The following is a 657,731-nucleotide window of genomic DNA, read 5'->3' as shown; positions in this document are numbered from 1 at the left end:
TTCGGGCCCGCCCCCTGCGGGGCGCCCGGGGCCGTGTTGTGTGCGAGCGCCTTTCTGTCGCCCCCCCCCCAAAAAGATTACGCGGGGGGGGGCCCCCCCCCCCCCCCCCCCCCCCCCCCCTCCTCCGTCATCGGTGGTCGTCTACCACCAGGCGTGGAAGTGGTGCACGGGCCCCTGCCCGCCGCCCGCGTCGATCTCCTCCGCGTGGAGCAGGGCCCGGGTGAGCCAGGTCTTGGCGTCGGTGACCGCGGCGGCCATGTCCGGCCTCTGGGGCAGCAGCGCGGCGATCGACGAGGAGAGGGTGCAGCCGGTGCCGTGGGTGTTCCGGGTCGGGACCCGGTCGGCCCGCAGCTCCAGGGGGTCGGAGACGCCGTCCACCAACAGGTCCACGCACTCCTCGCCGGGAAGGTGCCCGCCCTTGAGCAGGACCCGGCGCGGGCCCAGCTTCAGCAGCCGCTCCGCCTGGGAGTACATCGTCGCCAGATCGGTGGCCTCGTCCTCGCCGAGGAGGTCGGCGGCCTCGGGCAGGTTCGGGGTGATCAGGTCCGCGCGGGGGAGCAGATCCCGGCGGAGCGCCTCCATCGCGGAGCTCTCCAGTAGACGGTCGCCGCTCTTGGCCACCATCACCGGATCCACCACCACGTTCGGCAACCGGTAGCGGTCGATCGCGGCCGCGACGGCCTCGGTGACCTCGGCGGTGGACAGCATGCCCACCTTGACCGCGTGCACGGTCGCGTCCTGGAACAGCGTGTCCATCTGGTCTGTGACGAACGAGGCCGGCACCCCGTGGACCCCGGTGACCCCGCACGTGGACTGGGCGGTCAGCGCGGTCACCACGCTCATCCCGAAGACCCCGTGGGCGGAGAACGACTTCAGGTCCGCCTGGATACCGGCGCCCCCGCTGGGGTCGCTACCGGCGATGGACACGACGTTGTACGCACTCATGGGCGTTCCTTCGCTAGTACGAACTAGGGCAGGTTCGACGGGTGTGCTCTCAGCCGGTGGAGGAGATTCCGGCACCCCGCGCCTCGCGGGGCCGGACCCCGTGAAGGTGTCCGGCCCCGCCCCGATATGTGTTTTGTGGGCTTGTGTCCGACTCTAGTGGACGGGCATGTCCTCGTACCGTCGGGGGTTCTCGGCCTGGGCCTTCTTACGCTGCTCCCAGACGATCGAGGCCGTGACCACGAGGAAGCCGACCACCATGAAGGTCACCGTGATGGGGATGTCCGTCATCGGCAGGATCTCGCGGTCCTCGCTCTGCCAAGGCCACAGGGCGCGCAGAGAACCGGCCATGAGCCCGGTCAGCACCACCAGGGTGATGTGGTGGTGGTTCTCCAGCAGGAACTGGAGGACCTTCACGAACAACGCCAGGCCGGTGATCATGCCGAGCACGAAGACGCTGATGTAGGGCAGGTCCGCGGCGCGCAGGGCGGCCATGGTGGGCTCGTACAGACCGAGGGCCAGCAGGATGAACGAGCCGGACATGCCGGGCAGGACCAGGGCGCAGATGGCCACCGCGGCGGCGAAGAAGACCACGACCGGGTGCGTGGGCAGGTTGGCGCCCGGCAGGCCCATGATGAGGAACGAGAGGATCGCGCAGACCAGCGCGAGCAGGTAGTGCCAGGCCTTCCAGGTCTTGCCCGCCCCGGTGTAGGGGATCCACAGGCAGGCCAGGACCAGGCCGAAGAAGAGGGCGTAGGCGTACTGGGTGTGGCTCTCGACCAGCGGGGCGATGAGCACCGCGGCCAGGATCAGCGCGACCGCCATACCGATGAGGGCGGGGATCAGCACGGCCCAGTCGACCAGCCGGAACTGCTCCATGGCCCGGTCCTTGCCGCGGCCGCGGGGCACGTCGGTGACGTAACGCTTGATCCCGCTGACCACGTGGCCCGCGCCGCCGATCAGCTTGTCGTAGAGACCGACGATCAGGGCGACGGTGCCGCCGCTGATGCCGGGCAGAGCCTCGGAGGTGCCCACGGCTCCGCCGCGCACCGCGTTGAAGATGTAGGAGCCTACTGAGTTGGCCATGTTGTCGGGCGCTTGCCCCGGGACGACCGGGAAGGGGGCGCCGTCCTCCGTCCTGGTGGTGCCGCCGGTCCCGTGTCCACGGTAGGCCGGCGGAGCAAAAGGGGTACTGGTGGCGCGGCCCACGAGGGAGACCGGGAGGGTCCGATCCCTGGACCCGCGCCGAGGTTCATCGCCCCGGCCGCACGAGGGGAAGGGCGCTGGGGCCCCGGGGCCGGGCGTCGTCATTCTAGCGTCGCCCGAAGGGGACAGAAGCGTCTCGGCCGTCCGGATTCCCGGTTTCGGCTGATGAAATAACTCTGAGATCGACAGCCGAAACCGATGCGGATGGGAAGAGAGTGAACTCGGGTCCTCCCGAGAAGCTTCCCGGCCCGGAGCCGGGAAGGATCCCGAGGATCAGAGTCCGGAGGGCCCGGTCAGGGTTCGGACGGCGGAGGAGGGAGAGCGGTCGACCACGGAGGCCGCCCACCGGTAGTCCTGTTTGCCGACCGCGGTACGCCGCACCCGGTCCACGAAGTGCACGGTCCGGGGCACCTTGAACCCCGCCAGACGCCCACGGCAGTAGGCGCGCAGCGCCCTCTCGTCCAGAGCGCTCTCGGCGGTGGAGGAGACCAGGGCCGTCACCCGCTGGCCCAACGTCTCGTCCGGCGCGGGCACCACGATCACGTCGTCCACGAAGGGGTGCGACTTGATCACCGCCTCCACCTCCTCGGGGTAGACCTTCTCCCCGGCGGTGTTGATGACCACGCTTCCCCGGCCCAGGAGGACGATCGAGCCATCGGAGGCCCGGGTCCCGTAGTCGCCGGACAGCGCCCAGCGCCGGCCTTCGGGGTCCGTGGGGAAGGTGCGGGCGGTGGCGATGGGGTCGTTGTAGTAGCCCATCGGGATCCGACCGGTCCGCGCGATCCTGCCGACCTCGGGAGATCCCGGCGGCAGCGGTCGCAGAGTCTCGTCGAGCACCTCGATGCTGCCGCCCATGGTGAAGCTGCGCCGGTCGGTGGCGTCGGCGACCGTGGCCGCGGTGTCGGGGGCGGTCGCCGAGCCGCACACACCGGTCTCCGAACCGCCATAGGAGTCGGCCAGGACCACGTCCTCCCGCCAGGCCCGCCACAGGGCCTGTACGGAGGGGGTGAGCGGGGTGCCGCCGGAACGCACCGAGGTCAACTCCGGACACAGGCCGGGCTCGGTGAGCAGGTGCCGGGCCAGCGGGCGGGCCATCGCGTCGCCCACGAGCTGAACGGCGTGGACGCCCTCGCGGTGCGCCAACTCCAGGATCCGGTCGGGGCGGAAGCTGCGGTCGGTGGAGAGCACCACGCGTTTGCCGCACAACAGCATGCTCAGGGCGTTCCACTGACCGGCGGCGTGCATGAGCGGGCCCAGTACCAGCATCCGCTGCGGGAAACAGCGTACGGCGCGGGCGGCCACGTCCTCGAGGGTGCGGGACCGGGGGGAACCCGGGGCACGACGTTCCACGGCGGCGCGGAAGATGTCCGCCTGGCGCCACAGCACCCCCTTGGGGTAGCCGGTGGTGCCTCCGGTGTAGAGCAGGTAGTGGTCCTCGCCGCTGGTCACGGGGAGCTCGGGCTTCGAGGAGTCCTCGGAGCCCTGGGCGGTCAACGCCTCCTCGTAGTCCACACCGTTCAGCGCGGCGTCGCGTTCCGTGCCGTCCTCCAACAGAAGGACGTGCCGGAGCCGGGGGAGGTCGGGGAGGACGGAGGTGACCGTCGTGGCCAGGGAGTCCTCGGCGATCAGGGCCACCGCGTGGGAGTCGGCGAGCACGTGCCGGAGCTCGCCCGCCACGTACCGGTAGTTCACGTTGACCGGGACCGCGCCCGCGCGCAGGATCCCGAGGAAGGACTCGACCCACTCGGCCCGGTTGAAGGCCAGGATGGCCACGTTCTCACCGGGGCGCACACCGGCCGTCACCAGGTGGCGGGCCAGGCGGGTGGAGCGATCGTGCAGGGCGCGGTAGGTGAGCCGTCGGGGACCCGCGATGATCGCGATCCGCTCCGGCACGGCCCGACTCACCTCCGCCATCAGACCGGCGAGGGAGAAGGGTGTGTCCGGGGACGCGTGTGGCACGGCTGATCCTCCCTGACGTCGCGTGACGGCCGTCCCCGGCGAAGGCGCTCGCGGCGGCTGTGACTGTACGGCGACCGTACCCCTCGCGGACGGACCTGATCGTGGAAAGCCGTGTGGACCGCGTCACCTGCGTAACCGTGCTCCGTCACCCTTTCGTGGCCGAGCCCGGAAGAGTCCCGCTCAGAGGGCGTACCGGTGACGACGACCCCCGGGTTTCGGGCCCTCCCCGCGGTCGGTGATGTCGGCCACCTCTTGTGTGCTCACCGGATCATCTGCTCAACTCTTGGAGATCCCGCCGACGGGGCGCTACCGGGCCTCACGGTGGGTATCTACTGTCTGACATCGGTCAATGGTGATCGGAGCGGCTTAGATGACCTCCCACAATCCGGGACAGCAGGACTCCGCCGGAAACCCCGTCGGAGAGGGACTCTCCAGCGCTGACCACATCGAACTCGCCCAGGCGAGGTCGGCGCACAACTACGCACCCCTGCCCGTCGTGATCGCCGAAGGCCGTGGTGCCTGGGTGACCGACGTGGAGGGAAAGAGGTACCTCGACTGTCTGGCCGGCTACTCGGCCATGAACTTCGGTCACCACAACCCCGAACTGATGGCGGCGGCGCACGCCCAGCTCGATCGGGTGACGTTGACCAGCCGGGCCTTCTACAACGACCGTTTCGGTCCGTGGGTGAGCTCTCTGGCCGACATGGTCGGCAAGGAGAAGGTCCTGCCGATGAACACCGGCGCCGAGGCGGTGGAGACCGGGATCAAGGTGGCCCGTAAGTGGGGCTACGAGGTCAAGGGCGTCCCCGAGAATCAGGCGACCATCGTCGTGGCCGGCGCCAACTTCCATGGCCGCACCACCACGATCATCTCCTTCTCCTCCGACCCCGAGGCCAAGACGGGCTTCGGCCCCTACACGCCGGGGTTCCGCTCCGTGCCCTACGGGGACGCGGCGGCGATCGAGGAGGCCATCGACGACACCACCGTCGCGGTGCTGATCGAGCCGGTGCAGGGCGAGGCGGGCGTGATCGTGCCGCCGAACGACTATCTGCCCAGGGTCCGCGAGATCTGTGACGACAACCGCGTGCTCTTCATCGCCGACGAGGTCCAGGCGGGGCTGGGTCGCACCGGCACCATCCGGGCCTGTGAGCACACCGGAGTGGTCCCCGACGCCTATCTGTTCGGCAAGGCACTGGGCGGCGGCATCCTCCCGGTGTCGGCGATGGTGGCCGACGAGGACGTGCTCGGGGTCATCCAGCCGGGCCAGCACGGCAGCACCTTCGGCGGCAACCCGCTGGCGGGCGCGGTGGGTTCCACGGTCGTCCGGATGCTGACCGAGGGCCCCTACGTGGAGAACGCCCGCCGCCTGGGCGATGTTCTCGATCGACGACTCAAGGAGTTCGTCGGCGACGGTGTGGTCTCGGCCCGCAGCATCGGCCTGTGGGCCGGCGTGGACGTCGACCCGGCCCTGGCCTCCGGCAAGGAGCTGTGCAAGCGGCTCGCCGAGCACGGGGTCCTGGTCAAGGACACCCACGGCTCGACCGTGCGCATGTCGCCGCCCCTGGTGATCGAGGAGGAGGACCTCCACTGGGGCCTGGACCGCTTCGCCGAGGTCATCCAGGAGCTCAAGGCCGAGAAGGCCTAGACCCCTCGCGCGAACACCGGCGCCCCGGTCCGGAGAACGGACCGGGGCGCCGTCGTGTGCGAAGGAGGGGTCTCAGGAATCCGCCGCCGGTTCCCGAGAGGCCTCGTCGGCGACCTCGTCGCCGTCCCCCTCGTCCCCGTCCTCGGGGTGGACCGGGTCCAAGGGGCCGCCGAGCTCCCTGGTGAGCACGTCCGGGTCGACCTTCTCCAACCGCTCCTTGGACTGGTACAGGACCCGTTCCGGCCCCTCCGCGATCTGGAGACGGACCCGTTCGGCGATCGACCGCTGCCCCTGCGCGGTGGGGTGGAAGCTCGCCCGGTCCACCTTCAACCCCTCGCCGATCTGTCCCAGGACGATGCCGTTCAACCAGGCGTCGTCCTCGCTGACCTCGTGGCCGCTCAACGAGCTGAAGACGTTCACGAACTCGACGCTGCCGACCTGACGGGACCCGTACACCTCGCCGTCGGCCCGGTAGACGGTGTCCCGGATCCGGTCGTTGAACCGTTCGGCGAGCCCGTTCAGCCACAGTTGGTCGTTGGCGGAGAGGGTGTAGTACATGCCGGGAGGATCCTCGGGGAACAGCCTCGGGTAGCCCAGGACCAGCACACGCGCGTCCGGAGCACGGTCACGGATCTCTCCGAGGACCTCGGTGAGGGTCTTCTCGAAGCGGTCCATGCGCTCGTCGACCTCCGACTCCTGGTCGGTGCAGGCCGTCCGCTCCAGGAGCGGCATACGCATGATGCAGGTACGCAGGACCGGGATGAACCCCAGGTCGTTCCCACCGATGCCGAGGGTCACCAACGAGGTGTGCTCGGTGACGCGTTCGAGTTGCGACTCGGGAGTGCCGAGCTGCTCGAGCATCTGCGAGCCCCGGTGGCTGCTGCACGCGTAGAAGGCCAGCGAGCCCTCGAAGGGGAACTCCTCCTCGATCAGCCTGGGGTAGGCGTTCTCCGAACGCCAGCACTCACCGGGCTCGGTGGTGAGGGGATCGTAGTCGCCCGCGCCGTCCCCGGAGGAGTAGGAGTCGCCCAGGGCGACGTAGTTGCCCCACAGGACGGCCTCCTCCGGTTCCACCCGTACCCGCCAGTCGACCTCCTCGTCCTCGGTGATCGGAGGAAGGGGCTCGCCGGGGCAGACCCCGCCGGTGACGTCGCACCACAGATCGAGCAGGCCGTTACGGGTGGTGGGCACGGCCACCACCGCGACCATGATCAGGGCGAGGGCGGCGGCCACGACCAGGGCGATCCGGGCCCGCCGGCGTCGGGGCCGCGCGACCTCCCCCTCGCCTTCGGCGCCCTCGGACGCGGTCTCCTCATCGGCGGACCCGGCGGTGGCCGGGTCCTCGGCGGGGGAGTCGTCGTCGGGGCGGGGGGTCTCTTCGGGCACGTCGGGTTCACCGTCGCGTGCTGACACGGCCGTTACCGCCTCCCGCGTACTCGGGTGTCTGGTCCAGCAGTCAGGTTACCCGGGGTGGATTCGCGGAGTTGACGCCCGATTCCACCCCTACCGGGGCGGACGCGAGGCCGGGGGAGAAGAGGGAGTGAGGGGGCGACCCAGCGGCGGCCAAGCCCGCTGGGTCGCCCCGGCCCTCATGTGCCAGGGAGGCATGTCCATGACTCTGCCGCCTCGAGCCCGCGCAGTCACCAGTGGAAGACCACAAAGAATCGGGGCCGATCCCTGGCTCGGTTGTACGGAGTGTCACCATGGCCGGGGTCCCGGGGCGGGTGGGGCGTGCGAGGACGCGCCAAAGCCCGGGCGCGAATCTTTGTCGGCTTCCACGGCTGACGATCGGTCCTCGCGCCGATACGTTTCCAGCAGCAGCGACCGAACCGCCACCCAGGGGACCCCTTGAACCTGCTCATCACCGGCATCACGACCCAGTCCTCCATCGCCTACGCGATCGCCGAGGAGGCCATGCGTCAGGGACACGACGTCATCCTGACCAACCCTCCGGGCCGCGCCTTCTCCATCTGCGAACGCATCGCCAAGCGACTGCCGAGGGAACCCGTGGCCGTCCTGCCGATGGACGTCACCGACCCCGAGCAGATCGACGCCACGGTCGAGGCGGTCCGTGAGCACTGGGACCACGTGGACGGGCTGCTGCACGCCATCGCCTACGCCCCCGAATCGGCTCTGGGCGGCAACTTCCTCAACACCGGCTGGGAGGACGTGGCCAAGGCGATCCACGTCTCCGGTTACTCGCTGGCCGCCCTCACCGTCGGTATGCGCGACCTGCTGGCCAAGGCGCCCGAGGGGGCCGGCGTCGTCTCGCTGACCTTCGACGCCAGCGTCGCCTGGCCGGTCTACGACTGGATGGGCTCGGCCAAGGCCGTCCTGGAGAACTCCGCCCGCTACCTGGCGCGAGACCTGGGGCCGGAGGGGATCCGGGTCAACACGATCTCCGCCGGTCCGATCAAGTCCCTGGCGGGCGGTTCCATCCCGGGCTTCTCGCAGATCGCCGACTCCTGGGGCGACAACTCCCCGCTGGGCTGGGACACCAAGGACGCCTCCGTGGTCGCCGGCCCCGCCCTGTTCCTGATGTCTCCGGCCGCCCGGGCCGTCACCGGTACGGTCATGCACGTGGACGGCGGCTACCACGCGATGGGCGCGCCCATGGCCCCCGACGTCCAGGGCTGAGCGCACCCGGCCCCGAGGGGCGGAACACGCGAGGGCGGCACCCGTCGGGTGCCGCCCTCGAACGTTCTCCGGGAGACCCCCGACCCGGCTCAAGGTCGACGGCCTCGACGGAACCTAGCCCAGCTTGGTCTTGCGGGCCTCGGCGAAGCGCTCCTGGACGTCGGCCCAGTTGACGACGTTCCAGAACGCCTTCACGTACTCGCCCTTGACGTTCTTGTACTGGAGGTAGAAGGCGTGCTCCCACATGTCCAGCATGAGCAGCGGCTGCGTGCCGATGGCGATGTTGGCCTGCTGGTCGTAGAGCTGCTCGATGATCAGGCGCTGACCGAGGGCGTCCCAGGCCAGGATCGCCCAACCGGAACCCTGGATGCCGGTGGCCGCGGCGTTGAAGTGCGCGCGGAAGGCGTCGAAGGAACCGAACTGGTCGTCGATGGCGGCGCCCAGTTCGCCCTCGGGCTTGTCGCCACCCTCCGGGGACAGGTTCTTCCAGAACACGGAGTGGTTGACGTGGCCGCCCAGGTGGAACGCGAGGTTCTTCTGGAGCTGGTTCACGGTGCCGAAGTCACCGGCTTCGCGGGCCTCCGCCATCTGCTCCAGGGTGCTGTTGGCACCGGCGACGTAGGTGGCGTGGTGCTTGTCGTGGTGCAGCTCCATGATCTGACCGGAGATCCACGGCTCCAGGGCCGCGTAGTCGTAGGGCAGTTCGGGAAGCGAGTACGGCGCAGACATCTCTGACGCACCTTTCCAAAGACGCGATTCGTCGGGCTTACCAGCGATGTGATCGCTACTCAGCAAGCTATCAGCCGAGACGCCGGACCCCCGATGTCAGGCTGTCGACACCGGGGGACGGGAATAAAATCCGGCGGCGGAGCCCGATCCGGAGGTCCTCCGCCCCGGCCCTCGCCCTCGCGCGCCGACCGAGGGGCGCCGCCGCGCAGGGGTCCGTTTTCTCCGCGAACCTCCCCGGGGTTTCCTTTACGGAAAGGCGCCGGACCCCCGTGGTTACCCTGGCCGACACATCCCCCGTGCTCCGAAGGGGTCAAGGGGGAGAGTTGTCCGCGCGTTCCATCGTCATTCACCGAGGTGGCATCGGGAACGGGGAGAATTCAGCGCCGAATTCGAATGGCGGGACCCGCACGCCCGTTCGGTGAATCATCCTTCCCCAGCTCCCGAGGCCGCCTCCGAACATGAGTGACACCACCACCGGGGTCCCCGTCCCCTCGTCCCCGCGCAGCGCCCCCTCCGACGTACGCGCCGTGTCTTCGACCGTGATCGGAGGCGGCCATCGACCCGAGATCGAGGGTCTGCGCGCCCTGGCGGTGCTCCTGGTCGCCGCCTACCACATCTGGTTCGGTCGGGTCTCCGGCGGCGTGGACGTGTTCCTACTGCTCACCGGTTTCCTCATCACCGGTTCCCTGGTGCGCACGGTCGAACGCGACGGACGGATCCACTTCGGCGCCTTCTGGGCCCGACTGATCGGTCGCCTGGCCCCGCCGGCCGCCGTGGTCCTGCTCGCCACCATGGGCGCCATGTACCTGTGGCTGCCCCGTTCCCGATGGGCGGACGTGCTCGCCGAGGTACGCGCCTCGGCCCTCTACCACGAGAACTGGACCCTGGCCCGGGACGCGGTCGACTACCTGGCCCGCGAGGCCGCGGTCAGCCCCCTCCAACACTTCTGGTCGCTGTCCATCCAGGGGCAGTTCTACCTGATCTGGCCGGTGCTGATCACCCTGGCGGCGGTCCTGGCCTCCCGCTCGCGGCTACCGCTGCGTCCCACGGTCCTGGCCCTGATCGTCGCGGTGTTCGCGGTCTCCCTGACCTACTCGGTGTACATCACCGGCCGTGACCAGGCCTGGGCCTACTTCGACACCGGAGCCCGGCTGTGGGAGTTGGCGCTGGGCGGGATCCTCGCCCTGGCCATCACCCGGGTACGGATGCCCACCCGGGTCCGTGTGGTCCTGGGCTGGGTCGGTCTGGTCGCCCTGGTCTCCTGCGGCATGCTCGTGCAGGTCTCCACGCTCTTCCCCGGGTACATCGCCCTGTGGCCGACCCTCGCCGCGCTGCTCATCGTCCTGGCCGGGACGACCGGGAGCCCTCGAGGGGTGGACCGGTTGCTGACCTGGCCGCCCCTGATGGCGCTGGGCCGGCTCTCCTACACGATCTACCTGTGGCACTGGCCCCTCCTCGTCTGTTATCTGGAGGTCACCGGGCGCCGGCTCGCCACCCCCTGGGGCGGCGCCGCGATCCTGGGCGCGTCGATCCTGCTGGCCTGGATGACGCATCGCCTGGTCGAGCGCGGCCTCGAACCGTTCACGAGGTCGGCCGACCGTCGGAGCCCGGTGCGCCCGACCGTGGTCGCCGCCCTCTTCCTCGTCCCGGTCCTGGTGCTCTCGCTGGTGTGGACGGAGCGTCTGGAACAGGAACGGGAGCGCAGGGCTCACGAGATCGCCTCCCCCGAGAGTTACCCGGGTGCCGCCGTGGTCGCGGATCCGTCTCTGCTCGACTCGCTCCCGGACGTCCCGGTGCGTCCGGACCCCGAGGACTCCAAGATGGACCTGTCCTCCCACCATCAGGAGGGCTGCCACGTGAACCTGGCCTCGAAGGAGCTGGTCGTGTGCGACCGCGGTCCCGCCGACGCCGAACACACGCTCGCCCTGGTGGGCGCCTCGCGCACCGCCCACTGGTACCCGGCGGTGGAGGCGGTCGCCGAGAAGTACGGCTGGCGTCTGGTGTCCTTCACCAAGAGCGGTTGTCCGTTCGGTCTGGCGCCCTCGACCAGGGACGGGGCCCTGTTCGAGGAGTGCGAGGTCTGGAAGGAGAAGGCGCTGGCCGAGTTGGAGGAGCTGAACCCCGACGCGGTGCTGCTCTCCTCCACCCGGGCCTTCGTCGACGGCGAGGCGGTGGAGGACGGCTACACCGACCTGTGGTGGCACCTGAACGACCTGGGGATCGACGTGGTCGGCCTGCGGGATCTGCCCCGACTGCCCTATAGGGGAGGGGAGTGCGTGGAGGCCGGAGACCCGGCCGAGTGCACCAGCCCGGCCTCGCGCAGCCTCGCGGCCGTGGACCCGGCCACCCTCGAGGAGCTGCCGCCCAACGTCGAACCGATGGACCTGACCGAGTACGTGTGCCCGGGCGGTTCCTGCGACGCCGTGGTCGGCAACGTGTTGGTGTACTGGGACCACTCGCACATCACCGCCACCTACGCCCGGACGCTCACCCCCATGGTGGAGAAGGCCCTGTTGGAGGCCACGGGTTGGTGACCCGGGCCGTACGCCCCGGACCCCCGGAAAGGGGGTCCGGAGACGTTTCGGCCACTCTGCCGTGAGCCCCGGATGAGGGGGTGGTGAACGCTGGGGGAATTGTCGCTCACGTGGGTTTCGAAACGGCGCATGTCGCCCCCGGTCACCTTTTCGAGAGGTTAATGTCGAAAGCGCACGGTGTCTTTCTCGGTGGCGTTTTTCTCGAAAAGGGCACGAGATCGCCGTGCGCAGGTCGCCGCTCCCCTTCCGCGGAGGTAACCCCCATGAATTCCCTCAGGCGCAGGATCCGCCGCCTTCTGCCCCTGGTCGCTCCGGCCGGCCTGGCCGTGTTCGCGACCCCCATCGTTCTCGGCGGATTCGGTCTGATCACGTGGGGCGAGGTGGTCGTCGGTACCGCCGTCCTGCTCCTGGGAGCCCTGGTGTGCGCGCTCGGCGCGGCCCTGTGGCTGACACGGCGTTCGGTGCGGGAACTGTCCACCTCCGTACGGACCCAGACCCGCACGGTCACCGAGCTCTTGGGCCGGGACCGACTGGAGCTGGCCCGCGCCCTCGACGAGGTCCGAGGCGAGGTGGCCGACCTGCGAGGCAACGCCCTGCCCAAGGCGGTCCAGACCGTCGTCCGCGCCGGAACACGCCAGGGCCGCGACGACTACGAACAGCAGGTCGCCTGGTCCGAACTGCGCGGTCACCTGGACGTGGCCCCCTTCATGCCGCCGCTGCGCGGCTGGGCCGCATCCCCGGACGTCCTGCGACTCCTGGTCCGGATCATCGAGCGGGACCGCCCCGCGCTGGTGGTGGAGTGCGGAAGCGGGGCCTCCAGCGTGTGGATCGGCTACGCCCTGCGCAAGGCGGGGACCGGCAGGCTCGTCGCCATCGAGCACGACGCCCGCTACGCGGAGCTGAGCCGCGACCTCGTCGCCGCCCACTCCCTGGAGGACGTGGTCGAGATCCGGCACGCCCCCCTCGCCCCGGTGCCCGCCGAATACGCGGACGGGGTCTCCGCCGATGTGCCCTGGTACGACACCGAGGCGCTGGTCGACCTCAAGGGCATCGGTCTGGTCTTCGTGGACGGTCCGCCGCAGGCCACCGGGGTCGAGGCCCGTCACCCGGCGGTCCCCGTCCTGCTGCCCGCCTGCGAGGACCACGCCGTCTTCGTCCTCGACGACGCCGCCCGCCCCGACGAGCGCTCTCTCGGCGAGCGCTGGCTCGCGGCCCACCCCGATCTGGTCAGGACCGAGGAGCCCACCGAGAAGGGCGCGCACGTCTTCACCCGAAACGTCCGCTGACCGAACCGACCGAGGCGTCCCCCAGCCGAACCGAGAGGGCCACTCGATGATCACCACCGTCCTCCGGCACGCCCTGCGTGCCCGTGGAGACGAACCGGCCGTGCTCTGCCACAGCGGAGCCGGCACCCTTCGGGAACTGTCCGGCCTCCCCCGGAACGCCGGGGACCGGACCGTGGACCTGGGAGCCCATCCCCTGGGCGAGCCGATCCCGATCGGAGTGGAGGGGGCGACGGACGATGAACGGGAGCCCGTCGCCGGCCTGGTGGCACTGGTCGCCGCCACCCCCACCGACCTCCACCGCGCCCTGACCGCCGCCGTCCACCTGCCCAAGGCCGTCCAGGTCGTCGTCGCCCTCCTGGACACCCCCGGGCACCAGGACCCGCCGGTCCCGGCGGGGCCGGGCATGGGCCAGTGGCGCGACCTCCAGGAGTTGCGGGTACGCCGGGTGGGCCGGCGCGGCTGGGTCTGTGAGTTCTTTTTCCCCAACCCCGTCGAGTCGGCCCCGGTCCTGGACGCGGTCCTGCACGGCACCCGTGGCCGCCGTCGAGGCCCCTCCGTGGCCCCCTTGGCCGCGCTCAACGGAGCCGAGGCCTCGCTCTGGCGCCCCGGGGACACCGGCGCCCAGGGGGTCGAGCAGGGCGGACCGGTCCCGCTGCGTCGGGTCACCCCCGTCGCCGACCTGGCGCTGCGGGTGGGCGATGGAGCCACGGCCGTGGACTGGGCCGATGAGAAGGTCCCGGTCCTGGACCGGGTCACCACCGGGACCGACTCCTGGGAGGGGCTGGCCGGGGAACACGGGCGAGAGCGAGCCGCGGGGCTCACCGTCTCGGCGGCCGCCGCCGACCCCGTATCCCTGATCGCCCCCATCGACGAGACCACGGTCAACCCCACCGGGTTCGGCAAGGCGGAGAAGGGCCCCTTGGGCCACCTCACCCTGAACGGCGACCGGGCGGTCGTCCGCGACGGGAAGAAGGACCTGATCGAGGTGGCCGCCGACGGCACCGTCACCGACGTGGACCTCGCCGGCATCCGCCATCTGCGCGGGGTCCGGATCGACTGGACCGGTCACACCGGCCCGACCGCGGCTGTGCGCGCCGTGGCCTCCCTGGCGGCCGGAGGGGTTCCGTTGGTGGCCGAACCGGTCCCCGGCTGGGCCGCCGGGTTGGGGACGACGCTGATCGACGCCATCGAGGGCGCGACCGAGGCCGACCTCACCGACCGATTGGCCCGAGAGGAGCACAGCGTCCGTCTGCGTCGCGCGGCCCTGCGCACGCACGGCCTGCGTTCGCGTTGGCGGGGTCTGGCCGCGGAGACCGGGATCCCGCTCCCGCCCGAACCCCGGGTGTCGGTCATCCTGTGCACCAGGCGGCCCGACATGGTCGGTTTCGCGCTGGCCCAGATCGCCCGCCAGCGCGGGGTCGCGTTGGAGACCGTCCTCACCCTGCACGGTTTCCCGGCGGATCTGCCCGAGGTGGCGTCCGCTATCGACGCCTACCGGGAGACCGGCCTGCCGATCGTCGTCCACGAGGCCTCCGCGGAGCGGATCTTCGGTTCGGTGCTCAACGATTCCGTCGCCCGCGCCTCCGGCGACCTCATCGCCAAATGGGACGACGACGACTGGTACGGCCCCGAGCACCTGGCCGACCTGGTGCTGGCCCGGACCTACTCGGGGGCCGAGCTGGTCGGCACCGGTCAGGACTTCGTCTACCTCCAAGAGGTGGATCTGATGGTCTGGCGCAGCCGCGAGTCCGAGACCGCCACCCGCTTCATCGCCGGGGGCACGATCCTCACCGACCGCGTGGTGCTGGAGGAGACCGGAGGTTTCCGTCCGCTGCCGCGCGCCATCGACACCCAACTGCTCATCGCCGTGTCCCGGGGCGGGGGGCGCGTCCACCGCACCCACGGGCTGGGGTACGTGTTGCGTCGCACGGGCGGCGGACACACCTGGTCCGAGGACATGGCCTACTTCCTGCACAACTACGCACGACAGTGGTCCGGCTGGCGACCCAGCTCCCTCCTGGAGGGCGAACCCGTCCCGTTGGGGCGCCCCGTCGACGGTGGAGAGCCGGTCGTGACCGCGACGTACCCGGGGGGATCAGCATGACCAGTACCGAAGAGCACACCGCCCCCGCCGTGGCCGGGACGACCTCGCCGGGGTCGCCCCTGCCCCGGGGCGCGGTGGACATGAGCGCGCAGCCGAGGGTGCGCCGCAACGACCACGCGGTGCTCTCTCCGCCCCCGTTGGGTGGGTGGGAGCCGTCGTTGTCGGTGAGTGTGGTGGTTCCGGCTCATGGTGGTTCGGAGAAGTTGGCGTTGGTGTTGGCCTCGTTGGCGGCTCAGAGTTATCCGGCTCATCTCATGGAGGTGGTCGTGGTGGACGATGGGAGTCCCGAGCCGTTGGTGTTGCCTCGTGTGCGGCCGGAGAATACGCGGTTGGTGGTGTCGGCCGAGGGTGGTTGGGGTTCGGCTCATGCGGTGAATACGGGTGTGGGGGTGTCGTCGGGTCAGGTGGTGTTGCGTTTGGACGCCGACATGTTGGTGTATCGGGAGCATGTGGAGTCCCAGATGCGCTGGCACCACCTCATCGACTATGGAGTGGCCCTCGGGCACAAACTGTTCGTCGACTTCGATCCCGCGGCGATGACCCCCGAGTACGTGCGCGACGAGGTCGCGGCGGGGCGGGCGGATCGTCTCTTCGACCGCGATTCGGCCGACCCGCACTGGGTGGAACGTCTGATCGGTCAGCACGATCGGCTGAGGACCGCCGGTCGACTCTCCTACAAGGTGTTCATCGGCGCGACCGGTTCGTTGCACCGTTCGCTGTTCGACGCGGCCGGGGGCATGGCTCCCGAGCTGGTGCTGGGCGGCGACACCGAGTTCGCCTACCGTGTGGCGCAGCAGGGCGCGGTGTTCGTCCCGGACCTGGACACGAGCAGTTGGCACCTGGGCCGCTCCCAGATGCAGACCCGACGCGACGCCGGCACCCGCTACCGGAGCCCCTACGTCTCCAACCGGGTGCCCGACTTCCACCTGCGCCGCAAGCGCCCCGACCGCCAGTGGGAGGTCCCGCTGGTCGACGTCGTCGTCGACACCGCGGAACGGACCCTCGAGGAGGTCGACACCACGGTCTCCGCACTGCTGGACGGTTCCACCCCGGACCTGCGCCTGTGGCTCCTGGGTCCCTGGTCACGGCTGAACGACGAGCGCCGCAGGCCCTTGGACGACGAGCTCCTCGACCCCCGACTGATCCACGAGACCTTCCGGGGCGACCCGAGGGTCCGGTTCGTCGAGGAGCCCCCGGAGACCGACCCGCGCGTGCCCTTCCGTCTGTTCCTCGGGGGCGGGCCCGCTCTCGGACCCACGGCCGTGGCCGACCTGGTCAAGGAGATCGACAAGGAGGGGGCGGGCCTCCTGTGCGCCCCGCTGCCCGGCGCCACCCGTGCGGGGGACGGGCTGTTGCGTCTGGAGCGCGGCTCCGCCTACGCCCGAGCCCGTCATCTGGAGCCCGAGGCCGAGGGCGCCGACCTGGACCGGGTCGTGGAGGAGACGCACGGTACCCACTGGATCCCGGGGGAGCGGTTCCTGGCGGTCGACGAGGGTGAGGAGCCCCCGACGGCGCGGCCCGAGGTACTCCAGCAGAGGCTGGACAAGGCCTTGGTCGAGGCCGACCGTATGCGTGCCCGTGCCCAGAGGGCCGAACGCAAGCTCCGTTGGTTCACCCCGGGCCTGGGGCGCAGGGTCCTGCGCCGGATCGCCCGCTGAACGACGGGGTGACGGGCCGTGGGGCGACCGCTCCGCGGCCCGTCCTCGTGAAAGGGCGAGGACGACACACCCCTTCGTAAAAGTCACCAACCGTGATCATTGTGGCACTCTGTGTTTGACCCGTCTCGACGGGTGACCACAGTCTCGCCTACACGCCCGAGGTTGCCCGATGATCACCTCCGTCGTCCGTCAGGCCCTACGTACACGCGGTGCCGAACCCGCGGTCCTGTGTCATACCGGGGACCCGACGACGGCCAGGCGTGAACTCGCTTCGCTCCGGTTGCGCTCCGGCGACCTGCTCGTCGACCTGGACGCCCACCGCCCGGGCGACCCGATCGAGATACCCGGGGTGGGCGGCGAGGGGGAGCCCGAGGCCGTGGGCCTGGTCGCGGTCGTGGCCGCCAGCCTCACCGACCTGGGCCGTGTCCTGACGGTCGCCACCGCGCTCCCTCCCACCGTGCACCTGCTCGCAGCGGTGGCCGACACCCCGGGCCACCAAGGGCCCCTTCTGCCGACCCCGCCCGGCATCGACGAGTGGAACGACCTCCTCGAAGCGCGGGTACGTCGACTCGGCCGCAGAGGCTGGGTCTGCGAACTCTTCTTCCCCAACTCCGTCGAGACCGCCCTGGCCCTCGACTGCGTCGTCCACGGCACCAGGGGAGGACGTCGCGGCCGTCGTGTCCTCCCTCTCGCCGCCGTCCACGGGCGGGAGGGGTGCCTGTGGCGTCCCGGCGACATCGCCTCCACCGGGGTGACCGCCACCGGCCCCGTCCCGTTGCGTCGGGTCTCGCCCGTGGCCGACCTGGTCCTGCGCACCGACGAGGGGACCCTACCGGCCTGGGAGGACCCGGTCGTCCCCCATCTGGACGTCCCCACCACCTCGCGGCCCCGGATCACGATCACCGAGGCGGGCGAGGATCCGCACCGGACGGGTTCCTTCGACACGCACACGATCCCGCCCATCGACGAACGCTTCGTCAACCCCATCGGCTTCACCAAGAAGGCCGGCGGTCCCATGGGCGACCTCGGAGACCACGGGGATCGTACGGCCCTGTCCGAGGGACGCAAGGTCCTGTTCACCGTCCCCGAACACGGCACCGTGACCGACCTGGACGTCGGCCGGGTCCGCTACCTGCGCGGCGTCCGCGTGAACTGGTCCGGGCAGGTGGGACCGGTCTCCATGGTGCGGGCCGTGGCCTCGTTGGCGGCCGCGGGCGTGCCGTTGGTCTCCGGCCCCGTCCCGCCCTGGGCGTCATCGCTGGGGCGCCCCCTGATCGATCTGCTCACCTCGGTCGAGGAGCGGGGCCTCGCCGACCCTCTCACCCGGGAGGAGCACAGCGTTCGACTGCGTCGTGCCGCCCTGGGGACCCACGGGCGCGCCGCCCGCTGGTCCGCCCTGGCCGCCGGCGCGGGCGTTCCGACGCCTCCCGAGCCCCTGGTCACGGTCATGCTGTGCACCCGCCGGCCGGAACTCGTCGGCTTCGCCCTCGCCCAGGTGGTCCGCCAACGCGATGTCCGCTTCGAACTGGTGCTGGCCCTGCACGGCTTCTCGGCCGACCTGCCCGAAGTGCGATCGGCGGTACGGGAGTTCTCCGCGTCGGGGATCCCGATCACCGTGCACGAGGCCCCCGGGGACCAGGTGTTCGGCGCCGTCCTCAACGACGCGGCCGACCGCGCGAGCGGGACCGTCATCGCCAAGTGGGACGACGACGACTGGTACGGCCCCGACCACCTGGCCGACATGCTCATGGCGCGGACCTACTCCGGGGCCGACGTCGTCGGGATCACCCAGGACCTGGTCTACCTCCAGGAACTGGACCTGACGGTGTGGCGCAGCTACCAGACGGAGAAGCCGTCACCGGACGTGGTGGGCAGCACGATCGTCATCGATCGATCGGTGCTCACCGACGTCGGAGGTTTCCGTCCGCTGCCCCGGGCGATCGACAGCCAACTGCTCTTGGCCGTCCGCCGTCACGGAGGGCGGATCTACCGCACCCACGGCCTGGGATACCTGTTGCGCCGGGCGGGGGAGGGGCACACCTGGGGGGCCGACATGGGGTACTTCCTGCGACGTAACAGCAGGCAGTGGTCCGGTTGGCGTCCCAGCGCCCTGTTGGAGGGCGAACCCCGCCCGCTGGGCTCGGAGACCGTGCCCGAGACGACGCTCTCCGTGCCGTCCGCCCGCGAGGGCAGGCCGTCGACGACCACCACGGGAGGACACCGTTGACCACCGCCGACAACACCTCCACCCGCAAGGGCGCGGAGAACACAGTGCAGACCGCATCGATCCCGGAACAGTCCGGCCCGCTTCGCCAACCGATCGTCCATCGCAACGACTACACCGCGCTGCCCGTACCCCCGTTGGGTGGGTGGGAGCCGTCGTTGTCGGTGAGTGTGGTGGTTCCGGCTCATGGTGGTTCGGAGAAGTTGGCGTTGGTGTTGGCCTCGTTGGCGGCTCAGAGTTATCCGGCTCATCTCATGGAGGTGGTCGTGGTGGACGATGGGAGTCCCGAGCCGTTGGTGTTGCCTCGTGTGCGGCCGGAGAATACGCGGTTGGTGGTGTCGGCCGAGGGTGGTTGGGGTTCGGCTCATGCGGTGAATACGGGTGTGGGGGTGTCGTCGGGTCAGGTGGTGTTGCGTTTGGACGCCGACATGTTGGTGTATCGGGAGCATGTGGAGTCCCAGATGCGCTGGCACCATCAGGCCGATTACACCGTCGTCATGGGACACAAGCTGTTCGTCGACTTCGACCCGTCCGCCCTCGTACCGGAATACGTGTACGAGGAGGTCGCGGCGGGGCGGGCGGATCGTCTCTTCGACCGCGACTCCGCCGACCCGCACTGGGTCGAGAGGTTCATCGCCCGTACCGACCGGCTGCGCTCTGCCGGCCACGAGGGGTTCAAGGTCTACGTCGGCGCGACCGGTTCGTTGCACCGTTCGCTGTTCGACGCGGCCGGGGGCATGGCTCCCGAGCTGGTGCTGGGCGGCGACAGCGAGTTCGGTCACCGTCTCGCCCAACGGGGCGCGGTGTTCGTCCCGGACGAGGACACGAGCAGTTGGCACCTGGGCCGCTCACAGATGCAGGAACAGAGGAACGCGGGCACCCGCTACCGGAGCCCCTATGTCTCCAACCGGGTGCCCGACTTCCACCTGCGCCGTAAACGCCCCGACCGCCAGTGGGAGGTCCCGCTGGTCGACGTCGTGCTGGACGTGGCCGAGCGGACCCTGGAGGAGGTCGACACCACGGCCTCGGCCCTGCTCGGCGGTTCCACCCCGGACCTGCGCCTGTGGATGGTCGGGTCGTGGTCGCGACTGCACGACGGACGGCGCTCTCCTCTTCAGGAGGAGTCCCTGGACCTGAGGCTGATCCACGAGACCTTCCGGGGCGACCCGAGGGTCCGGTTCGTCGAGGAGCCCCCGGAGACCGACCCGCGCGTGCCCTTCCGTCTGTACATGGAGGCGGGTCCGCCCACCTCGTCCGATGCCCTGGCTGAGCTGATCCGGGCGTGCGACTCCTCCGGGGCGGGCCTCCTGTGCGCTCCGCTGCCCGGCGCGCTCAGGGCGAAGGAGGGCGTGCTGCGTCTCGAACGTGTGGCGGCCTTCGAAAGGGCGCGTCACCTGGCCCCGGAGGCCGAGGGCGAGAAGCTGGACCGGCTGGTGGAGGAGGTGTACGGGATCCACTGGACCCCCGCCACCGACATCGTCGTCGCCTCGGGCCCGGAAGAGGCCGAGTTGGAGGGTGTCAAGGGCTCCTCGGAGGAACCGGAGGAGTCGGTGGAACGGCTGCGGGCCAGGCTGGAACAGGCCACGGTGCGGGGCGACCGGATGCGCCGTCGGGCCGAACGCGCCGAACGCAAGCTCCGTTGGTTCACGCCCGGGCTCACCCGTCGGATCCTGCGCCGGATCGCCCGCTGAACCACGAGGTCCACGGTCCCCGGGTCGGAGTCCCCTCCGACCCGGGGACCGATGCGTTCAGGAGGAAGAGCCCTCACGCTCCGCGGAGGGCCTTCGGACCCAGAGCGCCAGACTCTCCGCGACCAGCGCGGGACGGTCGGAGCCCTCGATCTCCACGGTGTGCCCGGTGGTGACCAGATATCCCTTGTCGGTCCGGGTCACCTCCCTCAGGTCCACGGAGTCGCGTACACGCGAGCCCACGGTCACGGGACGAAGGAAACGCACCCGGTTCAGCCCGTAGTTGATGGACATGGCCGGCTTCTCGACGAGCGTGAACAGGTTCCGGGCGAAGTACGGCAGCAGCGACAGCGACAGGAATCCGTGCGCGATGGTGGCGCCGAAGGGGCCCTCGGCCGCGCGTTCGGCGTCGAGGTGGATCCACTGGTGGTCCTCCGTCGCGTCGGCGAATCGGTCGATACGCGTCTGGTCGATGGTGAGCCAGTCGGTATGGCCGAGATGTTCGCCCTGGGCGGCGACGACCTCGTCGATGTCGGCGAACACGCGCATCGCGCCTCCACGCTCCACTCGGGGGCGGGCCCGGTCGCGGGGCCCTGTGGTGCGCGCCACCCTATCCGACGGGGTCCGGGCCGTGAAGGCGCGGGATCCCTCAGCCGCCGCGGGTGGGCCGGTCGGAGGCGTCGGTGCCACGAGAACCCAGGATCACGGATCGCGCCGTCCATCCGGGCAGCAGATCCGGGTCGGGGGCGTGCCCGGACCCGCTCTCGGTCAACGGCACCGGAACCACGCCGTCGTGCGCCCGCACGGGCGGGAGCACCAGGTCGCGCCCCCGGAGGCCGGCACGGGGCATCTCCACGGGCAGGCTCACACCGGTCAGCGAGGCCAGGGCCACCGTCGCGGCGCGGCCCACACCGGTACGGGCCGAGGACCCGCACCAGACCTTCCGGCCCGCGTCCACCGCCAGGTCCACCGCGCGTCGGGCGGCCGTCAACCCGCCCAAGCGGGACGGGTCGACGTGGACCACGTCACCGGCCTCGGCCCGGATCGCCTCGACCAGGTCTCCCAACGAGGAGAGCGGGCGGTACAGGGCCACCGACGTACGCGCCTCGGCCGCGAACCGCCCGTAGGCGGCCAGATCCTCGGGGTCGAAGGGGTCCTCGATGGCCAACAATCCCAGGGAATCGAGGGACCGGAGCGCGTCCATGTCGGACTCGGAATCGGAATATCGTCCGCCCGCGTCCACCTGGAGCACCAAGAAGGGGAAAGTGGCCTGGACCGCGCGGACCACCTCGACGTCCCACCCCGGCTCGATCTCCAGCCTGATCCGGCGGAAACCGGCGCCGACCTGGCGGTTCACCTCGGTGACGGCCGACTCCAGGGAGACCTGGCGCGGCAGGGTGACCCCGGCGGTCAGGGCCGTGCGCGACCCGCCCAGGGCGTGGGCCAGGGGGGTGGAGCGCTGACGACTCCACAGATCCCAGCAGGCGGTGTCCAACGCCCCCACCAGGGCGGGATCCCAGGGCAGATCGGCGAAGGCCTCGGCCGCCTCGGTCGGCCGCCGCCATGGATGATCCACCAACGCGGGTCCGAAGTCGCGGGTGAGCGCCTCCCACTGTCCGGGTGTGGCCCCGGGGACCTCGCCCCAGCCGTCGAAGACGCCGTCGGACACCCTGACCAGGACCGGGACCGAACCGTCCGCGCCTCGCCCCACCGGTGACGGCCGCAGCCGTACCAGTTCGAGTTCGACGATCCGGGTCACGGTCACCGCTCCGGCGTGTGTCACTACGGTCCCCACCTCTGTTCGGCCACGAGCACGGGTCCGACGTGGAGTGGGACCCGCTTTCGACGGTACCCCCGCCCGACCTGCCCGACCACCCCGTGGGCGATACCCGATGATGCCGGGTGCCCAGGTGGGGCGGGCCGAGGAACAGGACGAAGGGTCCGCCCGCCGGCGGCGGACGGACCCTCGGAGACGGAGGACGGGCGGATCGGGCCCGGAGAGGTCAGAGGGCCAGGGCCTCGGACGGCTCCCGGTACTTGAGGTCATGGGCGTCGGCGACCGGGGCGTAGACCACGTCGCCCGCGTAGGTGTTCAGACCGCCGGCGAGGGCGTCGTCCTCGCGCAGGGCCCGACGCCACCCCTTGTCGGCCAGGGCCACCGCGTAGCGCAGTGTGTCCTTGGTCAGGGCGTGCGTGGAGGTGTTGGGCACCGCCCCGGGCATGTTGGCGACGCAGTAGAACACCGTGTCGTGCACCGAGAAGGTGGGGTCGTCGTGCGTGGTGGGGCGCGAGTCCTCGAAACAACCGCCCTGGTCGATCGCGATGTCCACCAGCACGGCCCCCGGGCGCATCCGGGAGACCAGCTCGTTGGAGATCAACGTGGGGGCCTTGGCCCCGGGCACGAGCACGGCGCCGATCACCATGTCCGAATCCAGGACGGAGCTCTCCAGCTCGAAGGCGTTGGACACCACGGTCTTGACCCGGCCCCGGTACAGGTTGTCCACGTGACGGAGCTTGTCGACGTTCAGGTCCAGCACCGTGACGTCGGCGCCCAACCCCACGGCGATCCGGGTGGCGCTCAACCCGGAGACCCCGGCGCCGACCACCGTGACGTTCGCCGGGCGCACCCCGGGGACCCCGCCCATCAGGACCCCGCGTCCACCGTTGGGGCGCTGGAGCGTGGCCGCGCCGACCTGGGGCGCCAGCCGTCCGGCCACCTCGGACATGGGGGCGAGCAGGGGGAGGGAGCCGTCGGGGAGCTGGACGGTCTCGTAGGCGATACCGGTGACCTTGCGGTCCAGCAGGGCCTCGGTGCACTCCAACGAAGCGGCCAGGTGCAGGTAGGTGAAGAGGGTCTGGCCCTCGCGCATCCGGTGGTACTCGGAGGGGATGGGCTCCTTGACCTTGAGGATCAGGTCTCCGGCGGCCCACACGTCGTCGGCCTCGTCCAGGACGGTGGCGCCCGCGCCCCGGTACTCCTCGTCGGTGATGGAGGACCCCAGGCCCGCGTCGCGTTCGACGAAGACCTCGTGCCCTCGGCGGGTCAGCTCGTGGACACCCGCCGGGGTGATGGCCACTCGGTACTCGTGGTTCTTGATCTCACGGGGCACGCCGATGCGCACGGTTCCTCCCACTGGTATCGCCATCGATACCTCCCACTGTGACCTGCGTGGGTGCCCGAACACCACCATCAATGTGCATAGGTCTGAGCCCGCATATTGACAGTGTGTAAACCGAGTGTGTGGGGTGTGACACGGGGCTACGTCTGAGCGCTCCGACCGCCGACCCACACGCGCTCGACACGGCCCACCAGATCCATCCCCGCGTAGGGGCCGGGATCGGTCGAGGGGACCGGTGTCACGGCCCCGTCGTCGAAGGCGACCAGATCGGCCTCGAAACCGGGCGCGATCCTCCCCCGGTTCAGCCGCAGGAGATCGGCGGGACCCCGCGCCGTCCATCGTGCCAGGTCATCCAGGGACAGCCCGCGCCTGCGCGCGGCCGTCCACAGGGCCGAGAGGCTCCACTCCAGGGTACGCAGACCGATCGCGGGCAGGTGACCCGACCCGACCGTACGGATCGACGACCCCTCCTCCAGGAGGGCGCTCCACAGTGCCTTGCGGTTGGCGTCCGAACGCAGCGGCGGTCGGCAGGCGTGGACCGGGGCCCCGGGTCCGGGCAGATCCTCCGGCAGACACAGGTAGTGCGGACAGGTGTGCGCGCCCAATTCCACCCCGGCGGCCCCGGCCGCCGACAACAGGGCCGCGCACTCGGCCGCGGTGAACGGACCGACATGGGTCCGGGTCCCCACCACCCGGGCGGCGGCGATCACCCGTTCCAGCCCCCGACGTTCGGCCCGGGGAGGACGTCGACCGGCCGAGACCGCGGGGGTGCCGAGCTCGGACGCGTCCTCGGCGTGCACCATCAGCAGGGAGTCCAGAGTGGTGATCTCGGCCATGGCCTTGCGCAGTCGGGCGTCGCCCAACGCCGCCATGTCCGGCGCGCCACCGTCGGAGAGCGAGGCCTGGAAGGCGACCGCCCCACCGGCCTGGAGGTCGGCCAGGTCCAGCGGGCTCGTACCCGGCGTCACCCCGCCGAGGAAGGCCACGTGCACAGGCACGCCCGCCGCCGCGCTCTGGTGTACCTGGAGAGAGTCCGCGCAGGTGATGGCCGGTCGAGCCGGGGCGGGCGAGACCACCAGGCAGGTGACACCGCCGCGCAGGGCCTCGGCCGCGGCGCTCCGGTAGCACTCGCCCAGGTCGCGCCCCGGAACGTGCACCCCGGTCCCGAGGTCGACGGCACCGGGCAACAGGGCGCGATCGACGAGGTCGACGACCGGAGGCGGAGGGCCGCCGTCCGTGGCGGGGGCGCCCTCGTCGGACCGGGAGCGGTACGGGAGCACCGCCTCGATCCGGCCCTCGCGGACCACGACGTCGGCCGCTCTGATCCCTTCGGGGACCACCACGCGCGTCGAACGGATGACGGTGTCGAATTCGGGCATCGCTCCCCCTTCACGTGCGCCTGTCCGCGTTCGTACTGATGAGGGGACGCGCAGAGGGACGAGCGTATCGCGTGGAGCACTTCCGGAGGGGCGGAACGACGGGGACGGCGGCGGTTTTCGCGTACGGGGGGATGGTCGGGAGGGACCAAGTCCGACACTGTGTAGTAAACGGTCTAACCTTGGTCGAGGTGTTCCTCCGTGCACGGCCCCTGCCGGATTCCCGTTGAAAGAAGTGCGGTGGCCATCACGGCCAAGGGCGCTGACCTACCAGTTGACCGCACTCGACGACGGAGTGGCACGTGGCTCCTCCCGCACAGAACGACACATCCCCTCTCAAGGAACCTCGAACCGACTCGGACCCGGCCCCGGGCACCGGCATCGTCCCGCTCTTCGCCATGATCGCCGCGTTGGTGTGCGCCCTCGCCCTGGGCGCCACCCTCGTTCTGGGCGGCTCGGTCTTCGCCCAGGTCATCCCAGGACTTCCCGACGCCGGTGAGGCCGTGCGCTGGGGCATGCCCATCGCCAAGACCATCATGGACGTCTCGGCCGTACTGACCATCGGCCTCCTCCTCATGGCGATCCTGCTCCTCCCCTCCTTCAAGGGGAGGCTGTCGGACCAGGCCATCGGATACGTCCGCGCCGCCACCTGGGCCGCCCTGGCCTGGGCCCTGGCGACGGTCGCCACCCTGTACTTCCAGGCCTCGGAGTTCCTGGCCGCGCCGATGGGGACCGTGACCGTCGACGAGGTCACCTCCTACGCGGGCTCGGTCTCCGGCGGCATCGCGCTGATGTTCGTCATCCTCCTCACGACGGGGATCGCCCTGTTCGGCCGCACGACCACCGGCGCCACCGGTGGCATGTGGCTGCTCATCGCCGCCCTGGTCGCGATCACCCCGCCCGCGCTGACCGGTCACTCGGCCTCCTCCGGAGCGCACGAGCTGGCCGTCACCGGCCTCGCCCTCCACGTGATCTCGATCAGCGTGTGGGTGGGCGGCCTGGCCGCGGTCACCTACCACGCCCTGCGCCCCGAGGGAGAGGCCCCCGGGGCCGCGGCGCACCGCTTCAGCCGTATGGCGCTGTGGGCCTACGTCGGCGTCGCGATCAGCGGCGTCGCCAGCGCCCTGGCCCGCCTCTACTCCCTCGACGACCTGTTCGGCACCGAGTACGGGCGCATCATCATCGTCAAGGTCGTCCTCTTCGCGGTCCTCGGTGCCTTCGGCTACGCCCACCGCAAGGCCACGGTGGTCCGCATCGAGCAGGCTCCCGTGGGGAAGACCGGCCACGCCTTCCGCCGCTGGAACTTCCTGCGTCTGGCCGGGGCCGAGATCCTCGTCATGGCGGCGGTGATGGGCGTCTCCGCGGGCCTGGCCCGCACCGCGCCGCCCCCGCCGCTGGAGAGCACCGTCGACCCGGCGGCGGCCATCCTCGGCTTCCCGATCCCGCCCGAGATGACCTTCCAGAACCTGCTCACCCTCTGGCGCCCTGACCTGTTCTTCATCATGTTCGTGGTCATCGCCGGAGGCCTGTACCTGGGCGGGGTCGCGCGTCTGGTCAAGCGGGGCGACAGCTGGCCGGTCGGCCGCACCGTCGCCTTCCTGCTCGGTCTGCTGTGCGTCGTCGCGGTCCAGCTCAGCGGGTTCGCGACCTACGCGATGATCATGTTCTCGATGCACATGATCCAGCACATGGTGCTGGCCATGGTCATCCCGATCCTGCTGGTCCTGGGCGCCCCGGCCACCCTGGCCCTGCGCGCGCTGCGCCCGGCCGAACGCCGCGGCGACCGGGGGCCGAGGGAGTGGCTCAACGCCTTCCTCAACAGCCGCTACTCGAAGGTCGTCACCCACCCCGCGGTGGCCGCGCCGATCTTCGTGCTCAGCCCCTACGCCCTCTACTTCACACCGTTGTTCCCCACCCTGATGAACGACCACCTCGGTCACCTGTTCATGGGGGTGCACTTCCTGCTCTCGGGCTTCCTCTTCTACTGGGTGATCGTCGGCATCGACCCGTCGCCGAGGAAGATCCCGTTCCTGCTGCGCATCCTGCTGCTGCTGGTCGCCATGGGCTTCCACGCCTTCTTCGGCATCGCGATCATGGAACAGTCCGCGCCGATGGCGATGGAGTTCTACGGCCAGTTCACGATCCCGTGGATGGCCGACCAGGGCGCGGACCAGTACGCGGGCGGCGGTGTGGCCTGGGCCCTGGGCGAGATCCCCACGGTCATGGTGCTGTTGGCGCTGGTCTGGCAGTGGTCCCGTGACGACGAACGTCAGGAACGCCGACGGGAACGGCACAGCCGTCGCGGCGGCTCCGACGACGCCGACATGGACGCCTACAACGACTACCTGGCCGAACTGGACCGCCGCTCCCGAGAGGGACAGGCCTGACCCGATCGGATCCGCGCATCCGTGACGACGATGCCGGGGCCCCTCACGGAGGGACCCCGGCATCGTCACGTGGAGAGGGGCCGCTCCACGAACGAACGTGGTCGGCGTCGAAGACGGCTCAGGTGAGGAAGGCCATGACCCCGGTCACCAGGAGCGACATGGCCAGGCAGACGAACAGGCCGCCCGACAGCACCGACGGGGTGGGCTTGATCCCGGCGAGCGAGGAACGCCCGCTCACCAGCGCCTGACGACGGGCCACCATCGGCAGCATCGCGGCGTTCACCGCGTACATCACCATGGCCACGACGCTCGCGGTGCCGAAACCCACCCAGAAGCCGAACCCGGCGGACATCGCGTTCAGCGCGGCCAACGCCGGGAGCACCACCCAGAGCACGATCGACACGACCCCGAAGCCGGTGAGGACCCGGGGTGGCAGCCCCCGGGAACTCCCGGAGAGCACGAGGAGCAGACCGATCAGGGCCGCCACCAGGACGGCGCCCCCGATTCCGAACACGGCGATGTTGACCAGCGAATTCACGCTGGTCATTGTCCCACCGCCGCGCGGGTGCCCCGACCCGGGGTCAGCCGTGGTGCTCGACCCGGGAGCCGGAGGAGCTCTTGCGCACGGTCAACCGGGTGGTCACCCGCTGACGCAGATCCGCGACGTGACTCACCACACCCACGGCGCGGCCGCCATCGCGCAACCGGTCCAGCACGTCCAGGACCTCCTCCAGGGTGTCCTCGTCCAGGGTCCCGAACCCCTCGTCCACGAAGAGGGTGTCGATCTCCGTCCCACCGGCCTCGGCGGTGGCCACGTCCCCGAGCCCCAGGGCCAGGGCCAGAGAACTGAAGAAGGTCTCACCGCCCGAGAGGGTCGCCGGATCGCGTTCGGCCCCGGTCCAGGAGTCGACCACCCGCATACCGAGCCCGCCCGCCGAACGGGCGCGTCCGTCTCCGGCGGCCTTGTCCACCGTGTATCTCAGTTCGTAACGGCCGTCCGACATCGTCGCCAGACGATCGTTGGCGGCCGCCACCACCTGTTCCAGGCGCGCCGCGAGCACGTAGGCGGACAGACGCACGCTGTCGGTGTTGTCCGGGGAGGTCCCGGCGGCCAGAGTGCTCAGACCCTGGGCCACCGCGTAGCGGCGCAGGACGGGTTCGGAGCCGGACAACCGGTCGGCCAAGGCGATTCTCAGCTCCGCCGCCCTGCGGGCCCGGTCGACGAGACCACCCCGCCAGGCCACCGTGCGGTCGGCGGCCCGTTCGGCCGTGACCGCCGCGGTCTCCAGGTAGACCAGGTCCGGCGCCTCCTCCGCCTCGGCTGCCATCAGTTCGGGGTCCGACAGGCGGGCCCGGGCCGCCGCCCACTGGTCGTCGAAGTCACGGACCCGGGCCCGCAGCCCTCGCCGCTCGGACTCCTCCAACACGGCCGAGCGCACCTCGGTCTCATCGGCGAACGAGGCCTCCGCCATCGCCTCGGTCACCTCGACCTCGGCGGAACGCAGTTCCTCGGCGGCCCGAGCCCGTCGGTCCACCGCCTCGGCCGCCTCGCGCAGCAGCTCCGCCTCACCGGTGACCCTGGCGACCCGTTCGTCCAGCCCCGCGTCCCGACCTCGGGCCCGGTCCAGCAGGGCGGTCAACCGTTCGTGTTCGGCGGTGGCGCTCTCCCGCCGGGCGAGCAGTTCGCTCTCCCGCCGATCCAGTTCGCCCTCGCGTGAGCGGACCCGCTCCAGTTCGGTCCGGGCCTGCGACAGCTCCTCCTCGTGCCGCCGCACCTCGGCGACCGCCTCGCGGGCGTCGACGAGGGCGCGTCCGGCGGTGTCCACCTCCTCGGCGGCCGCGGCGGCGTCGCGCCCCTCCGTCCGTTCGAGGGCCGCCGAGCGCCGCTCGCGCAACGACACCAGGTCGTTCTCGGCCTCGGCGCGTCGGGTCGCGGCGGACTCGGCGCCGGCCTGGGCCCGCCGTTCCTCCTCGGCCGAGACCAGCCCCTCCTCGCTGGGGAGGGCGGGGGAAGGGTGCGCGGTCGCACCGCACACCGCGCAGGGCGAGCCTTCGGTCAACCCGGACGCGAGCTCCGCCGCCATGTGCCCGATCCGGCGTTCGCGCAGGTCCTGGGCCCGGTCCCGGGCCTCCTGCGCCGCGTCGACCGCGACCCTGCGGCGTTCCTCGGCCCGCGCCACCTCGTCGTCGAGCCGTTCGACCTCCACGACGGCGTTCCCGCGGCGTTCGGCGGCCTCCAGGGCGAGCCGTGCCGAGTCCAGCAGCACGGCCCGCTCCCGGGCGCGCTCCAGCTCGCCGGTGATCGTCTCCACCCGGGCGGGCAGGGTCAGGCCCCGTTCACGGGTCCGGGCCGCCTCGGCGCGCAGCGTGGTCAGTTCACGATCCAGCCCGGTGAGTTCGCGGTGCAGGGAGCGACGACGCTCGGCGTCCTCGCGCAGGAGGTCCAGCCGGGCCAGCTCGTCGTGTCGGATCCGTTCGGCGGCGCGCAGGGGTTCGGCGTCGACCATCCCGGTCGTGTCGACACCGGACCATCCGCCGACCAGGGACAGCCGGTCGACGGCGGTCATCTCCGCCTTCTCCAGTTCGGTGCGCCGCTGGTCCCGGGCGCGCAGGAACGGCGTGACCGCGTCGGTGCGTTCGGCCGAGATCAACCGTTCCTCGGCCTCGGCCCGCCAGGGTCGGTGCTCCTCCAGCAGGGCGACCCGCTCGCGGGCCGCGGCCAGGCGGTCGCGACGATCCCGCAGGGTCCGACCGGCGGACAACGCCTCCCGCGCCCGTCCTCGCTCCAGAGCGGCCGCCTCCGTGATCGTCTCGGCGTCGCGCGCGGTCGCGGCGGTCACCACCGCCAGCTCGGCGGCCCAGGCGGTGAGCTCCTCGGGGTCGTTCGGCGCGGTGGAGCCGCACACCTCGGCGATGCGCCCGGCGACCTCGCGCACCCGTTCCTCGGCGGAACGCACCTCGCGTTCGAGCTTTCGGGTGTGGCCGCCCAACCACTCCTCCACGTCCCGGAAGACCCTCGTGTTGAAGATCCGTTCCAGGGACTTGCGGCGGTCGTCGGAGCGGGCCCGCAGGAACTGGGCGAAGTCCCCCTGAGGCAGCATGACGATCTGGCAGAACTGGGTGAGGGTGAGCCCCAGCAGGTCTCCGACGAACTGTCCGGCCTCGTCCGGCCGGGTGGTGACCCCCTGCCAGGCCCCCTCCACCAGCTCGGAGACGACGACCTTCTGATTCTGGGAGACGGTGCCCACGCCCCGCTTCTTGGGTCGCTCCCAGCGGGGTTTGCGGATGATCCTGATCCGGCGTCCCCGGACGGTGAACTCCAGGGTCACCTCCGGTTCCAGATCGGGCGGGGAGTGGTCGCTCTTGGGGGAGCGGTCCTTGTTGCGGGCGCCGGGGACCCCGCCGTACAGGGCGAAGCAGACCGCGTCCAGCACGGAGGTCTTGCCGGCGCCGGTGGGGCCGTGGATGAGGAAGAGCCCGCCCCGCCCCAGACGGTCGAAGTCGACCCTCTCGGTCCCGGCGAAGGGACCGAAGGCGGTCACGGTGAGGGTGTGCAGACGCATCAGCGGGTGCCTTCCTGGAGACGGACCTCCTCGACGGCCCGGTCGACGAGCGCGCGCTCCTCGGGGGTCGGCGGGGCGCCGCGGGCCCATTCGACGAAGTCGGCGACCACGTCGCGTTCGGGGCGTTCGGCGACGGCCGCGGTGACGGGGCGGTACTCGGTGGGTCCGCCCTCGGGGGCGAACTCCAACAGCAGGGCGTACGGGAAGCGTTCGCGCAGCCGTTCCATGGGGCGGGCGGGGCGACGGTGGTCGGTGAGGGTGATCTGGAGCCAGTGGTCGACGTAACGCTCCCACTCCTCGCCGGAGAGCAGGTCCTCGATACGGCCGCGGATCCGGGCGAGGGGTCGCGGCACGGGCGCGTCGACGAACCCGGCCCCCGCGAAGCCGTCGGCGTCCAGGTCCACCAGCCAGCAGCCCTTGCGGTGGTGCTCCTCGGAGAAGGAGTAGGCCAGCGGGCTGCCCGGGTACCGGACCGTGGGGGTGATGGTCTGACGTCCGTGCAGGTGGCCCAGGGCCACGTAGTCCACACCGTCGTAGATCGAGGCCGGAACGTGCGAGGCGCCGCCGACGGAGATGTCGCGTTCGCTGTCGGAGCCCTCTCCGCCGGTGACGAAGGCGTGCGAGAGCACCACGGAACGGACGCCCGGGCGTTCGGCGAGGTCGGCCCGGATCAGATCCATGGCGTGGCCGATGGCGGCCGGATGGCCGCGCTCGGTCAGGTTCCAGTGGTGACGGGCGATCTCCGGTTCCAGGTAGGGGATGCCGTAGAAGGCGACCGGGCCGTGCTCGTCCTCGATGAGGACGGGGGTCCCGACCCCGTCCAGGGAGCTGCGCAGGTGGACGCCGGAGGAGTCGATCAGGTCCGTGGCGAAGGCCATGCGCGTCATGGAGTCGTGGTTGCCGCTGATCAGCACCGCCCGGGCCCCGGTGTCGCGGATCCTGCCCAGGGCACGGTCGAACAGGCGCACGGCGTCCACCGGTGGCAGGGCCCGGTCGTAGAGGTCTCCGGAGACCACCACCACGTCGACGCGCTCTTCGTGGATGGTGTCGACGAGGTGGTCCAGGAAGGCGGCCTGGGCGTCGATGAGGTTCTCCCGGTGGAAGGAACGACCCAGATGCCAGTCCGATGAGTGCAGCAGGCGCATGGAACCGGACATTATCGGAGTCGGGGCCGTCCCCGCCGGGAGAACCGGCCTACCTGTGGACGACGGGGGTCAGCGTTTACGGGCCAGGGTCAGTCCGTCGCCGATCGGGAGCAGGACCTGTTCGACCCGGTCGTCGGAGACGAGCCGTTCGTTGAAGTCGCGGATGCCCTGGACGGCGGGGGAGGTCTCCTCGGGGTCGACCACACGCCCGTGGGAGAGGGTGTTGTCGGCCAGGATCAGGCCGCCCGGACGGATCCGGGGTACCAGTTCCTCCCAGTAGTCCACGTACCCGGTCTTGTCCGCGTCCACGAAGGCCAGGTCGAAGCGGGTGTCGTCGGGCAGAGCGCGGAGCGAGTCCAGGGCCGGACCGAGCCGCAGTTCGATCTTCCCGTCGACCCCGGCGCGCTCCCAGTAGCGGCGGGCCACCGAGGTCCACTCCTCGCTGACGTCCAGGGTCAGGAGTGTGCCGTCCTCGGGGAGCCCCCGGGCGAAGCAGATGGACGAGTATCCGGTGAAGGTCCCGATCTCCACCGCGTTCCGGGCTCCGGAGATCCGGGTGAGCAGGGTGCTGAAGACCCCTTGTTCGGGGCCGATCTGCATCCCCTTCCGATCCGGGAAGAGACGGGCGGTCTCCTCGGCCAGGTCGGCCAGGACGGGGTCCACCGGCTCGGTGTGGGCGACGATGTAGGCGTGCAGTTCCGGCGTGAGGGCTTCCGAGGTTCGAGTCACAGGCGACAGCCTAGGATCCGCTCCCCGTCGGAGGACGGAACCCCTGAGGGCTCGGCCCGGCGCCGGGTCAGTGGTCGGGGAGCAGGGTGGGCCAGTCGAAGAGGTAGATCGAGCCCACGATGACGCCGACGGTGAGCAGGGGGGTGACCACCTTCTGCTCCACGGGGCCGTTGGTGACGAAGCCCTGGTTCTGGCCGATGCGCTTCTTCCAGAAGGGCCAGAAGATCGGCACGCCCATCTTGGTGATCATGTCGCCGAAGAAGTGCAGGATCACGCCGAAGGCGACGGCCACGCCCAACCAGGTGTAGTTCAGGCCGGCGGCGTAGAGCCCGAGCGTGATCGCCGCCGTGCCCAGGGCGTTGATGACCCCCGAGGCGGCCCGGTTCTTGTCCAGGCCGAAACCCAGCCCTTGGAGGGCGATGCCGATGAGCAGGAAGACGAAGATCTGCACGGCGAGCTCCGACCACAGGGCCAGGAGCGTCACGATGGTCCCCATGAGGGCGGCGAAGAAGAACGAGTGCGTTCCCATGCGGTGCCCGCCGAAGGCCCAGTTCAGAATGCCGCCGAGGGTCTCGGTGACCTTTCCGTAGGTCTTGGTGACCGTCGCGCTCTTGTGGTCCAGATCGGGGAGGAGGGCGGCACCCGCGCACACCAATGAGCCGGCGACGATCTCGCCGGGCCCGAGTTCGAAGCTGAGCCCGAGGAATTCGCTGCCTTGGACGAACGGTACGACCGCCATCCAACCGACCACGCCGCTGAGTGCGTGAGAGTGCCCCATCATGGCGGGAACCGTAGCGGAGTCGGTCGATCACCGCGAACCGGAGGGCGGTTTCGGTCAGATGAACATTCGACACTCAACCACCACAAAACGACCGTATTACCAGGTCCGGAGTCGAATGTGTTGCGATATCACGCCTCACCTCGAAGATCATTGACGCTCATCACACCCAGTTGGTAAACAACCAACAACCCCCAGGTGGCCAGGCCACCACCCCACGAATCCTGACAGGGGCCGTTATGAACCATCATGATCCTCCCACCGGCACCCTTCTCCGACGGACGGCGGCCTCCACCGCCGCGCTGGTCCTCATCGGCGGACTGTCCGCGGTCCCCGCCGCGGCCCAGGAGGGCGATGGCAGCAGGCTCACCGTCGCCATCGCGCAACAGGTCGACTCGTTCAACCCCTTCACCGCGCAGTTGGCGGTCACCACCAACATCCTCCGGCACGTCTACGACCGGCTCGTCACCATCGACCCGGAGACCAACGGGCCCGCGCCCTCCCTCGCCGAGGGCTGGGAGACCTCCGAAGACGGCCTGACCTGGACCTTCGACCTTCGGGACGACGTCTACTTCAGCGACGGCGAGCAGCTCACCGCCGACGACGTGGCGTGGACGTTCACCACCATCATGGAGAACGACGCCGCCGCCATCGCCTCCGGCAACTACGTCTCCGGGTTCGAGAAGGTCACCGCCGAGGACGACCGCACGGTCGTCATCGAACTGGACGAGCCCCAGGCCACGATGACCGCGCTCAACGTGCCGATCGTCCCCCGCCACGTCTGGGAACCGATCCTGGAGGAGGAGGGCGACGCCTTCTCCGAGTACACCGGCGACGACCTGCCCACGGTCGGCAGCGGCCCCTTCGTCCTCACCGAGCACTCGCGGGGCGAGCACATCATGTTGCGGGCCAACCCCGACCACTGGCGCGGCGCCCCGGGCTTCGACGAGCTGTACTTCCGCTACTACTCGGAGAAGGACGCCGCCGTGGAGGCGCTCCGAAGCGGCGAGGTCTCCTTCGTCTACGAGCTCACCGACGCCCAGATCACCTCCCTGGAATCGGTCGAGGACATCGCCGTCAACATCGCCGACGGCAAGCGCTTCCAGGCCTTCACCATCAACCCCGGGGCCGTCACCCAGGACGGCGAGGAGTTCGGCGACGGACATCCCGCGCTCGAGGACCTGACCCTGCGCCAGGCCATCGTCAAGGCCATCGACAACGAGGAGATCGTCCGCCAGGGCTCCAACGGCCAGGCCGTCGCGGCCGGCGGCTACATTCCGCCGCGCTACTCCGACTTCCACTGGTCCCCCGAAGGAGAGGAGGCGATCCTCGACTTCGACCCCGACGCCGCCAACGAGATGCTCGACGAGGCGGGCTACGAACGGGGCGACGACGGCGTACGCGTCTCGCCCGACGGCGACCGTCTCGAGCTGCGCATGTTCGTCCACTCCGACCGCCCGGACAACGTCCAGGCCGGGCTGGTCATCGCCGAACGGCTCGCCGACGTCGGCATCGAGATCGACAACAGGACCGTCGACCCGGGCATCCTCAGCGACGCCCTCTACGACGCCGAGTACGACCTCATCTTCACCGGGTGGACGGTCAACCCCGACCCCGACTACGTGCTCAGCATCCACACGTGCGGAGCGCTGCCCACCGAACCCGGCACCATGCAGGGCGACGCCTACTTCTGCGACGAGGAGTACGACGAGCTCTACGAGGCGCAGCTGGCCGAGTACGACCCCGAGAAGCGGGCCGAACTGATCCACCGGCTCCAGGAGGTCCTCTACCGGGAGGCCGTGGTCAACGTCCTGACCTACCCGAACATCCTGGAGGCCTACCGGACCGACCAGATCGAGGATCTCCAGCTCGAACCGGCCGAGGGCGGCAACATCTGGGGCCAGGACGGCTACTGGGCCTGGTGGTCGGCGCAGCCCGCCGAGACCTCCGGCTCCCCGACCGGGGGGCCGTCCACCGGGGCGGTCATCGGCATCGGGGTCGGAGCCCTCGTCCTGGTGGTCGCCGGGGCCTTCCTCTTCTTCCGCCGACGCTCCACCATGGAGGACCGCGAGTGACGACCACGCCCACAGCGGCGGACGGACCGACCGGGGCGGGGGCGGACGACGCCCCCGCCCCGGCGGGGCCCCGAGGACCGGGACGGGCCGCGAGCGTGGCCGTCTACGTGCTCGGCCGGCTCCTGACCGCCATCGTGTCCCTGTTCGCGGTGATCGTCGCCGGGTTCTTCCTCTTCAGGATCCTGCCCGGCGACCCCGTCCGCGCCATGACCGAAGGACGCGAGGTCACCGCGGAACAGCGCGAGGAGCTGCGCCGCCAGTTCGGCCTCGACCAACCCCTGTGGCTCCAGTTCCTCGACTACGCCAAGGGTCTGCTCCACTTCGACCTGGGCGTCTCGTTCCAGTACCGCGAACCGGTCGCCGACCTCATCCTGGAGCGTCTGGGACCGACCCTGCTGCTCGCCGGCACGGGCACGATCATCGCCGCGCTCCTCGGCCTGTTCCTGGGCACCCGAGCCGGATGGCGACCGGGGGGACGAGGCGACCGGATCAACACCGCCGTCGCCCTGTTCTTCTGGTCGGTGCCCACCTTCTGGCTCGGCCTGCTGCTCATCGTCCTGCTGGCCTCGGGACGAGGGTTCATGCCCGGCCTGTTCCCGACCGGCGGCATGGTCGACCCCACCCTCACCGGCCCGGTGGAGAGGGCGCTGAGCACCGCGCAGCACATGGTGCTGCCGATCGTCACCATGGTGGCCGTCATCTACGCCCAGTACCTGATGATCATGCGCTCCTCCCTGATGGACGAGAAGGGGGCCGACTACCTGACCACCGCCCGGGCCAAAGGCCTGCGCGACGCCCTGGTCCGCCGCAGGCACGCCGTCCCCAACGCCCTGTTGCCGACGGTCACCCTGATCTTCCTCAACCTCGGACAGGTCGTGTCCGGGGTCATCCTCGTGGAGACGGTCTTCTCCTGGCCCGGTCTCGGACAGCTCTTCTACTCCGGCCTACAGGTCCCCGACATCGGCCTCGTCCAGGGCCTGTTCGTGGTCTTCGCGGCCTCGGTGATCCTCATGAACCTCTTGGCCGACCTGGTGTACCCGCTGCTCGACCCCCGGGTGCGCCCATGAGCGCGCCCACAGGATCCGTCCCCGGACCGCGCCCCGAACCGCCCACCGGACCGGAACCGACCGCGGGTCGATCGCCCCGGTCCCTGGCCCGGCGTCGACGCCGAGAGGCCCTGCTCCGCTTCGCCCGTGAGTACGCGCGCAACCGGGCCGGGATGTTCGGTCTGGTCTCGCTGCTCGTCATCGGAGCCCTGGCGCTGACCGCGCCCCTGTTCATCGACCAGACCCACCTGACGGTCACCGGAGCCCCGGGCGACCCCTTCCAGCCCCCCGGCGGCGACCACCCGCTCGGCACCGACAACTTCGGTCGTTCGGTCCTGGACCTCATCATCTGGGGAGCACGGGTCTCGTTGACCGTCGGCCTGCTGGCCACGTTCGTCTCGGTGTCCCTGGGCACCCTGGCGGGGATCACCGCCGGACACTTCGGTTCCTCCGGAGGCACCGGCGGGCGCGTCGTCGCCTCGATCATCATGCGCGTCACCGACTGGTTCCTGGTCCTGCCGACCCTGGTGCTGGCGGTGGCCCTGGCCGCCGTCCTGCCGCGCGGCACCGGCACCATCATCCTCGCGATCGGCCTCACGGTCTGGCCGGCCACCGCGCGTCTGGTCCGGGCCCAGACCCTGGCCGTGGAGGCCCGCCCTTACGTGGAGAGGGCCCGCGCCCTCGGCGGCGGCCACGCCCACGTCATGGGCTGGCACGTCCTGCCCAACGTGATGCCCGTCGTCCTCGCCCAGACCACCCTGTTGGTGGCCACCTCCATCATCGCCGAGTCCACCCTCGCGTTCCTGGGCATGGGCGATCCCACCACCATCTCCTGGGGCGCCCTTCTCCAGGCGGCCCGGACCTCGGGCGCGATCAGCGCCGGCATCTGGTGGTACATCGTCCCGCCCGGCCTCGCCATCGCCGTGGTCGCGCTCTCCTTCACCCTGTGCGGGCGCGCGGTCGAGGCCGTCATCAACCCACGACTGAGGGGGCGGAGTTGAGCGGACTCCTCGATGTCCGAGACCTGAACGTCACCTATACGAGCGGCGCCGGCGACGTCCCCGCCGTTCGCGGCGTCGACCTGTCCCTGGAGCCGGGCGACACCCTCGGAGTGGCCGGGGAGTCCGGCAGCGGCAAGTCCACCGTGGCCCTGGCCCTGCTGCGACTGCTCCCCGCCGGGACCCGGGTCACCGGGCGGATCCTCTTGGAGGGCGAGGACGTCCTCACCATGAAGTGGGGGCGTCTGCGCGCCGTCCGCTGGGTCGGCGCCTCCGTGGTCTTCCAAGGGGCCATGCACTCCCTGAACCCGGTCAGACGGATCGGCGATCAGATCGCCGAGCCCCTCCTCGTCCACGGGACCGTGCCCGCCAAGCGGGTCGAGGAACGCGTGGCCGAGCTCCTCGAACAGGTCGGACTGCCCGCCTCCCGCGCCCAGGACCACCCCCACCGTCTCTCCGGCGGTCAGCGCCAACGCGTGATGATCGCCATGGCCCTGGCCTGCGAGCCGCGTCTGATCATCGCGGACGAGGCCACCACCGCCCTGGACGTGATGATCCAGGCGCAGATCCTCGCCCTGCTGGAACGCCTGGTGGAGGAGAACGGCATCGGCATGCTGATGATCAGCCACGACCTGTCCGTGCTCTCGGCCACCTGCAAGAGGGTCGCGGTCATGTACGCCGGACGGATCGTGGAGGAGGGGCCCGCCCACCAGGTCGTGCACGACCCCGCCCACCCCTACGCGAGCGCGCTCAGCGCCGCCTTCCCCAAGATCGGCGACCCCGCCTCGCGGCTGGCCCCGCGCGGACTTCCCGGAGACCCGCCCGATCCCGCCGACCCGCCCTCGGGGTGCGCCTTCCGTCCGCGCTGCGCCGTGGCCGAGACCGTGTGCGCCACCGTCGACCCCCCGCTGTGGCCGGTCCGCCCAGACGAGAGCGGGCGCTCGGAGCGGCACGCCGCCTGTGTGCACGTCGGCTCCGGTCGTGACGGGATCGAGGGAGCGTCGACCCCGGGGGAGACGAGTACAGAGGAGACGAGCCGTTGAGCGCCGAGACCGACCCCCTGACCGCCGCCGTCGGCACCGACACGGGCGAGACGCCGATCCTGAGGGCCGAGGCCGTCGAGGTGGCCTTCTCCTCCGGAGTGGGCCCGGGTGGAGGACGGGGGACCGCACGGGCCGTGGACGGGGTCGACCTGGACGTGGCGGCCGGCGAGATCGTCGCCCTGGTCGGCGAGTCCGGCTGCGGCAAGACCACCCTGGCCCGCACCCTGCTCGGGCTGGAGCGGCCTACCGGCGGGCGGGTGCTGTTCGAAGGCGCCCCGCTGAGCCACCGCTCCCGGGACCTGCGCGACTATCGGCGTCGGGTCCAGCTCGTCCAACAGGACCCGATGGGTTCGCTCAACCCGCGTCGCACCGTCTACGAGTCGGTCGTCGAGGGGCTGCGCATCCACGAGGGCACCACCGTCGACGAGTACGAACGCGTGGCCCGGGCCCTGTCCCGGGCGGGTCTGCGGCCTCCGGAGAGGTTCCTGTCCCGCTACCCGCACGAGCTCTCCGGCGGCCAGCGCCAACGCGTGGTGATCGCCGGAGCCCTGATCCTGGACCCCGAGGTGCTGGTGGCGGACGAACCGGTGGCCTCGCTGGACGCCTCGGTCCGGGGAGAGATCCTGCGGCTGATGTTGGAGTTGCGGGAGAACCTCGGCCTGTCCGCCCTGGTCGCCACGCACGACCTCGGCCTGGCGTGGAACATCGCCGACCGCGTCGCGGTGATGTACCTGGGGCGGGTGGTGGAGGTCGGCACGGTGGAGGAGGTGCTGTCCGCCCCCGAACACCCCTATACGCGTGCCCTGCTGTCGGTGCTCCCGGACTCCGGGGTGGAGGAGGGGCCCGTGGTGCTCGGCGGCGAGCCGCCGGACCCCAAGCGGGTGCCCACGGGGTGTCGCTTCCATCCCCGCTGCCCGGTCCTGGCCTCGGGCGAGGCCGCGAGGGCCGGTGTGGCGGACATGTGCACGAGCGTGGACCCCGAGGTGTTGGCGGGCGGGCCGGGCCATCGGACGGCCTGCCACTGGGCGGCCCGCGTCGGCGGGCCCGAGAGCCCGCGGACGGTGGAGGGCCCCATGTCCTCTTGAGTCGGGCGCCGGTGCCTTGACCGTGGACGTCTCCGGAACGCGCGCTTCCACACCCGTTCCCTCCGGTTTATTCCGGCCGGAGGGGACCCCCACGAAGGTGGAACAGCGACATCTCGGGCACCGTTGGTGCGGTCATGACGATCTACGAGAGTGCCGAGAACACGAAGTCGCCGACCACACCGGGCATCGCTCCAAGACCCCTGCCGGTGTTCACCGACCGCGACTTCTGGCGTGGCGGAGAGCTGGATCTGGGCGCTTACCTGGAACGGGTCGGCCTGTCGGGCGAGGGCCCGCCGCCCCCGACCCTGGACACCCTCGTCGCCGTGCACCGTGCCCACCTGGCGACGATCCCCTTCGAGAACGTCCATCTCCTGCTGGACCGTCCCGTCCCGCTGGACGTCCCGTCGCTGACGGACAAGATGGTCCGGCATCACCGTGGCGGGTACTGCTATGAGCACGGTCTCTTGTTGGCCGCGGTGCTGGACCGGCTCGGGTTCACGGTGACCGCGCTCACCGCGCGGGTGCTGGTGGGCGCGGAGGGGCGGCCCCGTCCTTCCACGCACGCCCTGCTACGGGTCGACCTGGACGGTGGGTCGTGGCTGCTGGACGTCGGTTTCGGCGGAGGGCTGTTGGAACCGCTTCCTCTGGTGGACGGGTACCAGGTCTCCCAGGACGGTTGGGACCTGCGGCTGGATCTGATCACCGAGGTGGGCGCGGAGGAGTGGTTGCTGCGTTCGTTCGACGGTGAGGAGTGGCAGAACCTGTACTCCTTCTCCATGGCGGCGAATCTGCCACAGGACTACGTCATCTTCAATCACTACCTCATCACCGACCCCCGCTCTCCCTTCGGTAACCGGCTGATGGTCGCCCGGACGGTCGGTGGGACCCGGTACGCGCTGACGAACACGACCCTGACGATCGATCGGGTCGGCGCGGACCGGGCGGACCCGTCCGGGGCCACCTTGGAACGTGAGGTGCGGGAGTTGCCCGTGAGCGAGGTGGGGAAGGTGCTGCACGAGATCTTCGACATCCGCCTTGACCAGGAAGAACGCGCCACCGTGGAGGATCGGGTGCGCGGTTTTCTGAATATGTGACCGGCATCACATGAGCGGCCGGTCGAGCGGTCCGTTCCGCCGGATTCGGGGAGAACCGAAAGGCCGGCGGGTATCCCGTTCCCACGGAGATACTCCGCCGGTCCGCTTCTTCACGGAGCGTGGGGATTTTGGGGTGATCGCACACGTTCGTCTTCACGAACGGAGGGGCAGGACCTTGGAGGTGTCATCCCGAGGGAGTCAGCCCATGGCGTACATGACCACGGAAGACGTTCACGAGTACATCAACGGGGTCTGCTTCAAGACCGGACCTCCGGGGAAGGTCGGGGCCGAGACCGAATGGCTCGTCACCGACCTCGCGAGCCCCACCGCACCCGTCACCATCGAACGCCTCTCGGCGCTGCTGGAGGCCTGCGGGCCTCCACCCGCCGGAAGCCGGATCACCTTCGAACCCGGCGGCCAGATCGAGCTCAGCTCGGTGGCGCTTCCGGGACCGGCCCGGACCCACGAGGCCCTGGAGACCGACCTGCGCCACGTCGGCAAGGCCCTCGCCGAGGACGGACTGGCCTTGGCGGAGACCGCCCTGGACCCCGTTCGACCTCCGGTACGTCAGCTCCGACTGCCCCGCTACACGGCGATGGAGCGCTTCTTCACCGAGCACCGTCAGCCCAGTGGTCGCACCATGATGTGCAGCACCGCCTCGCTCCAGGTCTGCCTGGACACCGGCGCCGACCTCGACGACGCCCGTGAACGCTGGAGTCTCCTGCACCGCCTGGGCCCCGTCCTGGTGGCCTCCTTCGCCAACTCGACCGTCTGGCGCGGCCGTCCCACCGGCTGGAAGTCCACACGGTGGGCGATCTGGGCCGCCACCGACTCCGGCCGTACCCGACCGGTCCTCGAACCCGGGACCGGGCCCGACCCCGCCACGGCCTGGGCCGAGTACGCCCTGGCCGCCCGGGTGATGGCCGTTCCCGAGTTCCCCGGAGGAGGGGGATCCTGGATCGCCGACCCGGGGATCACCCTGGCCGAGTGGGTCGAGGGTCGAGGGCCGCGCCCCGTCACCACCGCCGACCTCGAATTCCACCTGAGCACGCTGTTCCCGCCCCTGCGCCCTCGCGGCTGGTGGGAGCTGCGGATGATCGACGCGGTCCCCCCGCGCTGGTGGCCGGTGCCGATGGCGCTCGCCGCCGCCCTGGCCGACGATCCGCGGGCCCGCGCCGTCGCGGAGGAGGCCACCGCGCGTCTGTGCGGGGACACGACCCCCTCCCCGGGCCTGTGGCTGCGCTCGGCCCGGCTGGGCCCCGCCGACCCCGAGATCGCCGCGTGCGCGCGGGCCTGTTTCGACGCGGCGGTCGACGCCCTGCCTCGGATGGGGGCGGCCGGGCTCGCCGGTCTCGTGGACGCCTACGCCGAACGGTACGTCCGTCGCGGGCTCTGCCCCGCCGACAGTGTCGTTCCGGCCCCGCGTCCCACCGAGGACACCGTGTTCGTCGCGACCGACCTCGGTGGTCGGGAGCGGGTCGAGGATCGTGGAGGCACGCCATGAGCGTGGAGAGGGAACGTGTCAAGGAACGGATCGCCGCCGAACTCGATCGGAGCAGGCGGCGCAGTAACGGACTGACCCTGGAGAGCCTGGACGAGGAGGACCTGCTCGCCCAGCACTCTCCGCTGATGTCGCCGCTGGTCTGGGACCTGGCGCACATCGGCAACTACGAGGAGCAGTGGCTGTTGCGGGCCGCCGGTGGTCGTGAGGCGCTGCGCCCCGACATCGACGGCCTCTACGACGCCTTCGAGAACCCGCGCGCGGACCGGGTCGCCCTTCCTCTGCTGCGGCCCGACGAGGCGCGCGAGTACAACGAGCGGGTGCGCCGGGAGGTCCTGGACACGTTGGAGGGCGCCGACCTGTCCGCCCGGCCGCCGGACCCGGCCGGCGGGGATCGCTCGTTGCTGGACGCGGGTTTCGTCTTCCACATGGTGATCCAGCACGAGCACATGCACGACGAGACGATGCTCGCCACACACCAGCTGCGTCGAGGCGCACCCGCCCTGTTGGAGGGCTCCACCGAGATCGGGTCGGTGATCCCGCCCGAGGCCGAGGAGGTGCTCGTCCCCGCCGGCCCCTTCACCCTCGGCACCGACGACGACCCCTGGTCCTTCGACAACGAGCGTCCGGCCCGTACGGTCGACCTGCCCGCCTACCTGATCGACGCCGCCCCGGTGAGCAACGCCGCCTACCAGGCGTTCATCGACGACGGCGGCTATCGGGACCCCCGGTGGTGGAGCCCGGCCGGGTGGGAGTGGCGTACCGCGCGCGGCGCCGTCGCTCCGGCCTTCTGGACCCTGGAGGCCGACCGTTGGACCCGGCGTCGGTTCGGACGTCATGAGGACGTGCCACCGAACGAACCCGTCCAGCACGTGAGTTTCCACGAGGCGTCGGCCTACGCGCGCTGGGCCGGCAAGAGACTGCCCACGGAGGCCGAATGGGAGAAGGCCGCGCGCCACGACCCGGTCACCGGACGGTCCCACCGCTTCCCCTGGGGTGACGAGGAACCGGAACCGCGCCACGCCAACCTCGGCCAACGCCGTCTGGGCCCCGCGCCGGTGGGGGCCCATCCGGACGGCGCCTCGCCGCTGGGGGTGCGTCAGATGATCGGCGACGTGTGGGAGTGGACCTCCACCATCTTCCACGGGTATCCGGGTTTCCGGGCCTTCCCCTACCGCGAGTACTCGGAGGTCTTCTTCGACGAGGGCTACAAGGTGCTGCGGGGCGGCTCCTGGGCGACCCACCCCACCGCGGTGCGCTCCACCTTCCGCAACTGGGATCATCCGATCCGACGGCAGATCTTCAGCGGGTTCCGCTGCGCACGTGATGTGGACCGCGACTGATGTGCCGCCATCTCGCCTATCTGGGGCCGCCGCGTTCCCTGCGCGCTCTGCTGTACGCGGCGCCCCACTCGCTGCACGTCCAGTCCTGGGCCCCGCGCCACCAGCGGTACGGGACCGTGAACGCCGACGGGTTCGGCGTGGGCTGGTACCCCGAGGCGGTCGGCCCGCGGGCTCCGGAGCCGCTGCGCTATCGCCGGGCCATGCCGATCTGGGGGGACGCCTCCTTCGCGGACGCGGCCCGGGCCATCGTCTCCGGGTGCGTGGTCGCGGCCGTACGCGACGCCACCGTCGGGTTCGGGTCGGAGGAGTCCGGGGCCCAACCCTTCCGCGCCGACCGTCTGCTGTTCAGTCACAACGGGGCCGCGAAGGACGACGAGGCGCTCCACGCCGGGCTCGGACATCCCGCGCCCCCGGGCGCCCTGGACGCACGCGCGCCCGTGGACTCCGCGCCTCTGTTCGCGCACACCGTCCGTTCGTGGCGTTCCTCCGGAGACCTGGTGGGCGCTCTGGCCGAGACGGTCCGACGCGCCCGGGAGCACTCCGAGGGGCGCTACAACCTGCTGGCCTCGGACGGGGAGGCGATCGTCGGGACGACGGCGGGGGACACCCTGTTCACGTCACGACGACCGGGGGAGGGGGTCCTCCTCGCCTCGGAGCCCTTCGACGACGGGCCGGATTGGCACCGGATCCCCGAGGACTCGGTGGTCGTCGCCGACCACGAGCGCACCGAGATCCGGCCACTCGGCTGACCTCAGAGCACCACACCCTTCCCATGGCCACGCCCCGTACCGGGTACAACTCCCAGGGACACAGGAGGCACCATGTTCCGGATCGACCGTAACCTGACCGCCGACGAACTGGACAAGACGCTGCGCGCCGACGTCGCGGAGGGGCTCACCTCCAGCCCCAAGAGCCTGCCCCCCAAGTGGTTCTACGACGAACGCGGCAGCGTCCTGTTCGAGGAGATCACCGGGCTTCCCGAGTACTATCCGACCCGGGCCGAGCGGGCCATCCTCGAACATCGCTCCGACGAGATCGCCGAGGCCGCCGACGCCGCCGCCCTCATCGAGCTCGGCTCCGGTTCCGGGGTCAAGACCCGCCTCCTCCTCGACGCCATGAGTCGCCATGGAACCCTGGAGAGTTTCGTGCCGGTGGACGTCAGCGGCGATTTTCTCGCCTCCTCGGCCCGACCGGTCGCCGACGACTATCCGGGGCTGGACGTCCACGCCGTCGTCGGGGACTTCGAACACCACCTCGGGCTGCTCCCGGTCGGAGGGGAGGGGGGGCGCCGGCTCCTGGCCGTCCTCGGATCCACGATCGGGAACCAGGAACCGGCCGCCCGGGCCCTCTTCCTCCGCGACATCCACGACACCCTCGCCCCCGGCGACTCACTCCTCCTCGGAGCCGACCTGGTCAAGGACCCCGAACGTCTGGTCGCCGCCTACGACGACTCCCAGGGCGTGACCGCCGCCTTCAACCGGAACGTGCTGTCGGTGATCGACCACCGGCTGGGCGGCGACCTCGATCCGGACGACTTCGACCACGTGGCCCTGTGGGACCCCGAGAACGAGTGGATCGAGATGCGGCTGCGGGCCCGACGGCGCCTGCGCGCCCACATACGCGACCTCGACCTGGAGGTGGACTTCGCGGAGGGCGAGGAGATGCGCACGGAGATCTCCGCGAAGTTCCGCCGCGAGGGCCTGTCCGCCGAACTCGACACGGCCGGGTTCGACCTCGCCCACTGGTGGACCGACCCGAACGGCGACTTCGCGCTCGGCCTGGCCACCGTGCGCTGACCGGTCACATACCGGCGGCGGCCCCCAGGAGGGTCCCCGTCAGGTAGGTCACCGCCATGGCGAAGGAGCCGCCGACCACGCACCGGATCGCCGCCCGCGGGGCCGGAGCTCCACCGGTCCAGGCGCTGACAGCGCCCAGCAGGCCGGTGGCCACGAGCACCGCCACCACCGTCACGGGCAGTCGCCAGGCCTCCGGGCCGAGCAGGATCGCCGCCAACGGGATCAGGGCTCCGAGGAGGAAGGAGAACATGCTGGCGAAGGCGGCCTGCCACGGGTTCGCCCGATAGCCGTCGAGCCCGAGTTCGACCTCCACGTGCGCCCTCAGGGCGTCGTGCTCGGTGAGCTCTCGGGCGACCTCGCGGGAGAGCCGATCGCTCAGCCCCCGGCTCCGGTACATCTCGGCCAGCTCCTCCAGTTCGCCCTCGGGGTCGTCGGAGAGTTCACGACGCTCCCGGGCGATGGCGGCGCGCTCGGTGTCGCGCTGGGTGCTGACCGAGACGTACTCGCCCGCCGCCATGGACAGCGCCCCGGCCAGGGTGCCGGCGACCCCGGCCACCAGGAGCGCCTCCCGGTGCGGGGTGGCGCCCGCCACACCCACCACCAGGCCGGCGGTGGAGATGATGCCGTCGTTGGCCCCCAGCACGGCGGCCCTCAGACCGTTCAAGAGGGAGCCCAGACGTTGCCGGGACCGATCGGAGTGCTCCTGTGACATGGCGTCAGAGTCGCACGGAGCGAGGGCCGGACCAGGTCGCACCACGCCGAACGTCGTCGTCGACTCCGGTACGCTCGTGCCGTGTTCAAGGTAGGAGTTTTCGGCGCCGATGGGCGCATGGGGTCAGAGGTCGTCAAGGCGGTTCGGGCCGCCGACGACATGGAACTGGTCGCGGGCGTGGACAGCGCCGACGACCGTGACGCGGTACTGGGGGCCGACTACGTCGTCGACTTCACGCATCCCGACGTGGTGATGGACAACCTGGAGTGGCTGATCGCCAACGGGATCCACGCCGTGGTCGGGACCAGCGGCTTCGACGAGGAGAAACTGGCCCGGGTGCGCCGCATGCAGGAGGCCCGCCCCGGGGCGAAGGTGCTCGTCGCGCCGAACTTCGGTATCGCGGCGGTGCTGATGATGCACTTCGCGAAGAAGGCCGCGCCCTACTTCGACTCCACCGAGATCATCGAGCTGCACCACCCGAACAAGGCCGACGCTCCCAGCGGTACGGCCTACCGCACCGCCGAGCTGGTCGCCGAGGCGCGCCGCGAGGCCGGCACCGCGCCGATGCCCGACGCCACCACCTCCGAGATCCCCGGCGCCCGTGGCGCCGACGTCGAGGGGGTCCGTGTGCACGCCCTTCGGATCCAGGGGCTGATCGCCCACCAGGAGGTCGTGTTCGGTACCGACGGCGAGACCCTCAAGCTCCGCCACGACTCGATGAACCGCACCTCCTTCATGCCGGGGGTGCTGTTGGGCGTGCGCAAGGTCGCCGATCTGTCCGAGGACCTCACCCTGGGCCTGGAGCCGTTGCTCGGTCTCGACTAGATCGAGATCCGTCCGCTCCCGTGACGGTACGTCGGCCCCCGGTACACGCGTACCGGGGGCCGAGCCGTCTCACCCCTTCCGGCGGCAGGTGAGGAAGACCTGGGTCTCCGGGGGCGCGTCCCCGCCCTCGGGCTCGTAGACGACCGCGCGCTCGTCCTCGACGGCCAGGCCCGCGGCCTCCACCACGCGCCGCAGCTCATCGCGGGGATAGCCCGACACCCGGAGACTCGCCCCCAGGAACGGGATCGGCGCGTCGTCCAGGTCCGTCTCGACCATCGACAGACACAGGGTCCCGCCGGGCACCAGGGCCTCCCGCACACGGGCCAGGGCCTCGGGGATCCGAGCCCTGGGCAGGCACAGCAGGGAGAAGAAGGCCACCACCGCGTCATAGGACGTCCCGTCCGGATCCAGATCGACGATGTCCGTGCGGTGGAACTCCGCTTCGGGCACGTTGCGGCGGGCCAGTTCGAGCATCCGTTCGGAGATCTCGAAGCCGGTCACCCTCATACCGGCGTCGACCAGTCGGCGGGCCGTGGGCAGACCGGTGCCCGAACCCAGGTCGAGCACGCGCGAGCCTGCGGGCAACGTCTCCAACAGGCGTCGGACGTGCTCCTCCTGCCCCTTCTTGTCGGGGAACACCTCGTCGTAGCGCTCCCCGATGAGGTCGAAGGCGTGCGCCTGCGCGGAGGCGCGTTCGTCCCATGAACGGGGGTCGTGGGCGGGGGATCGGGGGTCGCTGTGGTCGCTCGGCACGGTCTTCGCTCCCTTCCGGGGCACGGCGGCGCCCCGGTGGCCTCACCCGCGCGGGGAACCCTCCCCGCCGGCGGGACGGTGGTCGGGCAGGACGGTCCTCCCGTCCTCCAAGTAGACCGGGCCGCCCCCATGGTCGTCCACCGCGACGGCGGCGAGCATGCGACGGGCCGTGCCCTCGGGCAGGTACTCCGGGATCCTCCCGGGGCGGACCCACTCCCATCCGGACAGCTCCTCCGGCTGGAGGGAGAACCGGTCCTCCGAGGGCACCTCGACGCGGAACAGCCACTGGAGAGCGGCGGTGCGCGGATACCGGGCGGGCACCCAGTCCACGACCAACGGACCGCGGACGGTCGCCGTCACGCCCAACTCCTCGGCGATCTCCCGTCTACAGGCGGACAGGGGCGACTCCTCCGCCTCGACGATCCCGCCGGGGATCCCCCAAAGGGCGTCGCTCTCATAGGCACGGCGGACCAACAGCACGTCCCCCTCGGGGGAGCGGATGAGCGCGCCCGCCGCGCCCCGGGTGGCGGGCAGGGAGGCGAAGAACCTCTCGTCGTCGCGCTCTCGGGCGGAACGCTCCATGGCCATCGCTCCTTCGAAGGTCGGCGAACGTGGCGAACGGGGCCAGGGTGTCATGGACGTACCTCCGGCCCCGCCGCGACGTGCCCTTCGTCAGCCCAGGGCCAGGGCGATGGAGAACAGGAGCCCGAACGCCATCTGGAGCCGGCCCGTCTCGCCCAACCCCAGCACCAGGTCGCGCCCCACCTGACCACCGAGGACACGGCGCAGCGGCGGTACGGCCAGGGGCACCGACAGCAGGACCGCGGGCACCCACCAGGAGACGGGGAGCAGCGCGAGCGCGAACACGTACGAGGCGACGATCATCGCCGCGAACATACGGCGGGTCCCCGTCTCGCCCAACCGCACGGCCAGGGTGATCTTCCCGGTCTCCCGGTCGGTGGGGATGTCGCGCAGGTTGTTGATGACCAGCACCGAGCAGGAGAGCAGCCCGACCGGGACCGAGGCCACCCAGGCCTGCCACGGCGCCGACTCCAACTGGACGAACACGGTGCCCACCACGGCCACGACACCGAAGAACACGAAGACCGAGATCTCGCCCAGACCGCGGTAGCCGTAGGGGGTACGACCGCCGGTGTAGTACCACCCGGCCGCGATCGCCGCCACGCCCACCAGGAGCAGCCACCATGAGGTGGTCGCCACCAGGACCAGCCCCACGACACCGGCGAAGGCGAAACTCCCCAGCGCCGCGCCCAACACCTGGCCGGGCCGCGCCGCGCCGGAGGCGGTCAATCGGGTCGGGCCGGTCCGCTCCTCGGTGTCGGTGCCCTTGACGCCGTCGCTGTAGTCGTTGGCGAAGTTGACCCCCACCTGGAGGGCCATCGACACCACGAGCGCGAGCAGGGCCTTCCACCACACGAACCCGTCCAGCGCGAAGGCCAGGGCGGTTCCCACCGCCACCGGGACGATCGAGTTCGGAAGCGTACGGGGGCGCAACCCCGAGACCCATTCACTGACCGTGGCCACGCGCCGGTCCTCCAGTTCGATACGGGGCGCGCGAGGGCGCGCCACAACAACCACCCCACGGTAGTGCCTGACCGCCCTCGCCCGAGACCGGCTACTCCGAGATCGCCGCGTGCAGTCGCACCATGGGCAGGGTCCGGCCCATGTCGATCTCCCGTCGGGCGCCGTCCGCCCGCCAGCCCGCCGCCTCCAGGAACCCCCGCAGGGCGTTCTCCTCCTCGGGGACCCACACGTGCACCGTGCCGAAACCGCCCTCCACCAGGTGATCCACGCAGGCGTTCACCAGCCGGCTACCGTGTCCCTCACGCGCCCGCTCGGGGTCCACGTGCAACGCGAACAGTTCGGCGTCCTTGGCCGGCCACAGGTCGGGGTCGCCCGCCGGCCCGAAGGCCGCGAACCCCACGACGTGCCGCTCGCCGCCCACCTCGTCGGTGGCCACCACCAGTCGATGCCTGGAGGTGGGCGGGGACTCCAGGGCCTCCGTCCACTGCTCACGGAAACTCCGCGCGGCCTGGGGGCCGGACATCTCCTCGGCCACCTCGTCGGGCAACAGACCCGAGTACACCGCCCGCCACGACGCCACCTGGAGCTCCACCACCCGGTCCACGTCGGCGACACGGGCGGGGCGGACGAACTGGGCACTGGACACTGAGGGCCTCCTCTGAAGGTTCCCGTCCGGGCGGGGCGGTGCCGGAGTTTCCGGAGCTTGCCACGGCATGGGAACATCTACGGTGTGAGCCTCATTATCAGAGTTATCGTGAACGCACTCGCCCTTTGGGCGGCTGTCTTTCTGATCGACGGCATCGATGTCGGGACCGACGACACCGTCGGACAGATCGTCGTCTTCCTCGTCGTCGGTGCGATCTTCGGTGTGGTCAACGCGATCATCAAACCGATCGTCAAAACGGTCGGCTGCCTGTTCTACGCTCTGACCCTGGGCCTGATCGGCCTGGTCGTGAACGCGTTGCTGTTCCTGCTCACGGAGTGGATCGCCGGGCTGTTCGACCTCCCCTTCCACATCGACGGCTTCTGGCCCGCCTTCTGGGGGGCCATCGTCGTCGCCGTCGTGAGCTGGCTGCTGAGCATGTTCCTGCCGGACCAGAAGGACGACTGACCCTGTCGACAACCCCGAACACCACCCCTTCCGAACGTGGTGACCCCGGGTCCCGTCCGAGTGGCGAGGGCCCGGGGCGGGTAGGTTCACACTCCCGGTGACGCTCTCCCACCTCGACCGACGAGGACGGGGAACGAACCGGACGCCGCCTCCGACACTCGTAGGAGCGGAGCGACACAGACTTTCCCGCGTCCGGCCCACAGGGCCGATCGCGGTGGCGGACGTACAACGCCGCCCCACCCGTGTACGGAGAAAGCACCCGCCACGGGACATGTAACGACTGTTTCCGATAGGACACGGAGAGGAGGAGGGGCATACGAGGGCCCGCGCCTCGCGGTATCGGGCCCGAGAGCCTTTCACACGTGATGGTTGACACCAAGAACCGCCCGTTCGGCAAGATGCTGACCGCGATGGTCACCCCGATGCTCGAGGACGGCGAACTCGACTACGAAGGCGCCGCCAGACTCGCCACCTACCTGGTGGACGAGCAGCACAATGACGGCCTCGTCATCAGCGGCACCACCGGCGAGTCGCCCACGACCAGCGACGAGGAGAAGGACCGCCTGCTCCGCACGGTCGTCGAGGCCGTCGGCGACCGTGCCCAGATCGTCGCGGGCGTGGGCACCAACGACACCCGCCACAGCGTCAAGCTGGCCAAGGCCGCGGAGAAGGCCGGCGCGCACGGCCTCCTGGCGGTCACGCCCTACTACAACAAGCCTCCCCAGGAAGGCCTGATCAGGCACTTCACGGAGATCGCCGACACCACCGAACTGCCGGTGATGCTCTACGACATCCCGCACCGCACGGGCACCCCGATCGCCTCCGAGACGCTGGTCCGGCTGGCCGAGCACCCGCGGATCGTCGCCAACAAGGACGCGAAGGACAACGTCGGCGCCAGCTCCTGGGTGATGGAGCGCACCGACCTGGCCTACTACTGCGGGACCGACATCCTGAACCTGCCGCTGCTGTCGGTGGGCGCCGCCGGTTTCGTCAGCGTCGTCGGCCACATCGTGGGCAGCGACCTCAAGGACATGATCGACGCGTTCGAGGCGGGCGAGGTCGGCCAGGCCCTGGCCATCCACCGCCGCCTCACCCCGGTCTACACCGGTATGTTCCGCACCCAGGGCGTCATCACCACCAAGGCGATCCTGAACCTCTTCGGCCTGCCCTCCGGCCCCGTCCGGACCCCGCTCGCCGACGCCTCCTCCGAGCTCCAGGCCCTGCTGCGCGAGGACCTGGCCGCCGCGGGGGTCAAGGGCCCGATCGGGCTCGCCCCGCACCAGGCGGTTCCGGCCAGCGCCGTCCGCGTCGAGCGCCTCACGGAGGGTTCCGTATGAGTCACCCGCACCCCGAGCTCGGCCCGCCCCCGCCCCAGGGCGAGGGCGTCCTGAGGGTCGTCCCGCTGGGCGGTCTCGGTGAGATCGGCCGGAACATGACGGTCTTCGAGTACGCCGGCAAGCTGCTCATCGTCGACTGCGGCGTGCTCTTCCCCGAGGAGGAGCAGCCCGGCGTCGACCTGATCCTGCCGGACTTCGACTACATCCGGGACCGCCTGGACGACGTCGAGGCGATCGTGCTCACCCACGGGCACGAGGATCACATCGGCGGTGTGCCGTTCCTGCTGCGTGAGCGCGCCGACATCCCGATCGTCGGTTCCAAGCTCACCCTGGCGCTGATCAGCGCCAAGCTGGGCGAGCACCGCATCAAGCCGGTGACCGTCCAGGTCGAGGAGGGGGAGAAGCAGGACTTCGGCCCCTTCGGCCTGGAGTTCTTCGCGGTCAACCACTCCATCCCGGACGCGCTGGCGGTCGGTATCCGCACCCCCGGCGGTACGGTGCTGCACACCGGCGACTTCAAGATGGACCAGCTTCCGCTGGACGGCCGCCTCACCGACCTGGCCGGCTTCGCCCGGTTCGGCGACGAGGGCGTCGACCTGTTGCTGTCGGACTCCACCAACGCCGAGCAGCCCGGTTTCGTCGTCGGCGAGCGGAACCTGAACGAGGCCATCGACAAGGTGTTCCGTCAGGCCGAGAAGCGCATCGTCGTGGCCTGTTTCGCCTCGCACGTGCACCGTGTCCAGCAGGTCATCGACGCGGCCACCGCGCACGGGCGCAAGATCGCCTTCGTGGGCCGCTCCATGGTCCGCAACATGAACATCGCGCGCGACCTGGGCTACCTCAGCATTCCGGGCGACACGATCGTCGACGTCAAGCAGCTCGACAAGATGCCCGGCGACGAGGTCGTCCTGGTCTGCACCGGTTCGCAGGGCGAGCCCATGGCCGCCCTCAGCCGGATGGCCAACCGAGACCACCAGATCCGGATCGAGGAGGGGGACACCATCCTGCTGGCCTCCTCGCTCATCCCCGGCAACGAGAACTCGGTCAACCGGGTGATCAACGGTCTGACCCGCTGGGGCGCCAAGGTCGTGCACAAGGGCAACGCCCTGGTGCACGTGTCCGGACACGCCTCCGCCGGCGAGCTGCTGTACGTGCTCAACATGGTGCGTCCGCGCAACTTCATGCCGGTGCACGGCGAGTGGCGCCACATGCGGGCCCACGCCGACCTGGCCAAGCTCACCGGTGTCCCGGCCGACAGGGTCGTCATCGCCGAGGACGGCGTGGTCGTCGACCTGTACAAGAACCGGGCCAGGATCGTCGGCGCGGTCCAGGCCGGTTACGTGTACGTCGACGGCTCCTCGGTCGGCGACGTCACCGAGGCCGCGCTCAAGGACCGTCGCATCCTCGGTGACGAGGGCTTCATCTCCGTGGTCGTGGCCGTGGACTCCAACAGCGGCAAGATCCTGGGCGAGCCCGAGATCCACACGCGGGGCGCGGGCATCGGCGCCGACGCCTACGACGACGTCATCGACAAGCTCCAGGACGCCCTGGACCGGGCCGCCGCCGACGGGGTCAACGACCCGCACCAGCTCCGGCAGCTGATCCGTCGCAGCACGGGGCGTTGGGTGAACGAGACGTACCGTCGTCGCCCGATGATCATCCCCGTCCTCGTCGAGGTCTGACCCGACGGGACACGTCACGTCGAACGGCCCGGAACGCCCTTGGCGCTCCCGGGCCGTTCGACGTGTCCGCCCCCTTCGACGTCGTGCCCGGTGGCCGCGCACGACACGCCGGTCCCCCTTCGTGCCTCGGGGTGGACGCCTTAGTAGGCTTCCCGCCGTGCCGGGACGCTGTGTCCGGGCTTCGAGAACGACCCGGTCCCCGTGGAGGTGACCCCCTCAATGGCCACGCGCGCCTCCTCTGGCGGCTCCAAGCGCAAGAAGACCACCGCGCGCAGACCCGCGGCCGCCAAGCGCATGCCGGACGGCCCCATCGCCTACGTGGTCACGCTCTTCGGGCAGTTCCTGCTGGTCCTGTGGAAGCTCATCGCCCATACGGTGGGAGGGGCCGCTCGAGCGGTCGGGCGCAGCGCCCGCGACCTCGACCCCGACCTGCGGCGCGACGGGATCGGGCTGGTGCTGCTGGCCCTGGGCATCCTCGTGGCGGCCGCCGTGTGGTGGCAGAGCGAGGGACCGTTGCTGGAGGCCACCCGCATGGTGGTCGTCGGTGGTTTCGGCACCTTCTCACCGATCCTGCCGCTGCTGTTCCTGCCCATCGCGGTGAAGCTGATGCGCACCCCCGGCAGCGCCAAGGAGGGCGACGCCGGGCGGCTCTTCATCGGGATCACCGCGATCATGCTCGGCCTCCTGGGGCTGATCCACATCGCCCACGGCATCCCCCAGCCCGCCGACGGGATCGAGGGGCTCCAGAACGCGGGCGGACTCATCGGCTTCGTCGCCTCCGGTCCGCTCAGCTCCATCGTCACCCCCTGGCTCACCGGCCTCCTGCTCGCCCTCGTGCTGATCTTCGGTGTCCTGGTGGTGACCGCGACCCCCATCCGACGCATCCCGGACCGGCTCCAGACGCTGTTCACCGCCCTGATGGAGCGCGACCCCGGGCCGGACGCGGGGATCGGCATCCTCGGCGCCGACGCGGAGAAGAAGCCGACCCGCAAGCGCAGGCCCAAGAAGCGGGCCGAGGACACCGAGACGGTCGCCGGCGACCACGAGCGCCCCTACGACAGCCCGGTGCTCTCCGACGCACCCGAAGGCCCGGAGCCGATCGCCCCCGCCCTCACCGACGAGGAGGAGGCGGCCGCCAAGCCCGCCAAGAAGAAGTCCAAGGCCAAGGCGCCGGTCCCCGATCCGACGCCTCCGCCGGTCGCCACCGAGCAGCTCTCCCTGCCCTCACGGGTGGTCGAGGGCGACTACGAGCTTCCGCTTCCGACCATGCTCAAGCCGGGCACGCCGGTCAAGCCGCGCACCAAGGCCAATGACGAGGTCGTCTCCGCGCTGTCGGGGGTGATGGGCCAGTTCAAGATCGACGCCGAGGTCACCGGGTTCACCCGAGGGCCGACGGTCACCCGCTACGAGATCGAGCTCGGCCCGGCGGTGAAGGTCGAGAAGGTCACGGCGTTGTCGAAGAACATCTCCCTGGCCGTCAAGAGCGCCGACGTGCGCATCCAATCGCCGATCCCCGGCAAGTCCGCGATCGGTGTGGAGATCCCCAACACCGACAAGGACATAGTGAGCCTGGGTGACGTGCTCGGGTCCACGGCCGCCACCTCCGACGACCATCCCATGCTGGTCGGGCTGGGCAAGGACGTGGAGGGCACCAACGTCGTGGCCAACCTGGCCAAGATGCCCCACGTGCTGGTCGCGGGCGCCACCGGCGCCGGTAAGTCCACCTGCATCAACGGGCTCATCACCTCGCTGATGATGCGCGCCACCCCCGACGAGGTGCGCATGATCCTGGTCGACCCCAAGCGGGTCGAACTGACCATGTACGAGGGCATCCCTCATCTGATCACCCCCATCATCACCAGCCCCAAGAAGGCCGCGGAGGCCCTCCAATGGGTGGTGGGGGAGATGGATCGCCGTTACGACGACCTGGCCGCCTCCGGGTACCGCCACGTCGACGACTTCAACGCCGCCGTGCGCACCGGTGAGCTGAAGGCCCCGCCCGGCAGTGAACGCGAGTACGAGCCCTACCCCTACCTCCTGGTCATCGTCGACGAGCTCGCCGATCTGATGATGGTCGCCCCGCGCGACGTGGAGGACGCGGTCGTGCGCATCACCCAGCTGGCCCGCGCCGCCGGGATCCACCTGGTCCTGGCCACCCAGCGGCCCAGCGTCGACGTGGTCACCGGTCTGATCAAGGCCAACGTCCCCTCCCGCCTGGCCTTCGCCACCTCCAGCCTCGCCGACAGCCGGGTCATCCTCGACCAGCCCGGGGCGGAGAAACTGGTCGGCAAGGGCGACGCCCTCTTCCTCCCCATGGGAGCCGGAAAGCCCATCCGGCTCCAGAACGCGTGGGTGGGGGAGAAGGAGATCCGCGCGATCGTCGACCACTGCAAGAAGCAGGCCGAACCCAGCTACCGCGAGGACGTCGCGGTCGAAGGGGCGAAGAAGAAGGAGATCGACGAGGACATCGGCGACGACATGGACCTGCTGTTGCAGGCGGTCGAGCTGGTGGTCACCACCCAGTTCGGATCCACGTCGATGCTCCAGCGCAAGCTCCGTGTCGGCTTCGCCAAGGCCGGTCGACTCATGGACCTGATGGAGAGCCGGGACGTCGTCGGCCCGAGCGAGGGCTCCAAGGCGCGGGACGTCCTCGTGCAGCCCGACGATCTGGCCGCGGTCCTGACGGACATCCGAGGGGGTTGATCCTCTGGCGCGCCCGCCCGATCCGCCCCGTCCGTGTCGCCCGATTTGGTGCGATCTTGGCGGTGCCTTAGGGCGTGGTGCGCCCCACCGGGCGGGTAGTGGTAGCAGAGTGGAGTCGCATAGGCACTGAAAGTCGCGGGGGGAGTGCGCATGGCGACGATCGGCCAGACCCTGTCCGCCGCACGGATCGCGGCGGGGTGCTCTTTGGAGCACCTGAGCACACGTACACGCATTCGGATGCAGGTCCTCAGAGCCATAGAGAACGAGGACTTCGTCCCTTGCGGAGGGGACTTCTACGCACGCGGCCACATCCGGAGGATCTGCAAGTTCCTGGGTGTCGACCCCGAGCCGCTCTTGGAGGAGTACGAACGAGAGCACGCCTCCAAGGAGAAGCCCACCTTCGTCCCGCCTCCCAGGCACCCGGCCGCCTCGCCCAAGGCCGCCCGAGCCACGGCGGGCGGCGGAGGAGGGCGGGGCCGTTCCGAGGAGGGCGGCCACGAGATCCCGGCCCGGATCGGGGACGAGGACATCGACCCCGAGCAGCGGGCCGAGAACTGGGGCCACTTCGAACGCAACAAGAGGCTGGCGAAACGGACCGAGCCCGCGGACCGACCCGGTAGACGCCGGCCGGCCGCGGCGGCCGCGGTCCCGGGGCCACGTGAGGGCGAGGGCGCCCGAAAGCGGGACGGTCGAGGACCGGGCCGCGGGGACGATCGACGTCCGCCTCGCGGGCGTCCGGCGGGGGCCCTCGCGGGTCGTGCCGGCCCCGCCGGGGGAGTGCGCCGTCACTGGCCCTGGGCGGTGGTCGGCCTCATCCTGGTCGCCGCCGTCGTGGTCGGTGTCCGGGCCTGGCAGGACGAGGAGAGCGGCCCCGTCCGCACGGCCTTCGACGCGATGCGGGACAAGGAGCGGGACGGCGACGAGGCCGCCGGCTCCGTGGTCCTTCCCGAGGAAGGCGCCGTCGTGGGCAAGGCCCAGGGCGAGGAGGGCGTCAAGGAGGCGGAGGAACCCGAGGAGTTCACCGTCGAACTCAACGGCTCCGGTCGCAGCTGGGTCAAGGTCACCGACGCCGAGGGGGAGAACCTCTTCACGGGCTTCCTGCTCGAAGGCGAGACCCGGGACTACGTCACCGAGGCGCCGTTGGAGCTGTGGGTCGGCAACGCCGGAGAGGTCGCGGTGGCGGTCGACGGAGAGGACCTCGGTCCCAGCGGAGGCGTGGGCGAGGTGAAGGAGTTCACCGTCGGCGCCGAGGGCATCGGTGACTGACCGGGGCCCTCGACCGCGGGCGGAGCGACGATGTTCCGAGGCCGGGGTACGGGCGGGTGAGTCGATCACGGTAGTGTTGGTGGCCGCGGGCGGCGCCGATCGACGCCGTGTCGCGCGCGAACCCGACCGTACTCCGGCCTTCGTTCGCGCCGCGCATCCGCGCCGCTCACAGCTCTCCCACACGCTTGGAAGCCATGTCATCGCGCCGTACTGTCTCACTCGTCACCCTGGGGTGTGCGCGTAACGAGGTCGACTCCGAAGAGCTCGCCGGACGCCTTGCCGCCGGCGGCTGGGACCTCGTCGACGACGACACCGAGGCCGACGTGACCGTCGTCAACACCTGCGGATTCATCGAGGCCGCCAAGCAGGACTCGATCGAGACCCTGCTGGAGGCGGCCTCGTCGGGTGGCAAGGTGGTCGCCGCCGGGTGCATGGCCGAACGTTACGGCTCCGAACTGGCCGACGCCCTCCCCGAGGCCCAGGTGATCGGCTTCGACGACTACGCGGCGATCACCGATCGTCTCGACGACGTCGTCGCCGGACGTTCCCTGGTCCCGCACGACCCTCGCGACCGTCGCACCCTCCTGCCGATCAGTCCGGCCGAGCGCGACGCCTCCCAGGTCCACGTTCCCGGCCACGCCTCCTTCGCCGACTCCGAGGGGGCGGAGGGCACCGAGCTGCCCTACCGCACCTCGATCCCGCGCCGCCGGCTCACCGGCGGCCCGGTCGCCAACCTCAAGATCGCCTCCGGCTGTGACAGAAGGTGCACCTTCTGCGCCATCCCGGCCTTCCGCGGCGCCTACATCTCCCGCCAGATGGACGAGATCGTCCGTGAGGCCGAGTGGCTGGCGAGCGAGGGCGTCCGCGAGGTCTTCCTGGTCAGCGAGAACTCCACCTCCTACGGCAAGGACCTGGGCGACCTGCGCGCTCTGGAGAAGCTGCTGCCGAGGCTGGCCGCTGTCGAGGGGCTGGAGCGCGTGCGCGTCAGCTACCTCCAGCCCGCCGAGGTCCGTCCGGGGCTGGTCGAGGTGCTCACCGGCACCCCCGGCGTGGTCCCCTACTTCGACCTCTCCTTCCAGCACGCCAGCGGTCCGCTGCTGCGCCGTATGCGCCGTTTCGGTGACCGTGAGCGCTTCCTGGAGCTGCTGGCCACCGCCCGTGCCAAGGCCCCGGAGGCCGGGGCCCGCTCCAACTTCATCGTCGGCTTCCCCGGCGAGACGGAGGAGGAGTTCGAGGAGCTGGTGGCCTTCCTGAGCGAGGCCCGCCTGGACGCCATCGGCGTCTTCGGCTACTCCGACGAGGACGGCACCGAGGCCGCCGGCCACGCCGACAAGGTCCCGGAGGAGGTCGTCCAGGAACGCGTGGACCGCCTCAACCGACTGGCCGAGGAGCTCATGGCCCAGCGGGCCGAGGAGCGCATCGGTGACGAGGTGACCGTCCTGGTGGAGTCCGTCATCGAGGACGGCGTCTACGAGGGACGGTCCGAGCACCAGGCCCCCGAGGTCGACGGCAGCACCATCCTGTACGGCGAGGGGCTCTCCGTCGGCGACCTGGTGCGCGCGACCGTGATCCAGGCGGCCGGCGCCGACCTCGTCGCCGAGCAGGACGGGGAAGCCGGGGACAGATGAGCAGCCACGATCCCGCGGCGTCGCCCGCCCCCCAGGCTCCCTTGTGGAACATCGCGAACATCCTCACGATGAGCCGTCTGGTCATGGTGCCGGTCTTCGTGTGGTTCATGTTCCTGGACGGCACGTGGTGGCGTCTGGCGGCCTTCGGCGTCTTCGTGCTCGCGGCCATCACGGACCGCGTCGACGGTGAGCTGGCCCGCCGGCGGAACCTGGTCACCGACTTCGGCAAGATCGCCGACCCGATCGCGGACAAGGCCCTCACCGGCGCGGCCCTGATCGTGCTCTCCGTTCAGGGCGACCTGTGGTGGTGGGTGACCATCGCCATCCTGGTCCGCGAGTGGGGGATCACGCTGCTGCGTCTGGCGGTCCTGCGTTACGGGGTCATCCCGGCGAGCAAGGGCGGCAAGCTCAAGACCGTCCTTCAGATCGTCGCGATCAGCATCTATCTGTTCCCCCTGCATCTGCTGCCGTTCATGGACCTGTTCGTCTGGGTGGCCCACGGCGTGATGGCGGCCGCCCTGGCCGTCACCCTGTGGACCGGACTGACCTACGTCGTGGACGCCGTACGCCTGGCCCGGGCCAAGGGGAACCGGAGCGACTAGAAGGAGCCGGAGATGAACGAGGAGGGGGACCGCGCCGTCCCGATCACGGAGATCGAGCGGGCGGCCGCCGAGGCCGCCCTGGAAGCGCATCGGGCCCTCCTCGCCTCCGGCTCCACGTGCGCCACGGCGGAGTCGCTCACAGGGGGCCTCATCGGTGCCCACATGACCTCCGTGCCCGGCTCCTCGGCCACCTACCGGGGCGGACTCGTCACCTACGCCACCGACGCCAAGTCCACCCTCCTGGGGGTCCCCGAGGAGCTGTTGGCCGAGCACGGTGCGGTCCACCCCGACGTGGCCCGTCACATGGCGGTCGGGGCGCGCCGGGCGGTCGAGTCGGACTATGCGATCTCCGTCACCGGGGTCGCCGGCCCCGATCCTCAGGACGGAAGGCCCGTGGGGACGGTCTTCGCGGCCGTCGCGGGGCCCGGATCCCGTACCCGGGTCGCCCGGTTCAGTTTCACCGGGGATCGTTCGGGTATCCGCTACCACACGGTCGAAGGTGCGCTCAGGCTTCTGACGACCACCGTTCGTGAGGAGCGAGGAGCAGAGCCCGATAACGACCCTTTCGGTTGATACCCCTTCTCCCATGGAATGGGAACAAAACCACCCCCGGGTGGGGTTCCCCCTCCAGCGAACAGGACGACAAGAGGTGCCCGAATCGGGCGTGGGGCAGGTACGGTGTTGTATATGAAGGTCGCTACCGGTGGGAGGGAGCGCGAATGATGGTCCTGCTTCGTCACCTACTTGGTGACGTGCTCAGGCGGCTGCGGCAGCGCCAGGGCCGCACCCTCCGCGAGGTGTCGGCCGACGCCCGTGTGTCCCTCGGCTACCTGTCGGAGGTCGAGCGCGGACAGAAGGAGGCCTCTTCCGAGCTGCTCTCCTCGATCTGCGGGGCCCTCGGGGTTCCGCTCTCACAGGTGCTGAGAGAGGTCTCCGACCAGCTCGCGCTGGCCGAGCTCCAAGAGGCCGCGCTGCTGGGCGATCCGGTCACGAGCGACCCGGTCCCGGCGCAGGACCTCGGCATCGAGTCCGTTCCCGACCGTGTTCCCCAGGTCGCCGACATGGCGGGTGTCTGAGGACACCCCGTCCGCGTTCGGACGTCGGCCCCACGAAGTCCACGAGGAGCAGGCCCACCCCGAGGGGTGGGCCTGCTCCTTCGTCGTATGCGGGGGTGCGGGGTAGGGCTCTCAGCGATGCGTGTGGTTGACCCAGGACTCGGGGTCCTCGGCCAGGGAACGCACCTGTTCGGGGAGTTCGTTGGTGACCAGGTGCTGGAGGTTGACCCCCTCCAGGATGGCCCGTTCGCTGGCGCGCAGGGCGATCCACACCTGTTGCAGGCTGCGGGCGGCCCCGTCGTAGTCGACGTGCTCGGGGCGTTCCCCGCGCACGTTGGCGAGTGGTCCGTCGACCGCTCGGATGATGTCGGCGAGGGAGATCTCCCCCGCGGGCCGGGCGAGCCAGTAACCGCCGACGGGACCCCGTTGGCTGCGTACCAGGCCTGCTCGGCGTAGCTGGGTGAGGATGTTCTCTAGGAATTTTCCGGGGATGGCCTGCGCGCGTGCGAGCTGCTCGGCCGTCACCGGACCGTCGCCGGCGACAGCGAGCTCTGCGGCCGCGCGAAGCGCGTAGTCGACCCGGGCTGAAAGGCGCATGCTGTGATTATGCCGTGGTTAGAAGGGCGAATGGGGCACCGGACGCCGACGGGTGTCGTCGACGGCCGGGGTGCTACAGGTCAAGAGTACTTCTCCGACCGGGTTTCGGGGACATGGGCGATGTCTCCCCTTCGTTCCCGCCACCGCCGATCGTGGGCGTGTTCCCTGGAGAAAGGCCGCCGGCCCGGTCCCGAGGAGTGGTGGGAGGGACCGGGCCGGGGCGGGGGAGGAGTGGTCAGTCGGCGGTCTCGAGGGCGGCGGCGGACCCCAGGACCTCGGCCGCGCTCAGTCCGTTCACGTGGGCGGCGCCGTAGGTGCTCACGTAGGCGCCGCAGTCGGGACGCCAGATGGGCAGGCCCATCTCCACCACGACCGCCTTGGGGCGGGCCGCCAGGAGGCCGTTCACGAACGCCTGGGCGTCCGGGTAACGGTGCGCGTCCCGTACCACCACGATCAGGTCGTGGTCGGCCGCGGCGGTCAGGATCGCGGAGGGGTCGTCGGTCTCGGGGGAGACCCGCACGGTGTCGCGGAACCAGGGCCCCAGACCCCAGGGGACGTCGCCCACCGCGACCCCGGCCGGGGCGTCCACCTCGACCACGTACGGGCGCTCCAGCGGGGGCAGTTCGCCGTCCACGCGCACGGCCCGACGGGCGCCGTTCAGGCCGACCGCCCCGGTGGCCTCGGAACGGGTCCGCTCGGCGGAGGAGCGGCCCACCCAGGAGCGCAGACGGGCGTTGCGCTCGGCGGCCTCCTCCAGACGCTCTCCGGTCAGACGGCCCTCGTGGACCGCGCGGACCAGCGCGGAACGGACCTCGGCGACCTGGTCGGCGTAGACGAAACGGCCCAGGCAGAGCAGATCGCAGCCGGCCGCGACCGCCAGCACGCTCGCCTCGGGGATGCCGATGCGTTCGCTGACGCCGCGCATGTCCATGGCGTCGCTGACCACGACGCCCTCGAAGCCCATCTCGTTGCGCAGCAGGTCGTTGACCAGGGCACGGGTGAGGGTGGCGGGGCCCTCGCCGCCCAGTCCGGGCATCTCGATGTGGGCGGTCAGGATCGACCGGACCCCGGCGTCGATGACGGCCTGGAAGGGCAGCAGTTCACGGCGGCGCAGCAGGTCGGCGTCGGCCTCCACACGGGGCAGGGTGTGGTGGGAGTCCTGGGAGGTGGCGCCGTGGCCGGGGAAGTGCTTGGCGCAGGCGGCGACCCCGGCCTCCTGGAGACCCAGGACCGAGGCGGCCGAATGGCGGGCCACCAGTTCGGCGTCCGAGCCGAAGGAGCGGGTACCGATGACCGGGTTGTCGTCGGCGACGTTGACGTCCACCGACGGCGCCAGGTCCAGGTTGAATCCCAGGTCGGCGAGTTCCAGACCCAGGGCCCGGAAGGTCTCCCGGGTCAGGTCGGTGTCGTCCACCCGGCCCAGGGCGGCGTTGCCCGGATAGCCGCTGCCTCGGGCCTGGCCGATCCGGGTGACGTCGCCGCCCTCCTCGTCCAGGGAGATCAGCGGGTGGTCGGTGACCTCGCCCAGGCCGGCGTTGAGCGCGGTGATCTGTTCCGGGCTCTCCAGGTTGTTGTGGAACAGACAGACCCCGGAGATCCCGTCCGCCAGCCCCTCCAGGATCCACCGAGGGGCGTGGAGCGACTCGAAGGGCACCAGCAGCGTGGCGTTGGCCAGACGTTCCAATGTCGGATCGTGCGGCATGACGGACTCCGTTCGTGAGCGGGAGATGCCCGGTCCAGAGCAGACGCGTGGCGGGGAAAGGGGGTAGGCGTGAAGGCGGTGGCCCGGGGCGGTACGGTCACGCCGCCCCGGGGAGGCGAGGGTCAGCCCTTGACCGCGCCCATGGTCAGACCGGAGACCATGCGGCGCTGGACGAAGAGGAAGAAGATCATCACGGGGATGGTCAACAGGGTCGACGCGGCCATGATCGGACCCCACTCGGTGCCGAAGCGTCCGAAGTAGTAGGACAGGGTCAGCGGCAGCGTGTAGTTGTCGGTGCTCCGCCCCAGGAAGGTCAGGGCGACGATGAACTCGTTCCAGGCCGTGATGAAGGCGAAGATGCTCGCGGCCACCAGGCCCGGCGCGACCAGCGGCATCAGGATCCGCCAGAAGATCGTCCAGCTGCCGGCCCCGTCGATGGCGGCCGCCTCCTCCAACTCCTTGGGAACGGCGGCGACGAACCCCCGCAGCATCAGGATGGTGATCGGCAGGGACACCGCCGTGTACACCACCAGCAGGCCGGTGAGGTTGCCGAGGAGCTGGATTCCGGTGGCCTCCGACAGGGAGCGGAAGTTGATGAAGATCGAGATGATCATCGCCTCCATCGGCACCATCTGGATGACGATGAGCAGCATGATGAAGGCGGAGCGCAGCTTGAAGCGGAACCTGGCGACGGCCACCGCCGCCAGGAGGGAGAAGAACGCTCCCATCGCGACCGCGCCCAGGGTCACCAGCAGGCTGTTGGTGAGGAAGGTTCCGAAGTTCACCCCGGGGATCAACTGGCCGTTGATCACCCGGTCGAAGTGGGCGAGGGTGGGCGCCTGGGGGATCAGGCTCTGGTCGCGGGTGAAGATCTCGCCCGTCGGCTTGAAGGCCGTGGCGACCATCCAGTAGACGGGGAAGACCGAGAAGACGAAGACGGCGATGCCCGCCACGTACAGGGGAAGGTCGCGCAGACGTCGCAGCGGGCTGCGACGGTAGGTCCTCCCGGTGCCCTGGGAACCCTTGGAGGCGGCCGAGGCGGTCCGGGTGGTCTTGTCGACGGCGCTCATCGGGTCTCCCCCTGGCGGATCATGATGCGCAGGTAGTACGCGGTGACGGCGAGGATCATGACGGTCATGACCACGGCGATCGCCGACCCCATGCCGTAGTTGGCGGGGCTGGCCGTGAATCCCTGCTGGTAGATGTAGTACGAGAGCAGGTAGACGTCCTTGTTCTGGAAGCTGTTCGCCAGGATGTAGAGCTGGGTGAACACGCGCAGGTCCCAGATGATCTGGAGGACCAGCAGCAGGGCGAACAGCGGACGCAGCATGGGGAAGGTGACGTTCCAGAACGCCTTCCAGGCGTTCGCGCCGTCCATCCGCGCGGCCTCGTACAGCTCCGACGGGATGCTCTTGAGACCGGCCAGTACCGACACCGCGACGAACGGGAACGACTGCCAGACGATCACCGAGATGAGGATCGTGAACAGGGGCAGGGGCTCGAGGAACCAGTTGTACTGGAGCCATCCGTCGCCGACCAGCCAGTTCGGGAGGCGGTCGAGGGTGACGTTGACCAGACCGCGTTCGGGCAGGAAGAGCCAGCGGAAGACCAGGGAGGCGCTCAGCGCCGGGGTGGACCAGGCCAGCATCATGCCGATGGCCACGATGGCCGAGAACCACTTGGGCAGCTTGTGCAGCAGGATCCCGATGAGGGTGCCCAGGATCATCGTGATGCCGACCATGAGCACACAGACGACGACCGTGTTGCGCAGGATCGTCCAGAAGTCGCCGTCGGTGAGCAACGTCTGGTAGTGGCCGAAGCCGTTCCACTCCGGGCCCGGCTGGTTCGGCATCAGGTTCCGGGTGGTGAAGCTGGTGAACGAGTACCAGACCATCTGCACGATCGGCCAGAGCAGCACGACCGCGAGCAGGATCACCGAGGGGATGATGAGCAGATAGGGGGTGGGTATCAGGCGGGACCTGGAGCGTGGGGCCTGCTCCGCGGCACCTTCCGGTGCGGCTGACGCTTTGTCGACGGTTCGCGGCATGGTCTTCTCAATCGGGGCGGGGTCGCCCGTGACGGGCGGGCTCGGATCCGGGCCCGCCCGTCACGGCTCTGCGAGGACGGAAGCGGCCGTTACTCGACCGGCTCGTTGAGGATGTCGGTGAGCTGCTCGTTGGCGGCCTCCAACACCTCTTCGGGGTCTCCGCCCCGGACGATGTCCAGCACGGCGCCGGGCAGGATCTTGTTGTCCAGGTCGGCGGCGTTCCAGCGAGGGGTGCTGGGGAAGAAACGGGTGTTCTGCATGCTGGTGGCGGCCGCGGCGCGCTCGGGGTCGTTCTGGTACTCGTCGGCCTCGAGGAGCTCGGGGTAGGCCGGGAAGAAGCCCGCGACGTCGGCGTAGGCCTTGCCGCCCTCCTGGTCGCCCAGGACGCCCAGCAGGTCGAAGGCCTGCTCCGGGTGCTCGGTGAGACCGAAGACGGTCAGGGCGGAACCGCCGGCGAAGACCGGGGCGATGCCGTCGGCGCCGGGGATCGGGGCGGAGGCGATGTTCTCCAGGACCTCGGGGTCCTCGGCCTGCTCCTCCATGGAGCCCAGGGCCCAGCCGCCGTCGATGTACATGCCGACCTGGCTGTTGGCCATGTCGGCCAGCGGGACGAGCTCGTTCTCGCCGACGTAGCTCTGCGGGGAGATCTCGTGCTCGGCGGTGAGGTCGGCGTAGAACTCCACGGCCTCGACGGTGGCGGGGTCGGTCAGTCGGCCGGTCCACTCCTCGCCGTCCTGCACCGCGATCTCGCCGCCGTTGCCCCAGATGAAGCTGGCGATGCCGTTGGTGAAGTCGGTCGGGGCGGCGAATCCGGGAACGCCGTGCTCCTCCTCGATGGCCTGGGAGACCTCGAGCAGCTCGTCCCAGGTCTCGGGGGCGTCGTGACCGAGCTCCTCGAGCCAATCGGAGCGGTAGTACAGGGTGCGCACGCCGGAGAACCACGGGACGCCGTACTGGACGCCGTTGTAGGTCCCGTACTCCAGGGCCTCCTGGTCCATGTCCTTGGAGGGGGCCCACTCGTCGACGTACTCGCCGATGTCGAGCAGGGCGCCCTGCGAGGCCCAGCTGGAGACCTGGTCGTTGCCGACCTCCAGGACGTCGGGGGCGTCACCGCCGGCGATGGCGTTGGTGATGGACTCCTGGGCGTCGCCCCAGGGGATGAACTCGACGTTGACCGAGGTGTCGGGGTAGAGATCCTGGAATCGGCTCTCCGCGTCGTCGAAGTAGTTGACCAGCTCGTCCTGGGCGGTGCCCATGACCCACACGGTCAGGCTGTCGGGTGCCCCTCCGGACCCTCCGTCCTCGGAACCTCCGCCGCAGGCGGCCGCCAGCATCACCACGGCCGAGGCCAGGGCGATCTTGGGAAACCTCATGTGAACCTATCTCCCTTCGCACGTCGCGCCGGAGTCCGGCGCCTGTGCTCGAGGCGGCCTGGGATCATGGACGGATCCGAGTGCCTCGACAACTGGTTGGGGGTGTGCTGGGACAGCACTTCCTGATCGCCCCGCCGGCGCGGGAACCGGGGTCCGAAACCATCACGGACCTGCCGGGACGTGACCTCCTGTGAGGTTGTGAGTTAAATTAACAGGAAACTTTCCTAATAAAAACAGGGTGAGGTGTCACGGTTATGTCTCAACGTCCGGGGACTCCCCGGCTGCTGCGCCAGCTCAATGATCGAGCGGCGCTGGAACTACTGCTGTCCGGCGGACCTTTGACCAGGACTCAACTCGGTACGAGGACGGGGCTGTCCAAGGTGACCGCCTCCCAACTCCTCGCCCGTCTGGAGGAACGCGACCTCGTCCGGGTCGTGGGCAGCCGGGCGGGCGGACGCGGACCCAACGCGGCCCTCTACGCGGTCGTCCCCGAAAGCGCCTATGTGGCCGTCCTCGACGTGAGCGCGAGTCGGGTCACCGCCACCATCGCCGACATCACCGGCCGCATCATCAGTGACGTCTCGGTCGACCCCACGACCTCCGACGACCCCGTCTCCCTCGTCCACACCGCGGTGATGCGTCTGGTCGATTCCGCCAAGGTCCCCCTCGACAAGGTCCGCGCCTGCGTCATCGGCACCCCCGGCGTCGTCGACCCCCGCACCGGCGACATCCGCTTCTCCTTCGACCTCATGTCCTGGCACGAGGGGATACTGGAGACCCTCAGGACCGACCTCGCCCGCTCGGTCATGCTGGAGAACGACGTCAACCTGGCCGCCCTGGCCGAGCACTCCGAGGGCGCCGCCGTCGGCTACGACGAGTTCGTGCTCATCTGGCTCAGCGCCGCCGGCGGCGTCGGCATGTCCATGATGATCGACGGCCGTATCCACCGCGGCCGTTCCGGCGGTGCCGGAGAGATCGGCTACCTGCCCGTTCCCGGCGCCCCCATGCCGAGCGACGTGGGCCTGACCGGCGGATACGAGTCGCTTCAGGAGGCGGGCGACCGCGACCTCCCGCACGGCTTCCAGGCCCTGGTCAAGGCCAAGCAGGTGGTCCGGCTCGCCGCGGAGCACGGGTTCACCGGGAACGACGTCACCGAGGTGGTGGCGCGGGCCGCGGCCTCCGACAGCCCCGAGGGCGACGCCTTCCTCGACGCCTTCGCCGAACGGCTCGCCCGAGGTGTGGCCGCCGTCAGCGTGATCATCGACCCGGGCCTGGTCGTCCTCGGCGGGGACGTGGCCATGGCCGGTGGCGCCAAGCTCGCCGAACGGGTCCAGGCCGCCACCGCCCGTATAGCCCCCAACACCCCCGAGGTGGCCCTGGGGTCGGTCCAGGGCAGTCCGGTGGTGCGCGGCGCCCTGCTGCACGGCCTGGAGCACGCCCGTGAAGAGGTCTTCTCCTCCACCGTCTGAGAGGAGCGAACCGAAGGATCCACGACGTTCCCGCGCCCCGGCCCTCCTCACCCGCCGGGGCGCGGTCGTGCGTCTACTCGGTCTCGTCGCCCTCGTCGTCGGTGAGGGGCGTGAAGGAGTCCAGCACGACCTCGAAGTCGTCCCGGTACTCCTCGCGCAGCTCCGCGGGGAAGTTGAGGCTGACCCTGTAGGACATGCTCCCGCCGTGTCGGGTCATCTCCCGGGTGAACATCCAGCGCTCCGGGACCTCACGTTCCTCGTGGCGGAAGAGCACCTCGTAGACGGCGCTGTCGACACCGTCCCGCTCGGGGGTCACGTCCAGCGCCAATCGTTCGACCTCGTCGAAGGAATCGTCCCCCTCGAGCAGTTCCTCCATACGGAGCACGGCGGCCTCCGCGTCGTAGAGGGGAAGGTCGTAGCGGTTGACGAGGACGGTCGCCGTGCCCGTCTCCACCCCGGTGTCGAACTCGTACCCCGCCAGTCGGGTGTTCCCCGAGGCGCCCTCCTGCTCGGCCTCCCGTGCCTCCCAGTCCTCGGGGACGAGCAGTTCCACCCTCCGGTCCCGGAACCGGACGAACCCCTCGGGGACGTCCTCACGCGACACCGTGCCCACCTCCTCCGAAGCCGACGGGGTGGGGGAGGGGCTCTCCACGTCCGAGACGTCGACGGCGGCCTCGCCCTCCGCCTCCCGATCGGGGAGCAGGCTCCAGGCCGTGAGGCCGCCCAGGGAGAGCAGCACGAGGGCCACGGAACCGATCCACAACGGGGCCCGGAGGTCACGGCGCCCGCTCGGAGGCGGCGGCACCGGCGTCGGCGACGTGCTCGGGGCGGGGGAGTCGAGCAGGGCCAGCGCCCGCTCGGGCACCAGACGCGCACGGGGGTCACGGGCCAGGAGACCGGAGACCACCTCCGACAATCGCCCCCGGGCGGGCGGCGGTGGAATCGGCATGGTCAGTACGGCCGTGAGCGTCGAGGTGAGAGTCTCCCGTTTGAAGGGCGACTCTCCGGCCAGCGCGGCGAACAGGGTGGCGCCCAGACTCCACAGGTCCGAGATCGGACCGGCGTCCTCGTCCTCCAACCGTTCGGGCGCCGCGTAGGCGGCGGTCCCCAGCACGGTCCCCGTCCCGGTCAGAGCGGTCCCGCCGTGGTCGGGCAGGTTGGCGATGCCGAAGTCGGTCAGCACGGGGCGGGTCCCGCCGTCGACCAGCATGATGTTGGCGGGCTTGACGTCGCGGTGGACCACCCCCACCCGGTGGGCCGCCCACAGCGCGCCCAACAAGGGGCGGGCCATCCGCTCGACCTCGGTCTCGGACAGAGGACCCGACCGCGCCAGACGGTCGCGCAGAGACTCGCCCGACAGCAGCTCCATGACGATGAAGGGGACCCCGTCCACCTCCAGCACGTCGTGCACGGTCACCACCGAGGGGTGGGGGACGCGGGCGGCGGCCCTGGCCTCGCGGATCATGCGGGCCCGGGCGCGTTCACGCTCACGAGGGGGCATGCCGTCGGGGAGGTGGACCTCCTTGATCGCCACCTCGCGGTCCAGCCGGGTGTCGTGGGCACGCCACACCGTGCCCATGGCGCCGCTGCCGAGCTCGTCACGGATCTCGTAACGGTCGGTGAACCTCTGCCGCCCGGAGCGGGAGAGGTCCTCGGTCGGACGCCGGGGATCGAAGGGATCTGTGGGGGTCATGGGCCCATTCTCTCAAACAGGACCTTCGGGTCGTTCCTCCGGAGCCCGGCCCACCTCGACGATCAACGCCGTATCCGCAGCCCCTTGGGGGTGACGTGGAAACCCGCCGCCACCAGAGCGGCGTCCAACGGGGTGCCGAACACCTCCCCGCCGTCGGCACGCTCCACCGTCAACGACTCCAGCGAGCCCTCGCCGATCAGCCCGGCCACCGCTCGGGTCGCCCGGACCAACGCCTCGGGAGAGGCCCCGAACGTCGTGGCCGTCCGCCCGCCCTTCGCCAGGTACAGGGTGGGCCGACCTCCGTCGATCACCACCACGGCCCCCGCGCTGCGCCCCGGACGGCCGCCCTCCCCGCTCCGGGCGGCCTCGGGCCAGGGCAGTGCGGCGCCGAACGGGTTCGCCGGGTCCGAGGCGGCCAGCACCACGGGATCCAACGCCCCGTCCGACGCCTCGCGGGACGAGGCGCGCAGCCGGTCCACCGCTCCGGGAAGGGCGAACTGGGCCCCGCCCAGACCCTTCACGAAGTACCCCCGACGGACCCGGCCCGCCTCCTCCAGGGAGCGCAGCACCCGATACTCGTCCGAAGTGAACCCCTGGCCCTGCCGCCCCTTGACCAGCACACCGTCGCGTTCCAGCCGGGACTCCACCCGTGCCAGTACGCGCCGGGTCGGGTCCGGGTCGGGGGCGGGCAGCAACGACCAACGCCCGGCCACGGTGGGAGGGCCCGAACGGGTCGGCAACGTCGGACGTCGACGCCCGCGCGAGGACGAACGCCTCGGCACGGGGCCCGAACCCGACGACGCGCGCAGCGGGGCCAGGGTGTCGTTGGTGACCCATCCGGCCCACACCAGCTCCCACAAGGCCGCCACCAGGTCGGCGTCGGAGACCGACGCACCCCCCGACGCACGGGCGGCGCGGTCGGCGACGTCCCGGAAGAACAGGGCCCCCGAGCCCCGCAGGACCTCCAGGACGGTCGCCGTCATCGACCCCTCCTCCGGCGGGACGGGTTCGGGCGTCAGCGACGGGGCGTCCTCGGCGGGAAACAGCATCAGCCGCCCGTCCCCGCCCGGCAACGACCCCGCGCCGGCCCAGAGCACCTCTCCCGCCTGGGTCAGGGCGTCCAACTCCGCCGGGACGTACCCCTCCACACGGGCGGGCAGCACCAGGGACTCCAGGCTCGACGCCACCAGAGGGGTCCCCCTCAGCGACTCCACCGCTTCGAACACCGCGTCCGGACCGCGTGACCGCTCGCCCGGAGCGGCCCGCTGCCACAGTGGGACGAACGTCGCCAACGCCTCGGGCGCGACCGGCTCCACCTCGCGACGCAACCGTTCGATCGACCCGCGCCGCAACCGGCGCAGCACGTCGACCTCGCACCATTCGGTCCCCGAACCGCCGGGCCGGAACCCGCCCCGGGACAGCCGACCCCGATCCTCCAGGGTCCGAAGGGCCTCCTCCACCACGCCGTCCTCCGCCCCGAGCCGGGACGCCGCCTCCTCCACGGTGAACGGTCCGTGCGTGCGCGCGTACCGGGAGACCAGGTCGAGCAGCGGGGCCTCCACCGGCTCCAGGAACGCCTCGGGCACCCCCGGAGGCGGTGGGACTCCCAAGGCGTCGCGCAGACGGGCCACGTCCTCCACCGCGCACCAGCGCTCCACCCCGGCCACCCTCGCGCGCACCGCGCGTCCGGCCCGTTCCAGATCGAGCAGCCACTCCCGGCGGACCCCTCGGGCCTCGGCCTCCTCGTCGCTCAACGGTCCGACCTCGCGCAGCAGGTCGGCCGTCCCCTCCTCGTCCCGCACCGGGGCGGCGGTCCGCTGCAACAGACCGTCGATGCGTTCCACGACCTCGGGGTCCAACAGCTCCCGCAGATCCGCGCCGCCCAACAGGTCCCGCAGCAACGACGGATCCAGGGTGAGCGCCTGGGCCCGCGCCTCCGCCGCGGGGGCGTCCCCCTCGTACAGGAACGCGGCCGTGTACTCCATCAACAACGTCCGGGCGAAAGGAGAGGCCCGCGGGGTGCGCACCTCCACCACACGGATCCGTCGCGCCCGGAGGTCGGTCAACAGCTCCGTCAACGCCGGTACGTCGAACACGTCGCGCAGGCACTCGCGGACCGTCTCCAACACGATCGGGAACGATCCGTACCGTCCCGCCACCGACAGGAGATGCCCGGCCCGCAACCTCTGCTGCCACAAGGGCATCCGACGGTCCGGCCTCTGCCTGGGCAACAACAGGGCCCGCGCCGCGCACTCGCGGAACCGGGAGGCGAACAGCGCCGACCCGGTGAGCTCCTCGGCGACGGTCCCCTCCACCGTCTCCGGGTCCAGGGACACCAGGTCCACCAGCTCGCCGAGACGGCCGATCCCGCCCTCGGCCACGTCCGGAAGGCTCAGCACGATCCCGTCGTCACCGTGGACCACCCGCGCGTCGATTCCGAACCGTTCCCGGAGCCCGGCGGCGATCGCCATCGCCCACGGCCCGTTCACCCGGGCGCCCCAGGGGGAGTGCACCACCGCGCGCCAATCGCCCACCTGATCCTGGAAGCGTTCGATCACCACCGTGCGATCGTCGGGGACCTCGCCCGTGGCCTCGCGCTGTTCGGCCACGTAGGCCACGAGGTTCTCCGCGGCCCAGGGGCCCGCCCCGCTCTCACCGGCCAGCGTCAGCGCATCCTCCTCCGACCGGGAACCCAGCTCACGCGCGAGAGCCCCCACCGCGCGGCCCAGCTCGGCGGGACGCCCCGTGGTGTCGGCCTTCCAGAACGGCAGCCGCCCCGGTCGCCCCGGCGCCGGAGAGACCAGGACCCGGTCGGCGGTGATCGCCTCGATCCGCCAGGAGGACGAACCCAGGACGAACACGTCGCCCACCCGCGACTCGTACACCATCTCCTCGTCCAGCTCGCCCACCCTGGTGGGAGCCCCTCCCGACCCGTCCGATGCCAGGTGCACCCCGTACAGCCCCCGGTCCGGGATCGTCCCGCCGCCGATCACGGCCAGTCGCTGGGCCCCCGGGCGGGCCCGCAGGATCCCCTCCTCCCGGTCCCACACCAGACGGGGGCGCAGCTCGGCGAACTCGTCCGACGGGTAACGCCCCGACACCATGTCCAGCACCGCGTCCAGAACCCGATCGGACAGGTCCGCGTACGGAGAGGCCCGGCGTACCAACGCCGCCAGATCCGTCACCGTCCAGTCGTCCATCGCCACCATGGACACGATCTGCTGCGCCAGCACGTCCAACGGATCGCGCGGCACCTCCAGGCGTTCGATCCCGCCCTCGCGCATCCGACCGGCGATCACGGCGGAGGCCAACAGATCGCCTCGATGGGTGGGCAGGAACACCCCGCGCGACACCTCGCCCACGTGGTGGCCGGCGCGCCCCACCCGTTGCAGACCGCTCGCCACCGACGGGGGAGCGCCCACCTGCACCACCAGGTCGACGGCGCCCATGTCCACCCCCAGTTCCAGACTGGAGGTGGCCACCACGCAGCGCAGCCGGCCCGCCTTGAGGTCGTCCTCGATCCGTGCCCGCTCGGCCTTGGACATCGACCCGTGGTGGGCCCTGGCGATGACGGCCTCTCCTCCCCGGCCCTGCCCCGACTGTCCGGAGACCAGCGCGGCGACCTCCTCGACGGGCAGGGTCGCGCCGACGCGTTCGGCGTACAGGTCGTTGACGCGGGCGCACAGTCTCTCGGCGGAGCGGCGGCCGTTCGTGAACACGATGGTGGAGCGGTGCGCCTCCACCAGGTCCAGCACCCGGCGCTCCACGTGCGGCCATACCGACCCTCGTGCCCCGGCGTCGGACGTCGCCCCCTCGGACGGGGAGGGCGGGCCGCCCGGCTCGTCCAGATCCGGGACCGGGGCCTCCACCCTCAGCTCCATCCTCGGAGTGTCCGGCGGGGCGACGATCCGTGCCCCGCCCAGATACCCGGCCACGGCCTCACGGGGGCGGACCGTGGCCGACAGACCGATCCGCAGGGGACGACGTTCCGTCAAGGCGCCCAGCCGCTCCAGACTCAACGCCAAGTGGGCCCCTCGCTTGGTCCCGGCGAGCGCGTGCACCTCGTCGACGATGACCGTCTCCACCCCCGCCAACCCCTCCCGGGCCTTGGAGGTCAGCACCAGGAACAGGGACTCGGGCGTGGTGATCAGGACGTCCGGCGGGCGCGAGGCCAACGCGCGGCGCTCCCGGGCGGGGGTGTCCCCGGTGCGGACGCCCACGGTCACCGGGGACAACGACTCGCCCGACGCCTCGGCCTCCTCCGCGATCCCGGCCAAGGGGCGGCGCAGGTTGCGCTCCACGTCCACGGCCAAGGCCTTCAGCGGGGACACGTACACCACCCGGCACCGGTGAGAACGCTCCTCCGGCACAGGGGTGTGCGACAGCCGGTCCAGGGCCCACAGGAAGGCCGACAGGGTCTTCCCCGAACCGGTGGGGGCCACCACCAGGGTGTCCAGGCCTCGGGACACCGAGGCCCAGGCCTCGGCCTGGGCCGGGGTGGGGCCGGAGGGGAAGGCCCGTTCGAACCAGGTCCGCGTCGCCGGGCCGAAGGGTGCCAGGGGATCGGTCACATCGGTCATCCGGTCAGTCTGCCCAAGACCGGTGACGGAACGGGGGCGAGGACACGCCCGCCTCCCGAAGCGACGCGATCCGTCCTGTGGACGACCTCCATGAGGGGGCGGCGATCACCCATACTGGGGCCGATGAGACTCACCGTTTTCTGGAACAACATGTACGAGCAGTTCGGCGAGGCCTACGCGCACAGTCTGGCCAAGGACTACGTGATCGAGGGGCTCGGTTCGCGCACCGTCGACGGTGCCCTGGCCGACGGGATCGCGGCCAAGGAGGTCTGGCGTGCCGTGTGCGACGCGTTCGACCTCCCCGCGACGGCCCGCTGAACGGAGAAGGCACGGCGTGCCGGCCCTGAATCGAACAGGAGTTCGGGTAGGGTGGGTGCACCGAGAGCGGACGTTGAGCGTCGCGATTGTCGTACCGAGCGCGTAGCGTCATGCGCATCATGAAGAAGAAAGCATCGACCCAACAGGGGAATCCCGTGGCTTCTGGAGACCGAGACAAGGCTCTCGAAACAGCGCTCGCGCAGATCGAGCGGCAGTTCGGCAAGGGCTCCGTCATGCGCCTGGGCGACGACGACCGCCCGCCGATCGAGGCGATCCCCACCGGCGCCATCGCGCTGGACGTGGCCCTGGGCATCGGAGGACTGCCCAAGGGCAGGGTCGTGGAGATCTACGGCCCGGAGTCGAGCGGTAAGACCACCGTCGCGCTGCACGCGGTGGCCAACGCCCAGAAACAGGGCGGTATCGCCGCCTTCGTCGACGCCGAGCACGCCCTGGACCCCGAGTACGCCAAGAAGATCGGCGTCAACACCGACGACCTCCTCCTCTCCCAGCCCGACACCGGTGAGCAGGCGCTGGAGATCGTCGACATGCTCATCCGCTCCGGCGCCATCTCCATCATCGTCATCGACTCCGTGGCGGCCCTGGTGCCCCGGGCCGAGATCGAGGGTGAGATGGGCGACAGCCACGTGGGCCTCCAGGCCCGGCTGATGTCGCAGGCGCTGCGCAAGATCGCCGGCGCGCTCAACTCCACCGGTACCACCGCGATCTTCATCAACCAGCTTCGCGAGAAGGTCGGAGTCATGTTCGGCTCCCCCGAGACCACCTCGGGCGGACGTGCGCTCAAGTTCTACGCCTCGGTCCGTCTGGACGTGCGTCGGATCGAGACCCTCAAGGACGGTACCGACGCGGTCGGCAACCGGACCCGGGTCAAGGTGGTCAAGAACAAGGTCGCGCCGCCCTTCAAGCAGGCCGAGTTCGACATCCTCTACGGTGTCGGGGTCTCCCGTGAGGGCAGCCTGATCGACCTCGGCGTCGAGCACGGCATCGTGCGCAAGTCGGGCGCCTGGTACACCTACGAGGGCACCCAGCTGGGACAGGGCAAGGAGAACGCCCGCAAGTTCCTGCGCGAGAACGTCGACATGTCCAACGAGGTCGAGAAGAAGATCAAGGAGAAGCTGGGCGTGCCCTCGGGCGACGACAGCGCCTCCGGCCCCGAGAACGAGGTCAAGACCGAACCGGCCAAGGAGAGCGCCGCCAAGGCCGCTCCGGCCAAGAAGACGACGGTCAAGACCGCGAAGGCGCCCGCGACGGATGCCTGAGCGGCGACGGTCGTCCGACCGCACCGGACGGGATCCGGTGAACGCCGACGAGTCCCCGGACGGGCCCGCGGGCCCGTCCGGAGAGGACATGGAGAACAAGGCCCGGAACCTGGTCCTGCGTATGCTCACGCACTCTCCGCGCACCCGCGCCCAACTCGACCGTTCCCTGCACCGTCGGGGCTACGAGGAGGAGGTCGTGACGCGGGTCCTCGACCGGATCGAGGAGGCCGGGCTGATCGACGACGCGGCCTTCGCGCGCGGGTGGGTCTCCTCCCGACACCACAGCCGTGGTCTGTCCCGTCGTGCTCTGTCCAGAGAGCTGCGCACCCGGGGCGTGGAGGAGGAGACCGTACGGGAGGCGGTCGCCGAGATCGACGACGAGGACGAGCGGGAGGCCGCTCGGGCCCTGGCCCGTAAGAAACTGGCCGGCACCCGGGGGCGCGACCAGGAGGTACGGATCCGACGTGCCCTGGGGGCTTTGGCCCGCAAGGGATATCCGGCGGGGATGTCCTATCGCCTCGTCCGCGAGGAACTGGAGGCCGAGGGCGAGGAGAGCGACCTCCTCGCCGACCCGGACCTGTGAGGAGGCCGCTCCACCCCTCGCGGCGGCCCGAGCGCTCCCGGCCCGTGTGGACACGGGCCGAAGCGGCCACCGAGCACATGCCCTCGGTTCGTCGGGCCCGTACGGGCCCGAACGTCCTCACTCCCGAGGCCGCGCGGGCTCTCCGGTCTCGGCGTCGACCCCGGCGGCCGGGGTGACCTCGGGAAGTCGTTCCGCGACGGGGAGATCGTCCTCCTCGTCCTCACCCACAGCCTCGTCCGTCGTCGCCTCGGCCCTCTCGACCCGGGGCTCGGGCGGGACGGTGCTCAATTCCAGGGACGGCACGTCCGTCTCGAACCCGAACACCTCGCCGTAGAAGGCGAGTTCCGCCTCCAGGGAGCGCACGCGCGCCTCCTCGCCGCGGAACCCGTGGGCCTCTCCCTCGAACTCCAGGAGCGCGTGCCGTACGCCGCGCGATCCCAGACCGGTCGCCATGCGGAAGGCCTGGTCCGGGGTGACGACCGGGTCGTCCAGGCCCTGGAGCAGCAGGACCGGTACGTCGATCTCGTCGACCCGGTTGATCGGCGACCGCTCCCGGTAGGTCTCGACGAAGCCGGGGAGGGTGCCCACCAGGCTGTCCAGGAAACGCGACTCGAAATCGTGGGTGGTCCGGGTCAGTCCCAGGAGGTCGGTCACCCCGAAATAGGAGACCCCGCAGGCGAAGGTGTCGCCGGTCACCGCGGAGAGAGCGGTGAATCCGCCCGCGCTGGGGCCTCGGATGGCGAGACGTTCGGGGTCGGCGACGCCGCGCTCGACCAGGGCGCGGGCCGCGGCCTCGCAGTCGGCCACGTCCACGACGCCCCACTCCTTGTTGACGCGGCGACGGTAGGAGCGCCCGTACCCGGTGGAACCGCCGTAGTTCACGTCCACCACGCCGATCCCTCGGCTGGTGAAGTAGGCCTTGACCAGGTCGAGTTCCCGACCCGCGTGGCTCACGGGGCCACCGTGGGCCCACACCACGTAGGGGGCCGGTCCCTCGGTGGTGACGTCCGGGTGGGTGGGAGGGTAGACGTTGGCGTGCACGGTCGCCCCGTAGCGTCCGCGGAGAGTCTCTTGGATCGGGGTCGGCAGGTAGGCGGGGTCGGGGCCCTCGGTCATCGAACGACGCAGGACCTCCACGCTCCGGCGCTCCGGGTCGAGCCGGACGACGCAGGGGGAGGTGTCGGCGGAGGCGGCCACGGCCACCACGCTCGTCCCGTCGGTGTCCACCTGCGACCAGGAGGTGAGTTCGGTGGAGATCCCGGTCAGGTCCAGAGTGTCGGGGTCGTAGACGCTCGGGCTCATCGAGACGTCCCCGTGCAGGGTCACCAGACGTCCCGAGTCCAGTACGCAGAAGGAGCGCGAGCCCAGGCGGCCCGGGGGCGCGTGGAACTCCTCCTCGGCCGGGTACAGGGCGATGGCCTGACCCTTCAGCCCGGCCTGGTAGAGGTTCCAGAACCCGGGCCAGTCCGAGGCCAGGTACAGGGTCTCGTCGTCGGCCCAGACGGGGGAGAGGACGGACTCGTCGACCCCGCCCTTGAGGGTGTACTCCCCGATCAGCCCGGAGTCGGTCACCTCTCCCACGCGCAGTTCCGTACCGTCCCAGGGCATCCGGGGGTGGTTCCAACGCACGTAGGCCAGGTGCCGGCCGTCGGGGGAGGGGGAAGGGGAGGCGTAGAAGCGCGCCCCGGAGACCAGTTCGCGAACGGCGGAGGGGGTCTGGGCGCCTCGACCGGACAGGGGGACCGAGACGATGGAGCGGCGGACCTCCCCGTCGGTGTGCTCCTCCCGCACGCACAACACGTGCCTGCCGTCCGTGGACAGGGCGGGGTCGGCGTAGCGTACGGCGGCCCGGGTCGCGGGTTCGGGGGTGAGCGGGACGGGTTCCTTGGCGCCGCGCTCCAGCAGATACAGACGCTGGTCGTCGCGGGCGGAGAACACCACGCCCATTCGGGGGATGGCCTTGTCGTCACGGCGGGGGACCGGGAGGTAGGAGCGTCCTCCGTACTCGTGGACCCTGGTGCCCGCGCTCCAGGAGGGGGGAAGAAGGTCGTGCACGGTCCCGTCCGCGTCCCGCCGCATCAGGGTCGTACGGCCGTCCTCGTCCGGGCGGTACTCCTCCCACCACACCTCGTCGCCCCGAACGGACGGGTAGGCGGGAAGGCGCACTCCTCGGGCGACGTCACCGGCGCTGATGGGCGAGGGCCAGGAGCCGTGGGGGCTCGACAGTTCAGACATGTCCCGCTCAGGAAGGGTCGAGTGCTTTCAGATGACATATCGACCTTAATGCCAGGGAGGCCGCCTTGTGCAGTCAGGATCACCGGTCTCCGGGGCCGCATCGGGCCACGGGCCCGGTGAGCGACCGGAACGCCCGACCTTCCCGGGGCCACGCCCGATGAGGGGCCGCCCCATAGGGGAAGGCCCCGGCGAACCACGCTCGGAGCGTGGTTCGCCGGGGCCTTCGGGAAGGTCGGTTCCGGCGGACTCAGCTCTTCTGAGAGCCGTCGCCGTCCGTTCCGTCGTCGTCCCGTCCGTCCCGCTCCTCCGTGTCGGGGAGCGGTTCGTTCCGGGGCTCCGAGGGAGCGGCCCCGGCCGCCTCGTCACCGGTGGGGGTCGCGGCCGCGCCGTTCACGGCGACCGGGGCCCCGCCGGCGGCGGTGGCCTTGGCGGAGGGCTTGCCCCGCCGCGCGTTGCGACGCTCCAACCAGATCGCCAGACGGCTCAGCGACAGGTTGATGACGATGTAGATGATCGCGCAGACGATCGCCGCCGGGATGACGTTGTTCTCCCGGGTGGCCACCAGCGTGAAGTTACGCAGCAGCTCCGGGAAGGCGATGATGTAACCCAGGGCCGAGTCCTTGAGCAGGACCACGAGCTGGGCCACGATCGCGGGCATCATCGAGGTGACGGCCTGAGGGATCAGGATCGTCCACATCGTCTGGGTCTTGGTCATACCGATGGACTGCGCGGCCTCGGTCTGTCCCTTGGGCACCGCGTTGATGCCCGCGCGGAACACCTCGGCCAGCACCGAACCGTTGTACAGGGTCAGACCGGTCACCACGGCCGCCAGCGCGGTCACCTGGAACTGGGCCGGCGGCAGACCGAACACCTGGTTCATCACGATGGGGATGGCCATCGTGAAGAAGATCAGCATCAGCAGCGGGATGCCGCGGAAGAACTCCACGACGGCCCCGGCCGGGATACGGATCCACCAGTGGTCGGAGAGCCGGCCGATACCGAAGACCAGACCGAAGATCACCGCGAGCACCGAGGCGATCAGCGCGGCGGTCAGGGTGTTCATCAGACCCGGAAGGACGTAGTTGGTCCAGGTGGAGGGGTCGATGAACGGCGCCCAGCGGTCGGCGGCCCACTGGCCGCTCGGGTTGACCGCCCAGATCGCCGTGTTCGTCAGGTCGCCCGGAGAGGACACCATCACCAGGGTCCGGTTGAAACCCAGGTAGATGGCGGCCAGGCCGCTCGCGATCAGGAGCAGGCTGAGGACCGAGTAGATCCTGTTGCGGGCCCGGGCCTTGGGGCCCGGGACGTCGAAGAGAACCGCCTGCGCGCTCATCGGACCACCGCCACACGCTTGGCGAGCCAGCCGAAGAAGTAACCGGTCGGCAGGGTCAGGATCAGGAATCCGATCGCGAAGCCGACGAAGGTCGGCAGGACCGGGGCGATGCCCTGGTCGAACATCAGCTTCATCTGGCGGGACGCCTCCTGAACGCCCAACCCCGCGACGGAGGCGACGGTCGTGTTCTTGATCAGAGCGATGAGCACACTGCCCAGCGGGCCGACCACGGTGCGCAGCGCCTGCGGGATGACGATCAGCCGCAGGTTCTGGGTGAAGGTCAGACCCAGGGAACGGGCGGCCTCGACCTGGCCCACCGGGATCGTGTTGATACCGGCGCGCAGCGATTCGGAGACGAAGCAGGAGGTGTAGGCGGACAGACCGATGACGGCCCACCAGAACACGTCCCAGGCCACGGAGTCGGCCAGGCTCAACCCCATCGCGCTGTTGAGGCCGAGGCCGCAGAAGAGCAGGACGAGGGTGAGCGGGCTGTTACGGATGCCTTCGACGTAGACGGTGGACAACGTGCGCAACAGCGGTACGGGGGAGACCCGCATCGCGGTGAGCACCACACCGAGGACGAACGAGAAGAAGGCGCTGAAGAGGGTCAGCCGGACGGTCCATGAGAAACCGTCGACAACCCTGTCGATATTGCTGAGAAAGGCTTCCATGGGTCCCAGCCGGTCAAGGGCCGAGCGGCGGGGCCGGGGGCGGCCCCGCCGCTACGGGCGCGTGGTCAGTTAAGGGACTCTCAGGCGCAGGGCGCGAGTTCGGGGGTGGACTCCTCGTAGGCGAAGTCGGTCTCGCCGAAGGCGTCCTCGAGGAATTGAGCGGCCGAGCCGTCGTCCCACATCTGGGTGATGGCCTCGTTGATCTCCTCGCAGCGCTCGGTCGAGCCCTTGGGGAGACCGACGCCGTACTGCTCCTCGCCGAACGGGTTGTTCGTCATGCGGTAGTTGCCGGGGTTCTGCGCGGCGAAACCGGCGAGGATGGTGTTGTCGGTGGTGACCGCGGCGACGGTGCCGTTGCTCAGCAGCTCCAGGCACTCGGAGTAGTTGCCGGCCTCGCGGAGCTCGGCGCCGATGCCCATGTCGTCGACGATGTTGTTGGCCGAACGCGAACCGGAGGCCGAGCAGAGCACCTTGCCGTCGAGGTCCTCGGGGGACTCGATGTCGGTGTCGTCGGCCGCGGTCAGGATGTCCTGCTGCGCGACGTAGTACGGGCCGGCGAAGTCGACGACCTCACGGCGCTCGTCGGTGATCGAGTAGGTCGCCAGGATCATGTCGACCGTGCCCTGCTGGAGGAAGGACTCGCGGTTGGCGGAGGCGGCCTCCGACCACTCGATCTGGTCCTCCGTGTAACCGAGGTGCTCGGCGATGTAGGTGGCGACGTCGACGTCGAAGCCGACGGGGGTGCCGCCCTCGTCGAGACCGAGGCCGGGCTGGTCGTACTTGACACCGATACGGATCGTGTCGCTGTCGCCACTGCACGCCGTGAGGGCGGCGGCCATGGCCAGGGCGGCGACGCTACCGATGATCTTGGTGGAGCGACGTGCTCGCATGTGGGGTACCTCTTCCTGAGAGCGTGCGAAGAACACGAGGGAACCTTGGCGGTCGAGCTAGTGGGTCAGGATCTTGGACAGGAAGTCCTTGGCCCGCTCGGACCGGGGGGAGGTGAAGAACTCGTCGGGGGTGTTCTCCTCGACGATCTGGCCGTCGGCCATGAAGACGACGCGGTTGGCCGCACGGCGGGCGAAGCCCATCTCGTGCGTCACCACGACCATGGTCATGCCCTCGCTCGCGAGGTCGGTCATGACGTCGAGGACCTCTTGGACCATCTCGGGGTCCAGAGCCGAGGTCGGCTCGTCGAAGAGGATCACCTTCGGGTTCATCGCCAGGGCGCGCGCGATGGCCACACGCTGTTGCTGGCCGCCGGAGAGCTGCGCCGGGTACTTGTGGGCCTGGTTGCCGATCCGTACCCGGTCGAGCAGTTCCATGCCGCGTGCCTCGGCCTCGGACTTCGACTGTCGGAGTACCTTCAGCGGTCCCAGCGTCACGTTCTGGAGCACGGTCTTGTGCGCGAACAGGTTGAAGGACTGGAACACCATGCCGACGTCGCTGCGCAGTTTGGCGAGTCCGCGGCCTTCGGCGGGGAGCGGCTGTCCGTCCAGGGTGATGGTGCCGGAGTCGATCGTCTCGAGCCGGTTGATCGTGCGGCACAGCGTCGACTTGCCGGATCCGGACGGACCGATGACGACTACCACCTCGCCGGAGTTAACCGTCAGATCGATGTCGCGGAGCACGTGCAGGTCGCCGAAGTGCTTGTTGACGTTCTCCAGCACGACGAGAGGAGTTGAGGTCATGTTCGGAACTTAATGGGTCCATGTTGCCGTGTCATCACGAAAACGCCACCTGACCCCGGAGTAGCAGACTTGTTACGACGGAATCCGCGAAACCGTTATGCACCGTGACGCATGGATTCGTTCCTGTCGCACCCTGTGTTGATCCCGTCTTCCGGAGAGTTCCGGTCGCGCTTCCAGGAGATCTCCGGTGATTGTTGAACGATCCCGATCGGTCTCGGAGATACCCGTGACCGAAGACGGTCACTCCCGACATCGGGAAAAGGGGATTATGTGCGGGCCGATTCCGGGTCCATCTCCTTTTCGGCACGGTGTTCCGAAGAGCCCGTCCGCCCACGGGCCCGCCTCTCGCGGCGGCACGGACGTCGTCGGGGAACGGATAGCCTGGGAGGGTGAGCCAGAGTCGTACCTACCAAGTGCGGACCTACGGCTGCCAGATGAACGTCCACGACTCCGAGCGCCTCTCCGGTCTGCTGGAGGACGCTGGGTACGCGCGCGCAGCCGAGGACACCACCGCAGACATCGTCGTCTTCAACACCTGTGCGGTCCGGGAGAACGCGGACAACCGCCTCTACGGCAACCTGGGGCATCTGCGTCCGGTCAAGGACGCCAACCCCGGGATGCAGATCGCCGTGGGCGGATGTCTGGCGCAGAAGGACCGCGGGGAGATCGTACGCCGCGCCCCCTGGGTGGACGTGGTGTTCGGAACGCACAACATCGGTTCCCTGCCGGCCCTCCTGGAGCGTTCGCGCGTCCAGAAGGAGGCGCAGGTCGAGATCGCCGAGTCGTTGGAGCACTTCCCGTCCACGCTGCCCAGCCGTCGGGAGTCCGCCTACGCCGCCTGGGTCTCGATCTCGGTCGGGTGCAACAACACCTGCACCTTCTGCATCGTGCCCGCACTCCGCGGCAAGGAGAAGGACCGCCGCCCCGGCGACGTGCTCGCCGAGGTGCGGGCCCTGGTCGAGGAGGGCGTCACCGAGGTGACCCTGCTGGGCCAGAACGTCAACGCCTACGGCAGTGAGTTCGGGGACCGACAGGCCTTCTCCAAGCTGCTGCGCGCCTGTGGCGAGATCGAGGGGCTGGAGCGGGTCCGCTTCACCTCTCCGCATCCGCGCGACTTCACCGACGACGTCATCGAGGCGATGGCCGAGACCCCCAACGTCATGCCGCAGCTGCACATGCCGTTGCAGTCGGGTTCCAGCAAGGTGCTCAAGGCGATGCGCCGTTCCTACCGCCAGGAGCGTTTCCTCGGCATCGTGGAGAAGGTGCGCGCCGCCATGCCGGACGCCGCGCTGACCACCGACATCATCGTGGGCTTCCCCGGCGAGACCGAGGAGGACTTCGAGGAGACGCTGCACGTGGTCCGGGAGTCCCGGTTCGCGATGGCGTTCACCTTCCAGTACTCCAAGCGTCCCGGAACCCCGGCCGCCACCATGGAGGACCAGGTCCCCCCGGAGGTCGTCAAGGAGCGTTACCAGCGCCTGGTCGCCCTCCAGGACCGGATCTCCTGGGAGGAGAACCAGCGGCTGGTCGGCCGCGAGGTCGAGCTGATGGTGGCCGAGGCCGAGGGCAAGAAGGACGGCGAGCACCGTCGTCTGTCCGGTCGGGCCCCCGACAACCGGCTCGTGCACTTCGCCGTGGGCGACTCCGAGGAGCCCCGCCCCGGCGACATGGCCACCGTCGAGGTGACCTACGCGGCCCCGCACCACCTGGTCGCCGACTCCGGGATCCGCTCCCTGCGCCGTACCCGCGCCGGCGACGCCTGGGACGCCCGTCAGGGGCGGCCGGTGAAGATCGAGAAGCCCGACGTGATGTTGGGGATGCCCCGGATCGGGGTGCCCGAGGAGCAGCCGGCCCCGGCCGGCGGTTGCTGCGACCTCTGATCCGTTCGTGCTCCGAGGCCCCCGGCGGGCACCGGGGGCCTCGTCCATGTCCGGAGGAGGATCACAGGCGCACGTACAGGTCCTCGAAACGGTTGAACCCGGGGTTGGGTCGACGTACGGGCGGTCGGGCCGGGTCCAGGGAAAGGTCGGGGAAGGTCGAGGTCAGGGAACCGAAGGCCACCTCGCCCTCCATGCGGGCCAGAGCCGCCCCCAGGCAGTAGTGCAGTCCGTGGCCGAACGCCACGTGGGCCTCGCCGGGGCGGCCGCGGTGCCTGGTGACGTCGAGCCGCTCGGGTTCGGGGTGGGCCTCCGGGTCCCGATTCGCGCCCGAGATCATCGCGATGACTGCCTCCCCACGTCGCGCCGTGCCGCTGCGGAGTTCGACGTCCTCGGTGGGGTAGCGCATCCGGGTCTGGAAGACCGGGCCGCACCAGCGCAGTAGCTCGTGGACGGCCGAGGGCAGCAGCGTCGGATCGTCCTTGAGCAGGGAGAGCTGTTCGGGGTGGGTGAGCAGGGCGTGGGTGCCGTTGCCGATGAGGCCGGCCGTGGTCTCGTGTCCGGCGATGACGAGACTGAAGATCATGGTGATCAGCTCGTCCTCCGACAGACGGTCGCCGTCGTCGTCGCTGATCCGGACCAGATCGGCCAGGAGGTCGTCGTACTCCCGCTCCCGGTGGCCGACGATCAGTCGCCGGGCGGCCTCGACCAGGGCCCCGATGGTCCGGTTGAGCAGGGCCGGATCGTCGAGGGCGAAGGAGGTCAGGGTGTGGCTCCAACGCCGCCACACCTCGCGTTCCTCCTCGGGGACGCCGACGAGGTCGCAGATCACCGCGATGGGCAGGGGGTAGGCGAAGTGCTCCAACAGGTCGACCGAACCGTCCTCGACGTGGTCGGGAAGCTCTTCCAGAAGCCGGTCGGCGATGGCCTGGACCTTGGGACGCATCTCCTGTACCCGGCGCACGGTGAAGGCGCGTGAGACCAGCTTGCGCAGACGGACGTGGTCGATCCCGTCCTTGTCCAGGAGCCCCTGGGTGATGTAGACGACCAGATCGGGTTCCATGCCCAGGTGCCGCAGCAGCTCGTCACGGGAGAGGGCGGCGCCCTCGTCCGATGACGGGGCCAGGGAGGCGGAGTCCACGACGAAACGCCGGTCGCTCAGGATGGTGCGCACGTCGGCGTCGTCGACGAACAGCCGGGCGGGGGCGCCTCGCAGGGAGCCCGGCATGGAGCCTCCGGCGGCACGGACGCGCTCCAGGGCGGTGTGGGGATCGTGGGCGAACTCGTGGTCGAGCTCGAGGAACGCGGGATCGGGTCGCTTCCGTGCCGTGCCGGTCATCGGGGTCTCCTTCGGGGTTTCAGGGGGCGCGTTCGACGCGCTTCTGCTCGCCGATCTCCGTCCTCAGGCGCTCGGCCAGTCGTTCGAAGAGGGCGACGACCTTCGGTTGCAGCGCTCGCATCTCCGTGTTCGGGACCGTTTCCCGTTCGAGGAGGGAGCGGACGCTTCGGGTCAAGAGGAGGGCCCGGGCCTCTTGGCCGGGCGGGATGAGCCCCTGCTCGCGCAGGAGGGGTTCGGCCATGAGATGGCCGATCACCGTGGTGCTGTAGGCGTATACCTGTTCCCCGGCGTCCGCGTCGGCGGCGATGACCCCGTGTTCGCGCAGCAGTTCCCAGTACTCGAACAGGGTCCGCCAGCGGTAGGCGACGGTCTCGCCGACCAGCTCCCTCGCGTCCTCCGTGAGCCGGTGGAGCGGGTTCGTCCCCGAGGTCAGGACGAAGCGCATGATGGGCGAGTCGAACTGCTCCCGGTACATCCGGCCCGCCACCTCGCTGGGACGTACGTGCTCGGGATCCTTTCGCATGGACGCCAGGATCCGTTCCATCATCGCCAGTTGGGCCCGCATGACGACGGTCAGCAGGAGGATCTCCTTGGTGGAGAAGTGCAGGTAGACGGTGCCCTTGCCGACTCCGGCCCGTCGGGCGACGTCCTCGATGGTGACCTTGCGGTCCCCCCAGGCCAGCATCAGTTCCCCCGCCGCGTCGAGGATGCGGTCGGCCCGCAGTTCGCGTCGGTCGGTGGGCTTCTCGGTGGGCCGGGTCACGGACGACTCCTTCGGCTCGGGGACCGCCGACGGGGGTCCCCACCGGCGCTGACGCGATGACCATATCCGCACCTCCGCTCCCGAGCCGATCGTCTTTGACCGTGTGACCAGATTTCAAATCTGGTCACACGGTCAAGAGTAGGTCGGAAGGTGCCCGTCCACAAGGGGTGTGCGGGCACCGGACGGGGCTCGGAGCGATAGCCTCGCCCTTGTGCTGATCGCCGCCGCCGTGTGCCCCCATCCGCCCGTCCTGTTCCCCGAGGTCGCCCAGGGCGCGGCCGCCGAGCTCGACCCTCTGCGCGCCGCCTGCGACCGGGCCGTCGCCCTGCTCGTGAAGAGCGGGGCCGACCGGCTCCACGTGGTGGGGCGGGGGGACTCCGAACGGCGTCACGGATCGGACGCCGGGGGAGACCTGACGGCCTATGGGGTCGACGTGCGGGTGGGACCCGCCCCCGGGGTACTGGGGTTGGCCGCGACGGTGGGTCGTCGACTGGCCGAACGCGCGGGCACGGTCCCCGACGGCTACCTGGAGCTGCCCGCGGACACCACACCGGAACGCGCGGCGGAACTGGGTCGCGAGCTGGCGGGAGAGGCGGAACGGGTCGCCCTGTTGGTCATGGGGGACGGCAGCGCGCGCCGCGACGAACACTCACCCGGGTACGTGGACGAACGGGCCGTGCCCTACGACGACGCGGTCGCCGAGGCCCTGGCCCGCGCCGACGCTCCGTACCTGGCCGGACTCACGGTCGACACGGCGCGCGAGCTCATGGTCGCGGGTCGCCCCGCCTGGCAGGTCCTGGCCGGAGCGACGGAGGGGGCGCCCTTCGAGGGGGAGACGATCGCCTACGAAGCGCCCTACGGAGTCGGATACCTCGTCGCCACCTGGATCGGGAGCGACTTCGACGGGGCCGAGGCCCCGGGGGCTCAGCTCCGGGAGTAGGGGAGCATGGTGGCCACGTCCACCAGGGCCTCGCCCGACTCCTCCTCGACACGATCGGACAGGGCCGACTCGACCTGGGTCATCGCCCGCTCCACCAGGTTCGGGGCGTCGTAGGGCAGCCAGCGCACCCGAGGGTCGCGGCGGAACCAGGACTCCTGTCGGCGGGCGAACCTGCGGGTGGCCCGCGCGGTGCTCTCCTTGGCCTCGGCCTCGGTGAGATCACCGTCCAGCTGGGACAGCGCCTGCGCGTATCCGAGGGCCTTGGAGGCGGTACGACCCTCCCGTAGGCCGAGCGGGTCCAACCGGCGCACCTCCTCCAGAAGACCCCCGTCCCACATCCGCTCCACACGCAGGTCGATGCGTTCGTCCAACTCCGGCCGAGGGGCCGTCAGACCCAACTGGACGCACGGATAGAAGGAGGTGTGGTCGGGCAGGTTGGCGGTGAAGGGCCGCCCGGTGAGCTCGATGACCTCCAGGGCCCGGACGATCCGACGCCCGTTGCCGGGCAGGATGGTGCGGGCCGCGGCCGGGTCGGCCTCGGCCAGACGGGCGTGCAGCAGACCGGGGCCGACGTCGGCCAACTCGGCCTCGAGTCGGGCCCGTACCTCGGGGTCGGTGCCGGGGAAGTCCATGTGATCCAGGACCGCGCGCACGTACAGGCCGGACCCGCCCACCAGGATGGGGACGACGTCACGGTCGGCGCAATCCTCCACCCGCTCGCGGGCCAGCGTCTGGTAGCTGGCCACGTCGGCGGGCTCGTGCACCTCCCAGATGTCCAGGAGATGGTGCGGCACGCCCCGGCGCTCGGACTCGGGGAGCTTGGCGGTACCGATGTCCATACCGCGGTAGAGCTGCATCGAGTCGGCGTTGATCACCTCGCCGCGACGCCCCGTACGTTCCTCCAACCGGGAGGCGAGATCGACGGCCAGGTCCGACTTGCCCACAGCGGTCGGGCCCACGACCGCGATCACCTTGATCATCCCTCCAGCGTAGTCACGCCGAGGACGCCACGCGTCCAGGTGGAGTGTTCGCGCCTGTCGGCGGCCCGGAAATACGGTTTTAGGATGGTCGACATGCGATTCGCCAAGGGCCACGGAACAGAGAACGACTTCGTGATCCTCCCCGACCCGGACGGGGAGCTCGAACTCACGAAGGAGGACGTCCGGTCACTGTGCGACCGCCGAGCGGGTATCGGCGGCGACGGTGTCCTACGAGTGGTGCGCACGCGTGTGCTCGGCGAGACGCTGGCCCCGGCCGCGCGGACCGCCGAACGGGCCGAGTGGTTCATGGACTATCGCAACGCGGACGGCAGCATCGCGGAGATGTGCGGGAACGGGGTCCGGGTCTTCGCCCGCTACCTGTTGCACGTCGGCCTCGTCGACTCGGACCGTTTCGAGATCGGGACCCGTGACGGGGCCAAGGGGGTCACCGTCGAGGCGAACGGCGACATCACCATAGACATGGGGCGCGTGGAGCGTCAGGGCGTCTCCTCGGCCGGGCTCGCCCGCGGGGTCGTCCACGGAGCCCAGATCTCCGTGGGCAACCCGCACCTGGCCTGCGAGATAGACGAGCCGGTCGCCGACCTCGACCTGTCCCGCCCGCCCGAACTCCACGCGGACGACTTTCCCGAGGGAGCCAACGTCGAGCTGTACAACCGGGTCGCCCCCGGTGTGCTGGACATGCGCGTGTACGAGCGCGGCTCCGGCGAGACCCGTTCCTGCGGGACCGGAATCGTGGCCACCGCGGCCGCGGCGACCCCCGAAGGGCAGAGCGCCACCTGGCGTGTCCGTGTCCTGGGAGGCGAGTGCACCGTCGAGCTGGACGCCTCCGGCGCCCGTCTGAGCGGCCCCGCCGTCATCGTCGCCGAGGGCGAGACCTCCCTGATCTGAACCCTCGCCGTCCCGGGAAGGCCCTCGGGACGGCGAGGTCCGGTCAGTGGGGAGAGAACATCCTCAGTGTGGACACGTCGAAGGCGACGTCGCAGGCGTCACGGACGGCGTCGTCGTGTGTGGCGATGACCACGGCACGACCCTCGCGGCTCATCCGGCGCAGGACGTCCACGACCATCGCCCCGTTGGCGTGGTCCAGGGCCCCGGTGGGCTCGTCGGCCAACACCAGCGACGGTCGTTTGACGATCAGACGTGCCAGGGCCACGCGCTGCTGTTCCCCACCGGACAGGTGGTGCACCTTCTCCTTCTCGCGTCCGCCCAGCCCCACCCGCTCCAACGCCTCCGCGGTGTCGGACCGGTCTCCCCGGCGCGCGGCCACGTCGAGGTTGGCCTTCACCGTGGCGTTCTCGATCAGGGCGTAGTCCTGGAACAGGTAGCCCAGGTGGTCACGTCGGAATCGGCGCTGTCCCCCGGGGCCCAGTCGGGTGACGTCGGTGTCCCGGAAACGGACGCTCCCTCCACTGGGCCTCTCCAATAGGCCCATGCAGTTGAGCAGGGTGGTCTTCCCGGAGCCGCTGGCGCCGACCAGGGCGAGCATCCGCCCGGGTTCGACGCTCAGGTCGAGGTCCTCCCACAGCGTGCGCGCGCCGAAGGACTTCGTGAGCTTGTTCAGGGTGATCATGGGTTCCTCGGTCTCTTCGGGCCTCAGGCCTGGGAGGCGCCTTCACGGACGATGCGACGGTGGAAGAGGGTCAGTGCCGCGATGGTGGCCGACAGGCAGACCAACGCGATCCCCAGGGCGTAGAACGGCTCGGCCCCACTGGGAGCGGCCTCCAGAGGACCGCCGTACATGGGGTCGGAGGTGACCGCGAGTCGACGGAGCGTGTCCCACGCGGCCCAGCCCGGGAAACCCAGGGCGAGGGCGCCCTCGACGAGCAGCAGGCGTCGGTGGGTCGCGAGGAAGGTCCATCCGCTGATGTGCCGGACGAAGATCTCCTGGGCCCGCGTGCGCACGTGGACGACGCACGCCGCCATACCGGTGAGAAGGAGGACCACCGCGACCCCCACCAGGTTGAACAGCTCACCGCGCAGCACGATCAGGTGACGGGCGAGCTCGTCCCGCGTACTCGTGGAGAGCGTCTCCACCATGGCCAGGTAGCGCGAGGCCTCGGGCACGCGGTCCCGGTACTCCGTCACGACCTCCGGGTCGGGGAAGATCGTGGACCCCCGGGTCATATGAGAGACATAGGAGCCGTCGGAGAGCACACCGCCGTTGGGCAGGACGACCACGACCGGCTCGTACAGCAGGGGCAGGTAGGGCCGTGGAGCGTCGGAACGCTTGGCCGAGTAGGTGAACAGGGTCTGCTCGGCGGCGGCCGGCAACACCTCGATCTCGAGGGCGACGTCGGAGGCGTCCGAGGTCTCGACCCACTGGCTCCGGACCGCTTCGACCAGCTCCTCGGTGTCGAGGGTGGCGCTCTCGGGGACCAGGACGCGAACGTCCTCATCGGGGCCGTACGGTTCACCGGTGGGCGAGAGCACCTCCTGTTCGGCCAGATAGGTGTCGTTGACGATGAGCAGTGGAGGTTCCGGAGACGCCGCGCCGGACGGCCGCGGATCGTAGGGCGTCGACAGCAGTGGATATCCGTGTACGGCCAACACCATGTCCCCCGAGGCGTCGACCTCGCGCAGCCAAGGGCCGAGTTCCTCGTCGACGGCCTCATCGTCGGCCCAGCCGTAGTTCGCGCTGAGCGATGGGAAGGAGGTCTCGCCCTGCTCCTCGTGCAGTTCCAGCGCCGTCTCCAGGTCGCGGACGTTCTGGGAATAGGAGGCCACGCCCCCGAGGATGATCAGGGCCAGGACGAGAGAGGGCGCTCTGACCAGGTAGATCGCCGTGGTCGTCGCCTTCAGGGGGAGCCGCCCCTTGAGCGATGGCAGGATGCGCGTGGTGTGCACCAGTGCCAGGGTCGCCGCGTGCACCAGTAGGCAGGGAACGGTGAGAGCGCCGAGGAAGAGGAGGGCCGTCCGGGAGTAGAACCCCAGTTGGTTCCATTCGTTGTACCAGCCCAGGAACACGAGTGTGCCGAGGACGATCACCGCGAGAGCCACGGCCGTCGATCGGGCCGTCCTGAGCAGGTCGTGGCCCAGGATCGATGGGTACGAGCGCCCTTGGAGACGCATGACCCCGTAGTCGCGGGAGCCGAGCAGTACGCCGGCGCCCGCCGCCGTCACCGTCCCGAGCAGGGCGACCATCAGAAGATGGAACAGGTGGCCGCCGGTGAAGTAGTGCCACATCCGGACGGCCTGCGTACCCGGAGCCTCATGGAGCCCGAGCGCGGCCAGTTCGGTCCGCAGGGCCTCTTCCGCCTCGGGCGCGTCCAGGACGAGGTAGTGGCCGTTGGGGCCGACATCGCCGAAGTCGGCGATGGGGTGGGTGTCGATGGTGAACCCGCGGCCGAAGGTCGGATATCCCTCCTCGGCCCAGGCGGCGTGGCGGGAGTCGGGGTCGGACACGGCCAGGTACAGGTGGATCCTGGTCGTCGGCTCTCGGACGTCCGCGATGGCGTAACCGATCGCGGCGTCGTGTTCGTCGGCCACACGCTGGACGGTGGCGGCCACCTCGTCGGTGTCGTGGCTCCCGTCGTTCTCGGTGATCCACACGACGGGGGAGTCCTCGAGCACGAAGAGGGTGCGTTCGGCGGTCGTGGCCAGGAGGAAGGCGATGACCACGGCGAACACGGCACAGGCCGTGTAGGCGAAGGTGAGTGTTCGGTCGGGCACGGGGGGTCCTGTCGAAGGCCCGCCGGTGCTCGGCGCCGGCGGGCCGGATCATGGGGGTCAGCAGGTGCGGCGGTAGGCCTGGTTGTTGGCGATCGCCCTGGGCGCGTCGGCGCGGGCCCAGGCACCGGCCCTGACGTCGGGGGTGCGCACGGTCGTGCGGCCCACGGCGGTGGCGCCATGGCACGCGGTGGGGTGGTAGTAGTGCGAGTAGCTGGTTCCCGACAACTCGGCGCCGGTGACGCCGTAATTCCAGACGGGGCTGCTCGCGTTCGCGGCGGAGGCGGAACCGGCGGCGATCCCCGCGGTCAGCAGTGTGGTCACGAAGAGGTACTTGGTGAGTCTCATGGGGGATTCTCCTGTTCGGTCAGCCACAGGTATTACGCCAGTACGTCTGGTTGTTGGTGTTCGCCTTTTGGACGCTCGCCCGTGACCACAGGCCGGCTCCGGTGTTCGCGGACCGGACGGTGCGAATTCCCACGGCGGTGGAACCGTGGCACCTGCTGTCGTGGAGGTAGTTCGAGTAGACACGGTCGGAGACGATGCCGTGATCCCAGACGCCACCTCCCACGTATTCGACGGCCGCCGAGGCGACACCCGCGCTTCCCACGCCGATGCCCGCCGCGACCAGTAAGGTGACGATCGCTCTCTTCGTTCTGCTCATGGTTTCCTTCTGTGGGGGATTCAGGACGGTCCTTCGGTCGCCCTGAAAATAATTATGCCTCCCTTTTCTCTGGAGTCAATCGAGTCGGATCGGGGTGTACGCGGTCGAGTCGAATGAATATCCGCAGGTGGAGAGGGGGATGGTGAGATCATTTATGGATTTGTTCGAGTTTTCCTCGCGTGTGCATGAGGTGACCCGGTGTGTCGTTCGTGCAGCTCAAGATGTCTGCAAATGCATAAGGCCGAATGTGGCCACGAGATACATATGTACCAAGCTATCGGTGCGCCCATGTCGGGATTCTTCTCCCGACATTGATGTTTCTCGTTGAATCTCGTTAAGGGTATTCCGTCACACGGGTATCACCCGGAACCGAGCAGCCCTTCCACGCCCAGACCGCGCAGGGAGGCGTCCAGGACACGGGCGGTATGGGTCACCACCACCGGCCTTCCGGCGCGCTCCATCGCCGCCGCGATCTGCAAGGAGCAGCCGGGGTTCCCCGACACCAGGACCCGCGCCCCGGTCGAGGCCACGTCCTCGCCCTTCCGGTCGCCCAAGGCGTTCGCCGCCTCCGGACGGAGCAGGTTGTACACACCTGCCGAACCACAACAGACCTCCCGGTTCGGCAGGTCGGACACGGTCAGCCCCGGGATCCCGCGAAGCAGCTCACGGGGCTGGGCGGTGACGCCCTGGCCATGGGAGAGATGGCAGGCGTCGTGGTAGGCCACATGGACCGGAAGGGGGTGACGCTCCGCGCGGGGGCCCAGATCCACGAGGAACTCGGCCAGATCCACCACCCTCTCCGACACCGCGCGGGCACGATCCACCCAGGCCCGGCTCTCACCGGCCTCCGCCATGGTCCGGTCGAAGTGCTTCATGCCGGAGCCGCAACCGGCGGAGTTGACCACGATCCGCTCCACCTGGCGCGCCTCGAACACCTCGATGAGCCCCTTGGCGAAGTCCACCGCCTCCTCCAGACGGCCGGAGTGCGAGGAGAGGGAGCCACAGCAGCCTTGAGAGCGCGGGATCACCACCTCGCACCCCTCCAGAGCCAGGACCCGGGCGGTCGCGGTGTTGACCTCGGGGAAGAACGCTCCCTGGACACAACCCACCAGCATGCCCACACGCGCACGGCGCTCGCCCACGGCGGGCACGAGCTCGGGCAGCGGCGGCGGGGGAGAGGACAGCCTCGGAGCGACCCGCTCCATGGCGGCCAGACCGGGCGAGAGACGGTCCAACAGGCCCGAACGGCGCACCAGGGAGGAGACCCCGGTGGCCTGGTAGGCGCGCAACGGTCCGCGCAGCGCCCGTAGGCGCCCCCGATGCGGGAAGAGGGAGAACACCGCCTCGCGCAGGAGGCGCTCCCCGCGAGGCCGCTCGTACTCGGTCTCCACCCGATGACGTGTGTGCTCGATCAGGGCGTCGTACGCCACCCCCGAGGGACAGGCGGACACACACGCCAGACAACCCAGACAGTTGTCGAAGTGCCCGACCGCGGTCTCGGTGAGCACGTCGTCCTCGTGCATCTGTCCCATGAGGTGGATACGACCGCGGGGCGAGTCCATCTCCTGCCCCCACAGGACGTCGGTGGGGCAGGTCGGCAGACAGAAACCGCAGTGGACACAGTCCCCGAGCAGGTCGCCGAAGGACCGTTCGGGGCCGGGGGCGATCGTGCTCTCGTCCGGTCGATCGGTCACGGAGTCCTCCGAGGGGGTACGGGGCGTGTGGTCCATGGCTCAGATCCCGCCCGCGAAACGGCCGGGGGACAGACGGTGGTCGGGGTCCAGGGAGTCCTTGATCGCGCGCATGAGGGCCAGTCCCGGAACCTCGCCCCAGACATCGACGTCGGCGTCGCGTACGTGGGGTTCGGCGCGCAGGAGGGTCGCGGACCTCCCGGAGCCGGAGCGGGCCCTCTCCAAGAGCGAGGAGACCGCCTCGGCGGAGGCCCCCGGAGCGGTGTACAGGTACAGGGTCCCGGCGGGGAGCGAAGCGGTCGCCCCGACCCGGACCCCGAGGCGATCGGCCGCCGCCACCAGATCGTGGACGAGCCCGGGCAGCTCCGCGGGAGGTGCCAGGACACGGATCAGACAGCCCTCGTCCGGTACGAGTCCCCAACCGGGAGGCGTCGCCTCGGCCACCTCCACCCCGGTGCCGCCCAGGGCCCGCGCGGTCACGTCCGCGCGTTCCGTCGTCCCCTCCTCGGTGCCCTCCAGAAGCACGTACAGACGTGGTGGGCCCGCCAGAGGGTGTATCGACTCCACGGCCGAGGGCACCACCGTGCTCGCGCGCAGGGCGGCCGCCGCCCGCTCCACCGCCTCGGGGGAGCGGGCCGGGGCGCTCACCAGACGGACCGCCGGTGGCCTCGGATGCAGCCGGAAGGTCGCCGAGACGATGATCCCCAGGGTCCCGTAGCCACCGGTGTGCAGTTTGGCCAGGTCGTATCCGGCCACGTTCTTGACCACCCGGCCGCCGCTCCGGGCGACCACCCCGTCGGCGCGCACCACGGTCATCCCGATCACCAGGTCGCGCAACGCCCCGGCGAGCAGCCGCCCGGGACCGCTCAGTCCGGTGGCCAGGGCGCCTCCCACGGTGCCTCCCGAACGCACCGGATCGTAGGACAGCCGCTGACCGGCCTCGGCCAGGACACGCTCCAGATCGGCGACCGGCGTTCCCGCGCCGACCTCCACCACCAGGTCGCCGGCGTTGTGGTCGATCCAGGACAGCCCCGAGGTGTCCACCAGAAGGTCCAGGGAACGGGGCGCCGTCCCCCAGTCCATCGCCGTGCCGCCGCCCCGCGCGGCGACGGTGAGCCCCGACTCCCGCGCGGCCGCCAGCAGGTCGGCCAGGGCTCCGACGTTCTCGGGGCGGGCCACCCTCGCGGGAACGATCCCGCACATGGCGTCCTCGTCGGTGCCCTCTCTCAGGGCGACGTCCTTCACGTCCGGATCGTCCACGCTCGTCCTTCCCGCCTCTTCCACCCCGGATCGATCGCTCAGAACTGTTCCGCCTCCCCCGACTCCACCAACGGATGCACGCCGGTGCGCACCCCCGGCCGTTCCCCGCACAGGCGCGGAGTGGGCAGCAGCTTGCCCGGGTTGGCGATCCCCGCCGGGTTCAGTGCCCGCCGGAACAGCTCGAAGGTCTCCAGATCGGCCTCGCCGAACATGCGCGGCATCTTGCAGGCCTTGTCCACGCCGACACCGTGCTCGCCGGTGATGGACCCTCCGTGCTCGACGCACAGGTCGAGGATGGCCCCGGACACCTCCTCGGCCCGTTCCCCGGCTCCCGGTTCGGAGTCGTCGAACAGGACGAGCGGATGCAGGTTCCCGTCCCCGGCGTGGAAGACGTTGGCCACCCGGATGCCGCTCTCGGCGGACAGCGCGGCGATCCGGCCCAGGACCTCGCCCAACGCGGTGCGCGGTACCACCCCGTCCTGCACGATGTAGGCCGGGCTGATCCGCCCCACGGCGGCGAAGGCGGACTTACGTCCCTTCCAGATGAGGGCGCGCTCCTCGGGGCCGTCCGCCGTCCTCGTCTCGAAGGCGCCGCTCCGCGCGCACAGGGCGACGACCCGTTCGACCTGTGCGTCGACCTCCGAGGCCGGGCCGTCCAGCTCCACCACCAGAACCGCGGCGGCGCCGGCCGGGTAGTCGCAGGCCACCGCGGCCTCGGCCGCCTCGATGGCCAGAGCGTCCATCATCTCGATCGCCGAGGGCAGGACCCCGGCCGCGATGATCGCGCCCACCGCCTCCCCGCCGGCGTCCATCGAGGTGAAGGCCGACAGCAGGGTCACGGTGCGCTCGGGTGAACGGGTCAGGGAGACCGTGATCCGGGTGGCCACGCCCAGGGTCCCCTCGGAACCGATGAACGCGCCGATCAGGTCGTAACCGTGCGCCCCGGTCGCCTTGCCGCCCAACTCCACGACCTCGCCCGAAGGGGTGACGATCTCCAGCCCGCGCACGTGGCCGGCGGTGAACCCGTACTTGAGGCAGTGCGCCCCGCCGGAGTTCTCCGCGACGTTGCCCCCCACCGAACAGACCTGCTGACTGGAGGGGTCGGGCGCGTAGTAGTAGCCGTGCGGGGCCACCGCGCGGGTGATGTCGAGGTTGACCACTCCGGGCTCGACCACGGCGCACTCGTTCTCCAGGTCGATCTCCACGATCCGACGCATGCGGGAGGTGACGAGGAGGACGCCCTCGGCATGGGGGAGCGCCCCCGCCGACAGGCCGGTGCCCGCGCCGCGGGGGACGTAGGGGACACCGTGCTCGGCGCACAGGGAGACGACCGCGGCGACCTGGCCGGTCGTGGTCGGCAGGACCACCACCCCCGGTGTGGCGCGGTGGTAGGTGAGTCCGTCGCTCTCGTAGACCCGGCGCCGGGAGAGGTCGGTGAGGACGCCGTCCTCACCGCAGATCTCCCGCAGACGGGGGACGAGGTCGGCCAAGGCCGTCGAACTCGTCGTGGGTGCGGTCGTGGCCATGGGCGCCTCCCGGGTTCGATCGAAGGACGGACAGGGGGTGTCCTTCGACTGCGACCTCGCAAGGGGACCGTACGACCGTGGAGTCGTCGTTTTCAAGGGTCGGAGCGTCCTTCCGTGTCGCGGAAGACGCGAAAGCGCCCCCCGCCGGAGCGAGGGGCGCTGTGGGAGCGGTCAACCGCTCACGGGGAGGGCCGAGGGCCTCGGGCGATGAAGGCCTCCGTCTCCCCGTGAGAGGACCTACGGCATGCGCTCGTAGGCCGGCAGCGTCAGGAAGTCGACGTAGTCGTCGTCCAGGGCGACCTCGGTGAACAGCTCCTTGGCCTGCTTGTACAGGTCCTCGTCGTAGGCGTCGCCCAGCGAGGCCTTGATGGCGGCCAGCTCCTCCTCGATGGTCTGCTTGACCAGCTCGACGGTGACCTTGGGGCCGTCGTCGAGGGTGACGTCGTTGTGCAGCCACTGCCAGATCTGGGAGCGGGAGATCTCGGCGGTGGCGGCGTCCTCCATGAGGTTGTGGATGGCCACCGCGCCGTTGCCGCCCATCCACACGGCCAGGTACTGAAGGGCGACGTTGATGTTGCCGCGCAGGCCGGCGAGGGTGATCCCGCCGGGGGTCTTGTCGACGGCGAGCAGGTCGGCGGCGGTCACCTCGACCTCGGGGCGCTGCTTGTCGATCTGGTTGGGCCTGTCGCCCAGGACGCCGTCGAAGATCTCACGGGCGATCGGGACCAGGTCGGGGTGCGCGACCCAGGAGCCGTCGAAGCCGTCGCCGGACTCGCGGGACTTGTCGTCACGGACCTTGGCGAAGGCGTTCCGGTTGACCTCCTCGTCCCGGCGGGAGGGGATGAAGGCGGCCATACCGCCGATGGCGTGGGCGCCGCGCTTGTGGCAGGTCTTGACCAGCAGCTCGGTGTAGGCGCGCATCATCGGGGCGGTCATGGTGACGGCGTTGCGCTCGGGCAGCAGGAACTTGCGGCCGCGGGTGCGGTGCGTCTTGATGATGCTGAAGAGGTAGTCCCAGCGACCGGCGTTGAGGCCGGCGGAGTGCTCGCGCAGCTCGTAGAGGATCTCCTCCATCTCGAACGCGGCCGGGATGGTCTCGATCAGGCAGGTGGCGCGGATGGTGCCGCGGGGGATCTCCAGACGCTCCTGGGCCAGGACGAAGATGTCGTTCCAGAGACGGGCCTCGAGGTGGCTCTGCATCTTCGGCAGGTAGAAGTACGGGCCCTTGCCCTTGGCGATCTGACGCTTGGCGCTGTGGAAGAAGTACAGCGCGAAGTCGACGATGCCGCCGCTGGTCCGCCGACCGTCGACGAGGATGTGCTTCTCGTCCAGGTGCCAGCCGCGCGGGCGCACGACGATCGTGGCGAGCTCGGAGTCCTCCTTGAGGGCGTAGGTCTTGCCCTGGGGTGAGGTGAAGTCGATGGCGCGGTCCAGGGCGTCGCGCAGGTTGAGCTGCCCCTGGATCATGTTCTCCCACAGCGGGGTGTTGGCGTCCTCGAAGTCGGCCAGCCACACCTTCGCGCCGGAGTTGAGCGCGTTGATGGTCATCTTGCGGTCGGTCGGGCCGGTGATCTCCACACGGCGGTCCGTGATGCCCGGGGCGGGCGGAGCGACCTTCCAGCCGTCGTCCTCGCGAATGTGCTTGGTCTCGGGGAGGAAGTCGAGGTCCTCCCCGGCCGCGATCTGAGCCTCGCGGGTCTTACGCGCGGCCAGCAGCTCCTGGCGGCGGGACTCGAAAGCGCGGTGCAGTTCGGCGATGAACGCGAGGGCGTCGTCGGTGAGGATCTCGTCGAACCGGTCGTTGAGGGGGCCCGTGATCTCGACCCCGTGCGTGGCACCCATGGAAAACCTTCCGCAATACGAAACAAGCTTCTGGTATGTGGAAGTGAAACTACTATCTTGACGTCAAGCGGTCAATGTCACTTGCGGTGCCCATGACGTGCGATGTTTTCGATGTGGGAAGATTCGTCAAACTTCTGCATGAAATATCGGACTTCTTTGGCTTCGCTCGGACTTCGGTGGGCCATCCCGGTTGTAGAGGGTGGTGGCTTGTGTCACACCACCTGCGATAATTCACGTGCCTTCACCCGAACAAGGTGCCACCATCGAGTCATGGGCGCCTCCGCGGACACGCGCCCCACCCGTAGAGGGGACGGCACGGGCCCGCGCGCCCACCACCCCGCCCATGGGCGAACGGGAAGAAACCCGACGATGGCCGCGTTGACCCACCTGGAGGGATATGAATACTGCCGATATCCACGGAAGCGACCGTCAGGCCCACGAAGGGCCCGGTGAGGACGCGTTCCGTGAGGCGGTCACCGTCGAGGACGGAGACCGTACCGACCACGCGTTCCACGAGGCCCCGGGTACCGACGGCGACCGCCGTGAACACCCCGAGAGCACCCCTGGCCGGGGCGAGATGGAGCTGGCCGAGCGCCACGCCCTGCGCCGCGTCCAAGGGCTGTCCACCGAACTCACCGACGTCACCGAGGTGGAGAACCGCTCCCTGCGTCTGGAGCGTGTGGTCCTGATCGGAGTCTGGACCCGCGGCACGCAGGCCGACGCCGACAACTCGCTCACCGAGCTCGCGGCCCTGGCCGAGACCGCCGGCGCGCTCGTCCTCGAAGGCCTCACCCAGCGCCGCGCCAAGCCGGACCCCGCCACCTACATCGGTAAGGGCAAGGCCGCCGAACTCCGCGACGCCGTCGCGGCCACCGGCGCCGACACCGTCATCTGCGACGGTGAGCTCACACCGGGCCAGCTGATCCAGCTGGAGGACGTGGTCAAGGTCAAGGTCATCGACCGCACCGCGCTCATCCTGGACATCTTCGCCCAGCACGCGCGCAGCAGCGAGGGCAAGGCCCAGGTCGAACTCGCCCAGCTCAGCTACCTGCTGCCCCGACTCCGAGGCTGGGGTCACACCCTGTCCCGGCAGGCCGGTGGCGCCGGAGGCGGCGGCAACGGCGGTGTGGGTCTGCGCGGCCCCGGTGAGACCAAGATCGAGACCGACCGCAGGCGCATCAACGACAAGATCGCCAAGCTGCGCCGTCAGCTCTCCCACATGCGCACCGCCCGCGACGTCAAGCGCGACGTCCGACGCGCCCGTCAGGTGCCCTCGGTCGCCCTGGCCGGGTACACCAACGCCGGCAAGTCGAGCCTGCTCAACCGGCTCACCGGAGCCGGGGTCCTGGTGGAGAACGCCCTGTTCGCCACCCTGGACCCGACGGTGCGACAGGCACGCACCCCCGACGGTCGAGGGTTCACCCTGAGCGACACCGTCGGGTTCGTCCGTCACCTGCCGCACCAGCTGGTGGAGGCCTTCCGCTCCACCCTGGAGGAGGTCTCCGACGCAGACCTGATCCTGCACGTGGTCGACGGGTCCCACCCCGACCCCGAGCAGCAGCTCAGCGCGGTCCGCGAGGTGTTCGCCGACATCGACGCCGGCGACGTCCGCGAGCTCATCGTGGTCAACAAGGTCGACGCCGCCGACCCGGACACCCTCAAGACCCTGCGCACCCGCCACCCCGACCTGGTCGAGGTCTCGGCGCGCACCGGAGAGGGGATCCCCGAACTGGTGACGGCCCTGGCCGAGGCCCTGCCCGAGATCGCCCAAGAGGTACGCGCGCTCGTGCCGTACTCGCGCGGCGACCTCATCGCCAGGGCTCACGAGGAGGGCCGGATCATCGGCGAGGAGCACACCGGAGAGGGCACCGAGCTGCACGCCTTCGTCCCCGCTCCGCTGGCCGCCAGGCTGGAGGAGTACGCGCTCACCCGCGTCTGATCCGCTCCGGACGAACGGACCGAGGCCGGGGTCTCCCTGAAAGGGGAGGCCCCGGCCTTCGTTCTGCGGGGGAGACACCGCCCGGGGCGGCGGCGTGGACGACGTACGCGCCGCCCACGGTCCGGGTGGCCTTCATCACTTCACGATCCTGCGAGTTTCGGTCGGTATCGCTCGCATTCCTCCCACCGGGGAGGTGTACACGATGTCGACGGATGGACTACGGTTTTGGATCACCGGCCGGCAGAGGTCGCCGTCCCCCGACGGTCGAACCCCCACCGTCACGGCACCGCGAGTCGGCCCCGAGCCGTCCACGGCCCTGCCGGAACCGCATCCAGATATCGAGGTCGCCATGCCCGCCCGCGTACCCCACGCCCCCGTTCCGTGCGCTCTCGGCCGGAACTGACCGGCGAGGGCGGACCACCCCATGCCGGCAGTACTCCTCACCAACATCGGCCGTCTCTGGACGGGCCATGAGCTGATCACCCACGCGGCCGTCCTCATCGATGACGACAGGATCGCCTGGGTCGGACCGGCGGCCGACCTCCCCCAGCGCATCCCCGGGGTGATGGAGGACCTCACCGAGGTCGACGAGATCGTCAACATCGGCGGCGGGCTCGTCACACCGGGCCTGGTCGACGCCCACTGCCACCCGGTCTACGCGGGCGACCGCTACGCCGAGGTCAACATGTGGGCCAAGGGCGCCACCCGCGCCGACATCTTCGCGGCGGGCGGAGGGGTGTCCACCACCGTCACCATCACCCGCGGGACCGACCCCTGGACCCTGTGCAACGCGGTACGCGAACGCCTGCGCCACTGGGTGCTGTCCGGCAGCACCACCGTGGAGGCCAAGACCGGCTACCACCTCACCCGGGACGGCGAACTCGCCGACGTGCGACTGCTGCGCTCCCTGGAGGAGGAACCCGGGATGCCGCGCCTGCACGTCACCTTCTTCCCCGCGCACGGGGTGCCCCCGGAGTTCTTCGGCCGCCCTCAGGAGTACGTGAGCACCGTGGCCTCCTGGCTCGGCGACGCCGCCATGGTCGGCGCCGACGGGGTGGACATCTACTGTGACAACCAGCAGTTCACCACCGAGGACGCCCACATGCTGCTGAGCGTGGGCCGGTCGGTGGGGCTGCGCACCACCCTGCACGCCTGCTCACGTCCGCGCCACGGAGCCGTCCGCATGGCCGCCGAGCTCGGATGCGACTCCGTCGACCTGCTCCACGAGGCCGACGACGAGGACCTGCTGGCCCTGGCCGCCACCCGTACCCCGGTCGTGGCCTGCCCCACCACGGCCCTGCACGAACGGCGCACCCCGCCGGTGCGCTCCCTGCTCGACCACGGAGTCCCGGTGGGTCTGGGCACCGACCACAACCCGGGGCAGGCCGGCACCACGTCCATGCCCCTGGTGATCTCCCTGGCCGTCGCCATGTTCGAGATGACCGTCCAGGAGGCGCTCAACGCCGCCACGGTGGGCGGCGCGCACGCCCTGGGGCTCGACGATCGAGGACTCATCGCCCCCGGGCGTCTCGCCGATCTCGTCCAGTGGGACGCCGACCACGAAGGGGCCTTCGCCTGGTCCATGGGGTTGAGCACCCTGCGCGTCTGGCAGGGCGGACGGACCATCCGCTGACCGCTCCGGGACCGGCGGGCTCAGCGGATGCCGCGCGCCCGGGCGATCTCGATGACCGCGCGCTCCAACGCGTACTCGGGGTCACGGCCGCCGCCCTTGATGAGCGCGTCGGTCTCGGCCACCACCGCCATCGCCCGGGTGACCCCCCGGACGTTCCAACCCCGCGCCTGCTGACGCAGACCGCGCATCTTCCACGGCGGCACCTTGGCCCGCTTGGCCAGGTCCGCCTCGCTCATCCCCCGGGGCGGTTGCGCCGCCACCGCGATCCCGCGTACCGCGCCGGCCAGGGCGCTGTTGATCAGGACCGGGGCGGTGCCCACCGCCAACGACCAGCGGAGCTGTTCCAGGGCCTCGGGGAGCCGGCCCTCCACGGTCCGGTCGGCCACGGTGAACCCCGAGGCCTCCGCCTTACCCGAGTGGTATCGGGCCACCGCGGTCGCGTCCACACGTCCCTCGGTGTCGGCGATCAACTGGGTGCAGGCCGCCGCGATCTCGCGTAGTTCGGTGCCCACCGCGTCCACCAGGGCCTGGGCGGCGTCGCCGGTGATCTGCCGGCCCGCGGCGGAGAACTCGCCCTTGACGAACGCCACCCGTTCGGGGCCCTTGGTGGGGCCCTTGCAGTCCACCCTGTGCGCCCCCGCCTTCGTCGCGGCCTGGAGCAGGGCCTTGCCCTTGGCGCCGCCCGCGTGGGTCAACACCAGGTTCACGTCGTCGGCGGGGGAGGAGAGGTAGTCGACGACGGTCGCGGCCAGGTCCTTGGTCAGGTCCTGGGAGGAACGCAGGACGACCACCCGGCGGTCGCCGAACAGCGACGGGGAGGTGACCTCCACCAGGGTGGACAGGCCCACCTGGGCGGGCACGAGGTCGTGGACGTCCACCTCGGGGTCGACCTCCTGGGCCGAGGCGACGACGGCGGCCACGGCCCGGTCGACGAGCAGTTCCTCGTCGCCGACGATGAGCGTGATGAGGGCGGGTGCAGGCATACAACGAGCATGCCACGACCCACCGACCGGCCGGTGCGGTTCACCCCTCGGGGGCGGGACCACGCGCGACCACCCGTACGGGGGAGTCCAGCACGGCCACGTCGCCGTCGAGGTCGGTGCGGGCGCTCACTCGAGCGGTTCTCGCCAACAACCCCAGGGCGAACGGGGTCGGGTGGCCGTAGCCGTTGTCCCTCCCGACGGAGGTCAACGCCACCTCGGCGCCGACCGCCGCGATGAAGTCGGGCTCCTGGGTGTTCGACCCGTGGTGCGGAGTGGTCAACACCGTCACCGCCAACAGGTCGCGATCGGGACCGCGCGTCAACGCGCTCTGGGCCGGCTCCTCGATGTCCCCGGTGAACAACGCCGACAGGTGGGTGCCCTCCGCCCGGACCACAACGGACCCGTCGTTCACCGTCCCCAGGTGCCCCCTCGGGGGCCACAGCACCCGCAGCGTCCACCCGTTCACCCGATAGGTCTCCCCGCGTACGGCGGCCCCGATCTCCACCCCCTCGGCCATCAGCAGACGGCCGACGGAGGAGCCCTCGAACCCCTCGGGGGCCAGTGCCGAGAGCACTCGACGATGTCGCAGTACCCCGGGGGTGCCGTCCACGTGGTCGGCGTGGTCGTGGCTGAGTACCAACAGGGGGATCTCGCGCACCCCCAGCCGCTCCAGACACCCGTTCACCAGATCCGGATCGTCACCCGTATCGAACACCATCGCGCTCCCAGGGCCGGTGGAGACCACGAACGCGTCGCCCTGCCCCACGTCGCAGGCGACCAGGACCCACCCCGGAGGGGGCCAGCCGCCCGGTACGCACCGGGTCGCCACGCCCAGGACCAGTACCGCCGCCACCACCGCGGCGAACACACGACGAACCCCGCCCCGAAGCACCACGAACGCCGCGATGAGCAGGGCCGACAGCACGGCTCCGGTCACGTCCGAACGCCAGGACAGGGCACCGTGGGGTACCCGGGCGCCCGTCTCCGCCACCAGAGCGATCCAGGACACCCCCAGGCCCGGCAGGTGCACCAGGACGGCGGCGGCCTCCGGCCACAACGAGGCCACCACCGTCACTGCGGCCCCCGCCACGGTCACACCCGCGACCACCGGGGCCGCCAGGAGATTGGCCGGAACCGCCACCCAGGACACCTCGCCGGACAGCAGGACCAGGACCGGAGTGACCGCCACGTGCGCGGCCACCGCGATCGCCGCCGCCTCGGCCACCGGCCGCGACAGAGGCGGGGACCAGGCCCGGGTCCACGAGGGGACCAGCAGCAGGATGCCCGCGGTGGCCAGGACCGACAGCGCGAACCCGTAGGAGGCGGCCAGCCCGGGGGCCACGAAGAGCACCCCCACCACCGTGGCGCTCAGCGCGCCCAGCCCGGCCCCGGGTCTTCCGGTCGCCAACGCCAACAGCCCCAGGGAGCCCATGAACGCCGCCCGCACCACGCTCGGCTCTGGCCGGCACACCAGGACGAACAGCCAGATCATCAGAGCTCCGCCCGCCACCGAACACCAGGTCGGGGCCCGGGACCAGCGGGCCACGGCCAGGACGAACCCGGTCAGGATCGCCAGATTGGCGCCCGAGACCGTGAGCAGGTGGGTCATGCCGGTGGCCCGGAAGTCCTCGGCGGTCTCCTCCGGCAACCGCGACACGTCACCGACGATCAAAGCGGGCAGCAGCCCGTTCTCGGGAGAGGGCAGGACCTCGGCCGCCTCGCGCAGACCGGCCCGCACCTCGGCCGCGAAGACCTGTGCGCGGCCGGGCTCGCCCACCTCCTCCGGAGGGCCCCGGACCGAGACCAGCGCGGCGGTGAGCGGGTCGTCCTCGACGGAGAGGAAGACGCCCCGGGCGGTGAAGGTCTGCCCCGGCAACAGGTCGCCCCACGCCTCACCGGAGGCCAACACCACCACCGGTACCTCCGAGGTGCGGATCCCGCCCTCCGCGTCCACCCACAGGGTGCGGGCCCGGACCACCCACTCCGCGCGCCCGGGGCGGGGCATCCCCGCACGAGAACGCGGGTCGACCGTCACGACCGCGCCGAACGCCCTTTCCCCGCCCCGGTCGGCCGCCTCCGAGGCCGCGCTCATCGCCGTGCGGTGCGTGTGGAACCCGGCCACCGCCGCCACCGTCGCCGCGCAGACCAGGGTCGCCGCTCCGGCCAGGGCCAGGGACTCCACCGTCCGCCCGAAGACCGAGGGAGGACGTCCCCACAGGAACAGGGCGGCGGCCAGGAGAGCGGCCGTCCCCGCACCGGCCCAGGCCCACCACGCGGGGACGGCCAACGCGGCCAGGGCGGCCGCCCACGCACCCGCTGCCGGGGCGAACAACCGGAGGTCCGGCGGCCGGTCGAGTCCGTGACCGTCGGTCCCCAACCAGGTCGTCACGGCGGCTCACCCCGCCGTCACGTGGGGGCGCAGGTTCTCCAGGGTCCGTTCCGCGATGCCCTCCACCCCGAGCAGGTCGTCGACCGAGCCGAAGGATCCGCCGAGGGCCTCGCGGTGGGCGAGGATCTGCCGGGCCCGTTTCTCACCGATCCCCGGCAGGGTCCGCAGCTCTGTCTCTCCCGCCCGGTTGATGTCGATCGGACCTCCCGCCTCGCCGGAGGCCCCGTCGACGGTTTGCTCCTCCTCGACCCCCACCAGGATCCGCTCCCCGTCCGCCAGGGGACGGGCCAGGTTGAGCAGGTCCAGGTCGGTGTCGGCCCGTGCTCCTCCGGCCTCCTCCACGGCGTCGGCCACCCGGGAGCCCGCCGGCATGGTGTACAGCCCGGGTTCGGCCACCTCGCCGCCGACGTGCACCACCACCTCGCCCTCCGGCTCCGGTGCGGTGGAGGGGGATCCGCCCTCGGGGACCGCTTCGAGCTCCTCCGCCGAGGCCCGGGAGACCGGTTCGAGTTCGGGTACCTCCCGAGGGGTTTCGCGCAGTGTCAGGAAGGCGATCACCACCGCCACCGCGCCCAGCACCAGCAACACCGTCACCGAACGGCGCGGGGGAGCGAGTTCACCGAACCGGCCACGGGTCAGTCGATCCAGGAGGGAGCCGGGCTCGTCGGGGAGGAGTTCGGTGTACCCCGGGAGAGAGCGGTCGGGAGAGACGTCCGGGGGCCGGTCGGCCGAGGGGGAGGGGAGCTCCTCGGAGAGTCGAGTCCCGGTCTCCTCCGCCGGATCACGACGGGAATCCTCAGGCCGGCGCCCCCTTCGTCGGGGTTCCGCGCTCTCGGGGGAGGGAGGACGCCCCTCGGCCGGATCGGCCTCCCCGGTGGAGACCCCCTCTGGAGAGGGTGCGGGCCCGCCCTTCTCGCGGGGCTCGGCGGGCGGTGTCGGATGGGGCCTCTTCTCGGTGAGGGGCTTCGGCGCCCGAGGCGTGGGGAGGGCTCCGACGGTGTGGTGCCCGGTATGCGGTACGCGGTCCCCGGGCGTGGCACGGGTCGGGGCGAGGGCGAGCCTCTCGGTGGCGGCGTCGAGCCCCTCCCGAGAGTGAAGGGCGGTCTCACCGCACTCCCGCGGACGAGGACGGGTCGGGTGACCGTTCGTGGGCCCGCGCCCCGGTGACGGAGACGGCCTCTCCGGAGTGGGGAGGTCGGACGGGGTCTCCCGACGGTGTTCTTTCCTCGGTCGTGCTCGCGGACGGGTGATGGGGCGGTGACCGATGGTCTCCCGGCGCGCGTCGTGGGGGACACGGTCCCCGCACGGTCCGGGCCTCGGAGAGAGGGAGAGCCTCTCCGTGGTGGGTTCTTCGAGGCACTCCGGGGTGTGGGAGGCGGCCCGCCGGTTCTCGTGTCGTCGGTCGAGGGACCGTCCGAGGAGGGGGCGTCCCCGGTGCGGGCGTGTCCCTTCAGGATGGACCGGCAGGTCGTTCGTGGGGCCGGGACGTGGGGCGAGGAGGAGCCTCTCGGTGGTGGGTTCTTCGGGGCCCTCCGTACCGAGGGAGGTGGTCCGTCGGTCGGTGGGGCGTTCGAGGGGTGGAGTCCCCCGGTGCGGATGCGTCGCTCGGGTGCGGGGCGGGTGGTCGTTCGAGGGTCCGGGGGTGAGCCTCTCGGTGATGGGCTCCTCGATGACCTCCGAGCCCCGCGGGGCGGCCTCAGGGGACTCGCGGGGGTCGGTGGAGGAGGGCTCGGGGGAGGGGCCGGGCGTGCCCGAGGGCCCGCCCTCGGGACGCGGGGTGGGGATCTCGCCCGGGAGGCCCTCGAACAGGGCCCCCTCGTCCGGAACCGCGCCCTCGGGCCGGGGAGCGCGACCTTCGCGCGGCTCGGAGATCGGACCGAGCGCGGGCCTCTCGGCGATGAGGCCGTCGAGACGCCCTGGTGGATCGCCCTCGTGACCCGGCGACGGCCGATAGGGGGAGGTGGTCCCCGGAAGGGAGTAGGGGGCGCACGGCACACCGGCCCCGGACCGGGCGGGGGCGGGTGGGCACGGGAGAGCGCGTGGACGTGGGGAGCGCGGAGGCGGGCGCAGACCGAGAGAACGGAGACGTTCCTCGGGGGACGGCACGGAGGGACGGCGCCGTGACCGGCGCGGAACGGTCATGGAACAACGCTAGAGAGCGGAGTCCGCCTCTGTCACCGGCCGATTCCTCCCTGTGGACAACTCACCGGGCCGAGACCGTCGACCGGGTTCTCCCCGAGCGGGGGAACACGAGGGCCCGGCCTCCCCGTGGGGAGGCCGGGCCCTGTGAAGCTCGGATCGCTCGGTCCTCAGGCGGACTGGATCGAGTGCAGGCGCTTGGCGATCGCGCTCTTGCGGTTCGCGGCCTGGTTCTTGTGGATGACGCCCTTGCTGGTCGCCTTGTCCAGGGCGCGGGCGGCCTCGCGCTGCGCCACGGTGGCCTTCTCGACGTCCCCGGCCTCGGCGGCCTCGCGGAACTTACGAACGGCCGTCTTCAGGGAAGAGCGCACGGCCTGGTTACGGACACGGGCCTTCTCGTTCTGCCGAATGCGCTTCTTCTGCGACTTGATGTTCGCCATGCGAAAACGTGCTCCAGTTGCTCTGATCATCGCGTCGGTCGAACAGACGGCTCATCTCACGGGCAGCCGATCCGTGAGGGGCGCGCGTGGGCGCCGACGCAGGGTGTGTGAGTCCACAGGGCTCAAATTCGAACGTGGAAGTCCGAGACACGGACTTCTCAGTATGCCGCATTCGACGGACCACTCGGGCCCCGTACCGCGAGGCGTCGACCACCTCGGATCACGGAGCCAGGGACAACCAACCGTTCCGGTAGGCCTCCAGGTCGTCCTCGTCGGCCTCGTCCGCCAGATAGAGGGCCACGCCCCGGCCCATCTCCTCGGGGGGTTCGGCCTCGGAGAGTCCCAGCCGTACGCCGGCGATCGCGGTCATGGCGTTCTCCTCGGAGCTCGCGGGTCCCCACTCCTCGTTCTCGTAGGTGGGAACGCCGAACCGCAGGGTCAGGTCCTCCCGGCCCTGGAGCGCCGCCACCGACTCGGTCACCTGGCGCACCATGAAACCGCCGTACATACCGCCGGTGGGCATGTTCGCGTCCACACCGGGAAGGACGACCTCGTCGGCGTGCCGCGAGACCCGTTCCAGATAGCCCTTGGACCAGTACTTCTCCTCGCCGCCGGCGATGAAGGACGGCATGCGGCCACCGGGCAGCAGCTCCACGTGCTGGGCCTGGAGCGACAGCACGGGCTCCTCGCCCAGTTCCTCGCGGACCATCTCCATCAGGGTGGGGATCGACGGATCGTTGACCGTCACCGGGCGGATCTCCAGGTGCGCGCCGGCGAAGCCGTCCTCGACCACCTCGGCCACGCGAGGGGCCAGAATCTCCCGCGCCTCGGCGGGGAACCGGTCGCGGATCAGGGACGAGCCGGTCTCCACGTACCGGAGCCAGGCCAGCGGGCGCACGTCGGGATGGCGCGCGTCCAGCCAGGACAGCAGGGCGTCGGTCTCCGGAACGCGTTCGACGGTCCCGTCGTCGGCCACGTCGCCCGCGTACACGTACAGGGTGTCCACGCCACCGGTGTCCAGGAGCGCCGCGAGGCTCTCGGTGTCCTCCCAGGAACCGACCCAGGCCGCGTCCGTCTGCTGGGAGGCCGCCCAGGGCAGCGGCGTCCCCGAGTACTGATGGCTCAGCAGCGCTCCCGCGGCCACCACCAGAACCAGGACCGCCGCCACTCCGGCGATCAACCGTTTCAGAAACCACATCACCCGTACGTCACCCGCTCTCCCAAGGCACCGGCGGGCCCGTTCCCGTCGCCGGTTCGCATAACCTGGACGTCGACATCCGCTTGTCGCGCCCATACTGCCGTACCCCTCCCGGAAACATCCGGTGAGGGCGGTCCGGGCGCCATGGGATGATGAAGGATGCCGTGCGCCCGAGGCCACGGCGGGCGGCGCCCTCACCGGCGCGCACGACCCTGACCCGACCCCTGTCGAACGGAGCACGGTGGCACAGCCGAACTGGACCGATCCCGCGCTGATCCGCAACTTCTGCATCATCGCGCACATCGACCATGGCAAGTCGACGCTGGCCGACCGGATGCTCCAGATCACCGGGGTCGTCGAGGACCGCCAGATGCGCGCCCAGTATCTGGACCGGATGGACATCGAGCGCGAGCGCGGCATCACGATCAAGTCCCAGGCGGTGCGGATCCCCTTCACCGCGGCGGACGACCTCACCTACACGCTCGACCTCATCGACACCCCGGGGCACGTCGACTTCACCTACGAGGTGTCGCGTTCCCTGGCCGCCTGCGAGGGCGCGATCCTGCTGGTCGACGCCGCGCAGGGGATCGAGGCCCAGACCCTCGCCAACCTCTACATGGCGCTGGAGAACGACCTCCACATCATCCCGGTGCTCAACAAGATCGACCTTCCCGCGGCCCAGCCCGAGAAGTACGCCGAGGAGCTGGCCGGGATCATCGGCTGTGAGCCCTCCGACGTGCTCAAGGTCAGCGCCAAGACGGGCGAGGGCGTGGAGGCCCTCCTCAACGAGATCGTCGCCCAGATCCCGCCGCCGGTCGGTGACGCCGACGCCCCGGCCCGCGCGATGATCTTCGACTCGGTCTACGACACCTACCGCGGTGTGGTGACCTACGTGCGTGTCGTGGACGGCAAGCTCAGCCCGCGTGAGCGCATCCAGATGATGTCGACCAGGGCCTCCCACGAGATCCTGGAGATCGGCGTCAGCTCGCCCGAGCCCACCAAGTGCGGTGGTCTGGGCGTCGGCGAGGTCGGTTACATCATCACGGGCGTCAAGGACGTGCGCCAGTCCAAGGTCGGTGACACCATCACCTCCCTGGCCAAGCCGGCGGAGGACATGCTCTCCGGCTACCAGGAGCCCAAGCCGATGGTGTTCTCGGGTCTGTACCCGATCGAGGGCACCGACTACCCGGTGTTGCGCGACGCGCTGGACAAGCTCCAGCTCAACGACGCCGCCCTGAACTTCGAGCCCGAGACCTCCGCGGCCCTGGGCTTCGGCTTCCGCTGCGGTTTCCTGGGGCTGCTGCACCTGGAGATCACCCGCGCCCGCCTGGAGCGCGAGTTCAACCTCGACCTCATCTCGACGGCGCCCAACGTCATCTACCGGGTGGAGATGGAGGACGGCGCCGAGCACGTGGTGACCAACCCGAGCGAGTTCCCCACCGGGAAGATCGACTCGATCCACGAGCCGATGGTCAAGGCCACCGTCCTCAGCCCGTCCGACTACATCGGTCAGATCATGGAGCTGTGCCAGGACCGTCGTGGTGAGCTCCAGGGCATGGACTACCTGTCCGAGGACCGTGTGGAGATGCGTTACACGCTCCCCATGGCCGAGATCGTCTTCGACTTCTTCGACGCCCTCAAGTCCCGGACCAAGGGTTACGCCTCGCTGGACTACGAGCCCATCGGCGAGCAGGTCGCCGACCTGGTCAAGGTCGACATCCTTCTCCAGGGCGAGGCCGTGGACGCCTTCTCCGCCATCGTGCACAAGGAGAAGGCCTACGCCTACGGCGTGGAGATGACCAAGAAGCTGCGCGAGCTCATCCCCCGGCAGCAGTTCGAGGTTCCGGTCCAGGCGGCCATCGGTGCCCGCGTGATCGCCCGTGAGAACATCCGCGCCATCCGCAAGGACGTGCTGGCCAAGTGCTACGGCGGTGACATCAGCCGTAAGCGCAAGCTGCTGGAGCGTCAGAAGGAGGGCAAGAAGCGGATGAAGATGGTCGGCCGGGTCGAGGTGCCCCAGGAGGCCTTCATCTCCGCGCTGTCCACCGACGGCGGTTCGGCCGAGGACAAGAAGAAGAAGTAGTGCCTGCTCGTGTGCCGCCCAGCCATGGGACGGCACACGAGACGACGAGGGGCGCCCCCGACGCGGGGACGCCCCTCGTTCCGTTCTCCGTGGCCTCGCTAACCCTTGACGGCTCCGGTGGTCAGGCCCTCGCTGATGTAGCGCTGGAGGAACCAGAACACCGCCAACGTGGGCAGGGAGAGCATGACGGCGCCCACCGCGAACATGCCGAAGTTGGCGTTGCGCTGGGAGTCCACGAGCTGGTACAGCCCCAGCCCCAGGGTCTGGGCCCCGGTGTCTCGGAGGAAGACGCTGGCCAGAAGGAACTCGTTGATGGTGGAGACGAACACCAGGAGCCCCACGATCGCCAGCACCGGGGTGACCAGGGGCAGCATGATCCGGAAGAACACCTGGGCGTGCGTGGCCCCGTCCATCTGGGCGGACTCGTCCAGTTCCCTGGGCACGGTGTCGAAGAAGCCCTTCATGAGCCAGGTGTTGATACTCAGGGCGCCGCCCAGGTACACCAGCAGCAGCCCCCACCGGGTGTCGAAGCCGATCACCGGATAGAGCTCTCCGAGGTCGGAGAACATCAGGTAGATCGCCACGATCGCCAGGAACTGGGGGAACATCTGGATGACCAGGAGCCCGATCAGTCCCACGCGTCGCCCCTTGAACCGCATCCGGCTGAAGGCGTAGGCGGCCAGCGCGGACAGCAGGACGGTGATCGCCGCGTTCCCGATGGCGAAGAACAGGGAGTTGACGTACCAGGTGGCGAACGGGGTGTTCTGGAACAGGTCCTGGGCGTTGGCCATGCTCGCCCCGGTCGGCCACAGCCGGGAGCCGCTCAGCGTGCCGATCGGGTTCAGCGCGGCCGAGACCACGAACAGCACCGGGAAGACCGCGAAGATCACCACGGGCCACATCACGGCGTGGCGCCACCCCAGTCGGCCGGCCCACAGGAGGAACCGGTCGGTGGTGGAGCGCCGGTGGACGGGGCGGACGGTGGTGTCGGGGACGCTCATCGGTCCACCTCCTGGAGGGCCTTGGTCCTGCTCAGACCGGTCACCGACATCACCGAGACGATCAGGAAGATCATCACCGACAGCGCGGCCGCGTACCCGTACTGGGCGGTGGCCTCACTGAACGCGAGTCGGTAGGTGTAGGTGATGAGAAGGTCGGTGGCGCCGCTCGCGGCGGTGCCCTCCGAACCGTACGGCCCGCCCCTGGTGACCAGCCATACCGCGTTGAAGTTGTTGAAGTTGAAGGCGAACGTGGCGATGAGGATCGGGGTCATGGCGACCATGAGCAGGGGCAGGGTGACGTGGCGGAAGGCCTGCCAGGGGCCCGCGCCGTCCAACCGGGCCGCCTGGCCCAGCTCGCGGGGCACGGCCTGGAGGGCGCCGGTCGCGACGAGGAACATGTACGGGTAGCCCAGCCAGACGTTGGTCAGGATCACCGCGGCCCGAGCGGCCCATACGTTCCCGAGCCAGTCGACCTGCAACCCCAGCATCCGGTTGAAGAGACCGAAGTCGACGTTGAACATGTCCCGCCACAACAGGTACATGGCCAACGAGCTCATGGCGTAGGGGAGGATCACCAGGACCCGGTAGAACGTCTTGCCGCGCATCTTCGGAACGTGCAGGGTCAGGGCCACCGCCAGACCCACCACGAACACCAGGAAGGTGACCGAGGCGGCGAAGACGATGTTCCACACCAGGGTGCCGAAGAAGGAGGAGGCGAAGGACGGGTCGAGCAGGAACCGGGAGAAGTTGTCCAGGCCGACGCCGACCTGCCAACCCTGGGCGAGCCGTCGTCCGTCCTCGTCGTAGAAGGCGCCCCGTTCGTCGTCGGCGTGGTAGACCGTGCCGGTCTCGGTGTCCTCGATACAGTCGCAGGTCTGGTCGTAGACGCGGACGGCGGTGCCCTCGAAGGCGGTGGACAGTCCGCTGGAGCGGATGCCGGAGCCGTCGTCGGTGGGCACCGCGAACTCCTGGAGTTCGCCGCTGCGCTCGTTGACCTGCGCGGGTGTCAGGATCGTGTAGCCGAGGGCGCCGGTGACCCGGCCCGAGGGGTCGACCTGGGCTCCGATGAGCTCGTTCAGCCCCTCCTCGGTACCGGCGTAGGTGTCTCCCTCGGGCGAGGTGAGGAGGAAGACCAGGTCGCCGGTGTCGGGGTCGCCCGTGGTGGCGACGGTGAGGGCGAACTCCCGGGAGTCGTCCTCTCGGACCACCGAGAACGCCTCGATGGAGGCGATCGCCTGTTCCTTCGACCCCCGATGCCCGTCGCTCATGTTGGTGAGCGAGGTGCTCATCGTGTAGAGCACCGGGAAGATCTGGAAGGCCATCAGGAACAGGACGCCGGGCACCAGGTACTTGGCGGGGACGGTGCGTCCGGAGAGGTAGACGTAGTAGACCAGCGCCACCACGGCCACGACGAGGCCGATGCCCCACCACACGCCGGCCAGGTACAGCGGCAGGACCGCCCACACGCCCAGGGCGGTGAACAGGCCGAGCAGGAGGATCTTGACGATCCTGCCGCCGAGGGAGCCTTGGAACCTTCTCTCCGCGGGATGCCGGCGGCCGGTCGCCCCCGATGCGGGAGTTCCCGTGCCGCCGGAACGGTCGGTCGCCACCCTTATCCGCCGATCCGCTCGGCGACGGTCTCGTGGGCGGTCTCCAGAGACTCACGGACGTCCTCGCCGCCGATGATCCGGGCCTGGGCGATGCCCAGCGGGTCCCAGGTCTCGCCCATCTCGGGGATGTTGGGCATGGGCATGCCGTTCTCGCCGGTCTCGGCCATCGTGGCGATGGCGGGGTTCTCGGCGGAGATCGTCTCGAGGGCTTCGAGCTGGACCGGGGTGCGCGGGTCGGCCTCGTACAGGGAGAGGATGAAGTCGGGGTCGGTGACGTGGTTGACCACGAACTCCTCGGCGAGGGCGCTGTTGGGGCTGCCGTCGGTCACGAAGAAGGCCTGGTAGCCGATGTAGGGGGCCGCGGGGTCCTTGCCCTCGAAGCCGGGGATGGCGCTGATCTCGTAGTCGATGTCGGAGGCCTCGGCGTCGCCGATGGTCCAGGGGCCCGCCACGAAGAAGGGGGCCTTCCCGTCGAAGAAGAGGGCCGCCTCGTTCTCCAGGTCGATGGAGCGGCGCAGCACGCCCTCGCCGGCCTCGCCGTATTCGGCGATCAGCTCCATGGCCTCGATGGTCTCGTCGGAGCCGATGCCCAGGTCCTCGGGGTCCCAGTCGCCCTCGGAGTCCTGCCCGAACAGGTAGCCGCCGGCGGAGGTCATGAGCGCGTTCATCCGGTAGGGGTCGCCCTCTTGGCCGACCGCCATGGCCAGGACCTCCTCGGCCTCTCCGGCCTCCTTGAGCCCCGTGCCGATCTCCACGAGCTCCTCGAAGGTCTCGGGGGCGTCGGGCGCCAGCTCGGTGTTGCGCATGAGGAAGATGTTCTCCTGCGTGTACGGAACGCCGAGCAGCCGTCCCTCCAGGGTCATGGCCTCCAACGCGGTCTCGTCCAGCGCGGCCTCGCGGTCGGCGGGCAGGTCGATCGGCTGCACCGTGCCGTTGCGCATGAGGTTGCCGGTCCAGTCGTGGGCGCCGACGAAGATGTCGGGGGCGTTGCCCGCCTGGTGGGCGTTGACGACGTCGCCCTGGATGTCGTCGAAGGAGACGTTCTGGACGTCGATCTCGATGCCGTTGGCCTCGCCGAACGCGGCGGCGGCGCTCTGAACGGCGTCGGCCCGCTCGGGGTCGGACCAGATGACGAGGGTGGGGGCGCTCGTGTCACCGGCGTCACCGTCGCCGCCGCACGCGCTCGCCGTCAACGCGATCGCGGCGATTCCGGCGACCGCCGACACTCTGCTGGATCTCATGGTGTCTTCCTTCCGGGGGCCTGTCGGGGTCGGGCATGCGGTGCGCCGAGGGGTCGGCACCAACGCGGGGGCATGCTCGGTGATGTGACGTTAGCAACTCCTTGCAAACTTTGAAAGGCTTTGCAGACGTCAGGGATAAAGATGTGGAAACACCCCGGAAACGGACGGGGCAAGGGCGGGGTCCTCCACCGAAGGGGAGGACCCCGCGGGGTGCGTCACACGCGCAGCCACACCGCGGTCTCGGCGGGCAGACGCAGGACGTCGTCGGTCGTCTTCACACCGGGGCCGGAGTCCACCAGCACCTCGCCGGAGAAGGGCAGTTCGACCGGCGCCTCGGTGAGGTTCACGGCCACACGGACGCCCGGCTCGCGCTCGAAGCACAAAACGCCCTCGGGCGAGTCCAGCCAGGTCATGGACCCGTCACCCAACGCCTCCAGCTCACGACGCAGCCGCAGGGCGGCGGTGTACAGCTCCAGGGTCGAACCCTCGACACCGCGCTGGGCGGCCCGGGAGAGCTCCCCCCAGTGCTCGGGGACCGGCAGCCACGGCTCGCTCCCCTCGGGACCGAAACCGAACGGCGCGACGTCCCCCTCCCAGGGCAGGGGCACACGGCAGCCGTCACGACCGCGATCGGTGTGGCCCGACCGCTTCCAGGTCGGGTCCTGGAGGGACTCCTCCGGCAGGTCGGTGACCTCGGGAAGCCCGAGCTCCTCGCCCTGGTAGAGGTAGACCGAACCGGGGAGCGCCAACATGAGCAGGGTCGCGGCCCTGGCGCGCCGGAGCCCCTGCTCGCCATCGCCGAACCGGGTCACGTGCCGGGTGACGTCGTGGTTGGACAGCACCCACGTGGTGGTCGCGCCCACCGTGCCGTTGGCGGCCAGCGAACCGTCGATCACCTCGCGCAGACGGTTCGCGTCCCAGGGGGCGGTCAGGTACTCGAAGTTGAACGCCTGGTGCAGCTCGTCCGGGCGCAGGTAGCGCGCCACCCGCTCGGCGTTCTCCACCCAGGCCTCGGCCACCAGCGCGCGGTCCCCCGGGTACTCGGCGGCCAGCGCCGACCAGCGACGGTAGATCTCGTGCACGCCGTCCTGGTCGAAGTAGGGCAGTGTGGTGCTGCCGTCGAGCAGATCGGCCTTGGCGTCCGGGTCGATGTCGGGCAGCGCCGGATCCTTGACCATCCCGTGCGCCACGTCGATCCGGAAACCGTCCACCCCGCGGTCCAGCCAGAAGCGCAGCACGTCGTCGAACTCGTCGTGCACCTCCTGGTGGGTCCAGTCGAAGTCGGGCTGCTCGGAGTCGAACAGGTGCAGGTACCACTGCTCGGGCGTGCCGTCGGGCCTCTGGAGTCGGGTCCAGGCCGGGCCGCCGAAGATCGACTTCCAGTTGTTCGGCGGCTCCTCCCCGTCGGGGCCCTTGCCGTCCCGGAAGATGTAGCGCGCGCGGGCGGGGGAACCGGGTTCGGCCGCCACCGCTTCGCGGAACCACCGGTGGGCCGAGGAGGAGTGGTTGGGGACCACGTCGATGATCATCCGGATGCCCAGGTCGTGGGCGCTCCGAAGGAGAGCGTCGAAGTCGTCGAGGGTGCCGAACCTGGGGTCGACGTCCCGGTAGTCGGCCACGTCGTAGCCCCCGTCCGCGAGGGGGGAGACGTAGAAGGGGGTCAGCCAGATCGCATCGACACCCAGTTCGGCGAGGTCGGGAAGACGCTCGCGGATGCCCGCCAGATCGCCCTCCCCGTCACCGTTGGAGTCGGCGAAGCTGCGCACGTAGATCTGGTAGATGGCTGCCTCGCGCCACCAACGCGCCTTGTGCTCCATCAACGGGATCCTTCCCAATCAGGATTGCAAGTTCTTGCGCAAGATTACCGTCAACTTTCTGTCATGTGATGCCGATCTCCACTAGAGTTGTGCGCATGGGTCCACGACTAGCCGACATCGCACGGCACGCAGGAGTCAGCGAGGCCACCGTCTCGCGTGTGCTCAACGACAAGCCCGGCGTCGGCGGCGACACCCGTAAGGCCGTCCTCACCGCCTTGGACGTGCTCGGCTACGAGCGTCCCGCCAGGTTGCGCCAACGCTCCGCCGGCCTGGTCGGCATGGTCACCCCCGAACTGGACAACCCGGTGTTCCCGATGTTCGCGCAGGCCGCGGAGAGCGCCTTGGCCCAACGCGGCTACACACCGGTGCTGTGCACCCAGACCCCCGGCGGGATATCGGAGGACGAGTACGTCGAACTCCTGTTGGAGCGCAACGTCTCGGGCATCCTCTTCATCTCCGGAAAACACGCCGACACCAGCGCCTCGCACGAGCGCTACCAGGCCCTGGTCTCCAGACGCCTGCCCATCGTCCTGGTCAACGGCTACGCCGACGCCATCCCCGCCGCCTTCATCTCCGCCGACGACCGTGAGGCCGGCCGCCTGGCCGTCGACCACCTGGTCGCCCTGGGGCACACCCGCATCGGCTTCACCAGCGGCCCCGAGCGTTACGTGCCGGTCCGTCGCAAGCTGGAGGGCTTCCACCGCGCCCTGGCCGAACACGGACTGGACGGCGACGGACTGGTCGAACTCTCCCTGTTCGGTGTCGAGGGCGGACACGCCGCCGCCGTCCGTCTGATCGAACGCGGGGTCACCGCCATGGTCTGCGGATCCGACCTCATGGCGCTCGGCGCCATCAGGGCCGCCCGTCAGCGGGGCCTGCGCGTCCCCCGGGACTTCTCCGTGGTCGGCTACGACGACTCCCAGCTCATCGCCTTCACCGACCCGCCCCTGACCACCGTCAGGCAGCCCGTCACCGCCATGGCCATGGCCGCCGCCCGCGCCCTGTGCGACGAGATCGCCGGCCACCCGGTCTCGCACACCGAGTACCTCTTCGACCCCGAACTGGTGGTGCGCGGCTCGACCGCCGTCGCCCCGCCGGCCCCCACGCTCGCGGACCCTCCGCTCCGCGACCCCGAACGCGTCGCCGGAGGCCGCTGAACCGGGGCTCCGAGGCCGCTCGACCGGCGGAACACACCGGTCGGGGCACTACGGAGGGTCGGCGACACTGGGGACATGCCTTCCGTAGCCCTCGATGGTGAACCCGTCCCTCGCACCGGGGACCTTCCCGCGCACTCCCTCGCCGAGCTCGGGGACCGACCCCTCGGGTTCTACGTCCACGTGCCCTTCTGCGTCACCCGCTGCGGCTACTGCGACTTCAACACCTACACCGCCGACGAGCTCGTCTCCCGGGACGGCACCGCCACCGCCTCCCGGGAGACCTACGCCGGACAGGCGGTGGCCGAGATCGAGACGGCCGACCGCGTCCTGGCCGGAGAACGCCCTCGCGTGAGCACCGTGTTCGTCGGCGGAGGCACCCCCACCCTGCTCTCCGCCGAGGACCTGGGACGTATCGTCTCCGCGATCGGCGACCGCTTCGGGTTCGCCCCCGACGCGGAGATCACCACCGAGGCCAACCCCGAGACCGTCACCCCCGACTACCTGCGCCGTCTCAGGCGGGCCGGGTTCACCCGGGTCTCCTTCGGCATGCAGAGCGCACGCCCGCACGTCCTGCGCGTCCTCGAACGCGGGCACACCCCGGGCCGCCCCGAACAGTGCGTCACCTGGGCACGAGAGGCCGGGTTCGACCACGTCAACCTCGACCTCATCTACGGCACCCCCGGCGAGAGCGACGAGGACTGGGCCGCCTCACTGGAGGCCGCCATCGGGGCCGGCCCCGACCACGTCTCCGCCTACTCGCTCATCGTCGAGGAGGGGACCCGTCTGGCCGCCCGTGTCCGCCGAGGCGAACTCACCGAACCCGACGACGACGCCATGGCCGACCGCTACCTCATGGCGGACGAGGCCCTCGCGTCCGCCGGATACACGCCCTACGAGGTGTCCAACTGGGCGCGCACCGAAGAGGGACGCAGCGCCCACAACCTGCTCTACTGGACCGGCGGTCACTGGTGGGGCGTGGGACCCGGGGCGCACAGCCACGTCGGGGGGACCCGTTGGTGGAACGTCAAGCACCCCGCCGCCTACGCGGCCCGCCTGGCCGCCGGAGAGACCCCCGCCCAGGCGAGGGAGATCCTCACCGACGCCGAACGCCGCTTCGAACGGATCCTGCTCGAACTGCGGGTGGAGTCCGGCTGCCCGCTGGAGCTGCTCGACGCCCACGGACTGGCGGCCGCGGAACGGCTGGTCGCGGACGGGCTCCTGGACCCCCGCGCGCACGCCGAGGGCCGCGCCGTCCTGACCCGACGGGGACGGCTGCTCGCCGACGCCGTGGTCCGCGACCTCACCTGACCCGACGGACACGACGAAGGGGCCCGGCGTCGCCGGGCCCCTCTCGTACGTCGAGGACTACTTGATCCAGGAGACGTTGAACGGGTAGCGGTACCACTCGCCCTTGTTCGCGGCCATACCGCCCATGACGCCGAACACGATCGCGCACACCCACGCGGCGAACCAGGTGAGGTAGCCGATGATCAGGAGCATGAGCGGGAACGAGACGATGTAGACGATCAGGATCAGGATCTGGAAGTTCAGCGCCTGCGCCGCCTGGTCGCGGATGAAGGGGGACTCGTCCTTCTTGATCAGGTACATGATCAGCGGAACCAGGAGGCCGAGGAGGCCACCGCCCAGGTGGGAGATCAGACCCATGCTGCGCTCGTCGGCGTTGGGCTGACCGGTGGTCGCGGAGGAGGCCGCCGCGCCGGGGTGGGGCCCGTAACCGCCGTAGCCGCCGTAGCCACCGGGAGGGGGCGGGTAGCCGCCCTGGTCCTGCCCGGGGGGCGGGAAACCGCCCTGCTCGTGGCCCATGGGCGGGTACCCGCCCTGCTGAGGGTGCTCGCCGGGGTGACCGGGGGGAGGCGGATACCCGCCGGGCTGCCCCGGAGTCGGATACCCACCGGAGGGCTGTCCCCCCTGCGGCGGCGGATACCCGCCGTATCCGCCCTGGTTCTGCCCACCGTAGGGATCTTCGGGTGAGGGGTTTCCGGGATAGGACATGACTGGAATCCTTGAGGTGCGGGAACTGGGTCTACCTGCCGGTTCCGAGAGTACTTCGGCCTCGAGGCCGCGCGGAAACCGGAAATGAACACGGACACCACGACTTTCGAGGGTGTTCCGGAAGAAGGGTACGGCCGGTCACCGACACGTCGCCCGCCGGCACGTTCCGCGGGCCCCGCGATGGATCCCATGGCGCAAGGGTCATTTCAGGAGACGGAGGGCGAACGGGTAGCGGTTCCAGGCCCCGTTGTTCGCCCCCGACGCCGCGATCACGCCGAGGACGATCGCCACGAGCCAGATCAGGGCGACGAGTAGAGGGCCGATCCAGGCCAGATCCCCGAGGAAGAGCCCCAGGACGACGTAGAGCACCCCCGAGAGCAGATAGGGGATCAGCAGGGTGAGCTGGAAGTTCGTGGCCTCCGCAGCGTGATGCCGCGCGAACGGGGAACGCTCGCGTTCGGCGAGGTAGACGGCGAGCGGTGGGATCCAACCGAGGAAGGCGAACACGAAACCGGACAGGTGGGCGAGCATCGCCGCCAGGACGTCGCGGCCACCGCCGACCGGCGCGGGGGCGGCGGACACGGGGTGGGGCGCGCCCTGGCCGGGGTGTCCCCCCGGAACCGGAGCGCCCTGGGGAGCTTGAGGGGTCGGCGCGGGGTGCCCGCCCGACGGGTGATGTGGAGCCGGAGCCGGGTGATCCTGAGGGGGCCCCTGGGGCACGGGCGGAGTCGGAGGGGCGAAGTCCGGGCGCCCGCCCATCAAAGGCCGTCGTCCGAGGGTGTGATGGTCACCGGCCGCGGGCGGGGCCGGACGGGGAGAACCCTCAGGTCGCTGCGGAGGGGGCGCGGGATGCCCGCCCGACGGACCTCCCGGAGCGGGAGAGGCCCCCGGACCACCTCTCTGGTCCCGGTGCGGCGGCCACTGCCCCCGAGGCTCGTCCGGGGACGGGGGGTTCGACGGGGTCTCGCTCATGCTCTTCCTCGGTTCGACGGTCGGGACGTCGGGCGGACACACCACGACGGCGCCCGGGACCTCAGTCTTCCAGGGGGTGGGGGCCGGTGACGAAGTCGATGAGCTCCTCGACCCGCCCCAACAGGGAGGGTTCGAGATCACCGTAACCGCGGACCGAGCCGAGGATGCGCCGCCAGGCCTCGCCCGTCTCCATCCGCCAACCCAGCGCGGAGACCACCCCCTCCTTCCAGGGGAGCCCCCGAGGGACCTCGGGCCAGGCCCGGATCCCCACCGCCCCGGGGCGCACCGCCTGCCACACGTCCACGTACGGATGCCCCACCACGAGCACGTCCTCGCCCTGGACACGCTCGGCGATCCGGCTCTCCTTGGAGCCCGGGACCAGATGGTCCACCAGGACGCCCAGACGCCGCCCCGGTCCGGGGGAGAACTCCGCCACCACCGAGGGCAGATCGTCCACGCCCTCCAGGAACTCCACGGCCACACCCTCCACACGAAGGTCGTGACCCCACACCTTCTCCACCAGCTCCGCGTCGTGGGCGCCCTCGACGTAGATCCGACTCTCCCTGGCCGTACGAGCACGGGCGTCGGTCACCGCGATCGACCCCGAGGCGCTGCGCAACGGCCCCTTGGGCGCCTCACGAGGACGCACCAGGGTCACCGTGCGCCCCTCCAGGGAGAAGGCGGCCGGCTCCAGATCGAACACCCGCCGTCGACCGGCCCGATCCTCCAAGGTCACCGTGGCCTTGTCCCAGGCCACCACGGCCCCACAGAACGTCTCCTCGACGTCCTCCACGACCAGGTCGCGAGCGAGCGGTACCTCGGGCACCACGCTCGCGCCGCGTCGTCGTCGATCCTCCGCCAGAACGTCTCGGCCGTACCGACCGGTTCCCTTGGTAGCCACGGTGGTGCAGTGTACTGGTGAGAGGATCGGTGCTCCGGCGACCGTGTGCGGTAGGTCGCCGATCCACCGGGAAGAAGAGAGGGCGTCCCGGACGTTGCCCCCGGCGAGTAGCCGTGCGGGTTTGCGGTCGGGCATAGAATCGGCACTGAGGACCACGGAGTGCCAGGAGGTGGCGAGTTGCTGGATGAGCGCAAGCTCGCGGTCCTGCGTGCCGTCGTCGAGGACTTCGTCAACACCAACGAACCGGTCGGTTCCAGGGCGTTGGCCGACCGACACCCTCTCGGTGTCTCTCCGGCGACCATTCGCAACGACATGGTCGCGCTGGAGGAGGAGGGGTACATCACCCAGCCGCACACCAGTGCCGGACGGGTGCCCACGGACAAGGGGTACCGCCTCTTCGTGGACCGCCTCTCCTCGGTCAAACCCCTCTCCGCGGCGGAACGCCGCGCCATCGAGTCCTTCCTCGGCGGCGCCGTGGACCTCGACGAGATCGTCGCTCGCACGGTACGGCTGCTCGCGCAGCTCACCCGCCAGGTCGCGATCGTCCAGTACCCGTCGCTGACCCGCTCGTCGGTCCAGCACGTGGAACTCGTACCCCTCGGCGGCCACCGCATCATGATGGTCGTCATCACCAACACCGGCCGTGTCGAACAGCGGGTCATCGACGGCCTCGGCGTCGTCGACGAGAGCGTGGTGGAGGACCTGCGCTCCATGCTCAACCGCGCCATCGCCGGCAAACACCTCGGTGACGTGCCCGACGCGGTGGAGGACCTGCCCGCCCAGGTCGCGCCGGAGGACCGATCGTTCGCGATCGCCGTCCTCTCGGTCCTGTTGGAGAGCCTCGTCGAGCGGCACGAGGAGAAGATCGTCCTGGCGGGCACCGCCAACCTCGCGGCGGTCGACTTCGCGGCGAGCCTGCGGGACGTACTCGAAGCACTGGAAGAGAACATGGTCCTCATCCGTTTGTTGGGTGAGGCGAAGGACCCCTCGATGCTCACCGTGCGTATCGGCGCGGAGAACTTCCACGAGGGGCTTCGATCCACCTCCATCGTGTCGGCCGACTACGGTGTGGGAAACCAGTCGCTGGCCAAGATCGGTGTGGTGGGACCCACCCGGATGGACTACCCGGGGACGATGGGCGCCGTCCGTGCGGTGGCTCGGTATGTCGGACAGATTTTGGCAGGACAGTAACTCAGTGGCCAGAGACTATTACCAGGTTCTCGGGGTGCGTCGCGACGCGTCCAAGGACGAGATCAAGAAGGCGTACCGGCGGCTCGCGCGCGAGTTGCACCCGGACATCAACCCGGACCCGGCGACCCAGGAGCGCTTCAAGGAGGTGACCCAGGCCTACGAGGTCCTCTCCGACGAGAACAAGCGTCGGATGTTCGACATGGGCCAGGACCCCTTCGCTCCGGGCGGCGGGGGAGGGGCCGGCGGCTTCGGCGGCTCGGGCGGCTTCGCCTTCGACGACATCATGAACGCCTTCTTCGGCGGCGGCCAGCCCGGTGGGCGTGGGCCGCGCGAACGGGTCCGGCGCGGACGCAGCATCAAGATCCGCATCGAACTGGACCTGGTCGAGACCGCCTTCGGCGTGAGCAAGGAGATCACCTTCCCCACCGCCATCCTGTGCGAGACCTGCCAGGGTGAGGGGACGGCCGCCGGTTCGCACCGCACCACCTGCGAGATGTGCCACGGCCAGGGAGAGGTCTCCCAGGTCACGCGCTCCTTCCTGGGCCAGGTCATGACCTCGCGCCCCTGCCCGCAGTGCTCGGGCCAGGGCTCGGTCATCACCAACCCCTGCGGAGACTGCGCCGGAGAGGGGCGGGTCCGGGAGAAGGTCACCCGTACCGTCAAGATCCCCGCCGGTGTGGACGACGGCACCCGCATCCAGCTCGCCGGCGAGGGCGAGGTCGGCCCCAACGGCGGACCGCGCGGCGACATCATCCTGGAGATCGTGCAGAAGTCCCACCCGACGTTCGAACGTCGCGGCGACGACCTGCACTGCACCATCACCGTGCCGATGACGGCCGCGGCGCTGGGCGCCTCCTTCGCCTTCGACACCCTCGACGGCACCGAGAACATCGACCTGCGCCCGGGGACCAACTCCGGACACGTGATCACCCTGCCGGGCAAGGGCGTCACCCACCTCGACGGCGGAGGCCGGGGCGACCTGCGCATCCGGGTCGACGTGGAGACCCCCGGCAAGCTCGACGAGGAGCAGGAGGCCCTCCTGCGCAAGTTCGCCGAACTGCGCGGCGAGGACCAGAACCCGGGACGATTCAGCCCCGGACACGGCGGGTTCTTCTCCAAGATCCGTGACGCCTTCGGCGCGAACAAGTGACGCCGCCGGTCTTCCTGGTGGAGACCGGGGCCCTGGCCGCCGACCTGATCCGTCTCGACGGACCCGAGGGTCGGCACGCCGCCGCCGTCCGACGCATCCGTGAGGGCGAGACCGTCGATCTCTCCGACGGTCTCGGCCTCCGGGTCCGCTGCGAGGTGGTGGAGGTCGTCGGCAAGGACACCCTCCTCTGCCGAGTCTCCGAACGCCTGGACGAACCCGAGCCGCGACCACGGCTCACCGTGATCCAGGCCCTGCCCAAACGGGACCGCGGAGAACTGGCGGTCGAGACGATGACCGAGGCCGGGGTCGACGTCGTCGTCCCCTGGGCGGCCGAACGCTGCGTCACCCAGTGGAAGGGCGATCGAGGCTCCAAGGCCCTGGCCAAGTGGCGCTCCTGCGCTCGAGAGGCCGCCAAACAGGCCAGGCGTGCCCGGATGCCCGAGGTCACCGAACCGGTCGACCGCAAGGGCGCGGCCGAACTGCTCGCCGCGGCCGATCTGGCCGTGGTCCTGCACGAGGACGGCGCCGAACGGCTCTCCACGCTCACCCTCCCCGAAGCCCCCCACGACGGAGGCATCGTCCTGGTGGTGGGGCCGGAGGGAGGAGTATCCGACGCCGAACTCGCCGCCTTCGACGAGGCCGGCGCCGTACGGGCCCTACTCGGGCCCTCGGTCCTACGGACCTCCACGGCCGGAGTGGCGGCACTGTCGGTCCTCCAGGCGCGCACCGGACGCTGGTGACCGCACCCGGCACCGCCGGACCGCGAACACGAAGAGAACGAAAAGAGGAGGGGCCGCGCGATCGCGCGGCCCCTCCTCTTCGTACGACCGTGTCATGACACGGACCGTCGCGGTCACTCGACGGTGACGTTGTCCTCTTCGGAACCTCCACCGCCGCTTCCGCCGCCGTTCCCGGAACCGTCGCCGTTCGGCGACTCGTTGTCCTCGGGCTCCTTGTCCGGGTCGGAACCGGGATCGGTGCTCGGAGAGCTCGGGCCGGCCGTGGGCTCCTTCTCCGGATCGCAGTCGCGATCCTCGGGAGAGGAGGAACCCTCTCGGTCCCTCTCCCTGTCGGAACCCGAAGGCGAGGGGGAGGCCATGTCCGTGGGACGGCAGGAGGCGGCGGACTCCACCTTCTCCTCGTCCGACCCCTCCTCGGCGTCGGGGCTGGGCGAACCCTCTCGGTCCTTCTCCGGCTCCTCCGAGGCCCCACCACCATCGATGGCGGGGTCGGACTCGTCGGACGTCGCCACGACGTCGCCGTCGCGTTCCTCGCCCGCCACCGGAGGCGTACCCTCACGATCCGCGCCGGCGGGGACCATCTCCAACACCTGGTCGCGCACCTGGGGGCTGGAGATGATCACCGAGGCCACGATCAGGACCGCCGCCGCCACCGCGGCGACCGGACGTAGCCAGGGAAGGCCGAACCAGGACGAACGCCGATGCCGCTCGGTGCGTTCACGGATCAGGTTGAGGCCCTCGGCCGAGGGCGAGACGGTGTCCGCCTCCGCTTGGAGCATCCGGCGGAGCTGTTCCTCGAACTCCAGGTCGTTCTGGTCGTTTGGACTGCTCATGTGGTCTGCTCCAGTGCAGAGCGGAGCGCGGCGATACCACGGGAGGAGTGGCTCTTGACCGCACCTCGGCTGATGCCCATGGCGTCCGCGATCTGCGCTTCGGACAGGTCACCGTAGTACCGGAGCACGATGGCCTCTCGCTGACGAGTGGGTAGCTTGCGTAGGGCCCTGATGACCGCTTCGCGTTCCATCAGGTTCATGGCGCCGTGCTCGGCGCTGGGGGCGTCGGGTAGGGCCTTGGGGGCGTGCTTCTCCACGACCGCGCGGTGGCGCAGGACCGACCTGGCCTTGTTCACCACGGCCTGACGCAGATAGGACAGGGCCTTGCTGGGGTCCCGTAGACGGCGCCAGGCTCCGTGCATGGCCACGAAGGCGTCCTGAACGACTTCCTCCGCGGTCGCATGGTCCCGGACGAGAAGCGCGGCCAGCCTGACGAGGGGGCGGTAGTGCTCCCGGTAGAGCTCCGTCACGGCGTGGTCGGCGTCCCACTCGACCGCGAGTGGCGCCGTGGTGGCTCCGGCCACCATGGTTTCTGTCGTCACGTCAGTTCGACGCACACCCTTGTCGCGGGGTTTACGAAAGGGCATACCTCTTCTTTTCCAGGTAGACGCGCGTTCCGATTCGAAGGGGCCCGATCCGGTCGAAAGACGACGAGATCGGCGCTCATGACGCGCACGGACAGAAAGCCTATCGTGTCGCCGCTCGCGGCCGTCGAGGGAACGGAGATCGGCCCGGTTGCGGAAAGGTTGAGAGTTCATCTCCCCGGCCGGGGCCCTGCGACCGACCGATCCCTGCGGCATCATGGTGCCCGAACGCACCCGGAGGGCCCGACGGAGAACGGTCGGGCCGAGCGACGGAAGGTACGCGATGGTCGACCCCGACTGCCTTTTCTGCAAGATCGTGAAGGGGGAGGTGCCCGCGGACATCGTTCGCGAGACGGAGCGCACCCTCGCCTTCCGCGACATCAACCCCCAGGCCCCCACCCACGTCCTGGTGATTCCGCGCGAACACCACCGTGACGCCGTCGCGGCCGCCATCGCCGACAACGGCCTGCTGGACGAGATCGTCCGTGAGGCCCACCAGGTGGCCGAAGCCGAGGGCATCGCCGAGACCGGCTACCGGATCGTTCTCAACACGGGCCCCGGCGCCGGACAGACCGTCTTCCACCTCCACGCCCACGTGCTCGGCGGCCGCGGTCTCAACTGGCCCCCCGGATAGACGGTGACCGGTCCCGCCCGGTCCGGCCCCTTCGACACCGTCGACGAACGCCCGTCCGGCCCGGCGGCCGCCCGTTTTAACCGATCGTGCCCGCCGGGCCCGCGTTGGTAGAATCGAACCAGGGCTCATCGGTCGCTCCGGGTGTCTCGAACACCCGTGGTGACCACGGCGGCGCCGTCGACCGACCTCGGTGCCGGGCCCGGGACAATCCCCCGCCGTGGGGTACGTGACCGAAGGGTAAGGACAGCGGCCGCAAGGCCACACCATGGCCGAGTCAAATCACGCGCACCAGGACCAGGAGACCCAGGTCAAGGTCGTGGTGCCGGACGAACATACGATGGTCGGTCTGCTCGGCTCGGGAGACGAACTCCTCCGGGCCCTGGAGCGGGCCTTCGACAGTGACATCCACGTCCGCGGCAACGAGTTCACGATCACGGGCACCCCCGAGGAGACCGCCGTGGTGGTCCGCCTCGTGGAGGAGCTGATCGAGCTCGCCAAGAGCGGCACGCACATCACCCCCGACACGATCGGGCGCATGATCCACATGCTGCGCTCGCCCGGGAACGAGCGCCCCGCGGACGTGCTCACCACCAACATCCTGTCGAACCGGGGCAAGACGATCCGCCCCAAGACGCTGAACCAGAAGCGCTACGTCGACACCATCGACCGCAGCACCGTGGTCTTCGGCATCGGCCCGGCGGGGACCGGTAAGACCTACCTGGCGATGGCCAAGGCGGTCAAGGCCCTCCAGGACAAGGAGGTCAACCGGATCATCCTCACGCGTCCGGCGGTCGAGGCCGGTGAGCGTCTGGGATTCCTTCCGGGCACCCTCTACGACAAGATCGACCCCTACCTGCGGCCGCTCTACGACGCCCTGCACGACATGCTGGACCCGGACTCCATCCCCAAGCTGATGGCCGCCGGCACCATCGAGGTCGCCCCCCTGGCATATATGAGGGGTAGAACCCTTAATGACTCGTTCATCATCTTGGACGAGGCGCAGAACACCTCGCCCGAGCAGATGAAGATGTTCCTCACCCGGCTCGGCTTCGGCTCCAAGATCGTGGTCACCGGTGACGTCACCCAGGTGGACCTGCCCGGTGGACAGACCAGCGGGCTCCGGACCATCGAGAACATCCTGCGTGACATCGACGACATCGCCTTCTGCCGATTGAGCAGTGAAGATGTCGTCCGGCACCGGCTCGTGGGCCAGATCGTCGACGCCTACGGTCGCTACGACGCGGCCCAGGGCGTGAACGGCGACGGGGCCGGCCGGTCCCGACCTCGGCGTGGACGGCGCCCCTCCGGCGACATCCCGCGTACGGACCGCACCGAGGACGGCCCGGACCGGGCAGACTGAGAGGACGTACGGATGACACCGGCGGGTGGGCCCGCCACGTGCGGGCCCACCGCTGTCGGTACGGCGTCCGTTCTCCGAAGAACGTCCGGCGGCCCGTCCCGCCGATCACCACCGACCAAGTGAGGCACCCGCAACCGATGAGTATCGACGTCGCCAACGAGTCAGGCGTCTCCAGTGTGGACGAGGAGAGGCTCTCCCGTCTGGCCCGGCACGTGCTCGACGCCATGCGCGTCCACCCGTTGGCCGAGCTGTCCGTCGTGCTGGTGGACGAAGGCCCCATGACCGATCTGCACGTTCGCTGGATGGACGAGCCCGGCCCCACCGACGTGCTCTCCTTCCCCATGGACGAGCTGCGTCCCGGTGGCCCCGGCCGCACCAGCGACCCCGGTGTGCTCGGTGACGTGATCATCTGCCCGCAGGTCGCGGAGCGTCAGGGGGAGAAGGCCGGTCACGGCACCGAGGCCGAGATCGACCTGCTGTGCACCCACGGCATCCTCCACCTGCTCGGCTACGACCACGCCGAGCCCGAGGAGCACAAGGAGATGTTCGGTCTCCAAGGCGAGATCCTCGCCGCCTGGCGTGAGCGCGAGGCGGCCGGGGAGAGCACGTCCGAAGGGGACGAGACCGCCCGATGAGCGCCTCACTGTGGCCGGACCCCGCCTCGATGGGCGGGGCGGAGCCCTGGGTGTGGATCGTGGCCCTCGCGGTGGCCCTGGCCCTCACCGGGATCGCCGGTTTCCTGGTGGCGGCGGAGGTCGCCGTCACGAGGGTGATGGCGGTCGGCATGGAGGCGACCTACGGTGAGCGGGCCGTCAAGGCGAGCCCCGCCTGGGAGCGGGTCGCCGCGGACACCACCGCCCACCTGAACACGCTGTTGTTCCTGCGCGTGGTGTGCGAGGTCTGCGCGGTCCTGGCGGCCGCCGTGGGCATGCTGTTCCTGTGGGGGCCGGGGTGGCCCGCGCTGGTGGTCACCGCGCTCGTGATGATCGTGGTGGAGTGCGTGCTCATCGCCGTCACCCCCAGGATCCTGGGCCGTCAGTTCGCCGGGCCCATCGCCAGGGTCAGCGCCACCGTCGTGCATCCGCTCCGGTTCGTGCTCGGTCCGCCGGCCCGACTGCTGGTGGGGGCGGGACGCGCGCTCACCCCGCGTGGAAAGGGCGATCGTGAGGGGCCGTTCAGCAGTGAGGTCGAGCTGCGCAAGCTGGTGGACCTGGCCGAGCGCGGAGAGGTGATCGACGCCGAGGAACGGCAGATGATCCATTCCGTGTTCAAGCTCGACGACACCTCCGTCCGCGAGGTCATGGTGCCCCGGCCCGACATCGTCTTCACCAACCGCGCGGCCGACGCCGACGCGGTCCTCACCCTGGCGCTGGCCAGCGGATACTCGCGGATCCCGGTCACGGGCGAGGACGAGGACGACGTGGTCGGCATCGTCTATCTCAAGGACCTCGTGGAGCGGTTGCGCGATCGGTGGGCGGCGGCCGCCGGTGGGGCCGAGGAGGTTCCGTTGACGGCGGGCGACGTGATGCGTCGTGCCACCTACATTCCCGACACCAAGCCCATCGACGAGTTGTTGCGCGAGATGCAGAAACAGCGCAACCACGTCGCGGTCGCCATCGACGAGTACGGCGGTACCGCCGGGCTGGTGACCCTGGAGGACATCGTGGAGGAGATCGTCGGTGAGATCACCGACGAGTACGACCACGAGATCCCTCCGGTGGAGCGGTTGGACGAGGATCGTGTCCGGGTGACCGCGCGGTTGCCTCTGGGCGAGCTCGCCGAGCTCTTCCCCGACCGGGACCTGGAGGTGTCCGACGTGGAGACGGTGGGCGGTCTGGTGGCGTTCGTGCTGGGTCGGGTCCCGGCCGGAGGCGCCCAGGCGGAATACGCTGGACTCAGACTCACTCTGGAGGGCAAGAGCAGCCGCCGCAACCGGATGACGACGGTTCTGGTGGAACGGCTCCCGGTCGAGGAGACCGAGTCCGAAGGGGACAAGGACAAGCACACGAGGAGCACGGACCAGTGACGGACACGACGGGGCTCGGCCCCGAGGACGGCAAGCTCATCACGCTCGCGCGGGCCTCTCGGGCCCGTAACGCGGCCTCCGAGGGCGCCGCGGTGCGCGACGAGACGGGGCGCACGTACGTGGCCACCACGGTGGACCTGCCCTCGCTCAGGCTCTCCGCGCTCCAGGCGGCGGTGGCGGCGGCGGTCTCGAGCGAGGCCACCGCGCTGGAGGCCGCGGCGGTCGTCACCACGGCCGAGGCCCTGACCGAGGACGACCGCTCGGTGATGGACGATCTGAAGACCCAGGTGGTGGTGATCGCCGCCCCCGACGGGGTGCCCGCGAGCATCACCCGGCGCTGAGAAGGACACATGAACGACCTCGACCTCGAGAAGCTGCGGGTCCCTCTGGAACTCCCCTCCTATCCGGAGGGCTTCCGGAGCGGCTTCGTGTGCTTCGTGGGCCGCCCGAACGTCGGCAAGTCCACCTTGATGAACGCGCTGGTCGGGCAGAAGGTGGCGATCACCAGCAACCGTCCCCAGACCACTCGACGGACGGTGCGCGGGATCGTGCATCGCCCCGAGGCGCAGCTGATCATCGTGGACACTCCCGGGCTGCACAAGCCCCGGACCCTGTTGGGGGAACGGCTCGACTCCCTGGTGCGGTCCACGCTGGTCGAAGTGGACGTGATCGCGTTCTGTCTGCCGGCCGATGAGCCGATCGGCCGGGGCGACACCTACATCGCCAAGGAGTTGGCCGCGCAGACCCGCACCCCGGTGGTGGCCCTGGTGACCAAGGCCGACCTGGTCGACAAGGCGGCTCTCGGTGAGCATTTGATGGCCGTCGACGAGTTGGGGGACTGGGCCGACATCGTTCCGGTGTCGGCGCGGGGCGGCTATCAGTTGGACACCGTCACCGACGTGCTCTGTTCGCATCTTCCGGAGGGGCCGCCGCTCTACCCGGACGGCGATCTCACCGACGAGCCCGACGAGATGCTCGTCGCGGAGCTGGTCCGGGAGGCCGCCTTGGAGGGGGTCCGGGACGAGCTTCCGCATTCGATCGCGGTGGTCGTCGACGAGATGTACGAGCGTGAGAACACCAAGCCGGGCAAGGAATTGGTGGACATCTACGCGTCTTTGTACGTGGAGCGCCCCAGTCAGAAGGCGATCGTGATCGGTACGAAGGGTTCGCGTCTGCGCGACGTGGGCTCTCGTGCCCGTAAGCAGATCGAGGGTCTTCTGGGGCAGCGGGTCTTCCTCGACCTGCGGGTGCGTGTGGCCAAGGACTGGCAGCGCGATCCCAAGCAGCTGCGGAAGCTGGGTTTCGACCAGCAGACCTGAGGATGGACGAGGGGCCCTGGCCGTTTTCGGTCAGGGCCCCTCGTGCTGTCGCGGGCCGGGTCCCGCTTCGCGTCGTCGGACATGGTCCAGGGACGGGCGGGGCGGGTCAGCTCTGGTTGTTGAGGTCGATGGCCAGGACGGTGGCGCAGTTCTGCACGATGGGCGCGGCCCGGTCGACGAAGTCCCATCCCACGCGGGCCTCGGGGCCGGAGACGGAGACGGCCATGCCGGAGGGGGCGTCCTTGACGGGGACGGCGACGCAGCGGACGCCGACCTCCTGTTCGCCGTCGTCGATGGCGTAGCCGGTCTCGCGGATGCGGTGGAGTTCGGCGAGGAAGGCGTCGGGGTCGGTGATGGTGCGGTCGGTGGCGGCGGGCATGCCGGTGCGTCGGACGGTGGCCAGGGCCTCTTCGTCGCTGAGCTGGGACAGGAGGGCCTTGCCGACGCCGGCGGAGTGGGGCAGGACGCGGCGTCCGACCTCGGTGAACATGCGCATGGCGTGGGGTGAGGGGACCTGGGCGACGTAGATGACCTTGTCGCCGTCGAGCATGGCGAGGTTGGCGGTCTCTCCGAGGTCCTCGACGAGTTGGGCCAGGTGGGGGCGGGCCCAGGTGCCGAGCATCTGGGCGGCCTTGTCACCGAGTCCGATCAGGCGGGGGCCCAGGGCGTAGCGGCGGGAGGGGAGCTGGCGCACGTAGCCGTTGCCGACCAGGGTCCGGATGATCCGGTGGATGGTGGGCAGCGGGAGTCCGGAGGAGTCGGCGAGTTGGCTCAAGGAGGCCTCGCCGCCCTGCTCGGCCATGATCTCCAGGAGGGAGAACGCGCGGTCGAGGGACTGGACGCCACCGGGACGACGGGACGTCTCCACGGTGCTGCGGGGTTGGTCCATAGGGGGGGTCTGTGAGGCTGACAAGGGTCGTGCTCCCATGCTGAGGGCCGCTAGGTCACTGGTTCATTCTGCAATACGAAAGGCGCTTTTCGCTCTTACTCGCCCATGGAAGATCTCCGTCTCGCATCATGATACCGCCCGAACCCCTTGTTCTTCCGAATAGCAGAAGTTAATATCCGCATGTAGAAAACTGATCCCGGCTCCCGTAGGGGGAGCCCGGTTCCGTCGACGGAGGAGGACACCACACGTGGCGAGCGACATCCCGTCCGGTCTGACCGACCTGGCCACCGAACTCGACACCCGCCTGGCCGAGGCCGACGAGCGCCTCGCACGGGAGTACCCGGGCAACAACGGTGGTCGCCAGCCCATCCACAGCGTCTACGTCCCCGCCGACAAGGTCGGCGCCGGCCTGGCCACCGACTGGGGCAAGAAGGCCCTGGAAGCGCTGGAGGAGTTCGCCCCCAAGGCCTCCGACCTGGCCGAGGCCACCGGCCTGAGCGAAGAGGCCGTCGCCGACGCCCTGCCCCGGGTCCGGGAGAAGCTCACCCGGGAGCCCATCGAGGACCTGCGCGCCGACTTCGAGGACGGCTACGGCGACCCCGGTGACGAGGCCGAGGACGCCGACGCGCGCGCCGTCGCCCGCGCGTTCGCCGCCGACCTGAGGAACGGGGAGGCCACCCCCTACTTCGGTATCCGCATGAAGGGCATGGAGGCCCCCGGCCGTCACCGCGGCGTGCGTACGCTCGGCCTCTTCCTCCAGACCCTTCTGGACGAGCACGGCTCCCTCCCGGAGAACCTGGTGCTCACCCTGCCCAAGATCACCTCGGTGGAGCAGGTCGAGGCCATGACCTGGCTGAGCGGCCGCCTGGAGGAGCGCTTCGGTCTTCCGGCCGGGCGTCTGGGCTTCGAGCTCCAGATCGAGACCCCGCAGTCGATCCTGCTGACCGACGGCACCGCCGCGGTCGCGCGGATGATCCAGGCCGGCGAGGGTCGGGTCACCGCCCTGCACTACGGCACCTACGACTACAGCGCCTCCTGCGGTATCACCGCCGCGTACCAGAGCCTGGCCCACCCGGCCGCGGACCACGCCAAGGCCGTCATGCAGGTGGCCGCCGCCGGCACCGGCGTGTGGCTGTCCGACGGCGGTAGCAACATCCTGCCGGTCGGCACCCGTCAGGAGGTCCACTCGGCCTGGAGGCTGCACGCCGACCTGATCCGTCGCTCGCTGGAGCGCGGCTACTACCAGGGCTGGGACCTGCACCCGAACCAGCTCACCATCCGTTTCCTGGCCACCTACGCGTTCTACCGCGAGGCCTTCGCCCCGGCCGCCGCCCGACTCAAGGCCTACCTGGGCCAGGCCTCCGGCAACGTGATGGACGAGCCCGCCACCGCCCAGGCGCTGGCCTCGGTGCTGGCCGGTGGCCTGCGCTGTGGCGCGCTGGAGGAGACTGAGGTGGTCGAGGCCTGCGGGACCGACGCCGCGAGCATCGAGAACCTCGCCACCCGCCGGGCCGGACAGGAGAAGAAGTAGGGATGGCAGAACACGAACTGGTGGTGCGGGCCGCCCGCGCCGTCACCCCTGAGGGGGAGCGTCCCGTCAGCGTGGTGGTGGACGGTGGCCGGATCACCGACGTCCTCGACGGCGTGGACGCCACGGTCGACGCCGACCGCGAGCTGCGTCTGGCCGAGGACGAGGTCCTGCTGCCCGGGCTGGTCGACAGCCACGTGCACGTCAACGAGCCCGGCCGCACCGAGTGGGAGGGTTTCGCCAGCGCCACGCGCGCGGCCGCCCTGGGCGGTGTGACCACGATCGTGGACATGCCCCTCAACAGCGTTCCCCCCACGACCACCACCGAGGGCCTCAAGGCCAAGCGGGCCGCGGCCGAGGGCAAGCTCGCCGTGGACGTGGGCTTCTGGGGCGGTGCCGTGCCGGAGAACACCGGTCCGGACACCACGGGCGTGCTGTCCGACCTGTGGTCGGAGGGCGTGTACGGGTTCAAGGCGTTCCTCTCGCCCTCGGGCGTGGACGAGTTCGGCCACCTGACCGCCGAGCGTCTGGAGGCGGCCGCCACCGCCATCCAGGCCTTCGGTGGCCGGCTGATCGTGCACGCCGAGGACCCGAAGGTGCTGGACTCGGCGCCCGCGGCCTCGGGTCGTGAGTACGCCGACTTCCTGGCCTCCCGTCCGGACGAGGCGGAGAACGCGGCGATCTCCCTGGTGATCGAGACGGCCCGGCGCACCGGGGTGCGGGCGCACATCCTGCACCTGTCGAGCGCGTCGGCGCTGCCGCTGATCGCCCGGGCCAAGGAGGAGGGGGTGGCTCTCACGGTCGAGACCTGCCCGCACTACCTCACCCTGGCGGCCGAGGAGGTCCCGGCGGGGGCCACCAGCTACAAGTGCTGTCCGCCGATCCGAGACTCGGCCAACCGCGACCTGCTGTGGCGGGCGCTGCGCGACGGGCTGATCGACTGCGTGGTCACCGACCACTCGCCGAGCACCCCGGACCTGAAGCACCTGGACACCGGTGACTTCGGTACCGCCTGGGGCGGCGTGGCCGGTCTCCAGGTGGGCTTCGCGGCCGTGTGGACCGAGGCGTCCGGCCGTGGCGTGCCGCTCGCCGAGGTGGTGCGGTGGATGTCCGCCTCTCCCGCGGCCGTGGCCGGGGTCGAGGGCAAGGGTTCCATCGCGGTCGGGAACGACGCCGACCTGGCGGTGTTCGCCCCGGAGGAGGCCTTCCAGGTGGAGGCGCGCTCCCTGGCGCACCGCAACCCGGTGAGCGCCTACGACGGCGCCGACCTCAAGGGCCGGGTGCGTCGCACCCTCCTGCGCGGTGTCGAGATCACCGCCGACAGCGTCTCCGGTCGCATGATCGCGCGCTCCTGAGCGACGCTCCGATGAGGGCGCCCCGCCGCACGGCGGGGCGCCCTCTCGCGTTCCGGGGGAGAGGGCGCGGGCGAGGCCCGGGCAGGCGAAAGGGGGAGGGCACCGTTCGTGGTGCCCTCCCCCTTCGGCGCTCGCGCGTCGACCGGGCGATCAGCCGCGCGCGGCCTCCCAACGGGCCTTGAGGTCGGCGGTGCCGGTCTCGGTCAGCGAACCGTAGACGTGCAGACGCGACATGCCGCCGTCGGGGAAGACGTCGGTGCGCACGTGGGTGACGGTCGCCGGGGCGTCCAGCACGAAGCGGTGCGGGCTGTCGGGCTCGAGGGCGGTGCGGCCCACGATCTCGAACCACTCGTCCGGCTTGTCGGAGTGGGCGTCACGGCCCAGGATGGTGATCCATCCGGCGGAGTTGCCCTTGAGGTAGGCGGTGTCGACCTCGATCGCGCGGACGCTCGCCTGCGCGGTCAGACGGAAGACCACCCAGTCGTTGCCGTTGTCACGGCGACGGCGGTTCTCCCAGCCGTCGTCCATCTTGTGGGAACGGCCCGGGGTGATGATGTTCTCCGGTGGGGAGAAGAAACGGTCCGAGGCGTCCTCGACGACACCGCCGTTGAGCAGGGCCGCGACGTCGAAGGAGCCCTGGGCGGACAGCCAGGTCGGGTCGGCGACCTGCTCGCCGTACACGCGCAGACGGGCGATGCCGCCGTCCGGGTACTGCTTGAGGCGCAGGTGCGTCCAGCGACGGGTCGAGGAGATCTCGAAGGCGTTGGCGGCGTGGCCGTACGCGGGGGTACGGGGGACCAGCTCGGTCCACTCGGCGGCCAGCAGCTCCTCGGTCGTGGGGGTGCCCTCGACGTGGGTCGCCTCGAGGGAGACCTCGGTGGGCTGGTTGCCGCGGAAGTGGGCGGTGTCGATGTTCACGCCGCGGATCACGCCGGGCAGGGCCAGGCGGATGAGCGCCCAGTCGTGGTCCTCGGAGGTCGGGTGCGGCTGCTCGGCGCTGACACCGCGGCGACGGCGGGTCTCCCAGCCGTCCATGACCTTGCCCTTGTGGCCGAAGGCGTGCGGGTCGAACTTGCCGGGCTCGGGCTTGAGGAGGTTCTCGCGGTGGGCGAAGAACTCGTCGTTGGCCGCGACGACGCTGCCGCCCAGACGCCGGTCGGCGAGGTCGACCAGGCCCGAGAAGTCGAGCTTGGTGTCCTTGTAGTCGGCGTAGGGGTCACCGCCCTGGTAGGGCTGGGCGTTGTAGGCACGAGGATCGAAGGGCTGGGCCCCGCTCATGGTTCTCCTGTCGTATCGATGGGTGGGACTTTTCTAGATTGTCAGGAGAAACCGGTTAATTCCAGCGAAAGTTTATGATCATTACGTTCACCTGGACTGAACATTCGCGGCTCGCAGGGTCGACGCGGTCTCGGCCAGGGCCCGAAGCGTCGCCTCGATCTGTGGTCGCTGCCCCGCCCCGGCCCGCACGGCCCAGACCACGTGACGGCGCGGCTGGTCGATCTGGGGGGTGCGCAGGGCCACCTCCGGTGTGTCGGCCGCCGCGGCCAGGCGGGGGATGAGGGCCACGCCCAGCCCGGCGGCGACCATGTCGAGGATGGCCCGCCAGTCCGAGGCCACGTGCCCCTGTTCCGGAACGAAACCGGCCTGCGCGCAGGCGGCGATGGTGATGTCCCGCCACGGCCCCGACGCCCCGTAGATCCACGGTTCGTCGGCCAGGTCGCGCAGACCCAACGCCGGGGCCGAGGCCAGCCGGTGCTGGACGGGCAACGCCACGTCCAGGGGGTCGGCGAGAAGCTCGCCGCGCTCGTAGCGTCCATCCTGGTCACTGGGGGCCTGGGCGGCCAGCGACAGACCGATGTCGATCTCACCCGCGGCCAACAGTTCGTACACCTCGGCGGCGTCGGCCTGGTGCACCCGGGTGCGCAGATCCGGGCGGGTACGCCGCAGGATCTTCAGGGTCGGGACCACCAGGGTCGGGATGGCGGTGGCGAAGGCCCCGATCCGGACCCGTCCGGCCTCGCCCCGCACGAACCCGTCGAGTTCGGCCTCGGCCCGCTCCAACTGTGCCAGGACCACGTCGGTGTGGCGCAGCAGCACGTGGGCGGCGTCGGTCAGCCGGACCCGCCGACCGTGCGCCTCCAGCAGGGCCACGCCCACCTGTTGGGACAGGGAGGAGAGCTGCTGGGAGACGGCGGAGGGGGTCATGGACAGGGCCTCGGCGGTGGCCCGGACGGTGCCGAGCTCCTGGAGGGTGCGGAGCACACGGAGTTTGCGCAGATCCCAGTCGGTCATCTTCACAGACATACCATTCACCTCCGCTTAACGGATTCGGTGGCGTGCTCGAAACGGTTCCGAGAACGAAGGGCGGGCGCACGGTCACCGTGCGCCCGCCATGAGAGGGGGAGGCCCCGAAGGTCCGGGCGGGTTCGCCGCCCGGACGTTCTCGGTCTACCGGCCGGGGGTCCGGTCGGCCTCGGGGCGGTCGGAGTCGCTGCTCCGGTAGGTGGCTCCGGCTTGATCGGTGTACTTGGCCTCACCGGGGCCGGCGGTACCGATGTCGGCCTGGTCGATGTCGGCGGGCGTACCGGAGGCCGGTCGACCGATCACGTTGAAGCAGATGTTCAACAGGATCGACACGATCGCGGCACCGATGATGCCCGAGTGGGCGATGAGCTCGACCGACTCGGGCAGGAAGGCGTAGAAGGTCGGGTAGGCCAGCGGGATGATGGCCACACCGATCGAGGACGCCACCAGGATCAGGTTGAGGTTGTTGGTGAAGTCCACCTTGGCCAGCGTCTTCACACCGCTGGAGGCGACGCTGCCGAACAGCACCAGACCGGCACCGCCCAGCACGGGGGTCGGGATGGCGGCCATCACGCCACCGAGCACGGGGAACATGCCCAGGGCGAGAAGGATGGCGGCGCCGGTGGCGACCACGTAGCGGCTGCGGATACCGGTCAGGGCCAGCAGACCGATGTTCTGGGCGAAGGAGCTGGTCGGGGTGGCGCTGAAGATCGGACCGATGATCGAACCGCTCACGTCGGCGCGCAGACCGGCCGAGATGCGCTTGGCGTCGATCTTGGTGCCGGTGATCTCACCGACCGCGATGATGTGGGAGGCGCCCTCGGTGAGCACCACCAGCATGATGATGCACATGGTGATGATCGCGGTGACCTGGAACTGCGGGGCACCGAAGTAGAACACCGAGGCCGGGTTGAACACGATGTCGGCCTCGCCGACACGGCTGAAGTCGGCCATTCCCAGCGGGATCGAGACGAGGGTGCCGACGAGCAGACCGAGAAGGATCGACAGACGACCCCAGATGCCCGGGAAGAGCCGAGAACCGATGAGGATGACGGCGAGGGTCAGGCCGGCCAGACCCAGGTTGGCCATCGGAGCGGCGTCGACCTGCTCACCGTTGAACGTGGTGGTCGACCCGTCCATGATCCAGCGGGCGGCCACCGGCATCAGGCTGATGCCGATCACGGTGATGATCGTTCCGGTGACGATCGGGGGGAAGAAGCGGATGAGCTGACCGAAGAAGGGGGTCAGGATGAGCCCGAAGACACCGGCGGCCATCGAGGCGCCGAAGGCGATGGGCAGGTTCTCACCGCCCTGACCGGCGGCCAGGGCGGTGATGGCGCTGACGGGGACGAAGGAGGTGCCGACCACGATCGGCAGCTGCGCGCCGAGTCGGCGGTGTCCCACGGTCTGGAGAAGAGTGGCGATACCCGCCACGAGAAGCGCACCGCTGACGAGGATTCCCATGGCGGCGGGGTCGTTCGCGAGCCCAGCGGCGGCGCCTACTACGAGTGCCGGTGCCACCGCACCGGCGTACATGGTGAGAATGTGCTGGAGTCCGTAGACGAGCAGAAGCCGCGCGGGCAGCTTCTCGTCCTCGGGGCGAGCGGGGGTCGTGGCGGTTGTTGTGGCCGAGTCCTTCGCGGACGGACTGTTCGACATGGCCAGTTTCCAGCCTTTGCGATCGGCGGTCAGGGGATGACCTGGGTTCGGATTCGGGGGATCCGTTGATGTCGCGCCGACCTCGGTACACCCGATTCAAGAAGTACGACGGAGGTCGGTGGGGCCCATGAAGACGGGCAGGCGAGGAGAACCTCGGATATTGATCCCGGGCGGGACACGCGTGTCGCACGAGGAGGGACAGGCCTCGGTCGTGGAGGTGTACTCCGGTTCGGGAGCCGGGGCCCGGCCGCACGCGCGGGCCCCGGAGTAGGAAGGTGTGGAACGGGTGTCGGCCCGTTCCACGGGGGACGTTCGGTCCTCGGTCCCGCGCGGCGGGGTCCGGGAGGGAACGTGCCCTGAACGGGTCCTTTAGAGGAAGCCCGGGACGGTCTTCCAGGCGTCGCCGGCCTCGGGGGCGTCGTCACGCTGGACGACGGCCTCGATCTTGCCGTAGGGCCGGTCGGCGGCGAAGAAGACCTCGTTCGGGTTGTCCAGGTCGAACGAGGACAGGTCCACGAGGAAGTGGTGCTTGTTGGGCATGGAGAAGCGGATCTCCGCGATCTCCGGGTGGGCCTCCAGGACGGCCTTGCCCATCGCGTACAGCGTCTGCTGGAGGGCGAGGCTGTGGGTCTCGGCGAAGGCCTCGAGGCACAGCGCGCGCACGGAGGCGTAGGTCTTGTCGAAGTCGTGGTCGGTGCCGACGTAGCGCCAGCGGGCGGCGACGTCGGTGGCCAGGATCCGGTCGGTGGTCTCCTGAAGAGTCGTGTACCGGGTCTTGGGGAAGCCGTGGAACTCCGAGCCGGTGGACTTGAGGACGGTCAGGCCCTCGAATCCGGAGACCACCCACTCCTTGTCACCGTCCTTGTTGACGATGGTGTTGCGGGTCTCGGCGCCGTTGCGGGAGAACGCGTGGTCGTGCGGGCCGCTGGAGGTGTCGATCCGGTCCCAGGAGTACTCCTCGATCTCCTGGCGGGCGCCGTGCACGTAGTCGTGCTCGTCCACGAAGTGGCGGGCCAGACGCAGGGCGAAGTCCTCGATCGCGCCGACGCCGCCCCACTCGCGGGCCTTGGCGTAGACGGTGTTCTTCTGGGTGTCGGTCGGCAGACACGTGCCGTTGTCACCGATGGTGTGGACTTCCTCCAGGTCCCCGCGGAGCTGGGAGGTGACGTTGACGTCCTTGATCCGGTGGACGTCGGTGTCGCGGTTGATGTGGACGAGACGGACCTCGGCCTTGCCGTACTGGTTGTCTCCGAGCTTGATGCCCATCAGGGTGAACTCCATCCATGTGGATTCTTTTCATCGCTTGCGCCGCCATGTGCCTCGGCCTGCGCAGTGTGCGTATGAGGGAGGACCGCTGTGGTCATGCGGAAGGACCTGTCACGCACTCGAAGATGTGGGGGGACTGGGGTCGGGTGTTCTGCCTGGATCTCCTCCTTGGTCCGGATGTCGCTTTCACCGGGGCGGGAGGACGCCGGTCACGGGGTGAGCCAGGTCCCGTGGGGCGTCCGTACCGCTAGGAGCCCCGGTAGGTCGAGTAGGCGAACGGGCTCAGGAGGAGCGGCACGTGGTAGTGCGAGTCCTCGTCGGCGAGGTCGAACACGATGGTGACCTCGGGGTAGAACCCCTTCTGTCCGGTCGCGGTGAAGTAGGCCTCGGTGTCGAACACGACCCGGTAGTACCCGGCCTGAAGCCGCTCGGGTCCGAAGTCGGGGACACGGCCGTCATCGTTGGTGCGGCCCTCGGCGACCGGCTTCCACGAGGTGCGCTCGCGGTCGGCGGCGGCCTCCAGGCGGACGGGGACGTCGCGGGCGGGGCTGCCCAGCGCGGCGTCGAGGACGTGTGTGGTCACGTGGCTCATGCTGCCTCCAGGAGTTTGACCAGGCGCAGCCCGGCGATCTTGCGCAGTTCCTCGCCGACGACGGAGAGTTCGGTCTCGGTGTCGTTGTCCAGACGGGCGACCAGGTCGGCGAGGAGTTCGCGGCCGGTCCGTCCGCTCGCGCAGACGAGGTAGATCTGGCCGAAGCGGCCTTCGTACTCGCCCTGGGCGAAGGTGAAGATCCGCTGGACACGAGCGGAGGCGTCGTCGGTGTCGGCCGCGAACGCGGACTGTTCACCGCGCGACCACGCGGACTCGGTGTCCTCGCCCTCGGCCTTCTCCCCGATGCGGGGGTGGCGGGCCAGGGCGGTGGCGGCCTCTTCGGAGGTGATCGCTCGGGCGTGCCCGTCGGCACTGGCGAGCAGGGTCTCCCTGTCGGCGAAGGGCGCTTCGGAGGCGAGCGCCTCCACCCAGCGGTCCACGTTGAGGCACTGCGCGAGTTCGGTGCGCAGCTCCTCCTTGGACAGCCGGTTCAGGCGGGCCAGTCCCGGGTCGGGGACGGCCGCCCCCGACGCGTCCGGGGTGGTCTCGGGCATGTGTACTCCCGTGGCTCCGTGCATTTCGTAGAGCAGATTGCGGATTCCGTATTACGGATTGGGGGGACTCTAGTTCATGCCAGTGTGACCTTGTCAACACTCGCAAGGGGCATCCTGCGAAAAACTCCGAAATCTGTGACCTCGGCGCAAGAAGTAGTGAAGTTCACGTCGGCTTCCGAGGCTGGTGGTGCGCTTGGGGCACATGAGGTCACACTCCGTTCAAAGTGAGCGGACCGGAGTGGTTGACAAGGGGCGGTGGCTCAGCGCACACTCGGATCATTCCTTAAAGCGAAATCTGATTTCCGCAATGTGGAAGTAGCTGCTGGAGGCAACGCATGAGCCACACACTCGGGTACACGGTGAACTGCTCCCTGCTGTTCACCGAGCTCCCCGTCAACGAGCGCCCCCAGGCCGCACGGGACGCGGGCTTCCACGCCGTCGAGTTCTGGTGGCCCTTCGAGAGCGCCACGCCCGCTCAGGCCGAGGTCGACGCCTTCGTCGGTGCCATCGAGAAGGCGGACGTCCGACTCACCGGCCTGAACTTCTTCGCCGGCCGGCTCCCGGGTCCGGACCGCGGCGTGCTCTCCCACCCCGACCGCGCCGCCGAGTTCCGCGCCAACATCGACGTGGTCGTCGGTATCGCCGAGCGCACCGGGACCACCGGCTTCAACGCCCTCTACGGCCTGCGGCAGGAGGGCGTCGACCCGGCCGAGCAGGACCGGATCGCCCTGGAGAACACCCTCGCCGCGGCCGAAGGCGTCGCCAAGGTCGGCGGCACCGTCCTCATCGAGCCGATCAGCGGCTCCGAGGACTACCCCTTCAAGACCGCCGAGGAAGGGCTCGCCTTCGTCGCCAAGGCCAAGGAGGCCGGCGCCGCGAACGTCGCGCTCCTCGCCGACTTCTTCCACCTGGCCGTCAACGGCGACGACGTCGCCGCCGTGGTCCGTGAGCACGCCGCGTCCTTCGGTCACATCCAGATCGCCGACGCCCCCGGCCGCGGCGAGCCCGGCACCGGCGACCTCGCCATCGACGAGCTGCTGAGCGCCTCCCAGGCCGGCGGCTACCAGGGCCTGGTGGGCCTGGAGTACAAGCCCACCGTCCCCACCACCGAGAGCTTCGGCTGGCTGCGCTGACGCGCGGCCCGGCCGCCCGACCGCCTCGGGTGCACTGCGAAGATCCGGTGTACCCGAGGCTTCCAAGCCACACAGAGTCCGGTGCGAGACACGCCACCGGGCGTACCGACAGACAGACAAGGACTCCGCCATGTCCGCGAAGAAGATCGCCTTCATCGGCCTCGGCATCATGGGTCTGCCCATGGCCGTCAACCTCGTCCGCGCCGGTCACACCGTCACCGGCTTCAACCGCAGCCCCCAGCGTGTCGACTCCCTGGTCGCCGAGGGCGGTCTGCGCGGTGGCAGCATCGCCGAGGCCGTGGCCGACGCCGAGGTCGTCATCACGATGGTCCCGGACTCCCCGGACGTCGAGGCCGTGCTGGCCGGTGAGGGCGGCGTCTTCGAGAACGCCAAGCCCGGCACGCTCGTCATCGACATGAGCACGATCCGCCCGGACGTCGCCCGTTCCGTCGCCGGCATCGGCGCCGAGCGCGGCTTCCGTGTCCTGGACGCCCCGGTCAGCGGCGGCGAGGCCGGTGCCATCGAGGCCAAGCTCTCGATCATGGTCGGCGGTTCCCAGGAGGACTTCGACGCGGCCCGTCCGGTCTTCGACGTCCTGGGCACCACCCCCGTCCTGGTCGGCCCCAGCGGCTCCGGTCAGACGGTCAAGGCCGCCAACCAGCTCATCGTGGCCGGCAACATCCAGCTCCTCGCCGAGGCCCTGGTGTTCCTGGAGGCCCACGGTGTGGACACCGAGTCCGGCCTGGAGGTCCTCGGCGGCGGTCTCGCCGGCAGCACCGTCCTCCAGCGCAAGGGCAAGGGGATGCGCGAGCGCAACTTCACCCCGGGCTTCCGGATCGCCCTGCACGACAAGGACATGCGCATCGTCACCGACTCCGCCCACGCCGCCGGCGTAGCGGTGCCGCTCGGTGCCCAGGTCGCCCAGAACGTCGCCGCGCTCAAGAACCAGGGGCACGGCGGCCTCGACCACTCGGCGCTCCTCAAGATCGTCGAGCAGCTCTCCGGCCGCGGCGAGTAGTCACCGCGACCGCACACCGTATGACCGGGGCGTCGTCTCGCCCCCGGGTGTTGGCCCACCCGGGAGGCCGGCGAACACGCCGCCCCACCCCTGGCACCTGTTTCCCCGGGCCGGGGGCGACCGATCGAACACGGTCGTCCCCGGCGCACCGGACACCCCAGCACTGAAGGGTTCGCACCCATGGCGAAAATGCCCGCGATGAACGCGGTCGTGGAGGTCCTCAAGGACGAAGGCGTCGACACCGCCTTCGGCTGCCCCGGCGCGGCGATCCTGCCGCTCTACAAGGCGATGGAGGACGTCGGCGGCATCGAGCACCTGACCGTCCGCCACGAAGAGGGCGCCACCCACATGGCCGACGGTTGGTCGCGCACCACCGGCAAGGTCGGTGTGGCGATCGGTACCTCCGGTCCCGCCGGCACCAACATGATCACCGGTCTGTACACCGCCATCGCGGACTCGGTCCCGATCGTGTGCATCACCGGTCAGCAGCGCACCGACCTGCTCGACAAGGAGGGCTTCCAGGCGGTCGACATCGTCGAGATCGCCAAGCCCGTCACCAAGTGGGCCGTCCAGATCAAGGAGGCCGCGACCGCTCCGTGGATCTTCCGCGAGGCCTTCCGGATCGCCCAGGAGGGTCGTCCCGGCCCCGTCCTGATCGACATTCCGCTGGACGTCGCCCAGCAGGTCATCGAGTACGACCCCGAGCTGGACGCCGCGCTCAAGATCAACACGGTCGAGCCGCACCTGCCCCGCGTCGAGAAGGCCCTCGACCTGCTGCTGGAGGCCGAGCGTCCGCTCATCCTCGCCGGCGGCGGCGTGATCCTGGCCGAGGCCTCCGACGAGCTGCGCGAGCTCGCCGACTACCTCCAGGTGCCCGTCCAGGTCACCCTCATGGGCAAGGGTTCCTTCGACGAGGACTCCCCGCTGTACTCCGGTATGACCGGTGTCCAGACCTCCCAGCGCTACGGCAACGCCTCCTTCCTGGAGTCGGACCTGGTCCTGGCCGTGGGCGCGCGCTTCGCCGACCGCCACACCGGCCAGATCGACGTCTACCGCGGTGAGCGCAAGTTCATCCACGTCGACATCGAGGCCACCCAGATCGGCCGTGTCTTCGAGCCGGACCTGGGCGTGGTCTCCGACGCCAAGCTGTTCCTCCAGGAACTGCTGAACGCCGCCAAGCGCCGGAACGCCAAGGCTCGGGTCGAGTCGTGGATCTCCCGCGTCGGAGAGCTCAAGACCACCCTGACCCGTCGTGAGGACTTCGACAGCGTCCCGGTCAAGGCGCCGCGCGTCTACAAGGAGATCAACGAGGTCTTCGACGAGGACACCTACTTCGTCACCGCGATCGGCCTCTACCAGATCTGGGGCGGCCAGCACCAGAAGGCCTACAAGCCGCGCCACTACCAGATCTGTGGTCAGGCCGGCCCGCTCGGCTGGGAGATCCCCGCCGCCATCGGTGTCAAGAAGGCGCTCAAGAACACCGACCCCGACGCCGAGGTCGTGGGCATCGTCGGCGACTACGGATTCCAGTACATGGTCGAGGAACTGGCCGTCGCCGCCCAGTACGACGTTCCCTACGTCATCATCATGCTCAACAACGAGTACCTGGGCCTGATCCGTCAGGCGTCGATCCCGTTCGACATGAACTACCAGGTGGACATCCACTACGACGAGTACGGCACCGACAACGTCAAGCTCATGGAGGCCTACGGCTGCTCCGGGCGTCGCGTCTGGGAGCCCTCCGAGATCCGGGACAGCCTGGAGTGGGCCCGCAAGGAGGCCAAGGCCACCTCTCGTCCGGTGTTGGTCGAGATCATGATCGAGCGCGAGGCCAACACGCCGCACGGCCCGGCCATCGACGCGGTCAAGGAGTTCGAGCCGCTGCCGGAGGCCTGATCCCGATCCACTGAACCACCATGGGGCTGGACCTGCACCCCGGCCCCATGGTCCGGCCTCCTCCGAGACCGGCAGGAGGAGGCCCCAGAGGGGCGACGGTGTTCTTCGCTGGCACACCGTCGCCCCTCCGTCATGCCCCGGGCCTCTGAGACAGAGGGGTCAGCCGCAGTAGGCGGCCTCTTCGCCGATGATCCGGTAGGGGCAGTCGGCGTAGTCGAGAAGTCGGAGCACGGCCTCCTCGTTGCGGGCCGTCTCGCGTTCGATCACCGACGAGGGCGGATAGAAGCCGCCGTCGGAGAGGCTCTTCGGGTACATCTCGTAGGTGAAGTTGACGATGTTCTGGTCGGCCCACAGCCAGTCGTTGATGGATCCGTCCGTGACGTACAGATCACTGGACTGTTGGGGCGTGTACCCGTTGGCCTCGGCCATGTACTCGCCCAGGGCCCGGTGGGTGTCGTACTCCTCCCGTGTCATCCCGTCGGTGACCTCGTCGTAGGTGTATCCGAACGGCCACAGGATGAGTTCGCTGAAGGTGTGGAAGTCGATGGCCGTGGTGATCTGCTGTTCGCCGTCGACCACACGGCCGCGCACGAAGTCGGCGACGGCCCGGACCTCGGGGGCCGACTCGGCCTCGGGGCCCCGGTAGGTGATGCTGTCGGGGTTGTCGGAGGCGCCGCCGCAGCAGCCCCAGTTGTAGGCCCAGTTGCGGTTCAGGTCGGTACCGACCGACGAGGAGCCCTCATTGGGCTGGCGGTTCTTGCGCCAGTCCCGCCAGGTGTCCCCGGCCATGTCGTACTCACTGCCGTCCGGGTTGACGTTGGGCAGGATCCAGATCTCTCGTCCGTCGACCAGCTCGGTGATCCGCGGATCCTCGCCGTAGCCCTCGGTGAACAGGCGCATCAGGTGGATCGCCATCTCCACGGTCAGATGCTCCCGCGCGTGCTGGGAGTGGGTGAACAGGACCTCGGGCAGGTCCTGGTCGGTGGAGACGTCGCCGCTGATCTTGATCGCGACCAGGTCCTGGCCCTCGTAGGAGCTGCCGTACACCTCCTGGGCGGCGATGTCGGGGTTGTTCTCGACCACCTCGTCGATGATCTCCAACAGTTCCGGATAGGTGGTGTACCCCGGGTCGGGGGAGGCGTAGGTCTCCGGGAGGGACAGGGGTTCGGCGGTGTAGCCGAGCGCGTCGAGTTCGGCGATCTCGCTCGACGAGCCGGTGATCAGGACGGAGTCGTCTCCGACGTGGTCGATCGCCACGCCGGTATCGGCGATCTCGGTGCGTTCCTGCGCGGTGGCGACCCCGTCGATCTCGTAGAGACCGTAGGCGGGTTCGGCGTTCGCGCTTCCCGTGACCAGGCCGCCCAGGAGCAGGGCGCCGACGGAGACGGGGACGAGGGTTCTTCGAAGGGGTGTGGGGGTCGGGATCTTCACGTCGCCTCCATGAGCGGGGTGTGAGGCTTCGAACACGTGGCGGTATTGGAGATCGTCCCGAGGTGGGATGTCAACACGGGCGGGGGGTGTGGGGGATCGTCCTGTTTAGGGTTCTCCGCACGTGAAGCCCGCTTTCCGGAGGAGCGTGCGGATACGCTCCGTGTCCACATGCGGCCATACGGTATCGGGTCTCTCGGGGGATCCCGTGCGCGGACACGACGAGCGCCCCGGATCGTGTGATCTCGGGGCGCGGGTTCGTATGGCTGAGGATGTCCGTCGGCGGTACCGGCCCTGCGTCGGCACGGCTTACGTGTCTTGATCGGCGTGAGCGAGCGGGCCCGGGTGTTGGCCGCACCCTGGGTCCCGCCGACGGACTCCGTATGACCCCCCTAGCACTGAAGGGTTCCCCCCAAGGGTAACCCTTCGAGGGCTATATCTTGAAGTCGAGTTACCCATGTCGGCAGATCGGTTTAAATCGTCACGAGACGGTGGAAACGTCCCAGGTCATGGCCGCATGATCTCACTATGTGAGCGTCGAGTATCGAATTCTCGTGGACGTCTGCTAGCGTGACGATCGTTATGCTGCGCGTGCTGCTCCTCCTTAGTGGCCGCGGCGGGGATCGTTAGACGGTCGGCCCCCTCGCCGCGGGACTTCGGCTTGCCGTGTCGACCACGTCATCACGTGCCACACTCTCTCCGAGGAGCAACACCGTTATGGTGCCGCAGCAGAAGTCCAGCCCCATGCCGTTCCAGCGCTACCAGGCCTTCACGCCGGTGGACCTGCCGGACCGCACCTGGCCCTCCAAGACGATCACCAAGGCCCCCCGCTGGCTGTCCACCGACCTGCGCGACGGCAACCAGGCGCTGATCGAGCCGATGGACCCGGCCCGCAAGCGCGAGATGTTCGAGCTGCTGGTCGGGATGGGCTACAAGGAGATCGAGGTCGGCTTCCCCGCCGCGAGCCAGACCGACTTCGACTTCGTCCGGTCCCTGATCGAAGAGGACCTGATCCCCGACGACGTCCAGATCTCCGTCCTGACCCAGGCCCGCGAGGACCTGATCGAGCGCACCGTGCAGAGTCTGGTCGGCGCCAAGCGCTCCACCGTCCACCTGTACAACGCCACCGCGCCCACCTTCCGCCGCGTGGTCTTCAAGGTCGACCGTGAGGCCTGCAAGAACATCGCCGTCGAGGGCACCCGGCACGTCGTGCGCTTCGCCGAGCGGTATCTGGGCGAGACCGAGTACTTCGGCTACGAGTACTCGCCGGAGATCTTCATCGACACCGAGCTGGACTTCGCCCTGGAGGTCTGCGAGGCCGTCATGGACGTGTGGCGGCCCGGCCCCGGTCGCGAGATCATCCTGAACCTGCCGGCGACCGTCGAGCGCGCCACCCCCAACGTCTACGCCGACCAGATCGAGTGGATGAGCCGCAACCTGTCCCGGCGCGAGCACGTGGTCCTGTCCGTGCACCCGCACAACGACCGCGGCACCGGGGTGGCCTCCGCCGAACTGGCGGTCATGGCCGGCGCCGACCGGGTCGAGGGCTGCCTGTTCGGGCACGGCGAGCGCACCGGCAACGTCTGCCTGGTCACCCTGGGCCTGAACCTGTTCAGCCAGGGCGTGGACCCCGAGATCGACTTCTCCGACATCGACGAGATCCGTCGCACGGTCGAGCACTGCACCCAGCTGCCGGTCGCCCCGCGCCACCCCTACGGCGGCGACCTGGTCTACACGGCCTTCTCCGGCTCTCACCAGGACGCCATCAAGAAGGGCTTCGACGACCTGAACGCCCGCGCGGCCGAGGCCGGTACCCCGGTCGAGGCCTACCCGTGGGACGTGCCCTACCTGCCGATCGACCCCAAGGACGTAGGCCGCAACTACGAGGCGGTCATCCGGGTCAACAGCCAGTCCGGCAAGGGCGGCGTCTCCTACATCATGCAGCGGGACCACTCCCTGGACCTGCCGCGCCGTCTGCAGATCGAGTTCTCCCAGGTCATCCAGCAGTTCACCGACGCCGAGGGCGGCGAGTTCCCGGCCGACCGCATCTGGGAGATCTTCTCCAAGACCTACCTGTCCGAGACCGGCCCGGTGTCGGTGCTGGCGCACCGCTCCAGCACCGCGGAGGACGGCACCTACCGGATCGAGGCCGACACCCGCGTCAACGGCGAGGTGCGAGAGCTGTCCGGTACCGGCAACGGTCCCATCTCCGCCTTCGCCGACGCCCTGACCGAGGTGGACGTCAAGGTCCGGGTCATCGACTACATCGAGCACTCCATGGGCGAGGACGGCAACGCCCGCGCCGCCGCCTACGTGGAGGCCGAGATCGACGGTCGCGTGGTGTGGGGCGTGGGCATCCACAGCAGCATCACCACGGCCTCCCTGCGCGCCATGTGCAGCGCCATCGGCCGCGCCTGATCCGAGACGAGGGCGGGCCCGGGACCGACACGGTCCCGGGCCCGCCCTCGTGCGTTCGGAAGGCCCGCGGGCTACTCGTAGCCGAACTTCTGGGTCCAGGCGTTGGACGCCTCGCCGACACCGATGGCGGTCAGATCGCAGTTGAGGATGTTGGCGCGGTGGCCGGGGCTGTTCATCCAGGCCTCCATCACCTGCTCCGCGCTGCTCTGGCCCTTGGCGACGTTCTCCGCGCCCCAGGAGGAGTAGCCGTGACGTCGGGCCCGATCGCCGGGCCCCTCTCCGTCGGGGTTGTCGTGCGCCATGTAGTCGCGGGCGGCCATGTCCTCGCTGTGCTCCTGGGCGGCGGCGGTGAGCCGGCCGTCCACGTGCACCGGGTCGCAGCCCTGGGCGGCGCGTTCCTCGTTGACCAGGTTCACCACGGCGCTGGCCCGGGGGCCGGACGAGGTCGGGGTCTCGTCTCCGTTCCCACCTCCACCGTTCGTGCCGCCTCCGTCGTCGCCTCCGCCGTCCTCGTCGGAGTTCGGACGGTCGGAGCTCTCAGCGGTGTCCTCGGGGGAGTAGGAGGCGGTGGCCTGGTCGCTCCGCGGGCCGCTGTCGCCGCCGGGGCCGTCGCGCTCGGGCGAGGCGGTGGGCTCGACGAAGAAGTCGTCGTCCTCTTCGGCGCCGGGGACCATGGAGTCGTCGGCGACCCCCTCACCGGACGCCCCGAGGGTGGGCGAACCGTCGGCGGGGCCGGTCTCGTCCCCGACCCCGTGCAGGATCAACGCCCCGGCCAGGGTCAGACCGATGGGTACCGCCGCCACACCCGCCACCAAGGGCAGGGCGCGGCCTCTCCGGCGTCGTTCCGGGTGGCCCTCACGAGAAGCCGCCTCCTGTTCACGAGGGCTCTTCCTGCGTCTGCCTCGGCGACCTCGCGCCATATCGCTGCACCTTCCGTGCCGGGATGGGGAATCGTGCGGGCACCCCTGCGGGGTGGTCGGGACGGAGGGCCCGACGGGGTTGGCGCCGACCGGGGAGTGTCCCTCCCCGGGAGGACTCCTCCCGTGCCCACGGCCACGTGTGGCTTCGGTGACCGGGAGTCCGAGGGGGTCTTCCGCGGTTCATGGGCCGCGTACGCCGCGGGGGAAGGGCGGCGTGCCCTGGTCGTCGGACTCCTAGCGCGTGAGAGTAGAGCAAATGTAGGGAAAAGGGAATCCAAAACGTAATAAAGCTGATCAGAGTGGCGGGAGTCGTCGGAGAGGTCGGGACATCCGCGACAATGGAAGGGTGAGCCTCTACCGTGACGAGGGTGTCGTCCTGCGCAACCAGAAGCTGGGCGAGGCCGACCGCATCATCACCCTCCTGACCCGACGCACCGGCCTGGTGCGCGCCGTCGGCAAGGGGGTGCGCCGGACCAGATCGCGCTTCGGCGCCCGCCTGGAGCCGTGTACCCACGTCGACGTCCAGTTGCACACCGGGCGCACCCTCGACGTCATCACCCAGGCCGAGACCGTGCGTTCCTACGGGGCCGCCGTGGTCCACGACTACTCCCGTTACACGGCCGCCACCGCGATGCTGGAGACCGCGGAGAAGGTCGTCGCGGTGGAGAAGGACCCGGCGCTGCGCCAGTTCCTCCTGCTCATCGGAGCCCTGCGTACGCTGGGCGAGGGCGTGCACGACTCCAGGCTGATCCTGGACGCCTACCTGCTGCGGACCCTGGCCGTGGCCGGGTACGCTCCGGCCCTGGTCGAGTGCGCCCGGTGTGGAAGCCCTGGGGAGCACCGTGCCTTCGCGGTGCACGCCGGCGGTATGGTCTGCTCGGTGTGCCGTCCCCACGGCTCCGTGTACCCCTCACCCGACACGATCCGCCTGATGGCGGCCCTGCTGGGCGGAGACTGGGACAGCGCGGACGCCAGCGAGGGCGGGCATCGCTCCGAGTGCAGCGGGATGGTCGCCGCCTACCTGCAATGGCACCTGGAGAACGGAATCCGATCACTGCGGCATGTGGAGCGTTCTTGAGTCTGTTCAACTTCGACAACGGCAGGCGGAGTCGACAGGAGTACACGGCTCCCGTCCCGCACCCCGACGGCGCGCGTCCCCCGGCGTTGCCGGCCGAGCTGGTGCCCCGACACGTCGCCGTGGTCATGGACGGCAACGGCCGATGGGCCAAGGAACGCGGTCTACCGCGCACCGAGGGCCACAAGGCGGGGGAGTCCTCCCTCTTCGACGTCATCGAGGGCGCTCTGGAGATGGGGATCCCCCACCTGTCCGCCTACGCCTTCTCCACGGAGAACTGGAAGCGATCCCCCGACGAGGTGCGCTTCCTCCTCGGTTTCAACCGTGACGTCATCCGCCGCAGGCGCGACGAGCTGCACGCCCGCGGTGTGCGCGTCACCTGGTCCGGCCGCCCGGGGATGCTCTGGAAGAGCGTCATCAAGGAGCTGGAGGACGCCGAGGAGCTGACCAAGGACAACACGGCGCTCACCCTCCAGTTCTGCGTGAACTACGGAGGCCAGGCCGAGATCGTCGACGCCGCCCGCGAGTTGGCCCGTCAGGCCGCCGAGGGGCTCATCTCTCCGGAGAAGATCAACGAGGACCTCCTCGCCCGCCACCTCTACTCTCCCGAGGTCCCCCCGGTCGACCTGTTCGTGCGCTCCTCGGGGGAGCAGCGGCTGTCCAACTTCCTCCTGTGGCAGTCCGCCTACGCCGAGTTCGTCTTCCTGGAGACGCTCTGGCCCGACTTCGACCGCCGCGACCTGTGGCGGGCCTGTGAGATCTACGCGAGCCGGGACCGTCGTTACGGCGGTGCCGTGCCCAACCCGGTCGAGGGGGAGAAGAAGTGACGGTAGAGGAAGAGGGGCTCCTCCGGCGGGGGATGTCGTTCGTCGCGGTGGGGGACAGCTTCACCGAGGGTGTGGGCGACCCCTATCCGGACGGCTCCGGGATCTTCCGGGGCTGGGCCGACCGGGTGGCCGGGCATCTGGCCGACCACGTGGGCGGGATCCGCTACGCCAACCTGGCCGTGCGCGGCAAGCTCATCCGGCAGATCGTCACCGACCAGCTCCCGCCGGCGTTGGAGATGACACCCGACCTGGTCACCCTGTGCGCGGGCGGCAACGACCTGCTGCGCCCCGGGGGAGACCCCGAACGTCTGGCGCGCGTGCTGGAGCACACCGTGGCCCGGCTGCGGGCCGGCGGCGCCCGGGTCGTCCTCTTCACCGGGGTGAACGTCTCCACCGGCTATATGCGCGGTGCCATCGGGCTGTTCGCCCGCTACTACATGAACGTGCGCGCGATCGCCGACGCCCACGACTGTCTTCTGGTCGACCAGTGGTCCATGGACGTGCTCACCGACCCGCGCGCCTGGGACGACGATCGGCTGCACATGTCCCCGGAGGGACACCGTCGGTTGGCGCTGAGGGTGGCCGAGGTGCTGGGTGTGCCCACCGAGGAGCGCTGGGACGAGCCCTGGCCGACGGCGGAGACGGTCGGCTGGACCGACGCGCGCCGTGAGGACCTGCGCTGGGTGAAGGACTCCCTGGGGCCGTGGATCGGGCGCAGGCTGACCGGACGTTCCTCCGGTGACACGGTGACCGCCAAGCGGCCCGAGCTCACGCCGTTCGGGGGAGAGGGAGACGGTCCGCTCGGCTGAGGGACGGGGGTCGCTCCACGCGGCCCCCGCCGTACCGTTCGTGGTGTGAGCTCCACCCCAAAACGTGACGAACCAAGAACCTACTGTCGCGTAACCCGGGGGTCGGGTTGCATCATCGAGGACTATGAGCGGTGTGCCGACCGGAAGCTCCGGTGACCTCGAGAACAAGGACATCCTGTCCTACGTCGCCCTCGGAGACAGTTTCACCGAGGGTATGAGCGACCCCTACCCGGACAGTGACAGCGTCCCCAACGGTCGTTATCGCGGTTGGGCCGATCGCGTGGCCGAACACCTCGCCGACCACGTGTCCGAGGTGCGTTACGCCAACCTCGCCGTCCGGGGGCGTCTGATCGCCCAGATCCGTGACGAGCAGGTGCCGCGCGCGGTCGAGATGTCCCCCGACCTGATCACGCTCTGCGCGGGCGGCAACGACATCATCCGCCCCGGCAGCGACCCGGACAAGGTCGTCGAGATCTTCGAGTCGATGATCGCCGAGCTCCGTTCGACCGGCGCCCGCGTGGTCATCTTCACCGGCTTCGACACCAACTGGCAGCCGGTGATGCGTCACCTGCGCGGCAAGATCGCCACGTACAACATGCACATGCGTTCGGTCGCCGACCGGTACGGCTGCGACGTCGTCGACGTGTGGAGCATGCGGATCCTCGACGATCAGCGGGCCTGGAACTGGGACCGGCTGCACCTGTCCTCGGAGGGGCACCGTCGGCTGGCCCTGCGCGTGTGCGAGGTCCTGGACCTGCCGGTCGACGACGACTGGAACCGCCCCTGGCCGCCGCCGGAGCCTCGGGGCTGGCGCAGCGCCCGACAGGAGGACCTGCACTGGGCCCGTGAGTTCCTGGTGCCGTGGATCGGTCGTCGGTTGACCGGTCGTTCCTCCGGTGACGGTGTGAGTCCCAAGCGTCCGGAACTCCAGCGCTGCGAGCGGTACCGCCCGGGCGACTGAGTCCACGTTCGCGAGACGGCCGTCGGGCCCCGCTCCGTGTCCTTTCGAGGGACCGGGGCGGGGCCCGACGTCGTGCGTGCGACCACCCGGTCATGGGCTCGCGCACGCGCGAGGGGCCTCAGGGGCGCGCGGCGGAGCCGAACACCGGGTAGTGGTCCGAGTAGTCGTCGTAGGTGTAGTCGCGACCCCAGGAACGGACCGTCCACGGTTCGCTCTTCACCGCCCGGGTCTCGTTGAGGTAGGTCTCGGGGGAGGCCTGGTTGCGGATCGGCAGGACGTGGTCCAGCTGCTGGGGCTCGTGGCCGGAGTGGTCGTGGCCGGCGATGGAGTTGGTGGAGGGGTCCCAGGAGATGGTGTCGTCGACGGGGGCGGGCTCCACCGCGTCGAGCCGGTCGAGGGCGTCGCTCCACTCCTCGGTTCCGCCCACGATGTTCAGGTCGCCCGCGACGTAGATCGGCTCGTCCTCGGGGATCCCCCGCAGTACGGACACGATCTGGTCCAGCTGCCCGGCCCGGATCCGTCGGTCCTCGCCGCTTCGGCAGGCGCCGTCCTCGGCCTGCATGTGGGTGCCCACCACGTGCAGGGGCCCGTCGGGGGTGTCGAGCTCGACGTAGGCGAAACCCTTGTTGGAGAACCAGTCGGCCCCGCAGGCGCGGGAGAAGATGTGCTGCTCGGCGCGGACGATCGGCCAGACGCTGTGCACGCTCACCCCGCCGTTGGTGACGGTCTCGCCGCGGAATCCGGTGGTGTCGTCCCAGCCCGTCTTGGAACGGCCCACGACGGGGGTCGAGTACGGGTAGTCCTCGGAGAGGCCCTCGCGCAGGCGCTCGGCGCTGGAGTTCTCGAAGAGCTCCTGGAGGACCACCACGTCCTGGCCGTCGAGGACCCCGTCGGCCGGGATCAGGTCGGCGCGGATGTCCTGGCCCCAGTTCGGGTAGAGGGCCTTGGGCATGAGGAACGTGTTGTAGGTGGTGATGCGGGGGGCCTGACGTTCCGTCTCGGAGGAGGCGGCGGCCGGGGTCGTGGGCAGGAGCGGGGTGATGAGCAGCGCTGTCAGAAGCGCGGCCGCGGTTCGTCTGTACACGGGGCTCCAGCCTGGTCCGGCCGTGACACGAGGGGGTTACCGGTAAGTAACCTCTGGGTGGAGACCGTATGCACGCCCGGGGCCCGCGCACATGGTGTGCGCGGGCCCCGGGGAGAAGCGTTCTATCGTTCGTGGACGTCTCAGGCCGAGCAGCGGGCGCAGGTCCCGAAGACCTCCACGGTGTGGGTCACCTCGGTGAAGCCGTGCTGGGCGCCGATCTCGGCGGCCCAGCGCTCCACGGCGGGACCCTCGATCTCCACCGCGGTGGAGCACACCCGGCACACCAGGTGATGGTGGTGGTCCTCGGTGTCGCAGGCCCGGTAGACGGCCTCGCCCTCGTCGGTGCGCAGGACGTCGACCTCGCCCGAGTCGCTCATGGCCTGGAGGGCCCGGTAGACGGTGGTCAGGCCGATCTTGGAGCCGTCGGCCCGAAGATCCGCGTACAGGTCCTGGGCGCTACGGAAACCGGAGGACTCGGTCAGCGCCCGGCGGACCGCCTCACGTCGTGTGGTCATGGTGTCACCCTCCCCCGATCGGTCTGGGGCATCGTATCCGTCGGTCCTCCCGTGCCCTGGGGCAGGGGTGGGACTCCTCGGCGCGCGGTCGCCCTGCGCAGCAGGCCTCCGACCACGACCGCCACGCAGTAGACCGCCAGGGCCAGCAGCACGATCGTGGCACCCGGAGCCAGGTCCGAGTAGAAGGCCGTGGTCAGCCCGCCCAGTGACGACAGCAGGCCGATCAGCACGGCCAGCCCGACGGTCACCCGGAAGCTGCGACTCAGTTGCTGGGCCGCGGCGACGGGGACGATCATCAGAGCGCTCACCATCAGCACGCCCACCACGCGCATGGCGATCACCACGGTCAACGCGGCGGTCACCGCCAGCAGGATGCTGAGGAAACGCACCGGAAGCCCGTGGGCCCGCGCCACCTCCTCATCCTGACACAGGACGAACAGTTCGCGACCGAACACGGCCAGGACCGTCAGGACCCCGACGGCCAGCGCCCCCACGATCCAGATGTCCTGTTCGCCGACGGTGCTCACCGAGCCGAAGAGGAACGACGTGAGGGTGGCGTTGCTGGCTCCGGGGGTCAGACCGATCAGCAGGACACCGCCCGCGATGCCTCCGTAGAACAGCAGGGCCAGCGCCACGTCGCCGCTGGTGCGCGTGCGGACCCGCACCAACTCCATGAGGACGGCTCCGAGGGTCGCCACGACGGCGGCGGTCAGCACGGGGGAGGTACTGGTGAGCAACCCCAGGGCCACCCCGGTCAGCGCCACGTGGCCGATGCCGTCGCCCAACAGGGCCAGCCGTCGTTGGACCAGGAAGGTACCGATCACCGGGGTGACCAGACCCACCAGCACCGCGGCGATCAGCGCACGCCGCATGAACTCGTACTGGAGCAGTTCGATCACGGTCGGGCACCTCGCGTCGGGATGATCTCCGGGTGGGCGTCGGGATCGTTGGGGTCGGGATGGGGGTGCTGGTGTTCGTGGCCCGGCCGGGCGCACGCGCCGGTGGCCTTGGGCGGGGCCCCGTCATGGACCACCCGGCCGTGTTCGAGCACCACGGCGCGGTCGATGACCTCCTCCAGCGGGCCCAGTTCGTGCAGGACCAGGACCACGGTGCTGCCCTGGTCGCGCAGTCGGGAGATGGCCTCGGCCAACGCGCGCTGATTGTCGGCGTCCACCCCCGCCATCGGCTCGTCCATGACGAAGGTGTCGGGGCGCCCCGCCAGCGCTCGGGCGATGAGTACCCGTTGCTGCTGGCCGCCGGAGAGCTCGCGGACGGAGTCGCCGGCCCGGTCGCCCAGGTCGACCGCGGCCAGGGCCTCGTCGACCGCCACCCGGTCGGCCCGGGTGGGCAGGGACAGACGGCGTCGGCGCGCGACCTGGCCGGAGGCGACGATCTCGCGGACGGTGGCCGGGACCGCGCCGCCCGCGGTCAGCCGCTGGGGCACGTAGCCGATGCGCCGCCAGTCCCGGAAGCGTTTCAAGGGGGTCCCGTGGACGCGGATCTCACCGGAGGTGAGGGGGACGATGCCGAGCATGGCCCGCATCAGGGTCGACTTCCCGGATCCGTTGGGGCCCAGGACCGCGAGGGTCCGGCCCACGGGTATCTCGACATCGACGCCGTCGAGGACGGGAACGCCGTCGTAGGCGGCGTGGGCGTCGATGATCTGGAAGGCGGCGGGGGCGTCGGGAGAGGTACTCCTCGCCCCATCGAACTGGGCTGACACTCACACATTATGACGAAAGTGAAAATGATTGTCAAAACTCATCGGATCGCCCGGACGCCCCCTCCCCGGAGACCTCCTCAGTAGCCGAGGGCGCGCGCCACGGCCAAGAGCAGCACCACCGCCACCATCAGCACACGCGGGGTCTTCCGTGCCCGGTCCAGCGTCGGCCACGTCAGGAAGGCCAGCCACAGGAAGAACACGGCCACCAGCGTCAGGCACAGGGCGCCGATCACCCCCGGGGCCGTCAACCCCGCGATGAACAGCGCCCCGAAGATCAGCGGGACCGCCCAACGCGGACGCTGCCGCAGCCACACCAGAGGGACGGCGCTGCGCCGCTCCACCGCCCGACGGAACCCTCCCGAGCCGGAGCCGGGCGTGCCGTCCCCCTCGGTCGGGGAACCGCCCCGATCGGTCCGTCGCCGCTCGTCCTCGTGCTCGGGAGAGACCATCGCCGCCCGTTCCTCGTCGTCCACGATCGATTCCCCGGAAGGGTCCGGATCACCCGCTCTCATGGGACACGCGTTCGTCGCTTCCCTGGTAGATTCGCAGGTGTCCGTGACAGCCGAGCGAGCGATGACGCGCCGGTCTGCCGGGACCTCCGGTCCGCCATGTCAGTGAAGCAGGAACCGGCCGCCACCGCGAGGCGTGCGGCTCCCCCCGGTCGGCTTCGGATCACCGATCCCATGGTGACGGTTCTATGAGGGAGCCGAGACCCCGGGGCGGCCCCCGGTCCAGATCGACCCGCCTCGACGACGGGGTACAGACGAGCCGGGCACCCGCGCGGTCCCCGCCCCCGGTCGGGACCACGGGGCGTACGGGGGGTCGAGTACCTTCTACAGTCGGTTATCGACCGTTTGAGCAGCGCGGACCTTCCGCACTACGGTGCCCGTACTTCGTCCAGCGACGAACCCTCCGGAGAGTGTCAACTTCCGTGCCCGAACCCACAGTCATCGTGACGTTCGACGTCACCGAGCCTCACCTTCAGAACTGCCTCGACTCCCTGGCCCGTCAACGTGACGAGAGCCGGATCGAGGACACGACGCGCCCCATGGACGTGCCGGACATCGAGGTGGTCCTCGTACCGGTCCGCGCCGTCGGCGAGGCCACCTCGACCGCGCCCACCGTCCCGGAGGATCCCGAAGGGGAGAACACCGAACCGGACACCGGCGGAGACGACGAGACGGCCGAGACCGACGAGCAGCGTCCGGAGGAGAACGACCAGGGGGACGAGGCCGTCGACTCCGCGCGCGAGGACGGACTGGCCACGGCGCGCGCCTTCGCCGCGGCGCCCCCGACCGGCCTGCGCGTCACCCTGCTGGACGAGGACCCCGCCCCCCACCACCCCGCGGCCCGCACCCGCGGGGCGGAGGTGGCGAGCGGCGACCACCTGCTCTTCCTCTCCGGCGCCGACGCCCTGACCGGCTACGCCCTCGCGCACCTGGCCCACAGCGCCGCCGACACCCGTTCGGACCTGGTCATCGGCAACGTCCACCGGTTCAACGAGCTGGGCGCCTCCCCCTCCAAGGCGCACCGGCGACTGTGCGGCCGCCGGCGTCTGGCCGAGGACCCCCGGAACGTCCCCGGCCTGATCTCGGACGCGACCCTGGGCAACCGTCTATGGCGGCGGGAGTTCTGGCTCGCCCACGACACCTCGGCCCTCGCCCCCGAAGACGCCGACCTCGCCGTTCGGAGATTGACCCTGAGGGCCGACGCCGTGGACGTGCTCCCGGCCCCGGTACTGCTCATGCGCGAACGGACCGGCGATCGTCTCTCCCTCGACGAGGCCTCCCTCACCCGGCGGCTCACCGCGATGCGCGAGATCGCCCTCGAACTTCCCGGCACCGACCGTGAACTGTGGGACCGCAACCTCCTCCACGGCGAGCTCCACCGTCTCCTCCTGCGTCTGGACGACGCCGAGGAACCGGTCCGCGAGGTCGTCATGGACCTGCTCAACGCCTACATCGACCACGTGCCGGACACCCTGTTGCGGGGCCTGCCCGTCCTGGACCGTCTCCTCTACCACCTGGTGCGCAAGCGGCGACAGGCCGACCTGCTGGAGGTCGCCACCTTCGCCAAGAGCGTCGAGATCAAGAAGGCGCCCGCCGTCCGACAGGGGCTGGGCTACTACATCCGGTACCCCTTCTTCGACGCCGAGGACCCCGCCAAGGCGGTCCCCCGCGAGATCTACCGCCTCGACGACGAGATCAAGGTCCGGCAGAAGACCGAGGCCCTCTACTGGGAGGACGGGCGGCTGCACATCAAGGGCCGCGTCGGCATCCGCCACCTGCGGGCCCACAAACGTTGGCACCAGCACATCGTCGCCTTCGCGATCAACACCTCCACCAAGCGCCGGATCCGTGTTCCGGTGCAGGTCCGGCTGGCCGCCGAGTACCGCCTGCCGGACCTGCCCGACGCCGCCCGGCACGACTACGGCGGCTTCACCGCGATCCTGGACCCGCGTCGACTGCGCTCCGCCAGGGAGTGGGAACCCGGCGAGTGGAAGATCGAACTGGTCGTGTTCAACCGCGGCCTGACCCGACGCCGCATCATCGCCAACCCCGTCTCCGGCCAGCCCGAACGCCCCGGCTACCACGAGGTCGGCGGTGACATGTGGATCCGACCCCACTGGAACCGCGAGCGTCACCTGGTCATCGCGGTCGAGCCCGCGCGCGCCCGTGTCGTCGAGCACCGTTTCGACGCCCGCACCGCCGAACTCCACCTGGAGGGCGAGCTGCTGTCCGCGCCCGCCGCCGACGCCACCTCCCTGCGGTTGGTCCGGCGTCCCGGTACCGCCCGGCTCACCTATCCGGTCCGGATCGAGGGCGGTCGCTTCAGCGCGAGCGTCCGCGCCGAGGAACTGTTCGCCCGAGGCCTCAGCGAGTGCGGCGGGGTGATCCGTCAGGAGGAATGGGACGCCGAACTGGTCACCGACGCCCAGGTCGGGGTACCCCTCGTCCTGCCCGACGAGGTGCCCACCACCCCCTACAACTCCGACGGCGCCCAGCAGGAACTGGTCGTGCTGCGCACGGCCACCGGACACCTCAAGCTCCGCGCGGGCCGGGCCAGGCCCGTGGTGGACCGCGCCGAATGGGACGAACGCGTCCTCATCCTGGGCGGCGAGTTCCCCAGCGGGGTCGACCTGCGCATCGTCGCCAAGGCCCGAGGCCGCGACGAGGAGCACGAACTCTCCCTGGAGCGTTCCGGGAACCGATTCACCACCCGCTTCGACCCCTCCCGCATCCGCACCCTGTCCGGGGAGCTCTCCCTTCCCGCGGGCTCCTACCAGCTGTGGGGTCGCGTCGGCGAGGAGGACGACGCACCGGAGGAGGAGACCGGCGCCGGCAGCGTCGACGTCGGCGTGGAGTTCGCCGACACGCTCCTCGGGGATCTGCCCCTGGAGACCCGGAGCCCCGAGCGCACCTACACGCTCACCTACCAGAACCGCGGCATCCCGGTGATCCAGGTCGGCAGCGACCTGCGCCCCGTGGAACGCGGTGCCTTCGCCCAGCGTCGACTGCGGGAGACCTTCTACCCGGCCCAGCGGAACGAGCCCGTCACCGAGGGCATCCTCTTCGACACCTACACCGGCCGCCAGTACTCCGACAGCCCTCAGAGCATCTACGCCGAACTGCGCCGTCGTGATGGCTGGGCCGACTACCCGATGTCCTGGCTGGTCGCCGACGGGCAGGTCAACCTGCCCGAGGACCTCACCCCGGTCCGGCACAAGGGCGAGGAGTACTACAGGGAGCTCGCGCGCAGCCGCTACCTGGTCTCCAACTCGCGTCAGCCCGCCTGGTTCCACCGTCACCCCGACCAGGTCGTCGTACAGACCTGGCACGGATCGATGCTCAAGCGCATCGGCTTCGACGTGGAGAACATCCGCGGCAAGTCGCGCGACTACTTCGACAAGCTGGCCTGGGAGACCCGCCAGTGGGACTACCTGGTCTCGCCCAGCCCCTGGGCCACGCCGATCCTGCGCAGTGCCTTCCGCTTCGAGGGCGAGGTGCTGGAGACCGGCTACCCGCGTAACGACATCTTCTTCTCCGCCGACCGGGAACGCATCGCCGAACGCACCCGGCGCGTCCTCGGACTGCCCGGGGGCAAGAAGGTCGTCCTGTACGCGCCCACCTGGCGGGACGACAAGTACTACACGCGGGGCAAGCACAAGCTCGACCTGCACCTGGACCTGCGCCGGATGTACGACAAGCTCGGCGACGACCACGTGCTGCTGGTCCGCCGCCACCCCCGCGTGGTGGACAGCGTGCCGATCGTCGGAGAGGACTTCGTCTACGACGTGTCCCTGTACCCGGAGATCATGGAGCTGTTCCTGATCACCGACGTGCTCATCACGGACTACTCGTCGATGATGTTCGACTTCGCCAACACCGGCCGGCCCATGCTCTTCTTCACCTACGACCTGGAGAGCTACCGCGACAACCTGCGCGGGTTCTACTTCGACTTCGAGGAGACGGCGCCCGGCCCGCTCCTGACCCGCTCCGACGACGTCATCGCCTCCCTGCTCGACATCGACGAGGTCGCCCGGAACAGCGAGGACTCCTATCGGGCGTTCGTCGAACAGTTCTGTCCCCTCGACGACGGTCACGCCGCCGCCCGCGTCGTGGACCGGGTCTTCGGCGAGGGCCGAGGAAGGTAGGGGAGCGGGCGGGAGACCCGGTCTCCCGCCCGCCCCGGGGCCGGGGCGTCCATGGGCTGCGCCACAATGGTCCGGTGATCGTCATCACCCGTTACTCCGTGCCCGAGGCCGACAGCGAGGCCTTTCGAACCGACGCCGACGCCGCCGTGGCGGTGCTGGCCGCCCGACCCGGATTCGTGCGGCACCGTATCGGCCGCGCCGCCGACGACCCCGAGCTGTGGACGGTCGTCACCGAATGGGAGGGCGCGGGCTACTACCGGCGCGCACTCTCGAACTTCGACGTCAAGATCACCGCGGTCCCCCTGCTGTCCCGGGCCATCGACGAGCCGACCGCCTTCGAGATCCTCGACGGAGAGCGGTCCCGCTGAGACCCGTCTCGGAGGCGGGTCGCCCGCCTCCGAGCGTGACCGAATACGTGCGCGAGAGCCCTCCGATTGCTCTAGCCTGGGGTGACGCGGTCGCCCGGAGCGCCACATCCGTGGCTCCGCGCGTGATCCGCGTTCCAACACACCCGACGATGTATCGCGAACAGCGATCCACCGACCGCCAGCCGGATGGAGAGTCACCCATGGCCGCCAAGTCAGAGGCAATGGACGCACTGGTCAACCTCGCCAAACGCCGAGGTCTGGTCTACCCCTCCAGCGAGATCTACGGAGGTCTGCGCGCCGCCTGGGACTACGGCCCCTTGGGCGTGGAGCTGAAGAACAACGTCAAGCGCCAGTGGTGGCGTTCGATGGTGCAGGAGCGCGACGACATCGTCGGCCTCGACTCCAGCGTGATCCTGGCCCGTGAGGTCTGGGAGGCCTCCGGCCACGTCAAGGAGTTCGTGGACCCGCTCACCGAGTGCCAGGCCTGCCACAAGCGCTTCCGCGCGGACCACCTCATCGAGGCCTACGAGGAGAAGCACGGCCACGAGCCCGCCGAGGGCCTGGCCGCCATCGCCTGCCCCAACTGCGGCGCCAAGGCCTCCTTCACCGAGCCGCGCATGTTCAACGGCCTTCTGCGCACCTACCTGGGCCCGGTCCAGGACGAGAAGGGCCTCGCCTACCTGCGCCCGGAGACGGCGCAGGGCATCTTCATCAACTACAAGAACGTCGAGCAGAGCGCCCGCCGCAAGGTCCCCTTCGGCATCGGTCAGATCGGCAAGTCGTTCCGTAACGAGATCACCCCGGGCAACTTCATCTTCCGGACCCGCGAGTTCGAGCAGATGGAGATGGAGTTCTTCTGCAAGCCGGGCAGCGACGAGGAGTGGCACCAGTACTGGATCGACGCCCGTCACCAGTGGTACTTGGACCTGGGCATCGCCAAGGACAACCTGCGCCTGTACGAGCACCCGGCGGACAAGCTGTCCCACTACTCCAAGCGGACCGTGGACATCGAGTACCGGTTCAACTTCCAGGGCAGTGAGTGGGGCGAGCTGGAGGGCGTCGCCAACCGCACCGACTACGACCTGCGGACCCACTCCGAGGCCTCCGGTGTCGACCTGTCCTACTTCGACCAGGAGAACAACGAGCGCTACATCCCCTACGTCATCGAGCCCGCGGCCGGTGTCGACCGGGCGGTGCTCACGTTCATGCTCGACGCCTACAACGTGGACGAGGCGCCCAACGCCAAGGGCAAGCTGGAGAAGCGCGCCGTCATGCGTCTGGACCCGCGCCTGTCCCCGGTCAAGGCCGCCGTCCTGCCGCTGTCGCGCAACGCCGATCTGTCGCCCAAGGCCCGTGACCTGGCCGCGAGGCTGCGCAAGCGCTGGAACGTCGAGTTCGACGACGCCGGCGCGATCGGCCGTCGCTACCGCCGTCAGGACGAGATCGGTACCCCGTTCTGCGTCACGGTGGACTTCGACACCCTCGAGGACGACGCGGTGACCGTGCGCGAGCGCGACACCATGTCGCAGGAGCGCGTGTCCCTGGACCGCGTCGAGATGTACCTGCTGGAGCGTCTGCCCGGTTGCTGACCGGAGCACGCCCTTTCCGGGCCCCGCCCGACCGTCGACGGTCGGGCGGGGCCCGTCCTGTACCCGGTACCTCCCTCGGCGGTAACGTGACGCCGGGGAACCGGACGATGCCGGTGGGCGAGGGACACGGTGAGGTCATGGGACGTGCGACGACGCGCGGGAGGATCCTGCGGATCAGGAACGGCTCCGTCGACGAGCGCGCGGACACCCTCGTGGTGGAGGAGCCCCTGGAGATCCGGGTGAACGGGAAGCCTCTCACGGTGACGATGCGCACGCCGGGGCACGACTTCGATCTGGCCGCCGGTTTCCTGCTCGGCGAGGGCGTGGTGCGCCGGGCGGAGGACCTGAGGGTGATCCGCTACTGCGCGGGGGCGACCGAGGACGGTTCCAACACCTACAACGTCCTGGACGTGTCCCTGGCCGAGCACGTTCCGCCTCCGGACACCTCGCTCGAACGGAACTTCTACACCACCTCCTCGTGCGGGCTGTGCGGGAAGGCGAGCCTGGACGCGGTGCGCACCCGGGCCCAGTGGCCGGTGGCCGACGACCGGGTGGGGATCGGGTCGCGGATCCTGATGGAGCTGCCCGACCGGCTCCGTGGGGCCCAGCGGGTCTTCGACCGCACGGGGGGTCTGCACGCGGCCGGGCTGTTCACCGTCGAGGGGGAGACGCTGGCGGTCTGTGAGGACGTGGGACGGCACAACGCGGTCGACAAGGTGGTCGGATGGGCTCTGCGTCAGGGCCGCGTCCCGCTGAGGGGGAGTGTGCTGATGGTCTCCGGGCGTGCCTCGTTCGAGCTGGTGCAGAAGGCCTGGATGGCCGGGATCCCGACCTTGGCGGCGGTGTCGGCGCCCTCGTCGTTGGCGGTGGAGCTCGCGGAGGAGGCGGGCATGACCCTGGTGGGTTTCCTGCGCGGCGCCTCGATGAACGTCTACACCGGTATCGACCGGGTGCTGTTGGAGGAGGGTTCCGGGCACGCGGAGGAGCTCACGACCTAGGTCCGGAACACGACAGAGACGACCGGACCCGGGGGGATGTGGTCTCCGGTCGCCTCCTGGAACCCTCGGCCGCACACGACCGGGGGAACCTTCCCTCAACGTAGCGGTAGGGGGTGGGGGATACGAGGGTGTTTCGTCCTTCTTGTCCTGTCGTGTAAGCCAATCGTGACGATCTGGCCGGAAGCGGTCGTCGGTTCCTCCGGGCGAGGGCGGTCCGGATCCCGCTTCGATCGCGGGGTCAGCCCGCCGTGTAGACCACGAAGGACACGGCGATGTAGTGGCAGATGAACGCCGCGATGGTCAGGGAGTGGAAGATCTCGTGGAACCCGAACCATCGGGGCGCGGGGTCGGGGCGCTTGAGGCCGTAGACCACCGCGCCGACGCTGTAGAGCACGCCCCCCACGAGGATGAGGATCCAGGTGGCCGGGTGGGTGCCGCTCACCAGTTCGGGGATGAACAGGACCGCCACCCAGCCGATGGCCAGGTAGAGGGACGTGGAGAGCCAGCGGGGGGCGTTGAGCCACAGGAGTTTGAAGGCCACCCCGGCGATCGCGCCGCCCCAGACCAGGGAGAGCATGGCCACACGCAGGGTCCCCTCCAGGACCAGCACGATGAACGGCGTGTAGGTCCCGGCGATGATCAGGTAGATGTTCGAGTGGTCCATGCGGCGCAGGGTCCGCTGGGCCCGGGGGGACCACCGCCCCACGTGGTAGATGGCCGAGGTGCTGAACAGCAGCACCGAGCTGAGCGCGTAGACGGCGCCGGCGACCATGGCGGGGATCGTGGGGGAGAGCGCCACCAGGACGATGCCCGCGGCCAGGGCGAGCGGGGCGGTGCCCAGATGCAGCCATCCGCGCAGCCGGGGTTTGACCGCCTCCAGCAGGTCGCCGGCGGTGGCCGCGGCCCGTTCGGGTATCGAGGGGTTCCCGTGCTCGGTCCGACCGGTCGCCTCGGGGGCGACCCGTTCGTCCGTTCCGCTTCCGGAAGCCCCGGTCCTCTGCTCCTCCGACACCGCGCGCACCTCTCAGGTCCTCACGGGCCCGCCCCTCGGCGGGTCCGTCGCCCAGCCTAACTTACGGAAGCGTAGGTTACTTTCTGGTAATGCTGTGTCGCCCGGCACAGTCCACGGTCTCGGGGGTGGTCGGCGCGGGTATTGGTCTCCCGGCTCCGATGTGCGGGCGGTGGTGTGTCTGTTTCTCATGAGGGTGAAGGGCAGTGCCCTGAACAGGGGTTTCGTCCAAGGGTGCGGTGGTGGTCGCTCGAAGTGGGGTGGGGTGGCGGCCTCTCTTCCTGAACCATTGGTATAGACCTCTCTAATAGCCCTGAACAGCAGCTATGCGGTAAAAGGGCGGTTCGTGGAGGGGTGCTCTTGTCGAGTGTGGATAGAGTCGCGGCCAGATTCAGGGGTTGACCCGAACACCGGGTCACCGAGAGAGCGAGGGAGTACCCCCGTGGCCAAGTACGTCTACACGTTCGCCGAGGGCAACAAGGACATGAAGGATCTTCTCGGTGGCAAGGGCGCCAACCTCGCCGAGATGACCAACCTCGGCCTCCCGGTTCCCCCCGGCTTCACCATCACCACCGAGGCGTGCCGGCACTACCTCGACCACGGCAGCATGCCCGACGGCCTGGACGAACAGATCGAGACCCACCTCGTGCGTCTGGAGAAGGAGATGGGGCGCGGACTGGGCCGCCCCGACGACCCACTCCTGGTGAGCGTGCGTTCGGGGGCCAGGTTCTCCATGCCGGGCATGATGGAGACCGTCCTCAACATCGGCCTCAACGACGAGTCCGTCCTCGGCCTGGCCGAACGGAGCGGCGACGAGCGCTTCGCCTGGGACTCCTACCGCCGCCTCATCCAGATGTTCGGCAAGACGGTCCAGGACATCGACGGCGACCTCTTCGAAGAGGCGATCGAGGAGGCCAAGAAGGCCAAGGGCGTCACCGACGACCTCCACCTCGACACCGACGACCTCCGCCGTCTCGTCGACCGCTTCAAGGAGATCGTCGCCGACCGGACCGGTGGCCCCTTCCCGACCGACCCCCGCGAACAGATGATCCGCGCCGTCAGGGCGGTCTTCGAGTCCTGGAACGCCCCCCGCGCCGCGCTCTACCGGCGCCAGGAACGCATCCCCGCCGACCTCGGCACCGCCGTCAACATCTGCTCCATGGTCTTCGGCAACCTCGGCATGGACTCCGGCACCGGGGTCGCCTTCACCCGCGACCCGGCCACCGGGCGCACCGGCGTCTACGGCGACTACCTCCAGAACGCCCAGGGCGAGGACGTCGTGGCGGGTGTGCGCAACACCGTCCCCCTCACCGACCTGGAACGCATCGACGCCCACAGCCACGAAGAGCTCATGGGCATCATGACCACGCTGGAGAACCACTACCGCGACCTCTGCGACATCGAGTTCACCATCGAGCGCGGCAAGCTGTGGATGCTCCAGACCCGCGTGGGCAAGCGCACGGCGGCGGCGGCCTTCCGCATCGCCGACCAGCTCGTCGAACAGGGCATGATCACCCTCGACGAAGCGGTCCAGCGCGTCACCGGCGACCAGCTCGCCCAACTGATGTTCCCCCGCTTCGACGAGGAGGCCACGTCCGGAGACGACGTCCACCCGCTGGGCCGGGGCATGAACGCCTCGCCGGGGGCCGCCGTGGGCAAGGCCGTCTTCGACTCCTACACCGCCGTCAAGTGGTCCCGAAGCGGGGAACGCGTCATCCTCTGCCGCCGGGAGACCAACCCCGACGACCTGGAGGGCATGATCGCAGCGGAGGGGATCCTCACCAGCCGGGGCGGCAAGACCTCGCACGCGGCCGTCGTCGCCCGAGGCATGGGCAAGACCTGTGTGTGCGGCGCGGAGGAACTCGACATCGACACCAAGAACCGGCGTATGACGGCGCCCGGCGGGGAGGTCGTCGAGGAGGGCGACGTCATCTCCATCGACGGGACCAGCGGACTGGTCTACCTGGGGGAGGTACCGGTCGTCGACTCCCCGGTGGTCCGCTACTTCGAGGGCGAGATCGATCCCGCCTCCGACCAGGCCGACGACCTCGTGCGCTCCGTCGACCGGATGATGCACTACGTCGACGCGGCCCGCCGCATGTACGTACGGGCCAACGCCGACACCCCCGAGGACGCCGCGCGCGCCCGCCGGATGGGGGCCCAGGGCATCGGCCTGTGCAGGACCGAGCACATGTTCCTCGGCGACCGTCGCCCCCTGGTCGAGCGGCTGATCCTCGCCGACACACCGGAGGAGCAGCGGGAGTCGCTGAGCGCCCTGCTGCCCCTGCAACGGGAGGACTTCGGCGGCATCCTGGAGGCCATGGACGGCCTCCCCGTCACCGTCCGTCTGCTCGACCCGCCCCTGCACGAGTTCCTGCCCGACATCACCGAGCTGTCGGTGCGCGTGGCCGTGGCCGAGGCCCGAGGGGAGGACCATGAGAACGACCTCCGGGTCCTTCAGGCGGTGCACCGCCTGCACGAACAGAACCCCATGCTGGGGCTGCGCGGTGTCCGACTGGGGCTGGTGGTCCCCGGTCTGTTCACCATGCAGGTCCGCGCCATCGCCGAGGCGGCGGTCGACCGTATCCGCGCCGGCGGACGTCCTCGGCCCGAGATCATGATCCCGCTGGTGGGAACGGTTCAGGAACTGGAGATCATCAAGGACGACGCCCAGTGCGTGCTGCGCGAGGTGGGGGAGGAGGCCGGGCTGGAGCTGGAGCTCCCGGTCGGCACCATGATCGAGCTGCCCCGGGCGGCGCTCACCGCCGGGCAGATCGCCGAGAACGCCGAGTTCTTCTCCTTCGGTACCAACGACCTCACCCAGACGGTGTGGGGCTTCTCCCGCGACGACGTGGAGGCCTCCTTCTTCTCCGCCTACCTGGAGAAGGGTGTGTTCGGCGTCTCCCCCTTCGAGTCCCTGGACGTGGACGGGGTGGGCCGCCTGGTCCGTATCGCGGCGGAGGAGGGGCGGGCCGCGCGCCCCGACATCAAGCTCGGCGTGTGCGGTGAGCACGGCGGGGACCCCGCGTCGGTGCACTTCTTCCACAAGGTCGGTCTGGACTACGTGTCCTGCTCGCCCTTCCGTGTGCCGGTGGCCCGGTTGGAGGCGGGGCGTGCCGCCGGCCTCCCCCGCTGAACCCGAGTGACGTACATCCCCGTCGGTGTCCCGGGAAGGGCGCCGACGGGGGCGTTTCCGGGTGTCGAGGACACTACAATCGGAACCCCCTCGGTGGCGGGGAGGGAATCAAGTCCGTGATCTTTTCGTGATATATTCTCGGTCGCCGCCACAGCCTTCCCCAGAGCGGCCCTTCGCCCACCCCCACGGGCGGATCTCCAGGGCCGGACGGACCACCCTTCACACTTCACCCCGCGACGGTCGGGGAGGGCCACAACCTGTGACGGACGGGGGACATCCCAGGGGGAACAGGGTTCCCGGAATCAACTGTGCGGAGGTGAGCCGGTGCGAACGGCGAGCGACGGTCGTGGTGACGAGGCGTGGGACCACCACAGTGCCGTGTCGGCCGACGACGAGGCCACCCGGGTCTTCTCCCGAGGCGGCCCCGCGGACGCCCCCACCGGGTCCGAGACGACGCGGGACTTCACCCGTGTCCCCGAGACCACGGGCGCCTTCCCACGGGAGACCTCCGACGACACCACCCGCGTGTTCGACACCTCCGAATGGAACGACCCCGACGAACGGGACGTCCGGACCCCGGAACCCGATCCGGACTCCGAGTTCACCCGCAGGTTCGTCCGCGAACGCCCCGGATCGCGCTCCCGAGCGGGCGGACCCGCGCCGCGCGAGACCTACCGGACCGACCCCTTCGAACCCGAACCCTTCGAGCCGGGCCCGCCCGTGCCCGGAGAGGACCCCGAGGACGACCCCCGTCGTGGAGACTTCGACGACTTCGGCGGCTCCGGAGGCGGACCGGGACGCGGTGGCCGCTCCTCGGGCGACGACCGACCGCCCCATCGCCCCAAACGACGCAAACGGCGCCGCTTCCGGCTCCGTCGGATCATCGCCGTGGTCCTGCTCCTCCTCGTGGCGCTGCCCCCGGCGACGTGGGGCTGGGTCTGGTACACCGCGCGCCAGGACGACCGGGACGTCTCCGACGCCATCGTCGTGCTCGGCGCCAGCCAGTACAACGGAGTGCCCTCGCCCGTCTTCGAGGCACGTCTGCGGCAGGCCCAGGTCCTCTACCAGGAGGGCGTGGCGCCGATGATCGTCACCGTCGGCGGAAAACAGCCCGACGACGCCTACACCGAGGCCGCGGCCGGCCGTAACTGGCTGATCGAGGTCGGTATCCCCGCCGACCACGTCATCGCGGTCGAGGAGGGACGCGACACCCTCCAGAGCTTCCAAGCGGTCTCGGAGGTCTTCGAGGCCAACCACTGGGAGACGGCCATCCTCGTCTCCGATCCCTGGCACAGCCTGCGCTCCAAGGTGATGGCGGCCGACCACGGCATCGAGGCGGGCACCTCGCCCGCCCGCTCCGGCCCCGCCGTCATAGAGCGCCGTACCCAGCTCTGGTACATCACCAGGGAGACCGCCTCCCTCTGGTACTACTGGATCTTCAACGACAGCAGCGACATCCGGGTCAACGCGGCCTGACCGTCGCGGATCCACCCCGAACGGGCCCGAAGGTGCGTCACGGGCGTGCTTCGTCATCGTCGAGAAGTAGGGTCGCGATCATGACGAGCACCCCGGGCGAGACCTCGGCCCACGGCTACCGGGCGAACGACACCGAACGCTACGCCCGCGAGTCCCGCAAGAGCCGCAGGCGCGGTCCCTTCGAACGCGACCGCGCCCGGGTCCTGCACAGCTCCGCACTGCGCCGTCTGTCGGCCAAGACCCAGGTCGTCCGACTCGGGATCAGCGACTTCCCCCGCACCAGGCTCACCCACTCCCTGGAGTGCGCCCAGATCGGCCGGGAACTCGGCCGATCGTTCGGCTGCGACCCCGACCTGGTGGAGGCCGCCTGCCTCTCCCACGACCTGGGCCACCCGCCCTTCGGACACAACGGCGAACGCGCCCTCGACGAGGCCGCGGCCTCCTGCGGAGGGTTCGAGGGCAACGCCCAGAGTCTTCGCCTGCTCGTCCGGCTGGAGGGCAAGGTCATCGACCCCGACGGACGCAGCGCCGGCCTCAACCTCACCCGCGCCACCCTCGACGCCACCGTCAAGTACCCCTGGCGCCGCGGAGAGGGCGGCGACACCGCCAAGTTCAACTGCTACCCCGACGACGTCGCCGTGTTCACCTGGTTGAGGGAGGGAGCACCCCTCGGCCGCACCTGCTTCGAGGCACAGGTCATGGACTGGTCCGACGACGTCGCCTACTCCGTGCACGACGTCGAGGACGCCCTGCACGCCGGCCTGGTGAGGATGTCCGCCCTGCGCGACCCCCACGAACGCGCCGAGATCTGTCGGGTGGCGGCCGCCCACTACTGCGACGCCGGCACCGCCGAGCTGGAGGAGGTCTACACCGACCTGCTCGCCGAACCCGTGTGGCCCGAAGCGTTCACCGGCGACCTCGCCTCCCTGGCCGCCCTCAAGAACCTCACCAGCGAGCTCATCGGCCGCTTCTGCCGCGCCGCCGAACAGGCCACCCGCGAGGTCCACGGCCCCGAACGCCTCACCCGCTACGGCGCCGACCTGGTCCTCCCGCGACGGACCCTGCTGGAGTGCGCACTGCTCAAGGCGGTGGCCGCGCACTTCGTGATGTCCCGCGAGGAGGCGAGGATCTACCAGGCGGAGGAACGCCGCGTCCTCACCGAACTGGTCGACGCCCTCCTGCACGGAGCCCCCGAGGCCCTGGAACCTCAGTTCCGGGCCTCCTACGAGGCGGCCACCGACGACGCCGGGGCGCTGCGCGTGATCATCGACCAGGTGGCCTCCCTGACCGACACCTCGGCCGCCCTCCTGCACGCGGACCTCACCGGGACGACCCCGCGACGCTGAGCGGCGCGGGGACTCAGTGATAGCCCCGGATCTCCCGGAACACCTCCTCCAGGTCCAGGTCGCGGGCGTCGAAGACCCGACCACCCGTCCGGGACGACAGACGCTCCATCTCCTCGGCGTCGGCCTCGCCGAACAGCACGGTGAACACCGGCGCGGCCGCGGCGTGAGAGGGCAGCCCCTCCAACGAGGCGAACAACCCGTCCAGGTCCAGCCCCCGGTTCACCTCACCGTCGGTCATCAGCACCACCGACGACAGGTACCCGTCCTCTCCGGCCTCCTCCACGAGGGAGTACGCCGCCTCCACGGCGTCGTAGGCCGCGGTCTCGCCGCCGACCTCCAGAGCGGCGATCTCCTCCGCCAACCCCCGCCGAGCGCGGTCCGCGCCCTCCGGCTCCACCACGAAGGAGACCGGCTCCCCGGGCTCGTCCGAGAAGGGCAGCAGCGTCACCTCCTCACGTTCCTGGAAGACCTGCCCGCGTGAGGACAGCGGCCCCTCGTCCGCCCCGGTCAACACGGTCAACGCCCGACGCAGCCCCGAGATCCGGGAGCCGGACATCGACCCGGACACGTCCAGCACGTACACCGTGCGCGCCGGGCGGCGCAGCTCCGAGAAGTAGGCCGCCACCAACTCGTCCACGACCTCCCGACGGGCGGGGAACGGCAGCTCCACCACCGAGGGGAACCCACGCTCCGAGACATCGGCCGCGGCCGGACGGCGGAAGGTGGTCTCGGCGATACGGGCCTGGACCTCGGCCGAGGTCAGGTCGGCCACCACCCGTTCGTAGGCGGCCGCGGCCTCCTCCGACGCGCCCGCCAGCAGGGTCAGCGGATAGTCGGCGGTGACCACCCCGTCCTCCGGATACACCAGGACCAGCGGATCCTCGCCGGCCTCGGGGACGTACGACATCAGCACCGACTCGTAGTTCACCACCCCGTCGGGGACGACCGCCCCCGACCCGGAGGCGTCGCGCCGACGCCGCTCGAACTCCTCCATCAACCACCCCGACGATCCGGCGGTGAGCTCTTGACCGGAGAAGAACGTCGCCAACCGTTCCTCCACCCCGGCCACGTCCTCGCGCTCCAACGCGGCACCGCTGTCGGCCATCGCCGACGCCGCGCCGATCAGGGCCGAGAAACCCGAGTTGGAGGCGGCCGGGCTGGACATGCCGTAGGTCAACCCCTCCTCCTCGACCGCCAGGGTCACGTCCTCCCAGGTGACCCCGGAGACGCTTCCGTCTCCGGCGACCCAGCCGAGCTCCTCGGCCCGCGAGGCGGACACCCCCAACACCACGGGGGAGAGCATCACCGAGGTCTCGCCGCGCACCGACGAACGGTCGCCGTCGACCAGGTGCAGGTAGCGGTTGGAGGGGAACCACACCGCGTCGTAGTCCTCGACGGAGCCCGCCACGATCCGTTCCGTCCCGTCCAACGTGCCGGAGTAGTCCAGGACCAGCTCGACGCCGGTCCGTTCGGCCGACTCCGCCAACAACGGCTCCATGTCGGCCAGTTCGCTGCCGGCCAGAACCCTCAGAGTCCCGGTGACCCCCGCGCCTTCGACGAAGGAACAGGCGCTCACGGCCAAGAGCGCCGCCAGGGCGCCGGCCCCCGCGCGTGTGCGACCCTTCACGTCCGTCCACCCCCGGAACGTCCGACGAACGCGTCCTCCGGGGCCGCGGGGGCCGTTCCGGTGTCCTCGTACTCCTGCTCGATGGCGTTCAGCAGAGCCTCCAGGGCCTCGTAGGCGGGAGAGTGCACCACGTCGCCGATCCCCGTCCGCACGGCAGGCCCGTACTCCTCGACCAGTTCCCGGAAACGCCCGGTGTCCTCGGTGCGGTAACCGTGCTCGGAGATCAGCCCGCGCAGCTCCGGGTCCTCGGTCAGCAGACGCCCCACCTCGTCACCCGCCTCGGTGAAGGGCACGATGGTGTGGGTCGAGAACACGGTCGGCTCCGGGTACATCACCACCGAGTCCTCGGGTGGGGGAGGGCCGAGGACCGCGGCGTGCACGTACTGGGACTCGTAGGCCCACAGCAGCGGGGTGTGCCCCGGTCCCAGGTCTCGGAACTGCTCGAAGGGCTGACGTGAGGACTCCGGGGGCTGCCCTTGGGCCAGGAACAACCGGGCCAGTGTGGACGTCAGCTCCTCGTCCACGGAACCGGGCGTGACCACCTCCTCGTCGTTGAGCAGGTAGGACAGCACCACCACGTACATCGCCGCCGAGTTCGAGGTGCGCGGGTCGGTGGTGCGGGCCAGCACCTCGTTGCGGTTGCTCGAACTCACCGCGTCGCCGGGCAGATCGCGCCAACGGACGCGGTCCTCGGTCAGCTCCAGATAGGCGGCCAGGTCCAGCGACCAGGTGCCGTCCTCGGCGACGCGCGCGACCCCCTCCTCCCGGAGGGCCTCGGCCATGGGGCCGTGCGCGAGCATCACCATGGGCGTGCTGAAGGGGTCGTATTCGTCTTCGACGCCGTGCAGACCGCGGATGTGCTCCGAGGCGGCCGCGGAACCGGGGGAGACGAAGTCCGACTCGTCGGCCCGCTCGGCCATCGATCGGGAGCCCTGAGGGCGTACCCGAACGTCGTATCCGAGTTCGGCGAACCGTTCCCGGACCCTCTCGTCCTCGAACAGATCGACCTTCTCCGAGCCGACGACCCCCTCGACCACCACCGGGGAACCGCCGAAGCGGTCGATCACCACGAGGCCGAGGGCCAGTACCAGTACCGCCACCACGGCACCGCCCGACAGTACGATCCATCTCCGGTACCGATCGGACCGTTGATCCTGAGCACGCACGGGGCGCACCTCCTGGGGGATGTGAGGATCCCCAGCCTGCTCCGCGTCGCCGACCGGCGTCCGACACCGGGATGGCCGGACGGTGGACCCCCGGCGAACCCCGGGCGATGGCCGGAACGTGCTCGAGGAGAACTACCCTGAACACCGTGGCAGGACGGATCAGAGACGAAGACATCGCCCTCGTACGCGAGCGCACCCCCATCGCCGACGTGATCGGCGAGTACCTCCAATTGCGCAACGCGGGAGGCGGATCGCTGAAGGGCCTGTGCCCCTTCCACGACGAGAAGTCCCCCTCCTTCAACGTCACCCCGGCCAAAAACCTCTACTATTGTTTTGGTTGCGGGGAGGGTGGGGATGTCATCTCCTTCGTTCAGAAGATCGACAGCCTCAGCTTCATCGAGGCCGTCGAGTCCCTGGCCCGCCAGACCGGGATCACGCTCCGCTACGAAGAGGGCGGTCGTAGCACCGCCCGACGCGACGAGGGCAAACGTCGACGTCTGCTCGACGCCCATAAGGCCGCCGCCGAGTACTACGCCGAGCGGCTCCTGACCCCGGAGGCCGTGGCCGCCCGACGGTTCCTGGACGAGCGCGGGTTCAACCGGGTGCACGCCGAACGGTTCGGTCTGGGGTTCGCCCCCGCCGGCTGGGAGAACCTCACCACCCACCTGCGCCACCAGGGCTTCACCGACGCCGAACTGATCGAGGGCGGATTGGCCAGCCAGGGGCGGCGCGGCGCCTACGACCGTTTCCGCAACCGGCTGCTGTGGCCGGTGCGCGAGGTCACCGGCGAGGTCGTCGGCTTCGGCGCGCGCAAGCTCGCCGAGGAGGAGGACGGCCCCAAGTACCTCAACTCCCCGGAGAGCCCCATCTTCCACAAGGGGCGTCTGCTCTACGGGATGGACCTGGCCAAACGGGAGATCTCCCGTAAGGGCGAGGCGGTCATCGTCGAGGGCTACACCGATGTGATGGCCTGCCACGAGGCCGGGGTCACCACGGCGGTCGCCACCTGTGGCACCTCCTTCGGCGAGGACCACCTCAAGATCCTGCGTCGCATGTTGTTGGGCCGCTCCAATCAGGGCGGCAGGGTCGTCTTCACCTTCGACGGCGACAAGGCCGGCCAGAAGGCGGCCGTCCGGGCCTTCGCCGAGGAGCACGGTTTCACCTCGGAGACCTTCGTGGCCGTCCAGCCCGACGGTCTCGACCCCTGCGACCTGCGTCTTCAGCACGGTCCTCAGGCGGTGGCGGACCTGGTCGACGGCGCCAGCCCCTTGTACGAGTTCATGATCCGGACCATCGTCGAGGGCTATGACCTGAACAACGCCGAGGGGCGTATCGCCGCCTTGGACGCCGCCGCCCCCGTGGTCGCCGGTATCCGGGACGAGGGCGTACGTCTGACCTATGGCAAGAACCTGGACCGTTGGCTGGGGCTGATGGACGAGGCCTTCGTGCTGCGCCGGGTCCGCCAGCACATGGGCCGGGGCCGTGCGCGAGGTGGTGCCGACCGCCCGAGGCAGGCCGCTCCGGCTCCGACGCCGGACGCCCAGGAGGCGCCCTACGACCTGCGCGACCCCTCGGTGCAGCGGGAGCGCCAGGCGCTCAAGCTCGCGATCCAGTACCCCCATTTGGCGCGGGGCTTCGACTCCCTCACGGAGGAGGACTTCACCGTCCCCCAGCACCAGGCGGTGCTCCGGATCATCCGGGATCAGGGCGGCGTCTCGTCGGTGGCCGATCCTCAGCATTGGCCGATCGCCCTGCGCGAGGCGGCCCCCAACGAACTCCAGCGCGATTTCGTCACCCGCCTGGGTGTGGAGGAGATCGAGTTCTACGGAGAACTCGATGAACATTTCGCGCGGGAAATGTTGAGCACGATCAAGACTCATTCCATCAACCGTCGCGAGTCAAACCTCAAGTCGGAGTTGCACCGGATCGACCAGGCCGCGCAACCGGAGGAGTTCGATCGGATCTTCGCCGACCTCATGCGCCTCGGCCAGCAGAAACGTGCCCTGCAAGAGGGTGGCGTCGAGAGTATGTAGCAAAAGGGTGACAATAGTACTTCTCCCCGTTTCAGTGGGGATATGGGCACAATGTACTGATGTCTCCCACGGCTGTGACCAATGGAACGCCGCCTCTGAGTCAGGTGGTCCGACTTCTTCCCGATTCCGGTCGGGGAACGGTGACTCGTGGGGAGGTCGCGTCCGTTCTCGAACGCCTCGACGCGCCCCCCGAGGCCCTGGACCGGACGATCTCCGACCTGTCCCGCAGCGGGGTCGACGTGGCCGTCCCCGAGGAGGCCGTGCCCTCCTCCGACCCGGGGCGTCGCTCCGGCTCCGACCTGGTCCGGCTCTACCTGCGCGAGATCGGCAAGGTCCCCCTGCTGACCGCTCGGGAGGAGGTGGAGCTGGCCAAGGCCGTCGAGGTCGGCCTGTACGCCCAACGGCGTGGTCCCGGAGGCCGGCATTGCACCCAGGACGAACTCGACGCCCTCACGGAAGAGGGACGACGGGCCAAACGGCGACTCATCGAGTCCAACCTGCGGCTGGTCGTGTCGATCGCCAAACGCTACATGGGGCGTGGACTGTCGTTCCTGGACCTGATCCAGGAGGGCAACCTGGGTCTGATCCGCGCGGTGGAGAAGTTCGACTACACCAAGGGCTTCAAGTTCTCGACCTACGCCACCTGGTGGATCCGTCAGGCGATCACCCGCGCCATCGCCGACCAGGCCCGCACCATCCGTATCCCGGTGCACATGGTCGAGACCATCAACAAGCTCGTCCGGGTCCAGCACAGCCTCCACCAGAGACTCGGACGCGAACCCAGCGTCGCCGAGATCTCCTCGGCCGCGGGTTTCGGGGGCGAACGCGTCCTGGAGATCCAACGACTGGCCCGCGAACCCGTCTCCCTTCAGGCGCCCATCGGTGAGGAGGAGTCCGACTTCGGCGACTTCATCGAGGACTCCGACGCCGTGGCCCCGGTGGAGGCGGCCGCCTTCACCCTTCTCCAAGAGCGGCTCCGGGTGATCCTGGGGGACCTGTCCGAACGCGAACGGCGGATCATCCGGCTGCGGTTCGGCCTGGCGGACGGGCGCACCCGGACCCTGGAGGAGGTCGGACGGGAGTTCGGGGTGACCCGCGAACGCATCCGACAGATCGAGGCCAAGACCCTCGCCAAGCTCCGCCACCCTTCTCGCGCGGGCACCCTGAAGGACTTCCTGCACGGCGGCTGACCCTTCGGCGCGGGCCGATGCGCTCCGGCCTCGCTACAACGTTCGAGGAGGGGCGCGGGTTCCCTCCGACCCGTGAACGGCCTCATGTGGCCGACATGGGGCGAACGACCTCTCCGGAACACCTCCGTGCCCCTACGGTCGAGGTGTGAACGCCCTGTCGAGTCCCTCCGGTTCCGAACGTCCTTCCGGCCGGCGCCCGCTCCTGGTCCTGGGCGCCGCCGTCGTCGCCGTGGTCCTGGTCGTGGGGATCCTCGTCCTCGTGAACCAGCGCCCGCTCCACCGGATCGGCTATTTCGCCGACTGGAACGTGGCCAACCGCGGTTTCACCATCGAACACCTGCGCGCGAGCGGGGCCGCCGACCGGTTGACCCGGATCATGTGGGCCTTCGGGGACATCGACGAGAACGGTCTGTGCCATATCCCCGAGGACCGGCACGATCAGCCCTGGGAGCTCTACCAACGCCGCTACGACGCGGACGAGAGCGTCGACGGCGAGGCCGACGACTACGAGCAGGAGCTCGCGGGGGGCCTCAACCAGCTCCGGAAGCTCCGCGAACTCGATCCCGACCTGGGCGCGAGCCTGTCCCTGGGCGGCTGGAACCTGTCGGTGGACTTCTCCACCGCGGCCCGGACCGCGGAGTCGAGGGAGGCCTTCGTCGCCTCCTGCCTGGACCTGTGGCTGCGCGGGGACCTGCCGGTCCGGGACGGCGAACCCCAGGGCGGCGAGGGCGTGGCCGCCGGGATCTTCGACGGCATCGACCTGGACTGGGAATGGCCCGGGGGACAGGGCAACCCCGACAACGTGGAGCATCCCGACGATCCGGCCAACTTCACGCTCCTGGTCGCCGAGTTCCGTCGGCAGATGGACGAACTCTCACGGGAGACCGGGGAGGAGTACGTCCTCTCCGTCTCCCTGCCCGGCGGCGCGGAGCACGCCGAGGCCTACGATCCGGAGATCTTCGACGACATCGACTTCGCCACGGTCCAGGGGTACGACTTCTCCGGGCCGTGGAACGAACGCACCACCCACCACTCCAACCTCTATCCCCCCGAGCACGATCCGGAGGCCAACAGCGTCGACCGGGCCGTTCGGCGCTACGAGGAACTCGGGGCGGACGCCGATCGACTGGTGATGGGTGTTCCGGCCTTCGGGCGCGGCTGGCAGGGGGTGCCCGCCGAGCGGGACGGGCGGGGACAGACGGCGACCGGCCCCGCCGACGACGACTACGACGGCCCCACCCGGGCCTTCGCCGACCTTCAGGCGATGGACGGCGAGCGTTTTCTCGACGAGGAGGCCGGGGCCTACTGGATCTACGACGGCGACGAATGGTGGACCTACGACGACCCCCGGGTCATCGAGCTCAAGGGGGAGTACGTCCGTGACCGGGGGTTGGCCGGGATGATGGTCTGGAACCTCGACATGGACGCCGAGGGCGAGCTCGTCCGGGCCATGGACGAGTCCTTGGGCTGACAGGCGCGAAAGGCGGAACGACGGGCGGTCCCGGCCGCGCGCCGCGGTTGCCAGGGCGATGAGGGCCGCGTCACTCTGTGGACATGTCCGAGCCGCACAGCAGTACCGCAAGCCCCGACCTCGCCGCACTGCGCGGGGATCTGGAGTCCGCAGTCCGTGGCACCGTCGCCATGGAGGCGGGCACGATCGCCCTCTATACCTCCGACGCCTCCAACTACCGTCGTGTGCCCACGGCCGTGGTCGTCCCGGAGACCGTCGACGACTGCGTCGCGGCCGTCAGGGTCTGCGCCGCGCACGGGGTGCCCGTCGTCCCTCGCGGTGGGGGCACGTCCATCGCGGGCAACTCCATCGGTACCGGCGTGGTCATCGACACCTCACGCCACCTGCGCTCCATCCTCGACATCGATCCCGTAGCCCGGACCGCCACCGTCCAGCCCGGCGTCATCCTCGACGACCTGCGCGCCGCGGCGGCCGAACACGGGCTCACCTTCGCACCCGACCCCTCCACTCACAGCCGTTGCACCATCGGCGGCATGGTCGGCAACAACGCCTGCGGCTCCCACTCGGTGGCCTGGGGCACCACCGCCGACAACATCGTCTCCCTGGACGTGCTCCTGTCCGACGGAACCCGGCTTACCGTCGGCTCCGGGCACACCGCGGAGGAGTTCTCCGAACTGACCCGGCGCCCGGGACGCGAGGGGGAGATCCACGCGGCGCTGGCCCGTCTCGTAGAGACCCATCGGGCCGAGCTGCGCACCGCCATGCCCGAGTTCCGCCGCCGTGTCTCCGGCTACGCGCTGGACCGGCTGCTTCCGGAGAAGGGGCGCGACGTGGCCGCGGCCCTGGTCGGCACCGAGGGCTCCTGCGTCATGGTCCTGGGCGCCACGGTGCGCCTGGTCGAATCGCCGCCCGCCCGCGCTCTGGCGGTGCTGGGCTACGACGACGCCCCGTCCGCCGCCGACGCCGTCCCCGCCCTACTGGGGCACTCGCCGCTCACGGTCGAGGGCATCAACGACCGTATCGTCGCGGCGCTGGACCGGGACGGGTCCCGTTCGCGGGTGGCGTTGCCTGCGGGCGGCGCGTGGCTGTTGGTGGAGATCGCGGGAGGGGACCCGGAGGAGGCGGCCGAGGCCGCGAAGACGATGATCGCCGGCCTGGAGGGCGACGACCGCCCCCGCGACGCCTCCGTGGTCACCGACCCTGCCCACCAGAAGGCCCTGTGGCGGATCCGGGAGGAAGGGGCGGGGCTCACCTCCCGTACCCCCACGGGCGCGGAGGCCTGGTCCGGGTGGGAGGACGCCGCGGTGCCCCCGGAGAACCTGGGCGCCTACCTGCGCGACTTCGACGCCCTCATGGAACGTCACGGCCGCTACGGGGTGGTTTACGGGCACTTCGGCGACGGATGTCTGCACGTGCGCATCGACTTCGAGCTCACCCACGAGGAGGGGCGGCGGGAGTACCGCGCCTTCATGGAGGAGGCGGCCGGGATCGTCGTCCGGCACGGGGGCTCCCTGTCCGGCGAGCACGGCGATGGACAGGCCCGCTCCGAACTGCTCTCCCGCATGTACCCCGAGAGCCTCATCCGGGCCTTCGGCGAGTTCAAGCGGATCTGGGACCCGGAGGGGCTGATGAACCCCGGGATCATCGTCGATCCGCTGCCCCTCGACTCCGACGTGCGGGTCGCCACCGACCTGCGGCCCGAACTCCCCCTGCTCTCCCAGGCCACGCTGGCCTACGGCGAGGACGACGGAGAGTTCGCGAAGGCGCTGCGCCGCTGCTCCGGTGTGGGCAAGTGTCGCCGTCAGAGCGGGCCGGGGGTGATGTGCCCCAGCTACCAGGTCACCCAGGAGGAGAAGCACTCCACGCGTGGCCGCGCCCACCTGCTGTTCGAGATGGCCAACGGCGAGGTCATCACCGACGGCTGGCGGTCGGAGGAGGTACGCGAGTCCCTGGACCTGTGCCTGTCCTGCAAGGGATGTCTGAGCGACTGCCCGGTCAACGTCGACATGGCCTCCTACAAGGCCGAGTTCCTATACCAGCACTACAAGGGGAGGGTGCGGCCGGCCGCGCACTACTCGATGGGCTGGCTGCCCCTCCTGGCCCGTCTGGCCGCGCTGGCCCCGAACGAGGCCAACCGGATGATGCGTCTGCCCGGGGTGTCCACGCTGGCCAAGCGGATGGCCGGGGTGGCCGCCCAGCGGGATCTGCCCGCCTTCGCGCCCACCACCTTCACCCGGGCCTTCCGCCGTCGCATGAACCGGGGCGAGGGACGCCAGGGAGGGCCCAAGGTGGTGCTGTGGCCCGACACGTTCGGCAACCTCCTCGACCCCCGGATCCCGATCGGTGCGGTCCGGGTCCTGGAGGACGCGGGCTTCTCCGTGGTCCTGCCCAAGGGGCAGGTGTGCTGCGGTCTGACCTGGGTCTCCACCGGACAGTTGGACGTGGCCCGCGCGGTGATGCGCCGAGCGGTGAACGCGCTGTCCCCGCTGGTCTCCCAGGGGCTGCCGGTGGTGGGGCTGGAGCCCAGCTGTACCGCGGCGCTCAAACACGACCTGGTGGAGCTCCTACCGGGTGAGGAGAGCCGACGGGTCGCCGAGTCCGTGCACACCTTCGCGGGGTTCCTCAACAAGTACGCGCCCGACTGGGAGCCGCCCCGCGTCGACGCCACGGCCCTGGCCCAGGTGCACTGCCACCAGCACGCCGTGATGGGCTTCGACGACGATCGGGAGTTGATCGCCCGGGCCGGGATCGACGGCGAGGTCCTCGACGCGGGCTGCTGCGGTCTGGCCGGCGACTTCGGCTTCACCGAGGGCCACTACGAGGTCTCCGCCGCCATCGGCGAACGCGAACTGTTGCCCAGGGTGCGCGCGGCCTCGGAGGACACCCTGGTCCTGGCCGACGGCTACAGCTGTCGGACCCAGATCGAACAGGGCGCGGACCGACGCCCCCTCCACCTGGCGGAGGTGCTCGCGCGGGGCATCGACGCGCGAGAGAAGAAGGAGAGCGCCGGCTGAGGCCGTGCGAGGTCGGTGGTGTCCGGGACCCCGGACACCGCCGACCGGTGGTCAGACGCCCATCTGTTCCCGGAGCAGCGAGAGCGCGCGGGAGACGGCCTCGGAGAGTTCCGGGTCCTCGGGGTCGAGACCTTCGCCCAGATGGACGCGCCAGTCGATCTCGCCGCCCAAGGGCGGACGACGCGCCACCAGACGGAAACCGCAGGTGGAGTCGGGGGAGGGGAAGGGGACGAACCGGTTGACGAGGATGGTCGAGGTCACCCGCTCGGAGACCGCCTCGGCCATCCTGCGGTAGTCCACGGCGTCGCCGGTCTCCTCGGAACGCAACCGGATGATGTGCTCTCCGTGGCCCTCCTCGACGAACGTGAACGTCTCGGTGCCCCACCGGGCCTGGTCGATGTTCTGCCAGAGGACGTCACGGCCGTCCGGCAGGTACAGGGCGCGGGTGGTGGCGACCAGGAGGGGTGGTCCGTCATAGGGGAGGGGGGTGCCGCCCGGGGCCGCGGCGACGGAGGCGTGCGCGAGCACGCGCTCACCGCGCCGCAGCCGGGAGCGGATCTCGGCGGGTACGTCCCGCCCGAACAGGGCCATGGTCAGGTGTTCCGATCTCCGCCGGCGCCGGGGCCGGTCCCGTTGGAGGTGTGGGTCTCCCACTCGATGAGCTCGATCTCCTCGTCCTCGGTGGGACGGGCCAGGAAGTCCCGCACGGAGGTGATGGGCATCTTCTCCACGGCCTTGTCGTAGACGGCCCGGCCCGCGTTGCCCGCCTGGGCGCCGACGAGTCCGGCGACCTCCTGGACGAGCGGGCTGTCGGCCACCTTGCGCGCGGTACGGGCGAGCTGCTCGTAGCGGGCTCGGCCCGCCTTGGCGCCCAAGACGTATCCGATGGCGAGGCCGGCGACGAACGTGATCCGGTAGCGCATGGGTCCCTCTTTAAGGCCTTGGTGACGGTCGGAGTGGTCCGTGCCCCGACGTTACCCTGTCGTGCTTCCGGCCACACAGGTCGACACCGGTCCCGAGCACTCTCAAAGCGCGCTAGTCTATTGGTGTCGCCAGGGCCCACGGGGTCGGGCGACGACGCGATCCCGCGTAGCTCAATCGGCAGAGCAGCCGGCTGTTAACCGGCAGGTTATTGGTTCGAGTCCAATCGCGGGAGCGGGAGAGGGCCCGTCGGAGTCATCCGGCGGGCCCTCACTGCGTTCGACGGAAGGCGGGGCGGAGAACACCGCTCCGAATACGGGAGACCGTCCCGAGCACCCTCGAAAAGGCGCTAGTCTATTGGTGTCGCCAAGGCCTACGGGGTCGGGCGACGACGCGATCCCGCGTAGCTCAATCGGCAGAGCAGCCGGCTGTTAACCGGCAGGTTATTGGTTCGAGTCCAATCGCGGGAGCGGGAGAGGGCCCGTCGGAGTCATCCGGCGGGCCCTCGTCGTTCTCAACCCACCTCGCGACGCAGGTGGTGCACCCAGGCGGGCGGGACGTTGCGCCAGACCCTCTTCGACACCACGAGATGGTCGCGTACGAACCGGTCCACGAGCCGCTGGGAGAGCCTCTGACGCGTGTAGGAGGCGCGGGAGGCCGTGACCGCCTTCAACTCCCGGGTGAACAGATAGCCGTAGAGGGACATGTGTCCTCGCGGGGCGATGTGCTCCATGTAGAAGTCCAGGATGTCGCGGGTCTCCTCGTGGGTGAAGTTCGCGAAGGGGAGACCGGAGACGATGAGGTCGTAGGGGGCCTCGGGGGCGAGGTCCCGGATATCGGCCGTGTGGATCGTGTACCCCGTTCCGGGTGACCCGTCGGCCGCCTCCGCCAGGGTCTCGGTCAGGTCCTCCACGTACTCCTTGTTCACCTCGACCGCGTCGAGATGGTCTCCGGGTCGCAGATGCGCGAAGAGCACCCGGGTGACGGCCCCGTTCCCGGCCCCGACCTCCAGGACACGGACCGGGCGTCCGGTGGTCCGGCCCCTGAGGAACCGGGCCAGTTCGTACGCCAGTGGTCGCCCGCTGGGCAATACGGCTCCGGTGTCCCGCATGCTGGCGAGGGCGGAGCGCAGGAACCTGACTTGGTGTTGAAGAGGCACGGTGGTCTCCAGTCGACTTCTCATGATCCGATCGGTGTCAGTTCGTTCCGAGGGGGCGTGCGAACCCCTTGACGGCCAGGAGGGCGCAGGGCAGCGCGATCACCGCGCTTCCGATCACCGCGTAGAGGGTGGCGCTCATGTCGGGATCGCCCAGGATCCAACCTCGGGCCGCCGTGATGGCGTAGGTCATGGGGTTGACGTGGGAGAGACTCCGCAGCCAGTCCGGCAGGCCGTCCAAAGGGACGAACGCGTTGGTGCCGAACATGAGCGCGAACATGGCCAGGCCGGAGAAGGTCTGCATGACCTCGGCGTTGCGGAACCAGCAGGCCATGGCGATGAACACCCAGCCGAGGCAGTTCCCGGTCATCAGGGCGATGAGCATCGCGACCGCCATGCCGACCGCTCCACCGGGGGCGTGGAAGGAGAAGAACAGGTGCGCGGCGGTCGACAGCGCGGAGAGCTGTATCAGGCTCCTCACCAGGTCCGAGGCGCTTCTTCCCAGAAGCACGGATCCCGGCCACACCGGCAGGGTGCGCATGCGATGGACGAAACCGTTCTTGATCTCCTGGCCCAAGGCCGCCCCGGATCCCATGCCGGACTGTAGGACGCCCATGATCATGATCGCGGGCAGCAGGAACTGGATGTAGTCGACCCCTCCGGGGAAGCTCCGGGTCTCGCTGATGCTCGTGAAGACCTGGCTCAGGACCAGGAGCATGACCAGGGGCGAGGCGACACTGACGAGGACGAGCTTCGGATCCATCCAGAGCGCGCGGAGCGCCCTTGTCGTGAGGATGTGGATCTGTAGGGGGACGGAACAGCCCCGCCAGGACACGGACTTCCAAGGGACGGTGGACCTTCGGGCTCTGGCGTCGATCGTCATCGGGTCCTTCACCGATCGCTTCGTGGCCGCGTTCATCGCGTGGAGACATGGGCGAGGTAGACGTCTTCGAGGCTGGGTTCGAAGAGCCGGAGACGGTCGATCCCCAGATTCCTCTCCTCCAGGGCGTGGATCACGGCCCCCAGGTCGCGAGGCGAGGCGATCGTGATGTCGATGTCGAAGTTCGCCTCACCGATGTCGGCGACCAGTCCCATCCTCCGGACCTCGTCCCGGGCGGCCGAGAAACGCTCTCTCTCGTTGAACCCCAGGGACGCCTTCCTCCGGCCCACGCCCCTCTTCAGCTCCGAGGGCGAGCCGGAGGCGACGACGTGTCCCCGGGAGAGGAGGACCACCTGGTCGGAGAGACGGTCGGCCTCCTCCAGGTACTGCGTGGTCAAGAGGACGGTGACGCCCTCCGCCGTCAGGCGGTGGACGATCGCCCACAGCTCCGCGCGGCTCTCGGGGTCCAGCCCCGCCGTGGGCTCGTCCAGGAACAGGACCTCGGGGCCGCCGACGATGCTCGCGGCGAGATCGATCCTTCTCCGCATGCCGCCGGAGTAGGTGCGCACCGCGCGATCGGCGGATTCGGTCATGCCGAACCGCTCCAGAAGCTCGTGCGTCCGCTCTCGTGCCTCTTTACGGGACGCCCCCAACAGCCGTGCGATCAGGACGAGGTTGTCCCGCCCGGAGATCTGTTCGTCCAGGGCCACGTACTGTCCGGCCACACCGATGCGACGTCGGACCCGGCTCGCCTGCGAGACCACGTCGAACCCCGCGACCGTCGCCGTTCCCGTGGTCGGTTCGAGGACCCCGGAGAGGATGTTGATGAGTGTGCTCTTGCCGGCCCCGTTGTGTCCCAGCAGACCGAGCACCCCTCCGGGGGAGACGGACAGGGAGACGTCGTTCAGGGCCCGGACGCTTCCGAACACCTTCCCGACCTTCGAGACCTCGATGGAGTCACCCGACATCGTCGCCACCCCCCGCCGTCCCGGCCCGGGGTCGCGTCGCCCGACGGGTCGCGATGATCGCCGCCGTGGCGCGGCGGGCGAGCGGATCGTAGAACCCGATGAGGAGGAGGGCGATCGCGAGGGCTCCGAGCGCCACCGCGACCACGCCGGTGGCCGAGAGGGCCGCGAGGTCCGCCCGTACGACGAGCGGTGGCAGGGCGAGGGCGATCAGGAGCAGGTTCCTCACGATCATGGCGTAACCGATGGCCGAATCCGATCCGCCGAAGCAGGCGCACTCGGAGCGGATACCGCTCCACAGGGCCTTGACCGCCACCCCGGTGAAGGCGGTGAGCAGGGTCAGGGCCACGACGGCCCCCGCCACGGCGGTGAGGGGCGAGATCAGGAGAAGGCAGGCGAGGACCTCACCGGCGACCACGGTGACGCCCACGGCCCGCGCCGTAGGAGGGGACCACCCGGTCAACCGGGAGATCACCGTCGCGAAGCCGCTGAAACGCCCAGGGCCCTTGATCTTCCCGACCCAGGCGGCCAGGAAGATCAGGAACAGCGCGTACTGCGCCGCGAGCGCGACGATCTCAGTCATCATCACGGACCACGATCACCGGCCTCACCGTCATGACCTTGTGGAAGTGCCGTACTTCCCCGAGCTCTCCCACGGGGGAGCCGTCGACCTCCACCCATGCGTGCGCTCGGAACGGGGACACACGGACACCCGTGCACCATTCCGGCACGGTTCCCCCGATCCGGCAGAGGAGGAAGGTCGCGATGGAGCGCTGTAGGCAACCGGGGCCCGCGCACCTGCGGCTGACGTGGACCACCGCGTTGCGCGCGGCCAGGGCCTCCGCGAAGCCGGCGGGGCCGGCGGAGCCCGCCAGGAAGGCGAGGACGCTCCGGATACGGCCGGGGCTCATCCGTGTCATCAGACGTGCCGGGAGGACGACACACCTCGCGAGGAGGCGATACCTCAGAGGCGGTCGCGTGCTCCGTTCGAGGGCCACGGGTACCGTCATCGCCGCAGCACCCCCACGGATTCGAGCGACCGGATCAGGTCCTCGACGTCGTTCCTGGCCCGGGATTCGTCTATCCCGTACCTGTCCCGGATCTCGGCGACGGCGACGTCCCGATCCCCGTCCTCTCTCAGGGAGCGCAGGATCTCCGCGGCGGTACCGTTCAGGTGCCAGTACACGCCCTTCCTCTGGTCCAGAAGAACGATCCCGTCCTCGGTCTCGGTGGAGATGATGGACGTGTCGTCGATGAATTCCATCCTCAGCCTTCCAGGATCGATACGAGGTCCTTCTCCCGGTTTCCGTCCTCGATGCTCCGGAGCCAGGACTCGCAGGCCAGTGTGTTGATGACGGGGATGATCCCGAAGGAGGAGGACGGGGGGTTGAAGACCGTCCCGCCGAAGGCCTCGGCGTCGACGAGGCCGTGTTCTTCGAGTCTCATTCCGTCGCAGAGTTCGGCGACGGCCTCGCGACTCCTCCGGAGTCCGGTGTAGGCCTCCGCGCTGTACTCGGACTTCGTGGAGCGTTCGAGGATCTCCGGCGGTGCCGTGCCGCGCAGCGCCTCGACGAGGAGGGGTTTGTAGCGGTCCGGCATGGACCATTGGTCGAAGCGGACGCTCAGAGCGATCCTCATGACCCGATCGTCCAGATAGGGGGCCTCCCAGGAGACCCCGTGCGCGCGGGTGATGTGGTTCACCTTCCGGAGCGTGTCTCCGCACAGACGCGCGTCCTGCCAGGAGGCGTGCTGTGCCCGGTAACGGGACAGAGGGCCTCGGGAGAGGACGTCGTCGCGCCTCAGCGCCTCGGAGGCGGCCTCGACGGCCTCCGGGGCGACCCACCGGGCCATCCGGCCCGAGAGGCCCCACCCGAAGTCGGGCCCGGCCGAGAACTCCCTCAGCGGGGCGCGCAGGGAGTCCGTGACCTTCCCCAACCAGGCGGAGAACGTGCTCGAATCGGCCAGCCCCCTGAGCGTCGGAGCGGTCCTCCAGCGGTACAGGGCCTGGTAGCCGAGAACGTGGGCCGGCACCTTGGCCGGATGTGTTCGGGCCAGGGAGTGGAGGTTGAGCGGTGTGGCGAAGAAGAGCTCGTCCGCGCCATGGCCGGTCAGGTGGGTCCGGGACCCCTCACCCGCCACGGCCTCGGCCGCGTGGACGAGCCGACCGCGGGTGCGGATCCAGGGAAAGGGGCCCTCGTGGTCGTGTACGCCGGGGCGCCGGGGGAGCAGCTCCGTGAACCAGCCGGGGGCGGAGCGTCGGTCGAAGGTCAGATGCCGGGCCTCGGGGAGTCGCCGCTCCGCCTTGCGAGCCCACGCCTCGTCCTCGTCGGCCACGTCCGTCGCCTGCCACCTCGTGGTGACGAGGGGTACGCCCGTGGCGGCTGCGACGAAACAGAGACCGGTGGAGTCCAGACCTCCGGAGAGGTCGGCGCTCACCGTGGTCCGTCCTCGACCGCGGCTGCGCACGGCGTCGTGAACGGCGGACGCCAGGAGCTCGGCCCCCCGCTCCAACGTCAGGTGGGGTTCCTCGGGCGACCACCAGCGGACCTGGCGCGCGGTACCGGTCCGCGAGTCGACCTGGAGGAAGTGGCCCGGGGCGAGGGTGGAGACCCCCTTCCAGACCGGGATCTCGCTCACCGGCCAGGGCGGCCAGGGCGCGATGAGTCGTGAGGCCAGGATCGAGCGGTCCCACTCGCGTCCGACGAACGGGAGCAGCAGGGCGGGGTCGCTGGCGGCCAGGACGGGGGAGCCCCGGTTCGAGTAGAAGATCTGGCGGCCGGAGGAGAGTGTCCCCTGGATCCGGACGCCCTCGTCCAGCTCGGCCACGAGGTGGTAGCTTCCCGGGATCTCCTCCGTGATCCGGGAGAGGTCGGAGAGGCTCTCGGCCGAGTCGAGGACGCGCAGAAGGGCGGGCTCGTCCATGAGGAACCGTCCCAAGAGGACGACCCTCCTGTTCCCGATCCTCGCCTTGTAGACGTCGCCCTCGTCCCAGTCACCGATGATCCACGGCCTCCCGGACGCGCGATGAACGACTTCGAGGCGTGTCCGCGCCAGACGCTCGATCGACACTCCGGCCACGTCGCCCGTGGAGGGAAGAACGATGAACTTCATTTTTCTCCGAGAGGCCTTTCGAGTTCGCCCTGTATTCCTCGTCCTTAGGCCATGAGCGCGCCGACGCCCGAGCGGCGCCGGCGCGACCCCGAGTGCCCGTTCGGTCGTTCCGGGCGGTGGCCGGTTCCGAGATCGGGTCAGCAGACCCGGACGCAGGACCAGTCGTTCTCGAATCCCCAGTTGGGGCGGCCGAGGGTGACCTCGGAGAACGCGCCCATCTCGGTGACGGTCGGAGTCTCGTAGGCGGAGATTTCGTTGCCGATCTTTTCTTCGTCCATTGTCGCTCCCGGTTTCTCGGAGGGTCTCGACGGGGCGGAGATATCCCCGGCGATGAAAGCGACGTTAACCGCGCCCCGGTTCGAGGGTCAAGAGTGCGTCGGTCGGTGCGACAAATGCTTTTTGAGTTGATTTCGCAGATTAAAGTACGATTCTCTGATGTGGTGCGTTCATGGGGTCCCATGGGCATCATCGCAGGTGGATGCGGTTCTGGTCTGATCTTTCAGTGAGATCGATGTCGGTGGAGGTGGTGCTTTGGCCGGATCTGGACAAGGGGGACCGTCGAATAATCATTCTGACTCTATTCGGCCGTTCTCAAGTGCGACATCGCTTCCAGAATGGCTGGACCATGAAGGAGCTTATGGGTGAAGATCCCAGAGTTATTCATCGTCACTCGAAACCGTGTGCGCGATGTCCATCGAACGGGGATCACGCACACGGGAAGGTGAGACCAGGCGGATCCCCGTCTCATAGGCCACGCTCCGACCATCGGGCCAGTATTGGAGGAACCTGGTCCTCAGGCCCTCACCGCTCTCCCGCCAACGGAAGATCCCCAGAGGCAGATGGGTGGACGACACCCGGACGCCGAACCGCCTCCCCAAGTGCCGGATCCGCTCCTCCCATATCCCGTTCGCACCGTCGTGGGGCTCCCCCGAATCGACGACGATGAGGAGGCGTTCGCCCCTCGGCCGGCGGCTTCGATGGGAGGTCCACCACATGCGCAGCGTCGCCAGGGCCGAGGAGACGGAGTGCTCGTCGGAGGAGGGTTCGCACCGGTCGTTCGAGTCCTGAGGCCCGGTCCCCTCGGACGGTTCGAGGACCCGCCGCCTGGCACGGAGGTGGACGACGGGGTCTCCGGAGGTCTCGAACGCGAGCACGAGGTCGTTGACGGCGCGGAACCGCTCGTGGCGACCCTCCCTGCGTTTTCCGCCATAGGCGGACCGGGGGCCCTGGAGGAGGAAGCCCTGTTCCCTCAGCAGTTTCGCGACGGTGTCCGCGGAGAGGACGTGTCCCTGTTCCCCGAGTTCGGCGGTGAGTTCACGGGTGGACTTGACGGACCACCGGAGCGGGGAGGGGGACGGACCCTCCCCTTCCGGCTCCAGGAGCGCCGAGAGCGCCGGAAGGATGCCGGGATCCTCCTCGGTGCGTCGTCTGCGGCCGGCGCCCGCGCGTCGCGCCCGTCCCGGGTCCACCCCGGTCCGGAGCCCCAGTTCCCGGACGCCCTGGGAGACGGTCGCCTCGGACACCCCCGCCGTACGCGCCACGGTCCGGATACCTCCGTGACCCAGGGCCCAGGCCTCGGCGCCCAAGAGCACACGCCGTTCGCGTTCGTTGAGAAGGGGGAGGATCCTGCTGAACTTGGCGGCCAGCACCTCCCGCTCCGATCCGGTCACCGGTGCGCCTCCTTCGCGGGGGCCGATGGAAGAGGGGGACGATCCATGGACGTCGATCCGGAACCGGTCTCGCGGACACTCGTCAGGAGGGTGAGCCCGTAGCCGCACAGGAGCACGCAGAGGAGCGCGACGCCCGCGCCGACCGGCCCGCCGCCGTAGGTCTCTCCCAGGAGGACGATCGCGATCACGGTGGCCGTGACCGGGTTCGCGAACACCGTGGCGCCCAAGGGCGCGCCCGGTTCCAGACCCCGGTAGGCCGCCTGGGACAGGAACAGGCCGAGGAGGGCGACGAGCGCGGTACCCAGGACGGAGGGAAGGGCCTCGACCGCCGAACCGCCGCCGGAGGTGGTGTCCACGGCCGTCTTGGCCAGCGCCGAGGCGATCCCGAAGGCCGCTCCGGCGAGGACGCCCGACAGCGGACCGCGTCGGGCGGGGGAGGTGAGTCCGGCGATCCACGCGCCCGCGCCCAGCAGCGCGAGGGAGCCCAGGGTGAGACCGAGGGCCTCTCCGGGGTCCAAGGTGCGTCCCGCGCCTCCGGTGGTGGCGATCGCCAGCAGGACCGTCAGGGCCAGGACGGTGAGGAGGACGCCCTTCCACTCCCGGGCGGTCACCGATCGGCGGTCCAGACGCGCCGCCCAGGGGACGGAGAAGACCAGGACCAGCACCCCCAGAGGCTGCACCACGCTCAGGGGGGCCAGAGCCAGAGCGCCGACCTGGAACACCGACCGGGCGACGTTGAGCAGGGTGGCGATCCACCACAGGGGATGCCGCAACAGATCGAACACGGCCCGCCTCGTGGTGAGGGGCGTCGACAGGATCGTGTCGAGTCGCCACTGCGTCACCGCCGCCGCCGTGTAGGCGACGCACGACAGAACGCCCAAGCCGATTCCGAACCATGGATGCGCCATGTCCACGACTCTGCCGGGGGAGCCCGGATCCTGTCGTCCTCCGGGCGCGGGCTTCGCACATACTGCGATCGTCGTATGCGCGCGGCCACGGATTGTACGATCCTGGGTCGGACGGACGAAGCGGGTGGAGGTGCGGCGGGAGTGGGGATCCCTTCGAAGGCACTGCCCCGGCCGCTGGACGCGGCGCTCGCCGTCGCCCTGTTCGTCCTCACCATGGTCTTGGCGGCGACGGACCCGGTGGAGGGCGCCGTCGGCGCGGTGAGTGTGATCGGAGGCGCGCTCGCCTGCGCCCCCGTGGCCTTCCGTGACCGTCTCCCCGTGTGGGTCGCGTTCGTATCGCTGGTCGGATGCGTCCTGGTGGCGGTCTTCGGTGTCTTCCAGACCTCGTTGCAGATCGCTCTGGGGGTGGCGCTGTACAGCGTGGCCTCGCGGAGGGAACGAGGCGTCTCCGTGCGGATCGGGCTCTTCTCCGCCCTGTGCCTCACCGTCGCGGACCTGTCGCGAGGGGAGTACCTGTTCGCCCCGAGCGCGCTGTGGTGGGTCCTCTCGGTGGGGGCGGCGGTCTCCATCGGCTATTCGGTGCGGGTCCACAGGGAACGTCTCACCGACCTCCGGGATCGGGCCCGCCGGGCCGAGGAGCGACGTGAGGAGGAGGCGCGGCGCAGGGTGATGGAGGAGAGGCTGCGCATCGCCAGGGAGTTGCACGACGTGGTCGCGCACAACATCACCCTCATCAACGTGCAGGCCGAGGTGGCCGCCCATCTCCTGCGTGAAGACCCGGACGAGGCCGAACGGGCCCTGACGCACGTGCGCGAGGGGGGAAGGTCGGTGCTCGCGGAGATGTCCGCCCTGCTCAGCGTGATGCGGGCGGAGGAGGGAGAGGGGCCGCCCACCGCCCCCGCCCCGAGTTTGGAACGGTTGTCGAAGCTCGTCGAGGCGTTCGAGGAGGCCGGGGTAGCGGTCGATTACCGGGTGGAGGGCGCCCCGGCCGGGCTCCCCTCGGGGACGGACCTGGTGGCCTACCGGATCGTCCAGGAGGCGTTGACCAACGCGCGGCGGCACGGCGGAGGCGGTGTCCGGGTCCGGCTCCGGCACGGGGAGGGCGGCCTGTCCATCGACGTGCGCAACCCCCTGCCCCCTTCCACCGAGCGGCGGAGGAGATCGACCGAGGGGTCCGGGTCCGGGATCATCGGTATGCGGGAGCGGGTCGCCGCGGTCGGGGGGAACCTGTGGACGGGGAACGTGGACGACGGATTCCTGGTACGGGCCTTCCTACCCGCGGGTGAGGCCCACGATCGACGGGAACCGGTGCCGGGGGGCGAGGAGGGCGTATGACGATCCGCGTGGTGCTCGCCGACGATCAGGCCCTGGTGCGCGGAGGGTTCCGTGTCCTGATCGACGCGGCCCCGGACATCGAGGTCGTGGGCGAGGCCTCGGAGGGCGCGGAGGCCGTCGCGCTGGTACGCGAGACCGGATGCGACGTGATCCTGATGGACATCCGCATGCCGGGGACCGATGGTCTGACCGCCACCCGGGAGATCACCGAGGATCCGGCCCTGGCGGGCGTCAGGGTGGTGATCCTGACGACCTTCGAGATCGACGAGTACGTCTACCAGGCGCTGCGCGCGGGAGCGAGCGGCTTCCTCGGCAAGGGGGTGGAACCGTCCGTGTTGGTGGCCGGTATCCGAGCGGTCGTCAGGGGCGACGCCCTCCTGTCGCCGGAGGCCACCAAGGGACTGATCCGCCGTTTCCTGGAGTCGCCGACGCCCGTGGTCTCCGCCGCGCATCCGGGTGTGGCGGAGCTGACCGCGCGCGAGCGGGAGTTGACCGTTCTGGTGGCCGAGGGGCTGTCCAACGCCGAGATCGCCGACCGGTTGTTCCTCTCGCCCCTGACGGTGAAGACCCATGTCAATCGCGCGATGACCAAGCTCGGCTCGCGGGACAGGGCGCAGTTGGTGGTGGCCGCCTACAGGTACGGCCTGGCCGCTCCGCCGGTTCTTCGGGGGACGGGAACACCGAGGGGTGGAACATCGACGTGAGGGTGGCCGATCCCATCGGTGGGGGTGGGGAGCCGTGATGATCCACCCTGTCCGCTGCCGGTCCCTGGAAGGGCTTCGACGCGGAGGGTCAGGGTGGTGTCGCCCTCGTCGGGGAAGGACGGTGGAGCGTGGGGCCGGGACGCGGCTCAGATCCGGCCCACGCCGCCGATGATCAGTCGACGGTTGCGGTGCGGCATCTGGTAGCTGCCGTACACCGGGGGGGCCACGGGCATCGTCCGCCACTTCTGGGCCTGCAACAGGCCGGGCGGCACGGCCTCCCAGCCGTCGAAGAAGGCGGAGATCTCCTCCTCGGTACGCCAGTGGCCGTGGCCGAGGTCGCCGAGGAACAGTTCCTGGAGCTGTTCGGCCCTGAGCGCGTCCTTGCGATACCGCACGGGGTCGGGGCGGCAGTAGTGGCTGAGCACCATGTGGCTGCCCGGGGCGAGCCTGTCGCGCAGGGCGGCGATGGAGCGGGAGGCCGCGACGGCGTCCGGGGTGTGCGAGACGACGCCGGTGAGCAGAAGTCCGACCGGACGGTCCAGGTCGAGGAAGTCGTGGACCTCGCGGTCCTCCAGCAGCCCCTCCGGTCGACCCAGCTCCGCCTTGAGGGCGGTGGTGGTGCGGCCGTCACGGATGAGGGCGAGGTGGTGGGTGAGGACGACCGGGTCGGAGGTGGCGTAGACGACGCGGCCCTCGGAGGTGGTCTCGCGCACGATCTCGTGCGGGTCGCCCGGGGCGGGGAGCCCCGCGCCCACCTGGAGGAACTGGGTGATGCCCAGATCGGCGACCAGGTGGCGGACGGCGCGCTGGAGGAAGGCGCGTTCCCCCAGGACGAGATCGACGAAGCCGGGGACGATCCGGTCGGCTCGGGCGGCGAACTCCCGATCCACCTCGAAGTGGTCCTTGCCCTTCAGGTGGAAGGAGCGGAGCCGGGTGATATCGGCCCTGGTCAGGTTGACGAGGGGCGGGGGTTCGGCCCGGACGTGATTGTCCCCCGCCTGCCTCAGGAAATCGGGGGAGGTGAAACGAGACATCGCCGTCCTCTTGTCTGAGGTGGGGAAGTGGTCGACTCCCAGGATTGTATTCCTCGATCGCCCGCTTGTTAACCGAGTCCAGGATACAGGTCACAAAAAATACCACCCGACCCGGTCCTTGAAGAGGCGTACGCCGCATGTTCGTCAGGTCTTGGGTCTCCTAGTGGTTATACGCCTAATGTCCAATTTGTGGAGAGTGTTGTTCGGGCTCCAACCTGGGCCGTCCGATCCCCGACGGGCGCGAGAACCCCCCTCGGTGAGGGCAGTGGAAGAGGAGGGGTGTACGGGGAAGTCGAGGTCCGGGCCGACACGGAACGTGGACGAGGTCCTCCGAGAGGGGGGGCGGGAAATCACTCCGAGAAACATGGGAAAAAGAAGGCGATCAATTCCGAAACCGACCCCTGCCAGCGTGAATCCGGAGAGGATCGGTGTTCTCCATTCGTTTCCCGGTGCCGATGGACTTCGAGAAATCGCGTATCGACGAAGAGAACACGCGCGGAGTGGGCGCCCGGCCGTCGCCCCCTGTCCTCGAGGCTAGCCTGGGGGCATGGATCGCCCCTACACCATTCTGAGCTGCGCCATGTCGGTCGACGGTCGCATCGACGACACCGGCCCCGAACGCCTGCGCCTGTCCAACCCCGCCGACTTCGCCGAGATCGACGAGCTGCGGGCCGGCTGCGACGCGATCCTGGTCGGCGCGGGCACCCTGCGCGCCGACGACCCGCGCCTCCTGGTCCGTTCGCCGGTCCTGCGCGAACGCCGGCGCGAACAGGGGCGGACCGAGCACCTTCTCAAGGCCGTGATCACCCGGAGCGGAGAGATCGACCCGAACGCCCGACTCTTCTCCACCGGTGACGCGGGCGCGGTCGTCTACAGCGGGGGAGAGGGAGCCGAGACCGCCGCCCGCCTCCTGGCCGACCTTCCCGATACCCATCCGCCGGCCGAGGTCGTCGACGCCGGCGACCCTCCCACGGCCGAGGCCGTCCTGGCCGATCTGGCCGGACGCGGGGTGTCCCGACTCCTGGTGGAGGGGGGAGGCCACATCCACACCCTCTTCCTCACCTCGGGGCTGGTCGACGAGCTCCGGTTGGCGGTGGCCCCCTTCTTCGTGGGAGAGGAGGACGCTCCGCGCTTCGTCGTGCCCGGGGTCTACCCCCACGGACCGTCCCACCCCATGAGGCTGGTCGAGACCCGTGCGCTGGGGGACGTCGTGGTCCTGCGCTACCGCCTGGGGGACGAGCGATGACCGCCGCGAGTGCGGGGGAGCGGGGGCCGGTTCCGGCCGAGGGGGCGGCCGACGCCCACTGGCTGGAGCGGGCGATCGGGCTGTCCCGCTCCTGCCCGCCCTCGACCACGGCCTTCTCGGTGGGCTCGGTCGTCGTCGCGGCCGACGGTCTGATCCTCGGCGAGGGCTACTCCCGCCGTGACGACCCGCTCGACCACGCGGAGGAGGCGGCCCTGCGCGGGATCGACCCCGGGGACCCGCGGCTGGAGACGGCGACGATCTACACGTCCCTGGAGCCGTGCAGCGCCCGGGCCTCACGGCCTCGCTCGTGCACCGCGCTGATCCTGGGCACCCCGATCCCGCGTGTGGTCATGGCCTGGCGCGAGCCGGCCCTGTTCGTCGACTGCGACGGGGCGGAACGCCTCACGGCGGCCGGACGGTCCGTGGTGGAGCGCCCCGAGCTCGCCGAGGGCGTACGCGAGGTCAACGCGCACCTGCTCGCCTGAGGCCCTCCCCGGGGTGCTTCGAGGAGGGCACGGGGCTACAGACGGTCGACGTCGATGACGCGGACCACCGCGCGGCCCTCGGCGTCCGAGGCGGCCAGGTCGACCTCGGCGGCGATCCCCCAGTCGTGATCGCCCGCGGGGTCGGCGAGGACCTGTCGGACCCGCCACACGTCGGACTCCTCCTCGATGAGGAGCATCTTCGGACCTCGGGCGTCAGGGCCGGTCCCGATCTCGTCGTGTTCGGCGTAGTACTCCTCGACGGCCTCGGCCCAGTCCTCGCCGGTCCACTCGTCGTCCTCGGAGAGTTTGCCCAGGTCGCCGTAGCGACGGCGGGAGGCCAGCTCCACGCGGCGGAACATCTCGTTGCGCACCAGGACCCGGAAGGCGCGGGCGTTCGCGGTGACCGGGCGGACCCGCTCCTCGGGCTCGTGGCCCTCCTCGGTCTCGTCCTCGGGGTTGGTCAGCCGCTCCCACTCGTCGAGCAGGCTGGAGTCGACCTGGCGGACCAGTTCGCCCAGCCACTCGATGAGGTCGCGCAGTTCCTCGGTCTTGGAGTCGTCGGGCACCGTCTGGTTGAGCGCCTTGTAGGCGCCGGCCAGGTAACGCAGCACCAGGCCCTCGGACCGGGCGAGCTCGTAGTGGCCCACGTATTCGGTGAAGGTCATCGCCCGCTCGTACATGTCGCGGGCGATCGTCTTGGGCCGGAGCGGATGGTCGCCGACCCAGGGGTGGCCGCGCCGGTAGACCTCGTAGGCGTGGTCGAGGAGCTCCTCCAACGGCTTGGGGTAGTCGACCTCCTCCAACCGCTCCATACGCTCCTCGTACTCGATACCGTCCAGCTTCATCTGCTGGACGGCCTCGCCGCGGGCCTTGTTGAGCTGGGCGCCGAGGATCTGACGCGGGTCGTCCAGAGTGGACTCCACCACGCTGAGCACGTCCAGCGGATAGGTGGGCGACTCCACGTCCAACAGGTCCAGCGCCGCCAGCGCGAAGGTGGACAGCGGCTGGTTGAGAGCGAAGTCGGCCTGGAGGTCCACGGTCAGCCGGGCGGTACGGCCCTGCTCGTCGGGCTCGGCGAGGGTCTCCACGATCCCGCCGTCCAGCAGGGACCGGTAGATGGCGATCGCCTCGTGGATGTGGCGGCGCTGGGTCTTGCGGTCGTCGTGGTTCTCGGTCAACAGGTGCTTCATCGCGGTGAAGCAGTTCCCCGGCCGGGCGATCACACTGAGCAGCATGGCGTTGCTCACCCGGAACCGCGAGTTCAGCGGCTCGGGCTCGGCGTCGATGAGCTTGCGGAAGGTCGCCTCGTCCCACGACACGAAACCGTCCGGCGCCTTCTTGCGGACCACCTTGCGGCGCTTCTTGGTGTCGTCACCGGCCTTGGCCAGCGCCTTCTCGTTCTCGATGACGTGTTCGGGGGCCTGGGCGACCACGTTGCCGACGGTGTCGAAGCCGGCGCGACCGGCCCGCCCCGCGATCTGGTGGAACTCGCGTGCGCGCAGGCGGCGCACCCGGACCCCGTCGTACTTGCTCAGCGCGGTGAACAGCACGGTCCGGATCGGCACGTTCACGCCCACGCCCAGGGTGTCGGTGCCGCAGATGACCTTGAGCAGACCGGCCTGGGCCAGACGTTCGACCAGACGCCGGTACTTGGGGAGCATGCCCGCGTGGTGGACGCCGATGCCGTGCCGCACGTACCGGGACAGGTTGCGCCCGAACCTGGTGGTGAAGCGGAAGTCGCCGATCTCCTCGGCGATCCTCGCCTTCTCCTCCTTGGTGCACATGTTGATGCTGGTCAACGACTGAGCGCGCTCCACGGCCTGGGCCTGGGTGAAGTGCACGATGTACACGGGCGCGTTCCCGGAACCGAGGAGTTCCTCCAGGGTCTCGTGCAGCGGGGTGACCCGGTAGTCGTAGTAGAGGGGGACGGGGCGCTCGGCGGAGGCGACCACCGCGGTCGACCGTCCGGTGCGCTTCTCCAGGTCCTCCTCGAAGCGGCTGACGTCGCCCAGGGTGGCCGACATCAGTAGGAACTGAGCCTGGGGCATCTCCAACAACGGCACCTGCCACGCCCAGCCCCGGTCGGGCTCGGCGTAGAAGTGGAACTCGTCCATGACGACGGTGTTGATGTCGGCGTCCTTGCCCTCGGCCAGGGCGATCTGGGCGAGGACCTCGGCCGTGCAGCACACGATGGGGGCGTCGGCGTTGACCGAGGCGTCGCCGGTCATCATGCCGACGTTCTCGGTCCCGAAGATCTTGCAGAGATCGAAGAACTTCTCCGAGACCAGGGCCTTGATGGGCGCGGTGTAGAAGGCGCACTCGTCACGGGCCAGGGCGGCGAACAGGGCGCCCGTGGCGACCAGGCTCTTACCGGAGCCGGTGGGCGTGTTGAGGATGACGTTCGACCCGGAGACGACCTCGATGAGGGCCTCTTCCTGGTGCGGGTAGAGGGTGAGACCCCGCTCCTCGACCCACAAAGCGAACGCCTCGAAGAGGGAGTCGGGTTCTGGTTCCGTGGGAAGCGCATCGATGAGACTCACGCTCTCTATACTGCCCGCTCTCCGACCCCTTTCGGGACGCACCCGTGCGTTCGAACCCTTCCCGGGGCCTTCGGGGCCGAGACGACGAAGGGCACGCCCCCGGAGGGAGCGTGCCCGCGTCGATCCCGCTCGGACACCCGAACGGAAGGAGACTCAGACCAGGCCGAGCTGCTTGACGGTGTCGCGCTCCTCGACGAGCTCCTGCACCGAAGCGTCGATACGAGCACGGGAGAACTCGTCGATCTCCAGGCCCTGGACGATCTCCCACTCGCCGTTCTTCGACACGACGGGGAAGGAGGAGATGAGGCCCTCGGGCACGCCGTAGGAGCCGTCGGAGGGGATGGCGGCCGAGGTCCAGTCGCCCTCCGGGGTGCCGTTGACCCAGTCGTGGACGTGGTCGATGGCGGCGTTGGCGGCGGAGGCGGCCGAGGAGGCCCCGCGGGCCTCGATGATCGCGGCGCCGCGCTTGGCGACGGTCGGGATGAAGTCGTTCTCCAGCCAGGCCTGGTCGCCCACGGCCTTGGCGGCGTTGGCGCCGTCTACCTCGGCGTTGAACAGGTCCGGGTACTGGGTGGCGGAGTGGTTGCCCCAGATCGTCAGCTTCTTGATGTCGTTGATCGACACGTCGAGCTTCTTGGCGAGCTGGGTCAGCGCGCGGTTGTGGTCCAGACGGGTCATCGCGGTGAAGCGCTCGGCCGGGACGTCCGGGGCGTGGCTCTGCGCGATGAGGGCGTTGGTGTTGGCCGGGTTGCCGACCACCAGGACGCGGATGTCGTCGGCGGCACCGGCGTTGATCGCCTCGCCCTGGGGCTTGAAGATGCCGCCGTTGGCCTGGAGCAGGTCGCCGCGCTCCATGCCCTTGCCGCGCGGACGGGCGCCGACCAGCAGGCCGACGTTGGCGCCCTCGAAGGCCTTGCCCGCGTCGTCGAAGATGTCGATGCCCTGAAGCAGCGGGAAGGCGCAGTCGTCGAGCTCCATCGCGGTGCCCTCGGCGGCCTTGACGGCCTGCGGGATCTCCAGCAGGCGCAGCTTCACCGGGGTGTCGGCGCCGAGGAGCTGGCCGGACGCGATCCGGAACAGCAGGGCGTAGCCGATCTGGCCGGCGGCGCCGGTGACGGTGACGTTGACGGGTGCTTTGGACATGACGTGAACTCTCCTGACGACGGTGTGCGACCCGCGATGTTACCAACGGGTTCGAGGCGGCTTCGGTGCCGGGCCAGGGGGTACGACCGAGCACGCCGCACCTTCACACCCTAGACCGACCGGGGACGACCCTCGCGACCCAGGTGCGGTCAAAGGGCGCGCATGTCGGGTTCGGGCCCGTCGGTTCCCGTCGTACAACGGATTCTCGGCGAGGAAACGTCGGACACACCCTGTTAGGATGGCGTTTGCTGACGGCGGAGGGCCGGTAGCTCAGTTGGTTAGAGCAGGGGACTCATAATCCCTGGGTCGCGGGTTCGAGTCCTGCCCGGCCTACCCCTCACCATCGCCTCGCAATCCCTTGTCGCACTGCGCATCGCCGCCGTCGGGCCGTGCGTTCCCCCGGCTTCGCCATTCTCGCCTCAGGTGTTGTGTGGTCGATTACCGTTTTTCGCGACGTTTGTCCGAATAGTTTTCCCTTTTGTTATTCTCGGGCCCCGGTCGCGCGCGAATCGGCCTCAGGGCGAAAACGGATGGGACCGAGACCACCCTCCACGGGGCGTTCGGAGGGCCGTCCCCGGTCCACCGTCTCCTCTACACTGGCCGCCGGTCCGGGGCCACGGTGCCTCAAGTCTCAACAACCGTCGGCCGGTCGGGACCATCGGAGGGTTCGATGGGCTCGGAGCGTCGGGGGAAGGCACGTGGTGGACGGGGGGAGAACGATACGAGGGGGCGAGGGTGAGCCACGCCCCTCCCGGCGACGGTTCGCGCGGATCGTGGCCATGGTCGTCACGGGTGTCCTGCTGCTGACCGTGCTCAACCCCATGAGCCATCCCGACGTGCTGGTGCGCCCCACACCGGGGGAGGACGCCGTCGCCCTCCCCCTGTACGACCTCTTGAACCGGACCGGGATCTCCCAGGACGGGGCCTCGGACGAAGGCGACCTCGACGGCGCGGGCAACAGTCTGTCCGCTCGCACCCTGGCCGCGGCCGGCTGGTCGCCGGGCGGTGAGGTCGACATCCTGGACACCTCCATGCGCCTTCCCGTCTACGGCGAGGGCCGTCCCGATCACGTGCTCTCCGACGGCCAGTCCCTCACCTTGGGCGAACCCACCCGCCTGCGGTCCCTGACCTTTCTCGCCACCGGTACCCGCACCGACGGGACCGGCGCCGACGTGCGGAGCGTGGGCAGCGTCGTCTACTCCGACGGCGGCGAGCACAAGTTCGAGCTGGTCGTCCCGGATTGGGCGGCCGGACCCGCCGGCGACGCCGCCCTGACCCTGCCCTACGCCAACTCGGCCACCGGCTTCGGTCTGGACGTGATCGGTTCGGTGCGCCTGTACGCGCGCTCGGTGCCCTTGGAACCCGGGCGCGAGGTCGACCACGTGGTCCTGCCCGAGGTCACCGACCCCGACGCGAACCTGCACGTGTTCTCGGTGGGGGGACGCCAGGCGGATCGGGAATGGACCGGGACCTGGGCGCGCGCCACCTCCGGATACACCGAGGTGGGCCCCTGGCAGGACCAGACGTTGCGCCTGACGGTGCGCTCGACCACCGGCGGGCACAAGGTCCGGGTACGTCTGGACAACACCTTCGCCTCCCGCCCGGTGACCATCGGCGCGGTCTCGCTGGCCCTGCGCGACACCGGTGCCCGCACACGGGGCGCGGCGATCCCGCTCACCTTCTCCGGTGCCAGGGGCGCCGTCATCCCCGCGGGAGGACGTCTGGTCAGTGATCCGATCGACTTCCTACTGCCGCCGAGCACCGAACTCCTGGTCAGCATCCACCTCCCGGACCGCGTCACCGCGGCGCCGATCCACTACGCCTCGGTGGACACCAACTTCACCACCGCCCCCGGCAGCGGCGATCGCACCCTGGAGCGCGAGGAGGAGCCCTTCACCGGAACGGTGGAGCAGTGGCCCTTCCTCACCGGGATCGAGGTGATGGACGGCCCGGGCGCCGTGGTGACCTTCGGGGACTCCATCACCGACGGGGTCCGTTCGACCCGGGACGCCTACGCCCGTTGGCCGGACGTGTTGAGCGACCGGTTGCGACAGAGATCCGATCTGCCCGACCCCGGTGTGCTGAACCTGGGAGTGGCCGGAAACCGGGTGACCACGGACGGCTATCCGGGCGAGGGGGTGTCGACCTACGCCAACGGGGTGAGCCTGTTGCACCGGGCCCAACGGGACGTGTTCTCCCAGAACGGCGTGGAGAGCGTCGTCGTCTTCGCCGGTATCAACGATCTGCGCTGGGGCGCCTCCGCCGAGGAGGTGATCGCCGGCCTGAACCGGTTGGCGCGGATGGCGCGCGATCACGACGTGCGGATCTTCGTGGCCACCCTGGGGCCCTGTGAGGGGGGTAGCCGCTGTACCCCGGGACTGGAACGACAACGGCAACGGATCAACGCCCACCTGCGCGAGCAGCGGCTGGATCCGGAGTCCCCGTTCACCGGGGTGTGGGACTTCGACGCGGTCCTGCGCGACCCGGAACGGCCCACCCGGCTACGCCCCGAGTACGACTCGGGCGACCACCTGCACCCCGGGGACGCGGGGCTGCGGGCGATCGCCGAGTCGGTGGACCTGTACGAACTGCTCGGTTCCTGAACCGGAGCGTCGCGGGCGGGTGTTCACCGGGGATGGCCGAGTTGATGGTGGATGACCAGGTCGACGTAGACGTCTCCGAGGTCGGCGATGCTCAGCCCGGCCTCGGGGTCGTACCAGTGGAGCAGCGAGTCGAAGGTCTCCAGGACCTTGTCGGCGGCCCTCCCCGGGTCGGTGATCTCGAATCGGCCCTCGCGGATCCCGGCGAGGACGATCTCGCGGACGTGATCGCGGAAGAGTCGGTGCAGACCGCTGATCTCCCGATGTCGTACGGGGTGGATGGCGCGCAGGGTGGGGAGCAGTTCCCGGCCGAGGGCGACGGCGTCCCGATGCCTCCACCCGCTGGCGACGTGCCTGCGGACCAGGTCGGCCATGCGTCGGGTCGCGGGAGAGTCGGGGACGTCGGTGGTCAGTTGGTCGTTGACGCGCTCTCTGGTGGCGCGCAGGACGATCGCGTAGGTCAGATCGAAGCGGGTGGGGAAGGCACGGCGGAGCGCGGCCCCGTCGGTGGAGGTCTCGGCGGCGATCCGGTGGGTCAGGGCGGACATGGGCAGGCCTCGGGAGCCGTGCTCGGCGAACAGGCGTGCCGCGCAGTCCAGGACGGGGGCCGTCGTGCGAAGCGAGTGAGGGGAGAGGTCGGCCGTCATTGATTGTCGTCTCATCGGTCGTTGTGCGCCGTTGAAGTGAGGGACGTCAAGGATATCGACAAGGCTTCGAAAAAAGCGTGGAACGACGGAGATCGATGAAGAATGCCGAGAGCACGAGGTGGGTGACGTCGGTGTTCCACATGAACCGCTTCATGTGTCCTTTCCAGGGCCGGGTCGAGGGCCCTTGCCTCCCCGTCCCGCCACCGCCACACGGGCCCTGCGGTGCGTCAGTCTGGCCCTGCGACCCCTGGAGCCGCCTGGGGTACCGGGCCCGAGACCGGGTCTCCATGAGAGGAGGGGCCCTGGGCGCGTCCGGAGGTCAACGACACCAGATCGTCGACGCGTTCGGTGGCTATGGCGTCGACGCCCATTCCGATGAGACGGGCCATCTCCGGGAATTCATTCACGGTCCAGGCGACGACACGATATCCGAAACGATGCATTTCCCCGACCGTTTCCCGGTCCAGCAGCGTGTAATGCTTTCCCAGAAAAGTCGGCCGTAGAGAACGGGCCAGATCCTCGGGGGGAGGCCCGGGTTGGTCCCAGGAGAGCATCATCGGGGTGGCCGGACGGCGCGCGCGCAAGGCCTGGAGCGCCTCCACCGGGCCGGTGAACAACGCCTGATCGACGAAGCCGTGTTCGCGCAGGACCGTGTCGGCGGCCAGGGCGGCCTCGGGCGAGGCGGCGTCGACCATCAGGGGGGTGGTCTCCCGACCGAGGAACTCGGCCAGGACCTCCATCAGGGTCGGCACACGACGTTCGACGTTCTCACGTGCGCCGGCCAGTTCGGCCAGGGTCAGATCACCGATCCGTCGGGGTTCGGAACCCGGGAGGGCCACGACACGTTCGTCCACCAGGACGGGATAACCGTCCGAGGTCAGGTGGACGTCGATCTTGATCAGGTCGACCCCGGCACGTAGGGCCGACCGCAGTGCCGGGAGCGTGTTACCCGGGAAGCGCGCGGTGTCTCCGCGTAGTGCGATGGACAACGTCATGCGATCCAGGGTGGCAAAGATCGGCGCCGCACGTGGTGCAAACAGGAAAAACGCCCACCAAGGCCTACCCTGACGGCGGTGGGGACGTCACGACGGCCGTGGGACACGCCTCGATTGCGAGCGGTCTCACGTCGCGTGGGAATCGTCTCGACCGCTGCGAACTGGGAAACTTTGTTATCGGGTGCCGTGATCGCACGGCGCCCCCAGACAGGCCCCCGAGCGTGAGGCGAACCATGATTCCGGATCAGCGACGCGAGCACATCCTCAAGCTTCTCCAAGAGCGCCATGTGCTGAGTATCAACGAGCTCACGTCGATGCTGTCCGTGTCCCACATGACGGTGCGCCGTGACATCCAGGCCCTGGAGAACGACGGCAAGGTCCTGTCGGTGACCGGAGGGGTACGGCTGGCCGCCAGGTTGAAGAGCGAGCCCTCCTACCTGGCCAAGGCCCAGCTGGAGGTGCCGGCCAAGAGGGCCATCGCCCGCGCCGCCGCCGAGCTGGTCCGGGAGAACTTCACCATCTACCTGGACGCGGGGACGACCACGCTACAGATGGTGCCGCTGCTGACCGACAAGGTCGGGCTGACCGTCATCACCAGCGACTTCAACGTCGTCGGACACCTGATGGAGTACCCGGGGATCGAACTGATCCACACCGGTGGCGTGGTCTCGCACTCGGACCACTCCTCGGTGGGTCAGTTCACCGCCGACTTCCTGCGTCAGGTCAACGTCGACCTGGCCTTCATCGCGAGCAGCTCCTGGGACGCCGAACGCGGTTCCACGACCCCGTCGGAGGCCAAGGTGATCGCCAAGCAGGAGCTGCTGCGCATCGCCTCCAAGAGCGTCCTGGTGGTGGACAGCACCAAGTACGGCAAGTTCGGGACCTTCCGGGTGGCACGGCTGGAGGAGTTCGACCTGATCGTCACCGACGACCGTCTTCCCCGTTCCGCCCTGGACGAGCTGGCCGAGCGCGACGTGCGTCTCAAGATCGTCGACGGCGACTGAGGAAGGGGGCGGGTCCCCGGCCCGTCGTCCGGGGACCGAAGGAGAGGATCAGTCCTCTCCCGTGTCGGGGTCGGCCGGGGCGAACAGGGCCAACGCGGTGCCGTCGGGGTCACGGAAGACGAGGGTGGAGCCCTCCTCGCCGTGCGATACCGGCTCGTGCTCCACGTCCAGCCGGGTGAAGCGGTCCTCCCAGGCCTCCAACTGGCCCAGGTTGTCCACGGCCAGGGTGAGCCGGTCCAGCCCGCAACGGCGGTGGTCGAACCGCCCCTTGAAGTTGTCGGGGTACTGGACCAGGTCGATGAGCACGCCACAGGGATGGCTGAAGCCGGTGCGCAGAACGCCGTGCCGGTACTCCCGCCGTTCGGGACGGAACCCGAGCACGAAACGGTAGAAGCGGGCGCTCACCTCGTGATCGCGTACGGAGAGGGTCACGCGTCCCATGCCGGCCAGCGGCGGGACGGCGGAATCGGAGCGGAGGCGGGCACCCGGTGCCAGCGCCTTGAACATCTCAAGCACGGCTCCCGAGGCTAGACCAGCCCGACCGTTCTCGCGCTCTTCCTTAACGGGTCGTTAACGCCTCATCCGGCCGAGACCCCGGTGTCCTTCGTCACGGGGACCTCCGATGCCTTCGGAACGCGCTCGTACCAGCGGCCGCGCATCACCAGGACCGTCACGACCAGGGAGATCGCCCCGCCCACGGTGGCCAGACCGAACGCCCCCTGATGGCCGTGGAGATCGGCGAGGGAACCGGCGATCATGGAGCCCAACGCCTGCCCCAGGATCAGGCAGCTCAGCACGATGGCCATGGACTGCGAGAGTCGGCTGGGCGGAGCGGCCCGTTCGATCAGACCGAACAGGCTCACGATGTGCGGACCGATCGCGATGCCCAACACGAAGATCGTCACCGCGAGACCGACGGGGCCGTGATCAAGGTAGAGGGGGAGGGTGAGCAGCGCCAGCCCGCCGGCCGCCACCCTGACCCGCGCGGTCAGGGTGAAGCCCACGGGCAACGAGGCCATCATGAGACCGGCCACGGCGCTGCTGGACCCCATCACCGCGTACATCAACCCCGACAGGTCGCCGTGTCCGGCGTTGTCGGCGAAGGCGGTCACCCCGGTCGACATCCCGCCGAAGAACAGGCCCTGACAGAACATGGGCACGGTCAGGATCAACAGCGCGGGGCGGGCGATCCGCCCCTCGGAGCCGCGTTCGGGGACGCTTCCGGCGGGGGCGGTGGGGTGCAGGGCGAACACGGAGCCGAAGACCCCGAGCAGCACCGCGGCCCCGAGCACGCTCGCGGTCGGGGAGAGGGTGAGGGTGAGGACGCCGACCAGGGCCGGGCCCAGCACGAAGGAGGCCTCGTCGAGGACCCCCTCGACGGACATGGCGGCCGAGACCGAACGCTCGCGCTCCACACCGCGTTCGGGCCCTCGACGGATCAGTACCACCCAGCGGGTCCGGGCCATCGGGCCGACCTGGGGCATGCACAGGCCACCGACCACGGCCAGGACGATCAGGAGGGGGAGCGGGGCGTCCACGGCCACGGCGGCCACGAGCAGGGCGATCAGCGCGGCGTCGACGAGAGCGGTCACCAGGACGGGGAGGCGTTGACCGTGACGGTCGGCGAAACGGGCGATGATCGGCCCGCCCACCGCCTCACCGAGCGCGAACGCACCCGAGACCAGGCCGGCCGCGGCCACGCTGCCGGTCGTGACGGTGACGAGGGTGAGGAGCCCGATCAGGGTCATCGAGATGGGCAGTCGGGCCAGGAAGGTGGCGAGGAGCAACGGCCAACCGGCGATCCGGTTCATCCGCCGCAGGGTCTGCACTGGTGACATCCGACCTCGTCCTGTGTCTCTCGCCCTCGGCCACAAACCATCCCATGATAGGCCTATCGGTCAGGTCGCCCTCGGGGTGGAACGGTCCCCGTCCTCGGAGTTCACCGAGGACGGGAGGGGGAATACCGGCCTCATGGTGAGCTTCGAAGAGCGACCGAACCGTTTCCACCCTCGGCACGAGGAGGACGCGATCCTCCTCTCGGCGGCCTGGGCCCGTCTGGCGGGCGGGGGCTTCGAGGCCAGGGTGGTGGGCCGGGAGCTCCTCGACCGTTGGAGCGAACCGCATCGTCGCTATCACACGCTCTCCCACCTGTGGGACACCCTGCGCGCCGTGGACATCCTCCAGGAGGAGGCGTCCGACGTCGACGCGGTGCGTTACGCGCTCTGGTTCCACGACGCCGTCTACGAGGGACACCCCGGGGAGGACGAGGAACAGAGCGCGTGGCTGGCCGAACGCCTGCTCGACCCACTGGGGGTGGGGCCCGCCATGATCTCCGAGGTGGTGCGCCTGGTCCTGCTCACCAAGGACCACCGGCCCGAGGAGGGGGACCGCGACGGAGGCGTCGTGTGCGACGCGGACCTGGCGGTGCTGGGGAGCGCACGGGACGAGTACCTGGCCTACGTCACCGCGATCCGGGCCGAGTACCGGGAGATCCCGGAGAGGGAGTTCCGCTGTGGGCGGCTGGCCGTCCTGCGCTCACTGCTGGAGCGGCCGAGCCTCTTCAACACCGAATTCGGACGGGAACGGTGGGAGCCCCGGGCCAGGGCCAACATCTCCGCCGAGGTGGACCGGCTCTCCGGTAGGAGGACGGGAGGCCTCTGGTGACCTGGACCGACCGGGGTGCTTGGGCCTGCGCAGACCGGCGGCCCGTAGCCGGGTGACCAGTTCGCGTCCGCCGACATGCTCGGCCCCCAGCTCCAGGGCCCTGGGGTGCAGCTCTTCGGGGATGTCGTAGTGGTCGCGTTCGAAGGCCCGTTCGGGTACGCCGAGTCGGCGGGCGAAGGCGTGCAGTTCCTCGAAGGAGTCGTCGCTGACCAGGTGGGCGAACAGGCGTCCGCCGGGACCGGGCCAGACCGGGGTGTCGACCAGGACGCCCATCACGCCTCCGTCGCGGTCACCGGGCGCCAGGGCACCGGGGTGGACAGGATCATGGTGCTGGAGGGGCGACCGTGCTCCGCCAACCGGTCGATGACCTCCTCGAAGTGCTCCATGGAGCGGACCGCGATGAGCAGGACGCAGCAGGCGTCTCCGGTGACCCGGTGGACCTGGAGGATCTCGGGCAGTTCCAGGGAGGAGCGCTCGCGCAACAGGCAGTGCGCCCCGAAGCACTCCATGCGGACCAGGGCGGTCACCGGCAGGCCCGCGGCGGCCGGGTCGACGTGCGCGTGATAGCCGGTGATCACCCCGCGGTCGGTGAGGCGGCGTACCCGGTCGGCCACGGCGGGGGCCGAGAGGTTGACCCTGCGGGAGAGCTCGTTGAAGGACAGGCGCCCGTCCCGTTGGAGCTCTCCGAGGATCCGCCGGTCGACGCCGTCCAGGGGGATCGGCGGTCGTGAGGTCATGGTTCACGTTCCCAAGGTCGACGTCTTGTTCTCGTTATGAATGTAAAGCCGCAGGGGGTCCTCGCGGGCCGATGGCCCTTCCTTGTGTCGGGAATATATTCGATTATGTGGATTCACGTTCACGGCGTCCGTGCAGAGGGGATCCTTCGAGGGCGACGTGATACGTGCGATCGACGAAGTCACGCAGTACACGAGGGGTAGTGACCATGTTCTCCACCACCACCGCCGGGCAGTGTCCCTACGCACCCGCGGAGAGCGGTGCCGAGGACGCCGCGGCGGCCAGGGCCCACAAGGCCGAGGAGAACCGGGGCCGACCGACCCTGGCCTTCGAACGCAAGACCCCCTACGCCGACTACATCGGCGTCGACACGCTGCTCGACCTTCAGCGGACCCGTACCGACGAGCCCTTCGAGTCCACCTTCATCATCACCACACAGGTGATGGAGCTGCTCTTCTCCCTGGTCCAGGGGCACTGGGAGGCCGCGCGCGACGCGCTGGAGGCCGACGACGTCCCCGGGGCGATCGCCCGACTGCGCAGCTCCTGCAACGCCCAGGACGTCCTCAACGCCTCCTGGGGGCTGCTCTCCGACATGACGCCCACCGGCTTCAACCGGTTCCGCGACTCCTTCGGCGAGGCCTCCGGGTTCCAGTCCTACGGCTATCGCAGGCTGGAGTTCCTCCTCGGCAACAAGTCCGCCGCGATGATCCGCCCGCACAAGGCGATGGGCGACGTGGCCGCGGAACTGACCGGGCTGCTGGAGCGTCCCGGACTCTACGACGCCGCGCTGCGCCTGCTGGACCGGCGAGGCCTTCCCGTCCCCGCCGAGGCGGTGGAGCGGGACTGGACCCAGGCCTATGAACCCTCCGAAGGGGTCGAGCGCGCCTGGGCGGAGGTCTACGCCGACGACCGTCCGGGCAACGAACTGCTCCTGCTGGCCGAGACCCTGGTGGACGTCGCCGAACGGGTGACCCGATGGCGCCACACGCACCTGATGGCGGTCAAGCGCACCATGGGGGCCAAGCCGGGCAGCGGCGGTTCCAACGGCCTCACCTGGCTGGCCCGCAACGCCGAGCAGGACGTCTTCCCCGAGCTGTGGTCCCTGCGCAGTACGGTCTGAGCGGCATCACCCGAACCCACCCCGGCCCCGAGCCCCGTGTAGGAAGCAGGACCCGATGACACCCACCACCCGTGAGGAGTGCGTCGAGCTGGACGCGGCCGACCCCCTCGCCCCCCTTCGCGAGGAGTTCGTCCTCCCCGAGGGGGTGATCTACCTGGACGGGAACTCCCTGGGGGCGTTGCCGCGCTCCACCCCCGGTCGGGTCGCCGACATGATCGAACGCGAATGGGGCCGGGACCTCATCCGCAGTTGGAACGACGCCGGCTGGTGGGACAAGCCGCGCACCCTGGGCGCCAAGGTCGCGCCCCTGGTGGGGGCCGATCCGGACGAGGTGATCGTCGGCGACGGCACCTCCGCCAACCTGTTCAAGGCCCTGGTGGCCGCCGTCCGTCTGTCCGGACGTTCGGTCGTGCTCGGGGAGGCGGGCAACTTCCCCACCGACCTCTACGTCACCGAGGGCGCGGTCTCCCTGCTGGGCGCCGAGCAGCGCCGGGTCGACCCGGACGGCCCCGGTCTGGCCGAGGAGCTGGCGCGCGGGGACGTGGCCGCCCTGCTCCTCAGCCACGTCGACTACCGCAGCGGCGTGCTCCGCGACATGGCGGGCATCACCCGCCTGGCCCACGAGCACGGCGCCCTGGTGATCTGGGACCTGTGCCACAGCGTCGGGGCGGTCCCCATCGACCTGTCGGGTCTCGAAGTGGACTTCGCCGTGGGGTGCACCTACAAGTACCTCAACGGAGGTCCCGGAGCCCCGTCGTTCCTGTACGCGGCCCGCCGGCACCACGCCGTCGCCGAGCAGCCGCTCAGCGGGTGGCACGGACACGCCCGTCCGTTCGACTTCACCCCCGACTACGAGCCCTCTCCCGGGGTCTCCCGCTTCCTGAGCGGCTCCCAGCCCCTGGTGGCGGACGCGGCCCTGGAGGCGGGGCTGGACGTGTGGGCCAAGGCCGACATGGACCGGGTCCGCGCCAAGAGCCTGGCCATGACCGACCTGTTCCTGGCCCGCGCGGCCTCGGTGGGGCTGTCCTCCATCACCCCCGCCGAGCACGAGCGGCGCGGAAGCCAGGTGGCCCTGCTCCAGCCCGAGGAGGGAGCCGGATATCCGATCGTGCAGGCGTTGATCGAGCGCGGGGTGATCGGCGACTTCCGGGCCCCCGACGTCATGCGCTTCGGTTTCACCCCGCTCTACCTGCGCTACGTGGACGTCTTCGACGCGGCGACCGCGCTGGTGGAGGTCGTGGAATCGGGGGAGTGGCGGGCCGAGCGCTTCAACCGCAGGTCACAGGTGACCTGACCGACATTCGACCCTCCGGTGGGGCAACCTACCGGGGGGTTCTTTGCGTTCGGAGGGGTTCGCGCTCTCGGGGCTGACCCGGAGCAATACCACGTTGGCGTGGCCTTTGCCGCTTGTGCGTCCCCCGGTTCGATGTCCGAACAGCCCCGCTTTCAGGGCGTATCAGTGAACACACCCCTGTTGAGCAGGCATTGTTCGCCTTCGAGGGGCATGTTCAGGTTTATGACGCGCGCCACGCCTGGAGCCTTCTCCGGTCGCCCTTTCACGTCGAGAACCCCTGTGTGCCAGGGGTTCTCGCGTTTTTCGGGGCGTGTCCGATCGCTTCCCGAAAGTGGCGGTCAAGACACGGTGTGTCATTTTACCCGCGATCCTTCGGCACTTTGCCAAGGCGTGGGTTAGTGTCCTTCGTGACCGGTTCGTTATGGATCTTTAATGAGCCGGTGCCGAGCCCTTGACCGGCCGAGGCCGGAAGGGGAAGTGAGACCTCTTCTCTCGCTCGGGGACGAGCCGCGCGAATCCACGCGCCAGCTGTCCGGCGGAGCCGATCCGGCCCCCCGTTCCCGCCCGCGGTCCGCCACAGGCGACGCGGAACACCTCATGACCTGATCGACCCCGAGCGCAGTCCTGTGCGCCGGTGCGCCTCGACACGTCATGTCCCGGTCTCCTCGGCCCTGTCGTCAACCTGGCTGATACCACATGAGCAACGACACTCCGATCCAGCACGGCGAAGTCACCGCTACCTACTTCTGGGACGACGCTTCCGGAATCAACGGTGACACGGGCATGCCCGCAGGTGGCGAGCCCATGCAGAAGGGGCTGTTCTCCAGCCCCAGCTGGCCGCTGGGTACCGAGGGCTTCATCGTCTACGAGGGCGAGGAGTACGAATTCTTCATCGGGGACCGCGGTCCCGGGGTCCCCTCCCACGACTGTGACGTCCTTCTCGACATCGACGGCAAGACCTTCGCCGACATGATGGGCGAGTCCTGGGACAGCACCAACTACGTCGTCACGGGTGGCAACGGCCACGCCGAGGTCGAGTACTACATCACCAAGTGGGGCGACGGCGCCGGCAAGGAGGGCGCTCCGCACCCCTTCGAGCAGCCCGAGAACAAGTGCGAGGACGCGGTCTCCCCGATGCCCGCCGAGTACAAGGGCGAGGACGAGAAGTCCGAGAAGAAGGACGACTCCAAGAAGGAGGAGTCCAAGAAGGACGAGGAGTCCAAGAAGGACGAGTCCAAGGAGGAGACCTCCAAGGACGGCTCCGACGAGCAGCAGGCTCAGGACGAGCAGCAGGACCAGGACGGTGCCCCCGTCGCGGGTGAGGACGAGGGTCAGAGCGGCACCGGCGTCACCGCCGAGACCGCCACGAACGACCTGTCCGGCACCGGCCTGATGGGCGCCGAGGGTGCTCCCTCCGCCTCGGCTCTGCTGGCCCTGGCCATCATCCCGGCCGTCATCATCGCTCTGGTCTTCGCCTGGACCCGGCGTCCCGCCGGTGTCCACGCCGGGGCCGACGACGACAGCGGCAAGGGCCTGATGGCCGAGAGTTCCGGTCGTCACGGCGTCTCCTCGCTGCTCGACCTCGTGCGCGAGGGCGGCAACAACGTCTCCGAGATGATCAACCGTCTGCGCAACGGCGGCAACAAGTAGATCAGGACCACCCCTGGACCACTCGGGGCCTCCGTGAAGGAGAGCCCGAACGGCCAGGTTCCCCTCCCTCGGGAGGGGCCAGGGCTCCCCGTCACGGGTGGGCCGGAGTGGAAAGACGAAGGGCCGCGGTCGGATGACCGCGGCCCTTCGGCGTGCCCGACCTTTGCCTCATATACCCCTTGGGGGTATTTTTCGTTCTCGTTCGTACACCAGGACGGAGAGGACGGGTCGATGAGCGTACGAGGAGAGGCCGAAGCCGGCTACGAGGGCCTGAGGGAGGTGCTCCAGGGGTTCGTCGACGACGGACGGGAGACCGGCGCCGGACTCTCGGTCCGGCGAGGAGGACGCGAGGTCGTCCGGCTCTCCGCCGGGTGGGCCGACACGGGGCGGCGACGTCCCTGGCGTGACGACACCCTCGTCCAGACCTACTCGGTGTCCAAACCGTTCGCCGCCCTGGCGGCCCTGGTCGCGGTACGTGACGGTGCCCTCGACCTCGACACACCGATCTCCCGTCACTGGAAGGGCTACGAGCGGCACGGCAAGGGGGCGACCACCCTGAGACACGTGCTCACGCACCGCTCTGGACTGCCCCGTTTCCCGGAATCGGCGGCGACCCTCGACCCTCTCGACGAGCGCGGACTCCTCACGTCACTGGCCGAGGCCGAACCCGAGTACGCCCCCGGCACCCGGACGGGGGAGCAGGCCCTCACCCACGGGCACCTCATCGACGGGATCCTGCGCGGCGCCACCGGGTCCACCCTCGGTGAGATCTTCGATGAGCGGGTACGGCCCGCCCTCGACCTGGACGCCCGATTCGGCGTCTCCGAGAACGAACTGGACCGGGTCGCCGACCTGGAGTACGCCCACCCCGACTGGGCGAGGGATCTGCCCGCCGCGGCCTGGCTCTCCACTCCGCGGGGGAGCCTGGACCCGGACCGCTCCAACTCCGCGATTCGGCGCCGGTCGGTCTTCGGAGGGATCGGCCTGCACGCCACCGCCTCGGCGCTCTCCGGTCTCCTGTCCCGGATCACCGACCCTGAAGGGCCCGTCCGCGCGTTGCTGGGCACCGAACTCCACGAGGAGTACCTCGCGCCGCAGGCGACCGGGCACGACGACGTCTTCGGTGTCGAACTCACCTGGACCCTCGGTTTCCTCCGTGATCCGGACAAGATCGCCAAGGGCGGGATCGGCGGCTCCGCCGTGTGGTGGTCCACCCGTCACGGACACTCCTGCGCCTACCTGACGCGGCGGCTCGACGACCACTCCCGGGCCGCCGAGGTGGCCCGTGCTCTCGGCGACGACCTGTCCCTCAGGCCCATGGACACCGTGTCCTGAGAGGGGGTTCGTGGGCGGGCCGCCGGTCGCCGTTGACCTCGACGGCCCACCCGCACCACGGGCGGGGCGGTGAGGACCGCCCGCCCGCTCCCGCGTCGAGGGCCGATGAGAAGGCGTCCGGACCCGCGTGACTTCCGGCGGCGCCATTGCCGCCCGCGTGGTCCGGGACCCTCCACGGTCCCGACACGGTGGAGTTCGACGAGCACGACCCGCCCGGGACGGTGGACGAACGACGTCCGCGGCCATGGCCGTTCCGCCCCGACGAGCGCGTCGATCCCGGAGCGGGAACCGACGGAGTTCGCCCATCGATGTGCTTCATGTCTTGAATATGAAGTGAATCACCCCATATTGTCGATGCCTCCACGCCGATGCTGGACGAACTGCTCGGTAGGACCCGCCCCCTCGCAGAACATCCGATCCGTCCACCACCGGGACGGTATGAGGTAAGACACATGGCCGAGAAGCTGGACGACACCGACCGCCGGATCATCGCCCTCCTTCGCGACGACGGCCGTATGTCGATCCGCGCCGTCGCCGAACGCGCGCACATCTCCCGCGCCAACGCCTACTCCCGCCTCGAACGCCTCCGCGGTGACGGGGTCATCCGAGGCTTCACCGCGGTCATCGACCCGGAGAAGTACGGCACCGCGCTGTCCGCGTACGTCTCGGTGAGCATCGAACAGCACTCGTGGGAGAGGTTCCGCGAGTACCTGAGAGACATCCCCGAGGTCGACCACGCCGCCCTGGTCTCCGGCGACGTCGATCTGCTCCTCCTGGTCCGGGTCACCGACGCCGCGGCCCTGCGCACCTTCGTCCTCGAACGTCTCCAACGACTGCCCGAGGTCAAGAGCACCCGCACCATGTTCATCCTGGACGAGCCGCCCCTGAGGTAGTCGCCGGCGGATGGGGTTCCTCACCCGGGCCGGCGCGGCACGCTCCCCGGCAGGCTCGGCAGAATGAACCCATGCCCGAATACCGCGTCGTCGACGCCTTCACCGAACGCCCACTGGCCGGCAATCCGGCCGCCGTCCTGGTCCTGTCGGACGAGTATCCCGACGTCTGGGCCCAGGGCGTCGCGGCGGAGTTCAACCTCTCCGAGACCGCCTTCGCCCGCCGGATCGACTCCGACGAGGCCGACTACGAACTGCGCTGGTTCACCCCGGTCGCCGAGATCGACCTGTGCGGACACGCCACCCTGGCCACCGCGCACGCCCTCACGCAGCTGGAGGTCGAGGGGCCGTACCGCTTCAGCACGCGCAGCGGGATCCTCACGGTCGAACGCCGCGACGGACGGTTGTGGATGGACTTCCCGGCCCGTCCGGCCGCGGAGGTGGAGGCCCCCGAGGGCCTGACCGAGGCCCTGGGCGCGACCCCGGGGTGGACCGGGATCGGCGGCAACAACGACCTCCTGGTCGAGCTCGCCGACGAGGACACCGTCCGCTCCCTCACGCCGAACCTCGGCCTGATCGAGGCGCTGCCCTCGCGCGGCGTCATCGTCACCGCGCGGGGCTCCGGAGAGTACGACTTCGTCTCGCGGTTCTTCGCGCCGAAGATGGGGGTCCCCGAGGACCCGGTCACCGGGGCCGCGCACACCGTCCTGGCCCCCTACTGGGCCGAGCGGCTCGGCCGCACCGCGTTCCGGGCGCACCAGGCGTCCAAGCGTGGGGGCGACCTGGAACTGCGGCTGACCGGTGAACGCGTCCTCATCGGCGGACACGCGGTCACCGTCGCCACCGGCGAGCTGGACCTTTGAGAGCAGGAGGAGGAAGCATGGAGCAGTGGAGGACCAGGGAAGAGGTCGTCGCCGGACTGAACCGGATGGAGGAGGCGCACACCGGTTGGCGACGACCGGTCGCCTTCGCGATCGGCGAGCTCCGTGATGGCGAGACCGTCTTCACCCTGACCAACGTCAACGAACGCCTGCTGTCGAGCATCGCCCTGGCGCGTGCCTGCGGCCACGTCTCGGGCACCGCCACCTACACGCTGGACGCCGAGACGATGGCGGAGGCCGTCGCCCTCCTGTCCCCGGCGGCCGCCTGCACCGATATGGACCACCCCAACCACCGTCACTGGACGGAGTTGGCCGAGCGGCTCGACCGGGACGGCGGACGGGCCGTGGCGGTGTTCGTCCAGGACCTCGACGACGCCCCCGTCGACGACCACGACCGGGCCTTCCGGGCGACCATCGCCTGAGAACCGCCGTGGCCGGCGGGTTTCCGTGATCGCGGAATCCCGGTTTCCCCCTCACGGAGGGCCCGGATCCGATAGGAATGAGGACGTCGGCATCCCCCACCCCCTCCGGGGCGGTGCCGAAACGGTCGTACCGGGGCCCTCCTGACCCGTGTACGACCTTGGCCGGCGATCCTGGTTCCTCCAGAGCCGAGTGGTCGCCCGTGGCCGGAGCGGGGTGTCCCCATGCCGCTCCGGCCACCCGCCGGCCCGCGGCGGGGTGGGTCCTCGGGTCGAAGCCGTGCGGATGGACACGCGAAGTCCGGTGGGGCCGGGATGCCCACCGGACCGCCCCGAGACCCACCCCCGATGCGTGGTCACGAATCGAAGGCCCGGTGGGCCCGGAAACCCGGGCCCACCGAACGCTCATCGTGCCAGCGTGAACAGCCCGCATCCGTAGCCGCGGGCCCGGCCCACCCCGTGGGTCAGCGTCCGCCGGAACAGGTCGACGTCGGTCACGCGCAGACGCCCCTCGAAGGTGACGGTCTGAAGGACCACCTGGCGTTTGGCCCCCTTTTTGCTGAATCGCAGGCGCCGGGAGTCCCGGGTCTCCACAGCCCAGGCCGGACCGCCCTCCGGGGGCTGGACCTTGCCGAGGGGGATCTCGAACCCCCACCGTTCGGCGCGTCCCACGAACCACTCGGTCCGCGCCGCCGCGCCCGCCAACGGCACGACCCGCCCTCGGCCTCGCAGCCCCTCCGCGTCGGGCTCACCGGCCTTGGTCTTGACCGGGTTGACGGTGGCGCGGAAGACGTACTCCTGTCCCGCGACCAACCGGGCGAGAAGATGCTCCATCGAACGGGTCTCGAACGGCGGCTCGGCCCGCGGCCATCCGTACTCGTCGGTGATGTGCTCGAACGAGGGCTTGTTCGGGGAGGACACCCACAACACCGGGCGGCGCCAGTCGTCGATGTCCAACCGCCACAGGACCCGAGGCCCATCGCTCGCCCCGGTCGGCGGATCCTGCGGGAACGACGCCAGAACGGCGGCGTGCAACCGCTGAGGGCTTCCGATGAACAGGGTGGTGCCCTGCCGACGGGGGTTGAGGAAGATACGGCTGAGGTACATCACGAGCCCCCTTCGTCGAGCAGCGCCATCGAGCCGTCCCCCGAGAAGGAGAAGGGGGGATCGTCGACCGGTTCGGCCTCCGCTTCCGCCTCCAGCACGATCCCGGGAGTGGGAACGCTGTCGTGCCGCACCGGACGATCCGCGAACGAACGTCGGAACGCCGGACTCGGTAGGGGAAGGTCGGGAAGGAGTTCCTCCCCGTCCGGGGAGTCCAGCACGACGGGGAGAGTGCTGGGAGCGCTCGGCCACCGGTACTCGACCCCCTGTTCCTCCGCTCGCCTCCTCGCGGCGCGTTCCCACCCTGTCTCCCCCTGCCAGGGGATCTGCTCCAACACCTCGACCATGTCGGTATCCCGGTAGCGGTCCAGTAGAACCCGGCGATCCGGGGGACAGGAACGGCGCCCGAGGAACAACGGATAGCGAGGGCGGAGGAGCGCCTCCTCGATCTGGTCCAGCAGCTCCACCTGTTCCGAACCCCCTGCCTCCAGCACCGCGACGAACACCGCGTCCTGGAGATAAGCACGGCGCGAGACCTTGCCCTCGCCCGCCGGGAGCCGCCCGCCACTCGAGGTCGGCAACCGTTGTTCCTTGGGCTTCAGCGGGCCGTGCGAGGCGGCCGAGATCGTGTGGAAATCGATCAACAGGGTTCCCGGACGGTCCACCCGCACCCCGAAACCCAGTCCGGCCGGCTCGGTGAGCCTCTCCGAGCCTCGGGGGATTCCCAGAGCCGCTGCGCACAGCCCCACCACACCGGATTTGGTGGGGTGGGTGAGAGTGCCGCGGGTGGTGTGCCGGGAGTGCCCGCCCCACGATTGGAGCGGGCCGCTCAGCCGCAGCGCCAACACCTCAGGCATCGCCGCCGCCGATCAACCTGTGGATCTCGGCCCGGACGTCGTCCAGGGCCTTCTTCAACGGGGTGGACTCCGGGAGCCGGAATCGCTCGGCCCCGCGGATCTCCGCGACGCTCTCGGCGACCCAGGCGGGGTAGACGGCCCTGTGGGAACGGGGCGAGGTCTCGTAGCACTCGTCCTGGTCGGCCTGATGCCGGACCAGACGGTGCACCGACTCGCCGAGGTGGCCCTCTTCACCGAAGACCGGCCGCTCGAACGCCGCCGCCAGACTCACCGGCTGGTCCTCGCGCAGACAGATCAGGGAGAAGTCCGGACGGGTGTTGTTGGCGAAGGTGTTGCGCTTGCCGGTGGGCATGCTCACCAGGAAGGACCGCACGAACGCCACCGCCACGTCGCAGGCGGCGTCGATGTCCCCACCGAGGTTCTCCACCAACGAGTGCAGGTCCACGGTGGCGTATCGGTACATGGTGGCGGCGTTGAATTCGACCGTGCCGATCATGCCCGCGCCGGTCTCGTCGGACTCGTTGTCCACGTCGTCCACGGCGGTGTAGTAGTCGAACTCGGAGTCCACTCGGTGTGTGGAGAGCGCGTGCGCCACCTGGGTGGCGGCGTCCACGTTGAGGGCCGGGTCGGTGGCCACCATGCGGCCGAACAGCGCGACCGCCGGCGGGTGCCCGGTCGCGACCGTGCTCCGGAGGTCCATCTCCTTGAACACGGCGGTGAGTTTCTTCGAGGAGTCCTTACCGCTGTCGGCGGCCTCAGCCAGCGCCGTTTCGTTCTCGACCAGAGCGTCGATGAGCCGATCACGCTGGTCGTTGCCGAGGAAGAGCAGGTATTCGGTGGCCAGTCGTTCCCGTTCGGTGTCCTTCTCCTTCTTGGCCTTGGACTTGACCCCGAACACGTTCGCGACGGCCGCCTGCGCGACCTCCGAAGCCCGGTCGGCCAGGGCCGGGGAGCGCTCGGCCAGGGCGGCGGCGATCTGCTCGGGAAGACGCTTGGTGCGCTCGGAAGGGCGGATGGAGTCGGAGTCGGCCTCCAGGGCCTTACGCGCGGCCCGCTTCCACGCCTGGGAGGAGACCCGCAGTCGCCGGACGCCTCCGTACACGGCGGTCTTGGGGCTGCCGTTCTCGTCGCGGTTGATGTTGGCGGGGGGAACCGCCTGGATCGCGTGGATGTCCAGGAAGGCCATCAGTGCTCCTCACCGGTGGTGTCGGGGTTGTCGTTCCGTGTGTTCACAGGGGTGTAGAAGTCCATGGCCCACTGGTTCGCGGCCTTCCCGCGCCAGTGCCTGGACCAGGTGTGGATGTCACGTGCCAGCCGTACGTAGTCGAGGGGGATCGACTCCTTACGGAGCAGGGAGACGACATGGCGCAGGTGGCCGACCAACTCGGGGACCGAGTGGGAGGTCGTGGCGGACTCCATGAGCCGGACGACGCCCTTGTTGTCGTTGTGCTTCCAGGGGTCGGACATCCCCTCGGGTGCCCTGCGCACGCACAGGTCGCGCATCGCGTGGCCGATCGAGGTCCCCCGAGGACGCAGGTCGTTGTCGCCGTTGTGCATGGTGGTGGCGACCGACTGCTGGTGCACCGCATAGAGGGTCAGAGCGTGGAATACGGCCGCTTGTACCTCACCACGGGCGTCGGGGCGGTCCTGAAGGACCTCGGCGACCTCCATGCTCAGGAACGGGCTCTCCTCGTGGTCTCGGCCCACCCCCTTGCGCCAACGCGAGAGTGTCGCCGGGGTCCCGTGGGCCATGTCCCGGCCGTCCCACAGACCGGACAGGAGTCGGGCCAACCTCCGGTTCTCGGGGGCGCTCGGTTCGAAGGGTCGGGGGGGTCCGGTGGACGTGGTCTCGGTGGTCATCACACCTCCTTGACCGGCAGGTGCTTGCGCAGCCTGCCATTGAAGGACTTCTGGGCGGTCACCAGGTTCACGCTGATGATCTCTCCCTTCTTCGTCTTCTCTTTGCGGTTACGAATGCGCAGCGCGCCGGGTCCGGTGCGGGAGATGAGATCGTTCGCCAGCCTTCGGGCTCGTCGCCGGGCCAAGGCGTGCCACTCCCCCTGGTACTCCTCCGCCCGGTCCGGGTCGGTGGTCCCACTGATCCAGGTGCGGAAGGGTTGGTCGAGGTCGGCGAAGAACTGCCGGGTGACACGGTCGCGAGCCTGCTGCTCCGTCCCTGGGTCGCCTCCTTCGGCGAAGGCGAGATCGGCGGCGAGATGCCCCAGTGCCCGCCCGGCCTCCTCGGTGTCGGCGACGCACTTGACCACGCGCTTTCCCAGATCTCGGGCCTTTCTTTCCTCCAGGTCTCGGGTCTCTCCTCCGAGCAGAAGCACCAGGGGTAGAGGGAGGGAATCGAAGTAGGTGTCGTCGATGATCGCGTTCTGGAGCCCATAGCTCATGCCGTACGCACGGAGCTGGATGACCGGGAGTTTTCTGCCCCGTGTGAAGTGTTGCGCCAAGCGGTGGAGCACTTGGGGCTTGAGCGAGTCGTCCCGGTCCAGATAGTCGTCCCAGCCCAGAAGGCCGCCCAACCCTCGCCACAGCTCCTGACCCGGGGTGTGGCGTTTGGGACGGTGAGACGAGACAGGGCCGACGGAGGCCTCCTTGCCCGTCTTCGGCCTGTTCTTCAGCCAGGCGGTGTGCGGCTCCCTGATCTGGGGTCTGATCATGGGTTCGACCCGGTCACCTGCACAGACGATCGCCTGGCGCACGACCACCCCGCCATCGCCGTCGTCTTCGGGTATCAACCTGACTCGACGGCCGACCCAGGTGTAGCGGTCCAGGAGTCCAGCAGGGGCGCGTGTGTCCCACTCGGCGGAGAGCGGGCCCCTTTCCCATACCGGCTGATCCCCTTCCGAGGTCAACTCCCGGTCCAAGACCAGAAGGTTGAACAGAAGGGTCTCCTTCAGCGTTCTCCCGGCCGGAACGAGCACGCCCATGCCCCCGAGAGGGCCGGTGTGGTTGCCGGTGGTCTTGCCCTTGTTCGACCTGGGATCCTCCGCGGCTCCGGTCTTGATCCCCGCCGTATCCCAGGCGTGGACGTGCAACAACCAACGCGCGGCCTGGGCCGGGGTCAACGGGGTGGGGGAGTCGTCCCGGTGCGAGGAGAAGAGCGGGACGTTGTTCCCTGAGGCTGCGTCCGGGATCAGGAGTGCCGCGGTCTTGTCCTGGGAGGTCGTCAGGCGACTCTTCGGCACTTGAAGGAACGGGCGCTCCCGATCGAAGAGGCCGAAGACGTTCCTCCAGCTGTCTGCGTAGAGGTCGATCTTGTCACCGGGAAGGTCTTCACGCTCGTGGAGCGTTTTCCACTGTCCCGCGCTCCAAGGGAAGGTGGACGGAGCGGAGTTCTTATCGGCCAGGGCACGGTGCAGGAGCGCCACCAACATGCGAAGGATCGGCGGGTACTGGGTGGGAACGTCGACGATCAGGTCGCGGATCTCGTGCGCTTGTGTCAGGACGTACCTGAGCGAACCGGTTCCGGCGGTGCCCCGGGTGGTGATGTAGGGCAGCCAGGGATCGTCCATGAGATTGAAGTCGTCCGGATCGTTCACTGCTGCGGTTTCCAACCTGTCTCTGGGGAGTAGGTGTACGTCTTTCCGCCCTGCCGACCGGACGACGTGGCGTCCAACAGAAGGACACGGAGCCTCTTGGCCCAAGGGGCTCGCTCCCAGGCCTTCGGACAGACGGGCAGGGTCTTGTCCAACTGCCAGAGGGGGAGCCGGATCGCCTGGTCACCGAGATGGGAGATCAGTTTCTTCGGGGGAGTGCGGTCGAGGGGGATGGTGACGGGGCTCTCCTCCTCTCCCTCCTTCACCACACGGGAGACCGTGACCGCCTGAGCGTCGCTGGTACGACGTAGCAGGATCACCTCGACGCTGTCCGCACCGTGACGGACGGGCAGCATGTGCGCAGCCTCCTCCTCATCCTCGGAGACCCGGTGGTCGTTACCGAAGGGATGGATGCCCGAGAGCGCCGGTTGCTCCGGGTCGCCCTCCGCGATCAGAACGGAATGAGCGTGGGCCTCCAGTCGGGACCGGTGCCGTTCACAGTCCTTACGGGCGTCGGTCATGACCTCCTGCCAACTCCGTGGGCCGATCTCGGTGTCTCCATAGACCAGCTCGATCAGATGGGGAACGTCCTCGGGGACGTTGACGGAGGGCCGCTGCTCGGGGTGGGTCAACGCCGCGAGCGTGCGGTACAGCAGGTGGTGGTCGTAGGGGCGCCTGGTCCGGCCGAGCAGTCGGGGTGGACCGTCGTCGCCTCGGTGGTAGCCGGTGATGATGAGGGTCGGCGTGGTCAGCGTGCCACGCTCTCCCTCTTCCCGCTCGTGACGGTGACAGCGTCCCGCGCGTTGCAGCAACAGGTCGATCGGGGCCAGGTCGGAGACGACCAGATCGAAGTCCACGTCCAGGGACTGCTCGGCGACCTGGGTGGCGACGACGATGCTGTGGGTGGGCCGCTTCCGCTTCTCCTCGGGCGGACCGTAGCGGTCCATGAGTTCCCGGTCGATGCGTTCCCGATCCCGGGCGGTGAATCGGGCGTGCGCGAGCCGGATCTCGAAGTCGGGGAACTGTGCGCGCAGCTTGTCATAGGTGTCCTGAGCCCTCTGGACGGTGTTGCGCAGGACCAGGACGTTGGCCTTGGGACTGCCCCTGAGCCGCTCTCCGAGAATCCCTTCGAGATCCCCGTCCTCGGCCTCGGGCGAGAACTCCAGACGGATGTTCGAGCCACGCCGCGTCTCGGCCGATCGGGAGAGTAGGGCGGGCTCGGTACCGTCACCCTCCTTCCAGGCCAGGCGCTGATCCATGGTCGGCGCCTCGACCCAGGTGACGCGTGGGTAGCCGCTTCCTTCGAGCGTGAGGTTCGGGGCACCGGAGTAGGCGTTCAGGAGCTCTCGCCTCTGCTTCGGTGGCAGCGTCGCCGAGAGGAGGACGACGGGGACGCCGTGCCAACCCAGCCAGTGCAGTGTGCGGTGCAGGATCTCCGACATATAGGTGTCGTAGGCGTGGACCTCGTCGATGACCACGACCTTGTTGGCCAGGCCTAGGTGGCGAAGCTGGAGGTAGCGCGCCGCCACACCGGCGAACAGCAGTTGGTCGATGGTGCCGACCGCGACCGGGTTGAGCAGGGCCTTCTTCGACCCGCGCATCCATGAGGAGGCGGTCAGCGAGTCACAACCGCCGTCGGCGACCGCTCCCGAGGGCAGCTCTGTGAACTCCTTCTTCAACCGGGCCTTGCCGTGGACCAGGGAGACGGTCGGCTTGAGCGGCTGGGATTCCTCCCACTTCTTCAGAAGCCGGTCGAAGATGCTGTTGCTCGTGGCCTGGGTCGGAAGGGCGAAGAACAGGCCGTTGAACCCGAATCGCCCCGCGAGGATCTCGGCGGCCGCCAACGCGGCCTCCGTCTTTCCCTCCCCGGTGGGCGCCTCGATCACCATCAACCCGGGGTTCGCGGCGGCCCGGGCGATCTCGTCGACCAGGGTCTGGGTGCCGTGCGGTTCCTCGATTCCGAAGCGGCGCCGATAGAGGTCATGAGCGCTGTCCCCGGGCTCGGGGAACCAGACCCGGTTCAGCTCCGTGATCTCCTGAAAACGGTCCCGGGCCGTCTGTTCGGAGATCTTCCGATAGAGGCTCTCCTCGGGTTTCGTCTCGGACGAGTCGTACCCGAAGTACCCGCTGTTGCTGGCCAGCCAGTCGGCCATGACCACGGCCCCGGCGAAGGACAGCTGGGCACCCATGTTCGGTATGTGGTCCCGTAGTCGGTCCAGGTCCACCCCGCAGTATTCGGTGATCGAGTCGAACAGGAATCGTCGCGCCTGTCGGTAGGCCTCGCCGCCCACCGTCCTGCGCTCCGGGTCGTGGGTGCCGGAGCCGCTGGGGAAGGTGCCGTGATGTCCGCCGAGGACGTCGGCGATCCATAGCGCGACCTCGAATGGCCAGCCTTCTTCCTGTTCGAGGATCTCCATGGTCATGTACGCGCTCAGACGAGCATGGGGAAACCCTTCCTCGCACTCTGCGGTGTGCGGTACCACCGCGTGGACCCGTTGGTAGTGGTGGGGGCTCAACTTCTGGTGGACGGGGGAGGCCTTGCCCAGGTCGTGGAGTCCGGCCAACCACATGTACAGGGCCCTGCCGATCCCGGGTGGGCCGAGGGCCGTTCTCATCGCGGTGGAGAGATAGCGGTCCCAGATCTGCCCGGCCACGTTGGCCGAGTCGATCATGTGGAACAGCAAGGGGTGCCAGGCATCGTCGGGCATGTCCCGGTCGACCTCGCCGGTCTTGCCCCACAGGACGGTCACGAGTGGAGGGACGAATGCGCGAGAGGGGGTCTCGATCATGACCCCAGGTCTATCGTGCCCCTATGACAATCCGTGGCCACGCGACCGTTTTCGGTCACTATCTGTGAAAAGTGAACTTTGGGTTCGCCGATGGTGTAACGCTGTCTCCGGAGTCCGGGGAGTTGTGTGTTCAGAGGGCCCCGCCCGTGAGAATCACGGACGAGGCCTCGCTGGGGGCGCGACAGGTGAGGTCAGGGGCGGGTCGCGCCGAGGAAGGCCTGCCACTCGTCGGCGTTGAAGAAGAGGGCTCCGAGTTCGCGGTGCTTGGTGTCGCGGACCCCGGTGATCGGTCCTTCGGAGACCTCGACACACTCGCCGCGGTCGTTGGTGTAGCTCGCCTTGTGCCAGGGGGAAGCGGGGACGAAGGTTTCGATGGTGATCGCGCTCGGAGTCATGACGACCTTTTGTACTCGTTGATCAGCGTCTTGAGGAGGGTTCGCGTCTCCGCGGTGGAGAGCGCGGAGGCCTGTAGTTGGTCAAACGCTATCTCGTGCTCCAGCAAGTCTTCCCGGTCCTCGAAGAACAACCCGTTCGGCGGTACGTCCACGAACAGGGCGCGGTCGCTCTCGTCGAAGGTCAGTAGGGAGAACCCGTAGGTGCGGGACATCCCCGCTGATGAGGGGAGGATCTGGAGGTCGATGAAGGGCCGGTTCGCCAGGCCGATCAGATGGTCGAGTTGAACCGCCATGACCTCGGGGCCACCGATGACGCAGCGCAGGCAGGACTCGTCGAGGATCATCCAGATCCTCGGTGGGTTCTCGCGTTCCAGGACGTTCGAGTGCCGCTGGATTCGCGCTTCCACGCGGCGTGTGCGTTCCTCGGTGTCGGGCACGTATCCCCGGGCCATCATGGCCTCGATGTAGTCCCGATGTTGGAGCAGCCCGGGAACCAAGCCGACTGTGTATTGCTGGATCTTGGCGGCCTCGTGTTCCAACCCGTAGAAGGCGCCGATGCCGACGTCCTTGTACTGGAACCACCAGGGCTTCTGGGTGCGTGAGGCCTTGGCGATCTCGACCAGGTCCTCGCGGAGCTCATCGGTCGACCCGTACAGGCGGCAGAGTTCGGAGACATCGGCGGAGTTCAGGCGGATGAACTTGCCCGTCTCGATCCGGATGATCTTGCCGGACTCCCAGCCCATGCGTTTCGAGACTTCTCCCTGGGACAGCCGGGCCTCCGAGCGCAGGCGCTTGAGTTGGCTGACCAGATGACGACGCCGGACGGGCGAACCCTGGGCCACGGCTGTCTCCTCGCTCATGTTGTGGGCACTGCCTCCAGTATCTCGCGGGCTGCAAACTTCGCATTTCAGATATACCAACCCAGTTATTTTCCAACACTTGGATTTTCGTAGTGTGTGCCTCACTATAGGGATTGCGATGGAGCCCTCGGCACAGCGGAAGGGCTCCACGGCCGCACCATGTGCGGGCTGAGGGACATCCAGAGATTTCGTGAGGAGTGACCACATGACTGGTGAGCGGACTGCACGAACGGCCGGCGGCGGTGGAGGGGCCGCGGATCCCGGCTCGCACTGGGAGAGGTTCGGGGCGCGGGTGCGTCAGGTGCGGACCCAGGCCGACGTCGACCCCGACGACCTCACACTGCGAGAGGTGTGTGAGCCGACCACGCTCGCGGCGATCGAGTCCGGAGAGTACGACCCTCCCGGACACCTGGCCCGCTATCTGGACTCACGGATCGGCGCCCAGGGCGTTCTGGTGGACGCGTGGGCACGAGCTCGCATCCAGTCCCTCTTGGACGAGGACGCGGACATCTCCCGGTTCCAACACCACGCCCACCAGATCCGCTTCTTCGACCCCGGAGCCTTCCCCTCGCCCTTCAGGACACCCGCCTACGCCCGCGCCCTCACCCTCGGCGCCCAGCCCCTGTCGAACGATCGCACCGAACTCCACCGGGCCGAACGCGTTCCGCTCACCCTCATGGGTTCGGGGCCGCCGCACCTGTGTCTGGTCGTCAACGCGTCGGCGGTGCGCCAGACCGTCGGAGACTCCCGAACCATGGCCGACCAGCTCTCGCTGGTGGTCGAAGCCGCGGGACGAGAGCACATCGCCGTGCACGTGATCCCCGAGCAGACCGACCTGCACCCCTGCCGTTCCTCCGCGTTCCGGCTGCTCTCCTTCAGTCCCCACCACCAGATCGTCTACGTGCCCGCCCCCTGTGGCTCCGGGCAGATCATCACCAACCCTGAGCAGGTCGCCGCCCACAGCGACCTGTTCGAGACGCTCAAGGGCGAGTCGCTGCCCCGCTCCACGTCCCTGCGATTGCTCAAGGAGGAGATCGATCGTCGACGTTCCCGACCCAAGGCGCTCACCGGTGGTGACGGACCCTCTCAGACCCTTGACGTGCCCCTCGTGTCCGAGGCCGTGCGCCTCTGAACCCCACGCACGAAAAAGCTCTGGCGGGTGTTGACGCACCCCCAGAGCAGGCCGACTCGATTCCAGCATCGCAAGCAGAAAGTGAGATCGACATGTCCATTGTGCCGCACGACCGTGCCCCGATCCACGCCCTCGGTGAGCCTCTCGACAGGTGCCGCCGGTTCTCCAGGGTCTATCCCGGTGTCCTGTCCCGGATCGCCAGGGTCCGTTCGGACCTGGCCACCGACCTCTCCGACCTGATCGGACCCCTCCGGGAGACCGGTGAGGACGTCGTGCTCTGCGTCAGTGAGATGTTCGCCAACGCCTGCGACCACTCACGCTCCGGACAGGACGACGAAGGACGCGTCATCCGCCTCCTGCACCGGCCCACCGCCACCAGTGTCCGGGTGGCCATCGTCGACGACGGTGTTCGCACCGATCGGTCCGCTCCCTCGGAGCCCCGGATCCCGTCCCCGCGATCCTCTGGGGAAGGGTTCGAGGCCGAGCGCGGTCGTGGTCTGCTGCTCATCGACCATCTCGCCGCCCGCTGGGGCACTCGATCGGTGCTGGACTTCCCCTTCTGCTCGGGGCTGGGGACCGTCACCTGGGCCGAGTTCGTTCTCCCCAAGGCCGCCCGATGATCGCGCCCCACCGGCTCGACCCCGGGGTCCGGGCGGTGTTGTCCGCGCCCCGGGGCGAGCGCTTCACCCGCCACCGGCAGAGCGCGCTCGCGCAGATGGCCGACGATCCGCGTGTCCGATACCGCCAGGAACACGGGGAGCTCCCGCATTGGATGAAGGTCGCTTCTCGGCGACACGATCAACGTGAAGTGCGGCCCGTTCCGTCCCCGCGCCCGGCCCCGGACGACGTTCCGCCGACCGGACCCTCCTCCCCTCCGACCCGTCTGGGGCGCCATCGCCGACCCGGGCGCCCAGGATGGAGGATCCTCGCCTACGGCCTCGCGGTGGGCGCGGGAGCACTCGCCCACCACGTGAGCACTCTTCTCCTCTGACCCCTCCGACACACGAGCCGACGGCCGTGCCGGGATGCCCTCCCGGCACGGCCGTCGTGCCGTGCTGTGTGAACGCGGCTCAGATGGATCAGGGCACGTGCGCGAGTTCGTCCAGAAGCCGGCCGGCGTGGATGGGCGCTCCGGCCACCGGGTTCTCACGTTCGCACACCTGGGGCGGGGAGGGGCGACATCGACGGGTCGCTCGGCCGGTGGGTGTCAGGGAAACGGGTCGGTGATGTGGAGGTCGCGGTCGAGGAGGGCGGCGACCTCGGCTCCACACTCCCTCTCGACCAGGGTGAGCAGGCCCCGCAGGTCCTCGTGGACCCGGGTGAGCAGCCCGGGCAGGTCCCGCAGGGGCAGGTCGATCCGCAACTCCTTCCCCTCCTGGGAGAAGCGAATCCTGTCACCGACGAACTCCTGCACGACGCCGGGGTCGTGCCCCATCCAGACATGGGTGCGATCGAGCAGGTTCGACCACTCCCGCCAGTCCTCCAGACCACAGCAGCACCCGGGGTTCACGCTCGCCCCCGAAGCGCGGACCACGCGCAGGCCGCCGGGGAACAGGGTCATCTCCTGGTCGAGCAGTCCACGCGGATCCTCCGCGTCGTTGTACCCGGCCCACGTCGTCAGGAAGGTCTCCAGTTCGCCAGGGGAGAGGTCCCCCGACAACGGCAGGAACCTCCCATGGTCGACCTCCAGCACCGGCTCGATCCGCGGGGAGCTCATCGGGAGGCCTCGATCAGCGCGTGGACGTGGTCGGCGGCGTTGCGGGCCCCGTCCACCCCGGCCAGGTGGGCGCGCAGATCTCGGGCACGGGTGCGCAGGGCCGGATCGTGCAGGACCGCTTCGAAGGCGCGCCGCAGCGGTTCGCCGTGGGCCCGTCGCGGACCGAGCGCCACCGCGGCGCCGAACCGCGCGCACTCGTCGACGTTCCAGCGCTGCTCGGCCTGGAGCCCGATACCGACGAAGGGCTTGCCCGAGATCGCGGCCGTCTGCACGGTGCCCTCGCCGCCGTGGACGACGGAGGCGTCGATCAGGTCGCCCAACAGATGGGCGGGGAGCAGGTCGAACACGTGCACGTGCGGACCGAGCGCGGCGCGGTCGCCCGGCCTCAGGTAGTGGGCGACCGGGGCCAGGACGGTCACGGGCATGCGGGACAGCTCTCGCAGCACCCTGAGCACGATCTCCCGGTTCGCCGAACTGCCCATGGCGAAGTACATCACCGGTCGGCCGCGCCGCTCGGCCTTCTCCACCACCTCGGTCACCTCGGCGGGTACCTCGCCGCCCAGCCGCGCGTAGATCGGGCCGACCCACCGGTAGTGCGGGGGAAGCAGGTAGGGCCGTAGCCGGATCGACGCGATCAGGTTGAGGTCGCCGTCCAAGGCCTCGACGGTGCGTCGGGGGACGCTCACCCCGTTCTCCCGGGCCACCTGGACGAAGCCCCTCGGTTTGAGGGTGGTGTACCGGGCGACCTCGCGCAGCAGGCGGGCGGCGCCGGCGTCGACGGTCCGGGCGAGGGTGCCGCGTCCGGAGAGCAGCGGCACCGACCGGATCTGGCGCAGGTGCGGCCACGAGTAGGCGAACGGTTTGACGTAGACCAGAGGGATCCGGTCGGCCCGTGCCGAGACGAACTGGCTGATGGTGCTGCCGATGACGGTCGCGGCCGGGCGCAGCAGGGTGTTGAGGGCGCGCTCGCCCTCGACCCGCTCCCGTAGGAGTTCGGCGGTGAACGGGTGGGTCACGGCGCGTCCCTGGTCGAACCGGAGCAGCTGTTCGGCCTGGTCGTCGGTGAGGACCGGGGCCAGGGGGAAGTACTCGAAGCCCGCCTGTTCGATGAGGCCCGCGTATCGCTCCGAGTAACCGGCGAAGACGCATTCGTGCCGGTCCCTCAGGTGCCGGGCGACCTCGATGGTCCGCGTGGTCTCGGCGAGGTCGAAGGTCTCCGGGGCGAACAGGACCGTGCTCACGGCGGAACTCCTTGTCTGGGCGGGCTTGTACGCAACGTAGTCGTCCGGAGCGACGGCGGCAACGGCCCTTCGGTGGAACGGGCGAGCATGGCGTACGCCACATGTCCTTGTGCCCCGGGCGGTTCGCGTATAGAAACTGGGACAAGTGTCCCAGTTTTTTTTGGGGGGGCATCGGCGTCCGCGAACCGCGACGCCCTCCGACCCGATCCCGAGGATCAGCCATGCCCAATCCGTACGCGCGGATCTTCTCCGCACCCGGGGCCAAAGCCTTCACCGCCGCCGGACTCATCGGCCGCATGCCGGTGGCCATGACCAACATCGGCCTCATCACGATGCTCTCCGCCACCTACGGCGGCTATGGTCTGGCCGGGGCCGTCGCCGCCACGTTCACCCTGTCCATGGCCCTGATCTCGCCTCGGATCTCCCGCCTGGCCGACCGCTTCGGCCAGCGCCGGGTCCTGCCTCCGGCCGCGCTCGTCTCGGTCGCCTCCCTGCTGGCGATGTCGGCGTGCGTATGGCTCGAGGCCCCGACCGCCCTGCTCTTCGTGCTCGCGATCCCCGCCGGCGCCATGCCCAACATGTCCGCCATGTCCCGAGCTCGCTGGACCGAGATCTACCGGGGGACACCTCGACTGCGCACCGCCTACGCCTTCGAATCGGTGGCCGACGAACTCACCTTCATCACCGGCCCCGCGCTGTCCGTGGTCCTGAGCACGATGGCCTTCGCCCAGGCGGGCCCGCTGGCGGCCGCCGCCTTCCTCGCGGTCGGGGTCGGTCTGTTCGTCGCCCAGCGCTCCACCGAACCACCGGTCCGTGTCACCGGACCCACGGCCACCGAGCGGGGCCGGCGCCTTCTCGACACTCCCCTCCTGTTGCTGGTGGCGATCCTTCTCGCGGGAGGGGTGATCGTCGGGGCGATCGACGTCGTCGCGGTCGCCTTCGCCGAGGCCCGCGGCGTCCCCGGCGCCACCGGGATCGTCCTGTCCTGCTACGCCCTCGGCTCGGCCGTCTCCGGTCTGGTCTTCGGAGGACTCCGGATCCCCTGGCGACCGCGGACCCAGTTGACGGTCGCGGTCACGGGTACGGCCCTGACCGCGCCGCTCCTCCTGACGGCCGACGGCATCGTGACGCTCTCCCTGGTGGTGCTGGTCTCCGGGGTGTTCTTCGCCCCCATGATGATCCTGGTCATGACCCTCATCGAGGGGATCGTCGCCCCGGAACGGCTCACCGAGGGCATGACCTGGGCGCTGACCGGACTGACCGTCGGCACGGCCCTGGGCACCTTCGCCGCGGGCCAGGCGGTGGAGGCCGGTGGGACCGACGGCGGTCTCCACGTCGCGATCGTGGCGGGAGCGGCGGCCCTGGTCGTGGTCCTGGTCGCGAACCGCCTGCCAGAGCGGGCCGCGAAGGGCGGAGAGGAGGTGAACGACTCCGCTACCCTCGGTTCCCGGACCGAGGAGGAGCGCTGACCCAGACCGACGGACGCCGAGCCAAGGGCGAACTGCGCCGCAAGGCCCTCATCGAGGCGACCCTGCGCGTCATCGAACGCGACGGGGTGGCCGGGGTCAGCCATCGCACGGTCTCGAAGGAGGCCGGACTGCCCACCTCCGCCACCACCTACTACTTCACCGGCCTGGGTGATCTGCTCACCGCGGCGCTGACCAGCGTGATGGACGAGGACGCGGGGCGGATGCGCCGCCTGACCACCGAGGGCGACCGTCGACGCGAACTCGCCGAACTGCTCTGTCGGGTCGCGGCGGAACCGGGACGCCTGCTCGCCGAGTACGAACTCTTCCTCCTGGCCGCACGCCGCCCCCACCTGCGCCGGTCCACGGACGACTGGCTGGCCGCGGTGGGGGCGTTCGCCCGCCGCTACACCGACGATCCCGTCCGCGTGCGCGTGGTCACCGCCGTGATCGACGGGATCCTGCTGCACACGCTCCTCCAAGAGGCCAAACCCACCGCCGACGAGTTCGAGGAGATCCTCGACGACGTCCTTCCGAACCCGGAGCCGTAGGGCCGTTCGGCGGGTTATCCACAGGGCCGGAGCGGGGAAGGCGCGAAAGACCTAACCTGGCGGGGCAGTGAGAACCGACGAAGCCGGGGGGAAACGATGACGGGACGGCAGGGCCACGGGTACCGCGGGGGCGGTCGAGGAGGCGGAGGCGGCGGGGGACGCCGGCCCGAACCCGAGCCCATTCGCGGGGTGCGCGACGACGCGCGCCTGTCCCAAGAGCTGTCGAAGATGGACGGCGCCTCCTACGGGCGCTACAAGTCCCTCAAGGGTGACTGGGACTTCGGCGACTTCACCCTCACCGTGCAGCGGGTCCAGGCCGACCCCTTCGCGCCGCCCTCCCGGCTGCGGATCCTGCGCCCCGACGCCGGGATCCCCGAGAGCGCCTACGCCGACCCGGTCCGCCGCCGGGCCACCGCCGACTTCCTGGGCCGACTCGCCCGTCGCCTGCTCAAGGGGTCCAGGCTCAAGATCGACACCGGGGGCCAGGAGGTCCTGGTCCGTTCGTCCTGTCGGGTGGGCGCGGACGGCTCCCTCGACCTGCGGTTCGGTCTGGATCTGCCCGGACACGGACGGCGGATCGACGGGCGCGCCGCCGAGCGCGAACTCTGCCGGACCGTCCCCGAGTTGGTCGACGACCTCGACTGGGAGGAGATCGACCAGAAGGCCGCCGAGGCCTACGCCGACAGCGTGGTCGACACCGTCGCCCTGCGCGAGGCCCTGTCCGACCGCGGGCTGGTCGCCTTCGTCGCCGACGGGGCCGTCCTGCCCCGCCGCAGCGGGGTGAGCGACGAACCCCTGACCGGGGCGGGCATGGTGCCCTTCGCCTCGCCCGAGTCCCTGCGGGTGAGCGTCGACCTGCCGCACCGGGGCACGGTGACCGGCATGGGGGTGCCCGAGGGCATCACCCTCATCGTCGGCGGCGGTTTCCACGGCAAGTCCACCCTGCTGCACGCCCTGGAACGCGGCGTCTACGACCACGTTTCGGGAGACGGTCGCGAACTCGTGGTCACCCGCGCCGACGCGGTCAAGATCCGTGCCGAGGAGGGCCGCCGGGTGGAACGGGTGGACGTCGGTCCGTTCGTGCGCAACCTGCCCACCGGCTCCGACACCAGGGACTTCCGCACCGAGAACGCCTCCGGTTCCACCTCCCAGGCCGCCAACATCTGCGAGGCGGTGGAGGCCGGATCGCACACCCTCCTGGTGGACGAGGACTCCACGGCCACCAACCTGATGATCCGTGACGAGCGGATGCAGGAACTGGTCCACGGCGACCGGGAACCCCTGGTGCCCTTCATCGACCTGGTGCGCCCCCTGTACCGGGAGCACGGTGTCTCCACGGTGCTGGTGATGGGCGGCAGCGGCGACTACTTCGATGTCGCCGACCACGTCGTGATGCTGGACGCCTACCATCCGCACGACGTCACCGAACGCGCCCGCGCGCTCGCCCGCGAACGCACCGACTCCGTGTTCACCCGGCCCCGGGCCCGTGTGGTGGACCCGAGATCGGTGGACGATCGAGGGGCCAAGGGGCGGAGCAGACTCAAGCGTCGCGACATGGACGTGCTGACCTTCGGGGAGAGCGACGTCGACGTCCGCTCGGTGGAGCAGTTCGTCGACGCCGGGCAGATCACCGGGGCCGGGCTGGCCCTGCGCGCCCTGGTCCAGGGCGGCCACCTGAACGGTTCCCGTACGCTCGCCGAGGCTCTGGACTCGCTGGACCGGGCCCTGGCCGAACGCGGGGTCTCTCTGCTCGGCGACGACTTCGACGGGGACTACGTCCTGCCGCGCCGGCACGAGGTCGCCGCGGTCCTCAACCGACTGCGGACCCTGAGGGTCGCCGAACAGCGCTGACCACAGGGGTGCCTCCGAGGGGACGGCCGGCCGCCCTCTCGGCCATCGCGCCATGCGTGATCGGTCGCCCACACCGAAGCTCGGGTGAGGTGTTCGGACGGGGCATCCCGGTCGAGCACCTCACCCTGGCGTGGAACGGGCGGAGGTCCGATCACACGGCCGACGTGTTCGGGAGTCGGCCGCTCCGATCCGTCGGGTCCGTACCCGGTGTGACGGCCGGACCACGACGGGCGCTGTGGCCGTGGTCACGACCGAGGGGTCGACGCCGGTGGGGACCCGGAACGGGTCGGTATGGTGGAAAAGCAGGGCGTGGCGACCCCGAAGTGCGTCACAAGGGACCGTTCGGGTGGGCCTTCGTAGGCGAGTCGTCCTGTGATCCCGACCCTATGGAGACGAGAATCCGGTGCGTGACCCCGCAGATCTGTACGAACTCCATCCAGGCTTCGACGACATCGTCGGCCCGGTGATGCTGGTCTGTCTGGACGGTTTCGTCGACGCCGGACAAGCGGGCCGCCAGACCTCCGAGTGGCTCTTCGAACGGTTCACCGCCGAGAAGGTCGCGACCTTCGACACCGACCGACTCGTGGACTACCGCGACCACCGGCCGACGATGACCTTCGTCGAGAACACCTGGACCGAGTACAAGGCCCCCGAGATCGGGCTCTACCGGATGCACGACGACGAGGGCACGCCCTTCCTCGTCCTGCACGGGCCCGAGCCGGATCACGAGTGGGAGCTGTTCGTGGCCGCCGTCCATCGGCTGGTCGAACGCTTCGCGGTCTCGCTGTCCCTGAGCGTCAACGGCATCCCGATGGCGGTCCCGCACACGCGCCCGGTCACGGTCACCCCGCACTCGACCCGTCCCGAACTGGTCGCGGGGCACACCCCCTGGATCGGCAGGGTGGAGGTGCCGGCCGGGGCGGTCTCGCTGCTGGAGTACCGTCTGGGCGAGCTGGACCACGACTTCATCGGCTACGCCGTCCACGTGCCCAGCTACCTGGCGCAGTCGCAGTACCCGCGCGCGGCCATCGCCGCGATCGGCTATCTGACGGCCGCCACCGGGCTGGCGATCCCCACCGACGACATGGAGGAGACGGCCCGGGCCGCCGACGTGGAGATCGCCGAGCAGGTGGCCGCCTCGGAGGAGATCCAGCGGGTGGTCGCCAACCTGGAGCGTCAGTACGACGACATCGTCTCCTCCCGTGCCGAGAGCGAGGGGGACTCGAGGTCGTTCGGCACGGACGAGGAGGGCCTGCCCACCGCCGACGAACTCGGCGCGGAACTCGAACGCTTCCTCGCGGAACGCGAGGGTGACGGAAACGGATGACCGTGTTCTACCAGATCCTCTTCAGCTCGGTGCTGCGTCACATGGACGCGGAGAAGGTGCACAAACTGAGCTTCGCCGCGTTGCGCGGCGTGACCGCAGTACCGGGGGTCTCCGAGGCCATGACCCGGGTCCTGGGCCCGCGTGAGCCGGAACTGACCGTGCACGCGCTGGGGCGCGAGTTCCCCGGCCCGCTCGGCCTGGCCGCCGGGTTCGACAAGAACGCGGAGAGCCCTCGGGGCCTGGCCGCGCTCGGCTTCGGCTTCGTGGAGGTGGGAACCGTCACCGCCCACCCCCAGCCCGGCAACCCCAGGCCGCGTCTGGCCCGGCTGGTCGCGGATCGCGCGATCGTCAACCGGATGGGCTTCAACAACGAGGGTTCGGCGCTGGTCGCCGAGCGTCTGCACCACGACCGCGACCGTGAGGGCCCCGTGGTCGGGGTGAACATCGGCAAGACCAAGGTGACCCCGGAGGAGGAGGCGCCCGCCGACTACGCGCTCAGCGCGCTGCGGCTGGCCCCCTACGCCGACTACATGGTCATCAACGTCAGCTCGCCCAACACCCCGGGTCTGCGTAACCTCCAGGGCGTGGAGCGTCTGCGTCCGCTGGTCGGCGCGGTGCGCGAGTCGCTGGCCGAGGCCGGCCGCTCCGACCTTCCCCTCCTGGTGAAGATCGCGCCCGATCTGGCCGACGAGGACGTCGACGCCGTCGCCGACTTCGCGCTGGCCGAGGGGCTGGACGGGATCATCGCCACCAACACCACCATCTCCCGTGAGGGCCTGGAGAGCTCGGCCGAGCAGGTGGAGGCGGCCGGTGGCGGCGGTCTGTCCGGAGCCCCGCTCAAGCGGCGTTCGCTGGAGGTCCTGCGCCGTCTGCGCGCCAAGGTCGGTGACCGGGTCACCCTGATCGCGGTCGGCGGCATCGAGACCCCCGAGGACGCCTGGGCCCGGATCCGTGCGGGCGCCACCCTGGTGCAGGGCTACACGGGGCTGATCTACGGCGGACCGCTGTGGCCGCGCCGGATCCACCGGGGCCTGGCCCGGTTGGTGCGTTCCGCCGGCTACCGGTCGATCGAGGAGGCCATCGGCGTCGACGCCCCCGCGCCGGCCCTGAAGGTGGTCGGCGACACCGCGACCGCGGGCTGACACGTGTACGACGAAGGGCCGGTGGGAGAACTCCCACCGGCCCTTCGCCATGGTCCGCCCCCGCTACCAGTTGCCGTCCCAGTCCTCGGGGAAGACGTGCGGGGGTTCGGGGAAGCCCATCGCCTGGCTCGCGGGGACGAACTCGTAGCCCTCGTCCCGCAGCAGCCGGATGATCTCGGGGACCGCGTCCAACGTGGCCTCCTGGGGATCGTGCATCAGGACGACGCCGCCGGGTTCGACCAGGTCGACGACCCGGTCCACGATCTCGTCGCTCGTCAGCCCCTCCCAGTCCTCGCTGTCCACCGTCCACAGGGTCTCGACCATGCCCTGATCGGAGATCTCCCGGTGCACGTCGTCGTCGGTGGCCCCGAACGGCGGCCGGAACAGCTCCACCGTGTGTCCGGTCTGGCGGCGGACCATCGCGCTCACCGAGGCGACCTGGGAGGGCAGCTCCTCGGCGTCCATACGGTTCATGTGCTCGTGCAGGTCGCCGTGGCTGGCGATCTCGTGACCCTCGGAGTAGGCCCTGCGTAGTGGACCGGGGCGGGTCAGGACGGGGCTCCCGTTGAGGAAGAACGAGGCGGTGACCTTCTCGGCCGCGAGCAGGTCCAGCAGGTCCGAGGTGGCGGCCACCGGCCCGTCGTCGAAGGTGAGCGCGACACAGCGGACCTCGTCGTCCTCACAGTCCACGTCGGGGAGCCGGGCGTCGAAGACCCCGGGGACGGGCGGAGGGGCCTCCTCGTCGTCGTCCTCCTCGAACTCGGCCGGTTCCAGGTCGGCGTTCTCGGTCATGGAGGCCTGCCGGGCCCGCTCTCCCAGGTCGGACAGGAGAGGTGCGGCGGTCTCGTGGTCGACGATCACGACCTTGCGTCCGAACTCGGTGGAGGGCACGTGGCCCTCGATCACGGGGGAGAGGTGTCCATCGTCGAACTCCACGACCAGGTCGCCGTTCTCGTTGAAGCCGATCGAGTCGTAGGTCCGCAGCACCGGGTACAGGGTGTCGCCGTCGACCTCCTCGTCGTCGGCCAACTCGTCTCCGACGATCGCGTCGAGCTCGTCGAGGGCCTCCTGTCCGGCCAAGAGCTCGGTGGAGTGGGCGGAGCGGCCCGCGGTGGCGTCGTACCAGTGGGTGGAGTAGCCCTCGCGCATGCCGTGCATGTCCTCTTCGGAGCGCACCAGCCGCACCCCGAGGACGCCTTCGCCCGCGGCCACCAGCTCCCAGTCGACGCCCAGGCTCACCGGGTCCCGGGTCCCCGCGCGAAAGTCGGCGACCTCTTCGTCGACGCGTTCCTTGAGCGCCTCGGTGAACGCGTCGGCGGTCGGGAAGACGGGGAGGGTCACGTCGACGGCCACGTCCGGATCGGGGATGTGGGGATGGTCGTCGTAGTCCTCGGCGGAGGCGGTCCATTCGGAGATCCCCTCACCGGAACCGTCCTGGAGCACCGCCATCCGCTCGTTCCCGGACAGTCCGACGGCCTGTTCCCCGCAGGCCGTCAGGGCCAGGGACAGAGCCACCAGGGCCGTCCCGGCGCGGACCCGGATCGTCCGACCCTCGTGAGGCCGGGGCGGGGCCTGATCCGGTACGACTGAGTTCGATGACACGACCCGACTCCCTCGTCCCTTCGGCGGATGCTCTCCCGCGCTCGCTGGGAGCAACATAGGGGACAGCGCCCCGGCGCCCGGGGCACTGTCCACATGTGGACACCGATCCTCGTCGGTGGTCCTTCCGCTCTACCGAGGTCAGTCCTCCCCGCCCCGGTCGGCGGGGGAAACCTCCCCACCGACCGAAGCCGGGGTTCTACAGATCCGTCCCGTCCACGTAGACCTGTCCCGGTTCGGTGGTACCCAGGAGCTGGGACACGGTGACCATGGTGTAGCCGCGTTCGTCCAGCTCACGGATGATCTTGCGGGACGCGTCGATCGTGGTGTCGTGGATGTCGTGCATCAGGATGATGGCCCCGTCGGAGGCCCCGTCCAGGGCCCTCTCGGAGACCACGCCGGCCTTCCGGTCCTTCCAGTCGTTGGTGTCCACGCCCCACAGGATCTGCGCCAGACCGAGCTCCTCGGTGACCTGGTCGACCGTGCCGTTGCGGGAGCCGTAGGGCGGCCGCATCAGGTTCATCGTGTGGCCGGTCTCGCGCTGGACCAGGGCCTGGGTGGTCTCCAGGTTGGACCGCACGGCGCCGGCGCCGATCGTGGCCAGATCGGGGTGGTCCAGGGTGTGGTTGGCGATCTCGTGACCCTCGGCGTAGGCACGACGCACCGTCCAGGGGTGCTCCCTGACGGGGAGGCCTGTGACGAAGAACGTCGCCTTGGCGTCGTGGGCGGCGAGCATGTCCAACAGCTCGGGAGTGCGCCCGCCGGGGCCGTCGTCGTAGGTCAGAGCGACACAGCGCACCTCGGGGTCGGAACAGTCGACGGAGTCGTCGCGCGGGGACATCACCCCGGGCGCCGCCTCCACGGAGCCGTCCTTGTCGGCCTCCGGAGCGGTCTCCACGGTGAACTCGTCCACGCCGGTGGTGGCGGCGTCGCGTGCACGCAGACCGAACTCCGACAGCAGCCCCTCGGCCTCGTCACGGTCGATCACGGCGTGCAGACGCCCCTCCGAGACGGGGGCGATCTGTCCGTCGTCGAACTCCACGACCAGGTCGCCTTCGGAGGAGAAACCGACCGAGTCGTAGAGGGCGTCGATCGGGTACAGGGAGGAGGTCACCGCGGCGGTGTCGGAGACGGCCTCGCGTACCAGCTCGTTGAACTCCTCCAGTTCGGCCTGGCCGGCCAGGAGGGAGCTGGAGCCGCGGACCACACCGTCACCGGTCTCGTACCAGTAGATGCTGTGATCCTCGCGGGTCTCCTCGGAGTCGGTCTCGGTCGTGGTGACGCGTACGCCCACGATCCCGTCGCGTGCCGCCGTCAGTCGCCACTCGCCGGTCATCGAACGGGCCCCGGGCTCGGCCGCCTCGAACGCGGAGGCGCGTTCGGTGAGCGTGCGGTCCAGGAAGTCGGACAGCGGGTCGGCGTTGGGGATGACCGGATAGGCGACGGTGACCTCACCGCCGCCCTCATAGGAGATGGAGGTCTCCTCGAGGCCGGGGAGCGCGTCCGCGCGGACGTCGGTCAGCCCGTCCACCTCCTCGGCGGGGGGAAGGTCCTCCTCCGCCGACACCGTCGTGGCGTCGTCGGTGCTCGGGCTCATGCCGTTCGGGCCCGGTGGTCGGGTCGCCATGGACAGCAGTCCCACGAGCACCACCAACGCGATCGCGACCGTGAGGACGGGATGATCGGGGGTCATGGTCGGACGGTCTTGCTGCTTCACCTGGGGGTTCTCCACGTTCATCGTCAGACGAACGTCCGCGGGAGAGCGGGGGCATGCCTCTTCCACGCAACGCTGATAACGGGTGTGATGCCGTGCACAGGGCAGGGGTTCGCCCTCGTGCTCGGAGGAAGGGGGTACGCCGGGTACAGGGGCGGAGGGGGATCTCCCTATACTCCCAGCTGTGGAAGGTACACACTCCACCGAGTAATCGGAGTCCGTTCCGCGGACGTCGGAGTGTGTCGAAAGAGGGAACCCGGTGTGAGTCCGGGACTGCCCCGCAGCGGTGAGTGGGAACGAAAGTCGTCAAAGGCACTGGTGCTTCGACCCGACGGGTCGGACCCGGGAAGCGACGGCCGGTAGGCGGATCGACGTCTCGTCGAAGGTGCCCACGAGTCCGAAGACCTGCCTCCGCCCGGTGACGCGTCCGTGTCGCCGGTGGTCCCGTGCCCCGAGGGAGGGCCGAGGTCGCGAGACGGGTGTGTCCTTCGGCTCATCCGTGCTCCTCGCGTTCTCTCCCCTCTCCGGGATCGGTGCCCGGCTTTCGACGAGGGAGAGAAGCTTTCATGTCCACCACTCCGACGGCCTCCGGACCGTCCGTGCGCTCCACGGTGCACGGCTACCCGCGTATCGGTCCCCGCCGTGAACTCAAACGCGCCATCGAGTCCTACTGGAAGGGCGCCACCACCGCCCGGGAGCTCGACGACGTCGCCGCCGGCCTCCGTCGGGACGCCTACACCCGGCTGCGCGAGGCGGGTGTGGACGACATCCCGTCCAACACGTTCTCCTACTACGACCACGTCCTGGACACGGCGGTCATGTTCGACCTCGTGCCCTCCCGTCTTCCCTCTCCGGCGCGGGCGGAGGAGCGGGACGAGCGGCTCCGCCGCTACTTCGCCCTGGCCCGGGGCGTCCAGGGGGCGCCTCCGTTGGAGATGACCAAGTGGTTCGACACCAACTACCACTATCTGGTCCCCGAGCTCTCGCCGAGCACCCGGCCGCGTCTGGTCGACGACAAACCCGTCGCGGAGTTCCGTGAGGCCCTGGACGCGGGCTTTCGGACCCGGCCCGTGCTGCTCGGTCCGTTGACCTTCCTTCTCTCGGCCAAGGTCGCCGACGACGCCCCCGAGGGGTGGGAGCCCATCGAGCTGCTCGACCAACTCTTGGACGCCTACGTCCGGCTGCTGGCCGATCTCGCGGCGGCGGGCGCCACCGAGGTCCAGCTCGACGAGCCGATCCTGGCCACGGACGAGGGTCGTGCCGCCGTCGGGTACTTGGAGCGCTCCTACAGGCGGCTGGGAGAGGCGGAGGAACGTCCCTCCCTCCTGGTGTCCACCTACTTCGGTTCGATCGGTCCGGCGGCGCTACGGGTGCTCAAGGAGTCCCGGGTGGAGGCGGTCGGCCTCGACCTGGTCACCGACGGGGAGGGGTTCGAGGACCTGGCGGCCGTCTCCGGTCTGGGCTCCACACGGTTGGTCGCGGGTGTCGTGGACGGTCGTAACGTCTGGCGTACCGACCTGTCCTCGGCGATCGGTCGGCTGGGCACCCTTCTGGCCCTGACGGACGAGCTCTCGGTGAGCACCTCCTGCTCGCTGCTGCACGTGCCCATCGACCTGGACGCGGAGACCTCCCTGGCGCCGGAGCTGCGTGAGGCCCTGGCCTTCGCCGTGCAGAAGGCCGGAGAGGTGGCCCTGCTCGGTCGGATCCTCTCCGAGGGCGAGGCCGTCGACACGGGGGCCTCCACACCGCGCAACCCGGCCTTCACCGACGCCCGTGTCCGGGCCCGCCTCGACGCGCTGGGGCCGGACGCCTACGAGCGTCCCGAGGACAGGGGAGGACCCGACCGGGTCACGCTCGCCACGACCACCATCGGTTCCTTTCCGCAGACCTCGGAGCTGCGCCGGTCCCGTGCCGCCCACCGTCGTGGCGAACTGTCGACGGAGGAGTACCACCGCATCCTCCGCGCGGAGATCGACCGTGTGATCGCGCTTCAAGAGGACATCGGCCTGGACGTCCTCGTCCACGGCGAGCCCGAGCGCAACGACATGGTCCAGTACTTCGCGGAGCGACTGGAGGGCTACGCGACCACCGAGAACGGTTGGGTGCAGTCCTACGGGACGCGCTGTGTCCGACCCCCGATCCTGTTCGGAGACGTCTCGCGTCCCGAGCCGATGACGGTCGAGTGGATCACCTACGCCCAGTCGCGCACCGAGAAGCCGGTGAAGGGCATGCTGACCGGTCCGGTCACCATGCTGGCCTGGTCGTTCGTGCGTACCGACCAGCCGCTCGCGGAGACCGCCCGTCAGGTGGGTCTGGCCCTGCGGGACGAGGTCGCCGATCTGGAGAGGGCGGGGATCCGCCACATCCAGGTGGACGAGGCGGCCCTGCGGGAGCTGCTCCCGTTGCGGGAGGAACGGCGTGAGGAGTACCTGGACTGGGCGGTGGCCTCCTTCCGCCTGGCCACCTCGGGGGTCGCTCCGAGCACGACGATCCACACCCACATGTGCTACTCGGAGTTCAACCGGATCGTGGGCGGGATCGAGGCGCTGGACGCCGACGTCACCAGTGTCGAGGCGGCCCGATCGCGCATGGAACTGGTGGAGGCCCTGGGGCGGCGGGGCTACAAGCGCGGGATCGGCCCGGGCGTGTACGACATCCACTCCCCGAGGGTGCCCTCGGTGGAGGAGATCGAGGCGTCGTTGCGGCTGGCCGTGTCGCACGTGGAGGCCGCGAACCTGTGGGTCAACCCGGACTGCGGGCTGAAGACGCGCGGCTACGCCGAGGCGGAACAGGCGCTGCGCAACATGGTCGAGGCGGCCCGTAGGGTGCGCGCGGACCTCGCCGAGGCCTGATCCGGTCCGTGTCGTCGGGGGCTCGCCCGACGGCACGGACCCGGGTACGGCGAAGGGGCCGCGACACGAGGTCGCGGCCCCTTCTCGTGGTCGTTCCGCGAGGGAACGTCCGGTCGGGTCCTCAGGAACCGACGATGGCGAGGGCCTCGGCCGCAGCAGAGGTCATGATGTCCTCGGCGTTGTCGGGCATGGAGAGGTCCTCGGGGTCGACCGACAGACCATTGATCTGGTAGGTCAGCTCGATGTTGACGTTCGCGGTACGCACCATCAGGACGGCCACGGGGATGAGGTCGCCGAGGTAGTCGTACTCGGTGATCACGAGGTGGGCCTCGTCGCCCAGACCGTCGAGGGCCTTGTCCTCGGTGATGCTGTCCGCCGGGTAGTAGTCGTCGTTACCACCGGTGTAGTAGTCGACGCTGCTCTGGAACTCGCTGGTGGCGGCCTCGATGGAGTCCGAACCGCTGTAGGGCACCGAGTACGACAGGTTCAGGGAACCGTAGGCGTCGTCGGGGTTGCCCTCGGGGGAGTCACCGATGGTGGAGCAGGTGGCCGAGTTGTCGGACACGCTCTTGCCCGGGTCGGAGCTGAGCAGGAAGTCGCTCATGACCTGGTCGGTGTAGGCCTCGCAGGGCTCCTGGGGCAGCGCGTAGGGCGGCTCGCCGGAGGGGCCCTCGCCACCGGCGACGGGCTCCTCGGCCGGTTCGTCGGTCTCGACGGGGGCCTCGGTGGTGGGGTCGGGGGTGACGACCTGGTCGTCACCGCCACCGCGGGTGACGAGCATGATGATCACGGCGATCACGAGGACCACGATGATCACGCCGCCGCCGATGACCACCCAGAGGCCGGCCTTGCCGCCGCTCTTGGGGGGCTGGGGAGGCGGCGGGTAGGGGCCAGGGGCGCCCGGACCCATGGGGCCGCCCGGTCCACCGGGTCCACCGGGACCTCCGTAGGGCGGCTGACCGCCCGCGTACATGCCCTGGTCCTGACCCGGAGCGCCCGCGTACATGCCCGGGTCCTGACCCGGGCCGCCCGGGTAGGGGGCCTGACCGTAGCCGGGCTGACCGCCGGTGCCGGGCCCGTAGGGCGGCTGGCCTCCGGTGCCGTCCCCGCCACCATAGGGGTTCTGCGGTGGCTGGTTGTAAGGTCCGTTTTCGCTCATGGCTCCCCTCGCCCGGTGAAGTGCTGACCGTGTTGTCTGGGATGCGCGTGCGCAATGGTGGGTTCTCACGAGTTTCCCGTGGCGACCTTCGGCGGATGGCCGGTCGGGTGACGGCACGGGGAATCGTGGGGAGGACGGCCCGGGACCACCGTCGATCCGCGGGCGAGGGCGGACGACGGGGAGCGGGAGTTCCCTGCGTCGTGAGTGGATGTCCCGATGGGAGAACGGGGTTCGCCGTGCATCGTGGTCGGGGCCGGAGGAGAAACGTTCCGTGCCCGTCGAAGAGTCGGGACGTCAAGCATCCTAGCTGCGTAGAGGGACGAAAGGCAGGTCGGATCGACGATAGTGGGGTGAATCGTCACCATTTCGTGCCGGCCGAGCGGAGAATCACCCGAGGTGAGGCCTTATCGTGATCTCCCCTTCTGGACATTCGTGTCCTTTCGGGGATAAAGACGAGGCCCGGAACGGGGTTCGTCCCGCTCCGGATCAGAACATCGAGATGTGCACGTGGTCGAAGTGGTTCTCGGTGTTGTTGCCACGGTCCGACATCGCGCGCCAGCCCTCGTCACCACGACGGATGTCCCAGATCTGCTGGCGGTAGATGATGTACATGATCCCCAGGTCCTCGGCGTTGTCCTGGGCCCAGTGGGCGATGTCCCAGCCTCGCTGTTCCTGGTCCGCCGGGGGCTTGCGGCCGTTGGCGTCCACCATGAAGTCACAGGCGCGCCCCTTGGGGTGCTCGCCCACGACCCAGCCGCCCACCGCGCGGTAGCAGCCCACGCCGCCGACGTCGTCGCCGCGGCCGAACTCCTGAATGATCACGTCGCGCATCTGCTCGGTGCGCGGGGTGATGTTGTCCGGGGGCCGCATGGGCTGCTCGGGGTGGTCGGCGATGAGCCGGCGCACCTCCATGCGCCGGTCCTCCAGCTCGTCCATGTCGGCCTCGGCCTCGGCCAGTCGCTCCTCGGCGTTCTCCCTGGCGACCTGGTCCCGGGACAGGGCCTGGTCGAGCTGGTCGATCCGGTCCTGATTGCTGCTGGACAGGTAGTCGATGACGACCGCGCGGTCGATGACCTCGTCGGGTTCGGTGTCCACGAACAGCGACATCGACGGGTCGATGCCGCTGCTGGTGTAGGTGGCCACCGCGAGGGCGCGCACCTGGGCGCGGACCTCCTCGACCGCCTCGTTGGTGGCGTCGGCCCGGCTCTGGGCGCGCTCGGCCTCCTCCATGACCTGCTCCATGTCGCGGAGCTCGCCGTTGTACTCCTCGGTGAGGGCCTCGGCCCGCTCCTCCAGGGAGCCCATGCTCTCCGGCTCGCGGGGCGGAAGCGGCGCGGCGGTCGCGGGGGCGGGCAGGGCGGTGGCGGCCAAGAGCGCGGTGACCAGAGCGATCACCCGGGCTCGGCCCGGGAACGGGCCGGAGAGAAGCGCACGGGCGCCATCGGCGAGGGTCTCCCGCCAGGTGGCGTCGGTGGGGTCGGGCGCCCAGAAGTCGACGTAGTCGTCCACTCTGTTCAGATCGTCGGACTGCACGGTGTGGTCGCTCCTCGTGCCCGCGGGCGCCCTCACGGGCACAGGACGCCGTGGGCGCTGCTTCTCGTCATCTCCCGGACCGGTGTCGCGGCCGTCGCCGTGTGGGCGGGCCTCGACCTTCCTCGGTCGCCTCGGCGCGTGAAGGTCACGGGACGGTAATGAGTGTAGGCACTCTCTTGGGTGTTCGTGAGAGGCCGTGCGGCTTACCCCGGTGGTCATGGGGCTGATGTGGTCTAAATAACCATATTCAGGTCAACGATTTTGTCGACCGGCCGACGTGGTCATGGTTGAGTTGGTGCCGTGATGGCTCCTGAGCACGACGAAGCGACCCCCGCCTCCTCGGTGGACACCGCCCGGCGGCCTCTTCCGCTGCCCGGCTGTCGCTGTCGAATGCCCCGCTTCCGCTCCGCCTGAGCCCTTCGCTCCACCGGGGAACGCACGTCGAGCCGTGTCCGGGCTCCGGTCCCGAATCCTCTGGAGCCCCCGACCGCCGGTCCCTCCGGCGCGTCGACGCCGTCCACCGACCGGGCGCTCCGTACGCTCGGGTGTGGGCGTCAAACCCACGCTGATCCAGCCTTTCTCCGCGAAGCGCGGGAGCTGTGACACCACCGCCAGACGTCGATGGGAAAACCGTGATTGACGCAGTGGGTCTGCACAAGACCTACAGGTTGAAGAAACGCCAGGTAGAGGCCCTCAAGGGCGTCGACCTGCATGTCGAGTCCGGCGAGATCTTCGGGGTCGTCGGCCAGAGCGGTGCGGGCAAGAGCACGCTCCTGCGCTCGGTGAACCTCCTGGAACGCCCCGACGAGGGCAGTGTCCGGGTCGGTGACGAGGAGCTCACCGCCCTGCGCGGCTCCCGACTGCGCGAGGCCCGTCGGGGGATCGGCATGGTGCACCAGCACTTCGCCCTGCTCTCCTCGCGCACGGTCGCCGGCAACGTCGGCTTCCCGCTGGAGGTCGCCGGTGTCTCCCGCGCCGAGCGCTCGCGTCGTGTCGGAGAGCTCTTGGAGCTGGTCGGTCTGAGCGACAAGGCCCGCGCCTACCCCTCCCAGCTCTCCGGTGGACAGAAGCAGCGTGTGGGCATCGCCCGCGCCCTGGCCCCCGAGCCCAAGGTGCTGCTCAGCGACGAGGCGACCTCGGCCCTGGACCCGGCCACGACCGAGTCCATCCTGTCCCTGCTGCGCAGCCTGCGCGACGAGCTCGGCCTGACCATCCTGCTGATCACCCACGAGATGGACGTGATCAAGAGGATCTGCGACTCCGCCGCGATCATGGAGAACGGCGAGTTCCGCGAGTCCGGTCGTGTGCTGGACCTGATCGGTACACCCGGTTCCCTGCTGGCGCGCTCGCTCTTCCCGTTGCCGGACAACGGCGGCCCGGAGACCGTGGTCATCACCTACCCGCGCTCCTTCGACGAGCCCTTCATGTCCGAACTGACCCGCCGCTTCGACGTGGACGTCAACATCCTCGGAGGCGGGGTGGAGCAGGTGGCCGGCCAGTCCGTGGGCCGCCTGAGCGTCGACATGCGCGGTTCTCGTCGTGCCGAGGCGTTGACCTACCTGTCCGAGCACGGCCTGCTGGTCGAGGAGGCCGGAAAGTGACCACCGATCGGATCCTGTACCTGGCCGACGAGGGCAACGCCGTCACGGCCGTCCTCGACTTCGTCTACGACTGGCCGAACATGTGGCCCAGCCTGTGGCTCGGCACCCAGGACACCGTCTACATGGTGCTGTGGGCGACGATCTTCAGCGTGCTCGTCGGTCTTCCTTTGGGAGTCCTGCTGGTCACCACCGACCGGGGCGGGCTCACGCCGGCGCCGGCGGTCCGCGCCGTGCTCAGCGCCATCGTCAACATCGGCCGTTCCCTGCCCTTCATCGTGCTGATGGTGGCGGTGCTGAGCCTGACCCGCTTCCTCGTGGGGACCACGTTGGGCCCCACCGCCGCGATCGTGCCGTTGAGCATCGGCGCCATCCCGTTCTTCGCCCGTCTGGTGGAGACCTCTCTGCGGGAGGTGGATCGCGGGGTGATCGAGGCCGCCTACGCCATGGGAACCCGCAAGCTCACCATCGTGGGCAAGGTGCTGCTGCCGGAGGCGCTGCCCGGTCTGATCGCGGGTCTGGTGATGACCGTGGTCACGCTGATCTCCTACTCGGCGATGGCCGGCGCCATCGGTGGCGGTGGTCTGGGCGACCTGGCGATCCGCGAGGGTTACCAGCGCTTCAACGACCACTACCTCTGGGCGACCGTCATCCTCCTCGTCGTCATCGTGCAGATCGCGCAGAGCCTGGGCGATCTGTTGGTGCGCCGCCTCTCCCGGCGCTGAGTCCTTCCCCTTCCCCTCGCCCCTCCGGTCGGATGTCGAATCGACGGCAAGGAGAACGCCATGTCAGGGAGTGTGAAGGCGCCCCGGGGGATCGCCGTGTTCGGTGCGGTGGCCCTGCTGCTCACCGGGTGCGGAAGTCCCAGTGAACGGGCCGGAGGCGGCGAGGGGGACGAGGACCTGGTGACACTGCGGGTGGGGGCCAGTCCGGTCCCGCACGCGGAGATCCTGGAGTTCGTGGACGAGGAGTTGGCGGCCGAGGCCGGGTTGGCCATCGACGTGGTCGAGTACACCGACTACAACCAGCCCAACGCGGCCCTGTCCGAGGGGGAGTTGGACGCCAACTACTACCAGACGCGTCCCTTCCTGGAGGAGTATCTGGCGGGCAACCCCGAGGCGGACCTGACCTACGTCGGGGACGTGCACTTGGAGGCCTTCGGCCTGTACTCGGAGAAGATCTCCGACCTGGCCGACCTGCCGGAGGGTGCGCGGATCGGGGTGCCCAACGACGTGTCCAACATGGGGCGCGCGTTGAACCTGCTCGCCGAGCACGACGTGATCACCCTCGCCGACAGCGGGGGGAACACCCCCTCCCTGGACGACGTCGAGGAGGATCCGAAGGGCGCCGCGATCACCCCGGTGGAGGCGGCGCAACTGCCCCGATCGCTCCCGGACCTGGACGCCGCCGTGGTCAACGGCAACTACGCCCTCGAAGCGGACCTGCCCGACACCGCGGAGGTCCTGGGGTGGGAGCGGACCGAGGGCAGCGTCTACGGCAACGGCCTCGTGGTGCGCGCGGCCGACGCCGACTCCGCGGACATCGCGCGGTTGAACGAGCTGTTGCACAGCCCCCGGGCGCGCTCCTTCATGGAGCAGCGCTGGCAGGGCATCGTCATCCCGATGGGCTGACGAGGGAGCGGTCGGCCGCCCCGCACACGGCCGAGGACGCGCGGTCCCGGCGACGCTCGGGGCCGCGCCCGAAAGATCACGGTTGGGTTGCGTCCGGGTTCGGGTGCGTTGACGCGTGGGTAGGGGTCTGCTTCGGTATTGGGAGCGCTCCCACCTCTGTTTCCTCCCCACGGAAGGTACGTGTGCCACAAGTGAGCAAGCCCGACGATTTCCCCGAGGACTTCCTCTGGGGGGCGGCGACCGCCTCCTTCCAGATCGAAGGGGCCACCACCGCCGACGGCCGCGGTCGCAGCATTTGGGACACCTTCGCCGAGACGCCGGGCAAGGTGCTCAACGGGGACACCGGAGACCCCGCCGACGACCACTACCACCGCTACGCCGAGGACATCGGGCTGATGCGGGCTCTCAACCTCGGCGCCTACCGTTTCTCCATCGCCTGGCCGAGGATCCTTCCGGAGGGAGAGGGGAAGGTGAACCAGGCCGGACTCGACTTCTACGACCGGCTGGTCGACGCCCTCCTCGAAGCCGGCATCCGCCCTTGGGCCACCCTCTACCACTGGGACCTCCCTCAGCCCTTGGAGGACCGCGGCGGTTGGCCGGAACGCGACACCGCTCTGCGCTTCGCCGACTACACCACCGTCGTGGCCGAGGCCCTCGGCGACCGGGTCGGCGACTGGATGACCATCAACGAGCCGTGGTGTTCGGCCTTCCTCGGCTACGACAACGGACACCACGCCCCCGGTCGCCGTGACACCGCGGCGGCCCTGGCCGCCACCCACCACCTCCTGCTCGGACACGGCCTGGCGGTGGAGGCGATCCGTTCCACCGGGCACCCGGCCCGGGTCGGACTGGCCCACAACCAGGCGGTCATCCGGGCGAACGGGGCGCACGCCGCGGACGTGCGGGCGGCGCGCCGGGCCGACGGGGTGCGCAACCGTATCTTCACCGATCCCCTGTTCAAGGGCTCCTACCCGGCCGACGTGCTGAAGGACATCGCCCACATCAGCGACTTCTCCTTCGTCCGGGAGGGCGACCTCGCCACCATCTCGGCCCCGATCGACTTCCTGGGGGTCAACTACTACACGCCCGAGTTCGTGGCCGGCTCGGACCGGGGGCTGGACCCGGCCGGGGTCGACGGCGGGGGCGGTGCCTGGCCCGGCGCCGAACCGGAGGAGGTCCACGTCTCCCAGGGGCTGCCGGTCACGCAGATGGGCTGGGAGATCGACCCGCGAGGGCTCTACGACGTCCTTCAACGCCTGGCGGGGGAGAGCGGCGGGATCGACCTGTACGTGACCGAGAACGGTTGCGCCTTCGAGGACCGGGTCTCCGAGGACGGTGCGGTCCACGATCCGGAGCGGACCGACTACTACGAGGCGCATTTGCGGGCGGCCAGGGAGGCCGTCCACGCCGGAATCCCGCTCCGCGGTTATTTCGCCTGGTCCCTTCTGGATAATTTCGAGTGGGCGTGGGGGTACTCCCGCAGGTTCGGGATCGTGTACGTGGACTACGAGACGCAGGAGCGCGTGGTCAAGGACACGGGACACTGGTACGCGGAGTTGGCCGGGACCGGTAGGTTCCCCGAACGGTGATCCACGAGTGATCGCGGGGCGCCCTCGGGGGCGCCCCGTACGCGTGACCGACGGAACGGATCCCACCGTGGCGGGCCCGTGCCCTCCCACGTCCACCGTCCGGAACGTCCGGGCGGAGGTACAGACGTCCAAGGAGCCTCGAAGTGGCCAAGAGCGGTGGTCGACAGCGGCCGACCCTGGAGATGGTGGCGCGGCGGGCCGGGGTCGGTCGGGGCACCGTCTCCCGGGTGATCAACGGATCCCCCCAGGTCAGCCCGCGCACCCGCGAAGCCGTGCACGACGCCATCGCCGAGCTGGGCTACAGCCCGAACCAGGCCGCGCGGACCTTGGTCACCCGACGTACGGACACGATCGCCCTGGTGGTGTCCGAGTCGCGTGATCGCCTGTTCGAGGACCCCTTCTTCGCCGACATCATCCGCGGGGTCAGTTCGGTGTTGAACGAGCGCGACCTCCAACTCATGCTCACCACCGCCCGGGGCGAGGCCGAGCACAAGCGTGTGGGCGACTACCTCAGCGGTTCGCACGTGGACGGGGCCCTGCTGGTCTCCCTGCACCGCGACGACCCCCTCACCGCGCGTCTGGCCCAGGCGGGCGTACCGGTCGTGCACGGTGGCCGGCCCTACTCGGACGCCCAGCCCGCCCCCTTCCGGGTGGACATCGACAACGTGGACGGGGGGAGGGTGGCGACCCGCCGGTTGCTGGAGACCGGACACGTCCGGGTCGGGACGATCACCGGCCCCCAGGACATGAGCGCCGGTGTCGAGCGGCTGCGGGGCTACCGGGAGGCCATGGCCGAGGCGGGGCGCGACGTCGACGAGCGGCTGGTGGTCCAGGGCGGGTTCAGCGTCGAGAGCGGCGCCGAGGCGATGGCGCGCCTGCTCGACCAGGGCGGACGTCCGGACGCGGTCTTCGTCGCCTCCGACATGATGGCGATCGGCGCGATCCGCACCCTGCGGGAACGCGGTCTGAGCGTGCCCGACGACGTGGCCCTGGTCGGCTTCGACGACGCGCCGATGGCGCGGCACAGCGATCCGCCGCTGACCACGATCCACCAGCCCACGGACCGCATGGGCCGCGAGATGGCCCGGCTGCTCGTGGACGTGGCGATCCCCCGGGCCGCCGAGGCGGAGGCGATCACGCTCGACACCCGTCTGGTGGTCCGCGGGTCCGGATGAGCCCGGGTCCTGATCCGGACTCCGGGTCCGAGACCTCCGCTGACCCGGACGTTCGCCCCGTTCCTCCCTCTGGACTCGCGGGCACGGCCTGTGCAAGGCTGGTCGCGATTTCGGGGGAGGCGATGGGAGCGCATGGATCCGACACGGGAACCGACCCATAGCCGGTGCGCGATATCCACGTGCGGCTGGTGCGACCGGGACGGGATCGACTGCCGATTCTGCTCCGGGACGGGGTGGTGGCGGCCTCAACGGCCGCATCGGGAGTGCAGCGGCGTGATCGTCTGGCATCGTGTGGACGAACCCTGCCGAGGGTGTGCGGGTACGGGCAAGGAGCACAGCCCGGTCCCGGCGCCCTGAGACGCGGGGTGGGGAGGGTTGTTCGCGGTACGTCAGGGGGAGTGGGGACATTGCGTTGGGTCACCTATCTGTCACCGAGCGGTGGCGGGGCGAGAGCGGGGGCGCTGGACGACGGTGACGTCATGAGCGGGCCCGGGACACCGCCCCTCGACCGCCTTCTGGAGGGCGGGTTCGAGGCGTTGCGCGAGGCCCACGCACGCGCGGTCGATGGGGCCATCGAGATCATCGTGGAGCCGGAGACGCGCATGTGCTCTCCGGTCGCCCCCCGCGAGCCGGTGGCGGTGCGGTTGGGGGACCGGGACGTGGAGATCCCCCCGGAGCTGGTGGTCGGCGCGGACGACGCCGTGGCCCCCGAGGCGCGGGTCGCCCACGCGGGGGTCGCCGCGATCACGGTCGGCGAGGAGAGGGCCGGGGCCTATACCCCGGCCTGTCTGTGGCTGGACGCCGAGGGGGTCGCGGTGCAGCTGAGCCTGGGCCCGGTCCTGACCACCGCCGACGAGCTCACCGAGGGCTCGGTGGAACCGAACACCTCGGTGGACGACGTGGAGAACGGCAGGGGGAGGGTGGACCTCTCCGACCCCTGGTTGACGTCGGGTCCGGGCCGGGTCCGGGCCCGGCTCCCGGCGGTCACCCCGCCCTTGGAGGCGGACGACGAACTGTTCGTCGACGTGGGCGAGCTGGGCTCCTTCGAGGTGAGGGTCGGCTCCCAGGTGTGACCTCCAGGGTCAGGGCGTGTACTCCCAGTGCCAGGGCTCGAATCCGTCGCGTGCCCAGTCGGGGTTCTCCCAGCCGTACTCGGGGGCGTGGTCGAGCATCCACCGATGTTCGGCGCTGTCCAGGACGTCGACCCGACCGCACAGGTCCACGGCGACGCCCAGCCCGTGCGCGCTCGTCCCCGGCCTGGCCGCCATGCCGGGCAGCATCTCCTGGAACAGGCGCACCTGCTCGTGGTAGGGCCGGTAGGAGTCGGTGACGCACATGGGCCTGCCGAACTCCTCGCGATAGGCCCCGTCGAGTTCGACGAAGGCCTCCGCCGCGTCGGCCCGTAGGACCTCCCCGGGCTGGGGGAGGGGGCACAGGGCCGAGTCGGGGACACGGCCGTTCCCGAAGTCGCCCGGATCCCGGCCCTCACAGACCCCGCCCGCGCTCGACGTCGCGTCGGAGGCCGGGGCGTCGTTCTCCTCCGAGGGGCCGTCACCGGCCGCGCGCGCGTGCGATCCGTCCGCCGAGGACGGCCTCCCGGCGTCGGTGATGGCCTCCTCCAGCGCGGTCTGTCGCTTCAGGAGCTCTCGTGCCTTCTCCTCCTGCTCGGCGATGGCCTCCTCCGCCTCCTCGCGGGCCCGGGCCGCGGCCTCGGTGGCCTCGCTCCGCTCCTCCTCGGCCTTCTCCGCGCTTCCGGCCAGGGTCGCGGTGGCCACGCGCGAGGCCTCCGCGCGGTCGAGGGCGGCCGAACGGTGCTCGCCCAGTAGAGCGAGGTAGGCGCCGCGTTCCAGGAGGCCGACGGGGCCCTCCGGGCCGGTCCAGGCGCGGGCGGGGGACAGGTCCTCGCCCTTGTAGGCGCCCGCCGCCTGCCTGGCGGCCTCCAACCGACGTTCCCGATGGAGCCTCGTGGCGGTGTCGGCACGGGAGACGGCCGCCTCCCGCGCCTCGGTGGCCTCCTCCAGGAGTTCGGCCTCCCTCTCGTAACGCGTGATCATCTCTCCGGCGTGCTCGCGCAGGTCGGCGACCTCGGCGCGGGCCGACGCCAGTTCGACCCGCAGCGTGTGGAGGCCGCTCTCGTCGGAGGTCCGCGCGGCGGCGGGGGAGGGGACGGCAAGGGTGAGGAGCAGGGCGGCGCTCAGGGGAAGAAGGGACGTGACCGGAGCGAGGCGTGGGGGACGAGGGCGATGGACACTCCGGGCATTCGTTTCATTGCACACTGTGATCGATTTCGGACGCGGTGCGGCGCGCATCTCCGCCTCCCCCTCAGGGCCTGCGTACATGTCCTGTCACGATGTCACGGGTCATCGTCCTTGATGGGGAAGTCGGGGGTGTGTCCAAATAGTTACCTCTATGTCCGGAGGGTTTTCGGTCTCCCCGCCTGACCTGGGGGGTTGGTCATAATGCGGACAGAGGGGGCGTTATGGGCCTCCGGGGTTCGAAGTTTCCGTGCCGATCGGCATCAAACGACCGAAGCGAGTGCTTCGCTCCCATTGGTACGCTATCCACCGCACGCGCACCTCAAAGCAGTCGGTGCGCGGCTCCTCTCCTCCCAGGCGAGTCCGGCGGACAGTCTTCACATCTCCCCACATTCCCACCGCTTCCTGTTTTCCGGTGGACCACGTGGTCTCTACCGATTTTCCGATCCGGAGCGGTCCAACCCCTGGGTTCAACAGCCGTTCGAGGCGGTGACACGAAAGGTTGCGAGGGTCCGTGTCGACACGAGCGACGAAGAACGCGGCCGCTGCCCCAAGCGAGGCAACGCAGGCCGACAACGCCGAAGCCACGCCCCGGCGCAGAGCCGACTGGTGGCGGCCACGTAACTGGCGGGTGCGCTCCCGACTGGTGGCCCTCATCGTCATCCCCACCGCCGTGGCGCTCGCGCTCGGTGGCCTGAGGGTCTACGAGGCCTCGGTCTCGACCGTCACCCACGCGCACATCGAGGACCGGGCCGACGTCGGTGTCCTCATCGTGGAGCTGGCCAACCAGCTGGGGCGGGAACGTACCGCCAGCGCCGTCTACATCTCCGACAACTCCGACCCCACGCGTCGGTCGGACGCGCTCCGTCAGGAACTCGACGAGCAGCGGGACGCCTCCCGGGACCTCCAGAGCACCCTCATCGCCCGTCTCGACGACATGGGCGAGATGGACGGGGACCTGGCCCAGGGACGACTGTCCACCATGCGCAGTCAGCTCTCCACCGTCGACGACCTGCGCTCCGAGGTCGACGAGAGCCGCATCACGGTCCTGCCGGTGGTCACCAAGTACCGGACCATCATCCGCTCCCTCGCCGACTTCAACCAGACGATCGCGGACGAGACCGACGACACCGACCTGCGGGAGAGCGTGCGCGCGCTCACCGCGCTGTCGAACGCCCGGGACCAGCTCTCCTACGAGACCGCGCTGATGGGTCACTCCCTGACCCGTAACTCGATGACCGGCGGTATCTCCGAGGCCATCGACTCCAGCCGCGCCCGCTACGAGAACGAGATCTCCAACTTCGTCCAGGCGGCCCACCCGGACCAGCGCGCCATCTTCGACGAGCACTTCACCGGCCTGGAGGTCAGCCAGGTCTCCACCATGCGCATGCGCGTCATGTACCGCGCGGACCGCGGAGACGACCTGACCGGCGTCACCGCCAACGACGGCCCCGCCGACTACCAGGAGATCGCCGACGTCGCCCTCGAACGTCTGGAGACGGTCGAGACCGGTCTGGCCGAGGGCATCGCCGATGACGCCAACGAGCTGCGCGGCGCCGCCCTGCTCCGCACGATCATCGACCTCGTCATCGTGGCCGGCGTGCTCCTGGCGGTCTTCATCCTCACCTCGCTCGTGGTCCGCTCCCTGGTGCGCCCGCTGCGCACCCTCCAGGACGGCGCCCGCCGCGTCGCCGAACGCGACCTGCCCGACGCGATCAACCGGATGCAGGAGGCCGGAGCCGTCCCCGAGAACGCGCGTGTCACCCCGATCGAGGTGGACACCCGCGACGAGATCGGCGAGGTGGCGCGGGCCTTCGACGACGTCCACAGGGTCGCCCTGACCCTGGCCTCCGACGAGGCCGCGCTGCGCAGCAACGTCAACGCGATGTTCGTCAACCTCTCCCGCCGAAGCCAGACCCTGGTGGAGCGGCAGCTCCGTCTGATCGACGGTCTGGAGCAGTCCGAGCAGGACGCCGACCGTCTGTCCGACCTCTTCCAGCTGGACCACCTCGCCACGCGTATGCGTCGCAACAACGAGAACCTGCTGGTCCTGTCCGGTCAGGACAACACGCGCAAGTGGGCCCAGCCCGTTCCGCTGGTCGACGTGCTGCGAGGCGCGGTCTCCGAGGTCGAGCAGTACGAGCGCGTCAACGTGCGCGCCCCCTCCCACATCTCGGTACTGGGACGTCCGGTCAACGACGTCATCCACCTCGTCGCCGAGCTGGTGGAGAACGCCACCGCCTTCTCCCCGCACGACACCGAGGTGCTGGTCAGCGCCAAGATCCTGGACGGCGGAGCCGTTCAGGTGGACGTGACCGACAGCGGTATCGGCATGGCCCCCGACGACCTGGCCGCGGTCAACGCGCGCCTGGCCGCCCCGCCGGTCATCGACGTCGCGGTCTCGCGCCGCATGGGTCTGTTCGTGGTCTCGCGCCTGGCCCACCGTCACGGCATCAAGATGACCCTCCAGGAGGCGCACGGCGGAGGCACCACCGCCTGCGTCGTCTTCCCGCCGGACCTGCTCATCACGCCGGTCGAGGGCCAGCACGCGCTCGGTGGCCCCGAGGCCCGTCCCGAGCTCTCCGCGGCCGTCCCCGACACCTTCGCCGACGCCGAGGCGGCCTTCGCGGCCACCCCGCCCGCCGTCGAGCCGGACGACCCCTGGAAGAACCAGGACGCGTCCTCCGCGCCGAGCGACCTCGGTGGTCTGCCCAAGCGCACCCCCGGTGGCGGTCTCTCCGAGGAGCACCCGCCCAGCGGCCAGGACCTGTGGGGCAACGACACCGGCACGAACTGGGAGGCCCCCGCCCGCGCGGAGGGGCTCTCGCCCAACAGCGGCCTCCTCGGCAACGACACCGGGTCCGTGGTGGACCCCTACGACACGCCCGAGGAGGACGAGCCGCAGTCGGAGAACACCGGCCGCAGCCTGTTCGACCCGGCGCCCCGGAACACCGGCTCCACCGGAGGCCCGGACACCGGCTCCTTCCGACGTCCCACCGACACCGGAACCTTCGGCCGGCCGGCATCGGACACGAGCGCCTTCCGCAGGCCCACCGAGGCCGAGCGTCGCGAGGTCGACTCCTACGACGCCTTCGGTGGATCGGGCTCTCGCGGCGGGTCGAACGACACCGGCGCCTTCGACACCGGAACGCACCGGACCAGCGCTTTCGGCGCCTCCGAGCCGACCCCGGAGCGGGGGGACGACAACACCGAGACCTTCCCGGCCCTCTCCTCCTGGGACACCGAGAGCCGTTCGGAAGGCACCTCCGGCCCCGGTCGGGTCGACCCGACCGAGCCCTCTCGGACCGCCGCGAACGAGAATCGCGAGGGCTACGGTTCCACGGCCTACCTCTCTCGCCGTTATGGTGGCACCCAGGGACCGAACAACACCGTCGTGCCCCCCACGCCCGCCGGTGAGGGTTCCGACTCGCTGCCGATCTTCGACGCCATCGAGTCGAACTGGTTCAAGCGTCGCAGTGGTGGTCCGACGGTGGACGCCACGGAGACCGGACCGATCCCGCAGGTCCCTGCGGCGGAGGAACGGCCCGCGCCGAAGGAGGAACCGGCCCCGAGCGGACAGAACGCCCGTTCGGAGCAGGAATGGAACTCCGCGGCCGACCGCGGTTGGAAGGCCGCGCGAACCGCCGCCGAACCGCTCGCCGGTGGTCTGACCACTTCGGGCTTGCCAAAACGTGTTCCCAAGGCAAACCTTGTCCCAGGGACCGCGCCCAAGCCGGAGAACTTCAAGCAGATGCCCACTCGGAGCGCGGACCGGGTCCGGAACCGCTTCTCCGGATTCCAGAAGGGTGTCCGGGAAGGCCGTAACCGGCTCGGTGAGAGTTCGACGGAGGAGTGACCCAAGTGGCCACTGGTGGGACGGGGTCCCCCGCAGTCCTGGAAGCCGGATGCAATAGCATCTACCGAGCTTCTCGGACGCATCACACCCATCGCTTGACGAGAGCGGAACACCAGACTCCCGGTCTCCCCCACCGGAGGGGCCGGGCGGTTCGCAGAGGCAGTGCTGTCACATGCCGTGCCGGCGGTAGCAGTGCCCGAAGACCAGCCGGCGAACTTGGACAGGAGATCAGATGAGTCGACAGGTCAATGAACTCAACTGGTTGATCACTGACTTTGCCGACCGGGTACCGGATGTCGCCCACGCGATCGTCGTCTCTTCTGACGGCCTTCCGTTGGCGTCGTCGGCGGGATTCCCGGCGGATAGGGCCGACCAGCTGGCGGCGATCGCCTCCGGCCTGTCCAGCCTCACCCAGGGCGCGGCCCGGGTGTTCGAGGGTGGAGCGGTCGCCCAGACCGTCGTGGAGATGGAGCGGGGGCTGATGCTCATCATGGCCATCAGCGACGGTTCCTGTCTGGCGGTCCTCGCGGCCGCCGAGAGCGATCTGGGTCTGGTCGCGTACGAGATGACCCTGCTCGTCGAGCGGGCGGGGCGGGCGCTGACACCAACGGCGCGCACCTCGGGAATCCACTGATCCACCACCGACAGGAGGAAGTGGTGGCACCTCACAGTAGAGATGCCGGGAGCGCCTCGTGGTTCGGTCAACAGCCGGGTCATCCCCCCACCGGAGGGATGCCGGCCGTGCCGGGCGGCGGAGATGTTCCTCGACCAATCCAACAACCGTATGACCAGAGATCCGCGCCGGGTAGCGCACCCAGTTCGCTGGTGCGTCCGTACGCGGTCACCAAGGGCCGTACCAAACCGAAGTCACAGCTTCCCCTGGAAGCGCTGATCTCGGCCACCGCGGCGGCTCGTAACGAGTCGGGCACGCTGACGCCTGAATGGCAGGCGATCAGCGACCTGTGTCGGGAATGGCGATCCGTGGCGGAGATCTCCGCCCTGTTGCGGATGCCTCTCGGTGTGGCACGGGTGCTTGTGGCGGACATGTCCGAGCAGGGACTGGTCCAGATCAGGTCTTCGCTCAACAACGACGATCGCCCCAACACCAACCTGCTTGAAAGGGTGCTCAGTGGACTTCGCAAGCTCTAGCCCAGCCGAGGAAGGCGGTGCTGGGGGGAACGCGATGACGTCGGTCAAGATCGTCGTCGCCGGGGGCTTCGGTGTCGGGAAGACGACATTCGTTGGCTCCGTCTCCGAGATCGTGCCGCTGACGACAGAGGCGGTCATGACCAGCGCCAGCGTCGGTGTGGACGACCTCGCCAAGACGCCGGACAAGCAGACCACCACCGTCGCCATGGACTTCGGTCGTGTCTCCCTCGACTCGGATCTGATCCTGTACCTGTTCGGCACCCCCGGACAGCACCGGTTCTGGTTCATGTGGGACGACCTGGTCAAGGGCGCCATCGGTGCCGTCGTGCTGGTGGACACCCGTCGTCTGGCCGACTGCTTCCCCGCGATCGACTACTTCGAAGAGGCGCGCCTGCCCTTCATCGTCGCGATCAACGGGTTCGACGGCTACTACCCCCACGCCGCGGACGAGGTCCGGGACGCGCTCACGCTCAGCCCGGAGATCCCCATCGTCCAGGTGGACGCCCGTGACCGGGCCTCCACCAAGTCGACGCTCATCACCCTCGTCGAACACGCCATCACGGTGGGGGACCCCGAGGGCGCCGCAGGGCAGCAGCCCACCTCCACCGGGGGCCAGACCTCCTGGCGCTGACCCTGGTCACCCCGGGCCGGGGTCCCGCACAGAGCACGGCCCGGTTCCCGCTCGTCGGGAACCGGGCGTCCGTGCCGGCATCATGACCGGATGAGTTCTTCCTCCCGTCCCGACGCCGAAGCGATGACCCGACGATTCCGCGAGGTCGCGGAGGGGGTGCTCGACGCCCTGCTGGACCAGGCCCCGGAATGGGCCCTGGACCTCGGCGACACACGTGGCGCCCATCGCCTGACCGACCACTCGGCGACGGCGGACGCGCGCCGTCTGGCGATGCTCACCGACGCCCTGGGCTCCCTTGACGAGATCGACCAGGACCTGTTGCCGCCCGAGGACTCCGTGGATCTGGAGGTCCTGCGCTCCCGGGTCGCGGCCGACCTGTGGTCCACCTCCGAACTGCGTCCGCACACCTGGGATCCGCTCGTCCACTCGCCGGGCGAGGCCCTGAACCCGCTGATCGAACGCGCCCTCCTGCCCCTGCCCGAACGCCTGGAGGCGTTGGCCTCCCGCTGCGTGGCCCTGCCCGAGTACCTGGCCACGGCCCGCGAGCGTCTGTCCGAAGGCCCCGGCATCCCCAGGACGCACGCCGAGACGGCCCTGGCCCGACTCTCCGGTGTCCGCTCCCTGCTCACCGAGGCGTTGCCCGCCCTGGCCCGGAACGAGCCCTCCCTGCGGGGACGGATCGAGCCCGCCCGTGAGGCGGCCCTGGCCGCGGTCGACGAGTACGCCTCCTGGATGCGGGCCGAGGCCGAGTTCGCCACAGCCGACCCCCGGTTGGGCGAGCGGGCCTTCGCCGCCCGCCTCTGGTACACCCTGGACTCCGAGCTCTCGCCCGAGGCCCTGTTGGTCCGGGCCGAGAGCGACCTGCTCGCCACCGAGGAGGAACTGGCCGAGGTGGCGGCGGAGTACGAGGGCGGCCCCCGCCGTCCGGGCGGGGCCGCCGAGGTATTGGACTCCCTCGCCCGAGAGCACGCCACCGACGTCGACACGGTCCGGCCCCTCGCCGAGCGGGCCCTGGCCCACCTGGACCGGAGGGTGCGCGAGCTCGACCTGGTCACCGTGTACGACGATCCGGTCGAGGTGGTGCCCATGCCCGAGGCCCTCAGGGGCGTGGCCGTGGCCTACTGTGAACCGCCCGGACCCCTGGACCCGTCCGCGGCGCGCAGGCCCACCCTGGTCGCCGTGGCGCCTCCGCCCGCCGACTGGCCGACCGCGCGTCGGGAGTCCTTCTTCCGTGAGTACAACGGCGTCATGGTGCGTGACCTCATGGTCCACGAGGCCATGCCCGGCCACGCCCTTCAACTCGCCCACTCGGCCCGGCACGAGGGCTCCACCCGGGTGGGTCGGGCGCTGGCGAGCGGGACCTTCGTCGAGGGCTGGGCGGTGCACGCGGAGACGCTCATGGCCCGCCACGGTTGGGCGGGCGGTACCGACCCGGACTCCCATCGGCTGAACCTGGAACTGCGGCTGGTCCGGCTCAAGATGCGGTTGCGCATGATCCTCAACGCGATCCTGGACGTGCGGGTGCACACCGGGGACATCACCGAGCGCGAGGCGATCGCCCTCATGGTCGAACGCGGGCACCAGGAGGAGGGAGAGGCCTATGGCAAATGGCGCCGGGCCGAACTGACCAGCGCGCAGCTGTCCACCTACTACGTCGGCCAGGCCGAGGTCGCCGACATCGCCCGCGACCTGGAGGCCGCGCGTCCGGAGCTGTCCGAACGCGAACGCCACGACGCGATGCTCGCCCATGGGAGCCCGCCCCCGCGTCACCTGCGCACCCTTCTGGGCCTCTAGAGGGCACGGGCGACCGGAGGATCGTTCTCCGACCGTTCCACGGTCGGTCACCGCACGACGGTGCGCTCCGGTGCGCCCGCTCCCGGGCGCTTCTATGCTGGGACGCGAAGTACGAAACCGGTCATCGAGGGGGACGGACGAGCCATGCGCGGTGCCGACGACGAACCCGAGGACGGTACGGAACCCCACCCCGGAGCGGGGACCGGCGACCCCGACGGTCAGGATCGGCTGTGGACCCCGCATCGCATGGCCTACATCAAAGGCGAGGGCAGGCCCACCGGTCCCCATGCCGAGGACGGCTGTCCGTTCTGCCGCGCGCCCGGCCTTGACGACCCCGAGGGTCTCGTGGTGGCCCGGGGCGAGACCGCCTACGTGGTCCTCAACCTCTACCCCTACAACAGCGGGCATCTGCTGGTCTGCCCGTACCGGCACGTCTCCGAGTACACCTCGCTGGACGAGGAGGAGACCGTCGAGGTCGCCGCGCTGACCCGTGCCGGTCTGACCGCGCTCACCGAGGCCTACCGCCCCCAGGGCTTCAACGTCGGCATGAACCTCGGTACCGTGGCCGGTGCCGGTATCGCCGCCCACCTCCACCAGCACATCGTTCCCCGCTGGGGCGGCGACACCAACTTCATGCCGGTGATCGGCCGGACCAAGGTGCTACCGGAGATGCTGGAGCAGACCCGGGCGACGTTGGCCGAACACTGGCCTCGGGGGTGACCCCGTCCTGACCCGGGCCCCGAACGACCCCGGCCCGGCGACGCGCCACCCCCAGCGGGTGCGGCTCCCACCCCCACGACCGTTCCCGCCCTACGATCACAAGAAGACATGCTGAGAATCCTTCGTCCCATGATCTCCCGGGTCACCGCTCCGCTCGGCCGGAGCCTGGCCCGGATCGGCCTGACACCGAACATCGTCACCATCATCGGTGCCGCGGGTGTCGTCGTCAGCGCCCTGTACTTCTACCCCCGCGGCCAGCTCTACGCGGGATCGGTGGTCATCACCGTCTTCGCCCTCTTCGACATGCTCGACGGCGCCGTGGCCCGCGCCAAGGACAGCGCGAGCGCCTTCGGGGCGTTCCTCGACTCCAGTCTCGACCGGGTCGCCGACGCCGCGATCCTCGCCGGGCTGATGTGGTGGTTCGTCGGCGAGGGAGACGATCCCCTGCTCGCCGGCCTCACCCTGTTCTGCCTGATCAGCGGGTTCATGGTGTCCTACATCAAGGCGCGCGCGGAGGGGCTCGGCGTCAACTGCGACGTCGGCGTCGCCGAACGTACCGAACGTCTGATCATCATCCTGGTCGCCGTGGGCCTGAGCGAACTCGGCGTGCCCTACATCCTCGCGGGCGGTCTGTGGCTGTTGGCCGGGATGAGCCTGATCACCGTCCTCCAGCGACTGGTGGAGACCCGGGCCCGTCTCAACGACTCCGAACGCTCCCGGGACGAGGAGACCGACAAGGCCGACAACGACGCCTGAGCCGTCGGACACGGGAAACGGGAAGAGGACGAGGGAACACGTCGTGGACGAACGCATGGCCGACCTGGCCTACGCGGCCGGGTGGACACTGGTCCGCCGCTCACCGGAGCGGGCGGGCCGGGCGGTGTTCCGTCGGCTCGCCGATCGTGACTGGCGAGCGCACGGAGGCGGTACCCGGGGACTGGAGCGCAACCTGCGCAGGGTCGTCGGACCGCACGCCACGGACGCGCAGCTCAGGGCTCTGTCCAAGGCCGGGATGCGCTCCTACATGCGTTACTACTACGAGCTGTTCCGACTGCCCGCGATGGGACGCGAACGGCTGCTCTCCCAGACCCGACAGAGCGGTATCGAGGTCCTGGAAGGGCACCTGAATGCCGGGCGCGGGGTCGTCGCGGCCCTGCCGCACATGGGGAACTGGGACCACGCCGGGGCCTGGATCGCGGCCCGGGGCACCCCGTTGACCACCGTGGCCCAGAGGCTGAACCCCGAGAGCCTCTATCGACGTTTCACCTCCTACCGGGAGTCCCTGGGCATGGAGGTGCTCCCGCTGACCGGTGGGGACGCCAACACCGTGGGAGTGCTCGCTCGACGGCTGCGCGCGGGCGGCCTGGTCTGTCTGCTCGCCGATCGCGACATCAACGGGACCGGCCTGGAGGTGGACCTCTTCGGCGAGAAGGCGCGTATGCCCTCCGGGCCGGCGGCGTTGGCCCTCAACACCGGGGCCGCCCTGATGCCGGTCTCCCTCTGGTACGACGGGCCGTTCTGGAACATCCGGGTCCACGACGAGATCCCCGTCGCCCCCGGTTCCTCTCGGAGCGAGCGGATCCAGGAGACCACCCGGGCGCTGGCCCGCGTGTTCGAGGGGGCCATCGCCGAGCATCCGGAGGACTGGCACATGCTCCAGCCCGTCTTCTCCGCCGACCATGAGGCGGACCGCGCCCGACGTCGGGACACCGAGGACGGCCGGTGGGACTGAGCACGGCCGGGGGAGCGACGAGGACTTCTCCCACCGGGATCGACACGTTGCGGGTGGGGCTGGTGTGCCCCTACTCCTGGGACGTCCCGGGCGGGGTCCAGCAGCACATCGGCGACCTCGCGGAGACGCTCATCGCCATGGGACACGAGGTGTCGGTGCTGGCGCCGGTCGGCGACACCGATCACGAACCGCCCCCCTACCTGGTCCCGGCCGGTCGGCCCGTCCCGGTCCCCTACAACGGGTCGGTCGCCCGGATCGGGTTCGGTCCCCGTTCGGCGTCCCGGGTCCGTCGCTGGATCGCGGAGGGCCGCTTCGACGTCCTGCACATCCACGAGCCCGCCGCCCCCAGTGTGTCCCTGCTGTCGTGCTGGGCCGCTGACGGCCCCATCGTCGCGACCTTCCACACCTCCAACCCCCGGTCGCGCGCGATGACGGCCGGTTCCACCGCCCTGCGCTCGGCTCTGGAGAAGATCAACGCCCGGGTGGCCGTCTCCGAGGCGGCCCGTCGCACCCTCGTCGAACATCTGGGGGGAGACGCCGTGCTCATCCCCAACGGGGTCTCGGTTCGACGCTTCGCCCACGCCGAGCCCCTGCCCGGCTGGCCGGGGGAGGGCGGCTCCATCGGTTTCCTGGGCCGGCTGGACGAACCGCGCAAGGGACTGGGGGTCCTGCTGGAGGCCTTCAGCCGACTGGCCCGGGGCCGGCCCGGCCTGCGGCTGCTCGTCGCCGGACCCGGCCGGGCCGACCTGTCCGGGGTCCCCGACGACCTGCGCGAACGCGTGGTCCTCCTCGGTCGTCTCGACGAGGCGGACAAGGTCCGCGCCTACCACTCCGCGGACGTCTTCTGCGCCCCCAACCTGGGTGGAGAGAGCTTCGGCATCGTCCTCACCGAGGCGATGTCCGCCGGAGCGGCCATCGTCGCCAGCGACATCCCCGCCTTCGGCGCGGTCCTGGACGGGGGGAGGGCGGGGGAGCTCTTCCGGGCCGGAGACCCCGACCATCTGGCCGATCGGGCCGCGGCGCTCCTCGACGATCCGAGGCGACGGGACCGCCTGTCCCGCGCGGCCCGGGACGCGGTGCGCGCCTATGACTGGGAGACCGTCGCCGCCGACATCGCGCACGTGTACGAGACCGTGCTGGGACAGGAGCGTTCCGGCGGGGTCCGGACCGGAGGAGGCCGCTGGGCCTCCGCCCTGCTGCGCAGGGGTGAGCGGCCCTGACCGACGACGTCTTCTTCGTGGCCGTCGTGGCCGGCGCCCTGCTGGTCCTGGTGCTCCTGGGGTTCTACCTGTCCTGGCGGGCCACCCGCCTCGACCGTCTCCACCACCGGGTGGAGACCGCGTGGGCCGCTCTGGACGCCGCCCTGTTGAGAAGGGCCGCGGCCGTACTCGACCTGGCCGCCTCCGGAGGTCCCGACCCGGCCTCGGCCCGTACCCTCGCCGAGGTCGCCGGTCGGGCGAGCCGGGCGGGGGAGGGGGAACGCGAACTCGTGGAGAGCGCGCTCTCGGTCGCCCTGCGCGACGCCCTCGATGGCCGCCCGGTGGAGGGTGTGGGAGAGGACACCCGGGCCCGTCGGGAGGAGGTCCTGCGCGCCGCGCGCGGGGTCCACCTCGCCAGGGTCTTCCACAACGACGCCGTCTCCGACACCCGACGCGCACGCCGTTCCCGCCTGGTCCGGCTCCTGCGTCTGGCCGGGACCGCCGCGCTCCCGGACTACTTCGAGATGGACGATCGGGCCCCGCGCCCCTCTCCGGGGAGAAGCGGTACGACCTCGCGGTGAACGCCGCGCGCTCCGGTTCGGAGTGGAACGGGCGCGCACAACACCGATCTGGTCAAAGGCGCCGAAACCGGTGGAACTAGGATGGTGGGTCGGTCGTTCCAGGGGACGCGCCGGGTCCTCACCCGCCCATGCGCGGTCGTCGGTCCGTACCCGAACGGACCACGCCCCGGACGCCGGGTCGAGCCAACCAGCAGACGAAAACGGGAGCCCATCACCGTGGCCAACAACGCATCGAACAGCCCCGACAACGCCGTCGGCACCCAGCGGGTCAAGCGCGGCATGGCCGAACAGCTCAAGAACGGCGTCATCATGGACGTCGTCACCCCCGAGCAGGCCAAGATCGCCGAGGACGCCGGTGCCGTGGCCGTCATGGCCCTGGAGCGGGTCCCCGCCGACATCCGCAAGGACGGCGGCGTCGCCCGCATGTCCGACCCGGACATGATCGACGGCATCGTCGAGGCGGTCTCCATCCCGGTCATGGCCAAGGTCCGCATCGGGCACTTCGTCGAGGCCCAGGTCCTGGAGTCCCTCGGCGTGGACTTCATCGACGAGTCCGAGGTCCTCACCCCCGCCGACGAGGCCTACCACATCGACAAGTGGGCGTTCACCGTTCCCTTCGTCTGCGGCGCGACCAACCTGGGCGAGGCCCTGCGCCGGATCGCCGAGGGCGCCGCGATGATCCGCTCCAAGGGCGAGGCCGGCACCGGCAACGTCGTCGAGGCCACCCGCCACATGCGCTCCATCAACGGTGAGATCAAGCGCCTGGGCACCCTCGACGAGCCCGAGCTCTTCGGTGCGGCCAAGGAGCTGCGCGCCCCCTACGAGATCGTCAAGGAGGTGGCCCGTCTCGGCAAGCTGCCGGTGCCGCTGTTCTCCGCCGGCGGTGTGGCCACCCCGGCCGACGCCGCCCTCATGCGTCAGCTCGGAGCGGAGAGCGTCTTCGTCGGCTCCGGCATCTTCAAGTCCGGCGACCCGGCCAAGCGCGCCGACGCCATCGTGCAGGCCACCCTGCACTACGAGGACCCCGCCGTGATCGCCCGCGTCTCCCGCGGCCTGGGCGAGGCCATGGTCGGCATCAACCTGGACGACCTGTCCGACTCCCAGCGTTACGCCGAACGCGGCTGGTGACGCGAGGCCCCTTCGGCCTCGCCCCCGCCCCGTGTCCGAGGGCCGGGAGAGCGGTGCGACCACGCTCTCCCGGCCCTCGGCCGTTCCCGTACACCCTCCCCGCCAGTACCATGGTCCCCTTCCGTCAGCCGAGTGAGGCCGCTTTTGACCGCCGCACCCACCATCGGTGTCCTCGCCCTCCAGGGCGACGTCGCCGAGCACGTCGCCGTCCTGGAGACATTGGGCGTATCCACCGGGAAGGTCCTGTCCCCGGAGCACCTGGACTCCGTGGACGCGCTGATCATCCCCGGTGGCGAGTCCACCACCATGTCCAAACTCGCCCGCAGGTACGGCCTGATCGACCCGTTGCGCAAGCGCGTCGCGGCCGGGATGCCCGCCTACGGCACCTGCGCGGGCATGATCATGCTCGCCGACGAGATCCTCGGCGGCACGGCCGACCAGGAGACCGTCGGCGGGATCGACATGACGGTCCGACGCAACGCCTTCGGACGTCAGACCGAATCCTTCGAGACCGGTGTGCGGATCGACGGGATCGGGGACGAGCCCTTCGACGCGGTCTTCATCCGGGCGCCCTGGGTGGAACGGGTGGGACCCGAGGTCACCGTCCTCGGACGCGTACCCGGTCCAGGCGAGGCCGGTAGGATCGTCGCCGTACTACAGGGCGGCCTGATGGCCACGTCCTTCCATCCCGAACTCACCGGCGACACGCGCATCCATCGCCTCTTCGTCGACATCGTGAAAGGACACGCATGAGCGGCCACTCCAAGTGGGCCACCACCAAACACAAGAAAGCCGTCATCGATGCCAAGCGCGGCAAGCTCTTCGCCAAGCTGATCAAGAACATCGAGGTGGCCGCGCGTACCGGTGGTGGGGACCCCGACGGGAACCCGACGCTCTACGACGCCATCCAGAAGGCGAAGAAGAACTCGGTCCCCGCCGACAACATCGAACGCGCGCGCAAGCGGGGCTCCGGCGAGGAGGCCGGTGGCGCCGAGTGGCAGACCATCATGTACGAGGGCTACGCCCCCGGCGGTGTGGCCCTGCTCGTGGAGTGCCTCACCGACAACCGCAACCGCGCGGCCTCCGAGGTGCGCGTCGCGGTCACCCGTAACGGTGGCAACATGGCCGACGCCGGATCGGTGTCGTACCTGTTCAACCGCAAGGGCGTCGTGATCGTGCCCAAGGAGGCCACCAACGAGGACGACGTCACCATGGCGGTCCTGGAGGCCGGCGCCGAAGAGGTCGAGGACATCGGCGACTCCTTCGAGATCATCTGCGAGGCCACCGACCTGGTCTCGGTGCGCACCTCGCTCCAGGAGGCCGGCATCGACTACGACTCGGCCGACTCCAACTGGCTGCCGAGCATGGAGGTCCCGGTCGACGCCGAGACCGCCAAGAAGGTCCTGCGCGTCGTGGACGCCCTGGAGGACTCCGACGACGTCCAGAACGTCTTCACCAACGCCGACATCCCCGACGAGGTCATGGCCGAGCTCTGAGCCCGGCCGCTCGATCGCGGTGACCGACTGGCCCGGGGGCCGGTGACGCCTGTGGCCGTACCCCTTTCCGGGGACGGCCACAGGCGTTCGTACGTCCGACCCTCAGCCGGTCATGTTCATCGCGGCGATCACCTTGGTGGGACGCAGCCGCACCACCAGTTCGCCGGGCACCCCGTTGCGCCTTCCGAACTCCTCGGCGCGTTCGGGCCCCATGTAGCGGCGGGCGATCGCGGTGGCGGTGCGCAGCAGCTCGCCCGTATCCTCCGACACCTCCGCCTCGCCCTGGACCTGGACGAACCCGTAGGGATCCTCCTCCAGGTCGACCAGCAGGGTGAGACGGGGGTCACGCGCGATCGAACGTCCCTTGGCCGTCTCCTTCCCGGTGTTGAAGACCAGCGCGTCGCCGTCGATGACGAACCACACCGGTGCCACCAACGGACGGCCGTCGGCGGAGGTGTAGGCGACCTTGCCGGTACGCGTCCCCTGGAGCAGGAAGTCACGGACCTCGGGATCCTCGATGGAAGTCATGAGCTCACGCTAGGTCCGGAGAGGTGCCGGACCCCGACCCCGACACGCGCCTTCGTCGCCTTCCCCGCGAGGCCGCGCGTGTGCGCGACGGCGCTGTCGTCACGCGCCGCTAGCATGGTGCGAACGAACGTTCGACGGACCGAGGGAACAGGTGACCACGTGCGCGTGCTGGGGATCGACCCGGGGCTGACCCGCTGCGGGATCGGGGTGGTCGAGGGGTCCATCGGACGCCCCCTGCGCCTGCTGTCCGCGGACGCCATCCGGACCTCGCCCGACACCGAACTCCCGCAGCGCCTCCTCGCCGTCGAGCGCGGGATCGAGGAGTGGCTCGACGAGTACGAGCCCGAGGCGGTCGCCGTCGAACGCGTCTTCGCCCAGCACAACCTCAGCACCGTCATGGGCACCGCCCAGGCCAGCGGCCTCGCCCTGGTCTGCGCCGCCCGCCGGGGGTTGCCCGTGGCCACCCACACGCCGAGCGAGGCCAAGGCCGCCATCACCGGCAGTGGCCGAGCCGACAAGGCGCAGGTCGGCACCATGGTGGCGCGTATCCTCGGACTCGACGGACCTCCCAAGCCCGCCGACGCCGCCGACGCGGTGGCCCTGGCCATCTGTCACATCTGGCGTGGCGGCGCCCAGGCACGGGTCGCCCAGGCCCAACAGGACTTCGCCCGCAAGGTGGAGCTGGCCCGCCGCGCGCGGGGCCGGTGACACCGCCCCCAGGAAGGAGACGGGCGCCCCTCCCGGTGCCCACAACAGATGATCGCGTTCCTCACCGGCCGGGTGGCCGCACGCGGCGCGGGCAGCGCCGTCATCGACGTCGGCGGTGTCGGCATGACCGTCCAGTGCACCCCGTCGGCCCTGTCCCGACTGCACGTGGGCGACGAGGGCACCGTCGCCACCAGCCTGGTCGTGCGGGAGGACTCCCTCACGCTCTTCGGCTTCGTCGACGACGACGAGAAGCACGTGTTCGAGCAGGTGCAGACCGCGTCGGGGGTGGGCCCCCGACTGGCCCTGGCCATGCTCGCCGTGCACAGCCCCGACAGCCTGCGCCAGGCCGTGCACACCGAGGACACCGCCGCCCTGACCCGGGTCCCCGGCATCGGTAAGAAGGGGGCCCAGCGCATCGTGCTGGAGCTGCGCGGCAAACTCGACGCGCCCATCGGCACCGACGGCACCCTGCCCGGGACCGAGGGCACGGCGAACGGCCGGGCGAACGGGGCCTGGCGCGGCCAGGTGGTCTCCGGCCTGGTCAACCTCGGCTGGTCGGCCAAGGACGCCGAGGCCGCCGCCTCGGCCGTGGCCGACGAGGCCGCCGACACCGACGACGTCACGGTCCTGCTGCGCAGCGCCCTGCGCAAGCTCAGCCGGATCTAGGGACCTTCAGGAGAGGAGGCGACGGACATGCACGAACGCGAGGCGGTCTCGCCCGAGGCCGACGTCGACGAACGTCGACTGGAGGGGGCGCTGCGCCCCCGCTCGTTGGAGGACTTCGTCGGCCAGGAACGGGTCCGCGAACAGCTCTCCCTCGTCCTGCACAGCGCCCAGCGACGGAATCGGGCGCCCGACCACATCCTCATGTCCGGTGGCCCGGGGCTGGGCAAGACCACCCTGGCCATGATCATCGCGGCCGAACTCGGCGTGCCGCTGCGCATCACCTCCGGCCCGGCGATCGAACGCTCCGGGGACCTGGCGGCGGTGCTGTCCACCCTTCAAGAAGGAGAGGTCCTCTTCCTCGACGAGATCCACCGCATGGCCCGCCCCGCGGAGGAGATGCTCTACGTCGCCATGGAGGACTTCCGCGTCGACGTGGTGGTCGGCAAGGGGCCCGGCGCGACCGCGATCCCCCTGGACATCGCCCCCTTCACCCTGGTCGGGGCGACCACGCGGGCCGGTATGCTCCCGGCCCCGCTGCGCGACCGCTTCGGGTTCACGGCGCACATGGACTTCTACGACGCCGACGAACTGGAGCGCATCCTGTACCGCTCGGCCGGACTGCTGGGCGCTCCCCTGGACCCCGAGGCCGCTCGGGAGATCGCCGGCCGCTCCCGAGGCACACCCCGTATCGCCAACCGGCTGCTGCGCCGGGTGCGCGACTACGCCGAGGTGCGCGGGGACGGGGTCCTCACCCTCCACAACGCCCGGGCCGCCCTCGACCTGTACGAGGTGGACGCCCTCGGGCTGGACCGACTGGACCGGGCCATCCTGGACGTGTTGATGCGCAGGTTCCGCGGCGGCCCCGTCGGGCTCTCCACCCTCGCCGTGTCGGTGGGGGAGGAGGCGGAGACCGTCGAGGAGGTCGCCGAACCCTTCCTGGTCCGTTCCGGCTTCCTGGCCCGCACCCCGCGCGGTCGGGTCGCCACCCCCCAGGCGTGGGAGCACATGGGGCTGACCCCTCCGCCCGACGCCGCCTTCGGCGCGGGCCGCGTGGAGGACGCCGCCGACACCGGGGCCGCGTGAACGAACCGTTAGCGGGTCGAACCCTGGAGGTTGGTGGTCGGTGACCCCCGCCACGTAAACTGGGCGAACCGGTCGAGAGCGGGGATCGCCCCGTGAGATGTCGTTTCGACATCGGCGGAACGAGTTGACACCCTGGTGCGTTGTACACCCCGGGTAGGAAACCGACCGCCGTGGTCGGGGCGGCCCGAAAGGTGGTCGTCGCGGGTGTCCCAACCGGCAGCCGTCGCCCACGAGAAACGTCAGGAAGGACGCCCCCGTGCAGGGCCTTACTAATCTCGCAGACGCCGCTCAGGGTGAGCAGAGCATCTTCGGCATGCTGCTTCCCTTCGTGCTGATCCTCCTGGTCTTCTGGCTGCTCTTCTGGCGCCCGAACCAGAAGCGTCGCCAGCAGGAGATGCAGATGCAGAGCGCACTGGTCCCGGGCGTCGAGGTCATGACCAAGGCGGGCATCTTCGCCACCGTGGTCGAGATCCACGACCAGGACGTGCTGCTGGAGATCGCTCCGGGCACCCGTATCCGCATGCTCAAGGCCGGTGTCGGCGAGGTCATCACCCCGGCCGCCGACGACACCCCGGTCGAGGACCGTCCCGACTTCGGCGACGACGACAAGCCCAAGGGCTGAACACCCGTCCCACGGGACGCACCACAGACTTCGGTACCGGCCCCGGCACTCCGGGTCCGGTACCGCCGTCGTTCGGTGACCCCATCGAACCGACCCATAGAAGAAGGCACCACCCGCCATGCCCGACGACACCGTGACCCCGGAGATCGCCGTGGACCTCGCCCTGATCGAGTCCCGGATCCGTGACGTCCCCGACTTCCCGCACGAGGGGATCCTGTTCAAGGACATCACCCCGCTGCTCGCCCATAGGGAGGCCTTCGCCGCGGCCGTCGACGGGATGTCGGCCCCCTTCCGCGCGGAGGGCGTCGACCACGTCGTCGGTTTGGAGGCGCGGGGGTTCATCTTCGGCGCCCCGATCGCGATGGCGTTGGGCGCCGGTTTCGTTCCCGCGCGCAAAGCCGGGAAACTGCCCGCGAAGACCATCGACCGGTCCTATGATCTTGAGTACGGCACCGCGACCGTCGAGATCCACGCCGACGCGATCGCTCCGGGCGCCCGTGTGCTCATCGTCGACGACGTCCTCGCGACGGGCGGCACCGGCAGGGCCGCGGTGGAGCTGGTCCGCAAGGCGGGTGGTACGGTCGTGGGATTCTCCGTCCTGATGGAGCTCGCAGCGCTCCGAGGGCGCGAGATGTTGCCCGACGTGGAGCCGCACATCCTCCTCTCGGTCTGACCGGAGATCCTCTCCTCGGCTGTCGCCTCACGGGGAATAGCGCGACGGTCCGTCCTCGTTGATCTACTCCGACACTCGGTGTGACGTACCTGGTGACCCGGGTCACCACGCGTACCACCGAAGTGGTGGGAACGAGGGACGCGAGGGGGTCGGACCGCTCCCCGCCCGCTCGGGGCGGGGCCCACTAGACTGGTGGGAAGAGGTGAACCGCGGCGGCCGCGTCGGCGAACGGCCCTGATGACACACGTGCACCGGAAGCCGAGCCCGCGAACGCCGGCTCCACCGGGCGGATCCGCGGGAGGTAGGCATGCCAAACGAAGTGGTTTCGACCGGAGCGACGTCCGCACGTGAGCAGGAGCGGGCGAACCCGTCCGAGACGGCCGAACGTACCTTCGAGAGGGACCGTGCCCCACAGGCCCCACAAGGCGCTCGCGCCGACGTGCCCGGAGGGCACACCGATGGCGATCGTGCCACGACCGCCGACAGACCACAGGGGGACCGCCCGGAGGGCGCCGCGGAGCATGCGGCGCCCTCCGACGTCTCGGGGCGGGAGATCCCGGGGCGCCAGGCGACCTCCACCACCCCCTCCACGGTGCGAGTACGCAGAAGGCTCGCCCGACTCGGCGCTCAGCGGGGAGTGACGATGAACCCGGTGCTCGAACCACTGATCAAGACGGTGCGGGCCACCCACCCCAAGGTGGACGTCCGACTGATCGAGCGCGCCTACGAGGTGGCCGCCCACCACCACCGTCACCAGAAACGCAAGAGCGGCGACCCCTACATCACCCACCCGCTCGCCGTCGCCACCATCCTCGCCGAACTCGGCATGCAGGAGGCCACCCTGGCCGCCGCCCTGCTGCACGACACCGTCGAGGACACCGACTACTCCCTCGACGAGCTGCGCGCGGACTTCGGCGACGAGATCGCCGAACTGGTCGACGGCGTCACCAAGCTGGACAAGGTCAAGTACGGCGAGGCCACCCAGGCCGAGACGGTCCGCAAGATGGTCGTGGCCATGGCCCGCGACATCCGGGTCCTGGTCATCAAGCTGTGCGACCGCCTGCACAACATGCGCACCCTGCGCTACCTGCCCAAGAGGGCCAAGCGCGAGAAGAAGGCCCGCGAGACCCTGGAGATCTTCGCGCCGCTCGCCCACCGCCTGGGCATGAACACCATCAAGTGGGAGCTGGAGGACCTGGCCTTCGCCACCCTCTACCCCAAGCGCTTCGACGAGATCGCCCGGCTGGTCTCCGAACGCGCTCCCCGCCGCGACGTCTACCTCCAAGAGGTCATCGAGGCGGTCTCCGCCGACCTGCGCGAGTCCAAGCTCAAGGCGACCGTACGCGGCCGGCCCAAGCACTACTACTCGATCTACCAGAAGATGATCGCCCGCAACTGCGGCTTCGACGAGATCTACGACCTCATCGCGGTGCGGGTCCTGGTGGACAGCGTCCGGGACTGCTACGCGGCCCTGGGGACCATCCACGCGCGATGGAACCCGGTGCCGGGCCGGTTCAAGGACTACATCGCCATGCCGAAGTTCAACATGTACCAGTCGTTGCACACGACGGTCATCGGCCCCTCCGGCAACCCGGTCGAACTCCAGATCCGCACCCGCGCGATGCACCGACGCGCCGAATACGGCATCGCCGCGCACTGGAAGTACAAGGAGGACCGCAACACCGGCGGCGACGCCAAGGCCAAGGGCACCACCGACATGCAGTGGCTGCGCCAGCTCATCGACTGGCAGCAGGAGACCAAGGACCCGGGCGAGTTCCTGGAATCGCTGCGCTTCGACCTGTCGGTGCAGGAGGTGTTCGTCTTCACCCCTCAGGGCGACGTCATCTCCCTTCCGCAGGGGGCCACCGCCGTCGACTTCGCCTACGCGGTGCACACCGAGGTGGGCCACCGCACGGTCGGGGCCCGGATCAACGGACGTCTGGTGCCGCTGGAGAACGAGCTGCACAACGGCGAGACCGTGGAGATCCTCACCTCCAAGGACCCCGACGCCGGCCCCAGCCGCGACTGGCTCAACTTCGTCAAGAGCGCCCGCGCCCGTAACAAGATCCGCCACTGGTTCACCAAGGAACGCCGTGAGGCCGCGATCGAGCAGGGCAAGGAGGAGATCGCCAAGGTCATGCGCAAGCAGGAGCTGCCGGTCAAGCGCCTGTTCAGTGGAGAGGCGCTCATCGCCCTGGCCGGGGACCTGCGCTATCCGGACGTGGACTCGCTCTACGCGGCGGTGGGGGAGCGCCAGGTCAGCGCGCAGAGCATCGTCGGCAAGCTCGTCGACGCCATGGGGGGCCTGGACAGCCATACCGAGGACATCGCCGAGTCCTCCCTGCCCTCCAAGGCCGCGGCCGGTCGACAGCGTTCGGGCAACCCGGGCGTGGTCGTGGCCGGCGACGGGGACGTGTGGGCGCGTCTGTCCAAGTGTTGTACCCCCGTCCCGGGCGACGAGATCGTCGGTTTCGTGACCCGGGGCAACGGGGTGTCGGTGCACCGGGCCGACTGCGCCAACGCCGCCAGCCTGGACCGGGAGCGCATGGTCGACGTCGAGTGGCGGCCCACCGAGGACTCCATGTTCCTGGTGGCCCTGCACGTGGAGGCGCTGGACCGGGCCCGGCTGCTGTCGGACATCACCCGGGTCCTGTCCGACCAGCACGTCAACATCCTGTCGGCCACGGTGCAGACCAGCCGGGACCGGGTGGCGCAGAGCCGTTTCACCTTCGAGATGGCCGACCCCACCCACCTGGGCAGTGTCCTGCGCGCGGTGCGCGGGGTCGACGGCGTCTACGACGTCTTCCGCGTGCGCAACTGATCGCGGACGGGCCGCCCGTGCGGCCCTGCCTCGCACAAGAGAAAGGCCCCGGCCGCCCGAGGGGGTGACCGGGGCCCTTCCCGTGTCCGGTTCAGATCCGGATGGTCGTGGACCGCACGATCCGGAAGACCGGGTGCCGATCGGCCTCGGCCACGAACGCCTCCACCGGGGCCTCCGGCGGGGCGTCGAAGTACGGGGCCACGATCGCGGCGCGGCCGTGGTCCAGATACTCGCGCAGCGCCGGACCGGCCTCCTCGGGGGCCGCCTCCCGCACGCTCACCAGTTCGATCCAACCACCCCGACGCAGGGTCGCGAAACCGTCCTTGCGCAGGTTGCGCACCCAGTTCACCTCGCCGTACGGGGAGACCAGGTACCGGCCGTTCTCGCCGTCCAGCACACTGACCGGAGTGGTCCGCAAGAACCCGGACCTGCGCCCCCGGGTGGTGAGCAGGTGCATCTCCGGCGGGCAGACCCCGTACTTGACGAAGCCGCTGACGACCGCGTCGGCGACACGGCGCAGCCTCGTCGCCTCGAACCGCTTGGTCGGTTCGTTCACCATCTGGGCTACTCCCTCACTCGGCTGTTCCCCATTGTGGTGGGTGACGGCCTCCGATGACACCCGGGAATCGGCGAGATCCGGCACAGGAACGGACGCGTCCTCAGCGGAAGGCGGAGATCCCGGTGACGGCCTGGCCGATGCTCAGCGCGTGGATGTCCTCGGTCCCCTCGTAGGTGGCGACGGTCTCCAGGTTCACCATGTGGCGCATCACCGGGTACTCCAGGGTGATGCCGTTGGCCCCGTGCAGCCCGCGCGAGACGGACGCCACCCGCTGGGCCGCCGCCACGTTGGCGAACTTACCGAAGCTGACGTGGTTGTGGTGGCATTCGCCCCGGTCCTTGAGTCGGCCGATGCGCAGCGCCGTCATGCCGGCGTGGTTGACGTCCACGACCATGTCGGCCAGCTTGCGCTGGGTGAGCTGGAAACCGCCGATGGGGCTTCCGAACTGCTCACGGGTGAGCGAGTACTCGCGGGCCGCCTCGTAGCAGGCGCGGGCGGCGCCGGCCACGCCCCACACGATCCCGTACCGGGCCTCGTTCAGGCAGGACAGCGGGGAACCCAGCCCCTTGGAGGTGGGCAGCACCGCGTCCTCGGGCAGACGCACGCCCTCCAGGACCAGTTCGGAGGTGATGGAGGCGCGCAGGGACAGCTTCTTGTGCACGACGTTGGCGGTGAACCCGGGGGTGTCGGTGGGCACGACGAACCCGCGGATGCCCTCGTCGGTGGCGGCCCACACCACGGCGACGTCGGCGACCGAACCGTTGGTGATCCACATCTTGGTGCCGTCGAGGACCCAGTCGGAGCCGTCCTTACGGGCACGGGTGCGCATCGAGCCCGGGTCGGAGCCCGAGTCGGGCTCGGTCAGACCGAAACAGCCGATCGCGTCGCCGGCGGCCATGCGCGGCAGCCACTCGTTCTTCTGCTCCTCGGAGCCGAACTTGTGGATCGCGGCCATGGCCAGGGAACCCTGCACGGACACGAAGCTGCGCAGACCGGAGTCGACCGCCTCCAGCTCCCGGCAGGCCAGACCGTAGGCGACGGCGCTGGAACCGCCGCAGCCGTAGCCCTCCAGGTGCATGCCGAGGACACCGAGGTCGCCGAAGGCCTTGGCCAGACCACGCGGGTCGGGCAGGGTCCCGGCCTCGAACCAGTCGGCGACGTGCGGCAGGAGCTCGCGGGAGGCGAATCCGCGGACGGCGTCGCGCACGTCGCGTTCGGTGTCGGACAGTTCGGAGTCGACCGCCAGGAAGTCGTACGGGTCCGGGGCGGCGGCCTTGTGTCGGGGGTCGCTCATGGGCGGATGTCCTCTCGTGACTCTGTGCTGTGCGGGGTCGGTACGGGGGTCATTCGGTGGTGTCGGGACGGACGTCGGTGCGCTGGACGGCGCCGCGTTCGACGAGCGCGGCGATGCGCTCCGGTGTCAGCCCCAGCTCGGCGAGGATCTCCTCGGAGTGCTGACCGAGCAGCGGGGGAGCGGCCATCGGTACGGGGGTCCCGGCCATGCGGAACCCGGCGCGCACCTGTTCGAGCGGGCCGGCGGTGGGGTGGTCGACGGTGCGCAGCACGTCGTCGCCCGAGGTGTCGGCGGTGCGCAGGGCGTCCAGGACCCCGCGTACGCGGCCGACGGGGACCCCGGCATCGACCAGGGCCGTCATCCAATGGTCGGCCGGGCGCGATCGCAGAACCTTGGACAGTTCGTCGATCAGGGCGTCACGGTGGGCGACCCGGTCCGGGTTGGTGCCGTAACGGGGATCCTCGGCCAGGTCGGGGCGGTCGATCGCCGCGCACAGGCGCCGGTAGAGGGCGTCGTTCCCGGCGGCCACCACGATCTCCGCGTCGGCGGTCGGGAACACCTGGTAGGGCACGATGGTGGTGTGCGCGTTGCCCACCCTCGCGGGCTCCCGATCGGTGACCAGGGACTGCTGGGCGAGGTTGACCAGGGCGGAGAGGGTGGAGTTGATCAGCGAGACGCTGATCTCCTCGCCCCTGCCGGTCTCCCGGGCCCGCATGAGCGCCCCCAGGATGCCCACGGCGGCGTTGAGGCCGGTGAGCACGTCGGTCAGGGCCACCCCCACCTTGCTCGCGGGGCCCTCGGCCGGGCCGGTGGTCGCCATCAGACCGCTCTCGGCCTGCACGACGATGTCGAAACCCGGTCGACCGGTCGGTTCGTGCTCGGGGCCGAAACCGCTCACCGAGCAGTACACGACCGCGGGGTTGCGTTCGCTGATCCGCTCGTAGCCCAGGCCCAGACGGTCGATCACCCCCGGACGGAAGTTCTGGATGACCACGTCGGAGGAGGCGCACAGCTCCTGCACCGCGGCCAGACCCTCGGGGTCCTTCAGGTCCACGGCCAGGCTGCGCTTGTTCCGGTTGACGGACAGGAAGTAGGCGGCCTCGCCGGGGGAGTGCGCGGCCTCGTGCTCCTCGGTGGGCGCGGCGTAGGGCGGCCCCCAGGAACGGGTGTCGTCTCCTCGCCCGGGCTGTTCGATCTTGACGACCTCGGCGCCCATGTCCGCCAACAACATGGTCGCGTAGGGGCCGGCCAGGACCCGGGACAGATCGGCGATCCGGACCCCCGCCAGGGGCAGGGGCGCGTCGGTCGTGGAGGGTTCGGGACTGGTGGTCAAGGGTCACTCCTCGCCGTCGGGGGCAACGGGAAGCTGGTCGCCGTCCCGCAACTGGTAGTAGGTCTCCAGGCAGCGACGCAGGGCCGTCGTGAGCGCGGCGCCCGACTGGCCCGCGTACCGTGTCTGGACCCGATGGACGATCTCCGCGATGTCCTCGGTCACCGAGGCGCCCTCCACCAGGGCACGGAAGAAGTCCTTGGCCAGGTCGGTGAGCAGGGTGGTGTCCGCGGCGACGATGCGGCCGTCCGCGGAGTCCACCGCGAGCACGACACCGAGCCGCTGGTACTGGGAATGGCTCGCCACCGAGTCGGGAAGACGGGCGTAGCCGGAGATGAGCACAACCCTGGGGTTGCGGAAGAGCTGCTGAATACGGTCGTCGCCGTGCAACGGACACACCTCTCGTCTGCGGGCATGCGAAAACTCCGATGGACTGGAGTCTCGCGCCTGAAGGGCGGCCGGGGGAAACCGGACACCCGCGACGTGAGGGCAGTTCGGGAACAGTATGGCCCAGTGGCTCCTCCCGATGTCAAGCAGGGAGGTGTTCCAGACCACAGGAGAGCGCGGGTGCGCCCTCACCGAACGTTGTGTTACATTTCCGCACAGGTCACGAGTGCCAGCGTCAAGCCCCGGCTTGCTGGCCGGCAACCCTCCTTCCGCGGTGGGGTGCCCCGGGTGAGGACCAGGTCCCGACACGACCGTGTCAGACAAGCGCGGACCCCTGAGGCTGAGCCATGCGGAGCCATGCCCTGTGGGTCCCCCGACCCACAGAAGAGGTGCCCTCATGACCACTGTCATCCCGTTCGACCCCGCCCGTGCCGGCCGTACCGACGGAGTGCCCCACCCGGCCTCCCGCCCGGCCTCCGCCGACCGTTCGATCGTCACCGCGGACGGTGGTGTCCCCCTGATCACCGGCGAGCGCGTCGACTACGCCAACTTCGACTACGCGGCCAGCGCCCCCTGTCTGACCGCCGTCGCCGACGCCCTCTCCGCGGCCCTGCCGTTCTACGCCAGTGTGCACCGGGGCGCGGGTCACCACTCCCAGGTCAGCACCGAGGCCTACGAACGCTCCCGGCGCAGCGTCGCCCGCTTCCTGGGGGCACGCCCGGACACCGACGCCGTGGTCTTCGTCCGCGGCACCACCGACGCCCTCAACCTGCTGGCCCGCTCCGTCCCCGAGGGCTGCACCGTGGTGGTCTTCGAGTCCGAGCACCACGCGAGCCTGCTCCCCTGGGAGCACCCCGCGGCCCGCTCCGGCCGGGTGGTGCGGCTGCCGCTGCCCGAGAGCCCCGAGGCCGCCGTCGAGGCCGCGCGCGAGGCCCTGCGCGCGGCGCCGGAGGGACCCCGACTGCTGTGCGTGACGGCGGCCTCCAACGTCACCGGCGAGATCTGGCCGATCGCCGAGCTGGTGGCGGCCGCCCACGCCGAGGACGCCCGAGTGGTGGTCGACGCCGCCCAGTACGTGCCCCACCTGCCGTTCAGCCTCGCCGAGACCGGCGCCGACTACGTGGCGCTGTCCGGGCACAAGCTCTACGCCCCCTTCGGATCCGGGGTGCTGGCCGGACGTTCCGACTGGCTGAGCGAGGCCACCCCCTACCTGTCCGGCGGCGGCGCCACCCGGCGGGTGAGCGAGCACGACGTCCTCTGGAACGACCTGCCGGCCCGGCACGAGGCGGGCAGCCCCAACGTGCTGGGCGCCGTGGCGCTGGCCGCGGCCTGTGACGCCTTCACCCCCGAGGCCCTGGCCGAGCAGCACATCCGTGAGTCGGTCCTGCTGGAGCGGCTGCGTTCGGGGTTCGCCGAGATCGACGGGGTGCACGAGCTGACCCTGTGGGACGCCGAGCACGAACGGGTCGGCATCGTCTCCTTCGTGGTCGACGGGCTGCCCGCGGGCCTGCTGGCCGCCGCCCTGTCGGCGGAGTACGGCATCGGGGTGCGCGACGGCCTGTTCTGCGCCCACCCGCTCACCGACCACCTGCTCCCCGAGGGGCACGACCAGGCGGTCCGCGCCAGCCTCGGCGTGGGGACCACCGAGGAGCACGTCGACCGTCTGGTCGGCGCGGTGGCCGATCTCGTCGCCCGCGGTCCGCGCTGGGAGTACGTCGACCTCGACGGTCGCCTCGTCCCCGCCCCGGACCCGCGCGCCACGCTCTGAACCCCCTCCGAGACCCGCTCCGTCCGGTCCGGGACGCTCCGACGCGGCCCTCGGGACCTCGGTCCCGCACGAACGCGGGACCGAGGTTCGTGTGAAGAGAGCAGAAGGACACATTTCACCCGGGGGTGTGTCGGGTATCACTTTCGCAGACGGTACTATCTGGCCCTGACGGCAAGGCGCGCACCGTCGGGGACCCGACCGGTCCCCTCGGCTCCGGCGCCCTGCCCGCCACAGGCGAACCGGTTGGGGAGCGTGATCGTGACGGACGTCCGAGGACCCGAGGCAGGTCGTCTCACGGCCGTGTTCCGAGAACGTCGACCCCTCCGGGTTCCAGGGCAGCGCCCCCGCGTGGTCGAACTCGACACCCGTGATCGCCCGGCGGCGGACCCGGCACGGGCCGAGGAGATCCGTCTCCACCAGGCCTTCCTCGGTCGGGTCGTCGACTACCTGTGCGCCGACGCGGGCGTACGCCAGTTCGTGGACTGGGGCTGTCCGGTCCCCGGCACGACCGAGCGAATACGCGAGGCCGCCCCCGAGGCCCGGGTCGTCCATGTCGCCCCCGAGGGCACCGCGGGCGTCCTGGCCTCCTCCGGGACCGCGACCGCCCTGTCCGGTGACGGTTCCGGGACCAGGTCGCTCCTTCGCAGGCTCCGTGACAGCGGGCTCGTCGACTTCGGCGAGCCCGTCGCCGTTCTGATGACCCGTCCCTTCCCCTCCGGCGCCGCCCCCGACGGCCTGGGCGACCTGCGCTCCCTCATGCGCGGCGGCGGCTACCTCGCCCTCACCTCCACCGCCCCCCGTGCCGAACTGGAGCGTGCCTTCGACCCCTTCCGCACGCTCGAGCCCGGGGTCGCCGACCTCACCTGGTGGCCCTACCCGGACGAGGACGTGCCCGACCGGGGCTGTGGGATCCTGGCCGGCCTGGGCCGAGTCCGTGAACGAGGAAGGGGTACGAGCCGATGGCGGTGAACTGGAACGGCGAGATCCTCGCTCAGACCCGCTTCTACTGGGACTTCTCGCTGTGGCCCCGTCTCGAGGGGCTCACCGACGAGGAGTTCTACTGGGAGCCGGTGGAGAACTGCTGGACCGTGCGCCGGCGTGAGGACGGACGTCACGCACCCGACGGCGCCTATCCCGAACCCGATCCGCCGCCGGTCACCACCATCGCCTGGCGGCTCGGCCACATCGTGGTCGACGTGCTGGAGACCCGGATCGACCGCCACTTCGGCGACGGCACCGCCAACCGCGACACCATCGACTGGCCCTCGACCGCCGACGAGGCCCGCGAACGCCTGCGCGTCGCCTACCTCACCTGGTCCGAGTACGTGGGGCGGCTCGACGACGAGGACCTGGCCCGGCCGGTCGGCTCGGCCGAACCGTCCCAGTGGTCGACCTTCCCGATGGTCGTCCTGGTCCTGCACCTGAACCGGGAGCTGATCCACCACGGCGCCGAGGTCGCCCTGCTCCGGGACCTCTACCGCGCCGACTTCGGCTAGGAGCGACGCCCGCGTCCGGGGGACTCAGATCACCCGGAGCGGGTCCACCCGCACCTGCGCCAGATGCTCGTCACGGCGGGCGCTGCGCGCCACGGCGGCCGCCTTCAACGCCCGGGCCAGGGCGCCGATCGATCCTCGGGGCACCCGCAACAGGGCGCGTTCGGTCGGCTGCCCACCCTGGTCGGAGCGTTCGGGGTCGATCGGGACCGGTCCGAGCAGTTCGGCCTCCTCGGGCAGGGCGATCTGGTCCAGAAGCTCGCGCACGTGCTCGGCGCCGCCGGTGATCGAGGCCATCGAGACGGCCGGAGGGAAGCCCAACCCCCTGCGGTCGGCCAGCTCGCGTTCGGCGAAACCGCCCGGATCCCAACGCACCAGCGCCTGGACCACCGGGGAGGAGGCGTCCGCCGACACGACCACGGTGCCTCCGGGACGGACCAGGGCGGCGGCGTTCAGCCACCGGCGCAGGGTCTCCTCGGAGGCGCGCAGGTCGGCCCGGTTGAGCAGCGCCCACCCGTCCAACAGGACGGCGGCCGCGTAGCCGTCGCCCTCGACCGTCGGTTCGGCGCCGGGGGTGGCCACCACCAGCGCCGGACGATCCGGCACCCGGGTCAGTACCTCTTCGCGGCCCGAGGTGCGCACCGCCAACGAAGGGAAGGCACGCCCCAGCTCCTCGGCGGTACGGCGGGCCCCCACCACGACGGCGCGCATACGCGTCACCCCGCACTCGGGGCAGGCCCACTGTCCGGCCACACGCCCGCACCAGCCGCAGGAGGGCATGGCGTGCGATCCGCGCAGCGCCAACGGGCCGTGGCAGGCGTCGCAACGGGCGGGCTCCCGGCATCCGGCGCAGGCCAGGCTGTTCAGGTACCCCCTCCGAGGGACCTGGAAGAGCACGGGTCCCGACCTGGTGGCCTCTCGGGCGGAGCGGAGCGCCAGGCTGGGCATACGGGCGGAGCGGGCGGCCTCGTCCCGTGCCAGCTCCCGGTCGTCCCCGGCCGGACGGATGACCGGGGCCCGCCGGCGCAGGGTCGCCCGGTCGGCGAGCAGCGGATGGGCCCACCCCGATTCCACCAGGAGTTGGGCGTCGGTGGTGCGGGTGTGTCCACCGATGAGCGCTCCGGCGCCCGCCTTGTGCGCGCGCATGGCCAGCACCGTGCGCGCGTGCGGGTAGGGGGCGTGCGGCTCCACGTGCACGTCGTCGCCGTCGTCCCACAGCACCACCAGACCCAGGTCGCGCACAGGAGCGAAGACGGCGGCCCTGGTACCGACCACCACCCGGACGCCGCCCCGCAGGACCGACAGCCAACGCCGGTAGCGTTCGGCCGGACCCAGATCGGCGGTGAGCGCCGCGTGCCGACCCTCGCCCAGGTGCCGGACGAGCGCGGCGTCCACCGAGGCCACGTCGCGACCGTCGGGCAGCACGATCACGGTGCCCCGGTCCGCGGCCAGGGCGGCCCGCGCCGCCACCGCGATCGCGTCGGTCCAGTCGGTGCCCGGCAGGGCGTTCCATACGGCGCGGGCGGGCCGGCCCTCGCTCAGCGCGCGGACGAACGCGGGACCTTCCGGATAGGCGTCCCACGGCCCCGGGTCGATGCCCAGGACGGCGGCCTCCACCGTCCCTTGGACGGCGGGCCCTTCGCCCTCGGCCGTCTCCGGGGGCGGGGCGGTGTCCGACGGGGGGTCCTCGCCTCCATCGTCGGTGTCCGAGGTCTTCGCGTCGGGCGCGGCCTCCTTCTCCACCCGCGCGTGGCGGGGAGGGATGGCCAGACGCAGAACGTCGCTCAGCGTGCCCGCGTAGCGGTCGGCCACCGCCCGGGCCAGATCCAGGATCTCGGGGGAGAGCACGGGTTCGGGGGAGACCACCGTCTCCAGGTAGGCCAGGCGCCCCGCGAACTCCGAACTCTCCACCCGCTCGACGAGCAGGCCCGCGAGCTGACGGCCGTTGAAGCGGACCTTCACCCGACAGCCCGGTACGGCCTTCTCGTCCATGTCGGCGGGCACCCGGTAGTCGAAGAGGCGATCCAGATGGGGGAGGGGGGTGTCCACGATGACACGCGCGATGGGAAGCCGGTCGGCGGGCCTGCGCGCGGCCGGACGCCGCCCCTTCGCGGTGGCGGCCTTCTCCTTGGCCGTCTCCTTCCTCGCCCCCGCGGGCAGGTCGAAGAGGCCCTCATCGGGGTCACCGGACTGCGCTGTCATCATCCATGGTCTATCAGATCGCGACGACGGTCCCACGGCGCGAGGGATCCGACACCACCGGCGAACGGCGGGAACCCTGGTAGAACAGTGATCCGTAACCGCTGTGGAGGGGGAACCGACCATGAAGCTCGTCTTTGCCGGTACACCGGAGGTGGCGGTGCCCTCGCTCCGGGCACTGATCGACTCCGATCACGAGGTCGCCGCCGTGGTCACCCGACCCGACGCCCGCTCCGGCCGCGGCCGCAAGGTGTCGGCGAGCCCGGTCGCCGAGCTGGCCGAGAGCGAGGGCATCGAGGTCCTCAAACCGGCGAAGTCCGGAGACCCGGGGTTCCTGGAGCGGCTGAGGGAGATCGCCCCCGACTGCTGTCCGGTGGTCGCCTACGGCGCGCTGCTGCCCCAGAGCGCCCTGGACATCCCCGAGCACGGGTGGGTCAACCTGCACTTCTCCCTGCTGCCCGCGTGGCGAGGGGCGGCCCCGGTCCAGCACGCCCTGCTGCACGGGGACGACGTCACCGGGGCCTCCACCTTCCGGATCGTCAAGGAACTCGACGCCGGACCGGTCTTCGGAACCCTGGCAGAGACGGTCCGTCCCACCGACACCAGCGGTGAACTCCTGGGACGGCTGGCCGAGTCCGGGGCCGGTCTGCTGCTCCGCACGATCGACGGCATCGCCTCGGGCGAGCTGTCGCCGGTGCCCCAGCCGGAGGCCGACGTCTCCTACGCGAGCAAGCTCACCCCGCTGGACGCCGAACTCGACTTCACCGCGCCCGCCCGGCGGGTGGACCGGGTCGCCCGGGCCTGCACGCCGGCCCCCGGCGCCTGGACGACCTTCCGCGGCACCCGGCTGAAGGTGGGCCCGGTCCGTCCGATCACCGACGCCGACCGCCCCGAACTGGAGCCGGGACGCCTGCACGTCGACAAGAAGCGGGTCCTGGTGGGCACCAGCACCCACCCGGTCGAACTCGGCACGGTTCAGCCCCAGGGGAAGAAGGCCATGGCGGCGGTGGACTGGGCCCGGGGGACGCGCCCCACCGAAGACGACCTTCTGGGGCGTTGAGCTGCCGTACTCTCGATGCTGGCGTGCGCGGGAGCGCGCGCCGGAACACGTCCCCGGCTTGTTGAGGCAGAGCACACGTTGAGCGAGCAGTCCCGTTCCCAGCACCACCGCCCTCGACGGGGCGCCGAGTCCGGGCGTGGCGGTCGTCGCTCCGGACCGCCGCCCCGTCCGCGCGACCCGGCCCGCAGGGTCGCCTACGACGTGCTGCGCGCGGTCGAACAGCGCGACGCCTACGCGAACCTGCTGTTGCCGGTCCTGTTGAGCGAGCGCGGCGTCCATGGTCGTGACGCGGCCCTGGCCACCGAGCTGACCTACGGCACCCTGCGCCGTCAGGGGACCTACGACGCCGTCCTGGAGACCTGCGTGGACCGCACGCTGGCCTCGGTGGACGGCGAGGTGCTCCCTCTGCTGCGGATGGGCGCGCACCAACTGCTGTCCACCAACATCCCGCCGCACGCGGCGGTCGGTGAGACGGTCGATCTGGCCAGGCGGGTGGTGGGCCACCACCGCTCCCGGTTCGTCAACGCGATCCTGCGCAAGGTGAGCGCCCGCGACCTGGAGGAGTGGACGGCGATCGTCGCCCCCGAGCGCGACCGGGATCCGAGCGGCTATCTGTCGGTCGTCCACAGCCATCCGCGTTGGGTGGTCAAGGAACTGGCCCGCGCGCTCGGGGAGCGGGCGAAGGACGCCGGTCTGCCGCGTACCGAGGAACTGCTGAAGGCCCACAACGAGCGTCCCAGGGTGACCCTGGTCGCCAAGCCGGGACGTTCGAAGGTCTCGGACCTGGAGGAGGCCGGGGCCGAGCCCGGCCGTTACTCGCCCTTCGCCGCCTACCTGCCGGAGGGGGACCCCGGCGCCATCCGCGAGGTGCGCCAGAACCGGGCCGCGGTCCAGGATGAGGCGAGCCAGCTCGTCGCCCTGGCGCTGACCCGGGTCGACGCCCATGGCGAGGACCGTCGTTGGTTGGACATGTGCGCCGGGCCCGGCGGTAAGGCGGGGCTGTTGGCCTCCCTCGCCGGGCAGCGCGACGCCCGCCTGGTGGCCTCCGAGCTCCAGCCCGCGCGGGCCGGTCTGGTGGCCGGCGCCGTACGCCGCGCCCCTCGGGACGCCGGGCGCGCGATCGTCGCGGACGGCACCAGGCCCGCGTGGCGTCGCGAGGTCTTCGACCGTGTCCTGGTGGACGTGCCCTGTACCGGGCTGGGCGCTCTGCGTCGCCGTCCGGAGTCGCGGTGGCGGCGCTCGCCGGAGAACGTCGTCGAGTTGGCCCCGCTCCAACGGGAGCTGCTCACGAAGGCGGTGGAGTCGGTGCGTCCGGGCGGTGTGGTGGCCTACGTGACCTGTTCGCCACACCTGGACGAGACCGATGTCATCGTCCAGGGGGTGCTCTCGGAGCGCGACGACCTGGAGCTGCTGCGGGCCCCGGACTACCTCGACGAGGTCCCCGACCTCGCGGCGGGGCCGGAGGGAAGGTACGCGCAGTTCTGGCCGCACGTGCACGGTACCGACGCGATGTTCCTGGCCCTGTTGCGTAAGCGGAACGGCTGATCCGACCCGGATCGAGGACCCTCGATCCGGGCTTATTCGGACATATATGGATCTACTTCGTAAAGGTGTCGGCTTGGAGGGGTGGGTCGATCGGTGAGCGGGGTCTGTACACTGCCGACGTGGGCATTCAGATCTCTCCCAGCATCCTCAGCGCCGATTTCGCGCACCTGGCCGACGAGGCCGCCGCGGTGCCGACCGCCGACTGGCTGCACGTCGACGTCATGGACGGACACTTCGTCCCCAACCTGACGTTGGGGCTGCCCATCGTGGAGTCCCTGCTCAAGGCGACCTCCACGCCTCTGGACTGCCACCTGATGATCGAGGACCCCGACCGCTGGGCGCCCGCCTACGCCGAGGCCGGAGCGGGCAGCGTCACCGTCCACGCCAAGGCCGCGAGCGCCCCGGTGCGCACCCTGCGGGAGATCCGTCGACAGGGGGCCCGGGCCGGCCTGGCCCTCAACCCCGCCGAACCGGTCGAGCCCTATGCCGACCTGGTCGGAGAGATGGATATGCTTCTCCTGATGACCGTCGAACCCGGTTTCGGAGGTCAGCGGTTTCTTGACCTGGTTCTGCCCAAGATTCGCCGAGCGCGTGAGATCCTGGACAGCAGGGAGGCCTCCGTCTGGCTTCAGGTCGACGGTGGCGTGAGCGACGAGACCATCGAGCGCGCGGCCGAGGCCGGCGCCGACGTCTTCGTCGCCGGATCGGCCGTCTACGGGGCCCAGGATCCGGCGAGCGCGGTCGAGTCGCTGCGCGAACAGGCCCGTCGGGCCTCGAACCCGACCACATAGACCATCTCCGAAGGGGCGCGGCCGCCCGCACCCACCACCCCGGTGCGGCCGCGCCCCGCCCTTCTTCTCTCCCCCGCCGGTAACGATCACGGCGCGCCCACGCGCGGGTCTGGCCATCGGCGGAGCCCGCCGCCTATGCTTCTGCCCCGGTAGTCGTAACCCTCCGCTTGGTCGCGGCTCCGTCTTCCCCACGCGAGGTCGCGGGCGACCGGGGGAGCGGCGCGGCGTGAGCGCGTTGCCAGGCGCGGACCCCTGGAGTGCGCGTGAACGCTCTGAGCGTCGGACATACGGTCATGGAGCCCTACCTGGAGGCCGAGACGGGCCCCATCCTCTGGTTGCAGGAGTGGGGGCGTCCGCTCGTCGCGCCGATGGAGCTCATCACCCATCTGGGCTCCCAGGGCGTGCTCATCGTCCTGGTGGCCACCGTCTTCTGGTGCGTGAACGCCGGTCTCGGCGCGCGCATGTTCGTCCTGTTGATCTCCTCCGGGGTGGTCAACGGCCTGTTCAAGTCGTTGTCCTACTCTCCGCGTCCCTACTGGTTCGACGCCAGGATCACCGGATACCACCATCACAGCGGGTTCGGCATGCCCTCCGGGCACTCCCAGGCCGCGGTGGTCGCCTGGGGCTACCCGGCGATCCGGTCGGGGCGGCGCGCGGCGATGTGGGCGGCCGCGGTGGTGGTCCTCCTGGTGGCGTTCTCCCGGGTCCTGCTCGGCGCGCACTTCATCGGCGACGTGGTGGTCGGTCTCGCCCTGGGGATCCTGATCCTGTGGCTGTTCCTGCGTTACGAGGGCCGGGTGCTCGCCTGGTGGCTGGGGTCGGAGCCCCGGCGCACGGCCCTCTGGCTCCTGATCGTGGTCCTGACGCCCTGCGTGATCGCGACCGCCTGGCAGTACGGGGTCCGGGGGGACTGGACGGTCCCCACGACCGAGTGGATCGGCCCGACCCCCGCGGACCCGGCCGGGGCCTCCCTGGCGGGTCTGTACACGGCCTGTGGCGGACTCTTGGGCGGGGTGGCCGGTCTGACCCTGCTGTACCGGCGTGGTTGGTACAGCGCCGAGGGGACGATCACCGCGCGGGTGGCGCGTTTCGTCCTGGGCTTCTCGGTGCTGGTGGTCCTCCTGGTGGCGGAGCGGATCCTGTTCCGCGATCTGACCGGCCTGGCCTTGGCGCTCGTCTCCTTCGTGGTGTACGCCGCGGCGGCCTTCTGGGCCTCCTATGGCGCGCCGAGGGCGTTCGTCCGCAGCGGTCTGGCCACGTCGGCGGAGGTGGAAGGGCGAGGAGGGGGCCGGTGACACCTGTCACAGCGGCTAGGCGCTTCCGGAACGAAGGGGCTAGGATCGATCGTTGAGACAGCAGTCAAACGCGTGCTCCGGGGTCGGTGAAAGTCCGAACCGGCGGTGATAGTCCGCGACCCGGCCGAATCCATCGGCCGGTTGAACCGGTGGAATTCCGGTACCGACGGTGAAAGTCCGGATGGGAGGCAGTACGCGTTGGGACGGTACGAGGGCTTCGTCGTTCTTCGGCGTACCCCTTCGTCACCGACCCCCTCGCGGATCCGTTCATCCACTCCCTTTTCCCCGGAGCCTCATCAGGCGAAGGGACGTAGGGCGTGTTCACCGGAATCGTGGAAGAGCTCGGCGAGGTCGTCTCCATCGAACCGATCGGCGACGGCGGTGAGTCCGTGGCGCTCGCCGTCCGCGGTCCTCTGGTCTCCTCGGACGCCTCGCGGGGCGATTCCATCGCGGTCAACGGCGTGTGCCTGACCGTGGTCGATCTGGCCGAGGGGATCTTCACCGCCGACGTGATGAAGGAGTCCCTGGACCGTTCCTCCCTGGGGACGCTCGTCCCGGGGGCCCCGGTCAACCTGGAGCGGGCCGCCCGTGTCGACGGTCGTCTGGGCGGTCACATCGTGCAAGGGCACGTCGACGGCACCGCCGTCCTGATCTCCAGGGACCCGGGGGACCGCTGGGACGTCCTCCGTTTCGGCCTGGCCCCGGAACTGTCCCCGTACGTGGTGGAGAAGGGCTCGATCACCGTCGACGGTACGAGCCTGACGGTCTCCGCCGTCAGCGAGCCCGGCGCCGCCGAGGAGTTCTTCGAGGTCAGCCTCATCCCGGCCACGTTGGAGGCGACCACTCTGGGCGCTCTGGCGCCCGGCGCCACCGTGAACATCGAGGTGGACGTCATCGCCAAGTACGTGGAGCGCATCGCCGCCGTGGCCCGGGTCCGGGCCTAGACACCCCTTCGGTTCGGGCCCCTTTCGTGCCCGCCACAGCATCCACCGCACACACGACGTACTCCAGGGAGCGGGAATGACCGTCACCGACACCAACCGGGCCGCCGACGCCGACACCGACGGGACCGTGGTCCTCGATCGGATCGAGGACGCCATCGCCGACTTCGCCGCGGGGCGGGCCGTCGTGGTCGTGGACGACGAGGACCGTGAGAACGAGGGCGACATCATCTTCGCGGCCGAGCTGGCCACGCCCGAACTGTTGGCGTTCATGATCCGTTACACGTCGGGCGTGGTGTGCGTGCCGATGGAGGGTGAGGATCTGGACCGGCTGGACCTGCCGCTGATGACCGCGCGCAACGAGGAGAGCCTGCGTACCGCCTACACGGTCACCGTCGACGCCCGTGAGGGCGTGACCACCGGGATCTCGGCCGCCGACCGGGCCCGGACGATCCGTCTGCTGGCGGGTGAGCGGAGCCTGCCGACCGACTTCGTGCGTCCCGGCCACATCCTGCCGCTGCGCGCTCGCCCGGGCGGTGTGCTGGCCCGGCGCGGGCACACCGAGGCCTCCGTGGACCTCGCGCGGTTGGCGGGGCTGCGTCCGGCGGGGGTGTTGGCGGAGGTGGTCGAGGACGACGGCACGATGGCCCGGCTGCCCCGGTTGCGGGAGTTCGCCGACGAGCACGGCCTCAAGCTGATCTCGGTCGAACAGTTGGCGGCGCACCGTGCCTCCCTCGGGGAGACCCTGACCGAGGAGCAGGCCGCACCGCCATTGGTCACCCGGATGGTCGAGACCCGCATGCCGAACCGGTACGGGGAATGGCGCGCGGTCGGTTTCAAGGGCACGGCCGACGGCGCGGAGCACGTCGCCCTGGTGTTCGGAGATCTGACCGACGGGGCCGACGTCCTGGCCCGTCTGCACTCGGAATGCCTGACCGGGGACGCGTTCGGTTCGCACCGGTGCGACTGCGGGGCCCAGTTGGACGCGGCCATGGCCGAGATCGCCGAGGCGGGGCGCGGTGTCCTGGTCTACCTCGGTGGGCACGAGGGGCGGGGGATCGGGCTGCTGCACAAGCTGCGCGCCTACAGCCTCCAGGATCGGGGGGTGGACACCGTCGACGCGAATCTGCGGCTGGGGCTGCCCGCGGACGCCCGCGAGTTCGGGGCGGGCGCCCGGATCCTCACGGACCTGGGCGTGGTCTCGGTGCGGCTGTTGTCCAACAACCCGGACAAGGCGGAGGCGCTGGAGCGCCACGGGGTGCGGGTGAGCGAGCGGGTGGCCATGCCGACGTTCGTCACCGACGACAACCTCTCCTACCTGTTGACCAAGCGGGACCGCATGGGGCACGACCTCGCCGCCGGGGTCACGCGTTAGCCGTGCGCTCGGAGCGCGGGGACATGTTCGTCATCGATTCGAAGAAGGGCCGGTCATGAGCGGTACGGGACGTCCGGAGCAGGAGCGCGTCGACGGTCGGGGGCTGTCGGTGGGCATCGTCGTCACTCGATGGAATGAGCCGATCGTGCGGCCGATGCTCGACAACGCGTTGGAGGTGGTGAAGGCGTCGGGGGCCGCCGATCCGGTGGTGGTCGAGGTGGCCGGGGCGGTGGAGATCCCGGTGGTGGCCCAGGAGTTGGCGCGCTCGCACGACGCGGTGATCGCTCTGGGGGCGGTCATTCGAGGTGGGACGCCGCATTTCGACTACGTGTGTCTGTCGGTGACGCAGGGGCTGACCGAGGTGGCCCTTCGGGAGGCGACCCCTGTGGGCAATGGTGTGCTCACGTGTGACACCCTGGAACAGGCGCGTGACCGTGCCGGCCTGCCGGGGAGCGTCGAGAACAAGGGCGCCGAGGCCGCGCTGGCCGCTCTGGACACGGCGGTGACCCTGCGGGGGCTGCGCCGCTGATCCATGCCCCGTCGACGGTGCGCGCCCAGAGCGGACCCTTGGCGTGTGGACACGGATGGAGCTGGCAGGTGCGGACGAAGGAAGACTCCGTGGACGAGGCGTCGAAGCGCCCTGAGAGCCCGAGGACCTGGCGTCCCCGCGCGGTGCGGTTGGTCGCCTACGGGCTGGGGCTGTTGATCCTGTCGACCATGGTGCTGCTCGCCGTGATGCTTCCGGCCGACTGGCGTGTCCAGGATCGGGTGCTGGTCGTGATGTTGGGGCTGGTGGTCGCCGCCGGGCTGCACCTGTTGGCCCGACCTCGGCTGATCGCGATGGAGGACCGGGTCGTCGTCATCAACGGCATCCGTACGCATCACCTGGCGTGGCCGGAGGTGTTGGACATCCGGATGCCGGTGGGGGAGCCCTGGCCGTCGTTGGACCTGTCCGACGGCACCTCGTTGCCGGTGATGGGGATCCAGAGCACCGATGGCGATCTGGCACGGCGCAACCTGGAGGAGTTCCGGGGGATGCTGGGGCGCGGTGAGACCGAGGAGCCCGAGCGTCCCTGACCCTCCGTAGAGCGGTCGGCGCCGCCTCCGTTCGTAGACGAAACCGAATCGAGCCCTCGTTTCCTGGAGAAACGGGGGCTCTTCCATGTGGCCCTGGGCACATAGGTTGGTATCGAGGAGCGCGGGTGTTCGGAGCGACCCGCCGGGGAGAGTCTGGGAGAGGTGCCGAGTGCGTGACGTACGAGCGACCGTGGCCGACCTGTACGCCTCGGGTGAGACGTTCGCGGTGGCGACGGTCATCGACACTTACAAGAGCGCTCCACGCGCGGCAGGGGCGTCGATGCTGGTCAGATCCTCCGGCGAGGTGGTCGGCAGTGTGTCCGGCGGCTGTGTGGAGGGCGCGGTCTACGAGGAGGCCCTGGAGGTCATCCGGACCGGCGTGCCGGTCCGTCGTACCTACGGGGTCAGTGACGAGGACGCCTTCAGTGTGGGGTTGACCTGTGGTGGGACCCTGCATCTGTTCGTGGAGCCGATCGGTCGCGACACCTATCGGGGGTTGGACGCGGTGCTGGACTCCATCGAGGAGCACCGGCCGGTGGCGGTGGCCACGATCGTGTCCGATCCTTCGGACGCCGGGAGGGTGGGTCGTCGGCGTCTGGTGTGGCCGGACTCGGCCGAGGGGGACCTGGGCGAGGGCGGGGAGCGGTTGTCCGCGGCCCTGGACGACGACGTGCGCGGCATGCTCGCGCAGGGGATCACGGGGCTGTTGCACTACGGGGTGGACGGTCAGCGGCGCGGGGACGAGCTGGAGGTGTTCGTCGAGTCGTTCGCTCCGGCGCCTCGCATGCTGGTGTTCGGGGCGATCGACTTCGCGGCGGCCGTGGCCGATCTGGGCACCTATCTGGGCTACCGGGTGACGGTGTGCGACGCCCGTCCGGTCTTCGCCACGGCGCGGCGCTTTCCCACCGCTGAGGAGGTGGTGGTCAAGTGGCCGCACGTGTTCCTGGACGAGATCGCCGACGAGATCGATCGGCGCACCGTGATCTGCGTGCTCACGCACGACCCCAAGTTCGACGTCCCCGTGCTCAAACGGGCGTTGGGCACCGAGGCCGGCTACATCGGGGCGATGGGCTCGCGTCGTACCCACGACGATCGGATGGAGCGGTTGCGCGAGGCCGGGGTCTCGGAGGAGGCGTTGGCGCGGTTGCATTCGCCGATCGGTCTGGATCTGGGGGCACGGACCCCGGAGGAGACCGCCGTGTCGATCGTGGCGGAGATGGTGGGGTCCCGTTGGGGCGGGAGCGGCCGGGAACTGCGGGAGACCACGGGGCGGATCCATCGGGACGCGCCTCTACCCCCACTGATTCCGGCCGGTTTCGGTCACTCGAGGGGGTGAACCGGAACCCGGGGGATTCGGAAAGCCCTGTTCACGGCGGTGAGTCCGGAACAGTGCGGGAAGAGGGCCCTATGGGCTCACCGAGGTGGCCCACCCTCGACGCCCGCCCGTGACATCATCGCGTCATGGGTACTGGGGAAGCGAGGCTCGGGGGAAGCGAGCGGAGGGGCCCGGTCGCGGGCCTGCTGCTGGCGGCGGGGTCGGGGAGCCGGCTCGGTCGCCCCAAGGCGCTGGTGGAGTTGGGCGGTGAACGCCTGGTCGACCGGGGGGTGCGCATGCTCGCCGAGGGCGGGTGCTCGCCGGTGCTGGTGGTGCTGGGGGCGGCGGACACCAGGGTCGAGGGTGCCCTGACGGTGCACAACACCGACTGGTCGAGTGGGATGGGGTCCTCCGTGCGCGCGGGGATCGACGCCCTGCCCGACAGCGTGGACGCGGTCCTGGTGGCTCTGGCCGATCAGCCCCTGGTCACCCCGGCGGCGGTGCGTCGTCTGGTGGAGGCCTACGAGCAGGGGGCGCGGGCCGCGGTCGCCACCTACAACGGGAATCCGCGCAATCCGGTGCTGTTGGGGCGCGAGCACTGGTCCACGGTCTACTCCATGGCCGAACGCGACGTGGGCGCCCGCCCCTTCCTGCGGGCCTACTCCCATCTGGTGACCTCGGTGTCCTGTGACGACATCGCCAGTCCCGAGGACATCGACACCGCCGAGGACCTGGCCCGGATGAGCGAGATGCTCGACCGGGCCTGACCCTTCTTCCGGGTGGGGCCGAAAACCGGGTGCTGCGACGGGGCGGGCCGGGTAGCGTGTCCGGTATGTCCTCCTGAAACGCCACACGAACGACGCCGCCGTGCCCGATGCCGGTGGCTCCCTCAGGCCTTTCCGGAAGGACTCTCGATGACCACGCCGTACACCGCCCTGTCCGAGATGGGGCGGCGTCCCGCCCTCTACGGCCGCACCACCACGGCCGCCCTGTGGACCGATCCCCACATCTCCGGACGGATGCTCGCCCACCACCTGGACCCCGACGTCGAGGCGGCCTCGCACGGACACGGGTTCGTCGACCGGGCCGTGACCTGGATGAGGGGGCGGTTCGATCTCGGACCCGGATCCCGCCTCCTCGACCTGGGGTGCGGGCCGGGACTCTACACCGTCCGCCTGGCCCGGCACGGGGTCCGGGCCACGGGGGTGGACTTCTCGCCGTCCTCGGTGGAGTACGCCGAACGCGTCGCGCGCGGTGAGGGCGTCCCCGCCCGTCACCTGTGTCGGGACTACCTCTCCCTGAGGCTGTCGGAACGCTTCGACCTGGCCGTCATGGTCATGCGCGACTACTGCGCGATGACGCCCCGGGACCGGCTTCGTCTGTTGGACGTGGTCGACCGACACCTGGTGCCCGGCGGGGCCCTGCTCTTCGACGTCGACGCCGAGCCGGCCCTGGAACGGGTACGGGAGGACGTCGAGTACGCCCCCGGGCTCATGGACGGGTTCTGGGCGGCCGAGCCCTATCACGGCTTCCGGCACACGTTCCGTTACGACCGGGAGCGGGTGAGCCTGGACCGCTACGACATCGTCACGGCCTCGGAGGTCCGTGTCTTCCACAACTGGGTCCGGTACTTCGATCCGACCTCGCTCGCCTCGGAACTGGCCCGGGGCGGGTTCGTCGTGGAGGAGCGGTACGGCGACCTGACCGGGGCCGCCTACGATCCCGGGGCGGACTCCTTCGCCGTCCTCGCCCGACGCGGGTGAGGACGGCGAAGGGGCCGATCAACCCAGAAGACCGTCCAAGGGGATGAGGATCCCCGATCCCAGGGCCAGCAGCCCGGTGGACAACAGCACCACGAGCATCAGGATCGAGCCGGCCACGGACAGGCGGAAGGCGGCCAGTCGGCGTCGCGCCTTGAACCGGTCCCGGGCGGCGGTCCGGCCCAGGTACAACAGGGCCAACGCCAACAGGACGGGGAGCCACCAGCTCGCGCCGATCCCGCCGGGCAGCAGGTCGGTCAGGGCGGCGGCGCCCTCGCTCACCGGGTTGGCGCTGAAGTCCAACAGACCGGTGTAGGCGTCGGTGACCAGTGGGCTCTCGGGGAAGAAACCCTCCTCGGGGCGCAAGGCCCGGCCCAGGCCGTCGATGAGTCCGAGCAGGGCCGCGGGGTAGGCGAAACGGCGGCAGCGGCCGGCGCGCATGGCCCGCTGGATCTGCCCCATGGTCCGCTCCACCCGGCGCGCGGCCTTCTCCTGCCGGCGCCGGTCCTTGTCGGTCACGGCCGGTCCGGGGCGGGTCGGGTCGTCGGGCAGGGCGTTCAGGTCCGGGCGGGTGGCGGCCTCGGCGCGGCGCTGCCCCGACGAGGCGGCCTTCTCCCGTGCCTTGTCCCACCGTTCCCGGGCCGACCCGGCCAGCGAGGCCCAACGGTCCTGACGGCGGGCCCGGCCGTCGGCGCGTTCGCGTTCGGCGATGTCGGCGCCGATCCGGTCGGCCTCGGGAAGAAGGAGCAGGGCGGTGAGCGTCGCGGCGCGCGAGGACAGCGGGTCGTCCCCGTCGCGCAGGGCGGCACGGCGTTGCTCCAGCCACCAGGGGGCGTTGGGGGCCGGGCTGCGCTGGCCGGGGTGCCAGGAGCGGCGGCGCAGGTGCGAGCGGTGCCGGGAGGCGGTCTCGGGGACCAGGACCAGCTCGACCGCGCGTGCCCAGGTGGTGTTGATCTCGTGCGCGGCGGGGCGCCTGGGGGCGTCGGGGCCGGCCCCGACCAGGCGCTCCAGGGTCTCCTCGACCCGTTCCATCAGGAGCGGGACCTCGTGCTGGACGCGTTCGAGCAGCACGCATCGGCCGGAGCTCCCGGAGCGGCACGAGGGGTGCGGGCACCAGTGCTGGGAGCCCAGACCGACCACGCCCGTCTCGACCGCCTCGCGGATCACCGCGTGGCGGCTGGACTCGCCGGTGGCCAGGGACAGGAGTCCGTCGGAGCCGATCTCGTGGCCCCGGAAGCGCGGCGGCATGCCCGGGACGTAGCGGGCGGCCAGGGCGCTGATCGCCACGTGGGCGAGGTCGGGGCGTTGGTCCAACCCGGTGAGGTAGGAACGGTCGAAGGTGTAGTCGTTGACCTCGCGATCGAGCCAGGTACGCAGTTCGGGCCAGTGGCTGCGCAGCCACATGGCTCCGGTGTCGGAGCGGTCCAGCAGGTCGAAGGCCAGGCTCGGCGGGTCCTCGTGGAGGGCCCCGGCGAAGTCGATGGGGCGCAGCCGGCGGGCGGTGCGGATGGTGGGGCGTTCCCCGGCCAACCAGGCCTCGACCTCCTCGTGGCCCCAGCGGGCGGCGGGGGAGAGGGTGAGCAGGCCGCGTACCAGCAGGCGCCAGCGTTCGTCGGTGATCGCCGAGATGTCGACCTCGGTGTTGCGCGCGGTCAACCAGTTGCCGCCGCGTTCGGGGCGGCGACCGGTGACCAGCTCGTGCGCCATCACGCCCAGGGACCACCAGGCCGCGGGGGCCTCGCGGCGGCCCTCGATGACCTCGGGGGCGGCGTAGGCCTCGGTGACGGCCTGGCCGCCGTAGACACGGCTCATGGTGGCGCGCACGGCGCCGCCGAAGTCGGTGAGGGCCACGACCGGCGGTTCGGAGGAGCGCAGCAGCAGGTTCTCGGGTTTGACGTCGGTGTGGTTGTGCTGGAGTTCGTGCTGCCAGTGGTGCAGACAGTCGGCGACGGCGCGGACCACGGCGCGGGCGCCCTCGTCGTCCAGGGGCGCCCGGTCGATGATCTCGCGCAGGGTGCCCTCGGAGAAGTACTCCTGGGCCTCCCATGCCAGGTCCTCGCCCCAGGAACTGGCGGCGGTCCCATAGCCCTGGATGGCGGGCGTGTGGGGGGAGGCGGTGCCGCGTGCGCGGAGCCGGTCCAGGAGTTCACGGTTGATGTCGTGTCCGGGCCGGTACACCTTCAGGGCGAGTCTGCGGCCGGGAGAGTCGGTGGGTTCGACCAGGTACACGACGGCCTCGCCGCCCGCGCCGATCCGGTCGAGGATCTGGTAGCGGCGGCGCAGCTCGGCGGGCACCGCGTAGTCGAGGTCGCCGGCGGGGCCGATGACCATGCGGGAGACCAGCCGGGTCATCCAGTCGAGGAGGGGGCCGAAGAGAACCCGCCACCATGGGACGCGTCCGTCGGGGGAGGGGCCCGCCGAGGCGGGGCGTCGGTCGGCGGGCGTCCGGGCGGTGGGGGAGAGGGGCTCTTGGACGCGGGTGGCCCCGGGGTCCAGGACGTCGGTCCGGTCGGAGCCCTCCGGTGGGACGATCCGGGTCGGCGCCGGTTCGGTGTCGTCGGTGGATGGTCGTCGCGCCCCTGGTCGGAGCACGCGTGTCACCCGCCGCGTGATGCCCGCGCCGGGGCCGACGCGGGTGGTGGGAGCGACGGGGTCGATCCGTTGGGTCGGTGCGTTCTCGTCACCGGGGTCGGGAGTGACCATCGAGGCCGGAGCCGTCCTTCGATCGGTGGTGTGCGGATGTCCGAGGGGGAAGGAGAGCGGACCCTTCCACACTAGGTCGTACCGATACCCGAACGTAGGGGTGCGGGCACCCCGGGTGCGCGCCCCCGATCCGTGGGGTCGACGACGCCCCTTCCCCCTCGTCTCCCTGTTGGACGCTCCAGGGGCCCTTCGGGTTCCGGTGATCTCCCGATCGGAGGGGAGGGAAGGGTCAGTGTTCCCGGGGCGGGACGCCGAGTTCGGCGCAGGCCTGTCGGTACATGCGCACGACCTCGACGCGGATGGCGGCCCGTTCGGTGAGGGGGACGGACCACGGGATGCGGACGGAACGCTCCACGCCGTCCACGGTCACCTCGTAGTGGCCGCTCTCACCGTCCAGACCGACCATGCGGGCGGAGGTGGCCTCCGGTACGCCTCCCAGGGCGCGGCAGATGATCAGGGTGTCCTCGGGGTGGTCGCCGTTCATGTGCGCGGTGACGGCGGAGACGACCTCGGGGGAGAAGGGGGTGGAGGTCATGGCGGTGCTCCTGGGAAGGGTGGGTGGACGGCATGAAGGAGGGGAGGGTCGTCACGACCCTCCCCTCTCGACGATATCCGAGGCCTCACGGCCCGTCGGTGACGTGCCTTCGGGCCCGGGGCGGCGGCCGTCCCCCGGCGGCCGCGCCCGGACATCGTCTCTCGGGCCCTCGAAAGGGGCCCGGGGTCCCGGTCGTTCGGCGGGTGGAGCCGGACCGGGACGCCCTCCCGGCCGGTCTCAGGCCTGGCGGGTGAACTCGGCGTCGATCTCGATGGCGATCTTGTCGCCGACGACCACGCCGCCGCCGTCCATCGGCATCTCGATGTCCACGCCGAACTTCTTGCGGCTGATGGTGGTGGAGGCGGAGAAGCCCGCGCGGTCCAGGCCGTAGGGGTCGAGGGTGGAGCCGTTGAACTCCAGGGTGAGCTCGATCGGGTGGGTGTTCTGCTTGATGGTCAGCTCACCCTTGAGGACGAACTCCTCGCCCTTGGCCTCCAGACCGGTGGAGCGGAAGTGGAACTCCGGGTGCTGGTCGGCCTCGAAGAAGTCGGCGGACCGGATGTGGTTGTCGCGGTCGCCGTTGTCGGTGTTGATGGAGCTCGCGTCGATGGTGGCCTCGACGGAGGACTTGGTGGGGTCCTCGGGCACGGTCAGCGTGGCGTCGAACCTCTCGAAGCGGCCGCGGACCTTGCTCACCATCATGTGGCGGACGGAGAAGCCGACGACGCTGTGGGCGGTGTCGATCTTCCAGGTGCCGGGCTTGAGTTCCTGAGCGGCCATGGTGTCTCTCCCTGAATCGTGTCGCGGCCCGCCTCCGGGCCGGCTGTCTTGCTAAGAACAAGCTACCTTAGAAATATCTTCCTGGGAAGTAGTTTAGGTGTTCGGTCCGCGTCCGGCAAGGTCCTCCCGCTAGAATCCACCCATGGACAAGGCCTGGCTCGACGCCGACGAACAGGGCGTCTGGCGCGGATTCCTGCGGATGAACTCCTGGATCTACGACGAGCTCGAACACGATCTCCGCGACCGCGACGGACTCTCCCTCATCGAGTACGGCATCCTCGCCCATCTGTCGGAGGCGCCCGATCGGCGTATGCGCATGCGCTCCCTCGCCGACAGCGTCATCGTCTCCAAGAGTCGGCTCTCCCACCAGATCGCCAGACTGGAGCGCAACGGCCACGTGCGCCGGGAGAGCTGCGCGGACGACCGGCGCGGCCTGTGGGCGGTCCTCACCGACCAGGGCGACCGACTCCTGCGTCGGGCCGCCCCGGGGCACGCCGCGCGGGTCCGCTCGCTGGTCTTCGACCGGCTCAGCCGGGAACAGGTCGGCCAGCTGCGGGAGATCGTCGCCGCGCTCGGTGGCGCACCCGAACGCCCCTAGACGTCTCCGCCGCCCGTCGAAACCGAGGCGTCGGGGTCCTTTCGCGACCGTTTCACGTCTTTCGTGAGGAAACGAGACCCCGCGCCGCGCCCGCCTGTGAAGCTGTGGCGGGGGCACACGGCACACGGCCGATCGCCCCCGAGGAACGGCCGTCCGCGGCCCGGGAGGGGGAGAGGTCACATGGTCCTGTCGAAGAGGCGTACCCGTCGTATAGGCGCATCCCGGGTAGAGTCGGACCCCGTGAGCAGACCATCCATCATCGGCGCCCAGAACTTCCGAGACGACGACGGCAGCGCCGACCCGGTAGTCGAGAGCCGGCTGCGCGACCACGCCGCCGGCGAGGTCGGCGACCGTCAGGTCCTGTCCGCGCTCAGCGACTCCCGCGTGCTCATCCCCGTCGTGGCCGTGGCCACCGAGACCGAGGAGGGGGTGGGCGGCCTCACCAAGGACAAGAACAGCGAGGTCGCGATCCCCATCATGACCGGCAAGGACGGTCGCCGGGGCGTGCTCGCCTTCACCTCCGTGGACGCGGTCCGACGTTGGAGACCCGACGCCCGCCCCGTGCCCTTCACCACCAAGGACGCCTGCCAGGCCACCCTGGAGGAGAACGCCGACGCGCTGGTCCTCGACGTCTCCGGCCCCGTCCCGTACACGGTCCAGGGCCGTTTCCTCACCATGCTCGCCGAGCACGGCACCGTCCCCGAACCCAAGGACGACCCCCAGGTCCTGTCCCTGGTCTACCGGGTGACCCACGCCGAGTTCGGTATCGAACGCGTGCGCATCCACGCCTCCGAACGCTGTGACATCGGTATCCGGCTGGAGCTGGAGGAGCGCGACGACGAGTCGCTGCGCCGTGTCGCCGAGCGTCTGGCCGACGAACTCCGGCACGTCCTTCCCGGCGGGATCGAACTGAGCGCCGTGGTGCGCGCCCAACGCGACGAAGAGTGACCGGAGGCGGCCGCCGGCCCCTCCCCGCTCTGTCCACAGGTCGCGCGAGCCACTGTCGCCGAGCCTTCCGGGCCGGTAGTTTCCGAACATGTCCACCCCCTCGGCCCTCATGGCCTCCCCGGTGCTCTGGTCGGTCGTGGCCGCCGCGGCCCTCGGCGCGCTCGGCCTGATCGTCGGCCGCGGCACCGGACGCCTGGTCCACCTGTTCGGCCCGGCCGACGCGGACGTGGCCGTGTCCTCTCGTCCGGCGGAGCACGCCGGCCCCGAGAACCCCCCGGGTCAGGACGGTGCCACACCCGGGCCCGGGCACCCGGAAGGCGCGCCCGAACGAGGATCGAGACCGCCGGTGGAGGGGCCTCGGGAGGATCCCGGACCGGCGCCGCCGCGCTGCCCGCACTGTCGTACGGCGCTCCGTTTCGTCCGGGGTCTGCCCGTACCGGTGGAGCGCGGGATCCTCGGCGATGGAGGGTGCCCGGGATGCGGGCGGCCGATCACGTCCCACCTTCCGACGGTCGTGGTCACGGGAGCGCTCTTCGCCCTGACCGTTCCACTTCTGGCGCACCAACCGGCGGGCTGGTCCCCGTTCGGGGCGGCGGCCGTCCTCTGGCTGATCGCCCTGGGCGTCGCGCTCTGCGCCATCGACCTGCGGGTGATGCGTCTGCCCGACGCCCTCGTGGGTCCCGCCTACCCCGTCGCGGGGGCGCTGCTGGCCGCCGCCGTCCTCCTGCCGCCCGCGGGTCCGGACCTCGAACGCGGCGCGCACGCGCTCATCGGCCTCGTCCTGGTCGCCGTCCTGTACTGGTTCCTGTGGCGGATCCACCCCCGCGGTCTCGGCTTCGGCGACGTCAAACTCTCCGGCCTGACCGGCCTCTACGCGGGTTGGGCCGCCGGCCCGCTCGGCGCGATGGTCGGCGTCCTCTGGGCCTTCGCCTCCTTCTCCCTGGTCGGTCTGGCGCTCCTGCTGCTGCGCAGGGTCACCCGATCCGAACCCCTTCCGCTCGGCCCGTTCATGATCGCCGCGACCCTCGCCACGGTGTTCACGGGGGCGCCCCTGGTGCCCTGACCCGGGGTCGGGTTCCACTCCGCCCCCCGATCCGTGGGAGGATCGTGCACATGTTGCGTTGGCTGACCGCGGGGGAGTCCCACGGACCGGCACTCGTCGCGATTCTGGAGGGCCTTCCGGCCGGTGTGTCCGTCACCTCTGACGACATCGCCGCCGCTCTGCTCCGCCGCCGCGCCGGGTACGGTCGAGGCGCCCGGATGAAGTTCGAGAAAGATCAGGTCTCCGTCATCGGAGGCATTCGACACGGCCGTACCCAGGGGGGACCGGTCGCGATCGAGGTCGGGAACACCGAGTGGCCCAAGTGGGAGAAGGTGATGTCGCCCGACCCGGTCCCCGCCGAGGAACTGGAGGGCGTGGCGCGCAACGCGCCGCTCACCCGTCCGCGACCCGGCCACGCCGACCTCGTGGGCATGCAGAAGTACGGGCACACCGAGTCCCGCCCCATCCTCGAACGGGCCAGCGCCCGGGAGACCGCGGCGCGCGTGGCCATCGGAGAGGTCGCCCGGAGCTTCTGCCGTCAGGCGCTGGGGATCGAGATCATCAGCCACGTCGTGTCCATGGGCCCGGTCTCGGTGCCCGAGGACGCCCCCGAGCCGCGCCCCGAGGACCTGGCCGCGGTCGACGCCGACCCGCTGCGCTGCTTCGACCCCGCGACCAGCGCCCGCATGGTCGAGGAGGTCGACGACACCAAGAAGTCCGGGGACACCCTGGGCGGCGTCGTCGAGGTACTCGCCTACAACCTGCCTCCCGGTCTCGGCAGCCACGTGCACTGGGACCGTCGTCTGGACGCGCGTCTGGCCGGCGCCCTCATGGGCATCCAGGCGATCAAGGGCGTCGAGGTCGGCGACGGCTTCCGCACCGCGGCCCGTCGGGGTTCCCAGGCCCACGACGAGATCGAGCCCGGGCCCGACGGCGTGCGTCGGCGCACCAACCGCGCGGGGGGCGTCGAGGGCGGTATGAGCACCGGTGACCCGCTGCGCGTGCGCGCGGCGATGAAGCCGATCGCCACGGTGCCGCGCGCCCTGGACACCATCGACACCGGGACCGGCGAGCCGGCCCAGGCCCACCACCAGCGCAGCGACGTCACCGCTGTGCCCGCCGCGGGCGTGGTCGCCGAGGCGATGGTGGCACTGGTCATCGCCGAGGCCGCGGTCGAGAAGTTCGGAGGCGACTCGGTCGCCGAGACCGCCCGCAACCTCCAGGGCTACCTGGACTCGCTGACGATCCGCTAGAGAGTCGACGGCCCGCCCTCGTCGGGGGCGGGCCGTCCCCTTTTCCCTTCGCGCGCGTGGGGACGCTCCGTCTGCTAGACAGAGGGAGGGGCGCGACCGGCGGCCCTCCCCGAGGCCATGGGCCCATCGCCGCCGGACCCCGCATCGACAGACGACCGGAACGGTCCCCGCGCGCGGGGACGGACCCCGATAGGTAGGCAGAGCGTGGCAAGAGCGATCGCGGTGCTCATCGGTTCGCCCGGTTCGGGCAAATCCACCGTCGGAGAGGCACTGGCCCGCCGGCTCGGGGCGGACCTGCTGTGCACCGACACCGAGATCGAGAGGCGCGCGGGCAAGCCCATCGGCGACATCTTCGTCGAGGACGGCGAGGAGGGCTTCCGGGCATTGGAGCGCGAGGTCGTCGCGGAGGGTCTGCGCTCCTGGGAAGGGGTCATCGCCGTCGGAGGCGGCGCGATCCTCGACGAGGACACCCGTAAGGACCTCGCCGACCACCACGTCGTCTACCTCCAGGTCGAGTTCGGCGAGGCCGCCAAGCGCGTCGGCATGGACGTGGCCCGCCCGCTGCTCGCCGGGAACCCGCGCACCCGACTGCGCAAACTCCTCAACGAGCGGCTTCCGATCTACGAGGCCCTGGCCTCGGTGACCGTCCCCACGACGGAGTACCACCCCGAGGAGATCGTGGACTCGATCGTCGAATCCCTCCCCACCGGAAAGGCCGAGAAGTGACCGTGACCCGTATCGGAGTGGGCGACTCCGCCGGACGCTACGACGTGCTGGTCGGTGAGGACCTCCTCGGTGAGCTGCCCGCCCTGGTCGAGGGCGCCGCCCAGGTCGCGGTCATCCACCCGGAAGGGCTGGAGGACATCGCGGCCCGGGTCTCCGAGGCTCTGACGGCCGGCGGGTACACGGTGCGCCCGATGCCGGTGCCCGACGGAGAGGCCGCCAAGACCGTCGCCGTCGCCGCCGATCTGTGGTCGCGTCTGGGCTCGTTCAACTTCACCCGCAGCGACGCCGTCGTGGGCGTGGGCGGCGGGGCCGCCACCGACCTGGCCGGCTTCGTCGCCGCGACCTGGCTGCGCGGGGTGCGTTCGGTGCTGGTGCCCACCACGTTGCTGGGCATGGTCGACGCCGCCGTGGGCGGCAAGACCGGTATCAACACCCCCGAGGGCAAGAACCTGGTGGGGGCCTTCCACCCCCCGGCCGGGGTCCTGTGCGACCTGTCCACCCTGGCCACGGTGCCCAAGGCCGACTACATCGGCGGTCTCGCGGAGATCATCAAGGCCGGGTTCGTCGACGACCCGGTCATCTGCGAACTGATCGAGGACGATCCCGAGGGCGCCACCACCCCCGAGGGGCGGCACACCCGCGAACTCATCGAACGCGGCATCCGCTTCAAGGCCGACGTGGTCTCCGGCGACCTGCGCGAGAGCGGCCGCCGGGAGATCCTCAACTACGGGCACACCCTCGGGCACGCCATCGAGAAGGCCGAGAACTACACCTTCCGGCACGGATACGCGGTCTCGGTGGGCATGGTCTTCGCCGCCGAACTCGCCCACGCCGACGGGCGTATCGACGCCGACCTGGTCCGACGCCACCGTGACGTGCTCGCCTCGGTGGGGCTGCCCGTCTCCTACACCGCCGACTCCTGGGACGACCTGCGCTCCACCATGAGCGTCGACAAGAAGGCCCGTGGCAACACGCTGCGTTTCGTGGTCCTGGACGGCCCGGCCCGCCCCGCCATCCTGGCGGGACCCGCCCCTGAGCTGCTGGACGAGGCCTATCGGGCCGTCTCGGACGGCTTCCGGGGCCCACGAAGCCACTAGACTGCGTAGAGGCGGGGAGTGTCCGCGCCCCGGGCCGTGTCAGTCGCCCGGGGGTCCGGACCGTGCTTCGCCCCACCGAACACCGACCGGACCACCCCGTCCGGTCGCCGACGTGTCAAACCCCTGGGAGAGACGACCGAAGTGGCCACGACGAACGACATCAAGAACGGCACGACCCTGCGACTCGACGGGGGCGTTCTCTGGAACGTCCTGGAGTTCCAGCACGTCAAGCCGGGCAAGGGCGGCGCGTTCGTCCGTACCAAGCTGAAGAACGTCCTCACGGGCAAGATCGTCGACAAGACCTTCAACGCCGGCGCCAAGGTCGAGTTCGCCAACGTCGACCGCCGCGACATGGAGTACCTGTACTACGACGGCGAGGCCTTCGTCTTCATGGACACCAAGTCCTACGAGCAGCTCCAGGTCTCCGAGGCCGTCGTCGGTGACGCCAAGGGCTACCTGCTGGAGAACACCAAGGTCGTGGTGGCCACCAACGAGGGCAACCCGCTCTACATCGAGATGCCCGCCGCCGTCGAGCTGGAGATCTCCCAGACCGACCCGGGCGTCCAGGGCGACCGCTCCACCGGCGGCACCAAGCCCGCCACCGTCGAGACCGGCGCCACCATCCAGGTGCCCCTGTTCATCAACCAGGGTGAGCGCGTCAAGGTCGACACCCGCACCGGTGACTACCTCGGGCGTGTCAACTGATGAGCGGTGCACGACGCAAGGCCCGGCGGCGCGCGGTCGAGGTCCTCTACGAGGCCGAGGTCCGCGGCATCACGATCGAAGAGGTCATCAAGCGCCGCAGGGCCCAGCCCGAACCGCCGATCAACGAGTTCACCGAGCGGCTCGCCCGCTCCGTCGACGAGCGGCGGGGGCGGATCGACGAGCTCCTCGACGAGTACGCCATCGGTTGGACCCTGGAGCGCATGCCGGTCGTGGACCGCAACATCCTCCGGATGGGCGCCTACGAGTTGCTGTGGGCCGAGGACATCCCCGACGGGGTGGCGATCGCCGAGGCCGTCGGGGTGGCCAAGGAGCTGTCCACCGACGAGTCGCCCAACTTCATCAGCGGACTCCTGTCCAGGCTGTTGGAGAACAAGTCGACGCTCTCGCTCTGAGCCCGCCCTCCGGGGTCGGGTGTCGGGGTTACTAGCTGATTGAGGGAACCAGGTGACTGACAGGAGCGGCACGCCCGCGACCGCCATCGGTGGTCTCGGCGTGAGCGGTACGACCGGCCCGGCGCGTGCGGCCGGTGCCGCCAGAACCGCGGTGGTGTGGGACGCCCTGGCCCGTCTGCTGCCCGACCTGTCCGAGGGCGCTCCCCTGGAGATCGTCGACGCGGGCGGGGGCACCGGCGGCGCCGCCGTCCCGCTCGCCGAGCTCGGCCACCGGGTGACCGTCGTCGAACCCAACCCGGACTCGCTGGCGGCCCTGGAACGTCGCGCCGCCGAGAGCGGTGTGACGGTGCGCGGGGTCCAGGGCGATACCCGCGATCTGCCCTCCCTGGTTCCGGCCGAGGGCGCCGACCTGGTGTTGGTGCACAACGTCCTGGAGTACGTCGAGGACCCGGCGGCGGCGCTGGCCGACGTCGTCGGCGTCACCCGGCCCGGGGGCGCGGTCAGCCTGCTGGCGACCAACGCGGTCGCCGGGGCCCTGCACCGCGCCCTGGCCGGGCACGTCGCCGACGCCCACCGTCTGCTGTCCGATCCCGACGGTCGTTGGGGCGAGGCCGACCCCATGCCGCGCCGGTTCACCCGGCAGGGCCTTCTGGAACTGGTCGGCGCGGCCGGCCTGACCGGGGAGAGCGTCCGCGGGGTGCGGGTCTTCACCGACGTCATCCCCGGGCACGCCTGGGAGGGCGACGCCCAGGCCGGGCAGCACCTGCTGGAGCTGGAGAAGGCCGCGGCCGGGCATCCCGAGCTCATCGGCATCGCCACCCAGCTGCACGTCATCGCCCACCGCGGCTGACCGGGGCAGGGGGCGGGGGCGGACGGCACGGGGCAGGACGTAATCTGGCGACATGAGCCGACGTCAGCTGGAACGCGGGGCCGCTCTGCGGGGTGTGGTCACCTCTGACGGCATCGTCCCGCTGGGCGCGGGTTTTCCCGTGGACGGCTCCGGTCCGGACTTCGACTGCGACGTCCTGCACCTGGACATGGACGCGTTCTTCGCCGGCGTCGAACGGTTGCGCAGGCCCGAGGCCCGCGATCGTCCGGTGATCGTGGGCGGTACGGGGCCGCGCGGCGTGGTCTCCTCCGCCGACTACGCGGCCCGCCGCCACGGGGTGCATTCGGCCATGCCGATGAGCCGGGCCCTGCGTCTGTGCCCGGACGCCCTGGTCTATCCGCCCGACGGGGCGCGCTACCGCCGTGTCTCCGAGGCGGTCATGGACATTCTGCGATCGTTCACACCGCTGGTTCAACCTCTGTCTCTGGACGAGGCCTTCCTCGACGTATCCGGTGCCCGACGTGTGGCCGGCGGTCCGGCGCGCATCGCCGCGACCATTCGTGAGCGGGTCCGCGCCGAGCAGGGGCTCACCTGTTCGGTGGGCGTGGCCGCCACACGTCTGGTGGCCAAACTCGGTTCCACCCATTGCAAGCCCGACGGTCTCCTGGTGGTCCCCACGGCGACGGTCCAGAGGTTCCTGGATCCGTTGCCGGTCGGCGCCCTGCCCGGGGTGGGGGATCGGACCGAGGAACGTCTGGCGCGCCTGGGGCTGCGCACGGTCGGTGCCCTGGCCCGGGCCGACGTCGAGTTGCTGCGCATGGAGTTGGGGGAGAAGGCCGGTGTGCGGCTGGCCGAGCTCTCACGGGGACACGATCCCAGCCCGGTGGTCACCGACGCTCCGGACAAGAGCGTCGGGGCCGAGGAGACCTTCTCCGTGGACGTGGACGACCCGGATCTGGTCGATCGTGAGTTGCTGCGCCTGTCCGGGAAGGTGGCGCACAGATTGCGTGCCACGGGGCAGGTGGGACGCACGGTGAGCGTGAAGCTGCGGAGGGCCGACTTCTCCACGATCACCAGGTCCAGAACCCTCACGGAGAGCACGGACGTGGCTCACGAGATCAGTCTCGTGGCCCGTGAGCTCCATGCGTCCTCGGGGCTCAGGGGCACGCCGCTGCGCCTGGTGGGCGTACGTGTGGAGGGGGTCTCTCCGGCGGAGCTGACCCCCCGTCAGATGACCCTGGGGGAGGAGGACACGGGTTGGCGGGACGTTGAACGGGTTATGGACCGCGTAACGGCTCGTTTCGGGCCAGGCGCGATACAGTCGGCCATATTGGCCAAGAGTGATGAAAACGACGTATGATGCGGCAACTTTCGGTGACCCCCGAGCGTTCTCAGGGGAGAACCGGAAGCAGGTAAGAAGAGAGGCATGGAAGCCGGTGTTTCCTCTACAGGGCGGGGGTATCGTGGCCGTGGTGGGCCCGATACAGACGCAGCTTTTCTTTCCACCAGGCGCTAGCGCACCGTATTCTGGGCATACCACTGATCAAGAGACCGTTCACCAGTACCCGTCACCCCAACCGGGGACTGCCGTAGGGAGGCGCCGTGCCGCTCTCTGAACACGAGCAGCGCATGCTCGACCAGATCGAGCAGGCGCTGTATGCCGAGGACCCGAAGTTCGCCAACACCGTTCGGCAGACGAACCCCTCGGTGCATTACAAGCGCTGGATCATCAGGGCCGGAATCGGTTTCGTCGTCGGTATCGTGCTGCTGCTCCTGGGTCTGCTGCTGAGCAACCCGGACACGTCCATGGTGCTGCCGGTGACGATCAGCGTCCTCGGTTTCGTCATCATGCTGGCCTCCTTCCTGATGGGGGCCAACGCCTGGCGCAAGTCGTCGGGTGGCGGAGCCGAGATGGCCACCGAGGAGGCCGCGCCCAAGAGGCGCAGGGGCGACAAACGCTCCGGGATGATGAACCGTTTCGAGGAGCGTTGGCGTCGTCGTCAGGAGGGCGACGGACGTTGACCGGGCGGGCGGGGTACGCCCCGCCTCTCCGGTGAAACGCTTCCTGCACCGGGACATGCCTGACGGTGGGGTCCGTGGACGACCATAGGTGGTCGCCTACGGGCCCCACCGTCTTTCTCTTCGTGAGGGGCCGATGACCTCGCGGGCCGGGGCCCGCCGTGTCCGCTCGGTGGAGCCGGCGGGCGACCCGGCTCAGAGAGGCGCGGGGGCCGGCTCGTCCCCCGGCCCCGACCGCCGCCGAGGCAGGAGCGAGAGCGGGATCAGGAGGGCGCGCCACCGTCGGCCGGGTGGAACGGTGGCGGTCAACGCCGTGACGACCGTGTCCAGGTCGACGCCCGAGCTCTGTACGGTGTGCGGTTCGGGCGCGTAACGGGCGGTCTCCTCGGCCAGGGCCAGCCGCCACAGCGCGGCACGGGCGGGCTCGGAGGGTTCCGGAAGCGGGGCCCCCAACCGTCGTGCGGTCGCGCGCGGGCTCTCCTCCAGGTTCCAGGCGATCCCCAGATCCAGGCAGGTGTCGCGCACCTCGCGCCAGGCCGAGTGCGCGGAGGAGACCCCTCCGGAACCGACCGAGGCCCGCCGGGAACGGCGGATCAGCGCTCGTGACAGCAGCGGGGCGCAGAGCAGGACCAGGGCGGCCAGAGCGACACCGACCGCGGGCAGCCAGGCCGGTGGCGTGAACCCCGACGTGCCGGAGGCGTCGTCCCGTTCCGTGCCGTCTGAACCGCCGGCGGTCGCGCCGTCCGTCTCGGGGGAGGACGGGGTCGCCTCCGGGGAGACGCTCTCCTCGGGGTCGGACGAAGGGGAGGGGGAGGCCTCCTCGTCGGCCGAGTCCCCTTCCGAGGAGTAGTCCGGTCGGGAAGCGGTGCCCTGGCCGTCTTCGGGAGCGGCCGGAGTGGGTTCGAAGCGCACCCAGCCCGAACCCTCGAAGTACAGCTCGGGCCAGGCGTGCGCGTCGCGTGCGGACACGGTCCAACGATCGCCGCCGTCGGGGCTGCCGGCCGTGTACCCCACGGCGACACGGGAGGGGATCCCCGCCTGGCGGGCCATGACCGCCATCGCCCCGGCGTACTGCTCGCAGTAGCCGGTCCGGTCGTCGAAGAGGAAGTGGGCGAGGGGATCGGAGCCGGTGGGCACCGGGGGAGGGGCCAGATCGTAGGTGAAGGAGCCGTCGGTGAAGAAGTCCTGGAGGGTGAGGGCCTTCTCGTAGTCGGACCCGGCGCCTTCGACGAGGGAGGCGGTCAGTTCCCCCACCCGGCCGTCCAACCCGCCGGGCAGGGCGAGATGGTCGTCCAACGACGTGCCGGGAGGCCCCGCGGAGGAGAGGGCCTCGGCCCCCGGCCGGTTACGGGCCGAGAGCACCACGAACTCCTCCCCTTCCAGCGGGGTGTCGGTGGTGAAGACCATCAGGGTGGTCGGATCCACGTACCAATCGCCGTCGACCTCCACCGACACGGAGGGGTAGGGCAGAGGCAGGAAGTCCATGGACGGGGTCCCCGAGGCCGGTGTGATCCGTGTGGTCACGACCTCCTCGTTCGGTCCCCACTCCCGGCCCGGGGGCCGCGGCAGCGGGTCGTCGAGGGCGTTGTCGCGCCCGGTGCGTACCGGGGTCATCGTCCAGTTCTCGCCGTCGAACCCGTCCAGGACGAAGGTGCGCAGGTACTCGGGGTCCTCGTCGTCCGTGCGGTAGGTCAGCACGGTCCGGTCGGAGGTGGCGGCCAGATCGCGGCGCAGGGACACCAACGGATGCGTGGTGGTCACGGTGTCGCTCGCGCCGCCGAGCCGTCGGTCGCCGACGAGGGCATGGAACGCGTCGGTGCGCAGCGAGGACATCGTCAGCGGGAGCAGCAGCGCGGGCACCAGGGCCAGGACCACGACGGCGGCCACGACGCCCGTACCGCCGACGACCCCGCTCACCCGGGAGACGGGGCCGCCGGCCGAGGGGATCAGGGCGCCCCACTCCCGATTGCGGACCCATGTGTCCAGGGCCAGCAGGGCCAGGAAACCGACGGCGCAGATAGCGGTCGGGACCCAGGGAAGGCCGGCGTCGTCCACGAACAGGGGCACCGACAGCAGGGTCAGCAGGAGACCGCCCACCATGCCGGGGCAGCGCGCCGTCACCGCCAGGAAGTCCGCCGTCATGGCGAACACCACGAACAGCAGGGCGACGATCAGGGTCAGCCCCTCGGTGGGGGACACGGGCGGTGAACCGGAGGCGATGGTGCCCATGCCCTGTTCGATCAGGTCGACGGTCCGCCTCAGGGTCTCCAGCGTGGGCAGGACACCCAGGGCGGCGGTCCCCGGGGCGTACATCGGCGTGTACAGCAGGACCACGGCGAACAGTTGGAGGAAGGGCACGGCCACCGAGTCGTTCACGTACCACCGGTAGACGGCGGAGACGAGCGCGACGACGGCCATGAACACGGCGGCCTGGATCCACCACGTACCGCCGTTGATCAGACCGCCGAACAACGGCAGCGACGCCAGCATCGTGACCAGGACGGCCAGGGACATCAACGCTCTCAACGCGGACCTTCCCAGAGGGTTCGGGAGGCGGTGGTGGTCGGGGCCCATCCGTCCTCGGTGGACAGTGCCCGGTGCCACAGCGCGGGGAGTTCGGTCGGGTGGTCGATGGACAGCACCCGCCATCCGTGTTCGGAGAGCAGGCCCGCGACCCGGGTCGGGGCCTCGGGGTCGGGCCAGTCGGCTCCGGAGCACAGCACCGCCACACGGGTCGCCGAGTCGTCCACGGTGATCAGGGAGGAGACGTCCTCGGCGCTCAGGGCGCCCAGGACCGCCACGAACAGTCCGATCGAGGGACCGTGGGCCCCGCCCGGTCCCACGACGGCCTCGGCCAGGGAGGTGGCCTCGGAGGCCTCGACCACGGCCAGCTCCTCCAGCACCTCGGAGGGGTTCTCGGTGCCCAGCCGTCCCCGTTCGGTGTGCAGACGCAGTCGGTGCCCACGCTCCATCAGGTGCAGGACGATCGAGGCGGCCGCGCTCACGGCGGTCTCCAGGGAATCGTCCTCGTCCTCGCCCAGGTGGGCGTGGTCACGGGTGTCCAGTACGAGGACGTCGTGTTCTCGGTGGTGCTGCTCCTCGCGGCGCACCATCAACTCGCCGTGTTTGGCGGTGGAGCGCCAGTGCACGCGGCGCAGCTCGTCACCGTGCCGGTAGGCGCGGGGGATCGGATCCTGTTCGCCGACCCCGGTCACCGAACGTCGTGGGGCGTCCTCGCCGTGGGAGCCGTCGGAGGTTCCGGGAGAGCCCAGAGGGACGAAGCGCGGGGTGACGAGCAGTGAGGAGGGGGCGCCCAGGTCGCGGGTCGCCCGCACACAGCCCAGGGGGTCGAGCACGGTGATCCGCAGCGGCCCGACGGGATAACGGCCCCGTACGGCCGGGCGCACGAGGTAGGTGATGTCCCGGACGGCGCGCGGGCCCAGGTGCCCCAGCGTGTAGCGGGGCTCGTGGCCCAGGAGGGCGGGGACGGTGTCCTCGATCCGTATCCGGCCCACGGGCCAGGCGAGGGAGGAGTTCCCGATCCGGATCAGGACACGGGAGTCGGAGCCCGCCGCGACCCGGCGGGGCCGCAGGTCCCGGCTGTGCGTGACACGCCCCAGGGCCCCGATGAGGGTCAGGGCGCCGATCGGCGGGAGCAGGAGCAGCAGGAGACCGACGCCGACGATCTCGCGTTGACCGACGACCAGGCCGACGACGAGGGCGATCGTCCCGAAGGTCGCCATCAGGCCGCCGCGGGCGGTGAGGGTGCGGTGCGGACGCATGAGCGGTCTCTCGGAAGGTCGATCGGGGTTCGGGAGGGCGGGAGGACGGAGGCGAGGGGGCGGTCAGCGGGGGCCGGGGACGGCCAGACGGGAGACGATCTCGGCCACGATCTGCTCGGCGGTGAGACGCTCCATCCGGGCCTCGGGGCCGGGGAGCAACCGGTGGGCGAGGACCGGCACGGCGAGGGTCTGCACGTCGTCGGGGACGACGTAGTGGCGACCGTTCAGCGCGGCGTGGGCACGGGCGGCCCGCACCAGATGCAGGGTGGCGCGGGGCGAGGCGCCCAGCCTCAGTTCGGGCGAGGTCCGGGTGGCGTTGACCAGGTCGACGACGTAGCGGCGCATGCCCGGGGCCACGTGGACGTGGCGCACCCGTTCGACCAGATCCCGGATCCGGGCGGCGTCGGTGACGGGGGAGAGGTTCTCCAGGGGGGACCGGGATCCATGGCTGTCGATCATGTCGAGTTCGGCCTGGGGGGAGGGATAGCCGACCGAGATCCTGGCCATGAAACGGTCCCGTTGCGCCTCGGGGAGGGAGTAGGTGCCCTCCATGTCGGAGGGGTTCTGGGTGGCCACGACCATGAACGGGCGTTCCAGCTCGTGGGTCCTGCCGTCCACGCTGACCTGGCGTTCGGCCATGCACTCCAGAAGGGCGGACTGGGTCTTGGGCGAGGCGCGGTTGATCTCGTCGCCGAGCACGATGTTGGCGAACACCGGGCCCGGGGCGAACTCGAACTCGTTGCGATCCTGGTGGTAGACGCTGACCCCGGTGATGTCGCCGGGCAGCAGGTCCGGGGTGAACTGGACGCGTTGGACCGAGCAGTCCACGGCCCGGCCCAGGGCCTTGGCCAGCATGGTCTTGCCCACACCCGGCACGTCCTCGATGAGGAGATGCCCTTCGGCGAGCAGGACGGTCAACAGGACCCGGAGCACGTCGGGTTTGCCCTCGATGACCGTCTCGATGGCCTCACGGATGCGGTCGGCGACGGCGGAGACGGCTCCCAGGTCCTCCCGGAGTCCGCCCTCGTGCTCGTCGTGCCGTGTGTCGAGTGACACCAGACCCCTCCCGCTCCCTATGTCCAGGTGTATCGATCCGAGGCTAGGCCCAATCGGACCGATTGCAAACCAAAGTGCCGGAATCGGTGGTCTCGTGCGGAGCCGGAGAACGGAAGTGGCCATTGGTCCCGAATCATTATCCCGATCATCGGCGCGGGGGTGGTGTGAAAAAGCGGGATGGACGCGGAAAAACGGTCGAAGGGCTCCCAAGAGGGACGGGCGGGGCGGAGGCGCCGGGGGAGAGAGGGGCCCGGAACCCCGGGTGGGGCGGCCCCGCGGCGGTGCCTCCGACGCGCGCGAGGGGGCACGGCCGCCCTGCCCGGAACGCGCCGCTTCCACCTGCGTATTTGTCGATCATTCGGGGGATCGACACCGATTGGAGCTGTTGACGGTGGGGAGGAGTGGAGTAAGGTGGAGCGGCGTGGAGAGGGTGAATTCTCCACATGGGGGGTGAGGGGGTGAGAGCGTGTTCCTCGGCACCCACACACCTCGCCTCGACCAGAAGGGACGATTGTTCCTTCCCGCGAAGTACCGCGACGAACTGTCGGGGGGTGTGGTGATCACGAAGGGCCAGGAGCGCTGCCTCTACGTCTTTCCCACGGACGGCTTCGTCCATCTCACCCGATCCCTGCGTTCGGCGCCGGTCACCGCCAAGGCGGTTCGCGACTACGGTCGAATGCTCTTCTCCGGCGCGTCGGACCAGGCCTGCGACAAGCAGGGCCGGGTCACCATCCCCCCGAAACTGCGCGACTACGCGGGTCTGGAACGCGAGTGCGTCGTCATCGGGGCCGACACGCGCCTGGAGATCTGGGACGCCCACGCGTGGGCGGAGTACGAGGCCGAACAGGAGCAGGTGTTCGCCCGACTCTCAGAGGAGGTGCTGCCCGGGATGTCGTGAGCGAGGCGGCCCCGGCCGTTCGCTCCCACGACACGCGGACCATGCGGTGCCGGGACCGGTAGCGGTCTCCGGAGACGGCCGCACGAGCTGGCGCGACTTCCCCGGCGCCAGGTCGTGAGCGTGAACCCGCCGAAAAGGTGGACAATGGCGGCCGTGTCCGGAGGCCCACCGGCGATCACCGGCCGGGCCACGCGAAGGACACCGTGGCACGCCCCCGGGGCGTCGTCACGGACTCAGGGGGAGACCGCGACAGCGTGGAGGAACAGCACCGCATGGGGGACACCCGGCAGCAGGATCGGCCCGACGGGGACGACCGGCCAGACCACGACGACATCACCGCCCACGACCAGGCGGGCCGGGCGCCCGCCGAGGCCGGGGACGACGCTCTGCACGTACCGGTGATGCGCGACCGCATCATCGAACTGCTCGCTCCGGCGCTCGAACGGCCCGGAGCGGTGCTGGTCGACGGCACGCTCGGGCTCGGCGGACACTCCGAGGCGCTGCTCAGGGCCTGCCCCGAGGCGCGCCTGGTCGGCGTCGACAGGGACACGACCGCGCTGGAACGCAGCGCCGAGCGCCTGGCCCCCTACGCCGACCGCACCCACTTCGCGCACGCGATCTACTCGGAGATCCCCCGGGCCCTGGACGAGGCCGGCTTCGCCGAGGCCGACGCCGTCCTGCTCGACCTGGGGGTCTCCTCCCCTCAGCTGGACGAGGCCGAGCGGGGTTTCGCCTACGCCCACGACGCGCCTTTGGACATGCGCATGGACCAGGGCCAGGAACTCACCGCGGAACGGATCGTCAACGACTACCCCGTCGGCGAGCTCATCCGGGTCCTGCGCACCTACGGCGAAGAGCGCTTCGCGCCGCGTGTGGCCCGGGCCATCGAACGCCGCCGGGCCCAGAGGCGGATCGAGTCCACCCGGGAACTCGCCGAACTCGTCCGGGAGGCCATCCCCGCCGCCACCCGTCGTACCGGAGGGCACCCGGCCAAGCGCACCTTCCAGGGGCTGCGCATCGAGGTCAACGCCGAACTGTCGATCCTCCAGGAGACCTTCCCCGCGGCCCTGTCGAGGCTGGCGGTGGGGGGACGCATCGCGGTGCTGTCCTACCACTCCCTGGAGGACCGGATGACCAAGCGGGCCTTCGCGGCCCTGGCCACCGACACCACACCCGCCGACCTCCCGGTCCCCCTCCCGGACCGTCGACCGGAACTCCGACTCCTCACCCGGGGAGCGGAACTCCCCACGGAGGAAGAGAACGAACGCAACCCGCGCGCGCAGTCCGCCCGGCTCAGGGCGGCCGAACGCGTGCGCAGGCCGTCGCGGCAGTAGGGAGAGCACATGGGTACGAAGACGGACACACGCCGCACCACGAAGGGGCGAGGGACCGGGAAAGGGCGTACCGGGGCCGCCGGCCGTCCGGCCGCCCCGACCCGTCCCGTACGGACCAAGGCCCCCGCGGCCGGGACCCGGAGCGCGCGACCGGCGACCCCGGGGCGGGCACCGAAGATCCCCTTCGTGCTGCTCATCCTGTGCCTGTTGGCCGGAGCCCTGGTCAGCCTCCTGCTGTTGCGCAGCGTCGTGGCGCAGGAGGCCTACACGATCACCAGCCTCCAGTCGGAGAACCGCGAGATGTCGTACGTGGAACAGGAGCTGGAGGAGTCCGTCGCCCACTTGGAGACCTCGGAGCGAATCGCCGAGGAGGCCGAGAGGATGGGGATGGAGCCGGGCGACGCCCCGCTCTTCCTGGATCTGGACAACGGTGAGATCACCGGGGACGCTGGGAGCGATGATTGAGCACGCCTCGGGACCGACGCCCTCGTGACCCGCGCAGGCCCGGAGCGACCGGTCGCTCCGGGTCCCGGCCGAGCAAGGGCCCACAGCGACAGTCGCGCCGTCCCTCGGGCGGCGCGCGCCCGCGTTCCGCCGCGGGGGGCGGCGGTTCGGCGCGTCAGGTGCGTCGGGGCGGGGAACGCCCGACCCGACGCGGGGGTTCGACGCCTCCACCGTCCCCGCCTCTGTTGCGGCGGACCTTTCGGCAGGGGGATCCGCGCAAACGGATCAAGGTCGGCGGGATCATCATCGTCGTGATCCTGGTGCTCTTCGCCGGGCGCCTCACCCAGATCCAGGGGATCAACGCCGACACCTACGCCGAGGCCGCCGCCAACCTGCGTATGCAGACCATCGACATCCCCACGCTGCGCGGGCGGATCACCGACGCGGAGGGCAACCCCTTCGCCCTGTCGGTGGAGGTCCGCAACGTCTTCGTCGACCCCGAGGAGGTCGAGGAGGGGGAACGGGATCGGCTCATCGACGAACTGGTCACCCGCTTCGACCTCGACGAGGAGGACGTCACCGAGAAGGTGGACGCCAAGCCCAGCCGCTACCAGGTGGTGGCGCGGAAGGTCTCGCCGACGGACTGGCAGGACCTGCGCTCGGAGGGGCTCTCCGGCCTGGGGGCCGAGGTCGACTACCAGCGTGTCTACCCCGAGGAGACCGGAGCCGCCGACCTGGTGGGTTTCGTGGGCTCGGAGGGGTACGGGCTGGAGGGTCTGGAGGGCTACCTGGACGACACCCTCGCCGGCGAGGCCGGGAAACGTCAGGTCGAGGTGGCCCAGGACGGCACCCAGATCCCGATGGCGGGCGGGCTGGTCCGTGAACCCGAGGCCGGCCAGGACGTGCGCCTGACCCTGGACCGCGATCTCCAGTGGTACGCCTACCAGGCCCTGGCGGACCGGGTCGAGGAGCTGGACGCCCAGGGCGGCAGTGTCGTCGTCTCCAACAAGGAGGGCGAGATCCTGGCGATGGCCGACTACCCGTCCTACTCCCAGAACGACATCGCCTCCAGCGGTGCCGAGGAGTGGGCCAACGGAGCGGTGGCCGCCACCTTCGAGCCGGGCAGCACCAACAAGGTGATCACCATGGCGGCGGCCCTGGAGGAGGGCAAGACCACCCCGGAGACGGTCTACACCGTCCCCTACGCGCTCCAGTACTACGACCAGACCTTCCGCAACTCCACCAACAACGGCACCCAGCGTCTGACCGTCAACGGCATCATGGCCCAGTCCAGCAACGTGGGCACGATCAAGATCGCCGACCAGGTGGGCGCGAACGTCCTGCACCGGTACATGACCGACTTCGGGCTGGGGCAGCCCACCGGACTGTCCCTGCCGGGCGAGGAGGCCGGGGTCCTCACCGACCCCGACGACTGGTGGGGTACCCAGCTTCCCTCGGTGTCCATCGGGCACGGCCTGTCCGTGAACGCCGCCCAGATGGCGTCGGTCTACGCGACCATCGCCAACGGTGGTGTGCGCGTCGAACCCCGCCTCATCGCGGGCACCGTCGCCCCCGACGGGGAGTTCACCCCGTCGGAGGAGCCCGAACGGAACCGGGTGATCAGCGAGGAGACCGCCGAACAGCTCCAGTTGATGCTGGAGGCGGTCACCGGGGACGAGGGCACCGCGCCCCAGGCCCGTATCGACGGGTACCGGGTGGCGGGCAAGACCGGTACCGCCAACCGGATCGACCCCGAGACGGGCCGCTACGACGAGGGCGGGTACACCGCGACCTTCGCCGGTTTCGCTCCGGCGGACGACCCCGAACTGGTGGTCCAGGTGGTCCTGCACGACCCTCAGGGCACTTACTACGGAGGCGAGGCGGCGGGTCCGGTGTTCAACGACATCATGTCCTTCGCCCTCAAGACCTTCAAGGTGCCGCCGACGGACGAGGAGCCTCCGGCGATCCGCCTGTTCGAGAACGAGGAGGGCTGAGTCGGGGCCTCGGAGCCTATGAGGGACGGCGGCCCCTCTCCCGGAGATCGGGGGAGGGGCCGCCGCCGTGCGAGCTCCGGTCGCTCAGCGGAGCCCCGCGTCCTCCAGGGCCTCGCGTACGGCGCGCACGTGTTCCGGCCCGGTACGGCAGCAGCCGCCCACCAGGACCGCCCCCTCCCGGCACCACGAGACGGCGGCCTCACCGAAGCGCTCGCTCTCCCCGGAACCGGTCCACACACCGCGCGCGGCGTCCCACCCCTCGCCCGAGTTGGGGTAGGCCACGGCGGGCAGCCCCGCCGAGGCGACCGCGCGGACCAGGGAGGGCACGTGCCGGGGCGGGACGCAGTTCACCCCCACCGCCACGAGGCGTCCGCTCTCGCGCAGCGGCGCCAACTCCGCCGCCACCTCGCGCAACGGTGTCCCATCGGAGATCCGCTCCCCATCGGAACAGGAGAAGGAGAACCACACCCGCGCGCCCGGGGTCTCCAGCGTCAGCCGGGCCAGAGCCCTGGCCTCGGCCAGGGAGGGCAGGGTCTCACAGGCCACCAGGTCGGCCCCGGCATCGGTCAGTACGTTCCAGCGCTCCCTATGCCAGCGGTAGAGCCCCTCCTCGTCCAGGTCGTAGTCGCCGGTGTACTCCGACCCGTCGGCCCGGGCGGCACCGTAGGGTCCGATCCCGGCCGCCACCAGCCCCGACCCGAAGGCGTCCCGTTCCCCGACCGCCAGCTCCACCGACCGGGCGATGGACTCCAGGGCCCTCCTTCGCGAGTATCCGAGGGAGACGAACCCCGCCACGCTCGCCTGGTATCCGGCGGCGATCGCCACGTCGGCGCCCGCCTCGAAGTAGTCGCGATGGACCCGCGCTATCAGCTCCGGTTCCTCGGCCAGCAGCCGCGCCGACCAGAGACCTCCACCCAGGTCACGCCCGTAGGCCTCCAGTCGGGTCGCCAGGCCCCCGTCCACGACCAACGGCCGCTCCGGGCGGCCGGGCCCCTCCGTCACCATCGAACCCCGATCCATACCGGACCCCCTCCTCTTCGATACCCGGGACGACCTGGAACGGGCCCCGAGGCGGGAAACGCCGACGGTACCGGTGTGGAAATTACCGACCGGTCCTCCGCACCCGTTAACCTCCACTCGTGCCACCGGTAATGCGACCTGAACACACCAGTCTCCGTCCACTGTCCGACCTCGTCACCACGCTCGGCTCGGACGCCACCCTGCTGCGACCGGACACCGATCCGGAACGCCCGGCGGACATGCCCCCACGGGAGGTCCATGTCCGCGGTATCACCCATGACTCCCGGCGCGTCCGACAGGGCGACCTGTACGCCGCCCTGCCCGGTACCCGTGTCCACGGCGCCGAGTTCTCCCGACAGGCGGCCGACGCCGAGGCCTCCGCGATCCTCACCGACGCGGAGGGCGCCGAGAGCGCCGCCGCCACCGGCCTGCCGGTGATCGTGGTGCCCGACGTGCGGGCCGTGCTCGGCCCGGTCGCCTCCTGGGTCTACGGCGACCCCGCCCGGGACCTGCTCCTGGTCGGTACCACCGGGACCAGTGGCAAGACCACGATCAGCTACCTGATCGAGTCCGGTCTGCGCAAGGCCGGTATGAGCACCGGCCTGGTGGGCACCGTGGAGATGAGGGTGGGCGACGAACGGGTCGCCTCCTCCCTGACCACTCCCGAGGCCACCGACCTGCACGGCCTGTTCGCGGTCATGGCCGAACGCGGGATCACCGCCGCCGCCATGGAGGTCTCCAGCCACGCTCTGGCCCTGGGCCGGGTCGGCGGAGCCCGCTACGACGTGGCGATCTTCACCAACCTGTCCCAGGACCACCTGGACTTCCACTCGGACCTGCGCGACTACTTCGACACCAAGGCGCGCCTGTTCACGCCCGAGTACTGCGACATCGCGGTGGTCAACACCGACGACCGCTTCGGTCGGGCCCTGGTGGACATGGTCGCGGGGCGCGGGGACATCCCCGTCACCACCTTCGCGGTGGAGGGCGGATCGGACGCGGGCCCCGAGAACGGCATGGAGGCCGACTGGAACGCCGTCGACGTCCGTCTGGGGGACACCGGAAGCTCCTTCCGCGTGGTCGGCCCCGGCGGAATGGAGGCGGAGGCCTCGGTGGCCCTGCCCGGCCCCTTCAACGTCTCCAACGCCATGGCGGCCATCGTCGGTCTGGTGGAGGCCGGTCTTCCCATGGAGACCGCCATCGCCGGTGTGGCGGCCGCCCCCGGGGTCCCCGGGCGGATGGAGCCGGTGGCGGCCCGGAGCGCGGCGTCGGAGCAGGACTTCACCGCCCTGGTCGACTACTCGCACAAGCCCGGGGCGATCGAGGCGGTACTCGACTCGCTGCGCGCCACCACCAAGGGGCGGATCACCATGGTGGTCGGCTGTGGTGGCGACCGTGACCGGGCCAAACGCCCGCTCATGGGCGAGGCCGCGGCGCGCCTGGCCGACCAGGTGATCATCACCAACGACAACCCTCGGAGCGAGGACCCCGTCTCCATCGCGGCCGCGATGCTCGAAGGGGTCGCCAAGGTCCCCGAGAACCACCGTGCCCACGTCACCGTGGAACTCGACCGGGCCGAGGCCATCGGCCTGGGCGTGGCCAGGACCGGGCCGGGCGATGTGATCGTCGTCGCGGGCAAGGGCCACGAGACCGGCCAGTACGTCAAGGGCGAGGTGCTGCCCTTCGACGACCGCGAGGTCCTGCTCAACGCCATCGAGGACGCTCTGCGCAGTCGGGCCAGCGAACGTCTGGGCAGTGCGCTCCAGAACGTGCACCGGGCCCCTGACCCGGGCTGAGCCCACGACACACCGGGGAGGGCGCCGAATCGATGCCTTCCCTTCGCCGGGACGCGGTCGATGATCGCGTCCCGGCGGCGCCACGCCGTGCGACGTGCGCGGATCGAGAGCCGAACGTCCGCTCCCGATCACGAAGTGGAGCATATTGCTCCGCGCAGGGCCCCGCCGGGACTCCGAACGCCCCAACATGTTCTAAGGTAGGTCCGGCAATCGCAGCCCGAAGCGCCGCCCACGTGGCGCCCACGGCCCGGCACCGGCCGGTTCGCCGTGGCCCGGCGCGGCCCCGCGCGCACGGTATCCGCGGTGCCATCCCCTGACTCGAACCCGAGGCCGGGTGGCCGATGCCCCTGGGGCGCCGTGGGCCGGGCCTGACATGAGGAGTGGATTTGATCGCGCTCACGCTCGATCGGATCGCTGAGATCACCCAAACCGCCATCGGCGGATCAGCGCGCCCCGAAGCCGTCGTCGACGGCCCCGTCGTCATCGATTCGCGGCAGGTGGAGCCCGGAGCGCTCTTCGTCGCTCTGAAGGGCGAGAGGGTCGACGGACACGACTTCGCCGCCGCCGCCGTGGCGGACGGAGCGGTCGCGGTCCTGGCCTCACGGCCGGTCGACGCCCCTCACCTGCTGGTGGACGGTGGAGACGACGAGGTGGTGACGGCCCTGAGCCGTCTGGCCTCGTACGTGGCCCGTGAACTCGGGGATCCGAAGCGCGAAGCGGCCACGACCGAGATCGTGGGGGTCACCGGCTCCTCCGGCAAGACCACCACCAAGGACCTCATCGCCCAGGTGGTGGGTCGCCTGGGCCCGACCGTGGCCCCGGCGGGATCCTTCAACAACGAGATCGGCCACCCGCTCACCGTGCTGCGCGCCGACACCGGGACCGGCAACCTGGTCCTGGAGGTCGCCGCCCGTGGCATCGGCCACATCGCCCACCTGTGCCGGATCGCTCCGCCCCGGATCGGCGTGGTCCTCAACGTGGGCAGCGCGCACATGGGCGAGTTCGGCGACCGCGACGCCATCTCCCAGGCCAAGGGGGAGCTCGTCGAGTCCCTCCCGGCCGGTACCGAACGGCGCGGCGAGGGCGGCGTGGCCGTCCTCAACGCCGACGACCCGCGCGTGCGGGCCATGGCCTCGCGCACTCGGGCGCGTGTGGTGCTCTACGGCACCGCCGAGGAGGCCGAGGTGCGCGCCACCGACGTGGTCATCGAGGCGAACGGTGCCCCGTCCTTCACCCTGAACCTGAGCGGCCGTCGGGCCCGGGTCGAGCTGGGGCTGGTCGGCGCCCACCAGGTGAGCAACGCCCTGGCCGCGGCCGCCGTCGCCGACGAGCTCGGTATGGACATCGAGGACATCGCCGTCGCCCTGGCCGCGGCCACCCCGGTCAGCCGTTGGCGGATGGAGGTCACCGAACATCACGGTGTCACCCTCGTCAACGACGCCTACAACGCCAACCCCGAGTCGATGCGGGCGGCGCTGACCACCCTGGGCTCCTTGGCCCGGGACCGCCGCGCCATCGCCGTGCTCGCCCACATGGCCGAGCTCGGTGAGGACGGGGACGCCGAACACGAGAAGGTGGGTGAACTGGCCGCCGAGACCGGTGTGGCCCACCTGGTCGTGGTCGGCCCGGCGGCCGAGGGCATCGCCGTCGGCGCCGAACGCGCCGCCCACCAGGGGCGGTGGAGCGGTGAGAGCATCCGAGTGCCCGACGCCGAGGCGGCAGCCGAAGCGGTGCGCCAACGGATGCGCACAGGAGACGTCGTCATTGTGAAGGGATCGCGCGTGGCTGCGCTCGAAAGGGTTATCGACCTCATCACCAAGGGTGATGACCAGTGATCGGCATCACCGTTGCGGCGGCGCTCTCTCTGATCGTCTCCATGCTGCTGATGCCGCCGCTCATCAAGCTCCTGTACCGGTTCAAGTTCGGCCAGGAGGTCCGGGACGACGGGCCCGAGGGCCACAAGACCAAGCAGGGCACGCCCACCATGGGCGGCATCGTCATCATCCTCGGTGCCGTCATCGGCTACTTCGGATCGCACCTGGCCCTGTGGACCACCCCCACGGTCTCCGGCCTGCTGGTGATGTTCCTGTTCGTCGGTATGGGCGCCGTCGGCTTCCTCGACGACTTCATCAAGATCTACAAGCGCCGCAGCCTGGGTCTGCGCAGTGGCGCGAAGATGGTCGGCCAGGCCATCGTCGGTGTCGGCTTCGCCTACGGGGTCACCCAGTTCCCCAACGGGTACGGCTACACCCCCGCCGCGCCCCAGCTGTCCTTCCTCCGGGACTTCGGGCCGCCGCTGATGATCGGCGTCTTCGTGATCTGGGCGCTCTTCCTCATCGTCGGCTTCTCCAACGCGGTCAACCTCACCGACGGTCTGGACGGTCTGGCCACCGGTGCGACGATCCTGTCGCTGTGCGCCTACGTCATCATCGGTAACTGGCAGCTCCGTCAGTCCTGCGTGGAGGCCCTCACCTCCAGCTGCTACACGGTCCGCGACCCCCTGGACCTGGCCGTGGTGGCCTCCGCCGTGCTCGGCTCCTGCATCGGTTTCCTGTGGTTCAACGCCCCGCCGGCCAAGATCTTCATGGGCGACACCGGTTCGCTGGCCCTGGGCGGTCTGATCGTGGGTCTGGCCATCACCACCCGCACCCAGCTCCTGCTGCTGCTCATCGGTGGCCTGTTCGTCATCATCACCATGTCGGTGATGATCCAGATCACGTCGTTCCGCCTCACCGGGAAACGTGTGTTCCGCATGGCGCCCCTTCAGCATCACTTCGAGCTCAAGGGATGGGCGGAGACCACCATCGTGATCCGGTTCTGGATCATCCAGGGCCTGTTCGTGGCGGTGGCGATCGGACTCTTCTACCTGGAATGGATGCCAAGCTAGAGGCATGCCGCACCAAGGACCTTCCGACACCACCCCGTCCCCGGCCTCCGTCGGGGACGAGAATCCCTTCGCGGACGCGTTGGTCTGCGTCGCCGGTCTGGGCGTCTCCGGACCCCCCGTCGCCAGGGCACTCCTGGCCCGGGGGGCCCGGGTGGTCGTCGTCGACGGCCGGGACGACGAGACCACCCGTCGCGTCGCCGCCGAGCTGACCGAGGCCGGAGCCCGGGTCGTCCTGGGCGAGACCCCGCTGCCCGAGGGCTGCGACCTGGTCGTCATCTCCCCCGGATGGCGCCCCGACTCCCCGCTGGCGGAACGGGCCGCCGAGGCCGGTGTCGAGGTCATCGGCGACGTGGAGCTGGCCTGGCGTCTCAAGCCCGCCGACCAGGTGTGGCTGGCCATCACCGGCACCAACGGCAAGACCACCACGGTGCGCATGCTGGAGTCGATCCTGCGCGCCGACGGCCGTGACGCGCTCGCCGTGGGCAACGTCGGCACCCCGATCGTGGACGCCGTCCTGCCCGACGCCGAAGGGCACGTGCACGACATCCTCGCGGTGGAGCTGTCCAGCTTCCAACTGCACTGGTCCGAGTCCCTGCGCCCGCACGCCGCCACCGTCCTCAACGTGGCCCCCGACCACCTGGACTGGCACGGAGGGCTCGAACCCTACGCGCGGGCCAAGGGCAGGGTGTTCGCGCGAGGGACCCTGCGCGTGGTCAACACGGCCGACGCGTGGTCGGTCCGGCTGGCCGAGGAGGAGGGCGACCCGCACACCCCGCTGGTGGGGATCCGCTCCGACACGCCCCGCGCCGGTGAACTCGGCGTGGTCGAGGACCTGTTGGTGGACCGGGCCTTCGTGGACGAGCCGCACAGCAGCGCCGAGGAACTGGCCACCCTGGCCGACGTGCGTCCGGCGGCCCCGCACAACGTCTCCAACGCCCTGGCCGCCGCGGCGCTGGCCCGTTCGGTCGGCGTGGCGGCGGACTCGGTCCGTGCCGGGCTGGTCGCCTTCGTCCCCGAGCCCCACCGGATCGCCCACGTGGCCCGGGTCGCGGGCGTGGACTACGTCGACGACTCCAAGGCCACCAATCCGCACGCCGCCGCGGCCTCGCTCAATTCCTACCCCTCCGTGGTGTGGGTGGCGGGTGGACTGCTCAAGGGCGCCGAGGTCGACGACCTGGTCTCCTCGGCGGCCCACCGGCTGCGCGGCGCGGTGCTGATCGGCGCCGACCGGGCCCGTATCCGCGAGGCGCTCGACGAGTACGCGCCCGAGGTGACGGTGGTCGAGGTCGAGGGGCCGGCCGCCGACGCCCCGGAGGGGCACACCGTCATGGACGTCGTGGTCGCCGAGGCCACCGCCCTGGCGGGCGAGGGGGACACCGTCCTGCTCGCCCCCGCCGCGGCCTCCATGGACATGTTCACGAACTACCCCGAACGAGGCCGTCTCTTCGCCGAGGCCGTCCACCGTCTGGGCTGAGGTCTCCGAACCCCACGAGATCCACTGCGCAGGGTCGCTCGCCGATCACCCAGAGTCGGCGTGCGGCCCTCGTGTGTCCGGCGACACCCCCGAAGGTCGCCAAAGATGGCCAACACGCGGGAAATGTCCACGGTTCCCGACCCGCCGGTACGCCACTATTGAGGCGCCGATCGTGCGGAGGGTGTGGATGGCGGCGACGACAGCGGTTCCCAGTACGGCCCGAAGCCGGGGGCGTACGGCCTCCGGTGGAAGGGAACGCGCGCTCTGGCGCGAGTGGGCTCGGTCCCTGGACCGACCACTCACCTCCTACTACCTGATCCTCGGCACCGGGATGATGCTCATCGCCCTGGGCCTGGTCATGGTCCTGTCCTCGACGATGGTCAACTCCATCTCCGAGACCGGGTCCGCCTTCTCGGTGTTCCAACGCCAGTTGGTGTCGGCGACGATCGGCCTGCCGCTCATGATCATCGCCTCCCAACTCCCGTTGTGGGTGTTCCGGCTCGTGGGCTACCCGGCGATGATCCTCTCGGTGGCGTTGCTGTTGCTCACCGCCTTCCAGGGCACCGAGGTCAACGGCGCGATCCGCTGGCTGGAGATCGGCGGCCTGCTCATCCAGCCCTCCGAGCCCGCCAAGCTCGCCTTCGTCCTGTGGGGTTCCAACATCCTGGCCCGCAAGGAGGAGCTCAAGGAGCTCACCGAGTGGCGCCACCTGCTCATCCCGCTGCTGCCGGGCTGCGGTCTGCTCACCCTGCTGGTCCTGCTCGGGTCCGACCTGTCCACCACCCTGGTGCTGCTGGTCGTCTTCCTCAGCCTCCTGTGGGTCGTGGGCGCCCCGGGCAAGCTGTTCGTGGGCATGTTCGGCCTGGTCCTGGGGCTGGCCGCCATCGTCATCGCGATCGAGCCCTTCCGGCTCCGCCGTATCACCGCCTTCCTCGACCCCGGGGCCGACCCGACCGGCTCGGGGTTCCAATCCCTGCACGGTCTCTACGCCCTGGGCACCGGCGGGATCTTCGGGGTCGGGATCGGCGCCAGTCGTGAGAAGTGGGGTTTCCTTCCCTACGCCGAGTCCGACTTCATCTTCGCCATCATCGGCGAGGAGTTCGGCCTCATCGGCACCCTGGTCGTGCTCGGCCTGTTCGGCATGCTCGGCTACGCCGGACTGCGGGTGGCCTTCCGGGTCAAGGACCCGTTCTCGCGCCTGGCCGCCTTCGCCATCGTGACCTGGATCATCGGCCAGTCGATGATCAACATCGCGGCCGTCATCGGGCTGGTCCCGGTCACGGGCATTCCACTGCCGCTGGTCTCCTATGGTGGGTCCTCGCTCATCCCCACCATGATCGGTCTCGGTGTGCTCCTCGCCATCGCCCGGAACGAGCCTCAAGCGCAGAAGGCGCTGGCCGCCCGGGGTCCCAGTTGGGTCCAAAGGGCTCTAAGCTGGCTTGGCCTGGAGAAGTTCGCCGCATCCGTCCAGAATCGTGGCGGAGGCGCGCCTTCCAGGCGCACCACCGCGCCGAGCGTCCCCCGCACGGCGCGCGAACGCGGCACCAAGACGACGGCCAAGCACAAGAGCGGACCGGTCCCGGTGGGGGACCGGCCAAGGAGGAATCGACGACGATGAGGGTAGCCCTCGCCGGAGGCGGCACGGCCGGGCACATCGAGCCCGCACTCTCACTTGCGGACGCGCTACGGCGCATCGACCCCGATACCGAGATCCTCTGCCTGGGAACCGAGCGGGGGCTGGAGACCCGGCTGGTCCCCATGCGCGGCTACGAGCTGAGCCTGATCCCCGCGGTCCCCCTTCCGCGCAGGCTCACCCCACAACTGCTCTCCGTACCGGGGAAGCTGGCGGGCGCCCTCAGCGCCGCCGGCGAGCAGCTCGACAAGCTTCAGGCCGACGTCCTGGTGGGGTTCGGCGGCTACGTCGCCACCCCCGGATACCTCGCGGCGCGTCGGCGCAAACTCCCGATCGTCGTGCACGAGGCCAACCCGCTGCCGGGGCTGGCCAACCGGCTCGGCGCGCGACTCACCCCCCACGTGTTCACCGGGCACCCCCACACCCAGATCCGGAACGGGCGCTTCATCGGCATCCCGCTGCGCGGTCAGATCACCTCGCTGGACCGGCTCGCCATGGGCGACAAGGCCCGCACCTACTTCGGACTGCGCCAGGACCTGCCGACCCTGCTGATCTTCGGCGGCTCCCAGGGCGCTCAGCGCGTCAACGAGGCGGCCTTCGCCGCCCGTAACGCCTTCCGCGACGCGGGGGTGCAGGTCCTGCACGTCGTCGGCCCCAAGAACGCCGACGAGCCCCAGGACCTCACGCAGGACGGCGTCCCCTACGTCGCCGTCCCCTACGTGGACCGTATGGACATGGCCTACGCCGCCGCCGACATGGCGATGTGCCGGTCCGGCGCGATGACCTGCGCCGAGCTCACCGCGGTCGGGCTGCCCGGCGCCTTCGTACCGCTGGCCATCGGCAACGGCGAGCAGACCATGAACGCCGAGCCGATCGTCAAGGCCGGCGGCGGGGTGATGGTCGACAACGCCGAGCTCTCCCCCGAGTGGATCGCCCAGAGGCTGATCCCGCTGCTCACCGACACCGACCGGATCGTGTCGATGTCCGAGGCGGCCTCCCGCATGGGGCGCCGCGACGCGGACATGGAGCTGGCCCGGGAGGTCATGGCGATCGCCCGAGGGGACAAGCCCACCCCCGACATGCCGTTGCCCGACGACGACGGCTACGAGGACTACTACGACGACGGCAAGGACGCACGATGAGCCTGGTCCGACCGACCGAACCCGTCCCCGTCGACAAGCTGGGACGCACCCACTTCATCGGCCTGGGCGGGGCCGGCATGTCCGGTATCGCCCGTGTGCTGTTGCAGTCCGGTGTGGAGGTCTCCGGCAGCGACGCCCGGGACAGCGACACCCTGCGCGACCTGGAGCGGATGGGCGCGCGGGTCCACGTGGGCCACGCGGCCGAGAACCTCGACACCGCCGAGACCCTGGTGATCTCCTCCGCGATCCGCGAGGACAACCCGGAGCTGGCCGAGGCGCGTCGGCGGGGTCTGCGGATCCTGCCCCGCGCCGCGGCACTGGGCGCCCTCCTGTTGGGCCGTGAGGGCATCGCGGTCTCCGGAACCCACGGCAAGACCACCACGACCTCCATGATCACCGTGGTCCTCCAGCACCTGGGCGTCGACCCCGGTTACGTGATCGGCGGGAAGCTGGTCACCACCGGGCTGGGCGCCGACGCCGGTGTCGGGGAGGTCATCGCGGTGGAGGCCGACGAGAGCGACGGCTCCTTCCTGATGCTCTCGCCCAAGATCGCCGTGGTGACCAACGTCGAGGCCGACCACCTGGACAACTACAGCGGCATCGACGAGATCCACGAGAACTTCGCGGACTTCGTCGACCGGGTCGAGCGCACGCTGATCGTCGGTATCGACGACCCCGGCGCCCGCCGGGTCGCCGAAATCGCCCGGGAACGCGGCAAGAAGGTGCTCACCTACGGTGAGGCCGAGGACGCCGACCACCGGATCACCCGAGTGCGCGCACGCGGCTTCTCGACGGAGTTCACCCTTCAGACCGCCGACGGGGAGCCGATCGACGGTACCGTCGCCGTTCCGGGGCGGCACAACGTCCTCAACGCCGCCGCCGCGGTCGTGGTCGCCGACGAGCTCGGTCACGACCTGGAGGTCGCGGTGGAGGGTGTGGCCGACTTCGCCGGGGCGGCCCGCCGCTTCGAGCTCAAGGGCGAGGGCGGCGGTGTGGGCGTCTACGACAGCTACGCCCACCACCCCACCGAGATCGAGGCCGACCTGCGCGCCACCCGCGCCGCCCTGGAGTCGTTCTCCCAGGACGACGAGGACGTTCCCCTCGGCCGGGTCGTCGCCCTCTTCCAGCCGCACCTGTACAGCCGCACCCGTATCTTCGCCGAGGAGTTCGCGAACGCCCTCTCCCTGGCCGACGAGGTCGTGGTGATGGAGGTCTACGCGGCGCGCGAGGATCCCGAACCCGGGGTGACCGGCGAGACCATCACCTCCCGCGTGGGCCACGACCGTGTGCGGTACGTGCCCGGCCGCGAGGAGGCCGTACGACGGGTGGCCGAGCTCGCCCGACCGGGCGACATCGTCCTGACCATGGGCGCGGGCGACGTCACCGAACTCGGTCCGCACATCGTGGCCGCCTTGGCGGCCGCGGCGGGCGACACGCGTAACGACTAGAAGAAGACGACGGCGCGGACAGCCAGGGGGCATGAACGTGGGCGCTGACCGGGGTGGGAGCGAACGGGCGACGACGGCGCGCGGGGGCTCGGACCCCTGGAAGGTCACCTTCGCGGTGCTCCTCGTGGTCGCGTTGGTCTGTGCCGTGGTCTGGGTGCTCCTGGGCTCACGTCTGCTCGTGGTCCGGGACGTGGCCGTCACCGGGACCGAACGGGTCACGGCCCAGGAGGTCGAGACCGCGGTGGCCGTGGACACCGGAACCCCGTTGATCCGGGTGGACCTCGACGGCGGCCGTGAGCGGGTCGAGGGCCTGGACCTGGTCGAGTCGGCCACCGTGACCCGTGGCTGGCCCGCCACCCTGCGAGTGGAGGTCGTCGAACGACGGCCTCTGCTCGCGGTCCGGGTGGGGGAGGAGTACCGGTCGGTCGACCGGGACGGTGTGCGCATCGAGGACTCCCCGACCCGTCCGGGCAACCGACCGCTGGTCCGTGTCTCCGGAGAGCTGGAGGACAACGCCGCGGTCCGGGCCGCCGCCGACATCGTCGAGGAGGCCCCCGACTCCCTGCTCGCCCGGATCCAGCTCATCGACGCCCGCGACACCGACGAGATCATGATCGAGCTCGGTGACGGTTCCGTCGTGGAGTGGGGGGACTCCGAGGCCACGGCGGACAAGAGCGACATCCTGCGTGTCCTCATGCGCGAGCACCCTTCACAGGAAGGGCGTGTCTACGACGTCGGAACCCCGGACCTGGCCATCGTTCGGTGAAGCGTCGACCAAGGGCCGGTCTTGAGCCGGAATGGACGTGGTGAGGGGTCGTGAGCGGGTTCCGGAGGGCCACTGCCCGAGGAAACGGCGGACCGCGAGGACATTCCAGACGCGACGCGCCGAGTGCGCACTTCGCTTCCTTGCGTTATACGCGGTTAGGCTGAAGTCATCATCGGTTGCCCGCACCCGACGGTCCGCTTACTGTCGGGAAGCACAACCACCGTCAACAACACACTAAAACACGCTTTTCGGGATACGCAGGAACCGTTTCGCCGCCGCTTCTGGAAGCGAACCGTCTCTCGGCCCCAAGGCCGCGGTGACGGAGGGGGAACGGTACCGGTGACCCGGGGTCCTCGCCGGAGACCGCCTCGGCGGTGAAGGTGGAAGAACCCGAAACGCACACTCTGTAGAACCGGATGCCGGTCCGCCGGCGTGTTCCTCGACCCCTGGTCGACGGACGCGAAGACGGAACGGCTCATGCGAGCGGAAAGGCCCCTCGTCGTGGCAGCACCGCAGAACTACCTCGCGGTCATCAAAGTCGTCGGTATCGGCGGCGGCGGTGTCAACGCCGTCAACCGAATGATCGAAGAGGGGCTCAAGGGCGTCGAGTTCATCGCGATCAATACCGACGCCCAAGCGCTGCTGATGAGCGACGCGGACGTCAAGCTCGACGTCGGCCGCGAGCTCACCCGTGGCCTGGGCGCCGGCGCGAACCCCGATGTCGGCCGCAAGGCGGCCGAGGATCACCGTGAGGAGATCGAGGAGGTCCTCAAGGGGGCCGACATGGTCTTCGTCACGGCGGGTGAGGGTGGTGGCACCGGTACCGGTGGCGCCCCCGTCGTCGCGAACATCGCCCGTTCCCTGGGAGCCCTCACCATCGGTGTGGTCACCCGCCCCTTCGGTTTCGAGGGCAAGAGGCGGGCGACCCAGGCGGAGTCGGGGATAGCGATGCTCCGTGAGGAGGTCGACACCCTCATCGTCATCCCCAACGACCGCCTCCTGTCCATCTCCGACCGTCAGGTCAGTGTCCTGGACGCCTTCAAGGCGGCCGACCAGGTCCTGCTCTCCGGTGTTCAGGGGATCACCGACCTGATCACCACGCCGGGCCTGATCAACCTGGACTTCGCCGACGTCAAGTCGGTCATGTCCGGGGCGGGATCGGCGCTGATGGGAATCGGATCCGCGAGAGGGGACGACAGGGCCGTGGCGGCGGCCGAACTGGCGATCTCCTCACCTCTGCTGGAGGCCAGTATCGACGGGGCGCACGGAGTCCTGCTGTCGATACAGGGAGGCTCGGATCTCGGGCTGTTCGAGATCAACGAGGCGGCTCAGCTGGTCGCCAACTCCGCGGCCCCCGAGGCCAACATCATCTTCGGAGCCGTCATCGACGACGCCCTCGGCGACGAGGTGCGTGTCACGGTGATAGCCGCGGGGTTCGACGAACCCGAGGTCGGTGCCCCGGCGGCGCAGGAGCGCCGCCCGGTGGACCCTCCTGAGGCCGTCGCCCCCACGGCAGGCATCACGTCCGGTTCAGAGGAGGCGTCCGCCAAGACGGCTCCGTCGACCGCGGGCGCGAGCGGGGCGTCGGCCACCAGCATGCCGTGGGTGACCTCTTCCGGCCAGGCCCGTCCTGAGCCGGAGACGCCCCGGTCCACCATGCCTCCGGTCCATCCTCCGGTCAGCGCCGAGCCGGTGCGGCCCGAGCCTCAGCAGGCGCCGCCGGCGCGCCCCGAGCCGCAGCCCGCCCCGCAGACGCTGCGACCCGAGCCGGAGCCGTTCCAGGGCGAGACCCACCAGGTCCCCTCCTACGACGACTCCCAGAGCGAGCCCGTCCAGGCCTATCAGGAGCCGCGGACGAGCCAGGTCGAGGAGGGGCGGGCCACGGAGCCCGTCGCCGAATCCGAGACCGGAACCGGCCACATCCACTCCGTCTCGGACGCCTCCGAGCGGCGTGGCGAGGTTCCCACGCCCCGCCGTCGGGTCATCTTCGACGACCCCGACGACCTGGACGTGCCGGAGTTCCTGAAGTAGTCCCACCGGTACCATCGACGTGTCATAGCGGCCCCGCCCTCGTGGCGGGGCCGTCGCCGCCCCGGACCGTTCGTGAGGAGCGTCCTTCCGGGGACCGAGGAAAGGGACCGCGGACACACCGATGGGCAACGTCATCGATCTGGGGCACGGGGTCCGTGCCGCCGTCACCGAACGCGGTGGCGGCGTGAGCCGTCCCCCCTACGATTCGCTCAATCTGGGCCTGGGGGTGGGCGACGATCGCGAGGCGGTGATGGACAACCGCCGTCGTGCCGCGCGCGACCTGGGCTTCGACGTCGACCGTGTGGTGTGGATGAACCAGGTCCACAGCGCCGACGTGCTCGTGGCCACCGAACCCGGAGGGGTGGGCACCTGCGACGCCGTGGTCACCACCCGTCCCGACCTGGTCCTGGCCTCGATGGCGGCCGACTGCCTTCCGATCCTGGCCGCCGACGCCGAGGCGGGGATCCTGGGGGCCGCCCACTCGGGGCGCGCGGGCACCGCGAAGGGCATCGCGGCGAACCTGGTCGAGAGCATGGTCGCCCACGGGGCCGTCGTCCACCGGATCACCGTCTTCCTCGGCCCGACCATCTGCGGTCGGTGCTACGAGGTACCGCCCGAACTCCAGGCCGAGACCGCGGAGCTCACGCCCGAGGCGGCCTCCACCACCCATCGGGGGACCACCGGGGTGGACATGTCGGCCGCCGTCACCGCCCAACTGCGCCGGGCCGGGGTGGAGAACATCACCTCCGACGGCCGGTGCACCCTGGAGACCCCCGACCTCTTCTCCCACCGTCGCGGCGCGCCCACGGGACGCTTCGCCTCCTTCATCTGGCGCGCCCCGGCGACCGCGGACCGTTCGTAGGACGGGAGGGGCGGGGACCGTGTCCCCTCCTCCCGAGGATCACCACCACAGCAGGGAACAGAAGGAACAGTCGTGTCAGACATCGATCCCGCGCGCACCGAGCAGATCCGCGCCAACCTCCAGGCCGCGCGGGACAGGATCGAGGCGGCCTGCGCCAAGGCGGGGCGTTCCCCCTCCGAGGTGTCCCTGGTCGCGGTGACCAAGACCCACCCCGCCTCCGACGTGCGCGCCCTCGCCTCCCTGGGCGTCGTCGACGTCGGAGAGAACCGGGACCAGGAGGCCGCCCCCAAGGCCGCGGAGACCGCCGACCTCGATCTGACCTGGCACTTCGTGGGCCAGCTCCAGACGAACAAGGCCCGTTCGGTGGCCTCCTACGCCGACGTCGTGCACTCGGTGGACCGGGCCAGACTCGTCCGGGCCCTGGGCGACCGCGCGGCGGAGGCGGGGCGCACGTTGACCTGTCTGGTCCAGGTGAACCTCGACGACGACTCCGAGGCGGGTGTCCTGGGGCCGCGTGGCGGAGTGGACCCGTCCGACGCTCCCGGGATCGCCGACCTGATCGAAGAACATGAGGCGCTCTCCTTGGGCGGTGTCATGGCGGTCGCGCCCTTGGGAGGGGACCCGTACACCGCCTTCGGTCGACTTCACGAGGTGGCGGGGCGGATTCGTGATCGCTACCCTCGGGCAACGATGATCTCCGCCGGGATGAGCGGGGATCTGGAGGCGGCGATCGAGCGAGGAGCGACACACCTCCGCCTTGGTGCGGCGTTGCTCGGCGCCCGAGGGACGAACGTGGGGTAATGTCCCCACATAGACCTTGGGGCCTGTCTGTGGAGTTCGCCCGAATGGGCGCCCGCCCCGCCGTTGCGGGCGCAGGACAGGCGCAGACGGAGGAGTCGGCTTCGATCGGGGCCGCGAGGACGACGGAGGACATGAGATGGCCGGCGCGATGCGCAAGATGGCGGTCTACCTCGGCCTCGTGGAGGACGACCGTTACGATCACCGCTATGCGGACGAATATGATGAGTTCGACGATTTCGACGAAGGCGCGGAGGAGCAGCGTGACCGCGACGCCGATCCTGCGCGAGGCGGGGAAACACGAGGCGACGACGTGACGGACACCGGCGATTACCTGGGAACGGGTGAACGGCGCGGTGGCACCACCACGACCGCCTCTACCGCCGACCTGGCTCGGATCACCACGCTCCACCCGCGCACGTACAACGAGGCGCGTACGATCGGAGAGCATTTCCGGGAAGGTACGCCGGTGATCATGAACCTGACCGAGATGGTCGACAGCGACGCCAAGCGTCTGGTCGACTTCGCGGCTGGTCTGATCTTCGGTCTCCATGGCAGTATCGAACGCGTGACCAACAAGGTGTTCCTGCTGTCCCCGGCCAACGTCGAGGTGACCGCCGAAGACAAGGCGCGGATCGCCGAGCGAGGGTTCTTCAATCAGAGCTAGACCATCACATTTGTCCAGAGATTGGGTCGGGGAACGACCGTGAGTATCGTTCTGTCAGTGCTGTCCGCGCTGCTTCAGCTGTTTGTCTTCGTGCTGATCGCGAGGGTGGTACTGGAGATGGTGCAGTCCTTTTCGAGGGACTGGCGACCCAGCGGGTTCGTTCTCGTGCTCGCTGAGATCGTGTACACGATCACCGATCCGCCACTGAGGTTCCTGCGCAGGTTCATCAAACCGGTGAGGCTGGGGAGCATCGCACTCGACCTGAGTGTGCTGATCCTCTTCTTCGCCATCCTGCTTCTCCAGAGCATTCTGGCGAGGCTGGCGATGGGACTGTGACAGGGAAGGGCCAGGGCGAAAAAACCGCCCTGGATTCCGATATGTGGTCTTGGTCATGATCTGGATTGCCGTAAGGTCACGATCGGGTAGCGTCCCTACGGACAGACTCCAAGCGCGCCAAGGAGACGAACATGCCGCTGACACCCGCCGATGTGCGGAACAAGCAGTTCAGCACCACCCGGCTTCGGCCGGGATATGACGAAGAGGAAGTCGATGCCTTCCTCGACGAGGTCGAGTCGGAACTCGACCGGCTGATCCAGGAGAACGAGGAACTGCGCGGCAAGCTGGCCGAGTGCCTTCGAGGCAAGGTCCCCAACGCCGGTATGCAGGACTTCCAGCAGCCTCAGGAGCAGCAGGAGCCGCAGCAGCAGATGGAGCAGGTGCGCCCGGAGCCCGTGCAGGCGCAGCAGCCTGTCGAGCAGCCGGCCCAGCCGCCCGCCCCGATGCAGATGACCGGCGCCAACCTCGCCATGGGCGGTGAGGAGAACATGGACACGGCCGCCCGCGTCCTGGCCCTCGCCCAGCAGACCGCCGACCAGGCGATCAGCGACGCCCGCCGTGAGGCCGACGAGACCCTCGGCCGCGCCCGCCACGAGTCCGAGGACATCCTCGGCAAGGCGCGCCGTCAGGCCGACCAGATCATCGGTGAGGCCCGTGCCCGTTCCGAGAACCTCGACCGCGACGCCCAGGAGCGCCACCGTCAGGTCATGGGCAGCCTCGTCCAGCAGCGCGAGGAGCTCGAGCACAAGGTCAACGTGCTCAAGGACTTCGAGCGCGAGTACCGCAGCCGCCTGAAGGACTACTTCGAGCGTCAGCTGCGCGAGCTCAACGAAGAGGGCAAGTCGGTGGAGCCCAACCCGAACACCACGGGCGGCTTCCAGACGATGAACCCGCAGTCCGGCGGTGCCCCCGCGCTCCAGCAGCACGGCCCCGGCGGCAACCCGTTCGGTCAGCCCGAGCCCGCCCAGCACGGTGGTTTCCACCCGGGCGAGACCCCGCACGAGCGCCGCTGAGCTCTCGGTGGCAGGCGGCTCCGAACAACTGAAGACTCCAGCTCTACACGTGTAAAGGCCCTGGTCGACCCGTGATCCTTAGCATCCTCGCCACCGTGGCGGTGCTGGCGGCCATAGCCGTCATCGCGGCTGCTCTGGTGCTCGCCGAGACCACCCTGGTGTACATCGCACTGGGACTCGGCGGACTGAGCGTCCTCCTCCTACTGGGGGCGCTCCTCCAAGGCAGGTTCGGCAAGGACGGACCGGGAACGGTACGGACGGGCGGTTTGGGGAAGTCGTCCGTCCCCATGACGACCGGGCCGGGGGCCGGCATCGCGCCGGGCCCCGTGTGGGAGCAGGAGCCGACAGGGCGCGTACCCGCACCGGCCGAACCGCCGGTGCGGGTCACCCCTGTGGGGGAGACCTTCGAGACGCACCGAACGGACGACGGTGCGGAGGACCCCGAGTTCGAGATCCCCCGTTGGGAGACCCCCACCGCGGGCGATCGGACCGAACCGGTCATGGCGGCCCGGACCCCGCCCCACACCGAGACCCCCACCGCGGGCGACGACGCCCGCGACGAGACCACCTCCGCCCCCGAGGCCACGACGGCCGAGGAGGAGCGGGAGGAACACGAAGACCTCGTGAAGGCCGAGCCCGAAGAGGGATCGGCCTCCGAACCCGTCGAGGAGCCCACGACCGTCACGGAACCGGAGGAGGCCTCCACCCCGGTGGAGCCCGAACCGGAGACCGTGACCGCGGTGGAGGAACCCGTCGGGGAACCCGGGCCGGCCCCCGTGGCCGAGGCTCGGGAGGACATCGACCGGAGAGAGTCCGAGGAACCCTCGGAGACCGCCGGCACGAAGGACGACGAGTCCGCGACCGACGACGACACGCGCGAACCGGAGACCTCCGAGAGCGACACCGCGGTCGAGCGGACCGAACCATCGGAGCGGGAGGGGGCCTCCGAGGCCCTCACCGCCCCGGAGGAGGACGAGAACGCCCCGGCCGGTGCTTCGACCACCACCGACCCCGACACGCCCGTCTCCGGCGACATGGACCTCGAGGAGGAGGCCGCGTCCGAGGAGACGGGGCCGATCTCCGACGAGAACGTCGAGACCTCGGAGAGGTCGGACGAGACCGGGACGGACGACGCGCCGGCCGTTATCGACACGGCCGATGAGGTCGACGAGGAGAAGACCGAAGAGCCCTCCCCGACCTCCGAGACCGTGACGGAGCCGACCGAGGTCGAAGGGGCGGACGAGCGCGAGGACATGGAGGATCCGATCGCGCCGGTCGCCGCGGAGGCGACGGAGGACACCTCGGCCTCCGACACGCCGGACGAGACGACCGACGCCTCGACCGGGGACGACACCGAGGTCCGGGACGAGGACGAGGCCCCCGAAGAGGCGGAGAAGACCTCCGACAAGGCCGAGAAGGACCCCCCGGAACCCGAGGAGACCTCCGGGACGGACCCCGAGGACGACACCGACGGCGAAGACACCGAACGGTCGACGAAGGAGGAGGACGCCGCGATCGCCTACGCGGCCATCCTCGACGAGACCGTCGACGCCGACGAAGAGGAACGCGACCGGGCCGAGGGTCGCAAGGACTCCTCCTACAGCGGCTGAGAACGAGACGAAGGGCGCCGCCTCCCCACGGGAGACGGCGCCCTTCGTCGTCGTATCAGGCCTTGCGGAAGGCGAAGGTCACACCGAACTCCTCGGACCGGGTCGAGTGCGGGGTGTCCTCTCCCGCGCCCGCCACGAAGCTGTCGGCCAGCACCTCACCGGCGATGGTCCGCGCGTGCTCCTCCAGCGTCAGCCGGACGGTCTCGTCCTCGGTGGCCCACCACACGTGGATCCGGTCGGAGACCTCCAGGCCGCTGTTCTTGCGGGCCTCCTGGAGCATCCGGACCATCTCCCGGGCCAGACCCGCGCGGCGCAGCTCCGGGGTCAGCTCCAGGTCCAGCGCGACGGTCTCTCCGGACTCGGAGGCCACCGCCCAGCCCTCACGGGGCTGCTCGGTCACCAGGATCTCGTCGGCGCTCACGTCCACCGACTCGCCCTCGACCGTCACCTGGGCCCAGCCGGTGGCGCGCACCCGCTCGACCAGGGCGGCCGGGTCCGCGCTCTGAACGGCCTTGGCCACCAGCGGCGTGCGCTTGGCGAATCGCTTGCCCAACGCTCGGAAGTTCGGCTTGACGACGTAGTCCACGAGGTCGCCGCCGACCGAGGACAGGGAGTCCAGACCGGCCACGTTGAGCTCGTCGGACACCTGGTCGCGCAGCTGCTCCGGCAGGTCGGCGAAGCCGGGGGCCCCGACCAGGGCGCGGGCCAGCGGTTGACGGGTGCGCAGCGCCGAGTCGACGCGGGCCGAACGGCCCAGCTCCACCAGACGACGGGCCAGCGCCATCTGCTCGGACAGCGCGGGGTCGATCAGGTCCTCGTTCACCCGGGGCCAGGAGGCCAGGTGGACCGAGTCGGCGGCCTCGGGGCGGCGCAGCGCCGACCACACGTGGTCGGTCAGGAACGGCACGACCGGGGCCATGAGCAGGGTGACGGTCTCCAGCGCCTCGAACAGCGTCGCGAAGGCGGCGGCGCCCTCGGGGCTCTGGGCCCCGCGCCAGAACCGGCGACGGGAACGTCGCACGTACCAGTTGGAGATGTCGTCGACGAACGCGGTCAGACGACGCCCCGCGCCGGTGGTGTCGAACTCCTCCATCGCCTTGGTGACGTCGCGGACGACCTCGTTGAGCTCCGAGAGCAGCCACCGGTCCAGCATCGGACGGTCCTGGGGAGCGGGGGCCTGGGCCAGCAGCGAGTGGTCCCAACCGGAACCGGCGTTGGCGTACAGAGTGAAGAACGAGGTGGTGCTGTAGTAGGTCAGCAGCACCTTGCGGACGATCTCCTCCAGAGCCGCGTGACCGACCCGGCGGGCGGTCCAGGGCGATCCGGAGGCCAGCATGAACCAGCGCAGGGCGTCGGCGCCGTGGCGGTCCATCACCGGGATGGGCTCCATGACGTTGCCCAGGTGCTTGCTCATCTTGCGGCCGTCCTCGGCGAGGATGTGGCCCAGGACGACCACGTTCTCGTAGGAGTTACGACCGAACACCAGGGTGCTGACCGCCAGCAGCGAGTAGAACCAGCCGCGGGTCTGGTCGATGGCCTCGGAGATGTACTGGGCCGGGAAGTTGGCCTTGAAGGTCTCCTCGTCGACGTGCGGGGCGCCCCACTGCGCGAAGGGCATCGAACCCGAGTCGAACCAGGCGTCGATCACCTCGGGGACACGACGGGCGACCCGTTGCTCCTCGGGCAGGGAGGGGTCGGCGTCCGGGTCGGGGATGACGATGTCGTCGACGTAGGGACGGTGCGGGTCCAGCGAGGACAGGTCCTGGCCGCTGAGCTCGCTCAGCTCGGCCAGGGAGCCCACACAGATCCGGCGGCCATCGGGGAACTCCCAGATCGGGAGCGGGGTACCCCAGTAACGGTTACGGGACAGGGCCCAGTCGACGTTGCCGCGCAGCCACTCGCCGAAGCGACCCTCCTTGACGTTCTCCGGCACCCAGTTGGTGACCTCGTTCTGGGCGAGCAGCTCGTCCTTGATCCGGGTGGTGCGGATGTACCAGGACGGCACTGCGTAGTAGAGCAGCGCCGTGTGGCAGCGCCAGCAGTGCGGGTAGGAGTGCTCGTAGTTCAGGTGACGGAAGAGCAGACCGCGGTCCTTGAGGTCGCGGACCAGCGTCTTGTCGGCCTCCTTGAAGAACACCCCGCCCACCAGGGGGAGGTCCTCCTCGAAGGTGCCGTCGGCGCGGACCGGGTTGACCACGGGCAGACCGTAGGCGCGGCAGACCGTCATGTCGTCGGCACCGAAGGCCGGCGACTGGTGCACCAGACCGGTACCGTCCTCGACGGTGACGTAGTCGGCGAGGACCACGAAGTGCGCCGGTTCGTCGAAGGGGACGAGGTCGAAGGGGCGCTGGTAGGTCCAACGCTCCATCTCGTCGCCCTCGTAGCGTTCGCCGGTGAGCTCCCAGCCCTCGCCGAGCACCTGCTCGAACAGGGGCGCGGCGACGATGAGACGCTCATCGCCGTCGGTGGCCACCACGTACTCGACGTCGGGGTGCACGGCCACGGCGGTGTTGGAGACCAGGGTCCACGGGGTGGTGGTCCACACCAGCAGGGAGGTCGGGTGCTCGGGGGCGGCCGCCGGGCCGGAGGTCACCGGGAACCGCACGTAGACGGAGGGGTCGGTGACGGTCTCGTACCCCTGGGCCAGCTCGTGGTCGGAGAGCGTGGTGCCACAGCGCGGGCAGTAGGGGCTGATCCGGTAGTCGCGGACCAGCAGGTCCTTCTCCCAGATCCGCTTCAGGGCCCACCAGACGGACTCCACGTACCGCGGGTCCATCGTGCGGTAGGCGTCCTCCATGTTCACCCAGTAGCCCATGCGCTCGGTCATGGCGGTGAAGGCGTCCACGTTGCGCAGGACGGACTCACGGCAACGGTCGTTGAACTCGGCGATGCCGAAGGCCTCGATGTCCTTCTTGCCGCTCAGACCGAGTTCCTTCTCCACGGCCACCTCGACGGGCAGGCCGTGGCAGTCCCAGCCGGCCTTGCGGTCGACGTGGTAACCGCGCATCGTACGAAAACGCGGGAAGACGTCCTTGAACGCGCGGGCCTCGACGTGGTGCACGCCGGGCTGTCCGTTCGCGGTGGGCGGGCCCTCGTAGAAGACCCAGTTCTCGTTGCCGCGGGTCTGGTCCAGGGAGCGCTGGAAGACGTTCTCCTTCGACCAGCGGCCGAGGATCTCGCGCTCCATCGCGGGCAGGTCGATCTGAGCGGGCAGTTGGGGCAGCGCGCGGGATTCGGGCCGGGGGTCGTCGGTCACCGTCGTACCTTTCTCCATCAGGGATGTTCCTGACGGAGGGACGAGGCCTGGGCCCCGCGGTACCACCCTCCTTGGAGCCGCGGCCGTGACCGCTGGGCGGTTCGGCGGCGGGTCCCGCTTCATTGGGTCAACGCCGGTTCTACTGGGGCGGATCCACGATTTCTCGGGACGGGCGCCTGTTCCTCCGGCCGCTCCGGGGTGATCTTCGCGCTGGTCGTACCCCCGGGCTCACACCGTCCCCGGGTCGCTTGGCCGGTCCAGCCCCTCATAGGCTGTGTCCGCCCGGTCGGGGCCAACGCTACTCGTCCCCATCGACACGGGTTCAGGATAACGCAGTACGGCGAGGTAGGCCGCTGAACCGTACAGGAAGGGGCGCGGTGATGGTGGAGCGTACACGGGGGACGGTACTGGTGACCCTGCCCGACCGCGAGGACGCGGACGAGTTGGCCGAACAGCTCCTGGAACAGGGTTACGAGCCCTGCGCGGTGCATCGGGACATGCTCGCGGGGGAGGACGACGCCGAGGACGTCGACTGGGTGATCGAGGTGTCGACCGGTCCGCACGGAGGCCCCGCCGTCTTCGACGAACCGCACCTGTCCCTCCTGGCCGAGGACTACGGGGGCTTCGCCGTCGCCGAGTGACCGATATGGGGCCATCGGGCCCTAGGGCCCTGGTCGGGCGGGTACCTCGGGACGATGATGGTGGGCATGACGATCCGTGAGGCACGGCCCGACGACGCACCGTCCATCGCCGAGGTCCACGTCCGTTCCTGGCAGGCGGCCTACCGGGGGATCATCCCCGACGAGCTCCTGGACGGTCTCGACCCCGAACGGCTCACCCGGATGTGGAAGGCCCGTCTCCGTGAGGGTAGGGGCGGGGACGGCGTCCTCGTGGCGCAGGAACGGGACGGGGTCGTGGCCTTCGCCGGCTTCGAGACGACGGACGCTCCCCGAGGGACGGAGGGGGAGGGGACCCGGGTCGTGGACCTGGGCGCCTTCTACTCACTGCCCTCGGTGTGGGGCAGTGGGGTCAATCAGAGACTGGTCACCGCCGTGCACTCGGCGATGGACGGATGCCCCGAGGACCGGGCGGTGCTGTGGGTGCTGTCCGCCAATACCCGAGCCCGCCGTTTCTACGAGGCGCAGGGGTGGGAGGACACCGGCACCGTCGTCGATCGCGGGATGTTCGGCGGCACGATCGTGCGGCCGACCGCGCTCTACCACCGTCCGATCCGGCGGCCGGGATCGTTGCCTTGAACCGGTTCATTGCCTAGGCTTCGCGGCATCATCGCCCACGGCAACGCGTAGGGGGCGCGCCCTCGTGGTCCGGTCAGGGGTGCGGGGGATCCGTGGGCCACCCGAAAGGGGAGTGCGATGAAGGTCACCCAGGCGGCGAGGCTACCGGTCCGGGCGGGGGAGAGCCCGTGGACCCCCGAGGAACTCGCCGAGGTCAGAGGTCTGCTGGAGATCGAGATCGAGGTCCGCAAGGCCGAGCTCAGGGAGAACGAGGACGAGGTCGCCGAGCGGCTCACCGACCCGGTCGAAGGGGCGGGGGACGACCCCGCGGACGTCGGCGCCAAGGCCTTCCAACGCGAACACGATCTGGCGTTGGCCTACAATACTCGTGACCTGCTCGCCATGAGCGAACGGGCGATCGAACGGATGGACGCGGGGACCTACGGGGCCTGTGAGTCATGTGGCCAGGCCATCGGCAAGGCGCGTCTCCAGGCCTTTCCCAGGGCCACCCTGTGCGTCACATGCAAACAGCGCGAGGAGCGTCGCTGACCGAGATGGAGCCCTCCGGGGACGGCAACATGGCCACGACCGACGAGAAGAGCGCCCGCCCGCGCAGGTACCTACTCCTGCTGCTGGTGGCGGTCGCCGCGATCGCCGTCGACTTCGCCACCAAGGAATGGGCCCTGGCGACCTTCCGCCAGGGCGAGAGCGTCGACGTGATCGGGAGTTTCCTACAGTTCACCCTGGTGTTCAACACCGGTGCCGCCTTCTCGATGGGCACCGAGTACACGTGGGTGTTCACCATCGTGGCCACCCTCGTGGTCCTCGGGATCGCCTACATCGGTCTCCGGGTGCGCAGCGTGTGGTGGGGGATCACGCTCGGATTGATGATGGGCGGTGCGGCCGGCAACCTCATCGACCGTTTCTTCCGTGAACCGGAACCCTTCCACGGGGCCGTCGTCGATTTCATCCGGCTGCCCAACTGGCCGGTGTTCAACCTCGCCGACTCCTGCGTGGTGGTCGGGGCCTGCCTGGTGGTCTTCCTGACCTTCAGGGGGATCGACCTCGACGGGACCCTGGCCTCGGACGACAAGACCGAGGCGACCACCGGTGAGGACGACGGCGAGGGACGGAAGAACACATGAGCGACACCAGGAGCCTGCCGGTACCGGACGGTCTGGAGGGCGACCGGCTCGACTCCGCGATCGCGCGGATGTTCGGCCTGTCCCGGACCCGGGCCGCCGAACTCATCGGTGACGGGAACGTCCTGCTGGACGGGACCGAGGCGGGCAAGTCCGACCGTGTCCAGGCGGGGGCCTGGCTGGAGGTCACCCTTCCGCCGCCGCCCACCGCTCCGGTCCCGCGCGCCGAACCCGTCCCGGGCATGACCATCGTGCACGAGGACGCCGACATCATCGTGGTCGACAAGCCGATCGGCGTGGTGGCCCACCCCACCGTCGGTTGGACCGGCCCCAGTGTCCTGGAGGGGCTGTTGGCCTCCGGTGTGCAGCTGGCGACCAGCGGCGCGGCGGAACGCCAGGGCATCGTGCACCGGTTGGACGCCAACACGACCGGCCTGATGGTGGTCGCCAAGAGCGAGACCGCCTACAGCGTGCTCAAGCGGGCGTTCAAGGAGCGCACCGTGGACAAGCGCTACCACACGCTCGTCCAGGGACACCCGGACCCGTTCCGGGGCACGGTGGACGCCCCGATCGGTCGGCACCCCGCCGGTGACGGTCGATGGGCCGTGGTCGCGGGCGGACGCCCCTCGATCACCCACTACGACACGGAGGAGGCCTTCCGGGCCGCCACCCTGTTGGAGATCAAGCTGGAGACGGGGCGTACCCACCAGATCCGGGTGCACATGGCGGCGCTGCGCCACCCCTGTGTGGGGGACATGCTCTACGGCGCCGACCCCACCCTGGCCGAGCGGCTGGGGGTGCGGCGTCAGTGGCTGCACGCGGTCCGGCTGGGCTTCGACCACCCGACCGAGCACCGGCCGGTGGAGTTCTCCAGCCCCTACCCCGACGACCTGGCCGAGGCCGTGGAGCGGCTCCGCGAGGAGTAGCCCGCGTACGAGGCCCGATCGCCCGTGTCCCGCGTTCTCTCGCGGGGCGCGGGCGATCTCGTGTTCCCGTCCCTGAGACTCAGGGGCGGGGGGTCGTGCCGGGGCCCCGCGTGCCCACGGGGGTCTCGGGTGGCTCCGGGGCGGTGGCCGTCGGTCGTGGGCGGGCGTCGTGGTCCGGGGAGCGTGTTCCGGCGCGGGTCGCGCGGGGTGAACGCAGGAGCCCCTGGCACAGGGCCGCGCCCAGGATGATCACGAGGGCGCCCAACGGCTGATTCCAGCTCAGGGTCTCGCCCATGAGCACGATCCCGGCGCCGATCGCCACCACCGGCACCACGTAGGTGACCGTGGTCGCCACCGTCGCCCCCGCGGCACGCACGATGCCGTACTGGAGGACGTAGGCGAAACCGGTCCCGAGGGCGCCCAACGTCGCCACGGCCAAGGCCGCCCTCCAGGTCAGGTCGGTGGGGATCCCGCCCGCCCAGGGGGCGATCAGGAGCAGGGGTACCGAGCCGAGCAGCAGTTGGAGGGCGCTCAGCTCCAGGGCCCCGTGCGAGGTGCCCGCGACGAACCGGCGCAGGTAGGGGGTGCCGATTCCATAGCAGGCGGTGGCCCCCACCACCAGGAGCATGCCGACCAGGGAGTCGCGATCCTCCATCACCGAGACCTCCAAGGAGTTCCACACCCCGAAGACGGTGAGCACGCCGAGGAAGCCGATGGCCAGCCCCAGCAGGCGGTCGCGGTCGGGGCGTTCGTCGGACAGCAGCAGGATCGAGAACACCACTCCGAACAGCGGGGTCGAGGCGTTGACGATCCCCATCAGGGCCGACGGTATGAGCTGCCCTGCGTAACCGAACAGGGTGAAGGGGATCGTGTTGAGCAGCAGGGCGGCCACGAACAGGTGGCCCCACAGCCGGGGAGAGGTGGGCAGGCGGCCTCCGCGTAGGAGCAGGACCGCGAGCAGGGGCAGGGCCCCGGTCAGCATGCGTCCCAGGGAGAGCTGGACGGGGGTCAACACCTCGGCGCCGACACGGATCAGGACGAAGCTCATGCCCCAGACCAGGGCGAGGACGGCGAACTTGGCACGCCAGCCCGACAGCGAGTGGGCGAGCCCGGTGGAAGAGGTGGCCATGGGATGTTTCTATCCCGTACTTATTCTTAGGTCTACTTCATTCTTCTAAACTCAGAAGTTAGTATCTCTTACATGCTCAGTGTCGACCGGCTCCGGGTCCTGCACGCCATCGCCGTCCACGGTTCCCTCAGCGCGGCCTCCCAGGCCCTCCACGTCACCAACTCGGCCGTCTCCCAACAACTCGCCAAACTCGAACGCGAGGTCGGCCAACCCCTCGTCGAACGCAACGGCCGCGGGGTGCGACTGACCGCCGCCGCCGAACTCCTCGTCGACCACGCCTCCCGGATCCTCTCGCTGGTCCACCAGGCCGAGGCCGACCTGGAGGCCCACCGCGACGACGTCACCGGTCACCTGCGCCTGTCGGCGATCCCCACCGCCATCCGCGGGCTGCTCCCACGGGCCCTGCTCGCGCTACGCGAGGAACACCCCGGGCTGCACGTGGAACTGAGCGAGGAGGAGCCCCACGAGATCCTGCCCTCCATGATGCGGGGAGAGGCCGACATGGCCCTGGTCGTGGACTGGGACGGGGCCCCGATGCCCCTGCCCGAAGGCATGTCGCGGGCCCCCATCACCGACGACGTCAGCGATATCGCCCTACCCGCCGACCACCCGCTGGCCCACAGCGAACTCCTCCAACTCGACGAGATCCTCGACCTTCCGTGGATCAGCTGGTCGCGCGGCTCCATCTGCGACGACTGGCTGCACGACATGATCCGACGGCGCGGCGGCGAACCCCGGATCGTGCACAACGTCGAGGAACACCAGACCAAACTGGCGCTGATCGCGGCCGGGATCGGCGCCGCCGTCATGCCGCGCATGGGGAGGGGACCCCTGCCCGAAGGGGTGAGGATGATCCCGGTCCAACCCGCCCTGGTCCGGCAGGTCTACGTCTTCTGGCGCACCGACGCATCGCGGCGACCCGCCATCCGCGCCGTCGTCCGCGCCCTGCGCGAGGCCGCGGTGGGAGAGGACGAGTGACCCTGCCGGCCGGGGCGGGCCTCAGACCTCGCCCAACAGATCCGACATGGTCGCGGTCGGACTGATCACCTCCGGATCGGTGCGCACGTCCACCAGGGTCGGCAGCTCCGCGGTGACCGCCTCGGACAGGGCCTTCTCCAGCTCCTCCCGGGTGTGCACGGTGGCGCCCCGCGCTCCCAACGCCCGGGCGTAGCCGGCCAGGTCCAACGGGCCGCCGATCTCGGTTCCGGCGATCCGTCCGAGCCGACGGGCCTGGTGCATGGCGATGGTCCCGTACAGACCGTTCTGGAACACCACCACGGTCACGGCCGCCCCCGTACGGACCGCCGTCTCCAGTTCCTGACCGGTCATCAACGCGCCGCCGTCGCCGGCCACCGCCACCACCGTGCGCTCCGGCGCGGCGAGTTTGGCGGCGATCGCGGCCGGCACCGCGTAGCCCATGGCGCCGCTGGTCGGCGCGAGCTGGGTGTTCGCGTGCCGATACCACCAGCCCCGGTGGAGGAAGGAGGCGAAGTTACCGGCGTCGTTGGTGATGAGGGTGTCCTCCGGAAGGGCGTCCCGCATACCGGCGATCACCGCCCACGGGTGCATACGCGAGCCCCGGTGGAGCTCGACGTCGGAGGGCACCGCCGAGCTCTCGATCCACAGCCTTCGGGCCGCGCTCCAATCCCGGTAGAGCGGCCGGCCCGGGGCCAGGGCCAGTGAACGCAGCGCCTCCCCGGCGTCGGCCACGGCACCCGCCCACACGTCCTTGGTGGCGCCCACCTGTTCCGGGTCGATATCGATCTGGGCCACCCGGGTGCGCCCGTCGGACTCGGGGAGCCGGTACCCCTGGGTGGTGGTCTCGCTCATCCGACAGCCCACCACCAGGACCGCGTCGGCGTCGGCCAACGCCCCCAGGACCGCGCTGGGCGCCCCCAGACCGAGGTGGCCCAGGTACAGCGGATGGTCGTTGGGGAACACGTCCTGGCGGCGCCAGGCCGCGTAGACGCCGGCGCTGTAGCGTTCGGCCACCCGCACCAGGTCCTCGCGCGCGGCCCGGGCCCCGCCGCCGGCGATGATCACCGGTCGTACGGCCCGGGTCAGCCAGGAGGCCAGCCGGTCGCGGTCCTCCTCCGAGAGGGGCGGGCGCGGCGGGGACATCGGACGGGGGGTCGGCACCTCGCCCACCCGTTGCCCGAACAGGTCTCCCGGTACCGCGATCGCCACCGGGCCGGGGCGGCCGGTGGTGGCGATCCTGATCGCCCGGGCCGTGATCTCGGCCAGCCGGTCCGCCCGGTGGACCGTGGTGGACCACTTGGTGATGGGCGCGTAGAAGGCGGTCAGGTCCACCTCCTGGAAGGCCTCGCGACCCAGCCGTTCGGTCTCGGCCTGGCCAAGGAAGACGATCATGGGGGTGGAGTCCTGCATGGCGGTGTGCACCCCCACCGCCAGGTTGGACGCGCCCGGACCTCGGGTGGCCGCGGCGACGGCGGGGACCCCGGTGAGTTTGGCGTCGGCCTCGGCCATGAAGGCGGCGCCGCCCTCGTGCCGGGTGGAGATCAACCGCATCCCGGGGTGTCGGTCGATGGCGTCGGACAGTTCGAGGAAGCTCTCCCCGGGGACGGTGTAGCAGCGTTGGATCCCGGCCGCGGCCAGGACCTCCACCGCCGCGTGGGCGGCGGTGTCGGTGGGGGGTTGGGGCCGTTGTGCGGCAGTGGCCATGGAGGCGGGTCCTTCCATCGTCGCAAGGTCCTCTCAAGGCGTACCGGGACGAGCGTGTCCCGGGTGACATGCGGCCGACTCTCGCAGGCCTCCCGAGGCCGGTCAAGGCCGGAACGAAAGGCCTGTGGACAAGCCGCCACAAGTCACCCGGATCCCTCGGCTCAGAGCCCGAAGGCGCGCATCGCGGCTGTCGTGGCGGCCGCCACGACGACTACGACCAGGAAGGGCGCCCGCAGGGCGAGGGCGAGCACGGCCGCGCCCACCCCGGCCATGCGGGCGGTGTCCCAGGCCAACGCCTGTCCCTCGCCCCGCAGGGCCTCCACCGCGATCAGGGCCGCGAGCAGGGCTACGGGGACCGCGACCGCGAACCTCTGGACCCAGGGGTGGTCCAGCAGGCGTCGAGGGGCGGCCATCCCCGCGTACTTGAGCAGATAGCATCCGGCGGCGGTGGCGATCAGGGCGATCCACAGGCTCATGCCCCCACCTCCTCGGAGCGGCTCTCGGAGGAGGGCCTCGTCCGTCCTCCGGTGCCGATCAGCGCGATGGCGGCGGCGGAGGCGGCCAGCAGCACGGGGACCCCGGGCGGCAGCAGAGGGGTGGTCGCCAGGGCCACGCCCGCGCCCACCAACGCGATCAGGCGGGTACGGCCGTCTCCGTCACGGAGCCGCGGCCACAGGAGCCCCAGGAAGATCGCGGGCCCCACCGCGTCCAGGCCGAACGCGTCGATGTCGCTCACCCGTTCCGTGGCCAGAGCCCCCACCAGGGTGAAGAGCACCCAGAAGACCCCCAACACGACGTAGGTCGTCAGGAAGGCGGTCCGGGCGGACCGCCGGTCCGGCTGGGCCAGGGTCACGGCGGTGGTCTCATCGATCACCCCGTGGGCGGCCGCGGCGCGCCGGAACCCCCTCCAGCCGAGGACGTCGGTCAGTCGTAGCCCGTACAGGGTGTTGCGGGCGCCCAGGAGCAGTGCGCCCAAGGCGCCCGCGACGAGGCTTCCGCCCCCCGCGATCACCCCGACCAGGGCGAACTGGGAGGCCCCGGTGAACATGAACGCGCTCAGGAACACGGATTGCGCGGGGGAGAGCCCCGCGGCGACGGCGGCCGTACCGAAGGCCAGGCCGGCGGCGCCCACGGCGATACCGATACCCAGGCTGTCCCGGACGGCCGGGGAACGTAGTCGAGACAAGAACATCACGTTCGCCCACGTTAGGCGGGTCCGGGTGTTCCGTCTTGAACGTTCTTGCCGCCTCGGGGGCGGCGGAGAGGCGGTGGTCCATCTCAGGGAGACAGGAGGGCCCGTTGGTAGGCGCCGGGAGGCACCCCCAGATGGCGGCGGAAGTGGCGGGTCAGGTGGGGCTGGTCGGCGAACCCGACCTCCGAGGCGACCTCGCCCACCGGTCGGCCCGCGGCCAGCAGGGTCCGGGCCCGGTCCACCCGCAGCTGGTTCAGGTACGCGTGCGGCGGAAGCCCGTAGCGGGAACGGAAGGCCCGGTTGAGAGCGAAGGGCCCCAGACCCACCCGGGCGGCCAGCTCCTCCAGGGACGGCGGATCGGTCAGAGCCCCGGTCAGCAGCTCGCGGGCCAGCTCCACCTCGGGCCGGGCGGTGGGTTCGACGACGTTCCCGACCGGTTCCCGCCCATGGGAGCGCAACAGCATCGCCAGCCCACGCCGGAGCAGGGCGGAGGAGGTCAGGCGTTCCCCCCGCTCGGCGGCCATATGCGCGGCCACCAGGACCCGGGAGACCTCGGGGGCGTCGATTCCGGACTCGCGGAAACCGGGGGTCCCGCGCATCCCGAGCTCGCGCCCGACCCCCTCGACCACCTCGCGGGCCGGGTAGAAGACCCGGTAGCCCCACCCTTCCGGGATCCCGGCGTGTCCGGTGTGCACCTCGCCGGGGCCGACGACCGCCAGCCCGCCGGGACCGACCCGGGACCGGCCTCCGGGATGGGAGTACTCCTCGATCCCCCCGGTGATCATCCCGATCGTGTACGTGGGATGGGTGTGCCGGGTGAAGGAGGTGGTGACGAAGCGAGCGGTGAGGAGTTCGGTATCGGGCAGCCCGGAGAACCGCCAGTACCGCGCGCGTTCCACACGCGGGTCCTCGACGGTGGGGTGGACTTCGTCGGGCATGCCCATACACCCAGGTTAGAGGTGGACCGAAGGTGTCCGTTAGTCTGCGCGGATGAGCAAGCCACAGATCCGCCGCGCCCACGACGAGAAGGACCGTGCGGCCGTCTTCGTCATCCGGGGAGCGGTGTTCGTCGCCGAGCAGAAGGTGCCCATCGATGAGGAATGGGACGAGCGCGACGCCACCGCCGCCTTCCTCCTGGCCTTGGACGAGGGGGTCCCGGTCGGCACCGTCCGCCTGGTGGACCAGGGCGCGGGCGTGGGGCTCCTGGGCCGCATGGCGGTGCTGCCCGAGGGGCGGGGACGCGGGATCGGCGCGGCGCTGGTGCGCGCCGCGGAGGACCTGGGGCGCGAGCTGGGGCTGGAGCGGGTGGAGCTGCACGCGCAGACCCACGCGCTGGGCTTCTACGAGCGGCTGGGGTACACCGCCCACGGTGAGGAGTTCCTCGACGCGAACATCCCGCACCGGCACATGGAACACGTTCTGACCTGAGCGGATCCTCCCGAATGTGTCCCCCGTCTCCGTGATGTGTGACGGGGGGCGCATATCACCCCTCGCGCCCACCGGAATACGACCGAGTACGATTCGGTTTTGACGTGGGCCGGGCCACGGTACGGGCCGGCGACGACGAACACCGACCCGACGAGGAACACATGACGGTCAACACGCAACCGACCACCGAGACGCCCGACCCCCGGGCCTTCGGCCTTCCCCTGGTCGAGGGCGGTTCCCTCCCCGCCGAGCTGCACTCCCTGGTCTCCAGCGTCCACGACCTCATCGACGCCGTCGGCAACACCCGGGCCGACACCGAGACCCTGGCCGAGGCCGCCGCCACCGTCCGAGGGCTCACGGACCGCCTCGACGTCGACCGGCGCCAGGTGGGCACCATGGTCACCCGAGACCTCGGCGACGGCACCACCGAGATCGGCACCATCACCAACATCGTCGCCGGCGACACCAACCCGGCCGCGCCCCGACTCGCCCTCATGCGCACCCCCGAGGGGATGCGTGCCGAGGTCACCCTCAACACCATCTACCAGGGGCCTCCCGGGCTGGTCCACGGCGGGTGGATCGCGGCCATGCTCGACCAGGCCGTCGGCAGCGTCTCCTCGGTGGAGACCAGCCCCGGCCTGACCGCCAGACTGGAGATCGACTACCGCCGCCCCACCCCGCTGTTCACCCCGCTGGAGATCACCTCCTGGGTGGAGCGGACCGAGGGCCGCAAGGTCTACGTGGCCGGTCGTATCCGCGCCCACGGCCAGGTCACCGCCGAGGGCAAGGCGCTCATGATCCGGGTCGAGGTCCCCGAGTAGGGGAGCACCCCGCATGTCGAGGCCGTGTCCGCTCCGGGCGCGGCCTCTCGCCGTTGTAGTAGCATCGCACCCATGACCCACCGCGCTTTCGTGTTTAGGCCGCCGACGGACCCGTCGGCCGCTCACACCTGAGCGAGAACGGGAACGTCGGCTATCGGAGCATTCGGGCACACGCCCGGTGCTCCTTCGTCTTTTCGGGCGGCCGACGCCCCGAACACGTTTCCCGCCGGGACGTACGGTCGCGCCGCATCCGCGTACGCAACCACTCCCGGAAAGGGACATCGTGCACGACCGTCACCACGCCACCGGCACAGAGAACGTCGACGAGCGCATCCGCGACCTGCGCGGCCGCATCGACCTGATGGACGCCGAGCTCGCCGAGCTCCTCGAACGTCGGGCGCTGGTCGCGGCCCAGGTCCAGCGGCTCAAGCCGGTGGGCTACTTCGCCGGACGCGACATGACCCGTGAGCGCGAACTCGTCGAGCGCATGGCCGAGCGGGCTCCCCGGCTGGGGGCCGAACACCTGGCCACCATCATGGACAGCGTCATCGGTGCCGGACTGGCCGTCGCCCAAGAGGAGGCGGCCGGCCGAGACCGACCCCGGTCCGGAACGAGCGGCCCCGGCCGGCGCACCGGCCGACCGGGGGAACGTCCCTAGGGACGCGCCACGTCCACCCAGACCAGACGGTGGTCGGAGCTGGGGAAGGGATAGTCGCCGGTCAGACGGAACAGCGGGTCGTCCACGGTCGGCCAGAACACCCCCGAACCCCGGGCGGGGAGCGAACGGGAGGGCAGCACGTAGTCCACCCGCAGGTTGCCCGGCCCCGGCTCGTCGTTGAAGTCCGCGCTGTCCAGCCCGGGGTCCCCGACGTGGTCCTCGTTGGCGCCGCCCTGGCGCTGCGCCGCCCCGCGGCCGCCCTGGCTGGAGGGCCGGACGTCCACCACGGACCGGTGGTCCAGCAGCCGGGTGACGGCCTCGGGGTGCCCGTCACCGTCGTTGGGGTCGGCGTTGAGGTCGCCGGCGATCACGAAGGGCGCCCCGGGGGCGAGTCCGCCGCGCACCCCCTCGTCGTCGTAGATGTAACCGCTGTCGCGTCGGGTGACGTAGTCGGCCCAGAAACGGATCTCGTCGTGGTTGCGGGCCACATTGCGCCGCTCGGGGCCGTCGAAGGTCGGGGGAGTGGGGTGGGAGGCCAACAGATGTACCGGCCGCCCGCGACCGGTGTTGATGGGCACGTCCCAGTGGCTCTTGGAGGACAGCCGCAGGACCTCCAGGGCCTCCTCCGAGTAGTACGACCCGCCGGTCTCGGGATCGGTGGGCAGTAGCGCGTCCGGCATGTCGGCCCAGCGGAAGGTCTGGAAGGTGCGCACCTCGTCGGTGACGATCGGGTACTTCGAGAGCACGGCCATCCCGTACTGGCCGGGGAAGAGCCCGTACCCGAAGGCGTCCTCCGCGTACTCGGGGGTCCCCGGCTCGGTCACGGCGACTCCGTCGCCGTTCAGGTCGACCCCCGAGGCCACGCCCGTGTTGACCGGCGCGCTGTACACGTACGGGTAATCGATCGGGTCGGCCCCGTTCTGCCCCACGGACAGGTAGTTGTCCTGGAACAGACGCAGCCCCTCGCCCTCGTCGTCGTGGTCGAACTCGTTCACCAACAGCACGTCGGGACGGACGTGCTGGATGATCTCGGCGATGTTGCGGGCCTGCTCGCTGTCGGGCGTGGCCAGCTCCTCCGCCAGCATGCCCTCCTCCGGGCGCTCCAGGGCGGTGTTGAAGGTGGCGAAACGTACCTCGCGCTCTCCCGGCGGTTCGGGCACGGACGAGGAGGCCGAGGCCGGAACGGGGGAGGCCACCAGAGCGGAGGCGGCGAGAACGAGAGTGGCGGTGGAGGCCACTCGACGGGTTCTGACGGACACGGGGATCCTCTCGGAAGGGCGATCACACGATAGATGGTCGCGACACGACCGGCGGGAGGCTAGCAGTTCGGTGGGAAGCGCCGGTGACGTGGAGATGGTCTCCGGACGTCGGAGAGGGACCCGGGGCCTCTCCGGACGCTCCACGGTCACGACCCGGGCCCCGGGGGGAACATCACGTTCTCCGGAAGGGGCGCTCCGTCCACAGGCGGCCGCGAACGTCGTGGGAAAGTCGTAGGCTCGTGGGACACCATCCGTCCTACAAGTCCTTTCGGGAGCACTCCACCCATGGCCGACTCCTTCGCTCATCTGCACGTCCATACCGAGTACTCGATGCTGGACGGGGCCGCGAAGCTGAAGCCCCTGTTCTCCGAGGCCGCGCGGTTGGAGATGCCGGCGGTGGCCATGACCGACCACGGCAACATGTTCGGCGCCTACGAGTTCTACCAGCAGTCCAAGGGCTCGGGGGTCAAGCCGATCATCGGGATCGAGGCCTACGTGGCGCCCGAGTCCCGGTTCCACAAGAAGCGGGTGTTCTGGGGGCGGGCCAGCGGATCGGACGACGCCTCGGCCGAGGGCGGCAAGGACATCTCCGGTGGCGGCCGCTATCTGCACATGACGATGTTGGCGCAGAACGAGACGGGTCTGCGCAACCTGTTCAAGATGTCGTCCCTGGCCTCCATCGAGGGCTACTACATGAAGCCCCGGATGGACCTGGACCTGATGGCGGAGAACAGCGAGGGCATCATCGTCTCCACCGGCTGCCCCTCGGGGGGTGTGCAGACCCGGCTGCGGCTGGGTCAGGAGAAGGAGGCCATCGACTACGCCGCGAAGCTACAGGACATCTTCGGCAAGGAGAACGTGTTCCTGGAGCTGATGGACCACGGGGTCTCCATCGAGAAGGAGGTCCGCGACGGTCTGCTCAAGGTGGGGCGGGCGTTGGACATCCCGCCGTTGGTGACCAACGACTCGCACTACGTGTACGAGTCGCAGGCCTCGGCGCACGACGCCCTCCTGGCGGTCGGGGTCGGTAAGAACCTGGACGATCCGACCCGGTTCCGGTTCAACGGCTCCGGCTATTACCTCAAGACGCCCGACGAGATGCGCGGGATCCTGAACTTCGACGAGTGGGCTCAGGGCTGCAAGAACACCCTGCTGATCGCCGAACGCATCGAACCCGACGCCTACGAGGGCGTGTTCGCCGAACGCGACCTCATGCCGACCTTCCCCGTCCCCGAGGGGGAGACCCAGTCCTCCTGGCTGGCCAAGGAGGTCGAGCGACTGCTCCAAGGGCGCTACCCGGACGGGGTGAGCGACGACGTCCGTAAGCGCGTCGACTTCGAGCTGGGCATCATCAACGAGATGGGGTTCCCGGCGTACTTCCTGGTGGTCTCCGACATCTGCCAGTACGCGCGCAAGGCGGGGATCGCGCTCGGCCCGGGGCGTGGTTCGGCGGCCGGTTCGATGATCGCCTACGTGCTGGGCATCACCGACCTGGACCCGTTGGAGCACGGTCTGCTGTTCGAGCGGTTCCTCAACCCCGAACGTGTGACCATGCCCGATATCGACCTGGACTTCGACGAACGTCGACGCGGGGAGATGATCGACTACGTCACCCGTCTGTACGGCGAGGAGCGGGTCGCGCAGATCCTGACCTTCGGCACCATCAAGGCCAAGGCCGCGGTCAAGGACTCCACCCGGATCCTGGGCATGCCCTACTCGGTGGGCGACCAGATCACGAAGGCGTTCCCGGCCGCGGTGGGCGGCAAGGAGATCCCGCTGGACGCGGTGTTCAACACCGAGCACGAGCGCTACAGCGAGACCACCGAGCTGCGCAACCTGGTGGAGAACGACCCCCAGGTGAACAAGGTCATGGAGACCGCCCGGGGTATCGAGGGTCTGACTCGCGGCACGGGTGTGCACGCGGCGGGCGTGATCCTGTCCAAGGAACCCCTGCTCGACGTCATTCCGCTGCACAAGCGCGACACCGACGGCGCCATCATCACCGGCTTCCCCTTCCCTCAGTGCGAGGACATGGGTCTGCTGAAGATGGACTTCCTGGGCCTGCGCAACCTCACGATCATGGACGACGCGGTCAAGTCCATCAAGGAGTCCGAGGGGATCGACATCGATCTGGGGCAGCTGCCCCTGGACGACAAGAAGACCTACGAACTCCTCTCCCGGGGTGACACCCTCGGCGTCTTCCAGCTCGACGGCGGCGCGATGCGCAACCTGCTCAAGCGGATGGAGCCGAAGAAGTTCGGTGACATCGCGGCCGTGCTGTCCCTGTACCGGCCCGGTCCGATGGCGGCCAACGCCCACAACGACTACGCCGACCGGTCGAACGGGCGCCAGGAGATCACCCCCATCCACCCGGATCTCAAGGACGCCCTGGAGCCGATCCTGGGGGAGACCTTCCACCTGCTCGTCTACCAGGAGCAGATCATGGCCATCGCCCAGCAGCTGGCCGGTTACAGCCTGGGCGGCGCCGACCTGATGCGTCGCGCGATGGGTAAGAAGAAGAAGGAGGCCCTGGAGGCGGAGGAGGCCAAGTTCTTCCCCGGCGCGGCCGAGCGCGGCTTCTCCAAGGAGGCCACCCAGGCCCTGTGGGACGTCATGCTGCCCTTCGCGGGCTACGCGTTCAACAAGTCGCACGCCGCCGGGTACGCGCTGGTCTCCTACTGGACCGCCTACCTCAAGGCCAACTACCCCGCGGCCTACATGGCCGCGTTGTTGACCTCGGTCAGTGACGACAAGGACAAGATGGCGGTCTACCTGGCCGAGTGCCGGGCCCAGCACATCAAGGTCCTGCCCCCCGACGTCAACGAATCCGGTCTGCGCTTCACCCCGGTCGGCTCCGACATCCGCTTCGGCATGGGCGCGGTCCGCAACGTGGGCGCCAACGTGGTCAATTCGATCATCAAGACCCGTACCGAGAAGGGCAAGTTCACCTCCTTCACCGACTTCCTGTCCAAGATCGAGCTGGCGGCCTGTAACAAGCGGGTGATCGAATCGCTGATCAAGGCCGGCGGCTTCGACTCCCTCGGGCAGCCACGTCGGGAGCTGTACCGCCACCACGAGATGGCGGTGGACGGCATGATCAGCTCCAAGAAGCAGGAGGCCCACGGTCAGTTCGACCTGTTCGGGGGCGGGGACGACGGCGACTCCACCCCCATCGGTCTGGACATCCAGTGGGGCGACGAGGAGTGGGACCGCAAGACCAAGCTCGCCTTCGAACGCGAGATGTTGGGTCTGTACGTGTCCAGCCACCCGCTGGCCGGCGCCGAACGGGTGCTGGCCCGCTCCCGGGACACCCCGATCGCCAAGATCGTGGCCGGTGACCTGGCTCGGGAGAGGGGCGAGGTGCGGATCGCGGGGCTGATCTCCAAGGTCGACAAGCGCACCAACAAGGCCGGTAACCAGTGGGCGATCGCCACGGTGGAGGACCTGGACTCCAGCATGGAGGTGCTGTTCTTCCCCAAGACGTATCCGCTGTACGTGGAGGCGTTGCTGGAGGACACGGCGGTCACGGTCAAGGGTCGGCTCAACGACCGGGACGGCACCTGGTCGATGTTCGCCTCGGAGATGTCGATCCTGGACATCTCCCACATCACCGAGGGCGAGCCCCCGGTGCTGCTCACCGTCGACGAGAAGCGGCTCACCCCGGAGCTCATCGGTGATCTGCGTCAGGTGTTGAGCACGCACAAGGGGGAGACCCCGGTGCGGATCCGGGTGGACAACCCGGTGCGTTCGCGTGTCTACGCGGTCGAGCGCTACTCGGTGCGGATCTCCCCGGAGTTCAACGGTGAGGTGAAGAGCCTGCTGGGGGCGTACTCGGTCGACTACTGACCTTCGAGCCCCCGGTGGGGGCGCTCCGGCCAGGGCCCTCGTGTGCGGTGTCGCACACGAGGGCCTTTTTCGTGCCTCTCTCTTGCCAGAAGATAGTTAGCGATATATCTTTGAGCTATCGAGACAGTGAACGACTGTCTTGGAATATCTACAGAGAAGAGAACGACATGACAGCCATGGCACTTCCCGGGCCCTGGTCCTGGGGCGGACGACGTTCCGAACGGCGCTTCGACCGCTTCATCCCGGGCCGGGACCGACACGACGCCCACACCGCTTCGGACGAGGCATGGATCGACGGGCACCACGGCCCCCACGAGCACCGGGCGGAGGTCCCTGAGCCGCCCCGGCCACCGCACCCTCCGCACCCTCCGTGGGGCAGGGGTCCAGGCGGACCGTTCGGCCCTGGAGGCCCCATGGGGCCCGGTGGCCCCTTCGGGCCGGGCGCGCCCTTCGGCCCCGGTGGCACCTTCGGTCCCGGGGGTTTCCCCGGGCACGAGGGGGGACACGGCCGTCGGCGCGGTGGCCCTCGCGCCCGGCGGGGCGACGTGCGCACCGGCATCCTCCTGCTTCTGGCGGAGGAGCCGCGCAGCGGATACGAGATCATCCGCGAAGGCCGTGAACGCAGCGGCGGGGCCTGGCGCCCCAGCTCCGGTTCGGTCTACCCGATGCTCCAACAGTTGGAGGACGAGGGCCTGATCGAGCAGGTCGCGGGCGAGGGGCGCCGTCGCCCCTACCGGCTCACCGACGAGGGCCGGGCCTACCTGGAGGAACGGGGCGAGGGGCTCACGCCGCCATGGGAGGCGGGGGCCGACGCCTACGCCGACACCCGGTCGCACTACGAGGAGATCGGCGGCCTGGCCTACCAGCTCGCCGCGGCCGCCTCCCAGGTCGCCCAGGCGGGCACCCCGGAGCAGGTGGAGCGGGCCAAGCGTCTACTGAACGAGACCCGACGCAACCTCTACCTGCTCCTCGCCGAGGAGGACGTCGAAGGCGACGACCCCGACGCGGAACGGGAGGGCTGAGGTCTCACTCGGGCCCTTCACGGGCCCATGAACGAAGGGATCCGGGGCGGTGGTCCACCGCCCCGGATCCCTTCGTCGCGTATCGGTGGCGGGGTTCGATGACCTAGAGGCCGGTACGTCCGTCGGCGAGCTCTCGGAGCAGGTCCAGATGACCGTTGTGCCGGGCGGTCTCCTCGATCATGTGCGTGATCACCCAGCGCAGGGTGGTGCGTCCCTCCTGAAGGACACGGCGTGAGGAGTTGCCCAGCTCCAGGTGGGAGGTGATCTCCCGTGAGCGGGCGCACTGCTCCTCGTACTCCGCCAACAGTTCGCCGAGGGGGCGTCGTGCTCCTACCCGGAACTCTCCGTCGGGGTCCTGCTCCGAGTACGGGGCCTCGTCCGGCTGGTTGAGCATCACCACTTCGAACCAGAAGGCCTCCACCCAGCGCAGATGGGACACGATCCCGCCGATGGTGGTCATCGGGGAGGTCGGGATCGGAGCGGCCGAGGCGAACTCCGGGTCCAAGCCCGCGCACTTGGCGTGCACCGTGGCGCGATGCCGGTCCAACCAGGCCAGCAGCATCGTCCGTTCGTCGGCGGCCATGGGAGGATCGACACGCTTGAGAAGGGGCACGGGATCGCTCTCGTCGTACATGCGGGTATTGTCCTTCGGGTCGTGTCCGGTATCCACTGGTTTTCGGCAGGTCCGGGCGGAGGGGAGCACACAGGGTGAAGGCGGAGCGCGCCCGCGCGGGTGATTCGGGGGTGGCACGCGCCCTGATCGTGGCGGTGTGCGTGTTCGGGGCCGTGGCCCTGCTCGGCGCTCTACTGGGGCCCCTCTGGTGGTGGCTCGCGCCCCGCCCCGAGGTGACCGCTCTGGGGGAGGGGGAGATCTTCCCCGGGACCTCCGAGGAGTCCTTCGCGGGAGAGGGCTACTTCGTCGTCATCACCGCGGTGGCCGGGATGATCACCGGTTACCTCTGCTACATGGCCCAGTTCACCCTGGCCGACAGACGCCTCCAGGACCTGCGCCTGCCCCTGCTCCTGGTGAGCACCGTGGCGGCGGCCGTGGCGGCGATCCTGGTCTGGCGGATCGGGATCGCCCTCGACGCGCCCGCGCGGGAGATCGTCCGGACCGCCGACCCCGGCGACACCGTCATGGGCGCGCTTCGGCTCCAGGCCACCGCCTTCCTGGTGGTGTGGCCCTTCGTCCACGTCCTTCAATACGGTCTGCTCGACGGCGTCAGCCTGCTGCGCTCCGACCAGCCCGGCGTCCCCGAACCCGAGCCGGCACCGACCGCCGCTCCGGAACCCGACACGGGGGAACGGCGGGACTGAGGGCGTTCAGGAACGTCGGGGCGCCTTCTCGTACAACCCGTCGAGCAGGTCGGCGTACTTCTCCTCCACCGCCCGGCGGCGCATCTTCAGGCTCGGCGTGATCTCTCCGCCCTCCACGGTCAGTCCGTTCGGCAGGATCGCGAAGTCCTTGATCGTCTCGTGGCGGGGCAGCCCCTTGTTGAGCTCGTCGACGGCCTCCTGGACCATGCGCCTGACCTTCGGCTCCCTGGTCAGCCCGACGTAGTTCAGCGCGCCCAGACCGTTGTTCTCCGCCCACTCCTCGATCGCCTCGGGGTCCAAGGCGACCAGGCCCACGCAGTAGGGGCGCCGATCTCCGTGCACGACCAGGTTGCTCGCGTACGGGCACAGGGCCTTGAAACGGTTCTCGATGCTCTGCGGCGCCACGTACTTGCCGCCGGAGGTCTTGATCAGCTCCTTCTTGCGGTCGGTGATCCGCAGGTGGCCGTCCTCCAGGGTGCCGATGTCACCGGTCGCGAACCAGCCCTCCTCGGTGAGCACGGCCTCGGTGGCGCCGGACAGGTTGTGGTATCCGCGCATCACCCCGCCACCGCGCAACAGCACCTCGCCGTCCTCCGCGATCTTGACCTCGGTTCCGGGCAGCGGCAGCCCGACACTGCCGAAACGCGCCTCGCCCGGACGATTGAGGAAGGAACCGGCGGAGGTCTCGGTCAGCCCGTAGCCCTCCAGGATGGTGATCCCGGCACCGGAGAAGAACCGGCCGATCTCCGGGGCCAGAGGGGCGCTGCCGGAGACGAGGAAGCGCAGCCGGTCGCCGAAGCGGGCGCGCAGCCGGGAGAACACGAGTCGGTCGGCGATCCGATGCCGGGCGGCGAGCAGGCCGGTCGGCTCCTCGCCCCTCTCCCGGAGCCGCGCCACCCGGTCGCCCACGTCCGCGGCCCAACGGAAGATCCTGTACTTGGCCTCGCCGCCCTCCTGAGCCTGGGTGACGACCTTGGCGTACACCTTCTCGAAGATGCGAGGGGCTGCGGCCATGAAGGTCGGCCGTACGACGGACAGGTTGTCGACGATGCGGTCCACCCGCCCGTCCACGGCGGTGACGAAACCCAGACGCAGCTGGCTCACCTGCATCAGCTTGCCGAAGGCGTGGGCCAGGGGCAGCCACAGGAACTGCACGTCGTCGCCGGTGAGCAGCCCCCGCCCCTGAGCGCGCAGCTCCTCGTCCAGGGCCTGGAGCGCCTGGGCCTCGTACAGCCAGTTCGCGTGGTCCAGCCGCACGCCCTTGGGGCGGCCGGTGGTGCCCGAGGTGTAGATCAGGGTGGCCAGGTGTTCGGGGCGGACCGCCGCGACCAGCTCGTCGAACAGCCCCGGGTCCTCGGCGTGCCGACGGGCACCGAGGGCCTCCAGCTCGTCCAGGCCCATGACCCAGTCGTCGTCTCCCCCAGCGGCGCCTTCGAAGGCGATCACCCTGGACAGGCCGGGCATGGCCCCGCGCTGTTCGCGCAGTTTGGCGACCTGCTCGTCGTCCTCGGCGAAGGCCATCATGCTGCCGGAGTCGGACACGATGTAGGCGAAGTCGGGCGGGGTGGAGGAGGGGTAGATCGTGGTGGAGGCACCGCCCGCGCACAGGATCGCCAGGTCGGCGAGGATCCATTCGATCCGGGTGTTGGAGGCGATGGCGCATCGGGCCTGGGAGGTCAGGCCGAGGGAGTGCAGCCCCAGGGCCAGGTCGCGCACACGGTCGCGTGCCTGGTTCCAGGTCAGGGTCCGCCAGGCCTCGGGGCCGCCGTCGGGGGAGGGGACGGGGTGGGTGAACGCCTCCCGCGTACCGGATTCGGCGACGCGGGAGGCGAACATGTCGGGGATGGATCGGTAGGGGGATGAGGTGTCGGGCATGTCACAAAGCTACCCCCGGGTAGGGGGGTGGGCAACAGTCCGTGGGCGACTGTGCGCAGGTCCACCGCCCCTTGTGCGACACGGCTTCGCCCCTCGTGGCGGGGCTCACCCGACGCTCACGCTCAGGGCTCAGGGAGCGGCGATGGGAGCGGTGACCGCCTCGGTCAGCGCGATCAGGTCCGCGGGCGCCAATTCCATCTGGAGCCCCCGCCGCCCGGCGGAGACGTAGACCGAGACCAGCGAGGTGACCGAGGAGTCGATGACGGTGCGCAGCCTCTTGCGCTGTCCCAGCGGGCTGATGCCTCCGCGGACGTATCCGGTGATCTTCTCGGCGCGACCCGGGTCGGCCATGATCGCCTTCTTGCCGCCGACCGCGGCGGCCAGCGCCTTGAGGTCGAGGGAGCCGGCGACCGGCACCACCCCGACGGTGAACACACCGTCCACCTCGGCGACCAGGGTCTTGAACACCCGGTGGTGCGGCACTCCCAGAGCGTCCGCGGCGTCGGCCCCGTAGGAGTGCCCATCGCTCTCCTCGGGCGCCTCATAGGGGTGCAGGGTGTAGGTGGTCTTGGTCCGACCCGCGGCCACGGTAGCGGGCGTGGCTTTTCCACTCATGGGTCACCTCGGCTTTCCACGTAGGGATCTAGTTGAAGGAGACACCGTTGTTGAGGAAGGGACCCGCGGGGAGGTTGGGCAGGGTGGGGGCGGTCACGATGCGATTCTCCCTGCGGAGGAAGCGAGCCGCCACCGCCAGCCGGGTCGCGGCGTCCTCGGCCTCCAACAGGCGTTGTTTCTCGGCGGGATCCAGCACGATCGAGGCCGCCACCGTATGGGACAGGGCCACCGGATCCCGTGGCAGGTCGCGCGAGGTCTCCGGAGCCATACCGATCTCCGACAAGCGGCCACGGTACACCTCATAGAGATCGCGCACCCGTTCGGCGTGCTCCTCGGCGTCCGGCCCCATGGCCTCGGGGAGCAGCGTCACCGAGGCGCTGGAGTACTCGTCGGGGGAGGAGGCGTCGACCTCCGGAAGATCATCGATCCGGAACCGCGTACCGCCCTCGACGACCAGGTCGTAGCGCCCGTCCTCGTAGGTGCGCACGTCACGGACGACCGCGGTGCAACCGACGGCGCTCACCAGTGGCAGGGTCGGACGGCCTCGGCCCCCCGCGGTGCCGGGCACCCCGGTATCGGCGCCTCCGGCCCCCTGCCCGGACTCGCTCGCCACCTCGTGGCCGAGTTCGATCCACACCGTTCCGAAACGCACGGGCCCGCGTTCGCGTCCACCGACCTCTCCACCGGCCAGGGTCGGGCCGAGCAGTTCCGAGACCAGCCTCCGGTACCGGTGCTCGAAGACGTGCAGCGGGATGGTCATCCCCGGGAACAACACGGTGTTCAGCGGGAAGATCGGCAGGGCCTCAGGCATGGTCCCAGTATGCCGCCGGTTCGAGGCCCGAAGAGTCCCGGCGTTGTCGGAACGGTGTGTCGCGCCCCTTTCCTCCGCTCCCGGCGTGGACACGACGAGGCCCCGCCCGGGTTTCGGGCGGGGCCTCGGGGCGCGAGGGACATCGGACGTCAGGAGACGGACGGGCCGGCGGTCCCGGGCGTGTTCTGACCGCCCTCGGTCTCACCGGGCATGTCACGGGCCACGAAGGTCTCCACGTCGAAGAGGTTGCCGTTCGAGCGGTCGACGACGTTGAGCAGAGTCGACATCTTGGCGACCTCCTCGACCTGCTCCTGGATGAACCACTGGAGGAACTGTTCCCCGGTGTAGTCCTCCTCGTCGCGGGCCACCTTGGCCAGACGCTGGAACTGGTCGCTCACCTGACGTTCCTGACGCAGCGCCAGCGCGACCAGATCACGGGTGGCGGAGAAATCGGTCTCGATCTCGTCCACGCCGGGAAGGGCGAACGACACGTCGTTGTCGAGCAGGTACCGCACGATCATCATCGCGTGGTCGCGCTCTTCGAGGGACTGCTCGTAGAAGACCCTGGCCAGCTGGGGCAGGTCCTGGTCGTCGAACCAGGCGGCGATCGCCACGTACTGGTGCGAGGCGGTGAACTCGTGCCGCACCTGGTCGACGAGGAGACGGTGGAACTTGGAAAGGTTGCTATCGCCGGTCTTGGTGGAAGTCATGTCACCAATATAGACCATCGAATGGCATTTGCGAAACGTCAGAAAAGGCGTGTGAATTTGTTAGGCAAGCCTTTCAAAAGCTTCATTAGGTAAGGTGATCCAAAGTAAGGGGAAGCTTATTGGCGAAGCGTTCGGGGCTTTTGTCGCGCGATGCTCGCCACGACCTCGGTCGCGGGGTTCGCGCCGGTCGGAGCGGTGTGGTGTCCATCATTCGGACTCCACCGGCCCCGATCCGGCCCAGGGCCCCTAGACTGGGGCCGTGATCAGTCGAATCGACCTCCGAGGTTCCCAGGACGACCCGCGCGACTCCCTTCCGCGCGCCGAAATCGATGTGGCGGACGCCACCGAACGCGTCCGTCCCATCTGTGATGACGTACGCCATCGCGGAACCGAGGCCCTGATCGAACTCACCGAGCGCTTCGACGGTGTGCGGCTCACCGACATCCGCGTCCCCAAGGACGCCCTCGACCGCGCCCTCACCGAACTCGACCCCCGGGTGCGCGCCGCCCTGGAGGAGTCCATCCGGCGCGCCCGCAAGGTCCACTCCGCCCAACGGCGTGAGGACCACACCACCCGCGTGGTGCCCGGCGGCACCGTCACCGAGAAGTGGATCCCGGTCGACCGGGTCGGCCTCTACGTGCCGGGCGGACGGGCCGTCTACCCCTCCAGCGTCATCATGAACGTCGTCCCCGCCCAAGAGGCGGGCGTGTCCTCCCTGGCGGTCACCTCACCGCCCCAGAAGGACTTCGGCGGCTTGCCCCACCCGACGATCCTCGCCGCCTGCGCCCTGCTCGGCGTCGAGGAGGTCTACGCGGTCGGCGGAGCCCAGGCCGTGGCGATGTTCGCCCACGGCACCGAGGACTGCCCGCGCGCGGACATGGTCACCGGCCCCGGGAACATCTGGGTCGCCGCCGCCAAGCGCCTGCTCAAGGGCATCATCGGTATCGACGCCGAGGCCGGCCCCACCGAGATCGCGGTTCTGGCCGACCACACCGCCGACCCCGACCACGTCGCCGCCGACCTCATCAGTCAGGCCGAGCACGACGTCGTCGCCGCCTCCGTCCTGGTGACCCCGGACGAGGCCCTGGCCGACGCGGTCACCGAACGTCTCGCCGTGCGCGCCGCCGCCACCCGGCACAGCGAGCGTGTCCTGGAGGCCCTGGCGGGTCCCCAGTCCGGCATCGTCCTGGTCGACGACCTCGAACAGGGCCTGGCCGTCGTCAACGCCTACGCCGCGGAACACCTGGAGGTCATCACCGACCAGGCGTCCGTGTGGGCCGACCGGGTGCGCAACGCCGGGGCGATCTTCGTCGGGCCGCACTCCCCGGTCTCGCTCGGCGACTACGCCGCCGGCTCCAACCACGTCCTCCCCACGGGGGGCTGCGCCTGCCACAGCGGCGGGCTGAGCGTGCAGACCTTCCTGCGCGGGGTGCACGTCGTCGAATACGACCGCGACGCGCTGGCCGACGTCGCCCACCATGTCATCACCCTGGCCGAGGCCGAGGACCTGCCCGCCCACGGCGAGGCGATCGCCGCCCGGGTCGGGCACGGCGACGACCGGGACTGAGACCGACCACACCCGACGGAGCGGGCGGACCGACCGGAGCTCCCCGACCACCAGAGTCACAGGAGACGTCGGCCGCCCCTCCCACCACCGACCACGAGTGTGAGACCAGTGAGCTTCACCCTGAACGACCTTCCGCTCCGCGACGATCTGCGGGGACGCTCTCCCTACGGTGCCCCCCAGCTGGACGTGCCGGTGGTCCTCAACACCAACGAGAACCCGCACGCCCCCTCGCCGGCCCTGGCCAAGGCCCTGGCCGAGGCGGTCGCCGACACCGCGACCGGGCTCAACCGCTACCCGGACCGGGACGCCCTCCGCCTGCGCGAGGAACTGGCCGCCTACCTCGGCCACGGTCTGACCGCCGCCGGCGTATGGGCGGCCAACGGCTCCAACGAGATCCTCCAGCAGCTGCTCCAGGCCTTCGGCGGCCCCGGTCGCACCGCGATGGGCTTCGAGCCCTCCTACTCCATGCACCCGATCATCTCCAGGGGCACCGGAACCGCGTGGGTCTCGGTGCCGCGCGACGCCGACTTCCGTATCGACGTCGACGCCGCCTTGGAGGCGATCGCCGAACACCGGCCCAGCGTCGTCTTCCTCACCTCGCCCAACAACCCCACAGGGACCGCCCTGGAACTCGCCGACATCGAGCGTGTCGCCCGGGCCGCCCCCGGCGTGGTCGTCGTGGACGAGGCCTACGCCGAGTTCCGGCGGGAGGGCACGCCGAGCGCACTCACCCTGCTCGACGAGCACCCCCGGATCATCGTCTCCCGGACCATGTCCAAGGCCTTCGCCCTGGCCGGAGCGCGCGTGGGCTACCTCGCGGCGCACCCCGCCGTGGTCGACGCCCTCCAGCTGGTCCGGCTGCCCTACCACCTGTCGGCCGTCACCCAGACGGTGGCCCTCACCGCGCTCGAATACTCGGGCGAGCTGCTCGGAGCCGTCGCCGACCTGCGCCGCGAACGCGACTCGCTCGTCGACTGGCTGCGCTCGGAGGGCTTCTCGGTCGCCGACTCCGACGCCAACTTCGTCCTCTTCGGAGAGTTCGAGGACCGCAACCTGGTCTGGCGCCGGATGCTCGACCGGCAGGTCCTCATCCGCGAGGTCGGTCCGCCCGGCTGGCTGCGCGTCACCGTCGGCACACCGGAGGAGATGGTCGCCTTCCGCGACGCCCTCCTGAAGGCCACCGGCCGCTGACCCGCCCCTTCCACGTCCCACCGTTCTCCTCGAAAGAGATCATCATGAGCCGCACCGGGCGCGTCGAACGCGCAACCAAGGAAACCAAGGTCCTGGTCGAGGTCGACCTGGACGGCACCGGGATCGCCGACGTCTCCACCGGCGTGGGCTTCTTCGACCACATGCTCGACCAGCTCGCCAAGCACGGCCTGTTCGACCTGACCGTGCGCACCGAGGGCGACCTGCACATCGACTCGCACCACACCATGGAGGACACCGCCCTGGCCCTGGGCGCCGCCTTCCGCGAGGCGCTCGGCGACCGCGCCGGCATCCGCCGCTTCGCCGACGCGAAGGTGCCCCTGGACGAGGCGCTGGCCGAGGTCACCGTCGACGTCTCCGGCCGTCCCTACCTCGTGCACACCGAGCCCGAGGGCATGGCCCCGGTGATCGGTCGCGACTACGACACCACCATGACCCGGCACATCTTCGAGTCCTTCGTGGCCCAGGCGCGCGTGGCCCTGCACATCCACGTGCCCTACGGCCGCAACGCCCACCACATCGTCGAGGCCCAGTTCAAGGCCTTCGCCCGGGCCCTGCGCGTGGCCACCGAGAAGGACCCGAGGGTCACCGGCGTCCCCTCCACCAAGGGCGTCCTGTAGATGGACACCGACCTCTGGGGACTGCTCCTCATCGTCTTCGGCGGCTTCCTCGCGGGCGGTGTCTACGTGCTGTGGAACAAGAACCGCCTGATCGCCGTCGCCCTGGCCGGATGTGTCGTGCTCGCCGTGGTCTCCGGCGCGCTGCGGCTCGGCTACCTCTAGAAAGGCACCCTCGATGTCCTCACGCGTGGTGGTCCTCGACTACGGATCGGGCAACCTGCGTTCGGCCCAGCGCGCCATGGAACGCACCGGCGCCGACGTCACCGTCACCTCCGACCCGCGCGTCGCCCTGGAGGCCGACGGGCTCGTCGTCCCCGGGGTGGGCGCCTTCAGCGCCTGCATGGCCAGCCTCAAGGCCGCGGGCGGAGACCGCGTCATCGGTCGCCGTGTGGCCGGAGGCCGGCCGGTCCTCGGGATCTGCGTGGGAATGCAGGTCCTCTTCGACCGGGGTGTCGAGCAGGCCGACGTCCATTCCGAGGATCGGGCCACGGAGGGCTGTGGAGAGTGGCCCGGCACGGTCGAGCGGCTCCGCGCCCCCGTGGTGCCCCACATGGGCTGGAACACCGTCACACCGCCCGAGGGCACGCGGCTGTTCGCCGACGTCGACCCCGAGGAGCGCTTCTACTTCGTGCACTCCTACGCGGTACGTCACTGGGAGTTCGTCGCCTCCAGCGAGCGGATCCCGGCACCCCGGGTGACCTGGGCCGAACACGGCGAGCCCTTCGTGGCCGCCGTGGAGAACGGCCCGCTGAGCGCCACCCAGTTCCACCCGGAGAAGTCGGGCGACGCCGGGGCGCGGGTCCTGGCCAACTGGGTCGCCACCCTGTGACGACGCCGGTCGGGGCCACCCGCCCACCGGCCCGTGTTCGGGACCCCGAACACGAGAGCACCTCCATCCAGTACCGAACCGAGCACGAGAAGGCATGATGACCGGCGAGCACACTCCGTCGACCCCCGCACTCGAACTGCTGCCGGCCGTGGACGTCGCGGGCGGACAGGCCGTCCAGCTCGTCCAGGGCAAGGCGGGTACCGGCGGGCGGTACGGCGACCCCTTCAAGGCCGCCGAGGCCTGGCAGAACGCCGGCGCCGAGTGGGTCCACCTCGTGGACCTGGACGCCGCCTTCGGGCGCGGCGAGAATCGCGAACTGTTGCGCGAGATCGTGGGCCGTCTCGACATCAAGGTCGAGATGTCCGGCGGGATCCGTGACGACGAGTCCCTGAAGGCCGCCCTGGACACCGGCTGCGCCCGGGTGAACATCGGCACCGCGGCCCTGGAGAACCCGGAGTGGTGCGCCCGGATCATCGCGGATCACGGGGACAGGATCGCCATCGGTCTGGACGTCCGTGGCACCACCCTGGCGGCCCGGGGCTGGACGCGCGACGGCGGCGACCTCTTCCAGACCCTGGAGCGTCTGGAGGCCGAGGGCTGCGCCCGTTACGTCGTCACCGACGTCAACAAGGACGGCACCCTCAAGGGCCCCAACCTGGACCTGCTGCGCACCGTGTGCGAGCACACCGACAAGCCGGTGGTGGCCAGCGGCGGCGTGTCGAGCCTCGCCGACCTGGAGGCCCTGTCCACCCTGGTCCCGGTCGGTGTGGAGGGCGCCATCATGGGCACCGCGCTGTACGAGGGCGCCTTCACCCTGGAGGACGCCCTGGCCCTGGTGAAGGGCGGTCGGCGGTGAGCCTGGCCATCCGGGTCATCCCCTGCCTGGACGTGGACGACGGCCGGGTCGTCAAGGGCGTCAACTTCGAGAACCTGCGCGACGCCGGGGATCCCGTGGAACTGGCGGGCACCTATGACGCGGGCGGCGCCGACGAGCTGACCTTCCTGGACGTGACCGCCTCCAGCGGGGACCGGGAGACCACCTACGACGTCGTGCGTCGCACCGCCGACCAGGTGTTCATCCCGTTGACCGTCGGCGGCGGGGTGCGTTCCACCGAGGACGTGGACCGACTCCTGCGCGCCGGCGCCGACAAGGTGGGGGTCAACACCGCGGCCATCGCGCGGCCGGAGCTGATCGAGGAGATCGCCGAGCGCTTCGGTCGGCAGGTACTGGTGCTCTCCGCCGACGTGCGTCGGGTCCGTGAGGGCGACGCCCCCACACCCAGCGGTTTCGAGGTCACCACGCACGGCGGCCGTCGCGGAACCGGGCTCGACGCCCTCGAGTGGTGCGAGCGCGCGGCCGAGCTGGGAGCGGGGGAGATCCTCCTCAACTCCATGGACGCCGACGGCACCAAGGCCGGGTTCGACCTGGAACTGATCAGGGGGGTCCGGGCCCGTGTGGACGTGCCCCTGATCGCCTCGGGCGGAGCCGGGGCCGTGGAGCACTTCGTTCCCGCCGTCGAGGCCGGGGCCGACGCGCTGCTGGCGGCGACCGTCTTCCACTTCGGCGAGTTCACCATCGCCGACGTGAAACGGAGCCTGCGCGAGGCCGGACACCCGGTTCGTTAGGTGAAGAGGCGAAGGGGCCGGGTCGGAGACGAGCCGGCCCCTTCTGGTGACCTGGTGGCCTTGTGGGGGGACGAATCATCCCAGGTCAGGGCAGTTCTAAAGCGAAGATAAACGCGGAGGGTGATTGTCGCGTGGCGCAGGGTCGTCTTTCTTGTGCTCCATGTGAGCATGCTGTCGTCTCAGTCACTCGACAGGGGAGTCAGAACCCATCATGCCCGAGCAGCTCACCAGTGGAATCGCTCGTCGCGTCGCGTCCCTGGCCACGGCGGGGGCCTTCGCCCTCGGCAGCGTGGTCATGCTCGCCCCGCCCGCGGCCGCGGACGACTACGAGCGGACCCCGGTGGAGATCATCAGCCAGATCGAGGCGAGGTCATGGCCTCAGTACTCGGTCGGTAACCCCGGCCCGAACGTCGACGTCCAGGCCGCCCTGCTCTTCCTCAACGGCCTCGGTTACATCACCCAGAACCCGGGCTGCCTCTACAACGACCGGGCCGAATCGACGGTTCGGAACTTCGAACGTCGTGAGGGGATCACCGTCAACGGTGTCCTGGACTCGACCACCTGGGTGAAGATCCGGAACATGCACTTCCCGACGGAGGCCGACGCCTACAAGCGCGGTGACCGCGGTTGGGGCGTCCTCGCCGTCAAGGTGCTGCTGAACTCCAAGTACAACGCGGGCCTCTCGCTCCACGAGTACTACGACGCCGCCACCGAGAACGCGGTCAGGAACGCCCAGCGCAGTCTCGGCATCGGTGTCGACGGCGCGTTCGGTCGCCTGACCTACAAGGGCACCATCACCGCCCCGGGCGGTAGCACGTGCCAGAACCTGCCGCGGATCGCCCAGGACGAGCGGCCCGCCGCGGACGCCGACTCCGAGGCCGTCGAGCGTCCGGTTCGGGAGGGTGCTCCGGAGGCCGCGCAGAAGCCGGCCGAGGAGGTCGCCCCCGAGGAGGCCGTGCGCGAAACGGTCGAGGAGGAGGCTCCGGAGGTCGCGGAGAAGTCCGTCGAGGCTCCGGCCGGTGAGACCGAGCGGGTGCGCGGTTACTAGCCGGTCCGCCGTCTTTCCGTAGTTCTCGACGCACGAGGCCCGGGTCCCCGCGAGGGCGGCCCGGGCCTTCGCCGTTCCGACCGTCCGGACGTGACCGAAAGTTACATATGCGTTGCGCTGGGTTAACTTCCTCGTGATCCGTGTGAGCATGCTGTCGTCTCAGTCACACGATAAGGAGTCGACACCCATCATGTCCGAGCAGTTCAGCAGCGGTATCGCCCGACGGGCCGTCTCCCTGGCCACGGCCGGCGCCTTCGTCTTCGGGGGCATGTTCATGCTCGCCCCGACCGCCTCGGCGGACGACCTCGACCGCACCCCGGCGGAGGTCATCGAGCAGATCGAGGCCAGAGCCTGGCCCGAGTGGTCGGTCGACAACCCCGGACCGAACATCGACATCCTGGCCGCCCAGTACTTCCTGAGCCACCTGGGCTTCGAGACCGAGCGGCCCGGCTGCCTGTTCACCGAGGAGGTCGAGGCGACCGTCATCGCGTTCGAGGAGGACGCGGGGACGATTCCGGTCGACGGTGTCCTGGACGTGGACACCTGGGTGAAGATGCGCAACGAGCTCTTCCCGTCGGAGGCGGACGGCATTCGCCCCGGTGACCAGGGTGACGCGGTCCGTGCCCTCCAGTCGCTGTTGAACGGCAAGTACGACGCCGGTCTCGACATCGACGGCTTCTACGGCCCCGAGACCGAGGAGGCCGTCAGGGAGGTCCAGCGGGGCGCCGGTATCGGGGTCGACGGTATCTACGGCCGTCTGACCTTCAAGGAGACCATCACCGAGCAGGTCGAGAACGGGTGCGTGAGCATCCCGGAGCTCACGGAGCGCCCGGTCGAGGCTCCGGCCGAGGAGGTCGTTCCGGAGGCTCCCGCCACCGTGGACCAGCCGGTCGAGGCCCCGGCCCAGGAGGTCGCTCCGGAGGCCCCGGCCCAGGAGACCGCCCCCGAGGCCCCGGCCGCCGTGGACCAGCCGATGGACGCCCCCGCCGCAGAGGTCGAGGGCGCGCGCGGCTGACCGACCGGTCGTCACGTTCCGCGCCTCGGGCCCGGCTCCTCTACGAGAGGGGCCGGGCCCCCGCCATGTCCCGGACACCCGAAGCGGTCGGCCCGGAACCGGGCCGACCGGGCGGAGGGGCCGAGACGGATGGGGCCGTCACACGTACCCGCCCTTCGCGCCCCGTTCACCGATTTGTGCCCGGAGCGGACGGAATAGCAAGAACCGGACTCGCGCTGAAACAATCCGGTGGAAGCTGTCGGAGCCGCTGGATAGGTTGTGGCCCGACACGCCCCGAGACCTCCCCCGGCACCCCGGGGCCTTCGGGGTGCGGGAACACCCGACCGACCGGTCACGGAACAGGAAGCGGGGGCGTATGGCTCAGGGCAGCACGGCGACGAATCCGAAGGAGCGGGAGGAGGAACGCGAACCCGGCTCCGGAACCCGGGACCGGCCCGACCTCGACGAGGCGAACCGGCACAAGAAGGTCTTCGGACGGGGGATGCGGGTCCTGTGGGTCGCCGCCCGGACCGAACCCTGGATCTTCCTGGCCGCCGTCGGCGGGGCCATGCTCCACGCCGCCGTCACCGTCGGCTCGGCATCCGTCCTCGGCCACATCACCGACGCGACCATCATCCCCGCCTTCTCCTCGGGTGAGACCACCGCCGCCGCGCTGACCATGGCGGCCGCCCTCCTGCTGGCCGTCGGTCTGGGCAAGGCCGTCGGGCTGGCGCTGCGCCGCCTGCTCGCCGGCCTCATGCAGTTCCGCATGCAGGCCCGCTACCGGCGCTCCGTGGCCCGCAAGTACCTCGAGCTCCCGCTGGCCTGGCACCACCGCCACCCCACCGGACAACTCCTCTCCAACGCCAACGCCGACGTCGAGGCCGCCTGGCAGCCCCTGGCGCCCCTGCCCATGGTGGTCGGCAGCGTGTTCATGCTGTTCATCGCCGCCGTCGCCATGATCGTCACCGACCCGATCCTGGCCCTGGTCGCCTTCGTCGTCTTCCCCGCCCTGGCCGCCGCCAACGTCGTCTTCCAACGCCGTGTCTCCCCGATGGCCTCCCACGCCCAGGCCCTGCGGGCCGAGGTCAGCGGTGTGGCCCACGAGTCCTTCGACGGCGCCCTCGTCGTCAAGACCCTCGGCCGGGAGGACACCGAGACCGAACGCTTCACGCACGCCGCCCACCGTCTGCGCGACGCGCTCATCCAGGTCGGACGCATGCGCTCCATGTTCGACCCCTTCATGGAGGCGCTGCCCAACCTCGGTGTCCTCGCCGTCCTCCTCCTGGGCATGTGGCGCCTGTCCACGGGCGCCATCGAACCCGGCGACCTCGTCCAGATCGCCTTCCTCTTCACCCTGCTCGCCCTGCCCATCCGCTCCTTCGGATGGCTCTTGGGCGACCTGCCCCGCAGCGTCGTGGGCTGGGACCGCGTCCAGTCGGTCCTGAGGTCCGACGGAGCGATGGTCTACGGGGACCGCGTCCTGGAACCCTCGAACCGAGGCCTGGCCCTGAGCGCCCGCGACGTCACCTTCTCCTACGCCGACTCCTACGATGTCGACGGCCGCGACCTCATGGCCGACACCGACGAGGGGGCCCGCACCACCGTCCTCGACGGGGTGGACCTCGACATCGCGCCGGGGCGCACCGTCGCCATCGTCGGTCCCACCGGCTCGGGCAAGTCCACGCTCACCACCGTCCTGATGCGCCTGGTCGACCCCGACACCGGCTCCGTCTCCTACGACGACGTCGACCTGCGCGACCTGGCCCGCGACCAGGTGCCACGGCACGCCGCGCTCGTCCCCCAGGGCACCTTCGTGTTCGAGGACACCGTCCGCGACAACATCGCCCTCGGCGAGGACGTCGACGACGCCCAGGTCTGGGCCGCCCTGCGCCTGGCCCGCGCCGACGGCTTCATCAGCGCCCTCGACGGCGGCCTCGACGCCGAACTGGGGGAGAAGGGCACCACCCTCTCCGGAGGGCAACGCCAACGTCTGGCGCTGGCCCGCGCCATCGTCCGCAGGCCCCGGCTCCTGATCCTGGACGACGCGACCTCCGCGGTCGACCCGCAGATCGAGGCCCAGATCCTCTCCGGGCTCCGGGAACGCGACTCCTCCGCCACCGTGGTCGTGGTCGCCTACCGTCGCGCCACCATCGAGCTCGCCGACGAGGTGCTCTACATGGAGAAGGGACGGATCCTGGCCCGCGGGACCCACGACGAACTCCTCACCGCCTCACCCGGCTACAACCGGCTGGTCACCGCCTACGAACGCGCCTCCGCCGAGAACGAGGCCGAACGCGAACCCCTCCCGGAGGAGCCCGCGCCGATCGAACCCCACCGCCGTGAGAGGGACGGCGACGCCACCGAGGAGAGCAGCCGATGAGCGTACCCACACGTCCCCGCACCGACGAGGGTCCGGAGGAGGGGCACGAGGAGCGCGGCCCCGAACGGGATCCGGTCCTGTCCCTGCACCAGAGCCGGGACGGCGCGATCGACACCCTCAAACGAGGCCTGAGGCTGTCCCCGGAGTTCGCCAAGGGGTTGTGGCTCACCCTGATCTTCGCCCTGGTCGCGACCGCGGGCAAGGTCATCGTCCCCATCGCCGTCCAGCAGATCATCGACAACGGTCTCACCGGGAGCGGCGGCCCCGACCTGGGATTCGTCACCCGTATGGTGGCGACCTGCGCGGCGCTGCTGGTCGTCACCATGATCTGCTCCTACCTGATGAACGTGCGCCTGTACCGGGCCACCGAGTCCGGGCTGGCGACCCTGCGCCGCAAGGCCTTCCGGCACGTCCACGACCTGTCCGTCCTGACCCAGAACAGTGAGCGCAAGGGCGCCCTGGTCTCCCGGGTCACCGGCGACGTCGACCAGATCAGCCACTTCATGCAGTGGGGCGGGCTGCTCCTGCTGGTCAGCACCGGTCAGCTCCTCGTCGCCACCGTCCTGATGGCGGTCTACTCCTGGCAGCTCACCATCGTCGTGTGGGTCTGCTTCCTGCCGCTGCTCTTCGGCGTGCGCTGGCTCCAGAAGCTGCTGTCCAAGGCCTACCTCAAGGTCCGCGAACGTACCGGCGACATGCTCGGCGCGGTCGGCGAGACCGTCATGGGGGCCTCCGTCATCCGCGCCCACGGCATCGAGGCGCGCACCGCCGAACGCATCGACACCACCGTCCTGGCCACGCGCGGGGCCCAGGTCAAGGCGCAGCGTCTGTCCATGGCGGTCTCGCCCTTCGCCGAGATCGTCGCCGCCATCGCCAACGCGGCCGTGGTCCTGGCCGGTGTGCGGCTCGGGCTCGGAGGAGATCTGACCGCGGGTCAGCTCATCGCCTTCCTCTTCCTCATGACCCTGTTCATCCAGCCCATGATGATGGCCACCGAGATCTTCAACGAGGCGCAGAACGCCATCGCCGGATGGCGGCGCGTCCTGGGGGTCCTGGACACCGTTCCCGACATCGCCGATCCCGGCGAGGCCGGTCGCGTCCTGCCGCGCGGCCCGGTCCGGGTCGACTTCGACCGGGTCACCTACTCCTATCCCGAGGGGCCCGTGGTCCTGGACGACGTCGGTGTCCGGATCACCCCGGGCACCCGGGTGGCGGTCGTCGGCGAGACCGGGTCGGGCAAGACCACCTTCGTCAAACTCCTCACCCGGCTGATGGACCCCGAGAGCGGGACCGTCCGTCTGGACGGGGTCGACCTGAGGGAGGTCGCCTTCTCCTCCCTGCGAAGCCGTGTCGTCATGGTCCCGCAGGAGGGTTTCCTGTTCGACAGCTCTTTGGGCGACAACATCCGCTTCGCCCGGCCCGAGAGCACCGACGCCGAACTGGAGACCGCCATCACCGAGCTCGGTCTCGCCGAATGGCTGGGCGGACTCGCCCACGGTCTGGACACACCGGTCGGTCAGCGCGGCGAATCCCTGTCGGCGGGCGAGCGGCAGCTCGTCGCCCTGGTCCGCGCCTACATCGCCGATCCGGACCTGTTGGTGCTGGACGAGGCCACCTCGGCGGTCGACCCGCACACGGAGATGCGCATCCAGGGCGCCCTGGACCGGTTGACCCGAGGCCGCACCTCGGTCGCGATCGCCCACCGGCTCTCCACCGCCGAGGCCGCCGACCGGGTCCTGGTCTTCGACGCCGGTCGGATCGTGCAGAGCGGAACCCACGAAGAGCTGGTCGGCCGGCCGGGCGTGTACGCCGACCTCTACGCCTCCTGGATCCGGTCCTCCGCCTGATCACGCCCGGACCGTCCGTACCCGGCTCCTCGGAGACGGGCGGTCCGGGACGGCCGGTGCTCAGCGGTCCGTCCGGGCCCACCAGTGGGCGGCCAGGAGTTCGGGCACCAACGGTTCGGTGAGCAGACGCACGTCCGGATCGGTGTCCCCGGGATAGCGCACGGTCGCCGCCGCGCCCGGTACGCGCTCCCGATCGGGGGTGGAGCCCACCGCCACGAAGGCGCCCCGCAACTGCACCAGGTGCTCGGCGAACCTCTGGTCGTAGGAGGAACCGGCGAACAGCAACGCCCGGTAGTCCGTCACCGCGGCCGGATGCCGGTCGGTGTGCGACCACTCTCCGGTCTCCGCCACGTGGGCCGTCCGGATCGGACCCCGACGCAGCACCAGGGCCCCCTGCCAGGCCGTGGCGAGCCGTTCCGCGGGGGCCACCAGGTGCACCCCGGACGGGGACTCCAACACCTCGGCCACCTCGGGCACCCATTCCGGGGCCCTCTTCAACAGGGTCTCCTCGGCGTGGGAGACCCGCATCAACAGGCCGGGGAAGTTCCCGCTCCCGCCCACCGGAGCCCCCAGACGGTGCCCCAACAGCAGGAGCAGCGCCAAGGCGTTCCGGTAGGCGTGACAGCCGAGACCGCTCGCCTCCTCACCCGTGCGCAGGGGGACCAGAAGGTCCGCGTACCGGGCCACCACCGTGTCGGGATCCGGGGCCAGGACCACCACCGGAGAACGGCCGACATAACGCTCCAGACTCGCGCACAGCTCCCGCTGACCGTCGCCCAGGGTCACCCCCACCACCAGGGTCTCCGGGCCGGCGGGTGGCTCCTCCGCGGAGGAGGAGAGGTCGGCCTGCGCGCCGATCCCCGCACGACGCAGCCGGGCCGCCGCCACCGAGCAGGCCCGGTGGGCCGATCCGATCGCCAGGAACCGCACCGAGGCCGGTTCGTCGTCCAGGAGGGCGGGCAGCGCCGCGTAGGGATCCCAGCGCGGGAAACGGCGGGAGAGCGCGCTCAGCGCTTCGGGTTTGCCCGCCAGATCGGCGGCCAGGGAATCGGCGGTCACGGAAGGTCTCCAGGTGGTCGGGGTCGTGAGGCGGCCGGGCCGCGCACGCTCGCACTCTAGATCGTGTGCGCGAAGACCGTTCGCCCGCACCCGGTGAGCATCGATCGCGGATCCCCCATAACCTGGGAGCATGAGCGTCAGCAACCTCGCCCCGGACATCGCCGCGCGCCTGAAACGGTCCCCGGAGGGGCTCGTCCCCGCCGTCGTGCAGCAACACGACACCGGCGAGGTCCTCATGCTCGCCTGGATGGACGACGAGGCCCTGCACCGCACCCTCACCACACGCGAGGCCACCTACTGGTCGCGCAGCAGGAACGAGTACTGGGTCAAGGGGGCGACCTCCGGCAACACCCAGCGTGTGGTGTCCGTCGCACTCGACTGCGACGGGGACACCCTCCTGCTCCGCGTCGACCAGACCGGGGCCGCCTGCCACACCGGCGACCGTACGTGCTTCGACGCGGGACGGCTGCTGTGACCACCGCGCGCACACCCTCCAGGGCCGGGGCCCGGCGCGAATACGGTGTGGTCACCCTCGCCATGATCGCCGGGGCCGCGCTGATGCTGGCGGCCTCCGGGCGGGTCTGGGTGACCGGATCCTTCAGCTCTCCCGGGCCCGTCGCACCGGTCCCGGTGGAGGTCACCGGAGGCGAACTCGCCGGAGCCCTCAGCGGCCTCGGATGGGCCGGCCTCGCCGGGATCGCCGGCCTGTACGCCACCCGTTCCTGGGCGCGTCGGGTCGTCGGCGCCCTCATCGTGCTCTGCGGTGTGTTCGCGCTCACCACTCTGTGGTCGGCCACACGCCCCGACGCCCTGATCGGTGCCATCGCCGATCTGGCCACCGACACCGCCGGCACCGGCGAGGTCGTCGGAACCCCCGAAGTCCATGCCCTGGGGCCCCTCATGGGGGCCGCCGGGGGGCTCCTCCTGGCACTGAGCGGTCTGGTGGCGCTCGTGCGTGCCCCTGCCTGGCCGGGGATGGGCAACCGGTACGATCGGGACGCCGCACCGCGTCCGCACCAGGCGGAGACACCTGCCGACCTGTGGAGATCGCTGGATGCCGGTGACGACCCCACACTTGACGCCCCGGGCGACGGCACGCCCACCGCGACCGCGCCGGTGGATCGGGCCGAACCCGGTGACGACACCGAACCCGCACCGCCGGCCGACCGGCCGGCCGAATCGAAGGAGAACCACTGATGGCCGACGCGCACCACGAAGAACACGACGACCACGGCAACACCGTCTCCGCCTGGTTCCTCACCATCAGCTGGATCGTGGCCTGGACCGTGGCGGCCATCGCCGTCATCGCCGGCGGTTCCCTGCTGACGTGGACCATCATCGCCCTGGCCGCCAGCGTCGTGCTCTCGATCATCGCCGGTGTGATGAAGAAGGCCGGTCTGGGCCGTAAGGAGCCCCGCCCGATCCCGCCGACGCGCGAGGAGTGGGAAGCGGGCCGTAAGGCCGCCGCCACGAGCGGCAACTGACACCGTTTCGGGTCGGGGGAGAAAACACAGGTCACAACGGGTGAGTAACGGAAAATAGACGAAGGTCCCATGTGGCGGGTACATTCACTTCATCGGTCCTGTCAGCCGTTTCGATCCGGTTCGTCGCTGTCTCGTCGAACCGACACGATGCGAATCCGTCGGCTGCGTACCGGTGACCCCCGACCCTGTACCCCGTTGGGGCGACGTGTGCTCAGGCGGCGTCGCGTGAAAACCCTTGTCCTCTTCCGGAAAGACATTCACTCATGAGCTATGGTCCTCCGCCCCCCGGTAACCCCGGTCCGCCGCCCGGCGGTTACGGCACCGGCGGTTACGGCCCGCCCGCGGGCGGCTACGGGCCTCCCACCGGCGGCCAGCCCGGCTTCGGGGGGCAGCCCCCGGCCGAGCCCCCGAAGACCTACCTGTGGATGAACATCCTCGGTATCTTCGGCTGCACCATCATCGGCATCATCGGCATCATCTTCGCCCTTCAGGTGAACAGCAAGTGGGCCGTCGGAGACTACGCGGGCGCGGAGTCCGCCTCCAACACCTCGAAGATCCTCGGCATCATCAGCCTCATCGGGTTCGGCCTCGCGCTCGCCTACATCCTCTTCATGGTCGTCATGATGATCGTGGCCGTGGGCACCGCTCCGAGCTACACCTACTGAGCCGGAGTCGCCGTCTCCGCGTGATCCAGGGCCGGTACGGCACCATCGTGAATCGACGGTGCCGTACCGGCCCTCGCCGTTTCTCGAGGAGTGGCGCACCCCTAGTACGCTCGGGTGGGTGCGACACGATGAACCCTCTCCGGTACCCCCGCGATCCACGAACGCGATCGCGCGGTCTCTGGGACGTGTCCACCCGGCCACCTGGCCGCTGGGCCTCGGCGCCGTGGGCCTGGTCGGTGTGGTCCTCCTCCACACCGTGGACCCCAACCAGCCGGGCTTCTACCCCGGCTGCCCCTGGCTGGCGCTGACCGGCACCTTCTGCCCCGGCTGCGGTACCACCCGGGCCCTGTCCGCCCTCACCCACCTGGACGTCCTCGGCGCGCTGAGCATGAACCCCCTGCTCATGCTCTTCCTGCCCTTCGCCCTGTACTCCTACCTCACCTGGCTGAGGAACAGCCTGTGGCCGCACCGCGGGAGCCGCCCCCCGGTTCCGCTCCCGGCCTGGGCGCCCTGGGGCATTCTGGCGGGCATCGTCACCTTCTGGATTCTGCGCAATCTGCCCTGGTTCTCCTTCCTCGCGCCCGGGACCCCGCTCCTACCGTCCTGGTGATCCCCGAACTCCACGGCGTGGTGATCCGGGGTCGACGCCCCCCACGCCGCCGAGGGTGGATACGATGACCAACACACGGTGTGACGGCGGTGTGTCCGAGCCCGCCGAGCCGACCCGCGCCCGATCGCCGGAACGGCCACCGAGAAACGATCTTCACGAGGGAGCTGGAACTGGTGAGCGTGCTCGACGAGATCCTCGACGGAGTACGCGCTGACCTGGCCCAGCGGCAAGAGGAACTGCCGCTGGACAGCCTCAAGGCCAAGGCCGAGTCGGTGCCCGCCCCCCAGGACGCCGAGGCCGCCCTGCGCCGCCCCGGTGTCCACGTGATCGCCGAGGTCAAGCGCGCCAGCCCCTCCAAGGGCCCGCTCGCGACGATCGACGATCCGGCCGCGCTGGCCCGCGACTACGAGGCCGGCGGCGCCACCTGGATCAGCGTGCTGACCGAAGGCCGCCGCTTCAAGGGCAGCCTCGACGACCTGCGTGCGGTCCACGCCGCCGTCGACACGCCCTTGCTGCGCAAGGACTTCGTCGTCAGCTCCTACCAGCTGTGGGAGGCCCGCGTCTTCGGAGCCTCCGCCGTCCTGCTCATCGTCGCGGCCCTGTCCCAGGAGGCCCTGGTCTCCCTGGTCGAGCGGGCCCGCTCCCTCGGGCTGACCCCCCTGGTCGAGGTCCACGACGAGGAGGAGGTCGCCCGCGCCCTGGACGCCGGAGCCACCGTCATCGGCGTCAACGCGCGCAACCTCAAGACCCTCGAGGTCGACCGGGACACCTTCGCCCGGCTCGCCCCGCTCATCCCCGCGGACCGCGTCAGGATCGCCGAGTCCGGGGTACGAGGCCCGCACGACCTGTTGGCCTACGCCGGTGCCGGGGCGGGCGCCGTCCTGGTGGGCGAGAGCCTCGTCCGCGGACGCGACCCGCGTGAGGCCGTCGCCGACCTGGTGACCGCCGGAGCCCACCCCGCCCTGCGCGACCGGAACTAAAGGGAACCACCGACGATGGCGACGACGACGGAGTACGAGGGGCGCACCACGCTCCACCGTCGATGGCGATGGCTCTAGGGAGCCCGTAGGCGTACACGTCCGCGGGTTCCCGTCGCCGCGTTGACCCGAACCAATCGAGCCGCCGGACCCCGGCGGCGCACAGCCGGTCGGCGCGCGGCCTCCCCGCGGCGCGAACGTCGGCGGGGAACCACCGCGGTCGGCCTCCTTCCAGGAGAACTTCCCATGAGTCACGCTCAACCGGTGCCCGACGAGCTGGGGCACTACGGCCGTTTCGGTGGGCGTTTCGCCCCCGAGGCCCTCATCGCCGCCCTCGACGAGGTCGAGGCCGAATGGGCCAAGGCCAAGGAGGACCCGGTCTTCCAGGCCGAGTTCGACGACCTGCTCAAGAACTACGCCGGCCGTCCGAGCCTGCTCACCGAGGCCCGCAACTTCTCCGAGCACGCGGGCGGCGCCCGCATCCTCCTCAAGCGCGAGGACCTCAACCACACCGGCTCGCACAAGATCAACAACGTGCTGGGCCAGGCCCTGCTGACCAAGCGCATGGGCAAGACGCGCGTCATCGCCGAGACCGGTGCCGGCCAGCACGGCGTGGCCACCGCCACCGCCTGCGCGCTGCTCGGCCTGGAGTGCCGCATCTACATGGGCGAGGAGGACACCCGCCGTCAGGCCCTCAACGTCGCCCGCATGAGGATGCTCGGCGCCGAGGTCGTCCCGGTCACGATCGGCAGCCGCACGCTCAAGGACGCCATCAACGAGACCTTCCGGGACTGGGTCGCCAACGTCGACCGCACCCACTACCTCTTCGGCACCGCCGCCGGACCGCACCCCTTCCCCAAGCTGGTGCGCGACCTGCACTTCACCGTGGGCGCCGAGGCCCGCAGGCAGGCGCTGGAACTCACCGGCCGTCTCCCCGACGCCGTCACCGCCTGCGTGGGCGGAGGGTCGAACGCCATCGCGATCTTCGCCGCCTTCATCCCCGACGAGGAGGTGGCCCTGTACGGCTTCGAGGCCGGGGGAGAGGGCGCCGACACCGACCGCACCGCCGCCTCCATCACCGCGGGCAGCCCCGGGGTCTTCCACGGGGCCCGTACCTTCGTCCTCCAGGACGAGTACGGCCAGACCCTGCCCAGCCACTCCATCTCCGCCGGACTCGACTACCCGGCGGTGGGGCCCGAGCACGCCCACCTGGCCGCCACCGGCCGCGCCACCTACGAGCCCGTCACCGACGCCGAGGCGATGGAGGCCTTCCGGCTGCTGTGCCGGACCGAGGGCATCATCCCCGCCATCGAGAGCGCGCACGCCCTGGGCGGGGCGATCCGGCTGGGCCGCAGGCTCGGCCCGGACTCCATCATCCTGGTGAACCTCTCCGGACGCGGGGACAAGGACGTCAACACCGCCGCCGACTACTTCGGCCTCGTCGACTCGGAGGGACAGGCCTGATGCCGACCACCACATTGCAGACCAAGATGGCCGAGGCGCGCGCCGCCGGCCGGGCCGTCCTCGTCGGCTACCTCCCCGCGGGCTTCCCCGACGTGGAGTCCTCCATCCGCGTCGTCCAGGCCATGGTCGAGGGCGGCTGCGACGTCATCGAGGTCGGCCTGCCCTACTCCGACCCCATGATGGACGGCCCCACCATCCAGCGGGCGGCCGATATGGCGCTGAACTCCGGCACCACCACGGAGGACGTGTTCCGAGTGGTGGAGGCCACCGCCGCCACCGGTGCCGCGGCCCTGGTCATGTCCTACTGGAACCCGATCGAACGCTACGGCGTGGAGCGCTTCGCCACCGGCCTGGCCGACGCCGGCGGGGCCGGGGTCATCACCCCCGACCTCATCCCGGAGGAGGCCCGCGAGTGGTACGACGCCTCGGAGAAGGCCGGGCTCGACCGGATCTTCCTGGTGGCGCCCTCCTCCTCGGACCGGCGTCTGGCGCTGACCACCGAGGCCTGTAGCGGGTTCGTGTACGCGGCCTCGCTCATGGGCGTCACCGGTACCCGGGCCCAGGTCGCCGACACCGCCGAGACCCTGGTCCGGCGCACTCGCGAGGTCACCCGGGACTCGGAGCTGCCGATCTGCGTGGGGTTGGGCATCTCCACCGCGGCCCAGGCCGCCGAGGTCGCCGCCTACGCCGACGGGGTCATCGTCGGCGCCGGGTTCTGCCAGCGGATCCTGGACGCTCCGGACCTGGAGACCGGGCTGATCGCGGTCCGTTCCTTCGCCGAGGAACTGGCCGGAGGCGTCCGCTCCCGCTGATCGCCTCCCGCACCACCGTTCGCCCCTCGGGTCCCGCCCGAGGGGCGAATCGCGTTCGGGGGAGGAGAGCGACGGAGGCGTTCTCGGGCCGGTGGACCTCTTCGATCGCGGTTCGGGTTAAGAGGGTGAGAATCGGGTGAGAAGGGGTTGGGAAAACGGCCGGATCGGTCCCGAGAACGGCGTGTCGGTGATGTGATGGCGGTGCTCCGGGTCGCCGGGTGCCGCTCCGTCACCACGGGGTTCGAACCCAGTGTCACCCGTCCACTACAGCAAGTAGGATCTCTATCGACACGAAGAGCGACGGCCCGGGCACCCGGCGCCACGCTCGCCGACGACCGACCCCTCTCCCGAAGGCCTCAGATGACGGACACACCAGACGACGCCGCCCCCCGTCCCCCCACACGCTGGGAGACCGTCCAACCCTGGATCAGCCTCGCCTGCCGCCTCGGCCTGGCCGCCGTCCTCATCACCGCGGCCGTCACCAAGTTCCCGCCGGCACTGTCGGTCCAGGCGGTGGAGGCCTACGACCTCTTCCCCCACGAGATCGCCCGGCTCATCGGTTACACCCTCCCCCTCTTCGAACTCGCGCTGGCCCTGCTGCTCCTGGCCGGTCTGGCCACCCGATACGTGGGCGCGGTCAGTGCGATCCTCATGGTCGTCTTCATCGCCGGAATCTTTTCCGCGATGGCCCGCGGCCTCAACATCGACTGCGGTTGCTTCGGCGGCGGCGGACAGGTCGAACCGGGGGAGACCACCTACGGGCTCTCCATCGCCCGCGACATCGTCTTCGCGGCGCTGGGCGCGTTCATCGCGATCTGGCCCCGTTCACCCTTCGCCCTCGACCGGACCCTCGGGCTCTACAAGTGAGCCGGAGGCCACTCCACAGCACGGTCGATCACTTCAGCAACATCGGAAACAGGGGAAAGCATGGGCAGTGAAGCGCGCAAGCGCTCCCGAGAGAAACTCAGGGAACAGCGGGAGAGGGAGAAGCGCGCCGCCAAGCGCAACAAGACCCTTCTGGTCCTCGGCGGTGCCGCGCTCGTGGTCCTGCTCGTCGTCGGTGTCGGCTACGCCGTCCTCACCTACGGTCAGGGCGACGAGTACGACGGTCCGCTGGCCACCACCACCCTCCAGGACGACGGCAGCGTCGTCATGGCCGACGAGGGCGTGGAGGCCCCCGTCGTCGAGGTGTACGCCGACTACCAGTGCCCGGCCTGCCGCCAGTTCGAACTCCTCAACGGCGACCTCCTCAAGGAGCGTGCCGCCGAGGGCGAGGCCATCGTCCACTTCCGGCCGGTCAGCATCTTCGCCCAGCAGCCCGTCCCCATCAGCAGCAACTCGCTGCGGGCCGGGGCCGCCGCCCGCGCCGCCGCCGACCACGACCTCTTCGTCCAGTACAACGACCTGCTCTTCGAGAACCAGCCGACCGAGGGCCGTGAAGGCTTCGACGTCGACGAACTCAAGGGATGGTTCCGAGAGGCCGGCGGCGACGACACCCAGGGCGCCGAGTTCGACGAACGCCTCGACGCCGAGGCCGAGGTCGTCACCGAGTTCACCGAGAAGTTCCTTCCCGCCCTGACCCGGGACGCCACCGAGCAGATCGGCGAGGAGACCCTGGGGACCATGGTCCTGGCCGACCTGCTCAAGTGGGGCGACGAGAACGGGCACGACTCCTCGTTCCTCGACGGGACCTACACGGGCGAGATCATCGACGCCACCGGAACGGCTTACACTCGCTACAGCGGAGACAACGCGTTCCGCGGCACACCTTCCGTCTACATCAACGGCGAACTGCTCGACAACAACAGCGCCATGACCGCACGCGGTCTGTCCGAGGCGATCGCCTCCGCGGGACCGGGCGAGGTCGAGACTCGACCGATGGGCGACGGGGGCGACGCGGACAACCCCTGACAAGAACCCCGCGCGCGGGGCGAACCCGAGAGCAGAGCATTGACATTGCCGTCGACAGCCTTCGAGGGCGCGATCGAGTACGGTCGCGCCCTCGCGGCCATTCCCAGCCCCGAGGTCAACGCGATCCCCATCGGGCCCCTGCAGATCCACTTCTACGCCCTGTGCATCCTGGCCGGCGTCATCGTCGCCGTCCTGTGGAGCGAGCGCAGGTGGAAGGCGATGGGGGGAGAGCCCGGCACCATCATGGACATGGCCGTCTGGGCCGTGATCCTCGGGCTCATCGGTGGACGCCTCTACCACGTCATCAGTGACGCCCAGCTCTACTTCGGACCGGGCAAGGAGCCCATCCGCGCCTTCTACATCTGGGAGGGCGGACTCGGTATCTGGGGGGCCATCCCGCTCGGAGCCCTCGGCGTGTGGCTGGTCGCGCGCAAACGCGGGCTGTCGATGTCCAAGCTCGCCTTCGCCATCGCCCCCACGATCCCGTTGGCCCAGGCCATCGGTCGCTGGGGCAACTACTTCAACCAGGAGCTGTTCGGCCGTCCCACCGACCTGCCCTGGGCCGTGGAGATCAACCTCACCCCCGAGGGCTACCTTCGCGCCGGCATGGAGCCCGGTGTGACCACGTACCACCCCACCTTCCTCTACGAATCCCTCTGGTGCCTGGGCCTGGCGATCCTCCTGGCCTACCTCGGCCGTCGCTTCGAGAGCTCCCTCCAGGGCGGGCGCCTCTTCGCCCTCTACGTCATGGGCTACTGCGTCGGCCGCTTCTGGATCGAGTACCTGCGCGTGGACCCGGCCAACGACTTCCTCGGCCTGCGTCTGAACAACTGGACCTCGATCGTCGTCTTCCTCGGCGCCCTGGCCTACTTCGTGTGGGCCGGTAGCCGCCTGGACCGTTTCTCCACCGCGGTGGTCCCGCACGGCCACGACGCGGGCACCCAGGTGTTCGGGGACACAGGTGCGCGTGACACCGACGACCAGGGCACCGTCTACAGCGCCGTGGACACCGACGATTCGGGGTTCGACCAGGTCACGGACGCTTCCAGTGGAGCCGGCACGGAATACCATCCGCGTCCCGAGCGATCTAGTAGCGAGGGCTCGGCGGAGGACGGTGCCGAAGGCGCCGGAGGCGACTCCGGGTCGAAGCCCGAGTAGATCGGGGACAGTGAACCCCGACGCGTCGGCCCGTGGCCGACCGCGTCCAAGGGAGTTCTCCCCACCAGTCGAGCAGACCACGGGTTGACGATTGAGAAAGACCGTGAGCAGAGCCGAGTCCGGTTACGGACGCAAGGGACGGCGTGGCGGAACCCGTCACGCCTCCGGCACCCACACCGGAGACCACGTCGAAGAGCACGACTACGAGCGTGAGGACGACGGATACGACGAGGGCTACGACCCCGAGGAGGACTTCTCCGAGGAGTACGGCCACACCCACACCCGCGACGCCGAGGACGACGCCGCGGAGTACCACGACGACGAGCCGGAGCAGGACGCCGAGGCGGAACGTCCGGGTCGTCGCGGTGGGCGACGGAAGAACAAGGGCAAGGGCAAGGACAAGCGCGGCGTCGACCGTGTCTCCGCCTTCTCCGCGTCCGCGATCAAGAAGGTCTCGGTCCTGGGCGACCGGCCCAACCAGATCGTGTACACCCTCGCTGAGCAGAGCAAGCGCAAGCGCGGCACCGCCGTGCTCGGAGTGCTCCTGGGAGCCTTCAGCCTCGCTCTGGTCGCCCTCCTGGGCCTGTTGAGCTTCCAGCTGGTCACCGGAGGGGGAGGAAGCTCGGCCGGGGGCGAGGACTCCATCGTGGCCCCGCCCGAGGGACACAGCACCCTCACCCCGGAGCTGTACCTCTTCCAGCCCGACGACCCCGAGGTGTTCGGGGCCATCGACGAGCGTCCCGCCGACGCGGAACCGATGACCGACGACTCGGTGTTCGGCTCCGTCGACGAGCTCGAGCTCGGGGACATGAAGCTGGACCTGAGGGCCTCCGAGGTCACCGACTCCTGCACCTCTCTGGTGTGGGGCGAGGAGCTCGGTCAGAGTCTCCTGGACGGCGGCTGCGTCAACGCGGCCTCGGGCGTCTACACCGACTCCAAGGAGGACTACGTCGCGCAGGTGACCCTGTTCGACCTCTCCGACAGCGAGAGCGCCACCGAGGTGGCCGCGGCGATGGACCCGACCAACGCCGAGACCGGCCCCGGCTTCCTCCTCACCCGTGAGGACGAGGGGATCCCCGGACTCCAGGACGGCTACAGCCAGGCCTCCACCCAGGTCATGGGCCACTACCTGGCCGTGTTCTGGTCGGGACGCGTCGACGGGGAGCCGCCCGGCAAGGACACGGACATGGCGACCCTGAACGTGGCCTCCATGAACGCCTTCTCGTTCGTCTACGACGAGGTCGTCGCGAACCGTCCCGACGGTGAGTGACGACGGAGACGGTGGATCTGTTCGGCCCTGTCGGGCGCCCCGATAGGATCTCGGACAGATCGACCCGTCCCCGCCAGGGTCGTACCGGGGGGAGGATCCATCCCCCCGAATCCCGAGCGCAAGCGGGCCGGTCACCTCGGTGACCGGCCCGAACCCACGGAAAGGTCCTTTGGGTGTCCCCTTCTGAACCATCGACGCCCGGCCGGCCGGGCCGCCGGAGGAAGAACAGCGAGCCCGACGAGTCCCGGACCTCGACGGCCCCCTCCGCCGAGGGCGGGCGCCGCCGGGGCGGTGGCCGACGCAAGAAGGAGGCCGGACGTCCGGGCCGGACCCTGATCATCGTCGTCGTGGCGCTGGTCGTGGTGCTCGCCGTCCTCGGTACCTTCCTGTTCCTCAGGTTCACGGGGGACGAGGGAGAGGACGCGGCCGCCCAGCAGACGCGCCCGGTCGTCTACAAGATCCGGGACGCCGGCAGCATGAACGAGGTGCTCGCCTCCCGCGAGGTGGACTCGCGCCCCCTGAACGAGGGCGAGCTGTTCGAACGCCGCAACGCCGAGATCTCCAGCCAGAGCATCGACTTCACCCTGCGGGACTCGGACCTGACCGAGGACTGCTCCGCCGCCGTCTGGGGTCAGGAGGTCACCGACGCGTTGGCGGCGGCCGACTGCTCCCAGGTCGGACGCGCCACCTACGTCGCGGACGGTTACTTCGGCGTGGCCGCCGTGTTCAACCTGGCCGACGTCGAGGGCAGCCGTGCCGTCGCCGACGCCATGGAGGCGCCCGAACCCGAGAACGACGAGTCCGCCGAGGAGGTCGTCGACCCCGGTTTCCTCCTCGCCCCCTCCGGCAGTGACCCCTTCGACCGTCTGGGCTCCGGATACAGCGCGGCCGACGCCATCGTCAGCGGCCACTACCTGGTCGTGGTCTGGGTCCAGCCGACCGACTCCGAATCGGTGGAGGAACGCGTCACCCTCTCCACCCCGCTGGTGGCCCTGGCCAACTTCCGAGAGCCCCTCTTCCGTCGCCTGGTCGAGTACAGCGACGGTGACGAGGGCGGCGAGACCGGTACCGGCGAGCCCGACACGACCGGTGAGGGCGTCCCCGCCGAACCCGGTACCGAGGGCACGGGGGAGACCGGTACCGGAGAGGCGGGCGTCCCCGTCGAGCCCGGTACCGAAGAGGTCCCTCAGGAACAGGTTCCGGTGGAGCCCGGCCAGTAGGGGGACACCACAGGACACACCGCGGGCCCGGAGGGAACCCCCTCCGGGCCCGCGGTGTCGTCGGACCGGGGCTCAGGCGCCCTGCGACTCCTCCACCCGGGCCACCAGCTCCGAGGCCAACACCCGCAGCTCCGAGAAACGATGCTCGGGCAGGTCCAACAGGCTGTGCCCGGGCAGCCACGCCGGAGCCGACGCCACCGCCTGCCGGGCCGTGCGCTTATTGGTGGGACGGCCCCGCCAGGAGGACACCTCCACCAGACCGGTCCGCAACGTCGTGGTGAGCGTGCCGTGGGCCCGCCCCTGCACATGGGCCAGGAGGCGACCCGTGCTCCCACCCGGATCCGGGTTGCGCGTCAACCGGATCGCGGTCAGATCGGGGGCTCCGAAACCGCGCAGGAACCGCACCCGCGCGCCCGGCTCCACCATCGCCCGGAAGGCCTTCTGACCGGCCTCGTCACGTACCCAGGTCGAGGCCGAGGGCACCAGCACGTACACGGTGTCGCTCGTCGAGGCCAACGCCACCCGGGGCGCCGACCGATCCCAACCACCGGTGAGATCGACCACCGCGCACGTCCCCGCCGCGGTCGGCGAGTCCATCCAGGTGGACAGCCGCACCCGCACCTCACGGCGGACCTCGCGCGGCCAGTCGCCGACCAGGGCCGGGGCGTCGGAACCCTCCACGTCCTCCTCGGCCACCCGTTCCAGCACCGCGGCGGCCCGCTCGGCGTCCAAACGCCCCCGCGCCTCCTTGGCGTTGGAGCCCTGGCTGTAGACCCGCGCGCTGTCGCCACCGGAGGAGGGCGAGGGCTTCGCCAACGGCCGCAGCACGTACAGGTCGCTGGCGGCGCCGATCGACTCCGCCCCCAGGTACCGGTTGAAGTCCGGCCACACGGCCTCCATCAACAGACCCGACCGCACCAGCCGGGCCTGAGTGGCCGCCGCGAGCTTCGGAGTGGCCTCACTGGCCCCGTAGGCCACGAGCACACGACCCCGCTTGGGGTCGGCCAGGCCCTCCACCCCGCGTCGCACGAACAACTCCACCCCCTCCGGGGTGTAGGGCGGGTCGGTGAAGACCACGTCGGCCTGTTCGCGCAGGCTCGAAGGCAATCCCAGACGCAGGTCGGCGCTGTGCGTGCGCACCGGCAGCCCGAGCCGCTCGGCCACCGCGTCGATGTGCGCCAACACCCGCTCGTCCAGGTCCACGACCAGCACACGGACCCCAGGCCGGACCAGAGGCAGGGCCAGGGAGGTCAGGTCGTGGTCGCCCACGCACAACAGCGTCCGTCGACGCAGATCGAAACGGGTGTCCAGGAAGAGCGCGCGACGCAACGCCGTCTCCGCCGTCGCCGACACGTGGTCCAGATCCAGGTCCGATGCCGGGCCCTCGGCGACAGCCCGCACCAGTTCGGAGGCGGCCCTGGGATGATCGGACAACAGATGGGCCACGGGATCGGCCAGCGAGGGGGCCGAGGCACCGCGATAGTGCTCGGGCCGCACCAACCGGAACCGATCTCCGTCCCGAGTCACCTCACCTGCCTCGTCCAACGCCTTGAGCAGCGAGTTCACCACGGAATGGGCCACACCGCCGGCCCGCACCAGATCGTTCGCGCTCCACCAACGTCCGTCGGAGAGCAACGCCAGGATCTGCCGAGGGCGTGGCGCGTCCACACCGTGCTCGCGCAGGAACCTCTCGGCAGCCGCGGGCAGAGGAGGGTCCGCGTCGCCGCGAAGGGACGTCGCGAGACCCGGGACCGGTGAGCCCGGTCCACGGGTGGGATCGTTCGAGGCCCCGGAATCCGGGCCGGGGGAAGTCGGGTGTCCTGCCATCTGGCGATCCTCCCACGGCACACGCACGTGTGCGGCGACACGGGCCGGGACAGGTACGTCACCGATGAGGGGGACATCACTCCCGAAGCGTCCCCACGCCCCGCCCCGAAGCCCATCACACCCTCGTGACCAGCACGAACTTCACCATGGAACCTCCCCGAAGGGAGGTGAAACGGACACCACCCGAGGGTGATGTCTTGACATGGAGAGGTTTGGTGAAGTTTCCTCGTGGAAACATTCGCTGAGCCGGATCCCTCGGGAACGACCCCGAGAGGAACACGCGTCGCCTCGCATCGGGCGGACGTGAACGGGACCGGAGAGAGCGCACCGCGGCGCCGTCACCGACCCGTTCGACACAGCGTGCCGCCCACGTCGAACGGTGGCGGAGGCCCGAACCACGGGCACCCCGACCACCGCCGACCCTCCGAGGCACGCACCCTTCCGGCATCGGGAACACACCCGCCCCGGCGGGAGCGTCCCGGCGAGAGCACAACAGAATCACGCACGCAGCAGGGCCAACGTCGTCCCGAACGCGCTTTTCACAAAAGCCCACTTCATGACGACAGGAGGACCGATGCCCGCTGAACACGTGCGACGTTCGTCCGCCCGAACGAACACCGGACCGTCCCCCCAGGGCCTCTACGACCCCGCCCACGAGCACGACGCCTGTGGACTCGGCTTCGTCGCCGACCTCACCGGGCGCCGCACCCACGACACCGTGAGCAAGGCCCTCACCGTCCTGCGCAACCTCGACCACCGGGGCGCCTCCGGAGCCGACCCCGACGACGGCGACGGCGCGGGCATCCTCACCCAGATCCCGCACGAGCTCTACAGCGAGGTCTGCGACTTCGAACTCCCCGAGGCCGGCGCCTACGCCACCGGTATCGGATTCCTCCCCGTCGACGCCGCCGAACGCGCCTCGGTCGTCGCCGAGATCGACGCCATCGTCGCCGATGAGGGACTGACCCTGCTCGGCTGGCGCGAGGTCCCCTTCGAGCCCCGCTACAGCGGGCCCGCCGCCCGCGAGTCCATGCCCTACTTCGGGCAGATCTTCGTCACCGGACGCGAGGGCACCCCCACCGAAGGCCTCACCGGCATCGACCTCGAACGCCACACCTACTGCGTCCGCAAGCGCGCCGAACACGAGACCGGCGCCTACTTCCCGAGCCTGTCCCCGCGCACCATCGCCTACAAGGGCATGCTCACCACGCCCCAGCTCGAACCGTTCTTCCCCGACCTGTCCGACCGGCGCTACACCTCCGGCCTGGCCCTGGTCCACTCCCGGTTCTCCACCAACACGTTCCCCTCCTGGCCGCTCGCCCACCCGTTCCGCTACGTCGCGCACAACGGGGAGATCAACACGGTCAAGGGCAACCGGAACATGATGCGGTCCCGCGAGGCCGGACTCGCCACCGATCTCATCCCCGGCGATCTGGAGCGGATCCTGCCCATCGTCGACCCCGACGACTCCGACACCGCCTCCTTCGACGACGTCCTGGAACTCCTCCACCTGGGCGGACGCGGCCTGCCGCACGCCGTCCTCATGATGATCCCCGAGCCCTGGGAGAACCACACCACGATGGACCCGGCCGTCCGGGCCTTCTACGAGTACCACTCCACCCTCATGGAGCCCTGGGACGGCCCCGCCTCGGTGTCCTTCACCGACGGCACCATCGTCGGCTCCGTCCTGGACCGCAACGGACTGCGCCCCGGCCGCTACTGGGTCACCGAGGACGGCCTCGTCGTCCTGGCCTCCGAGGCCGGCGTCCTCGACCTGGACCCCGCCACCATCGTCCGCAAGGGCCGGCTCCAGCCCGGCCGCATCTTCGTCGTCGACACCGCCCAAGGGCGCATCATCGAGGACGAGGAGATCAAGGCCGAGCTCGCCGCCGAACACCCCTACCGGGAGTGGGTCGAGAACGGCATCGTCCACCTCGACGACCTCCCCGAGGCCGACCCCGCCCCGGTCACCGAACCCGACCGCGCCCGGCAGGTGTTCGGCTACACCGAGGAGGAGCTCCGCGTCATCCTCACCCCGATGGCCCGCACCGGCGCCGAACCCATCGGATCCATGGGCACCGACACCCCCGTCGCCGCCCTCTCCACCCGACCGCGCCTGCTCTTCGACTACTTCTCGCAGAACTTCGCACAGGTCACCAACCCGCCGCTGGACGCCATCCGCGAGGAGATGGTCACCAGCCTCACCACCCTCCTCGGCGCGGAGAGCAACCTCCTGCACCGTGGACCGAACCCCGAGGCCGCCCGCCGTCTCGCGCTGCCCACCCCCGTCGTCGACCAGAGCGACCTCGCCGCCATCGTCGCCGCCGGAGAGACCGACCCGGCGCTGCGCACCCACACCATCGACGGCACCTACCCCGTCGACGGAGGCGGCGACGCCCTGAGCGCCCGCCTCGACCGGATCGAGACCGAGGTCTCCGAGGCCATCGCCGCCGGCGCCCGCATCCTCGTCCTCAGCGACCGGAACGCCGACGCCGACCGGGCCCCGATCCCCTCGCTCCTGCTGACCGGGGCCGTCCACCACCACCTCGTCCGCGAGAAGACCCGCACCGAGGTCGGTCTCCTCGTCGAGGCCGGCGACGTCCGCGAATGCCACCACGTGGCACTCCTCATCGGTTACGGCGCCTCCGCCGTCAACCCCTACCTGGCGCTGGAGACCGTCCGCGACCTGGTACGACGCGGCACTCTCGGCGACATCGACGCCGACACCGCCGCCCGCAACACCCTCAAGGCCTACGCCAAGGGCGTCCTCAAGATCATGTCCAAGATCGGCGTCTCCACGGTCGGCTCCTACACCGGCGCCCAGATCTTCGAGGCCCTCGGCCTGGGCCAGGACGTCATCGACCGCTGCTTCACCGGCACCACCTCCCGACTCGGCGGCGTCGGCCTCGACGTCCTCGCCGAGGAGGTCGCCCTCCGCCACCGCCACGCCCACACCGCCACCCCGGCCGCCCACCGGCGCCTGGAGGTCGGCGGCGAGTACCAGTGGCGCCGCGAGGGCGAACCGCACCTGTTCGACCCCGAGACCGTCTTCAAGCTCCAGCACTCCACCCGGGTCCGCAAGTACGAGATCTTCAAGGAGTACACGAGCAAGGTCGACGACCAGGCCGAACGGCTCATGACCCTCCGCGGACTCTTCCGCCTCAAGGAGGGCGTGCGCGAACCCGTGCCGATCGACGAGGTCGAACCCGTCTCCGCCATCGTCAAGCGCTTCTCCACCGGGGCCATGTCCTACGGCTCCATCTCCGCCGAGGCCCACGAGACCCTCGCCATCGCGATGAACCGCCTCGGCGGCAAGTCCAACACCGGAGAGGGCGGTGAGGACCCGGCCCGCTTCACCCCCGACGCCAACGGCGACCTGCGCCGCAGCGCCATCAAGCAGGTCGCCTCCGGACGCTTCGGCGTCACCTCGCACTACCTCGGCAACGCCGACGACATCCAGATCAAGATGGCCCAGGGCGCCAAGCCCGGCGAAGGCGGCCAGCTCCCCGGCCACAAGGTCTACCCGTGGGTCGCCGACACCCGGCACTCCACCCCCGGCGTCGGCCTCATCTCGCCGCCGCCCCACCACGACATCTACTCCATCGAGGACCTCGCCCAGCTCATCCACGACCTCAAGAACGCCAACCCCTCCGCGCGCGTCCACGTCAAGCTGGTCTCCGAGGCCGGCGTGGGCACCGTCGCCACCGGGGTGTCCAAGGCGCACGCCGACGTCGTCCTCATCTCCGGACACGACGGCGGCACCGGCGCCTCACCGCTGACCTCGCTCAAGCACGCCGGCACCCCCTGGGAGCTCGGCCTCGCCGAGACCCAGCAGACCCTGCTGCTCAACGGCCTGCGCGACCGCATCGTCGTCCAGGCCGACGGCCAGATGAAGACCGGACGCGACGTCGTCGTCGCGGCCCTCCTCGGAGCCGAGGAGTACGGCTTCGCCACCGCGCCCCTCGTCGTCTCCGGCTGCGTGATGATGCGCGTCTGCCACCTCGACACCTGCCCCGTCGGCGTCGCCACCCAGAACCCCCTCCTGCGGGAACGGTTCTCCGGCAAGGCCGAGTACATCGTCAACTTCTTCGAGTTCATCGCCCAAGAGGTCCGCGAGTACCTGGCCGCGCTCGGCTTCCGCAGCCTGGACGAGGCCATCGGCTCCGTCGACCTGCTCGACACCACCGACGCCGTCGACCACTGGAAGGCCCAGGGCCTGGACCTGTCGCCGATCCTCCACGAGGTCGAGCCCCTCGCCGGAGACCACCGCTCCCACCGCCGTAAGCAGGACCACGGCCTCGACAAGGCCCTGGACAACACCCTCGTCCAGCTCAGCGAAGGGGCCCTCGACTTCGGCCGACCCGTCGTGCTCGAACTGCCCGTCCGCAACGTCAACCGCACCGTCGGCACCATGCTCGGATACGAGGTCACCCGACGCCACGGGGCCCGAGGCCTGCCCACCGACACCATCGACGTCACCTTCACCGGAACCGCCGGTCAGTCCTTCGGCGCCTTCGTGCCCAAGGGCATCACCCTGCGACTCCGGGGAGACGCCAACGACTACGTCGGCAAGGGCCTGTCCGGAGGCCGGATCATCGTCCGCCCCCACACCGACAGCGCCCTCGTCGCCGAAGAGCACATCATCGCCGGAAACGTCATCGGCTATGGAGCCACCTCCGGAGAGATCCTCATCCGCGGTGTCGTCGGCGAACGCTTCTGCGTCCGCAACTCCGGCGCCACCGCCGTCGTCGAGGGCATCGGCGACCACGGCTGCGAATACATGACCGGAGGCCGCGCCGTCATCCTCGGCCGCACCGGACGCAACCTCGCCGCCGGCATGTCCGGAGGCATCGCCTACGTCCTCGACCTGAACCCCGAGAACGTCAACGGCGACATGGTCGAGATCGAGGAGACCACCGAAGAGGACCGGACCTTCCTCACCGACATCCTCGAACGCCACCACGCCGAGACCGGCTCCGCCGTCGCCGAACGCCTCCTGGCCCAGGGCGACCGCGGCCTGGACCGCATCGCCAAGATCATGCCGCGCGACTACAAGAGGGTCCTCCTCGCCAGGGCCGAGGCCGAACGAGAAGGCCGCGACGTCGACGAGGCCGTCATGGCCTCCGCGCAGTCCTGAGCCCCGCAACCGAAAGGAGGAAGAACATGGCCGACCCCAAGGGTTTCCTGAAGATCACCGAGCGGGAGCTCCCCGCCCACCGACCCGTCGACGTGCGCATCCAGGACTGGCGCGAGGTCCAAGAGGACCTCGACCGGGGGACCGTCACCCGACAGGCCTCCCGCTGCATGGACTGCGGCATCCCCTTCTGCCACAACGGCTGCCCCCTGGGCAACCTCATCCCCGAGTGGAACCACCTCGTCCACACCCACGACTGGGCCGAGGCGATCGAACGACTCCACGCCACCAACAACTTCCCCGAGTTCACCGGCCGACTGTGCCCCGCGCCCTGCGAATCCGCCTGCGTGCTCGGCATCTCACAGCCCGCCGTCACCATCAAGAACGTCGAGGTCTCCATCATCGACCGCGCCTGGGAGGAGGGCTGGGTCCGACCCCTGCCCCCCACCCGACGCACCGGTAGGAAGGTCGCCGTCGTCGGCTCCGGGCCCGCCGGACTCGCCGCCGCCCAGCAGCTCACCCGCGCCGGCCACGACGTCACCGTCTACGAACGCGCCGACCGCGCCGGAGGCCTCCTCCGCTACGGCATCCCCGAGTTCAAGATGGAGAAGCGGCACGTCGACCGCCGCCTCGCCCAGATGACCGCCGAGGGCACCACCTTCCGCACCGGGGTCGACGTCGGCGTCGACATCACCGCCGAACGGCTCAGGGCGGACCACGACGCCGTCGTCCTCACCGGCGGCGCCACCCGGTGGCGGGACCTGCCCGCCACCGGCCGCGAACTCGACGGTATCCACCAGGCCATGGAGTACCTGCCCCTGGCCAACAGGGTCCAGGAGGGCGACCTCGAACAGGCCCCCATCGACGCGCGCGGAAAGCACGTCGTCGTCATCGGAGGCGGCGACACCGGCGCCGACTGCGTCGGCACCGCCCACCGGCAGGGGGCGGCCTCGGTCACCCAGCTGGAGATCATGCCCAAGCCGCCCACCAAGCGCCCCGACCACCAGCCCTGGCCCACCATGCCGATGCTGTACAAGGTCACCAGCGCCCACGAGGAGGGCGGCCGCCGGATCTACTCCGTCAACACCCTGGAGTTCCTGGGCGACGAACGAGGCCACGTCCGTGCCCTCAAGCTCGTCGACGTCGAACGCGGCCCGAACGGCTTCGAACCCGTCGAGGGCAGCGAACGCGAGATCCCCGCCGACCTCGTCACCCTCGCCATGGGCTTCGTCGGCCCCGAGAAGGAGGGCCTGCTCGACGAGCTCGGCGTCGAACTCGACGGCCGCGGCAACGTCGTCCGCGACGCCGAATACCGCACCAGCGTCGACGGCGTCTTCTGCGCCGGGGACATGGGGCGGGGCCAGTCGCTCATCGTCTGGGCCATCGCCGAGGGCCGCTCCGCCGCGGCCGCCGTCGACCGGGCGCTCGGCGGGGGCGGCGACCTGCCCACCGCCATCCCGCCCACCGCCCGCCCTCTGGTCTAGGGGCAGGTCGAGCGGGGGAGGGGCCGGGTTCGTCTCGGCCCCTCCCCCGCCGAGGGATGACACCCTCCGCGACCGACACCTACCCTCGAAGGATGATCTACCGGCTCGTCGGCGAAGGGGCCATGGTCCTTCACATGGCCTTCCTCGTCTACGTGGCCGTCGGCGGCTACCTCGCCTGGTATCGCCTCCCCGCTCTCTGGCCGCACATGGCCTGCGCGCTCTACGGGCTCGGCATCACCCTCATCGGCTGGGACTGCCCCCTCACCGACATCGAGACCTGGGGCCGTGAGAGGGCCGGACAGGCCGGACTCCCGCCCGGCGGCTTCATCGAGCACTACCTCACCGGCGTGGTCTACCCGCGGGAGCATCTCCTCACCGTCCAGCTCCTCGTCGCCCTCAGCGTCGCGGTGTCCTGGATCGGTGCCCTCATCCTCCACAGACGTCGCCAACGCCACTCCTCTGAGAACCGGGCGTAAAGATCGCGAATGGATCCCCGTCGCGCTATTCACCCACCGGGTATGTGTGCTTACCGTCGAAGCATGACCGTTGTGACCTGGGACTCCTACCGCGCAGCAGAGCACTTCATCATGCGCAGCGCCCGGCTCGTCGACCGGCACCGCTTCGCCTACCACTTCCAGTCCGGACCGGCGGAACCCGTGCGTGCCGCCCTGGTCGCCCACCGCAATCTCGACGGGGGTTACGGCAACAGCCTCGACCCCGACCTGCGTGGGCACTCCAGCCAGCCCGTGGCCACCGAACTGGCCCTGCGCTACCTCGACGAACTGGGAACGATCCCCGAGGATCTCGGCTACGGCGTCTGTCGCTACCTGACCTCGGTCTCCAACGACGACGGAGGGCTGCCCGACGTGCTGCCCAACGTCCGCCACACCGAGGCCGCGCCCTGGTACCAGCACACCACCGACTTCTCCAGTCGTCTCGACGTCACCGCGAGCATCACGGGGTTGCTGCACAAGAACCACATCACCCACCCGTGGCGCGACCACGCCACGGCCTTCTGCTGGAAGAGGATCGACGCGCTCGGCTGGACCGACCCGCACGAGGCCATCGGCATCTGCCGATTCCTCCAGTACGTGCCCGACCGGCCACGCGCGCTGACCGCGATGAACCACCTGTCCACCATGATCCGCGCCGTCATCGACGTGCATCCGCGCGCCACCGGCCACGTCCACACTCCGTTGGACCTGGCATCGCACCCCCACCACATCGCCCGGCCCCTGTTCACCGACACCGAGATCGAACACAACCTCGAGGTGTTCGAGGACCAGCAGCGCCCCGACGGGGGCTGGGACGCCTGCTGGGACCACTGGGACACCACCGCGACCTTCGAACGCGAAGGGATGCGCACCATCCAGCGCCTGCGCATCCTGCGCGCCTACGGACACCTGGTCCCGGACCTCCCCCGGCCGCGCCGCGCCCGTTGACGACGTTCCGCTTCCGGCTCCGGGGAGGGGCCGGAGGCGGAACACCTCAGCCCAACGCCGGAAGACGCGCCCCGGCCGCCTCCAGAACGGAACGTTCCACCCGCTCCGACGAACGCCCCGTCACCGCGCGCACGGCCGCCACCGTCGCCTCACCGCCGTCCCACACCCCCGGCAGCACCCGCTCCAACGCGTCACGATCCGCGGCCCCGAACAGGACATCGCGGACCAGGACCAGCCCCTCCGGGGAGATCCACGGATCCCGGCCTAACGCGTCCGCCAGGTCCAGCCCGTGCAACGACAGCTCCATCACCCGCGTCACCAGGTAGTCCGTCAACGTCATCGCGTCCCCATGCCGGGTCCGCACGGCCCGGTCGAGCGGCTCGACTGCCAGACGCGCCGACAGCTCCCGCCGGACGCGACCCAACACCCGCCCCGGCTCCCCGGCGTCCGACCGCCGGGCCGCCTTCTCCACCGCGCTCTCCACCCGCGCCCGGTTCACCTCCGGGGAGAAACGGACCTCGGGCCGGTAATAGCCGAAGGCGGACACCGACACCTCCGCGGCGGCGGGGGAGGGGCCCTCCAACGCCACCGTCGTCTGGTACAAGGAGCCCACCGTGTGGACCGCCAACGCCGCCACGTCCCACGGAGGACACCGAGTGGTATAGACCGCCTCGCGCTCCGACAGGCCCGAAAGGGCGTTTTCCAAAGAGGTCGCCTCGGCCGACAGAGCGGCCAGGACACGGTCACGTTCGGACACCACTGAACCCTCCGAAGGATGACGAGAACCCTGACAGGGCAACGATCCCAGGCCTCCCGCCACCCCCGGAGCGCACCCCCTGGCCCTCACGGAGGGTCACCGAATTCACCCCCGCAGCACCTCGTATACGACGGATCGCAACCTGGTTTAGACCACTTCATCCTCCGAACGCTCTAAAGTGATACGTGTGACACGTAGAGCAAAAATCGTCGCGACCCTGGGACCCGCCACCTCGAGCCCGGAGACCCTCCGGCGTCTCGTGGACGCCGGTCTCGACGTCGCGCGACTCAACCTCAGCCACGGAACCCACGATGACCACCTCGCCGGTCTGACCAACCTCAGGCAGGCCGCCAAGGACGCGGGCCGGGCCGTCGGCGTCCTCGCGGACCTCCAAGGCCCCAAGATCCGCGTCGGCACCTTCCCCGACGGGCCCATCGAACTCGCCGAAGGCGACGAGTTCACCATCACCACCGAGGACGTCCCCGGCGACTCCACCCGGGTCTCCACCACCTACAAGGGACTCCCCGGCGACGTCCGCCCCGGCGACCGCGTCCTGATCGACGACGGTCGCGTCGTGCTGGAGTGCACCAAGACCACCAGCACGGACGTCCAGACCCGCGTCATCTTCGGCGGACCCGTCTCCAACCACAAGGGACTCAACCTCCCCGGAGTGGCCGTCAGCGTCCCGGCTCTCACCGACAAGGACGAGGAGGACCTGCGCTGGGCCCTCCACCAGGGCGTCGACATGGTCGCCCTCTCCTTCGTCCGCAGCCCGGCCGACGCCGAGGAATGCCACCGCATCATGGACGAGGAGGGCATCACCGTCCCCCTCATCGCCAAGATCGAGAAGCCCCAGGCGGTCGAACGCCTCCACGACATCATCGAGGTCTTCGACGGTGTCATGGTCGCCCGAGGCGACCTGGGCGTCGAGCTGCCCCTCGAGAACGTTCCCATGGTGCAGAAGCGCGCCATCGAACGCTGCCGCGACAAGGCCAAGCCGGTCATCGTCGCCACGCAGATGCTCGAGTCCATGATCGGAGCCCCCCGGCCCACCCGCGCCGAGGCCTCCGACGTCGCCAACGCCGTCCTCGACGGAGCGGACGCCGTCATGCTCTCCGGAGAGACCAGCGTCGGCAAGTACCCCATCGAGACCGTCGAGACCATGGCCCGCATCGTCGGCGCCGCCGAGCAGGAATCCCTGCGGGCCTCGCACATCCTCAACCGGGTGCCCGAGACGACCGGCGGGGCCATCGCCCGCGCCGCGGCCGAGATCGGCGCCACCGTCGGAGCCAAGGCCCTGGTCGCCTTCACCATGTCCGGTGAGACCGCGCGGCGCCTGGCCCGCTATCGCTCCCCCATTCCGCTGCTGGCCTTCACCACCGAGGCGAGCACCCGCGGACGGCTCTCCCTCACCTGGGGAGCCGAGACCAACCTGGTGCCCTGGGTCGACAACACCGACGACATGGTCCGCCAGGTCGAGAGCGAGCTCCTCCGTCTCGGCGACTACAACAAGGGCGACAAGATCGTCATCGTCGCCGGAAGCCCGCCCGGAACCCCCGGTTCCACCAACTTCCTGCGCGTCCACCGCCTCGGAGACACCGTCTCCCTGAGCAGCTGACGCACGGCGCCACGACGGCGCACCCCACGGGCCGCATCAGGTCCGGCCCGGAGCTCGGCGTATGAGCCGCGCCAGAGCGTTCCGGGCCGACCGGTGCGGTCGGCCGGAGACGCGGGGATCACTCCTGACCGGAGGAGACCCCGCCCTCGAAGGACACCCGTTCCAACGGCATGTCCCACGGCAACAGATTCCAGGGACTACGCGGATCCTCGTCCAGAAGCCCCAGCGCCACCCACACCCGATCCGCGTCGCCCTCGTCGATCTCCACCCGACGATCCGGCCACAGCAGATAACCGGCGTGGAACGCCGACGACAACCGCCCCCACGAGGAATAGCGGCGCTGGAGATCCGAGGCCACCCGACGCAACAACGTCTGCGTCTCCACCGGACTCAACCAGTCCAACGTCGCCCCGCCGCACACCAGCCGGATGACGTGCACCGACTTCCACCACTGGTAGGCGCCGATCATCACCGTCTCGTCGCCCTCGGAGACACCGGTCACCGTCCGCAGACGCGTCACCTGCTCGGACGTCAATCGCACCATCGCACCGGTGTCCGCGCCACCGTCGGGAAAACGCGACCGGGCCAGCCCCGCCTTCAGGTCCACCACCAGATCCAGGCTCGGACCGTTGCGCAACTCCTCCAACAGACCGTCGACCGCCGCCAACAGCGAATCACGGTCGACCACGCCCCACTGGCGCTCCAACATCCTCCGATAACGGCGACGCAGACTCGGACGGGCCACCACGTCCCACGGCTCGGCCAGGGCCACCCGGAACGGGGCGGCCACCGCGGCCGCCCACCGCTCGGTGCTCAAGGGGGCGTCGGGTGTCTTGGTGCGGATCGTGGGGTGCTCCCGCGCCCCCACGACCAGTTCGGCGAACGAGCCGCCGGCCAGGACGGCCAACGGAACGAACGACCAGCCGGGAAGATCCAGGGCGACCAGCGCGACCGCGAACAGGGCCACCGGAGCCCACAGCCACGGTTGACGACGCCGGGACCCCCAGGCCACCACGACCCAGGCACCGATCACCAGCGCGCCGATCACCCCGGCCACCGCGGTCAACACCCGCTTCCCCTCTCCTCGCGCAAGCCCGTCCGGACCGGGCTTTCCGCATCAAGGATCAGGGACATCGAGTGTTCTCGGCGCCCTGAGCCACAGGTTGTACTCAGGTTGTGGCCGTGATGTGACCGGTTCAGGCCGCTGGGATCACTTAAAAGTGACAAAAGGCCTATTACGGGTCGAAAGGGCTGGGTAGATACGAAGGTTCCGGCCGCACACGACCCGGCGACCGGAACCCCGCGAGAACCTCGGAAACGCCCTACCCGAGCGCCTCCACCACCACCTCGGTGGCCTCCGCGATCAACGAGTCCTGAGGCTCGGCGTCCTCCACCTCCATGGTCGACAACACCGCCAGCACGATCGGATCGCCCTCCTCCGGCCACACCACCGCGATGTCGTTACGCGTCCCATAGCCGCCGGTCCCGGTCTTGTCGCCCACGACCCAGCCCTCGGGCACACCCGCCCGGATCACGGCGTCGCCCGTCGTATTGCGCACCAACATGTCCACCAGGACCTCACGACGATCCTCCGGAAGCACGTCCCCCAACGTGAACGCCTCCAGACTCCCCGCCAGAGCCTCCGGAGTACTCGTGTCCCGCTCATCACCCGGGACCGCCGCGCTCATATCCGTCTCATACCGGTCCAGGGTCGTCACATCGTCCCCGGTCAGCTCCTCCAAGGACTCCGTGAACCCCTCGGGGCCGCCCAACTCCTCCAACAACAGGTTCGCCGCCGCGTTGTCACTGAACCGGACCGTCGCGTCGCACAACTCCAACAACGACATCCCCGTCCCCACGTTCTCCTCGGTGATGGGGGAGTGGGACACCAGCGCGTCCTCGTCATAGGTGATCACCCGCTCCATCTCCTCCAACGAGTTCTCCGACAACACCACCCCCGCCAACAACGACTTGAACGTCGAAGCGAAGGCGAACCGCTCATCCTCTCGGAACTCCACCTCCTCACCCGAACCCGTGTCCAACGCGTACACACCCAGACGCGTGTCGTACTCGGCCTCCAAGGCCTCGAACTCCGCCTCCACGTCCACCAGCGCGTCCGCCGACGACACCTCCTCCGAAGCGCCCTCCCCGGCGGTGCCACAACCCACCAAAGGCACCAAGGCCAACGCCGCGACCAGGCCGGACCGCACAGGACTCCACATGACAAAGACCCCCAGGAGATCGAGAGAACGGACCGGAGCCGGCCCGCCCCCGTAGTCTCACCACACCCCGCCCATGCCGTCCAAGACGGAAACGATCAATCCCATGCGTTTTCGGTATGATCCCACCTCATGGACCTCGTAGGAGCCTGCGTCGCCTTCGTCCACGTCAGCGACCGAGGCAGCTTCACCCACGGCGCCGCCGCCGCGCGCATCCCCCAACCCGTCGCCAGCCGACGCATCGCCGCACTCGAGAAACACCTCGGCGCCCCCCTCTTCGACCGCTCCACACGCCACCCCACCCTCACCCAGTTCGGACACGCCGTCCTCCCCGCCGCACGCCGCCTCATCGACCTCGCCCACACCCTCGAACACGACGCCGCCACCGCCCGCCGCACACCACTGCGCATCGCCGTCCCCACCACCTGCACCACACTCGACCTCGCCCACCTCACCGCCCACGCCCGAGAACACGACCTCAACCTCGAACCCCACCCCGCACCACCCGCCCAACGCACCCACCTCCTCCACACCCACCAGGTCCGCACCGCCCTCACCGCCGTCCCACCCGACCAGGCCCACTGGAGCGCCCCCCTCGGCCTCGCCGCCCACCGACCCCCCGCCGCCCACACCCTCTACCTCGAAACCCTCCGAGCCGGCCGCACCGACACCACACCCCGCCGACGCCTCTGGATCCAACCCGAGGACGACACCCCCCACATCCGCGACCCCCTCACCCGCACCGGCACCTCACTCGGACTCCACCCCGCCCAGATCACCCTCGCCACCGACCTCAGCACCGCCACCGCCGAAGTCCTCACCAGCGACGACCTCCTCCTCTGCACACCCGCCCAAGCAGAACGACTCGACCTCCACTGGCGTCCCATCGGAGAGATACGACCCACCCGCGACCACACCATCACCGGAGAACACGCCGAAACCCTCCGCACCCACCTCCACCCGCACATCGCCCGCTGCCTCGGAGCCCACACCCCGTGATCACCCACCACCTGCGCACCGAACTCGACGAAGCCGGCCTCCACGCCTCCTTCCTCGTCCGCGACCTCCACACCGGACACGAGATCGGAATCGACCCCGACACCGAATACGCCACCGCCTCCCTCGTCAAAGTCCCCCTCGCCCTCGCCACCCTCCACCGCATCCACCAAGGCGAACTCGACGGCGCCACCCGCATCGAGATCACCCCCGCCCCGGCCGTCACCGGACCACCCGGAACCGGCCCCTTCGGCCTCAGCAAATTCCGCCACCCCGTCACCATCGCCATCGACGACCTCCTCCACCTCAGCACCTGCCTCAGCGACAACACCGCCGCCGAAGCCCTCTTCGACCTCACCCCGCCCGAGACCGTCGACCGCCTCCTCCGCGAACACGACATCCACGGCATCACCGTCCGCCACAGCATCAAGAGCCTGGGCTCCACACCCGCCGAGCGCCTCGCCCCCGACGAGAACCACCTCGCCCAGACCCTCGCCATCCGCGCCGGCACCGACGGACGCGGACACGACATCCCCCAACTCGACGTCACCCTCGCCAACTCCGGCTCCGCCCGAGCCCACATCGAACTCCTCCAAGCCCTCTGGCGACCCACCGCCATCCACCCCGACGTCGCCCGACGCGTACGCGGACTCATGGCCGACAACGCCATCCGCCACCGCCTCGCCCCCGACTTCACCACCGACGCCTCCACCTGGGCCTCCAAGACCGGCACCGTCCTCAACCACCGCCACGAGATCGGCGTCGTCGAACACGAGAACGGCGAGGTCTACGCCATCGCCGCCCTCACCGCCTCCCAGGTCCCCTCACGCCACCAACCCGCCGCCGAAGCCCTCATGGGGCGCGTCGCCCGCACCCTCCGCGACCACCTCCGCTCCGTCTGACCCCGCCCCTACACTCGGCCCGCCACCACCGAAGGAGACGGCCGACCATGAACCGCGAACGCGAAAGACAGAACCTGCGACTCCTCCGCGCCCGCGACGCCATGGACCGCGACTACGCCCACCCCCTCGACGTCCCCGCGCTCGCCCGCCTCGCCCACCTGTCCCCCTCCCACTTCACCCGCCTCTTCCGCGACACCTTCGGCGAGACCCCCTACCGCTACCTGCGACGACGCCGCCTCGAACGCGCCTGCGCCCTCCTCCGCGACACCGACACCCCCGTCACCGACATCGCCCTCATGGTCGGCTTCGAAAGCCTCGGCACCTTCAGCCGCACCTTCACCGAGGTCATCGGCCGCCCACCCACCCGCTACCGGGCCGAAGTGGCACCCGTCCACGTACCCGCCTGCTTCATCAAGGCCTGGACCCGACACGGCGGTTTCGGATAAGCACATCCCCACCCCCTCGGCATAGCGTTCGAACATGTTCACAGGCATCGGCATCACCTCCATCCAGGTCCTCGACCAGGACGAGGCCCTCGACTTCTACGTCGGCACACTCGGATTCCGGGTATCGAGCGACGTCGACCTCGGCTTCATGCGATGGCTCACCATCGCCCTGCCAGACGACCCCGACCACGAGATCCTCCTGGAGGTCCCCGGACCACCCGCTCTCAGCGAGGAGACCGCCGCCCGGGTACGCGACCTCACCACCAAGGGCGCCCTCGGGCTCGCCGCCGTCCTCGACACCGACGACTGCCGCGCCACCTACGAGGAGCTCCGCGCCAAGGGCGTCGAGTTCACCCAGGAACCCGTCGAACAGCCCTACGGCATCGACTGCGCCCTGCGCGACCCCTTCGGCAACCACATCCGCGTCACCCAGCGCACCCCCATGAAGGAGATCACCGAGGAGGTCCGCAAGCGCTGGGAGGAGAGCGAGCGCTGAGCGTCCCCGCCCGCCCGAACGAGAAGGACGGATCGTCCGGGCGGGCGGCTCAGTACTCGGGCCCCACGAAGCCGTCCATCCGCGCCACCGCGTCCCGCTTGGACACGGATACGACATGCAGGTCACGACGCGGTTCCTCGCGACGTTGCACGTGCCTCTTCCAAGCGATGCCCAGCCGATCCAGGGCCTCGGTGAACAGCTCCACGATGTCGACCGAGACGTTCACGAACTGGTACCTCGGATACTCGTAATGCGTCCGCCCGTCCTTCGGCGTCTTCCGTTTCACCCGGTTGACCAGACGACAACCATCGGAGTGGATCAGGCCACGGACGAAGGGTCCGGTGTGCTCGTCCACGATCCGTCGCTGCCAGGGCTCCAGGACGATGCGGCGTTCGTGCTTCTTGCCGGGGCCGTGTTGGGGGAGAAGACACGGCCAGTGCTTCCAGTTCCCGTGCACCTCGGTGCAGCCTTGCGAGGGAACCCGGGAGACCACGTGATCCGGACGGATCAGCGCCAGAGCCCGGGCACACTCATCGATCAGCCCGGGCCGGTCGTCGGAGCACATGATCCGTAACCGCCAGACCCCCTTGGTCGGATCTCCCGCCGGGGTCAGACAACCGTCCCCCAGATAGAGCCCCAGAAGATAGGCGTAGGCATCGGGCCTGGAGGGAGGGCGGGGGATCGGCTCGCAGCGGGGGCAGAGGTCGGTACCGAGATACCTGTCCACGAGAGAACGGTCTCGAGTCCACTCGCGGAGGGTGGAACGGTCGATCCCCGTCCGCCGGCTCACTTCGGTGGAGGAGATTCCGGAATCGAGCAGAGAGACGGCCAGGCGCCTGTCATGAGGTGAGTACATAGCGTGCATGTTCGCTCACGCATACGACATTCCCGGAGGTCAGTACTTGGGTCCCACGAAGGTGTCCATCCGCGCCACCGCGTCCTTGCGCGAGATCGAGACGATATGGGCGTCCCGGTAGCGGGGCATTCGCTTGTTCACATGGATCTTCCACGCGATGTCCAGTCGGTCCAAGGCGTGGGTGAAGATGTCGATGATGTCCGTCGACGCGTTCGTGAAGTGATAGCGCGGGTACTCGTGGTACTCCTCTTCGGCCCCCGAGGAGGCCTTGCGTATTCGGTTGATGACACGACATCCATCGGAGTGGACGAGGCCTCGTATGAGGGCCTGCGGATGTTCGTCCACGATCCGTCGCTGCCAGGGTTCCAAGAGGATGGGGCGGTCGTGCTTCTTGCCGGGGCCGTGCTGGGGAAAGACGCACGGCCAGTGCTTCGACGCGGCCTTGATCGCCGTACAGCCCGGCCGGTCGGCCATGAACACCTTGACCGGGAAGACCGCTTCGATCGCCGCTCGACAGTAGGCGATCAGTTGGGGGTACTTCTTGTCATAGAGGATCCACAACGTATGGACGCCGGGCCTGTTCTTGTTCTCGGTGATATGGCCATCGCCCAGATACGCGCCGAGAAGGTAGGAGTAGGCCTCCTCGTGGAGGGGCCCCGTCGAGCACCTGGGGCAGTACGTGGTTCGATCCGCTCGCCTGGCCTCGACCTCGGGGCCCCGGCGGGTGCCGTAGCGCCAGTGACGGAGAGCGCGTAGGGAGACACCACATCGAGCGGCGATCTCTTTGTCGGTCAGGCCTTGGGCCTTGAGTCGGAAGGTCTCGTCGACGATCTCGCGTGAGTACATAGCGTGCATGTTCGCTCACGCATACGACATTCCGATTTGGAGGCCTCTGAACAGCAAGAAAGCCACCCGCGTATGGCGAGTGGCCGATCTGTGCCCCGAGTGGGATTCGAACCCACACTGTATGAGGTTTGAGCTCATCTTCTCTGCCGGTTGGAATATCGGGGCGAGTGCACTTGTCAAGTGTTTCTCTGAAATTTTTCTGCTGTCGGTTCCGGTGACGCGCGGTCAACGGTGGGGTCACGATCGACCGGCATTGCCGGGGCCGACGAACAGCATACTAGCGGATCTCGGTAACCTCGTATACGTGACGAGGACGCAGAGCCGTGTGGTGATCGCGGAAGACGAGGCCCTGATCCGCCTGGATCTCAAGGAGATGCTCGAAGAGGACGGCTATGCCGTCGTGGGCGAGGCCGGCGACGGGGAGGCCGCCATCAGGCTTGCCCGGGAACACCGTCCCGACCTGGTGATCACCGACATCAAGATGCCGGTGCTCGATGGACTGACGGCCGCCGAGCGGATCGCCGCCGAGCGGATCGCCCCGGTCGTGATCCTGACGGCCTTCTCCCAGCGTGAACTGGTGGAGCGCGCGCGTGAGGCGGGGGCGATGGCCTATCTGGTCAAGCCCTTCAGCAAGTCGGACCTGGTGCCGGCGATCGAGATGGCCACCTCCCGTTACGCCGAGTTGGCGGCGTTGGAGGCGGAGGTGGGCGATCTCCAGGATCGTCTGGAGACGCGCAAGGTCGTGGAGCAGGCCAAGGGGCTGTTGCAGAGCCGGCACGGGATGAGCGAACCGGAGGCGTTCCGGTGGATCCAGAAGAATTCGATGGATCGCCGGCTGACGATGCGCAAGGTCGCGGAGACCGTGGTGGAGACCCTCGGAGGTCAGAAGGGCTAACGAAGGTTCCGTAGGCGGGCTGAACGCCCGCCGTGGATCGGATCGATCAGGGGCCGTGTCCCGTGTGGGGCGCGGCCCCTTCTTCGTGTGCGCGGGTTGTTCCGTGAGTGGTCGTTCGGACACCGACGGTGGGTTCACGTCCCTGATCAGTTCGTGTTCTCGGCATATTTCTGAACGGGTGTTCAGGGTCAATGCGTATCCCGTACCGATTTGATATCGCTTGCGCACAATGGGGTGACGGTTGGGTCACGTGGCTTAAGCGGCGCTGAATGGTCGGCATAAATCGGGCTAAACTCACCGCACCGAACAGCTAAAGGACAGTGGCCCCCGAATCCTCATATAGGGGTGCCACCTACCTCAGATGCGCAAGGAGCGCGCGTGCGCACACGCCTCGTGACCGTGTTGCTCGCCCTGATCACCGCATTCCTGGTGATCCCGGGGGCGGCGGCGACGGCAGACGAAGAGGGCGGTGAATCGCTGCACGGTCAGATCGTTCAGCCTGATGATCGTGATCAAGGTGTCGAGGGCATCGAGATCACGGTCTTCCAGGAGGGCGACGAGATCGTGGCGGCGGCCACCGACCCCGATGGAATGTGGGAAGCGGAGCTGCCCGGACCGGGCACCTACCGTGTGGTGGTGGACCAGGAGTCCATCCCCGACGATTTCGCCGTTCGTGAGACGCCGATGCTCTCGAACGGTGAGGCGGAGGTCGAGGTCGAGTCCGGAGACCGGCGGCCGTTCATCGTTCTTCTGGACGTGGCCGGGGCCTCGTCGGGTGCGGAGGCCGAGCGGTCGGAGTCTCCCTCTCCGGACGACGAGGCGACCGAGGGCGACGACGAGGGGTCGTCGGCCGAGGACGAGTCGGTGGAGGTCGAGGGCGTCAGCGGCGGCTTCGGCGAGCGCTTCGTGCAGCTGACCGCGGCCGGTCTGCTGTTCGGCCTGGTCATCGCGGTCTCCGCGATCGGTCTGTCGCTGATCTTCGGGACGACGCAGGTCATCAACTTCTCGCACGGTGACATGGTCACCTTCGGCGCGATGATGGCGTTGCTGTTCAGTTCGGGCGCGGCCGGTATGGGCAATTCGCTGTTGGCGATCTTCGCCGGTCTGGGTGTGGCGGTCCTGTTGGGCGCCTTCATGGAGGGCAGGCTCGGCCGTACGGTCCTGGTCGCCCTTCAGTGGGTGTCGGTGATGGCCGGTATCGCCCTGGCGACGGTGCTGGGCGTCTTCTTCCCGGATCTGGGGTGGAAGGTGCCGCTGTGGGCGGCGGCCGGTATCGCGGTGGTCATGGGCGCCGTGTTGGGCGGCTCGTTGGAGCGTTACCTGTGGCGTCCGCTGCGCAAGCGCAATGTCGCGCTGATCCAGATGTTCATCGTCTCGATCGGTCTGGCGTTGGTCCTGCGGCACGTGATCCTGGTGATGTTCGGTGCGAACCGGTCGCGTTACGCGGGTTTCCAGGTGCAGGAGCTGGTGCACATCGGGCCGATCTCGATGCCGCCCCGGGATCTGGTGATCATGGGCGTGGCCGTGGTGGTCCTGGTGCTGGTGGCGTGTCTGTTGCAGTTCACGCGGATCGGAAAGGCGATGCGCGCGGTCTCGGACAACCGGGATCTGGCGGAGTCCTCCGGTATCGACGTGGACCGGGTGACGCTGTACGTGTGGCTGCTCGGTGGCGGTCTGGCGTCGCTGGGCGGTGTGCTCTTCGGTTTGAACCAGGTCGTCGACTACGAGATGGGTTTCCGTCTTCTGTTGCTGATGTTCGCCGCGGTGATCCTCGGTGGTCTGGGCACGGCGTACGGAGCGATGGTCGGCGGTATCTCGGTCGGTCTGGTGGCGATGTTGTCCACCCTGTGGTTCCCCACGCAGTTGATGCAGGCGTGGGCTCTTGCCCTGATGATCCTCATGCTGTTGGTCAGGCCTCAGGGTCTGCTCGGGCAGCGCGAGCGGGTCGGCTAGGAGAGGTTGACGATGGATATTCTCATGATCCTCGCCGAGGCCGCCCGATCCGCGGTGGGTCCGATCGCCGCGATCTACGCGCTGGCGGCGGTCGGTCTGAACATGCACTTCGGGTACACGGGGTTGCTGAACTTCGGCCAGGTCGGCTTCATGCTGGTGGGCGCCTATGGCGTCGGCATCAGCGTGGCGGTCTTCGGTCTGCCGGTGTCGGTCGGGTTCCTGGTGGGTCTGGCCTGTGCCGTGGTGTTGGCGTTGCTGTTGGGTATTCCGACGCTGCGGTTGCGGGCGGACTACCTGTCGATCACGACGATCGCGGCGGCGGAGGTGCTGCGTCTTGTGTACCGGGCGGGTTTCGCCGAGCCGGTGACCAATGGCGTGTACGGGTTGCAGAACCTGTCGTCGGGGTTTCGCGCGGTGAATCCGTTCGACGGGGGCGCGCGGTACGGCTTCGGTTCGTTCGTGTTCACGGGCAACCAGCTGTGGTTGATGACGGTGGCGTGGGGCCTGGTGGGTCTGGCCGTGTTGTTGACCTGGTTGTTGATCCACAGCCCGTGGGGGCGTGTGATCAAGGGCATCCGTGAGGACGAGGACGCGGTGCGCAGCCTCGGTAAGAACGTGTTCGCCTACAAGATGCAGGCGTTGGTCCTGGGCGGTCTGCTGGGTGCTCTGGCGGGCGCGATGCTCGCGATGCACCAGGGGGCGATCCAGCCGGACCAGTTCAAGCCGCAGGTGACGTTCTTCCTGTGGGTGATCCTGCTGTTGGGCGGCGCGGGTCGTGTGTTCGGTCCGATTCTCGGTTCGATGGCGTTCTGGTTCTTGATGAGTTTCACCGACGGGCTCTTGAGGTGGATGGGGCGCGAGGGTTGGTTGCCCTTCCTGTCGGGTCCGGACTTCGGTGCGATCCAGTTGGCCTTCGCCGGTGTGATGTTGGTGCTGTTGATCGTCTTCCGTCCGCAGGGGCTCATCGGCGACCGCAAGGAGATGTTGGTCAATGTCAAGTGACGAGGTGAACGGTTCCGCGGCGGTCGTCGACCGGATGGCGGGGGCGCTGCCCGAGCCGGGGTCGGCCAAGTCGGATCCGATTCTGGTGGTCGACGGTGTGAAGCGTTCCTTCGGCGGTCTGACCGCGGTGGACGTGGAGCATCTGGAGGTCCAGCGGGGCACGATCACGGCGTTGATCGGGCCGAACGGCGCGGGCAAGTCGACGTGCTTCAACCTGTTGACCGGGTTCGACCGGGTCGACTCGGGTCGGTGGACGTTCGAGGGGAGGTCGATCAACGGCAAGCGGGGTCACCAGGTGGCCCGGGCCGGGATGGTGCGGACCTTCCAGTTGACCAAGGCGCTGACGCGTCTGTCGGTGCTCGACAACATGTTGTTGGGAGCGCAGGGGCAGACGGGCGAGCGGATGGGGGGCGCGTTCCTGCGCTCCGTGTGGGGTCGGCAGGAGAAGGTCAACACCGAGCGTGCTCTGGACCTGTTGGAACGCTTCAAGCTGATCGACAAGCGTCGGGACATGGCCGGGGCGTTGTCGGGTGGTCAGCGCAAGCTGCTGGAGATGGCGCGCGCGTTGATGACCGATCCGAGCATGATCATGCTCGACGAGCCGATGGCGGGGGTGAACCCGGCGTTGGTGCAGTCGTTGTTGCACCACATCACGTCGTTGCGCGACGAGGGCAAGACGGTCCTGTTCGTGGAGCACGACATGGACGTGATCATGGGGATCAGCGACTGGATCGTGGTGTTGGCGCAGGGGCGGGTGATCGCGGAGGGTCGTCCTTCGGACATCCGGTCGAACCAGCAGGTGATCGACGCCTACCTGGGTGCCCAGGAGGTCGAGGACGAGGGCTCGGTGAGTGGCGATGAGTGAGGGCAATGGGGCCTCGGGTTCCGGGCCGGAGGAGGTTCCGGTCGAGGCGGCGGAGGCGTCCGCCGTCCAGGAGCACCGTGAGGAGCTTCTGGAGCAGGCGGAGGCCGCCGCGGTGGAGGTGGGCGGTCCGGAGGATTACCTGCTTCTGGCCAGGGACATGGTGGCCGGCTACGTGCCCGGGGTGAACATCCTCAACGGGTGCACCCTGACGCTCACCGAGGGCGAGGTCGTGGCGATCATCGGGCCGAACGGCGCGGGCAAGTCGACGTTGATCAAGACGATCTTCGGTCTGATCCCGGTGCGCGAGGGCTCGTTGACGCTGCGGGGTTCGAGTATCGCCGGGTTGCCGGCGCACAGCCTGGTGGAGCGGGGCGTGGGTTACGTTCCGCAGACGCGGAACGTGTTCCCCTCCCTGACGATCGAGGAGAACCTGCAGATGGGGGCGTTCCTGCGTCCTCGGACGTTCTCGGAGCGGTTCGCGGTGGTCTCGGAGTTGTTCCCGTTGTTGGGGGAGCGGCGTCGGGCGAAGGCCGGGTCCCTGTCGGGCGGTGAGCGTCAGATGGTGGCGATGGGTCGGGCGTTGATGATGAACCCGTCGGTGCTGTTGTTGGACGAGCCGACGGCGGGGTTGTCGCCGATCTATCAGGAGGAGGTCTTCCAGCGGGTCAAGGAGGTCAACTCCACGGGTGTCTCGGTGATCATGGTGGAGCAGAACGCCCGGCGGTGTCTACAGATCTGTGATCGTGGATACGTCCTGGATCAGGGGCGTAACGCCTATACGGGTTCGGGGCGGGATCTGTTGAACGATCCGAACGTGATCGAGTTGTACCTGGGGACGCTCGCCAAGGGGTGATCCGGTGGTACGAGGAGGGGGTGGGCCCGCGGGCCCACCCCCTCTCTTCGTTCCTCGCGCGGTGCGCCCGTCGGTCAGTGGCCGTCGGCGCTGTAGTCGACGTAGTCGAGGATCTCGTAGCCGTCGGGGCCGAAGTGGAAGACCTCGAAGGTGGCGGAGGTGGGGTCGCCGTTGTCGTCGAAGTCGATGTCTCCGCTGACGCCCTGGTAGTCGATGCTCTGCCCCTCGGCGAGCAGATCGCGGCATTCGGCGAAGGCGGTGCACTCGGTGCCGTCGGGGCGGCTGATCTCGGGGAGGTGTTCGACGTATTCCTCGGGCGAGGTGGAGCCGGCGGATTCGGCGGCCAGGGCGATGGCGGTGACGCAGTCGTAGACCTGGGGCGCGAACTGGAAGACGTCGAGTTCGGGGGCGAAGGCGCGGAGTCCTTCGTTGAACTCGGGGTTGTCGGCGCTGGGCGCGACCCCGGTGGTGCCTTCGATGAGGCCGGGGGCGTCCACGGTGATGGTCTCGGCGAGGCCGGGGTCGTTGAGGCCGTCGGTGAGGTAGAACCGCTCGCCCCCGATGTCGCTTTCGAGGAGCGCCGCCATGACCTGGGCGCCCTCTTCGAAGGAGATGAGGGCGACGGCGTCGGGGGCGGCCTCGACGATGCCGCCGACGACGGCGCCGAAGTTGGTGCTGTCGGGATCGTAGGTCTCGGTGAGGACGACGTCGATGTCGAGGGCGCGGAGTTCCTCTTCGACGGTGGTGAGGTAGCCGGTGCCGTAGCCGTCGGCGCGGGCGACGACGGCGACGGAGGTGTTGCCGTCGTCGGCGATGCGCCGGGCGAGGACGGGGCCGGCCATGAGGTCGCTGGGGGCGGTGCGGAAGAAACGGCCGTCGTCGTCGATGTCGGTCAGGTCGGGGGCGGTGCTGGAGCCGGAGCACTGGACGATGCCGGCTCCGGTGACGGTGTCGTAGGTGGCCTGGCTCATGGCGGAGGAGGCGGCGCCGATGACGGCGTTGACGTCGTCGCTCACGAGGCCGTTCGCGGCCTCGTCGGCCCGGGTATTGTCACCGCCCTCGTCGGCCCGGACGGGTGGGGGGACCTCGGCGCCGAGGATGCCGCCGGCCTCGTTGATCTCGGAGATGGCGTATTCGGCGGCGGCGATCTGGGCGGGGCCGAGGAAGGACAGGGATCCGGTCTGGGGATAGAGGATCCCGTAGGTGAAGGTGTCCTCGGTGTCCCCGGTGAGGGAGCAGGAGGCGAGTACGAGGGCGAGGGCCGCTGTGGACAGTGCCAGGGCTGGTCGGGTCGTCATGGGGGTCCGTTCGAGTGGGGTTCCTGGGTCGTGTGGCGGTCAGGCGGGGTGGGGGACGACCGTGTCCGGGGGATGACAGCCGTACGGGGGTGCGGGGCGGGGCCCCGCACCCCCGATGGGCGCGTCTGGGTGTCGCTGGTGGTCTCACCTCGGGGGCGTTACGCCCGGGAGGTCACTCCTCGGAGGAGTACTCCTCGTAGCCGAGGACCTCGTGGCCGTCGGGGCCGTAGTGGAAGACCTCGAAGGTGGCGGAGGTGGGGTCGCCGTTGTCGTCGAAGTCGATGTTGCCGCTGACGCCCTGGTAGTCGATCTTCTCGTCGTTCTCCAAGAGGTCGCGGCATTCGGCGAAGGTGCCGCACTCGGTGCCGTCGGGGCGGCTGATCTCGGGGAGGTGCTCGACGTAGTCGGCCGGGGAGGTGGAGCCGGCGGACTCGGCGGCCAGGGCGATGGCGGTGACGCAGTCGTAGACCTGGGGCGCGAACTGGAAGACGTCCAGGTCGGGCGCGGATTCGCGGAGTCCTTCGTTGAACTCGGGGTTGTCCGCACCGGGGGCCACACCGGTGATGCCCTCGACGACGCTGGGGTCGTTCTCGTTGACGGTGGTGCCCAGGTCGGGGTCGTTGAGGCCGTCGGTGATGTAGAGCTGGTCGCCTTCGAGGCCGCTCTCCAGGAGCTCGGCGACGACCTGGGCGCCCTCTTCGAAGGAGATGAGGGCGACGGCGTCGGGCTCCTCACTGCTCACGGCGTTGATGACGGAGTCGAAGCTGGTGGCGTCGGGGTCGTAGGTCTCGGTGAGGACGACCTCGGCTCCCAGGCCCTCGAGCTCGTCCTTGACCGCGCCGAGGTAGCCGTTGCCGTAGTCGTCGGCGCGGGCGACGATGCCGACGCTGAGCTGGTTGTTCTCGACGATCTTGCGGGCCAGCACGGGGCCGGACATCAGGTCGCTGGGCGCGGTGCGGAAGAAGTAGCCGCCGTCGTCGATGTCGGTCAGGTCGGGGGCGGTGTTGGATCCCGAGCACTGGACGATCTCGGCACCGGTGATGGTGTCGTAGGTGGCCTGGGTCATGCCGGAGGCCGCCGCGCCGATGACGGCGTTGACGTTGCTGTTGACGAGGCTGTTGGCGGCCTCGTTGGCCTGGGCGCCGTCGCCGGCCTCGTCACCCTCGACGATCGCGGGGACCTCGGCGCCGAGGATGCCGCCGGCCTCGTTGATCTCGGAGATGGCGTATTCGGCGGCGGCGATCTGGGGCGGGCCGAGGAAGGCGAGGGCACCGGTCTGGGGGTAGAGGATCCCGAAGGTGAACTCGTCACCTCCGTCGCCGTTGCCACACGCGGTCAGCCCCAGTACCAGGGCCGCGGTCGCGGCGGTGAATCCTAGGACCTTCTTGCTTGCCATGATCGTGGTCGCTCCGTTCAACCGGCGTCGCACGGCCTGGGTCGGGGGGTGGCCGTGCCGATGGTGAGGATGTGTTCTGATGCCCTTGATGTGTGGCATGGCTTAATCAGGAACTTTAGGGGAGCTTAATCACGTAAGTTCGGCTTCGGGAAGTGTGGGGGAGTGGTTGCGTCCTACTCGCCTCCGTGCCGTTATGAAGCTGTGGTCATCGGGTACTCGGTGCCACGTCGTGCCTCCTGAGGGTGCGGCCCGGGCGGCGGGCGTGTTCTCGTGGCACTCCGTCCATATGCGAGAAGGCCCGCCCCGGGCGGTGGCGCTCTTGCCGGGGCGGGCCTTCGGTAGTCGTTCTGGGGTTGTTCGTGAAGTCGGGCTCAGGTTCCCTGGGGGGCGCCGTTCGGCTTGTCCCGCAGCATGCAGGTCAGGCGGGAGGTGCAGACCTTGCGTCCCTGGTCGTCGGTGATGACGATCTCCCAGGTGGACAGGGTCCGGCCCAGGTGGACGGGGGTGGCGACACCGGTGACGTGGCCTTCGACCGCGGAGCGGTGGTGGGTGGCGTTGATCTCGATGCCCACGGCGACGCGGTCGAAGCCGTGGGCGTGGATGCTGGAGCCGATCGAGCCCAGCGACTCGGCCAGGACGCAGGAGGCGCCTCCGTGCAGGAGCCCGAAGGGCTGGCGGTTGCCCTCCACCGGCATACGGCCCACGACACGCTCGGCCGTGGCCTCGGTGATCTCGATGCCCATCGTCTCGCCCAGGCCCGCGGAGAGGGCGCCGGACTCCAGTAGATCCCGCAGTTCCCCGGCGTCTGTACTCATGATGGTGCCTTTCGATCCGCTCAGGTGGTCCCTTACCCGGTCGAACCGGCCGGGGTCGGGTGGTGTTCTCGTGGTGATGGCCTCGGAGTGTCCGCGGCGCATCCTAAGATCTCACCTGTGGTGACCAAGCGAGAGACCCCCGAACAGACAGCCCCGACCGCCGGTGGGCGTCCCCGCCTGCTCCTTCTGGACGGCCACTCGATGGCCTTCCGTGCCTTCTTCGCGCTGCCGGTGGAGAAGTTCGGGACCAGTACCGGGCAATCGACCAACGCCGTGTACGGGTTCGCCTCCATGCTGGTGAAGCTCTTGCGCGATGAGGAGCCCACCCATGTGGCGGTGGCCTGGGACCTGTCCGGTCCCACCTTCCGGGACGAGGAGTACGACGGTTACAAGGGGGGCCGGTCCGAGACCCCGCCGGAGTTCCCCTCCCAGGTTCCGCTCACCCAGGACCTGATGCGGATGATCGGGGTGACCAACCTGTCCGCGCCCGGCTTCGAGGCCGACGACGTCATCGCGACGTTGGCGCACCAGGGTTGCGAGGCGGGGATGGAGGTGCTGATCGCCTCGGGCGACCGGGACGCCTTCCAGCTCGTCACCGAGGACTGCACGGTCCTCTACCCGGGCAAGAGCCTGTCCGACCTGCGCCGGATGGACCCCGAGGCGGTCCAGGACAAGTACGGGGTGCCGCCCGAGCGCTACCGCGACCTGGCCGCCCTGGTGGGGGAGAAGGCCGACAACCTTCCGGGCGTGCCCGGGGTCGGCCCCAAGACCGCGGCCAAGTGGATCACGAAGTTCGGTTCCCTGGAGGCGCTGGTCGAGCGCGCGGACGAGGTGACCGGCAAGGCCGGGCAGAACTTCCGCGACCACCTGGCCGACGTCCTGCGCAACCAGCGGCTCAACAAGCTGGTCACCGAGGTGCCGCTGGAGTCGGACGTGCGGGACCTGGGTCTGGGCGAGACGGACCGGGCCGGCGTGGACGCGCTCTTCGACAACCTGGAGTTCGCCTCCAACCTGCGCGAGCGGCTGTACGCGGTGGTGCGCACCGGCGACGACGGCCGTGAGGGGGCCGAGGACGGCGCGGACGTCGCCGGTTTCGACGTGGACGTGACCGTGGCCGAGACCGGCCGGGTGGCCGACTGGCTCACCGAGCACGCCTCGGCGGACGGTGTCACCGGGGCGGCCCCCGCCGGGATCGCCCTGGAGGGCACCTGGGGGCAGGGCACCGGCCGTGTGGACGGGCTCGCGGTGACGGTCGCGGGCGGTGCCTCGCTGTTCGTGGACCCCACCCTTCTGGACGCCTCCGACCATGAGGCTCTGGCGGCCTTCCTGGCCGACCCCGCGCGGCCCAAGGTGGTGCACGAGTACAAGGGCGCGCTGTTGGCCCTGGGAGCGCACGGCTGGGAACTGGGCGGGGTGGTCAGCGACACCGCGTTGGCCGCTTACCTGGTCCAGCCCGGGCAGCGCCGGTTCGACCTGCTCGACCTGTGCCGTAAGTACCTGGGTCTGGAGCTGGAGGAGAAGGACGACGGCGCCCAGCTCTCCCTGGACCTGGGCGAGGAGGTCGAGAACGGGCGCGGACACGGGCTCGCGGTGCGGGCCGCCGCCGTCCGCGACCTGGCCGTGGTGCTCTCCGCCGAGCTGGACCGTCGTGGGGGCGAACATCTGCTGCGCGAGGTCGAGCTGCCGCTGGTGGACGTGCTGGCCAGGATGGAGCGGGCCGGTATCGCCGCGGACCGTCCCTACCTGGAGGAGCTCCAGGGCGAGTTCGCCGCGGCAGGGCGCGCGGCGGTGGCCCGGGCGCACGAGATCGTGGGGCGTGAGTTCAACCTGGGCTCGCCCAAGCAGTTGCAGCAGGTGCTCTTCGAGGACCTGGGGCTGCCCCGGACCAAGAAGATCAAGACGGGGTACACCACCGACGCGGACGCGTTGGCGTGGCTGGCGACCCAGAGCGACAACGAACTGCCGGGGGTGCTGCTGCACCACCGCGACCAGACCAAGCTGCGGACCACGGTCGAGGGTCTGATCAAGACGATCGCCGACGACGACCGCATCCACACGACCTTCAACCAGACGGTGGCGGCGACCGGCCGGCTCAGCTCGACCGACCCCAACCTCCAGAACATCCCGATCCGCACCGACGTGGGGCGTCGTATCCGGCGGGCGTTCGTGGTGGGCCCGGGCTACCAGGAGCTGTTGACGGCCGACTACAGCCAGATCGAATTGCGGATCATGGCGCATCTGTCCGGTGAGCAGGCGTTGATCGACGCCTTCAACAGCGGCTACGACTTCCACGCGCACATGGCGGCGCAGGTGTTCGACATCGACGTGGAGGAGGTCGACGGGGAGGCGCGTTCCCGGATCAAGGCGATGAGCTACGGGTTGGCCTACGGGCTGAGCGCCTACGGTCTCTCCCAGCAGTTGGGGATCGCCCCTGACGAGGCCAAGAAGCTCATGGAGGACTACTTCGCCAGCTTCGGCGGGGTGCGCGACTACCTCCACGAGGTGGTGGAGCAGGCACGCAAGGTCGGCTACACCGAGACGATCCTGGGCCGGCGGCGTTACCTGCCCGACCTGACCAGCGACAACCGTCAGCGGCGGGAGATGGCCGAGCGGATGGCGCTCAACGCGCCGATCCAGGGTTCGGCGGCCGACATCATCAAGGTGGCGATGCTCCAGGTGGACGCGGCGCTCACCGAGGGCGGGCACGCCTCCCGGGTGCTGTTGCAGGTGCACGACGAACTCGTGGTGGAGGTCGCTCCGGGCGAGCGTGAGGCGGTCGAAAACCTCGTGACGCACGAGATGGGCACGGCCTATGATCTGCGTGTTCCGCTGGGTGTCTCGGTCGGCAGCGGGCAGAACTGGCATGACGCCGCGCACTGAGGGCGCTCCGGGGCCCGGTCGGCGCGGGTAGGAGAGGAGCGGGAACGGTGACGGGAAGCGACGAGACCACGAAGGGTCTGGCCGTGGGGCCGGTGACCGTTCCCGCCGAGGAGTTGAGGTGGCGTTTCTCCCGGTCCTCGGGGCCGGGCGGACAACACGTCAACACCTCCGACACCCGGGTGTCGCTCTCCTTGGACGTGGCCTCCTGCCGGGCCCTGGGGACCACCCGCAGGGCCCGGGCCCTGGAACGTCTCGAAGGGCGCCTGGTCGACGGGGTGCTGACGGTGTCGGCGCAGAGTCACCGTTCCCAGACGCGCAACCGGGTGGAGGCCAGGGAGCGGATGGCCCGCCTTCTGGAGGAGGCGATCGCGCCTCCGCCGCCGGAGCGTCGTAGCCGTCGGCCCAGCAGGGCCGCGAAGCGGCGACGTGTGGACGCCAAGAGACGTCGGGGCGAGGTCAAGCGCTCGCGTTCACGTCCTCCGATGGACTGAGAGGCTCGTCGATCCGGGGGATTCGTGATTTTTCGGAGGAATCCTCACGGTCGCCGCGAAGGGGTGTTCTTCGAGGGGCGACATCGGGTGGCGCGCCTGGTCGGAGGGTCGGCGTGGCCCGGTTGAACTTCCCCTCGGGGCTCGGGTAAATTGCGTCCATCATGGCCTTCGCCGGGTTGGCGTTCCCGGGTTCCGATTGACCAGGACGCCCATGTCTCATATTCTGGCCTCAGTGTTGTGGGTTCGTGCGTGCGTCTGTCGTCTCCGTAGGGGGCGAAGGGTTGCACCGCATCGGTCACCACTCTGGACCCGGTAGTCGGCGGTCACGGACGGCTCGTTCCGTACATGTGGCCCTGCTTCTTGCATCTGGACGACGGATCGACCAGCCCGAACCCACGACGTGCCCATTTTCTGAACCTGTCCGTATCCGGAGTCCACCCACAAATGACGAGCAGCACCGAGGCCACCTCGACACCCCAGGTAGCGGTCAACGACATCGGGTCCGAGGAAGCCTTCCTCGCGGCGATCGACGAGACCATCAAGTACTTCAACGACGGTGACATTGTCGAGGGCACCATCGTGAAGGTCGATCGAGACGAGGTCTTGCTCGACATCGGCTACAAGACCGAGGGTGTGATTCCCTCTCGGGAACTGTCGATCAAGCACGACGTCGACCCCGGTGAGGTCGTTGCCGTCGGCGACCAGGTCGAAGCCCTCGTTCTCCAGAAGGAGGACAAGGAAGGCCGTCTGATCCTGTCCAAGAAGCGCGCTCAGTACGAGCGGGCCTGGGGCACGATCGAGAAGATCAAGGAAGAGGACGGCGTCGTCACCGGCACCGTCATCGAGGTCGTCAAGGGTGGTCTCATCCTCGACATCGGCCTGCGCGGCTTCCTGCCCGCCTCCCTGGTCGAGATGCGCCGTGTCCGCGACCTCCAGCCCTACGTGGGCCGTGAGCTCGAGGCCAAGATCATCGAGCTGGACAAGAACCGCAACAACGTGGTCCTGTCCCGCCGTGCCTGGCTCGAGCAGACCCAGTCCGAGGTTCGCCAGACGTTCCTCAACACCCTCCAGAAGGGTCAGATCCGCAAGGGCGTCGTCTCCTCGATCGTCAACTTCGGTGCCTTCGTGGACCTGGGTGGCGTCGACGGTCTGGTGCACGTCTCCGAGCTCTCCTGGAAGCACATCGACCACCCGAGCGAGGTCGTCGAGGTCGGCCAGGAGGTCACCGTCGAGGTTCTCGACGTGGACATGGAGCGCGAGCGCGTCTCCCTGTCGCTCAAGGCGACCCAGGAAGACCCGTGGCAGCAGTTCGCCCGGACCCACCAGATCGGCCAGGTCGTTCCCGGCAAGGTCACCAAGCTGGTTCCGTTCGGTGCGTTCGTGCGCGTCGAGGAGGGCATCGAGGGTCTGGTCCACATCTCCGAGCTGGCCGAGCGCCACGTCGAGGTGCCGGAGCAGGTCGTCCAGGTCGGCACCGAGATCTTCGTCAAGATCATCGACATCGACCTCGACCGTCGTCGCATCAGCCTCTCGCTGAAGCAGGCCAACGAGGCCGTCTCGCCCGACCAGGTGGACTTCGACCCCACCCTGTACGGCATGGCCGCGGACTACGACGAGCAGGGCAACTACAAGTACCCCGAGGGCTTCGACCCCGAGAGCGGCGAGTGGCTCGAGGGCTTCGAGGCTCAGCGGGACGAGTGGGAGCGCAGCTACGCCGAGGCGCAGGCTCGCTTCGAGGCTCACCGCAAGCAGGTCGAGGAGGCCCGCGCGGCCGAGGACGCCGCCGCCAACGCTCCCCTCCCCGAGGAGGAGGAAGAGTACACCGGTGGCGGTCAGACCGGTTCGACCGGCTCCGACAGCGGCAGCAGCGGTGCCCTGGCCTCCGACGAGGCCCTGGCCGCTCTGCGCGAGAAGCTGGCGGGTGGTGGCGAGTCCTGATCGACTCGTCCATCGGGCGCGAGCCCGAGTGACACTCTGACGAGGGGCCGTCTCCACCATGTGTGGGGGCGGCCCTTCGCCGTGTCCGCGAATCCTCTGCGTATCGCCTCCGGCCGCCCTAGGGTGCCAGGAGGGGTCCTCGAGAGGCGGGGGCCGTCGAGGAGGCGACGTGTTCGACATCCACCAGGCCGGTCCCGACGACGCGGGGGAGATCTTCACCCTCCAGCGCGCCGCCTACGTCGACGAGGCGCAGGCGTACGGGGATCCGTTCATCCTGCCGCTCACCGAGGGCCTGAGCCGGATCGAGACGCTTCTGGCCGACGAGGGGGCTCTGGTGCTCAAGGCGGTGGTCGGTGCCCGTGTGGTCGGGGCGGTGCGGGCCGGGGTCACCGATACCACGGGGGTCGTGGGCCGGTTGGTGGTCGCCCCGGATCTGCGACGTCGTGGGATCGCCCGGGCGCTGCTCTCCCGGGTCGAGGAGGAGTTGCGCGAGCGACGGCCGGATCTGGCGGCGTTGACGCTGTTCACCGGTGCGCAGAGCGCGAAGGAGCAGCGGCTCTACCGTGAGGTGGGGTACGCCGAGACGCACCGGGAGAGGGTGGCCGACCATCTGGTGATGGTGCACATGCGCAAGGAGTTGAGCGCGGTGGGAGCGGCGCTGTGAGGGGGAGCCGCGGCGTGTGCCTCCGGTGCCCATGGCCTAGGGTGCAGCCATGCTGAAAGTGGGACTCACCGGCGGTATCGGTTCGGGTAAGAGCGCGGTCTCCGCGGCGTTGGCCTCCTTCGGCGCGGTGGTCATCGACGCGGACGCCATCGCCCGCGAGGTCGTGGAACCGGGCACGCCCGGGTTGGCGGAGATCGTCGCCGAGTTCGGTGCGGGGGTGCTCACCCCGGAGGGGCGGTTGGACCGTCCCCGGTTGGGGGAGTTGGTGTTCGCCGACGAGGAGCGGTTGGAACGGCTCAACGCGATCGTCCATCCGAAGGTGGCCGAGCGCAGTGGCCGCCTGATGGAACAGGCTCTGGACTCCGACGCCGAGGTCGTGGTCTACGACGTGCCGCTGCTGGTCGAGAACGGCCTGGAGTCGCTGTACGACGTGGTGGTCGTGGTGGACACCCCCGACGAGACGCGGGTGGAGCGGGTGGCCCGGGACCGGGGGATGCCTCCCGAGCAGGTCCGCGCCAGGATCGCGTCCCAGGCCGACCGGGAGACCCGTCTGGCCTCGGCCGACCTGGTGGTGGACAACTCCGGGAGCCGTGAGGACCTGGAACGCCGGGTCGAGGAGCTGTGGAACGAACTCCTGCGCAGAGCCGCCTAGATCTCACGTGTTCCCAGGGGCCGCGGCGCGACGCGGCCGGACTTCCATCGGCCGGGATGTCACCGGGGGTCGGTAGCGTTGGAGGGAGAGGGGACGGGCGGCTCGGGTCGGCCTGTGGTTCGACGGGAGATTGAGGGCTAGTGAGACCGGTCAGCGACATTGAACGCAGTGAGGCCCCCTTCGAGGTCGTCTCGGAGATGACCCCGGCGGGGGACCAGCCGCACGCGATCGAGGAGATCTCCAGGCGGGTCAGGGCGGGCGATCCGCACACGGTGCTGCTGGGCGCCACCGGTACGGGTAAGACGGCGACGGTGGCCTGGACGGTGGAGCGGCTCCAGCGGCCCACGCTGGTCATCCAGCCGAACAAGACGCTCGCCGCGCAGTTCGCCAACGAGCTCCGGCAGATGCTGCCGAACAACGCGGTCGAGTACTTCGTCTCGTACTACGACTACTACCAGCCCGAGGCCTACGTCCCGCAGAGCGATACCTACATCGAGAAGGACTCGTCGATCAACGACGAGGTGGAGCGGCTCCGGCACTCGGCCACCAACTCGCTGCTGACCCGGCGGGACACGATCGTGGTGGCGTCGGTGTCGTGCATCTACGGTCTGGGCACCCCGCAGGAGTACGTGGACCGGATGGCGCGGTTGGAGGTCGGCATGGAGGTCGACCGCGACGACCTGCTGCGCCGTCTGGTGGAGATGCAGTACTCGCGCAACGACATGGCGTTCACCCGGGGGACGTTCCGGGTGCGCGGGGACACCATCGAGATCATCCCGGTCTACGAGGAACTGGCGATCCGCATCGAGATGTTCGGTGACGAGATCGAACGTCTGCTGACGTTGCACCCGCTGACCGGTGAGGTGCTGGGCGAGAGCGACGCGATGTTCATCTTCCCCGCCTCGCACTACGTCGCGGGCGAGGAGCGCACCGAACGGGCGATCGCCTCGATCGAGGCGGAGCTGGGCGAGCGGCTCACCGAGCTGGAGGGTCAGGGGAGGCTGCTGGAGGCCCAACGTCTGAGGATGCGCACCACCCACGACCTGGAGATGATGCGTCAGCTGGGGACCTGCTCGGGGATCGAGAACTACTCGCGGCACTTCGACGGCCGCGATCCCGGAAGCGCGCCCAACACGCTCCTGGACTACTTCCCCGAGGACTTCCTCCTGGTCCTGGACGAGTCGCACGTGACCGTGCCGCAGATCGGCGCGATGTACGAGGGGGACGCCGCGCGTAAGCGGACCCTGGTGGACCACGGGTTCCGACTCCCCTCGGCGTTGGACAACCGTCCGTTGAAGTGGGAGGAGTTCACCGGACGGATCGGGCAGTCGGTGTACCTGTCGGCGACGCCCGGCAAGTACGAGCTGCGGCAGAGCGGCGGCGATGTGGTCGAGCAGGTCATCCGGCCGACCGGCCTGGTGGACCCGGAGGTGCTGGTCAAACCCACGGACGGGCAGATCGACGATCTGGTGCACGAGATCCGGGAGCGGGCCGAGCGATCCGAGCGGGTGCTGGTCACCACGCTCACCAAGAAGATGGCGGAGGACCTCACCGACTACTTCGCCGAGTTGGGGATCAGGGTCCGGTACCTGCACAGCGAGGTGGACACCCTGCGCCGGGTGGAGCTGCTGCGCGAGTTGCGGGTGGGCGAGTTCGACGTGCTGGTCGGGATCAACCTGCTGCGTGAGGGGTTGGACCTGCCGGAAGTGTCGCTGGTGGCGATCCTGGACGCCGACAAGGAGGGCTTCCTGCGTTCGGAGACCTCCCTGATCCAGACGATCGGTCGCGCGGCCCGTAACGTGTCCGGTCAGGTGCACATGTACGCGGACCGGGTGACGGACTCGATGAGCGCGGCGATCGAGGAGACCAACCGGCGCCGGGACAAGCAGTTGGCCTACAACGCCGAGCACGGGATCGACCCGACCCCGTTGCGCAAGCAGATCGCCGACATCCTGGACACCTTGAACCGGGAGGACGTGGACACCGAGGAGCTGATGTCGACCGGCTACCGCCAGGGGGCCAAGGCGACGAAGGCCCCGGTCCCGGCTCTGGGCGAGAAGGCGGACGTGGCGAACATGCCGCGCGCGGAGCTGGCCGGACTCATCGAGCAGTTGAGCGAACAGATGCACCAGGCCGCGACCGACCTGCGGTTCGAGCTGGCGGCCCGGCTCCGCGACGAGATCGGCGAGTTGAAGCGCGAGCTGCGCGGTATGGACGCCGCGGGGATGAGCTGAGCGGACGTTTCCGGGTGGGAGGGGCTTTCAGGAGTTCCTCCCACATCCCCGACCCTGTCTCGAAAAGAGAACGATCACAGAACTCTTGGGTCGCATAGTTACCTTCACGTGACATAGTCTTGGGCCTTGTCCCGGACCTATGTCGCGATTATCGGTTTTTGCTATGGGGGAGTTCATGGGTGGTCGAGTTCTTCGACTCGTGGGCGGCGCTGCGCTGCTCGGTTCCCTGGTCGTCGGCTGTGGGGTGGAGCAGGCGGCCCCCGACGAGGTCGACCCGGGTTCCGGACGCACCCATGCCGTGGACGAGGGGCGGGGATCGACCGATGAGGACCGCGAGCGGGAGCCGGAGGGCAACGTCGTCGACGACGAGGTGATCCTGGTGGTCGACGACGAGGCCGACGTCCACGAGGACTGCGAACATCGCAAGGTCGTCGTCTCCGCCGACAACGCCAAGGTGGTGCTGGACGGCGAGTGCGGTCTGGTGCGCGCCAGCGGTCGTGGTTCGGTGGTCGAGGTGGGCAGCGCCGAGAAGATCGTGTTGGTGGGGGTGGACAACAAGGTCTCCTTCGCCGGAGGCGACCCCGTGGTGGTCAACCACGGCCGTAACACCACCGTCACCGAGGGCGGCGACGCCGGTATCTGAACCCCCTCGCCCTCCACCCCGGGCGGACTCCGAAACCCCTATGTGGCAGGCGCTCGCGCTCTCGTACGCACCGCCCCGCCCTCGGTGGGCGGGCCATGATCCGTTACCGTGGAGCGCGTCCACCCGCACTCGTGTGAGGCGCCACGGAGGGCGGGATGGTCCGTACCATCGGTACGGTTCCCCGTTTTCGCGTATCGGTGCCAGGATGAGGCGGTACGGTCGTTCCGTCCCCACCGCGCCGATACGTCCGCGTGGTGGGCACGATGATCATGGGCGCCGCGGCCAGGCCGCGGCCGTGGGTGTTCGCTTGGCAAGGACCCGCTAGGGGAGGGGTGGATGAGCGGTTACGTCGCGCGGGTGCGACACGACGAGTCTCCCGGGGGCGACGTCGGACTCGACCCGTTGGTGCGTTCGGCCGCCCGACGCTGGGCCGACGCCGATCCCCTGTTGCCCGAACCCGTGGGCTTCGCCCCCAACTCCTACCCCCTCCTGACCGTCAGCGACGAGGACGGCCACCCCGTGGCGGCGGGCAGTATGCACTACACCTGGTACCAGCCGGGCGAGGTCGGCCGGATATGGGGCGTCCCCGACCAGCACTGGTTGACCCCCATCGTCGGTGGCCCCGAACCGGCGCGGGCCCTGGACTCCCTGCTCACCAGCTGGCGCGACCAGCTGGAGGACCTGCCCACCGGCACCGGGTCGGAGTCGGCCGCCCTGGTCAGCTGGCCGGCCCGGGACGTGGAGGGGATCATCCCGCTGCAACGTCACGGCCTCCAGCCCTACACGGTGCTCGCGGCCCGGCAACGGCGTCGCGGGGTGCCGCCGTCGCTGCCTCCGCGCGACGTGACGATCCGCCTGGCCGACATCAGCGACCTGACCCAGGTGGTGGGGTTGCTGATGGAGGAGCACCGGTACGAGCAGCACTTCGGCGGGGTCTTCCTCCAGCCCGACACCGCCGAGCAGACCCGTAAGGTCTCGGCGCGGGCGCTGAACCGTTCGCGTTCGTGGATCTGGTTGGCCGAGCGCCGGGGACGCGCGGTCGGTCTGCTGTGGGTGTCCCCGCCCGAGCGTTCCCGTTGGGCGAGGTCCCTGGTGCGCGCCCGCCCGATCGCGCACATCGGCTACGCGGTGGTGACCGCCGCCGAGCGTGGCCACGGGATCGGTACGGCTCTGGTCAGTCAGGCGCATCAGGCCCTGGACAGTCACGGGGTGGCGGTGTCGGTGCTCAACTACGCGGAGATGAACCCGCTCTCGGGGCCGTTCTGGCACCGGATGGGCTACCGCCCGGTGTGGACGACCTGGGAGGTCCGCCCCGCCCTCGCCCTGCGCTGAACACGACGGTGGGGAGCCCCGGTGACGTGGCTCTCGACCGGCCTCCACTAGCCTGGGCGCGATAACGCGATGGGGCGGGAGAGGTGGTTGTGATGGCCGCGGACGATCGTGGGCCCGAGGGCGGCGAACAGGTGGAGATCGTGGAGGTGGGTCCGCGCGACGGCCTCCAGAACGAGTCCACCGTGCTGTCGGTCGAGGACCGAATCCGGTTGATCGACCGGGCGGTCTCCGCCGGGGTCCGGCGGATCGAGGCGGTCAGCTTCGTCAACCCCAAGCGGGTACCACAGATGGCCGGGGCCGAGGAGATCATGGCCGGGGTCGACCGGGGGGCGGGGGCCTCCTTCATCGGCCTGGCCCTCAACCGTCGTGGCCTGGACCGGGCCCTGGCGGCCGGGGTCTCCGAGATCAACGTGGCGGTGCCGGCCACCGACGGCTTCAGCGTCCGCAACCAGGGGGCCACCGTCGACGAGATGCTCGACTCCCTGGCCGACATGGACCGGGTCCTGGAGGGCACCGGGGTGCCGTTGAGCGTCACGATCTCCACCGCCTTCGGCTGCCCCTTCGACGGCGAGGTCTCGACGGAACGGGTGCGCGAGGTGGCGCGGCGCGTCGCCGACACGAGCGCCGTGGAGATCGCGCTGGCCGACACCATCGGCGTGGGCGTGCCCTTCCAGGTCCGTGAGCTGACGAGGGCGGTCGGAGAGGTCGCCCCCGGGCGGACGCTGCGCTGCCACTTCCACAACACCCGGAACACGGGCTACGCCAACGCCCTGGCCGCCGTGGAGGAGGGCGTCCGCGTGCTGGACTCCAGCCTGGGCGGTTTCGGGGGCTGCCCCTTCGCACCCGCCGCGACCGGCAACATCGCCACCGAGGACCTGCTCTACCTGCTGCACCGGAGCGGGATGCGCACGGGGATCGGCCTGTCCGAGGCCGCGGCGCTGGGCGACTGGATGGGGGAGCGGCTCGGTAAGACCCCGCCCGCCTACCTGGGACGCGCCGGCGGATTCCCCGCCTGACCGAGGGATCGCCGCCCCGGCCGTGAACGATCCGGGGCGGTCTCCGACTGTTGCCTTCGCCACCCGTCCGGTGCGCGAGGGAACGTGAACGCCCTGTCCGTCGGGCTTGCCGAGGGCCGCGCGAAGGAGCCCGGGGAACAGCCGAGACCCGGAGGGCGTTCCCGGGTGTGGGCGAACGGGGGGCCTGTTATCCTGGTGCCCCGTGGAGTCCGACGTGCTGGAACGGCCCTCGCCGCCGCTCGGACCCGGACCGCCGCACGGCCTCTCGGCTCGTTCGAGCCCGCCGTAGCCAATCACACCACGGGAGCAACACTTTGGCATCCGCCGCGAGTACCAAGCACCTTTTCGTTACCGGCGGCGTCGCCTCCAGTCTCGGCAAGGGCCTGACCGCCTCCAGCCTGGGTCGACTCCTGAAGTCGCGAGGCCTGCGGGTCACCATGCAGAAGCTGGACCCCTACCTCAACGTTGACCCGGGGACCATGAACCCCTTCCAGCACGGTGAGGTCTTCGTCACCGACGACGGTGCCGAGACCGACCTGGACGTGGGCCACTACGAGCGTTTCCTCGACGTGGAGCTGTCCGCGTCGGCCAACGTCACGACCGGTCAGATCTACTCCAGTGTCATCGCCAAGGAGCGCCAGGGCGCCTACCTGGGCGACACCGTGCAGGTCATCCCGCACATCACCAACGAGATCAAGTCGCGTATCTACGCGATGGACGCCCCCGACGTCGACATCGTCATCACCGAGATCGGCGGCACGGTCGGCGACATCGAGTCGCAGCCGTTCCTGGAGGCCGTCCGTCAGATCCGGCACGAGATCGGCCGGGAGAACTGCTTCTTCCTGCACGTGTCGCTCATCCCCTTCCTCGGCCCGTCCGGCGAGATGAAGACGAAGCCGACCCAGCACTCGGTCGCCGCCCTGCGCAGCATCGGTATCCAGCCCGACGCCATCGTGTGCCGTTCGGACCGGCCCATCACCCAGAGCCTGAAGTCCAAGATCAGCCTCATGTGCGACGTGGACGAGTCCGGTGTGGTCTCCACCCCCGACGCCCCCTCCATCTACGACATCCCCAAGGTGCTGCACCGTGAGGGCCTGGACGCCTACGTCGTCCGTCGGCTGGGCATGCCGTTCCGCGACGTGGACTGGACGGAGTGGGACGAGCTGCTGCGCCGCGTGCACCAGCCCGACCACGAGGTCACCATCGCCATGGTCGGCAAGTACATCGACCTGCCCGACGCCTACCTGTCGGTCAGCGAGGCGTTGCGCGCCGGCGGTTTCGCCACCGACACGCGGGTGAACATCCGCTGGGTGGCCAGCGACAACTGCGCCAGCCCCTCGGGTGCGGCCGCCGAGCTCGACGGAGCCGACGGCATCCTCATCCCCGGTGGTTTCGGGGTGCGCGGTATCGAGGGCAAGCTCGGCGCCATCCGCTACGCGCGTGAGAACAAGGTGCCGCTGCTCGGCATCTGCCTCGGTCTTCAGGGTCTGGTCATCGAGTACGCCCGCAACGTGCTCGGCCTGGAGGGCGCCAACAGCACCGAGTTCGACGACAAGGCCGTCGACCCGGTGATCGCGACCATGGCCGACCAGCAGGACGTGGTCTCCGGTGACCGCGACATGGGCGGCACCATGCGGCTGGGTCTGTACCCGGCCGACCTGGGCGAGGGCACCCTGGCCCGGGAGCTCTACGACGGTCGGGCGCAGGTCTCCGAGCGTCACCGGCACCGTTTCGAGGTCAACAACGCCTACCGTTCCAGGCTGGAGGAGGCGGGTCTGGTGTTCTCCGGGCTCTCCCCCGATGGCAAGCTGGTGGAGTACGTGGAACTGCCCCGGGACGCCCACCCGTTCTTCATCGCGACGCAGGCGCACCCGGAGCTGCGGTCCCGCCCGACCAACGCCAACCCGCTCTTCCGCGGGTTGATCTCCGCCGCGCTGGAGCACCAGGAGCCCTAGCGAGCGGAACCGACGGGTGGGGCCCGGTCTTTGAGAGGGGCCGTATGGCCGACCAGACCCGTCGGATCGAGAACGAGACGTCGGGGGCGTACGCGCGGGTCGCGGACGCCCCCGAGTCATGGCCGGTGGAGCGTTCCGAGGAGCGCTACCGCGGGCCCAAGTGCGGGATGCGCACCGACTGGGTGGAGATGCCCGGGGCCGGCGGCGAGGGGCGGACCGTGGCCGCCCGCGACTACATGGACCACCCCGGGGCCGCGGCGATCGTGGCCTTGGACGATCAGGGCCGGGTTCTACTTCAGCGCCAGTACCGGCACCCCACGGGGCACACCCTGTGGGAGCTGCCGGCGGGCGTCCTCGACGCGGAGGGCGAGGGGCCGTTGGCCACCGCGCGTCGTGAACTGGTGGAGGAGGCCGGTCTGAGGGCCGCCACCTGGCATCGGCTGCCCGCCTTCTTCCCCAGCACCGGTTTCTCCAACGAGCGGATCCACATCTTCCTGGCCCGGGACCTGTCCGAGGTGCCGGAGGAGGAGATCGACTTCGTGCGCGAGCACGAGGAGACCGACCTGGCCTCGGAGTGGTTGCCGTTGGAGGAGGCGGTGCGCGCCGTGCTCGCCGATCGACTCCACAACGGTGCCACGCTCATCGGTGTCCTGGCCGCCCACGCCGCCTCCGGGGACGGGTTCGCCGCCCTGCCCGAGGCCTCCGACGACTGACGGGAAGGGGACGGGTGATCGACCCCGGAGAGGGCGGGGCGGACGTCGAGGGCCCGAACGGCTCGGCCGAAGGGGCGGAGCGTGGGCCGCTGGAGCGGGCGCGCGCCGCCTTTCTCGACCATCTGAGCGCCGAGCGCGCGTTGGCCGGTAACACTCTCGCCGCGTACCGGCGTGATCTGCGCCGTTACATCGACCATCTGGAGGAGAGCGGCGTCGACGACCTGGGCGGGGTGACACCGGCACGGGTGGGACGCTTCCTCTCGGTGTTGCGCGAGGGCGACGAGGAGCACGGGCCGTTGAGCGCGGCCTCGGCCGGGCGCACCCTGGCGGCGGTGCGGGGCCTGCACCGGTTCGCCGTGCGGGAGGGCTGGGCGGCGGAGGACCCCGCCGTCGAGGTGACTCCGCCGTCGACGCCGATGCGCCTGCCCAAGGCCGTCCCGTTGGAGGTGGTCGAAGGGTTGTTGGAGGCGGCGGGGCCCGAGGAGGCCCCCGCCTCGGACCAGCGCCCCGACCTGTTGGCCCTGCGCGACCGTGCCCTGTTGGAGCTGCTCTACGGTACGGGGGCCCGGATCTCGGAGGCGGTCGGTCTGGACGTGGACGACGTCGCCGACGCGGTCGACGCCGGAGATCGGGTCGGGCTGGTGCGTTTCCGAGGTAAGGGCGAGCGTGAACGTCTGGTGCCGTTGGGCTCGCACGCCCGTCGCGCGCTCGGCGGGTACCTGACCCGGGCCCGGCCGACCCTGGCCGCTTCCGGCCGCGGTGGGCCGGCGTTGTTCGTCAACGCGCGGGGTGGGAGGCTGACCCGGCAGGGCGGGTGGGCGCTGCTGTCGGCGGTGGCCGAACGGGCCGGTGTGGAGGGGATCTCTCCGCACACCCTGCGGCACTCCTTCGCCACCCACCTGCTCGACGGCGGGGCCGACATCCGGGTGGTCCAGGAGCTGCTGGGGCACAGTTCGGTCACCACCACCCAGGTCTACACGCTGGTGACCGTGGAGAGGCTGCGTGAGGTGTACGCCTCAAGCCATCCGCGTGCGCGACGGGCGGCCCGGTGACACGGGGCGTGCGGCGGTCCGAGGGCGTCCGGGCGGAGGGGAGGCGGCTTCGCGCGGGGCGGGGCAGGGGTGTCCGGTGTGTACTCTTCTCCTACGAGATGGAAGGGCGTACGCGTCCGAACACCCTCGGTCCGCACGGTGAGGAATACTCGTCGGATCATGTTGAAGTGCGCCGTGTCGCCGTTCTAGAGTCGCCGCACGAAGGTACGTTGCTGTCGACATATTGAGTTTCCGACGGCGGTCGAGTCGTGGGGGACGTCAGGAGTCCCATCGGGCCGTGGCCGGTCCGTAGGGGAGGTCAAGGGTTGTGAACTGGTCGGAGTACGACGAGGCGGCGAACACCGCACCCGTCGGCGGGGACACCTCCGCCGACCCGGTGAACAACCCGTGGGGGACGACACGCAACACGGGGGCCGATCTGCACACCAAGAGACCCGAGCGGGCGTTTCCGGAGCCGGAGCCGCTGGACGAACACGGCCCGGCACGGATTGTAGCACTCTGTAACCAGAAGGGTGGGGTCGGTAAGACCACCACCACCATCAACCTCGGTGCCGCCATCGCGGAGTACGGCAGACGGGTACTGCTGGTCGACTTCGACCCGCAGGGCGCGCTGTCGGTGGGGTTGGGCCGTCTGGACCCGCGTGAGCTGGACCTGACCGTCTACAACCTGCTCATGCAGCGGGACGTGACGGTCGAGGACGTCCTGCTCAAGACGGACGTCGACGGCCTGGACCTCATTCCGAGCAACATCGACCTGTCGGCGGCCGAGGTGCAGTTGGTCGGCGAGGTGGCCCGTGAGCAGATGCTGGCGCGGGCGCTGCGTCCGGTCATCAACGACTACGACGTCATCCTGATCGACTGCCAGCCCTCGTTGGGCCTGCTCACCGTCAACGCGCTGACCGCGGCCGACGGCGTCATCGTGCCGTTGGAGTGCGAGTTCTTCGCGCTGCGCGGTGTGGCGTTGCTGATGGACACCATCCAGAAGGTCCAGGAGCGCCTCAACGAGGACCTGGTCATCGACGGTTTCCTCGGCACCATGTACGATCCGCGGACCCTGCACGCCCGTGAGGTGCTGTCCACGATCGTGGACGGGTTCGGCGACAAGGTCTACGGTACGGTCATCAATCGCACCGTGCGGTTCCCGGACGCCACCGTGGCGGGCGAGCCCATCACCAGGTTCGACTCCTCCTCGGCCGGGGCCAACGCCTATCGTGCTCTGGCCAAGGAGGTGCTGGCGAGGTGGCCTCTCAGCGGTCACGGCGCGTGACGCTACCCGGGGCGGACGAACTCTTCTTCCGCCCCTCCGGGCCCGACGGGGAACAGTCGGAGGCCGAGAGCCGGCACAAGGTACCGGAGCAGGAACGACAGGAGACGAACGGGGACGACGTCGAGAGACGGCGGCCCCGTGGGGCGGACGACGCCGGGGACGGCCACGGAGTCAAGGGCGACGGCGCGGTGCGTCGGGCCCCCAAGCCCAGTGGTCGCCAGCGTCACGACGAGAAGATCACCGTCTACATCTCCGGTGCGGAGCTGTTGGCCCTGGAACAGGCCCGACTGTCGCTGCGCGCCGAGCACGGGCTGTCGGCCGACCGGGGGCGTCTGGTCCGGGAGGCGGTGGCCGTCCTGCTCGCCGACTTCGAGGAGAACGGCGCGGGCAGCATGCTGGTACGTCGGTTGAGCGAGGACTGAGCGGGCCGCGCACCCGGATCGGACGCCCCCCCGTGGGGTGGTCCGGGCACGGCCCGTCACGCGCGGCTCCGAATCGGTGACACCCTTGTCCTATGAGTGAGAAGACGTGGGCCCGCCATGGCGACTGACCCGGAGGGGGTCCCTCCGTCCGCCGGGGGCGTGGACGAGGTCGACGAGAACGCCTTCCAGGTGCACCTGGACAACTTCGAGGGCCCCTTCGACCTGCTCCTCGCGCTGATCTCGAAGCACAAGCTCGACATCACCGAGGTCTCCCTGTCGAAGGTCACCGACGAGTTCATCGCGCACATCCGGGCGCACGGTGACGACTGGGATCTGGACCAGGCCAGCAACTTCCTGCTGGTGGCGGCCACCCTGTTGGACCTGAAGGCGGCGCGGCTGCTTCCACGCGGGGACGTGGAGGACGAGGCGGATCTGGCCCTGTTGGAGGCGCGCGACCTGTTGTTCGCCCGGCTGCTCCAGTACCGGGCCTACAAGGAGGTCGCCTCCTATATGCGCGAGCGGCTGGCCTCGCAGGGGCGCCGTTACGCCCGGGCCGTGCCGTTGGAGGAACGGTTCGCGGGGATGCGTCCCGACGTGCTGTTCAAGCTGGGCCCTCAGGAGTTCGCGGCTCTCGCGGGGATGGTGTTCACCCCCAAGGAGCCGCCGAGCGTCCCGGTCACGCACATCCACCAGACCAAGACCTCGGTCAAGGAGCAGGGCGAGCTGATGGTCGCCGAGCTGCGAGAGCACGGACGGTTGTCCTTCGCCCGGCTCACGGCGGGCTGTACCGGAACCTTCGAGGTGGTGGCCCGTTTCCTGGCGCTCTTGGAGCTGTACCGCGCCTCGAACGTGGGGTTCGACCAGCCCGAACCGTTGGGCGAGCTCATCGTGACCTGGACCGGAGGGGACCGTGAGGTCGAGGTGGAGACCGAATACGACGAGGCGGTGGCACCCGCCGATACGGGGGACGGACGATGACGACGGAGTACGCCGGGACGGACGAGGCGGCCGTGGCGCCGCCGACCCTGCGCCGTGACCTGGAGGCGGTCCTCATGGTCGTCGACCAGCCGGTGTCCGAGTACGACCTGGCCAAGGCGTTGGGTGTCCCACTCGACGTGGTCACGCGTACCCTGGAGGACCTGTCACGGGAATACACCGAACAGGGCCGTGGTTTCGACCTACGGGCGGTGGCCGAGGGCTGGCGTGTGTACACGCGTCCCGAATGCGCCGACATCGTCGAGCACTTCCTCAAGGAGGGGCAGGAGGTACGCCTGACCCAGGCGGCCCTCGAGACGATGGCGGTGGTCGCCTACCGTCAGCCGGTCTCCCGTGGCAGGGTCTCCGCGGTACGCGGGGTCAACTGTGACGGGGTCATGCGTACCCTCGTACTGAGGGGCCTGATCGAAGAGTCCGGTCACGACCCCGAGTCCGGTGCCCTGTTGTACCGGACCACTTCCTATTTCCTGGAACGGCTGGGCCTGCGCGGCCTCGACGAGCTGCCTGATCTGGCGCCGTTCCTCCCCGACGACATCGAAGGTCTTGACGACACCGGTGAGCACAACTGATAACGACCGTCCCCGCGGTGAGCGGGGCGGATACGCCCCGCGCGGTGAGCGCGGCGACTATGACGACCGAGGCGGCCGAGGCCGCCGTTCCTTCGACCGTGACGACCGCCGGGGTGGCGGACGTCCCGACCGGGACCGTGGTGGGTTCCGTGGTGACCGTGATCGGCGTGACGATCGTGGTGGCCGTTCCTATGACCGTCGTGACGACCGTGGTGGTCGTTCCTTCGAGCGGCGTGATGACCGGCGTGGTGGCGGTGGCCGCTTCGACCGTGATGAGCGTCCGCGCCGTGACGACCGGGACCGTGGTGGGTTCCGCGGTGACCGTGACCGTCGCGATGACCGTGGTGGCCGCTCCTTCGAGCGACGCGACGACCGGCGTGGTGGTTTCCAGGGACGCCGTGACGACCGGGATCGCGGTGGTCGCTCCTTCGACCGTGACGACCGTGACGACCGTGGTGGTCGTTCCTTCGAGCGGCGTGACGATCGGCGTGGTGGCGGTGGCCGCTTCGACCGTGATGAGCGTCCGCGCCGTGACGACCGGGACCGTGGTGGGTTCCGCGGTGATCGCGATCGTCGCGATGACCGTGGTGGCCGTTCCTATGACCGTCGTGACGACCGTGGTGGTCGTTCCTTCGAGCGGCGTGATGACCGGCGTGGTGGCGGTGGCCGCTTCGACCGTGATGAGCGCCCGCGCCGCGACGACCGGGACCGCGGTGGCCGTTCCTTCGACCGTGACGACCGCGGCGGTCGTTCCCACGATCGTCGTGACGACCGGCGCGGCGGTGGCCGTCCCCAGGACCGGCGTGACGATCGGCGTGGTGGCGGTGGCCGCTTCGACCGTGACGAGCGTCCGCGCCGCGACGACCGTCGTTCCTCCGGCCGTGACGACCGTCGTGACCGCTACCAGGGACGTCGCGACCAGGCCCCGGCCGGTGGCGCGGTCAAGAGCGAGAACCAGCTCTCCAAGGCGGCCCGTGAGCGTCTCAACGCGCTGCGCGCCGACTACGACCCGCGCGACGAGGACCGTCACTCCGGCGAGGACCGTGACACCTACACGGACGTCCCCGACGGCATCCGTCTACAGAAGGCCCTCGCGGCCGCCGGTGTCGCCAGCCGTCGCGCCAGCGAGGAGATGATCGCCGCCGGTCGCGTCAGCGTCGACGGTCAGATCGTCCGTCGCTTCGGCGCCCGGGTGGACCCGGAGGCCTCCGAGATCCGGGTCGACGGCATGCGTGTGGTCACCGCCCCGGACAAGCTGTACTTCGCGCTGAACAAGCCGCGTGGCGTGGTCAGCACCATGTGGGACCCCCAGGGTCGTCCGACCCTGGCCGACTACACGGGGCAGACCGAGGAGCGCATCTTCCACGTGGGTCGGCTGGACACCGAGACCGAGGGTCTGATCCTGCTGACCAACGACGGTGAGCTCGCCAACCGGCTCACGCACCCGCGTTACAAGGTCATCAAGACCTACATCGCGAAGGTGCCCGGCCCGGTGCCGCACCGTGTGGTGCGCGAGATCGAGAAGGGCATCGAGCTGGAGGACGGCCCCGTCGAGGTCGACTCCTTCCGCGTGGTCGACAACGACAGCCAGCAGGCCATGGTGGAGATCCGACTCCACGAGGGGCGCAAGCACATCGTGCGTCGTCTCATGGAGGAGGTGGGCCACCCGGTCACGGACCTGGCCCGTACCCAGGTCGGCCCGATCGACCTGAACACCCTGAGGCTGGGCACGATGCGCGCGCTGAGCTCGCGTGAGATCGGCGAACTGTACAAGGTCGCGGGTCTGTGACCCGAGTCTGTCGATACAGTTGACGGCGGCCGTCCCATGGTGGGGCGGCCGCCGTTCTCCTTCGGGGAGCGGGGAGAGACGACGACGAGGCGGGAAGAACGTGGCGGTACGGGCCATCCGCGGTGCGGTGCAGGTCGATGCGAACGAACGCGAGCAGGTGCTGGAGGCCACGGCCGAACTGGTCTCCGAGGTGATGGAGCGCAACGGTCTCACCACGGACGACGTGATCAGCGTGCTGTTCACCGCCACCCCCGACCTGACGTGCGAGTTCCCGGCGTTGGCCGCGCGCGAGGTCGGTTTCTCCGACGTCCCGTTGATGTGCGCGACCGAGATCGCGGTCCCGCACGCCCTACCGCGTGTGGTGCGGCTCATGGCGCACGTGGAGACCGAGCGCCCCCGCTCCGAGGTCCAGCACGTCTACCTGCGCGGCGCCCAGGCGTTGCGCCTGGACATCGCGCAGTAGCCACGGCCGGAGAGGCCGTACGCTGGTGGCGTGGACACACGTCGGGGGGCCGGGGGAACGGTGAAGGTGAACGAGGACGCCGAGGGGCGCCGGAGCGATCTGCGGCGGGTCACGGTGATCGGTACCGGTCTGATCGGTACGTCGATCGCGCTGGCCCTGCGCGCCCATGACGTGGACGTCGCCCTCTCGGATCCGGACGCCTCCTCGTTGCGACTGGCCTGTGACCTCGGCGCCGGCCGCCCCTTGGAGGAGAACGCCTCCTCGGCCCCGGCCGACCTCGCGGTGATCGCCGCGCCGCCGGCCGTCGTGCCGGCGGTGCTGCGCGACGCCCAGAACCGAGGACTGGCCCAGGTGTACACCGACGTGGCCAGTGTGAAGGCGAGCGTGCTGCGCGAGGCCGAACGGTCCGGATGCGACATGGCGACCTTCGTTCCCGGCCACCCCATGGGCGGACGGGAGAAGCACGGCCCCGGCGCGGCCCGCGCCGACCTGTTCCTGGGGCGTTCCTGGGCCCTGTGTCCCACCGGTAAGGCCGACCCCGGTTCGGTGGCCGCGGTGATCGAGCTGGCCCGGGTGTGCGGCGCCGATCCGCTGATCCTGGACGCCGAGGCCCACGATCGCGCGGTGGCCCTGGTCTCGCACGCCCCGCACGTGGCCTCCTCCGCGGTGGCCGCGCGTCTGTCGGGAGGGGACGAGACGGCCCTGGCCCTGGCCGGTCAGGGCGTGCGCGACGTCACCCGGATCGCCGGGGGAGACCCGGCCATGTGGGAGGAGATCCTCTCCCACAACGCCCTTCCGGTGGCCGATGTGCTCGCCGAGGTGGCCGAGGACCTGGCCGCCACCGCCGAGGCCCTGCGTTCCCTGGCGGGGGCGGCCGAGGGCGTCGACGTTCTGGAACCGGTGCGGGACCTGTTGTCGCGGGGGCGCGCGGGGCATGGGCGCATCCCCGGCAAACACGGGTCGGTGAGCCGTCCCGAGTACACCGTCATGCCGGTGGTCATCCCCGACGAACCAGGGGCGTTGGGGAGGCTGTTCGCGGCCGCGGCCACCGCCGGGGTCAACATCGAGGACGTACGGATCGAGCACAGCCCCGGACTGCCGCTGGGCGTGGCCGAGCTGTACGTGCTGCCCGAGGTTCTGGACACCTTGGCCGAGGCCCTGTCCGCGGACGGTTGGTCGGTGCACCCCGGCGCCTGATCGTTGGTCCGAGGGCGCCCGTCGCGCGGGTAGGCTGAGGCGTCGATCAAAGCGGACCTTCGAGGGAGACAGCAGTAGTGAGCGCGCAGGGCACCGGAATCGTCATCGCCATCGACGGTCCCTCCGGGTCGGGCAAGTCGAGCACGGCCAAGGGTGTCGCCAAGGCGCGGGAACTGCGCTACCTCGACACCGGCGCCATGTACCGGGCTCTGACCTGGTGGATGCTGCACCACGGGGTGGACGTCTCCGACCCGGCGGCGGTGGCCGCCGAGGTCTCTCGTCCGGTCATCACGATGGGCACCGACCCGGGCGACCCCACCGTCAAGGTGGACGGCCACGACGTGACCGCGGACATCCGCGGCGAGCGGGTCACCACCAACGTCAGCGCGGTCTCCGCCGTGCCCGAGGCCCGTGAGCTCCTCGTGCGCACCCAGCGCGAGGTCATCGAGGCGGCCCGTGTCGAGAGCGCGGGCATCGTCGTCGAGGGGCGCGACATCACCACGGTGGTCGCCCCCGAGGCCCCGGTGAAGCTGTTCATCACGGCCAGCGCCGAGGCGCGCGCGCAGCGCCGCAGCAAGGAGGTCCGCACCGGCGACGTGGCCGCGACCCAGGCCGACCTGGCCCGTCGTGACCGTCTGGACTCCAACCGCGCGCACTCTCCGTTGACCCGGACCGAGGACGCCTTGGAGCTGGACACGACGGGGCTGACCCTGGACGAGGTCATCGCCCTGGTGGTCAAGCTGGCCGACGAGGCCGGCGGCGAGTAGTACCGGCCGGGAGAGCCCGGCCACACCCTCCCCTTCGGGGGAATCACGACACCCGCCCGAGGGGTTTCCCTCAGGGTGGTCACGGGCGCCCGTACGGGCGCCCCCATCGATTCACGTGGCGATCGCGTCGAATCTTCGTGGCCTCGCGGCACGCATCCTGGGCGCGCGGGGTCCTGCAACCGGGAGTTATGAGCAATGAGTGAGTTCGACGTGTCCGACATCGGATACGAGTCCGAGGGGCCCGAGCCGGCCCTGCCGGTCGTCGCGGTCGTGGGCCGCCCCAACGTCGGCAAGTCCAGTCTGGTCAACCGGATCCTCGGCCGCCGTGAGGCCGTGGTCGAGGACGTGCCGGGTGTGACCCGTGACCGCGTCGCCTACGACGCCGAGTGGCAGACCCGGCGCTTCACGCTGGTGGACACCGGTGGTTGGGAGACCAGTGTCGCCGGTCTGGCCGCGATGGTCGCCCGTCAGGCCGAGTACGCCGCGCAGACCGCCGACGTGATCCTGTTCGTGGTGGACGCGACGGTCGGCATCACCGACGCCGACGCCGCCGTCACCCGCGTCCTGCGCGCCACCAAGCGTCCCGTGGTCCTGGCCGCGAACAAGGTCGACGGCGGGCAGCAGGAGGCGGACGCCCTCGACCTGTGGAACCTCGGTGTGGGCCAGCCCTTCCCCATCAGCGCCCTGCACGGTCGTGGGACCGGCGATCTCCTCGACGCCCTGGTGTCATCGTTCCCCGAGGTCCCGGAGGGCGACGACGATCGTGACGGTGAGGACGGCCCGCCGCGCGTGGCCCTGCTCGGCCGTCCCAACGTGGGCAAGTCCAGCCTGCTCAACCGGCTGGCCGGCGAGGACCGCGTGGTCGTGGACTCGGTGGCGGGGACCACCCGGGACGCGGTCGACGAGCTGATCGAGCTGGGCGGCAAGACCTGGAAGTTCATCGACACCGCCGGTATCCGCCGCCGGTTCCGTGCCCTTCAGGGAGCCGACTACTACGCGACGATGCGGACCGGCACGGCCTTGGAGCGGGCCGAGGTGGCGGTGGTGCTGATGGACGTCAGCGAGCCGCTCGCCGAACAGGACATCCGGGTGGTGGAGCAGGTCGTCGAGGCCGGCCGCGGCCTGGTCCTGGCCTTCAACAAGTGGGACATCCTCGACGAGGAGCGCCGCATCTACCTGGAGAAGGAGATCGACCGGCAGCTCTCCCGCGTCTCCTGGGCCCCCCGGGTGAACATCTCCGCGGCGACCGGCCGGCACATGGAGCGGCTCGTTCCGGCCATCGAGACCAGCCTGAACGGGTGGAACCAGCGCATCCCGACCGGGCAGCTCAACAACTGGCTCAAGGAGCTGGTGGCGGCCACCCCGCCGCCGGTGCGCGGCGGCAAGCAGCCCAAGATCCTGTTCGCGACCCAGGCGGGTGCCTGCCCTCCGCACTTCATCCTGTTCACGACCGGTTTCCTCGAGGAGAACTACCGCCGGTTCATCGAGCGTCGTCTGCGCGAGGACTTCGGCTTCGAGGGGACCCCGGTGCACATCAGCATGCGCATTCGGGAGAAGAAGAACGGTGTTCAGGGGCGTGCCTCCAAGGGCAGCGTGCGTCCCGACCGCAATCAGCGCGGGCGCCGCTGACCCTCTTCGACGGCGCCGAGGGCCCATCCGGATCGTTCCGGGTGGGCCCTCGTGGCGTTTCCGGGGGTCAGGTCGAGGCCGGTGCCTTCGATCGAGTGGTCCCGCCGGAGACCAGACGCCTGAGCAGACTCTCCGCGGGGCCTCGCAGGCCTCGACGGCGCATGAGTTCGGCGGCGCCCAACGACACCAGCCAGACGAGCGTGGCCACCACCAGCGCTCCGCTCAGTCCCACGCGGTCGTGCAGGCCCAAGGCGATGGGGGCGAACACCGCCATGAACGCCACGCTCTGGAACAGGTAGAAGGTCATGGAGCGCTGTCCCAGTGCGACCACCGCGGTGGTCAGCGGGCCCCGGGTCCGCGCGGCCCGGAGGGCGATCAGCGCGATGGCCCCGGCCATGCCGAAGCCGCCGAAGTAGCCGGTGAGCGGCTGGAGCATGGCCGCGGTCCAGAGCGCGGCCGTCGTCGAGGGCTGCCACAGGCCGGTCTGGGCCAGGACCGAGGGCAGGGCTCCCAGGCAAGAGATCACCATGGTCGCCACGACGGCGCGGATCAGGAAGGCTCGGTGGCGTTCGGGGGCCTCCAGCAGTCCGCGCCGGGCCGCCCACATGCCGGCGATCACACCGGGCGTCACCAGCACGGTTCCGACGAACGTTCCGATCGGCGCGCCGGGGAGGCGTTCCAGGTACTGGGAGCCCGTGTCACCGCCGGCGGGGAGGGTCAGCGCGCCGATGTCGAAGGTGGTCAGGCCCTGGGGGAGGGCCAGGAGCAGCGGGAGACCGGAGAGCAGGGTGCCGGGGATCAGGGTGAGGGCGCCGCCCCACAGCAGGGTGCGGTCCCGTACTCGGAGGAGGCCGACGAGCACGAGCGAGGCGACTCCGTAGGCGGCCAGGATGTCGATGGGCACCAGGAGGAGGTGGGCCGTGCCGAAGACGATCAGCCACAGACCTCGGCGGCGCAGCATGGCCCGGACGTCGGCAGGGTCGTCGCCTCGGGAGGTACGGCGTTCCAGCATCTGGACGAGGGCGTAGCCGAACAGGAACGCGAACATCGGTCGGGCGTGGTTGCCGACGAACAGGTCGTGGAAGGCGAGGGCGATCCGGTTCGCCGCGAGGGGGCCGTGGTCGATGGCCAGGACGTACAAGGGGGCGTGGGCGAAGGCGATGGCCAGGAGCATGGCGCCACGGGCCAGATCGGGGGCGAGCGCTCGGGGCGCGCTGGTGGTCACGGTTCCTCCTCTGCGAGGCGTTCTCGTACATGATATGTCATGTAAATCATGTAAAGCATGGCGCGGTCGAGAGGGGGAAACGGAGCCGGGGCCCGGCATGATCCGCTTGATAGGCTGTGCGGAACATGTGGAGAAGGTGGTGACCAGGTGGCCGAGAAGGAGGACGGCGCTTCCTACGGGCCCGGTGGCCGGGGGTTCTACGGCGCGGTGACCGTGAGCGAACGCGGTCAGATCTCGCTGCCGGCGAAGGCCCGCCGAGACCTGGGCATCGCGCCGGGCGACAAACTACTCGTCCTGGGAGACCCCGCGCAGGGGCTCGCCCTGATGACGGTCGACCGGCTCATGGGTCAGCTCGAATCCTCGTCGCTGTTGATGTCGGCGATCCGGGAGCACACCGACGACCCCGGTGAGACGGGCGAGGACGAGAAGCGGGAGGGCTGAGCCCCCGCGAACGCGCCGAGGGCGCTCCGTCGCACCGACGGAGCGCCCTCGGCGCGTTCGGGTCAGTCGGACTCGGAGGGCAGCCTGCGCACGTTGCCTCCGGGCGAGCGCCACTCCGAGTCCTCCCCGTCCCGGGGATGGGGAGGGGTGGGAGAGGCGCCCCGCGCGATCTTCTCCGGCACCGGGATGGCCGGTGCCCCGGGCAGCGGACGCCCCGCGCTCTCGGGCATCCGCCATACGACCACGACGCCCACCGCGCCGGCGATCATCAGCAGCCAGGCCGGGGCGTACAGGTTGCCGGTGGACTGCACCAGCGACTCCGAGATCAACGGGGTCGTGCCACCGAACAGTGAGACCGAGATGTTGAAGCTGATCGCCAGGGCGCCGTAGCGGACCTTGGTCGGGAAGAAGGCCGGCAGAGCCGCCGGGGCGGCCCCGGAGAAGTGCACCAGGGTGATGGCGAGGACCAGCACACCGAAGGCGACCGACCACAGGTTCCCCTGTTGCAGCAGCCAGAAGGCCGGTAGGGACAGCACGATCGCGAACAGGCTGCCGGAGAACAGGATGGGCCTGCGACCCACCCGGTCGCTCGCCCTTCCGACCAGGGTCACGGCGGCCAGCATGAACACCATCGCGCCCAAGGTCGCGACCAGCCCCATGGTGGTGCTGTAGCCGAGCGAGGAGTCCAGGTAGGTGGGCAGGTAGGCGGTCACCATGTAGTTGTTGACGTTGAAGACCATCACCAGGCCCAGACACAGCAGGATGGCGTGCCCCTGCTCGAGGATGGTCTCGCGGAGCTGCCCCTTGCGGCGCGCGCCACCGGCGTCCTTGGCGAAGCCGTCGGTGTTCTGGTCGAAGACGGGGGTCTCCTCCAGCTTGACCCGCAGGTACAGACCGATCGCGCCGAGCGGCAGGGCCAGCAGGAAGGGGATGCGCCAACCCCAGGCCAGCATCGTCTCGTCGCCGAGGAACAACGTCAGCAGGGTGACGATGCCGGCGCCGCCGATATAGCCGCTGAACGTGCCGAACTCCAGCCACGAGGAGAGGAAACCGCGGCGTCTGTCGGGCGCGTACTCGGCGATGAAGGTGGTGGCGCCGCCGTACTCGCCTCCGGTGGAGAAGCCCTGTGTCATGCGGGCGAGCAACAGGAGGATCGGTGCGGCGATGCCGATGGTGTCGGCCGAGGGGATCAGGCCGATCGCGAAGGTGCTCACCGCCATCAACAGCATGGTGAAGGCGAGTACGTGCTTACGCCCGATCCGGTCTCCGAGGGGGCCGAAGAACATACCGCCGAGCGGACGCACCAGGAACGCCGCCGCGAAGGTGGTGAAGGTGGCGATGAGCTGGACGCCCCCCGATTGGGAGGGGTAGAAGACCAGCCCGATCGTGACCGCCAGGTAGCTGTAGACACCGAAGTCGTACCATTCGGTCGCGTTACCGATCGCGGCCGCGGTGACGGCCTTGCGTGTGGTGCGATGTTCGGTCCGCAGGCTTCGGGCATCGTCGGAGGACGAGCCGCCTCCGGGTCGTGTGTCGCTCACGTCTCTCCCTCGGTCGCGTCACCTTGCGTACCTACATAAGCACCATGTGCGAGGGGACCGTGGGATTTGAACGTGTCGGCCGGAGGGTAGCGTGGTCGCATGCGTAAAGTGCTGGTCAGCGCCTGCCTGATGGGGCGCAGGGTCCGCTACGACGGTCGGGCCAAGCCGGTGGACGACGCCGCGGTCGAACGCTGGCGGCGGGAGGGGCGACTCGTCGTGCACTGCCCCGAGATCTCCGGGGGGTTGCCGGTGCCCCGGCCCCCGGCGGAGATCGAACCCGGCGCCGACGCCGCGGACGTGCTCGCCGGCCGGGCACGCATCCTCACCCCCGAGGGCGTGGACGTGACCGAGCACTTCGTCTCCGGTGCCCGTTCCGCGTTGGCCACCGCCCGGGCTCACGGGGTCGCCGTGGCCCTGCTCAAACAGTCCAGCCCCTCCTGTGGGTCACGCGAGGTCTACGACGGGACCTTCTCCGGGGTCAAGGTGCCGGGGGAGGGGGTCACCGCCCACCTGCTCCGAGAGCACGGGATCGCCGTGCTCGATGAGGACCAGGTGGCCGAGGCGGCGCGCCTGCTGGCCGAGGTCGAGTCGACCGACGGGCACGCCACCCCTCCTGGTCAGGGCTTGACCACCTCATAGCGCAGACAGGCGAAGGCGCCGGCCCGCTCGACCTCCAGGGGGCGCAGTTCGACGCGCCCGTCCAGCAGGGGCGCGCCCCCGCCCAGGGAGATGGGCGCGATCGACACCCGCACCTCGTCCAACAGCCCCAGACGGGCCAGGTCGGCGGCGATCCGTCCTCCGCCCACCACCCAGATGTCCCGGCCGTCGGCGACCCGGACCATCTCCGCGTGCAGAGCGCGCAGTTCCTCGTCGGTGTCCGCCCGGGCGAAACGCAGATCCCCCTTCACCCGGGGCAGGTCGCGATGGGTGAGCACCCAGGTGGCCGCCTCGTAGGGCCATGGGTCGCCCCCTTCATGGGTGAGGATCCATTCGTAGGTGGTCGCCCCCAACACGATCGCCCCGGCGCTCCTGATGAACGCCTCGGTGCTGTCGATCGCCTCGGAATTCTCCTCGCCCGGTTGCGCGCCCTCCACAGCGAACAGCCAGTCCAGTGAGTTGTCCGGGTCGGCGATGAACCCGTCCAGGCTGGTGGCGGTCTCGTAGACGGTCCTGGTCATGTCGTTCCTCCGTAGTGTCTCTGTAGCCATTCGATGGGGTCTCCGTGATCCACCGCCACACCCGCCTCGCGCAACATCTGTCGCACGAGCTGGCGGCGGTGCGCGGCGAAGGTGAGCACGTGCACCACGACGCCCACCAGGGAGAAGCTCTCCGGCGGGTCGCACAGGGCATCGATGAGCCGGTCGCCCCAGGCGCCTCGGCGTCCGATGTCGTCGACGGTGGCGATCCACCGAGCCCCCGCCGCATGGTGCCTCTCCCGGAGCGATTCCGGGTCGTCGGCGGCCGGCTCGGGGAAGTCCGCTCCCTCGATGGAGGCCAGCCAGACCTCCTTGCTCTTCACCAGCAGCTCCAGCGTGCGGGCGATCGACTCCTCGGGTCCGTCCCACGACAGGACGGTCCGGCCGGGGGCGCGCGTGGCGCGGTACTCCTGCTCCGACAGGCGCGAGGCCAGCTCGATGAGGTGGGTCGTGTCGTCGACGTCGTGGTGGATCTGGAGCACGGTCGGCTCCATGCCGTTCCGCCGCGGCGAGCCCTCCTCCACCCACAGGTGGAACGGCGGATGGAAGTGGACGCCGTTGGGCGCCTCCAGCCACCGTCCGCTGCCCTTGGTGGTCGCGCCCGGCGGATGGCCGAAGGCGCGTGAGAACGCCCGGATGAACCCCTCCACCGACTCGTATCCCGCGGTGAAGGCCGCGTCGGTGACGGTGGTGCCCTGTCCGATCTGCCAGGCGGCCCGCTCCAGCAGTACCCGGCGGCGCAACGCCACCGGTGACTCTCCGGTGTCCCGGGAGAAGGTACGGCTGAAGTGGAACGGCGAGGCGTGGGCCTGTCCGGCCATGTCGCTCAGACGGGCGTTGTCCTCGTGCAGGACGGCGTCGAGGAGTTCGCGCAGACGATCACGGCCCGAGGGCGGTTCGGCGGTGGGCTGACTCATGTGACCAGTATGTTCACGGAGGCCCGTCACGCGCTTGACCGTTCTTGCGCACCCCGCGCGTCCTTCGGTGGCCGTGCCTCGTGGTGCGAACGCCCCGAAAGATGCGATAGAGTCTTCCCCGTTGGCCGCGCCGGAGACGGCGCCGGTCCACCGCACGGGACGTAGCGCAGTTTGGCAGCGCACTTGACTGGGGGTCAAGGGGTCGTGGGTTCAAATCCCGCCGTCCCGACGGGCGAAGGGCGTTCACCTGGGTGAACGCCCTTCTTCGTGTCCCCGACCTGCTCGGAGGTCCGCCTACGCGACCGGTCGGGATCAGACGTGGAACGGCACCGTGGTGACGACGATCTTGGGCCGTTCACGCAGCGCGTGCCGGAGCCGGAAGGCCATTCGGTCGTGCAGGAGCCGGTGCCATCGGCGCGAGGTCACCAACTCGGGCAGGATCACCGTGATCGTCAGGTCGGGCCGCTGCTCGTGCAACGCCTCGACGTAGTCCACCAGCGGGGCGATGATCGTCCGATAGGGGCAGACCACCACTTCCAGGGGAAGGTGGTTCCCCCAGTGTCGCCAGTACCGTGTCATCCGCTCCGCCTCCTCGTCCGTGGGGCTGAGGTGGACGGCCAACACCGGCTGCTGGAGTGAGGCGGCGTAGGCCAGGGCGCGGATATTGGCCAGGTCCAGGGTCTCCACCGCGACCACGGACAGGTGGTGGATCTCCTCCGGTGTCTCCTCCGCCTCCTCTTCCTCCCAAGTGTCCTCGGTGCCGGCCGCCGGGCGGGGCTCCGGGGGAGGCTCCTTGGGCGGGCACAGGGGCGTGGGAACGGTGTTCCCGGGGAGTGTGGCGCTCTGCGGACGCAGACGCAGAGCCCGCCCGACCTCGTCGTAGTGGGCCCGGATGCGCAGGGTCAGGAGAACGAACAACGCCACGGCCACCAGTGCCACCCACGCTCCGGCGGTGAACTTGGCGATCGCGGCCGTCACGAACACGATGGCGCACATGCACGCGCCCAAGGCGTTGAAGGCGAGACTCTTGCGCCAGTGCCTTCCCCGGGAACGCCACCAGTGCACCACCATCCCGCTCTGGGACAGGGTGAAGGCCAGGAAGACCCCGACCGCGTAGAGGGGGATCAGGGCGGTGGTCCGCCCATCGAAGGCGACGAAGATCAGGGCCGCGGCGATGGTGAGGAGGAGGATCCCGTTGCTGTAGGCCAGGCGGTCGCCCATGCGCATGAACGGGCGCGGGGCGTGGTGGTCGCGCGCCAGCAGGGAGAGGACCCGAGGGAAGTCGTTGTAGGCGGTGTTGGCGGCCAACAGGAGGATGGCCGCCGTGCTCGCCTGGACGACCACGTACATGAACCCCGAGCCGAAGGAGTTCCGGGCCAGTTGAGAGAGCACCGTCTCGTTCGGCCTCGGGAGAGTGCCGGTGAGCAGGACGAGCGCCATGATCCCGCCGAACAACGCCAGCAGCGTGGCGACCATCCAGGTGAGGGACGTACGCGCGTTACGCCATTCGACCGGCTTGAAGGCGGGGACGGCGTTGCTGATGGCCTCGATACCGGTCATGGCGGTCGCGCCGGAGGTGAAGGCGCGCATGATCAGGAAGAGGGTGACGCCCGTGGTGGCGTCGACCTGCGGCTGCGAGGGTGGCGGAAAGCCCTGACGCGCCGCCTCGACGAGGCCGGCGATGATCACACCGGCCACGGAGAGGACGAACAGGTAGGTGGGGGCGGCGAAGAGGATGCCCGCCTGGCGGACACCGCGCAGGTTCCCGGCCAACAAGAGGGCGATGGCCCCGAGCCCGAGGGGGGACGGTCGCCCCGCCGAGAGAGGGGATGGCCGAGGTGACCGCCGCGACCCCGGCGGCGATCGACACCGCCACGGTGAGGACGTAGTCGACCATGAGGCCGCCCGCCGCCACCAGCCCGGGCACCCGCCCGAGGTTGTCGCTGGTCACGATGTAGGAGCCGCCCCCGTTGGGGTAGGCGCGGATGGTCTGTCGATAGGACAGCCCGACGGCCAGCATCATCACCATGATGGTGAGGGCGATGGGCAGGGACAGGGCCAGTCCGGCCGCACCGGCCAGGACCAGGATGGTGAGCAGCGCTTCGGGGCCGTAGGCGACGGAGGACAGCGCGTCGGAGGAGAGCACCGGCAGGGCGACGAGCTTGCGCATCCGCTCGCGGACCAGGGCCGTGCTCTTCAGGGCGGGGCCGAGGAGCACGCGCCGGACACGGGAGCCGACTCGACCCGTGGAGGTGGAGGTCAGCGCGGTGACCTTGGAGACCTGGTCCGCGCGTGCCTTACCGCCCAGTTCGCTCACGGTGACGAAGCGTTCGTAGCGGGGCAGGCGGATCTGGTGCCGCGCCGGATAGTCGCCCACGTTCGGGTCTACGGGCAGGGCGTCGCGCCATTCTTGAGGAGGACGCGTGACACGGGACCACCGACGACCGATCCGGTGGAGCGTGTCCAACTGTTCGGCGGTCAGGTCGGGAAGCGGATCGCTCGGACCGGGCGGGTGAGCGGCGCTCTCCTGTGTCATGTGGCCCAGTCTCGTCCACGTGGGTCGTCGAGACGCGTATTCGTCCTTGTGTGTCGTGCCGCCGGTCGTTCACCCGGACCGACGGCCACGGGCACGTGGTGGACCCCTCAGCGCGCGGCGGCGTCGAGGTGGGTGATGTAGGCGTTCATGGAGTGGTCGCGGAGGGCGTCCGCGCCGGGGGAGAACACGTCGGCGGTGTGCCCCTCGAACGAGTCGGTCAGGCCGCCCAGGACGGACATCGGCTTCTCGCGGATCCGTCCGCCGGCGTCGATGTGCCGGACTTCGGAGACATGACGGTAGAGCGGCTCGGGCGGCACCTGGGCGACGATGTCGTTGTTGTTGACGAAGCGGTACATCCTTCCCCGGAACGCCTGCTCGTAGGCCCGAGCCAGGGCGGGATCGCAGGTCCGGGGCTGCCCGAACGTGTAGACGCCGTCCGCCAGGACGTCGTCGGCGAAGTGCAGGCGGGCGGCGGCCAGCATGGCCAGTGCTCCGCCCAGGCTGTGCCCGGTGACCCACACCGTCTGGTCGGAGTCCCGGAACTCCCGCAGAGTGCCGGAAAGCTCCGAGTAGACCGCGTCCAAGGCGCGTTGGAAGCCCCAGTGGACCCGGCCCTCGCAGGAGTGTTCGCGGACCTGGGGCGCGTTGACGTCGGAGAGCCAGTCGCGGACCTGTTCGGGCTCGGTTCCTCGGAAGGCGATGACGATCATGTCGTCGCCCGCCATGACGTAGGCCTGGGTGTCCTCCAGAACGAAGGGGCGGCTGAGCGGCACCCGGAAGGAGCGCACACGGTCGAACCCCCAGCCCCGCGCCGTCTCCTCCACCTCGGTCTCGTCCTTGTAGGCCAGCCGCGCGGCGTGGGCCAGGCAGCGGACGTGGGGCAGTCCGTAGCCCGTGGCGGTGTGGTCGAAGGTGATCGCGGTCATGTGACGACTCCCGTGCGGATCGATATCGTCACCATCTGTAACATCCTTGTTCCGTTCGAAGAGCCCGGACACGGCCGTCCCGGCCGTCCTTCCGGCTCTTCGGCCGGGAGGGGCCGTCCCCTCGGCCCTGCGGGCGGGCCGCCTTCTCCCGGACCTGGACACCTGGAATTCCAGATCTCTCTCCCGAACCTTTCGTGGAACGGACCGTTTCTCCTCGTCGTCGGGCACACTCGTCGACGACGGTACGGAGACGAAGCCCGCGAGGAGCGACGATGGCGGCGACAAGAGGGGAGACCGGGCCTCCCGGACTCGACACGATCCCCCGACGGGCCGGACCGGACGACGTTCCCACCCTCATAGAACTGCGCGTGGCCGCGGCGGAGTGGCTGCGTTCCATCGGATCGGACCAGTGGCACGACACCGCCCGCGCCATCGCGGACATCGAGGCGGGGGTCGCCTCCGGCACGACGTGGGTCGTCGATCGAGGAGGGAGGATCGACGCGACCCTCACCCTGGGAGGGCCCGACCTCGACTTCTGGAACGAGGAAGACGACCTCGCCGACGCCCTCTACCTCTACAAGTTCATGGTCCGTGCGGGAGAACGCGGCGGTGGGCTCGGAGACGCCTTCCTGGAATGGGCCTGTGCTCGGACCGCCGCTCAGGGGAGGCACTGGCTCCGCCTGGACTGTTGGCGTACCAACCACGCCCTGCACCGGTACTACCGCGAACGAGGGTTTCGGCACCTTCGCACGGTCCGGTGCCCGGGGCGGGGGAGCGGAGCGTTGTTCCAGCGGCCGGTCCTCTCGAAAGGCGAGGCGGATGTGAGGTCCGCTCGAACCTTCGAAGGGGAGGCATGAACGCGGATCCCCCGTTGTTGCCCACTGTCGACGGTGGACGAAGGGATCGGCGATGACGGACCTGGTCGAACGGAACGGGGCCACGGGAGCGGGGACGCTCCCCGCTTCGACGGACGTGGTGATCATCGGTGCGGGCCAGGCCGGTCTCTCGGCCGCCTGGCATCTACGACGCCTCGGACTGGAACCCGGGATCGACCTCGTCGTCCTGGACCGAGGGCCCGCCACCGGCGGGGCCTGGCAGTTCCGCTGGGAGTCGCTGCGCCTGGACGACGCCCACAAGGTCGACGACCTTCCCGGGATGCGCGAGATGGGTCTGAGCTTCGCGACCGCCGACGTCGAACGCCCGGCCCGGGACGTGGTGCGCGAGTACTACGACCGCTATGAGCGCTTCTTCGACCTGAGGGTGGCGCGGCCGGTCCACGTCACCGGGGTCCATGACGAGGGCGAGGGGCTGTCGGTCACGACCACCGCGGGGGACATCGAGGCCCGGGTGGTGGTGAACGCCTCCGGTACCTGGGCGCGACCGTTCCGGCCTCATATGCCGGGTATCGCCGACTTTCGAGGCCGACAGCTCTCCACCCCCGAGTACAGGGAGGCGGCGGAGTTCTCCGGCCGGAGGGTACTGGTGGTGGGAGGCGGTACCTCGGCGGTCGGCTTCCTGCGCGAACTCGAAGGCGTGGCGGCCGAGACGATCTGGGTCACCCGGCGTCCGGTCACCTTCGTGAACGACCCGAAGGGCGGTGTCAAGGCGGTGCGCGCCGCCGACGAGGCGGCCCGGTCGGGGAGACCGCTGCCGAGCATCATCAGCGGAACCGGCCTGCCCGCCACCCCCGCGAACCTGGCCGCCCGCGACCGCGGACTCCTGGTGGCCCGCCCGATGTTCTCGGTGATCGAACCCGACGGGGTCCGTTGGGAGGACGGCTCGTTCGAACGGGTGGACGCCATCATCTGGGCCACCGGCTTCCGCGCCGAACTGTCCCACCTGGCCCCGTTGCGGTTGCGCGAACCCGGAGGAGGGATGTGGGTGCGCGACGGGCGCTCGGTCCGCGACCCTCGGCTGTTCATGGCCGGATACGGGCCGCAGGCGAGCACGATCGGCGCGAACCGGGCCGGTCGGGCCGTCGCCCGCCAGGTCATGGCCGAGCTGGAGAGGAGCGGCGTCCGGACGCCGGCGGGCCGAGCCGGCTGACCCCCGTCCCGGGCGCCTCCAACGTGGGGTCCGGCCCTCGCGGTGGAACGCGAAAATCGGTGGGCGTTCTCTCGATATGTCACTAACCTTCCGAAGGTTCGACGCCTTCGACGGGAGACCCTCATGAACAGCGCAGTGACCCTCATCCGTTCCGCCGCCCTCTCCGACGCTGCCGAATACGCCTACGCGGCCACCGTCCCGGCCGGGACGCGTCTGATCTTCCCCGCCGGCGCGTGCCCGCTGGAGAAGGACGGAACCACCGCCGCGGTGGGCGACTACGCGGGCCAGGCCGCCGTGTGCGTGGCCAACCTGCGGACGGCGCTCGCCGAGGCCGGTGCCGGCCTCACCGACGTGGTGAGCACCCGGGTGCTCGTCGCCTCCTCCTCCCAGGACGACCTGGTCGCCGCCTGGGAGGTGGTCCGCGACGCCTTCGGCGATCACGACGTCCCCAGCACCCTTCTGGGCGTCACCGTTCTGGGTTACGACGATCAGCTGGTGGAGATCGAGGCCGTGGCCGCCGTCCACGATCGATGAATCGCGCCCCGGCCGTCCCACGGGGGCGGCCGGATCCGCCCGGATCGAGGCTGTGGACAACCTGATGAGCCAGCCCTCGCCGCCCTAGGATCGGAGGAGGACGGGTTCTCCGAGCAGGGAGGGTGTGCTGTATGCGGGCCAACATGCTGCCGACCGAGGATTTCGAGCGCGATCCCTCGGCTTTCACCGACCGGGTCACCTCCGATGGGCGCTACGGGCGCGTCGCCGAACCGGGCCGCTACCGTCTGGTCGTCAGCCGGGCCTGCCCATGGGCGCATCGGGTGGTCATGGTCCGGCGCATCATGGGGTTGGAAGAGGTGATCTCCCTGGCGGTCGTCGATCCCCTCCAGGAGGTCATCGACGGTGAACCGCACTGGGTCTTCAGCGAGGGCAACGGAGACCGGGACGGCAAGGACCCGGTCCTGGGGATCCACGCTCTGCGCGAGGCCTATCTGGCCCGCGACCCCCACTACACCGGGGGTGTGAGCGTTCCCGCCCTGGTGGACGTGGCCACCGGGGAACTGGTCTCCAACGACTACGACATGCTCAGCGTCGATCTGGCCACCGAATGGGGCGATCTGGCCAGGGAGGGCGCGCCCTCCCTCTACCCGGAGCTCCTACGGGAGGAGATCGACACGGTGAGCGCCTGGATCCACCGCGATCTCAACCACGGGGTCTACCGGGCCGGGTTCGCCCCCGACCAGGAGGTCTACGAGGACGCCGTCTCCAACGTCTTCTCTCGGCTCGACTACCTGGAACGGCGGTTGGCCGGACACCGTTACCTGGTGAGCGATCACATCACCCTGGCGGATCTACGTCTGTGGGCCACCCTGGTCCGGTTCGACGCGGTCTACCACGGCCACTTCAAGTGCAACCGGCGCAAGCTCTCCGAGTATCCGGTGCTGTGGGCCTACGCGCGTGACCTCTACCAGACACCGGGTTTCGGAGACACCACAGATCTGCTCCACATCCGGGAGCACTACTACTACGTGCACACCGGCATCAACCCCTCCCGCATCGTGGCGGTGGGGCCCGATCCGTACGGCTGGGAGGAGCCCCACTACCGTGAGGCGCTGAACGGCGAACCCTTCCGAGGGGACACCCCTCCGGACCCGGTGCCGGAGAACGAACGGGTCACGGACCTGGAGTTCCAGGGCTGAGGGCTCCGGCGGGCGGGCTCAAGGCTTCGAGTCGCCGATGTCGGTGACGGGCCCGGGGCCCCGTCCGGCCGGGTTCCGAGGTCCGGCCGGACGGGGAGGTCTCACCGTGCCGGATGGTGCGCGGCGACCAGGAGTTCGACGTTGCGGTCGGCCTCCGAACCGAGGTTGGCGGCGTCGGCGTACAGGTCGTTGACCGACAGCTCTCGGTACAGCGACGCCAGACCGGCCTGCGAGTAGTCGCCGTGATCCACCTGATAGGGGCTGTCGGCCTCCAACAGGGTGGTGAACAGTGACATCGTCCCGTCGGCGTTGTCCACGATCTCGATGCAGCGGGCCATCTGCGGGTGGTCGATGTGAGAGGCGGTGTTGATCTCCCAGAAACCGCGTTCGGGGCTGCTGGAGGTGTGCGCACGCACCTTGTTGTAGTGGGTGTGCCCGTTCACCCAGGCCAGCACGTTCGGATAGCGCTTGAGCATGGTGACGAGGATGTCGCCGATGTAGCGCAGCTCGGCCGGGCGGCGACGGTCCGGGAGCGGGTTGGTCATCGTGTCGCTGGTGTGATGGCTGAACAGGACGAACAGCTCGTCGGTGACCTGCTGGGTCCGGCGCCGTCCGAGCAGGTCGTAGTAGACCGAGCTCGACGCGCGCAGGGTCCGCTCCAGCCAGTCGTACTGGGTCTTGCCGATGGACCCGTTGGCCAGGCCGGCCAGGGTGGTCGTGTCCATGCTGATCCCGGTGACGCCCTCGGCGATGGGGAAGGTGTAGAAGCAGTCGACCCCGTCGGCGTTGGCCTCGGTGAAGCCGTGCCCCACCGGCCCGGGGCCGGTGTTGGCCTCGCTCAGGTGGGCGGCGACGAACCCCTTGGTGTCGAAGGGCATGCGCCGCTCGTCGGGGGTCACGGTGGAGGCGATGGAGGAGGCCTTGACCGTTCCGGGCTCCTCCAACCGCTCGACCTCGTCGGGAAGCTCGCCGACCTGGTCGGGTTCGGTCATGGCGGCCGCGGCCTGCTCGGTCACCCGGTCGTCGGCGAACATGATCTTGCGGTCGCCGATGAAGCAGTCCGTGAGGCTTCCGACGGGCAGGGTGCCGGACGGGGTGTTGTCGTGGTTGCCGATGGTGCAGTACCAGGGGACGTCCAGCCCCGGGCTGTGGAACTCGGAGGTGGCCGCGTCCAGGAAACCGGGCAGGTGGGGGAAGAAGCCTCGGGACTTGTACCGGTCGCCGCGCTCGCTGTCGGGATGCCAGTACAGGTCGGAGCCGCAGTTCTGCACGCCCTCGTAGCCGGACGGATCTCCGGTGTTGGGGGTGATCGACCCTCCGTTGAGGATCGCCATGAGCCATTCGAGCTCGATCTGCTCGTGATTGTCGGTGTTGTCGCCCGTGGTCATCATGAAGTCGAAGGGACGTCCGGTGACGGGACCGGCACGCAGGGAGTTGACCCTGGCGACCAGGGCCGAGGCGCCGAGCGGGGCGAGCGTCTCCTGGGGGCGGTGGGCGCTGGATCCCAGGATCGGGTGGGTGTACTCGAAGCGCACCGGGCTCTGGGCGTCCATGATGTGCAGGTCGGTGAACTGGACGAAGGCCGACAAGGGGGTGCGGCGGTCGTCGCGGTCGGAACGGGCCGCCACCAGGTCCTCGCGGACCTCGATGGGCCATCCGGGTCCGGAGGTCAGCAGTCGGTAGCCGTCGCCGACGGGGGTGGCGACCTCGGCGAGGGTGGTGCCCTCGGGGTCGACGACCCGGTCCAGGGTGCGGCGGAGGAGTCGGTCGTGAGTGGCGGCCGAGACGGGAGGGGCGCTCAGCCCCAGGGCCGCCAGGCCCACCGCCGAGCTCAGGAGGAATCCACGCCGGTTGAAGGAGGCCATGCGTGTGGTGTGTCCTTTCGGCCCGATGCGGGCCTTGCGGGGTGCGGGGTGGACCCTATTGAAGGTCACCGGGGTCGCCGGGGCAACGGGGGAGAGGGGCATCGGTCCGGGGGCGCGGAGGGAGGGGGCGAACCCGGGTGGGTACGATGCCGGGTTCGGCTCTTTCCGGGAACGGGGGTCCGCGGCGAGGTCGTTCCGTCGTGCCGTCGGGCCGTCCACCTGCGGGTCGACGCGGGGCCTCGGCTCGTTCTCCGGGCCCTTCCCGAGACTTCATAAAGATGAAAAGATCTCACGTTTGGCCGGATGCGGCCATCCTCATGCCGTTCTCGGCACCCCGACCGGTAGGGGCGCTCCGGAAGCGTTCACGGCCCGAGGGGGTCACGTGTCGGGTGGGAGAGCCGGTGAACGGGGCCGGACCGTGACGTGGTCGGGCGTTCCCTGGCACACTGTTCCGGCGTTCGAACCTGGAATCGATGGACGGACGCGAAGGAGACGGGGGACAGATGAGAACGAAGACGGATACCGGACCGAACCCGGGGGCGAGAGAGTGAACGGGTACCCGCCACAGGGAGGGTGGGGCGGTCACCCCGGCCCGCGACCCCCACAGCATCCGCAGTACCCGCCACATCCTCAGCAGCCGCAGCAGCAATGGGGTCCGCCCCCGCCGGGGCCGCGGCCGCCGCACGGATACGCGTGGCCGCCCGGCCACGGGCAGCCGTCGTACCACGGGCGGGCGCCGCAGCACGTGGCGGTGGAAGGGCTGCCGCAGGGGTGGGATCGTGTCTCTCCCGAATGGCCTCTGCCGGGAGAGCCGGGCACACAGGCCTTCCACCCCTCGGGGGGAGCAGGTACCCATCTGCGTTACCTGTTGGCGTTCAGCCCGCTCCTGGGGGTGTTCTTCGTCGTCTTCCTGCTCCTCGGCTCGATCCTCTTCGAGACGATCGCCTCCGGGACGGGGATGACCGGCGGGATCGTCGTCGGGGCCATCGCCACCCTCTGCCTCGCGGTCACGCCCGTGATCAAGACCAGGAGGATGATCCGCGGCACCACCGTCCTGACCTCCCCGGTCGGGGTGGAGCTGCGCGACCACATCGGGTTCCAGGTCCGGCTGCGCTGGCCGGACGTCGTCCAGATCGATCGGACGCTCGACCGGATCTCGGCCGGCAGGGGGGTCGAGGTCGGCGGAAAGAACGTCCAGGTCAAGGACCTGGAGTCACGCGGCCTCATCGGGTGGGGAGAGCGCGTCGTGCCGGATCAGGCCGCCCGGATGCGTCAGGTGTTCGCCGCCCAGCCCCGGCACCCCCGCACCGGGGCCGAGCTGGTCGCGATCTCCTTCCAGTCCGCCGGACCGGACGGATGGGACAACCCCCTCGTGTTGGAGGCCCGCCGTCACCGCCCGGACCTGTTCGGCTAGCTTCGTCCTCGAATGTTCGGGGCGCCCCGGGATCCCTTCCCGGGGCGCCCTTTCGGGGTCTGTGCCGAACACGAACGAGATGAGAAAAGGTGAGAACGGTGACGGGCAAGGCTCGTGAGGATGGTGGAGGGCCGTTCCGGCTCGGGCCCGTGCCCGTGTGGATCGGCGCGGGGCTACTGGTCGGCGCCCTGCTATGGCTCGTGACGATGTCCGTGACCCGCGGAGAGTGGCTCGAAGCCTCCGGCGGCTCCCTCTGGTGGACGGCCGTCCCCTTGGCGGTCCTGATCCTGAGGGGCGGGATGAGATGGAGACGCCGCCACCTCTACCCTCCCTCCGTCCCCGTGTATCTCGTCTGGATGTCCCTGGCCTGCCTGCTCGCTCTCTACCTGGTGTGGAGCGCCTTCCCCGAGGGGCTCTTCAGCGGGACCACTCCGGAAGGGCGAGCGGTCCTCGCCCGGCCGGACGACGCGCACGTGTGGCTGGTGGTCTGCGCCGTGGCCCTGGGGTGTCTTCTCATGCTCGCCGGTGGTCGGCGGTTCGAGCCGAGGCCGGCCCGGAGGTTCCTGCCGATGGTCGGGATCGGGGCCGTGGCGGTCGTCCTCGTCGGGGTGTCGCTCGCCCGGTTCGTCGTCCCCTGGGTGCCGCATCGCGTCGCCGGTGACCTCGGGGAACCCGAGGCGATCCCGGCCACGGTCTCCGGCGTCGGTTGGGAGTGGCGTCCGCCCCAAGGGCAGGAGATCCGCGCCGTCGAGGTCTGGGATCACGGGCCGCTCGTTCTGCTGTCCGACGGGGTGACCGCGTTGGACGGGGCGAGCGGGGCCGAGAGGTGGTCCTATCTGCGCCCCAACGATCCGGTCGATGAAGTGTGGACACGCGATGGTCGTGTGCACGTACGCCACCTGGTGGGCGAGACCGAGGACGGCGAGGACCCGCGTGCCACGGATGTGCTGGACCCGGCCGACGGGAGGGTCGTCGAGGTGCGGGGCGACCTCGTCCCTCCTCCTCGGGACGGGTCCTACGGGGAATGGGACCTGGAGATCCTCGCGGAGATCTCCGACCTCCCCGAAGACTGCACGGTCACCGGAGTGCTGAACCACGGACCTCTCATCGTCGGGACCGTCGGTTGCCCGGACGAGGACGGGGAGCTCTTCGAGAACGCGGTCAGGGCGAACGACCCCTTCGGGTGGGAGGGGACCGGTGTGGACGCCCGGCTCGTGGCGGTCGACCGGGAGGAGGAGATCGAGCTCTGGACCCGCGAGTGGAGCGTCCCGCCCGGTGAGGAGGGTCCCCGGCAGAAGACGGTCCCGGAACCGGGAGAGGGTCACGTGGTCGTGCTGGAACGCGGCCCCGAGGGCAGGACCCTGGTGCTCGACGCGGAGACCGGTGAGGACCTCGTGGTCCTTCCCGAGGAGCACGCCTACAGCGCGGACCTCAGGGGGGTGGTGGCGGCCGACGCGAACGGGGCCGTGATCGCCCGTGAGACGGGAGAGTTGGAGACCACCTTCCACCGGATCGACCCCTCCGGAGAGGTCACGGGCACGGCCGTGGTCGAGGGGGTCTACCTCCACGACATCACCATCGGCGGGTCGTCCATCGCGGTACTGGAGGACGCCCTGGCCTTCGTCGGTGCGCGGGACTACCTGGGCGAGTCCGGTTATACCCTGGTCGCGCCCTTCGGGGAGACCGTGGGTTGGGAGAGCCCGACCATGATGTTCTCGGAAGGCCGCGCGGCCTCGGAGGCGATCGCCGTCCCGGGAGCTCTCGTGGCGGTCGCCCGGGACGGGGGGTCCGAGCGCTTGGAGGGATGGACCCCCTGATCCGGTCCCGGGCGCCGGCGCGGCCTCGCCGATGTTCGTCGGGCCCGGGAAATGCGATAGAGTCTGAGCTGTTGGTCGCGCCGGAGACGGCGGATCGGCGCACGGGACGTAGCGCAGTTTGGCAGCGCACTTGACTGGGGGTCAAGGGGTCGTGGGTTCAAATCCCGCCGTCCCGACAGAGAAGTAGCAGGTTGTAGAGAGGTCCACCATCCGGTGGGCCTCTTTCCGCGTCTCCGGGGGCATCACCCCACGTCACGCAGATTGCGTTCCTCGCGGCCACCTATCTCACGATCGCCGTGTCTGCGTCGACCGCCGCCCTGAGGACGCGTGAGCGCCCCGGCGCCACCCGCTGGAACAGCTCCCACGACTCATCCGGAACAAGGCCTTCGACCATCGACACACGGCCAGGCCATCGAGCATCCAAATGAGATGAACTCTGAGCAGGTGGAACGAGAAATTTCGCTACAGCACGCGGAACAGTTCCAATGACGACTCTCGTCTCCCGCCCCGGTGACGCGCCATCGAACAGGTTCACATCCTGAACGCGGAATCGGACCCTGGCCCCTGCATCGCCGCTTGGCTCTTCAAGGTGCTCCTGTTCGTGTGAGCATCACCGAGTCCTCGCCTGGCAAGAAGGAGATGCAATGGTAGGGGGCTCACGCCTTTTTCGGTGACTACTGGGATTGGATTGTTCGCCAGTAGTCGGACATGAGTTCCTTCGACCATTGCGGTTGGGAGACAGTGCCGCGTGGTGCGAACTCGAGCATGTAGGGCTTGATGTCCAGAACCGGGGTCCGATCGATCGCGTCGAGACCTTCGACCGTGACGCTCAGGTTCTGGACGTCGACGATTCGCACGGTGGTAACGCCGATGCGGTTGGGGCGGTTCTTGCCCCGCTGGGCGAAGATACCGACCTTCGGCCATGACTCGTTCCCCCGAGGGTGCCGGGCTCCGGTCGTGATCTTCTCAGGCGGGACGCGGTCGAACCAGTAGACGATCACCGCGTGGCTGAATGCGTCGAGGCCCTGGAGCGCCTCGGGGGAGAAGGTGTCGCCGTCGAGGTGGATGGTCGTCGCTTCCGCGTCCCAGGCGTCGTCGGTGGCATCCGTCCGTGTGCTGTGCACGAAGCCGATGGGGATCAAGTGAATCGACATGTCTTGTCCTGCCCTTCTCTTTCGACCTTGTCAGAATATGAGCGCCAGGAGCCCTGACGTGAGTGCGGCGACGAACAAGGTGTTGAAGATCGTGGTGCCGAGTCCCCCTCGAAGACCGAAGGGGACGTCCCGGTCGTTGCAGAGGCCGTGACCGGGGAAGAAGTGCTCCGGCAGGTCCAGCGCCATCGCCCCGATGCGGTGCTCCTCGACCTCGACATGCCCGAAGGCGGGCGCCACATCGACAACGAGCTCTTCGTCCAGGTGATGACCTCATACAGCCCACTGACCGAACGCGAACACGACGTCCTCGAATGCACCCTGAAGGGGCTCACCATCGTCCAGACGAGCGAGACCCTTCACCTGCCGACCGGGGCGGTGCGGGACCACCTCTTCAGCGCCGTCCAGAAGACCGCCACGTAGACGCGTCGGGAAGGTCGCCCGCTACGCGCGCGAGAAGAATTGGATATGACGGGCGTAACTCAGGGCTCGGCAGTCTTATCCCTAGCCACGAGCTCGACTTCGAACCCGTCCGGATCCTCCAGATACGCCACATGCCGATCAGGCCCGGCCGCATGGGGGTGCCGATCGGCGAACATCAGCGTCCACCCCTGGCCGGCCGCCTTGCGTACCAGCGACTCCACCTCGTCGGCGGTGTTCACGTGAAAGGCGAGATGGTTCAACCCGGCGCGCTTGCGGTCATGCTCGCCTCGTACCGCGGGACTCGCCTCAAGCACGATGTAAGTGGCCCCGAGCCTGTAGCTGACACCCCGCCCCCAGCGCTCGTATTCCTCGTAGCCCAGAGCCGGCAGCAGCCATCCGAGGCTGTGCTCGGCGGTGTCGAGTTCGCGTACCCACAGCTCGACATGATGTAAAGCGCCGTGGCTTGCGTTCATCGGATTCCTTCCCCTGTACGCAGTAACCGGTGAACCAAGGGTTCATCTCATTCGTGGGAGCTGTTCCAGCGGGTGGGGTCGGGGCGCTCACACGTCCTCAGGGCGGCGGTCGACGCAGACACGGCGATCGTGAGGTAGGTGGCCGCGATCGTCTTCGTGTCCACGTCCGGCCGCCCCTGGGCGCAGCTTCCGCCGGTGTTCGGTCTGTCCGGGCCCACCGCGCACCGGTGCTTCATCGAGTGGTTCCAGGCCCGGGCCCAGGCCGAGCCGCACCGGCTGGTCCTGGACGAACTCGGTGCCCGTGGTCGGTGTGGACTGGTCTCGGTGGGTGATCGACCCGGTCAATATGCGGGCCCTCCAAGGGGGGGAGTTGACAGGTCCGAATCCTGTAGACCGGGGTGAAAATGGGTCGAAGGTCCACTTGATCACCGACCGGGCCTGTCTGTCCTTGTCCGTGGCGGTCTCGGGGGTCAACGTCCACGACCCGCAGCCTTTGGTTCGGGGGCCCTCCGGTCCTGCACCGCCGTGGGCCACGGCGGTGCAGGCCTTCCAAGTCGCACGGGGACAAGGACAACGAGCTCTAAAGGGGGCGCCCAGGTGAACGCCCTTCCTTCGCCTGCGTCAGGGACGCACGGTGCGCTGGGGGACGATCACCGGGGTGCCCGACACCGGGTCGGTGAGCACCGTCGCCTCCACGGAGAACACCTCGCGCAGCAGTTCCTCCGTCACCACCTCGGCCGGCGGCCCTTGGGCGACGATCCGTCCCGCCCGCATGGCCACGATGTGGTGGGCGTACCGGCAGGCCAGGTTGAGGTCGTGCAGCACCATGACCACGGTGCTGCCGCGTTCGCGGTTGAGGTCGGAGACCAGCTCCAGCACGTCCAGCTGATGCGCCATGTCCAGGTAGGTGGTGGGCTCGTCCAACAGCAGCAGGTCGGTGCGCTGGGCCACCGCCATGGCGATCCACACCCGCTGCCGCTGGCCGCCGGACAGTTCGTCCACGTCACGGTCGGCGAACCCGTCCGTTCCGGTCGCCCGGAGCGCGTCCTCCACGGCCTCGTGGTCGTCCTCGCCCCACTGGCGCCACCAGCTCTGGTGCGGGTGGCGGCCCCGGGAGACCAGGTCCCGGACGGTGATGCCCTCGGGGGCGGTGGGGGACTGGGGCAGCATCCCCAACACCCGGGCGACCTCGCGCGAGGGGGTCTTGGCCAGGTCCTTTCCGTCCAGGAGCACCGAGCCGCCCGAGGGCTCCAACAGCCGGGACAGGCCGCGTAGCAGCGTGGACTTGCCGCAGGCGTTGGCGCCCACCACGGTCGTGACCAGCCCGTCCGGGATCCGTACGGACAGCCCGGGTACGACGGGGTCACCGCCGTACCCCAGACGGACGTCACGTGCCTCCAGACGGGCGGTCCGGCTCTCGGCGTCGGTCATCGGGCGGTACCTCTCGATCCACGGCGTCGCTGCAACAGGTACAGCAGGTACGGGGCGCCGACCAGCGCGGTGAGCACGCCGACCGGAAGCTGCACGGGCAGCGCGGTGCGCGCCACGGTGTCGGCGATCAGCACCAGGGCGGCGCCGGTCGACGCGGACAGCAGGGGTGGGATGTCGGGGACGGCGGCTAGCCGTCGCGCGACCTGCCCCGATACCAGGGCGACGAAGGCCACCGGCCCGGCCGCCGAGGTCGCGAGCGCCGCCAGGCACACGGACACCAGCAGGAGCGTCGCCCGGGCCCGGCCGGTGCGCACACCCCAGCCGACGACCACGTCGTCCTCGAAGAGCAGGGCGCGGTTGGTGTGCGCCAGCACCAGAGCGGTGGGCAGTAGGACCGCCAGGCCGAGGGCGACCGGGACGGCGTCCTCCCACGAGCGGGTGTTCAGGCTGCCGGTGAGCCAGACCGCCGCGCGCTGCGCGTCGTGCACGTCCACCACGGTCAGCAGGTACTGCGTGAACCCGGTCAACGCCGCCGACAGGGCGATCCCGACCAGGAGGAGCCGCCGTCCCCGTAGGGAATCGCCTCGGGCCAGCAGGAAGATCAGCGCGGCCGCGCCCAGCCCTCCGGCCAGGGCGGCCACCGGGATCGGGACGACGCCCACGGGCCCGCCCAGCGTGCCCACGGCGATCACCCCGACGGCCGCGGTGGAGGCGCCCGCGCTGATCCCCAGGACGTCCGGGCTGGCCAGCGGGTTGCGCAGTACGCTCTGGCCGAGCCCGCCCGCCAGTCCGAAGGCCGCGCCGACCAGGATCGCCAGCGCCACACGCGGAAGCCGGACCTCCCGTACCGCGTAGACGGTGTTCTCCGCGCCTCGGCCGTGCAACGCGGCCCACAGGTCCGCGGGCGCGGTCGGTCGATCGCCCAGGCTCAGCGCCACCAGGGCGGAGAGGATCACCAGGACGGCGACGGACAGGGTCGCCACCACCACCCGGGCGCGCGGCCGGGGGCGGGGGAGCAGGTCGAGGGCGCGTGACGGACGGCCCGCGCGTACGGTGGCGGTCACAGGCCACGCTCCTTGGTACGTCGGGTCAACCAGATGAAGAAGGGCGCCCCGACCAGTGCGGTCACGACCCCCACCTGGAGTTCGCCGGGCCGGGCCACCAGCCGTCCCACGACGTCGGAGATCAGAAGGAGCAGCGGGCCGAGCAGTGCGGCGCAGGCGAGCAGTCGTCGGACGTCGCCGCCCACCAGCGCTCGGGCGATGTGCGGGATCACCAGGCCGACGAAGGCGATCGGTCCGGCCAGGGCCACGGCGGTGCCCGAGAGCAGGACCACGGCGGCTCCGGCCAGCAGTCGGGTCCGCATGACCCGGACCCCGAGGGCGGCCGCGGTGTCGTCGCCCAGGGCCATCGCGTTGAGCGAGCCGGACACCACCAGGGCCAGGACGGCGCCCGCGAGCATGAAGGGGACGCTGGGCGGGAGCACCCCGGTCCCGGGCATGGTGAGGGCCCCGACCACCCAGAACCGGTACTGGTCCATGGTCGAGGCGCTGAGCAGCACGGTCGCGGAGATCACGGCGCCGAGGAAGGCGGTGGTGGCCGCGCCGGCCAGGGTCATGTTGACGGGTGTGAGGCCTTCGGGGGAGCGCTGGGCGAACAGGTACACCGCCGCCGTGGCCAGCGCGGCGCCCAGCAGGGCGAGGAGGACCCGTGGGGCGCCCGCGCCGAGACCGAGGAAGGCGCTCCCCGCGACCACGGCGACCGCGGCTCCGGAGGAGATGCCCAGTAGCCCGGGGTCGGCGAGGGGGTTGCGGGTCACGGACTGGGCGAGCACCCCCGCCATGCCCAGGCTCGCGCCCACGAGCAGGCCCAGGAGGGTCCGGGGGAAGCGCATCTCCCAGATGACGGTGGCGGCGATGCCCTCCCGGCCGAAGATCCCTTGGAGGGTCTCGACGGGGGAGAGGACGCGCGTGCCCACGGCGAGGCTGACCAGGAAGGCCACGATCAGTAGGACGAGGGCGCCGAGGAGGACCGCGCCGGTGTGCGCGGTCCTCCTCGGCGCGAGGGATCGGGGTGTCACCGGAGGCTGTCGGCGATCTCGGTCAGATCGTCCAGAACGTGTTCGGCGCCGGTCACGCCCAGGCCCAGGTACCAGGTCTCGTCGGGGATCTCGCGGACCAGGCCGTCGTCGGCGACGGCGGGGACCCGGTCCCAGAGGGGGCCGTCCACCACGGCGGCCTGCTCGGTCGCGTCGGCCTCGCCGTAGGTGCCCCAGAGCACCCAGTCGCCTTCGGCCAGGGTGATCTCCTCGGGGGAGATCTCCAGGGCGAGGTCGTCGATGTCCTCGGCCTCGGGGCGCTTCAGGCCCACGTCCTGGAGCAGGACACCGATGAAGGAGTCGTTGCCGTACAGGCGGGTGCGGCCGGCCATGAAGCGGAGCATGGACACGGTGGGGACCTCGCCCCCGTTGGCCTCGACGATGGCGTCACCGACCTCGCCCGCGCGCTCTTCGTAGGCGTCGAGGAGTTCGCGGGCCCGCTCCTCCTCTCCCAGGGCGTCCGCGTTCAGCAGGAAGTTCTCCTTCCAGAGCACGCCGGGGCGGGGCGCGAGAACGGTCGGGGCGATCTCCTGGAGGCTCTCCTTCAGACCGTCGTCGTCGATCCGGAGCGTGGTGCCCAGGATGAGGTCGGGCTCGAGGTTCTTGATCTGTTCGAGGTCGAGAGCGTCGTAGGCGCCCAGGTCCACCGCGTCGCCGACCTCCAGGTAGTCGGGGGCGATCCCGGCGTCGGCGGGGTGGGCGATCCCGACCGGTTCGATGCCGAGGGAGAGCACGTTGTCCAGTTCACCGGTGTCGAGGACGATGACCCGCTCGGGCTTGGCCGGGATCTCCGTCGGTCCGACCTCGCCGTTGGCGACGAGGTTGTCCACGACGCGGGGGAACTCGCCGGGGGCGGCGTCCGTGCCGAGCCGTTCGGAGAGCTCGCGCACGTCCTGGAAGCCCTCCTGCCCGGTGGCCACGTTCGACCGGTTGTCCCCGGTGCCGGAGGTCTCGGTGGTGCCGCAGCCGCTGAGGAGGAGTGCTCCCGCCACGAGGACCGTGGTGGCGGTGGTGAGTCTGGACAAGGGAATCCTCTGATCGCTGATGGTGTCGCCGCGGGCGATCTCCCCGAGGGGTCGAAGGCGGGGCGTGGGCGGTGTCGGCCGCGCACGGGGCCCGTGGTGTCGGTGGTATCGGAGCGCACAGCGATGCCGAAGTGCCTGAAGAACACCATTGCGCCCGATTTAGGTAAAGCTAACCTATGAGCCGCGTTCGTGGCCACTCGGGGCGCAGGTCGGAGGGGTGGGGATACGACGAGGCCCCCGGTCGGCACCGGGGGCCTCGTCGGTGTTCGGAGGCGGCTCATTCGCCGAGCACGGGCTCCGGCCGGGGCGGCGGGTGGTACTCGACCGCCCTCTCCTCGGCGAACGCGACCATCTGTCGTTGCCGGTTCCGTGCGGCCGGCCGTTCCGGCACCGGGGTGGCGCGCAGCTCCTTGACGCGTGCCCGACGACCGGCCAGGGCCATCGCGGAGGAACGTCGCATCCCCAGCTCGTCACCGGCCTCGGCCAAGGCCCGTCGGACCCGGGAACGGTAGGTGTGGCGGGCGACGAGGTAGACGGTCACGGCCGTCAGGAAGATGAGCAGCCCCTTGAACAGGATTCCCGAGACCGAACCCAGCAGCGGCGCGTCGAAGAGCCAGTGCAGGACGATCGCCAACAGCAGGAGCAGGGCCGCCTGGACGGTCCGGCGGCCTTCGGGGCGCCAAGAGGCCGCCGCGACCAGCCCCACCGCGGCCCCCGCCACGGCCGTCATCGCCCAGTGCGAGCCCAGCCCGGTGAGCACGACCCGGAGGAAGAAGGACTGCACGACGGCGACGACGCCGTCGATACCGCCCCTCATGACGATCATGTTCAGCGAGTAGGTGAGGTCCTCCACCAGCTGAAAGCCCAGCCCGACGAGAGCGCCGACGATGAAGCCGTCGATGGGGCTGCGGATCGCCCTCGGAAGGAGGACCGCGATGAGCACGATCCCGACGACCTTGAGCAGCTCCTCGTTCAACGGCGCGGTGAGCGCCGCCCCCCACTCGCCGCCGAAGGGCAGGCCGGCGACCTTGTTCCAGATCGACAGCAGGTGGCCGTTGGCCGTCAGCGCCAGGCCGAGGGCTCCGGTCATGCCCCACACCAGGGCCAGGATCGAGACGGCCATCGTCGGGGCCCGGACCGGCCGGATCCGGCGGAGCACCGCGAATCCCACGACGCCGACCACCGCGAGCAGGACGAACGACAGCGCGGTCTCGCCGGGGAAGACCAACACCATGCCGAGGAAGCCGTTCACGAACATGCCGAACCCGATCAGGCACCCCAGACCGAAGACGATCCCGGTGACGATCCCGAGGGTCCGGTGGCGGTCGGTCGCGGGCCCGCGACCGACGCGCCGAGGGCCGCCCTCCTCGTCTTCTCGAGCGGAGGGGCGTGGTCGTGGCACCCTCCCGTTCACGGTGGAGGGCACGTCGGGTTCGGGGCGCGCGTGACTCATGCTCCACCTCCGACACGGTCGAATCGGAGCGTCTGGAGCAGACGTTCGGCCTCGCCCTGACCGGCTCCGGTGGCGGTCGCCTCGATGACGAAGCCCTTGTTGGGCGAGGGGAACAGGGTGGCGGTCCCGGTGTTCCGGTTGCTGTGCATGACGCCGGTCAGCCCTTCGGCCCCCGACGCGGTGGTGACCGGTTGCGGGTCGGTCAGACTGGCGGAGGGGTCTCCGACGCGGACGATGTTGCGCATCCCCTCCCACAGCTCGATGTCCGAGGCCCTCCGTTCGGGGAGGGCCACGTTCAACCGGAGTTGAGTGGAGCCGTGGCCGAGTCGGTAGTTGTCGCCCGCGCTGCTGTCGCCGGGGAAGATCTCCCAGCCTCGGCCGAAGGTCAGCTTCGCCTCGTGCCCCTCGGCCGAGGCGATCGTCATGCTCTGCCCCGCCGCGACGGGGGTGCCGGAGGGGAGGACGGTGTTCACCAGCGCCCATCCGCCGAGCAGGACCACGACCACGGCGGTGGAGATCCCCAGGGGGACCCAGCCGCTCCGCGGCCCTCGGGGTCTGGCGTGTCTCAGTCCTTCGCTCGCCTCGACCATCGTGCCCCCTTCTGCGCGCTCAGGTCATGTCCACCGGTACCAGCGAAACACCGGTGGACCCTCCGCAGCGGGAGACAAGAGGCACTTGGCTCACGTTTAAGGTGATTTCACCCAAAAAAGGGTCGATGGGTGACCAACGGTCGAGGGCGCGGCGCCTCTACAGGGTGGTGGCCATGGGACCGCCGTTCCACGTGACCGTGTCCTGGAGCGCGCCCAACAGGTCCATCGGCTCCCCGAGGAGATCGGCCTGCGCCCGGTGGAGGTTCAACACGATCCGTTCGGCGTCCGCCCACGAGGAGAATTCGCCCAGGTCCAGAGCGCGCGCGGCCTCCAAGGGGGAGAGCCCTTCGCGTACGGCGTCCCCGGCGGCGTCCAGGACGAACCGGTAGTAGCGCTCGTGGGCGGAGAGGACCTTGTCCAGCTCGGAGGCGCCCAGAAGCGGGCCGTGGCCGGGGACGACGTGCTCGGGTTCGAAGGAGGCCACCCACTCCAACGAACGCAGTGAGCCCTCGAGGGATCCCATGAACGCCAACGGGGTCAGGCCGTGGAAGATCAGGTCGCCGGTGAACAGCACCCGTTCCCCGGGGAGCCAGGCCACCACGTCCCCGGAGGTGTGGGCGGTGTATCCCGGGTGGAGCAGGTCGACCCGGCGTCCTCCCGTGTGGAGGGTGAGCGCGCGGTCCAGGGTCACCCCGGGAAGCCTGCGGGTGACGTCGCCCCACTCCGGCTGCGGCGTCCACGCCGGTGGAAGATGTTCGAAGAGCGGGTCGCGCGCGAGCGCCTCCCGCATGGAGGTCTGTCCGATCAGGACGGTGCTCTCGGGCAGCAGACTGTTGCCGTAGGTGTGGTCGCCGTGCTGGTGGGTGTTGAGCGCCCAGCGGATCGGCGCGCCACCGGTGGCGACGTCCAGCGCGTCGAGGAACCTACGGGTGCGGGTGGCGGTCGCGCACGTGTCGACCACCAGGACCCCCTCGTCTCCGGCGACGGCGCCCGCGTTGTTCACCCACCAGGTGCCGTCGGGCTGTTCCCAGGCATAGACGCCCTCGACGATCTCCCGCAGCACCCCGGTGTCCGGTCCGGTCTCCGTCATCGGTCCCACCCCTGTCGTCTCCGCCCGTTCGGGCAGCAGATTAGCCCTCGGCATCGGGGTTTCGAGGCCGTTCGGGACAATTCGTCGGTCCGTGCTCCCCGGAACGGGACGATTCCGGTCGCACTGTTAACTTGTGGTCCGCATGGCGGACGATACGGACGAGCAGGGGCGAGTGAACGGCGAGAGCAGGGTCGAAGGCGGCCGGAACGAGTACGAGGGGGCACGGCGCCGGCCACTGGCGGACATCGCCGTCTGGACGGGCCTGGGGGTGGTCCTGGCCGGTGTCGTCGTCACCCCGTTCGCCCATCGTCTGGGCGGTGTGGCGGAGGGTCTGGGCTTCTTCTGGTTCCTCGCCCTGGGGATCGGCGCCGTCATACTGGGGAGCGGGGCCGTGGACGCCCGTGCGAGCGCCGCCGAGACGGTCGAGCGCGGACACCCGGTCGCCGGTGAGTTCCTGGCCGTGGCGGCTCTGCTCGCCGGAGCCTGCCTTCTGCTCTTCCCGGACGAGGCGATCCTGCCCTTCGCCGGCGAGGGGTGGAGACCCTCCGCCTCGGCGGTGTTCCAGTTCGTGGTCCTGGTCCTGCTCGCGGTGTGTCTGCTCATGGCGGGCCTGAACGGGCGGCGGACCGGGAGGCTCTCCCGACCACGTCGGACCCTCGCGGTCGTCGCGGGGGCGCTGAGCACGGCCCTGATCGGGGTCGCGGCGGGGTACGTGAGCCTGTCTCCCCTGGTCGAACACACACGCGCCGAGGCCGGAGGGTCTCTCTCGATCCCCTCGGAGGTGTCCCAGGTGGGATGGGAGTGGACACCGGGTGAGGAGAGGCGGATCAGCGGGATCTCCCGAGGGGGCCGCGGCCCGATCGTGCGGTTGACGGACGGCTTCGTCGCCCTCGACGGCTCCACCGGTGAGGAGCTGTGGACCTACCGGCGCCCGCACGGCGCCGAAGTGGAGCACCGGGTGGTGGGGAACGGCACCCGCGCCCGCATGGTGTGGGAGTCGCCGAAGGGTGAACGCTTCCTGACCGTGCTGGACACCGCGACCGGGGAGATCGTCGCGGAGAGGGAACACCCCGAGAGCGGCGACTGGATGGAGGTCGATACCTCGTGGGCCTCCGCCGAGGTCGGTCTGGAGGCAGGCCGTGAACCGCGGAACGGGAGAAGGGACGTCCGCGCCCTGGACCTGGAGACGGACGAGGAAACGTGGAGGCTCTCCTTGAAGGTCCACGAGGGGGACTGCTTCCTCGAAGGGGTGTCCGAATCCGTGATCCTGGTCGGGGACGTCCTCGTGGTCCCCTACGGCTGCGGGCGTGACGACCGCGGCCGGGACGCCTGGCTGATCGTCGCCCTGGACGTGGCGTCCGGAGACGAGGTGTGGCGCCATGAGCAGAAGACCGAGATTCTCGGGCCCGTTCGTGTACGTCCCGGTGCCGGCCGGTCGCTCGGCGAGGAGACCACGGTGGTCGCGGTCGGTGACGACCTCCACGCCCCGAGAGCGTATCTGGACGTCCGTACCGGGGAGGAGATGGCGCTCCTCCCCGAGTCCTCCCCGATCGAGGACGAGGAGGCCCGGGAAGGCGTCGACGTCCTTCGGGAGAGCGGTGACGGGGCGATCGTCCTTCGGTCCGTGCCCGTACGGGAGCGCTCGGAAGAAGGGCGCTACGACCTGACACGGACCGACCCCTCCGGAGCGGTCCTCGACACCGTGCGGGTGGGCGGTGAGCGGCGCGATCTCTCCCACGACGCCGGGCACGCGATGGCCTTGGGCGAGGACACGGTACTGATACCCCACCGGGGCCTGGGGCCGGAGAAGGCGGGCGAGCTCGCGGTGCTGTCGGTCCCGTCGGGCGGCGGGCCCGAGGCCGAGAAGTGGATCGAGGTGGCCGGACCCGGTGCGGCCGGCACCGGGGAGACGGACGAGCACCGTCTGTTCGCGGTTCCGGGCGCCGTGCTCTCCTTCTCCTTTCGGACCGACGACGAGGGACGTGACCGCACCGTCCTGTACGGCCTGGTGCCCTGAACGTCGTTCCTCGGTGTTAGCGTCCCGCCATGGACACCCCCCGATACCTGACCGCGCTCCGAGAACAGGGCACCGCCCTGGCCGAGGCGGCGGAGGGCCGGTTGGACGCGCGCGTGCCCGGCTGTCCGGAATGGACCATGGCCGACCTGGTGTGGCACGTCGGCGAGGTGCACCACTTCTGGCGCACGATCGCCTCCGGTGCCCTCGCCGATCCCGAAGGGTACGAGGCCCCTGAACGTCCCGACGACGACCACCTGACGGAGTGGTACCGCGACGGACTCGCCGAGACGCTCACCGTGCTCACCGCACTCGATCCGGCGGCTCCCCGGTGGACCTGGGCGCCGCGCAAGGACGGCGCGTTCATCCAGCGCAGGATGGCCCAGGAGACCGCGGTGCACGCCTGGGACGCACGGGACGCGGCGGGAGGTCGGGTCCCTCTGCCGGCGGATCTCGCGGCCGACGGGGTCGAGGAGTTCCTCTCCTACTTCCTCGACCTTCGACGGATCCTCGGGCTGCCGGACGATCCGGTGGGGGTGGTGGAGACGGTTCTGTTGATCACGACCGACAGTGGTCACGCGTGGACGGTCGACCACGCCGGATCGGGGTGGAGGTTCGAACGTGGCGTCGGCCGGGCCGCCTGTGAGGTCCGAGGCGGTGCCTCCGACCTGCTGCTTGCTCTGTGGCGTCGGACCGGGACCGAGGACCTGGAGATCACCGGGGAGTCGGGCGCCTTCGCCACCCTGATCGCGGCCGCCGAGACCGAGTGAGACCGGGGCGCTCCCCCTCACTGAACGCCTGATGGTGTCCGCCCGGTGAGGGAACGGGGCGGACACCGCCGGGAAACCCGGGACCTCGGATCGGGGCGCTGTTAACGTCGCGACCATGCGCGACCTTCCCATGGGCTTCGACGAGCGGTGGATCCCGGACGCACTGACGGCCTGGGACATCGACACCGCGACCCTGACCCACGCACCGGTGGGGTTCGGCGACCACCACTGGCGGATCACCGACACCTCGGGGTGGGGATGGTTTGCGACCGTGGCCGACCTGGAGCACAAGACCTTCCTCGGCGCGGACCCCGAGACCGTGCTCACACGCTTGGAAGGGGCCATGGACACCGCCGCGCGCCTGCGCGAGGACCAAGGGCTCGACTTCGTGGTCGCCCCGCTGCGCTCGGCCGACGGTTCCACGGTCCGGCCGATCGGTGGGCGTTACGCGCTCAGTGTCCTCCCCTGGGTGGAGGGGGAGTCCGGCGGGTTCGGAGACACCCTGCCCGCCGAACGTCGCGACCGGGTGCTGCTCGCCTTGGCCGAACTGCACCGGAGCGCCCGGCCACGAGGGATCCGGGAGCTTCCGGTGGGGCTGGAGGGCACCGACCTCCTGTTCTCCGCGGTGGCCGACCCGGGCGGGCTCGGCGATCAGGGCCCCTTCTCCACCCGGGTGGGCGGACTCCTCGCCGAGCACGGGGACGTCCTCATGGAACGTCTGACCGGCTTCGAGCGCGGGGCCGCGGGGGTCGACCGCTCCCGCTCCGTGGTCACCCACGGGGAGCCGCATCCGGGCAATCTGCTCTGGTGCGACGGGCGGCCGCGCCTGGTCGACTGGGACACCGTGGGCGTGGCGGTGCCCGAACGCGACCTGTGGCCGTTCGCCGACGACCCCGAGGCCTTGGCCCGCTACACGGAAGGCTCGGGGCTCGTACCCGACCGGGACCTGCTCGATCTGTACCGTCTGCGCTGGGATCTGAGGGACGTGGTGGAGTTCGTGGACCTGTTCGCGGGGCCGCACGGGCACGGCCCCGACACCGAACGGGCCTACCGGGGTCTGGTCGAGGTCCTCGCCCGCCTGGAGGACGAGGACTGAGGGGAGGGCGGGCGAGGGCCGTCGGGCACGAACACCCGGAGCGCCGCCGGTCGTTTGCGGAACGACATGACCCGCGACCCCTCCAGGATCTCCCCGTCCACGGCGATCAACCGGGGGGAGGAGGGGATCTCCAAGGTCAGGGTCCGATTCGTCCGCTCGACGTAGTCGCCCCCCACCGTCAAAGGGCCGGCCAGGATCTCCGACAGGGCACGGATCCTCGGGAAGGGACGGCGGGCGCACAGGAGGCGCACGTCCAGGGCCCCGTCGTCCAACCGTTCCCGGTGGACCGGGACCCGGGCCCGCGTCCGATACCGACAGTTGCCCACGAACGCCCACCACACCCGGGCCGGCCGTCCGTCGATCAGGACCGGGGTGGGCCTTACCTCCCACAGGTCCCACGTCAGGGCCAGGACGAAGGCGGGCCACTTGCCGACACGCTTCGCCCACCGGTCACGCCGTTCCACCATCCTGGGGTAGGAGCCGAACGACGACGTGTTGAGGAAGATGTTCCCGTCCACCTCGCCCACGTCCACTCGGGCCAGGCGGCCCCCGGCGTAGGCGTCCAACGCGGTGTCCGGTGAAGGTGTGCCCAGGGTCTGGGCGAAGTTGTTCAACGTGCCGGTGGGGATCACCAGCAGAGGGCGGTCGTGGGCCAGAGCCGCGGTCGCCCCGGCGTTGATGGTCCCGTCCCCGCCGGCCACCGCGAGGACCGCGCAGTCGCTCGCGGCCCGGTCCAGTACCTCCGGAAGGTCCTCGTCGGGGTCGACGTGCACGATGCGCGCCCGGGGCAGCCTGTCGGAGATCTCGGTTTCGGCGTCCGGGGAGAGGACGGAGAGGGTCCCGTCGGCCGCGTGCGGGTTGAGGACGACCGTCACGCCCTCTCCTTCCGGGTCCACGTCGACGGTCTCCGTCGACGAGGTCTCCGCGCCGGGCTCCTCCTCGTCCCGGGGTGGGAGGACCATACGGGCGAGCAGGGCGGAGACGGCGCCCACGGCCATGCCCGCGAGGACGTCGCCCGGATAGTGGACCCCGCTGTGGACCCGGGAGAAGCCCACGGCCCCGGCCAGAGCCAGGACGGGGACGGTCAGCGACGGGGGCGAGTCGGTGGAGATCCCGAGCGCGAACCCCGTCGCGGCGGCGGTGTGCCCGGAGGGGAAGGAGGAGCTGGAATAGGAGCGGTAGGGGACGCGCGCCGCGGGGACCGCGGAGGAGTCCGGGCGGCGCCTGCGGACCAGGTACTTGATCACGGAGGAACCGGCGTTGGCCGCCGCCGCGGCGAGGATCGCCCGCGCGGCGGCGCGCCTCAGTCGAGGACCTCCGGTGGCGGCGAGGGTCGCCGAGACCATGACCCAGGGGGCCATGTGGTCGGTGGCCTGGACGAACTTCGGGGCGTAGCCGTCCAACGCGGGGGTGCCCAGACGGGTCACCCGGACGTAGGCGCGTCGGTCGAGGTGTTGGAGCCGTCGTCGGAGTCTCATGGGTACAGCCTGCTCGTCATCGGCGCCGCCGTCCACGTCCGACGTCGTGATCCTGGACGCCGGATGTTCGGCCGTACCGAAACGCCCTTTCGATGATGGACCGTTACGAGGTGCCACGTCCCTACCTGTGGCGGGACCCCCGGCCCGACGCGGTGACCGGAACCGGCCCTGGATAAGGCGTTTGGACCGGGGCCCGGCCGAGTAAGGTTCGGTCGTTCCCCCCTAGGAAAGGCCCAGATGTCCACCAACGAGAGCCCCGAACAGACCCACGTCGTGGTCCTGCACTCCGCTCGTCCTCTTGAGGTCGATCCCTCCGACACCTACCCCGAGCATCGGATCACCGTGCTCACCGACGGGCCTCCGGTCGAGGTCGCCAAGGATCTGGAACGACCGGACACCGTCTCGATGCCACGCTCGGAATGGCACGACCAACTCGTCCGCTGGGCGCGCGGCGGTCCCATCGAGGTGGTGACCTTCGACGAGGACTGCGCCCTGATCTGCACCGAACTGCGCGCGACCCTCGGCCTGGACGAGGGAGCCCCGACCTGACGCGAGGGGCCGGCCGAACGCGGGGACGGCCGGCCGGGGAGGGGCGCCGCCCCTCCCCGGAGCCCGGTGTCAGACGGAGGGGATCTGGCCGCCGTCGACCCTGACCACCGAGCCGGTCACGTACGCGGCCTGCCGGCTCGCCAGGAAGGCCGCCACCGCGCCGTACTCCTCGGGCTCGCCGTAACGGCCCGCGGGGATCGACGCGCGCCCCTGTCGACGCACCTCGCTCAGGGGCGTTTCCTCGCGTTCGGCGCGGGCACGGTCCAGGGACTCCACCCTCGGGGTGGCGATCCGGCCGGGAACGATGACGTTCGCGGTGACCCCGTCCGCCGCCACCTCTCCGGCGATGGTCTTGGACCAGGAGTGCAGCGAGGCGCGCAGGGTGTTGGACACGCCCAGGTTCGGGATGGGCGCGATCGGACCCGACGAGGTGCTCGTGATGATCCGCCCCCAGCCGCGTTCGCGCATCCCGCCGATCACGGCGTCGGTCAGTTCGATCACCGGCAGCACCATGGAGGCGTACATGTCCTCCCACAGCTTCGGTTCCTGCCCGAGAGCGGTGGTGGGGGGCGGCCCCCCGGTGTTGTTGACCAGGATCTCCACCGGGCCCAGCTCGGCGGCCACCATGGTGGCGATCTCGTGGGCGCGCCCGTGGTCGGCCAGGTCCCAGACGAGACCGACGGCGTGTGCGCCGTGTTCACGGCAGGCCTCCACCGTCTCCTGGAGGCGCTCCTCGTCCCGGCCGGTCACCGCGACCCGTACCCCCTCGGCGGCCAGAGCGACCGCGATCGCCCGGCCCAGCCCCGAACTGGCGGCGGTCACCAACGCGACCTTGCCGGCGATTCCCAGATCCATCTCGCTCCTCGCTTCCACTGCGGTCTTCCGAGCATCCTGGCAGGCCCGGGCCGCGGTCGTGCGTTCCGCCCCCGGCTTGTCCCGTTCCCGTCGCGGTGCCGGTTCCGGTCGATCTCATCGTTCTCCGAGTGGTCCCCTTCCGAAGCGAGGTCGATGACCAGGGAGGAGGCCGTCCGAGAGAGGTCACGTCGTGGCTTCCTCGCGATACCACGCGTCGACGATCCGTCTTCGGTGGGCGGCCAGGCGGGAGGCCCGGTTCACGGTCAGGGCCCCCACGATCCGCCCTCCCCGGTGGTAGGTCGCCTCCAGGCGGGAACGGGCCGGGTCGTGTTCGTGGACCTCGGTCCGTTCCGCGAGCATGGGCAGACCCACCGAGCGGATCCGCAGGCCGAACTGGTCGGACCAGAACGAGGGGACGATCTCGTGCGCCGGATCCTCCTGTCCGAGCAGCGCCGCGGCGACCGTGTCGGCGTGATCGACCGCCGCGCTCCAGTGCCCGAGGCTCAGGTGGGCGGGGGACCCGTCGTAGGGCAGGGGGTGGGGCGGAGCCGCCACGTCACCGAGCACCACGATGTCCGAGGTCGGGCGGCCGTCGGCCTCGAGGGCGCGGCCGCGGTGGTCGCAGGCGATCCCGCCGGAGGCCCCGTCGTTCAGGCGCATGCCCGATCCGCGGAGCCAGTCGGTGTTCGGGCGCGCTCCGAGGGCGATCAGCGCGGTTCGGATCGAGACACGCGTTCCATCGGAGAGCAGAGCCTCCTTCAAGACACTTCGCCCCGGGAGGGCCGTCACCGTCGTGTCGAGTCTCAGATCGACCCCGGCCGCCCTCTGGACACCGGCGAGTACCGACCCCACCACGGGACCGACGGCCCGTTCCATGGGCTGGGACGAGGCGTCCACGAGGGTCACGGAGAGCCCCAGGGCACGAGCGGCGGAGGCGACCTCGGAACCGAGGAATCCCGCGCCGACCACCAGGAGCGGTCCACCATCGGTCAACGCCCGACGCAGAGCCGCCGCGTCCTCCCGCTCACGTAGCGTGTGGACACCCGAACGGGGGAGACCACCGGGCCCGGGCCAGGGCCGGGCGGACGCGCCGGTGGCGATCACCAGACCGTCGTAGTCCAAGGCGGTCCCGTCGTCGAGGACCAGGTGGCGTCGGCCCCGTTCCAGGGAGACCGCTCGTCGTCCCAGTAGCCATCGGGCGTCCAGATCCGCGGGCACCGGCAGGTCCGTGTCGAGGACGGTCCGTCGACCGATCAACACCTCCTTGGACAGGCCGGGGCGGTCGTAGGGACCATGGGCTTCATCCCCCACGATGGTGATCTCTCCGGCGAACCCGCGTTCTCGTAGGGCGGTCGCGGAGCGCAGTCCGGCCAGGCCGGCCCCCACCACGACCACCGATTCACCGTGGCTCATCCGTGATCGCCGTCGAGTGTGATGGCACGGACCGGGCAGGAGAGGACGGCCTGTTCGACCTCCGCGCGACGATCGGCCCCGGGGGAGGGTTCGTACGTCAGTTCCTCGTCGTCGTCGAAGGAGAAGACATCGGGCGCGGCGAAGACGCACCGGCCGTGGCTCGCGCACAGCGCCATGTCGACGTGGACCTTCATCGGGGGACTCCCCTCGGTACGGCCGGGAGGACCGGCGGGTTGAATTTCGAGTAGTGGGGGACGCCCTCGGCGATCAGGCCTCCGGAGGACGTCGAGAGCACGCGATCGATGGAGAACTCCACCGTGCGGTCGCCGGGTTCATCGCCCCAGAGGACGTGGGCGGTCCCGGTGAGCCGGAGCAGGCCGCCGCTCTCCCAGTCCGGGATCAGGAGGCCCGCCCGCGGATCCAGCCACAGGTTGCCCAGGGTGGTGAACATGGCGTTGCCGACGTAGTCGGGCCAACGGAGCAGGGTCGGGGAGTGCGCGCGCAGGAACCCCGGGGATCCGCCTCGATGGTTGGCGTCGGCGTCACCGGAACCGTCGGTGGTGGCGATGAAGAAGGTGTCGGAGCGGCGGACGAGGTCCATTTGCGTGTCGGTGAGCCGGTCGTCCTCGACGGTGGTGTCGGCCTCGGCCCGGGAGGGGGCGGGGGATCGTCGCTGGATGTACTTGGGGCAGTTGGCGAAGACCTGAGTGGTCTCGAGTCGTAGCCCGTCGGTGCCCTCGTCCTTGAGAGGTGCGGTCGTGCCGTTGATCCGCATGCGTCGTCGGGTCCCCGGCTCGATCGCCAGGGCGCCGATCCGTGCGCGTCGGGCTCTGAGTACGTCCGCCAAGGGGTCGTCGGGGCGGGGGAGGGCGGCGATGTCGAGTGTCCGCCCGTCACGGGGACGCAGGAAGCCGGGCGGTCCGGTGAGCAGAGAGCACCACACGTCGCCCCGATCATCGGCCGCCCCTAGGACGAGCCACCGTTGGGCGGCGAGGAAATCCGCCGCTATGGCGGGGATCTCCTCGTGGAAGGCCCCTTCGGAGAAGGCGGCCTGGTCGGAGAGGGCGGCTCTGCGCTGGACGGCGATCTCTCCCGGATGGTAGCCGGCCATGGGGTTCTCCTTCCCGAGGCCGGGCGCGGCGCCTCGAGGTGCCGCGCCCGTTCCGAGCGGTTGTGTTCTAGAAGAAGCCGCAGGTGGGGGCCGCGGCGACGGGGGCCTCGGCCTCGTCGGCCCCGGTGGGGGCGTAGATCTCCAGACGGATGCCGTCGGGGTCGTGGAAGAAGATCCCGCCGGAGGCCGCGCCCTCACCGTGGGGGACCACGCCGTCGTAGGCGAAGTCCACCGCGATCTCCCGCAGGTCGGCCTCGGCCCGTCGGACCTCCTCGACCGTCTCCACCTGGAAGGACAGGTGGTGGAGTCCGGCGGTGTCCTTGCGGAAGGCTTCTCCGCTCTGCTTCCAGAGGGTCAGGATCAGTTGTCCGTCGCTGCCGAGGAAGGCGTACTCGCGGCCTTCTTCCTTGCCCTCTCCCAGGACGTCGAATCCGAAGACGCGCGTGTAGAAGTCGCGCGAACGTTCGATGTCGGTGACGTTCAGGCCCACGTGTCCGGTCCGCGGGGCGATTCGTGTCATGGCACACCTCTCCTCAGAGCAGGGGGAAACCCTGTGCTTAACCCTTCAAAGGGACTTTAGGGGTTAGTCATGGACGAGGCAACCCTTGAAATGACTTTGAGTGGTTAGTCGTTGGAGGGTTGGTAGGATCCAGGCCGGTCGACCGGGGGAAACGGGATCGAGGGGAAGACGATGGCGCAGACACCGCTCCGACGGCGTCCGCTCGTGGGAGAGCCGATCGCCATGGACCTGCTCAATACCCGGTGGGTGGAGGGAGACCAGGTCTATGACCTGCTCGACTCCCTCGAAGGGCTGGCGGACTGGTTCGAGGAGAGCGGACTGGCCGCTCGTTTCGTCGCCGACGAGGCGACCCTCGACCACCTGCTGCGCACCAGGAACGTCATCGCCCGTCTGGTGGAGGAACCGCTGGAGGCCGAGGCCGCCGCCGAACTCAACGAGGTCCTCTCCCATGGCGGCGTGCGCCGTCTCCTGGTCGACGGGGTCGCCGCCGAGACGGTCGAGTTCGACCGTCTCTCCTGGGGGCCCTCCTGGACGGCCGCCGCCGACTACCTCGACCTGCGGGGACGCCCCGACCGTATCCGAGGCTGCGCGAACCCGGCCTGCGTCCTGTACTTCTTCGACACGTCCAAGAACGGCACCCGCCGATGGTGCTCCATGTCGGCCTGCGGCAACCGCGCCAAGGCCGCCCGGCATCACGCCAGACGTCGCTAGGGGCGGGCCCCGTTCCCGCCCCGCCCACCGGGAGACCGTTCGATCAGTGCGCGTCGGGGGTCACGACGGCACGGCCGCTGATCTCGCCCGCCTCCAGCCTCCGATAGGCCTCCAGAGCGTCGCCCATGGAGAATCGCTCGATCTCCGGGCGGATCTGCCCGGCCTTGTACATGTCCACCACCTCCCAGAGGTCCTTGACCGACCCCCAATAGGTGTTGGTCATGTACGACTCGTACGGGTTGGTGAAGAACGAGAACTCGTGCGTGCCGCCCGCGATGCCCACAACGTTGAACCGCCCGCCGGGGGCCATGCAGGCCGCCGCGGCGGCGATGGTGGGGGTCGCCCCCACGAAGTCGAAGGCGGCGTCCACCCCGCGACCGCCGGTGAGCGCCCGGATCTCCTCGACCTGCCGCTCTCCGGCGGGCACCGTGACGGCCCCGTCGGCCTCGGCCCGGCGCAAGGCGTCCTCCTTGACGTCGGTGGCGATCACCGTCGCCCCGCTCAGCGCGCGAAGGATCTGCACCCCGATGCGGCCGAGCCCGCCCAGACCGATCACCAGCGCGTACCGTCCCCCGCTGTTCAGATGCGGGAGCGTCTGCCGGATCGTGTGATACGGGGTGAGTCCCGCGTCCGCCAAGGGCGCCGCCGCCACCGGATCGGCGTCGTCCAAGGGGATGAGGTGGTGCGCGGGCACGGTCATGTACTCGGCCATGCCGCCGTCCCGCCCCAACCCGACCGCCAGGTAGGGCATGGTCGCGGCGTTCTCACAGTAGGTGTCCGAGCCCTCCGCGCAGCGACGACAGTGCCCACAACCGATCGGCCCGTAGACCAGATAGGCGGCGCCGACCCTGATCCGATCGCTCACCCCGGGGCCCAGGGCCTCCACCCACCCGGCGTTCTCGTGGCCCAGGACGAACGGCGGTCTCTGAGCGCCCGGCTGCCCCTCCCGGAACACCCGGTAGACGCTGATGTCGGAGTGGCACGCTCCGGCCCCCGCCACCCTGAGCAGGACCTCTCCGGGGCCGGGGGTCGGCGTGGGGACCTCGGTGAGCGAGGGGAACTCCCCATAGTTCTCGAACACCACTGCGCGCATGTCGCGCTCTCCCTCCGCATGAGGAGCGACGCCCCGTTCCGGACACCGCCACGAGACGTCGCGTATCGCGCGACGTCCCGACCCTGCCCAGTCGACCACGGCCGTCCGGAGGAGTCACCCAAAGAGCGTGCAGAGATTCGTCCGCATCGTTTGACCCGGTCGAGAGCGATGAGTTCCGATGGTGGGAGAGGTCGTCACGGGTGAGAGATCACGACGACGTTGGAGGAAGCATGTTCGACAGCACACGGGCCTTCGGGTCCTTCGCCGTCCCCGACACCGAGGTCGCCCTCGACTTCTACCGGAACACGCTGGGGCTGGACGTCGTACCGGTTCCGGGCATGGAGGGGTACGGCCTGATCCGGATCGAACTCGGAGCCGACCGATCGATCCTCGTCTACCCCAAGCCCGACCACGAGCCCGCGGTGTTCACCGTCCTCAACCTGGTGGTCGACGACATCGACGCCGCCGTCGACGAGCTCGGACGTCGCGGGGTCGCCATGCTGCGCTACGAGGGCTTCGACCAGGACGAGAAGGGCATCGCCCGAGGGGAGGGGCCGATGGTGGCCTGGTTCACCGACCCGGCCGGAAACGTGATCGGTCTGATCCAGGAGTGACCCGCACAGAGTGAGGAGGGGCCGCCCCGACACCGTTCGGGGCGGCCCCTCGACCGGAACGGCGCCTTCGACCGGCGCCTCCGGCCCCTCGCCGACCACCCTCCCCCTCCCGCGATGAGTTCTCGGCGCGATCCGTGTCCGTACACACGAACGAATCGCTGAGGGAAGAAGAGGGAACCGATGAACACGCCCACACCGCCCATGGGCCCGCCCGCCCGGGCGGGTCGACGGGAATGGCTCGGCCTCGCCGCGCTCGCCCTGCCCACACTGCTGCTCTCCCTGGACATGAGCGTGCTCTACCTGGCGCTCCCGCACCTGGCCGCCGACCTGCGGCCCACCGGGGCCCAGACCCTGTGGATCATGGACGTGTACGGCTTCATGATCGCCGGCTTCCTCGTCACCATGGGCACCCTCGGCGACCGGATCGGACGTCGCCGGCTCCTGATGATCGGTGCCACCGCCTTCGGTCTGGCCTCGATCGCCGCGGCCTTCTCGACCAGCGCCGAGGCGCTCATCGCCACCCGTGTCCTCATGGGCATCGCCGGCGCCACCCTGATGCCCTCCACCCTGGCGCTGATCGGCAACATGTTCGTCGACCCCGCCCAGCGCGCGATGGCCATCTCGATCTGGACCGGCTGTTTCATGGGAGGCACCGCCATCGGCCCCGTCGTGGGCGGCCTGCTCCTCCAATGGTTCTGGTGGGGTTCGGTCTTCCTCCTCGGCGTTCCGGTGATGGTCCTGCTGTTGGTGTGCGCGCCCCTGCTCCTGCCCGAGTACCGGGACCCGTCGGCCGGGAGGCTCGACCTGTTCAGCGCCGTCCTGTCCCTGGCCGCGATCCTGCCGGTGGTCTTCGCGCTCAAGACGGCCGCCGAGGGAGGGACTCCGACCACGGCCCTGGCCGCCGGCCTCCTCGGTCTGGCGATGGGCGTGTGGTTCGTACGCAGACAGCTCCGCCTGGCCGACCCCCTCGTGGACCTGAGCCTGTTCCGGGAGCGCTCCTTCGGAGCGGCCCTGTTCACCATGCTGGTGGGCGCCGTGGCGATGGGCGGAACGTTCCTGCTGATCAGCCAGTATCTCCAGATGGTCGCGGGCCATTCACCCCTGGTCGCGGGGCTCTGGCTGGTGATCCCGGCGGTGGCGATGATCGGCGCCACCCTGCTCGCCGCGCCCCTGGCACAGAGGATCGGACGAGCCAAGGTCATCGGCGGGGGCATGCTCGTCGGCTCGCTGGGGTTCACGGTGCTGCTCTTCGTCCCCGCCGACGGGGGCGGAGCCATGGTGATCCTGGGGCTGCTGCTCACCTCGACCGGTGTCGGCCCAGGCGCGGCGCTCATCGCCGACATCGTCGTGGGAGCCGCGCCCCGGCACAAGGCCGGATCCGCCGCGTCCCTGTCCGAGACCAGTGGTGAGTTCGGCATCGCGATCGGCGTGGCCCTGTTGGGCAGCCTCGCCTCGGCCGTCTATCGGAATCGTTTGGAGGTCCCCGACGGTGTCGACGGCGAGGAGGCGCGGACCCTGGCCGAGGCGGTCGCCACCGCGGAGGGGCTGCCGCCGGGGCGGGCCGAACGGCTGCTCGCCGCCGCCTCGGAGGCCTTCACCGACGGACTCAACGTCACGGCCGGGCTCGGGGTCGTCGCCATGGTGGCCTGCGGTGTCCTGGCCCTGATCCTGCTCCGGGGTTCCGACCGCCCTCGAGAGGACGACGCGGAGAGCGACGACGGGGCCGGAACGGAATCGGATCCGGAACCGAGCGATGAGTTTCCTGCCCCGACCGGGTCGATACGGGTGAGGAACGACGACACCGACCCCACAGGGAGACTCCGATGAAGCGCCCCGTACTCGACAGCATGCTGCTCGCCAGCACCGACCCCGACCGTCTGCGCGACTGGTACACGGCCGCGTTGGACCCGGCGGAGAGCAGTTCCATGGACGCCTACCGGGTGCTGCGGTTCGGCACCTTCCACCTGCTGATCGACCACCGTGACGACGTCGGCCCCAAGGCCGCCGACGCCACCCGGATGATCCTCAACTTCGACGTCGGCGACGCGCGCGCCGTCGCCGCCCGCATGGACGAACTCGACACCGAGTGGGTGGCGCCGTTGGAGGACCGAGAGGGCAGCCTGTTCGCCACGGCCAAGGACCCGGACGGAAACTACGTCCAGATCATCCAGCTCAGCGAGGAGCACCTGGCGGAGATGGAGAACCTCTCCTGAACGGACCGGTGACATGACCGGTCCGAGGGCGGGGCGTTCGTCCGGAGGCGATCGCCCCGCCCCCGCGTTCCCGGCGGTGGCCTCGAAGGACCATCGCCGGTGGAATGCTCGGCAAAGGAACGTCCTCGTCCATCGGTTCTGTCGTAGGGGAGGCGTAGCGTGACGATCGTGGTGGAACACACGGCAGAGACCATCGACATCGACCGGGACTTCTCCCGGCTCATCGCCCCCTACCGGCGGGAGCTCTACGCGCACTGCTACCGGATGCTCGGTTCGGCGCACGACGCGGAGGACCTGCTCCAGGAGACCTACCTGCGCGCGTGGAAGGGCTACGACCGCTTCGAGGGCCGTTCCAGCCTGCGCACCTGGCTGCACCGGATCGCCACGACCGCCTGCCTCACCGCCCTGGACAGACGCGGCCGTCGGCCGCTGCCGACCGGGCTCGGCGCGCCCACCTCCGAGCCGGAGGGCCGTCTCGTCGAGAGCCCCGAGGTGCCCTGGCTCGAACCGATGCCCGATCGCCTCGGCCCGGATCTCGGCGACCCCGGAAACGTCGTGGCCGACCGGGAGAGCGTAAGGCTGGCCCTGGTCGCCGCGCTCCAGTACCTGCCGGTCAAACAGCGCGCGGTACTGATCCTGCGCGAGGTGCTCCGGTTCAGCGCCGCCGAGGTAGCGGACGTCCTGGACACCACCGTCCCCGCCGTCAACAGCCTCCTCCAGCGGGCGAGGGCGCGGATCGCCGAGATCCTGCCCGAGGAGGACGAGATCCCCGAACCCTCGGCCGACCAGCGCAGACTCCTGGAACGTTACGTGGCCGCCTTCGAGAGCTACGACATTCCGGCGCTCACCGAACTGTTCACCGAGGAGGCCGCCTTCGAGATGCCGCCGTACGCCACCTGGGTGCGCGGTCGGGAGGCGATCGGGCGTCTGATCCGGGCCCAGTGCCCGGCCCGTGGGGCGGGGGACCTGGTACTGCTGTCGACCTCCGCCAATGGTCAGCCCGCCTTCGGCATGTACCTGCGCGGTCGTGACGGCGTCCATCGGGCCTTCGGCGTCCACGTGCTGACCCTCGTCCGAGGCGGTGTCGGACACTGCTCGGTCTTCTTCGACACCGACCTGTTCCCGCTCTTCGACCTGCCGGAGGAGCTGCCCGGGCGCTGAGGACCCACCCCTCTTTCCACGGAGACGTCCGGCCGAGATCACCGTCGCGTTCGCCCCATTCACCCCCTTGAGGGGACACAACAGGCTCCGAACCCGGCTACCGTGCTGTGGGGCCGTGAACGACACGTCGCGGCCCTTCAACCGAAGTCCTCTCGTCCGCCCAGATGGGAACCGCGTGAACAGCACCAACGACCGCCCGCCCCGTGACCTGCGTCTGATCGTCACCGGAGGGGGAACGGGTGGCCACACCTACCCCGCGCTGACCGCCGTCAACGCGCTGCGTGAGCGCCTGGAGACGACCGGAAACTCCCTGGAGGTGCTGTGGGTGGGCGCCGCGGGGAGTCTGGAGAAGCGCGTCGCCACCGCCAACGGGATCGCCTTCGAAGCGGTCGCCACGGGTAAGATCCGCCGATCGAAGAACCCGCTCAAGCTCGCCTCCCCCGCCAACGTCAAGGACATGACCAACGTGCCCCGCGGCGTCGCCCAGGCCCGCAGGCTCGTCTCCGACTTCGCCCCCGACGTCGTCCTGGCCACCGGTGGCTACGTGGCGGTCCCCGTCGGCCTGGCGGCCCGCATGTGCCGCCGCCCGCTGGTCGTCCACGAGCAGACCGTGCGCCTGGGCCTGGCCAACAAGGTCCTCGCCCGCGCGGGGGCCCGGATCGCCGTGTCCGCCGAGTCCTCCGTGGAACTGCTGCCCGAGGCCTCCCAGGCCGACGCCGTGGTCACCGGTAACCCGGTCCGGCCCGAGGTCCTGACCGGACGCCCGGAGGAGGCCGCCAAGGGGCTCGGCTTCGGCGGCCACGACCCGGCCCTGCCCACCGTCTACGTGACCGGTGGTGCCCAGGGGTCGGCGCAGATCAACAACAACGTGCGCGACATCCTGCCCTGGCTGCTGGAGCGCGCCAACGTCGTCCACCAGTGCGGCGCCGCCAACGTCGCGGCCCTGGGGGAGAGCGCACGGAACCTGCCGCCCGCCCTGGCCGGCCGCTACCACCTCACCGACTTCGTCGGCCCCGAACTCCCCGACGTGCTGGCTCTCGCCGACGTGGTGATCTCCCGGAGCGGCGCCGGCACCATCGCCGAGCTCACCGCGCTGGGCAAGGCGGCCGTGTTCATCCCGCTGGCCTCCTCCGCCGGCAACGAGCAGGCGCACAACGCCCGTCACCTCCAGGAGTCGGGCGCGGCCGTCGCGCTGTTGGGCGAGGTCACCCCGCAGACCCTTCAGGCCGCGGTCGAGCCGCTGCTGGCCGACCCGGCCGGACGCGAGGCCATCGCGGACCGGGCCCGGTCCCACGGTCGCCCCGACGCCGCCGAGCGTCTGGTGGACGTGTTGCTGGACGTCGCCGGCTGATCCTCCCGGGGCCGTCTCGATCGAGACGGCCCCGGTTCGACCTCCCCGGTGTGAGGGGTGCGATACGTCCGGTGGAGGGAGCGGTACCTCGTACCACAGGCCTGTCGCTTTTGTCGTGAAAACTGAGACGGTGTCCTGGCCACATCAGGCCTCCGGAAAACCCGGTTTCCTACCCAGGGCGGGCCGGGAATTCGCTTGGATGAGTCCCATGACCCCCCGATCCCCTTCCCGGCCCCGGAGGGGCCGTCTGTCCGATGTCGCCCGTGCCGCGTGGCCCGGGTTCGGCCTCGATTCCGACGGTCGGTCCCCGCTCCGCGTGCACGTATTCGACCTCGACCTCGGCGTCGATGGAGTCGGTCCCCCGAGCGGTTCCGGTTCGAAGTGTCGAAGGCGCGGCCCCCGCGCGGTCCGCTTCGGCACGGTCTCGGCGTCGGCCCCCGGTGGGCGTCGCCGGTCGACTCTCGACCACGCACCCCTTCCGGCCCTGGGAGTCACCCGATGTACCTGACCCGATTCCGCCTCAACACCCATCGCGCCGGCGCGCGCAAGCTGCTCTCCTCTCCGCAGACCATGCACGCGGCCGTCCTGGGCGGGTTCCCCGAAATGCTGCCGACCACGTCCGGCTCCTTCGGAGCGGAGGACGGTCGGGGCGAGGGCCGAGTGTTGTGGCGGGTCGATCGCAACGCCAAGGCCGAGGTCCTCCTCTACATCGTGAGCCCGAGCCGTCCCGAGCTGACCCACATGGTGGAGCAGGCCGGTTGGCCCAGGTCGGAGCCGGAGACCTGGTGGCGGACCCATGACTACACCGGGTTCCTGTCCGGCTTGGAGAAGGGGCAGGTCTGGGGTTTCCGGCTCACGGCCAACCCCGTGCACAGCATTCGTCGTAAGGACGGGGAGAACACCAGGCGCACCGCGCACGTGACCGTTCGTCATCAGGCCGGATGGCTCCTCCAGCAGCAGGAGCGATGGGGGTTCGAGGTGCTGCGCAAGGAGGAGGTCGACCCGGCCCGCCCGGAGATCGACGGCTATGAGCTGCTCGTGCACGAGCGCAACCGTTCGGGGTTCGACAAACCCGATCCCCGCCCGGGCAGGAAGGGCGCGCGGATGCGGGTCCCCGTGGTCACCGCGACCTTCGACGGCAGACTGACCGTCACCGACCCCGAGGCCCTGCGGCGCGGACTGGGAGCGGGGATCGGGCGGGCCAAGGCCTACGGCTGCGGGCTGATGACCCTGGCGCCGGTCGACTGAGCGCGCGGAAGGCCCGTTCGGGGGGCGCGTGCGGGGCTTTGGCACAATGACGGGGTCCGGGGTGTCCGGAGGTCGTCGCGCTCCTTGATCGTGCCTCCTCCGCGGTGAAGGGGTGGGTCGAGGCATGGTTCGGGGTCGCGGGCGCGTCGCGGTGGTGTTCGGGGCGGTCGTCCTGGCGCTCTCGGGTGTGGGGTGCGCCCCCGACCGGGCGGTAGAGCTTCCTCCCGAAGGCGGCTTCGACTACCAATTGGGCGGCGCCTATCCGCCGCCCGAAGGGGTCACCACGGTGGTGCGCGACAGCACCGCCGAGCCCGCCCCCGGCCTGTACTCGGTCTGTTATGTCAACGGTTTCCAGACCCAGCCGGACGAGCTCGACCGCTGGCTCGAGGAGGATCCCGACCTGGTGCTCCGGGACGAGGGTGGCGAGCCGGTGGTGGACCCGGGGTGGCCGGACGAACGGATCCTGGACACCTCCACCGGCGAGCGCCGGGAGCGGATCGCCGAGATCCTCACCGAGACCATCGATCGGTGCGCGGACGCCGGGTTCGACGCCGTCGAGTTCGACAACCTCGACTCGTATCTGCGTTCGGGCGAGGCTCTGACGGTCGACGACAACCTGGCTCTGGCCTCGGTCCTGGTCGGTGTCGCCCATGGGCGTGGTCTGGCCGCGGCGCAGAAGAACACGGCGGAGGAGGCCGGTCGCGGCCATGACGAGGTGGGGTTCGACCTCGCCGTCACCGAGTCCTGCGCCGCGTGGCACGAGTGCGGCGCCTACATCGGGGTCTACGGTTCGGGGAACGTGCTCGCGGTGGAGTACCCCGAGGAACTGGCGGAGGCCGCTCTCGACTTCGACGTGGTGTGCGCTGATCCCGAACGTCCGGATCGTGTGCTGTTGAGGGACGCGGCGCTGGTCCCCTCCTCCGACCCGGAGCATCTCTTCGAGGCCTGCTGAGAGCCGTGTGAACACGTTCTCCCGAGGCTCGGCCCTCGGGTGGCGGGGGTCACTCGTCCCTTAAATCGAGTTTTCCTACCTGTATGATATGTTTTTGTCCGGTCAAGAGCTCCCGCCGTCTGGCTCGGCAGGCGGGACAGCAACCCTCGTACGGCGGTGGGGTGCTCCCGAGCAAGACCAGGCGCCCGCGACCGTCGGGCGCAAGTGCTATCCGACGCGGCGGGGACGTCCCCGCGAGAACCCGTGACTCCAACGGGCCCGCATCCCGGCCGTCGGTTTCGAGAGGAAGAACGTGTCCCACGCTCCCATCCCGTCACGTGCCCTGCTTCTGCCGACCGCGGCCGTACTCGCCCTTCTCACGGCCTGCGGATCCCCGGCCTCCTCCGGGGCCGGAGCCGACGGTGAACCCGTCCAGGGCGGCTCCCTCGTCTACCTGGAGTACCAACCCCACGACAGCCTCTATCCGCCCGAGGCGGGCTTCTACCCCAACGGCGGACTGGTCAACAACATCGCCGACCGACTCGTCCACCAGGACCCCGAGACCCTGGAGTTCGAGCCCTGGATCGCCACCGATTGGGAGGTCGACGAGGACGCCACCGAGTACACCTTCACCCTGCGCGACGACGTCACCTTCTCGGACGGCTCTCCGCTGGACGCGGAGGTCGTCGCCGCCAACTTCGACCTCTACGGGCTGGGCGATCAGGATCGCGCCCTCATCGTCTCCGAGGCGATCAACAACTACGAGAGCAGCGAGGTCCTGGACGAGAACACCGTCCGCTTCCACTTCGACGCCCCCTCGCCCGGGTTCCTCCAGGCCACCTCCACCATCAACTCCGGCCTGCTCTCCGCCGAGACCCTCGAACTGGCCCAGGAGGGCTTCAGCCCCGGCAACGCGACCGAGGTGATCGGCTCCGGCCCGTTCGTCGTCTCCGACGAGGAACTGGGCACCGGTCTCACCCTCACCGCCCGCGAGGACTATGCCTGGGCACCGGAGAGCTGGGAGAACCAGGGACGTCCCTACCTGGACGAGGTCCGGATCAACGTCACCCCCGAGGACAGTGTCCGAGTGGGGGCGCTGACCTCAGGACAGGCGCACGTCGCCCGTTACGTCCAGGCCCAGGACGAGGAGCGGGTCGAGGCGGCCGGTATCGAGATCCTCGCGCCGCAGACCAACGGGGTGAACAACAGTCTCAGCCTGCGGTTCGGCAACGAGATCCTCTCCGACCTGAAGGTGCGCCGGGCGCTGGTGGCCGGGATCGACCGCCAAGAGGTCGTGGACACGATCTACACGGACCACTACCCGCCGGCGACCTCCACGCTCAGTAGCACCGCCCAGGGCTACGCGGACCAGTCCGAGTACCTGGAGTACGACCCCGAACGCGCCGAGGAGCTCTTGGAGGAGGCCGGCTGGACCGTCGGATCCGACGGGATCCGGGAGAAGGACGGGGAACGGCTCTCCCTGGTGGTCAACGAGGCCGCCCCGCAGCCGCGCTCCTTCGAGACCCTGACGTTGGTCGGCCGGCAGCTGGCCGGGATCGGGGTCGATCTCCAGATCCTGGCGGCCGACGCGGGCACCTACACCGAGGCGATCAACGACCCCGACCAGGTGCAGCTCTACCACTCGATGGTGGGCCGGGCCGACCACGACGTCATCAAGAGCCAGTACCACTCCCGGAACCGCAACACCCTGCTCAACCGTGACCCCAAGGGCGACTCCGTCGAGGACGAGAGGCTGGAGGAGCTGCTGGAGGCGGTGGCCTCCACCGCCGACCCCGAGGAGCGCGACGAGGCGAGCGCGGAGGCGCAGCGCTACCTCTCGGAGCAGGCCTACGTCATCCCGCTGTTCGAGGAGCCGCAGGTCTACGGCGTGGCCCCGAGCGTGCACGGGATCGGTTTCGAATCCGTCGCCCGCCCCTCCTTCCAGGGCGTCTGGCTGAGCGAGTAACGGTCCCCGGACTCAGTGAGGAGGAGCTCGTATGCGTTACGTACTCCGACGGGTCGGACAGGCCGTGGTGGTGCTGTTCGCCGCGTTCACCGCGGCGTTCGTCCTCCTCCAGGCCATGCCCGGCGACGCCGTCATGATCAGGTTCGAGAACCCCGAACTGGGGCTGTCTCCGGAACAGATCGCCGCCCTGCGCGAGGCCTACGGTGTGGACGTCCCCGCCCACCGACAGTTCCTCCACACCCTCCTGGGCTTTCTGAGGGGGGACTTCGGCTACTCGGTCCAGAGCGGTACGCCGGTGAGCCGGATGATCGCCGAGGCCCTGCCGGGCACGCTCCTGCTGGCCTCGCTGGGGTTCGTCGTGGCGGTGATCCTCGCCGTGGGGATCGCCTTCCTGTCGACCTATCCGCGGCTCTCCTGGATCCGCGGCGCCCTGCGGGCCCTGCCGTCGCTGTTCGTCTCGGTCCCGGTGTTCTGGCTCGGCATCCTGTTGGTCCAGGTGTTCTCCTTCCGGCTCGGCCTGGTGTCGGTGATCGCGCCGGGGCCGGTGGAGGGGCTGATCCTGCCGGTCCTGACCCTGGCGGTCCCGATCTCGGCGCCCCTGGCCCAGATCCTCGTGCGGAGCATCGACGAGGTGTACACCCGGCCCTTCGTCACCGTGGTGCGGTCCCGAGGAGCGGGCCACCACCGGGTGTTGTGGCGCGATGTCGCCGGGAACGCCCTGCTGCCCGCGTTGACCATGGCGGGCGTGCTGTTCGGTGAGCTGATCGGCGGCGCCGTGGTCACCGAGACCGTGTTCGGCCGGGCCGGTCTCGGACGGCTCACCGAACAGGCGGTCGGCAACCAGGACGTGGCGGTCCTCCAGGCCGTCGTCCTGCTCACCGCCACCGTGTTCGTCCTGATCAACCTGTGCGTGGACCTGCTCTACCCCCTGCTCGATCCGCGCTTGAGAACGAAGGCGGGTGCGGCCGCGTGAACCCGAACACCTCGACCCGATCCGCGACGGTCACGGGATCGGTCCCCGCCCGCCCGAGCGCCCTCGAACGGCTGCGGCGGGTGGACGTGGGCACCGCCCTGGCCTGGCTGGTCGTCCTCGTGGCGGTGGCCTGGGCCTTGGCCCCGGGCCTGTTCACCTCCGCCGACCCGGTCGCCGGGGTCGCGGCCGACGCCCTGCGCCCTCCGGACGCCGAGTACCCGTTCGGTACCGACGCCACCGGCCGTGACGTGTTCGCCCGGGTGGTGTACGGCTCGGTCCACTCGCTCTCCGGGGCCCTGATCGCGGTCACCGTCGGGTTGGTGGCGGGCACGCTGATCGGCGCCGTCGCCGGGACCGTGGGCGGTCTGGTGGAGGACGTCCTGATGCGGGTGGTCGACGTCCTGTTGGCCGTTCCCTCGCTGCTGCTGTCGCTGAGCGTGGTGATCGTGTTGGGCTTCGGCACCGCCCAGATCGCCTTCGCGGTGGGCGTGGCGGGTGTCGCCGCCTTCGCCCGGCTGGCCCGTTCCGAGGTGGTGCGGGTGCGCGCCACCGACTACGTGGAGGCCGCCTACGCCGGCGGGGGCCGTTTCCTCACGGTGTTGTGGCGGCACGTGCTGCCCAACTCCCTGACCGCGGTGGCGGCCCTGGCGGCGCTCCAGTTCGGCACCGCGATCCTGGCCATCTCCACCCTCGGATTCCTGGGCTACGGCGCCCCGCCGCCCACCCCCGAGTGGGGGCTGATGATCGCCGAGGGGCGCGACTACGTGGCCACCTCCTGGTGGCTCACCACCCTTCCCGGCCTGGTCGTCGTCGCGGTCGTGTTGTCCGCGAACCGGATCAGCGCCTCGATCGCACGACGGGGGAGAGCATGACCCGCAACCGATCCGACGTCTCCGACCCGGACGGCACCACACCGGTGCTGGAGGTCGAGGACCTCACCGTCGCCTACACCTCTCGCCACGTGGAGACCCCGGTCCTGCACGGCGTCTCCCTGACCGTCCATCCCGGCGAGGTGGTCGCGGTGGTCGGCGAGTCCGGTTCCGGAAAGAGCACCACCGCGCAGGCCGTCATCGGTCTCCTGCCCGACAACGGACGGGTGACCGGTGGCCGGATCCGCCTCAACGGCACCGACATCACCTCGTGGAGCGACAGGCGGATGGAGTCGGTGCGGGGGAGAAGGGTGGGACTCGTCCCGCAGGACCCCGGTACCTCCCTCAACCCCGTCAAGCGGATCGGGGACGCGATCGCCGAGGTCATGCGGATCCACCGATGGGCCGACGAACGGCGGATCCGCGCCCGGGTGCTCGAACTCCTGGAACGCGTGGGCATCCCCGATCCGGAACGTCGGGCCCGCCAGTACCCGCACGAACTCTCCGGGGGCATGCGTCAACGCGTCCTCATCGCCGCGGCGATCGCCCTCCGCCCGGAGCTGATCATCGCCGACGAGGCCACCAGCGCCCTCGACGTCACCGTGCAGCGGACCGTCCTCGACCTGATCGACGAACTCAGAACGGAGGACGGCACGTCGGTCCTGTTCATCACCCACGACCTCGCGGTGGCCTCCGACCGGGCGGACCGGGTGGTGGTGCTCGAAGGCGGTCGCGTCCGGGAGGCCGGCGACACGGCGACGGTGCTGTCCACACCGGGCCACGCCTACACCCGGCGGCTGGTCGCCGACGCCCCCGCCCTGAACGGCGCGGGGCACCGCACCGCCGAACGGACCGCCGCCCTGCTCGCCGAACGGGCCGACCTGCCACCGGCGATCGCCGTCACGGACCTGGTGCAGGAGTTCGGAACCCGCCGGGACCGGTTCCGCGCCGTGGACGGGGTCTCCTTCACGGTGACGCCGGGCACCACCCACGCGATCGTGGGGGAGTCCGGCTCGGGCAAGACCACCACCGCCCGCGCCGTCATGGGCTTTCGCCGCCCCACCTCCGGCGAGGTGTCGGTCGGGGGAACGGAGATCGGCCCGCTCCGGGGCAGGGGCCTGCGCGACCTGCGCCGTCGGCTCCAGATGGTCTACCAGAACCCCTACGGCTCGCTCGATCCCCGGCGGACGGTCGGCTCCATCATCGCCGAACCGCTGGTCAACTATCGGATCGGTGACAGGGCCGAACGCGCGCGCACGGTCGCCGAGTTCCTGGAGCGGGTCGCGCTCCCGACGCACCTGAGCGACCGTCGACCCCGGGAACTCTCCGGCGGCCAGCGCCAACGCGTGGCCATCGCCCGAGCCCTGGTGCTGCGACCCGAGGTCGTGGTCCTGGACGAACCCGTCTCGGCGCTCGACGTCACCGTCCAGGCACAGATCCTCGACCTGCTCGAACGACTCCAGGAGGATCTGGGACTGACCTACCTGTTCATCTCGCACGACCTCGCGGTGGTGCGGCGCCTCTCGCACACCCTGTCGGTGATGCGCGGCGGTCGGGTGGTGGAGTCCGGCGTGACCGAGAAGGTCTTCGCCGACCCCCGCCACGAGTACACGCGCGGCCTCATCGAGGCCATCCCCGGCCGTCGGGAGCCCGCGCTCCCGGCCCGCCCCTGAACCATCCGCGACGACATCACAAGGAGCACGGCCATGCCCGAACAGCTCGGTTTCTTCACCCGGGTGCTGGACGACGCGCCCCCGGCGGAACGCTACCGTCTGGCCCTCGAACAGATCCGGCACGCCGAGGCCCTCGGCTACGACAGCGCCTGGGTCGCCCAGCACCACTTCGACGGGGACGAGGGCGGCCTGCCCTCGCCCCTGGTGTTCCTGGCCCGGGCCGCGGCCCGGACCGAACGGATCCGGTTGGGGACCGGCGTGGTCACCCTGCCACTGGAGGACCCGATCCGGGTGGCCGAGGACGCCTCCGTCCTGGACCTGCTCAGCGAGGGACGCCTGGAGGTGGGGGTCGGCTCCGGAGGGACCCCCTCCACCTTCCCCAGCTTCGGGGTGGAATTCGCCGAACGACGCGAGGTGTTCGCCCGCAAACGCGAGGCGCTCCTCGCGGCGCTGGCGGGGGAGGCCTTCGACGGCACCCCGAACCGGCTCCATCCGGCCCGGCCCGAGCTCCTGGAACGGCTCTGGTTCGCCACCTTCTCCAGCCCGCTCGCGGTGACGGCCGCCGAACGCGGCGACGGGTTGATGCTCTCGCGCACCCAGCCCCGCCCGGCCGAGGCGCCCGACACCACGCTGTGGGACATCCAGAACCCCATCATCGACGCCTACCTGGACCATCTGGCGCCGGGGGCGGCTCCCCGGATCAGCGTGGCCCGGACCCTGTTCGTCGCCGACGACCGACAGGAGGCGCTCCGTCTGGCCGAACACGGCTACCGCAACACCCGCTTCGCCCGCTCCACCCTCGGCGACGAGGTCGACCGGCTGCCGGTGGAAGAGCTCCTGGCCCGGCTGGACGCCCACGTCGGCACCCCGGAGGACGTTCTGGAGTCGCTCTCCCGGGACACCGCGCTCCGGCGCGCCACCCACCTGTCCTTCCAGGTCCACTCGGTGGATCCGCCGCACGAGTACGTGCTGCGCTCCATGGAGCTCATCGCCACCCGGGTCGCCCCCGAGCTCGGCTGGACCCGGAACGACATCGATCTCGGCGCCTGACCCGCCGACGAACCCATTCCTCGAAGGAGGCCACATGACGGACGATCTCGTCGACCGTCTGCTCGACATCACGCCCGGAAGTCCCCTGGACCGTGTGCGGGCCGCCCGGCCCGAGGCCCGGGCCAACGCCCGGCTCAGCCACCGGGCCCTGATCGAACCCGCCGACCCGGGTGGCGTCCCTCACGCGACACGCGCGCTCATCGCCGTCTTCGTGGCGACCCTGCACGAGGCCTCCCGGCTCGGTGACCACTATGAAGGCCCGGCCCGGGAACGGGCCGGAGACGACGCCGCGAACACGGTCATCGCCCTGGGGGAGCGGGCGCGGGCCCAGGGACCCGCCGGTCGCTACCGCGAGGACGGCCTGGCGGACGAGTCCACCGACGGACCGACCTTGACGGTGTCCGACCCCGAACGCGCCCTGCTCGGCGGGGCCGTGGCCGCCGCGTTGGAACACGCCCACCTGCTCGTGCTGCGTCCCCGTGATGCGGGACCGGACGACCTGCGCGCCCTGGCCGCCGCCGGATGGGCCACCACCGACATCGTCACCCTCTCCCAGCTCGTCTCCTTCCTGGCCTTCCAGGTCCGGCTGGTCCACGGGCTGGAGGCCCTCTCCACGCGAACGGAGGACGCCCGATCGTGAACGCCGTACCCGAGAACACCGCCGCGACCGCTCCCGACCTCGTCACCGAGCACCCCGACTCCCGTCGGCCCGAGCACTTCACCCGCTCGACCGTGGGCTGGCTGCCCTGGCTCGCGCCCCTGACCGAGGACGAACTGACCCCGCGCCACCGAGAGGCCCTGGTCGAGGAATCCAGGGCCCGGATGCCCTACTTCGCGCTGCTGGTCCGCGACCCGGACGCCCTGGAGGCGCGGACCCGCACCGACTTCGACATCTTCCACAACACCGAGGGCGGACTGCCCCGGGCCGAACGCGAGCTCGCCGCGGCCGCGGTGTCCCGGTTCAACGGCTGCGTGTTCTGCGCCTCCGTGCACGCGCGCCTGGCCGCCCGCTTCTCCTCCCGGGGCGAGGACGTCGACCGCCTGCTGGCCGAGGGCGTGGACACCGACACCGGCGACCGGCTCTGGAACGCCGTGGTCCGCGCGGCGGTCGCCCTGTCCCGGACCCCGGTGGAGTTCGGCCCCGAGCACGTGGACGAGCTGCGGGCCCACGGGCTGTCCGACATCGAGATCGGCGACGTGATCAACAGCGCGTCCTTCTTCAACTGGGCCAACCGGCTCATGCTCTCCTTGGGGGAGCCCGTACATCCGCACGACCGGCCCGGCCGTACGGCCTCGGGCCGTGCGAACCCGGAGGGAGACCGATGAGCATCCCCGCCACCCTCGACCACCTGGTCTACGCCGTCCCGGACCTGGAGGCCGCCCTACCGGCCTTCGCGGACCTCTCGGGGGTCGCTCCGGTCCGGGGCGGAAGCCACCCGGTCGGTTCGGCCAACGCCCTGATCGCCCTCACCGTGGACGGACGGCGGGTGCCCCATTACCTGGAGATCGTCGGCCCCGACCCGGAGCGGGCCGACCCCGGTCCGGTGCCGGTGTTCGGCCTGGCCACGCTGGACCACCCCCACCTGGCCACGTTCGCGGTCCGGGTCGAAGGCGACCTGGAGGCCGCGGTGGAACGCGCCCGAGCGGTCGGGCACGATCCGGGAGACATCGAACCATGGTCCCGGACCACCCCCGAAGGGTCGGTCCTGCGCTGGCTGCTGGCCAAACGGGAGGCCGACCACTACCCGGCCCCGGTCCCCTTCCTCATCGACTGGGGCGACACCCCGCAGCCGGGGCTGGGGGACCTGCCCACCCTGGAGTTGGTGTCCCTGCGCGCCGAGCACCCCGACCCCGACTCCCTGTCCCCGGTCCTGTCCGCCCTCGGAGTGGACCTGGAGGTCGTCCGAGGGGACGCCCCTTCGCTGGAGGCGGTCCTGCGTGGCCCCGAAGGAGAGTTCGTCCTGCGCTGATCCGGGCCCGGTGGGGGTTCGAGGGACCCGGGCCGCCCCAAGGCGAAGGCCCGGGTTCTCCATCTCTTCCCAGACACGGTTTTCTCCCACGGAGCACCGGGTAACTGTGTCCCCACATCCCCCACCGACGCACTCGACCCGAACAGGGGAGTACATGGGACGGACCCATCGACGCGCACGCGCCGCAGGGGAGCACCGATGCGAGGTCTGAGGACGACCCTGGCCCTGGCCGGAGCCCGGTGGTTGTGGAGACGCCACCGCCGCTCACGGGAGTCGACACCGGTGTCCGCGGGTCGGAGCGGGGCGGAGCTCCTCGCCTGGGGAGCGGCCGCGGCCGCCCTCGGGGCCGGTGCCTCCGCCCTGTCCGAACGCCGTCGCGCCCGACGGATGAACGGCCGGGTCGTACTCGTCACCGGAGGGTCGCGCGGCCTCGGTCTCCAGCTGGCCCGGGAGTTCGGGGCCGGTGGGGCCTCGGTGGTGATCTGCGCCCGAGGACGGGAGGACCTGGACCGGGCGGTCGCCGAGCTCACCGGCCGCGGTGTGGAGGCCCTCGGCGTGGTCTGCGACGTCACCGACCCGGAGGCGGTCGACTCCCTGCTCGACGACGCGGTCGATCGTTTCGGCCGGTTGGACGTGGTGGTCAACAGCGCCGGGATCATGCGGGTCGGCCCCCAGAGGACCCTGCCCGACGACGCCTTCGTCCAGGCCATGGACGTCATGTTCTGGGGCCCCTTCCACCTGTCCCGCGCCGCGATGGAGAGGATGCGCGGACGAGGCGGCACCATCGTCAACGTCACCTCCATCGGCGCCTACCTGTCGGTGCCGCACCTGCTGCCGTACTCGGCCGCCAAGCACGCCTGGGCGGCGCTGTCCGAGGGCATGGCCGCAGAGTCCGGGGGGAGCGGGGTCCGTGTGGTCACCGTCGTTCCGGGGTTGATGCGGACCGGTTCGCACCGCGGGGTGGTCTTCAGTGGAAATCCCGAACGCGAGTACGCGTGGTTCGCGCTGGCCGCGGGCGCCCCGCTGCTCAGTGTGAGCGCCGAACGCGCCGCCCGGCGCATCGTGGCCGCCGCCGCGAGCGGACGCGGCTTCCTGGTGATCTCGCCGATCGCCAGGATCGGCCTGGCCGTCCACGGAGTGTCACCCGGCCTCACCCAGGCGGGTATGCGTCTTGTAGGGCGACTGTTGCCGGACGCCCCCGAACACGTGGAGGAACGTTCCGGATCCGAGGCCGCCGACAGCCGGATCGGACGTCTGGTCGGTGTCGTCGCCGCGCTCAACGAGAGGGCCGGCAGGCGGATGAACCAGAGCTCGCGGGCGGAGGAACGTCGGCGGGACGTCGACAGTGGAAAGGACGGGTGATGGCGCGAGGCCCGATACGAGGGGCGAGAGTACGCGCGACGACCGGTATCGAGAGGAGGTGATCCGCATGAGCGCCCTCCATCCGGATCTGAGACAGCCCGACCCCATGCCTCCGGATCCGTTCCCGCCGGCTCCGATGCCGCCGGGGCCGGTCCCTCCGGAGCCGAGTCCGCTGCCGGACCCCGAGCCCGGTCCTCCAGGCCCGGTCCCCGACCCTCCGGGGCCCGAACCCGAGCCGGAGCCCGCCTGACCGGACGGGGCCGATGAGGGGCACGCGCCCTCCCGGGCGGGCCCCGGGAGGGCGCGTGCCCGGTATGATCACGTTGGGTCACTCCTCTTGACGTTTGTGCTACCAAGTCGTAACTTCTACGGGAAACACTCCTTCCGGATCCCCCCGCCCCCTGCGCGCGGCCGGCCCGCGCTCCCGTTGGAGGACACCCTTGGCGCGTCTTCGCACGACCACCCCCGCCCGCCACCCGTACCGGACCCTCTCCCTCACCGCCGTGGGAGCGCTCCTGCTCGGCGCGGCCGCGTTCTTCCCGGCCTCCGGCCAGGAACTCGAACCGGTCTCGTCCACCTCCCCGGACACCACCGCCATCGACGAACACGGACGGCTCTCCGTCTGCGGGATCAAGCTCTGCGACGAGAACGGTGAACAGGTCCAGCTCACCGGGATGAGCACCCACGGCATCCAGTGGTACGACCACTGCCTCACCGACGGTTCCCTGGACGCCCTGGCCGACGACTGGAGGGCCGACGTCCTTCGGGTGTCCATGTACATCCAGGAGGGCGGCTACGAGACCGACCCCCGGGGCTTCACCGACCGCGTCCACGAGCTCATCGAGGAGGGTACCGAGCGCGGCCTCTACGTGATCGTCGACTGGCACATGCTCACGCCGGGCGACCCGAACCACAACACCGGGCGGGCCAAGGAGTTCTTCCAGGAGATCGCCTCGGTCCACGCGGACAAGGACAACCTGCTCTACGAGATCGCCAACGAGCCCAACGGGGTCTCCTGGAACTCGATCAAGGGCTACGCCGAGGAGGTCATCCCGGTCATCCGCGCCGAGGACCCCGACTCCCTCGTGCTGGTCGGCACCCGTGCCTGGTCCTCGCTGGGGGTGTCGGAGGGCTCCGACCACTCCGAGATCGTCGCCGACCCGGTGGACGCGGACAACATCATGTACGTGTACCACTTCTACGCGGCCTCCCACGACACGGTGCACTACGACACCTTCGAGCGGGCCGTGCGGGAGCTTCCGCTCTTCGTCACCGAGTTCGGCACCCAGGAGCACACCGGTGACGGTCCTGACGACTTCTCCTCCGCTCAGCGTTACCTCGACCTGATGGAGCGGGAGAAGATCAGCTGGGTGAACTGGAACTTCTCGGACGACTTCCGCTCCGGCGCGGTCTTCGAGACGGGCACCTGTAACGCGGGCGGCCCCTGGGCCGGTACCGACTCCCTCAAGCCCGCGGGGGAGTGGATCCGTGAGCGGATCCGGACCAGCGGCCTCTCCGGCTGACCTCGGACACACGAGGACGGGCCCCGGACGCGCGCGTCCGGGGCCCGTCCACATCCGTCACTCGGTCGAGATGACCAGCTCGCCGGCGTCGTCCACGTCGACCACGACCCGGTCGCCCGAGGCGATCTGCCGGTCCAGCACCATCCTGGACAGCCGATTGCCCACGTTGCGCTGGATGGTCCGCGCCAGCGGACGGGCGCCGAACTCGGGCTGGTAGCCGCGGCGGGAGATCCAGCGGACCGCCTCGTCGGTGAAACGGATCGAGATGTCCTGGGCCGCCATCCGCTCCTCGGTCCGCTCCAGCATGAGGCGGGCGATCTGGTCGATCTGCTCCTCGCCGAGCTGCTGGAAGACGATGACCTCGTCGATCCGGTTGATGAACTCGGGGCGGAACTCCTCCCTGAGCCGGCGCATCACCCGTCGTTCGGTGTCGGCGTCCATCTGCCCGTCGGCGGTGAAGCCCATCGGACCGCCCCCGGTGATCGCCTCCGAACCCAGGTTGCTCGTCATGATCACCACGGTGTTGCGGAAGTCGACCGTGCGCCCCTGGCCGTCGGTCAGACGTCCGTCGTCCAACAGCTGCAACAGCAGGTTGAACACGTCCGGGTGCGCCTTCTCGATCTCGTCCAGGAGCAGCACCGAGTACGGGTGGCGACGGACCGCCTCGGTGAGCTGACCGGCCTCCTCGTATCCCACGAACCCGGGCGGCGCGCCGGTCAGCCGGCTGGCGGTGTGCCGCTCCTGGAACTCGCTCATGTCGAGCCGGACCATGGAGTCCTCCGAACCGAACAGCGCCTCGGCCAGGGCCCGCGCCAACTCGGTCTTGCCCACGCCGGTCGGGCCCAGGAACAGGAAGCTGCCCACGGGGCGGTCCGGGTCGCCGAGCCCGGCCCGGTTGCGGCGGATCGCCTCCGAGACGGCGGTGACCGCCTCGTCCTGGCCGATGACCCGGTCGTGCAGCACCTCCTCCAGGTTGACGAGCCGGTCGCGTTCGGCCTGGGTCAGCTGCGATACCGGGATGCCGGTGCCGCGAGAGACGACCTCGGCGATGTCATCGGGACCGACCTCCGGGACGGCCGAGCCGGTCCCGCGCGCCTGGTGGACACTGCTCCTGGTCTCGTTGATCTCGTCGCGCAGTCGAGAGGCCTTCTCGTAGTCCTCGTCCTGGACCGCGCGGTCCTTCTCGCCCTCCAGGTCCTTGAGCCGCTTCTCCATCTCGCGCAGGGTGGAGCTGGAGGTCTTCAAGCGGAGACGGACGCGGGCTCCGGCCTGGTCCACGAGGTCGATGGCCTTGTCCGGCAGGAATCGGTCGGTGATGTAGCGGTCGGACATCTCGGCGGCGGCCACGAGGCTCTCGTCCCCGAAGCGCACCTGGTGGTGCGCCTCATAACGGTCGCGCAGCCCGCGCAGGATGTCGACGGTGTCCTCCACTGACGGCTCGGGCACCTGGATCGGTTGGAACCGGCGCTCCAAGGCGGCGTCCTTCTCGATGTTCTTGCGGTACTCGTCCACGGTGGTGGCGCCGATGATGTGCAGCTCGCCCCGGGCCAGGGCGGGCTTGAGCATGTTGCCCGCGCTGGTCGATCCCTCCGAGGCTCCGGCGCCGACGATGGTGTGGATCTCGTCGATGAAGATGAGCAGGTTCTCGGACTGGGCGCGGATCTCCTCGACGATCTTGTTCAGCCGTTCCTCGAAGTCGCCCCGGTAGCGGGTGCCCGCCACGATCCCGGAGACGTCGAGCTGGACCAGCCGCCGTCCGCGCAGGGTCTCGGGAACGTCGTCGTCGAAGATGCGTTGGGCGATGCCCTCCACGATCGCGGTCTTGCCCACGCCCGGGTCGCCGATGAGCACCGGGTTGTTCTTGCGCCGGCGGGCCAGGACCTCGATGCACTGTTCGACCTCGTCATCGCGGCCGACCACCGGGTCCAGCCGACCCTCCCGGGCCAGGGCGGTCATGTCGGTCCCGAATTCGTCCAGGGAGGGTGTCTGCGAGGGTTCTCCCTCGACCTGACCTCCTCCGGAGGCGGGACCGGTCGCCTTCTGCAACGACTCGGGGGTGATCCCCTGATCGCGCAGCAGTTGGCCGACCGGGTGGTCGGGGTTGATCGCGAGCGCGAACAGGATGTGCTCGGGCATGATGCCGGAACTGCCGGTGGCGCGGGCGATCTGGAGGGAATCGAGAAGGGCCCGTTTGGCCGAGGGGGTCAACCGGGCGGAGCCGCGCACCGCCCGCGGCGCCTGGGCGACCGCCTGGTCGATGACGTCCTCCAAGGGCTTGGCGTCGGCGTCGGTGCGCTCCACCAGTTCGCGGACGGGCGGGTAGCGCAGGAGCGCCCAGAGCAGATGGACCGAGTCGATGTCGGCCCCACCGCTCTGGAGCGCGCGTCGCGCCGCGGCGTCCGCGATCTGTCGGGCCTCGGGGCTCATCAGCTTGGACAGGTCGACGCGGCGGACGGGTCCGCGGGCGCCGAGGAACCGGGCCAGGAACTCGTCGAAGGAACCCGGGTCGCCGCCCGGCCCCTCGGGGTGGTCGTTCGTCATCTCGATTCGTCCCCCGTGCGTGTGTTGACAGTCCTTTGTAGTGGCTCGATAACCCTACGTGAGAAAGTGCATATCGGTCGGTAGCGACCATGGGTGCGGGCTCGAGCGGAGTCCGTGCCTCCCACACTCCCCGGCGGCGCCGTCGTTCACACGTGGCGGGGGCTCACCCGTGTGCGTCGTCGATCGAGGACTTCGAGACAGGGGCTCCAGGGGGCGGGGGTGAGGGGGCTCATGGTGCGAGAGGTGCTGCGGTTTCGGGGATCCGCTGGCCCTTCTCCGGGGGTGGTGCTAGCCTCGTGGTGATTCCCTACTTTTTTGGTCTGTTTTATCGGTAGGAGTACGTCTTGAGCACCGACATCACCAACGAGGACTCCTGGTCCTTCGAGACCCGGCAGATCCACTCCGGGGCCGCGCCCGACCCCGCCACCAACGCGCGGGCCACCCCCATCTACCAGACGACCTCCTACGTCTTCCGGGACACCCAGCACGGCGCGGACCTCTTCGGTCTTGCCGAGCCCGGCAACATCTATACCCGGATCATGAACCCGACTCAAGACGTCCTCGAACAGCGTCTCGCCGCGCTCGAGGGCGGCGTCGCCGCGGTCGCCTTCGCCTCGGGCTCGGCCGCCATCACCGCCGCGATCCTCAACCTGGTCGGGGCCGGCGACCACCTCGTGTCGAGCCCGCTGCTCTACGGCGGCACCTACAACCTCTTCCACCACACCCTGCCCAAGCTGGGCATCGAGGTCTCCTTCGTCGAGGACCAGAACGACCCGGAAGCGTGGCGCGCCGCGTCCCGCCCCGAGACCAGGCTGTTCTTCGGTGAGACCCTCGCCAACCCCGGTGGCAACGTGCTGGACGTACGCGCGATCGCGGACACCGCGCACGAGGTCGGGGTCCCGCTCGTGGTCGACAACACCGTCCCCACCCCCTACCTCCTCCGGCCCATCGAGTACGGGGCCGACATCGTCGTGCACTCGGCCACCAAGTACCTCGGCGGCCACGGCACCACCGTCGCCGGAGCGGTCGTGGACGCCGGGACCTTCGACTTCGGAGCCCACGGGGACCGCTTCCCCGGCTTCGTCGAGCCCGACCCCAGCTACCACGGCCTCAAGTACTGGGAGGCCCTCGGCCCCGGCGCCTACGCCGCCAAGCTCCGCGTCCAGCTGCTGCGCGACACCGGCGCCGCCATCGCCCCGCTCAACTCCTTCCTCATCCTGCAAGGCGTCGAGACGCTCTCCCTGCGGATCGAACGTCACGTCGACAACACCCAGGCCCTCGCCGAGTGGCTGGAGTCCCGGGACGAGGTGGAACGCGTCCACTACGCCGGGCTGCCCTCCAGCCCCCACCACGAGCTGGCCCGCTCCTACCTGCCGCGCGGCGCCGGAGCCGTGCTCTCCTTCGAACTGCACGGCGGAGTGGAGGCCGGACGCGCCTTCGTCGACGGCACAGAACTGTTCAGCCAGCTCGTCAACATCGGCGACGTGCGCAGTCTGATCGTCCACCCGGCCAGCACCACCCACAGCCAGCTCACCCCGGAGGAGCAGGTCACGGCCGGGGTCGCTCCGGGGCTGGTCCGCCTGTCGGTCGGCCTCGAACACATCGACGACCTCAAGGCCGACCTCGAACTCGGCTTCCGCGCGGCCAAGGCGTACCAATGACCCAGGGCTCCGCCCCTCCCACCGACCGGCTTCCGTACGGGGGCTGGCGGGAGGGAGACCCCGTGGCCGCGCGCCGCTGGGTCGCCCTCGAACACCCCCTGGAGCTGGAGTCGGGGCGGCACCTTCCGGGTGTCCGCCTGGCCTACCAGACCTGGGGTCGCCTCGATCGGGAGGGCTCCAACGCCGTCCTGGTCCTGCACGCCCTCACCGGGGACGCCCACCTGACCGGGCCGGCCGCCCCCGGGCAGGCCGGACCCGGCTGGTGGGAGGGGGTCGTCGGCCCCGGCCTCGCTCTGGACACCGACCGGTACTTCGTGGTGGCGCCCAACGTGCTCGGCGGCTGCCAGGGAAGCACCGGTCCCTCCTCGAAGGGGCCCGACGGCAGTCCCTGGGGAAGCCGATTCCCACGCCTCACCCTGAGGGACACGGTCCGGGCCGAGACGGCCCTGGCCGACGCCCTCGGAGTGCGCTCCTGGGCCGCGGTCATCGGCGGATCCATGGGAGGGATGCGCGCCCTGGAATGGTCGCTCATCCACCCCGATCGGGTCCGCCGGGCCCTGGTCATGGCCTGCCCGGCGGCCACGAGCGCCTGGCAGATCGCCTGGGCCGCACCGCAGTTGCACGCGATCCGCTCCGACCCGCACTGGCTCGACGGCGATTACCACGACACCGGTCGCGTGCCCTCCGAAGGGCTGGGCGTGGCCCGCCGGATCGCCCACATCACCTATCGGGGCTCACGGGAACTGGACGAACGCTTCGGTCGCCTGCTCCAGGAAGGGGAGGACCTCGATGACCGGGGGCGGTACGCGGTGGAGTCCTACCTCGACCATCAGGCCGGCAAGCTCGTCCGCCGGTTCGACGCCGCCAGCTATGTCCTGCTCACCGAGGCGATGAACGCCCATGACGTGGGCCGTGGCCGCGGCGGCGTGGCGGCGGCGCTCAAGGCCATGCCGGAACGGACGATCGTCGCCGGGGTGGACACCGATCACCTCTACCCGCTCCACCAGCAGGAGGAGATCGCTCGCCACCTGCCGGTCCCCGGGCGGGTCCGGGTGATCGAGTCGGCCCAGGGCCACGACGGCTTCCTCACCGCCACGGATCAGGTGTCCGCGCTGGTGGAGGAGCTGCTGGCCCGCTGAACCGGGTGCGGCCCCGAACGGAGCCGCACCCGGCCCGGCCGGTGATCGGGAGGAGGCCGCCGTGAGACGGTCGGTCTCCTCCCGGGTCGACCTCGTCTCGGTCGGGGGTGTCGGCGCACGGAACCCGGAGCGGTTCCGAGTACCGGAGAGCACCGAGGTCACCCCCGGACGCTCCACCGGCCAGGCCGGTGCCACCGTCGCCGGTTCCACCGAACACTTGGCGGGCCAACGGCCGATTCGGCCGTATCGTCGACGTCGCCGCCGATCCCGCGACGTCGGATCTCGTTCCTCTCGGCGCCCTCTCCGAGCGGTGATCGTTCCGTCCCCCGAACCGGACGGGGCCGGCCGTCGTGCATCGGGCAGGGCGGATCAGACGCCGTGGAGGGCCCGCCGGTACTCGGCGTAGCGTTCGCGCAGTCCGTTCCCGGCCTCGGGAGAGTGGGCGGCCTCCTCGGCGGGGGCGCCCAGAGTCCACTCGGGGGGCAGCGGGTCGCCGGACAGGGCCCAGGCGGCCTGGCGGGCGGCGCCCAGCGCGACGTATTCGGCGGCGGGCGGGGTCGCGACCGGCATGCCCAGGACGAGGGGGGCGATGGCGCGGACCGCGGCGGAACGGGCGCCGCCGCCGACCAGGAGGACGCGCTCGGCCCGCACACCCTGCGCGGTCAGGGCGACCAGTCCGTCGGCGAGACCGCACAGCATGCCCTCCACCGCGGCTCGGGCGATGTTGCCCGGGGTCATGTTGTCCCGGCGGAGCCCGTGCAGGGAGCCACTGGCCTCGGGAAGGACGGGGGTGCGCTCTCCGTCGAGGTAGGGGAGCAGGACCACGCCCTCCGCGCCTGGACGCGCTCCCAGGGCGAGGTGGTCGAGGCCGGCCAGGTCCGTGCCCAGCATCGACGCGGCCGAACCGAGGACACGGGCCGCGTTGAGGGTGCACACCAGGGGCAGATGGCCGCCGGTGGCGTCGGCGTATCCGCACACCGCTCCGGTGGCGTCGTGGGTGGGCCGGTCGTGGGCGGCGAACACGGTGCCGCTGGTGCCGAGCGAGACCACCACGTCGCCGGTGCGCAGGCCCAGCCCGAGGGCGGCGCCCATGTTGTCCCCGGTGCCGGGTGCGATCAGGGCCCCTTCGGGGGTGTGCCCGACCGCCTCGGAGGGGGCGGCGACCCGGGGCACCTCCAGCTCTCGCCCGAAGGCGTGGACCAGCAGGTCGGTGCGGTAGGCGTTCTCGGAGGGCGACCAGTAGCCGGTGCCGGAGGCGTCGCCCCGGTCGGTGGTCGGAGCCTGGCGCGCTCCTCCCAGACGCCAGGTGAGCCAGTCGTGGGGGAGCATCACGCCGCGCGCCCTGGAGGCGAGGTCGGGTTCGTGTTCGGAGAACCAGCGCAGTTTGGTGATCGTGAAGCCGGCCACGGGCACGTTGCCGATGGCGTCGGCCCAGACCCCGGGGCCGCCGAGCTCCTCGACCAGGTCGTCGGCGGCTCGGGCCGAACGTCCGTCGTTCCAGAGCAGGGCGGGGCGGACGACCTCTCCCTCGTCGTCGATCACGACCATGCCGTGCTGCTGTCCCGCGACGGAGACGGCCGCCACGTCGTCGAGTAGTCCGGAGGAGGCCTGGGACAGGGCCGTCCACCAGTGGCGGGGGTCGGTCTCGGTGCCGTCGGGGTGCGGGGCGCGGCCCTCGCGCACCACCTCTCCGGTCGCGCTGTCGCAGACCACGACCTTGCAGGACTGTGTCGAACTGTCGATTCCGGCGACGAGTGCCATGTTCGCTCCGTAGGGGTGAGAAAGGGGACGGGCCGTGGGGCGGCCGGGTTATTCTCGCACCCCGCGGGGCTGGATCACCCCATGGGGGTGAGCGGAAATCGTCTTGCCCTCGCGTCATGCCTTCAATAAACTTGAGCCACTGAAGCTCAAGTCGAGAGGGGTGGTCCGATGCGTGTCACGGACGTGTTCGAGGGGATCGACGAGGCCCTGACCGGCGGGCTCTCCGTCGGCCCCGTGACCAGGGTCGACAGCGGGCGTCGCGGCGGTCTTCTGGAGGTCCGGGTGGAGCTGGCCCCGGGGGTGGACCCGGGCGGGATCCTCGTCCTGGTGGACGGCGACTCCCTGGCCCTGGTGAGGTCCGGTGACCGCGCGGTCCTGCGTCGCATCCCCTTGGAGGTCCCTGTCGGGCGTCCCGTGCTCGGCCGTGTCCCGGGCGGACTGTCGATCTCCGCCCCTTTGGCCTCTCCCGTCCCGGTACCGATCATCCCCGGGCTGCGCCGACCCTCTCGGGCGGGCAGGGCACGAGCGGCCCTGGCCCGTTTCGGAGCACGGCTGCGGGCCCTCTTCGGTGGACGGAGCCGATCCCCGAGACCTTCGTGACGCTCGGCCGTCGGAGGTGATGAGGGCGCCCCCGGGCCAGGGGCGCCCCTCTCCCGGGCGAAGGGAGGTTCGTGCCGCCGGTTCAGGCCGACGGGGTCACCGAGCCGAAGGTCCCCCGGTGGTGGACCAGCGGGGGAGCCGTCTCCGACACGACCCCGGCGTGGGCCACGCGCCCCACGACCAGAACGTGGTCGCCGATCGCGCGGGTCTCGTACCACTCGCACACCAGGTGGGCCGTGGCGCCCTCCAACAGCGGGACCCCGGCCGGGCCGGGACGCCACGAGGTGGGGGCGGTGAAGCGGTCCACCCCCTTGGCGGCGAACCGGGCGGCCGTCCCCGCCTGGTCGGCGGCGAGCAGGTGCACCCCGAACACGGGGGCGCGGCGCAGGTCCGGCCAGGTGGTCGACGACTCGGCGATGTAGAAGGACACCAACGGCGGATCCAGACTCACGCTGGTGAACGAGGTGGCGGTCAACCCCACCGGGCGTCCCTCGACGTCCGCGGTGATGACGACGACGCCCGCCGGATGGTTGCGCATGACGGCCCTCAGGCGATCGGCCTCGAAGGTCGCGCCGGTACGGGTGGTGGTCTCCGCGACGCTCAACGGATCCTCCCTGAGGGATCGGGCAGTGGTGGGACGGTGGTGGAGCGCGGGTTCAGGGCCGCGCGCAGCGCGGGAGCGGACCTCTCGGCCCAGGGGCGGAGGACCTCCTCCAGCCCGGGGGAGTCCGTTCCCTCGGTGGTCACGGTGTCCTGGAGCAGGGCCAGGCCGGAGGTGGGGACCGAGGCGCCCAGCTCCAAGAGCAGCGGCCTCAGATGCACGTCCACGGCGAGGGTGTGCGCGGGCGACCCCATGACCAGGACCGGGACGGCGGTCACCCCTTCCAGGCCCCCGGATGGCAGAAGGTCGAGGAAGACCTTCAACAGACCGGTGTAGGTGGCCTTGTAGGTGGGGCTGGCCACGACCAACAGTTCGGAGGCGCGGATCCGCTCCAGAGCCGCCTGCACGTCCAGGGGCGGTCCAGGCGTGAGCAGCAGGGGTTGCAGGTCGGACAGTTCCAGGAGGTCGCCTCGCCCCGGTTCCGTGGACAGTCCGGCGGCACGGGCCGCGTGGCGGGCCGTGGCCAGGGCGGCGGTGGCGGTCCGGGAGTTCGGTCGGGGGTTACCGACCAGAACGGTGGTGGTCATGGTGACGGACTCCGATTCTCAGGACGGGGCGCCGGCGGCGGCGAAGGGGACGGCGGGGTACGAGGGCGCGGCCGGTCCGTCGGGGTGACGCCACAGTCCCCGCTCGGCCAGGATCGGGAGGACGCCCTCACCGAACCAGTACGCCTCCTCCAGATGCGGGTAGCCCGACAGCACGAACTCGTCGATCCCGACCCGGTGGTACCGCTCGATCAGGTCGGCCACCTGGGTGTGACCGCCGACCAAGGCGGTGCCCGCGCCGCCGCGCACCAGGCCCACACCGGCCCACAGGTTGGGGTGGATCTCCAGGTCGGCGGGGTCGCCGCCGTGCAGGTCCAGCATGCGACGTTGTCCCTCGGACTCGCTGCGGCGCAGGTTCCTCTGGACCTCGGCGATGGTCTCGGGCGAGATCCCGTCGAGGAGCCGCCGTGCCTGGTCCCAGGCCTCCTCCTCGGTATCGCGGCTGATCACGTGCAGCCGGATCCCGTAGCCCGGGTTCCGGCCGTGGGCGGCGGCCGCCGAGCGGACCCGTTCGATCTTGTCGGCCACCGCGGCCGGGGGCTCTCCCCAGGTCAGGTAGGTGTCGACCCGGGCGGCCGCCACCTCCAGGGCGATGGGGGAGGATCCGCCGAAGTACACGGGTGGCCGCGGGTGGGGCGGACGGTGCAGGGTCGCCCCCTCCACGGTGACGTGCTCTCCGGCGAAGTCCACGGTCCCGCCCTCCCACAGAGCGTCGACCACGCGCAGGAACTCGTCGGTGCGCCGGTAGCGGGCCTCCTTGTCCAGGAAGTCGCCGTGCGCCCGCTGTTCGGCCGACTCGCCTCCGGTCACCACGTTGAGCAGCAGCCGGCCGCCGCTCAACCTCTGGTAGGTGCCCGCCATCTGCGCGGCCAGGGTCGGTGTGATCAGCCCGGGGCGGAAGGCGACCAGGAACTTGAGGCGACGCGTGTGCGCGACCAGCATGGCGGTGGTCAGCCAGGCGTCCTCGCACCAGGCCCCGGTCGGGGTGAGCACCCCTTCGAAGCCCAGGTTCTCGGCGGCCCGGGCGATCTGGGCCAGGTACTCGACGGACGGTTCGCGCGTGCGCCGGGAGGCGGCGGAGACGACGTCCGCGCCGTGTCCGCCGCCGATGACGCCTCGGCCGTCCCCCTGGGTGGGGAGGAACCAGTGGAAGGTCAGGGACATGGGTGTGCTCGGCCCTTCGGTTCAGATCTGGCCGTGCCGCGGTGGACGGCGACGGTTGAGGGAGTACTCGCCGATGTGCTGGACCTTCCAGCGCACCGGGTCGTGGACGGTGTGGGTACGGGTGTCGCGCCAGTGGCGGTGGAGGCCGGCGGCGTCGGCCGTGGCCCGGGTGCCCGCCACCTCGAACAGGGCGGAGGAGACGTCGACAGCGGCCCGGCCGCCGACGACCTTGGCGGTCGCCACGGCGATCGAGGCCTCGGCGGTGGCGGTCTCGGCCGCTCGGGGGTCCTCGTCCATCGGTGTCGTGTCGGCGACGTCCACTCGGGCGGCCGCCGTCTCCAGCAGGGCCTCGGCCGAGCGGACCAGTACCTCCAGCTCACCGAAGCGGTGCACCAGGAGCGGGTCCTCGGTCGCGTGGTCCACCCCGCTCTCGAACCAGGGGCGGCTCTTGGTACGGACGAACTCCGCGGCCTCCTCCAGGGCTCCGCGCGCCGCGCCGACGTCGATGGCGGTGTGCAGGAGTTGGGCGTGGGCCCCGTAGGTGGTGGGTCCTTCGAAGGTCCGGTACTGCTCCAGGACGAACTCCGGCGCGACCCGGACCCCGGACAGGTGGACGGTGCCGCTGGCGGTGGTGCGCTGGCCCATGCCGGCCCAGTCGTCCTCGATCCGGACTCGGGGGTCGTCGGCGCGCACGAACGCGATGTGCGGTCGGGGGCCCTCGGGGGTGGGCGCCGGGGCGACCACCGCCAGCCAGTCGGCGAACAGGGAGCCGGTGGCGTAGTACTTGGTGCCGTCGACGATGTGGTGGTCGCCGTCGGGTTCGATCCGGGTGGTGTGGGTGTGCGCGGTCCTGCCCGAACGCTCGGCCTGGGCGTTGGAGACCAGGGAGCCGGCGAGGACGTCGCCGTACACGCGCTCGCGGGCCGGTCGTCCTCCGCGCAGACGCAGCGCGTTCAGGAAGGAGAAGTGCGGTTGCAGGATCTGGGCCAGGCTCAGGTCGACCGTGCCGAACAGGCGCAGAACCTCGGCGACGACGCTCGCGGGCGCCTCGAGGCCGCCCAGTTCCCGGGGGACGGTGATGCCGAGCAGCCCGGAGCGGGAGATCTCACGGACGGGCCCATGGGGCAGGACACGGTCCCGGTCGCGTTCGGCGGCCCCCTCGGAGAGGGAGGGCAGCAGGGAGCGTGCGACATCGAGCACCTCGCCGATGGAGGCGATGGTCCGCGGGGGGACGGTGTCGGTGGTCGGGGCGGGCGCCGGTCCGGGGAGCGTCTCGGACAAGGAAGGAACCTCCTGAACTGGTGCGCGGCCGCCCCGGGGCGCCGATCCTGAATTCCTACTGGAATTGCATGAAATCAGAGCGGGGGTCGGTCGTGCGGATCGTCCACGACGACCATCGGTGCGGCGAGGCCGAGTGGATCGGGTGGTCTCACCCGACAGGGCGTACCTGCCCGTCCCGTGTCCTTCGTACGCCACCGATTCGTGTGCTCGTGCCGGTGAGATGGGAGGTGAGAGAGGTTTTCCCGTGTTCTGTGCCGATCGGTGGTGCCGGAATCGAGCCCGCCGTCCGAGCGTGGCGACCGGCCGGGTGACGTGTTCCGGGCATCGGATGCGGCCTTTCGTGGGTGATGCCGAGGATGGTCGTCCGGGCCGAGGTCCTGAGCTGCTCCGCGCATGGCAGCGGCCTCGACCCGGAACGGGATCCGCCTCGCCCGTCCCGTCCGGTGAGGAGGTTCGGACGGGGTGTGCGAGAGCGGTCCGGGCCGACCGGCTCCGCGATTCCGGTCGGCGTGACTCCACTGTGCGTCCTGTAATCATAGTTTGTCAACCAATAAAGTAGGGAATCTTTGCCGCGGGCGTCTCGCTCCAGGTGGGGAGGTGGCGCGCCGCGCCGAACAACTACCAACTAAACCTGTAGGAAATGTGGTTTACTGCTGCGCATGGCAGGCAGCGCGATACCACGTCTCCGGTTCCGGAGCAGGTCGCTCACCTTCGACGAGCACTGTCGGTGGCCGCACGAGGATCCATCGACACCACCGGCAAGGCGAGAAGGAACATGACCGTCAACGACATCGACACCTCCCCTCTCTCGGAAACGGCACCGGCCGCACCGACCCCGCTCACCCTGGACCGCCTGGCCGGGTTGACCGCCGAGATCGCGGAGGAGGTCCGGCAGGGGCTTCACGAGATCCACTTCGACGCGGAGGAACGCTGGTCGGTCCGGTTGCGCGCGGACGACTACACCGACGTCTGGCTCATCTCCTGGACCCCCGACCAGTCCACCCGCCTGCACGATCACGCGGGTTCGCTCGGAGCTCTCACCGTCGTCACGGGCGAGCTGGTCGAACACCACTGGGACGGCGGACTGCGCGAACGCACCCTGGCCGAGGGCGAGGGAGGGCGCTTCCCTCTGGGGCACGTGCACGATGTCGTCAACACCTCGACCGCGCCGGCCGTGAGCGTGCACGCCTACTCGCCCCCGCTGACCGCCATGCACTACTACGAGGTCACCGACGGGGGCACGCTCCGTCGCACCGGGAGCATCCTCACCACCGACCCCGAGCCCGACGTCCCCACGCTGGAGGCCGCCCCCACAGCCCCGGCGGAGCCGGAGGAGGGAGGTCGATGAGCGCGATCGACCGACTCCTGGCCCGCGAACGATCCGCTCTGCGACGCCTGGAACCGAAGGAGGCACGGCGCGCCGTGGACCGGGGAGCCCTTCTGGTCGACATCCGCCCGGTGACCGACCGCGAGGCCGAGGGCGAGATCCCCGGCGCCCTGGTCATCGACCGCAACGTCCTGGAATGGCGGCTGGATCCCACCGGCCCCGACCGGATCCCCGAGGCGGACTCGACCGATCGGCACATCGTGCTCTTCTGCAACGAGGGCTACGCCTCCAGCCTGGCCGCCGTCGGCCTCCACCGTCTGGGGCTGCCCCGGGCCACCGACCTGGTCGGCGGCTTCCGTGCGTGGAAGGCCGACGGCCTTCCGGTCACCCCACCGCACTCCCGACCATCCCCCCGAGCCGGGCGTTCTCGCGCCCGGAGAACGAGAAGGACATGAGCGAGACACCCTCCACCCCAACGCCCGAGTCCCCACCCGCACGTCGAGGCTTCCGGATCGGTGAGGACTGGGCGGCCACCCTCACCGGCCTCGTCCTACTCGGACTGGCCTTGGCCGGAGTCATCCCGGCGGGGCTGATCCCATGAGCGTCGAACGTCCTTCCGTCGAGAGCGTCGACGCCTCCGATTCCACACCCTCCTCCCCGCCCGAGCGGCGGAACCCCCTCGCCCTCTGGTCATGGACGGCGGTGGGCCTGGCGGTCGTCCTGGGGCTCGCCGCCACCACCCGTTTCCTGGAGTCCCGCGTCCCCGAACTGGCGGAGGGCACCGCCCTGGCCGGGTTCGCCGACGCGGTCGAGTACCCCGTGTACGCGATCGTCCTGGGGCTGCTCGGCAACCTGATCCTGTCCCTGCTCGGGCTGCGCGATCGGTTGGCGCCGGCGTTCCGGACCGAGTTCCTCATCAAGACCGGTCTGGTCCTGCTCGGCTCGACCGTCCTGTTCGACGTGATCGTCCGAGCCGCGGGTCCGGCGGTCCTTCAGGCGCTGGCCCTGGTCACCTCGGTGTTCCTGTTCACCTGGTGGCTCGGGGGCAGGGTCGGTCTGGACGACCGGCTCCGGGCGCTCCTGGCCTCCTCGGTGTCGATCTGCGGGGTCAGCGCCGCGATCGCCGCGGCCGGGGCGGTGCAGGCCAGGCGGGAGCAGCTCGCCTACACCGCCGGTCTGGTCATCCTGTTCGCGGTCCCCTCGATCTTCCTGCTGCCCTGGCTGGTCGAGGTGTTCGGGCTCAGTGGGGCCCAGGCCGGGGCCTGGATCGGCGGCAACATCGACACCACGGCGGCGGTGGCCGCCTCCGGGGCGATCGTGGGGGAGGAGGCGCTCCAGATCGCCTCCATCGTCAAGTCCACCCAGAACGTCCTGATGGGGGTGGTGGCCGTGCTGCTCACCGCCTACTTCGCCGTCAAGGTCGCTCCGGAAGGGCGGGCGAACCGTCCCGGGGTCCGTGCCCTGTGGGACCGTTTCCCCAAGTTCGTGCTGGGCTTCCTGATCGCCTCGGTGGTGGCCACCCTGTGGGCCGACAACGCCCCCGGGGACGCCCAGGCGGGGCTGGACACCGCCAAGGCGCTGCGCGACTGGTTCCTCATCGCCGCCTTCACCAGCATCGGCCTGGAGTTCAAGGCCGGTTCGTTGCGCGAGGCGGGCTGGAGGCCGATCGGCGTCTTCGCGGCCGCGACGGTCTTCAACCTGGTGGTGGGCCTGCTGCTGGCGGTCGTGCTCTTCCGGGGAGTGACGCTCTGAGACGAGGTCGGGGCCCGCGCTCGGATCGACGCGGGCCCTCGCACGGCCGACGAGAAGGGGCCGGCCGCCACGGGCGCTCGTGGCGGCCGGCCCCGGTCAGTTCTCTCGGGGCGGGTTCGGTGGTTGCGGCCCGCGGTAGATGTAGCCCACCTTCCGGACCGTGACGATGTGCTCTCCGGCGGCCCCGAGTTTGCGCCGCAGTCGGTGGATGTGCACGTCGATGGTGCGCGAATGGAGATCACGGCCCGAGCCCCAGATCCGCTCCAGGAGTTCGGCGCGGGTGACCGCCCGTCCGGGGGAGGCGGTCAGGCGGTCCAAGAGCTCGTACTCCTGGTAGGTCAGTTCGACCTCGGCGCCCCGGGACCAGACCCTCCGGGCGCCCCGGTCCAGGAACAGGGGGCAGGTCTCCACCTCGGGCGGGACCGGGCGGTCGCGGGGGTGGGGTTCGTCCACGATGACCCCGTAGACCAGCATGTAGCGCCCGCTCTCGGGGAGGGGCAGGACGCCGAGGAGGGAGTGCTCCGACTCGTGAGGGCCGTCACCGGAGGCGGGGGCGACGGTCAGAGGTGCTCGCGGTGCGGCGGGACGACGGTCGGCTCCGGGGGAGGCGGTGTGTGCGCTGAGCATGGTCCCATGATGCGCCGGATTGTATGTAATATCTACCGGATTAGTTGGTAATCTGTTCTCTGTGGGGAACGCCACGCTCAAGACGGTCGAAAGGGAAATTTCCTACCAATAAGGTCGGCTAGTCTCTGAGCAGCGCTTCAGCGTTCCCCGCGGCACGCGGGTGCGTCGCGGCCGGCCACCGTCGGCCTCGGGCGCCGTCCGCGATCCTCCGTCCCACGATCACCAAGGAGTGCCCATGCGCACGACCTCCACCCTCATCGGTGCGGCCGCCCTCGTCTTCGCCGTCGCCGCCTGCGGTGCCCCCAGTGAGCAGGCCTCCGAGGCCTCCGAGGACGGTCAGGGTCCGCTTCGCGTCGGCGTCAGCCCGGTCCCGCACGGCGACATCCTCGCCTTCATCGACGAGAACCTCGCCGAGGAGGCCGGCCTGGAGCTGGACATCGTGGAGATCGCCGACTACAACACGCCCAACGCCCAGTTGGTCGACGGCGACCTCGACGCCAACTACTTCCAGCACCGCTCGTTCCTGAACGAGTGGGTCGAGAACGGCCCCGACGCCGACCTCGAGTACCTCACCGACGTGCACATCGAGCGTCTGGGTCTGTACTCCGAACAGGTCGACGACGTCGCCGAACTGCCCGACGGCGCCGAGATCGCGGTCCCCAACGACCCCGCCAACCTGAACCGCGCGCTGGGCATCCTGGAGGCCGAGGGTCTGATCACCGTCGACCCCGACGCCGGTGAGACCGCCACCGAGAAGGACATCACCGACAACCCGCGCGACCTGGAGATCCGACCCCTGGAGGCGGCCCAGATCCCGCGTTCGATCGCCGACACCGACGCCGCGATCGTCAACGGCAACTACGCCATCGAGGCGGGGCTGACCGACGAGGCCGAGGTCCTGGCCTGGGAGCCCGAGGGCGACGACTACGTCGAGAAGTACGCCAACGGCCTCGTGGTCCTGGCGGAGAACGGCGACGACGAGCGCATCCGGATCCTGGCCGACCTGCTCCACGACGAGCGGGTCCTGGACTACATCCAGGAGACCTGGCAGGGCGTCGTCCTGGCCGTCGACGCCGATGGCGAGCCCATCGAGTGATCCTCGGGCGTCGTGGTCCCGTCCACGACGTCCTTCGGAAGGGGCGGCGGGGTCCTCGACCCCGCCGCCCCTTCGCGTGCCCGGGCCAGGTGGTCCGGGCCTTCGTGTTTTCGGGGGGCGCATGAGTGGCGCAGGTCACGGTGGGTGGGTTCATCCGATCTTCCACAAAACCTACTCATTAAGTAGAGTTTTCCTGTCAGGCTCCGACCTTCGAAGGACCCCCATGAGTATGCGTACCCCTGTGCTCTCGTCCGTCGCCGCCGCGGCGGCCATCGGACTGCTCGCCTCCGGATGCGGAGGGGCGGACGACGGCGGAGGGGCGGGCGGGGTCGACACCCTCACCCTCGGCTACTTCCCGAACATCACCCACGCGCCGGCCCTGGTCGGGGTGGAGGAGGGCTATCTCGCGGACGCCCTCGGCGACGTGGAGCTGTCCACCCAGACCTTCAACGCCGGTCCGGACGCCATCAACGCGCTCTTCTCCGGGGAGATCGACGCGACCTTCATCGGCCCCAACCCGGCCGTCAACGGCTGGTCCCAATCGGGGGGTACGGCCCTGCGGGTCATCGCCGGCTCCACCTCGGGCGGGGCCGGTCTGGTCGTGCGCGAGGGGATCGACGGGATCGAGGACCTGCCGGGCACCACCCTGTCCACGCCCCAGCTCGGCAACACCCAGGACGTGGCGTTGCGCTGGTTCGCCGAGGAGCAGGGGTGGGAGGTCGACACCGAGGGCGGCGGCGATCTGTCGATCGTCCCCCAGGGCAACGCCGAGATCGTCGACGCCTTCGTCCTCGGTGAGATCGACGGGGCCTGGGTCCCCGAACCGCACCTGAGCCGTCTGGTCGATGAGGCCGGCGGAAAGGTCCTCGTGGACGAGGCCGACCTGTGGCCCGAGACCGATGGTGCCTTCGTGACCACCCACCTGATCGTCAACGCGGACTTCCTGGAGGACAACCCGGAGGTCGTGGAGGATCTGCTGCGCGGCCACATCGAGACGGTCGACCGCGTCAACGAGGACCCTGAGGAGGCTCAGAGGGCGACCATCGCCCACCTGGGGGCGCTCACCGGTAGCGAGCCCGACCCCGAGGTGGTCGCCTCGGCCTTCGACAACGTCACCTTCACCGTCGACCCGATCGCCGCCTCCCTGCGGGGCGGGGCCGAGCACGCCGAGGCGGTCGGCCTGCTCGACCCGGTCGATCTGGAGGGGATCTACGCGCTCGACCCGCTCAACGGTCTCCTCTCCGAGGCCGGTCGGGACGAGGTCGAGGGGTTCTAGGGGGCGGGGGTCCGGTCGGGCGGGGTGTATCCCCCCTTATCGGACCTTTTCAGTGGGGAATTGTCGTGGCGGTGCTTCCACAAAACCTACTTCTTAAGTAGAGTTTTCCCGTCCCACCACAGACGCCCCCGATAAGGACCCCTGACATGCGTGTCTCCCCACCCCCGCCGAGAACCCTCGTGGCCGCCGCCCTGGCTCTGAGCCTGGCCGCCACCGGCTGCGCGGGAGAGGGGAACGGGGCGGACGCCGACGGCTCCTCCCTCACCCTCGGCTACTTCCCGAACATCACCCACGCGCCGGCGCTGATCGGTGTCGAGGACGGCCTCTACGAAGAGGCCCTCGGAGACGTCGACTTCGACACCAGGACCTTCCACAACGGTCCCGACGCGGTCAACGCGCTCTTCTCCGGGGAGATCGACGCGGCCTTCCTCGGTCCCAACCCGGCCGTCAACGGCTGGTCCCAGTCCGGAGGGGAGGCCCTGCACATCATCGCCGGTGCCGCCGCCCAGGGGAGCGGACTCGTGGTCCGGGACGACATCGAGACCATCGACGATCTGCCCGGCCACACCTTCTCCACCCCGATGCTCGGAGGCACCCAGGACGTGGCGTTGCGCTGGTTCGCCCGGGAACAGGGGTGGGAGGTCGACACCGCCGGTGGGGGCGACCTGTCGATCATCCCCCAGGACAACCCCGACACCGTCGACGCCTTCGAACTCGGCGAGATCGACGGGGCCTGGATCCCCGAACCGCACCTGAGCCGGATCCTCGCCCAGGGCGACGCCCACCTGCTCATCGACGAGCCCGACCTGTGGGAGGAGACGGACGGCATGTACGTCACCACCCTCCTCGTGGTCAACGCCGACTACCTGGAGAACAACCCCGAGACCGTGGCGGACCTGCTGCGCGGCCATGTCGAATCCGTCGACCGCATCGACGACGCTCCGGAGGAGGCGGCCGAGACCACCCGTCTCCACCTGGAGGACCTCACCGGCGGCACGCTCGACCCCGAGATCACCGCCACGGCCTTCGACAACGTCGCGTTCACCGTCGACCCCATCGTCCCCTCACTGCTCACCCAGGCCGAGCAGGCGGAGGCGATCGGTCTTCTGGACCCCGTCGACCTCACCGGAATCTACGCACTCGACCCGCTCAACGACGTCCTGGCCGAGGCCGGACGCGAGCCGGTCGTCGGGTTGGAAGGGTAAGGGCACCATGAGCACCATCACCGAGAGCCCCACCGGCACCAACGCCGTGCGGATCGACGACATCACCAAGGTGTTCGGACGCGGCGCGGGTGCCGTCACCGCCATCGACGGCATGTCCATCGAGATCCGCACCGGCGAGTTCCTCGCCATCCTGGGCGCCTCCGGATGCGGCAAGAGCACCCTCCTCTCGCTCGTGGCCGGGCTGGAACAGCCCACCGGCGGCAGCGTGGAGGTCGGCGACCACCGGGTCGCCATGATGTTCCAGGAGGCCGCGCTCTTCCCCTGGCTCACCGTGGGGGCCAACATCGAGGTCCCCATGAAGGTCAACAAGGTGCCCAGGGCCGAACGCGCGCGTCGTGTGGCCGAACTCCTGGACCTGGTGCGCCTGACCGGTTTCGAACGCAAGCGCCCCCACGAGCTCTCCGGCGGCATGCGTCAGCGGGTCGCCCTGGCCCGGGCCTTGGCCCAGGACGCCGACGTCCTGCTCATGGACGAGCCCTTCGGCGCCCTGGACGCCATGACCCGCGACATCCTCCATGACGAGCTGGAGCGGATCTGGCGGGAGCGGTCGCTGACCGTCATGTTCGTCACCCACAACGTGCGCGAGGCGGTGCGTCTGGGCGACCGGGTGGTCCTGCTGTCCAGTCGACCCGGCCGGGTCATCGCCGAGTTCGAGGTGGAGGGCGAGCGTCCGCGCCGCATCGACTCGGTCCAGATCGCCGAGCAGGCCGCCACCATCACCGACCGACTCCGCGAGGAGGTCTCCCGTCATGCCTGAGACGTCGACGAAGGACAGCGCCGTCCAAGGCCTGGACGCCCTCGAACTCCAGCCCCGGCGCGGTACCGCCGAGCGCGGCCCGGCCGAGGTGGCGCGGGGGATCTGGGCGGCCACCTGGCCCAAGCTCGCGGCCGTGGCCCTGGTGCTCCTGGCCTGGCAGGCCGTGGTGTGGAGCGGCTGGCGCTCCGAATGGGTCTTCCCCGGGCCGGACCGGGTCCTGCCCACGCTCTTCCACGAGATCACCACCCCCGAGTTCTGGGAGGCCGTGCGGGTCACCATGCGGCGGGCCTTCATCGGCTTCGCCCTGGCCCTGGCGGTGGGCGTGGTCATCGGGTTGGCGGTCTCGCAGTTCAAACCGCTGCGGGTGGCCATCGGGTCGTTGATCACCGGCCTACAGACCATGCCGTCGATCGTGTGGTTCCCGTTCGCGATGCTGCTGTACGGCATCAGCGAGTCGGCCATCATGTTCGTGATCGTCCTGGGCGCGGCCCCCTCGATCGCGGGCGGTCTGACCTCGGGGATCGACTACGTCTCCCCGTCGCTGTTGCGGGCCGGCCAGGTGATGGGGCTGCGCGGAGTGCAGCGCTACCGCCTGCTGATCATCCCGGCGGCGCTGCCGATGTTCGTCACCGGACTCAAACAGGGCTGGGCGTTCGCCTGGCGTTCCCTGATGGCCGGTGAGCTGCTGGTCATCATCAATCAGCAGAACTCGATCGGTTGGGCGTTGAGCCAGGCGCGCCAGCTCAACGACGCCGAGCGGCTTCTCAGCTACATCATCATCGTGTTGGCGATCGGCATCGTGATCGACGTGTTCTTCAACTGGGCCGACCGCTCCCTGCGCCGCAGGTGGGGCATCACCCGCTAGAAGAGGGGTGACGGGGTCGCGGCGCAGGGGCCCACGACCCCGTCCCGTTCCCCTGTCCGGCCGAGGCCGTCGCTGCCGGTGGGCCGCCCCTGAGGACACGAGGCCCTCCACCGACACGGACGCGTCGGTGGAGGGCCTCGCGGTGTCCGATCTAGCCGTAGACGACCTGGTACAGACGCACGATCTCCTCGGCGGTGGGCACCCGGGGGTTGTTCCCCGGAGAGCCCGAGGCCAAGGCCTGTTCCGCCATCGTCGGGGCCGCCTCCCACCATTCGTCGGCGTCGATCCCGTACCCGTACGGGGTGGGCACGTCCAACTCCTCGTTGAGCAGTCGCAGCTCCCACACCAGGGCCCTGGTGGCCTCGCCGACACCACTGTCGTGAGCCGCCATCCCCATCGCCCGGGCGCAGTCGGCGTAGCGCTCGGGGGCGGAGGGCACCGAGAACTCGGTGACCGCCGGCAGGAGCATGGCGTTGGACAGCCCGTGCGCCACCTTGAACCGGGCGCCGATCGGCCTGCTCATCCCGTGGACCAGGGCGACGCTGGAGTTGGAGAAGGCCAACCCCGCCTGGGTGGCGCCGGCCATGACGGCCTCCCTGGCCACCCGGTCGTCCGGGTCGGCGTAGGCCGATCGCAGGTGGGCGAAGAGGAGACGCATCGCCTCGCGGGCCAGGCCGTCCGAGATCGGGTTGGCCCGCCTGCTCACGTACGCCTCGATCGCGTGGGTGAGGGCGTCGATCCCCGTATCGGCGGTCAACCTGGGCGGCATGCCCAGGGTGAGTTCGAAGTCCACCAACGCCGCGCGCGGGAGCAGGGCGGCGCCCGCGCACAGCATCTTCTCGTCCGTCTCCGTGTCGATGATGATGCTGTAGCGGGTCGACTCCGACCCGCTGCCGGCCGTGGTCGGAACCGCCACCACCGGTAGAGCGGGGGCGTCGGTGACCACGGGGGCCTTGTAGTCGCGCATCCGGCCTCCGTGCGCTCCCACCAGGGCGATGGCCTTGGCGGTGTCGATGGGGCTGCCTCCGCCCACACCCACCAGGCAGTCGAAGTCGCCCTCCCGCAATACGCGCACCCCGTGCTCCACCACCTCCGTGGTGGGGTCGGGCACGGTCTCGGAGAAGACTCCGGGGGAGAGCCCCGAATCGCGTAGCTCTCGCAGGATGCCGTGGAAGAAGGGCTGCTCGGCGACGAAGGGGTCGGTTACGACGAGGGGGCGGGACAGGTCGAAGGACTTCAGGACCTCGGCCAGTTCGGCCGAGGCCCCGGCACCCACGCGTATCACGCGGGGCAGGGCGATGGAAGCGGTCACGTCGATACCTCCGGGGGTCGGGAGTTCGGTACCGGTCCCCGTCCGGGACGTTCGGAGGGGCGGCCGCCGGGACCGGGGACCTCGAACGGCACGCTCGGTGATCGTCTACGTACCCCCTCGTCGGCCCTGACACCTCCGGATCCTGTCCGGTTCCGGACCGTGATGGAGGTGGACGGCCGAGGGGCCGGCCGCCCCACGGCGACCGGCCCCTCGACGGGTTCGATTCAGCTGCGCACCAGCGGCGTGTCCACCAGGTGCTCGGCCACGAACCAGGCCTCCAGCTCGTTGGTCCGGATCACGTCCGAGACCAGGACGTCGTTGGTGCCGTCGTCGCCCATCTCCTGGACGCGGGCCGCGGCGTCGTGGCTGTCCTCCAGGATGGTCTCGTGCGCCTCCAGCAGACGGGAGAGCATGGCCGGGACCTCCTCGACACCGTTGGGCGGCCTCGGGATGGCGGTGATCTCCGCGACGTGTCTGGGGTCGCCCACCGCGACACCGCCCAGCGTCTGGACGCGTTCGGCGATCGTGTCGATGAGGGCGAGCTGCTCGTCGGCGTGCTTGTCCATGAGCAGATGCAGCTGGTAGAAGGTCTGGCCGCGCATCAGCCAGTGGTGCTTCTTGTAGAGGTCGTGCAGGATACGGGTGTCGCACAGCACCTGGTTGAGCCGCTGACACGAGTACATCCGCGCGTCGTAGGACAGACCGATCGGGAACTGGCGTACCGTCCCGAACTGCTGGATCTCCTCACCCCTCTGGTGGAGCCACGGCTGGCTGCTGCGGGGCTTCGGAGTCTGCTTCGCGCGCTGATCGGCGGTCGTCACGGCTGGATTCCCCCTCTGAGATCGGCGTGGAGCGGGCGCCAAGGTGCTCCGCCTGTCAGTCTCGAACACCGACCGTTGTCGCAAGAGAAAACCCACCCCATACCGGGGCAAGGCTTTGCCCTGGAGGCGGAACGCGGGGCGAGGGCCGCACTCGAAGGAAGGGTGTTCGCCCAGAGCGAACAGAGGTGCGTGAGGGGTGGGGAAGAGCCCTTTCCGCCGGAGCGCGGGGAGGCCGAGGTCGATGGTCGATGAGGGTCAACAGGGTGAAAAGCCCGCACAACAGCGGCGCAGCCTCAAGTCCGGACTCGCTCCGACATGGCAGTATGCGCACAGCGGTCACCAAGGCCGCACCAGGGGGAAGACGAGACGAAAGCGACGGGCCGGTCGGGTCCGGCGGGGGAAGAGGACGATGACGGTTCCCGACATCACACTGAACAACGGGCTCCGGATGCCGCAACTGGGCTTCGGCGTGTGGAAGGTGCCCGAGGAGTCCGTGACCGAGGTCGTCCTGGAGGCGTTCGCCGCCGGCTACCGCAGCATCGACACCGCGGCCGCCTACGGCAACGAGAAGGGGGTGGGCGAGGCCCTGCGCCGTTCGGGGCTGGAACGCGGCGACATGTTCGTCACCACCAAGCTTGCCAACCCCGATCAGGGTTACGACTCGACCCTGCGCGCCTTCGACGCCTCACTGGAACGGCTCGGTCTGGAGGTCATCGACCTCTACCTCGTGCACTGGCCGCTGCCCCGGCGCGATCTGTACGTCTCCACCTGGAAGGCGCTGGAACGCCTGTACGCCGAAGGACGCGCACGCGCCATCGGTGTCTGCAACTTCCAGCCCACGCATCTGGAGCGGGTCATGGAGGAGGGCGGGATCGCCCCCATGGTCAACCAGATCGAGACGCATCCCCGACTCGCGCAGAAGGACATGCGCGAGTTCGACGCCGCGCACAACATCGTGACCGAGGCGTGGAGCCCCTTGGGGCAGGGGCGACTCCTGGACGAGGACGTGATCGTCGAGATCGCCGAGGAGCACGAGAAGACCCCGGCACAGGTCATACTGCGCTGGCACATGCAGCTCGGCAACGTGGCCATCCCCAAGTCGGTGACCCCGGAGCGCATCCGGACCAACTTCGAGATCTTCGACTTCGAGCTCTCGGACGAGGAGATGGGCCGGATCGACGGACTCGACGAGGGGCACCGCTTCGGGCCCGATCCCGACACCTTCGACGAGTGAGCCGGGGCGGCACGGAGGTCAGAGGCTAGCGGAGCTCGCGGAACCTACGGGCGCCGGTGAGCATGGCCTCGGTGCCGTTGCGGCGGGTACGGGCGACGTACACCGCGCCGCCGATGAAGATCGAGAGGAAGATCCCGACCACGACGGTCAGGGCCAGGACGGACAGCACGAAAGAGAACATGCGCTCATCGTAGCCGCACACCTGATGATCCTCCTCCAGGGGCACCGAGGTGAGCGCCCATCGACAGGGAAGGGCCGCTGATGGACCGCACTCCGCATGAGATCGTCAATCCGCTCAGTCTCTCCGACCCCATCGGTTACTCGCACGCGCTCGTGGTCACCCCCGGGCGCACGGTGTACATAGGAGGCCAGACCTCGCGCCGTATGGACGGTGTGCTCACCGGTGACTCCTTGGTCCAACAGTTCGACCAGGCACTGGCCAACATGGTGGAGGCGCTGCGGGCGGCCAAGGCCGAACCGACGCACGTGGTGAGCATGCGCGTGTACACGACCTCCATCGGCGTCTACCGGATCAACCTCAACACCCTGGGGTCGATCTACCGGCGCCATATGGGCCGCTACTACCCGCCGATGTCGGTCGTGGGGGTCACCGAACTGCTGACCTCGGGCGCCCAGGTCGAGCTGGAATGCCTCGCCGTCGTCCCGGACGTCTACATCGAAGAGGCGCCGGAGGAGGCGTCACGAGAATCGGTGGAGGAGGTCGAGGCCACCTTCACCGGAGAGGTCTCCGATCGGGATCGGGACTGAGAGGCTCCGCCGAGGTTCCTTCGTCACGCGGCCGCCGGGACTCCCCGGCGGCCGCGTCGCGTGTGCGACCGGGGTGACCCGAGCGGACCAGCCACACCGCGGCCAGGCACACGCCCGACCCCGCCAGGGTGCCCGCGCTCACCGGATCGCCGAACATCAGCCAGGTCCACAGCATCGTGGTGGGAGGGGTGAGATAGAGCAGCGCCGACACGCGGGCGACGCCGCTGCGCGCCAGGTTGATCCAGTACAGCCCGTAGCCGCCCAGGGTCGACAGCACCACCACCCAGGCCACCGCGCCCCAGAAGCCCGGATCCGCCGGAGGGGCGAGGGTGCCGGTGACCGTCGCCAGGCCGACGAACAGCACCGCGCTCACCGAGCACTGCACCGCCAAGGCCTCGATCAGACCACCGCCGGGCCGGGTCCGCCGTTCCGTCAGGGTGGCGGCGACCAGGGAGAGCATCGCCCCCAGCGGCAACAGGTACGCCCACCAGGGGGCCGCGCCCGCGCCGACCAGGTCGGACCCCACCACCAGGGCCACCCCGCCCAGGCCCACGACCAGCCCCACGGCCTGACGTCGTCGGACCGCTTCGCCCAAGAGGGGCACGGCCAGGGCGGTGGCCACCATCGGTTGCAGGGCCGCGACCAGGGCACTGGTCCCGGCGGAGACCCCGTACTCGGCGGCGGCCACCACGCCGTACAGGTAGCCGGCCTGGGCGAGTAGCCCCACCGTCCCGTGCAGGGCCAGGTCACGGCGGTCCATTCGAACACCCCGCCACAGGCACCAGGCGACGAGGAGCGCGGCCACGACGAGGAAGCGCCAGGCCAGCAGCGTGGTCGTGGGGGCGTGCCGGGTTCCGAGCTCGGCGCCGACGAAACCCGAGCTCCACATCACCACCAATCCCACGGCCAGAAGAGGGGCGAGCGGGTCGCGGAGGCGGCGCGGAACGCGGCGCGCGGTGTCGATGGGTTCCATGCCGCCGAGGTAAACACACCGGTCGGTATACTCACAATGTAGTCGTCCGTTCCAACGAGGGAGTCGATATGCGCACCACCGAACGGAACCCGCTCACCCCCGCCGCCCGCAGGGTCCTGGCGGTGGCCTCGGAGCTCTTCTACACCCGGGGCATCAACACGGTCGGTATGGAACTGGTGGCCGAGGAGGCCGGGGTCACCAAGAAGACCATCTACGACCGCTTCGGCTCCAAACAGCGTCTCGTGGTGGCCTACCTGCGCGGCCGCGACGAACGCTGGAACGATTTCCTCACCTCACGGGTGGAGGCGCACGAGGACCCCGTGGCCCGGATCCTCGCCACCTTCGACGCGCTGGGGGAGTGGATGGACCGGGAGAACGAACGCGGCTGCGCCATGGTCAACGCCTACGCCGAACTCTCCGACCCCGAGCACCCCGGCCGGACCGTGGCCGAGGAACAGAAGGTCCGTCTCCGCGAGCTGTACCGGGAGCTGGCGGCGGAGACCGGGGCCACCGACCCCGGGGCCCTGGGCGACACCCTCGCCATGCTCCACGAGGGGGCCGTGGTCGGTCGCAACGTCACCGGGATCGCCGACGCCGCGGCCACCGCTCGGAACGCGGCCGGAGCCCTGCTCCGCGCGCACGGCGTGGACGCCTAGGTTCCCGACCTACCGGTACCCCAGGCGGGAGAGTTCGTTACGGGCCACCTCGTGCACGTCGCCGTGGTCGCTCCGGGACAGCCGCTCCCGCCAGGAGCCCACACCCCAGGCCCGTTCGGTCAGCAGCTCGCTGGCCGAGACCCGGGCCCCGGTGAACCTGCGCAGCTCGCCGGCGGCCTTCACCTCTCCGCCGTGCACGTCCTCGTACCGCAGGGTCAGCAGCTGCTCGGGGCCCAGCTCCCGACGCAACCGCGCCGACATGCGCACCGCGCCCCGCCAGCGCATCGCGCACTTGGTCGCGGTCGAGCCGTCCGTGAAGCGCTCCAGGTCGGCCTCCTCGTCCAGGCCGAAGAAGTGGTTGGGGAACTCGTGCTCCAGCTTCATGAAGCTGGGCTTGAGCCAGGCCAGCGATCGCTCGTCCTCCATCATGTCCGCGACGACGTCCCGGCCGTCCCGGATGACCTGGACGAACAGGGCGTCGGGGAAGGCCGCGTGCAGCGCGCTCGCGGAGTAGAGGAGGTCGGGGCTGGCGTCGCCGTAGCGGACCGCCTCGGCGCTGTGCTCGCACGGCTCGGCGGAGGCGTTGGCCGGGATCCGGGCCCCCGGGCCCGGACACCTCGGACAGGTCAGGGGGGTCAGATGCCAGGTCTCGGCGTAGGCCTCGCGGAACAGACTCGCCGTTCCGGCGACCTTCTCCGAGGCCAGTGAGGGGCGCCTGGCCACGGCGTAGACGGTGTTGAGCACCCCCGGGGAACCCGCGCCCAGATGGAAACCTGGCGCGCGGGACAGGGCGCGGGCGATCACCGGGACCCCGGAGTGGGGAGCGCCCAGAACGAAGACGGGGCGCTGCACCTTGGTCCCGTTGACCACGAGGATGTAGGACGGCTGCTGCTTCATGATTCCGTCGATTTTCGCACCCTTCGCACCACTCGCGTGCATTGGCCGGTCGTTGTGGTGCCATGCCCCACACGTTCCCCGAGGTTACGGGTATCCGGGAGCATCCGGTTCGCAGCTCGCGGGCGGGCCGTGAGAAGCGGTCCCGACGTCGCTGTAACAATGAGGTATGGCCTCGAAGACCGACGACACCGTGCCCTTCACCGACCCCGAGGGGTTCGAGCACGCCGCCGAACTGTTGGCGTCCGCGCGGCGCATCACCGTCCTGACCGGCGCGGGCGTGTCCACCGACTCCGGCATCCCCGACTACCGAGGGCCCCAGGGGCTGTGGACCACCGACCCGGGCGCGCAGGCGATGTCGGACATCGACAGTTACATGGGCGACATCGACGTCCGTCGCGAGGTCTGGCTGGCCCGCCGCGCCCACCGGGTCTGGGAGGCCGAACCCAACGCCGCCCACCGCGCCCTGGCCGAACTGGCCGGCTCGGGCCGCCTGCACGCCCTCATCACCCAGAACATCGACGGTCTGCACCAGCGGGCCGGGGTCCCCGAGGACGAGGTCATCGAGGTCCACGGCACCATGCTGCGGGTCATGTGCATGTCGTGCGGGCTGCGCACCCCCAGCGCCGTCGTGCTCGACCGACTCGACGACGAGTCCGACCCCCGCTGTGTGTCCTGCGGGGGCATTCAGAAGTCGGACACCATCTCCTTCGGCCAGCGCCTGGACCCCGAGGTCATCGAACGCGCCGCCCGGGCCGCCCGCGAATGCGACGTCTTCGTCGCCATCGGCACCTCCCTGACCGTCCACCCCGTGGCCGGGCTGTGCGACGTCGCCATGATGGCGCGGGCCCCGCTGGTCATCGTCAACGCCGAGCCCACGCCCTACGACGACTACGCCGGGGCGGTCCTGCACGACCCCATCGGCGAGGTCGTGCCCGCCCTGGTCGCCCGGATCCTCGACCGCTGACCCGGGCGGACCCCTCAGGGACCGGCCGACCCGAACGGCGATTCCGGAAGAGACGGGTAGCGGAACGGCACGGAGGGGTCGGAGTCCGGAGGAGAGAGCTCGGGGTCGTCGGAGTCCTCGCCGAGGAAGGCGAGGATCTCGTGACGCAGCCGGGCGAAGGACTCGGCGATCTCGGGTGAGGGGAACGAGGTCCTCGACAAGGTGCGCACCGTCCGTTGCGTCAGGGAGGCCAGCTCGCTCCTGTACCTCATGTCCGCGTGGGAGGGCCAGGACCGCAGATCCTCGTAGGCCTGCCGTAGAACGGTGAGGGTGGCGTTGTCCGCCACGCGCCGTTTCTCGACACTCGGGTCCAGTACGACCTGTTCCCGAACCTTTTCCCTGAGCAGGCGCCGATAACAGGAGAGCCGTTCGTCGACCTGCTGCACCGTGAGGGTGTCGAGGGGCTCCAACCGGAGTCTGAGGATGTCGTGGGCCAGGATCCAGGACCTCTCCCCGTCCTCGTCCCGGTCCACGTACCAGGTGCCCAGATCGTCGGAGACGTGCCTCAGGTACGGGGAGAGGATCAGGGCCAGCCGGGAGGCGGTGCCGTTGGCGCGTAGCGCCGTCGAACGCAACAGCCGCGCCGCCACCGTGCCGGTGGGGATCTCGACCTCGTAGGGGTTATCGATCCCGGGGTCGGCGTCGACGTCGCCGCGGAGTTCGAAGCCGGTGCACTCGCCCAGATTGACCGGCTCGCCCCGCTCCCGGTCGAGCACCGTCACGGGGTTCTCGTTCTCCCAGAAGCCCAGGTGGCGTACGCGCGCCGTGTCCAGGATGCCGAACCACTGCGCGGTGGGCAGTGACCGCCAGAGCGACACGGTCCTCCGCCAGGCGTGCCAGGGGTCGGTGGATTCGGGATAGAGCTCCCGGAACGGGATCGGTTCCTCCGCGAACAGGACCGCCAGGGTGAGCAGATTGGCCGTGTAACAGGCCTCCCTCGTGGACAGGGACAGCCGTTGGGGTTCGTAGTCGAGGAAGGACCGGTTGGGCGCGGGGAAGGGGGCCTCGCGGAAGAGGTCCAAGAGCAGCTCGCGCAGGTCGTGGCCGAGTTCGGTGTCCTCGGACACACGAAGCTCCAACCGCTCCTCCAGGAAGGAGACCACCTTGTCCCGCCCCGCGAAGGCGGCGAAGGAGGACAGGGCGTAGAGCTCGCCGTCGTCCAGCGGGGCGGACCTGCCCCGGCGGCGCGAGGCGCGTCGCCGGTCCTCGGCCAGCTCCTCCAAGGCGGTGATCACCATGCGCGCCACCAGGTACTCGCCGAAGGTCGCGTGCAGGAACTCGAAGGCGCTGCTCGTCCCGTCCGCGGTGCGGGCACGGTCCTCGTGTACGAAGAAGAACCGGCCCAGCACCTGGTGGGCGGGGGCGATTTCCCCGTGCAGGTCGGTGTGCTCGGGGCGTTCGGCGGCCTCGGGCATCAGCACGGCCAGGTCCCGGTCCAGCTCCTCGGCGCGCACGCTCTGCCGACCCCGGGCGAACATGGCCATCGCGACGACCTCCAGCCGGCGCAGCTCGTCCTCCACGGCCTGCTCCCGGGCCCGCCCGCCGAGCCGTGAGTGGTGCTTGGCCACCTCACGAGAGGCGAACATCCGCAGCAGGCGTTCGTACAGCTCCCCGTGCGAGAGGTGTTCCGAGGCCCGGAGCAAGGCGTTGTCGTGGGCGTCGTAGATCAACAGCATCAGCAGGAGCAGCGGCTGTTCGGCCAGATCGCGATAGCGCAGCACCGTTCCGGCTTCGAGGGGGCTCAGACCGCGTTCGGCGAAGGCCGCCTCGTTGGTCCGGTTCCACAGGTCGAGCATCCGCTCGACCTGGGCCTCGTCGAAGGGCTCCAGCCGAATCACCTTGGTACCCGCGGGGAAGCGGGTCCGGCCGACAACCAGGGTGCGGCTGGTGACGATGACGACCACCGGCTGACCGAGGGCCTCCTGCTGTTGCTGGAACTCCTGCACCCGCTCCAGGTAGTCGGAGCGGTCCACCCCGGAGGCCTGAAGGAGCTCGTCGAACCCGTCCAGGATGATCACCGGTAGCGCCCCGTCGGCCTCGTCGGCCAGCTCCCGCCAGGAGACGGAGGTGTGCAGATCGGCGCGCAGCCCCTCCTCGATCTGGACGTGCAGGGGGGCGTTGGGGCCGACCGAGCGCAACTCCACCCGGATCGGCAGGAAGTCCTCCTGCGGGAGCTGCGCGGCGAGCATCTCGGTGAACTTGGACTTGCCCGCCCCCGGATGCCCCAGGATGACCAGGGGGGACTCGGTGGAACGAGGGTGGGTGATGAGGGCGGCCACCAGGGACTGGAGATCGTCCTGGACGGGCCAGATCCACCACCAGTCGTCGTGTGCGAGGGCGCCCTCCCCGACGGCCATGGCGAGCCGCCCCCGTGGCGGGATGTAGGCCTCCCGGAGCGAGGGCAGACGCAGCCCCGGTGGGGCGTCGTCCGAGCGCAGGACGGGCCGCTCCAGGACCGCCTGGTAGGCGGCGGAGAGCTCTCGACGTCGACGGGGAACCGAACGCTCCGAACCGATCCGGGTCAGTTGTGCGTGCAGGTCGGACAGGCCGATACCGATCTCTCGACGGGTCCGCGCGTGCTCGTCCCTGGACAGCCACATCCCGAACTCGGGGATCTCGGCGCCCAAGCGGAGCAGGTTCTCCTCGAACCGTTCGGACATTCGCTGTTCCAACGGCCCGGCCAGCTTCACCATCAGTGCACGACTCTCGGTGATGCCGTGGCGTTCGGCGATCTCGAGACCGCAGACGAACCTGATGAAGGCGTCAAAGGAAGCGGGGCGAAGAGCTCGCCGGCCGATGCTCGTTCGATGCTCTGGTCGCATAAGGGGAGATACGGGGACAGGGCTGGAAACCGAGATCAGATGCCGGTCCAGCAGCGTGTACTGCTCCTCGGCGGTGATCTTCAGATCGTCCAGACCGAAAGGCATCCCGACCTCCTCGAAGGCCTCCGCCGCGGCTTCGAAGAACGAGATGATCACCAGGACCTGGTAGGCCGCTTCGATCTTCTCGGTGCGGGAGAGCCGACTCTCCCCCTTGAGCTTGCCGCGCATCCCCTCCAACGCCTTGCGGCCCTTGCCGACCAGGGCACCGCGGAGCCCGAACAGGTCGGGCACGCCCACCAGGCCCAGGCCTCCGTCGGCGACCTTCTCGGCCAGGTCCAGGACCTCGGAGTCGTTCTCTCCGAGGATGCGCAGCGCGTCTTCGTAGCGGAGTCGCTTGGCCATGACGGGGCCTTTCCGGGTTCGGGGGGTGGAACGCGGCGGACCCGGTACCGGGGGAGGTACCGAGTCCGTGGGCTGGTCGGGGTTCTAGGGTGGTAGGGCCGAGGAAGGCCCCTGAGGGTGAGAGTGCCTAGGGCAGCTGCCAGTTCACCGGTTCGGCGCCCTGTTCGACCAGCAGCTCGTTGGTCCTGCTGAACGGCCGGGAGCCGAAGAAGCCGTTACGGGCCGAGAGCGGGCTCGGGTGGGCCGACTCCACACACGGGACGCCGGGCATCATCGGGCGCAGGTTGCGGGCGTCGCGGCCCCACAGGATCGCCACGAGCGGTCCGCCGCGCTCGGCCAACGCCCGGATGGCCTGCTCGGTGATGGCCTCCCAGCCCTTGCCCCGGTGCGAACCGGCCTTGCCGGGGGCGACGGTCAGGACCCTGTTGAGCAGCAGCACGCCCTGCTCGGTCCAGGGGGTGAGGTCGCCGTTGGAGGGCATCGTGGTGCCCAGGTCCTCGCCCATCTCCTTGTAGATGTTGCGCAGGCTCGCGGGCAGACGCACGTCCGGGGCCACCGAGAAGCTCAGCCCGACCGCGTTGCCGGGGGTGGGGTAGGGGTCCTGCCCCATGATGAGCACGCGCACCTGGTCGAAGGGCTGCTGGAAGGCGCGCAGGACGTTGTCGCCCGCGGGCAGATAGGTGCGTCCTTCGGCGACCTCCTGGCGGAGGAAGTCGCCCATAGCGGCGATCTGTGGGGCGACCGGCTCCAACGCCTTCGCCCAGCCGCTGTCCATGATCTCAGTGAGGTCCCGTGTTGCCATGGCCAGAACATTAGTACCAGGCGACGACAACGGCGTCCCCTTCGGACGATCGGGGATCCCCGTGGGGAGGCCGTTTCCGGCGGCGCGACCCCGTCGGGAGGGGCGCGCCACCGGCCGCGGACCGCCCTCACCTGGGCGGACGCGGACGGTCGGGGTCAGGGGTCCATGTGCGAGCGCCAGCGTTCCAGATGGGAACGGATGCCCTGTGTGCTGGACGCCTCCTCGCCGTGCAGCCTGATGTGATCGGCGAGCAGCGCCTCGTAGTGCCGGACGGCCTCCTGCGGGCGCCCACTGTGGCCCAGATAGGCGGCCTGGTAGTGCCGGGCCCGCAGGGTGACCGCGGCGTCCGCCCCGCGCAGCCGGGTTAGATCGGGGACCAGCGCGGACAGCAGCTCCACGGCGCGGGCCGGATCCCCGGACTCGCCGACCTCGAACCCCAGGTACAGGCGGGTGGTCAGCACCTTGGTGGAATCGGGGCCGCCGACGACGATCAGGTCCGGCACGAGTTCCCCGTGGGTGCGCGCCGCCAGAGCGTGGTCGCCGGCGCGGCCCGCGTTGGTCGCCAGGTAGTAGCGGGCGGCCAGGGTCTCGGGATGGCGCGGTCCGTACACCCGGTTCAGGTCGGTCAACAGGGTGCTGAAACCGGCGACCGCGCGCGAGTGGTCGCCGCTCTTGCCCGTCGCGTAGGCCTCGCGACGCCGGGCGCGCAGAGTGTCCGGATGATCGGGCCCGAAGGAGGCGCGCAACAGCGGCAACAACGTACGCAGCTCCTCCGCGGCGGCCCGGTACTCGCCCGCGTCGGCGCGTTCCCGTGCGGCCTCCACCAGCTCCATGAGCCGGATCGGGTGGGCGTCGGTGTTCCGATCCTTGGCGTCCTCCTGGGTGTAGGGGAGCGTCGGCGTCAGCCGGGGCACCGGGGCGGTCGGCGTGGGCCGGTGCGGAAGATAGGGGGACAAGCGGTCGCGGACCTCCTCGGCACTGGAGGGGCGGTCCTCGGGCCGTTTGGCCAACATCTGCGCGACCAGCTCGGACAGCGAGGTCGGGATCTCCGGACGCAGCGCCGCCGCCGGCCTCGGAACGTCGTGCAGGTGCATGCGCAGCACCTTCAACGGCCGATCTCCCCGGAACGGGGGTTCGCCGGTCAACAGCTGGTACAGGATGGCGCCCAGGGAGTACAGGTCGCCGGCGTGGTCGACCCGGCCGCCCCGGACCTGCTCAGGGGACATGTACAGCGGAGTGCCGATCACCTGGCCGGTCCGGGTGATGCGGTCGTTCTGGTTGGCCGCGGTGAGGGCGGCGATCCCGAAGTCCAGGATCTTCAGGGTGTCCTCGCCGAGCTCCTCCTCCACCACCATGAGGTTCCCCGGCTTGACGTCCCTGTGCACGATCCCCGAGGCGTGCGCGGCGCCCAGGCCGGAGGCGGCCTGGGAGACCAGGGCGGCGGCCCGGCCCAGGGGCAGCGGTCCGTTCTCCTTGATCACCGCCGAGAGCGGCCGGCCCTGGACCAGCTCCATCACGGCGAACACCACGTCCCCGCCGTCGGGGTCGTGGCCGAAGTCGTGCAGGATCACCACGTTGGGATGGCCGGCCAGGCGGGCGGTCAGCCTGGCCTCGCGCCGGAACCGGGCCGTGATCTCGGTCGATCCCACCCGCGCCGGTCGGATCAGTTTGACCGCCACGGGACGGTCCAACAGTTCGTCCACCGCGCGCCAGACCTGGCCCATGCCGCCCGCGCCGAGCTTGGACAGCAGGCGGTAGCGACCGCCCAGGACCCTTTCCTCCGGCACGCGTGCCCCCTGTGGTCGGACCAGCCCCGACCGTTATCGGGGCCGGGGAGTACGGGGCGTAAGCGTACAGCGGCCGGCGTTAGTGTGTTCTCTGCGCCCGTCGGCGCCCGTGACCCCGCAAACCCCCTTGTGGAATCGAGTGTCAGAGTCGTGAGCCCGAGTCTCTACGTTGGCCCGGATACCCAACCGGACAAGTACCGCCTGGTCAGGTCGGTGGGACGTGGTGGTGAGGCCACGCTCTACCTGGCCGAGGTCACGCTGGCCGGGCAGACCGAACCCGTGGTGGTGAAGGCGCTCCACCCCGACCTCACCGCGGACGACGAGAAGTTCGCCGACCTCAGCGCCCGCTGGGCCGAACAGGCCGAACTGCTGCGCTTCATCAACCGCCTGGGCGTGGTCGGGGTACGGGAGCACTTCGAAGGAGCGCCCGAGCACCCGGCCGACGGCGCGGCCGAGCTGAACGACCGGGCCCTGTACCTGGTGATGAACTACGTCGAGGGCCTGGACCTGCGGGACTGGCGGGCGGAGAACCCGGTCGAGGGGGTCGCCGGGCAGCGTCGGGTCCTGCGGTTCCTGGAGCAGGTCGCCCAGGTCCTGGACCTGCTGCACTCGGGACGGGCCACCCCGTCCAAGCGGGTGGTGGTCCACGGCGACCTGTCGCCGGGCAACATCATGGTCAGCGAGGAGGGCCAGGCCACCCTGGTGGACTTCGGCCTGAGCCGGATCGCGGCCCGGCACATGACCGCGCGCCCCTGGTTCACCCCGGGCTACGCCGCTCCGGAGATCTTCACCGGCGAGTACTCCGCCGCCACCGACCGCTACGCCTTCGGCGCGATCGCCTACTTCGCCCTGACGGGTGAGGATCCGCCGCCCGCCCCCGAACAGTTGCGTGAACGGTTCGGTGCCCTGCCGCTGCTCGCCGAGGCGGAGGAGGGGCAGCGGGAGCTCGTCATGAGCATGTTCTCCATCGAGCCCTCGGAACGCCCCGAATCCTCGGCGTGGGTCAGGATCCTGCGCTCCCTGGCCACCTCGGCGCCTTGGACGGGTCCGGTCGCCGATCCGGGTGCCGCTCCGGAGCCCGGGGAGGACGGTCTCGACGACGACGCCCTTCCCGAGCCGGGAGAGGCCCTCGCGGCGGCCGCGGTGTTCCCGGGCGGGAGCACATCCGTCGACACCCCCGAGGGGGCGCCGCCCAGGGGACCGCGCTTCTCCGGCCCCGCGCCGACCGACACCGGCGCCCAGGACGTGGCCGCGGCCGGACCGGAGGTGGACGACGCACCGGGTGGGGCCGCTCCCGGGACGGGCGAGGACGCCTCCGACGCGGAGGAGCCGATGTCCAAACGCCCGGTCGGTGGGATGCGCGGCAGGCCCGTGCAGGAGCCTCGGCCCCCGGCTCCGCGCCCCCTCCCCGAACCCGGCCCCTCCTCGGAGGCCCCGGTGCCGACCCCCGCCACCCCGCCCATGGGCGTCTCCTCGGCCTCCAGGCAGGGGCCGCCGCCCTCCCGTCCGCCGAGGTCGGGGCCGCCCGCAGGAGCGAGGGCGGGGTACGGGCCCCCGTCGGGGCCGCAGAACCCCCCGCCCGGCGGTCCGGTCCCGGGTCCTTCCGGTCCCTGGTCGAGGGCGACGGGCCCGGGCTCCTACCGGAACACCCCGGCTCACGGCGCCCCCGGTCACAGTGCTCCGGTCCACAGCGGACCCGTCCAGGGCGGTGCTCCCCAGGGGTACAACGGTTCCGGCCCGGTGCCGCCCCGGCCCGAGCCGGCGGCGGAGAAGCCCAAGCGCAGGTCGCGCAAGCCCATGATGATCGGTCTGGCGATCTTCGCCGTCGTGTTCATGATCGTCGGAGGCGGTGGCACCTACCTGTTCATCGACCGCGTCCTGCCCCTGTTCTCCGACGAAGGCGGACGGACGGTCGAGGCGGACGCGCGGGAGGAGCCCTCGGAGAGCCCCGAGAACGAGGCGCAGGCGCAGCCCGATCCCTCCGAGAAGCCCGAGAAGGAACCCTCGGACGAGCCCGAGGGCGGGTCCTCCGGGGCTCCGAGCGGCGGCGAGACCCTGCTCACCCAGATGGAGGCCGTCGACCAGTCGAACAACGACTACTGGCGGCCCGAGACCGGACGCGCCGACATCGACGGTCAGGCCTACAACCGTGCTCTGATCTCCGGGTTCTGCAAGACCTACGACTCCCGGTGCTCGGGGTGGATGGACTACAACCTCGGCCGGGACTGGAACACCTTCACCGCCACCATCGGCGTGGAGGACAGCTCCAGCTCCTCGGCGACGACCACGTTCCTCGTGCTCGTCGACGGAGAGCAGAAGGTCACCGAGACGCTGCGCCTGGGCGAGGTGAAGGAGATCGAGGTCTCCGTCGAGAACGCCCTGCGCCTGCGGGTCGAGGTCGAGAGCGACGGCACGGGGGTCTACCCGGTCTGGGCCGACCCCGTCCTCACCAAGGACTGATCGGAGCCCCTCCGAGAAGCGGCGACGGGCCCGCCCGGACCCGTGACGTCCGGGCGGGCCCGCTCCGTTCTCGCGGCGCCGCTACTCGGCGCGCCAGCCGCCCTGCCGGTCGGCCAGGTTGAGGGCCGTGGTCACCAGGGGCACGTGGCTGAAGGCCTGGGGGAAGTTGCCGACCTGGCGGCCGTCGCGCGGGTCCCACTCCTCGGCGAGCAGCCCCACGTCGTTGCGCAGGGAGAGCAGCCGGTCGAACAGCTCCCGTGCCTCCTCCTGACGACCGATGGACAGCAGCGCGTTGGCCATCCAGAAACTGCACGCCAGGAAGGCGCCCTCGTCGCCGGGCAGCTGGTCGGCGGAGTGCTCCAGGTCGGTGCGGTAGCGCAGCACGAAACCGTCCACCATCAGGTCCTTGCGCACCGCCTCGATGGTGCCGATGACGCGGGGGTCGTCGTAGGGCAGGAAACCGACCTCGGGGATGAGCAGCAGGGCGGCGTCCAGTTCCTTGCTGCCGTAGTACTGGGTGAAGGTGTTGCGCTGCGGATCGTAGCCGTATTCGCACACCTCGGCGTGGATGGTGTCGCGCAGGGCCCGCCACCGTTCGACGGGGCCCTCCTTGCCGAATTCCTCGATGCTGCGGACGGCGCGGTCGGCGGCGACCCAGGCCATCACCTTGGAGTGCACGAAGTGCTGCCGGGGGCCGCGGACCTCCCACAGACCCTCGTCGGGTTCGTCCCAGCACCACTCCAGGTAGTTCACGAGGGAACGTTGCAGTCCCCACAGGTAGTCGCCGCCCCGGATGCCCGAGCGTCGGGCCAGGTGCAGGACGTCCATGACCTCGCCGTACACGTCCAGTTGGTACTGGCCCACGGCGGCGTTGCCGATGCGGACGGGGGAGGAGCCCTCGTATCCGGGCAGCCAGTCGGCCTCCCATTCGGTGAGCCTGCGCTCTCCCCGGATCCCGTACATGATCTGCATCAGTTGGGGTTCACCGGCCACCGCGCGGACCAGCCACTCGCGCCAGGCCTGGGCCTCCTCCTGGTAGCCGGAGCGGATCAGCGCCTCCAGGGTGATGGTGGCGTCGCGCAGCCAGCAGTAGCGGTAGTCCCAGTTGCGGACACCGCCGATCTCCTCGGGCAGGGAGGTCGTGGGCGCGGCGACGATCCCGCCGGTGGGCTGGTAGGTGAGGGCCTTGAGGGTGATGAGGGAACGCACGACCGCCTCACGGTAGGGGCCGTCGTAGGTGCACTGGTCGACCCAGCGTTCCCAGAAGCGTTCGGTGCGGGAGAGCGCCTTCTCCGCGTCCAGGTGGTCGGACTCCTCCACTTGGGAGGGGTGCCAGGTCATCACGAAGGGGACGCGCTGCCCCTCGGTCACGGTGAAGGTGGTGTCGTGGGTGAGGTTGTGGCCCTGGAGGTGGACGGGGCTGCTCAACCAGATGGAGTCGGGGCCGGCGATGGCGACCAGTTCGCTCCCGGAGCGGTGCACCCACGGGACCACGTGCCCGTAGTCGAAACGGATGCGCAGGGTGGTGTTCATCCGCACCGTGCCGCGCAGCCCCTCCACGATCCGCACCACGTGCGGCATGCTGCCGCGGGGTGGCATGAAGTCGATGACCCGCACCGAGCCGGTGTCGGTGTCCCACTCCTGCTCCAGGACCAGGGTCTGACCTCGGTAGCGACGTCTGTCGGCGGGGGCGTCGGTGCCGTCCGGGCGCAGGGTCCAGCAGCCGTTCTGCTCATCGCCGAGCAGGGCCGCGAAGCAGGCGGCGGAGTCGAAGTCGGGCAGGCAGGCCCAGTCGATGGAACCGTCACGGCCGACCAGCGCCGCCGTCTGCATGTCGCCGATCATTGCGTAGTCTTCGATTCGGCCGGGCACGCGGCTCACCCCCATCGCGTCGTCATCCTCGTGCGGTGGGCGTGTTCACACGGGCGGGACAGGGGGTCCGCTTCTTCGCGGACCAACGCGCGCACGCCCGCACACGCCCCATCGGGGTGTCGTCACCCGACCCACGACCGGGTCGGGGCGCCGTTCGGGTCACCACGTCCCCCCGGACCGTCCGTCGGTCGCCTTCATCCGGTTATGTGCCCAGATGGAGGCCACCGTAAAGAACGGTCTCCGGAGAGTGCCCGGTATGCCCCTCGCCGTCGACCGCGGTCCCATCTTCCACAATCGGTGCGGACATGGCCACCCTTGCGTGCACGTGCATCTGAAAGCTCGTAGGGGTATGGGATGAAATGGTGGGCTTTGGTCGGGGAGAATTCGTGCAGCGATGGCGGAGAGGGCCGGGATCGTGTCCGATTCCGGCCCTTCCATGTCAGGCCTTCGAGTCCGTCTGGGTCGGCGGAACCCTCGGGGTCGCCTCGGCCATACGCATCATCGGAAGGAAGATCTGGGCCAGCGGGCCGATGGCGATCATGAACACGAGGGTCCCCAGGCCCACCGTGCCGCCCATCAGGAAGCCCAACAGCGCGACGGTCACCTCGATGATGGTCCGGGCCAGCCGGATGGAGAGTCCGAGCGAGGCCAGACCGGTCATCAGCCCGTCACGCGGACCCGGGCCGAGCCCCACCCCGATGTAGCAGCCGGTGGCGATCGCGCACACCAGGACGCCCGAGATCAGCAACAGGATCTGCAACGGCAGGAAGTCCGTGGTGGGGATCAGCCACAGGGACAGGTCCACCGACACGCCGATCACGATCACGTTGCTCAACGTGCCCAGGCCGGGCTTCTGTCGCAGCGGGATCCACAGCAGCATGATCAGCGCACCGATGATCACGCTCCAGGTGCCGATCGACAGGCCGGTCTGGTTGGACAGGCCCTGGCTCAGCACGTCCCAGGGCATCGCGCCCAGGTCGGATCGGATCAGCAGTGCACCACTGAGGCCGTACAGGTACAGACCGAGGTAGAGCTGGGCCAGTCGACGCAGACGGGGCCGTGGCAGGACCGGTGTGATCATGACCCTGTCGACCAGGGCACGGACCGAAGACCGGGACGGTGCGGACACTGCCGTCCTCTCTTTCCGTTCTCTCGTGAAAGGCGGGGTTCGTGTGCGGCAGGATTCATCGGGTCATTGGGCGATGATCCATTGGGGGAGCCACATCGGTATCGTGGCCGAGTTGGCGCCGTGATTGAAGAGCCAATCCGGTCAACTGGCACTAACCCGACCTTCTGAAGTGGATCTTCATGGTGAGGCAGCGCAGTGACGGCCCCGGAACCGGTGGCGGGACCCGGCGGATCAACGGGCGTCTGCTCGCCCGTCTCATCGGCGAGGCGCCGGTGGAACGCCCGTACTACCTGGCGATCGCCCGCGCGGTCAGCGGTCTGGTCCTGGACGGCCGGGTGCCGACGCACACTCGGCTGCCGGCCGAACGCGACCTGGCCGCGGCGCTGGGGGTGAGCAGGAACACCGTCACGGCGGCCTACGCCTGGCTGCGGGACAACAGCTTCCTGGACAGCCGGCAGGGGGCGGGCAGCTGGACGGTCCTGCCCGACACCAGTACCCCGGACCCCGCTCCGTTCGCGCTGGCCGCGGAACAGATCGACCTGGGGTTGGCCGCCCCGCCCGCGATCGACGGACTGCGCGAGGCCTCCTTCCACGCCTCCGAACAGCTCGCCGCGCACGTGGGGGGCCTGGGCTACTACCCCTACGGACTGCCCGAACTACGGCACGCCATCGCCCGACGCTACGTCGAACGCGGGCTGCCCACGACCCCGGAACAGATCCTCGTCACCAACGGCGCCCAACAGGGCATCAGCCTGGTCATGGAACTGCTGCTCCAGCCGGGCGACGAGGTGCTCGTGGAATCCCCCACCTACCCCAACGCCCCGGACGCGGCCCGCCGCAGGGGAGGACGGATCCGCACCACCGGGGTCACCCCCCAGGGCTGGGACATGGAGTACATGGTGGACTCCTTCCGCCAATGGAAACCCCAACTGGCGTACGTGGTCGCCGACTTCCACAACCCCACCGGCGCGCTCATGGACGACGACGAGCGCCGTGTTCTGGTCCGTGAGGCCCGCCGGGCCGGTGCGCATCTGGTGGTCGACGAGTCGGTGGCGGAGCTGGCGATCGACTCGGGCGACCTGCCCGCCCCGGTGGCGGCCCACGACACCGACGGTCGGGTGCTGACCGTCGGGTCGGTGGCCAAACTACTGTGGGGCGGTCTCCGGGTCGGCTGGGTGCGCGCCACACCGCCGATGGTCACCCGGCTCATGCAGGTACGCCAACGCATGGACCTGTCCGGTTCGGTGCACGACCAGCTCACCGCCACCCACCTGTTGGCGGACATGCTGCGGATCCGGGCCGAACGCAGCCGCCAGCTACGACGGAACCGCGACGCGCTCCTGGCCGCCCTGCGCGAGCGTCTGCCCGACTGGCGCCCCAGTGTCCCCGGGGGAGGGCTGGTGCTGTGGGCGGCCCTGCCCCAGCCGGTGGCGACCTCCCTGTCGGCGACCGCGGTCCGGCACGGGGTCCATCCGGCGGCCGGGCCGGTGTTCGGGGTGGACGGGACCCTGGAGCGTTACCTGCGCCTGGCCTACACCCGTCCACCGGACGTCCTGGAGGACGCCGTGGAACGGCTGGCCGTGGCCTACTCCGAGACCCTGTCCCACCCGACCCAGCCACGCGGTCACCTGTACGTGTGACCCGGGCCGGTACCGGACCTCGACACGGACGACCTCGGTGAGGGTCTCCCTTTCCGAGGTTCGGGCCACCGGGTCATCGGCGCCGATCACCCTCCAGGTCGGACCGTGCGCGATCCAGGTCTCGCGGTGTGTCCACGTCGAACCCCCGGCCTCTTGTGGAGAACGCCACGTGGGCGGGGGCGAGGGGGCCGAGCAGTCCGTACAGCGAACGCCCCGAGTAGACGCTCAGGGCCGCCGCCAGAGGGCCGGTACGCCAGACGCCGGTGAGCCACTGTTCCCGTCCGGCCTCGTCCACCAGGACGGCGCCCGCGCTCTTCGGGGAGCCATCGAGAGCTTCGCCCAAGGCGACGAGATGGTCCGGGGTCAGATAGGGCAGATCCGCCGCGAGCAGGACCACGCGGGGAGCCTCGATCCGGGCGAACCCGGTGCGCAGAGCGGGCACCGGTCCCGCCCCGGGAGGATCCTCACGGACGTAGCGTGCGCGTGGCCGTTCCCGTTCGGGACCGACCACGACCACGCCGGCCGTCGGGGCGTGGGCGCGCACGGTGGACACGACGTGTTCCAGCAGGGAGCGCCCGGCGACGGTCAGCCCGGGTTTGTCCACCCCGCCCATACGGCTCGCCGCTCCGCCGGCCAGGACCACCGCGTCACATCGTTCGTTCACGCCCCCAGGATGCCGGACGTCCCCGGGCTCCGGAACGACCCTCGTCGGCGACGCCCCCTCACACGGCGAAGCGGTGGGCGAAACGGGTCACCTCGGCCAGCACCTCGTCCCGGTTCGTCTCGTTGAACACCTCGTGCCGAGCGCCGGGGAAGATCCGCGCGGTGAGGTCCTCTCCGGCGACGGCCTCTATGCCCGTCTTGGTGTCGGCGATCGGGACCAGCGCGTCCGCGTGTCCGTGCACCCACAGCAGGGGCAGGGATCCCAGGGAGCCCGCGGCGTTACCGCGCTCCAGTTCGGTGAGCATGGCCCGGACCGTGGTCCGCTTGAAGGGGCCGTGCCAGACGAGCGGATCGTCGACGTAGGCCCTACCCACCTCGGGGTCGCGGGAGAGCGTGGTGGTGTCGATGGGGGCGTCGGGGATCTCCTCGGCCGCAGCGAGCTCCTCCAGGGTGCTCCAACGGCCCAGGACCGGGCCGGACAGGACCAGGGCGTGCACCTGATCGGGGTGGGTCTGCGCGTAGCGGGTGGCGATCAGGCCTCCCATCGAATGGCCGATCATCACCAGGGGCAGGGTCCTGTAGGCGGTGCGTGCCTGGGTGACCACGCGGTGCACGTCCTCGACCACACCGGCGTAGTCGTCGATCAGCACCCGCTCGCCGGAGGAACGCCCGTGGCCGCGGTGATCGGCCCCGTACACCACGGCGCCCGCCGCGCACAGGTCCTCGGCCACCCGCTCGTAACGACCGAGGTGCTCGCCGTAGCCGTGGACCAGGACCGCCATCCATGTGGGCTCGACCCCGGCCGGGGCCCACGCCCGTGCCGCCAGCCGCCCCGAACCGTCCGGACCACCCGCCAGGGCCCACTCACGTGCGCTGATCACCGTGTCCCGCCTCCTCATCGCCATGTCCGTCTGCGACGATCGGATGATCGTCACCGCTCCTAGAGCATGGAGGACGGTGCGGCGGTGTGTCATCTTTCGAGGGGCGAGGGCGGGGCCGTTACGGTGCGTGTCCGGAATCGCCCATGACACAACGTTCGGGCAACGATCCGAGGCGGGTTCTTGGGGCGAAGGTCCAGAGGCGGGCGCGATTCCTCGTGGTCACCGACGAAATGGTGCAAAAGGTGTGATCTAGGCTACTCATAGTGAAAGTGCATCTTTTACGCTTACGAGTGGGTATCCCTCGAGCGGGTGCAATTTTGGCGTAACACCCGCTCGGCAATTCAGACTGGAGAGGGGTGACGCCCGTGCTGTCCGACTCCTACGGACGCGTGGCGACGGACCTGCGGGTCTCGCTCACCGACCGCTGCAACCTCAGGTGCACCTACTGCATGCCGCCGGAGGGGCTGGAGTGGTTGCCCAAACCGGAATTGCTCACCGACGACGAACTCCTGCGCCTGATCCGTGTGGGGGTCACCCGCCTGGGAATCGACGAGGTCCGCTTCACCGGAGGAGAACCGCTGCTCCGGCGCGGACTGCCCGGCATCATCGCCGGGACCACCGCCCTGGCCCCCCGCCCCCGCACCGCTCTGACCACCAACGGCATCGGACTCGCCCGGACCGCCCCCGCCCTGGCCGAGGCCGGGCTGGACCGGGTGAACGTCTCCCTCGACACCCTCGACCCCGTCGTGTTCGAGAAACTCGCCCGACGCCGCCGACTCGACGACGTCCTGGAGGGGTTGTCCGCCGCCTCCGAAGCGGGACTGACCCCGGTCAAGGTCAACGCCGTCCTCATGCGCGACGTCAACGACCACGAGGCCGCCGACCTCCTGCGCTACTGCGTCGAACGCGGCTACGAACTGCGGTTCATCGAACAGATGCCGCTGGACGCCCAGCACGGGTGGCGCCGCGACACGATGATCACCGCCGACGAGATCCTCCGACGGCTGGAGGCCGACTTCGACCTCCGACCGGCCGACGGTGAGACCCGGGGCAGCGCGCCGGCCGAGCTCTTCCACGTCCGAGGACTCACCTTCCCCGACGGTCGGGAGGCCACCGTCGGGGTCATCGGTTCGGTGACCCGCCCCTTCTGCGGGGCCTGTGACCGTGTCCGCCTGACCGCCGACGGCCAGATCCGCAACTGCCTCTTCGCGCGCGAGGAGTCCGACCTGCGCACGCCCCTGCGCGAGGGGGCCACCGACGACGAGATCGCCGAACGCTGGACGGCCGCCGTCGCCGGCAAGCTGCCCGGGCACGGGATCGACGACCCGGGGTTCCTCCAGCCGGCACGCCCGATGTCCGCCATCGGCGGTTGATCCGCGCCGAAAACGGGTTGCCTCCCCTCCACGGGACCTGACTTGATGTTCCCGGGACGCGCACGGCGTCCCGGGGCCCGACAGGAAAGGGAGGTGGCCCCATGCCTCACACCGAAGTTCCCGGAGAGCGCGTACCGATCCGCATGTGGGCCGACCCGGACACGGTCGAGCCCGCCGCCATGGAGCAGCTGCGCAACGTCACCCGCATGCCCTGGACCCACGGGCTCGCGGTGATGCCCGACGTCCACTACGGCAAGGGCGCCACCGTCGGTTCGGTCATCGCGATGCGCGACGCGGTCAGCCCGGCCGCGGTCGGGGTCGACATCGGCTGCGGGATGACGGCGGTGCGCACCGACCTGACCGCCGAACGCCTGCCGGACGATCTGGGGCGCCTGCGGTCCGCCCTGGAGGCGACGATCCCGGTCGGGTTCCACTTCCACGACGAGGCGATCGACCCCGCCACGGTGCCGGGACTGCGCAGCGGGGACTGGGACGGGTTCTGGCGGGGCTTCGACGACCTCGCCGAGGCCGTCCACCCGCGTCGTGAAAGGGCCCTGCGCCAGATGGGGACCCTGGGCGGAGGCAACCACTTCCTCGAAGTGTGTCTGGACGACGACGGCATGGTCTGGCTCGTCCTGCACTCGGGATCGCGCAACATCGGCAAGGAGCTGGCCGAGCACCACATCGGGCGGGCCCGCGACCTGCCGCACAACCGGGATCTGCCCGACCGCGACCTGGCGGTGTTCCTGTCCGGGACCCCGGAGATGGACGCCTACCGGCGTGATCTGTTCTGGGCCCAGGACTACGCCCGCCGCAACCGCGACGTCATGATGGGGCTGGCCTGCCGGACCCTGGAGCGGGAGGTGCCGGGGACCGGCTTCGGGCAGTGGATCTCCTGCCACCACAACTACGTCGCGGAGGAGCGTTACGACGGGGTGGACGTGCTCGTCACCCGTAAGGGCGCCATCCGCGCGGGAAGCGGCGAGTACGGCATCATCCCCGGGAGCATGGCGACGGGAACGTACGTGGTCAAGGGCCTGGGCAACCCGGAGTCGTTCAACTCCGCCTCCCACGGGGCCGGGCGCCGTATGAGTCGGAACAAGGCCCGCAAGACCTTCACCCGGGAGGACCTGGTCGAACAGACCAGGGGTGTGGAGTGCCGCAAGGACCTGGGAGTCGTGGACGAGATCCCCGCCGCCTACAAGGACCTGGAATCGGTCATCGAGGCCCAGACCGACCTCGTCCAGGTGGTCGCCCATCTGCGGCAGGTCGTCTGCGTCAAGGGCTGAGGGACGGTCGGAACCGGACCGCCGCGGGGCTCGGCCGGTGATGAGGTGATCGCGAGGCGTAGGCTTCCATCCGGGGCCTCGCGACGGGCTCAGCCCTCGAAGCGGTCCATCGGCACGGTCTCACGGAGGAAGCCGCGCATCTCCAGGAAGCCTGCGAGGTAGGCGCGGTGCTCGTCGCAGGCCACCCAGACCTTGCGTCGGTCCGGGGTGTGCAGGCGGGGGTTGTTCCACACCAATGCCCAGGTGGCGGCCTCGCGGCAGCCCTTACGAGAACAGTGCGCGTCCGGTGCGGTATTACCCAAAGTCGATCCCCGGATGACGAAGTGGATTTCGTGGTCAAACCACGACCACGGGCGGGTATTCGCTCCGACCGGGTGTGGACAAAAGACGACGCCGGGTGGTTACGGGGGCAAACCACCCGGCGTCGCGCACGATGTTCCGACGGGGGCTCGAAACATCGTCTCGCGCTTCGACGGGGGACCGAAGCGCTAGGTCCCAATGTACACCGGAGCCCCCCGGGGTACGTCAAGAGTCAGTTACGACGTTGTCTCGGGACAGTCCCATCGGGTGGGTCCTAAGTCCCAGGTCAGGACTTATCCGACAGGTCGCGGCGCCTTTCGTGGTGCCTGTCGGGCATGAAGAGTGGGCCTCGTGGTCAATCACGTCCCAACCGGGACCAAAGTCCTCAGAAATTCTCGGCAAAGGGCTTCGACCCGTTCCGAGGAAAGGCGCTTCCGATAAATCGGCGTCGCTGTGGGGGCACGTGTGGCGAACGGGGTTTGAGGGGACGGAGGGGAACGGGGGGACCGTGCTCGCGCGGTCCGTACGAGCGACTACGCAGGGGGCGTCCATGAGCGACCACACCTATCGCGTCACGGAGATCGTCGGCACCTCGCCCGACGGTGTCGACCAGGCCGTTCGCAACGGCATCCAACGGGCCTCGGCCACGTTGCGCGGACTCGACTGGTTCGAGGTCACCCAGATCCGCGGCCACATCGAGAACGACGGGGTCGCCCATTTCCAGGTGGGGCTCAAGGTCGGCTTCCGCCTGGAGGACTGAGTCGACGGGCGTTCCTCGGTCGAGGCCACGCCGACCACGAACGACCCCGGAACGACGCGGGGCCCGGACCGAACGGTCCGGGCCCCGCGCGCTTGCGGGAGGACGGGGGCTCAACCCTCTTCGGGGTCGGGGCCGCGCAGCACGTCCGCGTGCACGTGGTCCAGATGACGCAGGATCTCGTTGTCCGGGTCCGCGTCGTAGTGGCGCCACCCCATGGACGGGTAGCGGGTGCTCCAGATCTTGTCGTCGAAGATGATCACGTCGATCTGGTAGTTCGGCGCGTGCGCGATCAGCCAGTGGGCCAGCAGCCACCCCTCCCGGCGGTTCTCCTCGTTCACGGGACGGTAGAAGATGTCGAGCGCGCGCCCCTCGTAGTGCGCCGATTTCTCCCCGTGCCCGCTGTCGTAGCCGCCGGCGACGTAGCCGCCGATGCTGCTGTCGGCGAAGACCTCCTCGATGCCCTCCTTGAGGGTGGTGGCGCGCGGGGTCAGCCCGGAGGGCTCCTCCTCCTCGAACTCCACCTCCTCGCCGGGGTAGCGGCAGGTCATGGAGGGGCCCGCGTCGTCCTTCGGCCCTTCGACCAGGGCCGTCATGACCTCGTCGGGGATGTCCTCGATGTCGGGGGCCTCGATGGGCGCGGCGTCCCCCTGAGCGATCACGGCCGCCGCGGTGCTCGCCCGTCGTGCCTGGTCGCGGTCGAGGGGGACCCGTTCTCCGTCGACCCAGACCGAACAACTCGGACCCCACGGCCGGGAGAAGGAGGTCCGCCCCTCGTTCTCCCGCCACCACTGGAAGGCCAGGACCGCGATCACGGCCAGCACGAGCAGGAACGCGGCGGACATGATCGCCCTGCGTCTTCGAAGGTCCTCGGGGGGTACGGCGGCTCTGTGCGTCATGGACTCCTGCCCTCTCACGCCGGACGGACGGCCTTCTTCGCCGTCGGGGTCCCGGGCGCACGTGACTTGCGTTTCTCGAGAGATACTTCGCTTATGGGACGCAAGAGGTCGTTCGCTCATTCCCGACAGTGACCGGGATCAAATCCAGGGGTGGTGTCGCCCGCAGTCGCCCGGAGGGGTTCACAGCACCGACCACAGGACGAACGCCCCGCCCAGAAGCAGGGTCAGCGCCCAGATCCGGTCCATCGTCACGCCCTTCCAGCGCAGGGCGTGCACGCCCAGGAAGTCGTAGGCGATCAGGGCGGCCACGGCGGCCGCCGCGAACATCGCCAGCGTGTGCACCCCGGTCGCCGCCAGACCGAGCAGCGTGGCGTCCCACAGGCTCCACACGCCTTCGACCGGTTCCGTGGCCGCGGCGGGCTCCACCGCGGTCTCCGCGATGGGGGAGGGGGCGCCATGCCCGGCGTGTCCACCCTCCACGTGCGAATGCGAGAGCCGGCCGGCCAGCACCGGCATCAGCATCAGACCGGCGCCGTGTGCCGAGGCCATGAGGAAGGACCAGGCGCAGAGCTGCCACAACGGAAGCCGGAGGGCGCTCTTGTGGACGTGCCGTCGCGACAGCAGCATCACCAGCCCCACCAGAACGATCAGTGACCCACCGATCACGGGGAAGAGCACCGACGCGGTCGCCGAACCGGTCACGGTGATCGCGACCGCGGCCACCGCGACGCTGCCGGCGTGCCCCAGGGCGATCGCGGGCAGCGCGCGCAGAACCTGGGCACGCCCGCCCTCCTGGAGACCGCGTCCGACGGCCAGAAGCCAACCCATCCCTGGATGGAGTCCGTGAAAGGCACCGAGAGCGATGAGGGTCCACAACTGCGCGGAGGTCACCGCGCCAGGGTCACACGAGTGCGCGCCGGAGACAACGGTCGGTGATCGAATGGCCGCTTTCGGTCAGGACGCGGTTCCGAGGCGGTGTGGTCCCGGGGCGACCCGGCCCCGGGACCGTGCCCACGTCAGGGGCAGAGCATGTCCAGGTCGGTGGCCTCGGAGCCGACCTGACGGCCCGGATCGGCGGGGGAGGGCTCGTCCAGGCCGGTGTAGTCCTGCCACTCGGTCCGGTCGCTCTCGGTCGTCTCCTCGGCGCCGGCCTCGGCGGTGGTGTCCTCCACCAGATCGGACTCACCGGTGGGAGAGTCCGAGGGCTCGCCCGAGGGGGCGTCGACGGGAGCGCGTCCCGTGATGGCCTCCTGCACCAGCGCCTTCACCTCGTCCCAGTCGGGGTTGGCGGTGTTGACCTGGGGCGGGGAGAGCTGGAGGGCGCTCATCCGGCCCTCGTCGGTGACCAGGTCGGCCAGCTCGATGAAGGCGGGCACCTTGGTCTGCGGAATGTCGGTGCTCAGCGTCCTCTTGGTGGCGCCCGCGAGCCGTCGATAGCCGGTGAGGATGGTGGTCGGCTCCACCTGCTCGGCGACGTACTTGATCAGGCACCCCTGACGGCCCATCCGCCCGTAGTCGTCGGTGCCGATCCGGGAACGTCCGTACCAGAGGGCCTCGTGACCGTCCAGGCGGCGCAGGCCCGGCTCCAGCACCCCGCCGTGCACCCCGTACGGGATGGGCTCGGTGATCCGCACCTGGATCCCGCCGACCGCGTCGATGAGATCGCGGAACCCCATCATGTCGACCATCGCGTAGTACTCGATGTCCAGACCGAGGTTGTACCCGATCACCTTCTTCAGGGTGTCGGCGGACGGGTCCGGGACACGGGGATCGATCGCCAGTTCCTCGGGCTCCTCCGCGACCGTCTGATAGACGTCGTTGAGCAGCAGATCGAACCCGTAGGGCTCGGGGTAGCGCTCGGCGAGGGCACTGCCCTCGGGGAAGCGGGCGTTCTCCAGGTTGCGCGGCAGCCCCACCAGCAGTGTGTCACCGGAGGCGGTGTCCACGCTCGCGACCATCATCGAGTCGGTGCGCACGCCGTAGCGGTTGTCGCCCGAATCGGCGCCGAGCAGGAGGACGTTGACCCGCTCCGCCCCGTTCCACGGGTCGGCCGCGTCGTGCGGCAACCCGTCCTCCCCGAAGCCGCCGAACACAGCGCCCAGGGTCTCGTAGGCGGTGTAGCCGGCGTGCAGGGCCCAGGCGGAGGGCGCGGCGATGGTCAGACACAACAGGAGAACGGTGACGCCGCCGAGCAGGCGGTGACCGATGCCGGGCCCCTCGGGCCGTGTGATGGACCACGAGTGCACGATGATGCTCAGCCACAGGATCGCGACCACGAAGACCGCGATCATCGCGCCCAGCAGCCAACGGTCCTGCACGGCCAACGCGGCCACCACGGTCACGGCGTCGGATCCGTGTGTGCTGAGCCAGACCACCGCGGCGATCAAGGCGACGATCCCGAGAAGATAGGCGCCCAGGATCAGGCCCCCCGCCCTCCGGCGCCCCATGCGCAGGTGGGCCGATCCGGGGAAGGGGACCGAAAGGGCGGTCCACAGCAGAGCCCGCCCCGTGCCGAGACGTTCGTTCGGGCGCTTGGGCGCCTCCTCGTCCCGCTGCTCGTCCTCCGCTGCCACCAGCGTTTCCTCTCACGCAGTGGGACGGCCCGACCGAGCCGTCCCGTCCTGGTCCTGTCCCCTTACAACGATCCCCGGCGGTGTCCAACATTCGGGGCACGCCACACCCGGGTTACGCGTCAGTGAACGATCCCATGCTCGCCGATCACATGTGCCGGGCGGTGGGGACGTCCGAGGACCATGGTCCCGGAGGCCCCGGGGGCCGTCGCCCGGGTGGGTGAGTTCAGTGTGTCGCTTTGCCGGGGTTGTGTGTGCGGCGGCCACCTCATAAGGGATGTTCTATACAAGTCTGTTATGTGGTCGAGAGGTGCTCGTTGAGGCATTGGATGGCGCTATCGGGCCGCTCAAAGGGGTGAATCAGCCGATTTCTTTCGCGATCGGTAGTGAAACGAGCTCCACAACTGCGATGATCTGCCCGGAGGAGGGGGCGCCGTCCGGGGGAATGGACGGCGACATGGGAACGAAAGGCAGGCATCGTGCTCGATGCGGTTGACGCGGCGCTCATGCGCGCGTTGCAGGGGGACGGCAGGGCGACCTTCCAGGCCTTGGCGGACGGGGTCGGTCTGTCCAGGACCGCGGTGCGCGCCAGAGTGCGCCAACTCGTGCAGTCGGGGGCGATCAGGATCGTCGGCGTACTGCACGCCGGGGTCGTGGGCATGGAGGTCCTCGGCCACGTGTCCTTCAGGGTCGGCGGACCGGTCGAACCGGTCCTGGAGGTCCTGGGGGAACGGGAGGCCGTGACCTTCGCGGCCCAGGCGGCCGGGCGCTTCCCGGCCGTGGCCCAGGTGCGGGTGGCCGACGACGCGGCGCTGACCAAGGAACTGGCCCACCTGCGCTCGCTACCGGGGGTGGAGGGCGCGGAGGTCTTCCGGGCCAACGCCGTCTACAAGGACGCCCACAGCAGTGTGCGCGAACTGGGCGACATCGAATTGGACGCGCTGGACTGGCGCCTGGTCCGCAGATTGCTCAAGGACGGACGGGCCTCCTACGCCGACCTGGCACGCCAGGTCGGGTTGTCACAGGCCGCCGCCCGTTCGAGGGTGGTGCGCCTGCTCGACTCGGGGGTGGTGCACGTGACCGCCCTGGTGGAGCCCTCCGCGGTGGGGGCCAACGAACAGCTCGGCTTCGGGCTGTGCTGCCGGGGGGACGCCGACGCGCTCGGCGCCGCCCTGGCCAACATGTCCAGGGTGTCCTTCCTGGCCAGCGGGTTCGGACGCTACGACGTGATCGGTTCGATCACCGCCCCCGACCGTTGCCGACTGGTCGAGGCCCTGGAGGCCGTGCGCGGCACCGTCGGGGTCGGGAACGTGGAGACCTGGGAGTACCTGCGGGTGCGCAAGGAACGACGGGGAGGGGATCGACCGGAGGGGTGGGGGCCGCTGTGAGGCGGGTCCCACCCCCGGGGCCGGGGCCGGGGGCGGTGGTCGCCGACCCCCGGCGTGCCCCATGATGGGCCCATGGTGACAGGCGGCCCGGCTGTGCCGGACAGGACAGGGACACTGCGACTGCGCGGGCGGACGTTCGCGGGACATCGGTACGCGGTGATGGGCGTGATCAACAGGACCCCCGACTCCTTCTACGACCGGGGCGCCACCTACGCCCTGGACGCCGCCCTGGCCTCCGCCGACCACGCCGTGGCCGCCGGCGTCGACATCATCGACGTCGGCGGGGTCAAGGCGGGCTACGGCTCCTACGTGGGGGTGGACGAGGAGATCCGCCGCACGGTGCCGTTCGTGCGCGAGTTGCGGGACCGCCACCCCGAGGTGGTGATCTCCGTCGACACCTGGCGGGCCGAGGTCGGTCGTGCCTGCGCTGAGGCCGGCGCCGACATGATCAACGACACCTGGGCCGGCGCCGATCCGGATCTGGCCCGGGTGGCCGCCGAGTACGGCACCGGTCTGGTGTGCAGTCACAGCGGAGGCCTGGCCCCGCGCACCGACCCCCACCGGGTCCGCTACGACGACGTGGTCGCCGACGTGGTGGCGGGCGTGTGCGCCCTGGCCGAACGGGCGATCTCGCTGGGGGTGCGTCCGGACGGGGTGATGATCGACCCCACCCACGACTTCGGCAAGAACACCTACCACTCGCTGGAGCTCACCCGACGGCTGAGGGAGCTGGCGGACACGGGGCTGCCGGTGTTGGTGGCGGTCTCCAACAAGGACTTCGTGGGGGAGACCCTCGGCGCGGGGCTGACCGAACGCGGCGACGGCACGCTCGCCACCCTCGTGGTCTCGGCGCGTGAGGGGGCCCGTGTCTTCCGGGTCCACGACGTGGTGGCGGCGCGCACCGCGTTGGACGTGGTCGCGGCGGTCGGCTGAGGTCGTTCCCGGGCCCTCGTGGTCATGGCGGGGAGGGCGAGATCGGGCACGGTGGAGCATCGGGCACGCGGATCGCCCGTCTCCAGGGCCAATGTGTAACCGGGGGTAGCATTTTTACGTGTTTCGGGCTCGCACCGCTTGCGTCACGCTTAAGTTACCCATGAGTATGGAGGGGGTCGGTCCGAATCGACCGCACCGGGCGCGGGTGTAATGGAGGCTGACGTGGCGCTTGCGAAGACGTTGACGGCTGTGGGAACCGTGGCCCTGGCCCGATGCGGCGGCCGTCCCTTCGGGACCCACCTCTTCTCCGTCTGGCCGGGCGCCGCCTTCGCCGCGACCGCCTTCCCGGTCCGCTGCGCACCGGGGGACAACCTCGCCCTCCACGTGGCGGTGGCCCAGGCGCCCCCGGGATCCGCCCTGGTCGTGGACGTGGCGGGGGAGGCCGAGTACGGCTACGTCGACGAGATCCTCGCCGTGGCCGCGCGCACCCGAGGGGTCGCCGGGATCGTCCTGGACGGATGTGTCCGCGACGTCACCGCCATCGCCCACTGCGGCCTTCCCGTCTTCGGAGCCGGTGTCTCGGTCCGTGAGGTCGGACACGACGCGGGCGGGGCCATCGGACGACAGATCAGCATGAACGCCACCGGTCCCGCACCCCTCCCGGTCAGACGGGGCGATTGGATCGTGGCCGACGACGACGGGGTGGTCTGTCTTCCCCGCGGTCAGGTGAGCACGATCATCGCCGAGACGATGAGCAGCATCACCCGGGAACGGGAGATCATCGACGCGGTCTGCGCGGGGGAGAGCACCCTCGACCTGCTCGGACTCGATCCCTCCCGGGTCACCGGCTGGGAGGGCGGCGAGCACACGAACGATCCCGCCCCCAGGGGACGGCCCCGGCAGTTGAACCCGCGTCGGGGCGACCGCGGCGGTGAGGGCCATCCCTCGCCCCGGTCGCGTCGAGGATCGTGTTCGACGGTGACCGACGTCTACGGCGGGGACTGAACCCGCCCCGGGCCGGGACGAGGCCGCCCTCGGGCCCGACCGGGACCCGAGGGCGAGACGCTCCACGAAAGGCGTGCCCTACTCCTCGGCGAGGGAGAGCAGTTCGTCGATGTAACAGGTGGCCTCGCGGGCGGCACGGGCCGGATCGGCCTCGCGGATGGCCTCGCTCAGACCACTGTGGTCGACCCCCTCACCGTCGGAGGAGGGACGTTCGGTCGACCCCTCGTCCTGCCCGTACGCGGTGTGCGCGATGCTCGCGTAGACCACCTGGGCGATGTCGTCGTACAGTTCGATGAGCAACGAGTTGTGCGTGGCGTTGACCACCGCCCGGTGGAAGGTGAAGTCCGCCTCCACGAACGCGCCCATGTCGTTGGCGCGCCAGGCCTCCTCGCGCAGGGCCATGGCGCGGTCGATGTCGGCCAGGTCCTCGTCGCTGTGCCGTAGGGCGGCCAGGCGCGCGGCCTCCACCTCGAGGGCGCGTCGGACCTCCAGGTTCTCCCGAAGACGGGAGCGCTCCAACCGACGGCGCAGGGCGCCGCCGAGCTCGCTGGAGGCGCGCACGAAGGTCCCCGCGCCCTGCCGGATCTCCAACAGGCCCGCGTGGGCCAGGGCCCGGACGGCCTCCCGGACGGTGTTGCGGCCGACTTCGAGTTGCTCGGACAGTTCCGACTCGGTGGGGATGCGATCGCCCACGCCCCACTCACCCGAGTCGATCTGTGCTCGTAACTGGCTGATGACCTGGTCGACGAGACCGGTCCGGCGTGTCGAGGCGAGGGGCACGCTGATACCTCCTAGGGGCGGGTCGCCGGATGATAGGGCCAGCGCCCAGGGGATGGGTTAGGGCGGAGCTTAGACCAGTCGGGCGCGGGAATCGGCACTCGAGGGCAATGCGTTATCCTCATGAAGTACATAGGGTCATCCTACGAATTTGTGAGTCGCCTTCTATGAGCGCAGCCCCTACTCCCGCGTCACCTGCTCAGGACGCCTCCTCGACCGGCACCACCACCCCCTCGGCGACACCTCGGGTGGCCCTTCTGCTGATCGCCCTCGCGATCGCCTTGACCTCTCTCAACCTGCGCACCGCCATCACCAGTGTCGGCCCCCTCCTCGACGAGGTCACCCAGGGGCTGGGCATGAGCGCGGTGGGCGCCGGCATCCTCACGACCCTGCCCGTCCTGTGCTTCGCCGCCTTCGGCGGGATCACCCCGACGCTCGGCCGTCGACTCGGATCGCACCACCTGCTGGTCTACGCGCTGGCCGCGGTCACCCTCGGACTGACCGCCCGCGCCTTCGCCCCCGACACCTGGACGTTCCTGGCCCTGAGCGTGATCGCCCTGGCCGGCGGCGCGGTCGGCAACGTGATCCTGCCCGTCCTGGTCAAGCAGCACTTCCCCCACCGTGTCGGTCTGATGACCACCGTCTACACCACCGGCCTGGCCACGGGGACCGCCATCGCCGCCGCCTCCACCGTCCCCCTGGAACAGAGCACCGGCGAGTGGCGCTTCGCCCTGGGCGCCTACGCGCTCTTCGGGCTGGTCGCCCTCCTGCCCTGGCTCCTGGTACTGCGGCACGAGCCCTCGGTCGGCGGCGGTGGCGTCACGATGGGCGTACGCCAGGTGCTGTCCACCGGGCTCGGTAGACAGGGCGTGCTGTTCTTCGGTACCCAGTCCTCGATCGCCTACATCATGTTCGGCTGGTACGCCCAGATGCTGCGCGACCAGGGGATGGACGCCCAGTCCGCGGGTGTGATGCTGGCCTACCTCACGATCCTGGGCATCCCCATGTCCCTGGTGCTGCCCTCGCTCATCGTGCGGGTACGCGACCAGCGCCCCTTCGTCGTCATGTTCGCCCTGGCCTACACCATCGGGATCTGCGGACTCCTGTTCTCCCCGGTGGCGGGCACCTGGGTGTGGACGACCTTCATCGGTTTCGCCCTGGGCACCTTCGTCCTGGCGCTGACCATCTTCACCGTGCGCACCCGTACGGCCGAGGGCACCGCCGCGATGTCCGCCACCAGCCAGAGCCTCGGCTACCTGCTGGGCGGGGCCGGCCCCTTCCTGTTCGGGCTCCTGCACGACCTCACCGACGGCTGGTACGCCCCGCTGTTCCTGGTGCTGACCCTCGTGGCGATCAACCTCGTCACCGGGCTGCTCGTAGGACGTCCCCAGTACCTGGAGGACGCCATCGAGAAGAAGGCGGAGCGGGCTCGGGCCTAGAACGGCCCCCGAGTCCGCGGGTCGGGCGTTCCGAGCACGATCAGAACGGCAGCCAGTCGATCCGTCCGATCAGGTACACCGCACCGACGAACGCGACGATGTCGATGACCGTGTGCGCCACGACCAGCGGCATCACGCGGCCGTAACGCAGGTAGAACCAGCCGAACACCAGCCCCATCACCAGGTTGCCGAAGAACATCCCCACGCCCTGGTACAGGTGGTAGAAGGCGCGCAGCACCGACGAGGCGAGCACCGCCTTCCACGGACTCCACCCCATCTGTGCCAGTCGGTGCAACAGATAGCCGACCACGATGACCTCCTCCAGGACCCCGTTCTTGAGGGCCTGGAGGATCAGGACGAGGGTGTCCCACCAGTTGCCGTCCAACGTGCTCGGGACGATGGTGCGGGTCAGACCGAGCTGCCAGGACACCAGGTAGACGACCAGCCCGCCACAGCCGATCAGCGCGGCCAGGACCAGCCCGCTCCAGGTGTCGAACCAGGGTCTGCGGACGTCGAAGCCGATCGTTCGGGCCGACTCCCCGGTGCGGTGCAGTAGGTACACGACCAGGGCCACGGGGGCCAGCGCGAAGACGACCGAGTACAGCTGGAAGGACAGGTCGAGCCAGGGGCGCCCCTCGGCGCGGGACCGGATCAGACTGGCGGTCTGGTCGGCCATCGACTCGGGGGCGGTCAGCACACCCACGAAGGAGATGACCGCGGAGACGGCGGCCGCCCCCAACGAGAGGGCGAGTACGCACAGGATCTCCCAGCGCAGCAGGGAGCGATCGGGGAGAAGGTCGCGGACCTCGATCGTGGAAACGGGCCCCGGCGAAGAGGGGCGCGGGGCACCCGGGCTCCGGGAGGGCGTGGGCTCGTTCGGATCCGGGTGGGTTCTGTCGGTCACGTGTCGAATGTACGTCTTCCCCACGGACTCCGGACACGGCGGACACGGGGCCTTGAGGAGGAGGAACGGGCGGGACGGCGCCCTTGAGGCGGCGCCCCGCCCGTTCGGGACTCCTGCGGAGGAGGGTTATTCGTCGCCCTCGTCACCGGGCGCTTCGAGGCCGTCGTCCAGGCCCTCGTCGAGACCGTCCTCGCCCTCGAGTTCGACGCCCGGGTCGTCGACGGCGGTGTCCTCACAGGCGGCGACACCGAACACGGCCACGGCCGCGATCGCGCCTCCGGCCAGGACCCGGCGGGTGGTGGTGAGCATCTCCTTGCTGATGTCCTCGAGCTTCACAGTGACTCCATGTGATCGGGGATGTGTGCTGCGGGTCGGCCTCACGGAACGCCTGTGGACCGGCTCATGGGGCTCCCGGAGAACGGGAGGAGCCGGGGCGTTATTGTTCTGTGACCCACGCGCGAACCACTGTATTGATGTTTCCTTGGTGTGAACAGGGGTCTCTGTTATCGCTTCTGGCCGAATTCGGACAGGAAATCCCGTTTAGTCATTGCGGGTATCGGGGAAGTCGGGCTCTTCGGAAAAAGCACGAGTCGGGAAAGTGGCGTCCCTATGTCTTCCCGTGGTCGCCTATGGAAAATGTATTGATCCATGTATTGCGACGCTTTCGAGGGCGCGAAAAGGCCGCCGGCCATGCGCGTGTGTGACACGGACCGCGCATGGCCGACGGCCAGGGGGTGGAGGCCGACCCGCCCCGCCCCAGCCACGAAAGCGGGGAGGGACGGCCTCCGGGGAACGAAGAGCCAGAGTCAGTGAGCCGCTGAGAACTGGTCTTCTTCGGTGGAGCCGGTGAGAGCCGTGGTGCTGGCCTCAGGGGAAATGGTCGTGCTGATGGCGTCGAAGTAGCCGGTGCCGACCTCGCGCTGGTGGCGGGTGGCGGTGTAGCCCTCGGCCTCCGCCGCGAACTCGGCCTCCTGGAGCTCGACGTACGAGGTCATCCCGTTCTTGGCGTAGCCCTTGGCCAGGTTGAACATCGAGTAGTTCAACGAGTGGAAGCCCGCCAGAGTGATGAACTGGAACTTGTAGCCCATGTGGCCCAGTTCGCGCTGGAACTTCGCGATGGTGGAGTCGTCCAGGTGACGCTTCCAGTTGAAGGACGGCGAGCAGTTGTAGGCCAGCATCTGGTCCGGGTACTCGGCCTTGATGCGCTCGGCGAAGTTGCGGGCGACCTCCAGGTCCGGCGTCGCGGTCTCCATCCAGAGCAGGTCCGAGTGGGGCGCGTAGGCCAGACCGCGGGCGACACAGGCGTCGACGCCGTTGCGGAAGCGGTAGAAGCCCTCGGCGGTGCGCTCGCCCGTGATGTAGGGGCGGTCGCGCTCGTCGATGTCACTGGTGATCAGGGTCGCGGCCTGGGCGTCGGTCCGCGCGATGACCAGCGAGGGCACCCCGGCGACGTCCGCCGCCAGACGGGCGGAGTTCAGGGTCTTGACGTGCTGCCCGGTCGGGATGAGGACCTTGCCGCCCAGGTGACCGCACTTCTTCTCGGAGGCGAGCTGGTCCTCCCAGTGCACACCGGCGGCGCCGGAGGCGATCATGCCCTTCATCAGCTCGTAGGCGTTGAGGACGCCGCCGAAGCCGGCCTCGGCGTCCGCCACGATCGGAGCGAGCCACTCGGGGGCGGTGTCGTCGCCCTCGGCCCAGGTGATCTGGTCGGCGCGCAGAAGGGCGTTGTTGATCCGGCGGACCACGGCCGGGACCGAGTTGGCCGGGTAGAGGCTCTGGTCCGGGTAGGTGCTGCCGGAGAGGTTCGCGTCGGCCGCGACCTGCCACCCCGAGAGGTAGATGGCCTTGAGGCCGGCGCGGACCTGCTGGACCGCCTGGTTGCCGGTCAGGGCGCCGAGGCTGTTGACGTAGTCCTCGGTGTGGAGCAGGTCCCACAGGCGCTCGGCACCGCGCCGGGCCAGGGTGTGCTCCTCGGTGACCGAACCGCGCAGCTTGACCACGTCGTCGGCGGAGTAGGTCCGCTCGATCCCCGCCCAGCGGGGGTTGGTCTCCCAGTCACGCTGGAGCGCGGCGCTGGCTTCCTGACGACGAGCGCTGGTGCTCATGTTCGTTCCCGCCTTACGTGTAGTCCCCAAGGTGTTCGCACCGGTCGAGGGAGATCCTGACCAGGGCCAGGGGGTGAGCCCTGGGCGGTAAGTTCCCCGCCGGTAACTATGATTCTTGGGGAAGATCCAAGACTTTTCCACTGGAAATCGTGTGAAGAACGCTGAATCTTTCCGTATCATGAAGCCATGGCGTACTTTGGTGCTGAAGAAATACCGTCTTTGACGGGTGACCTAGATCTCGTCACCTTTGGTCAGAGGCTTCGTCATCTGCGTCGAGCGCGCGGGATGACCCTCTCCGACCTGGGAGAACGCGTGGGGCGGGCGCCCTCCCAGCTCTCCCTCCTGGAGAACGGGAAACGCGAGCCCAAGCTCTCCCTCCTCACCTCCCTGGCGACGGCCCTGGGGGTCTCGGTCGAGGAACTTCTGTCCAAGCAGCCACCGAGCCGCCGGGCCCAGCTGGAGATCTCCGTCGAAGAGGCCCAGCGCGACCCGCTCTACCAAGAGCTCGATCTGCCGCACCTGAAGGTCGGCAAGCGGGTCCCCAACGACGTCCTCGAACACATCGTCGGTCTCTACGAGGAACTCAAGCGGCGCAACGCCAAACCCACGGCCACACCGGAGGAGGCCCGCCGGGCCAACGCCGACCTGCGACGCCAGATGCGCGAACGCGGCAACTACTTCGAACACATAGAGAGCGCGGCCGCCGAGACCCTCCGGGCGGTCAACTACAGCGCGGGACCCCTCTCCCAGGGGCAGATCCTCGCGATCGCCACCCACCACGGCTTCTCCCTGAAGTACGTGCAGGACCTTCCCCGCTCCGTCCGCTCCCTCACCGACCACGTCAACCGGCGCATCTACCTCAAGCGCGAGACCAGCCTGGGCATGCACAGCCCGCGCACGATCCTCCTCCAGACCCTGGGACACGTGATCCTGGGACACAATCGCCCCGAGGACTTCGGCGACTTCCTGCGTCAGCGGGTGGAGGCCAACTACTTCGCCGCGGCCGTGCTCATCCCCGAGACCACCGCCGTCACCTATCTCCAGGAGGCCAAGAAGGCCCGCGACCTGTCCGTGGAGGACCTGCGCGACGTCTACTCCGTCTCCTACGAGATGGCCGCCCACCGGTTCACCAACCTGGCCCACCGTCACCTGGACCTGGTCTGCCACTTCATCCGCAACGACGAGACCGGCATCATCTACAAGGCCTACGAGAACGACGGCCTCGTCTTCCCCACGGACGACACCGGCGCCATCGAAGGACAGCGCATGTGCCGCCAATGGTCGGGACGCCAGGTCTTCCAGTCACCCGACCGGTACTCGATCTACTACCAGTACACCGACAAACCCAACGGCACCCACTGGTGCGTGGCCCACGTCGACCCCAGCCGCGAACGCAACTTCGCCATCACCCTGGGGGTGCCCTACAAGGAGTCGCGCTGGTTCCGCGGTCGGGAGACCACCAACCGCACCAAGTCCAACTGCCCCAGCGGCGAGTGCTGCGTGCGTCCGCCCGCGGAACTCGCCGGCAAGTGGGAGGGCAACGTGTGGCCCTCGGCCCGCGCCCACTCGCACGTGCTGTCGGCGCTGCCCTCCGGGTCCTTCCCCGGTGTGGACGAGCACGACGTCTACACCTTCCTGGAACGACACGGCGCGGACTGAGGACACGCGAAGGGGTCGGCGCCGTACGGGCGCCGACCCCTTCAAGCCTCTGTGAACCGCGGAAACCTCAGCGGATCGGCAGGCCGGTGATGGTGCGGCCGATGATGAGCTTCTGGATCTCGCTGGCGCCCTCGAAGATCGTGAAGATCGTGGCGTCGCGGTGCCACCGCTCGACGGGGTATTCCCTGGTGTAGCCATTCCCGCCCAGGATGCGCAGGGCGTTCTGGGTGACGAAGGTGGCCGTCTCGGACGCGTAGAGCTTGCTCATGGAGCCCTCCGCGTTCGTGAAGTCCTTGCCGTTGCGGGCCATCCACGCCGCGCGCCAGACCAGCAGCCGGGCCGCGTCGATCCGGGTGGCCATGTCCGCGAGCAGGAACGCCACCCCCTGGTTGTCGCCGATCGGCCTGCCGAACTGCTCCCGCTGCTTGGCGTAGTCGCGGGCGTACTCGTAGGCGGCGCGGGCGCAACCGACGGCCATGACACCGACGCTCGGGCGTGAGGCCTCGAAGGTCTTCATCGCGGCCTGACCCTTGGAACGCTTGCCCTCTCGGGCCCGGGCCAGCCGCTCGTCGAGCTTCTCCTTGCCGCCCAGCAGGCAGGAACCGGGGATCCGCACGTCGTCCAGGACGACCTCGGCGGTGTGCGAGGCGCGGATGCCGTGCTTCTGGAACTTCTGCCCCTGGGACAGGCCCGGGGTGTTGGGCGGCACGATGAAGGAGGCCTGACCGCGCGAGCCCAGCTCGGGCTCGACCGAGGCGACGATCACGTGCACGTTGGCGATGCCGCCGTTGGTCGCCCAGGTCTTGACTCCGTTGAGGACCCACTCGTCCTTGGCCTGGTCGTAGACGGCGCGGGTCTTGATGGCCGAGACGTCGGAACCGGCGTTGGGCTCGGAGGAGCAGAAGGCGCCGAGCTTGACGTCCTCGGGGCTGCCGAACATCTGCGGGACCCACTCGAAGAGCTGGTCCTGGGTGCCGTTGGAGGCGACCGCCACGGCGGCCAGCCCGGTGCCGGTGATGGACAGGGCGATCCCAGGGTCGCCCCAGTAGAGCTCCTCGAAGGCGACGGGGATGCCCAGGCCGGTGGGCTCCAACCACTGGTTGGCGAAGAAGTCCAGGGAGTACAGGCCGATCTTGGCGGCCTCCTCGATGATCGGCCAGGGGGTCTCCTCGCGCTCGTCCCATTCGGCGGCGGCGGGGCGGATGACGTCGGCGGCGAACCCGTGGGCCCAGTCCCGGACGTCGCGGACGTCTTCGCTCGGTTCCAGGCTGAAGGCGGGGGCGGTGGCCTCACTCATACGCGTACATCCTTCGTTGGATCCTCCGGGGGAGGAGGGGCGATCTATATGTGTTACCAACGGTAACACGAAGGGGTTTCGTGCCGATGACGAGTGGTCGAACCATGGGCGCACGGCACCCGATCCGGGGAGGACCCGCATACCGTGGCATGGACGGGGACGCCTGAGGCGTCCTGAGAGGGGAACCCCCGAACGCCCGCGAACCGTTCCGCCACCACACGTGGTCCGAGAACGCGCCCGCGCCCGTACCGCCGGCGAGCCGATCGGCCGGTCCGGGCGCGCCCGGACGGGAAAAGAACATGGAGACACCCGTCGGCCCCGTACCCCTGCCCGAAACGGCCCACCCCCGCACGACCGAACCCGAAAGGGCCCTCATCGGAAACGCCCACCGCGAGCATCCACTGGAGTCAGCCATGCCCCGCCCCCTGCTCTTCCTCGACGTCGACGGTCCCCTCAACCCCTTCCGGGCCGAACACGCCGACCTTCCGGACTCCTACGTCGCCCACCCGATGCGTCCGACCGGCTGGGAGCCGCCCGCCCGCCCCTTGCGGGTACGGCTGAACCCGCACCACGGTGAGGCACTGCTGGCCCTGCCCTACGACCTGGTCTGGGCCACCACCTGGGAGGAGGACGCCAACACGATGATCGGTCCCCTCCTGGGCCTGCCCGAGCTCCCCGTCGTCGCGTTCCCCCACGTGGACCGGTTCGCCCCAGGGCTGTTCTTCAAGACCCGAAGGCTCGTGGAGTACGCCGCGGGCCGCCCCTTCGCCTGGGTCGACGACGGGATCACCGCCCGCGACATCACCTGGGTCCGGCGCAACCATCTCTCCGACGCCCTTCTGCACCCGGTCGACCCGGCGATCGGCCTCTGGGAGAAGGACTTCGAACTGCTCGCCGACTGGCCCGAGGACATGGGGCTCGTGGACTGACCCCGGGAGCGGGGCACTCCGCGGCCGGTCACTACCCTGTGGCCCATGACACCAGGCAACGACGCCCCCACGATCACCATCCCAGCGGCCTTCAACGGTCCCGACGGTTCCGGAAACGGTGGTTACAGCGCCGGCCTCCTCGCCGAGCGGCTGACCTCGGTGGGCGGAGACGCGGTCCAGGTCACCCTGCGGACCCCGCCTCCCCTGGACCGTCCGCTGGCGGTGGAGACCCTGGGACAGGACGGGCTGCGCCTGATCGACCCCTCCGTCGAGGATCCGGAGGATCGGGCGCGGCTGGTCGCCGAGGCGACCCGTGTCGAAGCCCGGGACCTCGCCCCGATCCCCGGAGGCCCCGTCTCCGTAGAGGAGGCGGAGAAGGCCCGCGACCTCTACCCCGGTCTGGTGGAGCACCCCTTCCCTCGCTGCTACAGCTGCGGTCCCGAGCGGGCCGAGGGCGAAGGGCTGCGTCTCTTCGCCGGTCGGGTCCGCCCGGGCGAGGGGCCCGACAACGTGGGCAACACCGTCGCCTGCACGTGGAACGTCCTCCCGGCCGTGGACGACGGAACGGGGTCCGCCGCCTTCGCCCAGGTCTGGGCGGCTCTGGACTGCCCCGGCGGCTGGTCTCACGACATCAACGGTCGCCCGATCGTCCTGGGTCGCTTCACCGCCCGGGTCCTGAGCGCGCCGAAGGTGGGCACCACCCCGGTGGTCATGGGCCGACTGGAGTCCGTGGAGGGACGCAAGGTGCGTACCTCCAGCGCCCTGTACGACGAGGAGGGTCGACGGCTCGCCATGGCCGAGGCCACCTGGATCACTCTGCGGTCCTGAGACGGCCGAACCGCTACGGTGGACCCTTGTGGCCTTCGAAGACGACCGATGGACGTGTTCAGTGACGACGACCCCTCGAACGGAGCCGGTGTGACCGCCGGGTCCGCCTCCCCCGAGCGCTCCGACGGAGCCCGCCCCGCGCGCTCCCGAGGGGGCCGTCACCCTCGTGGACGCGACCCCGAACGGCGGCGGGCCATCCTGGACGCCGCCGACCGGGTGATCCAGCGCGACGGTCACGAGGCCTCCATGGTCGCCATCGCGACCGAGGCCGGGATCAGCAAACCCATCCTCTACCGGCACTTCGGCGATAAGAGCGGTCTCTATCAGGCCCTGGCCCAACGCCACGTCGACCCGTTGATCGAACGCATCCGCGCCGAACTGCACCAGCACACCGAGTTCGAGGTGCGTGCCAGGGCCACGGTCGGGGCCTACCTGTCGATGATCTCCCAGAACCTCAACCTGTACCGCTTCCTCATGGACAGGGCCACCTCCGAGGACGTACGGACACGGAGCGACCTGGGACTCATGGTCCGTCGCCTGGGTGAGGAGCTCGCCGACCTGCTCATCACCGAACGGCGCGTCGAGCAGCGTCCGCGCGCCCAGATAGCCGCGCACGCCATCGTCGGCATGGTGCAGGCCGCCGGGGAGTGGTGGCTGGAGCACCCCGAGGTCGAGGAGGAGCAGATCATCGACGATCTCACCGCCGCGGTGGTGGGCGCCATCGACGGCAGCGCCGCGTAGCCCCTCCCGAAACCGGTGCCGTTCCGATGGAACCCTCCTTTCTTCGCAAAGCTCATAAATCCTCGTATAACGCCGCTTCCGCTGTTTCTCGTCGCTTCCGCCGGATACCTTCCCTAAGGAAGCGCGCGGCCCCGGTGGCCGGGCACACCGGATGGTTCGCGAACCCGTGGGAGGGGTCACTTGCCCGAGAGCACAATGGCGCCGGACGAGTGGTCGGCGGTGCGGTCCGGTGACCACCACCAGATCCACTTCGCCTGGGCCGAACCCACCCTCCTCGGCCACAACGGTCCCGGACCGGCCGCCACCTCGCTGACCGCCGACGATCGACCCGCCCTGAGGTCCTGGCGCGACCGGCTCCTGCCTGCTCTCACGGCCGACTATCGGTCCGCCCTCGCCGATACCGCGCCCTCCGCGTATCCGGAGACCCTGTGGGCCCGGCACTATCCCGATGGTCGTAGCGCGCTGGTCTACCGCTGGCCGGGCGATGTCCGCCGTGCCCACGCCTGGGCGATCGTCGGGCCCTCCCGCGGGCTGACCCTTCCGCGCGTTCTCGCCCTGCACGAGAACCCCAATACGCGCCCGGCCGACAGCAGGCCGCCCTCCCCGGGCTGGGCGACCATGCGTGCCCTGCGGGCCCCCGAACCCTGGGAACTCACCGCGGCCCCGGGCGCGGTCCGCAGCCGCGACCGACGTGCCGCCGAGACCAGGATCGGTGACGAGCCCATCCTCATCGGGGCCGTCGCCCGAGCCCTGGCCCACCCGGACCGGCCCGTCCACCTCATGCTGGAGCCCGAGCGCGCCGACCTGTGGCAGGCCGTCCAACTGCGTTTCCTGTGGGGCATGCACCGCATCCTGCACGACGTCCTGACCCCGCCCTCCGCGATCCCCGCGGCTGCCTGGAACTGGTCCTTCTCCACCTACGAACCGGTGCTGGGCGGTGAGGACGGGCCGCACCTGGCCTTCGGCCCGCCCGTCGAGAACGCCGCCGGTCGTGGCCCTTTCCTGTCCCCGGCGCCCCTCGAACACCTCAAGATCGCCGACGCCCTGGTCACGATCCTGCGTGAGGAAGGGGGCGACGCCCTCACCGAGCACCTGAACGCCCGGGGCGTGCCCGGGGCCGGTACCTTCGCCGACCGGCTCGAGCTGATCCAGGACTGGCTCGATCCCCGACCCGGGCCGGGGGAGCCGCCGAACGCCGTGCCGGACGAGAGGCCCCGGACAGGGGAGGAGGACACGGAGACCGCCGTCGCCGAACCTCCCGTGCTGGAGACCTCCCCCTCGGAAGGGCACGACGAGGAGAGGGACGCCCCGGCTCGACCGTCCTTCGAGGCCCCGGAGGGTGAGGAGAGCGCGTCGACGGAATCGGTTCCGAGGAGCCGGACCGCTTCGGAGCGGGTCGAGCCCCTTCCGGAGACGCCCGGCGGGGAACTCCGGGAGGCCCCCGACCCCTTCGCCGATACGGAGGAGGAACCCCACGAACGCGAGTTCCCCATAGGGAAGAGGCCCTTCCGAACCGAGGGCGTGCCGACGGGAGAAGAGGAACCCGCCGTACCCGGCCCCCGGAGGGTGAGGGGCGAGGGGACGTCCGGAACGGAGAGCGACGAGGACGCGGGGGAGGAGACGGAGGATCCCTCCCTCGACCTCGAGGCCACGCCCCTGCCCGGGTTCGACGAACCGGATCTCGAGTCCTTCCCGCCCGCTTCGAGGAACGAGCGTTCGAACCCCGCCACGACCACCCGAGGCACGGCCCCCGGGACTTCGATCGCTTCCCCGACCCCGACGAACACCGGCCGGGCCACGGAGCCCGCGACCCCCGAGCCCGCGTCCGCATCCTCCGAACCGGTGGGGAACGTGGGCGCCCCGTTCTCCGAACCCGTCGCGGACGAATCGGATCCCACGACACCGCCCCGAGGGGCCGCCCCCGCCTTCGTGTTCCGCGGCCCGGAACCCGAACCCGCCGCTCGCACGTCGAGGATCGAGGCTCCGTCCCCGGAACCCTCCACGGACACAACGACCTCGAGCGGCTCGGAACCCGGGCCTTCCGTGCTCGACCCGGACCCCGAGGCCCCGGCCCATGGCGGGGCGACCCCCTCCTCCGAGCTCTCCACCGGTGCGACATCCTCGAGAGCCCCGGATCTCGGACCCTCCTACCGCGATCGGGGGAAGGACCCTTCCGAAGCCTTCGCAGGTACGACGTCCCCGAGTGGCCCGGACCCTGAGCCTTCCGTGCTCGACCCGGACCCCGAGATCCCGGCCCATGTCCCGGAGACCACGCTCTCCGGGACCTCCGATGACACGGTGCCAACGAGAGCCTCCAGCCTCGAGCCCTCCGTCCCCGGTTCGGGATCCGAGCGCTCGGGCGAGGGCGGTGAGGCCACGCTTTCGGGGACCTTCGCCGACACAACGGCCCCGAGCGACTCGGAACCCGGGCTCGACCCGGAGTCCGGGTTCTCGTCCCACGGCCGGGAATCCCCTCTCTTCGAGTTCGTAGCGGATCCGGAAGCCTCCTCGCCCCTGTCCGACGCATCGGCCGAGAGGGGGACGCCCCCGGCCCTTTCGGCGCCGGCCTCCTCCCGTGACCCCGACGAGGCCCCGGCACTCCCGTTCATCAGAGACGAGGAGGCACCGCCGAACTACGAGGCCGAGACGGCCCCCGAGGTCGACGAGGACCACACCGATCCTGACGACAACTGGCCCACGCACTACATCGACCTGCCCTTGGCGCGCCTGGAGCGTTGGCATCGTCGTCGAGGCCCGGAAGGTGCCCGGACCGACGTGGCCGACGTCCACGCGGCGGTCAGGGCCGAGCGCTCCGAACTCGACCGGGTGCGGTCCGAACGCGACCACTACCACGTCGAGGTGCAGGAGCTGCGCCGAGAGAACGCCCGCCTGGACCGTTCCTGGATCGAGACCGACGCCGACGAGGAGCCCGCGCGCCCCCGCCGGAGAGGAGCGCTCAGGATTCTGTTCCTTCTCCTGCTTCTGGCGGCGGCCCTCGCCATCGGAGTGGAGGTCGGGGCCCGCGTCGAGGGCGGGGTGCTCGGTCTGCTCGGTATGATCCCCGGTCTTCCCCTCTGAGCCGGGGAGGTCCGGCGGTACCGACTCGTGGGCGGTCCGCGACCCCGCTACAGGGAAGCCCGGAGGGTCGAGGGCTCGACGGACGGCCTCTTCTCGCAGACGCCGGTCGTGTGCGGAGGTAGCGGGCCCGGTCCGGGAGAATCCTCGACCTCGGGACGCGGGCGACCGTGTCGGCCCCCTGCCCTGGGGCGTTCGGCCGGCTCCCCTCATCGTGATCCGAGGCTTCGAAGGAGGATGTGCCTGTCCGTACCCTCGCCGAGCGGAGAGTGCGCCCCCGCACCTCGACGGTGGAACGTCCTGCCGGAGCCTCGGCGAGGAGCGCGGCACATGGCGGCCGTCGGGCCGGGGAGGGACCCACCGCTGCTCCGAGGGGGCGGGGTCGGTCGGGCTGCCCTTCTCCGGTCCGTCGTCCTCCACCGGTGTGAGCAGGGCGGCGTGCAGAAGTCGCACCCGATCACGGTCACGTCCGGAGGCGACACGGTAGGCCACCGTCGCCCTGGAGCGACCCAACGCGAGGATCACACCGGTGTACCGGTACCGTCCCGCCTTGAACCGCACCCGCTGCCCGAGGCGCAGAGTCCGGATCATCTCGTGGGAGGCGGCCACCAGGGCACGGCGCCGCTCCCGCTCCCGTTCACGCTCCGCCTCGAACAGCGCGTGCGGTATCCGCTCTTCCCCCTCCCGGACCCTCCGTCGGGCGATCTGGCGCTCGCACTCCTCGCGCAGACGGGGGAAGCGGCGTCCTATCGCCTCGCAGGCGGCCCGATATCGTGCCGCGCTCCGATCCAGGTCGTAGTCGGTGTACTCGTGCCGTAGGTGGTCCACGAGCAGACGGTCGGTCGACGGCCGGGGGCCCTCCGCCGTGCACGGAAGGTCCAGACGTTCGGCTCGTTCGAGGGCGGAGCGTTCCAAACGGGAGAGGTCGAGGTCCGAGGGAAAGAACGTGGTGATCATCGCCGCTCACAGGGGGTGTGGGAACAGGCTTCCCCTCAAGGATGGACCAGATCTGTCCGGCGTGCTGAAGGCCTGTGGACAACTCTCGTCACCGCTGGTCACAGCATGATTCCGGGGCGAGACGACCCTCGCGGAGGCCGGTTCCACGCACTAGAAGAAGGTCGGAACCGACCGGGCTCCGTGTGAGTCGAACCCCGTTGCCGGAGTCCGCCTCGAGAGCGGAACGAGAACGAGGGGAACGATCGTGTTCGGAATCCTGCGGCCCTGTCGCCACAGCCTGAGCGATGGGTTGGCCGAGGAGTGGATGTCCCACCTCTGCGGCCTGTGCCTGGCCCTACGCGACGGGCACGGCCAGATGTCCCGTATGGCCACCAACCACGACGGACTGGTGGTGTCGGTCCTGGCCACGGCCCAGTCCCGGGAACGGTCCGGGAGCCGGATGGCCGGTCCCTGCCCGCTGCGCGGCATGCGGTCGGCGAGGGTCGCGGAGGGCTCCGGAGCGGACCTGGCCGCGACGGTCTCCTTGATGCTCGCCTCGGCCAAGGTCAGAGACCACATCGAGGACGGCGACGGGGCCTTCGCCAGGCCCGGGGTCCGCGCCGTCGCGGGCCGGGTCGCCCGACGGTGGCAACAGGGGGCCCGGACCTCGGGGGAGGGGCTCGGTTTCGATGGAGCCGCCCTGGCCCTCGTCGTCGACCGCCAACGCGAAGTGGAACGCGAGGCCGGGGAGGGCACCGACGTCCTGACCGTGACCGCCCCCACCGAGGAGGCCACCGCGGAGGCCTTCGCGCACACCGCGATCCTCACCGACCGCCCGTCCAACCACGCTGCCCTCCACGAGGCGGGACGTCTGTTCGGGAGGATCGCGCACCTGCTGGACGCCGTCGAGGACCGGAAGGAGGACTTGGAGAAAGGGGCCTGGAACCCGCTCACAGCCACCGGTACCGGCCTCGACCGGGCCCGTGAACTCTGCGACGACGCGGTCCTCGGCGTCTCCCTGGCCTTGGACGAGGCGGAGTTCACCGACGACCGGTTGGTGCGCGCACTCCTGGTGACCGAACTGGGCAAGGCCGTCGACCGCACCTTCTCCCACGCCGGATACCACGGTCACCCCGGTCACCAGGGCCACCCGGGGCGGCACGGGCGCCCCGGACACCAAGGACATCCCCAAGGGCACCCCGGTCACGCTCACGGCCCTCACCAGGGACATGGGGCGGGCGCGCACCACGGACACGGCCATGGTGCCCCCGGCGGCCACGGACACGGCGGCGGGCCCGGCCACACAGGAGGGGGTGGCCGTCGGCGCGACAAGGGCCACGACGAGTCGGGCGGATGCTGCTCCGGCTGCTCGTGCTCGACTCCCGCCCTGGAGTCCCCGCCACGCCGAAGAGGCCCGCTCATGGGCTGCGCCGCGGCGCTCCTCATGTGCTGCACCTGCCAGTTCTGCTGTAGGGACCCCCACCCCGGCCCCTGGTCCGGCGAGCCCAGAAGATCCTGGTGCGACTACTGCGAATGCTGTACCTGTTGCAACTGCTGTCAGTGCTGTAGCTGCTGCGAATGAACCGGACACACCCGGACACGAAGTACGTCCCGGGGTCTTCGGCTTCTAGCATGGAGACCATGAACGCACTCTCACCGGAGCAGAGCAACCGTGTCATCGCGTTGGCGATGGACCTGGCGAGGGAGGGCAAGACCGGAGAACTGCTGGAGTTCCTCGACCACGGCCTTCCCATCGATGCCAAGGACGAGAACGGCAACACCCTGCTGATGCTCGCCGCCTACCACGGCCACCACGACACCGTCGGCTCCCTGATCGAGCGGGGGGCCGACGTGGACCTGCGCAACGACCGGGACCAGTCACCGGTGGCCGGCGCGCTCTTCAAGGGCGAGAACGACGTCGTCAAGGCCCTCGTCGACGCCGGAGCCGACCTAGACGCGGGCACGCCCAGCGCCCGCGCCACGGCCGAGATGTTCGGCCGCTCCGACCTGCTCCCCTGACCCTGAGACGACGACGAGCCGCCACGGTCGGGGACCGTGGCGGCTCGCGTCGGTTCACTCGCGGGGATCGGGGCGGGATCGTATGCGATGCCCGCCCCGGCGCCCGAAGACCGGGTGTTACAGCTTGCCGGCCTTGTTGGCCTCGATGGCCTTGCGCACGCCCTCACCGTAGGCCGGGTCGGCCTTGGTGCAGTTGGCGATGTGGCGCTCGATGGTGGCGTCGGAGGCGCCGTCGATCGCACGCGCGGTGTTCTCGAACAGAACCTGCTGCTGCTCGGCGCTCATCGAGCGGAACAGGTCACCGGGCTGCTCGAAGTAGTTGTCGTCGTCCTCGCGGTAGTCGAACCGGTCGGCGTTCGAGCCCACACCCAGCGCCGGCTCGGCGTAGGCGGGCTGCTCCTGCCAGCGACCGTAGGAGTTCGGCTCGATGCCGGGGACCCCACCCTGGTTGCCGTCCACACGCATGACACCGTCACGGTGGTAGGTGTTGACCAGCTTGGCGGCGCGCGGGTAGTTCACCGGGATCTGGTGGTGGTTGACGCCCAGGCGGTAACGGGCGGCGTCACCGTAGGAGAACAGACGACCCTGGAGCATGCGGTCGGGGGAGACGCCGATGCCGGGCACCAGGTTGGCCGGGGTGAAGGAGGCCTGCTCCACGTCGGCGTGGTAGTTCTCCGGGTTGCGGTTCAGCTCGAACTCGCCGACCTCGATGAGCGGGTAGTCCTTCTTCGACCAGACCTTGGTCAGGTCGAAGGGGTGGAAGCGGTAGTTCTCCGCGTCCGCCTCGGGCATGATCTGGACGTAGAACGTCCACTTCGGGTAGTCGCCGTTCTCGATGGAGTCGTAGAGGTCGCGCTGCGAGGACTCGCGGTCCTCGGCGATGACCTCGGCGGCCTCCTGGTCGGTCAGGTTCTTGATGCCCTGCTGGGTCCGGAAGTGGAACTTGACCCAGAAACGCTCGTTGTCGGCGTTCACGAACGAGAAGGTGTGCGAGCCGAAGCCGTGCATGTGACGGTAGCTCGCGGGGATGCCGCGGTCCGACATGACGATGGTGACCTGGTGCAGAGCCTCGGGGAGGTTGGTCCAGAAGTCCCAGTTGTTCTCGGCGGAGCGCATGTTGGTGCGCGGGTCGCGCTTGACGGCGCGGTTCAGGTCGGGGAACTTCAGCGGGTCGCGGAAGAAGAACACCGGGGTGTTGTTACCGACGACGTCCCAGTTGCCCTCTTCGGTGTAGAAGCGCAGGGCGAAGCCGCGGATGTCACGCTCGGCATCGGCGGCGCCGCGCTCACCGGCGACGGTGGAGAAGCGCAGGAACACCTCGGACTGCTTGCCGACCTCGGAGAAGAGCGCGGCCTTGGTGTACTGGGTGATGTCCTTGGTGACGGTGAAGGTACCGAAAGCACCGGAACCCTTGGCGTGCATACGACGCTCGGGGATGACCTCACGGTCGAAGTGGGCGAGCTTCTCCAGGAACCACAGGTCCTGAAGCAGCATCGGGCCGCGGGGACCCGCGGTGAGGCTGTTCTGGTTATTGGCGACGGGGGCGCCGTTCGCCGTGGTCAGAGGCTGGGTGTTGTCGTGGGACATGTGTTCCTTGTTCCTTGACGGGAAGCGTTCGGTGCCGCGGTGGAAGCACGGTCGATCGGTGTCGGGCCTCGTGACACCGAAGGACACGGCCCCGTCGATGACGGGACCCCGGCCGACCGGACCTCCAGGACATGGCGTCGCGCGCCGCTGGCGGGGCACCAGGCCATGGCGAAGCCGCTCCGGGCCGCTTCGACATCGCTCAGGCGCATGCCGCCATTGAAGCACTTTTCTGGAATGATTCCAAATTATGGCAGAGGAAAATCTGTCCGAACACCCGGAGTCCCCACCCCACGGGACACCCTGAACCCCACCAGGCGCAGCCGAGAGCCCGTCCCACCCCGCCGACCACGCGACGAATCCCACCCTCGAGCCGGCCGAACCCGGCCACCACCCCCTAGAAGAGACCCCCGCCTCCCCCTCCCACCACCGATCCGCCCCCTCTGGCCGACCCGACCGCTCACGTTCAGTGTCTGTCGGGCCGACGTGGGGAGGTGGGCGTCGTGGCGGTTCTGTCTCATCGGGCCCCTCGTCACCGAGGGAGAGCCGCCCGGTCACACCTCACAGAAGAGCCTCCAACGCGCCGATCGCCGCGTCACGGCGCAGCCGGTCGTGGAAGTGTTGGTTACGGTAGTTGCGTAGGCATCCGTAACACGATGTCTCCACACCACAGTCACAGGAAGCGACGCGGGCGTGCGCTGCCTACTCTTCGTGGTCTGCACCAGGGTCAGGGATCACCTGCACGTGTCCTGGAACGGTAAGCCGAGCCCGTTCTGCTGGAAGCGGGCATTGCGTGAACCGGGGCGGTCGGCAGTAGGGCCCCGCTGCTCGCCGCCCCGGGCAGGGCTTATCCGCTTCAGTCGGGTTACAGGGGCACTGTGGGATCACACCTGCTTGAGCTGGAACGGTGCCCCTACTCCTCCTCCAGTTTCTCGAGGATGCGCTCGGCGCGTCGGTCCATACGTTCCCCTTCGATGTACCACCGTGCGGGACCCTGGACCGCGACCGGGGAGTCCTCCCAACCGGCGAGCTCGTACATGGTCATCACCAGGCCACTGGGTGAGTGATGCTTACCGTCGAACTCCCACAGCAGCGAGTACCGGCGATTGTTCGTCCAAGTCGCCCTCGACCTACGATCATCCTCTGTGAGCCAGTCGCGTAGTGCGGCCTCCTCCGTATTGTTCAGCGGCCGGAATTCCAAGGGGGTACCGGGCCCCAGCTCACCGGCGTTCAACAGAATGGTCGCGCTGTTGGGGCGCCGGGGCTTGCGTGGCCGCTGATGGGCTTTCGCCCGGTAATCCGTGGACATGGGTGGCGCTTCCGAACCGGAGCGGAGGTCGCGGAGTGTGAGCGAGACCAGATCACGACAGAGCTTCGGGTCGGAAAGGATACGGGTGATGGAGGCCGGAGCGGTGGAACTGTGGGCGGCGTCCATATGGTGTAGGAGCCACGGTAGAACTCGAGCGGTCAGAGGAACGGCTTGGGCCACCGCCTCCTCCCAGTCGTACTCGTCGGAGTTCATCTCCTTGCGGTCCACGCATTGAAAGACCAGATGGGCGATGAGAAGGTCACCACCCCGGCCCGAGGATCGACGAGGTGTGAGACGGATGCGGAGGCAGAGGATTGCGTCGTGAGGGTGGCTTTTTCAGGCCTCTGCGGTTTTCAGAAGAGGCCTGAGAGCCCCGGTTTCTCCGGTGGGATCAGTGTGCGAGAAAAACTCTTTCTCCGTGCCAGGAGAGGGCGTCTTTGCTGGGGTGGTCTTCCCGTCGGCTCGGCAGGGAGATGGTCGCGCCTTCGAGCGAGGTGTAGTACTCGGCCGCGGAGAAGTGGTGGGAGCGGAGGAGAGGGCTCACCCTGATCTTCGACTCCGGGGTGATCGTCAGGTAGCCGGCGTCGAAGAGCTTGTGCACGTCGGCTCGGAGCAGTAGTCCGTTGTCGAGGCGGTGCAGTCCTCCCTTGCCCACCGGATGGATGTGCGCCGCCTCCAGGGTCGGGGGCACGTCGGTGCCCGTTACGGCACATCGTCCCCGGTAGGCGTCGACGAGGGCGAGTTTGAAGGCCTCCTGCCCCAGCCGTCTGCGTACGAGAGCGTGGCCGCCTCTGGTGGAGCCGGTGTGAGCCCAGGTGGCGGTGGCGTGAGGTTCGTCGTCGAGAGGGGAGCGGTCGTCGGCGGCCAGGATGCGGTCGACGGCCTCGGTGAAGTACGAGGAATGCTCTCCACGGAGGATGTCGTCGTAGCCCTTGCCCTGGACCAGGTTGCCGGGGAAGTCCGGAGGCGGGGCGAGGGTTCGGCCCTCGGGGAAGAAGACGGGGTCCCGAAGCATGAGGCAGCCGATCACGGGGTCCTCGCCTGAGGTGATGGCGGGCTTGCCCTCCTTGGTCCGGTAAGCGTTGAGGGCCTGGCGCAGCTCGTTCAGGCCGGCCCTGCCGTTTCCCTCACCGAAGGCCTCCCAGGCCTGGGAGAGCGGCACCTGGGCGAACCTGCTGAACACGGCACCGCCCACGATCCGATTGTGCGGATAGCGGCTCTTGAAGAGGAAGAGGTCTCCGGTGCCTATGCGTTTGAAGGACGTGTTCGAGGAAGGGCGCCAGAAGTTGATCTCGGTCAGATGGGGTCTTTCGGCCAGGAACTCGTACCATCGCGTATCGGTGATTCCGACATATGCCTTCATGAAGCGAATTATCCATCCTGAAGAAGGACGGCGAACCTTGGAGGCCCTGGACCGCGTTCAGCGCGCTTCAGGGCCCAGGGTGTGGCGGGAGGGTCAGGCGTCGGATTCGAGGAGGGCGACCGCAGCGGCCAGGACCTCGTCGAACTCCTCCTCTTGGGCGGAGCGTGCCTCATCGGCGGCCTCTTGGAGCAGGCGATCCCGACATTCGGTGTCCAGCCGGTCGTCGAAGCATTCCCGGGCCAGGGTGGAGGTGTCCACGTCGGGGGAGGAACCGAGGTCCATGCCGATCAGGACGAAGTGCACGTCCGCGACCTGCCCCCAGGCGGTCCACATGGTCATGTCGAGCCCGTCGGCAGACAGGTCCATGGTGAAGGCGTCGCCCTGGTCGGGGAGGGAGGGGAAGGAGGTCCCGCGGATGCTGCCCTCCAGCGTGATCCCGTCGCTGACCGCGGTCATGGTCGAACAAGAGGAGAGCATCGCCTCGTAGCCGGAGGTGTCCTGCGTCTCGTCGAAGTCTCCGGAGACCAGGACGTAGGTGTAGAAGGTGGGCGAGGAACCGGAGGAGACGGCGACCTGGCCCGCTCCCTCGGCCGCCTCCTCGGGGACGTCGGCGGGGCTGTCCTCGAAGGCCTCCTCACAGGCCGCGGGTTCGATCGAGTCGAAGTCGGTGCCGCCCCCGCCCGAACCGTCGATCTCGTCCAGGTCGATCGTCTCCACGTCGAAGCCGTCGGGGTAGTCGGAGGAGGGGAGCAGGAGGGATTCCAGGTGCTCGCTGGGTTCGAGGACGACCTGTTCGGAGCACGCGGTCAGCGGAAGGAGGAGGGCGAGGGGCAGAAACGCGTGACGGGTCTTCGGGAACATGGGGGATCCTTGCGGGTTCTCGGGGGTGTTCCCCGGTTCCGACCCTCCTCGGGCGAGAGGGGTTCACGAGAGAGGTGTCACGCTCCGGGACGAGAACCGGAACGAGCTTCCTGGCCGTTTCCGGTCAGTGGTCTCGAGCCCCCGCCCGGCGGAACGCCGACGGGCCGAGAAGCGGATTCCCGGCCCGTCGGTGGAGTGATGCTCAGAAGGAGCCGACGACGGAGACGAGGCTCACGAGTGCGACGACCACGAGGACCGGGATCACGAGGGTCACGACACCGAGGTCCTTGTAGGACTGGCGGTGGGTGAGCCCGCAGACGATGAGCAGGGTCACCACGGCACCGGAGTGCGGCAGGGTGTCGAGGCCGCCGGCGGCCATGGCGGTGAGCCGGTGCATCGCCTCCATGCTGATGTCCTCTTGCGCGGCCAGGGCCCGGAGGTCGTCGCCGAGCGCGTTGAGCGCGATCGTCATACCGCCCGAGGACGAGCCGGTGAGACCGGCGGTGATGGAGACGGAGAGGACGGAGGTCCACAGGGCGTCGGCGCCGAGGCCGAAGACCGAGTCGCGGACGACGGCGAAGGCGGCGACCGAGGCGACGACCGCTCCGTAGCCCACCTCGGAGGCGGTGCTGAAGATCGGCAGCATGGACCGCTTGGCGCCGTCGACGAAGCCGGCCCACAGCGTGGTGAGGTGGCGGAGGTTGAGGGCGACCAGGACGAGGACCGCCGCGATGATGCCCGACAGCACGGCCCACAGCCCGAGACGTTCTTCGGCGGCGACCCCGCCGAACTTCTCCTGCGCCAGGTAGGACCAGTCGAGGGCCGGGAAGAGGAACAGGGTGCACGTGAAGTTCACGGCGAAGACCGTGATCAGCGGCAGGAAGGGAACGACGCGGTTGGCCGGCTCGAGCGTGGCGGTCCGCTGTTTCCCGTCGGTTTCGTCGGATGAACCACCGGTCGAAAGCGCGCTCTCGGGGCTGTCGAAGCTCTCGCCCTTACGGATCAGCGCCGTGCGACGGTATTCGAGCCACAGCAGGCCGAGACCGAAGATGAGGGCGCCGCCCACCAGCCCGATGCCGGCTCCGGCGAAGGGGCCCGTGCCGAAGAACTGTCCCGGAATGATGTTCTGCACCTGCGGGCTGCCGGGCAGCGCGGTCATCGTGAAGGTGAAGATCCCCAGGGCGATGGTGGCGGGGATGAGGCGGCGGGGGATGTCGGCGACCCGGAAGAGCTCGCGGGCCAGCGGATACATGACGAAGGCCACGACGAAGAGGCTGATGCCCCCGTAGGTCATGAGGGCCGAGGTGACGATCGTCGCCGCGATCGCGCTCCGGGAGCCCACCAGCCTCGTCACGGTGCGGGCGATGCTCTCCGCGTAGCCGGTGATGGTCATCAGAACACCGAAGATCGCGCCGAACAGGAAGACGGGGAACCAGCTACCGACGAAGCCGGCCATCGCCGGCATGAAGATCTCGGTGTAGGAGGCCAGGATCGGGGCCCCGGAGAAGACCACCGCGACCACCGAGGCGAGGGGAGCGGCGAGGATGACGGGGACGCCGCGGTAGGCGAGGGTGACGAGCAGGAGCAAGGATGTGACGATGCCTATGATTCCCAATGCCATGGGGGCTCCTCAGGGGGTCGGGGTGGAGAGTGCCGAATCCTCACCGGGAGACGAGGCGGTCTCCGAGGGGCGGGCGCGGTCGTCCAGCGGCATGGGGCGTTCCGCATCGGCGGGGGTGTCACCGCTGATCGGGCGGTCGCACATGTCGGTCATCTTCGCGTCGAAGTGACGGCAGGGGATATAGGGAACGGTGGGGTAAACCGCGTGAAGCTGTGGGGGGTTCGGCGGTTGAAGCGGTGGGGGCGGTCATGGTAATCGAGGCCGGTCGCGCGGGTGCTCACGTCTCATGGGTGGTGCTCGGATCCACCGCTACGGGCGCCCCATGTGTCCAGCCCACGTATCGGGGCATCGCGCGGTCACGTCGCGCTCCTGAGGGCGGGCGCTCGGTGGTCAGACGCCGATGTTGAGCCACCAGATGGAGAGGTTGAGCGCGGTCGCGAACGCCACCCAGACCCAGTAGGGCACCAGGAGGGCGGCGGCCCAGCGGGAGACGCGGGCGAACAGGACGATGGTGACCGCCAGGGCCGCCAAGAGCAGGACGATGTCGACCAGGGCCGTGCCGCGAAGCCCGGCGGCGAAGAAGAGGGGCGACCAGGCCGCGTTCAACAGCAGTTGGACGGTGAACAGGGCCAGTTCCGTCCGGGCTCCACGCAGGCCGCGCAGGCGCCAGACCAGCCAGCCGGAGACGGCGATCATCGCGTACAGGACGGTCCACACCGGCCCGAAGAGCCAGGAGGGCGGGGCCCACGACGGTTGTCGGAGGGCCGCGTAGTCTCCGGCGGTCTCCGTGTTGGAGAGCACGCCCACGAGCGCGGCCGCGGTCACGGCGGCGGCGAAGACCAGGGCCGCGAGGAGTGAGGACGTCGTCGACGGGGTGTGTCCTGCTTTGGCGGCGGTCATGGTCTCCCTCCGGGAACGGGGCTTCGGCCGTGTTCGGCCGGTCCCCTCACGTCGACACTACCCAAAGTGTCGATGGTATTACTCGTATTTCAAGTATCTCTCTTGCCAAACCTTTTTTGGCCGAGGGGGCCGGGTGCTCTGAGGTCCATCGAGAGGGCGGTCTCCCCCCGGGGTTCGAGTCAGTCGGTGGGGGTGAGGGCGGCGAGGAGGTCGTGGTCGCCCCGGTCGGCGAGATGGGCGAGAAGGTGGTCGGGGGCGGTCGCCTCCGGTAGGCCGACGGCCCTGGTCAGGAGGGTCAGGCCTTCGGTGCCCGAAACCGGGTCGGGGAGGCCCGCGAGGCTCAGGGCGTGGGCGAGGGGGTCGGCCGGGGCGGGGTCGTGGCGGTGGACCCGGCAGAGGAGACGTCCCTCGGCGAGGGTGATGAAGGCGTGGTCGCCGACCCGGGCCTCCTCGGCGAGGAGGAGGGGACGGATCGAGTTCATGAGGGGCTGGTTCTTCCACGCCGCCACCGAGTCGCGGTCGCCGATGCGGACGGGGAGGCGGTGGCCGGGGCGCATGCCGATCCACGCGGCGAAGCCGCTGGGGATGGGAAAGCCGGAGCCGCGTAGATGTTCGCCGTTCAGGTCCACTCGAAGCCACCAGACGCCGTCCGGGCAACGGAAACAGCGACGGGTGCGTTCCACGGTGCGCTTGGGGCGGTAGGGGGCGGTGGCGTGGTCGGGGACGGTCCCGGGGAGGGCGACCCGGCCCGGGGCGGGTCGGGCGAAGGCGCTGCCGGAGGCCATGGCCCGGATCGAGTTCTCGGTGACGTCGAACCATCCGGTGATCCGTTCGACGAGGTCGGAGACGGCCATATCGCCGCCGGCCCGCTCCAACTCGCGGCGGATGGTCTCCTCCAGCCCGAGGTACTCCCTGCCGCCCCAGGAGCGCAGGCCGAAGAGACGGCGGTCCCTGCGCACGATGCGTTCGTCGCCGTGGACCCGTTCGCGGAACCCGGACTCGTTGAAGTCGCCGCCGACCCGCTCGACGAGTTCGTCGAAGTGCAGGGGGCGACCGGCCAGGGACAGGACGGCGAACGCCTTGTCGGGGAGGTTGCGCCCCCAGAGGACGAGGTGCCCGTCCATGATCCGGGTCCTGGGGAGGGTCTCCAGCCAGGCGCCGGTGTGTTCGCTCGGGACGCCTCCGTCGAGGAGTAGGGCCGTGGCCTCGTGGAGGGGGAGCACGATCCGTCGGCTCAGCTCCTCGGAGAACCGTTCGGCGAGGGAGGTCGAGGCGCCGGTGACGATCCAGTCGCCGGCCACGCGGTGTTCGGGCAGTAGGGCCAGGAGGATCTCGCCCACCGGTAGGCCGAGGGAGGGGATGAGGTGCCGGTGGCCGGGGTCCAGGTTCCAGAAGGCCTTCAACGGGGTCGCCGTTCCCAGCGCGGTGGTGAGCGAACGCAGGTGGGCGGCGGTGAACGCGCCCTCGGGCCCTTCCAGGCGGGCGCGCAGGTCCTCGCGGATCTGTTTGTGGATCTGGCGGATGCGTTCCCGGGTGACCCCGAAGGATTCGCCGAGGCTGTCGAGGGTCTCGGGCGTTCGGCTGAAGACGCGTCGGACGGCCACCGCGCGACGGCGTTCGTCGTCGGAGGACAGGTGGGTCTCGAGTTCATGGACGTAGGAGCGGGTGGGTCGTTCGGGGGACGGCCGGTCCTGCTCGGGGACGTCGGTCCGGCGGGGCATCGTGGTCGGCGCCCTCTCGACCCGAGCGGCCGTCGTGCCGTCGGCCTCTCGGTCGACGTCCTCTCGGGGCAGACGGTCCAGCACGGTGAGGAAGAGGTCGCGCAGGTACTCGTGGGCGGCCTCGGCGCCCACCGGTTCGCGGAGGCGCCATACGGGGGTGGCGAGTACGGAGGGCCTCTCGCCGGCCGCGTACAGCGCGGGCATCACCTCGCCCAGGGCGTGCCCCTCCCAGCGTTCCAGGGCGAGTCGGGCCAGTCCGGTCGCGACGGATTCGGCGCCGATCCGTCCCGTCACCAGGGGCAGACGTACGCGTCGCCACCACCGTTCCTCGGTGATGCGCGGGTGCGCGAGGGCGCGATGGGCGGTGTCGTCGCAGGTGTGGGCCAGGGGAGGGACGACGTGGCAGAGGCGGATGTCGAGGGGCCGGGACAAGAGCGGCCTTTCTCTCCGGGGACGGGGGTGCCGCACAGATTAGAGGAGGCCGGGGACGTCGCGGACCCCGAAGGGACGGCTCGTCCGGGTTCCGGGCCTTGGGGAAATGTGTGGAACACGGCTTTTCGGGGTTTTCTCGGGGTGGCCGAAAAGGAGGCGTGTTCAGAGTGGGTGATGCGGCGGATTGTCGGTTTGTCGTGGGCGATTTCCATGTCCATGGGCTTCTTGTTCCCATGAGGATCGGATGGGCGGTTTCAAGCCGGCTACGGCCGGCTTCGTGTGTCATCGCTGGTCGTGGTGGTTGTGATGGGTATTCTCCTCAGGGGTGCATGGGCGAAAGGAGGGGGTTGGTGTCATATATCCGTTCTGGGTATCGGTATCGAAGTGCTCATTCTTCTGTTGTCTGAAAAAGTTGTTCTTGGTCACCGGGTGGTGTCTTTCTCCTAGGGTGGTCGACGGTCCTTGAACCGGCGAAGACCGGAACAGGTCGTATTTCGTCTTTTTGGTAGCCCTTTCTCCGTCCGTGCCCCCGTACGGACGTCGACCACCATGAGGAGACACACAGCCGATGTCGATCGACTCGACCCCCGAGGTACGGACCGGCCAACAGCGGAGCCTGACCACCGCGGCGGCCCGAAACCTGGCCACCACCACCAAGTCCGCCCCGCAGATGCAGGGGAAGAGCTCCCGATGGCTGCTCAGGATGCTGCCCTGGGTGCAGACCGACGGCGGTGCCTACCGGGTCAACCGCCGCCTGACCTACACCGTCGGCGATGGTCGGATCGAGTTCGTGCAGACCGGTTCCGAGGTGCGGGTGATCCCGCGCGAACTCGGGGAACTCGCGATGCTGCGCGACTACGACGACATCGAGGTGCTGGAGGCGCTCGCCGGGCGCTTCGTCCAGCGCGAGTTCGAGCCCGGCGAGGTGTTGGCCGAGCAGGGGACGTCGGCCGAGCACCTCTACCTGCTGGCCCACGGCCGCGTGCACAAGACCAGCGAGGGCGCCTACGGCGAGACCAACCGGCTGGGGGTCCTGGCCGACGGTGACAACTTCGGAGAGCGCTACCTCCTCGACACCGAGCCGACCTGGGACTACACGGTCAAGGCCGCGACCTCGGGCACCCTGCTGGAGCTGCCGCGCCGGGAGTTCATCGCGCTCCTGGACGACTCCCCGAGCCTTCAGGCCCAGATCCAGAGGTTCCTGTCGGTGCCGGAGCGGGGGCAGAACAAGCACGGCGAGGCGGAGATCGCCCTCTCCTCCGGTCACACCGGCGAGGTGGACCTTCCCGGCACCTTCGTCGACTACGAGCTCAAGCCGCGCGAGTACGAGCTGAGCGTGGCCCAGACGGTCCTGCGCGTGCACACCCGCGTCGCCGACCTCTACAACAAGCCGATGAACCAGACCGAGCACCAGCTCCGGCTGACCATCGAGGCGCTGCGGGAGCGGCAGGAGCACGAGCTGGTCAACAACCGGGAGTTCGGCCTGCTGCACAACGCCGACTTCAAGCAGCGCGTGCAGACCCACTCCGGGCCGCCCACCCCGGACGACCTCGACGACCTGATCACCATGCGTCGCAACACGCAGTTCATGTTCGCCCACCCTCGGGCCATCGCGGCCTTCGGCAAGGAGTGCAACAAGCGCGGGCTGAACATCGGCACGGTCGACGTCAACGGTCACCAGCTGCCGGCCTGGCGCGGCGTCCCGCTCCTGCCCTGCGGCAAGATCCCGATCTCCGGCCACCAGACCTCGTCGATCATCGCGGTCCGTACCGGTGAGGACAACGAGGGCGTCATCGGGCTGCACCAGACCGGCCTGCCCGACGAGGTCGAGCCCGGCCTCAACGCGCGCTTCATGGGCATCGACGGCCAGGCGATCATCTCCTACCTGGTGAGCACCTACTACTCCGCGGCCGTCCTCGTCCCGGACGCCCTGGGTGTACTGGAGAACGTCGAGGTCCGCCCGCGTGCCTGAGCGATCGACACCGTCAGGGAAGGAGGCCTGAGTGTCACTGTTGTCACGGATGTCCGCGCCCTCGGCCGGACACATGACGGCGGATCTGGTGCGCGCCCTGCTCCGCGACCCGAAACGTCCGGGCAGCCCCGACCTTCCGTCGACGCCCCGGCTCGCGGTGCGGAATCGGACGGGCACGCGCCCGCCGAGCGGTCCCACCGGGCTCCGTATCCCGGGTGGACCGACCGGATTCGGCACCTCGGCGGCCACGATCCTGTCGCCCCCTCGGCCCGCCCCGGTCGAGAACGCGCGGGGAACGTCGGGGACCCGGCTCCCGGACGCCCCCGCGGCCCCCGGCGTACGGGGGGACGACAAAGGTTCGTCGGTCCCGGTGCTCTACTGCCCTCCCGCGGTCCGGGACGACCCGGCGCTGGGCGAGGAGATCAACGACCGACTGGTCGAATGGGCCGAGGAGGTCGGTGTCTATCCCGGTCAACTCGACCGGGTGCGCGCGTGCGACTTCGGACGCCTCATCATGCTCGCCCACCCCGAGACCGACGACGTCGAGCGGCTGCTGGCCGCGGCCAAGTGCGCCCTGTCCGAGTGGTCCGTGGACGACCACTACGTGGACGGTGAGGTGGAGGAGGCCCGCCCGGAGCTGTTGGGGCAGCGGCTGGCGATCGCCCACTCGGTGATCGACCAGGCGCACCTGCCGCTGCGGTACGCCCCGCAGTTGGAGGAGGTCGTCCAGGCCGACCCGGTCATGGTGGCGTTGCGCGCGGCCCTGGACAACCTGTCCGAGTACGCCTCGGCGGCCCAGGTCCGTCGACTCCGCCACGAGCTGGCCATCATGTTCGTGGCCTACAACCAGGAGGCGGTCTGGGCGGCGACCGGCCAGCGCCCCCCGGTCTGGGAGTTCCTCATGCACCGGCACGAGAACAGTTTCGTGCCCTGCATGGTGCTCATCGACGCGGTCGCCGGCTACGAGCTGTCCCAGGCCGAGTTCTCCGACCCTCGGGTACGTCGTGTGTTCACCCTGGCCGGCTCGGCCAGCGTGATCGTGAACGACCTGTACTCCATGGGCAAGGAGGACCCCTCCGATTTCAGCGTGCCGAGGCTGATCGCCACCGAGGAGAACTGCTCGGAGCGCGAGGCGATCGAGCGCAGTGTCCTGATCCACGACGAGATCATGCACACCTACGAGACCGAGGCGGCCGCTCTGGCGCTGACCGGGTCACCCGAACTGCGGCGTTTCCTCGCCGGGGTCTGGGCCTGGCTCGGCGGCAGCCGCGAGTGGCACGCCCGCACGGCCCGCTACCACGGTGGCGGAGCCTGACCCCGATAGACCCCTCACCGGCCTCCCTCAGGCCGGGAACACACGACCAAGGAGTACACACGATGACCACGACCATGCCCTCCGACACCCGGGTGCTGCGTACCGACTACCAGAGGTCGGTGGCCGCCTACTGGAACGCCGAGAAGGATCCGGTCAACATTCGCCTGGGCGAGGTCGACGGGCTCTTCCACCACCACTACGGGATCGGCGACTACGACCCGTCCGTGCTGGAGGGCCCCGAGGAGACCCGCGATCAGCGCATCATCGAGGAGATGCACCGACTGGAGACGGCCCAGGCCGACGTGCTCCTGGACCACCTCGGCGCGATCGGGCCCGACGACCGAATCCAGGACACCGGCTCCGGCCGCGGCGGGACCAGCTTCATGGCCAACGCCCGCTTCGGTTGCAGCGTGGACGGGGTGAGCATCTCCGAGCAGCAGGTCGAGTTCGCCAACGCCCAGGCCCGTGAGCGGGGGGTGGACGACAAGGTGCGCTTCCACTTCCGCAACATGCTGGACACCGGCTTCGAGACGGGCTCGATGCGGGCCACCTGGAACAACGAGTCCACGATGTACGTGGACCTGTTCGACCTCTTCAGCGAGCACGCGCGTCTTCTGGAGTACGGTGGCCGTTACGTCACCATCACCGGTTGCTACAACGACGTGACCGGTGGCCGTTCCAAGGCGGTCAGCCGGATCGACGAGCACTACACGTGCAACATCCACCCCCGGAGCGAGTACTTCCGGGCGATGTCGGCCAACGGCCTCGTTCCGATGCACGTCGTCGACCTCACCGCCGCGACCATCCCATACTGGGAGTTGCGGGCGCGCTCCTCGGTGGCCACCGGGATCGAGGAGCCCTTCCTCACGGCCTACAAGGAGGGCAGCTTCCACTACCTGCTCATCGCCGCCGACCGGGTCTGACCCCGCGCTCCGGCTCCGGGGAACCGACTTCGGGCGTCCGCCTCCATCACGGCGGGCGCCCGCCACCGATCACGAAGGGTGTCCATGACCATCAGTACAGACACCGGAACGCCCGAGTCCGTGTCCGACGAACGGCGTCCGATCATGCTCGAGCTGGTCGACGAGTCCGGACGGACCACGGGCACCTCCGAGAAGCTGGCCGCGCACCGGGCCCCGGGGGTCCTGCACCGGGCCTTCTCGGTCTTCCTCCTCGACGGCCGGGGGCGTCTCCTGCTCCAGCGTCGTTCCCTGTCCAAGTACCACTCGCCCGGGGTGTGGTCCAACACCTGCTGCGGTCACCCCTATCCGGGGGAGCAGCCGTTCGCGGCCGCGGCCCGACGGGTGGGCGAGGAACTGGGACTGTCGCCCTCGCTGATGCGCGAGGCCGGGACCGTGTCCTACCACCATCCGGACCCGATCTCCGGTCTGGTGGAACGCGAGTACAACCACCTGTTCGTCGGTCTCGTGGACCGGGAGGTGAACCCGGATCCGGAGGAGATCCACGAGACGCTCCTCGTCGACCCGGAGGGGTTGGAACGGGCACGCGCGGAGGGGACGTTCTCCGTGTGGTTCCCGACGGTGCTCGACGCGGTGCGCCCGGCCCTGCGGGAGCTCCCGAACGGTGACGTCTGGTAGCCGGACCCCGCCGGCGCGGGTGATCGGCGAGCCCGTCGCGAACGGCCGGTGAGGCCCCGGGGAGGGGGTCTCACCGGCCGTCGTCGTGTCCGGGAACGGAACCGGGGCGCTCGTGCCCGGACGCCGGGAACGACTCAGCAGCGGGTATTGATGGTGTTCTGGATGGAGGACTTCTCCGCGCTGGTCACCGACAGGCCGTACCGGTGCTTCACGTTGACCCACGCCTTGACGTAGTCACAGTGGATCGCGGTCCTGGGCGGCATCCACTGGGAGGGGTCGCGGTCGCCCTTGGAGCGGTTGCTGGAGGCGCTCACCGCCCACAGTTGGGGAGCGGACACGTCGTTGGCGAAGGAGCGTCGCCGGTCGGTGGTCCATCGGTCGGCGCCGGAACGCCACGCGTCGTACAGGGGCACCATGTGGTCGATGTCGAAGTCGGAGGGGTTGTCGGTCCAGACGCCGTCGTAGTCGCTGGACCAGCGGCCCGAGGTCGGTCGGCAGTTCCCGTCCACCTGGACGGTGTGTCCGTCCCGACGCAACACGTGCTGACGGGCGTCGCAGGGGCTCTGGACGACGACCCAGTGCGGGAAGAGGCTGCGGTCGTAGCCGGATCCGCTGTTCTTGGGGCGCACCGTCAACCCGTTGAGCTGGGTCTGGGCGGCCGAGGTGGAGGGGATGCCGGGCGGAAGGGAGTGGTGGGCCGAAGCGGGGGAGGCCCAGCCCAGGACGGCGACCATGACGATCGCGGCGAGGGTCGCCAGGGCGCCGGACACCGTTCTACGGGGACCGCGGGGGAGGGAGGGGGACGTGGACAACATGTCTCCTTGGGGGAGTGCGACATATCGGTCCCTCCAACGATGGTCCTCGGTAGGGGCTCCGACCAGACCCCCAAGGTGAAGTTCCGTGTCCACGGGGGTGGCGGGGCGGTGAACCCGCCGGCGATACGATCTCCGTTCACCGGAACCGAGCGGGAGCATGCGATGTCGTTGTACGCGGGGACCTTCTCGATCGTCGCCCACGACCCCGCGGCCGGGGTGTGCGGCGTGGCGGTCGCCAGCCGGATGCCCGCGATCGGGGCGTTGACGGTGTTCGCGCACGCGGACGTGGGCGCCGTCGCCACCCAGGCGTTGATCAACCCCCTGCTGGGGGTGGACGCCCTGGAGCTGTTGCGGACCCTTCCCGCGGACGAGGCGTTGGCCGCCGTGCTCGCCGACGACCCCGAGCCCGACTCACGTCAGGTGGCCGTGGTGGACCGGACGGGCCGCGCCGCCGCGCACACGGGGTTCATGACCCACCCCTGGCGCGGCCATCGGACGGGGGAGGGGTACGCGGTGGCCGGGAACATCCTGACCGGCGGCGCCACCCTCGACGCGATGGCCGAGGCCTGGGAGTCGGGGGCCGACCTTCCGTTCGACGAACGGCTGTTGCGCGCCCTGGAGGCCGGCCAGGCGGCCGGGGGCGACCGTCGAGGGAGGCAGAGCGCCGCGCTGTACGTGCACACCGGGAACCCCTATCCCCACCTGGATCTGAGGGTGGACGAGCACACGGACCCGGTCGCCGAGCTGCGTCGTGTCCACGGGGTGGCCCGGCGGGAACTGCTGCCGTTCGTGGAGGCGCTGCCGACCCGGGAGAACCCGGCAGGCGCCTTCGACCGTCTTCACGAGGAGGAGACGGTGGAGGGCCGAACGAACGCGCGCGCGTCCGATCCACGTGGCCGGGAGCACCGTCCGGAGGGGCGATGGGCGGACGGCGCGGGGGCTAGCCTGGAGGGATGACCGAACCCGCATTCTCGGCCCCCCTCGACCCCGGGCTGGTGGCGGCGATCCTGGACACGGATCTGCCGCAGCACGTCATCGACGATCTGGCGCAGTCCCCCGACGCGGCGGGGGAGATCCTCCTGAACGCCGCCTACGAACTGCGCGGGTCCCGCCCCGATACGGCCCGGCGGGTGCTCGACCTGCTGCGCGACCGGGCCCCCGACGCCGACCACCGTCAGTACGCCGTGCACATGTCGGCGCGCCTGCTCCGCGAGGAGGGCCGGGCGGAGGAGGCCGACCGGCTCATCGAGGAGCTCATGCGCCCCGGTGTCCTGGGCCGCCCCATGGCGGCGGTGCTGGCCGACGAGTTCGCCGAGGCCGGAGACCTGGATCGGGCCCTGTACTGCTACAACGTCGCCTGTCGCAGTCTGCTCGCGGCGCCGGTCGAGCTCGTGGAGGGGATGGACCCGGTCGGGCTGCTGCCGTTGACGGGACGCGCCCGCGTACGGGAACGGCTCGGGTTGCCCGCGGACGAGCACGACCGCGCCGTCCTCGCGGCGGGCGAGGGCGGACCCTCCCTCGTGGACGAGATGGGCCGACTGGACGGGACCGCGGAGGAAGGGGGAACCTTCGAGGACCCGACCGCGCGAGTGAGGGTGGTGCTCACCGGAGAGGAGCGGTCGTACTACGAGGACGTCGAGCGCGGCCTGCGGGAGAGCGCCGGGGAGCTCCGCTTCGTGGTGAGGGCCGACCCCGGGGAGATCGACGCCCACGCTCGGGAGCGCGGTCTCGATCCGAAGGACCCGGACACCCTCCGCTCCTGGGCGCGGACCCTGGACGCCGACTCCGCGCGCCCGGTCGTCTGGCCGCCGGAGCGCAACGCCGCCTGCTGGTGCGGTTCGGGACGCAAGTACAAGAAGTGCTGCGGTTCCCCGGCCGTGCGCTGACGCCGTTCACCCGGGCGGTCCGTCGCCTCCGGGCCGCCCGTCGAGGGTGAGCCGCGGCATCGGCGGGATCCGGGCGTCGGGCCGGACCGGCCGTCCGGCCGGCCGAGGGGGACGTCCCTCTCGGACACAGGAGAGGATCTCGTCGGCCGCCAGGACCCCGGCGCGCTCGAAGCCGTGGGTGTTGGAGTCGACCTCGTGCCAGAGCGCGTCGCGGAGGACGATCCGGACCGTGTAGGGGGGACACCGGTCCGGCCCCAGGATCGACCAGCGTCTCCGGAAACCCTCGGCGAACGCCCGGGCGAAGTCGCCCGGGAGCGGGGCGAGAGGTTCGCGGCAGAGCGGCGGCAGGTCGTCGACGACGTCCACGGCCCGATCCGTCTCCGCGCCCTCGGGCGGCGGCGCGGCGTCCAGCCACATCAGGGCGAAGTGGCCCGGGCACGCGGTCTGGACGACCTGACGGACGAACACACCCGTGATCGGGCGGGGGAGCGGTTCGGGCACGGGCGCCTCCGTGAGGGGTGTGGGGAGTCGTCTCAGGCCCGGAGCCGGTCGAGTTCGGCGCGCAGCTCCTCGGCCAGGGCCACCGCGCGCTCCAGTTCCGGGGCCTTCGTGTTCTCCCGGTGGTTCGTCTCGGAGCGCCTGCTCAAGGCGGGCCCGGGGGCCATGTTCACCTGGTCGGTGGCGCCGTCGGCCTCGATATCGAAGACCACCCGGTCCGACCGGTGCCAGCTCTCGAACCATTCCAACGGGGCGCCGGAACGGTCGAAGGTACCGCCCTCCAGGAGCAGGAGCGGCATCCCTTCGGGCACACCGAGCTCGCGGGCGATCTCCGGGGCGGCGGGCACGGCCCGGATCTGGCGGCGTCCGCTGGTCGGTACGACCCCGAACCGGGACTCCATCAGACGGTGCAGGGAGGCGTCGGCCAACATCGACGCCTCCAGACCGGCGAAGCGGTCCGCGGGCAGCCAGGTGCGCACGTAGGACAGGGGGTCCCCGTCCACCGAACGCACCCGTTCCAGCCGCAGCAGGGAACGGGTGCCCAGGTGCTCCTCGGCGGCCGGGATCCCCGTCTCCACCGCGGTCAGCGCGACCACGGCCGTGGTCAGGGAGAGGCCCTCGGCGGAGAACTGGTCGAACAGACCGGTCACCCGTTGCACGAGCCGGTGGTGTTCGGTGCGCACGGCCGCGACCGGGGCCCGACCCCGGGCCCGGCGTACGGTGCCCTCGTCCTCCAGGGTGGACAGGGCCTGGCGTACGACGCTGCGGGAGACCCCGAACCGTTCACGGAGCGCCGCCTCGCTGGGCAGCGTCTCGCCGGGGGCGATCGTGTGGTCGCGGATCTGCGCGCGGAGCACGTCGGCCACCTGGGCGTGCAGGGGGCGGGGGGCGGAACGGTCGACAGGCATGGCGTTCATTCTATGGTCCGGGAACGACGAGACCCCCTGTTCCCGGTGGTGTCCGGGAACAGGGGGTCGGACGGCCGCGCCCCCGTGGTGCGGCCGCCGGGCTCAGGCTCCGGGGTTGGTGGCCCGCCACACGTGGCCCCAACCGGGGGCGAGCTCCGCGGCCCGGCGCAGGGCCAGGACCAGGCTGGCCTCGCGGGCGATGCCCTTGCCGGCGATGTCGAAGGCGGTGCCGTGGTCGACCGACACCCGCACCACGGGCAGGCCGGCGGTGATGTTGACCCCGTCGTCGCCGTAGACGGCCTTGAACGGGGCGTGGCCCTGGTCGTGGTAGCAGACCGCCACCAGCTTCCAGTTCCCGCGCACGGCGGCCGGGACGAGGGCGTCGGCGGGCAGCGGACCGTGGGCGTTGATCCCCTCGGCCCGGGCCAGTTCGACCGCCGGGGCGAGGACGTCGGCGTCCTCGTCTCCGAAGAGCCGGTTCTCACCGGCGTGCGGGTTCAGTCCGGCCACGCCGATGGGCTCGTCGGGGGAGCCCTGGGCGCGGGCGAAGGCGCCCATCAGACGCAGTACCTCCAGGGTCCGCTCCCGGGTGACGTCCTCGATCGCCTGACGCAGCGAGACGTGGGTGGTGAGGTGGAAGAAGGACAGCTCGCCGGCGGACAGCACCAGGCTGTAGTCGCTCACCCCGAACTCGTGGGCGAGCAGTTCGGTGTGGCCGGGCCAGGCGTGCCCGCCCAGGTGCATCGCGGCCTTGTTCAGCGGCGGGGTGACGATGCCGTCGACCAGGCCGCGCTTGGCCAGGTCCACGGCCTCGATGACGAAGCGGGCGGCCCCGTCGCCGGCCTCGGCGCTCAGCTCGCCGGCGGGGACGTGGCCCAGGGAGGGGCCGGTCTGCACGATGTCGATGACGGCGGGGTCGTCGGCGGCGTCCGCGGGGGACGCGATCGGGTTGACCGCGTCGGGGTCCTCGCCCACCGCGCGGACGGCGTTGCGCAGCGCGTCGGCGTCACCGACCACCACCGGACGGGAGACCTCGCGCACCTCGGGGTGGCGCAGCAGGGACTTGGCGGTGATCTCCGGACCGATCCCGGCGACGTCGCCGAGGGTGACCGCGAGAGTGGGACGGCTCATTCGTTGCTGCCTTTCGTGTGACGGACCGCCTCGGCGGCGTCCAAGAGTGCGGTGGGGGAGCCGAAGCCCCCCGCCTTGGTGACGATGGTGAGGCCGTGTCGGGGGCCGCCCGACAGGGCGCCGATCGGGATGCCGGGGGCGACCTCTCCGGTCAGCCGGATGGCGTCGGCCTCCAGCCGGGAGGTGAGGGCGCGGGCGCCGTCGCCTCCGGTGACCACGAACCCGGAGATCTCGTGTCGCTCGGCGATGTCGGAGCAGAGGGCCCCCAACCGGCGGGACACGTCCTCCGGGGAGAGGGAACCGCCCCGGTCCTCCGGAGCCACGATCACGGTCCGGGGCGCCTCGGTGTCGAAGCGCTCCAGGACGGTGTCGCTCCACCGGCGCCAGGAGAGGTCGTCGGCCAGGTCCTCGGGCTCGGGACGCTCCAGCCGGGTGCCGGGGTCGTCGGCCAGTCGGGCGACCTGTTCGCGGGCGACGCCGTGCAGGGAGGTGACCATGACGAGCGAGGGCGCGAGGCCGGTGCGCGGAGGCCGGGAACGGGCGAGCCGGGTGGCGAGCCCGGCGGAGCCCACCGGGAGGGCGTCGGGGCCGAGCGCGACGACGGCCGCCGCGACCCGGTCCAGGTCCTCGTCGGTCCGGGCGTCCACGACGACCACGGGCCCCGCCGCGCGCAGGAGGGCCGCGTCCTCCGCGGCCGTGTCACCGGTCAGGACGACGTGTTCGGCGCCGAGCAGCGCGGCGACGTCGCTCTCGGTCACCGGGGTCACCGGGTCGCGGCCGACGGCGGTGCGATGGACCTCCACGCCGTCCACGAGCAGGATCCCGTCCTGGACGACGCGCCCTGTGGCGGGGAAGGCCGGGCAGACCACGGCCACCGCGTCGGGGGTCCAGGAGGACAGGGCCCCGTCGATCTCGGCGCGCAGCGGACCGCGCAGGGTGGAGTCCACCTTCTTGTAGACCAGCCCGACACCGGCCTCTCGCAGGTCGCGTACGGCGCGGGCGACGGTGGCGGAGGCCTCCTCCGCGGGCAGGGCCCGGGAGTCGGTGGTGATGGCGACGACGTCGGCGTCACCACCGGCCGGGGTGAGGCGGAGTTCGGTGCGGTGACCCGCGTGGACGAACTGGACGGCGGTGTCGCCCGCGCCGGTCAGGTCGTCGGCGACGATCGCGATGCGCGGGGTGGTCACGAGGCGGCCCCCTTCGTGGCGGTGGCCGCGGCGGCGGCCTCCAGCTCCTCTCGTTCGGCCTCGGCCGGGCGGGCGCCGGCGCGGCGCAGGACCCAGGTGGTGACCAGAGGGGCGAGGAGGGCGGTGACCAGGACGCTCGCGGCGACCTGGGAGGTGGCGGTGCCCACGTAGGCGCTGAAGGAGGGGTCCGCGGCGGCGACGACGGCCGGGGTGGCCACGGCGTTGCCGGAGGTGGTGCCGGCGGCGAAGCCGACGCCGGACTCTCCACCGCGTCGGAGCAGGAAGCGGTAGCCCAGGTAGACCAGTCCGCCGGTGAACAGGGTGATGACCACACCCATCAGGACGCCGGTCAGACCGCCTCGGGCGACGTCGCCGAGGTCGATTCCGGTACCGAGGGCGAAGGCGAAGAAGGGGATGACGATGCCGGGCACGGGCTTGAGCACCGAGCGCCACTGGGCGTCGACGTTGCCGATCACCACGCCCAGAAGGAAGGGCAGGATCGCGGCGAGCAGGGTGACGAACGGGATCTGGCCGAGGCCGGAGGCGCCGATGAACAGGAGGGCGAAGAAGGGGCCGTCGTTGACCGCTCCGGCGATGTAGGCGCCCCGGTCCTTGGTGCGTCCGTACTGGCCGGTGATGGCGAGCCACAGTCCGCCGTTGGCGTTGGTGGCGGCGGCGATCATCGCCAGGATGGAGACGCCGAGGACGCCCTCGGGGCCGGTGACCATGGCCAGGGCGACGATGAGCAGGCCGGGGATGACGCTCTTGCCCAGGAGGACCACGCCGGTGGTGGCCAGGACGGGACCACTGGTGCGGAGGGTGACCTGGGTGCCGGTGGCGAAGATCAGGAGCGCGATCAGCGGCAGGGCGCTGTCCTTGAACAACGCGGTGGTGAAGCTGCCGATGTCGAGGGCGGCCGGGGCGAAGGTGCCCAGCACGGATCCCAGGATCAGCGGGATGAGCATGGCCCCGCCGGGGATCTTGTTCAGCCAGTGGTAGAGGGGCACCACGGACCCGTGGTCGTCGCGCATGAGTGTCCGTTCGCAGGGGCCCGTGGGGTGGCGTTCCTCAGGGCCGATCCACATATTGTCCGTACAGAGTGTACGTACAATTTTGGTCGGCGTCACCTCGTTCGCCACAGGGATTCACATGGACCCCTCGGAGAAGGCCCAGGTGAACCGGTGCGGGATACGATGCGGCGGGGTCGCGAGGCCCGTGGGCACGGGCCCTCCCGCTCTCGAGAAGGCCCGCGCGCGTCAGGCGTTCAACCTCCCCAGAACCTCGGGAAGATCGATCTCGTGCGCCACGGTCAGACGCCGGGTCGCCCGGGTCAACGCCACGTACAGATCGCCGGCGCCGCACGGTCGGGCGAGCAGTTCCTCGGGACGTACAACGATGACCGAGTCGAACTCCAGCCCCTTGGCCTCGGTGATGGTCGACACCACCACGGAGGGGGTCGACCCGTCGCGCCCTCGCTCCGCCGCGGGGCGCGCGGCCTCCGGGAGGGCCTCGGCCACCTCGGAGATCGAGGCGTCGGAGGCGATCACCGCGACCCGGCCCTCCCCGATGGCGTCGAGCTCCTCCGCGACGAGCCCGGGAAGATCGCCCTTCGGACCGTTCCCCATGAGGACGGCCCTGGGCGGATCGCCCTCCTCACGGACCGACTCCGGGGCCTCCTGACCGGGCGCCGCCACACGCAGCACGTCGGCGGCGACCTCCATGATCGGCGCGGGGGTGCGGTAGTTGACCCGCAGCGTCTCCACGTACACCTTGTCCCCGGCGTACGGTTCGAGCGTCTCCCTCCAGGAACGGGCGCCCACCGTGCTGCCGGTCTGGGCCACGTCGCCCACCACCGTCAGGGAACGGGTCGGGACGCGTCGCATGACCGCGCGCCAGGCCATGGGGGAGAGCTCCTGGGCCTCGTCCACGATCACGTGCCCGTAGGTCCACCTCCGGTCGGCCGCGGCCCGTTCGGCCGTGGTCGAGGAGGGGCCCGGCGCCCGGTGCCGGTCGGCGAGAAGGGCCGCGTCCAGACCCTCCGCCGGGTCCTCCGCCAGGCCGGTCAGCTCCAGAACGCCCTGGGCGTAGCGTTCCTCCTCGGCCCGTTCGGCGTCCTCGCGTCGACGACGCGCCCGCTCGGCCCCGTCGTCCCGTCCCAGCAGCTCGGCGGCCTCGTCCAGCAGGGGCACGTCCTCCACGGTCCACGGCGCCCCGGCCGGACGCAGGAGGAGCGGGGCCCGCTCCGCGTCGAGGCCGCCGGCCTCCGCGACCCGGAGCAGCGTCTCCCGGTCGGAGTACAGATCGCGCAGCAGCCGTCGCGGCGTCAGATCGGGCCACAGGGCGTCCAGCGCCTCGCGTACGGGATCCTCCTGCCACAGTCGTCCACCGGCGTGGGGCAGGTCCTCCTCGTCCACGGGGCGACCGAGCAGGGTCGACTCGGCCCGCGCGAGCTCGCGGAGCAGCCTGTCGACCACGTACTTGCGGGCGACGTTGTGCTCCAGCCTCAGGCCGCGGGCGGTGGCCAGGACGCGGTCGCAGGTCGGACCGGGAACGACGAGCGTTCCCGCGTCGGTCTCCACCCGCAGGTCCGGTTCCCCGAAGGCCCGCTCCGGTGAACGCTGCCGGTCTTGGATCGCGGCGCGCACCAGATCGGCCATGACGGGCGCGCCCTTGAGGGCGGCGACCTCGTGATCGTCGCCGATCGTGGCCTCCACCCCGGGCACCAGCTCCCCCACGGTGCGCATCACCACGTCGGTCTCGCCCAAGGACGGCAGCACGTCCCCGATGTAGCGCAGGAACGTCGGGTTGGGGCCCACCACCAGGACACCGCGTCGTTCCAGGACCGAACGGTGGGTGTAGAGCAGATAGGCGGCCCGGTGCAGGGCGGCGACGGTCTTGCCGGTGCCCGGGCCTCCCTGGACCACCAGGATCCCGGACAGACGGGCGCGGATGACCCGGTCCTGTTCGGCCTGGATGGTGGCGACGATGTCGCCCATCCTTCCGGTGCGGCCCCGGGTCAACGAGGCCATCAGCGCCGCCTCGCCGACGAGTTGACGGCGGTCCCCCTCGGTCAGGCCGTCGGGGTCGAACACCTCGTCGTCCAGTCCGATCACACGACGATGGCGGACCCTCAGATGCCGGCGGCGGACGATCCCTTCGGGGGAGCCCGGCGTCGCGGCGTAGAAGGGCCGGGCGGCCGGCGCGCGCCAGTCCACGAGGATGGTCTCGTGCTCGGTGTCGCGTAGTCCGATCCGCCCCACGTAGCGCGCCTCGTCGCCGTCGTCGTGGGCGATGTCGATCCTGCCGAAGCACAACCCCTCCTCGACCGCGCCGAAGCGCGCGTGCCGGAGGGCCTGCTCGTAGGAGCGGGCCTCGCGTTCCATGAGGGCGGCGTAGCCCGAGCGCTCCTGGAGGTGGGCCTCGGCGAGTCGCTCCCTGGTGTGGGCGCGCAGGTCGTCCAACCGCTCGTACATGGCGGTGACCCGGGCCTGTTCGGTCGCGATCGCCGCCTTCTCCGCCGAGGGGGAGAGGTCGTCCTGTTGACGGGAGCTCATCTGTTTGCTATCCTTGCGTTGTGGAAGATGTGTAGAATTCTTCCTTGGATGCATGGGTGAAGCAGCCTAGCAGAGGAGTCCTCCTCGCGCCCACCCCTGCTCGTACGCCCTCGCCCCTCCCGGGACGAGGGTTTTCGTGTATTCGGCCCCGAAGACCGCGGGACACCGGCTACACTCGGCCCCATGCGAACCGAACCGATCAACGGACAGTGGTGGCGCCGCACTTAGGCGGCGCACCGATCAGTTCGCATACCCGAACAGCGACCGCCCCGGAACGGCGGTCGTTCGTGTTCTCCCACGGCCCCGTCCGGTGTGACCGACCCCGACCGTCGAACGCCCCGAAGGACCGGCCGTGAAGCCCAGCGACGCCCAGACCACCACGTACCGCACACCGAGCGGCGTGACCGTCCATCGCAGCGTCACCCCCTGCGATCCCGAGATCCTCACCGAACTCGTCACCTCGGTCGAGCACCGACGCGGCGGCGTGCTCTCCTCGGGCATGGAGTATCCCGGCCGCTACGACCGCTGGCACCTCGGGTACGTCGACCCCTGCGTGGAGATCGCCACCCGCGACCGGCGGGTGACGCTCACCGCGCTCAACGACCGCGGACGGGTCCTGCTCCCCGTCCTGGGCGAGGCGGTGGCCACCGTGGGGGAGACCACCGACCGAGGGGTCGACCACGTCACGGTGACCGTCCCAGAACCCGACCCGGCCGTCCTCTTCACCGAGGAGGAGCGCAGCCGCCGTCCCAGCGTCTTCAGCGCCCTGCGCGCGCTCGTGGAGGCCCTGAGCAGCCCCGAGGACTCCACCCTGGGTCTCTACGGGGCCTTCGGCTACGACCTGGCCTTCCAGTTCGAACACGTCGAACGCCACATCGACCGCGACCCCACCGACCGCGACCTGGTCCTGCACCTGCCCGACGCGATCATCGTCCGTGACCGCAAGCGCGAGACCTGTGTGCGTCACACCTACGAGTTCACCGTCCCGGCGGGGGAAGGACGCCCCGAGGCCGTGACCGAGGGGATGCCCCGACGGACCGGACCCACGCCGCCGGTGGTCGCCTCCGAGGTGCCGGAGGGGCCCGTGCCCGGCTCCTACGCGAAGATCGTCGCCGAGGCCAAGAAGCGCTTCCGCCGTGGTGACCTGTTCGAGGTCGTCCCCGGTCACCGCACGTTCGCCCGCTGCTCATCGCCGGCCCGTTTCTACGAGCGACTGCGCGAACGCAACCCCGCCCCCTACGAGTTCTTCTTCAACCTCGGCGAGGGCGAGTACCTGGTGGGCGCCTCCCCGGAGATGTTCGTCCGGGTCAGCGGCGCCCCCGACGCGGGACGACGGGTGGAGACCTGCCCCATCTCCGGCACCATCCGACGCGGCGAGGACGCCCTGGCCGACGCCGAGAACATCCAGGAGCTCCTCTCCTCGGTCAAGGAGAAGTCCGAGCTCACCATGTGCACCGACGTGGACCGCAACGACAAGTCGCGGGTGTGCGAACCGGGCAGTGTCCGGGTCATCGGCCGTCGGCAGATCGAGATGTACTCGCGGCTCATCCACACGGTCGACCACATCGAGGGCACTCTGCGTCCGGAGTTCGACGCTTTGGACGCCTTCCTCACCCACATGTGGGCGGTCACCGTCACCGGAGCGCCCAAGACCTGGGCGATGCGATTCATCGAACAGCACGAGAGCAGCCCCCGCCGCTGGTACGGCGGGGCCGTGGGCGTGATCAACTTCGACGGTTCGATGAACACCGGCCTCACTCTGCGCACCGCTCACATCCGTGACGGGGTGGCCGCCGTCAGGGTGGGCGCGACCCTGCTCTACGACTCCGACCCCGAGGCCGAGGAACGGGAGACCTTCCTCAAGGCCCGCGCCCTGTTGGAGACCCTCGCGCTGGGGGAGGCCGAGGACGAGGGCACGCCGCCCGAGGCGGGGCCCGTCCGAACGGAGGAGCGCCCGGGCGAGGGCATGCGCGTCCTGCTGGTGGACCACGAGGACTCGTTCGTCAACACCCTGGCCGACTACGTCCGTCGCCACGGGGCCGAGGTCACCACCGTCCGCTACGGCTTCGACCACGACCTCTTGGACCGGCTCGCCCCCGACCTGGTGGTCCTCTCGCCCGGCCCCGGCCTGCCCGAGGACTTCGCCATGTCGGAGCTACTGGACGCCCTGGCCGCCCGCCGACTGCCGGTGTTCGGCGTCTGCCTGGGCCTCCAGGGCATGGTCGAACACGCGGGAGGCGAGCTGCGCTCCCTCGACCACCCCGTGCACGGCAAGCCCGGACGGGTCCGGGTGCTGGGCGGAGACCTGTTGGAGGGGCGGGGCGAGGACGGACTCTTCCAGGCCGCGCGCTATCACTCCACCTATACGGTGCCCGAGGCGGTGAAGAACTTCGAGGTGACCGCCGTCCTGGACGCCGAGGCCGGCGAGGAACCGGTCGTCATGGCGATCGAGGACCGCGCGGCCCGGTGGTACGCCGTCCAGTTCCATCCCGAGTCGATCCTCACCGCCGCCGACGGAGAGGACATCGTCGCCCGGGTCCTGGAGCTGGCCCGGCGCTGAACCGGCGTGGGCGGCGGCGCGACCCGTGTCACAGTGGCCGCCGCCCACCTGGGCCGACGCCGAGTGAAGCGAAGGCATCACCGAGGCGAAGTTTGATCGGATCGTGACCGGACAGGGGTTGCGTATGGGTATTCTGCTAACAATTCTCGGGATCATCCTCATCGTCTCCGGTGTTCTGGGGGTGCTGCGCGGACAGCTCCTCTGGGGTATCGCCGCCATCGTCGTCGGCCTCTTCGTCGCCCCCGGCTACTTCTACGGTCTCTGACGGAGCGCCTTCGCCCCTCGCCGACCTCGCGGACGGGGTGGGGCGGGGCAGGTGCGAACGGACGGACGCCCTCTGACCGGCGATGTCCGATGCCCGGCCGACCACGCCCGACCGGCGGGACGTGTACCCTCGGGGGAGGTCAATCGGCCCCGCCCCACACACGTTCCCGTGCCCTGGAAGATCCAGGTCGCGGCGGTCGAGCGTGCCATGGGACGGGGAGTCGCGAGGAGAGGGTGCTGTGAAGAAGGTCGAGCCCCAGGTCCGCCTGGTCGCACGTCCACAGGTGGACTACGACGCCATCGCCGACTACCTGGAGGAGGTCGGCGGAGCCGCGTGGCTGGAACGGTTCGACCGGGGTGAGCTCGACGCCCACCTCAACGACCCTCAGAACCTCGCCGAGTTCGCCGGGCGCCTGTGCTACCGCTCCTGGGAGCCGGGCCTGAACCCCAACGTCACGCGGGTGCGCAAGGACCAGGACGCCTACCTGGGCAACATCCTCGCCAGCCTGCACGGGTCGGTGCTGGAGCACGTGAGCTTCAGCTTCGTGCTGCACAACGTCTCGCGGGTGCTCACCCACGAGCTCATCCGGCACCGTCCGGGTGTGGCGGTCTCCCAGGAGTCGCTGCGCTTCGTACGCCTGACCGACCTGCCGTTCTGGTTCCCGGACTGGGCCGAGGACGACCCGGAGCTGATGGAACGCGCCACGGAGATGCTCCAGCGGATGGAGGAGTTCCAGTTCTGGATGGCCGAGCACTTCGGCCTGGACGACGAGGGCGTCAAGTTCGCGGAGAAGAAGCACAAGACCTCCTTCATGCGCCGCTTCGCCCCCGAGGGCGTGGCGACCGGTCTGGTGTGGACCGCCAACGTGCGCACCCTGCGGCACACCCTGGAGGCCCGCACCGCGCCCGGTGCGGAGGAGGAGATCCGGCTGCTGTTCAACCTGATCGGCGAGACCCTCCAGAAGGAGGCCCCCGCCCTGTTCGGCGACTACGTCGTCGAGGACGGTGTCTGGGTTCCGAAGCACCGTAAGGTCTGACCGGCCGCGCTCGAACACGCACGACGCCCGTCCGGAACCCCTCCGGGCGGGCGTCGTCCGTCGTGCGGAGGTGGTGTCGAGGCCCGGGCCCCTCATTGGCGGGGAATTGCCCAGGGTATTGACGGGACGGGGGTGCGGCCCGGGGCGTCGGGGGCAATGAAGGTGGTCGGTGGGGTCTCCACCGACCACCTTTCTCGTACCCACACCCAGGGAGACGTCATGGCCCACGACAGGAACGACACCCCGGACCGGGAAGCGGACCACGCGACCGCCTCACGGGACGAGGAGGAGGCGGCCGCGCACAAGGCGCCTCCCATGCCACCGGACTCCGCCTTCAAACTCGGTCCCGCCGGGCTCAAGGAGAAACGCCCACGACTCCTGGCCGACCTACAGAGATATCTGGACCATCAACGGCACTACTTCCTCGGATACCAGGTCAACCAGGGGCTCGACGACGTCGCCTACGACCTGTCGGACCTGCTGAGGGTGCACACCAACAACATCGGCGACCCTTTCAAGGACAGCAACCTGCGCACCCACACCAAGCCGTTGGAACGCGCGGTGCTCGCCTACTACGCGGACCTGTGGGGGATCGCCCCGCACGACGAGAAGGATCCGAAGAGCGCCTGGGGCTACGTGCTGAGCATGGGCTCCTCCGAAGGCAACATCTACGGTCTGCTCAACGCCCGCGACTTCGTCTCGGGCAAGCACCTGCTGTTGGAACGCGGCACGTCCGAGAGCCGGGTGCCGCGGCTGGCCATGGCCCAGGCGACACCGGTCACGGGGAACCCGAACGCCACCGTCCCGGTGATCCTCTTCTCCCGGGAGTCCCACTACTCGATCGCCAAGAGCGCGCACACGCTCGGCATCCCGACGTTCGGCGCCATGGGCAACGATCCGAAGCGGGACTACCTCAAGGACGCGCGGAGGGTCATGGGCACCCCCACCTGGCCGACCGAGGTCCCCTCCCACGACGACGGCCGCATCGACGTGGACGGGCTCGTGCGAGCGGTCGACTACTTCGCGGAGAAGGGCCACCCGGTGGTGGTCGTGCTCAACCTCGGCACCACCTTCAAGGGGGCCTACGACGACGTCGAGGAGGCCGTGTCCCGGCTGGGCGGGGTGTTCGAGAGACACGGGATGTACGACCGCGAGTTCACGGTCGAAAGGGACGGAAAGAAGGAGAGGATCAAGCGCGACGGCTTCTGGATCCACGTCGACGGCGCGCTCGGGGCCAACTACGTCCCCTTCCTGGCCAAGGCCGGGGTCGCGGTGCCGAAGTTCGACTTCTCCCTGCCCCGACCGGGGGTGAGCTCCATCGTGGCCAGCGGTCACAAGTATCCGGGCTGTCCCTGGCCGTGCGGGGTGTTCATGACCAGGCGCGGACTCCAGTTGCAGCCGCCGCCGATGGCCGACTACGTGGGGTCGCCCGACACCACCTTCGCCGGGTCGCGCAACGGGTTCTCCGCGGCGGTGCTGTGGAACTTCTTCGCCGAACACTCCCACGACGACCAGGTCCGGATGGCCAAGGGCTGCCACGACACGGCCGTGTACACCGCGCGGCGACTGGAGGAGAAGGTGGCGCCCAGACTCCGCGAACTGGGGAAGGACCCTCTGGAACGCGAACTGACCCGGCACTCGTTCAGCGTCCGGTTCAGGGCCCCGGTGGAGCGGATCATCGAGAAGTACTCGCTGGCCACGGTGACGGTGCCCTTCGGGGAGAGCTCGGTGAAGACCTACGTCCACCTGTTCACGATGCCGCACGTGACCGAGGCGCTGATCGACGAGCTGATCGCCGACCTGATGGAGGAGGACGCCTTTCCCGCGAGCGCGGTGCGCCCGGTCGCCACGAGGGCGCTGATCCCCGAGCAGCACACGCCCGCCGAGGAGACGGAGGTGCTGTACTCCGTGGCCATGACCGATCGGGGCTTCGCCTGACACGGGGCGACGGTCCGTCCGGTGAGCGTGTCGGAGGGACCGTCGCCGACCGAGGTGTGACGTGGGGGTGTGAGCCGTGACATGCTGCCGTATCGCGAACTCGAACGATCGAGATGCGGAACCCATGGCCTCCTCGGAGGTCGTGGACGGCACCACTCCCTCACGGAAAGGCCCACCATGACCGGACAGCGGAACACCACGATCTTCCGGAACGTGCGTCCCATGGGCGGAGAGCCCATCGACCTGACGGTCGTCGACGGGGTGGTGGCCACCGAGGCCCGAGGCCCCGTCGAGGAGGTCGACTGCGGGGGAGGGGTCGCGCTGCCCACCCTGGTGGACGCCCACATCCACCCCGACAAGACCACCTGGGGCGAGCCCTGGTACTCGCGTCGCGCGGCCCGGGGCATCGCCGAACTGGGTGAACAGGACGCCGAGGTCTTCCGGAACATGCCCACGCCGGTGTCCGTGCGCTCCGGACGGCTCATGGGCCACGCCGTCACACGAGGCACCCGGGCCATGCGCGCCCACGCCGACATCGCCCCCGCCTACGGGCTGGAGGGGCTCCTGGGCGTCGGGGAGGCCGCCGCGAGCCTGTCCCACGCCCTCGACGTGCGGATCGTGGCCTTCCCCCAGCACGGTGTCCGACGGGCCCCCGGAACGGACGCGCTGATGGAGGAGGCGTTGCGGACCGGCGCCGCCGACCTGATCGGCGGGATCGACCCGGAGGGGTTCGACGAGGACCTCGACGGCCAACTGGACCTGGTCTTCGGCCTGGCCGATCGCTACCGGGTCGGTGTCGACATCCACCTGCACGACCGCGGCCCCGTGGGATCGCGCAGCCTGTGGGCGATCATCGAGCGGACCCGGGCCCTGGACATGGGCGGTTCCGTGACCGTCAGCCACGCCTTCGGGGTGGCCGAGGTGGACGAGGGGTTCGACGCCCTGGCCTCGGCGCTCGGGGAGGCGGGCATCGCCCTGACCACCATCGCCCCGGACCCGGCACGGGTACTGCCGGTGGCCCGCCTGCGCGAGCACGGGGTGCGGGTCGGCGTGGGCTCGGACGGGGTCCGTGACGCCTGGAGCCCCTTCGGCGACGCCGACATGCTGCACCGGGCCCACCGGTTGGCCACGACGCTCCGGGCCCGTCTCGACGAGCAGCTCTCCGACGCCTTCCTCACCGCCGCGAACGACGGGGCGGCCCTGGTCGACCTGCCCGAGGTCGACTTCACTCCGGGTTCCCCCGCCGACTTCCTGGTGGTCGACGGGGAGTGCCTGCCCCAGATCGTGGTGGACCTGCCGCCGCGTCGTCTGGTGGTGCGCGCGGGTCGCGTGGTCGCCAGGGACGGCGTCCTGGTGTGAGTCGGAGGCGCCGCCGACGACCAGGGCCTTCGGCCGCGGTGGCGCCCTTCCACCGGGGCGGGTGCGCCCGATCGGGTCGAGGCCGTATCGTGTCCTTCCGAAAGCGTAAGAAAACCGAAAGCCTCGTGTCCTAGGTTCTGCTTTCGAGAGATGTCGGGGACGGACGACATCTCGGGTTCCTCCCCTCTCCACGTCTCGCGGATCGTGGGGAGAGGATGTGCACCACCGGGCGGTGGTCGGTGGAGAGCGCCGACCACCGCCGCCTTTTACCTTGTGGACGATGTCCTCGTGTTCGAGTTACCGGTGCGGGGCGGCACCGGTCGGAAAGGGGCGCATCGCGCGGTTTCTGGTGTGTCCTCCCAGGTCGGGGGAGCGTGGAAGCTTAAGGTCGCACTTGTCGGCCGCCGACACGACAGGGGGAGCGCGATGACCGGGACCGAGGACGTGGGCGCGGAGATCGTCGAGGAGGAGGTCTCCGGTGACGAGAGCGGTCGTGAGCCGGAGGCCGAGCCCGAACCTCGCGGGCGTCGGGCCGAGGAGGGGCGCGGTCACACGATCGTCGTCGGCGCCGGTATGGCCGGTCTGGCCGCGGCCGATCTGCTCGCCGAGCGCGGGGAGCGGGTCACCGTCCTGGAGGCGCGGGACCGCCTGGGCGGTCGCATCCACTCGGTGCGGACCTGGGACGGCGTGACCCTGGACGCCGGGGCCTCCTGGATGCGCGGTGAGGAGAACAACCCGCTCTCCCGGCTGGTGCGCGACTCGGGGGCGCGCACGGCCACGTTCAACCGTTCCACCGAGACCGCCTACGACCCCAAGGGGCGCCGCCTCCTCTTCGACCGTCACCGCCGCAACATGGAGGACGTCAACCTCCTGCACGAGCACATGTACTGGGCGACGGTCGGCGCGACCGAGGACCAGTCCATGGAGCAGGGGATCGAGCACGCCCTCTACGACGTGAACCTGGTCCGTTCCCGCGCCAGGGACGCGACCGAGATCGTCCACCGCATCGCCGAGGCCGACCACGGCGCGGAGGCCGACGAGATCTCCTTCACCGCCGTCGGCTCCACCCACGAGTTCAGCGGCGACGACGTCGTCTTCCCCGACGGCATGGGGGAGCTCACCGACCACCTGGCGCGGGGGCTGGACGTACGCCACGAACACGTGGTCCTGTCCGTGGCCCACGACGCGGACGGTGTCCGCGTACGCGTGGAGACGCCCGACGGCGAGGAGACCCTGACCGCCGACCGTGTCGTGCTCACCCTTCCGCTCGGGGTCCTCAAGGCGGGGACGATCGACTTCGATCCGCCGCTTCCGGAGGACAAGCGCGACGCGGTGGAACGTCTGGGCAACGGCCGTCTGGAGAAGCTCTTCCTGCGCTTCGACGACGTTTTCTGGGGCGACGCCGAGGTGCTGGTGCACCTGGGCACGGAGGAGGGCACCTGGTTCCACTGGTACGCCGGGCAGAACGTGTTCGGCACCCCGGTACTGGTCTGTCGCAACGGTGGGGACGCGGCCCGCTTCCTGGCCGGCATGGAGGACGGTGAGGTGGTCGAGCACGCCATGGCCTCGCTGCGGAGCATGTTCAAGAAGGCCCCGGACCCGATAGACCACTACCTGACGCACTGGATGGACGACCCCTTCGCGCGAGGCGGGTTCTCCTTCACCGCCGTCGGTTCGGGCGACTCCGATCGCGTCGCCCTGGCCGAACCGATCGAGGACCGCGTCTTCTTCGCCGGCGAGGCCACCGATCTGGAGCACAGCGCCACGGTCCACGGGGCCCTGCTCTCGGGGTTGCGCGAGGCCGAGCGGATCCTGCCGCGCGACTGAGGGGCTTTCGCCGGGCGTCGGCCCCGAGCGTGTCCACCGCCTTGGCCGATAGTGGCCGTGGGAGCGGCCCGCCTCCGGTCCCTTCCGGCACCGAAAGCCCAGGTGATCACCGGGTCACGCGGTGAGTCCGTACAGGATACGATTGGCGGGCGGCCGTTCCGGGGCGCCACGAGGGCGCGACGGGACGCGCGGTGGCGGGGGAGACGGACCCCGCCGTTATCGTGGGCGCTATGGGGCGATCCGCGGAAGAAGGCAGACACGAGGCGGGGGGCAGTGTGGCCGGCCCGGTGGTCAGTGACCGCATCTGGACGGTTCCCAACCTGTTGAGCATGCTCCGGTTGTTGGGCGTACCGTTGTTCCTCTGGCTCGTGCTGGTGCCCGAGGCCGACTGGTGGGCGCTCCTGGTCCTGGCCTTCGCGGGGGTCAGCGACTGGTTGGACGGCAAGATCGCCCGGGCCTGGAACCAGGCCTCCCGGCTGGGGCAGTTCCTCGACCCGCTCGCCGACCGGCTCTACATCTTCGCCGCCCTGCTGGGTCTGGTCATCCGGGGCATCGTCCCGTGGTGGCTGATGGCCATCCTGGTCCTGCGCGACGTCCTCATCATCGGGGCCCTGCCCCTGCTGCGCCATTTCGGCTATGGGCCGCTGCCGGTGAACTTCGCCGGCAAGGCCGCGACGTTGTGCCTGTTGTACTCGTTTCCCCTGTTGTTCGTGGCCGAGTACGCGTCTCTCGTCGCTGATGTGGCGAGGATTATAGGTTGGGCCTTCGCTCTGTGGGGAACGGCTCTTTACTGGTGGGCCGGTTCGCTCTACGCCGTACAGGGACTGCGCCTGATCGACCAGACCCGCCGCGCCGAACGTACCGATCACGAAGGTGTTCGCACGGGAGTCCCCGACGGTGACACGCGGGGTGGGCACACGGATCGACACGATCCGACCGCACCGGCGACCGTCGACGGCGACCCCGGCGCGGAACCCGAGGGCCCGGATCCAAGGGGCCACAGGGATCAGGGCGGCACCATGCCCTGATTCGGAACACCGGCGGGCCGGCTCACCGCGGACCTGTCGGATCGAAAGGGAGTGTCGTCTCCGCCATGAGAACATGTCCCACCACGCGTGATGGCGCGTGCTCCGAACACCTGATCCCCGTCCTCGCGGACGGTACCTCTCCACGGAGGGCCGGGCGATGACCGGGCCCCACGAGGAACCCACGACCGCCGTACCCCCGATGAAGGCCGTCGTGATGGCGGGCGGCGAGGGCACGCGCCTGCGCCCCATGACCGCCAACCAGCCCAAGCCACTTCTTCCGGTGGTCAACAGACCGATCATGGAGCACGTGCTGCGTCTGCTGCGCAAGCACGGCTTCACCGAGACCGTCGTCACCGTCCAGTTCCTGGCCACGCTCATCCGCAACTACTTCGGCGACGGCGAGGAGCTCGGCATGAAGCTCCACTACGTCGCCGAGGAGGTCCCCCTGGGGACCGCGGGCAGTGTGAAGAACGCCGAGGAACACCTGCGCGGAGAGCCGTTCATCGTCATCTCCGGTGACGCGCTGACCGACATCGACCTCACCGACATGGTCCGCTTCCACAAGGAACGCGGCGCCAAGGTGACCATCGCCCTCAAGCGGGTGCCGAACCCGCTGGAGTTCGGCATCATCATCGTCGACGACCAGGGGCGCGTCCAACGGTTCCTGGAGAAGCCGACCTGGGGTCAGGTCTTCTCCGACACCGTCAACACCGGTATCTACATCATGGAGCCCGAGGTCCTCGAACGCGTCGCCGAGGGCGAGGTGGTCGACTGGTCCGGCGACGTCTTCCCGGAACTCCTGGAAGAGGGCGAGCCCATCTACGGCTACGTGGCCGAGGGCTACTGGGAGGACGTGGGCACCCACGAGAGCTATCTGAGCGCCCAGGCCGACGTGCTCTCCGGCAAGGTCGACGTCGAGATCGACGGCTTCGAGGTGTCGCCTGGCGTGTGGGTCGGCGAGGGCGCCGAGGTCAGCTCCGCGGCGATCCTCAAGGGCCCGCTCTACATCGGTGACTACGCCAAGGTCGAGCCCGGGGCGGAGCTTCGGGAGTACACCGTCGTGGGCAGCAACGCCGTGGTCCGGGCCGAGGCCTTCGCGCATCGCACGGTCCTGCACGACAACGTGTTCATCGGCCGTGGGGCCAACCTGCGCGGCACCGTGATCGGCAAGAACACCGACGTGATGGCGGCGGTCCGGATCGAGGAGGGCGCGGTCGTCGGCGAGGACTGCGTCATCGAGTCCGAGGCCTACCTGCACAACGACGTCAAGGTCTATCCCTTCAAGACCATCGAGGCCGGGGCGGTGGTCAGTACCAACGTCGTCTGGGAGTCGCGCGGGCAGCGTTCGCTGTTCGGACCCCGGGGCGTGTCCGGGCTGATCAACGTCGAGATCACCCCGGAGTTGGCGGTCCGGCTCGCCAACGCCTACGCGACCACCCTTAAGAAGGGCGCGGTCGTCACCACCTCGCGCGACGTCTCGCGGGCCGCGCGCACGCTCAAGCGGGCGATCATCAGCGCGCTCACGGCGGCCGCCATCGAAGTGCGCGACCTGGAGGTCGTGCCGTTGCCGGTGGCACGGTTCCACACCGCGCAGAGCGGGATCAGCGGCGGTATCACCGTCCGCACCAGTCCGGGCGACCCCGAGTCGGTGGACATCATCTTCCTCGACGGCGAGGGGGCCGACCTCTCGCCGGGGGCCCAGCGCAAGCTCGACCGGGTCTTCTCCCGCGCCGAGTACCGCCGTGCCTTCCCGGGGGAGATCGGTGAACTGTCCTTCCCCGCGCGCAACGTGGAGAACTACTCGCACGACCTCCTGAGGGCCGTGGACACCTCCGGGGTGGCCGAGGCGAGGTTGAAGGTGGTCGTGGACTGCGCGGGCGGCACGGGCTCGCTCATCCTGCCCTCCCTGCTGGGGCGGATCGGGGTGGACGTGCTCACCGTCAACAACCGATTGGACGAGGCCTCGCCCACCGACACCGTCGCCAAGAGGATGCGCGACCTGGAACGGCTGGGCGAACTGGTGTCCGGATCGGGCGCCGACTTCGGCGTGCGCTTCGACCCGGTGGCCGAGCGGCTGTCCATCGTGGACGAGAACGGTGAACTGGTCGACGACGACCGCGCGCTGTTGGTGGTCCTGGACCTGGTCACCGCCGAGCGGGGCGGCGGCACCGTGGCCCTGCCGGTGACCACGACCCGGGTGGCCGAGCGCGTGGCCCGGTCGCACGGGGCGCAGGTGCGCTGGACGGCGACCGCCACGGACGAGCTGACCAAGGCGGTCCGGGCCGAAGGGGACACGATCGTCCTCGCCGGCGACGGCCGCGGCGGGTTCGTCGTCCCCGAGTTCAGCCCCACCGGTGACGGCATCGCGGCCTTCGTGCTGTTGCTGGGCCTGGTGGCCAGGACACGCCGGTCGCTCGGTCAGATCGAGCGGGCGATCCCCCAGGCGCACCTGCTGCGCCGTTCGGTGCCCACGCCCTGGGCGATCAAGGGCAGCGTCATGCGCGCCGTCGTGGAGGCCGCCGGCGACCGGGAGCTGGACACCACCGACGGTGTCCGGGTGATCGAACCCGACGGAAGCTGGGCCCTGGTCCTTCCGGACACGGCCGAGGCCGTCACCCATCTTTGGGCCGAAGGTCCCGATCCGGACAGGGTGCAGCGGCTTCTGGACGAGTGGGCGGCCGTGGTCGAGTCGGCCGAGGGCTGACGCGCGTCCTCGCGGGCGTGGGCGAAGAGGTCGCCCACGCCCGCGAGGCGTGCCCGGTCGTCCCGGTCTCCCGCTCTTTTCCCGCCGTTCACCTCGCCGAGAGGGCCCGCGAAAGACGCAGGTCAATGCCGGCGGGGGAAGTCCTCGAAAATCCGTCGCGCGTTCGCGTGAACCAAACGCCCGCGCACGGCATCACTTCCAGGACGAGTGATGGTCCTTGAACGGGTCCGCCGCCGACCGGGCGGAGGGCCGGTGGGGAACCGCCGACCGCGGAACGCGCACGCGAATCGAGGGTGTTCGCGGCCGGCCGAGGGGAGCGGAACCCTGCCTGGGCAGGGATATGGTTTAAAGTCGAGTGTTCCCTGAAGCACCGTGTCATCACCCGAACGGGCGTCCCGGCAACGGCGGATACCCAACGGGGGGTGACAAGGAGTACAACATGGGGGATGAGACCTAGCGACCGACCGTGCGGGTCGTTCCACTGCCGCGACAGTGGGCCGCCCCGCCGTGTTCCGGATGGTGGGCGGGCACCGTGTCCGTCGCACGTTCGGAACGCGCCACCGATCAGCCGAATCAAGCACCGCCCCGTGCGGTAGGAGGCCGAGCCGACCTATGTCGAGCGTTTACTGCACGCAGTGCGGTCACGCCGTTGCGGATGATGCCCGTTTCTGCTCCCACTGTGGAACCCCCCTCCGCAGGGCCGACCAGCAGAGCCCACGGCCCACCGCGGGCGGGGACTCCGCGGGAGATGTCACCTCGACCATCTCCATCTCCGGAATACAGGCGCTGGAGGAAGAGGAATCGGGCGATGAGCTCGGCGGGGACGACCCCGCCAGCGCCGACGCGCTTCCTCCGGGCACCGCTCTGCTCGTGGTCCGTCGTGGCCCGAACGCGGGAAGCCGTTTCCTGCTGGACAGCGACGTGACCACCGCCGGGCGTCACCCCAACAGCGACATCTTCCTCGACGACGTCACCGTCTCCCGGCGCCACGTGGAGTTCTTCCGCCGTGGCAACGGGTTCGGAGTCCGTGACGTCGGAAGCCTCAACGGTACCTACGTCAACCGCGAGCCGGTGGACGAGGCCGAGTTGGGCGGTGGGGACGAGATCCAGATCGGCAAGTTCCGCATGGTCCTGTTGACCAAGCCGCGCCGATGACGGATCGCTGACCACGGTCGACGGGGGCGGGAGGGCCGGAGAGGTTTGCGGCCCCCCGCCTCCGGAGAGCTTTGTAACGAAGGGTGCCGATTTCGCCCTCGGGTCCTGATCCAACGGGGGAGCAGGGACGAGCGCCCAGCCGGCATGACGACTCGTGGGACGGAGACGCTGTGAAGCACATGGAGGTCGTCGGCGTCCGGGTTGAGATGCCCTCGAACCAACCGATTGTCCTGCTCAAGGAGACCGAGGGTGACCGCTACCTGCCGATCTGGATCGGTGGTGTGGAGGCCACCGCCATCGCACTGGCCCAGCAGGGTGTGGCCCCCGCCCGGCCCCTCACCCACGACCTGTTCCGGGACGTCCTCGACGCCCTGGACACCGGCCTGGAGACGGTGAGGATCACCGGGTTGAGCGATGGCATCTTCTACGCCGAGCTGGTCTTCAGCAACGGTGTGGAGGTCAGTGCCAGGCCCTCGGACTCCATCGCCCTGGCGCTGCGGACCGGAACCCCGATCTACGCTCACGAGGACGTGATCGACGAGGCGGGGATGCCGATCCCGGACGAGCAGGAGGACGAGGTCGAGGCGTTCCGGGAGTTCCTGGACAATATCTCTCCCGAGGATTTCGGGCGACGTAGTACGTGAACACGCGACGGGATCCGCGCCGAGCGCGGGTCCCGTTCCGTGTTCTCGGGAGGCGAGAGCGTCTCCACCGAGGACACGGCCTTGACCTGCGGCTTCGTCGCGGGTCTCAGTGATAGATTGGGATGAGGGATTGGTCGTGGAGACCACAGCCGAAACCCCCTGGAGCCGCGGGCCCATCGGAGCCGTCGGCCGGGCGGAGTCGTCGCAACGCGTAGTTGGCGACGCGCCGCGCGGCCTCGTTGACGCTGCCGTGGCGCCGCTTTACCTTCGGTGCTGTGGAACCCACGGCGCGCCCCTTCCCTGAGTGGACTTTCCCCTGTCGATGCCGCCGTGGGACGAGAAGCCGGAGGTCGGCGTGGCGGTAGCGAGCGGCAAGCGGGATCCCGAAGACAGGCGGTCCGCGCTGCGGCTAGCGGGGCAGCAGGGCCTACTGTGCGAAGAGGACGTGGTGGCGCTGCCTATGGACGTCGGGTATAGGGGACCCGCGGCGTGTACCGCCGCCGGGATCACCTATCGACAGCTCGACTACTGGGCCAGAACCGGCCTGGTGGAGCCGAGCGTGCGCTCAGGCGCCCATAACGCGCCCCTGTACAGTCTCCCGGACATCCTCATGCTCAAGGTGGCCAAGCGCCTCCTGGACACCGGGATCTCCCTTCAGCAGATCCGTACGGCCGTGGACCATCTGCGGGGCCGCCCCGCCGGTGAGCTGGCCCGCATCACCCTCATGAGCGATGGTGTGAGCGTCTACGAGTGCACCTCTCCCGAGGAGGTCGTCGACCTCATGCAGTGCGGTCAGGGCATGTTCGGGCTGGCGTTGGCCAACGTGGCCCGTGAGCTGGAGGAGGCCCTGGGGGTCGTTCCGGCCGAGGATCGTTCGGAGCTTCCCGCCTCCGCGCCCCAGCCGGTCGACGAGCTGGCCCGTCGGCGCAGGGAGCGGCGCACCGGCTGAGTCCGGCGAAGGCGAACGTGGTCGTGGTGGGGCCCGAGGGGTTCGTGTGATTCTCCGTGTGCGGTGGGAGAAAGGCGTGCCCTGGCTCGGTGAACCGGGCCCCGATCGAGTACGGTCGTAGTCACAACAGGAGGAAACCCGACATTCCTCCTGCTTGGATCTATGTACAGAGCGTCAGCAGGCTGTCGATACCGCGCGGGAGAGACCTCGGCAACGGGGCGCCGACGGGGCAATACTCCCCAGTAACCTCTCAGGCACCACGGACCGCGCGGAGGAGGCCGCTCTGAAGCCTGGGCACCGCCGTGCCCGGTGACAGAGGGGGAGACCGTGAGGAACACCGCCGATCACATCGGCCCTGTCACCAGGAGGTCTCCGTGACTGACCCGTCGAACGTCCCGAACCCGGGCGCGCCCGCCAGGGTCTTCGCCGACCGGCACATCGGCCCCACACCGGCCGAGGTCGAAGAGATGCTCAAGACGGTGGGGCACTCCTCCACCGAGGAGCTCATGACCGCCGCCGTCCCCGAGTCCATCCTCACCGGCCCCGGGCGCCACGCCCCGCTGGACCTGCCCGAGGCGATCGGGGAGGCCGAGGCCCTGGACGAGCTGCGGGCCCTGGCCTCGCGCAACCGTCCGCACACCTCGCTGATCGGCCTGGGCTACTACGACACGCTCACCCCGCCGGTCATCCTGCGCAACATCATGGAGAACCCCGCCTGGTACACGGCCTACACGCCCTACCAGCCGGAGATCTCCCAGGGCCGGCTGGAGGCCCTCCTCAACTTCCAGACCATGGTCTCGGACCTGACCGGCCTCCCGATCACCGGCGCCTCCCTCCTGGACGAGGCGACCGCCGCCGCCGAGGCCATGACCCTGGCCCGTCGCGCCTCCAAGGTCAAGAGCGACGTGTTCGTCGTCGACTCCGACGTCTTCCCGCAGACCCTCCAGGTGCTGCGCACCCGGGCCGAGCCCCTGGGCATCGAGGTCGTCGTCGCCGACCTGACCAAGGGCCTGCCCGAAGGCGAGGCCTTCGGTGTCCTGGTGCAGTACCCCGCCTCCAGCGGTGTGGTCCGCGACCCCTCCTCCGTGATCGCCCGGGCGCACGAGCGAGGGGCCCTGGCCGTGGTCGCCGCGGACATCCTCGCCCTCACGCTGCTGCGCAGCCCCGGCGACCTGGGCGCCGACATCGCGGTCGGCTCCACTCAGCGTTTCGGCGTTCCGCTCGGCTTCGGCGGCCCGCACGCCGGCTACATGTCCGTGGGCGAGAAGCTCCGTCGCCAGCTGCCCGGCCGTCTGGTCGGCGTCTCGGTGGACAACGCCGGCAAGCCCGCCTACCGTCTGGCCCTCCAGACCCGCGAACAGCACATCCGTCGTGAGAAGGCCACCAGCAACATCTGCACCGCCCAGGTGCTGCTGGCGATCATGGCCGGCATGTACGGCGTCTACCACGGCCCCGACGGCCTGCGCGCCATCGCCCGTCAGGTGCACACCCGCACCGCGGCCCTGGCCGACGCCCTCACCCGCCGCGGCTTCGACGTGGTCCACTCGTCCTACTTCGACACCCTGCGCGTGCGCGTGCCCAGCGCCGACCAGGTCGTCGAACGCGCCCTGGAGAGCGGGATCAACCTGCTCGCCGTCGACCAGCGCACCGTCGGCCTGAGCGTGGACGAGACGACCACCGTCGACACCCTGGGCAAGGTCCTGGCCTCCTTCGGCGAGGCCGACCGGGGCGCCGAGCGCGGCCCGGTGGCCGTGGACGAGGCCGCCGACCGTCTGCCCGCCGACCTGGCGCGCGGCGTCGACTACCTCACCCACGAGGTCTTCAACACCCACCGCAGCGAGACCTCCCTGCTGCGCTACATGCGCCGTCTGTCCGACCGCGACCTGGCGCTGGACCGCACGATGATCCCGCTGGGGTCGTGCACCATGAAGCTCAACGCCACCGCGGAGATGGAGTCCATCACCTGGCCGGAGTTCGCGGGCCTGCACCCGTTCGCCCCTCTGGACCAGGCGGCCGGCAGCGTGGCGCTCATCCGCGACCTGGAGGCCTGGCTGGCCGAGGTCACCGGCTACGACGCCGTCTCCCTCCAGCCCAACGCCGGCTCCCAGGGCGAACTCGCCGGTCTGCTCGCCATCCGCGGTTACCACCGTTCCCGCGGTCAGAGCCACCGCGACGTGTGCCTGATCCCCAGCTCCGCCCACGGGACCAACGCGGCCAGCGCCGTCATGGCGGGGATGCGCGTGGCCGTCGTGGCCTGTGACGACGACGGCAACGTCGATCTGGAGGACCTGCGCGCCAAGACCGCCCGTCACGCGGAGGACCTGGCGGCCATCATGGTCACCTACCCCTCCACCGCGGGCGTGTACGAGGACACCATCACCGAGGTGTGCCGCCTGGTCCACGAGGCCGGCGGCCAGGTCTACGTGGACGGCGCCAACCTGAACGCCCTCCTGGGCTGGGCCAAGCCGGGCGAGTTCGGCGCCGACGTCAGCCACCTGAACCTGCACAAGACCTTCTGCATCCCGCACGGGGGCGGCGGCCCGGGCGTGGGCCCGGTCGCGGTCCGTTCGCACCTGGCCGGTTTCCTGCCCAACCACCCCGGACAGCCCGAGGCGGGCCCGCACACCGGTTCCGGACCGGTCTCGGCCGCCCCCTTCGGATCCGCCGGAATCCTGCCGATCTCCTGGGCCTACGTACGGATGATGGGCGAGCAGGGGCTGCGTTCGGCCACCGAGACCGCGGTGCTCTCGGCCAACTACATCGCCAAGCGTCTGGAGCCCTACTTCCCGGTGCTCTACACCGGCGCCGGCGGTCTGGTCGCGCATGAGTGCATCATCGACATCCGCCCCCTCCAGAAGGCCTGCGGGATCAGCAACGAGGACGTCGCCAAGCGCCTGATGGACTACGGCTTCCACGCGCCGACCATGTCCTTCCCGGTCAACGGCACGCTCATGGTGGAGCCCACCGAGAGCGAGAACCTCGCGGAGCTGGAGCGGTTCGTCCAGGCGATGATCTCCATCCGCGGTGAGATCGACAAGGTCACGACCGGTGAGTGGGACGCCGACGACAACCCGCTGCGCAACGCCCCGCACACCGCCGAGGCCCTGACCGCCGACGAGTGGGGGCACGGCTACAGCCGTCAGGTGGCGGCCTATCCGCTGCCGTCGCTGCGTCAGGACAAGTACTGGCCGCCGGTCGGCCGGATCGACCAGGCCTACGGTGACCGCAACCTGGTCTGCTCCTGCCCGCCGCCGGAGGCCTTCGAGCTGTAGGCCTTACGCCGCCGGGCGTGGGACGAGGGGCGGGGCGTCGACACGGGTCGGCGCCCCGCCCTCCTCTTCGCGCGAGGGCGGGTGCGGCGTGGTCCTCCCATGACCGGGACCCGCCACGGGAGGGGCGCTCCAGGGCGGGGGAGAGCGCGTTAGAGTTGCGGCGAGCCGAACATCCGCGCTCCCCACCGCGCGGTCTCCACGCCCCCACGGAAAGCGGAAGCATGACCACGACGTCCGGAACTCCCGCTCGCTCCGGCCCCTCCGACCCCCGACCCCTCCCCGTGGATCCCGAGGACGTCGAGGAGCCGACGGTCGGGCCCGAGGACGCCTCCGACCTGTGCGATCAGGCCCGGGACCTGGTCGAGAACGGACACCTGGAGCGGGCCGCCCGCCTCTATGGACGGGCCGTGGCGGCCAACCCGCCACCGGCGACGCAGGCGCGTGCCCTGTTGGGGCTGGCCGTGGTCCAGGATCGACGCGGAGACACGACCGCCTCCCGAGAGGCCGCGCGCAGGGCCCTGGCCACCGGCGACGGCCGTTACGCCCCCCGGGCCGGCTATCACCTGGCGCTCTCCCTGGAACAGGAGGGGGAACACGAGGAGGCCGTCCGGGTGTGGCGACGCCTGCTCGACATGGGAGATCGGACCTACATCGCGGTGGCCCACTACGGGCTGGCCCGTGAGGCGGAGACGCGAGGCGAGACGGCCGAGGCCGAGGAACACTGGGAGGCGGCCCTGGCGCCCCCGACCGAGGAGGGACGGATGGCCCCCCTCCATACCGCCACCGTCCTGGAGGCCTCTCGGGACCTGGCCGGTCGGCTGCTGGGCCGAGGGGACGCGGAGACCGCGGCGATCGTGGTCGACCGGGGGTTGGCGATCGCCGACGACCCCGAACTGCGCCTTCTTCGGGCCGCGACCCACGTGGAGCTGGCCCTCGCCGACGCCGCGTCGGTCGCCGATCCGGGTCCGGTGGAGACCGACGAGGAGTGGCCCCGCCCAGCGCCGCGTACCTCGGGCGCGGCGGTGGAACTCCTCGCCGGTCTGCTGAACCTCCGAGGTGAACCGGACTCGGCCGCGCGGGTGTGGTGGTCGGGGTTGGAGAGTCGTGACCCCGAGGTCGTGGACGAGGTGCGGCGCCGTCTGCGCCGTCCCTTCGCCAGGCCCGTGGACGAGAACGGGGAGGAGATCCCCGTCCCGTGGTGGGAGGGGTACCTGGAGGAGGCCGAGGCGACCTCCAGCGCCTCCGCCCTGGCCGGGGAGCTGTTCGCGGTCATCGGCCGCATGCACGCCCTGCTGGCGATGCCGACGGTGGAGGGCGAGACCCGTCCGGCCGTCCTGCGCGAGGCGATGGAGCAGGCGTTGCGCACCCCCGACGAACTGGTCTGGGGCGCCGACGTGCACGCGGACTTCCGGCGCAGGCTGGCCGAGGCGATGGGGGAGGACGTGCTCCCCGAGGGGTGGCCCGACACGCGTTGAGGACGGTCGCCACGGCGCCGCCCGGGATCGTGTGTCTCCCGGGCGGGGCGTTCGGAGGTGTCACGGGTGTCGACCCGACCGCGGTGGTCGGGAGACGGGTCCTCAGGCGGCGGCGCGGGGGCGGTGCGGGGCGACGATCACTCCGTCGGGGAGCAGTTCGCCGGTGTCGTCGAAGAGGACGACCCCGTTGCAGAGCAGGCTCCACCCCTGTTCGGGGCGGCTGGAGACGACTCGGGCCGCCTCACGATCGGTGTCCTCGAAGGACGGGCAGGAGGGTTCGTGGCTGCACATGATGAAGACCCCTTCGGTCGTGTGCGTCGTTGAGGCCAACAGTAGTGGCTGACATCACAAGGTGTTGACGTTTCAGTCCGACAACAGTGATCGCCGCCTCCTGTTCGCGCTCGCCCTATGAGATCCACGCCACCTGGAAAGGGTTCTCGCCGATTCGGCGTGTCGTCGTCCGAGCCGAGGAGGGAACGGCCCGGACGACCGGGAGACGACGGGGTCAGTACCCACCACGGGTTCGACGGGCGGCGGGACGGCCGCGCATACCGGCGCCCGCCAGGCCGCCGCGCTGAAAGGCCCGCACCAGCTCGCCACCGAGGTTGACCCCCGCGCCCAGGGCCAGCGCCACCATGATGGCCTCCGCCAGGCTGAGCATTCCGGCGACCGCGGTCCCCTGGGTGATCTCGATCAACCCCCGGTACAGGATGCTTCCGGGCAGGAGTGGAGCGATCGAGGGGATCAGGTACGGCAGTACCGGACGTCGGGTACGCCGGGCCAGCCAGTGACCGACCACCCCCACCGCCACCGCTCCGGCCACGGTGCCCACCACGGGGGGCGCCTCCAACAACAGCCGAAGGCCCGCGTAGATCGTCCAGATCATCACGCCCATGCAGCCGATCAAGGGCAGCATCCGGGGCGGTACCGCGAGGGAGATCGCGAACGCCATCGCGATCCCGGCGGCGCCCACCAGCACCAGGGGCTCCATGGAGGTACCCGCCGAGGGCAGGTTCTCCAGGTCCATGTTCACGCCCAGACGCACCGCCGTGTAGGCCACGGCGCCGACCCCGGAGACGATCGCGCCCAGGATGAAGAAGGTCTCCAACAGGCGTGCCGCCGCGGAGACGTAGCTTCCGCTGATGCCGTCCTGGAGGCTGGAGACCAGTGGACGACCGGGGAGCAGGGCCATGATGTTACCGGTGATGATCGCGCCCGCCTGGAGGCCCAGGTCCATGGTGGTGCTCACCCACAGCAGGGCCACGCCGATACTGGAGGCCACGAGGGCGGCCGCGGCCATCTGGTAGAACTCGGCGACGCCTCGATTGGCCAGGAAGACCGCGGTACGGTCGCCCAGCACCGTGGCGAGGAAGGCCACGGTCGCCACGATCAGACCACCGCCCACCATGAGGCTCGCGCTGGAGGCGATGAGGCCGAAGCCGACGGCGATCAGCCAGTTCGGGTAGGGCATGCGGGCCCGGCGGATCTGCTCCAGCCGGGCGTTGGCGTCCTCCAGCTCCAGGAGCCCGAGCGCGGCCTCCTGTACGAGGGTGTGGAGCTCGTTGACCCTGAAGTAGTCCAGGGTGCGGCGGCGCACCACCCGCTCACCGGTCACCGGAGGGCTGTCCCCGCCCGGGTGGGTGGACAGCGAGATGGTGGTGAAGGTGACCGAGACCTCCGACCGGGGCAGGTCGAAGGCCACCGAAAGGCTCAGCATGGACTCGCTGACGGCCTCGGTGCTCTCACCACTGGCCAGCATGAGTTCGCCCACGCGGAGGATCAGGTTGATCGCCCGCGCGTCGGGAAGCTTGACGTCCTGCTCGTCGTCGAGGTCGTCAGGGGTCAGGTCCCGCTCGTGCTCGGCGCGCCAGTCGCGCATCCGGCTGAGCATGATCTCCTCGCTCGGCGGCCCCGACCGCCCCCGCTTGCTCGGCATCGTTGTACTCCGTTTTCTCGCCGTCGCCCTCACCCTGCTGTTCGGCGCACCGCCTCGGTGGTCCCACAGAGGGACGCCCGGTCGGACGGCGGGGTTCGCCCGCGCGATACGGAGGCACCGGTGAGTTCGGTCACCGGTGACATCCTGTCAACGCGCGCGGTCGGCGCCGAGTGACGACGCGCCGGTCCCAGGGCGTTCTCGATGGGTGCCGTGGGTGGGTTCAGTGGTCGGACGGAAGGTCGTGTCCGGGTCGGACGAGTCCGCTTTCGTAGGCGTGGACGACCGCTTGGACGCGGTCGCGCAGGCCGAGTTTGGTGAGGATGTTGCCCACGTGGGACTTGACGGTGGTCTCGCCCAAGAAGAGGTGCGCGGCGATCTCGGCGTTGGACCAGCCGCGGGCGACCAGCCGCAGGACCTCGTGTTCGCGGGAGGTGAGGGGGTCGGCCCCGTCTGTCTCGGGTTCGGACTCCACGTCGGGCAGGAGAGGGGAGAAACGGTCGAGGAGCCGGCGCAGGACGGCCGGCGCGATCACGGCCGAACCGTCGGCCACCACCTCCACCGCGCCGATGAGCTCGCTCGGAGGCGCGTCCTTGAGGAGGAAGCCGGTCGCCCCCGCGCGCAGCGCTCCGATGGCGTACTCGTCCAGGTCGAAGGTGGTCAGGGCCAGGACGCGCACCTTGTGCCCGAGGGGCGCGGCCCAGGCGAGGATGTCCGCGGTGGCGCGCACCCCGTCGACGCCGGGCATGCGCAGGTCCATCAGCACCACGTCGGGGAGGAGCTCTCGGACCCGGCGCAGGGCCTCGCGGCCGTCGGAGGCCTCGCCCACGACGGACAGGTGCGGGGCCGTTTCCAGGATCATCCGGAAACCGGCCCGCACGAGGGGCTGGTCGTCGACGAGGAGAACTGAGACGGGCACGCTTCGATTCTGCCGCATACTCCGAGTGACCGCTCCCTTGTCGACGGCGATGTCAGGCCGTGGGCAGCGGGGGAGGGGTGCCGCCGAACTCCGGGCACAGGGCCTGATGCTCGCACCAACCGCAGAGCTTGCTGCGTTTGGGCTCCCAGCGACCGGCGCGGCCGGCGGCCTCGATCCGTTCCCAGATGTCGGAGATCTCGGCCTCGGCCGCGGCGAGTTCCTCTTCGGTGGGGTCGTACCAGCGCACGGACCCGTCGCCCAGGTAGATGAGCTGGAGCCGGGCGGGGACCACCCCGAGATCGCGCCAGATCATGACCGCGTAGAAGAAGATCTGGAAGCGGGCCTTGTCCTCGAAACGGGGATGGGGCGACTTCCCGGTCTTGTAGTCGACCACCCTGATCTGGCCGGCGGGCGCCACGTCCAGACGGTCGACGTATCCCCGCAGGCGCAGACCCGTGGGCAACGACACCTCGAGGCGCATCTCGCGTTCCCGGGGTTCCAGGGTGACCGGGTTCTCCAGGTCGAAGTAGCGCCGGACCAGCTTCCGGGCCGACTCCAGCCACGCGTCGAGCCCCTCGCCCTCGGGGAAGAGCTGTTCGGCGACCTCGGGGTCGCTCTCCCGGAGCCGCTTCCACTGCGGGTCGACCAGGTCGAGCGCGCTCCGAGGGGTCCGGCTCTCGGCCGGAAGCTCGTAGAGGCGCTCCAGGCAGGCGTGGACCAGGGTTCCGCGCAGCGCGGCGGCGCTGGGCTTCTCGGGAAGCCGGTCGATCGTTCGGAAACGGAAGAGCAGCGGGCATTGCAGGAAGTCGGAGGCCCGGGAGGGCGAGAGGGCGGTCGGCAGCGGAGCGGTGGTCATGGTCCGAGCCTATGAGAGGACCGGCGGAGGGTCGTCATAGTCTGGGGCCGTGACCAACGGTAGTGATCCCTCCGCGCCTCGCCCCGACTCCCGTTCCCGGAAGCCGGGGTTACTGATCGGTCGTCCCTTCGGGGTGCCGGTCTACGTGACCTCCTCGTGGTGGATCGTGGCGGTGCTGATCACGCTGGTCTACGGAGGAATCGTCCAGACCCGTCTGGCCCTGGGCCCCTCGGCGTACCTGTTGGCCTTCGTCTTCGCGGTGCTGCTCTACGCGTCGGTCCTGGTGCACGAGCTGGCGCATTCGGTGGTGGCGCGCTGGTACGGACTGCCGGTGCGACGGATCGTGCTGTACGTCCTGGGCGGGGTCTCGGAGATCGACAGGGAGGCGCCCACCCCGGGACGGGAGTTCTGGATCGCCTTCTCCGGCCCCTTGCTGTCCCTGGTGCTGGCGGCGGGCGCGTACGGGCTGGCGCGGCTGGCCGACCCGTTCACGGTCACCGGCGAACTGCTCTTCCAACTGTGGATCGCCAACCTGCTCGTGGGCGTGTTCAACCTGTTGCCGGGGCTGCCCCTGGACGGGGGACGACTGTTGCGGGCCGGCGTCTGGAAGCTGACGGGTCGGCCGCACACCGCCGGTGTGGTCGCGGCATGGGGAGGCCGGATCCTGGCCCTGGGCGTGGCCGCCCTGCCGTTCCTGCTCGCGTGGAGCGCGGGCACCACCCCGGGACCCTGGGCCGTGGCGTGGGGGCTCTTCCTGGCCGGGTTCATGTGGCTGGGGGCCGGGGAGGCCCTGCGCAACGCGCGGGTGCGGTCGCGGGTGCCGGGGCTGCGCGCCCGGGAGCTCGCCCGCCCCGCCGTGGTGGTGACCGCCGACCTTCCGTTGGCACGGGCCGACGCGATGCTCCGGGAGGCGGGCGCCGAGGCGGTGGTGGTGGCCGACTCGGCGGGGACGCCGATCTCGGTGATGCACCCCGCGGCGGCCGAGGCGATCTCCGACGCCCGACGCGCCTGGGTACCGGTCTCGGACGTGGCACGGGCGTTGACGGAGTACTCCCGGGTGCCGGCGGGGGAGGAGGGCGAGGAGCTCTTGGAACGGCTCGTACGCCATCCGCTGCCGGAGTATCTGGTGGTGGAGGAGGACGGTGGCGTGTTCGGTGTCCTGCGGGCGAGCGACGTGAACGCGGCGATGACGGGGCGGGGGCGGAGCTGAGGCCCCGGGGGCGAGGGGGTCCGTGTCCGCTCAGCGTCGGACCCCCTGGGGCCACAGGACCGTGACCGGGCGTTCCAGGACACGGGCGTAGGCGACGACGTCGGCGGTGCCGCCGGGACCGCGCGCGGGGAGCCCGTCCCAGACCGCGAGGATCCGGTCGCTCCGTTCGACGAGCAGACGTCCGGCGGCCATGTGGGCCCGGGGTTCGGAGGCGGTGTGCGGCAGTTCGTGGACCAGGACCGCCTGGGCCAGGAGACGATCGTAGAGCGTGTGGTGTTCGACCGGCAGCGCCTCGCGGTAGCCGGAGGCGGGGATGACGGCCTCCAACGGGGCGCCGGCCTCCAGGACGACCTCGGCGAAGACCGAGTCGGCCCCGTCGGCGAGGCAGGACAACCCGACCATGGCGTGTCCGTGGGGCTCCAGGTGCTCCCTGACCAGCCCGGCGACGTGGTCGCTCACCTCCGGGGCCAGGTTGCGGTGCCCGGTGATGCCGATACGGATCACATGACCTCCCTGTCGTTCGTTCGCGCCGGGTTTCTACCCATTGTCGGGGACGGAGGTAACCAGGGTCGAAAGCCTGTTGTCGAGGTCCTCGACGCAGGTCGCGTGGGGACCCCGATAGCCCTTGCGGAAGGAGCGCACCCGGCCCATGACCCTCTCGGAGGCGAAACGCATCCCGGTGGTCAGGGCCTCCTGGGCCAGCCGGAAGGCCTCGTCGACGTCCCCGGCCTCGGCGTGGGCGGAGGCCAGCTCGACCTTGAGCAGGGCGGACTGCTTGACGTTGCGGGAAGAGGGCGCCACGGCCTCGGCGAAGGCGGCGCGGGCCTCGTGCGGGGTGCGCAGACGTACCCCCACCAGGGCGCGGTAGCCGGCGACCTTGGCCTCGTCGAAGGCGAACACCCAGGGCCAGGGCGGGTGGGCGTTGTCGGGGCCGGAGACCTCGCGTTCCGCGTGACGCAGGGCGCCCAGGGCCGCCGCGCGATCGCCCAGGCCGGCGTGGGCGAGGGCGCCGATACAGGCCAGCCAGGCGCGGGCGGTGGGGTGCGCGTCGGGGCCCAGCACGTGTTCGGCCTCCTGGACCAGCCCCAGCCCCAGCTCGGGGTCCTCGGCGGTCTCGATCTCGAAGGAGGCCAGCGAACCCAGCATGTACACGTCGAGCAGCCGCATCCCCGCCTGGCGGGCTCGGATCACGGCGGTGCGGTAGTGCATACGCGCCGACCCCATGTCCCCGAGGTCGGCGTTGAGCCAGGCGGCGAAGCCGGAGGCCTCGCTGGCGGCGGCGCTGAGTTCGGTGTGGAAGGGTGTCCCGCGCGAGCTCGTGAGCATCTGCTCGGCCAGGTGCACGTGAGTGGTCGCGCTGGGCAGCAGGTGACGCGCGGGCGAGGTGGCGTCCATGCGACGCTGCCCGCCGGTGATGGAGCGCAGGGCGGGGGCGGTGGTCTCGTCGACGCCGTGGTGGCCCGTGTGTTCGCCCGAGGCCGGGAAGTTCGGGAGGACGATGCCGCCCGGCACGAGCGTGCCCCCCGCGGGGCGTCGCCTCGTGGGGGCCGGGCCCAGGATGGTGCCCTCCTGCGGCAGGCCGCCGAAGCGGATCAGGTGCAACGGGATGTCGAGTCGCCGTGCCAGTTCCCGGACCTGCCCGACGGTGAGGGACTGCTGCCCGTTGACGACGCGGGAGACCCAGCTCTGTGAGTAGGTGAGCTCTCGGGCGAGCTCGCCCTGGGACCAGCCGCGCGCGGCGCGCACGCCTTCGATGACCGTCGGGATGTCGCAGCTCGCGAGAGCGGCGGCCATGCGCGGTCGGGTCCACAGGTCCTGGGGAAGGCCGTCAGGTTGGGGCATGGGCCTTAGGTTAGGGATTCCGGAGTGCCTTGGTGGCTATGTGTGAAAAAGAAGGTGTGATGCGTGATCCGCATACGGGCGTTCCGAGGGCCCGGGGATGCGGCACAGTGGGGTTGTGGGTCCGGCGGGTGTCGCCGTCGGAGCCGGAAGGAGGTCGGAACACGTGACCGTGGAGACGCCGCCCGCGGGGAGCCCGAGCCTGGCGAGGTACGAGGGCCTCGCCGCCCTGGCACTGCGGGGGATGGCGACCGAACTGCGTTCACGTGGGATCGAGGCCAGGGAGGACGGTGCCCGGGGCATCGTCCACACGGGCCCCGCCGCCCGACCTCAGGGCGCCGCCCTGCGGCCGCACCGCGGAGACCTGTGGTGGTGGATGCGATGGCCCTCCCGGGACGGGACGCCCGATTCGTCGACGGGGGTCCCGTTGACGCCGGTGGAGCGGACCTCCGACGCCGTTCGCAGGATCGTCGGTGTGATGGCGGCCGTCGAGGACGGCTGAGAAGAAGACATACACGCGGGTCGCGGCCCGCGTGAGTACGGGCTGTGCCAAGGCACAGCCCCGGGTGTGGGGCGGTGTCCGGGTCGAGGCCCGAACCCAGTCTCCCTCTGCGCGGGCTCCGGACCCGCCCGACACCCGAAGCCGCCCCGGTGCGTGATCGGGGCGGTGGCCTCCACCCCTTGACGGGTGCCTGGTAGTGCCGTTCCCTCCCCGGGGTCGGGCGCCCCCTCCGGGCCCGGGTCCGCCGTTTTCCCCGAGACGGCGAGACCCGGGCTCCAGACCTTGCCCGGCCCCTCGGCCCCGACAGGGGCGGCGCGGATCCCCCCTTCTCCTCCGGGATCCGCGTCGCCCCGGGCATCCGGAGACCCGGCTCCGTCGTCCTAGGCGTGTCGGGTGTGGTCCTCGGTCGCGGCCAGGGCCGCGCCGACGATCCCGGCGGTGTTGCGCAGCGTCGCCGGCACGATCGGGGTGCGGATGTCCAGGTGGGGAAGGAAACGGTCGGCCTTGCGGCTGACCCCGCCGCCGACCACGATCAGGTCGGGCCACAGCAGGTCCTCGATCACCCGGTAGTAGCGGTTCAGGCGCTTTCGGGCCCATGCCTGGTAGGACAACTCGTCCCGTTTCCTGGCGCCGGACGAGGCTCGTGTCTCCGCGTCGTGCCCGTCGATCTCCAGGTGGCCGAACTCGGTGTTGGGGACCAGCCGCCCGTCCACCACCAGCGCCGTACCGATCCCGGTGCCCAGGGTCGTCATCAGGACCGTGCCGAGTACGCCCTTCGCGGCCCCGTAGCGGGCCTCGGCCAGAGCGGCGGCGTCGGCGTCGTTGAGCACGCGGACCGGCCGCCCGGTGGCCTGGGAGAACAGGGCCCGCGCGTCGGTCCCCACCCAGGGGCCGGGCAGGTTCGCGGCGGTGCGCACCGTCCCGTTCTGGACCACGCCGGGGAAGGTGACGCCGAGCGGGGTGCCCGCGGCCTCCGGGAAGTGGTCGGCGATCTCGGCGACGATCGCCGCCACGGCCTCGGGACCGGGACGTTCGGGGGTGAGGATCTTGAGGCGATCGCGGAGGAACTCCCCGGAGTCCAGGTCGACCGGGGCCCCCTTGATACCGCTGCCGCCGATGTCGATTCCCAGGCCCGTGGTCGGCTCTGACATGGCTGGTGTCCCCCGTGGTCCTCGTGCGTCGATCGGATCGTGTGGGTCTGTCCCATGCCCGATCCTGCCCGAGAGAAAGGGTTTTCGCACGCCTGGTGGAGGGGGTCCGGGAGGGGCGGACGGTTCGGTCCGGTATCCGGGGGCCGATACGCTGGGCGACTGCCCCGAACAAACGCGACGTGGGAAGACGAGAGCGACGTTGACCGGTATCCATGGCCGCCGCGGCCCCTTCACCGACGGTGACACCGTGCAGTTGACCGACCCCAAGGGGCGCATGCACACGATCACACTGCGTGAGGGTGGCGCCTTCCACTCGCACAAGGGCAAGGTCGAGCACGACGATCTCATCGGCGAACCCGAGGGAAGCGTCGTCCGTTCCAACACGGGCACCGCCTATGTCGCGCTGCGCCCCCTGCTCATCGACTACACGCTCTCCATGAAGCGTGGGGCGACCATCGTCTACCCCAAGGACGCGGCCCAGGTCCTGGTGGAGGCCGACATCTTCCCCGGTGCCCGGGTGGTCGAGGCCGGCGCCGGATCGGGCGCCATGTCCAACTGGCTGCTGCGCGCGGTCGGAGAGAAGGGCATGGTGCACTCCTATGAGCGCCGCGCCGACTTCGCCGAGATCGCCCGCAAGAACGTCGAGAACTTCCACGGCGGTCCGCACCCGGCCTGGAGACTGACGGTGGGCGACCTGGTCGAGGAGCTCGACGAGACCGACGTCGACCGGGTCTTCCTCGACATGCTCGCTCCCTGGGAGTGCCTGGACGCCGTGGCCCGGGCCCTCATCCCGGGTGGCCTGGTGTGCTGCTACGTGGCCACCACGACCCAGCTCTCCCGGGTGGTGGAGGAGCTGCGCGAGGACGACCGGTTCTACGAGCCGCGCTCGTGGGAGACCATGCTGCGCACCTGGCACGTGGAGGGTCTGGCGGTGCGTCCGGACCATCGGATGATCGGTCACACCGGCTTCCTGGTGGTCGCCCGCCGTCTGGCCGACGGTGTCGAGGCCCCCGAGCGTCGCCGTCGTCCGGCCAAGGGCGCCTACGGCAAGGACTACGAGGCCTCCCGGAGCGCCGCGAAGGGCACCGAGGGCGCCGTGAACGGTGTGACGGAGGAGAGCTCCTCCACCGAGGACTGACGAGAGCCTCGCTTCGAGCCCGCCCGGGCACGCCCGGGCGGGCTTCTCCATGCCCGCCGAAGGCGACGATGGGGGGTTCCGGACGTGAACCGGGCTTTCCAGGTGATGGACACGGAGGTTACGTTCTCATTACGTCGCAGTGTGCTCTAGCACGATGACCTGCGGTTAAGCAAGACCTCAAAATGAGGCCTACGACACTCCCTCAAGCTGGGAGGTTAGGAAATGGGCAGGGGTAGGTACGCTCCCGAGTAGTCGTCCTTCTCATAGGGAGGTGGCGGACGTGGCCGAGCGCGAAGACGAGCGTCAGAGCGACCGGGACCGTGAAGTCGCTGAACTCACGGCCCAGGTCTCCTACATGGAAAAGGAACTCAGCGTGGTTCGGCGTAAGCTCGCCGACTCGCCCCGACATGTACGTCTGCTCGAGGAACGGTTGCGTGAGGTCCAAGCCGACCTCGCCGCGGCCAACGGGCAGAACGAACGGCTCGTCTCCACATTGAAGGAGGCGCGCGAGCAGATCGTGGCGCTCAAGGAGGAGGTCGACCGGCTCGCACAGCCGCCGTCGGGCTTCGGTGTCTACCTTGGGTCGCGCGAAGACGATACCGTCGAGATCTTCACCAACGGCCGCAAGATGCGCGTCAACGTCAGTCCCTCCGTGGATCTGGAGACGTTGCGGCCGGGCCAGGAGGTCATGCTCAACGAGGCGTTCAACGTCGTCGAGGTGGAGTCGTTCGAGACCGTCGGCGAGGTCGTCATGCTCAAGGAGATCCTTGAGGACGGCGAGCGGGCGCTGGTGATCTCACATCACGACGAGGAACGGATCGTGCGGCTGGCGGAGCCGCTGCGCGACGAACCGATCCGGCCGGGGGACTCGCTCCTGCTCGAACCCCGATCCGGGTACGTGTACGAGCGCATTCCCAAGTCCGAGGTCGAGGAGCTCATCCTCGAGGAGGTCCCCGACATCGCCTACACCGACATCGGTGGCCTGGCGGGGCAGATCGAGATGATCCGGGACGCGGTCGAACTGCCCTACCTGTACAAGGAGCTCTTCTACGAGCACCGTCTGCGTCCGCCCAAGGGTGTGCTGCTGTACGGCCCGCCCGGATGCGGTAAGACGCTCATCGCCAAGGCGGTCGCCAACTCGCTGGCCAAGCAGGTCGCCGAGCGCACCGGCCGTGACGTCGGCAAGAGCTTCTTCCTCAACATCAAGGGCCCGGAGCTGCTCAACAAGTACGTCGGCGAGACCGAGCGGCACATCCGCCTGGTCTTCCAGCGGGCTCGTGAGAAGGCCTCCGAGGGCACCCCGGTCATCGTGTTCTTCGACGAGATGGACTCGATCTTCCGCACCCGCGGTTCGGGGGTGTCCTCCGACGTGGAGAACACCATCGTCCCGCAGCTGCTCAGCGAGATCGACGGTGTCGAGGGGCTGGAGAACGTCATCGTCATCGGCGCCTCCAACCGTGAGGACATGATCGACCCGGCGATCCTGCGGCCCGGCCGTCTGGACGTCAAGATCAAGATCGAACGGCCCGACGCCGAGGCGGCCCGGGACATCTTCGGCAAGTACATCACCTCCGATCTGCCACTGAACGAGGAGGACCTGGTCGAACACGGCGGGTCCGCCAAGGCCACGGTGGACGCCATGATCCAGCGGGTCGTGGAGCGGATGTACACCGAGGGGGAGGAGAACCGCTTCCTGGAGGTCACCTACGCCAACGGTGACAAGGAGGTCCTGTACTTCAAGGACTTCAACTCCGGCGCGATGATCGAGAACATCGTCTCCCGCGCCAAGAAGATGGCGATCAAGGACTTCATCGACAACAGGTCCAAGGGGATCAGGGTCTCCCACCTCCTCCAGGCCTGCGTCGACGAGTTCAGCGAGAACGAGGACCTGCCCAACACCACCAACCCGGACGACTGGGCCAGGATCTCCGGCAAGAAGGGCGAGAGGATCGTCTACATCCGGACCCTCGTGACGGGGAAGAAGGGCGCCGACGCCGGTCGCTCCATCGACACCGTCGCCAACACCGGTCAGTACCTGTGACCCGTGCTCGTCCGCGGTCACGGCCGCTGTGAGAGGGCCCGTCGGGACGTCCCGGCGGGCCCTCCCGCGTGTCGGGGGACGCCTCGTGTCGCGGCACACGAAGTATCCGGACAAAACGTTCCGGTCGAGTTTGTTCCTCTTTTCGCCTGTTTTTCTTGCGAATCCTCGCGAACCCGTTCCGAACTGCGCCGACACGCCGGTTTCCGCTCTTTCGAAACGCCCGGGAAGACGGCGCTTAGGCCACAATTGGCGCGGAAGCGTTCAAGACGGTGCCCCGGCGGATAACCTCTCATCATGAGTGTGCGGCGGATTATGGGTATCGAGACCGAATACGGGATCTCCGTGCCGGGAAACCCCGGCGCCAACGCGATGGTCACCTCCACCCAGGTGGTCAACGCCTACCTCGCCGCCTCGGCGGCCCGGGCCCGCAGGGCCCGTTGGGACTTCGAGGAGGAGAACCCGCTGCGCGACGCGCGGGGGTTCGATCTGGCGCGGGAGATGGCCGACCCGACCCAGCTGACCGACGAGGATCTGGGACTGGCCAACGTCATCCTCACCAACGGCGCGCGTCTGTACGTGGACCACGCGCATCCGGAGTACTCGGCCCCCGAGGTCACCAACCCGCTCGACGCGGTGCTGTGGGACAAGGCCGGAGAGAGGGTGATGGCCGACGCGGCGGCCCGGGCCGCGGCCACGCCCGGCGTCGAACCGATCCAGCTGTACAAGAACAACACCGACAACAAGGGCGCCTCCTACGGCTGCCACGAGAACTACCTGATGAACCGGTCGACCCCCTTCGGGGACATCGTCCGGCACCTCATCCCGTTCTTCGTCTCCCGCCAGGTGGTGTGCGGCGCCGGCAAGGTGGGGCTGGGCACCGACGGACAGGGCGGCGGTTTCCAGCTCTCCCAGCGGGCCGACTTCTTCGAGGTCGAGGTCGGTCTGGAGACCACCCTCAAGCGACCGATCATCAATACCCGGGACGAGCCCCACGCCGATCCCGAGCGTTACCGGCGTCTGCACGTGATCATCGGCGACGCCAACATGAGCGAGATCTCGACCTACCTCAAGCTGGGGACGACCTCCCTGGTGCTGTCGATGATCGAGGACGGCTTCCTCGAGGCGGACCTGTCCCTGGAGACGCCCGTCGCGGATCTGCGGGAGATCTCCCACGACCCCGGTCTGACCCACCGGGTCCGGCTGCGGGACGGTCGGCGCATGACCGCCCTGGAACTCCAGGGCGAGTACCTGGACCAGGCCCGCAAGTACGTCGAGGACCGTTTCGGTACGGACGTGGACCCCGATACCGCCGACGTGCTGGACCGGTGGGAGTCGGTGCTGGCCCGACTCGCGTCGGACCCGATGGACCTGGCCGAGGAGCTGGACTGGGTGGCCAAGCTGAAGGTCCTGGAGGGGTACCGTTCGCGCGATGGTCTGGAGTGGACCCACCCCCGACTCCAGATGGTGGATCTCCAATACTCCGACGTCCGTCAGGACAAGGGCGTCTACAACCGGCTCGCCGCCCGCGGGAAGGTCCGAAGGCTCGTGGAGGAGTCGGAGGTCGCCCGGGCCGTCACCGAGCCGCCCGAGGACACCAGGGCCTACTTCCGGGGCCGTTGCCTGGCCAAGTACCCGGACGAGGTCGCGGCCGCCTCCTGGGACTCGGTCATCTTCGACCTGCCCGGTCACGACTCCCTCCAGCGGGTTCCCACCCTGGAGCCGCTCCGGGGCACCAGGGAGCATGTGGGGGCCCTGCTGGACGCGGCGCCCACCGCCGTCGACCTGGTGGCGATCCTGGGCGGGAACCGACGGGGCTGAGGTCCGGTCGACGGGGGACCTTCGGGGCCGTTCGTGTCCGGCGCGCGAGCGTGCGGGACGGGCGGCCCCTCCGCGTTCGTCCGTTCCTCGCGTGCGAACGCGGGCGGCCCCGCCCGCTGACGCGGACGGGGCCGTCGGGAGCGCGGGCCCCGGGGGCGGGGACACCGATCTACCGAGAGGGTGATCCGTGGATCAGGTGCGCAGGGTCAGACCCCAGCTGCTCAGCATCGGGTTGACCTCCTGGTAGTAGGTGGTGCCGCCGAAGGAGCAGTTGCCGGAGCCACCGGAGGTGACGCCCTGGGCCTGGCTGCCGGAGATGAAGGAGCCGCCGGAGTCACCGGGCTCGGCGCAGACGTTGGTGCGGGTCAGGTTCTGCACGGTGCCCTGGGGGTAGCTCACCGTCTGGCCGCGGGCCTGGACGGTGCCGCAGTGCCAGCCGGTGGTGGAGCCGGAACGGCAGATCTGCGAGCCGATCGCCGCCTGCGAGGAGCCGGAGACGGTCGCGTAACCACCGGTGTTGTAGCGGCTGACCAGGTTGGTCAGGGTGAAGTTCGAGGTGCCGCGGACGAAGGCGGAGTCGTTGCCGGGGAAGACGGAACGCTCGAAGACGCCCTGGCCGTTGCCGATGCTGACCGGGGTGCCGACGGTGCCGCAGTGGCCGGCGGTGACGAACCCGGGCTGGCCGGAGGCGTTGGTGGCCGCGAAGCCGACCGAGCAGCGCCCGCCCATGGTGTAGGCGAGACCGCCGATGATGTCGGCGTACAGCTCGGGCTGCTCGGTGGTGCTCTCCACCTTGACGTCGGCGGTGTCCACACCGGCGTCGGCGAGCAGGGAGTCCACGTCGGCACCGGAGCCCTCGAGGACCTCGAGGACGACCGTGTCGGAGTGGATGTCGGGGTACCAGCCCACGACGCCGGGCTGAGCGTCGGCCGCGTTCAGGTCGGCGACGATCTCCTCCAGGCCCTCCATGCCGTGCGAGACCACCTTGGCCTCGGCGCCGGCGGCCTCGACCGCCTCGACGGCGGAGGCGTCGGTGACCAGGACGGTCAGGGTGAGGCTGTCGGTGTCGAAGATGGAGCCGCCGTAGGAGTCGGCGGCGGCCGCGGTGGCGGCCTCGTCGATCTCGAAGGACTCGGCCTGCGCCTCGAGGAGCTCGTCGGCCTGAGAGGGGGACAGGCCGAGGTCGCGCTGGAGGGCCTCGACCATGGTGGTGGCCTCGGCTTCATCCGGGGTGGGGGACTGGGGGAGGGGGCCGGTCGCCGCGAGGGCGGCCGGGGAGGTGGTCAGAGCCAGACCGAAGGCCAAGGCCGCGGTACCTATGGCGGAGACAACGGGGGAGGGTCTCATTGATCCCTACTCTCCAGGGGACTGACGGGGGATCGGAGGTCGAACGTGTTCGCTCTCCGTTGTTCACCGAGACATTCGGTAAACAACGCCCAACCATAAGTGCACGTTTTGGTGAGGGAAAGACGGTCAAGCGGGGAAATCATTCAGGTTGACGCCCCATGATCGGGTCATCGGGTGATGACCGTCGCTGTCCGTCGCGAACACGGGGCGTCACCTAGTCGTAGCCGTACCGTTTGGTCACGGACTGAAGTGCATATGTGTGCGCAAGGGGGTATATCTGGCCAGATCCGGACAAAGGTACTGGGTTCCGAACGGGTTCACGTGAACACGCCGTTACACGAAAAGGGCCTCACCGAGGGGAATCGTCGGGGGCGGCCTCGCCCCGCACCGGAGACACGCCCGGGGCGAGGGGCACCGGAACCGTCATCCGCCCGCTCCCCAGGGGACGATTCGAGGTAACTAGCGGGTATCGGGCCCCGGGAAGGGGGTTGAGCCGGGTGCCGTTGGGCCAAGATAAGGGCGAGAGCCCCGAACGGGAGGTAGCAAACGATGGCGACTAAGGACACCGGTGGTCAGAAGCACTCCTCGCGTCGTGACGAGGAGGTCGAGGAGACCGAGGCCTCCGCGGAGACCGTGGAACGCAACGAGGAACTCGACGAGAACGTCGACGACATCCTCGACGAGATCGACGACGTCCTGGAGAGCAACGCCGAGGACTTCGTGCGTCAGTTCGTGCAGAAGGGCGGTCAGTGACCGTCCTGGAACGGTTCGCTGACAGCGCATTCGGAGGCCCCCGGCCCCGTGACGCGCAAGGTTAAGGTCGATCCTGTCGGCCCGGTCGGGCCGGCCCCGACCGGAACGGCCGGTCGACGTACAACGGATGACGAGCGCCCCATCCATCCCGAGACGGGGTGGGGCGCCAGTGGAGGGAGTCGCGTGTTCGAAGGGTTCGAGGGCGGAGGGTTGCCGGCCGCTTTCATGAGTGCGGGTACCTCGTCCTTCACCGAGTTCCTCCGGGCGGTCAACCCCGAGTTGCTGCCCGGACAGCACCTGAACGCCACGGGAGGGGTCGTCGAACACCTCACACCGGACGCGACGACCATCGTCGCCCTGACCTTCCCCGGCGGTGTCCTGTTGGCCGGGGACCGAAGGGCCACCCAGGGCAACGTCATCGCCAACAGGGACATGGACAAGCTCTACCGCACCGACGAGTACTCGGCGGTGGCCATCGCGGGTTCGGCCGGCATCGGCATCGAACTGGCACGGCTCTACCAGGTGGAGCTCGAACACTACGAGAAGCTGGAGGGTCGCTCCCTCTCCCTCGAGGGTAAGGCGAACAAGCTCGCCCAGATGGTCCGGGGCAACCTGGGCATGGCGATGCAGGGCTTCGTGGTGATCCCCCTGCTGGTCGGCTACGACGAGGCCACCGGCCAGGGGCGTGTCTTCAGCTACGACGCCGCGGGCGGCCGCTACGAGGAACAGCGCTACCACTCGATCGGGTCCGGTTCGGTCTTCGCCAAGGGCTCGATCAAGAAGCTCTACCGCGACGACCTCGACGAGACCACCGCGATCAAGGTCGCCCTGGAATCGCTCTACGACGCGGCCGACGAGGACTCCGCCACCGGCGGCCCCGACCTGCACCGCAGGATCTTCCCCCTGATCGACGTGATCACCGAGGACGGTCACCGTCGGGTTCCCACCGAGGACGTCGCCCGACTGGCCACGGAGGTGGTCGAGGGACGCGCCGTACATCCGGACGGACCCACGGCCCGACTGGACTGAGCGGCCCAGCGCCCCCACGACAGACCTCTCCCGACTAGGTAAGGAAACGATCCGCGGTGTCGATGCCGTTCTACGTCGCCCCCGAACAGCAGATGAAGGACAAGGCGGACTACGCGCGCAAGGGGATCGCGCGCGGCCGTAGCGCCGTCGTCCTCCAGTACGAGGGCGGAATCCTTCTGGTGGCGGACAACATGTCCCGCACCCTGCACAAGATCAGCGAACTCTACGACCGCATCGGCTTCGCCGCCGTCGGCCGCTATCCCGAGTTCGAGAACCTGCGTCTGATGGGCGTGCGCTTCGCCGACGTGCGCGGTTACCAGTTCGACCGCCGTGACGTCAGCGGACGTCAGCTCGCCAACATCTACGCCCAGACCCTGGGCACCGTCTTCAGCGAGAGCCTCAAGCCCTGGGAGGTCGAGATCGTCGTCGCCGAGGTCGGCGACACGGCCGCCGAGGACGAGATCTACCGCATCACCTTCGACGGTTCCATCGTCGACGAGCAGGGCTTCGTCGCGGTCGGTGGTTCCTCCGAGCACGTCGCGAGCGTGCTCAAGGACCACTTCGTCGCCGACGCCTCGCTCGCCGCGGCCCTCAACGCGGCCACCCAGGCCCTGGCCCGAGAGAACGGGGAGGAACGCGACCTGGAGGCCGGCAACCTGGAGGTCGCCGTGCTGGAACGCTCCAGGCAACACCGTAAGTTCCGCCGTATCCACGGCGACCGTCTCATCTCCCTCCTGGAGGAGGGCAAGGGGAACGGTCCCGGGGACGCCTCCGACGGCGAGAACGGTACCGATGGAGAGGCCGACCGGACCTGACGTACGAGGACGACGGTGCGACGCCACCGGAGCGTCGCACCGTCCGGGCGGGTGGGACGACGAGGCCCCGTCGTCTTCACCACGGTGACGGGAGTTGGTGAGGCCGCGTGGAACGACGGATCTTCGGGCTGGAGAACGAGTACGGGGTCACGTGCACCTTCCGGGGACAGCGCAGGCTGTCGCCGGACGAGGTCGCCCGCTATCTGTTCCGACGGGTGGTCTCGTGGGGACGCAGCAGCAACGTGTTCCTGCGCAACGGCGCCCGCCTGTACCTGGACGTGGGGAGCCACCCCGAGTACGCCACCCCCGAGTGCGACGACCTCGTGGACCTGGTGGCCCACGACAAGGCCGGCGAACGCATCCTGGAGGGGTTGCAGATCGACGCCGAGCAGCGCCTGCACGAGGAGGGCATCGCCGGCGACATCTACCTGTTCAAGAACAACACCGACTCCGCGGGCAACTCCTACGGCTGCCACGAGAACTACCTCGTGGGACGGCACGGCGAGTTCGGCCGCCTCGCCGACGTCCTCATCCCCTTCCTGGTCACCCGTCAGATCGTCTGCGGCGCGGGCAAGGTGCTCCAGACCCCCCGGGGAGCCCTGTACTGCGTCAGCCAGCGCGCCGAGCACATCTGGGAGGGCGTCTCCTCCGCGACCACGCGTTCGCGCCCCATCATCAACACCCGGGACGAGCCGCACGCCGACGCCGAGCGCTTCCGTCGTCTGCACGTCATCGTGGGCGACTCCAACATGAGCGAGACCACCACCCTCCTCAAGCTGGGCTCGACCGATCTGGTGCTGCGGATGATCGAGGCCGGGGTGGTCATGCGCGACTACACCCTGGAGAACCCGATCCGGGCGATCCGCGAGATCAGCCACGACATGACCGGGCGGCGCAAGGTGCGTCTGGCCAACGGCCGTGAGGCCAGCGCCCTGGAGATCCAACGCGAGTACCTGGACAAGGTGCAGAGCTACGTGGACCGCCACGGCACCGACCCCGTGGGCAAGCGGGTCCTGGACCTGTGGCAGCGCACCCTGGAGGCGGTGGAGACCCAGAACCTGGAGTCGGTCTCCCGGGAGATCGACTGGGTCGCCAAGTACATGCTGCTGGAGCGCTACCGCGACAAGCACGACCTGTCGCTGTCCTCGCCCCGTGTGGCCCAGCTCGACCTCACCTACCACGACATCCACCGCGACCGCGGCCTGTTCTACCTCATGCAGAACCGCGGCCAGATGGAACGCGTGACCGGGGATCTGAAGATCTTCGAGGCCAAGTCGGTGCCACCGCAGACCACGAGGGCGCGACTGCGCGGCGAGTTCATCCGCCGGGCCCAGGAACAGCGGCGCGACTTCACCGTGGACTGGGTGCACCTCAAGCTCAACGATCAGGCACAGCGGACCGTTCTGTGCAAGGACCCGTTCAAGTCCGTGGACGAACGGGTGGAGAAACTGATCGCCGGTATGTGAGCGAGGTTTTCGGTCCCACGGATCGGACACGCGGAACCGGGCCCCGTCGGCGGTGGAGGACACCGTCCGACGGGGCCTTTCGACTTCCATCGGTTCCCCGGGGTGGCCGCACCCGCTCTTTTCGGTAGTGTGACCCTGTCCTGTGCCGGAAATCAGAGGTTGTGACCATGCACCGACGTGCCGCCGCCCTCGCGGTGCCACTGACCGCCATCGCCCTGGCGGTGTCAAGCTGCGGATCGATTCCCGAGGATTGGAAGACCCCCGCCTTCCTCCGTATGAACGAGGAGGAACTCGACCCCCGGCTGCCCGACGTCACCGGTGAGGTCGGTGAGGAACCGCAGATCACCTTCCCGGACGCCCAGCCTCCCGAGGAAGAGATCTCCGGCGTGGTCGACAAGGGGCCCGGCGAGAACGGCCTGGTCGGCGCGGACGACCTGCTCGTGGCCAACGTCGTCCAGTACCAGTGGACGGGGCCGGGCGAGGGCGAGGAGATGGAGGGCCAGTCCAGCTACGAGACCGGCGCCCCCGACCTCGTGCGCATGGCCGAGATGCCCGAGTACATCACCGACACGCTGGTCAGCCAGCCTCTGGGCAGCCGGGCGGTCTACGTCTTCCCGGCACTGACCCAGGAGGAGCGGGAGCAGGCCGAGGCGATGGGGCAGGAGGCTCCCGAGGGGGCCAGCGTCCTGGTCATCGACATCATGGACCGCTACTCCAAGGGCGCCGTGGTGCCGGGCGAGCAGACCGAGGAGGGCGGCGGCGATCTGCCGACCGTCACCCAGGAGGGTCACAGCGAGCCCACCATCGAGATCCCCGACACCGATCCGCCCGAGGATCTGGAGGTCCTCCCCCTCATCGAGGGTCAGGGCGCCGAGGTCGAGGAGGGCCAGCAGGTCATCGCCCAGTACACGGGCGTGCGCTGGGAGGCCGACGAGAACGGCGGGCACGAGGTCTTCGACTCCACCTGGAGCCGTGGCGGTGATCCCTTCGACACCACCATCGGCGCCGGAGCGGTGATCGAGGGCTGGGACAAGGGCATGGTCGGCCAGAAGGTCGGCAGCCGTCTGCTGCTGGTCGTCCCCGGTGACCAGGCCTACGGCGAGACCGAGGAGGAGGCCATGGGCGGCCCGGTGGGCACCCTGGTCTTCGTGATCGACATCCTGGGCGCCTACGACAACCCGCCCCAGCCCGAGCCCGAGGAGCTGGAGGGCGACGGAGGCGAGCAGGCCGGCGACGGCGCCGCAGACGAGGAGGCGGAGGAGGAGTAACCCCCTTCTCCACGAAGGTCGACCGACCTCGAAGGCCCCGCGAGCACCGCTCGCGGGGCCTTTCCTTTGACACGCAGAACGAAGGGACCTGCGGGAACACGGCGATCCGTATGCGTAGAGTCGTCACCCGGAGTGACCACGGCCGGAGGGGGAGCCATGCCGGAGCGGAGGCGTTACTGCTACGTGTCGGGTCTGCGTCTGGGGATCCCGGCGCTGGAGGAGCTCTGCGCCCGGGGCCGGCCGCCGAGCCTGGTGATCTCCTACTCGGCCGAGCTGGCGCACCGCTGCGGCTACACCGACTTCGAGACCGTCACGCGCGCGCACGACCTGCCGCACCTGCGCGCGGCCGACATCAACGGCGACGAGGTCGGTGACGCGCTCTCCTCGCACGGGATCGACCTGATGGTCGTGGCCGGATGGTCGCAGCTCATCCACGAAGAGGTCCTGGACTCCCTGCCCCTGGGCGGGGTCGGGGTGCACCCCTCGCCGCTTCCGGTGGGCCGGGGCCGGGCCCCCATCCCGTGGACCATCCTGCGTGACATGAGCTCCAGCGCCGTCACCCTCTTCCACCTGGACGGTGAGGCCCAGGCGGGCGACATCGTGGACCGGATCCGGTTCGACGTGCCCTCCGACGTGACCGCCACCGGCCTGTACGAGCGGGTCGGGCATCTACAGTCCGAACTCATCCTGCGCAACCTGGACGCCCTCCTGGAGGGGCGCGCTCCCCGGCGTCCGCAGAGCGGTCACGCGTCGGTGTGGCCCCGGCGTCGCCCCTGCGACGGCCATCTGGACCTGACCGCGGCGGGGCGCGACGTGGACCGGATGGTGCGGGCCCTGGCCTCCCCCTACCCGGGGGCGTTCGCGATGTTCGGCGGGGCCAGGATCACCTTCTGCTCCGGAAACCTGGTGCCGGAGATCGTGGGCGGGGACCCCGGCCAGGTGGTCTCGGCCGGATCGGGGCGGGAATGGGGCGTCACCTGCGGGGACGGATCCGTGTTCGTGCCGGAGGTGGTGCGTGTGGACGAGGGCGTCAGGGCGGACCCGACCTCGTTGGCCATGTTCCGTCCAGGGAGGTACTTCGACGTCCCCTCCGCTCACATGCTCTCCGCGGCCGGACGTGTGCCGGTTCAGGTCGAGTACGACACGGGCGGGCTCCACCCCACCGCGCACATAAACGGCGGCTCCGCCCTCTGACCGGCTCAGGGGCGCAGTAGAGAGGCCGCGTGACGTCCGGCCGCCGCCGAGCTCAGGAAGGCCGCGCGGTCCTCCTCCAATCCGCGTCCCATCGTGGAGACCTTCACCGGTAGGGAACGGATCTCGTCCTCCAGCCCGGTCACCGGGACCTCCACCAGCGTGTGCCGCTCGCCCAACGGCCAGGCCTGGTCGCGCACGTGTTCGCCGAAGATCCCCGGCAGATCCGGGACCACCACCTCCGAAGGGGCCAGGGCGACCCGTCCGTAGGCGGTCAGGCTGTGGTGCGAGACCCCCTGATGACGTGGGCGCGGGTCGGCCTCGCTCACCCGCAGCGCCGCCACGGGGCGTCCTCCCAGGACCGCGGCGGCGTTGAGCGCCTCTCCACAGGCCACGCCGGAGAAACCCCAAGGGGTGCCGGTGCCCAGGTTCCCGGGGCCCTGGCAGACCACCGCGATCTCCGCGCCCAGGACGTGCCGGGCGGCCAGGAGCCCGGAGTGCACCGTGACGGCCTCCAGGTCTCCACCGAAGGCCTGACCGGTGGTGACACAGCCGGCCAACAGGTCGTTCTCCCGTAGCACCCCGATCACCTGTGAGAACGCGGCGGGCAGGGCGCCGCCGTCGAGCATCACGTTGACCACGCGTGTTCCGGGAAGCTCGGACCGGATCCCGGCCAGGACGGCGGGGAGCGCCGAGTGCAGGTCGGCCACCACCACCGGCATATCGTCCACGCCCCGGGCGGAGCGCAGGATCTCGTGGTGGGGGGAGCCCTGCTCGTCCGCCCCCAGGACGGTGGCCTGGAGCGGCGTGTAACGAGCCTTGACCAGGTGTCCGGGCCCCTCGTGGTCGGGTGGCAGACGGTCGGGCAGAGCCACCACCAACGCGTAGCCGCCGGTGCCCAGCCCCAGGTCCAGGGCGCCCGTGTTGAGGAGCACGGAATCACCCACTTCGGGCGTCCCGACCAGCTCGGGGTAGGCCAGGGCGCGACAGGTGGGGGCCTCTTCCTCGTCGTTCGCTTCGTCGGTGCTCAGGGAGACCGAGCACAGGAGGACCCCCGGCCACGAGGGCAGGAGTCGACGGACTTCACCACGGCGCCACCGGATCATGATCGGGACGGTACCTTCGAAGCTGAACCGAAGGTGGGAGGACGCGCCCTCGCGGCCCCACTCGGTCCATCATCACAGGGCGAAGGAGTGCGGACGATGTCGCGCAGGAAGACCGAACGGCAGCTCAACCTGGTCATCTGCCTGTTGTCCACGCGGCGCCACCTGACCGCTCAGGAGATCAGGAAGACGGTCCAGGGGTACGCGGAGGCCGAGACCGAGTCGGCCTTCAAGCGCATGTTCGAGCGCGATAAGAGGGAACTGCGCGACAGCGGCATTCCGATCCAGGTGGGAACCGGTGACGCCTTCAGCGGAGAGGAGGGTTACCGCATCTCCCGCTCGGACTACGAACTGTCCGAGATCGAACTGATGCCCGACGAGGCCCTCGTACTGGGCCTGGCGGCACGGGCCTGGCGGCACGCCTCTCTGGGGGAGGCGGCGGCCAACGCCCTGTTCAAGCTGCGTTCGGCCGGCGTCCCGGTGGACGCCGAGGCCGCCCCCGGGCTGACCCCGACCATGCGGACCGACGAGCCGGCCTTCGGCCCCATCTGGCAGGCGGTGCGGGACCGACGTCCGGTCGTCTTCTCGTACCGCAAACCGGGGCAGGCCGAACCGCAGCGGCGTGAGATCGAGCCGTGGGGCATCGTGAACCGGAGCGGTCACTGGTACGTGGTCGGCCACGATCGGCTGCGAGAGGACCGTCGGGTCTTCCGGCTCGGGCGGATCCAGGGCGAGGTGACCGTGGTGCGCACCGGTCCGGACGTGAGCGTGCCCGCCGGTGTCGATCTGCGCTCGGTGGTCTCGGAACAGAGCGTCGAACCCGAGCACACCGCCACCGTGCGGGTGCGGGCCGACTCCGCGCACGCTCTGCGCCGCAGCGCACTGCGCGTGGTCCCCGGGGAGCGTGAGGGAGGGGAACGGGCCTGGGACACCCTCACCCTTCCCTACACCGACACCGCGACCCTGGTGCGGCGGGTGGCCGAGCAGGGGGCCAACGCCGAGGTCGTGGAGCCCGTCCAGGCGCGCGCCGCCGTGGCCGCCCACCTGGCGGGCATCGTCGCGGCCCCGACGGGGGAGCCCGGGCCGAGGGCCGAGCCGGTGGAGGGCGAGACCCCCGGACGCGGCCCCCGTTCGGCCGACCAGTTGCGCCGGTTGCTGATGCTGGTCCCCTACGCGCTGGGGCGCGACGTCCGGGTGCCCGAGGTGGCCCGGCACTTCGGCCTCAGCGAGAAGCAGGTGGTGTCGGACCTGAGCCTGCTGTGGATGTGCGGTCTGCCCGGCTATACGCCAGGCGACCTCATCGAGGTGGACCTGGACGCCGCCAAGGAGACCGGCGAGATCATCATCGGCAACGCCGAGACCCTGGCCCAGCCCCTGCGGCTGACCGCGGACGAGGCGGCCAGCCTGGTGGTGGGCCTGTCCCTGCTGGAGGCGCTGCCCGAAGCCCAGGGGGTGGAGGGCGAGGTCCTCAAGCGGGTGGGGGAGAAACTGCGCGGCGCCGCCGGTACGGCCGTGGGCGACCTGGCCGACGCGGTCCAGGTCAGGGTGGAGACCGACGAGCAGGTGGCGCAGACCCGGCGGCGCTGTTCCCAGGCTCTGGAGGCCGGACAGCGTATGCACCTGCGCTACCTGTCGGGCTACCTGGACCAGGTCACCGAACGCGATGTGGACCCGATGGGGCTGGTGGTGCAGGACGGTCAGACGTTCCTGGAGGGGTACTGCCACCTGCGTCAGGACGTGCGCCTGTTCCGCCTGGACCGGGTACTCGAACTGACGGTGCTGCCCTACGCGGCCCAGGTGCCCGAGGGTGTGGGGCGCAGGGACCTGTCCAAGGGGATCCTTCAGCGCTCCGACCGCGACGCCCTGGTCACCCTGGCCCTGGAACCGTCCGCCCGTTGGGTCACCGAGGACTACGTGTGCGAGTCGGTCGTCGAGTCGGCCGACGGCGGGGTCTTCGCGACCCTGCGCACCCCGGCCCCGGCCTGGGTGGCGAGGCTGGCGTTGTCCCTGGGGGCCGAGGGACGTGTGGTGTCTCCCACGAACCTGGCCGACGAGGTGCGGAGCGAGGCGGAGCGGGCTCTGAAGCCCTACGAGGAAGGGTGAAACCACCTCGAACAGGACGAGACCGTTTTGTCGTCGGAGTGAGTCTCAGCCGTTCATCGGGGGGCGAGGTGTAGGTCATCTGGAAAGGGATAAGGTGAAACCGTGATCGCCCTCGCTGTCCTTTTCGGCACGGTTATCGCCGGCCTGTGCGTCGTCGGGTCCCTCACATCGAGGGTCCGACACGAGGCCGCCGTGCTGTCCGAGAAGGTGTCCCGGGCGACGGACGGGCGCCAGGTGAGCAGCGCTGACCTGCGCGAGCGCATTCAGAGGGAAGGGTCGCGGCGATGACGGCCCACCGAGTCGATGCGCGTACCATCAGAGGCGCTCGGTCGCGCCCCACAGAGAGGTAGAACCATGGGACCGTTCAACGGACCTACCATCGTCATCCTGGTGTTCCTGGCCATCCTGCTGTTCGGAGCCAAGAAGCTCCCGGACCTGGCCCGCTCCCTGGGCCGTAGCGCCCGTATCCTCAAGGCCGAGAGCAAGGGCCTGATCGACGAGGAGAACGAGAACGGGAACGAGGCCGCCGGCGAGCAGAACCGGCAGCAGGCGCAGCAGCAGCCTCAGCAGAACCCGGCTCCGCAGCAGAACCAGCAGCAGGGCTACCCGCAGCTTCCCCCCGGTCAGCGCATCGTCAACGAGTCCGGTGAGACCACCGACCGGACCTACAACCAGTAGTCCGGGGATGCCGTCGCCTTCGAGCGGCGGTCCTCCCGCCGCCCGTCACCGGCGAGCGACGGGATTTCCGGGTGTTCGCGAGGCCCGTGAGGACGGTACGGTCCGGCAAGGCCGTGGCGGTGTCCTCGGGCGGGCGACGGTTCCGCCGGCCGACGTCTCCAGGACCCCCTACCGGTGGGATGGCGCCGTGTCGCTTGGGCGCCGCCCCGGACGTTCGTGGCAGACGGGGCCCGCGTGGGCGGGCCGGGATGAGAAGAGAGTGACCAGACGATGAGCCCCCGAGGGCGAACAGCCAACCCGGACGCCCGGATGCCGCTCATGGACCATCTGCGCGAGCTGCGCAACCGTCTGGCCAAGGTCCTGGTCATCCTGTTGCTGGGCGCCGTGCTCGGTTTCGTGTTCTACGACCGGATCTGGGCCTTCCTCACCGAGCCCTACTGCTCGCTGCCGGCCTCCCAGGTCGTGGACGGCGGTGGCTGCTCCCTCATCGTCACCGGTCCCTTCGACGGCTTCTTCGTCGCCTTCAAGGTCTGGTTGTTCTTCGGGGCCCTCGCCACCACGCCGCTGTGGCTCTACCAGCTGTGGGCCTTCGTCGCCCCCGCGCTGCACAAGAACGAGAAGAAGTACGCCTACATCTTCGCCCCGCTGGCCGCGATGCTGTTCATCCTCGGCGCGGCCCTGGCCTACACGATCACCTCGTTGGCCTTGCAGATGCTCTTCGGCTTCCTGCCCCAGGACGCCGACCCCTATCTGACCATCGGGGAGTACCTGAACTACATGCTCATCATGATGGGCATGTTCGGGCTCGGCTTCATCATGCCGCTGCTGGTGGCGCTGCTCAACATCCTGGGGCTCCTCGAACACGCGACCCTCGCCAAGTGGCGTCGCGTCATCATCTTCTGTGCCTTCCTCGTCGCCGCGATCGTCACCCCGGCCGAGCCGATCTCCATGCTGGCGCTGGCCATCCCCCTGGTGGTGCTGTTCGAGATCGCCGAGCTGTTCTGTTTCCTCAACGACCGCCGCCGGCGCAAGAGCGATCCCACCTCCGAGTTGGGCGACGACGAGATCTCCGAACTCGATGACCGCCCCTCCGACCTGGGAGAACTCGAGGACACCGGTTCGGGTGAGAGCGGCGGCAAGGGCGCCTGAGCGTTCCTCGCGAAGCGGTGTGGCGCGACGCCGCACGCGCTAGTGTTCGGGTCCAGGGGCGGAGGAACGCCGCCCCGGGAGCGACGAGCGGCATGTCGTCGACCCGGTGTGGACGGGCGCCTCCTCGTCCGTGACGATGGGGGAGTACCATCGCCGCCAACGTGAGGAGGCCGATCGGGAGGTCTCGGCCGAGGATCCCCGAATCGGTACGCACATCCGGGCGCGAGGGTGTGCGGGTACCTCACTCGCCCCCAGTCACATCCCGCATCCCAGCCCTGGGTAGCTAAGGACAGGCATATGTCCCCTCATATCGCCCTTCTTGTCAACCCGGCCTCCGGTCGACGTCGCGCCGCCGTCATCGCGGTCCGGCTCAAGGAGGCCCTGCGCGCGGCCGGAGCCCGCGTGCACGTCTATACGGGCCGTTCGGCCGCCGACAGCCGCCGCCTGGCCCGGCTGGCCGTCTCCGACCGTCCCGACGCCCTGGTGGCGGTGGGCGGTGACGGCCTGGTACACCAGGCACTCCAGGCGGTGGTGGGCAGTGGAGTGCCCCTGGCGGTCGTCCCGGCCGGCAGCGGCAACGACATCGCCCGGGCCTTCGGCTCGCGGCACACCTCCGCCCGTCGGACGGCCGAGACGATCCTGGCCGGACGCACCCGCTCCAGCGACGTCATCCGGCTGACCCTGCCCGACGGCGGGCGACGCTATTACATGAGCGTCCTGGCCTGCGGTTTCGACGCCCGTGTCAACGAGAGGGTCAACGGTCTGCGCTTCGGCATGGGCCGGGCCGGTTACCTGTACGGGATCGTGGCCGAGACGCGCTCCTTCGATCCCATCGACTTCGAGATCGACATCGACGGCAGACGGATCAGCGAACGCGGCATGCTCGTGGCGGTCGGCAACACCGACTCCTACGGCGGCGGCCTGAAGATGTGCGCCGGGGCCGAACCCGACGACGGCCTCCTCGACGTGGTCCTGATCCGCGAGGCCCCGCTCTCCCGCTTCGTCCGCCACTTCCCCAGGATCCTCAAGGGATCCCACGTGGAGCTGGAGGAGGTCCGTGTGGAACGCGGGAGCAGTGTCACCGTTCGTGGAGACGCCGGGATCGCCTACGCGGACGGTGAACGTATGGGGCCCACGCCCCTGATGTGCCAGGTGGTGCCTAAAGCGGTCGAGATGTTGGAGCCGACCTCATAGTCTGAGAGACCTATGAGTAGTCACGCTGAGCGGTACGCCGCCTTCCGTCGGCGCCAGAGCGCGTCCAGCGCCGCCATCGAGGCCTTCCAAGGGCTCTACGGCTTCGAGTTCGACCCCTTCCAGATCAAGGCCTGCAAGGCCCTGGAGGGCGGACACGGGGTGCTGGTCGCCGCTCCCACCGGTTCGGGTAAGACCGTGGTCGGGGAGTTCGCCGTGCACCTGGCCCTGAACGAGGGCACCAAGTGCTTCTACACCACCCCGATCAAGGCCCTGTCCAACCAGAAGTACAACGACCTGGTCGCACGGTACGGCGCCGAACAGGTCGGTCTGCTGACCGGTGACAACAGCGTCAACGGCGAGGCTCCCGTGGTGGTGATGACCACCGAGGTGCTGCGCAACATGCTGTACGAGGGGTCCTCCACCCTGGGCGGGCTCGCGTACGTGGTCATGGACGAGGTGCACTACCTCGCCGACCGCTTCCGCGGCGCGGTCTGGGAGGAGGTGATCATCCACCTGCCCGAGTCGGTGCGGATGGTCGCCCTGTCCGCCACGGTCAGCAATGCCGAGGAGTTCGGCGAATGGCTCCAGCAGGTCCGCGGCGACACGACCGTCATCGTCGACGAGAAGCGCCCCGTCCCGCTGTGGCAGCACGTCATGGTGGGCAAGCGCATGCACGACCTGTTCGTCGACCAGGAGGCGGAGTCCACCGAGGAGGGCGACGAGGGGTCCGAGGGCGGACGGAGCAGGCGCAAACGCGAACGCCGCCGTTCCCACCAGCAGCGCCCCCGGGAGATCAGGGTGGGTGGACGCACGCTCCTGATCAACCCGTTCCTGTCCCGCGCCGCCGAGGAGGACGCGCGTACGACCCAGCTCGCCAACCGGCGGCGCCACCCGCAGTCCCGGGCCCGGGGCAACGTGCGCCCGCGCACCCGCTTCGCCCCGCCCAGTCGGCCCATGATCATCGAGGAGCTGGACGCCGAGGGGCTGCTCCCGGCGATCACCTTCATCTTCAGCCGCGCCGGGTGCGACGACGCCGTCCGTCAGTGCGTGGCCTCCGGGCTGGTGCTCACCACCCCGGACGAGGCCGACGTCATCCGCGAGTACGCGGAGAGCCGCTGCGCCGACATCCCGCGCGCCGACCTGAACGTGCTCGGCTTCGACTCCTGGCTGCGCGCCCTGGAGTCGGGGATCGCCTCCCACCACGCGGGCATGCTGCCCACGTTCAAGGAGGTCGTGGAGCACCTGTTCTCCCGAGGGCTGATCCGGGCGGTGTTCGCCACCGAGACCCTCGCGCTGGGCATCAACATGCCGGCGCGCACCGTGGTCATCGAGAAGCTCGACAAGTGGAACGGCGAGACCCACGCGTCCCTCACACCGGGCGAGTACACCCAGCTCACCGGGCGTGCCGGCCGACGCGGCATCGACGTGGAGGGCCACGCGGTCGTCATCTGGCAGGCCGGCACCGACCCGGAGTCCGTGGCCAGTCTGGCCGGAACCCGCACCTACCCGCTCAACTCCAGCTTCCAGCCCTCCTACAACATGGCGGTCAACCTGGTCGGCCAGGTCGGCCGGCGCCGTAGCCGGGCCATGCTGGAGGCCTCCTTCGCCCAGTTCCAGGCCGACCGGGCCGTGGTGGGCCTGGTCAAGAAGCTGCGCAAGCACGAGGAGGCCCTGGAGGGGTACGCCCGGGCCGCCGAGTGCCACCTGGGCGACTTCATGGAGTACGCCGGGCTGCGGCGCGCCCTGAGCGACCGTGAGTCGTCTCTGGCCAAGACCCGCTCGATCCGCCGTCGTGACGAGGCCCTGGAGAGCCTGGAGGCGCTGCGTCCGGGCGACATCATCAGGATCCCCTCGGGGCGCTACTCCGGACACGCGGTCGTGCTGGACCCGGGGCTGCGCCACGACCTGCCCGCGCCCCTGGTCCTGACGGTGGACAAGCAGGTCAAGCGGATCAACTCCGGCGACTTCACCGTCCCGGTCCGGGCGTCGGGGCGGATGCGCATCCCCAAGTCGTTCTCGGCCAAGTCGCCGCGCTCGCGGCAGGACCTGGCCTCGACCCTGCGCAACAAGCTCAAGGAACAGGGCACCGAGCCCACCTACGAACGGGGCCGGGACCGGGGAGACCGGGAGGACTCCGAGGTCAAGCGGTTGCGCGCGGAACTCCGGGCGCACCCCTGCCACGGTTGCGCGGACCGTGAGGAGCACGCCCGCTGGGCCGAGCGTTACCACCGCACCAAGAAGGACACGGACGCGCTGCGTCGCAGGGTGGAGGGGCGCTCGCACGTCATCTCCCGTACCTTCGACCGGGTGTGCGGCGTCCTGGAGGACCTGGAGTACCTCTCCGGGGACTCCGTCTCCGAGGACGGCGGCCGGCTGGCCAAGATCTACTCGGAGCTGGATCTGCTGGTCGCCGAGTGCCTGCGCCGCGGGGTCTGGAAGGACCTCACCCCCGTGGACATGGCCGCCGTCGCCGCCTCCCTGGTCTACGAGGCCAGGCGCGGGGACGACCCCTACCCCCGTGTCCCCGAGGGACGCGTGGAGGAGGCGCTCAAGGAGATGCTGCGTCTGTGGGGCGAGCTCAACGAGGTGGAGACCCGTCACCGGGTGTCGTTCCTGCGCCAGCCCGACCTGGGCTTCGTGTGGACCGCCCACCGTTGGGCCCGGGGCGACCGCCTCGACGCGATCCTGAGCCGGACCGAGATGACGGCGGGCGACTTCGTGCGCACCGCCAAGATGCTCGTCGACATGCTCGGGCAGATCGCGGTGGCCGCCACCGACCAGCAGGTCAGGTCCAACGCCCGTAAGGCGGCCGACCTGGTACGCCGGGGCGTGGTGGCCTACTCCTCGCTGACCTGATCGTCGAGTGAGGCCCTGACCTCGGCCGCCGCGCGGCGGCCCGAGGACAGGGCGCCGTCGAAGTACCCGTTCCAGCGGGTGGCCGTCTCGGTCCCGGCCCAGTGCACCACCTCCACCGGGGTGCGCAGGGCCGGGCCGAAGGTGACGGTGGTGCCGGGCACCATGTGGCCGGAGAAGCAGCCGCGGGTCCACTGCTCGCCCATCCAGTCGAACTCCACGTAGTCCTCCGGTGAGCGGGCCCGGTCGCCGAACAGGTCGGCCATCCGTTCCAGGACGATACGGCGCCGTTCCTCCAGGGGGCGAGCGCGCAGGAGCACCGCCTCCTCCCCGTAGACGAACCCGGTCAGGACCGCGCTCGGTCCGCCCGGAGGCGTGTTGTCGACGGTCTCGGTCAGCACGCCCGTCGCCGAGGTGGACACACCGGACAGGCCCTGATCGCGCCAGAACGGCTCCGAGTGGATCGCGTGCACCTTCAGGGCGCTGCCGGCCGGGGTACGTTGCAGGGCCCCGTCGTTGAGCGGGGGCAGCGCCGGGTCGAAGCGCAGACGCGCGGCCAGGGTGGGCGGCAGGGCGACGATCACCCGATCGGCCGTGTAGGCGTGCGTGGTCGTGGTGACCCGGGCGTCGGTGGAGCCGTACTCCACCGAGGTCACGGGCTCGTTCAGACGCAGCACCCCGGGAGGAAGGTCGGAGGCCATGTGCTCGGCGACGATCTGCGCGCCGCCGGTGATCCTGGTCTGTTGGGCGCCGCCCTCGTATCCCAGCAGTGGTCGGATCCCGCCGGCGGAGGCGATGTAGAAGAGCGTCTCCAGGAGCGAGGCCTCGGACGGGGCTCCCGCGAGCAGTCCGCCGGAGACGATCCGGGCCACGTAGCGGATGGTCGTCTCGGAGTACTCGGTGCCGACCAGCCAGGAGGCGAAGGTCTGCTGGTCCCAGGCGCGGGCCTCGGGCGCGTCCCATGGACGTTCGGGGGTGACCTGGAGGGCCAGGAGGTCGATGTCCTCCAACAGGGCGTCGACCTCGGCCGGAGGGGATGTGAGACGTTCTCCGCCCATGTCGACCACCGGGTCGCCGATCTGAGGGGTCGGATAGGTCTCGACCCCGTAGTGCTCCACGAGCTCCAGGATCAGCTCCTGGGTGGGGCCGATCCACTGCCCGCCCAGGTCCAACTGGGTGCCGTCGGAGAGGTAGCGGGTGAAGGCGCGTCCACCGACCCTGCCCCGGGCCTCCAGGAGCTGTACGGACGCCCCCGCCCGGAGAAGGTCGCGGGCCGCGCCGAGTCCGGCGAAACCCGCGCCGATCACGACCACGTCGTGGTGTCGGTGTCGTTCCAGCACTGTCGGCCCCCGTCCCTCGCACGCCCCCGCGGCGTCTCGGGACGATCCTCACACGGGACGGGGGCCGGGCCTCCTCTCACACGCGGACGGCCTCCCTCACGGGAGGAGTTCGAAACCGTCCCGGGCCAGGGTGAGGCCGTTGACCTGGATCTCGACCGGGTGCTCGCCCGGGTGGTAGCGGCGGGTGCTGATCGGGCGGATCGTGTGCGCCTTCTCCAGGTGCCGGGTCCGGCCGGGGGCGAGTTCGAGCTCGGTGAGCTTGAAGACCTTGGGGATCGGCCGACGGTTCTCGCGTACGTGGTGGACGACGTAGTCGACGGTCACCCGGTGCGGACGCGTATCGGTGTTCTCGACGGCGAAGCGCAGGGTGACGGTGTCGCCGAGACGGATCGCGGCCGGCCGGACCGTCAGATCATGGACCCTGACATGCTCGCCTCCGGTGTTGCCGAGCAGGGCGAGGGCCTCCTGGTCCCCCTTCTTGACCAGGGTCCGCAGGGCGTGCTTCACGATCCACCGGGTCTCGGGTACCGGGCTCTCCCGGAGCCAGCGCCGGGCGGTGGCCAGGGCGAGGTCGGGGTGGTCCTTGGAGATGTCGTTCAGGTTGTTGGCGACCGAGGTGCGCACGTAGTTCGAGGGGTCGGCGCGCAGGTGCTCCAGGATCTCCAGGACGGGGGAGGGGTCCTCGACGAAGAAGGGGAGGGAGCCCGCCCAGGGCAGCCGTGGCCGGATCCCCTCGCTCGCCAGCCTTCTCACGTTGTGGCCGGGGTCGACCGCCCAGCGGGCGAAGCGGGCCATCGTGATCTCACGGTGGTGGGTGACGAACGGCCGGACGGCGTACTCGGCGGTGTGGCAGCGGGTCACCTCCTCCAGGAAGTCCAGGGACTCCTCGGGGTGGTCCAGGCCGTACTCCTCCACGTAACGGGCGACCGGCATCAGGAACCAGCTCGTCTTGAACATCCCCCGGCCCTCGGAGAGCTCCTCGACCAGGGTGCCGCGCAGGATGTCCAGGGCCTTCGGATAGGAGTCGGGAAGGCGTGAACGCAGTCCTTCGCACAGGACCAGCACACGGTCCTTCAATTCCAGGTCGGGGACCCGACGGTCGACCTCGACCGCGTAACCCGCGGTGTCGAACCCGGGCAGGGCCGTCCGGATCCCCTCGCCCAGGATGAAGGCGGTCTCTCCGGTGAAGTGCTTCTTCAGGCCGTACTCTCCGGACATCGTCCTGCTCTCTTTCGAAGGGGAGGCCCGCACGGGGCCGGGGCGCGAACGGCCCCCCGCCATCGAACAGCAGACCTCGGACATCCGCGCCGTGCCTCGCACCCGCGCCGACGGAACGGAACAAGCGTGATGAGAGTGACGTTGGAGGGCGTAGTGGCGCCCCAGTGTGCGAAACGGTTCGTATGGGGCGTCATCATGGGAGAGGCACGGGACCCCACCGGGGCCTGTACTCCGTAAGTCACCCTGAAACGAGGCTTGAGCTGTGCTGCGCACCCTCATGAACGGCAAGATCCACCGCGCCACGGTCACCCAGGCCGACCTGCACTACGTGGGTTCGGTCACCATCGACGCCGACCTGATGGAGGCCGCCGACATCGTCGACGGCGAACAGGTCCACATCGTCGACATCGACAACGGCAACCGTCTGGTCACCTACGCACTGGTGGGGGAGCGGGGCAGCGGTGTCATCGGGATCAACGGGGCCGCCGCCCACCTGGTCCGACCCGGCGACCTGGTCATCATCATCGGCTACGCCCAGGTGGACGAGAAGGAGCGGGCCGACCACGTCCAGCACATCGTCCACGTGGACGGCGACAACCGGATCGTCGCCCTGGGCAACGACCCCGCCGAGCCGGTCCCCGGAAGCGACCAGATCGCCGGTCGCTGACCTCTCCCGCCTCTTTCGAACGCCCGCGTGGACGCGCGGGCGTTCGTGTTCTCCGAGGTGAGGGACGCGCTCGCGACAAGTCCCTCTTACTGGCCGATTCCGGCCGGATCGGCCCATCCTCGTCCGGGTATGCCCAGGGGCGCCATGGAGGAACAGGACGAGGAACGGCGCCGGGTCGCCGAGCACATCGAATGGCAGAAACAGGGGGCGTGGGTCGTCCTCTGGGGGGTCCACAGCCGCCGCTTCTGGGCCTTCGCCTGCTGGCCGGTGATCCCGGAGGCCGGCGTGGTCGTCGACGCGGGCGATCCCGAGGCGCTCTACAGCGTGATGCGCTACGTCGAGCGTGAACACGACTTCCTGCGTTGGCGCTACGGGCGATCCCGAGGCGCCCGTTCGCCCGGCCCACGACGGTACACATCCGGACCTTTACCGGAAACACCCCCGGACCTTCCCCGAACCCCCTCTTGTGGCGGTTAACGTGCGGTTTCGGGGGCTCGTCGGTCCGGGCGGGCCGTCACACCGGACGAAGGGGTGTTCTCAGTGAGCGATCGGGAGCCCGAAGAGGGGCCCGAGGGGCGGCCGGGAGAGGATCCGGTGAACCACCATCCGCCCGAGGAGTGGCGGCCGGGGGACCCGGGAGACCCGTTCGGCGGAGGCCCCCGACCACCGGGGGAACCGCCGCGCTCGGACGGGCCGGGCGACCCGTACCACGACCCTTCCGGATATGGGGGCGCCGCGCCGGGGCCGCCCTCCGGGACGGAGGGTTCCGGAGGGCGGCCCACGATGCGACCTCCCCGGGGAGAGGAGACCGGAGAGCTCTCGGAGGGGCCCAACGGGCCGGGCGGGGCCGGCTACGAGAATTCCGGCTATCCGCCGGGCCAGGGGGGTTACCCGGACACCCCCTACACCTACGGGAATCGCGGCGGATACGAAGGCCGGGGGAGCGGCTTCTCCGGCCCGCCCCCGGTCCCTCCCACTCCTTGGGGCAAGATCCTCGGTATCGGATGCGGGGTTCTGCTCCTGTTGCTCCTGGTCCTGGGTGGATGCGGGGCGGTGATGATCTTCATGTCCGGGACGGGCTCGCCCGAGGGGCCCGGCGGCCCGGTCGGGCCGGGAGAAGGGGTGCAGGAGGACCCCCGGGGCGAGGAGACCCCTTCGAACGCCACCCTGGACGCCTCCTCGACCGACTTCCAGCCCAGTTCGCTGTACGTGGAGGGCGAGTTCACCAGCGTCCGGGTGCGGATCACCAACGACGGGGAGCGCTCGCTGGACGTCAACCCGCTCTACTTCACGGTCGTGGACACCTCGGGGGAGGAGCACGCCCCGGGCGACGCCATCGCGATGGACGCGCGGGAGATCAGCGTGCAGACCCTGGAGTCGGGTCAGAACGCCGAAGGGGTGATCACCGTGGAGGGAACGGTCGAACCGGAGAGCGTCGTCTTCGAGCCCTTCCACACCATCCCGGTGGAGGTACCGGTCGAATGAGGCGGGGTCAGGGCGCCAACGCGGGGTCGCGCAGCCATTCGTTCAGGTCCTGCCGGCGTTCGCCGTCGCACTTGAGCGGGCAGGTGGTGCAGTAGCCGTGCTCCGGGTCGCCCTTGTAGTCGAAGCAGCAGGTGCCGCGGACGGCCCAGGTGCCCTGGGGGTGGTCCGGCGCGAAGGGGAACAGACGGGGACGCCTGCGGGTGACGGCGCCGGCGGCGATCACCGCGTCGCCCAGGCGGGTGGCCAGCTCCCAGGCCTGTTCGGCGTCCCGGCCCAGGTAACGGGCCGGGTTGAGCATGTAGAAGTGCAGGGTGTCGAGCACCCACCCCCACAGGGTGCGCTTCCCCGCCCGCGAGTGCGCGTGCAGCGCCTCCACCAGCGGCTCGACGGTGGCGAACAGGGCCTCGGCGGTCAGCCGGATCTGTTCGGCCTCGTCTCGGGCGACCAGGGTGTCGGGGTGGTCGGCGGCGGGGTCGTCGGGCAGGACCACGGTGCGGGCGTCGACCACGATCGGGGTCTCGAAGCGCGAGTGGGAGAGGTTCCAGGGCAGGCGGAGCGTGTCCGGGGCGAGCAGCGGGGCTCGGCCCGTCAGGTACAGCGAGGACGCCACCAGGAAGATCGGCTCGCGCAGGGTGACCCGGAGCAGGTTGGTGGCGGCGGGCAGGCGGTGACCGGGGCCGTGTTCGGTCCGCAGTTTGTCGAACAGGACCGGCAGATGCCCCTCCTCGACCAGTGAGGCGACGCTGTGGTACTCCGTGCGGATCGTGGGACGGCGGTGGAGTTCGGCCAGGTCCAGCAGCTCGGGCAGGGGAGCGAACTTCAATCGTGCGCAGACGGAGCGGAGCGCGTCGAGTGGATCTGGTGACACCGCGGAACCTGCCCTTCGTCGCGTGGTGGGACCGTGTCGTCTCCGGCGGATGTGATGGCCGCGGGGCCGCCGGGAGGCGGGTAACCCCACGCCTGCTTAAGTGAGGCTACCCTAACGAAGATTCCCGGGGCAATCGGTGACGGAACGTGTTTGCCGAAAAGTGGCGTCTCGATGTCCAGGTAGGGCGCTTTCGGAGGGTTCGGGGTCGAGGCGTCCGTCGGCCCTCCCATATATCTGTGTGCGTGGTACACGGTTCTAGGATGGGTGTCGACGGACGAAGACGGGGAACGGGCCCGTCCGGCCCGACCGGCGGTCTCGAAGCGGTACCGACGACTGGTGGGACATGACGAGCGAGCGACAGCCGACGCCCGGGTTCGCCCGGGAGATCGAACTGCTCTGGGGGCTGAAGGAGGCCCCCAGGCGCGGCCCCAAGCCGAAGCTCAGCCGGGAGGCGATCGTGGACACCGCGATCGCGCTGGCCGACGCCGAGGGGTTGGAGGGCGTCTCCATGCAGCGTGTGGCCAAGGAGCTCGGTTACACCACCATGTCCCTGTACCGGCACGTGGACAGCAAGGAGGACCTGCTCGCCCTGATGTCCGACGCGGCCGTCAAGGGCATGCCGGTGCCCGAACCCCGTACCGACGGAGACTGGCGGGCCGGGGTGGAGGAGTGGTGCCGCAGCGCGATCACCATCTACCGGGCCCATCCGTGGGCGGTCCACATCCCCTTGTCCGGCCCTCCCGGAGGACCCTACGGACTCAGGTGGATGGAGGCCGGCCTCCGTGAGCTCGTCGCCTCGGGGCTGCGCGCGGACGAGGCGATCCAGACCCTCATGCTGTTGGCCTGCACCCTGCGCGACGCTCTCCGGATAGAGAACGACATGCGGCGTACGGCCGCCGAACGCGGCATGTCCCTGGAGGAGTCGACGAGGATGTGGGCGCAGAGCGTGCGGCGGGTCATCGACCCGCGGGAGTTCCCCACGATCTCCCGGGTCTTCGAGGAGGGCGTCTTCGAAGAGGAGCCCACCGAGACCGCGGACCCGGGACCGGCGGAGGACATCGACTTCCCCGTCCAACGCATCCTCGACGGGATCGAGGCCTACGTACGCGACAGGAAGGCCGGTGGCGACGCGCCCTGACCCGCCGACACGACGAGGCCGCGCCCGGTCCACCGGACACGGCCCCGCGCACGCCTCGGATCAGTGGATCAGGACGAGGTGATGGCGGCTCAACACGGCGACCACCTTGGCGCACACCTCGACCTCCACGCCCGCGTGTCCGGCCAGCTCCGCCACGGTCGCCTCCCTGTGCTCGGCGATCGCCTCCAACACCGGAGCGGTCACCTCGGGCAGCCGGTACCGCTTCCCCGCCACGGTCAGCGCCACCTTGCCGCCCTCCCGGATCATCGGCGGCGGCAGGATCGGCACGAACTCCACCCGTGACCCGGCCGAGGGAACGGCGTCCTCGACCGGCCAGGGAAGGGAGAACGAGGTCCGACGGGGGAAACGTCCGTCACGTTCGGCCAGGAAGTCGTCCAGGTCGGCCCGTTCGGCCGCCTCCACCAGGCGCGACACCAGTTCGTGCCGGTGCTTGCGGCGAGTGTCCGGGTCGGCGAATCGCGGCAGGTCGCGGCGGAACGCCTCCTCCTCGTACAGGCCCCGCACCAGCGACTCGGCCCAGTCGATCCCGGTCGCGCGCGTGAACCCGAAGGTCAGATGCATGCTCATCTCGCCGGTACCGGTCACCGTGTGCCACCAGCCACGGGGAACGTGGAGCACCTGCCCCGGACGCAGCACGCCCTCCCAGACCAGGTGGAGTCCTCCGTCGGCGTCCCTCGGCGGGGTGTGCGCGTGGTCGGTGTCGTTCTTCATCGGGAACGGACGGGTGCCCGGTCCGTGCACCTGCCAGTGCTTGGAACCCTCCACCTGGACGATCATCGTGTCGTGGTCGTCCCAGTGGGTGTCGAACCCGCGGGACTCGCCCCAGATCAGGTACAGATTGGCCTGCGCGCGTTCGCGTACCAGCCGCATCAGGTCGTCGGCGGCCTCCCCCACCGGGGCGTGCATCCTGTCCACACTGTCCAGGACCAGGCTGGCCCCGGCCCTCAGCTCTCGGTACAACGACTCGGGTCGGACGATCCGACGTGTGTCCCGAGAGGCGGTCCCCACATCGGTGTAGCGGTCCAACGGCACCGGTGAACCGTCCCGGTGCAGACGAAGACGCGGCGGTTCGGGTGCGCAAACGGCCAGCAGGCGGTTCAGGTCCTCCAGGGAGAACAGGGAACGTACGGCGTCCGCCCCCAGGTCGGCGAAGACGAACTCCTCCGACAACCGGGTGGTGAGGGCGTCGCGTCCCACGACGTCGCACAGGGCGCGGGTGAACAGACGACCGGGCTCGGTCACGGCGATCCTTTCGGAAGGGAAGGGGTGTGAGGGCGCGCGGACGCCGAAGGGAGAGGGGACCCGTCCGGCCCGGGGCGAGGCCGCCGGACCGGACGGGTCGGATCAGATGAAGTCGGAGCTGGAGTCGGTGCCGTCGTTGTCGCCGCCCGCCGTGATGTCGCGGGAGGTCACCTCCGCCAGGTCCTCGACCTCGACCTCGATGGGGTCCATATCGCACCTGCTTTCTGTACGGGTGATCGATCCTCATGAACCGGGGTGTCCCGGGCGCGTTCAACGCCCGACCAGCCCCGTCCTGTGGGCCGCGAACGCGTGGGCGTCGGCGGCCAGTCCGACGGCCCTGCCGACCGAGCGCGGGCCGTGCCCGACGTCGTGCTCGTAACGCAGCAGGGCGGGTGGACGTCCCCCTTCGCGCGGGGCGGCCGCGAGCAGGGCGGCGCACATCTTGCGCGGGTGGGCGGCGTCGGTCCTGGTGTCCCCGGCGAATCCGGTGAGCAGGATCTCCGGGTGGGGGCGTCCGGGTGCGCGCAGGGCGCTCTCCAGAGCCCGGTGGTAGGGGGAGTAGGACATCAACGCGGCGAAGTCGTCGGGATCGGAGACGCTGCCGAACTCGCGTGTCCACAACCGGCCCAGGCCCATCCGCTCGAACCGGACCATGTCGGCGAGCGGCGCGGAGGCGATCACCGCGGCGCACAGGTCGGGTCGGGCGGTGGCGGCGGCCAGGACGAGCAGCCCTCCGGCCGAACCGCCCGAGAGGCACAACTGGTCGCGCGCGCACCAGCCGCCCTCGACCAGGGAGTCGGCGGCGGCCACCAGGTCCCGGACCGCCTTGGGCTTATTGCGCCCCGAGCCCTCCAGGTGCCAGTGACGGCCCCCGTCGCCCCCACCGCGCACGTGGGCCACCGCGTAGCGTCCGCCGTGGAGCAGCCAGGCCAGTACGGTGGCGCTGAAGCCGAACTGTCTGGGACGTCCGAAACCGCCGTAGGCGTGCAGGAGTGTGGGGCCGGGGCCCGAACGTCCCGAGAGTCCGAAGACGGTGACCGGGACACGGGTGCCGTCCGGGGATCGGCTCCACAGCACGCTCCGTTCCACTCGGGGCCGGGCCGGGGCCGCGGGCCCGCCGGGGGGCCAGGGGAGGGGCGTCCGTTCACCCGGGGGCAGGCTCAGCACCCGTTGCTGGGAGGCGACGTCGGCGTAGCCCAGGTGTACCGTGCCGTCCGGCGCTTCGACCGGGGTCGAGACCATACCCTCGCCGGGAAGCTCCACCCGGTACAGGCGCCTTCCGGTGGAGGCGTCGTGCACGGCCGCCTCACTGATCCCCAGGCGGGTGCGGGCCACGAACAGGGCGGTCCCGCCGTCGGGTGTCGGTTGTGGACAGAACGCGTCCAGGGTCGCGCCGGCGTCCTCGGGCACGATCTCGCGCCAGTGTTCGGGGCCCGGGGCGTCGGGGCGGGCCGCGCAGATCCGACGTCGGGCGGCGCCCAGGGTGGTGCGCAGGTACAGCAGCCCGTCCGGTCCCCGCCGGACCTCGGTCTCGGCCTCGTGGCCCACCTGGAAGGGGCGTGTACGCGGGCTCTCCGGTGGATCCTCGGACAGGTCGGCCGTCCACAGGTCGGTGCGGTGGCCGGTGCCGTGGCTCTCGGAGATCAGGAGCGTCCGTCCGCCGAGCACCCGCACACCGGGCACGGTCCCCGCCCCGGAACAGGCGTGCACGAGGGTCTCGGAGCCGTCGCTCACCCGGCGTCCCCATACCCCGCGTACCCCTCGGGCGCCGTCCCTGCGCACGTAGTAGAAGAAGGGCTCGTCGCCGGGGACCCATGCCACGTGCGAGTAGCGGACGCCGGGCACCTCGGGGCCCACCGGAGAACCGTCGGAGACCCGGACGACCCGCAGGCCACCGCGTTCCACGCCGTTCGAGGAGGTCTGGAGGGCGACCAGGGTCCCCGTGGGGTCCGGCTCCCACGCGTCCAGGGTGGTACGTCCGGTGGGGTCCTCGACGCAGGGGTCGTAGACGGTGCGGGCGTCCTCGGGGCGGAGGGGACCGTCCCCCTCCGTCGTGTCGAACACCACCAGACGCGGGTGCTCGGCGCCGGCGGAGCGCAGGGTGGCGAACACGGCCCCGGGCCGGTGGACCGGTGGGGTCCACAGGTCGGTGGCCACGAGCTCGCGGATGAGGGAGGCCAACCGGTCGCGCAACGGCCAGCCGGAGGCCTCGAACTCGTATTCGAGGGAGCGCTCTCGAAGCCAACGGAGGGTCTCGGGGGAGTCCGCCGTCTCCAACCAGCGGTAGGGGTCGGGGACGGGCCTGCCGTGCAGGGTGTCGACGTCCGGTGAGGGTGATGAGGCTCCGGGGGCTCGGTTGCGCACCATCACATGGTTCAAGCGCCGTGACACGGCGGTCAAGGAAGAGATCTCTCCCGCCGGTGGGCCCTGAATGTCACCTTCGGGGAAGGTTTGTCGAGGTTGCCTGCCGGGATGACCGCCCATCGACCGATCATGGGACCCGCGAACGACGGCGGGCGACGCCGTGGTCGGCGTCGCCCGTGTCGCTACAGGAGGGGAGGATCAGACGTTGTCGGGGTGGCCGATGGCCAGACCGCTCGTCTGGTCGAAGAAGTGGAGCTGGCTGACGTCCACCGCGAGGCTGATGGTGCTGCCCGGCTTGACGGAGCTGCGCGGGCTCACCCGAGCGGTGAACTGGGTGCGGTCGTCCCCGAGGGGCAGACCGGCCTCGGCGCTCTCCTCGTCGTCGCCCGCGGCGTCCTTGGCCAGGGCCGCGGCGTCCTCGTGGCGGACCGGGGGAGCGTTCACGCTGAAGATCACGTTGATCTCGGTGCCCAACTCCTCGGTGACCTCGGCGGTCACCTCGACGCGCGGGTCGCCGTTGCCGTCGAGCTCGGCGTCGCTGAAGTCCGAGGGGCGGATGCCCAGGATCAGCGAGCGGCCGACGTAGTCGCTCAGGTTCGGCCGCGAGTCGATGACGGAGGCCGGGACCGGGAGCCGGTGCTCGGCGAACTTCAGGACGACCTCGTCGTTCTCACGGACCAGCTCGGCGTCGATGAAGTTCATCGCGGGGGAGCCGATGAAGCCGGCCACGAACAGGTTGACCGGGGCGTCGAAGAGACGCTTGGGGGTGTCCACCTGCTGGAGGCGACCGTCGCGCAGCACCGCGACCCGGTCGCCGAGGGTCATCGCCTCGACCTGGTCGTGGGTGACGTAGACGGTGGTGACGCCCAGACGCTCGTGGAGCTGGTTCAGGGAGGCGCGCATCTGGACGCGCAGCTTGGCGTCCAGGTTGGACAGCGGCTCGTCCATGAGGAAGGCGCGCGGCTCGCGCACGATGGCCCGACCCATGGCCACACGCTGACGCTGACCACCGGAGAGGGCGCCCGGCTTGCGCTTGAGGTAGGGCTCCAGGCCGAGCATCCCGGCGGCCTCGTTGACGCGACGGGCGATCTCGGACTTGGCGACCTTGCGCAGCTTCAGACCGAAGGCGAGGTTCTGCTCCACGGTCATGTGGGGGTAGAGCGCGTAGTTCTGGAAGACCATCGCGATGTCGCGGTCCTTCGGCGGACGGTCGTTGACGATCTCGTCGCCGATGACCAGGGTGCCGTCGGAGATCTCCTCCAGACCCGCGATCATGCGCAGCGCGGTGGACTTACCGCAGCCGGACGGGCCGACGAGCACCATGAACTCGCCGTCCTCGATCTTGAGGTTCAGGTTGTCGACGGCCTTGACGTCGCCGCCGTAGATCTTGTCGACGCCCTCGAGGACGATCTCCGCCATGGTGTTCAACTCCCGATCGGTGTGGCCTGTCCGGGGTGGAGGAGGGAAGGGGACTTCGGTCTCCACCTCGACCCGATGTTCGAACTTGATCGAAACGGGTCGATTCGTTGATCACATCAGACAGGATTCTGATCGAATTGTCCATAGCAGTGTCGATTTCGATCTGGTTGCGACCGGGAGACGATCACCGGTGGTCAACTGGCGTGCCGGCCTCAGGTGCGTTAGCCTGGCCGACGGTTCATCGCTTGCTCACCGGCCGCCTCCGCGACCGACGGCCACGACACGGCCGCCGGGTTGAGGCAACAGGTCGGAGAGTCTGGGTAACCTAACGACCAGTCCAGCACTGGACGGACCGGTTGTGCGGCCCCCGCTCGTCCGATCGGACGCTGCATCACGCGCCAGGTGCAGTTGGGATCGGGTGAGGGGCGGAGTACCGCGACCGGGCGGGGGGTTGGACCCGGAAAAGGCCCGAACATCCAGTAGACAACGGTATTCCGAGCTCGCCGCCGACGGGACGGAGCCGGTCCGAAGGGTGGCTCGGGCCTTTTCCGCGTCCCCCCAATATGCTGACCGTCAGCACCCTTCCATCGCCGGCGGAAAGCGAGCACCCCACGTGGTTGCCGAGCACACGGGGTCGGGCACCGCCCCGAGCCCCGAAAGATCCTCGCAGGGCACCACGGTGTCCGAATCGAGGGCGGGCGCGACCACATGGTCCCCCCTGTCCCCGGGGCACCGCTGGGGTCGCCT

Annotated in this window: 561 protein-coding genes, 6 tRNA genes, 4 pseudogenes and 6 riboswitches (1 of these 577 running past the window's edge); of the genes and pseudogenes, 343 read left to right on the top strand and 228 right to left on the bottom strand. The window is 70.1% G+C overall.

The features are described from left to right. Positions 1–141 precede the first annotated feature (141 nt). The 3 genes from thiD to U9J66_RS08090 form a co-directional block, all read right to left on the bottom strand. The gene (gene thiD, locus U9J66_RS08100) at positions 142–945 is read right to left on the bottom strand and encodes a bifunctional hydroxymethylpyrimidine kinase/phosphomethylpyrimidine kinase (RefSeq protein ID WP_326337394.1); all 804 of its coding nucleotides are present in this window, start codon (positions 943–945) and stop codon (positions 142–144) included. Further along, a riboswitch (TPP riboswitch) is annotated at positions 934–1,034 on the bottom strand. Its footprint overlaps the gene before it by 12 nt. A gap of 64 nt (positions 1,035–1,098) precedes the next feature. After that, positions 1,099–2,028 carry a DUF368 domain-containing protein gene (locus U9J66_RS08095; RefSeq protein WP_193789603.1) on the bottom strand — a complete coding sequence of 310 codons (930 nt, stop codon included), beginning with the start codon at positions 2,026–2,028 and terminating at the stop codon, positions 1,099–1,101. A gap of 393 nt (positions 2,029–2,421) precedes the next feature. Next, the gene (locus tag U9J66_RS08090) at positions 2,422–4,107 is read right to left on the bottom strand and encodes an acyl-CoA synthetase (protein WP_326337393.1); all 1,686 of its coding nucleotides are present in this window, start codon (positions 4,105–4,107) and stop codon (positions 2,422–2,424) included. Between the two features lie 370 nt (positions 4,108–4,477). On the opposite strand from U9J66_RS08090, the gene rocD reads away from it, so the two are divergent. Beyond that, complete coding sequence (rocD, locus tag U9J66_RS08085) at positions 4,478–5,752, top strand: ornithine--oxo-acid transaminase (protein WP_042281180.1); 1,275 nt, start codon at positions 4,478–4,480, stop codon at positions 5,750–5,752. Between the two features lie 72 nt (positions 5,753–5,824). Here rocD and U9J66_RS08080 read toward each other — a convergent pair whose 3' ends face one another. Next, positions 5,825–7,165, bottom strand: a complete 1,341-nt coding sequence (locus U9J66_RS08080; RefSeq protein ID WP_326337391.1) for an SGNH/GDSL hydrolase family protein — start codon at positions 7,163–7,165, stop codon at positions 5,825–5,827. Between the two features lie 435 nt (positions 7,166–7,600). Between U9J66_RS08080 and fabI the strand changes: the two genes are divergently transcribed. Beyond that, the gene (fabI, locus tag U9J66_RS08075; RefSeq protein WP_014908593.1) at positions 7,601–8,389 is read left to right on the top strand and encodes an enoyl-ACP reductase FabI; all 789 of its coding nucleotides are present in this window, start codon (positions 7,601–7,603) and stop codon (positions 8,387–8,389) included. A 114-nt stretch (positions 8,390–8,503) separates the two neighbouring features. Here fabI and U9J66_RS08070 read toward each other — a convergent pair whose 3' ends face one another. Next, entirely contained in the window at positions 8,504–9,118 is a 615-nt protein-coding gene (locus tag U9J66_RS08070) for a superoxide dismutase (protein WP_014910931.1), read from the bottom strand. A 458-nt stretch (positions 9,119–9,576) separates the two neighbouring features. On the opposite strand from U9J66_RS08070, the gene U9J66_RS08065 reads away from it, so the two are divergent. From U9J66_RS08065 to U9J66_RS08040, 6 genes are all read left to right on the top strand, one after another. Further along, the gene (locus tag U9J66_RS08065) at positions 9,577–11,652 is read left to right on the top strand and encodes an acyltransferase family protein (protein ID WP_326337390.1); all 2,076 of its coding nucleotides are present in this window, start codon (positions 9,577–9,579) and stop codon (positions 11,650–11,652) included. 263 nt (positions 11,653–11,915) lie between these two features. Further along, positions 11,916–12,938, top strand: coding sequence for a class I SAM-dependent methyltransferase (locus tag U9J66_RS08060; RefSeq protein WP_042281175.1), 1,023 nt, complete (start codon positions 11,916–11,918; stop codon positions 12,936–12,938). Between the two features lie 46 nt (positions 12,939–12,984). Further along, positions 12,985–15,042: a glycosyltransferase gene (locus tag U9J66_RS08055; protein ID WP_326337389.1), complete on the top strand. Its 2,058-nt coding sequence runs from the start codon at positions 12,985–12,987 to the stop codon at positions 15,040–15,042. Further along, the gene (locus U9J66_RS08050; RefSeq protein WP_326337388.1) at positions 15,039–16,700 is read left to right on the top strand and encodes a glycosyltransferase; all 1,662 of its coding nucleotides are present in this window, start codon (positions 15,039–15,041) and stop codon (positions 16,698–16,700) included. Before U9J66_RS08055 ends, U9J66_RS08050 begins: the two co-directional genes overlap by 4 nt. Before the next feature lie 169 nt (positions 16,701–16,869). Further along, positions 16,870–18,927: a glycosyltransferase gene (locus tag U9J66_RS08045; protein ID WP_161111462.1), complete on the top strand. Its 2,058-nt coding sequence runs from the start codon at positions 16,870–16,872 to the stop codon at positions 18,925–18,927. Next, entirely contained in the window at positions 18,924–20,615 is a 1,692-nt protein-coding gene (locus tag U9J66_RS08040; RefSeq protein WP_378709662.1) for a glycosyltransferase, read from the top strand. Before U9J66_RS08045 ends, U9J66_RS08040 begins: the two co-directional genes overlap by 4 nt. A gap of 57 nt (positions 20,616–20,672) precedes the next feature. Here the strand turns inward: U9J66_RS08040 and U9J66_RS08035 are convergent, their stop codons facing one another. The 4 genes from U9J66_RS08035 to U9J66_RS08020 all read right to left on the bottom strand — a co-directional run bounded on the left by U9J66_RS08035 (position 20,673) and on the right by U9J66_RS08020 (position 25,110). Further along, on the bottom strand, positions 20,673–21,161 hold the full coding sequence (locus U9J66_RS08035; protein ID WP_326337387.1) for a MaoC family dehydratase: 489 nt from the start codon (positions 21,159–21,161) through the stop codon (positions 20,673–20,675). Positions 21,162–21,261: 100 nt separating this feature from the next. Then, positions 21,262–22,395, bottom strand: coding sequence for an enolase C-terminal domain-like protein (locus tag U9J66_RS08030; protein WP_041561889.1), 1,134 nt, complete (start codon positions 22,393–22,395; stop codon positions 21,262–21,264). 220 nt (positions 22,396–22,615) lie between these two features. Beyond that, entirely contained in the window at positions 22,616–23,734 is a 1,119-nt protein-coding gene (gene ald, locus U9J66_RS08025; protein ID WP_014911238.1) for an alanine dehydrogenase, read from the bottom strand. Positions 23,735–23,871: 137 nt separating this feature from the next. Continuing rightward, complete coding sequence (locus tag U9J66_RS08020) at positions 23,872–25,110, bottom strand: amidohydrolase family protein (RefSeq protein ID WP_326337386.1); 1,239 nt, start codon at positions 25,108–25,110, stop codon at positions 23,872–23,874. A gap of 299 nt (positions 25,111–25,409) precedes the next feature. Between U9J66_RS08020 and U9J66_RS08015 the strand changes: the two genes are divergently transcribed. Beyond that, complete coding sequence (locus tag U9J66_RS08015; RefSeq protein WP_014909459.1) at positions 25,410–27,494, top strand: cytochrome c oxidase assembly protein; 2,085 nt, start codon at positions 25,410–25,412, stop codon at positions 27,492–27,494. Positions 27,495–27,612: 118 nt separating this feature from the next. Here the strand turns inward: U9J66_RS08015 and U9J66_RS08010 are convergent, their stop codons facing one another. The 5 genes from U9J66_RS08010 to U9J66_RS07990 form a co-directional block, all read right to left on the bottom strand. Continuing rightward, positions 27,613–28,041, bottom strand: coding sequence for a membrane protein (locus U9J66_RS08010; protein WP_026124953.1), 429 nt, complete (start codon positions 28,039–28,041; stop codon positions 27,613–27,615). Between the two features lie 34 nt (positions 28,042–28,075). Beyond that, complete coding sequence (locus U9J66_RS08005) at positions 28,076–31,057, bottom strand: SMC family ATPase (RefSeq protein ID WP_326337384.1); 2,982 nt, start codon at positions 31,055–31,057, stop codon at positions 28,076–28,078. Next, the gene (locus U9J66_RS08000; protein ID WP_017534229.1) at positions 31,057–32,214 is read right to left on the bottom strand and encodes an exonuclease SbcCD subunit D; all 1,158 of its coding nucleotides are present in this window, start codon (positions 32,212–32,214) and stop codon (positions 31,057–31,059) included. Before U9J66_RS08000 ends, U9J66_RS08005 begins: the two co-directional genes overlap by 1 nt. Positions 32,215–32,271: 57 nt before the next feature. Further along, the gene (locus U9J66_RS07995) at positions 32,272–32,931 is read right to left on the bottom strand and encodes an O-methyltransferase (RefSeq protein ID WP_014913600.1); all 660 of its coding nucleotides are present in this window, start codon (positions 32,929–32,931) and stop codon (positions 32,272–32,274) included. 67 nt (positions 32,932–32,998) lie between these two features. Continuing rightward, positions 32,999–33,712, bottom strand: coding sequence for a metal-dependent hydrolase (locus U9J66_RS07990; RefSeq protein WP_017534228.1), 714 nt, complete (start codon positions 33,710–33,712; stop codon positions 32,999–33,001). Positions 33,713–33,948: 236 nt separating this feature from the next. Here U9J66_RS07990 and U9J66_RS07985 point away from each other — a divergent pair, with 236 nt between their 5' ends. From U9J66_RS07985 to egtD, 10 genes are all read left to right on the top strand, one after another. Continuing rightward, positions 33,949–35,784 (top strand): ABC transporter substrate-binding protein, encoded by a 1,836-nt coding sequence (locus U9J66_RS07985; protein ID WP_017534227.1) that lies wholly within the window; start codon positions 33,949–33,951, stop codon positions 35,782–35,784. Then, positions 35,781–36,851 carry an ABC transporter permease gene (locus U9J66_RS07980; protein WP_014913469.1) on the top strand — a complete coding sequence of 357 codons (1,071 nt, stop codon included), beginning with the start codon at positions 35,781–35,783 and terminating at the stop codon, positions 36,849–36,851. The genes U9J66_RS07985 and U9J66_RS07980 overlap by 4 nt, the downstream gene beginning before the upstream one ends. Further along, the gene (locus U9J66_RS07975; protein WP_014908652.1) at positions 36,848–37,831 is read left to right on the top strand and encodes an ABC transporter permease; all 984 of its coding nucleotides are present in this window, start codon (positions 36,848–36,850) and stop codon (positions 37,829–37,831) included. Before U9J66_RS07980 ends, U9J66_RS07975 begins: the two co-directional genes overlap by 4 nt. Continuing rightward, on the top strand, positions 37,828–38,871 hold the full coding sequence (locus tag U9J66_RS07970; RefSeq protein ID WP_014910791.1) for an ABC transporter ATP-binding protein: 1,044 nt from the start codon (positions 37,828–37,830) through the stop codon (positions 38,869–38,871). Before U9J66_RS07975 ends, U9J66_RS07970 begins: the two co-directional genes overlap by 4 nt. After that, a complete protein-coding gene (locus U9J66_RS07965; RefSeq protein ID WP_042281169.1) occupies positions 38,868–39,956 on the top strand; it encodes an ABC transporter ATP-binding protein in 1,089 nt (362 codons plus the stop codon). Before U9J66_RS07970 ends, U9J66_RS07965 begins: the two co-directional genes overlap by 4 nt. Positions 39,957–40,090: 134 nt before the next feature. Beyond that, positions 40,091–41,050 (top strand): arylamine N-acetyltransferase family protein, encoded by a 960-nt coding sequence (locus tag U9J66_RS07960; RefSeq protein ID WP_014909357.1) that lies wholly within the window; start codon positions 40,091–40,093, stop codon positions 41,048–41,050. A 205-nt stretch (positions 41,051–41,255) separates the two neighbouring features. Further along, positions 41,256–42,554, top strand: a complete 1,299-nt coding sequence (egtA, locus tag U9J66_RS07955; protein ID WP_161111468.1) for an ergothioneine biosynthesis glutamate--cysteine ligase EgtA — start codon at positions 41,256–41,258, stop codon at positions 42,552–42,554. Further along, entirely contained in the window at positions 42,551–43,894 is a 1,344-nt protein-coding gene (egtB, locus tag U9J66_RS07950) for an ergothioneine biosynthesis protein EgtB (RefSeq protein ID WP_326337383.1), read from the top strand. The genes egtA and egtB overlap by 4 nt, the downstream gene beginning before the upstream one ends. Beyond that, entirely contained in the window at positions 43,894–44,643 is a 750-nt protein-coding gene (gene egtC / locus U9J66_RS07945; protein WP_017534223.1) for an ergothioneine biosynthesis protein EgtC, read from the top strand. Before egtB ends, egtC begins: the two co-directional genes overlap by 1 nt. Before the next feature lie 72 nt (positions 44,644–44,715). Then, on the top strand, positions 44,716–45,690 hold the full coding sequence (gene egtD / locus U9J66_RS07940; RefSeq protein WP_326337382.1) for an L-histidine N(alpha)-methyltransferase: 975 nt from the start codon (positions 44,716–44,718) through the stop codon (positions 45,688–45,690). 4 nt (positions 45,691–45,694) lie between these two features. Here egtD and U9J66_RS07935 read toward each other — a convergent pair whose 3' ends face one another. Continuing rightward, on the bottom strand, positions 45,695–46,402 hold the full coding sequence (locus tag U9J66_RS07935) for a VIT1/CCC1 transporter family protein (RefSeq protein ID WP_017534221.1): 708 nt from the start codon (positions 46,400–46,402) through the stop codon (positions 45,695–45,697). Positions 46,403–46,483: 81 nt separating this feature from the next. Here U9J66_RS07935 and dapB point away from each other — a divergent pair, with 81 nt between their 5' ends. Continuing rightward, positions 46,484–47,227 (top strand): 4-hydroxy-tetrahydrodipicolinate reductase, encoded by a 744-nt coding sequence (dapB, locus tag U9J66_RS07930; protein WP_081536525.1) that lies wholly within the window; start codon positions 46,484–46,486, stop codon positions 47,225–47,227. Positions 47,228–47,296: 69 nt separating this feature from the next. Here the strand turns inward: dapB and U9J66_RS07925 are convergent, their stop codons facing one another. The 4 genes from U9J66_RS07925 to U9J66_RS07910 form a co-directional block, all read right to left on the bottom strand. Next, complete coding sequence (locus U9J66_RS07925; protein WP_326337381.1) at positions 47,297–47,980, bottom strand: class I SAM-dependent DNA methyltransferase; 684 nt, start codon at positions 47,978–47,980, stop codon at positions 47,297–47,299. A 42-nt stretch (positions 47,981–48,022) separates the two neighbouring features. After that, the gene (locus tag U9J66_RS07920) at positions 48,023–48,568 is read right to left on the bottom strand and encodes an NUDIX domain-containing protein (RefSeq protein ID WP_017534219.1); all 546 of its coding nucleotides are present in this window, start codon (positions 48,566–48,568) and stop codon (positions 48,023–48,025) included. Positions 48,569–48,652: 84 nt separating this feature from the next. Further along, on the bottom strand, positions 48,653–49,525 hold the full coding sequence (locus U9J66_RS07915) for a 1,4-dihydroxy-2-naphthoate polyprenyltransferase (RefSeq protein ID WP_014909573.1): 873 nt from the start codon (positions 49,523–49,525) through the stop codon (positions 48,653–48,655). A gap of 91 nt (positions 49,526–49,616) precedes the next feature. Then, the gene (locus U9J66_RS07910; protein WP_014911242.1) at positions 49,617–50,171 is read right to left on the bottom strand and encodes a GNAT family N-acetyltransferase; all 555 of its coding nucleotides are present in this window, start codon (positions 50,169–50,171) and stop codon (positions 49,617–49,619) included. A gap of 84 nt (positions 50,172–50,255) precedes the next feature. On the opposite strand from U9J66_RS07910, the gene U9J66_RS07905 reads away from it, so the two are divergent. The 9 genes from U9J66_RS07905 to U9J66_RS07865 all read left to right on the top strand — a co-directional run bounded on the left by U9J66_RS07905 (position 50,256) and on the right by U9J66_RS07865 (position 60,930). Beyond that, positions 50,256–50,636: a phage holin family protein gene (locus U9J66_RS07905; protein ID WP_081536526.1), complete on the top strand. Its 381-nt coding sequence runs from the start codon at positions 50,256–50,258 to the stop codon at positions 50,634–50,636. Positions 50,637–51,001: 365 nt separating this feature from the next. Beyond that, positions 51,002–51,973 carry a 4-hydroxy-tetrahydrodipicolinate synthase gene (gene dapA / locus U9J66_RS07900; RefSeq protein ID WP_026124947.1) on the top strand — a complete coding sequence of 324 codons (972 nt, stop codon included), beginning with the start codon at positions 51,002–51,004 and terminating at the stop codon, positions 51,971–51,973. Further along, positions 51,970–53,655, top strand: a complete 1,686-nt coding sequence (locus U9J66_RS07895; protein WP_014910328.1) for a ribonuclease J — start codon at positions 51,970–51,972, stop codon at positions 53,653–53,655. Before dapA ends, U9J66_RS07895 begins: the two co-directional genes overlap by 4 nt. A 219-nt stretch (positions 53,656–53,874) precedes the next feature. Continuing rightward, positions 53,875–56,358, top strand: a complete 2,484-nt coding sequence (locus U9J66_RS07890) for a DNA translocase FtsK (RefSeq protein ID WP_014911452.1) — start codon at positions 53,875–53,877, stop codon at positions 56,356–56,358. A gap of 144 nt (positions 56,359–56,502) precedes the next feature. Further along, positions 56,503–57,624 carry a helix-turn-helix domain-containing protein gene (locus tag U9J66_RS07885; RefSeq protein WP_326337380.1) on the top strand — a complete coding sequence of 374 codons (1,122 nt, stop codon included), beginning with the start codon at positions 56,503–56,505 and terminating at the stop codon, positions 57,622–57,624. Positions 57,625–57,818: 194 nt separating this feature from the next. After that, on the top strand, positions 57,819–59,252 hold the full coding sequence (rimO, locus tag U9J66_RS07880) for a 30S ribosomal protein S12 methylthiotransferase RimO (RefSeq protein WP_014908402.1): 1,434 nt from the start codon (positions 57,819–57,821) through the stop codon (positions 59,250–59,252). Continuing rightward, positions 59,249–59,854 (top strand): CDP-diacylglycerol--glycerol-3-phosphate 3-phosphatidyltransferase, encoded by a 606-nt coding sequence (gene pgsA, locus U9J66_RS07875; protein ID WP_017534215.1) that lies wholly within the window; start codon positions 59,249–59,251, stop codon positions 59,852–59,854. The genes rimO and pgsA (U9J66_RS07875) overlap by 4 nt, the downstream gene beginning before the upstream one ends. Before the next feature lie 12 nt (positions 59,855–59,866). Beyond that, the gene (locus U9J66_RS07870) at positions 59,867–60,427 is read left to right on the top strand and encodes a CinA family protein (RefSeq protein WP_017534214.1); all 561 of its coding nucleotides are present in this window, start codon (positions 59,867–59,869) and stop codon (positions 60,425–60,427) included. Between the two features lie 146 nt (positions 60,428–60,573). Then, complete coding sequence (locus U9J66_RS07865) at positions 60,574–60,930, top strand: helix-turn-helix domain-containing protein (protein WP_014909677.1); 357 nt, start codon at positions 60,574–60,576, stop codon at positions 60,928–60,930. A 111-nt stretch (positions 60,931–61,041) separates the two neighbouring features. Here the strand turns inward: U9J66_RS07865 and U9J66_RS07860 are convergent, their stop codons facing one another. The 5 genes from U9J66_RS07860 to U9J66_RS07840 form a co-directional block, all read right to left on the bottom strand. Next, complete coding sequence (locus tag U9J66_RS07860) at positions 61,042–61,506, bottom strand: RrF2 family transcriptional regulator (RefSeq protein ID WP_026124946.1); 465 nt, start codon at positions 61,504–61,506, stop codon at positions 61,042–61,044. A 235-nt stretch (positions 61,507–61,741) separates the two neighbouring features. Beyond that, a complete protein-coding gene (locus U9J66_RS07855; RefSeq protein WP_017534212.1) occupies positions 61,742–63,208 on the bottom strand; it encodes a glycoside hydrolase family 3 protein in 1,467 nt (488 codons plus the stop codon). A 122-nt stretch (positions 63,209–63,330) separates the two neighbouring features. Then, positions 63,331–64,278: a carbohydrate ABC transporter permease gene (locus U9J66_RS07850; protein WP_014911970.1), complete on the bottom strand. Its 948-nt coding sequence runs from the start codon at positions 64,276–64,278 to the stop codon at positions 63,331–63,333. Beyond that, positions 64,275–65,255 (bottom strand): carbohydrate ABC transporter permease, encoded by a 981-nt coding sequence (locus U9J66_RS07845; RefSeq protein ID WP_014910379.1) that lies wholly within the window; start codon positions 65,253–65,255, stop codon positions 64,275–64,277. The genes U9J66_RS07850 and U9J66_RS07845 overlap by 4 nt, the downstream gene beginning before the upstream one ends. Positions 65,256–65,344: 89 nt before the next feature. After that, positions 65,345–66,628, bottom strand: a complete 1,284-nt coding sequence (locus U9J66_RS07840) for an extracellular solute-binding protein (RefSeq protein WP_326337379.1) — start codon at positions 66,626–66,628, stop codon at positions 65,345–65,347. 254 nt (positions 66,629–66,882) lie between these two features. Here U9J66_RS07840 and U9J66_RS07835 point away from each other — a divergent pair, with 254 nt between their 5' ends. After that, a complete protein-coding gene (locus U9J66_RS07835) occupies positions 66,883–68,097 on the top strand; it encodes an ROK family transcriptional regulator (protein WP_326337378.1) in 1,215 nt (404 codons plus the stop codon). A gap of 73 nt (positions 68,098–68,170) precedes the next feature. On the opposite strand, the gene U9J66_RS07830 is transcribed toward U9J66_RS07835, so the two are convergent. Beyond that, entirely contained in the window at positions 68,171–69,790 is a 1,620-nt protein-coding gene (locus U9J66_RS07830) for a serine/threonine-protein kinase (RefSeq protein WP_014909455.1), read from the bottom strand. A 62-nt stretch (positions 69,791–69,852) separates the two neighbouring features. After that, positions 69,853–74,370, bottom strand: a complete 4,518-nt coding sequence (locus tag U9J66_RS07825; protein ID WP_326337377.1) for an ATP-dependent helicase — start codon at positions 74,368–74,370, stop codon at positions 69,853–69,855. Positions 74,371–74,493: 123 nt separating this feature from the next. Between U9J66_RS07825 and U9J66_RS07820 the strand changes: the two genes are divergently transcribed. From U9J66_RS07820 to U9J66_RS07810, 3 genes are all read left to right on the top strand, one after another. Beyond that, on the top strand, positions 74,494–74,688 hold the full coding sequence (locus U9J66_RS07820; RefSeq protein ID WP_014908780.1) for a DUF3046 domain-containing protein: 195 nt from the start codon (positions 74,494–74,496) through the stop codon (positions 74,686–74,688). A gap of 110 nt (positions 74,689–74,798) precedes the next feature. Further along, on the top strand, positions 74,799–75,965 hold the full coding sequence (gene recA, locus U9J66_RS07815) for a recombinase RecA (RefSeq protein WP_237449994.1): 1,167 nt from the start codon (positions 74,799–74,801) through the stop codon (positions 75,963–75,965). Continuing rightward, positions 75,958–76,548: a regulatory protein RecX gene (locus U9J66_RS07810; protein ID WP_014910113.1), complete on the top strand. Its 591-nt coding sequence runs from the start codon at positions 75,958–75,960 to the stop codon at positions 76,546–76,548. The genes recA and U9J66_RS07810 overlap by 8 nt, the downstream gene beginning before the upstream one ends. Positions 76,549–76,665: 117 nt before the next feature. On the opposite strand, the gene U9J66_RS07805 is transcribed toward U9J66_RS07810, so the two are convergent. The 5 genes from U9J66_RS07805 to U9J66_RS07785 form a co-directional block, all read right to left on the bottom strand. Then, positions 76,666–78,783 (bottom strand): S9 family peptidase, encoded by a 2,118-nt coding sequence (locus U9J66_RS07805; protein WP_326337376.1) that lies wholly within the window; start codon positions 78,781–78,783, stop codon positions 76,666–76,668. A gap of 247 nt (positions 78,784–79,030) precedes the next feature. Beyond that, on the bottom strand, positions 79,031–80,116 hold the full coding sequence (locus tag U9J66_RS07800) for an amino acid ABC transporter permease (RefSeq protein ID WP_017534206.1): 1,086 nt from the start codon (positions 80,114–80,116) through the stop codon (positions 79,031–79,033). Beyond that, positions 80,113–80,787 (bottom strand): amino acid ABC transporter permease, encoded by a 675-nt coding sequence (locus tag U9J66_RS07795; protein WP_014908179.1) that lies wholly within the window; start codon positions 80,785–80,787, stop codon positions 80,113–80,115. Before U9J66_RS07795 ends, U9J66_RS07800 begins: the two co-directional genes overlap by 4 nt. An 80-nt stretch (positions 80,788–80,867) precedes the next feature. Continuing rightward, positions 80,868–81,677, bottom strand: a complete 810-nt coding sequence (locus U9J66_RS07790; RefSeq protein WP_014911163.1) for a glutamate ABC transporter substrate-binding protein — start codon at positions 81,675–81,677, stop codon at positions 80,868–80,870. Between the two features lie 57 nt (positions 81,678–81,734). Beyond that, entirely contained in the window at positions 81,735–82,478 is a 744-nt protein-coding gene (locus tag U9J66_RS07785; protein ID WP_014912957.1) for an amino acid ABC transporter ATP-binding protein, read from the bottom strand. Between the two features lie 413 nt (positions 82,479–82,891). Between U9J66_RS07785 and miaB the strand changes: the two genes are divergently transcribed. Beyond that, complete coding sequence (gene miaB, locus U9J66_RS07780; protein WP_326337422.1) at positions 82,892–84,358, top strand: tRNA (N6-isopentenyl adenosine(37)-C2)-methylthiotransferase MiaB; 1,467 nt, start codon at positions 82,892–82,894, stop codon at positions 84,356–84,358. A 61-nt stretch (positions 84,359–84,419) separates the two neighbouring features. Here miaB and U9J66_RS07775 read toward each other — a convergent pair whose 3' ends face one another. After that, positions 84,420–85,694, bottom strand: a complete 1,275-nt coding sequence (locus U9J66_RS07775) for a cytochrome P450 family protein (RefSeq protein ID WP_326337375.1) — start codon at positions 85,692–85,694, stop codon at positions 84,420–84,422. Positions 85,695–85,713: 19 nt separating this feature from the next. Continuing rightward, on the bottom strand, positions 85,714–86,457 hold the full coding sequence (locus tag U9J66_RS07770) for a TetR/AcrR family transcriptional regulator (protein ID WP_014908571.1): 744 nt from the start codon (positions 86,455–86,457) through the stop codon (positions 85,714–85,716). Positions 86,458–86,668: 211 nt separating this feature from the next. Between U9J66_RS07770 and U9J66_RS07765 the strand changes: the two genes are divergently transcribed. After that, positions 86,669–87,397, top strand: coding sequence for a class III extradiol dioxygenase subunit B-like domain-containing protein (locus U9J66_RS07765; RefSeq protein ID WP_017534202.1), 729 nt, complete (start codon positions 86,669–86,671; stop codon positions 87,395–87,397). Here the strand turns inward: U9J66_RS07765 and miaA are convergent. Next, the gene (gene miaA / locus U9J66_RS07760; protein WP_017534201.1) at positions 87,382–88,377 is read right to left on the bottom strand and encodes a tRNA (adenosine(37)-N6)-dimethylallyltransferase MiaA; all 996 of its coding nucleotides are present in this window, start codon (positions 88,375–88,377) and stop codon (positions 87,382–87,384) included. The genes U9J66_RS07765 and miaA overlap by 16 nt on opposite strands. A gap of 84 nt (positions 88,378–88,461) precedes the next feature. Between miaA and dapF the strand changes: the two genes are divergently transcribed. Further along, complete coding sequence (dapF, locus tag U9J66_RS07755; RefSeq protein ID WP_326337374.1) at positions 88,462–89,286, top strand: diaminopimelate epimerase; 825 nt, start codon at positions 88,462–88,464, stop codon at positions 89,284–89,286. A gap of 43 nt (positions 89,287–89,329) precedes the next feature. Here the strand turns inward: dapF and U9J66_RS07750 are convergent, their stop codons facing one another. From U9J66_RS07750 to aceB, 8 genes are all read right to left on the bottom strand, one after another. Continuing rightward, a complete protein-coding gene (locus U9J66_RS07750; RefSeq protein WP_014910291.1) occupies positions 89,330–89,968 on the bottom strand; it encodes an ABC transporter ATP-binding protein in 639 nt (212 codons plus the stop codon). Positions 89,969–89,991: 23 nt separating this feature from the next. After that, positions 89,992–92,067 (bottom strand): bacteriocin-associated integral membrane family protein, encoded by a 2,076-nt coding sequence (locus tag U9J66_RS07745; protein ID WP_326337373.1) that lies wholly within the window; start codon positions 92,065–92,067, stop codon positions 89,992–89,994. A gap of 57 nt (positions 92,068–92,124) precedes the next feature. Then, complete coding sequence (locus U9J66_RS07740; protein WP_326337372.1) at positions 92,125–92,412, bottom strand: lactococcin 972 family bacteriocin; 288 nt, start codon at positions 92,410–92,412, stop codon at positions 92,125–92,127. A gap of 19 nt (positions 92,413–92,431) precedes the next feature. Further along, entirely contained in the window at positions 92,432–92,728 is a 297-nt protein-coding gene (locus U9J66_RS07735; RefSeq protein ID WP_014911983.1) for a lactococcin 972 family bacteriocin, read from the bottom strand. A gap of 359 nt (positions 92,729–93,087) precedes the next feature. Beyond that, the gene (locus U9J66_RS07730; RefSeq protein ID WP_014912932.1) at positions 93,088–94,422 is read right to left on the bottom strand and encodes a (Fe-S)-binding protein; all 1,335 of its coding nucleotides are present in this window, start codon (positions 94,420–94,422) and stop codon (positions 93,088–93,090) included. 39 nt (positions 94,423–94,461) lie between these two features. Then, a complete protein-coding gene (locus U9J66_RS07725; protein ID WP_326337371.1) occupies positions 94,462–95,679 on the bottom strand; it encodes an FAD-binding oxidoreductase in 1,218 nt (405 codons plus the stop codon). Positions 95,680–95,717: 38 nt separating this feature from the next. Further along, positions 95,718–97,205: an FAD-linked oxidase C-terminal domain-containing protein gene (locus U9J66_RS07720; RefSeq protein ID WP_161111481.1), complete on the bottom strand. Its 1,488-nt coding sequence runs from the start codon at positions 97,203–97,205 to the stop codon at positions 95,718–95,720. Positions 97,206–97,442: 237 nt separating this feature from the next. Continuing rightward, positions 97,443–99,047 (bottom strand): malate synthase A, encoded by a 1,605-nt coding sequence (aceB, locus tag U9J66_RS07715; protein ID WP_014909994.1) that lies wholly within the window; start codon positions 99,045–99,047, stop codon positions 97,443–97,445. Between the two features lie 397 nt (positions 99,048–99,444). On the opposite strand from aceB, the gene hflX reads away from it, so the two are divergent. Beyond that, positions 99,445–100,986 (top strand): GTPase HflX, encoded by a 1,542-nt coding sequence (hflX, locus tag U9J66_RS07710; protein WP_326337370.1) that lies wholly within the window; start codon positions 99,445–99,447, stop codon positions 100,984–100,986. Between the two features lie 424 nt (positions 100,987–101,410). Continuing rightward, on the top strand, positions 101,411–102,619 hold the full coding sequence (locus U9J66_RS07705; protein WP_014908523.1) for an amidohydrolase family protein: 1,209 nt from the start codon (positions 101,411–101,413) through the stop codon (positions 102,617–102,619). 20 nt (positions 102,620–102,639) lie between these two features. On the opposite strand, the gene holA is transcribed toward U9J66_RS07705, so the two are convergent. The 5 genes from holA to U9J66_RS07680 form a co-directional block, all read right to left on the bottom strand. Beyond that, positions 102,640–103,602, bottom strand: coding sequence for a DNA polymerase III subunit delta (gene holA / locus U9J66_RS07700; protein WP_326337369.1), 963 nt, complete (start codon positions 103,600–103,602; stop codon positions 102,640–102,642). A gap of 40 nt (positions 103,603–103,642) precedes the next feature. Beyond that, complete coding sequence (locus U9J66_RS07695) at positions 103,643–105,991, bottom strand: ComEC/Rec2 family competence protein (RefSeq protein ID WP_326337368.1); 2,349 nt, start codon at positions 105,989–105,991, stop codon at positions 103,643–103,645. 6 nt (positions 105,992–105,997) lie between these two features. Continuing rightward, the gene (locus U9J66_RS07690) at positions 105,998–106,585 is read right to left on the bottom strand and encodes a helix-hairpin-helix domain-containing protein (RefSeq protein ID WP_326337367.1); all 588 of its coding nucleotides are present in this window, start codon (positions 106,583–106,585) and stop codon (positions 105,998–106,000) included. Positions 106,586–108,300: 1,715 nt separating this feature from the next. Further along, positions 108,301–108,570: a 30S ribosomal protein S20 gene (rpsT, locus tag U9J66_RS07685; protein ID WP_014912146.1), complete on the bottom strand. Its 270-nt coding sequence runs from the start codon at positions 108,568–108,570 to the stop codon at positions 108,301–108,303. A gap of 220 nt (positions 108,571–108,790) precedes the next feature. Next, the gene (locus U9J66_RS07680; protein WP_014909798.1) at positions 108,791–109,768 is read right to left on the bottom strand and encodes a hypothetical protein; all 978 of its coding nucleotides are present in this window, start codon (positions 109,766–109,768) and stop codon (positions 108,791–108,793) included. 241 nt (positions 109,769–110,009) lie between these two features. Between U9J66_RS07680 and lepA the strand changes: the two genes are divergently transcribed. Beyond that, positions 110,010–111,851, top strand: a complete 1,842-nt coding sequence (lepA, locus tag U9J66_RS07675) for a translation elongation factor 4 (RefSeq protein ID WP_014912000.1) — start codon at positions 110,010–110,012, stop codon at positions 111,849–111,851. 98 nt (positions 111,852–111,949) lie between these two features. On the opposite strand, the gene U9J66_RS07670 is transcribed toward lepA, so the two are convergent. The 4 genes from U9J66_RS07670 to U9J66_RS07655 form a co-directional block, all read right to left on the bottom strand. Continuing rightward, on the bottom strand, positions 111,950–112,852 hold the full coding sequence (locus U9J66_RS07670) for a sugar ABC transporter permease (RefSeq protein WP_014909673.1): 903 nt from the start codon (positions 112,850–112,852) through the stop codon (positions 111,950–111,952). Beyond that, positions 112,849–114,462, bottom strand: a complete 1,614-nt coding sequence (locus U9J66_RS07665; protein WP_326337364.1) for an ABC transporter permease subunit — start codon at positions 114,460–114,462, stop codon at positions 112,849–112,851. Before U9J66_RS07665 ends, U9J66_RS07670 begins: the two co-directional genes overlap by 4 nt. Positions 114,463–114,464: 2 nt before the next feature. Then, positions 114,465–115,703, bottom strand: coding sequence for a sugar ABC transporter substrate-binding protein (locus tag U9J66_RS07660; RefSeq protein ID WP_161111483.1), 1,239 nt, complete (start codon positions 115,701–115,703; stop codon positions 114,465–114,467). Between the two features lie 215 nt (positions 115,704–115,918). Further along, a complete protein-coding gene (locus U9J66_RS07655) occupies positions 115,919–117,520 on the bottom strand; it encodes a glycoside hydrolase family 13 protein (protein ID WP_026124942.1) in 1,602 nt (533 codons plus the stop codon). A gap of 95 nt (positions 117,521–117,615) precedes the next feature. On the opposite strand from U9J66_RS07655, the gene U9J66_RS07650 reads away from it, so the two are divergent. Continuing rightward, entirely contained in the window at positions 117,616–118,677 is a 1,062-nt protein-coding gene (locus tag U9J66_RS07650) for a LacI family DNA-binding transcriptional regulator (protein ID WP_042281138.1), read from the top strand. 75 nt (positions 118,678–118,752) lie between these two features. Then, entirely contained in the window at positions 118,753–119,985 is a 1,233-nt protein-coding gene (gene hemW / locus U9J66_RS07645) for a radical SAM family heme chaperone HemW (protein WP_326337363.1), read from the top strand. Positions 119,986–120,042: 57 nt separating this feature from the next. Here hemW and U9J66_RS07640 read toward each other — a convergent pair whose 3' ends face one another. The 3 genes from U9J66_RS07640 to U9J66_RS07630 form a co-directional block, all read right to left on the bottom strand. Next, a complete protein-coding gene (locus U9J66_RS07640; RefSeq protein ID WP_326337362.1) occupies positions 120,043–120,690 on the bottom strand; it encodes a DUF4870 domain-containing protein in 648 nt (215 codons plus the stop codon). Positions 120,691–120,891: 201 nt separating this feature from the next. Then, positions 120,892–121,272, bottom strand: coding sequence for a DUF4870 domain-containing protein (locus U9J66_RS07635; RefSeq protein WP_161111485.1), 381 nt, complete (start codon positions 121,270–121,272; stop codon positions 120,892–120,894). Between the two features lie 451 nt (positions 121,273–121,723). Then, entirely contained in the window at positions 121,724–122,563 is an 840-nt protein-coding gene (locus U9J66_RS07630) for a DUF3097 domain-containing protein (RefSeq protein ID WP_042281133.1), read from the bottom strand. A 177-nt stretch (positions 122,564–122,740) separates the two neighbouring features. Here U9J66_RS07630 and hrcA point away from each other — a divergent pair, with 177 nt between their 5' ends. The 3 genes from hrcA to U9J66_RS07615 are packed head-to-tail and all read left to right on the top strand — an operon-like array spanning position 122,741 to position 125,644. Beyond that, a complete protein-coding gene (hrcA, locus tag U9J66_RS07625; protein ID WP_014910672.1) occupies positions 122,741–123,754 on the top strand; it encodes a heat-inducible transcriptional repressor HrcA in 1,014 nt (337 codons plus the stop codon). A 4-nt stretch (positions 123,755–123,758) separates the two neighbouring features. Beyond that, a complete protein-coding gene (gene dnaJ, locus U9J66_RS07620) occupies positions 123,759–124,904 on the top strand; it encodes a molecular chaperone DnaJ (protein ID WP_014908589.1) in 1,146 nt (381 codons plus the stop codon). After that, positions 124,901–125,644, top strand: coding sequence for a 16S rRNA (uracil(1498)-N(3))-methyltransferase (locus U9J66_RS07615; RefSeq protein WP_042281130.1), 744 nt, complete (start codon positions 124,901–124,903; stop codon positions 125,642–125,644). The genes dnaJ and U9J66_RS07615 overlap by 4 nt, the downstream gene beginning before the upstream one ends. A 113-nt stretch (positions 125,645–125,757) precedes the next feature. On the opposite strand, the gene U9J66_RS07610 is transcribed toward U9J66_RS07615, so the two are convergent. Both U9J66_RS07610 and U9J66_RS07605 read right to left on the bottom strand, forming a co-directional pair. Further along, entirely contained in the window at positions 125,758–126,477 is a 720-nt protein-coding gene (locus tag U9J66_RS07610) for a hypothetical protein (RefSeq protein ID WP_326337361.1), read from the bottom strand. Next, entirely contained in the window at positions 126,474–127,004 is a 531-nt protein-coding gene (locus U9J66_RS07605) for a SigE family RNA polymerase sigma factor (protein ID WP_014913082.1), read from the bottom strand. The genes U9J66_RS07610 and U9J66_RS07605 overlap by 4 nt, the downstream gene beginning before the upstream one ends. A 340-nt stretch (positions 127,005–127,344) precedes the next feature. Between U9J66_RS07605 and U9J66_RS07600 the strand changes: the two genes are divergently transcribed. From U9J66_RS07600 to era, 6 genes are all read left to right on the top strand, one after another. Further along, a complete protein-coding gene (locus U9J66_RS07600; RefSeq protein WP_014910486.1) occupies positions 127,345–127,695 on the top strand; it encodes a histidine triad nucleotide-binding protein in 351 nt (116 codons plus the stop codon). Positions 127,696–127,960: 265 nt separating this feature from the next. Further along, positions 127,961–129,055 carry a PhoH family protein gene (locus tag U9J66_RS07595; RefSeq protein WP_161111487.1) on the top strand — a complete coding sequence of 365 codons (1,095 nt, stop codon included), beginning with the start codon at positions 127,961–127,963 and terminating at the stop codon, positions 129,053–129,055. Positions 129,056–129,192: 137 nt separating this feature from the next. After that, entirely contained in the window at positions 129,193–129,690 is a 498-nt protein-coding gene (gene ybeY, locus U9J66_RS07590) for an rRNA maturation RNase YbeY (protein WP_014911437.1), read from the top strand. Continuing rightward, positions 129,687–131,081 (top strand): hemolysin family protein, encoded by a 1,395-nt coding sequence (locus tag U9J66_RS07585; protein ID WP_014911378.1) that lies wholly within the window; start codon positions 129,687–129,689, stop codon positions 131,079–131,081. Before ybeY ends, U9J66_RS07585 begins: the two co-directional genes overlap by 4 nt. Then, complete coding sequence (locus tag U9J66_RS07580; RefSeq protein ID WP_014910533.1) at positions 131,078–131,422, top strand: hypothetical protein; 345 nt, start codon at positions 131,078–131,080, stop codon at positions 131,420–131,422. The genes U9J66_RS07585 and U9J66_RS07580 overlap by 4 nt, the downstream gene beginning before the upstream one ends. 9 nt (positions 131,423–131,431) lie before the next feature. Continuing rightward, entirely contained in the window at positions 131,432–132,400 is a 969-nt protein-coding gene (gene era, locus U9J66_RS07575; RefSeq protein WP_014909919.1) for a GTPase Era, read from the top strand. 106 nt (positions 132,401–132,506) lie between these two features. On the opposite strand, the gene U9J66_RS07570 is transcribed toward era, so the two are convergent. After that, complete coding sequence (locus U9J66_RS07570; RefSeq protein ID WP_017534185.1) at positions 132,507–133,289, bottom strand: IclR family transcriptional regulator; 783 nt, start codon at positions 133,287–133,289, stop codon at positions 132,507–132,509. Between the two features lie 247 nt (positions 133,290–133,536). On the opposite strand from U9J66_RS07570, the gene U9J66_RS07565 reads away from it, so the two are divergent. Together U9J66_RS07565 and allB are read left to right on the top strand one after the other, a co-directional pair. Then, positions 133,537–134,820: a DUF6986 family protein gene (locus U9J66_RS07565; protein ID WP_017534184.1), complete on the top strand. Its 1,284-nt coding sequence runs from the start codon at positions 133,537–133,539 to the stop codon at positions 134,818–134,820. A 2-nt stretch (positions 134,821–134,822) separates the two neighbouring features. Further along, entirely contained in the window at positions 134,823–136,172 is a 1,350-nt protein-coding gene (gene allB, locus U9J66_RS07560) for an allantoinase AllB (RefSeq protein WP_161111489.1), read from the top strand. Positions 136,173–136,322: 150 nt separating this feature from the next. On the opposite strand, the gene alc is transcribed toward allB, so the two are convergent. The 6 genes from alc to U9J66_RS07530 all read right to left on the bottom strand — a co-directional run bounded on the left by alc (position 136,323) and on the right by U9J66_RS07530 (position 142,547). After that, a complete protein-coding gene (gene alc / locus U9J66_RS07555; RefSeq protein ID WP_017534182.1) occupies positions 136,323–137,450 on the bottom strand; it encodes an allantoicase in 1,128 nt (375 codons plus the stop codon). Positions 137,451–137,537: 87 nt separating this feature from the next. Continuing rightward, positions 137,538–138,464, bottom strand: a complete 927-nt coding sequence (locus U9J66_RS07550) for a LysR family transcriptional regulator (RefSeq protein WP_026124939.1) — start codon at positions 138,462–138,464, stop codon at positions 137,538–137,540. 156 nt (positions 138,465–138,620) lie between these two features. Further along, positions 138,621–140,135, bottom strand: a complete 1,515-nt coding sequence (locus tag U9J66_RS07545; RefSeq protein ID WP_014909479.1) for a nucleobase:cation symporter-2 family protein — start codon at positions 140,133–140,135, stop codon at positions 138,621–138,623. A gap of 369 nt (positions 140,136–140,504) precedes the next feature. Continuing rightward, entirely contained in the window at positions 140,505–141,401 is an 897-nt protein-coding gene (gene pucL, locus U9J66_RS07540) for a factor-independent urate hydroxylase (RefSeq protein WP_026124938.1), read from the bottom strand. A 247-nt stretch (positions 141,402–141,648) separates the two neighbouring features. Next, positions 141,649–141,993, bottom strand: coding sequence for a hydroxyisourate hydrolase (uraH, locus tag U9J66_RS07535; protein ID WP_017534178.1), 345 nt, complete (start codon positions 141,991–141,993; stop codon positions 141,649–141,651). Continuing rightward, positions 141,990–142,547 (bottom strand): 2-oxo-4-hydroxy-4-carboxy-5-ureidoimidazoline decarboxylase, encoded by a 558-nt coding sequence (locus U9J66_RS07530; protein ID WP_014911918.1) that lies wholly within the window; start codon positions 142,545–142,547, stop codon positions 141,990–141,992. The genes uraH and U9J66_RS07530 overlap by 4 nt, the downstream gene beginning before the upstream one ends. A 335-nt stretch (positions 142,548–142,882) precedes the next feature. Here U9J66_RS07530 and U9J66_RS07525 point away from each other — a divergent pair, with 335 nt between their 5' ends. From U9J66_RS07525 to gcl, 3 genes are all read left to right on the top strand, one after another. After that, entirely contained in the window at positions 142,883–143,680 is a 798-nt protein-coding gene (locus U9J66_RS07525) for a hydroxypyruvate isomerase family protein (RefSeq protein ID WP_014908684.1), read from the top strand. 34 nt (positions 143,681–143,714) lie between these two features. Then, positions 143,715–144,698: a 2-hydroxy-3-oxopropionate reductase gene (locus tag U9J66_RS07520; RefSeq protein WP_326337421.1), complete on the top strand. Its 984-nt coding sequence runs from the start codon at positions 143,715–143,717 to the stop codon at positions 144,696–144,698. Positions 144,699–144,878: 180 nt separating this feature from the next. Further along, the gene (gcl, locus tag U9J66_RS07515) at positions 144,879–146,594 is read left to right on the top strand and encodes a glyoxylate carboligase (protein ID WP_017534177.1); all 1,716 of its coding nucleotides are present in this window, start codon (positions 144,879–144,881) and stop codon (positions 146,592–146,594) included. 159 nt (positions 146,595–146,753) lie between these two features. On the opposite strand, the gene U9J66_RS07510 is transcribed toward gcl, so the two are convergent. Next, complete coding sequence (locus U9J66_RS07510) at positions 146,754–148,025, bottom strand: M14 family metallopeptidase (protein ID WP_326337360.1); 1,272 nt, start codon at positions 148,023–148,025, stop codon at positions 146,754–146,756. A gap of 714 nt (positions 148,026–148,739) precedes the next feature. Here U9J66_RS07510 and leuA point away from each other — a divergent pair. Continuing rightward, positions 148,740–150,440 (top strand): 2-isopropylmalate synthase, encoded by a 1,701-nt coding sequence (leuA, locus tag U9J66_RS07505; RefSeq protein WP_014912652.1) that lies wholly within the window; start codon positions 148,740–148,742, stop codon positions 150,438–150,440. 71 nt (positions 150,441–150,511) lie between these two features. Here leuA and U9J66_RS07500 read toward each other — a convergent pair whose 3' ends face one another. After that, positions 150,512–151,360, bottom strand: coding sequence for a CAP domain-containing protein (locus U9J66_RS07500; protein WP_326337359.1), 849 nt, complete (start codon positions 151,358–151,360; stop codon positions 150,512–150,514). Positions 151,361–151,706: 346 nt separating this feature from the next. Here U9J66_RS07500 and recO point away from each other — a divergent pair, with 346 nt between their 5' ends. The 4 genes from recO (at position 151,707) to U9J66_RS07480 (ending at position 155,032) form a co-directional block, all read left to right on the top strand. Next, entirely contained in the window at positions 151,707–152,438 is a 732-nt protein-coding gene (gene recO, locus U9J66_RS07495; protein ID WP_014909173.1) for a DNA repair protein RecO, read from the top strand. Next, positions 152,435–153,262, top strand: coding sequence for an isoprenyl transferase (locus U9J66_RS07490; protein ID WP_017534175.1), 828 nt, complete (start codon positions 152,435–152,437; stop codon positions 153,260–153,262). The genes recO and U9J66_RS07490 overlap by 4 nt, the downstream gene beginning before the upstream one ends. A 32-nt stretch (positions 153,263–153,294) precedes the next feature. Further along, a complete protein-coding gene (locus U9J66_RS07485) occupies positions 153,295–154,071 on the top strand; it encodes an SGNH/GDSL hydrolase family protein (protein ID WP_326337420.1) in 777 nt (258 codons plus the stop codon). A 124-nt stretch (positions 154,072–154,195) separates the two neighbouring features. Continuing rightward, entirely contained in the window at positions 154,196–155,032 is an 837-nt protein-coding gene (locus tag U9J66_RS07480; protein WP_051018306.1) for an SGNH/GDSL hydrolase family protein, read from the top strand. Positions 155,033–155,150: 118 nt separating this feature from the next. On the opposite strand, the gene sph is transcribed toward U9J66_RS07480, so the two are convergent. The 5 genes from sph to U9J66_RS07455 form a co-directional block, all read right to left on the bottom strand. After that, positions 155,151–156,116: a sphingomyelin phosphodiesterase gene (gene sph / locus U9J66_RS07475; RefSeq protein WP_326337358.1), complete on the bottom strand. Its 966-nt coding sequence runs from the start codon at positions 156,114–156,116 to the stop codon at positions 155,151–155,153. 140 nt (positions 156,117–156,256) lie between these two features. Beyond that, positions 156,257–156,631 carry a Fur family transcriptional regulator gene (locus tag U9J66_RS07470; protein WP_017534172.1) on the bottom strand — a complete coding sequence of 125 codons (375 nt, stop codon included), beginning with the start codon at positions 156,629–156,631 and terminating at the stop codon, positions 156,257–156,259. Beyond that, entirely contained in the window at positions 156,628–157,530 is a 903-nt protein-coding gene (locus U9J66_RS07465) for a metal ABC transporter permease (RefSeq protein ID WP_014912274.1), read from the bottom strand. The genes U9J66_RS07470 and U9J66_RS07465 overlap by 4 nt, the downstream gene beginning before the upstream one ends. Next, positions 157,527–158,354, bottom strand: a complete 828-nt coding sequence (locus U9J66_RS07460; RefSeq protein WP_017534171.1) for a metal ABC transporter ATP-binding protein — start codon at positions 158,352–158,354, stop codon at positions 157,527–157,529. The genes U9J66_RS07465 and U9J66_RS07460 overlap by 4 nt, the downstream gene beginning before the upstream one ends. 77 nt (positions 158,355–158,431) lie before the next feature. After that, positions 158,432–158,866 (bottom strand): DUF6703 family protein, encoded by a 435-nt coding sequence (locus U9J66_RS07455; protein ID WP_378628294.1) that lies wholly within the window; start codon positions 158,864–158,866, stop codon positions 158,432–158,434. Positions 158,867–159,285: 419 nt separating this feature from the next. Between U9J66_RS07455 and U9J66_RS07450 the strand changes: the two genes are divergently transcribed. From U9J66_RS07450 to fdhD, 4 genes are all read left to right on the top strand, one after another. Next, positions 159,286–163,008 carry a CDP-glycerol glycerophosphotransferase family protein gene (locus tag U9J66_RS07450; protein ID WP_326337357.1) on the top strand — a complete coding sequence of 1,241 codons (3,723 nt, stop codon included), beginning with the start codon at positions 159,286–159,288 and terminating at the stop codon, positions 163,006–163,008. 74 nt (positions 163,009–163,082) lie between these two features. After that, positions 163,083–163,376, top strand: a complete 294-nt coding sequence (locus tag U9J66_RS07445) for an antibiotic biosynthesis monooxygenase (protein ID WP_014908442.1) — start codon at positions 163,083–163,085, stop codon at positions 163,374–163,376. 200 nt (positions 163,377–163,576) lie between these two features. Continuing rightward, positions 163,577–164,965 carry a glycine--tRNA ligase gene (locus U9J66_RS07440; RefSeq protein ID WP_014912415.1) on the top strand — a complete coding sequence of 463 codons (1,389 nt, stop codon included), beginning with the start codon at positions 163,577–163,579 and terminating at the stop codon, positions 164,963–164,965. Between the two features lie 137 nt (positions 164,966–165,102). Beyond that, positions 165,103–165,963, top strand: coding sequence for a formate dehydrogenase accessory sulfurtransferase FdhD (fdhD, locus tag U9J66_RS07435; protein ID WP_161111495.1), 861 nt, complete (start codon positions 165,103–165,105; stop codon positions 165,961–165,963). A 238-nt stretch (positions 165,964–166,201) separates the two neighbouring features. Here the strand turns inward: fdhD and trhA are convergent, their stop codons facing one another. Beyond that, positions 166,202–166,984: a PAQR family membrane homeostasis protein TrhA gene (trhA, locus tag U9J66_RS07430; protein ID WP_014908203.1), complete on the bottom strand. Its 783-nt coding sequence runs from the start codon at positions 166,982–166,984 to the stop codon at positions 166,202–166,204. A 430-nt stretch (positions 166,985–167,414) separates the two neighbouring features. On the opposite strand from trhA, the gene ppdK reads away from it, so the two are divergent. From ppdK to U9J66_RS07415, 3 genes are all read left to right on the top strand, one after another. Then, the gene (ppdK, locus tag U9J66_RS07425; RefSeq protein WP_326337356.1) at positions 167,415–170,108 is read left to right on the top strand and encodes a pyruvate, phosphate dikinase; all 2,694 of its coding nucleotides are present in this window, start codon (positions 167,415–167,417) and stop codon (positions 170,106–170,108) included. Positions 170,109–170,432: 324 nt separating this feature from the next. Next, entirely contained in the window at positions 170,433–171,584 is a 1,152-nt protein-coding gene (locus U9J66_RS07420; RefSeq protein ID WP_014912761.1) for a YdcF family protein, read from the top strand. Positions 171,585–171,664: 80 nt separating this feature from the next. Continuing rightward, on the top strand, positions 171,665–172,930 hold the full coding sequence (locus U9J66_RS07415) for a deoxyguanosinetriphosphate triphosphohydrolase (protein ID WP_014908750.1): 1,266 nt from the start codon (positions 171,665–171,667) through the stop codon (positions 172,928–172,930). Between the two features lie 13 nt (positions 172,931–172,943). On the opposite strand, the gene U9J66_RS07410 is transcribed toward U9J66_RS07415, so the two are convergent. Both U9J66_RS07410 and U9J66_RS07405 read right to left on the bottom strand, forming a co-directional pair. Continuing rightward, the gene (locus tag U9J66_RS07410) at positions 172,944–174,557 is read right to left on the bottom strand and encodes a vWA domain-containing protein (protein ID WP_326337355.1); all 1,614 of its coding nucleotides are present in this window, start codon (positions 174,555–174,557) and stop codon (positions 172,944–172,946) included. Further along, positions 174,554–175,723, bottom strand: coding sequence for a hypothetical protein (locus U9J66_RS07405; RefSeq protein ID WP_042281108.1), 1,170 nt, complete (start codon positions 175,721–175,723; stop codon positions 174,554–174,556). The genes U9J66_RS07410 and U9J66_RS07405 overlap by 4 nt, the downstream gene beginning before the upstream one ends. Positions 175,724–175,869: 146 nt before the next feature. Here U9J66_RS07405 and dnaG point away from each other — a divergent pair, with 146 nt between their 5' ends. The 4 genes from dnaG (at position 175,870) to U9J66_RS07385 (ending at position 183,431) form a co-directional block, all read left to right on the top strand. Continuing rightward, complete coding sequence (gene dnaG / locus U9J66_RS07400) at positions 175,870–177,756, top strand: DNA primase (RefSeq protein ID WP_042281106.1); 1,887 nt, start codon at positions 175,870–175,872, stop codon at positions 177,754–177,756. A 104-nt stretch (positions 177,757–177,860) separates the two neighbouring features. Then, entirely contained in the window at positions 177,861–178,946 is a 1,086-nt protein-coding gene (rpoD, locus tag U9J66_RS07395; RefSeq protein ID WP_326337418.1) for an RNA polymerase sigma factor RpoD, read from the top strand. Between the two features lie 145 nt (positions 178,947–179,091). Continuing rightward, positions 179,092–180,417, top strand: coding sequence for a glycoside hydrolase family 18 protein (locus tag U9J66_RS07390; protein ID WP_014912419.1), 1,326 nt, complete (start codon positions 179,092–179,094; stop codon positions 180,415–180,417). Positions 180,418–180,500: 83 nt separating this feature from the next. After that, on the top strand, positions 180,501–183,431 hold the full coding sequence (locus tag U9J66_RS07385) for an FAD-binding and (Fe-S)-binding domain-containing protein (protein ID WP_026124934.1): 2,931 nt from the start codon (positions 180,501–180,503) through the stop codon (positions 183,429–183,431). A 51-nt stretch (positions 183,432–183,482) separates the two neighbouring features. On the opposite strand, the gene U9J66_RS07380 is transcribed toward U9J66_RS07385, so the two are convergent. Then, a complete protein-coding gene (locus U9J66_RS07380) occupies positions 183,483–184,022 on the bottom strand; it encodes a hypothetical protein (RefSeq protein ID WP_326337354.1) in 540 nt (179 codons plus the stop codon). A gap of 2 nt (positions 184,023–184,024) precedes the next feature. Beyond that, entirely contained in the window at positions 184,025–184,354 is a 330-nt protein-coding gene (locus U9J66_RS07375; RefSeq protein WP_017534158.1) for a hypothetical protein, read from the bottom strand. A gap of 160 nt (positions 184,355–184,514) precedes the next feature. On the opposite strand from U9J66_RS07375, the gene U9J66_RS07370 reads away from it, so the two are divergent. After that, positions 184,515–184,587, top strand: a tRNA-Asn gene (locus U9J66_RS07370). A gap of 162 nt (positions 184,588–184,749) precedes the next feature. Then, a tRNA-Asn gene (locus U9J66_RS07365) sits at positions 184,750–184,822 on the top strand. Between the two features lie 44 nt (positions 184,823–184,866). Here U9J66_RS07365 and U9J66_RS07360 read toward each other — a convergent pair. From U9J66_RS07360 to U9J66_RS07315, 10 genes are all read right to left on the bottom strand, one after another. Then, complete coding sequence (locus tag U9J66_RS07360) at positions 184,867–185,535, bottom strand: class I SAM-dependent methyltransferase (RefSeq protein WP_326337353.1); 669 nt, start codon at positions 185,533–185,535, stop codon at positions 184,867–184,869. A gap of 13 nt (positions 185,536–185,548) precedes the next feature. Continuing rightward, positions 185,549–186,391 carry an ABC transporter permease gene (locus U9J66_RS07355; protein WP_036567929.1) on the bottom strand — a complete coding sequence of 281 codons (843 nt, stop codon included), beginning with the start codon at positions 186,389–186,391 and terminating at the stop codon, positions 185,549–185,551. A 32-nt stretch (positions 186,392–186,423) separates the two neighbouring features. Beyond that, positions 186,424–187,356, bottom strand: a complete 933-nt coding sequence (locus U9J66_RS07350; RefSeq protein ID WP_326337352.1) for an ABC transporter ATP-binding protein — start codon at positions 187,354–187,356, stop codon at positions 186,424–186,426. Beyond that, complete coding sequence (locus tag U9J66_RS07345) at positions 187,346–187,939, bottom strand: MauE/DoxX family redox-associated membrane protein (protein WP_326337351.1); 594 nt, start codon at positions 187,937–187,939, stop codon at positions 187,346–187,348. The genes U9J66_RS07350 and U9J66_RS07345 overlap by 11 nt, the downstream gene beginning before the upstream one ends. Then, complete coding sequence (locus U9J66_RS07340; protein ID WP_161111502.1) at positions 187,929–188,363, bottom strand: lasso peptide biosynthesis B2 protein; 435 nt, start codon at positions 188,361–188,363, stop codon at positions 187,929–187,931. Before U9J66_RS07340 ends, U9J66_RS07345 begins: the two co-directional genes overlap by 11 nt. After that, positions 188,360–188,617 carry a lasso peptide biosynthesis PqqD family chaperone gene (locus U9J66_RS07335; protein ID WP_014908438.1) on the bottom strand — a complete coding sequence of 86 codons (258 nt, stop codon included), beginning with the start codon at positions 188,615–188,617 and terminating at the stop codon, positions 188,360–188,362. The genes U9J66_RS07340 and U9J66_RS07335 overlap by 4 nt, the downstream gene beginning before the upstream one ends. Positions 188,618–188,619: 2 nt before the next feature. Then, positions 188,620–190,464, bottom strand: a complete 1,845-nt coding sequence (locus U9J66_RS07330) for an asparagine synthase-related protein (RefSeq protein ID WP_326337350.1) — start codon at positions 190,462–190,464, stop codon at positions 188,620–188,622. 137 nt (positions 190,465–190,601) lie between these two features. Continuing rightward, on the bottom strand, positions 190,602–190,742 hold the full coding sequence (locus tag U9J66_RS07325) for a lasso RiPP family leader peptide-containing protein (protein WP_014911574.1): 141 nt from the start codon (positions 190,740–190,742) through the stop codon (positions 190,602–190,604). A gap of 378 nt (positions 190,743–191,120) precedes the next feature. Beyond that, positions 191,121–192,134, bottom strand: coding sequence for an ISAzo13-like element transposase-related protein (locus tag U9J66_RS07320; RefSeq protein ID WP_161111504.1), 1,014 nt, complete (start codon positions 192,132–192,134; stop codon positions 191,121–191,123). Beyond that, positions 192,131–193,042 carry a DMT family transporter gene (locus U9J66_RS07315; protein WP_202421644.1) on the bottom strand — a complete coding sequence of 304 codons (912 nt, stop codon included), beginning with the start codon at positions 193,040–193,042 and terminating at the stop codon, positions 192,131–192,133. Before U9J66_RS07315 ends, U9J66_RS07320 begins: the two co-directional genes overlap by 4 nt. A 141-nt stretch (positions 193,043–193,183) precedes the next feature. Between U9J66_RS07315 and U9J66_RS07310 the strand changes: the two genes are divergently transcribed. Both U9J66_RS07310 and U9J66_RS07305 read left to right on the top strand, forming a co-directional pair. Further along, the gene (locus U9J66_RS07310; protein WP_017534149.1) at positions 193,184–194,377 is read left to right on the top strand and encodes a sensor histidine kinase; all 1,194 of its coding nucleotides are present in this window, start codon (positions 193,184–193,186) and stop codon (positions 194,375–194,377) included. Next, positions 194,374–195,081 (top strand): response regulator transcription factor, encoded by a 708-nt coding sequence (locus U9J66_RS07305; protein WP_326337349.1) that lies wholly within the window; start codon positions 194,374–194,376, stop codon positions 195,079–195,081. The genes U9J66_RS07310 and U9J66_RS07305 overlap by 4 nt, the downstream gene beginning before the upstream one ends. Before the next feature lie 146 nt (positions 195,082–195,227). On the opposite strand, the gene U9J66_RS07300 is transcribed toward U9J66_RS07305, so the two are convergent. Further along, the gene (locus U9J66_RS07300; RefSeq protein WP_014910771.1) at positions 195,228–196,115 is read right to left on the bottom strand and encodes an SAM-dependent methyltransferase; all 888 of its coding nucleotides are present in this window, start codon (positions 196,113–196,115) and stop codon (positions 195,228–195,230) included. A 547-nt stretch (positions 196,116–196,662) separates the two neighbouring features. Between U9J66_RS07300 and U9J66_RS07295 the strand changes: the two genes are divergently transcribed. Together U9J66_RS07295 and U9J66_RS07290 are read left to right on the top strand one after the other, a co-directional pair. Then, positions 196,663–197,361: a RibD family protein gene (locus U9J66_RS07295; RefSeq protein WP_014913269.1), complete on the top strand. Its 699-nt coding sequence runs from the start codon at positions 196,663–196,665 to the stop codon at positions 197,359–197,361. Beyond that, positions 197,358–197,846, top strand: coding sequence for a dCMP deaminase (locus U9J66_RS07290; protein ID WP_326337348.1), 489 nt, complete (start codon positions 197,358–197,360; stop codon positions 197,844–197,846). Before U9J66_RS07295 ends, U9J66_RS07290 begins: the two co-directional genes overlap by 4 nt. A gap of 35 nt (positions 197,847–197,881) precedes the next feature. On the opposite strand, the gene U9J66_RS07285 is transcribed toward U9J66_RS07290, so the two are convergent. Together U9J66_RS07285 and U9J66_RS07280 are read right to left on the bottom strand one after the other, a co-directional pair. Continuing rightward, positions 197,882–200,386, bottom strand: coding sequence for a DEAD/DEAH box helicase (locus U9J66_RS07285; protein ID WP_014913452.1), 2,505 nt, complete (start codon positions 200,384–200,386; stop codon positions 197,882–197,884). Positions 200,387–200,539: 153 nt separating this feature from the next. Further along, positions 200,540–201,529: a malate dehydrogenase gene (locus tag U9J66_RS07280; protein ID WP_017534146.1), complete on the bottom strand. Its 990-nt coding sequence runs from the start codon at positions 201,527–201,529 to the stop codon at positions 200,540–200,542. Positions 201,530–201,788: 259 nt separating this feature from the next. On the opposite strand from U9J66_RS07280, the gene U9J66_RS07275 reads away from it, so the two are divergent. Continuing rightward, positions 201,789–201,862: transfer RNA gene (locus U9J66_RS07275), tRNA-Ile, on the top strand. Between the two features lie 446 nt (positions 201,863–202,308). Then, the gene (locus tag U9J66_RS07270) at positions 202,309–204,132 is read left to right on the top strand and encodes a GDSL-type esterase/lipase family protein (RefSeq protein ID WP_326337347.1); all 1,824 of its coding nucleotides are present in this window, start codon (positions 202,309–202,311) and stop codon (positions 204,130–204,132) included. Between the two features lie 23 nt (positions 204,133–204,155). Here the strand turns inward: U9J66_RS07270 and U9J66_RS07265 are convergent, their stop codons facing one another. After that, positions 204,156–204,776, bottom strand: a complete 621-nt coding sequence (locus tag U9J66_RS07265; RefSeq protein WP_014912063.1) for a TetR/AcrR family transcriptional regulator — start codon at positions 204,774–204,776, stop codon at positions 204,156–204,158. Between the two features lie 227 nt (positions 204,777–205,003). Beyond that, positions 205,004–205,771 (bottom strand): glycerophosphodiester phosphodiesterase, encoded by a 768-nt coding sequence (locus tag U9J66_RS07260; RefSeq protein WP_326337346.1) that lies wholly within the window; start codon positions 205,769–205,771, stop codon positions 205,004–205,006. Between the two features lie 233 nt (positions 205,772–206,004). Here U9J66_RS07260 and U9J66_RS07255 point away from each other — a divergent pair, with 233 nt between their 5' ends. Then, positions 206,005–206,775, top strand: a complete 771-nt coding sequence (locus U9J66_RS07255) for a DeoR/GlpR family DNA-binding transcription regulator (RefSeq protein WP_014911725.1) — start codon at positions 206,005–206,007, stop codon at positions 206,773–206,775. A 48-nt stretch (positions 206,776–206,823) separates the two neighbouring features. Here U9J66_RS07255 and U9J66_RS07250 read toward each other — a convergent pair whose 3' ends face one another. After that, a complete protein-coding gene (locus U9J66_RS07250; RefSeq protein WP_014908590.1) occupies positions 206,824–207,282 on the bottom strand; it encodes a VOC family protein in 459 nt (152 codons plus the stop codon). A 71-nt stretch (positions 207,283–207,353) separates the two neighbouring features. Continuing rightward, entirely contained in the window at positions 207,354–208,613 is a 1,260-nt protein-coding gene (locus U9J66_RS07245) for an MFS transporter (protein WP_326337345.1), read from the bottom strand. 133 nt (positions 208,614–208,746) lie between these two features. Between U9J66_RS07245 and U9J66_RS07240 the strand changes: the two genes are divergently transcribed. Further along, positions 208,747–209,439: an HD domain-containing protein gene (locus U9J66_RS07240; protein ID WP_014908346.1), complete on the top strand. Its 693-nt coding sequence runs from the start codon at positions 208,747–208,749 to the stop codon at positions 209,437–209,439. 18 nt (positions 209,440–209,457) lie between these two features. On the opposite strand, the pseudogene U9J66_RS07235 reads toward U9J66_RS07240, so the two are convergent. Then, positions 209,458–209,712: pseudogene (locus tag U9J66_RS07235) on the bottom strand (DUF4031 domain-containing protein); the annotation flags it as partial. Beyond that, complete coding sequence (locus U9J66_RS07230) at positions 209,712–210,176, bottom strand: Lrp/AsnC family transcriptional regulator (RefSeq protein ID WP_014912898.1); 465 nt, start codon at positions 210,174–210,176, stop codon at positions 209,712–209,714. The gene U9J66_RS07230 and the pseudogene U9J66_RS07235, both read right to left, overlap by 1 nt. 206 nt (positions 210,177–210,382) lie before the next feature. On the opposite strand from U9J66_RS07230, the gene U9J66_RS07225 reads away from it, so the two are divergent. The 7 genes from U9J66_RS07225 to U9J66_RS07195 all read left to right on the top strand — a co-directional run bounded on the left by U9J66_RS07225 (position 210,383) and on the right by U9J66_RS07195 (position 217,766). After that, the gene (locus U9J66_RS07225; RefSeq protein ID WP_017534142.1) at positions 210,383–211,294 is read left to right on the top strand and encodes a tryptophan 2,3-dioxygenase; all 912 of its coding nucleotides are present in this window, start codon (positions 210,383–210,385) and stop codon (positions 211,292–211,294) included. A gap of 55 nt (positions 211,295–211,349) precedes the next feature. After that, positions 211,350–212,588: a kynureninase gene (gene kynU / locus U9J66_RS07220; protein ID WP_326337344.1), complete on the top strand. Its 1,239-nt coding sequence runs from the start codon at positions 211,350–211,352 to the stop codon at positions 212,586–212,588. A 696-nt stretch (positions 212,589–213,284) separates the two neighbouring features. Continuing rightward, positions 213,285–214,238 carry a hypothetical protein gene (locus U9J66_RS07215; protein WP_041561901.1) on the top strand — a complete coding sequence of 318 codons (954 nt, stop codon included), beginning with the start codon at positions 213,285–213,287 and terminating at the stop codon, positions 214,236–214,238. Between the two features lie 231 nt (positions 214,239–214,469). Continuing rightward, entirely contained in the window at positions 214,470–215,573 is a 1,104-nt protein-coding gene (locus tag U9J66_RS07210; RefSeq protein WP_326337343.1) for a serine hydrolase domain-containing protein, read from the top strand. 452 nt (positions 215,574–216,025) lie between these two features. Next, the gene (locus U9J66_RS07205) at positions 216,026–216,466 is read left to right on the top strand and encodes an Lrp/AsnC family transcriptional regulator (protein WP_326337342.1); all 441 of its coding nucleotides are present in this window, start codon (positions 216,026–216,028) and stop codon (positions 216,464–216,466) included. Between the two features lie 71 nt (positions 216,467–216,537). Continuing rightward, positions 216,538–217,326, top strand: coding sequence for a PhzF family phenazine biosynthesis protein (locus tag U9J66_RS07200; protein WP_326337341.1), 789 nt, complete (start codon positions 216,538–216,540; stop codon positions 217,324–217,326). A 17-nt stretch (positions 217,327–217,343) separates the two neighbouring features. After that, the gene (locus U9J66_RS07195; protein WP_014913359.1) at positions 217,344–217,766 is read left to right on the top strand and encodes a hypothetical protein; all 423 of its coding nucleotides are present in this window, start codon (positions 217,344–217,346) and stop codon (positions 217,764–217,766) included. A 402-nt stretch (positions 217,767–218,168) separates the two neighbouring features. Here U9J66_RS07195 and cas6e (U9J66_RS07190) read toward each other — a convergent pair whose 3' ends face one another. From cas6e (U9J66_RS07190) to U9J66_RS07155, 8 genes are all read right to left on the bottom strand, one after another. Beyond that, positions 218,169–218,870 carry a type I-E CRISPR-associated protein Cas6/Cse3/CasE gene (gene cas6e / locus U9J66_RS07190; RefSeq protein ID WP_326337340.1) on the bottom strand — a complete coding sequence of 234 codons (702 nt, stop codon included), beginning with the start codon at positions 218,868–218,870 and terminating at the stop codon, positions 218,169–218,171. Beyond that, on the bottom strand, positions 218,870–219,724 hold the full coding sequence (gene cas5e / locus U9J66_RS07185) for a type I-E CRISPR-associated protein Cas5/CasD (RefSeq protein ID WP_326337339.1): 855 nt from the start codon (positions 219,722–219,724) through the stop codon (positions 218,870–218,872). The genes cas6e (U9J66_RS07190) and cas5e overlap by 1 nt, the downstream gene beginning before the upstream one ends. Next, positions 219,717–220,910, bottom strand: coding sequence for a type I-E CRISPR-associated protein Cas7/Cse4/CasC (gene cas7e / locus U9J66_RS07180; RefSeq protein ID WP_326337338.1), 1,194 nt, complete (start codon positions 220,908–220,910; stop codon positions 219,717–219,719). The genes cas5e and cas7e overlap by 8 nt, the downstream gene beginning before the upstream one ends. Next, positions 220,910–221,584 (bottom strand): type I-E CRISPR-associated protein Cse2/CasB, encoded by a 675-nt coding sequence (gene casB / locus U9J66_RS07175; RefSeq protein ID WP_161111517.1) that lies wholly within the window; start codon positions 221,582–221,584, stop codon positions 220,910–220,912. The genes cas7e and casB overlap by 1 nt, the downstream gene beginning before the upstream one ends. Next, entirely contained in the window at positions 221,584–223,275 is a 1,692-nt protein-coding gene (gene casA / locus U9J66_RS07170) for a type I-E CRISPR-associated protein Cse1/CasA (protein WP_161111518.1), read from the bottom strand. The genes casB and casA overlap by 1 nt, the downstream gene beginning before the upstream one ends. After that, positions 223,272–226,022, bottom strand: coding sequence for a CRISPR-associated helicase Cas3' (cas3, locus tag U9J66_RS07165; protein WP_326337337.1), 2,751 nt, complete (start codon positions 226,020–226,022; stop codon positions 223,272–223,274). Before cas3 ends, casA begins: the two co-directional genes overlap by 4 nt. Before the next feature lie 230 nt (positions 226,023–226,252). Then, positions 226,253–226,456: a DUF397 domain-containing protein gene (locus tag U9J66_RS07160; protein ID WP_161111520.1), complete on the bottom strand. Its 204-nt coding sequence runs from the start codon at positions 226,454–226,456 to the stop codon at positions 226,253–226,255. After that, entirely contained in the window at positions 226,453–227,316 is an 864-nt protein-coding gene (locus U9J66_RS07155; protein WP_161111521.1) for a helix-turn-helix domain-containing protein, read from the bottom strand. The genes U9J66_RS07160 and U9J66_RS07155 overlap by 4 nt, the downstream gene beginning before the upstream one ends. Positions 227,317–227,521: 205 nt before the next feature. Between U9J66_RS07155 and U9J66_RS07150 the strand changes: the two genes are divergently transcribed. Then, complete coding sequence (locus tag U9J66_RS07150) at positions 227,522–228,448, top strand: DUF5753 domain-containing protein (protein ID WP_161111522.1); 927 nt, start codon at positions 227,522–227,524, stop codon at positions 228,446–228,448. A 92-nt stretch (positions 228,449–228,540) separates the two neighbouring features. Beyond that, entirely contained in the window at positions 228,541–229,068 is a 528-nt protein-coding gene (locus U9J66_RS07145) for an ATP-binding protein (protein ID WP_202421646.1), read from the top strand. Between the two features lie 587 nt (positions 229,069–229,655). On the opposite strand, the gene U9J66_RS07140 is transcribed toward U9J66_RS07145, so the two are convergent. Continuing rightward, entirely contained in the window at positions 229,656–230,165 is a 510-nt protein-coding gene (locus U9J66_RS07140) for a hypothetical protein (RefSeq protein WP_326337336.1), read from the bottom strand. Further along, a complete protein-coding gene (locus U9J66_RS07135) occupies positions 230,162–231,406 on the bottom strand; it encodes a glycosyltransferase (RefSeq protein WP_326337335.1) in 1,245 nt (414 codons plus the stop codon). Before U9J66_RS07135 ends, U9J66_RS07140 begins: the two co-directional genes overlap by 4 nt. 221 nt (positions 231,407–231,627) lie before the next feature. Between U9J66_RS07135 and U9J66_RS07130 the strand changes: the two genes are divergently transcribed. The 5 genes from U9J66_RS07130 (at position 231,628) to U9J66_RS07110 (ending at position 237,743) form a co-directional block, all read left to right on the top strand. Next, positions 231,628–232,875, top strand: a complete 1,248-nt coding sequence (locus U9J66_RS07130; protein ID WP_326337334.1) for an MFS transporter — start codon at positions 231,628–231,630, stop codon at positions 232,873–232,875. 86 nt (positions 232,876–232,961) lie between these two features. Continuing rightward, positions 232,962–233,423, top strand: coding sequence for a TetR/AcrR family transcriptional regulator (locus tag U9J66_RS07125; protein ID WP_014911339.1), 462 nt, complete (start codon positions 232,962–232,964; stop codon positions 233,421–233,423). 96 nt (positions 233,424–233,519) lie between these two features. After that, positions 233,520–235,274 (top strand): ABC-ATPase domain-containing protein, encoded by a 1,755-nt coding sequence (locus tag U9J66_RS07120; protein ID WP_326337333.1) that lies wholly within the window; start codon positions 233,520–233,522, stop codon positions 235,272–235,274. Between the two features lie 403 nt (positions 235,275–235,677). After that, positions 235,678–236,601: a proteasome assembly chaperone family protein gene (locus tag U9J66_RS07115; RefSeq protein ID WP_014911153.1), complete on the top strand. Its 924-nt coding sequence runs from the start codon at positions 235,678–235,680 to the stop codon at positions 236,599–236,601. After that, entirely contained in the window at positions 236,598–237,743 is a 1,146-nt protein-coding gene (locus U9J66_RS07110; protein WP_041561907.1) for a quinone-dependent dihydroorotate dehydrogenase, read from the top strand. The genes U9J66_RS07115 and U9J66_RS07110 overlap by 4 nt, the downstream gene beginning before the upstream one ends. A 63-nt stretch (positions 237,744–237,806) precedes the next feature. Here U9J66_RS07110 and U9J66_RS07105 read toward each other — a convergent pair whose 3' ends face one another. Both U9J66_RS07105 and U9J66_RS07100 read right to left on the bottom strand, forming a co-directional pair. Beyond that, entirely contained in the window at positions 237,807–239,258 is a 1,452-nt protein-coding gene (locus U9J66_RS07105) for a polysaccharide deacetylase family protein (RefSeq protein ID WP_326337416.1), read from the bottom strand. A 283-nt stretch (positions 239,259–239,541) separates the two neighbouring features. Continuing rightward, on the bottom strand, positions 239,542–241,080 hold the full coding sequence (locus tag U9J66_RS07100; RefSeq protein ID WP_014912378.1) for a polysaccharide deacetylase family protein: 1,539 nt from the start codon (positions 241,078–241,080) through the stop codon (positions 239,542–239,544). A gap of 188 nt (positions 241,081–241,268) precedes the next feature. Next, positions 241,269–241,483: riboswitch (cobalamin riboswitch) on the top strand. A gap of 139 nt (positions 241,484–241,622) precedes the next feature. On the opposite strand from U9J66_RS07100, the gene metE reads away from it, so the two are divergent. After that, entirely contained in the window at positions 241,623–243,908 is a 2,286-nt protein-coding gene (gene metE / locus U9J66_RS07095; protein ID WP_326337332.1) for a 5-methyltetrahydropteroyltriglutamate--homocysteine S-methyltransferase, read from the top strand. A gap of 121 nt (positions 243,909–244,029) precedes the next feature. Here metE and U9J66_RS07090 read toward each other — a convergent pair whose 3' ends face one another. Together U9J66_RS07090 and U9J66_RS07085 are read right to left on the bottom strand one after the other, a co-directional pair. Beyond that, positions 244,030–245,067 (bottom strand): DUF3558 domain-containing protein, encoded by a 1,038-nt coding sequence (locus U9J66_RS07090; RefSeq protein ID WP_326337331.1) that lies wholly within the window; start codon positions 245,065–245,067, stop codon positions 244,030–244,032. Positions 245,068–245,553: 486 nt separating this feature from the next. Next, a complete protein-coding gene (locus tag U9J66_RS07085) occupies positions 245,554–246,600 on the bottom strand; it encodes a coiled-coil domain-containing protein (protein ID WP_014913336.1) in 1,047 nt (348 codons plus the stop codon). 644 nt (positions 246,601–247,244) lie between these two features. On the opposite strand from U9J66_RS07085, the gene U9J66_RS07080 reads away from it, so the two are divergent. From U9J66_RS07080 to U9J66_RS07050, 7 genes are all read left to right on the top strand, one after another. Beyond that, positions 247,245–248,201 carry a methionine ABC transporter ATP-binding protein gene (locus tag U9J66_RS07080; protein WP_014913252.1) on the top strand — a complete coding sequence of 319 codons (957 nt, stop codon included), beginning with the start codon at positions 247,245–247,247 and terminating at the stop codon, positions 248,199–248,201. Continuing rightward, positions 248,198–248,923 carry a methionine ABC transporter permease gene (locus tag U9J66_RS07075; RefSeq protein ID WP_017534126.1) on the top strand — a complete coding sequence of 242 codons (726 nt, stop codon included), beginning with the start codon at positions 248,198–248,200 and terminating at the stop codon, positions 248,921–248,923. Before U9J66_RS07080 ends, U9J66_RS07075 begins: the two co-directional genes overlap by 4 nt. 60 nt (positions 248,924–248,983) lie before the next feature. Next, a complete protein-coding gene (locus tag U9J66_RS07070; RefSeq protein WP_326337330.1) occupies positions 248,984–249,829 on the top strand; it encodes a MetQ/NlpA family ABC transporter substrate-binding protein in 846 nt (281 codons plus the stop codon). A gap of 191 nt (positions 249,830–250,020) precedes the next feature. Then, a complete protein-coding gene (locus U9J66_RS07065) occupies positions 250,021–251,418 on the top strand; it encodes a GH1 family beta-glucosidase (RefSeq protein WP_326337329.1) in 1,398 nt (465 codons plus the stop codon). Positions 251,419–251,561: 143 nt separating this feature from the next. After that, complete coding sequence (locus tag U9J66_RS07060; protein WP_014908567.1) at positions 251,562–252,593, top strand: LacI family DNA-binding transcriptional regulator; 1,032 nt, start codon at positions 251,562–251,564, stop codon at positions 252,591–252,593. 132 nt (positions 252,594–252,725) lie between these two features. Beyond that, the gene (locus U9J66_RS07055) at positions 252,726–252,950 is read left to right on the top strand and encodes a hypothetical protein (protein ID WP_081536532.1); all 225 of its coding nucleotides are present in this window, start codon (positions 252,726–252,728) and stop codon (positions 252,948–252,950) included. Positions 252,951–253,000: 50 nt separating this feature from the next. After that, a complete protein-coding gene (locus U9J66_RS07050; RefSeq protein ID WP_042281031.1) occupies positions 253,001–253,666 on the top strand; it encodes a hypothetical protein in 666 nt (221 codons plus the stop codon). Between the two features lie 9 nt (positions 253,667–253,675). Here U9J66_RS07050 and U9J66_RS07045 read toward each other — a convergent pair whose 3' ends face one another. Then, a complete protein-coding gene (locus tag U9J66_RS07045) occupies positions 253,676–254,869 on the bottom strand; it encodes a M15 family metallopeptidase (protein WP_326337327.1) in 1,194 nt (397 codons plus the stop codon). A gap of 610 nt (positions 254,870–255,479) precedes the next feature. Between U9J66_RS07045 and U9J66_RS07040 the strand changes: the two genes are divergently transcribed. From U9J66_RS07040 to U9J66_RS06980, 13 genes are all read left to right on the top strand, one after another. Next, a complete protein-coding gene (locus tag U9J66_RS07040; RefSeq protein WP_161112489.1) occupies positions 255,480–258,704 on the top strand; it encodes a sensor histidine kinase in 3,225 nt (1,074 codons plus the stop codon). 232 nt (positions 258,705–258,936) lie between these two features. Beyond that, positions 258,937–259,338, top strand: a complete 402-nt coding sequence (locus U9J66_RS07035; RefSeq protein ID WP_014909276.1) for a roadblock/LC7 domain-containing protein — start codon at positions 258,937–258,939, stop codon at positions 259,336–259,338. Positions 259,339–259,436: 98 nt separating this feature from the next. Continuing rightward, entirely contained in the window at positions 259,437–259,853 is a 417-nt protein-coding gene (locus U9J66_RS07030) for a DUF742 domain-containing protein (protein ID WP_017534121.1), read from the top strand. Positions 259,854–259,887: 34 nt separating this feature from the next. After that, entirely contained in the window at positions 259,888–260,484 is a 597-nt protein-coding gene (locus tag U9J66_RS07025; protein WP_014911310.1) for a GTP-binding protein, read from the top strand. Between the two features lie 90 nt (positions 260,485–260,574). Beyond that, positions 260,575–262,278, top strand: a complete 1,704-nt coding sequence (locus tag U9J66_RS07020; protein WP_326337325.1) for a DUF885 domain-containing protein — start codon at positions 260,575–260,577, stop codon at positions 262,276–262,278. A gap of 144 nt (positions 262,279–262,422) precedes the next feature. Further along, positions 262,423–262,998: an HIT family protein gene (locus U9J66_RS07015; protein WP_017534119.1), complete on the top strand. Its 576-nt coding sequence runs from the start codon at positions 262,423–262,425 to the stop codon at positions 262,996–262,998. A gap of 129 nt (positions 262,999–263,127) precedes the next feature. After that, on the top strand, positions 263,128–263,754 hold the full coding sequence (pgsA, locus tag U9J66_RS07010) for a phosphatidylinositol phosphate synthase (RefSeq protein WP_014909638.1): 627 nt from the start codon (positions 263,128–263,130) through the stop codon (positions 263,752–263,754). Positions 263,755–263,797: 43 nt separating this feature from the next. Beyond that, a complete protein-coding gene (locus U9J66_RS07005; protein ID WP_161111531.1) occupies positions 263,798–264,730 on the top strand; it encodes a phosphatidylinositol mannoside acyltransferase in 933 nt (310 codons plus the stop codon). Next, positions 264,721–265,950, top strand: coding sequence for a glycosyltransferase family 4 protein (locus U9J66_RS07000; RefSeq protein WP_326337324.1), 1,230 nt, complete (start codon positions 264,721–264,723; stop codon positions 265,948–265,950). Before U9J66_RS07005 ends, U9J66_RS07000 begins: the two co-directional genes overlap by 10 nt. Positions 265,951–265,967: 17 nt before the next feature. Next, positions 265,968–266,510, top strand: coding sequence for a hypothetical protein (locus tag U9J66_RS06995; RefSeq protein ID WP_042281014.1), 543 nt, complete (start codon positions 265,968–265,970; stop codon positions 266,508–266,510). A 216-nt stretch (positions 266,511–266,726) separates the two neighbouring features. After that, positions 266,727–267,638, top strand: a complete 912-nt coding sequence (pdxS, locus tag U9J66_RS06990) for a pyridoxal 5'-phosphate synthase lyase subunit PdxS (RefSeq protein WP_014910757.1) — start codon at positions 266,727–266,729, stop codon at positions 267,636–267,638. A gap of 144 nt (positions 267,639–267,782) precedes the next feature. Further along, positions 267,783–268,391: a pyridoxal 5'-phosphate synthase glutaminase subunit PdxT gene (pdxT, locus tag U9J66_RS06985; RefSeq protein WP_014909716.1), complete on the top strand. Its 609-nt coding sequence runs from the start codon at positions 267,783–267,785 to the stop codon at positions 268,389–268,391. Then, positions 268,388–269,134, top strand: a complete 747-nt coding sequence (locus U9J66_RS06980; protein ID WP_326337323.1) for a YebC/PmpR family DNA-binding transcriptional regulator — start codon at positions 268,388–268,390, stop codon at positions 269,132–269,134. Before pdxT ends, U9J66_RS06980 begins: the two co-directional genes overlap by 4 nt. A gap of 102 nt (positions 269,135–269,236) precedes the next feature. On the opposite strand, the gene U9J66_RS06975 is transcribed toward U9J66_RS06980, so the two are convergent. Further along, entirely contained in the window at positions 269,237–269,662 is a 426-nt protein-coding gene (locus tag U9J66_RS06975) for a PPOX class F420-dependent oxidoreductase (protein ID WP_014909625.1), read from the bottom strand. 159 nt (positions 269,663–269,821) lie between these two features. Here U9J66_RS06975 and ruvC point away from each other — a divergent pair, with 159 nt between their 5' ends. The 6 genes from ruvC to U9J66_RS06945 all read left to right on the top strand — a co-directional run bounded on the left by ruvC (position 269,822) and on the right by U9J66_RS06945 (position 276,235). Beyond that, on the top strand, positions 269,822–270,370 hold the full coding sequence (gene ruvC, locus U9J66_RS06970; protein ID WP_014911013.1) for a crossover junction endodeoxyribonuclease RuvC: 549 nt from the start codon (positions 269,822–269,824) through the stop codon (positions 270,368–270,370). Between the two features lie 48 nt (positions 270,371–270,418). After that, positions 270,419–271,036: a Holliday junction branch migration protein RuvA gene (gene ruvA, locus U9J66_RS06965; protein ID WP_017534115.1), complete on the top strand. Its 618-nt coding sequence runs from the start codon at positions 270,419–270,421 to the stop codon at positions 271,034–271,036. 27 nt (positions 271,037–271,063) lie between these two features. Beyond that, positions 271,064–272,119: a Holliday junction branch migration DNA helicase RuvB gene (ruvB, locus tag U9J66_RS06960; RefSeq protein WP_326337322.1), complete on the top strand. Its 1,056-nt coding sequence runs from the start codon at positions 271,064–271,066 to the stop codon at positions 272,117–272,119. A 313-nt stretch (positions 272,120–272,432) separates the two neighbouring features. Beyond that, a complete protein-coding gene (gene yajC / locus U9J66_RS06955; protein WP_187294470.1) occupies positions 272,433–272,741 on the top strand; it encodes a preprotein translocase subunit YajC in 309 nt (102 codons plus the stop codon). A 118-nt stretch (positions 272,742–272,859) separates the two neighbouring features. Further along, positions 272,860–273,414 (top strand): adenine phosphoribosyltransferase, encoded by a 555-nt coding sequence (locus U9J66_RS06950; protein ID WP_014910858.1) that lies wholly within the window; start codon positions 272,860–272,862, stop codon positions 273,412–273,414. 643 nt (positions 273,415–274,057) lie between these two features. Next, complete coding sequence (locus U9J66_RS06945) at positions 274,058–276,235, top strand: RelA/SpoT family protein (protein ID WP_017534114.1); 2,178 nt, start codon at positions 274,058–274,060, stop codon at positions 276,233–276,235. A gap of 91 nt (positions 276,236–276,326) precedes the next feature. Here U9J66_RS06945 and U9J66_RS06940 read toward each other — a convergent pair whose 3' ends face one another. The 4 genes from U9J66_RS06940 to U9J66_RS06925 form a co-directional block, all read right to left on the bottom strand. Beyond that, positions 276,327–276,794: a nitroreductase/quinone reductase family protein gene (locus tag U9J66_RS06940; RefSeq protein WP_017534113.1), complete on the bottom strand. Its 468-nt coding sequence runs from the start codon at positions 276,792–276,794 to the stop codon at positions 276,327–276,329. 100 nt (positions 276,795–276,894) lie between these two features. Further along, positions 276,895–278,088 (bottom strand): acyl-CoA dehydrogenase family protein, encoded by a 1,194-nt coding sequence (locus tag U9J66_RS06935; protein WP_326337321.1) that lies wholly within the window; start codon positions 278,086–278,088, stop codon positions 276,895–276,897. Positions 278,089–278,137: 49 nt separating this feature from the next. Then, a complete protein-coding gene (locus U9J66_RS06930) occupies positions 278,138–279,421 on the bottom strand; it encodes a CaiB/BaiF CoA transferase family protein (RefSeq protein ID WP_161111533.1) in 1,284 nt (427 codons plus the stop codon). Positions 279,422–279,424: 3 nt separating this feature from the next. Further along, positions 279,425–279,808, bottom strand: a complete 384-nt coding sequence (locus U9J66_RS06925) for a DUF3870 domain-containing protein (RefSeq protein WP_014909282.1) — start codon at positions 279,806–279,808, stop codon at positions 279,425–279,427. A 215-nt stretch (positions 279,809–280,023) separates the two neighbouring features. Continuing rightward, positions 280,024–280,138, top strand: a riboswitch (SAM riboswitch). A 64-nt stretch (positions 280,139–280,202) separates the two neighbouring features. Here U9J66_RS06925 and U9J66_RS06920 point away from each other — a divergent pair. The 3 genes from U9J66_RS06920 (at position 280,203) to U9J66_RS06910 (ending at position 283,069) form a co-directional block, all read left to right on the top strand. Further along, positions 280,203–281,573 carry an aminotransferase class V-fold PLP-dependent enzyme gene (locus U9J66_RS06920; RefSeq protein WP_014909518.1) on the top strand — a complete coding sequence of 457 codons (1,371 nt, stop codon included), beginning with the start codon at positions 280,203–280,205 and terminating at the stop codon, positions 281,571–281,573. Between the two features lie 252 nt (positions 281,574–281,825). Further along, positions 281,826–282,542 (top strand): SAM-dependent methyltransferase, encoded by a 717-nt coding sequence (locus U9J66_RS06915; protein ID WP_017534110.1) that lies wholly within the window; start codon positions 281,826–281,828, stop codon positions 282,540–282,542. Further along, entirely contained in the window at positions 282,533–283,069 is a 537-nt protein-coding gene (locus U9J66_RS06910; protein WP_017534109.1) for a DinB family protein, read from the top strand. Before U9J66_RS06915 ends, U9J66_RS06910 begins: the two co-directional genes overlap by 10 nt. A 24-nt stretch (positions 283,070–283,093) precedes the next feature. Here U9J66_RS06910 and U9J66_RS06905 read toward each other — a convergent pair whose 3' ends face one another. Further along, on the bottom strand, positions 283,094–285,268 hold the full coding sequence (locus tag U9J66_RS06905) for a primosomal protein N' (protein ID WP_326337414.1): 2,175 nt from the start codon (positions 285,266–285,268) through the stop codon (positions 283,094–283,096). Between the two features lie 121 nt (positions 285,269–285,389). Between U9J66_RS06905 and fmt the strand changes: the two genes are divergently transcribed. From fmt to U9J66_RS06850, 11 genes are all read left to right on the top strand, one after another. Next, entirely contained in the window at positions 285,390–286,325 is a 936-nt protein-coding gene (fmt, locus tag U9J66_RS06900) for a methionyl-tRNA formyltransferase (protein WP_326337320.1), read from the top strand. Between the two features lie 78 nt (positions 286,326–286,403). Beyond that, a complete protein-coding gene (locus tag U9J66_RS06895; protein ID WP_014911175.1) occupies positions 286,404–287,870 on the top strand; it encodes an RsmB/NOP family class I SAM-dependent RNA methyltransferase in 1,467 nt (488 codons plus the stop codon). Between the two features lie 119 nt (positions 287,871–287,989). Continuing rightward, entirely contained in the window at positions 287,990–288,661 is a 672-nt protein-coding gene (rpe, locus tag U9J66_RS06890) for a ribulose-phosphate 3-epimerase (RefSeq protein ID WP_017534106.1), read from the top strand. A 293-nt stretch (positions 288,662–288,954) separates the two neighbouring features. Further along, positions 288,955–289,956: a phosphatase PAP2 family protein gene (locus U9J66_RS06885; protein ID WP_326337413.1), complete on the top strand. Its 1,002-nt coding sequence runs from the start codon at positions 288,955–288,957 to the stop codon at positions 289,954–289,956. Positions 289,957–290,024: 68 nt separating this feature from the next. Continuing rightward, a riboswitch (FMN riboswitch) is annotated at positions 290,025–290,155 on the top strand. Between the two features lie 118 nt (positions 290,156–290,273). Beyond that, positions 290,274–290,900 carry a riboflavin synthase gene (locus U9J66_RS06880; protein WP_326337319.1) on the top strand — a complete coding sequence of 209 codons (627 nt, stop codon included), beginning with the start codon at positions 290,274–290,276 and terminating at the stop codon, positions 290,898–290,900. 76 nt (positions 290,901–290,976) lie between these two features. Then, entirely contained in the window at positions 290,977–292,272 is a 1,296-nt protein-coding gene (locus U9J66_RS06875) for a bifunctional 3,4-dihydroxy-2-butanone-4-phosphate synthase/GTP cyclohydrolase II (RefSeq protein WP_161111536.1), read from the top strand. Positions 292,273–292,327: 55 nt separating this feature from the next. Next, a complete protein-coding gene (gene ribH / locus U9J66_RS06870) occupies positions 292,328–292,801 on the top strand; it encodes a 6,7-dimethyl-8-ribityllumazine synthase (RefSeq protein WP_161111537.1) in 474 nt (157 codons plus the stop codon). 89 nt (positions 292,802–292,890) lie between these two features. Beyond that, positions 292,891–293,349, top strand: a complete 459-nt coding sequence (locus U9J66_RS06865) for a PH domain-containing protein (protein ID WP_161112495.1) — start codon at positions 292,891–292,893, stop codon at positions 293,347–293,349. A gap of 169 nt (positions 293,350–293,518) precedes the next feature. After that, on the top strand, positions 293,519–294,685 hold the full coding sequence (locus U9J66_RS06860; protein WP_326337318.1) for an XdhC family protein: 1,167 nt from the start codon (positions 293,519–293,521) through the stop codon (positions 294,683–294,685). A 125-nt stretch (positions 294,686–294,810) separates the two neighbouring features. Next, positions 294,811–295,431, top strand: coding sequence for a nucleotidyltransferase family protein (locus tag U9J66_RS06855; RefSeq protein WP_326337317.1), 621 nt, complete (start codon positions 294,811–294,813; stop codon positions 295,429–295,431). A gap of 147 nt (positions 295,432–295,578) precedes the next feature. Then, positions 295,579–296,427, top strand: a complete 849-nt coding sequence (locus U9J66_RS06850) for an SAM-dependent methyltransferase (protein ID WP_014910419.1) — start codon at positions 295,579–295,581, stop codon at positions 296,425–296,427. An 18-nt stretch (positions 296,428–296,445) separates the two neighbouring features. On the opposite strand, the gene U9J66_RS06845 is transcribed toward U9J66_RS06850, so the two are convergent. From U9J66_RS06845 to U9J66_RS06835, 3 genes are all read right to left on the bottom strand, one after another. Then, a complete protein-coding gene (locus U9J66_RS06845; protein WP_326337316.1) occupies positions 296,446–299,127 on the bottom strand; it encodes a protein kinase domain-containing protein in 2,682 nt (893 codons plus the stop codon). Between the two features lie 229 nt (positions 299,128–299,356). Then, positions 299,357–299,662, bottom strand: coding sequence for a DUF2470 domain-containing protein (locus U9J66_RS06840; RefSeq protein WP_014913046.1), 306 nt, complete (start codon positions 299,660–299,662; stop codon positions 299,357–299,359). Positions 299,663–299,899: 237 nt separating this feature from the next. Beyond that, positions 299,900–300,442: a YceI family protein gene (locus U9J66_RS06835; protein ID WP_014911037.1), complete on the bottom strand. Its 543-nt coding sequence runs from the start codon at positions 300,440–300,442 to the stop codon at positions 299,900–299,902. 142 nt (positions 300,443–300,584) lie between these two features. Here U9J66_RS06835 and U9J66_RS06830 point away from each other — a divergent pair, with 142 nt between their 5' ends. From U9J66_RS06830 to U9J66_RS06780, 11 genes are all read left to right on the top strand, one after another. After that, positions 300,585–301,040: a MarR family winged helix-turn-helix transcriptional regulator gene (locus tag U9J66_RS06830; protein ID WP_014910797.1), complete on the top strand. Its 456-nt coding sequence runs from the start codon at positions 300,585–300,587 to the stop codon at positions 301,038–301,040. Positions 301,041–301,280: 240 nt separating this feature from the next. Beyond that, entirely contained in the window at positions 301,281–301,988 is a 708-nt protein-coding gene (locus tag U9J66_RS06825; protein ID WP_014912022.1) for an SseB family protein, read from the top strand. An 88-nt stretch (positions 301,989–302,076) separates the two neighbouring features. After that, the gene (locus U9J66_RS06820) at positions 302,077–303,051 is read left to right on the top strand and encodes a prepilin peptidase (protein ID WP_326337315.1); all 975 of its coding nucleotides are present in this window, start codon (positions 302,077–302,079) and stop codon (positions 303,049–303,051) included. 50 nt (positions 303,052–303,101) lie between these two features. Further along, positions 303,102–304,283, top strand: coding sequence for a chorismate synthase (gene aroC, locus U9J66_RS06815; RefSeq protein ID WP_017534099.1), 1,182 nt, complete (start codon positions 303,102–303,104; stop codon positions 304,281–304,283). Between the two features lie 222 nt (positions 304,284–304,505). Then, positions 304,506–305,009, top strand: coding sequence for a shikimate kinase (locus U9J66_RS06810; protein WP_014910834.1), 504 nt, complete (start codon positions 304,506–304,508; stop codon positions 305,007–305,009). Beyond that, a complete protein-coding gene (gene aroB / locus U9J66_RS06805) occupies positions 305,006–306,106 on the top strand; it encodes a 3-dehydroquinate synthase (RefSeq protein ID WP_326337314.1) in 1,101 nt (366 codons plus the stop codon). The genes U9J66_RS06810 and aroB overlap by 4 nt, the downstream gene beginning before the upstream one ends. Before the next feature lie 141 nt (positions 306,107–306,247). Further along, a complete protein-coding gene (gene efp, locus U9J66_RS06800; RefSeq protein WP_161111541.1) occupies positions 306,248–306,811 on the top strand; it encodes an elongation factor P in 564 nt (187 codons plus the stop codon). Beyond that, the gene (gene nusB, locus U9J66_RS06795) at positions 306,811–307,224 is read left to right on the top strand and encodes a transcription antitermination factor NusB (protein ID WP_017534095.1); all 414 of its coding nucleotides are present in this window, start codon (positions 306,811–306,813) and stop codon (positions 307,222–307,224) included. The genes efp and nusB overlap by 1 nt, the downstream gene beginning before the upstream one ends. Positions 307,225–307,276: 52 nt before the next feature. Then, positions 307,277–308,074 carry a methyltransferase domain-containing protein gene (locus U9J66_RS06790; protein ID WP_017534094.1) on the top strand — a complete coding sequence of 266 codons (798 nt, stop codon included), beginning with the start codon at positions 307,277–307,279 and terminating at the stop codon, positions 308,072–308,074. Between the two features lie 52 nt (positions 308,075–308,126). Next, positions 308,127–309,413 (top strand): DNA polymerase IV, encoded by a 1,287-nt coding sequence (gene dinB, locus U9J66_RS06785; protein WP_014908944.1) that lies wholly within the window; start codon positions 308,127–308,129, stop codon positions 309,411–309,413. Positions 309,414–309,655: 242 nt separating this feature from the next. Beyond that, positions 309,656–310,075, top strand: a complete 420-nt coding sequence (locus tag U9J66_RS06780) for a DUF3040 domain-containing protein (RefSeq protein WP_014913501.1) — start codon at positions 309,656–309,658, stop codon at positions 310,073–310,075. Positions 310,076–310,267: 192 nt separating this feature from the next. Here U9J66_RS06780 and U9J66_RS06775 read toward each other — a convergent pair whose 3' ends face one another. From U9J66_RS06775 to U9J66_RS06765, 3 genes are all read right to left on the bottom strand, one after another. Continuing rightward, the gene (locus U9J66_RS06775; protein ID WP_326337412.1) at positions 310,268–312,586 is read right to left on the bottom strand and encodes a transglutaminaseTgpA domain-containing protein; all 2,319 of its coding nucleotides are present in this window, start codon (positions 312,584–312,586) and stop codon (positions 310,268–310,270) included. Between the two features lie 8 nt (positions 312,587–312,594). After that, complete coding sequence (locus U9J66_RS06770; protein ID WP_326337313.1) at positions 312,595–313,854, bottom strand: DUF58 domain-containing protein; 1,260 nt, start codon at positions 313,852–313,854, stop codon at positions 312,595–312,597. Between the two features lie 63 nt (positions 313,855–313,917). Continuing rightward, positions 313,918–314,910 (bottom strand): AAA family ATPase, encoded by a 993-nt coding sequence (locus U9J66_RS06765; protein ID WP_017534091.1) that lies wholly within the window; start codon positions 314,908–314,910, stop codon positions 313,918–313,920. A gap of 466 nt (positions 314,911–315,376) precedes the next feature. Here U9J66_RS06765 and mraZ point away from each other — a divergent pair, with 466 nt between their 5' ends. From mraZ to U9J66_RS06745, 4 genes are all read left to right on the top strand, one after another. Beyond that, positions 315,377–315,808, top strand: coding sequence for a division/cell wall cluster transcriptional repressor MraZ (gene mraZ, locus U9J66_RS06760; protein WP_014911491.1), 432 nt, complete (start codon positions 315,377–315,379; stop codon positions 315,806–315,808). 272 nt (positions 315,809–316,080) lie between these two features. Next, entirely contained in the window at positions 316,081–317,142 is a 1,062-nt protein-coding gene (gene rsmH, locus U9J66_RS06755) for a 16S rRNA (cytosine(1402)-N(4))-methyltransferase RsmH (RefSeq protein WP_017534090.1), read from the top strand. Between the two features lie 9 nt (positions 317,143–317,151). Next, positions 317,152–317,607 carry a hypothetical protein gene (locus U9J66_RS06750; protein WP_326337312.1) on the top strand — a complete coding sequence of 152 codons (456 nt, stop codon included), beginning with the start codon at positions 317,152–317,154 and terminating at the stop codon, positions 317,605–317,607. Then, positions 317,604–319,580, top strand: coding sequence for a peptidoglycan D,D-transpeptidase FtsI family protein (locus U9J66_RS06745; protein WP_326337311.1), 1,977 nt, complete (start codon positions 317,604–317,606; stop codon positions 319,578–319,580). Before U9J66_RS06750 ends, U9J66_RS06745 begins: the two co-directional genes overlap by 4 nt. Positions 319,581–319,664: 84 nt before the next feature. Here U9J66_RS06745 and mmuM read toward each other — a convergent pair whose 3' ends face one another. Further along, positions 319,665–320,600, bottom strand: coding sequence for a homocysteine S-methyltransferase (gene mmuM, locus U9J66_RS06740; protein WP_326337310.1), 936 nt, complete (start codon positions 320,598–320,600; stop codon positions 319,665–319,667). Positions 320,601–320,731: 131 nt separating this feature from the next. Between mmuM and U9J66_RS06735 the strand changes: the two genes are divergently transcribed. The 15 genes from U9J66_RS06735 to U9J66_RS06665 all read left to right on the top strand — a co-directional run bounded on the left by U9J66_RS06735 (position 320,732) and on the right by U9J66_RS06665 (position 339,063). Continuing rightward, positions 320,732–322,396 (top strand): UDP-N-acetylmuramoyl-L-alanyl-D-glutamate--2,6-diaminopimelate ligase, encoded by a 1,665-nt coding sequence (locus tag U9J66_RS06735; RefSeq protein ID WP_161111545.1) that lies wholly within the window; start codon positions 320,732–320,734, stop codon positions 322,394–322,396. A gap of 386 nt (positions 322,397–322,782) precedes the next feature. Further along, positions 322,783–324,231 carry a UDP-N-acetylmuramoyl-tripeptide--D-alanyl-D-alanine ligase gene (locus tag U9J66_RS06730; protein ID WP_014910238.1) on the top strand — a complete coding sequence of 483 codons (1,449 nt, stop codon included), beginning with the start codon at positions 322,783–322,785 and terminating at the stop codon, positions 324,229–324,231. Continuing rightward, entirely contained in the window at positions 324,228–325,283 is a 1,056-nt protein-coding gene (mraY, locus tag U9J66_RS06725) for a phospho-N-acetylmuramoyl-pentapeptide-transferase (RefSeq protein WP_014911182.1), read from the top strand. The genes U9J66_RS06730 and mraY overlap by 4 nt, the downstream gene beginning before the upstream one ends. Positions 325,284–325,287: 4 nt before the next feature. After that, positions 325,288–326,757, top strand: a complete 1,470-nt coding sequence (gene murD / locus U9J66_RS06720) for a UDP-N-acetylmuramoyl-L-alanine--D-glutamate ligase (protein ID WP_014909759.1) — start codon at positions 325,288–325,290, stop codon at positions 326,755–326,757. A 187-nt stretch (positions 326,758–326,944) separates the two neighbouring features. After that, positions 326,945–328,375 (top strand): putative lipid II flippase FtsW, encoded by a 1,431-nt coding sequence (gene ftsW / locus U9J66_RS06715; protein ID WP_014910843.1) that lies wholly within the window; start codon positions 326,945–326,947, stop codon positions 328,373–328,375. After that, a complete protein-coding gene (gene murG / locus U9J66_RS06710; RefSeq protein WP_014909897.1) occupies positions 328,372–329,532 on the top strand; it encodes an undecaprenyldiphospho-muramoylpentapeptide beta-N-acetylglucosaminyltransferase in 1,161 nt (386 codons plus the stop codon). The genes ftsW and murG overlap by 4 nt, the downstream gene beginning before the upstream one ends. Further along, entirely contained in the window at positions 329,529–330,980 is a 1,452-nt protein-coding gene (murC, locus tag U9J66_RS06705) for a UDP-N-acetylmuramate--L-alanine ligase (protein ID WP_014911048.1), read from the top strand. Before murG ends, murC begins: the two co-directional genes overlap by 4 nt. 31 nt (positions 330,981–331,011) lie before the next feature. Then, on the top strand, positions 331,012–331,746 hold the full coding sequence (locus tag U9J66_RS06700; RefSeq protein ID WP_014912783.1) for a cell division protein FtsQ/DivIB: 735 nt from the start codon (positions 331,012–331,014) through the stop codon (positions 331,744–331,746). 501 nt (positions 331,747–332,247) lie between these two features. Next, positions 332,248–333,777, top strand: coding sequence for a cell division protein FtsZ (gene ftsZ, locus U9J66_RS06695; RefSeq protein ID WP_014909981.1), 1,530 nt, complete (start codon positions 332,248–332,250; stop codon positions 333,775–333,777). Positions 333,778–333,898: 121 nt separating this feature from the next. Continuing rightward, positions 333,899–334,639 carry a peptidoglycan editing factor PgeF gene (pgeF, locus tag U9J66_RS06690; RefSeq protein ID WP_326337309.1) on the top strand — a complete coding sequence of 247 codons (741 nt, stop codon included), beginning with the start codon at positions 333,899–333,901 and terminating at the stop codon, positions 334,637–334,639. A gap of 72 nt (positions 334,640–334,711) precedes the next feature. After that, positions 334,712–335,440 carry a YggS family pyridoxal phosphate-dependent enzyme gene (locus tag U9J66_RS06685; RefSeq protein ID WP_161111547.1) on the top strand — a complete coding sequence of 243 codons (729 nt, stop codon included), beginning with the start codon at positions 334,712–334,714 and terminating at the stop codon, positions 335,438–335,440. 136 nt (positions 335,441–335,576) lie between these two features. Continuing rightward, the gene (locus U9J66_RS06680; protein ID WP_014908806.1) at positions 335,577–336,104 is read left to right on the top strand and encodes a cell division protein SepF; all 528 of its coding nucleotides are present in this window, start codon (positions 335,577–335,579) and stop codon (positions 336,102–336,104) included. 39 nt (positions 336,105–336,143) lie between these two features. Further along, positions 336,144–336,440 (top strand): YggT family protein, encoded by a 297-nt coding sequence (locus U9J66_RS06675; RefSeq protein WP_017534083.1) that lies wholly within the window; start codon positions 336,144–336,146, stop codon positions 336,438–336,440. A gap of 131 nt (positions 336,441–336,571) precedes the next feature. Further along, positions 336,572–337,453, top strand: coding sequence for a DivIVA domain-containing protein (locus U9J66_RS06670; protein WP_014908354.1), 882 nt, complete (start codon positions 336,572–336,574; stop codon positions 337,451–337,453). A 71-nt stretch (positions 337,454–337,524) separates the two neighbouring features. After that, a complete protein-coding gene (locus U9J66_RS06665; protein ID WP_326337308.1) occupies positions 337,525–339,063 on the top strand; it encodes a hypothetical protein in 1,539 nt (512 codons plus the stop codon). A gap of 55 nt (positions 339,064–339,118) precedes the next feature. On the opposite strand, the gene ileS is transcribed toward U9J66_RS06665, so the two are convergent. Next, the gene (ileS, locus tag U9J66_RS06660) at positions 339,119–342,319 is read right to left on the bottom strand and encodes an isoleucine--tRNA ligase (RefSeq protein ID WP_326337307.1); all 3,201 of its coding nucleotides are present in this window, start codon (positions 342,317–342,319) and stop codon (positions 339,119–339,121) included. Positions 342,320–342,699: 380 nt separating this feature from the next. Here ileS and U9J66_RS06655 point away from each other — a divergent pair, with 380 nt between their 5' ends. The 5 genes from U9J66_RS06655 (at position 342,700) to U9J66_RS06635 (ending at position 345,622) form a co-directional block, all read left to right on the top strand. Further along, positions 342,700–342,960, top strand: a complete 261-nt coding sequence (locus tag U9J66_RS06655; protein ID WP_026124920.1) for a hypothetical protein — start codon at positions 342,700–342,702, stop codon at positions 342,958–342,960. A gap of 66 nt (positions 342,961–343,026) precedes the next feature. Further along, positions 343,027–343,575 (top strand): GNAT family N-acetyltransferase, encoded by a 549-nt coding sequence (locus tag U9J66_RS06650; RefSeq protein WP_042281279.1) that lies wholly within the window; start codon positions 343,027–343,029, stop codon positions 343,573–343,575. Positions 343,576–343,692: 117 nt separating this feature from the next. Beyond that, entirely contained in the window at positions 343,693–344,103 is a 411-nt protein-coding gene (locus U9J66_RS06645; RefSeq protein ID WP_014912766.1) for a TraR/DksA family transcriptional regulator, read from the top strand. Between the two features lie 29 nt (positions 344,104–344,132). Further along, entirely contained in the window at positions 344,133–344,699 is a 567-nt protein-coding gene (lspA, locus tag U9J66_RS06640) for a signal peptidase II (protein WP_326337411.1), read from the top strand. Then, a complete protein-coding gene (locus U9J66_RS06635; RefSeq protein ID WP_014910717.1) occupies positions 344,696–345,622 on the top strand; it encodes an RluA family pseudouridine synthase in 927 nt (308 codons plus the stop codon). The genes lspA and U9J66_RS06635 overlap by 4 nt, the downstream gene beginning before the upstream one ends. A 79-nt stretch (positions 345,623–345,701) precedes the next feature. Here U9J66_RS06635 and U9J66_RS06630 read toward each other — a convergent pair whose 3' ends face one another. Continuing rightward, entirely contained in the window at positions 345,702–346,751 is a 1,050-nt protein-coding gene (locus U9J66_RS06630; RefSeq protein WP_161111550.1) for a DMT family transporter, read from the bottom strand. 72 nt (positions 346,752–346,823) lie between these two features. On the opposite strand from U9J66_RS06630, the gene U9J66_RS06625 reads away from it, so the two are divergent. Continuing rightward, positions 346,824–347,729, top strand: coding sequence for a LysR family transcriptional regulator (locus tag U9J66_RS06625; protein WP_014912176.1), 906 nt, complete (start codon positions 346,824–346,826; stop codon positions 347,727–347,729). A 21-nt stretch (positions 347,730–347,750) separates the two neighbouring features. On the opposite strand, the gene U9J66_RS06620 is transcribed toward U9J66_RS06625, so the two are convergent. From U9J66_RS06620 to U9J66_RS06605, 4 genes are all read right to left on the bottom strand, one after another. Then, positions 347,751–349,433, bottom strand: a complete 1,683-nt coding sequence (locus U9J66_RS06620) for a thiamine pyrophosphate-dependent enzyme (protein ID WP_014911869.1) — start codon at positions 349,431–349,433, stop codon at positions 347,751–347,753. A 161-nt stretch (positions 349,434–349,594) separates the two neighbouring features. Continuing rightward, positions 349,595–349,909, bottom strand: coding sequence for an AzlD domain-containing protein (locus tag U9J66_RS06615; RefSeq protein WP_026124919.1), 315 nt, complete (start codon positions 349,907–349,909; stop codon positions 349,595–349,597). Continuing rightward, the gene (locus U9J66_RS06610; protein WP_187294601.1) at positions 349,906–350,625 is read right to left on the bottom strand and encodes an AzlC family ABC transporter permease; all 720 of its coding nucleotides are present in this window, start codon (positions 350,623–350,625) and stop codon (positions 349,906–349,908) included. The genes U9J66_RS06615 and U9J66_RS06610 overlap by 4 nt, the downstream gene beginning before the upstream one ends. A gap of 86 nt (positions 350,626–350,711) precedes the next feature. Beyond that, positions 350,712–351,563 (bottom strand): helix-turn-helix domain-containing protein, encoded by an 852-nt coding sequence (locus tag U9J66_RS06605; protein ID WP_014911209.1) that lies wholly within the window; start codon positions 351,561–351,563, stop codon positions 350,712–350,714. Positions 351,564–351,615: 52 nt separating this feature from the next. On the opposite strand from U9J66_RS06605, the gene U9J66_RS06600 reads away from it, so the two are divergent. The 3 genes from U9J66_RS06600 (at position 351,616) to U9J66_RS06590 (ending at position 353,532) form a co-directional block, all read left to right on the top strand. After that, positions 351,616–352,053 carry a GNAT family N-acetyltransferase gene (locus U9J66_RS06600; RefSeq protein WP_014911672.1) on the top strand — a complete coding sequence of 146 codons (438 nt, stop codon included), beginning with the start codon at positions 351,616–351,618 and terminating at the stop codon, positions 352,051–352,053. 161 nt (positions 352,054–352,214) lie between these two features. Continuing rightward, positions 352,215–352,874 (top strand): PaaI family thioesterase, encoded by a 660-nt coding sequence (locus tag U9J66_RS06595; RefSeq protein ID WP_026124917.1) that lies wholly within the window; start codon positions 352,215–352,217, stop codon positions 352,872–352,874. A 283-nt stretch (positions 352,875–353,157) separates the two neighbouring features. Further along, the gene (locus U9J66_RS06590; protein ID WP_014911112.1) at positions 353,158–353,532 is read left to right on the top strand and encodes a chorismate mutase; all 375 of its coding nucleotides are present in this window, start codon (positions 353,158–353,160) and stop codon (positions 353,530–353,532) included. Here U9J66_RS06590 and U9J66_RS06585 read toward each other — a convergent pair. After that, positions 353,529–354,770, bottom strand: a complete 1,242-nt coding sequence (locus U9J66_RS06585) for an endonuclease/exonuclease/phosphatase family protein (RefSeq protein WP_326337410.1) — start codon at positions 354,768–354,770, stop codon at positions 353,529–353,531. The two genes, U9J66_RS06590 and U9J66_RS06585, sit on opposite strands and share 4 nt — an antisense overlap. 306 nt (positions 354,771–355,076) lie before the next feature. On the opposite strand from U9J66_RS06585, the gene dnaE reads away from it, so the two are divergent. Together dnaE and U9J66_RS06575 are read left to right on the top strand one after the other, a co-directional pair. Further along, positions 355,077–358,637, top strand: a complete 3,561-nt coding sequence (gene dnaE, locus U9J66_RS06580; RefSeq protein WP_326337306.1) for a DNA polymerase III subunit alpha — start codon at positions 355,077–355,079, stop codon at positions 358,635–358,637. Positions 358,638–358,804: 167 nt separating this feature from the next. Then, entirely contained in the window at positions 358,805–359,659 is an 855-nt protein-coding gene (locus U9J66_RS06575) for a PadR family transcriptional regulator (RefSeq protein ID WP_326337305.1), read from the top strand. A 103-nt stretch (positions 359,660–359,762) separates the two neighbouring features. On the opposite strand, the gene U9J66_RS06570 is transcribed toward U9J66_RS06575, so the two are convergent. After that, positions 359,763–360,293, bottom strand: coding sequence for a DinB family protein (locus U9J66_RS06570; protein ID WP_161111552.1), 531 nt, complete (start codon positions 360,291–360,293; stop codon positions 359,763–359,765). Between the two features lie 110 nt (positions 360,294–360,403). Here U9J66_RS06570 and U9J66_RS06565 point away from each other — a divergent pair, with 110 nt between their 5' ends. Continuing rightward, positions 360,404–360,976: a hypothetical protein gene (locus U9J66_RS06565; RefSeq protein WP_326337304.1), complete on the top strand. Its 573-nt coding sequence runs from the start codon at positions 360,404–360,406 to the stop codon at positions 360,974–360,976. A 6-nt stretch (positions 360,977–360,982) separates the two neighbouring features. Here U9J66_RS06565 and U9J66_RS06560 read toward each other — a convergent pair whose 3' ends face one another. The 4 genes from U9J66_RS06560 to U9J66_RS06545 form a co-directional block, all read right to left on the bottom strand. Beyond that, complete coding sequence (locus U9J66_RS06560) at positions 360,983–362,851, bottom strand: AMP-dependent synthetase/ligase (RefSeq protein WP_326337303.1); 1,869 nt, start codon at positions 362,849–362,851, stop codon at positions 360,983–360,985. Between the two features lie 129 nt (positions 362,852–362,980). After that, a complete protein-coding gene (ybaK, locus tag U9J66_RS06555; RefSeq protein WP_202421668.1) occupies positions 362,981–363,466 on the bottom strand; it encodes a Cys-tRNA(Pro) deacylase in 486 nt (161 codons plus the stop codon). A 28-nt stretch (positions 363,467–363,494) separates the two neighbouring features. Further along, on the bottom strand, positions 363,495–364,277 hold the full coding sequence (locus U9J66_RS06550; protein WP_014912061.1) for an LON peptidase substrate-binding domain-containing protein: 783 nt from the start codon (positions 364,275–364,277) through the stop codon (positions 363,495–363,497). A gap of 149 nt (positions 364,278–364,426) precedes the next feature. Then, positions 364,427–364,987 carry a ferritin gene (locus U9J66_RS06545; RefSeq protein WP_041561916.1) on the bottom strand — a complete coding sequence of 187 codons (561 nt, stop codon included), beginning with the start codon at positions 364,985–364,987 and terminating at the stop codon, positions 364,427–364,429. Positions 364,988–365,246: 259 nt separating this feature from the next. Between U9J66_RS06545 and hisD the strand changes: the two genes are divergently transcribed. The 11 genes from hisD to U9J66_RS06490 all read left to right on the top strand — a co-directional run bounded on the left by hisD (position 365,247) and on the right by U9J66_RS06490 (position 377,110). Further along, positions 365,247–366,554, top strand: a complete 1,308-nt coding sequence (gene hisD / locus U9J66_RS06540) for a histidinol dehydrogenase (RefSeq protein WP_108914097.1) — start codon at positions 365,247–365,249, stop codon at positions 366,552–366,554. A gap of 108 nt (positions 366,555–366,662) precedes the next feature. After that, positions 366,663–367,745: a histidinol-phosphate transaminase gene (locus tag U9J66_RS06535; protein WP_014912049.1), complete on the top strand. Its 1,083-nt coding sequence runs from the start codon at positions 366,663–366,665 to the stop codon at positions 367,743–367,745. A 44-nt stretch (positions 367,746–367,789) separates the two neighbouring features. Further along, the gene (hisB, locus tag U9J66_RS06530) at positions 367,790–368,383 is read left to right on the top strand and encodes an imidazoleglycerol-phosphate dehydratase HisB (RefSeq protein WP_014913322.1); all 594 of its coding nucleotides are present in this window, start codon (positions 367,790–367,792) and stop codon (positions 368,381–368,383) included. Next, on the top strand, positions 368,384–368,545 hold the full coding sequence (locus tag U9J66_RS06525) for a hypothetical protein (RefSeq protein ID WP_014911839.1): 162 nt from the start codon (positions 368,384–368,386) through the stop codon (positions 368,543–368,545). A gap of 13 nt (positions 368,546–368,558) precedes the next feature. Continuing rightward, the gene (hisH, locus tag U9J66_RS06520) at positions 368,559–369,212 is read left to right on the top strand and encodes an imidazole glycerol phosphate synthase subunit HisH (protein ID WP_017534065.1); all 654 of its coding nucleotides are present in this window, start codon (positions 368,559–368,561) and stop codon (positions 369,210–369,212) included. A gap of 97 nt (positions 369,213–369,309) precedes the next feature. Further along, on the top strand, positions 369,310–370,068 hold the full coding sequence (gene priA / locus U9J66_RS06515) for a bifunctional 1-(5-phosphoribosyl)-5-((5-phosphoribosylamino)methylideneamino)imidazole-4-carboxamide isomerase/phosphoribosylanthranilate isomerase PriA (protein ID WP_014908888.1): 759 nt from the start codon (positions 369,310–369,312) through the stop codon (positions 370,066–370,068). After that, entirely contained in the window at positions 370,065–370,838 is a 774-nt protein-coding gene (gene hisF, locus U9J66_RS06510; RefSeq protein WP_014909828.1) for an imidazole glycerol phosphate synthase subunit HisF, read from the top strand. The genes priA and hisF overlap by 4 nt, the downstream gene beginning before the upstream one ends. A 211-nt stretch (positions 370,839–371,049) precedes the next feature. Further along, a complete protein-coding gene (locus U9J66_RS06505; protein ID WP_014908577.1) occupies positions 371,050–371,886 on the top strand; it encodes a peptidoglycan-binding domain-containing protein in 837 nt (278 codons plus the stop codon). 190 nt (positions 371,887–372,076) lie between these two features. Beyond that, entirely contained in the window at positions 372,077–372,901 is an 825-nt protein-coding gene (locus U9J66_RS06500) for a peptidoglycan-binding domain-containing protein (protein ID WP_326337300.1), read from the top strand. A gap of 355 nt (positions 372,902–373,256) precedes the next feature. After that, entirely contained in the window at positions 373,257–375,263 is a 2,007-nt protein-coding gene (locus tag U9J66_RS06495; RefSeq protein WP_326337299.1) for an ABC transporter ATP-binding protein, read from the top strand. After that, a complete protein-coding gene (locus U9J66_RS06490; protein WP_014913050.1) occupies positions 375,260–377,110 on the top strand; it encodes an ABC transporter ATP-binding protein in 1,851 nt (616 codons plus the stop codon). Before U9J66_RS06495 ends, U9J66_RS06490 begins: the two co-directional genes overlap by 4 nt. 60 nt (positions 377,111–377,170) lie before the next feature. On the opposite strand, the gene U9J66_RS06485 is transcribed toward U9J66_RS06490, so the two are convergent. Further along, on the bottom strand, positions 377,171–378,169 hold the full coding sequence (locus U9J66_RS06485; protein WP_014909138.1) for a sugar isomerase: 999 nt from the start codon (positions 378,167–378,169) through the stop codon (positions 377,171–377,173). 130 nt (positions 378,170–378,299) lie between these two features. On the opposite strand from U9J66_RS06485, the gene hisI reads away from it, so the two are divergent. The 13 genes from hisI (at position 378,300) to U9J66_RS06420 (ending at position 389,740) form a co-directional block, all read left to right on the top strand. Next, positions 378,300–378,644, top strand: a complete 345-nt coding sequence (gene hisI, locus U9J66_RS06480; protein WP_014912843.1) for a phosphoribosyl-AMP cyclohydrolase — start codon at positions 378,300–378,302, stop codon at positions 378,642–378,644. After that, a complete protein-coding gene (locus U9J66_RS06475) occupies positions 378,641–379,366 on the top strand; it encodes a Trp biosynthesis-associated membrane protein (RefSeq protein ID WP_326337298.1) in 726 nt (241 codons plus the stop codon). The genes hisI and U9J66_RS06475 overlap by 4 nt, the downstream gene beginning before the upstream one ends. Next, entirely contained in the window at positions 379,366–379,653 is a 288-nt protein-coding gene (locus U9J66_RS06470; protein ID WP_014910855.1) for an HGxxPAAW family protein, read from the top strand. Before U9J66_RS06475 ends, U9J66_RS06470 begins: the two co-directional genes overlap by 1 nt. Before the next feature lie 263 nt (positions 379,654–379,916). Continuing rightward, the gene (locus U9J66_RS06465; RefSeq protein ID WP_326337297.1) at positions 379,917–380,318 is read left to right on the top strand and encodes a CD225/dispanin family protein; all 402 of its coding nucleotides are present in this window, start codon (positions 379,917–379,919) and stop codon (positions 380,316–380,318) included. Positions 380,319–380,436: 118 nt separating this feature from the next. Then, the gene (locus U9J66_RS06460) at positions 380,437–380,928 is read left to right on the top strand and encodes a DUF2752 domain-containing protein (RefSeq protein WP_326337296.1); all 492 of its coding nucleotides are present in this window, start codon (positions 380,437–380,439) and stop codon (positions 380,926–380,928) included. A gap of 173 nt (positions 380,929–381,101) precedes the next feature. Beyond that, complete coding sequence (trpC, locus tag U9J66_RS06455; protein ID WP_014909911.1) at positions 381,102–381,908, top strand: indole-3-glycerol phosphate synthase TrpC; 807 nt, start codon at positions 381,102–381,104, stop codon at positions 381,906–381,908. A 243-nt stretch (positions 381,909–382,151) separates the two neighbouring features. Continuing rightward, a complete protein-coding gene (trpB, locus tag U9J66_RS06450; protein WP_026124914.1) occupies positions 382,152–383,369 on the top strand; it encodes a tryptophan synthase subunit beta in 1,218 nt (405 codons plus the stop codon). Then, the gene (gene trpA / locus U9J66_RS06445) at positions 383,369–384,181 is read left to right on the top strand and encodes a tryptophan synthase subunit alpha (RefSeq protein ID WP_326337295.1); all 813 of its coding nucleotides are present in this window, start codon (positions 383,369–383,371) and stop codon (positions 384,179–384,181) included. The genes trpB and trpA overlap by 1 nt, the downstream gene beginning before the upstream one ends. 360 nt (positions 384,182–384,541) lie before the next feature. Beyond that, complete coding sequence (locus U9J66_RS06440) at positions 384,542–385,048, top strand: MauE/DoxX family redox-associated membrane protein (RefSeq protein WP_026124913.1); 507 nt, start codon at positions 384,542–384,544, stop codon at positions 385,046–385,048. A gap of 60 nt (positions 385,049–385,108) precedes the next feature. Next, positions 385,109–386,092, top strand: a complete 984-nt coding sequence (locus U9J66_RS06435; RefSeq protein WP_326337294.1) for a DsbA family protein — start codon at positions 385,109–385,111, stop codon at positions 386,090–386,092. A gap of 45 nt (positions 386,093–386,137) precedes the next feature. Then, a complete protein-coding gene (lgt, locus tag U9J66_RS06430) occupies positions 386,138–387,250 on the top strand; it encodes a prolipoprotein diacylglyceryl transferase (RefSeq protein WP_017534057.1) in 1,113 nt (370 codons plus the stop codon). 103 nt (positions 387,251–387,353) lie between these two features. Further along, positions 387,354–388,520: a hypothetical protein gene (locus U9J66_RS06425; RefSeq protein ID WP_017534056.1), complete on the top strand. Its 1,167-nt coding sequence runs from the start codon at positions 387,354–387,356 to the stop codon at positions 388,518–388,520. A gap of 173 nt (positions 388,521–388,693) precedes the next feature. After that, positions 388,694–389,740: a hypothetical protein gene (locus tag U9J66_RS06420; RefSeq protein ID WP_326337293.1), complete on the top strand. Its 1,047-nt coding sequence runs from the start codon at positions 388,694–388,696 to the stop codon at positions 389,738–389,740. 72 nt (positions 389,741–389,812) lie between these two features. On the opposite strand, the gene U9J66_RS06415 is transcribed toward U9J66_RS06420, so the two are convergent. Next, entirely contained in the window at positions 389,813–391,567 is a 1,755-nt protein-coding gene (locus U9J66_RS06415; RefSeq protein ID WP_326337292.1) for a bis-aminopropyl spermidine synthase family protein, read from the bottom strand. A gap of 574 nt (positions 391,568–392,141) precedes the next feature. On the opposite strand from U9J66_RS06415, the gene gltB reads away from it, so the two are divergent. The 4 genes from gltB to U9J66_RS06395 all read left to right on the top strand — a co-directional run bounded on the left by gltB (position 392,142) and on the right by U9J66_RS06395 (position 399,627). Next, the gene (gene gltB, locus U9J66_RS06410; protein ID WP_326337291.1) at positions 392,142–396,704 is read left to right on the top strand and encodes a glutamate synthase large subunit; all 4,563 of its coding nucleotides are present in this window, start codon (positions 392,142–392,144) and stop codon (positions 396,702–396,704) included. A 26-nt stretch (positions 396,705–396,730) separates the two neighbouring features. Further along, positions 396,731–398,185: a glutamate synthase subunit beta gene (locus U9J66_RS06405; RefSeq protein ID WP_017534053.1), complete on the top strand. Its 1,455-nt coding sequence runs from the start codon at positions 396,731–396,733 to the stop codon at positions 398,183–398,185. A gap of 92 nt (positions 398,186–398,277) precedes the next feature. Beyond that, complete coding sequence (locus tag U9J66_RS06400; protein WP_041562221.1) at positions 398,278–398,661, top strand: DUF2784 domain-containing protein; 384 nt, start codon at positions 398,278–398,280, stop codon at positions 398,659–398,661. A gap of 72 nt (positions 398,662–398,733) precedes the next feature. Continuing rightward, entirely contained in the window at positions 398,734–399,627 is an 894-nt protein-coding gene (locus U9J66_RS06395) for a prenyltransferase (protein ID WP_161112502.1), read from the top strand. A 46-nt stretch (positions 399,628–399,673) separates the two neighbouring features. Here U9J66_RS06395 and U9J66_RS06390 read toward each other — a convergent pair whose 3' ends face one another. After that, on the bottom strand, positions 399,674–400,384 hold the full coding sequence (locus tag U9J66_RS06390; RefSeq protein WP_326337289.1) for a maleylpyruvate isomerase N-terminal domain-containing protein: 711 nt from the start codon (positions 400,382–400,384) through the stop codon (positions 399,674–399,676). 187 nt (positions 400,385–400,571) lie between these two features. On the opposite strand from U9J66_RS06390, the gene pyk reads away from it, so the two are divergent. After that, positions 400,572–402,002, top strand: coding sequence for a pyruvate kinase (gene pyk, locus U9J66_RS06385; RefSeq protein WP_026124910.1), 1,431 nt, complete (start codon positions 400,572–400,574; stop codon positions 402,000–402,002). Between the two features lie 118 nt (positions 402,003–402,120). Here pyk and U9J66_RS06380 read toward each other — a convergent pair whose 3' ends face one another. Together U9J66_RS06380 and bla are read right to left on the bottom strand one after the other, a co-directional pair. Further along, complete coding sequence (locus tag U9J66_RS06380) at positions 402,121–403,071, bottom strand: DUF1266 domain-containing protein (RefSeq protein ID WP_017534049.1); 951 nt, start codon at positions 403,069–403,071, stop codon at positions 402,121–402,123. A gap of 253 nt (positions 403,072–403,324) precedes the next feature. Continuing rightward, positions 403,325–404,224: a class A beta-lactamase gene (bla, locus tag U9J66_RS06375; RefSeq protein ID WP_193789602.1), complete on the bottom strand. Its 900-nt coding sequence runs from the start codon at positions 404,222–404,224 to the stop codon at positions 403,325–403,327. 129 nt (positions 404,225–404,353) lie between these two features. On the opposite strand from bla, the gene U9J66_RS06370 reads away from it, so the two are divergent. Genes U9J66_RS06370 through U9J66_RS06355 form a run of 4 tightly spaced genes read left to right on the top strand, consistent with a single transcriptional unit; the run spans position 404,354 to position 407,061 of the window. Then, on the top strand, positions 404,354–405,220 hold the full coding sequence (locus U9J66_RS06370; protein WP_014908293.1) for a LysR family transcriptional regulator: 867 nt from the start codon (positions 404,354–404,356) through the stop codon (positions 405,218–405,220). Next, positions 405,217–406,119, top strand: a complete 903-nt coding sequence (locus tag U9J66_RS06365; RefSeq protein WP_326337287.1) for a serine hydrolase — start codon at positions 405,217–405,219, stop codon at positions 406,117–406,119. Before U9J66_RS06370 ends, U9J66_RS06365 begins: the two co-directional genes overlap by 4 nt. 47 nt (positions 406,120–406,166) lie before the next feature. Continuing rightward, a complete protein-coding gene (locus U9J66_RS06360) occupies positions 406,167–406,565 on the top strand; it encodes a helix-turn-helix transcriptional regulator (RefSeq protein WP_042280960.1) in 399 nt (132 codons plus the stop codon). Positions 406,566–406,599: 34 nt separating this feature from the next. Beyond that, positions 406,600–407,061, top strand: coding sequence for a VOC family protein (locus U9J66_RS06355; RefSeq protein WP_042280957.1), 462 nt, complete (start codon positions 406,600–406,602; stop codon positions 407,059–407,061). Between the two features lie 49 nt (positions 407,062–407,110). Here U9J66_RS06355 and U9J66_RS06350 read toward each other — a convergent pair whose 3' ends face one another. From U9J66_RS06350 to U9J66_RS06340, 3 genes are all read right to left on the bottom strand, one after another. Continuing rightward, complete coding sequence (locus tag U9J66_RS06350; RefSeq protein WP_326337286.1) at positions 407,111–407,917, bottom strand: transcriptional regulator; 807 nt, start codon at positions 407,915–407,917, stop codon at positions 407,111–407,113. A gap of 39 nt (positions 407,918–407,956) precedes the next feature. After that, positions 407,957–408,763 (bottom strand): LAGLIDADG family homing endonuclease, encoded by an 807-nt coding sequence (locus tag U9J66_RS06345; RefSeq protein ID WP_326337285.1) that lies wholly within the window; start codon positions 408,761–408,763, stop codon positions 407,957–407,959. A 91-nt stretch (positions 408,764–408,854) separates the two neighbouring features. Continuing rightward, positions 408,855–408,928 (bottom strand) — tRNA-Leu (locus U9J66_RS06340). Between the two features lie 160 nt (positions 408,929–409,088). Between U9J66_RS06340 and U9J66_RS06335 the strand changes: the two genes are divergently transcribed. The 5 genes from U9J66_RS06335 to U9J66_RS06315 all read left to right on the top strand — a co-directional run bounded on the left by U9J66_RS06335 (position 409,089) and on the right by U9J66_RS06315 (position 414,331). Next, positions 409,089–409,658, top strand: coding sequence for an ANTAR domain-containing response regulator (locus U9J66_RS06335; RefSeq protein ID WP_014912456.1), 570 nt, complete (start codon positions 409,089–409,091; stop codon positions 409,656–409,658). Positions 409,659–410,036: 378 nt separating this feature from the next. Then, positions 410,037–411,611: a branched-chain amino acid ABC transporter permease gene (locus U9J66_RS06330; protein ID WP_017534043.1), complete on the top strand. Its 1,575-nt coding sequence runs from the start codon at positions 410,037–410,039 to the stop codon at positions 411,609–411,611. Positions 411,612–411,623: 12 nt separating this feature from the next. Beyond that, positions 411,624–412,613 carry a branched-chain amino acid ABC transporter permease gene (locus U9J66_RS06325; RefSeq protein ID WP_161111565.1) on the top strand — a complete coding sequence of 330 codons (990 nt, stop codon included), beginning with the start codon at positions 411,624–411,626 and terminating at the stop codon, positions 412,611–412,613. Then, positions 412,603–413,478, top strand: a complete 876-nt coding sequence (locus U9J66_RS06320) for an ABC transporter ATP-binding protein (RefSeq protein ID WP_026124909.1) — start codon at positions 412,603–412,605, stop codon at positions 413,476–413,478. Before U9J66_RS06325 ends, U9J66_RS06320 begins: the two co-directional genes overlap by 11 nt. Continuing rightward, positions 413,471–414,331, top strand: a complete 861-nt coding sequence (locus U9J66_RS06315; RefSeq protein WP_026124908.1) for an ABC transporter ATP-binding protein — start codon at positions 413,471–413,473, stop codon at positions 414,329–414,331. Before U9J66_RS06320 ends, U9J66_RS06315 begins: the two co-directional genes overlap by 8 nt. Positions 414,332–414,405: 74 nt before the next feature. Here U9J66_RS06315 and U9J66_RS06310 read toward each other — a convergent pair whose 3' ends face one another. From U9J66_RS06310 to U9J66_RS06300, 3 genes are all read right to left on the bottom strand, one after another. Beyond that, positions 414,406–415,629: an ABC transporter substrate-binding protein gene (locus tag U9J66_RS06310; RefSeq protein WP_017534039.1), complete on the bottom strand. Its 1,224-nt coding sequence runs from the start codon at positions 415,627–415,629 to the stop codon at positions 414,406–414,408. Between the two features lie 172 nt (positions 415,630–415,801). Continuing rightward, the gene (locus U9J66_RS06305; protein WP_026124907.1) at positions 415,802–417,025 is read right to left on the bottom strand and encodes an ABC transporter substrate-binding protein; all 1,224 of its coding nucleotides are present in this window, start codon (positions 417,023–417,025) and stop codon (positions 415,802–415,804) included. Positions 417,026–417,396: 371 nt separating this feature from the next. Beyond that, positions 417,397–417,840, bottom strand: coding sequence for a PaaI family thioesterase (locus tag U9J66_RS06300; protein WP_017534037.1), 444 nt, complete (start codon positions 417,838–417,840; stop codon positions 417,397–417,399). A 117-nt stretch (positions 417,841–417,957) separates the two neighbouring features. On the opposite strand from U9J66_RS06300, the gene polA reads away from it, so the two are divergent. The 21 genes from polA to der all read left to right on the top strand — a co-directional run bounded on the left by polA (position 417,958) and on the right by der (position 442,509). Continuing rightward, positions 417,958–420,720, top strand: a complete 2,763-nt coding sequence (gene polA / locus U9J66_RS06295) for a DNA polymerase I (protein ID WP_326337284.1) — start codon at positions 417,958–417,960, stop codon at positions 420,718–420,720. A gap of 47 nt (positions 420,721–420,767) precedes the next feature. Beyond that, positions 420,768–421,211 carry an alternative ribosome rescue aminoacyl-tRNA hydrolase ArfB gene (gene arfB / locus U9J66_RS06290; RefSeq protein WP_017534035.1) on the top strand — a complete coding sequence of 148 codons (444 nt, stop codon included), beginning with the start codon at positions 420,768–420,770 and terminating at the stop codon, positions 421,209–421,211. A gap of 444 nt (positions 421,212–421,655) precedes the next feature. Next, a complete protein-coding gene (rpsA, locus tag U9J66_RS06285) occupies positions 421,656–423,149 on the top strand; it encodes a 30S ribosomal protein S1 (RefSeq protein WP_014912405.1) in 1,494 nt (497 codons plus the stop codon). 169 nt (positions 423,150–423,318) lie between these two features. Beyond that, complete coding sequence (locus U9J66_RS06280; protein WP_017534034.1) at positions 423,319–423,813, top strand: GNAT family N-acetyltransferase; 495 nt, start codon at positions 423,319–423,321, stop codon at positions 423,811–423,813. Positions 423,814–423,862: 49 nt separating this feature from the next. Next, positions 423,863–424,465 (top strand): dephospho-CoA kinase, encoded by a 603-nt coding sequence (gene coaE / locus U9J66_RS06275; protein ID WP_017534033.1) that lies wholly within the window; start codon positions 423,863–423,865, stop codon positions 424,463–424,465. Between the two features lie 140 nt (positions 424,466–424,605). Continuing rightward, positions 424,606–426,699 (top strand): excinuclease ABC subunit UvrB, encoded by a 2,094-nt coding sequence (gene uvrB / locus U9J66_RS06270; protein WP_014912246.1) that lies wholly within the window; start codon positions 424,606–424,608, stop codon positions 426,697–426,699. Positions 426,700–426,862: 163 nt separating this feature from the next. Continuing rightward, complete coding sequence (locus tag U9J66_RS06265) at positions 426,863–427,342, top strand: DUF3060 domain-containing protein (RefSeq protein ID WP_017534032.1); 480 nt, start codon at positions 426,863–426,865, stop codon at positions 427,340–427,342. Between the two features lie 336 nt (positions 427,343–427,678). Continuing rightward, positions 427,679–428,674 (top strand): GNAT family N-acetyltransferase, encoded by a 996-nt coding sequence (locus U9J66_RS06260; RefSeq protein WP_014911540.1) that lies wholly within the window; start codon positions 427,679–427,681, stop codon positions 428,672–428,674. Between the two features lie 92 nt (positions 428,675–428,766). Beyond that, the gene (locus U9J66_RS06255) at positions 428,767–429,690 is read left to right on the top strand and encodes a hydroxymethylglutaryl-CoA lyase (RefSeq protein ID WP_326337283.1); all 924 of its coding nucleotides are present in this window, start codon (positions 428,767–428,769) and stop codon (positions 429,688–429,690) included. Between the two features lie 314 nt (positions 429,691–430,004). Then, positions 430,005–431,645 carry a CTP synthase gene (locus tag U9J66_RS06250; protein ID WP_014910226.1) on the top strand — a complete coding sequence of 547 codons (1,641 nt, stop codon included), beginning with the start codon at positions 430,005–430,007 and terminating at the stop codon, positions 431,643–431,645. A gap of 44 nt (positions 431,646–431,689) precedes the next feature. After that, entirely contained in the window at positions 431,690–432,358 is a 669-nt protein-coding gene (locus U9J66_RS06245) for an NUDIX domain-containing protein (RefSeq protein WP_161111570.1), read from the top strand. Between the two features lie 14 nt (positions 432,359–432,372). Further along, a complete protein-coding gene (locus U9J66_RS06240; protein WP_326337282.1) occupies positions 432,373–433,410 on the top strand; it encodes a site-specific tyrosine recombinase XerD in 1,038 nt (345 codons plus the stop codon). Positions 433,411–433,717: 307 nt separating this feature from the next. Further along, on the top strand, positions 433,718–434,677 hold the full coding sequence (locus U9J66_RS06235) for a ParA family protein (RefSeq protein WP_014912154.1): 960 nt from the start codon (positions 433,718–433,720) through the stop codon (positions 434,675–434,677). Further along, a complete protein-coding gene (locus U9J66_RS06230) occupies positions 434,674–435,099 on the top strand; it encodes a hypothetical protein (RefSeq protein WP_234305720.1) in 426 nt (141 codons plus the stop codon). The genes U9J66_RS06235 and U9J66_RS06230 overlap by 4 nt, the downstream gene beginning before the upstream one ends. A 117-nt stretch (positions 435,100–435,216) precedes the next feature. Continuing rightward, a complete protein-coding gene (locus U9J66_RS06225; protein WP_026124903.1) occupies positions 435,217–436,077 on the top strand; it encodes a segregation and condensation protein A in 861 nt (286 codons plus the stop codon). After that, positions 436,074–436,664, top strand: coding sequence for an SMC-Scp complex subunit ScpB (gene scpB, locus U9J66_RS06220; protein WP_014909296.1), 591 nt, complete (start codon positions 436,074–436,076; stop codon positions 436,662–436,664). The genes U9J66_RS06225 and scpB overlap by 4 nt, the downstream gene beginning before the upstream one ends. Next, entirely contained in the window at positions 436,651–438,453 is a 1,803-nt protein-coding gene (locus U9J66_RS06215) for a pseudouridine synthase (protein ID WP_326337281.1), read from the top strand. Before scpB ends, U9J66_RS06215 begins: the two co-directional genes overlap by 14 nt. A 100-nt stretch (positions 438,454–438,553) precedes the next feature. Continuing rightward, positions 438,554–438,916 (top strand): chorismate mutase, encoded by a 363-nt coding sequence (gene aroH, locus U9J66_RS06210; RefSeq protein ID WP_017534025.1) that lies wholly within the window; start codon positions 438,554–438,556, stop codon positions 438,914–438,916. 30 nt (positions 438,917–438,946) lie between these two features. Further along, positions 438,947–440,113: a prephenate dehydrogenase gene (locus U9J66_RS06205; RefSeq protein WP_442789846.1), complete on the top strand. Its 1,167-nt coding sequence runs from the start codon at positions 438,947–438,949 to the stop codon at positions 440,111–440,113. Positions 440,114–440,190: 77 nt separating this feature from the next. Further along, the gene (cmk, locus tag U9J66_RS06200; protein WP_017534023.1) at positions 440,191–440,880 is read left to right on the top strand and encodes a (d)CMP kinase; all 690 of its coding nucleotides are present in this window, start codon (positions 440,191–440,193) and stop codon (positions 440,878–440,880) included. Positions 440,881–441,075: 195 nt separating this feature from the next. Further along, positions 441,076–442,509, top strand: coding sequence for a ribosome biogenesis GTPase Der (gene der, locus U9J66_RS06195; RefSeq protein ID WP_042280939.1), 1,434 nt, complete (start codon positions 441,076–441,078; stop codon positions 442,507–442,509). 67 nt (positions 442,510–442,576) lie between these two features. On the opposite strand, the gene U9J66_RS06190 is transcribed toward der, so the two are convergent. Then, the gene (locus U9J66_RS06190) at positions 442,577–443,734 is read right to left on the bottom strand and encodes a DUF418 domain-containing protein (protein ID WP_326337279.1); all 1,158 of its coding nucleotides are present in this window, start codon (positions 443,732–443,734) and stop codon (positions 442,577–442,579) included. A gap of 147 nt (positions 443,735–443,881) precedes the next feature. Between U9J66_RS06190 and U9J66_RS06185 the strand changes: the two genes are divergently transcribed. After that, complete coding sequence (locus U9J66_RS06185) at positions 443,882–444,175, top strand: AbrB/MazE/SpoVT family DNA-binding domain-containing protein (protein ID WP_014908618.1); 294 nt, start codon at positions 443,882–443,884, stop codon at positions 444,173–444,175. A 62-nt stretch (positions 444,176–444,237) separates the two neighbouring features. Here U9J66_RS06185 and U9J66_RS06180 read toward each other — a convergent pair whose 3' ends face one another. Continuing rightward, a complete protein-coding gene (locus U9J66_RS06180) occupies positions 444,238–445,716 on the bottom strand; it encodes an MFS transporter (protein WP_042280933.1) in 1,479 nt (492 codons plus the stop codon). A 99-nt stretch (positions 445,717–445,815) separates the two neighbouring features. Between U9J66_RS06180 and U9J66_RS06175 the strand changes: the two genes are divergently transcribed. After that, positions 445,816–446,355, top strand: a complete 540-nt coding sequence (locus U9J66_RS06175; RefSeq protein WP_017534018.1) for a DUF523 domain-containing protein — start codon at positions 445,816–445,818, stop codon at positions 446,353–446,355. Here U9J66_RS06175 and U9J66_RS06170 read toward each other — a convergent pair. Then, positions 446,334–446,894 carry a dihydrofolate reductase family protein gene (locus tag U9J66_RS06170; protein WP_017534017.1) on the bottom strand — a complete coding sequence of 187 codons (561 nt, stop codon included), beginning with the start codon at positions 446,892–446,894 and terminating at the stop codon, positions 446,334–446,336. The two genes, U9J66_RS06175 and U9J66_RS06170, sit on opposite strands and share 22 nt — an antisense overlap. Next, positions 446,891–447,829, bottom strand: coding sequence for a helix-turn-helix domain-containing protein (locus U9J66_RS06165; protein ID WP_326337278.1), 939 nt, complete (start codon positions 447,827–447,829; stop codon positions 446,891–446,893). Before U9J66_RS06165 ends, U9J66_RS06170 begins: the two co-directional genes overlap by 4 nt. A gap of 155 nt (positions 447,830–447,984) precedes the next feature. Here U9J66_RS06165 and U9J66_RS06160 point away from each other — a divergent pair. After that, a tRNA-Pro gene (locus U9J66_RS06160) sits at positions 447,985–448,058 on the top strand. A gap of 83 nt (positions 448,059–448,141) precedes the next feature. Here U9J66_RS06160 and U9J66_RS06155 read toward each other — a convergent pair. Beyond that, positions 448,142–449,602: an APC family permease gene (locus tag U9J66_RS06155; RefSeq protein ID WP_326337277.1), complete on the bottom strand. Its 1,461-nt coding sequence runs from the start codon at positions 449,600–449,602 to the stop codon at positions 448,142–448,144. 870 nt (positions 449,603–450,472) lie between these two features. Then, on the bottom strand, positions 450,473–451,291 hold the full coding sequence (locus U9J66_RS06145) for a lipase family protein (RefSeq protein ID WP_326337276.1): 819 nt from the start codon (positions 451,289–451,291) through the stop codon (positions 450,473–450,475). A gap of 272 nt (positions 451,292–451,563) precedes the next feature. Between U9J66_RS06145 and U9J66_RS06140 the strand changes: the two genes are divergently transcribed. The 4 genes from U9J66_RS06140 to U9J66_RS06125 all read left to right on the top strand — a co-directional run bounded on the left by U9J66_RS06140 (position 451,564) and on the right by U9J66_RS06125 (position 455,031). Further along, on the top strand, positions 451,564–452,148 hold the full coding sequence (locus U9J66_RS06140; protein WP_326337275.1) for a GNAT family N-acetyltransferase: 585 nt from the start codon (positions 451,564–451,566) through the stop codon (positions 452,146–452,148). A 52-nt stretch (positions 452,149–452,200) separates the two neighbouring features. Beyond that, entirely contained in the window at positions 452,201–453,337 is a 1,137-nt protein-coding gene (locus U9J66_RS06135) for an FAD-dependent oxidoreductase (RefSeq protein WP_326337274.1), read from the top strand. A gap of 123 nt (positions 453,338–453,460) precedes the next feature. Further along, complete coding sequence (locus U9J66_RS06130; protein WP_199806087.1) at positions 453,461–453,871, top strand: RidA family protein; 411 nt, start codon at positions 453,461–453,463, stop codon at positions 453,869–453,871. 131 nt (positions 453,872–454,002) lie between these two features. Next, complete coding sequence (locus U9J66_RS06125; RefSeq protein ID WP_326337273.1) at positions 454,003–455,031, top strand: glutathione S-transferase family protein; 1,029 nt, start codon at positions 454,003–454,005, stop codon at positions 455,029–455,031. A gap of 101 nt (positions 455,032–455,132) precedes the next feature. On the opposite strand, the gene U9J66_RS06120 is transcribed toward U9J66_RS06125, so the two are convergent. Then, entirely contained in the window at positions 455,133–456,896 is a 1,764-nt protein-coding gene (locus tag U9J66_RS06120; RefSeq protein WP_326337272.1) for a TIGR03767 family metallophosphoesterase, read from the bottom strand. Between the two features lie 751 nt (positions 456,897–457,647). On the opposite strand from U9J66_RS06120, the gene U9J66_RS06115 reads away from it, so the two are divergent. The 3 genes from U9J66_RS06115 to U9J66_RS06105 all read left to right on the top strand — a co-directional run bounded on the left by U9J66_RS06115 (position 457,648) and on the right by U9J66_RS06105 (position 460,303). After that, positions 457,648–458,310 (top strand): hypothetical protein, encoded by a 663-nt coding sequence (locus tag U9J66_RS06115; protein WP_326337271.1) that lies wholly within the window; start codon positions 457,648–457,650, stop codon positions 458,308–458,310. 149 nt (positions 458,311–458,459) lie between these two features. After that, on the top strand, positions 458,460–460,127 hold the full coding sequence (locus tag U9J66_RS06110; protein WP_326337270.1) for a hypothetical protein: 1,668 nt from the start codon (positions 458,460–458,462) through the stop codon (positions 460,125–460,127). Positions 460,128–460,229: 102 nt separating this feature from the next. Then, positions 460,230–460,303, top strand: a tRNA-Pro gene (locus U9J66_RS06105). A 105-nt stretch (positions 460,304–460,408) separates the two neighbouring features. On the opposite strand, the pseudogene U9J66_RS06100 reads toward U9J66_RS06105, so the two are convergent. The 3 genes and pseudogenes from U9J66_RS06100 to U9J66_RS06090 form a co-directional block, all read right to left on the bottom strand. Next, a pseudogene (locus U9J66_RS06100) lies at positions 460,409–460,527 on the bottom strand (IS5/IS1182 family transposase); the annotation flags it as partial. 274 nt (positions 460,528–460,801) lie between these two features. Further along, the gene (locus U9J66_RS06095; RefSeq protein WP_326337269.1) at positions 460,802–461,269 is read right to left on the bottom strand and encodes an SAM-dependent methyltransferase; all 468 of its coding nucleotides are present in this window, start codon (positions 461,267–461,269) and stop codon (positions 460,802–460,804) included. Positions 461,270–461,311: 42 nt separating this feature from the next. Further along, complete coding sequence (locus U9J66_RS06090) at positions 461,312–461,518, bottom strand: hypothetical protein (RefSeq protein WP_326337268.1); 207 nt, start codon at positions 461,516–461,518, stop codon at positions 461,312–461,314. Between the two features lie 27 nt (positions 461,519–461,545). Between U9J66_RS06090 and U9J66_RS06085 the strand changes: the two genes are divergently transcribed. Beyond that, a complete protein-coding gene (locus tag U9J66_RS06085) occupies positions 461,546–461,701 on the top strand; it encodes a LuxR C-terminal-related transcriptional regulator (protein WP_234305717.1) in 156 nt (51 codons plus the stop codon). A 59-nt stretch (positions 461,702–461,760) separates the two neighbouring features. Here the strand turns inward: U9J66_RS06085 and U9J66_RS06080 are convergent, their stop codons facing one another. Continuing rightward, positions 461,761–462,174 (bottom strand): VOC family protein, encoded by a 414-nt coding sequence (locus U9J66_RS06080; protein ID WP_017534003.1) that lies wholly within the window; start codon positions 462,172–462,174, stop codon positions 461,761–461,763. 60 nt (positions 462,175–462,234) lie between these two features. Here U9J66_RS06080 and U9J66_RS06075 point away from each other — a divergent pair. After that, positions 462,235–462,743, top strand: a pseudogene (locus U9J66_RS06075) (transposase); the annotation flags it as partial. Positions 462,744–462,795: 52 nt separating this feature from the next. Here U9J66_RS06075 and U9J66_RS06070 read toward each other — a convergent pair. From U9J66_RS06070 to U9J66_RS06040, 7 genes are all read right to left on the bottom strand, one after another. Next, complete coding sequence (locus U9J66_RS06070; RefSeq protein WP_326337267.1) at positions 462,796–463,605, bottom strand: ABC transporter ATP-binding protein; 810 nt, start codon at positions 463,603–463,605, stop codon at positions 462,796–462,798. Further along, the gene (locus U9J66_RS06065; RefSeq protein ID WP_017534000.1) at positions 463,602–464,669 is read right to left on the bottom strand and encodes a FecCD family ABC transporter permease; all 1,068 of its coding nucleotides are present in this window, start codon (positions 464,667–464,669) and stop codon (positions 463,602–463,604) included. Before U9J66_RS06065 ends, U9J66_RS06070 begins: the two co-directional genes overlap by 4 nt. Further along, the gene (locus tag U9J66_RS06060) at positions 464,666–465,685 is read right to left on the bottom strand and encodes a FecCD family ABC transporter permease (protein WP_017533999.1); all 1,020 of its coding nucleotides are present in this window, start codon (positions 465,683–465,685) and stop codon (positions 464,666–464,668) included. The genes U9J66_RS06065 and U9J66_RS06060 overlap by 4 nt, the downstream gene beginning before the upstream one ends. Then, positions 465,682–466,728 (bottom strand): ABC transporter substrate-binding protein, encoded by a 1,047-nt coding sequence (locus U9J66_RS06055; RefSeq protein ID WP_017533998.1) that lies wholly within the window; start codon positions 466,726–466,728, stop codon positions 465,682–465,684. The genes U9J66_RS06060 and U9J66_RS06055 overlap by 4 nt, the downstream gene beginning before the upstream one ends. Positions 466,729–467,005: 277 nt before the next feature. Further along, positions 467,006–468,181, bottom strand: a complete 1,176-nt coding sequence (locus U9J66_RS06050) for a PrsW family intramembrane metalloprotease (protein ID WP_161111588.1) — start codon at positions 468,179–468,181, stop codon at positions 467,006–467,008. Beyond that, complete coding sequence (locus U9J66_RS06045) at positions 468,178–468,771, bottom strand: hypothetical protein (protein ID WP_161111589.1); 594 nt, start codon at positions 468,769–468,771, stop codon at positions 468,178–468,180. Before U9J66_RS06045 ends, U9J66_RS06050 begins: the two co-directional genes overlap by 4 nt. A 157-nt stretch (positions 468,772–468,928) precedes the next feature. Further along, on the bottom strand, positions 468,929–469,861 hold the full coding sequence (locus U9J66_RS06040; protein WP_187294475.1) for an MBL fold metallo-hydrolase: 933 nt from the start codon (positions 469,859–469,861) through the stop codon (positions 468,929–468,931). 142 nt (positions 469,862–470,003) lie between these two features. Here U9J66_RS06040 and U9J66_RS06035 point away from each other — a divergent pair, with 142 nt between their 5' ends. From U9J66_RS06035 to U9J66_RS06025, 3 genes are all read left to right on the top strand, one after another. After that, complete coding sequence (locus U9J66_RS06035; RefSeq protein WP_326337266.1) at positions 470,004–471,878, top strand: hypothetical protein; 1,875 nt, start codon at positions 470,004–470,006, stop codon at positions 471,876–471,878. A 29-nt stretch (positions 471,879–471,907) separates the two neighbouring features. Next, positions 471,908–472,645 (top strand): maleylpyruvate isomerase family mycothiol-dependent enzyme, encoded by a 738-nt coding sequence (locus tag U9J66_RS06030; RefSeq protein WP_326337265.1) that lies wholly within the window; start codon positions 471,908–471,910, stop codon positions 472,643–472,645. A 115-nt stretch (positions 472,646–472,760) separates the two neighbouring features. Further along, on the top strand, positions 472,761–473,741 hold the full coding sequence (locus U9J66_RS06025; protein WP_326337264.1) for a phosphotransferase: 981 nt from the start codon (positions 472,761–472,763) through the stop codon (positions 473,739–473,741). Here the strand turns inward: U9J66_RS06025 and U9J66_RS06020 are convergent. Beyond that, on the bottom strand, positions 473,693–475,219 hold the full coding sequence (locus U9J66_RS06020) for a bifunctional phosphatase PAP2/diacylglycerol kinase family protein (RefSeq protein ID WP_326337263.1): 1,527 nt from the start codon (positions 475,217–475,219) through the stop codon (positions 473,693–473,695). The genes U9J66_RS06025 and U9J66_RS06020 overlap by 49 nt on opposite strands. Before the next feature lie 237 nt (positions 475,220–475,456). On the opposite strand from U9J66_RS06020, the gene U9J66_RS06015 reads away from it, so the two are divergent. Further along, positions 475,457–475,768, top strand: coding sequence for a hypothetical protein (locus U9J66_RS06015; RefSeq protein ID WP_081536573.1), 312 nt, complete (start codon positions 475,457–475,459; stop codon positions 475,766–475,768). A gap of 69 nt (positions 475,769–475,837) precedes the next feature. Here U9J66_RS06015 and U9J66_RS06010 read toward each other — a convergent pair whose 3' ends face one another. From U9J66_RS06010 to U9J66_RS05990, 5 genes are all read right to left on the bottom strand, one after another. After that, the gene (locus tag U9J66_RS06010) at positions 475,838–476,623 is read right to left on the bottom strand and encodes an SDR family oxidoreductase (protein ID WP_161111592.1); all 786 of its coding nucleotides are present in this window, start codon (positions 476,621–476,623) and stop codon (positions 475,838–475,840) included. 183 nt (positions 476,624–476,806) lie between these two features. Then, positions 476,807–478,036: an NAD(P)/FAD-dependent oxidoreductase gene (locus tag U9J66_RS06005; protein WP_326337262.1), complete on the bottom strand. Its 1,230-nt coding sequence runs from the start codon at positions 478,034–478,036 to the stop codon at positions 476,807–476,809. Next, positions 478,033–478,230 carry a ferredoxin gene (locus tag U9J66_RS06000; protein ID WP_017533987.1) on the bottom strand — a complete coding sequence of 66 codons (198 nt, stop codon included), beginning with the start codon at positions 478,228–478,230 and terminating at the stop codon, positions 478,033–478,035. The genes U9J66_RS06005 and U9J66_RS06000 overlap by 4 nt, the downstream gene beginning before the upstream one ends. Beyond that, on the bottom strand, positions 478,227–479,147 hold the full coding sequence (locus tag U9J66_RS05995; protein ID WP_326337261.1) for a pyridoxamine 5'-phosphate oxidase family protein: 921 nt from the start codon (positions 479,145–479,147) through the stop codon (positions 478,227–478,229). The genes U9J66_RS06000 and U9J66_RS05995 overlap by 4 nt, the downstream gene beginning before the upstream one ends. A gap of 67 nt (positions 479,148–479,214) precedes the next feature. After that, complete coding sequence (locus tag U9J66_RS05990; protein WP_014910047.1) at positions 479,215–479,667, bottom strand: VOC family protein; 453 nt, start codon at positions 479,665–479,667, stop codon at positions 479,215–479,217. Positions 479,668–479,838: 171 nt separating this feature from the next. Between U9J66_RS05990 and U9J66_RS05985 the strand changes: the two genes are divergently transcribed. Next, complete coding sequence (locus U9J66_RS05985) at positions 479,839–480,378, top strand: CGNR zinc finger domain-containing protein (RefSeq protein WP_326337260.1); 540 nt, start codon at positions 479,839–479,841, stop codon at positions 480,376–480,378. A gap of 43 nt (positions 480,379–480,421) precedes the next feature. Here U9J66_RS05985 and U9J66_RS05980 read toward each other — a convergent pair whose 3' ends face one another. Beyond that, positions 480,422–481,471 (bottom strand): NAD(P)-dependent alcohol dehydrogenase, encoded by a 1,050-nt coding sequence (locus tag U9J66_RS05980; protein WP_017533983.1) that lies wholly within the window; start codon positions 481,469–481,471, stop codon positions 480,422–480,424. A 230-nt stretch (positions 481,472–481,701) separates the two neighbouring features. On the opposite strand from U9J66_RS05980, the gene U9J66_RS05975 reads away from it, so the two are divergent. From U9J66_RS05975 to U9J66_RS05895, 17 genes are all read left to right on the top strand, one after another. Next, entirely contained in the window at positions 481,702–482,085 is a 384-nt protein-coding gene (locus U9J66_RS05975; protein ID WP_026124898.1) for a VOC family protein, read from the top strand. Positions 482,086–482,265: 180 nt separating this feature from the next. Continuing rightward, positions 482,266–483,912 (top strand): MFS transporter, encoded by a 1,647-nt coding sequence (locus tag U9J66_RS05970; protein WP_326337259.1) that lies wholly within the window; start codon positions 482,266–482,268, stop codon positions 483,910–483,912. After that, the gene (locus U9J66_RS05965; protein WP_326337258.1) at positions 483,909–484,298 is read left to right on the top strand and encodes a VOC family protein; all 390 of its coding nucleotides are present in this window, start codon (positions 483,909–483,911) and stop codon (positions 484,296–484,298) included. The genes U9J66_RS05970 and U9J66_RS05965 overlap by 4 nt, the downstream gene beginning before the upstream one ends. A 159-nt stretch (positions 484,299–484,457) precedes the next feature. Beyond that, on the top strand, positions 484,458–485,459 hold the full coding sequence (locus U9J66_RS05960; protein WP_326337257.1) for a sigma-70 family RNA polymerase sigma factor: 1,002 nt from the start codon (positions 484,458–484,460) through the stop codon (positions 485,457–485,459). Positions 485,460–485,634: 175 nt separating this feature from the next. Continuing rightward, complete coding sequence (locus U9J66_RS05955) at positions 485,635–486,810, top strand: UDP-N-acetylglucosamine--N-acetylmuramyl-(pentapeptide) pyrophosphoryl-undecaprenol N-acetylglucosamine transferase (RefSeq protein WP_161111597.1); 1,176 nt, start codon at positions 485,635–485,637, stop codon at positions 486,808–486,810. A gap of 498 nt (positions 486,811–487,308) precedes the next feature. After that, positions 487,309–488,058, top strand: a complete 750-nt coding sequence (gene cas6e, locus U9J66_RS05950) for a type I-E CRISPR-associated protein Cas6/Cse3/CasE (protein WP_326337256.1) — start codon at positions 487,309–487,311, stop codon at positions 488,056–488,058. Between the two features lie 124 nt (positions 488,059–488,182). Continuing rightward, positions 488,183–489,010 (top strand): endo alpha-1,4 polygalactosaminidase, encoded by an 828-nt coding sequence (locus U9J66_RS05945; protein ID WP_326337254.1) that lies wholly within the window; start codon positions 488,183–488,185, stop codon positions 489,008–489,010. A 100-nt stretch (positions 489,011–489,110) separates the two neighbouring features. After that, positions 489,111–489,223: riboswitch (SAM riboswitch) on the top strand. Between the two features lie 79 nt (positions 489,224–489,302). After that, a complete protein-coding gene (locus U9J66_RS05940; RefSeq protein ID WP_161111599.1) occupies positions 489,303–490,955 on the top strand; it encodes a TIGR04028 family ABC transporter substrate-binding protein in 1,653 nt (550 codons plus the stop codon). A 31-nt stretch (positions 490,956–490,986) separates the two neighbouring features. Then, positions 490,987–491,928, top strand: a complete 942-nt coding sequence (locus tag U9J66_RS05935; protein ID WP_017533967.1) for an ABC transporter permease — start codon at positions 490,987–490,989, stop codon at positions 491,926–491,928. After that, complete coding sequence (locus U9J66_RS05930) at positions 491,925–492,800, top strand: ABC transporter permease (RefSeq protein WP_017533966.1); 876 nt, start codon at positions 491,925–491,927, stop codon at positions 492,798–492,800. Before U9J66_RS05935 ends, U9J66_RS05930 begins: the two co-directional genes overlap by 4 nt. Then, a complete protein-coding gene (locus U9J66_RS05925) occupies positions 492,797–494,470 on the top strand; it encodes a dipeptide ABC transporter ATP-binding protein (RefSeq protein ID WP_161111601.1) in 1,674 nt (557 codons plus the stop codon). Before U9J66_RS05930 ends, U9J66_RS05925 begins: the two co-directional genes overlap by 4 nt. A 33-nt stretch (positions 494,471–494,503) precedes the next feature. Next, positions 494,504–495,520, top strand: coding sequence for a putative FMN-dependent luciferase-like monooxygenase (locus U9J66_RS05920; protein ID WP_326337253.1), 1,017 nt, complete (start codon positions 494,504–494,506; stop codon positions 495,518–495,520). Between the two features lie 34 nt (positions 495,521–495,554). Further along, the gene (locus U9J66_RS05915) at positions 495,555–496,160 is read left to right on the top strand and encodes a CMD domain protein (protein ID WP_326337252.1); all 606 of its coding nucleotides are present in this window, start codon (positions 495,555–495,557) and stop codon (positions 496,158–496,160) included. Continuing rightward, positions 496,157–496,846 carry an alkylhydroperoxidase domain protein gene (locus tag U9J66_RS05910; protein WP_326337251.1) on the top strand — a complete coding sequence of 230 codons (690 nt, stop codon included), beginning with the start codon at positions 496,157–496,159 and terminating at the stop codon, positions 496,844–496,846. The genes U9J66_RS05915 and U9J66_RS05910 overlap by 4 nt, the downstream gene beginning before the upstream one ends. Next, positions 496,843–497,490 carry a VOC family protein gene (locus U9J66_RS05905; protein WP_326337250.1) on the top strand — a complete coding sequence of 216 codons (648 nt, stop codon included), beginning with the start codon at positions 496,843–496,845 and terminating at the stop codon, positions 497,488–497,490. Before U9J66_RS05910 ends, U9J66_RS05905 begins: the two co-directional genes overlap by 4 nt. Positions 497,491–497,688: 198 nt before the next feature. Continuing rightward, positions 497,689–498,852, top strand: a complete 1,164-nt coding sequence (locus tag U9J66_RS05900; protein WP_326337249.1) for an SDR family NAD(P)-dependent oxidoreductase — start codon at positions 497,689–497,691, stop codon at positions 498,850–498,852. 440 nt (positions 498,853–499,292) lie between these two features. Then, positions 499,293–500,375, top strand: a complete 1,083-nt coding sequence (locus U9J66_RS05895; RefSeq protein WP_326337248.1) for a glycoside hydrolase family 5 protein — start codon at positions 499,293–499,295, stop codon at positions 500,373–500,375. Between the two features lie 57 nt (positions 500,376–500,432). Here U9J66_RS05895 and U9J66_RS05890 read toward each other — a convergent pair whose 3' ends face one another. Beyond that, on the bottom strand, positions 500,433–502,916 hold the full coding sequence (locus U9J66_RS05890; protein ID WP_042280884.1) for an ATP-dependent Clp protease ATP-binding subunit: 2,484 nt from the start codon (positions 502,914–502,916) through the stop codon (positions 500,433–500,435). A 344-nt stretch (positions 502,917–503,260) separates the two neighbouring features. Between U9J66_RS05890 and U9J66_RS05885 the strand changes: the two genes are divergently transcribed. Further along, the gene (locus U9J66_RS05885; RefSeq protein ID WP_017533957.1) at positions 503,261–504,577 is read left to right on the top strand and encodes a bifunctional o-acetylhomoserine/o-acetylserine sulfhydrylase; all 1,317 of its coding nucleotides are present in this window, start codon (positions 503,261–503,263) and stop codon (positions 504,575–504,577) included. Beyond that, positions 504,574–505,716, top strand: coding sequence for a homoserine O-acetyltransferase MetX (metX, locus tag U9J66_RS05880; protein WP_326337247.1), 1,143 nt, complete (start codon positions 504,574–504,576; stop codon positions 505,714–505,716). Before U9J66_RS05885 ends, metX begins: the two co-directional genes overlap by 4 nt. A gap of 369 nt (positions 505,717–506,085) precedes the next feature. On the opposite strand, the gene xylB is transcribed toward metX, so the two are convergent. Beyond that, positions 506,086–507,477, bottom strand: a complete 1,392-nt coding sequence (gene xylB / locus U9J66_RS05875) for a xylulokinase (protein ID WP_326337246.1) — start codon at positions 507,475–507,477, stop codon at positions 506,086–506,088. Positions 507,478–507,645: 168 nt separating this feature from the next. Between xylB and U9J66_RS05870 the strand changes: the two genes are divergently transcribed. Then, complete coding sequence (locus U9J66_RS05870; RefSeq protein ID WP_326337245.1) at positions 507,646–508,077, top strand: hypothetical protein; 432 nt, start codon at positions 507,646–507,648, stop codon at positions 508,075–508,077. Between the two features lie 82 nt (positions 508,078–508,159). Here the strand turns inward: U9J66_RS05870 and U9J66_RS05865 are convergent, their stop codons facing one another. From U9J66_RS05865 to U9J66_RS05850, 4 genes are read right to left on the bottom strand one after another with little or no spacing between them, the layout of a single operon-like run. Then, positions 508,160–508,681: a flavin reductase family protein gene (locus U9J66_RS05865; RefSeq protein ID WP_161111609.1), complete on the bottom strand. Its 522-nt coding sequence runs from the start codon at positions 508,679–508,681 to the stop codon at positions 508,160–508,162. Then, entirely contained in the window at positions 508,678–509,265 is a 588-nt protein-coding gene (locus U9J66_RS05860) for an NAD(P)H-dependent oxidoreductase (protein ID WP_161111610.1), read from the bottom strand. The genes U9J66_RS05865 and U9J66_RS05860 overlap by 4 nt, the downstream gene beginning before the upstream one ends. An 18-nt stretch (positions 509,266–509,283) precedes the next feature. Then, on the bottom strand, positions 509,284–510,447 hold the full coding sequence (locus U9J66_RS05855) for an LLM class flavin-dependent oxidoreductase (protein WP_326337244.1): 1,164 nt from the start codon (positions 510,445–510,447) through the stop codon (positions 509,284–509,286). Positions 510,448–510,468: 21 nt separating this feature from the next. Further along, a complete protein-coding gene (locus U9J66_RS05850) occupies positions 510,469–511,728 on the bottom strand; it encodes an SfnB family sulfur acquisition oxidoreductase (RefSeq protein WP_326337243.1) in 1,260 nt (419 codons plus the stop codon). Between the two features lie 775 nt (positions 511,729–512,503). Here U9J66_RS05850 and U9J66_RS05845 point away from each other — a divergent pair. Genes U9J66_RS05845 through U9J66_RS05830 form a run of 4 tightly spaced genes read left to right on the top strand, consistent with a single transcriptional unit; the run spans position 512,504 to position 514,807 of the window. Then, positions 512,504–513,076 carry a cysteine dioxygenase gene (locus U9J66_RS05845; RefSeq protein ID WP_202421693.1) on the top strand — a complete coding sequence of 191 codons (573 nt, stop codon included), beginning with the start codon at positions 512,504–512,506 and terminating at the stop codon, positions 513,074–513,076. Next, positions 513,073–513,510: a rhodanese-like domain-containing protein gene (locus tag U9J66_RS05840; protein WP_017533947.1), complete on the top strand. Its 438-nt coding sequence runs from the start codon at positions 513,073–513,075 to the stop codon at positions 513,508–513,510. Before U9J66_RS05845 ends, U9J66_RS05840 begins: the two co-directional genes overlap by 4 nt. Next, positions 513,507–513,656, top strand: coding sequence for a hypothetical protein (locus U9J66_RS05835; protein WP_017533946.1), 150 nt, complete (start codon positions 513,507–513,509; stop codon positions 513,654–513,656). Before U9J66_RS05840 ends, U9J66_RS05835 begins: the two co-directional genes overlap by 4 nt. Beyond that, entirely contained in the window at positions 513,653–514,807 is a 1,155-nt protein-coding gene (locus tag U9J66_RS05830) for a YeiH family protein (RefSeq protein ID WP_017533945.1), read from the top strand. Before U9J66_RS05835 ends, U9J66_RS05830 begins: the two co-directional genes overlap by 4 nt. Positions 514,808–514,903: 96 nt before the next feature. Here U9J66_RS05830 and U9J66_RS05825 read toward each other — a convergent pair whose 3' ends face one another. Next, complete coding sequence (locus tag U9J66_RS05825; RefSeq protein WP_326337242.1) at positions 514,904–515,434, bottom strand: winged helix-turn-helix domain-containing protein; 531 nt, start codon at positions 515,432–515,434, stop codon at positions 514,904–514,906. A 235-nt stretch (positions 515,435–515,669) separates the two neighbouring features. On the opposite strand from U9J66_RS05825, the gene U9J66_RS05820 reads away from it, so the two are divergent. The 5 genes from U9J66_RS05820 to U9J66_RS05800 all read left to right on the top strand — a co-directional run bounded on the left by U9J66_RS05820 (position 515,670) and on the right by U9J66_RS05800 (position 520,654). Beyond that, positions 515,670–516,530: a MetQ/NlpA family ABC transporter substrate-binding protein gene (locus U9J66_RS05820; RefSeq protein ID WP_326337241.1), complete on the top strand. Its 861-nt coding sequence runs from the start codon at positions 515,670–515,672 to the stop codon at positions 516,528–516,530. Positions 516,531–516,753: 223 nt separating this feature from the next. Beyond that, complete coding sequence (locus U9J66_RS05815; RefSeq protein WP_326337240.1) at positions 516,754–517,806, top strand: ABC transporter substrate-binding protein; 1,053 nt, start codon at positions 516,754–516,756, stop codon at positions 517,804–517,806. 146 nt (positions 517,807–517,952) lie between these two features. After that, a complete protein-coding gene (locus tag U9J66_RS05810) occupies positions 517,953–519,011 on the top strand; it encodes an ABC transporter substrate-binding protein (RefSeq protein WP_326337239.1) in 1,059 nt (352 codons plus the stop codon). A gap of 7 nt (positions 519,012–519,018) precedes the next feature. Beyond that, a complete protein-coding gene (locus U9J66_RS05805) occupies positions 519,019–519,789 on the top strand; it encodes an ABC transporter ATP-binding protein (RefSeq protein ID WP_014913368.1) in 771 nt (256 codons plus the stop codon). Then, positions 519,782–520,654, top strand: a complete 873-nt coding sequence (locus U9J66_RS05800; protein WP_014909126.1) for an ABC transporter permease — start codon at positions 519,782–519,784, stop codon at positions 520,652–520,654. Before U9J66_RS05805 ends, U9J66_RS05800 begins: the two co-directional genes overlap by 8 nt. A 151-nt stretch (positions 520,655–520,805) precedes the next feature. Here the strand turns inward: U9J66_RS05800 and U9J66_RS05795 are convergent, their stop codons facing one another. Then, complete coding sequence (locus U9J66_RS05795) at positions 520,806–521,966, bottom strand: iron-containing alcohol dehydrogenase (protein WP_326337238.1); 1,161 nt, start codon at positions 521,964–521,966, stop codon at positions 520,806–520,808. A 224-nt stretch (positions 521,967–522,190) separates the two neighbouring features. Then, positions 522,191–522,787, bottom strand: coding sequence for a Dps family protein (locus U9J66_RS05790; protein ID WP_014908543.1), 597 nt, complete (start codon positions 522,785–522,787; stop codon positions 522,191–522,193). 409 nt (positions 522,788–523,196) lie between these two features. Here U9J66_RS05790 and U9J66_RS05785 point away from each other — a divergent pair, with 409 nt between their 5' ends. Then, positions 523,197–524,021, top strand: a complete 825-nt coding sequence (locus U9J66_RS05785) for an aldo/keto reductase (protein ID WP_326337237.1) — start codon at positions 523,197–523,199, stop codon at positions 524,019–524,021. A gap of 25 nt (positions 524,022–524,046) precedes the next feature. On the opposite strand, the gene U9J66_RS05780 is transcribed toward U9J66_RS05785, so the two are convergent. Continuing rightward, positions 524,047–524,202, bottom strand: coding sequence for a hypothetical protein (locus U9J66_RS05780; protein ID WP_187294478.1), 156 nt, complete (start codon positions 524,200–524,202; stop codon positions 524,047–524,049). Positions 524,203–524,282: 80 nt separating this feature from the next. Between U9J66_RS05780 and U9J66_RS05775 the strand changes: the two genes are divergently transcribed. Continuing rightward, the gene (locus U9J66_RS05775; protein ID WP_017533940.1) at positions 524,283–524,789 is read left to right on the top strand and encodes a RidA family protein; all 507 of its coding nucleotides are present in this window, start codon (positions 524,283–524,285) and stop codon (positions 524,787–524,789) included. Here U9J66_RS05775 and U9J66_RS05770 read toward each other — a convergent pair. Next, entirely contained in the window at positions 524,755–525,762 is a 1,008-nt protein-coding gene (locus U9J66_RS05770; RefSeq protein WP_326337236.1) for a DMT family transporter, read from the bottom strand. The genes U9J66_RS05775 and U9J66_RS05770 overlap by 35 nt on opposite strands. A gap of 68 nt (positions 525,763–525,830) precedes the next feature. Here U9J66_RS05770 and U9J66_RS05765 point away from each other — a divergent pair, with 68 nt between their 5' ends. Continuing rightward, complete coding sequence (locus U9J66_RS05765; protein ID WP_017533938.1) at positions 525,831–526,418, top strand: TetR/AcrR family transcriptional regulator; 588 nt, start codon at positions 525,831–525,833, stop codon at positions 526,416–526,418. 9 nt (positions 526,419–526,427) lie between these two features. Here U9J66_RS05765 and U9J66_RS05760 read toward each other — a convergent pair whose 3' ends face one another. Next, complete coding sequence (locus tag U9J66_RS05760) at positions 526,428–527,357, bottom strand: sulfotransferase family protein (RefSeq protein WP_014909998.1); 930 nt, start codon at positions 527,355–527,357, stop codon at positions 526,428–526,430. A gap of 124 nt (positions 527,358–527,481) precedes the next feature. Between U9J66_RS05760 and U9J66_RS05755 the strand changes: the two genes are divergently transcribed. Next, a complete protein-coding gene (locus U9J66_RS05755) occupies positions 527,482–528,279 on the top strand; it encodes an SIR2 family NAD-dependent protein deacylase (protein ID WP_014912037.1) in 798 nt (265 codons plus the stop codon). Between the two features lie 14 nt (positions 528,280–528,293). On the opposite strand, the gene U9J66_RS05750 is transcribed toward U9J66_RS05755, so the two are convergent. The 3 genes from U9J66_RS05750 to U9J66_RS05740 all read right to left on the bottom strand — a co-directional run bounded on the left by U9J66_RS05750 (position 528,294) and on the right by U9J66_RS05740 (position 534,131). Then, complete coding sequence (locus tag U9J66_RS05750) at positions 528,294–531,542, bottom strand: NACHT domain-containing protein (protein WP_326337235.1); 3,249 nt, start codon at positions 531,540–531,542, stop codon at positions 528,294–528,296. Positions 531,543–531,669: 127 nt separating this feature from the next. Next, positions 531,670–532,344: a uracil-DNA glycosylase gene (locus tag U9J66_RS05745; RefSeq protein ID WP_014911780.1), complete on the bottom strand. Its 675-nt coding sequence runs from the start codon at positions 532,342–532,344 to the stop codon at positions 531,670–531,672. A 155-nt stretch (positions 532,345–532,499) separates the two neighbouring features. Beyond that, complete coding sequence (locus U9J66_RS05740) at positions 532,500–534,131, bottom strand: serine/threonine-protein kinase (RefSeq protein ID WP_017533936.1); 1,632 nt, start codon at positions 534,129–534,131, stop codon at positions 532,500–532,502. Between the two features lie 150 nt (positions 534,132–534,281). Here U9J66_RS05740 and U9J66_RS05735 point away from each other — a divergent pair, with 150 nt between their 5' ends. Further along, a complete protein-coding gene (locus U9J66_RS05735; protein WP_326337234.1) occupies positions 534,282–536,591 on the top strand; it encodes a protein kinase domain-containing protein in 2,310 nt (769 codons plus the stop codon). A gap of 81 nt (positions 536,592–536,672) precedes the next feature. On the opposite strand, the gene U9J66_RS05730 is transcribed toward U9J66_RS05735, so the two are convergent. Together U9J66_RS05730 and yczE are read right to left on the bottom strand one after the other, a co-directional pair. Then, positions 536,673–538,478: a glycoside hydrolase family 15 protein gene (locus tag U9J66_RS05730; RefSeq protein WP_234305713.1), complete on the bottom strand. Its 1,806-nt coding sequence runs from the start codon at positions 538,476–538,478 to the stop codon at positions 536,673–536,675. A 424-nt stretch (positions 538,479–538,902) separates the two neighbouring features. After that, the gene (yczE, locus tag U9J66_RS05725) at positions 538,903–539,592 is read right to left on the bottom strand and encodes a membrane protein YczE (protein WP_014911029.1); all 690 of its coding nucleotides are present in this window, start codon (positions 539,590–539,592) and stop codon (positions 538,903–538,905) included. A gap of 179 nt (positions 539,593–539,771) precedes the next feature. Here yczE and yczR point away from each other — a divergent pair, with 179 nt between their 5' ends. Then, positions 539,772–541,232 (top strand): MocR-like transcription factor YczR, encoded by a 1,461-nt coding sequence (yczR, locus tag U9J66_RS05720; protein ID WP_014912541.1) that lies wholly within the window; start codon positions 539,772–539,774, stop codon positions 541,230–541,232. A 73-nt stretch (positions 541,233–541,305) separates the two neighbouring features. On the opposite strand, the gene mobA is transcribed toward yczR, so the two are convergent. Both mobA and U9J66_RS05710 read right to left on the bottom strand, forming a co-directional pair. Continuing rightward, the gene (gene mobA / locus U9J66_RS05715) at positions 541,306–541,896 is read right to left on the bottom strand and encodes a molybdenum cofactor guanylyltransferase (RefSeq protein WP_042280849.1); all 591 of its coding nucleotides are present in this window, start codon (positions 541,894–541,896) and stop codon (positions 541,306–541,308) included. 58 nt (positions 541,897–541,954) lie between these two features. Beyond that, on the bottom strand, positions 541,955–542,776 hold the full coding sequence (locus U9J66_RS05710; RefSeq protein WP_326337233.1) for an alpha/beta hydrolase: 822 nt from the start codon (positions 542,774–542,776) through the stop codon (positions 541,955–541,957). A gap of 365 nt (positions 542,777–543,141) precedes the next feature. Here U9J66_RS05710 and moaA point away from each other — a divergent pair, with 365 nt between their 5' ends. Beyond that, entirely contained in the window at positions 543,142–544,149 is a 1,008-nt protein-coding gene (gene moaA / locus U9J66_RS05705; protein WP_161112518.1) for a GTP 3',8-cyclase MoaA, read from the top strand. A 101-nt stretch (positions 544,150–544,250) separates the two neighbouring features. Continuing rightward, positions 544,251–545,438: an RtcB family protein gene (locus U9J66_RS05700; RefSeq protein ID WP_042280847.1), complete on the top strand. Its 1,188-nt coding sequence runs from the start codon at positions 544,251–544,253 to the stop codon at positions 545,436–545,438. A gap of 89 nt (positions 545,439–545,527) precedes the next feature. Here U9J66_RS05700 and U9J66_RS05695 read toward each other — a convergent pair whose 3' ends face one another. Further along, on the bottom strand, positions 545,528–545,740 hold the full coding sequence (locus U9J66_RS05695; RefSeq protein WP_148281640.1) for a hypothetical protein: 213 nt from the start codon (positions 545,738–545,740) through the stop codon (positions 545,528–545,530). A gap of 548 nt (positions 545,741–546,288) precedes the next feature. On the opposite strand from U9J66_RS05695, the gene U9J66_RS05690 reads away from it, so the two are divergent. Beyond that, a complete protein-coding gene (locus U9J66_RS05690; protein WP_014908924.1) occupies positions 546,289–546,498 on the top strand; it encodes a dodecin in 210 nt (69 codons plus the stop codon). A gap of 110 nt (positions 546,499–546,608) precedes the next feature. On the opposite strand, the gene U9J66_RS05685 is transcribed toward U9J66_RS05690, so the two are convergent. The 3 genes from U9J66_RS05685 to U9J66_RS05675 form a co-directional block, all read right to left on the bottom strand. Then, positions 546,609–547,394 (bottom strand): hypothetical protein, encoded by a 786-nt coding sequence (locus U9J66_RS05685; RefSeq protein ID WP_014909517.1) that lies wholly within the window; start codon positions 547,392–547,394, stop codon positions 546,609–546,611. A 180-nt stretch (positions 547,395–547,574) separates the two neighbouring features. Then, entirely contained in the window at positions 547,575–548,285 is a 711-nt protein-coding gene (locus tag U9J66_RS05680; protein WP_326337232.1) for a cell wall anchor protein, read from the bottom strand. A gap of 125 nt (positions 548,286–548,410) precedes the next feature. Then, positions 548,411–549,967 (bottom strand): LCP family protein, encoded by a 1,557-nt coding sequence (locus tag U9J66_RS05675; RefSeq protein ID WP_042280845.1) that lies wholly within the window; start codon positions 549,965–549,967, stop codon positions 548,411–548,413. Positions 549,968–550,443: 476 nt separating this feature from the next. On the opposite strand from U9J66_RS05675, the gene U9J66_RS05670 reads away from it, so the two are divergent. The 3 genes from U9J66_RS05670 to U9J66_RS05660 all read left to right on the top strand — a co-directional run bounded on the left by U9J66_RS05670 (position 550,444) and on the right by U9J66_RS05660 (position 553,290). Next, entirely contained in the window at positions 550,444–551,352 is a 909-nt protein-coding gene (locus tag U9J66_RS05670; protein WP_017533926.1) for an Lrp/AsnC family transcriptional regulator, read from the top strand. Positions 551,353–551,424: 72 nt separating this feature from the next. Beyond that, positions 551,425–552,285 carry a dihydropteroate synthase gene (folP, locus tag U9J66_RS05665; RefSeq protein WP_193789598.1) on the top strand — a complete coding sequence of 287 codons (861 nt, stop codon included), beginning with the start codon at positions 551,425–551,427 and terminating at the stop codon, positions 552,283–552,285. A gap of 249 nt (positions 552,286–552,534) precedes the next feature. Further along, positions 552,535–553,290: an RraA family protein gene (locus tag U9J66_RS05660; protein WP_042280841.1), complete on the top strand. Its 756-nt coding sequence runs from the start codon at positions 552,535–552,537 to the stop codon at positions 553,288–553,290. Positions 553,291–553,368: 78 nt separating this feature from the next. On the opposite strand, the gene U9J66_RS05655 is transcribed toward U9J66_RS05660, so the two are convergent. After that, complete coding sequence (locus tag U9J66_RS05655) at positions 553,369–554,070, bottom strand: FadR/GntR family transcriptional regulator (protein ID WP_014910641.1); 702 nt, start codon at positions 554,068–554,070, stop codon at positions 553,369–553,371. A gap of 164 nt (positions 554,071–554,234) precedes the next feature. Between U9J66_RS05655 and U9J66_RS05650 the strand changes: the two genes are divergently transcribed. Beyond that, the gene (locus U9J66_RS05650) at positions 554,235–555,506 is read left to right on the top strand and encodes a CynX/NimT family MFS transporter (RefSeq protein ID WP_202421701.1); all 1,272 of its coding nucleotides are present in this window, start codon (positions 554,235–554,237) and stop codon (positions 555,504–555,506) included. 40 nt (positions 555,507–555,546) lie between these two features. Here the strand turns inward: U9J66_RS05650 and U9J66_RS05645 are convergent, their stop codons facing one another. From U9J66_RS05645 to aceA, 3 genes are all read right to left on the bottom strand, one after another. Beyond that, positions 555,547–556,410, bottom strand: coding sequence for a CPBP family intramembrane glutamic endopeptidase (locus tag U9J66_RS05645; RefSeq protein WP_326337231.1), 864 nt, complete (start codon positions 556,408–556,410; stop codon positions 555,547–555,549). A gap of 126 nt (positions 556,411–556,536) precedes the next feature. Continuing rightward, positions 556,537–556,746 carry a hypothetical protein gene (locus U9J66_RS05640; RefSeq protein WP_017533920.1) on the bottom strand — a complete coding sequence of 70 codons (210 nt, stop codon included), beginning with the start codon at positions 556,744–556,746 and terminating at the stop codon, positions 556,537–556,539. A 470-nt stretch (positions 556,747–557,216) separates the two neighbouring features. Further along, entirely contained in the window at positions 557,217–558,515 is a 1,299-nt protein-coding gene (gene aceA / locus U9J66_RS05635; RefSeq protein ID WP_014910696.1) for an isocitrate lyase, read from the bottom strand. A gap of 219 nt (positions 558,516–558,734) precedes the next feature. On the opposite strand from aceA, the gene U9J66_RS05630 reads away from it, so the two are divergent. Continuing rightward, the gene (locus U9J66_RS05630; RefSeq protein ID WP_026124890.1) at positions 558,735–560,174 is read left to right on the top strand and encodes an XRE family transcriptional regulator; all 1,440 of its coding nucleotides are present in this window, start codon (positions 558,735–558,737) and stop codon (positions 560,172–560,174) included. 67 nt (positions 560,175–560,241) lie between these two features. Here U9J66_RS05630 and U9J66_RS05625 read toward each other — a convergent pair whose 3' ends face one another. Continuing rightward, positions 560,242–561,471 carry an acyl-CoA dehydrogenase family protein gene (locus U9J66_RS05625; protein WP_017533918.1) on the bottom strand — a complete coding sequence of 410 codons (1,230 nt, stop codon included), beginning with the start codon at positions 561,469–561,471 and terminating at the stop codon, positions 560,242–560,244. 299 nt (positions 561,472–561,770) lie between these two features. Here U9J66_RS05625 and U9J66_RS05620 point away from each other — a divergent pair, with 299 nt between their 5' ends. The 6 genes from U9J66_RS05620 (at position 561,771) to U9J66_RS05595 (ending at position 569,999) form a co-directional block, all read left to right on the top strand. Next, on the top strand, positions 561,771–562,400 hold the full coding sequence (locus U9J66_RS05620) for a hypothetical protein (protein ID WP_014911265.1): 630 nt from the start codon (positions 561,771–561,773) through the stop codon (positions 562,398–562,400). Positions 562,401–562,445: 45 nt separating this feature from the next. Then, the gene (locus U9J66_RS05615; RefSeq protein ID WP_161111628.1) at positions 562,446–563,228 is read left to right on the top strand and encodes a hypothetical protein; all 783 of its coding nucleotides are present in this window, start codon (positions 562,446–562,448) and stop codon (positions 563,226–563,228) included. A 48-nt stretch (positions 563,229–563,276) separates the two neighbouring features. Further along, positions 563,277–563,969 (top strand): TetR/AcrR family transcriptional regulator, encoded by a 693-nt coding sequence (locus U9J66_RS05610; RefSeq protein ID WP_042280829.1) that lies wholly within the window; start codon positions 563,277–563,279, stop codon positions 563,967–563,969. A 180-nt stretch (positions 563,970–564,149) separates the two neighbouring features. Next, positions 564,150–567,047: a hypothetical protein gene (locus U9J66_RS05605; protein WP_326337230.1), complete on the top strand. Its 2,898-nt coding sequence runs from the start codon at positions 564,150–564,152 to the stop codon at positions 567,045–567,047. Positions 567,048–568,245: 1,198 nt separating this feature from the next. Further along, positions 568,246–569,562: a DUF5685 family protein gene (locus tag U9J66_RS05600; protein WP_326337229.1), complete on the top strand. Its 1,317-nt coding sequence runs from the start codon at positions 568,246–568,248 to the stop codon at positions 569,560–569,562. A 59-nt stretch (positions 569,563–569,621) separates the two neighbouring features. Then, positions 569,622–569,999, top strand: coding sequence for an ankyrin repeat domain-containing protein (locus U9J66_RS05595; protein WP_014911563.1), 378 nt, complete (start codon positions 569,622–569,624; stop codon positions 569,997–569,999). A 117-nt stretch (positions 570,000–570,116) separates the two neighbouring features. Here U9J66_RS05595 and U9J66_RS05590 read toward each other — a convergent pair whose 3' ends face one another. The 8 genes from U9J66_RS05590 to U9J66_RS05555 all read right to left on the bottom strand — a co-directional run bounded on the left by U9J66_RS05590 (position 570,117) and on the right by U9J66_RS05555 (position 579,790). Then, the gene (locus tag U9J66_RS05590; RefSeq protein ID WP_014912595.1) at positions 570,117–571,586 is read right to left on the bottom strand and encodes a catalase; all 1,470 of its coding nucleotides are present in this window, start codon (positions 571,584–571,586) and stop codon (positions 570,117–570,119) included. Between the two features lie 910 nt (positions 571,587–572,496). Further along, complete coding sequence (locus tag U9J66_RS05585; protein ID WP_326337228.1) at positions 572,497–572,892, bottom strand: hypothetical protein; 396 nt, start codon at positions 572,890–572,892, stop codon at positions 572,497–572,499. 391 nt (positions 572,893–573,283) lie between these two features. Next, entirely contained in the window at positions 573,284–574,255 is a 972-nt protein-coding gene (locus tag U9J66_RS05580) for an HNH endonuclease (protein WP_326337227.1), read from the bottom strand. A 93-nt stretch (positions 574,256–574,348) separates the two neighbouring features. Next, positions 574,349–575,116 carry a hypothetical protein gene (locus tag U9J66_RS05575; protein ID WP_326337226.1) on the bottom strand — a complete coding sequence of 256 codons (768 nt, stop codon included), beginning with the start codon at positions 575,114–575,116 and terminating at the stop codon, positions 574,349–574,351. 202 nt (positions 575,117–575,318) lie between these two features. Further along, positions 575,319–576,737: a GntP family permease gene (locus U9J66_RS05570; RefSeq protein ID WP_326337225.1), complete on the bottom strand. Its 1,419-nt coding sequence runs from the start codon at positions 576,735–576,737 to the stop codon at positions 575,319–575,321. Between the two features lie 9 nt (positions 576,738–576,746). Then, the gene (locus tag U9J66_RS05565; protein WP_014910456.1) at positions 576,747–576,881 is read right to left on the bottom strand and encodes a hypothetical protein; all 135 of its coding nucleotides are present in this window, start codon (positions 576,879–576,881) and stop codon (positions 576,747–576,749) included. A gap of 246 nt (positions 576,882–577,127) precedes the next feature. Then, entirely contained in the window at positions 577,128–577,637 is a 510-nt protein-coding gene (locus U9J66_RS05560) for a TspO/MBR family protein (protein ID WP_326337224.1), read from the bottom strand. Positions 577,638–577,816: 179 nt separating this feature from the next. Continuing rightward, on the bottom strand, positions 577,817–579,790 hold the full coding sequence (locus U9J66_RS05555) for a sigma factor-like helix-turn-helix DNA-binding protein (protein WP_326337223.1): 1,974 nt from the start codon (positions 579,788–579,790) through the stop codon (positions 577,817–577,819). A 568-nt stretch (positions 579,791–580,358) separates the two neighbouring features. On the opposite strand from U9J66_RS05555, the gene U9J66_RS05550 reads away from it, so the two are divergent. From U9J66_RS05550 to idi, 4 genes are all read left to right on the top strand, one after another. Then, positions 580,359–581,762, top strand: a complete 1,404-nt coding sequence (locus U9J66_RS05550; protein WP_014912272.1) for a family 2B encapsulin nanocompartment shell protein — start codon at positions 580,359–580,361, stop codon at positions 581,760–581,762. A gap of 31 nt (positions 581,763–581,793) precedes the next feature. Continuing rightward, complete coding sequence (locus tag U9J66_RS05545) at positions 581,794–583,077, top strand: family 2 encapsulin nanocompartment cargo protein terpene cyclase (protein WP_326337222.1); 1,284 nt, start codon at positions 581,794–581,796, stop codon at positions 583,075–583,077. A 62-nt stretch (positions 583,078–583,139) separates the two neighbouring features. Beyond that, on the top strand, positions 583,140–584,000 hold the full coding sequence (locus U9J66_RS05540) for a geranyl diphosphate 2-C-methyltransferase (protein ID WP_326337221.1): 861 nt from the start codon (positions 583,140–583,142) through the stop codon (positions 583,998–584,000). A gap of 84 nt (positions 584,001–584,084) precedes the next feature. Beyond that, the gene (gene idi / locus U9J66_RS05535; protein ID WP_017533904.1) at positions 584,085–584,675 is read left to right on the top strand and encodes an isopentenyl-diphosphate Delta-isomerase; all 591 of its coding nucleotides are present in this window, start codon (positions 584,085–584,087) and stop codon (positions 584,673–584,675) included. 134 nt (positions 584,676–584,809) lie between these two features. Here idi and U9J66_RS05530 read toward each other — a convergent pair whose 3' ends face one another. Then, on the bottom strand, positions 584,810–585,490 hold the full coding sequence (locus U9J66_RS05530; RefSeq protein WP_017533903.1) for an HNH endonuclease family protein: 681 nt from the start codon (positions 585,488–585,490) through the stop codon (positions 584,810–584,812). A gap of 168 nt (positions 585,491–585,658) precedes the next feature. Here U9J66_RS05530 and U9J66_RS05525 point away from each other — a divergent pair, with 168 nt between their 5' ends. After that, complete coding sequence (locus U9J66_RS05525) at positions 585,659–586,447, top strand: DUF1028 domain-containing protein (protein WP_234305730.1); 789 nt, start codon at positions 585,659–585,661, stop codon at positions 586,445–586,447. Continuing rightward, entirely contained in the window at positions 586,444–587,376 is a 933-nt protein-coding gene (locus tag U9J66_RS05520) for an SEC-C domain-containing protein (RefSeq protein WP_326337220.1), read from the top strand. Before U9J66_RS05525 ends, U9J66_RS05520 begins: the two co-directional genes overlap by 4 nt. Positions 587,377–587,382: 6 nt before the next feature. Here the strand turns inward: U9J66_RS05520 and U9J66_RS05515 are convergent, their stop codons facing one another. The 6 genes from U9J66_RS05515 to U9J66_RS05490 form a co-directional block, all read right to left on the bottom strand. Next, on the bottom strand, positions 587,383–587,877 hold the full coding sequence (locus U9J66_RS05515; protein WP_326337219.1) for a hypothetical protein: 495 nt from the start codon (positions 587,875–587,877) through the stop codon (positions 587,383–587,385). 32 nt (positions 587,878–587,909) lie between these two features. Beyond that, on the bottom strand, positions 587,910–588,791 hold the full coding sequence (locus U9J66_RS05510; RefSeq protein WP_326337218.1) for a GntR family transcriptional regulator: 882 nt from the start codon (positions 588,789–588,791) through the stop codon (positions 587,910–587,912). 93 nt (positions 588,792–588,884) lie between these two features. Then, positions 588,885–589,913: a 4-hydroxythreonine-4-phosphate dehydrogenase PdxA gene (pdxA, locus tag U9J66_RS05505; protein ID WP_326337217.1), complete on the bottom strand. Its 1,029-nt coding sequence runs from the start codon at positions 589,911–589,913 to the stop codon at positions 588,885–588,887. Next, complete coding sequence (locus U9J66_RS05500) at positions 589,910–591,100, bottom strand: four-carbon acid sugar kinase family protein (RefSeq protein WP_161111664.1); 1,191 nt, start codon at positions 591,098–591,100, stop codon at positions 589,910–589,912. The genes pdxA and U9J66_RS05500 overlap by 4 nt, the downstream gene beginning before the upstream one ends. Next, positions 591,097–592,131 (bottom strand): 2-keto-3-deoxygluconate permease, encoded by a 1,035-nt coding sequence (locus tag U9J66_RS05495; RefSeq protein WP_161111665.1) that lies wholly within the window; start codon positions 592,129–592,131, stop codon positions 591,097–591,099. Before U9J66_RS05495 ends, U9J66_RS05500 begins: the two co-directional genes overlap by 4 nt. A 225-nt stretch (positions 592,132–592,356) precedes the next feature. Then, on the bottom strand, positions 592,357–594,654 hold the full coding sequence (locus tag U9J66_RS05490) for a HelD family protein (protein ID WP_161111666.1): 2,298 nt from the start codon (positions 594,652–594,654) through the stop codon (positions 592,357–592,359). Between the two features lie 352 nt (positions 594,655–595,006). Here U9J66_RS05490 and U9J66_RS05485 point away from each other — a divergent pair, with 352 nt between their 5' ends. The 13 genes from U9J66_RS05485 (at position 595,007) to U9J66_RS05425 (ending at position 614,866) form a co-directional block, all read left to right on the top strand. Then, the gene (locus tag U9J66_RS05485; RefSeq protein ID WP_042280801.1) at positions 595,007–597,214 is read left to right on the top strand and encodes an anthranilate synthase component I; all 2,208 of its coding nucleotides are present in this window, start codon (positions 595,007–595,009) and stop codon (positions 597,212–597,214) included. A gap of 124 nt (positions 597,215–597,338) precedes the next feature. Further along, positions 597,339–597,479, top strand: a complete 141-nt coding sequence (locus tag U9J66_RS05480; protein ID WP_014912075.1) for a GPGG-motif small membrane protein — start codon at positions 597,339–597,341, stop codon at positions 597,477–597,479. 238 nt (positions 597,480–597,717) lie between these two features. Then, the gene (gene thyX / locus U9J66_RS05475; RefSeq protein ID WP_014912638.1) at positions 597,718–598,515 is read left to right on the top strand and encodes an FAD-dependent thymidylate synthase; all 798 of its coding nucleotides are present in this window, start codon (positions 597,718–597,720) and stop codon (positions 598,513–598,515) included. 219 nt (positions 598,516–598,734) lie between these two features. After that, the gene (locus U9J66_RS05470) at positions 598,735–600,453 is read left to right on the top strand and encodes a pyridoxal-dependent decarboxylase (protein ID WP_326337216.1); all 1,719 of its coding nucleotides are present in this window, start codon (positions 598,735–598,737) and stop codon (positions 600,451–600,453) included. Between the two features lie 177 nt (positions 600,454–600,630). Continuing rightward, positions 600,631–601,812, top strand: a complete 1,182-nt coding sequence (locus U9J66_RS05465) for an amidohydrolase (RefSeq protein WP_041561935.1) — start codon at positions 600,631–600,633, stop codon at positions 601,810–601,812. Between the two features lie 426 nt (positions 601,813–602,238). Next, on the top strand, positions 602,239–603,639 hold the full coding sequence (locus tag U9J66_RS05460) for a flavin monoamine oxidase family protein (protein ID WP_326337215.1): 1,401 nt from the start codon (positions 602,239–602,241) through the stop codon (positions 603,637–603,639). A 275-nt stretch (positions 603,640–603,914) separates the two neighbouring features. Further along, on the top strand, positions 603,915–604,667 hold the full coding sequence (locus tag U9J66_RS05455) for a CDP-alcohol phosphatidyltransferase family protein (RefSeq protein WP_014912242.1): 753 nt from the start codon (positions 603,915–603,917) through the stop codon (positions 604,665–604,667). Positions 604,668–604,866: 199 nt separating this feature from the next. Next, entirely contained in the window at positions 604,867–607,371 is a 2,505-nt protein-coding gene (locus U9J66_RS05450) for a mannose-1-phosphate guanyltransferase (protein WP_014912822.1), read from the top strand. A gap of 612 nt (positions 607,372–607,983) precedes the next feature. Next, entirely contained in the window at positions 607,984–608,526 is a 543-nt protein-coding gene (locus U9J66_RS05445; RefSeq protein ID WP_014912302.1) for an FHA domain-containing protein, read from the top strand. 170 nt (positions 608,527–608,696) lie between these two features. After that, positions 608,697–609,170 (top strand): bifunctional nuclease family protein, encoded by a 474-nt coding sequence (locus tag U9J66_RS05440; protein WP_014913412.1) that lies wholly within the window; start codon positions 608,697–608,699, stop codon positions 609,168–609,170. Positions 609,171–609,630: 460 nt separating this feature from the next. After that, on the top strand, positions 609,631–610,119 hold the full coding sequence (locus tag U9J66_RS05435) for a MerR family transcriptional regulator (protein ID WP_017533891.1): 489 nt from the start codon (positions 609,631–609,633) through the stop codon (positions 610,117–610,119). A 186-nt stretch (positions 610,120–610,305) separates the two neighbouring features. Then, positions 610,306–610,396, top strand: a riboswitch (glycine riboswitch). 97 nt (positions 610,397–610,493) lie between these two features. Continuing rightward, positions 610,494–613,391: an aminomethyl-transferring glycine dehydrogenase gene (gene gcvP / locus U9J66_RS05430; RefSeq protein WP_017533890.1), complete on the top strand. Its 2,898-nt coding sequence runs from the start codon at positions 610,494–610,496 to the stop codon at positions 613,389–613,391. 221 nt (positions 613,392–613,612) lie between these two features. After that, positions 613,613–614,866 carry a tetratricopeptide repeat protein gene (locus tag U9J66_RS05425; RefSeq protein ID WP_326337214.1) on the top strand — a complete coding sequence of 418 codons (1,254 nt, stop codon included), beginning with the start codon at positions 613,613–613,615 and terminating at the stop codon, positions 614,864–614,866. A gap of 102 nt (positions 614,867–614,968) precedes the next feature. On the opposite strand, the gene U9J66_RS05420 is transcribed toward U9J66_RS05425, so the two are convergent. The 4 genes from U9J66_RS05420 to U9J66_RS05405 all read right to left on the bottom strand — a co-directional run bounded on the left by U9J66_RS05420 (position 614,969) and on the right by U9J66_RS05405 (position 618,574). Further along, complete coding sequence (locus tag U9J66_RS05420) at positions 614,969–615,157, bottom strand: DUF5999 family protein (protein WP_014911825.1); 189 nt, start codon at positions 615,155–615,157, stop codon at positions 614,969–614,971. A 214-nt stretch (positions 615,158–615,371) separates the two neighbouring features. Beyond that, positions 615,372–616,802: a threonine/serine ThrE exporter family protein gene (locus U9J66_RS05415; RefSeq protein WP_014908456.1), complete on the bottom strand. Its 1,431-nt coding sequence runs from the start codon at positions 616,800–616,802 to the stop codon at positions 615,372–615,374. 220 nt (positions 616,803–617,022) lie between these two features. Further along, complete coding sequence (locus U9J66_RS05410; RefSeq protein ID WP_014912846.1) at positions 617,023–617,718, bottom strand: response regulator; 696 nt, start codon at positions 617,716–617,718, stop codon at positions 617,023–617,025. Between the two features lie 52 nt (positions 617,719–617,770). Beyond that, entirely contained in the window at positions 617,771–618,574 is an 804-nt protein-coding gene (locus tag U9J66_RS05405) for a RecB family exonuclease (RefSeq protein WP_014910429.1), read from the bottom strand. A gap of 49 nt (positions 618,575–618,623) precedes the next feature. On the opposite strand from U9J66_RS05405, the gene U9J66_RS05400 reads away from it, so the two are divergent. Beyond that, positions 618,624–619,784, top strand: a complete 1,161-nt coding sequence (locus U9J66_RS05400; protein ID WP_017533887.1) for a site-2 protease family protein — start codon at positions 618,624–618,626, stop codon at positions 619,782–619,784. Positions 619,785–619,814: 30 nt separating this feature from the next. On the opposite strand, the gene U9J66_RS05395 is transcribed toward U9J66_RS05400, so the two are convergent. Both U9J66_RS05395 and U9J66_RS05390 read right to left on the bottom strand, forming a co-directional pair. Next, positions 619,815–620,288 carry a DNA-processing protein DprA gene (locus U9J66_RS05395; protein WP_014909529.1) on the bottom strand — a complete coding sequence of 158 codons (474 nt, stop codon included), beginning with the start codon at positions 620,286–620,288 and terminating at the stop codon, positions 619,815–619,817. 33 nt (positions 620,289–620,321) lie between these two features. Beyond that, a complete protein-coding gene (locus tag U9J66_RS05390) occupies positions 620,322–621,578 on the bottom strand; it encodes a helix-turn-helix domain-containing protein (protein ID WP_326337408.1) in 1,257 nt (418 codons plus the stop codon). A 211-nt stretch (positions 621,579–621,789) separates the two neighbouring features. Here U9J66_RS05390 and U9J66_RS05385 point away from each other — a divergent pair, with 211 nt between their 5' ends. Then, on the top strand, positions 621,790–622,125 hold the full coding sequence (locus tag U9J66_RS05385; protein ID WP_326337213.1) for a hypothetical protein: 336 nt from the start codon (positions 621,790–621,792) through the stop codon (positions 622,123–622,125). A 380-nt stretch (positions 622,126–622,505) separates the two neighbouring features. On the opposite strand, the gene ppgK is transcribed toward U9J66_RS05385, so the two are convergent. Next, the gene (gene ppgK / locus U9J66_RS05380) at positions 622,506–623,276 is read right to left on the bottom strand and encodes a polyphosphate--glucose phosphotransferase (RefSeq protein WP_326337212.1); all 771 of its coding nucleotides are present in this window, start codon (positions 623,274–623,276) and stop codon (positions 622,506–622,508) included. A gap of 199 nt (positions 623,277–623,475) precedes the next feature. Between ppgK and U9J66_RS05375 the strand changes: the two genes are divergently transcribed. From U9J66_RS05375 to dop, 3 genes are all read left to right on the top strand, one after another. Beyond that, complete coding sequence (locus U9J66_RS05375) at positions 623,476–624,414, top strand: tRNA (adenine-N1)-methyltransferase (protein WP_017533885.1); 939 nt, start codon at positions 623,476–623,478, stop codon at positions 624,412–624,414. Between the two features lie 271 nt (positions 624,415–624,685). After that, complete coding sequence (gene arc, locus U9J66_RS05370; RefSeq protein WP_081536535.1) at positions 624,686–626,455, top strand: proteasome ATPase; 1,770 nt, start codon at positions 624,686–624,688, stop codon at positions 626,453–626,455. A gap of 294 nt (positions 626,456–626,749) precedes the next feature. Beyond that, the gene (gene dop, locus U9J66_RS05365) at positions 626,750–628,273 is read left to right on the top strand and encodes a depupylase/deamidase Dop (protein WP_036567840.1); all 1,524 of its coding nucleotides are present in this window, start codon (positions 626,750–626,752) and stop codon (positions 628,271–628,273) included. A 192-nt stretch (positions 628,274–628,465) separates the two neighbouring features. Here the strand turns inward: dop and U9J66_RS05360 are convergent, their stop codons facing one another. Then, positions 628,466–629,620 carry a S1 family peptidase gene (locus tag U9J66_RS05360; RefSeq protein ID WP_014909500.1) on the bottom strand — a complete coding sequence of 385 codons (1,155 nt, stop codon included), beginning with the start codon at positions 629,618–629,620 and terminating at the stop codon, positions 628,466–628,468. Positions 629,621–630,169: 549 nt separating this feature from the next. Here U9J66_RS05360 and U9J66_RS05355 point away from each other — a divergent pair. From U9J66_RS05355 to U9J66_RS05330, 6 genes are all read left to right on the top strand, one after another. Further along, complete coding sequence (locus U9J66_RS05355) at positions 630,170–630,373, top strand: ubiquitin-like protein Pup (RefSeq protein WP_014910028.1); 204 nt, start codon at positions 630,170–630,172, stop codon at positions 630,371–630,373. 183 nt (positions 630,374–630,556) lie between these two features. Then, positions 630,557–631,402, top strand: a complete 846-nt coding sequence (gene prcB, locus U9J66_RS05350) for a proteasome subunit beta (protein ID WP_017533884.1) — start codon at positions 630,557–630,559, stop codon at positions 631,400–631,402. A gap of 56 nt (positions 631,403–631,458) precedes the next feature. Continuing rightward, positions 631,459–632,217 carry a proteasome subunit alpha gene (gene prcA / locus U9J66_RS05345; RefSeq protein WP_014912290.1) on the top strand — a complete coding sequence of 253 codons (759 nt, stop codon included), beginning with the start codon at positions 631,459–631,461 and terminating at the stop codon, positions 632,215–632,217. A gap of 107 nt (positions 632,218–632,324) precedes the next feature. Then, entirely contained in the window at positions 632,325–633,683 is a 1,359-nt protein-coding gene (gene pafA / locus U9J66_RS05340) for a Pup--protein ligase (protein WP_161111674.1), read from the top strand. 167 nt (positions 633,684–633,850) lie between these two features. After that, positions 633,851–634,951, top strand: coding sequence for an FKBP-type peptidyl-prolyl cis-trans isomerase (locus tag U9J66_RS05335; protein WP_326337209.1), 1,101 nt, complete (start codon positions 633,851–633,853; stop codon positions 634,949–634,951). A gap of 156 nt (positions 634,952–635,107) precedes the next feature. After that, positions 635,108–636,145, top strand: coding sequence for a methionyl-tRNA formyltransferase (locus U9J66_RS05330; protein ID WP_326337208.1), 1,038 nt, complete (start codon positions 635,108–635,110; stop codon positions 636,143–636,145). 5 nt (positions 636,146–636,150) lie between these two features. On the opposite strand, the gene U9J66_RS05325 is transcribed toward U9J66_RS05330, so the two are convergent. Further along, the gene (locus U9J66_RS05325; protein ID WP_326337207.1) at positions 636,151–637,248 is read right to left on the bottom strand and encodes a DUF3866 family protein; all 1,098 of its coding nucleotides are present in this window, start codon (positions 637,246–637,248) and stop codon (positions 636,151–636,153) included. A 96-nt stretch (positions 637,249–637,344) separates the two neighbouring features. Between U9J66_RS05325 and U9J66_RS05320 the strand changes: the two genes are divergently transcribed. The 5 genes from U9J66_RS05320 (at position 637,345) to U9J66_RS05300 (ending at position 645,225) form a co-directional block, all read left to right on the top strand. Then, positions 637,345–639,348 carry a helix-turn-helix transcriptional regulator gene (locus U9J66_RS05320; protein WP_326337206.1) on the top strand — a complete coding sequence of 668 codons (2,004 nt, stop codon included), beginning with the start codon at positions 637,345–637,347 and terminating at the stop codon, positions 639,346–639,348. 354 nt (positions 639,349–639,702) lie between these two features. Further along, positions 639,703–640,026 carry a Sec-independent protein translocase subunit TatA gene (gene tatA, locus U9J66_RS05315; protein WP_014911188.1) on the top strand — a complete coding sequence of 108 codons (324 nt, stop codon included), beginning with the start codon at positions 639,703–639,705 and terminating at the stop codon, positions 640,024–640,026. A gap of 309 nt (positions 640,027–640,335) precedes the next feature. Beyond that, a complete protein-coding gene (gene tatC / locus U9J66_RS05310; protein ID WP_014908968.1) occupies positions 640,336–641,175 on the top strand; it encodes a twin-arginine translocase subunit TatC in 840 nt (279 codons plus the stop codon). Between the two features lie 297 nt (positions 641,176–641,472). Next, positions 641,473–642,369, top strand: a complete 897-nt coding sequence (locus U9J66_RS05305; protein WP_014908414.1) for a diacylglycerol/lipid kinase family protein — start codon at positions 641,473–641,475, stop codon at positions 642,367–642,369. 12 nt (positions 642,370–642,381) lie between these two features. Further along, the gene (locus tag U9J66_RS05300) at positions 642,382–645,225 is read left to right on the top strand and encodes a DEAD/DEAH box helicase (protein WP_326337205.1); all 2,844 of its coding nucleotides are present in this window, start codon (positions 642,382–642,384) and stop codon (positions 645,223–645,225) included. Here the strand turns inward: U9J66_RS05300 and U9J66_RS05295 are convergent. After that, positions 645,207–646,562, bottom strand: coding sequence for a flavin monoamine oxidase family protein (locus tag U9J66_RS05295; RefSeq protein ID WP_326337204.1), 1,356 nt, complete (start codon positions 646,560–646,562; stop codon positions 645,207–645,209). The genes U9J66_RS05300 and U9J66_RS05295 overlap by 19 nt on opposite strands. A gap of 96 nt (positions 646,563–646,658) precedes the next feature. Beyond that, complete coding sequence (locus U9J66_RS05290; RefSeq protein WP_326337203.1) at positions 646,659–647,780, bottom strand: DNA alkylation repair protein; 1,122 nt, start codon at positions 647,778–647,780, stop codon at positions 646,659–646,661. Between the two features lie 262 nt (positions 647,781–648,042). Here U9J66_RS05290 and panD point away from each other — a divergent pair, with 262 nt between their 5' ends. The 3 genes and pseudogenes from panD to U9J66_RS05275 all read left to right on the top strand — a co-directional run bounded on the left by panD (position 648,043) and on the right by U9J66_RS05275 (position 649,932). After that, on the top strand, positions 648,043–648,447 hold the full coding sequence (gene panD / locus U9J66_RS05285; RefSeq protein ID WP_014912032.1) for an aspartate 1-decarboxylase: 405 nt from the start codon (positions 648,043–648,045) through the stop codon (positions 648,445–648,447). Positions 648,448–648,576: 129 nt separating this feature from the next. Then, positions 648,577–648,825, top strand: a pseudogene (locus U9J66_RS05280) (hypothetical protein); the annotation flags it as partial. Positions 648,826–649,230: 405 nt separating this feature from the next. Further along, the gene (locus tag U9J66_RS05275) at positions 649,231–649,932 is read left to right on the top strand and encodes a DUF4352 domain-containing protein (protein ID WP_326337202.1); all 702 of its coding nucleotides are present in this window, start codon (positions 649,231–649,233) and stop codon (positions 649,930–649,932) included. 7 nt (positions 649,933–649,939) lie between these two features. On the opposite strand, the gene U9J66_RS05270 is transcribed toward U9J66_RS05275, so the two are convergent. Then, positions 649,940–650,800, bottom strand: a complete 861-nt coding sequence (locus U9J66_RS05270) for a (2Fe-2S)-binding protein (RefSeq protein ID WP_014912510.1) — start codon at positions 650,798–650,800, stop codon at positions 649,940–649,942. A gap of 343 nt (positions 650,801–651,143) precedes the next feature. Here U9J66_RS05270 and U9J66_RS05265 point away from each other — a divergent pair, with 343 nt between their 5' ends. After that, entirely contained in the window at positions 651,144–651,938 is a 795-nt protein-coding gene (locus U9J66_RS05265; protein WP_326337201.1) for a TetR/AcrR family transcriptional regulator, read from the top strand. Between the two features lie 60 nt (positions 651,939–651,998). Here U9J66_RS05265 and U9J66_RS05260 read toward each other — a convergent pair whose 3' ends face one another. The 3 genes from U9J66_RS05260 to U9J66_RS05250 all read right to left on the bottom strand — a co-directional run bounded on the left by U9J66_RS05260 (position 651,999) and on the right by U9J66_RS05250 (position 656,984). Continuing rightward, positions 651,999–653,201: a JmjC domain-containing protein gene (locus U9J66_RS05260; protein WP_042280779.1), complete on the bottom strand. Its 1,203-nt coding sequence runs from the start codon at positions 653,199–653,201 to the stop codon at positions 651,999–652,001. 270 nt (positions 653,202–653,471) lie between these two features. Continuing rightward, positions 653,472–655,568 (bottom strand): prolyl oligopeptidase family serine peptidase, encoded by a 2,097-nt coding sequence (locus U9J66_RS05255; RefSeq protein ID WP_326337200.1) that lies wholly within the window; start codon positions 655,566–655,568, stop codon positions 653,472–653,474. A 195-nt stretch (positions 655,569–655,763) separates the two neighbouring features. After that, on the bottom strand, positions 655,764–656,984 hold the full coding sequence (locus tag U9J66_RS05250) for an ABC transporter ATP-binding protein (protein ID WP_014913088.1): 1,221 nt from the start codon (positions 656,982–656,984) through the stop codon (positions 655,764–655,766). 613 nt (positions 656,985–657,597) lie between these two features. Between U9J66_RS05250 and lnt the strand changes: the two genes are divergently transcribed. After that, positions 657,598–657,731, top strand: partial view of an apolipoprotein N-acyltransferase gene (lnt, locus tag U9J66_RS05245; protein WP_326337199.1) — the beginning only. 1,522 nt of this gene lie beyond the right edge of the window; only the first 134 of its 1,656 coding nucleotides appear in the window; its start codon is at positions 657,598–657,600; the stop codon falls past the right edge of the window.

The organism is Nocardiopsis sp. LDBS1602 (genome assembly GCF_035818715.1).
Taxonomy (GTDB): domain Bacteria; phylum Actinomycetota; class Actinomycetes; order Streptosporangiales; family Streptosporangiaceae; genus Nocardiopsis; species Nocardiopsis alba.
Note: the sequence above shows the minus strand (reverse complement) of the source record. Positions and strands in the feature narration are given on the sequence as shown.

Bases quoted from the DNA above. Each gene is read 5' to 3' on its own strand.
- thiD (WP_326337394.1), bottom strand. From the start codon at position 945: ATGAGTGCGTACAACGTCGTGTCCATCGCCGGTAGCGACCCCAGCGGG.
- U9J66_RS08095 (WP_193789603.1), bottom strand. From the start codon at position 2,028: ATGGCCAACTCAGTAGGCTCCTACATCTTCAACGCGGTGCGCGGCGGA.
- rocD (WP_042281180.1), top strand. From the start codon at position 4,478: ATGACCTCCCACAATCCGGGACAGCAGGACTCCGCCGGAAACCCCGTC.
- U9J66_RS08070 (WP_014910931.1), bottom strand. From the start codon at position 9,118: ATGTCTGCGCCGTACTCGCTTCCCGAACTGCCCTACGACTACGCGGCC.
- U9J66_RS08065 (WP_326337390.1), top strand. From the start codon at position 9,577: ATGAGTGACACCACCACCGGGGTCCCCGTCCCCTCGTCCCCGCGCAGC.
- U9J66_RS08060 (WP_042281175.1), top strand. From the start codon at position 11,916: ATGAATTCCCTCAGGCGCAGGATCCGCCGCCTTCTGCCCCTGGTCGCT.
- U9J66_RS08055 (WP_326337389.1), top strand. From the start codon at position 12,985: ATGATCACCACCGTCCTCCGGCACGCCCTGCGTGCCCGTGGAGACGAA.
- U9J66_RS08050 (WP_326337388.1), top strand. From the start codon at position 15,039: ATGACCAGTACCGAAGAGCACACCGCCCCCGCCGTGGCCGGGACGACC.
- U9J66_RS08045 (WP_161111462.1), top strand. From the start codon at position 16,870: ATGATCACCTCCGTCGTCCGTCAGGCCCTACGTACACGCGGTGCCGAA.
- U9J66_RS08035 (WP_326337387.1), bottom strand. From the start codon at position 21,161: ATGCGCGTGTTCGCCGACATCGACGAGGTCGTCGCCGCCCAGGGCGAA.
- U9J66_RS08020 (WP_326337386.1), bottom strand. From the start codon at position 25,110: ATGCCCGAATTCGACACCGTCATCCGTTCGACGCGCGTGGTGGTCCCC.
- U9J66_RS08010 (WP_026124953.1), bottom strand. From the start codon at position 28,041: ATGACCAGCGTGAATTCGCTGGTCAACATCGCCGTGTTCGGAATCGGG.
- U9J66_RS08005 (WP_326337384.1), bottom strand. From the start codon at position 31,057: ATGCGTCTGCACACCCTCACCGTGACCGCCTTCGGTCCCTTCGCCGGG.
- U9J66_RS08000 (WP_017534229.1), bottom strand. From the start codon at position 32,214: ATGTCCGGTTCCATGCGCCTGCTGCACTCATCGGACTGGCATCTGGGT.
- U9J66_RS07990 (WP_017534228.1), bottom strand. From the start codon at position 33,712: ATGATGGGGCACTCTCACGCACTCAGCGGCGTGGTCGGTTGGATGGCG.
- U9J66_RS07985 (WP_017534227.1), top strand. From the start codon at position 33,949: ATGAACCATCATGATCCTCCCACCGGCACCCTTCTCCGACGGACGGCG.
- U9J66_RS07975 (WP_014908652.1), top strand. From the start codon at position 36,848: ATGAGCGCGCCCACAGGATCCGTCCCCGGACCGCGCCCCGAACCGCCC.
- U9J66_RS07960 (WP_014909357.1), top strand. From the start codon at position 40,091: ATGACGATCTACGAGAGTGCCGAGAACACGAAGTCGCCGACCACACCG.
- egtA (WP_161111468.1), top strand. From the start codon at position 41,256: ATGGCGTACATGACCACGGAAGACGTTCACGAGTACATCAACGGGGTC.
- egtB (WP_326337383.1), top strand. From the start codon at position 42,551: ATGAGCGTGGAGAGGGAACGTGTCAAGGAACGGATCGCCGCCGAACTC.
- egtC (WP_017534223.1), top strand. From the start codon at position 43,894: ATGTGCCGCCATCTCGCCTATCTGGGGCCGCCGCGTTCCCTGCGCGCT.
- egtD (WP_326337382.1), top strand. From the start codon at position 44,716: ATGTTCCGGATCGACCGTAACCTGACCGCCGACGAACTGGACAAGACG.
- U9J66_RS07935 (WP_017534221.1), bottom strand. From the start codon at position 46,402: ATGTCACAGGAGCACTCCGATCGGTCCCGGCAACGTCTGGGCTCCCTC.
- U9J66_RS07920 (WP_017534219.1), bottom strand. From the start codon at position 48,568: ATGGCCATGGAGCGTTCCGCCCGAGAGCGCGACGACGAGAGGTTCTTC.
- dapA (WP_026124947.1), top strand. From the start codon at position 51,002: ATGGTTGACACCAAGAACCGCCCGTTCGGCAAGATGCTGACCGCGATG.
- U9J66_RS07895 (WP_014910328.1), top strand. From the start codon at position 51,970: ATGAGTCACCCGCACCCCGAGCTCGGCCCGCCCCCGCCCCAGGGCGAG.
- U9J66_RS07890 (WP_014911452.1), top strand. From the start codon at position 53,875: ATGGCCACGCGCGCCTCCTCTGGCGGCTCCAAGCGCAAGAAGACCACC.
- rimO (WP_014908402.1), top strand. From the start codon at position 57,819: ATGTCATCGCGCCGTACTGTCTCACTCGTCACCCTGGGGTGTGCGCGT.
- pgsA (WP_017534215.1), top strand. From the start codon at position 59,249: ATGAGCAGCCACGATCCCGCGGCGTCGCCCGCCCCCCAGGCTCCCTTG.
- U9J66_RS07870 (WP_017534214.1), top strand. From the start codon at position 59,867: ATGAACGAGGAGGGGGACCGCGCCGTCCCGATCACGGAGATCGAGCGG.
- U9J66_RS07865 (WP_014909677.1), top strand. From the start codon at position 60,574: ATGATGGTCCTGCTTCGTCACCTACTTGGTGACGTGCTCAGGCGGCTG.
- U9J66_RS07860 (WP_026124946.1), bottom strand. From the start codon at position 61,506: ATGCGCCTTTCAGCCCGGGTCGACTACGCGCTTCGCGCGGCCGCAGAG.
- U9J66_RS07855 (WP_017534212.1), bottom strand. From the start codon at position 63,208: ATGCCGCACGATCCGACATTGGAACGTCTGGCCAACGCCACGCTGCTG.
- U9J66_RS07850 (WP_014911970.1), bottom strand. From the start codon at position 64,278: ATGAGCGCCGTCGACAAGACCACCCGGACCGCCTCGGCCGCCTCCAAG.
- U9J66_RS07845 (WP_014910379.1), bottom strand. From the start codon at position 65,255: ATGCCGCGAACCGTCGACAAAGCGTCAGCCGCACCGGAAGGTGCCGCG.
- U9J66_RS07840 (WP_326337379.1), bottom strand. From the start codon at position 66,628: ATGAGGTTTCCCAAGATCGCCCTGGCCTCGGCCGTGGTGATGCTGGCG.
- U9J66_RS07835 (WP_326337378.1), top strand. From the start codon at position 66,883: ATGTCTCAACGTCCGGGGACTCCCCGGCTGCTGCGCCAGCTCAATGAT.
- U9J66_RS07830 (WP_014909455.1), bottom strand. From the start codon at position 69,790: ATGACCCCCACAGATCCCTTCGATCCCCGGCGTCCGACCGAGGACCTC.
- U9J66_RS07825 (WP_326337377.1), bottom strand. From the start codon at position 74,370: ATGACCGATGTGACCGATCCCCTGGCACCCTTCGGCCCGGCGACGCGG.
- U9J66_RS07820 (WP_014908780.1), top strand. From the start codon at position 74,494: ATGAGACTCACCGTTTTCTGGAACAACATGTACGAGCAGTTCGGCGAG.
- recA (WP_237449994.1), top strand. From the start codon at position 74,799: ATGCGCATCATGAAGAAGAAAGCATCGACCCAACAGGGGAATCCCGTG.
- U9J66_RS07810 (WP_014910113.1), top strand. From the start codon at position 75,958: ATGCCTGAGCGGCGACGGTCGTCCGACCGCACCGGACGGGATCCGGTG.
- U9J66_RS07805 (WP_326337376.1), bottom strand. From the start codon at position 78,783: ATGTCTGAACTGTCGAGCCCCCACGGCTCCTGGCCCTCGCCCATCAGC.
- U9J66_RS07800 (WP_017534206.1), bottom strand. From the start codon at position 80,116: ATGAGCGCGCAGGCGGTTCTCTTCGACGTCCCGGGCCCCAAGGCCCGG.
- U9J66_RS07795 (WP_014908179.1), bottom strand. From the start codon at position 80,787: ATGGAAGCCTTTCTCAGCAATATCGACAGGGTTGTCGACGGTTTCTCA.
- U9J66_RS07790 (WP_014911163.1), bottom strand. From the start codon at position 81,677: ATGCGAGCACGTCGCTCCACCAAGATCATCGGTAGCGTCGCCGCCCTG.
- U9J66_RS07785 (WP_014912957.1), bottom strand. From the start codon at position 82,478: ATGACCTCAACTCCTCTCGTCGTGCTGGAGAACGTCAACAAGCACTTC.
- U9J66_RS07775 (WP_326337375.1), bottom strand. From the start codon at position 85,694: ATGACCGGCACGGCACGGAAGCGACCCGATCCCGCGTTCCTCGAGCTC.
- miaA (WP_017534201.1), bottom strand. From the start codon at position 88,377: ATGATCAAGGTGATCGCGGTCGTGGGCCCGACCGCTGTGGGCAAGTCG.
- dapF (WP_326337374.1), top strand. From the start codon at position 88,462: ATGGTCGACATGCGATTCGCCAAGGGCCACGGAACAGAGAACGACTTC.
- U9J66_RS07750 (WP_014910291.1), bottom strand. From the start codon at position 89,968: ATGATCACCCTGAACAAGCTCACGAAGTCCTTCGGCGCGCGCACGCTG.
- U9J66_RS07740 (WP_326337372.1), bottom strand. From the start codon at position 92,412: ATGAGACTCACCAAGTACCTCTTCGTGACCACACTGCTGACCGCGGGG.
- U9J66_RS07735 (WP_014911983.1), bottom strand. From the start codon at position 92,728: ATGAGCAGAACGAAGAGAGCGATCGTCACCTTACTGGTCGCGGCGGGC.
- U9J66_RS07720 (WP_161111481.1), bottom strand. From the start codon at position 97,205: ATGGCCACGACCGCACCCACGACGAGTTCGACGGCCTTGGCCGACCTC.
- aceB (WP_014909994.1), bottom strand. From the start codon at position 99,047: ATGGGTGCCACGCACGGGGTCGAGATCACGGGCCCCCTCAACGACCGG.
- hflX (WP_326337370.1), top strand. From the start codon at position 99,445: ATGAATACTGCCGATATCCACGGAAGCGACCGTCAGGCCCACGAAGGG.
- U9J66_RS07705 (WP_014908523.1), top strand. From the start codon at position 101,411: ATGCCGGCAGTACTCCTCACCAACATCGGCCGTCTCTGGACGGGCCAT.
- holA (WP_326337369.1), bottom strand. From the start codon at position 103,602: ATGCCTGCACCCGCCCTCATCACGCTCATCGTCGGCGACGAGGAACTG.
- rpsT (WP_014912146.1), bottom strand. From the start codon at position 108,570: ATGGCGAACATCAAGTCGCAGAAGAAGCGCATTCGGCAGAACGAGAAG.
- U9J66_RS07680 (WP_014909798.1), bottom strand. From the start codon at position 109,768: ATGTGGTTTCTGAAACGGTTGATCGCCGGAGTGGCGGCGGTCCTGGTT.
- U9J66_RS07670 (WP_014909673.1), bottom strand. From the start codon at position 112,852: ATGAGCGTCCCCGACACCACCGTCCGCCCCGTCCACCGGCGCTCCACC.
- U9J66_RS07660 (WP_161111483.1), bottom strand. From the start codon at position 115,703: ATGAGATCCAGCAGAGTGTCGGCGGTCGCCGGAATCGCCGCGATCGCG.
- U9J66_RS07655 (WP_026124942.1), bottom strand. From the start codon at position 117,520: ATGGAGCACAAGGCGCGTTGGTGGCGCGAGGCAGCCATCTACCAGATC.
- U9J66_RS07650 (WP_042281138.1), top strand. From the start codon at position 117,616: ATGGGTCCACGACTAGCCGACATCGCACGGCACGCAGGAGTCAGCGAG.
- hemW (WP_326337363.1), top strand. From the start codon at position 118,753: ATGCCTTCCGTAGCCCTCGATGGTGAACCCGTCCCTCGCACCGGGGAC.
- U9J66_RS07640 (WP_326337362.1), bottom strand. From the start codon at position 120,690: ATGTCCTATCCCGGAAACCCCTCACCCGAAGATCCCTACGGTGGGCAG.
- U9J66_RS07610 (WP_326337361.1), bottom strand. From the start codon at position 126,477: ATGAGCAGTCCAAACGACCAGAACGACCTGGAGTTCGAGGAACAGCTC.
- U9J66_RS07605 (WP_014913082.1), bottom strand. From the start codon at position 127,004: ATGGTGGCCGGAGCCACCACGGCGCCACTCGCGGTCGAGTGGGACGCC.
- U9J66_RS07600 (WP_014910486.1), top strand. From the start codon at position 127,345: ATGGTCGACCCCGACTGCCTTTTCTGCAAGATCGTGAAGGGGGAGGTG.
- U9J66_RS07595 (WP_161111487.1), top strand. From the start codon at position 127,961: ATGGCCGAGTCAAATCACGCGCACCAGGACCAGGAGACCCAGGTCAAG.
- ybeY (WP_014911437.1), top strand. From the start codon at position 129,193: ATGAGTATCGACGTCGCCAACGAGTCAGGCGTCTCCAGTGTGGACGAG.
- U9J66_RS07585 (WP_014911378.1), top strand. From the start codon at position 129,687: ATGAGCGCCTCACTGTGGCCGGACCCCGCCTCGATGGGCGGGGCGGAG.
- era (WP_014909919.1), top strand. From the start codon at position 131,432: ATGAACGACCTCGACCTCGAGAAGCTGCGGGTCCCTCTGGAACTCCCC.
- U9J66_RS07570 (WP_017534185.1), bottom strand. From the start codon at position 133,289: ATGGACCAACCCCGCAGCACCGTGGAGACGTCCCGTCGTCCCGGTGGC.
- allB (WP_161111489.1), top strand. From the start codon at position 134,823: ATGGCAGAACACGAACTGGTGGTGCGGGCCGCCCGCGCCGTCACCCCT.
- alc (WP_017534182.1), bottom strand. From the start codon at position 137,450: ATGAGCGGGGCCCAGCCCTTCGATCCTCGTGCCTACAACGCCCAGCCC.
- U9J66_RS07550 (WP_026124939.1), bottom strand. From the start codon at position 138,464: ATGACCGACTGGGATCTGCGCAAACTCCGTGTGCTCCGCACCCTCCAG.
- U9J66_RS07545 (WP_014909479.1), bottom strand. From the start codon at position 140,135: ATGTCGAACAGTCCGTCCGCGAAGGACTCGGCCACAACAACCGCCACG.
- pucL (WP_026124938.1), bottom strand. From the start codon at position 141,401: ATGGGCATCAAGCTCGGAGACAACCAGTACGGCAAGGCCGAGGTCCGT.
- uraH (WP_017534178.1), bottom strand. From the start codon at position 141,993: ATGAGCCACGTGACCACACACGTCCTCGACGCCGCGCTGGGCAGCCCC.
- U9J66_RS07530 (WP_014911918.1), bottom strand. From the start codon at position 142,547: ATGCCCGAGACCACCCCGGACGCGTCGGGGGCGGCCGTCCCCGACCCG.
- U9J66_RS07525 (WP_014908684.1), top strand. From the start codon at position 142,883: ATGAGCCACACACTCGGGTACACGGTGAACTGCTCCCTGCTGTTCACC.
- gcl (WP_017534177.1), top strand. From the start codon at position 144,879: ATGGCGAAAATGCCCGCGATGAACGCGGTCGTGGAGGTCCTCAAGGAC.
- leuA (WP_014912652.1), top strand. From the start codon at position 148,740: ATGGTGCCGCAGCAGAAGTCCAGCCCCATGCCGTTCCAGCGCTACCAG.
- U9J66_RS07500 (WP_326337359.1), bottom strand. From the start codon at position 151,360: ATGGCGCGAGGTCGCCGAGGCAGACGCAGGAAGAGCCCTCGTGAACAG.
- U9J66_RS07485 (WP_326337420.1), top strand. From the start codon at position 153,295: ATGTCGTTCGTCGCGGTGGGGGACAGCTTCACCGAGGGTGTGGGCGAC.
- U9J66_RS07480 (WP_051018306.1), top strand. From the start codon at position 154,196: ATGAGCGGTGTGCCGACCGGAAGCTCCGGTGACCTCGAGAACAAGGAC.
- U9J66_RS07470 (WP_017534172.1), bottom strand. From the start codon at position 156,631: ATGACCACACGACGTGAGGCGGTCCGCCGGGCGCTGACCGAGTCCTCC.
- U9J66_RS07455 (WP_378628294.1), bottom strand. From the start codon at position 158,866: ATGAGAGCGGGTGATCCGGACCCTTCCGGGGAATCGATCGTGGACGAC.
- U9J66_RS07440 (WP_014912415.1), top strand. From the start codon at position 163,577: ATGGCCGCCAAGTCAGAGGCAATGGACGCACTGGTCAACCTCGCCAAA.
- fdhD (WP_161111495.1), top strand. From the start codon at position 165,103: ATGGGACGTGCGACGACGCGCGGGAGGATCCTGCGGATCAGGAACGGC.
- U9J66_RS07415 (WP_014908750.1), top strand. From the start codon at position 171,665: ATGACGAGCACCCCGGGCGAGACCTCGGCCCACGGCTACCGGGCGAAC.
- U9J66_RS07385 (WP_026124934.1), top strand. From the start codon at position 180,501: ATGTCCGAGCCGCACAGCAGTACCGCAAGCCCCGACCTCGCCGCACTG.
- U9J66_RS07380 (WP_326337354.1), bottom strand. From the start codon at position 184,022: ATGGCCCTGTTCGGGCGGGACGTACCCGCCGAGATCCGCTCCCGGCTG.
- U9J66_RS07375 (WP_017534158.1), bottom strand. From the start codon at position 184,354: ATGCGCTACCGGATCACGTTCGTCGCCGGCCTCGCCATCGGATACGTC.
- U9J66_RS07360 (WP_326337353.1), bottom strand. From the start codon at position 185,535: ATGAGAAGTCGACTGGAGACCACCGTGCCTCTTCAACACCAAGTCAGG.
- U9J66_RS07355 (WP_036567929.1), bottom strand. From the start codon at position 186,391: ATGACGATCGACGCCAGAGCCCGAAGGTCCACCGTCCCTTGGAAGTCC.
- U9J66_RS07350 (WP_326337352.1), bottom strand. From the start codon at position 187,356: ATGTCGGGTGACTCCATCGAGGTCTCGAAGGTCGGGAAGGTGTTCGGA.
- U9J66_RS07345 (WP_326337351.1), bottom strand. From the start codon at position 187,939: ATGATGACTGAGATCGTCGCGCTCGCGGCGCAGTACGCGCTGTTCCTG.
- U9J66_RS07340 (WP_161111502.1), bottom strand. From the start codon at position 188,363: ATGACGGTACCCGTGGCCCTCGAACGGAGCACGCGACCGCCTCTGAGG.
- U9J66_RS07335 (WP_014908438.1), bottom strand. From the start codon at position 188,617: ATGGAATTCATCGACGACACGTCCATCATCTCCACCGAGACCGAGGAC.
- U9J66_RS07330 (WP_326337350.1), bottom strand. From the start codon at position 190,464: ATGAAGTTCATCGTTCTTCCCTCCACGGGCGACGTGGCCGGAGTGTCG.
- U9J66_RS07325 (WP_014911574.1), bottom strand. From the start codon at position 190,742: ATGGACGAAGAAAAGATCGGCAACGAAATCTCCGCCTACGAGACTCCG.
- U9J66_RS07315 (WP_202421644.1), bottom strand. From the start codon at position 193,042: ATGGCGCATCCATGGTTCGGAATCGGCTTGGGCGTTCTGTCGTGCGTC.
- U9J66_RS07305 (WP_326337349.1), top strand. From the start codon at position 194,374: ATGACGATCCGCGTGGTGCTCGCCGACGATCAGGCCCTGGTGCGCGGA.
- U9J66_RS07300 (WP_014910771.1), bottom strand. From the start codon at position 196,115: ATGTCTCGTTTCACCTCCCCCGATTTCCTGAGGCAGGCGGGGGACAAT.
- U9J66_RS07295 (WP_014913269.1), top strand. From the start codon at position 196,663: ATGGATCGCCCCTACACCATTCTGAGCTGCGCCATGTCGGTCGACGGT.
- U9J66_RS07290 (WP_326337348.1), top strand. From the start codon at position 197,358: ATGACCGCCGCGAGTGCGGGGGAGCGGGGGCCGGTTCCGGCCGAGGGG.
- U9J66_RS07280 (WP_017534146.1), bottom strand. From the start codon at position 201,529: ATGTCCAAAGCACCCGTCAACGTCACCGTCACCGGCGCCGCCGGCCAG.
- U9J66_RS07270 (WP_326337347.1), top strand. From the start codon at position 202,309: ATGGTCGTCACGGGTGTCCTGCTGCTGACCGTGCTCAACCCCATGAGC.
- U9J66_RS07265 (WP_014912063.1), bottom strand. From the start codon at position 204,776: ATGACGGCCGACCTCTCCCCTCACTCGCTTCGCACGACGGCCCCCGTC.
- U9J66_RS07260 (WP_326337346.1), bottom strand. From the start codon at position 205,771: ATGACGTTGTCCATCGCACTACGCGGAGACACCGCGCGCTTCCCGGGT.
- U9J66_RS07255 (WP_014911725.1), top strand. From the start codon at position 206,005: ATGATTCCGGATCAGCGACGCGAGCACATCCTCAAGCTTCTCCAAGAG.
- U9J66_RS07250 (WP_014908590.1), bottom strand. From the start codon at position 207,282: ATGTTCAAGGCGCTGGCACCGGGTGCCCGCCTCCGCTCCGATTCCGCC.
- U9J66_RS07245 (WP_326337345.1), bottom strand. From the start codon at position 208,613: ATGTCACCAGTGCAGACCCTGCGGCGGATGAACCGGATCGCCGGTTGG.
- U9J66_RS07240 (WP_014908346.1), top strand. From the start codon at position 208,747: ATGGTGAGCTTCGAAGAGCGACCGAACCGTTTCCACCCTCGGCACGAG.
- U9J66_RS07230 (WP_014912898.1), bottom strand. From the start codon at position 210,176: ATGACCTCACGACCGCCGATCCCCCTGGACGGCGTCGACCGGCGGATC.
- U9J66_RS07225 (WP_017534142.1), top strand. From the start codon at position 210,383: ATGTTCTCCACCACCACCGCCGGGCAGTGTCCCTACGCACCCGCGGAG.
- kynU (WP_326337344.1), top strand. From the start codon at position 211,350: ATGACACCCACCACCCGTGAGGAGTGCGTCGAGCTGGACGCGGCCGAC.
- U9J66_RS07215 (WP_041561901.1), top strand. From the start codon at position 213,285: ATGAGCAACGACACTCCGATCCAGCACGGCGAAGTCACCGCTACCTAC.
- U9J66_RS07210 (WP_326337343.1), top strand. From the start codon at position 214,470: ATGAGCGTACGAGGAGAGGCCGAAGCCGGCTACGAGGGCCTGAGGGAG.
- U9J66_RS07205 (WP_326337342.1), top strand. From the start codon at position 216,026: ATGGCCGAGAAGCTGGACGACACCGACCGCCGGATCATCGCCCTCCTT.
- U9J66_RS07200 (WP_326337341.1), top strand. From the start codon at position 216,538: ATGCCCGAATACCGCGTCGTCGACGCCTTCACCGAACGCCCACTGGCC.
- U9J66_RS07195 (WP_014913359.1), top strand. From the start codon at position 217,344: ATGGAGCAGTGGAGGACCAGGGAAGAGGTCGTCGCCGGACTGAACCGG.
- cas6e (WP_326337340.1), bottom strand. From the start codon at position 218,870: ATGTACCTCAGCCGTATCTTCCTCAACCCCCGTCGGCAGGGCACCACC.
- cas5e (WP_326337339.1), bottom strand. From the start codon at position 219,724: ATGCCTGAGGTGTTGGCGCTGCGGCTGAGCGGCCCGCTCCAATCGTGG.
- cas7e (WP_326337338.1), bottom strand. From the start codon at position 220,910: ATGGCCTTCCTGGACATCCACGCGATCCAGGCGGTTCCCCCCGCCAAC.
- casB (WP_161111517.1), bottom strand. From the start codon at position 221,584: ATGACCACCGAGACCACGTCCACCGGACCCCCCCGACCCTTCGAACCG.
- U9J66_RS07160 (WP_161111520.1), bottom strand. From the start codon at position 226,456: ATGACTCCGAGCGCGATCACCATCGAAACCTTCGTCCCCGCTTCCCCC.
- U9J66_RS07155 (WP_161111521.1), bottom strand. From the start codon at position 227,316: ATGAGCGAGGAGACAGCCGTGGCCCAGGGTTCGCCCGTCCGGCGTCGT.
- U9J66_RS07150 (WP_161111522.1), top strand. From the start codon at position 227,522: ATGACTGGTGAGCGGACTGCACGAACGGCCGGCGGCGGTGGAGGGGCC.
- U9J66_RS07145 (WP_202421646.1), top strand. From the start codon at position 228,541: ATGTCCATTGTGCCGCACGACCGTGCCCCGATCCACGCCCTCGGTGAG.
- U9J66_RS07140 (WP_326337336.1), bottom strand. From the start codon at position 230,165: ATGAGCTCCCCGCGGATCGAGCCGGTGCTGGAGGTCGACCATGGGAGG.
- U9J66_RS07130 (WP_326337334.1), top strand. From the start codon at position 231,628: ATGCCCAATCCGTACGCGCGGATCTTCTCCGCACCCGGGGCCAAAGCC.
- U9J66_RS07120 (WP_326337333.1), top strand. From the start codon at position 233,520: ATGACGGGACGGCAGGGCCACGGGTACCGCGGGGGCGGTCGAGGAGGC.
- U9J66_RS07110 (WP_041561907.1), top strand. From the start codon at position 236,598: ATGACCGTGTTCTACCAGATCCTCTTCAGCTCGGTGCTGCGTCACATG.
- U9J66_RS07100 (WP_014912378.1), bottom strand. From the start codon at position 241,080: ATGAACGTGGAGAACCCCCAGGTGAAGCAGCAAGACCGTCCGACCATG.
- metE (WP_326337332.1), top strand. From the start codon at position 241,623: ATGTCCACCACTCCGACGGCCTCCGGACCGTCCGTGCGCTCCACGGTG.
- U9J66_RS07090 (WP_326337331.1), bottom strand. From the start codon at position 245,067: ATGAGCGAAAACGGACCTTACAACCAGCCACCGCAGAACCCCTATGGT.
- U9J66_RS07070 (WP_326337330.1), top strand. From the start codon at position 248,984: ATGTCAGGGAGTGTGAAGGCGCCCCGGGGGATCGCCGTGTTCGGTGCG.
- U9J66_RS07055 (WP_081536532.1), top strand. From the start codon at position 252,726: ATGGATCCGACACGGGAACCGACCCATAGCCGGTGCGCGATATCCACG.
- U9J66_RS07035 (WP_014909276.1), top strand. From the start codon at position 258,937: ATGAGTCGACAGGTCAATGAACTCAACTGGTTGATCACTGACTTTGCC.
- U9J66_RS07030 (WP_017534121.1), top strand. From the start codon at position 259,437: ATGCCGGCCGTGCCGGGCGGCGGAGATGTTCCTCGACCAATCCAACAA.
- U9J66_RS07025 (WP_014911310.1), top strand. From the start codon at position 259,888: ATGACGTCGGTCAAGATCGTCGTCGCCGGGGGCTTCGGTGTCGGGAAG.
- U9J66_RS07020 (WP_326337325.1), top strand. From the start codon at position 260,575: ATGAGTTCTTCCTCCCGTCCCGACGCCGAAGCGATGACCCGACGATTC.
- U9J66_RS07015 (WP_017534119.1), top strand. From the start codon at position 262,423: ATGCGCGGTGCCGACGACGAACCCGAGGACGGTACGGAACCCCACCCC.
- pgsA (WP_014909638.1), top strand. From the start codon at position 263,128: ATGATCTCCCGGGTCACCGCTCCGCTCGGCCGGAGCCTGGCCCGGATC.
- U9J66_RS06980 (WP_326337323.1), top strand. From the start codon at position 268,388: ATGAGCGGCCACTCCAAGTGGGCCACCACCAAACACAAGAAAGCCGTC.
- U9J66_RS06975 (WP_014909625.1), bottom strand. From the start codon at position 269,662: ATGACTTCCATCGAGGATCCCGAGGTCCGTGACTTCCTGCTCCAGGGG.
- ruvA (WP_017534115.1), top strand. From the start codon at position 270,419: ATGATCGCGTTCCTCACCGGCCGGGTGGCCGCACGCGGCGCGGGCAGC.
- ruvB (WP_326337322.1), top strand. From the start codon at position 271,064: ATGCACGAACGCGAGGCGGTCTCGCCCGAGGCCGACGTCGACGAACGT.
- yajC (WP_187294470.1), top strand. From the start codon at position 272,433: ATGCTGCTTCCCTTCGTGCTGATCCTCCTGGTCTTCTGGCTGCTCTTC.
- U9J66_RS06950 (WP_014910858.1), top strand. From the start codon at position 272,860: ATGCCCGACGACACCGTGACCCCGGAGATCGCCGTGGACCTCGCCCTG.
- U9J66_RS06945 (WP_017534114.1), top strand. From the start codon at position 274,058: ATGAACCCGGTGCTCGAACCACTGATCAAGACGGTGCGGGCCACCCAC.
- U9J66_RS06940 (WP_017534113.1), bottom strand. From the start codon at position 276,794: ATGGTGAACGAACCGACCAAGCGGTTCGAGGCGACGAGGCTGCGCCGT.
- U9J66_RS06935 (WP_326337321.1), bottom strand. From the start codon at position 278,088: ATGAGCGACCCCCGACACAAGGCCGCCGCCCCGGACCCGTACGACTTC.
- U9J66_RS06920 (WP_014909518.1), top strand. From the start codon at position 280,203: ATGACCACTGTCATCCCGTTCGACCCCGCCCGTGCCGGCCGTACCGAC.
- U9J66_RS06910 (WP_017534109.1), top strand. From the start codon at position 282,533: ATGGCGGTGAACTGGAACGGCGAGATCCTCGCTCAGACCCGCTTCTAC.
- U9J66_RS06905 (WP_326337414.1), bottom strand. From the start codon at position 285,268: ATGACAGCGCAGTCCGGTGACCCCGATGAGGGCCTCTTCGACCTGCCC.
- fmt (WP_326337320.1), top strand. From the start codon at position 285,390: ATGAAGCTCGTCTTTGCCGGTACACCGGAGGTGGCGGTGCCCTCGCTC.
- U9J66_RS06885 (WP_326337413.1), top strand. From the start codon at position 288,955: ATGGAGCCCTACCTGGAGGCCGAGACGGGCCCCATCCTCTGGTTGCAG.
- U9J66_RS06875 (WP_161111536.1), top strand. From the start codon at position 290,977: ATGACCGTCACCGACACCAACCGGGCCGCCGACGCCGACACCGACGGG.
- ribH (WP_161111537.1), top strand. From the start codon at position 292,328: ATGAGCGGTACGGGACGTCCGGAGCAGGAGCGCGTCGACGGTCGGGGG.
- U9J66_RS06855 (WP_326337317.1), top strand. From the start codon at position 294,811: ATGGGTACTGGGGAAGCGAGGCTCGGGGGAAGCGAGCGGAGGGGCCCG.
- U9J66_RS06850 (WP_014910419.1), top strand. From the start codon at position 295,579: ATGACCACGCCGTACACCGCCCTGTCCGAGATGGGGCGGCGTCCCGCC.
- U9J66_RS06845 (WP_326337316.1), bottom strand. From the start codon at position 299,127: ATGGTCACTCCCGACCCCGGTGACGAGAACGCACCGACCCAACGGATC.
- U9J66_RS06840 (WP_014913046.1), bottom strand. From the start codon at position 299,662: ATGACCTCCACCCCCTTCTCCCCCGAGGTCGTCTCCGCCGTCACCGCG.
- U9J66_RS06835 (WP_014911037.1), bottom strand. From the start codon at position 300,442: ATGGCCGCTCAGGAACTCAAGCCCGGCACCTGGAAGATCGACACCGCC.
- U9J66_RS06830 (WP_014910797.1), top strand. From the start codon at position 300,585: ATGGACAAGGCCTGGCTCGACGCCGACGAACAGGGCGTCTGGCGCGGA.
- U9J66_RS06820 (WP_326337315.1), top strand. From the start codon at position 302,077: ATGTCCACCCCCTCGGCCCTCATGGCCTCCCCGGTGCTCTGGTCGGTC.
- aroC (WP_017534099.1), top strand. From the start codon at position 303,102: ATGTTGCGTTGGCTGACCGCGGGGGAGTCCCACGGACCGGCACTCGTC.
- nusB (WP_017534095.1), top strand. From the start codon at position 306,811: ATGAGCGGTGCACGACGCAAGGCCCGGCGGCGCGCGGTCGAGGTCCTC.
- dinB (WP_014908944.1), top strand. From the start codon at position 308,127: ATGAGCCGACGTCAGCTGGAACGCGGGGCCGCTCTGCGGGGTGTGGTC.
- U9J66_RS06775 (WP_326337412.1), bottom strand. From the start codon at position 312,586: ATGTCCCTGGCCGTCCTGGTCACGATGCTGGCGTCGCTGCCGTTGTTC.
- U9J66_RS06770 (WP_326337313.1), bottom strand. From the start codon at position 313,854: ATGCGTCCGCACCGCACCCTCACCGCCCGCGGCGGCCTGATGGCGACC.
- rsmH (WP_017534090.1), top strand. From the start codon at position 316,081: ATGGGGGACACCCGGCAGCAGGATCGGCCCGACGGGGACGACCGGCCA.
- U9J66_RS06750 (WP_326337312.1), top strand. From the start codon at position 317,152: ATGGGTACGAAGACGGACACACGCCGCACCACGAAGGGGCGAGGGACC.
- mmuM (WP_326337310.1), bottom strand. From the start codon at position 320,600: ATGGATCGGGGTTCGATGGTGACGGAGGGGCCCGGCCGCCCGGAGCGG.
- U9J66_RS06735 (WP_161111545.1), top strand. From the start codon at position 320,732: ATGCGACCTGAACACACCAGTCTCCGTCCACTGTCCGACCTCGTCACC.
- murD (WP_014909759.1), top strand. From the start codon at position 325,288: ATGCCGCACCAAGGACCTTCCGACACCACCCCGTCCCCGGCCTCCGTC.
- ftsW (WP_014910843.1), top strand. From the start codon at position 326,945: ATGGCGGCGACGACAGCGGTTCCCAGTACGGCCCGAAGCCGGGGGCGT.
- murG (WP_014909897.1), top strand. From the start codon at position 328,372: ATGAGGGTAGCCCTCGCCGGAGGCGGCACGGCCGGGCACATCGAGCCC.
- murC (WP_014911048.1), top strand. From the start codon at position 329,529: ATGAGCCTGGTCCGACCGACCGAACCCGTCCCCGTCGACAAGCTGGGA.
- U9J66_RS06700 (WP_014912783.1), top strand. From the start codon at position 331,012: ATGAACGTGGGCGCTGACCGGGGTGGGAGCGAACGGGCGACGACGGCG.
- pgeF (WP_326337309.1), top strand. From the start codon at position 333,899: ATGGGCAACGTCATCGATCTGGGGCACGGGGTCCGTGCCGCCGTCACC.
- U9J66_RS06680 (WP_014908806.1), top strand. From the start codon at position 335,577: ATGGCCGGCGCGATGCGCAAGATGGCGGTCTACCTCGGCCTCGTGGAG.
- U9J66_RS06670 (WP_014908354.1), top strand. From the start codon at position 336,572: ATGCCGCTGACACCCGCCGATGTGCGGAACAAGCAGTTCAGCACCACC.
- U9J66_RS06655 (WP_026124920.1), top strand. From the start codon at position 342,700: ATGGTGGAGCGTACACGGGGGACGGTACTGGTGACCCTGCCCGACCGC.
- U9J66_RS06650 (WP_042281279.1), top strand. From the start codon at position 343,027: ATGACGATCCGTGAGGCACGGCCCGACGACGCACCGTCCATCGCCGAG.
- U9J66_RS06645 (WP_014912766.1), top strand. From the start codon at position 343,693: ATGAAGGTCACCCAGGCGGCGAGGCTACCGGTCCGGGCGGGGGAGAGC.
- lspA (WP_326337411.1), top strand. From the start codon at position 344,133: ATGGCCACGACCGACGAGAAGAGCGCCCGCCCGCGCAGGTACCTACTC.
- U9J66_RS06635 (WP_014910717.1), top strand. From the start codon at position 344,696: ATGAGCGACACCAGGAGCCTGCCGGTACCGGACGGTCTGGAGGGCGAC.
- U9J66_RS06630 (WP_161111550.1), bottom strand. From the start codon at position 346,751: ATGGCCACCTCTTCCACCGGGCTCGCCCACTCGCTGTCGGGCTGGCGT.
- U9J66_RS06625 (WP_014912176.1), top strand. From the start codon at position 346,824: ATGCTCAGTGTCGACCGGCTCCGGGTCCTGCACGCCATCGCCGTCCAC.
- U9J66_RS06620 (WP_014911869.1), bottom strand. From the start codon at position 349,433: ATGGCCACTGCCGCACAACGGCCCCAACCCCCCACCGACACCGCCGCC.
- U9J66_RS06615 (WP_026124919.1), bottom strand. From the start codon at position 349,909: ATGAGCCTGTGGATCGCCCTGATCGCCACCGCCGCCGGATGCTATCTG.
- U9J66_RS06610 (WP_187294601.1), bottom strand. From the start codon at position 350,625: ATGTTCTTGTCTCGACTACGTTCCCCGGCCGTCCGGGACAGCCTGGGT.
- U9J66_RS06605 (WP_014911209.1), bottom strand. From the start codon at position 351,563: ATGCCCGACGAAGTCCACCCCACCGTCGAGGACCCGCGTGTGGAACGC.
- U9J66_RS06600 (WP_014911672.1), top strand. From the start codon at position 351,616: ATGAGCAAGCCACAGATCCGCCGCGCCCACGACGAGAAGGACCGTGCG.
- U9J66_RS06595 (WP_026124917.1), top strand. From the start codon at position 352,215: ATGACGGTCAACACGCAACCGACCACCGAGACGCCCGACCCCCGGGCC.
- dnaE (WP_326337306.1), top strand. From the start codon at position 355,077: ATGGCCGACTCCTTCGCTCATCTGCACGTCCATACCGAGTACTCGATG.
- U9J66_RS06575 (WP_326337305.1), top strand. From the start codon at position 358,805: ATGACAGCCATGGCACTTCCCGGGCCCTGGTCCTGGGGCGGACGACGT.
- U9J66_RS06570 (WP_161111552.1), bottom strand. From the start codon at position 360,293: ATGTACGACGAGAGCGATCCCGTGCCCCTTCTCAAGCGTGTCGATCCT.
- U9J66_RS06560 (WP_326337303.1), bottom strand. From the start codon at position 362,851: ATGCCCGACACCTCATCCCCCTACCGATCCATCCCCGACATGTTCGCC.
- ybaK (WP_202421668.1), bottom strand. From the start codon at position 363,466: ATGAGTGGAAAAGCCACGCCCGCTACCGTGGCCGCGGGTCGGACCAAG.
- U9J66_RS06550 (WP_014912061.1), bottom strand. From the start codon at position 364,277: ATGCCTGAGGCCCTGCCGATCTTCCCGCTGAACACCGTGTTGTTCCCG.
- U9J66_RS06545 (WP_041561916.1), bottom strand. From the start codon at position 364,987: ATGACTTCCACCAAGACCGGCGATAGCAACCTTTCCAAGTTCCACCGT.
- hisB (WP_014913322.1), top strand. From the start codon at position 367,790: ATGAGCCGCACCGGGCGCGTCGAACGCGCAACCAAGGAAACCAAGGTC.
- U9J66_RS06525 (WP_014911839.1), top strand. From the start codon at position 368,384: ATGGACACCGACCTCTGGGGACTGCTCCTCATCGTCTTCGGCGGCTTC.
- hisH (WP_017534065.1), top strand. From the start codon at position 368,559: ATGTCCTCACGCGTGGTGGTCCTCGACTACGGATCGGGCAACCTGCGT.
- priA (WP_014908888.1), top strand. From the start codon at position 369,310: ATGACCGGCGAGCACACTCCGTCGACCCCCGCACTCGAACTGCTGCCG.
- U9J66_RS06505 (WP_014908577.1), top strand. From the start codon at position 371,050: ATGCCCGAGCAGCTCACCAGTGGAATCGCTCGTCGCGTCGCGTCCCTG.
- U9J66_RS06500 (WP_326337300.1), top strand. From the start codon at position 372,077: ATGTCCGAGCAGTTCAGCAGCGGTATCGCCCGACGGGCCGTCTCCCTG.
- U9J66_RS06495 (WP_326337299.1), top strand. From the start codon at position 373,257: ATGGCTCAGGGCAGCACGGCGACGAATCCGAAGGAGCGGGAGGAGGAA.
- U9J66_RS06490 (WP_014913050.1), top strand. From the start codon at position 375,260: ATGAGCGTACCCACACGTCCCCGCACCGACGAGGGTCCGGAGGAGGGG.
- hisI (WP_014912843.1), top strand. From the start codon at position 378,300: ATGAGCGTCAGCAACCTCGCCCCGGACATCGCCGCGCGCCTGAAACGG.
- U9J66_RS06470 (WP_014910855.1), top strand. From the start codon at position 379,366: ATGGCCGACGCGCACCACGAAGAACACGACGACCACGGCAACACCGTC.
- U9J66_RS06465 (WP_326337297.1), top strand. From the start codon at position 379,917: ATGAGCTATGGTCCTCCGCCCCCCGGTAACCCCGGTCCGCCGCCCGGC.
- trpB (WP_026124914.1), top strand. From the start codon at position 382,152: ATGAGTCACGCTCAACCGGTGCCCGACGAGCTGGGGCACTACGGCCGT.
- trpA (WP_326337295.1), top strand. From the start codon at position 383,369: ATGCCGACCACCACATTGCAGACCAAGATGGCCGAGGCGCGCGCCGCC.
- U9J66_RS06440 (WP_026124913.1), top strand. From the start codon at position 384,542: ATGACGGACACACCAGACGACGCCGCCCCCCGTCCCCCCACACGCTGG.
- U9J66_RS06435 (WP_326337294.1), top strand. From the start codon at position 385,109: ATGGGCAGTGAAGCGCGCAAGCGCTCCCGAGAGAAACTCAGGGAACAG.
- U9J66_RS06415 (WP_326337292.1), bottom strand. From the start codon at position 391,567: ATGGCAGGACACCCGACTTCCCCCGGCCCGGATTCCGGGGCCTCGAAC.
- gltB (WP_326337291.1), top strand. From the start codon at position 392,142: ATGCCCGCTGAACACGTGCGACGTTCGTCCGCCCGAACGAACACCGGA.
- U9J66_RS06405 (WP_017534053.1), top strand. From the start codon at position 396,731: ATGGCCGACCCCAAGGGTTTCCTGAAGATCACCGAGCGGGAGCTCCCC.
- U9J66_RS06400 (WP_041562221.1), top strand. From the start codon at position 398,278: ATGATCTACCGGCTCGTCGGCGAAGGGGCCATGGTCCTTCACATGGCC.
- bla (WP_193789602.1), bottom strand. From the start codon at position 404,224: ATGTGGAGTCCTGTGCGGTCCGGCCTGGTCGCGGCGTTGGCCTTGGTG.
- U9J66_RS06370 (WP_014908293.1), top strand. From the start codon at position 404,354: ATGGACCTCGTAGGAGCCTGCGTCGCCTTCGTCCACGTCAGCGACCGA.
- U9J66_RS06360 (WP_042280960.1), top strand. From the start codon at position 406,167: ATGAACCGCGAACGCGAAAGACAGAACCTGCGACTCCTCCGCGCCCGC.
- U9J66_RS06355 (WP_042280957.1), top strand. From the start codon at position 406,600: ATGTTCACAGGCATCGGCATCACCTCCATCCAGGTCCTCGACCAGGAC.
- U9J66_RS06350 (WP_326337286.1), bottom strand. From the start codon at position 407,917: ATGTACTCACCTCATGACAGGCGCCTGGCCGTCTCTCTGCTCGATTCC.
- U9J66_RS06345 (WP_326337285.1), bottom strand. From the start codon at position 408,763: ATGTACTCACGCGAGATCGTCGACGAGACCTTCCGACTCAAGGCCCAA.
- U9J66_RS06325 (WP_161111565.1), top strand. From the start codon at position 411,624: ATGGATATTCTCATGATCCTCGCCGAGGCCGCCCGATCCGCGGTGGGT.
- U9J66_RS06320 (WP_026124909.1), top strand. From the start codon at position 412,603: ATGTCAAGTGACGAGGTGAACGGTTCCGCGGCGGTCGTCGACCGGATG.
- U9J66_RS06315 (WP_026124908.1), top strand. From the start codon at position 413,471: ATGAGTGAGGGCAATGGGGCCTCGGGTTCCGGGCCGGAGGAGGTTCCG.
- U9J66_RS06310 (WP_017534039.1), bottom strand. From the start codon at position 415,629: ATGACGACCCGACCAGCCCTGGCACTGTCCACAGCGGCCCTCGCCCTC.
- U9J66_RS06305 (WP_026124907.1), bottom strand. From the start codon at position 417,025: ATGGCAAGCAAGAAGGTCCTAGGATTCACCGCCGCGACCGCGGCCCTG.
- U9J66_RS06300 (WP_017534037.1), bottom strand. From the start codon at position 417,840: ATGAGTACAGACGCCGGGGAACTGCGGGATCTACTGGAGTCCGGCGCC.
- rpsA (WP_014912405.1), top strand. From the start codon at position 421,656: ATGACGAGCAGCACCGAGGCCACCTCGACACCCCAGGTAGCGGTCAAC.
- coaE (WP_017534033.1), top strand. From the start codon at position 423,863: ATGCTGAAAGTGGGACTCACCGGCGGTATCGGTTCGGGTAAGAGCGCG.
- U9J66_RS06265 (WP_017534032.1), top strand. From the start codon at position 426,863: ATGGGGGAGTTCATGGGTGGTCGAGTTCTTCGACTCGTGGGCGGCGCT.
- U9J66_RS06260 (WP_014911540.1), top strand. From the start codon at position 427,679: ATGAGCGGTTACGTCGCGCGGGTGCGACACGACGAGTCTCCCGGGGGC.
- U9J66_RS06255 (WP_326337283.1), top strand. From the start codon at position 428,767: ATGGCCGCGGACGATCGTGGGCCCGAGGGCGGCGAACAGGTGGAGATC.
- U9J66_RS06245 (WP_161111570.1), top strand. From the start codon at position 431,690: ATGGCCGACCAGACCCGTCGGATCGAGAACGAGACGTCGGGGGCGTAC.
- U9J66_RS06225 (WP_026124903.1), top strand. From the start codon at position 435,217: ATGGCGACTGACCCGGAGGGGGTCCCTCCGTCCGCCGGGGGCGTGGAC.
- scpB (WP_014909296.1), top strand. From the start codon at position 436,074: ATGACGACGGAGTACGCCGGGACGGACGAGGCGGCCGTGGCGCCGCCG.
- der (WP_042280939.1), top strand. From the start codon at position 441,076: ATGAGTGAGTTCGACGTGTCCGACATCGGATACGAGTCCGAGGGGCCC.
- U9J66_RS06175 (WP_017534018.1), top strand. From the start codon at position 445,816: ATGCGTAAAGTGCTGGTCAGCGCCTGCCTGATGGGGCGCAGGGTCCGC.
- U9J66_RS06170 (WP_017534017.1), bottom strand. From the start codon at position 446,894: ATGACCAGGACCGTCTACGAGACCGCCACCAGCCTGGACGGGTTCATC.
- U9J66_RS06165 (WP_326337278.1), bottom strand. From the start codon at position 447,829: ATGAGTCAGCCCACCGCCGAACCGCCCTCGGGCCGTGATCGTCTGCGC.
- U9J66_RS06145 (WP_326337276.1), bottom strand. From the start codon at position 451,291: ATGACCGCGATCACCTTCGACCACACCGCCACGGGCTACGGACTGCCC.
- U9J66_RS06140 (WP_326337275.1), top strand. From the start codon at position 451,564: ATGGCGGCGACAAGAGGGGAGACCGGGCCTCCCGGACTCGACACGATC.
- U9J66_RS06135 (WP_326337274.1), top strand. From the start codon at position 452,201: ATGACGGACCTGGTCGAACGGAACGGGGCCACGGGAGCGGGGACGCTC.
- U9J66_RS06130 (WP_199806087.1), top strand. From the start codon at position 453,461: ATGAACAGCGCAGTGACCCTCATCCGTTCCGCCGCCCTCTCCGACGCT.
- U9J66_RS06125 (WP_326337273.1), top strand. From the start codon at position 454,003: ATGCGGGCCAACATGCTGCCGACCGAGGATTTCGAGCGCGATCCCTCG.
- U9J66_RS06120 (WP_326337272.1), bottom strand. From the start codon at position 456,896: ATGGCCTCCTTCAACCGGCGTGGATTCCTCCTGAGCTCGGCGGTGGGC.
- U9J66_RS06085 (WP_234305717.1), top strand. From the start codon at position 461,546: ATGACCTCATACAGCCCACTGACCGAACGCGAACACGACGTCCTCGAA.
- U9J66_RS06080 (WP_017534003.1), bottom strand. From the start codon at position 462,174: ATGAACGCAAGCCACGGCGCTTTACATCATGTCGAGCTGTGGGTACGC.
- U9J66_RS06070 (WP_326337267.1), bottom strand. From the start codon at position 463,605: ATGACCGACGCCGAGAGCCGGACCGCCCGTCTGGAGGCACGTGACGTC.
- U9J66_RS06050 (WP_161111588.1), bottom strand. From the start codon at position 468,181: ATGAGTCACGCGCGCCCCGAACCCGACGTGCCCTCCACCGTGAACGGG.
- U9J66_RS06045 (WP_161111589.1), bottom strand. From the start codon at position 468,771: ATGGTCGAGGCGAGCGAAGGACTGAGACACGCCAGACCCCGAGGGCCG.
- U9J66_RS06040 (WP_187294475.1), bottom strand. From the start codon at position 469,861: ATGACGGAGACCGGACCGGACACCGGGGTGCTGCGGGAGATCGTCGAG.
- U9J66_RS06035 (WP_326337266.1), top strand. From the start codon at position 470,004: ATGGCGGACGATACGGACGAGCAGGGGCGAGTGAACGGCGAGAGCAGG.
- U9J66_RS06030 (WP_326337265.1), top strand. From the start codon at position 471,908: ATGGACACCCCCCGATACCTGACCGCGCTCCGAGAACAGGGCACCGCC.
- U9J66_RS06025 (WP_326337264.1), top strand. From the start codon at position 472,761: ATGCGCGACCTTCCCATGGGCTTCGACGAGCGGTGGATCCCGGACGCA.
- U9J66_RS06020 (WP_326337263.1), bottom strand. From the start codon at position 475,219: ATGAGACTCCGACGACGGCTCCAACACCTCGACCGACGCGCCTACGTC.
- U9J66_RS06015 (WP_081536573.1), top strand. From the start codon at position 475,457: ATGTCCACCAACGAGAGCCCCGAACAGACCCACGTCGTGGTCCTGCAC.
- U9J66_RS06010 (WP_161111592.1), bottom strand. From the start codon at position 476,623: ATGGATCTGGGAATCGCCGGCAAGGTCGCGTTGGTGACCGCCGCCAGT.
- U9J66_RS06005 (WP_326337262.1), bottom strand. From the start codon at position 478,036: ATGAGCCACGGTGAATCGGTGGTCGTGGTGGGGGCCGGCCTGGCCGGA.
- U9J66_RS06000 (WP_017533987.1), bottom strand. From the start codon at position 478,230: ATGAAGGTCCACGTCGACATGGCGCTGTGCGCGAGCCACGGCCGGTGC.
- U9J66_RS05995 (WP_326337261.1), bottom strand. From the start codon at position 479,147: ATGGCCGGCTACCATCCGGGAGAGATCGCCGTCCAGCGCAGAGCCGCC.
- U9J66_RS05990 (WP_014910047.1), bottom strand. From the start codon at position 479,667: ATGACACGAATCGCCCCGCGGACCGGACACGTGGGCCTGAACGTCACC.
- U9J66_RS05985 (WP_326337260.1), top strand. From the start codon at position 479,839: ATGGCGCAGACACCGCTCCGACGGCGTCCGCTCGTGGGAGAGCCGATC.
- U9J66_RS05980 (WP_017533983.1), bottom strand. From the start codon at position 481,471: ATGCGCGCAGTGGTGTTCGAGAACTATGGGGAGTTCCCCTCGCTCACC.
- U9J66_RS05975 (WP_026124898.1), top strand. From the start codon at position 481,702: ATGTTCGACAGCACACGGGCCTTCGGGTCCTTCGCCGTCCCCGACACC.
- U9J66_RS05970 (WP_326337259.1), top strand. From the start codon at position 482,266: ATGAACACGCCCACACCGCCCATGGGCCCGCCCGCCCGGGCGGGTCGA.
- U9J66_RS05965 (WP_326337258.1), top strand. From the start codon at position 483,909: ATGAAGCGCCCCGTACTCGACAGCATGCTGCTCGCCAGCACCGACCCC.
- cas6e (WP_326337256.1), top strand. From the start codon at position 487,309: ATGTACCTGACCCGATTCCGCCTCAACACCCATCGCGCCGGCGCGCGC.
- U9J66_RS05945 (WP_326337254.1), top strand. From the start codon at position 488,183: ATGGTTCGGGGTCGCGGGCGCGTCGCGGTGGTGTTCGGGGCGGTCGTC.
- U9J66_RS05935 (WP_017533967.1), top strand. From the start codon at position 490,987: ATGCGTTACGTACTCCGACGGGTCGGACAGGCCGTGGTGGTGCTGTTC.
- U9J66_RS05925 (WP_161111601.1), top strand. From the start codon at position 492,797: ATGACCCGCAACCGATCCGACGTCTCCGACCCGGACGGCACCACACCG.
- U9J66_RS05920 (WP_326337253.1), top strand. From the start codon at position 494,504: ATGCCCGAACAGCTCGGTTTCTTCACCCGGGTGCTGGACGACGCGCCC.
- U9J66_RS05915 (WP_326337252.1), top strand. From the start codon at position 495,555: ATGACGGACGATCTCGTCGACCGTCTGCTCGACATCACGCCCGGAAGT.
- U9J66_RS05905 (WP_326337250.1), top strand. From the start codon at position 496,843: ATGAGCATCCCCGCCACCCTCGACCACCTGGTCTACGCCGTCCCGGAC.
- U9J66_RS05900 (WP_326337249.1), top strand. From the start codon at position 497,689: ATGCGAGGTCTGAGGACGACCCTGGCCCTGGCCGGAGCCCGGTGGTTG.
- U9J66_RS05890 (WP_042280884.1), bottom strand. From the start codon at position 502,916: ATGACGAACGACCACCCCGAGGGGCCGGGCGGCGACCCGGGTTCCTTC.
- metX (WP_326337247.1), top strand. From the start codon at position 504,574: ATGACCCAGGGCTCCGCCCCTCCCACCGACCGGCTTCCGTACGGGGGC.
- xylB (WP_326337246.1), bottom strand. From the start codon at position 507,477: ATGGCACTCGTCGCCGGAATCGACAGTTCGACACAGTCCTGCAAGGTC.
- U9J66_RS05870 (WP_326337245.1), top strand. From the start codon at position 507,646: ATGCGTGTCACGGACGTGTTCGAGGGGATCGACGAGGCCCTGACCGGC.
- U9J66_RS05860 (WP_161111610.1), bottom strand. From the start codon at position 509,265: ATGACCACCACCGTTCTGGTCGGTAACCCCCGACCGAACTCCCGGACC.
- U9J66_RS05855 (WP_326337244.1), bottom strand. From the start codon at position 510,447: ATGTCCCTGACCTTCCACTGGTTCCTCCCCACCCAGGGGGACGGCCGA.
- U9J66_RS05845 (WP_202421693.1), top strand. From the start codon at position 512,504: ATGACCGTCAACGACATCGACACCTCCCCTCTCTCGGAAACGGCACCG.
- U9J66_RS05840 (WP_017533947.1), top strand. From the start codon at position 513,073: ATGAGCGCGATCGACCGACTCCTGGCCCGCGAACGATCCGCTCTGCGA.
- U9J66_RS05835 (WP_017533946.1), top strand. From the start codon at position 513,507: ATGAGCGAGACACCCTCCACCCCAACGCCCGAGTCCCCACCCGCACGT.
- U9J66_RS05830 (WP_017533945.1), top strand. From the start codon at position 513,653: ATGAGCGTCGAACGTCCTTCCGTCGAGAGCGTCGACGCCTCCGATTCC.
- U9J66_RS05825 (WP_326337242.1), bottom strand. From the start codon at position 515,434: ATGCTCAGCGCACACACCGCCTCCCCCGGAGCCGACCGTCGTCCCGCC.
- U9J66_RS05820 (WP_326337241.1), top strand. From the start codon at position 515,670: ATGCGCACGACCTCCACCCTCATCGGTGCGGCCGCCCTCGTCTTCGCC.
- U9J66_RS05815 (WP_326337240.1), top strand. From the start codon at position 516,754: ATGAGTATGCGTACCCCTGTGCTCTCGTCCGTCGCCGCCGCGGCGGCC.
- U9J66_RS05810 (WP_326337239.1), top strand. From the start codon at position 517,953: ATGCGTGTCTCCCCACCCCCGCCGAGAACCCTCGTGGCCGCCGCCCTG.
- U9J66_RS05805 (WP_014913368.1), top strand. From the start codon at position 519,019: ATGAGCACCATCACCGAGAGCCCCACCGGCACCAACGCCGTGCGGATC.
- U9J66_RS05800 (WP_014909126.1), top strand. From the start codon at position 519,782: ATGCCTGAGACGTCGACGAAGGACAGCGCCGTCCAAGGCCTGGACGCC.
- U9J66_RS05785 (WP_326337237.1), top strand. From the start codon at position 523,197: ATGACGGTTCCCGACATCACACTGAACAACGGGCTCCGGATGCCGCAA.
- U9J66_RS05780 (WP_187294478.1), bottom strand. From the start codon at position 524,202: ATGTTCTCTTTCGTGCTGTCCGTCCTGGCCCTGACCGTCGTGGTCGGG.
- U9J66_RS05775 (WP_017533940.1), top strand. From the start codon at position 524,283: ATGGACCGCACTCCGCATGAGATCGTCAATCCGCTCAGTCTCTCCGAC.
- U9J66_RS05770 (WP_326337236.1), bottom strand. From the start codon at position 525,762: ATGGAACCCATCGACACCGCGCGCCGCGTTCCGCGCCGCCTCCGCGAC.
- U9J66_RS05765 (WP_017533938.1), top strand. From the start codon at position 525,831: ATGCGCACCACCGAACGGAACCCGCTCACCCCCGCCGCCCGCAGGGTC.
- U9J66_RS05760 (WP_014909998.1), bottom strand. From the start codon at position 527,357: ATGCACGCGAGTGGTGCGAAGGGTGCGAAAATCGACGGAATCATGAAG.
- U9J66_RS05755 (WP_014912037.1), top strand. From the start codon at position 527,482: ATGGCCTCGAAGACCGACGACACCGTGCCCTTCACCGACCCCGAGGGG.
- U9J66_RS05750 (WP_326337235.1), bottom strand. From the start codon at position 531,542: ATGGCCAAGCGACTCCGCTACGAAGACGCGCTGCGCATCCTCGGAGAG.
- U9J66_RS05745 (WP_014911780.1), bottom strand. From the start codon at position 532,344: ATGGCAACACGGGACCTCACTGAGATCATGGACAGCGGCTGGGCGAAG.
- U9J66_RS05730 (WP_234305713.1), bottom strand. From the start codon at position 538,478: ATGGGGGTGAGCCGCGTGCCCGGCCGAATCGAAGACTACGCAATGATC.
- yczR (WP_014912541.1), top strand. From the start codon at position 539,772: ATGGTGAGGCAGCGCAGTGACGGCCCCGGAACCGGTGGCGGGACCCGG.
- U9J66_RS05700 (WP_042280847.1), top strand. From the start codon at position 544,251: ATGCCTCACACCGAAGTTCCCGGAGAGCGCGTACCGATCCGCATGTGG.
- U9J66_RS05690 (WP_014908924.1), top strand. From the start codon at position 546,289: ATGAGCGACCACACCTATCGCGTCACGGAGATCGTCGGCACCTCGCCC.
- U9J66_RS05685 (WP_014909517.1), bottom strand. From the start codon at position 547,394: ATGACGCACAGAGCCGCCGTACCCCCCGAGGACCTTCGAAGACGCAGG.
- folP (WP_193789598.1), top strand. From the start codon at position 551,425: ATGGTGACAGGCGGCCCGGCTGTGCCGGACAGGACAGGGACACTGCGA.
- U9J66_RS05650 (WP_202421701.1), top strand. From the start codon at position 554,235: ATGAGCGCAGCCCCTACTCCCGCGTCACCTGCTCAGGACGCCTCCTCG.
- aceA (WP_014910696.1), bottom strand. From the start codon at position 558,515: ATGAGCACCAGCGCTCGTCGTCAGGAAGCCAGCGCCGCGCTCCAGCGT.
- U9J66_RS05625 (WP_017533918.1), bottom strand. From the start codon at position 561,471: ATGAGTGAGGCCACCGCCCCCGCCTTCAGCCTGGAACCGAGCGAAGAC.
- U9J66_RS05620 (WP_014911265.1), top strand. From the start codon at position 561,771: ATGGAGACACCCGTCGGCCCCGTACCCCTGCCCGAAACGGCCCACCCC.
- U9J66_RS05615 (WP_161111628.1), top strand. From the start codon at position 562,446: ATGACACCAGGCAACGACGCCCCCACGATCACCATCCCAGCGGCCTTC.
- U9J66_RS05610 (WP_042280829.1), top strand. From the start codon at position 563,277: ATGGACGTGTTCAGTGACGACGACCCCTCGAACGGAGCCGGTGTGACC.
- U9J66_RS05595 (WP_014911563.1), top strand. From the start codon at position 569,622: ATGAACGCACTCTCACCGGAGCAGAGCAACCGTGTCATCGCGTTGGCG.
- U9J66_RS05590 (WP_014912595.1), bottom strand. From the start codon at position 571,586: ATGTCCCACGACAACACCCAGCCTCTGACCACGGCGAACGGCGCCCCC.
- U9J66_RS05585 (WP_326337228.1), bottom strand. From the start codon at position 572,892: ATGTCCACGGATTACCGGGCGAAAGCCCATCAGCGGCCACGCAAGCCC.
- U9J66_RS05580 (WP_326337227.1), bottom strand. From the start codon at position 574,255: ATGAAGGCATATGTCGGAATCACCGATACGCGATGGTACGAGTTCCTG.
- U9J66_RS05575 (WP_326337226.1), bottom strand. From the start codon at position 575,116: ATGTTCCCGAAGACCCGTCACGCGTTTCTGCCCCTCGCCCTCCTCCTT.
- U9J66_RS05570 (WP_326337225.1), bottom strand. From the start codon at position 576,737: ATGGCATTGGGAATCATAGGCATCGTCACATCCTTGCTCCTGCTCGTC.
- U9J66_RS05565 (WP_014910456.1), bottom strand. From the start codon at position 576,881: ATGTGCGACCGCCCGATCAGCGGTGACACCCCCGCCGATGCGGAACGC.
- U9J66_RS05560 (WP_326337224.1), bottom strand. From the start codon at position 577,637: ATGACCGCCGCCAAAGCAGGACACACCCCGTCGACGACGTCCTCACTC.
- U9J66_RS05550 (WP_014912272.1), top strand. From the start codon at position 580,359: ATGTCGATCGACTCGACCCCCGAGGTACGGACCGGCCAACAGCGGAGC.
- U9J66_RS05540 (WP_326337221.1), top strand. From the start codon at position 583,140: ATGACCACGACCATGCCCTCCGACACCCGGGTGCTGCGTACCGACTAC.
- idi (WP_017533904.1), top strand. From the start codon at position 584,085: ATGACCATCAGTACAGACACCGGAACGCCCGAGTCCGTGTCCGACGAA.
- U9J66_RS05530 (WP_017533903.1), bottom strand. From the start codon at position 585,490: ATGTTGTCCACGTCCCCCTCCCTCCCCCGCGGTCCCCGTAGAACGGTG.
- U9J66_RS05520 (WP_326337220.1), top strand. From the start codon at position 586,444: ATGACCGAACCCGCATTCTCGGCCCCCCTCGACCCCGGGCTGGTGGCG.
- U9J66_RS05510 (WP_326337218.1), bottom strand. From the start codon at position 588,791: ATGAACGCCATGCCTGTCGACCGTTCCGCCCCCCGCCCCCTGCACGCC.
- pdxA (WP_326337217.1), bottom strand. From the start codon at position 589,913: ATGAGCCGTCCCACTCTCGCGGTCACCCTCGGCGACGTCGCCGGGATC.
- U9J66_RS05495 (WP_161111665.1), bottom strand. From the start codon at position 592,131: ATGCGCGACGACCACGGGTCCGTGGTGCCCCTCTACCACTGGCTGAAC.
- U9J66_RS05490 (WP_161111666.1), bottom strand. From the start codon at position 594,654: ATGAGCTCCCGTCAACAGGACGACCTCTCCCCCTCGGCGGAGAAGGCG.
- U9J66_RS05480 (WP_014912075.1), top strand. From the start codon at position 597,339: ATGGGTATTCTGCTAACAATTCTCGGGATCATCCTCATCGTCTCCGGT.
- U9J66_RS05470 (WP_326337216.1), top strand. From the start codon at position 598,735: ATGGCCCACGACAGGAACGACACCCCGGACCGGGAAGCGGACCACGCG.
- U9J66_RS05465 (WP_041561935.1), top strand. From the start codon at position 600,631: ATGACCGGACAGCGGAACACCACGATCTTCCGGAACGTGCGTCCCATG.
- U9J66_RS05460 (WP_326337215.1), top strand. From the start codon at position 602,239: ATGACCGGGACCGAGGACGTGGGCGCGGAGATCGTCGAGGAGGAGGTC.
- U9J66_RS05450 (WP_014912822.1), top strand. From the start codon at position 604,867: ATGAAGGCCGTCGTGATGGCGGGCGGCGAGGGCACGCGCCTGCGCCCC.
- U9J66_RS05445 (WP_014912302.1), top strand. From the start codon at position 607,984: ATGTCGAGCGTTTACTGCACGCAGTGCGGTCACGCCGTTGCGGATGAT.
- U9J66_RS05435 (WP_017533891.1), top strand. From the start codon at position 609,631: ATGGACGTCGGGTATAGGGGACCCGCGGCGTGTACCGCCGCCGGGATC.
- U9J66_RS05425 (WP_326337214.1), top strand. From the start codon at position 613,613: ATGACCACGACGTCCGGAACTCCCGCTCGCTCCGGCCCCTCCGACCCC.
- U9J66_RS05420 (WP_014911825.1), bottom strand. From the start codon at position 615,157: ATGTGCAGCCACGAACCCTCCTGCCCGTCCTTCGAGGACACCGATCGT.
- U9J66_RS05415 (WP_014908456.1), bottom strand. From the start codon at position 616,802: ATGCCGAGCAAGCGGGGGCGGTCGGGGCCGCCGAGCGAGGAGATCATG.
- U9J66_RS05405 (WP_014910429.1), bottom strand. From the start codon at position 618,574: ATGACCACCGCTCCGCTGCCGACCGCCCTCTCGCCCTCCCGGGCCTCC.
- U9J66_RS05390 (WP_326337408.1), bottom strand. From the start codon at position 621,578: ATGGCCGCCGCTCTCGCGAGCTGCGACATCCCGACGGTCATCGAAGGC.
- ppgK (WP_326337212.1), bottom strand. From the start codon at position 623,276: ATGTCAGAGCCGACCACGGGCCTGGGAATCGACATCGGCGGCAGCGGT.
- dop (WP_036567840.1), top strand. From the start codon at position 626,750: ATGAGTGTGCGGCGGATTATGGGTATCGAGACCGAATACGGGATCTCC.
- U9J66_RS05360 (WP_014909500.1), bottom strand. From the start codon at position 629,620: ATGAGACCCTCCCCCGTTGTCTCCGCCATAGGTACCGCGGCCTTGGCC.
- U9J66_RS05355 (WP_014910028.1), top strand. From the start codon at position 630,170: ATGGCGACTAAGGACACCGGTGGTCAGAAGCACTCCTCGCGTCGTGAC.
- U9J66_RS05335 (WP_326337209.1), top strand. From the start codon at position 633,851: ATGCACCGACGTGCCGCCGCCCTCGCGGTGCCACTGACCGCCATCGCC.
- U9J66_RS05330 (WP_326337208.1), top strand. From the start codon at position 635,108: ATGCCGGAGCGGAGGCGTTACTGCTACGTGTCGGGTCTGCGTCTGGGG.
- U9J66_RS05325 (WP_326337207.1), bottom strand. From the start codon at position 637,248: ATGATCCGGTGGCGCCGTGGTGAAGTCCGTCGACTCCTGCCCTCGTGG.
- U9J66_RS05320 (WP_326337206.1), top strand. From the start codon at position 637,345: ATGTCGCGCAGGAAGACCGAACGGCAGCTCAACCTGGTCATCTGCCTG.
- tatA (WP_014911188.1), top strand. From the start codon at position 639,703: ATGGGACCGTTCAACGGACCTACCATCGTCATCCTGGTGTTCCTGGCC.
- tatC (WP_014908968.1), top strand. From the start codon at position 640,336: ATGCCGCTCATGGACCATCTGCGCGAGCTGCGCAACCGTCTGGCCAAG.
- U9J66_RS05305 (WP_014908414.1), top strand. From the start codon at position 641,473: ATGTCCCCTCATATCGCCCTTCTTGTCAACCCGGCCTCCGGTCGACGT.
- U9J66_RS05300 (WP_326337205.1), top strand. From the start codon at position 642,382: ATGAGTAGTCACGCTGAGCGGTACGCCGCCTTCCGTCGGCGCCAGAGC.
- U9J66_RS05290 (WP_326337203.1), bottom strand. From the start codon at position 647,780: ATGTCCGGAGAGTACGGCCTGAAGAAGCACTTCACCGGAGAGACCGCC.
- U9J66_RS05275 (WP_326337202.1), top strand. From the start codon at position 649,231: ATGCGACCTCCCCGGGGAGAGGAGACCGGAGAGCTCTCGGAGGGGCCC.
- U9J66_RS05265 (WP_326337201.1), top strand. From the start codon at position 651,144: ATGACGAGCGAGCGACAGCCGACGCCCGGGTTCGCCCGGGAGATCGAA.
- U9J66_RS05255 (WP_326337200.1), bottom strand. From the start codon at position 655,568: ATGGTGCGCAACCGAGCCCCCGGAGCCTCATCACCCTCACCGGACGTC.
- U9J66_RS05250 (WP_014913088.1), bottom strand. From the start codon at position 656,984: ATGGCGGAGATCGTCCTCGAGGGCGTCGACAAGATCTACGGCGGCGAC.